The sequence below is a fragment of the Hydrogenophaga sp. SNF1 genome (assembly GCF_034421675.1).
Taxonomy (GTDB): Bacteria; Pseudomonadota; Gammaproteobacteria; order Burkholderiales; family Burkholderiaceae_C; genus Hydrogenophaga; species Hydrogenophaga borbori.
Genome location: NZ_CP139793.1, coordinates 2,454,173 through 3,343,183, shown reverse-complemented (window position 1 = coordinate 3,343,183; position 889,011 = coordinate 2,454,173). Strand labels below are relative to the sequence as shown.

The window sequence follows — 889,011 nt, the reverse complement described above, 5'->3', positions numbered from 1 at the left end:
CGAATCCCCGGCGGCGGTGCACCGCGCCTTCGATATCGCCGCGCACCCGCGCCTGCAGAGCCTCAGTTTCGGCCTGATGGATTTCGTCTCCGCCCACGGCGGCGCCATTCCCTCGGCCGGCATGACCTCCGCGGGCCAGTTCAGCCATCCGCTGGTGCTGCGCGCCAAGGTCGAGATCGCCAGCGCCTGCCACGCGCACGGCAAGGTGCCCGCGCACGGCGTGGTCACCGAGTTCAAGGACCTCGCGGCGCTGCAAAACAGCGCGCGCCGCGCCGCGCACGAACTCGGCTTCACCCGCATGTGGAGCATCCACCCCGACCAGATCCGCCCCATCGTCGCGGCCTTCGCGCCCGCCGCCGACGAGGTGGACGAGGCCGCCACCGTCATCGAGCGCGCCGCCGCCGCGGCCTGGGCCCCCGTGCAGGTGGCCGGCCGCCTGCACGACCGCGCGAGCTACCGCTACTTCTGGCAGGTGCTGGAGCGCGCGCAGCGCACCGGCCGCCGCCTGCCCGAGGCGGTGCACGCCTTGTTCACCTGATCTTTTTTTGCCTGTCCCCACGGAGAACCTGAGATGTCCAACTTCCTCGCCGACTACCGCGCCCACGCCGCCGAACGCGCCGCGCTGGGCATCCCGCCGCTGCCGCTGTCCGCGCAGCAGGTGGCCGAGCTGATCGAGCTGATCAAGAACCCGCCGGCCGGTGAAGACGCCTTCCTGCTGGACCTGCTCACCCACCGCGTGCCGCCGGGCGTGGACGACGCCGCCAAGGTCAAGGCCAGCTTCCTGGCCGCCGTGGCGCACGGCGACCTCAAGGTCGGCCTGGTGAGCAAAGCCAAGGCCACCGAGCTGCTGGGCACCATGGTGGGCGGCTACAACGTGCACCCGCTGATCGAGCTGCTCGACGACGCCGAGGTGGCCGCCGTGGCCGCCGACGGCTTGAAGAAGACGCTGCTGATGTTCGACTACTTCAACGACGTCGCGGCCAAGGCCAAGGCCGGCAACGCCAAGGCGCAAGAGGTGATGAAGAGCTGGGCCGACGCCGAGTGGTTCACCAGCCGCCCCGAGGTGCCGAAGTCCATCACCGTGACCGTCTTCAAGGTGCCCGGCGAAACCAACACCGACGACCTGTCGCCCGCGCCCGACGCCTGGAGCCGCCCCGACATCCCGCTGCACTACCTGGCGATGCTCAAAAACACGCGCCCCGACGCGGCCTTCAAGCCCGAGGAAGACGGCAAGCGCGGCCCGATGCAATTCATCGACGACCTGAAGAAGAAGGGCCACCTCGTGGCCTACGTGGGCGACGTGGTGGGCACGGGCTCCAGCCGCAAGTCGGCCACCAACTCGGTGATCTGGGCCACCGGCCAGGACATCCCCTTCGTGCCCAACAAGCGCTTCGGTGGCGTCACGCTCGGCGGCAAGATCGCGCCGATCTTCTTCAACACGCAGGAAGACTCGGGCTCGCTGCCGATCGAGGTGGACGTCTCCCAGCTGGAGATGGGCGACGTGATCGAGGTGCTGCCCTACGACGGCAAGCTCACCAAGAATGGCAGCACCGTCGCCGAGTTCAAGCTCAAGAGCGACGTGCTGTTCGACGAGGTGCGTGCCGGCGGCCGCATCAACCTCATCATTGGCCGCAGCCTCACCGCCAAGGCGCGTGAATTCCTGGGCCTGCCGGCGTCCACCGTGTTCCGCCTGCCGCAGGCGCCGGTGGCCAGCAAGGCCGGCTTCACCCTGGCGCAGAAGATGGTGGGCCGCGCCGTCGGCCTGCCCGAAGGCCAGGGCGTGCGCCCCGGCACCTACTGCGAGCCGCGCATGACCACCGTGGGCAGCCAGGACACCACCGGCCCCATGACGCGCGACGAACTGAAGGACCTGGCCTGCCTGGGCTTCAGCGCCGACATGGTGATGCAGTCCTTCTGCCACACCGCCGCCTACCCCAAGCCGGTGGACGTGAAGACCCACCGCGAGCTGCCGGCCTTCATCAGCAACCGCGGCGGCGTGGCCTTGCGCCCCGGCGACGGCGTGATCCACAGCTGGCTCAACCGCCTGCTGCTGCCCGACACCGTGGGCACCGGCGGCGACTCGCACACCCGCTTCCCCATCGGCATCAGCTTCCCGGCCGGCTCCGGCCTGGTGGCCTTCGGCGCCGCCACCGGCGTGATGCCGCTGGACATGCCCGAGTCGGTGCTGGTGCGCTTCAAGGGCCAGATGCAGCCGGGCGTGACCCTGCGCGACCTGGTGCACGCCATTCCCTACGCCGCCATCAAGGCGGGCTTGCTGACCGTGGCCAAGGCCGGCAAGAAGAACATCTTCTCGGGCCGCATCCTCGAGATCGAGGGCCTGCCCGATCTGAAGGTCGAACAGGCCTTCGAGCTGTCCGACGCCTCGGCCGAGCGCTCGGCCGCCGGCTGCACGATCAAGCTCAACAAAGAGCCCGTGATCGAGTACCTGAACTCGAACGTCGTGCTCATGAAGAACATGATCGCCGAGGGCTACCAGGACAAGCGCACGCTGGAGCGCCGCATCCAGAAGGTGCAGGAGTGGCTGGCGAACCCGCAACTGCTCGAGGCCGACAAGGACGCCGAGTACGCCGCCGTGATCGAGATCGACCTGAACGAGCTCAAGGAGCCCGTGCTCTGCTGCCCCAACGACCCGGACGACGCCAAGCTGCTGTCCGACGTGGCCGGCACCAAGATCGACGAAGCCTTCATCGGCTCGTGCATGACCAACATCGGCCACTTCCGCGCCGCGGCCAAGCTGCTCGGTGGCCAGCGCGACATCCCGGTCAAGCTGTGGGTGGCACCGCCCACCAAGATGGACGAGAGCGAGCTCATCAAGGAAGGCCACTACGCCGCCTTCGGCACGGCCGGCGCGCGCACCGAAATGCCGGGCTGCAGCCTGTGCATGGGCAACCAGGCCCAGGTGCGCGAAGGCGCCACGGTGGTCTCCACCAGCACGCGCAACTTCCCCAACCGCCTGGGCAAGAACACCAACGTGTTCCTGGCCTCGGCCGAGCTGGCGGCCATCGCCTCCAAGCTGGGCCGCATCCCGACCGTGGCCGAGTACCACGCCGAGATGGGCATCATCAACCAGGACGCCGCCAGCGTGTACCGCTACATGAACTTCGACCAGATCGAGGAGTACGCGGAAACGGCCAAGGGCGTGACGGTCTGAGACCGGGCGGCCGGCAGGCCGCGCTGAAACGGCAATGGCGCCACCTGAAAGGGTGGCGCCATTGTTTTGGCGGGTGCAGCGCTGCCGGTAGGGCCACGCCGCTTGGCCTCGACCCTAAGGTCACAAGGCAATCCCGCGCTTGGCGGCCACCGCTTTGATGGCTTTTTCATGATCGAGCGCAGCTGTGCTGATGATGTCCAGTTCGTCCATTCGGGCCAACTCGTCAGCGGTGGCGGCGCCCGCAGTCTTTTTCGGAAGCAGACTCGACCATTCCTTCACAGCTTGCGTGTGCCGCTGGTATTGGAGGTCTTTGCTCATCGACAGCAGGCTCCGCTGCGCTTGAGGATCCGTGATTCGCGCGAGCTGCCGCTCAAGGTCTGCAATGGCCGTGGTTTGTTCGGCCATCAGATTCCCTCTCAGTTGGCTCTTCTTTTGTTCGGCCGCCCGTGCCAGGTCGTGTTGGCGGTATGTCTCCTGCTGCGCCAAGCGATCGTCGGCTTTCTGGTTCCGCGGCTTGACCGGCCGCGATGGGACTGGCTGCGACCGCTGCTGCGGTTTGGCCGGCGGCGAGAGGACCGGTTGCGGTGTCGCGCCCTTGCGCTGCTGTTGATTGGCCAATGGTTGTGGCGATGCCTTCGGCTGGGGCGCAGGGACGGCGTCCTCCGTCACGGACATTTCGATCGTTTTTTGTGAATCCGTGGCCGACACTTCGGCGCTGGAATCGGCCCCGTCTTCATCGGAGGAGCTGCCGCCATCCGTGTCGGGGTCGTCGGTGCGCAGGGATCGGGGAATCTGCTTGCCCGAGCCGGAAATCGTGGCGTCGCCATCGCTCGGTTGGCTCTTGATCGAGCGCGAATCCGATTCCTCCATCTCCGAGTGCTCAAGTGAAGATGCCTTGCGACCGTTTCTTCGGGTCAGCGGGTCGAACGTCGGGCTGTCGTGAGGGGCCGATTGCTCTTTGTCGAGCTTCAACCTGGTGAGCTCGGCCTGCTTCGTGGCATCGGCCCGGCGCGCCAACGCAGACGCCTTGAGGGCCTGAATATCCAAAGGCGCTGCCGCGCTGTCGAGCAAACCGGCCGAAGCACCGATCTTTTGTGTCTCTTTCAAGGCGTCGATGCCTTGGTCGAAAAAGAGGTCGAGCAGCGGCTTGACGGCATCCGGCGACAGCCCTTGTTTCACACATTCCCGCAAGACAAGTTCGTGCATGCCCAGGCAGAACAGGCCCAACTGGGTCTGTTGCTCTATTTGCAGCTGGGCTTTGTCGACAACGCTGGGCGTGACACTGGGCGCGGCGCTGGGAGTCGGGTGCAGGTTCGGGGGGATGCCTGCGTCGGGTATATCAAAGAAGGGATTGGGCGTCTCGGGTGGCGTTGCCGGGCCGGGCCCGCCGGCCGCGGGACCCTGGCTCAGTGGAGTGGGGGAATCTGTTGGGCCGAATATCCGAGGTACGGCCTGCCCATCGGCGGTGAAGCCGGCATATCGGCCGGTGCCCCTGTCCTTGTCCAGCCAATCGAAGGGGTTCTCGCCTGGCGCAGGCCCCTCGAACGCCAGATTGGAGGCGTTGAGGTTGACCGGGGGTTGATGATGGTCCGCAAAAACCCGAGGGTCGCCAGGGGGAGCCGTATGGCTGCTGGCCGCTGGTGTCTCGACCGGTCGCGTTCGTTCCATGACGCCCTGGGACGAGCCTCGCGGCGGAACCTCTGGCGGGCGGCGACTGTTGGGGTTGTGCGCAAGCGCGGGAAAGCGGGTTCCGGTGGTTTTGGGGATCATGGGCAGTCAGGCTCAGTTATGGGGCGCGAGCAAGCGATGGGGTTCGGCATCAGCCCCAGGTCGCTGCGCCGCCCGGGCTCAGGACGGATGGCTTCGGGGTTGGGGGCGGCGTGTCGCTGTGCAGCTCCTCCCGCCACTCCTTGACCTGCGCCACCGTGGCGGTGATGAGGTCCGCCAGCCAGGCCGGCCCGGCCGATTCGTCGCTGGGCGGTGTGGCGGTGAGGCAGACCAGGGTGGTCTTGCGCAGCGGGTGGAAGCCAAAGCGCAGGTTGGGGTGGTCGGCGGTGCTCAGCTGCAGCGCGAGCAGCCGCTCGTGCACCGGGGCGCGCTGCTCGGCCCCGAAGAGCGCGATCTCGGCCAGCAACAGAAAGTGCGGGCGCGGTTCCTTGTGCTGGATTTCGACGTGAACACCGTCCAGGGTGACGGTGTGGCCCTGGCCCAGGGCGAAGGGGTCGGGCAGGCCCAGTTCCAGGCTGGCGCGGTGGCACAAGGTGATCAACTGGTCGGTGTTCATGGCGGGCACCTGGGGTGGCGGTTCGGCTTGAGTGGCCGGTGCCGAGGGCGGGTTCCGGCCGCCCGTGCGGGGCGGCTCGGTCGGATGGCCGGTTCAGGTCATTTCCTGGACCGGCTGACGCGAACACCGGGCTCTGACCACCAGCGCTTGAGCGCCTCTCGCAGCCCGCCTTCCTTTTTCGAGGCGCGCCTGGCCGGCGAGTCCTGGCCGGTGCCAGTCGGCGTTGGCCGCGGCACATCCCCCTGGCTGGCGGAGCGCGTGCGCGCGAAGACGCCCGCCTTCCAGGTGGTGGTGGCGCCCCGTTGCGGGTCTGGCGGCACCGACGACGCCTTCGCCTGGGGCGGCGCGTGCCTGGCGTTCAGCGCCAGCAGTTCCCTTTTCAGGTCCGGATCGTTGTCGAGGTCGAAGTCGACCCCGTCGAACGCAGAGCGGTTGACGGGGGCTGTGGCCTTCGTGCCCGAGGAACCGTGGGGCGCGCCGCCACCGGGCGCCGGGCCCTCACGGCCGGTGCCGCGGCTCAGGGTGGGCGACAGTTCGCCGCGGGCACCTGCGGCAGGTCCGGCGGGCTTTCTCATGGTGGGGGGCAGCGGGTTTCTGTCGGCTTCGGCGAAGCGCTGCTGGGCGCGGGCGGCTTGGTAGTGCTGCTCGAACTCCTGCTTGGCTTCTGCCCACGACGTGCCCTCCGGCGGCGAAAGGTCGAACGAAACGCCTTCAAAGGTGCTGGCTTCTTGCTGGAAGCGGAGCCGAAGTTCCGCTGGCGTGCCCGACCTGCCGCTGCCCGGCGGGCGCGCCGCCGCGCCGGTAGGGGCCCGCGGTGCGGCGGGCCGCGGGAGCCCCGCGCCGCCAAACCTCAGGTTGGACGCGTGCTGCTCGATGGGTGGCGACGAGGACGCGGCGCCGGGCGTGGTCGCGGGCCCGACGGGGGGCTGGGTGGCCGGTGTGGTGGGCGCGGGGCCCCGAGCGCCCCGGGGTGCTGGCGGCAACACCGTGGGGCGAACACCAGGGGAGTGGGTGAGGGAGACCGGCATAGAGACCTCGGGGGTGAAGAAACAGGGCGGACGCGCTGGGCGGGTCGGTCCCGCGTCGCTGCGCCCACTGGCGGTGCATAGGCCAGTGCTGTTTGGTCGGGTGCTTGCCGAAGGCGGTTCCAGCCGGCCACCCCCCCAGGGCCCGACCAGATGGCCGAGTGCGGACGGCCAGCGCCGCGCCGCCCGATGGTTCAGGCCGTCGGCGCCATGGCGCGCAGCCGCTCGGCCGTGGCCTCGTCGGCCGGGAAGAAGGTCTCCAGCGCCAGTTCCTGCAGGGTGATGTCCACCGCCGTGCCGAACACGGTGGTGGTGCTGATCAGGTTCAGCTCTCCGAGCGGCGTGTCGAGGCGAAAGGGCATGAGCACGCCCAGGTGCTCGCCGGGCAGGGCGTGGTGGCCGTCGCCGTGGCCGCCGGCCGGGGCGGGCAGGGCGCGCAGTTCCTCGGCCAACTCGGCCAGGGCGGCGTCGCCGGTGGTGGCGATCTGCTGGCGCAGGCGCTCCAGCAGGTGCTCGCGCCACTGTGGCAGGTTGTGGATGCGCGGCGCCAGGCCTTGTGGGTGCAGGCTCAGGCGCAGCACGTTCACGGGCGGCTGCAGCAGTTGCGGCGCCATGCCTTGCATCAGCAGCGGCACCAGCCGGTTGTGCATCACCAGGTTCCAGTGCCGGTCCATGGCCAGCGCGGGCCAGGGCTCGTGCGCGTCCAGGATGCGCTGCACGGCGGCGCGCGCCGCCGCCATGGCCGGGTCGTCGAGCGTGCGCTCGCGGTACATGGGCGCGAAGCCGGCCGCCACCAGCAGGGCGTTGCGCTCGCGCGGCGGCACCTGCAGGCGCTCGGACAGGCGCATCACCATCTCGCGGCTGGGGCTGGCGCGGCCGGTTTCCACGCAGCTCAGGTGGCGCGTGGAGACCTCCGCCTGCAGGGCGAGCTCGAGCTGGCTCAGGCGGCGGCGCTGGCGCCAGTGGCGCAGGTGGTCCCCGAAGGGCAGGGGGGCGGCGTGGTGGGGGCGGTGGGCGTGCATGGCCGCATGGTAGGCCGGGTGGGGGCGGCGGCCATGACCTGGCAGGTCATGGACCCGCTGCGGGGTCGCCGACACGATGGGCGCCATGTTCAACCCCCTCAGGAGCCCCACATGAGCCTCTCGACCTTGCGCCTCTCCACCACCCACCTGCGCCGCGTGCTCGCGCTGGACGCCATCTCGGGCGCCGGCGCCGCCGTGCTGCACCTGGCCTTCGCCGGTTCGCTGGCCGGCTGGCTCGGCCTGTCCCAGGGCCTGATCACCGCCGCCGGCTGGGCGCTGCTGGCCTATGTGGCGCTGGCGGCCATCCTGGCGCGCCAGGTGGCGCCCGCGCGCGGACCGCTGATGGTGCTGATCGTGGGCAACGTCCTGTGGGGCGTCGCCTGCCTGGCGCTGGCCTGGGGCGGTGACAGCGGCGTGACGGCGCTGGGCCAGGCCTACCTGACGGTGCTGGCGGTGGCGGTGCTGGCTTTGGCCGACCTGGAGTTCCTGGGCTGGCGCGCGCCGGTCCAGCGCCTGGCGGTCTGATTCCAGCAGGCACCCCCGGGGCAAATCGCCGCCGCGCTTGCGGTGGCGCCAGAAGATCGCAGAATGGCCCTTGACCCGCATGGAACGATCTTCAGGAGCCACCGCATGGACGCCCCCACGAGCTACGCCCACCCCTTCGCCCAGACCGTCAAGACCTTCACCCCCGCGGCCGGCAAGACCGGCCGCCTCTATTCCCTGCCGGCGCTGGCGCGCGAGTTTCCCAACGTCAAGCGCCTGCCGCATTCCATCCGCATCGTGCTGGAAAGCGTGCTGCGGCACTGTGACGGCGAGCGCGTGACGCGCGAGCACGTGGCGCGGCTGGCCAACTGGAAGCCCCAGGCGGCGCGCACGGACGAAATCCCCTTCACCGTGGCGCGCGTGGTGCTGCAGGACTTCACCGGCGTGCCCCTGCTGGCCGACCTGGCCGCCATGCGCAGCACCGCCCAGCGCCTGGGGCGCGACCCCAAGCGCATCGAGCCCCTGGTGCCGGTGGACCTGGTGGTGGACCACTCGGTCATGGTCGACCACTACGGCACTAAGGACGCCCTGGACCTGAACATGAAGCTGGAGTTCATGCGCAACCTGGAGCGCTACGGCTTCATGAAGTGGGGCATGCAGGCCTTCGACACCTTCGGCGTGGTGCCGCCGGGCTTTGGCATCGTGCACCAGGTGAACCTGGAGTACCTGGCGCGCGGCGTGCACCTCAAGGGCGGGCTGTACTACCCCGACACGCTGGTGGGAACCGACAGCCACACCACCATGATCAACGGCATCGGCGTGGTGGGCTGGGGCGTGGGCGGCATCGAGGCCGAGGCCGCCATGCTGGGTCAGCCGGTGTACTTCCTCACGCCCGACGTGGTGGGTTTCGAGCTCACGGGCCGTCTGCGCGGCGGCGTCACCGCCACCGACCTGGTGCTCACCGTCACCGAGATCCTGCGCCGGCACAAGGTGGTGGGCAAGTTCGTGGAGTTCTTCGGCGAGGGCACGGCCTCGCTCACGCTGCCCGACCGCGCCACCATCGCCAACATGGCGCCCGAGTACGGCGCCACCATGGGCTTCTTCCCGGTGGACGGCAGGACGCTGGAGTACTTCCGCGGCACCGGCCGCAGCGCCGCCGAGATCGACGCCTTCGAGGCGTACTTCAAGGCCCAGGGCCTGTTCGGCGTGCCGCAGCGCGGCGACATCGACTACTCGCAGGTGATCACGCTGGACCTGGGAACGGTGGCGCCCAGCCTGGCGGGTCCCAAGCGCCCGCAGGACCGCATCGAACTCGGTCACGTGTCGCGCCGCTTCACCGAGTTGTTCAGCGCACCCATGGAGCAGGGCGGCTTCAAGCAGCCGCCGGGCAAGCTGGCGCAGGCCTTTCCCGCCGGCAAGGGTGTGGACGTGAAGAACGGCGACGTGCTGATCGCCGCCATCACCAGCTGCACCAACACCAGCAACCCGGGCGTGCTGCTGGCCGCCGGCCTGCTGGCCAAGAAGGCGGTGGAAAAGGGCCTCAAGGTGCAGCCGCACATCAAGACCTCCCTGGCGCCGGGCTCGCGCATCGTCACCGAGTACCTCACCAACACCGGCCTGCTGCCCTACCTGGAGCAACTGGGCTTCGCGCTGGCGGGCTATGGCTGCACCACCTGCATCGGCAACGCGGGTGACCTGGCGCCTGAGCTCAACGCCGTCATCACCGACAACGACCTGGTTTGCGCGGCGGTGCTGTCGGGCAACCGCAACTTCGAGGCGCGCATCCACCCCAACATCAAGGCCAACTTCCTGGCCAGCCCGCCGCTGGTGGTGGCCTACGCCATCGCGGGCACCGTCACCACCGACCTGATGACGCAGCCGGTGGGCACCGGCACCGGCGGTCAGGCCGTGTACCTGGGCGACATCTGGCCCACCAGCGACGAGATCCATGCGCTGATGAAGAGCGCCATGAACGGCAAGGCCTACCGCGACAACTACGCCCGCGTGAAGACCGAGCCCGGCGAGCTGTGGGAGCGCATCCCGGGCCTGAGCGGCACCACCTACGACTGGCCCAAGAGCACCTACATCGCCGAGCCACCGTTCTTCCAGGGCTTCGCGCTGGACGCGGTGGACGCCCAGCGCCCGGTGGCCGTGCACGGCGCGCGCATCATGGCGCTGTTCGGGGACTCCATCACCACCGACCACATCTCGCCGGCCGGCAGCATCAAGGCCTCTTCGCCCGCCGGCCTGTGGCTGCAGGCGCACAAGGTGCTGCCGGCCGACTTCAACAGCTACGGCGCGCGCCGCGGCCACCACGAGGTGATGATGCGCGGCACCTTCGCCAACGTGCGCATCAAGAACCTGATGATCCCGCCGCGGGCCGACGGCACGCGCGAGGAGGGCGGTTTCACCCTGCACCAGCCCTCGGGCGACAAGCTGCCCATCTACGACGCCGCCATGCGCTACGTGGCCGACGGCGTGCCCACGGTCATCTTCGCCGGCGAGGAGTACGGCACAGGCTCCAGCCGCGACTGGGCGGCCAAGGGCACGCAGCTGCTGGGCATCAAGGCCGTGGTGGCGCGCAGCTTCGAGCGCATCCACCGCAGCAACCTGGTGGGCATGGGCGTGCTGCCGCTGCAGTTCAAGCCGGGCGATTCCTGGGAGTCGCTGGGCCTGCGCGGCGACGAAACCATCGCCGTGGTGCCGCACCCCGAGCTGACGCCGCAGAGCGACGCCACGCTGGTGATCACCCGTCCCGACGGTCAGCGGCGCGAGATCACCGTCACCCTGCGCATCGACACGCCCGTCGAGGTGGACTACTACCGGGCGAACGGCATCCTGCCCTACGTGCTGCGGCAATTGTTGACCGCTTGAGCCGGTCGGCGCATCGCGGCATCATGTGACCCACAGCTTCTTCGTCGGGGGTCGCGATGCGAAAGACAGCGAAGTACAGCCCCTCGCGCCGCGCGGCCCCGCCGGTCGACGCGCGGCCGGGGGCGCAGGCCATCGAGCCGGCCGCCGAGGCGGCCGTGCCAGCGCGGCCCGTTCGCCGCTGGCGCGGCGCCCTGGCGCGCGGCGCAGCCAGCCCCCGCGTCATGTGGGCGGCCATCGCCCTGCTGTCCATCGCCCTGATCGTGCTGGTGTGGCAGCGCCAGGCGGGCGGCGCCGCCGCGCTCACGCAGAAGGACATCGACGCCGCCGTGCTGCGCACGCTCACCACCCAGGTGATGCCCTCGCCGGCCGCGCGCGCGGCCGAGAAGATCCGCCCCGCCGTGGTGCGTGTGCTGTCCTACGGCAAGGACGAGAAGGGCAAGGAGACCGAGCAAGGGGTGGGCACCGGTGTGGTGATCATCGACAAGGGCGTGATCCTGACCAACCTGCACGTGGTGCAGGGCGCCGACCGGCTCAAGATCACCTTCGCCGACGGCAGCGAATCGGGCGCCACCGTCACCGGGGCGCAGCCCGAGAACGACCTGGCCGTGCTGCAGGCCCAGACCATCCCCGACGACCTGATCGCGGCCACCCTTCGCTCCACCAACGACCTGAACGCCGGCGACCAGGTGGTGGCGGTGGGCTTTCCCTTCGGCATCGGGCCCTCGGTGTCGGCCGGCGTCATCTCCGGCTTCGACCGCGAGTTCAAGTCGCCCGAGGGCAAGCAGGTCATCGGCAACCTGATCCAGTTCGACGCCGCGGCCAACCCCGGCAATTCCGGCGGCCCGCTGGTCACCATGGACGGCGAGGTGGTCGGCATCGTCACCGGCATCCTCAACCCCACCAGCGCCCGCACCTTCGTGGGCATCGGTTTTGCCGTGCCCATCGAAAGCGCCGCCAGCGCCGCGGGCCTGCCCCCGTTCTGAGCCCCTCATCCACCGACCGGAGCCCTTCATGAGCGACACCAACGCCCCCGAGACCGCCCAGCTGATGGAGGAGATCCTCTATGAGGTCAAACGCGTGGTCGTCGGCCAGGACCGTTTCCTCGAGCGCGTGATGGTGGCGCTGCTGGCGCAGGGCCACCTGCTGGTGGAGGGCGTGCCCGGTCTGGCCAAGACGCTTACCGTGAAGACGCTGGCCGAGGCGATCCAGGGGCGCTTCAAGCGCATCCAGTTCACGCCCGACCTGGTGCCGGCCGACCTGGTCGGCACGCGCATCTACAACCAGAAGACCGGCGATTTCAGCACCGCGCTCGGCCCGGTGTTCGCCAACCTGCTGCTGGCCGACGAGATCAACCGCGCGCCGGCCAAGGTGCAGAGCGCGCTGCTCGAGGTGATGCAGGAGCGCCAGGTGACCATCGCGGGCGAGACCCACCCCGTGCCGCGCCCCTTCGTGGTGATGGCCACGCAGAACCCGATCGAGACCGAAGGCACCTACCCGTTGCCCGAGGCGCAGGTGGACCGTTTCATGATGAAGGTGCTGGTGGACTACCCGAGCGACGAGGAGGAGTACGTCATCGTCGAGCGCGTCACCGGTCCCGCGGTGCGGGTGAACGCGGTCGCCACCACCGAGCAGCTGGCCGCGCTGCAGGCGGTGTGCCGCGAGGTCTACGTGGACCCCTCGCTGGTGCAGTACGCGGTGCGCCTGGTGTCGGCCACGCGCAGCCCGGACAAGCACGGCATCAAGGACATGGCCGGTCTCATCACCTTCGGCGCCAGTCCGCGCGCCACCATCGGCCTGGTGGAGGGCGCTCGCGCCCTGGCCATGTTGCGCGGCCGCGCTTATGCCCTGCCCGAGGACATGGTCGACCTGGTGCCCGACGTGCTGCGCCACCGCGTGGTGCTGTCCTACGAAGGCCTGTCCGAGGGCCTCAGCAGCGAGGCGCTGATCGCGCGCATCATGAAACACATCCCGCCGCCGGCGCGGCCCCTGGAAGCCGAGAGGCGGGCGGCCTGACATGTTCAAGCGCCTGTTCGGCCAAGCCCCCGCCGCCCCGCCGGGCGACGCGGCGAGGTCGCCCGCCGCGCAGCGCGCCGATGCGCTGCTGCGCCAGTTGGAGTGGACCGTGCTGCGCCGGCTCGACGGCCTGCTGCAGGGCCACTACAAGACCCTCATGCGCGGCAGCGGCCTGGACCTGGCCGACCTGCGCGAGTACCAGCTGCACGACGATGTGCGCCACATCGACTGGAACGTCACCGCGCGGCTGCAGCAGCCGCACGTGCGGGTGTTCACCGAGGACCGCGAGATGGCGGCCTGGTTCCTGCTCGACCTCAGTCCCTCGGTGGACTTCGGCTCGGGCGAGCAGCGCAAGAGCGACGTGCTGCTGCGCTTCACGGCGGTGCTGGCGCGTCTCATCTCGGGCCAGGGCAACCGAGTGGGCGCCATGGTGTACGGCTCGCGCGGCCGCGCGCGGGTGGAGGCCATGCTGCCGGCGCGCGGCGGGCGCCTGCACGTGCTGCGCCTGCTGCAGATGCTGATGCCCGCCTCGACGGGGAAAGCGCCCGCGCCCGCCGGCACCGCCGCCACGCGCCTGGGCGACCTGCTGCGCGGCGCCGTCTTCACCGTGCGCCAGCGCAGCACCGTTTTCGTGGTGTCCGACTTCATCAGCCAACCCGGCTGGGAACGGCCGCTGGGCGAGCTGGCGCGCCGCCACGACGTGGTGGCCGTGCGCCTGGTCGACCCGCTGGAGCTGGAGCTGCCCGACCTGGGCCTGATCCCCATCCGCGACGCCGAAACCGGCGAGCAGATCGAGGTCGACACGAGCGACAAGGGCTTTCGCCAGCGCTTCGCGCGCATCGCCGCGCAGCGCGAGGCGCAGTTGCGCGACAGCCTGGCGCGCGCTGGCGTGGACACGCTGGAACTCGCCACCGACGAGGACCTGAGCGACGCGGTGCTGCGCTTCGTGGACCTGCGCGAGCGGCGCGTGCGCCACGGCGCGCTCGGACGGCCCATGCCCACGCAGCTGCCCCGCCGAACCCGAGAAGGAATGCGAGCATGAACACCGCACGGCCGCCCGAAGGGGCTCGCATCGCAGCGCATCGCGCGGAGGTTTTGCTATGAACGGATGGCTGCCGCCCGTGAGCTTCCTGTGGCCGCAGATGCTGTGGCTGCTGCTGGTCCTGCCGCTGCTGGTGCTGCTCTACCTGTGGCTGCTGCGCCGGCGCCAGCGCACGGCGCTGCGTTACGCCAACCTGTCCATCGTGCGCGAGGCCCTGGGCAAGGGCCCGGGCTGGCGGCGCCACGTGCCGCCGATGCTGCTGTTGCTGGCGCTGGCGGCCATGCTGCTGGCGGCGGCGCGGCCCTCGGCCAGCATCACGCTGCCGTCCACCCAGCAGACCATCATCCTGGCGATGGACGTGTCGGGCAGCATGCGCGCCGAGGACGTGGCGCCCAACCGCCTGGTGGCCTCGCAGAACGCGGCCAAGGCCTTCCTGGCCGAGCTGCCGCGCCACGTGAAGGTGGGCATCGTGGCCTTCGCCGGTTCGGCCCAGGTGGTGCAGCCGATCACCCTCAGCCGCGAGGACCTGGTCACCGCCATCGACAAGTTCCAGCTGCAGCGCGCCACCGCCATCGGCAGCGCCATCGTGGTCTCGCTGTCCGAGCTGTTTCCCGAGCAGCGCATCAGCCTGACCGACATGACCTACAGCCGCAACACCGACCCCTTCGCGCCGCGCGGCCGCTCGCTCGACCAGCCGCGCAACAACGAGGAGAAGGCCTTCCAGCCGGTGGAACCGGGCTCGTACGGTTCGGCCGCGATCATCCTGCTCACCGACGGCCAGCGCACCACCGGCGTGGACACGGCCGAGGCCGCCAAGATGGCGGCCGACCGGGGTGTGCGCGTCTACACCGTGGGCGTGGGCACGGTCGAGGGCGAGGTGATCGGCTTCGAAGGCTGGTCCATGCGCGTGCGCCTGGACGAGGACACCCTCAAGGACGTGGCGCGCACCACCAAGGCCGAGTACTTCTACGCCGGCACCGCCGAGAACCTGAAACAGATCTACCAGTCGCTGAGCTCGCGCTTGACGGTGGAGAAGAAGGAGACCGAGGTCTCCGGGCTGCTGGCCCTGCTGGCGGCGGGGCTGGTGGTGTTGGCGGCGGGGCTGTCGCTGGCGTGGTTCAAGCGGGTGCTTTGAAGAAGGGCCTTGGGCCCCGCGCTGTCGTCAATACTGGCGCAGCAGGTCGTCGTAGGCGGCCTGCAGTTCGGGGATGTGCGGCGAGCATTCCGCCATTTCCCGGGCGACGCCGGCCGCCATGAGCCAGAAGACCAAGCGCAGCAGCTCCACATGGGTGGCGGTGCTCTGCTGTTGCAGGCAGCGCATGCGTTCGGCGTTGTCGCCCGCCCAGAGGAATGCGTTGAGGAAGCGCCCCATGCCGTCGCTGATGAGGATGGTCGGGTTGGCCTGAACCGCTGCGGCGACGAGCTCGATAGGCCCCCACGCGATGGCGGGTGCCAGCGCCCTGGCTGGCGCGGCTTCCCCGGGCATGGGCAAGCCAGGGGCGTTGCGCCCTGGCGTGCGCCACGCAGGCCTGGCCCACAAGACCGATGCCTGTGCTTGCTCTTGCCGGGTCGACGGCTGCCGGCCCGCGCGGAAACGCGCCAGGAAATCGGGCGGCAGGAGCAGCGGTGACTTCAGCTGCTCGATGGTGTAGGGCGGGGGAACCATTGCCTCGGGCAGGTGATAAAACGCATCCTGACCGGCGTGCGCATTGAGCTTGGTGGCAATTCTGTTCAGCGCCCGGCGCACCCTGTTCGGCAATGGGACGCCAGCCCTCTTGTTGAGAGGCTGGTCCCTCCTGTATTGCTCGGATCGGAGCAGGTGGATGTGGCGCCAGGCCTGCTGGATGCACAAGACGCGGAAATCCCGGAGTTCAGGCGGCCATTCTTCGCCGCTGTTGCCCGAAGGCAGGGCGTCGGCCAACAGGTTGAAGCGTGCGTCGAGGTGGTGTGTGCTGCGTGGCAGGTGAAAATTGATCAGCATCATGCAGGCGAGAATGGATTTCTCCTGCGCGTACCGCGGAATTTCATCCATTGTTGCCAGGATGCGGTAAACCGCCTCCGTCCTAATGCCCGGCGAATCCGACAGCGGGTTCGTTTTCCCGTGGGCGGTGCCGAGCAGGAGGATGTGGAACGCTTGCGGGTAGTTGGCGCACAGGCTCAGGGCCAGCCCCGCGGACGAATTGCGTTGCCGGACATGGCGGCCGCTCAGCAGTGCTTCAATGGCGTTGAAGACGGCGGGCCGTGAGCGGGCCGGAGGGTGCGCGCGCCCTGTTTGAGGGGCGGTGACGATCGCTTGCGGTGCCTCGAGGGTTTCCGCATGTGCCCTTGCCAGGTCGGTGTATTCAAGGGCCGGTGCCGTTGGCATGGGGACGGCGCTGCTGTGGCGGATCGGTTCGAACAGACGGTCTGGCAATTCGACCTGCTCCAGTTGCTCCTCCGTCCATTGACCTCCAGCGGGTGGGTTGTTTTTGTAGGCGTCGAGCTTGTTTGTGATTTGAGTCAGCGCGGCGGCCCATGCATCGGGCGTCGGGTATTTGTCGAGGTTCTTGAGAATTTTGCGGATGGCGTGGCGTGCTTGGCGCTGGCACAGCTCATGGTAGGCATTCAACTCTGCGGGCCAGACTTCTTCAGGTAGGGCCTTGGCCATTAATTGCAGGCAGCGGCCGCCATTCCGGATGGCTGGCGTCAAGTGCATATTCGCCAGGCACATGCAGGAATATATGGGGTGCCATTGGTGCGGCAATATGAACTCAATCTTTTCGAAGATTGAAAATTGCACGGCCAGCCGGCAGGGCTTTTCAAGCCCCCAACGGGGGTATCCGCCGCTGGAGGCGGCCAGGGTGAGCTTGAAACCTTGGGCGTAGCTGACGCATTTCGACCAGGCGCAGGTGTGATCCGATGGCCTGAGTTTCGCGAACGCCCCAAACAGTGCGGGCACCTGGAGCGCGGAATCCAGGGCAGCGCTCGCGTCGCGGGCGGCGTTGTCGGTCGGGGCCTCCTGTTGGTACCCCGTGACCGTGATGCCAGCGGGATGCGTCGGGTGGGGGACACCGGCGCTCGCTCGTGGGCTGCCCATGCCCGATGGGTAGCCGGGGGAGCCAGTGGTGGTGGTGGTCGCGGTGGCGGTGGTGCGGCAGAGCATGGGACGCAGGGGGCTCGATGGAGCAGGTCAGACGAAGCGGCCACAGAGGTCGTGCGCCGCGGCCATGGCGGAACGGGCGGCGAAGCCCTCGTTCGGGCGGGCGATGCCCTGATGTCCGCCCTCGGCCAGCAGATGAAGCCAGACGCGGTGGCGCCGCGCATGGTCGTCCAGCCAGGCTTGCAGGCGATGGGCTTGCAGGCCGTGGCGGCACCACACATCCAGCAGGCAAAGGCGCTGCCAAGGCGGGTCCGTGGCGGGCATCGTCAGCAGCGAGCAGCGCATGTGTTCGAAGCCGCCATGGTTCAAGGTGTGATGCCAGGTGGCAGGTGCCACGTGCGCGGCGGGCAGACGGCCCGGTGAGCTCATCAGCGTGAGCCGGTCGTCATCGGCATCGGCGCTGAACCGCAGCAGAACGCCGTCGTCGCTGCGCAGCGCGCGTTCGTTGGGTGAAACGCCGTGAGGCGCGGGGCCGAAGAGCTGTTCGAGCATGAAGGACACGGCGTCTCCCGGTACACGGACGGGGGGCAAGGGCACGACGCTGTGTGGGGCGGGCGCGGGATGCGTTCCCCAGGCACCTTCGTTGCACGAGGCTCGATGAGGCCCAGCCGATACCATTCCCCGCATGAACCTTCCCTTGCTCGTGGCCGGCGCCGGCATCGGCGGACTGGGTGCGGCCCTGGCCCTGGCGCGCCAGGGCCAGGCCGTCACCGTCCTGGAACAGGCCCCTGCGTTCGGCGAGATCGGCGCGGGCCTGCAATTGGGGCCCAACGCGGTGCGCGTGCTGGCCGACTGGGGCCTGCTGCCCGCGCTGCGCGAGGCCGCCGCTTTTCCCGAGGCGCTGCGCGTGCGCGACGCGCGCAGCGGTCGCTCGCTGGGCCAACTGGCGCTGGGCGAAGCCGCCGTGGCGCGCCACGGCCAGGCCTATGCCTGCCTGCACCGCGCCGACCTGCACGCGCTGCTGCAGCGCGCCGTGGCGCAGGAGGCCTGCGTGTCGTGGCGCCTGGGGGCGCGCGCCGAGTCCTGGCGGCCGAGCGGGCCGGGCGTGTCGCTCACCCTGGCCAGCGGCGATCAGCTGGCCGGCCAGGCCTTGATCGGCTGCGACGGCCTCTGGAGCCGCGTGCGCCAGGGCGGATTCGACGCCGCGCCGCCCCGCCGCACCGGCCACCTGGCCTACCGTGGCCTGATCCCCGCGGAGGCGCTGCCCGCCGCGATGCGCGATCCCTCGGTGGGCGTGTGGCTGGGCCCCCGGCTGCACGTGGTGCACTACCCCGTGCGGCGCGGCGAGGCCTTCAACCTGGTGGCCGTGGTGCAGGGCGAGGCGGGCGGGCTGGAGGCCAGCAGCTGGTCGCAGCCGGCCGAGGCCGGCGAGCTGAGCGCCGCGCTCGGCCCCATCGCCGGGCCGCTGGCCGACTGGCTGGCTGCGGTGCCCGGCTGGACGCGCTGGGTGCTGCACGACCGCGATCCGCTGCGTGGCCCCGCCGACATGGCGCGCGGCGCGGTGGCCCTGCTGGGCGACGCCGCGCACCCCATGCGCCCCTACCTCGCGCAGGGCGCGGCCATGGCCCTGGAAGACGCCTGGGTGCTGGGGCACCTCGCTCGGGGCGCCACGGTGGCCGACTGGCCCGAGCGCTTCGCGCGCTACGCCCAGGCGCGCTGGGCCCGCAACGCCCGCGTGCAGCGCCGCTCGCGCCGCAATGGGCGCATCTTCCACGCCAGCGGCCTGCTGCGTCTGGGCCGCGACACCGCCATGGGCGTGCTGGGCGAACGCCTGTTGGACAATCCCTGGCTCTACGCCGGCCCGGGCGCACCGCCCCGGCCCGCTTCCGCGAACCCCTGACAACCGCTGGAGACCCGCATGCCACTGAAGCCCACCACCCGACGCCAAGCCATCGCCACCGGTGCCGCGCTGGCCGCCGCCGCCGCGCTGCCCGCCGCCCTGGCCCAACCCGCATGGCCCAGCCGCCCGCTCAAGATCGTGGTGGGCTTCCCCGGCGGCTCCTCGCCCGACCTGATGGCCCGCACCCTGGCCGACCCGCTGCAGGGCCTGCTGGGCCAGCCGGTGGTGGTGGAGAACCGCCCCGGCGCCGGCGGTAACGTGGCCGCCGCCCAGGTGGCGCGCGCCGACGACGACCACACCATCGGGCTGATGATCAACGGCAACATGACGATCGCCAAGATCCTCAACCCCGCCACCACCTACGACCCGCTCACCGACCTCACGCCGGTGTCGCTGATCGCCGTGGCGCCGCTGCTGCTGACGGGCGCGCCGGGCACGCCGGCCGATGCGCGCGCCTTCCTGGAGGCCGCGCGCCGCAATGGGGACAAGTGGAACTACGGCACGCCGGGCATCGGCACGGTGGCGCACCTGGGCATGGAATTGCTGAAGTCGCGCGCCGGCCTGGGCGCGGTGCACGTGCCGTACCCCGGCAACCCGCAGGTGATGGCGGCCATGATCGGCGGGCAGATCCAGATGTCGCTGCTGCCGCCGGGCCTGGCCATGGCGCAGGTCAAGGCCGGCAAGCTGCACGCCATCGGCGTCACCTCGGCCGGCCGCAGCGCCGTGGTGCCCGATGTGCCCAGCCTGGCCGAGGCCGGCGTGAAGGACTTCCAGCTGGAGATCTGGAACGCCGTGGCCGCGCCCAACAGCCTGCCCAAGGCGCACGTGAACCGGCTGGCCACGCTGCTCACCGAGATCGTGCGCCGCCCCGAGGTGCGCGAGAAGATCCTGAACCAGGGCTGGGCCGTGGCCGGCACCTCGCCCGAGGGTCTGGCGCGCCGCATCAAGGCCGACACCGCCGCCATGGCCGACGTGATCCGGCGCAACAACATCCGCCCGAGCTGAGCGAGGGCTGGCGCACGCGGCCGATGCAGGGCGCGCGGGTGCGGTGGATCACCCAGGGCCGTGGAGCAGGCGGTCGATCAGGTTGGCCACCGCCTCGCGAACCAAGGGGGGCTGCAGGCCCACCTGGTTCATCAGCGTGAGGCTGAAGGGCACGTCCTGAGGCCAGGCGCTCACCTGCGACAAGGCGCCGACCACGGCCGTGGCCACCGCGTCCGGCATGACCAGGCCACGTTCGATGTAGTTGAGCGCCGTGTGCAGCGCGAGCTCGCCCGCCGCCGGGGGGTTCAGGCCGAGCATCAGGTTCAGCATGTCCAGAAATCCTTGTGCATCGTGGATGCTGGGCAAGGCCCTGGTCAGGCCTTGCCGGTTGGGACAGGTGGCAAACACCTGCAAGGCCTGTGCGACCGGTTGCCGCACGATGAGGCTGCCGCGCAGCACCATCGCGTGCAGTTCACCGGCGAAGCGCGCGGGTCCCCAGGTGGCCACGGGTTGCGGTGGAATGCCCCAGGAACGCATCGGCCCCGGGGCCGCGAGATCGGGGGAGGGCGGCACGGGCCTCATCGCGTGCCGGCCGACCCCCGCGGGCAGGGGCCGCTGCTCCCCCGTGGGCGACATGTTCTCTTCGTCTGCCTCGTCGACGGCATCCGCAGGCGTAGTTTCGGCAACGATGCGCTCATGGCGGCGCTTCAAGCTTGACGCGGAGTGAGTGCCCCGCAGCGGATACCGCACGCCGACCTGCCGGCGCAACGCCTCAATCGATACCTGTGGTGGGGAGCAAGGCTGGGCTTGGTACTCCATCAGCCGGCTTTCAATGCGAGTCAGTGCATCGAGCGCCTCGCTTGGCTGCTGCTTGAAATGCTCAACGTCTTCGTCTCGGATCTGTTGGATCGCCTGGCGGCCGCACTCGATAAGGACTTGCTGGTAAGGCCCCAGTTCATCGGTCGGGAACTGGGGCGGCAGTGCATTCGCCAGGTCGATGTAGCGCTTGGCCGCCCCCTTGGCGCTGCGCTCCACGCGCATTCGAACGAGACACAGACAGGCAAACGTGCCACGCACAGGTGACTTCAGGGGAAGCCGGGCCAACAACCCGAGCACCGACACCACCCGCGCGGGGGAGGGGCCGTTGCCGCGCTTCCCGGAATTGCTGGCCGCCAGCATCTCCACCAGGGCCTGCTCTACCGTCGCGCACTGCTTCAGCTGGCGGTGCGCCTGGCCTTTCTGCTTTTCGCTGATCAGGTGGAGGGCCTTCAGCACCGGCGGGAGGGCCCTGGTCGGCGTGGGTTGTTCGGGCGCGTTGTCATCGACCGGGGGCTGTGTGTCGAACGCCGAAGGCGAGGGGCCGAGCTCGAAGCCTTGCTCGAAGTCGAACCCCAGGTCGTGCTCCTGCAGCCAGCTCTGTGACGGGCTGGTGAAGTCGTCCCCGTCCGTGTGGTCGGGCTGGTACCCCGGCGTCGGGAACGGGCTTTGCGCCACGGTGTGCGGCGCCGGGTGCCGCGTGGGCGGGATCTGCGGTGGCAGGAAGACCGGGGGTGTGTTCCGAGCGGGAGTGAGCGGGGCGGGGAGGCGATTCATGGCGATAGAGGGGGCGTGAACAGCGGCAGCGATGGCGCGCCGCGTCGGTCAGGCGTAGGGGTGGGGCAGGATGGCCCAGTGATCGGGCGCGAGGCGCGTGCCGTCGATGGCCCCGTGGTCCTCGGTCCCGTCCGCGGCCAGCGCCGCGCGCCAGAGCCGGTGGCGCCGGCTGTGTTCGTCGAGCACCTCGGCCAGGGCCTGCGGTGGCACGGCGTGCCGTGGCCAGACATCCATCAGGTGCACGCGGACGCTGCCCGCGGGCACCACCAGCGACAGCCGCAGGCCCGGGCGGCGCGGGTGCGCCAGCGTGTGGTGCCACAGGCTCCGTGGGGTGCCCAGCTCGGTGCCGGGCGGCAGGTGGCCGGGCGAGCTGAGCAGCATCACCTGGTCGTCGCCCGCGTTGCTCGTGAGACGCAGTGCAATGCCATCGTCGCTGCGCAGCCGCCGCCGGTGGGCGGGGGTGCCGGGGGGCGCGGGACCCAAAAGCAGTTCGAGTGAGGTGGACATCGGCCGGTATAGCAAGCGGTGTGACAGCGCTGCCGGCTCTGTGGCGCAGGGCCGGCCGGGGTTCCGGAGCGGGGCCGCGGGCGCGTGTTATGCCCATTTCTGCATAGGGGAGAAAGCGGAGCCGGCGGCCTCGCCGGCTGATCTAAGCTTCGGTCTGCTGCCTTTGCGGGCGGCGCAAAGGAGGCGGTCATGGGTGCGTACGACGACACCGTGCCTGGCCCGGTGGGCTGGACGACCGAGAGCGCCCGAGAGCGGGCACACGATGTGGCGGACACCTTGCTGGCGCAGGCCCGCGAGTCGCTGTCCGTGGGCGACACCGAAGGCGCGACGCAACGCTTCCTGCGGGCGGCCAGCCTGTTTTCCGCGCAGGGGCTGTCGGGCGATGCCGAGGCCGCCCGGCTGGCGGCCGTGGCCGCCCTGATGAACCACGACCCCCGGCGGGCCGACGAGCTCTGGCAGGGCCTGGCGGCGATCGGCGACAGCTCCGGCGACGCCGCCGCGCGGCGCGGCCTGCTGGGCGCGCGCCTCTCGCGGGCCCTGGGCGAGCGCGCCGAGGCCCTGCAGCGCCTGGACATGGCGCGCCGGGGCGCGCTGGAAATGCGCGACGCCATCACCTACCTGGACGCCGTGAGTCAGGCCGCCGCCGTGCACGTGGAGCGCGGCGAGCCGGCTCAGGCCTATGAGCGGCTGGCCATGGGCTGGGCCACGCTGGTGGACCTGGTGGGGCGCGAGGCGGCGGCGCGCTGGGTGCGGCCGCTCATGCTGGAGCTGCGCGCGGGCCTGGGCGAGGCGGTGTTCCGGCGCGCGCGCGCCGACTGCGAGCGCGCCTGGCGGGGGCCGCCCAACCCCGTGGACAGCCTGCGCGGGCCGCTCTGAGCGGCCTCAGAGGTCGGTGCGCAGGCGCCAGATCTCGGGGAACAGCACCACGTCGAGCATCTTGCGCAGGTAGCTCACGCCGCCGGTGCCGCCGGTGCCGCGCTTGAAGCCGATCACGCGCTCCACCGTGGTGACGTGGCGGAAGCGCCAGAGCCGGAAGGTGTCCTCCAGGTCGGTGAGCTCTTCGCCGAGCTGGTACAGGTCCCAGTGGGCCTTGGGGTCCCGATAGACGATCAGCCAGGCCTGCTCCACGGCGTCGCTGGCCTCGTAGGGCTGGGTCCAGTCGCGCTGCAGGTGGCTCTGTGGCACCGGCAGGCCGCGCCGCGCGAGCAGGCGCAGGCACTCGTCGTAGAGCGAGGGCGCTTCGTAGGCGGCGCGCACCGTGGCCAGCCGCTGCGGGTGGTGGGCGTGCGGCTGCAGCATGGCGGCGTTCTTGTTGCCCATGGCGAACTCGATGCAGCGGTATTGGTGGCTCTGGAAGCCGCTGGAGCGCGCCAGGTAGGGACGCAGCGCGCTGTACTCGGGTGGCGTCATGGTGGCCAGCACGTCCCAGGCGTGCACCAGCTGTTCCATGATGCGGCTGACGCGCGCGAGCATCTTGAAGGCCGGCGGCAGCTCGTCGCGCGCGATGTGGGCCACGGCCGCGTGCAGCTCGTGCAGCATCAGCTTCATCCACAGCTCGCTGGTTTGGTGCTGCACGATGAAGAGCATCTCGTCGTGCGCGGGCGACAGCGGCTTCTGTGCGTTGAGCACGGCGTCGAGCTGCAGGTAGTCGCCATAGCTCATGTCGCGGCTGAAGTCGAGCTGGGCGCGCTCCTCGCGCACCACGTCTTCGGGGCGTTGGGGGGTGTCGTTCATGGGGTCGTGCGGGCAAGGCATTCAGGTCACCGCGTGCTGGCGATTGAACTCGGGCCGCTGCCACTCGCCGCTCTGCAGCACCTCGCGCAGGTGCTCGACGGCGTTCCACACGTCCTCGAAGCCCAGGTACAGCGGCGTGAAGCCGAAGCGCAGGATGTCGGGGTGGCCCGCGCCGTCGCCCGCGCGGTAGTCGCCGATCACGCCGCGCGCGATCAGGGCCTGCACGATGGCGTAGGCGCCTTCGCCACCGGCGCCGGGCCGCCCCAAGCCGGTGGGCGCCCCCTCGGGGGGCAGCGACCCGCGCAGCGGTGGAGCGGGGGGGCTCACGGTGATCGAGAGGCAGACCTGCGAGCCGCGGCGGGCGTGCTCGCGCGGCGTCACCAGCGACAGGCCGTGGCCCGCGCAGCGTTCTTCCACCAGCGCGATGAACAGGTCGGTGAGCGCGAGCGACTTGCGGCGCAGCGCCGCCATGCCACCCAGGGGCTCGGCCGCCAGCACGGTGGCCACGCCGCATTCGAGGGCGGCCAGGCTGATCATGGGCTGCGTGCCGCACTGGTAGCGCACGATGCCGGGCGCCGGCTGGTAGTCGGGCGTGAAGGCGAAGGGCTTGTCGTGCCCCCACCAGCCGGCCAGCGGCTGCCAGCAGCGCTCGGCGTGCCTGGGATTGACCCAGACGAAGGCCGGCGCACCCGGGCCGCCGTTGAGGTACTTGTAGCCGCAGCCCACGGCGAAGTCGGCGTCGGCGCCGCTCAGGTCCACGGGCACCGCGCCGGCGCTGTGCGCCAGATCCCAGACCACCAGGGCGCCGGCGGCGTGCGCCGCCTGGGTGATGGCGGCCATGTCGTGCATGGCGCCGGTGCGGTAGTTCACGTGCGTGAGCATCAGGATCGCCAGCTTCTCGTCCTTCAGGGCCTCGGCGATCTCGTGCGGCTCCACCAGCACCAGCTCCCAGCCTTTGTCCTTGCACAGGGCCTCGGCGATGTAGAGGTCGGTGGGGAAGTTGCTGCGTTCGCTGACGATGCGCCAGCGGCCGGGGCGGGTCTCGGCGCTGATGCGCTGCGCGGCGCTGAGCGCCTTGAACAGGTTCACGCTGGTGCTGTCGGTGGCGATGGTGGTGCCCGGCGCGGCGCCGATCAGGCGAGCGATCTGGTCGCCCACCTTGCGCGGCATCTCGAACCAGCCGGCGCTGTTCCAGCTGCGGATCAGGTCGCGGCCCCATTCGCGGGTGACCACCTCGGCCACGCGCGCGGGCGCCGAGCGCGGCATGGCGCCGAGCGAGTTGCCGTCGAGGTAGATCGTGTCCGCCGGGATGTCGAAGAGATCGCGCAGCGCGCGCAGCGGGTCTTTCGCGTCGAGCGCGCGGCAGTCTTGTCGGGTGGTGGTCATGGTGGTGGAAAGGCCGTCGGGGGCTCAGGCCAAGCGGGACAGGGCGGGGGTCAGAGCGATCGCAGCACCGCGCGCACGGGGGAGGCGTCGGCTGTGCTGAGCTTCAGGGGCAGGGCGATGAGTTCGTAGTCGCCTTCGGGCACGCCGTCGAGCAGCAGGTTTTCCAGCACGCGCAGGCCGCGGCGGCGGATCACCTGGTGGCTGTCCAGCGTCTTGCTGCTCGCCGGGTCGATGCTGGCGCTGTCGATGCCGATGAGCACCACGCCGAGGCCGGCGAGTTGCTCCACGGTCTCGGGCGCGAAGGCGGGCAGGTCCTGGTCGAAGGCGTCCTGCGGCATGCGGGCGTAGGCGCGCACCAGCACGCGCGGCGGCGGGTCCGTCAGCGCGTGCGCGAGGTGCTCGGGCCGGATCAGCGGGCCGGCACCGATCGCGTGGATCACGCGGCAGGGGCCGATGAAGGCGTCCAGCGGCACCTCGCCGATGGGCGCGCCGTGCGGGTCGTAGTGCAGCGGCGCGTCGGCGTGCGCGCCCACGTGGGGGGAGAGCGTGATGGCGCTGACGTTCACCGGGCAGCCCGGGCCGATGCTGGCGACCCACTGCTGCGCGTACGCGGTGTCACCGGGAAAAACCGGTGTGCCCGCGTGAACGGGAGGGGAAATGTCCCAGAGCGTTTTCATGGCGCGGCGAAGGTAGCACCGCAAAAATACCCGTGGTGTCGGTTATTGCCAACAGCTGACGGAAAACTTCAGGTCTGAAGTTTCGGGCCCGTGTTCACGCCGCGCCGTCGAGTGGCGGCAGCTGGTGCCGCGCGCGGGCGCGGGCGCAGGCCTCGCTGCCTTCCTCGAATTCGCGGCAGGGGGAGGGTCGCCACTCGTAGATGCCGCAGCTGGCTTTGTGGCCCACCCGGCCGGTCAGCGCCGCGCAGCGCGGCGGCGAATGGTCGGTGCCGCGCAGGCGCATGGTGTGGCCCGTGAGCTCGACCGCCAGGCCAGCGGGCACGCCGCCGCCCATGTCCTCCATCTCGTGGACCGAGAAGTCCACGCGAAAGCACGCGCAGCAGGCGCCGCAGCTCGTGCAGGCCGACATGGCCTCAGGCCACGCGGCCCAGCAGCAGGTACTCCATCAGGGCCTTCTGCGCGTGCATGCGGTTCTCGGCCTCGTCCCAGACCACGCTCTGCGGGCCGTCGATCACCTCGGCGGCGACCTCCTCGCCGCGGTGCGCGGGCAGGCAGTGCATGAAGAGCGCGTCGGGCTTGGCGAGTTGCATCATGGCCTCGTCCACGCACCACTGGGCGAAGGCCTGGCGGCGCACCTCGTTCTCGGCCTCGAAGCCCATGCTGGTCCAGACGTCGGTGGTCACCAGGTCGGCGCCGCGGCAGGCCTCGCGCGGGTCCTTGAATACCTTGTAGCAGCCGCGGTTGCTGATGCCGGCGAGCACCGGGTCGACCTCGTAGCCGCCCGGCGTGCTCACGTGCACGGTGAAACCCAGCAGCTCGGCCGCCTGCAGCCAGGTGTTGGCCATGTTGTTGCCATCGCCCACCCAGGCCACCACCTTGCCGCGGATCGCGTCCAGGGGCTTGCCGCTCGGCGCGGGGCGGTATTCCACCAGGGTGAACAGGTCGGCCAGGATCTGGCAGGGGTGGAACTCGTTGGTCAGGCCGTTGATGACGGGCACGCGCGAGTGCGCGGCGAAGCGCTCGATCTTGGCCTGCTCGAAGGTGCGGATCATCACCAGATCGACCATGCGGCTGATGACGCGCGCGCTGTCTTCGATCGGCTCGGCGCGGCCGAGCTGGCTGTCGCCGGTGGTCAGGTGCACCACCGAGCCGCCCATCTGGTACATGCCGGCTTCGAAGCTCACGCGCGTGCGCGTGCTGGCCTTCTCAAAGATCATGGCCAGGGTGCGGTCGGGGTCGGCGAAGGGCTGGTACTTTTCGACCGCCTTGAACTTGCGCTTGATGAAGGCCGCGCGCTCGAACAGATGGGCGTATTCCTCGGCGCCCAGGTCCTTGAATTGCAGGTAGTGGCGGATGCTGGTCGACATGGGCGCGCTCATTCCGCCAGGAAGGCCTTGACCAGCGGCACCAGGATGGCGGCGATCTCATCGGCCTCGGCCGTGCTGAGGATCAGCGGCGGCACCAGGCGGATCACGCTGTCGGCCGTCACCGACAGCAGCAGGCCGGCGTCGGCCGCACGCTGCAGGATGGCGCCGCAGGGCTTGGCCAGCTCGATGCCCAGCATCAGGCCCTGGCCGCGGATGTCCTTCACGCCGGCCACGCCGGCCAGGCCCTTGTCCAGGGCGGCGCGCAGGTGCGCGCCCACGCGCTCCGCGTTGGCCAGCAGGCCTTCCTCTTCCATGATGCGGATGGTCTCGACGCCCGCGCGCATGGACAGGGGGTTGCCGCCGAAGGTGGTGCCGTGGTTGCCCGGCTGGAAGATGTTGGCCGCCTTCGGGCCGGCCACGACGGCGCCGATGGTCACGCCCGAGCCCAGGCCCTTGGCCAGGGGCATCACGTCGGGCACGATGCCGGCCCACTGGTGGGCGAACCACTTGCCGGTGCGGCCCATGCCGCACTGCACCTCGTCGATCATGAGCAGCCAGTCGCGCTCGTCGCACAGGGCGCGCACATCCTTCAGGTACTGCGCGCGCATCGGGTTGATGCCGCCTTCGCCCTGGATGGTCTCGAAGAACACCGCGACCACGTTGGGGTTGTTCGCGGTGGCCTTCTTCAGCGCCTCGATGTCGTTCGCGGGCACGCGCACGAAGCCTTCGACCAGCGGGCCGAAGCCGGCCTGCACCTTGGGGTTGCCGGTGGCCGACAGCGTGGCGATGGAGCGGCCGTGAAAGGCCTTTTCGTAGACCACGATCTCGGGGCGCTCGATGCCCTTGTCGTGGCCGTACTTGCGCGCCAGCTTGAGCGCGGCCTCGTTGGCCTCCAGCCCGGTGCTGCAGAAGAACACGTTGGTGAGGCCGGAGCGCTCCACCAGCATCTGCGCCAGGCGCTCCTGGTCGGGCACGTGGTAGTAGTTGCTGCTGTGGATCAGCTTGGCGATCTGGTCCTGCAGCGCGGGCACCAGCTTGGGGTGGGCGTGCCCCAGGGTGTTGACGGCGATGCCGGCGAGCCCGTCGAGGTATTCCTTGCCGTTCGTGTCCCACACGCGGCAGCCTCGGCCGTGCGACAGCGCGATCGGCAGGCGGCCGTAGGTGTTCATCACGTGGGGCGAGGCGACGGGTTTCAGCGCGGCGTTCATGCGGGGACTCTCCGAGGGCGGGCCAGAAAAAAGAAATCGGCTCAACGCCTGCGGGGCAGGTGGGGAGCCGTTGAAGCGCGATTGTAGGCACACGTTTTGCACAGGATCGATGACGCCTGGGCATCGGTGCCATGTCCGGCCGGAGGTCTCCGGGGTGTCGCAAGTCTTATATAAGATATAATTCTTGGCTGCCCTCCCGGCCGGCGATCCCGGTCGCCGCGAAGGCCCGATTCCCGCACGAGCCCTCCATCCGAGGCGTACCCTCCACCCGATGGCCGCACCCACGCCCAAGCAAGTGTTCATCCAGGGCATCACCCGCGATGGACGCACCTTTCGCCCGAGCGATTGGGCCGAACGCCTCGCCGGCGTCATGAGCGGCTTTCGCCCCGGCGGCGTGCAACCGGGCAGCCACCTGAGCTATTCCCCCTGGTGCGTGCCCACCGTCGTCAACGGCATCAAGTGCGTGGTGGTGAATGGCGAGCTGCGCGAGGCCGAGCCCATGGCCTGGGATTTCTGCCTCAACTTCGCGCGCGACAACGACCTGCAGGTGGCCGAGGCCTGCCTGCTCCCCGAGCCCCCACCCAAGACCTGACAACGAGCGGGCAACAAAAAAGCCGTCTGACGACGGCTTTTTTGCTTTGCTGGCAGCGCACCCGATTCAAACGGCAGGCCCCGAGGGGCCCGGGCGGCTGGAGGTGGGGCTCAGGCCGCGGCGGCCAGGCCCTTGACCTTCGCGGACAGGCGGCTCTTGTCGCGAGCGGCCTTGTTCTTGTGGAAGATGCCCTTGTCGGCGATGGTGTCGACAACGGCCTGCATCTTGGCGAACAGCTCGGTCGCCTTGACCTTGTCGCCGGCGACGACGGCCTTCTCGACGTTCTTCACCGCGGTGCGGTACTTCGAGCGCAGCGAGCTGTTGGCGGCGTTGAGCTTGACGTCCTGGCGCGCGCGCTTGCGGCCCGACGCCAGGCGGGGGTTCTTTTTCTTCGGCTTGGTGGCCATGGTGTGTTCCTAAAGAGTTTGTGGATGTTGCCAGCAAAGCCCGCGATTATAGCCCGGTCCCCCCGGCGGCCCCAGACACTCCCGTCGGCTGCCGGTTAGGGCCCGCTTACACTCTGCGCCGTGTCGCTGTTCAAGTCCGCCTCCCTCGTCTCCCTGCTGACCCTGGCCTCGCGCATCACAGGCCTGGTGCGCGAGCTGCTCATGGCGGCCACTTTTGGCGCCAGCGCCATGACGGACGCCTTCAACGTGGCCTTCCGCATCCCCAACCTGTTGCGGCGGCTGTTCGCCGAGGGCGCTTTCAGCCAGGCCTTCGTGCCGGTGCTGGCCGGCACCCGCGCCCAGGAGGGCGACGAGGCCACCCGCTGCCTGGTCGACCAGATCGCCACCGTGCTGGCCTGGGCGCTGCTGGCCACCTGCGTGCTGGGCGTGCTGGCCGCGCCGGTGCTGGTCTACGCCATGGCGGCCGGTCTCAAGCAGTCGCCCGAGGGCTTCGAGGCCGCCGTGGTCATGACGCGCTGGATGTTCCCCTATATCGGCTTCATGTCCTTCGTGGCGCTGGCGGCGGGCATCCTGAACACCTGGAAGCGCTTCGCGGTGCCGGCGGTTACGCCGGTGCTGCTCAACCTGTCCATGATCGCCGCCGCCTGGTTCGGCGCTCCCTGGTTCGAGCGCCTGGGCCTGCCGCCCATCTACGCCATGGCCGGCGGTGTGCTGCTGGGCGGGGCGCTGCAGCTGGGCGCGCAGGTGCCCGCGCTGCGCCGCCTGGGCCTGTGGCCGCGGGTGGGGCTGGGCTGGGCCGCGCTCAAGGCGGCCTGGAACCACCCGGGCACGCGCCGGGTGCTCACGCTCATGCTGCCGGCGCTGCTGGGCGTGAGCGTGGCCCAGCTGTCGCTGCTGATCAACACCCAGATCGCTTCGCACCTGGCCGTGGGCAGCGTGAGCTGGCTCACCTACGCCGACCGCCTGATGGAATTCCCCACGGCCCTGCTGGGCGTGGCCCTGGGCGTGGTGCTGCTGCCGCAATTGTCGGCCGCGCAGGCCGCGGGCGACATGGACCGCTACAGCGGCCTGCTCGACTGGGGTCTGCGGCTGGTGGTGCTGCTGGCCGTGCCCTGCGCGGTGGCGCTGCTCACCTTCGCCCAGCCGCTGGTGGCGGTGCTTTACCACTACGGCCGCTTCGGCACGGCCGACGTGCAGCAGACCGCCACGGCCCTGATGGGCTACGGCGCGGGCCTGATCGGGCTGATCGCCATCAAGGTGCTGGCGCCGGGCTTCTACGCGCGCCAGGACATCCGCACGCCGGTGAAGATCGCCATTGGCGTGCTCGTGCTCACGCAGGCGCTCAACCTGGTGCTGGTGCCGCACCTGGCGCACGCCGGGCTGGCGCTGGCCATCGGCCTGGGGGCGCTGGTGAACGCGGTTTTCCTGCTGCTGGGCCTGCGCCGGCGCGGCGCCTACCGGCCGGCGCCGGGCTGGGCGAAGTTCGGCCTGCAGGTGCTGGCGGCCAGCGTGCTGCTGGCGGTCTACCTCACCTGGCTGTCGGCCCGGGTGGGCTGGCTGGGGTTCGAGGGCGCCGCGCTGCAGCGCGTGGGCCTGCTGACCCTGGGCATCGTGGGGGCGGGCGCCTTGTATTTCGGGGCCTTGGTTCTCTCGGGCTTGAACTTGCGCCAGTTCGTCCGACAATAGCCGGACCGCACCCGCCGGCGCTCTGTCCATGGCCCTTCCGTACGAGTTCACCGCGCCCACGCCCCTGAGCTACTTCGCGTCGCTCGTGCGTGACGACGAGGCCCTGCCGCTGTTCGAGGCGGCGGCCGCGGTGGCGCAGGACGAATACCCCGATCTGGACGTGCAGCAGGTGCTGGGCGACGTGGACCAGATGCTCGCGCGCGTGAGGCGCCGCTGCCCCGACGACGCCGGCCCGCTGCAGCGCCTGCGCGTGCTCAACCAGTTCTTCTTCCGCGACATGGGGTTCGGCGGCAACGTCAACAACTACTACGACCCCGACAACAGCTACCTCAACGCGGTGCTGCGCACGCGCCGGGGCATCCCCATCTCGCTGGCCGTGCTCTGGCTGGAACTGGCCCAGGGCCTGGGCCTGAAGGCGCGCGGCGTCAACTTCCCCGGGCATTTCATGATCAAGATCAACCTGCCCAATGGGCAGGTGGTGATCGACCCCTTCACCGGCCAGTCGCTCAGCCGCGAGGACCTGTCCGAGCGCCTGGAGCCCTACAAGCGCCGCAACGGCCTGGTGGACGACTTCGACGTGCCCGTGGGCCTGTACCTGCAGGCGGCCACGCCGCGCGAGATCCTGGCGCGGCTGCTGCGCAACCTCAAGGAAATCCACCGCACGCAGTCCGACTGGCTGCGCCTGGTGGCCGTGCAGGACCGCCTGATCGTGCTGCTGCCCGAGGCCTGGGTGGAGTACCGCGACCGCGGCCTGGCCTGGGCCGAGATCGGCGACCTGCGGCTCGCGGTGAACGACCTCGAGACCTTCGTCGACCGCACCGATGACGCCCTGGAGCGCAGCGCCATCGAGCAGCGCCTGCAGACCCTGCGGCGTGCGCTGAACTGAGGGCCGGGCCCCGTATCGGCGTGTAAGCGCGGTTGACGCACCGCATGAGCTGCAACGAATATCGACGCAGAACCGGGCCTCACCGCAGCCTGGACCCGGAGCCCTTTCCTTGAAAACACTGATGATCGCGGGCGCCACCGGCCTGGTGGGCAGTCACGCGCTGCGCCAGGCGCTGGCGCATCCTCAGGTGCGGCTGGTGGTAGCGCCGACCCGGCGCGCCCTGCCCACGCACCCCAAGCTGCTGAACCCCCTCGTGAGCTTCGACCGGCTGCCCGAAGAGGCCGAGTGGTGGGGCGTGAACGCGGTGATCTGCACGATCGGCACCACCATGAAGACGGCCGGCTCGCGCGAAGCCTTCTACCGCGTGGACCACGACCTGCCGCTGCGCGTGGCCGAGCTGGCGCTGCGCCAGGGCACGCAGGCCTACGCCTTCAATTCGGCGCTGGGGGCGGACCTGCGTTCGCGGGTGTTCTATTCCCGCACCAAGGGCGAGGTGGAGCGCGACCTGCTGGCGCTGGGCTACCCCTCGCTCACGCTGGTGCGGCCGGGCCTGATCGGCGGCGACCGCGTGGAGGACCGCCCGCGCGAGCGCCTGTTCCTGCGCCTGGCCGAGGCCCTGCGGCCGGTGCTGCCGCGGCGCTGGCGCGTGGTGCAGGCCGAGGCCATCGCCCGCACGCTGCTGGAATCGGCCCTGACGGCTACCCCGGGCGTGCGCGTGGTGATGTCCGAAGACATCACCTGAGGTGCGGGGTGGCCCTCAGGCCACGACCACGGCCGCGCCGGTGCCGCGCGGCGCAATGCGACCGATGGCGTGCACGGTTTCGCCCAGGGCGCGCAGCGTGGCGGCGCAGGCCTCGGCCTGGTCGGCGGCGATCACCACCACCATGCCGATGCCGTTGTTGAAGGTGCGGTTCATCTCGATGTCGTCGATGCCCGCGGTCTTCTGCAGCCACGCGAACAGCTCGGTCTGCGGCCAGCTGCCCTTGACCAGGTGCGCGGCCAGGGCGTCGGGCAGCACGCGCGGGATGTTCTCCAGCAAGCCGCCGCCGGTGATGTGGGCCAGGGCCTTGATGGGGTGTTGCTGCAGCGCGGCCAGCACGTTCTTCACGTACAGGCGGGTGGGCTTCATCACCGCCTCGCGAAAGGGCAGCCCGTCCAGCGTGGCGGGCAGGTTGGCGCCCGCGCGATCGATGCACTTGCGCACCAGCGAGAAGCCGTTGGAGTGCACGCCATGCGAGGCCAGGCCCAGCACCACGTCGCCTTCGGCCACGGTCTTGCCCGTGAGGATCTTGGATTTCTCTACCGCGCCCACGCAGAAGCCGGCCAGGTCGTACTCGCCGGCGGGGTACATGCCGGGCATCTCGGCGGTCTCGCCGCCGATGAGGGCGCAGCCCGAGAGTTCGCAGCCCTTGGCGATGCCGCCAACCACGGCGGCGGCGGTGTCCACGTGGAGCTTGCCGCAGGCGAAGTAGTCGAGGAAGAACAGCGGCTCGGCGCCTTGCACCAGCACGTCGTTCACGCTCATGCCCACCAGGTCGATGCCGACGGTGTCGTGCATGTTCCATTCGAAGGCCAGTTTGAGCTTGGTGCCCACGCCGTCGGTGCCGCTCACCAGCACCGGCTCCTGGTAGCGCTTGGGCACCTCGAACAGGGCCCCGAAGCCCCCGATGCCGCCCAGCACGCCCTCGCGCAGGGTCTTTTTCGCCAGCGGCTTGATGCGCTCGACCAGGGCGTCGCCCGCATCGATGTCGACGCCGGCGTCTTTGTAGGACAGGGGGGTGGTGCTCATGGGAAAAGGCGCGGCGGCGGGGCCGCGGGCAGTGGTCGGGCGGGGGGAGGGCGGATACCCCGGGGCGCCCGGGGGCGCGCCGATAGAATCCAGAACCGGATTTTACGGGCTCGCCCCGGGCCCCAGGCCCGCCACCGAGCCCCGCCCCATGACCTTCACCCCCACCCAGATCCGCATCGCCGCCTGGACCGCCATCGCGCTGGTCCTTGTCCTGCTGCTCACGCTGCTGGCGCCCGTGCTCATGCCCTTCATGGTGGCCTTGATCATGGCCTACGCCATGCACCCCCTGGTGGAGCGCCTGGCCGGGCGCGGCTGGCCGCGCTGGCTCGGGGCCGGGCTGTCGGTGGCGCTGCTGATGCTGGTGCTGCTGGCGGTGGTGCTGCTCATCGTGCCGGTCATCACCCAGCAGGTGCCGCTGCTGAGCAAGCAGGTGCCGGTGCTGCTGGACCGCCTGGCCGACGGCCTGAGCGCGCTGGCGGCGCGCTTCGGCTTCGAGTTGCGCCTGGACATCAGCCAGCTGCGCCAATGGGCCAGCCAGCTCATGAGCGGCAAGGAAAGCGAGCTGCTGGCCGGCCTGCTGTCCTCGCTGCGCATTGGCGGCAGTGCCTTGGCGGCGCTGTTCGGCAACCTGTTTCTCATGCCCATCGTGGCCTTCTACCTGCTGATCGACTGGCGCGCCCTCATGGGCCGGGGCCGCGCGCTGGTGCCGCCGCGCTGGCGCGAGTCGGTCCAGGGCTTCCTGGACGAGACCGATGGGGTGCTTGGCAAGTACCTGCGCGGCCAGCTCATGGTGATGGGCATCCTGGCGGTGTTCTATTCCACGGGCCTGGCGCTGGTGGGGCTCAACCTGGCGCTGCCCATCGGCGTGTTCACGGGCCTGGCCACCTTCGTGCCTTTCCTGGGCTTTGGCGTGGGACTGGTGCTGGCCGTGTTGGCGGCGCTGCTGGAGTTCCAATCCTTCACCGGCGTGGCGCTGGTGTTCGGCGTCTACATGCTGGGCCAGCTCGTGGAGAGCTATTACTTCACCCCGCGTCTGGTGGGCGAGGCGATCGGCCTGCACCCGATCTCGGTGATCTTCGCGCTGCTGGCTTTCGGCCACCTGTTCGGCTTCGTGGGCGTGCTCATCGCGCTGCCGGCCAGCGCGGTGCTGCTGGTGGCGCTGCGCCGGCTCAAGCGCCAGTACCTGTCGAGCGACCTGTACCTCAAGGCGCCGGTCGGCCACAACGAACCACCGCGTTTGCCATGAGTGCATCGCCCGGCCAGCCCATGAAGCAGCTCGCGCTGGACATCGGCCTGGCGCCGCTGCCCACGCTGGACAACTTCGTGGGCGCGGGCAACGAGGCCGCGCTGGCCCACCTGCGCCTGTGGGTGCCCAACCCGCTGCGCTCGCCGGTGCCCACCTTCCTGTGGGGCGAGAGCGGCAGCGGCAAGACGCACCTGCTGCGCGCCGTGCGCGAGGCGCTGCGCGAGCAGGGCTCGCGCGTGGGCTGGATGGACGCCAGCACCCTGGACCCGGCCGAGTACGACGAACACTGGGACGCGGTGCTGCTCGACGACACCCACCTCTACACGGCAGCCCAGCAGGCCATGGCCTTCAACTGGTTCGTCAACGCCCAGACCCCGGCCCATGGCCCGGCGCGCTGGGTGCTGGCCGCGGGTGACCGCCCGCCGGCCGATCTGGTGCTGCGCGAGGACCTGCGCACCCGCCTCGGCTGGGGCCATGTGTTCCAGCTGCGCGCGCTCGGTGAGACCGAGCGGCGCGCCGTGCTGCGCCGCGCCGCCGACGAGCGCGGCGTCTTCCTCGGCGACGAGGTGATGGACTTCATGCTCAAGCGCTTCTCGCGCGACCTCTCCAGCCTGATGCTGCTGCTCGAGCGGCTCGACGGCTACGCGCTGCGCACGCAGCGCGCGATCACCATCCCGCTCATCAAATCCATGCTGGAAGACGAGTGAGCGGGCATTTCCCCATGCGACTGGCCCTTTTCGACCTCGACCACACCCTCATCCCCCTGGACTCCGACCACGCCTGGGGCGAATTCACCGTGCGCCTGGGCTGGCGCGACGCCGAGGACTTCCGCCGCGCCAACGACGGTTACTACGCCGACTACAAGGCCGGCACCCTGGATATCCACGACTACGTGCGCTTCGCCACCGGCGCGGTGCGCGAGCGCGGCCTGGCCGAGGGCCTGCGCGCGCACGAGCGCTTCATGGCCGAGGTGATCCGCCCGGCCATGACCGAGGCCGCGCGCGCCCTGGTGCGCCGCCACCAGGACGCGGGCGACACCGTGCTCATCGTCACCGCCACCAACGCCTTCGTCACCCGGCCCATCGCCCAGGCCTTCGGCGTCGAGCAACTCATCGCCATCGACCTGGCCACCGATCCGTCGGGCGAACTCACCGGCGCCATCGCGGGCGTTCCCTCCTTCCGCGAGGGCAAGGTCGCCCGTGTGGAACAATGGCTGGCCGATCGTGGCCTGCGCTGGTCCGATCTGGCGCACAGCACCTTCTACAGCGACTCGATGAACGACCTGCCGCTGCTCGAGAAGGTGGACGAACCGGTGGCCACCAACCCCGATCAGCGCCTCGCCACCCTCGCCAAGCAGCGCGGCTGGCGCATCCTCAATCTCTTCGAATGATCAAAAAATTCATCGACAAGCTGCTGGGCAAGGCCGGTGGCGCCCGAGCGGGCTCGCCCTTCGGCAAGCGCCAGGACGTGCCGGCCAGCGTCCACGGCATCGACCCCAAGCTGGTGGACCAGCGCGCGCTGGACGTGGTCCGCACGCTCAAGCAGGCCGGCTTCGAGGCCTACATCGTCGGCGGCGCCGTGCGCGACCTGCTGCTGGGCCTGCGGCCCAAGGACTTCGACGTCGCCACCAATGCCACGCCCGAGCAGGTCAAGGGCCTGTTCCGGCGCGCCTTCATCATCGGCCGGCGCTTTCGCATCGTGCACGTGGTCTACGGCCGCGGGCGCGAGCACGAGGTGATCGAGGTCTCCACCTTCCGCGCCTACCTCGACAGCGCCGACGCCGAACAGGTGGCGGGCAACGAGCGCACCAGCAAGGGCGAGCTCTCGGGCATGAAGCACGCGGTGGACGCCAGCGGGCGCGTGCTGCGCGACAACGTCTGGGGCCCGATCGAGCAGGATGCGGCGCGCCGCGACTTCTCGGTCAACGCCATGTACTACGACCCCGAGACGCAGACCGTGGTCGACTTCCACCACGGCATCCGCGACGCGCAGAAGAAGCAGCTGCGCATGATCGGCGACGCCGCCACGCGCTACCGCGAGGACCCGGTGCGCATCATTCGCGCCGTGCGCTTCGCGGCCAAGCTCTCGCCGCTGGGCTTCAAGCTCGACGCCAAGACTCGCGAGCCGCTGCAGGCCTCCAAGTCGCTGCTGCAGGACATCCCGCAAAGCCGCCTGTTCGACGAAATGCTCAAGCTGCTGCAGACCGGCCATTCGCTGGCCAGCCTGCAGCAACTCAAGGCCCTGGGTCTGGACCGGGGCATCTACCCGCTGCTCGACGTGGTGGTGCAGCGCGCCGACGACCCCTTCGTGCAGCTGGCCCTGCAGGACACCGATCGCCGCGTGGGCGAGAACAAGCCGGTGGCGCCCAGTTTCCTGCTGGCCTGCGTGCTGTGGGCCGACGTGCGCCGCGGCTGGGAGCGCCGCATCGAGTCGCGCCCCGGCCACAAGCCGGTGCCCGCCTTCGCGGCCCTGCAGGACGCGATCGACGAGGCCTTCGACGCGCGCATCGGCGACGTGTCGGGCCGCGGCAAGCTCGGCGCCGACATGCGCGAGATCTGGCTCATGCAGCCACGCTTCGACAAGCGCACCGGCAGCGGCGTCTTCACGCTGGTGGAGCAGCCGCGTTTCCGCGCCGGCTTCGACTTCCTGCGCCTGCGCTCGCAGGTGGGCGAGGTGGACGAAGAACTCGCCCACTGGTGGGAGACCTTCAGCACCGCCAGCGACGAGCGCCGCCGCGACATGGTGGACGCCCAGCGCAACACCGGCAAGGGCGCGCCCAAGGCGCGGCGCGTCAAGCGCGGCGACCCGGACCACCCACAGAGCGACGTGTCCGACGACCCGCGCTTCCGCCCGGTGGACGAGGACGGCGACGACGAGCCGTCCCTGGACGACGGGCCTTCGCAGGCGCCTGAGGCCGAGGCCGAACCCGGCGGCGCGCCCGCCAAGAAGCGGCGCCGCCGGCGCCGCAAACCCGGCGGCGCCGCGCGCACCGAGGGCGGCGAAGGCGGCGAGGGCAACCCGCCCACCGGCGGCGATGGGGCGGCCTGAGCTCCAGGCCTACGTCGCGCTCGGCGCCAACCTGGGCCAGGCCGCGGCCGCCGTGCGCGGGGCCCTCGACGCCCTGGACCACACCCCCGGCCTGCGGCTGGTGCGGGCCTCGTCCCTGTACCGCAGCGCGCCGCACGAAGCGCAAGGCCCCGACTTCGTCAACGCGGTGGCCGAGATCGCCACCACGCTCAGCGCGCCGGATCTGCTGGGTGCCCTGCAGGCCATCGAAACCGCGGCCGGCCGCGAACGGCCCTACCGCCACGCCCCGCGCACGCTCGACCTCGACCTGCTGTTCTACGGCGAGGGCCGCATCGATTCGCCCACGCTTACCCTGCCGCATCCGCGCTGGCGCGAGCGCGCCTTCGTGCTGCTGCCGCTGGCCGAGGTCGCGCCCCACCGGGTGCCGGCCGAGGCCCTGGCCGCCGTGGCGGGCCAGGCCATCGAGCGGCTGCGCGAGGCCTGAGCGCGCTCAGGGGGCCAGCCGCTCGCGCACCCAGGCGCCGTCCTGCAGCCGGTAGCGCAGCCGGTCGTGCAGCCGGCTCTTGCGCCCCTGCCAGAACTGCCAGTTGTCCGGCACCAGCCGGTAGCCGCCCCAGTGCGGCGGGCGTGGCGGCTTGAGCAGGAACTGCGCGCCGAACTTCGCCGCGTTGGCCACCAGCACCGAGCGGCCCTCGATCACCTCGCTCTGCGGGCTGGCCCAGGCGCCGATGCGGCTGTCCAGCGGGCGGCTGTGGAAATAGGCGTCGCTTTCTTCGGCGCTGGTGAATGCCACGCGGCCCTCGATGCGCACCACGCGCTCGAGCTCCACCCAATGGAATTGCAGCGCCGCGTAGGGGTTGCCCGCCAGTTCGTGGCCCTTGCGGCTGTGGTAGTTGGTGTACCAGACGATGCCGCGCTCGTCGTAGCCCTTGATGAGCACGATGCGCGTGCTCGGGCGCAGGTCCGATCCCACGGTGGCCAGGGTCATGGCGTTGGGCTCGGGCACCTGGGCGGCGATGGCTTGCTGCAGCCATTGGTCGAACTGTTGCAGCGGGTCGGCGTGCGAGGCGTCCTCGCTCAGCTCGGCCTTCTCGTAGCTCTTGCGCAGGTCGGCGATGTTCATGGTGCCAGTGTAGTGAGGCGGCCGATCAGTCGGCCAGTCGCAGCAGCTTTTCCAGCGCGTGGTCGTGGATGCCGTGGGCCTTGAGCCCTTCGAAGGTGCGGCGGGCGTAGTCCAGCGTCGTGCCATAGCGCCCGCAGGAGCGCGAGAAGATGTCGCGGTAGCGCTCGGGCGTGAGCTGGCCCGTGAAGCTGGGGCTGCGGCGTGAGAGCGTGAAGGCCAGCGCGCGCACGCTGCCCTGCGGGGTTTGCACCCGCAGCCACTTGGGGTCGTAGACGGGGTTGGGCATCTCGCGCGCCCACAGGCGCGGCATCAGCGCCTCCACCTGCTCGTGCGGCACGCGCAGCGCCAGGCCGTCGCAGCTGCCGCCCGACAGGAGCGCGAACACCAGGCCCGGGCACTCGGGCGTGCCGCGGTTGACGCGGCTCCACATCTGCAGGCCCCGGTGGTGCCCATGCACGCGGCCGGGGCGGCTCTCGGCGGCCTCGAACTCGGGCCGCCAGACCAGCGAGGCGTAGCCGAACACCCAGAGGTCCGGGCGCTCGCCCTGGGCGCGCCAGTCGGCCAGGGTCTCGGCCATCATGGCCGCGCCATCGCGCTGTTCGGGGATCCAGGTGCGCAGGGGCTTCATCCGGCCTGCCTACAATGCCGGATTCGCCGATTCACGCACACCACAGGAGCTTTTTGCATGGCCACACAGGATAACGAACCCGAACAACGCGTCGTCGCGGTCGTCCTGATTTCCCTCATCGCACTGATCATCGCCGGCGTACTGGGCCTGGGCGTGTTCAAGGCGCGCGGCGACAAGGCCGCCCCCGCGGCATCGGTCGTCGCCGCGCCGGTGCCGGGCGCCATCGCCATCTCCGCCACCGACGCCAGCGTGGTGGTCGACAACGGCGTGGTGAAGTTCTATTTCGCCACCGGCAAGGCCGAGCTGGCCTCCGGCGCGCTGGCCGCGCTGGCCGAAGCCATCGAGGCCGCCAAGGGCGGTTCGCGCCTGGTGGTCTCGGGCTTTCACGATGCCACCGGCGACCCGGCCTTCAACGCCGAGCTGGCCAAGCAGCGCGCCTACGCGGTGCGCGACGCCCTGGTGGGCGCGGGCGTGGCCGAGAGCAGCCTGGAGCTGAGCAAGCCGGCCGTGACCACCGGCTCGGGCGCCGACGCCGAGGCGCGCCGGGTCGAGGTGGTGATCGTGCGCTGAGCGCGGCACGGTTCGCCAGACAAAAGGCCCGGTTCGACCGGGCCTTTTCATTGGGGGGAGGGGCTCAGCGCAGGCCCTGGCCGGCGGCGTGGTCGTCGGCGCGCTGGATCAGCTCGATCTTGTAGCCGTCCGGGTCCGTCACGAAGGCGATCACCGTGGTGCCACCCTTGACCGGACCGGCCTCGCGCGTGACCTGGCCGCCCGCGGCCTTGATCTTCTCGCAGGCCGCGTAGGCGTCGGGCACGCCCAGGGCGATGTGGCCGTAGGCCGTGCCCATCTCGTACTGCTCCACGCCCCAGTTGTAGGTGAGCTCGATCTCGGCCTGCGCCGGGTTGCTCTCGAAGCCCAGGAAGGCCAGCGAGTACTTGTACTCGGGGTTCTCGGAGGTGCGCAGCAGCTTCATGCCGAGCACGTTCGTGTAGAAGTGAATCGAGCGCTGGAGGTTGCCCACGCGCAGCATGGTGTGGAGGAGTCGCATGGGACGGATTGTCACCGAGCCTCGAAGACCAGGCAGGTCGTTGTGGCATGCGCGTACAGGGTGCCGTCCGGGCCCACCAGGCGGGCCTCGGCGGTGGCGAGCTGGCGGCCGGCGTGGATCACCTGTCCGATGGCCCGCACGCGCGGCACCTTGGGCGTGAGGGCCTTGACCAAATTCACGCCCAGCTCGGCCGTGGTGTAGGCCCGGCCCGGCGGCATCTTGGTGTGCACGGCGCAGCCCAGGGCCGAGTCGAGCAGGGTGGCGAACCAGCCGCCGTGCACCGAGCCCATGGGGTTGAGGTGGCGCGCCAGCGGCGCGCCCTGGAAGGTGGCCATGCCGTCGGCCACGGCCACCAGGTTGAAGTCCATCGTGGCCGCGATGGGCGGGAAGGGCAGCTCGCCGCGCAGCATGGCCTGCATCAGCTCCAGGCCGCTCTTGCCCGCGACCTGTTGCGGCGTGGAGACACCCGCGCCCGGCCCTTTGGCCATGGCCTCGAGCACGGCCTTCTCCTCGTCCAGCCAGCGTTGCAGGGTGTCGCTCATCGGTCGCTCCATGAAAGTTGCATATGCATGAATTGTAGATACAATCATCGCCATGTCGACTGTCGCCACCGCGTCATCCGTGCCACCCAAGCCGCAGGGGTGCACCAACCTCAAGCTGCGCCAACTGGTGCGCGCCGTGGGCGCGCTCTACGACGCCGAGGTCGGCAAGTCCGGCCTGAAGATCACGCAGTACTCGCTGCTGTCCTACATCGCCAAGCTCGGGCCGATCCGCGCGGTGGAGCTGGCGCAGCAGATGCACATGAGCGCGTCCACCCTGTCGCGCAACCTGCGCCCGCTCATCGACGCGGGGTGGGTGGAACAGGCCGCGGGGCCGGACGCGCGCAGCTGGCTGATCCAGGCCACGCCCGAGGGCCAGGCCAAGCGCGCCGAGGCGCAGCGCCGCTGGCGCGCGGCGCAGGAAACCGTGAACCAACGCCTGGGCGCGGCGCGCGTGGTCGCGCTGCACGCCCTCATCGACCAATCCCTGGCGCTGCTGGACGGCGCGGAGCCCCACCATGACACCGAATGAACCCCGCGCCCGCCTGTGGTGGCTGGTGCTGCTGGCGGCGGCCGGCGCCTTCGCGCTCACCATGGGCACGCGCCAGACCATGGGCTTCTTCCTGTCGCCCCTGAACACGGCCACCGGCCTGGGCGTGGGCAGCATCAGCCTGGCTTTCGCCTTCGGCCAGCTGTGGTGGGGCCTCACGCAACCCTTCGCGGGGGCCTTTGCCGACCGCGTGGGCGCGGGCCGCGTGCTGGTGATCGGTGTGCTGCTGGTGGCCGCGGGCACCTTCCTCACGCCCTACATGACGACCACGCTGGGCCTGATCTTCGCGCTGGGCATCCTGGCGGCGGGCGGTGCGGGCATGGCGGGGCCCTCGGTGCTGATGGCCGCGGCCAGCCGCCACATCGCGCCCGAGCGGCGCGGCATGGCCACGGGCATCGTCAACGCCGGCGGCTCCTTCGGCCAGTTCGTGATGGCGCCGATCGCGGCCGGGCTCACGGCCAGCCTGGGCTGGGTGGGGGCGCTGCAGGCGCTGGCCTTCATCACGCTGCTGGCCTTGCCGGCCGCCTGGGTGCTGCGCGGCGGGCCGAGCGGCGCGGCGAAGGCGGCAGCCCCGGTGGCGCTGCCCGCGCGCGAGGCGCTCCAGCGCGCCTTGCGGCACCGCGACTACCTCATGCTCGCGGCCGGCTTCTTCGTCTGCGGCTTCCACGTGGCCTTTCTGGCCACGCACCTGCCGGGCGTGGTGGCGGCCTGCGGCCTGCCGGCGCCGGTGGGCGCCTGGGCGCTGGGCGTCATCGGCCTGTTCAACATCGTGGGCAGCCTGGCCATGGGCTGGGCCGTGGGGCGCTGGCGCATGAAGTCGCTGTTGGCCCTGGTCTACGCCACGCGCGCCCTGGCGGTGCTGGTGTTCCTGCTGGCGCCCAAGACGGAGGTGGTGCTGCTGGTGTTCGCGGCCGTGATGGGCCTGAGCTTCCTGTCCACGGTGCCACCCACGGTGGGGCTGGTGGCCAAGTTTTTCGGCACCGGCAACATGGCCATGCTGTTCGGCGCGGTGATGTTCACGCACCAGGTGGGCGGCTTCCTCGGCGCCTGGCTGGGCGGGCGCGTCTTCGAGGCCACGGGCTCCTACGACTGGGTCTGGTACGTGGACATCGTGCTGGCCGTGGGCGCCGCGCTCATCCACCTGCCGATCCGCGAGGCGCGGCCGGCGCCGCGGGCGGCGGCGGCCTGAAAGGGGCCGGCGGCGCCACCGGCGTCTGCACGTTTGTGGGAAAAAAGCCGGACCAGCGGGCGTATTACTTTTGTTTTCATTAAATCCCCTTGATTGGTCGTCGCGCCCATCGCGCGGCTTCCTAGAGTGCGGGGCGCCGGGCAACCGGTGCCCAACAACACCAGCCAATCCAGGGAGTGTCATGAGTCCGCAAGCGCACAGAACGCCTTCGCCCCGAGCCGCCCAGCGCGGCCAGGGCATGACCGAGTACATCGTCATCGTTGCCTTGATCGCCGTGGCGGCCATCGGCGTGTACCAGTTCTTCGGGCAAACCATCCGCAACCAGACCGCGGGCATTGCCCTGGAGGTGTCGGGTCAGTCCGCGGACGCCGCGATCAACCAGGCCAAGACCGCGGCCGACAGCGCGCAGGCCGAGGGCAACAGGAAGAAGGGCCTGGGCAGCTACCAGAACAACGAGTCCCGCTGAAGGCGCTGCCACAAGCGCCCAGCCACCACCGTTGATCTGAAACCATGCCAGCCGCCTTTCGCCCGCTGCGCGGGCCGGGCTTGAGCGGGGGGAGCGCCATCAGGGCCCGGCAACAGGGCCAGGCGCTGGTGTACGGCCTGTTCGTCCTCATCGGCGGGCTCGCCGCGCTGTTCTTCCTGTTCAACACCGGTCAACTCACGCGCGAGAAAACCAAGCTCGTCAACACGGCCGATGCCGTGGCCTACAGCGCTGGCGTGATGAACGCGCGCGCGCTCAATTTCGTGGCCTACACCAACCGGGCCCTCATCGCCAACGAGGTCACCATCGCGCAGCTGGTCAGCCTGTCGTCGTGGGCGCAGTACGTGCAGACCCATGCCGAGAGCACGGCGCGCCTGGGTTGCGAGGTGCCGCAGTACGCCGAGCCCACGGTCAAGGGCATGGTCGAGTACGCCCCGGTCTGCGTGGGCCTGTTCTACGCCAATGCCACCGGCGCGGTCGAAGCCGCCGCGCAAGCGGTGCAACTCGTCACGGAGGTCGCGGTCCTGCCCGCCGAAGCGGCCAAGCTCGCATTGCAGGCCTCCCAGGCCGCGATGGCGGTGGCCTTGCCGGCGGTGCGCCAGACGGTGATGGACGAAGTGGCGCAGGCCAACTACGCCGGCGATGGCGACGTCGTGGTCGACGCCGTGCCGCTGAAGGACGGGTTCGCTGACTTCGATGGCCAGCCGTTTCTGCACCGCTACAGCGGTGACGAACGCGAGCGCTTCAAGCAAGCCACCCTATCGGCCACGGGCCTCGATCCTTTCGTGCCCTCGCGAAGCTGGCGCAGCGAGGCCCGCGCGCCCACCTGCGTCGACTTCGGGCCGCACGTCGATCACGTCCAGCGCGCGGGCGGCACCACCTTGGTGGGCTACGACGAATGGCGGGCCCTGGACACGGTTTCCATGTGGCGCTATCGCTTGCGCGGCCGTTGGCTTCCGCGTTGCCGCAGCGGCGAAGACCCCTTGGGTGACGGCGTCCAGGCGGCCGGCGACGGGTCTGGCGGGAACGGCGATGCGCCGGGCGCGCGTGTCAACCCGCGCGCCACGGCGATGGCCTCGTCCAGCGACTGGCACTACAGCGGCCTGCCGAGCTTCTACGCGTTGTCGGCCGCCGCGCTGTCCCGCGGCGCCGGGTCGAGCCCGCTCGATCCACGGCTGGACTTCGCGGTGCGGGTCACGCGCAACGCGGCCCAGACGCGCACCTCCGACGCGCGTTCGCCGCTGCGGTCTTCGCAGCGCCTGAACCGCTACTCAGGCCAGCCCGCCCGGGGGCTCTACGCGGGCGTATCGGCGTCGCAGGTGCATTTCGAGAGGCCATCGCCGCGCGCCGATGGCCAGGCCGAACTGGCGAGTCTCTTCAATCCGTATTGGCAGGTGCGCCTGATCGATGCCGCGCCGTATGTGGCGATGGCAAGGGCCCGACAGGGTGTCACGACACCATGAGCGGCATCCTTCCCCTGATCTGCGCGTCCGGCACGCTGGCGCCCCGTTCCCGATTCCGTCGGCGGCGTGCGCACCCTCAGCAAGGCCAGGCATTGACCGAGTTCCTCGTCGTCGCTCTGGCGCTGGTGCCGCTGTTCCTATTGATGCCGCTCATCGGCAAGTACCAGGACATCGCGCACAGCACGCAAATGGCCGCGCGCTACACGGCCTTCGCGGCAACGGTGCGCAACGACGCGGTGGGCCGCTTCGTGCCCGAGGCCCAACTGGCCGACGAGGTGCGCCGCCGCTTCTTCGGCAACCTGCAGGCACCCATCAAGACCCACGACGCCGCGGATGAGGTCGACGCCCATCGCAACCCCCTCTGGCGCCGTCCCGACGGCAAGGCCCTGGTCCCGTCCTTCGGCGCCGTGGCCCTGGGTTTTGGCCGCCAACAGGGCAGCGCGCACGCCGACGGCTTTGCCGCCGCCAGCGACGGCGACGCGTTCCCGCTGCGTGGCCCGCTGTCGCTCGCCAGCCGCGGCATCTACACCACCCAGGTGCGCGTTGCGCTGGCCGATATGCCGGCGGGCTTGCGGGCCTACGAACCCTTCGACAGCCTCGGCCTTGCCATGGTCCGCAGCACGAGCCTGCTGATCGACCCCTGGACGGGGCGAGGCCCTGCCGAGGTTCAGGCCAAGCTGAGTGACCCCTTTGTCTTTCCGGGCGGCGTATTGCGTGGGGCGTCGCCGGCCGTCGAGCCGGTCGTGGAGGCGGTCGAACTGCCCGGGGGATTGAAGGCACCCCGGCTCGGCCGACTCGATTTCTGGCAGGACGCGGTGCCACCGGATCGCCTGGGGCCGCAGCCATGAGCGCCGGGCCGTTCCCAGGGCGCCCAGCCCCGCGGCGCGCCGCACGGAGGCTTGTCCAATGAACACAAGACCGTCAACGCACAAGGTGCGGCATCTGGCTGTGGCCATCGGGGGGTGTGCGGTGCTGCTGGGCGTCCCTGCGCGGGCCGAGCGCGTCTGGCCGGTGATCGATCTGCCGGCGCACGCGCAGAGCTGGTCGGTCGGCGACGCGCTTGAGGTTGGGGGGGTGCCCATGCGGATCCGTGGCTTTCTATCGGACCGCCCCCGCGACGAGGTGGCGCGCTCCCTGCGGCAGGGCCTGGGTCGGCCGATGGTCGAAAGCCGCGTGGGCGACAAGCTGATCCTGGGCCGCGCCGACGGTGGCTTCTACCTCACGGTGCAGTTGGAGAGCGTGGCCGGTGGCACGCGCGCGTGGGTGGCGGTCAGCGACCTGGAGAGCGCTACCCGGCACCGCGAGCGGGCCCAGAGCCATGCACAGGCCTGGCTGCAGCGCCTGCCGGCCGACTCGCGCATCCTGAGCCAGACCGCGTCGCGCGATGGCCAACGGCTGTCGAGCCAACTGGTCTACAGCAACGGCGCGGGCGCCGCGCTCAATGGCCGGGCCCTGACGGCCTTGATGCAGGAGGACGGTCTGCAACTGCAGCATGAAGCCGCGGCCGACGCAGCCCCTCATGTGGCCCCGGATGGCCGTGTGATGTGGTTCAAGGGCGCGGGCAAGGAGGCCACGGCGGTCATCGGCCGCCTGCCGGACGGCCGCGCCAGCGTGGTGCTCAACACCGTCACGGCCCTGGAGACGATGCCGTGATTCCCTCCCGCTCCGCCCCTGTGCGGGCCGGTGGCGCCGCACGCGGCCAGGCCAGCCTGGAGTACGTGGTCGTCTGCCTCGCGCTGGCGCTGGCCCTGGGCATCGGCCTGTGGAACGACCAGAGCGTGCTCTGGCAGCTGCTCGATGCCTTGCGCGTGGCCTACCAGCGGTTCGCCTACGCGCTGTCCCTGCCCACCTGAGCCCTTGCTTTCGATGAAACCTTCCTTCGCCCTGTCCGCCCTGCGGCCCAACAAGACCTGGATCGTGCTGGGTGTCGCCCTGGCCATCGGCCTGCTCGCGGCGCTCGGCGCGCGCAGCTACCTGTTCAACCAGCTGGCCGAGATCGAGGCGCGCGGCAAGGGTCGCATGGTCGATCTCGTGGTGGCCAAGGTCGACCTCGCCAAAGGGCAGCGCCTGTCCAGCGACAACCTGGCGGTGCGTCCCATCCCGGCCGACTATGCGCACAGCCTGGCGCTGACGCCCGAGCAGTTCGATCGCGCAGAGGGCCGGGCGCTGGCCTACGACGTGAAAGGCGGCGAGGTGGTTCTGTGGAGCATGGTCGAAGGCAGCAAGGTGCCCACCTTCTCGGCGCGCGTCGCCGCGGGCCATCGCGCCATCACCGTGCCGGTGGACGAAATCAACTCCATCTCCGGGCTGCTGGAGCCGGGCGACCGGATCGATCTGCTGGTCAGCATCGAGCGCCAGGGCCGCCAGAGCACCTTCACGCTGTTGCAGGGCATCGAGGTCATGGCCACCGGCCAGCGCTCGGTGGACGACCCCAAGAGCGGCGAGCGGCGCCTGTACTCCACCGTGACGCTGGACGCCGACCCGCAGCAGGCGCGCAACATCACCGTGGCGCGCGAGGCCGGCAGGCTCACGGCGCTGCTGCGCAACCCGCAGGACAAGGCCCCCACCCCCGGCGCCGCATTCGACCTTGCGGCCTGGTTGGGCGGCACCCCCGCCTCTCCCGCCGCCGACGTGCCGGTGCTGTACGGCGGGCGTGGCGCCAAGCTGCCGCCCGAAGGACTGCGCCTGGACCCTCGTGGCACGCCGGCACCGGCCAGGGGTCGCTTCGAGGCGAACAACACGGCCGACACGGCGCCATGAGGACTCCAATGCCCCCACCTTTCTCTTTCCTACACACGCGGCCGTGGCGCGCCCTGTGGCTGGCCCTGGCAAGTGGCTTGCTGCTGGCGCCGGCCCACGCCATCGACTCCGCCGCCGCCACCGCTCCTGCAGCGGGTGGGGTCGTCAATGGCTACGCGCCCATTCTCAAACCGTCTGCCGATGCCAGGGCCCGTCGATCCGCGGGCGCATCGGCCCGGCCCTATGCCCCGGTGAAAAATGCCGACGACGACGGCCAGATCGCCGAAATCGAGATGTTCACCGGCGAATCGCGCGTGTTCCCCGCGCCCGGCGTGGCGCGCATCGCGGTGGGCAACGGGGCCATCCTCACGGCCGCCGCGCTGGACGACAAAGAGGTGATCCTGTTCGCCAACGGTGTGGGCACCTCGTCGTTGTTCCTCTGGCATGCCGACGGGCGCTACCAGCGCATCAAGATCAATATCGTCGCGGGCGACCTGAGCCGCGTGGCGCGCGAGGTGGCGGCCTTCCTGTCCACCATTCCCAAGGCGCGCGCCTCGGTGATCGGCGACAAGGTGATCGTCGAAGGCGAACAGCTGAGCGACGTCGATCTCGCCAAGATCGACGCCCTGGCCAAGACCTATCCGCAGATCGTCAACTTCACCAACCGGCTCGGCTGGGAGCAGATGGTGCTGCTGGACGTCAAGGTGGTCGAGTTCCCCGTCGACGAGCTGCGCGAGATCGGCCTGAAGTGGTCCGCCGCCGGCGGTGCGGCCCTTGGCGGCATCTGGGCGCCGGCCGGCCGGGGCCATGGCCCTTACCAGATCAACGTCCCGGCCGGCACGGGTGGCCTGCCCATCACCAACGCCGACGGCACCACCACCGGCATTCCACTGCCGAGCGGCCTGACGCTGATGAGCGCCCTCAACGCGGGCCTGGGCGCGCAACTGAACCTGCTGGCGCAGAGCGGCCGCAGCACCGTGTTGGCCGAGCCGCAGCTGTCCGCGCGCAATGGCGCCAAGGCCAGTTTCCTGGCCGGTGGCGAGTACCCGTACACCGTGTCTACGGTGAACGGACCCTCGGTGCTGTTCAAGCCCTATGGGGTCAAGCTCGACATCCAGCCCCGCGTGGACGCCAGTGGGGTGATCCGCGCCACCGTCGAGACCGAGGTCAGCCAGATCGATCCATCGGTCTCCACCCCGTCGGGGCCGGCCTTGCTCTCGCGCAAGACCAGCACCGAGTTCAACGTCCGCGATGGCCAGACCATCGTGCTCAGCGGCCTCATCCAACGCGAACAGGCCACCAGCATCGACAAGGTGCCGCTGCTGGGCGACCTCCCCGTGCTGGGCGCGCTGTTTCGCTCCCAACGCTTCCAGAACAAGGAAACCGAGCTTGTCATCTTCGTCACGCCGACCGTTGTCGACGCGCATTCACCCGGGCTGCTCGACCGTGCGCAGAAGATCAACGAACGCTTGCAGCAGCGGCTCGGCGAACCGCCTCACCTGAGCGAGCCCTTGCAGCCGGGCCACGAGCCGGCGCAGGCGACCGTCGTGGGCGACGGCGCTGGCGCGGCACTTCCCGAACCCCCCCAGCCAACGGCCACCGTGGGCGCCGCGTTGACGCTGGGGCAGCTGCCTTTGAGCGATGTCGAGCTGTGGGCCGGCGCGGATGGGGCCGTGCTGAGGCTCACGCCGGACATCAACGCGTCCGTGCTGGTGCGCCTGCGGCGCGGAGAGCCGGTGCGTGTCCTGGACCTGGCGCCGCGCGGCCGGTGGCTGGCCGTGCAGGCGGGCGAACGCCGGGGGTGGGTCGCCTCGAACGGACTTTCGTTGGCGGCGCCGGTTCGCTGAATCCGAGCGGAGAACAGCACATGTTGCAGATCGACATCGAATCCGCGGACGGCGCCACGAGCCGTCTGCAAGCACCCGACGAGAGCGTGATCGGCAAAGGCGCCCACAACGAGGTGCGCTTGGAGGGCTGGCGCATTGGCAAGGAGCACGCGCGCCTGTTCGCCACGCCGTCGGGGGTCTGGCTGGAGGACCTGGGGGCCTTCGGCGGTGTGATCGTCAATGGCCAGCGCATCGCCGGACAGCACGGCCCGCTGCGGCCGGACGACGTGATCGGCATCGGGCCATACAAACTCCGCGTGACGCCGGTCCCCCCGGCGGCGAATCCCGCGCAGGCCTCGCCGGTGCCTGCGGCCTTGCCGCCCCAGGCCGTGGCCTTGCCCTCGCCCGAGGAGGGCAGTTCCTGCTTGGCAGAGCGGCAGCGGGAGTTCGAGTGGCGCCGCCGACTGCACGGCAAGCTGATCGAAACCATGGACCTGCGCCGCCACGACGTGTCCTCCATGAGCGACGAGCGGCTGCGCCAGGAGACCGCGGGCCTGGTGCGGCAGCTCCTCGCCGAGCTCGACGGCGACATTCCGCCGGGTATCGACCGCTCGCAGCTCTGCCAGCAGGTGCTCGACGAAGCGGTCGGCCTGGGGCCGTTGGAAGCGCTGCTGGCCGATGAGGGCGTGACCGAGATCATGGTCAACCGCCACGACGAGATCTACGTCGAGCGGGCAGGGCGCTTGTTGCGGCACCCGCTGAGCTTCACCGGCGACCGCGCGGTGATGGGCGTGATCGAGCGCATCGTCGCGCCGCTGGGGCGGCGCATCGACGAATCCTCGCCCATGGTTGACGCTCGCCTGAAGGACGGCTCGCGCGTCAACGCCGTCATCCCGCCGCTCGCGCTCAAGGGCCCTTGCCTGACCATCCGCAAGTTCGCCAAGCACAAGCTCACCGCCGCCGACCTCGTGCGCTTTGGCTCGATCAGCGCCGAGATGGCGGCCTTCCTCGAGGTCTGCGTGGTGGCGCGCAAGAACATCGTCGTCTCAGGCGGCACCGGCTCGGGCAAGACCACGCTGCTCAACATCCTGTCCAACTTCATTCCATCGGGCGAACGCATCGTCACCGTGGAAGACGCCGCAGAGCTCAAGCTGCACCACGAGCACCTGATCAGCCTGGAGTCCCGGCCGGCCAACGTGGAGGGTAAGGGGGCCGTGCCGATCCGCGAGCTGGTGCGCAACACCCTGCGCATGCGGCCGGACCGCATCGTCGTCGGTGAATGCCGAGGCGGCGAGACCCTGGACATGCTGCAGGCGATGAACACGGGCCACGACGGCTCGCTGACCACGCTGCACGCCAACGCGCCGCGCGATGCGCTGGCGCGACTGGAGACGATGGTGCTGATGGCGGGCATGGACCTGCCGCTGGCGGCGATCCGCGAGCAGGTGTCCTCCGCGGTGCACCTGATCGTGCAGCAGACGCGGTTTGCCTGCGGCACGCGCCGGGTCACCAGCGTCACCGAGGTCTGCGGCATGGAGAGCGGCAAGGTGCAGCTGCAGGAGTTGTTCCGCTTCCAGCCGCAGGGCTATGGGGGACCCGACGGCAAGATGCGTGGCCACTTCTGCGGCTGCGACATGGTGCCCACGTTCTACGAAGAGCTGCGGGCCATGGGGCAGTCGCTGGACCTGAACATCTTCAAGCCCGTGCCAGCGCCGGTGCTGGAGGCCTGATCGCCATGGGCCCGGTCTTGTTGTGGGTCGTGGTGGTGGTCGCCGTGTCGGCCGCGCTGCTGGCCTGGTTCGCGATCGACCTGGGCACCGTGTCGCTGCAGCGCTACCGCGCGGCCTTCACCGAACGCACCCGCTTCCAGGCGCAGGAGTTTTTCCTGTTCATCGCGCCGCAGAAATTGTTCGCGGCCAACCTCGCGGTCATGGCGCTGGGGGCCCTGGCCACCTGGCTGCTCACCGGCAGCGCGCTGCTCGCGCTGCCGGCGTTCTTTGCCCTGGCGCTGCTGCCGCGCTGGGTCTACGCGAGGATGCGCCGGCGCCGCCTGCGCCAGTTCGAGGCGCAGTTGCCCGACGCGCTCATGATGCTCAGCGGGGGCATGCGGGCCGGCGTTGGCCTGAGCTCGGGCCTGCAGCAGCTCGTCGCCGAGAGCGCGCCGCCGCTGGCCCAGGAGTTCGCGCTGCTGCTGCGCGAGCAGCGCCTGGGCGTCACGCTGGAACAGAGCCTCGCCAACCTGGCCCGGCGTGTGCCCACGCAGACCACCACGCTGGTGGTGTCGGCCATGCGCATCGCCACCACCACCGGCGGTGGTCTGGCCGAGACGCTGGAGCGCACCGCGCACACCATCCGGGCGCGCTTGCAGATGGAGGGAAAGATCGAGGCCCTCACCGCGCAAGGCAAATTGCAGGCCTGGGTGGTGGGCCTGTTGCCGCTGCTGCTGATGCTCGTGCTCAACAAGATGGAGCCCGAAGCCATGGCCCTGCTGTGGCACACGCCGCTGGGTTGGGCGACGCTGGGTGTCATCGCCTTCCTTGAAGTGATGGGCGTGGTGGTGATCCGCAAGATCATCGCGATCGACGTCTGAGGTGGTCCCGCGATGCAGACCCCTTTCCTGATGCAGCACCCGGGGCTTGTGCTGACGCTGCTCGCGCTGGGGTTCATGGTGCCCGTGGCGCTGCTGGCCTGGTTGCTCGGCCGGGCGGTCGCGCAGGTGCCCGAAGAGGATCGGCAGTACAAGGACGCGCCGCCGCTGGGGTTCCGGCTGGCGTGGTGGCCGATCCAATGGATCAGCCACTACCTGGAGCCGCTGTTGCCGGTCAGCACGCGAGAGGCGTTGGCGAGGCGCCTGCGCAAAGGCGGTCTGGACTACACCCTGGCGCCAGCGCAGTTCGTTGCGTCGCGCGGCGTGTGTGCGCTGCTGTCGGCGGCCTTGGCCGCCTGGGGCGCGAACGCCTTGGCCCCAACCCACGCCGGCGCCTGGCTGCAGGTCCTGCCCCTGGCCGCACTGATGGGCTGGGCCTACCCGGCGCTGTGGCTGGGCGACCGGCTCAAGGCGCGCCAGAAGGAGCTGCTCAGGACCTTGCCCTTCTTCCTCGACGTCATCACGCTGTGCGTGGAGGCGGGGCTCAACCTGCAGGGCGCCATGACCCAGGCCGTGGCCAAGGGCCCCGTGGGGGTGTTGCGCGACGAGCTCCAGCGCGTGCTGCGCGACATCCGCGCCGGCAAGGCGCGAGCAGAGGCTTTGCGCGCGATGGCGCAGCGCCTGGACGAACCCGCCGTGGGCCATTGGGTGGTCTCCGTGATCCAGGCCGAAAGCATGGGCATGAGCCTGGGTCCCGTGCTGCGGGTCCAGGCCGATCAGCGCCGCAGCGAGCGCTTTCTGCGCGCCGAGAAACTCGCGATGGAGGCCCCGGTGAAGATGCTCTTCCCGCTGCTGGCGTTCATCTTTCCTTGCACTTTCATCGTCTTGTTTTTCCCGATCGCGATGAAGTTCATGCATTCGGGACTGTGAAAGCGGGGACATGACGCACCACCGACACACCCGCGACGCTGTCTTGCACACCGCCACGGGAGAGTATTCCCTGCGCGTGCGCGTCGCCGACACCTTCCTGTCGCGCTTGCGCGGGCTCATGTTCGCGCCACCCTTGCCCGCCAACGAAGCACTGCTGCTGATGCGCTGCGCCAGTGTGCACACCGGCTTCATGCGCTGCCCCGTCGATGTGCTGTACCTGGAGGCTTCGGGTGTGGTCGCACGCTGCGTGGCTGGCCTGCGGCCGTGGCACCTGAGCCTTGGGGGCTTCATGGCGGAAGCCCGCGGCCGGCACACGCTGGAGCTGGCCGAAGGCAGCATCCATCGGTTCGGCGTGCGTCGCGGTGACCGGCTCGAGCACGGCCTGTTCCGAGGCGCCCCTGGCGTGCGCCGATGACTCGCCCACCCGGTCACCTCCGTCGCCGCGCACGGCAGCATGGCTCGGCCATGATCGAGTTCGCCGTGGTCGGCCCCGTGCTCACGCTGCTCGGTCTGGCGCTGCTGCAGTACGGCCTGCTGTTCTTCGCCAAGAACGGTTTCAACCACGCGGCCTTCATGGCCGCGCGCGCCGGCGCGGTGGGCAACGCCAGCCTGAGCAGCGTGCAGCAGGCTTACGTGCGAGCGCTGGTGCCGCTGTACGGCGGCGGCCGCAACAGCGCCGAACTGGCCGAAGCCTACGCCCGGGCCCAGGCCGATGTGAACGGGCAACGGTTCGATGCACTTCTGGCCGATTTGGGCATGACGCGAGATGGGTTTCGCCTCTATCTGAAAGATCCGGCCAACTGGAACGAAGGCTGGCAGGGCTTTGCCTCGGCTGCTGTCTTCACTGACAAAACGCTCAAGGCGGTGCTATTAGATACGCCAAGTGCCTTGTTCAAGAGCCGACAGAAATTCGATCTGATCTCCGACCGCGAGATTCGATGGAAGTATGCGGCGTACAGGATCAAATACCCCAATGAAACGGAAGAGGACATCGTGGCGCGAATCGGCTACTTCCACAACGCGGGCTCGGACGCCAAGGCCTTGTCCGTGGCACGAAACTTTGAGTACGCCAAGGGATTGGTGGGCATCTGGAGCAACACCACCAAGATGCCTTGCGACGTCATGAACGTGCCACGACTGGCACTCGATCCCATCAAGCCGAAGTCATAGGAGAGACATGATGATGCGAACCGGCTGGATATCGATCGCCGCGATGGCGTTGACCATCGCCTCGGGGCCCGTACAGGGGCAGGAATTGTCAAACGGCGCGGGCCCATCAAACACCGAAACAACGGAACTGACGATTGATCTGCCCGCGTGTAAGCGCGACATGCAGGCTTGGAAGGTGTTTTCTCCGAGAAAATTGGATATTGATCCGAAACTATGGAATGACCCGTACTTCAAGAAGCGAATCGAAGAGTCCGATGCGCGATGGCGCAAGGAGGATGTTATCGACGTGACCTGGGTGGACATCGACGGTGACGGCTGGTGCGATGCAATCACTTCTGGCGATAAGGAACCCTACAAGAACGCCAAGGGAAAACCTACCTTGCTGTTTCAGCCGCGAGCGATCTATATACGGACAGGCCATGGCTTCATCCCATTCCGGGAAGGCATGATCACAGAACAATACGAAGGCAGCTCTTTCACCATCTACTGGGACACCCAATCCCATTCCGCTGTCATCTTCACTCGCGTATACCAAGGCAACGCCGTCGGCGGCATCGGCGAGGGGTCTGACGAATTCCATCTGCGCCAGATGCTGCGCGCCTCGTTCGCCGCCCACAAGGCCGGCAGGGCTGAAGAAGAGAACGACTACTACGTCGAAGTGGAGTCCTTCCTCTACACCACCCTACAAATCCCACGGGCCACCAGCAAGCGCATCTGGGCCGAAGAAGCCGAGCGCGCGGGCGTGGATTTGGCCTTCCCTTTCCTCAATTGAGCGCTCGGGCGCGCTGCACCTTTCACGGACTGCTGTACGGATCGCCTTTCGGCGAGGTGTCCGGGGGGCGCTGGGTATTGGCCTTGCCCGGCCAGCGCTTGTCGGGCTTGGGCACCTTGTCGAGGGCCTCGCCGGCCTTGTCCATGCCGCGTCCCCAGGACTGGAAGAACTTGTGCACGGGCGTGTCGCCGCGCGGGGCCTCGGCCGCCGGCGGCGGCGCGGCCTGGCGGGACGCCGGCGGGGGCGTGCGCTTGGGTGGGGTCGACGAGGCCTGGGCTGGGGCGGCGCCCACGGTGGCCATGAGGCCGGCGCCGGCCAAGGCGATCAAGAACGGCAAGCGCTTCATCGGGGACCTCGCAGGGGTGGGCGGTTGTGACGGCCAGACACTACACCGGCACCGTGTAGTTCAGCGCCATCCGCCCCCCATCCACCGTGACGATCTCGCCCGTCACGTAGCCCGCGGCGTCGCTCGCGAGCCAGGCCACCACGTCGGCCACTTCCTCGGGTTCGCCCAGGCGCTTCATGGGGGTTCGGCTGAGGATCTTGCGGCGCGCGTCGTCGCTGGTGAGCACGGCCTGGGCCGCCAGTTCGGTGGCGATGGTGCCCGGCGCCACCGCGTTCACGCGGATGCCGTGGTCGGCCAGGGCCAGCGCCATCACGCGCGTGAGCTGGTTGATGCCGCCCTTGCTGACGTTGTAGCTGGCGATGCTGGGGATGGCCATGACGCCGTTGACCGAGCTCATGTGCACGATGGCGCCGCGCACGCCGCCGTGCACCATGGCGCGCGCCACGGCCTGCGCCACCAGGAAGGCGCCTTTGAGGTTGACCCGCAGCACGGCGTCGAAGTCGGCTTCGCTGATCTCCAGGAAGTCGGCGGCCTTGAAGATGCCGGCGTTGTTCACCAGCACGTCGATGCGGCCGGCCTCGTCGAGCACCTGGGCCACCAGCCCGTCCACCTGCGCCTTGTCGCCCACGTCGCAGGCGACGAAGCGCCCGTTGAGTTCGCTCGCCAGCGCTTCGCCGGGCGCGCGCGCCACGTCGGCGATGACCACCCGCGCGCCCTCGCGCGCGAAGCGGCGCGCGCAGGCCGCGCCGATGCCCTGGGCGCCGCCGGTGACGATGACGACGCGGTCGTGGTGGCCGAAGTGGATGGCGTTCGGGTCGGTCATGGGTGTGTCTCCGTCATCAGCAGGCCATGCAGGTGGCCAGGGCCTGGTCGACGCGCGCGCGCGTCTGTTCGATGAGGTGGTCGAGGAAGACCTGCGTGCGCCGGGGCACGAACTTGCGGCTGGGCAGGGCGGCGTACATGGTCAGGCGGTTGGTGATCCAGGGGCTGAGCACGCGCACCAGGTCGCCGTCGGCCAGCAGCGGCGCGGCCAGCTCCACCGAGGTGGCGGTGATGCCCGCGCCGTCCAGCGCGGCGTGGATCAGGGTGTCGTTGTGGTTGGCCCAGACCACGGGCTGGGCGTCCACCTCCACCGCGCGGTCGCCTTCGTTGGCGTTGAGCAGGCGCCATTTGCGCGAGCGCCCGGCCGCCGGCTTGAGCCGCAGCAGGTCGTGCTGCGCCAGGTCTTCCGGGCGCTGGGGGTGGCCGCGCCGCGCCAGGTAGGCGGGCGAGGCCAGCAGGATGCCTTCGGTGCTGACCACCTTGCGCGCGATGACGTTGGCGTCGAAGCTGGCGTCGGCGCCGATGAGGGTGATGTCGTAGTCCTCCACCGGAGGCTCGCGGTGGGATTCGACCTCGATGTCGAGCCGGATCTTGGGGTAGGCCTGGCGAAAGCCCGCGAGCATGGGCGCGAGCACGTGCATGGCCAGCACGGGCGGCGCCAGCACGCGCAGCACGCCAGCCAGCTCCTGCGTTTGCGAGCTCACGAGCGCACTGGCTTCCTCCAGGTCGAGCAGGATCTGGCGCACGCGCTCCAGGTAGACCTCGCCGGCCTCGGTGAGCGAGACGCGGCGCGTGGTCCGGTGCAGCAGGCGGGTGCCCAGGTGTTCCTCGAGGTCGGCCACCAGGCGCGTGACGACGGCGGGGGAGAGGTCCAGTGCGCGCGCGGCGGCCGCGAAGCCGCCTTCGTCGACCACCCGTTGGAAGGCGCGCATGGAATGCAATCGGTCCATGGGATCGTTGTCTGGCCCTACAGGCCTTTAATTGTTGCGAAAACAGAAACAGTTTAACGCGACTCGGGCGCGGCGGGCAGCTCGACGCGCACGCTCAGTCCACCGCCCTCGCGCTCGGCGAGGGTGAGTGCGCCGCCGTGCTGCGCCACGACGCGCGCGACGATGGACAGGCCCAGGCCGCTGCCCGGGGCCGTCGAGCCGTCCAGGCGCACGAAACGGCGCGTCGCCCGCTCGCGGTCGGCCTCGGGGATGCCGGGGCCGTTGTCGTCCACCGTGAGCCGCACGCGCCCGCCCTCGGTGCGTGCCTGCACGTCCACGCGCCCGCCACGGGGGGCGTGGCGCAGCGCGTTGTCGACCAGGTTGTTCAGCAGCACGCGCAGGTCTTCCTCGTCACCCGCCACCCAGGCGGCGTCGCTGGGCGCCAGGCCCAGGTCGATGCCCCGCTGGTCGGCGCGCGCCGAGAACGCGGCCACCACCCCGGCGGCCAGCGTGTCCAGGCGCAGCGGGCGCGGCTCGCGCTCGCGCACCCCGGGCTCCAGCCGGGCCATCTGCAGCAGCTGCGCCACCAGGTGGGTGGCGCGTTCGATGCCGCGGTCGAGTTCGTCGAGCGCCGCCGTGCGCGTGGCCTCGCCGCTGCGCCGCGCCAGCTGGGCCTGCAGTTTCACCGCGGCGAGGGGCGTGTTGAGTTCGTGCGCCGCGTCGGCCAGCAGGGCGCGCTGGCTGCCCAGCAGGGCCTCGACGCGCGCCAGCAGTTGGTTGAGCGCTTCGCCCAGCGGCACCAGCTCCTCGGGCAGCGCCGCGGTGCCCACGGCGTGCAGCTCGCCGCCCTCGCGGCGGCGCAGGTCGCGGCCCCAGGCCTTCAGCGGCGCCAGGGCCTTGTTCACGGCGGCTTGCATCAGCAGCCACATCACCAGCACCAGGACGCCCAGCGGCGCGAGCAGGCCGGGCAGGAGTTCGCCGAAGCGCGCCAGCCGATCGGCGTTGGTGACGGCCACCTGCACGATCTGGTCGCGTTCGGCCAGGGTGTAGACCCGCCAGTCCTCGCCGTTCCAGTTCGCCACGTTCAGCCCCGGCGCTTGCAGCGGCGGCCCGCCCCCGACCACCGAGCTGTAGACCAGCCGGCCCTGGGCGGTCCAGATCTGCGTGGTGAAGTGGCCCAGGTCCTGGGCCGGACCCACGGGGGTGTCCGGTGCCGTGGTTGGGGACGGGCTGGCGGCGCCTGGTGGCGGCCGCAGGCCGTGGCGGACCACCGAGTAGGCGATCGATTGCAGCACGCTGTCGCGGGAGCGGTTGAAGCCGTCCCAGGCCAGCTGGTAGGTGATGAGGCCTTCCAGCGCGGCGGCGGCCACCAGCGCGCCGATCTGCCACAGCAGCAGCCGCTGGCGCAGGGACCTCATTGGGGGTCGACCGGTTCGACCAGCTTGTAGCCCACGCCGCGCACGTTGCGCACCCAGGCCGGGCCGAGCTTGCGGCGCAGGTGGTGCAGGTGCACCTCGACGGCGTTGCTGAGCACTTCGTCCTGCCAGGAGTACATGCGCTGCTCCAGCTGTTCGCGCGAGAGCACGTGGCCGGGGCGTTCCATCAGGGTGGCCAGCAGGTCGAACTCGCGCGGCGACAGCGCCAGGTGCTGGCCGTTCAGCGTGGCCTCGCGCCGCGGCGGGCTCAGCACCAGCGCACCCAGGCGCATCTCGGGCTGCGGGCGGCCATGGCGCCGGCGCGCCAGCGCGTGCACGCGCGCGACCAGTTCGTCCAGGTCGAAGGGCTTGGTGAGGTAGTCGTCGGCGCCCAGGTTGAGGCCGGCGACGCGGTCGCTCACGGCGTCGCGCGCCGACACCACCAGCACCGCGATGTCCAGCAGCTGCTCGCGCATCCAGCGCAGCAGCTGCAGGCCATCCTGGTGCGGCAGGCCGATGTCGAGCAGCAGCACCTCGTGGCCGCCGGCCTGCAAGGCGGCCTGCGCGGCCAGGCCGTCGCGCACCCAATCCACGGTGAAACCGGCCATGCCCAGGCCTTTTTCAAGGCCCTGGCCCAACATGGTGTCGTCTTCGGCAAGGAGCAGGCGCATGGTTTGGCGGGCAAAGAACCAAGTGTGCGCGAAAACGCGGCCCGAATCGACGGGGGCGCATCTGGTAGAAACCGGGCCTTTGCGGAGTCCCGATGAGCACCTTCACCCGCGTCATTCTGTTCACCGACACCGACGGCCGCGCGCGCTTTCGCGAAGAAGCGCTGGCGCTGGACGGCGGCTCGCCCGCCGCCCGCCTGTCGGCGCCGCAGCCGGCCAGCGGCCTGGTGCTGCGCGAAAGCCCGGTGGGGTTTCGCAGCCAGTTCCATTGCACGGACGCGCCGCAGTGGCTCATCGTGCTGCGCGGACGCATGGAAATCGGCCTGCAGGACGGCAGCAGCCGCGTGTTCGGCCCGGGCGAGCATTTCTACTCGGCCGACACCTTGCCCCCAGGCGCCACGTTCGATCCGGCCGTGCACGGCCACTGGAGCCGGCAACTGGGCGATGAGCCGCTGGTGACGGCCTTTGTCAAGACCTGACGCCGGCCGCGGCAGACGGACCGGGCACGTTTCGCGTGCTCCAACCCAGCGACACCGCGGAACCGGCTGTGCCGGCCCGCCGGTGCCGCCCCCTTGAGGGGGCGCGCTAAGCGCGGCGGGGGTGAGGCCTAGTTGTTGCCGATGCGGCCGTAGTTGGTGCGCAGCGGATCGACGTTGCCTTCGCCGCGCTGGCCGCCACCGCCACCCTTCTTGTTGTTGTTCTTCTTTTTGAACCGGTTGCTGGTGCGCATGGCGTCGATGCCGGTGCGCAGCGGGTCGGGCTGGCCGTTCGGGTTGGCCTGGCGCGGGCGCGGCTCGCGGATGCGCAGGCTGCCCAGGTGGGCGTTGGGGCCCGGCTGGCGCTCGTAGCCTTCCTCGCCCTCGGCGCGCGGCGGACGATCGCCGCGCGGCGGGCGCTGGCGCTGCTGACCATGGCCCTGACCGCCGCCACCCTGGCCTTGGTGCTGACCGCCCTGGCCGTTACCCTGCGGGCGCGGGCCCTTGGCTTTTTGCCCCTGGCCCTGGCCACGCGGCTGGCCATCGCCCTGGCCGCGGCCACCGCGGCCTTGGCCCTGGCCCTGACCTTCGCTGGACTTCTTCTCGCGGATGCGCTGCACCATCTCCTGGCGCGCGGCCTTGGCCGCGGCGGCCATCACGTCGCGGCTGGGCGGCTTGCCCGCGCCGCCCCAGAGGGTCTGGCGGCCCATGGCGATGGGCTCGGCCTTCTCGCCGGGCTCGGGCATGTACTCGGCGAACATCTCCACCGGGATCTGCTGCTTGGTGAAGCGCTCGATCTCCATCATGAAACCTTCTTCGTCCAGGCTCACGAGGTTGACCGCCTGGCCTTCGCGGCCCGCGCGGCCGGTGCGGCCGATGCGGTGCACGTAGTCTTCGCAGATGTTGGGGATGTCGTAGTTGACGACGTGCGGCAGCTCATCGATGTCGATGCCGCGCGCGGCGATGTCGGTGGCCACCAGGGCACGGATCTCGCCGCTCTTGAAGCCGGCCAGTGCCTGGGTGCGCGCGCCCTGGCTCTTGTTGCCGTGCAGCGCCATGGCCGTGATGCCATTCTTGTTGAGGTAGTCGGCCACGTTGTTGGCGCCGAACTTGGTGCGGGTGAAGACCAGCACCTGGCTCCAGTTGTGCAGCTGGATGATGTGCACCAGCAGCGACTTCTTCTTGCCCCGGCCCACCGGGTGGATCACCTGGGTGATGCGCTGCACCGTGGTGTTGCGCGGCGTGACCTGGATGTGCTGCGGGTCCTTCAGCAGGCCTTGGGCCAGGTCGCGGATTTCGTCGCTGAAGGTGGCGGAGAACAACAGGCTCTGCTTGCTCTGGGGCAGCAGGGCCAGCACCTTCTTCACGTCGTGGATGAAGCCCATGTCGAGCATGCGGTCGGCCTCATCGAGCACGAGGATCTGCACGGCCGACAGGTCGAGGAAGCCCTGCTGCTGCAGGTCGAGCAGGCGGCCCGGCGTGGCCACCAGGATGTCCACGCCGCGCTTCATGGCATCGATCTGGGGGTTCATGCCCACGCCGCCGAACACCACGGTGGACGACAGGTCCACGTGCTTGCCGTAGACGCGCACCGATTCCTCGACCTGGGCGGCGAGTTCGCGCGTGGGCGTGAGCACCAGGGCGCGGATGCCGATGCCGCCGAAGCGGTTGGCCGGGCGCTGGCCCTGGGAGAGGCGCTGCAGCATGGGCAGCGTGAAGGCGGCGGTCTTGCCGGTGCCGGTCTGGGCGCCGGCGAGCAGGTCGCGGCCCGCCAGCACGGCCGGAACGGCCTCCACCTGGATGGGGGTGGGCGTGTGGTACCCGTGCTCGTGCACGGCTTGCACGATGGCCGGGGCCAGGTTCAATTCTTCGAATGTCATTATGTGAATCTGCGCCCTTCCAGGGCGCTGGGGCATCGGCCACACGGGGGGCACCGCTCGGGTGCCGCCCCGCTCAGTCCGGGGCCGATGGATTTCAAGGGGAGTTGGCGGTGTCCGCGCGGGAGGCACGCCCCAGCAGGCAGCTGGTGTCGGGCCAACTGACGTGCCCGAACGGCCGTATTGTCGCATGGGTCGATAATCCGTGGTTTCGCGCGACGCCTCGCGCTGCAAATTTCCCACAGAAAGACCATGGCTCAGTACGTCTTCACCATGAACCGGGTCGGCAAGATCGTGCCGCCCAAGCGACAGATCCTCAAGGACATCTCCCTGTCCTTTTTCCCGGGCGCCAAGATCGGCGTGCTCGGCCTGAACGGCTCGGGCAAGTCCACGCTGCTCAAGATCATGGCCGGCCTCGACAAGGAGATCGAAGGCGAAGCGACCCCGATGCCGGGCATCCGCATCGGCTACCTGCCCCAGGAGCCCCAGCTCAATCCCGACCAGACGGTGCGCGAAGCCGTGGAAGACAGCATGGGCGAGGTGCGCGCCGCGCAGAAGCGCCTGGACGAGGTGTACGCGGCCTACGCCGAGGAAAACGCCGACTTCGACGCGCTCGCGGCCGAGCAGGCCCAGCTCGAGGCCATCATCGCCACCGCCGGCACCGACTCCGAGCACCAGCTCGAGATCGCCGCCGACGCGCTGCGCCTGCCGCCCTGGGACGCCAAGATCGGCCTGCTCTCCGGTGGTGAGAAGCGCCGCGTGGCCCTGTGCTGCATGCTGCTGTCCAAGCCCGACATGCTGCTGCTCGACGAGCCCACCAACCACCTGGACGCCGAGTCGGTGGAATGGCTGGAGCACTTCCTGCAGCGCTTCTCCGGCACCGTGGTCGCCATCACCCACGACCGCTACTTCCTCGACAACGCCGCCGAGTGGATTCTCGAACTCGACCGCGGCCACGGCATTCCCTACAAGGGCAACTACTCCAGCTGGCTGGAGCAGAAGGAAGCCCGCCTCGAGCAGGAACAGCGCACCGAGGACGCGCGCCGCAAGGCCATGAAGGAAGAACTCAAGTGGGTGCGCTCCAACGCCAAGGGCCGTCAGGCCAAGAGCAAGGCGCGCCTGGCCCGCTTCGAGGAGCTGAGCGACGTCGAATACCAGAAGCGCAACGAGACCAACGAGATCTTCATCCCCGTGGCCGACCGCCTGGGCAATGAGGTCATCGAGTTCAAGGGCGTGAGCAAGAGCTACGGTGACCGCCTGCTCATCGACAACCTGAGCTTCTCGGTGCCCGCGGGCGCCATCGTCGGCATCATCGGCCCCAACGGCGCCGGCAAGTCCACGCTGTTCAAGCTCATCACCGGCAAGGAGCAGCCCGACAGCGGCGAGGTCAAGATCGGCCAGACCGTGAAGATCGCCGCCGTGGACCAGAGCCGCGACGGCCTGGCCGGCGACAAGACCGTCTGGGAAGACATCTCCGGCGGCCTGGACATGATCACCGTGGGCAAGTTCCAGATGCCCAGCCGCGCTTACTGCGGGCGCTTCAACTTCTCGGGCGGCGACCAGCAGAAGCTGGTGAAGAACCTCTCGGGCGGCGAGCGCGGCCGGCTGCACCTGGCCAAGATGCTCAGCGAAGGCGGCAACGTGCTGCTGCTGGACGAACCCTCGAACGACCTCGACGTGGAAACCCTGCGCGCGCTGGAAGAGGCACTGCTGGAGTTCGCCGGCTCGGCCCTGGTGGTGAGCCACGACCGCTGGTTCCTCGACCGCATCTGTACGCACATCCTGGCCGCCGAGGGCGACAGCCAGTGGTTCTTCTTCAACGGCAACTACCAGGAGTACGAGGCCGACAAGAAGCAGCGCCTGGGCGAAGAGGGCGCCGCGCCCAAGCGCCCGCGCTTCAAGAGCCTGGCGTGACCGAAGAGCAGGTCGTCGCCGCGACGCGGCACTGGATCGAGAAGGCCGTCATCGGCCTCAACCTGTGCCCGTTCGCGCGCGCCGTGTGGGTGAAGAACCAGGTGCGCATCGTGGTGAGCACTGCGCGCCACGTCGACGGGCTGCTCGACGACCTGGACCGCGAGCTCGAGCTGCTCGCGGCCACGCCGCCCGAGCGGATCGACACCACGCTCATCGTCCACCCCACGCTGTTCCCCGACTTCGAGGTCTTCAACGACTTCCTCGGCGTTGCCGACGAGGTGGTGGCCGAGCACGACCTGGAGGGCGTGATCCAGGTCGCCAGCTTCCACCCCGACTACCGCTTCGAGGGCACCGAGCCCGACGACATCACGAACGCCACCAACCGCGCGCCGTTCCCCACGCTGCACCTGCTGCGCGAGGACAGCGTGGCCCGCGCCGTGGCCAGCGAGGGCGGCGACGCGGACGCCATCGTGGCCCGCAACATGGAAACCCTGCGCCGCCTCGGGCCTGAGGGCTGGCGCGAGCTGCTGTCGGCGCCGGGCGACACCAAGGCCTGAATTGCCGGGCCGGGCTGGCCTTTTCCACCCTTTTGGGACGATGGTTCGCGGGGCACAATGCCCCCGCCGTTCGTCGTCGATGCTTTTGCCATGCCCAATTCCCCGCTCCCGGCCCTTGACCTCTGCCTGAAGGAGGCACTGGACCAGTGCCGGCAATGGATTCCCGCCTGGATCGACCGCGTACACGGCCTGCTGCGCGAGCGGGAGCTGGCGCAGACCCAGGTCCACGAGCGCCAGGCCCTGCTGGAGGCCCACCAGTCGGTGCACCGCCAGCGCGACGCGGTGGCCCGCCACTGGCTGTCCGCCTTGGCCGACCGGCTGGAGCAGGCCCCGGCCGCGAGCGCGCAGGCGCGCAAGCCCGCGCTCAGCCTGGACGAACTCGAACTCATGGGCGATGACCAGGTGCATGAGCGCGTGGAGATCGCCCGCGCCCAGCAGACGGCCATGCTGTCGGCCGACGACGCCTTCAACGAATTCACCGCGCGCCTGTCCACCGCCCAGGGCTTCAAGGTGGTCAACGCCGAGCTCAACCCGCTGCGCGTGCAGGTGTTCGTCGAAACCCTGCTGTCCTCGCTGAAGGGCCTGGACGTGACGCCCGCCGCGCGCGCCCGCTGGCTGCGCGTGGGCGCCACGCCGCTGGGTGAATCGCTCGACGTGCTCTACCGCCACCTGAGCGCCTGGCTCAACGCCCAGGGCGTGCAGCCGGCCGGCTACGCGGTCGTCATGGCGCCCGAGTCGCGCGCCGTGGTCGAGGAAGAGCTCATGGGCCAGGACCTGCTCGAAGGCCCGATGAGCGACCAGGAGGCCCTGCTCACGCTGGACCACCTGCACCGCCTGTTGGTGGGCGACACCGAAGGCGGCGAGGGCGCGCGCCGCGCCAACGACGCCATGACCCGCGCCCTGGCCGGCGAGGTGGTGACGCTGATGATGCAGCGCATCGCCACCGACAAGCGCCTGCTCAAGCCGGTGCGCGGCCACCTGCAGGAAATGAAGCCGGCGCTGCTGGAGCTCGCCACGAGCAACCCGCGCTTCTTCGCCGACCGCAACAACCCCGCGCGGCGCCTGCTCGATGCCGTGACCGCGCGCAGCCTGGCCTTCACCAGCGAACAGGACGAGGGCTACAGCGGCTTCCTGCAGGAGCTGCGGCATGTGGTGTACGAACTGCGCCGCCCCGGCAAGACCGACCTGGCCGATCGCTTCCCCACGCTGCTCGACCAGCTGCGCCAGTCCGAGGACCGCGCCGTGCCGCGCGGCGAGCGCGAGGCGCGCGGCCGCGCCGTGCAGACCCTGGTGAAGGTGGAGCAGCGCAAGCTGCTGGCCGAGAAGATCGCCAACGAATTCCGTGCCCGGCCCGATTACCCCAGGACGCCGGGCCCGGTGCGCCGCTTCCTGACCGGCGTGTGGGCGCAGGTGGTGGCCAAGGCGCGCATCGACGAGGCCGACAACCCGCCGCTCACCTCCGGCGACCCCACCTCCAAGCGCTACGTCGACATCCTGTCCGATCTGCTGTGGTCCAGCCAGCTGGCGCTGGCCAGCCAGAACCGGCCGCGCCTGGTGCGCATCATCCCGCCGGTGCTGCGCACCCTGCGCGAAGGCCTGGACGCCATCGACTACCCGCGCGACAAGGTCGAGGCCTTCTTCCAGACCCTCATGGGCCTGCACGAGGCTGCCTACAAGACCCAGCGCAGCAGCGAGGCCGCACCCGCGCCGACCGAGGTCGACGCCAGCGTGTTCAACCCCGACGACGCCGAGCTGTGGATGCGCCAGCACGAGGCGAAGGCCACCAACTTCTACGACGACTCGCTGCCCGAGACCACGCAGCCCGGCTTCGCGGCCACGCAGCCCATGCAGCGCGAATGGGTCGACATCAAGGCCGGGATGGTGCTGCGCGATGCCACCTCGCTCGCGGTGGGCAGCTGGTTCGACCTGTACCAGGAAGGCCAGGCGCTGCGCGTGCAGCTCACCTGGGCCAGCCCGCACGGCACGCTGTTCCTGTTCGGCACCGCCTCGGGCAAGTCCATGTCCATGACGCGCCGCGGCGTGGACCGCCTGATCGAGCAGGACAAGCTGCGCGTGGTGGCCGACCACAGCGTGGTCGACGAGGCGCTGGACGCGGTGGCCCAGCAGGCCCTCAAGAACTCGGGCAAGCGTTAGTCGACGCGATCCGCCGCCGCGCGGGCTGGCGTTCCCTCGTCCTGGGGGTCGCTGCCGCCGCTGTCCCGGCGGCGCAGCAGTTTCTTGCGCACCAGGTGGATGTTGTTGCGCAGCGCGTACAGCTCGTCGGTGTACGACAGCGGCACCACCACCTTCTCCACCTTGGCTTCCATGCCGTCGAGCTGCTCCAGCAGGTCGTCGGGCGTGGCGCTGCCCGACTCGGCTCGCTGCTCCACTTCGCGCAGCTCCGCGTACCAGCGGAACACGCGCGAGCGGATGCGAAAGGTGTAGAGCGGCGGCACGATGCGCGAGAGCGGCAGCGCCAGCGCGATGATCAGGCCCAGCGCCAGCCACATGCGCTCGACGACGCTGGCCGCCCAGAACGGCAGGTAGCGCTGCAGGAAGGGCAGGCCGCCTTTGTAGGCGCGCTCGGCCTCGCCCGCCGCGGGGAATTCGCTGTGCTCCAGATTGGGGTACTCGCGCGCGCGGTTGAACCAGCCGGCGCCGCTGTGCACCTCCATGGCCGTCTGCGCGAACAGCTGCAGGATGGCGGGGTGCGTGTCCGAGCGCGCCAGCAGCGAGGTGGTGGAGGCCACCAGGCGCACATTGCGCGGTGGCACGTTGCGCGCCAGATCCACCATGCCCTGCGGCATGGTCACCGGCGTGAGGTAGCCGAAGCGGCGCGAATAGGCCTCGGCCTGGGCGAAGTCCAGCAGCTTCACGCCCGGGGTCTGCAGCAGCATCTGCACCATCAGCGATTCGGGCGCCGAGGCGAACACCACGGCGTCGAGCTGGCCGTCCAGGAAGGCCACGGTGGCCGGGGTCTGCTCCAGCCGGCTCAGCGTGATCTGGCCGGGTTCGATGCGGTTGACCTCCAGCAGGCGGTTGAACAGGCGCGGCACGCCGCTGCCCGGCGTGCCGACGTTGACGCGCCAGCCCTTGAGCTCGGCCAGGTTGCGCACCGTGCCATCCCTGGGGCCGAGCTTGCGAGCCGCGGCCTCGCGGTAGAACAGCCAGAGCGGTTCCACGAACAGGCTGCCCAGGGAGACGATGCTTTCGTCGTCGTCGTAGCCCATGTCGGCGGTGCCGCCTTGCACGAAGCCCAACTCCACCGTGCCTTCGCGCAGCCGGTCCAGGTTGTCGGCCGAGCCTTCGGTGCGCACCAGCTCCACCGTGATGCCGTGGCGCTTGAGCGCTTCGGCGTAGCGCTGGCCAAAGGTGTCGTAGGCGCTTTGCTCCGGCCCGGTGGCCAGCACCACCCGCGTGGGCGGGTTGGGCTTGAGCCACCACCAGGTGAAGGCCACCAGCGCGATGGTGATCAGCACGATGGGGCTGCCCGACAGCAGCATCTCCTTGAGCGAAATCAGCGTGTAGCGCAGGGTCTTGGGCATGATGGCCGCGAACATAGCACGCGGCCGCGCGGGCGGCGGTTGCGCTTTGTTTCCCGCCGGCGGGCTGCGGCCGGCGCGCCACCTAGAATGCCCGGCTGCCCAACCGCGTTCTCCGAACCCCCACCGCATGGACCCGATTCTGCTGATCAAGGCCGCCCTCATGGGCGTGGTCGAAGGCCTCACCGAATTTCTGCCCGTCTCTTCCACGGGCCACCTCATCCTGGCGGGCCACCTGCTCGGCCTCACGGGCGAGAAGGTCAAGGTCTTCGAGGTCGTCATCCAGACCGGCGCCATCCTGGCGATCGTCTCGGTCTACGCCCAGCGCATCCTCGACACCCTGCGCGGCCTGCCCACGGGCGACGCGGTGGCGCGCCGTTTCACGGCCAACGTGCTGATCGGCTTCCTGCCGGCGGCGGTGCTGGGTTTCCTGTTCATCGGTGTCATCAAGGGCGTGCTGTTCCACCCCTTCGTGGTGGCGGCCGGCTTCATCGTCGGCGGCTTCATCATGCTCTGGGCCGAGGCGCGCCAGGCGCGCGGCGCGCCGGTGCGCGTGGACACCGTGGACGACGTGCGCTGGAGCGACGCGCTCAAGGTCGGCCTGATTCAGTGCGCGGCCCTGGTGCCGGGCGTGAGCCGCTCGGGCGCCACCATCATCGGCGGCATGCTGGTGGGTTACAGCCGGCGCGCGGCGACCGAGTTCAGCTTCTTCCTTGCGCTGCCGGTGCTGCTGGGCGCGGCCACGCTGGACCTCTACAAGAACCGCGAGCTGCTGTCCATGGCCGACCTGCCGTTCTTCGCCACTGGCCTCATCGTGTCCTGGCTGTCGGCCTGGGTGTGCGTGCGCTGGCTGCTGCGTTTCGTCTCCTCGCACACCTTCGTGCCCTTCGCCTGGTACCGCATCGCCTTCGGCGTGCTGATCGCGCTCACCGCCTGGGGCGGCTGGATCAACTGGACGGCCTGATTCAGGCCTGCGGCTGCAGCGTGAAGTAGAAGCGCGCGCCCTGGCCCGGCGCGCTCTCGGCGCGCAGCTCGCCGCCGTGGCGCAGCACGATGCGCCGCGCCGTGGCCAGGCCGATGCCCAGGCCGGCGAATTCCTGCGGCAGGTGCAGCCGCTGGAAGGGCTGGAACAGCTTGCCCGCGCGCGCCATGTCGAAGCCCGCGCCGTTGTCGGCCACCACGAACTCGCGCCGACCGTCGCGCTCCTGCATGTGCAGATGGATGGCCGCCCGCTCGGTCTGGGCGCTGTACTTCCAGGCGTTGTGCAGCAGGTTCTGCAGCAGGGCTTCGATCAGTGGTTCGTCGGCCAGGGCCACCAGGCCCGGCTGCACCGACCACGTCACCTGGCGCTCGGGCGAGGTGGCCGCCAGCTCGCGCAGCTGCCGCGTGGCGATGGCCGACAGGTCCACCGGCGCGCGCTGCAGTTCGCCGCGCGCCATCTGCGACAGCTTGAGCAGGCCGTCGATGAGCTCGCCCATCTTCTTGCTCGCCTCGCGGATGCGCGCCAGGTGGCGGTGGCTTTCGGCCGGCAGCGCCGGGTTGTCTTCCTTCAAGGCCTGGGCGAAGCCGTTGATGATGCGCAGCGGCGAGCGCAGGTCGTGCGCGACCGCGTAGGAGTAGCTCTCCAGCTCGTCGTACGCGGCTTTCAGGGCCTGGGTGCGCTCGCGGATGCGCTCCTCCAGCGAGGCGTTGAGCTGCTGGATCTGCAGCTCCGCCCGCTTGTGCTCGGTGATGTCGAGCAACATGCCCAGGCCGTGGGTCACGCGGCCGGTGGCGTCGCGCTCGAACTCGGCCCGCACCGAGACCCAGCGCCAGTCGCCCGTGAGGTTGAGCTGGTACTGGATGTCGTAGGGCCGGCCGAGCCGGAAGGCGTCGGCCCAGGCCTGCTGCATGCGCTCGCGGTCGTCGGGGTGGGTGGCGGCCACCATGTCCAGGTCGCTGAACACCGAGCGTGGAATGCCCATGATCACGTGCGCGTTGCCCAGCGAGGTGAACTCGCGCCGCGCCGCGTCGTAGCGCCAGCCGGCCATCTGGGCCAGTTCCTGCGCCTGGGACAACAGCCGTTCGCTGGTGCGCAAGGCCTCCTCGGTGGCCTTGCGCTCGGTGATGTTCTGCACCACCGCGATCTCGTAATCGGGCGAGCCATCGGCCTTGCGGATCAGGGCGACCGACAGCAACACCCAGACGATGTGGCCGCGCTTGTGGAAGTAGCGCTTTTCCATCGTGTAGTGGTCGGTTTCGCCGCGCAGCACGCGCTGCATCTGCGCCAGGTCGGCCGCCAGGTCGTCGGGGTGGGTGTAGTCCTTCCAGTGGGTGCGCGCCAGTTCCTCGCGCGTGTAGCCCAGCAGCTCGCAGTAGCTGCGGTTGATGCGGATCCAGCGGCCGTCGGGGTGGGTGTGCACCACGCCGGTGGCGCTGTTCTCGAAGGTGTCGAGCATGCGATGGTGGCTGGCGCGGGCCTGCTCCATGCTGGCCTGGAGCTCGCGCGTCTGGCGTTGCATCAGCGCGATGGCGCCCACCACCACGAGTTGCGTGAGCAGGTGCCAGAAATTGAGCCAGAAGGCCTCGTGGGGGTCGCTGATGGCGAAGCTGAAATAGGGCTTCACCAGGAGGAAGTTGACCGCCGCCATGCCCAGCAGCGTGCTGAGCATGCCGATGCGAAAACCCCCGTAGAGCGCGCAGACCGCGGCCGCCAGCGTGAGGGTGACGAAGCGCCCGCCGCTTTCTGCCGGCGCCAGCGCCACGCGCAGCCAGGTGGCGGCGGCGGTGAGCAGCACCGCCACGCCGATGCGCAGCCACCAGGGGTGGCGGTGCGGGTTCCAGGAGGTGAGCAGAAGGCGCAGCCGGCGCAAGGCCCGGGCGCTGGCGGTGTCGGGGGTGGCGTCGGCGGGCGGGGCGTCGTCGGTGGTCACGGCGGCGAGCATATATCGATGGGGGGCCTCCACCATCGGGGGCGATACGGGGGTGCTCCGGCGCCCTCGCTCAGGCCATCGCGGCCAGCAGCTCGTCGATGGCGGCGGCCGTTTCCTGGGGCCGCTCCATCGGGAACAGGTGCGAGCCTTCGATCAAACGCTGGCGCGCCTCGCCACCGCGGCCCAGCACGCGGCGCGTCATGGCCATGCCCACCTGCTGCATTTCTTGCGAGCGGGTGCCGCCGATGAAGCCGACCGGGCAGCGCAGCGGGTGGCGGCGCAGCAGGCGGTCCAGGTTGTGGGGCAGTGTGTTGTAGATGGCCGTCTCGACCTCGCGGTCGAAATTCAGCACGCGCTGCGGGCCCTGGGGCGTGTCGGCGTCGTGCATGCCGTGCTCGATGTAGTCGCTCAGGCACTGAGGGTCCCAGTGCGCGAAGGCGCGTTTGTGGCGCAGGTGCTCCAGCGCGGAGGCCGCGTCGGGCCAGGCCTGGCGGCGCTTGCGGCTGATGCGCCCGGGCGAGACCGAGCCCACCAGCTGCGTGCGCTTGACCAGCTCCAGCGTGCGCGCCCGCCAGCCGCCCAGCAGCGGCGAATCGATCAGCAGCACGCCGCGCACGCGCTGGCCGCCCAGTTCGGGGTGGCGCGCCGCGCACATGAGGCTGAGGAAGCCGCCGAGCGAATGGCCCACCAGCCAGGGGGGCTGGCCCGTGCGCGCCACCTCGGCGGCGGCGAAGTCGGCGAGCTGCTGCACCAGGTGCGGCCAGTTGCTGGTGACCGGGTAGCGCGGGTCGTGGCCGAACTGCTCCACCGCGCGCACGGTGTGGCCGCGCGCGCGCAGCGAGCGGAACAGCGCCTGGTAGGTGCCCGCGGGAAAGCTGTTGGCGTGGGAGAAGACGATCACGCCGGGTTCTCTCGCATCGCCTTAGATGAGGCGCTCGCGCGGGTTGGTGATCTTCTTGAGCGGGCCCAGGCGCTCGCTGTCGCAGATCAGCGGCACACTGGTCTGGCTGCCGTCCCAGGTGGGGTGCTCGATGTCGTCGAAGGCTTCGCGCAGCTTGCGGCCCCAGGTGCTGCGCACCATGCGGAAGTAGGGGTTGTTCTCTTCGATGCAGACGATTTTGTCGATGCGCAGGGTGTCGGCCTCGTACAGCGCCATGTCCAGCGGCAGGCCCACCGACAGGTTGGACTTGAGCGTGGAGTCCATGGACACGAGCGCGCATTTGGCCGCCTCGTCCAGCGGCGTCTCGGGCGTGATCACGCGGTCCAGCACGGGCTTGCCGTACTTGGACTCGCCGATCTGGAAGAAGGGCGTCTCTGCCGTGGCCTCGATGAAGTTGCCGGCCGAATAGACCTGGAACAGGCGCATGCCCTCGCCGCGGATCTGGCCGCCGAAGATCAGCGAGACATTGAAGTCCACCCCCGCGCGCTGCAGCGATTCGCCGTCGCGCTGCCACACGTGGCGCACCGCCGCGCCGAGCACGCGCGCCGCGTCGAACATGCTGCGCGCGTTCCAGATGGTGATGGGCTCGCCGCCCTCGTGGTCGTCGAGTTGCTCGGTCTGCAGCATCTCGCGCACCGACTGGGAGATGCTCAGGTTGCCCGCCGACAGCAGGCACATGAAGCGGTCGTCGGCCTTCTCGTAGACCATCATCTTGCGGAACGAGCTGATCTGGTCGAGGCCCGCGTTGGTGCGCGAGTCGGACAGGAAGACCATGCCGGCCTTGAGTTTGACGGCGACGCAGTAGGTCATGACGGGCTCCCGGCCTCGGTGGCGGCGTGTTGGGCGAGCTTCTTCAGCTGGTAGAGCTGGTCCAGCGCGTCGCGCGGGCTCAGCGTGTCGGGGTCGATGGCGGCCAGGGCGGCCACCAGCGGGTGCGGTTCGGGCGCCTCGGCCGCGGGTGGCGGCGCGAACAGGTCCACCTGGGTCTGCTGTTCGGCGCTGTGCGCCTCCAGCGCGGCCAGGGCGTGCCGGGCGTGCTGCACCACCGGGGCGGGCACGCCCGCCAGCCGGGCCACCTGGATGCCGTAGCTGCGGCTGGCGGGGCCGGGCTCGATCTGGTGCAGGAACACGATGCCCTTGCTGCCACCCTCGGCCGCGCTCACGTGCACGTTCACGGCGGCGTGGTGCGTGGCGGGGAACTCGGTGAGTTCGAAGTAGTGGGTGGCGAACAGCGTGAAGCAGCGCGCCTTGTCGTGCAGGTGCGCGGCGATGCCGCCGGCCAGCGCCAGGCCGTCGAAGGTGGAGGTGCCGCGGCCGATCTCGTCCATCAGCACCAGGCTGTTGGGCGTGGCGGTGTGCAGGATCTGCGCCGCCTCGGTCATCTCCACCATGAAGGTGGACTGGGCGTTGGCCAGGTCGTCGGCCGCGCCGATGCGGGTGTGGATGGCGTCGATGGGCCCCAGGCGGCAGGACTGCGCGGGCACATGGCTGCCCATGCTGGCCAGCAGGGCGATGACCGCCACCTGGCGCATGTAGGTGCTCTTGCCACCCATGTTGGGGCCGGTGATGACCTGCATGCGCGCCTTGGGGCCCAGCACCGTGTCGTTGGCGATGAAGGCGCCCGCGCCGGTCTCGGCCAGGCGGGCTTCCACCACCGGGTGGCGACCGCCGCGGATCTCGATGCCCGGTTCGCTGCCGAAGCTGGGCGCGCACCAGTTCAGCGTGAGCGATCGTTCGGTGAGCGCGCACAGCGCATCCAGCGCGGCGAGCGCGCGCGCCAGGGTGGTGAGCGGGTCGATGAAGGCCTGCAGGCTGTCGAGCAGGCCTTCGTACAGCCATTTCTCGCGCGCCAGCGCGCGCTCCTGCGCCGACAGCGCCTTGTCCTCGAAGGCCTTGAGCTCGGGCGTGATGAAGCGCTCGGCGTTCTTGAGCGTCTGGCGGCGCTTGTAGTCGTCGGGCACGCGGTCCAGCTGGCCCTGCGTGACCTCGATATAGAAGCCGTGCACCTTGTTGAACTGCACGCGCAGGTTGGCGATGCCGGTGCGGGCGCGTTCGCGCGCCTCCAACTCGATGAGGAAGGCGTCGCTGTTCTGCTGCAAGCCGCGCAGCTCGTCGAGTTCGGCGTCGAAGCCGTCGGCGATGACGCCGCCGTCGCGCACCAGCGCCGAGGGGTCGCTCAGCAGGGCGCGCTGCAGCAGCTCGGCGCAGCCGGCGGGCGGCTGCAGATGGGTGGCCAGGCGGGCGAGCAGGGCGTCGGTGCCCAGCGGGGCCAGGGCCGACGCGAGCTCGCCGGCGCGACCCAGGGTCTGGCCCAGGCCCACCAGCTCGCGCGGCTTGGCCTGTCGCAGCGCGATGCGCGCGGTGATGCGCTCGACGTCGCTGCAGCCCTTCAGCCGCTCGCGCAGGCGCTGCCAGGGGCCCGCGCGCAGCACGCCGATGGCGCCCAGGCGTTCGCGCGCCTCGGCGCGGTCGCGCCGGGGCTCCAGCAGCCACTGGCGCAGCGCGCGGCTGCCCATGCCGCTGGCGCAAGTGTCGAGCAGGGAGAAGAGCGTGGGGCTGCTCTCGCCGCGCAAGGTCTGCACCAACTCGAGGTTGCGGCGCGTGCTGGGTGGCAGGTCGATGCGCTCGTCGATGCGCGCCACTTGCAGGCTGCGCACATGGGCCAGCGCGCGGCCCTGGGTGTGTTCGGCGTAGGCGAGCAGGGCGCCGGCGGCGGCGTGCGCGTCGCCCAGGTCCTCGGCGCCCCAGGCGGCCAGGCTGGCGGCCTGCAGCTGCTCGAGCAGCTTGCGCTGGCCCAGCGCGGCGTCGAAGGCCCAGGCCGGGCGCAGCACCGTGACCAGCTTGCCGCCCTGCGGCGTGGGCGCCCCGGCCAGGGCCATGACGCGCTGCTCGAAGGCGGGCGTCGTCTCGGCGCTGTAGAGCAGCTCGCCGGGCGCCAGGCGGGCCACCCAGTCGGCCAGTTCGTCGCTGGCGCACTGGGCCAGGAACACGATGCCCTGCGTGAGCGACAGCCAGGCCAGGCCGCAGCCCGTGCGCGCGCCCGCGTGCACGGCCATCAGCAGGGACTCGCTCTTGTCCGACAGCAGTTCGGCGTCGGTCAGCGTGCCGGGCGTGACCACGCGCACCACCTGGCGCTCCACCGGCCCCTTGGCCGTGGCCACGTCGCCCACCTGCTCGCAGATGGCGACCGACTCGCCGAGCTTGATCAGCCGCGCGAGGTAGGTGTCCACCGAATGGAAGGGCACGCCGGCCATGACCACCGGCTTGCCGGCCGATTGGCCGCGCTGCGTCAGCGTGATGTCCAGCAGCCGCGCGGCCTTTTCGGCGTCCTCGTAGAACAGTTCGTAGAAGTCCCCCATGCGGTAGAAGAGCAGCGTGTGCGGATGCCCGGCCTTGAGGGCCAGGTACTGCTGCATCATGGGGGTGTGGGCGGCCAGGGAGTCGGTCACGGTCGGCGAGCGGGAGGCGGGCGAAAACAGCCGAACACTGTAGCCGATCGCCCCGGGGCCCCTGGCGCCGCGCGGCCCCCGCGGCGCCCGATGCGGCCCCCCTCGGCGCCCGATGCGGCGCTTAGCACCCTCAGCCGAAATGTCAATCAGCCGGCAGGCTGCGGCCGGCTGCGCCGGGGGCGCATTTACCGGTGGTTGCCCCGGCCCCCCGCCGGCGCGCGCACCATGGATGGCCTCACGAACAAGACGTCGCCGGGCGCGACTGGAAGGAGTGTGCAATGCCCGTGCAGAGAGAGCGGGGGAGCCTGCGTGTGCTGACGGTGAACATCCACAAGGGGTACAGCTTTTTCAAGCGGCGCTTCGTGCTGCACGAGTTGCGCGAAGCCGTGCGCGCGGTGCAGAGCGACGTGGTCTTCCTGCAGGAGGTGCGCGGCGGCGGCGAGCCGGATGAGCGGCACCCCGGGGTGTCGCAATACGAGTTCCTGGCCGACAGCATCTGGAAGGACCACGCCTACGGCCGCAACGCCGTGGCGCCGCGCGACAGCTACGGCAACGCCGTGCTCTCGCACTTCCCCATCGTCAAGAGCCGCAACCACTGTCTCTCGGGGCCGCGCACCATGCCGCAGCGCGGTGTGCTGCATTGCGTGGTGAGTCACGGCGCGCTGCCCGCCCTGCACCTGATGTGCGTGCACCTGGGCCTGCTGGAGCGCGATCGCCAGGCGCAGATCGCCGCGCTGCGCGAGGTCATCGACAGCGAGGTGCCGCCCGGCGCGCCCCTGATCGTGGCGGGCGACTTCAACGACTGGCGCCAGCGCGCGGACGCGCGGCTCGCGCGCATCGGCCTGAGCGAGGTGTTCCGCCAGACCCAGGGCCGGCACGCGTGCAGCTTCCCGGCCGCCTGGCCGTTGCTGCGGCTCGACCGCATATACGTGCGTGGCGTGGCCTCGGTGCGGCCGCTGCCCATGCCACGCCATCCCTGGTCGCGCCTGTCCGACCACGCGCCGCTGGCGGCGGAGGTTCGCCTCGGGGAGGCCGCATGAACACGGCCACCCGTTCCATGAACTCACGCTGGCTGCCGGGCAATCGCATCGAGCTGCTGTGCTGCGGCGAGGACTACTACCCCCGCGTGTTCCAGGCCATCGACGCGGCGAAGCACGCCGTGCTGATCGAGACCTTCATCTGGTTTGACGATTCGGTGGGCCGCGAGCTGCGCGCCGCGCTGATGCGCGCCGCCGAACGCGGCGTCGAGGTCCATGTGCTCGTCGATGGCTGGGGGTCGCCGGACCTGGGCGCGGAGTTCACCCAGGGCCTGCTCGACGCCGGCGTGCGGCTGCGCGCCTTCGAGCCGGTGCGCCGGCTCTTCGGCGCGCGCATCAACATGCTGGGGCGCATGCACAACAAGCTGGCCGTCGTCGACGGGCGCGTGGCCTTCGTGGGCGGCATCAACTACTCGCGCGACCACGTCATCGGCCTGGACCCGCAGGCCAAGCTCGACTACGCCGTGCGCCTGGAAGGGCCGCTGGTGGAACAGATCGAGGCCTACTGCCGCACCAAGTTGAACACGCCACAGCCCCCGCGCGAGATGTGGCTGCAGCGCTGGCGCCGCTTGCGTCAGCGCCGCCACGCGGACGACTCACCGCGACCCGACGAGGGCGCGGTGGCCGCCTTCGTCACGCGCGACAACGACCGCCACACCACCGACATCGAGCGCCATTACCGGGCCGCCATCCGCAGCGCGCGCTCGCGCATCCTCATCGCCAACGCCTACTTCTTCCCGGGCTATCGCCTGGTGCGCGACCTGCGCCGCGCGGCGCGCCGCGGCGTGCGCGTGGACCTCATCCTGCAGGGCAATCCCGACATGCCCTGGGTGCAGCGCGCCACCATGCTGCTGTACGAACACCTGCTGCGCGCGGGGGTGCGCATCCACGAGTACACCGAGCGCCCGCTGCACGCCAAGGTGGCCGTCATCGACGACCACTGGGCCACGGTGGGGTCGAGCAACCTGGACCCGACCAGCCTGAGCCTGAACCTGGAAGCGAACGTGGTCGTGCGCGACCAGGCCTTCGCCGCCGTGCTGCGCGACACGCTGGACCAGGTGCTGCGGCGCAGCTGCGAGCCCGTTCGCCTGTCGCGACCGGGCCGGCTGCGCTCCGCCTGGATCGTGCTGCGCAGCCTGGTGGTGTTCCATGCGCTGCGGCGCTTCCCGGCCTGGGCCCGCTGGGCGCACCATGCGAGGCCACGCGTGGTGCCCGTTCAACCGGAGCCCGCCCCCATGCAGGGGGGACGATGACCCCGGGCCGGGCCCTCAAGCGCCTGTGGCCGCAGGCGCGCCGCTGGCTGCCCTGGCTGTTGGCGGCGGCGGTGCTCTATCTGGTGGCGCAACAGGCGCGCGAGGTGGAATGGGCCCGGGTGTGGGCCTCGCTGCGCGAGCTGCCGCTGGGCGTGGTGTCCGTGTCCGCGTCGCTGGCCCTGTGCGCCCACACCCTGTTCTCCTGCTACGACCTGATCGGGCGCCGGCTGGCGCGCGCGCGCATCACGCGCGCGCGCACCCTCACGGTGGCCGCCATCGCCTACGCCTTCAACCTCAACTTCGGCGCGCTGATCGGCGGCGTGGGCATGCGGCTGCGCCTGTACACGCGGGCTGGCCTGTCGGCGGGCACGGTGGGACAGATGGTGACGCACAGCTTCATCGCCAACTGGCTCGGCTGGTGCTGGGTGCTGGGCACGGTGCTGGTGTGCTCGCCCCCGCCGCTGCGGATCGAAGGGGCCCCGGGCGCGGGCGCGCTGCGCGCGCTGGGCGCCGTGCTGCTGCTGGTGGCCGTGGGCTACCACGCGCTGTGCCTGTTCGGCCGGCGCACGGCGCTGCGCTGGCGCGGCCACACGCTGCCGCTGGCGGGCGCCCGCGTGGCGCTGGTGCAGGCGGCGATGGGCGCCACGGTGTGGATGCTGATGGCGCTGAGCCTATGGAATCTGCTGCAGGGCCGCGCGCCGTACCCCCTGGTGTTGGGCGCGCTGCTGCTGGCCGGCGTGGCGGGGGCGCTGACGCACGTGCCCTCGGGTCTGGGGGTGCTGGAATCGGTGGTGGCGGCGGCGCTGGCGGGCGTGGTGCCGCTGAACGAGGCGCTGGCGGCGGTGCTGGCCTACCGCGCGGCGCACTACCTGATGCCGCTGGCGATCGCCCTGCCGGCGTATGCGTGGAGCGAGTGGCGGCCGGCGGCCAGGTCCGGCGACGCGCCGCGGCCACCGCTGGACGTTCCGCCCTGAGCCCCGGTGGGGCGGCCAGCGCGCTCAGCGGGACGGCAGGAGCTCCAGCTGCATCGCCACCACCTCGGCCGTCTTCGCGCCGTAGCGGCCCTCGATGCGCGCAAGGGCATCGTTCAAGGCCTGCGCTGGGGGAGCGGCGGTGATGGCCGGCAGCAAGCGCTGCGCCGGCCAGTCTGCGCTCACCCGATCCGGACGGATGCGCAGGCCATGGCGGCTTTCGACGGGCCCTGGCGCGGGCGCGAACGCCACCGCCCGCGAGCGGTAGGTTCTCGACCAGGCGTCCGCCACCAAGGCCAGCGACACCTCGTCCACCCCGGGCACGAGCTCGATGCCCAGCGCTTCACGCTTCCAGAAGGCGAGGGTGTTGCCCATGACCGTGAGCGCAAACGGCCGGGTGAAGCGGAACGCCGCGCTGCGGTGGCGCGCGTCCCACTGCGCCAGGCCGAGGTCGCGCGCGGTGGCCTCGGCCTTGTCGCGGCCCGCGATGGCCTCGATCAGCGTCAGCGACATCGGCATGGAGGCCGAGATTCCCGTCGTGGTCGCCACGCCCTGGTCGACCACGAAGCGCCGGTCCGCCACGTAGCGGATCGACGGCGTTCGCTCGCGCAATTGGTCCAGGTAGTACCAGTGCGTCGTCGCCCGCTTGCCGTCGAGCAGGCCGGCCGCGCCGACCACCTTGGCGCCCGCGCACACGCCGATGACGATTGCGCCCTTGGCCGCCTGGGCGCGAATCCAGGCGAGCACCCTCGGGTCGTCGTCGCGGCTCATCGCGGGCACGATGACGTAGTCGGCGCCATCGGCGTGCCGTGCATCGAACTGCGCAAGCGTCGCGTCCGCCTCCACCGTCAGCGCGGGGTAGAGCCTCACCGGACCGGCCTCGGTGGCGAGCGCCACCACATCGGCCACGCCGGACCGCCGAAGAATGCCGTAGGGCATGAGGTAGTCGGTCGTCTCGGTCGCGTCGTTGAGACCGACGATGGCCACCAGGGGGCGCGGGCGCTTGGGTGGCGCCAGCGCCGCCAGCGTGGCCTGGGTCTGCGCCGAGGGGATCGGCGGGGCGGCCGCCGGGGCGGGCGGGGCTGGCAGGGATGCGATCCAGCCCCCGAAGGCCAGCAGGCCCAAGGTGCCGACAGCCAGCACGGCGCGCAGCAGTGTCCGGTGCTTCATGGCGCGCCGCCGCCACCGCGGCCTGGGGCCGGCCTGGCCACGAGCCCGCCGGCCGGCGTTGATAAGTAGAGTAGGGGTGTGAACATCTCGAGCTCCTGAATGCCATGAGCCTACGAACCTCCCACGCGACGGACAAGGACACAGAGGCCGCGATTCCTGCCAGGAACCTGGTGCTCGTCGTGTTCGATGGCGTCGAGGCGATCGACGTCGCCGGGCCGTCCAGCGTGTTCAGCAAAGCCGAGGCGCTGCGTCCCGGCAGCTACCGGCTGCAGATCGCATCGCCCTCGGGCCGCACGGTGCTGACCAATGCCGGCCTGCGCCTGGCCGACACCACGGGATTCGAGCGCTTGCGCATGCCGATCGACACGCTGATCGTCTGCGGCGGCGACGAGCCGGCGGTCCGTTCGGCCATTGCCGAACACCAGGTGGGCGCCTGGCTGGCGCGGCAGGCGCGGGGCGCGCGCCGCGTCGCCAGTGTCTGCAGCGGCGCGTTCGCGCTGGCCGCCGCCGGCCTGCTCGACGGCCGCGAGGCCACCACCCACTGGCGCGTCTGCGACCAGCTGCAGGCGCTGCGTCCCCAGGCGCGCGTGCTGCGCGAACGCATCTACGTGCGCGATGGGCCGGTGTGGACCTCGGCTGGCGTCACCACGGGCATTGAGCTGGCGCTGGCCTTGGTGGAGGACGATCTTGGCCACGCGGTGGCGATGGAGATCGCGCGCACGCTGGCGCTGCCCCTGCTGCGCGGCGCGCGCGAGCCGCAGCTCAGCCCGGCCTTGAAGGCGCAGTCGGCGGCCAGCCGGCGCCTGCGCGAGGTCGTGGCGTGGATCGGCACACACCTGCAGGAGGACTTGTCGGTGGAGGCGCTGGCTGACCGCTCGGGCATGAGCGCCCGCCACTTCGCGCGGGCGTTCGCGGCGGAGGTCGGTTGCACGCCGGCCCGCTTCGTGGTGCGGGCCCGCGTGGCCGCGGCGGCGCAACTGCTGGTGCAGACGCAATGGACCCAGGAACGCATCGCGAGCCGCAGCGGATTCCGGTCGGTGGACGCGTTGCAGCGGGCGTTTGCCCGCCAGCACGCCCTCACGCCGCAGGCCTATCGGCATGGCGCCTGGCGCGGCGCGAAACCGGTCGCGGGCGAGGGGCGCGGCTGAGTCCGCGTACCCCTTCAGGCCTCGGCCAGCAGCCGCTCGCGCAGCCGCTCGCGCGCCGCCCCGTCCAGCCCCACCGGCCCGGCCAGGTAGGCGTCCAGGCCGCCGAACTCCTCGTCGATGCAGCGCCAGGCCGTGTGCAGGAATTCGGGCTGCACCTGCCACAGCACCTCCAGCACCTCGGGCGGCGCGGGCTCTTCCACGCGTGTGTCGCGCCGGTACAGGCGGTTGGTGAGCAGGTAGTCGGCCATCACCTCGTCGCGGTGCACGCCCAGCGCGCCCAGCAGCAGCGCGGCGGCCATGCCGGTGCGGTCCTTGCCGGCGGTGCAGTGGAACACCAGTGGTGCCTCGCGTCCTGCGATGCGCGCGAGCAATTGGCCGAAGACGGCGCCGCGCAGGCGCACAAAGTCCTGATAGGTCTCCTGCATCAGCGCCACCGCCTCGGCCCGGCCGAGCGCCTGCCCCTGCTTCTGGCGCTCGCGCACGCGGCGCAGCACCGTGGGGTCGATGCTCAGGTGCTCGATGCTGATGCCCGGCAGGCGGTTGGGCAGGGCCCGGCATTCGGCGGGGCCGCGCAGATCCACGCAGTGCGACACGCCCAGCGCGTTCAGGCGCTGCAGGTCCTCGTCGCTCAGGCGGCCCAGGTGGTCGGAGCGGTACACCAGCGCGCGCCGCACGCGCCGCCCGCCGTCGCCGGCCAGGCCGCCGAGGTCGCGGAAGTTGGAGGCGCCGTGCAGCGCGATGGCGGTGTCGGGGCGGTCGGGGGTCATGGGGTTTCGTGGGGGGCGGGGGCTATTATGCGACGCCAAAGACTGCTTACCTGCCCAAGGGGGCGGGCGTGTCCAAGGCCCGATGGTTTCCACCTTCGGTGGAGCGCGGTCGGGCCGCCTCGGCCGTCCGCTTCCCCCGCAATAGGGGGACGCCTCGGGTTTCGGAGGCTTGCCGGGCGCCTGACGCCTGTGGATGATGCATGGATGCCCGGCACCCGCCCACCCACGAGCCCGCTGCTCTGCCCATGCTGATCGCCCAGGTGTCCGACCTGCACGTCTGCGCGCCGGGCCAACTGGCCAACGGCGTGGTCGACACCAACGCCATGGCGCGCGCCGGCCTGAGGGCCGTGGCGGCGTTGCAACCCCGGCCCGACGCGCTGCTGCTCTCCGGCGATCTGGTGGAAGCCGGCGGCGCCGCGTCCTACGCCCACCTGCTGGAGCTGCTTGCGCCCATCGACCTGCCCCTGTACCCCGTGGCCGGCAACCACGACGAGCGCGAGGCGCTGGCCGAGGCCTTCGGCGGCCGCGCCGGCCCGCACACCGCCCGCCTGCCAGGCTTCTGGCAGTACGCGGCCAGCCTGGGCCCGCTGCGCCTGCTGGTGCTCGATACCGTGGTGCCGCGCCAGGGCCACGGCGCCTTGTGCGCGCGCCGGCTCGACTGGCTCGACCAGCGCCTGGCCGAGGACGCGACACCCACCGTCGTTGCCATGCACCACCCGCCGTTCGCCACCGGCATCGGTCACATGGACGCCATGGGCCTGCTGGACGGCGCCGAGGCGCTGGAGGCCATCGTGCGGCGGCACGGCCAGGTGCAGGCCATCCTGTGCGGGCACCTGCACCGCGGCATCCAGGTGCGCTTCGGCGGCACGGTGGCCAGCGTCTGCCCCAGCACGGCGCACCAGATCGCGCTCAATTTGCTGCAGTCGTCGGCCGATGGATACGTCATGGAACCCCCCGCCTTTCAGCTCCACTTGTGGCACGGTGGCCGGCTCGTGAGCCACACCGTGCCGATCGGCGACTTCGGCGGCACGCAGCCCTTTGCCTGAGGCGCCCGCCATGGACGCCGATGCCCCGCTGCCGTACCAGGAGCTGTTCCAGCTCTCGCCCGTGGCCGCGTGTGTCACGCGCGTGAGCGACGGCCTGGTGATCGACGTCAACGCGGCCTGGGAGGCGCTGTCGGGCATCGCCCGCCGCGACGCGATCGGGCGCACCACGGTGGAGCTCGGCCACTGGAACGACGAGGCCGAGCGCACGGCCGCGCTGGCCCTGGTGCCGGGCACGCTGGCGCCGACGGTGGTGCGCTTCAAGGGCGGCGACCCGCACCTCGTGCGCATGCACGTGGTGCTGCTGCCCGTGACGGATGAACGGCCCGAGGCGCTGCTGCTGGTGCAGATCACCCAGGCCGACCGCGAGGTGCTGGCCGAGGCGGCGCGCGAGCAGACCGCCCAGGCCCTGCGCGCCACCAACCTGGAGCTGCAGCAGCGCGTGGAGCTGAACAGCGTGATGGAAAGCACCGCGCGCCTGGGCCACTGGACGAACGCCGAGGACGACGAAGAGGTTTTCTGGTCGCCGGGCCTGTTCGCCATCACCGGGCGGCCGCGCAGCCAGCGCCTGACCCGGGCCGAGGTGCGCGCCGGCATCCACCCGGACGACCGCGCCGCCTGGCTGGCCGCGCGCGAGCGCCGCGACGGCCGCGAGCTGGCCTTCCGCTGGCTGCACCCCGATGGCCAGGTGCGCTGGTTCCGCACGCGCATGGGGCAGACCCTGGTCAAGGGCAACCCGCAGACCGACTTCGGCGTGGTGCAGGACATCACCACCGAGCGCGCGGCCAGCGAACGGCTGGCCGATCAGCTGCGGTTGCTGCAGAACATCGCCGCGCGCGTGCCGGGCATCCTCTACCAGGCCCGCCTCACGCCCGACGGGCGCACCGCGCTCGGCTACATCAACGAGGCGGTGCGCGAGCTGTTCGACGAGGACGCCGCCGCGCTCATGCGCGAGCCGCGCAAGCTGTTCCAGGTGCTGCACCCCGAGGACCGGGCGCGCGTGATCGCCACGCTGGCCTACTCGGCGCAACACCTGCTGCCCTGGCGCGAAACCTACCGCGTGCTGCTGCCCACGCTGGGCCTGCGCTGGCTCAGCCTGGACAGCACGCCGCAGCGCGAGCCCGACGGCAGCGTGGTCTGGCACGGCCTGGCCACCGACGTGACCGAGGCGCGCCAGGAAGCGCTGCGCCGCGAACGCGTCAACCGCATGCTCTCGGCCATCACGCAGGCCCAGTCGGTGTTCATCGAGGCCGAGGACAAGCGCCGCGCCTTCGAGGGCCTGCTCGACGCCTTTCTTGGCGTCACCGGCAGCGGCTACGGCTTCCTGGGCGAGGTGCAGTACGACGAGCGGGACCGGCCCTACCTGCGCACCCACGCCCTGACCGACATTTCGTGGGACGAGGCTTCGCGCCTGGCCTTCGCGGCGCATGCGGATGCCGGCATGGAGTTCCGCAACCTGCACACCCTGTTCGGCCACGCGCTGCGCACCGGCGAAACCGTGATCGCCAACGACCCGGCCCACGACCCGCGCGCGGGCGGCATGCCCGCAGGGCACCCGAGCCTGAACGCCTTCCTGGGCATTCCGCTGGCCGTGGGCGACCGCCTGGTGGCCATGGTGGGCCTGGCCAACCAGCCCGGCGGCTACGGCGCCGACGACGTCGCCTTCCTTCAGCCCCTGCTGGGCGCGCTGCGCCAGCTCGTGCTGGCCTGGCGCCACCACGGGGAGCGCCTGCGCACCAGCGCCCAGCTGCAGGCCACCGGCGCCCTGCTGGCCGAGAAGAGTGCCGCGCTGCAGGTCACGCTGGACAGCATCACCCAGGGCCTGGTGAAGATCGACACCGAGGGCCGCGTGAGCGTCTACAACCGGCGCTTCCTGGAGCTGCTGGACCTGCCCGACGAGATGATGCGCGAGCGCCCGCTGCACGACGATGTGGTGGCCTACCAGGCCCGGCGCGGCGATTTCGGGCCCGAGTTCACCTGGGTCGAGCCGCGCGCGCGCAGCTACGTGGCGCTCGACCCGCGCGCCGACCTGCCCGAGCAGTACTGGCGCCGCACGCGCGAGGGGCGCACGCTGGAGATCCACACCTTCCGCTTTCCCGAAGGCGGCCTGGTGCGCACCTACGCCGACGTCACCTCCTACATCGAGGCCCAGGAGGCGCTGCGCGGCGAGCGCCAGCGCCTGGCCTGGGTGCTGGAGGCCACGCGGCCCGGCATCTGGGAAACCAACCTGGCCGACGGCAGCATGAGCATCAACGACCGCTGGGCCGAGATGCTGGGCTACACGCGCGCCGAGCTCGAGCCCGTGAACCACGCGACCTGGTCATCGCGCGTGCACCCCGAGGACCTGCCGCGCGCCATCGAGGCGCGCGAGCGCCACACCTCGGGGGTCTTGCCGTACTACGAATGCGACCTGCGCCTGCGCCACAAGGACGGCCACTGGGTCTGGGTGAACTCGCGCGGGCGCGTGCACCAGCGCGACGCCGAGGACCGCGCGCTCTACATGTCGGGCACGCACCTGGACATCAGCGAGCGCGTGGCCGCGCAGGAGCAGATCCGCGCCCTCAACGCCGGCCTGGAGCAACGCGTGCGCGAGCGCACCGCCGAACTGGAGCGCTCCATGCGCGACATGGAGGCCATTTCGTACTCCATCGCGCACGACCTGCGCGCGCCGCTGCGTTCGGTGAACGGCTTCGCGCAGATCCTGGCCGAGGAGGAGTCGCAGCGACTGAGCGAGAGCGGGCGCGAGATGTTCCTGCGCATTTCGCGCTCGGCGCGCAACATGGGGCAGATGATCACCGACATGCTGGAGCTGTTGCGCGTGGTGCAGGTGGAGCTGGAGCCCCGGCCGGTGGACATGACCGCGCTGGCGCACGCCGTGGCCGAGTCGCTGGGGCCGCAGGTGCCGCAACTGCGCATCGAGGTGGGCGAGCTGCCCGAGGCCCTGGGGGATGCCACGCTCCTGCGCCAGGTGCTGAGCAACCTGGTGGACAACGCCATGAAGTACTCGCGCCAGCAAGCCGAGCCGCGGGTGTGGCTGGGCCATGACCCCGCCCTGCACGCCTACTTCGTGCGCGACAACGGCATGGGCTTCGACATGGCGCGCGCGGCCAAGCTGTTCGGCCTGTTCCAGCGCCTGCACGCCAACAGCGAGGTGCCGGGCATGGGGGTCGGGCTGGCCATCGTCCAGCGCATCGTCGAGCGGCACGGCGGCCGCGTCTGGGCCGAGTCGGCGCCGGGGCAGGGCGCCACCTTCTGGTTCAGCCTGCCCAGGGCCTGAGGCTTACTCGCGCTCGGCCGGGTCCTCGGTGTCCGGCGCCACGTCCGCCTCGGCCGCGGCGGGCTTGCCCACCGTCTTGCGCGCCGCCGCACGGGCCTGGCGCACCGCGGCCTTGTCGCCCGCGCTGGCGAACTTGCTGTACTTGCCCGTCAGGGTCACCAGCTGGCCGTAGATGCGGGGGTTGGCCGCCAGGCATTCCTTCTGTTCCAGGAAGTCCGGCTCGCCGGTGAAGTTGCCGATCAGGCCGCCGGCCTCGGTCACCAGCAGCGCGCCTGCCGCCACGTCCCAGGGCGACAGGCCCATCTCGAAGAAGCCATCGGAAAAGCCGGCGGCCACGTAGGCCAGGTCCAGCGCGGCCGAACCCGGGCGGCGCACGCCGGCCGCCTTGGGCATGACCTCGCCCAGCATCTGCATGTAGGTCTGGAAGGCGTCGCCCGGGCGGAACGGGAAGCCCGTGGACAGCAGGCAGTCGCGCAGCGAGGTGCGCTTGGCCACGCGGATGCGGCGCTCGTTCAGGTAGGCGCCGCGCCCGCGCGTGGCGCAGAACAGGTCGTTTCGGGTGGGGTCGTACACCACGGCCTGCTCGATGCGGTTGCCCACCATGAGCGCGATGCTCACGCAGTAGACCGGAAAGCCGTGGATGAAGTTGGTGGTGCCGTCCAGCGGATCGATGATCCACACATGGTCCTTCTCGCGGCCCTTGCCGGGCTGCTGGCCCGACTCCTCGGCCCAGATCCCGTGGCCGGGGTAGGCGGTTTTCAGGGTCTCGATGATCGCGGCTTCGGCCGCGTGGTCGATCTCGGTGACGAAATCGTTGGTCTGCTTGGCCGTCACCCGCACGGCTTCGACGTCGAGCGCGGCGCGGTTGATGATGGCGCCGGCGGCGCGCGCGGCCTTGATGGCCACGTTGAGCATGGGGTGGTAGCTGGACGACATGGATTGTGACCTTCGCGCCTCGGCGCAACGGTGAAGAGCAGGGGGTGGGGGCGCGCCGGGCCCGGCGATGCGGGCGGCGACAATGGCGGGCGATTTTACTAGGCCGGCGCACAACGCCGTTCCCCGCATGAAAACCCGCTTCGTCTTGATCGAAACCAGCCACGCCGGCAACGTCGGCGGCGCCGCGCGCGCCCTCAAGGTCATGGGCTTCGACGAATTGGTGCTGGTGCGCCCGCGCTGGCCCAACGTGCTGCGCAAGGAGGAGACGATCCAGCGCGCCAGCGGCGCCACCGACGTGCTGGCCAAGACGCGCGTGGTGGACAGCTTGGACGAGGCCCTGGACGGCATCACCCATCTGTGCGCCACCGCCATGACGCCGCGCGACTTCGGCCCGCCCACGCGGGCCCCGCGCGAACACTTCGCCACCCTGCTGGCCGAGACCGCGCCGCCGTCCGGCGTGGCCTTCCTGTTCGGCAGCGAGCGCTTCGGCATGGCCAACGAGGACGTCTACCGCTGCCACGCGGCCCTGTCCATTCCCACCGCGCCGGGCTATGGCTCGCTTAACCTGGCGGCCGCGGTGCAGCTCATCGCCTACGACTGGCGCCAGGCCCTGGGGGGCTTCGCGGTCGACTCGCCCGTGGCCGCGCGCCCGGGGGCCGACGCGGCGGCCGTGGCTGGCATGCTCGAGCACCTGCAGCAGGCCCTGGTGGCGGTGGACTTCCTGGACCCGGCCGCGCCCAAGAAGCTGATGCCGCGCCTGCAACAACTCTTCAACCGCGCGCAACCCACCGACGAAGAAGTCCACATTCTTCGCGGTGTTGCCCGCGCCATGCTGCAGACCGCCGAGCGCGCGAAACGCTAGACTGCACGGCCCTGTTACAGCCCGTCTCATGTTCGACCGCCTCCGCTCCGACGTCCAATGCATCCTTGAGCGCGACCCGGCCGCGCGCAGCGCCTTCGAGGTGCTGACGTGTTACCCGGGCCTGCACGCCGTGGTGCTGCACCGCCTGGCGCATGGCTGCTGGAACCGTGGCTTCAAGTGGCTGGGGCGCTTCATCTCGCACCTGGGCCGCTTCTTCACCGGCATCGAAATCCACCCGGGCGCGAAGATCGGCGAGCGGGTGTTCTTCGACCACGCCATGGGCACGGTCGTGGGCGAGACGGCCGAGATCGGCGACGGCTGCACCATCTACCAGGGCGTCACCCTGGGTGGCACCTCGCTCTACAAGGGCACCAAGCGACACCCCACGCTGGGCCGCGACGTGGTCGTGAGTGCGGGCGCCAAGGTGCTGGGCGGCTTCGAGGTGGGCGACGGCGCCAAGATCGGCAGCAACGCGGTGGTGATCAAGCCCGTGCCCGCGGGTGCCACGGCCGTGGGCATTCCGGCCCGCATCATCCCCAGCAAGAAGGGCGAGAGCGCCGACGTGACCGAAGACGCCAAGCCCAAGTTCTCGGCCTACGGCATCACGCAGGAAGACGACCCGCTGTCACAGGCCATGCGCAGCCTGATCGACAGCACCGCCAGCCAGGAACACCAGATCGCGCTGCTGTGGCAGGCCATCGAGAAACTGGCCGAGGCGCGCGAGCGCGATTGCGTGCCCCAGGACGCCCAGCGCGAAGAGCACTTCCAGGCCGACAAGCTCAACCAGCTGGTGGGCAAGTGAAATCCTGACCCAGCGGTGCCGCGGCACCGGCTTTGCCGGGGCGCAGGCGCCGTCCCCCCGCGGGGCCGCCGGCCGTCAGGCCGGCGAAGGGCGGGTCAGTGGTGGTGACCGTGCGCGCCGTGCGCGTGGCCGTGCTGGATTTCCTCCGGCGAGGCTGCGCGCACGTCCAGCACCTTCAGAGTGATGGTCAGGTCTTCGCCCGCGAGCGGGTGGTTGCCGTCGAGGTGCACGGTGTCGCCCTTGATCTTCTTCACGGTGAAGAGGTGGCGGCGACCCTGCTCGTCGGAGCCTTCCAGCTGGCCGCCGACCTTGATGCCGGGCGGGAACTGCGTCTTCGGGATGCTGGTGACCAGGGACTCGTCGCGTTCGCCGAAGGCCAGCGAAGGCTGCAGGGTGACGGTGGTGCCGAAGCCCTTCTCCTGCCCCTCCAGCGCCACCTCGATGCCGTGCAGCGTGTTGCCGTAGCCGCCGTGCAGGTAGGCGCGCGCGGTCTTGCCTTCGTCCAGCACCTTGCCCTGGGCGTTCTGGATGCGCGCGGTGACGGTGACGACGGTGTCTTTTTCGATTTTCATGGCGGGTTCCTCGGGTGGTGGCTTCAGCGGGTGGGGCGTGCCGCGTTCTTCGGGCGCCAGGCCTTGATCACTTCGTCGTGCGTTTCGATGTAGGGACCGCCGATGAGGTCGATGCAATAGGGCACGGCCGAGAAGATGCCGTTGACGCGCACCGAGCCGTCGGCGTTCTTCGCGCCTTCCAGTGTTTCGGCGATGGCCTTGGGCTGGCCGGGCAGATTGATGATCAGCGTTTCGTCGCGGATCACCGCCACCTGGCGCGAGAGGATGGCCGTGGGCACGAAGGCCAGGCTCACCTGGCGCATCTGTTCGCCGAAACCCGGCATTTCCTTGTGCGCCACGGCCAGCGTGGCCTCGGGCGTCACGTCGCGCTTGGCCGGGCCGGTGCCGCCGGTGGTGAGCACCAGCGCGCAGCCCAGGTCCACCAGCTCGATGAGCGTCTCGCTGATGCGCGCCTGTTCGTCGGGGATGAGGCGGGCCTCGAAGGTGATGGGATTCTTCAGCGCGCGCGTCAGCCAGTCCTGCAGCGCGGGCAGGCCCTGGTCCTGGTAGACGCCGCTGCTGGCGCGGTCGCTGATGGAGACGATGCCGATGCGCACCGGGTCGTGCGCGGGAGAGGGTTCGCTCATGCTGGGTCGCCGGGTTCGTCGCCTTCGCCGCGCGCCAGCGCGGCCTTGACGTGTTGGAAGATTTCTCGGTAGGCCTTGCCGTGGCGTGGCGCCTCGCCGGGCCGTTCCTTCAAGGCCTGCGCGTCCTTGCGGGCCTGACGGATGAGGGTGCGCAGCTGCTGCACGTCGGCCCCGGCGTCCTGGGCCAGCCAGTCGGAGAGGGCGCCGTCGTCGGCGATCAGGCGGTCGCGCCACTGTTCGGCCTGGTGCAGCTGCAACGTGGCCTCGGCGGAGGGCCGCTGCTGCTCCTCGATGGCGGCCTCGATGGCGGCGATGGTCTCGTCGGGCAGCTTGCGCATGAGCTTGCCGATGTACTGCATCTGCCGGCGTCGGCCCTCGAAGTTGGTGATGCGCCGTGCCTCGGCCAGCGAATCGACCAGGCGGTCGTCCAGGCCCAGGCGATTGAACAGGTCGCCGCGCAGCGTGAGCAGCTGCTCGCCCAGGTTCTGCAGGCGATCGCTGAGCTTCTTCAGGTCGGTCTTGCTCAGCTCGCCGCCCTTGGCGTCGCGCTTGAGCTCCTGGTCGAGCTCGCTGCCCTCGGCAACGAAGTGGCCGCGAACGAAATAGCCTCGGGTGGGTTTGCGCGACATGGGGAAGGGATGGGGCTTGTGCGGGGCGGCGGACGCCTCGCAAAGGGGCCCGTATCATAGCGGCCGCCATGTCCAAGACCGCCTCGAACACCCCCTTGCCCGGATTCCAGTACAGCCGCCACCAGTTCGAGGAACTGGTCGATCTGGCCCTGGGCCACGCCAAATCCCTGGGCGCGGCCGACGCCGCGGCCGAAGTCTCCGAGGGCGCTGGCCTGAGCGTGTCGGTGCGCAAGGGCGAGCTGGAAAACGTCGAACGCAACCGCGACAAGTCCCTGGGCGTCACGGTTTACCTGGGCCGCCGCCGCGGCAACGCCAGCACCTCCGACTTCTCCGCCGCCGCCGTGCGCCAGACCGTGCAGGCCGCCTACGACATCGCCCGCTTCACCGCCGAAGACCCCGTGGCGGGCCTGCCCGACGCGCAGGACGTGGCCTCGCAGGCCGACCGCGCGCGCGACCTGGACCTCTTCCATCCCTGGGCCATCACCTCGGAGCAGGCGGCCGAGCTGGCCCTGGCCTGCGAGGCCGCGGCCTTTGCCACCAGCAAGAAAATCACCAACAGCGAAGGCGCCAGCGTCTCGGCGCAGCAGTCGCACTTCTTCGGCGCGCACCTGCGCGGCGGCGAGCGCGGCGGCGACGGCACCTTCAGCGGCGGTTACGCCAGCTCGCGCCACAGCCTGTCGGTGGCGCCCATCGCCGGCAAGGGCGCGCAGATGCAGCGCGACTACTGGTACAGCTCCATGCGCGCGCCGCAGGACCTGGCCACGCCCGAGGCCGTGGGCCGCTACGCCGCCGAGCGCGCGCTCTCCCGACTGCGCGCGCGAAAGATCGCCACCACCGAGTGCCCGGTGCTGTTCGAATCGCCCCTGGCCGCCGGCCTGCTGGGCGCCTACGTGCAGGCCACCAGCGGCGGCGCGCTGTACCGCAAGACCAGCTTCCTGGCCGACAGCCTGGGCAAGCCGGCCATGGCCGCTCACCTGGACATCGACGAGGACCCCTTCGTGCGCGGCGGCAAGGGCAGCTCGCCGTTCGACGACGAGGGCGTGCGCACCGCGCCGCGCCGCGTGGTGGAGGGCGGCGTGGTGCAGGGCTACTTCCTGTCCACCTACTCGGCTCGCAAGCTGGGCATGCGCACCACCGGCAACGCGGGCGGGTCGCACAACCTCACGCTGACCAGCCGTCGCACGAAGGCGGGCGACGACCTCGACGCCATGCTCAGGAAGCTGGGCCGTGGCCTGTTCGTCACCGAACTCATGGGCCAGGGCGTCAACCCGGTCACGGGCGACTACTCGCGCGGCGCCGCGGGCTACTGGGTCGAGGACGGCGTTATCGCCTACCCGGTGCAGGAGATCACCATCGCCGGCAACCTCAAGGACATGCTCATGGGCGTGGAGGCCGTGGGCGCGGACGCCTACAACTACGGCGCCAAGACGGTGGGATCGGTGCTGGTGAACCGCATGAAGGTCGCCGGCAGTTGACGCTTCCTGGCGGGTGTCGGCCCGCCGCCCACCCACGCCCTGTTCTCGGCGGCCATCGCCTGGCCGTTCCTGGCCGAATCCTGGCGGGCGGCGGTCAACCCGCCAGCGCCGCCTTCACCGCCGCCGAGACCTGTCCCATGTCGGCCTTGCCCGCCAGGCGCGTTTTCACCGCGCCCATGACCTTGCCCATGTCGCCCGGTCCCTTGGCGCCCAGTTCCGCCACGATGGCCTTCACCTCGGCCGCCACGGCCTCGGCCGACAGGCGCTCGGGCAGGTAGGCCTGCAGCACGGTCAGCTCGGCGGCTTCCTTGGCCGCCAGGTCGGGGCGATGGCCCTGTTCGAAGGCGGCGATGGAGTCCTTGCGCTGCTTGACCATCTTGTCGATCACGCCCACCACGGCGGCGTCGTCGAGTTCAATGCGCTCGTCCACCTCCTTCTGCTTGATCGCCGCCGTCAGCAGGCGGATGGTGGCCAGGCGCTCGGTTTCCTTGGCGCGCATGGCGGCTTTCATGTCGTCGGTGATGCGGGCTTTGAGGCTCATGGTGTCGCTCCGGTGGCGCTGCGGGCAGGCGCGGCGCAGGAAAGAGGGAAGGGAAAACGAAAAAGCCCGCTCTAGCGTCCTGGAGCGGGCTTTCGGTGCCGGACGGACCGGCTTCGTTCAGTACAGCTTCTTGGGCAGCTGCATGGAACGAACGCGCTTGAAGTGGCGCTTGACCGCGGCGGCTTTCTTGCGCTTGCGCTCGGCGGTGGGCTTCTCGTAGAACTCGCGGGCGCGGAGGTCGGTCAGCAGGCCGAGTTTTTCAATGGTGCGCTTGAAGCGACGCAGAGCCACGTCGAAGGGCTCGTTGTCTTTGACACGGATGGTGGTCATGTATCGATCGATTCCTGAATGTGCGGCCAGAGGATGGCGGGGAAGATCAGGCCCGGCCTTCTTGGCTGCGAGGTGTCCCGTCTGAAACTAGTATTGGCCGACGGGAATTTGCCAGCAAAGCCCGCGATTATAGACGTTTCTGCCGCGTTGCCTACCGGCCGTCCGCCACCGGTTCACAGCGCCTGGGCGCAGGCGTGGGCCGAGGCCCAGGCCCACTGGAAGTTGTAGCCGCCGAGCCAGCCGGTCACGTCCACCACCTCGCCGATGAAGAACAGCCCGGCCTGGCGCGATTCCAGGGTCTGCTGGGACAGCTCGCGGGTGTCGACCCCGCCGCGCATGACCTCGGCCTTGCGCCAGCCCTCGGTGCCGGTGGGCACCAGTTCCCAGCGCTGCAGGCGCTCGGCCAGGCGGGCCAGGGCGCGGTCGGCGGTTTCCATCACGGGGCGCTGCCAGTCGCCGTCCTGGGCGGCCCAGGCGTCGGCCAGGCGGGCGGGCACCCACTGGGCCAGTTCGTTGGCCAGCAGCTTGCGCGATCGGCGCTTGGCATCGCCCAGGGCCGCGCCCAGGTCGGTGTCGGGCGCCAGGTTCAGGCGGATCGGCGCGCCGGCCTGCCAGTAGCTGGAGATCTGCAGCACCGCCGGGCCCGACAGGCCGCGGTGGGTGAAGAGCAGGTCTTCGTCGAAGGCCATGCGCTCCTTCTTGCCGCCGGTCTCGATGCGCACCGGCAGCGCGAGCCCGGCCAGGCCCGCGTAGGGTGTCCAGGCGGCGCCGTCGAAGGTCAGCGGCACCAGGGCGGGGCGCGGTTCGACCACGCGCAGCCCGAACTGCGCCGCCAGGCGCAGGCCGAAGTCGCTGGCGCCGATCTGCGGGACGGGCAGGCCGCCGGTGGCCACCACCAGCTTGGGGGCGCGCACCGGGCCGCGGTCGGTGTCCAGCGCGTAGGCGCCGTCGCCGTCCTGCCGCACGGCCCGCACGGCGCAGGGCTGCCAGCGGTCAACGCCGCCGGCCTCGCACTCGCGCAGCAGCGCCTGGATCAGGTCGTCGGCCGAGCGGTCGCAGAACAGCTGGCCCTTGTGCTTTTCGTGCCAGGCGACGCCGTGGCGCTGCAGGAGGCCGATGAAGTCGGTGGGCGTGTAGCGCGAGAGCGCCGAGCGGCAGAAGTTCGGGTTCTCGCCCACGAAGTGCTTCTGCGGCGCGCGCGGGTCGAGGTCGCGGTTGGTGAAGTTGGCGCGCCCGCCGCCGGAGATGCGTATCTTCTCGGCGATCTTGGGGCTGTGGTCGATCAGCAGCACGCGCCGCCCGCGCTGGCCGGCGATGCCGGCGCAGAACAGGCCGGCGGCGCCGGCGCCGACGATGATGGCGTCGAAGGTTTGCACGCGCGGCAGTGTAGCCAGCGCGCGCGGCGCTTCCCGCGCGTCAGGCGGCGCGGCTGGCCGACTCGGGTCGCGCCAGCGAAGCCAGGCCGCGCAGCACGTCGCCCACCACGATCACCGAGGGGCTGCCCAGGCCCTCGCGCCGCAGGCAGCCGCACAGGTCGTCCAGCGTGCCGATCGCGTGGCGCTGCTGCGGCAGGCTGGCGTGCTGCACCACCGCCAGCGGCGTGTCGCCGGGCAGGCCGGCGAGCAGGCCTTGCTCGATCTGCGCCGCGCCGCTCACGCCCATGTAGATGACCAGGGTGAGCTTGGCGTCGCGCGCGGTGGCGGCCAGGGCGGGCCAATCGGTGCCGGCGTCTCCAGGCTTGGCGTGACCGGTGATGAAGACCACGCCGTGGGCGTGATCGCGGTGCGTGAGCGGCACGCCCAGAGCGGTGACGGCCGCCAGCCCCGAGGTGATGCCATTGACCACCCGCACCGCGATGCCCTCGGCCTGCAGGTGCTCGATCTCCTCGCCGCCACGGCCGAAGACGAAGGGGTCTCCGCCCTTGAGGCGAACCACCACCTCGCCCTCGCGCGCGGCCATCAGCATGAGCTTGTCGATGAAGGCCTGCGGCGTGCTGCGGCAGCCGCCGCGCTTGCCCACGCGCACGATGCGCGCCTGCGGGCTGGCGTGCGCCAGCACCGCTTCGTTGACGAGGTCGTCCACCAGCAGCACGGTGGCCGCGCCGATGGCGCGCACGGCCTTGAGCGTGAGCAGCTCCGGGTCGCCCGGGCCGGCGCCCACGAGCGTGACGGTGCCGGGCAGGAAATCAGGCGGTGGTGTGTTCATCGGCGTGGATCTCGGCAAGGATGCAGTCGGCCTGGCGCGCGATGGGCGCGGGCAGGGGGGCCTGGCCGTCGAGCACGGCGCGGGTGTAGGCGGCGGTGGCGGCCGGCTCGATGGCCGGCAGCTCGGGCAGTTGGGCGAGCGGGCCGTCCTGGGCGGCGATGCGCTCGATGCGCTGGCCGTCGCGCAACGCCTCGATGCGCGGCTGGCGTCGGGCGTCGGCCACGGGCTCACCCTCGGTGCCGCGCAGCAGCAGCGCGTGCGCGCCGGTGAGCGCGAAGGTGGCGGCCATGCTGACGGCGTACTCGGGGTGGGTGTGGCTGCCCACGATCAGCGCGGGCCCGTCCACCGGGTTCATGAGCTTGACCAGGCTGTGGCCCGGGTTGCGCAGGCCCACGCTGCGGCGCACGTCCAGCAGGCGCTTGAGGCCGGGCAGCAGCGCCTCGGTGGGCACGAAGGCGCAGCCGCCGGGCGCGATGGCCTGGGCCGGCGCGCCCGGCGCCACGCCCAGCGCGGCGAACACCGCTTCGGCGGTGACCCGCCGGTCTTCGGTGGCGGTGCCGTGCACCAGCACCGCCGCGCCCCGGCGCGCCAGCAGCAGGGCCAGCAGCGGTGTGAGCAGCGGCAGCTTGCGCGCGCCGTTGTAGCTGGGCAGCACCACGATGGGCCGGCCGTTCCCCGGCACGCGGCGCAGCCGCGCGTGCGTGGCGTCCAGGAAGCCGGCCATCTCCTCGGGCGTTTCACCCTTGATGCGCATGGCCAGGCAGAAGCCGCCCAGTTCGAGGTCGCTCACGGCGCCGTCGAGCACCTGGCCCATCAGGTCGGCGGCCTGCGCGCGCGTCAGCGCCCGCGCGCCGTCCTTGCCGCGGCCGATCTCCTTGATGTACTGGCTGATGCCCATGGTCGGGGGATTGTCTGGCAGGCTTGATGACTTGTCGTTATATGGAGGCCTTGCGTACCCAGAGCAGGATTCAGGCCGGCGCGGTGTCGCGCCCGCGCACCAGGCGGCGCAGCTCGGGCACGCAGGAGCCGCATTGGGTGCCGCAGCGCAGTTGGGTCTGCAGCTGGGCCAGGCGTTCCTCGTCGTTGCCCAGGGTGTCGCCCATGCGCGCCAGGCAGGCGCGGATGGCGCTGTCGCTGACGTTGAGACAGGTGCAGACCTGCCGCCCGCGCGGGGCCTCGGCCACCGGGGCCTGGCCGCCGGGCATCAGCAGGCGGCGGCCGTAGCCGTCGGCGGGCCGGTCGTCCTGCAGCAGGGGCCTGAGCCAGGCCTCGGCGCGGGTGTCGCCGGCCAGCAGCACGGCGTCCAGCCGCGCGCCGTGGCCGTCCGTGCGGCGCAGGCGCGCGGAGCGGCGCTGGCCCAGGCGGCGGTCGGCGTAGCGCAGGGCCTCGGGCGTGTCCAGGCCCAGCAGGGTTTCCAGGCGGTCCAGCAGCGCGGGCGGCGCCGGCTCGTGCGCGGCGGCGCGAAACAGCAGGCCGGTGCGCTCGCGGCCAAAAGGCACGCAGCTGGCGAACGGGAACTCGGCCATCAGGGCGCGCAGCGCGGCCTGAGTGGCCAGGGCGCGCTCCTCGGGCAGCCAGGCCAGGGCCAGCAGGGTCCAGGGCAGGTCGGCCTTGAGCACCTTCACCGCCGCGTGCTTGAGTTCGGGTTGTTGGGAGCCGGGGCAGCGGGCCGATGTGGTGAGGGCGTTGACACCGGCCAGCGGCTCGCCACCGCTGCCGCGCCCGCCCAGGTACTCGGGGCCCCAGTGCATGGCGATGAAGGCCTGGGCCGGCGCGACCTGCCCGCTGGCCTGGGCGGGCAGCACGAGGCTGCCGCGCCGGCTGGTGACGTGCACCAGCTCGCCGTCGCGCAAGGCCAGGCGCTGCATGTCGCCGGCGTTCAGCTGCACGGCCGGCTCGGCCACGTGGCCGAACAGGCGGCCCAGGGTGCCGGTGCGGCCCATGCCGTGCCACTGGTCGCGCAGGCGGCCGGTGGTGAGCGAGAAGGGGTAACGCGGTTCGCGCGGCTCGGCCAGCGGCCGGTGGGGCAGGGCGGCGAAGCGGGCGCGGCCGTCGGGGGTGGGAAAGACGCCGTCGCCGTAGAGGCGCGCCTTTCCTTGCGTGTCGCCTTCGCGCAGCGGCCACTGCTGGGGGCCGTCCCGGTCGAGCTTGGCGTAGCTCAGTCCGGTGATGTCCAGGTCGCGCCCGCGCGTGGACTCGCGGTGCTCCCGCCACAGGGCTTCGGGCGTCTCGTGGGGAAAGAGCGAATGGCCGGGGCGCAGGCGGCGGGCGAAGTCCACCACGACGCGCCAGTCGTGCCGCGCCTCGCCGGGCGGCGGCACGGCCGCGCGCACGCGGCTGATGCGCCGCTCGCTGTTGGTGACGGTGCCGTCCTTCTCGCCCCAGGTGGTGGCGGGCAGCAGCAGGTCGGCGAAGCCGGCGGTGGCGGTGGTGGCGAAGGCCTCCTGCAGCACCACGAACTCGGCGCGCTGCAAGGCGCGGCGCACGGTGCGTTGGTCGGGCATGGACTGCGCCGGGTTGGTGCAGGCGATCCACAGGGCTTTCACGGTGCCGTCGGCGGCGGCCTCGAACAGCTCCACGGCGCTGAGCCCGGGTTTTTCCGGCACGGAGGGAATGCCCCACAGCGCGGCCACCTCGGCGCGGTGCGCGGGGTTGGCCAGGTCGCGGTGCGCCGAGAGCAGGTTGGCCAGGCCGCCCACCTCGCGCCCGCCCATGGCGTTGGGCTGGCCCGTCAGGCTGAACGGTCCGGCGCCCGGGCGGCCGATCTGGCCGGTGGCCAGGTGCAGGTTGATCAGGCCGGCGTTCTTGGCGGTGCCGCTGCTGCTCTGGTTGAGGCCCTGGCAGTACAGGCTGAGCGTGGCACCGCGCGCCTTCGGGTCGCCGCTGGCGCCGGTGGCGAACCAGCGCGCGGCGGTGACCAGGTCGTGCACCTCCAGGCCGCAGGCCTGGGCCACGCGCGCCGGCGTGCAGTCGCGCACCAGCGCCTCCAGGGCCTCGAAGCCGCGCGTGTGGGCCGCGATGTAGGCGGTGTCGGTCCAGCCTTCCCGCAGCATGAGGTGCAGCAGGCCGTGGAACAGCAGGGTGTCGCTGCCGGGCTGCAGCGGCAGGTGCAGGTCGGCGGCCTCGGCGGTGTCGGTGCGGCGCGGGTCGGCCACGATCAGCTTCATGTCGGGGCGCGCGCGGCGTGCGTCTTCCAGGCGGCGGAACAGCACCGGGTGCGCGTAGGCGGTGTTGCTGCCGGCGATGAACACGCAGCCGGCGTGGTCCAGGTCTTCGTAGCAGGCCGGCGGCGCGTCGGCGCCCAGCGTGAGCTTGTAGCCGGCGACGGCGCTGCTCATGCACAGGCGCGAGTTGGTGTCGATGTTGTTGGTGCCGATCAGCCCCTTGGCGAGCTTGTTGAAGGCGTAGTAGTCCTCCGTGAGCAACTGGCCGCTGATGTAGAACCCCACCGCGTCGGGGCCGTGCGTGGCGATGGCGCCGTTGAAGCGGCGCGCGGCCAGGTCCAGGGCCTCGTCCCAGGTGGTGCGCTGCGGCGCGGCGCCGCGCGCGGCCCGCACCTGGGGGTGCAGCAGGCGCGTCTGGCGCGCCACGTGGGGAGCGGCGGTGAGGTGAAGGGTCTGGCCCTTGCTGCACAGGCGTCCGGCGTTGGCCGGGTGCTCGGGGTCGCCGCGCACGCCGGTGATGCGATCGCCTTCGCTCTCGATGAGCACCCCGCAGCCCACGCCGCAGTAGGGGCAGGTGGAGCGGGTGTCGGTCATGCGCTCTCGCGGCGCCGCGTTGGCGGGCCGGCCACGGGCCGGGTGGGGTCGGTGGCGTGCGTGGCGAGTTCGCGCGCATCCAGGTGCACCAGGCCGTCGGCCACGCGCACCGCGAAGCGGGGCGTGCAGCCTTCATCGGGCGCCTGGGCGCAGCCGTCGGCCAGGCCGATGGTCCAGTTGTGCAGCGGGCAGGCCACGCGCTGGTCGAACACGATGCCCTGGCTCAGCGGCCCGCCCTTGTGGGGGCAGCGGTCGAGCAGGGCGAACACGCCGCCCGCGGCGTCGCGGAACACGGCCACGTCCAGGCCCACGGGGCGGCGCACGGTGCGCGAGCCCAGCACGGGGATGTCCTCGACACGGCACACCGGTGTCCATTGGGTGTGCAGGCTCATGCGGCGCTTCCTTCCACGGTCAGGGGCTGAATGGGAATGAACTGGCGCGTGTCCAGCGCGGCCTTCTCGTGCTCGAACCAGGGGTCGGGCTCGCCGTCGAGCGCGGCCTGCAGCTCGGCCCACAGCGCTTTGCGGCCCTCGGCGTCGTCGAGGATGCGCCGCCTGACGTGGTCGATGCCCACGCGCGCCACGTAGTGCACGGTGCGCTCCAGGTACCAACCTTCCAGGCGGTAGAGCTGCATGAAGGCGCCGGTGTACTCCAGCACCTCCTCGGCGGTCTTGAGCTTGACCAGGAACTGCGCCACCTCGGTCTTGATGCCGCCGTTGCCGGCGATGACCATCTCCCAGCCCGAGTCCACGCCGATGATGCCCACGTCCTTGATGCCGGCCTCGGCGCAGTTGCGCGGGCAGCCGCTGACGGCGAACTTCACCTTGTGCGGCGCGTACATGCGCCACATGGCGCGCTCCAGGTCCTTGCCCATCTGCGTGCTGTCCTGCGTGCCCATGCGGCACCACTCGCTGCCCACGCAGGTCTTCACGGTGCGCAGCGCCTTGGCGTAGGCGTGGCCGCTGGGCATGGCCAGGTCGCGCCAGACCGATGGCAGGTCTTCCTTTTTCACGCCGAGCAGGTCGATGCGCTGGCCGCCCGTGACCTTGACGGTGGGGATCCGGTACTTGTCCACCACGTCGGCGATGCGGCGCAGCTCGGCCGCCGTGGTCTCGCCGCCCCACATGCGCGGGATCACGCTGTAGGTGCCGTCCTTCTGGATGTTGGCGTGGCTGCGCTCGTTGATGAAGCGGCTCTGCGGGTCGTCCTGGGCTTCTTTGGGCCAGGTGCTGATGAGGTAGTAGTTCACGGCCGGGCGGCAGGTGGCGCAACCGTTGGGCGTGCGCCAGCCCAGGCCGGCGAAGACCTCGGCGGTGCTGAGGTACTTGTGGTGGCGGATGGCCTCGCGCACCGCCTGGTGGCCGTGCTCGGTGCAGCCGCACAGGGCCTTGAGCTTCGGCGCGGCCGAGTAGTCGCCGCCGGCGGTGGCCATCAGGATCTGCTCCACCAGGCCGGTGCAGGAGCCGCAGCTGGCGCTGGCCTTGGTGTGCCGGCGCACCTCGTCCAGCGTGAACAGGCCCTTGTCCTTGATGGCCTTGCAGATGGCGCCCTTGCTGACGCCGTTGCAGCCGCAGACCTCGGCCGTGTCCGGCATGGCGGCGGCCTTGTGGTGGCCTTCGTGCCCGGTGTCGCCGATGTTGGATTCGCCGAACATCAGTTTGTCGCGGATGTCGGCCACGCTGCGGCCCTCGCGCAGCAGCTTGAAGTACCAGCTGCCGTCCACGGTGTCGCCGTACAGGCAGGCGCCCACCAGTTTGTCGTCCCGGATCACCAGCTTTTTGTAGACGCCGCCGCCGGGGTCGCTCATGACGATCTCCTCGGTGCCCTCGCCGCCCATGAACTGGCCGGCCGAGAACAGGTCGATGCCCGTGACCTTGAGCTTGGTGGAGGTGAGCGAGCCGGTGTAGCGGCCGATGCCGAACTCGGCCAGGTGCGTGGCCAGCACCTTGCCCTGCTCGAACAGCGGCGCCACCAGCCCGTAGGCGATGCCGCGGTGCGCGGCGCACTCGCCCACGGCGTAGATGCGCGGGTCGGTGACGGTCTGCAGGGTGTCGCCGACGACGATGCCGCGCTCGACGTGCAGCTTCATGGACTCGGCCAGCGCGGTGTTGGGGCGGATGCCCACGGCCATGACCACCAGGTCGGCGGGGACCTCGCGGCCGTCCTGGAAGCGCACGGCCTTCACGCGGCCGCCCGCGCCGCCGTCGCGGTCGCCGACGAGCGCCTGCGTCTGCGCGCCGATGAGGAAGTCCATGCCGCGCGATTGCAGCGATTGCTGCAGCAGGCGGCCGGCCTCCTCGTCGAGCTGGCGTTCCATGAGCCAGGGCGCCACATGCACCACGCTCACGGCCATGCCGCGCTTCATCAGCCCGTTGGCGGCCTCCAGGCCCAGCAGGCCGCCGCCGATGACCACCGCGTGCCGGTACTTCGCGGCGGCGTCGATCATGGCCTGGGTGTCGGCGATGTCGCGGTAGGCCAGCACGCCCTCGAGCTCCTTGCCCGGGAGGGGCAGGATGAAGGGCTTGGAGCCGGTGGCCAGGATCAGGCGGTCGTAGGGCGCGCTGAGCGTTTCGCCCGCGGCGTTGCGCGCGTGCACCTGGCGCTTGACGCGGTCCACTTCGGTCACCTGGCAGCCCGCGTGCAGGGTGACGCCGTTGTCCCGGTACCAGGCCCAATCGTTGAGCACGATCTGCTCCAGCGTCTGCTCGCCCGCGAGCACCGGCGAGAGCAGGATGCGGTTGTAGTTCGGGTGCGGCTCGGCGCCGAACACCGTGATGTCGTAGAGGTCGGGGGCGAGCTTGAGCAGCTCCTCCAGCGTGCGCACGCCGGCCATGCCGTTGCCCACCATCACCAGTTTCATCCTTTGCCGCGGCTGGGCGCGCATGTCCATGGGGTTCTCCTTGGCTGGTGGTGCGTTCAGGCGCTGAGCGCTTCGGACGCCCGGGCCTTGGCGCCGCGCGACAGCGGCTCCACCTTGCGCTGCTTCTCGTGCAGGAAGCTCAGCACCTCGTGGCGGTAGTGGTTGTAGCGGGCGTCGTCGGACAGCGCGAGGCGATCGCGCGGGCGTTCCAGCTCGATGTCCAGGATGTCGCCGATGGTGGCCGCCGGGCCGTTGGTCATCATCACGATGCGGTCGGACAGCAGCACGGCCTCGTCCACGTCGTGCGTGATCATCATCACCGTGTTGCGCAGCTCGCCCTGGATGCGCATCACCTCGTCCTGCAGGTGCGCGCGCGTGAGCGCGTCCAGCGCGCCGAAAGGCTCGTCGAGCAGCAGCACCTTGGGCTGCATGGCCAGGGCGCGCGCGATGCCCACGCGCTGCTTCATGCCGCCCGATATCTCGGCCGGCAGGCGGTGCAGGGCGTGGCCCATGCTCACCATCTCCAGGTTGTGCAGCACCCAGTCCCGGCGCTCGGCCGCGCTCTTGCTGCCGCGGAAGGTCTTGTCCACCGCCAGCGCCACGTTCTGCTGCACCGTGAGCCAGGGCAGCAGCGAGTGGTTCTGGAACACCAGCGCGCGGTCGGGGCCGGGCTCGTTCACCTCGCGGCCATCGACGATGACCCCTCCCGCGCTGGCCTTGAGCAGGCCGGCCACGATGTTGAGCACGGTGGACTTGCCGCAGCCCGAGTGCCCGATGAGGGAGATGAACTCGCCGCGCCGCACGTCCAGGTGGATGTGGCGCAGCACGGGGTTGACGGTGCGGCCCTTGGTGAAGGTCATGTCCACGCCGCTGATGCTGAGGTAGGCGTTGTCGTTCATGGGGAGGCTCCTGTGGGGTCGGGCGGGTTCAGCCGGCGCTGGTGCCGCGCGTGACGAGCTGGCCGAGGAAGGCGACGCAACGGTCGAGCAGGAAGCCGACGATGCCGACGCAGAAGAGCGCGAGGATGATGTCGCTGATGCGCGAGCTGTTCCACGCGTCCCAGATGAAGAAGCCGATGCCGACGCCGCCAATCAGCATCTCGGCCGCGACGATGGCCAGCCACGACAGACCCACGCCGATGCGCAGCCCCGAGAAGATGAAGGGCGCGGCGGCCGGCAGCATGATCTGGCCGAAGTACTCGAGGCCGTTGAGCCGGATCACGCGCGCGACGTTGCGGTAGTCGTCGGGGATGTTGCGGATGCCGATGGAGGTGTTGATGATGATCGGCCAGACCGAGGTGATGAAGATCACGAAGATGGCCGAGGGCTGGCCGTCCTGGAAGCCGGCCAGCGAGATCGGCAGCCAGGCCAGCGGCGGCACGGTGCGCAGCACCTGGAACAGCGGGTCGAGGCCGCGCAGGGCCCAGGTGGATTGGCCCACCAGCACGCCCAGCCCCACGCCCGCCAGCACCGCCAGCGAGTAGCCGTACGCCACGCGCTTGAGGCTGGCCAGCAGCTGCCAGGCGATGCCGACGTCGTTGCCACCGTTGTCGTAGAAGGGGCTGACGATCAGCTCCCAGGTCTCCTGCACCACCTTGCTCGGCGGCGGCAGCGCCGCGCCGGGGCGCGAGCCCAGCAGCTCCCAGACGAGCAGCAGCAGGCCGGTGATCACCAGCGGCGGCAACACGTGGGTCGTGAAGCCGCGCGCGGCGCGCCGCAGCCCATCGGGCAGCGGGGCCGGGGGCGCGGCGGGCGTGGCCAGCCGGATCGGCTCGACGGTGTCGGTGGTGTTCATCGCGGGGACTCCTGGTGTCGGCGAGGGGGCTGGGTTCAGGCGGCCTTGGGGGTTTTGATCGACAGGCTGTCGAGGTACTTCTTCGGGTTGGCGGGGTCGAAGACCTTGCCGTCGAAGAAGGTCTCGGCGCCGCGCGAGGTGGACGTGGGGATGTCCTTGGCGGCCACGCCCAGCTCCTTGGCCGCCTGGCGCCAGAGGTCCTCGCGGTTGACCTTGGCGATCAGGGCCTTGGTGTCCAGCGTGGTGGGCAGGTAGCCCCAGCGCATGTTTTCGGTGAGGAACCACAGGTCGTGGCTCTGGAAGGGGTAGCTGGCCTGGTCCTTCCAGAAGCGCATCTGGAACTTGCTGTTGGCCTCCACGCGGCCGGTGCCGTAGTCGAAGTCGCCCTTGACGCGGTCGATCACGTCGGCCACGGGCGCGTTGATCCAGCGCCGGCGCGAGCAGATCTCGGCCACCTCGGCGCGGTTGGCCGGTTCCTCGCACCACATCTGCGCTTCCATCACGGCCTTGAGCAGGGCCTTGGTGGCGTTGGGGTGGGCCTGCACCCAGTCGGCCCGCATGGCGAAGGCCTTCTCCGGGTGGTTCATCCACAGCTCGCTGGTGGTGAGCGCCGTGTAGCCGATCTTCTGGTTGATGAGCTGGCGGTTCCACGGCTCGCAGACGCAGAAGGTGTCCATGCTGCCCACCTTCATGTTGGCCACCATCTGCGCCGGTGGCACCACGATGGTGGTGATGTCCTTGTTCGGGTCCACGCCGCCGGCGGCCATCCAGTAGCGGATCCACAGGTCGTGCGTGCCGCCGGGAAAGGTCATGGCCGCGTTCACCGGCTTGCCGGTCTTCAGCCGCTTGTCCAGCAGGGCCTTGCCGAAGGCCTTGGTGTCCAGGCCGACCTTGAGGTCCTTGTACTCGTCGCCCACCGAGATGCACTGGCCACCCAGGTTCAGGCGCGCCAGGATGTTCATCGGCACCGGCACGTTGTTGGCGGTGACCGCGCCCGTGCTGATGAGGTATGGCATGGGCGTGAGGATGTGCGCGCCGTCGATGCCGCCCTTGGGCGAGCCGAGCACCAGGTTGTCGCGCGTGGTGCCCCAGGACGATTGCTTGAGCACCTCGACCTCGGTCATGCCGTGCTTCTTGAAGAAGCCCTTTTCGTCGGCCACGAACAGGGGCGCGGCGTCGGTCAGCGCGATGAAGCCGAGCTTGGCGGCCTTGGTTTCCAGCCCGGTGGCGGCCTGGGCCCGGGTGCTCAACAGGCCGCCGGCGAAAGCGGCGGAGCCGAGGGCGCCGGCCTGCTGGATGAGGCGGCGGCGGGACAGCGGGATCGATGGCATGGTCGTGGACTCCTGTGGGGTGAATGGCGAACCGGAAACCCAAAGCACAACGGCGCCCATTTCCAGGCCCGCCATGCGCGGGAAGGAAATGGACGCCGTTGTCCGTGTCTGGGAAGACTGTCCAGACCGCGGCCGCCATTGGCCGCGAGCTGTGCTGCTTTCATTTAGCAGGGACCGTGCCAGTCGGCCGGGCGCGCGCAAGTGCTTGATTTGACTGATGTGCTGGGTCGGCGGAACGGGCCCGTCTGGTGCGCCCGTCCGGAATTGGTGCACTGCAGCAGTGCGTTCAGCGCGGGGGCAGCACCTCGGCCATGGACAGCAGGGCCTCGGCCACGTCCACGAGGCGCCGGTTCTGGTTCATGGCCATCTGGCGCAGGGTCTTGTGGGCCTCGGCCTCACTCAACTGGCGGTGTGCCATCAACAGGCCCTTGGCGCGTTCGATGAGGCGGCGCTCGTTCAGGCTGGCGCGCACCGCCTCCAGCTCGTCGCCCATGGCCTGCAGGCGGCGCGCCTGGTCGTGCACCAGTTCCAGCACCGAGCGGTCCAGCGGCAGGGCGAAGCCCTGGGTGGCGCCTGGCGCGGCGGGGCCGTTTGGATCGGCCGGGGCCAGGTAGAAGACCAGGGGGTCGGGCGCGGCCTGGGCGCTGAGCGCGCCGAAGCTGGCCAGTTCGGCCTGGGCCTGGGCGATCTTTTCGCCGCACAGGGCGCGCAGGTCGGCGGTGAGGCGGTCTTCCACCAGCTTCATGGCGTCCATGCGCGCGCTGCAGACGTCGAACCAGGCCTGGCTGAGTTCCGGCCGCAGCGCGGCCCCGTGCGGGGCGGTGTAGAGCACGCGGCGCAGGCGCTCCAGCTCGGCCAGGGGGGCGCTGCTGTGCGGCGCCGTCCACAGCGCGCGCGCGGTGGGTGGGGCGACGCTGTCGAACAGCTCCAGGCAACGCTCTTGCGATTCGATCAGGTGCAGCAGGCGCTGCTGCCTGGCGCTGTCGGACTGGCCGCGCGCGAACAGGGCGGCGCCGACGGCGCGCTCCTGGCCCGCGAACTCCTTGCCCTGGATGAAGTTGAACAGGGCCACCAGGCGGCGCGAGACCTCGGGGTCGGTGGCGCTGTCGGCGGCCTCGAACACCACGGCGAGCAGGGCGGCGACCAGCCGGGCATAGGCCTCGGTGGCGCGGTCGGTGTCCCAGGCCTGGGCGTCAAGCTGGCCGCGCAGCGCGTCCAGGCCGTCCAGGCCCTGCAGCACGTAGGCGATGCGGCTGAACAGGCGCGCCCCGTGGCCGGCCTGGGCGGTGCCGGTGTCCACGCGCCCGAACTGGGCGCGCCACTCGGCCTCCACCTGGCGCGAGGCGCCGATCTGCGCCGCGCGCGCCTCGGCGAAGCGCTGGCCCATCGAACCCAGGTACAGATTGGTGAGCCCGCGCTCGCGCTGCAGCTGGTGCACCAGGCGCGCGCTCACGTCCACCAGGGTGGCCGTGAAGGCCAGGCGCTGCAGGCCATCGATCTCGCAGCGCTTGGCGGCCAACAGGAAATCCAGGCCCGTTTTCATCGTTCACCCTTGCGATGGCACATCTCCCCGGTGAAGGAGCAACAAGCGTGCCGCCCAGGGCCTGTCGGCCCTTAAACTCCCGCCCCTCATGCGAATCCTCGGCATCGAATCCTCTTGCGACGAAACCGGTGTGGCCCTGGTGGACGCTGGCGTGCAGGGCATGCCGCGCCTGCTCGGCCACGCGCTGCACAGCCAGATCGAGATGCACCAGGCCTATGGCGGCGTGGTGCCCGAGCTGGCCAGCCGCGACCACATCCGCCGCGTGCTGCCGTTGACCGACGCGGTGCTCGCCCAGGCCGGGCTGGCACTGTCCGACGTCGACGCCATCGCCTGCACGCGTGGCCCCGGCCTGGCCGGTGCGCTGCTGGTGGGCACGGGCGTGGCGCACGCGCTGGGCGTGGCGCTGGGCCGGCCGGTGCACGGCATCCACCACCTGGAAGGGCACCTGCTGTCGCCCTTCCTGAGCGCGGATCCGCCCGAATTCCCTTTCGTGGCCCTGCTGGTCTCGGGTGGGCACACGCAGCTCATGCGGGTGGACGGGGTGGGGCGCTACACGCTGTTGGGCGAAACCATCGACGACGCGGCCGGCGAGGCCTTCGACAAGTCGGCCAAGCTGCTGGGCCTGGGCTACCCGGGCGGGCCTGCGCTGGCGCGCCTGGCCGAGCGGGGCGACGCCACCGCCTACAGGTTCCCCCGTCCGCTGTTGCACAGCGGCGACCTGGACTTTTCCTTCGCCGGCCTCAAGACGGCGGTGCTGACCCAGGTGAAGCGCCTGGCGCGCGCCGCGCCCGAGGGACCGGCCACCAGCCGACTGGCCGACCCGCTGAGCGAGCAGGAGAAGGCCGACGTGGCGGCCGGCGCGCAGGCCGCCATCGTGGAGGTGCTGGTGAAGAAATCGCTGGCGGCGCTGAGCGACACCGGCCTGCGCCGCCTGGTGGTGGCCGGTGGCGTGGGCGCCAATACCCGCCTGCGCGCCGAACTGAACGCGGCCGCCGCGCGGCGCGGCCTGCGGGTGCACTACCCGGAACTGGCGCTGTGCACCGACAACGGCGCCATGATCGCCCTGGCCGCCGGGCTGCGCGCCCAGGCCGGTCTGCTGGCCACCGACGCCCCGGCCGGGCGCTTCGACGTGGCCCCGCGCTGGCCGCTGGCCGAGCTGGCGTCCGCCGCCTGAGCGGGCCAGGGCCGCCTGACCGGCGGCGGCGGGTTCAAATAATTATGAATTAGAGTACCCGTCCTGTCGCGGACGCGACAAGAATGGGCCCCGTCGAGGGCCCGGCGTTGCCACCACGGAGTTCTGCATGACCCTGATTTCCCGCCGCCGGCTGGCCACCCTGGCCGCCGCCGTCCTTGGCCTCGGCGCCGTCCCGTCCGGCTGGGCCCAGGCCCCCGCCGCTCGCGGCGAGCCCATCCGCATCGCCATGATCGAAGGCCTCTCGGGCCCCTTCGCCAACACCGGCGAGGCCGTGTTCCGCAACCTGCTCTGGGCCACGGAGCGGGTCAATGCGCGCGGCGGCGTCAAGCTGCCCGGCGGCGCTCGGCCGCTGCTCATCGAGCGCTTCGACAGCAAGAACCAGGCGGAAGAGGCCCTGTCCTCCCTGCGCCTGGCCAATGACCGGGGGATCGCCATCGTCACCCAGGGCAACTCGTCGGCGGCGGCCAGCGCCCTGATCGAGGCCATCAACAAGCACAACGAGCGTCATCCGGCGCAGCGCCAGCTTTTCCTCAACTACTCGGCGGTGGACCCGGCGCTCACCAACGAGAAGTGCAGCTACTGGCACTTCCGCTTCGACGCCCACGCCGACATGCGACTGGCCGCGCTCATGAGCGTGCTGCGCGAGGACAGGGCGCTGCAGCGCATCTACCTGATCGGCCAGGACTACAGCTTCGGCCAGGGCGTGCTGCGCGAGGCGCGCCGCCAGCTCGGCGCCCAGCGGCCGGACGTGAAGATCGTCGGCGACGAGCTGCACCCCATGGCGCGCATCAAGGATTTCCTGCCCTACGCCACCAAGATCAAGGCCAGCGGCGCGCAGGCCGTGCTCACGGGCAACTGGGGCAATGACCTCACGCTGCTGGTGAAGGCCGCGCGCGAGGTGGGCTTCGAGGGCCGTTTCTATACCTTCTACGGCAACGCCCTGGGTGCGCCGGCGGCGCTCGGCGACGCCGGCATCGGCCAGGTGGTGGCCGTGGCCGACTGGTTCCCCAACGTGCCCACGCCCGAAAGCGAGGCCTTCTACAAGGCCTTCCGCGAGCGCTTTCCCAAGCCCGAGGACGACTACGTGCACATGCGCATGCAGCTCATGGTCGAGGCGCTGGCGCAGGCCATCGAGCGCGCGGGTCGGGTGGAGGCGGGGGCCATCGCCGCCGAACTGGAGAAGGCCGACGTCACCCTGGCCGGCCAGCGCGCGCGCATGCGCCGCGCCGACCACCAGTTCCAGCAAAGCCTGGCCGTGGCCGTGATGGACCGCCAGGGCACGCCCGGTGTGAGGTTCGACGTCGAGGGATCGGGCTACGGCTTTCGCGTGATCCGCAGCCTGAGCCCGCAGCAGGCCGAGATGCCGCACAGCTGTACGATGACCCGCTTCTGACATTGACGCGGGAGTCGGCGCATGCGTGACGTGGTGGCGGGCCTGGAGGGCTCGCGCATTCGGGAGGTGGCGAACGAAGGCATCGGCCGCGAGGGCGTGCTCAAGTTCTGGTTCGGCGAGAGCGACGAGGTCACACCCGAGCCCATCCGACAGGCCGCGATCGCCTCGCTGCAGGCCGGCGAAACCTTCTACGCGCACAACCTGGGCCTGCCCGAGCTGCGCGAGGCCATCGCCGGTTACACCGAGCGCCTGCACCCTGGCCGCGGCGCGGTCCACTGGTTCGAGCGCATCGCCGTCACCTCGGGCGGCGTCAACGGGCTCATGCTGGCGGCGCAGACCCTGGTCGACGCGGGCGACGAAGTGGCGGTGGTCACGCCGGCCTGGCCCAACCTGGCGGCCCAGCCGGCCATCCTGGGCGCGCGGGTGAAGGCGCTGCCGCTGGTGCCGCGCGGCGGCGCCTGGACGCTGGACCTCGCCGCCCTGCGACAGGCCGTGACCCCAGCCACGCGCGTGCTCATCGTCAACGCCCCGGCCAACCCGACCGGTTTCGCGCTCACGGCCGAGCAGCAGCGCCAGATCCTGGCCCACTGCCGCGCCACCGGCACCTGGATCGTGGCCGACGAGGTCTACGAGCGGCTCTACTTCGAGAGCGACACCGCCAACGGCGCGGCGCCCAGCTTCCTGGACGTGGCCGAGCCCGACGACCGCCTCATCGTTGCCCACAGCTTCTCCAAGAGCTTCCTGATGACCGGCTGGCGCCTGGGCTGGCTGGTGCTGCCGCCCGCGCTGACCGAGGCGGTGGGCAAGCTGATCGAGTTCAACACCTCCTGCGCGCCGGTGTTCGTGCAGCGCGGGGCGGTCGCCGCCATCGCCCACGGCGACGCCGTGACGCCGGCCCTGGTGGCCCACCTGCGCCGCTGCCGCGACACGCTGGTGCCCCTGCTGCAGGCCCTGCCCGGGGTGGAGCTGGCCACGCCGCGCGCCGGCATGTACGCCTTTTTCCGCCTGCCGGGACAGGCCGACTGCCTGGAAGTGTCCAAGCGGCTGGTGCGCGAGGCCGGCCTGGGCCTGGCGCCGGGCAGCGCCTTCGGCCCGGAGGCGGCCGGCTGGCTGCGCTGGTGTTTCGCCAGCCGGGACGCGTCGCGGCTGGAGGAGGGCGTGCGGCGCCTGAACGGCTGGCTGGCGGACAGCCGGCCCCGCCGCTAGGTCGCCGGCGCGCCGATTCGGCTAGAATGCGCGGTTGCCGTTCCAGCTGGAGCGGCTTCACGCCCGTCGCGGCAGGCCTTCCCTTCGGGTGGCCCGGGCTGCAGCGGGACGCAAGTCAACAGGAAAGCTTCACATGATCGATCAGCAAGTCAAGGCCGGCGTCATCGCCGACAACGCCCGTTCCGCCAACGACACCGGCAGCCCCGAAGTCCAGGTCGCCATCCTGACGGCCCGCATCAACGAACTCACCCCGCACTTCAAGACGCACGCCAAGGACCACCACGGCCGCCGCGGCCTGCTGCGCATGGTGAGCCGTCGCCGCAAGCTGCTGGACTACCTCAAGTCCAAGGACGCCGACCGTTACCTGGCCCTGATCCAGAAACTGGGCCTGCGCAAGTAAACCGAGCCGGGTGTGCCCGATCGAAAAGCCTGAGTTGGTTCGCTGGCTCGGGCTTTTTGCGTTTGGCGCCCCCGCTCCATTCCTCCGGAGTTCACACACCGAGCGAAGCTGTGTCATTCCAACGGGGCTGCGGCCAGCGCAGTCCCTCTGGAATGGCATCGTCTGGCGGGTGCGTTCTCCGGGTTCGTGCAAGGCATTGCACGCCATGCAGTCCCGATGAACGGGACGCCAACGGAGATACGCCATGAGCATGTTCAACAAAGTCACCAAGACCTTCCAGTGGGGCCAGCACACGGTCACCATGGAAACGGGCGAGATCGCCCGCCAGGCCAGCGGCGCCGTGCTGCTCGACATGGACGGCACCGTCGTGCTGGCCACCGTGGTCGCCAAGAGCGAGGCCAAGGCCGGTCAGGACTTCTTCCCCCTGACCGTCGACTACATCGAGAAAACCTACGCCGCCGGCAAGATCCCCGGCAGCTTCTTCAAGCGCGAAGGCCGCCCGAGCGAGCTGGAAACGCTGACCAGCCGCCTGATCGACCGCCCGATCCGCCCGCTGTTCCCCGAGGGCTTCTTCAACGAAGTGCAGGTGGTCATCCACACGCTGTCGCTCAACCCCGAAGTGGACGCCGACATCGCCGCGATGATCGCGACCTCGGCCGCGCTGTCGGTCTCGGGCATTCCGTTCAACGGCCCTATCGGTGCGGCGCGCGTGGGCTATGTCAACGGCGCCTACGTGCTCAACCCGGGCCAGACCGAGCGCCAGAACTCGCAGATGGACCTGGTGGTCGCCGGCACGCAGGCCGCGGTGCTGATGGTCGAGTCCGAGGCCCTGCAGCTGTCCGAAGAAATCATGCTGGGCGGCGTGGTGTTCGGCCATGAGCAGGCCAACATCGCCATCAACGCCATCAACGAACTGGTGCGCGAGGCCGGCAAGCCCGAGTGGCAGTGGCAGGCCCCGGCGCGCGACGAGGCGCTGATCGCCCAGGTGAATGAGCTCGGCGGCGACAAGCTGCGCGCGGCCTACCAAATCCGCAACAAGCAGGCGCGCACCCAGGCGTGCCGCGAGGCCTACGCCGCCGTCATGAGTGGCCTGAAGGCCGCCGGCGTCGAATTCGACAGCGTCAAGGTCGAGGGCCTGCTGTTCGATATCGAGGCCGGCATCGTGCGCGGCCAGATCCTGGCCGGCGAGCCGCGCATCGACGGCCGCGACACGCGCACCGTGCGCCCCATCGAGATCCGCAACGGCGTGCTGCCGCGCACCCACGGCTCGGCGCTGTTCACGCGCGGCGAGACGCAGGCCCTGGTGGTCGCCACCCTGGGCACCGACCGCGACGCCCAGAAGATCGACGCGCTGGCCGGCGAGTTCGAAGACCGCTTCATGCTGCACTACAACATGCCGCCCTTCGCCACCGGCGAAACCGGCCGCGTGGGCAGCCCCAAGCGCCGCGAGATCGGCCACGGCCGCCTGGCCAAGCGCGCCCTGGTGGCCTGCCTGCCCACCAAGGAAGACTTCCCCTACACCATTCGCGTGGTGTCCGAGATCACCGAGTCCAACGGCTCCTCGTCCATGGCCTCGGTCTGCGGCGGCTGCCTGGCGCTGATGGACGCCGGCGTGCCCATGAAGGCGCACGTGGCCGGCATCGCCATGGGCCTGATCAAGGACGGCAACCGCTTCGCCGTGCTGACCGACATCCTGGGCGATGAGGACCACCTCGGCGACATGGACTTCAAGGTGGCCGGCACCACCAACGGCATCACGGCCCTGCAGATGGACATCAAGATCCAGGGCATCACCAAGGAAATCATGCAGGTCGCGCTGGCCCAGGCCAAAGAGGCGCGCATGCACATCCTGGGCAAGATGCAGGCCGCCATGGGCGAGGCCAAGACCGAGATCAGCGATTTCGCGCCGCGCCTCTACACCATGAAGATCAACCCCGAGAAGATCCGCGACGTGATCGGCAAGGGCGGCGCCACCATCCGCGCGCTGACCGAAGAAACCGGCACGCAGATCGACATCGGCGAAGACGGCACCATCACCATCGCCTCCACCGACGGCGCGCGCGCCGAGGACGCCAAGCGCCGCATCGCCGAGATCACGGCCGAGGTGGAAGTGGGCAAGGTCTACGAAGGCCCGATCACCAAGATCCTGGACTTCGGCGCCCTGGTCAACCTGCTGCCGGGCAAGGACGGCCTGCTGCACATCAGCCAGATCGCCCACGAGCGCGTGGAGAAGGTCAGCGACTACCTGCAGGAAGGCCAGATCGTCAAGGTCAAGGTGCTGGAGACCGACGAGAAGGGCCGCGTCAAGCTGTCGATGAAGGCGCTGCTGGAGCGCAGCGGCGGTGGCGATCGTGAGCCCCGCGAGCCCCGTGAACCGCGTGAGCACCGCGAACCGCGTGAACCGCGTGAGCACCGCGACCAGCGCCCCGCGGCGTCGGCCGACGAGGCCGCGCAGCAACAGCAACAGCAGCAGTAAGCCCCGCACGCGATGTCGAGCATGCAAGCGGTCGAGATCAATGGCTTTGGCGCGCCCGAGGTGCTGCGCCTGGCCGAGCGCCCGCGCCCCGTCGCGGGCGCCGGCGAGTTGCTGATCCGCGTCGCGGCCTCGGGTGTGAACCGCCCCGACGTGCTGCAGCGCACCGGCAACTACCCGGTGCCGCCCGGCGCGTCCGACATCCCCGGGCTGGAGGTGGCCGGCACCATCGAGTCGGGTGACGCCACCGCGCTGGCCGAGGCCGGCCTCCAGCTGGGTGACCGGGTCTGCGCGCTGGTGGCCGGCGGCGGCTACGCCGAGTGGTGCGTGGCGCCGGTCGGCCAGTGCCTGCCGGTGCCGCGTGGCCTGGACGATGTCGCCGCCGCTTCGCTGCCCGAAACCTTCTTCACCGTCTGGAGCAACGTCTTCGACCGCGGCCGTCTGCAGTCCGGTGAAACCCTGCTGGTGCAGGGCGGCACCAGCGGCATCGGCGTCACCGCCATCCAGATGGCCAAGGCGCGCGGCGCGACCGTGATCGCCACCGCCGGCAGTGACGAGAAGTGCGCCGCCTGCAAGGCGCTCGGCGCCGACCACGCCATCAACTACCGCACGCAGGACTTCGTTGCCGCGGTGGCCGACGTCACCGGCGGCCGCGGCGTCGACGTGATCCTCGACATGGTGGCGGGTGGCTACGTGGCGCGCGAGGTCGACTGCCTGGCCGAGGACGGCCGCCTGGTCATCATCGCGGTGCAGGGCGGCGTCAAGGCCGAGTTCAACGCCGGTCTGGTGCTGCGCCGCCGCCTCACCGTCACGGGCTCCACGCTGCGCCCGCGCCCGGTGGCCTTCAAGGCCGCCATCGCGCGCTCGCTCAGGGAGCACATCTGGCCGCTGCTCGAATCGGGCGCGGTCAAGCCTGTCATCCACCAGGTGTTCGCCCCCGCGCAGGCGGCCGAGGCGCACGCCCTCATGGAATCGAACCGCCACGTCGGCAAACTCGTGCTGAAGTGGGCCTGATGTCATGACGAAGAAAAAGCTCATCGCCGGCAACTGGAAGATGAACGGCGGCCTGGCCGCCAACGAGGCGCTGCTGCGCGCGCTGCTGGCCGGTCTCGGCCAGCCCTCGGCCGACGTGGCCGTCTGCGCGCCCGCGCCCTACCTCGCGCAGCTGCAGGGCCTGCTGGCCGGCGGCCCGATCGGCTGGGGCGCGCAGGACCTGTCCGCGCACGAGCAGGGCGCCTACACCGGCGAGGTGTCGGCCGCCATGCTCAAGGACTTCGGCTGCCGCTACGCCATCGTGGGCCATTCCGAGCGCCGTCAGTACCACGGCGAGACGGATGCCACCGTCGCTGCCAAGGCGCAGCGTGCCCTGGCCGCGGGCATCACGCCCATCGTGTGCGTGGGCGAGACCCTGGTGGAGCGCGAGGCCGAGCAGACCGAGGCCGTGGTCAAGCGCCAGCTGGCCGCTGTGATCCACGCCGTGGCGCACTGCACGAGCGAAATCGTCGTCGCCTACGAGCCCGTGTGGGCCATCGGCACCGGCCAGACGGCCACGCCCGAGCAGGCCCAGCAGGTGCACGCCGTGCTGCGCGCTCAGCTTGCCGCGGCCACCCACCAGGCGGAGCGTGTGCACATCCTCTATGGCGGCAGCATGAACGCCGCCAACGCCGCCAGCCTGCTGGCCCAACCCGACATCGACGGCGGGCTGATCGGCGGGGCCTCGCTCAAGGCGCCCGATTTCCTGCGGATCATTGCCGCCGCCCACTGAACACAGCATCGAACCGATGGCGCCGCGAAGGCGCTGATCGACCCTTACGGAGAACCTGATGAACGTCCTGTTGACCCTCCTGCTCGTGGTGCAGATCCTCGCTGCGCTCGGCATGATCGGCTTGATCCTCATGCAGCACGGCAAAGGCGCCGACGCGGGCGCCGCCTTCGGTGGCGGTGGCGCGGGCTCGGCCAGCCTGTTCGGCGCCTCGGGCGGCGCGAACTTCCTGTCGCGCACCACGGCCGTGCTGGCGGGTGTGTTCCTGGCCTGCACGCTGGGTCTGGCCTATTTCGGCAACCTGCGTGCCGCGCCGGCGAGCTCGGGCAGCGTGCTCGAGAACGTGCCCGCCGCGCCCGCGAGCCCGGTGCAGCAGATCCCGGGTGGTGCCGCCGCGCCCACCGCGCCCGCCGCCCCGGGCAATGCCCCGGCGCCCGCCAGTGCACCCGCACCCACGGGCGCGGGCCAGATTCCCGCGCAGTGATGCGAAACCCCGCCAGCGGCGGGGCCTGACGCCTCGGGGACGCCCATGAAAAAAGGATGGGCCGCTCCCCAGATTGGGGAGGCGATTCAGGGTAAACTCTATGAGTTGTCCGCAGTGCTCAGTGTCCCTCATGAGCACGGCAACGCAGACCCAAGCCGACGTGGTGAAATTGGTAGACACGCTATCTTGAGGGGGTAGTGGCGAAAGCTGTGCGAGTTCGAGTCTCGCCGTCGGCACCAGATCGTTGAAGGCAGGGCCAGCAGGCCCTGTCCACGGAACCGCCCCACCATGAGCCTTGACCAGTACCTGCCCGTGCTTCTGTTCATCGTCGTGGGTATCGCGGTCGGGATCATTCCCCAGGTCCTCGGTTTCATCCTCGGCCCGAACCTGCCGGACGCCGAGAAGAACTCCCCTTACGAATGCGGCTTCGAGGCCTTCGAAGACGCGCGGATGAAGTTCGATGTGCGCTACTACCTGGTGGCCATCCTCTTCATCCTGTTCGACCTCGAAATCGCGTTCCTCATCCCCTGGGCCGTGGCCTTCTCCGACATCGGCATGACGGGCTTCGTCGCCGGTGTGGTGTTCCTGGCCATCCTCACGGTGGGTTTCGCCTACGAATGGAAAAAGGGCGCCCTGGACTGGGAGTGAGTTCACCCCCGCTGCGCGGGCGCTTCGGAGCAGCACATGATTGAAGGTGTCTTCAAGGAAGGCTTTGTCACCACCAGCTACGACGCGGTGGTGAACTGGGCCAAGACCGGTTCGCTGTGGCCCATGACCTTTGGTCTGGCCTGCTGCGCGGTGGAGATGATGCATGCGGCCGCCGCGCGCTACGACATCGGGCGCTTCGGCTCCGAGGTCTTTCGCGCCAGCCCGCGCCAGTCCGACCTCATGATCGTGGCCGGCACGCTGTGCAACAAGATGGCGCCGGCGCTGCGCAAGGTCTACGACCAGATGGCCGAGCCGCGCTGGGTGCTGTCCATGGGTTCCTGCGCCAACGGCGGCGGCTACTACCACTACAGCTACTCGGTCGTGCGCGGCTGTGATCGCATCGTGCCGGTCGACGTCTACGTGCCCGGCTGCCCGCCCACCGCCGAGGCGCTGCTGTACGGAATCATTCAGCTGCAGCAGAAGATCCGGCGCACGCAGACCATTGCCCGCGCCTGAGTCACAGAACACCACCGAGCCCCACGACATGACCGACGCATCCAACCACCACCTGGTCGCGCCCGAGACCCTGCAGGCCAGCCTCCAGGAACTGCTCGCCGGCCGCGTGCGCGCGGTCGACCTGGAACGCGGCGAGGTCACGGTCACGGTCGACGCCGCCGCCTACCTGGATGTCATGCAGACCTTGCGCGACGCGCCCCAGGCCCGCTTCGAGCAGCTCGTCGACCTCTGCGGCATGGACTACTCCACCTACGGCGACGGCCGCTGGGAAGGCCCGCGCTTCGCGGCGGTCTCTCACCTGCTGTCGGTGAGCCTGAACCAGCGCGTGCGCGTGCGCGCGTTCTGCGCCGACGATGACTTCCCCGTGCTGCCCTCGGTCAACGGCTTGTGGAACAGCGCCAACTGGTACGAGCGCGAGGCCTTCGACCTCTACGGCATCGTCTTCGATGGCCACGACGACCTGCGCCGCATCCTCACCGACTACGGTTTCATCGGCCACCCGTTCCGCAAGGACTTTCCGCTCTCGGGCCACGTCGAGATGCGCTACGACGCCGAGCGTCAGCGCGTCATCTATGAGCCGGTGACCATCGAACCCCGCGAGATCACGCCGCGCGTGATCCGCGAGGACAACTACGGCGGCCTGCACTGAAGGCGCGGGGCGAACCGACATGGCAGAGATCAAGAACTACACCCTGAACTTCGGCCCGCAGCACCCGGCCGCGCACGGCGTGCTGCGCCTGGTGCTCGAGCTCGACGGCGAGGTCGTGCAGCGCGCCGACCCGCACATCGGCCTGCTGCACCGCGCGACCGAAAAGCTCGCCGAGCACAAGACTTTCATCCAGTCGCTGCCCTACATGGACCGTCTCGACTACGTGTCCATGATGTGCAACGAGCACGCCTACTGCCTGGCCATCGAGAAGCTGCTGGGCATCGAAGTGCCGATTCGCGCGCAATACATCCGCGTGATGTTCAGCGAGATCACCCGCCTGCTCAACCACCTGATGTGGCTGGGCTCGCACGGCAACGACTGCGGCAGCTCCACCATCCTCATCTACGCCTTCCGCGAGCGCGAGGACCTGTTCGACATGTACGAGGCGGTGTCGGGCGCGCGCATGCACGCGGCCTACTTCCGTCCCGGCGGCGTCTACCGCGACCTGCCCGACAGCATGCCGCAGTACCAGGCGAGCAAGGTGCGCAACCAGCGCGGCGTGGACGAACTGAACAAGAACCGCCAAGGCTCGCTGCTCGACTTCATCGACGACTTCACCCGGCGCTTCCCGGTCTACCTCGACGAGTACCACACGCTGCTCACCGACAACCGCATCTGGAAGCAGCGCACCGTGGGCATCGGCGTGGTGCCACCCGAGCGCGCGCTCAACCTGGGCATGACCGGCCCCATGCTGCGCGGCTCCGGCATTGCCTGGGACCTGCGCAAGAAGCAGCCTTACGAGGTGTACGACCGCCTGGACTTCGACATCCCGGTCGGCAAGACCGGCGACACCTATGACCGCTACCTCGTCCGCATGGAGGAGATGAAGCAGTCCAACCGCATCATCCAGCAGTGCGTGGCCTGGCTGCGCGCCAACCCGGGCCCGGTGATCACCGACAACCACAAGGTGGCGCCGCCCGCGCGCGAGGCCATGAAGGCCAACATGGAAGAGCTGATCCACCACTTCAAGCTCTTCACCGAAGGTTTCCACGTGCCCGAGGGCGAGGCCTACGCCGCCGTCGAGCATCCCAAGGGCGAGTTCGGCATCTACCTCGTGAGCGACGGGGCCAACAAGCCCTACCGACTGAAGATCCGCGCGCCCGGTTTCGCGCACCTCGCCACGCTCGACGAGATGGCGCGCGGCCACATGCTGGCCGACGCGGTCGCCATCATCGGCACCATGGACATCGTTTTCGGGGAGATCGACCGATGAGCACCCCCGTGCAGTTTTCCGCCGCGACCATCGCGCGCTTCGACCGCGAGGTCGCCAAGTACCCGGCCGAGCAGCGCATCTCGGCCGTCATGGCCTGCCTGTCCATCATCCAGCAGGAGCAGGGCTGGGTCAGCACCGAGGCCGAGGCCGCGCTGGCCGCTTATATCGGCGTCGAGCCGATCGCGGTGCACGAGGTCACGACCTTCTACAACATGTACAACCAGCGGCCGGTGGGCAAGTTCAAGCTCAACGTCTGCACCAACCTGCCGTGCCAGCTGCGCGATGGCCAGAAGGCGCTGCACCACCTCGAGAAGAAGCTGGGCATCGAAATGGGCGAGACCACGCCCGACGGCCTGTTCACGCTGCAGCAGAGCGAGTGCCTGGGCGCCTGCGCCGACGCGCCCGTGATGCTGGTGAACGACCGCCACATGTGCAGCTTCATGAGCCACGACAAGCTCGACCAGCTCGTCGATGGCCTGCGCGCCGCGGAGGGCCAGTCCTGATGAACGCCCAACAGATCATCGGCCAGTTCGCCGCCACCGGCGTGCAGACCTGCTTCCATGGCCGCCACATCAGCCCGCAGATCTACGCGGACCTGGACGGCAAGAACTGGTCCCTCAAGGACTACGAGGCGCGCGGCGGCTACCAGGCCCTGCGCAAGATCCTGGGCAAGGACGGCGGCGAAGGCCTCACGCCCGACCAGGTGATCGCCACCGTCAAGGAGTCGGCTCTGCGTGGCCGCGGCGGCGCGGGCTTCCCCAGCGGCCTCAAGTGGAGCTTCATGCCGCGCCAGTTCCCGGGGCAGAAGTACCTCGTCTGCAACTCCGACGAGGGCGAGCCGGGTACCTGCAAGGACCGCGACATCCTCATGTACAACCCGCACATCGTCATCGAAGGCATGGCGATCGCGGCGTACGCCATGGGCATCAGCGTGGGCTACAACTACATCCACGGCGAGATCTTCGAGGTGTACGAGCGCTTCGAGGCCGCGCTGGAAGAGGCGAGGGCGGCCGGCCTGCTGGGCGACAACATCCTCGGCTCGGGCTTCAGCTTCCAGCTGCACGGCCACCACGGCTTCGGCGCCTACATCTGCGGCGAGGAAACCGCGCTGCTCGAATCGCTGGAGGGCAAGAAGGGCCAGCCGCGCTTCAAACCGCCGTTCCCCGCCAGCTTCGGCCTCTACGGCAAGCCCACCACCATCAACAACACCGAGACCTTCGCGGCGGTGCCCTGGATCATCCGCAACGGCGGCCAGGCCTACCTGGAGATCGGCAAGCCCAACAACGGCGGCACCAAGATCTTCTCGGTCAGCGGCGACGTCGAGATGCCCGGCAACTTCGAGATCCCGCTGGGCACGCCCTTCAGCAAGCTGCTCGAACTCGCCGGCGGCGTGCGCAAGGGCCGCACGCTCAAGGCCGTGATCCCCGGCGGCTCCTCGGCCCCGGTGCTGCCGGCGCACATCATGATGGAGTGCACGATGGACTACGACTCCATCGCCAAGGCCGGCTCCATGCTGGGCTCGGGTGCCGTCATCGTGATGGACGACTCGCGCGACATGGTCGAGTCGCTCAAGCGCCTGTCGTACTTCTACATGCACGAGAGCTGCGGCCAGTGCACGCCGTGCCGCGAGGGCACGGGTTGGCTCTGGCGCATGGTCGACCGCATTGACCGCGGCCTGGGCCGGCCCGAGGACATGGCCCTGCTCGACAACGTGGCCGAGAACATCATGGGTCGCACCATCTGCGCGCTCGGCGACGCGGCGGCCATGCCGGTGCGCGCCATGATCAAGCACTTCCGCCACGAGTTCGAGGCCAAGATCAACGCTGCGCAGGCCGAAACGGGCAACAAGGCGGCCACGGCCTGAGAGCACGAGGAACACGGACATCCCCATGGTTGAAATCGAACTCGACGGCAAGAAGGTCGAAGTGCCTCCGGGCAGCATGGTCATGCATGCGGCCGAGAAGGCGGGCACCTACATCCCCCACTTCTGCTATCACAAGAAGCTGTCCATCGCGGCCAACTGCCGCATGTGCCTGGTCGACGTGGAGAAGGCGCCCAAGGCCATGCCGGCCTGCGCCACGCCCGTCACGCAGGGCATGATCGTGCGCACGCAGAGCGACAAGGCCGTCAAGGCCCAGAAGTCGGTGATGGAGTTCCTGCTCATCAACCACCCGCTCGACTGCCCGATCTGCGACCAGGGCGGCGAATGCCAGCTGCAGGACCTGGCCGTGGGCTACGGTGGCTCCGGCTCGCGCTACCAGGAAGAAAAGCGCGTGGTCTTCCACAAGAATGTGGGTCCGCTGATCTCCATGGAGGAGATGAGCCGCTGCATCCACTGCACGCGCTGCGTGCGCTTCGGGCAGGAGATCGCGGGCGTCATGGAGCTCGGCATGAGCCACCGCGGCGAGCACGCCGAGATCGAGACCTTCGTGGGTCAGTCGGTCGATTCCGAGCTCTCGGGCAACATGATCGACATCTGCCCCGTGGGCGCGCTCACCAGCAAGCCCTTCCGCTACAGCGCGCGCACCTGGGAACTCTCGCGCCGCAAGAGCGTGAGCCCGCACGATTCCACCGGCGCCAACCTCGTGGTGCAGGTCAAGAACCACCAGGTGATGCGCGTGGTGCCGCTCGAGAACGAGGCGGTCAACGAATGCTGGATCGCCGACCGCGACCGCTTCTCCTACGAAGCGCTCCATGGCGCGGACCGCCTCACCCAGCCCATGCTCAAGCAGGGCGGTGAGTGGAAAACCGTGGACTGGCAGACCGCGCTGGAGTACGTCGCCAATGGCCTCAGGCAGGTCAAGGGCGCGCACGGCGCGGGCGCCATCGGCCTGCTGGCCAGCCCGCACGCCACCGTGGAAGAGCTGGCCCTGGCTGGCGCCCTGGTGCGCGGCCTGGGCAGCGAGAACATCGACAGCCGCCTGCGCGCGGCCGACCCCGGCGCGGTGGCGCCCCAGGGCCAGGCGCGCTGGCTGGGCCGGCCCATCGCCGAGCTCTCCACGCTGCAGCGTGTGTTGGTCGTGGGCTCGAACCTGCGCAAGGACCACCCGCTGTTCGCGCAACGCATCCGCCAGGCCGTGCGCCGCGGCGCGCAACTGAGTGCGCTGGTCGAGGCCGCGCCCCAGTGGGCCATGAACGTCAAGCACACGCTGCTCAGCGACAGCACGGCCTGGGCATCGGCCCTGGCCGGCGTGGCCGCCGCGGTGGCCGCCGAGAAGGGCGTGTCCGCGCCGGTGCCGGTCGAGCCGACCGACGCGCAGCGCGCCATCGCCGCCTCGCTGCTGGGCGGCGAGCACAAGGCGGTGCTGCTTGGCAACGCCGCCGCGCACCACGCCCAGGCCACCAGCCTGCTGGCCCTGGCCCAGTTCATCGCCCAGCACACCGGCGCCAGCGTGGGCTACCTCACCGAGGCGGCCAACACCGTGGGCGCGCAGCTCGTGGGCGCCGTCCCGGGACAGGGCGGCCTGCACGCCGGCCGCATGCTCGGCGGTGCGCTCAAGGCCGCGCTGCTGCTCAACGTGGAGGCCGAGGACACGGCCGCCGGGCTGCAGGGGCTGGCGAACACCGACATGGTCGTGACCCTGAGCCCCTTCAAGACCAACCTGGACGTGAGCGACGTGCTGCTGCCGATCGCACCGTTCACCGAGACCTCCGGCAGCTTCGTGAACGCCGAAGGCCGCCTGCAGAGCTTCCACGCCGTGGTGCCCCCCCTGGGCGACACGCGCCCGGCCTGGAAGGTGCTGCGCGTGCTGGGCAACCTGCTCGAGCTGCCGGGCTTCGATGCCGACTCCTCGCAGGCCGTGCTCGCGCGCGCGCTGCCGGGTGTCGCGTCGGGTGGCTTGGTGCCGGCCGAGCGCCTCAACAACCAGGCCGCCGGCGCGACCATCGACACCACGCCCGCGGCGGCCAAGCCCTGCGTGGCCAGCATCTACCAACTCGACGCCCTGGTGCGCCGCGCTCCGTCGCTGCAGCTCACGGCCGATGCCCGCCGCGCGCGCGCAGAAGAAGGGGTGGCAGCGTGATCGACGCGATGTACAACGGCGGCCTGGGCCTCATCAACGCCGCGTGGTGGACCTCGGCGGCCTGGCCCGTGCTCTGGGCCCTCATCAAGATCGTCGCGGTGCTCGCGCCGCTGATGGGCGCGGTGGCCTACCTCACGCTCTGGGAGCGCAAACTGCTCGGCTGGATGCAGGTGCGCCACGGCCCCAACCGCGTGGGCCCCTTCGGTCTGCTGCAGCCCATCGCCGACGCGCTCAAGCTGCTGACCAAGGAGCTGATCCGCCCGAGCGCGGCCGCCAACGGCCTGTTCCGCCTCGGCCCGGTCATGGCCATCATGCCGGCGCTGGCCGCCTGGGTGGCCATTCCCTTTGGCCCGGAGGCCGTGCTGGCCAACGTCAACGCCGGCCTGCTGGTCATCCTGGCCATCACCTCCATCGAGGTCTACGGCGTGATCATCGCGGGCTGGGCCTCGAACTCGAAGTACGCCTTCCTCGGCGCGCTGCGCGCCTCGGCCCAGATGGTGAGCTACGAGATCGCCATCGGCTTTTGCTTCCTGGTGGTGGTGATGACCGCCGGCAGCCTGAACCTGGCCGAGATCGTGAACTCGCAGTCCCGCGGCATGGGCGCGGGCATGGGCCTGAACTTCCTGTCCTGGAACTGGCTGCCGCTGCTGCCCATTTTCGTGGTCTACGTGATCTCGGGCGTGGCCGAAACCAACCGCCACCCCTTTGACGTGGTCGAGGGCGAGGCCGAGATCGTGGCCGGCCACATGGTCGAGTACTCGGGCATGGGCTTCGCGATCTTCTTTCTCGCCGAGTACGCCAGCATGTGGCTGGTGTCCATCCTGGCCGTGCTGATGTTCCTGGGTGGCTGGCTGCCCCCGATCGACAGCGCCATCTTCAACTGGGTGCCGGGCTGGATCTGGCTGGGCCTCAAGACCTTCGTGGTGGTGTCCATGTTCATCTGGATCCGCGCCACCTTCCCCCGCTTCCGCTACGACCAGATCATGCGTCTGGGCTGGAAGATCTTCATCCCCGTCACGCTGGTGTGGCTGCTGCTCGTGGGTGCGCTCATGCAGACGCGCTGGAACATCTGGCAGTGAGGAGGGCACAAGCATGAGTACCACCACCGCCGTCGCGCCCTTCAGTTTCCGCGACTTCTTCAAGAGCTTCATGCTCGTCGAGCTCGCCAAGGGCATGGCCCTGACCGGCCGCTACGCCTTCCGCCGCAAGGTCACGGTGCAGTTCCCCGAGGAGAAGACGCCGCTGTCGCCGCGCTTTCGCGGCCTGCACGCGCTGCGCCGCTACGAGAACGGCGAAGAGCGCTGCATCGCCTGCAAGCTCTGCGAGGCCGTGTGCCCCGCCGTCGCCATCACCATCGAAAGCGATGTGCGCGCCGACGGCACGCGCCGCACCACGCGCTACGACATCGACCTCACCAAGTGCATCTTCTGCGGCTTCTGCGAAGAGAGCTGCCCGGTCGACTCGATCGTCGAGACGCACATCTTCGAATACCACGGCGAAAAGCGCGGCGACCTGTACTTCACCAAGGAAATGCTGCTCGCGGTGGGTGACCGCTACGAACCCCAGATCGCCGCGGCCAAGGCCGCCGACGCCAAGTACCGCTGAGCGCGGCGCGACCGAGCCCATCCAGAGATCCCATGGACTTCACCACCGGTTTCTTCTACCTCTTCGCGGCGGTGCTGCTGTTCGCGGCCTTTCGCGTGGTCACCTCGCGCAACGCCGTGCACGCGGTGCTGTACCTGATGCTCTCCTTCTCGCAGGCGGCCGCGCTGTGGCTGCTGCTCAAGGCCGAGTTCCTGGGCATCACGCTGGTGCTGGTCTACCTCGGCGCCGTCATGGTGCTGTTCCTGTTCGTGGTGATGATGCTGGACATCAACATCGAGTCGCTGCGCCGCGGCTTCTGGCACCACTTCCCGCTGGCGGCCATTCTCGGCGCCGTGGTGGCCGGCGAGCTGATCGCCGTGCTGTGGGTGGGCTTCCCCTCCATTGCCACCACCGCCGCCACCGTGCCCGCCAACGTGTCGAACACGGGCGAGCTGGGCAAGCTGCTGTATTCGGCCTACCTCTATCCCATCCAGGTCGCGGGCTTCATCCTGCTCGTGGCCATGGTCGCGGCCATCGCGCTGACGCTGCGCCGGCGCAAGGACAGCAAGGCCATCAACCCGGGTGACCAGGTCCATGTGCGCGCCCGCGACCGCCTGGTGATCGTGCCCATGGCCGCCGCCAAGCCGGCGCCCGTGGCCGCCACCCCCAACACAGAGGAGGGCAAGGCATGAGTGGCCTCACGCTGGGACATTTCCTGTCGGTCGGCGCGATCCTGTTCGCGATCTCCGTCGTCGGCATCTTCCTCAACCGCAAGAACCTGATCGTGCTGCTCATGGCCATCGAGCTGATGCTGCTCGCGGTCAACATGAACTTCGTGGCCTTCTCGCACTACCTGGGCGACCTGCACGGCCAGGTGTTCGTGTTCTTCATCCTCACCGTGGCGGCCGCCGAGTCGGCCATCGGCCTCGCCATCCTCGTGCTGCTGTTCCGCAACAAGTCGTCGATCAGCGTCGAAGAACTCAACACGCTCAAGGGCTGATCGGAACATGAGCAACACGCTATCCGCCTCCACGCTGCTCGCCGTGCCGCTGGCGCCCCTGGTGGGCTCGCTGGTGGCCGGCATCCTGGGCACCGCCTTCGGCGGCAACGTCATCGGCCGGCGCGCCTCGCACGGCGCCACCATCCTGGGCGTGCTGGTCGCCTTCATCCTGTCGGCCATGACGCTGGCCGACGTGATCGACGGTGCCCGCTTCAACCAGACCATCTACGAATGGATGGTCATCGGCGGGCTGAGGATGGAGATCGGCTTCCTGGTCGACGGCCTGACCGCGATGATGATGGTGGTGGTCACCTTCGTCTCGCTCATGGTGCACCTCTACACCATCGGCTACATGGCAGACGACGACGGCTACAACCGCTTCTTCGCCTACATCTCGCTGTTCACCTTCTCCATGCTCATGCTGGTCATGAGCAACAACCTGCTGCAGCTGTTCTTCGGCTGGGAAGCGGTGGGCCTGGTGTCCTACCTGCTGATCGGCTTCTGGTTCAACAAGCCCTCGGCGATCTTCGCCAACATGAAGGCCTTCCTGGTCAACCGGGTGGGCGACTTCGGCTTCATCCTCGGCATCGGCCTGATCGTGGCCTACGCCGGCACCATGAACTACAGCGAGATCTTCGCCAAGGCGGGTGAACTCGGCGCCCTGGGCTTCCCGGGCACCGACTGGATGCTGATCACCGTCATCTGCATCTGCCTGTTCATCGGCGCCATGGGCAAGAGCGCGCAGTTCCCGCTGCACGTCTGGCTGCCCGACTCCATGGAGGGTCCCACGCCGATCTCCGCGCTGATCCACGCCGCCACCATGGTGACGGCCGGCATCTTCATGGTCGCGCGCATGAGCCCGCTGTACGAGCTGTCCGACACGGCGCTCAACTTCGTCATGGTCATCGGCGCCATCACCGCGCTGTTCATGGGCTTCCTGGGCATCATCCAGAACGACATCAAGCGCGTGGTGGCCTACTCCACGCTCTCGCAGCTGGGCTACATGACGGTGGCGCTCGGCGCCTCGGCCTACTCGGTCGCGGTCTTCCACCTGATGACGCACGCCTTCTTCAAGGCCTTGCTGTTCCTCGCGGCCGGCTCGGTCATCATGGGTCTGCACCACAACCAGGACATCCGCTGGATGGGCGGCGTGCGCAAGTACATGCCCATCACCTGGCTCACCTCGCTGTTCGGCACGCTGGCGCTGATCGGCACGCCGCTGTTCTCGGGTTTCTACTCCAAGGACTCGATCATCGAGGCGGTGCATTTCAGCAACCTGCCGGCCGCCGGGTTCGCCCACTTCGCGGTGCTGGCGGGCGTGTTCGTGACCTCGTTCTATTCGTTCCGCCTGTACTTCCTGGTCTTCCATGGCCAGGAGCGCTACGACCAGAACCCCGACGCGCACCATGGCGATCACCACGACGACCACGGGCATGGCCACGGCGACGGCAAGCCGCACGAGTCGCCCTGGGTGGTGACCCTGCCCCTGGTGCTGCTGGCCATTCCGTCCGTGGTGATCGGCTACTTCACGATCGAACCCATGGTCATCGGTGACTTCTTCCGCGATGCCATCACCGTCAACGCCGAGGCGCACCCCGCGCTGAAAACCTTCGCCGAAGAGTTCCACGGCGCCTGGGCCATGGCCGCGCACGCCTTCAGCACGGCGCCGCTGTACCTGGCGCTGGCCGGTGCCGTGAGCGCCTGGTACTGCTACCTGGTCAACCCGGCTGTGCCCGCGGCCATCGCGCGCGCGCTGCGCCCGATCGTGGTCGTCCTCGAGAACAAGTACTACATGGACTGGTTCAACGAGAACGTGCTGGCCCGCGCCGCGCGCGGCCTGGGCGTGGGCCTGTGGAAGGGCGGGGACCGTGGCGTCATCGAAGGCGGCGTGGTGAACGCCAGCTGGAAGATCGTCGGCGCCATCGCCGCCGTGGTGCGCCGCGCGCAGACCGGCTACCTGTACCACTACGCGCTGGTGATGCTCGTGGGGGTGATGCTGTTCATGACGTACTTCGTCTGGCTCGCGAAATAAGACAACGAAGAAAGAAAAGACCATGGGTTTGCTGAGCCTTGCCATCTGGACGCCGATCCTCGTGGGCGTCGTGCTGCTCGCGCTGGGGCGCGATCAGCACGCGGGCGTGGTCCGCTGGGTTGCGCTCCTGGGCGCGCTCGCGGGCCTGGCCGTCACCGTGCCGCTGTACACCGGCTTCGAGGTCGGCAGCGCGGCCCTGCAGTTCGTCGAGAAGGCCGTCTGGATCGAGAGCTTCAACGTCCACTACCACCTCGGCGTGGACGGCATCTCGCTGTGGCTGGTGCTGCTCACGGCTTTCACTACCGTCATTGTGGTGATCGCAGGCTGGGAGGTGATCACCGAGCGCGTGAACCAGTACATGGGCGCCTTCCTGATCCTCTCGGGCTTCATGATCGGCGTGTTCAGCGCGCAGGACGCGATGCTGTTCTACGTGTTCTTCGAGGCCACGCTGATCCCGATGTATCTCATCATCGGCATCTGGGGAGGCCCCAACAAGATCTACGCGGCCTTCAAGTTCTTCCTCTACACGCTGCTGGGCTCGCTGCTCATGCTGATCGCGCTGATCTACCTGTACGTGCAGTCGGGTGGCAGTTTCGCGCTCAGCGACTGGTACCGCCTGCCCATCGGCGGCACCGCGCAGACCCTGCTGTTCTTCGCCTTCTTCGCGGCCTTCGCGGTGAAGGTGCCCATGTGGCCGGTGCACACCTGGCTGCCCGACGTGCACGTGGAGGCGCCCACCGGTGGCTCCGCCGTGCTGGCGGCGATCATGCTCAAGCTGGGCGCCTACGGCTTCCTGCGCTTCTCGCTGCCCATCCTGCCCGACGCCTCCCACGAATGGGCCTGGCTGATGATCGCGCTGTCACTGATCGCGGTGATCTACGTCGGTCTGGTGGCCATGGTCCAGCAAGACATGAAGAAGCTGGTGGCCTATTCGTCCGTGGCGCACATGGGCTTCGTGACGCTGGGCTTCTTCATCTTCAGTGACCTGGGCATGAGCGGTGGCCTGGTGCAGATGGTGTCGCACGGCTTCGTGTCGGCGGCCATGTTCCTGGCCATCGGCGTTCTGTACGACCGGGTGCACTCGCGCGAGATCGCCGACTACGGCGGCGTGGTCAACACCATGCCGCGCTTTGCCGCCTTCGCGCTGCTGTTCACCATGGCCAACGCCGGCCTGCCCGGCACGGCCGGCTTCGTGGGCGAATGGATGGTGATCATCGCGGCCGTCAAGGCCAACTTCTGGATCGGCCTGCTGGCCGCCACGGCCCTGATCTTCGGCGCCGCCTACTCGCTGTGGATGTTCAAGCGCGTCTACCTGGGCGAGCCGGGCAACGACGAGGTGCGAGGCCTGAGCGACATCAATGCTCGCGAATTCCTGGTGATGGCCTTGCTGGCCGTCGCCGTGCTCGCCATGGGCGTGTACCCCAAGCCCTTCACCGACGTGATGGACCCGGCCGTGGCCGAGCTGCTGCGCCACGTGGCGAACTCCAAGCTGAATTGACAAGAATAGACCGAGCGAGAACAGCCCCATGATCGACAAACTCAGCTGGGTCGCGGCCTACCCGGAAATTCTGTTGGCGGTGATGACCTGCGTCATTGCGCTGGCCGACCTCGCGGTCAAGACGCCGCTGCGCGGCAGCACCTACGCGCTGACCCTGCTCACCCTGGCCGTCGTCGCGGTGTTCCTCGGTGTGGCCGGCGCCTCGGGCACCACCATCGAGGGCTTTGGCGGCATGATCGTCAGCGACCCCATGGGCAACTGGCTCAAGTGCTTCGCCACCATCGCGCTGATGGCCACGCTGGTCTACGGCCGCGCCTACGCCGGCGCGCGCGACATGCTGCGCGGTGGCGAGCTGTTCAGCCTGAGCCTGTTCGCGCTGCTGGGCATGTTCGTGATGATCTCGGGCCACAACTTCCTGGTGATCTACCTGGGCCTGGAACTGCTCACGCTCTCCAGCTACGCGCTGGTGGCGCTGCGCCGCGACGACACCGCCGCGACCGAAGCGGCCATGAAGTACTTTGTGCTGGGCGCGCTGGCCAGCGGCTTCCTGCTCTACGGCCTGTCCATGGTCTACGGTGCCACGGGCTCGCTCGACATCGGCCAGGTGATGGCGTCCATCGCCGGCGGCGAGGCCACGCTCAAGGGCTCCGTCCAGGTGCTGGTGCTGGGCCTGGTGTTCGTGGTCGCGGGCCTGGCCTTCAAGCTGGGCGTGGCGCCGTTCCACATGTGGGTGCCCGACGTGTACCACGGCGCTCCCACGTCCATCACGCTGCTCATCGGCGGCGCGCCCAAGCTGGCCGCCTTCGCCATCGTGATCCGCCTGCTCGTCGAAGGCCTGCAGCCGCTGGCCATGGACTGGCAGCAAATGCTGGCCGTGCTGGCCGTGCTCTCGCTGCTGGTGGGCAACCTGGCCGCCATCGCGCAGAGCAACCTCAAGCGCATGCTGGCCTTCTCCACCATCGCGCAGATGGGCTTTCTCATGCTGGGCCTGATGGCCGGCGTGTCCGGCGGCGACGGCAGCAACATGGCCAATGCCTACAGCTCGTCCATGTTCTACGTGGTGACCTACGTGCTCACCACGCTGGGCACCTTCGGCGTGATCATCCTGCTGTCGCGCGCGGGCTTCGAGTCCGACACCATCCAGGACCTGGCCGGCCTGAACCAGCGCAGCCCCCTGTACGCCGGCGTCATGGCGGCCTGCATGTTCTCGCTGGCCGGCGTGCCGCCGCTGGTGGGCTTCTATGCCAAGCTCTCGGTGCTGCAGGCGCTGCTGGCCTCGCCCAGCGCCTTCCACGTCGGCCTGGCCGTGTTCGCGGTGGTGATGTCGCTGATCGGCGCCTTCTACTACCTGCGCCTGGTCAAGGTGATGTACTTCGACGCGCCCACACAGACCGCGCCCATCGAAGCCGGCCTGGACGTGCGCTCGGTGCTGTCGGTGAACGGCGCGCTGGTGCTGATCCTGGGCATCGTGCCGGGCGGCCTCATGGCCCTGTGCGCGCAGGCGGTGGCGGCCCTGTTCGCCTGAGACCGCGGCGCGGGGAACCCTCGCGCGCCGGACCGCTCACACCGTCGCCATGAACCAAACCGCTCTGATCTGGCTGGTGCTGGCGGCCGCCCTGGTGGCCGCGAACCTGCCCTTCGTCAACAACCGCTGGCTCGCGGTGCTGCCGCGCGCGAAGCCCAAGACGCTGTGGCTGCGGCTGCTCGAACTCGTGCTGCTGTACTTCGCCGTCGGGGCCCTGGGCCTGGCCCTGGAGCAGCGCGTGGGCCAGATCTATCCGCAGGGCTGGGAGTTCTACGCCACCACGGCGAGCCTGTTCCTCACGCTGGCTTTCCCCGGCTTCGTGTACCGCTACCTCTACAAGCGCCGCGGTGGATGACCCTCACCTGACCGAAGTGCCGCTGGCGCGCACCGAGTTGCTGCGCGGGCATTTCCTGCACGTGGTGCGCGACAGCGTGCGCCTGCCCACGGGCGCCGAGGCCACGCGCGAATTCGTGCTGCACCCGGGCGCGGTGATGGTGATCCCTGTGCTGGACGATGGCCGCGTGGTGCTGGAGCGCCAGTACCGCCACCCCATGGGGGCCGTCATGGTGGAGTTTCCCGCCGGCAAGCTCGACGCGGGCGAGGGCAGCCTGGCCTGCGCGCGGCGCGAGTTGCGCGAGGAGACCGGCTACTCGGCCCGGCAATGGGCCTTCGCGGGCCGCCTGGCGCCCACCATCGCGTACTCCGACGAGGTCATCGACGTCTGGTTCGCCCGCGGCCTGAGCCTGGGCGAGCGCGCGCTCGACGACGGCGAGGCGCTGGACGTCTTCGCCGCCACGCCGGCCGACCTGCAGGCCTGGTGCCGCGACGGCCGGGTCATCGACAGCAAGACCTTGGTGGGCATGCTGTGGCTGCAGAATGTGCTCAGTGGCCAATGGGTCTTGGACTGGCAGGATAATTGCGCTCCATGAAGGTGCTCGATCTGCAATGCGCCCACCAGCACGTGTTCGAGGGCTGGTTCGGCTCCGAAGACGATTTTCACCAGCAGCTGGAGCGCGGGCTGGTGAGTTGCCCGCTGTGCGGTGATCAGCGCGTCGAGAAAAAGCTCTCGGCGCCGCGCCTGAACCTGCGCGCGGGCCGCGACGCACCGGGCGCGGCCCATGGGCCCGAAGGTCTCACGCTGAGCAACCACCCCGCACAGGCCGAACTGGCCGAGCTGCAGGCGCGCATGCTCAAGGCCATGCGCGAGATCATGGTCAACACCGAGGACGTGGGCGAGCGCTTCGCCGAGCAGGCCCGCGCCATGCACCACGGCGAGATCGAGCGCCGCAACATCCGCGGCCAGACCAGCGCGGCCGTGGCGCTGGAGCTGCTGGAAGAGGGCGTGGAGGTGATGCCACTGCCCCTGCTGCCGGCGGTCAAGGACACCTTGCAGTAAGCCCCTGGGCCCGAGCGGTCGGGCATGAAGAAAGGGCGCCCCCGGGCGCCCTTCGTGTTGGCGGGTACCCCCGGGGTTCAGGGATACAGCCCGCGCAAATCGCGCGCGTGCAGGATGCGCTGGCAGGCGATGATGAAGGTGGCGGTGCGCAGGCTCACCTTGTGGTCCTCCGACACCTGCCACACGGCCGAGAAGGCGTCTTTCATGATCTTCACCAGGCGGGCGTTGATCTCGTCTTCGGTCCAGAAGAAGCTGGAGAAATCCTGCACCCACTCGAAGTAGCTCACCGTCACGCCGCCGGCGTTGGCGATCACGTCGGGCAGCACGAGCACGCCGCGGTCGTGCAGGATGTCGTCGGCCTGCGGCGTGGTGGGGCCGTTGGCGCCTTCGATCACCATGCGGGCCTGGATGCGGCCGGCGTTCTTCTCGTTGATCTGGCCTTCGAGCGCGGCGGGGATGAGGATGTCGCAGGGCACGCCCCAGAAGTCCTCGTTGGGAATGACCTGCCCGCCCTCGAAGCCCGCGACGGAGCCGTGGCGGCCCACGTGGTCGAGCAGGGCGGGCACGTTGAGCCCGGCCTCGCTGTAGACCGTGCCGCCGTGGTCCTGCACGGCCACCACGCGGGCGCCGGCCTCGGCGAACAGCTTGCCGGCCACGCCCCCCACGTTGCCGAAGCCCTGGACGGCCACGCGCGAGCGGGTCACGTCCAGGCCGATGCGGCGCGCGGCCTCGATGCCAACGGTGTACACGCCGCGGCCCGTGGCCTCGCGTCGGCCGAGCGAGCCGCCCAGGTCGACCGGCTTGCCGGTGACCACGCCGGTGGCGGTGGCGCCCTCGTTCATGGAGTACGTGTCCATCATCCAGGCCATGACCTGTTCGTTGGTGTTCACGTCGGGCGCGGGGATGTCTTTGGTGGGGCCGATGATGATGCCGATCTCGCTGGTGTAGCGGCGCGTCACGCGCTCGAGCTCGCCGCGCGTGAGCTGTTTGGGATCGACCCGGATGCCGCCCTTGGCGCCGCCATAGGGGACGTTGACCGCGGCGTTCTTGATGGACATCCAGGCCGCCAGGGCCATCACCTCGGACAGGGTCACGTCCTGGTGGAAACGCACGCCGCCCTTGCCGGGGCCGCGGCTGGTGTTGTGCTGCACGCGGTAGCCCTCGAAGTGGGCGACGGTGCCGTTGTCCAGATGGATGGGCACGTCCACGATGAGGGTGCGCTTGGGCCGCTTGAGGGTGTCGACCCAGCGCCCCAGCTTGCCCAGGTAGGGTGCGACGCGGTCGACCTGCTGGAGGTAGATGCCCCAGGGGCCGAGGTGGTGGGGGTCGAGGTAGGAGGGCAGGGCCTGGGTCAGCACGGAGGGAGGGGTGGGCGACGACATGGTGGGTCCTTCGATGGGGCATGGCCGCTGCGGGGCCACGGCGCCAATCACTGTACGCAGCGCCCCGGCGCTTGTCCAAGGCGGGCTGAGGATGGCTCCATGCCTGCGCTGCATGGCCTTGGCCGGCCGGTGCTAGCATCCGCCGGCCTGCTAACAGGAGGGAGGCAAGATGAACAACATCGATAGGCTGGGTGAGGCGCCGGGCGCACAGGACGCGCGGCCCCAGGTGCAGACGTTGCCGATCCGTTTCACCGGCTCGGGCAGCGAGTACTTCCGCATCTGGATCGTGAACCTGTTGCTGGTCCTGGTGACGTTCACGCTGTACTGGCCCTTCGCGCGGGCGCGGCGCCTCACGTATTTCCAGAACAACACCCTAGTGGGCGATGACCCGCTGGGTTTTCACGCCAATCCCTGGAAAATGTTCCGCGGCTACCTGGTGGTGGCGCTGTTCGGCCTGGCCTATGGCGTCACCTCGGAAACGGCGCCGCTGGTGGCCGGCGCCATCTTCCTGGTGTTCGCCCTGCTGTGGCCGGCGCTGTGGCGGGCCTCGCTGCAGTTTCGTCTGCGCAACACCAGCTGGCGCGGCGTGCGCCTGAGCTTCGAGGGCGACCTCAAGGGCGCCTACCTGGCCTTCGCGCCGCTGCTGCTGCCGGTGCTGGGCTTCGTGGCCCTGGGCCTGAACGCGCCCGACCTGGCACCCGGCGAGGGCGCCTCGCCCGAGGAGCGGCGGCGCATGGGCCTGCTGTTCCTGGGCGTGATGGCGCTGTTCGCGCTGGTCATGCCCTGGTGCCTGGCGCGCATCAAGCAGTACCAGCACGGCGGCTACCGCTTCGCCGGCGAGCGCACCGAGCTGCGCGCCGGTGTGCGCCAGTTCTACGGGCTTGGCCTGCGCTCCGGCGGCGTGATGCTGCTGGTGGTGCTGATCGTGGGCGCCATCGCAGCCTTGGGCGTGGGGCTGGCGGGGCGCACGGCGGCCGGCGTGCTGATGCTGAGCGGCGCCGTGGCGCTGGGCTATCTGCTGTTCCCCATGCTGGTGGTGACCCACTACACCGCCGCGCTGCAGAACCTGGTGTGGCAGAACACCCGCAGCCGCAACACGCGCTTTCGCAGCGGGCTGGGCTTTGGCGCGCTGGCGCGCGTGACGGCGGTGAACTGGCTGCTGATCGCGCTGACCCTGGGCTTGTACTGGCCGTTCGCCCAGGTGCGCCTGGCGCGCGCCCGGCTGGAAGCCATGGCCCTGCAGGTCAAGGGCTCGGTGAACGACTGGCTGGCGCACGCGCAGCGGCGCGACGTCGGCCCGCTGGGCGACGCCGCGGGCGACTTCTTCGGCATCGACATGGGGTTGTGAGCCGGCATGGGTGAGCCGCTGTCCACGCGCTGGTTCGATGGCCGCAGCCCGCGCGGGCGCGCGGTGCAGTTGCGCGTCGAGGGCGATGAACTGGTGCTGGAGCCGCTGGACGCCGAGCGCGCGGAGCCGCCGCGGCGCTACCGCCTGCGCGAGGTGCGCTGGCCCGAGCGCCGCACGCACGGCCAGCGCCAGACCGAGCTGCCCGACGGCGGCCTGATCCAGCACGCCGACGCCGGTGGCTGGGACGCCTGGTGGGCCGCCCAGGGCCTGCGCGAGTCCTGGGTGGTGGGCTGGCAGCAGAGCTGGCGCGCCGCCACCGCGGCGGCGGTGGGTGCCGTCGTGGTGCTGCTGGCGAGCTGGTTCTGGGGCGTGCCCCTGGCCAGCCAGTTCGTCGCGCAGCGCCTGCCGGTGGCGCTGGACGAGCGCATCGGCCGCGACGGCCTGGCCCAACTCGACCGCGCGCTGCTCAAGCCCACGCGCCTGGACGAGGCGCGGCGCCAGGCGATCGAGCGGCGCTGGCGGGCCTTCGTCGAGCGCGCCCACCCAGAAGGCGACGCGCCCGCCTGGCGCCTGTCGTTCCGGCACGCGCCCGAGCTGGGCCCCAACGCCCTGGCCCTGCCGGGCGGGCAGATGATCGTCACCGACCAGCTGGTCGAGCTGCTGCACGACCGGCCCGACGCGCTGACGGGCGTGCTGGCGCACGAGCTGGGCCACGTGCGCCACCGCGACGGCCTGGACATGCTGGTGCGCGCCAGCCTGCTGAGCGCCATCGTGGGCGTGGTCTTCGGCGACGCCAGCGGCTTCATCGCCAGCGTGCCAGCGGCGCTGCTGACCCAGTCCTACTCGCGCGACGTGGAGCGCCGCGCCGACGCCTACGCGGCCGAGCGGCTGGACCGCGCGGGCCTGTCGCCGGCCGTGATGGTCACGCTGTTCGAGCGCCTGGCCACCGCACGAAAAGACAAGGACCGCGACGCCGGCGGCGTGCTGCCGATCGCGTTGGCCAGCCACCCGGCGGACGAGGATCGCATCCGCTTCTTCCGCGAGTGGACGCCCGGGCGCTGAGGCCGGGTGCCGGGCACGGGCACGCCGGTGGCCCTCAGGCGTTGAACTGCAGGGCCGCCAGGCCCGCGTACACGCCGCCGCGCGCCACCAGCTCGGCGTGCGTGCCCTGCTCGACCAGGCGGCCGTGGTCCATCACCACAATGCGGTCGGCGCGCTGCACCGTGGCCAGCCGGTGGGCGATGACCAGGGTGGTGCGGTTGCGCATGGCGGCCTCCAGCGCCGCCTGTACCACGCGCTCGCTCTGCGCGTCCAGCGCGCTGGTGGCCTCGTCCAGCAGCAGCAGCGGCGGGTTCTTCAGCATGGCGCGTGCGATGGCGATGCGCTGGCGCTGGCCGCCCGACAGGCGCACGCCGCGCTCGCCCAGGAAGGTGGCGTAGCCCTCGGGCAGTTGGGCGATGAACTCGTCGGCGAAGGCGGCGCGCGCGGCGGCCTTCACCGCTTCGTCGCTGGCGCCGGGCTGGCCGTAGCGGATGTTCTCCATCGCGCTGCTGGAGAAGATCACCGGGTCCTGCGGCACGATGCCGATGCGCTCACGCAGGTCCTGCAGCCGCAGGGCGTTGATCGGCGTGCCGTCGAGCACGATGCGGCCCTGCTGCGGGTCGTAGAAGCGCAGCAGCAGCGAGAACACGGTGGTCTTGCCGGCGCCGCTGGGGCCCACGATGGCCACCGTCTGCCCAGGCGCCACCGCCAGTGAAAACCCGTCCAGCGCCGCCTGCGCCGGGCGCGAGGGGTAGTGGAAGCGGACCTGCTCGAACGCCAGCGCGCTGCCGCCCGCCGGCAGCGGCGCGTCCACGGCCTTGGTGGGCGACTTCACCGGCGATTCGCTGGCCAGCAGCTCCACCAGGCGCTCGCTCGCGCCCGCGGCGCGCAGCAGGTCGCCGTACACCTCGCCCAGCACGGCCACCGCACCCGCGAAGATCACCACGTAGAACACCGCCTGACCCAGCTGCCCCGGCGACAGCTGGCCGTTCAGCACCGCCTGCGTGCCCTGGAACATGCCCCAGAGAATGAGCGCCGCGTTGGCGATGATGACGAAGGCCACCAGCGCCGCGCGCGCCTTGGTGCGGCGCACGGCGGTCTCGAACGCATGCTGGGTGGATTGCTCGAAGCGCTGGGATTCGCGTCCCTCGGCCGCGTAGCTCTGCACCGTGGGAATGGCGTTCAGCACCTCGGCCGCGATGGAGCTGGAATCGGCGATGCGGTCCTGGCTGGCGCGCGAGAGCCGGCGCACCCGGCGCCCGAACCACATGGCCGGCAGCACCACCAGCAGCACCGTGGCCAGCACGAGCACCATCACATAGGGGTGCGACCACACCAGCATCACCAGCGCGCCCAGGCCCATCACCGCGTTGCGCAGGCCCATGGAGAGCGAGGAGCCCACAACCGTCTGCACCAGCGTGGTGTCGGCCGTCAGGCGCGACAGCACCTCGCCGGTCTGCGTGGTCTCGAAGAACTGCGGGCTCTGGCGCAGCACGTGGCGGTACACCGCGTTGCGCAGGTCGGCCGTGATGCGCTCGCCGATCCAGCTGACCAGGTAGAAGCGCACGGCCGAGAACAGGCCCAGCGCCACCGCCACCCCGAACAGCGCCGCGAAATGCTCGCGCAGCGCCAGCACCTGATCGCCGCGCCCCGCCGGCACCAGGCCGTCGTCGATCAGCAGGCGCAGCGCCACCGGAAAGGCCAGCGTGGCCGCCGCCGCGAGCACCAGGAAGAGCAGGGCCAGGCCCATCTGCAGGCGGTAGGGGCGCATGAAAGGCAGCAGCCCGGTGAGCGAACGCGGGCTCTTGCCCGAGGGGCGGTCGGAGGCGGTGGCCATGGGGGAGGGGACGCGGAGGTCGGTGCCGAGGTGGGTGCCTAGCTTAGGCCAAGACGCGCGCGTCGAGGGGTGGCGCCCGCCATGCGCCGATCCGGCCCGGGCCGGGACCGTTGCACCGGGCCAGGCTCCTATCGAGAGGGGAGAGGGCGGATCGAACAAGAGCCGCCGGGCGGGCGTGTCAACAATTCGGCATCGGCGTTTCGGCGCAATGCTCGCAGCCGGCGTTGTTTCTTGTCCTCCCCGCGCCGTTGTTTCTGCCGCAAGCGCCAAAACAAGCCGCGCTGGCTTCAAAGGCGGCCCACTTCGCCTGGCAACTGTTGTGGCGTTGTGCGGCAACGCCTCGTTGGGGCATGGGCTCAGGCGGGGGCCTTGGCGCCGCCTGCGCAGGGACCGTTGAGGTGTCGGTCTCGCCATCCGAAGCGGCATGGGTCGCGCCGGCAGAGGCCGTCGGCGCAGTGACCTCGAGGCCCTTGGCCAGATTGGGTCGGGGGACAACCACCTTTTTCGCTCCCCGCTCGGGGTCTGGCCGATCGCCAAAATGGATCTGGCCGTTGCTGTCTTTCCAGCGGTACACCTGCGCCTGAGCGATGCCGCCACCCCATGCCAATGCCAATGCCATCGTGAGCATGAGATGGATCCAACGAACAGCGCCCATGGTGTTCCCCCCCAGAAGGCCCGGGCGATCGAACGTCTGCATTGGGCCGATGACCGCCATGCTAGCGCAGGCCCTCTGCGCGAGCCGCTTCCTCTGCGATCCCATTGCACGCTATCCCATCGCGTGATAACAATCGGCGCTCCTACACCCCCAGGAGTTCCCCATGCTCACCCGCACCCTGATCCTCGCCGCCGCCCTGGCGTTCACCGCCACCGGTTCCTGGGCCGACGAGGCCACCTGCCAGGCGAAGGCGATGGAGAAGAAGCTGGCCGGCGCGGCCAAGAATTCCTTCATGACCAAGTGCAAGAAGGACGCCACGGCGGCCTGCACCATGGCCGCGGGTGAGAAGAAGCTCTCCGGCGCGGCCAAGACGAGTTTCACCAACAAGTGCGTGCGCGACGCCGTGGGCGCCGAGGACAAGAAGCCGTCCTGAGACCCGCTTGAGCGCGGGGCGCGCGGGCGGCCTCAGAGCGCCAGCCGCTTGGCGTACCCCGTCATCTCCAGGTAGCCCCGTCCCACCAGGCGGCCGTTGCTGTCGATCAGCTCCGACAGGCCTTCCCAGTAGATCGCGCCGGTGCTGGCGCGGCTGTCGAGTTCCTGCGCGTCGACCAGCGCGCGCACGGTGTAGAAGTCGGCCGGCGTGCGCACCCGCCATTCCACGGGGTAGCGCGTGCGCGTGAGCGGGCTGGTCCACCAGCGCTGGGGCACGAATGCCACCTCGCCCGGGGCGAAGCGGTGGATGGCGTTCGGCTCGCGCGCGTCGGCCGCGGCGCGCAAGGAGCCGCCCGCCCACAGGGCCGAGCCGTCGGCGCGGCGCAGCCGGAAGGCGGTGAGGGCGTGGCCGTCGAACAGGTTCATGCCGATCCAGTCCCAGCCCACGGCCTCGGGGTGCAGCAGGGCCTCGCTCCATTCGTGGTCCAGCCAGGCACTGCCGCTCACCTGGAAGCGCTGGCCGGCCAGGCCCAGGGTGCCGCTCGCCTGCAGCTGCGGCTGCGAGACGTAGAAGCTGGACTGCGCGGCGTCCGGCCCCTTGCGCGAGAAGCCCCGGTCGCCCTGCAGCAGCCAGGCCTGCGGCGCGCTGGCCTCGATGTCGATCAGCAGCGTGTCGCCCACGGCGCGCGTGGCGTAGCCGCCGTCGGTGCGGCGGCGCAGGAACCAGTCGCGCAGCACCACCTCGGTGTCGGTCTCGCTGGCGAACACGGCGCGTTCGGTGCTGGCGGGCCGTTCGCCGTTCCAGCGCGCGATGCGCTGGTCGTGGTGCAGGCGCCGGCCCGCGACGTCGGTGATGGCGGCGTGCGCGAACAGCAGCTGGCGCGCGGCCAGGCGGCCGGGCAGGTCGCGCGCCTCGTCCACGCGGCTGCGGAAGAAGGTGATCTGGAAGCCGAAGTCGCGGCCGCCGCCGTCGCGCGCGTGGCCGGTGAGGTACCACCATTCGGTGCGCGTGTCGTTGTGGCTGCCATGGTCGCGCGGGAAGGCCAGCGCGCGCGGGCGCAGGGCGTCGCCGGGGCGGGCAATGTCGCGCGCGTGTGTGGGAGGCCAGGCCAGGGCGGCGGCGCTGCCGAGCAGCCAGTGGCGGCGGGAGAGGGGGGGCATGGCGTTCACCAGTCCTGCCTGACGGCCTGCACCGCGTCGCGGCTGGCCGCCGCGCGCCCGGCCAGCCAGGCCGTGAAGGTGCCGGCCAGCACCACCGCCAAGGCCAGCGCGCCCAACCGCGCCCAGGGCAGCACCAGGTCCATGGTCCAGTGGAAGCTCTGCGGGTTGACCACGTGCACCAGCACCAGGCTGACCAGCAGGCCCAGGGCCGTGCCGGCCAGCGCGCCCAGGGCGGTCCAGGCCAGGCCCTCGGCGGCCACCACGCCCAGGATCTGGCGCCGCGTGAGGCCCAGGTGCGCGAGCAGGCCGAACTCCTTGCGCCGCACCAGGACCTGGGCGCTGAAGCTCGCGGCCACGCCGAACAGGCCGATGCCGATGGCCACGGCCTGCAGCCAGACGGTGACGGCGAAGCTGCGGTCGAAGATGCGCAGCGAGGCGGCGCGGATCTGCTCGGCTGAGGCGAATTCGATGGTGTCCTGCAGGCCCTGCCTTCGCGCCAGCGCATCGATGGCTTCGCGCACCGCCCGCGGGTCGGCGCCGGGCGCCAGGTGCAGCGCCAGGTCGCTCACCAGGCGCTCGCCGCTCAGGCGCGCGAAGGTGTCGGCGTCGATGGCCAGGCTGCCGTGCTGGCGCGCGTAGTCGCGCCAGACGCCCGCCACCACGTAGCGGGCGCGCCGGGCCTCGGGCGCGGCCAGGGCCTGGGCCAGCGCGGGCAGGGGCTGGCCCAGGCGGGCGCCGTACAGGTCGGCCATCGCCTCGCTCGCATAGACGGGCACGTCGGGCGCGGCCACGGCGACGGTTTGGCCCACCAGGGGCAGCGGCAAGGGATCGCCGCGCAGCGGGCGCACCACCAGCGTCACCGGCGGGCGCGCGGGGTCGAACTGAAGGGGCAGGGCGCGCAGCGGGTCGGCCCGCGCCACCCCAGGCACGGCCGACACCGCGTCCACGAAGGCCGGTGGCAGGTGCAGGGCGTCCCCGGCGCCGACGCTGCCGCGCAGGTAGAGCGGGGCGGGCAGCACGGTGTCCAGCCAGTGCGTCACCGAGTCGCGAAAACTCGCCACCATGACCGTGAGCGCCACCGACAGGGCCAGGCTGGCCACCACGCCGCTGGTGGCCACGGCGGCGGTCTCGCGCAGGCGGCGCGCGCGCTCCACCGCCAGCAGTGGCAGCAGGTGGCGGGCGGTGTGCGGCGCGAGGCGGTCCAGCAGGGCCGACACGCCCAGCGGCAGCGCCGCGATGCCGCCGATCAGCAGCAGGCCCACCGACACATAGGCCCCCAGCGGCAGGCCGGCCACGGGTGGCGCCAGCGCGGCCAGGCCGGCGAGCAGCAGCAGCCCCAGGGCCAGGGTATGCCGCCGCGCGGTGGGCGCGTCCGTGCCCAGGCCCTTGAGCGCCTGCGCCGGCGCCAGGGTCTGCGCCGCGCGCGCCGGCCACCAGCCGCCGGCCACGGCCGCCGCCACGCCCAGCGCGCCGTACAGCAGCGCGGCCCATGGGCTCCAGCGCAGGGCGGGCGATACGCCGGTGAAGTAGCCGCCGCCCAGGTCGCCGCCGAGCTGGCGCAGCGCCAGCGCCGCCACGGCGCTGCCCAGGGCCACGCCGATGGCGCCGCCCAGCAGGCCCAGCAGGGCCGATTCGGCCAGCACCAGGCGCAGCCGCTCGCGCGCCGACAGGCCCAGCACGCCCAGCAGCGCCAGCGGCCCCTGTCGCCGAGCGACCGACAGGGACAGCACCGAGAACACCAGGAAGGCGCCCGTGAACAGGGCCACCAACGCCAGCACCGTGAGGTTGACGCGGTAAGCGCGCGACAGGTTGCTGATGCGCTCGCCCGCCTGTTCGGGGCGCTGGGCCAGGGTGCCCGGGGGCAGTTGCAGTTCGTCCAACACGCGCTCGGCCGGGGTGCCGGGGGCCAGCCGCAGGTCGATGCGGCTGAGCGCGCCGATGCGCCCGGCCAGGGCCTGCGCGGCGGCGATGTCCATCACCAGCACCGGCGCGCCGGGCGCGTTCACCTGGCCGGCGACGCGCAAGCGGTGCTCGGCCGCGCCCAGCCGCAGGCCGACGGTGGCGGCGGCGCCGACGGCCTGGCGCGCGCTCGCGTTCAGGAACACGGCGTCGGGCGCGAACAGGTCCAGGCGGCGGCCGTCGTCCCCGCCCGTCAGCGGCATCAGCGCGGGCGCCACGCGGCCCACGCTGAGGGCGTCCACGCCGACCAGGCGCGCCGGCAGGCGCTCGCCGCGGGCCGTGGCCAGCGAGGCCGGCAGCTCCAGCACCGGGCTGGCCGCCGCCACGCCCGGGTGCGCGGCCACGCGCTCGAACAGGGCGTCGTCCAGCAGGCCCTGGCGGGCGCGCAGCTCGATGTCGGGCTGGCCGTTGACGGCGCTCACGGCGTCGCGGAACTCGGCCAGGGCCGAGGCGTTGATGAGCTGCACCGCCAGCGCCAGCGCCACGCCCAGCGCCACCGCGAGCACGGCGGTGGCGCTGCGCCAGGGGTGGTGGTGGAACTCCTGCCAGGAGACGGTGGTGAGCAAGCGGCGCATGCGAGCAGCTTACGCGCCCGGGGCGGGACCGGCGTCTGTGGTTGAATATCGCCTTTTCGTCCAATCCCGCCGTTCGAAGGAAGATTGCCATGGGCAACAAGATCGTCACCGAGGCCGACCGCAAGGCCACCCCCCGTCCCGTCGCTGCCAACGGCGTCGTGCTGCCCACTCCCGGCCGTGGCCAGCGCCGCAGCCTGGAGCGCGGCGTGGCCACGCGCAGCAAGAAGAACCCCGGCAAGCGCCCGCACAGCGGCTGATCACCAGCGTTTCGCGCAAGGCCCGCTTCGGCGGGCTTTTTGTTTTCCGATGCCCGCTGTTCGAGGGGCATTGCCCGCCGTTGCCGGGGAATGCACCGGGCGTGACTTGACCGGCTTAGACCCAAAAGTTACAATCCAAGGTTTCCTATCAGTCAACTACATATGTTGACGCACCGAGCGCTACTCGCGGATCGTCTTGAATCCCGTCGCGGCGCCGGTTCCTCCCCGCCAGGCCCCGCCTGGCACCGGCTGGTTTCCAGCCACCCGACGCCGCGTCGCGCCACCCCGTTCACGCCCCTCGACCAGGCCCGCTGAACGGCATTCTTGGTGCGTTCAGGCGCTGGTTGCGGCCTTGCTTCGTCGTCTTCAGTGCCTGCTGCGCGGCTGCGGTTCGCGGTCGCCTGCGCGCACGTTTCGCCGGCGGCCATTGCCCAAGCCCACCGCACAGGAGGCCCCGCCGCAATGGCAAAAGACATTCAGATCGACCACGTGTTCAAGGTCTTCGGCGACGACCCCGAGGCCGCGCTGGCGCTTGCGCGCGACGGCCTGAGCAAGCAGGAGATCCTGGCCCGCACCGGCCAATCCATCGGCGTCTTCGACGCGCACTTCGATATCCAGGCCGGCGAGATTTTCGTGATCATGGGCCTGTCGGGTTCGGGCAAGTCCACGCTGGTGCGCCTGCTCAACCGGCTCATCGAGCCCAGCGCCGGGCGGGTCGTGATCGACGGCCGCAACATCTTCGAGCACAGCGACCGCGATCTGCGCGCCTTGCGCCGCAAGGACATCAGCATGGTGTTCCAGTCTTTCGCGCTGATGCCGCACATGACCGTGCGCGACAACACCGCCCTGGGGCTGGAGCTGGCGGGGGTCGAGCGGGCCACGCGCCTGGCCCAGGCCGACGAGGCCCTGGCCCAGGTGGGCCTGGAGGGCTGGGGCGACAGCTACCCCGACGAACTCTCCGGCGGCATGCAGCAGCGCGTGGGCCTGGCGCGCGCGCTGGCCAGCGACCCGTCCATCCTGCTGATGGACGAGGCCTTCTCGGCGCTCGACCCGATCATCCGCACCGACATGCAGAGCGAGCTGCTGCGGCTGCAGCAGGTGCGCCGCCGCACCATCGTCTTCATCTCGCACGACCTGGACGAGGCCATGCGCATCGGCGATCGCATCGCCATCATGAAAGACGGCCAGGTGGTGCAGGTGGGCACGCCCGAGGAGATCCTGCGCCGGCCGGCAGACGACTACGTGCGCCAGTTCGTGCGCGGCGTGGACGCGGCCGCCGTGTTCAAGGCCGGCGACATCGCGCGCCGCAGCCAGGTGGTGGTGGCCGAAAGCACCACGCGGGGTTCGCGCGCCGCCCTGTCCATGCTGGAGCAGCAGGACCGCGAATTCGCCTACGTGGTGGACCCGCGCCAGCGCTTCCAGGGCATGGTCTCGGTCGAGTCGCTGCGTGCCGCGCTGAACGGCCATGAGGGTCCGCTGGGCCTGCAGCACGCCTTCCTGCCCGAGGTGCGGGCGCTGGAGGCCGCCGAGCCCGTCAACGGTCTGTTCGGCCAGGTGGCGCAGTCGCCCTGGCCGCTGCCGGTGGTGGACGCGGGCGGCCAGTACGTCGGCGCCATCAGCAAGACCACGCTGCTGCGCTTCATGGACCGTGGCAGCGACTGAACAAGGAGAAGCGATGCAGAACGACACCCCCCTGTCCCCGGACACCCCGTCGGTGGCGCCGGCCGACGCCGCGGCCACCGACCCCTGGGGCTCCGCCGCGCCCGCGGCCGAGCCCCAGGGGTCGGCGGTTGCGCCGGCCGGCGACGCCTGGTCCACCAGCACGCAAGCCTCGGGTGGCGGTTGGCTGGACGCCGCGCCGGCCGATGCCGCCGCCGCGCCCGGCGCGGACGGCTTTCACCTCAGCCAGCTCTGGGACGGCAGCCTGCCCGTTCAGGACTGGATCAACAGTGGCCTGGGCTGGGCCGTGGACCATTTCCGGCCCTTCTTCCAGGCCGTGCGCGGCCCCATCGACGCCACGCTGGGCGGCGTGGAGGCCGCCTTGCTGGCCGTGCCGGTGCCGGTGATGGTGGCCCTGCTGGGCCTGATCGCCTGGCAGTGCGCGGGGCGCGGCGTGGCCATCGGCGCGGTGGTCTCGCTGCTGCTGGTGTCGACGCTGGGCATCTGGCCCGAGGCCATGGTCACGCTCTCGCTGGTGTTGACCTCGCTGGCCTTCTGCGTGCTGATCGGCCTGCCGCTGGGCGTGCTGCTGGCTGCCAGCGACCGCGCCCAGCGTGTCGTGCGGCCGGTGCTCGACGCCATGCAGACCACGCCGGCCTTCGTCTACCTGGTGCCGGTGGTGATGCTGTTCGGCATCGGCAACGTGCCCGGCGTGATCGTCACCATCGTGTTCGCGCTGCCGCCGCTGGTGCGCCTGACCACGCTGGGCATCCGCCAGGTGCGGCCCGACCTGATCGAGGCCGCCCAGGCCTACGGCGCCTCGCCCTGGCAGATGCTGACCAAGGTGCAGCTGCCCCTGGCCATGCCCTCGATCATGGCGGGCATCAACCAGGCGCTGATGCTGTCGCTGTCCATGGTGGTGATCGCTTCCATGATCGCCGTCGGCGGCCTGGGCCAGATGGTGCTGCGTGGCATCGGCCGCCTGGACATGGGCCTGGCCACGGTCGGCGGCCTGGGCATCGTGCTGCTGGCCATCACGCTGGACCGCATCACCCAGGCCATGGGCCAGCCGCGCCGCGGCGCGCGCCACTGGTGGCAGACCGGGCCCGCGGGCCTGGTGCTGCGGCTGGCGCGAAGCCGCCGCCACCCTTCACTTTCTTCCTCCAACGAACTCACCCAAGGAGAAACCGCATGAACGTTCCATTCAACCGATTCGCGCTGTGGCGCAAGCTCTTCGCCGCCGGCCTGGTGGCCGCCACGGCGGCCACGGCCGTCGCCCAGGACCTGCCTGGCAAGGGCGTCGTGGTCAAGCCGGTGAAGAGCTCCATCGCCGAAGAAACCTTCCAGACCCTGCTGGTGGGTCGCGCGCTGCAGAAGCTGGGCTATGAGGTGCAGCCGATCAGCGAGGTGGAGTACGCCACCGCCCACGTGGCGCTGGCCAACGGCGACGCCACCTACCTGGCCAGCCACTGGGACCCGCTGCACGCCGACTTCTACAAGAATGCCGGCGGCGACGCCAAGCTCTCGCGCACCGGTGCCTACTCGCCCGGCGCGGCCCAGGGCTACCTCATCGACAAGAAGACGGCCGACGCCCACAAGATCACCAACGTCGCGCAGCTGCAGAAGCCCGAGATCGCCAAGCTCTTCGACGCCGATGGCGACGGCAAGGCCGACCTGACCGGCTGCAACCCCGGCTGGGGCTGCGAGGCCGTCATCGAACACCAGCTCACGGCCTTCAAACTGCGCGACACCGTGCGCCACGTGCAAGGCAGCTACTCGGCGCTGATCGCCGACACCATCACCCGCTACAAGCAGGGCAAGCCCATCCTGTACTACACCTGGACGCCCTACTGGGTGAGCGGCGTGCTGCGCCCGGGCCAGGACGTGGTGTGGCTGCAGGTGCCGTTCTCCTCGCTGCCCGGCGAGCAGGCCAAGCTGGACACCAAGCTGCCCAATGGCCAGAACTACGGCTTCGTCATCAACACGCAGCGCATCGTGGCCAACCGCGCCTTCGTGGAGAAGAACCCGGCCGCGGGCAAGCTGTTCGAGGTGATGAAGCTGTCGGTGGGCGACATCAACGCCCAGAACCTGCGCATGCGCGACGGCGAGAACAAGCCGGCCGACATCGAGCGCCACGTCGACGCCTGGATCAAGGCCAACCAGAAGACCTTCGACGGCTGGATCGCCGAGGCGAAGGCGGCGGCAAAGGGCTGAGCCCCGCTGGCGGGCGCTGGCTCGAAGCCAGCGTCAACCCGCCGTCTTGGGTGTGAAGTCGCAGTACGCCGCCACCGCGCAGCGGTGGCACTGCGGCTTGCGCGCCAGGCACACGTAGCGCCCGTGCAGGATGAGCCAGTGGTGCGAATCCACCGCGTACTCGGGCGGCACGCGCTTCATCAGCGCCAGTTCCACGGCCAGTGGCGTCTTGCCCGGCGCCAGGCCGGTGCGGTTGCTGACGCGAAAGATGTGCGTGTCCACCGCCATGGTGGGCTCGCCGAAGGCCACGTTGAGCACCACGTTGGCCGTCTTGCGGCCCACGCCGGGCAAGGCCTCCAGCGCCTCGCGCGTGCGCGGCACCTCGCCACCGTGGCGCTCCACCAGGATGCGGCAGGTCTCCATGAGGTGCCGGGCCTTGCTGCGGAACAGGCCGATGGTCTTGATGTAGCCCTCCAGCCCCTCGAGCCCCAGGGCCAGGATGGCCTGAGGCGTATTGGCCACGGGGAACAGCTTGCGCGTGGCCTTGTTGACGCTCACGTCGGTGGCCTGGGCCGACAGCAGCACGGCGGCCAGCAGCTCGAAGACGGTGGTGTATTCCAGCTCCGACTGGGGGCTGGGGTTGCTCGCCTTCAAGGTGGCGAAGAAGGGTTCGATCAGCTCGCGCTTCATGGGCGCGCAGTCTATCCATCCCTCTGAGGGTTTGCCCGGGGCCGGTGCGCGGCGCGCGGTTTTGGTGACAATGCGCCATTCCGATCCGACCCCACCCCCCCGCCCGCATGAGCCACACCATTCCCTTCGCCGATCGCCTCAACAACGTCGAAACGTCCGCCATCCGCGAGCTGTTCAAGCTGCTGGGCAAGCCCGGCATCATCAGCTTCGCGGGCGGCTTTCCCGACAGCGCCCTGTTCGACGTCGACGGCATCCGCGAGGCCGTGAACGCCGCGCTGAGCGAAGAGCCCGGCGCCACCCTGCAGTACGGCGCCACCGAAGGCCACCCGCCCCTGCGCGAGCAACTGGCCGCCTTCATGGCCAGCAAGGGCGTGCGCGGGCTCGCCGCCAACGACCTGATCGTCACCACCGGCAGCCAGCAGGCGCTGGACCTGCTGGGCAAGACGCTGGTGTCGCCTGGCGACAAGGTGATCGTCGAAGGCCCCACCTTCCTGGCCACCATCCAGTGCTTCCGCCTCTACGGCGCCGATCTGGTCACCGTACCCGTGGACGGGCAGGGCGCCCAGACCGATCGGCTGGAACAGCTCATCGCCGAGCACAAGCCCAAGTTCGTCTACCTCATCCCCACCTTCGGCAACCCCAGCGGCGCCATGATGAGCCTGGAGCGCCGCAAGGCCGTGCTGCGGATGGCGGTCAAGCACGGCACCCTGATCGTGGAAGACGACCCCTACGGCGACCTGTACTTCGGCGACGCGCCGCCGCCCAGCCTGCTGGCCCTGGCCGACGAGGTGCCCGGCGCGCGCGACGTCCTGGTGCACTGCGGCTCGCTGAGCAAGGTGCTCAGCCCCGGCCTGCGCGTGGGCTGGATGGTGGGGCCGGCCGAATTGCTGGCCAAGGCCACCATGTGCAAGCAGTTCAGCGACGCCCACACCAGCACCTTCGCCCAGGCCACGGCGGCCCAGTACCTCAAGGCCGGTCGCATGCCCGCCACGCTGTCGCGCGTGCGTCGTGTCTACGCCGAGCGCGCCGCCACCATGACGACCGCGCTGCGGCGCGAACTGGGCGACGCGATCGACTTCGTCGCACCCCAGGGCGGTTTGTTCGTGTGGGCGTGGCTCACGGGCGCGGGCGGCAAGGTGGCCGACGGCGCGGTCTTCGCGAAGAAGGCCATCGAGCAGGGCGTGGCCTTCGTGCCGGGCGCCCCGTTCTTCGCCAACGACCCGGTGCACGCCACGCTGCGCCTGAGCTTCGCCACCGCGCCGCTGGACAAGATCGAGGAAGGCATTCAACGGTTGGGCAAAGCCTTGTGACATGAACACCACCACCACCGCTGCCCGGGTCGCCGGGTCCGACGACGGTCCCGAGACACAACCGGGCCCCGTGCCCGAACTGGTGATCGACGACGTCGACGTCTTCATCGACGGCGTGGGGCCCCAGACGGTGGTGATGGTGCATGGCTGGCCCGACACGCCCGCGCTGTGGGACGGCACCGTGGCCGCCCTGGTGCCCGAGTGGCGCTGCGTGCGTTTCCATTTGCCGGGCTTCGACCTGGCGCGCGGCCCGCGGCCCATGAGCCAGAGCGACATCGTCGCGCTCATCGCGCGCATCGTGGATGCCGTGAGCCCCGACCAGCGCGTGACCCTGCTGCTGCACGACTGGGGCTGCGCCTTCGGCTACACCTACGCCAAGCGCCACACCGAGCGCGTGGCGCGCATCGTGGCGCTGGACATCGGCGACGTGGGCTCGCGCGACTACTTCGAGTCCCTGGGCTGGCGCGAGAAGCTCATGATCGCGGGCTACCAGCTCTGGCTGGCCGCGGCCTGGTCACTGGGCCCGCGCGCGCCCGGCCTGGCCAACCGCATGACGCGCTGGATGGCGCGCCGGATCGGTTGCCGCAACGACCCGGCCCTGATCGGCTGGGAGATGAACTACCCCTACGCCATGCGCTGGTTCAATGCCTTCGGCGGCCTGCGCGGCGCGGGCCAGGCCGAGCGGCTGATAGACGAACAACTGCCTGGCCTGTTCGTCTATGGCCGGCGCAAGCCCTTCATGTTCCATTCCAGCCGCTGGGTGCGCCACCTCAACCGCACCACCGGCTGCGCGGCCAAGTCGCTGGACACGGGGCACTGGATCATGAAACAGAAGCCGGCCGAGTTCCACGCCGTGCTCAAGGACTGGCTGGCCCACGTGACTCAGCCGGCCTCCACCCCCAGGGCCTGAGCCACGCGGAACGCCGCCCAGGCGTCGTTGGCGGCATAGAGCAGCTGCGCCTCGCTCAGGCTGGCGGCGGCCCAGTTGCTGGTGGCGGCCTTCTTGCTCTTGGCGAAGCGCTGACCGAACAGCACCGCCACCGCGGCGCGCACGCCCATGTCCTTGCGGTAGCCCTGGGCGCGGAAGAGGGAATTGAGTTCGATCACGCCCGCGGGTTCGATGCCCAGCTTGGCGCGCACCCGCAGGTTGTCGTCGCGCAGGCCGAAGCCGGCCTTGGCGTGCGCCGGGTGGGCCAGCAGGGCCGCCACCGCCGCGCGGCAGCCCGGGTCGGCGAGCTGGAACACCCAGGCGCGCTCGGCAACGGCCAGTTGCACCACGTGCGGGCCGTCGGACACCTGGTCCTTGAAAAAGGTGGGCTTGGATTCGGTGTCGAAGCCCCAGACCGGGTGCGCGGCCAGCGCGGCGGCGGCTTCGCGGGCGCCGTCGGCGCTGCGCACCAGCGCGATGCGCGCGAGGTCCAGCGGCGGGAAGGGGGGCAGGGCGTCGATGGCGTCCTTGTCGGGCGTGGGTCGGGTTTCGCGCGCGGTCATGGGGCGCCAGCATAGCCGCCAGGGCCATCGCGTTCCGGCACAATTTCCCGATGACCACCCCCCTGCTGCAGGAAGTGGCGAGCGAGGCCCCCACCCCGGGCGAGTTCGTGCGCTTCCCCAACTCCCCTTTCGAGCTGTTCCTGCCCTACCCGCCGGCGGGGGACCAGCCCGAGGCGATCGACCAGCTCGTTGAAGGCATCAACGACGGCGAGGTCTTCCAGACCCTCCTCGGCGTGACCGGCTCGGGCAAGACCTTCACCATGGCCAACGTGATCGCGCGCGTGGGCCGTCCGGCCATCGTGTTCGCGCCCAACAAGACCCTGGCCGCCCAGCTCTACAGCGAGTTCCGCGAGTTCTTCCCGAAGAACGCGGTCGAGTACTTCGTCAGCTACTACGACTACTACCAGCCCGAAGCCTATGTGCCGCAGCGCGACCTGTTCATCGAGAAGGACAGCGCGATCAACGAGCACATCGAGCAGATGCGCCTGAGCTGCACCAAGAGCATCCTGGAGCGGCGCGACGTGCTCATCGTGGCCACGGTCTCCGCCATCTACGGCATCGGCAAGCCCGAGAGCTACCACCAGATGGTGATGACCCTGCGCGTGGGCGACAAGATCGGGCAACGCGACGCCATCGCCCAGCTGGTCCGCATGCAGTACACGCGCAACGAAACCGACTTCGGCCGCGGCAAGTTCCGCGTGCGCGGCGACACCATCGACGTCTTCCCGGCCGAACACTCCGAGATGGCGATCCGCATCGAGCTGTTCGACGACGAGATCGAAAGCCTGCAGCTGTTCGATCCGCTCACCGGCAAGGTGCGCCAGAAGATCCCGCGCTTCACCGTCTTCCCCAGCAGCCACTACGTGACCCCGCGCGAGCAGGTGCTGCAGGCGGTGGAGACCATCAAGCTTGAGCTCGACCAGCGCCTGAAGGAGCTGGTGGGCATGGGCAAGCTGGTGGAGGCGCAGCGTCTGGAGCAGCGCACCCGTTTCGACCTGGAGATGCTGAGCGAGGTGGGCCACTGCAAGGGCATCGAGAACTACACGCGCCACCTGTCGCAGGCGCGCCCGGGCGATCCGCCGTCCACCCTGACCGACTACCTGCCGCGCGACGCGGTGATGTTTCTGGACGAAAGCCACGTGCTGATCGGCCAGCTCGGCGGCATGTACAACGGCGACCGCGCGCGCAAGACCACGCTGGTGGAGTACGGCTTTCGCCTGCCCAGCGCGCTGGACAACCGGCCGCTGAAGTTCGAGGAGTTCGAGCAGCGCATGCGCCAGGTGGTGTTCGTCTCGGCCACGCCGGCCGACTACGAAAAGACCCACGCCAGCAAGGTGGTCGAGCAGCTGGTGCGGCCCACCGGCCTGGTCGACCCGGAGCTGGAGGTGCGCCCCGCCATGCACCAGGTGGACGACGTGCTGCAGGAGATCCGCCTGCGCGTGCAGCGCCAGGAGCGCGTGCTCATCACCACCCTCACCAAGCGCATGGCCGAGCAGCTCACCGACTACCTGACCGAGAACGGCGTGAAGGTGCGCTACCTGCACAGCGACATCGACACGGTCGAGCGCGTGGAGATCATCCGCGACCTGCGCCTGGGCGCCTTCGACGTGCTGGTGGGCATCAACCTGCTGCGCGAGGGCCTGGACATTCCGGAGGTCTCGCTGGTCGCCATCCTGGATGCGGACAAGGAGGGCTTCCTGCGCTCCGAGCGCAGCCTGATCCAGACCATCGGCCGCGCCGCGCGCAACCTCAACGGCAAGGCCATCCTCTACGCCGACCAGATCACCGATTCAATGAAGGCGGCCATCGGCGAAACCGAGCGCCGCCGCGCCAAGCAGATCGCGCACAACGCGGCGCACGGCATCGAGCCGCGCAGCGTGAACAAGCGCATCAAGGACCTGATCGACGGCGTGTACAGCGAGAAGGCGGGCAAGGAGGCCGACCGCCTGGCCGCCGAAAGCGCCGCCCGCGCCGAGCTCGAAGAAATGAGCGAGAAGGACGTGGCTCGGGAAATCAAGCGGCTGGAAAAGCTCATGCTGGAGCACGCCCGCAACCTGGAGTTCGAGAAGGCCGCCCAGGTGCGCGACCAGCTCGCCCAACTCAAGGCCCGGGTGTTCGGCTCCACCGGGCACGACAGCGCGGCCTGAACGTTTGGGTGGCGGCCCGACTCCCAGAATCCGGGGTCGCGCCCGGGCGCTTGTCCACTGGCATAAACCCCATATCGGTACAATGCCGAGCAAATCGCTCAGCTTTTGGGCTATAATTCGACAAAATTAGTCGGGAAACCCCGCGACAGCAACAGACCCTCAAGGGTCGGGGCGGGTGGAGGAGGGGTTCGCCACGGCGGATGCCCGGCGGGCCTTGCCACGAAGGTCAAGCAACACAGAAGGAGCTTGCAATGCGCCTCACGACGAAGGGCCGCTTCGCGGTCACAGCCATGATCGATCTGGCCCTGCGCCAGAACAACGGTCCGGTCACGCTGGCCGCTATCAGCCAGCGCCAGCAGATTTCCTTGTCCTATCTCGAGCAGCTGTTCGGCAAGCTGCGCCGGCACCAGCTGGTGGAGTCCACCCGCGGGCCGGGCGGTGGTTACACCCTGGGCCGCAAGGCGGGCGAAATCACCGTGGCCGACATCATCGTGTCGGTGGACGAGCCGATCGATGCCACCCAGTGCGGTGGCAAGGAAAACTGCCTGGGCGAAGGCCAGCGCTGCATGACGCACGAGCTCTGGGCCCAGCTCAATGCCCGCATGGTTGATTTCCTGGATTCGGTGACGCTGCAGTCGCTGGTGGACGAGCAGCTCGCCAAGGGCGTGGTGGTGGAGAACGCACCCATGATCAAGCGCGCCATTTCCAGCACGCCGGTGGTCAAGCCCATCCGCGTGAACGCGCCGAATTCCGTGTTCGCCCTTGGAGGCGCCGCGCTCTCGAAGTGAACCCGGCGCGCGGGGCTGGCGGCGTGTCGGCCGCCGGCCCCGCCAGCCCTTGTCCAACGCCAGACAGAACAAGCCCATGAGCACCCCCCACTTCCCCATCTACATGGACTACAGCGCCACCAGCCCGGTCGATCCGCGCGTGGTGGACGCCATGATTCCCTGGTTGCGCGAGCACTTCGGCAACCCCGCGTCGCGCAGCCACGCCTGGGGCTGGGAGGCGGAGAAGGCGGTGGAGACCGCACGCGAGCAGGTGGCCGCGCTGATCGGCGCCGACCCGCGCGAGATTGTCTGGACCAGCGGCGCGACGGAATCGAACAACCTCGCGCTCAAGGGCGCGGCGAACTTCTACAAGGGCAAGGGCAAGCACCTCATCACGGTGAAGACCGAGCACAAGGCCGTGCTGGACACCATGCGCGAGCTGGAGCGCCAGGGCTTCGAGGTCACCTACCTCGACGTGCAGGCCGACGGCCTGGTCGACCTGGAGGCTTTCAAGGCGGCGATCCGCCCCGACACCATCCTGGCCTCGGTCATGTTCGTGAACAACGAGATCGGTGTCATCCAGGACATCGCCGCCCTGGGCGCCATCTGCCGCGAGAAGGGCGTGATCTTCCATGTCGATGGCGCGCAGGCCACGGGCCGCGTCGATATCGACCTGCAGAGCCTGCCGGTGGACCTGATGAGCCTGACCGCGCACAAAACCTACGGCCCCAAGGGCATCGGCGCGCTGTACGTTCGCCGCAAGCCGCGCGTGCGCATCGAGGCGCAGATGCACGGTGGCGGCCACGAGCGCGGCATGCGCTCGGGGACGCTGGCCACGCACCAGATCGTGGGCATGGGCGAGGCCTACCGCATCGCCAAGGCCGAGATGCACGAGGAGAACCGGCGCATCCAGGCCCTGCACGACCGCCTGGTCAATGGCCTGAAGGACATCGAGGAGGTGTTCATCAACGGCAACGAGGCGCGCCGCATCCCGCACAACCTCAACATGAGCTTCAACTACGTCGAGGGCGAGTCGCTGATCATGGGCATCAAGGGCCTCGCGGTGTCTTCGGGCTCGGCCTGCACCTCGGCCAGCCTGGAGCCCAGCTACGTGCTGCGCGCCCTGGGGCGCAGCGACGAACTCGCGCACAGCAGCCTGCGCATGACCATCGGCCGCTGGACGACCGAAGAAGAGATCGACTACGCGATCGCGACGATCAAGGAGAACGTCGCCAAGCTGCGTGAACTGTCACCCTTGTGGGAAATGTTCAAGGATGGCGTCGACCTGTCGACCATCCAGTGGGCGGCCCACTGATCCGAAGGAGAACAACATGGCCTATTCCGAAAAAGTCGTTGACCACTACGAAAACCCCCGCAACGTCGGCTCCTTCGACAAGGGCGACGAGACGGTGGGCACCGGCATGGTGGGCGCGCCGGCCTGCGGCGACGTGATGAAGCTGCAGATCAAGGTGAACCCGGCCACCGGCGTGATCGAGGACGCGCGCTTCAAGACCTACGGTTGCGGCTCGGCCATCGCCTCGAGCTCGCTGGTGACCGAGTGGGTCAAGGGCAAGACGCTGGACGAAGCCGCCGCGCTCAAGAACAGCCAGATCGCCGAGGAGCTCGCGCTGCCGCCGGTGAAGATCCACTGCTCCATCCTGGCCGAGGACGCCATCAAGGCGGCCGTGGACGACTACCGCAAGAAGCACGCGAACTGATCCCATGGCCGTCACGATTTCCGAAGCCGCGGCGCGCCACGTCACGCGCTACATCGCCAAGCGCGGCAAGGGCGTGGGCGTGCGCCTGGGCGTCAAGACCACCGGCTGCTCGGGCCTGGCCTACAAGCTGGAGTACGCCGACGAGATCGCACCCGAGGACGTGGTGTTCGAGGACAACGGCGTGAAGGTGCTGGTCGACCCGAAAAGCATGCCGTACATCGACGGCACGCAACTCGACTTCGTGCGCGAGGGCCTCAACGAGGGCTTCAAGTTCAACAACCCCAATGAACGGGACCGCTGCGGCTGCGGCGAGAGCTTCAGAATCTGAGCGATGAGGTCTCGAATCGACCGCCCGGCGCAGGCCTCGGCGGTCTTTCTTTTTCCATGAACCTGCAATCCAGCGATTTCGAACTCTTCGGCCTGCCCGAGTCCTTCGCCATCGACCGCGCCGCGCTCGACGCGCGCTGGAAGGACCTGCAGCGCCATGCCCACCCCGACCGCAACGCACACGCCGACCCGGCCACGCAGCGCCAGGCCATGCAGTGGTCGGTGCGCATCAACGAAGCCTATCAGCGCCTGAAGGACCCGCTGCGCCGCGCGGCCTACCTGTGCGAGCGGCGCGGCGCCCCGATCGAGGCCGAGAACAACACCGCCATGCCGGCCGACTTCCTCATGCAGCAGATGCAGTGGCGCGAGTCGCTCGACGAGACCGAGGGTGTGGCCGCGCTGGAGGCCCTGGCCGACGAGGTGGCCGAGGCGAGGCGCGCGCGCATCGAGGCCCTGCGCGCCGCGCTGGACGAACGGGGCGATGCGCCGGAGGCCGCGCGTCAAGTCAGAGCCCTCATGTTCATTGAGCGCTTTGCCAGCGACGTGGAGGATCGGCTCGATCAGCGGGGACAATAGGCGGCTCCCGTTCCCGCGATACCGACAAGACAGACAACCCCGATGGCGCTCCTGCAGATTTCCGAACCCGGCCAGTCCCTTGACCCGCACCAGCGCCGGGTGGCGGTCGGCATCGACCTCGGCACCACGCATTCCCTGGTGGCCGCGGTGCGCCACGGCGTGGCGGAATGCCTGCCCGACGAGCAAGGCCGCGTGATTTTGCCCAGCGTGGTGCGCTACCTCCCGGCCTCGGCCGGTGGTTCGGGCCGCCAGATCGGGCACGACGCGCTGGCCGCGCAGGTGGACGACCCGGCCAACACCATCAGCTCGGTCAAGCGCCTCATGGGCCGCCGCCGCGACCAGGTGGTCGACGTGGACCGCCTGGCCTATGCGGTGGTCGACCAGGACGGCATGGCCCAGATCGACACCGTGGCCGGCCGCAAGACCCCCATGGAGGTGAGCGCCGAGATCCTGGCCACGCTGCGCTACCGCGCCGAGGACAGCTTCGCCGACGACCTGTTCGGCGCCGTCATCACCGTGCCCGCGTACTTCGACGATGCGCAGCGCCAGGCCACCAAGGACGCCGCGAAGCTGGCCGGCATCGAGGTGCTGCGCCTCATCAACGAGCCCACGGCCGCGGCCATCGCCTACGGCCTGGACAACGGCGCCGAGGGCGTCTACGCCGTCTACGACCTGGGCGGGGGCACCTTCGACATTTCCATCCTGCGTCTCACGCGCGGCGTGTTCGAGGTGCTGGCCACGGGCGGCGACTCCGCGCTCGGGGGCGACGACTACGACCAGGCGCTCGCGGCCTGGGTGCTGCAGCGCCACGGCATCGCGATCGAATCGCTGGACGCCTCCGCGCGCGCGGCGCTGCACAAGGAGGCGCGGCGCGTGAAGGAGGCCCTGTCGGCCGACGCGCAGGTGCCGTTCCGTGCCACGCTGGCGGGCCGCGTGGTGGAGCAAACGGTGACCGCCGCCGATTTCGAGGCCTGCACCGAGCCGCTCACCGCCCGCACCATGGCCGCCGTGCGCAAGGCCCTGCGCGATGCGCGCACGTCCAAGGACGAGGTGCAGGGCGTGGTGATGGTGGGCGGCTCCACGCGCATGCCGGTCATCCGCCGCACGGTGGGCGGCTTCTTCGGCACCGAACCCCTGGTGAACCTCAACCCCGACGAGGTCGTCGCGCTGGGCGCGGCGATCCAGGCCAATGCCCTGGCCGGCAACAGCAAGGACGGCGACCTGCTGCTGCTCGACGTGATCCCGCTGTCGCTGGGCATCGAGACCATGGGGGGCCTGGTCGAGCGCATCGTGCCGCGCAACAGCAGCATTCCCACCGCGCGCGGGCAGGACTTCACCACCTACCAGGACGGCCAGACCGCGCTGGCCCTGCACGTGGTGCAGGGTGAGCGCGACCTGGTCGCCGACTGCCGCAGCCTCGCGCGCTTCACGCTGCGCGGCATTCCGCCCATGGCGGCGGGCGCGGCGCGCATCCGCGTCACCTTCACGGTCGATGCCGACGGCCTGCTCGCCGTGGCCGCGAAAGAGCTGACCTCGGGTGTCGAGGCCAGCATCGACGTCAAGCCGTCGTACGGGCTGAGCGACGAGCAGATCGCCCGCATGCTGCAGGACAGCTTCGCCACCGCCCAGCAGGACATGCAGGCCCGCGCCCTGGTCGAGGCCCGCGTGGACGCCGAGCGCCTGCTGCTGGCCACCCACTCCGCGCTCGCGGCCGATGGCGATCTGCTGCGGGCCGATGAGCGCGATGCGATCGACGCCCTCATGGCCACGCTGCGAACCACCGCCGGGGGCGAGGACGCCGCCGCCATCGAGGCCGCGATCGAGGCGCTGGCCAAAGGCACCGAGTCCTTCGCCGCCGAGCGCATGAACCGCGGCATCCAGCAGGCCCTGTCCGGCAAGAAGATCGAAGAAGTCTGAGTCGAAGAACCCCATGCCCACGATCAAGATCCTCCCGCACACCGAGTACGCGCCCGAGGGCAAGACCATCAGCGCGCCGGCCGGTACCTCCATCTGCGAGGCCCTGCTCGAGAACGGCGTGAACATTGAGCACGCCTGCGACATGAGCTGCGCCTGCACCACTTGCCACGTCATCGTGCGAGAGGGCTACAACAGCCTGAACGAGGCCCAGGAGGACGAGGAAGACCTGCTCGACCGCGCCTGGGGCCTGGAGCCACAGTCGCGCCTGTCGTGCCAGGCCATCCTGGCCCAGCAGGACGTGACCATCGAAATTCCCAAGTACACGATCAATCACGCCAAAGAGAACCACTGATGCGCCAGATCATTCTCGACACCGAGACCACCGGCCTGTCGGCCGAGAACGGCGACCGCATCATCGAGATCGGCTGCGTGGAACTGCTCAACCGCAAGTTCACCGGCAACAACCTGCACCACTACGTCAACCCCGAGCGCGACAGCCACGAGGACGCGCTCAAGGTGCACGGCATCCAGAACGAATTCCTGCGCACCAAGCCCAAGTTCGCGGCCATCGCCGAGGAGCTGCTCGAGTACCTGCGCGGCGCCGAGGTGATCATCCACAACGCGCCCTTCGACATTGGCTTCCTGAACATGGAGTTCAGGCGCCTGGGCCTGCCGCGCGTGACCGAGGTGGTGAGCGGTGTGCTCGACACCCTGGTGATGGCCAAGGAGATGTTCCCGGGCAAGCGCAACGGCCTGGACGCCCTGTGCGACCGCCTGGGCGTGGACAACTCGGGCCGCACGCTGCACGGAGCCCTGCTGGACGCCGAGCTGCTGGCCGACGTCTACATCAACATGACGCGTGGCCAGGACGCCTTGCTCATCGAGGTGGCCGACGCGCCAGGCGAGGGCGGGGTGGTGGAGGCGGTGGACCTGAGCCGCCTGGACCTGCCCGTGCTGCGCGCCAACGAGCAGGAAGCCCAGGCCCACGACAGCGTGCTGGCCGAACTCGACAAATCCAGCAAGGGCAAGACCCTGTGGCGCCGGCTGGAAGCGGCCTGAAAGAGCGGCCCGAAAATCTGGCTATAATGCGAGGCTTCCGACAGCGCTGCCAAGCGGCGCTGATCGGGCGGTTAGCTCAGTGGTAGAGCACTGCCTTCACACGGCAGGGGTCGCAGGTTCGAACCCTGCACCGCCCACCAAGGTTTACAAGGACTTAGCGGACGGCGCACCAAGTGCGCAGCAAGCCCTAAGTGCAAAGCAAGTGCAAAAGTTGAACGGCCCCTAGTGGGCCGTTTCGTTTTTCCGGCTCTGAAGAAACCTCTTTCGCAGTCGTCGAGGTCCTTTCAAAAATTCGTGGACCTCAACCACTCTCGAAGGAGTTCTTCATGTCCACCACCAAGCACCTCGACACCGCCATCGCCATCCTCGGCGGGGGCAAGACCCGCAAATCCCGCAAGAACGAAATCGTACTCACCGACCTTGGGGACCAGGGTGTGGCCGTGCAGGTCAACGGGCGACAGGTACACGTTGCGGCCGACATGGAGTCAGCCAGGGCAGACGCTGCGCGCCGTGAGGCTGTGATGATGAAGAAGCGGTCCGCAAAGCAGGTGCAGCAGGACACCAAGATCAAGCTGTACGACAGCGAAGAAGCTGTCATGGACGCCGCTGTGAACAGCCAGCGTGCCCGTCCCGTGGTTGCGCAGACGCCGGACGGGCGCTACGCGCTGTGCTGCCGCTCAACTGCACGCCGCATGGGCTGGACCCTGCTGTGCCGCCTCTGGGGTGTGGGGCACGGTTGAATCCGCGTTGCATGCGGTGCTAGGGGGTAACCTTAGCATCTGGCCGGTACACTGCCCGCCATAATTGAGATAGCGAACCATCAGATGACACAGACTCAACTCCCTACCCGCCTCAAGAAGGAACCGCTAATCGATGCGGTTTTCGAGATGCGCGTTGAGGCTGCTGCTCCGCTGGCTAGCCTTCTCCCTGGCCTTTTTCGCGCGTCGTTGATCGAAGGCGAGAAGCTCGTTCCTTCTAGAACCCAACTGGCCTCTCTACCTGACGAAATCCGAAACGCGGACCCTCAGCTCCGCTATGGAGCCCTCGTCACGATGGAGTGGGGGCTCTTCCGCATCCTTGTCGGCGACCATATGGTTGCGGTGGGCTGCAAGCTCCCCTATCCTGGTTGGGCAAAATTTCGCGAGGCTATTAGTCACGTAGTGAAGGTTCTGGTCGACTCGAAGCTTGTCAAGGTCGTCGATCGGTATTCGGTGAAGTATGTCGACCTTATCGAAAGTGACTCTCTTAATGCGCAAATTGGATCTCTCAACTGGTCCATAAACATAGGCGGCAGACAGCTTTCATCTGAAGTTGCAATGTTGCGAAGTGAGTTCAAGATTGATGATTTTCAGACAATCATCACTGTACAGACAGGTGCAGTAGTGAGTTCCCCAATTAAACAGGGGGTTCGCGGCTTGATCCTTGATGTCGACTCGATATTTAATTCGCACCGTCTTGCGGCTGACGAATTTCTTTCGCAGTTGGGGCAGCGTATAGATGCAATTCACTCGTCCAATAAAAGAACATTCTTTGAGTGTCTGACAGGGGCGACCGTTGAATCTCTGGAGCCGGAATATGGAGGCTAGGTGGGTATCAACTGGTGCCCAGCAATCGCTATCTGCGATTGCTTTGGGCCTTATGGCATCAATGCAGTTTCAGCCGGCGATTGTTGAAGAGTCACCTCGAGATAAAAATCTTCTTCAATATGCTGCTGGCAACTTCACCGTGATTCAAAGTGGTGAAGGTAGTACTGCCTCTAACTTGCCTTCGTTGGTTGTCGTTGAACCCGGAGCGTACTTCGATTTCCCTGGGGCATTGTCGGCTGTCTTCGACAAGTTCCTTTCAGGACAGCGGCCGCTTGAAGGAGATGCCGCCAAAATATTGGCGGATAATCTTTGGGACCTCTACGCCACTTGAGGTATGTCGATAGATCTCGACAATCTCCGAATTGTTGTTCCCCAGTATCTTTCGCTTGAGCGCCAGAAGGGGCTCGTCGCTGAACTAGAACAACTTTCAGGGGCCACCAACTTCTTCTCAACAACACCGCCGTACCCACTTCTGCAGGGCGATGTGTGGTGTGAGTTGCCGGTGTATGACCCTGCAACTGCTAAGTCCAAGAGGATCAAAGGATTGGTTTTATCTAATTCCTGCGATATATCTGCGGACAATACACGATTTCTTCCCGTCAAGGTTTCGTTTTCTCCACTGGTATCTGTTGCCAAGTATCAGGAAGTACTCAAACAAGCTGGTTGGGATGCGGGTCGAATCGAGAATCATCTCAGTGATTTGCGTAGGCAGGCCATTACGTCCCTCATGTATATCCCTGCGTCTCCATATTTGGGAGAAGAGTACATAGCCCTTTTGTCTGATATTCACTCAGTGTCTCTGGCAGAATTTGATTCGGGACAGCAGGCGAAAAGACTAAGCTCATTTAACAACGTGGGCTTTTATGTGCTCTTGTTTAAACTAGCTGTGCATTTCTGCAGGATGCATGAGGGAGTCGACAGAGACGCCCATTAGCCATGCAATTCGTCCGTACGCATCAAGGCCCCGGATGAGTTGCCCAGCACCTGGGGGGAGGGTGCTGAGGTTCACGCGGGGCCTCTTTGCCCACCGTTGCGGCCACCCGGCGTAGTCCCGGGGCAGTGGCAGTAGCTGACGCTAGCGCTGGCCTACACCGTTACGCTGGGGAGCCCGCACGGTGCAACACGGGACCTGAAGCCATCCTCATAGCCCTCCCCAGCGTTGTTTCCGATACCATGAGTCACCACCGTTGATCCTTGGGAGGCTTGGTATGGGTGAGTGGTCCGAGTACTTTGAAGATTTCCCCGGAGAAAATCCCGCGAACTTCGTCGGGGGGCGTTTCGATCCAGCAGGTGCAGCGCGTCAACGTGCTGCTGAGCAAATGACGAAGCAGGAGTCCGCTGCCTTGCGGGCGGACATTGAGCGTATTGCCAAAGAGCATCGCCGACGCGCTGAGACCAAGCAGAGCTAGGGCTGGTCAGAACGACCCGCTGCGGAACGCCTTGGGCCGGTAAATCGTCAGGGCCAGCCGCTCTTCGCAGAGGATGGTGGCCATGTTCTTGACGAAGTTGTTGCCGTCTTCGAACGAGATTTGCACCGTGGCCTGCTGACGGTCCCACAGCTGCGCGCCCATCTCCCAGTCACCGACGAGGAACGTGCCCTCCACGATGGCCGTGCTGGCGATCACCGGCACGCCCCACATGTTGGGTTGGGTCTGCGCGCCGGGCGAACCCAAGAGGTACTGGCCCTCTTGGTCTTTCTCCAGTTGCACATCGGCCCAGTCGTTGGGGTGGAGCAGGATGCCGGTGGCGCGCATCTCGTCGGTGGCCAGCGCGGCAATCGCGCGCAGGATGCGGTCGAGCCGGTTGTCACCACTGACTGCGCTCGGCGCAGCGGTGAAGTTGCCCGTGTTCAGGATGCCCGAGAGGTTGGCACCAGCACCGTCGCCCGACAGGATTTGCAGGTCCTCTTTCACCTTGAGCCCTTGCATCAACCGCATGTTGATGTAGGACTGCATCTGCTGGCTGTCGGCCAGCACCTGCTTGGACACCGGAATCCAGTGGGCCAGGGTGCGCACGGGCGCTTCCGCCAGCGTGAACGTGATGCCCGATTCCGGCTTGGTGACGTTCTCCGTGTTGGGAGACGAGTACTGCGGACCCGCGTTGTTCGTGAACACGTTCTCCCGCGTGAACTCCACCAGGTTGTTGCCGGTGGTGCCCACGGGCAGGAGATCGCGCACACGTTGCGCGCGCAGCGGGTTGTTGACGATGCCCGGGATGCGCATGGCGGGGGACAGGTCTTGCCCCTGCGACACAATCGCGGCCTTCTGCGCCGACAGCATGCCTTCCGGCAGTTGGATGCTGCACGACTTGCCGTTGCCGCTGAGCAGGGCCTTGAAGTTGTCGCTCTTGACGATGTAGCTGGCGAGGTCCGTACCGCGCCCCGTACCGCCCGCGATGGTCTTGTACTCGCCGCTGCCCTGCAGGGCTTTCAACTCCAGGTCACGGACCCGGTCGCTGAGCACCGCGGATTTTTCGTTGAGGCTACGCACGCCTTCTTCCACGGCGGACATGAGGGGGCGCAGCAGTTCTTCACGTTCTTTGGGGGTCATGTTCGTTCCTTACGAGTTGGGTTGTTCGCACAATCTCGATGGACGACAAGGCTCCCCCTTGCACCCCGACCGCAGACGGCTGGAGGGCTCACCCTGGGGCTGCATCGCGCAGTACGTGGGCTGGCACCTCCTGGCCGGAATTTTTGGCAGGGCTACCCGTATGGGTGGCGGGTTCCGCTAGGTGCCGAGCCGTGGGGGCCAACTGCCGGGGCAGGGTGGGGCAGGTACCCACCTAAACCGACCAGCAGGTCGGCAAAACGGTCGCCAGGTCGGTTTTTGCGGTCAGGCTAGTACAGGGGTACATGGACGCCGGACCGGCACCCAGGCTGCTGCCGATACCGACGCCAACACCGATACCGACCGTGTCAGTGCCTGGCTGGCAGAGCCGGGTTGATGTGTTGGTGCAGCACATGGGCCTGACCGTCCGGCGCGCGCAGGTACAGGGTGGTCGTCAGGCCGTCAGTGCCGAATGAGATGTCAGCGCCGGTGTGTCCACCAGCTTCGAGCAACGCGCCCAGCTTGTTCGCCTGCTCCACCGTCAGGGATTCAATGAAGGCGGCAAGAGCCTGACCTGCCGTTTGGGCAAGCTGAGTCATGGTCTGTGAAAGGTCGATGTTCATGGGAGGTCCTGTTCGAGGGCGTTGGTGATGGTCAAGATTCGTGTCTGGGAATCGGATTTGCCCGCGCGTAACTCAGCGGCCGGTTTCTGAATAGGTTCGTTCTGCACTTTTTCACCCACCCCCCACTGGTGATGCGCCGTGTGGGTCAGTGAAGAACCGTGTGGGTGCCCCCAACCGAGCGACGATGCAGCCTTGCCCTTGGGTGGTGGTACCCCGCCCCCCTAAAAGGGGGGTGGCGGGGGTACACCCCCACGGTGTTACTTGGGGGCACTTTGGGGGTACCGGGGGCACTGGGGGTATGAAGGGGTGCGCGGCTCATTTGGGCACCCTTTTTGACCGTTCCCGTGCGAGCATCGAGGCGTACTTCTTGCCCTCGACGGTGATGGTCCACATCACGGCGCGATTGGCCCCATCGTGCGACTTGAGCCAACCTTGTAGCTCGGCGTGGTGCAGCGCATCCTTGGTGCGCCCCTTGCTCAGCCCCGCAGCACTTTCCAAACGGTTCTGACTGATGGGCTCACCACCGTTGTCAGCGAGCCATACCAACGCTTTCTGGGCCTGTGCGTTGAGGCCGGCGATTCGCGTATGTTCTTTCACTTCTGCGCGGGCTACCTCCCGTTGCTCCGGCGAGAGCGGGGCCAGGTCAGGACGGGGCACCAACAACGGCCCCTTCCTTTCAAACAGATGCATGCCCAGCGAAGCCGAGTAGTTGTGCTTGACATGCTTGAACACCGCGAACCGCGAAACCGTGTCGGGGCTTGAAGGCAAGCCGAAGTCGATCGCTTCTTTCTGCGGCAGGCTCACCAACACGGCCACGCTGCGCGCGTTGTCGGTGATGGCAGAAGAACCTCGCACACTGCCCTGGTTGATGTCTTCCAGACTTCCCCATTGCGCCGACTTCTGCATGTGGTGCAGCAGGATGATTGCGCACCCCGTGGAGGATGCCAGCGCACCGAGGTGCTGCATGAAGCTGGCCATCTGACCTCCGCTGTTTTCCTCCAGGTTGTGCAGGTATGCAGCAGGGTCGAGAACCAGCAGACGCACACGATGGCGGCGCAACATGTCTTCAAGCCAGCGTAAGCGACTCGTTGGCTCGCCCGTGTCGGCATGTGGAGCCTTGTCTACCAGTCGCCAGCGCGTGACCTTTCCACCCACAGCGTGTATGCGCAGATTGGTCCGTACTTTGCCCATGTCATAGAGCAGGCGCGTGACTTCTTCCTGATCGCAGCGGTCCATCGCATGCAAGCGAAGGTGAATCGTCTGCTCGTCATCCTCATACGAGATGTACATGCAGCGCACAGCCTTCGCTGCGATGAAGGGGCCGAACTCCGTGCCAGTGCTTGCCGCATACAGGAGGCGCAGTGCGAGCGCGCTCTTCGAAACGCCACCTGGACCGGCGATGACGGAAACCTTGCCGAGCGGGGCCAACTTCTCAATGGCGAACTCCAAGGGTTCAGGTTCTTCATCGAGCATGCGGCCAATGTCACCCTGCTCCCAGAATCCCTCTGCATCCTCCACGGCCTCCGCCGTGTTGGAGTCCTCCTCGGTTTCGGAAAGATGGCCCTCCTGCCGTAGCCACTGCACCAGCTTCCGGTAGGTGAGGTGCGGCACTCCATCCTCATCGGGCTCGGTGTCCAGGCACTTCACTGCGGGACGCGGATTCCCGTCGTGGTGGGCCTCGTAGTAGACCGTCTGGGTTTCGTTGATTGCGCCGTGCTCATCTGCAAACGGGCAGGTGATGAAGTGCTTGCCCTTGTGCCCAGGGTCCTCGTTGATGTAGAGGCCCGCACTGCGCAGCGCATGTAAGACAGGGTCCACCTTGCCGTCTGGAATGTCGGCAGGAGCCGCGGGCGCGCTTGGCTTCCAAGCCTTCCCGTTGTGGTGGCCTTGCCAGACCTTGCCGCCCTTCAGCTTGGCAGGCAGAAACATCACCTGCGAGAGCACCCACGATTCCGGCTGACACCAGTCTGCGATGCCCAGCGCATCCGCTGCTCTGCGAGTGGTGGCCTCCAGCCCCCGCACATCCTTGATCGGCTCAATCAACGGCAATACCACTCGGTATCGCGGGCTCTGATCCGTGTGGGAAATCGTCGTATACACCCAGCCTGAAGCGCCTTTGTCCTTCAGCGCCTGCAGAACGTCCTGTGGGGGCGGGGGCTGGGTCTTGTCGCCCTGCTTCGCCTCAATGTCCAGCGTCAGCAGGGAGCGGTGCTCGATGTTCTCGTCCTTCCGCGCGCCGTTCACCTTGCCACCGACGAAGTAGGGCAGGCCCAGCTTGATGGTGTCGCGCTTGGCCTTGTCGGCCTTCCTGTACACGTTGGAGGTGGTGTCCAGCAGGGTTGGCGCGCTCAGCGCCTGAACGAGGCCTTCCCAGTCCTGGGCTACTTGGTTCTTCACCTTTGTGTTTCGGACGCCCGCAGCGGTGGCGTACGCGAGGGGTGTGGTCGCGTTAGTCATGCTGCGCACCCACGAAAACCATCGGCCCACGATGGAGGTTGAGCGGGTCCACCACGGCAACGTCTTGGCCCATCGTGAATATCGGTGTGGTGAGGCCCGCCATGTGCATGTCCACCACGGCCTTGAGTTCCGCAGGTGTCAGCGCGATGAGCCGTCGCCCCAACCTGTGGGAGGCCATACGCAGGAAGCTGTCGCGCGCTGCCAGGTAGACGGTGGCCAGCGATTCCAGCGTTTCGCCCGTGGGTGGCATGCTCGGGTCCCAGGCGAGGCGCAGTTCACTCTTCTTGAGTGAAAACCGAACCGAGTACGTGTGACTCAGTCGTTGTGTGTCACCGTAGACGGCCGGGTGTGCGGGCAAGGCCTTGAACCCAGCCTGCTGAAATGCGCGCGAGAAGGTGGCGGCTCGTTGCTGGGGCGTCATCGCGTACCCCCCTTGGCGAGGCGCGCCACATGGCGCTGCAACTCTTCTACGGTGACCATGCGTCTGCGCCCGTGCTTGTAGGTGCGCAACAGGCCAGCGGCGAGGTCGCGGTACAACTGCTTCTTCGTACGGCCACACACCAAGGCGGCTTGGTCCATGGTGTAGGCCAGGGGTTGAAGCTCAACCCGGGGGCGGCTGACTGGCTCAGCCTGGGTAAGTGGGGACATACGGGGCTCCTTGAGGACAACCGCAACAGCGCGGTATGGCCTCAAATTTCCCTTTACAGCCCCATGTGGGGCCAGCCCCTAGGTCTGCCCCCTCCGTTCAAACTTACCCCCTTGGTGGCCAGTCGGGCAGATCTGAAGTCGGCTCTTTTGGCGTCTTTTTGCGCCAGTCTCGCCATAGCGTCTTGACCGCACCGGGAGTTCTCCGAAAGCTAGCCGCAGCAAGCTTTTCTGCCGCTACAGGATTGTTTCCCGCGCGTCTTGCGGCCGCGACTTCCTCGGCGATGTCGCGCTGGGCTGACTGTTCAACCCTGCGATGAATGTTCTCAAGACCTAGGGCCTGAGATACGTCTGTAGCCTTCTTCGCTTCTAGCAGACGGGCACCCATGAGGTCGAACTCGCGTTCCAATGCCTCGGGTGTCTCAACCCCGTGCTTCCTGTACTCAGCCCGAGCAAGCCAGAGGAATATTCCGTTGCCATTCCTTTCATACAAAGCTAGGTGCCGACTCGCGTTGTGGTGCGCAACGAATTCTTTGAACTTCTTCGCTTTCATGCGCCTCCCCCTGCGATGCGTTCGATGGCCGTGGCCTTGTGCTCTGACGACAGGTGCGCATAACGGAGCACCATCTTGATATCTGCGTGACCCAGCAACTCGCGCAGCGTGTTCAGGTCGCCACCCGTCATCACGAATTTGCTGGCGAAGTGGTGCCTTAGGTCGTGCCAGCGGAAGTCCTCTATCTCGGCATCCTTGAGCAGGGTGGCCCATGCCTTCTTCACGTCCACAAACGGTTTGCGATTCGGACCCGGGAAGACCAGGCCAGCCGTTGACTCGGCGCATTCCTTCCAGGTAGTCAGTACCCGCAGGGCCTCCGAGTTCAGATTGACGATGCGCAGCTTGCCGCTCTTGGCCACCTCCGCGCGCACGGTCAGCAGCCTGCGATCAAGGTCAACATCTGCCCAGCGCAGGGTGAACACCTCTCCTTGGCGCAGGCCCGTGTTGATCGACAGCAGGGTCATCGGCGTCAGGTGGTCGCCGTAGATGCCACGCTCCGGCATGAGGGGTAGGTTGCGCTCAGCACGCCATGCGTTTCCGTTCTCCCTGCGCTGCCGCAGCGCATCGTCGCGCCGCGTGAGGGCTTGCCGTAGGCGGGTTTCCTCATCGGCCGACAGGAAGCGGACAACCTTGCTGGTTACCTTCAGCGGCTTCAACTTCCGCAGTGGGTGCTCATCCAGCGCATTCCACTCGACGGCCTTGGTCAGCACGGCACTCAGCGCAACCAAGTCCCGGTTAACCGTGGCCGTTGACGTGCCGCTGTTGATGCGGTCGGTACGCCACCGCTCCAGCGCGGGCAGGGTGATTTCGTTGAGGCGCTGCCCATAGAACTTCTTGCCGAAGCTTGCCTTGAGCCGTGCAAGGGTGGCCGTGGCGGTCTTGCGGTGCGCGGTTGCCCAGGGCTTGTAGTGCTCGTCAATGAAGTCCTCCAGCGACGCGGCTTTGTGCTTCTCCTTCTCGTAGGCCACGGGGTCCACCAGCACGCGGCGGGCCGTGTCCTCTGCCTGCCCGAGGGTCAGCACCTTCGCATTGCCAAGGCGCACGCGCTTGCTGCGGGCTACCTGTACCCAGTAGGTCATGGTGCCGCTCGTCTCAATGCGCATCAGCAGGCCAGGGCAACGGTCAGACCGTAGCTCGTAGGGCGAGCCCTCTGGACGCGCTGACTTGAGGGATGCGGAGGTCAGGCGCGGACGGGCTGCGCGCGGAGGTGGGGTGGCGACAAGCGCAAGTGCAGGCATGTGGTTCCTCTGTGCAAGTGCATTCTAAGTGCCAAATTTTGCCCAGAGTGGCCTGCAACGGGCCGCATTGGCCCAGATAAAGCCTTGTAAAACAACAACTTGCCTATGCTGGCTAGGGTTTGCGGCAGTCCCGAAACGCCTTCACACGGCAGGGGTCGCAGGTTCGAACCCTGCACCGCCCACCAGGAACCCCGTTCCAGAAAAAGGCCTTGCGAGTGATCGCAAGGCCTTTTTTGTTTGCGAAGGCCCGCACCGGTGGTGCCAGCCGAAGCGCGCCATGGGCGAGGTCCATGGCCTCTACTCGACGGGGATCCAGCGCTGAAAGCCGGTGACGGGATGCAGGGCGGTGGCCGTTCCGTTCATCAGGGCCTCCTGGCGCTGCGCGCAGGCCTTGGCCGCCAGATACCCGTCGGCAAGGTGGCGGTGGAGCCGCTTGCCCTGGTGCTTGTGCCCGTCGGCCAGGCTGGCCTCAATGCCTTCGCTGAGCTTCAGGGAGTGGTCGATGCGTTCCCGTAACGCCGCGAGCAACCAGTCGTCCATGCTGTTGAATCCCGGGGGGGTGGTGGGTGGGCCGGGCAGTTTGTCCAGTTCGCGCAGCTTCCACGCCTTCAGAGCGATCAGTACCTCGTCGATCAGCTCGGGGCGCTGATCGATCCGCTTCAGAAACTGTCCCGCCGTGCCCATGGGATTGGGTGTGCGGAAGCTGGAGCCCTCCAGCTCTCTGACCAACCAGGGCTTCAGTTTCGTGTGGCCGACTTCCTGGATGGCGCCGACCAGCACCTCGTGGCCCATCAACGGCGCCTGGACCTGGGGTGCCTGGGCCAGGGGCTGCAGATAACGCGGCGACGGTACGTGCTCGCTGGGGTCGATCAGCACCTCCAGCAGCCATTGGAGCTGGTGGCCCATGACCCTTGTTGTCGTCGTTGTTGTCGTGGTGATGGTGGTGGTGGCCGTCGTCGCCGTCGTCGTCACTTGGTCGGACAAGTCCATGTGGAAGGCGGTGCGCTCGGTTCTGAACCGCTCGAGGTCGTCCGGATCGATGTTCTTTTCAAGCAGCGCGGCCCTGAACCGGGCCAGGCGCTCCTCGCGGTTCAGGCGTTTCTGGGTCGTGGCCGCACCCCAGGGATGCAGGGCATCGCGCGAGGTCGCGCCGATCAGGTCTTGCCGAAGGCCCGCATGGGCGGGATCGTCCAGAAGGGCCAGCAGCGCCTGGTGGGTGTCTTCCACGGAGGCCGCCCGTTTGTGGAACGGGAGGCGATCGGACTGAAAGTGACGGGTCTTGTACACCTTGGCGGCGATGGTGCTGCGGCACACGCTGAGGTAGTGCTGCTCATCACGGCAGTGGGGGAGGCAGGTCCGCAGGTAGTCGACATCGTCGTCGGACATGCCCATCTTGCGCAGCATCTGTGCCGCGAAGCACTCGCGCACGGCCTCACCCTTGAGGCCGGCCTGTTGCGCGGCGCCCAAGAGATCGCGCGAGAGCCATTCGATGGCGACGAATTTGTTGTGCTTGAGCAAGGCCTGGCGCTCCAGCCCCTGGCGCAAGCCTTTGGGCGCGCTCAGCCTCGCCACTTGCATGCGCCGATCGAACTCGGTGTCGGACAGCGTGTAGATCCACTGGGTGTAGTCCGTGCCCAGCACCTTTTGCAGGTGCTGCTCGATGCGCAGCTGTTGCTTGTCGTGGTCCTTGGCCTGCTTGGCTTTGCGCAGCCGGTGCCAGATGCTGGCATAGAACGGCGCCAGCACCGCGGCGGTGATGCCCAGGCCCACCACGCTCACGAGGCCGGCCGTGGCCACGTTGGCCACGATGATCAGGGCCAGGGCCACGCTGCCCAGGACGATGGCCGCCACCGGCGTGGTCACCAGGAACACGCACTGCGCCCTGAGCGCGCGAATGCCCGTGTACCACTGGGTTTGTTTGTGCGCCTTGAACTCGCCGCGCAAGGTGGTGATCTGGTTGTCAACCAGGTACCTGCCGATGGTGGCTTGGGCGGACTCACCGACGATGTTGTTCTTGAGGGCGACCGCGTGCGCCAGTCGCCCGAACACCCTGCGAATGCCGGCGGCGGTGCTCAGGCGCTCCCGTTGGGCGACCTCCATGTCGAGTTCGGCGAACCGGAAGCTGATCGGCGTCAGCAGCAGGCCGAGCAGGGAGCCGGCAATGCCTGTTCCTTGTGAGGCAAGAGCGCCCAGGTGCAGGTTCGACACGATCAGGCCGGTGAGCGTGGAGGCCACCGAGGCGGGCACGGTGATTTTGTTGATCTCCCAATCGCGCATCTCCACCAATTGCCGCGGCCCCATATCGCGGGGGTCGCCCAGCAGGGCGATGCCCTGGCCTCGACTGAAGAAGGGTCGCAGCTGGTCGAGCCGGTGCTGCCGATCGGCCTGCTCGGCGCGCAGGGCGGTCAGCTGGGGATCGTGGGGTGCCGTCTTTTCCAGACGGCGAATCCGACGCTCCCCTTGACGGACCTCCAGCTGCAGGCGCTTGAGATCGCGGCGCGTCGCAGGGGGGTGGCGCAGGTGTGGCAAGGCATGGAGCTGATCCAGGAGGTCGTGCATCTCCTGGTCCAGCGCCGCCCTTTGGGGGGCGTTGAGAACCGTATCGGGCAGTCGCTGGCGCTCCAGCCATTTGTCTTCGGCGGCCAGCGACAGATCGCGATGGGCTTTCAGCAGCTTGGCCTGCGGGATGGTGAGGAAGGTCGACTCGATCCCGCTCAACACCTCGGCCAGCAGCGTCACGGCGTAGCGGGTCGCGGCCAGCAGCTGCTCGGAGGCTTCGTCCAGCGGCTGCCCGTTCACCTGCCGGGCCATGGTTCGCCAGTCCTCCAGGGCCTGTTCGAGCAGGCCCTGCACCTTTTGGTAGTCGCGATGGGCGTAGCGGTGGTCGCTGTTGACGATGAAGCCGTCGTAAAAGGAGAAGAAGCTCCTCAGGAAGGCGGGCGCCGGAGAGGCCTGGCCGCCCACGCCCGCGCCCGCGCTCACGCTGGCCAGGATCACCTGGCCAATCGCCGTGAGCGCCCACAGCCCATAGACCACGCTCTTGTTGTGCACTGTCAATGCCACGCGGTGGCGCTGGTTCTGCGTGATCTCCGCCGCCATGTCCCCGGGGAGCCGTGGCTGGGGCGCCCAGGGCATCAGAGACTGGGTGCCGGCCATGCCGGGGGCGTCTGGCAGGGCGGGCAGCGCCAGCGGGGTGTGCACGGGCATGGCACCGTCCGGCGGGTGAATCGCACCGAAGCTGGCGCTCTCCCTTGGGTGGCGCCAGGACGGACAGGCGTGCGCCAAGGCGATGTGCTTGGCCGCCTGTTGCTGGAGCAGGGGGGTGGCGAGCTCCTCCGACGATGCTTCGTCGGACGGGGTGTTGCCCGATCTCTGGCGGCGGGTGCTCGAGTCTGACGTCGACCACGAATGGCGGTGCTGTTCGTAGGGCTGTCGCGTCCAGTGCTTCATGTCGATGCGTGCGCGAGGGCGTTGGGTGATGGGCGTGGCGCCCTCAGGCGGCGAGGCCGGCGGGTTCGCCGGCCGGGACGCGCTCGTCCAGATGGGCCTTGAGCAGGGCGTCGACCAGGATCTGCCCCCAGGCGTCCTCCGCCTGGTCCAGCGCGGCGTGGATGCTGTCCATGACCACCGGCGCGTCGTCCTCGGGCGAGACGCGCAGGTGGGTGTAGGCCAGGAGCGTCGCGTCGGGCGCGAGGGCGAATTGCAGGGCGGTTTCGGTGTAGGGGTGGTCGAAGGTCCAGTGCAGGATTTGGCGGACCAGCCAGGGAATGACCTCGTCGGGCAGGTCCGCGTCGAGCACCATGTCCAGGCGCAGCATCTCGGGCGACGCGGTGGCCGAGAGGGTGACCCAGTTGTCGTCGTCGATCGACACGACGATCGGGTCCAGGCTGTGTATGCCGAGCGCCGTTTCGCTGCGCGCGGCGTGTCGCCAGTCCTGCAGCCAGGTGGACAGATCGGGTTCTTCCATGTCGACTCCAGTGATCACCACGACGCTGCATGGGTGACGGAGTCATCAGCTCATGTTCCAGTCACATGAGACGCCTAGGCACTAAAGCCAATGGCCGGTCCAAGCGCGGGGCCGGCCGGTGGGAGCCCCCGCCTTGGAATGACAGGGCGAACCCTTAGGCCCTGGGGGTGGCCGGTGAAGGGTGCAGCCACAGCAGACACAGCAGCGCGCTGGCCACCAGCGCCCCCGACACCCACAGCGCCTGCGCGCCCCAGCGCTCCACCAGCGCGCCGAACAGCAGCGGTGCGAAGGCCTGGGCCACGCGCGAGGGCGCGACGATCCAGCCCTGCCGGCGGCCATAGCCCACCGGGCCGAAATAGGCCAGCGGCAGCGTGCCCTTGGCGATGGTGAGGATGCCGTTGCCCAGGCCGTGCAGCATGGCGAACACCGGCGCGGCCACCGCGCCGGCCGCCATCCACACCAGCACGCCCGCGGGGTGCATGGCGGCGGCCACGCGCGCGGACACGAGCGGGTGAAAGCGCCGCAGCCCGCCGAATTCGAGCAGGCGGCCGGCCACCTGCGCCGGCCCCACCAGCGCGCCCACGGCCAGCGCGCCGGCCAGGCTGAGGCCGCTGGCCACGAGCATGGCCGGCAGGTGCGAGGCCAGTGCGGTGCTGACGAACCAGGTGGCGGCGAACACATAGGCCAGCACCCAGGCCACGTGGCGGGGCGCGCGTGGTGGCGCGCCCGTCTCCTGGCCGTCGCTGTGCGGCCGGGGGGGTGGCAAGGCCAGTGCGCGCGGCAGGCGGGCGTTGAGCGGCAGGCCCAGCAGCAGGTGCAGCGCCGCCCAGCCCAGGCAGGCGCCGCGCCAGCCCCACTGCGCCTCCATCCAGCCCGACAGGGGCCAGCCCAGCGTGCTGGCCAGGCCCGCGAGCAGGGTGATGCCGGTGATGGCGTCGCGCGCGGCCTCACCTTGCAAGCGCACCAGCGCCGAGAAGGCCGCTTCGTACAGGCCCCCGCCCATCGCCACGCCAATGAGCAGCCAGCCAGCGAACAACGGCGCCGGCCCATCCGCCAGCGACAGCAGGCCCAGGCCGGCGGCGAAGACCAGGTTGCTGGCGACCAGCACCGGCCGGCCGCCGAAGCGGTCGATGGCGCGGCCGGCGAACGGGCCGATGGCGGCCGACAGCAGCAGCGCTGCCGAGAACGCCGTCCACACCATGCCCTCGGACACGCCCGCGCCTTCGGCCATGGGCCGTGCCAGGATGGCCGGCAGGTAGTAGCTGGAGGCCCAGGCCAGGGTCTGGGCCGTCCCCAGGCGCAACACGAGTGGCGTGTTGCTGGCCATGCCTCACACGATGTCGATGGTGTGGAAGCCGAAGCGGCCCTGCCGGCGGTCGGCGAAATAGCACTGCAGCGTTTCGCGCACCGTGCGAAAGGCGATCTCGTCCCAGGGGATCTCGTCTTCGCGGAACAGCCGGGCCTCGATGGTCTCGTGCCCCGGGTTGAAGCGTTCGCTGAGCAGCCGCGCGCGGTAGAACAGATGCACCTGTCCCACGCGCGGCACGTTCATGAGGGTGAAGAGCTCACCCAGCTCGATCTGCGCACCGGCCTCTTCGTCGGTTTCGCGCAGCGCGCCCTCGGCGGTGGTCTCGCCGAGCTCCATGAAGCCAGCGGGCAGGGTCCATTTGCCCCAGCGCGGCTCGATGTTGCGCTTGCACAGCAGCACCCGGTCCCCTTCGGCGCCCCAGGCGGGCACCGTGCCCACCACGTTGAGTGGGTTGTCGTAGTGCACCGTGCCGCAGGCCGGACAGACCGCGCGCTCGCGCGTGTCGCCGTCGTCGGGCAGGCGCATCTGCACAGCGGTGCCGCAGTGGCGGCAGAACTTGGCGGGCGGACGCAGCATCGGGGCAGTGTAGTGGGCGGAACGCAAAAAAAAGCCGGGGATATCCCCGGCTGGTCAAGCAATCGGGCGGCTTAAGCCTTTTTGCCGTGCTTCTCGATCAGGGCCTTGGCCGTCTCGAACAGCTTCTTGCCGTCGAAGCCGCGCTTGTCCATGTCCTGCATCCACTCCACCTCCACCAGGCGGGCCTTGCGCTTGAACTCCTGCGCGTCGGCGGCGGGAATCTGGTAGATGGTGTTGCCCAGGTCGGCCGCCGCCTTGCGGCCGGCGGCGTCGCCGGCCTGCTGGGTCTTGCCGAGCCAACCCGAGGTCTCGATGCCCGAGTTCTTGTCGATCACGGCCTTGAGGTCGGGCGCCAGGCTGTTGTATTTGGCCTTGTTCATGGCCATCACGAAGGTGGTGGTGTACAGCGCGCCGCCAGCCGGGGCGAATTCGCTGTGGAACTTGGTGAGTTCGTGCACCTTCACCGACGGCACCACCTCCCAGGGGATCACGCAGCCGTCGATCACGCCCTTGGAGAGGGAGTCGGGAATCTGCGGCAGCGGCATGCCCACCGGCGTGGCGCCCAGCAGGCCCAGCATCTTGGTGATCTGGCGGGTGGGGCCGCGCACCTTGGAGCCGCGCAGGTCGTCGGCGGTCTTGATGAGCTTGTTGCGCATGTGGAACATGCCGGGGCCGTGCACCTGCAGCGCGATGGGCTGGGTTTCCTTGAACTCGTCCTGGGCCACCGTCTGCACGTACTCCCAGTAGGCCTTGGAGGTGGCCTCGGCGTTGTTCATCATGAACGGCAGCTCGAAGACCTCGATGCGCGGGAAGCGGCCCGGGGTGTTGCCCGGCAGGGTCCAGACGACGTCGACCACGCCGTCGCGCGCCTGGTCGTACAGCTGCACCGGCGAGCCGCCCAGCGTCATGGCAGGGTAGGCCTCGAACTTGATGCGTCCGCCGGAGTCCTTCTCGACCTTGTCCATCCAGGCCTTGTGCATGTTGAGCCACACGTTGGACTGGGGCGCCATGAAGGTGTGGAACTTGAGCGTGACGCTTTGCTGGGCGAAGCCGGTGAGCGCCGGGGCGCCGAGGGCGATGGCCGCGCCGGATTGAAGCAGGGTTCTGCGCTGGATCATGGGAGGGTCTCCGGGGTTGGTGAACTGGTTCAAGCTTAAACCTTGGGTGTGCCCCTGTATCAGAGGTCAAACCCCAAGATCGGCGGTTTTCAGGCGATCTTGACCGTGATGGGCACCAAGCCGTCGACCGCGCCGTGCAGGGTGTCACCGCTGACGACGGCGTTCACGCCCTCGGGGGTACCGGTGTAGATGAGGTCGCCGGGCTGCAGTTCCCAGGCGGCGGAGAGGTGTTCGATGGTCTCGGCCAGGTTCCAGATCAGCTTGCCGACGTTGCTGCGCTGGCGGTCGGCGCCATTGACCTGCAGCCAGATGGCGGCCTTGGCGATGTCGCCCGCCTGGGCGGCCGGGGTGATGGGGCCGATGGGGGCGGACTGGTCGTAGGCCTTGCCGATGCACCAGGGGCGGCCCTGCTTCTTCATCTCGCCCTGCAGGTCGCGCCGGGTCATGTCCAGGCCCACGGCGTAGCCGAAGACGTGCTGGAGCGCGTCGGCGGCTTTGATGTTCCTGCCGCCGGTGCCGATGGCGGCCACGAGTTCGATCTCGTGGTGCAGGTTCTGGGTCAGGGACGGGTAGGGGATGCTGGCCGTCTGGCCGGCGTCGGCCACCACGATGGCATCGGCCGGTTTGAGGAAGAAGAAGGGCGGCTCGCGGCCGGTGAAGCCCATCTCCTTGGCGTGTTCCTCGTAGTTGCGGCCCACGCAGTAGATGCGGTGGACCGGGAAGCGCTCGGCGCGCCCGACCACGGGCACGGAGACGGTGGGGGGCGGGGTGATGACGTAGGCGTTCATGACCCCGGAGTGTGCCACTTCAATACTGGTTGGCCGGCAGCGTGACCACCAGGCCGTCCAGTTCGGGCGTCAGCACGATCTGGCAGGACAGGCGGCTTTCGGGCCGCACCGGCGCGGCGGCGAAGTCGAGCATGTCGCTCTCGTCGGTGGCTGGCGCGGGCAGCTTGTCGGCCCAGGCGGGGTCCACGTAGACGTGGCAGGTGGCGCAGGTGAGGGTGCCGCCGCAGTCGGCCGCGATGCCGCTGACGCCGGCGTCCACCGCCACCTTCATGAGGCTGCTGCCGGGCGCGCCGCTGAGTTCGGTCTCGCTCTGGTCGGCGTTGATGATTCGGATCTTGATCATGGTGCGTGGGGTTCAGTAGCGCGAGAAGTACTCGCGGCGTTCGAAGTCGGTCTTGTCCTCGGCGGCGGCGTGGCGGTCCAACTCGTTCTGCTTGATGCGGCAGAAGTGGTTCACCACGGTCTCGCCCAGGCCCTTGACCATGGTGGTGTCCGCGCGCAGCGCGGCCAGGGCGTCGCCCAGGTTGTTGGGGATGCGCTGGCTGCCTTCGGCGTAGGGTGCCTCGGTGCCCTGGGGGGCGGCCAGTCGCTGGTCGACGCCGTCCAGGCCGGCGTGGATCTGGCCGGCCATGCAGACGTAGGGGTTGGCCGCCGGCTCGCCCAGGCGGTTCTCGATGCGTGTGGCCCCGTCGCCCGCGCCGCCCACCACGCGCAGCATGGCGCCGCGGTTGTCGCGGCCCCACAGGATGGCCTGCGGCGCCAGCGCGTTCGGGCGGAAGCGGCCGAAGCCGTTGACGGTGGGTGTGCACAGCGGCGTGAGCGCGGGCGCGTGCGCCAGCAGACCGGCCAGCCAGCCGGCACCCAGTTCGCTGAGCGTGTGGGTGGCGTCGCGCGGGTCGGTGCCGGGCGCGGGCGCGTCGCGCATGAAGGCGTTGCGTCCGCCGTCCAGCGCCACCACCGACTGGTGCAGGTGCCAGCCGCTGGACATGATGCCGGGGAAGGGCGGCCGGCACATGAAGGTGGCGTGGTAGCCCTCGCGGCGCAGCGCCTGGCGCACGCCGTTGCGCAGCAGCACCATCTGGTCGGCGGCGGTGAGCGCGTCGGTGGCGTCGAACACGGCCTCCACCTGGCTCCGGCCGAGTTCGATCTCCAGCGACTGCAGCGGCAGCCCCAGGCCCAGCGCGGTGCGTTCGACGATGCGCAGGGCATCCTCGGCCATGTCGGTCATGGCCTCGCCATGCAGCTGGTAGCCCGGGTGCACCATCTGCACCGCCGGCGGCAGGCCCGGCCAGGCGGCCAGTTCGGGGTCGAGCTGGGGCGTGGCGTCGGTCAGGCGGTAGATGTGGAATTCCACTTCCAGCCCGGTGGTGAAGCCCAGGCCGCGCTGCGCCAGTCGCTCCAGCGCGGCCTGCAGCACGCGCCGGCTGTCGAAGGCCACGGGCCGGCCGTCCTCATGCCAGGGCTGGGCGCGCAGCCAGGCGGTGCCGGGCGACCAGGGCAGCTCGATGAAGCTCTCGGGGTCGGGCAGCAGCAGCAGGTTGGAGGCACCGGCGAAGCCGGGCAGGTCGGCCGTGCCGCCGGGCTCGAACACCTTCCAGGCGGTGCGGTCGGCGGTGTCCTTGAGCATCAGCGTGCCCACCATGCCCACGCCCTGGCGCAGCGCGCGCACGGCGGCGTGTGGCATCAGCGTCTTGCCGCGCAGCAGGCCGTGCGCGTCGCACCAACCCACGCGCACGCGCTCGATGCCGCGCTCGGCGATCAGCCGTTCCAGCCGCTGGCAGGCGGCTTCGCGCTCGGGGGTGTGGAGTCCGCAGCGTTCGGCGAAGCTCATTTGGCGCCCGCCGTGGCCGCGTCCTTCGCGCTCCAGGGCGAACGCTCGCGGCGGTCGTTCACCGCCTTGCGCCACCAGGCGTCCCAGTCGCCCGTGGGGGCGAAGCCGTCGATGGTGTCGGGGCCATGGATGTCGCCATGCTTGGCCGCGTCGGCGATGCCGGGGGCGGTGCCGCCTTGTTCCACCGTGTCGATGGCCTGCTGCAACATGCGGCGGTGGGCCATGATGACTTTGTCGCTGGTGCCCAGGTGCTCGCGCGTGCGGTCCTGGATGGCGCCCATGCTCTCGCAGGCCCATTGGTCGTGCACGTTGATGTCTTCCTCGCCCATGCCCAGGTAGGTGCGCTCCACCTGCTCCTTCGCATTGAAGCCCCAGTCGTTGTGGCGGCCCATCTTGGGCTGGAAGAAGGGCAGGGTCACGGCGTCCAGGCGCGGCTTGCGCATGGCGTCCTTGTCCACGGCCTTGTCGAAGCTGGTGAAGAAGGCGTACCAGTAGTTGTGGGTGTCGTCCACCGGCACGTGCATCTGCGTGATCGTCATCGTCTCGGACAGCGGGATCACGAAGGTCTGGGGGAACACGCAGTTGGTGACGCGCACGTGGGTGAGCTCGTCGTTCAGGCGGCGCAGCGCGGTGAGCTGCTGGCCCCAGGGCTTGGGCTCGTGCAGGATCTCGGGCTGGCCGAACTCGCGCATCACGCGCGTCATGGGCCAGCGCTCGCCGTCCACCTCGCCGGCGCTGGCGCCGCGGAACTGCTTGCCGTAGGCGTCGTCGAGCGAGCCGTCGTTGAAGAAGCGGTGCAGGTACGACGCGTGCGCGGGGTCGATGCCCACCTCCAGCGACTGCAGCCAGTTGCAGTTCCACAGGCCCTTGAAGGCGAAGACGTGGGTGTCGGGCGCGCTGAAGCAATCCAGCGCGGGCAGGGGCGGGGGCTCCATGCCCTCGGGGCCGAACCAGCCGAACAGCACGCCGCTGCGCTCGATCAGCGGATAGCTCTTCTGCGTCACGCGTTTGCACAGGGTGCTGCCGGCGGGCTCGGCGGGCGTCTCCAGGCAGCGGCCCTCGACGTCGAACTTCCAGCCGTGGAAGGGGCAGCGCAGGCCGTCGCCTTCGTTGCGGCCGTAGGCCAGGTCGGCGCCGCGGTGCGGACAATCGCGGTCGAGCAGGCCGAAACGGCCCTCGCTGTTCTTGAACAGCACGAAGTTCTGGCCCAGCACCCGCACCGGCTTGACCGGGCGAACCGCCATGGCCGGATCGATCGCCGGGTTGAACTCGTCGACCAGGGCCACGGGCTGCCAGTAGCGGCGCAGCAGATTGCCGCCGGGCGTGCCGGGGCCGACTTGGGTAAGGCGTTGATTCAGTTCAGCTTTCATGGGGCTCTGGAAGGTTTGGGTGGGGGGTTCTGTCTAAAACGGTATCCCGTTTTGAAAATGCAGTGTACAGTTTCGACCATGAGCTTGCAAGAAACCGTTTTGATGCAGTTGCGCGACTGGATCCTGTCGGGCCAGTTCGAGCCCGGCCAGCGGCTGGCCGAACAACAGCTGGCCGAGCGCCTGGGCGCCTCGCGCACGCCGGTGCGCGCCGCGCTGGTGACGCTGGAGCAGGAAGGCCTGGTCGAGGCGAACGAGACCGGCAAGGGCACTGTTGCAAATAGTCGGTGGTGATAAACTTATCATCCCCTTTTGCTGATGGAGCTGCACATGAACCCATTCAAAGGCCGGCATTTTCAGCGTGACATCATTCTGTGGGCCGTACGCTGGTACTGCAAATACGGCATCAGTTACCGTGAGCTGCAGGAGATGCTGGCTGAACGCGGAGTGAATGTCGATCACTCCACGATTTACCGCTGGGTTCAGCGTTATGCGCCTGAAATGGAAAAACGGCTGCGCTGGTACTGGCGTAACCCTTCCGATCTTTGCCCGTGGCACATGGATGAAACCTACGTGAAGGTCAATGGCCGCTGGGCGTATCTGTACCGGGCCGTCGACAGCCGGGGCCGCACTGTCGATTTTTATCTCTCCTCCCGTCGTAACAGCAAAGCTGCATACCGGTTTCTGGGTAAAATCCTCAACAACGTGAAGAAGTGGCAGATCCCGCGATTCATCAACACGGATAAAGCGCCCGCCTATGGTCGCGCGCTTGCTCTGCTCAAACGCGAAGGCCGGTGCCCGTCTGACGTTGAACACCGACAGATTAAGTACCGGAACAACGTGATTGAATGCGATCATGGCAAACTGAAACGGATAATCGGCGCCACGCTGGGATTTAAATCCATGAAGACGGCTTACGCCACCATCAAAGGTATTGAGGTGATGCGTGCACTACGCAAAGGCCAGGCCTCAGCATTTTATTATGGTGATCCCCTGGGCGAAATGCGCCTGGTAAGCAGAGTTTTTGAAATGTAAGGCCTTTGAATAAGACAAAAGGCTGCCTCATCGCTAACTTTGCAACAGTGCCTAAAATAAGCCTTATATCCAAGCATAAAACAAGGTTGTCTAGACTTCTTTTAACAGTAAAGTTATCATAAAACTGAATTTTATTTTTTAGGTAAGTTTATGCATTCTATCCGCATTCGTTAAGACACAACTATTTGCATAGTGACACTATTTTATAATGGTGGGCTTTTGTTGTGTCTTTAAGAATATATGCGGATATATAAAGTAAAAGTATGCTTAATTTATAAGTATGCTTTTAGTGCATAGTTTCCAGTTATAACTTAATTGACTAGCTATTTGTCCACCCTGTGGATGAATAGCTTTTTTTTTGGGAGGACACTGTGATGCTAGCTTTTGTTTTCACCTAAATCCTGTTTGCTGCATAAAAAATTTCAAGAGCTAAACAGGAGTAAATAAAAATGAGTTTAATTATTAAAGCGAGAAACATACGCTTGGATTATGCTGGGCGTGATGTTTTGGATATTGATGAATTGGAAATTCACTCTTATGACCGTATTGGTCTTGTGGGTGATAACGGAGCAGGAAAGAGTAGTTTACTCAAAGTACTTAATGGCGAAATTGTTTTAGCCGAAGCGACATTACAGCGTTTTGGTGATTTTGCACATATCAGCCAACTGGGCGGAATCGAAATAGAAACGGTCGAAGACCGGGCAATGTTATCTCGCCTTGGTGTTTCCAATGTACAAAACGACACAATGAGTGGCGGAGAGGAAACTCGTGCAAAAATTGCTGCCGCATTTTCCCAACAAGTACATGGCATTCTAGCGGATGAACCAACCAGCCACCTTGATCTCAATGGAATAGATCTACTTATTGGTCAACTTAAAGCATTTGATGGAGCATTACTTGTTATCAGTCATGACCGATATTTTCTTGATATGGTTGTAGACAAGATATGGGAGTTAAAAGACGGTAAAATTACGGAATATTGGGGTGGTTACTCGGATTACTTGCGTCAAAAAGAAGAAGAGCGACAACACCAAGCCGTAGAATATGAGCTGATGATGAAGGAACGGGAGCGATTAGAATCTGCTGTGCAAGAAAAACGCCAGCAAGCTAATCGATTAGACAATAAGAAAAAAGGAGAAAAATCCAAAAACTCTACCGAAAGTGCTGGACGACTTGGGCATGCAAAAATGACTGGCACCAAGCAAAGAAAACTGTATCAGGCAGCTAAGAGTATGGAAAAGCGTTTGGCTGCATTAGAAGATATTCAAGCACCAGAGCATTTGCGTTCTATTCGTTTTCGTCAAAGTTCAGCCCTAGAACTGCACAATAAGTTCCCGATTACGGCAGATGGTCTGAGCTTAAAATTTGGTAGCCGTACTATCTTTGATGACGCTAACTTTATAATACCGCTTGGCGCTAAAGTCGCTATAACTGGATCGAATGGAACAGGGAAAACGTCCTTGTTAAAAATGATATCAGAACGTGCTGATGGATTAACCATATCTCCAAAAGCTGAAATTGGCTACTTTACACAAACAGGATATAAATTTAACACGCATAAATCTGTGCTCTCCTTTATGCAGGAAGAGTGCGAGTACACAGTTGCGGAAATTCGTGCAGTATTGGCTTCAATGGGGATCGGAGCGAATGATATTCAAAAAAACTTATCCGACTTATCGGGAGGTGAAATCATCAAACTGCTTTTATCCAAAATGCTTTTAGGAAAATATAATATTTTGCTTATGGATGAACCAGGAAACTATCTTGACCTAAAAAGTATTGCCGCATTAGAAACAATGATGAAGTCCTATGCAGGAACTATTATCTTCGTATCTCATGACAAGCAATTGGTCGATAATATTGCTGACATTATCTACGAGATCAAAGACCACAAAATCATCAAGACTTTTGAGAGAGATTGTTAATGATAGCCAATCTAATCCGAACATTAATTATTGAACTCTTTAAAGGAAATTAAAAATGACAATTCAAGATATTCAATCACTTGCTGAAGCACACGGCTTGTTGCTTACGGACAAAATGAATTTCAATGAAATGGGCATTGATTTTAAGGTCGTTTTTGCTCTTGATACAAAGGGGCAACAATGGTTGCTGCGTATTCCTCGTCGTGATGGCATGAGGGAACAAATCAAGAAAGAAAAACGCATTTTAGAATTGGTAAAAAAACATCTTTCTGTAGAGGTTCCTGATTGGAGAATTTCATCTACAGAATTAGTGGCTTATCCCATACTTAAAGATAATCCTGTTTTAAATTTGGATGCTGAAACCTATGAAATAATTTGGAATATGGACAAAGATAGCCCGAAATACATAACATCTTTGGCAAAAACCTTATTTGAAATCCATAGTATTCCTGAAAAAGAAGTTCGGGAAAATGATTTGAAAATTATGAAACCTTCAGATTTAAGACCTGAAATAGCAAACAATTTGCAGTTAGTAAAATCTGAAATTGGTATAAGTGAGCAATTGGAAACCCGCTACAGAAAATGGTTGGATAATGATGTTCTATGGGCAGATTTCACCCAATTTATACATGGCGATTTATATGCTGGGCATGTACTAGCTTCAAAGGATGGAGCTGTTTCAGGCGTTATTGATTGGTCAACAGCCCATATAGATGACCCAGCGATTGATTTTGCTGGGCATGTAACTTTGTTTGGAGAAGAAAGCCTCAAAACTCTAATCATCGAGTATGAAAAACTAGGGGGTAAAGTTTGGAATAAACTATATGAACAGACTTTAGAAAGAGCAGCGGCCTCTCCTTTGATGTATGGTTTATTTGCCTTAGAAACTCAAAATGAAAGCCTTATCGTTGGAGCAAAAGCTCAGTTGGGAGTTATATAATTTAAAAATATGATTGCTGAGAACTGCCTTGTTTTGAAACTTGGTTGGCTTTAATTAGTTTTTAGTATTCTTTATAGAAAATGCCTCGATCAAGGGGCATTTCTAACAATCATTTAACATAAAATTTCTTATGTGAAGTAACCTGAATGCAGCGGTGCCCCATTGGGGGCGCGTTGAGATAAGCCTCTTTTAGATAACTTTAGCAACTCGATAGACAGTTGCAACTCCACAATTCACTGCTTTGGCAATTTCTTCCTTAGTCATATTGCCAACTACTAGCAATTCTTTTATTCGTTTATGTTTAGCCTCATTTGCCTTCTTGCCTGTTGGTTTGTAACCCGAACGTGCCAGGCCCTGCTTAATACGTTCTATACGTTTCTCATTGTCTAGGCGGGCCATTGTTGCCAGAAGATCAATCAACATATTGTTGATGAGTTCCAAGATTGAATGAGTAATGCTGTCACTGGTTTGAATCATTTGGTAGGTAGTAGGAAGATCTGCTACGACTAAACGAAGTCCCTTCTCCTGGATCCTGCGCTTCAGCTCTTGAAAATCTCGTTGGGTTAGGCGTGATAAGCGGTCAATACTTTCAACTAACAATGTGTCACCTTGATTTGCTTCTGACAGTAGCTTATTCAATTCAGGTCGGTCTAACTTCGTACCACTATAGTTTTCCACGTACACAATGGTTTCACCCAAATTCAAGTTTTGGTTTAGATCCTGAAGAATCTGCAAAGCCCTTTCTGCATCTTGATCTTTAGTTGAAGCTCGTAGATAAATACGTGTATTCATTTCTATCATTTAATCTTAATTCTATTAGATTAATGATAATACTATCATTTAATTATTGCATTAAGTCTAATGATAGATATTGTATGCGATTTGGCTCGCTATCATTCAGGTATAGTCTTTTGATAAAAAAAGCATGACTAAAAGCCATGCCTTGGGAATTCGTATAACGTGTATTATGTTAATTTTAGAAAATCTTCACTACTATTATTTTAAAATAAGGCACTGTTGCAAATAGTCGGTGGTGATAAACTTATCATCCCCTTTTGCTGATGGAGCTGCACATGAACCCATTCAAAGGCCGGCATTTTCAGCGTGACATCATTCTGTGGGCCGTACGCTGGTACTGCAAATACGGCATCAGTTACCGTGAGCTGCAGGAGATGCTGGCTGAACGCGGAGTGAATGTCGATCACTCCACGATTTACCGCTGGGTTCAGCGTTATGCGCCTGAAATGGAAAAACGGCTGCGCTGGTACTGGCGTAACCCTTCCGATCTTTGCCCGTGGCACATGGATGAAACCTACGTGAAGGTCAATGGCCGCTGGGCGTATCTGTACCGGGCCGTCGACAGCCGGGGCCGCACTGTCGATTTTTATCTCTCCTCCCGTCGTAACAGCAAAGCTGCATACCGGTTTCTGGGTAAAATCCTCAACAACGTGAAGAAGTGGCAGATCCCGCGATTCATCAACACGGATAAAGCGCCCGCCTATGGTCGCGCGCTTGCTCTGCTCAAACGCGAAGGCCGGTGCCCGTCTGACGTTGAACACCGACAGATTAAGTACCGGAACAACGTGATTGAATGCGATCATGGCAAACTGAAACGGATAATCGGCGCCACGCTGGGATTTAAATCCATGAAGACGGCTTACGCCACCATCAAAGGTATTGAGGTGATGCGTGCACTACGCAAAGGCCAGGCCTCAGCATTTTATTATGGTGATCCCCTGGGCGAAATGCGCCTGGTAAGCAGAGTTTTTGAAATGTAAGGCCTTTGAATAAGACAAAAGGCTGCCTCATCGCTAACTTTGCAACAGTGCCCCTGCGTGCGCTGCTGCCATGTCCACTACCTGACGCCGGTGATGGTGATGGCCTCGCCGGAGCGGGAATTTCTTAACCTCGACGAATTTAGACGATCGGCGGGCGAGGGGATGTCGTGGCAAGGTCCGCCTTGCGCTGCTCCGCAAGGGCGACACCAGCGGGTTCGTCGGCGGCCACGCCTAGCGCGACCGCAACCAAGCGTCGAAAAAGTATACGCTCGTCACCCGCCGTCTCCTGTGCTGAGAGTCTCAGGCCGATCGGCCGGCAGGGCTCAATGTCAGCAAACGCGTGATGAGCGGTGGCCTTCAACAGTGATAAGGCGGCACCAGAGAAAAATCACTCAGGGTCAATGCCAGCGCTTCGTTAATACAGATGTAGGTGTTCCACAGGGTAGCCAGCAGCATCCTGCGATGCAGATCCGGAACATAATGGTGCAGGGCGCTGACTTCCGGTGCCAGCAGATATTTTGGCAGTTTGCCTTGGATCAGAGCCATCTGACGCAGGGCTAGTGCAGCCGGATAGTCAATAGCTACCGGCAGCGGTGCGGACTGTTGTAACTCAGAATAAGAAATGAGGCCGCTCATGGCGTTGACTCTCAGTCATAGTATCGTGGTATCACCGGTTGGTTCCACTCTCTGTTGCGGGCAACTTCAGCAGCACGTAGGGGACTTCCGCGTTTCCAGACTTTACGAAACACGGAAACCGAAGACCATTCATGTTGTTGCTCAGGTCGCAGACGTTTTGCAGCAGCAGTCGCTTCACGTTCGCTCGCGTATCGGTGATTCATTCTGCTAACCAGTAAGGCAACCCCGCCAGCCTAGCCGGGTCCTCAACGACAGGAGCACGATCATGCGCACCCGTGGCCAGGACCCAACGCTGCCCGAGATGCGCCGCGTGCGGCTGCTGGAGATGGCGGACGCGATGGATATGTTCTGCCAAGGGTTGGTTTGCGCATTCACAGTTCTCCGCAAGAATTGATTGGCTCCAATTCTTGGAGTGGTGAATCCGTTAGCGAGGTGCCGCCGGCTTCCATTCAGGTCGAGGTGGCCCGGCTCCATGCACCGCGACGCAACGCGGGGAGGCAGACAAGGTATAGGGCGGCGCCTACAATCCATGCCAACCCGTTCCATGTGCTCGCCGAGGCGGCATAAATCGCCGTGACGATCAGCGGTCCAATGATCGAAGTTAGGCTGGTAAGAGCCGCGAGCGATCCTTGAAGCTGTCCCTGATGGTCGTCATCTACCTGCCTGGACAGCATGGCCTGCAACGCGGGCATCCCGATGCCGCCGGAAGCGAGAAGAATCATAATGGGGAAGGCCATCCAGCCTCGCGTCGCGAACGCCAGCAAGACGTAGCCCAGCGCGTCGGCCGCCATGCCGGCGATAATGGCCTGCTTCTCGCCGAAACGTTTGGTGGCGGGACCAGTGACGAAGGCTTGAGCGAGGGCGTGCAAGATTCCGAATACCGCAAGCGACAGGCCGATCATCGTCGCGCTCCAGCGAAAGCGGTCCTCGCCGAAAATGACCCAGAGCGCTGCCGGCACCTGTCCTACGAGTTGCATGATAAAGAAGACAGTCATAAGTGCGGCGACGATAGTCATGCCCCGCGCCCACCGGAAGGAGCTGACTGGGTTGAAGGCTCTCAAGGGCATCGGTCGACGCTCTCCCTTATGCGACTCCTGCATTAGGAAGCAGCCCAGTAGTAGGTTGAGGCCGTTGAGCACCGCCGCCGCAAGGAATGGTGCATGCAAGGAGATGGCGCCCAACAGTCCCCCGGCCACGGGGCCTGCCACCATACCCACGCCGAAACAAGCGCTCATGAGCCCGAAGTGGCGAGCCCGATCTTCCCCATCGGTGATGTCGGCGATATAGGCGCCAGCAACCGCACCTGTGGCGCCGGTGATGCCGGCCACGATGCGTCCGGCGTAGAGGATCCACAGGACGGGTGTGGTCGCCATGATCGCGTAGTCGATAGTGGCTCCAAGTAGCGAAGCGAGCAGGACTGGGCGGCGGCCAAAGCGGTCGGACAGTGCTCCGAGAACGGGTGCGCATAGAAATTGCATCAACGCATATAGCGCTAGCAGCACGCCATAGTGACTGGCGATGCTGTCGGAATGGACGATATCCCGCAAGAGGCCCGGCAGTACCGGCATAACCAAGCCTATGCCTACAGCATCCAGGGTGACGGTGCCGAGGATGACGATGAGCGCATTGTTAGATTTCATACACGGTGCCTGACTGCGTTAGCAATTTAACTGTGATAAACTACCGCATTAAAGCTTATCGATGATAAGCTGTCAAACATGAGAATTCGCGAATGAACAAGCTCCAACGCGAGGCCGTGATCCGAACCGCGCTCGAACTGCTTAACGACGTGGGCATGGAAGGTCTAACGACGCGCCGACTGGCTGAGCGCCTCGGGGTGCAACAGCCAGCGCTCTACTGGCATTTCAAGAACAAGCGTGCGTTGCTCGACGCACTTGCCGAAGCCATGCTGACGATAAATCACACGCATTCGACGCCAAGGGATGACGACGACTGGCGTTCGTTCCTGAAGGGCAATGCATGCAGTTTTCGACGGGCGTTGCTCGCTTATCGCGATGGCGCGCGTATTCATGCCGGGACGCGGCCAGCCGCGCCGCAGATGGAAAAAGCCGACGCGCAGCTTCGCTTCCTTTGCGATGCTGGCTTTTCGGCAGGTGACGCGACCTATGCGTTGATGGCAATCAGCTACTTCACCGTCGGCGCTGTTCTTGAGCAGCAAGCTAGCGAGGCAGACGCCGAGGAGCGGGGCGAAGATCAGTTGACCACCTCAGCGTCTACGATGCCGGCGCGCCTACAGAGCGCGATGAAAATCGTCTACGAAGGCGGTCCGGACGCGGCATTCGAGCGAGGCCTGGCTCTCATCATCGGCGGTCTTGAAAAAATGAGGCTCACTACGAACGACATTGAGGTGCTGAAGAATGTTGACGAATGACAGGGGGCGGCAGGTGCGGAGGGCGCGGTTGCTTCGTCATATGAAGCAAAGTCACCTAGCTGAATTAATGGGTGTGGATCAGGCAACCGTGTCGCGCTGGGAGCGGGGCACCCTTGCATTGTCGGATGGGAGGTGGTCAGCGGTTCTTCAATTGCTTACCGGGCCTTCCGATTCATCGTACGACGCTGCGCTGAAGCGTCTGGTGCAATCCTCCGCCCACAAAGTCCATCTGGTAGCGACCGGACACATTGTTTGCTCGCGGCATCTCCGGCCAGGCAAAGGGAATTGCGGATTGACCTAGCCGAACTCCTTGGTAAATCGCTGCGTGTTTATGCGTCCCCGAGATAGTTGCGGCCGACTCTGCGCTTAATGGGCTCGGTTGGCATGAGGGGCGGCTGGGGTCACTCGAGGTGGATACCGGCCCGAACTGGAGCGAGGAACTTCCATACTGCCAAGGCGAATGCTGTGGGAGCGCATCATGCTCGCTGATGGTAGCCCGGCACTACTTGTTACCACCACAGCTTAATGCGAAGGGTGCTCCTGTTCTTGTGCATATTTTATGCGCTGCTGATTGTGCATCGAACTGATAACCTCAACGGGTCTGCTTTGTAGTTCACCACACCCCTGACGCGCGCGTGCCGGATAAGCAGAACTATGGTGCCGATGGATGTCAGGAACACTCGGCCTGGTTCGTAACTAGGTCGTCCTGCGCGATCCTGCGGCTAGGGCCGGAATCGTGCTCGCCAGTCAGGCGCTGATGAAGCCTATGGGCACTGTTGCAAATAGTCGGTGGTGATAAACTTATCATCCCCTTTTGCTGATGGAGCTGCACATGAACCCATTCAAAGGCCGGCATTTTCAGCGTGACATCATTCTGTGGGCCGTACGCTGGTACTGCAAATACGGCATCAGTTACCGTGAGCTGCAGGAGATGCTGGCTGAACGCGGAGTGAATGTCGATCACTCCACGATTTACCGCTGGGTTCAGCGTTATGCGCCTGAAATGGAAAAACGGCTGCGCTGGTACTGGCGTAACCCTTCCGATCTTTGCCCGTGGCACATGGATGAAACCTACGTGAAGGTCAATGGCCGCTGGGCGTATCTGTACCGGGCCGTCGACAGCCGGGGCCGCACTGTCGATTTTTATCTCTCCTCCCGTCGTAACAGCAAAGCTGCATACCGGTTTCTGGGTAAAATCCTCAACAACGTGAAGAAGTGGCAGATCCCGCGATTCATCAACACGGATAAAGCGCCCGCCTATGGTCGCGCGCTTGCTCTGCTCAAACGCGAAGGCCGGTGCCCGTCTGACGTTGAACACCGACAGATTAAGTACCGGAACAACGTGATTGAATGCGATCATGGCAAACTGAAACGGATAATCGGCGCCACGCTGGGATTTAAATCCATGAAGACGGCTTACGCCACCATCAAAGGTATTGAGGTGATGCGTGCACTACGCAAAGGCCAGGCCTCAGCATTTTATTATGGTGATCCCCTGGGCGAAATGCGCCTGGTAAGCAGAGTTTTTGAAATGTAAGGCCTTTGAATAAGACAAAAGGCTGCCTCATCGCTAACTTTGCAACAGTGCCAAGGCGAGCTCAGAGACCATGGAAAGCATGTTCTCGGACTTACGTAGCAACTCGTTTCTTTTCGCAGGTTGAGCCACCTCCGCGCTTCATCAGAAAACTGAAGGAACCTCCATTGAATCGAACTAATATTTTTTTTGGTGAATCGCATTCTGACTGGTTGCCTGTCAGAGGCGGAGAATCTGGTGATTTTGTTTTTCGACGTGGTGACGGGCATGCCTTCGCGAAAATCGCACCTGCTTCCCGCCGCGGTGAGCTCGCTGGAGAGCGTGACCGCCTCATTTGGCTCAAAGGTCGAGGTGTGGCTTGCCCCGAGGTGATCAACTGGCAGGAGGAACAGGAGGGTGCATGCTTGGTGATAACGGCAATTCCGGGAGTACCGGCGGCTGATCTGTCTGGAGCGGATTTGCTCAAAGCGTGGCCGTCAATGGGGCAGCAACTTGGCGCTGTTCACAGCCTATCGGTTGATCAATGTCCGTTTGAGCGCAGGCTGTCGCGAATGTTCGGACGCGCCGTTGATGTGGTGTCCCGCAATGCCGTCAATCCCGACTTCTTACCGGACGAGGACAAGAGTACGCCGCAGCTCGATCTTTTGGCTCGTGTCGAACGAGAGCTACCGGTGCGGCTCGACCAAGAGCGCACCGATATGGTTGTTTGCCATGGTGATCCCTGCATGCCGAACTTCATGGTGGACCCTAAAACTCTTCAATGCACGGGTCTGATCGACCTTGGGCGGCTCGGAACAGCAGATCGCTATGCCGATTTGGCACTCATGATTGCTAACGCCGAAGAGAACTGGGCAGCGCCAGATGAAGCAGAGCGCGCCTTCGCTGTCCTATTCAATGTATTGGGGATCGAAGCCCCCGACCGCGAACGCCTTGCCTTCTATCTGCGATTGGACCCTCTGACTTGGGGTTGATGTTCATGCCGCCTGTTTTTCCTGCTCATTGGCACGTTTCGCAACCTGTTCTCATTGCGGACACCTTTTCCAGCCTCGTTTGGAAAGTTTCATTGCCAGACGGGACTCCTGCAATCGTCAAGGGATTGAAACCTATAGAAGACATTGCTGATGAACTGCGCGGGGCCGACTATCTGGTATGGCGCAATGGGAGGGGAGCAGTCCGGTTGCTCGGTCGTGAGAACAATCTGATGTTGCTCGAATATGCCGGGGAGCGAATGCTCTCTCACATCGTTGCCGAGCACGGCGACTACCAGGCGACCGAAATTGCAGCGGAACTAATGGCGAAGCTGTATGCCGCATCTGAGGAACCCCTGCCTTCTGCCCTTCTCCCGATCCGGGATCGCTTTGCAGCTTTGTTTCAGCGGGCGCGCGATGATCAAAACGCAGGTTGTCAAACTGACTACGTCCACGCGGCGATTATAGCCGATCAAATGATGAGCAATGCCTCGGAACTGCGTGGGCTACATGGCGATCTGCATCATGAAAACATCATGTTCTCCAGTCGCGGCTGGCTGGTGATAGATCCCGTCGGTCTGGTCGGTGAAGTGGGCTTTGGCGCCGCCAATATGTTCTACGATCCGGCTGACAGAGACGACCTTTGTCTCGATCCTAGACGCATTGCACAGATGGCGGACGCATTCTCTCGTGCGCTGGACGTCGATCCGCGTCGCCTGCTCGACCAGGCGTACGCTTATGGGTGCCTTTCCGCAGCTTGGAACGCGGATGGAGAAGAGGAGCAACGCGATCTAGCTATCGCGGCCGCGATCAAGCAGGTGCGACAGACGTCATACTAGATATCAAGCGACTTCTCCTATCCCCTGGGAACACATCAATCTTACCGGAGAATATCGTTGGCCAAAGCCTTAGCGTAGGATTTCGCCCTCTCCCGCAAACGACCCCTTCCCGTTTCAGCTGCGTTTCCTGTTTGCCAGCCGGCCCGAGATCATGGGGTGGGTGCTGGGCATCGTTTACCGCGTCATTGCCACGCACCTGGTCAAGAAAGCGGGCCATACCCACCAAGTGGCCAAGACGGGCGCGGTCACCCTGATCCAGCGTTTTGGATCGGCGCTCAATCTGAATGTTCACTTCCACATGCTGTTTCTCGACGGTGTGTATGTCGAGCAATCCCACGGCTCAGCGCGTTTCCGCTGGGTCAAGGCGCCGACCAGCCCAGAGCTCACCCAGCTGACGCACACCATCGCCCACCGGGTGGGTCGCTATCTGGAACGGCAAGGCCTGCTGGAACGGGATGTCGAAAACAGCTATCTGGCCTCGGATGCGGTGGATGACGACCCGATGACACCCCTGCTGGGGCACTCGATCACTTACCGTATCGCTGTCGGTTCACAGGCGGGGCGAAAGGTGTTCACTTTGCAAACTCTGCCGACCAGTGGTGATCCGTTCGGTGACGGGATTGGCAAGGTAGCCGGGTCCAGCCTGCACGCCGGCGTGGCGGCCAGGGCCGATGAACGCAAGAAGCTCGAACGGCTGTGCCGGTACATCAGCCGCCCGGCGGTATCCGAGAAGCGGCTGTCGTTAACACGAGGCGGCAACGTGCGCTACCAGCTCAAGACGCCGTACCGGGACGGCACCACGCACGTCATTTTCGAACCATTGGATTTCATTGCAAGGCTGGCCGCCCTGGTACCGAAGCCCAGAGTCAACCTAACCCGCTTCCACGGGGTGTTCGCACCCAACAGTCGGCACCGGGCGTTGGTCACGCCGGCAAAACGGGGCAGGGGCAACAAGGTCAGGGTGGCTGATGAACCGGCAACACCAGCACAACGGCGAGCGTCGATGACATGGGCGCAACGGCTCAAGCGTGTTTTCAATATCGACATCGAGACCTGCAGCGGCTGCGGCGGCGCCATGAAAGTCATCGCCTGCATTGAAGACCCTATAGTGATCAAGCAGATCCTTGATCACCTGAAGCACAAAGCCGAAACCAGCGGGACCAGGGCGTTACCCGAAAGCCGGGCGCCACCGGCTGAGCTGCTCCTGGGTCTGTTTGACTGACGAGCCTGAAGGCCAACGATACCAATCAAAATGCTGCGTTCACAGCGCCGCGGCAGGGATCCGCCGTGCTGGTTGTCGGAAAAGGAGCCGCTAGTGGGAAAGAGGAGGGTAAATTTTCAGCGTTGCTGGCTCCCCGTCAGCCGGATTGGGTTGCATCGCAGGGGTGTCGAAAGAGTCAACTGCGGTCCAAAGCTGTTGGACTTGGGTGAAAAGGGCGTTTATTCTTCCTATACGTTGTCGGCAGCGGGCCAAAAAGGAATACGTCCATGCCCATCGAGGTGAAACCGGCTGTGAGCGCGGGTTCAAGCATATAGCCCGACAGGCGCGTATCCTTGCCGATCACGACACGATGGCGGTGGTCACCGCGACGAAAGACACGGCCAGCCGCCATGCCGACGCGCAAGGCGGTTTCCGCCGTCATCGCGCCTTCGTTGGCTTTGCCACGAATACCGTCTGTGCCGAAATATTTGCGCACCATAAGGTCGATTATCCTGTCGTCGGGTCGCCCTCAAAGGGGACATGCCTGCTGAACCGCGAATATAGAGAAATATCCCGAATGTGCAGTTAACGAATTCTTGCGGTTTCTTTCAGCGCCGCCAATACCGCCAGCCCGTCGCGCAAGGGGCGCGGCTCGTGTGTGCGGATGAAGTCAGCTCCACCTGCGGCGGCGGCAAGCTCTGCAGCGAGTGTCGCGGCCCCGACATCCCCCGGACCACGGCCTGTGAGCGCGCGCAGAAAGGATTTGCGCGAAACAGACAGAAGCACCGGCAAATCGAAGCGCAGCCGCAATTCATCGAACCGCGCCAGCACCGAGAGCGAGGTTTCGGGAGCAGCCCCCAGAAAAAACCCCATGCCGGGATCAAGGACAAGGCGGTTGCGTTTGATACCGGCACCCGTCAGCGCCGCGATGCGCGCGTCAAAGAACGCCGCAATGTGATCCATGATGTCGCCAGCGGGTGCCTCGCGCCGATCTGCCTGCCCGTCTTGCACCGAATGCATAACGACGAGTTTGGCAGATGATTTCGCCAATTGCGGATAGAACGCAGCGTCTGGAAAACCGCGAATATCATTGAGATAGGCCACACCACGCGACAAGGCATAGGCTTGCGTCGCGGGTTGATAACTGTCGAGCGAGACGGGAATGCCATCTGCCTTGAGCGCGTCCAGCACCGGCGCGATACGCGCGATTTCTGTGTCGGACGAAACAGGCGCGGCGTCGGGATTGCTGGATGCCGGACCGAGGTCGATCACATCTGCCCCCTCGGCCATCAGCTTACGCGCCTGCGCAATGGCTGCGTCTGGCGCCAGATACCGGCCTCCATCGGAGAAACTGTCCGAGGTTATGTTGACGATGCCGAAAATGATGAGCGATTTATTCATGGGGGCTTCTATAATAATAATAATCGAGCATGAGTCTCATACGGATGCTCGGGTCGAAAGGGAATCCCCAGGCGAGTAACCTGTTTGCGGTGATCCATTAGCTGCAGGAGCAGAAGAGCATACATCTGGAAGCAAAGCCAGGAAAGCGGCCTATGGAGCTGTGCGGCAGCGCTCAGTAGGCAATTTTTCAAAATATTGTTAAGCCTTTTCTGAGCATGGTATTTTTCATGGTATTACCAATTAGCAGGAAAATAAGCCATTGAATATAAAAGATAAAAATGTCTTGTTTACAATAGAGTGGGAGTGATCCGTCGCCAGTTGGTTTCTCATGAAAAACATGAGAAACCGAGAAAAGTCATTTGATTTCATTCAAATAACTTCCCTCGGACAACCGTCCCGCCACCCGGCGCCCTTCAGGCCTGGGTCCAGGCGTGGCGCACCAGCATCAGCCCGCTGATCACCAGCAGGCCGCAGATGAGCTGGCGAAGCCTCGGCGCCGGTACGTGGCGGGCCAGGCGGTTGCCCATCAGCACGCCGAGCAGGGCCAGGCCGATCAGGCCGGCCCAGCGCCACCACAGCGCACCGCTCGACAGGCGACCGACCCAGGCCATGCCCAGCAGAACCGTGGCGGCGCCGGCCACGATGATCACCGGGGTGCTGGCGCGCAGGGCATGCACGTCCCGCAGCCGGCGGCTGAGCCAGGCCACGGCCAGGGGGCCCGCCGTGCCGAACAGCATTTCCACCAGCCCGATGCCGAAGCCCATGCCATGGGCCCAGGGTGCGGCCAGGGGCCGCGGCGCGGCCAGGCGCGGGCGCAGCGCGTTGATGCCCACGGTGGCCACGTAGAGGCCGAGCGCAAGCAAAGGCCAGCGGGCGTCCAGCACCCCGCTCAGCCACAGGCCGGCCAGGGTGCCGGCGGCCATGCCGGGCAGCAAACGGCGCAGTTCGCCGAAATCGACCTGGCGCAGGTTCAGGCCGCTGTGCAGCAGCGACGCGGGCACGTCCATCAGCAGCGTGAGCGCCACCACCTCGGGCAGGGGCCAGCGCCAGGCCAGCAGCGGCACGACGATCAGCGCCGAGCCGAAGCCCGTGATGCCCAGCACCACGTAGCCCAGCAAGACCACGGCGGCGGGGTAGACCAGTTCTGTCATGCGCGCCAGCTTAGCGCCAGCGTGGGTGGACGCGGTCGTCGGCGGCGGTGCGCCCCTCGCGCCAGGCCCGCCCGGTGGCCCAGGCCCGCGCGCGCCCGGGGGACTGGCCCGTGCGGCCTCACTCCGCCTTCAGCCCCAGCCGCTTGACCACCGGCTCCCAGCGCTTCATTTCGGCGGTCAGCACCTGTTGGGCCTGCGCGCTGGTGCTGCCCACGGCGGTCAGGTCGTAGTTCTTCAGGCGTTCGCGCACATCCGCCTGTTTCATGATCTCGGCCGCGTGCTTCTCGATCTCGGCCACCACCGCCGGCGGCGTGGCCTTGGCGGCCTGCAGCACCAGGCGGAAGCTCACGTCCAGGCCGGGCTGGTTGAGCGCCTTGGCCAGCGTGGGCACGTCCGGCGCCAGCGAGGAGGGCGCTTCGGACGACACCGCCAGCGCCACCAGGCGACCGCTCTTGACGTGCGGCAGCACCGTGGGCGTGGCCAGGAAGCCGCAGGCCACCTCGCCGCCCAACACGGCCTGCGTGGCCGGCGCCGGGCCCCGGTAGGGCACGTGTTCCATGCGCACCTTGGTCTGCTCCAACAGCATTTCGCTGGCCAGGTGGCCGGGCACGCCGGGGCCGCCCGAGGCGTACATCAGGGAGGTGCCGCCCTTGGCCTTGGCGACCAGCTCGGCCACGCTGCGCACGCCCGCGGCGGTGTTGCAGACCAGCATCTGCGAGAAGCTGGCGACGACCGAAATGTTCACCAGGTCGCGCGCGGCGTTGAAGTCGCCGCTGGTGTAGACGAGCGGGTTGACCGTGAGCACCGTGTCCGGGCTCAGCACCAGGGTGGTCCCGTCGGGCTCGGCGCGCGCGGCGGCCGCGGCGGCGAGGTTGTTGCCGGCGCCAGGCCGGTTCTCCACCACCACCGGCTGGCCGATGCGCTTGCCCAGCTGGTCGGCGAAGGTGCGTGCCGTGATGTCGGACGGGCCGCCGGGCGGCGAGCCCACCAGCAGGCGGACCGGCTTGCCTGGCCAGCTTTGCGCATGGACGGCGCCAGCGGCCAGGGCAAAGAGCCCGGCATGGGCGAGCGCGCGAAGCAGGCGGGAAAAATTCATCGGTCTGTCTCCTGATGGGGGTGGTTGGCATTGCCCCGGGCGTGCCTCACCATGGCACGCCTCGATGGGGCCTCTGCGGAGCTTAGGGGCGGCGATCGCATCCGTAAAATTGAAAATTGCTCGCCAAATATAAAAATTCCTATGGACCCAAGGCACCTGGTGCAGCTCGCCGCGATCCTGGAGAAGGGGTCCATCACCCAAGCCAGCCGCCACCTGCACCTGACCCAGCCCACGCTGACGCACAACATGCAGACGCTGGAGATGCAGGCCGGCGGGCGCTTGTTCGAGCGCAGCCGCTACGGGGTGCGCAGCACGCCGCTGGGCGAGATGCTGGCGCGCGAGGGCCGTGCCATCGCGCGCCGTTTGAAGGACGCGGCCGAGGTCACCGCCCGCCACCGGGGCGGCATCCGCCACCAGGTGCGCCTGGGCATCGGCCCGGTGATCGGCGCGGCGGTGATGGGCGAGCTGGCGCCGGTGCTGCTGCGGCAGTTCCCCGATCTGGCACTGGCGCTGCAGAACGACCGGCCCCACCTGTTGCTGGAGCAGCTCATCGACGGCGGGCACGACTTCGTGATCGCGCCGTCCTGGCTGGAGCACCCGCCGCCGGGCATCGTGCGCCAGCTGCTGGCCGACGACGAACTGGGCGTGTTCTGCGCGCGCCGGCACCCGCTGGCGGGCAAGGCCGAGCTGGGCGCCGAGGACGTGGACGACCGCGCCTGGATCAGCCTGGGCACGGCCTCGCCCTTCGACCAGGACGTGCGCGGCAAGCTGGAGGCCGTGGGCGTGCAGCGCCTGCGCGTCGAGATCACCGTGCTGGGCGACGCCGCCATGCTGCTGGACATGCTGGCCCAGGGCCAGCACCTGGCGGTGTTGCCGCGCTTTCCGCTGCGCCGCCTGGCGGCGCGCTTCGGCCTGGTGGAGCTGCCCATGTCCGGCCCGCCCACGCCGCGCCCCATCTACCTGTGGTGCCGCGCCGGCCTGCTGGAGGACGCGGTGATGGGCGAGGTCTCGGAGTTGATCGTGGAGACCGTGCGGGCGTGGGCACGGTGAGCGCGGTCCGCCTCAGGCCGCCGATACCTGGGTGAAGATGCCGTGGGCCGCCTTTCGCAGAATCACCAGCAGGGCGTCCTTGCGGGCGTCGAATTCCCTGGAAGGCACCGCCAGCCCCAAGGAGGCGGTCATCCGCCAGTGGGCACTCAGGATCGGCACCGAGACGCCGACGATGCCGTTGGTGAACTCGTCCTTGGAATAGGCAACGCCTTCTTCGCGCGCCAGCCGGATCTGGCGCCGCAGTTCCTTGCTGGAGTGCAGTGACCGGCTGGTGATGGGCCGCAGTTGCACCCGCGCCAGATAGGACTCCACGTCCTCGCTGGCCATGTGCGCCAGAAACAGCTTGCCGGACGAGCTGGCGTACAGCGGCGCGCGCACCCCCTCGTGCATGGCATAGCCCTGGGCATCGGCGGCCGTGACCCCCAGCACCCGCTCGACGATGTCGCCGCGCAGGATGTTCAGCCCACACGAGTACCGGGCCTCGAGCGCCAGCGTCTCCATGTGCGGCCGGGCCTGCGCCACCAGGCGTTGGATGTGCAGCCCATGGCGGATCAGGTTCACCGCCGCGGCGCCCAGGCGGTAGGGGCCATTGGGGCCGAGCGATTGAACGTAGTCGCGGCTTTGCAGTGTCCTGAGCAGTTGGCTCAGGCTGCTCTTGGGGATCGCCGCGCGCGACGCCAGTTCGGCGTGGGTCAGCGAGCGGTCCGAATTGGCCAGGATCTCCAGCAGGTCCAGGGTCCTGTGCGCCGACTTCACCGCACCGCTGCCTGTCGGGGAACTCGGCGGATGGCGCGGCACGGCAACTCCCTAACTGGCGGAAAACCCATTCTGCCCGATGGTGCTGGCCAGGTGGTATGCCATCGTCATGTGCGGGCCGTGGTTGATGCCTGGGCCAGGGTAGGCGCCACCCATCATGTTCACGCGGTCTGCCCCGACCACATACAGACCGTTCACGGCGGTGCCATCCCGCGCGAGCACTCGGCCCTTCAGGTCGGCCCGCAATCCGTCAAACGTGCTCAGGTCGCCCACCAGCACCTTCAGGCCAAAGAAGGGCGGGCGTTCCAGGGGGGCGACGCAGGGATTGGGCTTCCAATCCGGGTCGCCCAGAAAGCGGTTGAAGGCGGTCGAACCACGCCCGAACTGGGGGTCCCTTCCGGCCGCCGCCTCTCGGTTGAAATGCTCGACGGTCTTGCCCAGCTCACCGCCGTCAATGCCGAGTCTCTCGCCCAGCTCCAACAAGGTGTTGGCCATGCACAGGTAGCCACTTCTCAGGTGCTGGCGAAACGGCAGCGGCGCCGGCTTGACGAAACCGAGGCCATAGCGCGCCAGCGCGCGGCTGTCACAGATGAGCCACATCGCGGGCTCGGAGCCGTCGGATGCCTCGCGCAGGGCCGCCGTGCACACGTCGTGGTAGGCGTTGGCCTCGTTGGTGAAGCGCCGGCCGCTGCGCAGCACCGCGATGACCCCGGGCTTGTAGCGATCGAGCAAATGGGGAAAGACCGCGGGCCCAGAGCGCCCCCAGGGCACGATGGACAGGGGCATCCAGGCGGCCGGTTGCGGCAGAGGCGCTGCCAGGCATCCCCCGGCGGACAAGGCCAGGCGGATACCGTCTCCCGTGATGGACGGTGGGGTGGCGGACAGGGGCTTTCGAGCGGCCAGCGCTTTCGGGAACCGCGAGGCCGTGAGCGCCTGGTCGTGCGAAAACCCGCCGCAGGCCAGCACCACCCCGCGCGGTGCCATCAGTCGAAAGGGTTTGCCTCGGAACGTTCCTGACACGCCTGTGATGCCGTGCCCGTCCCGGACCAGGTCCGTCACCTCGGCCTGGGTGAGCACCGGGATCCCGAGGTCGATGGCCGCCGCCTTGAACAAGGCGCCAGCCAAGGCGTTGCCACCGGTGACCTGCACCGCGCTGCCGTACCGCAGCAGATCGACGCCATGCGACACCAGGCGTCTGGCGACATACAAGAACGAGGCGAGCGATCGGGTGGCCTTGAAAAAGTGCTTCAGGTCGGCGTTCGATGAGTTGAACATCATTCCCATGAAGGTGATCGTCTTCAAGGGTGGACGCAAGCGGCGGCGCTCGTGTCGCAGCCGCCGGGTGTCGAACGGAGCGGCCACGAGGGCGCGCCCGAGCAGGCTGCCTCCCGGCGCCTCGGGGTGGTAGTCGGGGTACAGCGTCGAACAGAACCTCACATCGGTCTCGCGCTCGAGGAAGTCGACCATTTCCGGCCCCTTCTCCAGGAACAGCTCCACCGCGTCCGACGCATAACGATCGGCCATTTCGTGGCGAAGGTACTCGCGCACGGCCGCCGGCGAATCCTGCGGGTTCTGCTGGCGCCCCCTGGCCGTGAGCGGCACCCACAGCACACCGCCGGAAACCGCCGTGGTGCCGCCGACCAGGGCGTCCTTTTCCAGCACCACCACGCGCATTCCCCGGCGCTTGGCGACGATGGCCGCCGTGAGCCCCGCGGCGCCCGAGCCGACGACGACCAGATCGGCCACGGGGAGGTCCATGTTGTCGTTGCGCCGGGCCCCGCCGGCGCCGTCACGGCCTGGCGACATGTCATTCCAGCCGGATGTTCTTTTCCCGGATGACCTGGCCCCACAGGGCCGTGTCCCTTTCGATGACCGCTTGGAACGCCTCGGCCGAACCGCCCACCGAGGTCGCGCCCAGCTCCACGGCGCGGGCCGAAAACCGGCGGTCCTGAACGATCTGGTTCAGCGCCTCATTCAAGCGCTGGACGATCGGCCCGGGCGTGCCGGCCTTGGCCACCACCCCGAACCATGAGTAGAGCTCCAGGCCCGCGATGCCTTGTTCGGCGAATGTCGCCACGGCCGGAAACTGCGCCAGGCGTTCGGCGCTCGATACCGCCAGCGACTTCAGGCGGCCACTGGCGAGCAAGCCCTTGGATGACATCAGAATGTCGAAGTAGACAGACACCTCGCCGCTCAGCACGGCGGCAAGGGCGGGCGCCGATCCCTTGTAGGGCACGCCCACCATGGACGTCCCCGTCTGGCGCTGGAAGATCTCGCCGAACAGGTGCGGGCCGGTGCCACTGCCGGCGGTGGCGTAGTTGATCGAGCCGGGCCGCTCGTTGACCCATCGCACCAGGTCCTGGATGCCATGGCCCCGGAAGCTGTCGGCGACAACCGCCATGTAGGGGCTTTTCAAGGCCATGCCGATGCCGCGAAAGTCCTTCAGCACGTCAAAGGAAATGCGGGGGTACAGCCATTTGCCCGTGGTGACGGAATTCGACGCGAGCAACAGGGTATGCCCGTCGGCGGGCCGCGCCAGCACGGCTTCCGCGCCGATGATCCCGCTGGCGCCAGGCTTGTTGTCCACGACCACCGGCTGACCGAGCACCTCGGCCAGCCCCGTGGAAATCGCCCGGGCGGTGATGTCCGCCGCACCGCCCGGCGAAAAGGGCACGATCATCGTGATGGGCCTGGACGGATAGGTTTGCGCCCGGCCAACGCCGGTGGCGGCGAGGGCGGTGGCGGATATCAACAATTCGCGTCGGCTGAGCATGGTGGTCTCCTGTGGGGTAGGCAAATTCATTGGCTGGCGAATGTCTCGGTGGCGTGCGTGGCGCTGGCAAAGCCGCCGCGGGCCTGGATGACGCCGCGCACGGCGTCCGCGTTCGGGTCGGCGCCGCTCGCCGCTTCCAGGGCGGCCATGACGCCCGCCGCTTCGCCCAATGCCATGGCCGTGGCCATATGCCGCGCGCCGCCGTTGGCCTGCCGGGTCGCGGAAATCGCCCTGCCCGTGACCACCAGGCCGGACATCGACGCCGGCATGAGGCAACGCATGGGAATTTCGAAGGGGCGGGCCGGCACATGGAGCGATATCCCGGTGCCGCCGGCTTCGTGGATATCCATCGGCCCGGCGCCCAGCGCGATCGAATCCGGGAAGTGCCTGAACGACAGGATGTCCTCCTGAGTGAGCGTGTAGCGGCCGGCCATCCGGCGCGTTTCGCGCACGCCGACGTGCCCGGCGATGGCGGCCAGCGTCGCCTGCTGGAAACCCGCCACATGCTCTTTGAGAAACGACAGGATGGAGCCGATCTGCTGCCGCCCTTCGACTTCGGCGCGGCTGAGATCGCCCGCCTGGGTCGCATCGATCCCGGAGACCCGGCTCATCAGGCAAATGGCGTCCGTGTTGCCCGGGGTGCTGCAAAAGGACAGGCTTTCCCAGAAGATCCGTCCTTCGCGAATGCCTTGCAGGGCCAATTCCCGTTTGCGTGCGCGTGGAATGGCGCGAAAGCTGGCCACATCGACATTCGACAGGCGAAACATCAACGTGCACGGCTGGACATTCGCGGCATCGGAGCATTCGGACGGCGCCATGGCCACGCCCGCGCCGAAGGCGACGGCGGCGTCGCCGGTGGCGTCAATCACCATGCGCGCGCGGATGGCGCTGCGCCCGGAAATGTCTTCGATGACCACGCCCGTGACGCGCCGATTCGCCACGATCGGGGCGACGACCCGGGTATGGAAACGCACCTGCAACGGCGTCGATGCCGCGAGGGCATCGGCGGCGATTTTCACGACTTCCGGGTTGAACGCGAAATGCACGATGGGGATCGGATGCTCGCTGGCTTCCGCCATGAGGTATTGCTTGAATCCCTCGCTGCCGCCGAGCGCCACCACCCGGTCGGCCAGTTCTTTGGCTATACCGCCCACCACGCGGGTATCGCGGTTGTAGAAGCCGATCCATTGGGCCACCATGCCGTAGGTCGCGGTGCCGCCGAGGCAATTGGCGTGTTCAAGCAACAGCGTGCGCGCGCCCAGGCGGCTGGCCGATACCGCGGCGATCAATCCGGAGGCCCCGCCGCCGGCCACGACCACATCGAATTCGTCGGTATAGGGCGTTGTCAATACTTCGTTCAAAACTGGCCGTTGCATGGTGGTCGCTGATCCAATGGCTTGCAATCGGTCCATGCTATGGGTGCCCTCGAAGGCCGGCCAGGCCTTGTTCACATCCATGAACAGTATTTGCCGGGGGGCGCGGTGATCCGTGGGGCCGCGGGCTGCGTACATCCGACAATTGCCCGCCGAACGCCATCCCCACCACCATGGACAAGAACCCCTCCCATCCGCGCTGGCGCCTGCGGGCCGCCCTCGCGTGCGCGGCCGCCGCCCTGGCCGCCTGCGCCAGCCGCGGCGGCCCGCCCGCTGCGCGCATGCCCTCGATCCCGACCGCGGGCCAGGTCGATCTGGCCCGCTTCATGGGCGATTGGTACGTCATCGCGCACGTGCCCACCTGGCCCGAACGCGCGGCCTTCAACGCGGTGGAAACTTACGCCTTGCGCGAGGACGGCAGGATCGCCACCCGGTTTCGCTACCGCCATGGCGGTTTTGACGCACCGGTGAGCACCATGCACCCCGTGGGTACGGTGCGCCCCGGCACCGGCAACGCGGTGTGGGACATGCAGTTCCTGTGGCCGTTCCAGGCCGAATACGTCATCGCCGAGCTGTCCCCGGACGGGCAGCGCACGCTGATCGCCCGGTCCGATCGCGACTACGCCTGGTTGATGGCGCGCACGCCGCAGATCGCGCCGCAGGACCATGAACAGGCCATGGCCCGCCTGCAGGCGCTGGGCTATGACCTCGAGAAGGTGCGGCGCGTGCCGCAGCGCTGGCCGGAGTCGGGGCCCGACGCGGCGCCGCAGCCGCCCGCCCACGAAGCCCCAGCCAGGGAGCGGGCGCGCTAAGGCGTGCGGGTTGTGCCGGCCGACGGGGCGGGGGCCGCCACCCCATCAAGCCGGCGCGCGCACAGGGCCAGCACGGGCAGCACCAGCGCCCACTGCAGCGACAGCAGGGCCATGGCGACCCCGGGCTCGAGCAACTGGGCCGCCCCCAGGCGCGCGCCCGACAGAAAGGCCAGTGGCCCGGCCACGGCGCCCAGCGCAGCGGCCAGCAGGGGGCGGCCATGCAGCCAACGCAAGGTCACATTGAGCGAGGTGGCGAAGACGGCCCAGAGCGCGCTCATCCAAGGGGGCGGCAGGGCGGCGCTCCACTGGCCGCTGGCGAAGGCCAGCACGCCCTGGTGCAGCACCAGGGTGTCGGCGAGGGTGCCCAGCCCGGCGGCCAGCAGCATGAGCACGGCCTCGGACCGCGGCCGCGGGGCCCGCCGCAGGTGCCACAGCAGCACGGCCAGCGCGGGCAGTGTCCCCCACGCGGGCACGCCATGGGCCGCCCCGAGCACGGCGGCGAACCAGGCGAGCTGCGTCCACAGGACATTGCTCCATTGCCAGCGGCGGTCGGGCGTGGGCTGTGGGGCGGACATGCCCTTTATACGGAGCAGGCCGCGGCTTGGATGGCCCGGCCGGCACCACGCGCTGGCGCCCCCCGGCCGATGCCGGCCCCAGAATGCCGCCCCATGCAAGCCCTGCTCGACGCCATCGCGACGATGGCCCTTCCCCTCGACGCCCAGCGCGTCTTCCATGGCCGGGGCGGCCTCCACCCCGGCTGCGAACACCTGGCGCTGGACGCCTTCCCGCCCGCGCTGCTGCTCACGTCCTTCCAAGCGCTCGACGAGGCCGCGCTGGCCGCCGTGGGCGAGGCCCTGGCCGCGCGCTGGCGCGAACTCACCGACGCCCCCCTGAGCTGGGTGTATCAGTGCCGCGGCCACGGCGCCACCACGCGCCTCATGGCCGGGTCCCTGCCCGAGCCGCACGTGGTCACCGAGGCCGGCGCGCGCTACCTCGTGCACCTGCTGCGCGGCCAGAACCACGGCCTGTTCCTGGACATGGCCGAGGGCCGGCGCTGGGTGCGCGAGCGCGTGCAAGGCGGCGACCGCGTGCTGAACCTGTTCGCCTACACCTGCGCCTTCTCGGTGGTCGCGCTGCAGGCCGGGGCCAGCGAGGTGGTCAACGTGGACATGGCCGCCGGCGCGCTGGCCACGGGCCGCGCCAACCACGGGCTGAACGGCTTGCAGGCCGGCGCCCGGTTCCTGGCCCACGACATCTTCAGCTCCTGGGGCAAGCTCACGCGCGGCGGGCCATACGACCTCGTCATCTGCGACCCGCCCAGTTTTCAGAAGGGCAGCTTCGTCGCCACCAAGGACTACGCCCGACTGGCCCGGCGCCTGCCGTCGCTGCTGGCCCCGGGCGGGCAGGCGCTGCTGTGCCTGAACGCGCCGGAGCTGGGCGTGGCGTTCCTGCGCGAGGCGGTGGAGTTGAACGCGCCGGGGCTGGCCTTCGTGGAGCGCGTGGCCAACCCGGCGGCGTTCCAGGACGTGTCGGCGCAGCGCAGCCTCAAGGTGCTGGCCTATCGGCGCGACGGAGTGGACGCCCGCCCATGAACTGGCCCGCCACCCTCGGCCTGCTGCGCTCCCTGCTGATCTACCGCGCCATTCCCTGGCGTGGCGCGCAGCTGCGGCGCTTCTACCGCCGCTTCGTGCCGGCGGGCGGCCTGGCCTTCGACGTCGGCGCGCACCTGGGCAACCGCGTGGCGGCGTTCCGCTCGCTGGGCGCGCGCGTGGTGGCGCTGGAGCCGCAGCCGGATTTCGCGCGGCGGCTGCGCCGGCGTTTCGCCGGCGACGGATCGGTGGCCGTGCTCGAACAGGCCCTGGGTCGCGCGGCGGGCCAGGCGCGGCTGATGGCCAGCCCGCGCACGCCCACGGTGGCCACGCTCTCGCCTCACTTCGTCGCACGGGCCGGCGCGGCGCCGTCGTTCCGGGGCGTGCGCTGGACGCCCGGGCCGCGGGTCGAGGTGGGTACCCTGGACGCGCTCATCGCGCGCTACGGCCTGCCGGACTTCGTGAAGATCGACGTGGAAGGCTTCGAACTGGAGGTGCTGCTGGGCCTGAGCCAGCCGCTGCCGGCCCTGTCCTTCGAGTTCGTGCCGGCGGTGCGCGAGGTGGCGCTGGGCTGCATCGATCGGCTGGAGGCCTTGGCCGGGGAGGGGGGCTACCGCTACGCGGTCTCCCTGGGCGAACGGCAGCGCCTGCTGCGGCCGGACGGGGATGGGGCCGAGGCGATGCGCGACTGGCTGCGCAGGCTGCCGGCGAACGCCCGCTCGGGTGATGTGTACGCCTGGCGGGTGCGGTAGCGGGGCCGTCGCCCGCGGCCGGGGCGACGGGTGGCGGACCGGGGTCTCGACTAGGATGGCCGCCCTCGGCCAGAACCTACGGGCCCTGTTCGGCCAGGCCCGGCACCCCCGCATGAACCAACTCACCACCCGCCAAACCACGGTCACGCTCGACGACGGCTCGCGCCACGCGGCGCTGGAGCTGCTGATCGACGGCGAAAGCCTGATCGAGGCCGTGCGCCGGTACGAGCAGCCCATGGCCCAGGCCGAAGGGCACCCGGGCCTGGCGGCGGCCTACGTGTGGCCGGTGCCGCCCGCGCGGCAATGGGCCGCGCTGCGGCAAGGGGCGGCCGACGCCGACGACAAGCGGGCCCTGCTCGAATGCGCCTGTGGCGAACCGGGCTGCTGGCCGCTGCTGGCCACCGTCACCGTGGGGCCCGTCCGGGTCATCTGGTCGGGGTTCGAGCAACCGCACCGGCGCGCGGGCTCGGCCGCCGGGCACTGGGACTACGGCGGCTTCGGGCCGTTCGTGTTCGAGCGGGCGGCGTACGACGCGGCGCTGCAGGCGGCGGCGGGGGCCTGAGGCCCGGCTCAGCGCTTCGGCTCCCTCACCAGGCGAATCCCCACCAGCGTGTACCGCGTCTGCACGGTGTTCCAGTTGCGGAACCCGCAGCGCGCGTACAGCGGCCAGGTGTGCCAGGAGCCACCGCGCCGCACCTTGACGCTGCCATCGGCCGGACCCTGGGGGTCGTCGGTGGGGGAGCGCGCGTAGTAGTCCTCGCCGTACCAGTCCGACACCCATTCCCACACATTGCCGTGCAGGTCGTACAGGCCGAAGGCGTTGGGGGCGTAGCGGCCCACGGGGGCGGTGAAGGCGTGGCCGTCGTGGCCGGGCAGGGCGCGCGCGCGCCAGGCGGGCCAGTTCGCGGCGGCGTCTGCGTCGAAGGTGTTGCCCACGCGGACCAGGCCCGCCGGGTCGTCGCCGTGCTGGTAGCGGCCCGTGCCGCCGGCGCGGCAGGCGTATTCCCATTCGGCCTCGGTGGGCAGGCGGTAGGTCCGGCCCTCCTGTTGCGTCAGCCAGCGGGCCAGGGCGGTGGCGTCGTTCCAGGTGACGTTGACCACGGGGTGGTCGTCGCCTTGCGCGAAGCCGGGGTTCTGCCAGGAGTAGCGCGGCGAACGGCCCTCGAAGGCGTCGCGCCGGGGGGTGGTGGCGGGGTCGTAGGCGGGGTTGTAGCCATACCCCCCGGTGCCGTCGGCGATGGATTCGGGCACATGGCCCGAGCGCTGGAGGAAGGCGCGGAACTGGCCCACCGTGACTTCGTGGCGGGCCATCTCGAAAGGCCGGGTGATGCGCACGCGGTGCACCGGCGCTTCGTCGGACAGGCCCTCGAAGCGGGACGGCTCCAGGCCGGGGTAGCTGGCCGCGAGCCTGGACGCCGGCTCGTCGCTGCCCATCGAGAACTCGCCCGCCGGCACCCGCACGAAGGCGATGCCCAGGGTGTCGCTGGCGGGCGGCGGCGCGGCGCAGGCGGCCAGCAGCAAGGGCAGGGCCGGCAAGGCCAGAGGGGGCATGCATCGGTGCGGCATGGCTTGTCCGTTTGGGTGGATTCAGTGGGGTTCGGCCCGGCCATCGAAGGCCAGCAGCAGCCAGCGCGTCAGGTCGTGCATCGCGCCCAGCGCCGGTCCCTGCGGCTGCAGGCCGGGCGTGAAGCCCAGGGCCTGGAACCGCCGGGCCAGCGTGGCGTCGCTGGTGATGAGGTGCACCGGCACGTCCCAAGGGGCGTCCCGCCCCGCCACGCCACCGGGCGGCTGGTGGTCGCCGACGACGATCAGCACCAGTCGCTGGCCGGCCGTGCGCTCGAGGTGGCGCGCCAGCCACCGGAACTGGTAGCGCAGGCCCTCGGGATAGCCCGCGCCGGCCGACACGCCCGCGGGGTCCGTGGGCGGGCCGCGCAGCGGATCGTCCAGCAGCGCCGGCAGTGGCTGGAACGGCGCGTGCGTGCTGACCGTGGGGAACACCGCGAACACCGGCCGGCGCGTGGCCGGCGGCGCGCTCAGCTCCTGTTCGTGCAGCAGCGCCATGGCCACCTGGTCGGGGATGCGCCAGTAGCCGATGTCCGGGCCGCGGTAGCCCAGGTGGGCGTCGTCGGCGAAGCGCTCGAAGCCGTAGAAGGCGCCCTCGGGCCAGGGGCGCTTGATGCCGGGCATCCAGCCCACCGTTCGGTAGCCGTGCCGCGCGAAGTGGCTCACCAGCGTCGGCCGCTGGCTGGTCATCAGCAGGTTGTGGCGCGCCGGGTCGGTGATGGCCAGGCCCGACAGCAGGCTGGCGTGCGACAGCCACGAGGCGCCGCCGAAGGTGGCCGCGCGCACGCGGGCCGACAGCACGCGCCGCCCGCTGGCGTCGATGGCGGCCTGCAGTCGCGCGCGCCGGCGCCAGCGCGCGCGACAGGGCCGCGTCGTCCAGTGCGACGGCGCCGTAGGACTCCGCGAACAGCAGCAGCACGTCGGCCGGGCCGCCCGCGCCTTGCAGCGATTGCAGGTCGGTGTCGAAGGCCGGACCGGTGCCCAGCGCGGCCTCGCCGCGCCCAGGCCCCAGCACCTGGGCGAACAGCGTGGCCTGGTTCCACAGCGTGGGCGCGAGCGGCAGCGAGAAGAACCAGCGCGTGTCGCGCTGGCCGGGCACATAGGCGGCGAAGCACAGGCTCAGCGCGGTGGCCGACAGCAGGCTGCCGCGCCGCAGCGCCGGCCAGGCGCTCAGCGCCTGCGACAGCGCGCCGATGGCCCAGCGCGCCAGCGCCAGCAGCAGGGCCGCGCCCAGCGCCACGGCCAGCGCCGCGACGGCCAGCTGCCACGCCGGCCAGGACCGCGCCGCCAGCTCCACCAGATCGAGCGCGAACCGGCCGTCCCAGTAGAGGTTGACCGGCCGGCCCAACATGGCGGGCGCGGTCACGTCGGCGTAGCGCGCCGCCGCCAGGGCCACGGCGCCCAGCGCCAGCGCTTGGGTCGCGCGCGCCGTGGGGGCGCCGCGCCAGGCCACCCAGGCCGCCAGCAGCGCCAGGCCCAGGCAGAGCTCGAAGGACAGGCGCGGCATGAAACGCACGCCCAGGCCGGGCCAGCGGTTCTCGAAGGTCAGCAAGGTATTGAGCAGCACAAACGCCAGTGCGGCTCGGCCCGCGGTGGCGGCCGTCATGGGGCTGCCTTCCCGCTTGCTTCACAATGGCCGGTTTTTTTTCCCGCCCCCAGACAGCAGAAAGGACCTGGATGCTTCAATTCAAGAACAAGACGATCGATACCGCCATTTTCGATATGGATGGGACCATGTTCGACACAGAGCGACTGAGGTTCCGCACCCTGTCGCAGGCCGCCGAAGAACTGTTCGGCAAGCCTTTCACCGAGGAGGTGCTCGTGGGCTCGCTGGGCCTGAGCGCCACCAAGGCTGAAGAACTTGCCAAACAGCACTATGGAGCGGCGTTTCCGTACGCCGACATCCGCCGCCGCGCCGACGAGCTGGAACTGCAGCATGTGCGCACGCACGGCGTGCCGGTCAAGCCCGGGCTGCTGCCGGTGCTGGAGCGCCTGCGCAAGTCGGGGCTGAAGATGGCGGTGGCCACCTCCAGCCGGCGCGCCATCGCCGAGGAATACCTCATCAACGCGAACATCTTCAAGTACTTCGACCTCTGCGTCTGCGGCGACGAGGTGAAGCAGGGCAAGCCGCACCCGGAGATCTTCCTGCGCGCCGCCGAGGCCCTGAACAGCCCGCCCGAGCGTTGCCTGATGTTGGAGGACTCCGAGAACGGCCTGCGCTCCGCGGCCGACGCCGGCGGCCTGGCCATCCTGGTCGAGGACATCAAGCCGCCGCGGCCGGAGGTGGCCGAGCGGGCCTTCGCGCGCTACGCCAGCCTGCGCGGCTTCCTGCAGGAGCTGGCGGCCTGCACGCCCAGGCTGCCCATGCCGGCCCTCACCGAGCCCTTTCCTCAGGCGGTCAACCAGCTCAAGGCCGGCATCCACGGCTTCGGCGCCATGGGCGGCGGCTACCTGGCGCAGGTGTTCTCGCACTGGGACGGCTACACCCGGCCGGGCGAGATCATCGCCTCCACCGGCAACGCGCTGCTGCGCGACGCCGTCAACGCCTTCGGCAAGTACAGCGTGCGCTACGGCAGCCTGGCCTTTGACCAGACCATCCAGCGCATGCGCCTGGTGGACGCGGCCGACGACGCCGCCGTCGCCGGCATGTACCGCGACTGCGAGATCGTGGCCCTGTGCCTGCCCGAACAGGCCATGGCGGCGCAGGCCCCGGTGATCGCCCGGGGCCTGGCGGAGCGCTTCGCCGCGCACGGCCGCTCGCTGACGGTGCTGGTGGTGCTGAACAAGGTGGGCGGTGCGCGCTTCGTGCAGGAGCAGGTGGCCGGCGCCCTGCGCGAGCGGCTGCCGGCGCGCCAGGCCGAGCAGGCGCTGGAACGCACGCACTTCTGCGAAACGGTGGTCACGCGCATCGTCTCCAAGCTGTCCGAGGAGGCGCTGCTGCGCCAGCTGCGCATCAAGCACGACCTGTACGAGAAGAACGTCGCCGCCGTGCGCGAGGCCGCGCTGGAGACGGCGGCGCCGGACTATGGCATCGGCGACGACCAGGCCGAGGCGATCTCGCCCATCGTCAGCACCCTGCGCGACGCCGGCGCCCCGGCCAGCGCCCTGGCGCCGCTGCACCTGATTCTGTTCAACAGCGAAACCGACATGCCGCTGTACGCGCAGCGGGGGGGCGAGCTGCTGGAGCACCTGCGCCAGATCGACACCGTGGACGACATCGGCGAGGTCCAGGCGCTCAAGAACCGGCTGTGGAACGGCACGCACGCCATCATTGCCTGGTACGCGGCCCTGCTGGGCTACCCCACCATCGGCCACGCCATGGGCGATGTGCGGGTGCAGGCCCTGATGGACCACCTGCTGGACGTGGAGCTCGCCCCCGCGCTCAGGGCCGCGTTTCCCGCGCTGGGGCCGCACCTGCCGGAATTCGTGCACACCTTCCGCCGCCGCTGCGCCCACGCCTTCAAGGACCCCTGCGCGCGCGTGGGCCGCGACCCGCTGCGCAAGCTGCAGCGCGACGAGCGGGTCTTCGGCAGCCTGGCCATGGCCCTGGCCCACGGCGTGCCGGCGTCGGGCCTGGCCTTCGGCGCGGCGCTGGCCGTGTGGTACGCGCTGCACCACCCCAATGCCCTGGAGGACGGCGAGTGCCGCACGATCCGCGAGATCCATGCGCGGGAAGGTTCGCTGCGCGGGGTGCTGTGCTGGCGGGGCGAGTACCACGGCCAGGCCTTCGCCGGGCTGGACGCCGGCCGCGACGCGGCCCTGCTGGACGCGGTGCAGGCCCACTTCAACCGCCTGCTGGCCGAGGGTGAGGCCTATCTCTCGGCGCCCGCCCTGGCCTGATCGCCCGGCGCGCGCGAACGCCCGACCGGCCGGTGGCGCGCGCCGCCGACCGGGCCGGGCCTTCACTGGCGCACCGCCTCGAACTCGATGATCAGCGGCACCTCGTCGCCCACCCAGCCGTTGGCCACCGCGTAGTTCATGCCGTAGGCGCTGCGCTTGAAGCTGCCGCGCGCCGACACGCCCATGGTGTAGGGCTTGCGGCCCGGCCCGCCCAGGGGCGACTCGGCGCTCTTGTTCCAGGTGGCCTGCAGGGTGAGCGGCAGGGCCTTGCCCAACAGCTCCAGTTGGCCGGCGATCTCGAACTGGCGCTCGCCGGTGCGCCTGGCGCCACTGGCGGTGAAGACCATGCGCGGGAATTCGCCGCTGTTGAGGAAGTCCGGGCCCTTGAGGTGCTCGTCGCGCTTGCGCTGGTTGGTGAACACGCTGGCGGTCTCCACCTCGATGCGCACGTCCGTCAGTGCCCCGCTGGCCTCGTCGAAGCGGTAGCTGCCGCGCGCGGAGCGGAACAGGCCCAGCACCTTGGCATAGCCGATGTGCTCGACCAGGAAGGCGATGGTGATGTGGTCGGGGTCGAGCTCGTAGCGGGCGGCCTGGGCCATTGCGGCGGTGGGCGGGAGCAGCAGCGCAGCGGCCAGGGCGGCGCCGGCGGCCAGCAGGCGGCGGCGCGGGCGGGGGACCAGAGGGACCAGAGGGGCGAGGGGGCGGGGTTCATGCGCGGGTCTCCGGGGCGGCGGCGCGCTGGCGCGCCAGGTCGACGATGTCGGTGCCGAACGAGGCCGCGAGCAGCAGCAGGGCCGCCGCCGCCAGCGCCGAGGCCAGTGGCGCCGGCACGCTGGGCCCCAGGCAGACGATGAGCGCGGTGATCTGCGCCACGCACACCGCCTGGCGGCGCACGCTGGGCCGCAGCGGTCCGCCCAGCCAAGGCCAGCACGCGGCGGCGGCCACGAAGGCGTAGCGCATCAGGCCCGAGGCCAGCACCCAGGGCCCCGCCTGGCCGGCCTGCCAGACCAGGGCGCTGAGCGCCAGCAGGAAGGCCGCGTCGGTCTCCATGTCGAAGCGCGCGCCGAAGGGGCTGGCCAGGCCCTGGCGGCGGGCGAGGGCGCCGTCCAGCGCGTCCAGCAGCGCGACCGTGGTCGCCAGGGCGATCAGCGCCCAGCCACCGACCGGCAGGGCCGAGGGCGGGGCGGCGGGCACGGCCTCGCCCAGCAGCGCGGCCACCAGCGCCATGCCGGCCAGGCGGCCCAGCGTGACGCGGTTGGCCGCACCGAAGCGGCGGTGCGGGTGGCCGCCCAGGGCCAGGCCGCGCCACACCAGCGCGGCGCCCAGGGCGTAGGCCAGCAGGGCCTTGAGCGGGTAGTCCAGGCCCAGGCCACCCCACAGGCCCAGGCCACCGGCCGCCAGCAGCAGCGCCAGCCCCGCGCCGGCCAGGGCGCGGGCGGCCTGCTGCCGCAGGGCCGGGTCCGGGGCCGGCGGGGCGAGGGTCGCGGCGGCGGGGTTCATGGCGTTGGCGCGAGGGGGCCTAAGATGGCTGGCTGGCGAACCCTGAGGTTCCTCGTCTTGGCCTGCGCGCGCAAGCCCTGTTTCCCCGCCCCCTGGCTCGATCCGGCCGAACCCGTCCGCCCGACCCCTTGAACCCCACCACCGTCCACACCGCCACAGCCCAGGCCTGCTGGATCACCGGGCCCTCGCGCGCCGAGATCCGCGCGCAGGCCCTGCCCGTCCTGAGCGAAGGCGAGGTGCGCGTGCGCGCCCTGCAGCGGCGTGAGCCGGGGCACCGAGACCCTGGTGTTCCGCGGCGAGGTGCCCGCCAGCGAGGCCCGGCGCATGCGCGCGCCTTTCCAGGTCGGCGAGTTTCCGGCGCCGGTGAAGTACGGCTACGTGAGCGTGGGCGTGGTCGAGGCCGGCCCGGCGCACCTGCGGGGCCGCGCCGTGTTCTGCCTGCACCCTCACCAGACGCTCTACCAGGTGCCCGCCAGCGCCGTGGCGCCGCTGCCCGAGGGCGTGCCGCCCGCGCGCGCGGTGCTCGCGGCCAACCTGGAGACCGCCATCAACGCCCTGTGGGACGCCGCGCCGCGCGTGGGCGATCGCATCAGCGTGGTGGGTGGCGGCACCCTCGGCCTGCTGGTGGCCTGGCTGGCGGCGCGCCTGCCAGGCTGCGAGGTGCAGGTGGTGGACACCGCGCCCGCGCGCGCCGAGGTGGCGCGCGCGCTCGGCGCCGGCTTCGCCCTGCCCGGGGCCGCTCGGCCCGAGGCCGATCTGGTCATCCACGCCAGCGGCCAGCCCGACGGCCTGGCCACCGCCCTGGGCCTGGCCGGCTTCGAGGCCACGGTGCTGGAACTGAGCTGGTACGGCACCCGCGCGGTGCCGCTGCCGCTGGGCCAGGGTTTCACGCGCAGCGGCTCACGCTGCGCAGCTCCCAGGTGGGGCAGGTGGCCACCGCGCAGCGCGCGCGCTGGAACCACGCGCGCCGGCTGGGGCTGGCGCTGTCCCTGCTGACCGACCCGGTGCTGGACCGACTCATCACCCACCGGGCGCGCTTCGACGAGCTGCCCCAGGTGCTGGCGCGCCTGGCCGGCGGCGACAGCGAGACCCTGTGCCAGCGCATCGACTACCCCGACTGACCCCCACCCCCGACCCCACCGCATGTTCACGCTCACCGTCCGAGACCATTTCATGATCGCGCACAGCTTCCGCGGCGCGGTCTTTGGCCCCGCGCAGGCCTTGCATGGCGCCACCTACGTGGTGGACCTGGCCCTGCGCCGCCCGGCGCTGGACCCGGATGGCCTGGTGGTCGACATCGGCCTGGCCACGCAGCTGCTGCGCGAAGAGCTGGCGCGGCTGAACTTCCGCAACCTCGACGAGGCGCCCGAGTTCGCCGGCCGCAACACCACCACCGAGTTCCTGGCGCACGCCCTGTTCGAGCGGCTGGCGGCGCGCATTGCCGCAGGCGCGCTGGGCCCGCACGCGGTGCCGGGCAGCGCCACGGGCGGGCTGACGGCGATGCGCGTGACGCTGAACGAATCGCATGTGGCCAGGGCCTCGTACGAGGCGGCGCTGCCCGCCGCCTGAGGGCCTCCGCGCATGCCCGCCGCGCGCCACTGCCGGCTGCTGATCCCGGGCGACTGGCGCACGCTCACCGGTGGCTACCGGTACGACCGGCGGCTGGTCGAGTCGCTGCGCGCGCGCGCATCGGTCGAGTGGCTGCGCCTCGACGGCGCCTGGCCCCGGCCCGACGAGGCCAGCCTGGCCGAAGCGCGCCGCGCCATCGCCGCTCTGCCCGATGGCGAGTGCGTGGTGGCCGATGGCCTGGCCTTCGGCGCCCTGGGCGAGGTGGTGGCGCCGCACGCACGGCGGCTGCGCTGGCTGGCGCTGGTGCACCACCCGCTGCACCTGGAAACCGGCCTGGACGCGGCCGCCGCCCAGGCGCTGCGCGAGCGCGAAAGCGCGGCCCTGCGGCACGCCCGCTGGGTGGTGGCGGTGAGCGGGCAGACCGCGCGGGACGTGGCCGAGCTGGGCGTGCCGCCGGACCGCATCACGGTGGTGGAACCGGGCAACGATGCCGTGGCCGTCCCGGGCGAGCCGGGCCACGCCGGCGCGCAAGGCGGCGGCCTGCAGCTGCTCTGCGTCGCCACGCTCACCCCGCGCAAGGCGCATGCCGTGCTGCTGGACGCGCTGTCCGGCCTGCTGGCGCTCGACTGGACCCTGCACTGCGTGGGCAGCGCCGCCCGCGACCCGGCGCTGGCCGCCGCGCTGCACGCGCGCACCGCGGGCGCCCGCTGGCGGGGCGGGTGCACTGGCACGGCGAGCTGAGCGCCGAGGCGCTGCAGGCGCGCTACGCCAGCGCCGACCTGTTCGTGCTGGCCTCGCTGCACGAGGGCTTCGGCATGGTCGTCAACGAGGCCCTGGCGCACGGCCTGCCCATCGTGGCCAGCCGCGCGGGCGCGCTCGCGCACACCGTGCCGGCGGGGGCGGGCCTGCTGGTGCCGCCCGGCGACGCGGGCGCTTGGCGGGCCGCGCTGGCCACGGCCATGGCCGATCGGGCCCTGCGCCAACGCTGGGCCGAGGCCGCGCGACAGGCCGCGCGGGCCTTGCCGTCCTGGGACCAGCAGGCCGCGCGCTTCGAGTCCGTGCTCGACCGCGTGCAGGGGCTGGCGCCGTGAAAACCCGCGGCGCGCGTTTCGATGCCGGCTGGCTCGCGCTGCGCGAACCCTTCGACGCTGCCGCGCGCGACACGGCCGCCGCGCGGCTGCTGCCGCCCCTGCTCGCGCGCCGGCCGCCACCGGCCCCTGGCGCGTGATCGACCTCGGCTGCGGCACGGGCGCCAACCTGCGCTGGCTGGCGCCGCGCCTGGGTGGGGCGCAGCAGTGGCTGGTGGTCGACCACGACGCCGCGCTGCTGCGGCAATGGGCGTCGTGGCCCGGTTTCGACACGATCGCCGGCGAGCGGCTGCGATGGCGGGGTGGCGGCGTGGAGGTCGTGCGCCGGCGTGCCGACCTCGCGCGCGATCTGCCCACGCTGCCCTGGCGCGCGGCCCACCTGGTCACGGCTTCGGCCCTGCTCGATCTGGTGGGGGCCGACTGGCTGGAGCAACTGGCCGCGCTGGCGTCGGCGGCCCGCGTGCCGCTGCTGCTGTCGCTCAGCGTGGACGGCCACCACCACTGGGGTCCGGCGGACGCGGACGATGGCGCCATCCAGCGCCTCTTCGCCGCCCACCAACAAGGCGACAAGGGCTTCGGCCCCGCGCTGGGCGCGCGGGCGGTGCCGCGGCTGGCCGCGTGCCTGCGCCAGAAGGGCTACCGCGTGCGGCTCGCACGCAGCGACTGGCGCATCGGGCGCGACGGCCTGGCCCTGCAGCGCGCGCTGATCGACGGCATGGCGCAAGCCGCCGCCGAGCAGGCCCCCTCGCAGGCGGCGCGGGTGGCGGCGTGGCGGCAGCGCCGCCTGGCGCTGGCGGCCACGGGACGCGTGCGCGTGGGGCACCTGGAGCTGCTGGCGGTGCCGGCGTAGCGCTCAGCCCAGCGCGGCGAGGTCCAGATCCCAGAGCATGTCGTCGCCCAGCACCACCAGGCGCGCGGGCGGGCGGGGGCATTCCGCCATCACCTCGCGCGCGGGCACGCGCAGGCCGCGTCGGCCGTCGCCCACCAGCACGGGCGCCACCGACAGGTGCAGCCGTTGCAGGGCGCCGGCCGCGAAGAAGCGCGACACCGTGACGCCGCCACCTTCCACGAAGAGCACGCGCAGGCCGCGTTCGGCCAGGGCGGCGAGCAGGCGTTGCGCGTCGTGGCCGCGCGCTTCGTCGGGCCCCGTGCTCAGTCCGGCCACGGGCAGCACCTCGGCGCCGGACGCGCCGCGGCCCAGGCGCTCGTGCGCCCGGGCCGCGTGGCGCGCGTCGCACAGCCACAGCGTGGGGGACTGGCCATCGCGCAGCGCGCGCGACGTGCCGTCGAGCCGGGCCTCGGGGTCCAGCAGCACGCGCACCGGGTTCGGACCGGGCACGCGGCGCGTGGTGAGCTGGGGGTTGTCGATGGCCACGGTGCCGGCGCCCACCAGCACCGCGTCGCAGAGCGCGCGCAGGCGGTGCAGGTGCACCAGGCTGTGCGCCCCGTTCACGTAGTAGGAGTCGCCCGTCGCCGTGGCCACGAAGCCGTCCAGGCTCTGGCCCATCTGGGCCACCACCCAGGGCGAGCCCCGGGCGGCGCGCGCGTCGAGCAAGGGTTTGTAAAGATCGAAAAGGGCGGCGGCGCGGGCGCTCACCGGGCCCCGGATGCACCAGCCGCCGTCCGCCCGCCAGGCCAGCGTGGCGCGCCGGGACGCCGGCACCGCGCGGCCCTCGCGCGCCGCCAGCACCTGCTCCCACAGGGCTGGCCAGTCGGCCGGCACGTCCGACAGCGCGGCCGAGCCGGGATCGTTGGGGGCTGGGGCGGGGCGCGCGGACCGGGGGCTGGACGGCATGCGGCCATCATCTCATCGGGATCGCCGAACGCCTACCCAGGGCCGGCCCCGATGGCGGCGCGGGCACCGCTCACCAGCGCGGCGTGTAGTAGGGGTCGTCGCCGGCCGCGCCGGCGCCCGCATCGCCCGGCCACATGGTCTGCCAGCCCAGCGCGGCCAGCACGGGAATGGCCGCCAGCAGCGCCACCACCAGCGGCCGCCAGCGCCAGTGCCGCGCGGCCCCGGCCCGGCGGGCCAGCCACCAGGGCGCCGTGAGCGCGAGCAGCAGCAGGGCCGGTACGCCCGCCGGCACCTGCCCGCTGAGCAGGTTGAGGCAGAGCAGGACCAGGGCGGAGCTGGCCAGCGGCATCAGTGCGGCGGCGCCCACGCGCACCCCCGCGCGTGGCCCGATCCAGGCCCACAGGCCCAGCACGGCGGTGGCGACGGCCGCCATCAGCGCCAGCTGCGCGAGCAACAGCGAGCCCGCCACGACCGCCATGCCCACCAGGCCCAGCAGCAGCACCGCCAAGGCCCCGGCCGAGCCGGCCGCCGCCGTGGGCTCAGCGCCCGGCGCTTCGGTGGACCAGGCCGACACGCCCAGCGCCAGCGCGCCGCCTCCGGCCGCCAGCAACAGGCGCAGCGGCGCGCCCATTCCCAGCAGCCAGGCCGAGGCGGCCCCCCACACCAGCGCCGCCAGCAGCCAGGGCCGCAGCGGATGGTGGCGGGCGGCGGCGCGCGCGCTGGCCAGGGCCGGCACCATGGCCAGCAAGCTCGCCAGCACCACCCAGGGGAGCTTGTGCGCCTGGGTGGTGGCCGGCCAGTTCAGGCCGGGCCAGGCCGCCAGGGCCAGCACCAGGCCCAGCGCTGCGCCCAGCGAGACCCAGGGCCCGCGCGCCTGGCCCCACCCCGCGCGCAACGCGCCCAGGCAGGCCAGGCTCAGGAGGGCCGGCAGCAGCAGGCTCTGGAAGGCGGGGTGGTAGACGAAGCTGGCCATCGCGGTTGGGCGGGACCGGGGGTCGCCATCATCCCACCGGCCCGCGCAGGCGCAAGGCCGGGCCGATCGCCGCGAGCTTGGAAGCGGCTGAGGCATGGGGTGTGGACAATCTCCCCGGGCGTTTGGCTGAAGGCCGTTCTGTTTGTCAATTCTGATTGACAAATGAAGCGGCTCTGCCAAGCTCACCCGCCGAGCCCCGAGGAGCCCCATGCCCAAGACCCCGCCCACCACCCCGCACAAGCAGTTGCTGCGCCATCTGCTGATGGCCCGGTCCGACTGGATGGAAGCGCGCGTGGTGCAGGGGGCGCACCTGGAGGGCTACCCGCAGCTGACCACCGCCATGAACCGCCTGTTCGCGCAGTTGGGCGGGCGCCCGCTGGGGCTGTCGGAACTGGCGCGGCGACTGGGCGTGTCGCGCCAGGCGGTGCACAAGCTTGCGCTGGAGGCCGAGCGTCTGGGGCTGGTGGAGTTCGTGCCAAGCGAGGAGGACGGTCGCGTCAAGCTGCTGCGCTTCTCGCAGAAGGGCTGGCGCATGTCCGAGGAGGCGGCCGCCGCCTTCGTGCGCATGGAAGAAGAACTGGCCCGCCACATCGGCCAGGACAACGTGGAGGAGCTGCGCCGCATCCTGGCCTTGCCCTGGCCGGAACGGGCCGCGCCTGAAAGCGATTGACGGGCGACTAGGGAAAGCCCTGGCGCCGAAGCGACCAGGGCGGGTTGACGCGTCCGGTTGACGGTTTGAGAATCCATTACGTCAACCTAGGTTGACAAAATAAGCCCATCCAACCGGAGACAAACCCATGCCCCTTCACCGCCGCCACCTCCTCGGTGCCGCCGGCGCCGGCCTGCTGCTGGGCGCCACCCCCCTGGCCCGCGCGCAGGCCGCCGACACCGTGCGCATCTTCGTTGGCTTCCCCGCCGGCACCACGCCCGACACCCTGGCCCGCAAGGTGGGCGAGAAGCTGGTGCAGGCCGGCCACGCCAAGGCCGTGGTGGTGGAAAACCGCGCCGGCGCGGGCGGTCAGCTCGGCGTGACCGCGCTCAAGGGGGCGCCGGCCGACGGCAGCCAGCTGCTGCTCACGCCCATGTCCATGCTGGGTGTCTACCCCTTCACCTACAAGAAGCTGCCCTACGACCCGGCGGCCGACGTGACGCCGGTGAGCCTGGGCGCCCGCTTCGACTACGGCATCGCCGTGGGCCCTGGCGTGCCGGACAGCGTGAAGGACATCCCCGGCCTCATGGCCTGGTTCAAGGCGAACCCGGGCAAGGCCAACATCGGCTCGCCGGCCACCGGCTCCACGCTGCACTTCACCGCCGTGACGCTGGGTCGCGCGGCGGGCGTGGAGGTCACGCACGTGGGTTACCGGGGCTCCACGCCGGCGCTGCAGGACCTCATCGGCGGCAGCCTGCCTGCGCTGTGCTCGCCGCTGGGCACCTTCCTCAGCCACATGACGCCCAACAGCAAGCTGCGCCTGCTGGCCAGCTCGGGCGCCAGGCGCAGCCGCTTTTCGCCGCAGGTGCCCACGCTGGCGGAGCAGGGCTTCAAGGACCTGGTCTTCGACGAGTGGTATGGCTTCTACCTGCCCGCCAAGGCGCCCGACGAGGCGGTGCGCCGCCTCAACGCGGCACTGCACGAGGCGCTCAAGGCGCCCGAGGTGATCGAGACCCTGCACAGCGCGGGCATGGAGTCCAGCCCTTCGACGCCCTCGGAATTGGCCGCCGCGCTGCAACGCGACATCAAAATCTGGGGGCCGATCGTCAAGTCCATCGGGTTCACGGCGGACAGCTGAGCGGCACCACCCCTCACCACCCGGGCGCACCGCACGCCCGGGGCCAGCCTACGGAGACAAGACCCCCATGCTCAAACCCGGCCTGATGATGGACCGCCCGCTGCTGATCTCGGGCCTGTTGGAACACGCCGCCGCCCAGCACGCCACCCAAGAGGTGGTGTCGCGCGAGACGCACGGCCCCACGGTGCGCTTCGGCATCGCCCAGACCGCGCGGCGCGCGCGCCAGCTCGCCAACGCCTTGCGCGGGCTGGGCCTGCAGCCGGGGGACGCGGTCGCCTCCATCGCCTGGAACAACCACCGCCACCTGGAGGCCTACTTCGCCGTCTCGGGCAGCGGCATGGTGATGCATACCTGCAATCCGCGCCTGCACCCCGAGCAGCTGGTCTACATCCTCAACCACGCCGAGGACCGCGTGGTGCTGTTCGACAGCACCTTCGCGCCGCTGGTGCAGGCCATCGCGGCGAAGTGCCCGCGGGTGCTGGCCTGGGTCTGCCTGAGCGAGCGCGAGCGCTTGCCTGACACGCCGAGCCCGGCAGCGGCGACGCCGCTGGCCTACGAGGACCTGATCGCCGGCCAGCCCGACACCTTCGACTGGCCGGAGTTCGATGAAAAGACCGGCGCGGTGCTTTGCTATACCTCGGGTACCACCGGCAACCCCAAGGGCGTGCTGTATTCGCACCGCTCCATCGTGCTCAACGCCACCACGGCCTGCCTGCCCGACGTGCTGGGCCTGTCCACGCGCGAGAGTGTCCTGCCGGTGGTGCCCATGTTCCACATCAACGCCTGGTGCATTCCGTACGCCGCCATGGTGGCGGGCGCGCGCATCGTGCTGCCTGGCCCGCGCCTGGACGGCGCCAGCCTGTACGAACTGATGGAGGCCGAGAAGGTGACCATCAGCGCCGGCGTGCCCACCATCTGGATGGGCCTGCTGCAGCACGTGGAGCAGGGCGGCCTGCGCTTTTCCACCATGCGACGCACCTGCGTGGGCGGCTCGGCCATGCCGCGCGCGCTGATCGAGAAGTTCAACGATGTCTATGGCGTGGAAGTGCGCCACGGCTGGGGCATGACGGAAACGGCCGCCATCGCCACGCTCAGCAACCTGAGCGCCGCCGACTGGGAGCGCCCAGCCGAGGAGCGCCACGCCATCGTGGCGCGCCAGGGCAAGGTGGTCTCGGGCATCGAGATCAAGGTGGTGGACGAGCAGGGCGCGACGCTGCCGCGCGACGGCGCCTCCCAGGGTGAGCTGATGGTGCGCGGGCAGTGGATCGTGGAGCGCTACCACAAGGCCGATCGCACGGCCCTGGTGGACGGCTGGTTCCCCACCGGCGACATCGCCACCATCGCGCCCGACGGCGTGATGACCATCCGCGACCGCACCAAGGATGTGATCAAGAGCGGCGGCGAGTGGATCAGCTCCATCGACCTGGAAAACGCCGCCGCCGGCCACCCGGCGGTGGCGCAGGCCGCGGTCATCGGCATCAAGCACCCCAAGTGGGACGAACGCCCCCTGCTGCTGCTGGTGCGCAAGCCCGGCGCCGCGCTGGAGAAGCCCGAGATCCTGGCGTTCCTGGCCGAGCGCGTGGCCAAGTGGTGGGTGCCGGAGGACGTGGTTTTCCTCGACGCGCTGCCCGTGGGTGGCACGGGCAAGGTGCAGAAGAATGAGCTGCGCAAGCACTACGGCGGCGTGTTCAGCGGCACCTGAACACGCTGATCACCGCCGCCAACTGGCCGTCTGCACCCGCAGGTTCTCGGCGGCGGCCTCCGCTCAGAAGCTGGCCCAGCGCTCCGGGTCCACGCGACGGGAGCGGCGGCGCAAGCGCAAGGCGCCGACCAGCGCCACCACGGCCAGGCCTTCGGCGCCCCACCAGGCCAGCCGGCCCGTGCGCCAGGCGGCGACGGCGAAGGCCAGGCACAGAAGCACACCGGCGAACAGGGTCAGCGACAGGGACTTGAACGGGTTCGGCATGGCGGGCTCCGGCAGCGGCGGGTGTTTGCGCCGATCATGGTTTCCCCCCGTGACAGCGGCAACACACCGGGCGGCGGTGCCGATTGCATATGAAACAATCCGCGGATGGACCGGGCCTGGGCCCGCCCCCGGCCCACCCACCCCATGTACCTTCCGCCCCAATTCGCCGCCAAGGACCCCGCGATCGCGCTCGAACTGATGCGAGCGCACCCCTTCGCGCAGCTCATCTCCACCGACGACGAGGGCTTTCCCTTCGTCACGCCGCTGCCGCTGCACGTGGTGGAAGAGGGCGGCGGCCTCACCCTGCTCGGTCATGTGGCGAAGCCCAATCCGCAGGCCGAGCACCTGCGCGCCCGACCCCAGGCGCTGGTGGTGTTCAATGGCCCGCAGGCGTACCTCACGCCGCGCGTCTACCCTGACCTTCAGCGCGTGCCGACCTGGAATTACCTGACGGTGCAGGCGCGCGTGCAGGTGGGTTTCATCGAGTCCTTCGAGGACAAAGACCGCCTGCTCAAGCACCTCATCCACGACCACGACCCGGCCTACGCCGAGCAGTGGCGCGGCCTGCCCGAGGACTTCCAGCAAAACATGATGAAGGGCATCCACGCCATGGAACTGCGGGTGCTGGAACTTCGCTGCAAGGTCAAGCTCAACCAGCACCGCCGCGAATCCCACGCGGCGATGCTGCGCCTGTACGAGCAGGGCGGCGAGCAGGCGCAGGCCCTGGCGGGCTGGATGCGCCGGCTCAAGCTGGGCACCCCCGACACATGAACGACCGCTCCGCGATGTTTCGTCGGCTGGCCGTGTGCGCGCTCGGCGCCGCGCTGGCCCCGCTGGCCTGGGCACAAGGCGCCACGCCTGCCTCGCCCGCCGGCTTCGCCACCACCAGCGCCGTCGAGCGGCTGGTGAACCTGCCGCCGCCGGCCAGTGCCGTGCCGGCCCCACGGGCCACGCCCAACCCCACCCCGTTCGACGTCACGGCAGCCGAGCTGCGCTGGCGCAGCAGCCTGCAGGCCTTTGCCGAACAGGACCGGCTGGCCCGCCCCCCGCCCGGTGGCGTGCTGTTCGTCGGCAGTTCCTCCATCCGCCTGTGGGACAAGCTGGAAGCGGCCTTTCAACAGCAGCCGGTGGTGATCAAGCGCGGCTTCGGCGGCTCGCGCCTGGCCGACTGCGTGGCCTTCGTCGACCGGCTGGTGCTGCCCTACCAGGCGCGCCAGGTGGTGCTCTACGCCGGCGAGAACGACCTGGACGAAGGCGCCACACCGGCCGAGGTGCTGCTGCGCTACGAGCGTTTCGTGCAGCAGGTGCTGCAGGCGGCGCCGAACACGCGCATCGCCTTCGTCTCGATCAAGCCCAGCCCGGCGCGCGAGGCGCTGCTGCCCGCGATCCAGACCACCAACCGGCTCGTCAAGGCCTACACCGAAGGCCACCCGCAGCTCGATTTCATCGACGTGTACAGCGCCATGCTGGACGAGACCGGGCGGCCGCGACCCGACCTGTTCGGCGCCGACCGACTGCACCTCAACGCCACGGGTTACGGCATCTGGCGCGAGCTCATCGCGGCGCGCCTGAAGCTCTGACACCGACCCGCGCCGGCGCACGCCGGTGGCGCGCCCGCTCCAAGGCGCGGCTCAACCCGGCCACCGCCCACAGGCGGGACCGGCTGGCGCGCGTCGGGTTCCCGGCCGCTCAGCGCAGCGCGCTGGCCAGGCGCGGGCGCAGGCGGCCGCCCTGGTCGCGCCACTGCGCCGCCAGGGCCACCGCGAACAGGCCGGCGAAGGCGGCGGCCAGCAGCAGGGCGTCGGTGCGCCAGGGGCGCAGGGTCTCGACCGAGCCGAAGAAGGCCAGGGTGAACAGCACGATCACCAGGTGGGCGCAGAACACCGGCAGCGACTGACGGCCCAGCAGCTCCAGCGGGCGCGGGCGGGGCAGCGCCCGCCACAGGGGTGCGCTGGCCAGCAGCAGGGTGACCAAGGCCGCGCCATTGAGCAGGCGCAGCGGACCCAGGGACCACTTGTCGAACAGCGCGGCCACCGCCGGCACGCCGGGCATCGGGTCCTGACCCACCATGTGGCGCCAGAGCAGGGTGCTGCCGGCCAGCAGCAGCGCCGGCCCCCACAGCCACCAGCGCATGCGCGGCCAGGGCCGGCGGCGCGAGCCCAGGCACAGGCCGCCCACCCACAGCAGCTGCCAGGCGAAGAGATGGAAGGCCCCCATGTCCTTGTAGGGCACGGGCCAGCCGGCCGACGCGGCCAGACCGTGCAGGGCCGCGCCCAGGCCCCATTGCTCGGCCAGCCACAGCAGCAGGCTGGCGCACAGCAGGCCGCGCCAACCGTGGCGCCGGCCATGCGCCAGCAGCCAGGGCGTGATCAGCATGAACAGGATGTAGAGCGGCAGCACGTCCAGCAGCGGCGGGTTGTGCAGCAGCACCAGGGCCGCGCCCACGGCGCTGGCGGGGGCGATGAAGAAGTACTCCAGCAGGCCGGTGACGCCACCCTGGTGGCGCACCACCCCCAGCCAGGCGATCAGGGTGAAGGCCAGCAGCAACAGGGCCAGCTGGCACAGGTACAGGCGACCCGCGCGCCGCCACAGGCCGGCGCGCAGTTCGGCGAAGCTCTGCCGCTCGGCGCGCGCCCCGTACACGCGCCCGGCCAGCAGCGCCGACAGAAAGACGAAGCCCTCCGCCGCCGAGACGAAGCCGAACGGCTGGCTCAGCACCGGCGAGAAACCGGTCGGCATGTGGGTGAGGGTCATGAGGACCAGCATGAGGCCGCGCAGCGCGTCGAGCTCCCACTGCCGGCCGCTCGCGCGGGGGGCGGTCATTTATTGGGGGTTTTCCCTGGGCAACCCAGGATCATGCCAGAGCGCGGGAGGCCCCAAGGAGCAGTCGGCGCGCTCGCCTACACTCGCCCGCATGACGCCGAGCCCGGACCGCGACGAAGCCTTCATGCGCCTGGCGCTCGACGAAGCCCGCGCCGCCGCCCAGGCCGGCGAGGTGCCGGTGGGCGCGGTCCTGGTGAAAGAGGGCCAGGTGATCGCCACCGGCCGCAATGCCCCCATCGCCACGCACGACCCGAGCGCGCACGCCGAGATGCTCGCCCTGCGCGAGGGCGCGCGGCGCCTGGCCAACTACCGGCTCGATGGCTGCACGCTCTACGTGACGCTGGAGCCCTGCGCCATGTGCAGCGGGGCCATGCTGCACGCGCGGCTGGACCGCGTGGTCTTTGGCGCGAGCGACCCCAAGACCGGCGCGGCCGGCTCCGTGATCGACCTGTTCGCCCAGGCGCCACTGAACCACCAGACCCAGGTGCGGGGCGGCGTGCTGGCCGAGCAGGGCGCCGAGTTGCTGCGCACTTTCTTCAAGGAGCGGCGGATGAACCCCCACCCCCTGCGCGAGGACGCGCTGCGCACGCCCGATGCCGCGTTCGAGGGCCTGCCCGGCTACCCCTGGGCGCCCCGGTACCTGAGCGACCTGCCCGCGCTGGAGGGGCTGCGCCTGCACTACCTCGACGAAGGCCCGCGCGATGCCCCGCTGACCTGGCTGTGCCTGCACGGCAACCCGGCCTGGAGCTACCTCTACCGCCACATGCTGCCGGTGTTCCTGGCGGCCGGCCACCGCGTGGTGGCGCCCGACCTCATCGGCTTCGGCAAGAGCGACAAGCCCAAGAAGGACGCGGCCCACCGCTTCACCTGGCACCGCCAGGTGCTGCTGGAATTCGTCGAGCGGCTGGACCTGCGCGACGTGGTGCTGGTCGTGCAGGACTGGGGCGGCCTGCTGGGCCTGACCCTGCCGCCGGCCGCACCGGGGCGCTACGGCGGCCTGCTGGTGATGAACACCACCCTGGCCACGGGCGACACGCCGCTGTCGCCCGGCTTCCTGGCCTGGCGCGAGATGTGCGCCAGCAAGCCCGATTTCTCGGTGAGCCGCCTGTTCGCGCGCGGCAACCCGCAGATGAGCGAAGCCGAGTGCGCCGCTTACGACGCGCCGTTCCCCGACAAGGGCCACCGCGCGGCGCTGCGCGCCTTCCCGCCCATGGTCCCCGAGTTCCCCGACAGCGACGGCGCCGCCGTCAGCCGCGAGGCGCGCCGCTTCTGGCGCGAGCAGTGGCAGGGGCGCAGCCTCATGGCCATCGGCCAGCAAGACCCGGTGCTCGGCGAGCCCGTCATGCGCGCGCTGCGCGAGCAGATCCGAGGCTGCCCCGAGCCCCTGCTGCTGCCCCAGGCCGGCCACTTCGTGCAAGAACACGGCGGGCCCATCGCGCGCGCGGCGCTCGCCCATTTCTCATCCCCGAACCCATGAGCCACATCTACATCTACTCTCCCGCCAGCGCCGTGCGCGACAAGGCCGCCTTCCGCCGTGGCGTGCAGCGCCTCAAGGCCCTGGGCCACGAGGTCGAGATCGACGCCGACGCCCTGCGCGCCCACATGCGTTTCGCGGGCGACGACGCCACGCGGCTGGCCGCCATCGGCCGCGCGGCGGCCAGCGGTGCCGACCTGGCCCTGATCTCGCGCGGGGGCTATGGGCTCACCCGCCTCCTGCCCGATCTGCCCTACAAGGCCCTCGCCAAGGCAATCGACAAGGGCACGCGCTTCGTCGGCCTGAGCGACTTCACCGCGCTGCAGCTGGCGCTGCTGGCCAAGACCGGTGCCACCACCTGGGCCGGCCCGGCGCTGGGCGAGGACTTCGGCCCGGAGGTCGAGCCCGACGAGATCATGCTGGCCTGTTTCGGCGACCTGCTCGATGGTTCGGCCGAGGGCTCGGGCTGGACGCTGCCGGCGGCCGACGCCCCGGCCCACGCCGCCAGGCCGAAGCGGCACGTGCGCGAGGCCACGCTGTGGGGCGGCAACCTGAGCGTGCTCTGTTCGCTGGTCGGCACGCCCTACCTGCCGGCCGTGAAAGGCGGGGTGCTGTTCCTGGAAGACGTGGGCGAGCACCCGTACCGCCTGGAGCGCCAGCTCACCCAACTGCTGCTGGCGGGCGTGCTGGACGCGCAGAAGGCCGTGCTGCTGGGGGCGTTCAACCGCTTCAAGCCGGTGCCGGGCTACGACCGGGGCTTCTCGCTCAAGACCGTGACGCAATGGCTGCGCTCGAAGACCAAGACGCCCATCTACACCGGGCTGCCGTTCGGCCACGTCCCCACCAAGGTGCTGCTGCCCGTGGGCCGCACGGTCGATCTGGTGGTGGAGGGGCGCGACGCGCTGATCTTCTGGGGGCATGAGCCGCACGACCATCACGGTCACGGGCATTGAACCCCGTGGGCACCACGGCACCGGCCTCACCGGGCCGTCGGTGCCGCTCCCTTGAGGGGGACACGCGGAACGCGGCGGGGGGCTTATACCCGCCGGATGCGCGAGGCGTCGATCAGGGCCTTGGGCACCAGGCCCTGGAACACCGGCGAGAGGCTCTGCACGCGGTGCACCGCCAGCGCCTCGCCGTGCACGCGGCTGAGCACCGCCACCAGTTCGCCGCGCGCGTACCACAGGCTGTGCGCGTCGTGCATGAACTTCAGCCGGCGCTTGAGCGAAGGGTTCAGGCGAGCGCCTTCCTCACCCAGCACGGCCAGCATGGCCTCACGCACCGGCTCCAGCTCGTCTTCGTCGTCCGCGCGCGCGCTCGGCCCTAGCAGGGCCGAGATGCTGTTGCGGAGACTGGGCTTGAACCAACGCATGACCGTGAGAGTTCCATCACATGGGAGGGCTGGCCAGAATACGACCTGACGCATGTCGATGCAATCGTGCAAGTCTTGATACGGCAAAAAAAACAACAGCAAATCATGTGCTTAGCGCGGGAGTTTCATGAATTACCTCAATTTAGTAATTCTTTTGCACTCATTGTTGGCTGGCGGCCACAGCCCGGTCGGCCTTTCGGGGCGCACAAACGCCACTTGCATCGGTTGAGGATGTAACGGTCTGCGAGAACCGCCATGCTCTAATCGCCCGCAGGTTTTCCCAGCCCCATGCCCGAACTCACGATTGCCTTCGTCGACCTCACCGGTAGCACGTCCGTGTTCGAGACACTGGGCAACGACCGGGCCACCAAGGCGGTCACCAAGCTGACGCAGTGGATTGGCGCACGCGGCCAGGCGAACGGCGGCACCGTGGTCAAGATGCTGGGCGACGGGGTGCTGATGGCCTTCGCCGACAACCGCGCCGCGGTGGATTCCATGGTGCAGATCCAGCAGGAGCACGCCAAACGTGTGCAGCAGTGGCCGGCCCACCTCAAGCTGCTGATGCAGATCGGCCTGGCGCGCGGCTCGGTGGTGTGGGTGGACGGCGACTGCTTCGGCGATGCGGTGAACCTGGCCTCGCGCCTGAGCGACCTGGCCGGCCCGGAACAGATCTTCGCCAGCGACACCGTCATCCAGTCGCTCGGGCCGCGCTCTCTGGTGCGCAACCGCAGCCTGGGCGCCATGCGCATCAAGGGCAAGGTCGATACCTGCGAGGTGTTCCGCATCGAGTGGCAGGCGGACATGCAGTCCGAGTTCCTCACGGTGCCGGCCGACCTGCACGCCATCACGCCCAAGGACGACTCCGATTTCGCGGGCATCGAGCTCGCCTGGCTGGACGCCACGCGCACCTTCAATTCCAGCGACCTGCCGCTGCGCATCGGCCGCGTGCCCGAGGCCAGCTTCGTCGTGAGCGACCCGCGCGTCTCGCGCATGCACGCCACCATCGGCATGGTCTCCGGCAACTACGTGCTGGAAGACGTGAGCAGCTATGGCACCTGGGTGCGCTTCGCGGGCAGCGAATCGGTGGTGCAGCTGCGCCGCCAGGACTGCGTGCTGTACAGCGACGGCGAGATTTCCCTGGGCGCGCCGTTCTCCGACTTCAGCGCCCCCACCGTGAGCTTCAAGCTCATGGACGGCAGCATGGCGCTCGCCCGCAGCGCCGCCGCCAGCGCGCGCTGAGGGCGCTCAGCCCGCTGGGCCGAGTTCCCGGCATCACTTCTCACTCACCGATCGTCGACCGGCGCTTCTCAACCCAATCCCGCAGTTCGCGGCTGGTGAGCTGCGTGAGATTCCATAGCTTGGCCAGCCAGTCAGCGTCCTGAGGCCATTGCTGGCGCTCCAGAAGGGGAATGTAGATGCCACGGCTGAACAGGTGCAGCGCTTTCGCGCCAGCCTCTCCGCTCATGCCCATCAGCGAATGCAACACATCCGTCGACTGTTGCAGATCACGCTCTTTCGCAGCGGCAGTCAGGCGTTCGACCAGCAAATCGATTCGAGGCAAGTAGTCCTTCAACAACTCTTCAACCATGCCAATGCGCTGGAAGCCCTCCCGCCGACGTGCGTCTAGCAGGGTAGAGGCGGACAGGGCCGCGTCGGCAACAGCAACGACCTCTGGCGAAGCGGTGCGCTCGGTCATCAGCGTACGCAGATGTTGGCAGAGTTGTGGTGCCTCCACTGGCTTGATCAGAAAGCCCCCGACTCCGACAGCCCGCCCTTCGGCAACGATGTCGTCGGACGCATACGCAGTAGTCGCCAGAATAGGAAGCGTCTTCAAGTGGCTGTCCAAGGCTCGAATGGCGCGCGCCAGTTCTATCCCGCTCATACCCGGCATCTGAATGTCCAGAATGACGGCATGCCATTCGTTGTGGTGATTAAGTTCAGACAATGCGGCAGGCCCACTGTCAACCTCGATCACTAGGGCGCCGGCATGCCGGAGATACTCCGCAACAGCCGCTCGATTCCAGGAGCTGTCGTCGACCAGCAGCACGCGATGTCCACTGAGCCAAGCAGTTACGCTCCAGTGCTTGTGCTTGCTTGTTCGCACGGCCTGGGTTATCGCGGATAGCAGCACGACATCGTCCACAGGCTTGCTCACAAGGCCGTCAAAACCCGCGTTCTCTGCCTTCAATCGCGTGAGAAAGCCGGGCTCGCTCGTGCATGCGATGAGGCAGCTATGTTGATTGACCGGCACTTCCCCGCGACGCACACGTTCGGCAAGTTCATAGCCGTTCATGCCCGGCATGTTTAGGTCCATCACTATGCCGTCGTAGCGCTGCGCCTTCAACGCGTCTAGCGCTTGCAGGCCGTCGGCTGCGTCGTCTACGGTCAGATCCAATGACTGCAAGAGCAAGCCAGTGGATGTGCGCAAAAGGCCGTCATCGTCTACCACCAGGAAACGCCAGCCCGCCCATTGCTCGCGAGCCTGATCCATTAGCGCCGTGCGTCTCATCCCGATCGCTGTGGGACTCAATGGCGGAAACATGAGCGTGAACTCCGTATGGCTGCCGACAACTGACTCACAACGTATGTCGCCACCGAACGCACGCATCGCACGTCTGCAGTAGGCCAAGCCCAGCCCGGTCCCCCCGATCTTGCCCACGGATCGGAACGGTTCGAACAGGCTTTTCAGGACATCGGACGTCATGCCTGGGCCATCGTCGCGCACGCCGATCTGGCAGTCGGTCACTGTGATCTGCAGCCGTGCATCTGGACAAATCGGCAGGTAATACAACGCATTCTTCATCAGGTTGAAGAGCACGAACAATAGGGTGGTCTCACTTCCCAGAAAGAAGAAATCGTTATGCAGTTGCAAATTGACTTTCGCACGCTGCTGATCGTTGTCATAGCCGTACTCCTCCACAGCCTTGACGCACACCTGCGCGGCTGAGAGGAGGGCGAACTGTTGCGGATCGAGTGGCTTGTCATTCACCTCGTCAAGCGTCATTGCAATGACCTGCAATCCCCGCTGAACCGCCAGTTCACCCATGGCGACATGCCGATGCAGCCGTTCGACGTCGAGACGCGAGACGATTTGGACTTTCTCCTGAAGTCGTGAAACGGGTAGCACTTGTCCAATCCTTTCCAGGCTGTGTCGCACCTGCGCCATGGGGTTGCGCATTTCATGCGCGATAGAACCCGCCAGTGAGGCGTACGCCTGACGCACGCGCTCTGCAGTGGCTTGCTCCAGGGCGAACTTGAAGAGGTTGCCGCCCACTACGCTCACCAAGAGCACAGGGAGCCGGAACACGTAGTCGAGTGGGACTTGGGGGTTCGGGTCTGTCAGCGCATACAAGCCTGCGGCGGCGCCGGATCCCGTGACCAGCATGATGATGAAGTTGCGCCAGTCGGCCAACAGCATCAGTAGAAACACGGCCATGAACGTGTTGCCTATGGCCGCTGTCCCGCCGCCATTCTTGAGCGAAGTGAAGACCAGGGCGAAAGGCAACGCGATTGTCATCGTCACATAACAGGCATGGAGGTAGCAGGCCCGCAATCGTTCGGGCCAGTGGTTCCGGATGGCAAGCAGCAGCAGCAGGGACATGACAAGCGCTCGCAGCGCGAAATCGTCAAAACCAGACGACGGACGTACGAAGCGCACCAGATACATGAGCGGAAACCCAACAAGCCCGAAAACGATCATGTACCGCAGCAAGAGCGGGCTGGGCTGGTGATATGTCCTGAAATGACCAAACAACCGCTCGAACCAAGAAGCCATGTCGGGCACCGTGTCGCTCTTTCAAACCATGTCGACGTCGTGCTGTTGGACTCAGCTGGACCCTCTCAGCGTCGTCTCTACGTCACCCGCCGTCCCGCGTATGATCGTATAAACTTTTTTCGTACATGGTAAGGAGATATCTCTTGCCATGGGCGACAGGCCGAACCGGCGGTACAGGCGACTCAGCGAATGCGTACAGGCCGCCCAAAGCGCATCAATGCGGGCTCCGGAAGAAGCATGCAGCAGCGCCAACCGCATGCAATGGCGCAAGGCATCGACATCGCTGCGGAACTCGGGTGCCAACACCAAGCGCCCTACCTCCCAATCGGCAGGCGTAACCACTGCTGCGCTTGAACCCAGTGGCTGCAGCAGCTGTTCAGTCAGGGTCAGCCCATAGCCCATCGGAACCATTCGGATAGTCCCGATGCGCCGATCGCCGAGATCGAATGCGACGACGACCCCGCACTCATCCCTTTTTTTTCGAGTGAATAGAAGTCCCCATCCGGGGTGACATAGGCCGACAAATCGATCTCCTGGCGCAGCGCCATTACTGAGGCGATGTCCTTGTCTCCGCGCAGTTGGCAAAGAGTGACGTCCTCCGTGCGGAAGCGCGCCCTTGGGTGGGACATCTCACCAGACGCAGGGGCAGTGTTGATTTGAAGCGCCATAACGATTGGTTGCTTTCTCAAGTAGGGCGGAAGTTCAGTTCGGCAGATTGTCCGGACCAAATGGCGTTTGTTTGAGCGATCTGTCCGAAGGTTCATCGACACCAGCGCGCACCCCTCCATCTTGAATACCCCGTAGGGGTATATCCTCGCGGCTCCTCATAAGAAGTCCGTGAGACAAACACCATGCGCTGGATCCGCCGCCTCGCCACCCTCATCGGTCTGCTGCTCGTGCTGGCCGCCGCCCTGGGCCTGTGGTACGCCCGCCAGACCCTGCCGCGCACCGACGGGCAGCTGCAGGTCAGCGGCCTGGGCGCACCGGTGCAGGTCAACCGCGACGGCAGCGACGTCACCCACATCCTGGCCCAGAACCCGCGCGACGCCTGGATGGCGCTGGGCTACGTGCACGCCCAGGAGCGCGGCTGGCAGCTGGCCTTCAACCGCGCGGTCATGCGCGGCACGCTGTCCGAGTTCCTGGGCCCGGCCACACTGGAGACCGACAAGCTCATGCGCACCCTCGGCATTCGCCAGGTGGCGCAGCGCCAGCTGGCCAAGCTGCCGCCGGACGTCAAGGCCGCGGTGGAGGCCTACAGCGCCGGCATCAACGCCTTTTTTGCCAGCAGCGAACAGGCGCTCACGCCCGAGTTCCTGCTGCTGGGCGTGAACCCGCGCGAGGAGGCCCTGCGCGGCGCCTGGTGGGACCCGGCCGACAGCGTGGGCTGGTCGATCATGATGGCGCTGGACCTGGGCGGGAACTGGGGCAACGAGTTCGCCCGGCTGACGGCGCTGCAGGTGCTGGACACGCCCGCGCTGTGGGAGCTGTTCCCGCCGTACCCGGGCGAGGCGCCCGCCGCGAGCGCCGACCTGGGCCGGCTGTACCGCGAACTGGGCGTGTTCAACAAGGCCAATGGCACCGCCACTTCACAGGCCCCGGCGGCCCCGCAGGCTGGCTGGCGCGAGCGCGTCGCGCTGGACCTGCGCGACTGGACCGATGGCTTCGGCTTCAACGAAAACAAGGGCTCGAACAACTGGGTGGTGGCCGGCTCGCGCACCCAGAGCGGCCAGCCGCTGCTGGCGAACGACCCGCACCTGGGCCTGAGCGCGCCCGCCATCTGGTACTTCGCGCGGCTGCAGGCGCCCGACGCGGGCGGCCTCAAGGGCATGGACGTGATCGGCGCCACCCTGCCGGGCACGCCCTTCGTGGTGCTGGGCCGCACGGCCGGCGTGGCCTGGGGTTTCACCAACACCGGGCCCGACGTGCAGGACCTCTACCTGGAACAGATCAACCCGGCCAACCCCGGCGAGTACCGCGTGCCCTCGGCCAGCGCCGAACCCGCCTGGGAGCGGTTCACCGTGCGCGCCGAGACCATCCGCGTGAAAGGGCAGGCCGACGTCACGCACCTGGTGCGCGCCACGCGCCACGGCCCGGTGCTGAGCGACGCCCAGGCCCAGCACGGCAAGGTGCTCGACACCACGCGCTTCGTGCTGGCGCTGCGCTGGACCGGGCTCGACGACGAAGACAACGTGTCCGCCACGCTGGCCTCCAACCGCGCGCAGAGCGTGGAGCAACTGCTGGCCGCGTTCTCCACCTTCCGCGCGCCCATGCAGAACATCGTGATGGCCGACCGCACCGGGCGCATCGCCTACAAGGCGGCCGGGCGCGTGCCGCTGCGCGCGGCCGACAACGACATCCGCGGCGTGGCCCCGGCACCCGGCTGGGAGCCGCGCTACGACTGGACCGGCTGGCTGCCGTACGCCGACACGCCGCAGGACGATGGCGCGCGCGGCTGGATCGCCACCGCCAACCAGCGCATCCACGCGCCGGACTACCCGCATTTCCTTACCCAGGACTGGGCGCCGCCGTACCGCCAACAGCGCATCGAGACGCTGCTGGAGGCCACGCCCAAGCACGACGTGGCGAGCATGCGCGCCATCCAGGGCGACCAGCGCGCCGAGGCCACGCTGCGCCTGCTGCCGCACCTGCTGAAGGCGCCGTCCACCCACCCCCTGGCCGAGGCCGCGCGCGCCGCGCTGCAGGGCTTCGACGGTGTGATGCGGGCCGACTCGCCCGCACCGCTGATCTACAGCGCCTGGGTCGACGAGTTCACGCGCGGCGTGATCGGCCAGCGCCTGGGCAAGGAGCGCTTCGAGTCCCTGTACGGCAAGCGCCTGTTCCGCCAGGCGGTGGAGGGCTTTCTGGAGAGCGACAACCGCGCCTGGTGCGGCGTGCAGGGTTGTCCGCACGCGGCGGGCGAGGCGCTGTCGCGCGCGCTGGACAGGCTGTCGGCCCAGTATGGCGCCGACGTGGCCGCCTGGCGCTGGGGCGAGGCGCACCCGGCGCTCTCGGTGCACCGGCCCCTGTCCAACGTGAAGCCGCTGGCCCGCTTCTTCGAGGTGCGCGAGCCCACCGGCGGCGACCCCTTCACGGTGAACGTGGGCCAGTACCACCTGGACAAGGCCGACGCGCCCTTCGCCAACCGCCACGCGGCCAGCCTGCGCGCCATCTACGACCTGGCCGACCTCGACCGCTCGCTCTTCATCTACCAGACGGGGCAGAGCGGCAACGTGTTCTCCAGCCGCTACCGCGACATGAGCGCGACCTGGCTGGCCAACAAGCACCGCACCCTGAGCCTGAAGCCACCCAAGTGGGCGAGCGAGCTGTCGCTGACGCCCTGATTACTTCAGGTTGCCCTTGAGGAACTGGGCGAGCCGTTCGCTCTTCGGGCTCGCGAGCACCTCGCGCGGCACGCCCTGTTCCTCGATGCAGCCCTTGTGCAGGAAGATGAGGTGCGAGGACACCTCGCGCGCGAAGCCCATCTCGTGGGTGACCACGAGCATGGTGCGGCCTTCCTCGGCCAGCAGGCGCATCACGCGCAGCACCTCACCCACCAGCTCCGGGTCGAGCGCGGAGGTGGGCTCGTCGAACAGCATCACCGCCGGCTCCACCGCCAGCGCGCGCGCGATCGCCACGCGCTGCTGCTGGCCGCCGCTCATGTGCGCGGGGTAGCGGTCTTCCACACCGCTCAGGCCCACGCGCTCCAGGTACTTGCGCGCCGTCTGCACCGCCTGGTCGCGCGGCACGCCCAGCACGTGCACCGGCGCCTCGATGATGTTCTGCAGCACCGTCATGTGCGCCCACAGGTTGAAGTGCTGGAACACCATGGCCAGGCGCGTGCGCAGGCGCTGCAGCTGCTTCGGGTCGGTGGCGTGCAGCTCGCCGTGGCGGTCGGGCGCGAGCTTGAGTTCCTCGCCGCCGAGCACGATGCGCCCCGCGTTGGGCTTTTCGAGCAGGTTGATGCAGCGCAGCAGCGTGCTCTTGCCCGAGCCCGAACTGCCGATCAGGCTGATGACGTCGCCCGCGCGCGCCTCGAGCGACACGCCCTTGAGCACCTCGTTGGCGCCGAAGCGCTTGTGGATGTCATGCACGGCCAGCAGCGGCGTGGAAGAGGGGGTGGGGGCATTCATGGGAACGGGGCAGGGTCAGGCACCGAGCAGGTGGCCGGTGCGGAACGGGGTGGCGCCGGCGATCTTGCCGATCTCGCCGCCGGCGACGACGTAGCGCTCGCCGATGGCCGCGTAGAGCACGCCCGCCACACCAGCGGTGATTCTGTGCACGCGCGAGGCGCCAGGCGCGGTGGGGTCGATGACCTCGGCCACCACCTCGCCGACGGCCAGGGCATCGCCCGGGCGCACGCAGAAGGCCACCACGCCGGCCACCGGGCTGTGCAGGGTCTCGGAGCCGGCCAGCGGCGTGGCCTCGCAACTGGGCCGGGGGATGGTGGGGGCGGGCCCGTCGATCACGCGCAGGTGCAGCAGGTAGTCCATCAGGGCCTTGGCGTCGATCCGCGCGTTGTCGTGCGAGACGTCGGCCTCGCCGCGCAGCTCCACCGTGGCGCTGGCGCAGGCCTGGGGCAGCGGATGGTGGATGCCCTGGGCGCGCAGGCGCTCGGCCAGGCGCCACCACAGGCCCGAGAGGGTTTCGTCGAAGGGCTCGCCGCCCGAATCGCGCGCCAGCAGCACGGCGCGGCAGCCCAGCAGCCAGGCCAGCGGCGCCAGCGGGGCCCAGCAGGCCTCCTCGGCGTACAGGTGCAGCGCGGCTTCCCAGTCGCAGTGCAGGTCCAGCACCACGTCGGCGTCGTGCGCCAGCAGGAAGAGCTGGCGGCGCAGGCTGTCCAGCTCGGTGGCGGGCCGCCAGTCGCGCAGCCAGCGGGTGGCGGCGGCGCGCACCAGGGCCACGTTGGCCTGCGGGTCGGGGCCCAGGCGGTCGCGCAACTCGTCGAACAGCGCGTCCGCCAGGTTCGGGTAGTGGCGGTTGAAGTTCTGCGCCGTGCCGAATTCGAAACGGCCCATGGCGCGGTGGTTGAGCCGCTGCGTCAGGCCGATGGGGTTGGCCGCCGGCACCAGCACCACCTGGCCGCGCAGGCGGCCCTCGCGTTCGGCGGCCTCCAGCTGGGGGCGCAGGTGGTGCGCCACCAGCATGCCGGGCAGCTCCTCGGCGTGCAGGCTGGCCTGCAGGTAGACCTTGGGCCGGGCGTCTTCGGCGCCATAGCGGAACGACACCAGGTGCTTCCGGTGGCCCAGGCTGGGACTCAGCAGGGGGTGTTCGGTCCGTTCCATGCGTTCCCCGTCAGTGCGTGCGCGGCGCCAGGTGCGCGAGGAAATGCCGCTCGCCGAGCTTGAACAGGCCCACCAGGGTGAAGGTGATGGTGAGGTAGATGCCGGCGGCGAAGATGTAGGCCTCGAAAGGCAGGTAGTAGTCGGAGTAGATGCGGCTGGCGGCGGCGGTCACGTCCAGCATGGCCGGCACCGCACTGGCCAGGCTGGTGCCGTGCAGCATCATCACCACCTCGTTGCTGTAGGCCGGCAGTGTGCGCCGCATGGCGCTGGGCAGCACGATGCGGCGCAGCGCCTGCCAGCGGCCCATGCCCATGGCCTGCGCGGCCTCGATCTCGCCCGGCGCCGTCTCGCGGATGGAACCTGCGAGCATTTCGGCCGTGTAGCCGGCGGTATTGAGGGCGAAGGCGAGCAGGGCGCAGAAGAACGCGTCCTTGAACATCGTCCAGGGCCAGATGTCGTCCCAGCGCGCCTGGATCCACTCGAGCTGGGCCAGGCCGTAATAGATCATGTACATCTGGATCAGCAGTGGCGTGCCGCGGATCACGTAGGTGTACGCGCCGACCAGCCAGCGCAGCGGCGCCGGCCCGTGGGTGAGCGCCAGGGCAAACACCACGGCCAGCACGCCGCCGATGGCCAGGCAGGACAGCAGCAGGCTCAGCGTGGTCAGCACGCCCTGGCCATACATGGCGAGGTGGGCCGGTTCGAAGATGACTTCCCAGCGCATGGTGTCAGTGGGTCAGCCGCTTGACGCCCAGGCTGAAGCGCCGGTTCACCCAGCGCAGCGCCCACAGCGAGACCGTGGTGTAGATGAGGAACAGCGCCGCCGCGAACAGGAAGAAGGTGAAGGGCTCGCGCGTGGCCGCGCTGGCCTGCTTGGCCAGGTAGGTCATCTCGTGCAGGCCGATCAGGCTGACCAGGGCCGTGGCCTTGATGAGCACCAGCCAGTTGTTGGTGAAGCCCGGGATGGCGTAGCGCACCATCTGCGGCGCGGTGATGCGCACGAAGGTGCGCACGCGGCCCATGCCGAAGGCCCAGGCCGCTTCCATCTGCCCGCGCGGGATGGCCAGGATGGCGCCGCGGAAGGTCTCCGTCATGTAGGCGCCGTAGATGAAGCCGATGGTCAGCACGCCCGCCGCGAAGGGGTTGATGTCCACCGAGCGGCGGCTGCCCAGGGCCTCGAGCAGGTGGTTCAGGCCGATGGTGCCGCCATAGAAGATGAGCAGCATCAGCACGAGTTCGGGCACGCCGCGCACCAGGGTGGTGTAGGCGGTGGCCAGCCACACGAGCGCGCGGCGACCCGACAGCTTGGCCGCCGCGCCCGCCAGGCCCAAGAAAATGGCCACCACGAGGGCGGCCAGTGAGACGCCCACCGTGAGCAGGGCGCCTTGCAGGATGGACTGGTAGTAGCCGGACAAACCGCGCTCGGTGGGCTGACCGCTTACTTGCCGTAGACGTCGAAGTCGAAGTACTTCTTGGCGATCGTCTCGTAGACGCCGTTGGAGCGGATCGTCTTGATGGCGGCGTTCAACTCATCCTTGAGGGCGGTGTCGTCCTTGCGCAGGGCCACGCCCACGCCGGTGCCGTAGTACTTGGGATCGTCCAGCACGGGGCCCACGAAGCCGTAGTCCTTGCCCTCGGGCTTGCGCAGGAACCCGCCGTTGACCTCCACCTGATCGGCCACGGTGCCGTCGAGGCGGCCGGACTTGATGTCCAGGTAGACCTGGTCCTGGGCCTCGTAGGGAACGATGCTCACGCCCGCGGGCTTGAGCTCGCCCAGGGCGTACTTCTCTTGCGTGCTGCCCTTGAGCACGCCCAGCTTCTTGCCCTTGAGCGAGGCGGGCTCGGTGTAGGCGGTGCCGTTCTTGACGACGATGCGGCTGGGGGTGAAGTAGTACTTGTCGGTGAAGTCCACGACCTTCAGGCGCTCCTCGGTGATGGACATGGAGCTGATGATCGCGTCGTACTTCTTGGCCTGCAGGCCGGGGATCATGCTGTCCCAGACCTGTTCGACGTAGACGCACTGGCGCTTGATTTCCTTGCACAGGGCGTCGGCGATGTCGACGTCGAAGCCGGTGGGCTTGCCGTCGGCGGTCTTGAAGGTGAAGGGTTCGTAGGTCGGGTCGATGGCGACCTTGAGCTCGGGCAGGGCGGCCGGAGCGGGCGCTGCAGCCGGCGCGGCGGCGGGCGCAGGAGCGGCTGCCGGGGCGGGGGCCTCTTCCTTCTTGCCGCAGGCCGACAGGGCCAGGGCGCCGGCGAGGGCGGAATACAGGGCAAGGTGCTTCATGAGACATCTCTCGGTTGCCGCCCGCCCGGGCCATCCGGGCGGTGCGAAGTAGGCGGGATTGTAGGTCTGAGCTTCTGGGGGGCTGGCTCCAAAGAGGGCGTGGTTTCCCGGGGCCGGTGGCGCCTGCGGGACGTCAGCAAGATGCAAGCCAGACGGCGGTTTCCCCGCCATGAACGGAACCCGCCGCCCGCGCCATCGGCGATACATTCGTTCATTCCAATATGCTGAACCGGCCAGGGTATCTGGCCGCCGCGCCGCCACCATGCCACTGCATACCCGACTCATCGCCCTTGTGCTTCCCCTGTTGATGGCCGGCGCGGCGCGGGCCGCGGAACCGGAGTACACGCTGGCGGTCAGCGAAGGCACCTCGGGCGGGCTGGACCACGCGCGCGCCACCGCCAAGTACGCCGGCCTGGCCGAGGCCCTGGGCCGGGCGCTGAAGGGCAAGGTGACGGTGGTGTTCGCGCGCGAGTTCGCGCTGCTCGCAGATGGCCTGAAGGCCAAGCGTTTCGACCTGGCGCTGGCCCGGCCCAGCGACTACCCGGCGCGCGCCATGCGCGACAACGGATACCGTTTCGTCGCCAGCGCCAAGCCCGAAGGCCAGTGCCTGATCGTCACCCGCAAGGATTCGCCCCTGCAAAACCTTGAGGAAGCCAAAGGCAAGCGCTGGGTGCTGCCGGAGCAGGTGTCGTATATGTCGCGCTTTTGCAATGCCGAGCTGCGCGACCGGGGCATCCCGCTCAAGGCTGAGAAGGTGCAGTTCGTGCGCGAGCAGGGCGCGGTGCAGTTCTACCTGGAGCACAAGCTGGCCGACGTGGGCGGCGTGGCTTCCTATTCGGGCGTGGCGCGCTCGCTGGACAAGGCCGGCCTGCGCGTGCTGCACCGCAGCGTGATGCAGCCGTACTCCCCCATGGTCGCCGGCCCGCGCCTGACGGCCGAGCAGCTGCAGGCCGTGCAGGCCGAACTGCGCGCCATGGACCAGGCCGACGCCGGCCGCGGCGTGCTCAAGACCCTGGGCATCCAGGGCTTCGACACCGGCACCGGGCCGCGCGTGCTGAGCCTGCTGGAGTGGCTCGGGTCCTGAGGGCCATCCCTTTCAAGGTCTTGATCCGGCCCACGCCCGAGGGCATCGGGCACCCTCACGGTTTCAGCGCCGCCAGCCGCGCAGCAGCAGGGCGTTGCTCACCACGCTCACGCTGCTCAGGGCCATGGCGGCACCCGCCACCATCGGGTTGAGCAGGCCGGCCGCCGCCAGCGGGATGCCGATCACGTTGTAGGCGAAGGCCCAGAACAGGTTCTGGCGGATCTTGCGGTAGGTGCGGCGCGAGATGTCGATGGCGTCGGCCACCAGGGCCGGGTCGCCGCGCATCAGCGTGATGCCGGCCGCGTGCATGGCCACGTCGGTGCCGGTGGACATGGCGATGCCCACGTCGGCCGAGGCCAGCGCCGGGGCGTCGTTGATGCCGTCGCCCACCATGGCCACCGCATGCCCGCCCTGCTTGAGCTGGCCGACGATGCCGGCCTTGTCGGCGGGCAGCACCTCGGCCTCGATGCGGCCGATGCCCAGGCGCTGGCCCACGGCCGCCGCGCTGCCGCGGTTGTCGCCGGTGAGCATGACCGTGCGCACGCCCATGCCGTGCAGGCGTTCCACGGCGCGGGCGGCGCTGGCCTTGGGCGCGTCGCCGAAGGCCAGCAGGCCGACCAGGCGCGGCGCCTGCGTCACATCAGCCAGCCAGGACACGGTGCGGCCCTCGTCCTGCAGGCGCTGCGCCTGCGCGGCCAGGGCCGAGGTGTCCACGCCCAGCTCCTGCATGAAGCGCGGGCTGCCCAGGCGCAGCGCGTGGCCATCGACCTCGGCCGACATGCCACGGCCGGGCACCGCGCTCACCTGGCTGGCCGGCCGCGGCGTCAGGCCGGCGGCCTGGGGCGACTCCAGCACGGCCCGCGCCAGCGGGTGTTCGCTGCCGGCCTGCAGCGCCAGGCTCCAGGGGATCAGGCGGTCTTCCTGGCCCGGCGCGGCCAGGGCGGACACCAGCTGGGGCCGGCCCTCGGTCAGGGTGCCGGTCTTGTCGAAGGCCACGGTGTCCACGCGGTGCGCCACCTCCAGCGCCTCGGCGTCCTTGATCAGGATGCCCTGGCGCGCGGCCACCCCGGTGCCGGCCATGATGGCCGTGGGCGTGGCCAGGCCCAACGCGCAGGGGCAGGCAATCACCAGCACCGCCACCGCGTTGAGGATGGCGCGCTCCCAGTCGCCCGCGAGCACGCCCCAGCCGACCAGCGTGATCAGCGACAGCAACAGCACCACCGGCACGAACACCGCGCTCACGCGGTCCACGATGCGCTGGATGGGCGCCTTCTTCGCCTGGGCCGACTCCACCATGCGCACGATGCGCGACAGCGTGGATTCGGCGCCGACGGCGGTGGTCTGGATCTCCAGCAGGCCTTCGGCGTTGACCGCGCCGCCGGTCACCTTGTCACCGGGGTGCTTGGCGATCGGCAGGCTCTCGCCCGTGATGAGGGACTCGTCCACCTGGCTCGCGCCGCTGAGCACGGTGCCGTCCACCGGCACCCGCTCGCCGGGGCGCACGATCACCACGTCGCCCACCTTCACGCGGGCCAGCGGCAGGTCCACGTCGCCCTGGGGCGTGCGCACGCGCGCGATCTCGGGCTTGAGCGCGTTGAGCGCCGCGATGGCGGCCGTGGTCTGGCGCTTGGCGCGCGCTTCCAGCCATTTGCCCAGCAGCACCAGGGTGATGACCACCGCCGAGGCCTCGAAATACAGGTGCGGCGCGCCATGCCCCTGGTGGCGCAGCAGCAGGTAGACGCTCAGGCCATAGCCCGCGCTGGTGCCCAGGGCCACCAGCAGGTCCATATTGCCGGTGCCCGCGCGCACGGCCTTCCAGCCGGCGCGGTAGAAGCGCGCGCCCAACCAGAACTGCACCGGCGTGGCCAGGGCCAGCTGCAGCCAGCCATTGAGCGTCCAGTCGCTGCCGGACAGCATGGCCACCATGGGCAGCACCAGCGGCAGCGACAGCAGGGCGGCCAGGGCCACGGGCCACCAGGGTTCGCCACCGCCCTTGTGGGCGCCGGGCGCGGCCGACGCCTGATCGTCGTGGGGCAGGGCGGCGTAGCCGGCCTTTTCGACGGCCGCCATCAACTGCGCCGCCGTGGCGCCGGTGGCGCGCACGCTGGCGCGCTCGGTCGCCAGGTTGACCTCGGCCTCGCTCACGCCGGGCACGGCCTTCAGGGCCTTTTCGACCCGGCCCACGCAGGAGGCACAGGTCATGCCCTCGATCTCGAATTCAAACTGTTGCGCGGCCACCTGGTAGCCGGCCTTCTCGACGGCCGCGACCAGCTGGCTGGCGGCCGCCGATGCGGCGGCACTGACCGAGGCGGTCTCGGTGGCGAGGTTGACGCTGACCTCGCTCACGCCGGGCACGGCTTTCAGGGCCTTCTCGACCCGGCCCACGCAGGAGGCGCAGGTCATGCCCTCGATGGGCAGGCGGTACTCGGTCAGGGGCGGCGCAAGGGAGTTCATGGCGGTCTTCCAGATGAATTGACGTGGAAACCCAATGCTCAGGCCTGACATGGTGTCAAGGTCAAGCCTGTGCACGACGGGCCGCGCCGCTTGACCTTGCCACGGTGGCAAGGCCTACCGTGAAACCTCCATCCACTTTCACGGAGATTGTCGTGCACGAATTCCAACTGCCCTCCATGACCTGCGGCCACTGCGCGGCCCGCGTCAACCGGGCGCTGAAACAAGCCGACCCCGCCTGCGCCGTCGAGGTCGACATGGCGCAGCGCAGGGTCGTGGTCAAAAGCCATGAGGACCGCGCGGTGCTGGCCGAGGCCCTGGCCGACGCCGGCTACGCCCCGGCCTGAGCGGTGGCCGCCGAGGCCCGTGGGGGCGACGGGCCTCGGCGCGGCTTCAAGGCTTGAGTGGCTTGATGGACTCGACCACCATCTGGCCCTTGTCCTGCACGGCGGTGAACTGCACCTTGTCGCCCACGGCGATGCCGTCCAGCATGGCCTTGTCGCGCACGACGAAGACCATGGTCATGGGCGGCATGTCCATGTTCTTGATCTCGCCGTGGCGCAGGGTGATCTTGCCGTTCTCCTTGTCGACGCGGCGGACCTCGCCCTCCACCAGCGGGTGGTTCTGCTGCATGCCCATCGTGGCGCCCGAGCCCATCCTGCCGTGGTCCATGCCCTGCGCGAACGCGGGCGAGGCGAGCGAGAGCAGGGCGGCGAGGGCGCCCGACGCGAGGGCAGGGACGATCTTCTTCATGGGGGTGCTCCTGAAAGGGGAATCGGACGGCCGCCGGCTCACTGGGCCACGACCTTGATCTTGCCGACCATGCCGGCCTCGTAGTGGCCGGGCAGCAGGCAGGCGAAGTCGAATTCGCCGGCGCGGTTGAACCGCCAGACGATCTCGCCGCGCTGGCCGGGGGCCACGTGCGACATGTAGGGCTCGTCGTGCTCCATGCCGGGGAACTTCTTCATCAGGGCCGCGTGCTCGTCGAGGTCCTTCTTGGTGCCCAGCACGAACTCGTGCATCACCTTGCCGGCGTTGTTGTGCACGAAACGGATGGTCTCCCCTTGGCGCACCTCGAGCCTGTCGGGCGTGAAGCGCATGGCATCGGTCATGCCGATCTCGATGGTGCGGGTCACGGCCTTGGCCTCGCCGGCGATGCCCCAGGGCTTCTGCTCCATCCTGACCGGCCCGGCGGGCTTGTGGTCTTCGTTGCCATGGGCAAACGCCAGGCCGGTGGTCGAGGCCAGGGAAAGCAGCAGGGCCGCGGTGCGAAACGTCATGAAAGGCTCCAGTGGTGTTGAACGGCAAACAGGGGACAAGAGGGCAGACCCGCCCAAGGGCTCAGTGGTGCTGGCCGTGCCCCGGCTTCACCACCGTGGCGTCGGCCTGACCCGGGGGCGTGGCCGCGCGCGGGGCCGCGGGCGTGGCGCCGGTCCATTCATGAGCGACGGTGCCCTGCGGAAACGGGTAGGGACCGGGGTCCTTGTAGTCGCCGGGCTTCTGGTCCTTGCGGACCTTGAACACGCTGAACATGCCGCCCATCTCGATGGGGCCGAACTGACCGGTGCCGGTCATCATGGGCGCGGTGTTGTCCGGGAGGGGCATCTGCATCTCGCCCATGTCGGCCATGCCGCGCTCGCCCATCACCATGTAGTCGGGCACCACGCGCTGCAGCTTGTTCACCAGGCCGCGGTGGTCCACGCCGATCATGGTGGGCACCGCGTGGCCCATGGCGTTCATGGTGTGGTGGCTCTTGTGGCAGTGGAAGGCCCAATCGCCTTCCTCGTCGGCGATCAGCTCGATCTGGCGCATCTGGCCCACGGCCACGTCGGTGGTCACCTCGTACCAGCGGGTGGCGGTCGGGGTGGGGCCGCCGTCGGTGCCGGTCACCTGGAACTCGTGGCCGTGCAGGTGGATGGGGTGGTTGGTCATGGTGAGGTTGCCCACGCGGATGCGCACGCGGTCGTTCAAGCGCACGTTGAGCGTGTCGATGCCCGGGAAGATGCGGCTGTTCCAGCCCCAGATGTTGAAGTCGGTCATGGTGTTGACCTTGGGCGTTCGGCTGCCGGGCTCGACGTCGAAGGCGTTGAGCAGGAAGCAGAAGTCGCGGTCGACCTCGCCGATGTGCGGGTGCCTGGCCTTGGGGTGAGTGACCCAGAAGCCCATCATGCCCATGGCCATCTGCACCATCTCGTCGGCGTGCGGGTGGTACATGAAGGTGCCGGGCCGGCGGGCCTCGAACTCGTAGACGAAGGTCTTGCCCGCCGGAATGTGGGGCTGCGTGAGGCCACCCACACCATCCATGCCATTGGGCAGGCGCTGGCCGTGCCAGTGGATGGTGGTGTGCTCGGGCAGCTTGTTGGTGACGAAGATGCGCACGCGGTCGCCCTCGACGACTTCGATGGTCGGCCCCGGGCTCTGGCCGTTGTAGCCCCACATGTTGACCTTGAAGCCGGGCGACATCTCGCGCACCACGGGCTCGGCGACCAGGTGGAACTCCTTGACGCCGTTGTTCATGCGCCAGGGCAGGCTCCAGCCGTTGAGCGTGACCACGGGGTTGTAGGGGCGGCCGGTGTTGGGCACCAGCGGCGGTGCGGTGTCGACGGAGGTCTGGATGATGGGCTCGGGCAACGCGGCGAGCGCCGAGCGGGCAACGCCCAGGCCGGCCATGGTGGCGGCGGCGCCGGCGAAGAATTGACGACGGTTGTTCATGTTGCGCTTCAAGGGGGGGTCAATGACCGGCCGCGGAGGCATCGCCGGCGGCGGCGCCACCGGGCACGACGAAGGCCGTGGGTTCGCCGCCCTGCAGCACCCACATCAGGTCGGTGTCGGCGAGCCAGTAGTCGCGTACGGCGGCGATGGTCTCGCGCTGCGATTGCGCATGGGCCTGCACCTCGGTGAGCAACTCCCACACGCTTTTGAGCATGCCGTTGTACTGCAGCACGCTTTCGTCCACGATCAGCTGGCGCTGGGCCATGACGTCGTCGCGCAGTCCGCACGCCACGGCCAGGGTGGCGTCGCGCGAGGCGAGCGCCTGCCCGAAGTTGGCCTCGGCCTTCCACTGCTCCACGCGGGGCAACTGGGCTCTGAGGTCGGCCAGTCGGGCGCTCAGTTCAGCGGGGGACGGCGTTTGTCGGGGCAGGTCCGGCAGGGTGTCGGGCAGCGCCAGGCGTTCGTGCACGCCGTTGAGCTGGAGGGTGTGGAGCAAGGCGCGCTCCGACTGCCGCGCGGCCACGGCGGCCTGCTGCAGCGCGCGCCGTTCGGTGGCCAGGCCCAGCTCGACGCGGCTTTGCTGGTAGGCGCTCCAATTGCCCACCTTCACCATGCGCCGGCCCAGCTCGGCGGCAGCCTCTGCCGCCTCCAGCGAGGCGCGCTGCAGCCGCGCGGCCTGCCGGTCCGCCACCGCGCGCAGCCAGGCGCGGCGCGCCTCGGCGGCCACTTCGAAGACCTCGCCCACGCCGTCGATGCGGCGCTGGTGGCGCGCGTCCACCTCGTGCCAGCGGCCCTGGGCGATGCGCGCCACGTTGTCCTCGCCCAGCCGGGGCAGCAGCTTCTGCAGTTCCAGGTGCGGTCGCCAGGCCAGGCGCGTGGCCGCTTCCAGGGAGGGCACGGGGAAGCCAGCGGCGGCGGGGTCCGGGGCGTCTGTCGCCCCATGGGTCGCCTCCCACTTGAGCAGGTCCGCGTGCCCGCGCTGGAATTGCCCGACGGCCTCGTTGGCCGCCTTCCAGTCCGAAGACTGCTCGACCGCCGGCTGGGCGCTGGCCACGGCCGCCGTGGCCAGGACCACCACGGACACCAGAGCCCTGGGCCCGCGCTGGCTGAATGGATGCTTCACTCAACGACTCCTTTGATGGATGGGATCGGCGGGTGGATTCTTTGGCCCGGGCGGGAACAGCGGTCTGTCGACCCCATTACAGATTTGTCATGTTGGGGAATTTCGCGACCCGCATGGCACACTCGTTTCAACCCTGTCGACCATGAAGATTCTGATCGTTGAAGACGAGGCCCACACGGGCGAATACCTGCGCCAGGGCCTGCGCGAGGCGGGCTACTTCGTCGAACTCGCGCGCAACGGCGTCGACGGCCTGCACGAAGCCACCGAAGGCGGCTACGACCTGCTCATCCTGGATGTGATGCTGCCCGGCATCGATGGCTGGTCGCTGCTGCAATCGCTGCGCCGCAAGAACCCGCGCGTGCCGGTGCTCTTCCTCACGGCACGCGACAGCGTGGAAGACCGGGTCAAGGGCCTCGAGCTCGGCGCGGACGACTACCTCGTCAAGCCGTTCTCGTTCTCCGAGCTGCTGGCGCGCGTGAAGTCCATCCTGCGGCGCGGCGCGGCGGTGCAGGACGCCACCTCGCTGCAGGTGGCCGACCTCCACCTCGACCTGGTGCGCCGGCGCGTCACGCGCAAGGGCCAGCGCGTGGACCTCACCGCCAAGGAATTCGGCCTGCTGGAGCTGTTCATGCGCCGGCACGGCGAGGTGCTGCCGCGCACGCTCATCGCCTCCATGGTCTGGGACATCAACTTCGACAGCGACAGCAACGTGATCGACGTGGCCGTGCGCCGCCTGCGCGCCAAGATCGACGACGGCTTCGACCTGAAGCTGCTGCGGACCGTGCGCGGCATGGGCTACGTGCTCGAAGACCCCCATGAAGCGGCCTGAGGCGTCGGCGGTGTCGCTCACGTTTCGCCTGACGGCGCTGTTCGCGCTGGTGGTCGGCGCGGTGTTCTCGGGATTGGGCTATGTGGTCCACCGCGAAACGGCGGCGCACTTCGTCGAGCTGGACCAGGCGCTGCTGCGCGACAAGCTGACCCTGATCCGGGGCATCGCCGAGCGCAGCGCGGACCTGCCCGACCTGGCGGCCCGCCTCAACGCCGCCCTGCGTGGGCACGAAGGCCTGCTGCTGCGGATCGTCGCGGCCGACAACGAGATGGTTCGCCTCGGCGACGTCGAGCCGCCCGCGGCCTTGCGCGACGCGAGCGAGGGCCTGTCCTGGTCGGACGGCGACATGAGCTACTACGGCGAGTTCTTCACCCTGCCGCTGAGCTGGAGCAGGGACACCGACCTCCAGGTCTTCGCCGCCGTCGACACCCACCACCACCGCCACTTCCTGGCGCTGCTGCAGCGCAAGCTGCTGATCTGCATCCTGCTGGCCATCGCAGCGGGCACGCTGCTGGGCGCGGTGGCCGTGCGGCGCGGCCTCAAGCCCCTGCTGGCCATGAAGCACCGGGCCGAGCGCGTGAACGCCCAGGATTTCACCGAGCGCATGCCGGTGGCCAGCCTGCCGATCGAGATGCGCGGCCTGGCCGGCTCCATCAACGACATGCTCGACCGCCTGCAGCGCGACTTCGATCGCCTGAGCGCCTTCTCCACCGACCTGGCGCACGAGTTGAGGACACCGCTGAGCAACCTGCTGACCAATGCCCAGGTGACGCTGGCGGTGCCGCGCGGCGGCGACGAGTACCGCGCCAGCCTGGAAGTCATTTCGGAAGAGCTGCAGCGGCTGGCCAAGACCGTGTCCGACATGCTCTACCTGGCCAAGACGGAGAACGTGGCCAGCCTGCCCAGCGTGGAAGACGTGGACCTGTGCGCCGAAGCGCGTTCGCTGATCGATTTCTACGAGGCCGTGGCCGACGAGAAGGGCGTGCGCTTCAGCCTGAGCGGCGAGGCGAGGGTGCGCGGCGACCGGCTGATGGTGCGCCGCGCGATCGGCAACCTGCTGTCCAACGCCGTGCGCCACGCGCCGCCCGGGGACCAGGTTGACCTGCGGATGGTGCTCACCGAGCGCTGGGCGCAGCTGCGGGTGAGCAACACGGGCGAGCCCCTGACGGCCGACCAGCGCCGGGCGATGTTCGACCGCTTCTTCCGCCTGAGCCAGGGGCGCCAGCGGCTGGAAGGCGAGGGCGTGGGGCTGGGCCTGCCCATCACCCGGGCCATCATGTCCAGCCACCGGGGCGAAGTGGATGTGCAGTGCGAGCACGGCCGCATCCACGTCACCCTGAGCTTTCCCCGGCAGGCCTGAGAGAGGCCGATGCGGCGCTGGCCATGGGCCTGGGCTCGGCCTCGGTGATCGCCAATGCGCTGCGGCTGGGCCGGGCGCGGCAGTTTCGTCACTGCGCCCAGCGCCGGGGAGGCGCCCCCAGCAGGCGGCACAGCTCCTGACCCGCCTGCACCAGCCGCTTCAGGTGCGGCCCATCGGGGCGCTTGTCCATGAGCTCGACCGGCGCCGTGATCGTCAGGGCGTAGGCCAGCGCGTCCTGGGCATTCCAGATCGGGACGCTGAGCGCGCCGTACCCCGGCAGCGCGTCGAGCATCACGTCGGAGTGGCCGGCGGCGCGCACCGCCGCCTGGATGCCGTCCAGCAAGCGATCGCATTCGTCGTCCGCCGTGCCCGGTCCGAGTTCGCGCTGGGCCACCGGGCGCGTGGCCTCGCGGGGCAGCCAGGTGGCGAACACATGGCCACCCGCGGTGGACAGGAAGGACACCGGCCCGTTGCGCAACTCGAACACGTGGTTGCGCGGGTCGGGCCGGTTGAACACGATGACCGGCCCCAGCGCGCTCCAGGTGAGCACCGCCACGCCCAGGCCCGTGTCGTCGCTGAGCGCCACCGCCTTGGCGCGGATCAGCTCGTAATGGTCCACCTGCCGCGCGGCCGCCAGTCCCAGCGCCGCGAGGCTGGGCCCCAGCCGGTACTGGCCCCGCGCGTCCGCGCCCACCATGCCGGTGCGCACGAAGCTGGCGAGGTAGTTGTGCACGGCGCTGGGCGACATGCCCGCTCGCGCGGCGATGGTCTTCAGGGCCACGGCGTCCGGGCCCTGTTGGATCGCCGTGAGGATGCGGTAGCCCAGTTCGATCGACTGGATGCCACGCGGGCCGCTGGCGCGGGCGGGTGGGGCGGCATGGCCGCTGGAGGGGGCGCTGGCGTCGCTCATGTGCGTATTTTCCCGGGTGTTCCGATCGGCTTTGGCCACTAGAATATTCTCCATTATCCAATATTTCAACAATAGAGAATTTCAAGATGACAACCACCGCCGACGCCGACGCCTTCCGGCGCGCCATGCGCAAGGTGCCGTCCGCGGTCGCGGTCGTGACGGCCGAGCACGGTGGACGGCGCCGCGGCCTGACCGCTACCGCCGTCTGCAGCGTGAGCGCCGATCCGCCCCAGGTGCTGGCCTGCGTCAACCGGGTGGGGCGGGCCCACGCCTGCATCGAACAAGCCCAGGCCTTCGCCATCAATTACCTGTCCGACGGGCAGGTGCCCGTCGCGCGCGCCTTCGCGCGTCAGGCCGATGACCCCGACGACCGCTTCGCCGCCGAGGACTGGGCCAGCGGAGCCCAGGGCGTGCCTCTGCTGCGCGACGCGCTGGTGTCCTTCGCCTGCCGCGTGGTGCAAAGCCTGGACTGCGGCACCCACACCGTCTTCGTCGGCGAGATCCTCGAGATCCGCCAGCGCGACCAGCGCTCGCTGCTCTACAAGAGCGGCGAATTCCTGCCGGCCTGAGGCACTGGAGAGCGACATGGCAATCACCAAGCTGCGCCTGGCTTACCACGTCCACGACGACGTGGCGGCGCTGAGCGCCTTCTACGAGAAGGCGCTGGGCTTCGAGTACCTGTTCCAGGACGCCGACCGCTGGCTCGAAATGAAGGTCGGCGACGCCCGCTTCGCGCTCGCGTCGCGGGCCGAGGCCGCCGAGGCCTGCCGCGGCCCCGTGCTGGTCTTCGACAGCGACGACCTTGAGGCCGACGCCGACGCCATCCGCCGCCACGGCGGGGAAGTGACCGGTCAGCGCGACATGGGCGCGCACGGCCGCACGCTGACCGCGCGCGATCCCTCCGGCACCGTTTTCCAGTTGTTCGCCCGTCCCAAGGGCCGTCACCCCACATGAGCACACGTCCCTACCCGCCACACGAACTGTCCTTCGGCGTCTTCGACCACATGGACCGGGGCCGGCTGCCGCTGGCCGACCAGTACGAGCAGCGCCTGCAACTGGTCCAGGACTACGAGCAGGCCGGCTTCTATGCCTACCACCTGGCCGAGCACCACTCCACGCCGCTCGGCATCGCGCCGTCGCCCAGCGTGTACCTGGCGGCGGTGGCGCAGCGCACCCGCCGCCTGCGCTTCGGCCCGCTGGTCTACACCCTCAGCATGCACCATCCCCTGCGGGTGGCCGAGGAGATCTGCATGCTGGACCAGATGAGCCGTGGGCGCCTGGAGGTCGGCTTCGGCCGCGGCGTGTCGCCCTACGAGATTGGCTACTACGGCGTCGATCCGGCGCAGGCGCAAAGCCTCTACCACGAGGGCTACCAGGTCATCCAGCAGGCGCTCACGCGCGAGCGGGTGGATTTCGCCGGCACGCATTTCAACTTCCGCGAGGTACCGGTCGTGCTGCAGCCTTACCACCAGGCGCCGCCGCCGATCTGGTACGGGGTCGGCCTGCCCCAGGGCGCGGACTGGGCGGCCGAGAACGGCATCAACATCGTCTGCAACGGACTGGCCAGCGGCGTGCGCGCCGTCACCGACCGCTACCGCGAACGCTGGCACGCGATCGGCGCCACCGGTCCGCTGCCGCGCCTGGGCGTGAGCCGGCATGTGGTGGTCGCCGACACCGACGCCCAGGCCATGGCCATCGCCAGCCGCGCCTACACGCTGTGGCGCGAGCGGCTGATGCACCTGTGGGTCCGACACGGCACCCAACCGGCCTCGCTGGCATTTCCGGAGCGTTTCGAGCAGGCACAGGCCGCCGGGCTCGGCATCGCCGGCGCCCCGTCGACCGTGCGCCAATGGGTCGAGGAGGAGGTCGCGCGCACGGGCATCAACTACCTCGTGTGCCGCATGGCCTTCGGTGACCTGAGCTACGAGGAATCCGCGCGGTCCACCCAGCTGTTCGGTGACCAGGTACTGGCGCCGCTGAGCCGGGCGCCGGCCGCTGCCCCCGCCCACAGCCGTGCCCTGACGGCTTGAACGTTTCCCTTCCGCCCCCCTTGAAAGAAAGAGCGAGACACATGAACAAAATCCTCTGCGGCCTGGTGTGCGCCACCCTGATGGCCTGCGCCCCCCTGTCCTCCCTGGCTCAGCAGGCCTGGCCATCCAAGACGGTGAGGATCGTGCTGCCCGGCCCTCCGGCCAGCAGCCCGGACCGCATCACGCGCCTGCTCGCGGAGCGGCTGAGCAAGAAGTGGGGGCAGTCGGTGGTGGTGGACAACAAGCCCGGCGCATCCACCCGCATCGGCGGGGAAATCGTGGCCCGCGCGGCGCCCGACGGCCACACCCTGCTGTCCACCTTCGTCACCCACTCCACGGTCAAGCTGCTGTACCCCGAAACGCCGTACGACCCGGTCAAGGACTTCGTGGCCATCACCCAGTACGCCACGCCCGAGTCCATCCTGGCCGTGCGCGCCGACTCCCCCTACAAGACGCTGCAGGAACTGGTGGCGGGCATCAAGGCCGCGAAACGGCCGCTGCGCTACGCGCACTTCGGCAATGGTTCCAGCTTCCACGTCTACGGCCTGATCGTTGGCCGCGAGACCGGCATCGACGTGCTGCCCGTGCCCTACAAAGGCGAGGCGCTGCAGATGAACGACCTGCTGGGTGGCCACGTCGAGTCGAGCTTCAACTCGGTAGGTACCGCGCTGCCGCACATCCGCGCCGGCAAGGTGCGCCCGCTGGGCATCATCACGTCGGAGCGCTCCAAGGTCCTGCCGGACGTGCCCACGTTCAAGGAAATGGGCATCAAAGGCATGGAGCGCGGTGGCTGGTTCGGCTTCCTGGCGCCGGCGGGCACGCCCCAGCCCATCGTCGATCAGATCCAGCGCGACGTGAAGGAGCTGCTGGCCGACCCCGAGATCGCGAAAACCATGCGCGACCAGGGCATCGAACCCGTGGGCTCCACTCCCGCAGAGTTCGGCCAGACGATCCGCGCGGAAGTGGAGCAGTGGGGCAAGCTGCTGACGGAGTTCAATGTCCAGGCCAACTGAGCCCCCGCTGCCCGCGGGCGTGGACCCGCAGCTTGCGGACGCGCTGCGGCGCCCCGACGACATCCTGGCCGGCCTGGGCCCCCCGAACGCCAGCGCGGCCGCGGCGCGGGCGCAGTTCATGGCGTCCCGGGCCTGGTGGAACGAGGGCGGTCCCAGGCTGGCGGTCGATCGCGACGAGGTGATGCCGCTGTCGGCCGAGCGCGGCCTGCGGGTGGCGGTCTATGCTGCGCAGGCCTCCCAGACGCCACGTCCGGCCTATGCCTTCTTTCATGGCGGCGGCTTCCGACTGGGCGAGCCGCGTTCCAGCGACCGGCAGCTGCGCGAACTGGCGCTGGCCTGGGGCGGCATCGTCGTCAGCCTGGACTACGCCCATGTCCCCGAAGCGGCGTTTCCGGTGGCGGTGGAAGAGAGCGCCGCGGCGCTTCGGTGGCTGAGCGTGCATGGCGCACGCTGGGGCATCGACCCGACGCGCCTCGCTGTCGGCGGCTCATCCGCGGGGGCCAGCGTGGCCATGGGCGCCGCCGTCCACCTCGGTCCTGATCGCGCTGGTTGGCTCCGGGCGGGCGCCTTCGTGGTCGGCGTGTTCGACGACGACCTCGACACCCCGTCCATGCAAGCGCACGGGGGCGGGCCGATGCCACCATCGCGCCGCAGCGCCGCCGCGATGTTCGAGGCGTACGCGGGCGCTCCCGGCCAGAGGCTGGACCCGCGCCTGGACACCCGCCGGGCCGACCTGAGCGACATGCCTCCGCTGTTCCTGGCGGCGGCTGAGCTCGACGTGTACCGGGACAGCTCGGTGCTGCTGGCCCGGCGCCTGAACGGCGCGGGGCGAAGCGCCGAACTCGTGGTGTACCCGGGAACAACCCATCTGTTCTGGGGCTACAGCCGCACGGTGGCGGTGGCGCAGGCCTGCACACGTGACCTCGCGGGCTTCCTCGGAAAGCACTTGCCGGTGACGGCCTAGGGAAGGGCTCCGGCGTCGGCTGCGGGCTCGGATGGGGCGTTTTGCCTAACCTGGCTCGTGCGGCCTGCGCAGCTGTTTATTAACATAATATACATCGTGGAATCTAACGACGGAACCACGCTCACGGCTTCATCACAGAACGCCCAACGGTTCACCCGCCCCAGGGTTGGCCGCCGAACCTTGGAAAGGACACCGAATGGACGCCGACATCATCGAAGACTGTCTTCAGCGGGCCGCCGAGCTGTCCACGGTCTGGGCCGTGGTCCGCGAACAGAATGAGGATGGGGACGCCTGGATCGTCGTACTGGAAGACGAATCCCTGCTGGACGTTGAGCACGACCCCGAGAGTGGCCGCTTGGTGTTGCGCACGGAGCTGGGCCAGATCACCCAGGCCGACACCCGGGCCGTCTTCAACGACTTGCTCGTCCGCTGTGCCTCGGCTTTTGAGCTGCCACGGATCGGCATGGGCCCGGAGCACCGCTACGAATTGCTGGCGTCTTGGCCGATCGATCCGATGCACATTGATGGGCTGACGGCGCTGCTCAATCGCGTCACCACACAGGCCCGGGCTTGGCGAGACATCGTGGCTCGGCCTTTGAACCTGGACGGCTCACCGCTGACCTGCGCTCAACCCCTGGATACGCTGGCCCTGAAGGCCTGAGTCCTTGCCATCGATTGGACCGATACATCATGTCCTGGAACAAAACATCCGTTGCGTCGACGGCGCCGCTTAACCAAATCGCGCAGACATTCAGCCTGAAGCAAAATTTCGCCGGCTCTCATCACCTGCGAGCAAAAACGAATAGCGAAGGCCAGACCGTTATTTATCAGAAGCATTTTTCCACCACCAAATTTCTGGCGATCTTGGGCAGCGCGGGCGCCAAAGCAACCATTCGCAAACAACGGCAATTGGCCAACCACCTTCTTTCGGAGACGGTGGGCAAAGAGTACGGCAGCGGCACGGTGGACAACATTCAACTGAGGGGCCACGCACCTCTGCGCGGCTATCAGGTGGAGGCCATGCAAGCGCATGCGGCCGTGGCGGCTGCCGTCGATCAGATGGGACTGCAGCAGAGCAATGCCGACAGGGACTTCATCGATCGCGTGAGCAAAATGGCGCGAGACCATGTCTATCAGCTGCCGCCTGAGGCAATGGCCGGACGGCGCCTCTATGAAGCCAAGCTATTCATCATTCGGACCATCGTCGACGATGGATTGAGTTTTCACTTCCGACATCAACCTGAGACGCTCAAGAAAAAGCTGTCCGAACTGAACAGTCTTTGCGGCTCATTGCAGTACTCGCCGTTTGCCAAAAGCCTGGATCTGACCGTGGCGGCGGGACTGTCGTCCCTCCTCAAGAGCGATGAAAACCCGGTCATTCACCAACTCGAGACGCATATCGCGATGGCCAGGCAGCGGCGTGGCGAAAGGGCTTGATTGAGCGACCGCCCCTCCCCCATCGCCATAAAAAAACCCAGTCCGCGGACTGGGTTTTTTCTGGGAGGGAGGGGATCACTCCTCCACGAAGGCCTCTTCCCTCTTCTTCTTCACCGCCGGCAGCAGCACGATCACCAGCAGCAGCAAGGCGGCGACCAGCAGCGAGGCGGAGATGGGCCGCGTGACGAACACGCCCCAGTCGCCACGGGAAATCAGCAGCGCGCGGCGCAGGTACTCCTCCATCATCGGGCCCAGGATCAGGCCCAGCAGCAGCGGCGCGGCCTCGCAACCGAGCTTGATGAAGATGTAGCCGATCAGGCCGAACAGCGCGACCATCCAGATGTCGAAGCTGTTGTTGTTGGTCGAGTACACACCCACGGCGCAGAACAGCACGATGGCCGGGTACAGCCAGCGGTAGGGCACGGTCAGCAGCTTGATCCACATGCCGATCAGGGGCAGGTTCAGGATGATCAGCATGGCGTTGCCGATCCACATCGAAGCGATCAGGCCCCAGAACAGGTCCGGGTTGCTGGTCATCACCTGCGGGCCAGGCTGGATGTTGTGGATGGTCATGGCACCCACCATCAGCGCCATCACGGCGTTGGGCGGAATGCCCAGGGTCAGCAGCGGGATGAAGGAGGTCTGCGAGCCGGCGTTGTTGGCCGATTCGGGCGCGGCCACGCCGCGGATGTTGCCCTGGCCGAAAGGCACTTCACCGGGCTTGAGCTTGGTCTTCTTCTCGATGGTATAGGCCGCGAAGGACGACAGCAGCGCGCCGCCGCCCGGCAGGATGCCCAGCGCCGAACCCAGGGCCGTGCCCCGGACCATGGCCGGGAACATGCGCTTGAAGTCCTCGGCCGTGGGCATGATGCCCTTGACCTTGCCGACGAAAACCTCGCGCTCGGATTCGTCCTGCGACAGGTTGGAGATGATCTCGCCGTAGCCGAAGATGCCCATCGCGATCACCACGAAGCTCACGCCGTCGGTGAGCTCGGGCACGTCGAACGAGAAGCGCGCCACGCCGGAGTTGATGTCGGTGCCGATCAGGCCGATCAGCAGGCCCAGCACGATCATGGCCAGGGCCTTGACCAGCGAGCCCGAGGCCAGCACCACCGCGCCGATCAGGCCCAGCACCATGAGCGAGAAGTACTCGGCCGGGCCGAAGCTCAGGGCGATTTCGGTGAGCGGCGGCGCGAAGCCCGCCAGCACCAGGGTGCCCACGCAACCGGCGAAGAACGAGCCGATGCCGGCGGCCGCCAGGGCGGGCCCTGCCCTGCCCTTGCGCGCCATCTGGTAGCCATCCAGCACGGTCACCACCGAGGACGACTCACCCGGCAGGTTGACCAGGATAGCGGTGGTGGAGCCGCCGTACTGCGCGCCGTAGTAGATGCCGGCCAGCATGATCAGCGCCGACACCGGCTCCAGGCCGTAGGTGACGGGCAGCAGCATGGCGATGGTGGCCACCGGGCCCAGGCCCGGCAGCACGCCGATGAGCGTGCCCAGCAGGCAGCCGACGAAGGCGTACAGCAGGTTCTGCCCGGTGAAGGCGACGCTGAAGCCCAGTGAGAGGTGTTCGAACAGTTCCATGGTGTTGTTGTCTCCGTGATCAGTGGCCCAGGAACCACGGCAGAACCGGGAACTGCAGATTGAGGGCGTAGACGAAAGCGCCGTAGCTGCCCACCGCGAGCACGGTGGCCAGCACGATCGATTCCTTGACCTTGTGGTTGGGTCGCGCGTAACCCGAGACGATGACCAGCGCGTAGATCGCCACGATCAGGCCGAAGGGCGGCAGGCCGATCGAGGGCAGGCCCACCAGCAGCACGCCGAAGACCAGGTTGGCCAGCAGGATGAAAACCAGCGGGCGCCAGGCGATGGCGCCGATCGAGCCGTCGTCGCCGCCCTTGGGCCGGCCGAACGATTGCAGGGTCACCAGAAGCCCCAGCAGGGCCAGCACGATGCCCAGCAACAGGGGGAAGTAGCCCGGCCCCATGCGGGCCGCGCTGCCGATATCGAAGTTGGTGGCGCCCACCGCGAAGGCAATGCCCACGGCGGTGAACATGAGGCCGGACACGAAGTCCTTCTGGCTCGTTGGTTTCACGACGTCTGTCTCCTCGGGATGCAAAAAAAAGCTTGCGCATTGTCTGCGCATGGCCGCCCCATAGGCATGTGGGATACACCTATGGCTGACGCCAGCCTGACTGGCCGGCGGTTTTACCAGCGACCGGTCGGCTGTTTGGCGCGGATGGCCGCAGCGATGGCCTCGGCGGTGTCGCCCCGCCCCGCCCGACGGGCGAAGTCGATGGCGCTCAGGCCCTGCTCGTTCTTCAACAGGGGATCGGCGCCCGAATCCAGCAACAAGCGCACCACCTGAGGGTGGCCATAGAGCGCGGCCATCATCAGCGGCGTGCTGCCATTGGGCGACTGGGCGTCGATGTAGGCGTGGTGCTCCAGCAGCAGGTGCACCATGGGCACGGCGCGCTCGCTGGGGTGGGTGGCGGCATAGTGCAAGGGCGCCCAGCCGGGCTTGTTCACCTCGGCCTGGCGCTCGATGAGGCGGCGCGCCAGGTCCAGCTTGCCCTTGAGCGCGGCCATCATCAGCGGCGACTCGTCCTTGGCGTTGCGGACCTCCACGTTCAGTTCGGGCCGGCTGAGCAGGTACGCCGCGGCGCGGTCGGACTCGTCCCGCAGCGCCAGGTACAGCGGGTGCTGGCCGTTGGGGTCCAGCGTATTGAGGTCGAAGCCGCGCGCAGCGAGGCTGGCCAGGGTGTCCGGGTCGTTGCGCTTGATCGCGGTGAAGAAGTCGTCGTACGAACTGGCCCAGGCAGCGGGACTGAGAACAAGCAAGGCCATTAGACCTTTTAAAACAATACGCTTTTTCATTTTTCTCAAGTAATTTCTGGGATTCAGGGCGCCGTGACGCGGTCGAACAGGCGCTCGAAATTGCGGCCGGTGGCCTCGGCCACGGCCTCCACGGGCAGGCCTTTGAGTTCGGCCACCTGCGCCGCCACGTGCGGCACCAGGGCCGGCGTGTTCACCTTGCCGCGGTGCGGCACGGGGGCCAGGTAGGGGCTGTCGGTTTCGATCAGCAGGCGCTCCAGCGGCACCAGGCGCGCGGTCTCGCGCAGGTCGGCGGCGTTGCGGAAGGTCAGGATGCCCGAGAAGGAGATGTAGAAATCCAGGTCCAGCGCGGCGCGGGCGACCTCGGCGGTTTCCGTGAAGCAGTGGAACACGCCCCGGGCCGGGGCGCGCCCGTCGCCAGGGCCAAAACCGCCCTCCTCGCGCAGGATGTCCAGCGTGTCGTCGGACGCGCTGCGGGTGTGGATCACCAGCGGCAGCCCGGTCTGGCGCGCGGCGCGGATGTGCACGCGAAAGCGCTCGCGCTGCCACTCCATGTCGGCCAGGGTCCGCTGCCCCAGGCGGTAGTAGTCCAGGCCGGTCTCGCCGATGCCCACCACCTTGGGCCGCGCCGCGCCATCCAGCAGGTCCTGCAGGGAGGGTTCGCGCACGCCTTCGTTGTCGGGGTGCACGCCCACCGTGGCCCAGAGGTGGGCGTGGTCGCGCGCCAGGGCATGGACCTCGTCGAACTCTTCCATCGTGGTGCAGATGCACAGGGCGCGACCGACCTGGGCGGCCGACATGGCGTCCAGGATGGCGGGGAGCTGCTCGCGCAGCTCAGGGAAATTCAGATGGCAATGCGAGTCGGTGAACATCCGCCAATGATCCCCCAAAAACACAGCGCCTCACGGCCGGTGGCGGTGAGGCGCTGGGGGAGCGGGCCCGGCTCAGAGCGTCTGCGTCTGACGATCGGAGTTCACATTGGCGCCCAGCACTTCCTCGATCTTGAGCTTGAGCTGCTTCGATTTTTCATCCGCCGGGAAGCGGATGCCCACGCCTTGGGTGCGCCCGCCCTGGGCCTTGGCCGGCGTGACCCAGGCCACCTTGCCGGCCACCGGGTAGCGCTGCGGGTCGTCGGGCAGGCTCAGCAGGACGTAGACGTCATCGCCCAACCGGTACTCGCGCGACGAAGGAATGAAGATGCCGCCATCGGCGAACAAGGGAATGTAGGCGGCGTACAGCGCGGCCTTCTCCTTGATCGAGAGCTGGATCACGCTGGGCCGCGCTGCGGCGCCGGCGGTGGCTGGGTTGGTGCTCATGCGGTGGAGTTTACGGGCAAGGGCCGGGTCGAAAGGTCGATAACAGAGCGCGGCGGTCGTGCAGTTTTCAGCGCGGCGCCATGGCCGGTCGCCCCTCAGCGACGAGCGGTCGCCAGGGCCTGACGCGCCCGCGCGGCCCAGGCCTCCTGCAGCAAGCCGGCCTGATAAGGGTGCTCCACGCTGCGGGCCGCCTGCGCGAGTTCGTCGGACCAGCGCGCCAGCACGCGCCAGGGCGGCGGCGGCGGCAGTTGCTCGGCCGGGAAGAAGCGCGGCGCGGCGCCGGCCGCGCGCGCCATGAGGTCGTGGCAGAGCTTTTGCAGCACGTCGAGCTGGGCCGCGGGCGTCTGCTCGCCCAGCACCTTCCAGTCGCCGCGCGCCAGGGCCTGCGGCAGGCCGGCCCATTGCTCGGGCGTGAAACCACGCCGCGACAGCGCCAAGGCCTCGTCGGGCCGGCCACCGGACGCGCGCCACCACGCCTCGGCGGCGGTCGGCGTCACCTCGCCGGTGGCCTGCAGCCAGGGCAAGGCCTCGGCCTCAGCGGGCCATTGCAGGGTGTGCGTCTGGCAGCGGCTGCGGATGGTGGGCAGCAGCAGGTGCGCGGCCTCGGTGGCCAGCACGAAGCGCACGCTGGGGCTGGGCTCTTCCAGGGTCTTGAGCAGGGTGTTGGCGGCCTCGACGTTGAGCCGCTCGGCCGGGTAGACCAGCACCACCTGGGTGCCGCCGCGCGCACTGGTGGTCTGGGTGAAGGCCACGGCCTGGCGCGCGGCCTCCACGCGAATGGCTTTGCTGGGCTTGCGTTTCTTGTCGTCGAGCTCGCGCTGGGTGGACTCGTCCAGCGGCCAGCCCCGCTCCAGGCTCAGGGTTTCGGGCAGCAGCGCGCACAGGTCGGCGTGCGTGCGCACGTCGATGGCGTGGCAGCTCGGACACTGCCCACAGGCGCCGTGCGGCTGGGGCCGCTCGCACAACCAGGCGCGGGCCAGGGCCAGGCCCAGCTCGTACTGGCCCAGGCCGGACGGCCCGGACAGCAGCACCGCGTGGGCGCGCCAGCCCAGCAGGGTGCGCAGCTGGCGTTGCAGCCAGGGGGCCAGGGCGGTATCGCTCATGCGGTCCGGCGCAGGGCCGCCCCAGGCGGGATCAGCCCCCTCGGGGGGCAGCGACCTGCGCAGCGATGGAGCGTGGAGGTCTTCATGCGGGGGGCAGCCAACCGCGCCGCTGGAAGGCATCGCGCACGATCGCCGCCACACGCTCGCGCGGCTGGTTGGCGTCGATGCGCACGAAACGCGCGGGCTCGGCCTGGGCGCGCGCGGCATAGCCCGCGCTGACGCGCTCGAAGAAGGCCTGGGGCTGGGACTCGAAGCGATCGGGCAGGCGGGCACCGGCCAGGCGCTCGGCCGCCACGGCGGCCGGCAGGTCGAACCACAGGGTGAGGTCGGGCTGGCGCAGGCCGCCCTGCTCGCGCGCCTGCACCCAGCGTTCCAGCTGGCCCAACACGGCCAGGTCGAAGCCGCGCCCATGGCCCTGGTAGGCGAAGGTGGCGTCGGTGAAACGGTCGCACAGCACCACCTCGCCGCGCGCCAGGGCGGGTTCGATGACCTGGCGCAGGTGGTCGCGCCGCGCGGCGAACATCAGCAGCGACTCGCTCAGCGGGTCCATGGCGTCGTTGAGCACCAGGGTGCGCAGCTTCTCGGCCAAGGGCGTGCCGCCCGGCTCGCGCGTGAGCACGACGCGCCGGCCGGCGGCGTCGAAGGCCTTGGCGAGCATGTCGATGTGCGTGGACTTGCCGGCACCGTCGATGCCCTCGAAGCTGATGAAAAGACCGGTGGAAGCGTGGGACATCAGCGGCGCAGGATGAAGCGCCGCACGGCGGCGTTGTGCTCGTCCAGCGTGGCGCTGAACTGGCTGGAGCCGTCGCCGCGCGAGACGAAGTACATGGCGTTGGTGCGCGCGGGCCGCACCGCGGCCATCAGCGAGGCCTCTCCCGGCAGCGCGATGGGCGTGGGCGGCAGGCCGGCGCGCGTGTAGGTGTTGTAGGGTGAATCGGTGTCCAGGTGCTGGCGGCGCAGGTTGCCGTTGAACGCATTGCCCAGGCCGTAGATGACGCTCGGATCGGTCTGCAGGCGCATGCCGATGCGCAGCCGGTTGCTGAACACGCCGGCGATGCGGTCCCGGTCGGCTGGCATGCCGGTTTCCTTCTCGATGATGCTGGCCAGGATCAGCGCCTGCTCGGGCGACTGCAGCGGCCCGTTCGGATCGCGCTGGGCCCAGGCCTGGGCCAGTCGCTCGTCCATGGCGCGCGCGGCCTGGCGCAGCACGGCGGACACCGGCGTGTGCTTGGCGACGCGGTAGGTGTCGGGGAAGAAGCGGCCCTCGGGGTGCACCCCGGGCCGGCCGATGCGCTCCATCACCTGGGCCAGGTTCAGGCCTTCCAGGTCCTGGCGCAGATCGGGTGAACGGCGCAGGGTATCGATGGCCTGGCTGGAGGTCCAGCCCTCGACGATCAGCGCATGGGTCATGGCCTGCTCGCCGCGCACCAGCTTGCCCAGCAGGCTGCGCGGCGTGGTGCCGGGAGCGATCTCGTACACGCCGGCCTTGATGTCGCGCGACTCACCCGAGAGGCGGAACCAAGCGTACAGCAGCTCGGCCGGCGCGTTTACCCCGGCGGCCTCGATGCGGTTGGCCGCCGCGCGCGCGGAACTGCCCGCCGGGATCTCGAACTCGAGCGGCGCACTGTCGCTGACCGTGGCCGGCAGGCTCAGGGGATGGTGGACCCACCAGTGGGCCGCCATGGTGGCCAGGCCCAGGAGCAACAGGGGGTAAACCACCAAATACTTGAACAGGCGCATGAAGGCGTGCTGGAGACAGGGAGAACGCGCCGGGCGGCGACGGCGCGACAGACGGGCCATGATAATTCAGCGCGCATGTCCCAGCCCTCCCCCCTCATCCCCCTGAACGGCGTGGCCCCGCTCGGCTCGCTCGGCGTCATCGCCGCCGAGGGCGACGAAGCCGCCGCCTTCCTCCACAGCCAGCTCACGCAGGATTTCGCCCTGCTCGGCGTCAGCGAGGCCCGCCTGGCGGCCCTGTGCACCGCCAAGGGCCGCATGCTGGCCAGCTTCATCGCCTTCAAGCGCGCGCACGACCGCATCCTGCTGGTCTGCCGCCGCGACCTGCTGCCACCCACGCTCAAGCGCCTGCAGATGTTCGTGCTGCGCGCCAAGGTGAAGCTGCGCGATGCCAGCGACGGGTTCGCGCTGCACGGCCTGGCCGGCCAGGCCGTGCCCGCCGGACTCGGCGCCGCGCCCTGGACCCATCTGGTCGACGGCGACACCAGCGCGGTCCGCCTGTACCCCGGCGCCGGCGCGCCGCGCGCCCTGTGGGTGGGGCCGGCCGGGACCGCGCCAGCCGGCGCGGCGCTCAGCGAGGCCCAATGGGACTGGCTGGAAGTGATGAGCGGCGTGGCCACCCTCGGCCAAGCCGTGGTCGAGGCCTTCGTGCCGCAAATGCTCAACTACGAATCCGTTGGCGGCGTGAACTTCAAGAAGGGCTGCTACCCGGGCCAGGAGGTCGTGGCGCGCAGCCAGTTCCGCGGCACGCTAAAGCGCCGCGCCTACCTGGTGCAGGCCGACGCGCCGCTGCAGTCGGGCCAGGACGTCTTCCACGCCAGCGACGCCGAACAGCCCACAGGCACCGTCGTGCAGGCCGCGCCGAACCCACAAGGTGGCTGGAACGCCATCGTGTCCATGCAGACGGGCTCCGCCGACGGCGCACCGCTGCGCGCGGGCGAGGCCAAGCTGCAGCTCCTGCCCCTGCCCTACCCCCTGCTGGAAGACATCTAGGCATGTGCCTGATCGCCTTCGCGATCGATGCCGCGCCCGGCGTGCCCCTGCTGGTGGCGGCCAACCGCGACGAGTACTGGGCACGGCCCACGGCCGCCCTGCACCGCTGGGCCCTGGACGACGGCACCCCGGTCATCGGCGGACGCGACCTGCGAGAGGGTGGCACCTGGCTCGGCCTGAGCCCGGCAGGGCGCATCGCCTGGCTCACCAACGTGCGCCAGCCCGGCGCCGAGCGGCGCGGCCGCAGCCGCGGCGAACTGGTGGCGCGCTGGCTGCAGAGCGGTGCCGACAGCACCGGCTTCATCGACACCCTGGACCCCGCCGCCTACGCCGGCTTCAACCTCGTGGTGGGTGATCTGCGGCGCGGCGAGTGGGCCTGGATCGGCAACCGCCACCCCGACGCGCCCCACGCCGAGCAAGCGCCCGAGCGCCACTGGCGGGCCATCGGCCCGGGCGTGCACACCTTGTCCAACGCCACCTTGAACACCCCCTGGCCCAAGGCGCGCCGGCTCGCCCAGGCCCTGGGCGAGGCCCTGCACGCCGGCGACGAAACGCCCCCACCGCTGGGTGGTGCGCTCATCGACACCACGCTCGCGTCCGACGCTGAACTGCCGCGCACCGGCGTGCCCGACGCCGTGGAGCGCGTGCTGTCCAGCCCCTTCGTCCATTGGCCGGACCACGCCTATGGCACGCGTTGCTCCACCGTCCTGCGCTGGGGTGCCGACGGCGAACTGCGCATCGACGAATGGACCCACGACGGCGCCTCGGCCACGCCCGCGCTGAGCGAGCGGGCGCACCGGCGCGAGCGGATCAGAGTGTCTTGACCATGGTCTGGTGCGGGATGCCGGCTTCCTCGAACGCCTCGCCCAAGGGCGCAAAGCCCAGTCGCGCGTAGAAGCCCACGGCGCTGCGCTGCGCGTGCAACTGCACCTCGCGGTCGCCCCGCGCTCGCGCCGCGTCCATCAGCGCGAAGAGCACGCGCCGGCCCAGGCTGCCGCCGCGCAGCACGCGGTGCACGGCCATGCGGCCGATCTTCGACACACCGGGTGCATCGCCGCGCAGCAGCCGGCCCGTGGCCACCACGCGGCCCAGGCGGTTGCGCGCCACGGCGTGCACCGCGTCCGCGTCGGCCGCGTCCATTTCCAGCTCGAGCGGAATGCCCTGCTCGCGCACGAAGACCTCGGCTCGCAGCTGGCTCGCGCCGTCGCCGAGCTCGGCCCAACCGCCCACGCGCAGGTCCACCATGTCCTCGCCCGCCTCGTGGCCCAGCAGGATGGCGCGCAGCGAATCGGGCACGGGCCGCGAACGCTGCGTGGCCGGGTCGGCGAAGACGTAGACGATCTCGCCCGTGATGAGGTGTTCGTCGCCGCGGAAGATCGCGCCCGTGAAGGCCATGGAACTGGTGCCCACGCGGCCGCATTTCATGGCCACGTCGATCTGCTCGTCCGCGCGCGCCGAGGCGTGGTACTCCACCGTGGCCTTCACCACATACAGATCGCCCGCCAGCGAGTGCATCGACTCTTCGTACGGCAGCGCCAGCGCGCGCCAGTAGTCGCTGATGGCGGTGTCGAAGTACATCAGGTAATGCGCGTTGAACACGATCTTCTGCATGTCCACCTCGGCCCAGCGCACGCGCAGGCGGTGGAAAAAGCGGAAATCGTCCCGTGTCAGTCGGCCCATGTCAGTCGTCTCCAAAAGCGGTTTTCAAAGCGTTCGCGGCGTGCCGGTGGGCGGTGCGCGCCTCGGGAATGGCGCGGCCGAACTGCACGAAGTTGTGCACCACGCCCGCGTAGATGTCCAAGTCGACCGGCACACCGGCCAGGCGCAGCCGGTCGCAGAAGGCCAGTCCCTCGTCGACCAGCGGATCGCACTCGGCCAGGCCCATCCACACCGGGGCCACGCCGTTCAGATCCTTCGGCTCGCCATGCCCGTCACGTCCGTCCAGCGGGGCGAAGCGCCAGTCGTCGCGGTCGGCCGGGGTGCGCAGGTAGTGGCCAAAGAAATAGCGGATGGTCGGCTCGTCCAGGATGAAGCCTTGCGCGTAGGTGTGGTGCGAGGGCGTGTCCTGGTGGCCCGCGCAGCCCGGATAGAAGAGCAGTTGCAGCGCCAATGGCCAGCCCGCATCGCGCGCCTGCAGCGCGGTCACGATGGCCAGGGTGCCGCCCGCGCTGTCGCCTCCCACGGCGATGCGCCCGGCGTCCAGCCCCAGGGCGCCCGCCCGGCCGCGCAGCCAGGCCAGGCTGTCCCAGGCGTCGTTCACCGCGACGGGGAACTTGTGCTCGGGCGCGAGCCGGTAGTCCACCGACAACACCGCGCAGCCCGCCTGGTGCGCCAACGCGCGGCACAAGGGCTCGTGCGTGGCCACGCTGCCGATGGTGAAACCGCCGCCATGGAAATACAGCAGCACCGGCAGGCCATCCGCCTCGCTCGGTGCGAACAGCCGCGCGGGCAGCTCGGCGCCGTCGCGCGTGGGAATGCGCAGGTCCTGCACGCGGGCGATCGCCGGTGGCGACATCTCGAGCACGCCGGCGCCAGCGGCATAGGCCTGGCGCGCCTGCTCGGGCGTGAGAGCGTGGAACGGCGGATGGCCGGCGCGCGCGATGCGGTCGATCACGCCGCGCATCGCCGGCGTCAAGCGCGAGCGCGGGTTCGAAGGGTGGGACATGGGTGGGCTTGTCGGCTCGGCGACCGCGCTGGCGCATCGCGTCCGTATAGTTTTCGCTTCCCCGAACCATAACCGGAGACAGACGTGGCCCAGATCCTCTACGTGACAAACATCCTCATCGACTACGGGGCCTTGTCGCAGTTGCCCGCCGAGTGCGAGCGCGTGGGCATGCGCCGTCCGCTGGTCGTCACCGACGCCGGCGTGCGCGCCGCCGGCCTGCTCGACAGACTGCAGGCCGCGCTGCAGGGCACGCCCGCCGCGGTGTTCGACCAGACCCCTTCCAATCCCACCGAGGCCGCGGTCCGGGCCGCGGTCGAGATCTACCGCCGCGAACGCTGCGATGGCCTGATCGCGCTCGGCGGCGGCAGCGCCATCGACTGCGCGAAAGGCGTGGCCATTGCCGCCGCGCACGAAGGGCCGCTCAAAACCTACGCCACCATCGAAGGCGGCTCGCCCAAGATCGGCGCCGCCGTGCCCCCCCTGATCGCCGTGCCCACCACCGCCGGCACCGGCAGCGAGGTCGCGCGCGGCGCCATCCTCATCGTCGACGACGGCCGCAAGCTGGGTTTTCACAGCTGGCACCTCGTCCCCCGCACCGCGCTGCTCGACCCCGAACTCACCCTGGGTCTGCCGCCCCTGCTCACCGCCGCCACCGGCATGGACGCCATCGCGCATTGCATGGAAACCTTCATGAGCGCGGCCTTCAACCCGCCGGCCGACGGCATTGCGCTCGATGGCCTGCGCCGCGGCTGGGCCCACATCGAACGCGCCACCCGCGACGGCAGTGACCGCGAAGCCCGCCTGCACATGATGAGCGCCAGCATGCAAGGTGCCATGGCCTTCCAGAAGGGCCTGGGCTGCGTGCACAGCCTCAGCCACAGCCTGGGCGGCATCAACCCGCGCCTGCACCACGGCACGCTCAACGCCGTCTTTCTGCCCGCCGTGATCCGTTTCAATGCCGAGGCCGACAGCATGCGGCGCGAGCAGCGCCTGGACCGCATGGCCCAGGCCATGGGCCTGGCCGCCGGCGCCGAAGTGCCCCAGGCCGTGGCTGGCATGAGCGCGCGGCTGGGCCTGCCCAATGGCCTCGCCGCCATGGGCGTGGACCGCTCGCTGTTCGATCGGGTGATCGAAGGCGCCCTGGCCGACCATTGCCACAAGACCAATCCCCGGCTGGCCTCGCCGCAGGACTACCGCGCCATGCTCGAAGCGTCGCTAACGGTCTGATTGGCAGGATGGTCGGTCGACTTATTTCCTAGCCCTTTTGTATTCTCAATTACGGAAAAATGACGACTTTTGGAGTGCTGTAATCGGCTTTTCAGGTGAGGAAAAGCCAAAATGCGAAAGCACAGCGCAGTGGGGCGCGTCAGGGCTGCCCCGGTTTCGCTTGTCCAGTTCACAGGCGCCCCGGCCGCCCCTCCGCCGGTCGGCCACCCCTCCGGAGGCGACGAATTCACCTTCGGCCCGTTCGTGCTGCGTTCCGACCACCGGGAACTGACCTGCGACGGCGTGCTGCGCCCCCTTGAGCGGCGTGCCTTCGACCTGTTGCTCTACTTGCTCAAGAACCATGGCCGGGTGGTCGCCAAGGAAGAGCTGTTGGAACAGGTCTGGCAGCGCCGCTGTGTGACCGACTCCGTCATCGCCCAGGCCGTGCTCAAGGTGCGCAAAGCCCTGAGCGACGCGCCTGGTTTCGAGTGCCCTGTGCACACCGTGCATCGGGTGGGCTACCGCGTGGTGGGCGAAGTGCGGCACCGCCGCGTAGCCCCCGGTCACACTTCGCGGGGCGCCGCCCTGCTGGCGGTGCGCTGGCCACTCACCCGCCTGGACGATGAACTGGATCTGCCCACCTGGATGCCCGTCGCCCTGGCGGGCTTCGGCGTGTTGTCGCTGCAAGCGCATGGGGTGCAGCCGCTGGACACTGACCAAACCACCACCGTGGTCGACGACGCCGTGCGCGCGCAAAGCCGCCTGCGGTTGACGGACGCCCGGGACAAGGACGCAGCGCCGGCGACCGAGGCGGAGACGGTTCGTCCGGCGTTCACCATGGACATCGAGATTTCGGCCCCCGACTGGCGCACGCGCGTCAGCGCAAGCGCCGATTCGCCATTCAAAGCGGCCTGGCAAGCCGCCGGGTCAGCCGCCCTGGCCATGCGCCTACGCCAAATCCTGCTGTCCACCTCACCGGGCGAGGTGGAGCGCCGCTGGGAGCGGCTGGCCGCCTTGGTTGGCCACCCACCACCGCTGATGGGGCCCGCCAGCCTCCACCTGCCCGCACTGTGGTGCCGGTCGCTGGTCGAGCGCGGCCTGGACGCCGAGGCCGACATCCTCATGGAAAGCGCTTGGCGTGGTGACCCGCGCGCACCTCAGGAAGCCTTGGAGCTGCGGCGGCGGGCCTCCCGCTCGAACGCCCCTCACCACGAAGGCTGGGCGGACCTGTGCCTGGCTGTGTACGAATGGACCGCTGGCGACTCGCGCCGCGTGGCCCATCTGGTGGACCGTGCCTTGACCCACTTCGATCACGTCGCCACCACGCCTCAAGCGGTGCGGGCCGGGGCGACGGCCGAACACCTGATGGCGGTGGTGGGGGCCGACTGGGCGCCGCCCGCGTGGTGGCGCAGCCTGCGCGACGCGCCCGCGGTGGACGGCTCGGCAGGCATCCGCCGCTGGCACCGCCTGGCCAACCTGCACCGGCAGATCACGCGCGAGACGTCCGGCGGGCCGGCCTTCCACCGCAGCAGCGAAGCCGGCAGCAACGTCTCGCCGGGCTGCGAAGGCCTGCAAGCCCTGTTGCATGCCCTCTCCGGCCTGACACGGCATGCCGATGGCGACCTCGACACCGCCTTGAGCGAGTGTTCCCGCGCCCAGGAGCTCGCCGAGCGCTCGCCCTGGCTCACGCCCCGGATCCTGTGCCGGCTCGCGCTGGGCGACCTGGCCGCTCGGCTGGGTGACGAAGCGCGCCTCGGCGCCTGCCTGCAAGGCTTCGATGCCCTCCCCCTCACCGGCCTGACCCGCTGGAATGCCACACGGGACTGGCTGTTGGCGCGGCGCCTGCGGCTGAACGGCTTGCCCCATGAAGCGTGGCGACTGGTGGAGAAAGCCCTGCCGGTGCTGTCGCACTGCAGCCTGTGGTTTCGTGACGAGGCCTGGCTCTTTGCCATCGACATCGCCTGGCAAACGCGCTCGCGCACGGCACTGCAGGGTTTGCGCGAAACACTGGGGGGCCACACGCGGCGCGACAACCGCAGCATCACCGCCATCGTGCTGGCCACCGACGCCACCATCGCCCTGCTCGACAACGATGTCGCCCACGCGCACCAACTCATCCTGCGTGCCTGGCAAACCGCGCCTTCGTCGGGCGCCAAGCGCCAGCTCGCCATGGCGGCCGCCACCGCCATGCTGTGGCGCCGGCCGGCCTCGTCTCAAACCCTTGATCAGGCCCTCCTGCAGGCCGGTGCCTGGCTGCAGCGCTCGGCGAGCGGCCTTCGCCTGAGCCAACTGCACCGCCGGCCACACAGCGTGCCAATCACGGTGCAGGCCCCGTCGTTCTATCGGGTGACGGAACCCGCCGAAGACAACACCGGCTGGCTCTGGGCACCCTGAACGCTGGCAGGCCGCACCGGACCCGCCCCGCCCTCAACGGATCCTTCGGCCCCGGTCGGCGCTGCGGCCATGGGAATGGGCGAACCGATATGGGTCAGACCGCGTTCTCGCGCCAGCGTGACCTGGCGTTGGCGCTCGGCCAGGCGCTCCCGGTCCGCGTCACCGCGCTGGGCGTGGCAATGGGGGCAGCTCACCCCTTCCTCGTAGAGCGGCGAGGCGCGGTCGGTCTCGTCGAGCGGCCATCGGCAGGAGCGACACAGCGCGTGCCCGCCAGGCTTCAAACCATGGCCCACACTCACCCGCTCATCGAACACAAAACACTCGCCGCGCCAGCGGCTCTCGGCCTCAGGCACGGTTTCCAGGTACTTCAGGATGCCCCCCTGCAGGTGGTACACCTCCTCAAACCCTTGCTGGCGCAACAGGGCCGTGGACTTCTCGCAGCGGATGCCACCGGTGCAGAACATGGCCACGCGCGGCTTTGCCGGGCCTTGCAGCGCCGGCTGGTTCGCCAGCCAGGCGGGCAGCTCCGTGAAGGCGCCGATACCCGGGTCGATCGCCCCCTCAAAGCTGCCGATCTTGACCTCGTAGTGATTGCGCGTGTCGATCAGCAGCACGTCCGGCTGGGCGATCAGGGCGTTCCAGTCCTCGGGCTTCACGTAACGGCCGGCGTGCTCTTGCGGCCGCAAGCCAGGCACGCGCAGGGTCACGATTTCGCGCTTGAGCCGCACCTTGAGGCGGTGAAACGGCGGCCGCTCGGACCAGGAGACTTTGTGCTCCAGGTCGCTCAGGCGCGGATCGCGCCGCAGCCAGGCCAGCACCGCCTGCACGCCCGCCTCAGGCCCCGCGATGGTGCCGTTGATGCCCTCGGCCGCCAGGAGCAGCGTGCCCTTGACCTGATGCGCCCGGCACAGCGCGATGAGCGGTTCACGCCAATCGGCGTGGTCGGGCAGGTCGACGAACTTGTAGAGCGCGGCGGTGAGGTACGGTGCAGTCACCCAGGGATTATCCCGCGCGGCCTCGCGGGGCTCACAGCGGTTCGACCCGGCGGACGTCGGGCCGGGCCAGCCACTCCCCCAGTTCTTCCGCCAGCTGCCGCGCCGCCTTCACGGCCGCGCCCCAGGCCCTGACGCGCGCGGCCAGGTCCTGCCCGTAGCGCCCGAAGTCGCTGCGATCGGGCAGCTTGCCGCCCGGCAGGGCCTGCCTCACCCAGTCGGGGTCGGGCGCCAGCACCAGCATGTGGTCCAGCGCGGGGCTGCTTCGGTGGCGGCGCTTCCAGGCCTTGTCCAGCCAGCCCGGCACCACCGCCCGCTGGAAGTGCGGATACAGCACGATGGGCGCGGCGGCGTCGTGCCGGTAGTGCAGGTGCAGGTGGTAATCGGTGATACCACCGTCCCAGTACGGCCCGTGCGGCGCGCCCGGAATATCCACCACCGGGCGCAGCACGAAGGGAATGGAGCAGCTGGCCTGCAGGGCCTGCATGAAGTTGTGCGGTCCCATCGGGATCTGGCGCGTGCGCAGATCGTGGGTGGCGAAGGGCAAGGCGCTGGTGGTGCCGGCCGCCACGTCCGGCCCCGAGAACACCACCCGCTCCAGCCACTGGCCGAGCGCCGGGCGGCGCACGGCATTGGCCGCATAGGCGCTCAGGTAACCCAAGGGCGTGCGCCAGCGCCCGTCGTGCGCGAGCAGGCGCCGCCCGCGCGAGGTGACGACGTGCAGCCGCCAGCGCGGGTGCTGCAGCACGGGCTCGACGCGCCCGCCGTAGAAGGATTGAAGATTGAGCGAGAACTGTTCGCTCACCTGCTGTGCCGTGGGCCGGCGCTGGCCGGGCGGCAGTTCATAGTGCTGGTGGATGTAGTCGTGCTCGAGCCGCTCGAAACTGCCCACCGCGTCGGGCAGACAGGCCGTGGCCATGCGCCAGGCGCCGATGGAGGCGCCCACCAGGTGGATGGGTTGCGGCGCGTCGGCCAGCCAGTGGCCGAACAGCAGGCGGTCGATGGGCCCGAGGATGAGGCCCTTGGGTCCACCGGCCGCGGCGGGAACGACGCCGACGTCCGAGGGGCGCAGGCCCCGCTCGCGCAGGTGGTCTAAGGCCGAAGGGCCGGCATAGAGGCGCAGGGCTCGCATGGGCCCGAATTGTCACCGAGCGCCGCGGCCCCCGGTCCTCAGTGGGGCACGGAATCGCTGGCCGGCTCGACGCGCGGCTTGGCCTCGTCCTCCACCGGGTGGCGGGAAATCGAGGGAATGCGCTCGGCCACCACGGTGTCCGGATCGATGCCCAGCACCACGCCCACCGGGTCCGGGTAGGTGTTGATGAGCAGCTCGCCCCGCAGGTCCTGCTCTTCGGCGCGGGCGCGCCAGGAGCCGATGTGGATGACGCCGGCGATCGGTTCGTACACGTCGTTGTCGAAGGGTGCCGTCTGGTGTTCGATGGCGTTGATCATGCGGCGCGGGAACTTCCATTCGCGCGCCAGCGCCGCGCCCACCTCGGCGTAGCTGTAGCCGAACAGGCTGCGCTCGGCCTTGGCGCGCTTGAGGTCGAGCATGGGAATGTTGCGGTCCAGCTCGATCATGGCCTCGGGCATGCCCACATGCATCACCAGTTCGCCGATGGCGTGGATCAGGCCGGCGGTGAAGGCGGTGTTCTCGTCGATGCGGATGGGCAGCGCGATGTAGCGCGACAGGTTGGCCGTGTTCAGGCTGTAGCGCCAGAACTGGTTGAGGTTGACGCCACCCACCATGTGGAAGCTCTCGCCCAGGGCGCTGGCCACCACCAGCGCGCGCACCTTGATCAGGCCCAGGATGTTCATGGCCTCACGCGCGTTGGTCACGTTGCGCGACAAGCCGAAGAAGGCCGAGTTGGCGGTCTTGAGCAGCTTGGCCGTGAGGACCGGATCCTCTTCGATCAGCGAGGCCACCAGCATGGGATCGACGTCGGCCTGCTCGAAGGTTTCGATCAGGCGCCGCACCACCTTGGGTACGGACGGAAGGGCCTGAGGCTGCTTGAGCAGTTTTTCGAGATGCATGGCGATCCTCTTGCGGCTGGAACGTCGGGTGTTTGCTTTGTTTATCGTTACCGGCAGGCGTTTCTTTAGAACTATCGACGACATGGGGTGCGATCAATCCAGGAAGGCGGACAGCGCGTCGGTGAACTCCCACTCGGCCGGGTCTTTGCCCAGCACGCTGCCCAGGTCCAGTCCCAGGGTCAGGCCCACCATGTCGGGGAAGGTGGCGGCCAGGCCGCCGTCGTCGAGCTGGATTTCCTCGGCGCGCGCGCGCCAGGACGCCAGGTGCAGGATGCCGGCCAGCGGGTCGTACACGTCGCCGTCGAAGGGCGCGGTCTGGTGCTTCAGCGCGCTCACGATGGCCGGGGGGAAGTTCCAGCGCTCCACCATGCCCGCGCCGACCTCGGCGTAGGTGTAGTCGAAACGGTTGCGTTCGGCCTGGGCGCGCTGCAGGTCCAGCGGCGGCGTGCCCATGTCCAGGGGGGCGATCTCATCGGGCATGGCGATGTGCATCACCAGGTCGCCGATGGCGTGGATCAGGCCGGCCGTATAGGCATTGGACTCCTGCTGGCGCAGCAGGCCCGCCAGGGATTTGGAGATGTCGGCCACGCGCAGGCTGTAGCGCCAGAACTGCGGCAGGTTCACACCGGGCACGTTCTTGAAGCTGGAGCCCAGCGCGGCGGCCATGACCAGCGAGCGCACGTGCGTCATGCCCAGCATGGCCACGGCTTCCTGGGCGCTGCCGATCTTGCGGCTGGCGCGGAAGAAGGAGGAGTTGGACAGGCGCAGCACCCGGGTGGTGAGCGAGGGGTCTTGCCCCACCAGCTCGGCCACCCGCTTGGGGCTCGGGTCGTCCTTGTTCATCTCCGACATCAGGTCGGCGACGGTGCGGGACATCGCCGGCAAGGCGCCGGGGTAGTTCAGGAGCGCTTCAAGATCCATGGCGGGCGGTGGGGATGAATACCTCGGACTGACATTGACCCCCCCGCCGCACTGCGCGCGCCCTCTCGGGGCGGCACCTGCGGCCCGGCACAGCCGGTTCCGCGGTGCCCCGATCAGGGCACGCCAGTCAACGGAGTTGTCGCTTCCTGCCCTATCGGCACGCGGCAGCGGAACTTGATGCGCCGCTCAGCGCGGCTTGGCGCCGCGCAGCTTCTCGAAAGCCGAGGCCATGGCCGACGGCGCGGCCACCGTGTCCCGCCCGCCCGAATAGCGCGCGAAGCCCTCGCGCCCGCCGCGCGGCGCGCCCGCCCCCGCGCCGCCGCCCTCGCGCCGCGCGGGCGCGGCGTCGAGCTTCATGCTCAGCGAGATGCGCTTGCGCGCCGTGTCGACCTCCAGCACCTTGACCTTCACGATGTCACCGGTCTTGACGACCTCGCGCGCGTCGTTCACGAACTTGTGACTCAGCTGGCTCACATGGACCAGGCCGTCCTGGTGCACGCCCAGGTCCACGAAGGCGCCGAACTGGGCCACGTTGCTCACCGTGCCCTCCAGGATCATGCCCTCGCGCAGGTCCTTGATGTCCTCCACGCCCTCGTTGAAGCGCGCCACCTTGAAGTCCGGGCGCGGGTCGCGGCCGGGCTTCTCCAGCTCTTTCAGGATGTCCTTCACGGTGATGGCGCCCACGCCGTCCACCGCGAACTGCTCGGGCTTGAGCCGGCCCTGCCAGTCGGCGCGGCCCATGAGCTTGTTCACCGGCTCGCCCACGCTGGCGATGATTTTTTCAACCACGGCGTAGCTCTCGGGGTGCACGCCGGTCATGTCCAGCGGGTTGTCGCCGTCGCGGATGCGCAGGAAACCGGCCGCCTGTTCGAAGGTCTTGGCGCCCAGGCCGCTCACCTCGAGCAGTTGCTGGCGGCTGCGGAAGGCGCCGTGCGACTCGCGCCAGCGCACCACGGCCTTGGCCTGGGAGGCCGACAGGCCCGATACGCGCGACAGCAGCGGCGCGCTGGCGGTGTTCAGGTCCACGCCCACGCCGTTCACGCAATCCTCGACCACGGCGTCGAGCGTGCGCGCCAGCTCGCTCTGGTTCACGTCGTGCTGGTACTGGCCCACGCCGATGCTCTTGGGGTCGATCTTCACCAGCTCGGCCAGCGGGTCCTGCAGGCGGCGGGCGATGCTGGCGGCGCCGCGCAGGCTCACGTCCACGTCCGGCATTTCCTGGCTGGCGTATTCGCTGGCCGAATAGACCGAGGCGCCGGCCTCGCTCACCACCACCTTCTGCACGGCCGGGAAGCGCTTGAGCAGATCGGCCGCGAGCTTGTCCGTCTCGCGGCTGGCGGTGCCATTGCCGATGGCGATCAGGCTCACGCCGTGTTTCTCGCACAGGCGGCCCAGGGTGTGCAGGGCACCGTCCCAGTCGCGCCGGGGCTCGTGCGGGAACACCGTCGCGGTATCGACCAGCTTGCCGGTGGCGTCCACCACCGCCACCTTCACGCCGGTGCGGATGCCCGGGTCCAGGCCCATCACCACCTTGGGGCCGGCCGGCGCGGCCAGCAGCAGGTCGCGCAGGTTGGCGCCGAACACCTGGATGGCCACGCCCTCGGCGCCTTCGCGCAGGCGGGCGAACAGGTCGCGCTCGCTGGACAGGCTCAGCTTCACGCGCCAGGTCCATGCGACGCATTTGCGCAGCAGGTCGTCGGCGGGGCGGCCCTGGTGGCTCCAGCCCAGGTGGCGCGCGATGCGGCCTTCGGCCAGGCTGGGCTGACCGGGCAGCGCGTCCTCGGGCAGGGCCAGCTTCACGTCCAGGATTTCCAGCCCGCGCCCACGGAACATGGCCAGCGCGCGGTGCGAGGGCACCTTGCCGATGGGCTCGCGCTGGTCGAAGTAGTCGCGGAATTTGGCCACCTCGGGCGCGTTCTCGTCCTTGCCGGCCACCAGCTGGCTGGTGATCTCGCCCTCGGCCCAAAGCCACTCGCGCAGGGCCTGCACCAGCGCGGCGTCCTCGGCCCAGCGCTCGGACAGGATGTCGCGCACGCCGTCGAGCACGGCCGCCGCGGTGGTGAAGTCGCTGCCGTCCTCGCCCTTTTCGGCCTTCACGTAGGGCGCGGCGGCGGTGGCCGGGTCCAGCGAAGGGTCGGCCCAGAGCGCGTCGGCCAGGGGCTCGATGCCCGCCTCGCGCGCGATGGCGCCCTTGGTGCGGCGCTTGGGCTTGTAAGGCAGGTAGAGGTCTTCCAGGTCCTGCTTGGTGTCGGCGGCCTCGATGGCCGCGCGCAGGGTGTCATTGAGCTTGCCCTGCTCCTCTATGCTCTTGAGCACCGTGGCGCGGCGGTCTTCCAGCTCGCGCAGGTAGGCCAGTCGGGCGTCGAGCTCGCGCAACTGCACGTCGTCGAGGCCGTCGGTGGCCTCCTTGCGGTAGCGGGCGATGAAGGGCACCGTGGCGCCGCCGTCGAGCAGTTCGATGGTGGCCCGCACCTGCTGCTCACGAATCTTCAGGTCTTGCGCCAGGCGCGCAACGATCTTCTGCATGGGTCTCCCGGTGGCCCCCCAAGGGGTGCCTCACTTCACGAAGCGCGGGAGTTTGCCACAGGCCGATGCCCCGCCCGGTTCCTTTGCCAGCCATCAAGAAATGCGCCGCTGGCACGGGAGAAGGCCCGAATACTGCAGCGGCAGTATGTGGTCGGCCGCTCGCCGTTCCTAGCATGCCGCGCCTGAGCCCGTCGGCGCTCCAGCTGCAGCCGAACGACCTGCCCCTTCCTCCCAAGGCACGGCATGAAGAACGAAGCCAGGCATCGGCCCAAAGTGCTCTGCGTGGACGACGAACCGCCGCTGTTGCGCTCGCTGCGCTGGCTGCTGCGCGGCGAATTCGACGTGGTCGTGGCGAGCGACGGCGCGCAGGCGCTCGCCCTGCTGGGGGCCCAGCGCTTCGACGTGCTGCTGTCCGACCAGTGCATGCCTGGCATGTGCGGCACCGAGCTCCTGCGCCAGGCCCGCGAAGCCTCGCCGCACACCGTGCGCCTGCTGCTCGCGGGTTACGCCGACTTTTCCTCGGTGGTGTTCGCGCTGAACGAGGGCGACGTGTTCCGCTGCATCAGCAAACCCTGGAACGACGCCCGGCTGCTCCGCCACGTGCAGGACGCGGCCCGTCTGTCGCGCCTGACGCGCCTGGCCTGGAGCGATTTCCAGGACACGGGCGCCGACGCCGACTCGCCCGTCCGGCACGAAGAAGTGCTGCTCGTGCAGGCCGACGCCGAGCTGGGGCGCGCCTGCGACCAGGCCTGCGCGCGCCGAGCCCCGGCGCCCGCCCGCCTGCTGCGGGCCCAGGACATGGCCGATGCGCTCACGCTGCTCGCGCAGCGCCAGCCGGCGGTGCTGGTGCTGCAGCAATGCGGCGACCCGCGCGGCACGCTGGAACTCGTGCGGGCCGCCAAACGCCGCACGCCGGCCCTGTCGGTGGTGCTGGCCAGCGCCTCGCACGACGCGGCGGCGCTGCAGCAACTGATCAACGAGGGCCTCATCTACCACTACCTGTGCCTGCCCGCGCACGGCGCCCACCTGGCCTTGGTGATCGACAACGCCATCGAGCGCCACCTGGTGCTGCGCCGCCAGCCGCGCTGGCTGGCACGCAAGCGCCGCCCGCCGCCCGACGAAACGCGGCTGGGCCTGGAGCCTCAGCGCGAAACCGCGCCGCGCCGGCACCGGCGCCACTGGCTGCTGCGCTGGTGGCCCGATACCGACGAGGGCTGAGCCGTGGACCCGCGGCGGCCGGTCACGCGTGCTTCAGCGCGCCAACAAGGCCTCGGTGGTGCTGAGCGTGGCGTACGACGCCCCCAGCGCTGCCATGAAAGCGGCGTGCACCTGCGCCGCCGGCACCGTCTGCCCGCCAAACACCAGGTCGCGCGTGGCGCAGGCGTCGTGCACCACGGTCACGGCATAGCCCAGATCGGCGGCGGCGCGGGTGCCGGCGTCGATGCACATGTGGCTCATGGCGCCCACGATCACCAGCTCGCGCACGCCCAGCTCGTCCAGCAGCGCCTTCAGCGGCGTCTCGCGAAACGCATTGGGAAAGTGCTTGACGATCACCGCCTCGCCCTCGGCGGGCGCCACCGAGGCGTGGATCTGCACGTTGGGCGTGCCTGGCCTGAACACCGGCGCGTCGGGCCGGCCGGCCTCGTGCCGCACGTGGACCACCGGCACGCCCTGGGCGCGGGCCTTGGCGATCACGCGTGCCGCGTTGGCGGTGGCCGCCTCAATGCCGACCAGGGGCAGTTGGCCGGTGGGGAAATACTCGTTCTGCAGGTCGATCACGACCAGGGCGCTGGCGGGCATTCGGTTCTCCGTGGGTTCAAGCGTCGTCCGTCCCGGAAAAGGGGCGAACGAATGATCCCTGGGGTGCCCGCCGGTGCACAGTGGCGTCATCGACATTCCAAGGGGCAGAATCGACACATGCCCTCCCCCGCCCCCACCGAAATCGGCCTCGTGCTCTACCCCGGCGCGCAGCAGGCCGCCGTGCTGGGCATGAGCGACCTCTTCGACTACGCCTCGCGCACCGCCACCCCGCGCGTGGGCGGTACCGCCCACGCCCTGCGCGTGAGCCACTGGCAGCTGCATGAGCAGGGCCCGCCGTCGCGCGTGTTCGACAGCGCCCCCGGCCAGGAGGGCACGCCCGCCGTGCTGGTGCTGCCCCCCAGCCTGAACCCGCCGCTGGCGCGCGAAGCGGCGGCGCCCTTCGGCGCCTGGCTGCGCGAGCGGCACGCGGCCGGTGTGGCCCTGGCCTCGGTCTGCGCGGGCGCCTTTGTGCTGGGCGAAACCGGCCTGCTCGTCGGGCGCACCATCACCACCCACTGGCGCTACGCCGAGGCCTTCCAGGACCGCTTCCCCGGTGTGCGGCTCGACACCGACCAGCTGATCGTCGACGACGGCGACATCCTCACCGCCGGCGGCGCCATGGCCTGGACCGACCTGGGCATGCGCCTGATCGACCGCACCCTGGGGGCCACGGTGATGGTGGAGACCGCGCGCTCGCTGCTGGTCGATCCGCCGGGGCGCGAGCAGCGCTACTACAGCGCCTTCTCACCCCGGCTGCGCCACGGCGACGCCGCCGTGCTCAAGGTGCAGCACTGGCTGCAGGCCACCGACGCGAAAGACATCGCCCTGCCCAGGCTGGCGGCCCAGGCCGGTCTGGAAGAGCGCACCTTCCTGCGCCGCTTCCAGAAGGCCACCGGCATGACCACCACCGAGTACTGCCAGCGCCTGCGCGTGGGCCGGGCGCGCGAGATGCTGCAGTTCGGCCGGCTGCCGGTGGACCGCATCGCCTGGGATGTGGGCTACGGCGACACCAGCGCCTTCCGCAAGGTGTTCATCCGTTTCGTGGGCCTCACGCCGGGCGAGTACCGCCGGCGCTTCCACGCGGTTTGACGGCACCGATGCAAGACGACCTGTTCGGCGGACCGCCCTCCTCACCGCCCTCGCCGCCCTCGCCGCCGCCAGCGCCCGCCGCACCGCCGCCCGCCCATGGCCCACCCGCGCGCCGCCGAGGCGGCGCCGGCGTCTTGCCCGCCGGGCACAGCGAGGCCCTGCGCGCCCTGGCCGCCGCCCTGCCGCCGCGCCTTCGCCTGGGCACCTCGTCCTGGACCTACCCGGGCTGGGCTGGCCTGGTCTGGGACCGCGGGTACCCCGACGCCACGCTGTCCAAACAAGGCCTGGCCGCCTATGGCCAGCACCCGCTGCTGCGTTGTGTCTGCATCGACCGCAGCTTCTACCGCGCCCTCACCGAGGTGCAGTTCCGGCGCTACGCCGAACAGGTGCCGAGCGATTTCCGCTTCGTCGTGAAGGCCCCCGCGCTGGTCTGCGACGCCCAGGTCCGCGGTGAGGACGGCATGGGCCGTCAGCCCAACCCGCTGTTCCTGGACCCGGCCGTGGCGGTGAGCGAGTTCATCGAACCGGCCCTGGCCGGCCTGGGCCACAAGGTCGGCGCGCTGGTGTTCCAGCTGAGCCCCCTGCCCTTCGCGCAGCTGCAGCGCCTGCCGCTGCTGCTGGAGCGCCTGCGCGCCCTGCTCAAGGCCCTGCCGGACGTGCGTGGCGCCACGCCCGACGGCGTGGTCGCGGTGGAGGTGCGCGACCCCGAGTGGCTGTCGCCGCGCATCGCCCCCGCGCTGGCCGAGGTGTTGCGCGAGGCCGGCGCCACCTACTGCCTGGGCCTGCACGCCAAGATGCCGCGCATGCGGGACCAGCTGCCGTTGCTGCGCGCCCTGTGGCCCGGCCCCCTGGTCTGCCGCTGGAACCTCAACCCCCTGCACGGCGCCTACGGCTACGAAGACGCGCAGCGCGAGTACAGCCCCTACGACCGCATCCACGACGTGGACGAAGACACGCGCGATCTCATCGTGCGCACGGTGCGCGGCATCACGGGCGCGGGGCAGAACGCCTACGTGACCATCAGCAACAAGGCCGAGGGCTGCGCCCCGCTGTCGGCGCTGGCGCTGGCCGAGCGCCTGGCCGGACCGCCCCTCAGCGACTGAGCCCGGGCGGCGGCGGATCGAACAGGTCGGGCTCCAGCGCGCCCTCGATGCCCAGCATGCGCAGCTTGGTCATGGCACCGCCGCGCGCCGAGAAGCCGCCCGGCTGTCCGCCCGCCGCCATCACGCGGTGGCAGGGCACGATGGGCGCGAAGGGGTTGGCCCCCATGGCCTGGCCCACGGCGCGCGCCAGTGGCGGGTCGCCCAGGGCCTGGGCCACCTCGCCGTAGGTGCGCGTCTGGCCCGGCGGGATGCGGCGCGCGAATTGGTACACCCGCTGGCGGAAAGCACTCACGCGCGCCATGTCGAGCGCCACCTCCAGCAGGTCGCGCCGCTCGCCCGCCATCAGGGCCACCACGCCTGCGATGGCGTCTTGCACCTGGGGCGGCGGCTCGGCGGCCGGCAGTGCCTCGCCCGCGTTGCGGAACAGGCGCCGGCGCGTGGCCGCGTCGTCGGCCTCGGGCAGCTGCACGGCCACGATGCCCGCCGGCCCCCAGGCGATGGCGCAGCGGCCGATGGCGGTGTCGAACAGGCAATGGCCGCGGGCGGCCGGCGCGTCCACGCGGCCTCAGCCTTCGCGCAGCGCGGCGCGCAGCTGCGCGCCCACCTCCGGGCGCTCCATGAAGGGATCGGGCGGGTTCTGAACGTTCACGATGGCCTCCATGCGCGAGCGCACATTGCCCAGGGCCTTGGGGTGGCTGAAGACGTAGAAGCGGTCGGCTTCGATGGCCTCGAACACCTTGTGCGCCACCTCGGGCGCCGTCACCTTGCCCGACCCCACGGCCTTGTCCGTCATGGCCTGGCCGATGAGCTGGCTTTTGGTCAGGCGCTCGCCGGCCAGCTCGGCCGGCTTGTTGCGCTGGCTCTGGCTGATGCCGGTGGGCACGAAGTAGGGGCACAGCACGCTGGCGCCGATCTGGTCGCTGACCAGGCGCAGGTCCTGGTAGAGCGTTTCGGTGAGCGCCACCACCGCGTGCTTGCTCACGTTGTAGATGCCCATGTTGGGCGGCGTCAGCAGGCCCGCCATGCTGGCGGTGTTGACGATGTGGCCGCGCCAGGCCGGGTCGGCCTTCGCGGCGGCCAGCATCATGGGCGTGAACAGGCGAACGCCGTGCACCACGCCCCAGACGTTCACGCCCAGCACCCATTGCCAGTCGCGCACCGAGTTCTCCCAGATCAATCCGGCCGAACCCACGCCCGCGTTGTTGAAGACGAAGTGCGGCGCGCCGAAGGTCTGCCGAACCTCGTCGGCCAGGGCCTCCATCTGCGCGGCGTCGGACACGTCCACGCGGCGCGCCAGCACCCGCGCGCCGCTGGCCTTCATCTCGGCCTCGGCGCGCGCCAGGGCGTCGGCCTGCACATCCACCAGCACGAGGTTCATGCCGCGCTGGGCACCGATGCGCGCGCACTCCAGGCCGAAGCCCGAGCCTGCGCCGGTGAGCACGGCGGTCTTGCCGTGGAAGTCCTGGATCATGGTGTCGTCTCCTTGGTTCGTGTGTTCAGCGGCGCAGCATCTCGACGTGCGGGATGCCGTCCTCGTCGTAGGGCGGCCCCTCGGTCTCGAAGCCGTGCTGGCGGTAGAAGCCCTGCAGGTGCGCCTGCGCGCCGATGCGGATCGGCTGTTCGCCCCAGAGCGCGTGCAGCTGCCGCACCGCCTCGCTCATGAGCGCGTGACCCATGCCGGTGCCGCGCGTGGACGGGTCGCTCACCACGCGGCCGATGCTGGCCTCGGCGAACTTCAGGCCGGCCGGCACCAGGCGCGCATAGGCCAGCAGAACGCCGCCGCGTTCGCCCAGCAGGTGGTGGCAGGCGGGGTCGGCGCCGTCCATGTCCTGGAACACGCAGTTCTGCTCCATCACGAACACCTCGGTGCGCAGGCGCAGCAGGTCGTACAGCGCCCGGGGCTTCAGTGCGTCGAAGGCCTGGCAATGCCAGATCAAGCCGCCGCTCAAGCCCGCACCTCGCGCAGCACGTAGCCCACGCGCGGAAAGTGCACGTGCACCGTGCCGGCGCGCTCGTCCTGGCGTTCGATGGTGTAGCGCGTTCGCGTGGCCGCGCGCAGCAGGCCTTCGCTCGTCTCGGTGCCGAAGGCCTCGGCGGCGATGCTGACACGGCTGCCCAGCGCAATGCCGTGGTCGTCCTGGAAGGACACGTCGGGCCCGATGGGCTCGGGCGTGGCGGCGTGCGCGATGCCCAGGGCATCGGCGCTGCTCAGACGCTCGCTGCGGCCATGGCCGATGGCGGCCAGGCGGTCCATCCACTCCAGCACGTCGGGGGTGGCATCCAGGATGCTGGCGAGGCCCGGGTTCAGCGTGCGTGTGAACCACAGCGGGTGGTAGGCCGCGAAGTCGGCGATGCAGGGCACCTCGCCCAGCAGGAAGGGCTGGTCGTCGAGCATGCTGGCCAGGCGGCGCAGGTAGCTGCGGTAGGCGCTGGTGGCGTCGGCGGGGCGCAGCAGCGTCATGTTCTGGCGCATGGCGGCGCGGTCGCTGGCGAAGGCCTGGCCCTCGCCGGCCGGCCGGCTGGCGAACATCGCCGCCGCGCCCTTGGGGCTGAGCGTGTAGCCCATGGAGGCCCAGAACAGGGAGGAATCGGCCCACTGCGCCACGGTGCGCGACAGGCCACGCGCGTGCGCCGGGAACAGCGGGGGCTCGGGCTCGCGGTGCTCCAGCACGTCGGCGATGAGGGCGGTGTCGCAGTAGATGTCGGCGCCGATCTGCAGCAGCGGCGTCTTGCGGTAGCCGCCGGTGAGGGCCACCACGTCGGGCTTGGGCATCACCGCGGGAATGTGAACGCTGTGCCAGACCAGGCCCTTGTGGCCGAGCATGAGCCGCGCCTTCTCGGCGAAGGGCGACATGGGGTAGTGGTGGAGGATCAGGTCGTGCATGGTGGTGGCGTGCATGGCCGTGGGCTCGTTCATCGGGTCAGCGCGGCATGGCCCGCTCGATGATGGCATCGACCTCGGTGCCGGCGGACAGCGAACCGAAGCTGTGGCCCCAGTGCCCGCCCAGGCGCGAATCGCAGAAGGCGTTGAACACGGCGGCCGGCGCGGTCTGCGCCAGCAGCGCGGCCTGCACGGCCAGCGCCACGTCCTGCGCCAGGCGGCGGGCTTCCATCTCGGTGGCCATTTCTTCCACGCGCAGCGGCAGGCGCGCGGCCAGGTGGTCCAGCGCGGCGTGCTGGCCCCTGGCGGGCGCCAGCTCCTGCGCCAGCGCGGCCGCGGCGTCGGCCTTGCGCAGGGCGCGCAGCAGGTCCAGCGCCATGATGTTGCCGGCGCCTTCCCAGATGGAGTTGAGCGGCATCTCGCGGTAGATGCGGGCCATGATGCCCTCACCGCCCTCCTCCACGTAGCCGTTGCCGCCCAGGCACTCCATGGCCTCCTGCGCGAAGTGGCTGCCGCGCTTGCAGATCCAGAACTTGGCCACCGGCGTCAGCAGGCGGGCCATCACCTGCTCGTGCGGGTCGTGCTGGCGGTCGAAGGCGCGCGCCAGGCGCAGGGCCAGTGCGGTGGAAGCCTCGGATTCGAGCGCCAGGTCGGCCAGCACGTTCTTCATCAGCGGCTGGTCGATGAGGTACTTGCCGAAGGCCTTGCGCTGCGTGGTGTGGTGGAGCGCGATGGACAGGGCCTGGCGCATCAGCCCGCTGGTGCCCAGCGCGCAGTCCAGGCGCGTCATGGTGCCCATGGCCAGGATCTGCGGCACGCCGCGCCCTTCTTCGCCCACCAGCCAGGCCGTGGCGCCCAGGAACTCCACCTCGGAGCTGGCGTTGGCCTTGTTGCCCAGCTTGTCCTTCAGGCGCTGGATGCGAACCGCGTTGAGCGAGCCGTCGGGCAATACGCGCGGCAGAAACAGGCAAGAAAGGCCGCTGGCGGTCTGCGCGAGAACGAGGAAGGCGTCGCACATGGGCGCCGAGAAGAACCACTTGTGGCCGGTGACCGCGAAGCGTTGTCCCCAGCCGTCGCGGCCCGCGGGCTCGGCGCGCGTGGTGTTGGCCCGCACGTCGGAGCCGCCCTGCTTCTCGGTCATGCCCATGCCCATGGTGGCACCGGGCTTGTCGCGCCAAACCTTCAGCGCGGGGTCGTAGTCGCGGCTGGTGAGTTGCGGCGCCCAGTCGCGGTAGATGGCGGCGTTGTCCTGCAGCGCGGGCGTGACCGCGTAGCTCATGGAAATGGGGCACAGCACCGAGGGCTCCAGCTCGGTGAACAGCATGAAGCCGGCGGCGCGGCGCAGGTGGGCGTTGCCGCTGGCCTGTTCCGCGGCGCCAAAGGCGGCGCCGTGCAGGCCGGCGCCCACCGCCTCGCGCATCAGCGCGTGGTAGCTGGGGTGGAACTCCACCTGGTCGATGCGCTCGCCCACGCGGCTGTGCGTCTTGAGCTGCGGCGTGAATACGTTGGCCAGGCGCGCATGGGCCTGCATCCCCGCGCTGCCGACGGTGGCGCCCAGGGCGCGCAGGCCGGTGGTGTCCAGCCCCGGCGCGTTGAAGGCCAGCGCGGCCTGCAGCGCGCGGTTGGTGTCGAAAAGGTTGAGGTCCACCAGCGGCGCGGGCTGGTTGAAGACTTCATGCGTGGACAGCATGTCGGGCCTTTCTCGCGGCAAAGATCAGGGACCAGGTCTGGCGGACATCGCGCACCTCGGCCGCGTCGAGCGCGCCCTTCTCGCGCAGCAGGGCGTGCAGTCGCGGCAGGTGGTAGTGAGGCACCGCCGGGTAGAGGTGGTGCTCGAGGTGGTGGTTCACATGGTGCGGGAAGAGCAGCGCGCGCGCCAGCCAGTTCAGCGGCGAACCCCAGGTGCGGTTGCAGCGCGCCGCGGTGAGCGGCGAGCCCAGGTCTCCCACCGCGCCGTGCTCGCAGATGGCGCGCAGGCGCAGGATGGGTTGCAGCACCGTCAGCAGCGGCAGCAGCCACAGCACGGCATACATCAGCAGGCCGCGTGGCCCGCCCAGGCCCAGCGCGAGCAGCGGCGCACCGAGGTGAAAGGCCACCACGTACCAGCGGTCGCGCCGGGCGGCGGCGCGCAGCGCGGGCGAGGTGTCGTCCAGCGGGCGGATCTCGCGGCGCGTGTCGTCGTTGATGGCGGGTGCGCCGAAGAAATAGGCGTAGGTTTTCCAGGCGTTCAGGCCCAGCAGGTCCTGGCCCAGCTTGCGCCACAGGTAGGCGCGCCCGCGCGGGTAGCCGCCGTGGATGGCGGTGTCGGGGTCGTCGTCGGTGTAGAGGTGGTTGTGGTGCAGCCGGTGCGTCACGCGGTACGTGCACATCGACAGGCCGGCCACGATGCCCATGAGGCGGCCCAGGCCGTCGTTGGCCCAGCGGGCGCTGAACAGGCGGTAGTGCGTGGCCTCGTGCGCCAGGATGAACAGGCCGTGCTGGGCGATGCCGATCACCGGCACGCACAGCAGCAGCCAGGCGCTGGGCCAGCTGGCCATGCCCAGGGCCACCGCGCCCGCGATCAGCCCGAGGGTCTGCGCGATGGCCAGCAGAGAACGCGGCGTGGACAGGCGCGTCAGCGGCGCCAGCTCCTCGGGCGTGAGCAGGCGGCGCGCCTGCGCGGTGCGCGAGCCGGGGCCGCGCAGGTCCTCGCGAAACTCCTCACCGCGCGCTGGCGCCGCGTCCATGGCCGCCTCAAACCAGCTTGACCAGCTGCTTGCCGAAGTTCTTGCCCTTGAGCAGGCCCAGGAAGGCCTCGGGCGCCGAGGCGATGCCCTGCGCGACGGTCTCGCGCGGGCGCAGCTTGCCGCTGCCCACCAGGGTGCCCAGTTCCTTGAGCGCCTCGGGCCAGACCTCCATGTGCTCGCTGACGATGAAGCCTTCCACCTTGAGCCGGTTGACCAGGATGAGCGCCGGGTTGGCCAGCGGCAGCGGCTGGCCGTCGTAGCCGGCGATCATGCCGCACACCGCGATGCGGCCGAAGGCGTTCATGCGCAGCAGCACGGCGTCCAGGACCATGCCGCCCACGTTCTCGAAGTAGCCATCGATGCCATTCGGGCAGGCCTCCTTGAGCGCTTTGGCCAGCGAGTACATGTCCTTGTGCAGGCGGTAGTCGATGCAGGCGTCGAAGCCCAGTTCTTCCACGGCGTACCTGCATTTCTCGGGCCCGCCCGCGATGCCCACCGCGCGGCAGCCGCGCGCCTTGGCCAGCGCACCGAAGGCGCTGCCCACGGCGCCCGTGGCCGCGCTCACCACCACGGTGTCGCCGGCCTTGGGGTTGATGATCTTCACCAGGCCGTACCAGGCCGTCACGCCGGGCATGCCCACGGCGCCCAGGTAATGGCTCAGCGGCACGTGGGTGGTGTCCACCTTGCGCAGCGCGCCGGGCTGCTCGGCATCGACCACGCTGTACTCCTGCCAGCCGCCCATGCCCACCACCTGGTCGCCGACGGCGTACCTCGGGTGCTTCGATTCGGCCACCACGCCCACGGTGCCGCCGATCATCACCTCGCCCAGGGGCTGGGAGGCGGCGTAGCTCTTGCTGTCGTTCATGCGGCCGCGCATGTAGGGGTCCAGGCTGAGGAAGTGGTGCCGCACCAGCACCTGGCCGTCCTTGAGCGGGGGCGTCTCGGTGCTGACGAGCTTGAAGTTGTCGACGGTGGCCTCGCCCTTGGGGCGGTTGTCGAGCAGGATCTGGCGGTTGGTGGGCATGAGGGTCTCCCGGTGGGTCAGTCGGTGGGGATGCGGTTGAGCGGGTTCACGCGGCCCGCCCCCGTGGGCAGGCGCGGCACGAACTTGAAGGTGCCCGTGGCATGGCTGCACAGCTTGCCGCTGGCGTCGAGCACGCGGCCCTCGGTGAAGGCCATGGTGGCGGTTCGGTGCAGCACCAGGCCGCGCGCCACCAGCGGGCCCTTGGCGGCGCGCACGAAGCTGGTTTTCATTTCGATGGTGACGCAGCCCATGTCGGTCTGCAAGGAACGCGCGGCGTGCGCCATCACCACGTCCAGCAGGGTCATGCCGACGCCGCCATGCACCACGTCGAAGGAATTCAGGTGCTCGGGCGCGGGGTCGTAGGCCATCTGGGCCTCGCCGCCCTCCATGCGCTCGAGGCGAAAGCCGAGCAGATCGACAAAGGGAATGCGTACCGAGAATTCCATCAACCGCCCGTGATGATCGAGACACCGCCGTCCACGGCCAGCCATTGGCCGGTGATGTGCTTGCCGGCGTCGCTGGCGTACAGCACGGTCAGGCCCTTCAGGTCCTCGTCGTCGCCCAGGCGGCCCAGCGGCGCGTGCGCGGCCAGCTTGTCCTCGCCCATGGCCTTGAGCGTGCCCTGGGTCATCTTGCTGGGAAAGAAGCCCGGGCAGATGGCGTTGACGCGGATGCCATGGTCGCCCCACTCGGCCGCCAGCGCGCGCGTGAAGTTGATGACCGCGCCCTTGGAGGTGTTGTAGGCGATGGTCTTCATGCCGCGCGGGTTGCCGCCCAGGCCGGCGATGGAGGCCGTGTTGATGATGCTGCCGCCCTTGCGCGGGATCATGCTGCGGCGCGCGACTTCCTGGGCCAGGATGAAGTAGCTGCGCACGTTGAGGTCCATGACCTTGTCCCAGGCGTCCACCGGGTGGTCCTCGGCCGGCGCGCCCCAGGCCGCGCCCGCGTTGTTCACCAGGATGTCGATGTGGCCCAGGCGGCGCATCGTCTCGTCGACCAGCCGGCGGCACTCGTCCTCGCTCTGGCCGTCGGCGGCCACCCATTCGGCGGCGATGCCGGCGGCCGTGAGTTCCGCGCAGGCCTCCTCCAGGTCCTTGGCCTTGCGCGAGCTGATCAGCACGCGCGCGCCGGCCTCGCCGAGCGCGTGCGCCATCTGCAGGCCCAGGCCGCGCGAGCCGCCGGTGATGAGGGCGGTGCGGCCCTTGAGGTCGAAGAGTTGGGAGATGGTGCGGGTCATGTCTGGTCTGCCTCGTGTGTTGTTCGGGGTGGCGGAAACCGGGTCATTGTGGACCGTGGCGCGGCGCCTGTGTGTCGCCCGGGCGGCGCCGGCGCGCCGGCCCCCGCGCCGGGCTCAGAACGCCTCTTCCGGCAGCTCGGCGCAGGTCGGGTCGCGCCGGCTCACCACGGCGAGCCAGGCGCCGGTCTTGGGCAGCTCGTAGTGGAAGAAGAAGCGCATGGCGCCCAGGCGGCCGGTGCGCGCGGGGCTGTCGGGTGCGGCCAGCGCGGCCAGGGCCACGTCCAGCCAGATCCAGGCCAGCACCGTGTGGCCGAAGGCCTGCAGGTAGGGCACGGCGTTGGCCAGGGCCTCGGCCGGGTTGGCGGTGGCCCAGGCGGCCTTGGTGGCCGCGCCCACTTGCGCCAGGGCCTGGCCCAGGGCGTTGGCGTGGGCCGCCAGCTCCGGCGTGTGGATGGCGCGCTGAATGGTGGCGTTGACGCGCTGGGCCAGCAGCTGCAGGCCGCGGCCGTTCTCCATCAGCACCTTGCGGCCCAGCAGGTCCATGGCCTGGATGCCGTGCGTGCCCTCGTGGATCATGTTCAGGCGGTTGTCGCGCCAGTACTGCTCCACCGGGAAATCGCGCGTGTAGCCGTAGCCGCCGTGCACCTGGATGGCCAGGCTGTTGGCCTCCAGGCACCACTCGCTGGGCCAGCTCTTGGCGATGGGCGTGAGCACCTCCAGCAGCAGGCGCGCCTCGTCGGCGGCCTCGGGCGCGCCGGTGTGCTGCTCATCCACCAGGCGCGCGCAGTACAGCTCCAAGGCCAGCGCGCCTTCGCAGTAGCTCTTCTGCGCCAGCAGCATGCGCTTGACGTCGGCGTGTTCGATGATGCGGCTCTGCGGCCGGCTCGGGTCCTTGCCCTCCGGCCCCACGGGGCGGCCCTGCGGGCGGTTCTTCGCATAGTCCAGGCTGGCGTGGTAGCCCGCCATGCCCAGCATGGTGGCCGCCATGCCCACGCCGATGCGCGCCTCGTTCATCATGTGGAACATGCAGCGCAGGCCCTCGCCGGGCTGGCCGACCAGGTAGCCGATGGCGCCGGCCGCGCCCCGCACGGGGAACTTGCCTTCGCCGAAATTGAGCAAGGTGTTGGTGGTGCCGCGCCAGCCGCACTTGTGGTTCAGGCCGGCCAGGGCCACGTCGTTGCGCTCGCCGGTGAGCGTGGCCTGCGCGTCCACCATCCGCTTGGGCACCACGAACAGCGAGATACCCTTCACGCCTGGCGGCAGCTTGCCGTCCGGCCCGGGGATCTTGGCCAGCACCAGGTGAACGATGTTCTCGGTCAGCTCGTGCTCGCCGGCCGAGATCCACATCTTGTTGCCCTTGAGGCGGTAGCGCGGCCCCAGCGGGTCGTCCATGAAGCCCTCGCCGTCGGGCACGGCGCGCGTGGCCACGTCGCTCAGGCTGGAGCCGGCCTGTGGCTCGCTCAGGCACATGGTGCCGGACCAGCGGCCCGCGAATTCGTTCAGCGCGAACACGCGCTTTTGCGCCTCGCTGCCGTGCGCCATCAGCAGGTTGGCGTTGCCCACGGTGAGCATGCCGGCCCCGATGCTGACCGAGGCCATGGCGAAGAAGGCGTTGGCCGCCGCCTCCACCGTGTACGGCAGCTGCATGCCGCCGATGGCGTAGTCCTGCGCGGCGCTGAGCATGCCGCTCTCGGCATAGGCCTGGTGCGCGTCGTGCGTGGCCTGCGGCAGCACCACGCGCTCGCCGTCGAAGTGCGGCTCCTGCGTGTCCACCGTGCGGTTGAAGGGCGCGTACTTTTCGCGCGCGATGCGCTCGCAGGTGTCGAGCACGGCGTCGAAGGTCTCGCGGCTGTGGTCGGCGAAGCGCTCGCGCTGGTTCAGCGCCTCGACCCCCAGCCAGTCGTTGAGCAGGAAATCGACGGTGGGGCGAAGGCTCATGACAGGTCTCTCGTCAGGTTCTGGGTGGCAAGGCGGCGATGGTGCCCTGCGCCACGGCGCACAGCCTTTCCTCGCCGTCCCGCAGCACGAACACGTCGCAGCGGCACACGGCCTGGTTGCGGCCGGTGTGCACCGCCTCGGCGCGCGCGATCAGGCGCTCGCCCACCGCGGGCCTCAGGTAGTTGATCTTGAATTCGCTCGTGACCACGGGCACGCGCATGGCCGTGCCACCCGCGTAGGTGAGTGCGTTGTCGGCGGCGTAGCTCACCACGCCGCCGTGCACGAAGCCGTTCTGCTGCTTCACCGCCTCGCCGATCGGCACCTGCAGCTCGCAGCGCCCGGGCGCGAGCGCGGCAAGCTCGGCACCGATCAGGCGCGAGAACGGCTGCTGCGCGAGCAGCTCGCGTCCCATGGCCAGGAACACCTCGGGGCTCACGCCGGCGGCGTCCATGGCGGCGCGCGCGCTTACAGGACCTCGAACACGCCGGCGGCACCCATGCCGCCGCCGATGCACATGGTGACGCAGACGCGCTTGGCGCCCCGGCGCTTGCCTTCGATCAGCGCGTGGCCGGTCAGGCGCTGGCCCGACACGCCGTAGGGGTGGCCCACGGCGATGGCGCCACCATTGACGTTCAGGCGGTCGGCCGGAATGCCCAGCTTGTCGCGGCAGTAGATCACCTGCACCGCGAAGGCCTCGTTGAGCTCCCACAGGTCGATGTCGCTGACCTTCAGGCCCAGCTTCTTGAGCACCTTGGGCACGGCGAAGACCGGGCCGATGCCCATCTCGTCGGGCTCGCAGCCGGCCACGGCAAAGCCCAGGAAGCGGCCGATGGGCTTGAGGTTGTGCGAAGCGGCGTACTGCTCGCTCACCACAACGCAGGCGCCCGCGCCGTCGCTGAACTGGCTGGCGTTGCCGGCGGTGACCACGCCCCCGGGCAGCGCCGGCTTGATGCCGCTGATGCCCTCCTTCGTCGTGCCCTCGCGCAGGCCCTCGTCGGCGCCCACGGTCACCTTCTTGGTGATCAGGCCCATCGTCTTGTCGGCCACGCCGGCGGTCACGGTGATGGGGGCGATCTCGTCGTTGAACTTGCCGGCCGCCTGGGCCGCGCAGGCCTTTTGCTGGCTGGCGGCGCCGTACTCGTCCATGGCGTCGCGCGAGATGTTGTAGCGCTTGGCCACCTGCTCGGCGGTCTGCAGCATGCTCCAGTAGATCTCGGGCTTCTTGCGGTCCAGATCGAGGTCGCGCAGCATGTGCAGGTTCATCTCCTGCTGCACGCAGGAGATGCTCTCCACCCCGCCCGCCACGTAGACATCGCCCTCGCCGGCGATCACGCGCTGGGCGGCCATGGCGATGGTCTGCAGGCCCGAGGAACAGAAGCGGTTGACGGTCATGCCCGACACGCTCACGGGCAGGTCGGCCATCAGCGCGATCTGGCGCGCGATGTTGGCGCCGGTGGCGCCCTCGGGGTTGGCGCAGCCCATGATCACGTCCTCGACGGCCGCGCCCTCCACGCCCGCGCGCTCCAGCGCGGCGCGAACGGCGTGGCCCCCCAGGGTGGCGCCGTGGGTCATGTTGAAGGCGCCCTTCCAGCTCTTGGTCAGCGGCGTGCGGGCGGTGGAAACGATGACGGCGTTGCTCATGTGGTATCTCCTGATTCGGTGCGGGCCATCAGCCGTTGAAATTCTTGCCTTCGGCGACCAGCCGCTGAATGAGCGGCGCGGGCTGCCAGAAGGCCGCGTCGTCGAGCGGGTTCTTCTGGAAGCGCTTCATGGCCTGCATCACGTTGAACAGGCCCACCTCGTCGGCGTACTTCAGCGGGCCGCCGCGGTGCACCGGGAAGCCGTAGCCGAAGATGTAGACCACGTCGATGTCGCTGGCCTTGTTGGCGATGCCCTCTTCGAGGATGTGCGCGGCCTCGTTCACCAGCGAGAACACCAGGCGCTGCACGATCTCCTCGTCGGAAATCTTGCGCGACGTGATGCCCAGCGCCTGGCGGTGCTCCACGATCATCTGCTCGACCTCGGCGTTCGGGATGGCGTCGCGCTTGCCCGGCTTGTAGTCGTACCAGCCCTTGCCCACCTTCTGGCCGAAGCGGCCTTTCTCGCACAGCAGGTCGGCGGTCTTGCTGTACTTCATGTCGGGCTTTTCCTGGTAGCGGCGCTTGCGGATCGCCCAACCGATGTCGTTGCCCGCCAGGTCGCCCATGCGGAAGGGCCCCATGGCGAAGCCGAACTTCTCGATCGCGCGGTCCACCTGCGCGGGCGTGCAGCCCTCATCGAGCAGGAAACCGCCCTGGCGGCCGTACTGCTCGATCATGCGGTTGCCGATGAAGCCGTCGCAGACGCCGGACACCACCGCCGTCTTCTTGATCTTCTTGGCGACAGCCATCACGGTGGCCATCACGTCCTTGCCGGTCTTGTCGCCGCGCACCACTTCCAGCAGCTTCATCACGTTGGCCGGGCTGAAGAAGTGCAGGCCCACCACGTCCTGCGGGCGCTTCGTGAAGGCGGCGATCTTGTTCAGGTCCAGCGTGGAGGTGTTGGACGCCAGGATCGCGCCGGGCTTCATCACCTCATCGAGCTTCTTGAACACCGCCTCCTTGACGCCGATGTCCTCGAACACCGCCTCGATCACGAGGTCGGCGTCCTGGATGTCCGCGTAGTCCACCGTGGTCTTGAGCAGGCCCATGCGCTGGTCGAGCTTGTCCTGCTTGAGCTTGCCCTTCTTCACCTGGGCCTCGTAGTTGCCGCGCATCACGCCCACGCCGCGGTCCAGGGCCTCCTGCTTCATCTCCAGAATGGTCACGGGAATGCCCGCGTTGAGGAAGTTCATGGAGATGCCGCCGCCCATGGTGCCGGCGCCGATGACGGCCACCTTCTCGATCTTGCGCTGGGGCGTGTCCTCCGGCACGTCGGGGATCTTGCTGGCGGCGCGCTCGGCCATGAAGAGGTGGCGCAGGGCGCGGCACTCGGGCGTCCACATCAGGTTGATGAACATCTCGCGTTCGGTGGCCATGCCCTGATCGAACTTCTGCTGGGTCGCGGCCTCGACCGCGTCCACGCACTTGGCCGGCGCGGGGAAGTTCTTGGCCATGCCCTTGACCATGTTGCGCGCGAACTGGAAGTAGGCGTCGCCGTCCTTGTGCTTGCAGGGCAGGTGGCGCACCAGGGGCAGCGGGCTGCCGTCGGCGTGCTTGGCGGCCACTTCCCTGGCCAGGGCGAAGGCTTCTTCCAGCAGGGTGTCGGGGCTGCTGGCCAGCTTGTCGAACAGCTTCTGGCCCGGCAGTTGCGCCAGCATCTCGCTCTTCACCGGCTCGCCGCTCACGATCATGTTGAGCGCGGCCTCCACGCCCAGCACGCGCGGCAGGCGCTGCGTGCCACCGGCGCCGGGGATCAGGCCCAGCTTCACCTCGGGCAGCGCGATGTTGGCGCCCGGCGCGGCGATGCGGTAATGGCAGCCCAGCGAGAGCTCCAGCCCGCCGCCCATGGCCACGCTGTGGATCGCGGCCACCACGGGCTTGCTGCAGTTCTCCACCGCCAGGATCACGCTCAGCAGGTTGGGTTCGGCCAGTGCTTTGGGCGTGCCGAACTCCTTGATGTCCGCGCCGCCCGAAAAGGCCTTGCCCGCGCCGGTGAGCACGATGGCCTTGACGGCCGGATCGGCCTGGGCCTGCTCCAGCCCGGTCGTGATGCCCAGGCGGGTGGCCAGGCCCAGACCGTTGACCGGCGGGTTGTTCAGCGTGATGAGGGCGATGTCTCCTTGGACCTTGTACTCAGCCGTCATGTGGGTTCCTTCGATGGCGGTGTTGGGAAAAGAACGATCGTTCGATTTTGGCATTCTAGAAAGACCCTCCGGGGGCGCCAAACGGGTTTGTCGCGGTCGGGACAAAACGCCCGGGCGCACCTTCTCGCTACGCAGGGCACCCCGCACCGCCAAAACGAATACGGCTGTGCTAATCGGCCCGCGCTTTGCCGCTGCCCGCTTCAAAAGCCGGAGCAGCGCGCGCGCCGCCCATCAGCGTAGGACCCACGCGACACCGGGGTTTCTCGGCGCGTCACGTGAGACAAGGGCCATTGACAATCTCAAAGTGCCAACTTTGGCACACCTCGCCGCCCCCGTTCGTCGCCTTTCGTTTGGAGAACCCTCATGGACATGATTCAGACCCTGACCACCATCGCATCTTCCCCGACCAACGGACACGCCTTCGGGCAAGCCGTGGTCCCCTGGTCCGCACCCGGTGCTGCGCCCTGGCAGGCGCCAGAGCCGCTGAGCGCCATGGTGCTGCACACGCGCACGCAGCGGCTGATGGTGGCGCACCTGCGCGAACTGGCCGATACCCAGACCGAATACGAAATCGACCCCGCCTTGGCCTCCATGGAAGCGCGAAAGGATGAGCTCGGCGTGGTCATGGCCCTGATGCGCGGCAGCGAGCCGATCGGCACCATCCGGTTCATCCCCACCTGCCACAACGTCACCGTGACGGAACGCTTTTGGGGCCACGCCAGCGCAGGAACCGAACTGATCGGTCCCGACAGCTGGGAAGCCGGGCGTCTGATCATGTCGCCCGACCACCGCCGCGGCGATCTGCTGCCCGCCTGCATGTCGCTGGCTTTCGCGGAACTGGTGCAGACGGTGAAAGTGCGGCATCTGCACGGCTCCTGCCACATGCGCCTGATGCGCCTCTACCGGCGCTTCGGCTTCCAGATCCACACCACAACGGTTTTCAATGGCAAGGAATGCGCACTCGTGCATGGTGATGTGCACGCCGTGGCACGCGCGCTCAAGGTCGACCTGAGCGAGCTGACGGATGTGCGGGAGTTCGCGCTGGCGGCCTGAACCGCCGCTGGAACAAACTGCTAGAGTCCCCGCGATCCGGCCGTCGAGGACCGGTAGGGGACCACGCCAATGCTTGCCAGCCTGGAGCGGCTATTCGAACGCTACCGCATCCACCACGAGAGCCAATCGCTGCTGCAATGGATTGGTGGTGTGGGTGCGGTGGCCTTTCCCGTGCTCTACCTCCTGCGCCTCACCTCCATCGTTCCGCCGCGCTACGACGACGTCGCGTGGCGCGTGGTGGCCGTGGTGCTGTGCATCGGTCTGGCCCTGCGTCGCTGGTGGCCCGAGCGCCTTCGAGGGGTCTACATCGGGTATTCCTACCTCGTCGTTTTTTATTGCCTGTCCTTTCTGATGACCTTCACCTCCATGATGAATCAGGGCGGCGCCCTGTCGGTGGTGAACATGGTCATGGGCACGGTGCTCATCATCCTGTTGGCCGACTGGCGCAACGCGGTGGTCATGCTGGTCGGGGGCTATGCGCTGGCGGCTGGCGCCTACCTCTACATAGAACCCACCTCGCCCATTCCCTCGGCCATCGCGGTGGCCGCGCTCACCTCCATCCTGGTGGTGGTGGCCGGCGCGCTGTCCCACGCGGGCCAGAAGCGCGCCGAGCACGAGCGTTTGCGACAGGTCTACACGGGACTGGCGGGCTCCATCGCGCACGAGGTGCGCACGCCATTGGCGCAGGTGCAACATGCGCTGCGCCGCATCAGCGGCCAGGTCTCGGCCGGCTCCGACGCCGGCCTCGCCGCTGAACAGGGGCTGATGGCGGTCCAACGAGGCCTGCAGTCCATCACCATCACGCTGCAGCAGATGGGCGATCGCCAGCCGCAATCGTCGGAGTTTGTCTGGCTGTCGGCCGCGCAATGCGTGCGCGATGCCGTGGCGGGCTACGCCTACGAATCCCAACAGGCGCGCGATTGCGTGCGCCTGCGCATCGAGAAGGACTTCGGCTTTCGCGGCGAGGCAACGGCCATCCAGCTGGTCGTCTTCAACCTGTTGCGCAATGCGCTGTACTACCTGCCCTTGCATCCGCAGATGACCGTAAACATCCAGGTGTCGAGCGAACCCGTGCCACGGATCGCGGTGCGCGACACCGGGCCGGGCATCGATCCCCGGCTGGCGAGCAAGCTGTTCCAGGAGTTCCAGACCCTGGGCAAGGCCGAGGGCACCGGCCTGGGCCTGTCCTTCTGTCGCCGCGTCATGCGCGGCCTGGGTGGCGACATCGAGTGCCGCTCGGAGTGGGGCCATTTCACGGAGTTCACGCTGCGCTTCCCGCTGGCGCCCGCCGGCGCGCCGGTCACCACGGTGGCCCCGGCCAGCGTGGCCCTGGCCGGCCGCAGCGTGCTGATCGTGGACGACCAGCCACTCAACCGCACCATCGCGCGCGCCCTGGTGGGCGAGCTGGGCCTCACGGTGATGGAGGCCGAGCACGGCCAGCAGGCGCTGGACATGCTGCAGGCGGGCCAATTGCCCGACGCCATCCTCATGGACATCAACATGCCGGGGCTCGACGGCATCGCCGCCACGCGGCGCCTGCGCGCCCTGCCCGGCGACGCCGGCCGCGTGCCCGTGCTGGCGCTCACCGCCAACGACTCGGCGGCCGTGCAGGCCCGTGCGCGCCAGGCCGGCATGCAGGGCGTGCTGGGCAAGCCCATCGACCCCGCGGCGCTGCAGCGCGCGCTGAGCGCCGCGCTGCAGGGGCGCAGCACCGCGCCCGCGTCGCCGCCGCCGGCGCCGGCGGCCGACCTGCTCAGCACCACGCGCATCGAGAACTTCCGTCGCCTCGGCCTGCTCGACGACCTGCTGCCGCGCGCCTTGCTGGACCTGCGGCGCCACGTTCAATCGCTGGAGCAGGCGGCCACCTCGGACGACCGGGAAGGCGTGTCGGCCGCGCTGCATGCGCTGGTGGGCCTGGCCGGCGAGGTGGGCGCCCAGGCCCTGCATGCCCGCGCGCGCGAACGCTACGCGGGGTGGCTGGAAGGCCAGCGGCCCGGTGGCGAGGCTTGGACGCGCGAACTGCGCGAGCTGCTGGAGGCCACCGAGCGGGCGCTGTGGCAGTACTGCGGCGTGCGCGCCGAGCGCGTGCCCCCCCTCGCCTGAACGCCGTCGCGGCCGGCGGCCTGGCCGCCATCGGGCCTTTGTACCGGGCCCCGACCTCGGTAGCGGTCGCTTGCCGCGGGGCTAGACCTCCAGCCACTCCTTGCGCACCGCCGGGTCGGCCTTGAGCTGCTGCGGCGTGCCGTCGAAGACGATGCTGCCATGCCCCATCACCAGCGCGCGGTCGGAAATGCTCATGGCGATGGTGAGCTTCTGCTCGATCAGCAGCACCGAGATGCCGCGCGCCTTGAGCTTCTGCAGGTACTCGGCCACCAGCTCCACGATCTTGGGCGCCAGGCCCTCGGTGGGTTCGTCGATGATGATCAGGTCCGGGTCGCCCATCAGGGTGCGGCACAGGGTCAGCATCTGCTGCTCGCCGCCCGAGAGCACGCCGGCCTCGGTGTGCTGGCGCTCCTTCAGGCGCGGGAACATGGCGTACATGTCGTCGAAGCCCCAGCGCGAGCCCTTGCCGGCGCCCTTTTGCCCCAGCAACAGGTTCTGGTGCACGGTGAGCGTGGGAAAGATGTCGCGGCTCTCGGGCACGTAGCCCAGGCCCAGGTGGGCCACCTCGTAGGCCTTGCGGCCCACGATCTCCTGGTTCTTCCACCGCACGCTGCCCTCGCAGTCCACCAGGCCCATGATGGCCTTGGCCGTGGTGGAGCGGCCCGAGCCGTTGCGGCCCAGCAGCGCGACGATCTCGCCGCTGCGCACCTCGAAGTCCACGCCGTGCAGCACGTGGCTTTTGCCGTAGTAGGCATGAAGGTTCTGGATCTTCAGCATCAGTGCCCCGCTCCCTGCGTCTCGGCCACGTGCGAGCCCAGGTAGGCCTCCTGCACGCGTTCGTTGGCGCGCACCGCCTCGGGCGTGTCGAAGGCCAGCACCTCGCCGTACACCACCACGGCGATGCGGTCGGCCAGGCCGAACACCACGCCCATGTCGTGCTCCACGGTCAGCAGGGTCTTGCCCTCGGTGACGTCCTTGATCAGGCCGATGAAGCGGCCGGTCTCGCTCTTGCTCATGCCGGCGGTGGGCTCGTCGAGCAGGATCACGTTGGCGCCCCCTGCAATGGTGATGCCGATCTCCAGCGCGCGCTGCTCGGCGTAGGTGAGGTTCATGGCCAGCACGTCGCGCTTGCGGTCGAGCTGGATCATGTGCAGCAGCTGCTCGGCGCGCTGGTTGGCGTCGGTCAGGTTGGCCAGGAACTTCAGGAAGGTGTAGCGGTAGCCCAGGCTCCACAGCACCCCGCAGCGCAGGTTCTCGAACACGCTGAGCTTGGGGAAGATGTTGGTGATCTGGAAGCTGCGCGACAGGCCCGCGCGGTTGATCTCGAAAGGCCGCTTGCCGTCGATGCGCTGGCCGTTGAGCAGCACCTGGCCGCTGGTGGGCGCGAAGCGTCCGCTGATGAGGTTGAACAGCGTGGACTTGCCCGCGCCGTTCGGTCCGATGATGCCCACGCGCTCGCCCGCCTTCACCGACAGGTTCACGCCGCGGATGATTTCGGTCTTGCCGAAGCTCTTGCGCAGCTCCCTGAGCTCCAGCGCCGGGGTGGATGTGGTGCCGCTCACTGCGCCTCCCTCTGCTTGATCTGGTTTTCGATGTCCTCCTGGATGGCGCCCCAGCGGCGCACGAAGCGGCGCCGCGCCCACTCGAAGAGGCCGAAGCCGCCGAACGCCAGCGCCAGCGCGCCCAGCCAGCTGGCCCAGCCGCGCGCGTGCAGCGTCAGGCCCAGGAAGTTCAGCTCGTCGCCCAGCGTGGTGCTGAGCTGCAGGTGGTAGACCATCTCGATGATGGCCGCCGCGCCCAGCAACATCACCACCGCCGAGGCGATCAATGCCACATAGCTGCCGCTGAGCTCGCGCAGGCGGCCATGGACGGCCACGCGCACGTTCATCATGATCAGGCTGGCGATGCCTCCGGGCGCGTACATCACCATGAACAGGAAGATCAGCCCCAGGTACAGCAGCCAGGCCTTGGTGAGCTCGGACAGCAGGATCAGCGCCAGCACCATCAGCACGCCGCCGATGATGGGACCGAAGAAGAAGGTGGCACCGCCCAGGAAGGTGAACAGCAGGTAGGCGCCCGAGCGCGCCGCGCCCACCACCTCGGCCGTGACGATCTCGAAGTTCAGTGCGCCCAGGCCGCCCGAGATGCCCGCGAAGAAGCCCGCGATGATGAAAGCCAGGTAGCGCACCTTCTGCGTGTCGTAGCCCACGAACTCCACCCGCTCGGGGTTGTCGCGCACGGCGTTGAGCATGCGGCCCAACGGCGTGCGCGTGAAGGCGTACATGGCGGCCACGCAGACGAAGGTGTAGAGCGCGATCAGGTAGTAGACCTGCCGCTGCGGCCCGAAGGTGATGCCCATGAAGGGTTCGCCGGCCATGCGGTCGCCCGACACGCCGCCCTCGCCGCCGAAGAACTCGGGGATCATGAGCGAGAGCGCGAACACCAGCTCGCCCAGGCCCAGGGTGATCATGGCGAAGGTGGTGCCGGACTTGCGCGTGGTGACGTAGCCGAACAGCACCGCGAAACCCAGGCCCGCCACGCCGCCCACCAGGGGAATGAGCGAGACGGGCAAGTGCATCGCGCCCTCGGTGACGCGGTTGAGCGCGTGGATGGCCATGAAGGAGCCCAGGCCGGTGTACACGGCGTGCCCGAAGCTGAGCATGCCGCCCTGCCCCAACAGCATGTTGTAGGACAGGCAGGCGATGATGGCGATGCCCATCTGCGAGAGCACCGTCAGGCCCAGGCCGCTGCCCCAGATCAGTGGCGCCACGATCAGCAGCAGGGCGAAGCCGCCCCAGATGGCCATGCGCGACGCATGCCCAGGTCGAACCGGGAGGTACCGCGGAACCGGCTTTGCCGGGCCGCTGGTAACGCCCCCTTGAGGGGGTCGCGCAAAGCGCGGCGGGGGTGTATTCATGTTCATGTCTCGCGTTTGCCCAGCAGGCCACGCGGGCGGAAGATCAGGATCAGCACCAGGAACAGGTACGGCAGGATGGGCGCCACCTGCGACAGCGTGAGCCGGATGTAGGAGTTGTTGCGCAGTCCCTCCGACAGCGGCACGCCGATCTGCTCGAACAGCGTGAGCAACGAGTACTCGAAGGCGACGGCGAAGGTCTGGATCACACCGATGAGCAGCGAGGCGACGAAGGCGCCCGACAGCGAGCCCATGCCGCCCACCACCACCACCACGAAGATCACCGAGCCCACGGTGGCGGCCATGGCCGGCTCGGTCAGGAAGGTGCTGCCGCCGATGACCCCGGCCAGGCCGGCGAGCGCCGAGCCGGCACCGAAGACCAGCATGAACACGCGCGGCACGTTGTGGCCCAGCGACTCCACCGCCTGCGGGTGCGTGAGCGCGGCCTGGATCACCAGCCCGATGCGCGTGCGCGTGAGCAGCAGCCAGACCGACAGCAGCATCACCACCGCCACCAGCATCATGAAGCCGCGCGTGGCGGGGAACGGGGAGCAGACCACGCGCACCGCGGCGTCGGCGGCGCTGCACAGCTCGGGCGCGGCCGCGCCCCAGACCAGGCGCAGGCCGTCCACGGAATGGTTGATGAGGGTGAAGACCGGGCCCTGCAGCTGCTCGGGCGGGCGAAACTCCACCGCGATGCGGCCCCAGATGAGCTGGACCAGCTCGACGATGACGTAGGACAGGCCGAAGGTCACCAGCAGCTCGGGCACATGGCCGTACTTGTGCACCTTGCGCAGACACTGGCGTTCGAAGGCCGCGCCCAGCAGGCCCACCACGATGGGCGCGACCACCAGCGCCGGCCAGAAGCCCACGAACTGCGCCACCTGGTAGCCCACGTAGGCGCCCAGCATGTAGAAGCTGGCGTGCGCGAAATTGAGCACGCCCATCATGCTGAAGATCAGCGTGAGCCCCGAGCTGAGCATGAACAGCAGCAGCCCGTAGCTGAGCCCGTTCAGCATCGAGATGATGAAAAACTCCATTCCTACCTCATCGTTGAACTGAAAAAAGCCCGAGACGGCTTCCCGTTTCGGGCTTCTCCGGAGTGCAGTGACTTACCCCAGAGGCACCGCGGAACCGGCTTTGCCAGGCCGCAGGTGCCGCCCCCTTGAGGGGGTCGCGCGAAGCGCGGCGGGGATGGTCCTCATCCCGGGCGCTTCATCTGGCAGCTCGTCGGGGTGCTCGACACGTAGTTCGGGTACTCCGCCACGGGCGCCAGCGTCATGCCGGTTTTCTCGGGGCTGTAAGGGTACTTGGCGTCGGCCTTCTGCCACACCGACATGTAGAGCGGCTGCTGCAGCTGGTGGTCGGTCTTGCGCATCTGCACCTCGCCGTTGAAGCTCTTGACCGTGAGGCCTTCCAGGGCGGCGGCCACCTTCACCGGGTCGGTGGACTTGGCCTTGGCCATGGCCGCGCCCAGCATCTCGTACACGCGGATGGTGGAGCCGGTGTAGAAGTCGTCGTTGTACTTCTGGTTGAACTCCGTCATCCACTTGGCCATCTGGCCACCCATGTTGTAGTGGTTGTAGGCGATCTGGTAGACGCGGCCGGCACCGTTGGTGCCCAGCGCGGTGGGCGTGCCGGTGACGCCCGCGTAGTAGGTGAAGAACTTGCCGTTGTAGCCGTTCTCGTTGGCGGCCTTGATGAGCAGCGACAGGTCGGAGCCCCAGTTGCCGGTGATCACGGTATCGGCGCCCGCCGCCTTGATCTTGGCGATGTAGGGGGCGAAGTCGCGCGTCTGCGCCAGCGGGTGCAGGTCCTCGCCCACGAACTGGATGTCGGGGCGCTTGCGGCCGATGGTTTCCTTGGCGTACTTCACGACCTGGTGGCCGTGCGAGTAGTTCTGGTTGAGCAGGTAGATCTTCTTGATGTCCGGCTGCGTGGCGATGAAGCTGGACATGGCCTCCATCTTCATGGAGGTGTCGGCGTCGAAGCGGAAGTGCCAGTAGCTGCACTTGCTGTTGGTGAGGTCAGGGTCCACCGCCGAGTCGTTGAGGTAGAGCACCTCCTTGCCGGGGTTGCGCGCGTTGTGCTTTTCCACCGCGTCGGACAGCGCCAGCGCGACCGAGGAGCCATTGCCCTGGATGATGTAGCGCGCGCCCTGATCGATGGCGGCCTTCAAGGCGTTCAGGCTCTCCGCCGGGCTGAGCTTGTTGTCGATCGCGGTGATCTCGAACTTGACGCCGGCCGGGTTGCCCTTGCCGCTGAATTTCTCGGCGAAGAACTGGTAGCCCTTGAACTGGCTCACGCCCACCGGCCCCAGCAGGCCGGTCAAGGGGTCGATGCGCACCATCTTGACGGTTTCGCCCGCCTGGGCGAAAGACGCGCCGGACGCCACCAGCAGAGCCGCCGCGGCCAGGGCCTTCATGCTCGATTTCATGCCTTGTCTCCTTGATGAGGGTGTTGAACCACAAACCCGAGCAGCGTAAGGCGCGGGGGCGCGGGGGCGCTTCAGGGATTGCCCGGACCCCTATCCCCTGGGCGACACCCGCGCCCGCCCCCCTGCACCGTTGCGGGGCGGCGCGGGCCCACCCTCACACCCCCGGCAGCACGTAGTCGTGGAGCTGCTGGCGCAGCACCATCTTCTGCATCTTGCCGGTGGCGCCCAGCGGGATGGCGTCGACGAAGACCACGTCGTCCGGCACCTGCCACTTGGCGATGCGGCCCTCGTAAAACTTCAGCAATTCTTCACGCGTGACCTCGGCGCCGGGCTTCTTCACCACCACCACGATGGGCCGTTCGTCCCACTTGGGGTGCTTCATGCCGATGCAGGCGGCCATGGCCACGGCCGGGTGGGCCATGGCGATGTTCTCCACGTCGATGGAGCTGATCCACTCGCCGCCGGACTTGATCACGTCCTTGCTGCGGTCGGTGATCTGCATGAAGCCGTCGGCGTCGATGGTGGCCACGTCGCCGGTGGGGAACCAGCCGTGGCCCTGGGCGTCGTAGCGCAGCGGGTCGCCGCCCTCGCCCTTGAAGTAGCTGGCGATGATCCATGGGCCGCGCACCAGCAGGTCGCCGTAGCTCTTGCCGTCCCAGGGCAGCTCGTCGCCGGCCTCGTTCACGATCTTCATGTCCACGCCGAAAATGGTGCGGCCCTGCTTGAGCCGCACCTTGAGCTGCTCGTCGCCCGGCAGCGCGAGCTGGGCGTTCTTGAGCGTGCACACCGTGCCCAGCGGCGACATCTCGGTCATGCCCCAGGCGTGCAGCACGTCGACGCCGTACAGGTCGTTGAAGGCGCTGATCATGGCCGGCGGACAGGCCGAGCCGCCGATCACCGTGCGCTTGAGGGTGCTGAACTTCAGCTGGTTCTGCTGCAGGTGCGCCAGCAGCATCTGCCAGACCGTGGGCACGCCGGCGGCCATGGTCACGCCCTCGGCCTCGATGAGTTCGTAGACCGACTTGCCGTCCAGCGCCGGCCCGGGGAACACCAGCTTGCAGCCCACGGCCGCCGCGGAGTACGGCAGGCCCCAGGCGTTGACGTGGAACATGGGCACCACGGGCAGGATGCTGTCCCGCGCCGAGCAGCCCATGGCGTCGGGCATGGCCGCCCCATAGGCATGCAGCGTGGTGGAGCGGTGCGAGTACAGCGCGGCCTTGGGGTTGCCGGTGGTGCCGCTCGTGTAGCACATGCTGGAGGCGGTGTTCTCGTCGAACTCGGGCCAGGCGTAGCTGTCTTTCTGCGCGCCGATCCAGGCCTCGTAGCTCTGCAGGCCGGGAATGCCGCTGTCGGCGGGCAAGGCGGACGCATCGCACAGGGCGATCCAATGCTTCACCGTGGGGCACTTGCTCCACACCGCCTTGACCAGCGGCAGAAAGCTCATGTCGAAGCACAGGGCCTTGTCTTCGGCGTGGTTGACGATCCACACCAGTTGCTCGGGGTGCAGCCGCGGGTTGAGGGTGTGCAGCACGCGGCCGGTGCCGCTGACGCCGAAATACAGTTCCAGATGGCGATAACCGTTCCAGGCCAGCGTGGCCACGCGGTCGCCGAAGCCCAGGCCCAGCGCGTCCAGGGCGTTGGCCACCTGGCGCGAGCGGCGCGCGACCTCCCGCCAGTTGGTGCGGTGGATGTCGCCCTCGACCCGGCGCGACACGATGTCGGTGGCGCCGTGGTGCCGCTCGGCGTGCACGATGAGGTTGGAAATCAGCAGCGGTTGGCTCTGCATCTGGCCCAGCATGAGTCGGTCTCCGAAGTGGTTGGAATCGTGGCGGCCATGCTAGCCCGGCGCGCAGCGCCCGGCGGACGGGGTTGTCCCGGAGGCAACACCCTTTCGGGGGACGGCCCTGGCGGCGCGCTCAGGCCGCGCCGGCCGCCGGCTGCACGCCGCGCTCGAAGGCCAGCTCCACCGTGGTGCCTTGGCCCAGCGCGGACTGCAGGCGGATGGCACCGCCGGCGGCCTGCATCACGCGCTGGCAGAACATCAGGCCCATGCCGTTGCCGCCGGTGGCCGCGCGCGTGGTGACGGGCTCGCGCGTGAGGCGCGCCAGCACCTCGGGCGCAATGCCGGGGCCGTTGTCGATGAAGCGGATCCAGGCGCGCGGCGCGCCCGGGCCCGGCGCGCAGTCCACTTCGATGCGCAGGCGCGGGTCGGCCGTGTCGCGCAGCGCCAGGATGGCGTTCTTGGTCAGGGTGCACAGCACCAGGTACAGCAGGTCGCGCCGCCCGGGCAGGCGGAAGTCCTGCCGCAACTCGGTGCTCACCCAATGGCGTTCGCGGTCTTCGAAGGGGTACTCGTCGACCAGCGAGCCCAGCAGGCTGGCCGCGCTCACGGTCTGCGGGGCCTCGCCCGGGTAGGCGTCGCGCGCCGATTGCACGAAGGTGGCCACCAGCGACTGGCAGTACAGCGCCCGCCGCTCGGCGCGCTGCAGCGCCGCCAGCAGCTCTTGCGGGCCCAGGCCCTCGAAGCGCACCGTGCCCGGGGCGTCGCCCGGCTCCGGCGGGCGGTGGCGCTCCAGCACCGCCGCCACGCTGCCGCGCACGGTGGCCAGCGGCGTGTTGAGCTCATGCGCCAGGAAGCCCAGGGTTTCGCGCAGCGCGGCGGCGCGGCCCTCGTTGAGCGCACGCTCCAGCGCCTGGTGCCGGTAGAGCGACAGGGCCTCGCGCAGGGCCTCGCGCGTGGGCTCGTCCTCCAGGGGCTTTTCCAGGATGCGCATCACCTGGCCCTGGTTGACCGCCGCGATGGCGACGTCCTTTTCGGCGTAGGCCGTGACCAGCAGGCGCACCAGGTGGCGGTGCTCGCGCCGCACGAAGCGCAGCAGCTTCATGCCGTCCTGCTCGGGCATGCGGTAGTCGGTGATGAGCGCGGCGAAGGACTCCCCGCGCTCGGTGAGGATGGCCAGCGCGTCGTCCACGCTGGCGGCGGTGGATATCTCGAATTCGTCGCCGAAGCAGCGAGAGAACCACTGCCGGGACACGGCTTCGTCGTCCACGAACAGGATGGCCTGGGCGTCAGTCCGCATCGTTTTTCTTCATGGTTGTTATTCCCCCTGGCGCCGGCGTGAGGCCGGCGCATAACCGGCGCCCATTATCAAGCGCGGCCCGGCGCTGGCAATCCGCCATGGCCCTGGTGCCACGCCGGAATACCCCCTGCGGGGACAATTCACCGCATGAACGACACCGCGCTCGCCGCGCCCGCGGCGCTGGACCTCGCCCGGCCCTGGCGCCACCGCTTCGCCGACCTGGGGCCGGCCTTTTTCACCGAGGTGCAGCCCACCCCGCTGCCCGACCCCCACCCGATCGGCCTGAACGCCCCGCTGGCCGCCGCCCTGGGGCTGGACCCGCAGCGCCTGCGCCAGGCCGATGCCGTGCGGGCGCTGGCCGGCTCGCTGCCCGTCGAGGGCACGCGGCCGCTGGCCACGGTCTACAGCGGACACCAGTTCGGCGTCTGGGCCGGCCAGCTCGGCGATGGCCGGGCCATCCTGCTCGGCGAGCTGGACACGCCCCAGGGGCCGATGGAGGTGCAGCTCAAGGGCGCCGGCCTCACGCGCTACTCGCGCATGGGCGACGGCCGCGCCGTGTTGCGCAGCTCGATCCGCGAGTACCTGTGCAGCGAGGCCATGCACGGCCTGGGCATACCGACCACCCGCGCGCTCAGCCTCACCGGCTCGCCGCAGCCGGTGGTCCGCGAGACGGTGGAAACCGCGGCCGTGGTGGCGCGCGTGGCGCCCAGCTTCATCCGCTTCGGGCACTTCGAGCACTTTTCGGCCAACGGCCACACCGCCGAGCTGCGCCGCCTGGCCGACTTCGTCATCGACAGCTGGTACCCCGAATGCCGCGACGGCCATGGCAACGCCTACGCCCGGCTGCTGCAGGCCGTGAGCGCACGCACCGCCGAGCTGATGGCCCAATGGCAGGCCGTGGGCTTCTGCCACGGCGTGATGAACACCGACAACATGAGCATCCTGGGCCTCACCATCGACTACGGCCCCTTCCAGTTCATGGACGCCTTCAACCCGGCGCACATCTGCAACCACAGCGACCATGGCGGGCGCTACGCCTACCACCGCCAGCCCAACGTGGCCTACTGGAACCTCTTCTGCCTGGGCCAGGCCCTGTTGCCGCTGATGGACGAGCAGCAACAGGCGCTCGACGCGCTGGAGCCCTACAAGGCCCTGTTCCCCGCCGCGCTCACGCGCCGCATGGGCGCCAAGCTGGGCCTGGCAGACACGCGGGACGGCGACGCCGAGCTGGTCGAATCGCTCATGCAGCTCATGGCGAAGGACGCGGTGGACTTCACCATCCTGTTCCGCCGCCTGGGCGACGCCGCCGAGGGCCGACTGGACCCCGTGCGCGACCTCTTCCTGCAGCGCGAGGCCTTTGACGCCTGGGCGGCTCGCTGGCAGGCGCGCCTGCGCGCCCAGCCCGGCTTCGACGGCGCCGCCACCGCGGCCGCCATGCACCGCGTCAATCCCCGCATCGTGCTGCGCAACCACCTGGCGCAGACCGCCATCGAACGCGCCCAGCAAGGCGATTTCAGCGAGGTCGACCGGCTGCTGAAAGCCTTGGCGGCCCCGTTCGACGAACGAACCGGCGAGGACGACCTCGCCGCCTTCCCCCCCGACTGGGCGCAGCACATCGAAATCAGCTGCTCCTCCTGAAAGGACCGCCGACATGGACTTCCCCATCAAGAAAACCGAAGCCGAGTGGCGCGAGATCCTCGCCGCCAAGGGCGCCGAGCCCGGCGCCTTCGAGGTCACGCGCCGGGCCTACACCGAGCGCCCCTTCACCGGCAAGTACGAAGAGGTGTGGGCCGATGGCAGCTACCACTGCGTCTGCTGCGGCAACCACCTGTTCGACGCCGGCACCAAGTTCGACGCCGGCTGCGGCTGGCCCAGCTTCTGGAAGGCCGTCCCCGGCGCCATCACCGAGATCAGCGACCGCAGCCACGGCATGGTGCGCACCGAAACCGTGTGCAGCCAGTGCGGCGCCCACCTGGGCCATGTGTTCGAGGACGGTCCCGCGCCCACCGGCCTGCGCTACTGCATGAACTCGGCCGCCATCGACCTGCAGGAGAAGTGAGCCGATGCCGAACCTCGCCGACATCCGACTGTCCATGCTCGACCTCGTCGCCGTGCGCGAAGGCGGCAGCGTGGCCGACGCCCTGGCCATCGCGCGCCAGACCGCCCAGCACGTGGAGCGCCTGGGCTTCACGCGCTACTGGCTGGCCGAGCACCACAACATGAGCGGCATCGCCAGCTCGGCCACGGCCGTGCTGGTGGGCCACATCGCGGGCGCGACGCAGCGCATCCGCGTGGGCTCGGGCGGCGTGATGCTGCCCAACCATGCGCCGCTGGTGGTGGCCGAGGCCTTCGGCACCCTGGCCGAGCTGTACCCGGGCCGCATCGACCTGGGCCTGGGCCGCGCGCCCGGCACCGATGGCCTGACCATGCGCGCGCTGCGGCGCGACCGCGTGGAGACCGAAGCCGATTTCCCGCGCGAGGTGGCCGAGCTGGCCACCTTCCTGGGCCCGGTGCAGCCGGGCCAGCGCGTGGTGGCCGTGCCGGGGCAGAACACGAACGTGCCGATCTGGCTGCTGGGCTCCAGCCTGTTCTCGGCCCGGCTGGCGGCGCAGCGTGGCCTGCCCTTTGCCTTCGCCTCGCACTTCGCGCCGCGCCTGCTGCTGCAGGCGCTGCAGGTCTACCGCGCCGAGTTCCAGCCCTCCGAGACCCTGTCCAAGCCCTACGCCGCCATCGGCGTGCCGCTGATCGCCGCGCCGACCGACGAGGAGGCGGAGTACCTGGCCAGCAGCACCTACCAGCGGGTGCTGGGCATCCTGACCGGCAAGCGCGGGCAGCTGCCGCCGCCGGTCGAAGGCTTCGTGGCCTCGCTGGCCCCGCACGAGCGCCAGGGCATCGGCGATTTCCTGGCCGCCGCCGTCATCGGCGGCCCCGATTCGGTGCGCGCGGGCCTGCAGCGCCTGGCCGACCTGACCGAGGCCGACGAGTTCATCCTCGTCAGCGACGTGTTCGACCCGGCGCTGCGCCTGCGCTCGCTGGACATCGCGGCGGCGGTCATGCGCGAGGGCGCGCCGGCGCCCGCCTGAGCGGCGCGCTCAGCGCCCGCGCACCATCGCCATCACCTGCCCCGCGTCCAGGGTGGCGGCCTTCTGCTGGATCTGCGGCAGGTACTGCGCCTGCATCTGCTTGGCCGGGCCCAGCAGGTCCTGGAAGCTCTGCTTGAGCAGGTCCGTGCTCATCTGGCGCCCGCCCGCGTAGTAGCGCTTGGCCACCTGTCCCAGCGCATAGGTGGTGGCGAAGGAGAACGCCATGCCGGTGGCCGCGCGGCCCACCCCGCCCAGCGCGCGCCCCGCGGCCTTGCCCAGCAGGCCGCCGATGAGCTTGCGGCCGAACTGCTCCAGGTACTGCGAGGTCAGGCCCACGCCCACCGCCGCGATGAACTCGCGGATGTGGCCCTGGTCCAGCTCCACGCCGTGCGCCTTGCCGATCTCGTAGACCATCTTGACCTGCAGCGGAATGATGGCCATCGAGGCCCAGGACTGCGGCAGCAGCTCCAACGCGCCGTTGAGCAGCGCGTAGTTCAGGATGGACTTGTCCAGCGCCGCCCCGTCGGGCCCGCGCCGCTCGCTGGCGGCCGGGGCCGCGGCGGCAGCCACCGCCACGGGCACCACGCTGGCGGCCACGTCCACCAGCTCGGCCTCTGCCTTCTCGAACGCCGCCGATTCGGCCGCATCCGGCCGCAGCCGCGCCTTCAGGTCGGCCAGGAACGCCGTTTCGGCCGGGGAGCGGGCGCCGTCGGCGTCGCACACGCAGACCGCCATTTCGTAGGCCAGCTCCCGCTGGCCCGGGTCGCCCAGCCGGTCCACGCAGGCCGCCAGGTCCACCCGCTTGAGCAGCACGTCCTGGTACACCCGGGCCAGGCCGGCGGCCCCGCCCTCCCCGCCCAGGGATTCGGCAATGCCGCGGATGCTCTCGCGCTCGGCGTCGGCCTTGGCGCCGTCGGCCAGGGCGGCCATGAGGGCGATGGTGAGGATGGCTTGCTGTTCTTGCGGGCTCATGAAATCTCCAGACGACGAACGGGAATGGCCGCCAGGCGGCGGCCGGACATCAGAGCCGCCCGGCCCCGCCGCGGTTCCCTGGCGCGGGCTCCACGGATAATCGCACCCATGCGACTGCTGATCGACTTCTTCCCCATCCTGCTCTTCTTCGCCGCCTACAAGATGCAGGGCATCTACCTCGCCACCGGGGTGCTCATGGCCGCCACCGTGGCGCAATGCGGCATCGTCTACGCCATCGACCGCAAGCTGCAGAACATCCACAAGATCACGCTGGTGCTGGTGCTGGTGTTCGGCGTGCTCACCCTGGTGCTGCAGGACGAGCGCTTCATCAAATGGAAGCCCACGGTGCTCTACGCGGGCATGGCCGTGGTGCTGGGCGCCGCGCTGTGGGGCTGGAAGAAGAACTTCCTGCAGATGCTGCTGGGCAGCCAGCTCACCCTGCCCCAGCCCGTGTGGGCGCGCCTGACGGTGGCCTGGATCGGCTACTTCCTGTTCATGGCCGCCATCAACGCCTGGTTCGCCGCCTATCAGACCACCGAGCAATGGGTGAACTTCAAGCTCTGGGGCTACATCTTCCCGGTGCTCTTCATCGTCGCGCAGGGCCTGTACATCGCGCGCCACATCAAGGACGACGAGCCCCGCTCCGAAACCTGACCCCCCATGAGCCCCAGCGTCCCCACCGCCCCCACCGCTGCCGCCATCGAGGCGCGGCTGCGCGACACCCTCGCGCCCAGCGCCCTGGAAGTCATCGACGAAAGCGCCGCGCACGCGGGCCACTCGGGCGCCAATGGCCTGGGCTACGGCACGCACTTCCGGGTGCGCATCGCGGCGCCCGCCTTCGCCGGACTGGGCCGGGTAGCGCAGCATCGCCTTGTGTATGATGCCCTGCGTCATTTCACCGACGCCGGGCTGCACGCCCTGGCCATCGAGATCCAGCGCTGACACGGCCCCCGGCTACCTTCTGTCACATCCCCCGCGAACCCGCGCGGGCGCGTCGGCTCCAACCCCTTTTTCTCCAACTCCGAGGATTTCCATGAAAGTCACCCTCACGGCACTGACCGCGGCGGCGCTGATCACCACCGCTCCCTGGGCGGCCGCGCAGAACGTGGCCATCGTCAATGGCAAGCCCGTGCCCACGGCGCGCGTCGACGCGCTGGTGCAGCAGATCGAGGCCACGGGCCGGCCGGTGGACGACGCCGTGCGCGCGCAGATCAAGGAAGAGGTGGTGCTGCGCGAGATCTTCATGCAGGAAGCGCAGAAGAAGGGCGTGGCCAACACCACCGAGTTCAAGAACCAGATGGAGCTGGCGCGCCAGACCATCATGATCCGCGCCCTCTTCGCCGACTACCAGAAGAAGCACCCGGTGACCGACGAGGAGATCAAGGCCGAGTACGACAAATTCGCGGCCGCCAGCGCCGGCAAGGAGTACAAGGCCCGCCACATCCTGGTCGAGAAGGAAGACGAGGCCAAGGCCATCATCGCCAGCCTGAAGAAAGGCGCCAAGTTCGAAGACATCGCCAAGAAGCAGTCGAAGGACCCGGGCTCCGGCGCCAACGGCGGCGACCTGGACTGGGCGCCCGCGGCGAACTACGTGCCCGAGTTCTCGCAGGCCCTGCTCAAACTGGAAAAGGGCCAGCTGGCCGACGCGCCGGTGCAGAGCCAGTTCGGCTGGCACGTGATCCGCGTGGACGACATCCGCGACGCGGAGATCCCCAAGCTGGAAGATCTCAAGCCGCAGATCGCGCAACAACTGGCGCAGCAGAAGATGCAGAAGTACCAGCAGGACCTGCGCGACAAGGCCAAGGTGCAGTGAGCGGCGCCCGGCCCCGTCCCGGCATGAAAAAAAGCGCGGCCCGGCCGCGCTTTTTTGTGTCCGTCGCTCGGCCCGCTCAGAGCACGCGGCAGGCCTCGTCGAAACTGAGGCGCGCATTGCGCTTGAACAGCAGGCTGTCGTCGCCGTAGCCGAGGTTGATCAGGAAATTGGTCTTCCAGCGGCCATCGGGGAAGAACTCGGCGTCGACCTTGCCGATGTCGAAACCGCTCATGGGACCGCAGTCCAGGCCCAGGGCGCGCGCCGCGACGATGAAGTAGGCGCCGCCGAGGGTGCCATTGCGCGTGGCGGTGCCGGCGGCCAGGGCCGCGTTGGCCTCGAAGTTCTCCTTGGCGCCCTCGCGGTGCCAGACCTGGGGCATGTACTCGTAGAACCGGGTGTCGGTGGCCACGATCACGGTCACCGGCGCGGTGCGCGTCTTGTCCAGGTTGCCCGGCAGCATGGCCGGCAGCAGGCGCTCGCGCGCTGCCTTCGAGTTCAGGAACACGTAGCGCGTGGGCTGGGTGTTCATGGAGGTGGGGCCGAGCGCGGCCAGCTCGTACACCTGCTTGAGCAGCGCCTCGGGCACGGGCTTGTCGAGGAAGCCGTTGGCGGTGCGCGCCTTCAGGAACAGGGTGTCGAGGGCGGCGTTGTCCAGGGGGGTCACGGAGAAGGGTCCTTTCGGTTCGGGCATCAGTTGGGGAAGTAGTCGACCTGGTGGCGCGCGATGCGCAGGCCTTCGAGCGCCTGGCGCACGCGCAGGTGCTCGGGGTGCGAAGCGTAGTCGGCCAGGGCTTGTGCTGTCTCGAACTCGGAATAGAGCACCACGTCACAGGCGTAATCCACGCGGCTCACGTCCACGCCGATCTCCAGCGCGAGCAGGCCCGGGATGCGCCCGCGCATGCCCTCGAAGGCGGCCTTCAGGCGCTGTGTGTTGCTGGCCTTCTCCTCCGCGCTGTCGCCGAGGATGTTCCACATCACGATGTGTTTGACCACGGGCATGTGTCGGCTCAGGCTTTGGGCGGGAATCCGGCCTTCTGAGGCCACAGGTTCTGGAACGCATGGACCGACACGCTGGCGTACAGCCCGGCCCGCGTGAACGGCTCCTGCGCCTGCCATTGCAGCGCGGCCTCGCGGCTGTCGAAGTCGATGGCCAGCACGCTGCCCACCATGGTGGCGCCGTCGTCGGCCAACAGGGGGCCGGCGAAGGCGATGCGCTCGGCCATGGCGCCCAGGTAGGCCTTGTGTTCGGGGCGCATGCGCTGGCGCAGTTCGAGGCCGCCGGGTTTGTCGAGAAGGTGGAAGACGTAGATCATGGGTTCACATGCGCGCCAGCCAGGTGGACAGGCTGGGGAAGATGGCGAGGATGACCAGGGACAGCACCATCACCAGCACGAAGGGAAAGGCGCCGGCGAAGATGTCCTTGATGGAGATCGCGGGGTTGTTGAGCGCGCTCTTGACCGTGTAGACCGACACGCCGAAAGGCGGCGTGAGCAGACCGATCTCCACCGCCAGGACGGTGAGCACGCCAAACCAGATCAGGTCCATGCCGAAGCTGGTGGCGATGGGCAGCACGATGGGCAGCATGATCAGCATGATCGAGACCGAATCGATGATGCAGCCCAGCGCGATGACGATGAGCAGGTAGGCCGCCAGGAAGCCCCAGGGGCCCAGGCCCATGTCGGTGATGCCGGTGGTGATGGCCGCCGGCATGCCGGTGAGCGCGAGCATGCGGCTGTAGAGCGAGGCCGCCACGATGAGAAACAGCACCGACACCGACACATAGCCCGTTTCGGTGAGCACGTTCCACAGCTTGCGCCAGGTCAGGCGGCGGCGGGCGATGGCGATCACGAAGGCGCCCGCCGCACCCACGGCACCGGCCTCGGTGGGCGTGAAGAAGCCGCTGTACAGCCCCCCCAGCACCAGCACGATGAGCAGCAGGATGGGCAGGAACTTCACCGCGGCGCTGTGCAGGGTTTCGGTGTCCTGCTCGGCCGCCGGAGCCGGCGCGCCCGCACTGTAGATGCTGGCGGGGCGCAGGTAGGCCATGCCGACGATCAGCCCGCAGAACAGCAGGGCCAGCAGCAGGCCGGGCAGCACGCCGGCCAGGAACATGCGGCCGATGGACTCCTCGGCGATCACGCCGTAGATGATCATGAGCAGCGAAGGCGGGATCAGCATGCCCAGGATGGACGAGCCCGCGACCACGCCCACCGAAAAGCGCGGCGTGTAGCCGTGGCGCATCATTTCGGGCACGGCCACCTTGGTGAACACCGAGGCCGAGGCGATGGAGATGCCGGTGATGGCCGCGAACACCGCGTTGGCGCCCACCGTGGCCAGGCCCAGGCCGCCGCGCAGCTTGCGCAGCAACCACTGGAACACGTCGAAGGTGTCGCGCCCTACCCCGCTCACGCTCACGAACATGCCCATGAGCACGAACAGCGGCACCACGCCGAAGAGGTAGTCGCGGATCGCGTCGTTGGCCGCCGCACCGACGAAGCGTGCGGCGATCTCGGGCGAGCGCATCAGCCAGACCGTGACGAAGGAGCTGACGACGAGCGCCACGCCGATGTGCATGCCCAGGATGATGAGGGCGAGCATGCCGCCGATGGCGAGGAAGCCCAGGACCAGATCGCTCACGGCCGGCCCCCTTTCGCCTCGGCGGCGGCGCTCTCGCGCCAGTCCTGCCAGGCCAGCAGCGCGTACTGCAGCGCCGCCAGCGCCGCGCCCACGAACACCACGATGCGCATCGGCCAGGTGGGGAAGGTGAACACGCCCTCGACGCCGAAGAACTCATTGTTCGCCCAGGCGCGCTGGAACAGCGGCCAGGTGGCGTAGGCGATCACGCCGCTGGCAAAGACGCCCGCGAGCGAGAACACCGCCCGCAGGCGCTTGCCCGCCTTGGGCCGCCGGGCCACGAAGGGGTCGATGAACAGGTCGGCGCGGCTCATGCGGCCATGGCGCAGCGTGGCCGGCAGTTGCAGGAACACGATCACGATGATCGAGGCCGCGACCATCTCGGCCACGCCGTCGAGGGGGTGGTTGAAGGCGTTGCGCATGAACACGTCGGCGCACATCAGCACCATGACGAGCGCGATGACGATCGAGCCCAGACCGTTGAGCGCGTCGACCACGTGCCCGAAAGGGCTGGACGGCGCCGTCGGGACCGGCGCCTCTTCCAGGTTGGTGTTGGCTTCGTAGCTCATGAAGGGCGATCAGAGTTCCTTGTCCCAGTCGCGCAGGGGCTTGGCGCCGCGCTTGCGCAGTTCCTCCAGGTAGGTCTTCACGATCTGCGCGGCCGGGCCGCGCGAGGCATTGGCCTTGACCCAGTCGCCCGCGATGTTGGGCATGGTCTTGGCCCACTTCTCGCGCTCGCCGGGGGCCATGGGCGCGATCTTCACCGGCACGGCCTGCTTGGCGCCCTGCTCGCCGATGGCCTTGAGCGCGGCCTCGTAGCGCTGCATGAGCGTGTCGCCCAGCACGCGCGAGTACTCCAGGCCAACGTCCTTGATGATCTTCTGCACCTCGGGCGGCAGGCCGTTGAAGGTGTCCTTGTTGATGGCCATGCCGCCGTTGTAGAGCGCGCCGATGTCCACCGTGGTGACATAGGGCGCCACCTCGTACACCTTGCTGGGCAGGATGCCGGTGGCGATGGAGATGGTGCCCTCGCTCACGCCGGTCTGGATGTCGGTGTAGTAGCTGGTGAGCGAGCCGTCCACCGGCACCGCGCCCGAGCCCTTGAGCCACAGGCCCAGCGCGCCGGGCGCGGAGATCTTCTTGCCGTTGAGATCGGCGTAGGTGCTGATGGGGCTCTTGGTGAACAGGTGGTAGGTGTCCACGCCGGAGGCGCCCAGGAACACCAGATTGTTGCGGTCCCACTCGGCCTTGAGCGCGGGGATTTTTTCGTTCAGCTCGTTGGCCACCTGCAGCAGGGTGCGCACGTCGCCGGTGGCGAAGGGTGTGACGGTGGCGTACTGGGTCAGCGGCATCTTGGCCGCTTCGAGGTTGGCGAACACCCAGCCGATGTCGGCGATGCCCTGGCCCACGCTGGTGAGCGTGGCGTTCATCTTGTAGAGCTGGCCACCGTAGGCCTCTTTCCATTCGATCTTGTAGCCCTTGCCCAGGGCCTCCACGCGCTTGTTCACCTCGGGCACGAACAGCGTGCTCATCAACCCCACCCAGGGCAGCGAGGTGGGGTGGCTGGACGCGATGGTGAGCTTGAAGGTCTGCGCCGCGTGGGCCGGGGCGAGGCCCGCGGCCATCAGGGCGGCGGCCAGGGCACTGGCCACGAAAGCGCGTTTCTTGATCGTCATGGTCTTGTCTCCTCGTTGTGTCTCAGGGGGGGCGAAATCAGCGGGACGGGTTCAACACGAAATCGAAATCCAGGGTCACGCGGCCGTCGGGTTGTTCCACCCAATCGGCCACCAGGGAACTGCGCACGCCGAACACGGCGTCGGAATCGAGGTAGGGGTCGCCGTCGCGAAAGACGTGCGTCACCAGGGTCTCGTAGCCGGGCGCCTGCAGGCGGAAATGCAGGTGCGCGGGCCGCCAGGGGTGGCGCTTGGTGGCCGTGAGCATCTCGCCCACCGGACCGTCGTTGGGGATGGGGTACGGCTCGGCCACCACGCTGCGGAAGTGAAAGCGCCCCTCGGCGTCGCTGCGCAGCACCGCCCGGCCCTGCGGCTCGGCCAGGCCCTCGCGCTGCACGTCGTACAGGCCGTCGGCGTCGGCCTGCCAGACGTCGATGACCGCGCCCGCCACCGGCTCGCCACCCAGGCCGCGCACGCGGCCCGACACCTCGCAGGGCCGGCCGGGCGCGCCGTTGGCCACGTCGGCGCCGTGCGGCACCTCGGGAGCGCCTTCCACGTGGAAAGGCCCGAACACCGTGGCCTCGGTGCAGCCCGGGGGTTTGTGGTTGTTCAGCGCCACCGTCAGCATCGACAGGCCCAGCGTGTCCGACAGCAGGATGAACTCCTGGCGCTGCTCGTCGCAGGTGTGGCCCACGCGGGTGAGGAAGTCGATGCCATAGGCCCATTCGGCCTCGGTCAGCTTCACCTCCCGGGCGAAGGCGTGCAGGTGCTGCACCAGGCTGGTCAGCACCTGCTTGAGGCGCGGGTCGGGCGTCTGGGCCAGGCGGGCAATGACCGCCTGGGTGATGTTGTCCTGGTTGAGGTTCCTCACCGTCGTCTCTCCGGTTGGGTGCCGCGGGGCCACCGTGGCGGCAGAATGTAGGCGGCCCGAAATGGAAAACCAATGCCGGGGAAACAAAAGACTTTTCCGGCGAGCGAAAGAAACCGAGGGACAACCCGGAGACGACGAGAGAGCCGATGGACCGCTGGACCGAGATCGAACTGTTCGTGCAGGTGGCCGAGACCGGCAGCCTGTCGCGCGCGGCCGAAGCCCTGAACCTGAGCAACGCCAGCGCCAGCCGCCACCTGGCGGCGCTGGAGGAGCGCCTGGGCGTGCGCCTGGTGGAGCGCAACACACGCCGCCTGTACCTCACCGACACCGGACAGGAGTTCTTCCAGCGCGCGCGCAACATCCTGAGCGACCTGCGCGACGCCGAGTCCGACGTGAACGCCGCGGCGCTCAACCCCACGGGCCTGCTGCGCGTGACGGCCTCGCTGAGTTTTTCCATGCACCACATCGCGCCGCTGCTGCGCGAGTTCACCGAGCGCTACCCCCATGTGAGCGTGCACGTGGAGGCGGCCAACCGCTACCTGGACATCATCGACAACAACATCGACGTGGCCATCCGCACGCGCGAGTACGAGCCCGACAGCAACATCACCATCCGCCGCCTGGGCGAAACGCGCCGCGTGCTGGCCGCCTCGCCGGGCTACCTGGCCCGGCACGGCTTTCCCAAGGGGCTCGACGACCTGCAGCAGCACAAGCTGCTGGTCTACCTGCACGCCAACACACCGAACGAACTGCGCTTCACCCAGGTGGCCACGGGCGAACAGAAAACCATCCAGATCAAGGGCCTGCTGGAGACCAACGACGGCCAGATCGTGCGCGCCGCCGCGCTCGACGGCATGGGCATCCTGATCCAGCCCAGCTACATCGTCTACGACGACATCGTGGCCGGCCGCCTGGTGCCGGTGCTGGAGGACTGGGACCTGCCCCACCTCACCATCAACCTCGCCTACCCCAGCCGCAAGCACCTCTCGGCCAAGGTCCGCGCCTTCATCGACTTCATGGCGGGGCACTTCGCCAAGATGGACTACGAGCGGAAATGGACCGGGCGCTTCGCCGTCTACTGACCCTGCATCGACCACGCCACGCCACGCCATGCCCATCGAACTCTCCCGCGACGAACGCGCGCAGGCCATTGCCTCCATCGAACGCTACTTCCAGGAAGCGCTCGACCAGCGCATCGGCAACATCGGTGCCGGCGCGCTGCTGAACTTCTTCCTCGAAGAGATCGGCCCCCTGGTCTACAACCAGACGGTGGCCCAGCTGCAGGAGCGGCTTCAGCAACGCATGCAGGAACTCGACATCGAGTTCCACGAGGACGAGTTCCAGTACTGGCGGCGCCAGGCAAAAGCGCGGCGCTGACCCATCCCGACCCTGCACCATTCAAGGCCCACCATGCGCATCACCTCCGGTTTGCCCCGCGTTGTCGTGCTGGCGATCGCCCTGACCATGCTCATGCTCGCCAAGCTGTCGGTGGCCGCGGACCCCGCCGCCCACGCGGACCCGATTCCCGTCGTGGCCGGAAAACTGCACAACGGGCAGATCCACGGAGGGTCGACGGCATTCCTCTCGCAAAACGCGGTGGCGGACGTTCGGCTGCCCCACCACGTCAGGCATGTGTTCACCGCCGATACCCAGGGCGAACTGAACATCTCGGCGCATTCCGACACGCGCCGCCTGGTGCTCGCGGTCCTGCAGAACGGGCAGTTGCTGAAAACCGCTCAGCCCCACCCGTCGCGGCTCGCCACCCAGCAGCTGTCAGTGACGGTGAGCGCCGGAGACCGCCTGGAAATCATGGTGGGCGGGGACGCTTCGCAAACCCCTGTGCCCTATAGCCTGTGGGTGATCGATGCCCATGCACCGGCGCTCGTTCCCCCCTTGCCGCGCGCCGTTCGGGCCGACGTCAAGAAGAGCGACGGGCAGGGGCTCAACCCGGCCACACCGTTCCAGTCCCAACCCGCGCACTGGTTCTCGGTGCCGACCGTCAAGGACAGCAAGGACTGGTACACCATCCGCGCCTCGTCCAACGACTTCGACCCGATGCTGGTGCTGCTGGACGACAAGAATCAGGTCATCGCCTGGCAGGACGATGTCAGCCGCCAAGACCGCTCCGCGGTGTTCACTTTCCAGGCGTCCCAGGCGCCTGAGCACTTCGTGCTGATCCCGGCGGACGAGCTGGGCGCGAAGGACCCCGCCAGCCTGAAGTACAGCCTTGACATCAGCCGCCGGCCTTACGACCCGAATCGCCCCTTCATCGCCGGCATCGAGTATTACCTCGGCAGCACACTGGGCGCATTCATCCTCGGCGTCATCGCCTCGGCGCTCATCTCGTACTACTTCTACGTGCGCTCCATCCGCACGAAGGAGCTGCATTGGGAGGTCATCTCGGACGAGATCTTTGTCGACAGCTCGTCCACGGCCCAATCGCTCAACATCACGGTGAACGGGGTGGAGGTTCAGGAGGCCAGCCGGCTGCGGGTCCGCTTCGTGGCCAAGGGACCGCACCAGATCGCCAGCAACCTCGTAGCGACACCCCTGACGCTCCAACTGAAGAATGCCCTGGCCATCCTCGCCATGTCCGAGCGGCGCAGCGAGTCATCGGGCTGGAGAGCCTTGCCCGTACCGAATGAGGCCAGCATCCGCCTCGACTTTGACCGGCTCAACCCCAAGGACTCCATCGAGCTGGACATCATCTACTCGCAAACAGGCGATCAGCTGCCCGAAGTGGCGGGCGCCGTGCTGCACGGCGCCATTGCCGAGGTGGCGATCCACAAGGACCACGACCGCCCGGCCACGGTGGTCACCCGGATCGCGACCCTGGCGCTCAATCTGATCGCCCTGCTTCTGCTGCCCCTGTTGCTGCTGGACTCGGTCTTTCGCTTCATGCCGGGCTGGTGGGCGCAGCTGTGGATTTACTACATGCCCTGGTTGTTGCTGATCGTGATGTTCTATTCCTTCGCCACCGCGGAAGGCCGGTCGTCGCTCATGAAGATGCTTCGCTACCTGGCCTCGGTGTCATTGTTCTGGCGGCGGCGGACCTGAGGCGGCGGCGCGGCAGGCAGTCGGCCGCGTGTGCTTTGGAACCGATCGCGCCCGTCTCGGCCGTGCACCAGATGCGCGCCAGCGCCAGGACGAGGTCGGCCCGCGGCACCGGGTCGCCGAGGGGACCAGTGGGCGCATGGGCGGCATGTCAGCCAGCGCCAGGGGCCGGCCCGGCCCCCTGCCTGCGGGCCCATTTCCGCAGAGGGATAATCCCGAGGTTATCCACCCCCCAGCCCACGACCGACCATGCCCACCACCATCAAGGCCGACGACCTCATCGAATCGATCGCCGGTGCGCTGCAGTACATCAGCTAAGTCACAAGTCGGGGAAAGCGTCAGCCCAAGCGACGTGGGCCAGCGTTCAGCGCAGTGTGCTGAAAGCGTGCGGGTCAAGGCACCGCAAGCAGATGAAAGTTGCGGCAGCCGTGGGCCTACTCAAGTTCAGATCGCGTACTTCTGCAGCAGGGCCTTCACCTGCACCGACAAGTACGGCCAGCTATATCCCCCGCCTTCGTCCCACGACTTTGAGCCCGCCATGAGTCCGTTGGCCAGCAGCAGGTCCTTCACCTCGTCATGCGGGTACAGGTACCAAGTCCCGCCGTCGCAGAACGCGATGTAAATGTCCTTACCGCTATACCGCATATCGATGTTCAAGCGGCCCTTCAACTGAACCTTAAGGAACAAGTTGCCGTCTATGTGGCATGCAATGAAGTCGGCACCCTGCCAGTCGTCGCTCAGACGCAAGCAGTTGAAGCCGTAGTCAGCTAAGTGAGCCGCAACCTTCTGGAAGTTGTAGTTCTCCTTCTGGCGGGAGTTCAACTGGCTGTAGGTGATCTTGTTGAAGATGGTCATGCTTCGGGTATCGAATACAGTTAACCATGGCAAAGCTTGGAATCAACGCCGCATTTGCCGAATACGGCGCCGTGCTCAAGAATCCTCAGTGGTCCGTGTCCGCTTGGACGCCGTCAGGTGACTTAGTCCTAAGTCTCTGGGACCACCACTTCCGTAAGGGTGCACCGCCCGGCATGATGGACTTCGCCGATTCGTTTAATCGGTGGTCTGGACACGGCAACGCGGAGTTCCGGGAAAACGTTCGAAAAGCGTACGCAACGGGGTCTCGCATTCGCTTGGTGATCGTAAAGACTGACCAGATTGAACGCGTACAAGCCGGGGAAGACGCCAGCAAGATCCGCAAAGAGTTCTTCCTGCGCGAAGAGATGATCGGGTGGGTGCATGAACTCACCGACGAACACTACGTCATTCGATTCAGACGCAAGTAGCGCGGCTCGGCGCAACTGACACCGCCGCAAGCTACGATCATTGTTTTTCCTTCGCAACCACCGTGTCGTACAAGCCGTAGTGAGACAGACCGGCATGAGACTCAATTCCGGTGTACCGCAATGACGCGTCTTCGTAGCGACGGAACGCGAACACTGCCTGATTCATCTGCTCCGTGTTGAACACCTTCAATCGTACGAGCAAGTGAAAGTCCTCGACAGTCAAGCCGGTCACGGTGAGGAACAAGTCGGGCTCCAACTTCGTGATGACATCTTGAAGAGTGTTTTCTCTGAAGTCCGTCAGGTACATGAATGCAGGAATGCGCGTCGCGAACTTGATCAGCTTCTCCTGGACCATCTTGCGCTTCGACTTGTACTCCTTCTCTTCTGCAGTCAGCTCCTTCTTCTCACGAGCAGTCAAGTCTTGTTCCTTGGCCTTGTTCTTCAGCTCCTTGAGGCGCTCGCTCTTGTTGATAATCGTTTCGATTACGTTATCGCCGAGTGACCGCCACCCCTCGATGCGTTCCACTGCGGCCATGGCTTCTTCGTTGTCAAGAATGCGGCGCAAGGTTGCGTTGTCCACGTTCACCAAGAGCGCACTCTCCCACTTCCGCGCCAGGAGCGTTGCAGACGTTCCGGCCATCGCGATGTCCAGAATTCCACCGGCGTCAATCTGCGTCATGTTGGCGCCGTCATAGGCCAAGACGGGAAGGAACGAGACAAGATCCTTCACAGCAATCTCAGGATTGCTCTCCGTCGGCGACAGGCCAATGCCGTATTCGGATAGTTGTCTGAGCGCCCGCGTGGGTGCGAAGTCAAAGACGAAGCACACAGGCTTGAGGATTTCCTCCTCATTCGGGTTGTCGCCGTTGGGATTCTTAATTGCCCAAGGCGACTGCACGCGGAATGCAGCCTGAAAGTAAGTCTCTGGGGACTTCAGGTTGCGAAGCATGAGAATCGACGACCACTGCGGCACCGTCACGCCCGTCGTTAACTTTCCGCAAGAGAGCGTGATCGTCTTGGTGTCAAAGCCGCTTCCGATAGCGTTACGCACAGGCGGTAACGCGTCAAGTCCGATACCTGCTGCCGCCCCTGCTGCGACGACCACCTCGTAGTCGTGCCAGAACGTGTTTTGCCGTTCCGCCAATAGGTTGGCCATCGCGTGACATGCAGCGACAGTAGGCAAGAACCAAAACGAGTGCTGCAAGTACGGTAGCAGGCGGACGTCGGAGTATGGGAATGGAGGCCGACTGCCGATCTTGAGGAGCTCCGCAGATTGCGCGAGGTAGCCACCCCTAATGATGTCTAGCCATTTCTGAACATCGCCCTTGTGGTCGAAACGCGCCTTCTTGCCGACTCCCGCAGCGGCAAAAAACACGTTGAGATCGAACTCGTCGAACTCGCCTCCGCTTGCAACAGCGAGCAACTCGTCGGGCATCTGATACGTGAGAAGGCGCATTTGCGGGAGTGCGCCATAGGGGTTGCGCTTCGTCGGGTGCTTCCGAGAAAACTCCTCTTTCGCCCGCTGCTCGTCCGTGTAAGTCCAGTTGAATATCTGCTCTTCGATGAACTCACCCGACGCCAGTGCCTTGAATGGCGTCCCAGACAGGTACAAGTACGCGCGGCTTGTGATAGGAAGGAAGTCGGATTCTTGGTCGGAAAGCACATTCAGGCTCTCGTTGACCTCATCGAGTTCGCCGCCGTATTCCAGTCGCGTTTCCTTGGTCGCGACAACGTCCTCTTCCCCCTCGAACAGCTCCTTTGCAGTTTCGCGCCAGGCGCCAAAGTGGTACTCGTCGAATACAACCAAATCCCAGTTGACGGTGTGGAGCCACGCGTTCCTGGCCTTCACATTCCCAGCCGCGTCACGGCCTAAGAGATCCTGGAAGGAGCCGAAGTAAACCACGGGCCTTTGTGGATCAACCTGTGTTGGGTCACTCCCGGACGCTCGCGAAAGATATTGCCATCCGTCGAAGTCAACATGACTCTCCAAGTCAGTCTGCCAAGCGTCTTCGACCGCGGGCTTGAACGTCACTACTAGAACCCGCTTTGCTCCGAGACGACGCGCGAGTTGGTAGGTGGTGAACGTCTTTCCGAAACGCATCTTTGCGTTCCACAGGAATCGCGGCGCAGTATCGGGGTTCTCAGCCCAGATCGACCGGAAGTAGTTGAAGGTCTTCTCAACTGCTTCGATCTGCTCCGCACGCATTGGGAAGGACTCATGATGCGTCCCGCTAAAGCGCAGACCGGTGCGCAGTTCGGTGAGCACGGTCTTGACGTCCTTCAACGTGCACCGCACCCACTCGAGCTCCTTCTTCGAAAGGCCCTTCTTCGCCAGCGCAGCACGCACCTCGTGGTCCGTGATGATGGACCCGTCTTCCCGCTCCGCCGACTCATCCAACTCGATGGTGTAGTTCTTGATCGCAGCAGTCTGGAGTTGTTCTGCAACTCTCTGCTTCACCTCGCGAGTGGTTTGCCCAACCTTGAGCAACCCCTTATGAGCATCGTCCGCAATTGAATACGCATAGATGCGAGGGCGGGCAGTCGGTTTGGGTGCGAGGATTTCTTCGATTGACTTATTCATCTTCGGCTGCCTCGTCGAACTCAACGTCGGGTTCAGCACTGAGATCCATCGGCCGGATGATCTTCTCAATGAACTCAATCTCGGAAGCGGAGATCTGATACTTCGCGTAGAGATCCCTATCTGTCCACTGCCGTGACCAGTCCTGTACTGGAACAAACGTGTAAACGCGTCGCGTTGTGTCTTGCGAGGGCTTGTGCAATAGGATCAGAAGCCGCGTCAGCCTGCACGACAGGTATGAGAGTGCGCTTTCAGCTTCATCCTTCGACTTGAAGGGTCCAATGCAAAGGTAAGTTTCAGAGCAGATGCTCCCGGGCTCACCGACAAATGGGGTACTAATAATCCGATGCGGATACGTATCTCTGTTGCCCGTGCCGGGTGCCGCGCGGCCGACGTATATCTTCCACGCGTCGATCAAGTGATTTCCAGTTGGAACTTCATCGCGCGCGATGTAACCGGTACCGCCGTTCTGATAGACAACCACATCACCTTTGCGCTTTCGCTTGTTCCCTCGGAAGAAGGTACGAAGCCCGAATGGGCGAAGAGAGCTCACCAACCGATCGAAGCGCCTGGCCTCAGTGAGCGCGAGAGACCCGTCTTTGCGGTTCTCTTCGGCGATGACCTTCTTCAAAATCGACAGGCCATCGTTGAATCGGATGAATACGTCTGCGCCTTGCTCGAGCAGCGGACGAGTTGCGGTCGAAATTGGCCAATCCTTGAAATGCGTACTGACTCGGCAAGTTCCAGGATGATCTCGATTCCAAAGAAAGTAACAAACCCCACCTTTGAGGCCAACTCCCGGGAACACATCGGACGCGCTCAGAAAATCGTCGATGGAACGCAACCTTGAATCCGCAAGCATGGACTCTCTGAACTCGTCGAGCCCTTTGCCCCCGGAAAACCAGCGCGCCGGAATGATCATTGAGAGATATCGCGGCTCCAGCTTCTTCGCTTGTTCCACGAACAACTGGTAAATGGGAGCTGCACTTGTCCCGTATCCGCCGTCCGTCAGCTGGTACGGCGGGTTTCCAATGATGACATCGAACTGCATTTTTGCTCCGAACAACTCGGTCATCCGAGCTTTTACGTTGTCTGTATGAATGAACGCGTACGCGTGAGTTTCGAAATCAGCGCCACGGTCCAAGGCAGTTTGACTTGCGCCGCAGTAGACACATTTTCCGCCGATCCACGTGTGCTCGACGCGCTCGTACCAGATATTTCCGGCATCTGACGTGAAGCCCTGTGCGACCGAGTGCTTGCCTGTTGCGTGTTTAGAGCAATACACGCTGCGCCTTGCTAGCAAACTGGTAAGCCGAGTTATTCCAATTCCGAACACTTGCTTCGTCAGGATGTGGCTGACCCGCTCCTGCAAGTCTGGAATTTCGGCTGCTAAGCCCTCGTTTAGCCGTCGGGTGATCTCCCTCAAGAAGACCCCGGACTTCGTGAACGGGTCTAAGAACTTAACGCGCTTGTCCGCCCAAAGATTCGCTCCGCGGTGGTCAGCAGCCCACGCAGCGGCTACCCCATCCAGAATCCTGTTTGTGAACTCAGGCGGAGTGAACACCTCGTCATTGGACAAGTTCGCGATGCAAGTCAGAACGTCGGGATTCCGGCCGCGCAAGACGAAGGCGGCCTGAACATTGGTGGTCATTGGTTGCCCCTCCCTGCTTCGTCCGCGACGGTGTGTGCGGCAAGCTCGCGCACAGACATCGGCGCATATGTTCGCACTGGTTGAAATATTTCGTGTTTGCCCAATTGCGCGAATAGGGAGTCTTCCGCACTGAATGCGGCAGAGCCAGTTAGAACATCCAAGCGAAAGTCGCGCCTTTGGTACTTGCCCTTGCCCAGGTACCCCCACTCAGCGAAGGTGATGTATTCGTTTCCTTGAGTGCGCATCGTGAGCGCGTCACCGTGCACGATGTTCTGGGCAAGGACATGAGAGGCCGCGAGAAAGAAGTCATCGGCGCGCTGCAGCTGCAAGTACTCGGCGAACACCTCCAGCACGTTTTCGCGGCACTCCTTAATGTTGTCCGTCAACAGCTCGATGCCGTAGACGCACATCAGCGCTAGCAGCGCGTAGTGACGACGATCAAAGTCGCTCTTGCCGTACTTGACTTCAACTGCGGCAAGCTTGCGCATCATGATGTGCACAAGAAAGTTGCCGCTGCCGCAAGCTGGCTCAAGGAAACGTGAGTCGATCCGCTCTGTTTCCTCCTTCACAAGGTCAAGCATGGCCTCGACCATCCATGCGGGCGTGAACACCTCGCCGTGGTCGGCGACTCGTTGCTTGGACTTGATGATCATCGACGAATACTGCACTCAGGATGAGCTAAGATCATAGACATATCCGGAGCCAATCCCGCCGCGCCCAGCTGCGTCGAGTTCGACTGTTCCTTTTCGGCTACTTGGGCGTGGATCGGGCAAGGACGCGACACTGGTCGAAGTGGTGCCGACGCATCGCCCCCCCCTGCCTGCCAGACTTCGAACAGTGCGGGCAGCGCACAACCGGCAATGCAAGGTGCGCGTCGGCGATGCTGTCCTTGTGAGCTTGAGACTTTGACACCCCCGCCCGTGTGGCGCTCATCTTGTCGCGCGTGCAGACTGTGTGCGACCGCCCTTGTTTGGCCTCGCGGCTGTTCTCCTCGCAGGCTTTGATTTCGACGTTGCCGACCGCGTAATCGCCCAGGTCGTCCTTACGTGCCATGCAGAACTTCCCGCGCCCGTTCCCGCGCAAGTGCAGCTTGCCGCTGTTGATCCAGACCTGCAGCCATTCTTCGAAGGTCATCGTGACCTGGATGCGATGGCCGTTCCGATCCGGCTTGCGCCGGCCCTGCGTCTTCTTCTGTACGTTGTATGCGTCGCGCAGCTTGCGCAACTCTTGATCCGTCAGCTTCATGCTGATCTCCTTCTGACTTCGGCCTACGCTGGGCCGAACTCCAGTCTGCGTTCAGTTCAGCCCCACCGCAATATTGGCGTGAGGCTGCGACGAATGTGGGCAAGCGCTCAACGCCTGAATCCCCCCGGTGACGTCTGGCAGCCCCATGGCTTGACGTTTAGCGCGTGCCCTGAGGTCTTGCTGCAGTCCGCGACCTACGACGCTGGCGGCTTGAAGTGCTCGCTAAACCTCAGCTTGAACAAGGAAGCGTCACCCTTGTGCGTGGTCCACAGGCGCAAGGTGAACTCGTCGTTCACAGGGTCGAACTCGCCGTCGAAGAGTTCGAAGATGACCTCCCGCTGCATGTCGTAGCCCCAGTCCTCGTCCACCTCCGACCCATGCCAGTTGTCACGGCACCAGACGACGAACTCAGCGAACTTCTGCTCCTCCTGATGTGAACTTGAAATGAACCAGTACTCCGTCGAAGCCGCACTCCGCTTCATCTTGCGCTTGCGCTGAGTGACAGCGCTGATCGAAGGCTCCACTGCCATCCTCCTAGTGTGTTGCGAGCTGAAAGACGGTCAACTCGATCCCTGCTTGCCTGCGAGCGCGCGCCGCGCACTTGTCGAGGTCTGCCCACAGGCCGTCGAGCAAGTACGGCTCATGCCGGTTCTGCAATCTCTCCGACCGACCTCGCCAGCGTTCTCGCCGCTCGTACAGAAGCAGGTTGTCCGCGTACCACTCCGCCGTCCTGACCTGAGCTTCCCAAGTGAAGCCACGTTCATCCGGCGGATGCATCATCAGCCCCCGCTTCAGTGGCTTGTTTCCGTTGGCGATGTATGGCGGGTGAACGTGACCGCTCCGAACGGGACCGTCGTGTTTCGGTACGCCTAGCTTTTCGAGCACGGCGCATACCTGCAACGCAAGTCGCCGCCCGACGATCCAGTACGAGGCGAACCGCTCGGATTGCGAGTTGATCGCTCGGTAGTTCCACTCAATGTTGCCTTCGGCGTAGTCGCGTGGAAAAACGTAGATGATGGTCACCAGCTGCTGGAACAGCAGGTGCGGGCTGAAGCCGCGATCCCAACGCGAGCGGTAGTTGACCAGGAACCAGACAACTGACCGCTCGCCCGGAACGTGGGCGATCTTGTACGTGAGCAGAGGCATCGAACTATTCAAGCGTGCCGTCCGCATCCCACCGACGAAGTTCCTCGGGCGTGGGGTCGTCCCACTTTCTCGGGTCCATCGCTTGCGGATCGTCCTTCTTTCGCCCTAGCTTGTGGCAACGGCCGCCCGTGAATGCGATCGTGCGGTCCGCTTTGAGCACCTTAAGCAGCTTGCGGCCGCCGTGCTGCTTTGCCTTGGCCCGCTTCGGATGCGCGCCGCGTCCGCGTTCTGACTTCGAGACCTTTACGGACGTTGCATCTTCCGTTTCTGGCGGATCCGCGGGGATTTCGGTCAAGCCGAGATCGTTGAGGACAACGTTGTACTTGCCGAGGACGGCTTTGATCTCGGCAAGCGCCTGTTCGCGGTTTCGCGCGACGAGTTCGAGGTCGTCGAGCAGCTTGCGTGCCGCAGCGATTTCCGAAAGCGACATACCCGGTGCAAGTTTCACGGGATGAATCGCCTTGACCGGCTGTACGACCGCCGGATCGCTGTTGCTGTTATGCGGCGGTTGGGCGTGCTCCGCGGCCGCTTGGCCCTGTCCGCTGTCGTCTGCGTCGTTCATTCAAGTCCTTTCAGGTGTACCGGGCGTTGGTACTTGCGATCACAAGTCCTGCAGCGCTCCGGAAGCTCTATTGAAAGGAATCGCCACAGTTAACTCTAGGAACAGGTAAGATTCTTCTGCAATCTGTTGATACTTGATGGGCGTCGAATGCAGCCTTGGCACCTCCGGCGAAGTGACTTCGTTCCGGCAAGCGGACCGCAGATCGACCCCAATATCGGGTTCGAGCTGTTCTTTGAGTACTTGCGTCTTAGCCCGAGCTATGAACTCGCTCGCCAAGAAGCTGCAGGCAAGCTCCAAAGCGGGACGCCACTGCCGACGGACTTCGAGCAAGTCCGAAACACGTTCCGGCTGCTTGGGGACGTGCAGCAGGTTCTGTTTCGCCAGTGGTGGCGGGCCCGTGGTCTCAAGGCTTTTGGGAAGCCGAATGCGCGTCCGCGTGTTCATCGGCTGCTAACCATGCCGAGCGACGTGCAGGTGGAGGTCGGCGTTGCGGAAAAGGCGCTGGCGCACTACTTGAACGAAACACGCCAGGACGAAGGGATGCCGAGCGCCGCCTTGCTGGCGATTCCTCTCGGGATGAAGCAAGCCGACCTACTCGACCAAATCCGCAAGGCTCTGGAAGGATTGTCTGGACCCAAAGCTTCGGGCGATGTCCCCGCTCTTCAACTGCAAAGTCGGATTCGGCGAAAGGACTTGATGACAGGCATCCGGCTGCTGTGGTTGAGGGCCGCAAGACCGACCTGGGAGCTTTGGCGCTTGGGCGCGCAGGCACAAGTGAGTCCGACCTACTCGCATCTCGATCCCAAAGGCAGCAGGAAGGTCAAGGATCCGGAAGAAATCGGCGCACGCGAAATGCTGACAAAGATGACGCTGCGCGCTCTCAACAAGGCCGAGGCCCGAGCCGAAAACGCGGCGCGCGGACGCTTCCCGTCTGAGGCACTCTGCCCCCAGGTGCCATTTGACTATCCGCGTTTGGCGCGGATCATCAAACAGCGAAGGGCTTGGGAGGCCAAGGAGAAAGAACGGCAACTGCACGCCGCGAAATGAACGCGAACGGTGCTTCGTTGACTTGACCCCGTGATACCGTGACCCAATCCTCCGCCTGTACCGAGCTAACAAGGTACAGGTGCCAATGCAGAACCGCACAATCAAAGACCAATATTGCCGCGAATATCACGCGCTCATAGAAGTCGGCGCAACGCCAGAGGAAGCATTGGCGCAGGTTGCGCAGTCCAACGAGATCAGCATCGACGCAGTGGCGCCGCCATGCGAACTTGCCAAGGAACAGTCCGAGCGGTCAATCTTTTCTTGATCTGCCACGCAGGTGAGCCAACCATTGGCTATACGGCAATCGCGCCGCGTACTCGAAGGCAAGTCGAAATGTCCAAGGTCAAGTCCCTCATCACTCCCGCAGCGCAAGCTGAACTCAAGCCGGTCGAGCAGCCGAAGGGCTTCATGGCCGCACTCGGCAAGCTGGCACAGCCCTTCTCCAAGCCCGAGACGCCTGCAGATCCCGTCGAGCGCATGCGCGCCAAGTTCGCGGCCAACGTGGACGCCGCGTCCAAGGCGATCACCGAAGGAGCCGACAAGGGAAAGTGGTTCCGCAAGCTGCCGGACGGCAAGTTCGTCCTGACGTTCCGCAACGCCAACAGCGCCTTGACGCTGAACGGCGCGAAGCAGTTCCAGGTCGCGGACGCCGAATCGGCGGGCAAGCTGCTCGAAGCGGCCAAGACGGCCGCCAACGCCGGGGAGCTGGACGACGCGCTCAAGGCAACGCAGCGCAAGCCTCCCGTCCGCAAGAAGAAGGAGCCGCAGCCGGCCTAACCCGGCTCCGCCCCGCTCTCCGATCCGCATCGAGTGGGAACCGCCTGCTCCAAGCGGATCGTATTCATTCGAGCGATCTGCTCCTATCACCCAGCGCAAAGCCGTAAGGTAAAGCGACTATGTTGCGAACTCTTGAAAACCTTTGGGGAGGAATTCAAGAAGATTCGTGAAGAACGAAGCCACTGACCTTACGGCGATCATGAACAGAGTCCATGAAGCTCTTGAGACCCTTCGTGGTGAATGCTGGGAGACAGAACAAGTGCAAAGCACTTGACGCTTCAACCAGCACGGACGCAGTTGCAGACTGCATTCACCGCGTCGCCGCGGCACCCGTACTACTCTCGCAACCCTAAACCAACTTATCGACCAGTTTTTCATCCGCATTCGCGGCGGAGACCCCGCTGCATTGGCAGTGCAGCAACTCCGAGCTGACTTTACCTTGTCAGGAGGTCGTTTCCCTAGCCTTGTCGGGCGACTTCGGCTACCTGCGGCTTTGCACTTACTTCAGGCTGGCTACAAGGGTCGTTGAGCGGGCCGTTGCCGTGGCCGTTTTTACAGAACCACCCTTGTAAGTGTGAAACTGGTCCCTCTCGCTGTACGGCAGTCTCAGGACGCACTGCGTTGATGCTCATCCGGCTGTACAAGGTCCGGCAGCAACACGCTTGGGCAAAGAATGAACCCCGCGATGGATCAAGCATCGCGGGGTTCCCTCTTGAGCAGCCACTGTTCTGCATCGGCGGCTTGAAAACTTCGCGCAACCTTGATCGTTGCTGGCATGGTATTTAGCAGTCCAGTCTACGCACCCGGGTTGGTCGCGCAATATTTTCTTGCCCGGGACAGCAGGACGCTTCTTAAGCGGAAGGTATTGAATTCAGTTCGAGAATTCACCTGAACTGCACGGGATCTGCACGCGCAAGGTGAGCCCTAGAAAAATCGCATGCCTTCTGACTTGGCCGGAGGCATGCAATACAACGTGTATTGCGCGGGGCAGCTGAACTATTTCTTGCCTCACTTCCGCCCGCTTGGCGGCGTGCAGCCAAGTCGGTCGAGCTGATGCTCCAAGTCGAAGCGCTCCATCTCAGGTGCTGAGAAGTACCGGCGCAACTCGCGTTGCACTTGTCGTGCGATCAGCTCGATCCTGCGGCGGTTCATCTGCTCCAGCCGCTGGACGATCTTGTCTCGTTGCTTGGCACGCGCCGCCGCATCTGCCGATTCGGAAATGTCCGCGATCTCGGAATATTTCATTGAAAATTCCTCCCCGAGGTATTTACGACAATTTCTCGCGGAATCGCCGAAATCGCTGATTTGTCTGTCTTTCAGTGCGTCACTTGAACAGGCTCAGAATCGCACCCAGAACAAAGAGGAACGCTAGTACCCGCAGCGTGGCAGTTAACAGCCACGTTATGGCGCGCAGAAAACGCGGAAACAGCACGAACAGTGCAAGCAAGAGGAGCAACCGCTCCATCTTTGTCACCGGACCACGGTAAGCCTCGGCGCAGGACCTTGCGAGGCCTTCTGCAGCTCCATCCCGTTCAGCACGCGTGCAGCCTTTTCCGCGACCGCTCCCGCTTCAACGTGGGAGTACACCATCGTGCTTTGGATGTTCTTATGGCCAAGCAGTCCTTGGACCTCGACCAGTGACATTCCGCTGGTCAGCATCCGGGATGCGAACGTGTGTCGGGCGGTGTGCAACGTGATCTTTCCCGCCTCGCCGGTTACACCAACCCGCGCAAGCGCCGCGCGCAGCCAGGCATAGTTGTTGTTGTGGCGGCGCTTGGTCGGGAATACCCACTGATCGACGGCTGTCGACTTGCGGCGAGTGAGCATCGTGTGGAGTTGGTCGCTCATGACCAGCGTGCTATCCAGTCCGCCTTTCTGGCGATGGATTCGCACCTTGCGGCCCTCGAGGTCAACTTGCGCCCAAGTCATGCGCGCAATCTCTCGGTAGCGGGCACCCGTATGCAGCAACCCGACCAGCAAGTCCGTGTTGTCTTGTCGGGCCTTATCCGTCCGGGGGCACTTGCCGGGGTACTTGGCCTTCGGATCGATGGCGGCGAACAATGCCGCTTCCTCTTCGGCGGACAAGTACCGCAGTCGGGTCTTCTCCGGGTACATGCGGGGCAGCCTTACCGCAGTCGCCCATTTCTGTTCCTGAGCAAAACGCACGACCGCGTTCCAGTAGCTGACGCTCACGCAGATTGTGTTATGGGATGCTCCAGCATCCCGACGCTTCTGGACCACGCCTTGCAACTGCGAAAGCGTCAAGTCGCCCATCCTGATGTTCGGCAGCGCAAGGAAGTGCTTCAGATGGACTTGCGCATTGGCGTGCCCTCCCGTCCCTTTCCTCGCGTCGAGGAAAGCTTTGATGACCGAGTGCAGCAAGACGGGCTTCGTACCTTTGAGGACGACCTCGGTGATCGCGTCGGACTCCCATCGAGCCGCGATTTGGGACGCCAACTTCTTGTCGCCGGTCTTCGTGCTCCGCGCGAATGTGTGGCCCTGAATGATCTTCCGCCAGTGCCAGATTCCGTTGCGTTCCGTTAGAGCCATTGCATCCTCGCGTTCGTTGACGCGACGGAGGATGCGTTCAGGTGGCTATGGGATCAAGCCTCGATTGAACCGCTTACGCCGAGGTCGTCGTCACGATGCGCTTGAGCAGGGCGTGAACAGGGTTGGTGAAGAAGGTGCGAACTACCAGGACGGTTCGGAAGATGCCTCTGGACAACGCAATGAAGGCCAGATTCTCTGGCTTGACATGGGTGTTGGCCGCAAACGCCTCGATCTGCTCCAGTCCGAAGATCACGACGCGTTCGCCCTCAAGACCTCTTGAACTGTGAAATGTACAAAGCCGGACCTCGTGCGTCATGGCGGTACTCCTCCGCGATTCATCATCTGTGTAATCAATGAACCCGACCGTCCCGCCTTCCTTCCGCTTGATCTCTCGTAGCGCGGCCCTCGCACAAATTGCGTGCTGGCAAGTTTCGCTCGGAACGAGAACAAGTAAGCCGACAGGATTTCCCCCTTCTGCGAGTAATTCCTCGACTTCCTTCTGGAGGATCGAGGTGTACTCTGCCGCTATCAGATCAGTCTGATTCACGCCAAAGTTCTCGAACTCCCCCGCAAGCGCCGGCAAAGGGATGTACGTGAGAGGTTCACCGTCACGCCCAAAGTCAAGCTCCTCCGATTTGCGTGACGACTTGTTGAAGACAGACGTGTACGCTGATTGAACCTTGTCCAACTTGTCCGGCCAAGCCTGGTGAAAGGCCAGCGCCGCGAAGTACTGGGCTTTGGTGTTGCGGAAGTTGCGCCGCAAGGGAAATCTGCTTACCTGCTGGCCAGAGGACATGTCTTCAAGCCAAGACAGTGCTGAACTGTCGTCGCGGTATAGCTCTTGCCCCTTCCCAACCGCGATGCAAACCGTGGCCCCCGCCTTCGCGTGCAACCGGATCAACTCTAGCTGCCAGTCCATCATGTCGTGCGCTTCATCAACAAGAATCGTGTCGTAGCTGTCGATCACGATCTCTCCGACCTTGCGCTTCATCTCGCTGACAACCATCTGGCCCCACTCGTCAGGAGAACTGGAGCCATTCATTCCAAAACCATTCATCTCAAACACACGCTTCGCGAGTTGAAACGCGTCTGCGACGTCTACACCATGAGGTGAAAGTGCGAGTTTTTCGTTGAACGACAGTAGCCGCCTCACATCGCTGGCAAGAGTCTTATTGAAGCATGCGAAGAGAACCTTTCGTTGTGAGTACGCATGCGCCACTCCCACAGACAGCAAGCGGAAGGTCTTGCCCGTGCCGGGATTGCCGGTGAACACTGCAAAAGCTCTACCTCCAGGCGGAAAGTCTTGAAGTAGCTCTTTGTTTATTCGAACTTCAATGCTCTTTAGCCTCTGGCGGTCAGAAACCCCAGGCTCCTGCCGTCGAGTGGCTCCGAACAAGGAACGCAGATCACCAAGTAGCGAAGTGTTCAGCTTCGCCGGAGACCGTCCGCTGCGGATCGCCGGGCTTGCCATGGCAACAGCAAGCCGACTCCTGAGAGTTGCGGCGTCGAGCAGATCGTCTTGAAAGATCAACCCTTCAGCAATGCTGGCCGGATAGCTGTCCGGTGGAAAGCATCGTAGCCATTCATATCGTGTTATGTCCGGTAGGCACGCGGTTGCGCAGACCGGATTCAGTTTGGAACGCATGCGTGCGTCCCAGTATGAGCGCAGGCCTTCGAACTGCGCATAAGCCTGGCGCAGCGGGCTCTCGCTGGCTTCCCGGCCTTCAATGACCCAAGCATTCGGCGAAACGCTCCTGATCGCACTCAGCGGGACGGCTTTGACCTCTACGACATAGATTCCAAGGGCTTCGTGCAGAAGGAGCAAGTCGATCTCTCTGCCGCCCGGGATGAAGTCGATCGTAAAGCCGAGAAGCAGTTGCGAATCGTCAAAGCTCTCGAGTAGCCGCGCGAGACGCTGCTCGCCTTTCCCTCTCGCGGTGCATGGGTTGAGTACTTCGGCCATCAACACCCCAACGAATTACTCAACTTCGTAGAGCTTGTGATTATCTCCACGAGTTGAGTCGTAGCGGATGCCTTTGAGTTGACCGCCAACAACAGATTGCTTGAACCTCTTCCCGAAGGTGGTTGGGCTGAGCACCTTTGCCCATTCCTGTCCATACAAGTCCTTCACTTCGTATATGCCGGGGGAAGCAGCATCGATCAACCTCTGCGCTTGCGCGAGTTCGTCGGGCGTGAGCATGTCTTCTTCCTACCGCCTACGCAGTCATCGCCACGTTCCAGCTCGCAAGCCTTGGCCCTCTGTTGTTGCACATCCAGCGCTCGACTCCTGCAACGATTCCTTCGCTATCTCCGCGTAATGCGGCGAACGCAGACAAGGGTGGGCCTAGTTCTTCTAGCAGGGGCAGCAAGCGGTGACCATCAATGCAGCGCACCTCGTACGAACTACTCGGGTCAGCAGCAGTTTCGCGCTCGATGTGCTTCCAACATTGGCTGTGAAACAGCTGGTTCTGAGGAAGCTTGACCATCGTTTCGGCGTCGTGCGCAGGCGACACGCGCCACCTGTCTTTCAGGCGATTACGGGATATCCCAACGTACCGGATTACCCCGTCGCGACCAGCAACAAGGTACATGCACGGGTTGCGGGCCTCCCAGACAGCCTTGTTCAACACGTCGTACTTGGCGGGCAGCCAAGGCCCGATACGGGCGCCCTGCGCAACATTCCGCTTCCACTTGCTGCCTCCTACCGAGTTGATCCTGATAACTGGAGTTGCGGCACGAAAGATCGAATAGGCAAGGTCAATTGCGTTGGAGGTCATTCTTTACTGCTGAGCTTCTTTTGCAGGCATTCTCGCCGTTACCTAACCGGCCGACAACTGGCACGCAAGCCGCTTGTGCTGATTTTGTGCAGGGGTGCAGCGTTGCCGAAGCGTGCTCGCAAGCGTTGCAAGTGCCTCCCAAGCGTGTAAGAAGGTACTCAGCAGCGGGTGGGATAATCCGGTAAAGCCTTCACTTACCGCCTGCAAGACCATGACGACGACCATCAAAGCAGCCGACCTGATCGAATCGATCGCCGCCGCGCTGCAGTACATCAGTTACTACCACCCCGCCGACTACATCGCCCACCTGGCCCGCGCCTACCAGCGCGAGCAGAGCCCCGCGGCCAAGGACGCCATCGCGCAGATCCTCACCAACAGCCGCATGAGCGCCACCGGGCACCGGCCGATCTGCCAGGACACCGGCATCGTGAACGTCTTCCTCAAGATCGGCATGGACGTGCGGCTCGAGGGCTTCAGCGGCAGCCTGGACGACGCCATCAACGAAGGCGTGCGCCGCGGCTACAACCACCCCGACAACACCCTGCGCGCCAGCGTGGTGGCCGACCCGCAGTTCGCGCGCAAGAACACCAAGGACAACACGCCCGCGGTCATCTTCACCGAGATCGTTCCGGGCAATACCGTCGACGTGACCGTCGCCGCCAAGGGCGGCGGCAGCGAGAACAAGAGCAAGTTCGTGATGCTCAACCCCAGCGACTCGCTGGTGGACTGGGTGCTCAAGACCGTGCCCACCATGGGCGCGGGCTGGTGCCCGCCGGGCATGCTGGGCATCGGCATCGGCGGCACGGCCGAAAAGGCCATGCTGATGGCCAAGCAGTCGCTCATGGAAGACCTCGACATGTACGAGCTGCAGACCAAGGCCGCCAAGGGCGAGAAGCTGACGCAGGTGGAAGAGCTGCGCCTGGAGCTGCACGAGAAGGTCAACGCCCTGGGCATCGGCGCGCAGGGCCTGGGCGGCCTCACCACCGTGCTCGACGTGAAGATCGCCATGTACCCCACCCACGCGGCCAGCAAGCCCGTGGCCATGATCCCCAACTGCGCGGCCACGCGCCACGCGCACTTCGTGCTCGACGGCAGCGGCCCCGCCTACCTGGACGCCCCCAGCCTGGACCTGTGGCCCGACGTGCATTGGGCGCCCGACTACAACAAGAGCACGCGCGTCAACCTGGACACCCTCACCAAGGAAGAAGTGGCCAGCTGGAAGCCCGGCCAGACCTTGCTGCTCAACGGCAAGATGCTCACCGGCCGCGACGCCGCGCACAAGCGCATCCAGGACATGCTGGCCAAGGGCGAGAAGCTGCCGGTGGACTTCAGCAACCGCGTCATCTACTACGTGGGCCCGGTGGACCCGGTGCGCGACGAGGCCGTGGGCCCCGCGGGCCCCACCACCGCCACGCGCATGGACAAGTTCACCGGCATGATGCTGGAGAAGACCGGCCTGATCGCCATGATCGGCAAGGCCGAGCGCGGCCCGGTCGCCATCGAGGCAATCAAACAGCACAAGAGCGCCTACCTCATGGCCGTGGGCGGCGCGGCCTACCTCGTGTCCAAGGCCATCAAGACGGCCAAGGTGGTGGGCTTCGAAGACCTCGGCATGGAAGCCATCTACGAGTTCGACGTGGTCGACATGCCCGTGACCGTGGCCGTGGACGCCGGCGGCACCAGCGCGCACATCACCGGCCCGGCCGAGTGGAGCCAGCGCATCGCCTCGGGCGAGTTCAAGGGCATCGCGCTGGCCACCGCTTGAGCGCTGGTCCCGTCACCGCTGTCGGTGTCTTCGACAGCGGCGTCGGCGGGTTGAGCGTCTGGCGCGCCCTGCGCGCCGCGCTGCCCGGCGCCCACCTGAGCTACCTGGCCGACAACGCCTGGGCGCCCTATGGCGAGCGGCCCGCCGAGGCGCTGCGGGGGCGCGTCGCCGCCCTGGTGCGCGACTGGCGGGCCCACGAGTCCCTGGACCTGCTGGTGCTGGCCTGCAACACGGCCACCGCCGTGGCGATCGACGCGCTGCGGCAAGAACACCCTGACCTGCCCATCGTGGGCATCGAGCCCGCCCTGCGCCCGGCCCTGGCCGCCACGCGCAGCGGCCGCGTGGGCGTGGTCGCCACGCGCGCCACGCTGAACAGCGCGCGCTACCAGGCCCTGCGCTCGGCCTGCCTGGCGGACGCGGCCGGCAGGCCCAGCGTGCACGAGCGCGCGGCCGACGGCCTGGCCGATGCCATCGAACGCGGCGACGAAACGCTCGCACGGGCCCTGTGCCACCGCCACCTGCGGGCGCTGCTGGACGACGCCCCGGCCATCGACACCCTGGTGCTGGGCTGCACCCACTACCCGCTTGTGGGCGAGGCCTGGCTGGCCGCCAGCGAGGGGCCGATCGCACTGATCGATCCGGCCGAAGCGGTGGCGCGCCGCGCGCGGCACCTGCTGCCGGGCGCCGAACCGGGAAAGGGCGAGGCCCGGCCCTCGCCAACGTGGCGCTGCACCGGCCATCCCGAGGCGCTGCGGCGCGCCACGCGGCAGTGGCTGGACCTGCCGGCCGAGGTGCGGTCGCCTCAGAGCTGAGCGGTGCTCGGCGCGGTGAGCGCGGCCTCGCGCCCGCGCCGCATGTTCACCGGCAGCAGCAGCAGCAGCCCCAGCGCGAACAGCAAGGCGGTGGACACGATGGCCAGGCGCTGGTTGCCACCGGTCATCCAGGTGATGGCGCCGTAGCTGAGCGGCCCCACGATGCTGGCCACGCGCACGGCGAAGGTCCACAGCCCGAAGAACTCGGCCAGCTGCGCGGGCGGTGCCAGCATGCCGGCCATGGCGCGTCCGGCCGACTGGCTGGAGCCCATGCACAGGCCCGCGATGGCGGCGGCGTACCAGAACATGCCTTTGGTGGTGCTGAGCGCGGCGATCACGCAGGTGGCGATCCAGCCCAGCAGGGTGAGGCTCAGCGCGAGCTTGTGGCCCAGGCGGTCTTGCCCGTAACCGAAGGCGAAGGCCCCCGCCATGGCCGCGATGTTGAGCACGAAGATCAGCGCCATGGTTTCCTGCTGCGCGAAACCGATGACCTGCTCGGCGTAGATCGCCGCCAGCGCCACGGCCACGGCCACGCCCCCCTGGTAAGCCGCCGTGCAGGCCAGCAGCCACATGAAGTCGCGGTAATGGCGCGCCTGCTGGAAGGTGGCGCGCAGCCGGCGCAGCGAGGCGCGCCAGCCGCCCTCGCGCCCGGCCTGGGGCTGGGCGCGCTCGCGCAGCAGCGACAGCGTGACCAGCGAGGCCAGTCCGAAGATGGCGGCGGTGACGATCATGGTGACGGGCACGAACTGGCCCGCCTTCTGCCCCTGGGCCTGGGCCCACAGCACATAGGCCAGGCACAGGCCCAGCGTGAGCATGCCGCCCACGTAGCCCAGGCTCCAGCCCCAGCCGCTCACCCGGCCCATGGCCTCCGGCCGGGCGATCTCGGGCAGGAAGGACGCGATGAACGACTCGCCCCAGGCGTAACAGACGTTGGACAGCACGATGAGCACCACGCCCAGCGCCACCGCGCCGGGCTGCACCAGGGCCAGGCCCGCCGTGGCGGCCACGCAGCCCAGGGTGGTGAGCATCAGCAGGCGCTTCTTGGCGGCGTGCCGGTCGGCCCAGGCGCCCATGGCCGGGACGGTGAACATCACGATCAGGTTGGACAGGCTGAGCGCGGCGGTCCAGGCGAAGGTGGCCCAATGGGCACCGCCGGCCACCCCACCGACGAAATAGGCCGCGAACACGGCGGTGAGCACCACCGTGGTGTAGCCGGAGTTGGCGAAGTCGTACATCGCCCAGCCGAACACCTCGCGCTTGCGCACGCCAGGGTTCAGGGCGCTGGCGAGCATCAGTGCAGGTGCCGCGGTTTGCGCGGTCCGCCGTGGCCCGAGGGGCCGTGGCCGCGCGGCGGCTTGCCCAGCTGCATGGAGCTGACGAGGGCGTCGAAGCGCTGGTTGAACAGCTTGTCGATCGAGGCCACCACGTCACCCAGCTCGGAGGCGTCGAAGTGACGCTCCATCACCTGCACCACGTCCTGCACCAGCAGGTCGCGCTGCACCTGCATGATGGCCGCGGGCGTGGGACCGACGAAGCACATGACGAAATCGTCGCGCGCCTCTTCCTCGTTGTTCTCGTCTTCCTCGTCGAACTCGGTGTCGTAGAAAGACACCTCCAGCGGCGCGCCGGCCGAGGCGATTTCGTTCAGGCCCATGCAGGCGTCCTCAACGGCCTGGCGAAAGTCCTCGTCGCCATTGACCGTCCAGCAGATCTGCAGGGTGTGCGACTCGGCGTCGAAGCGGATGCCAGGCTCGTCCTCGTAGCTGCTCTCGGCCACCGCCGCGAGCGAGCGGCCGCCCGCGTACTGCCACAGGGGCTTGAGGGCCTCCTGGATCTGCTCGAACACCACGTCCTCGCGCAGGGGCACGTCACCGTGCACGTGGATTTCAAAAGGGGCGTCGTATCGGCTGCTCATGGAAACTCACTCTACCGGGCTGTCCGGAAAAAACCTAGGCCCCCGCGCGGAAAGCGCCTGGTGCCTCGAACCGGGGTCGAACCGGTACGCCCCCTTGCGGGCAAGCGGCGGAGTTTAAGTCCGCTGTGTCTACCAATTTCACCATCGAGGCAGGGGCCAGGGGCGCGATTGTCGCAGGTGAACGCGAACGGCCCCACCGGCCGTGGGGCCGGGGGGGCGCCGGATCGCGGGAAGGCCCCGCCTAGGCCAGCAGGCCGGGCAGCCAGAGCGAGAGCGAGGGGAAGGCGCAGAGGATGAACAGCCGGACCACGTCCGCCGCGATGAACGGCATGGTGCCCCGGTAGATGTGTCCCAGCGACAGGTCGCGCGCAATGGAATTGATGACGAACACGTTCATGCCCACGGGCGGGCAGATCATGCCGAAGGTCACCGCCATCACCACGATCACGCCGAACCAGACCGGGTCGAAGCCCAGGTGCACCATCGCGGGAAACACGATGGGCACCGTGAGCAGCAGCATGGCCAGTTCGTCCATCACCGCGCCCAGGACCAGGTAGCCCAGCATGATGAGCGCCAGCACGCCATAGGGCCCGATCGGCAGGTTCACCAGGAATTCCACCGCGTTCTGGGTGAACTGGGTGATGGTGAGGAAGTAGCCGAACAGGTAGGCGCCGACGACGATGGTCATGATGGCCGAGGACACGCGCAGCGCGCTGATCAGCGCCTCCTTGATCTGCGGCCAGCGCAGGCGCCCGCGCGCCATGCCGATCACCAGCGTGCCCGTGGCGCCCACGCCCGCCGCCTCCTGCACCGTGAACAGGCCGCCGTAGATGCCGCCGAGCACGAACACGAAGAGCACGACCACGGCCCACAGCGGCCTGAGGCTGGCGAATCGCTCGGCCCAGCCGTGGCGCTCGCCCCGCGGCATCCACTCGGGCTTCACGCGGGCGATGATGGCCACCACCAGCGAGTAGAAGATCACCGCCATCAGGCCCGGTATCACCCCGGCCGCGAACAGCGCGGTGATGTCCACCTCGGTCATGATGCCGTAGAGCACCAGGATCACCGAGGGCGGGATCATGATGCCCAGCGTGCCGCCGGCCGCGATGAGGCCGGCCGAAATGCCGGGCTCGTAGCCGGCGCGGCGCATCTCGGGCAGCGCCACCTGCGTCATCGTGGCGGCCGTGGCCACCGACGAACCATTGATGGCCGAGAAGCCGCCACAGGCCGCCACCGAGGCCAGCGCCAGGCCACCGCGGCGGTGGTGCAGCCAGGCGCGGCCGGCCGCGAACAGCTCGGCGCTCATGCCCGAATGCGAGGCGAAGGCCCCCATCAGGATGAACATCGGGATGACGATGAGGTTGTAGTCGGTCAGCACCGACAGCGGCACATTGGCCAGCAGGTTCAGGCCGGGCGTGAGGCCGCTGAGCGCGGCGAAGCCCGCCACGCCCGCAATGCCCATGGCCACGCCGATGGGCACGCGCAGCGCCATCAGCGCGAACATGCCGACGAAGCCCAGCAGGGCCACCAGGTCACGATCCATGAACGCCCTCTGCGGTGATCTCGTCAACGGCCTCGGCGTGCGCCTCGCGGCCAAAGGGCAGCAGCCCCAGGCGCACCGCGGCCAGCACGGCGGCCACGGTGGCGCCCACGGCGGCCGCGCTGTAGAACCACTTGAGCGGCAGACGCAGGTCCATGGTGCCCTGGCTGCCCGTGCCGCCCACCTTGACCCAGACCATCCAGGCCAGCGGCACCAGGAACGCCAGGGTCACGGCGGTGGCCAGCACGTCGATGACGCGCTTGCCGCGCGGGCCCAGGGCCTCCCACAGCAGGTCGACCGCGATGTGGTTGCCGTACCAGGTGGCCAGCGCGATGCCCCAGAACATCGCGATGCCCAGCAGCATCTGCGTGCCGTCGAACCAGTCGGGAACCTGCCAGCCGAAGGTGTAGCGCACGAGCACGTTGCCCGCCGTCAGCAGCGCGATGACGAGCAGCGAGAGCGCGGCCAGCGTCTCGACCACCGACAGCAGCCGCTTCATCAGTTCGCGCCCCCGCGGGCGGCCAGCTCCTTGCGCAGCTCATCGAGCGCGGCCTGGCCGTTGACGCCGGTGGCGCTGGCGGCCTTCACCCAATCAGCGTAGATCGGCTGCACGGCCTTCTTCCAGGCATCCATCTGCGCGGGCGAGATCTTCACCAGCGTGTGGCCGGCGGTCTTCTCGAGCTTCTCGCGGCCGCTGTCCTCTTCGTCGCCCCAGCTGGCGCCGACCTTGCCGGCCCATTCGTTGTTGCAGTGGTCATCGATGACCTTCTTCTGGCCGGCGGCCAGGCCGTCGTACCAGGGCTTGTTCATCACCCAGACGAAGTCGGAGGCGTAGAAGCGCATGTCGCTGTGGTACTTCACCGCCTTGTCGATGCCGAAGGAAATGATGGAACCCCAGGGGAAGGTGATGGCGTCGGCCAGGCCTTTCTGGATCGCGTCGCGCGACTCGGGCGCCGAGACCTGCACGTTGGTGGCACCCAGCAGGCTCATGGTCTGCGCCACGGTGCCGTTGGCCGAGCGGATCTTCAGACCCTTGAGCTGGCCAGGTTCGGTGATGGGGTTCTTGGAGTGGAAGGTGCCCACGTGCACGTGCGCGAAGCAGAACTTCACGTCCTTCATTTCCTTGTCCGAGTACTTGCGGTACCACTGGTCCAGCGCGGCCGAGGCCGGGCCGGGCTTGCCGAGCAGGAAGGGCAGCTCGCCGGCCGCGATGAGCGGGAAGCGGCCGGCCTGGTAGCCGGGGTTCACCCAGGTCATCTGCGCGATGCCATCGCGCGCCATGTCGTAGTGGTCAGCGGCCTTGCCCAGCTGCTGGGCGGGGAACAGCATCACCTTGATCGAGCCTTTGGAGGCCGCTTCCACCGACTTGGCCCAGGGTTCGAAGCCGAGCTTGGACAGCGGGTGCGTGCCCGGCAGCCAGTGCGCGAACTTGAGTTCGACGGGCTTGTCCTGGGCCTGCGCACTCAGGGCGCCGAGGGCGCCGCACACCAGCGCCGACAGCGCGGCCACGCGAAGGGCGGTCTTGCGGGGGGATTTCATCGTTTGTCTCCTTGGTATGGAAATCGGGCTATGAAAGCGGGGCGCGCATCGGACGGGAGCGCACGCGCGCGGCGGCGGACCGTGGGATCCGGCGTTGGGGCGGGAATGTAGGCGCGCGGGCCCCATCTGTCCAACCGAATTTGTCGATGGTGTCTATCCATGCCGTGGATATCATCCCGGTCGTGCGCCGTTGCGCGGCCACGCACCGCCCAACCACCCGACCCGGGACCATGAACTTCCGCCAGCTCGACCTGAACCTGCTTCGTGTGCTCGCCGCCATCCACCGCACCGGTTCGGTCACGGCGGCGGGCAAGGCGCTGTCGCTGTCGCAGTCCGCCACCAGCAGCGCCCTCGCCCGCCTGCGCGGCCACCTCGGCGACGAGCTCTTCGTGCGCACCCCCGGCGGCCTGAAACCCACGCGCGTGTGCGAGCGCATCGCCCCCGAGGTCACCGAACTGCTCCAGCGCCTCGAATCGACCATGAGCGTGCACGAGGCCTTCGACCCGGCGCGCAGCGAGGTGCACTGGAAGACCTCCTTGTCCGACCTGGGCGAGATGATGTTCATGCCTCCGCTGGCCGCCGCGCTGCGCGAGCAGGCGCCGCGCGCCCGACTGTCCAACGTCGCCGTGGCCGCCGAAGACCTGGCCGGCGCGCTGGAGGCACGCGAGATCGACTTCGCCATCGGTATCCTGAACCCGCGCCACCGCGGCATCCGCGCCGACCTGCTGTTTCGCGAACACTACGTGGCCATGAGCTCCGGCGGCTGGCGCCCGTCCGCGGGTCGCGCCAGCGGGCGGCTCACGCCCGAACAGCTGGCCAGCGCCCCGCTGGTGGTGGCCTCGCCCACGGCCACCTTCCATGGCAGCGTGGAGAAGATGCTGGTGCGACTGAACCTGTCGGACCGCATCGTGCTGCGCGCGCGCCACTTCGGCGCCCTGCCCGATCTGGCGCTCAGCACCGATCTGCTCACCATCGTGCCGCAGATGTACGCCGACAACCTGAGCCGGCGCCACGACATGCGCGTGTGGGAGTTGCCGCACGACAGCTCGCCCGACTACGAAGTGCGCCTGGTGTGGCACAGCAGCACGGCCAACGACCCGGCGCAGATGTGGATACGGGAGCAGGTGCACCGGCTGTTCCGGCGCTAGGCCGGCAACCGCCGGGGCCGAGGCGCGGGCCTGCTGGCCGGCGGACATCAGCCCGCTGCGCCCAGCTTCTGCGTGAACAGGCGTTCGGCGAAGCGGCGCCGGTCGTCTTTCTGCGCCGGGGTGCTCAGCGAGGGCATCAGCGACTCCGACACCACGTAGCTGTACAGCAGGAAGGCCCGCGAGCGCGCCTCCACCACAGGAAAACCCAGGGCCGAGAACAGCTGTGCGATGTAGCCGATGCGGCTCGAATCCGCTTCGTCGACCGCGAAGCGCGCCATCTGGTCGCGCCGGGCCCAGGCGCGGATTGCCAGCTCGATGCGCGCGGCACGCGCCGCCGCCCGGCCCCGGAACGGCAGCGACAGCACACCGCGCAACTGCTCCATCGGGTCTTCGTTCGCCGACTCCAGGCGCACCGTGAGGTTCTCGGTGGCCGTTTCGCGCCAGGCCTGCAGCACACGGCGCAGCAGGTCCTCACGGTCTTTGAAATGCCAGTAGAAGCTGCCGCGCGTGACGCCCAGGTGCTGCGCCAGCAGGTCCACCCGCACGTGGTCGATGCCCTGGTCCACCAGCACCCCGGTGGCGGCCTCGATCCAGGTGTCGGGCGTGAGCGGGGCGCGCGCGGCCTCGCTCGCCCCACGGGACTTGCGCGCGGGGCTGGCGGAAGAAGCGGCACCGGAACTCACGCGGAAATTCTATCGGGGACGCCCCGGGAATCTTCCATACAGAAATGTATGGAGATAGGGATAAACCCTGTACCGACCCAGTAGAAACCCTCGCTAGGATTCGTTATGAAACATACATATCTGTATGGAGACATGAACAATCCTCTCGACTGGCTGAACGACCCGGCGTGGCTGGCCCCACCCGCCGCCACGGTGGAGCACCGGGCCGACGGCAGCTTCGTCCTGCGCTCGCCCGAACCCCTGGGGGACTACGCGCGCTGCATCGGCGAATGGCTGGAAGACTGGGCCGCGCGCACGCCCGACGCGCCCGCGCTGGCCGAACGCACCCCCACCGGCTGGCGCCGCCTGAACTGGGCCGAACTGCGCGCCCAGGTGGGCCGCGTGGCCCAGGCCCTGCTGGACATGGACCTGGCCCCCGACGCGCCCGTGGTGGTGCTGTCGGACAACGCCATCGACCACCTGCTGCTGGTGCTGGCCACGCAGCACATCGGCCGCGCCAGCTGCACCGTCTCCAGCGCCTACTGCCGCCTCACCAAGGACCACGACAAGGTGCACGGCATCCTGCGCACGCTGCAGCCGGCCCTGGTCTATGCCTCGGATGCCGCGGTCTATGGCCCGGCCATCGCCAGCAGCGGCCTGGACGTGCCCGTGGTGCTGAGCCACGGCGCCGACGCCCTGCCCGGCGCCATCGCCTTCGAGCGCCTGCTGGCCACGCCCGAAACGCCCGCGGTGCGCGCGGCCTTCGAGGCCATCACGCCCGACACCACGGCCAAGTACCTGCTGACCTCGGGCTCCACCGGCACGCCCAAGGTGGTCATCAACACCCACCGCATGCTGTGCGCCAACCAGCGCATGATCGCGCAGGCCTGGCGCTTCCTGGAGCGCGAGAAACCCGTGCTGGTGGACTGGCTGCCCTGGAGCCACACCTTCGGCGGCAACCACAACCTGCACATGGTGATGTGCCACGGCGGCACCCTGGTCATCGACGAGGGCCGGCCCGCGCCCGGCCTGGTGGACAAGACCGTGGCCAACCTGGCCGAGGTGCAGCCCACCATCTGGTTCAACGTGCCGCGCGGCTTCGACATGGCCATGCCCCTGCTGGAGGCCGACGAGGCGCTGGCGCGGCGCGTGCTGGAACGCCTGCGCGTGGTCTTCTACGCCGGCGCCGCGCTGCCGCAAGCCAGCTGGGAACGGCTGCAGGCCCTGGCGAAGCGCGTGCTGGGCCGCGAGATCTGGCTCACCACCTCCTGGGGCTCCACCGAGACCGCGCCGGCGGTGACCAGCGCGCACTGGCGCATGGAGCGCGCGGGCGTGATCGGCGGCGTGCTGCCCGGCGTGTCGCTCAAATTCGTGCCCAACGGCGAGAAGCTGGAACTGCGCATCCACGGCGTGAACATCTTCCCCGGCTACCGCCACGCGCCCGAGCTGAGCGCCCAGGCCTTCGACGAAGAGGGCTACTACCGCATCGGCGACGCCGGTTTCCTGGCCGACGCCCAGCGTCCCGAACAGGGCGTGGTCTTCAATGGCCGCGTGGCCGAGGACTTCAAGCTCACCACCGGCACCTGGGTCTCGGTGGGCACGCTGCGCCTGCGCGTGGTCTCGGCCCTGGCGCCGCACGCGCAGGACGTGGTCATCACCGGCCACGACCGCGACGAGATCGGCGTCCTGGTGTTCCCCACCGCCGCCGCGATGCAGTTGCCGCGCGAGACGCTGCACGGGCACATCGCCCAGGGCCTGGCGGCGCTGCGCGCCGAAGGCGGCGGCTCCTCGCAATCGCCCGCGCGCGCCGCGGTGCTCGACGAGCCGCCCAACGCCGACGCCGGCGAGATCACCGACAAGGGCTACCTCAACCAGCGCGCGGTGTTGCAGCGCCGCGCCGAGCGCGTGGCGGCCCTGTACGCCGATGCCCCGGGCGTCATTCGCCCAGCCCCTTCCTCGAAAGTTTCCCGATGAGCCGCGGACAGAGCCAGCTTTTCAACGACGTCTACATCCTCGATGGCGTGCGCACGCCCATGGTGGACTACCAGGGCGCCTTCGCCGACGCCAACCCCATCGACCTGGGCATCAAGGTCGCGCGCGAGGTGCTCAGGCGCACCGGCGTGTCGCCCGAGTCCATCGACTCCGTGCTCGCGGGCAACATGGCACCGGGCGGCTTCGACCAGTTCTACGTGCCGCGCCACATCGGCCTGTACGCCGGCGTGCCGGTGGAGGTGCCCGCGCTCATGGCGCAGCGCATCTGCGGCACCGGTTTCGAGCTGTTTCGCCAGGCCGGTGAGCAGATCGGCACCGGCATCGCGCAGAACGTGCTGCTGGTGGGCACCGAGTCGATGACGCGCAACCCCATCGCCGCCTTCGACCACCGCGGCGGTTTCCGCCTGGGCGCGCCCATCGGTTTCAAGGACTACATGTGGGAGGCCCTCACCGACCCGGCGGCCGACATCAGCATGATCCGCACGGCCGAGAACCTGGCGCAGCGCTACGGCATCACCCGCGAGGCGGTGGACGCCTTCGCCTCGCGCTCCTTCGAGCGCGCCGTGGCCGCGCAGGCCGCCGGCTGGTTCGACGGCGAGATCGTGCCCGTGGGCCATGAGAGCTTCGAGCGCGAGGGCTACCGCCCGCGCGGCATCCGCCTCTCGGGCAAGACCAGCGTCGCCGACCGCGACACGCACCCGCGCCCCACCCCGCCCGAGGTGCTGGCCAAGCTGCGCACCGTGTTCAAGGACGGCGTGCAGACCGGCGGCAACAGCTCGGCCCTGACCGACGCGGCCGCGGCCGCCGTGGTCACCAACGGCGCGGGCCTGAAAGCCCATGGCAAGCCCGCGCTGGCGCGCCTGGCCGCCGCCGCCGTGGTGGGCGTGCCGCCCGAGATCATGGGCATCGGTCCCGCGCCCGCCATCCGCCTGCTGCTGGAGCGCGCGGGTCTGTCGCTCAACGACGTGGCGCGCTTCGAGATCAACGAGGCGCAGGGCGCGCAGACCGTGGCGGTGTCGCGCGAGCTCGGCCTCGACGAGGACAAACTCAACGTGCACGGCGGCGCCATCGCGCTGGGCCACCCGCTGGCGGCCACCGGCGTGCGCCTCACCATCACCTGCGCGCGCCAGCTGCGCGACATCGGCGCGCGCTGGGGCGTGGCCTCGGCCTGCATCGGCGGCGGCCAGGGCATCGCCCTGCTGATCGAGAACCCCTCGGCCACCTGAACCCCTTTCAAGCCCTCGCGGGTGCGGGCCACGAGCACACGCAACACCAACGGAGACAACGCATGAAACAACTGCTGAAGACCACCCTGGCCACGGCCGTGGCCGCCACCCTGGCCAGCGCCGCCTGGGCCGACCTCACCGTCGGCGTGAGCGTGCCGCTCACCGGACCGGCCTCGGGCCTGGGCATTCCCATGGCCAACGGCGTGAAGATGTGGCCGGCCACCGTCGGCGGCGAGAAGGTCAACGTCATCATCCTGGACGACGCCACCGACCCCACCAAGGGCGTGCAGAACGCGCGCCGCTTCGTCAACCAGGACAAGGTGGACGTGATCGTGGGTTCCGGTGCCACGCCGGTGGCCATCCCCATGGCCGACGTGGCCACCGAATCGGGCACGCCGCACCTGGCGCTCTCGCCCATCGGCCTGCCGCCCGGCAAGGACGCCTGGAGCTTCCGCATGCCGCAGAGCAACGGCGTGATGGCCGAGGCCATGGTCGAGCACATGAAGAAGCAAGGCGTCAAGAGCGTGGGCTTCCTGGGCTACACCGACGCCTACGGCGAGCAATGGCTGCAGGCCCTGACGCCGCTGCTGGAGAAGGCCGGCATCAAGCTCTCCGGCGTCGAGCGCTTCGCGCGCTCCGACACCACCGTGACCGGTCAGGCGCTCAAGCTCGCCTCGGCCAACCCCGACGCCATGGTGGTCGTGGCCTCCGGCAGCGGCGCCGCCATGCCGCAGCTGGGCCTGATCGAGCGCGGCTACAAGGGCAAGTTCTACCAGACGCACGCGGCCGCCACGCGCGACCTCATGCGCGTCGGCGGCAAGGCCGTCGAAGGCACCTTCGTCACCACCGGCCCGGTGGTGGTGGCCGAACAGCTCCCTGACAGCCACCCCAGCAAGGCGCTGGGCGTGAAGTTCAACGCCGAGTACGAAAAGATCTACGGCGCCGGCACCCGCAACCAGTTCGGCGCGCACTCGTACGACGCCTACCTGCTGCTGGACAAGCTGGTGCCCGTGGCGGCCAAGAAGGGCAAGCCGGGCACGCCCGAGTTCCGCGCCGCGCTCAAGGCCGCGCTGGAAGACGCGCCCGCCATGCCCGTCACGCACGGCATCATCGACTTCACCGCCACCGACCACTGGGGCTTCAAGACCGGATCGGGCGTGGTGATGAAGGTCGTCAACGGCGATTGGAAACTCGAACAATAAGGTCCACCCCGCCGCGCTTCGCGCGACCCTTCAAGGGGCGGTGCCTGCGGCCCGGCCAAGCCGGTTCCGCGGCACCCTGGGTTGCGTGCTCACACGCGCAGCCGGCGGGCGTTTAAAGACAAGAGATGAACATGACGGGAGACCGCAACCCATGGACCTGAGCATTGCTGCGATCCTCGGCGTCGACGGCGTCATCAACGGTGCGATCTACGCGCTGGTGGCGATCGCCCTCGTCCTGGTGTTCGCGGTCACCCGCATCGTCTTCATTCCGCAGGGCGAGTTCGTCGCCTTCGCGGCGCTGACCATGGCGCTGTTCCAGACCGGCGCCCTGCCCGGCACGGTCTGGCTGCTGCTGCTCATGGTGGCGCTGGTGCTCGTGCTGGACGCCGTGCGCGCCTGGCGCGAGGCCTGGCCGCTGGCGCGCTGGGCGCGCCTGGCCCTGCGCAGCGCGGCGCTGCCACTGGTGGCCTGCGCCCTCACCGCCTGGCTGGTGCCGAAACAGCCCCCCATGATCGTGCAGGCCCTGCTCACGCTGGCCCTGGTCACGCCCATGGGCCCGCTGGTGTACCGACTGGCCTACCGCTCGCTGGCCAGCGCCAGCGTGCTGGTGCTGCTCATCGTCTCGGTCGGCGTGCACTTCGCGCTCACCGGTCTGGGCCTGGTGTTCTTCGGTGCCGAAGGCTTCCGCAACCCGCCGTTCTGGGACGAGCGCCTGAGCCTCGGACCGGTCACGCTCAGCGGGCAGGCCATCATCATTCTCGGCGCCTCGGTCGCGCTCATCGTCGCGCTGTTCGTGCTGTTCGATCGCACGCTCACCGGCAAGGCGCTGCGCGCCACCTCCGTCAACCAAACGGGCGCGCGGCTCATGGGCATCTCCACCGACGCCGCCGGCTCGCTGAGCTTCACGCTGGCGGCCTTCATCGGCGCGCTTTCGGGACTGCTCATCGGCCCCACCACCACCGTGTTCTTCGACAGCGGCTTCCTCATCGGCCTCAAGGGCTTCGTGGCCGCCGTCTTCGCCGGTCTCACGAGCTTCCCGCTCGCGCTCGCGGGCGCGCTCGGCGTGGGCCTGGTCGAGGCCTTCGGCTCCTTCTGGGCCAGTGCATTCAAGGAAGTGATCGTGTTCACCGCCATCCTGCCGGTGCTGCTGTGGCGCTCCTTCGTCGACCCGCATGACGAGGAGCATTGAGATGGACATCCGTCGCTACGGCCTGCTGGCCTTCACCGTGATCATGGTCGCCGTGCCTTTCCTGCCGGTGCCCGACTACTGGATCACCAAGCTCAACTACGTGGGCCTGTTCGGGCTCGTCGCGCTCGGCCTGGTGCTGCTCACCGGCATCGGCGGCCTCACCTCCTTCGGCCAGGCGGCCTTCGCCGGCCTGGGGGCCTACGCCAGCGCCTACCTCAGCGTGAAGCTGGGCCTGTCGCCCTGGCTCGGCCTGCTCGCGGGCCTGGCCGTCACCGTGGCCGTGGCCCTGGTGCTGGGTTGGGTCACGCTGCGCATGTCGGGCCACTACCTGCCGCTGGCCACCATCTGCTGGAGCCTGGCCCTGTTCTACACCATGGGCAACCTCGACGCCCTGGGCAAATACGACGGCCTGCTGGGCGTGCCCGCCATCCAGTTCTTCGGCATCAGCCTGCAGGAAGAGCGGCGCATCTACCTCCTGATCTGGCTCGTGGCCATCGCCGCGGCCATCGCCATCACCCGACTGCTCGACTCGCGCCCCGGTCGCATCATGCGCGCGCTCGACGTGCACCGCGGCGGCGGCAAGACCATGCCCGAGGCCATGGGCGCCTCCACCTTCCGCCACAAGCTGCTGATGTTCGTGATCGCCGCCATCCTGGCCTCGATCTCCGGCTGGCTGTTCGCGCACATGCAGCGCAGCGTCAACCCCTCGCCCTTCGGCATCAAGTTCGGCATCGAGTACCTCTTCATGGCCGTGCTCGGCGGCGTGGGCCATGTGTGGGGCGCCTTCACGGGCGCGGCCCTGGTCAAGCTGGCCGAAGACCAGCTGCAGACCTGGCTGCCGGCGCTGCTCGGTACCTCGGGCAGCTACGAGATCATCGTCTTCGGCGTGGTGCTGGTGCTGGTGCTCAAGTTCGCGCCCAACGGCCTGTGGCCGTCGATCGAGCGCCTGCTGCCGGCGCGGCGGCGCCGCGCCATTCCGGCGGACGCACCCGAGCCGCTGCCCGCGCGCGACAAGCCCACCGCCGGCAGCGTGCTGCTTGAGGTGAAGGACGCGCGCCGCACCTTCGGCGGCCTGGTCGCCGTCAACGGCGTCGGCTTCACACTGCGTGCCGGCGAAATCTTCGGCCTCATCGGCCCGAACGGCGCGGGCAAGTCCACCACCTTCAACCTGGTCTCGGGCGTGCTGCCGCTCACCAGCGGCGAGGTCTGGCTGCGCGGCGAACGCGTGGACGGCAAGGGTGCGCGCGAGATCGCGCGCCGCGGCCTGTCGCGCACCTTCCAGCACGTCAAGCTGGTGCCCGACATGACCGTGCTGGAGAACGTGGCCCTGGGCACCTATCTGCGCACGGGCAGCGGCACCCTGGCCGCCATGCTGCGCACCGACCGCGCCGAGGAAGCGCGCGCCCTCGCCGAGGCCGAGCGCCAGCTGCGCCGCGTGGGCCTGGGCGACCACCTGCACGAACTCGCCGGCAACCTGGCCCTGGGCCCCCAGCGGCTGGTGGAGATCGCGCGAGCTCTGGCCAGCGACCCCGCCCTGCTGCTGCTCGACGAGCCCGCCGCCGGCCTGCGCCACCGCGAGAAACAGGCCCTGGCCGAGGTGCTGCGCCAGCTCAAGGCCGAGGGCCTGAGCCTGCTGCTGGTGGAGCACGACATGGACTTCGTGATGAACCTGACCGACCGCATCCTGGTGATGGAATTCGGCACGCCGCTGCTGGAAGGCACGCCGGCCGAGATCCAGGCCAGCGAAAAGGTGCGCGCGGCCTACCTCGGAACGGAGCATTGACATGGCGCAGCTGCTGCTTGAAGTGAAAGACCTGCACGCGGGCTACGGCAAGGCCGAGGTGCTGCACGGCATCCACCTGCCGGTGCGCGCGGGCCAGGTGGTCACGGTGATCGGGCCCAACGGCGCCGGTAAGTCCACGCTGTTGGGCGCCCTGATGGGCCTGCTGCCGCTGCGCGGCGCGGTGCGCTTCGCGGGCCAGGACATCACGCGCCTGACGCTGGAAGAACGCGTGATGGCCGGCCTGGCCCTGGTGCCCGAGCGGCGCGAGCTGTTCGGCACCATGAGCGTGGAAGACAACCTCGTGCTCGGCGGCTGGCGCCCGATGAAGCAGCGCCTGCCGCGCTGGCGCGATGGCCTGGAGCAGGTCTACGAGCTGTTCCCGCGCATGAAGGAACGCCGCGCACAGGCGGCCGGCACGCTGTCGGGGGGGGAGCGCCAGATGCTGGCCATCGGCCGCGCGCTCATGGGCCAGCCCAAGCTGCTCATGCTCGACGAGCCCAGCCTGGGCCTGGCACCCCTGATCGTGCGCGACATCTTCCGCATCATCGAGACGCTGCGCGAGCGCGGCGTGAGCATCCTGCTGGTCGAGCAGAACGCGCGCGCGGCCCTGAACGTGGCCGACGAAGGCCACGTGCTGGAAACCGGCGACGTGGTGCTCGCGGGCCCGGCCGCGCAGCTCGCGGTGGACCCGCGCGTCATCGACACCTACCTCGGCGCGAAGAAGCAGTAACCCCCGCCCGGCCGCCCCCCCGAGGGCACCGGCCGTGGCGCGTCCCCCGGAGTTTGCGAATGAGCTGGACCTACGAAGCCCCCCTGGACCACATGCGCTTCGTGCTTGAGCACGTGCTCGACGCGCCCACCCACTGGAAGGCCTGCGCGGCCTTCGCCGACCTCGACCTCGACACCGCCGACGCCGTGCTGCAGGAGGCTGCGCGCTTCGCGAGCGAGGTGCTGCAGCCGCTCAACGCCGTCGGCGACGTCGAAGGCTGCGTGCGCGACACCGAGGGCCGCGTGCGCACGCCCCAAGGGTTTCCCGCGGCCTACCAGGCCTTCGTGGCGGGCGGCTGGCCGGCCCTGCCCTGCACGCCCGAATGGGGCGGCCAGGGCCTGCCGCTGCTGCTGGACGCCGCGCTGCGCGAGATGCTCGACGCCTGCAACCACGGCTGGAACATGTACCCGGACCTGCTGCACGGCGCCTACGAGACGATCAAGGCCCACGCCAGCGAGGCCTTGAAGGCCCGTTACCTGCCCAGGATCGTCAGCGGCGAATGGCTCGCGGCCATGGCGCTCACCGAGCCCCAGGCCGGCAGCGACCTGGGCCTGCTGCGCACGCGCGCCGAACCGCAAGCCGACGGCAGCCTGCGCATCAGCGGCAACAAGATCTTCATCAGCGGCGGCGAACACGACCTCACCGACAACATCGTGCACCTGGTGCTGTGCCGCCTGCCCGATGCGCCGGCGGGCACCAAGGGCCTGTCGCTCGCCCTGGTGCCCAAGGTGCTGCCCGACGGTTCGCGCAACACGCTGTTCTGCGACGGCGTGGAAAAGAAGATGGGCATCAAGGCCAGCGCCACCTGCGCCATGCGCTACGAAGGCGCCACCGGCTGGCTCATCGGCGAACCGCACCGCGGTCTGGCCGCGATGTTCCTGATGATGAATTCGGCGCGCCTGCACGTGGGTCTGCAAGGCCTGGGGCACCAGGAAATGGCCGCCCAGAACGCGCGCCGCTACGCCGCGGAACGGGTGCAGATGGGACGCGCCATCGCCGAGCACCCGGCGGTTCGCCTGCTGCTCGACCGCCTGGAGGTGATGGCGCAGTCCCAGCGCGTGCTCGCCTACCGCGCCGCGCTGGCCCTGGACCTGGCCGAACACCACGGCGACGGTGCCGTGCGCGAGCGCGAGAAGCGCTTCGCGGCCCTGCTCACCCCCATCGTCAAGGCCTTCTGTACGCACCAAGGCTTCCATGGTCCGGCCGCCGCGCTGGGCGTGTGGGGCGGCTACGGCTACGTGCACGAATACGGCATCGAACAAACCGTGCGCGATGCGCGCATTGCCATGATCTACGAGGGCACCAACGAGATCCAGGCGATCGACCTCGCGCAGCGCAAGCTGCTGGCCGATGGCGGCACCACCGCCTTCGAACTGCTCGACGCCCTGAGCGCCGAGCTGGCCAGCGGCGATCCGCTGCGCGACTTCGTCGATGCGTCGCGCACGCACCTTCGGGACTGGCTGGAACACGCCAGGCAAGACAGCGCGCGGCTGCTGGACAGTGCCGACGATCTGTTGCATGGCATGGCCCACACCCTGCTGGCCTGGGCGGTGGGCCGCATGGCCAGCGCGGCCCACAGGCTGCCGGACGCCGCGGCCGCACGGCAGCGCGCCCTCACGGGCGCATTCGTTCGCCAAGCGGTTCCCATGGGCCGCCTGCACTGGGAGCGCGCGCTGGCTGCCGCGGCGCCGGCCTAAGGCCCTGTAAGGCCCTGTAAGGCCACTCAGTCCACGGCGCACGGCAGAGCCAACACAAAGGCGCTGTTACCCATCTGCGGCGGTGACAGCGCCAACAAAAAAGCACCTGGCAGAAACCTGCACAGGTGCTTTTTTCATCGAATCGTCTGGAGGCGCGTGGCGGAGTCGAACCGCCCTAGACGGATTTGCAATCCGTTGCATAACCGCTTTGCTAACGCGCCGGAGCGGGCCCGATAAAAAAGGGAAGCCGAGCTTCCCTTTTTGCGAATCTGGAGCGGGAAACGAGGTTCGAACTCGCGACCTCAACCTTGGCAAGGTTGCGCTCTACCAACTGAGCTATTCCCGCATTTTCTAGCAGTTCTTGCGTTCTGCAGAAGCTAGAAGTATAGCGCAAAAATCGAGGTCCCTTCAAGGGGCCTCGATTTTTTTCAGTGTTTCACCGCGTCGGTTTCGCCCGTGGCCGCGCGCACCGAGGCCGCCGCGAGTTGGGCCGCGACTTCTTCGTCCGTCAGCGGCACGGGCTGGCGTTCCAACGCGATGGACAGCACCTTGTCGATCCATTTCACCGGAACGATCTTCAGGCCTTCCTTCACGTTGTCGGGAATCTCGGCGAGGTCCTTCACGTTCTCTTCCGGAATCACCACGGTCTTGATGCCGCCACGCAGCGCGGCCAGCAGCTTTTCCTTCAGGCCGCCGATGGCCGTGACCTCGCCACGCAGCGTGATCTCACCCGTCATCGCCACGTCGGCGCGCACAGGAATGCCGGTGAGCGCCGACACCAGCGCGGTGGTCATCGCCGCACCCGCGCTCGGGCCGTCCTTGGGCGTGGCGCCGTCGGGCACGTGGATGTGGATGTCGCGCTTGTCGAACATCTCATCCTTGATGCCCAGCACGCGGGCGCGGCTGCGCACCACGGTGCGCGCGGCCTCCACGGACTCCTTCATCACGTCGCCCAGCGAGCCGGTGCGCGTGGTGGCGCCCTTGCCGGGCATGATGGCCACTTCGATGGTGAGCAGATCGCCACCAACTTCCGTCCAGGCCAGACCCACGACCTGGCCGACCTGGTTCTGCTGCTCGGCGCGGCCGTAGGTGTACTTGCGCACGCCCAGGAACTCACTGAGGTTATCGGCCGTGACCATCACCGTGGGCGTGAACTTCTTGAGCAGGAGGCCCTTGACCACCTTGCGGCAGATCTTGGAGAGCTCGCGCTCCAGCGAACGCACGCCGGCCTCGCGGGTGTAGTAGCGAACGATGTCGCGCACCGCGTCCTCGCGCACCTCGACCTCGCCGTCCTTGATGCCGTTGTTCTTGATCTGCTTGGGCAGCAGATAACGCATGGCGATGTTGGTCTTCTCGTCCTCGGTGTAGCCCGAGAGGCGGATGACCTCCATGCGGTCCAGCAGCGCTGGCGGGATGTTCATCGAGTTGGAGGTCGCCACGAACATCACGTCGGACAGGTCGTAGTCGACCTCGACGTAGTGGTCGCCGAAGGTGTGGTTCTGCTCGGGGTCGAGGACCTCCAGCAGCGCGCTGGACGGGTCGCCACGGAAGTCGGTGCCGAGCTTGTCGATCTCGTCGAGCAGGAACAGCGGGTTGCGCGTGCCGACCTTGGTGAGGCTTTGCAGCACCTTGCCCGGCATGGCGCCGATGTAGGTGCGGCGGTGGCCTCGGATCTCGGCCTCGTCGCGCATGCCACCCAGGGCCATGCGCACGTACTTGCGGCCGGTGGCCTTGGCCACCGACTGCCCCAGCGAGGTCTTGCCCACGCCCGGCGGGCCCACCAGGCACAGGATGGGCGCCTTGACCTTGTCGACGCGCTGCTGCACCGCGAGGTACTCGAGGATGCGGTCCTTCACCCGCTCCAGGCCGTAGTGGTCTTCGTTGAGCACGGCCTCGGCGTGCGCCAGGTCGTGCTTGATCTTGGTCTTCTTGCTCCAGGGCAGGCCGACCAGCACGTCGATGTAGTTGCGCACCACGGTGGCCTCGGCCGACATGGGCGACATGAGCTTGAGCTTCTTCAGCTCGCCCTCGGCCTTCTTGCGTGCCTCGGCGGGCATGCGGGCGGCCTTGATCTTCTTCTCGATCTCCTCGATGTCGGCGCCCTCTTCGCCTTCGCCGAGTTCCTTCTGGATCGCCTTGACCTGCTCGTTGAGGTAGAAGTCGCGCTGGTTCTTCTCCATCTGGCGCTTGACGCGCCCGCGGATCTTCTTGTCGACGTTGAGGATGTCGACCTCGCGCTCGAGTTGCTCGAACAGGTTCTCCAGGCGCTTGATGACCGGATCCAGATCCAGCACCACCTGCTTGGACTCCAGCTTGAGCGGCAGGTGGGCCGCGATGGTGTCGGCCAGGCGGCCGGGGTCATCGATGCTGGAAATGGACGTGAGGATTTCCGACGGGATCTTCTTGTTCAGCTTGACGTACTGGTCGAACTGCTGCATCACCGCGCGGCGCAGCGCCTCCAGTTCGTTGGCCGCCGCCTCGGCGCGCTCGTTCGCCGGGTCGATGGGCGACACGTTGGCCACGAAGTGCGTCTCGCCGTCGTTGATGGACAGCACCTTGGCGCGCTGCACGCCCTCCACCAGCACCTTCACGGTGCCGTCGGGCAGCTTGAGCATCTGCAGGATGGTGGCGACGCAGCCCATCTCGAACATGTCCTCGGGCGAGGGCTCGTCCTTGGCCGCGGCCTTCTGGGCCACCAGCATGATGCGGCGCTCGGCCTCCATCGCCGCTTCCAGGGCTTTGATGCTCTTGGGTCGGCCGACGAACAGCGGGATCACCATGTGGGGGAACACCACCACGTCGCGCAGGGGCAGCAGCGGGAGTTCCACGGGGGTGCTGGGCAGAGGGGTTTGTCCGGACATCTGAACCTCGGTGACTCAGTGGTTGGGGCTCTGGTGGGCGGTGTCAACCGCGGCCCGGGCGGTCATGCGGAGCCAGGTGGGGCTTCGCATGCCTGTCGTTCACGCCTGCTTGGCGGCCTCGCGGTACACCAGCAGCGGCGGCTTGTTCTCGTCGATGGTGGATTCGTCCACCACGACCTTTTCCACGTTGCTCAGGCCAGGGAGCTCGAACATGGTGTCGATCAAGGCGTTTTCAAGGATGGAGCGCAGGCCCCGCGCGCCGGTTTTGCGCGCCAGCGCCTTGCGGGCGATGGCCTTGAGCGCGGCGGGCCGCACCTCCAGTTCGGCGCCCTCCATCGACAGCAGCTTGGAAAACTGCTTGACGACGGCGTTGCGCGGCTGGGTGAGGATGTCCACCAGCGCGTCCTCGCTCAACTCGGCCAGGGCGGCGATGACGGGCACGCGGCCCACCAACTCGGGAATGAGGCCGAACTTGATCAGGTCTTCCGGCTCGACTTCCTTGAACACCTCGGTGAGGCTGCGCTGCTTCTTGCTGCGCACGGCGGCAGAGAAACCGATGCCCGAGGCCTCGGTGCGGTTCTCGATGATCTTCTCCAGGCCCGCGAACGCACCACCGCAGATGAACAGGATGTTGGTGGTGTCGACCTGCAGGAAGTCCTGGTTGGGGTGCTTGCGCCCGCCTTGCGGCGGCACGCTGGCCATGGTGCCTTCGATGAGCTTGAGCAGGGCCTGCTGCACGCCCTCGCCCGACACGTCGCGGGTGATGGACGGGTTGTCGGACTTGCGCGTGATCTTGTCGATCTCGTCGATGTAGACGATGCCCTGCTGGGCGCGCTCGATGTCGTAGTTGCAGCTCTGCAGCAGCTTGGCGACGATGTTCTCGACGTCCTCGCCCACATAGCCGGCTTCGGTCAAGGTGGTGGCGTCGGCCATGACGAAGGGCACGTTGAGCATGCGGGCCATGGTCTGGGCCAGCAGGGTCTTGCCCGAGCCCGTGGGGCCGATGAGCAGGATGTTGCTCTTGGCCAGCTCCACCTCGTCCTTGCGCGAGCCCTGCTTGTGGCGCAGGCGCTTGTAGTGGTTGTAGACGGCCACGGCCAGCGCGCGCTTGGCAGCGACCTGGCCGATCACGTAGTTGTCGAGGTTGCTCTTGAGCTGGGCCGGCGTGGGCAGGTCGTCCGAGGACGCCTTCACCGATTCGATGCCCGGCAACTCGTCACGGATGATGTCGTTGCAGAGGTCGATGCACTCGTCGCAGATGAACACCGAGGGCCCGGCGATCAGCTTCTTCACCTCGTGCTGGCTCTTGCCACAGAACGAGCAGTACAGCGCTTTTTCGCTGGAGGCGGCTTTCTTGTCGGCCATGGTTCGGTGTCAGGGAAAAACGGTGTTCAATGATAGTGGATGGTCCGACGGGGCCAAATCCGGAAAAAGGGCCGCAAAAACCGTGTTTGGCCGCCCTTCTCCCGGCGGCGTCAGCCCGCCGTGGGACGCTTTTCGATGACCTTGTCGATCAGGCCGTAGTCGGCCGACTCGGCGGCCGAGAGGAAGTAGTCGCGCTCGGTGTCGCGCTCGATCTTCTCCAGCGGCTGGCCGGTGCGCTCGGCCAGGATGCGGTTGAGCTGCTCGCGGGTCTTGAGGATTTCGCGCGCGTGGATCTCGATCTCGGTGGCCTGGCCCTGGGCACCGCCCAGCGGCTGGTGGATCATGATCTTGGAATTGGGCAGGCTGAAGCGCTTGCCCTTGGTGCCAGCGGCCAGCAGGAAGGCGCCCATGCTCGCGGCCATGCCCACGCACAGCGTCGACACGTCGGGCTTGATGAAATTCATGGTGTCGAAGATCGCCATGCCGGCGCTGACCGAGCCTCCGGGCGAGTTGATGTAGAACGAGATGTCCTTGTCCGGGTTCTCGCTCTCCAGGAACAGCAGCTGGGCCACGATGAGGTTGGCCGACTGGTCGTTGACCGGACCGACGAGGAACACCACGCGCTCCTTGAGCAGGCGCGAGTAGATGTCGTAGGCGCGTTCGCCGCGGCCCGATTGTTCGATGACCATGGGCACCATGCCCAGGCCTTGGATATCCATAGCGCTCATGAGGGTCTCCGAGTGAGTCCGTACAGGTTCAAAGCAATGGCCCAACTGTAACCAACCCGGCCACCCCACTTCAGGCGGTAGGGCCATGGTTCGTTCGAGGGGGACGCAAGGGCTCAGATGGGGGGTTCAGCGGCAAAAAAAAGGGGCGGATCGCTCCGCCCTCTTCCGTGCACCAGAGCGCCGGCGATCAGGCCTGGGCCATCAGCTCGTCAAAGCTCACGGTCTTGTCGCTGACCTGGGCCTTGGCGAGCACGAAGTCGGTGACGTTGTTCTCGATCACGATGGCTTCGACCTCGGCCAGGCGGCGGTTGTCGCCCTGGTACCAGCGCACCACGTCGGCGGGCTTTTCGTAGGAAGCGGCCAGCTCGTCGATGTGGGCCTTGATCTGCTCGGGCTTGGCGTGCAGCTCGTTGACCTTCACCAGCTCGGCCACCACCAGGCCCAGGCGCACGCGGCGCTCGGCCTGCGGGCGGAACAGCTCGTCGGGGATGGGGGCCTTGTCGGCGTCCTTGATGCCGCGCTGCTTGAGGTCGGCGCGGGCGCCCTCGACCAGGCGGTCGAGCTCGGCCTGCACCACGGACTTGGGCAGGTCCAGCTCGGCCACGCCCACCAGGGCGTCCATCACGGCGGCCTTGTTGCGGGCCTGCAGGCGGAACTTGACCTCACGCTCCAGGTTCTTGCGGATGTCGGCGCGCAGGCCCTCGACGCTGCCGTCGGCCACGCCCAGCGACTTGGCCAGGGCCTCGTCGACCGCGGGCAGGTTCGCCTGCTCGATCTTCTTCACCGTGACCAGGAAGTCGGCCGTCTTGCCGGCCACGTCCTTGCCGTGGTAGTCCTCGGGGAAGGCCAGCGGGAAGGTCTTGCTCTCGCCGCTCTTCATGCCGCGCACGGCGTCTTCGAATTCCTTGAGCATCTGGCCGTCGCCGACGATGAACTGGAAGGCCTCGGCCTTGCCGCCCTCGAAGGGTTCGCCGTCGATCTTGCCTTCGAAGTCGATGGTGACGCGGTCGCTGTCCTGGGCGGCCTGGTCCTGCGCGCGCTGCGCGAAGGTGCGGCGCTGCTTGCGCAGAATGTCCAGGGTGCGGTCGATGGCGGCATCGTCCACCTCGGCGGCCAGCTTCTCGACCTTGGCGCCGGCCAGGTCGCCGATCTTCACCTCGGGGTAGACCTCGAACACCGCGTCGAAGGCCAGCTGGCCCTCGGGCGCGCCTTCCTTCTCAGTGATGCGGGGCTGGCCGGCCACGCGCAGCTGCGCTTCGTTGGCGGCGCTGGCGAAAGCCTCGCCCACCTTGTCGTTCATGACCTCGTAGTGCACCGAGTAGCCATAGCGCTGGGCCACGACGTTCATCGGCACCTTGCCGGGGCGAAAGCCGTCCATCTTGACGTCGCGGGCGATGCGCTTGAGGCGCGCGGCGACTTCGTTCTGGATGACGTCGGCGGGCAGCGTGAGCGTGATCTTGCGCTCGAGCTTCTCCAGGGTTTCAACGTTCACGGTCATGGTGTTCTCCAAGGGAAGGCCGGCCGTTCGGGCCGACGCGGGGCATAGCGGGGTTCCGTGGGGCTGGTGCGCGGGGGGGGACTCGAACCCCCACACCATTGCTGGCGTCAGGACCTAAACCTGGTGCGTCTACCAATTTCGCCACCCGCGCGCCGGGAGGGTGTCTGGCGCCGCCGGATTGAGGCCCGGCGGGGCGGGTAGCCCACTCACGGAAACCCGCGATTGTAGCTGTTGGACGGGCCTCGACCGACCGCGGATCAGGCCGCCAGGCGCCGGCGCAGCGCCCGGATGGCACTGCCCGGGGTGGTGAGCACCGGCAGCCCGGTGGCCGCCTGCACCGCCGGCGCCGAGCGGGCCAGGCTGAACTGGGCCAGCGCGATGAGCGCGCAGCCCTCGGCCTGCAGCCGCTTCGCCGCTTCGACCGCGAGCGCGTCGTGGCGGGCGGTGTCGCCCGCGTTCAGCGCCTGCAGCGCGCCCTCGGCCAGCGCGGTGCGCAGCGGCACGCCGGCCGGGAACTCCGGCGGCATGGACTGCAGCGTGGGGCCGAAGGTGGCCAGCAGGCCGATGGGTCCCCCCAGCCGCGCGGCCTCGGCCACGGCCTCATCGACCATGGCCTCGTTGGGCTTGAGCACCGGCAGGTTCGGCCGGCGCGCGGCCGCCGCCTCGATGCAGGGGCCGAAGGCCGAGCAGGTGAACAGGATGCCATGCGCGCCCGTGGACTCGGCGTAGGCCGTGAGCGTCTCGAAGCGCGTGTGCATGGCGGCGTCCAGCCCCCTGCCCTCGCGCGCCAGGTCGGCCGAGAGGCTGTCGTCGAGCAGGTTCATGCGAATGGCCTCGGGCCAGTCGCGCGCCATCGCTTCGTTGATGGGCGCGACCGAATGGGCCAGCGCATGGATCAGAGCAATGCGGGGCGCGCTCATGCCGAGGCTGCGGCCACGCCGGCTTTCTCGCGCCGCAGGCGCCCCATCTGCAGCCACATGACCAAGGCCAGCAGCGCCAGCGCCGGGACAAACAGCCACTCTTTCGCCGGGCGGGCAGCGGGCACTTCCAGGGAGGTGATGTGAAAGCTCTGTTCGATGCCGAGTTTTTCGGCCGGGCTGCCGAACTTGACAGCGGCCACCATCAAGCCGTTGGCATCGGCCATCACCGTCAGTCCGGCGCTGGCCAGCCGCTCCTTGGCCGTGCCCGCGGGGCCCAAGGGGAGCAGCACGCCCTTGCGCACCTCGTCGCCATTGAGGTTCAGGCCTTCCACCCACACGCGCTTGCCGGTGTTGGGCGGCGCCTGTTCAATGGCCGCGGTCATGGCCTCGCCTTTGATTTCGTCGAAGGGCGGATGGACAAGGTCCATCCAGAAGCCCGGGCGGAACAGCGTGAAGCACACCAGCAACAGGGCCAAGGTCTCGTACCACCGCGTCTTGGTCAAGAAGTAGCCCTGCGTCGCTGCCGCGAACACCAGCATCGCCACGATGGCGATGGCGATGGTCAAGATCAAATGAAACGGCCCGTCCAGACCGATCAGCAGCAATTGCGTGTTGAAGATGAACAGGAACGGCAGGATCGCCGTGCGCATGCTGTAGTAGAAGGCCGTGATGCCCACCTTGATGGGGTCGTACTTGGCGATGGCGGCGGCCGCGAACGAGGCCAAACCCACCGGGGGTGTGACGTCCGCCATGAGGCCAAAGTAGAAAACGAACAGGTGAACGGCGATCAGGGGCACGATCAGCCCGCTTTGGGCGCCCAGTTCGACGATCACGGGCGCCATCAGCGTGGAGACCACGATGTAGTTGGCCGTGGTCGGCAGGCCCATGCCAAGGATCAGGCTGATCACGGCCACCAGCACCAGCATCAGCATGAGGTTGCCGCCGGACAGGATCTCGACGATTTCCGTCATCACCAGGCCCACGCCCGTGAGCGAGACGGTGCCGACGATGATGCCGGCCGCGGCCGTGGCCACGCCGATGCCGATCATGTTCCGCGCGCCCGTGGCCAGACCGTCGACCAGATCGTTCACGCCGGCCTTCACATGCGACAGGGGGTTGCCCTCTCCCCGCATCAGGCCCAGCAGGGGCTTTTGCGTGAGCATGACGAAGACCATGAACATGGTGGCCCAGAACGCCGACAGCGCCGGCGAGAGCTGCTCCACCATCAGGCACCACACCAGCACCACGACGGCCAGCAGATAGTGCAGGCCTGAGCGCACGGTGGGGCCTGTTTCCGGCAGTTCGAACACCGGCGCATTGGGGTCGTCGATCGCCAGTTCGGGCTGGCGCGAGCTCACCCACAGCAGGCCCAGGTAGGCCAGCAACAGCCCGACACCGATCACGGGCACGGCGGCCGCTCCGAGCATCGATTTGATGAAACCGATGACGTAGTACGTGACGCCCGCGATCACGATGAACCCGGTGACCGTCATCAGGAAAGACAGCAACCGCTGGGACGCCGAGGCCTGTGTCCGGCGCGGCAGGCCTTGCATGCCGGCCTTCAGCGCCTCGAGGTGAACGATATAGAAGAGCGCGATGTAGGAAATGATCGCCGGCAGGAAGGCGTGCTTCATGACCTGTACGTAGGGAATGCCCACGTACTCCACCATCAGGAAAGCGGCCGCCCCCATCACGGGCGGCATGATCTGGCCGTTCACGGAACTCGACACTTCCACGGCGCCAGCCTGATCGCCTCGGTAGCCCACGCGCTTCATCAGCGGAATCGTGAAGGTGCCGGTGGTCACGACGTTGGCGATGGACGAGCCGGAGATGAGGCCCGTGGCCGCCGACGAGACGACGGCCGCCTTGGCCGGACCGCCGCGCATGTGGCCCAGCAGGGCAAACGCGCTCTTGATGAAGTAGTTGCCCGCCCCGGCTTTGTCGAGCAGCGAGCCGAACAGCACAAACAAAAAGATGAAGCCGCTGGAGACGCCCAGCGCCACCCCGAACACGCCTTCGGTGGTGAGCCAGAAATGCGATGCCGCGCGGTCCAGCGAAGCGCCGCGGTGCGCCAGCATGTCCGGCATGTACGGACCGGCAAAGGTGTAGACCAGGAACACGACGGCCACCACCACCATGGGCAGGCCCAGCACGCGGCGCGTGGCCTCCAGCAGCAGCAGCACGCCGATCACCGATGACCAGACATCGAGCGTGTTCGGCTGGCCCGGACGACCGGCCAACTCGCGGTAGAAGAGAAACAGGTAGCCCGCACAAAACGCGGCCACCAACGCGAACACCCAATCGCCGACGGGCACGCGATCGCGCGGCGAACGCTTGGACGCGGGGTAGGCCAGGTAGGCCAGGAACACCGCGAACGCCAGGTGGATGGCCCGGCTCTCGGTGTCGTTGAGCAGAAAGACGCCCAGGCTGAAGGGCAGCGGCGAGGCGATCCAGAGTTGGAACAGCGACCAGGCCACGGCCACGACCAGGATCAGGCGGTTGACCAGAGGCCCCGCGTCTCGGCCTCCGGCGTCGTTGTCCTTCACCAGCTGGTTGACGTCCACGTCGGCGATGTTGTCGGCTTTATTCATGATGGATGAGGTGGATGCTCAGGGGCCCTCAATGCAGAACACCCCATGAGCGGCGGGCCGCACATGGGGTGCTCAGCGGCAACGGATCAGCAGATTACTTGATCCAGCCCTTTTCCTTGTAGTACTTGGCGGCACCGGGGTGCAGCGGCGCACTCAGGCCATCCTTGACCATGTTCTCGGCCTTCAGGTTGGCAAAGGCCGGGTGCAGCTTCTTGAACTCGTCGAAGTTGTCGAACACCGCCTTCACCAGGGTGTAGACCTGATCGTCCGAGGCCTTGGCCGAGGTCACGAAGGTCGCCAACACACCGTAGGTGTTGGTGTCCTGGTCATTGCCCTTGTACAGGCCGCCGGGGATCACGGCCTTGGCGTAGAACGGGAACTCGGCCACCAGCTTGTCCACGGCCGGGCCGGAGATGTTCACCAGCTTGGCGCCGCAGGTGGTCACCGGGTCCTGGATGTTGGCGCTCGGGTGGCCCACGCCGTAGAAGAAGGCGTCGATTTTGTTGTCGCACAGCGCGGCGCCGTGCTCGTCGGCCTTGAGCTCGGCCGCCAGACCGAAGTCGCTGAGCTTCCAGTTCATGGCCGTCAGCAGCTGCTCCATGGACGCGCGGGTGCCGGAACCGGGGTTGCCCACGTTCACGCGTTTGCCCTTGAGTTCGCTGAAGTTCTTGACGTTGGCGTCGGCGCGGGCGAGCACGGTGAAGGGCTCGGGGTGCAGCGAGAAGACGGAGCGCAGATCGCTGAAAGCGCCGTCCTTCTGGAACGTGCTGGTGCCCTTGTAGGCGTGGTGGTTCCAGTCGGACTGCGCCACGCCGAAGTCGAGGTCACCGGCCTTGATGGTGTTGATGTTGGCGACGGAGCCACCCGTGGATTCCACCGTGCAGCGGAAGCCGTGCTTGGCGCGGTCCTTGTTCACCAGGCGGCAGATGGCGCCGCCCGCGGCGTAGTACACGCCGGTCACGCCACCGGTGCCGATGGTCATGAACTTCTGTTGGGCGAAGGCGGGGGCGGCGGGCGCCATCATCGCGGCCGATGCGGCCACGGCGCTGAGACAGGCGGTGAGTTTCTTCATGGTGGTTCTCCTGCGGGTCACTGGTTGTGGAAAGGCGTGATGCTCTTGTGGAACGGTCGCGCGCAGGCCGGGAATGCTAATGCAATCGCCCGGCCCGCCCCCGCCGCGACGTCACGGGGTTTACCCCGTGACGCCATGCAGAGCGGGCATGGCGTCAGGCGGTGGCCAGCTTGGGCACCCCGGCCAGCGTCTTGTCGATCGCCGTGCGCAGGCGATGCACGATCTGGGCCAGCTCGTCGGGGGTGCTGATGAAAGGGGGCGCCAGCAGGATGTGGTCGCCGCAGCGGCCGTCCACCGAGCCGCCGGCCGGATAGACCATCAGGCCCTCGGCCATGGCGGCGCGCTTGAGGCGCGCGTGCAGCTTGAGTTCGGGGTCGAACCATTGCTTGCTGGCGCGGTCGGCCACCAGCTCCACGCCCCAGAACAGGCCGCGGCCGCGCACGTCGCCCACGTGCGGGTGCTCGCCGAAGGCGTCCTGGAACAGCGCCTGCAGCTGCGCGCCGCGCTCGCTCACCTGGGCCAGCAGGCCGTCGCGCTGGATCACGCGCTGCACCGCCAGCGCGGCCGCGCAGGCCACGGCATGCCCCAGGTAGGTGTGGCCGTGCTGGAACAGGCCGCTGCCCTTGCGGAAGGTCTCGACGATGCGGTTTTGCGCCAGCACCGCGCCGATGGGCTGGTACCCCCCGCCCAGGCCCTTGGCGATGGTGAGCAGATCGGGCACCACGCCTTCCTGCTCGCACGCGTGCAGCGTGCCGGTGCGGCCCATGCCGCACATCACCTCGTCCAGGATGAGCAGGATGCCATGGCGGTCGCACAGCTCGCGCACGCCCTTGAAGTAGCCCGGCACCGGCGTGAGCACACCGGCCGTGGCGCCGCCCACCGTCTCGGCCACGAAGGCGATGACCTTGTCGCCACCCAGGCGTTCGATGGCGGCCTCCAGCTCGGCCACCAGGCGCTGGCCGTACTGCTCGGCGGTCTCGTCGGCGCGCTTGTCGCGGTATTCGTAGCAGGGCGAGACGTGCTCGACCTCGATCAGCAGCGGCTTGAACTGCTCGCGGCGCCAGGCGTTGCCGCCCACGGCCAGCGCGCCCAGGGTGTTGCCGTGGTAGCTCTGGCGGCGCGCGATGAAGTGCTGGCGCTGCGGCTGGCCGATTTCCACGAAGTACTGGCGCGCCATCTTGAGCGCGGCCTCCACGGCCTCCGAGCCGCCGCTCACGAAGTACACGTTGCTCATGCCCTGCGGCGCGGTGTCGATCAGGGTGTCGGCCAGTTCCTCGGCCACGGCCGTGGTGAAGAAGCTGGTGTGCGCGTAGGCCAGCTGGTCGAGTTGCGCGTGCATGGCCGCGATCACGTCCGGGTGGCCATGGCCGAGGCAGGAGACGGCCGCGCCGCCGGAGGCGTCGAGGTAGGTTTTGCCCTGGCTGTCGGTGAGCGTGATGCCTTTGCCACTGACGGCGACGGGCATATCCTGGAGCAGCTGGCGGTGGAAAACGTGGCTGGATTGCATGGGCGGCTGGGGGAGCGGTGGGGGGAATGCGCCAGTCTAGGCAAGCGTCCGCCGCTGTCCACATGCTTTTATCGGCCCGGGCCATGCCTTCAGGTTATGCCTCGCCGCCCTGCCCATGAGTTCCGGTCATGGGCGATGCCTCGGTCTGCATTTCACAGGCGCCAGGCGCCTGCCTACAGTGCGGCCCACCATGCACAACCCCCCTGCCCTGTCCCTGAACCCGCCCGCCGCGCGCCGCGTGGCCGTGCTGGGCGCCGGCATCGTCGGCCTGGCCACCGCCTGGCAATTGCAGCGCGACGGCTTCGACGTCACCGTCATCGACGCGCATCGCCCCGGTCAAGGCGCCAGCTTCGGCAACGGCGCGCAGCTGAGCTACGCCTACGTGCAGCCGCTGGCCGATCCCTCGATCTGGGCGCAGCTGCCCAAGCTGCTGCTCTCGCGCGAATCGCCCTTCTCGCTGCGCCTGCGCCTGGACCCGGCGCAGTGGGCCTGGGGCCTGCGCTTCCTGGCCGCCTGCCGCGCGGAGGTGTCCGCCCGCAGCACCGGCACGCTGCTGGCCCTGGCGGAGGAAAGCCGCGAGGTCCTGCAGCAGCTGCTGGCCGACACGCAGGCCCACTGCGACTTCACCACCAGCGGCAAGCTGGTGATGTACGGCAGCGAGGCCTCGTTCGCGGCGGCGCGCCACCAGCTCGATCTGCAGCGCGCCCTGGGCGGCGCCGAGCAGCACGCGCTGTCGCTCGCCGACTGCCTGCGCGTCGAACCGGCGCTGGCCGGCAGCGCGGCGCGCTACGTGGGCGGCATCCACACGCCGGGCGAATGCGCGGCCGACTGCGCCCGCCTGTGCGACGCCCTGCACGGCGCCCTGCAGGCGCGCGGTGTGCGCTTCGTGCTCGGCGCGCCCCTGGGTGCGCTGCGGCGCGAGGGCGATCGCCTGGTCGCGGTGCAGGCGGGCAACGACTGGATCGAGGCCGACGGCTTCGTTGCCGCCCTGGGCACCGGCGTGACCGCGTTCGCGCGCCGGCTCGGGGTGAGCCTGCCGGTCTACCCGCTCAAGGGCTACAGCCTCACGCTGGACGCGCCGGTCGGCAGCGGCCTGGCACCGAACGTGAGCGTGACCGACGCGCAGCGCAAGCTGGTGTTCGCGCGACTGGGCCAGCGCTTGCGCGTGGCCGGGCTGGCCGAGCTGGCCGGCCACGACACGCGCATCGAGACCCGCCGCGTCGAGCAGCTGCGGCGTGCCGCGCGCGAGGTCTTCCCGCTGGCCTGCGCCGGCACCGAGACCCGCCCCTGGGCCGGCCTGCGCCCCGCCACGCCCACAGGCGTCCCCATCGTGGGCCGGGTGGGCGGCGCGCCCGCCAATGTGCTGTTCAACGCCGGACATGGCGCCCTGGGCTTCACCCTGGCCGCCGGCAGCGCGCGGCGGCTGTCGCGCCAGCTGCAAGGCGTGGCGGAGCGGCCGCGCACGGCCGCCGCGCTCATCCGATCTGCTGCAAGGCCTGCTGAAAACAGCGCGTGAAGGCGCGCGCCACCACCGAATGCGGCCGCGCGGTGGGCCGCAGCATGTGCACGGCGGTGAGCATGGCCGGCTCGAAGGGCAGCACATCCACGCGCGTGCGATCGGCCGAGGTCGCCGTGCAGCCCTCCACCAGGGCCACGCCCACGCCGTGCTGGGCCAGCGCCAGCGCCACGTGGTAGGTCTGCACGGTCATGATCGGGCGCAGGTCCACGCCGTGGTCGCGCATGGCGTGCGAGAGCTGCACACCCAGCGGGTCCTGGCCGTCCAGGGCGATCACGGGCAGCCGCGCCAGCTGCGACCAGCCGATGCCGCCGGCCTTGAGCACGCGCGGCGGCAGCAGGCCCTTGGGCGCCACCACCATCACGCGCCGCTCGCCCAGGCGCTCCTGCACCAGGGCTGGGTGCGAGCCGGGGTTGAACACGTAGCCCACGTCGGCCTCCTGCAGGGCCAGGGCGGAGACGATCTGCACCGAGTGCAGGGCCTGGTGGTGCACCAGCACGTCGGGGTGCCGTTCGCGGAACAGGCGCATGGCGCGCGGCAGCACCTCGTAGCTCAGACCCAGCACGGTGAGCACGCGCAGCTCGCCGTGGGTGCGGCCGGCCTTCAGGCTGGTGGCCAGGCGCTGCACCTCGTCGAGCTGGGCGAACAGGCGCTCGATGTGCGGGTACAGCGTCTGGGCCTCGGTGGTGGGCACCAGGCGCCCGCCGGCGCGCTGGAACAGCGGAAAGCCGAGCTGCAGTTCGGCGTGCTGCAGCGTGCGGCTCACCGCCGGCTGGGTGACGTTGATCATGCGGGCCGCCGCGCTCACGCTGCCGGTGAGCATGACGGCGTTGAAGACCTCGATGTGGCGCAGGCGCATGGGCGCCTATTGTGCTCGGCCCATGCCCCGCCCGCGCCAGGCGCCTTCAGGACCCCGGGTGCTCCGCCGCCGGCGGGTGGGCCGCGCCGGGCGGCGTGGCCGGCGGCATCGACGCGTCGCGCCGGTGGAACAGCTTCGCGAACCACAGCGCCACGTCGTCGACGATGGTGAACACCGCCGGGATCACCAGCAGGCTCAGGAAGGTCGAGGTGATGAGTCCGCCGATCACCGCCACCGCCATCGGCGAGCGGAAGCTGCCGTCCGCCTCGCCCCAGCCGACCGCGATGGGCAGCATGCCCGCGCCCATGGCGATCGTGGTCATCACGATCGGCCGAGCGCGCTTGTGGCAGGCGTCCAGGATGGCGTCCAGCCGCGACAGGCCGTGCGCGCGCCGCGCCTCGATGGCGTATTCCACCAGCAGGATGGAGTTCTTCGTCGCCACGCCCATCAGCATGATCAGGCCGATCAGCGAGGGCATGGAGAAGCTCTTGTTGGCGATCAGCAGCGCCACGAAGGCCCCGCCCAGCGACAGCGGCAGCGCCGCCAGGATGGTCATGGGGTGCAGGAAGGCCTTGAACAGCAGCACCAGCACGATGTAGATGCACAGCACACCGGTGAGCATGGCCAGGCCGAAGCTGGCGAACAGCTCGCCCTGCACCTCGGCGTCGCCCACCTCCAGCACCGACACCCCCGGCGGCAGGTTGCGCAGGCTGGGCAGCTTGTCCACCGCCGCCTTCATGTCGCCCAGCGCGATGCCCGCGAGCTCGACCTCGAAGTTGATGTTGCGCGAGCGGTCGTAGCGGTCGATCACCGCCGGGCCGCCGCCGAACTCGAGCGAGGCCACCTGGCCCAGCATCACCGGCCCCTTGGCGCCGGGCACGGCCAGGCGGCGCAGCACGTCCAGGTCGTGGCGCGCGCCGACGTCGAGCTTGACCACGATGGGGATCTGCCGCTGCGGCAGGTTCATCTTGGGCAGCAGGTTGTCGTAGTCGCCCACCGTGGCGATGCGCAGCGTCTCGGCGATGGCCGAGCTGGTCACGCCGAGCTCGGCGGCGCGCGCCAGGTCGGGCGTGACGATGATCTCGGTGCGCACCAGCGCGGCGGTGGACTGGATGCTGCCCACGCCGCGCACGGTGCGCAGGTCGCGCTCGACCGCCCGCGCGGCGGTGGTCATGGCGTGCGCGTCGCTGCCGGTCAGGGTCAGAACGTACTTCTCGCCCGAGCCACCCAGGCCCACCTTGCTGCGCACGCCGGGCAGGTTGGACATGGCGTCGCGGATCTGGTTTTCGATGCCCTGCTTGCGCGGGCGCTGGCCACGCGGATCAAGCTGGATGGTGAGCGCGGCCTTGCGCGACTCCGCCGCGCCCTGCGGCGCGAACGGATCGGTGCCGGCCGTGCCCGAGCCGATGGTGGTGTAGACCGAGCGCACGTGCGGCACCGCCGCCACCAGCTGACGCGCGCGCTCGGCCGTGGCCACGGTCTGCTCCAGCGTGGCGCCGGGCGGCAGCTCCAGGAAGACCTGGGTCTGCGAGTTGTCGTCGGGCGGCACGAAGCCCTGCGGCAACAGCGGGATCAGCATCAGCGAGCCGATGAAGAACAGACCGGCACCCAGGCTGGTGAGCCAGCGGTGGCGGATGCACCAGCGCGCCCAGTTCTGGTAGGTGTCCACCCAGGCCGGCTCGTCCTGGTTGTGCGCCCAGCGCCAGAGGCCGCGCGTGAGGGCGTTGGAGGCCGCCCAGCGCGGCATCTCCTTGGCCATCACCACGGGCTTGAGCAGGTAGGCAGCCATCATGGGCGTGAGCGCGCGCGCGACCACCAGCGAGGCGAACACCGCCAGCGCGGCGGTCCAGCCGAACTGCTTGAAGAACTTGCCCGGGATGCCCGCCATGAAGGCCGTGGGCAGGAACACCGCGATCAGCGTGAAGGTGGTGGCGATGACGGCCAGGCCGATCTCGTCGGCCGCCTCCATGGCGGCCTGGTAGGGCGTCTTGCCCATGCGCATGTGGCGCACGATGTTCTCGACCTCCACGATGGCGTCGTCCACGAGGATGCCGATCACCAGCGACATGGCGAGCAGCGTCACCACGTTGATGGTGAAGCCCATGGCGTACATGCCGATGAAGGCCGGGATGGCCGACAGCGGCAGCGCCACGGCCGACACCACGGTGGCGCGGAAATCGCGCAGGAACAGCCAGACCACCAGCACCGCCAGCAGGGCGCCTTCGTACAGCAGGGTCATGGAGGCGTCGAACTCCTCTTTCACCGGCGTGACGAAGTCGAAGGACTCGGTGATGTGCAGGTCGGGCCGGGCGGCGCGCAGCTGCTCCAGCTTGGCGCGCACGCCGTCGCCCACCTCGATCTCGCCGGCGCCGCGGCTGCGCGCCACTTCGAAGCCCACCACGGGCTTGCCGTCCAGGAAGGCGGCGGCCGTGGGGTCGGCCACGGTGTCGCGCACCTCGGCGATCTGGTCCAGGCGGATGTAGCGGCCGTCGCTCAGCGCCACCTGCATGCCGGCCAGTGCTTCGGCCGAGGCCAGTTGCGACAGCGTGCGCAGCGGCTGCTGGCTGCCGCCCAGGTCCACGCGGCCGCCCGCGCTTTCGATCTGCACGCGCGCCAGCTGGCGCGACACGTCGGTGGCCGTGGTGCCGAGCGCCTGCAGCTTGAGCGGGTCCAGCAGCACCTGCACCTCGCGGTCCACGCCGCCCACGCGGTTGACCGCGCCCACGCCTGGCACCGACAGCAGGAGCTTGGAGACGTCGTTGTCGACGAACCAGGACAAGGCCTCGGCGTCCATCTTGTCGGACGCGACCGTGAAGGCCAGCACCGCCCCGCCGGCCAGCTCCACCTTGTTGACGATGGGGTCGCGCAGGTCGGTGGGCAGTTCGCTGCGCACCTTGGCCACGGCCGAGCGCACGTCGTCCAACGCCTGCTGCGTGTCCTTCTCGATGCGGAACTCCACGGTGAGCGAGACCGTGCCGTCCTGCACCTTGGTGTAGATGTGCTTGAGTCCTTGCAGCGAGGCCAGGCTGTTTTCGATGATGCGCGCGACGTCGTTCTCGAGCTGGTTGGGCGAAGCGCCCGGCAGGGCCGCCACCACGGTGATGGTGGGCAGGTCCAGGTCCGGGAAGTTCTGCACCTTCATCTGCTTGAAGGAGAACAGGCCCGCCAGCGTCAGCATGACGAACAGCATCGCCGCCGGAATGGGGTTGCGGATGGACCAGGCGGAGACATTCATGTCACTGCACCACTTTCACCAGATCACCTTCGTTGAGGAAGCCCGCGCCCTGCACCGCCACGGATGCCTCGGCCTGCAGGCCTTCGAGCACTTCCACGCGCTCGCCCACGCGGCGGCCGGTGCGCACCTTGAGCTGGCTGGCGCGGCTCTGCGCGTCGATGGCGAAGACGTAGTTGCTGCCGTCGCGCACCACCACCGACTGGCTGGGCACCGTCAACGCCTCGCTCTGCCCCAGGTCGAAGGCGCCGTGCGCGAAGGTGCCGGCCTTGAGCTCGGCATGGCGCGGCAGGTCGACGAAGACCAGGATGTTGCGCGTCTGCGGGTCGGCGCTGGGCGCGATGGCGCGCACCTTGCCCTGCACCTCGCGGCCGGTGGCGGCCGTCACCGCCACGGACTGGCCGATCTTCACGCGGTCCACCTCGCTGGGCGTGACCTCGCCGCGCCACTCCAGGCGGCCCTGGCGCACCAGGCGGAACAGCTCCTGGCCCGCGCCCACCACGGCGCCCACGGTGGCCGCGCGGGCGGAGATCACGCCGTCGTCGGGCGCCAGCACGCGGGTGTTGCCCAGGCGCACCTCGGTGGCGCCGAGCGCAGCCTTGGCGGCCTCCCATTGCGCCAACGCCACCTTCTCCTGCGTGAGGTACTGCGCCACCTGCGACTTCGACAGCGCGCCGGTGTTCTCGATGGCGCGCGCGCGCTCGGCGTCGGCCTTGGCGTTCTGGTAACTGGCCTCGGCCTGCATCAGGCTGGCGCGCGCCTGCAGGGTGTCGGCCTGGGTGGTCTCGCGCACGAACTCGGCCAGCACCTGGCCCTTGCGCACGGCGTCGCCCACGTTCACGTTCACCGTGGACAGGCGCAGGCCGTTCACCTCGGCGCCCACGCTGGCCTCCTGCCAGGCGGCGATGTTGCCGTTGGCCTGCAGGCGGATGGGCATCGACTCGCGCTGCGGCTGGGCCACCGTGACGGTGAGCGCGGGCCGGGGCTGGTCGCCCGCGGCCGGTGCGCTGGCGCCACCGGCGCCCTGCGGGCTGGCGGCCGGGGCATCGGCGGATGGGCGCAGCAACAGCCAGGCGGCCAGTGCGAGGATGAGCAGGGCCAGCGCGGCCAGGGGCCAGAACCAGCGGCGCCGGGGGGTGGAGGTGGCGTTCATCGGGCGTCGTTCGAAGCGTTGGGATTCAGGGCATCACCGGGGTAGGTGGCGGGGATCGCGGCGGGATCGAAGCCGCCCCCCAGGGCGACGTAGAGCTGCAGCCAGGCGTCCAGGCGCTCCTGCTGCAGGGCCACGGCGCTGCTGTCGGCGTTGAGCTTGAGGCGGCGCGCCTCTTCCAGCTCGTTGAGGTTGGCGAAGCCCACGCGGTAGCGCGCTTCGGTGGCTTCGAAGGAGCGGCTGTAGCCGGCCACCGCGGTTTCGGTGGCGGCCAGGCGCTCGCTCAGGCCCGAGAGCGTGACCAGCGACTGCTCCACCTCGGCCACGGCCTGGCGCAGCGTGCGCGCGTAGGCCATGGCGGCGGCCTCGTAGCGGGCCTGGGCGCTGTCCGCGCTGGCGTGCAGGGCGCCGCGCCCCAGCAGCGGCAGGCTCAGGGTGATGGGGCCGATGGACCAGGAATTGGCGGTGAAGTCCAGGCCGCCGCCCGAGAAGTGGTTGCGCAGCACGCTGCCCTGCAGGGTGAGGCCCGGGCGCAGCGCGGCGCGGGCCACGCCCACGTCCTCGCTGGCGGCCACCAGCTCACGCTGGGCGCGGTACACGTCGGGGCGCTGGCGCAGCACGTCGGCCGGCACGGCGTTCACGCCCAGCAGCCGCTCGACCTGGCCAGAGGCGAGCCAGGCCTTGAGGTCGGGCGCGCCGCCGAGCTGGGCGCGCACGTCCGCTTCGGGCTGGGCGGTGATGGCGGCGATGGACTTCACCTGGCGCTCGCACAGGGCCTCCTGGCTGCGCCAGCGCGCCACGCCCTCGGCGGCGCTGGCGCGCGCCAGCGCCGCCACGGCGGGCGCGGTGAGGCCGGCGCGCTCGGTCACGTCGTTGCTGTCGGCCGTGACGCGGCGCGAGTCGCGGTCGTTCAGCGCCACGGCCAGTTGTTCGCGGCACAGGCGCTGGCCGAAATAGAGCTGCGCCACCTCGGACGCCACCAGCACGCGGGCCTCGTGCCAGCGTGCGCCGGCGGCGTCCTGCTGGGCCTGCGCGCTGTCCACGCGCCCCTGGCCCTCGCCCCACAGGCCCACGGCCCAGGAGGCCTGCACCCCCCCGCTCAGCGTGGTGCCCAGCGGCGTGTTCACGTCGGTGCGGCCCCGGCTGGCGATGGCCACCGCATTCGCCTGGGGGCGGCCCTGCGCCTCGGCCCCGGCCAGCGCGGCGCGCGCCGCGAACACCTGGGCCCGGGCGGACGCGATGTCGGGGCTGTGGCGCTGGGCGCGCGTGATCCAGTCGCTGAGCACCGGGTCGTCGAAACGGGCCCACCAGTCGCCCAGGGCCTGGGCGCTGCCCTGGTGCGCCAGCGGCGGCGCCACCCAGCGCTCGGGCAGGTCGACGGGTACTTCGGTCGGTGGCCGGCTCACGCTGCACGCGCCCAGCAGGGCGCCAGCGACCAGCGCCACGAGCAGTCGCTTCATGGTGCGAAAGGGGATGCCCCCCTGAGTGTTGTTCTTGGCGCCGAGACTCTAGTCGAAGCTCAGGCCTGAACATTTCAAATCATTTCAATGGCGTAACAGCGTTTGCGCAGTGGGTGGCGCCTGCGCGCGCCCAGGCCACCCTCAGTCGTCGTCGCTGGCGTCCAGCCCCGGGAACAGCACCTCGGTGAAGCCGAAGCGGCGGAAGTCGCGCACCCGCATGGGGTACAGCATGCCCCAGAGGTGGTCGCATTCGTGCTGCACCACGCGCGCATGAAAGCCCTCGGCCTCGCGCACGATCGCCTGCCCGAATTCGTCGAAGCCCTGGTAGCGGATGCGCCGCCAGCGCGGCACCACGCCGCGCAGCCCGGGCACCGACAGGCAGCCTTCCCAGCCCTCTTCCTGCTCGTCGCCCAGGGGCGTGATGACCGGATTGACCAGCGTGGTGCGCGGGACCACCGGCGCGTCCGGGTAGCGAGGGTTGGGCGCGCCGCTGCCGAAGATGACGACCTGCAGATCGACGCCGATCTGCGGCGCCGCCAGGCCCGCGCCGTTGGCGGCGGCCATGGTGTCCTTCAGGTCGGCCACCAACCGGTGCAGTTCGGGCGTGTCGAAGGCGGTGACGGGCTGGGCGTGGCGCAGCAGGCGCGGATCGCCCATTTTCAGAATAGGGTGAATGCTCATGGCGATGGTGAACAAGCAACGAGGCCATTGGGCCGAGGCCCGCCGGGTGTGTGGAATTGCGCAATTCGTCGGCCTATCCGAATCAATGACCGGCAGCATGCCAATTATTTAAATCCAAGCCATCCATTGGAATTTCAGGACGGAAGGATTTCATTCTCAACAAGGAATCCAGTTTCCCCTGCACCGAAAGGTTTCGACAGCCCATATTTCATCATCAATTGGAGAAAAATCCCCCTCCAACGGCCCCCGTCCTTCTGGGCCGGGGCCCGGCTAGACTGCACCCCGGGAGTCGGCGATAGCGAAAGACCGGTCTGACCGGGGTGCATTGAATTCCGCGAGACGCCAGCAATTAATTGAGCCGCAAGGGCCACCGATGAAGCCTTGGGACTCCCCGGGTTTTGGCCCGAGCCATGTGCAAGCGTTCCATTTCTTCTCCAGGAGGATTCCATGAGCAGGACTCAACAAGGTTCACGTTTCCCATCCCGCGCCGGGCTGACCGCATTGACCGTCGCATTGCTGGCCTTGGGGGGCTGTTCGGGCACCGGCTCGCTCAATTCGGCGGGCAGTGGCGGCGGCGTGGCCTCCGGCGGCGTGGCCTCCGGCGGCGGGGGCTCGGGCGGCGGGTCGGACACCCCGGCCAGCGCCACCTCGCCATTGGCCGGGGTGGTCCGCGAGCAAGGCAACACCATAACCGACGCCGGGCGGGCCGTCTCGGGCCTGGGCGGCCCGCTGTCCGGCGCGCTGGCGCCCGTGGTCGGCAATGCCTCCGCCCAAGGCGTCGATGGCGTTGTCGCCCACACCGGTGGCGCGGTGGGCGCGCTGGGCGGCGCCCTGTCCAATGGCCTCGGCCAGCTGGGCACCGTGGACAACCCGCTCGGCATCACGGCCGCGGGCGTCGGCGGTGCCGTGGGCCAGACGGGCCAAGCGGTGTCCAGCGCGGGCGACGCGGTGCGCGGCCTGGGCCAGAACCCAGCCACCGCCGCCCTGAGTCCCCTGAGCGACCCCGCGAGCCAGCGGGTGGACCGGGCGGGCCAGTTGGTGCGCCGCGCGGGCCAGGGCATAGAAACGCAGACGACCCGTGGCTCAGCAGGTCAGTTGCTGGAGCGCACCACCCCCGCGCTGGAAGGCGCGGCGAACACCGCCGTGAGCGCCACCCAGGCCGTGGGCCAGGGCACGGGTCTGGGCGCGGCACTGGGCGATGGCGTGCTCAACCCGGCCACCCGCGTGCTGAGCGAACGGAACGCGCAACTGCCCTTGTCGCCGGAGGGAAACAGCATCCTCGGCAACACCACGCGCACCGCGGGCCACGTGGGCCAGGCGGTGGACGATCCTTCGGCGCCCGGCGACAACCCGGTCGAGCGGGTGGGCAGTGGCGTCAGCACACTCATCGTGCCCATCACCGCCGCCGCCAGCGGCCTGGCGGGCCGCGTGAACGACAGCACCGACCTCGACACGCCCATTGGCAACCTGGTGGTGGACGTGGGCGATGCGACGCAGTCACTCGGCACCGGTTTGCAGGGCGACGGCTCGCAGCCCCTGACGAACAGCCTGGGCCAGGTGGTCACCCCCACCGGCGATCTGGTGAGCGGCCTGGGCACGGCCCTGGGCGGCACCAGCGGCACAGGTGGCGTGCTGGCACCGGTGACGAACACGGTGACCACCCTCACAGGCGGAACCGGTGGTGTGCTGGCGCCGGTGACCAACACCGTGGGCAGCCTCACGGGCAGCACGGGAGGCACCGGCGGTGCGCTGGCGCCTGTGCTCAACACCGTGGGTGGCCTGCTCGGTCGCTGAGGCAGACGCCGCATGCCCCGGCCACACGCCCGACGGCTTCTGCTGGCCTGGCTGACGGGGTGGGCCGCCACGGGCGCGGGCGCGCAGAGCGCCGCGCCCCTGGGCAACCCCCTCGACAGCTTGCCGCGCCCGCAACGGCCCACGCCGCCGGACGCGGAGGTGCGGATCGACGTCAAGCCCCCGGCCCCGCCGGGCGCCGACATCCTGAACCGCGGACTGACGCCGCGCCGCTTCAGCATCGAAGGCGTCCGGTCCCTGCCCTTCGACGAGGTGGCCGCGCTGTTCGCGCCGCTGGCCGGGCAGCCCATCACCGTGGCGCAACTGATCGAAACCAGCCAACGCGCCACGGCCATTTATCAGCGGCGCGGCTACGCGCTGTCGTTCTTTTTCGTGCCGGCGCAGGACTTCCGCGACGGCGTGGTGCGCGTGGTGGCGGTGGAAGGCCACGTGCAGGACGTGCGCCTCGAAGGCGACGCGGGCCGCGCCGAGCCCAAGCTGCGCGAGATCGCCGAGCGGCTGCGCGCCGACAAGCCCCTGCGCCGCGAGACCTTCGAGCGCGTCACCGAGCTGCTGGGCCGCCTGCCCGGCATCACGCTGCAAGCCGAGGTGCGCCTGCCCACCAGCACCGACGGCGCGAGCACGCTCACGCTCAAGGTGCGGCGCAAGCCCTACGACCTGGCCGTGGGCCTGGAGGCGCGCCAACCGCACCCGCGCGCGGTGCTCACGGGCTCGGTGAACGACCTGCTGGCCCCGGGCAGCCAGATCGGTGCGTCCACGCTGGTGTCATCGGCCCGCCACGACCACTACAACGCCCTGCACTACCTGCAGTTCGTCGGCGGCCAGGGCTGGTCCCTCAAGGGCACGCTGTCGCGCTACCGCGGCGACCCGAACGAACAGCTCGGCATCGAAGGGCCCTTGCCGCGCGAGACCCGCGTGCGGCGCGCCGAGATCGGCGCGAGCTACCCGCTGCGGCTGTCGCGCAGTGCCAGCCTCACGATCGGCCTCGGCCTGTACGGCGTGGACACGCAGGACACCACGAGCAACCCCGCCAATGGGGCCTACCTCACCGACGATTCGCGCGTGCGCGTGCTGCAAGGGCAGATGGCCTATGCGAGCCAGCTGCCCGAGCGCAGCCGCCAGGCCAGCCTCACGCTGTCGCACGGCCTCAAGGGCCTGGGCGCGCGCGCCGGCCTGCTCAGCAACCTGCCCGGCCTGTCGGGCCCCAGCCCGGTCGAGCTGGGCTTCACGCGGCTGCAGGCCGAGGCCTCGCAGGCCAACCGCTTCGCCAATGGCTTCGGCACGGTGGTGTCCCTGGCGCTGCAAGCCAGCGCGGACCCGCTGCCCAGCAGCGAAAAAACCTCGTTCGGCGGTGGCCGCTTCGGGCGCGGCTACGCCAGCGGCGAAGCGGTGGGCGATTCGGGCTGGGGCCTGGGCCTGGAGCTCAACAAGGCCTTCACCATGGACGGCGCCTGGCTGCGGCAATGGCAGCCCTACCTGCTGTGGGAGGCCGCGCGCGTCTATGCCGACCAGGGCACGCCCCTGCCGCAGACGCTGCGTTCGGTGAGCCTGGGCCTGCGCCTGAGCGACCACCAGCGCTACAGCGTGGACATCAGCGCGTCCAAGCCCACGGGCGACACACCGCTGGACAACACCCGCAAGCGCTGGCGCGCCGGCCTCACGCTGAGCTGGCGCCTGGCGGGCCCCTGAAGCGCCGAGGACCGCCGCGGCTTGACGCGGGCGGCGCCATGGGCGAAGGTCCGCCGATCGACCCCACGGAACGACGCCATGAAGTCCCTGCTCCCTGCCCTTGCCCTCGCGCTGCCGGCGCTCGCCCATGCCCAGGGCGCCGCCATCTTCAAAGACGCCGACCTCGCGCTGGGCGAAAAACTCCTGGCCGACAACCAATGCGCCCAATGCCATATGAAGCAGGTGGGCGGCGACGGCAGCGCCATCTACCGCCCCCAGGGCCGCATCAACAACGCCGCCCTGTTGCGCGGCATGGTGGAGAACTGCAGCACGCGGCTGAACCTGCAGCTGTTTCCCGAAGAGGTCACGGCCATCGCGGCGGTGCTCAACCGGGACCACTACCGGTTCAAGCCGTAGGCGGCTCCTGCGCCGGCGTGGCCAGCAGTGCCAGCATCGCCGCCTCGTCGATCACCGCCACGCCCAGCTCGCGGGCCTTGTCCAGCTTGCTGCCGGCTTCTTCGCCCGCCACCACATAGTCGGTCTTCTTGCTCACCGAGCCGGCCACCTTGGCGCCGGCCGCCTCGAGCATGGCCTTGGCGTCCTCGCGCTTGAGCGTGGGAAAGCTGCCCGTGAGCACGAAGGTCTTGCCCAGCAGGGGCTGCGGGGTGTTGTGCTCGCCCTCGTTCTCGGGCCAGTGCACGCCGGCCGCGCGCAGCTGTTCCACCACCTCGCGGTTGTGCGGCTGCTCGAAGAAGGTGCGGATGCTCTGCGCCACCACCGGGCCCACGTCGTTGACCTGCAGCAGCTCGTCCACGCTGGCGTCCATGATGCGGTCCAGCCCGCCGAAGTGGCGCGCGAGGTCCTTGGCCGTGGCCTCGCCCACGTGGCGGATGCCCAGGCCGAACAGCAGGCGCGGCAGCGTGGTCTCGCGGCGCTTGTTCAAGGCGTCCAGCACGTTCTGCGCCGACTTTTCGGCCATGCGCTCGAGGCCCGCGAGCGCGGCGAGGCCGAGTTTGTACAGGTCCGGCAGGGTCTTGATGAGCCCGCTGTCCACCAGTTGCTCGACCAGCTTGTCGCCCAGGCCCTCGATGTCGACCGCGCGGCGCTGCGCGTAGTGCAGGATGGCCTGCTTGCGCTGGGCGGCGCAGAACAGGCCGCCGGTGCAGCGGTGGTCGGCCTCGCCCTCCTCGCGCACGGCCAGGCTGCCGCAGACGGGGCAGTGGCTGGGCATGGTGAACACCGGCGGGTCGCCCTCGCGCTTGTCCAGCAGCACCGACACCACCTCGGGGATCACGTCGCCCGCGCGGCGCACGATGACCGTGTCGCCCACGCGCACGTCCTTGCGACGCGCCTCCATTTCGTTGTGCAGGGTGGCGTTGGTGACGGTGACGCCGCCCACGAACACCGGCGCGAGCTTGGCCACGGGCGTGAGCTTGCCGGTGCGGCCCACCTGCACGTCGATGGCCTGCACCGTGGTGAGCTGCTCCTGCGCCGGGTACTTGTGCGCCACGGCCCAGCGCGGCTCGCGGGTCACGAAGCCCAGGCGCTTCTGCGTCTCCAGGCTGTTGACCTTGTAGACCACGCCGTCGATGTCGTAGGGCAGCGCGTCGCGCTGCTCGCCGATGCGCCGGTGGAAAGCCACCAGCTCGTCGGCGCCGCGGCACACGGCCGTCTGCTCGGCCACGGGGAAGCCCCAGGCCTTCAGGCGCATGAGCCAGTCGTACTGGCTGGCGGGCGGGTGCCGATCGCCGAGTACCTCGCCCCAGGAATAGGCGAAGAAGCTCAGGGGCCGCTCGCGCGCGATGCGCGAGTCGAGCTGGCGCACGGCGCCGGCGGCGGCGTTGCGCGGGTTCACGAAGGTTTTTTCGCCCTTGGCACCCTGGGCGATCTTCTCGCGCTGGCGCTCGTTCAGGGCCTCGAACTGGTCGCGGCGCATGTAGACCTCGCCGCGCACCTCCAGCACCTCGGGCACGCCGTCGGGGAGCTTCAAGGGAATCTGCTTGATGGTGCGCACGTTGTGCGTCACGTCCTCGCCGGTCTCGCCGTCGCCGCGCGTGGCGGCGCGCACCAGCACGCCGCGCTCGTAGCGAAGGCTCATGGCCAGACCGTCGAACTTGAGTTCGGCCAGGTACTCCACGGGCGGATCGGACTCGGCCAGGCCCAGCTCGCGGCGCACGCGCGCGTCGAAGGCGGCGGCGCCGCTGGCCTCGGTGTCGGTCTCGGTGCGGATGCTGAGCATGGGCACCGCGTGGCGCACGGGCGCCAGTTCCTTCAGCACGGCACCGCCCACCCGCTGCGTGGGCGAGTCGGGCGTCAGCAGTTCGGGGTGCCGCGCCTCGATCGCCTGCAGCTCCTGAAACAGGCGGTCGTACTCGGCGTCGGGGATCTTGGGCGCGTCCAGCGTGTAGTAGAGGTGGGCGTGGTGGTGCAGCAGCGCGCGCAGCTCGGCGGCCCGCTCGGCGGCCGACGCGGGGGGCGTCGACTCGGCAAACATATCGGCGGTCATGGGGACTATGAGAACAAGCGGCGCGCCTGCGGCGAGCCGGCGGCAAGGTCGCGTTCGTCGAGCGCGTCGTACAGGCCTTCCAGGTCCGAGCCGATCTGGTCCATGGCCTCGGCCGGCAGCGGCGCGCCGGTGTCGTCGGTGACCACGCCGTCCATGGCCTCGGCCAGGGCCTGGGCGGCCTGGCGCAGGCGCGCGAAGGGCAACTCGCCCCGCGCCACATGCGTGACCTCCAGCGAGAGCGTGATCTCGCGCAGCGCACTCTGCTCGGGGTCGTCGGCCATGGCGGCCTGGGAGTCGTAGGCCAGGGCCAGCAGCGGCGGCTGGCCCGGCTGGCTGGCCGGCAGCACCATGCGACCGGGCAGCGTGCCCGCCACGAAGCCCAGGCGCCCCGCGTGCTGCGAGACATAGCCCGGGCTCCAGGCCGCGCGGCGCGCGCGCAGGGTGAAGCCGAGCTGGGCGTCGTGGCCGCTGGCGAAGGCGTCGAGCTCGCGCGCGCGCGCCACCTCGGCCCGCATGTCGGGGAAGTCGGGGCTGGCGCCCACGGCGTCGGCGAAGGCCTGGGCCTTCACCACGAACTCGGAGAACTCGATGTCGTTGAGCGGGCCGGCGCGGTTGGCCAGCTGCACACCGGCCTGCAGCGCCCGGTAGCGCTGGTGCGGCCGCGCCACCTCCCATTCGCCACTCTGCGTATTGAGGCCTTCCACCGCGAAGGGCTTGCTGCCCACGCGCCGCGTGGCGGGCAGCGCCGCCAGCACGGCCTCGCCCGACACCTCGTGCTCCAGCGCCAGCGGCGCGATGACGTCGATCAGCGCGTCCAGCGCGGGGCCGGGGCGGCGCTCGGGCAGCGGGGCCAGGGTGGGCTCGATCGGCCCCTCGTCACCGGTGCCGGTGCCGGCGGCCTCGCCGCCCAGGCCCTCGCGCGGCGCCTCGGCCGGCGCCGCCTCACGCTCGCCGTCCGGCACGGCGTCGCCGAAACCCGGCTCGCGCCGCTCCGCCAGCGGGTCGCCCGGGGGCCCCACGGCGGGTTCGAGCGCCTCGCCCGGCGCCAGGCGCTCGCGCGCCGTGCGCGGCGCGCTCTGGCGCGTGATCCAGGCGTTGTAGGCCACCACCGCCGCCAGCACCAGGCCGCCGACGATGACCAGTCCGATCTGCAGGCTGCTCATGGCACGGGGCTCCTCAAGTGGCTTCCATCATCCCGGCGGCCGACTCCATGTCCACCGCCACGATGCGCGAGACACCCTGCTCCTGCATGGTCACGCCGATGAGCTGCTGGGCCATCTCCATCGCGATCTTGTTGTGGCTGATGAAGAGGAACTGCGTCTCCTTGGCCATGGCGCTCACCAGCTTGGCGTAGCGCTCGGTGTTGGCGTCGTCCAGCGGTGCGTCCACCTCGTCGAGCAGGCAGAACGGCGCGGGGTTGAGCTGGAAGATGGCGAACACCAGGGCAATGGCGGTGAGCGCTTTCTCGCCGCCGGACAGCAGGTGGATGGTCTGGTTCTTCTTGCCGGGCGGCTGGGCCATCACTTGCACGCCGGCGTCCAGGATCTCCTCGCCGGTCATCATGAGTTTGGCGTTGCCGCCGCCGAACAGCTCGGGGAACATGCGGCCGAAGTGCGCGTTGACGGTCTCGAAGGTGGAGCCCAGCAGTTCGCGCGTTTCGTTGTCGATCTTCTTGATCGCGTCTTCCAGCGTGGTGATGGCTTCGTTCAGGTCGGCGGTCTGCGCGTCCAGGAAGGTCTTGCGCTCGCGCGCGGCGGTGAGTTCGTCCAGCGCGGCCAGGTTGACCGCGCCCAGGGCCTGGATGTCGCGGTGCAGGCGGTCGATTTCGCCCTGCAGGCCGGCCAGGCGCACATTGCCTTCGGTGATGCTTTGCGCGATGGCCGCGCGGTCGGCCTCGGCCTCGTCGAGCATCTGGCTGTACTGCTCCACGCCCAGGCGCGCGGCCTGCTCCTTGAGCTGGAAGTCGGTGATGCGGCTGCGCAGCGGCTCCAGCTCGCGCTCCAACTGCAGGCGGCGCTCGTCGCTGGCGCGCAGCTTCATGGTGAGGTCGTCGTACTGGCTGCGCAGCGCGGCCAGGGCCTGTTCGCGCTCGGTCTTGGCGGCCAGCGCGGACTGCAGGCCGGCCTGCGCGGCGGCGTCGGTCAGGCGCGAGAGCTCGTCCTGCGCGCGCCGCTGCTCGTCGGCCAGCGACTGTTCCTGCTGGCCGGCGGTGTCGATGGAGCGCTGCAGCTCGGCCTGGCGCGCCTGCAGGCTGCGCAGCGAGAAGGTGGCCTCCTGCGCCTGGCGCTCCAGCGCGCGCTGCTGCTCGCGCGCGTGGCTGAGCTTGCGCTCGGCCTCGATCACGGCGTCGTCGAGCTGGGCGTGGCGCTCCTGGCTGTCGGCCAGTTGCATGTCCAGTTCCTCGAAGCGCGCCTCGGCGGTCACGCGGCGCTCCTGCAGGGCTTCGAGCTGGGCGTCGACCTCGGCGAGGTCGGCGTTGATCTGCTCGCTGCGCGCGCGCGTCTGCTCGGCCTGCTGGGTCAGGCGCATCGCCTCCACCTGCAGCTCGTGCGAGCGGCTCTGCGCCTCGGCGGCCTCGCGGCGCGCCACCACCAGGCGCTGCGAGGCGTCGGTGAAGGCGGCGTCGGCGCGCACCAGGGCCGAGCGCGCCTGCTCGGCGATCAGGGCCTGGGCCTTGAGCTGCTTGTCCAGGTTCTCGATCTCCTGCGCGCGCGCCAGCAGGCCGGCCTGCTCGTTGTCGGGCGCATAGAAGCTCACGCTGTGGGCGCTGACGGCGTGGCCGCTGGCGACATAGAGGGTCTCGCCGGGCTGCAACTGGCCGCGCTGGGCCAGGGCCTCGTCCAGCGTGGCGGCGCTGTAGCAGCCGCGCAGCCAGTCGCCCAGCAGCGCCTGCTGGGCGGCGTCGTTCAGGCGCAGCCAGCTGGCCAGGGGCTTGAGCGCGCCGTTGCCCTCGTTCGTGGCGCCGGCCGGCGGCGGCTGGTAGAAGGCCAGCCGGGTGGGCGGCGCGTCGCTGGCGAAGGCGCGCACCATCTCCAGGCGCGACACCTCCAGCGCGCCCAGGCGCTCGCGCAGGGCGGCCTCCAGGGCGTTCTCCCAGCCCGCCTCCACGTGGATGCGGCTCCACAGCCCCTGCAGGCCGTCGAGCCCGTGCTTGCTCAGCCAGGGCTTGAGCTTGCCGTCGGTGCGCACCTTTTCCTGCAAGGCCTTCAGGGCCTCCAGGCGCGCGCTCAGGTCGGCCTGTTTCGCGGATTCGGCGTTCACCGCCGCCTGCGCCTGGCGGCGCGCGTCGTCGAGCTGGGGCACGCTGTCCTGCAGCTCGTGCAGGCGGGCGTCGGTTTCCTCGGCCAGGGCCTGGGCCGTGGCCATGGCCTGCTGGGCCGCGCTGACGCGCGCCTCGTCGGGCGCGGCCAGGGCGTTCCTGTCGGCGGCCAGGCGCTCGCGGCGCTGGCTCAAGCCGCGCGTCTGTTCTTCGATGCTGCGCTGCTCGGCCGCCAGCACCTGGATCTGCTGCTGCACCTGGTTGACCGCCGTGCGCTGCTCGGCGGAACGGGCCTGGGCGGCGCGCAGCGCGTCGTCCAGCGCGGGCAGCGCGCCGGCCTGCTCCTCGCCCTGGGCGGCCAGCACCACGGACTGCTCTTCGGCACCGACGATGTTCTCGGCCAGTTGCTCCAGCTCCACGGCGGCGTCCTGGCTGCGCGTGGACCAGGAGGCGATCTGCTCCTTCAGCTGCGCCAGGCGCTGCTCCACGCGCTGGCGGCCTTCCACCACGAAGCGGATCTCGGCCTCCAGCTTGCCGACCTCGGCACTGGCCTCGTAGAGCTTGCCCTGCGCCTGGTTCACCTGGTCGCCCGCCGCGTAGTGGGCCTGGCGAATGGTCTCCAGCTCGCTTTCCACGCGGCGCAGGTCGGCGGTGCGCGACTCCAGGTCGGTCGCGGCCTGGGCGGCGTCCTTCTGCACGCGGGCCTGCTCGGCCTCGGCGTCGGCGCGCTTGAGGAACCACAGCTGGTGCTGCTTGAGCGTGGCGCTGGCGTTCAGCGCGTGGTACTGGGCCGCCACCTCGGCCTGCTTCTCCAGCTTGTCGAGGTTGGCGTTGAGTTCGCGCAGGATGTCTTCCACCCGCGTCAGGTTCTCGCGCGTATCGGCCAGGCGGTGCGCGGTCTCGCGGCGGCGCTCCTTGTACTTGGAGACACCCGCGGCCTCCTCCAGGAACAGGCGCAGCTCCTCGGGCTTGCTCTCGATGATGCGGCTGATGGTGCCCTGGCCGATGATGGCGTAGGCGCGCGGACCCAGGCCCGTGCCCAGGAACACGTCCTGCACGTCGCGCCGGCGCACGGGCTGGTTGTTGATGTAGTAGCTGCTGGTGCCGTCGCGCGTCAGCACGCGCTTGACGGCGATCTCGGTGAACTGGCCCCATTGGCCGCCAGCGCGGTGGTCGCTGTTGTCGAACACCAGCTCCACGCTGGCGCGGCTGGCCTGCTTGCGGCTGGTGGTGCCGTTGAAGATCACGTCCTGCATGGACTCGCCACGCAGCTCGGAGGCCTTGGATTCGCCCAGCACCCAGCGCACCGCGTCCATGATGTTGGACTTGCCGCAGCCGTTGGGGCCCACCACGCCCACGAGTTGGCCGGGCAGCATGAAGTTGGTGGGTTCGGCGAAGGACTTGAAGCCGGAAAGCTTGATGGAATTGAGGCGCACGGCGGTCCGGGTGAGGCGGCGTTGGCGGGAGGCGGCGGTCCGGCGGGCGGACCATCGCGGGATGATACCTGCGGGGCTATTGGGGCCCTGAACGGCGGCGGGGTGCGGTTTTTAACGGGACGTTTTAACGCCCTCCGCCTGGAGATCCGGGTAACAGCTTGTTTCACTGGAAGCATGCCAACAGAATCGTTGGCACCCTTTCTGAGAACCAAGTCATCACTTTTCGCCCGCCCATGAACACCATCGTCAACACCGCCTGGGACCCCAGCCTCATCGCCCTGTCGTTCGCCTTCGCCGTCATCGGCTCCTTCGTGGCCCTGAGCGCCGCCACGCGCCTGCGCGACCGCCGCGGCGCCCTGGACTGGAACAGCGTGTTCACCGTGGGCATCGCCCTGGGTGGCGTGGGCGTGTGGTCCATGCACTTCATCGGCATGCTGGCCCTGCAAATGGACGTGGGCAGCAGCTACTCCATGCTGGAAACCATCACCTCGCTGGTGGCCGCGGTCCTGGCCACGGCCGGCTCGGTGGCCTTCGCCGCGCGCCGGCCCGAGAGCTTCACGCGGCTGCTGAGCGCCGGTTTCCTGCTGGGCATGAGCGTGGTCGTCATGCACTACCTGGGCATGTTCGGCCTGAAGATCTACGGCTTTATTTCCTGGGACATGGCCCTGGTGGCCACGTCCATGCTGATCGCCGTGGTGGCCGCCACCGCCGCGCTCTGGCTGGCCTTCAACAGCAAGACCCTGGCGCGCCGCCTGGCGGCCTCGGTGGTGATGGGCATCGCCGTCTGCGCCATGCACTACACCGGCATGGCCGCCGCCGAGTTCGTCTGCACCACCAGCGAACGCGCCGCCATCCCGCAGGGCGCGGGCTTCATCTCGGCCTTTCGCCTGCCGCTGCTGGTGATCGCCACCACGGTGATGCTCACGGTGCTGCTGTCGCTGGACCAGATCTACCAGCACCTGCGCGGGCGCACCCTGCGCGCGCAGCGCGCCTGAGGGCCGGGGACGGCCCGGGGGTATGCCCCGCACCCCCGATAATCCCCGGCCATGAACCCCCTGCTCCAGCGGCTGCAGCCCTACCCCTTCGAGCGGCTGCGCCAGCTCTTCGCGGGCATCACGCCCTCGCCCGCCCACCGCCCCATCAGCCTGGGCATCGGCGAACCCAAGCACGCCGCCCCCGACTTCCTCAAGCGCGCCCTGGCCGACGCGCTGGACGAGGGCCTGTCCAACTACCCCGCCACCGCCGGCACCCCGGCGCTGCGCGAGGCCTGCGCCGGCTGGGTGCAGCGCCGCTATGGCGTGGCGCTGGACCCGGCCACACAGCTGCTGCCCGTCAACGGCTCGCGCGAGGCGCTGTTCGCCTTCGCCCAGGTGGTGGTCGACCCCACCCGGCCCGGCGCCACGGTGCTCTGCCCCAATCCCTTCTACCAAATCTACGAAGGCGCGACCCTGCTCGCGGGCGCGCAGCCGCACTACGTGCCCAGCGTGGCCGAGCGCAACTTCGCGGTGGACTGGGACAGCGTGCCCGATGAGGTCTGGGCCCGCACCCAGCTCATCTTCGTCTGCTCGCCCGGCAACCCGGCCGGCGCGGTCATGCCGCTGGACGAGTGGCGCCGCCTGTTCGAGCTCAGCGACCGCCATGGCTTCGTCATCGCCTCCGACGAGTGCTACAGCGAGATCTACTTCCGCGACGAGGCGCCGCTGGGCGGCCTGCAGGCCGCCGCGCAGCTGGGCCGCAGCGACTTCCGCCGCCTGATCGCCTTCACCAGCCTGTCCAAGCGCAGCAACGTGCCGGGGCTGCGCAGCGGCTTCGTGGCGGGCGACGCCGCGCTCATCAAGCCCTTCCTGCTCTACCGCACCTACCACGGTGGCGCCATGAGCCCGGTGGTGCAGGCCGCCAGCATCGCCGCCTGGAACGACGAGGCGCATGTGGTGGAGAACCGCCGCCTGTACCGCGAGAAGTTCGCCCAGGTCACCCCGCTGCTGGCCGAGGTGCTGGACGTGGCGCTGCCAGACGCGTCCTTCTACCTGTGGGCCGGGGTGCCCCAGCGCTTCGCCTCGCACACCCCGGGCCTGGGCGCCGACGAGGCCTTCGCCCGCGAGCTGCTCGCTCAATACAATGTGACCGCCCTGCCCGGCAGCTACCTCGCGCGCACCGTGCAAGGCGACAACCCCGGCGCCGGCCGGGTGCGCCTGGCCCTGGTGGCCGGCGTCGACGAATGCCTCGAGGCCGCGCAACGCATCGTCGCCTTTTGCCGCGGCGGCTGATGCCGCCGGCCCCGGCCCCCCGCTTTCCTTGAAACCCTGAACCTCAACGCAGCACTTCCATGAGCCAACAACTGCAAGCCATCATCGACACCGCCTGGGACAACCGCGCCACGCTCTCGCCGTCGGCCGCGCCAAAGGAGGTGAGCGATGCGGTCGAGCACGTGATCGCCGAACTCAACAAGGGCCGCCTGCGCGTGGCCACGCGCCAGGGCGTGGGCCAGTGGACGGTGAACCAGTGGATCAAGAAAGCCGTGCTGCTGTCCTTCCGCCTGAAGGACAACGAGATCATGCGCGCCGGCGACCTGGGCTTCTTCGACAAGGTGCAGACCAAGTTCGCCCACCTGAGCGAAGACGAAATGAAGGCCACCGGCGTGCGCGTGGTGCCACCGGCCGTGGCCCGCCGCGGCAGTTTCATCGCCAAGGGCGCGATCCTCATGCCCAGCTACGTGAACATCGGCGCCTATGTGGACGAAGGCACCATGGTCGACACCTGGGCCACCGTGGGCAGCTGCGCCCAGGTCGGCAAGAACGTGCACCTCTCCGGCGGCGTGGGCCTGGGCGGCGTGCTCGAGCCCCTGCAGGCCAACCCGACCATCATCGAGGACAACTGCTTCATCGGCGCGCGCTCCGAAGTCGTGGAAGGCGTCATCGTCGAAGAGAACTCGGTGCTGGGCATGGGCGTGTACATCGGCCAGAGCACGCCCATCTTCAAGCGCGACACCGGCGAAATCCTGTACGGCCGCGTGCCCGCCGGCAGCGTGGTCATCAGCGGCGGCCTGCCCAAGCAGACCGCCGACGGCAAGGCCTACACCACCTACGCGGCGGTCATCGTCAAGACGGTGGATGCGCAGACCCGCGCCAAGACCAGCCTGAACGACCTGTTGCGCGACTGAATTCGACCCACCCCACCACGAGCGAGGGAGACGGCATGAGCAGCGGAACGATGGAGCGCATCCTGCGCCTGATGGCCGAGAAACGCGCCTCCGACGTGTACCTCACGGCGCACGCGCCGGCGATGATCAAGATCAACGGCCAGGTCATCCCCATCAACAGCCAGGCGCTGCCGCCCGAGGCCCCGCGCAACCTGCTGGCCGAGATCGTCCCCGCCACGCGCATGGAAGAGCTGCTGGAGACCGGCGAGCTCAACATGGGCGTGCCGCTCGACGGCCTGGGCAACTTCCGCGTCAGCGCCCTGCGCCAGCGCGGCTCCATCGCGGTGGTGGTGCGCTTCGTGCCGGGCGACATTCCCGCGCTGGACACGCTCAACGTCGCGCCGGTGCTGGCCGACCTAGTCATGGAAAAGCGCGGCCTGATCCTGATGGTGGGCGCCACCGGCGCGGGCAAGAGCACCACGCTCGCCGCCATGATCGACCACCGCAACGAGCGCGTCAGCGGCCACATCCTCACGGTGGAAGACCCGATCGAGTACACCTACCGCAACCGCAAGTCGGTGGTGAACCAGCGCGAGATCGGGCCCGACACCGCCTCGCTGCAGGTGGCGCTGAAGAACGCGCTGCGCCAGGCGCCCGACGTCATCCTCATCGGCGAGATCCGCGACCGCGAGACCATGTCGGCCGCGCTGGCCTACGCGCAGTCGGGCCACCTGGTGCTGGCCACGCTGCACGCCAACAACAGCTACCAGGCGCTCAACCGCATCCTGAGCTTCTACCCCGTGGAGGTTCGCCCCACCATGCTGGGCGACCTGGCCGCCGCGTTGCGCGCCATCGTCTCGCAGCGCCTGCTGCGCACCCAGCAGGGCAACGCCCGCGTGCCGGCCATGGAGGTGCTGCTCAACACCGCGCTGATCGCCGACCTGATCCAGAAGGCCGACTTCTCGGGCGTGCGCGAGGCGATGGAGAAGTCGCTCGCCGAGGGCTCGCAGACCTTCGAGCAGGACCTGGCGCGCCTCATCCACGAAGGCCTCGTCACGCGGGAGGAAGGCCTGGCCCACGCCGACTCCCCCAACAACCTGCTCTGGCGCCTGCAGAACGATTTCGAACACAGCCGCGCCAGTGGCTACGAGGCGGCCGAAGAAGAAGCCAGCGACGCGCCGTCCTTCACCGAGTTCACGCTCGACGTCAAATTCTGATGACCGATACCCTGCGCCTCGCCGAGGCGCTCATCGCCCTGCCCTCCGTCACCCCGCGCGACGCGGGCTGCCTCGAGCTGATCGCGGCGCGCCTGCGCGCGATCGGCTTCCAGTGCGAGCGCCTGGACAGCGGCCCCGACGACTTCCGTGTCAGCAACCTCTGGGCACGGCGCGGCAGCGGCCAGCGGCCCACGCTGGTGTTCGCCGGCCACACCGACGTGGTGCCCACCGGACCGCTGGAGGCCTGGGCCAGCGACCCCTTCGTGCCCAGCCACCGCGACGGCGCGCTGTACGGCCGCGGCGCGAGCGACATGAAGACCTCGATCGCCGCCATGGTCGTGGCCTGCGAGCGCTTCCTCGCCGAGCGGCCCGACCCCGCCATCGACATCGCCTTCCTGCTCACCAGCGACGAGGAAGGCCCCGCGCTGGACGGCACGGTGGTGGTCTGCAATGCCGTGAAGGCGCGTGGCGAGCGCCTGGACTGGTGCATCGTGGGCGAGCCCACCTCGGTCCAGCGCACCGGCGACATGATCAAGAACGGCCGGCGCGGCACGCTCAGCGGCAAGCTCACGGTCAAGGGCATCCAGGGCCACATCGCCTACCCGCACCTGGCGAAGAACCCCATCCACATGGCCGCGCCCGCGCTGGCCGAGCTGGCCGCCACCGAATGGGACCGCGGCAATGACTTCTTCCCGCCCACCAGCTGGCAGATCAGCAACATCCATGGCGGCACCGGCGCAAGCAACGTCATCCCCGGCACGGTGGTGATCGACTTCAACTTCCGCTTCAGCACCGAGCGCACGCCCGAGTCGCTGCAGGCGCAGGTGGTCGACATTCTGGCGCGCCATGGCCTGCGCGCGGGCAGCGAACACGAGCTCGCCTGGACCCTGGGCGGGCGGCCCTTCCTCACCACCCCGGGCACGCTGGTCGACGCCGTGCGCACCGCCATCCGCGAGGAAACCGGCCTCGAGACCGAGCTCTCCACCACCGGCGGCACCAGCGACGGCCGCTTCATTGCGGCCGTGTGCCCGCAGGTGATCGAGCTCGGCCCACCCAACGCCACCATCCACAAGGTCAACGAGCACGTGAAGCTCGCCGACATCGAACCCCTCACCGCGATCTACGGCCGCACGCTGCAGCACCTGCACGCGCAGGCGCAGCAGACCGCCTGATACCCACCGTGAACCTGCAAGAACTGATGGCCCGGGCCGAAGCCCGCCTGGCCAGCGCCCCGCTGGCCTATGGCCAAGGCACCACCAACGTCCGCGACGAGGCCGCCTGGCTCGTGCTGTGGCGCCTGGGCCTGCCGCTCGACACCGACCTCGACGCGCACGCCGCCGACACCGTGGACGCCGACGCGGCCGCCGCCGTCGATGCCTTGATCGAGCGGCGCATCGCCACGCGCGAGCCCGCCGCCTACCTCACGCAAGAGGCCTGGCTGCAGGGCGTGCCCTTCTATGTGGACCGCCGCGCCATCGTGCCGCGCAGCTTCATCGCCGAACTCATCGCCGACGGTGGCATCGACCCCTGGCTGAGCGACGACACCGTGCGTGTGCTGGACCTGTGCACCGGCAACGGCAGCCTGGCCGTGCTGGCCGCCCTGGCCTGGCCCGAAGTGCGCGTGACCGGCGCCGACCTGTCGCCCGAGGCGCTGCAGGTCGCGCGCATCAACGTCGACCGGCACGGCCTGGCGGACCGCATCGCGCTCGTGGCGAGCGACGGCCTCGCGGCCTGCCCCGGCCCCTGGGACCTGATCCTCTGCAACCCGCCCTACGTGAACGCGCGCAGCATGGCCGAGCTGCCACCCGAGTTCCGCGCCGAGCCCGCGCTGGCGCTGGCCGGCGGCGCCGACGGCATGGACTTCGTGCGCGCGCTGCTGCGCGACGCGCCCGCGCGCCTGAGCCCGCACGGCGTGCTGGTGCTGGAGATCGGTCACGAACGCGCGCACTTCGAAGCCGCCTTCCCCGCGCTCAACCCGGTCTGGCTGAGCACCAGCGCGGGCGACGACCAGGTGCTGCTGCTCACCCGCGACGCACTGGAGGCCGCATGATCGTCGTCCGCGATGTGGTGCTGCGCCGCGGCACCAAGGTGCTGCTCGACCGCGCCTCGCTCACCATCAACCCCGGTGAAAAAGTGGGCCTGGTGGGCCGCAACGGCGCCGGCAAGTCCAGCCTGTTCCGACTGCTTGACGGCAACCTGCACGAAGACAAGGGCGAGTTCAGCGTGCCCGCGCAATGGCGCCTGGCCCAGGTCGCGCAGGACATGCCCGAGACCGAACTCGACGCCACGCGCTTCGTGGTCGAAGGCGACACCACACTGCTCGCGGCCGAGCGCGAGGTGGCCGAGGCCGAGGCCAGCGGCGACGGCGAGCGCATGGCCCACGCCTACATGGCGCTCAACGACGCCGGCGCGCACGACGCCACCGCGCGCGCGCAGGCGCTCATCCTGGGCCTGGGCTTCCAGACCAACCAGCTCGATCGCCCGGTCAACAGCTTCTCTGGCGGCTGGCGCATGCGCCTGCAGCTGGCGCGCGCGCTCATGTGCCCGAGCGAGCTGCTGCTGCTCGACGAACCCACCAACCACCTGGACCTGGACGCCCTGGTCTGGCTGGAGGCCTGGCTGGCGCGCTACCCCGGCACGCTGCTCGTCATCAGCCACGACCGCGAGTTCCTCGACGCGGTGACCAACGTGACCGTGCACATCGAGCACGCCCAGCTCAAGCGCTACGGCGGCAACTACAGCCGCTTCGAGGACATGCGCGCCGAGCAGATGGCCCTGCAGCAGGCCGCGTTCTCGCGCCAGCAGGACAAGATCGCGCACCTGCAGAAGTTCATCGACCGCTTCAAGGCCAAGGCCAGCAAGGCCAAGCAGGCCCAAAGCCGCGTGAAGGCGCTGGAGCGCATGGAGCGCATCGCCCCGGTGCTGGCCGACGCCGAGTTCAGCTTCGAGTTCAGCGAGCCGGCCAGCCTGCCCAACCCCATGCTGGTGCTGGACGGCGTGGACGTGGGCTACCCCGGCGATGGCGGCGAGCCGATCACCATCGTGCGCGGCATCCAGCGCTCGGTGATGGCTGGCCAGCGCATTGGCATCCTGGGCGCCAACGGCCAGGGCAAGTCCACGGTGGTCAAGACCATCGCGCGCACGCTCGCCCCCCTCGCGGGCACGGTGACCGAAGGCAAGGGCCTCAACATCGGCTACTTCGCGCAGCAGGAACTGGACGTGCTGAGCCCGCGCGACAACCCGCTGGAGCACATGGTGCGGCTGGTGAAGGAGTGCAGCGCGCAAGGCCGCCTGAGCGGCCAGCCCACGCGCGAGCAGGACCTGCGCAACTTCCTCGGCATGTTCCAGTTCACCGGCGACCAGGTCTTCCAGGCCGTGGGCAGCATGAGCGGCGGCGAGAAGGCGCGGCTGGTGCTGTGCATGATCGTCTGGCAGCGCCCCAACCTGCTGCTGCTCGACGAACCCACCAACCACCTCGATCTCGCCACGCGCGAGGCCCTGTCCATCGCGCTCAACGAGTTCGAGGGCACGGTCATGCTGGTGAGCCACGACCGCGCCCTGCTGCGCGCCGTGTGCGACGAGTTCTGGCTGGTCTCGCGCGGTGCCCTGCAGCCTTTCGACGGCGACCTCGACGACTACCAGCGCCACCTCATCGAGATGGCCCGGCAGGCGCGCGAGGCGCAACGCGCCGCCGCGCGCGCCGAGGCCCCCGCCCCGGCCCCCGTGGCCGCGCCGGCGGAGGACCGCCGCGCGGACGCGCAGCGGCAGAAAGCCCTCACCGAGCGGCTGCGTCCGATCAAGAAGGAACTGGCCCAGGTGGAACAGCGCATGGCCGCATTGGCCCAGGAGCGCGAGCGCCTGGAAGCCGAGCTGCTCGCCGCGCCCGAACCGGCGAAGCTGGCCGAACTGGGCAAGCGCCTGAAGGTGGTGGAAGCCGAGAACGGGACCGTCGAGGCGCGCTGGCTGGAGCTCAGCGAGGCCATCGAACAGGCGCAGCAGGCCTGAGCCGCGCGCAAGCGAAGCGCGCTACAGTGGGTGCGGGCCGTCGAGAGGCGGCCCATTCAACATCCCACAGGAGGCTCACACCATGATGTCCATTCTCGGCACCATCCTCATCGGTCTCGTCGCCGGCTTCGTGGCCCGCATGCTCAAGCCCGGCAATGACAGCATGGGCTGGATCATGACCGCCGTGCTCGGCATCGCCGGCTCCTTCCTGGCGAGCTACCTCGGCGCCGCCATGGGCTGGTACGCCCCGGGCCAGGCGGCGGGCTTCATCGCCTCCGTGGTCGGCGCGATCGTGATCCTGGTGATCTGGGGCATGTTCAAGAAGTGAGGCCCCGGCGCCGCGGCCCTCGCGGCACCACAGCAGGTCATCGCGCGACACAAAGAAAAAGGCCCTGGTCTCACGACCAGGGCCTTCCTGTTGGTGGTAGGACGTGGCAGGCTCGAACTGCCGACCAACGGATTAGGGGGGGGAGGAATCCCCATATTTATCAACAACTTAGCCCGCCCTCGCTCGCCGTCACTCGCCAGACCACGCCAGCAAAGGCACGGCTAGCTAGCACCCGCCGGGTCCACAAATTCAAGCTGCCCCCACCCCCCGGTTTGTTGAGTGTTGCTTGCACACTATCGCCTCTTTGCGCTTCGTATGCATAATGAAACTGCCTAGCGTTTTGTTCGGTACGCCCGAACCGGTCTGCGGGTCGCAGTCCGCCTAGCATTTTTAGACATGGCGCTGGATTCCGCTTCGGAGTCCCGCCAGTCGGCAGGACTCCGAAGCGGAATCCAGCGTCCTTCAAGTAGGCATGCTTAGTAAGATCGTTGCATCACACAAAAGCGCCATTGGCGCACAGGTGAAAAAATTCGGGCGCCTCACTCTGAGGCGCCCGCCTCTTTTTCTCCCTCACTCTCAGCTAATATTCCTTTGCGGTGCAAACGCCAATACAGGCATACCATCGGCAAGACGAAAGGAAATAAAACGCTTCATCGAAAGCCTATCCCCACAGTTCCGCGTGATCTATGCAGAAAATGTATTCACGGAACTCAAGAACTTGGGGGGCAATAAAAATTCACTCGATCTGGAAGACGAAATTTCCAGAATCGCGGATAAGGTTCTCATAATTCTAGAAAGCCCCAGCGCATTTTGTGAGCTTGGGGCTTTTTCTCATGCAACGTTAAGAAAAAATGTAATAGTCATTAACGACTCCCACTTCCGCAGTCAAGAGTCATTCATTAACACGGGACCAATAGCTGCATTAGAAGAGGTCAAATCCCCTGTACTATGGTATCCCATGGCCAACGGGGGGATTCAACAACTGGACGGCATCGGAGCTGTCTTCGGCGACTTGGGGGATGCACTAAATGCTGCGTCAGGCGCTAGAGCAAGAAGAATTAGAGGTGATGCATCCGACCTTAAAGCAGATCGCACGAGTCTTTACTTCATTCATGATGTCATTCATTTTTCAGAGCCAATTACCTACGAAGAGATCATTGACATACTAAAGTCCGGCTTTGGGGAGAAGGACTATGGCATCCTTAAGCGTCTGCTTGGAATCCTTAAAGCCTCCGGATTCATAAATAGCACTGGAGAACGTCGGAACCGGATTTTCCGTTCAGCCATAGGAACCCCATTGATGCGGCATGAACTTGATACAAAGCCATTGATTGCCGCCTTCCGAGGCTTTCATCTAAGACACAATCCAGGGCGGTTTGGATAATGCAGTCAACGGCCAAACTCATTAGCGAAGAACTTTCCATCCCAATAGAGAACATATTCGATGCTCTATGGAATGGGAAAAATGAGCATCGTAAATTTAGGATCAAGAAGAAGACGGGCGGCCACCGTGAGATACGGCAACCCACGCCCGAGCTAAGGATGATTCAGGATTGGTTGTCGCTGCGGCTGTTCTCAAACTTTCCCCAAAGCGCAATTGCCAGCGCGTTCCGGACTGGCGCTTCGATTCTCAACAATGCTCAAAAGCATTCAAGCAACCTCTACTCCATTAGGGTGGACTTGAAGGATTTTTTTCCATCGATCACCCTAGAGGATTTAAAGGGGAAGATATATTCAAACCGGCCCACCCTCCCTAGGTGGGCGACGCATAAAGACACTTTTTCGGTCTTGGATGCTGCCTGTTTTGACGAGAGAGGCACATTACCGATCGGCTATTCGACCTCGCCTGCAATATCAAACATCGTAATGCTGGACTTCGACGCCAGTCTGCACAACCTGGTGAAGAACGATATTGGGCGCTTTGGCACTGCAGAGCTCACGCGTTACGCCGACGACTTTGTATTTTCAACCAATGTGCGCGGTGCATGCGGACGGTTTCTTGAGGCACTAAAGGACGCCATCTATAGGTGTCCCAGTCCGAGACTCCAGATCAACGACAAGAAAACCAAATTCATGAGTCGTCCAGGCGGCTCCACGCTGGTTACAGGACTAAGAGTCAACAACGTAGGCCAGATTCGCGTTCATCCCAATTATCGCGATCACGTGCGCCTCCTGCTAAAGCTGTATGCGGCGGGCAGGCTCAATCCCGACGAAAACGCGAGCTTAGTCGGCCACTTAGCCTTTGTCGAGAACGTTGACCCCCAGTTATTTACAAAACTATCGCGGCGCTATTATGAATTCATCCGAATCGTGCGCAATACTTAGTTGCAAAATCACTGCGTGACCGCATTCTCCACCCACCAATCAAAGGTGCATTCACGAGCCATCAAATGGAGAAAGAGTTCGGCAAGCTCACTGCAGCTCAATTCTCCGAACTCATTCATTTTACACCCAAGTTGCTGCAGTTAGTAGGTGACTTGGGGTCGCATATGGCCGATGCATCCGCCTCGCGATTCGATGCGTTGTTGCCCGGCTCATACGGCGACTATTGCCACGTTTACGAAGAATCTTTCGTTGGCCATCTTTCGATTGTGATTGTCATGATGAATCGACATCTTGACGTTCACAAGATTGCTCAGACGACTGGTCCGCAAGAGGAAATCCTAAGCATTGTTCGCAACATGGGAGAGCCAGAGGACCATCGTCCGCTCTTCGAGGGTGTAGATGAGTCGATGGCGATGGCGCTGATCTACTCAATTGGTCAGACCGTCACGAGCATGGCCACTTACGGCCGCAGCATTTCGGGGCTCTTGCACGACGCGAGGGAGCGTGGCGACCTAGACGCGTTGTTCAAGGTCATCCGGATGGATCGCGCCGTCATCGGCTGCCCGACCGCCATGCAGCGCATCGCGCGCGCGCAGCTTCGCAACAACAAGGCTTTTTTCACCAGACTCCGAAGCGCCTTGGCCGGGCCAGGCAAGAAGCAATGGGAGGGGCTGCACCCGATGCGCTACGCCTTCATCCTGCTGAGCGAGATGGGCATACACGACCTCTCTGATGCGCAGCTTGAGACTTTGATGGTCGACACCCTCAAGGTGTACCCAAAGTCACCTGGCGCACGGAAGAACCTGCGCGCCCAGTACCGCAACTTCCGCCGGTACACAACCATCTGAATCCGCGGTTTGAGATGGTCGCCCACCGAGGGCGTGATGCATTCAATCGGTATCCGTTCGAGGAAGCCACAGTGGCATGCCTGGCGCGGAAAAAGGTTGAACCATGCCCTCCAAGCGTCCCCATGCCGTCAAGCCTGCTGGCATCCCCCTGCCCTCCACACAAGCCGACCCGGGTTCGGATGCTGCGCGCCGTGCGCGCAGCTCCGAACCCGGGTCGGAACGGGGTGCGCCGCCTGGTAACACAGCACCCCATACATGCAATGGGTCACTGCCCGACGGGTTCCGGCTGCTTCGCCTGGGCGTTGACAGTCTGTACTTGTCGTACTCGGGCGAGCTGCACCCTGAGTCTCTCGACGCGCTGAACAAGCTCAAGGGCTACGCGCAGTCCGAGCATCCTGAAGAACAGGCCAAGGCACAGTGGCCAGTCGGCTCCCACTTCTTCCGGGTCCATGACAAGGGCGCGAAGCTGTTCCCGTTCATCCTGGACGACAACGCGTACCGCATCCACTACGATGCAATCCCCCGGACTCTAGATCGCAGTGCTACGAAATCCGGGGGCAGCGCAGGTCGAGCGCACGCCGTGCCACTTAATGAGATAGCGGTGGAGGTGCTGAAGCGCCAGCTCGGGCGGCACGACTCCTACGTGTTCACGTACCAAGGCCACCCCATCGCCAACGTGTCCACGAAAGCATGGTGGGCCGCTCTGAAACGTGCAGGCATCGAGGACTTCCGCTGGCATGACCTGCGGCACACCTTCGCCACCTGGCACCGCCAAGCCGGCACGCCCACACACGAGCTACAGAAGCTGGGGGGCTGGAAAACGCTCTCGATGGTGGAGAGGTACGCTCACGTTGCTCCAGAGGGGCTACAAACTGCAGCTGCTCGTCTTGACGGTGTGATGGCCGGCTATGCCCGCACGGCAGCGGCAGGCATGTTCTCCGAGGCGACAAGCAGCGAGCAACTGCGCTAGCACTTGAGCGCAAACTGCCGATCGCGCGCATTCTTCCGCTGGGCCCTGATGCGATCCAGAGACTGCAAGCTCTGGGGAGCTCGGCCAGCGGAGTCCAGGGCCTTGATCGTCTGGTCAAGGGCTTCGCACTCTGCAGACTTGTTATGCCCCTGTGCGCCACCGTTGTTGATGATGGTTGTTCTGTTCGAGCTGGTCGAACTTGAACCCCGCAGCTGTTGGTTGCCTATGTCGACCTGCTGGTTGAACGGCATACCGTCAGGCACAGAGACGATGCGCTCGATCAAGGCATTGTGCTGGTTGCAGTGGTTGCTCGCCCAGAACGTCCCGCCACCGTATGCCTTGCAGAGATAAATCGTTGCAGACGGTGCCATCAGTGGCAAGGCTGCAACCATGACGAAAACGAGCGTCCGCTTCATATAACTCCCCTCCCTGACACCGAAGCATCGGTCGACCGTGGTTCGGTCCTGAATATACGCAGGTACAGAGGGAGCCGAAGAGTCCAAAGCGAGAGAAAAAGCGCACTTGCTGCGCTTCTCGAGCGGGGCCCATAAATCCCATCGGGGCTACGCTTTGGCTACGCCAGAACGAGAAAAGGGGTCTGACCTCACGATCAGACCCCTCTTGACTCTGGTAGGACGTGGCAGGCTCGAACTGCCGACCAACGGATTAAAAGTCCGCTGCTCTACCAACTGAGCTAACGTCCCACTCTCTTCGCCGCTTGCGTATCGCTTGCTGCGAAGCCTCAGATTATAGCGTGGTTTCGATGGCTCTCTGAAGGCCGATCGCTTTTTTCTTGCGATGCGTTCGCCAGGGTCTCGAGCAGCCAGCCCGCGGCGCACAAGCCGAAGGTCGCGGTGACCGTGACCACCGAGCCGAAGCCGTGGCAGTTCAATGAACCATCGCCGCCATCGAGCCCACACGAAGGGTCCGGCGGCGCCACCGCTTCGCGGCTGAACACGCAGACCGTTCCCATGCGACCCTGGCGCGCGCCACCGTGGTGCTTGCGCAGGCGGTAGCGCAGCTGTGCGAGCAAGGGGTCGTGCGTGACCTCGGCCAGATCCGCCAACTGCACCGCTTCCGCGCGGCGCTTGCCGCCGGCCGCGCCCACCGCCACGAAGGGCACCCGCTCGGCGCGGGCCCAGGCGGCCATCGCCGTCTTGGCGCGCACCTGGTCACAGGCATCGATGAGGCCGTCGGGTCGCTGGCCCTGCAGCAGGCCAGGCCAGTTCTCGGGTGTCACGAAGTCGTCCACCAGATCCAGCTCGATGCCCGGATGAAAGCCCAGGAGGCGGTCCCGCAAGGCCTCGATCTTGGCCTGACCCAGCGTGGCGTCCAACGCGTGCACCTGGCGGTTGATGTTGGACTCGGCGACGTGGTCGAGGTCGATCAGTGTGAGGCGGCGCACGCCGCTGCGCGCCAGCGCCTCGGCCGCCCAGGAGCCCACGCCCCCCAGGCCCGCCACCACGCAATGCGCGTCGAAGATGCGCTGCGCGCCTTGCACGCCGTAGAGCCGCCGCAGCCCGCCGAAGCGGCGTTCGAAGCGCTCGGCGTCAAGCGGATTCACCCCGCGCGCTCCAGCAGCCACATCTGGAATTTGAAGCCCAGCACCGCGCCGCCCACGATGCCCGCGACCGCGACGGCACTCAGCAGGCTGAGCGTGGACAGGCCGGATAGCCCTTGGCCCACGGTGCAACCCAGGGCCGTGACGCCCCCCACGCCCATGAGCGCCGCGCCCACCAGGTGCAGCGCGGTATCGCGTGTGTCGCGAAAACCTTCCCAGCGGAAGCTGCGCTCGATGAGCGCGCAGAGAAAGGAGCCCGCGACCACGCCGAACACAGTGACGACGCCGAAGGTCAAGACCTTGCTCTTGTCGCTGAAGAAGATGAACCAGTCGAGCACGTAGGCCATGGGCGCGGTGAAGGTCAGGGCCTCCATGCGGCCGCTGTTGCTGCCCGTGTAGACGGGCTCCAGCGTTTCCGGGTGCTCCGGCAGGAAGCCCAGATGGCCGCTCACCCACCACATGCCCACGATGGTGAGGCCGATGCCGGCGCCCGCGAGCAGGTTGTTGCCGGTGCGGAAATCCGCGCTGCGCAGGCACCAGGCGATGAGCACGACGCCGATGACCAAGGCGCTGAGCAGGCCCGCCAGGCCCGGCTCCATGCCCAGGGCCTTGGCCACCCAGGTGGGCAGCGCCGAGCCCGATGGCAGTTCCAGGCTCACGCGGTCGACGGTGTTGACGCGCACCACGCCGAAGATGCCGCGCAGCGTCATGAACGCGGCCAGGCCCATGACGAAGAACACCACCAGCGACTTCAGGCTGCCGGCGCCGATGCGCACCAACGTCTTGCTGCCGCAGCCCGAGGCCAGCACCATGCCGAAGCCGAACAGGGAGCCCCCGACCAGGGCCGAGAGCCAGAGGAAGCGGCTGCCGGTGTAGAGCGATTGGCTGGTGTCGATCCAGCCCAGCCAGCCCATGCCGTAGAAGCCGATGGCCGCCACACCCACGGCCATGACCCACATGCGCATGCGGGTCCAGTCGCCCATGTTCACGATGTCGCTGATCGCGCCCATGGTGCAGAAATGGGTGCGCTGGGCGATGAAACCGAACACCGCGGCCACGCCGAAGGCGGCCCACAGCACGGTCTGGTTCAGGGATTGCAGGGTGGCGAGTTCGTCCATAGGGCCGCGATTGTAGGGGCGGCCCCATGGTCCCTCACTTCAGTCGGGCCAGGCGTTCCTTGGCCGCGCCAGCGGCCTCGCTCTGCGGGTGCTGCTTCACCAGGTCTTCCAGCGTTCTGCGCGCGCCTTTGGTGTCCTTCAGCTCGACCTGGCTGTTGGCCAGGGCCAGCATGGCCTCAGGCGTGCGTGGGTGGTCGGGGAATTCGCGCACCAGGCGCTGATGCGACTCCACCGCGTCCTTGTAGGCGCGCGCGGCGTACTGTGCGTTGCCCAGCCAGTACAGCGCCACCGGGGTGTAGCCGCTGGTGGGGTAACGCCGCAGGAAGGCCGTGTAGGCGACCGTGGCGCCCGCGAAGTCGGACTTGCGCAGGGTGGCCATGGCGGCTTCGAACTCGGCCTTCTCGGCCGGTTGCGCCGTGAAGCTGCGGCCGTCGAGCTCGACCTTCACCGGCTCGACCTGGCGCAGGCGCTCGTCGATGCCGGCCTGCACGTCCTTCTGCGCGCGCTGCAGCTCGGACACCTCGCGCGCGAGCTGCTCGTTCTGCCCGCGCAGGCGGGCGATCTCGCCGCGCAGCTGCTCGATCTGGTTGGCCAGTTCGAGCATGCTGCGCTTGATGGTCGCGTCGCCCTCGCGCTGCTGCGCGGCGGCCGCATCGGCGGCCTGGCGGTTGGCGTCGACCTGGCGGCGCAGTTCGATGATGGCCTGGCGCGCCTCGTCGTCACCGAACAGGGCGTGCGCGGACGGCGCCCACAGGCCGCCCAGCAGCAGGGCTCCCGTGGCCAGCGTGGGTTTCCAGCGCGCGATGCTCATTCCTTGGCTCAACGGTAGGTGAGCTCGACGCGGCGGTTCTTGGACCAGGCGGTTTCGTCGCTGCCGGTCTGCGCGGGTTTCTCTTCACCGAAGCTCACGGCTTCCATCTGGCTGTCCTGCACGCCCAGCAGCGAAAGCGCGCGGCGCACGGCCTCGGCGCGTTTCTGGCCCAGGGCCAGGTTGTATTCGCGGCCGCCGCGCTCGTCGGTGTGGCCCTCCAGCTGCACGCGCACGCTGCGGTTGGCGTTGAGGTAACGCGCGTTGGCCTCGAGCAGGGCCGTGGCGTCGGGCTTGACCTCGAAGCTGTCGTAGTCGAAGTAGATGATGCGCTGCATCTGCGCGGGTTGGGCGCTGGTGCTGGACGGCACCTGCACACCGGCCACGCCGCGCGGGTCGACGCCGCTGCCCTGCCCGCCCGCGCCAGCCGCTCCGCCCGCGGCCGTGCCCGAGCGGTCTTCCACCGGCGGCTCATCCAGGCGGACGTTGGAACCGCAGGCCGCGAGCACGGCGGCGGCGATCAGCGCGGCGAGCAGGCCGCTGAGGCGTCGGAAGGGGGTGGTACGGGACATGGCGGTTCCTGAAGTGCGTTGTTGATGAGGAAACAATCGGGACGGGAGGATCGATCGGCGCGGGTTCAACGAAGGAAGGGTCCCCATTCGGGTTCCCGGATATCGCCCTGCGCGCCGGCCAGGCGGGTCTTGATGCGGCCATCCACGGTGGTGGTCATGAGCGCGTCGCCCCCCTTGTCGCGGGTGGCGTAGATGATCATGCGGCTGTTGGGCGCGAAGCTGGGGCTCTCGTCGCCGCTGGTGTCGGTGAGCGCGGTGACGGTGCCGCTGGACAGCTCCATCACGTGCAGGCGGAAGGCGCCGTTGATGCGCGAGATGAAGGCCAGCCAGCGGCCGTCGGGGCTGAGCGCGGGCGAGATGTTGTAGTTGCCGGTGAAGGTGACGCGCTGGGCGCTGCCGCCCTGCGCGGGCATGCGGTAGATCTGCGGCGAGCCGCCTCGGTCGCTCACGAAGTAGATCTGCTTGCCGTCGGCGCTGAACACCGGTTCGGTGTCGATGCTGCCGCTGCCGCTTTGCGTGAGGCGGCGCGGCTCGCCACCGTTGGCGTCGACCGCGTAGAGCTGGGCGTTGCCGGAGAGGGTGAGCGCGGCCACCACGGTCTTGCCGTCGGGCGACCAGGCCGGCGCGCTGTTGGAGCCGCGAAAGCTCGCGAGCACGCGGCGGCGCCCGGTGGCGACCTCGTGCGAGACGATCTCGGCCTTGCGCTTCTCGAACGAGACATAGGCCAGCTGCGCGCCATTGGGCGCCCAGCTCGGGGAGATGATGGGCTCGTTGCTGGTGAAGGCCGCCTGGGCGTTCTCGCCGTCGGCGTCGGCCACCCACAGGCGGTGCGTGCTGCCCGCCTTGGTGACGTAGGCGATGCGGGTGGAGAACACGCCTTTCTCGCCGGTGATCTTCTCGTAGACGTAGTCGGCGATCTTGTGGGCGGCCAGGCGCAGGTTGTTGGGCGTGCTGGGGTGGCTCATGCCGCCCAGGTCCTGCGCGCGCACCACGTCCCAGAGGCGGAAGCGCACGTCGAAACGGCCGTCGGCCAGGCGGGTGACGCTGCCGGTGAGCAGGGAGTCGGCACCGCGCTCGCGCCAGGGGGCCAGGTCGGGGCGGGAGGTTTCGTCGAGCGCGCCCGACAGCGGCGGCACCGCCACGAACTGGCCGGAGCGCTCCAGGTCGGCGCGCACGATGGCGGCGATGTTCTCGCTCGCGGCGTCGTTGCCGCGGAAGCTCACGGCCGAGAAGGGAAAGCGGGTGAGGCCAACGCCGGTGACCTCGACCCGGAACTGCGCCAGCGCGCCCGCGGCGGGCCAGCCCAGCAGGGTGGAAGCGGAGAGAAGGCCCAGGGCATGCCGGCGCGGCATCCCGGTGGAGGGATGGAGTCGGGGCGGTTGGTGCATGGTGTTGGGATTGTCGGGCAGTGCGGGACGCGAGGCCCGGTGCCCTTGTAAGTAGCGGCCGATAATACCGGACGCCCGCAGGCAAGCCGTGACAAGATGTGTGCCCTCGCGGCCTGCTGGACCGCGATCGCGCCCATTGGTTCCCCACCATCCGCCCCGATTTGAACCCCTCCGACCCGTCCGCTGCCCTCCCCTCCGGCCCGCTGCGCCAGCGGCTGCTGCGCGTCTGGCCCTATTTCCGGGACGCGAAGACCGGCATCGTCTTCGCCGCGCTGGCCACCGTGATCGGCGCGCTGACCGAGCCCCTGATCCCCGCCTTGCTCAAGACCCTGCTCGACGAGGGCTTCGACGACGGCCGCATTCCGCTGTGGATGGTGCCGCTGGCCTTCATGGGCCTGTTCGGCGTGCGCGGCATCGCCTCCTTCGTGGCGCAGTACGCCCTGTCGTACACGGCCAACGTGGGCATGCTCAACCTGCGCCGCGCCATGTTCGCCAAGCTCAACGCGGCCCAGCTGGCGCTGTTCTCGCGCCAGAGCGCGAGCAAGCTGTCCAACACCCTGGTCTATGAGGTGCAGACCGGCTCGCAGATGCTGGTGTCGTCCCTGCTCACCCTCGCTCGCGACAGCCTCACGCTGCTGGCGCTGATGGGCTACCTGCTCTACCTGAACTGGAAGCTCACGCTGATCGTGATCGCGGTGTTTCCCGGCCTGGCCTGGATCATGCGCGTGCTCTCCAAGCGCCTGTACCGCCTCACGCGCGCCAGCCAGCAGGCCACCGACGAGCTGGCCTACGTGGTGGAGGAAAACGCCCTGGCCCACCGCGTGGTGCGCCTGCACGGCGCGCAGCGCCGCCAGGCCGAGCGCTTCGACCAGCTGAGCGTGGCGCTGCGCCGCCTGGCGCTCAAGAGCACCATCGCCATGGCCGCCATGACGCCCTTCACCCAGCTGCTGGCCTCGGCCGCGCTGTCGGCGGTGATCGCGGTGGCGCTGTGGCAGAGCAGCACCACCGGCGTCACGGTGGGCAACTTCGTCGCCTTCGTCACCGCCATGCTGATGCTGATCGCCCCGATCCGGCACCTGGCCGAGATCGCCTCGCCCATCACGCGCGGCCTGGCGGCGCTGGAGCGCGGCATCGAGCTCATCGAACACACGCCCGAACAGACCGGCGGCTCGCACGTGGCCGAGCGCGTGCAAGGCGCCATCGCGCTGCGCGGCGTGTGGGTGCGCTACCCGCCCAAGGCCGACGGCGCCGACGCGGCCGAGGCCGGCCTGGCGCTGCGCGGCATCGAGCTGGACATCCGCCCCGGCGAAGTGGTGGCCTTCGTCGGCCCCTCGGGCTCGGGCAAGACCACGCTCATCAACCTGCTGCCGCGCTTCGTGGAAGTCGAGCGCGGGGTGGTCACGCTGGACGGCGTGCCGCTGCCCGACTGGGACCTGGCCAGCCTGCGCCGCCAGTTCGCGCTGGTGAGCCAGGACGTGGTGATGCTCAACGACAGCCTGGCCGCCAACGTGGCCCTGGGCGCGACCGACGACGAACTCGACGAAGCCCGCGTGCACGCCGCCCTGCTCTCGGCCAACCTGGGCGAGCTGCTGGAGCGGCTGCCGCAGGGCATGCACACCAACGTGGGCCACAACGCCACCGAGCTCTCGGGCGGCCAACGCCAGCGCCTGGCCATCGCGCGCGCCATCTACAAGGACTCGCCGGTGCTGATCCTGGACGAGGCGACGTCGGCGCTGGACAACGAGTCCGAGCGCCTGGTGCAGGACGCGCTGTCGCGCCTGATGAAGGGCCGCACCACCCTGGTCATCGCGCACCGGCTGTCCACCATCGAGCACGCCGACCGCGTGATCGTGCTGGCCGAGGGCCGCATCGTGGAACAGGGACGACACGCCGATCTGCTGGCGGCCGACGGCGTGTACGCGCGGCTGCACGCGCAAGGGCTGGGCACGGCGGGCGCCGACGCCCAGGCCAGCCCACCCCAGGTCACCCCGGATTGAGCGCCGCGGCGCGTGGGTGTACAAGCGCGGGACAACACGCCCGCCCCGGCCGGAGACCCGCCATGCGCAACCTCAGCGAACAGCTCACGCAGTACGCGGCCTACCACCGCGACCGCCGCAACATCCTCACCCATTTCGTCGGTATCCCCATGATCGTGCTCGCAGTGGCCGTGCTGCTGGCGCGGCCGTTGCTGGCGCAGTGGGGCGCGGTGGCGCTGTCGCCCGCCACGGCGGTCACGCTGCTCACGGTGCTGTACTACCTCAAGCTGGACCTGCGCCTGGGCGCGGTGATGGCGGCGCTGATGGCCCTGTCGCTCTGGTTCGCGCAGGCGGTGGCGGCGCAGGCCACGGCCGTGTGGCTCACGGTGGGCGTGGGCCTGTTCGTCGTGGGCTGGGTGATCCAGTTCGTCGGCCACTACTACGAGGGGCGCAAGCCTGCCTTCGTGGACGACCTGGTGGGCCTGGTCATCGGCCCGCTGTTCGTGGTGGCGGAGGCCGGCTTCCTGCTCGGCCTGCGGCGTGAGCTGCAGCAGGCCATCGAGGCGCGCGTGGGCCCGGTGCGGGACCACGCCCCTGCCCGCGCGGCCTGAGGCCCGCGCCGGGCGCGATCGATCGCCCCTGCCCTCAGCGCGCCAGCGCGCGCAGCACCCTGGCGAGCCGCCGCACGGCGACCTCCAGTTCGCCCGGCGCGTGGGCCGCGAAGCCCATGAGGAAGCCCGCCTCGTGCCCGCCGGGCGAGGCGTGCAAGGCCGTCAACCCGAGCAGGTCGATGCCCGCGCGGCGGGCCGCGTCCACGGCCTCGCGCTCGGGGACGCCGCAGACCAGCACGCAGGGCATCTGCAGGCCGCCGTCCGGCACCCGGGGCTCCACCAGGCCGGCCAGGTGCTGGCGCACCAGGCGCGCCAGCGCGTCGCGCCGCTCGGCGTAGACGGCGCGCATGGTGCGCACGTGCGCGCCGAAGTGGCCGCCTTCGATGAAGCGGGCCAGCGTGAGCTGCGGGATCGGCGCGCTGTGCCCGTCCAGCAGCGTGCGCGCCACCGTCATGGGAGCCACCAGCGACGGCGGCAGCACCATGTAGCCGATGCGTAGCCCCGGGAACAACGACTTGGTGAAGGTGCCGATGTAGACGGTGCGCTCGTGCGGATCGAGCCCCTGCACGCAGGCCGTGGGCCGGCCGGCGTAGTGGAATTCGCTGTCGTAGTCGTCCTCGATGATCCAGGCCTGCTGCTGGCGCGCCCATTCGATGGCGGCCAGCCGCCGGTCCAGCGACAGCGTGGCCCCGCTCGGGAACTGGTGGGACGGCGTCAGGAACACCGCCCGCGCCAGCGGCGCCGCCTGCTGCAGCAGGTCCACCCGCATGCCCTCGGCGTCCAGCGGCACCGGCACGCAGGCCAGGCCGGCGGCCTCGAAGGCCTTGCGCGCGCCGTGGTACATGGGGTCCTCGACGACGATGCGCTCGCCGGCGTCCAGCAGCACGGTGGCGCACAGGCTCAGCGCCTGCTGGGAGCTGGTCAGCACCAGCACGCGCTCGGGCGTGGCGCGCGCGCCGCGCTCCAGATTCACGTAGGCCGCGATGGCCCGGCGCAGCGCCTCCATGCCCTGCGGGGGGCTGTGCAGCAGGGCCGCCGCACCGTGCGCCTTCAGCACCTGGCGCTCCAGCCGCTCCCAGGTGGCCAGCGGAAAGGCCCGGACCTCCGGCACGCCGGGCGCGAAGGCACGCGGCGCGACAAAGTCCCGCACGCCACCGCCCTGGAACAGGGCGGCGCCGCGCCGGCTCAGGCGCGCCTCCCCCGGGTGGGCGGATGGGCGCCCCGCGGGAGCGCGCGCCCCCAGGCCCCGGGCCCGCGCCGACACGGCGCTGCCGCGGCCCACGCGCCGCTCGATGAAGCCTTCCGCGTGCAGCTGGCCGTACGCGGCCTCGACCGTGTCGCGCGACACCCCCAGCGACCGGGCCAGCGCGCGCGAGGCCGGCAAAGGCCGGCCGGCCTCCAGCGCGCCGTCGAGGATGAGCTGGCGCACGGCGCGCTGCACGCGCGCGTGCAGGGGCAAGGCGGCCCGCGCCGGATCGGCGACGCCGGCCTTGACCGATTCGAGCAGGGCGTGTTTGAACAATTGGTCTGGGTAACGTCAGAAAAATGGCCGGAGATATCCGACCATTTTCACTCTACAACACCCCCATGCCTTCCACCCCCTCCCCCACGCCCCTTCGCTGGAGCGACCTGCCCCACCCGGTCGTCGCCGGGCTGGTCTCGGTCATCGTCAACTATGGCGGCACCTTCATCCTGGTGTTTCAGGCCGCCCAGGTGGCGGGACTGAGCGCGGCCCAGACGGCCTCCTGGGTCTGGTCGGTGTCCATCGGCGTGGGCGTGACCGGCCTGCTGCTGAGCTGGCGCTCGCGCGAGCCCATCATCACCGCCTGGTCCACGCCGGCCGCGGCCTTCCTGGTGACAGCCCTGGCCACCACGCCCTACCCGCAGGCCATCGCGGCCTACCTGGTGTCGGCCGCCGCCTTCGTGGTGCTGGGCCTGTCGGGCTGGTTCGAGCGGCTCATCCGCCTGATCCCGCCCGGGGTGGCCGCCGGCCTGCTCGCCGGCATCCTGCTGCCCTTTGGCATCAAGGCCCTGGGCGGCCTGAGCGTGGACCCCACGCTGGCCGGCCTGCTGATCGTGGCCTATGTGCTGCTCAAGCGGATCACGGCGCGCTACGCCGTGGTGGGCATCCTGGCCCTGGGATTGGCTTTCCTGCTGGCGCAGAACCGCGTCGATCTCTCGGGGCTGGCGCTGCGCTTCGCCGCGCCGGTGTTCACGCCGCCCGAGTTCACGCTCAACGCCCTGCTCAGCGTGGCGCTGCCGCTGTTCCTGATCACCCTCACCGGCCAGTACATGCCGGGCATGCTGGTGCTGCGCAACGACGGCTTCAAGAGCCGCGCCGATCCCATCGTGGGCGCCACCGGGCTGGGTTCGCTGCTGATGGCGCCCTTCGGCTCGCACGCCTTCAACCTCGCGGCGATCACGGCGGCCATCTGCACCGGCCGCGAGGCGCACGAAGACCCGTCCAAGCGCTGGATCGCCGGCATCGCCGCGGGCCTGTTCTATGTGCTGGTGGGCGTGTTCGGGGTGACGCTGGCCGCCGCATTCATGGCCTTGCCGGCCACCTTCATCACCACGCTGGCGGGCCTGGCGCTGCTGGGCACCATTGGCGCCAGCCTGGCCGGCGCCCTGGCCGACGCCCGCACGCGCGAGGCCTCGCTGATCACCTTCCTGGCGGCGGCCGCCAACATCAGCCTGTTCGGCATCGGCGGCGCCTTCTGGGGCCTGGTGATCGGACTGGCCGCGCACGCGGCGCTGCACGGCCACTGGCCGGGGCGGCCGGCGCGCACGGCGCTGGCGGACAAGGCAGCGAGGCCCTGATGACGACGCCAACGCCCGCCACCCCCACCCGGCACGACCGGCACGGCCGCTACCCCCAGGCCCTGACGGAGGCCGACCTGCGCCGCCACCTCGACGAGGTGCAGGCGCGCATCGCCGCGGCCTGCCGGCGCGTGGGGCGCGACCCCGCCGAGGTGCGCCTGCTGCCCGTCAGCAAGACCCAGCCCGTGGAACGCGTGCGCCTGGCCCACGCGGTGGGCTGCCGCCTGCTGGGCGAGAACAAGGTGCAGGAGGCCCTGGGCAAGTGGGAGCGCACGCAGGACCTGGCCGGTCTGCGCTGGTCCGTCATCGGCCACCTGCAGACCAACAAGGCCAAGCTGGTGGCGCGCTTCGCCAGCGAGTTCCAGGCCCTGGACAGCCTGCGCGTGGCCGAGGCGCTGGACCGCCGCCTGCAACTGGAAGGCCGTTCGCTGGACGTGTTCGTGCAGGTCAACACCTCGGGCGAGGCCAGCAAGTACGGCCTGGCGCCCGATGAGGTGCCGGCCTTCCTGCGGGCCCTGCCGGCCTTCGCGGCGCTGCGCGTGCGCGGCCTGATGACGCTGGCGCTGTTGTCGTCCGAGGCGCAGCGTGTGCGGCGCTGCTTCGTGTTGCTGCGCGAACTGCGCGATCGGCTGCGCCAGGACGCGCCCGCGGGCATCGACCTGGAGGCGCTGTCCATGGGCATGTCGGGCGATTTCGAGATCGCGATCGAAGAAGGCGCCACCGTGGTGCGGGTCGGGCAGGCCATCTTCGGGGCGCGTGCGCTGCCGGACAGCCACTACTGGCCGGCGGCGGGCGGCTGAAGGCTCACATCAGGACGATGTCGTACTGCTCCTGCGTCATCGAGCTCTCGCTCTGCAGCGAGATCGGCTTGCCGATGAACTCCGACAGGCCCGCCAGGTGCGCGCGCTCATCGTCGAGGAACAGCTCCACCACCTTGGGCGAGGCCACCACGCGGAACTCGCGCGGGTTGAAGGCGCGGGCCTCGCGCAGGATCTCGCGCAGGATGTCGTAGCACACGCTGCGCGGCGTCTTCACCGCGCCCTTGCCGCCGCAGGCCTCGCAGGGCTCGCTGAGCATGTGGGCCAACGATTCGCGCGTGCGCTTGCGCGTCATCTCCACCAGGCCCAACTGCGAAAAGCCACCGGTCATGGTCTTGACCCGGTCGCGCGCGAGCTGCTTGCGGAACTCGGCCAGCACCGCCTCTCGGTGGTCGTCGCGCGTCATGTCGATGAAGTCCACGATGACGATGCCGCCCAGGTTGCGCAGCCGCAGCTGGCGCGCGATGGCCTGCGCGGCCTCCAGGTTGGTGCGGAACACCGTGTCGTCGAAGTTGCGCGCGCCCACGAAGCCGCCGGTGTTCACGTCCACCGTGGTCAGGGCCTCGGTCTGGTCGATGACCAGGTAGCCGCCCGACTTGAGCTCCACCCGCCGGCCCAGGGCGCGCACGATCTCCTCGTCCACGTTGAACAGATCGAAGATTGGCCGTTCGCCGCTGTAGTGCTGCAGCTTGGCCACCGTGTCGGGCATGAACTCGCCAGCGAAGCCCTGCATCAGGCCGAACTGCTCGCGCGAGTCGATGCGGATGGACTGCGTGCCGGCGCCCGACAGGTCGCGCAGCACCCGCTGCATGAGGTTCAGGTCCTCGTGCAGCAGAGAGGCCGGCGGCTGGCGCAGCGCGGCCTCCTTGATGCGCAGCCAGGTCTTGCGCAGATAGGCGACGTCGTCGGCCAGTTCCTCGTCGTCGGCGTCTTCGGCGTTGGTGCGCAGGATGAAGCCGCCCGCCGGGCTGCCGTCGGCGGTGGCGGTGAGGGCCAGCAGGCGCTGGCGCAAGGCCTCGCGCTGGGCGGCGGGGATCTTCTGCGACACGCCGATGTGGTTGTCCTGCGGCAGGAACACCAGCAGTCGGCCCGCGATGCTGATCTGGGCCGTCAGCCGCGCGCCCTTGGTGCCGATCGGGTCCTTGAGCACCTGCACCATCAGGGCCTGGCCTTCGAAGATCTGCTTCTCGATCGGCAGCACCGGGTTGGGCGCCAGCACCTTGGGCGCGGCGGCCGGCGCGGCACCGCCCGCAGCTGGCGCCGGTTCGGCGTCGGCCGGCGCGCGCGGCGTGGCGTGCTTGGCCTGGATATTGGGCATCAGGTCGGCCACGTGCAGGAAGGCCGCGCGGTCCAGGCCGATGTCCAGGAAGGCCGACTGCATGCCCGGCAGCACGCGCGAGACCTTGCCCAGGTAGATGTTGCCCACCAGCCCACGCTCCAGCGTGCGCTCGATGTGCACCTCCTGCACGGCGCCCTGCTCCACCACCGCCACGCGCGTCTCCTGCGGAGACCAGTTGATCAGGATGTCCTGGTTCATGGCTTGTGCCCCGTCAGAGGATGGGAAGGCCGGCCGCGCGCAGCAGCCCGGCGGTTTCAAAGGCGGGCAGGCCCACGATGCCCGTGTGGCTGCCGGCGATGCGGCTCACCCACAGGCCCGCGTGGCCCTGGATGGCGTAGGCGCCGGCCTTGCCCATGGGCTCGCCGCCCTCGACATAGCGGCGGATTTGCGTCGGCGTGAGCGTGTCGAAGCTCACCAGGGAAGTCGAGAGCGCGGCCCAGCGCCGCGCGCCCCGGCCCACGGCCACGGCCGTGAGCACGCGGTGCGTGCGGCCGGACAGTTCGGCCAGCATGCGCCGTGCCTCGGCGGCGTCGGCGGGTTTGCCCAGGATGCGCCGGCCCAGGGCCACGGTGGTGTCGGCGCACAGCACGGGCGCCGGCGGCAGGCCGCGGCGCTTCAGGCGCGCGAGCGCGGCCTCCAGCTTGAGCGCGGTGACGCGCTGCACATAACGCGCGGGGGCCTCGTTCGGCCGCGCGGCCTCCAGCGACTCGGCGTCCTCGTCCGCGTCGGGCAGCAGCGGTTCGTGGCGCACGCCCCACTGCGTGAGCAGCTCGCGCCGGCGCGGGCTCTGGGAGGCCAGATAGACAAAGGGTTCGCCGCCGGGGCCTGGTTGCTTCATTCGCGGTGGTAGGGGTGGTTCGCGTTGATGGACCAGGCCCGGTAGAGCTGCTCGATGAGCAGCACGCGCACCATGGCGTGCGGCAGGGTCAGGTCGGACAGCCGGATGCGCTGGTGCGCGGCCTCGCGAAAGGCCGGGTCCAGGCCGTCGGGCCCGCCGATCACCAGGGCCACGTCGTCCCCGCCCAGCTGCCACTGACGCAGCTGCTGGGCCAGTGCCTGGGTGGTGAGCGGCGTGCCGCGCTCGTCGAGCGCGACCACGCGCGCCCCGCGCGGGATGGCCGCCTCGATGCGCTGGCGCTCGGCGGCCCACAGGGTCTCGGTGGTCTTGGAGCCGCGCGGCTCGGTCTTGACCGCCTTGAGCTCGACGCGCAGCTCGGGGGGAAAGCGTTTGGCGTAATCGTCGTAGGCGGTCTGGGCCCAGTCGGGCACCTTCTGCCCGACCGCGACGATCACGAGCTTCATGCCTTCTTCTTGGCGGCGGGCCTGGCCGGCTTGCGGGCCGCCGAGGGGGCGGCCTTGGGCGAGGCCTTCTTCTTCGCCGCCGGGGCATTGACCACCACCTTGGCCATGCCGGCGCGCGGCTTGGCGGGCGCCGCCTTCTTGGCGGCGGGGGCCCGGCTGGGCGCGGCTTTCTTGGCCGGCGCCTTCTTGGCCGGGGCGGCCTTGCCCGCCGGGGTGGCGCCACGGCTCGCGCCCTTGGCCGCGGCCTTGCGCGCCACGGCCTTGGCCGACACCGGCTTGGCCTCGGCGGCGCGCTCAGCGGCCGGCTTGGCGGGCTTCTTCGCCGCGGCGGCCTTCTTCGCAGCCGACGTCAGGCGCACGGGCTTGGCGCCCCAGATTTCCTCGAGCCGGTAGTACTGGCGGATCGCGGGCTGCATCACATGCGCCACGGCCGGGCCGCAGTCCACGATGATCCATTCGCCGTTGTCCTCGCCCTCGATGCGCGGCTTGTCGAAGCCGGCCTCGCGCACCGCGTCGCGCACGCTGGCGGCCAGGGCCTTGGTCTGCCGGTTGGAGGTACCGCTGGCGACGATCACGCGCTCAAACAGCGGCGAGAGTTCCTCGGTGTTGAAGACCACGATGTCCTGGCCCTTGACGTCCTCCAGGCCATCGACGATGGCCCTTTGCAGTTTCTGGATGTCTTTCTTCGCGGCGGATTCGCTGGTCATGAAGCGGTCTGGTAAAGGTGGTGCTGTGAAATATAGCTTGCGACCGCGTCCGGGACCAACAGGTCCAGCGGCGGTCCCTCGGCCGGGTCGGCGGCGAGTTTGGCGCGCAGCGCGGTGGCGCTGATGTGCTGCAGTGGCATGCGCAGCGGCACGAAAGGCAGATCCACGCGGCTGAGGTCGATGAGCGGCGCGTCGCCGCGCAGGGCCTGGGCGCCGATGTCGGTGGGCCGGTTGGCCACCGCCAGGGTGGCCAGCGACAGCACCTCTTCCCAGCGCACCCAGGACTTGAAGGCGAGCAACTGGTCGGCGCCGAGCACCAGGTACAGCGTGGCCTGCGGATACTCGGCGCGCAGTTCCGCCAGCGTGTCGGCGGTGTAGCTGGGGCCCAGGCGCTCGGTCTCGCGGCGGTCGATGCGCGCCCGAGGCAGGTCGCCGAAGGCGCGCTCGCACATGGCGATGCGGTGGTGCGCCGGCGACAGCGTGCGCGCCTTGTGCCAGGCCTGGCCGGTGGGCATCACGTGCAACGCGTCCAGCCGGAGCTGCTCCAGCGCCGCCAGCGCCAGCGCGCGGTGCGCGGTGTGCGGCGGATCGAAGGCGCCGCCGAACATGCCGACGCGCTGGAGCGGAGCACCGGAACCGGCCATCAGACCCAGTCCCGGCGCACCAGGAAGTCGCGGTAGAGCCGGTCCTCGGGCGTGCCCTTCTTCGTCTGGCGGTTGTAGGCCCAGCTCACCAGCGGCGGCATGGACAACAGGATGGACTCGCTGCGCCCGCCGGACTGCAGGCCAAAGTGCGTGCCCCGGTCCCACACCAGGTTGAACTCCACGTAGCGGCCGCGCCGGTAGAGCTGGAAGCTGCGCTCGCGCTCGCCATAGGCGGTGTTCTTGCGCTGGTCGACGATGGGCAGGTAGGCGTCGAGGAAGGCGTCGCCCACCGAGCTCATCATGGCGAAGCTGCCGTCGAAGCCGAGCTCGGAGAAGTCGTCGAAGAAGACGCCGCCGACGCCGCGCTGCTCATCGCGGTGCTTCAGGTAGAAGTACTCGTCGCACCAGCGCTTGAAGCGCGGGTATTTGTCGACGCCGAAGGGGTCGAGCGCGGCCTTGCAGGCGCGGTGGAAATGCCGCGCGTCGTCCTCGAAACCATAGTACGGCGTGAGGTCCATGCCGCCGCCAAACCAGCACACGGGCGCGCCGCCCTTGGGCGTGGCGGCGATCATGCGCACGTTCATGTGCACCGTCGGCACGTAGGGGTTGCGCGGGTGAAAGACCAGCGACACGCCCATGGCCTCGAACGGTGCGCCGGCCAGCTCGGGCCGGTGCTGCGTGGCCGAGGGCGGCAGCTGGCGCCCGCGCACGTGAGAGAAGCCGCAGCCCGCGCGCTCGAACACCGGGCCGTCTTCCAGAATCTGGGTGATGCCGCTGCCCTGGAGCTTCTCGCCGGGCTTTTTCTTCCAGCGGTCCACCACGAACTGGCCGCCGTCGACCAGGGCCACGGTGGAGGTGATCCGCTCCTGCAGATCGACGAGGTATTCGCGGACGTTGGCGATCGGGTTGTCGGACATGCTCACACCGTATCAGGCTTGGGCAGGGCTTGCACCGGGCTGGCCTGCGCGGGGCGCAGGCCACGCACCCCGGCGAAGGCCTCGGCCAGGCAGGCGTAGTCGCGCGCGGCGTCGCCGCTCAGGCGCAGAAAGCCACACACCCTCACCTCCCGGCGACTGTAATCCAGGGCCACCAGCGCCAGCGGCACGTCGGCGTCCAGCGCCACGCGGTAGAAGCCGCTGCGCCAGCCCGGCGTGCGCCGTCGCGTGCCCTCGGGCGACAGCGCCAGCCACAGCAGTTCGTCGCGCGCCACGGCCTCGCGCATGGTGTGCACCATGGCGCCCACGGCGCCGCGCGGCGAACGGCGCTCGATGGGGATGCCGCCGAGCCAGCGCAGCCAACGGCCGAACAGCGGCACGTCGAACAGCGTGTCCTTGCCCCAAAAGCGCACCGGAATGCCGATGGCCCATTTGGCCAACACGCCCACCACGAAATCCCAGTTGCTGGTGTGCGGGTAGACGATGGCCACGCCCTGGCGGGCCGGGAAGCCGTCCTCGACGACGCGCCAGCCCGCCAGGCGCAGCAGCGCGTGCGCCAGGCGGGAGCCGCGAAAGCGCACCGCGTGGGGTGGCGGCAGCGGGACGGGCCCGTGCGGATCCGGGGCGATCAAAGCGCGCGAAAGCCGATGTCGCGGCGGCATTGCATGCCGTCGAAGGCGATCGCATCGACCACCTCATAGGCGCGGCGCTGCGCCTGCGCGACCGAGTCGGCCAGTGCGGTGACGCACAGCACGCGCCCGCCAGAGACCCGCACCGCCGCACCGTCCTGCGCGGTGCCGGCGTGGAACACCATGCGGTCGGCCTCGTCGGCGGGCAGGCCGGTGATGGCGTCGCCCTTGCGCGGGTCCAGCGGGTATCCGGCCGCGGCCATTACCACGCCCAGCGCGACACGCGGGTCCCAATCGAGTTGCACGCGATCGAGTTCGCCGCGCGTGGCGGCCAGCAGCACCTGCGCGAAGTTGCTGCGCAGCCGCATCATGATGGGCTGCGTTTCGGGGTCGCCCATGCGGCAGTTGAACTCCAGGGTCTTGACCGCACCGTCGGGCGTGATCATGAGGCCCGCATAGAGAAAGCCGGTGTAGGGGATGCCGTCGGCCTTCATGCCGCGCAGCGTGGGCAGGATCACCTCGTCCATGGCCCGCCGGTGCACGGCCGGCGTGACCACCGGCGCGGGCGAGTACGCCCCCATGCCGCCGGTATTGGGACCCTGGTCGGCGTCCTTCAGGCGCTTGTGGTCCTGGCTGGTGGCCAGCGCCAGGGCGTGCTCGCCGTCGCACAGCACGATGAAGCTGGCTTCCTCGCCCTGCAGGAACTCTTCGATGACCACGCGCGCGCCGCCTTCGTTGTGGGCCACGCCGAGCTTGTTGTCCAACAGCATGAAGTCGATGGCCTCGTGCGCCTCGGCCGCCGTCATGGCCACCACCACGCCCTTGCCGGCCGCCAGGCCGTCGGCCTTGACGACGATGGGCGCGCCCTTTGCGTCGACGTAGGCGTGGGCCTGGACCGGATCGGTGAAGGCCTGGTACTCGGCCGTGGGGATGCCGTGGCGCTGCATGAAGGCCTTGCTGAAGGCCTTGGAGCTTTCCAGCTGCGCGGCCTTCTGCGTGGGGCCGAAGATGGCCAGGCCGTGCGCGCGGAACTCGTCCACCACGCCCGCCGCCAGCGGCGCCTCGGGGCCCACCACGGTGAGCGCCACCCCATTGGCCTGCACCCATTCGCGCAGCGCCACCTTGTCGGTGATGGGCAGGTTGGTGAGCTGCGGGTCGCGCGCGGTGCCGGCGTTGCCGGGGGCCACGACCACCTGGTCCACACCCTCGGACTGCTTCAGGCGCCAGGCGAGCGCGTGTTCGCGGCCGCCGCCGCCGATGACAAGAACCTTCATTCCGAGATTTCAGCGTTGTGGTAGACGTTCTGCACGTCGTCCAGGTCTTCCAGGATGTCCAGCAGCTTCTGCATGCGCGCGGCGTCTTCGCCGGCCAGGGCCACGGTGTTTTCGGCGCGCATGGTCACCTCGGCGATCTCGGGCTTGAGGCCCTTGGCTTCGAGCGCGTCCTTCACGGCCTCGAAGTCGCCGGGCGCGGTCAGCACCTCGATGGCGCCGTCCTCGTCGGTGATGACGTCCTCGGCGCCGGCCTCCAGCGCCACCTCCATCACCGCGTCTTCCGAGGTGCCGGGCGCGAAGATGAGTTGGCCGCAGTGCTTGAACTGGAAGGCCACCGAGCCTTCGGTGCCCAGGTTGCCGCCGTACTTGCTGAAGGCATGGCGCACCTCGGCCACGGTGCGCACGCGGTTGTCGGTCATGGTGTCCAGGATCACCGCCGCGCCGCCGATGCCATAGCCCTCGTAGCGGATCTCCTCCAGCGACAGGCCTTCCAGCGTGCCCGAGGCCTTGTCCACGTTGTACTTGATGCGGTCGGCCGGCATGTTGGCCGCCTTGGCCTTCTCGATGGCCAGGCGCAGGCGCGGGTTCATGGCGGGGTCGCCGCCGCCGCTGCGCGCGGCCACCGTGATTTCACGGATCACGCGGGTCCAGATCTTCCCCCGCTTCTCGTCCTGGCGCCCCTTGCGGTGCTGGATGTTCGCCCATTTGCTGTGTCCGGCCATGGGAAGTCCTCGAAATGCCTGCTGGCTTTGATCTAATGAGCCCGCGATTTTACGATTGCGCCCCTTCCCGTCCCTTTGCGCCCCGCCCACCCCCTCAGGACCCCGCCATGGCCGACCCCCTGCTGATCGCCAAGAACGCCCACACCACCTGCCAGCTGCTGCCCGGCCTGGCCAACCGCCACGGCCTCATCACCGGCGCCACCGGCACGGGCAAGACGGTGACGCTGCAGGCCATGGCCGAAGGCTTCTCGCGCATTGGCGTGCCGGTGTTCATGGCCGACGTCAAGGGCGACCTGTGCGGCATCAGCCAGACCGGCAAGATCGGCGAGAAGATGGCCGGCGTGCTGGCCGAGCGCGGCATCGAACTGCCCCAGCCCACCGAATGCCCCACCACCCTGTGGGACGTGTTCGGCGAACAGGGCCACCCCGTGCGCGCCACCATCAGCGACATGGGCCCGCTGCTGCTGGCGCGCATGCTGAACCTGAACGACACGCAGTCCGGCGTGTTGAACCTGATCTTCAAGATCGCCGACGACAACGGCCTGCTGCTGCTCGACATGAAGGACCTGCGGGCCATGCTGCAGCACGTGGGCGACAACGCCAAGCAGTTCACCACCGAGTACGGCAACATCAGCGCCGCCTCCATCGGCGCCATCCAGCGCGGGCTGATGCAAGTCGAATCGCAGGGGGGCGACAAGTTCTTCGGCGAGCCCATGCTCGACATCGCCGACTTCATGCAGACCGTGGACGGCAAGGGGGTGATCAACATCCTCGCGGCCGACAGGCTGCTCAACGCGCCGCGCCTGTACGCCACCTTCCTGCTGTGGATGCTCTCGGAACTGTTCGAGACCCTGCCCGAGATCGGTGACCCCGACAAGCCCAAGCTGGTGTTCTTCTTCGACGAGGCGCACCTGCTGTTCGACGAAGCGCCCAAGGTCCTGGTCGAGCGCATCGAGCTCGTGGTGCGCCTGGTGCGCTCCAAGGGCGTGGGCGTGTACTTCGTGACGCAGAACCCGCTGGACATCCCCGACAGCGTGCTCGGCCAGCTCGGCAACCGCGTGCAGCACGCGCTGCGCGCCTTCACGCCGCGCGACCAGAAGGCGGTGAAATCCACCGCCCAGACCATGCGGCCCAAGGCCGGCTTGGACATCGAGGCCGCCATCACCGAACTCGCGGTGGGCGAGGCCCTGGTGAGCTTCCTCGACACCAAGGGCCGCCCCTGCGAAACCGAGCGCGCCTACGTGGTGCCGCCCGGCAGCCAGATCGGCCCCATCACGCCCGAGCAGCGGCGCGCCCTGATCCAGGACTCGCTGGTGGCCGGCACGTACGAGAAGCTGGTGGACCGCGAGAGCGCGTTCGAAATTTTCCGCGGGCGCGCCGGCGGTGGCGGCGAGGAAGCGGCCGAGGCAGCCGGGGGCAAGCCCGCCGTCAAGACCCCGCGCATCCCCGGCGCGGCCAAGGACGCGCCGGCCGCCGAGGAGAAGAGCGTCATCAACGAGGTGCTGTTCGGCCGCACCGGCCCGCGCGGCGGCCAGTACGACGGCCTGGTGCAGACCATGGCCAAGACCGCCGCCCGCACCGTGGCCAGCGGCCTGGGGCGGCAGATTCTGCGCGGGGTGCTGGGCGGGCTGCTGGGCGGCAAGCGCTGACCCCTGCCGCCGGCCAGCGCGCCCGGCGCGCGCCGGCTGAGCCCAATGGAGGCGCGCTACCCCAGCTCCGCCAGCAGCTCTTCGCCCCAGATCGACGAGGGCCCGGAACGCTCGCCGCGACGCCGGCCCTCCCCCATCAGCGCACACGCCGTGCACAGCGTCGCATGCGGTATCAGGGTGCGCCGGGTCAGGGCAATGGGCTGCGCGCACCACACGCAACAGCCCGGCGTGGGCTCGTCGAGACCCGCCATCGCGCTGTCGATGCGATCGACGGCTTCAAGGGTGTCGTCGGTTTCCAGGGCGGACAGATCACGCCGGTGCAAGCGGGCAATGAGCTGTTCGCGGCGGTGGTGCAACTGGGTGCGCAGATGCGCGCGCGCGTCGCTGGACAGGGGATCAGGAATGGACATGTCATCTCCTGAATGCGTTCGTTGAAGACTGACGCCGGACGCGCAGTCTAGACCTCCAATGCATGAGATGGCGGTGCACCCGTCACCTCACCGATGACGGAAACGTAACCAAAAAAAATGCCCCGCTTCCGCGGGGCATCTGAGGCAATGCAGGTGCCTGGCACCGGCCGGGTTCAGACCTCCGTCGCCTCCTCCGGCTTGGCCTTGCCTTCCTTCTTCGGCAGCGGCTGGATGTCCAGATCGACTTCCTGCGTTTCCTTGCCGTCTTCGCCGGTCTTGGTGACCAGGTCCACGGTGAGTCGACCACCTTCGGTGAGGCGGCCGAACAGCAGCTCGTCGGCCAGCGCACGGCGGATCGTGTCCTGGATTAGGCGCTGCATCGGGCGCGCGCCCATCAGCGGATCGAAGCCCTTCTTGGCCAGGTGCTGGCGCAGCGTGTCGGTGAAGGTCACTTCCACCTTCTTCTCGGCGAGCTGCGTTTCCAGCTGGAGCAGGAACTTGTCGACCACGCGCAGGATGATCTGCTCGTCCAGCGCCTTGAAGTTCACGATGGCGTCCAGGCGGTTGCGGAACTCGGGCGTGAACAGGCGCTTGATGTCGGCCATCTCGTCGCCCGCGGCGCGCGGGTTGGTGAAGCCGATGGTGGCCTTGTTCATGGTCTCGGCCCCCGCGTTGGTGGTCATGATGATGATCACGTTGCGGAAGTCGGCCTTGCGTCCGTTGTTGTCGGTCAGCGTGCCGTGGTCCATCACTTGCAGCAGCACGTTGAAGATGTCCGGGTGCGCCTTCTCGATCTCGTCAAGCAGCAGCACGCAGTGCGGCTTCTTGGTGATGGCCTCGGTCAGCAGGCCGCCCTGGTCGAAGCCCACGTAGCCCGGAGGCGCGCCGATCAGTCGGCTCACCGCGTGGCGCTCCATGTACTCGGACATGTCGAAGCGGATCAGCTCGATGCCCATGATGTAGGCGAGCTGCTTGGCCGCTTCGGTCTTGCCCACGCCGGTGGGACCGCTGAACAGGAAGGCGCCGATCGGCTTGTCCGCCTTGCCCAGGCCCGAGCGCGCCATCTTCACGCTGGCGGCGAGCACCTCCAGCGCCTTGTCCTGGCCGAACACCACGCTCTTGAGGTCGCGCTCCAGCGTCTGCAGCTTGCCGCGGTCGTCGTTGGACACGTTCGCGGGCGGGATGCGCGCGATCTTGGCCACGATCTCCTCGACCTCGCTCTTGGAGATGGTTTTCTTGCGCTTGGACGCCGGCAGGATGCGCTGCGCCGCGCCGGCCTCGTCGATCACGTCGATGGCCTTGTCGGGCAGGTGGCGGTCGTTGATGTACTTGGCGGACAGCTCGGCCGCGGCCTGCAGGGCCGCCACGGCGTACTTGACGTTGTGGTGCTCCTCGAAGCGCGATTTCAGGCCCTTGAGGATGTCCACCGTCTGCTCGACCGTGGGCTCGACCACGTCGACCTTCTGGAAGCGCCGCGACAGGGCCGCGTCCTTCTCGAAGATGCCGCGGTACTCGGCGAAGGTGGTCGCGCCGATGCACTTGAGCTGGCCGCTGGACAGCGCCGGCTTGAGCAGGTTGGACGCGTCCAGCGTGCCGCCCGAGGCCGCGCCGGCCCCGATCAGGGTGTGGATCTCGTCGATGAACAGGATCGCGTTGGGCTTGTCCTTGAGCGACTTGAGCACGCCTTTGAGGCGCTGCTCGAAATCGCCGCGGTACTTGGTGCCGGCCAGCAGCGCGCCCATGTCCAGCGAGTACACGTTGGACTCGGCCAGGATCTCCGGCACGTCGCCCTGGGTGATGCGCCAGGCCAGGCCCTCGGCGATGGCCGTCTTGCCCACGCCGGCCTCACCCACCAGCAGCGGGTTGTTCTTGCGGCGGCGGCACAGGATCTGGATGACGCGCTCGACCTCGTACTCACGGCCGATGAGCGGGTCGATCTTGCCGTCCTTGGCCATCTGGTTCAGGTTCTGGGTGAACTGCTCCAGCGGCGAGGCCTTCTCGTTGCCCTTGGCTTCGGTGGCCTCTTCGTTCTCGGCGGCGCTCTCGTTCGACTTGGTCGGCTCGGGCGGGTCGCTCTTGCGGATGCCGTGGGCGATGAAATTCACCACGTCCAGGCGGGTGACGCCCTGCTGGTGCAGGTAGTACACGGCGTGCGAGTCCTTTTCGCCGAAGATGGCCACGAGCACGTTGGCGCCGGTGACTTCCTTCTTGCCGTTGCCGGTGGACTGCACGTGCATGATGGCGCGCTGGATCACGCGCTGGAAACCCAGGGTGGGCTGGGTGTCGACCTCGTCGGTGCCGGCCACCTGCGGGGTGTTGTCCTTGATGAAGTTGGTCAAGGACTTGCGCAGGTCGTCGATGTTGGCCGAGCAGGCGCGCAAGACCTCGGCGGCGCTGGGGTTGTCGAGCAGGGCCAGCAGCAGGTGTTCCACCGTGATGAATTCGTGCCGCTGCTGCCTGGCCTCAACGAAGGCCATGTGCAAGCTGACTTCAAGTTCCTGGGCAATCATGTGGCACGTCCTTTGTGCTGGGGGTCGGAATACGCGTCCTGAGACGAATGTAGGGTCTAGATGGGGAGCTTGAACGCTTATTCAACAGGTTCGCTCAAGCATTGCAAGGGGTGACCCGCCGAGCGGGCGGCCTGCAGCACCTGATCTACCTTGGTGCTGGCCACGTCGCGCGAATACACGCCGCAAACCCCTTTTCCCTCCAGGTGAATCTTCAGCATGATCTGGGTGGCCGTTTCACGGTCCTTGCTGAAGTACTCCTGGATGACCTGCACGACGAATTCCATGGGGGTGAAGTCGTCGTTGAGCAGCACCACCTGGTACATCTGGGGCGGCTGGACGCGTTGGGTGCGCCGTTCCAGCACGACCGCATCGTCGCTGCCCGTCGCGGGCGGGGCCGCCGGGGTCTCTGGTTTCTTGGGTATCTGCGAAGCCATGAAATTCATTCTAGCGAGCGCACCGCGCCCCCGATGGCATCCGGGACACAGCCCATTGGCCGGGCAACGGATACCGCCAGGGGCTATTGTGCGATCAGGCCGTGCAGCCTAGGCGCCAAGCAGCGCACGCAAAACCGGCCCAATTCCGCCCATTGGGCGCTGGCGCCGCTGGCGCGGCTCAGGGTTTTTGCTGGTCGCCGATCGCTTTGGCCAGTTCGGCCTTGCGCATGGTGGAGCGGCCCCGGATGCCCAGGGCGGCGGCGCGCCGGTACAGCTCGGCCCGGGTGTGGCCGATGCCGTCGACGCCCCCGTAGGTCTCGCCCCGGTTGCGGCGGGCGGCCGAGCGCGGGCCGGCCGATCGCGGGTCCGAGGGGCCCTTGCGCCGCTTGGCCACCCAGCGGTCGTCCACCTTTTCAAAGCCGCGCTTGAGCGTGGCGAAGGCGGTTCGGCTGGCGCGCTCGCCCGGGCCGTATTGCTGCTCGGCGCTGAGCAGGGTCTTGGCGTAGGTGCGCTGGGCCTTGGGGGAGGAGCGCTCCAGCGTGGCGGGCAGATCGACAGCGGCACGGGACTTTTTCATGGGGACTCCTGCATCGCGGGGTGGAAGGGCCCGCGCCGGTGGGGCGGCAAGGTCTGTGCCCGCCCGCCGCCGTGGCGTAAGCGCCGTGGCACAGGCACCCGGCTTGCCGCCCGCGGGGCCCTTTCGTTCACCGGAGATTCCGCCATGACCCGACTTCATCGCCGCCGCGCCATCGCACTCGCCACGCTGCCCCTGCTCTCGCTGCCGTCCTGGGCGCAGACGGGCGCCTCGCCCAGCCCGCCGCCGGCCGACGCGCGCGCCAGCCGGGCCGACAGCGGCTTCATGGAACAGGCCGCGCAGAACGGCCACGCCGAGATCGAGGCTAGCCGCCTGGCCGTGCAGAAAGCCAGCGACCCGCAGGTCCAGCGCTTCGCGCAGACCATGGTGGAAGAACACACCCGACTGGCCGAAGAGCTCGCCACCCTGGCCCGCGCCAAGGGCGTGGAACTGCCGCGCGAGGCCTCCATGCTGCAGCGCGGCCGGCTCAAGCTGCTGTCCACCTCGCAGGGCGATACCTTTCACCGCCGCTACGTCGAGGCGTTCGGCATCGATGCCCACGAAGACACCATCAAGCTGTTCGACAAGGCCGCCGCCCGGGCCGACGACCCGGACGTCAAGGCCTTCGCTTCGCGCGGCCTGCCCGGCCTGCGGCGCCACCTGACGATGGCGAAGGAACTGCCCCCGCCCAGGGGCAGCGCCTCCAAAGGTTCATGAGCGTCGCCCGGCGGCGTCGGCGCCGCCGCCCGCCGGGCCACTGGCCTGCGACAGGCCGCCGCGCTCCGGCTGTGCGGGCCGCGAGATGTCCCGCAGGGCCTGGGCGGCGTCGCCGGGGCCGGCCTTCACCGCCACGTCGCCCAAGGACAGGAGGCCCACCAGGCGCTTGTCGTGGTCCACCACCGGCAGGCGACGGATTTGCGCGTCGCACATCAGCTGGGCGGCTTCTTCGATGGACTGGTCCTCGTAGCACCACTGCACATGCGGGCTCATCACCTCGCTCAGGGTGGTGCGCTCGGGCGCCAGCCCCTGGGCCACGCCACGCACCACGAGGTCGCGGTCGGTCACCATGCCGAGCAGGCGCTGGCCATCGCACACGGGGAGGGAGCCGATTTCCATCTCTTCCATGGCCTGGGCGGCCAGGCGCAGGGTGTCTTGCGGCGACAGGGTGCGCACGCCACGGGTCATCACTTCACTGACTTGGTTCATGGGGAGGTCCTTTCCAAAGGGGTTGAGGGAGGGAGGTGCCGCCCGCTGGCAAGCGGCGCGCCCAGGGCGCCCCCGCCACCGGGCACGCCCTTTGCCGGCCCGGCCTCACCATGCCGCCCACACCGCCTCCGCCACCCGTGCAGCCCCCTGCGCCACCGCCCCTCACCGATCCCGTGCCGCCGCCGATGGGCGATCCGCCGCCCGCGCCGCCGGTGCCCGGCCCGACCGAGCCGCCGCCGCCGGCGCGCGGTCGCCTCAGCCGCGCGGCGGCCCACCCGCCCTGATCGCCTCCGGCGACGGCGGCCGGGTGTCGAGCAGATCCACGCTGGCGCCGGGGTCTTCCTCGCCCACCGCCGAGCGGGCCGCCCAGTCCGCGTCGCCCGGTGGCGCCACCCGGGCCGCCGTGTCGCGTCCCGGCCTCGCCAGCAGACCGGCCATCTGGCGCAGGGCGCGTTGCCACAGGGAGAGGGTCGGGGTGGTGCGTTCCATCGCAACGTCCTTTTCGCATGGAGCCGGCGGCCGCCGCGAACGTTCCTTTCCCGGCGCCGGCACCGATGACCGGGCGCCCACGCTTTCTTCTGGATACGGACACCATGAACCAATGGCGCTACGGTAAGGAAATGTCGAATGCGCAACGGTATGCCATCGCCCTGGTGATCGCCCTGCTGGCCGGCGCGCTCCATTGGCTGCTGTGGCCGTCGGTGGGCGCTCTGCGGCCCTTCGTGTTCTACCTGCCGGCGGCTGCCGTGGCGGCCGCCGCGCTGGGCCCGGGGCCCGGCGTGCTCTTGCTGCTGGCCGGGGCCATCGGCACCGGCTGGCCCCTGGCCGCGCTGGACGCCTGGACCAGCCCCAACGGCGCCGACCCGATGCGACTGGCGCTCTACCTGCTGCTGGGCGGGCTGTTGGTCGGCCTGGGGGGGTCGCTGCGCATCACGCGGGCGCGTGCGGCCCTGGCGGAAGACCGGCTCTCCATGGCCATCGAGGGCACGGGCATCGGCGTGTTCGACATCGACCTCGTGGAGCGGACCGTGCGGGCCTCGGCCGTGCTGGCCCGGCTGGCCGGCGCGCCGGTGTCGAATGGGGCCGTGCCCCTGGACGACTGGACCGCGCGCATCCCGCCCCACCTGCTGGCCGACAGCCGCGAGCACATCAAGCGGCGATTGAAAGAGGGCGCGGCCTACTACGAGCGCGAACTGAGCGTGCCCTCGGCCGACGGCGCGCCGCCCCGGCAGCTGCTGCTGCGCGTGCACGTCGTCTGGCGCGGCCAGCGCGCGGTGCGCCTGCGCGGCGCCTGCGTGGACGTCACCGAGCGCAAACGGGTCGACGCCCAGCTGGAGGCCGCGCGCGAACAGCTCAGCCAGCAGGTCGATGACCTGAACCACCTGCACGAACTGAGCACGCAACTGCTGGAGACGCCGCAGCTCGCGCGGCAGCTGCGCATGATCCTGGCCGCCCTGGTGCACTTCCACGGCGCGCGCCGTGGCATGGTCGCGCTGTGCGAGCCCGGCGCGGACGGCCTGCGCGTCGAGGCCAGCCTGGGCTTCGACGATGCCGCGCTCGCCATGGCCGAGGGCCTGAGCACCGGCGCCTGCGCCGAGGCCTGCCGCCAGGGCGCGCGCGTGGTGGTGGAAGACACCCGCGCCAGCGAGACCTTCAAGGCCTGCCGCGACTTCTTCGAGACCCAGGCGATCCGCGCGGTCCACAGCACGCCCCTGATCAGCTCCCAGGGCCAGGTGCTGGGGGCCATCACCGTGCACCTGGACGAATCGCGCCCACCCACCGAGCGCGAGCACCGCCTGGCCGACATCTGCGCCCGCAAGGCCGCCATGTTCACCGAACGCGCGCACACCCGGGACGAGCTGCTCGCCACGCAGGGGCGCTTCGAGGCCGTGCTCACGTCTTCCGGCGCGCCCTTCGTCATCCTGCGACCCGTGCGGCAGGGCGAGCGCATCGTCGACTTTCTGTGGGTCTACCTCAACCGCGCGGCCGCGCAGGCGCTGGACTGCGCGCCGGGCGAGGTGGTGGGCCAGCGCGTGCTGCAGAACGCCAGCTGCCGCTGGATGGGCCACCCCGCCTTCAGCTACTGCGTCACCGCCATCGAATCGGCCCACACCTGCGAGTTCGACGCCGTCGACCACGCGGGCGCCGAGCCGCGCTGGCTGCACTGCATCGCCTCGCCCATTCCCGACGGCCTGGGCGTGTGGTTCACCGACATCTCCGAGCGCATGCGCAACGAACAGCTGCTGCGCGACAGCGACCGCCGCAAGGACGAGTTCCTGGCCACGCTCGCGCACGAGCTGCGCAACCCGCTCGCGCCGATCCGCCAGGCCACGCTGCTGGCCATGTCGCCACACGCCAGCGAGGAGCAGAAACGCTGGAGCTGCGAGGTCATCGACCGCCAGGTCTCGCACATGGCCCTGCTGCTGGACGATCTGCTCGACGTCTCGCGCATCACGCGCGGCGCGCTGGCCCTGCGCCGCTCGCCGACCGACCTGGCTGGCGTGCTGGCCTCGGCGGCGGAAACGGCCCGCCCGCTGATCGACGCCAAGGGCCACCAGCTGCTGAGCTTCGTCGACGAGCGGCCCACCGTGTTCGACGCCGACCCCCTGCGCCTGGCGCAGGTGGTGGGCAACCTGCTCACCAACGCCGCCAAGTACACCGACCCGGGCGGCACCATCGAGTTGCACGCCGGCCAGCGCGGCGACGCCATCGTCATCGAAGTGCGCGACAACGGCATCGGCATCCCGCCCGACTCCATCCCCGAGGCCTTCCGCATGTTCGCCCAGCTGCACCACGCGGGCGAGCGCACCAGCGGCGGGCTGGGCATCGGCCTGGCCATGTCCAAGGGGCTGGTGGAGCTGCACGGCGGCACGCTCACGGCCGCCAGCGACGGTGTCGGCCAGGGCAGCGTGTTCACCGTCCGCCTGCCGGCGGGCCAGGCCTCTGTGCCGGCGCCGGCCGGGGGCGACGAGCCGGCCACGCGCGAGCGGCGGCGCCTGCGCGTGCTCATCGCCGACGACAACCGCGACGCCTCCGACACCCTGGCGGCCCTGCTGCACGCCGACGGCCACGAAGTGCACATGGCCTACGACGGCGACGAGGCCGTGGCCCGGTGGCGCGAGGAGCGCCCCGACGTCTGCCTGCTCGACATCGGCATGCCCGGGCGCACCGGCCACCAGGTGGCGCGCGAGATCCGCCGCTCGCCCGGGGGCGGGAACACGCTGCTGGTGGCCGTCACCGGCTGGAGCCAGCTGCACGACCGCGAGCTCGCGCTGGAGGCCGGCTTCGACCTGCACCTGACCAAACCCGTGAGCCCGCTGCAGATCAGCCACCTGCTCGACCACCAGCGCAGGCCTGCGGCCACGGCCGCCGCGCCGTGAGGCCGGCGATGCGCGCCGCCTGGTCCTTCCTGCGCGAGGTCTACGCCGCCTGGCGCGAGGACGGCGCCACCAGCATGGGTGCGGCCATCGCCTATTACGCGCTGTTCTCCGCCGCCCCCTTGCTGCTGATCGCGGTCTCGGTGGCCGGCCTGTTCTTCGGCGAGCGGGCGGCCACCGGCGAACTCACGCACCGCCTCGCGCCGCTCATCGGCGAAGCCTCTGCGCGCTCGGTGCAATCGGTGCTGCAAGCCCTGCACCGGCCCGAGGCGGGGTGGGCGGGCCTGGCCGGTGGGGCCGCCCTGCTGTTCGGCGCTACCACCGTGCTGGCCGAGCTGCAGTCGGCGCTGGACCGCATCTGGCGCAGCGAATCCTTGCCGCCGCCGCCCTGGTGGGTGGGTCTGCGCGCGCGGGCGCTCGCCGTCGTGGCCATCCTGGCCTGCGGCCTGCTGCTGATGGGCTCCATCGCGCTGAGCGCGGCGCTGGCCGCGGCCACCACCTGGTGGTGGCCGGCCTGGCTCGCGCCCGGACTGCCGGGGCTGGCCGAGGCCTTCAACTTCGCCCTCAGCCTGGCGCTCATGACCGCCGTGTTCGCCGCGCTCTACAAAGGCATGCCGCGCCTGAGCCTGCCCTGGCGCGACATCTGGCTGGGCGCGGCCGTGGCGGCCCTGCTGTTCTCGCTCGGCAAGACCGCGCTGGGCTGGTACATCGGCGGCAGCGCCGTGCTCTCCGCCTTTGGCGCGGCGGCCTCGCTGGTGGCGCTGCTGATGTGGGTGTACTTCTGCGCCCAGGTCTTTCTCATCGGCGCCGAGTTCACCTGCGTGTCCGCGCGCCGGCGCGGGCAGCGCGCGCCGCGGGGCGATTGAGCGGGTCGGGCCCCCGATGGCCGCCCGCGCCGGCCCGACCGTCCGTCGGCCGCTCGCGTGTCATGGCCGGTTTCCGCCGGGAACCAGGCCGCGGGGGGCAAGCCACGTGCCCGGCGCGCACACATATCGAAACAGACGCTGGCCCCTGCGGCGCCCATGATGGCCGGTCCAGTCCCGTGACAGCCAAGACCACCAGGGAGAACGCCACGAATGAACCATGTGCTGATCGTCGATGACGACACCGACTCCGCCACCACGCTGCGCGAACTCGTGCGCGCCGACCGCTTCTCGGTGGCCGTCGCCCACACCCTGCGCGACGCGCGCCGCCAGATCGCCCTGCAGCCACCGGACCTGGTGCTGCTCGACCTGCAGCTGCCCGATGGCAACGGCCTCGATCTGTTCTCCGACCCTCAGCTGATCAACGACTCCGACATCGTGCTCGTCACCGGCCACGCGAGCCTGGACTCGTCCATCGAAGCCATGCGCCGCGGCGCGGCCGACTACCTGGTCAAGCCCATCGCCATGCAGCAGCTGCAGCGCGTGCTCACGCGCTGCGGTGCCCGGGCCGCCGGGGAGGCCGCGGCGGCGCCGGTCCCCGCGCCGCGCGACCCCGCCGCCGACGGCGGCCGCTTCGGCCTGCTGTGGGGCCAGAGCCCCGCCATGCGCCGCGTCTACGAGCAGATCCACCGCGTCGCGCCCACCTCGGTCACGGTGCTGATCACCGGCGAAAGCGGCAGCGGCAAGGAACTGGTGGCGCAGACCGTGCACGGCTTCAGCCGCCGCCACGCCGGCCCCTTCCTCGCGGTGAACTGCGGCGCCATCTCGCCCCACCTCATGGAAAGCGAGATCTTCGGCCACGAGAAAGGCAGCTTCACCGGCGCCGACCGCCAGCACCTGGGCTTCTTCGAGCGCGCCTGTGGCGGCACCCTGTTCCTCGACGAGATCACCGAGATGCCGCTGGACCTGCAGGTCAAGCTGCTGCGCGTGCTGGAAACCCACCGCTTCATGCGCGTGGGCTCCACGCAGAGCCTGCAGACCGACGTGCGCATCATCGCCGCCACCAACCGCGTCCCGCACGAGGCCGTGGCCCAGGGCAAGCTGCGCGAGGACCTGCTCTACCGCCTGGCGGTCTTCCCCATCGAACTGCCGCCGCTGCGCGAGCGCCTGGACGACGTGCCCCTGCTCGCGCGGCACTTCCTGGAAGACATCTCGCGCCGCGAAGGCCGGGTCCGGCGCTTCGACGCCTCGGCCCTGCGCCAGCTCGCGGCCTACCCCTGGCCCGGCAACGTGCGCGAGCTGCGCAATGCCGTGCACCGCGCCTATGTCATGGCCGACGGCGAGTCCATCGACGCGCAGTGGCTGCCCCTGCCCGCCGCCGAAGCGGCCCCCGCCCTGTCCGGCCCAGGGGCGTCCGCCATCACGCTGCCGGTCGGCGTGTCGATGGCGCAGGCCGAGCGCCTGCTGATCGAGGCCACGCTGAACGACTGCCAACAGCAGAAGGAGCGCACGGCCGCCGTGCTGGGCATCAGCCTGAAGACGCTCTACAACCGGCTCAAGGAATACGCGGGCGAGCCACCGGCGCGGCACTGAACGCGCGGCACTGAACGGGCTGCCCGGCGCGGGCGGCCCGCGCAGCGCGGGCCGCGATCGGACGACTCACTCCGCCATCGCCCGGGCCTGGTCGCGCAGCGCCCTCACCTGCGTGTGGTTGCGCTTGGCGCCTTCGTACTGGCGCTCGACCACCACGCGCACATCGGGCGGCAGTTCCTTGGCCAGGGCCTCGCGGTAGCGCTCGATGGCCACGTCCTCGCCGCGCTCGGCTTCCTCGAGCATGGCGACATCGCTGTAGCCGGCGAGCGTGCCCTTGACCGCGACCCAGCCGCGGTGCGCGGCCCCGGCAACCGAACCGCGCTCCTGCGCGTTGCCGCCCAGCTGCAGCACCAGCGCCTGCAGTTCAGAGGCGGCCTGGCTGCATTCCTCGGCGCGCGCCAGAAACAGGCGCTGCAGGTCGGCGATGTGCAGGTGCTCGCCCGTGCTGCGGAAGCCGAACTCGCCGTCCTTGCAGGTTTCGATCAGGTCGTTCAGGCAGTTGATCAGTGCTTTCTGGTCCATGGTGGTGTGTCCTCGAAGGGGTTGAACAAGGTCACGCGCGCAGTCGCGGTGCGCGACACGCTCATGGGGCACATGGCGTGCCCGCCCCCGGTGCGGCCGCCCAGCCATCCGCCGACGCCGGCCGCAGTGCCGCCAACAACACCGCCGGGGCACAGGGCTTGCGCAGCACGGGGAAGTTCTCCACCTCGGCCAGCGCGTCGCCCTGCGCGCTGATCAGCACCACGCGCACGCCGGGCCAGCGCCGGCGCACGGTGCGCGCCAGGTCCAGGCCGTCGAGTGCGCCGGGCATGGCCAGGTCGGTCAGCAGCACGTCCACGGCGGGGCCGCGCTCCAGCCGCTCCAGCGCCTGGGCGGCGTGCGCGGCGCGCTCCACGCGCGCGCCCATGCTTTCAATGAGCGCCTCCGTCACGTCGCCGAGCGCGTCGTTGTCCTCGGCCAGCAGCACGCGGGCGCGCAGCGGCGCCAGCCCGTCACCGCCCGCCGCGGTCCTCGGCGGCACCTCGTCCGGCGCCTCGGCCGCCACCGCGGGCAGCACCAGCACGACCTCGCTGCCCTGCCCTGGCCGCTGGCGCCGCACGGCCTTGCCGCCCGCCTGCGCGCACAGGCCACGCACCTGGCTCAGCCCGAGGCCAGACTCCGGTGTCGATTCCTGGGCCATGAAGAAGGGCTCGAACACGCGCCGGCTCCGCGCGGCCTCCAGGCCCGGGCCGCTGTCGCGCAGCGCGATGCCCAGGTAGCGGCCGTCCGGCAGGTCCGCCGACAGCGCCGCGCTCGCGCGCTCGGCCCCCACCCACACCCGCCCCCCCTCGGACAGCGTGTCGCGCGCGTTCAGCGCGAGGTTGACCAGCGCAAGCTCCAGCTCGTCGGGGTCGACGCAGACGTTCAGTTCCTCGTCGGGCACCTCGATGTGCAGCTCGACGCGCCGGCCCAGCACCACGCCCAGCAGGTCGCGCCGCTCGGGCAGCCACTCGCTCAGCGAGAGCGTGCGGGGCCGCGCGCGCGGGCGCCCGCCGAAACGCAGCAGCTGCTGCGTGAGCCGGCTCGCGGCCTCCACCGCGCGCAGCGTGGCGGCCACCGGCATGGCCAGCGCCGGCTGCGTGGCCTGGCGTTGAATCAGGTAGGCGCTGTTGCTGATCACGCCGAGCAGGTTGTTGAACTCGTGCGCCACGCGCCCCGTCAGGCGCCCCAGCGCCTCCACCCGCTCGCGGCTGGCGGCCCCGCGCTCGGCTTGGCGCGCGCGTTCCACGGCTTCGGCCAATTGGCGGTGCAGTTCGGCGCGCGCCACCCACGCGGCCCCGGCCACCGCCAGGGCCAGCAGCACGAGCGTGGCCAGCAGGGTGCCACCGCCCCCGCCGGCGAAGGCGGGCGGGGGCGGTGCGCGCGGCACGGTGGTGAGCGCGGTCCAACCCTGCGGCGTGCGGCTGAAGTGGACGCGCAGCGGCACGCCCGCGGGCGTGCGCAGCGCGAAGCGGCCCTCGCCCCGGCCCGCCAGGCTCTCGCGGATCAGACCGTCGAGCGCGCGCTCGGCCTCGGCCGCGACCGGCGCCGGGCGGCGCGCCACCACCCGCCCGCGCGGATCGAGCAGCTGCCTCCCCCAGCCCTCGCGCAGGGAGCGCTGGTCCATGAGCCGCTGCAGTTCGGCCGGCGGCACCACCAGGCGCAGGTTCATTGCCGGGCCCGGCCCCTGGCGAAACACCGGCTCCACCCAGGCCAGGCCCTCGCCCCGCTCCAGCGCGCGCACGCCGGACGAGGCGACCAGCGCGGGGGTCCCGGAAGGGCGGCGGCTCGGTGGCGCGCCCACCGGCAGGCGGGTGTCCAGCCAGCGCACCGACGCACTGAGCAGCTCCACCGACACCGGCGAGCCATCGATCGCTCGGCGAACGCCCCGGTCGAAGGCGGCGCGCTCCGGCTCGCTCAGGCGCGGCGCGTGGTCCAGCAGCGGCGAGGCCGCCAGCGCGCGCGCGATGGCGGCGTAGCGGGTGAACTCGCGGTCGATCGCGCGGCTCAGGGCGCGCGCGTCCTCGCTGGCCTGCCGCTCGAGCGCGGCCTGGCCCGAGCGCCAGGCGGCCAGCGCGGCCCAGGCCGCCGCCCCGACAGCGGGCAGCAACACGGCCAGGACCAACAGGATCAGGCGAACGCGCAGAGCCATGGCGAAAAGGGTTCTCTTGTTCTTCTGACGGTCGCGGGCAAAAGGCGCGCCCGCCCGGGTGCGCCTCGGGTGCGCCGTTTGCCTGCCCTGGCCATGGACGCCACCCCCACCGCCACCCCCTCGCCCCTGCCCGCCCTGGAACAGGAGTTCGACCGCCTCGCGCGCCTGTTCGCCGAATACGAGCGGCTGGTGGACGCCGGCACCGGCCCCACCGACCTGGGCGCGCGACTGGGTCGCATCGGCGGCCGCGTGCGCGCCATCGTGGGCTTCGAGCAAGACGAGGTGCTGCCGCGCCTGCCCGCCCCGGCCCTGCGCGGCGAGACCGAATCGCAGCTCGCCGACCTGCTGGCCCGCGTGGAGCGCCTGGCCTCCCGCGTGAGCGACCTGGCGCACACCGAACGCGAGGCGCGCGCGCTGGCGCAGGCGCTGCACACGCACGCCGCCTGGCAGCGGCACCACGTGTGGCCCCGCCTGGCCGGGGACCAGCGGTCCTTCCTGGAGACAGAACTGGCCGAGCGACGCGCCGCCTGGCTGCAGGACGAAGCGCCTGACTGAGCGGGCGGTCGAGCGCGCGATCGAGCGGGCGGCAGCTTTTGCGGCAATTCGCGCGCCCGGGGCGGCAGATTCTTCCCAGCGCCACCGCCCAGCGGGCCACTCGATCGCCCCTTCCCGCCCCCGCAACACCAGGCAGGGCGCGGCTTGCGGGTCGACCAACCGCCCGTCGGCCAGCGGCGGCACAGGCCTTGCGACACAGGCGCTTCAGGCGCCGGCGGGCGGCGCCCCACACACCAGAGGAGGTTCCATGGGACTCGCGCTGCGCAACGAGATCCGGCCATTGCAGGCCCCCACGCCCACACAGACGCTGTCACCGCGCCTGCAGCGCGCCGTGCAGCTGCTGCAGATGTCCTCGCTGGACTTCGCGGCGCTGGTGCGCCAGAAGCTGGGCGACAACCCTTTCCTGGAAAGCGAGGACGACAGCGACCCGGCCACCGCGACCCCCGAGACCCCGGACGGCGACGACGGCACCGCACCCCAGGTCGAGGCCTCCAACGAAGCGTGGGACAGCGGGCCGATCGGTGGCACCGACGACCGCGAGCTGTGGATCAACGACGGCGGCTCGCCACTGCGCCCCACCGGCGACGGCGACGCCACGGCCATGGACCTCACCGCCAGCGCCACCACGCTGGCCATGCACCTGCACGGCCAGCTCAACGTGATGGCGCTGACGCCGCGCGACCTGACCCTGGCGCGCGCGGTGGTGGAGTCGCTGGACGACGACGGCTACCTGCGCACGCCGCTGGAGGAGATCGCCGGCCTGGTGCCCTGCGCGCCGCCCGCGGCCCCAGCCGAGATGCTGGTCGCGCTGCGGCTGGTGCAGTCGCTGGAGCCCGTCGGCGTGGCCGCCCGCGGCGTAGGCGAATGCCTGCTGCTGCAGGTGCGGCAGATGGAGGACGGCCCCTGCCGGGCGCTGGCCGAGCGCATCGTGGGCGAGCACCTGCAGGCGCTGGCCGCGCGCGACGTGCCCGGCCTGGCCGCCACGCTGCGCGAGCCCCTGCGCCGCGTGGAAGCGGTGGTCGACCGCATCCGCCACCTGGACCCGCGGCCCGGCTGGCGCGTCGGCGATTCGCGCGTCGACTACATCGTGCCGGACGTGATCGTGCGCCGCCAGCGCGGCCAGTGGTCGGTGCAGCTCAACCCCGCCGTGGTGCCGCGCGTGCGCTTGAACCAGGTCTACGCCGAGCTGTACCAGCGCCACCGCAGCCGCAGCAGCGGCGCGCTCGGCGAGCAGCTGCAGGACGCGCGCTGGACCCTGCGCAATGTGGAGCAGCGCTTCTCCACCATCCTCGACGTGGCGCAGGCCATCGTGCGGCGCCAGCGCCACTTCCTCGAGTTCGGCCCCATGGCCATGAAGCCGCTGGTGCTGCGCGAGATCGCCGAGGAAGTCGGCGTGCACGAGTCCACCGTCTCGCGCGTGACGAACAACAAGCACATGGCCACGCCGCTGGGCGTGTTCGAGTTGAAGTACTTCTTCTCGCGGCCCATGGTCAGCGCGGCCGGCAACGCCTGCTCGGGCACCGCCATCCGCGGGCTGATCGGCGACATCATCCAGGCCGAGAACCCGGCGCGCCCGCTGTCGGACGCCGACATCACGCGCCAGCTCACCGCCCAGGGCCTGGTGGTGGCGCGGCGCACCGTCACCAAATACCGGCAACTGCTGCGCATCGAGCCGGTGGACAAGCGCCGCCGGCACGGCTGAGGCCGGCCCCGAAAAAAGGCCGGCGCGGGGGCCGGCCAATGGGCCCACGGAGGCGGGCCCGCCGAGTGTTCAGCGCCCGCGCCGGTCGCCGGAAGCGCTGTCCCGTGTTCCGTTCGATGGGCCCTCGGGATTCGGCGTGCCGGCCGGGCCACGGCCGGCGCCCGGTGGGGACGGGGGCCGGGCGCGCCGCTCGTCCTCCCGCTCCGCCGGGCCGGGCGTGCGCCCATAGCCGCCCCGGCCGCCGTACGGGTGCTGGTCCGACCCCTGGGCCTGGCCGCCCGGGGGGCGGCCGCGTTCCTGCTGTGCCATCACATGCTCCTTGCTGTGGAAATGAGGGCGCCGGCGTCTCGTGCCGGCCTGCCAACCCCCGGCAAGTGCCATGCCCAGCCGGCCGGCGGCCGACCGGGGCCTCAGCCACCCCGGCGCAGCAGCGCCTCGCGGCGCCGTGCGTCCAGGCCTGGTGTGGCGCGCAGGTCGGTGTCCACCTGGCCCGACTCAAGGTCCCGCCCGGCCTGCTCGATCACGGGATCGGGCTCGGCTCGAGTGGCGCGCAGGCCTTCGTCGCGCTCGTGAGGCAATTCGAGTGCCTCGTGCCGCGGCCGGGGACCGGCGCCGGGCGTCAGCGGTGGTTGGCCGGTGTTGACGGACTGTCGCGGTGCGGCGCGGGGCACCGCCGCGCCACGGCGCGGTGAAGGGGGCTTGGGCATATCGGACCTCCTGCAAAGACACCGCAGCGGGCAAGCCGCGTGCCGTGTCGCCGGCGCAGGCGATGGGCACGGGGATTGCCAATCGCTGCGTGTCGGCGCCGCGTTGGCGACGGCTTCATCAACCCCAGGAGATCGACATGCCGAACCAGCAGAACCAGAACCCGAACCAGCAAAAACCCAGCGCGGGACAGAAGCAGCAGGAGGCGCAACAGAACCCGTCCCAGCAGCAGAACCAGAATCCCCAGAACCCGAGTCAGAACCGCAACCAGGCCGGCCAGCCGCGCCCGGACGACAGCCCCAGCCCGCGCAAGCAGGAGCAGCAGCGCGCCGAGGACGGCCCGCGCCACCAGCAAGGCGGTCAACAGGGTGGTCAGGGCGGTCAGCGCGGCGACCCGTCCCAGCAGCAGCGCTGACACCGGTTCGCGCCTCGCCGAAACGCCCCCGCCCGCCCGCGCGGGGTGTTTCTTCCGCCCGCCCCAGTGCCCCTTGACGCCACTGGCGGCGGCACCGCCGCGCGATGCGCGCGCCCGCGCGCTCGGCCACGCCCCACCGTCGCCAGGGCGCGACAATGGGCGCCTTCCGGTCCGCCATGGCTTCGCGCACCCCATCCTCTCCTTCCGCCAGCGCCCTCGAACGCCTGCTGGGCGAGGTGCGCCAGTGCCGGCTCTGCGCGGAGCGGCTGCCGCACCCGCCACGCCCCGTGCTGCAGCTGGGCGCCACGGCCCGCGTCCTGGTCGCGGGCCAGGCGCCGGGGCGGCGCGTGAACCTCAGCGGCATTCCCTTCGACGACGCGAGCGGCAAGCGCCTGCGCGACTGGATGGGCGTGGACACCCGCACCTTTTACGACCCAAGCGCCGTGGCCCTGTTGCCCATGGGCCTGTGCTACCCCGGCACCGGCCCGGGCGGTGACCTGCCGCCCCGCCCGGAATGCGCCCCGGCCTGGCGCGCCGCCTTGCTGGCTCAGCTCCCGCGGGTGGAACTGGTGCTGGCGGTCGGCCGCCACGCACAGGCCTGGCACCTGGGGCCGGCGGCCCGCGCCACGCTGACCGAGACGGTGCGCGCCTGGCGCGACGGCGGCCCGGGGCTGCTGCCCCTGCCCCACCCCAGCCCGCGCAACAACCGCTGGCTGCGCGACAACCCCTGGTTTGAAGACGAGGTGCTGCCGGCCCTGCGCGCGCGCGTGGCGGCCGCGCTGGCACGGCCGCCGACGGGGAACCCATGGCCCTGAAGCCCTTTCTGCTCAACGAATGGCGCCAGCTGGCGCGCGTGAACCGCAGCGACCGGCCCTGGGAAATGCCGGTGGCCGCCGCGCTCGCCAGTGGCCTGCCGATCTTCATCGGCGCAGCCTATGGTGAGCTGGGCCTGGGTCTGGCCGGCTCGCTGGGCGGTCTGGTCTTCCTGCACCTGCCCGCCACGCGGCTGGCGCACCGCATGGCCTGGCTGATGGCCTGCGCCTTCGGCATGGGCTGCAGCTACGCGCTGGGCCTGCTGGGGCACCTGGTCCCGCCGCTGGTGGTGCCCTTGCTCATGCTCATCACCGTGCTCGTCACCATGGTCTGCCGCTTCTACGCGGCGCCCCCGCCCGGCAGCCTGTTCTTCGTCATGGCCGCGGCGATCGGTGCCTACAGCCCCGTGCATGGGCGCGACGCCATCCTCCAGGTGGGGGCCGTGGCGCTGGGCACGGTGCTGGCCGTCGCCATCGCCTTCTTCTACAGCCTGCACATCGTGAGCCGGCACGGCGTGCCGGCGCCGAGCGCGCCCGCGCAGCCGGGCTTCGACCACGTGGTGGTGGACTCGGTGATGATCGGCGGCTTCGTCGGCCTGTCGCTGGTGGCGGCGCACGCCCTGCAGCTGGACCGGCCCTACTGGGTACCGGTGAGCTGCCTGGCCATCATCCAGGGCGCCTCGCTGCGCGCGGCCTGGACGCGGCAGGTGCAGCGCACCCTCGGCACCGCGCTCGGCCTGCTGGTGTTCCTCGGCATCGTCCAACTGCCACTGGGGCCATGGACCGTGGCCGCCGTGGTCACGGCGCTGACCCTGGTGATCGAGACCCTGGTGGTGCGCCACTACGGGCTGGCGGCCGTCTTCATCACGCCGCTGGCGCTGCTGCTGGCGGAAGCGGGACAGGGTTTCGTGGCGGCGCCGCAGCCGCTGATGCAGGCCCGACTGATGGACACGGTGGTCGGGTCCACGCTGGGCCTGGTGGGCGCGGCCTGCCTGCACAGCCCGCGCATCCGCGCGGCGGTTGGCGCCGGCTTGCGGCGGCTGCTGCCCGAGGGCCCGCCGCGCTGAGCCGCACCGCTCACTCCATCTGGTCGATCATCACCTGGCCGAAGCCTGAGCAGCTCACCTGCGAGGCGCCGTCCATGAGGCGGGCGAAGTCGTAGGTGACCTTCTTGGACAGGATGGCCTTTTCCATCGAGGCGATGAGCAGGTCGGCGGCTTCCTTCCAGCCCATGTGGCGCAGCATCATCTCGGCCGACAGGATCATGGAACCCGGGTTCACGTAGTCCTTGCCGGCGTACTTGGGCGCCGTGCCGTGCGTGGCCTCGAAGCAGGCCACGGAATCGCTCATGTTCGCGCCGGGCGCGATGCCGATGCCGCCGACCTGCGCGGCCACCGCGTCGGAGATGTAGTCGCCGTTGAGGTTGAGGGTGGCGACCACCGCGTACTCGGCCGGGCGCAGCAGGATCTGCTGCAGGAAGGCATCGGCGATGACGTCCTTGACGACGATGTCGCGGCCGGTCTTCGGGTTCTGCAGGCGGCACCAGGGACCCCCGTCGATCGGCGCCGCGCCGAATTCGCGCTGGGCCAGCGCGTAGCCCCACTCGCGAAAGCCCCCTTCGGTGAACTTCATGATGTTGCCCTTGTGCACGAGCGTCACGCTGGGCTTGTCGTGGTCGATGGCGTACTGGATCGCCTGGCGCACCAGGCGCTCGGTGCCCTCGATGGACACCGGCTTGACGCCGATGGCCGAGCTCTCGGGAAAGCGGATCGTGGTCTCGCCCATCTCGTCCTGCAGGAAGCGGATGAGCTTTTGCGCCTTGTCCGAGCGGGCCTCGTATTCGATGCCGGCGTAGATGTCTTCCGAGTTCTCGCGAAAGATGACCATGTTGGTCTTCTCGGGCTCCTTCAGCGGCGAGGGCACGCCCTTGAAATAGCGCACCGGGCGCAGGCAGACGTACAGGTCCAGCTCCTGGCGCAGGGTCACGTTGAGCGAGCGGATGCCCCCGCCCACCGGCGTGGTCAGCGGGCCCTTGATGGAGACCACGCACTCCTTGAGCGCGGCCACGGTCTCCTCGGGCAGCCAGACCCCGGGGCCATAGACCTTCACCGCTTTGTCGCCCGCGTAGACCTCCATCCAGTGGATCTTGCGGCGCCCGCCATAGGCCCGGGCCACCGCCGCGTCGACCACCTTGAGCATCACTGGCGTGACGTCCACGCCGACGCCGTCGCCCTCGATGTACGGCACGATCGGCTCATCAGGCACTTGCAGCGACAGGTCGGCTCGGACGGTGATCTTCTGGCCTTGTGGCGGCACCTTGATGTGCTGGGTCATGTCGGGGAACGTTCCGGGTGGCGAATGAGAGAGGGGGACCGGAAATTCTAGACGCTGGCCTTTCGCCGGGCGCTCTGGCCCGCCCTGCCCCGATGGCAGACAATGCAAGCCCCTCGTCACCGCCCCCACACGCCGCATGAAAGCCCTGTTCACCCGACTGCTTGGCCTGTGCCTGCTGGCCTCGGGCCCGGCCTGGTCCCAGGACGGCCCGCAGCTCAACCTGCCCCGCATCAGCCTGTCGGCCAACATGCACCTCATCCACGCGCAGGTGGCCGCCACGCCGCAGGCGCGCACCATCGGCCTCATGTTCCGCCGGGAGATGCCGGCCAACGAAGGCATGCTCTTCGTGTTCGAGCAGGCCGCCACCCAGTGCTTCTGGATGAAGAACACCCTGCTGCCGCTGACCGCGGCCTTCGTGGACGACGACGGCACCATCGTCAACCTGGCGGACATGCAGCCGCAGAGCCTGGACTCGCACTGCTCGGACAAGCCGGTGCGCTACGTGCTGGAGATGCACCAGGGCTGGTTCAAGAAGCGCGGCATCCAGGCCGGCGCGCGCTTGAGCGGACAGGCCTTCGGCAAATAAAAAGGCCGCCGGATCCGGCGGCCTTTTCGTTCGGGCCCCTGGCGGGCGGCCCGCCGGGGCTCAGGCCTTCATCGAGGCCAGCACCTTGTTGAAGGTGGCGCTGGGCCGCATCACGGTCTCCAGCTTTTTGAAGTCGGGCTTGTAGTAGCCGCCAATGTCGACCGGCTTGCCCTGCACCTCGGCCAGTTCCTTGACGATGGCCTGCTCGTTGTCCGCCAGGGCCTTGGCCAGGGGGGCGAACTTCTCCGCCATTTCCTTGTCCTCGGTCTGCGCGGCCAGTTCCTTGGCCCAGTACATCGCCAGGTAGAACTGGCTGCCGCGGTTGTCGAGCTGGCCGGTCTTGGGGCTGGGGTTCTTGTTGTTGTCCAGCAGCTGGCCGGTGGCCGCATCCAGGGTCTTGGCCAGCAGCTTGGCGCGGGCGTTGTTGTTCTTGATGCCGAGATCCTCGAAGCTCACCGCCAGGGCCAGGAACTCGCCCAGCGAATCCCAGCGCAGGTGGTTCTCTTCCACCAGCTGCTGCACGTGCTTGGGCGCCGAGCCGCCGGCGCCCGTCTCGTACATGCCGCCGCCGGCCATCAGCGGCACGATGGACAGCATCTTGGCGCTGGTGCCCAGCTCCATGATGGGGAACAGGTCGGTCAGGTAGTCGCGCAGGATGTTGCCGGTGGCGCTGATCGTGTCCAGGCCGCGGATGACGCGCTCCAGCGTGTAGCGCATGGCGCGCACCTGGCTCATGATCTGGATGTCCAGGCCGGCCGTGTTGTGCTCGTGCAGGTACATCTTGACCTTGGTGATCAGCTGCGCCTCGTGCGGGCGGTACTGGTCGAGCCAGAACACCACGGGCATGCCGGAATTGCGGGCGCGGTTCACGGCCAGCTTGACCCAGTCGCGGATGGCGGCGTCCTTGACCTGGCACATGCGCCAGATGTCGCCCTGCTCCACGTTCTGGCTCATCAGCACCTCGCCGGTGGCCAGGTCGGTGATGTTGGCCACGCCGTCCTCGGGGATCTCGAAGGTCTTGTCGTGCGAGCCGTATTCCTCGGCCTGCTGCGCCATGAGGCCCACGTTGGGCACGGTGCCCATGGTCTTGGGATCGAAGGCGCCGTGCCACTTGCAGAAGTTGATCATCTCCTGGTAGATGCGGGCGAAGGTGCTCTCCGGCATCACGGCCTTGACTTCCTTCAGGCGGCCGTCGGCACCGTACATCTTGCCGCCGGCGCGGATCATCGCGGGCATGGAGGCGTCCACGATCACGTCGTTGGGCGAATGGAAGTTGGTGATGCCCTTGGCCGAGTCCACCATGGCCAGTTCGGGGCGGTGCTCCTGGCAGGCGTGCAGGTCGCGCTTGATCTCATCCTGCTTGCTCTGCGGCAGCGTGGCGATCTTGTTGTACAGATCGACCATGCCGTTGTTGACGTTGATGCCCAGCTCGTCGAACAGCTTGCCGTGCTTCTCGAAAGCTTCCTTGTAGAAGATCTTCACGCAGTGGCCGAACACGATCGGGTGCGAGACCTTCATCATGGTCGCCTTCACGTGCAGCGAGAACATCACGCCGGTCTTGTGCGCGTCCTCGATCTGCTGCTCATAGAAGGCCAACAGGGCCTTCTTGCTCATGAACATGGAGTCGATGACCTCGCGGTCCTGCAGCGAGACCTTGGGCTTGAGCACGACGGTCTTGCCGCTCTTGGTGATCAGCTCCATCTTGACGTCGCGCGCCTTGTCCAGCGTCATGGACTTCTCGCCGTGGTAGAAGTCGCCGTGGTGCATGTGGGACACATGCGAGCGCGAGGCCTGGCTCCACTCCGCCATGCTGTGCGGGTTCTTGCGGGCGTATTCCTTCACCGCCTTGGGCGCGCGGCGGTCCGAGTTGCCCTCGCGCAGCACGGGGTTCACGGCGCTGCCGGTGCACTTGTTGTAGCGCGCGCGGATGTCCTTCTCTTCGTCCGTCTTCGGGTTCTCGGGGAAGTCGGGGATCTTGTAGCCCTTGTCCTGCAGCTCCTTGATGGCGGCCTTGAGTTGGGCCACCGAGGCGCTGATGTTGGGCAGCTTGATGATGTTGGCCTCGGGCTTGAGGGTGAGCTTGCCCAGCGCGCTGAGGTTGTCGGGCACGCGCTGCTCTTCGGTCAGCAGCTCGGGGAACTGGCCCAGGATGCGGCCGGCCACCGAGATGTCGCTGGTCTCGACGTTGATGCCCGCCGGCGCCGCGAAGGTGCGGATGATGGGCAGGAACGCACTGGTGGCCAGCAGGGGCGCCTCGTCCGTCAGGGTGTAGATGATGGTGGGTTGCTGGCTGCTCATGGCTTATCTCCGGAGGTTGTTGGGTGCGGCGCTGGCCGACCGGCAGGCGGACAGGTCGCGCGGATACGGTGATCCGTATCCCGTGATTGTGCTTTCAGCGCAAGCGCCAAACCTTTGATTTTGGGATCGAACTCCCACAATACAAAACAGGCACGAGGAAATTTGCACGCGCCGGGCGGGCCGGGCAGCAAAAAGGGCCCGAAGGTCGCCCCTCGAGCCCTTGTGCCTGGCGCATGCCGATCAGGCGAAGTTCTTCTCGGCGAAGGACCAGTTCACCAGCTTGTCGAGGAAGGTCTCGACGAACTTGGGACGCGCGTTGCGGTAGTCGATGTAGTAGGCGTGCTCCCACACGTCCACGGTCAGCAGGGCCTTGTCGGCGGTGGTCAGCGGCGTGCCGGCGGCACCGGTGTTGACGATGTCCACGCTGCCATCGGCCTTCTTCACCAGCCAGGTCCAGCCCGAGCCGAAGTTGCCCACGGCGCTCTTGGTGAAGGCTTCCTTGAAGGCGGCGTAGCTGCCCCACTTGGCCTTGATGGCATCGGCCAGCGCGCCCGAAGGCTCGCCGCCGCCGTTGGGCTTCATGCAGTTCCAGAAGAAGGTGTGGTTCCAGATCTGGGCGGCGTTGTTGTAGATGCCGCCGCTGGACTTCTTGACGATGGACTCGAGGTCCATGCTCTCGAACTCGGTGCCCTTTTGCAGGTTGTTGAGGTTCACCACATAGGCGTTGTGGTGCTTGCCGTGGTGGTACTCCAGCGTCTCGCGGCTGTAGTTCGGGGCCAGGTCGTCCAGGCCATAGGGCAGCGGGGGCAGGGTGTGTTCCATGTGCGTCCTCTTTTTGATGGGTTGTGGGTGGGGTCGGGGCGGATTGTAGGCAGCGCCGGTGACGGCATCGCCCGCGGGGTTATGCGCGGCCTATGCGCCAGGCCCGCGCACGCGCAGCGGCAGCACGCCGTCGGCCAGCGTGGCCTGCACCTCGGTCCCCGGCAAAGCCTGTGCCACGCGGGTGATGGCCTGGCCTTGCGGATCGGTGAGGTAGGCGTAGCCGCGCTGCAGCACCAGGCGCGGATCGAGCAGGGCCAGCGAGTCCTCGGCACGCCGCAGGCGCTGCGCGCGCGCGTCCAGGCCGCGCTTGAGGGCGGGCGGCAGGCGGGCCTGCAGTTCGTCGAGCCGCCAATGCTGGCGCTGCACCGCGAGCGCCATGCCCTTGTGCAGCCGCCCCTGCCAGCGCGCCAGCTGCTCGCCCGCCTGCGCCAGGCGCGCCGAAGGCCGGCCCAGGTGGGCCGCGAGCCGGTCGAGCCGCTGCGCGCGACCATCGAGCGCGTCCTGCACGCCCTGGCGCAGCAGGCCCTGCAGGCGCTCCAGTTCGAGCTCGCGCTGGCGCCGGTCGGGCGCGCAGAGCTCGGCCGCCGCGGTGGGCGTGGGCGCGCGCAGGTCGGCGGCGAAGTCGGCCAGGCTGAAATCGGTCTCGTGCCCCACGCCCACCACCACGGGCACGGGCGAGGCCGCCACCGCGCGCACCACGGCCGCGTCGTTGAACGCCCAGAGGTCTTCGAGCGAGCCGCCGCCGCGCACCAGCAGCAGCACGTCGCAGGCGCCGCGCGGGCCTTGGTGCGCCGCCGCCGCGGCCAGCGCGGCCACCAGCTCGGCCGGGGCCTGCGCCCCCTGCACCGAGGCGGGAAACACCGTCACCGGGATGTGCGGCACGCGCCGGCGCAAGGCGGTGGCCACGTCGCGCAGGGCGGCCGCGCCCAGCGAGGTGACCACGCCAATGTGCCGCGGCTGGGTGGGCAGCGACCGCTTGCGTTCGGCGTCGAACAGGCCCTCGGCCTGCAGCGCGGCCTTCAGCTGCAGGAACTGCTCGTACAGGCTGCCCTGCCCGGCCAGGCGCAGGCTCTCCACAATCAGCTGCAGGTCGCCGCGCGGGCCGTAGACGTCCAGCCGGCCCTGCAGCTGCACACGCTGGCCGTCGCGCACGGGGAAGCCCACCTGTTCGGCCGCACGGCGGAACATGGCGCAGCGCAGCTGGCCAGCGTCGTCCTTGAGCGAGAAGTAGCAATGCCCGCTGGCCGCGCGCGAGAAGCCCGAAATCTCCCCCTGGACCGCGACGGGATTGAAGCGCGAAGCCAAGGCGTCCGCCACCGCTCGCACCAGCGCGCCAACCGCCCAGAAACGCGCGCCGCCTGGGCCGTCGGCCATGCGCAGTGGCTTCATTGCTGGCTCGAAAGGGTCAAACGTGTCCACAAGCCGCACCAATACTGGGGTTGATGTCGCCAAAGCCCGACAGACCAAGGCTTGGCGCGCAGTGCCTTGATTCCAAAGCACTTTGTACTGCCCAAATTTTCATCAATCTGTCGAAAAGCGCGCAAACGCTGGGGTTGTGGGGCTTGTCCGCCGGGTTCTTCACAAAGATGTCCACAGGCGGTGTGGACTTCAGGGGGCGCCTCCGGCCGTCACGGCAGAGGGCGCGCGCATCGTTCGATGGAAGGCAAGCGCGCGGAGGGCTGGGCCATAATCCGGCGCTGTTGCCCGGCGCCGCCAGCGCGCCCTAGACCGGAGCCCTGAGTTGTTGTCCATCATACAAGCGGCCGGATGGCCGATCTGGCCCCTGATCGTGTGTTCCGTGCTCGGTCTGGCCCTCGTCATCGAGCGCTTCGTGAGCCTCAAGGCCAGCCGCATCGTGCCCCCCAAGCTGCTCGACGAAGCCATCATGGTCTCGCGCAACGGCATCCCCGGCCCCGACGTGGTGACCCAGCTCGAACAGAACTCGGTGCTCGGCGCGGTGCTGGCCACGGGCTTTCGCACCTTCAATGCCAACCCCAAGGCCACGGCCGAGGACCTGCGCGCCAACCTGGAAGGCGCGGGCCGCCACGCCGCCGCGAAACTGCAACGCTACCTGGGCGCGCTGGCCACCATCGCCTCGGCCGCGCCGCTGCTGGGGCTGCTGGGCACGGTCATCGGCATGATCGAGATCTTCGGCTCGCAGGCCGGCGACGGCATGGGCATCTCGGCCGGCGGCGGCAACCCGGCGCAGCTCGCGCACGGCATCTCCATCGCGCTCTACAACACCGCCTTCGGCCTGATCATCGCGATCCCGGCGCTGATCTTCTGGCGCTACTTCCGCGCCCGCGTGGACGAGTACCTCCTGGCGATGGAGGTGTCCACCGAGCGTTTCGCCCGCCACCTGCTCAGCGTGCGCAAGCCATGAACTTCCGCCCGCGCGGTCACCGCGACGAACCCGAGATCAACCTGATCCCGTTCATCGACATCCTGCTGGTCGTCGTCATCTTCCTGGTGCTCACGACGACCTACAGCAAGTTCACCGAGCTCAAGGTGAACCTGCCGGTGGCGGACGCCGAGGCCCCCAAGCAGAACCCCAAGGAGGTGCTGGTGACCGTGGGCGCCGACGGCCGCTACGCAGTCAACCGCACGGTGCTCGAAGGCACCAGTGTCGAACTCATCGCCAGCGCCCTGCAGTCCAGCGTGGAAGACGGGCGCGACACCGTGGTGGTGATCAGCGCCGACGCCGCCGCCGCCCACCAGTCGGTGATCAACGTGATGGACGCCGCCCGCCGCGCGGGCCTGGTGCAGATCACTTTCGCCACGCAGCAGAGCGCCAGCGCCGCGCCGGCGCGCAAGCGCCCCTGACAAGCCCATGACGGTCCGGGCCCGCCTCGAGGCCTGCTGGCGGGCGCTGAGCCTGCGCCGAGGGCCGGCCGCGCGCGCGCTGCTGCCGCTGGCCTGGCTCTATGGCGGGCTGCTGGCCTGGCGCCGATCGGCGTACCGGTCGGGGCGCCACCAGCCCACGCGCCTGCCGGTGCCGGTGATCGTGGTCGGCAACGTGATCGTCGGCGGCGCCGGCAAAACCCCCACCACCATCGCCCTGGTCGAGCACCTGCAGCGGCGCGGCTGGCGGCCGGGGGTGGTCTCGCGCGGACACGGCCGCGCGGGCGCAGCGCCCCAGGCCGTGCCCGCCGACGCCGACGCCGCACTCAGCGGCGACGAGCCCCTGCTGATTCGCCGTGCGACCGGCGCGCCGGTGTGGGTGGCCCGCGCGCGCGCCGAGGCCGCGCAGGCCCTGCTGCGCACCCACCCCGAGGTGAATCTGATCGTCTGCGACGACGGCCTGCAGCACTGGCCCCTGGGCAGCGACCTGCGCGTGGCGGTGTTCGACGACCGCGGACTGGGCAATGGCTGGCTGCTGCCCGCCGGCCTGCTGCGCGAGCCTTGGCCGTCCACCGATGCCCCGCGCGCGCCTCAGCTGGTGCTTCAGCAGGCACGCGATGGCGGCCCACCCCCCGCGCCACTGGCCGGCGGCCTGCCGGCCTTTGGCGCGCGGCGCTCGCTCGCGCCGCGCGCCGTGAACGCGCGCGGCGACAGGCTGGCGCTGGAGTCCCTGCGGGGCCAGGCGCTCACCGCCGTGGCCGGGATCGCGCGGCCCGAAGCCTTCTTCGACATGCTGCGCGCGCGCGGCCTGCGGTTGTCCGCCACCCTCGCGCTGGCGGACCACGCCGGCGCCGCCAGCCTCGAGCAGGCCCTGCGCGGCGCGCCGGGCCCGGTGCTGTGCACCGAGAAAGACCTGGTGAAGCTGTCCACCAGCGCACGCCCCGACCTCTGGGCCGTGCCACTGGTGCTCGACATCGACCCGGCCTTCTTCGCGGCCGTGGACGAACGGCTCGGCCCGCCGCCGGCCTGAGCGCCCCCCGGCGCCCCTATCATCACCGGATGGATTCCAAACTCCTCGAACTGCTGGTCTGCCCGGTCACCAAGGGCCCGCTCGTGCTCAACCGCGAGCGCCAGGAACTGCTCTCGCGCAGCGCCCGGCTGGCCTACCCGATCCGCGACGGCATTCCCATCCTGCTGGAGCACGAGGCGCGGCCCCTGAGCGAAGAGGAGGCCGCCCGCCCGCCCAAGCCCGCCGCGCCGCAGGACTGAGCGTGGCCCAGGGCTTCACCGTGCTCATCCCGGCGCGCCTGGCGTCCAGCCGCCTGCCGGACAAACCCCTCGCCGACATCGGCGGGCTGCCCATGGTGGTGCGCGTGGCGCGCCGCGCGGCCCTGAGTGGCGCCACGCGCTGCGTGGTGGCGGCCGACGATCCGCGCATCCTGGCCGCCTGCGCGCAGCACGGCGTCGCCGCGCTGGCCACGCGCGCCGACCACCCCAGCGGCAGCGACCGCCTCGCCGAGGCCTGCGCGGCGCTGGGGCTGGCCGACGACGAGGTGGTGGTCAATGTGCAGGGCGACGAACCCCTGATCGAGCCCGCATTGATCGATGCCGTGGCCGCCGAACTGCAGGCGCGCACCGACTGCGCCATGAGCACGGCCGCGCACGCCATCGAGCGGCGCGCCGATTGGCTGGACCCGAACGTGGTGAAGGTGGTGACCGACGCGCGCGGCACCGCCCAGTATTTCAGCCGTGCGCCCATTCCTTGGTGGCGCGACGGCATGGCCGGCGACGACCTGCCTTCGCCCGCGCCGCTGCGCCACGTCGGCATCTACGCCTACCGGGCCGCTTTCCTGCGGCGCTTCCCCACCCTGCCCGCGGCGCCCACGGAACGTCTGGAGTCGCTCGAGCAGCTGCGCGCGCTGTGGCATGGCGAGCGCATCGCGGTGCACCTCACGGCGCACGCGCCCGGCCCCGGCGTCGACACCCCGCAAGACCTGGCCCGCGTGCGCGCCTTGATCGGCGCGGCCTGAGCCCCGCACCGGCCTGGTGCGCGGCAAGGGCTTGTCAAGGGTCGCGTGCTATCCTCCGTCGGTTACCCCGGCGGCACGCCCTGGGGCCGCCGCGCGAGGGGGCAGCGGCGACGCGGTTGAAACTCTGACAAAAGGAAAGCGATGAGATTGATTCTGTTGGGCCCACCGGGGGCGGGCAAAGGGACGCAGGCCGCGTTTATCTGCGAGAAGTACCGCATTCCGCAAATCTCCACCGGCGACATGCTGCGCGCCGCCGTCAAGGCCGGCACGCCGCTGGGCCTGCAGGCCAAGGCCGTGATGGAAGCCGGCGCCCTGGTGAGCGACGACCTCATCATCAATCTCGTCAAGGAGCGCATCGCCCAGCCCGACTGCGCCAACGGTTTTCTCTTCGACGGCTTTCCGCGCACGATTCCGCAGGCCGACGCCATGAAGGCGGCGGGCGTCAAGCTCGACTATGTGCTCGAGATCGACGTGCCCTTCGACGCCATCATCGAGCGCATGAGCGGGCGCCGCTCGCACCCCGCATCGGGCCGCACCTACCACGTCAAGTTCAACCCGCCCAAGGTAGACGGCAAAGACGACGTGACCGGCGAGCCGCTGATCCAGCGCGACGACGACAAGGAAGACACCGTCAAGAAGCGCCTGGAGGTCTACAGCGCGCAGACGCGCCCGCTGGTGGACTACTACAGCCAGTGGGCCAAGGCCGAACCGGCGGCCGCGCCCAAGTACCGCGCCATCAGCGGCCTGGGCAGCGTGGACGAGATCACCGCGCGCGCCCTGCAGGCGCTCGGTTCCTGAGCGCCCCCCCGCCTGAGCCCCAGCACAATGCCCCGCAACCGCGGGGCATTTTTCTTGGTCGGCGCAGCCGCGCGATCGGCGACGGCCAAGGCACGGGCCAGAAGGCCATCAAGTTGCGCCAGCATGGACCGATGACAAACCAATGGGCCAGCAACACGCGTTCATTCCCCACCGGCGCTCGCGCCTGTCCCTGGCGGCCATGGCCCTGGTGTGGGCAACGCTGGGCACCCGCGTGGCGGTCGCGCAGTCCGTCACCGGCGTGGGCGACGTGAACCCGGGCCCCTTGCCGGTCCCGTCGCCGCACTGGGTCGAGGCCGGCGAGATCTACGTCGGCGACACCGGCGTCGGCACCCTGACCATCGAAGACGGCGGCACGGCCAGCAGCGGGAACGGCGCGCTGGGCTACACCGGGGGCACGGGCACGGTGATCGTCACGGGCAGCGACGGCAGCGGCAACGTGTCGAGCTGGACCATGCCGGGCGATCTGGCCGTCGGGGCGGGCGGCACGGCGTCGCTCTCGATCCTCAACGGCGGTCTGGTCAGCAACGCGCACGGCAACATCGCCTTTGGCGGCGGCACGGCCTCGGCCACCGTCTCGGGCGTGGATGCCCATGGCAACGCCTCCACCTGGATCAACACCAGCACGCTCACCGTGGGCAATGCCGGCGTGGGCTCGCTGCTCATCGAAAACGGGGGCCTGGTGCGCAGCGTCCAGGGCGCCATCGGTGGCACCACCGGCGTGGGCCCGGGCGTCTCCAGCGGCACGGTCACCGTCTCCGGCAGCGACGGCAACGGCCGGGTCTCGACCTGGAGCCTGGGCGACAACCTCTACGTGGGTTTTTCGGACCCGGGTGATCTCACCGTTGAAGCGGGTGGCGCGGTCAGCGGCCACACCGTCTACATCGGCTACGAAGCGGGCGGCAACGGCCTGGTCACGGTCACGGGCCGCGACGCCATCAGCGCCCGCGCGTCCAGCCTGGACTTTTCGGCGCAGTTGAACGTGGGCTACGAGGGCATCGGCGAATTGACCATCGAGGACCGCGGCACGGTGCTGGCGCCGCGCACCCAGATCGCCGTCCAGGCCGGCTCCAGCGGCACGCTGAGCCTGCTCGGCGACGCGAGCGGGCGCGGCGTGCTCGAAACGAACGTGGTGATCCGGGGCAGTGGCACCGCCACGCTCAACCTCAACGGCGGCATCCTGCGCGCGACCCTGAACGAGGCCGATTTTCTGCAAGGTTTCGCCACGCTGTCGGGTGGCGCCGAGGGCGTGTGGATCGACACGAACAACCACGCCGTCGGCGCCGGCACGGCCTTCACCGGCGCGGCGGACTTCAACAAGCTGGGCCTGGGCACGCTGACGCTGGGCGGCCTGAGCACCTACACGGGTGCCACCCGCGTGGCGGGCGGCACCTTGCGTGCCAGCGCCGCCGGCGCCTTCAGCGCCCACTCCGCGCACACCGTGGCGGCCGGCGCCACGCTCGACACGGCGGGCCTGGACCAGGCGGTGGCCAGCCTGGACAACGCGGGCACGGTCTCGCTGCTGGGCGCCGTCCCCGGCAGCCGGCTGACCGTCAACGGCGCCTATGTCGGCCAGAACGGCACGCTGAGGATGGGCACCGCGCTGGGCCACAGCGGCAGCCTCAGCGACCGGCTGGTGCTCGATGGCGCCGGCGCCAGCGCCAGCGGCACCACCACCTTGCACATCACCAACCTGGGCGGCCTGGGCGCGCTGACCACGGGCGACGGCATCGAAGTCATCAGCGCGCTCAACGGCGCCACCACCACCGCCCAGACCACCAGGGACGCGTTCCGCCTGGCCGGCGAGCACGTCGACGCCGGCGCCTACGAGTACCGCCTGTACGCGGCCGACGCCAACGGCGCCGGGGAAAGTTGGTTTCTGCGGTCCAGCGCGGTCGCGGGGGCCGCCGCGCCCGCCTACCGCGTGGAGGTACCACTGTTCGCCGCGCTGCCTGAGCAGCTGCGCCTGGGCAATGCCGTGATGGTGGGCAACCTGCACCTGCGCGTCGGCGATGGCGCCACCGCCGAACGGCAGACCTGGGCGCGGATCATCAGCGCCGAACGCCGCGTGAGCCAGCGCGGCGACGTGAGCCCGCGCAGCCGGGGCCGGCTCCACGGTCTGCAGGCCGGCATCGACCTGTGGGCCCGGCCGGGCTGGCGCGCGGGCCTGTACGTGGGTCAGCTCGACGGCGACATGCGGCTGCGGGGCCTGGCTGGCGGCATCGCGGAACAGGCGCTGGGCAGCAATGCGCTGCGCAGCCAGTACCTGGGCGTCTATGCGACCTACCGGCGTGCCAACGGCTTCTACCTGGACACGGTGCTGCAGGGCGCCCGCCACCGCTACAGCGTGTCGCCGCTGACCGCGCCGGCCAGCCATGGCAAGGGCGACAGCCTCCTGGCCTCGGTGGAAGTCGGGCGGGGCTACCCACTCGCGGCGGGCTGGGAACTGGAGCCGCAGCTGCAACTGGTGCACCAGCGCATGGCGCTCGACGGCGTGAGCATCGCCGGCGCCGACGTGCAGCAACAGCCCCATGGCAGCTGGGCGGCCCGGCTGGGTCTGCGGGTCAAGGGCGAGGTGTCGACCGCCGCGGGCGTGCTGCGACCGTACGGTCGCGTGAACCTGTACCGCAGCAGCCCAGGCAGGGATGTGGCGCGCTTCATCGGACCCGCCGGCTCCGCGGACGTGGCCACGGGCACGGGCGGCGCCAGCGCCGAGCTGGCCGCTGGCGCCACGCTGGCCTTGTCCACCGGCATCAGCCTCTATGGGGAAGTGGGCAGCGCCTGGTCCCTGGGCGGCGCGGCGCGGCACCGGGGTGGGCTCAACGGCAGCCTGGGACTGCGGGTGGACTGGTAAGCCCGAACCGGGTTTTTCTCCACCGGCCAACGGCCTGGGGCCATTGACGCGCAATGGCCGGCCGGGCCACGATCCGCGCCTCGCCCCGGCCGCCTCGGGGCCCAACGGGCAGGGAGCCTCATGAAAGCGATCCGTCCATTCGGCCTGCGGCGCGGTCTGCGCAAGCTCGGACCCGGCCTGATCACCGGTGCCGCCGACGACGATCCCAGCGGCATCGCCACCTACTCCCAAGCCGGCGCGCAGTTCGGCTTCTCCATGCTGTGGACGGTGGTCTTCACCCTGCCGCTCATGATCGCGATCCAGATCGTCAGCGCGCGCATCGGACACGTCACGCGGCGGGGCCTGGCCGCCAACATCCGGGCGGGTTTTCCGCGCTGGGTGCTGCTGGCCGTGGTCGGCCTGCTGCTGGTGGCCAACACGCTCAACCTGGCCGCGGACATCGCGGCCATGGCGGAGGCGCTGCGCCTGCTGGTGGGCGGTTCGGCCCACGTGTGCGCGGTGACGTTCGGCCTGCTCTGCCTGGTGCTGCAGGTCTTCCTGCCTTACCAGACCTACGTGCGCTGGCTGAAGTGGCTGACGCTGGCGCTGCTGTCCTATGTGGCCGTGGTGTTCACGGTGCACCTGGACTGGTGGACCGTGGCCCGGCAGATCGTGCGCCCGCCTCTCGCCCTCGGCCACGACGTGCTCCTGATGGTGGTCGCGGTGTTCGGCACCACCATCAGTCCCTACCTCTTCTTCTGGCAGGCGGCGCAGGAAATGGAAGACGCCAGCGGCCAGCCGCCCCAGACCCGACAGGACGTGCGCCGCCACCTTCGGCGCATCAAGATCGACACCAGCATCGGCATGGTGTTCTCCAACCTGATCGCCTTCTTCATCATCCTGAGCACGGCGGCCACGCTGCACGCCGCGGGCGTCACCGACGTCCAGACCTCGGCCCAGGCGGCGGAGGCCCTGCGGCCCGTGGCCGGGCCATTCACCTTCATGCTGTTCAGCCTGGGGATCATCGGCACCGGACTGCTGGCGGTGCCGGTGCTCGCGGGCTCCGCCGGCTACGCCGTGGCCGAGGCGGCGGGCTGGTCGGGCAGCCTGAGCGCGCGCCTGGACAAGGGGGAAGGCCGCGGCTTCTATGGCGTGATCGCCACCGCCACCGTGGGCGGCGTGCTGCTGTGCTTCACGTCGATGGACCCCGTCCGGGCGCTGTTCTGGTCGGCGGTGATCAACGGCGTGATCGCCGTGCCCATCATGGCCGTGATGATGCTGCTGGCCGCCCAGCCCTCGACGATGGGCCCGCACGTCATCGGCCCGCGGCTGCGCGTGCTCGGCTGGATCGCCACGGTCGCCATGGCGCTGACCGTGGGCGCCATGCTGGCCACGCTGTGAGCCGCGCCGGCGCGGCTCAGACCGGGCTGGAGCGCAAGCCGTAGGCCTTGTCGCTGACGAACAGGTACTCCACGCGCAGCACCGGCTCGCCGCGCTCGCCCTCGAAGGCGAAGCCCACCATGGCCATGCTGTCGCCCACCTTCAGCTCGGGTACCTGCCACTGGTTCAGGCGAAAAATGGGCGCGAGTTCGATCTGCCAGCGCCGGTCCCGCCGGCGCGGCACCGTGGCGCGCGCCAGCAGCGCGGCACCGTCCACGCCGGCCGACTGCGCCGGCAGCGACCGGCTCGCCAGACCCGCGGGCACGGCCAGGTTCTCGGGCACTTCCAGCACCAGTTCGGCGTGCGGGTTGCGCCACGCCACCTGCACGGCCTTGCCCTCCAGGTAGAGGGGGCGGCTCTGGTCGAAGCTGCTCCAGCCATGGTGCGCGCGCGCGGCACCGGCCACGCCCCCCAGCGCCAGGGCGCCGGCCTGCAACAGGGTTCGTCTGTCCATCGTCCTGCACTCCTTCAGACGTAGCCGATCCAGCGGCCACAGGTCAGCACCGTCAGCCACAGCAGCGTGGACACGCCCAGCAGGGCGCGCGCCGTGCCATCCAGGCGCTGCAGCGAGCGGCGGCCATGGAACCAGCCCGCGTTGCACGCCGCCAGCGCGATCAGCGCCATCTTGGCTGTGAACACCCGGTTGCCCAACAGTTCCGAGGGCATGGTGGCGAACATCGTCAGGCCGCTGGCCGCCGCCAGACCGAATCCCAGCACGGCCAGCCCGAGGCTCAAGCGCGCCAGTGGCTGCACCGGCAGTGCCGCGCCCAGGCCCCACACGCGCGCCTCCAGCAGCAGCAGATTGCCCAGCAGCAAGGCGACGCCCACGAGGTGCGCCACCTCCAGCATGGGGTAGGCCCAGGGATGGGCGCCCAGCGCGGCGAAGGCGTCCACCCTCAGGCGTCCAGCAACTCGAGCGCCAGCGCCCAGCGCGCCTTGGGCGGCGACAGGCCGTCGATGTCGGCGAAGGGCTGCTGGGGGTACGGCACCGGCGGCGCGCCGTTGCGGTTGGCGATGACCACGCGCACGCCGGCCGCCTCGGCCTCGCGCAGCGCGGCCTCGAGTTCGGCGTGCAGCGACGCATTGCCCGTGCCCGACACCACGATGCCCTGCACCCGCGCCGCGGGCGGCGCGGCCAGCAGTGCGTGCACCGGCCAGGCCGCCGCGTCGGCGTGGCTGCTCAGGCCAGGCCACGCGCGGCATCGCGGTCGCACGCAGGAAGGCCTGCAGCCGCGCCGCGTGGCGCGCCGCCGCGGGCCAATCGCGAAAGCGCCGCACGCGCCCCTCCTCCACCAGCGCGATCACGCCGGCGTCGCCGGAATCGAAAGGGTCGGTGCGGTACGGGTGCTGCTTGGCCACTTCAAGAGGGCCGTGCACCCGCCCCGCGCACACCACCAGCACGCCGCGCGCGCCCGGCTCGGTGGCCACGGCCACGGCATCGCTGAGGTTCTGCGGGCCGTCGGGCGACACCGCCGTGGCCGGGCGCATGGCGCAGGTCAACACCAGGGGCTTGGCCGGCGCCAGCAGCGTCTGCAGCAGGTACGCGGTCTCCTCGATGGTGTCGGTGCCGTGCGTGACCACCAGCCCTTGCACGGCGGGGTCGGCCAGGTGCCGGCCCGCCCGCCCCACCAGCCGCTGCAGATCGGCCAGGCGCATGTCCTTGCTGTTGATCTGCGCCACCTGTTCGAAGGCCATGTCCCGCCCGCGCAGCGCGGGCAGGCCGGCCGCCAGGTCCTCGACCGGCACCGCCCCCGCGTCGTAGCCCACGTTGTCGCCCGCGCGCTCGGCCCGGCCGGCGATGGTCCCGCCCATGCCCAGCACGACGATCCGCGTGGCCTTTGTGCCCTCACCCACTTGCCTTCTCCAAATAACTGGTTAAAAATACAGATACTGGATGCCCAGACAGTGCCCAGTTCCGGCCCACCAGCCCTTGATGCGAGGTTCCATGCTCGACACCCAAGCCGCTCCCAAGCTCACCGCCCGCCAGCAGCAGATCCTGGCGCTGATCCAGACCGCCATCGCGCGCACCGGGGCACCGCCCACGCGCGCCGAAATCGCGGCCGAACTGGGCTTCAAGTCGGCCAACGCGGCCGAAGAGCACCTGCAGGCCCTGGCGCGCAAGGGCGTCATCGAACTGGTCAGCGGCACCTCGCGCGGCATCCGCCTGCGCCGGGCCGACCTGCAGAGTATCCATGCGGCCCGCGACAGCCAGCTCTCCCTGCCGCTGCCCGGTCTGGCGCAGCTGGTGCTGCCCCTCATCGGCCGCGTCGCGGCGGGCTCGCCCATCCTCGCGCAGGAGCACGTCGACCAGACCTACAGCGTCGAGCCCAGCCTGTTCCAGCGCACCCCCGACTACCTGCTGCGCGTGCGCGGCATGTCCATGCGCGACGCCGGCATCCTTGACGGCGACCTGCTCGCCGTGGCCTCCACGCGCGAGGCGCGCAACGGCCAGATCGTGGTGGCCCGCCTGGGCGACGACGTCACCGTCAAGCGCTACATGCGCCTGCGCGACCACATCGAACTGCACGCCGAAAACCCCGACTACCCCACCATCGTGGTCGAACCCGGTGAACCCTTCGAAATCGAGGGCTTGGCCGTGGGCCTGATCCGCAACAACTTCCAGAACTGACCCGAGGGGTCGGCGCCGCCACTGCGGGTGGCGGGCGTTGCCTGAAGCGGCCACCGGCCGCTCACGCAACCCCGCAGCGACGGCATTCCAGATCAATCCTGCCTGTGTTCAACCCCTTGACGAGGTGTTTCACATGGGACTGTTCTTCCACTCCTTTGCATCGAACAGCTGGCGCAAGCCCCTGCAACTGATCGACTGCTGGTTGCCCGAGCCGCACACGCGCGCGACCCCCAGGCCCACGCCGCCCGCCACCCCCGCCGTGCGCCGCTTTGCGCGCGCGGGCTGGCTGGGCCGCTCGGCGGCCAACGCCTCGCACGCACACGACGGCCGCGTCGCGCTCGCGGGCCGCATCGACGAGGTCTGCCGTGAGCTGGACCGCCTCGCGGCGCTCGACGGCGCCGCGCCCGCCACGCTGCAACGCCGGGTGGCCTGAGCGCGCCGCTGCCCGGTCGCCACAAAGGGGCCGGGCACAATAGGCGGCATGAACATCGTGATCCTCGACGACTATCAGGACGCCGTGCGCAAGCTGCATTGCGCCGAGAAGCTCGAGCCCTACCCCGCCAAGGTCTTCACCAACACCGTCAAGGGTGTCGGCCAGCTGTCCATCCGCCTGCGCGACGCCGACGTGCTCGTGCTGATCCGCGAACGCACCCCCATCACCCGCCAGCTCGTCGACAAGCTGCCCCGCCTCAAACTCATCGCCCAGACCGGGCGCGTGGGCAGCCACGTCGACGTCGGCGCCTGCACCGAGCGCGGCATCGCGGTGGCCGAGGGTGTGGGCTCGCCCGTGTCCACGGCCGAGCTCACCTGGGCGCTGGTGCTCGCGGCCATGCGCCGCATCCCGCAGTACGTCGCCAACCTCAAGCACGGCGCCTGGCAGCAGTCGGGGCTCAAGTCCTCCGCCATGCCGCCCAACTTCGGCGTGGGCATGGTGTTGCGCGACAAAACCCTGGGCGTGTGGAGCTACGGCCGCATCGGCCAGCTGGTGGCCGGCTACGGCCGCGCCTTCGGCATGCGCGTGGTGGTGTGGGGCTCCGAGGAAGCCCGTGCGCGCGCCGTGGACGACGGCTACGACGTGGCCACCTCCAAGGAGGGCTTCTTCGAATGCTGCGACGTGCTCAGCCTGCACCTGCGGCTGGGCGAACGCAGCCTGGGCTGCGTCAAGCTCGACGACCTGCTGCGCATGAAACCGACCTCGCTGCTGGTGAACACCTCGCGCGCGGAGCTCATCGAGCCCGACGCCTTGATCACCGCGCTCAACCGGGGCCGCCCCGGCATGGCGGCCGTGGACGTGTTCGAGTCGGAACCCATCCTGCAGGGCCACGCGCTGCTGCGGCTGGAGAACTGCATCTGCACCCCGCACATCGGCTACGTGGAACAGGACAGCTACGAGATGTACTTCAGCGCGGCTTTCGACAACGTGGTGAATTTCATCCGGGGCACGCCGACGAACATCGTCAACCCCGGGGCGCTGCAGGTGCGCCGCTGAAAAAAAGCCGGGTCATGTGACCCGGCCGGCTTGGAGCGGAGAGGTCACCGCTCAGGAGCGGCGCTCTCCGCCCTCGCTGTCGCCCTCGTCGCGCGGGGCGCGCACCTCGTTGGGGCGGGGGTCGTTGTCCACGATCTCGAAATCGATCAGGCTGCTCTCGCCACTGCGCAGCGCACCACCGCGCCCGGCGGTGGGCTCCACCGGCACGTCCACCTCGGGCAGCGAGGCCTCGAACTGCGACTCGGCCTCCAGGTCTTCCAGGTTCACGTCCAGCCCCTGGCGGGCCGAGGCGGGCGGGATCACGTGCAGGTCCATCGGCACGGTGCGGCGCTGCGGGTCATCACCCGTGACCGTGAGCGGCGCGTTGCGCGACACCGCCTTGAGCGGCTGCATGGAAGTATTGCGGAACTCCTGCGGCGGCAGCGTCTGCGATTCGCGCTGAACGATGTCCTTGGCGATCGCGTGCAGCATCAGCAGCTCGCGGTAGGCCTCCAGGTCGAACACCTCGGTGTCGCCCTCCTCCGCATCACGGAACAGGCTGCGCTCGATGAGGTCCAGCACGCGCGGCTGCGGCCACAGCGCCTGGATGCGCCCAAAGGCCGACTCGTAGGCGTCCAGACCGCGGCCTTTGTCGGCGTAGCGGTCGAAGGGCGGCGCGCCGGCGTTGAACACGCGGTTGAACTCCTCGCGCAGCGCCCCGTATTCGTCGCGGCGGCCCAGGCGGTGGTACAGGCGGAACAGGTCAAGGTAGGCCAGCGGGCTGGGCTCGTGGCTCTCGGCCAGGTGGTTGCGCAGCACCGCAATGGCCTGGTCGTCCTCACCGAGCGAGACGAAGAAGTCGGCCTGTTGCTGCACGTCGAACAGTTCCTCGGCGGCCACGGAGCGCGAGACGTTCATCGCGCTGGGCGCGAAGTCGCGCCGGTCCTGGGGCGGCACCGTGGCGCCAAAGCCCGGTGTGCGGCGCGGCGCCGCCTGCAGGGGCGCGGGCGTGGAATCCACGTCCAGGTCAACGTCCACGGCGTCCAGTGGCACCGGCGCGCTGGGCTGCAACGCCGCATGGCGCGAGGCGCGCGGCTGGGCCTCGCCCTCTTCGTCCGGGCCGTCGGTCCACCAGGCGCGCGACGCGTCGGAGGCGATGGGGGTGTCTTGCCGCTGGCGGCGCACCAGGGCGACCAGCGCCGCCAGGGACACCAGCAGCAAACCGCCGAGCAAGAAGACGAGCCAGTTGGCGTAGCGCTGCTCCTGGGCCTGCGCAAGCTGCGCGCTCAGTTCGGCCACGCGCGCCTGATCGCGCTGCTGCGACTCGCGGAAGCGGGCCATGTCGGCCTCCAGAGCGGCCAGGCGCTCGGCGTTGCGGCGCGACTCCTCGTTGGCCGCCGCCAGCGCGGCTTCCAGCGGACTGGGTTCGGCGGGCGCCGCGGCCGCAGCCTCGGGCGCGGCGTTGGGTGAGGTGCCCGCGCTCAGGTCGGGGGGGTCGAGCCGCAGGCGCGGCGCACCGGCCGGTGCCTTGGCGGCGCCGTCCTTGGCGCTGGGTACGGGCGTGGGGGCTGGTGCCGCCGCGGCGGAAGCGGCCGGCGCGGGCGCCGCCGCTGGCTTCGGGCGCGGCGCCACGGGCACCTTGGACGGCTTGATGGGGGCCCGCGGGCGCTCGCGCACCACGGGCGCGGGGGCGCGCTCAGGCGTGGCGGCCCGTGCGGGCGGCGCCGCCACCTGGGGCGCCGGGGCCGGCGCCGGCATGGGAGCCGCGGGCAAGGGCATCGCGTCGACGGCGCGGGGCGCGGGAGCCGCCGCCACCGCCGGTTCGCTCACCAGATCGGCGAGCAACACATAACGGCGGGTGAACGGCAGGCCGCAGCCGGCGCGCACCGACAGGGTGACGATGGGTTCGTTGACCGGCAGGCTGGCGACGACGCGGGCGATGCCCGTGAGTTCGCCGGGCGCGGCGCGCGGGGTGACGGTGACGAAGTTCGGCGTGACCTGGACGTCGCCGTAGAAGACGTCGGCCTGGAGACACTGGGTGGCGATGTCCTCGCCGGGGGCCAGCATCACCTGGAACTGCACATCGAGTGGCTGGCCGATCAGCGCCGCCCCACTGTGGCGCCCGAGCGTGACCGCCGGACTGCTCACGGCGGTTGATAGCAAAATGCAGGCTGTCCAGATCTGGCGCACGTCGGATTTCCCTCCAGAAGGTTGAAACATTTTGTCATAGGCAAACTGGCTATCAACCGAAATACAACACACATATGCAATCCTTTTTTAAACGTGCGGCGGTCGTGGGCACCGGCGCCATGGGCCGCGGCATCGCCCAGATGGCCGCGCAGGCCGGCGCCGAGGTCTGGCTGTTCGACGCCCAGGCCGGTGCCGCCGCCGGCGCGCGCGACGCCCTCGCCAAGACCTGGGACACCCTGCAGGGCAAAGGCAAGCTCGACGCCGCCACGCGCGACGCCTGCGTGCAGCGCCTGCGGGTGGCCGAGTCCCTGCAGGACCTCGCGGCTTGCGACCTCGTGATCGAGGCCATCGTGGAGCGGCTGGACGTCAAGCAATCGGTCTTCAAGCAACTGGAGGACGTCGTGGCCGCCGACGCGGTGCTGGTCAGCAACACCTCCTCGCTGTCGGTCACCGCCATCGCCGCCGCGCTCCAGCATCCGGCGCGCTTCGCGGGTTACCACTTTTTCAATCCGGTACCGCTGATGAAGGTGGTGGAGGTCATCGCCGGCCTCAAGACCGACCCGGCCGTCTGCGAGCGCCTGGCCGGCTTCACCCGCGCCTACGGCCACACGCCCGTGAGCGCGCAGGACACGCCGGGCTTCATCGTCAACCACGCGGGCCGCGGCTACGGCACCGAGGCCCTGCGCGTGGCGGGCGAGCGGGTCACCGACTTCGCCACCATGGACCGCATCCTGAAAGACCAGATGGGTTTCCGCCTCGGGCCCTTCGAGCTGATGGACCTCACCGCCCTGGACGTGTCGCACCCGGTGATGGAGTCCATCTACCACCAGTACTACGAGGAACCGCGCTACCGCCCGAGCGTGATCACCGCGCAGCGCCTGGCCGGCGGCGTGGTGGGCAAGAAGGTGGGTGACGGCTTCTACCGCTACGTGGACGGCGCGGCGCAGGTGCCGCCCGAGCCGCCCGTGCCGGCCGTGAACACGCTGCCGCCGGTGTGGGTCTCGCCCAAGGCCGCCCGCCGCCAGGAGCTGTACCAGTTGCTCAAGAACCTGGACGCCCGCATCGAGACCGGCGCCGCGCCCAGCGAACAGGCCCTGATCCTGGTGGCGCCGCTGGGCATGGACGTGACCACCCTGGCCGCCGTGGAGCGCCTGGACGCCACGCGCACCCTGGGCATCGACATGATGCTGGAGGACGGCGCCACCAGGCGCCGCGTGCTCGCCACCAACCCCGCCACCCGCCCCGACATGCGCGACGCCGCGCACGCCCTGTTCGCCCGCGACGGCAAGGCCGTGAGCGTGGTGCGCGACAGCGGCGGCTTCGTCACGCAGCGCGTGGTGGCCACCATCGTCAACATCGCCGCCGACATGTGCCAGCAAGGCATCTGTTCGCCGGCCGACCTGGACGTGGCCGTCACCCTGGGCCTGGGCTACCCGATGGGCCCGCTGGCCATGGGCGACCGCATCGGCCCCACCAACGTGCTCGAGATCCTCTTCAACCTGCAGACGGTGTACGGCGATCCGCGCTACCGCCCCTCGCCCTGGCTGCGCCGCCGCGGCGCGCTGGGCCTGAGCCTCACGCACGAGGAAATCTGACATGAGCGCCAGCCTGAAGAGCCACAGCGTGGGCGCCACCATGGTGCTCACCATCAGCAACCCCGAGCACCGCAACGCGCTCGGTCCCGAGATGTACGCGGCCGGGGTGGAAGCGCTCAACGTGGCCGAGAGCAGCGCCGACGTGCGCAGCGTGGTCATCGTGGGCGAAGGCCGCCACTTCTGCGCGGGCGGCAACCTGCAGCGCCTGCAGGGCAACCGGCAGCAGCCACCCGAGGTGCAGGCCGAAACCATCTCGGGCCTGCACAACTGGATCGAGACCATCCGCGCCTTCCCCAAGCCGGTGATCGCGGCCGTCGAGGGCGCCTGCGCGGGCGCGGGCTTCTCGCTCACGCTGGCCTGCGACTTCATCGTCGCCGCGCGCGACGCGGTCTTCGTCATGGCGTACAGCAACGTCGCCATCTCGCCCGACGGCGGCGGCAGCTGGGCGCTGGCGCGCGCCTTGCCGCGCGCCACGGTGATGCAATTGCTGATGGCCGGCGAGCGCATCGCGCCCGAGCGGCTGCAGCAGCTCGGCGTGCTCAACACGCTCACCGACGCCGGCGCCGCGCTGGGCGAAGCCCTGGCGCTGGCCGAGAAGCTGAACGGGCGCGCGCCGAACGCCCTGGCCAGCATCAAGGAACTCGTCAACGACGCGGACACGAACCCGCTGCACACGCACCTGGCGGCCGAGCGCGAGCACTTCGTGCGCAACCTGCACCACCCCAACGGCGGCGAGGGCATCGCGGCCTTCCTGGAGAAGCGGACCGCCCAGTACCGCTGACCCGCACCCGGCCGCACCGGCTCGGCGGGGCCGGTCCCCGGCGCGACAGGCCAGCCCCCTCCAGTCACTCAAACGACAGACCATGGACGAGCCCATTCTGACAATGGAAGAACGCGAGGCGATCAACAGCGGTCGCTGGTTCAACACCCTCTCACCTTCCCTGCGTCACGACATCCTTCGATGCGCCTACGTCAAGCGATTCAAGGACGCCGACCTGATCGTCGCGCGCGGCGAGCCGCCGTCCGAATGGACGGCCGTGGCCAAGGGAGCGGTGCGCGTGAGTTCGACCTCGCTGTCGGGCAAGCAGATCACGCTGACCTACGTGGAGCCGGGTGTGTGGTTCGGCGACGTGGCGATGTTCGACGGCGACCAGCGCACGCACGACGCCTATGCGCATGGCGCGACCACGCTGCTGTGCGTGGCCCGCAACGATTTCCAGAAGATCCTGTCCTCGCACGTGGAGCTGTACGAGGCACTGATGCGCCTGCAGGCGCGGCGCATCCGCACCCTGTTCGGGCTGGTGGAGGACCTCAACACCCTGCCCTTGCGCGCACGGCTGGCCAAGCAGCTGCTGCACCTGGTGCGCAGCTACGGCGTGCCCTGCCTGAACGACGGCAACGAGACGCGCATCGGTCTGCAACTGGCGCAGGAGGAGCTGGCGCAGCTGCTGGGTGCCTCGCGCCAGCGCGTGAACCAGGAACTCAAGTCCATGGAGCGCGAGGACGCCATCCGCATCGAGCAGGGGGGCCTCGTGATCCGCAACCGGGCCGCGCTGATGCGCATCGCCGAAGCCGACAGCTGACCCTTTCCCACCAGCCGACGACCGCCGCATGAACGACGCACAGAACTTCACCGGCACGCGGCCGGTGTCCGACCAGCACGCCTTCGACGCCGCCGCGCTGGAGCGCTGGCTGGCCCCGCGGCTGGAGGGCTTCGTGGGCCCGCTCACGGTCGAGATGTTCAAGGGCGGCCAGTCCAACCCCACCTACAAGCTGATCACGCCCGCGCGCGCGTACGTGATGCGCGCCAAGCCCGGCCCGGTGGCCAAGCTGCTGCCCTCGGCCCACGCCATCGAGCGCGAGTTCCGCGTGATGAGCGCGCTGGCCGGCACCGGTGTGCCGGTGGCGCGCATGCACGCGCTGTGCGAAGACGAATCGGTCATCGGCCGCGCCTTCTACGTGATGGAGTGTGTGGACGGCCGCGTGCTCTGGGACCAGTCGCTGCCCGGCCTCGGCAACGCCGAGCGCGGCGCCATCTACGACGAGATGAACCGCGTGCTGGCCGCGTTGCATTCGGTGAGGCCCACGGCCATCGGCCTGGCCGACTACGGCAAGCCCGGCAACTACTTCGAGCGCCAGATCGGCCGCTGGAGCAAGCAGTACCAGGCCTCCATCACCCAGGCCATCCCCGAGATGGAGCGCCTGATCGACTGGCTGCCGAAGAACATCCCCGCGATGGCGCGCGACGAGACCCTGGTCTCGGTGGTGCACGGCGACTACCGGCTCGACAACCTGATGTTCCACCCGAGCGAGCCGCGCATCCTCGCGGTGCTCGACTGGGAACTGTCCACGCTCGGCCACCCGCTGGCCGACTTCAGCTACCACTGCATGTCCTGGCACATCCCGCCGGGCCTGTTCCGAGGCATCCAGGGCCTGGACCTGCCGGCACTGGGCATCCCCAGCGAGCAGGACTACATCGCCCGCTACTGCGAGCGCACCGGCTTCGCCACGCCCGAGCAACTGCGGGCCGACTGGGCCTTCTACCTCGCCTACAACATGTTCCGCCTCGCCGCGATCCTGCAAGGCATCGCCAAGCGCGTCGAGGCCGGCACCGCGTCCAGCGCTCAGGCCGTGAAGTCGGCCGCGGGCGCACGTCCCATGGCCGAGATGGCCTGGCGCTTCGCCAACGGCGGCTGAGCCGCCCCGCCCCACACACCAGGAGAAACCATGGAATTCGACTACAGCGACAAGGTCAAGGGCCTGCGCGAACGGCTGCTCGCCTTCATGGACGAGCACATCTACCCCAACGAGGCGCGCTTCTTCCAGGAGATCGAGGCCAACCGGGCCAAGGGCAACGCCTGGGTGCCCACCAAGATCATCGAGGAGCTCAAGCCCAAGGCCCGCAAGGCCGGGCTGTGGAACCTCTTCCTGCCGCGCAGCCCGCGCGCGCCCGAGGGCCTGTCCAATCTGGAGTACGCGCCGCTGTGCGAGATCATGGGCCGCGTGCCCTGGGCGCCCGAGGTCTTCAATTGCTCGGCGCCCGACACCGGCAACATGGAGACGCTGGAGCGCTACGCCTCCGAGGCCCTGAAGGACCAGTGGCTGGAGCCACTGCTCAAGGGCGAGTTCCGCTCGGCCTTCCTCATGACCGAGCCCGAGGTGGCCTCCAGCGACGCCACCAACATCCAGTGCCGCATCGAGCGAGACGGCGACCACTACGTCATCAACGGCCGCAAGTGGTGGTCCTCGGGCGCGGGCGATCCGCGTTGCGCGGTCTACATCGTGATGGGCAAGACCAGCCCGGACGCGCCGCGCCACTCGCAGCAGAGCATGATCGTGGTGCCCTCGAACGCGCCCGGCATCACCGTGGTGCGACCGCTCTCGGTGTTCGGCTACGACGACGCGCCGCACGGCCACATGGAGGTGGTGCTCAAGAACGTGCGCGTGCCGGCCGGCAACATCCTGCTCGGCGAGGGCCGCGGCTTCGAAATCGCGCAAGGCCGCCTGGGCCCGGGCCGCATCCACCATTGCATGCGCTCCATCGGCGCCGCCGAGCGGGCGCTGGAGCTCATGTGCCAGCGCCTCAACAGCCGCGTGGCCTTCGGCAAGCCGGTGTCGGCGCAGTCGGTCTGGCACGAGCGCATCGCCGACGCGCGCTGCCGCATCGAGATGGCGCGCCTGCTCACGCTCAAGGCCGCCTACATGATGGACACCGTGGGCAACAAGGTCGCCAAGGCCGAGATCGCCATGATCAAGGTGGTGGCGCCCAACATGGCCTGCGAGGTAATCGACATGGCGATCCAGGCCCATGGAGGCGGTGGCGTCAGTGGGGACTTTCCCTTGGCCTACAGTTACGCCAACCAGCGCACCCTGCGCCTGGCCGACGGGCCCGATGAGGTCCATCGCCAATCCATCGCCAAACTCGAACTCGCCAAGCACATGGCCGTGCCTGGCGAGGTCGAGATGCCCATCACACGAGGAAGCTGATGATCGACGTCCACTCCTGGCCCACGCCCAACGGGCACAAGGTTCACATCATGTTGGAGGAGTGCGGCCAGCGACTGGGCCGGGACTGGCAGGTGCACGCGGTCAACATCGGCGCGGGCGACCAGTTCAAGCCCGACTTCCTGGCCATCAGCCCGAACAACAAGATCCCGGCCATCGTCGACCCCAACGGCCCGGGCGGCCAGCCCATCAGCCTGTTCGAGTCGGGCGCCATCCTGGTCTACCTGGCGAGCAAGTTCGGCCGTTTCCTGCCCAAGGGCGACCGCGAGCGCTTCCAGGTGCTGGAGTGGCTGATGTTCCAGATGGGCGGCGTCGGCCCCATGCTGGGCCAGGCGCACCACTTCCGCCTCTACGCACCCGAGAAGATCGACTACGCCGTCAACCGCTACACCAACGAGGCCAAGCGCCTGTACGGCGTGATGGACCGCCAGCTCAAGGGCCAGCCCTGGATCGCCGGCAAGCAATACACCATCGCCGACATCGCCATCTTTCCCTGGCTGCGCAGCTGGCAGAACCAGGGCATCGCCTGGGCCGACTACCCGCGCCTGAAGGACTGGTTCGACCGCATCGCCGCGCGCCCGGCGGTGCAGCGCGGCGTGGCCGTGCTGGCCGACGCGCGCAAACCACTCACCGACGACAAGTCGCGCGACATCCTGTTCGGCAAGACGCAGTACGAGAAGCGCTGAAGGCAGCGCAGCGGCGCACGGCGTGCCTGGCTCGCAGGCGCTGCCCTCCTGCGCTACGCCCGGATCCCGTCTCTCAGCAGCGACCCGGTTGCCGGCGGCGTTGGCTCCAGCAGCGCTTGCGTCACGGCCCGCAGCTGCTCGCGCACGAAGGACTGCAGGCCTTGCCGGTGCGTGCGGTCATGCCACACCATGCTGCAGCGCACGGGGTCTACCTCGAAGGGCAAGGGGTGCACCTCGATCGGAAGGAAGGACGCGTAGTGCGTGGCCATCCAGGTCGGCAACACGGCCAGGTGCGTGCTGGCCGCGACGATGTGGGCCATGGGCGGCAGCGAGGACACGCGCACCATGCGCCGCCGGGTATGCCCTTGCGCACCCAACGCAGCATCGATAGTGGCCTCCATGGTCGAACGCGGCGAGAAAGGCGATCCGAACACCACATGCGTGGCATCCAGGTAGTCCTGCAGCTCGATCGGCCCCGCGGCCTGCGCGCGGTTCGAACGGATGCACGACAAGGTCTGCGTGAACAGCTCGGTGCAGCGCAGATCCGAGGGCAAATTCGGAAAATGTCCCACCGCGATGTCGCACTCGCCTTCGGCCAGCCAGTCGCGCAGGCGTTCCGCGTCCGGTAGCCGAAAGTCCAGCGTCACCTGCGGCGCCGTGGCGGCCAAGGCGCCCGCCAGCATCGGCATGAGCGCGATACCCACCGAGTCCGGGGCCGCGAGGGTGACGCTGCCGGCCGCCTGCTGAGGATCAAGTGGCGCTTCGTTGCCGAAGATCTCATCGACCAGCGACAGGCTCGCCCGCACCTTGTCGATCAACGTTTCCGCCCGCTCGGTGAGCTTGAAGCCCTGAGGCGTTCGGATCAGCAAAGGGTCGCCAGTCAACTGGCGCAGGCGGGACAAGGCGTTGCTCATACCCGGCTGGCTCATCTCCAGCTTCTGCGCAGCACGCGTCACCGAGCGCTCGCTCAATAACGCGTCCAGGCAGACGAGCAGGTTGATGTGGTTGCGATTCATCCGCGGGTCTCCATACCGGTCATCAATGTGCGCATTGCATGTGCTTGCTTGTCCCAGGCCGCGCTCGGGTGATGCAATGGGAATTCACCGCTCCCTGCGACCGACTATATAGAGAAGGCACCCCATGAGCATCGACACCGTCCGCCCCACGCACCAGGACATGCAGCGTTGCGTGGCCCGTTTCTCCGAGCTTTCTCGCTGCGAGGAAGGACTGCCTGATATGCAATTGCCTGAATGCCGGCGGGCCTTTCTGAACGTGCTGGGCTTTGAGCAACCACGTGGCGAAGGCCAGTTCTCACCCTTTGGCGACAAGGCGCGCGCCAAGGTCTCCCACCTCACCGCGGGCTTCGGTGTGTCGTTTATCCAGGCCGCGCCGGGCAAGGGCGTTCTGATGCACACCCACGACACGGTGGAGACCTTCATGGCGATGAAGGGCCGCTGGAAAGTGGAATGGGAAGGCGCCGAGGGCGATGCCCACGTGCTGCTGGAGCCGCTGGACTTCATCGCCTTGCCCGTGGGCGTGCAACGGCGGTTCGAATGCGTCGAAGCGCCCTTGGGGGAACCCGAAGGCCTCTTGCTCGGCATGATCGGCGGCAACGCGCCGGCCGCAGAGATATCCCCCAAAGGCGTGCAACGCCTGATCGAGGCGGGCATCTACAAGGCCGATGGCACCATGGCCAGCTAGCCACATGCACCGCGCAACCGAACGGGCCCGGTACCACATTCCCGTCAACCACTTCCAGGACCACACACCACCGGACGTGGCCCAGACCTTCGAGGCCGAGCGCCGCCTGGTGCTGTCGCCGGACGGGGTGCGGCGCAGCCGCGCCGTGGCGCTGGACCGCGCGGCGGCACTGGGGCTGCCGTTCCCCGCCACCACGCACACCATGCTCGCGCGGTACCTGCAGCTCAGCCCCGGCGACCCCTTAGAGCAGGAAGGGCCGGCACTGGCCAGCATTTGCCAGGTGCTGCGCGGCAGGGGCCGCTCGTTCGCGGGCAATGAAGACATCACCTGGCAGGAGGGCGACGTGCTTGTTCTGCCCGCGGCGGCCGGCATCCGGCATGTGGCGCAGCAGAACGCATTGCTTTTCTGCGTGAGCGACGAGCCGCTGTGGCGCTGGCTGGGCGTGCGCGCGCTGCTGGAAGACAAGCCCAGTGCCGTGCACTACACCGCCGCGGCGCAGGCCAGCGAGATGGAGCGGCTGGACCAACTGGCGGAACGGCAAGAGGCCGTGGGTCGCGCGGTGATCTTCACCCGCGACTCCCTGCAGGCGCAGCACCTCACCACGCCGTTCTTCATCGCCAACATCAATACGCTGGAAGCGGGGCGGGACCAGCGCACGCATTGCCACAACGGCGCGGCCATCACGCTCAGCCTGCAGGGTGAAAGCTGCAGCTCGTTCGTGGGTGGACAACGCCTCGACTGGGCACCCTGGGGCGTGATGGTCACGCCCGCGGGGCAACCGCATTCGCATCACAACCGCGGCCCGACCACCATGCTAAGCCTGGTCGTGCAGGACTCGGGCTTCTACCAGCACGCCCGCGTGCCTGGGTTCCGCTTCGATCCGGCGCAGGATGAGATCGCCTTGCGCGCCATTGATGGCGGCAATGTCGGTATTGGCGGCGATGCGGTTGCGCGCCCTGGTCACAGCGCTTAACGTCGGCTCGGGGTTGGCGCACCCCGCTATCAAAACACTAGGAGACAGCGTGAAGATTCAATCCCTCGTTGGGGCCTTGGGCCTGGCTTTGCTCGTGTCGACGGGTGCCGCCCAGTCGCAGACCGTCACCCACAAGCTCACCTTTGCCTCGGGCTATCCGGCGACCTTTGCCTGGACCGATGAGCAGATCAAAACCTTCCTGCCCAATGTCAACAAGGAGCTGGAGAAAGCCGGCTCCAGGCACCGGGTGGACTGGAACGTGGCGGTGGGTGGCACGCTGGCCACCATGCCGAACATGCTCGATGCGGTATCCACGGGCATCGCGGACATGGGCCATGTGGTGCACCTGTTCGAGCCCGCCCGCCTGCCGCTGCAGAACGTGGTGTCGGCCGCTCCCTTCGCCACCAACGACCCGCGCATTGCCACCCGAGTGCTGCACGACATGCAGAAGACCATGCCGGCGATGCAGAAGTCCTGGGCGAACCTCAACCTGGTCTACCTGACCAGCTATTCCTTCGACAGCTACCTGCTGATCGCGAGCAAGCCGGTGAAGAGCGTGAGCGACGTCAAGGGCATGAAGATCGCGGCCGCCGCGTCCAACACCCTCTGGCTCGAGGGCACCGGCGCCACGCCGGTGGCGGCCACGATGGGCACGGCCTACAACGACATCAAGACAGGCGTCTATGAGGCCGCCATCAACTCGGCCATGCTGTCGGCCGCTGGCAAGATGTACGAGGTGGCCCCGCAAATCATCAAGACCGGGTTCGGCGCCATCAATGCATTTGACATCGTCTTCAACAAAAGCAGCTGGGACCGCCTGCCGGCCGAGGTGCGCCAGGCCATCCAGCGCGCCTCGGACGCGCACCAGGAATCCATGGTTGCCCGCATCGAGCGCGAGACCGATGCCGCCCTCCAGCTCATGACCAAGCACGGCGCCACGGTGGTGGAGTTCAGTGCGGAAGAAAAGGCGAAATGGGCCAACACGCTGCCCAACATCGCTGAGCGCTGGGCCGCTCCGCTGGAAGCCAAGGGTCTGCCCGCGCGCGAGGTGCTGCGCACCTATGTGGACGGCCTGCGCAAGGCAGGCGCCCAGCCGGCGCGCGACTGGACCCGACCCTGAGCGCGCCGTGGCCCAGTTGGACCTTCACGGGGAGGCGGACGATCCGTCCGCGCCCGACACCATCGAAGCGGATGGCACGGTCGAGCGCTGGCTCGGCTGGCTCTGTTCGGCGCTCAATGCCGCGGGCACCGTGCTCATCGCCTTCATCATGATCGTGGTCAATGCCGATGTGATCGGGCGCTTCGCCTTCAACCGCCCCTTGACCGGCGTGACCGAAATGGTCATCGCCTCGATCGCGGCGATCGTCTTCCTGCAGTTCGCCGACACCCTGCGCGCCGGACGCATCATTCAGGCCGACGCCCTGCTGCGCCTGCTGGAGAGGCGGGCGCCACGGGCCTACCACGCGCTGCAGGTCTTCTTCCACGTGCTGGGAGCCGTGACCTTCGGCGTCATCCTGTACGCCACGGTACCGTTTCTGCAGCGCGCGCTCGCCAGCGGCGACGCCTATGGCAACCCGGCGGTGTTCTCTCTGCCCAAGTGGCCGGTGCGCGCCATCATGATCGCGGGCTGCGCCGCCATGCTGCTGCAATTCCTGCTGATCGCCTGGAAGCACCTGGCGGCCATGCGCAAGGAGCGGACATGAGCGGCACCGCCATCGGCCTGTGGTCCATCCTGTTCCTGGTGCTGCTGGTCTACAGCGGCATGCACGTGCCGATCGTGATGATCGTCGTGTCCTTCGCCGGGATCTGGCTGATCCGCGACAACCTCGAACTGGCCGGCACCATGCTGGCCTTTGCCGCCACGGACTCGATCGAGGCCTACGTCTTCGGTGTGATACCGCTGTTCGTCCTGATGGGTCTGTTGGTGATGATCGCGGACCTGGGCAAGGACAGCTTCGCGGTGGCCCACCAGGCGTTCCGGCGACTGCCGGGCAATCTGGGGATCGCCACGGTGATGGCCAACGCCATCTTCGCGGCCATCACCGGGGTAAGCGTGGCGGCGGCCACGGTGTTCAGCAAGCTGGCGGTGCCGGAGATGATCCGCTACGGCTACGACAAGCGTTTCGCGGTGGGCGTGGTGGCGGGCAGTTCCGTGCTGGGCATGCTGATCCCGCCCAGCGTGCTTTTCATCATCTACGGCCTGGTGACCAACACCTCGGTCGGCGATCTGTTCCTCGCCGGCATCATCCCGGGCATCGTGTTGGCGGTGGCCTACGCGGCGCTGATCTGGTGGCGCGCGCGCCGCCAGCCCGAGCGATTCGGCAACGGCCCGCAGGCCGTGATCCGGGAGCGCCTGGGCACGGGCCAGATGATGGGCATGGTTCTGCCTATCGTGCTCCTGATCGTCCTGGTGCTCGGCGGCCTGTACGGCGGCGTTTTCACGGCCACCGAATCGGGCGCGGTGGGCGCGCTTGGCGCGCTGGTGATCGCCCTGGCCAAGAAGCGGCTCAGCGCCAAGGGCCTGTGGCGGCTGCTCACCGAGACCGGCCACGTCACTTCCTCACTGATCCTGCTGATCATCGCAGCCAACGTGTATTCGCGCATGCTGTCGGTGTCGGGGCTGCCGATGTACCTCGCGCAGGAGATCCAGGCTGCCGGCCTGGGCTTCGCGGCGCTGATGGTGGTCTACCTGCTGGTGCTGCTCATCCTGGGCACCTTGATGGACTCCGCGTCCATCCTGCTGATCTGCGTCCCGCTGTTTCTGCCCGTTTTCCAGGCCTTCCAGGTCGACGTGGTGTGGCTGGGCGTGATCACCGTGATCGTGGTCGAGATCGGACTGCTCACGCCGCCATTCGGCATGGCCGTGTTCATCGTCAAGGCCTCGATCAACGACAAGACCATCTCGCTAAACGACATCTTCATGGGGACGCTGCCTTTCGCCGCCGTCATGCTGGCCGTGGCGCTGATGGTGATTGCCATGCCGTGGATGGCCACGGCCTTCATCCGCTGAACCTGGAGGATTTCCCATTGAGCACCATGACAACCGTGTCGGTATCGCCCGAGCAGATGGAGTCGCGCATCGCCCGCTTCGACACCTTGCAGCCGCAGAGCGCGATGTACCAGAGCGAGACCGGCATTCCGCGCGAAGCCTACGAGCTGATGGCCGCCAAGACCCTGTATCTGCTGATGGCCCCCGAAGGCCAAGGCGGCCCGATGGCGCAGAAGCCCGCCATCGCGGGCGAAAAGGGTCTGTCGGTGATCATCGCCCGCTGCCCACCGGGGGACAAGCCGCTGCTGCACGCGCACTTCAAGACGCACGAGACCTTCATGTGCCTGACCGGGCGTTTTCGCATCCGCTGGGGCGACAGGGGTGAGCACGAGACCGTCCTCAAACCCTACGACATGATCGCCGTGCCGCCCGGCGTGTGCCGCGACTTCACCAACATGGACGACGAGGACGCACTGCTGCTGGTGCTCATCACGGGCCAGGGCGACGAGGACTTCAACGACATCGCGGTCGGTCCCGAGGACAGCAAGATGATGGTCGAACGCTTCGGCATGGACGTGATCCACCGCTACCAGAAGATCGGCACGGAGTTCATGGGCGTGACGGTGTGAGCGACGAAACCGATCCCTGGGTTCACCCCGAGGTGGCCGTCCTCGGCGCGGCGCTGCGCGCGCGCGGACTGGTGGCGCCGGTGCTGGAGCAGGCGCCGCTGGCCGAGTCGAGAGCGGCCTACGACGCGATCGGCGCCTACCTGTGCGAAAACAGCCAAGCGCTGCAAGACGAGACCGAGGTGATGGTGCCAGGTCCGCACGGTCTGATCCGCTGCCTGGTCTATCGCCCCGACGGCGCGCGGGCGCCGGTACCCGCGCTGGTGTATTTCCACGGCGGTGGTTTCGCACTCGGCCGTGTCGACGAATGGCGCGGCATGATGCGCGAGATGGTGCGCCGCAGCGGCGTTGCCGCGATCAACGTGGACTACCGGCGCTCACCCGAGTCGCGTTTTCCGGTGCAGTTCGACGAAGCGGTGGCGGCCATCCGCCACTTTGCGGCGAATGGCACGGCCCACGGCGTGCAGGGCGATGCCCTGGCCGCTGGCGGCGACTCCGCTGGCGCCAACCTGGCGCTGGCGGCGGCCTGTGCGCTGCGCGATGCCGGGGCCTCGCCGCTGAAGTTCCTGCTGCTCTACTACGGCGTCTTCTCCTGGGAGACCGACACCGATTCCTGGCGGCGCCTGGGCTCGGGGGCCTTCGGCCTGTCGATCAGTCAGATCGACTGGATCCGCAGCCACTACCTCGCCAACGAGCAGCAGCGCACCGACTGGCGCGCCGCGCCGCTCGACGCCCGGCTCGACGACCTGCCGCCCGTTCAGTTGCACGCAGCCAGCCTGGATCCCCTTCTCGACGATTCACGCCGGCTGCGCGAGCGGCTGGTGGCGCGGGGCGTGGCGGTGGGCTTGCAGGTGCATGAAGGCGTGCCGCATGGCTTCATCCGCAATGGCCGGCTGCTGTCGGTCGCGCGCGAAGCCGTGAACCGGGGCGCGGATGGGGTCTCCGCCGCGCTCGGTGTGAACCCGACCCATGCGGCCTGATCCCGCCGCGGCCCCGGCCGCGGCGCCGCTCGGCCTGCTCTTCTGTGTGACGGCGATCGCCCCTCTGGGCCTGAATGTCATCGTGCCGGCCCTGCCGGCCATTGGTGCCAGCTTCGAGGCGCCGCATTCCATGGTGCAGCTCACCCTGTCGCTCTACCTGCTGGGCTATGCCCTCGCGCAGCTGGTGCTGGGTCCGCTGTCCGACCGACTGGGCCGCCGCCCGGTGCTGCTGGCCTCGACGGCGATGTTCGTGGGCGGCAGCCTGGGCGCGGCGTTGGCGCAGGACATGCCTGGGTTGATCGCGGCCCGCATCTGCCAGTCTCTGGGTGGTTGTGCCGCGCTGGTGGTGCCGCGCGCCGCGGTGCGTGACGCCTACCAGGGGCCAGCGGCCGTCCACGCCATGACGCGCGTGACGCTGGCCTTGGCCGTGGTGCCGGCGTTGGCGCCACTGGTGGCTGGACTGCTGGTCAGCGGCTGGGGCTGGCGTGCGGTATTTTTCTTCTGCACCGCTTACGGCGCAGCCATGTTCGTCTGGCAATGGATGCGCCTGGCCGAAACACTGCCGCCTCAGCGCCGCCTGGCCGATGGCACGCGGGCCGTGGCCCGCCGGCATGCCGCCTTGCTGCGCAGCCCCACCTACGTAGCCTACGTTGCCAACATGGGCCTGCTCGGCGTGGGCCTCATGGTTTTTCTGTCCGTGGCGCCACCGCTGCTCATCGACGGCTTGGGCATGAGCCCGGCGGCCTACGGCTTCTGCCAATTGCTGCTGGGTGTTCCGATCGTGGCTGGAGGCCTGCTCGCCTCGCGCGCAGCGCATCGGCTGGGGCTGGACGGCGCCTTGCTGCTCGCCAGCGTGTTGGCGATCGTCGGCCTGGCACTCACACTGCTGCTGGCCGAGCAACTGACGGTGGCCCGGCTCGTCGGGCCCATGCTGATCTACGCGCTGGCCAGCGGCGCCTGCCTGCCCTTGGCACTGACCGGGGCCACCAGCGTCGCGCCGCACGCCGCCGGGGTCTCTGCCGCCATGGCGGGCTTCGGCCAGATGGCGCTGGGCGCCACCGGGGTGTTCGTGGTCAACCAGTTCGACAGCCTGGCCCTGCCCTTTGCCGCCTTCTCCCTGGCGTGCGCGCTGCTCGGCACTGGCCTGCTGGCGGTCCTGCGGCGCGGGCGCGTGCCAGCGGCCTAAGCCGCCTGGCGAGCCATCAGAGGAAAGCCCAGTTGTGCCTGCGGTTAGAATCCGCGCCTTGTCGGAGCGTAGCGCAGCCTGGTAGCGCATCTGCTTTGGGAGCAGAGGGTCGCGAGTTCGAATCCCGCCGCTCCGACCATTTCACACCAAGAACGAAGGCCCACCCCCGTGGGCCTTTTTTCCAGCGGCACCCGCACCGCACTGCCCGTAGCTCAACTGGATAGAGCAGCTGCCTTCTAAGCAGCAGGTCGGGGGTTCGAGTCCCTCCGGGCAGGCCAGAACGCCGTCTCCAAGCTCAGAGCCCCAATTCCTCGCGCCGCCGGATCACGCGCGACGCCAGGCCATAGGCGACGGCTTCCTGCGCCGGCATCCAGCGGTCGCGCTCGATGTCCTGGCGCACCCGCTCGAGGGGCTGGCCGGTTTCGCGCGCAATGACCTCGGCGATGCGCTCTCGGGCCTTGAGGATTTCCTGGGCCTGGATCGCCATGTCACTGGCGGCACCGCCCGCACCGCCGCTGGGCTGGTGGATCAGGAAGCGCGTCTGGGGCAGGCAGACGCGGCGCTCGCGGGCCGCGCCCAGATAGAGGTGGGTGGCGGCGCTGCCCACCCAGCCCGTGCCGACCATGTGGACCGGCGAGGCCACGAAACGCACCACGTCGTGGATGGCGTCACCCGATTCGAGGTGGCCGCCCGGCGAAGAGACGACCAGGGTGATGGGCGCGCGCGCCTCGGCGTCCAGGGCCAGCAGCTTGCGCACCGTCTCCGCGGCCAGCGCATCGGTGATGGTGCCGAACACCAGCACGGTGCGGGCGCGAAAGGCCTTCTCCTCCAGGAAGGCGCTGTCCTGGGCGTTGGCGGGGCGGGTGGGCGTGTCGGTGTCCGGGGAAAGCATGGGAATCGCTCCTGTGTGTTAGCTTCATCCGGTAAACGAACGAGCGGGTTTTTTCGTGACACCTCCGGCCGACTCCCATCCCCTGATCGACGATGAAGCGCTGCGCCGCCGCCTGGTCGCGCTGGCGCGGCATTGGCTGGCGCACGGCGATGAAGCCGAAGACCTGGTGCAGGACACCTGGCTGCGCACCGCGCAGGGTGGCCTGCCGCCCGATGCCGGTGGCCGGGAGGCCTGGCTGGTCACCGTGTTGCGCCACCTGTGCATCGACGCCTGGCGACGGCGTCAGCGCTACCACGCCCTGCTGGAGCGGGCAGGTGACGGCGGCCTGGCAGCCGTCGAGAGCGAAGCGCCACAGGCACTGGCCGAACAGGCGCAACGGGTCGAGCAGGCCTTGCGGCATGTGGTCCACACATTGCCGGCGAACGAGGCTGCGGCCGTCCTGCTGGTCGAGGTATTCGACTTCAGCCACGCCGAGCTGGGGCGCCTGACCGGACGCAGCGAGGCGGCCTCGCGCCAGCAACTGCACCGCCTGTTGCAGCGCTTGCGCCGGCCGGCGGCACCGGCGCGGTCCTCGGACGAGGACACCGACTGCCTGCTGGCGCTGTGCCAGTGGGCGCTGGCGCAGCGCGATCCAGCGGGGCTGGTCGCCGTGTTGCAGGTGTCGAGTCCCCGGGCGATGGCCGCGTCAGCCGCTTTTGCGCCTGCCGGGCCGAGCGAGACCGCTGCGCCAGCGCCGATCGCGCGCCTCGTGCAGTTCGGCGACTTCCTGGCCTTGCAGGTCCGCACACCGGCCGGGCTGGTGGCCTGTCTGCCGCTGGGCGAGGCGGTCCGCGAGGCGGTCTGACCCGACCCGGACCGAGGGCATGACCTCACAGGTCATCGCCAGCCGGAACACCCCAGGGGAAGATGAAGGCAGGCCAAGGGAAGCTCCCGAGGCCCACCCACCATCCGCCCGGAGATCCGCCATGAGTGCCTACGCCATCGCTCACCTGCGCCACGTCGAGTGGGGCCCCGACATCGTCACCTACATCCAGGAAATCACCGACACGCTGGACGCGCACGGCGGCCGCTTCCTGGTGCATGGCGACAACCCGGTGGTCATGGAAGGCCCCTTCCCCGGACACCTCGTGGTGATCGAGTTTCCGTCGATGGACCAGGCGCGCGCCTGGTACCAGTCCGATGCCTATCAGGCCATCCTGCCGCTGCGCACGCAAAACGCGGACGGCGCCACGGTGCTGGTGCAGGGGGTGGCGCCGGGCTATCGGGCGTCCGAACTGCTGGCCAAGCACTGAGCCGCACACCAGCGGCGGGTCATCGTGTGGCCATCTGGCGCCAGCGTGGCCACGCCCTCCTCGCCGTGCGGCCAGGCGAGCGCGCCGAACAGGACGCCCGGGTGGTTCTCCAGCGAGGCCGTGGCCTCCAGGTGCACCCCGAGCGCGGGCGATTGCCTCACTTCGGGTTGGGCCGGCCTGGAAGGGGCAGCCGCCGCCGAGCGTGTTGGCCTCGTAGGACACGCGGCCGCGGTGAATCTGCGTGTCCACGTACGAATGGATGCGCCCGGCCAGCAGCGGGTCGTTGGAGAAGTCGATGCCCGGCACCACGTTCGCGGTGCAGAACGCCACCTGCCCGGTTTCGGCGAAGAAGTTGTCGGGGTTGCGGTTGATCACTAGGCGCCCCACGGGCCGCAGCGGCACCAGCTCCTCGGGCACGATCTTCGTCGCGGCCAGTGGGCCGGATGCCCGCCGCTGGCAAACGGCACGCCCAGCCGTCCCCGCTACGGGTTAACCCGGTGCCCCTCCCTCGGAACATGCACTAAAGTGCGTGTCATGCCCCCAATGCCACCCGCCAAGCTGCTCATCCTCGTGGGCACCATGACCGACACGGCCACCTCCGTCGCGCGGGCCATCGAGATGGAGTGTGCCGACATGATCGGCGCCATCGAGGTGCGGATGATGGACGGGCTGGACCCCAGCGTCTTCGAGCAAGATGCACTTTACGTCATATGCACATCCACTTATGGCTCCGGTGACGTGCCCGACAACGCCCAGGCCTTCTGCGCCTCGCTCGACGCGCAGCCGCGCTACCTGGGTCATGTGCGCTTCGGCGTCATCGCCCTGGGCGACAGCGCGCAATACCCCATGACGTTCGCCAACGGCGGGCGCCAGTTCGATGAGCGCCTGCGCGACCTGGGCGCGGTGCGCGTGGGCGAGCCCTGCACGCTCGATGCCTCGACCGAGACCGCCCCCGAGGCGGCCGGCGCGGCCTGGTGCCGCGACTGGCTGGCGCTGGCGCTCGCGCCCAGCGAGGTGTCCTGAAGATCAAAACTGTTTGGAATTCAATCATTCAGGCTTCAAGCGGCTAGGGTAATTCTGGATCGCCAAGCCCCATGCCCCCACCTACAGTGAGCCGCAGTCTGACCACAACCCCAGGAGACCCCAGATGACCACCCGCCGCCTCGTTCTGACCCGCAGTGCCGCCGTCATTGGCGCCGCGTCCACCGGCCTGCTGCTGCCGCAGATCGCGCGCGCCCAGTCCGACAAGGTGCGCGTGGGCTTCATGCTGCCCTACACCGGCACCTTCGCGCAGCTCGGCGTGGCCATCGAGAACGGCTTTCGCATGGCCGTCAACGAACAAGGCGGCAAGCTCGGCGGGCGTGAGATCGAATTCTTCAAGGTCGACGACGAGTCCAACCCCGCCAAGGGCATCGAGAACGCCACCCGCCTGGTGCAGCGCGACAAGGTCGACGTGCTGATCGGCACCGTGCACTCGGGCGTGCAGATGGGCATCCACAAGGTGGCGCGCGAGTCCGGCGTGCTCAACCTCATCCCCAACGCCGGCGTGCACATCGCCACGCGCGCTCAGTGCGCGCCCAACGTGTTCCGCACCTCCTTCACCAACAGCCAGCCCACGCTGGCCCTGGGCAAGCCCATGATGGAGAAAGGCCACAAGAAGGCCGTGTGGATTTCCTGGGCCTACGCCGCCGGCGACGAGGCCTTCGAAGGTTTCGAAAAGAGCTACACCGAGGCGGGCGGCCAGATCGTCAAGAAGCTGAGCCTGCCCTTCCCCAACGTGGAGTTCCAGGCCCTGCTGACCGAGATCGCCGCCATCAAGCCCGACGCCGTGGCCTGCTTCTTCGCTGGCGGCGGCGCGGCCAAGTTCCTGCGCGACTACCATGCGGCCGGCCTGAGCAAGAACATCCAGCTCTGGGGCTCGGGCTTCCTCACCGAAGGCGTGCTCGACGCCGCCGGTGACGCCGCCAACGGCGTGCTCACCACCATGCACTACAGCGACTCGCTGGACACGCCGCGCAACAAGAAATTCCGCCTCGACTACGCCAAGGCCTTCAAGCTGCAGCCCGACGTCTACGCCGTCCAGGGCTACGACACCGGCCTGCTCATGGTCAAGGGCGCCAACGCCGTCAAGGGCGACCTGAACAACAAGCAGGCCCTGTACGCGGCCATGCGCGGCGCCGAGATCGACAGCCCGCGCGGCAAGTGGAAGATGAGCCCGGCGCACAACCCGATCCAGGACATGTACCTGCGCCGCGTGGAAAACGGCGAGAACAAGGTGATCGGCATCGCCGCCAAGGCCGTGGCCGATCCGGCCACCGGCTGCCGCATGGCCTGAAGCTTGCGTCCTCCCCCCTGCAAGCCGGCGCCCTAGCGGCGCCGGTTTGACGTCTGCACCCCATGGACTTCGCCAACTTCCTCATCCAGCTCCTCAACAGCGTCCAGTACGGGCTGCTGCTGTTCATGCTGGCCGCCGGCCTCACGCTGATCTTCGGCATCATGGGCGTGGTCAACCTCGCGCACGGCAGCTTCTACATGATCGGCGCCTACCTCGCGTGGTACCTCAGCTCGCAGCTGGGCAGCCTCACGCTGGCCATCGTGCTGGGCACGGTGCTCGCGGTCATCTTCGGCTGGCTGCTGGAGTGGCTGCTGTTCCGCCACTTCTATCACCGCGACCACCTCGACCAGGTGCTGCTCACCTTCGGCCTGATCTACATCTTCGAGGAGATGCGCTCCATCTTCTGGGGCGACGACGTGCACGCCGTGCAGGTGCCCGAAGTGCTGAACTGGTCCATCCCCTTGACCGACACCCTCTCCTACCCGGTCTACCGTCTGGTGATGTCGGGCATCTGCCTGCTGCTGGCGGTGGGGCTGTACCTGCTCATCAGCAAGACCCGCCTGGGCATGAAGATCCGCGCCGGCGCCTTCAACCGCGAGATGGCCGAGTCGCTGGGCGTGAACATCCGGCTCATTCATGGCGTGGTGTTCGCGTTGGGCGTGGGCCTGGCCGCCATCGCCGGCATGATCGCCTCGCCCATCGCCAGCGTGTACCCGGGCATGGGCAGCTCGGTGCTCATCATGTGTTTCGTGGTCGTGGTCATCGGCGGCATCGGCTCGGTGCGCGGCGCGCTCGTGGCCGCGCTGCTGGTGGGCCTGGTCGACACCTTCGGCAAGGTGCTGGTGCCGCAGATCGCCGGCATGGCCGTCTACATGCTCATGGCCCTCGTGCTGCTCTACAAACCCGAAGGGCTCTTCAAGCAATGAGCACCGCCAAGGCCCAACTCGAAAAACTGCCGCGCAGCATCCAGTTCGTGCTCGCCCTGGGCGCGATCGCGCTGGCGGCCTTCCCGCTGCTGCCCGTGGAGGGCGGCGACTTCTACCTCGGCATGCTCTCGCAGATGATGATCCTGGCCATCTTCGCGATGAGCCTGGACCTGCTGCAGGGCGTGACCGGCCTGGTCTCGCTCGGCCACGCGGCCTTCTTCGGCCTGGCCGGCTACGCGCTGGCCTTTGTCACGCCACAGGACGCGCCCATCGCGCTGTGGTGGTCGCTGCCGCTGGCCGCCGCCGCCGCCGGCCTGGCCGCGCTGGTCATCGGCTTCTTCGTGGTGCGCACCCACGGCATCTACTTCATCATGGTGACCATGGCCTTCGCGCAGATGGTCTATTTCCTGTTCTTCGACAACAAGGCCCTGGGCGGCTCGGACGGCATCTACGTCACCTTCCGTCCCGACGCCACCGCCCTGGGCATCGATCTCGACAACAAGCTGGTCTTCTACTACTTCACGCTGGCGGTGCTGCTGGCGCTGTACTTCGCGCTGCGCCGCCTGCTGTTTTCGCCTTTCGGCCGCGTGCTGGCGGGCATCCGCGTGAACGAGCACCGCATGCGCGCCGTGGGCTACGGAACCTTCGGCTACAAGCTCACGGCCTTCACGCTGGCCGGCGCACTGGCCGGTGTGGCGGGCTACCTGTGGGCCGCGCAGACCGGCTTCGTGAACCCCGAGCTCATGGGTTTCCACATGAGCGCGCACGCGATCATGATGGTCATCCTGGGCGGCATGGGCAATTTCGCGGGCGCCATCGTCGGCGCCTTCGCCTTCGAGTACGTGATGCACGTCTTCAAAGACCTGACCAAGCACTGGCAGTTGCTCATGGGCGGCTTCATCGTGCTGGTGGTGATCGTGGCGCCGCGCGGCCTGCTGGGCCTGGTCGAGCGCTTCACCCAGCGCGGGGGGAAGTCATGAGCGATCCGCTGCTCTCCGCGAAGAACCTCACCAAGCGCTTCGGCGGCCTGGCCGCCGTGAGCGATGTATCGGTCGATCTGCACCGCGGCCGCATCCACGCGGTCATCGGACCCAACGGCGCGGGCAAGTCCACGCTGACCAACCTGCTCTCGGGCGACCTGCCGCCCAGCAGCGGGCAGATCCGGCTCAACGGCGAGAACATCACCGGGCGATCGCCAGAACGCATCGCCCGCCAGGGCCTGGGCCGCAGCTACCAGAAGACCAACATCTTCCTGCCCTTCACGGTGTGGGACAACGTGCGCCTCGCCGCGCAGTCGCGCGAGCGGCACGCGGCCTTCAACCCGCTGCACTGGTTCAGCGCCGCCAGCCAGCTGACGAACGCGAACCAGCGCTGCGAGCGCGCGCTGGAACTCGCGGGCCTCACCGCGCGCGCGAGCAGCGTCGCGGCAGCCATCAGCCACGGCGAGCAGCGCCAGCTGGAGATCGCCATGACCCTGGCCACCGAGCCCACGGTGCTGCTGCTCGACGAGCCCCTGGCCGGCATGGGCGCCGCCGAGGCCGAGTCCATGGTGGCGCTGCTGCAGCGCCTCAAGGGCGAGCACGCCATCATGCTGGTGGAACACGACATGGACGCCGTGTTCGCACTGGCCGAGGTGCTCACCGTCATGGTCAACGGCCAGGTGATCGCCAGCGGCACGCCCGAGCAGATCCGCAACGACGCCGGCGTGCAGGCCGCCTACCTGGGCGAGGAACACTGATGACGGCGCTGATTGAAGCCAAGGGCCTGCACACCCACTATGGGCAGAGCCACATCCTGCGCGGCGTGGATTTCCACGTGGGTGCGGGCCAGACCATCGGCCTGATGGGCCGCAACGGCATGGGCAAGACCACGCTGCTCAAGTCGCTGATGGGCATCGTCAAGCCCAGCGGCGGCACCGTGCAGGTGAAGGGCCGGAACATGACCGGCGCCACGCCCTACGCCGTGGCGCGCGAAGGCATCGCCTACGTGCCCGAAGGGCGCGGCATCTTCGGCAACCTGAGCGTGAAGGAAAACCTGGTGATGGCGGCGCGGCCGGGCAGCCGGGGCCAGCGCGAGTGGACCTACGAGCGCGTGCTCGAGACCTTTCCGCGCCTGGCCGAGCGCCTGGGCCACGGCGGCCAGCAGCTCAGCGGCGGCGAGCAGCAGATGCTCACCATCGGCCGCGCGCTGATGACCAATCCGGACCTGCTCATCCTCGACGAGGCCACCGAAGGCCTGGCGCCGCTGATCGCGCGCGAGATCTGGCGCATCTGCGGCCTGATCCGCGACAGCGGCATCAGCAGCGTCATCGTCGACAAGAACTGGAAACACGTGACCCAGATCACCGACCGCAACCTGATCCTGGTCAAGGGCGAGGTGGTGTTCGAGGGCAGCACCGAGGCGCTGCTGGCGCAGCCGGGGCTGCTGGAGCAGCACCTGGGGGTCTGAGCCCGCCGCCTAGAGCAGCGGCCGCAGCTCGCGCGCGGCGTCCATGAGCACCGGCAGCAGCTCGCGCCGCAGGCCGGCTGCGTCCATGCGGCCCGGCGACACCACCACGTTGAGCGCGGCCAGGGTCTCGCCCTTCATGTTGCGCAACGGCACGGCGAGCGCAATCACGCCGATTTCGTGCTCCTCGCTCGCGATCGCGAAGTCGTCGCGGCGCACGGTGTCGATCACCGCGCGGAAGGCCTTGGGCTCGTCCGTGGTGCGCGGCGTCAGGCGCGGCAGCGACCGGCCCTTGAGCCAGGACGTGAAAGCTGTGCGCGGCAGCGCCGCCAGCAGCACCCGCCCGGTGGAGGTGGCGTGCGCCGGCATGCGCGAGCCCAGGTGCAGGCCATAGGGCATAAGGCGCGGCGCGCCCGGTGCGGCGCTGCGCGCCACGATCACCACCTCGTCACCGTCCAGCACCACCGCCGAAAACGACTCGCGCGTGGCCGAGGCCAGGCGGTTCAGCGTGGGCTGCACCAGGCGCGGCAGGCGCGCCGAAGACAGGTAGCTGCCCGAAAAGCGCAGCACCTTGGGCGAGAGCCAGTAGTGGCTGCCGTCGGTGTCCAGGTAGCCCAGGTGGGCCAGGGTGAGCAGGTGCCGCCGCGCGGCCGCGCGCGTGAGGCCGGCGCGCTCGGCCGCCTGCGTGGCGTTCAAGCGCTGGCGCTCGGTGTCGAAACTCTCGAGCACGGCCAGGCCCTTGGCCATGCCCTCGATGAAGTCGGCCTTGGCGATGGTCGGGTCGGGCATGGCGGGGCGCTCCAGGAACTGCGCGATGATCGCACAAAGCGCGCGATGATCGCGCAATGCCCGCCAGCGGTGCTTGTGGCGGGCGCAGCGGCGCCCTAGCCTGCGGGTTTCGCCCGTTCCCCGGAGACAAGACCCATGCGAACTCAGGTCGCCATCATCGGCGCCGGCCCCTCGGGGCTGTTGCTCGGCCAGCTGCTGCACAAGGCCGGCATCGACAACGTCATCATCGAACGCCAGAGCCCCGACTACGTGCTGGGCCGCATCCGCGCCGGCATCCTGGAGCAGATCATGGTCGACCTGCTGCACGAGGCTGGCGTGGGCGAGCGCGTGGCCAAGGAAGGCACCGTGCACCACAGCATCGAGCTGGTCTACAAGAACACGCGCCACCCGATCGACGTGACCGGCCTCACCCAAGGCAAGGTGGTCACGGCCTACGGGCAGACCGAGATCACGCGCGACCTGATGGACGCGCGCCAGGCCGCCGGCCTGCCCACCGTCTACAACGCCGCCAACGTCAGCGTCCACGGCTTCGACGGCGCCAAGCCCAGCGTGCGCTACGAGAAAGACGGCCAGACGCACGAACTGCAGTGCGACTTCATTGCCGGCTGCGATGGCTTTCACGGCGTCTGCCGCGCCAGCGTGCAGGATTCGATCACCGAATACGAGAAGGTTTACCCCTTCGGCTGGATCGGCGTGCTGGCCGACGTGCCGCCGGTGTCGCCGCACGCGGTGGTGTACGCCAACAGCGAGCGCGGCTTCGGCCTGTGCTCCATGCGCAGCCTCACGCGCAGCCGCTACTACGTGCAGTGCCCCATCGACGACAAGGTCGAGCAGTGGAGCGACGATCGCTTCTGGGACGAGCTGCGCCGCCGCCTCGACCCGGCCATGGCCGAGGCCATCGTCACCGGCCCCAGCATCGAAAAGAGCATCGCACCGCTGCGCAGCTTCGTCGCCGAGCCCATGCGCTTCGGCCGCCTGTTCCTGGCGGGCGACGCCGCGCACATCGTGCCGCCCACGGGCGCCAAGGGCCTGAACCTGGCGGCCAGCGACGTGAAGTACCTCTCCACCGCCTTCATCGAGCACTACCGCGAGAAAAGCGACGCCGGCATCGACCACTACTCGCAGCGCGCGCTGGCGCGCGTGTGGCGCGCCGAGCGCTTCAGCTGGTGGCTCACCTCGCTGATGCACCGCTTCCCCGACACCGGCGGCTTCGGCCAGAAGGTGCAGGAAGCCGAGCTGGAGTACCTGGTGAACTCCGAGGCCATGTCGCGCTCGCTCGCGGAAAACTACGTGGGCCTGCCGCTGGACTTCGGCCAGAAGTAGACCCCACGCCCGCCGGGCTTCGCGAGCCCCCTCCAGGGGCGACGCCTGCGCGGCCCGGCCCAGCCGGTGCCGCGGTGCCTCGGGGGCCGGGCCATCGCCGGCGTTACAGTGGCCGCACCGTCAACCGACCTGCGGCCACTGTTCTATGCCCACCACCCGAAGCCCTCAGCCCCTGCGCGGCGTGCGCGTGCTCAGCCTCGCGCTCAATCTGCCCGGTCCGGCCGCCCTCATGCGGCTGCGCGCCCTGGGCGCGGCCTGCACCAAGCTGGAACCGCCCGCGCGCGAGGGCACCAGCAGCGACCCCATGGGCCAGTACAACCCCCCGGCCTACGCGCGCATGCACGAGGGCGTGAAGCGGCTGACCGCCGACCTCAAGACCGAGGCCGGCCAGGCCGCGCTGCACAAGCAGCTGCTGCGCACCGACGTGCTGCTGACCTCGTTCCGCCCCTCGGCCCTGGCCAAGCTGGGCCTGTCGTGGCCGGCGCTGCGCAAGCGCTACCCGGCGCTGGCCATGGTGAGCATCGTGGGCGCGCCCGGCGAACGCGCCGAGGAGCCCGGCCACGACCTCACCTACCTGGCCGACGCCGGCCTGGTGACCGGCCTGGACCTGCCGGCCACGCTGTTCGCCGACATGGGCGGCGCGCTGATGGCCGCCGAGGCGGTGCTCAAGGCCGTGCTGCTGCTGCGCTCCACGGGGCGCGGCAGCGCCCATGAGGTGGCCCTGTCCGACGCCGCCGCCTGGCTCGCGCTGCCGCGCAGCTGGGGCCTGACCCAGCCGACGGGGGCGGTGGGTGGCGCCCACGCGGGCTACCGCATCTACCCCTGCAAGGACGGGCGCGTGGCCGTGGCCGCGCTGGAGCCGCACTTCGCCGCCGCGCTGTGCGAGGCGGCGGGCGTGGCCGACGGCCAGCGGATGAAGACCCTGTTCGCACCCGCCACGCACGAAGCCATCGCGCGCTTTCTGGCGGGTCGCACGCGCGCGCAACTGGATCGGCTGGCGGTCGAGCGCGACATCCCGATGCACACGCTGGCCTGAGGCCATGAGGAAGCAAGGCACCATCGTCCACTGGGACGCCGAGCGCGCGTCCGGTTTCATCCGCAGTCCCGACACCGCCGCCGAGGTGTACTTCCACCTGCGCGACTACGAAGGCCCACACCCCATCGTGCCGGGCACGGCGGTGGTGTACGAGGAGATCGTGGTCGGCGGCAAGGGGCCGCGCGCGCTGTCGATCGCGCTGCCGCCTCCGCCGCCGCTGCGCGAGGCCGGCGCCCCCAGCGGGCCGGCGCCCGAGCCGGTGCTGGCGCCGGCCGGCACGTCCAAGGCCCAGCGCTGGCGCGAGGAACGCGCGCAGCGCCGCCAAACCCGGGTGGCCCTGGGCCTGCTGGGCGGCTGGCTGCTGCTGTGGCTCATCGGCGTCGCCGCCGGCCGCCTTCCCTGGGTGGTGCTCACCGGTGTGGTGCTGGTGAACATCGCCACCTTCTTCCTGTACTGGCGCGACCAGCACGTGATGACGGAGGGCGGTGCGCCCTGGCCCCTGGCACTGCTGCACGCGGCGGCCGCGCTGGGCGGCTGGCCAGCGGCCTGGCTGGCCCGGCAGTCGCTTCGACACCGCCTGGACGACAGGCCCTTCCAGCAGACCTTCGTGGCCTGCGCCGTGTTCAACGTGGTCGCCCTGCTGGTCTGGGTGGCCTGGCCGCTGTTCGCCGGCGGCGGCGCCTGAGCGCCTTCAGCGCGGCTTGGGCCGCCGCGCCGCGCCGATGCCGGCGCGCGGCGGCAGGCCGGTGTGCTGCGTCAGCATCTGCCCCTTGCGCGGCGCGGGCGCCGCGGCTGGCGCGCGGGCGGTGGGCGTGCTGTTCTTGCGCCGCGCGCTCTGGTAGCCGCCGTCGGTGAGCGGCTGGAACGTGGGGATGAGGTGGTGCTTGCCGTTGCCGATGAGGTCGGCGCGGCCCATGGCCTTGAGCGCCTCGCGCAGCAGCGGCCAGTTGTTGGGGTCGTGGTAGCGCAGGAAGGCCTTGTGCAGGCGGCGGCGCTTCTCGCCGCGCACGATGTCCACGCGCTCGCCGCGTTCGTCGCGGTGAATGCCCTTGAGCGGGTTCAGGCCCGAGTGGTACATGGCCGTGGCGGTGGCCATGGGGCTGGGGTAGAAGGTCTGCACCTGGTCGGCGCGAAAGCCATTCTTCTTGAGCCACAGCGCGAGGTTCATCATGTCCTCGTCGCTGGTGCCCGGGTGCGCGGCGATGAAGTACGGGATGAGGAATTGCTTCTTGCCCGCTTCCTCGCTGTACTTCTCGAACATCTGCTTGAAGCGGTCGTAGCTGCCGATGCCGGGCTTCATCATCTTCGACAGCGGGCCGGTCTCGGTGTGCTCGGGCGCGATCTTCAGGTAGCCACCCACATGGTGCTGCACCAGTTCCTTCACGTACTCGGGGCTCTTGATCGCGAGGTCGTAGCGCAGGCCCGAGCCGATGAGGATCTTCTTGATGCCCGGCAGCGCCCGCGCGCGGCGGTAGATGCGCACCAGCGGCCCGTGGTCGGTCGTGAGGTTCTGACAGATGCCGGGGTAGACGCAGCTGGGCTTGCGGCAGGCGGCCTCGATCTCGGGGCTGGCGCAGCCCAGGCGGTACATGTTGGCCGTGGGGCCGCCGAGGTCGCTGATGACGCCGGTGAAGCCCTCGACCTTGTCGCGGATCTCCTCGACCTCTTTCAGGATGGAGGCCTGGGAGCGGCTCTGGATGATGCGGCCCTCGTGCTCGGTGATGGAGCAGAAGGTGCAGCCACCGAAGCAGCCGCGCATGATGTTCACGCTGAAGCGGATCATCTCCCACGCCGGAATCTTGGTTTCACCGTCGTGGCGGCCCTGCGCGTCGGCATAGGCCGGGTGCGGGCTGCGCGCGTACGGCAGGTCGAACACGTGGTCCATCTCGGCCGTGGTCAGCGGAATGGGCGGCGGGTTGATCCAGACATCGCGCGCGGTCGCCCCCTCGCCGTGCGCCTGCACCAGGGCGCGCGCGTTGCCCGGGTTGGCCTCCACGTGCAGCACGCGGTTGGCGTGGGCGTAGAGCACGGCGTCGCTCTTGACCTGTTCGTAGCTGGGCAGGCGGATCACGCTGCGATCGCGCGGCGGGCGCTTGGCCTTGCCCTGCAGCGCGGGGTTGGGCACGAAGTTCAGCGGTTGGATCGAGGCGCCCTGCGTCGCCGGCGCTTGCGCGGCCTCGTCCTTCGCGCACGATTGGCCCGCCGACTGCGCCTGCTCGCTCGTGGTCTGGTAAGGGTTGATGTGCGCGTCTACCGGACCGGGCTGGTCCACCTCGCTGGAATCGATCTCGAACCAGCCCTCGGCCGACGGATCCCCCGGGCGGCGCACGAAGGCCGTGCCGCGCACGTCGGTGATGCGCTCGATGGGCTCGCGCGCCGCGAGCCGGTGCGCCACCTCGACCAGCGCGCGTTCGGCGTTGCCATAGAGCAGCAGATCGCACTTGCTGTCCACCACCACCGAGCGGCGCACCTTGTCGCTCCAGTAGTCGTAATGCGCGATACGGCGCAGGCTGCCTTCGATGCCACCGAGCACGATGGGCACATCCTTGTACGCCTCGCGGCAGCGTTGGCTGTAGACGATGGCGGCGCGATCGGGGCGCTTGCCGCCCGCATCGCCGGGCGTGTAGGCGTCGTCGCTGCGGATCTTCCGGTCGGCGGTGTACCGGTTGATCATGGAATCCATGTTGCCGGCCGTCACGCCCCAGAACAGGTTCGGTTTGCCGAGGGCTTTGAAAGGCTCGGCACTCTGCCAGTCGGGCTGGGCGATGATGCCCACGCGAAAGCCCTGCGCCTCGAGCACGCGGCCGATGACCGCCATGCCGAAGCTGGGGTGGTCCACGTAGGCGTCGCCGGTGACGATGATGACGTCGCAGCTGTCCCAGCCGAGCGCGTCCATCTCGGCCCGGCTCATGGGCAGGAAGGGCGCGGTGCCGAAGCGCTTGGCCCAGTAGGGCCGGTAGCTGGTGAGCGGCTTGGCGTTGCGCGCGAAGAGGGAGACGTCGATGGGAGCGTTCATGGGTGGGCGCGAACCCATGGCGGGCGCAGCGGGGCGAAGGACACGATTTTACCGGCGCCCCCCTTTTCCCGCTGCCCGCGGGCCATCCCGCCTAGCGGGACTTGAGCGTCCAGTCGGGCACGCTGGCCGGCATCGGCCGTGCCTGGCGCCGGGTCTCCAGCCGCTGCGCGGCCAGCCGCGCGGTGAGCTTGAGTTTGGCCAGGTCCTCGGGGTTGGGCCGGCCATGGGCCTCGAAGCTGAAGCAGCACAGCGTGCCGTAGACCTCGCCGCTGGACAGCACCAGCGGCGTGCTGATGTGGGTGCCGATGGGAAACGGCAGGTCCTTGAGCAGCGGCGATGCGGCGGGATCGCGCTTCGCGTCGGCGATGTACTGCGGCAGTCGGCCGTCGACCACGCGCTGGCACCAGCTCTCCTCCAGCCACGCGCCCTCGCCTTCGGCGATCACGCCCACGCCGGGCGCTTGGGCCACCTGGCGGAACACGCGCCGGCCATTGACGAATTCGGAGACGAAGACCACGTCCATCTGCAGGCGCTCGCGAAGCAGGCGCAGCACCTCGCCGATGGCCGCGTCCAATGCCGCGTCGGTCTGGTCGGACGTGGCCACCAACAACTCGGACACCCGCACTTCAAGCGAATCGGCACCGAAATCCGTGGGAGCAAAAGGGTTGCGTTTCATGAGGGGCGTTATAGCGACGATGCGCGTATCAAGGTGTATCGCCTCCGGAGCCCCCCGGGCGGCGCGGCACCGCGTGCGCGATCAGCCGGTCCACCAAGCCGAGCAACTGCCGCCGCTCGGCCGCCCCGAGGCAGCCCATGATTTCGCGGTTGCGGCGGTCGATCAGGCGCAGCGCGCGCGCGTGCAGTGCACGCCCCGGGCGCGACAGGCGCAAGACCACGGCGCGCGCGTCGGTCTCGCTGGGCGCCTTGATGACGCTGCCGCGCTCCACCAGCATCTGCGCGGCGCGGCTGGCCTGCGCCTTGTCCAGGTGGGCGTGCGCGGCCAGGTCGTTCACCGACAGCGGTTCGAAGGCGCCGATCGCGGCCAGGGCGCGCGCTTCGGCCACGCCCAGGCCCAATTCGCCCGCGTAGGCGGCGGCGGTCGCGGCATCGGTGAGCTTGCCCAGGCGATGCAGGCGCCAGCTCAGTTGCTGCTCCAGCGGCAGCGGCTTGGCGTCAGCGTCCATGCAAAGGCTCCTGCAGGCAGCGTTCGCGCGCCCGCTCGATCAGGGGCAGGGCTTGCGCGGCGCTGTCCAGCCGGCCCAGCAGCGACAGGCTCAGCATGGCCAGCAGCAGCGGGGCCTGCTGTTCACCCACCTCGCCCAGGGCGCGGCACAGCGCGGTATAGCTCGTGTCGAGATCGGCATCGGTCATTCGAGGACTCCAGAGGATTGCAGGGCCGCACGCAATGGCGCGGTGTCCAAGCCGCGCCAGCGGCCCATCACGTAGCCGTCGGGACGCACCAGCACCAGGGCGGGCTCGGTACCGGCCGGCAGACCATAGCGCCGCCAGGCCTGGCCGTGCGGGTCGGCTGTGGGGTGGATGGGCAGGGCCTCCACGTCGCGCGGCAAGCCGCCCTCGGGTGGGCCGTTGAACACCAGCGCCACGAAGCCACGACCGAAACGGCTGCTGAGGTGAAAGGCGTGGCCGTGCGCGTCGCGCAGCAAGGCCTCTGGCGCGGGGGCGCCGGGCATGGCCTGCGCGCTCGCCCATTCGCCAGACTCGCCAGCGTTGAGCGGCGAGCCCAGGTACTGGATGGCCGAGGACTGGCGTGGGTTGATCAAGGGGCGAACGGCCTCGTCGTCCAGCGCGAGGCGCAGCGCGGCCTCGCGCATCAGGCGAAAGGCGAAATCGGGCGGTGCCATGAATTCGGTGCTCTTGGCGCCATAGGCGATGTTCTCGCGCGTGGCATGCACGCGCTCCACGCTGTAGCTGTCGAGCAGCGCCTCGGGCGAAGTGCCGCGCACCACGCGGGCCAGCTTCCAGGCCAGGTTGCCGGCGTCGTCGAGGCCGGAGTTGAGCCCGCGCACGCCGAAGATGGGCACCAGGTGGGCGGCGTCGCCCGCGAAGAACACACGGCCATGGCGGTAGCTGGGCAGCGTGAGGCACTTGGCGTTGTAGATCGAGATCCACAGCGGCTCCCAGGGCTCGGTCTCGCCGATCATCTCGAGGTGGCTGCGCACGCGTGGCAATACGTTCTCCGGCTTGACCGCCTCGGCCGGGTCTTCGTCGTCGCGGATCTGGTAGTCGATGCGCCAGACGTCGTCGGGCTGGCGGTGCATGAGGATGGTGGAGCCAGGGTTGGACGGCGGGTCGAACCAGGCCAGGCGCTCCACCGGGCGCTGCGTCTTCTGGCGGATGTCGACGATGACGTAGCGGCCCTCGTATTGCGTGCCCTCCAACTGCAGGTTCAGCTGCTCGCGCACGGCGCTGCGCCCACCGTCGCAGGCCAGCAGCCAGTCGGCGCGCACGCGCCGGTAGCCGCGCGGCGACTCGATGTCGACCAGCACGTCGCGCTCGCGCGCCTGAACGCGCTGCACACGCTCGCCCCAGCGCACGGTCGTGCCATCGACGCCCCCTTCGTCGATGGCGCGGTGCGCGTATTCCTCGACATAGAACTGCTGGATGTTCACCATGGGCGCGAAGCGCTGCGTGGGCTCGCTGGGCATCTCGAAGCGCAACACCTCGCTCTGGCGGAAATGGCTGCGACCGGCGGTCCAGCCCAGGCCCTTGGCCACCAGCGGCGCGTCGGCGCCCACCCAGCCCAGGATCTCCTGCGAGCGGCGCGAGATGCAGATGGCGCGGCTGCCGGTGCAATAGCCCTCGTCGGCCTCGATCACCTGGCTGCGGATGCCCTGGCGCGACAGCAGCGCGGCCAGCGTGAGGCCCACCGGGCCGCCACCGGCGATGAGCACCGGAACGTGTTCTTCGGTTATCTGGTCCATGAACGGTTCACCCATTTAGTTGCGCACGCAACTGTATCGCCTCCGCGACTCCGCGCCACAACCACCCGTCGATAAGATGGTTTTCACACCAACGAAGGAGACAGCCATGCCGAACTTCAACACCCTGCGCATCGACCAGGATCCCAGGAACCCGCGCGTGGCGCGCCTGCTGCTCAACCGCCCTGAACGACTCAATGCCATCAACGACGACACCCCGCGCGAGATCCGCGCAGCGGTGGAATGGGCCAACGCCAACGACGACGTGCATGTCATCCTGGTCGAGGGAGCGGGCAAGGGCTTCTGCGGCGGCTACGACCTCTCTCACTTCGGCGAAGGCGACATCGACCACCCCTGTCAGCAGGAGCGCCACCCCTGGGACCCCCTGGACGACTACGCCTTCATGAAGCGCAACACCGAGGACTTCATGAGCCTGTGGCGCAGCCCCAAGCCCACCATCGCCAAGGTCCATGGCGCGGCCGTGGCCGGCGGCAGCGACATCGCCTTGTGCTGCGACCTGCTGGTGATGGCCGAGGACGCGCGCATCGGCTACATGCCCACGCGCGTGTGGGGCTGCCCCACCACGGCCATGTGGACCTACCGCCTGGGGCCCACGCGCGCCAAGCAGCTCATGTTCACCGGTGACCTGATCGATGGCCGCACCGCCGCCGATTGGGGCCTGGCCAACGAAGCCGTGCCGCTCGACCAGCTGGAGATGCGCGCCTTGGCCCTGGCCGAGCGCATCGCGGGCGTGCCGCGCTCGCACCTGGCCATGCACAAGATGGTGGTCAACCAGGTGCTGCTCACCATGGGACTGGAGCAGACGCAATCCTTGGCCACGCTGTTCGACGGCATCACGCGCCACAACCCCGAAGGCCTGTGGTTCCGCCGCTATGCGCAAGACCAGGGCTTCAAGGCCGCCGTGCAGTGGCGCGACAGCGGCCGACCCATTCCAGAAGGCGATGAAGCCCGAGCGCTGATCCGCGAGATGGAGGATCGCCGGCGTACCAACCGCTGAGAACCGCTGGTCGCCCGTTCATCTCGACACAGCTCTTACGGGACAGGCGCGAATGTAAGGGCCATGCTCCCTAGCATGGGGACTTCTGCCCACTACACCTCAGGAGAAACCCATGGCACTGCACTTCGGCAAACGCGACAACGAGCCTTCCCGCCCTCTGGGCAGCGGCGGCATGGCCACACCGCGCAACACGGCTTACGGTCAATCACAAACCTCCGCCAGCACCAGCGCCCCGGTGGCCACCCAGGAGACCGAAGTGAAACCCAGCACCAGCGCCACGCCCACCACCCCCGAAGGCGGCAGCAAGCTCACCGTCGGGCCGAACATCAAGCTCAAGGGCGTGGAGATCACCGACTGCGACACGCTGGTGGTCGAGGGCACGGTCGAGGCGACCATGGACTCGCGCGTGATCCAGATCGCGCAGCAAGGCGCCTTCAAGGGCTCTTGCGAGGTCGACCTGGCCGAGATCTACGGCACCATCGACGGCAACCTCACGGTGCGCCAGAAGCTGGTGATCCACGCCACGGGCAAGGTCACCGGCCGCATCCGCTACGGCAAGATCGTCATCGAGGAAGGCGGCCAGCTTTCGGGTGACGTCGAGTGCGCCGCCAACGGCGCGGCCAAGGCGTCGTCGTCCGGCACCAAGCCGTCGATGCAGCTCGCGGCCTAAGGTCGCGCCCAACCCCGGTGGGCGGTTTGCCCGCCCCGGGGGGCCCCGGTATGCTCGGGGCATGTACGCCGAGTTTTTCGGGCTCCAGAGCGACCCGTTTTCGATCGCGCCCGACCCACGCTACCTGTTCATGAGCGAGCGCCACCGTGAAGCGCTCGCTCATCTGCTCTATGGCGTGCGGGGCGGTGGCGGCTTCGTGCTGCTCAGCGGCGAGATCGGCGCCGGCAAGACCACCATCTGCCGCTGCTTCCTGGAGCAGGTACCCGACAACTGCAACGTCGCGTACATCTTCAATCCGCGCTTGACGGTCGCGGACCTGCTCAAGTCCATCTGCCGCGAGTTCCGCATCGAGGTCAAGCACGAAGGCCTGGGCCCGGCCACGGTGCACGACCACCTCGATCCGCTCAACGAATTCCTGCTGGCCAGCCACGCGCGTGGCGAGCGCAACCTGCTCATCATCGACGAGGCGCAGAACCTCACGCCCCACGTACTGGAGCAACTGCGCCTGCTCACCAACCTGGAAACCAGCGAGCGCAAGCTGCTGCAGATCATTCTCATCGGCCAGCCCGAGCTGCGCGGCATCGTGGCGCGGCCCGAACTGGAGCAGTTGGCCCAGCGCGTGATCGCGCGCTTCCACCTCGACGCCCTGGACGCCGCCGAGACGCGCCAGTACATCCAGCACCGCCTGCAGGTGGCTGGCCTCAAGGGCCCACTGCCGTTCTCCCCGGCCGCCATCGAGCGCATCCATGAGCTGTCGCGCGGTGTGCCGCGCCGCATCAACCTGCTGTGCGACCGCGCCCTGCTCGGCGCCTACGCGAATGGGCAGAACCGCGTCGAGCGCCCGGTGGTCGACAAGGCCGCCGGCGAGGTGTTCGAGAGCGCTGGCTCCCCACCACCGCCTCGGCGCGCCCGTCCGATGGGTGCCGCGCGACCCGCCGGGCTGGGCACCGCGGGCCTGGGCGCATTGGCCGGCGCCGTCGTGGGCGCCTTGGTCGCCGCCGCGGTGCTGTGGTTCTGGCTGCAGCGGTCGGGCACGCCGGCCGCCGCCGGGCCCGCCACCCCAGTGGCCGCTCCCGTGGCCGCCGCCGCGGTCGCCCCTGCCGTCACCGACCACCCCGCCACCAGCCCCACGGCCCCGCCCGACCCCGCCACGACCCGCGATCCCGCCCCCACCCCCGGCTGGCCCGCGGGCGATGCCCTGCTGGCCAATGAGGCCGAGGCCTGGCGCGAACTGGCCCCACTGTGGGGCGCCGCGCTCGCCGACGGTGGCGACCCCTGCGAACACGCCCTGGCTGGCGGGCTGCAGTGCTACCGCACCACACGCATGACCGTGCATGGCCTGCGCCAGCTCGATCGCCCCGGCATCCTGAACCTGCGCCTGCCCGGCGGCGACAGCGGCCGGCTGCTGCTCACCGCCCTGGGCGAGGACAGCGCCGTACTGGCCCGCGGCGAGCGCCGCTGGCGCGTGCCCCTGACCGAACTGGCCGAGGCCTGGCGCGGCGACTACGCCACGCTGTGGCGACTGCCCCCCGGCCACACCGGCCGCCTGGCCGATGGCCGCGACGGCCCGGCTGGCCGCTGGCTCGGCGAGCGCATCGCGGCCTTGCAGGCCAGCGGCCGGGTGCCCGCCTCGGGCCAGGACCTGGCGGCGCGCCTGCTGGCCTTCCAGCGCGCGCAGGGCATCGACGCCGGTGGCCCGGCGGGCCCGGTGACCTTCATGCAGATCAACCTGGCCAGCGGGGTGGATGAGCCCCGGCTGCTGCCGCGCTCCTGAGCCACCGATGTCCTACATCCTCGACGCCCTGCGCCGCGCCGACGCCGAACGCGAACGCGGTCGCGTGCCGGGCCTGCACACCCAGGTGCCGCCCTCGCGAACCACCGACCCGCCGGCGGCGCGAGGCGCGCGGCCCTCGCGCGGCCCGCTGTGGATCGGCCTCGGTGTGCTGGCGGCCGCCATCGCCGGCATCGCCTGGTGGCTGATGCGCGACGGCGCTTCGGCGCCGCCCCCCGGCCCGGTGACCCAGGCCCCCTCGTCGGCACCGGCGTTCCAACCCGAGCCGCCGCCGGCACCGCCGCCCCGCATGGGCGTGGCCCCTGCCCCGGCGCCGGCCGCGCCCGTGCAGCCCATCCTGGCGCCGCCACCGCCACCGCCACCGCCACCGCCCGCTCCGTCCGCCGCGCCGGTGCGCCCACCCACCCCGCCCGTGCCGCCGCCCCCGGTCACGCCCGCGCCAACGCCCGCTCCCACCGTCAGCGGCGACACCCACCTGCCACGCGTGAACGAGCTCGGCCCAGCCGCGCGGGCGGCCCTGCCGCCGCTCAAGCTCAGCGGCAGCACCTACGCCGACAACCCCAAGCTGCGCATGCTCATCGTCGACGGCCAGGTGGTGCAGGAAGGCCAGGACATCGTGCCGGGGCTCAAGCTGGAGTCGATCGGCCCGCGCAGCGCGGTCATCGTTCACCAGGGCCAGCGGCTGCGCCTGCCCTACTGACCCAAGATGACCCCGCTGCTGCGCGCCGAACACCTGCGCTTCGCCTGGCCCGGCGGCCGGCCGCTGTTCGACGGCCTCTCGCTGGCACTCGGCCCCGGTCTCACCTGGGTCACCGGCGACGACGGCTGTGGCAAAAGCACCCTGCTGTCGCTGCTCGCGGGTGCCCAGGCGCCCCAGGCTGGGCGGCTGTGGGCGGCTGGGCACTGGGCCGACGAGGACCCGGTGGCCTACCGCCGCCAGGTGTTCTGGATCGACCCCCAGACCGAAGCCCACGACGCCCTGCCCGCCGCTGGCTACCTGGAGGGCGTGAGCGCGCATTGGCCGGGCCTGAGCGACGCCGCCCTGGCCGATCTCGTGGACGGCTTCGGCCTGGCCGAGCACCTGCACAAGCCGCTGTACATGCTGTCCACGGGCAGCCGGCGCAAGGTCTGGCTCACCGCCGCGCTGGCGGCGGGCGCGCCCGTCACGCTCATCGACCAGCCGTTCGCCGCGCTGGACGCCCCATCGGCCCGTTTTCTGGCCGACTGCCTGACCGAGGTCGCCGAGCACCCCCGCCGCGCCTGGGTGGTGGCCGATCACGCCGCCCCGCCAAATACCCCCGAGGGGTTGATTCTGAGCCTGAGCGGCACCTGAGGCACAGGCGAATGGCGCGGACCTACTGCCCGCGCAGTACTTTGACGGCCTCATAGGGCCGGTTCTGGCCGGTTTTTAGCGCTGCTAAATCGTCCTTGCGAACTTCGAAATCGACAGGGTGACGGGGGCCACCTAGATTCGCGTCCATGCCGAGCCGGGGCCAGTCGCCGCCCACCAGGTTGCCGGCCGCCGTTGGAATCCAGGAGCCACCATGAGCCATGCCGCCTTTGCCGAGTCGCAACTGACCGCTTCCATGCTCGACATGCTGATGGCGCGTTGGCAGACAGCGCCCCGCCCAGCGACGCCGCCGCACGAATCTCCCGCCGACGCCATGGAACGCGCGCGCGGCATCGTCGTCCAGACGGTAGGCCACTACGTGAACTACCTGGAGGCCTCGGACCAAGCGCTCTACGCGGCGCTGATCTCCCTCACCGACGCCGAAGCCCTGCGCCAATTGTTCTTCGAGTGCTTTGACCTCATGGTCAGGACCCGAGGCCCGGCCATCGCCGTGCTGCGCGTGCACGAGCTCTACCGCCTCATGCGCTGACAGCAGCCGTTCCATGCGCCGGCTTCTAGGCCGCCACCACAGGATCCGGCGCCACATGTTCCCGCAATCGCTCCCGCAGCCAGCGGTGGGGCGGGCTTTGGTGGGTGCGGTGGTGCCACACCATGTAGTTCGGGCGCCAGGACCGGGGCAGTTCGGGCGGCAAGGGCAATAGCCTCAGTCCCGGAGCGCGTCGGCGCAGATCGGCTCCATCGATGGGCGCCACCGTGGCCAAGCGATCCGTCGTGGACAAGATGTGGGCCAGACGATCGATGGGATAGACCACGCTGCACGACCGCGGGGGCAGGCCAACGCTCTTGAGCCAGCGGTCTATGGGCAGCCCGCCGGCATCGGTGACGCGCATCGTCACCGAGGCCAACAAGTGGTGCTCGGCCAGGTATTGCTGCAGGCTCAAGCTGTCGCCGATGCGCGGATGCGCCACGCTGAGGCAGCAATGGGTGGCCGTGGTCACCGGCAATTGCTCGGCGTGCAAATCCGGTGCGTCCTCGGGAGGCGGCCATGCGGTCAGCAAGACATCGGCGCTCGCGGTTTGCAGCCCCGCATAGCCCCCCGTGGCTGCGTCGGGCTCGCGCACGTCGAGCCGCACATGCGGCGCCAGGGTGACGATGGCGCTGTAGCAGGCGTTCAGGTCGATCCGCGTGAAGCCCTCGGCGCTCATGACCCGCAGATGCGCCTCGCCGCTGGCGGGATCGAAGGGCGCGCCCGAGGTGACGTCCTGCCACAGATGCACCATTTCCCGGAAGGACGCCAGCACGCCCTGCCCCAGGGGCGTGGCCACGTAGTCCATGCCCTGGCGCCGCACGAGCTCGTCGCCGAAGAACTCGCGCAGTCGCTGCAGCGACTGGCTGGCCGCCGGCGGCGTGAGGCCCATGCGCTCCGCGGCCTGGCTCAGGCTCTGCGCGTCCAGCAAGGCCACCATCAGCGCGATCTGGCGCATGTCTGCCGTGTTGATGGCGCGCGCAACGCGCGACGCACCGAGACCTTCGGTATTCACCCAGGCACCTCCATCGACCGGCCCGCGGCCCGCGACACCATCCGCAGGCGTTCTCGCAGCCATTGGTGAGGACGGCTGCTATCGGTTCGCTCATGCCAGATCATGTAGAGCTCGCTGCGCACCGCCGGAAAGTCGGGGGGCAACGGCAGGCTGCGCACCTGGCTCAGCAGCGCCACCACCACGCGGGCACCGTCGGCCGACATCGTCATGAGAAAGTCGCCCCGCGACACCAACTGCAGGCAGGTCCACAGGGACTGCACGTAGGTCGAGCGGCGCAGAACCTCGCCCCGCGCCTGCAAGGCCGCGTCCAGCGGGCTGCGCGAGGTGGCGTCGAGGTTGCGGTAGTGCGCCACCAGGTGCTCCTCGGCCAGGTACTGCGCCAGGCTGATGCGCTCACCCACGCGAGGGTGCGACTTGCTCAGCAGCACGTGCGTCAATGCGTGCGAACAGAGCAGTTCATGGCGCATGTCCCGCGCATCCAGCGGCGGCGGGGCGCTGGCGCAGAGCACATCGAGCCGGCCCGCGCGCAGCAGCTGGAAGTCGACCGCGTTGTACAGGGGCACCTGCAGATCCAGCCGCGCCTGCGGCGCCTGTTCGCGCAGATCGGCCTGCAGGCGCACGAAATCGGGCAAGGCCGAGTGGCCCACGCAGGCCACGTTGAACCGCAGTGCGCTCTCGGACGGGTCGAAGCCCTGCACGGCCTGCAGGCTCTCGTGCCAGCGCTTGACGATCGTCCGAATGCCCCCGATCACACGCTCGCCGTGGGACGTGAGCCGGTAGGCATTGCCGTGCCGCACATACACCTCTTCCGCGAACGCGGCGCGCAATCGGCTGAGGGACTGGCTGGCGGCCGACGGCGTCATGCCCAGGCGGGCCGCTGCCTCGCTGAGGCTTTGCGTATCGATCAGTTCGCACATCAGGGCCAACTGCTTGATGTCGGCGTTTTTCATGGCCAAGCGCTCCAGCAACCACCGTGCCGAGCCACAGCCTACACCCATGCCAGCGGCTTGACATGACCGGTGGGGGACCGCGCGCCGTCAGCGCCCCCCCAGGCCCATCTGCCGGGAGATCAGCTCCTTCATGATCTCGTTGGTGCCGCCATAGATGCGCTGCACGCGCGCGTCGGCGTAGGCGCGCGTGATGGGGTATTCCCACATGAAACCGTAGCCACCGTGCAACTGCACGCACTCGTCCATCACCTTGCATTGCAGGTCGGAGCACCAGTACTTGGCCATGCTGGCGGTGGCCGAGTCGAGTCGGTTCTCGTTGACGAGCTCGCAGCACTTGTCCACGAACACGCGCGCCACCTGCACCTCGGTCTGCAGCTCGGCCAGGGTGTAGCGCGTGTTCTGGAAGGCCGCCACCGTGGCACCAAACGCCTTGCGCTCCTTCACGTACTGCACGGTCCAGTCGATGGCGGCCTGGGCCGCCGCCACCGCGCCGATGGCGATCTGCAGCCGCTCCCAGGGCAGTTGCTCCATCAGGCAGACGAAGCCCCGCCCCAGAAAGTCCGGCCCGCCAAGCACGTTTTCGGCCGGTACCGCCACGTTGTGGAAGAACAGCTCGGAGGTGTCCTGCGCCTTCAGGCCCAGCTTCTTCAGGCGCTTGCCCTTGTCGAAACCGGGCATACCGCGCTCCACCAGCAGCAGCGTGGTGCCTTTGGCGCCGGCCAAAGGATCGGTCTTGGCGACGACGATCACCAGGTCGGCGTGCCAGCCGTTGGTGATGAAGGTCTTGCTGCCGTTGAGGCGGTAGCTGCCGTCGGGCTGCACCAGGGCCGTGCTCTGGATGCCCTGCAGGTCGCTGCCGGCCGCGGGCTCGCTCATGGCGATGGCGCCCACCATTTCGCCGCTGGCCAGCCGCGGCAGGTACCTCTGCTTCTGCGCCTCGGTGCCGTAGTGCAGGATGTAGGGCGCCACTATCTCGCTGTGCAGCCCGAAGCCGATGCCGCTGAAGCCGCCGCGCGCCAGCGCCTCCATCTGCACCACCGAGTAGAGCCGGTCGGCGCCCGCGCCGCCATAGGCCTCGGGCATGGACGGACACAGGAAGCCGTTGGCCCCGGCCTTTCGCCAGACCTCGCGGTCCACGTAGCCTTGCTCCTCCCAGGCCTCGTGGAAGGGCGCGATCTCCTTGTCGACGAAGCGCTGGAAGGCGTCGGCGAAGGCCTGGTGGTCGCTGTTGAAGAGGGTGCGTTCGATCATGCTGTCACCGACTGGACGGTTGGGGATTTTTGGCAAGCAAGTGCTTGGCGAAAGTCAATATACTGGGCCGAGGTATCGGTCACCACCGAGGACAAACCATGAGCGCCGCCCGGCCATTCCGAAGGCGCTCGCACCGCAGCCCGCTGCGCGGAGGTCATGACAATGAGCGAAGCCTTCATCTTCGACGCCATCCGGACGCCCCGTGGCAAGGGCAAGAAGGACGGCAGCCTGCACGAGGTCAAGCCGATCGATCTGCTGGCCGGCACGCTGAGCGCGCTGCAGCGGCGGCACGACCTGGACACCGCCGCGGTGGACGACGTGGTCATGGGTGTGGTTTCGCCCATCGGTGAGCAGGGCTCGGTGATCGCCAAGGTGGCCGCGCTCAAGGCCGGCTGGGACTGGCGCTGCTCGGGCGTGCAGCTCAACCGCTTCTGCGCCTCGGGCCTGGAAGCGGTGAACCTGGCCGCCATGAAGGTGCGCAGCGGCTGGGAAGAGCTGGTCGTGGCCGGCGGCGTGGAGAGCATGAGCCGAGTGCCCATCGGCTCGGACGGCGGCGCCTGGGCCCAGGACCCCGCCACCAACAGCGCGACGATGTTCGTGCCCCAGGGCATCGGCGCCGACCTGATCGCCACCATCGAAGGCTTTCGCCGCGAGGACGTGGACGCCTTCGCCCTCGAGTCGCAGCGCCGCGCGGCCAGCGCGCGCGGCGAAGGCCGCTTCGACCGCTCCGTGGTGCCCGTGACGGACATGCTGGGCCAGACCGTGCTGGGCGAGGACGAGTTCATCAAGCCCCACACCACCCTGGAAGGCCTGGGCGCGCTCAAGCCGGCCTTCGAACAGCTCGGCCAGATGGGTTTCGATGCCGTGGCCCTGCAGCGCTACCCGCAGGTCGAGCGCATCGAGCACGTGCACCACGCGGGCAATTCCTCGGGCATCGTCGACGGCGCGGCGGCCGTGCTGATCGGCAGCGAGGCGGCGGGCCGCGCGCACGGCCTGACGCCGCGCGGACGCATCGTCGCGGCGGCCCTGTCGGGCGCGGACCCGACCATCATGCTCACCGGCCCCATGCCCGCCAGCCGCAAGGCCCTGGAGAAGGCTGGCCTGACGGTGGACGACATCGACCTCTTCGAGGTGAACGAGGCCTTCGCCGCCGTGCCGATGAAATTCATGCGCGAGATGGGCGTGCCGCACGAAAAGGTCAACGTCAACGGCGGCGCCATCGCCCTGGGCCACCCACTGGGCGCCACCGGCGCCATGATTCTGGGCACCCTGCTCGACGAGCTGGAGCGCCGCGGCCTCAAGCGCGGCCTGGCCACGCTGTGCGTGGGCGGGGGCATGGGCATCGCCACCATCATCGAACGGGTCTGAACGAATGAAAACGATCCGCTACGAGCTGCACGACGGCATCGCCACCATCACCTTCGACGAGCCCGGCTCGCCGGTGAACACCATGTGCACCGACTGGCAGCGCGACCTCACCACGGTCACGGGCCTGGTGGTGCGCGACAAGGCGCTCATCAAGGGCATCATCCTGGCCTCGGCCAAGAGCACCTTCTTCGCCGGCGCCGACCTGAAGGGCACGATGCGCCTGAAGGCCAGCGACGCGCGCCAGGTCTACGCCGAGATCGAGCAGACCAAAAAGAATTTCCGCACGCTGGAAACCCTGGGTGTGCCGGTGGTGAGCTGCATCAACGGCGCCGCCCTGGGCGGCGGCTGGGAGGTGGCGCTGGTGGGGCACCACCGCATCGCCATCGACCACCCCAAGATCCAGCTCGGCCTGCCCGAGATCACGCTGGGCCTGATCCCGGGCGCCACCGGCATCACCAAGATGACGCGCCTGCTGGGCCTGCAGGGCGCCCAACCCTTCATCCTGGAAAGCCGCCTGTTCAGTCCGCGCGAGGCGCTGGAGCTGGGCCTGGTGCACGAGCTCGCACCCGACGCGCTGAGCCTGCGCGCCGCGGCCGAGGCCTTCATCGGCGCCCACCCGACGGCCCAGCACCCCTGGGACGCCAAGGACTACAAGATGCCCGGCGGCACGCCGAGCAACCCCAAGGTGGCCGGCATGCTCAGCGTGGCGCCGGCCCTGCTGCGGCAGAAAACCCAGGGCCTGTACCCCGCCCCCGAGGCCGCGCTGGCCGCCATGGTGGAAGGCGCGATGGTCGACTACGACACGGCGCTGCGCATCGAGAGCCGTTACCTCGCCCAGCTCATCGTGAGCCCGGTGGCGAAGAACATGATCAACACCTTCTTCTTCGACATGAACGCCGTGCGCGGCGGCGGTTCGCGTCCGAAGGACTATCCGCGCTTCACGCCGCGCAAGGTGGGCATCCTGGGCGCCGGCATGATGGGCGCGGGCATCGCCTATGCCCAGGCCAGCCGCGGCATCAACACCGTGCTGGAGGACGTGAACCTGGAGACCGCCGACATCGGCAAGGCCTACAGCCAGCGACTCACGCAGATGCGCGTCGACAAGGGGCTCATGAGCGTGCAAGAGCAGCTTGGCCTGCTCGACCGCATCCTGCCCACCGACCACCCCAAGGACCTCAAGGGCTGTGACCTGATCATCGAGGCCGTGTACGAGAACCGCGAGGTCAAGGCACAGATCACGCGCGAGGCCGAAGAGCAGCTGGCGCCCGGCGGCTTCTTTGCCAGCAACACCTCCACCCTGCCCATCTCCAGCCTGGCCAAGGCCTGCCGGCGTCCCGAAAAGTTCGTCGGCATCCACTTCTTCAGCCCGGTGGACAAGATGAAGCTGGTGGAGATCATCCGCGGTCAGCGCACCGACGACGAGACCATCGCGCGCGCCTACGACTACGTGCTGGCGCTGGGCAAGCTGCCCATCGTGGTGAACGACGCGCGCGGCTTCTACACCAGCCGCACCTTCGGCACCTACGTGATGGAAGGCGCAGCCATGCTGGGCGAAGGCATTCCCGCGCCGGTGATCGAGAACGCCGCGGTGCAGGCCGGCATGCCCGTGGGCCCGCTGGCCGTGCTCGACGAAACCTCGCTCGCCCTCTCGGTGCACGTACTCGACCAGACGCGCGCCGACTTCAAGGCCGAAGGCAAGGTCTACGAACCCGGCGCCGGCGAGCTGCTGGTCGAGCGCATGGTCAAGACCCTGCGGCGCGCGGGTCGCGCGTCGGGTGGTGGCTTCTACGAATACCCGACGGGCCAGCGCAAGCGCCTGTGGGTGGAGCTCAAGGGCCTGTTCGAGGATCCCAAGCTGCCCTGGGATCTGCAGGACGTGAAGGACCGCCTGCTCTACCGCCAGTCGGTGGAGACCGCGCGCTGCCTGGCCGAGGGCGTGCTCACCAGCGCGCACGACGCCAACATCGGCTCCATCTTCGGCATCGGCTTCCCGGCCTGGACGGGGGGCGCGCTGCAATTCATCTACGGCCAGGGCATCGAGGCCTTCGAGCGCCGCTGCGACGTGCTGGCGCGCCGCTTCGGCCGCGGCTTCCTGCTCGACGGCGCGGCGCGCGACGCCATCCGCCGCTTCCAACCCCAGTACTGAACCCCCGAACGATGTCCCGACTGTCGAACAAGGTCTGCCTCATCACCGGTGCCGCCCAGGGCATTGGCCTGGCCACCGCCGAAACCTTCGCCCGCGAGGGCGCCACCGTCGTCGTCGCCGACCTCAAGCCAGAGGCCGTGGACGCGGCCGTGCGCCGCTGCCAGGCCCTGGGGGCCCAGGCCGAGGGCCACGCGCTGGACGTGACCGAGCGCGCGCAAGTGGACGGGGTGGTGGCCAAGGTGCTGTCGCGCCACGGCCGCATCGACGTGCTGGTCAACAACGCCGGCATCACGCAGGACGCGCGCCTGCAGAAGATGACGATCGAGCAGTTCGATCGCGTCATCGACGTCAACCTGCGCGGCGTCTTCCACTGCGCCCAGGCCGTGGCCGACGCCATGGTGCGCCAGGGCCATGGCGTGATCCTCAATGCCTCGTCGGTGGTGGGCCTGTACGGCAACTACGGCCAGACCAACTACGCCGCCAGCAAGTTCGGCGTCATTGGCTTCACCAAGACCTGGGCGCGCGAGCTGGGGCCCAAGGGCATCCGCGTCAACGCCGTCGCACCGGGATTCATCGAAACGCCCATCCTCGCCACCATCCCCGACAAGGTGCTGGACGAAATGCGCCAGCGCGTGCCCCTGCACCGCCTGGGCCGGCCCGAGGAGATCGCCAGCGTCTACGCCTTCCTGGCCAGCGACGACGCCAGCTATGTCAACGGCGCAGTGATCGAGGTCAGCGGCGGCATGTCGGTCTGAGGCGGCCCCGCAATCTCGCATCCCCCAAGGTGGGGATGTGAGGAATATCACACCCTGTCCAGCCGCCCGGCGGACAACCGGCGGCGGGCCAGCGTGTTACAAATCAGGGTTTTGCTCGCTCCCAGCCCCCGATGCAGCCCTCTCCGCCGCCCGCCCCAGAAGGCCCGCGCCTCGCGCGGTTGCGCGCGCTGGGCGTGCTCGACACCCTGCCCGACCGGGCCTACGACGGCATCGCCGCCCTGGCCCAGACCCTGTGCGACACCCCCATCGCCCTGGTCTCGCTGGTGGACGCCGAGCGGCAGTGGTTCAAGGCCCGCATCGGCCTGCCCCTGAGCGAAACCCCGCGCGACTGGAGCTTCTGCGCCATCGCCATCCAGACGCCCGGCGAGGTGCTGGTGATCGAAGACGTGCGCCACGACCCGCGCGTGCAGCACCACCCCCTGCTGCGCGAGCAGCCCGATCTGGGTTTCTACGCGGGCGCGCCCATCGTCACGGCCGACGGCCTGGCCCTGGGCACGGTCTGCGTCATGGACGTTCGGCCCCGGCGGCTGTCCGCCCCCCAGGTGGACGGACTGCGCCACCTGGCCGCGCTGTCGGCCACCCTGCTGGAGCAGGGCGCGCAAGACGTCGAGACGCTCAAGCGCAACGAGGTCCGGCTCAACCGCACCGTCGCGCTGCTGGAGCGCAAGACGGTGGAGCAGCAGCGCTTCATCTACATGCTCTCGCACGACCTGCGCGAGCCGGTCAATACCATCAACAACTTCAGCTCGCTGCTGGTGGAGGACCACCAGGCCGAGCTGATGCCGGCCGCGCAGCGCTACCTGGGCTTCGTGCGCGAAGGGGGCCGGCGCATCGGCCGCCTGCTCGACGACCTGGTCGAGTTCGCCCAGCTCGACACCCACCCGCTGCGCATCGAGCTGGTGGACCCGGCCGCCCTGGCGCAACACGTCACGCAAGACCTGGCACCGGTGCTGCAGCGCTGCCAGGGCCGCATCGAGATCAACACGGCCCTGCCGGTGGTCATGGCCGACGCCGGCCTGCTGCGCGTGGCCCTGCACAACCTGGTGAGCAACGCGCTCAAGTTCACGCGCCCCGGCATTCCGCCGGTGGTGACCGTGGGCGCCTCGCGCAGCGGCGAACTCGACCAGATCCACGTGAGCGACAACGGCGTGGGCATCGCGCAGGAGCACCAGGGCCGCATCTTTGGCCTGTTCAACCGCCTGCACAACCGCCGCCGCTACGACGGCACCGGCCTGGGCCTGCCGATCTGCCAGCGCATCGCCGAACTCCACCAAGGCCGCCTGACGCTCGAGTCGTCCACCGACGCCGGCAGCCGCTTCACCCTGCACCTGCCACCGGCGGGTCGCGCCTGAGGACCCCCACACATGGCAGCCCCCGCGCGTTTCATCCTGATCGACGACAGCGACGCCGACAACGTGTACCACGAGATCATGATCCGCCGCGCCGGCTTCACCGGCGAGGTGCGGGTCTTCGACAACGGCGTGGACGCCTTGAACTTCCTGCGCGACGACCCGCTCGCGCTGCCCACCTGCATCTTCCTGGACATCAACATGCCCGTGCTCGACGGTTTCGAGGTCGCGCACCAGGCCACCGATCTGCTGAGCGGCAAGCCGGCCACCGTGCTGCTGATGCTCACCTCGTCCGACGCGCCGCAGGACCGCCAGCGCGCCGCCGAGCTGCCGGTGATCCAGGGCTACGTCACCAAGCCCCTCACCGCCGACATGGTGCGCCGCATGCTGGCCCGCGATGCCTGAGCCGGGGCCCGACGAAGCCCCCCTGCGGCCGCGCTCGCGCGCCGAACTCTTCACCGCCTTCACCTGGCTGGCCCTGCAGGGCTTTGGCGGCGTGCTGGCCGTGGTGCAGCGCGAGCTGGTGGAAAAACGCCGCTGGCTCACGCGCGACCAGTTCGTCGAGGACTGGGCGGTCGCGCAGATCATGCCGGGCCCCAATGTGGTGAACCTGGCCCTGATGATCGGCGGGCGGCACTTCGGTCTGCCGGGCGCGCTGTCGGCGCTGGCCGGCATGCTGGTGGCGCCGCTCGCCCTGCTGCTGCTGTTGGCCGTGCTCTACAGCCAACTCGCCACGCTGCCACAGGCGCAGGCCGCGCTGCGCGGCATGGGCGCGGTGGCGGCCGGGCTGATCACCGCCACGGGCCTGAAGCTGGTGGCGGCGCTGCGCGGCAACGTCATGGGACTGGGCGTGTGCATGGGCTTCGCCGCCTGCACCTTCGCCGCCATCGCCTTGCTGCGCTGGCCGCTGGCCTGGGTGCTGCTGGGCCTGGGCACGCTGGCCTGCGCCTGGGCCTGGCGCCAACTGGGCCGCACGGGGGGATGAGGCCATGACCACCCTGCCCCTGGCCGTGGACTGGCTGGACCTGTTCACCCACTTCCTTACGCTCTCCCTGCTGGCCGTCGGCGGGGCCATCACCGTGGCACCCGATATGCACCGCTACCTGGTGGTGCAGAACGGCTGGCTCGGCGACGCGCAGTTCACCGCCTCGATCGCGCTGTCGCAGGCCGCGCCCGGGCCCAACGTGCTGTTCATCGCGCTGCTGGGTTTCAACATCGGCATCAACGCGGCGGGCGGGCCCTCGGCGGGCTGGCGCGCCTGGGCGCTGGGGCTGTTCGGCACGGGGGTGACGATGGTGGCGATCCTGCTGCCGTCCTCGGTGCTCACCTACACGGCCACCCGCTGGGCGCACCGCCACCGCGAGCGGCGCGGGGTGCGCGCCTTCAAGGCGGGCATGGCGCCCATCGTGATCGCGCTGCTCATCGCCACTGGCTGGGTGCTCACCGCAGCGCACGACCAGCCGGCGCGCGACTGGCGGCTGTGGCTGCTGACGGCGGTGACCGCACTGATCGTCTGGCGCACCCGGCTGCACCTGCTGTGGCTGATCGGCGCGGGCGGGGTGCTGGGCGCGCTGGGCTGGGTCTGAGCCTCAGCGCCCGATCGCCAGGTAGTCGAAGCCCATGCGGCGCACGAACACCGGGTCGTAGAGGTTGCGGCCATCCACGATCAGCGGCTGCTTCAGGCGTTCCTTGATCAGGTCGAAGTCCGGGCTGCGGAACTCCTTCCATTCGGTCACGATGACCAGGGCGTCGGCGCCCTCCAGGGTCTCGTTGGGCGTCTGGGCGTAACGCACGCGCGGCTCGTCGCCCAGGATGCGCTGCGCCTCGGGCATGGCGGCCGGATCGTAGGCCGTGACGGTGGCGCCGGCGGCCAGCACCTCCTCGATGAAGCTCAGGCTGGGCGCCTCGCGCATGTCGTCGGTGTTGGGCTTGAAGGCCAGGCCCCAGAGCGCGATGTGGCGGCCTTTGAGGTCGGCGCCCAGGCGCTGCTTGAGCTTGCGCGCCAGCACCTGCTTCTGCGCGTCGTTGGCGGCTTCAACGGCGCTCAGCACCTGCAGGTTCAGGTCGGCGTCGCTGGCGGCGGTCTTGATCAACGCCTTCACGTCCTTGGGGAAGCAGGAGCCGCCGTAACCCGCGCCGGGGTACAGGAAGTGGTAGCCGATGCGGGGGTCGGAGCCGATGCCCTGGCGCACCATCTCGATGTCGGCGCCCAGCTTCTCGGCCAGGTTGGCCAGCTCGTTCATGAAACTGATGCGCGTGGCCAGCATGGCGTTGGCCGCGTACTTGATGAGTTCCGCGCTGCGCACGTCGGTCACCAGCAGGCGCTCGCGGTTGCGCTGGAACGGCGCGTAGAGCGCGCGCATGAGGAAGATGGCCTGCTCGTCGCTGCCGCCCACCACGATGCGGTCGGGCTTCATGAAGTCGTCCACCGCCGCGCCCTCTTTCAGGAACTCGGGGTTGGAGACCACGGCGTAGGGCGTGCTCACGCCGCGCTGGGCCAGTTCGTCGGCGATGGCGGCATGCACCTTGTCGGCGGTGCCCACGGGCACGGTGCTCTTGTCCACCACCACCTTGTAGTCCGTCATCAGGCGGCCGATGCTGCGCGCCGCGGCCAGCACATACTGCATGTCGGCCGATCCATCCTCGTCGGGCGGCGTGCCGACGGCAATGAACTGGATGGTGCCGTGGTTCACGGCGCGCGCCACGTCGGTGGTGAAATGCAGGCGGCCGGCGGCCACGTTGCGTGCCACCATCTCCTTGAGGCCCGGCTCGTAGATCGGGATGCCGCCCGACTCGAGAATGCGGATCTTCTCAGGGTTCACGTCCAGGCAGAGCACGTCGTTGCCCACCTCGGCCAGGCAGGCGCCGCTGACCAGCCCCACGTAGCCCGTTCCCACCACCGTCACTTTCATTGCGAATCCCTTGTTCGGCGCCCCCCATGGCGGGGACGCGGCATGATAGCGAACGAATATGGCACTTTCGTCGTACCCTCCCCCGTATGGGCGACGCCGCGTGAAGCTGTTCGCGCTGGCGCTTGGCCTGCTGTTGCTGTTGGCATTGGCGCCGCTGGCCTGGCTGGCCGGCACCGAACGGGGCCGGGCCGTCTGGGAGCAGGCCACGAGTCGCAGCCCCAACGAACTGATCCGCTACACCGAACGCCGGCTGCAGGGCCACCCCCGGCTGGAGCGCTGGCTGCTGCCGCCCTTGCACGCCCTGCGCTCGCGGGTGGAACCCGAGCCGCCCGCGGGCCCCCTGCCTGACCTGGGCAAGGGCCAGCGCCCCGATTCTTTGCCCCTGCCGGCCGGCCTCTCCACCCGCTGGGCGGTCGACACCCCGCAGGCCATCCGCGACGCCCTGCTGCGGGCCACGCCCGGCACGCAGATCGTGGTGGCGCCGGGCCTCTACCCCTTCGACACCCCCCTGCGCCTGGGCCAGGACGGCCGGGCCGACGCCCCCATCGCCCTGCGCGCCGAGCGACCGGGCACCGTGTGGTTCGCCTTCACCCAGGTGGACGGCATCCGCGTCGACCGTCCGCACTGGATGTTCGAGAACCTGGACATCCGCGGCACCTGCGCACGCCACGGCGATTGCGAGCACGCCTTCCACGTGATCGGGCGCGGCGCGCGGGTGAGCATCCGCAACAACCGGCTCAGCGACTTCAATGCCCCCATCAAGGTCAATGGCCAGGACGGCGACTGGCCCGACGCGGGCGAGCTGGCCTGGAACACCCTGAGCAACACCACCCCGCGCGACACCGCCCAACCCGTGGTCATGCTCGACCTGGTCGGCGCCCACCGCTGGCGCGTGCACGACAACCACGTCGCCAATTTCGTGAAAACCCAGGGCAACCGCGTGGCCTATGGCCTATTTGCCAAGGGCGCGAGCGAGGACATCCGAATCGAACGCAACCTGGTGATCTGCACGCCCCAGGGCATTTCGCAACCCGGCGAGCGCGTCGGCATTTCGGTGGGCGGCGGTGGCACCGACCCCCAGGTGTGCCGCGACGGCACCTGCCGGACGTTCGAGCACCGCGGCGGCCTCGCCGCCAACAACGTGGTCGCACATTGCAACGACGCGGGCGTGGACGTGAACCGGGGCGTGGACGTGCGGGTGGCGCACAACACGCTCATCAATACGGCCGGCATCACCGTGCGGGCGGGCTCCAGTGCCCGCCTGCAGGCCAATCTCGTCGACGGCGGCAGTTGGCGGCGCGACCGCAGCGTGGTGGACGAGCGCGACGCCGCCCCGCTGGCCCGGTGGCTGGACCCGGCGGCGGCCCGGGCCCTGCAATGGCAATGGCGGCGGGCCGCGCTGGATGGCTCCGCCACCACAGGCATTTCCAGCGATTTCAATGGCCAATCGCGCGCGGGCCATTCGACACCGGGCGCGCTGCTCCCCTGAATTCACAATTCGTCACCGATTTTCAACAATCGGTGACAGGGAATTCCCATTCGGCCCGCGCACAGGGCCGAATGAGTTACCAATTGACACGGCGATCAATGGCCATTCGCCGTCAATAATTCATTGACGGTATTTCGCGATATCGCACCCCTCTGATTCGCTCGAATCAGCCTCCCATCCGGCGCCTACTACCTATTCGGTACACCGATGAAGTGGTGGGTCAATTTGTGTCTTTTTGTACGAAGAATACCGTTCGTCGGCCAAAAAAGCCGTGCGTTTCCGCGCACTTCCGCACATCGCCGATTTTGAACAGCCGATCAACTGTGCCGCTTTTCACGCTTTCACCCCCCCTAAAGTCATTCGCAGTGGCGTCGAGAAACAAGGCAATGGGGCCAAAAACGTGAGGCACTTCACGGTCGGACTGCAGAACCCCAAACATTCGTATTAACGCTTTTGGCTGAAATTCGCCGGGCGTCGGAACTTTCAATTCAACTCATTGCGAACGCCAAACATCATGGAAATCGAATTGGTTAATCCCCGCCAGAAACGGCAGTTGTCCCGCCCGGTACTGGCGGCCCTGTTCACCTGCGTGGCCCTGGCCGCCTGCGGTGGTGGCGGGGGGGGTAGCGAAGGCGCCTCCGCGGCCCCCGTGGACAACACGGCCAGCGCGGCGCCCCCGCCGCCCGCCAACGGCGGTTCGCCCACCCAAGCCGAGATGGACGCGGCGGCGGCCCGTGGCTGGTCCTGGAACAGCTTCAAGAAATTCTGGGAATCGATCAAGTCGCCCGCTCCGGCACCTGCTCCCGCTCCGGCACCTGCTCCCGCTCCGGCACCTGCTCCCGCTCCGGCACCTGCTCCCGCTCCGGCACCTGCTCCCGCTCCGGCGCCTGCTCCCGCTCCGGCGCCTGCTCCCGCTCCGGCGCCTGCTCCCGCTCCGGCGCCTGCTCCCGCTCCGGCGCCTGCTCCCGCTCCGGCGCCTGCCCCCGCTCCGGCGCCTGCCCCCGCTCCGGCGCCTGCCCCCGCTCCGGCGGCCGGCATCGGCGGCCTGGCCTGCGCCGCGGGCGCCATCACCTGCGTGGAGGTGACGTCCGGCAGCGCCCAGACCAACCTGCCCATCACCTTCGGCCAGCCTTTCCGCAGCGGCGACCTCTCCACCAGCCAGGGCCTCAGCGCCCAGGACAGCGCCGGCAACACCGTGCCCGTGCAGATGGACGAGGTGTCCACCCACGCCAACGGCTCCGTGCGTTTCGCCGTGCTCAGCGCCAGCGTGCCCAGCCTGCCGGCCAACACCGCGCGCCTGATCAACTTCTACCCCGCCGCCAAGACCAGCCCCAGCGTCTCGGTACCGGCCGACCCGGCCTGGAACCTTCAGGTCACGGCCAAGCTCGCCGATGGCACCACCCTGGTGGCCAACCCTCAGCAGCAGCTCAAGCAGCAGATCGCCAGCGGCACCAACCGCCGCCTGTACGGCCCGGTTGCCAGCGAATTCACCGTGGTCGCGCCCATGGTCAACCAAGCCACCGGCGCGGCCCACCCGCACCTGGTGGCGCGCCTGCACACCCGCCTGTACCAGAGCGGCCAGATCCGCACCGACGTGGTGATGGAGAACAACTGGGCGCTCAAGGCCTCTCCGTCCGACTTGAGCTATTCGCTGACCGTCACGGCCAACGGCCAGACCTTGCTGTCACAGCCCTCGTTCACGCACCACCACCACGCGCGCTGGCACAAGGTGGTGTGGAACAACGGCGCCGCGCCGAACGTTCGCCTGCGCCACAACATGCGCTATTTCCTGGATAGCCGTGCCACCTGGAACTACAACCTGGGCCTGACGATTCCCGAAACCGTGCTGGCCGCCGAGGCGAGCAACCTGGCCAAGACCAACACCGGCCCCATGGGCACGGCCATGCTGACCACCAACATGCCCGGCACCGGCGGCCGCGCGGAGATCGCCCCGGTGCCGCGCTGGACGGCGATGTACCTGGTCAGCCAGGACGACCGCGCCCGCGCCTCCATGCTGGCCAACGCAGACGCCGCCGCCAGCGCTCCCGTGCACTACCGCGACGAAGCCACCGACCAGCCCATCAGCGTCGTCAAGTACCCAGGCATCGCGCTGCGCTACGGCTCCTCCAGCCCCGCCGTGCCGACCGCCAGCACGTCCAGCGTCTGGACGCCGGACATCGCGCACCAGGGGTCGTACTCGTACGTCCCCTACCTGGTCACCGGCGACGCCTTCTACCTCGACGAAATGATGTTCTGGGCCGCCTGGAACGTCGCCGCCAACGACCCGTACTACCGCCAACAGGGCAAGGGCCTGTTGATGCCCGAGCAGGTGCGCGGCCAGACCTGGGGCGCGCGCTCCATCGCCGAGGCGGCCTTCGCCACGCCGGACAACCACCCCATGAACGGCTACTTCGACACCATGCTGTCGAACAACATGGCCTGGTTCCTGGACACCTACGGCCCGGGCAAGTCGGGTCCGCTGTTCTCGCCCATGGGCGCGCTGATCTCGCAGTACAACAACAACCAGTCGCCGTCGTACGAGTCGGACTTCTTCGCCACCGTGATGAGCTGGCTGGCCGAGAACAACGTGCCGAACGCCAGCGCCGTGCTCAACAGCGTGGGCCGCATGCAGATCGACCGCTTCCTGGCCACCTCCCAAACGGCCGGCTTCTGCACCAGCCGCGCCGCGGGCTACTGGCTGCAGACCATGAACGGCAGCTCGTACGTCAACACCTGGGCCGACTTCTACAAGCTGAACTACGGCACCGCCACCTGCGGCACCACCGCCCAGCCCAACGACCCGGCCTACCCCGACTGGGCCGGCGGCTACGCGGCCGTGGCGCGCGGCATGCTGGCGGCGGCGAAGAACGCCGGCGCGACCAACGCCTCGACCGCACAGGCCCGCTGGGTGCAGTTCACGCCCAACCTGGACCCGGACTTCAAGAACGACCCGTCCTACGCGATCGTGCCGCGCTGAGCGACACGGCATCCAGACCAAGCCCCGCGGCCCTCGCCGCGGGGCTTTTTTCTTGCGCTCAGTGCCCGTCCAGCAGGGCCGGCAGGGCGCGGGCCGCCGTCGCGCGCAGGCGGCGCGTCGCCACGCCATCGAGCGCCGAGGCCTCGGGGTTCACGATCAGCACCCGCGCGCCCGCGTGGCGCGCCAGCGAGGCCAGGCCGGCGGCCGGGTAGACCTCACCCGAGGTGCCAACCACCAGCAGCAGCTCGCAGGCCTCGGCCGCCGCCTGCGCGGCCTCGAGTTCGGCCTGCGGCAGCCTCTCGCCGAACCACACGACGTCGGGGCGGCGCCGGTTCCCGCACACCGGGCAGCGCGGCGGATGGCCCGGCGCGATGGCGTCCTCGCGACAGCAACCGCGCGGCGCGTCGAGCCAGCGGTCCTGGGCGAGGTTGCCGTGCAGGGCCAGCACGCCCGGGCTGCCGGCGCGCTGGTGCAGGCCATCGACGTTCTGGGTGATCACCGTGAGGCGGCCGGGGTGGCGGCGCTGGAAGTCAGCGATGGCCGCGTGTCCGGCATTGGGCCGCACCCGCTCGACGGCCACGCGGCGTTCGACGTACCAGTCCCACACCAGCTGTGGCTGGCGGCGGAAAGCCGCCTCGGTGGCGAGCTGGCGCGGATCGAAGCGCGCCCACAGGCCGGTGAGCGCGTCGCGGAAGGTGGGCACGCCCGATTCGGCGCTCATGCCCGCCCCGCTGAGCACGGCGATGCGCCGCGCCGAGCGGACCCAGGCGCGGAGCTCTTCGTCCATGGGGGGATCAGCCGCGCTGGCGCAGGGCCTCGTAGAGGCAGATGCCGCTGGCCACGGAAACGTTCAGGCTCTCGACCGCCCCGCGCATGGGGATGTGCACCAGCTCGTCGCAGGTCTTGCGCGTGAGCTGGCGCATGCCCGGGCCTTCGGCGCCCAGCACCAGGGCCACCGGGCCCCGTAGGTCAACCTCGTAGACCGATTGGGGCGCGTCGTCGCTGGTGCCGATGACCCAGATGTTGCGTTCCTTGAGCTCATTGAGCGTGCGCGCCAGGTTGGTCACCATGAAGTACGGCATGGTCTCGGCCGCGCCGCTGGCCACCTTGGCCACGGTGGCGTTCAGGCCCACCGCATGGTCCTTGGGCGCCACCACGGCGTGCGCGCCGGCGCCATCGGCCACGCGCAGGCAGGCGCCCAGGTTGTGGGGATCGGTGACGCCGTCGAGCACCAGCAGCAACGGTGCCTGGCCCACGCCGTCCACCTGGTCCAGCAGATCGTCGAGCGAGCGGGCCTGTTCGACGGGCAGCACGCGCGCGGCCACGCCCTGGTGGCCGTGGCTGCCCGCGAGCTTGGCGATGCGCAAGGCGTCGGCCTCGATCAGGCGCACACCGGCTTCCTTGGCGCGGTCGAGGAACTGGCGCATGCGCGCGTCGCGCCGCGAGCTGTCCACGTAGACCTCGACCAGGCTCTGCGGCGCGGTCTTCAGGCGCACGCCGACCGCGTGGAAACCGAACAGGACTTTGGTGGCGGACGGGGCTTTGGGCGGAGCGGACATGGCCGCGATTATCGGCCCCCGGCCCCGGCGGCCCCGCCAGCCCGCGCGCGGCGCCTCAGGCCGCGACGCCGGCGCTGATGTCGGCCACCTGGCCCGCGCTGATGGTGATGCGGCGCTCGCAGCGCTCGGCGATGCCGCGGTCGTGCGTGACCAGCACCAGCGTGGTGTGCTGCTCGCGGTTGAGCTCGAACATCAGCTCCATCACGCTGGCACCGGTGGCGAAGTCCAGGCTGCCCGTGGGCTCGTCGGCCAGCAGCACGGCCGGGCGCACCACGAAGGCCCGCGCCAGGGCCACGCGCTGCTGCTCGCCGCCCGACAGCACCTTGGGGTAGTGGTTGAGCCGCTCGCCCAGGCCCACGCGCTGCAGCATCTGCGTGGCGGCGGCGCGGGCATCGCGCCGCCCAGCCAACTCCAGCGGCAGCATCACGTTCTCCAATGCCGTCAGGTTGGCCAGCAGCTGGAAGCTCTGGAACACGAAACCCACTTTCTCGGCGCGCAGCGCGGCGCGGCGGTCCTCGTCCATGGCGAACAGATCGACGCCATCGATGTGAACCGTTCCCTGCGTCGGGGTATCCAAGCCCGCGATGATCGACAGCAAGGTGCTTTTGCCCGAGCCCGAGGCGCCCACGATGGCCACGGTTTCGGCGCGGCGCAGGCTGAAATCGATATCGCGCAGAATGGTCAGCGTGCCCGTCGAGTCGGACACCGACTTGAACACATGGCTGACCGCAATCATCACATCGGACATGAAGCATTCCCTGAAGACGAACCGCCGCCACTTTAGCCTGAGCCTGGTGGCGGCGTGGGCGCTCGGCCAGGCGGGCGCGCTGCGCGCCCAGGGCAAGGCCGAGCCCGTGGTGCTGGTGGTGGGCGATTCGCTCAGCGCCGAGTACGGCCTGCGCCGGGGCAGCGGCTGGGTCGCGCTCACCGAAGAGCGGCTCAAGGCCGAAAAGGTTCCGGCGCGGGTGGTCAATGCCAGCGTCAGCGGCGACACCACCTCGGGCGGGCGTTCGCGCCTGCCGGCGCTGCTCCAGCAGCACCGGCCCTCGGTCGTGGTCATCGAACTGGGCGGCAACGACGCCCTGCGAGGCCTGCCGCTGAGCATGACGCGCGACAACCTCGCCGCCATGGCGCGCGCCGCCAAGGCCGCCGGCGCGCGCGTGCTGCTGCTGGGCATGGAGATGCCGCCCAACTACGGCGCGAAGTACGGACAGGAATTCCGCGAACTGTTCGCCCTCGTGGCGCGGCAGGAAAAGGCCGCGCTGGTGCCCTTCTTCCTCAAGGGCGTGGCCGACGGCGCCGACCCGCTGGCGCTGTTCCAGAGCGACCGCATCCACCCGAACGAGAAGGCCCAGCCCACCATGCGCGACACGGTCTGGCCTGAACTGCGCAAACTGGTCACGGCGGGATAATCGGGCCCATGCCCGTTGCCACCCTGAGCGCGGGCGACGCCCTGCGCCGCCTCGCCGAATTCGACACGATCATCGACGCCCGCACCGAGGACGAGCACGCGCTCGACCACGTGCCCGGCGCCCTGAACTGGCCCACGCTGGACAACGCCGAGCGCATCGACATCGGCACCATGTACAAACAGGTGAGCGCCTTCGAGGCCAAGAAGCGCGGCGCGGCGCTCGCCGCGCGCAACATCGCCGCCCATATCGAGCGCGAGGTGCTCGACAAGCCCAAGGGCTGGCGCCCGCTGGTCTACTGCTGGCGCGGCGGCAACCGCAGCGGCGCCCTGGCCACCATCCTGGGCGCCATCGGTTTCCAGGTCACGCTCATCGACGGCGGCTACAAGGCCTGGCGCGCCGCGCTGGTGGACGACCTGCCCCGCCTGGCCGAGGGCTTGCGCTACCGCGTCGTCTGCGGCCCCACGGGCAGCGGCAAGACGCGGCTGCTGCACGCGCTGGCGGCCGAGGGTGCGCAGGTGCTCGACCTGGAGGGCCTGGCCTGCCACCGAAGCTCGGTGCTGGGCCACCTGCCCGGCCAGCCACAGCCCAGCCAGAAGGGCTTCGATTCCTTGCTGTGGGACGCGCTGCGCCGCTTCGACCCCGGGCGGCCGGTGTACGCCGAAAGCGAAAGCAAGAAGGTGGGCAACCTGCGCGTGCCCGATGGACTGATGGACGCCCTGCGCGCCAGCGAGTGCATCGCCCTGCGCCTGAGCGACGAGGAACGCGTCGCCTTGCTGCTCGAGGACTACGACTACTTCGTGCGCGACCCCGAACTGCTGATCGGGCGCCTGCAGGCCCTGCGCGCGGTGCGGGGCGGCGAGGTGGTCAACGGCTGGATCGGGCTGGTGCGCGCGGGGCGCACGCCGGACATGGTGCGCGATCTGCTGGCCCAGCACTACGACCCCACCTACGCGGCCTCGACCTCGCGCAACTTCCGCCGCTTCGCCGAGGCCCTGCCCTGCGAGCCCGCCGACCGGTCGATGGCGGCGATGCGCGCGGCCGCGCGTCGCCTCATCGACAGCGAAACGGCACCGGCCCCAAAGGCCGGCTGAGACGTTCAGTTGGCGCCGCCGGCGCCACCATCGCCCTGCCCGGCATCGCTCGGCGCACCGGTCGCCTCGCCATCGGGCTGGTCGGCACCGTCCGGGTGCTCGCTGGTCTTGCGCGCGGCCTTGGCGCGCAGTTTCTCTTCCTTCTTCTGCTTCTTGGCCAGCTCGCGCTGCCGTTTCTCGTAACCGTAGTTGGGTGTAGCCAAATCGCGCTTTCGTCGGGTTGAAGGGGGTCAGGACTGCAAGCGGGGCAAGGCCTGCGCCAGGTCGGCCCGCAGGTCTTCGACGTGTTCCAGACCGATGGCAAAGCGTACCAGACCCCCCGCGTGAGGCCAACCCAATGTCCGGATGGCGCTCATGCGGTACGGTGCGCACAGGCTGATGGGACCGGCCCAGCTCCAGCCCAGCTTGAACACGCGCAGGCTGTCGCAGAAGGCGTCGATGCGCTCCTGGGGAATGGACGCGTCGAAGGCCGCGCTGAACAGGCAGCCGGCCGCCCGGGCATCGCGTTGCCAGGTGCCATGGCCGGGCGAGCCCGCCAGCGCCGGATGGAAGACCTGCGCCACGCCGGGCTGGCCCTGCATCCAGTGCGCCAGCTCGCGCGTGGCGGCGTCCTGGGCGCGGTAGCGCAGCTCGATGCTGGGCAGGCCGCGCAGCACGAGTTCGGCGTCGTTGCCGGCCACGCCCAGGCCCAGGCGCATGTGGCACAGCAGAACGGTGCGATGCAGGGCCTCGTCGCGCGTGACCACCGAACCCATGAGCACGTCGGCACCGCCGCTGGGGTACTTGGTGAGCGCCTGTACGGACAGGTCCACCCCCAGATCGAAGGCGGCAAATGCGATGCCCGCGCCCCAGGTGTTGTCCAGCGCGGTGACGATGGGCCTCTCACGGCCTTCGCTGGCCTGGCGCACCACGGCCACCAGCGCGGGAATGTCGGGGAACTCCAGGGTGATGGACCCGGGCGCCTCCAGCCAGACCAGACGGGTGGCCGGCGAGATCTTCGCGGCCAGATCGGCCGGGCTCATGGGGTCGTAGAAGCGGTGCGGGATGCCCCAGGCCGCCAGTTCGCCCTCGGCGAAGGTTTTGCCCGGCCCGTAGGCGTTGTCCGGGATCAGCAGTTCGTCGCCCGTGCGCAGGAAGGCCATGTCCACCAGGGCCACGGCGGCCAGGCCGCTGGGCGCCAGCACGCAGTGCGTGCCGCCCTCCAGGGTGGAGATGCGCTCCTCCAGCGTGAAGGTGGTGGGCGTGCCGTGCAGGCCGTAGGTGTAGCCGCTCTTGTCCTTCCAGTCGTACGTGCGCAAGGCGTGCACGTTCGGGAAGATGACGGTGGAGGCCTTGTGCACGCCAGGCGCGACAGCCTCGAAGCCCTCGGGGGGCTTGTAAGGGTGGTGGATGAGCTGGGTGGACAGGCGCTCGCGGCTCATTCGCTCAGAGCTTCCACTTTTCCAGCAGCTGCGCGGGGCGCAGGCTGTCGTAGCCCTCGAAGGGCTGGTGGATCCACGGGTTGGTGGGCAGGTATTCCACCGAATAGTCGGGCGTGAAGGTGGACAGCTGCTTGGTCCAGATCACCGCGCTGCGCAGCTCGGTGATGGGTGAGTAGTTGTTCTTGAGCAGGTCGATCACCACCTTGAGCGTGTGACCCGAGTCGGCGAGGTCGTCGACCAGCAGCACCTTGCCGGCGATTTCGCCCTTGGGCGTGGTGATGTAGCGCGCGATGTCGAGCTTGCCCTGCACCGTGCCGGCCTCGGCGCGGTAGGAACTGGTGGACATGATGGCCAGCGGCTTGTCGAAGATGCGCGAGAGGATGTCGCCCGGGCGCATGCCGCCGCGCGCCAGGCACAGGATGGTGTCGAACTCCCAGCCCGACTGGTACACCTTGAGCGCCAGCTTTTCGATGAGGTTGTGGTACTCGTCGTAGGAGACGTAGAGGTGTTTGCCGTCTTCGGTGAGCATGCGTGCGGACTCCAGGCTGGGAGGGTCGGAACAGTGTGTCGTGGGGCGGGCGAACGCCCTACCCGGGCTTACCCGTGCTCACCCCTGGAAGGGGTGCTGCAGCAGGATGGTGTGGTCGCGGTCGGGGCTGGTGGACACCACGTGGATCGGCACGCCGGTGGTCTCCTGGATGCGCTTGAGGTAGTGGCGCGCGTTCGCGGGCAGGTCCTCGAAGCGCGTGACGCCCACGGAGGACTCCGTCCAGCCGGGGATGGTCTCGTAGATCGGGCGGCAGCGCGCGATCTCGTCGGCGCCCATGGGCAGGATGTCGATGCGCTCACCGTCGAGCTCGTAGCCCGTGCACAGCTGCAGCTCGGTCAGACCGTCGAGTACGTCGAGCTTGGTGATGCACAGGCCCGACAGTCCGTTCACCTGGGCCGATCGCTTGAGCAGCGCGGCGTCGAACCAGCCGCAGCGGCGCGAGCGGCCGGTGGTGACGCCCTTTTCGGCGCCGACGGTGGCCATGTGCCAGCCCGGCGTGCCTTCCGTTTCCCAGTCGAGTTCGGTGGGGAACGGGCCGCCGCCGACGCGCGTGCAATAGGCCTTGGTGATGCCCAGCACATAGTGCAGCAGCTGCGGGCCCACGCCCGCGCCGGCCGCGGCGTTGCCGGCCACGCAGTTGCTGGAAGTGACGAAGGGGTAGGTGCCGTGGTCGATGTCGAGCAGCGTGCCCTGCGCGCCCTCGAACAGCAGGTTGGCGCCGGCCTGGTGCGCTTCGTTGAGCTCGCGCGAGACGTCGGCGATCATGGGCTTGAGCTGCTCGGCCTGGGCCATGGCCTCGGCGTAGACGCGCTCGAACTGGATGGCGCCGTCCTTCATGTAGGGCGCGATCTTGTCGTCCCAGGCCATGTCGGCCGAATGCAGGTAGGTGGTGAGCACGTGGTTGTGCAGGTCCAGCAGTTCGCGCAGCTTGGCGGCGAAGCGCTCGGGGTACTTCAGGTCCTGCACACGCAGCGCGCGGCGCGCGATCTTGTCTTCGTAAGCCGGGCCGATGCCGCGGCCCGTGGTGCCGATCTTCTCGGTGCCGGCCTTGACCTTGGCGGCCTCGCGCGCGATGTCGACCGCGGCGTGGAAGGGCAGGATCAGCGGGCAGGCCTCGCTCACCCGCAGGCGCGAACGCACCTCGACGCCCGCCTTCTCCAGCCCCGCAATTTCCTCGAACAGCTTGCCGACCGAGAGCACCACGCCGTTGCCGATGTAGCACTTGACGCCCGCGCGCATGATGCCGCTGGGAATGAGGTGCAGCGCCGTCTTCACGCCGTTGATGACGAGGGTGTGGCCCGCGTTGTGGCCGCCCTGGAAACGCACCACGCCCTGCGCGGTTTCGGTCAGCCAGTCGACCAGCTTGCCCTTGCCTTCGTCGCCCCACTGGGTGCCGACCACCACCACGTTGCGCCCGGGGGTTGCGGCGCGGTCCTTGTTGCTCATCTCGGTTTCCAGTCAAAGAGGCCGGACGGTCCAGCCGTCCGGGCGGCCGGTGTCGGGCACCAGCTCGCGGTCACACAGGAACTCATCGACCTCGTGCTCGTGCCCCGGCAGGGCACAGACCACGGTGTGGCCCTGGGCGCGCAGGAGGGCCACCGCCTGGCGCAGGCCGGCGTCCATGCCCCAGGGAGCGCGGATGGCGGCCACCAGGGGGCGCGGGGCCACGCAGGCGACGAGTTCCTTGAGGTCGAGGCTGAAGCCGACGGCCGGGCGCTTGCGCCCGAACACGGCCCCCACCTCGTCGTAGCGGCCGCCGCGCGCGATGTCGGCGGCCGGGCCGCGCGCGTCGCGCGCGAAGACGGCGAAACGCACACCGGTGTAGTAGGCGTAGCCGCGCAGGTCGGACAGGTCGAACGAGACCGCCATGCCCTGCACGTGCTCGGCCAGCCACTGCAGCTGGTCCAGCGCGGCGTGCAAGGCCGGCGACGGCGTGAGCACGCGGCGCGCCTCGGCCAGCACCGCGGCATCGCCGAACAGCGTGGCCAGCGCGCTCAGGTCGCGCTGCACGGCCGCGGGCAGGGCCTTGGAGAGCAGGCGCAGCTCGGCCACGTCCTTGGCGGTGAGGGCCGCGTGCAGCAAGGCCACCCGGGCGGCGGGCAGCTTCAGCGGATCCAGCACGGCGTCGATGATGCGCACGTCGGCCAGATCGACCTGCAGCTCGCGCAGGCCGGCGCCGCGCAGGCAGGCCTGGGCCAGCTCAAGCGCTTCCAGATCGGCCTCCAGCCCGGCGTGGCCATAGATCTCGGCGCCAAACTGCAGCGGCTCGCGGCTGGACGCCGGGCGCTCCATGCGCGTGTGCACCACGGGGCCGCAGTAGCACAGGCGCGCCACGCCCTGGCGGTTGAGCAGGTGCGCGTCGATGCGCGCCACCTGGGGCGTGCTGTCGGCGCGCAGGCCCAGCGTGCGGCCGCTGAGCTGGTCCACGAGCTTGAAGGTGTGCAGATCGAGCGATTCACCGGTACCGGTGAGCAGCGACTCGATGTGCTCGAGCAACGGCGGCATCACCAGCTCGTAGCCGTGGGCGCGGGCGGTATCGAGCAGGCTTCGGCGGAGCTCTTCGATGTGCCGGGCCTCGGACGGCAGGACATCGGCGATGTGATCCGGGAGGACCCAGGCGGACATGGCGTTTTCAGGCGCTGTTAAAAACCGGATTCTACCGGGACCCATGCGGGGCCCCGGCAGGCACCGGCCTGGGCTCAGGCGAACAGGCCCGCAATCAGCAGGCCCGCGGCCACGCTGATGAGCCCGAAGAAGCGGATTTGCCCGTCGCGCAGCGAGAGCATCTGCGTAAAAACGCGGCGCCAGCCGCCGGGAGACAGCAGCGGGAGCAAGCCCTCGAACACCAGGACGAGTCCCAGCGCCAGCCACCAGGCGTCGCCGCCACCGCCGTTCATGTTCAGCGCTGCGTCGCCGCGCTCGGGCTGCGCAGCGCCCGGAAGAAGTCGGTCGAGGGATCGACCACCATCACGTCGTTGCGGCCCGTGAAGCTGGCCTTGTAGGCCTCCAGGCTGCGGTAGAACTGCGCGAAGGCCGGGTCGCGGCCAAAGGCCTCGGCGAACGAGGCCGCGGCGGCGGCGTCGCCCTCGCCCTTGATGCGCTGGGCGTCGCGGTAGGCCTCGGCCACGATCACCTCGCGCTGGCGGTCGGCGTCGGCGCGGATCGCCTCGCCCTCGGCGTAGCCGGTGGAGCGCAGCTCGTTGGCCACGCGCTTGCGTTCGGCCTCCATGCGCTGGTAGACGGAAGACACGATGGACTCGGCGTAGTCGACGCGGTTGATGCGCACGTCCACCACCTCCATGCCCCAGGGCTGGTTGGCGCTCTGCACCGCCGCCACCACGCCGCGCTGCACTTCGCGCATGAGCTCCTCGCGGTGCGTGGCGAGCAGTTCGCGCAGGGTGCGCTTGTTGACTTCCTGCTGGAACGCGTTGCGTACCACGCGGTTGAGCTGCAGGGCGCCCGCGCGCTCGTTCGTGCCCACGTTGCGGATGTAGGCCTGCGGGTCGCTGATGCGCCAGCGCACGTACCAGTCGATCACCACGCGCTGCTTCTCGGCGGTGAGGGTCGGCTCGCTGTCCTGGCTCTCGAGCGTGAGCAGGCGCTTGTCGATGTAGGTGACGTTCTGAAACGGCGGCGGCAGCTTGAAGTTCAGGCCGGGCTCGGTCACGACCTGCTTGATCTGACCGAGCTGATACACCACGCCGAACTGGCGCTGGTCGACGACGAACAGCATGGAGCTGGCCACGGCCAGCAGCACGATGAGGGAGGTGATGACGAAACCGAGTTTGTTCATGTTCTGGCTCCCTGGATCAGCGGCTTTCGCGCTCGCGCGAGCGGGCGCCATCGCCGGAGCGCTCGGTCGGCACCGCCGTGGTGGCCGGCGAGGACGTGCTCGGCAGGGCATTGGCGGGCGCGCTCGGCGGCATGGCGCCCGCGGACTGCATCAGGCGGTCGAGCGGCAGGTACAGCAGGTTGGAGCCGCCGTTTTTCGTGTCAACCAGCACCTTGGTCACGTTGCCGTAGATCTGCTGCATGGTGTCGATGTAGAGGCGGTCGCGCGTGACCTGCGGCGCTTTCTGGTACTCGGCCAGCAGCGACTTGAAGCGCTGCGAATCGCCTTGCGCCTGGGCGGAGATGCGCGCCTTGTAACCCTCGGCCTCTTCCTTCAGTCGCGAGGCCGTGCCTCGGGCGCGCGGCACCACGTCGTTGGCGTAGGCCTCGGCCTCGTTCTTGGCGCGCTCGCGCTCCTGGCCGGCGCGCAGCACGTCGTCGAAGGCCGCCTGCACCTGCTCAGGCGGGCGCACGCCGCCCTGCTGCAGGTTCACGGCCACCACGTCGATGCCCACCTTGTAGCGGTCGAGAATGGTCTGCATGAGGCTGCGCACGCGAGGCGCGATCTGGTCGCGTTCCTCGGCCAGCACGGCGTCCATCTTCATCTTGCCCACCACCTCGCGCACGGCGGTCTCGGCGGCCTTGAGCACGGCCAGATCGGGGTCGCGGCTTTCGAAGAGGAAGGCGCGCGCGTCGCTCAGGCGGTACTGCACAACGAACTTGATGTCGACGATGTTCTCGTCCTCGGTGAGCATGGACGACTCGCGCAGGCCCGTGGCCGGCACGATGTTGTCGCGACCCACGTCGACCGAGCGCAGCTGCGTCACGAACACGGTCTCGTGGCGTTGCACGGGGTACGGCAGGCGCCAGTTGAAGCCGGCGCCCACGGTGCTGTGGTAACGGCCGAACTGCGTGATGACGGCCTGCTGGCCTTCTTGCACGATGAAGAAGCCTGTGCCCAGCCAGATGAGCAACGCGATGCCGACGATGAGGCCCACGCCCACGCCGGCGGCCTTGGGGTTGGGGTTGAACCCCTGACCGCCGCCGTTGCCGCCGCCCGTGGGGCCGCCAGGGCCGCCGGGCCGGCGGTTGCCCAGCAGGCCGCCGAGCTTGCGGTTGAAGTCGCGCCAGAGTTCGTCCAGATCGGGCGGGCCCTGGTTGGGGCCCTGCCCGCGCGGACGCTGGGGCGATCGCGGATCGTCCTCGCGGCCGTTTTGCTCACCGTCCTCGCGACCCCAGCGCGGGTCATTGAGGTTGAACACGCCCAGCCAGCGGCGCCAGCCACGCGGACGGGCCGGCGCGGCGTCGCGCGCGGCCTGCGGGGTCCCAAGGTTCACATCCATGCTCGGTGTTGTTCCTGTTATCGACTCGGAGTTCACATTGTGCCCAATCAAACCAGCGGGTCGGCCGCTTCGGCGGGCCGCATGGGGTCTTGTTCGGCCGGCGCGCCGTGGCGGCGCGCCACCTCGGCCGCCAGCCAGGACCGCAGTTCGGCCAGGCCCTCGCCCGAGAGCGCGCTCACGAAGACGCGCGGCACGCTCTGCCCATCGACCTCCATCGCGTCCAGCGCGCGCAGCGGCCGGTTCGCCGGGTCCATGGCGTCGATCTTGTTGAAAACCAGCAACTGCGGCACCTCGGCCGCCCCGATTTCGCCGAGCACACGCTGCACGGCGGCGATCTGCTCGGGGTGGTCGGGGTTGGAGGCGTCGACCACATGCAACAGCAGGTCGGCGTCGGCGGCCTCCTGCAAAGTGGCGGCGAAGGCCTCCACCAGGCCGTGCGGCAGCTCGCGGATGAAGCCCACGGTGTCGGACAGCGACACCGTGCGCCCGGCCTCGCCCAGGTAGAGCTGGCGCGTGGTGGTGTCCAGCGTGGCGAAGAGCTGGTCGGCGGCATAGGTACGGGCCTTCACCAGGGCATTGAAGATCGAGCTCTTGCCGGCGTTGGTGTACCCCACCAGGGAGATGGTGAAGGCCTCGCGGCGCTGGCGCTGGCGGCGCTGCGTGGCGCGCTGCTTCTTGACCTTTTCCAGGCGCTCCTTGGTGCGCTTGATGGCCTCGCCGATCATGCGGCGGTCGAGCTCGATCTGCGTCTCGCCCGGGCCGCCGCGCATGCCGATGCCGCCGCTCTGGCGCTCCAGGTGCGACCAGCGCCGGACCAGCCGGGTCGACAGGTATTGCAGCCGCGCGAGTTCGACCTGCAGCTTGCCCTCATGGCTGCGCGCGCGCTGCGCGAAGATCTCCAGGATCAGCAGGGTGCGGTCGTTGACGGGACAGCCCATGTGGCGCTCGAGGTTGCGCTGCTGGGCCGGGCTCAGCGCCTGGTCGAACAGCACCTCGCTGGCGCCGGTGGACTGCACCAGCATCTTGATCTCGTCGGCCTTGCCCGAGCCCACGAACAGGGCCGGATCGGGCGCACGGCGCTTGCAGCTGACGCGGTCGGCCACGCGGTAACCCGCGGTCTCGGCCAGCTGGCCCAGCTCCTGCAGGTCGGCATCGAAATGGGGAAGCCCGAAATCAACCCCCACCAGGATGACCGATGGTGTGGCGTTCGGAAGGGGGGCGGTGGGAGATGTCAAATCGGTGGGGCAACGCGCCCTGCGTTGCCCACCCGGCCGTCAGGACGTGCCTGGCGGCTCGGGTTGCGCGTGTCTCGCAGCGGCGGACTCAGGCGGCGTTGGAATCGTCGGGGTTGTTGGCCGAGAACTGCACGGGACGACCGGGAACGATGGTCGAGATGGCGTGCTTGTAGACCATTTGCGTCACGGTGTTGCGCAACAGCACGACGTATTGGTCGAAGGACTCGATCTGGCCCTGCAGCTTGATGCCGTTGACCAGGTAGATCGAGACAGGGACGTGTTCCCGGCGCAATTGGTTCAGGAACGGGTCTTGCAAGAGCTGGCCTTTGTTGTTGCTCACGATATGCTCCGTGTTCGGCTGGTTTTGGAGGGTGGAAACATACCACACGGGCATGCCCTGCGCCTCACTGGGCCATTATTTGTGCCTCGGTCATTCGGCCTTGAAAGGGTTGCTCGAGGTCCTGAACTCGATGCGCAGCGGGGTGCCGACGAGGTCGAAGGCCTTGCGGAAACGCCCCTCCAGGAAGCGCCGGTAGGCGTCGGGCACCCGGTCCAGCGAGTTGCCGTGGATGACGATCACCGGGGGGTTCATGCCGCCCTGGTGGGCGTAGCGCATCTTGGGCCGGGCCTGGCCGCCACGCGACGGCGCCTGGAAGGCCACCGCCTCCTGCAGCAGGCGGGTCAGCACCGGGGTGGGCATCTTGCGCATGGCCGAGGCGTGCGCCTGGGCGATGGAAGCCCACAGCGGCGCCAGGCCCTGGCGCTTCTTCGCTGAAATGCGGTGCAGCGCGGCGAACTTGAGGAACGCCAGGCGGTTTTCGATCTGGCGCTCCAGCTGCTCGCGCTGGTAGCTGTCGATCGCGTCCCATTTGTTGATGGCCACCACCACGGCGCGGCCACTCTCCAGGATGTAGCCCGCGATGTGGGCGTCCTGGTCGGTCACGCCCTGGGTGGCATCGAGCAGCAGCAGCACGACGTTGGCGTTCTCGATGGCCTGGAGCGTCTTGATGACGGAGAACTTCTCGATCGCCTCGAACACGCGGCCCTTGCGGCGCAGGCCGGCCGTGTCGACCAGCTCGAAGCGTTGGCCATTGCGTTCGAAGGGCACGCTGATGGCGTCGCGCGTGGTGCCGGGCATGTCGAAAGCGACCAGGCGCTCCTCGCCAAGCCAGGCATTGATCAGCGTGGATTTGCCGACGTTGGGGCGGCCCGCCACGGTCAGGCGGATGGTGCCGGTGTTGTCCTCGGCCTCGCCCTCTTCGTCCTCGGCCAGGCCGGGGACCTGGTCGAGGGCGGTCTCGATCATGGAGCGAACGCCCTGCCCGTGCGCGCCCGACACGGGCAGCACCTCGCCCAGGCCGAGTTCGAAGAACTCCACCAGCTGGGCGCCCTGGGTCATGCCCTCGGCCTTGTTGGCCACCAGCACGCAGGGCTTGCCCAGGCGGCGCAGGTAGTTGGCGATGTCGTGGTCCTGCGCGCTCAGGCCGGCGCGCGCATCGACCACGAAGAGCACCACGTCGCTTTCGGCCACGGCCTGGCGCGTCTGCTGCGCCATTTCACGGTAGATGCTGCCCTCGCCGGCGTCGGGCTCGAAGCCGCCGGTGTCGACGATGATGTACTCACGTTTGCCCAGGCGGCCATTGCCGTAGTGGCGGTCGCGCGTGAGGCCGGCCAGGTCGGCCACGATGGCGTCGCGTGTGCCCGTGAGGCGGTTGAACAGGGTGGACTTGCCCACGTTGGGGCGGCCCACGAGCGCGACGACGGGTTTCATGGACGGAGCACGGGCCTTATTGCGGGCGCCAGGCGTACAGGCCGCCGCGCGCTGTCATGACCACCAGCGCGTCGCCTGCCAGCACGGGCGGCGATACGATGGCCGAGCCGTCGGTGCTCAGGCGGGCCATTTCACTGCCGTCCTCGCGCGACAGCACGTGCACCAGACCGGTGCCGTCACCCAGCGCGATCACGCGGCCCAGGGCCAGCGGGGCGCTGAGTTGGCGGTACTTCAGGCGCTCGGAACTCCAGGCCTGTTCGCCGCTGTCGCGCCGCCAGGCCAGCAGGGTGCCGTTGCTTTCGGTGCCGAACAGCAGGCGGTCGTCGCCGTGCACACCCACCACGCCCTGCGCCGGTTTGGTCCAGATCACCGAGCCGCGCACGCCGTCCAGGCAGCCCACCGCGGCGCTGTAGGCGCGCACGCAGATGTTGGTGCCGATGCGGCTGACGGGCGCCAGCACGTCGACCAGGCGCTCGACTTCGTTGGTGCCGCGCGCCGTGGCCACGGGCGCTTCCCAGCGCACCGTGCCGTTGTCGGGATTGAGGCCGACCAGGCGGCCGGACACACCGGCCACCAGGGTGTCGCCCACGGCCGCGAGCGCGCCCGGCTGGTTCAGCGTGAGCGGGTCGCCGGTGCGGGTCTGGTTCCACAGGCGCGCGCCATTGGCGGCATCGAAGGCCACCACGCTGCGATCGGCGGTGAGCACGAACACCCGGCCGCCGGCCACCAGCGGCGGCGTGAAGGAACGCGCCGGCAGGCGCACGCGCCAGCGCGCCTCGCCGTCGACGATGGCCACAAGCACGTTGGCGGCGGTGACGACGGCGGCGGTCTGGCCGTCGCTGCCCACGCCCGTGGCCAGGCGGGTGCGCAGGTCCACGCGCCAGGCGTCGGCGCCGCTGTTGGCGTCGATGGCGGCCACCACGCCGGTGGCCCCGGCCGCGAACACGCGGCCGCCCGCGTGCACGGGCACGAAGCCCGGGCCGCCCTCGCCCACGTTGGCGGTCCAGATCTGGCGCGTGCCCATCAGCTGGGTGGCGGGGCCCAGATCCGCCGGCTGCGGCTTCTTGGGCCCGGAGGAGCAGGCCGCGAGCGTGAGCGCGGCCACGAGGCAGAAACTGGCGGTGCCCAGGCGCTTCATGGCTTGGCCCCCGCGTCCACGGCCACGCCCAGCGAGGCCAGCTTCACCGCCACCAGGCGACGCACCTCATTGCCGGCATCCAGTGCCTTCCAGGCGGCCTCGTACTGGGCCTTGGCCTCGTCGGTCTTGCCCTGCGCCAGCAGCACGTCGCCACGGCGGTCGGCCAGCAGCGGCTCGAAGGGCGCCGGCACCTTGGCCTGCAGCACCTGCAGGGCGGCGTCGGGCTTGCCGGCCTGCAGCTCCACCGAGGCCAGGCGCAGGCGGGCGACGGCCTGCAGGCCCTCGTCCTTGCTCTCGTTCAACACGGCCTGCAGGGCTTCGCGCGCCTTGTCGAGCTGGCCGCCATCGAACAGCGCCTTGCCGGCCAGCAGGCCGGCCTGGGCGGAGAAGGTGGTGCGGGCGAAATCGGCGCGCATGTCGGCCAGCACGCGGCCCACGCGGTCCAGGTCCTTGGACTGCACGGCGCGGTCGACCTCTTCATAGAGCACCGCCGCCTTGGCCGCCTGGTTGCGCTGCCACCAGTTCCAGCCGTTGTAGGCGGCGAAACCGCCGAACACCACGATGAGCAGCCAGCTGATGGCGTTGCCGTACTTGGCCCAGAAGTGTTTGATCTGGTCGAGCTGTTCCTGCTCTTCGAGGTCGAGGTGTTTGGCCATGGGACTCGTCGTTCGCGAAAGTGCTGGATTGTAGGTAGGCGGGCGACCCGCTCAGCGCGCGCGAAGGCGGGCAGCGATGGCGCCGGGATCGGCCAGGGGCAGCATCACCTGCCCCGCCGCCTGCTCGCGCTCGCCGCGCAGGGGCTTGAGCGCCACCTGGCCCAAGGCGATTTCCTCGGCTCCAAAGATGAGCGCGAAGCGTGCGCCGCTGGCGTCGGCCTTCTTGAACTGCGATTTCATGCTGCCCATGCCCTCGGCACCGGCGGCGTGCATCTGCACGCGGGCGCCGGCCTGGCGCAGGGCGCGCAGCAGCGGCATGACGCGCGGCAGCTCGGCGGCGTCGGGCACCACGGCGTAGGCGTCGGGCACCGGCGCTTCGGGCAGGCGGCCCTGCTCTTTCAGCAGCTCCAGGATGCGCTCCATGCCCAGGGCCCAGCCCACGGCAGGCGTGGGCTTGCCGCCGATCTGCTCGAACAGGCCGTCGTAGCGGCCGCCCGCGCACACCGTGCCCTGCGAGCCGAGCTGGGTGGTGACGAACTCGAACACCGTCAGGTTGTAGTAGTCCATGCCGCGCACCAGGCGCGGATTGACGCGGTAGGCGATGCCATGCGCCTCCAGCAGGGCCTTCACGCGCCCGAAGTGCGCGAGCGATTCGGCACCCAGGTGGTCCATGAGCCTGGGCGCCGCGTTCACCAGCGCCTGCATGGCGGGGTTCTTGGTGTCCAGGATGCGCAGCGGGTTGCTGTGCAGGCGGCGCTTGGCGTCCTCGTCGAGCTGTTCGGCGTGCGACTCCAGGTAGGCGATCAGCGCCTGGCGGTGCGCCAGGCGTTCGGCGGGCTGGCCCAGGCTGTTGATCTCGAGCTCGATGCCCGTGAGGCCCAGCGTGGCCCACAGGTCGCTGGCCAGCACGATGAGTTCGACGTCGACGTCGGGGCCGGCGAAGCCCAGGGCCTCGGCGCCGAACTGGTGGAACTGGCGGTAGCGGCCACGCTGCGGGCGCTCGTGCCGGAACATGGGGCCCATGTAGTACAGGCGCTTGGGGCCGTCGTAGAGCATGGAATGCTCCAGGGCGGCGCGCACCACGCCGGCGGTGTTCTCGGGCCGCAGCGTGAGTTGCTCGCCATTGAGCCGGTCCTCGAAGGAGTACATCTCCTTCTCGACGATGTCGGTCACCTCGCCCAGGCCCCGCACGAACAGCGCCGTGGGCTCCACGATGGGCGTGCGCAGGTTGCGGTAGCCGTAGCCCGCCATGAGCGCGCGCAGCGTGTCTTCCAGCCACTCCCAGTGCGCCGACTGCGGAGGGGCGATGTCGTTCATGCCTTTGACGGCAACCAGTTTCTCGGCCATGGAAAAAAGGGCGGTCAGGCGTGCAACACGCCGAACCGCTTCTCGATGTAGTTTTCGACGATGGTCTGGAACTCGCGCGCGATGCCCTCACCGCGCAGCGTGACGGCTTTCTGGCCGTCGATGAACACCGGCGCGGCCGGCGCCTCGCCGGTGCCGGGCAGGCTGATGCCGATGTCGGCGTGCTTGCTTTCGCCCGGGCCGTTGACGATGCAGCCCATGACCGCGACCTTCAGCCCCTCGACACCCGGATAGCGCTCGCGCCAGACCGGCATCGAGGCCCGCAGGTAATCGTCGATCTGCTTGGCCAGTTCCTGGAACGTGGTGCTGGTGGTGCGGCCGCAGCCGGGGCAGGCGGTCACGCTGGGCACGAAGCTGCGCAGGCCCAGGGCCTGCAGGATCTCCAGGCCGACCACCACCTCCTGCGTGCGCGCCTCGCCGGGCTGCGGCGTGAGCGAGATGCGGATGGTGTCGCCGATGCCCTGCTGCAGCAGCACCGACAGCGCGGCGGTGGAGGCCACCGCGCCCTTGGTGCCCATGCCGGCCTCGGTGAGGCCCAGGTGCAGGGGGTAGTCGCAGCGCTGCGCCAGCGCCTGGTAGACGGCGATGAGGTCCTGCACCGCGCTGACCTTGCAGGACAGCACGATGTTCTCGCCCGGCAGGCCGATGGCCTCGGCGCGTTCGGCGGACGAGATGGCCGAGGTAATGAGCGCCTCGTACATCACCTGCTTGGCGTCCCAGGGCTTGGCGCGCGCGTGGTTGTCGTCCATGAGGCGCGCGAGCAGGTCCTGGTCCAGGCTGCCCCAATTCACGCCGATGCGGACGTGCTTGCCGTGGCGCGCGGCGATCTCGACCATCTGCGCGAACTGGCGGTCGCCTTTCTCGCCGCGCCCCACGTTGCCGGGGTTGATGCGGTACTTGGACAAGGCCTCGGCGCAGGCCGGGTGGTCGCTGAGCAGGCGGTGGCCGTTGTAGTGGAAGTCGCCGATCAGGGGCACCGCGATGCCCATGCGGTCGAGCTGCTCGCGGATGTGCGGCACGGCCTTCGCGGCCTCGTCGTTGTTGACGGTGATGCGCACGAGCTCGGAGCCGGCCTGGGCCAGCTCCTTCACCTGGATGGCGGTGGCGATGGCGTCGGCCGTGTCGGTGTTGGTCATCGACTGCACACGCACCGGGGCGTCGCCGCCGATGGACACGCCGTGATCGCCCCAGCGCACCACGCCCTGGCGGGTGCGCCGGCGCGGGGCTTCGGGCAGGGGAATCGGGCCGTCGAACATGCGGGAGCTCACTTGGCGTCGAAGCGCGCGACGTCGTTGCGCGCGACGCCGGCGGCGTCGAAGGCGCGGCCGCGCAACTTGACCTGCACCGCGCTGGCCTTGCCGATGGTCACCGCGTACGGCGGGGCGGCCGAGAACTCGACGCGCTCGCCGCGCTGCAGCAGCCGCTGCAGCACCACGGTGCCGGTGCCGTTCACCACCTCGGCCCAGGACTCGTCGCGGGCCTCGATCTGCAGCACGGCGCCGCCAGGGGGCGTGGCCGCGGCCGGCGCCTCGGGGACGACGACGGGTGCGGCGGCGGCTGCACTGGGCGCCGCGCCCGGGGCCGTGGGCAAATGGGCCGGCGGCGGCGAGGCCGCCCCGGTGTCGGCCGGGCCGGTGGTTTCTTCGCCCGCGGGCGCGCTGGGCGCGCCCGGCGTGGCCTCGGACGGCTGGAAGATCGGCAGCCCCGGCGCGGCGGCGGGGGCCGCGGGCACGGCGGCCTCCTGGGCGGTGTCGGGCGTGCCCTGCGCCACGTCCGCGGGCTCCATGTCGGGCAGGAACATGACCACCAGCGCCGCCAGCAGCAGGGCGATGGCGCCCAGCAGCGCGGGGCGCGACAGCCAAGTCAGCGGGCTGGCGGCGGGCGCCTCGCTCGCGGGCTTGAAGGGCGCGTTGATGGTGCTGTCGCTGTCGCGCAGCGCGGGCTTGGGGTTCAGCGGTATCTGCTCCAGCACCGGCGCCGGATCGATCCGCAGCTGGCGGCAGGCGCTGGAGGCCAGGGCGCGCGCGAAGGTCAGGTCGGGCAGTTCCTCGTAGCGGCCGGCCTCCAGGGCCTCGAGCTTGCGCACAGGCACCTTGAGCGCGGCGGCCAGTGCCGCGATATGCAGTCCCGCGGCCTCGCGGGCCTCGCTCAAACGCACCGGCCGGCTCGCCGCCGGTGCCGATTCGAGGGTCTGCTCCCCCAACTCACTCATTGAATGCCCCCCGTTGGTACGCCGCCCATTGGGGCGACTGTGGAAAACGCCGGCCCAGCTGCTGGGCGAGCTGCGCCGCCGCCACGTCGTTGTTGAGCTGGCGCTCGACCTTCACGCCGAGCCACAGCGTTTCGGCGTTGGCGAGTTCGGAGTTGTTGACGCGGCGGATGATGAACTGGGCCCCCTGGCTGTCGCCCCGGCGGTGCTTGAGGCTGGCCAGGTTGTAGGCGGCGATCGGGTTGCTCGGGTCGAACTCGTAGGCGCGCGCGAGCGTGGCCTCGGCGTCCTGCAGCTTGCCCGCGCGAATCTGGCAGACGCCCTGAACCAGCCAGGTGCGCGCGCGCCCGCCGTAGGTGGGCACGGCCAGGGCCTGGTTGAACATCTCGTCGGCCTGCACGTAGCGGGCCTGCTCACAGGCGAACAGGCCGTAGCTGTGCAGGGCCTGCGCGTCGCGCGGGTTGATCTGCAGCGCGCGGCGAAAGCTCTCCTCGGCCAGCGCCACGTCGTTCAGGCGCATGTAGACCAGGCCGCGCAGGATGTAGGCCGGCGCGTAGTTCGGATCGGCCTGCAGCGAGAGCTTGATCTCGTCGAGCGCGACGGTCGTCTGGCCCTGCTCGTAGTAGCTGGCGGCCAGCTCGTAGCGGATGCGCGCGCGGCGCACCGCGGGCGGCTCGTCGGAGGCGGTGATGGGCTCCACGCCCGGCGTGGGCGAAGCCGACACGCGCGGCGCCTGCGAGGAGGCGCAACCGGCCAACCACGCCAGCGCCAGCACCATGGACAGGAGCCACAGGGCTTGGACGGTGCGGCTGCGCGGCGGTCGGTTCGCGAAGGGGGTCATGCCTGCCTTTCCTTTTCCTTGGTCATCAAACGGATGGGCTGCACCGATTCGCGGCGGCGCGCCATGCGGCGCGCGGCGTCGGTGCGATCCAGCACGTCGCCGGCGAGCTGGCCGCAGGCGGCGTCGATGTCGTCGCCGCGCGTCTTGCGGATCGTGGTGACGATGCCCCCTTCGTTGAGCGCCTGGCCGAAGCGCTGCACCGCGGCGCGCGGCGAGCAGCGCAGGCCCGAATCGGGGAAGGGGTTGAAGGGAATGAGGTTGAGCTTGGCCGGCACGCCGCGGCCGGCGTGCCCGCGCAGCAGCTTGAGCAGGGCCTGCGCGTGCTCGGGCTGGTCGTTCACGCCGTCGAGCATGCAGTACTCGAAGGTGATGAAGTCGCGCGGCGCGGCCGGCAGGTAGCGCAGGCAGGCGTCGAGCAGTTCGGCGATGGGGTACTTGCGGTTCAGCGGCACCAGGTCGTCGCGCAGCGGATCGAAGGGCGCGTGCAGCGAGACGGCCAAGGCCACCGGGCAGTCCTGCGCCAGGCGGTCGATCATGGGCACCACGCCCGAGGTGGAGACGGTCACGCGCCGGCGCGACAGGCCATAGGCGTGGTCGTCGAGCATGGTCTTGAGCGCGGGCACCAGCGCGTGGTAGTTCTGCAGCGGCTCTCCCATGCCCATCATGACCACGTTGGTGATCACGCGTTCCCCGGGGCGGTTGAGAAACACGCGCAGGAAGAACTCGGCGTGCCAGAGCTGGGCCAGGATCTCGCCGGTGGTGAGGTTGCGCGAGAAGCCCTGGTGCCCGGTGGAGCAGAAACGGCAACCCACGGCGCAGCCCGCCTGCGAGGACACGCACAGCGTGCCGCGGTCGTCCTCGGGGATGAACACGGTCTCGACGGCGTTGCCGTCACCGACGTCGAACAGCCACTTGATGGTGCCGTCGGCCGAGTCCTGGCGCGAGAGCACGCGCAGGCCTTCGACGCGCGCCACGCCGGGCAGCTTCTCGCGCAGGCTGCGCGCGAGGTCGGTCATCTGGGAGAAATCGGACGCACCGCGCTGGTGGATCCAGCGAAAGAGCTGGACGGCGCGGAAGCGCTTTTCGCCCAGCCCTTCGCAGAAGGCGGCCAGCCCCTCGAGATCGAAGTCGAGCAGGTTGACCGTCATGACATGATCAACGCGAGTAAACGTTCATGCCGGGGAAGAAGAAACCCACTTCCACGGCGGCCGTCTCGGGCGCGTCGGAGCCGTGCACCGCGTTGGCGTCGATGCTGTCGGCGAAATCGGCGCGGATGGTGCCGGCGGCGGCCTTCTTCGGGTCGGTGGCACCCATCAGGTCGCGGTTCTTGAGGATGGCGCCCTCGCCTTCGAGCACCTGGATCATCACCGGGCCGCTGATCATGAACTCGACCAGGTCCTTGAAGAAGGGGCGCGCGCTGTGCACGGCGTAGAACTGCTCGGCTTCGCGGCGCGACAGGTGGGCCATCTTGGCGGCCACGACCTTCAGGCCAGCGGCCTCGAAACGGGCGTAAATCTGGCCGATGACGTTCTTGGCGACGGCGTCGGGTTTGATGATCGAGAGGGTGCGTTCGATGGCCATGGGTTTCCTGAAGTTTTGAGAGCGATCGGAGCAGCGGACCCGTGGTCCGCAAAGCCCGCCATTCTACATGGCGGAAGTGTCAGCCCCTGGGGCGGCGCCCCTGTGGACGGGGGGGTTTGCCGATGCCTTTGCCCGGGGCTTTGCCGCCCTGGCGGCGCTGGCGCTGCACCGCGTCGTGGCCGATGTAGCCCTGGCTGGTCTTCATCGGATCGGGCGGGCCGCCGCTGCTTCGACCGCGGGCCGCGGCGCCCTCGGCGCGGCGCGGCGCGGACGGCTTGGGCGGCGGCGATTTGGGACCCGGCCCCTGGCGGCGGCGCGCGCTGACCGGGGCCGGGGCGTCGCCGCGCGAGCCCCGGGGCGTGGCATCGGCCAGGCCGGCCGCCTGGCCCAGGCGCTGCACGTCGCGCTCGCCCAGTTCGATCCATGCCCCGCGCGGCAGGCCGCGCGGCAGCACCACGGCCCCGTAGCGGATGCGGATGAGCCGGCTCACGGCATGGCCGACGGCCTCGAACAGGCGGCGCACCTCGCGGTTGCGGCCTTCGCCGATGGTGACGCGGTACCAGCAGTTGGCGCCCTCGCCGCCGCCGTCCTCGATGGACTGGAACTGCGCCATGCCGTCTTCCAGCTGGACGCCGTCCAGCAGGCGCTGCCGCTCTTCGTTGGAGATGGCGCCGAGCACGCGCACGGCGTACTCGCGCTGCAGGCCGAAGCGCGGGTGCATCAGGCGGTTGGCCAGTTCGCCGGCGTTGGTGAACAGCAGCAGGCCCTCGGTGTTGAGGTCGAGCCGCCCCACCGACTGCCACTTGCCCTGGTACAGGCGCGGCAGGCGGCGAAACACCGTGGGGCGGTTCTGCGGGTCGTCGTGGGTGACGACCTCGCCGGCGGGCTTGTGGTAGGCCAGCACGCGCGGCGCCGGCGGCTGCAGGCGCACGCGCAGGGGCTTGCCGTCCAGGCGGATCTGGTCGCCGTGCTGGATGCGCTGGCCGATGTGGGCGGGCTGGCCGTTGACCGAGAGGCGGCCCTGCACGATGAGTTGCTCCATCTCGAGCCGCGAGCCCAGGCCGGCCTGGGCCAGCACCTTGTGCAGCTTGGGCGATTCGGCCTCGGGCGCGAGCACGCGCTTGGCCGGCTCGGCGGGCGCCTCGGGGGCCTGCGATTGGGCCTCGTCGAAGGCGCCGCTGACGACCTCGTCGAAGCGCAGGGCGTCGGCGTCGGCCGCGGGTGCGTCCGCGCGCCACGGGCGCTCGGTGCGCGGCTTGTCGACGCGCGCCGCGTCGGTGCGCGGCTGGCTGGCGCGCGGCCGATCGGACCGGGGCTTGCTGGCGCTGGGCCGATCAGGCCGGGGTTTGCGTGGGGTGGCCGGGCTCATCGGAATCGTCCTCAGGGGCGGGTTCTTCGGCCGCGGGCGGTTCGCCCTCGGCCAGGGTGGCGGTCTCGTCGGCCGAGCGTTCGGCGGGCGGCTCGGCCGCGGCATCGCCAGCGGCATCGCCGCCCTCGCCCGCCTCGACCGGCAGCTGCGCCGCCAGGCTCTCGAAATCGAGCGAGCCCAGCGAGGACTCCTGCACCCCGCTGGCCTCCAGCGGCGGCAGCTGGTCGAGCGAGCTCAGGCCCAGGTCGTCGAGAAACTGGCGGGTGGTGGCGAACAGCGCCGGACGGCCCACGGTCTCGCGGTGGCCGATCACCTCGACCCAGCCGCGGTCCTCCAGCTGCTTGAGGATCAGCGAGTTGATGGTGACCCCCCGGATGTCCTCCATGTCGCCGCGCGTCACGGGCTGGCGGTAGGCGATGATGGCCAGCGTCTCCAGCGTGGCGCGCGAGTAGCGCGGCGGCTTCTCGGGGTGCAGGCGGTCCAGGTAGTGGCGCATCTCGGGCCGGCTCTGGAAGCGCCAGCCGCTGGCCACGGGCACCAGCTCCACGCCGCGCCCGGTCCATTCGAGCTGCAGCTCGCCCAGCAGGGTCTTGAGGGTGTCATTGGCGAGTTCGCCGTCGAACAGCACCGAGAGTTCGCGCAGCGTCATCGGCTGCGCGGCACAGATGAGGGCCGTCTCGAGGACACGCTTGGCATCCGTGGTGTTCATGATGGTCTTGGTCGCTCGGCGCCGGGGCCGCGAAGAATGGGCTCTGGGTGGGCGGGGCCGGGGAAGAGGTCCCGGGCATGGGCCGCGGCACGGGCCGCGAAAGGGGCGTCCGCCGATGCGGGCGGATCAGTCGATCAGGCCCTGGCCGGCAGGGGGCGGATTGTACCGGAGCCCCCCGGCGGCCAAGGCGGCGGTCAGGTCCTCGGGCGGGTCGCGCCAGAAGGCCAGCGGCACCCCGGAAACCGGGTGCGACAGGCGCAGCGACGCCGCGTGCAGCGCCTGCCGCTGCAGGCCCCAGAGCGGCCGGCCGCCGTACAGCGTGTCGCCCACCAGCGGATGGCCCAGCCAGGCCATGTGCACGCGGATCTGGTGCGTGCGCCCGGTGTGCAGCTTGCAGGCCACCAGCATGGCCTCGCCGCAGCGGTCGAGGGCGAGGAAGTCGCTCTGCGCCGGCTTGCCCGCGCCCTCGCCCACCACCGCCATGCGCAGGCGGTTGCGGGGGTCGCGGCCGATCGGTTCGCGCACCGTGCGCAGGCCCTCGTGCCGCCAGGCGCCGTGCGCGATGGCCAGGTACTGGCGCCCCACTTCGCGGGCCGCGATGGCGCTCACCAGCGCCTGCATGGCGGGGCGCGACTTGGCGACCATCATCAGGCCCGAGGTGTCCTTGTCGAGCCGGTGCACGATGCCCGCGCGCGGCAACGCGGCGGCGCCCGGGTGGTGCGCGAGCAGGCCGTTGAGCAGCGTGCCGCCCCAATGCCCGGCCGCCGGGTGCACCACCAGCCCGGCGGGCTTGTCGATGACCAGCAGGTGCTCGTCCTCGAACACCCGGTCCAGCGCCATGGGCTCGGCCACAAAGGCGCGCGCCTGCGGCGTGGGCCGCAGCGCGACCACCACCGTGTCGCCCGCCGACACGCGCGTGGCAGCCTTGGTGCAGGCGCGCTCGCGCCAGAGCACGCCGCCGTCGGCCAGCAGCTGCTGCAGGTAGGAGCGGGAGAACTCGGGCACCAGCGCGGCCAGCGCGCGGTCCAGCCGCCAGCCATGCAGCCCGGCGGGGACCTCGTGGCGGCGCTGCTCGGCCTGTTCGTCCCAGGGCTCGCCCTCGGGCGCCACACCCCCGGCCGATATACTGTCCGCTTCGTTCAACGAGTCCTGTTCCAGCGCCATGCCCTTGAAGTTGAGCCGTGGATTATCGGCCCCGTCCCTGGCCGCCGTCGCCCTGGCGCTGCTGCTGCAGGGCTGCAGCACGACCCCGGTCGATGAGACCATTGGCTGGAGCCCCAACCGCCTCTACAGCGAGGCCACGGACGAGCGCGACGCCGGCAACTACGCGCGCGCCGTCACCCTGTTCGAAAAGCTCGAAGGCCGCGCCGCCGGTACGCCGCTGGCGCAGCAGGCCCAGCTCGACAAGGCCTACACCCAGTACCGCGGCGACGAGCCCGCGCAGGCCCTGGCCACGCTGGACCGCTTCATGCGCCTGCACCCGGCCAGCCCCGCGTTCGACTACGCGCTCTACCTCAAGGGCCTGGTCAACTTCAATGACAACCTGGGTCTCTTCGGCTCGCTGGCGCGCCAGGACCTGTCCGAGCGCGACCAGAAGGCGGCCAAGGAATCCTACGAGGCCTTCCGCGAGCTGAGCACGCGCTTTCCCCAGTCGCGCTACACGCCGGACGCGGTGGCGCGCATGCGCTACATCGTGAACTCGCTCGCGCAGTACGAGGTGCACGTGGCGCGCTACTACTTCGGCCGGGGCGCCTACCTGGCGGCCATCAACCGCGCGCAGTCGGCGCTGACCGATTACACCGACGCGCCCGCGCTCGAAGAGGCGCTGTACATCCTCGTGCAGTCCTACGACGCCCTGGGCATGACCCAGCTGCGCGACGACGCCGCGCGGGTGATGCGCGCGAGCTACCCGAACAGCGAGTACGTCGAGCACGGCTTCAAGAAGTCGAGCGATCCGTGGTGGAAGCTCTGGTGAGCGCCGCCAGTTCGCCCAGCCACGCGTCCACCTCCGCCTCCGTGTCCAGCCAGCGGCTGGGCGGCAGCGCCGCCAGCAGCGCCGGGCCGTAGGCGCGCCGGCGCAGGCGCACGTCGCCGATCACGATCAGGCCCCGATCGCCCGCGCGGCGGATCAGTCGCCCCACCCCCTGTCGCAGGGCCATCGCCGCGTCGGCCAGCTGCACCTCGCTGAACGGGTCGGCGCCCAGCGCCTGGGCGCGCGCCAGGCGCTGCCGCAGCCAGGGGTCGTCGGGCGGCGCAAACGGCAGCTTGTCGATCACCAGCAGCTGCAGGGCCTCGCCCGGCACGTCGATGCCCTGCCACAGCGCGCCGCTGGCCACCACCACCGTGGGCGCCGCGCCGCCCGCGCGGCGCAGGGCCTCCAGCGCGGCGTGCGTGGGGCGCTCGCCCACCAGCAACACCCGCCAGTCCGGCCGGGCGCGCGCCTGAAGGGCCTGCGCGATCCGCTGCGCCGCGCGCCGCGTGGTGGCCAGCACCCGGCAGCGGCCGCCCAGCCGCGCGATCCAGGGCACGATGCGCTCGGCCAGGGCCTGCGCGTGCGTGGCCTCGGCGGGCTCGGGCAGGTCCTCGGGCACAAACAGCGCGGCGGCGCTGGGGTCTTGGTCGTCCGCCACCAGGCGCGCGCGCGCGGCGACCAGGCGGCATCCACCGCCAGGGCCTGGCGGTGCCAGCCCAGTGCGTCGTCCAGACCGAGCGTGGCCGAGGCGTGCACCACGCTGCGCGCGCCCAGCGGCGCCGCGGTGGCCAGGGCCAGCGCGGCCACATCCTGGCCCTGCGCCGCCGGCCGCAGGCAGGTCCAGTCTCCGGGCGAACGCCAATCAAGCCAGACCGCCGACGGGTCCTCGCTGCTCAGCAGCGTGTGCAGCACCTGCGCCATCGAGCGGGTGCGCTCCAACAGGCGGCGCGGGCGCGGATCGGCCTCGCCGCTGGCCGTGAGCGCGGCCTGCGCCGCGGCGACGGCGTGGGCCAGCCGCCAGGGCGCCAGTCGATCGCCCAGAGGCCAGGCCTGCCGGCCCTCGCGCGGCGGCAGCGCCGCCAGCGCCTGGGCCAGCGCGCGCGTGGCCGATTGCCCGTCGTGCGCGAGCAGCCGCCACGCCTGCAGGCCGCGCAGCGGGCCGTCGGCCAGCGCGGCGAGATCGGCCCACAGGCGCTGCAGCGCCGCCTGGTCGAAGGCCTCGGCGCCCAGTTGCGCGCGCAGCGCGTGCAGGGCATGCGCTTCGTCGAACACCACCACGTCCACCTCCGGCAGCAGGCGCGGGCGACCCAGGTGGTGGCGCTGCAGCTCGGCCAGCCACAGGTGGTGGTTGATGACCACCACGTCGGCCGCCAGCGCGGCGCGGCGCGCGCGCTCCACGTGGCAATCGGCCCAGCGCGCGCAGGCCTGGCGCGCGCAGTTCTCGCTGGTGGAGGTGATGCGCCCGTGCAGGCCGGCGATGGCGTCGGTGCCGGCGACCTGGTCGAGGTCGCCATCGCCGCCGCGCTCCGCCCAGGCCAGCAGTTCACGCAACCAGGCGTGTTCGGCCGGCGCGCCCGCGCGCGGGCCCTGCTCCACCGCCGCCTGCAGGCGCGCCAGGCAGACGTAGCGTCCGCGGCCCTTGAGCAGGGCCACGCGCACCGGCTGACCGGTGGCGCTGGCCAGGCGCGGCAGGTCGCGCTCGGCCAATTGGCGCTGCAGCACATGGGTACTGGTGGAGACCAGCGCGCGCCGGCCCGACAGCAGCCAGGGCAGCAGGTAAGCCAGGGTCTTGCCGCTGCCCGCCGGGGCCTCGACCAACAGCGCGCCCCCGCCCTCGATGGCCTGCGCCACCGCCTGCGCCATGGCGGCCTGCGCCGCTCGCGCGGTCCAGCCGGGCCAGGCCCGGGCCAGCGCGCCACCGGGCGCGAGTGCCTGTGCCACGCGGGCGCCGAGTTCGCTCATGCGAACGCCTGCGCGCAGCGCGCCGCGAGGCGGGCCTCATCGGGCCGCCGTGCGAGGCCCACGCGGGCTTCCCCCGTCCGGCCGGCCGGACGGGGATTAGTGGATACCATTGCGACCACCGCGCCCCCGCCGCTCCAACCGATCGAATCCATATGAGCAAAGGCTATCGCATCCTGGCATCGACCGGCATCCACAAGGGTGACCGCGACTACCAGCAGGACCAGGTCGAACTGATGCAGCACACGCGCATCCCCAACTGCCTGCTGGCCGTGCTGGCCGACGGCATGGGCGGGCGCAGCGGCGGCCGCAAGGCCTCGGACCAGGTGATGCTCACGGCACGCCAGCTGTTCAACCGCTTCGACCCCGAAACCGACGACCCACGGGCCCTGCTCAAGCAGATCGTCAACGAGTCGCACATGGTGATCAAGCTGACGGCGGTGTCGGCCGAGCAGGAGCCGCACAGCACCATCGCGGCCTTCTTGCTGCTGCCCAACGGCGAGAGCCACTGGGTGCACGCCGGCGACTCCCGGGTTTACCACTTCCGCCAGGGCAAGCTGCTGCACCGCACGACGGACCACTCCTACGTGCAGACCCTGGTCAACCAGGGCGAGATCACCGAACAGGAAGCCCTGGACCACCCGCACGCCAACATCCTGATGGGTTGCCTGGGCACCGAGAACGACCCGCCGATCGACCTGCACGCGGTGCCCAAGCTGAACGCGGGCGACGCGCTGATGGCCTGCAGCGACGGCATCTGGCACTACTTTTCGCCCGAGGAGCTGGCCAGCACCATCGCCATGCTCTCGCCGCGCGAGGCCTGTGAGTTCCTGATCCAGAAGGCGCGCACCCGGGCGCGGGGGACGGGAGACAACCTCTCGCTGGTGGTCGTCAAGCTCGACCCCTTGATCTGAGCGCCGCGCTCAGGTCAGCGCCGTGTCCACCACCCGGTGCGGCAGGGCCAGGTACTCCTGCGACTGCATTTCCGTCAGGCGCGACACCGTGCGCGGGAATTCGTGCGACAGGGGACCTTCGAGGTACAGCGCCTCGGGCTGCACGGCCGCCGACAGCACGAGCTTGCAGCGCCGGTCGTAGAGCACGTCCACCAGCCAGGTGAAGCGCCGCGCCTCCGAGGCCATGCGCACCGACATCTGCGGCACGTTGGACAGCAGCACCGTGTGGAACTGGCTCGCGATCTCGAGGTAGTCGTTCTGCGAGCGCGGTCCGCCGCACAGGGTGCGAAAGTCGAACCAGATCACCCCGCCCGCGCGGCGCAGGGCCTGGATCTGGCGCGACTCGATGCCCATCACCGGGCTCTGGTCGCCCACCTCCGCGAGCTGGTTGAAGGTGGCTTCCATCGCCGCGTCGGCCTCGGGGCCCAGCGGCGTGTGGTACAGCGCGATGTGCGTCAGCGTGCGCTGGCGGTAGTCGGTGCCGTTGTCCACGTTCACCACCTCCAGCCGCTCCTTCAGCAGCTCGATCGCCGGCAGGATGCGGTCGCGGTGCAAGCCCTGCGGGTACAGCTGGTCGGGGTGGAAGTTCGAGGTGGTGACGAAGCCCACGCCGTTGCGGAACAGCGAGTCCAGCAGGCGATGCAGGATCATGGCGTCCGTCACGTCGGCGACGTGGAACTCGTCGAAGCAGATCAGCTTGTAGCGCCGGGAGATGCGCTCGCCCAGCACGTCCAGCGGGTTCTGCGTGCCCTGCAGGTCGCGCAGTTCGCGGTGCACCTCGCGCATGAACTCGTGGAAGTGCAGCCGCGTCTTGCGCTTGAGCGGCACGGCGTGGAAGAAGCAGTCCATGAGGAAGCTCTTGCCGCGCCCCACCCCGCCGAACATGTACACGCCGCGCGGGACGTCCGGCCGGTTGATGAGCTTCTTCAGCGCGTTCGAGCGCTTCTGCTTGTACTGGGTCCACTCCTGCGCGCAGCGCTCCAGCGCGTCCACGGCCCGAAGTTGGGCCGGGTCGGGCGTGTAGCCGCGCTCCTTGAGCGCGGCCTCGTAGGCGCTGCGGACGCTCAAGGCGGTGTCAGAAGTTCAGCGTGCGCTTGTCGACGGCCAGCGCGGCTTCCTTCGTCGCCTCGGACAGCGAGGGGTGCGCGTGGCAGATGCGCGCGATGTCCTCGCTGCTGGCCTTGAACTCCATCGCCACCACGGCTTCCGAGATGAGCTCGCTGGCCATGGGGCCCACGATGTGCACGCCCAGGATCTCGTCGGTCGCGGCATCGGCCAGGAACTTCACCATGCCAGTGGTGTCGCCCAGCGCGCGCGCGCGGCCGTTGGCCATGAAGGGGAAGGTGCCGGCCTTGTAGGCGGCGCCGCGGGCCTTGAGCTGCTGCTCGGTCTCGCCCACCCAGGCGATCTCGGGGCTGGTGTAGATCACCCAGGGGATGGTGTTGAAGTTCACGTGCCCGTGCTGGCCCGCGATGCGCTCGGCCACCGCCACGCCCTCTTCCTCGGCCTTGTGCGCGAGCATGGGGCCGCGCACCACGTCACCGACGGCCCAGACGCCCGGCAGGTTGGTGCGGCAGTCGCCATCGACCACGATGGCGCCGCGCTCGTCGAGCTGCAGGCCCACGCCCTCGGCGTTGAGGCCGATGGTGTTGGGCACGCGGCCGATGGAGACGATCAGCTTGTCCACCTCCAGCGTCTGCGCCTCGCCCTTGGCGTTGGCGTAGGCGATGGACACACCCTTCTTGCCGGACTTGACCTCGCCGACCTTCACGCCCAACTCGATCTTCAGGCCCTGCTTGTCGAAGGCCTTCTTGGCTTCCTTGGCGATCTGCTCGTCCACCGCACCCAGGAATGTGGGCAGGCCTTCGAGGATGGTCACCTCGGCGCCCAGGCGGCGCCAGACGGAGCCCATTTCCAGGCCGATGACACCCGAGCCGATCAGGCCCAGCTTCTTGGGCACCGCGCCCACGCGCAGGGCGCCGTCGTTCGAAAGGATGTTCTCCTCGTCGAAGGGCGCGCCGGGCAGCGCGCGCGCATTGGAGCCGGTGGCGACGATGACCTGCTTGCCGACGAGGCTCTCCTCGCCGGCCTTGATCTCGTAGCCCCCCTCGACCGCCTTCACGAACGAGCCGCGGCCGTGGACGAAGGCCACCTTGTTCTTCTTGAAAAGGAACTCGATGCCCTTGTTGTTCTGCTCGACCACCTGGTCCTTGCGCTTGAGCATCTGGCCCACGTCCAGGCTCAGGCCCTTGACCTCGATGCCGTGCTCGGCGAAGTGCTTGCCGGCGTGCTCGTAGTGCTCGGACGACTGCAGCAGCGCCTTGGAGGGGATGCAGCCCACGTTGGTGCAGGTGCCGCCCAGGGCGGCACCGCCCTTGGCGTTTTTCCACTCGTCGATGCAGGCCACCTTGAAGCCCAGTTGCGCGGCGCGGATGGCCGCGATGTAGCCCCCGGGGCCGCCGCCGATGACGATGACGTCGAATTGCTGGCTCATCGTGCGGTCCTCAGATGTCGAACAGCAGGCGCGCGGGGTCTTCCAGCGCTTCCTTCATGGCGACCAGGCCCAGCACGGCCTCGCGGCCATCGATGATGCGGTGGTCGTACGACATGGCGAGGTAGTTGATCGGCCGGATCACGATCTGGCCGTTCTCCACCACGGCGCGGTCCTTGGTGGCGTGCACGCCCAGGATGGCCGACTGCGGCGGGTTGATGATGGGCGTGGACAGCATGGAGCCGAAGACGCCGCCGTTGCTGATGGAGAAGGTGCCGCCGGACATTTCCTCGATGCCCAGCTTGCCGTCCTTGGCCTTCTGGCCGAACTCGGCGATCTTCTTCTCGACGTCGGCGAAGCTCATCTGATCGGCGTTGCGCAGGATGGGCACCACCAGGCCGCGCGGCGAACCGACGGCGATGCCGATGTCGAAGTAGCCGTGGTAGACGATGTCGTTGCCGTCGACCGAGGCGTTGAGCACCGGGTACTTCTTGAGCGCGTGCACAGCGGCCTTGACGAAGAAGCTCATGAAGCCCAGCTTGACGCCGTGCTCCTTCTCGAACTTCTCCTGGAACTTCTTGCGCATTTCCATCACCGGGGCCATGTTGACCTCGTTGAAGGTCGTGAGGATGGCGTTGGTGGACTGCGACTGCAGCAGGCGCTCCGCGATGCGGGCGCGCAGGCGCGTCATGGGCACGCGCTCTTCCGGACGCTCACCCAGGTTGGGAGCGGCCACCGGCACCTGCGGCAAGGCCTTGGTGGGCGCGCCCGTGGGGATGGCCACCGGCGCGGCGACCTTGGGTGCGGCCACGGCGGCCAGCACGTCGCCCTTGGTGACGCGGCCGTCCTTGCCGGTGCCGGCCACGGATCCCGCGGCCAGGTTGTTGTCCGCCATGAGTTTGGCGGCGGCGGGCATGGCCACGCCGGCCTTGCTGCTCGACACGGCGGCGGCAGCGGCGGGGGCCGGTGCGGGCGCGGCGGCCGCAGGGGCAGCCGCCGGCGCGGCGGCGCCGGCCACGGCGGCGGTGTCGATGCGCGCGATCACCTGGTCGGCGACGACGGTGGCGCCGTCGGCCTGCAGGATTTCGGTGAGCACGCCGCCAGCGGGAGCCGGGGTCTCCAGCACCACCTTGTCGGTCTCGATCTCGATCAGGATTTCGTCGGCGGACACCGCCTCACCGACCTTCTTTTTCCACTGCAGCAGCGTGGCCTCGGCCACCGATTCGGACAACTGCGGGACTTTGACTTCAACGATTGCCATGTTCTGTTCCGTGCGTTCGTTCTATAGGGGAAGCGTCGGGCGCCTGGCGGCGCGACCGCGAGGCCACGCACCCGACAGACTGTCTTTACTTGGTGAGGATGAAGCCCTTGAGCTTGCCGAAGGCGGCGTCGATCAGCTGCTTCTGCTGCTCCTGGTGCAGGTGGGCGTAGCCCACTGCCGGCGAGGCCGAGGCCGCGCGACCGGCGTAGCCCAGCTTCTGGCCCTCGAGCATGTTCTCGTGGATGTAGTGCTGCACGAAGAACCAGGCGCCCTGGTTCTGCGGCTCGTCCTGGCACCACACGATGTCGGCCGCGTTCGGGAAGCGCTTGAGCTCGGCGGCGAACGCCTTGTGCGGGAAGGGGTAGAGCTGCTCGACGCGGATGATGGCCACGTCCTCGCTGCCCTTCTCCTCGCGCTTCTTGACCAGGTCGTAGTAGACCTTGCCCGAGCACGCGATCACGCGCTTGACCTTCTCGGCCTTCTTCACCACCTCGGCGTTCTGCTCGGGGATGACGGTCTGGAAGCCGCCCTTGGTGAACTCGGACAGCGGCGACGTGGCGTCCTTGTTGCGCAGCAGGCTCTTGGGCGTGAACAGGATCAGCGGCTTGCGCAGCGGACGCACCATCTGGCGGCGCAGCACGTGGAAGATCTGGCTGGCCGTGGTCGGCTGCACCACCTGCATGTTGGTGTCGGCCGCCAGCTGCATGAAGCGCTCCAGGCGGGCCGAGCTGTGCTCGGGGCCCTGGCCTTCGTAGCCGTGCGGCAGCATCAGGGTGATGCCGTTGACGCGGCCCCATTTCACTTCGCCGGAGGCGATGAACTGGTCGATCACCACCTGCGCGCCGTTGGCAAAGTCGCCGAACTGCGCTTCCCACACCACCAGGGTGTTCGGGTCGTTCGACGCGTAGCCGTACTCGAAGCCCAGCACCGCCTCTTCCGAGAGGATGGAGTCGATCACCACGAACGGGGCCTGGTTCTCGGCCACGTTCTGCAGCGGGATGTAGGTGCCCTCGTCGTACTTCTCGCGGTTCTGGTCGTGCACGACCGCGTGGCGGTGGGTGAAGGTGCCGCGGCCGCAGTCCTCGCCGGACAGGCGCACCGGGAAGCCGCTGGCCACCAGCGAGGCAAAGGCCATGTGCTCGCCCATGCCCCAGTCCACCGGGATATCGCCGCGGGCCATGGCCGCGCGGTCGCCGTAGACCTTCTTCACCAGCTGGTGCGGCGTCACGGTGTCGGGGATGGTGGTGATGCGCTCGGCCAGGCGGTTCCACTCGGTCAGCGGGATCGCGGTGTCGGCGCTGTCGCTCCACTTCTTGCCCAGGTAGGGGCTCCAGTCGACCGCGTACTTGCTCTTGAAGTTGGTGAGCACCGGGTCCACCGTGTGGCGGCCCTCGTCGAGCGCGGCGCGGTAGGTCTTGACCATGTCGTCGCCCAGCGTCTCGCCCAGGCCCTGGGCCGCGAGGCGGTCGGCGTACAGCTTGCGCGTGCCGGGGTGGGCCGCGATCTTCTTGTACATCAGCGGCTGGGTCAGGCTGGGGGTGTCCTGCTCGTTGTGGCCCAGCTTGCGGAAGCAGACGATGTCGACCACCACGTCCTTCTGGAAGGCCAGGCGGAACTCGAGCGCGAGCTGGGTGGCGAACACCACGGCCTCGGGGTCGTCGCCGTTCACGTGCAGCACGGGCGACTCGATCATCTTCACGATGTCCGAGCAGTACAGGGTGGAGCGGCTGTCGCGCGGGTCGGAGGTGGTGAAGCCGATCTGGTTGTTGATGACCAGGTGCACCGTGCCGCCGGTGGAATAGCCACGCGTCTCGGCCAGCGCCAGGGTTTCCATGACCACGCCCTGGCCGGCGAAGGCGGCGTCGCCATGCACCAGCACGGGCAGCACCTGCTTGCCCAGGGGGTCGCCGCGGCGGTCCATGCGGGCGCGCACCGAGCCCTCGACCACCGGGTTGACGATCTCCAGGTGCGAGGGGTTGAAGGCCAGCGAGAGGTGCACCGGGCCACCGGGGGTGGCGACGTCGGAGCTGAAACCCTGGTGGTACTTCACGTCACCGGCGGGCAGGTCCTCGGGCGCGGTGTGGTCGAACTCGGCGAACAGGTCCTTGGGCATCTTGCCCAGGGTGTTGACCAGCACGTTGAGGCGGCCGCGGTGGGCCATGCCGATGACGATTTCCTGGATGCCGGCCTGGCCGGCCTGCTGCACCAGCTCGTCCATGGAGGCGATGAAGCTCTCGCCACCTTCGAGCGAGAAGCGCTTCTGGCCGACGTACTTGGTGTGAAGGAAGCGCTCCAGGCCCTCGGCGGCCGTCAGGCGCTCCAGGATGTGCTTCTTCTTCTCGGCGTTGTAGGCCGGGCGGGTGCGCGTGGCTTCCAGCTTTTCCTGCCACCAGCGCTTCTGGTTCTGGTCGGTGATGTAGTTGTACTCGGCGCCGATGGAGCCGCAGTAGGTTTCGCGCAGCGCGTTCAGCAGGTCGCGCAGCGACATGGAGTCGCGGCCGAAGAAGGTGTTGCTGGTGTTGAACACCGTCTCGTAATCGGCGTCGGTGAAGCCGTAGAACGAGGGCTCGAGCTCGGGAATGTGGGGGCGCTCGGCGCGCTTGAGCGGGTCCAGGTCGGCCCAGCGGGCGCCGACGTTGCGGTAGGCCGCGATGAGCTGCTGCACGGCGGTGCGCTTGCGGGCCAGCTCGGAATCGGCGCCGGAGGCCACCACCACGGTGGTGCCGCCCTGCTTGGCGCGCTCGGCGAAGGCGTTGACGACCGGCAGGTGCGGGACGTCCTTGGCGTTGCTGCCGTCGACCGCGGGCACGTTCTGCAGGGCGTCGAAGTACTCGCGCCAGTTGTCCGGCACGCTCGTGGGGTTGGCGAGGTAGTTCTCGTACATCTCTTCCACGTACGGCGCGTTGCCGCCGAAGAGATACGAGTTGCCCTGATAGGCAACGTAGATGTTGCCCGCGTTCGATGGGGTATCGCTCATGGATCCGCTGACCTCCGTCTTCCTCGGGAAGACATTAGCTGGTTAAGACAACCTTCCGCGACACGGCTGGACCGGTTGGCGGATGCGACAGTGATGGGAAGGACCTGACTGCGAACGGCATTGTGCCACCGCCCCGCGCCAAGGGGGCGATCATGGGCCAAAGCCCACGCCGATACTGTGACGGGTGGTGAAGCGGGCGTGACCGGCGGGCGTGCTCAGGGCGCCACGCGCGGCGACAGCCGCTCGGACGCCGGCACCGAGGCCGGCTCGTCCATCTCGATCGCGATCTGGGTGCAGACGGTGCGGCACAGCATCACGGCCTTCTCGCTCTGCACGCGGTAGAACACCTGCGTACCGTCCTTGCGCTTGGCGAGCACGCCCGAGCGGTAGAGCAGGTTCAGGTGCTGCGACAGGTTGGGCTGGGTGGTGTCGATCTCGCGCAGCAGCTGGGAGACCGACTTTTCCTGGTCGCACAAGGCGCTGAGGATGCGCAGCCGCATGGGGGTGGAGAGCACGCCGAAGAGCTCGGCGGCGAGTTCGAAGACCCGCCCTTTCTCGACCTGGGCATCACTGGCGATCATGTCGGCCATGGCATCCGCGCTTGGTTGGAAATATAAGCATGGATGATAGACCCAGGCCCCGGCCCCCGCCTAGCCAGCCGCCAGGGTCCCGGCGGGCGAGGCTCAGCCGCCCCCGTCCGCCAGCGCCTGGCGCAGTTCCCGCTTGAGCACCTTGCCCATGGGGTTGCGCGGCAGCGCCGGCATCACCGCCCAGCGGCGCGGCACCTCGTGGCGGGCCAGGTGGGCGCGGCACCACTCGCCCAGGGTCTGCGTGTCCAGGGTGTGGCCCGGCGCCGGAACGACGCAGGCGGCCACCTCCTCGCCCAGCCGTTCGTCGGGTACCGCCACGACGGCCACGTCCGCGATGCCCGGGAAGCGCAGCAGCGCGGCCTCAACGGCGGCCGAGGACACTTTCAGGCCGCCGCGGTTGATCACGTCCTTCACGCGGTCGATGAAGCGCAGCAGCCCGTCCCCGTCGGCCACCACCAGGTCGCCGGTGTGCAGCCAGCCGTCGCGGAAGGCGAGCGCGGTGGCCTCGGGGTCCTCGAAATAGCCGGCCGCCAGGCTGGGGCCGCGGAACAGCAGCTCGCCCGGGGTGCCGGGGCCGACCGGCCGCCCCGCCCCGTCCACCACGCGCAGCTCGCAGTGCGGCATGGCCTGGCCCATGAGGCCGGCCTTGGCCGGCAGCCAGTGCGGCGGCAGGTAGGCCCCGGCCGGGCCGCTCTCGGTCATGCCCCAGACGTGCACCTGCTCCATCCAGGGCCAGCGGACCGCCGCGCGCCCGATGAGGGGCGCCGGCATGGCCGCGCCGCCGTAGGCCAGGCGCCGCACGCGCCGCAGGCCCTCGGCGCCGCGCTCGGCCTCGGCCTCGGCCAGCATGAGCTGGATCACCGAGGGCACGCCGTGGTAGACGGTGGTGCCTTCGGCGTCGGCCAGGGCCAGGCGCTGCGCGCTGTCCAGGTGGTGTTCCATGACGAAACCCGCGCCGTGCACCCAGGAGGACATGCAGCCCAGGTTCAGGCAGGAACTCGTGAAGAAGGGAAACGCGCCCTGGTAGAGGTCGCCCGCCACCAGCCCCACCGCGGCGCCCATGGCCAGGCCCGCGTGCAGCAGGCTGCGGTGCGTGTGCACCACCGCCTTGGCCTGGGCCGTGGTGCCCGAGGTGAACAGCAGGCAGGCGGGTTCGGTGGGGGACACGGACGGGCCGGCCGCCTCGGCCGGCCCCGGGGCCGGCCCGTCCAGCGTCGCCGGCCAGGCGGGTTGGGGTCCGTCCAGCAGCGCCAGGGGAAGCTCGCTGGCCGCCGCGAGGCGCGGCGCGCTGGCGGCCAGGCCCACCACCAGGCGGGGCCGCACCAGCGCCAGGGCCTGGGCCAGTTGCCCGTCGGACCCGCGGGTGCTGAGCGGCACCACCACCGCACCAATGGCCCAGCAGCCCAGCGCCGTGAGCACCGCCTCGCGGCCGGCGTCGTTGTCCAGGTAGACGGCCACGCGGTCGCCGCGCGCCACGCCCAGGCGGGCCAGGCCCTCGCCCACGCGGCGCTGCCAGCGCGCGAGCTGCGCATAGCTCAGGCGCTCGCGGTGCCCGGCGGCGGCGCGCGCGGACAGGGCGATGGCCGAGGGCCGCTGCAGCGCCCGCCGATCGATGAGCGCGCTCACGCTCAGCCCCTGCAGCTGCGCGGGCGACGGGGGCTCGTGGTCGGGACTGGCCATCGCGGACTCAGCGCCCGGTGAACACCGGTGCGCGCTTCTCGCGGAAGGCGTTCACCGCCTCCTGGTGGTCCTGGCTGCGGTTGGACAGGGCCTCGTAGGCGAGCGAGGCGTCCATGATCGAATGGGCCAGTTGCTTGAGCCCGATGTTCACGGCCATCTTGCTCCAGCGGATGGCCTTGACCGCGCCGCCGGCCAGCCGATCGGCGAACTGCGCCACGCGCGCGTCCAGCTCCGCCGCCGGCACGGCGTGGTTGATGAGCCCCATGCGCGCGGCCTCGGCGGCGCTCATCAGGTCGCCGGTCATCAGGTACTCCTTGGCGCGCGCGTAGCCGATGAGCTGCGGCCAGATCACCGCGCCGCCGTCGCCCGCCACGAAGCCCACGCTGACGTGCGGGTCGCCGATCCTGGCGGTCTCGGCGGCGAACACCACGTCGCAGAACAGCGCGATGGTGGCGCCCAGGCCGGTGGCGTGGCCGTTGAGCTTGGCCACCAGCGGCTTCTCGCAGTCGAGCAGCGAGTAGACGATCTGCTTGCCCTCGCGGGCGGTGGTCTCGAAGGCGCCCGGCTCGTCGATCATCTTCTGCATCCAGTCGATGTCGCCGCCGGCCGAGAAGGCGCGGCCCGCGCCACCGAGCACCACCACGTCGCTGTCCGGGTCGCCCGAGGCCTCGACGAAGACGCGCGCCAGCTCGGCGTGCATGCGCTCGTCGATGGCGTTGAGCTTGTCGGGCCGGTTCATGGTGATCTCCAGCACGCGGCCCCGGCGCGCGAACCGAAGCGACGAATAGCTTGCAAAGTCCATGGTGGGGCTCCCTCAGGCCGCGGCGCGGTAAACGTTGAGTTCCAGCTTCTCGCGCGCCATGGCCGCGGCCACCGGCGCCGATGCGGCCACGCGCTGCGCGTGCGCCCACAGCGCCGGCAGGCCCTGCGGGTCGATGCCCGCGTAGCCGCCCCAACGCAGCAGGGTGAGCGCGTAGGCGTCGTGAAAGGACGGCCGCTCGCCGAACCAGAACGGCGTGGCCTGCGCCACCCAGCCCTGGATGCGCTCCAGGTGATCGCGGAAACGCTTCGTGTTGAAGCGCTTGAGCTCGGCGTGCGCGGCCCCGTCCTCGGCGAACAGGTGGGGCTTGAAGACGTGGGCAAAGGTGGGGTGCGCGGTGTTGTTCATGAAGGCCAGCTGCGACATCGCCTGCGCGCGTGCCCAGGGGTCGGTGGGCAGCAGGCCCACCTGGGGGAAGCGGCGGTCCAGGTAATCGGCGATGGCCAGCACCTGGGTCAGCGGCCTGCCCTCGGCCACCAGCACGGGCACCTGGCCCAGGGGGTTGAGCGCCAGGTGCGCGGCGCTCAGGTGCTCGCCCTTGTGCAGGCGCACGGCGTGCGCCGCGAAGTCCTGGCCGATCGCCGCCCGGATGGTTTCCAGGCCGGCGTGGACCACGAACGAGCAGGTGCCCGGGCCATAGTGAAGTTCCAGCATGCGATGTGTCCTCTGTGGGGCCCGGGCGGTGCCGGGCGGGGTGGGAAGCGTTCGCCGGCCTCAGACGTCCAGGTCGTCGGGCACGGGGATGTCGAACTCCAGCAGCTGCTGGGCCATGCCCTTGCCCATGGGGTCGGGACGCAGCGAGCTGGGGCCACCGCCGTCCAGCGCGCCGTCCAGCACGAAGTTCAGGGCGTGCAGGCCGGGCACCGCGTGGCGCACCACGGCGCCCTCGACCAGGTGGGCCAGGTAGGCCTTCACCGCCTCGGCGCTCAGCGCCGCCTCGATGAAAGGCAGAAAGGCCGGCCGGCGCGCGATGACGGCGATGTTGGAGGTGTTGCCCTTGTCGCCCGAGCGGCCCCAGGCCAGGCGCACCAGCGGCACGCGGCGCCCGCCGGGTCCGGGCCCGCGCGCGGTCGCGGCCCCGGCGCGCGGGGCCACGGCGGGCGCCGCGGCCTGCGGAGCACCGGCGGGAATGGGCACGCTCACGCACTGCGCGCCCAGCGTCACGCGCGGCGGCGCCAGCCGCGCCTTGTCCACCAGGCAGGTGAACAGCCGGTAACGCGGCTCCACCACGGGCCGGCTGTTGAACATGAGCGCGCTGCCGGTGGTGGTGCCGGGCGCGAAGGACACGCCGGGCACGCGCGCCTCGCGCGAGAACAGCTCCAGGGCCTCGCGGCGCGGGTGCGTCGCCGCCACGCGCGCGATCGCCTCGCGCAGGTCAAAGGCGCGCGCGCGCGGACCGTAGCCGTCCTCCGCGCCCACCACGCCCACGGCCACTTTCTCGAAATCGCCCAGGCCGCGCGCCAGCGCCATGGCGCGGGCCCGGCCAAGCAGCGCCTCGCCGGTGCGGCGCGCCTTGCGCACCGCGTCGATGCCGAACACCGGCAGCTGCGCCACGCAGCGGTAGCCGTCGAGGTAGGCGGCGGACAGCTTGTAGTGCGGGCCGGGTGCCCGACCGCGCGCGCCACGCACCACCACGCGGTCGGGACCGGCCTCGGTGACGGTGACGCCGGTGAAATCGCAGCAGACGTCGGGCAAGCGGTAGCGGGCCGGGTCGCCCACCTCGTACAGGATCTGCTCGCTGACCGTGCCGCGCGTGACCAGGCCGCCGGTGCCGGCGGGCTTGCTCACCACGAAGTGGTCGGCGCCGTGGCATTCGATGACGGGGTAGCCGATGTTTTCCCAATCGGGCACGGTGTGCCAGTCGGTGTGGATGCCGCCCGTGGCCTGCGGCCCGCACTCCAGGATGTGGCCCGCCAGCGAGCCCATGGCCAGGGCGTCGTGGTCGTCGGGTGTCCAGCCGTACTCGTGCATCAGCACGCCCAGCGTGGTCGCGCTGTCGACGATGCGCCCGGTGACCACGATGTCCGCGCCCATCGCCAGGGCCCGCGCGATGGGCAGCGCGCCCAGGTAGGCGTTGGCGCTGACCAGTTCGGCCGGCATGGCCTCGCCGGTGTAGAAGTCCGCCACGCCCGCCGCGCGCAGCCCGGGCATCAGGTCCAGGCAGTCGTCGCCCTCGACGCAGGCCACCTTCAGTTGCGTCCCCAGCTCGCGCTGCAGCCGCTCGATGGCCTGGGCGCAGCCGGCGGGGTTCAGGCCGCCCGCGTTGGCCACCAGGCGGATGCCGCGCTGCTGGCAGGCCGGCAGGATCTCGCGCAGCGTGAGCTCGACGAACTCGCTGGCCCAGCCGGCCGCCGGGTCGCCCTGGCGGGTGTGGGCGAAGCTGGACAGCGTCATCTCGGCCAGGTAATCGAACACCAGGTACTGCATGCCCGGCACCGCCACCAGCTGGCGCGGCCCGAGGATGCTGTCGCCGACGAAGGCACAGGCGCCGCCGATGGTGACGGTCTTGGAAGCGGTGCGGTTCATCAGTCGGCGCTCAATCCCAGGCGGCGCACGATCTGGCCGGCGGTGTCGACCTCCTCGCGCAGGAAGGCACCGAACTCGGCCGGCGTGCCGCCGATGCCCTCGGAGCCCTTGCGCGCCAGCCGCTGCTGGAACTCGGGGTTCTTCATCACCTGGGCGATCTCGCGCGACAGCTTGTCCACGATGGCGGGTGGCGTGCCCGCCGGCGCCAGCAGGCCGGCCCAGGCGTAGGTCACCAGCTCCGGGTGGCCCAGCTCGCCGATGGTGGGCACGTTGGGCAGCTGCGGCGAGCGCTGGTGGCTGGTCACCGCCAGGGCGTGCACCGCGCCCTTGGCGATGTGCGGCTCCATGGTGGGAATGGCGTCGAAGCTGAACTGCACGCGGCCGGTCAGCAGGTCGCCACGCGCCTCGTTCGAGCCCTTGTAGGCCACGTCGAAGGCGCCGCGCAGGCCGGTGGCGACGGCGAAGCGCTCGCCCAGGATGTGGTTGGCCCCGCCCTTGCCGCTGGTGGCGTAGCTCAGCGGCGGCTGGCCCTTCTGGCCCAGGGCGACGAAGTCCTTGAAGGCGCCCGGCATCTGCGGCGCGGCCACCAGCACCAGGGCCGTGCGCGTCATCAGCGACACCGGCACCAGCGACTGCGGCGTGTAGGGCAGCTTCTTGTAGAGCGACTGGTTGATGGCGTAGGCGCCGATCACCACGCCCAGGGTGTAGCCGTCGGGCGCCGACTTGGCCACGGACTCGGTGCCGATGATGCTGTTGGCCCCAGGCTTGTTGTCCACCACGATGGTCTGGCCCAGGCGCGCCGACAGCTCCTTCATCACCTCGCGGGTCATGTCGTCGGTGTTGCCGCCGGGCGGGTACGGCACCACCACACGCAGCGGCCGGTTGGGGTAGCCGGCGTCGGCCTGGGCGGCGGCGCCGGTGCTGGCCAGCGCGGCCACCGCCAGCAGCAGGCAGCGGAAGCGCAACGGGATCGAGGCGGGGGGCATGGCTTGTCTCCTGTCGTTGTTCATGGGCACTGTCGCCGGGCCATTGTGGAAGCGCCCTCCCCCGAATGGATCGCGAAGCAGGGGTTTTCTGATAACGTTTTGGAATCGCAGAACAGCGCCGCTCAGGCTTGCCCCATGCAACTCAAGGACCTCCAGGCCTTCGCCCGCATCGCCGAGCACGGCAACCTGCACGCGGCGGCCGACGCCCTGGGCCTGACCCAGCCGGCGCTGTCCAAGTCGGTGCGCCGGCTGGAAACCGAACTGGGCGTGCGCCTGCTGGAGCGCCTGCCGCGCGGCGTGGCCCTCACGGCCGCCGGCCGTCTGCTGCACGAGCGTGGCCGCTCGCTCGCTCGGCTGGTCGACGACACGCGCATGGAGATCGCCGACCTCAAGACCGGCCAGTCGGGGCAGCTGCGCGTGGGCGCGGTGCCCACCATCCTGGACACCAAGCTGGCGCCGGTGCTGGCGCAGCTACTGGGCGGCGACGACCCGCTGCGCTTCTTCGTCAGCGTGCAGCTCAGCGGCGGCCTGCTGCGCGCGCTTCAGGCCGGCGAGCTGGACTTCGCGCTCGCCGCCATCCCCGAGCCGGTGCCGGACGGGCTGTCCTGCCTGCCGCTGTGGCGGCAGGAAACGCACATCGTGGCGCGCAAGGGGCACTGGCTGCTGCGCCGCCCGGGCACCCTGGACGACCTGCGCCAGCAGCCCTGGCTGCTGCCGCCGCGCGGCATCATGACGCGCACCTGGGTCGAGGCCCTGTTCGCGCAGGCCGGCCTGGACAAGCCACGCCTGATGGTGGAGGCCGATGCCTCGCCCGGTCTGTTCGCCACGCTGATCCGCAAGACCGACCTGCTGAGCGCCATGACGGTGGACACGCTGGCCTCGCCCATGGGCGCGGGCCTGGCCACGGTGGCCTCGCCGCAGGGCCCCTGGGTCACGCCCCTGGGCCTGTTCTGGCGCCGCACGGCCTACTTCTCCAAGCCCATGGAGCGCTACCGCGACCACCTGCTGGCCACCCTGGCCGGGCCCGCGACCGCCTGAACGGGCGGCCGCCGGCCGCGGGACAATCAGGCGGCGCCCACCAGGTCCTTGATCTGCTGCAGCGCGCCGGGATCGTCCATGGTGGTCAGGTCGCCCGGGTCGCGGCCTTCGCACACGGCCTGGATCGCGCGGCGCAGCAGCTTGCCGCTGCGCGTCTTGGGCAGCAACGAGACGAAACGCACCCGCGCCGGCCGCGCCACCGCGCCCAGCTGCGCGTCCACCAGCTTCATGATCTCGCCTTCCAGCCGAAGCTGGGCCTGGGCATCGCCCAGCGCCGAGGCGTCCTTGGCCACCACGAAGGCCATGGCCACCTGGCCCTTGAGCGAATCGGCCACGCCCACCACCGCCACTTCGGCCACGTTGGCGTGGCTGGCGATGCTCTCCTCGATTTCGCGCGTGCCCAGGCGGTGACCGGCGACGTTGATCACGTCGTCCGTGCGGCCCAGGATGTAGTAGTAGCCGTCCTGGTCTCGGATGCCCCAGTCGAAGGTCGAATAGACCAGCTGGCCCGGGATGCTCTTCCAGTAGGTGTTGACGAAACGCGCGTCGTCGCGCCACACCGTCTGCATGAAGCCCGGCGGCGTGGGGCCTTCGATCACCACCACGCCCTTCTGATCGGCGCCGGTCAGTTCCTCGCCGGTGGACTCGTGCAGCAGTTTCACGCGGTAGCCGTACATGGGCACGCCCGGGCTGCCGAACTTGCTGGGCTGCCTCTCCACGCCGTTGGCCACGGTCAGGATCGGCCATCCCGACTCGGTCTGCCAGTAGTTGTCGATGATGGGCACGCCCAGGCCGTCGGCGATCCAGCGCGCCGTGGGCTCGTCCAGCGGCTCGCCGGCCAGGAACAGGGCCTTGAGGCTGGAGAGGTCGTATTGCTTGAGGTAGGCCGGGTCCTGCTTCTTGAGCACGCGCACCGCCGTGGGCGCGCTGAACATCACCGTCACCTTGTACTTCTCGACCAGCTTCCACCAGATGCCACCGTCGGGGCGGATCGGCAGGCCCTCGTACATGATGGTCGCCATGCCCGCGATCAGCGGCCCGTAGACGATGTAGCTGTGGCCCACCACCCAGCCAATGTCGCTGGTGGAGAAATACGTCTCGCCCGGCTGCCCCATGAAGATGTGCTGGATGCTGGCCGCCAGGGCCACCGCGTAGCCGCCCACGTCGCGCTGCACGCCCTTGGGCTTGCCCGTGGTACCGCTGGTGTAGATGGTGTAGCTGATGTCCGTGGCGTCGAGCCAGGTGCAGGGCACCTGCGCGTTCAGGTGCTGTTCGCGCAGGGCGGCGTAGTCGTGGTCGCGCCCGGCCACCCGCTCCATGGGCGCCAGGCCGCGGTCCACCAGCAGCACCGAGGCGGGTTTGTGCCTGGCCAGGGCGATGGCCTCGTCCAGCAACGGCTTGTAGGGCACCACCTTGCCGCCGCGCGAGCCGGCGTCGGCGCTGACGATGGCCACCGGCGTGGCGTCGTCGATGCGGCTGGCCAGCGAATGGCTGGCGAAGCCGCCGAACACCACCGAGTGGATGGCGCCGATGCGCGCGCAGGCCAGCATGGCGAAGGCGGCCTCGGGAATCATGGGCATGTAGATGAGCACGCGGTCACCCTGCTTCACGCCCTGGGCGAGCAGCACGGCGGCCATGCGCTGCACCTCGGCGTGCAGCGCATCGAAGCTGTAGATCCGCTCCACGTCGGTCTCGGTGGACACGAAGATCAGCGCGTTCTGCTTCGCGCGCTCCTTCAGGTGCCGGTCCACCGCGTTGTGGCAGAGGTTGGTGCGGCCGCCCTCGAACCAGCGCGTGAACGGCGGCTTGTCGTTGTTGCAGACGCGGGTGAAGGGCGTGTGCCAGTCGATCAGGCGGGCCTGCTCGGCCCAGAAGCCCTCGGGGTCCTCGACCGAGCGGCGGTGGAAATCGGCGTATCCCATGCGTGTCTCCTGGTGCGGCCGGCCCCGGCTGGCGGCCGCTTCTGAATTCTTAATTATGGAGAGCTGGCTTGCGTGGGGCTGACGGGACTAACCCGCGCTGCCCGGGCCGGCGCCTAACGTCCGCTTAATCCTGCGCCGTTCTGATGCCGGCCGTGATCACCGCCCCCGCCAGGACGTGCCATGGACGCCATCAACCAGTGGCTGATGCCGCTGTGGAACCTCTCCCCTTCCGCCCCCTCCGCGCTGGTGCTGCTCGCGCGCGTCGCCAGCCAGACCCTTCCCCTGATCGCCTTTCTCTCGGTCGCCGTCCTGCTCAGCCTGGGCGAGCCCTGGCGGCGCACCGCCTGGCAGATGCTGCTGGCCATGGGCGCCGCCTGGCTGATCGCCAGGGGCCTGCACAGCCTGTGGCCGCAGGCGCGGCCAGCGGCGCTGGGCATCGGCACCCAGTGGCTGGAGCATGGCAACTCGCCGGCCTTCCCCAGCCGCCACGCCACCGTCGGCCTGGCCTTCGGGTTCGCCGGCCTGCTGGCTGCGCCCCGGCGCGCGGTCGGCGCGCTCTTCCTGCTCGCCGGCCTGCTCATCGCCTGGAGCCGCGTGGCCCTGGGCGTTCACTTCCCCCTGGATGTGATCGCGGGCGCGGCCATTGCCGCGGCCTGCGCCCTGGCCGTGCGCCGGCTGTGGCCGTGGACGCCCGCCGACAGCGAACCGCCGCTTTCCCCGATCCCCGTTGCCACCGATGCCGCCATGTCCTACCCCCCTGCCCTTGAAGTCTCCGTCCTGATACCGGCCAAGAACGAGGCCGGCAACATCGGTCCCCTGGTGCGGGAAATCGCCGCCGCCCTGGGCGCCGACTACGCGTTCGAGGTGGTGCTGGTCGACGACGGCAGCACCGACCACACCGGCGCCGAATTCCTGGAGCAATGCCGCCAGCGTGGGGTGCGCGGCCAGCTGCTGCGCCACGCCCGCAGCTGCGGCCAGAGCACCGCACTGGCCACGGCGGCGCAGCACGCCCAGGGGCGCTACCTCGTCACCATCGACGGGGACGGCCAGAACGACCCCGCCGACATCCCCGCCCTGATCGCCGAAGCCCGTCGGCTGAGCGCGGCCGGCCCCGACTTCTGCATCGCCGGCTACCGGCGCAACCGCCGGGACACGCGCTGGAAGCGCCTGCAGTCGCGCATCGCCAATGGCGTGCGCCGGCGCATGCTGGACGATGGCGTGCCCGACACCGGCTGCGGCCTCAAGCTGATCCCGCGGCAGACCTGGCAGCGCCTGCCGTACTTCGACCACATGCACCGCTTCCTGCCCGCGCTCGTGCAGCGCATCGACGGGCGGATCGCCGTGGTGCCGGTCAACCACCGCCCGCGGCGCACCGGCGTGTCCAAGTACACCGCCTGGAACCGGGTGTGGGTCGGCATCATCGACATGCTCGGCGTGCGCTGGCTGATGCTGCGCAGCCAGCACCCCACCCTGTCGTCCAAAGAGGTCGTTGGCGAGCCCACGCCGTGAAGACCGAATTCAGCTTTTTCGCCAAGCCGCTGCTGCTCACCGCCGCGCTCAGCCTGGCCTTCGTGGCGCTGCACGAGGGCTGGCTGGGCGCCTTCACGGAGAAGGAGCTGCTGCACGCGCTGTTCCTCTACCACTGGGGCATCGCCTGGCCGGCCTTCGTGGCCATCGGGGTCGTCTACACGGCCCTGGGCGGCCCGCGCCAGGTGCTGGCCTTCAGCAGCGGCTACCTGCTCGGGGGATGGCAGGGCGCGCTGGTCAGCACCCTCATCACCGGACTCGGCGCCCTGCTGACCATGGTCGTGGCGCGCTACGCCGCCGGCGGCTGGCTGCGCCGCCAGTACCCGCGGCGGGTCGAAGCGCTGCGCCAGCTCATGGCCGAGGACACCTGGAAGTGGGTCTGCATCCTGCGCCTGTTGCCGGTGGGCAGCAACCTGGCCACCAACATCGTCGCCGGGCTGTCGGGGCTGGACCTGCGGCCCATCGTCGTGGGCAGCCTGCTGGGCTATCTGCCGCAGATGCTGCTGTTCGCCTACGCGGGCTCGGGCCTGGCCCTGCACAACAGCGCGCACCTGTGGATCAGCCTGGCCACGTTGGCCGCCTCCACGGCGCTGGGCGTGTACCTGTACCGCCACGGCTTCAGGCAGCGCCTGGAGCGCCTGCGGGGCGAGGCCCAGCCGCAATGACCCAGGCCGACCGCCCCACCGACGGCGGATGGGCCTGGCCCGTCGCGTTCATCCTGCTGGCCGCGGTCGTCGTGCTGGCGGCCGGCATCGGCCTGCGCTCGCCCTGGCCGGCCGACGAGCCGCGCTTCGCACAGATCGCGCGCGAGATGGTCGAGTCCGGCCAGTGGCTGTTCCCCATGCGCGGCGGCGAGCCCTACCCCGACAAGCCACCCGTCTTCATGTGGCTGGTGGCCTTGTTCTACCTGGCCACCGGCCAGCTGAAGGTGGCCTTCCTGCTGCCCAGCGCGCTGGCCGGGCTGGGCACCCTCTGGCTGGTGCACGACATCGGCCGCCGCCTCTGGGGACGCGACGTCGCCCGGTACGCGCTGCTCATCCTGCTGTTCACGCCCCAGTTCTTCATGCAGGCCAAATCGGCGCAGCTCGACGCGCTGGTGACGTTCTGGATCACCCTCGGTTGCTACGGCCTGCTGAGGCACTTCCTGCTGGGCCCGTCCTGGGCCTGGTACTGCGGGGCCTTCGCGGCCATGGCACTGGGCATCATGACCAAGGGCGTGGGCTTTCTGCCAGCGCTCATGCTCATCCCCTTCGCGCTCTGGACCCCGCGCAGCGGCCCGGGCACCTCGGGCAAGGTCTGGGGCGCCAGGAGCTGGCTGGGGCTGCTGGTGCTGCTGGGCACGCTGGCCCTGTGGCTGGGGCCCATGCTGTGGACGGTCGCGGCCTCCGGCAGCGACGCCCTGCGCGCCTACCGCGACAACATCCTGTTCCACCAGACCGCTGGCCGCTACGCCAACCCCTGGGGCCACATCAACGCCTGGCATTACCTGTTCACGGTGGCCATCCCTTCCGTCTGGCTGCCCTTGCTGGTGCTGATGCTCACGCAGTGGCGGCGCCTGGGCCGCCTGCTCCGGGAGGACCGCACCGCCCGCGTGCTCTTCGCCTGGGCGCTGATGGTGCTGGTCTTCTTCTCGCTGAGCCGGGGCAAGCGGGTGGTCTACATCCTGCCGGCGCTGCCCATGCTCTGCCTGGTGGCGGGCGCGCTCTGGCAGCGGGCGCTCGACGAAGGCGGCACGCGCGCCTCGGCCCTGGCGCTGCGGGGGGTGGTGGTGCTGCTGGGCCTGGGCCTGGCCGGGCTGGGCGCGGTGGCCTGGCTGCACCCCGCCTTGCTGGGGCCCAAGGTCGACGACTATGGCGACGTGCTGGCCGAGATCGCCCTGCCCGTGCTGGGCATGGGCGTGGGCGTGCTGGCCCTGGCCGCCGCCACCTGGCGCCGCGACGCGCTGGCTTCGCTGGCCGCGGTCTCGCTGCTGTGCTGGTTCGCGCTGTCCTGCTGGGTCTGGCCCGCGATGGACGCCCACCGCACGCCCAAGGCCGTGATGCTCGAGCTCGAGCGCGCCGTGGACGCCCGGCACGAGGTCGGTCTGCTGCAATTCAAGGAGCAATTCCTGCTGTTCTCGCGCCGGCCGCTGACCCATTTCAGCGTCCTGGCCCCGGTGGCCGAGCAAGAGCGCAACGCCTGGCGCTGGATGCAGGAGGACCCCAGCCGCGTCCTGCTGGTGCCCGACTCGCTGGACCTGGCCTGCTTCGACATGCACCGGCTGCGCGTGCTGGGCAAGGCCCATCGGCAGGACTGGGGCCTGCTCGACGCCGGCGCGATGAAGCCGCGCTGCGAGCCCCCGCTCAAGGCCCTGCGCTACACCTGGCGCCCGCAGCGCCTGGACATCCTGGACTGAGCGCGCGGCCACCGGCCTGACCCGCCGGGCCATTCGGCCCGCGCGCCAGCGTCCGGTCGCGCGGGCTTTACTTGATCAGCCCCTGCACCGCCTTGAAGTCGGGGTGCTCGGCCGTGCGCAGCCACTCGAAGGCCACCATCTCGGTGGTCAGCAGCTCGGCGCCGGCGCCGGCCAGGCGGTCGAAGGCGGCGTCGCGGTTGCGCTCGGTGCGCGAGCCGCAGGCGTCCGTCACCACCCAGACCTCGAACTCCTGCTCCAGCAGCTCCAGCGCGGTCTGCATGAGGCAGACGTGGGCCTCGCAACCGGCGATGACGATGCTGGGCCGCTCGGCCTCGCGCGGCGCCTGGGCGCGTTCCTTCTGCAGGTGCTTGGGCAGGCTGCGCACGTTGCCGCCCTGCGGGCGCGCGGGCGGGCGCAGCCAGTCGGCCAGGCCGTCGGCCACGGCGCTGAAGTGCATCTTGGCCAGGGTGCGACGGCACAGGGCGCGCAGTTCGGGCGGGTTGGGGCCCAGCTTGTCGGGGTTCTGCTCGGTGCCCCAGGCGGGCACGTCCAGGGCCTGGGCCATCTGCGCCAGGCGCAGGGCGTTGGCCAGCACCAGCGGGCCTTCGTGGATGGCGGGCATGAGGCGGGACTGGTAGTCCACCAGCACCAGTTGGGAGTCGTCGGCGTCGAGCAGCATGGCGAGCGGGAAAAGGGTCAATCGGCGAACAGATCGCGCTGCGGCAGGGTGCGGCCGGGCGCGGCGGGGTCGAAGCGCTCGACCAGGCGGTCCACGTACTGCGCGAACAGCGCCTCCGCGGCCTGGCCGAACAGCCGGATGCGGCCGGTGTGCTTGAGCAGCAGCAGCCCCATGCCGTGGGCGAACAGGGCGGCATTCTCGCGCGCCGCGGCGTCGGGCGGCAGGCCCAGGTCCTCCAGCGCCTGTTCGCAGGGGCGCAGGGCCTCCAGCAGCCGATCGTTGAGCGCGCGGTCCAGCTCGTGCGTCAGGCCATGCGGGGCCAGGCCATTGACCAGGTAGAAGCCCAGGTCCAGGTCGCGCGGGTGGCTGGCGTAGAAGCCGAACCAGGCCTGGGCCTTGGCCGCCAGGGCCTGGCCCGGCTGGCCCTTGGGCGCGCGCGCGGCCTGCACCTCGGCCAGCAAGCGGTCCAGCGACTCGGCCAGGAGCGCGCCGTAGATCGCCTCTTTGCTGTCGAAGTAGCTGTAGAGCGCCCCGGCGGTGTAGCCCGCCTCGCGCGCGATCTCGCGGATGCTGGCGCCCTCCACGCCCTTGTCGGCGAAGACGCGGCGCGCCGCGTCCAGCACATGGGCCCGCCGCGTGTCCGACATGGCCAGCTGCCGCTGCTGGCGCAGTTCCAGCTGGCGCTGGGCCTCGGCCTGGTCGGCCGCGCTGGGCAGGGGACGAAGCTCATCGAGGTGCACGTTCATGGCGCGCAGTGTAGCGAGGGAGTCGAACTCAGTTTTATTTCATGAACTCTTGTCAAAGAATTGAACACTGTTTAATCTTTTGAGTGCCGCCATCAAAATTCAACGGCAAAGCCGGCCCACACACAGGAGACAAACGCATGAACACCATGGCCCCCCCGCCAGCGCTGATGACCGGCGCCGACTACCGCGAGTCGCTGCGGCGCTACCGTCCCCGGGTGAGCGTGGACGGGCGCTGGGTGGACAGCGTGGCCGACGACCCGGCGCTGCGGCCCGGCATCAACGCCGTGGCCCTGACCTACGACTTCGCCCACCAGCCGAAGTACGCGCCGCTGATGACGGCCACGCAGCACACCAGCGGGCGCACGGTGAACCGCATGACCCATCTGTCCACCAGCGCGGGCGACCTGCTGAACAAGCTGGAGGCGGTGCGGCTGATCTGCCAGGAAACCGGTTGCGCCCAGCGCTATCTCACCCACGACGCGCTGCACGCCATCGCCCAGCTCAGCGCCCGGCTGGACGACGCCAGCGGCGGGCGTGAACGCGGCGATCGCTTCCTGGCCTACCTGCACCGCGTGCAGGACCAGGACCTGACCCTGGGCGTGGCCATGACCGACGCCAAGGGCGACCGCAGCCGCCGTCCGCACCAGCAAGCCAACCCCGACACCTACGTGCACATCGTCGAGCGCAACGCCAGGGGCATCGTCATCAGCGGCACCAAGGCCATCGTCACGGGCGCGCCCTACATGCACGAGCTGCTGGTCATGCCCTGCCGCAACATGGGCGAGGCCGACGCCGACTTCGCCGTCTGCTGCGCCGTGCCGGTGGACGCCGAAGGCCTGACCATCGTGGCCCGGCCCGCGGGCCGCCCCGGCGAACGGCTGGAGCACGGCGACGCCCTCTTCTCGCGCCGCTTCGGCCAGAGCACCGGCGTGTGCCTGTTCGACCGCGTCTTCGTGCCCTGGGAGCGCGTATTCCTGGCCGGCGAGTGGGACCACTCGGGCCACCTCACCTACAGCTACGCCACCCACCACCGACAGACCTGCATCGCCGCCCGCGCGGGCTTCGGCGACCTGCTGATCGGCGCCGGCGCGCTGATGTGCGAGGCCAACGGCTTCGACCCCGGCGCCGAAAGCCACCTGCGCGAACAGATGGTGGAGCTGATCACCATCGTGGAAGGCTTCTACGCCTGCGGCGTGGCGGCCAGCGTCTACGGACGGCGCGACGAACACGCCGAGGTCTTCATGCCCGACCCGGTGTTCGCCAACATCGGCAAGCTGCTGCTGGCCACCAAGATCTACGACATGCACCGCCTCGCGCACACGGTGAGCGGCGGCCTCATCGTCACCCTGCCCGGCCCCGACGAGGACCACAACCCCGAGACGGCGGGCCGGCTGTCCGACGTGCTGCGCGCCAGCCCGGACGTGCCCTACGAGCAGCGCATCCAGGCCGCGCGCTTCATCGAAGACCTCACCGCCGGCTACCAGGGCGGCTGGTACAGCGTCATCAGCCTGCACGGCGGCGGCTCGCCGGCCGCCATGAAGCAGGAAATCTGGCGCCACTACCCGGTGGGCGACAAGGTCGACCTGGTGGAACGCCTGCTCGAGCGCGGCCTGAGCGCCGATCCGGCGCGCGCCATCACGCGCAACCGCCAGCCCGGCCGCTGCTGCGACAGCGGCTGCACCCAGCCCGGCCAGCCCATGATGGTGAGCTTGCCAACGAATACCAAAGCAACAAAATCGGCCTGAATCAAGCAGTTACAAGGCTTTTTTCAGTTGACGGGAGAGGTGGCAGCCACTACCCTCCACGCCCATGCGCCGCTGGCTCCCCCTCCTCCTTCTTGGCTGTTCGGCCGTGGCACAGGCCACGCCGCCCAGCGGGAGCTGGGAAAACATGGAGTCCATGCTCGCCGAAAAGGGCTTCATCAGCCGCCTGGGCGAGCAGGTCCAGCAGGCCGGCGCCACCGCCAGCCAACAGGCCTCCAGCCTGGTGATCAACGCCCTGGCCTTCCTGGGCGTGCCCTACCGCTACGGCGGCAACTCCTTCGACACCGGCTTCGACTGCAGCGGCTTCGTGCGCGCCGTGTACGAGCAGTCCATGGGCAAGCTGCTGCCGCGCCGCTCCGACGAGCAGGCCGCCGCCACCCAGCCCATCGAGCGCAGCGAGCTGCAACCCGGCGACCTGGTGTTCTTCAACACCCTGCGCCGCTCCTTCAGCCACGTGGGCATCTACATCGGCGACGGCAAGTTCGTGCACTCGCCGCGCGCCGGCGCCCAGGTGCGGGTGGAGGACATGCGCGTGGCCTACTGGAACAAGCGCTTCAATGGCGCGCGCCGCGTGCCCGAAGGGGCCGCCCCCCGCCAGCCCTGAGGCCGGCGGGGCCACGGTGCACTGAGGCGCGCATCGCCGCCCCGTGGCCTCAGGGGGCGGCGGGGAAGTCCAGCGCCAGGCCAATGCGCTCGCCCCGGCGCACGCGGCCGATGGCGTGCCGCATCCGCACCCGGTAGTGGCCCCGGCTGCCCTGGAACGGGCGCTGGTCCGTGGCGATGATGGCCGCGTCGCCCAAGCGCAGCGGCAGCACCAGCGGGCGCGACTGCATGCGCGGGCGCTGCTCGGTCATCACGAAGTCGCCGCCCTCGAAGTCCTGGCCGGGCTGCGACAGCAGCACGACGAGCCGCAGCGGCAACCCGGCGTCGCCTGCCGGGCCCGGGTGCAGCAGCACTTCGTCGCCGGCCCCGAGCCGGCTGAGACAGCACGGCCACCGCGCCGGCCCCGCCCGCCGCGGGCCCAACAGACGGTCGTCCGGCGCCGCCGGGTAGCGGCCATCGAGGCCCAGGGCCTCGTTCCACCGGTTGGCGATGCCCGCCAGGGGCTGGTAGAGCGCGGCGCGCCAGGCCCCCAGCGGCGCCGGCAGGGGCCCGTCCATGCCCAGTGCCTCGCCGCGCCCCAGGCCGAGGGCGGCCAGCGGCACGCGGGCGGTGGCCGCGGCGGCGAGCCGCTGCGCCAGGGCGCGCGCCGCGTCGGCGCCCAGCCAGCCGGGCAACAGGGCGTGGCCCTCGCTGTCCAGCTGCGCCGCGAGGGCGGCCCAGTCCAGGCGGTCGACGGCCGCGTCGACAGGCGCCGTGGCGCGCGGCCCGGTCACGCCTGGGCCTCGCGGCGCAGCAGCTCGCGTTTGCGGTCCACGCCCCAGCGGTAGCCGGCCAGGTCGCCATCGCGCCGCACCACGCGGTGGCAGGGACTGGCCACGGCCAGGCGGTTCGCGCCGCAGGCCTGCGCCACGGCGCGCACCGCCCGGGGCGAGCCGATGCGCTCGGCGATCTCGGTGTAGCTCGCGGTCGTGCCCGGCGGGATCTCGCGCAGGGCGCGCCAGACGCGCTCCTGAAAGGCCGTGCCCCGCACGTCCAGCGGCAGCCGCAGACCGATCGCGGGCGCTTCGATGAAGCCCACGACCTCGGCGATCCAGCGCTCGAACGCGGCGTCGCCGCCGATGAGCCGGGCCCGGGGGAACTGGTCCTGCAGCTCGCGCACCAGTGCCTCCGGGTCGTCGCCCAGCAGGATGGCGCAGACGCCGCGCTGGCTCTGGGCCACCAGGATGGCGCCCAGCGAGCACTGCCCCACCGCGAAACGGATCTGCGCCCCGGCGCCGCCGGCCCGGTAGTCGCGCGCCCGCATGCCCAGCAACTGGTCGGCGGCCTCGTAGAAGCGGCTGTTGGAGTTGAAGCCCGCGCCGTAGATGGCGTCGGTGATGGACGCCTGGGGCGCGGCCAGTTCCTCGCGCAGCCGGCGGGCGCGGTAGGCCGAGCCATAGGCCTTGGGCGTCAAGCCCGTCTCCGCCTTGAACAGGCGGTGGAAGTGAAAGGGGCTCATGCCGAGCTCGGCCGCCAGGCCGTCCAGCGAGGGCGGCGTCTGCGCGGCCTCGATGAGCCGGCAGGCGCGCGCCACCCGCTCGGCCCGCGCGGCCGCCGCGCGGGTCTGGTCGCCCTGGGCGCGGCGGCTGGGTCGGTAGCCCGCCGCCTCGGCGGCGTCGGCCGAATCGAAGAAGGCCACGTTCTCGCGCCGGGGCCGCCGCGCCGCCGAGCTGGGCGGGCCGTACACGCCGGTGGTGCGCACGGCATAGACGAAGTGCCCATCGGCGGCGGCCTCGCGGGCCTGCACCGCGGCCCAGCGCTCGTCCTCGGTGCGGTAGGCGACGGTGATGCTGGCGTTCATGTTCATCCTGCCCGGCGGAAAGTGAGGTTGATGCGCTGCGGGCCCAGCACGGCGTGGGCCCCATCCTTGAGCGGTGACACGCCGTGGAAGCGCAGCCGATCGGGGCCGCCCCACACCACCACGTCCCCGTGGCGCAGCGGCAGCTTGAGCGTCGGGTCGGTGCGCGCCTGGCCGCCCCACAGAAACGTGGCCGGCAGGCCCAGCGAGACCGACACGATGGGCGCCGAATGGTCGCGCTCATCGCGGTCCTGGTGCAGCGACAGCCGCGCGCCGGGCGCGTAGCGGTTGACCAGGCAGGCGTCGGGCGCGAAGCCCTCGAAGCCCACCGCGGCCGCCGCTTCGTTCGCCAGGCCGGCGGCATGGCCGGCCAGGGCGTGCCGCGCTCGGGATCGATGGCGCTGTACCGGTAACCCCGGCGGTCGCTGGTCCAGCCCAGCTCGCCGGCATTCGTCATCGCCACCGACATGGTGAAACCGCCTGGCGTCACCAGGTGACGGAACGGCGACACCGCCTCGATGGCCGCGATGGCGGCCAGCAGCTGCGGCACGCACGGCAGCGCGAAGCCGTGCAGCAGCCAGGCGCCGGGCCCCAGGCGCTGCTGGCGCTCGCCCGGCTCGAACAGATCCATCGTTTCCATGCTCAGCCCGCGTCGTGGAAGATGAGGCCCACCGTGTGCCGCAGGCCCGCGTGGACGCGGCCGACGCCGTGCCGCATGGCCAGCCGGCGCACGCCGCGCCGGCCCGAGGCCGGCCGCTGATGGACGGTGAACACCACCGCGTCGCCCTGGTCCAGCGGGACAACCTCCGCGCGCTGGCCCTCGCCCGATCGCTCGGTCATGACGAATTCGCCGCCCTCGAAGTCCCGACCGGGCCGCGACAGCAGGATGGCCACCTGCAGCGGGAAGACCAGCTCGCCATACAGGTCCTGGTGCAGGCAGTTGTGGTCGCCCTCGCCGTACCGCAGGATCAGCGGCGTCGGCCGCGTCTGGCCGGCCGCGTGGCAGCGCCGCAGAAAGCTGTCCAGCCTGTCCGGGTAGCGCGTGGCCAGGCTCAGTTGGTGGCTCCAGCGGTTGGCGATGGGCGCCAGCCGGGGATACAGGGCGTGGCGCAGCTCCTGCAACAGGGGCGGCAGCGGGTAGGCGAAGTACTTGTACTCGCCGCGCCCGAAGCCGTGCCGCGCCATGACCACCCGCGAGCGGAAGCCCTCCTGGCGCGGGTAAAGCGCCGCGAGGGCCTCGCACTGCGCCGCCGTCAGCAGGCCGGGCAGCACGGCGTGGCCATGGGCGTCGAGCGACGCTTCGATGCCCACCCAGTCGTGGGGCGCGGCGGGGTCCTCAAGGGCGGCGCTTGGCATGGGTCCAGTGTAGGAAGCCCCGCCGGCCAGGACACTCCGCTCCTTGCGCTTGAATTGCCTCCGCCCCAAAAAAAAGCCCCCGGCGGTTCAGCGGCCGGGGGCTTTTTGTTCGCAGCGGGCCGGCTCAGCGCCGCGGCGGGGGCACGTCCGTGCAGCTGCCGTGCGCCACCTCGGCCGCCAGGCCGATGCTCTCGCCCAGCGTGGGGTGTGGATGGATGGTCTTGCCGATGTCCACCGCGTCGGCGCCCATCTCGATGGCCAGTGCGATCTCGCCGATCATGTCGCCCGCGTGCGTGCCCACGATGCCACCGCCCAGGATGCGTCCGTGGCCGTGCGCCTCGGGCGAATCGTCGAACAGCAGCTTGGTGAAACCTTCGTCGCGGCCGTTGGCGATGGCGCGGCCCGAGGCGGTCCAGGGGAACAGGCCCTTCTTCACCTTGATGCCCTGCGCCTTGGCCTGGTCCTCGGTGAGGCCCACCCAGGCCACCTCGGGGTCGGTGTAGGCCACGCTGGGGATGACGCGCGCATTGAAGGCGGCAGCGGCCAGGTCGGCCTTGCCCTGCAGCTCGCCCGCGATCACCTCGGCCGCCACATGGCCCTCGTGCACCGCCTTGTGCGCCAGCATGGGCTGGCCCACGATGTCGCCGATGGCGAAGATGTGCGGCACGTTGGTGCGCATCTGGATGTCGACGTCGATGAAGCCGCGCTCGGTGACGGCCACGCCCGCCGCGTCGGCGCCGATCTTCTTGCCATTGGGGCTGCGGCCCACGGCCTGCAGCACCAGGTCGTAGGTCTGCGGCGCGGGCGCGTTCTCGCCCTCGAAGCTCACCTCGATGCCCGCCGGCGTGGCCTTGGCCGCCACCGTCTTGGTCTTCAACATGATGTTGTCGAAGCGCGGCGCGTTCATCTTCTTCCAGACCTTCACCAGGTCGCGGTCGGCGCCCTGCATCAGGCCGTCGAGCATCTCCACCACGTCCAGGCGCGCACCCAGGGTGCTGTAGACCGTGCCCATCTCCAGGCCGATGATGCCGCCGCCCAGGATCAGCATGCGCTTGGGCACGCCGGCCAGGGCCAGCGCGCCGGTGCTGTCGACCACGCGCGGGTCCTCGGGCATGAAGGGCAGGCGCACGGCCTGGGAGCCGGCCGCGATGATGGCTTTCTGGAAGGCCACCACCTGCTTCTTGCCGGTCTTGTCCTGGCCCGCGCCCTCGGTGAGTTCCACGCCCAGGTGATGGGGGCCGACGAAGCTGCCATAACCGCGCAGCACGGTGACCTTGCGCATCTTGGCCATGGACGACAGACCACCGGTGAGCTTGCCGATCACCTTGTCTTTGTGGCCGCGCAGCTTCTCGATGTTGACCACGGGGCGGCCGTACTCGATGCCATAGCCGGCCAAGTGGTTCACCTCGTCCATGACCGCAGCCACGTGCAGCAGCGCCTTGGACGGGATGCAACCCACGTTCAGGCAGACACCGCCCAGCGTGGCGTAGCGCTCCACCAGCACCACCTTCAGGCCGAGGTCGGCCGCGCGGAAGGCGGCCGAGTAGCCACCGGGGCCGCCGCCCAGCACGACGACGTCGCACTCCAGGTCGGCGGCACCGGCGCAGGCCGGGGCGGCGGGCGTGGCCGCGCGCGGGGCCGGCGCGGGGCCGGCCGCGGCGGGCGCCGCGGGCGCCGCGGGCGCGGGTGCCGGCGACACCGAGGGCGCCGGCGCGCTGGCCGCGCCCTCGCCATCGATCACCGCGAGCAGGTCGCCGACGTTGAGCTTGTCGCCGATCTTGACCTTGAGCTCCTTGAGCACGCCGGCCGCCGAGGACGGGATCTCCATCGAGGCCTTGTCGCTCTCCACGGTGATGAGCGATTGCTCGAGCTTGATGGTGTCGCCGGGTTTCACCAGCACCTCGATGACCGCGACGTCCTTGAAGTCGCCGATGTCCGGGACCTTGATGTCCATGAGAGGCATGTCGGTCTCCTTACAGCAGCACGCGGCGGAAGTCCGCCAGCACCTGGCCCAGGTACGCGTTGAAACGCGCGGCGGCCGCGCCGTCGATGACGCGGTGGTCGTACGACAGCGACAGCGGCAGCGTCAGGCGCGGCACGAACTGCTGGCCGTCCCACACCGGCTTCATCTGGCTCTTGGACAGGCCGAGGATGGCCACCTCGGGCGCGTTGATGATGGGCGTGAAGTGCGTGCCGCCAATGCCGCCGAGCGAGCTGATGGAGAAACAGCCCCCGGTCATGTCGGCCGGGCCCATCTTGCCGTCGCGCGCCTTCTTGGCCAGATCGCCCATTTCCTGGCTGATCTGCAGGATGCCCTTCTTGTCGGCGTCCCTCAGCACGGGCACCACCAGGCCATTGGGCGTGTCGGCCGCGAAGCCGATGTGGAAGTACTGCTTGTAGACCAGGGTGTCGCCGTCGAGGCTGGCGTTGAACTCGGGGAATTTCTTCAGTGCCGAGACCACCGCCTTGATCACGAAGGCCAGCATGGTGACCTTCACGCCGGACTTCTCGTTCTCCTTGTTGGTGGCCACGCGGAAGGCCTCCAGCTCGGTGATGTCCGCCTCGTCGTTGTTGGTGACGTGCGGGATCATCACCCAGTTGCGGTGCAGGTTGGCGCCGCTGATCTTCTTGATGCGCGAGAGGTCCTTGCGCTCGACCGGGCCGAACTTCGTGAAGTCGACCTTGGGCCAGGGCAGCAGGTCCATGCCCACGCCGCCGCCACCGGCCGGGGCCTTGGCGGCCTGGGCCTGCGTCTGCGCGCTGCCGGCCATCACGGCCTTGGTGAAGTTCTGCACGTCCTCGAGCGTGATGCGGCCTTTGGGGCCGTTGCCCTTGACCTCGGCCAGCGGCACGCCCAGCTCACGCGCGAACTTGCGCACCGAGGGCGAGGCGTGTGGCAGGCCCACAGGCGGCACGGTGGGGTTGTGCGCGGGCGCCTGGGCCGGCGCGGCCGAGGGCGCCGCCGCGGCGGGCGCCGGGCTGGGCGCCTGCGCCGGGGCGGGAGCGGCGGCGGCCGGCGTGGGGGCCGGCGCCTGCGCGGGCGCGCCCGTGGTGGCCGAACCTTCGAGCACCGCGATCAGATCGCCGATGTTGAGCTTGTCGCCCACCTTGACCTTGAGCTCCTTGAGCACGCCGGCCGACGACGATGGAATCTCCATCGAGGCCTTGTCGCTCTCCACGGTGATGAGCGACTGCTCGACCTTGACCGCGTCGCCGGGTTTGACCAGCACCTCGATCACCGCGACGTCCTTGAAGTCGCCGATGTCGGGCACGCGCACCTCGACCGGGCCGGCAGGCGCCGCTGCGGCGGGCGCGGCGGCCGGCGGCTGCGCGGGCGAGGCAGCGGGCGCCGGTGCGGCTGCGACCGGCGCCGGTGCGGCCGCGGCGGGCGCCGGCGCGGCGGCGGCATCGGCCTCCAGCAGCACCACCACCGAGCCCTGCTTCACCTTGTCGCCGAGCTGGACCTTCAGCTCCTTCACCACCCCCGCGTGCGAGGACGGAATCTCCATCGAGGCCTTGTCGCTTTCCACCGTGATGAGCGACTGCTCGGCCTTCACGGCGTCGCCGGGCTTGACCAGCAGCTCGATCACCGCCACTTCGTCGAAATCCCCGATGTCCGGGACCTTCACTTCAATACTTGCCATGTCGGTCTCCGGTGCTCAGGCGTGGAGCGGGTTGATCTTGTCGGCCTTGATGCCGTACTTCTTGATCGCCTCGGCCACCTTGGCCGCCGGCAGCTTGCCCTCGTCGGCCAGCGCCTTCAGCGCGGCCAGCACGATGTAGTGGCGGTTGACCTCGAAGTGCTCGCGCAGCTTGCTGCGGAAGTCGCTGCGGCCGAAGCCGTCGGTGCCCAGCACCTTGTAGGTGCGGTCCTTGGGCACGAAGGGACGGATCTGCTCCGCGTAGTTCTTCATGTAGTCGGTGGAGGCAATCACCGGGCCCGTGGTCTTGGCGAGCTGCTCGGTCACGAAGGCCGTGCGCGGCTTCTCGGTGGGGTGCAGCAGGTTCCAGCGCTCCACGTCCTGGCCGTCGCGCGTCAGCTCGTTGAAGCTCGGGCAGCTCCAGATGCCGGCGGCCACGCCCCAGTCCTTCTCCAGCAGCTCCTGCGCGGCGAACGCCTCGCGCAGGATGGTGCCGCTGCCCAGCAGCTGCACCGTGGGCGCGTCCTTCTTGAGCGCGGGCGCCTGCTTGCACAGGTACATGCCCTTGATGATCTGCTCCTCGGTGCCAGGCTGCAGGCCGGGCATGGGGTAGTTCTCGTTGAGCAGCGTCAGGTAATAGAAGACGTTTTCCTGGCGCTCCACCATGCGCTTGAGACCGTGGTGCATGATCACCGCCACCTCGTGCGCGAAGGTCGGGTCGTAGCTCACGCAGTTGGGAATGGTGCCCGCCATGATGTGGCTGTGGCCATCCTCGTGCTGCAGGCCCTCGCCGTTGAGCGTGGTGCGCCCCGAGGTGCCACCCAGCAGGAAGCCGCGCGCCTGCATGTCGCCCGCCGCCCAGGCCAGGTCGCCGATGCGCTGGAAACCGAACATCGAGTAGTACACGTAGAACGGCACCATGATGCGGTTGTTCGTCGAGTACGAGGTGGCCGCGGCGATCCAGCTGGCCATGCCGCCGGCTTCGTTGATGCCTTCCTGCAGGATCTGGCCGGCCTTGTCTTCCTTGTAGTACATGACCTGGTCTTTGTCGACCGGGGTGTACAGCTGGCCCTTGGGGTTGTAGATGCCGATCTGGCGGAACAGGCCCTCCATGCCGAAGGTGCGCGCCTCGTCCACGAGGATGGGCACCACGCGCGGGCCCAGGGCCTGGTCGCGCAGCAGCTGCGTCAGAAAACGCACATAGGCCTGGGTGGTGCTGATCTCGCGGCCTTCGGCCGTGGGCTCCAGCACCGCCTTGAAGGTCTCCAGCGCCGGCACGGTGAAGCTCTCGCTGCTCTTGGCGCGGCGGTGCGGCAGGTAGCCGCCCAGGGCCTTGCGGCGGTCGTGCAGGTACTTCATCTCCGGCGTGTCATCGGCCGGCTTGTAGAACGGGATCTTGGGCAGCTCGCTGTCCGGGATCGGGATGTTGAAGCGGTCGCGCATGTAGCGGATGTCATCGTCCGACAGCTTCTTGGTCTGGTGGGCGGTGTTCTTGCCCTCGCCGGCCTTGCCCATGCCATAGCCCTTGACCGTCTTGACCAGCAGCACCGTGGGCTGGCCCTCGTGGTGGAAGGCGCGGTGGAAGGCGGCGTACACCTTCTGGGCATCGTGGCCGCCGCGGCGCAGCGCCCAGATGTCGTCGTCGCTCATCTTGGACACCAGCTCCAGCGTGCGCGGGTCGCGGCCGAAGAAGTTCTTGCGCACGAAGGCGCCGTCGTTGGCCTTGAAGGCCTGGTAGTCGCCGTCCAGCGTGTCCATCATGACCTTGCGCAGCGCGCCGTCCTTGTCGCGCGCCAGCAGGGCGTCCCACTCGCTGCCCCACAGCAGCTTGATGACGTTCCAGCCCGAGCCGCGGAACTCGCCTTCCAGCTCCTGGATGATCTTGCCGTTGCCGCGCACCGGGCCGTCCAGGCGCTGCAGGTTGCAGTTGACGACGAAGACCAGGTTGTCGAGCTTTTCGCGCGCCGCCAGGCCGATGGCGCCCAGGCTCTCGGGCTCGTCCATCTCGCCGTCGCCACAGAACACCCAGACCTTGCGCTGGGAGGTGTCGGCGATGCCGCGCGCGTGCAGGTACTTGAGGAAACGCGCCTGGTAGATCGCCATGAGCGGCCCCAGTCCCATGGACACGGTGGGGAACTGCCAGAACCCGGGCATGAGCTTGGGGTGCGGGTAGCTGGACAGGCCCTTGCCGTCCACCTCCTGGCGGAAATTGAGCAGGTGCTCCTCGCTCAGGCGGCCTTCCATGAAGGCGCGGGCGTAGATGCCGGGCGCGCTGTGGCCCTGGATGTAGAGCAGATCGCCGCCGTGCTTGCCGCCGTTGTCGGTGTCGTCGGCGTGCCAGAAGTGGTTGAAGCCGACCGCGAACATGTGCGCGAGCGACTGGAAAGAGCTGATGTGGCCACCCAGGTCGCCACCGTCGGCCGGGTCCAGGCGGTTGGCCTTCACGACCATGGCCATGGCGTTCCAGCGCATGTAGGCGCGCAGCCGGCCTTCAAGCTCCAGGTTGCCCGGGTTGCGGGCCTCTTCACCGGGCTCGATGGTGTTGACGTAGCCCGTGGTGGCCGAGAACGGCATGTTCACACTGTGCTGGCGGGCCTCTTCGAGGAGCTGTTCCAACAGGAAGTGCGCGCGCTCGGGGCCTTCTTTCTCGATGACGGCGGCCAGCGCCTCCATCCATTCCCGCGTCTCCTGGACGTCGTGGTCCACGGCGCCCGCGCCGCTGTTCGTGTCGTTCGCTGACATCGCTGTCTCCTGATGTGTGAAGGCGAGCTTAAGGAGCCCGTTCGGTGAAGTCTCGAATTCTTCCACAGCGGCCCGGGCATTTCAATATGCGCCTATTGATTTCTTTATATGAAATTCAAGACGGGGGCCGGCCATGAAACCATTTCCTCTCACGTAGACTCCTGCGGCCATGTCACATACCCCCCCTGCCACCACCCCGCCGTGGTGGAAACGCTGGTGGCGCCGGCTGCCACCGTCGCGGCAGGACCGCTTCGCCACGCTCGGCCCGCTGCTGGCGGTGCTGCTGTTCCTGGCCGCCATCGTGGTGGCCATCGCCTACCTGCGCTTCGAGGAGATCGACCGCGAGCGCGAGGCCGTCACGCGCGACGTCGAGTACGCCCAGCAGCGCCTGCGGCTGCGGCTGCTGGAACGCCAGGAGCAATTGATGCGCCTGGCCCGCGAGATCGACAACCAGGCGCTGGACACGGAGGAGTTCGCCTTCCAGGCCGAGACCCTGGTGAGCCAGTTTCCCGAGCTGCTGGCCATCACCTGGGTGGACAGCCGCCGCCGCGTCTTGTCGGGCTACACCTCGCCCAGTGCGCCCGTCGCACTCATGCGCAGCGTGGGCAGCTCGCTCTCGCCGTCCGAGACCGACGGCAGCTTCGACCTCGCGCGCGACCTGCGCCAACCGATCTACTCGCGCCCGCTCGCCGACAACGACCCGCGCAGCGCGCGCCTGATGCTGCACGTGCCGCTGTCCGAACAGGGCCGCTTCGCCGGCACGGTGATGGGCGAGTACTCCGTGGACGGCCTGATGCGCTTCGGCATGCCGCCGGAGATCATGGCGCGCTACGCCGTGGCCCTGCTGGACGACAGCGGCACCGTGCTGGCCGGCAGCCTGCAAACGGCCGAGCCGGTGCTGTCCTTCCTGCCCTGGTCCACGCCCTCGCTGGAGCACGAGGTGCCGGTCTCGCCCGTGGGCAACGGCCTGATCCTCAAGGCCCAGGGCTACCGCACCTCGCAGGACATCGTGGGTTCGGGCTTTGTCGGGGTCATCGGCGCGCTGTCGGCGCTCACGGTGTGGATGCTGATCGGCACCTGGCGCCACACGCGCCGGCGCGTGCAGGCCCAGCAGGCCCTGGTGGCCGAGACCAATTTCCGCCGCGCCATGGAGAACTCCATGCTCACCGGCATGCGCGCGCTGGACATGCAGGGCCGCATCACCTACGTCAACCCCGCGTTCTGCTCCATGACGGGCTGGACCGAGGCCGAGCTGGTGGGCCGCACCGCGCCCTTTCCCTATTGGCCCGAGGAGGACCACGAGCTGTTGCACGCGCGACTGGAAGACGAGCTCAACGGCCGCTCCACGCCCGGCGGCTTCGAGGTGCGCGTGCGCCGGCGCAACGGCACGGTGTTCGACGCGCGCATGTACGTCTCGCCGCTGATCGACCCGAAGGGACACCAGACCGGCTGGATGACCTCCATGACCGACATCACCGAGCCCAAGCGCATCCGCGAGGAGCTGTCGGCCTCCTACGAGCGTTTCACCACCGTGCTGGAGTCGCTGGACTCGGCCGTGTCCGTGGCGCCGCTGGGCAGCGAGGAGCTGCTGTTCGCCAACAAGATGTACCGGCTGTGGTTCGGCACGCGCGGCCAGGGCCACCGCCACCTGGTGGACCTGGCGGGCAACCAGCCCCAGCCCAGCATGGACGACGCCGACCCGGTCGATGCCTTCGCCGGCATGCCCACCGGCACGCTCACCGACGCCGGCGTGGAGAACGCCGAGGTCTTCGTGCAGGAACTCGATCGCTGGCTGGAGGTGCGCACGCGCTACCTCACCTGGGTGGACGGGCGCCTGGCGCAGATGGTGATCGCCAGCGACATCACGCCGCGGCGCGCCGCCGAGGAACAGGCCGCGCGCCAGACGGAGCGTGCCCAGACCGCCAGCCGCCTCATCACCATGGGCGAGATGGCCTCCAGCGTGGCGCACGAGCTGAACCAGCCGCTCACCGCCATCAGCAACTATTGCACCGGCATCATTTCGCGCCTGCAGGAGCAGCGCATCTCACCCGAGGAAATGCTGGTGGCGCTGGACAAGACCGCGCGCCAGGCCCAACGCGCGGGCCAGATCATCCAGCGCATCCGCGCCTTCGTGAAACGCAGCGAGCCCAACCCCACGCTGTCGGACGTGGCCCAGATGGTGAACAACGCCATCGAGCTGGCCGACATCGAGCTGCGCCGCCAGCAGGTGCGGCTCACGCCCTACGTGGCCGCGCGCCTGCCGGCGCTGATGGTGGACCCGATCCTGATCGAGCAGGTGCTCATCAACCTGCTCAAGAACGCGGGCGAGTCCATCGTGCAGGCGGGCCGCCCGCTGGGCGAACGCCTGGTCGAACTGCGCGTGGCGCCGCGCCAGCTCGACGGCGAGGGTGTGGTCGAGTTCGAGGTGCGCGACTCGGGCAAAGGCGTGCCCGACGAAATGATCGAGCGCATCTACGAGGCCTTCTACAGCACCAAGAGCGAGGGCATGGGCATCGGCCTCAAGCTGTGCCGCAGCATCGTCGAGTCGCACCACGGCCGGATGCGGATGGAGAACCTCTACAATGGCACCGAGGTGACGGGGTGCTGTTTCAGCTTCTGGATCCCCGTCGCGCCGCGACTTCAACCCCAGGGTTCGTCGGACACTGCCGCCAACGAACCACTGACGGACACCGAGAGAGCGAGATGAGCCTGATCCCCAAAAAGGGCACCGTCTATGTCGTCGATGACGACGAGGCCGTGCGCGATTCCCTCCAGTGGCTGCTCGAGGGCAAGGACTTCCGGGTTCGCTGTTTTGAATCGGCGGAGGCCTTCCTCTCCCGGTACGACGCCCGCGAAGTGGCCTGCCTCATCGCCGACATCCGCATGGGCGGCATGACCGGCATGGAGCTGCAGGACCGCCTGGTCGAGCGCCAGTCCCCCTTGCCCATCGTCTTCATCACCGGCCACGGCGACGTGCCCATGGCGGTCGAATCCATGAAAAAGGGCGCGCTGGACTTCATCCAGAAGCCCTTCAAGGAAGACCAGCTGGTGGCCCTGGTCGAGCGCATGCTGGAACACGCGCGCGAGGCCTTCACCACCCATCAGCAGGCCGCCAGCCGCGACGCCCTGCTCTCCAAGCTCACCGGCCGCGAATCGCAGGTGCTCGAGCGCATCGTCGCCGGCCGCCTGAACAAGCAGATCGCCGACGACCTGGGCATCAGCATCAAGACGGTGGAGGCGCACCGCGCCAACATCATGGAAAAGCTCGGCGCCAACACGGTGGCCGACCTGCTCAAGATCGCCCTGGGCCAGACGCCCGCGAAAGCCTGACCCCACAGCCTCCCACCAACGCCCGCCACCTTGGCGGGCGTTTCGTTTTCCCAGCCTTCACTCTCTTGCAGCCATGACCGCCCAGCTCATCGACGGCAACGCCCTCTCCCGCCAACTCCGCGCCGACGTGGCGCAACGCGTGCAGGCCCTGCGCAACCGCGGCCTCACGCCCGGCCTGGCCGTCATCCTGGTCGGCGACAACCCGGCCTCGCAGGTCTACGTGCGCAACAAGGTCAAGGCCTGCGAGGACACCGGCATGCACTCGGTGCTGGAAACCTGGCCCGCCACGCTGAGCGAGGCCGAGCTGCTGGCGCGCGTGCAGGCGATGAACAACGACCCCACCATCCACGGCATCCTGGTGCAACTGCCGCTGCCCGCGCACATCGACGCGCAGAAGGTGATCGAGGCCATCTCCCCCGCCAAGGACGTGGACGGTTTTCACGTGGCCAGCGCCGGCGCGCTGATGACCGGCCTGCCCGGTTTCTGGCCCTGCACGCCGCATGGCTGCATGAAGATGCTGGAGCACATCGGCTACGAGCTGCGCGGCAAGCACGCGGTGGTGATCGGGCGCAGCAACATCGTGGGCAAGCCCATGGCGCTGATGCTGCTGCAGGCCAACGCCACCGTCACCGTCTGCCACAGCGGCACGAAGGACCTGGCGGCCTTCACGCGCCAGGCCGACGTGGTGGTGGCCGCCGTGGGCAAGCGCAATGTGCTCACGGCCGACATGGTCAAGCCGGGCGCCGTGGTGATCGACGTGGGCATGAACCGCAACGAGGCCGGCAAGCTCTGCGGCGACGTGGACTTCGACGGGGTCAAGGACGTGGCCGGCTGGATCACGCCCGTGCCCGGTGGCGTCGGGCCCATGACCATCACCATGCTGATGGTGAACACGCTCGACTCGGCCGAGCGCCAGGCCGGCGTTCAGGCCGGCTGATCGCCCCCGACGGGCCGGGGCCGGCCCAGGCACCACAGCAGGGCGCCGCTGCACAGCCACTGGCCCAACACCAGCGCGCTGCCCACGCCGTGCCAGAGCTTGAGGTCGCCGCCGCTGGCGCGCGCGCTCACGATCTTCTGCGCCACCCCGTACTCCTGCAGCACGGCCAGGGCCATGGCCACGCAGATCAGGGCCAGCGCGGTGCGGGCCATCGGCGACGGCCCCCCCTGGCGCACCAGGATCAGCAGCACCAGGCCGATGACCAGGCCCGCCTGGCATTGCAACGAGAACAGCTTCGCCGCCACCGGCCCGGCCACAGCCGGGTTGCCCAACGAAGCGAACAGCGTGGGCACGGCCAGAAAGCTCAAGGCCGTGATGCCGCCCCACCAGAGGGCGGCCAGCATCAGCGCGGGGCGTTGCAGGCGCATGGTCCGCGCGCTCAGGCGTAGCGCACGGCCACGATTTCGTAGCGGCGCAAGCCGCCGGGTGCCTGCACCTCGGCGGTGTCGCCCTCTTCCTTGCCGATCAGCGCGCGCGCGATCGGGCTGCCGATGTTGATCAAGCCTTCCTTCAGGTCGGCCTCGTCCTCGCCCACGATCTGGTAAGTGACGGCCGAGCCGCTGTCCTCGTCTTCGAGTTCCACGGTGGCGCCGAACACCACCTTGCCGCCCGCGTTCAGGGCCGAGGGGTCGATGATCTGCGCCGTCGACAGCTTGCCCTCGATCTCGGCGATGCGGCCTTCGATGAAGCCCTGGCGGTCCTTGGCGGCGTCGTACTCGGCGTTCTCGCTCAGGTCGCCCTGGGCGCGCGCCTCGGCGATGGCGTTGATGACCGCGGGGCGGTCGACGGTCTTGAGGCGGTGCAGCTCTTCCTTGAGCTTTTCGGCGCCGCGCTTGGTGATGGGGATGGTGGCCATATCTTTCTCTCCACAAAAGCAAACCGCCGGGCGTTGCCGCTCGGCGGTGTCGTGAAAAGCATTATGCCGCGACCGGCACGGGGGTCAATCCCGCCCGGCCTGCTCGATCTTTTCGGCCAGCAGGACCGGGTTGGTGAAGCACAGCTCGTGGCTGCCGGGCGTGGACACCAGGCGGTACAGGCCCAGCCGTTCCGACAGGCGCGGGTGCCACGGCAGGCTGTGCGGCATGGCGGTGTCGTCGGTGCACAGCAGGTAGCTCTTGCCCATGGGCAGCGCGGCCAGCTGCGTGCCCAGGCGCGCGGGTTCGGTGAAGGTGCGGTAGGGCTGGGGGTTGAGCTGGTCGTAGGTGCTCCGCGCCAGCGCGGCGTCGGCGTCGTTGATGAAGGCCTCGCGCCAAATGGGGAACGGCAGCATCACGGCGTTGTGGTTGGCGGCGGCGATCTGATCGAACAGCGCCTTGTAGTGGGGCGGCACCATGTCGTTCAGGCATTCGCCGTCCAGCGGCACGAAGGCCACCCAGTACACCAGCCGCGCGATGCGCTGCGGCAGCCGCGCCGCGACCTGGCTGATGACCATGCCGCCGTAGCTGTGGCCCACCAGGCGCACGTTGTTCAGGTCGTGCTGCTCAAGGTAGGCGGCGAGCGAGTCGGCGGCTTCGGTGAGGCCGCTGGTGGCGCGGTCGTCGCCGGGGCGATTGCCCGCGAGCGTGGGCGTGTGCACCACATGCCCGCGCTCGCGCAAGGCCTGGGCCACAGGTTGGAAAAGTTCACCGGTGTGCCAGGCACCGTGAACGAGGACATAGGTATCGGCCATGCAGGTCTCCTGAAGGAAGGCGCCCGATCCGCCGAGCGCTGCGCGCAGCGTAGGCGTGGCGCGCTTGACGCGATGGCCTGTGCGCGCCACGCCGATGGCCTGCGCGTGCCACGCGGCATGCGGACTTCAGTGGGCGAGCCGGTCGCGGCGCCAGCGCGCCGGGGTCTGCGCGTGCCGGCGCTGGAACTCGCGCACAAAGTGAGAGGCGTCGGCGTAGCCGCAGCGCCGGCCGATCTCCGCCACGCTCACGCCCGCCAATCGGGGCTGGGCCAGCAGCTCGGCGGCGCGCCGCAGGCGCAGGCCGCGCAGGGTGTCGGCGAACGTGGCGCTGCACGCCGCGAAGGCGCGGTGCAGGGTGCGCAGCGACACGCCCAGCGCCAGCGCCACGTCGCTCGCTTGCAGGCCGGCGGTGTCCAGGCGATCGCGCATCAGCGCCTCGGCGCGCACGGCCAGATCACGGCCCGCATGCGTGGGCGCCACCGCGGGCTCCAGCGCGGCCGACAGCATCGCGCCGAGCTGATCGGCCAGCAGGTGCTCGGGCACCAGCGAGGCCAGCTCGGGCTCGTGCGCGAACTGCAGGCTCCAGGCCGACAGCGCCTGGCCCCAGCCCCGGTCGCGCCAGGCCACGCGCGCCACGGGATGGTCGAGCTGCCGCAGCCATTGCCCCACCCAGGCACGCGGCAACTGGATGGACACCACCTCCACCGCACGGGGGTAGTGCAGCTCGTAGGTGCGCGCCGAATCGACCAGCACCGCATCGCCGGGGCGCAGGCCCACGCGCTGGCCGCCCTGCACCACGTGCCACGGCGTGCGGCGGTGCGTGATCAGGTAGAAGGGCTGCTGCGCGCCGCGCGCGATGGCCGCGCGCGTTCGGTAGACATCTTGCGTGCTGGCCTCGACCTGGTTGAAGGACAAGGCGCCCGAGGCCACGCTCACCAGCCGGCCGTCGAAGTGCCGCGCCTCGCGCGAGCTGCAGTCCATCTCCAGGAAGGCTTCACAGATGGCGCCGACCCAATAGTCGAGCCGCCGCTCGGGCGGCACGGCCTCGGTGCTCCAGCGCCGGGCGCTGGCGCTGGGGGAAACGGGTGCGGCGGCTGGCATGGCCCGCACTGTAGGCCTTTGGCGCGGGCCCGGCCTTGGCGCAAACCCGCAGCGGCGAGCCCCACCAAGGTGAGCAAGAAGACGGCCTGCCTGCACGACCACCGCGCCGAGGACATACGGTCACTGGCTTCATCAGGCCGCAGGTGCCGCCCCCTTGGGGGTCGCGCGAAGCGCGGCGGGGGTGTTACACCAGTTGCGCGTGCATGTCCTGCACGGAAATCACGTCCAGGCTGCTCAGGAACTTCATGCCCTCGACGGCCGCCTCGGCGCCCGCGATGGTGGTGAAGGTCGTCACGCGGGCCAGCAGCGCCGAGGTGCGGATCGCGCGCGAGTCGGCGATGGCGTTGCGGCGCTCTTCCACCGTGTTGATCACCAGCGCGATGTCGCCGTTCTTGATCATGTCCACGATGTGCGGGCGGCCTTCGGTGACCTTGTTGACCGTCTGCACCGCCAGGCCGGCGGCCTCGATGGCCGCCGCCGTGCCGCGCGTGGCGATCAGTTCGAAGCCCAGCTCCACGAGCTGGCGCGCCACATCCACGGCGCGCGGCTTGTCGCTGTTTTTCACCGTCAGGAAGGCCTTGCCCGCCGTGGGCAGCCTGGTGCCCGCGCCGATCTGGCTCTTCACGAAGGCTTCGCCAAAGGTTTTGCCCACGCCCATGACCTCGCCGGTGGACTTCATCTCCGGGCCGAGGATGGTGTCCACGCCCGGGAACTTGACGAAGGGGAACACCGCCTCCTTCACGCTGAAGTACGGCGGCTCCACCTCTTCACCGATGCCCTGCGAGTCGAGCGACTGGCCGGCCATGCAACGCGCGGCCACCTTGGCCAGCTGGATGCCCGTGGCCTTGGAGACGAAGGGCACCGTGCGCGAGGCGCGCGGGTTCACTTCCAGCACGTAGATCACGTCCTTCTTCTGGCCACCCTCTTCGATTTCCTGGATCGCGAACTGCACGTTCATCAGACCCACCACGTTCAGGCCCTGGGCCATGGCCGCGGTCTGGCGCTTGAGCTCGTCCACCGTGGCCTTGCTCAGGTAGTACGGCGGCAGCGAGCAGGCGGAGTCTCCGCTGTGCACGCCGGCCTGTTCGATGTGCTCCATCACGCCACCGATGAACACGCGGCCGGTGGCGTCGCGCACCGCGTCCACGTCGCATTCGATGGCGTCGTTGAGGAAGCGGTCGAGCAGCACCGGGGAGTCGTTGCTGACCTTCACGGCCTCGCGCATGTAGCGCTCGAGGTCGCGCTGCTCGTGCACGATTTCCATGGCGCGGCCGCCGAGCACATAGCTCGGGCGCACCACCAGCGGGTAACCCAGCGCGGCGGCCTTCTCGAGCGCCTCGGTCTCGGTGCGCGCGGTGGCGTTGGGCGGCTGGCGCAGCTTGAGCTCGTGCAGCAGCTTCTGGAAGCGCTCGCGGTCTTCGGCGGCGTCGATCATGTCGGGCGAGGTGCCGATGATGGGCACGCCCGCGGCCTCCAGGCCCAGCGCGAGCTTGAGCGGCGTCTGGCCGCCGTACTGCACGATCACGCCGGCCGGCTTTTCCTTGTCGACGATCTCCAGCACGTCTTCCAGCGTGAGCGGCTCGAAGTAGAGGCGGTCGCTGGTGTCGTAGTCGGTCGACACGGTCTCGGGGTTGCAGTTGACCATGATGGTCTCGTAGCCGTCCTCGCGCATGGCGAGCGCGGCATGCACGCAGCAGTAGTCGAACTCGATGCCCTGGCCGATGCGGTTCGGACCGCCGCCCAGCACCATGATCTTCTTGTTGCCGGTGGGTTCGGCCTCGCACTCGGCCTGGCCATGGCCTTCGTAGGTGGAGTACAGGTAGGCCGTGGTGGTGGCGAATTCGGCGGCGCAGGTGTCCACGCGCTTGTAGACCGGGCGCACGCCCAGCTCGCGGCGGCGCGCGCGCACGGCGGTGTCGCTGGTCTTGAGCAGCTTGGCCAGGCGGCGATCGGAGAAGCCCTTCTTCTTCAGGCCCCGCAGCGTGGCCACGTCCAGCGAGGCCAGCGCGCCCTCGCCCTTCTGCGCGGTCAGCGCGTCCATGGCGAGTTCGAGCTTGACGATCTCCTCGATCTGCACGAGGAACCACTTGTCGATCTTGGTGAACTGGTGCACCTCGTCGACCGTCCAGCCGGCGGCGAAGGCGTCGCCCACGTACCAGATGCGCTCGGGGCCGGGCTCGCCGAGCTCCTTCTCGAGCGTCTCGCGGTCCTGCGTCTTCTCGTTCATGCCGTCGACACCGACCTCCAGGCCGCGCAGGGCCTTCTGGAAGCTCTCCTGGAAGGTACGGCCCATGGCCATGACCTCGCCCACCGACTTCATCTGCGTGGTCAGGCGGTCGTCGGCGTCCTTGAACTTCTCGAAGGCAAAGCGCGGAATCTTGGTGACCACGTAGTCGATCGAGGGCTCGAAGCTCGCGGGCGTGGCGCCGCCGGTGATCTCGTTGCGCAGCTCGTCGAGCGTGTAGCCCACGGCCAGCTTGGCCGCGACCTTGGCGATGGGAAAACCCGTGGCCTTGGAAGCCAGCGCGGAGGAACGCGAGACGCGCGGGTTCATCTCGATGACGACCATGCGACCGTCTTTCGGGTTGATCGAGAACTGCACGTTGGAGCCACCGGTGTCCACGCCGATCTCGCGCAGCACCGCCAGCGAGGCGTTGCGCAGGATCTGGTACTCCTTGTCGGTCAGCGTCTGAGCGGGCGCCACGGTGATGGAGTCGCCGGTGTGCACGCCCATCGGGTCCAGGTTCTCGATCGAGCAGACGATGATGCAGTTGTCGGCCTTGTCGCGCACGACCTCCATCTCGTACTCTTTCCAGCCGAGCAGCGACTCTTCGATCAGCAGCTCGTTGGTGGGCGAGGCCTCGATGCCGCGCTTGCAGATGGTCTCGAACTCTTCGGGGTTGTAGGCGATGCCGCCGCCCGTGCCACCCAGCGTGAAGCTGGGGCGGATGACGACCGGGAAGCCCACGGTCTTCTGCACGCCCCAGGCCTCTTCCAGCGTGTGGGCGATGCCCGAGCGCGCCGAGCCCAGGCCGATGCGCGTCATCGCGTCCTTGAACTTCAGGCGGTCCTCGGCCTTGTCGATGGCTTCGGGCGTGGCGCCGATCAGTTCGACGCCGTACTTGGCCAGCACCCCGTGGCGCCAGAGGTCCAGCGCGCAGTTGAGCGCGGTCTGGCCGCCCATGGTGGGCAGGATGGCGAAGCCGCCGGCCGTCTTGGGGCGCTCCTTGGCGATGATCTTCTCGACCGTCTGCCAGGTGATGGGCTCGATGTAGGTGACGTCGGCCGTGGCCGGGTCGGTCATGATGGTGGCGGGGTTGCTGTTGATCAGCACCACGCGGTAGCCCTCTTCACGCAGGGCCTTGCAGGCCTGCACGCCGGAGTAATCGAACTCGCAGGCCTGGCCGATGATGATGGGACCGGCGCCGATGATCAGCACGGTCTGGATGTCTGTTCTCTTGGGCATCTTGTGTCGCTCGCGGGTTATTGGTCCGCGCGTTGGTCTAGTTTGTTCAGCAGCGCCTGCGCGCGCTCGGCGGGGATGGCCTTCTGCATCAGCTGCAACAGGCCGTCACCCTGCACCAGGGGGCGCAGGACCTCGGCCTCGGCCTCGTGGAAGCGCGCGTCCCACGCGGCCATTTCGCTGTTGAAGGTCTCGTCGTCCCAGGTCTTACATTTGGCCAGCAGCGTCACCAGCGGCACGGCCTTCTGGTCGAGAAAGGCCTTGCGGTAGGGCTTCTGCGCCCAGCGCTGCGCGAACCACTCCTTGTGCGGTGGCGGCAGCGTGAGCTGGCGCTTGGCGATGGCCTTCTCGATGGCAGCCGCGGGAAAGCTGAACAGCTTCATTCGGGCCTTCTCAGGCGGCGACCGCCGCGCGCTCCTTCATGAGCGCGACGAAGCGGTCGAACAGGTAGCCGATGTCGTGCGGACCGGGCGAGGCCTCGGGGTGGCCCTGGAAGCAGAAGGCCGGCTGGTCGGTGCGGGCCAGGCCCTGCAGCGTGCCGTCGAACAGGCTCACGTGCGTGGGGCGCAGGTTGGCGGGCAGGGTCTTCTCGTCGACGGCGAAGCCGTGGTTCTGGCTGGTGATGGACACGCGGCCGTCGTCCAGGTCTTTCACCGGGTGGTTCGCGCCATGGTGGCCGAACTTCATCTTGAAGGTCTTGGCGCCGCTGGCCAGGGCCATGATCTGGTGGCCCAGGCAGATGCCGAAGGTGGGCATACCGGCCTCGATGATCTCGCGCGCGGCGGCGATGGCGTAGTCGCAGGGCTCCGGGTCGCCGGGGCCGTTGGAGAGGAACACGCCGTCGGGCTGGAGCTTGAAGACCTCGGCCGCGGGCGTTTGCGCGGGCACCACGGTCACGCGGCAGCCGCGCGAGGCCAGCATGCGCAGGATGTTGTGCTTGACGCCGAAGTCGTAGGCGACGACGTGGAAGGCGGCTTGGCCGAGTTCGCCGTAGCCCTGGCCCAGCGTCCACTCGGTCTCGGACCAGGCGTAGGGCTTGTCGGCGGACACCACCTTGGCCAGGTCCTGCCCCGCCATGTTGGGCGCGGCCCTCGCGGCGGCAAGGGCGGCGGCGCGGTGCGCGTCGGTGAGGGCCTCGCCCGCCGCCAGCGCCACGATGCAGCCGTTCTGCGCGCCGTGGGTGCGCAGGCGGCGCGTGAGCGCGCGCGTGTCCAGGTCGGCGATCGCCACGGTGTTCTCGCGGCGCAGGTAGTCGGACAGGGTCTCCTCGCAACGGAAGTTGGAGGCCAGCAGCGGCAGGTCCTTGATGATGAGGCCGGCGGCGTGGACACGCGTGGCTTCCACGTCTTCGCGGTTGACGCCGGTGTTGCCGATGTGGGGATAGGTCAGCGTGACGATCTGGCGGCAGTAGCTGGGATCGGTGAGGATCTCCTGGTAGCCGGTGATCGCGGTGTTGAACACCACCTCGCCCACCGTCTGGCCGGTGGCGCCGATGGAGATGCCTTCAAAGACCGTTCCATCAGCGAGCGCGAGAAGGGCTTTCGGGTGGACGGGCAGCACAGGGATCTCCAGAAAAGGGGTGGGCTGGCCGTCGCGCGCGGTCGGCGGGTGCCGCGCAGGCTTCGCGTCCACCGGCCGGGGGGCGCTGGGTGGGCGAAATCCTGGGGTGTGGAGCCGCGGCGCGCGGGGCATGGCGCCGATTGCAGTTAAACCGTCGAATTATAGCGCGCCGCCGTGTTGCGGCGCAGCAGCCAGGACACCCGCAGGCCTCAGTCGCAGGCGCCGTTGAAACGTCCGGCCGCGCTCGCGTGCAGGCAGATGGCGGCCGCTGCGGCGACGTTGAGCGACTCCTCGCCACCGGGTTGCGCGATGCGCACGAAGCGGCTGGCGCGCGCCATGAGCGCCTCGCCCACGCCCTGCCCTTCGTGGCCCATGACCCAGGCGCAGGGCCAGGGCAAGGTGGCCTGGTGCAACCAATCGCCCTGGTGCGAGCTGGTGACCAGCAGCGGCACCGACAGGGACGACAGCGCCTCGGGCACCAGGCCCTCGACCAGGCGCAGGGCGAAATGCGCGCCCATGCCCGCGCGCAGCACCTTGGGCGACCACAGCGCGGCCGTGCCTTTGAGCGCGGCCACCTGCGTGAAGCCGAAGGCGGCCGCGCTGCGCAGCACCGAGCCCACGTTGCCGGCGTCCTGCAGACGGTCGAGCACCACGGTAGGCGCGTCGGGCAGCAGCCCCGCCACGTCGGGCAGATCGGCCACGAAGCCCATGGCGGGGGGCGACTCCAGGCCACTCACGCTGGCCATGACGGCGTCGGGCAGCCGCACCACGCGTGGCGCGGCGGCCACCAGTTCGGCGTCGGCGCGCGGCCAGCCGGAGGCGCTGAAGACCGCGATGGACGGCCGCTGGCCGCGCGCCAGCAGCGCGCGGCAGAGGTGGTCGCCGTCCAGCCAGACCCGTCCGCGCTGGCGATAGGCGGTGTTGTCCTGCGCCAGCGCGCGCAGCTCTTTCACGAGCGGGTTGTCGCGCGACTGGATGTCCTGCGGCGTCGCGGTCATGGCCTGGCCCGCGCGTCGGGCATGGCGGTGCCCAGGCCGTCGTGCGGCCACGCGGCGCTCCCGCGCGCCGCGTGGGCCTGGGCCACGGGCGCAAAGGAACGCCGGTGTTCGGGCAAGGGGCCGTGTCGGCGCAAGGCCTCGAGGTGCTGCGCGGTGCCGTAGCCCTTGTGCTGGTTGAAGCCGTAGTGCGGATGCCGCAGGTGCAGCTCGTCGAGCAGGCGGTCGCGCGTGACCTTGGCGAGGATGGAAGCGGCCGAGATGGCCTGCACCTTGGCGTCGCCTTGCACGATGGCCTCGGCCAGCACGTCCAGCGGTGGCAGGCGGTTGCCGTCCACCAGCACCTTTGCCGGCTTCAGGCGCAGCCCGGCGACCGCCCGCTGCATGGCCAGCAGGGTGGCCTGCAGGATGTTGAGCGTGTCGATCTCCTCCACCGAGGCCTGGGCCACGCTGCAGCACAGGGCCTTGGCGCGGATCTCGTCGTACAGGCGCTCGCGCCGTGCGGCGCTGAGCTGCTTGGAGTCGGTCAGGCCCGCAATGGGCTGCAGTTCGTCGAGGATGACCGCGGCCGCCACCACCGGACCCGCGAGCGGACCGCGGCCGGCCTCGTCCACGCCGGCGTGCAGGCCGGGCGTGTCCCACACCAGCGTGGCCTGTTCAGCGAGCAAGAAGCGCTTCGATCGCATCGGTGGCCAGCGCCGCGGTGTCGCGGCGCAGCTCGTGGTGCAGTTGGGTGAAACGGGCCTGCAGCGCGCGCACGCGCTCGGGCGCATCGAGCCAGTCGAGCACGGCCTGAGCCAGGCGCTGGGGCGAGGCCTCTTCCTGCAGCAGTTCGGGCACGACGAAGTCCTGGCACAGGATGTTGGGCAGGCCCACCCAAGGCTGCAGGCGCTGGCGACGCATGATCTGCCAGGACAGCCAGTTCATGTTGTACGCAATGACCATGGGCCGCTTGAACAGCGCGGCCTCCAGCGTGGCGGTGCCGCTGGCGATCAGCGTGGCGTCGCAGGCGGCCAGCACGGCATGCGACTGGCCCGGCACCAGCTGTACCAGGTCCGCCACGCCGGCCTCGCGGGCCACGCGCCCGATGCGCTCGCGCTGCGCCGGCACGGCGGGCAGCACGAAGCGCAGCCCCTGGCGCGCCTGTTGCATCAGCCGCGCGGCCTCGAAGAAGCGGTGCGCGAGGTAGTCGACCTCGGAGCCACGGCTGCCCGGCAACAGCGCCACCACCTCTGCGTCCTCGGGCAAGCCGAGCTGGCGGCGCGCGGCCTGGCGATCGGGCTCCAAGGGCACCACATTGGCCACAGGATGCCCCACATAGGTGGCGGCGATGCCGTGCTCGGCCAGCAGCGCGGGCTCGAACGGAAAGATGCACAGCACGTGGTCGGCGCTCGCCTGGATCTTGCGCACGCGCTCGGGCCGCCAGGCCCAGATCGAGGGGCAGACGAAATGCACCGTGCGCACGCCCGCCGCCTTGAGGTTCGCTTCGAGTTCGAGATTGAAGTCGGGCGCGTCCACGCCGATGAACACGTCGGGCCGCTCGCCTTGCAGCAGGCGCTGGCGCAGCTGGTGGCGTATGCCCACGATTTCGCGGTAGTGCCGCAGAACCTCGACATAGCCGCGCACGGCCAGCCGCTCGCTGGGCCACCAGGCGTCGAAACCCTGGGCGACCATCTGCGGACCGCCAATGCCCACGCCCGTGAGCCCCGGCCAGCGCTGGCGCAGGCCACCCAGCAGCAGACCCGCGAGCAGGTCGCCCGAGGCCTCGCCTGCCACCAGGGCGAAACGTGGCGATGCGCTCACGCGAGACCCCTCTTCAGCGAACGATGCCGCGCTGCGGCGAGGTGCCGCGCAGGAAGCCCAGCATCAGATCCACGTCTTCGCCGGCCTCGGGCTTTTCAAGGCGCAGCGCGTCGATGCGCGCCATGGCCTGCTCAAGCGTCCGATCCTCGCGGTAGAGCGCCTTGTGCATGGCCTTGACGGCGGCGATGCGCTCGGCCGAAAAGCCGCGCCGGCGCAAGCCCTCGAAATTCATCGAGCGCGCACTGGCGGGCTGGCCCTGCGTCATCACGAACGGTGGCACGTCGGCGAGCAGCGCGGAGCACATGGCCGTCATGGCGTGCGCGCCGATGCGCACGAACTGGTGAACCACGGTGAAGCCGCCAAGGATCGCCCAATCGCCCACGTGCACGTGCCCCGCGAGTTGCGAGTTGTTGGCGAAGATGGTTTTGTTGCCCACCATGCAGTCGTGCGCGAGGTGCACGTAGGCCATGATCCAGTTGTCGTCACCCAGGCGCGTGAGGCCCTTGTCACCGGGCGAGCCGATGTTGAAGGTGCAGAACTCGCGAATGGTGTTGCGGTCGCCGATCACCAGCTCGCAGGGCTCGCCCGCGTACTTCTTGTCCTGCGGGATCGCGCCAAGCGAGTTGAACTGGAAGATGCGGTTGTCCCGGCCGATGGTGGTGTGGCCCTCGATCACGCAGTGCGGGCCGACCGTGGTGCCGGCGCCGATCTTCACGTGCGGACCGATCACGGTGTACGGACCGACCTCGACCGTGCTGTCGAGCGAGGCCGCGGGATCGACGATCGCCGTGGGGTGGATACGCGTCATTGGCAGACCTCCGCGCCACGCGCTGCGGTGCGAGCCCTTTCGGGCGGCCGTGCGGTGCTCATGCGTTGCGTCCCGCCGTCAGGCAACCGTGCGCATGGTGCACATGAGTTCGGCCTCGCAGGCCACCTCATTGCCCACGCGGGTGACACCCTTGAACTTGTAGATGCCGGCCTTGGCGCGTTCCAGGCTCACGTCCATCACGAGCTGGTCGCCTGGCTCCACGGGGCGCTTGAAGCGCGCGCCGTCGATCCCGGCGAAGTAGTAGACCGTCTTGTCGTCGGGTGCCACGCCCATGGTGTCGAAGGTCAGCAACGCGGCCGTCTGCGCCATCGCTTCGAGCATGAGCACGCCCGGCATCACGGGCCGGTGGGGGAAGTGGCCGGTGAAGAACGGCTCATTGATGGTGACGTTCTTGAGCGCCTGGATGCGCTGGCCCTTGTCGATCGAGATCACGCGATCCACGAGCAGAAAGGGGTAGCGGTGGGGCAGGAGTTTGAGGATCTGGTGGATGTCCATCAGGCGTCGTCCGTTCTGGTCTGGGCCCGCGCGATCGCTTGTTCCACGGCCTTGAGCCGTTCGCGCAGGCGGTTGAGCTGCTTGAGCGAAGCAGCGTTCTTTTCCCAGGCGGCATTGTCGTCGATGGGGAACATGCCGGTGTAGTGGCCGGGCTGCAGGATGGAGCGCGTGACCACCGAGGCCGCCGAGATGTTGACGCCGTCGGCCAGCTTGAGGTGACCCAGCACCACGGCGCCGCCGCCGATGGTGCAACGCGCGCCGATATCGGCACTGCCGGCCACGCCCACGCAACCGGCCATGGCCGTGTGCGCGCCCACGCGCACGTTGTGGCCGATCTGGATCAGGTTGTCGAGCTTGACACCGTCCTCGATCACGGTGTCGTCGAGCGCGCCGCGGTCGATGCAGGTGTTGGCACCGATCTCCACCCCATGGCCGATGCGCACCGCGCCCAGCTGCTCGATCTTGATCCACTGCCCCTGGTGCGGCGCGAAGCCGAAGCCGTCGGCGCCGATCACCACGCCGCTGTGCAGGATGCAGCGATCGCCCACGGAGCAGCGCTCGCCCAGCGTGACGCGAGGGTGCAGCACGCTGCCCTCGCCCACCGCCGCGTCGCGACCGATCACCGCGTGGGCGCCGATGCGCGCGCCAGCGCCCACCCGGGCGCCTTCGGCGATCACCACGAACGGCCCGACATCGACGCCTGGCCCCAGCACCGCGTCGGGGTGCACACTGGCGAGCGGATCGATCCGCGGCGCACGCGCCGGCTCGTGCCGTTCGCGCCACCACTGGGTCAGGCGCGCGAAATAGAGATAAGGGTCGTCGGTGACGATGCGCGCGGCGCGATCGGCCGTGGTGGCCTCGAGCGCGGGCGGCACGATGAGGGCGCCCGCCTGGGACGCCGCGATCTGGGTGGCGTAGCGCGCGCTGGCCACGAAGGCCAGCTCATCGGGTCGGGCGCTGTTCAGCGGCGCAAGCCGCTGAACGAGAAAGGCGGCGTCACCGACCAGGCTGCCACCGAGGGCATCGACGATGGCGCCCAGCGGTGCTGCCACGGCCGCGGCTTACTTGCCGTCGAGCTGGGACATCACGCGATCGGTGATGTCCACGCGCGGGCTCACGTAATAGGCTTCTTGCACGATCAGGTCGTACTTTTCGGCCTCGGCGATCGTGCGGATCACGCGGTTGAGCTTTTCGACGACCTGCTGCAGGGCCTCGTTGCGGCGCAGGTTGAGCTCTTCCTGGAAGTCGCGCTGGCGGCGCTGCAGGTCGCGCTCCTGCTCGACCAGCTGTCGCTGGCGCGGGGTGCGCTGGCTCTCGGGCAGCGTGGGCGATTCGCGCTCGAACTTCTCGACGGCTTGGCGGAGCTGGTCGGCGGAGGCACGCAGGTCGCGCTCACGCTTGGAGAAATCCTGCTCCAGCTTGGCCGAGACGGCCTTGGCCGTGGAGGAGTCGCGCAGGATGCGCTCGACGTTGACGGCGCCAACCTTGGCACCGGCCTTGGCGTCCTGCGCCGCGGCACCGCCGACCATGGCCAGCGCCAGCGACACCGCCAGGGCGAATTGCCGTGCGAACAGGCGAATTGGGGTGTTCATCAAAAGGACGTTCCGATCTGAAACTGGAATCTCTGGATTCTATCGCCCTCGAACTTGCGAACGGGGTTAGCGAATGCAATACGCAAAGGGCCGATCGGCGACAGCCAACTCACGCCAAGACCGACGGAAGCGCGCAGGTCGCGGGCATTGGGACGGGTGTCGTTGTCGCCAAAAACGTTGCCGACGTCAAAGAAGCCAAACATGCGCAGGGTGCGGTCGTTGCCCGCGCCGGGAAAAGGCATGATGAATTCGGTATTGAGCGCAATGCTGCGATTGCCGCCAATGTTGATGACGGAACCGTTGGGGGAATTGATCACCGGGGAGGTCGGGCCCAGGGTGCCGCCCTCGAAGCCGCGCACCGAACCCAGGCCGCCGCCGAAGAAATTCTTGAAGACCGGGTACGGGCGGCCACCGAGGCCCTTGCCGTAGCCCAGCTCGGCGTTGAAGGCCAGGGTGTACTGGCGCGACAGCGGGTAGTACTGCTGGAACTGCAGGTTGGTCTTGGCGTAGCGCGCGTCGCCCGACAGGCTCATCTCGCCGTTGACGCGCATCAGCCGGCCCTTGGTGGGCACCAGCGCGCTGTCGCGGCTGTCGCGCGTCCAGCCCAGGGTCAATGGCAGGGTGTTGCTGGTGCGGCCGAACTGCGCGGCGTAGTCCTCGTAGGCCGTCGGCAGGAAGTTGCCCGGCTCGATGGTGGTCTGCTCCACGCCGGCGCCGAAGAACACGGTGTCGACCTCGGTGAAGGGCACACCGAAGCGCACGCTCAGGCCTTTGGTGACCAGGCGGTAGTCGCCGTCCTGGTTGTCGTAGGGGCGCGTGGTGCGGTAGTAGGCGTCGAAAGCCCGCGAGACGCCGTCCTTGGTGAAGTACGGGTCGACCGTGCTCACCACCAGCTGGCGGTTGAACTTGCTGGTGTTGATGTCCAGGCCCAGGTAGTTGCCGGTGCCGAACACGTTCTCCTGGCGAATGCCCGCGATGATGGAGAGCTTCTCTTCCTGCGAGTAGCCGGCGCCCAGGGTCAGGTTGCCCGTGGGCTTTTCGACCACGGTGACGGTGAGGTCCACCTGGTCGGGCGAGCCGGGCACAGGCTCGGTGTTCAGGTCGACCGAGGTGAAGAAGCCCAGGCGGTCGATGCGGTCGCGCGAGAGGCGGATGCGATCGCTGTCGTACCAGGCGGCTTCGAACTGCCGGAACTCGCGCCGGATGATCTCGTCGCGCGTGCGGTTGTTGCCCTCGACGTGGATGCGGCGCACGTACACACGGCGCTGCGGCGTGGCGCGCAGCGTGAACGCCACGCGCTTGTTGACGCGGTCGATGTCGGGCGTGGCCTCGACCTGGGCGAAGGCGTAACCGAAGGCGCCAAAGTACTCGGTGAACGCCTTGGTGGTGTTGGTGACGTCCTCGACGTTGTAGGCCTCGCCGGGCCTGAGCGTGACGAGCGACTTGAATTCGTCCTCGCGGTCGAGGTAATCGCCTTGCAGCGCCACCGAGGACACCACGTAGCGGTCCCCTTCGGTGATGTTGATGGTGACCGACATGCTCTGCTTGTCGGGCGAGATCGCGACCTGCGTGGAGTCGATGCGGAAGTCGATGAAGCCGCGGCTGAGGTAGTAGGAGCGCAGCGTCTCGATGTCGGCGTTGAGCTTGGCGCGCGAGTAGCGGTCGCTCTTGGTGTACCAGCTCAGCCAGTTGCCCGTGTCGAGATCGAACAGGCCACGCAGGGTCGACTCGGAGAATGCCTGGTTGCCGACGATGCGGATCTCGGTGATCTTGGCGATCTCGCCTTCGGTCACGCTGAAGTTCAGGTTGACGCGGTTGCGTTCGGTCGGTGTGACGGTGGTCACCACCTCGGCGCCGTAGAAGCTGCGGTTGATGTACTGGCGCTTGAGCTCCTGCTCGGCGCGGTCGGCCAGGGCCTTGTCAAAGGGCCGGCCGTCGGTCAGGCCGATGTCGCGCAGCACGCCGCGCAGCACCTCGTCGCTGAATTCCTTGATGCCCGAAAAGCTCAGGCCGGCCACGGTGGGCCGCTCTTCCACGATGACGACCAGCACGTCGTTGCTGATCTGCAGCCGCACGTCACTGAACAGGCCAAGGCCGAAGAGCGAGCGGATGGCCGCGCTGCCCTTGTCGTCGTTGTACTGATCGCCGATGCGGAACGGCAGCGACGCGAAGACCGTACCCGGTTCGACCCGCTGCAAGCCCTCGACGCGGATGTCGCGCAGGGTGAAGGGATCGACCGCCCATGCCGGCAAGGCGGCCAGCAGGCCCATCGCGAGCGCAGAAAGACTCAGGCCGCGAAGACCTCGTTTGGTTTGATTCATGCGAAGGAAATGTTCAGCCGGCGAGGCGGACGACATCGTTGAACAGGGCAACGGACATGAGCGCCATGAGCACCACGACACCACCACGCTGCAGGCGCTCCATCCATGCGTCCGACACGCTTCGGCCCGTGAGCGCCTCCCAAAGATAATACATGAGGTGCCCCCCATCGAGGACCGGCAGCGGCAGCAGGTTGAGCACGCCCAGGCTCACGCTGATGAGGGCCAGGAACAGAAGGTAGGAGGTCAGGCCCAGGCTGGCCGACTTGCCGGCATAGTCGGCGATGGTCAGGGGGCCGCTGAGGTTGCTCAGCGAGGCCTCGCCAATCAGCATGCGCCCCATCATCTTGAGGGTGAGCCAGGACATTTCCCAGGTTCTTTGCACGCCGCGCACCAGGCCGTCGACGGGGCCATGGCGCACGGTCAGCATGGCCGGGGCGTCGCCCACGTAGGCCTCCACCCGCGCGATCCACTGGCCGCCCTGCTGCTGCGGGCGTGGCGCCACCGCCAGGCTGAGCGCCTGGCCGCCGCGGTCGATGTCCCAGCGCTGGGGTTTGGGCTGGCCCTGCGGGCCCACCGCCTCGCGGATCAGGCGGCGCAGTTCCTGGCCGTCGCGCACCGGCCGGCCGTCGATGCGGCGCACCAGATCGCCGTCGCGCAGGCCGGCGGCCTGCGCCGCGCCGCCGTCGAAGACCTGTCCCACGCGCGGCGCGGTGTGCGGCGAGGTGATGCCGATGCGGCGGAACAGGGCGGCATCCGCCTCGCGCACGTCCAGGCCAGCGAGTGCCAGCGTCACCGGGCGCGCAGGCGCCTCGGGCGCGGTGGCCACCCACAGGGTGAGGTCCTGGCCATCCAGCGCCGCCTGGGTGATGCGCCAGCGCAGGTCCTCGAAGGAGGCGACGCCCTCGCCCGCCGCCAGGCCATCGGAGCCGTCGTTGGCCTCGCTGGCGCGCAGCACCCATTCGCCACCGCGCAGGCCGGCGCGCTCGGCCACGGTTCCGGCGGCCGGCGCCGACAGCACAGGCTGCGGCTCCTCGATGCCCACCCAATTGATCACCGAATAGATGAAGGTGGCCAGCAGCAGGTTGGCCAGCGGGCCGGCGGCGACGATGGCCGCGCGCGAGCGCAGCGGCTGGGTGTTGAAGGCCAGGTGGCGCTCGGCGGGGTCTACCGGCGCCTCGCGTTCGTCGAGCATGCGCACGTAGCCACCGAGCGGCAATGCCCCAAGGACGAATTCCGTGGGATTGCCGGGGCGGTGCCAGCGCAGGATAGGCTTGCCGAAGCCCACCGAAAAGCGCAGCACCTTGACGCCGCAGGCCACGGCCACGCGGTAATGGCCGTATTCGTGGATCGCGATCAGCAGACCCAGGGCAACGAGGAAGGCGATGACGGTGAGCATGGGCGACTCGCTGCGCCAGGGGACGGGCCGGGCCGGCGCGAAGGATCAGGTCTGCAAACGGGTGACTTGCTGCCGCGCGCAGGCGCGGGCCTCTTCGTCGAGCGCCAGCAGGTCGGCCAGCGATTGTGGCTTGGAAGGGCTCACGCGCTGCAAAGTTGCATCGTTGACCGCGTGGATGTGGTCGAAGCGCAGCCGCCGGTCGAGAAAGGCCGCCACGGCCTCCTCGTTGGCGGCGTTGAGCACCGCGGTGGTACCGGCCGGCCCGCGCAGCGCGGACCAGGCCAGTGGCAGGCCGGGGAAACGCGCCTCGTCGGCGCTTTCGAAGCTCAGCGTGCCCAGGGTGGCGAAGTCGAGCGCGCTGGCGCCCGAGGCGATGCGCTCAGGCCAGGCCAGGCCATAGGCGATGGGCACCCGCATGTCGGGCGTGCCGAGCTGGGCCACGATGGAGCCGTCGCGGTACTGCACCATGGAGTGGATGACGCTCTGCGGGTGGATCACCACCTCGATGCGCTCAGGCGCCAGGCCGAAAAGGTAGCGCGCCTCGATGACCTCCAGCGCCTTGTTCATCATGGTCGCGGAGTCGACCGAGATCTTTCGGCCCATGACCCAGTTGGGGTGGGCGCAGGCCTGCTCGGGCGTGACCTCGGCCAGTGTGCCGGGCGCGCGGGTGCGAAAAGGCCCCCCGGAGGCCGTGAGCACGATCTTGTCCACGCGCCGGTCCCAGCTCGCCGGGTCCTCGGGCAGCGACTGGAACACCGCCGAGTGCTCGCTGTCGATGGGCAGCAGCGTGGCGCCGCCGGCGCGCACGGTGTCCATGAACAGATCGCCCCCGACCACCAGCGCCTCCTTGTTGGCCAGCAGCAATTTCTTGCCGGCGCGCGCGGCGGCCAGGCTGGGCGCCAGGCCGGCGGCACCGACGATGGCGGCCATCACGGCGTGCACCTCGGGCGCTTCGCTGACCTCGCACAGGGCCTGGGCGCCCTGCCGCACCTCGACAGCCAGGCCGGCCTCGCGCACGCGCTCGCGCAGGCGCGCCGCGGCGGCGGCGTCCACCAGCACCGCGACGCGCGGCTGGAAGGCCCGGCACTGCTCGAACAGGGCTTCGTCCTGACGCGCGGCGGTGAGGGCGAACACGCGGTAGCGCCCGGGATGGCGCGCGACCACGTCGAGCGTGTTCTGCCCGATCGAGCCCGTGGAGCCGAGGATGGTGATGAACTGCGGGGCGTCGGACATGGATCAGAAGGAGACGAGCATCATGGCCAGCGGCAGCACGGGCAGCAAGGCGTCGATGCGGTCGAGAACGCCGCCATGGCCCGGCAGCAGGCCGCTGGAGTCCTTGACGCCGGCCGCGCGCTTGACCAGGGACTCGACCAGGTCGCCCACCACGCTCATTGTCGTGAGGAACACCAGGGAGACCAGGGCCAGCGCTGGCCCCAGGCTCCAGAGCGTGTCGTACAGGTGGCCCGGCGCCAGCCAGCCCCGCTGAGTGCCCACCAGCCAGACGCCGGCGAGCAACAACACGCCGATGAGGCCGCTGATAGCGCCTTCCCAGCTCTTGCCCGGGCTGATGCGGGGCGCGAGCTTGCGGCGCCCGAAGCGCTTGCCGCCGAAATACGCGGCGATGTCCGCCGCCCACACGAGCAGCAGCACGGACAGCAGGAAGCCCAGGCCGATCAGGCGCGCCTGGACCAGCGCCAGCCAGGCGCAGGCGATCAGAAACAGGCCCAGCCAAAGGCGGATCCAGAGCGGGCAGCGGGTGAGCGCTTCGGTGCCGCCGCGCAGCAGCACCAGGGCCAGCAGCACCCAGACCCCGCACAGGCCCAGCCACAGGCTAGGCCAGGGACGCTCCACCCCACCCAGCAGCCAGAAAACGAGGCCCGCGACGCCCAGCGCCAGTCCGGCGCTCACCGCGCGGGTCTGGCCGCAGCCATTGAGCCGCGCCCATTCCCAGCCCGCCGTGCCGATCAACACCAGCGTGAAGGCGGCGAAGGGCTCGATCGACGGGTACAGCAGCGTGGGCAGGAAGACGGCAAGCAGCAGCAGCGCCGTGATGACCCGCTGCTTAAGCATCTCGGGTTCCGGCGTCGGCGGTCACGGCGGCATCGGCGCGCTGCGCGGAGGTCTGGCCGAAGCGGCGTTCGCGGCGCGCGTACTCGGCCAGGGCCAGGTCCAGCTGCGCGGCGTCGAACTCGGGCCAGAGGCAATCGCTGAACACCAGCTCGGCGTAGGCCGCCTGCCACAGCAGGAAGTTGCTGATGCGCTGCTCACCACCGGTGCGGATGATGAGGTCGGGATCGGGCACATGGGCCATTGCCATCGCGGCCGACAGGCTTTCTTCGGTGATGGCTTCGCCACGCTCGGCCAGCCGTTGCGCGGCCTGCGCCATGTCCCAGCGTCCGCCGTAGTTGAAGCACACATTGAGCACCAGGCGCTCATTGCCTTGCGTCGCCGCCTCGGCCGAGGCCAGGCCCTGTGCCAGGCGCGGCGACAGGCGCGAGCGGTCGCCGGGGAAATGCAGGCGCACGCCGCTGTCGGCCAGGCGGGGCACCTCGCGCGACAGCGCCACCGCCAGCAGGTCCATCAGGCTGGCCACCTCGTCCACCGGGCGGCTCCAGTTCTCGGACGAAAACGCGAACACGGTGAGCACCCGGATCCCGCGCTGCACGCTGGCCTCGACGATGCGGCGCAGCGCGTCCACGCCTTGCTTGTGGCCGGCCACCCGCGGCAGCCAGCGCTTCTGGGCCCAGCGGCCATTGCCGTCCATCACGATCGCGACGTGATGCGGCAGGTTCTGGGCGACGGTGTTCTGCATGCCTCGGCCTCGATCGAACGGGACCGGCGGCTCAGACCGCCATGATGTCCTGTTCCTTGCTGGCCACGAGCTTGTCCACCTCGGTGATCATGCGATCGGTCAGCTTCTGGATGTCGTCCTGGGCGCGGCGCTCGTCGTCCTCGGAGACTTCCTTGTCCTTCAGCAGCTTCTTCAGCGCTTCGTTGGCGTCGCGGCGCAGGTTGCGGATGGCGACCTTGGCGGACTCGCCCTCGCCCTTCACCACCTTGGTGAGCTCCCGGCGGCGCTCTTCGGTCATGGGCGGCATGGGCACGCGGATGAGGTCGCCCTGCGAGGCGGGGTTCAGGCCCAGGTCGGACTCGCGGATCGCCTTCTCGATCTTGGCGCCCATGCCCTTTTCCCAGGGCGCAACGCCAATGGTGCGGGAGTCGAGCAGCGACAGGTTGGCCACCTGCGACAGGGGCAGCATGGAGCCGTAGTAGTCCACATGCACGGTGTCGAGCAAGGCCGGGTTCGCGCGGCCGGTGCGGACCTTGGTGAGGCTGTTCTTGAACGCCTCGATGGACTGCTGCATCTTGTGCTCGGCGTTCTTGCGGGTATCGGCAATGGTCATCTTGGGGGTCTCCTGTGGGCGGACGCGCTCAGACGTGAACGAGGGTGCCCTCGTCGGCGCCCATCACCACGTTGCGCAGCGCGCCGGGCTTGAAGATGGAAAACACCTTGACGGGCAGCTTCTGGTCGCGGCACAGCGCGAACGCCGTGGCGTCCATCACCTGCAGGTTCTTGACCATGGCCTCGTCGAAGGAAATGGTGGTGTAGCGCGTGGCGCTTGGGTCCTTGTTCGGGTCGGCGGTGTAGACACCGTCGACCTTGGTGGCCTTGAGCACCATCTCGGCGCCGATCTCGGCGCCGCGCAGTGCGGCCGCGGTGTCGGTGGTGAAGAAGGGGTTGCCGGTGCCGGCGGCGAACACCACCACCTTGCCTTCTTCGAGGTACTGCAGGGCCTTGGGCCGCACATAGGGCTCGACGACCTGCTCGATGCCGATGGCGGACATCACGCGGGCCACCAGGCCGGCCTTGTTCATGGTGTCGGCCAGCGCCAGCGAGTTCATGACCGTGGCAAGCATGCCCATGTAGTCAGCCGTGGCGCGGTCCATGCCCACGGAGCCGCCGGCCACGCCGCGGAAGATGTTGCCCCCACCGATGACGATGGCCACCTGCACCCCCAGGCGGGTGACTTCGGCGATTTCGTCGACGATGCGCACGATGGTGGCGCGGTTGATGCCGAAGGCGTCATCGCCCATGAGGGCTTCACCGGACAGCTTCAGCAGGATCCGTTGGTAGGCGGGCATGAAAGGCTTTCTGGATCGGTTCGCGGCGCGGGCAGCCGCCAAGTGTAGCGGCGGTCCAGGGGGCCACTGGCCGCCCCGCCGCCGAAAAATGGTCAACACATATGACAACGGGCCTTGCGGCCCGTTGTCTGAGGGAGCTGGGCGCTCAGGCGCCCTTGGCCGCCGCGACCTGGGCCGCCACCTCGGCGGCGAAGTCGTCGACCTTCTTCTCGATGCCCTCGCCCACCACAAACAGGGTGAAGGACTTCACCGTGGTGTTGGCGGCCTTGAGCATCTGCTCCACGGTCTGCTTGTCGTTCTTGACGAAAGGCTGGTTGAACAGCGAGACCTCCTTGAGGTACTTCTGCACCGAACCTTCGATCATCTTGGCGGCGATGTCGGCGGGTTTGCCCGACTCGGCGGCCTTGGCGGTGGCCACCGAGCGCTCGCGCTCGATCAGCTCGGCCGGCACGTCGGCGCTGGTCAGCGCCACGGGCTTCATGGCGGCCACGTGCATGGCCACGTCCTTGGCGGCGGCTTCGTCGCCGTCGAACTCGACGACCACGCCGATGCGAGTGCCGTGCAGGTAGCTGGCCAGCTTGGCCGGGCCGCTGTAGCGCTTGAAGCGGCGGAACGACATGTTCTCGCCGATCTTGCCGATCAGGCCCTTGCGCACGTCTTCCAGCGTCGGGCCGAAGCCGTCCTGGCTGTAGGCCAGGGCGCCCAGGGCGTCGACGTCGGCCGGGTTGTGCTCGGCGATGAGCTTGGCCGCGGCGTTGGCCAGGGCCAGGAAGCTGTCGTTCTTGGTCACGAAGTCGGTTTCGCAGTTGACTTCGATGAGCGCGCCGGTGCTGCCCTGCACGGCGGCGGCCACCACGCCTTCGGCGGTCACGCGGCTGGCGGCCTTGCCAGCCTTGGTGCCCAGCTTGACGCGCAGCAGTTCCTCGGCCTTGGCCATGTCGCCGTCGGCCTCGGTGAGGGCTTTCTTGCACTCCATCATGGGGGCGTCGGTCTTGGCGCGCAGCTCAGCGACCATGCTTGCGGTGATTGCCATGTGTGTTCTCCTGGGGTCCGGCGCGTCGGGTGCGCCGGCGGGTCAATGATGGATTCCGGTGACGAAAAAGGGGCTACGCGAGCCCCTCGTTCGCACGCGAAACGGGATCAGGCCGCGTCGTCCTGCACTTCGACGAACTCGTCGCCGCCTTCAGCCGACACGGCCTTGGCCACGTCGGACACGGCGTTGGCGCGGCCTTCCAGCACGGCGTCGGCGATGCCGCGGGCGTACAGGGCCACGGCGCGGGCCGAGTCATCGTTGCCGGGAATCACATAGTCGATGCCGACGGGCGAGTGGTTGGTGTCGACCACGCCCACCAGCGGAATGCCCAGCTTCTGTGCCTCGAGCACGGCGATCTTGTGGAAGCCCACGTCGACCACGAAGATGGCATCGGGCAGCGCGGTCATGTCCTGGATGCCGCCGATGTCCTTCTCGAGCTTTTCCATCTCGCGGTTGAACATGAGCTGTTCCTTCTTGCTCATGCTGTCCAGGCCGGCCTCCTTCTGGGCCTGCATGTCTTTCAGGCGCTTGATGGAGGTCTTGACGGTCTTGAAGTTGGTCAGCATGCCGCCCAGCCAGCGCTGGTCGACGAAGGGCACGCCGGCGCGGCGCGCTTCCTGGGCCACGATGTCGCGCGACTGGCGCTTGGTGCCCACCATCAGCAGGGTGCCGCGGTTGGCCGACAGCTGGCGCACGAACTTCTGCGCATCGTGGAACATCGGCAACGTCTTCTCGAGGTTGACGATGTGGATCTTGTTGCGGTGCCCGAAGATGAAGGGCGCCATCTTGGGGTTCCAGAAGCGGGTCTGGTGACCAAAATGGACACCGGCTTCCAGCATTTCGCGCATGGAAATGGACATGAGTTGTTTCCTGAGGTTAGGTCTAAAATCCGGCCCCGATCGCGGCGGTGGCGGGTGGAGCAATTCCACGCTGGCCGACGCGACACCCGGATGGGCCGGTTTGCGATTGACTCTGCGCCGATGGGCTTCAGGAGAAGCCCCTGGTGCAAAGCCTGTCGATTATAGCACCCGGTGTCTGGGCGCCCTCTTCTCTTCCCTCCCTTTGCATGAACATCGCCATCGTGGGCGCAGGTGTCTGCGGCGTGACCACCGCCCATGAGCTGCTGAACGACGGTCACACGGTGACCCTGTACGAAAAGCGCGGCACGCCCGCCGAGGAAGCGAGCTTCGCGCCAGCCGGCCTGGTGTCCACCGCCTGGGCGCTGGCCTGGGCGGGCCCCGAGCACCGGCTGCACGCCCCCTGGGCGCCCCCTGGCCCGGGCGTGCGCTGGCGCGCCGGACTGGACAGCGACGCCTGGCGGTGGTGGCGGCGCTGGCGGCGCGAGGAGCGCCGCCGCGGCAACGACGCCCTGCTGGCACTGCGCGACCTGATCGACCAGGGCCTGCAGCGCCAGATCGAACTGACCGCCGAACTCGACCTGGACCATGACCGCAGCGACGACCTGCTGGTGCTGCTGAGCGACGCCCGCGAGGCGGCCGGCGCGCAGCCCGCCATCGACCGCCTGCGCGGCCTGGGGCTGGAGCTGCGCACGGTCTCGGCCGACGAGGCGCGCGCCATCGAACCCGCCCTCAACCCGACCGCGCCCCTGCATTCGGCCGTGCACCTGCGCGGCCCCGGGGTGGCCAACTGCCGCGAATGGACGATGCTCATGCGTCACCGCATCGCGCGCCTGGGGGGTGCCTTGCGCTTGCGCACCGGCGTCACCGGGCTGCGGCCGGACGGCCTGGGGTGGCGGCTGAGCGCCTCGGACGGCAGCGACGCGCACTTCGACGCCGTGGTGCTGTGCGCCGGCGTCGGCGCGGACGAGCTGCTCGGCAACCTCGGCCTGCCCACACCCTGGACGGTGCTGTGGTCGCACTCCCTGAGCGCGGGTCTGCGCGAGCCCATGGACGCGCCCGTCTCGGCTGTGCTCGACCTCAAGTCGCGCATCGCCATCACCCGGCTGGGCCAGCGGGTGCGTGCCTCGGGCGGGGCCGATCTCGGCGGTTCCGCCGCCGGCACCGACCCGGCCAGCCTGTGCCGGCTGGGCCAGGTGATGTCGCACTGGTTCCCGGCGGCGGCCCGCTTCTCGGGTCCGCAGGCATCGATACAGAGCTGGCGCGGCGCCCTGGTCATGTCGGAGGACGGCCTGCCCTGCATCGGCGCCAGCCGCCTGCCCGGCCTGTGGTTGAACCTGGCCCACGGCGCGGCCGGCTGGGCCATGGCCTGCGGCGCAGCGCGCCATCTCGCCAACGCCATCACCCACCCCTCGGCCGAGGGCCCCGCCACCGCCTTTGCTCCCTCGCGTTTGGGGCTGTGAAACCCGCCCGCGTGGTGAAATGCCTGCCATGCGAGCCCTTCGTGCCGACCAACTCGAACCCCTGCACGACACGGCGGGCACACGCGCGATCGAGCAGGCCCTGGCGGCCACGCTGCCCCCGCACACCCTGATGGCCCGCGCCGGCGAGGCGGTGGCCCGCCTGGCCCTGGCCTGGCGGCCACATGCACGGCGCCTCTGGGTGGCCTGCGGCCCCGGCAACAACGGCGGCGACGGCCTGGTCGCCGCCCGCCATCTGCTGCAGGCCGCGCCACCCGGCTGGCGCGAGATCGTGGTGACGCACGACGCCCACCTCGAGCGCCTGCCAGCCGACGCCGCCTGGGCCTTGCGCGAAGCCCTGGCCGCCGGCGTCACGGTGCAGTCCGCCCCGCCCGACAACCCCGATCTGGTCATCGACGCCCTGCTGGGCATCGGCGCCCGCGCCTTGGGCCGGGACCCGCTGGCCGCGCGCGTGCGCGAGGTGCGCGGCCAGCGCGCGCCGGTGCTGTGCGTCGACCTGCCGAGTGGGCTGAATGCCGACAGCGGCGTGGACAGCGCCGGTGCCAGCCCCGACGCCGGCCCGCGCCAGACCCTGAGCCTGCTGACGCTCAAGCCCGGGCTCTTCACAGCCGGCGGGCGTGACGTTGCGGGCGCGGTCTGGCTTCACGACCTCGGCGCCCCCCCCGATGGGGCGCCGCCCGCCGCCTGGTGGGGCGGGCACCTGCCCTCCCAGGCGGCCCCGGCTGTCGGCCCCCACGCCGCCCACAAAGGCAGCCATGGGGATGTGGGCGTGCTCGGTGGCCAGTTGCCCGGCGCCACCGGCGTGGGCATGGCGGGCGCCGCCGTGCTGGCGGCGCGGGCCGCCCTGCACGCGGGCGCGGGGCGCGTGTACCTGGCGTTGGTGGGGAACGGGCCGGCCCCCTCGCACGACCCGCTGTCCCCCGAGCTGATGCACCGCCTGCCCGCCGCGCTGCTGGGCGCCGACGAGCACGCCCTGCCCGTGCTCGTCGCGGGCTGCGGCGGTGGCGAGGCCATCCGCGAATGGATGCCGCAGGCCCTGGTCTGCCCCCGGCTGGTGATCGATGCCGACGGGCTCAACGCCCTCGCCCGCGACCCCACGCTGCAGCGCCTGGCCCAGCGCCGCGCAGCGCGCGGCTGGCTGACGGTGCTCACGCCCCACCCGCTGGAAGCCGCCCGCCTGCTGGGCACCAGCACCGCCGAGGTCATGGCCGACCGGCTGGGCGCCGCGCGCCAGCTCACCGAGCGATTCGGCGCGGTCACGGTGCTCAAGGGGTCGGGGACCGTGGTGACCGAGCCCGGCGGCGCGCCCTGGATCAACGCCACCGGCAACGCCCGCCTGGCCACCGCTGGCACTGGCGACGTGCTGGCCGGGATGATCGGCGCGGCCTTGGCGCGCCCGCACGAACATAGCGCCGACGCCGTGCGCCGCGCCGTCGCCGCACACGGCGCGCTGGCGGACCATTGGCCCGCCGATCACACGCTCACGGCCGGGCGGTTGGTGCGCGCGGTGCGGCCGCTCTGACGCGAGCCGCTCGGGGAATCAGCCCAGCAGCATCAGCCCCACCTGCAGGGCGATGATCACCACCAGCACCGACAGGTCGACCCCACCCACCAGCGGAACCACGCGCCGCACGGGCGCCACGATGGGCGAGGACAGGCGGTCGAGCAGGCCCATGAGGGGCGAGCGCGGCTGCACCCAAGACAGGATCGCATACACGATCAGCAGCAGCATCAGGCCCTGCAGCAGGTCGCGCACCAGAAAGCGCAGGCCCAGCACCGGCACCGCCGCCCAGGGCAACTCGCCGCCCGAGGCGATCAGCAGCCACAGCAGCGCGTGCAGCAGGGACAGCAGCACCGCGGCCACCAGGCTCGCGCCATCGATGCGGCCCTTGGCGATGGCCGCTGGCAACAGGCGGCGCAGCGGCTGCACCAGCCAGTCGGTGATGGCCATCACGAAGCGCCCGGGCTGCGCCTGCATGGGCACGCGCAGGTGGTTCATCCAGGCGCGCAGCAGCGCCGCGGCCACGAGGAAGAAAAAGACGGTGTCGAGCAGGAACAGGAGGATGCGCATGCCGGCGAGTTTAGGCCGTCGGGAACCTCAAGCCGACAGGCGCAGACCGGCGCGCGGCGGCCGGGGGTCCAGCTCCAGGCCGGCATCGAAGCGGCGCATGGCCTCGGCGCGCGAGGCCTCCAGAAAGTCCAGCATGATGGGCGAGCTGTCCACCAGGGCGTGGCGGCCGTGGTGGAACTCGGGGTGCCACTGCACGCCGCGCGCGTAGGCCTCGCCGGTCCAGCGGATCGCCTCGACCAGGCCGTCGAGCGAGGACACCGCCTCCACCACGATGCCCTTGCCCAGGTCCGCCACCGCCTGGTGGTGGATGCTGGTGACGCGCAACTGCGTGGACTTGGGGTAGAGCTCGGTGAGCGCCGAGCCCTGGATGAAGGTGACGTCGTGCTCGAACTGGTCGTACAGCTCCACGTCCACGTGCTCGTGCGCGGCCGGGCACTGGGTGGCGATGTCCTGGAACAGCGTGCCGCCAAAGGCCACATTGAGCAACTGCGCGCCGCGGCACACCCCCAGCACGGGCTTCTTCTGCGCCAGGAAGCAGCGCATCAGCGCGAGCTCGTAGCGGTCACGCACCACGTCGCCGCGCCACTCCTCGCGCAGCGGTTCCTGGCCGTAGGTTTCGGGCGCCACGTCCGCCCCGCCCTGCAGCACCAGGGCATCGAGCTCCTGTACCACGTGTTCAACCTTCAGGTGGCGCGCGGCCAGCTGGGTGTCCTGCGTGACGGCCGGCACCATGAAGGCCACGGCACCGTGCGCCATGATCCAGTGCGCCAGCGAGGCCTCGATGTACTGCAGGCTTTTGTTGCGAAAGCCCAGCTCGGGCGGCACGTGGTGCATGAGCCGCGCCGACACGCCGATGCGCAAGGGCCGTTCCTGTTCGACGCGCGGCGATTTTCGGCCCCCGGCGCCACCGAGGCTGCCCTTCGTACTCATCGCCGCGACGCTCATCGCTTGCCCCGCCTCGACTTGGAGGGCCCCGCGCGCGAAGGCTTGGCGACCGACTTCTTGTCGGCCGCGCGGCGCACCGCGGACTTGAGTTCAGCGCCCGGGCGCGGCTTGGCGGCACCGCGCTCCCGCCGCCCCGCGCCGGCCGACGCGGCATCGCCGCCGGTCTTGTCGCGCATGGCCTTGAGCACCACGTCGTCTTCGCCGCTCACGAGGCGGAAATCGATGCGGCGGCCGTCCAGGTCGACCCGGCTGACCTGGACCTGCACGCGCGAACCCAGCGTGTAGCGGATGCCCGTGCGCTCGCCACGCAGTTCCTGGCGCGCTTCGTCGAAGCGGAAGTACTCGCCCCCCAGCTCGGTGATGTGCACCAGGCCCTCGACGTACATCGCGTCCAGGGTGACGAAGAGGCCGAAGCTCGTGACCGCGCTGACCACGCCCGCGAACACCTCGCCCAGGTGCTCGCGCATGTACTTGCACTTGAGCCAGGCCTCCACGTCGCGGCTGGCCTCGTCGGCGCGCCGTTCGTTGGCGCTGCAGTGCAGGCCCGCGGCCTGCCAGCCCAGGGTATCGGCCGAGGGCTTGCGCGCATGGGGTGCCGGTGGCTTCACGCGGCTGGCCAGGCGCTTGCTGAGCTTGGCGTGCGCCTCGCCCGGCGTGGGCAGCGCCGGCAGCTGGTACTTCTGCTTGTGCAGGATGGCCTTGATCACGCGGTGCACCAGCAGGTCGGGGTAGCGACGGATCGGGCTGGTGAAGTGGGTGTAGGCCTCGAACGCCAGGCCGAAGTGGCCGCTGTTGATGGGCGTGTAGATGGCCTGCTGCATGGAACGCAGCAGCATGGTGTGGATCTGCTGCGACTCGGCCCGATCCTTGGTGATCTCCGCGATGTGCTGGAACTCGCCGGGCTTGGGCTCGTCGCTGAGCGAGGCGTTGACGCCCATGGCCTTGAGGTAGTTGCGCAGCACCTCCAGCTTTTCGGGCGTGGGACCTTCGTGCACGCGGAACAGGCCCGGATGCTTGCCCTGCTCGATGAACTCGGCCGAGCAGACGTTGGCGGCCAGCATGGCTTCTTCGATCAGCTTGTGCGCGTCGTTGCGCGTGCGCGGCACGATGCGCTCGATGCGGCCCGATTCGTCGCAGACGATTTGCGTCTCCACGGTCTCGAAATCCACCGCGCCGCGCGCGTTGCGCGCCGCCAGCAACGCGCGGTACACGTCGTGCAGGTTCAGCAGGTAAGGCACCAGCGGCTTGCGGTTCATGGCCTCGGGGCCACGCGTGTTCTGCAGGATCGCCGCCACCTCGGTGTAGGTGAGGCGCGCGTGGCTGAACATGACCGCCGGATAAAACTGATAGGCGTGGATCTCGCCGCGCGCGGTGATGAGCATGTCGCACACCATGCACAGGCGCTCCACCCCCGGGTTGAGCGAGCACAGGCCGTTGGACAGCTTCTCGGGCAGCATGGGGATCACGCGGCGCGGGAAGTAGACCGAGGTTGCGCGGTCGTAAGCGTCCACGTCGATGGGCGAACCGGTCTGCACGTAGTGGCTCACGTCGGCGATGGCCACCAGCAGGCGCCAGCCCTTGGCCTTGCCCACTTTCGCGGGCTCGCAGTACACCGCGTCGTCGAAGTCGCGCGCGTCTTCGCCATCGATGGTCACCAACGGCACGTCGCGCAGGTCCACCCGGTGGCGCAGGTCGCTCGGCCGCACATGGTCGGGCAAAGCGCGCGCCTGCGCCGTGGCGGTCGGCGAGAACTCGTGCGGCACGCCGTACTTGCGGACCGCGATCTCGATCTCCATGCCCGGGTCGTCGATCTCGCCGAGCACTTCCTTCACACGCCCCACGGGCTGCCCGTACAGCGCAGGCGGCTCGGTGAGTTCCACCACCACCACCTGGCCCGGCTTGGCCGAGCCCGTGGCACCTTTGGGAATCAGCACATCCTGGCCGTAGCGCTTGTCCTCGGGCGCCACGAGCCACACGCCGCCCTCTTGCAGCAGACGGCCGATGATGGGCGCCGTGGAGCGCTCGATGATTTCGGTGACGCGGCCCTCGGGACGGCCCTTGCGGTCGAGCCGCACGATGCGGGCCTTCACACGGTCCTTGTGCAGCACCGCGCGCATTTCGTTGGAGGGGAGGTAGATGTCGGGCTGGCCGTCGTCGCGGACCACGAAACCGTGTCCATCGCGGTGTCCGGAAACGACGCCATCAAATTCTGCGAGGAGGTTGTTTTTATCGCTCACTATTTCTCTGCTATACTGCTGGTTTCCTGAGATGCCCAGGTGGCGGAATTGGTAGACGCACTAGTTTCAGGTACTAGCGCCGAGAGGCGTGGAGGTTCGAGTCCTCTCTTGGGCACCATCATATAAGGGCCTGCAGTCCACAAGACTGCAGGCTTTTTCTTTGGCCAACGGCCGCAGTGGCGTCGGCCAGGGCCGGCGGCCCCGGATCAAACGGGCATGGCCACAAGATCGTGGCCATCGGTATCAACAATACGGGCCCGCGTGAACTCGCCCACCTTCAGCGTCTTGCTGATCTTCTCGGGCGGCAGCAGCCGCACCACGCCATCGATTTCGGGCGCGTCCGCGTAGCTGCGGCCCAAGGCGCCCTTCTTGCCCAGGCCGGGCGCACTGTCCACCAGCACCTGCATGCTGGCGCCGATGCGAGCGCGCAGCTTGTCGGCCGACACCTGCTCGGCCACGGCCATGAAACGCGCGCGGCGCTCCTCGCGCAGCGCCTCGGGCACCGGGTCGGCCAACCCATTGGCGGCGGCACCCTCCACCGGCGAATACGCGAAGCAGCCGGCGCGGTCGATGCGCGCCTCGCGCAGGAAATCGAGCAGGTGCTCGAATTCCGCCTCGGTCTCGCCGGGAAAGCCCGCAATGAAGGTACTGCGCACGACGATCTGCGGACAGATCTCGCGCCAGCGCGCGATGCGCTCCAGGTTGCGCTCGCCGCTCGCGGGCCGTTTCATGCGGCGCAGCACGTCGGGGTGGCTGTGCTGCAGGGGTACGTCCAGGTAAGGAAGCACCAGGCCCTCGGCCATCAACGGGACGATCTCGTCCACGTGCGGGTAAGGATAAACATAGTGCAGGCGCACCCAGGCGCCGAAGGGCTTGGCGAGCTCGCCCAATTCGCGCACCAGGTCGTGCATGCGCGTCTTCACGGGCCGGCCATCCCAGAAGCCGGTGCGGTACTTCAGGTCCACGCCGTAGGCCGAGGTGTCCTGGCTCACCACCAGCAACTCCTTCACCCCCGCCTCGAACAGCTTGCGCGCCTCGGTCAGCACGTCACCGACGGGCCGGCTCACCAGGTCCCCGCGCATCGACGGAATGATGCAGAAGGTGCAGCGGTGATTGCAGCCCTCGCTGATCTTGAGGTACGCGTAGTGGCGCGGCGTGAGCTTGATGCCTTGCGGCGGCACAAGATCCACGAAGGGGTCGTGCGGCTTGGGCAGGTGCTGATGCACCGCCTCCATCACCTCGTGCGTGGCGTGCGGGCCGGTGACGGCCAGCACGCTGGGGTGCATCTGGCGCACCAGATTGCCGCCCTCCTCGCCCGCGCGCGCACCCAGGCAGCCGGTGACGATGACACGGCCGTTTTCGGCCAAGGCCTCGCCGATGGCGTCCAGACTTTCTTTCACGGCGTCGTCGATGAAGCCGCAGGTGTTGACGATGACCAGGTCAGCGCCGTCGTAGGACTTGGAGGTCTGGTAGCCCTCGGCGCTGAGCTGGGTCAGGATCAGCTCGGCGTCGGTGAGCGCCTTGGGGCAGCCCAGGCTGACGAAGCCCACCTTGGGCACGGCGCCCGGGGCGGTTGCGGTGGATTCACTCATAGAGGCGGGATTGTCTCAGACCCCGCCCGAGCGTTCAGACCATTCAGCGTTTGAGGCCCAGCGCGGCGAGCATCTGCTCGCTGTTTTTCTGCATCTGCTCCTGCATCTGCGTGAAGGCGGTGCGCGACTGCTCCAGGTAAGTGCCCATCATGCCCTGCATCATGGGCGACTGCAGGTTCATGAACTGCTTCCAGGCCTCCGGGTTGAGCCCGCCACCACCCTGCTCCGCCATCTTCTGCTGCAGATCCATGAAGATCTGGATGTTCTTTTCCAGGTAAGACCCCATGAAGTCCTGCATGGCGTGGCCGTAGAAACGGATGATGTTCGCCAGCACCTGTTCGGTGAAGATGGGCGCGCCGGCCGTTTCCTCTTCCAGGATGATCTGCAGCAGGATGCTGCGGGTGAGGTCTTCGTTGGTCTTGGCGTCACGCACCACGAAGGACTCGTTGCCCATCACCAAGGCCTTGACCTCGGCCAGGGTGATGTACGACGAGGTGTCGGTGTCGTACAGCCGGCGGTTGGGGTACTTCTTGATGACGCGCACGCCACGCGCACCCGCTGCTTCGGTCTTGGATTTGGTCGCCATCCCGGCATTCTAGGAACCGGCGGGGGGGCACCGGGCATGGTTTTCCCTGTGCAATCCACTCCGCCTCATGGCCAAGACAAAGGGCCTGTCGCGGTGGCAACAGGCCCTTTGGGAAAGTTGGTAGGCGCGAAGGGACTCGAACCCCTGACCCCCACCATGTCAAGGTGGTGCTCTAACCAGCTGAGCTACGCGCCTTCGAACGAATCGAAGCCTCGCAGTATAGCAGTTCCTGGCCGCACTATTTGCGGCGCACCATGCGCACGCCGTTCACGTCCCCCACCACGGCCATGGCGCGCGCCACCTGGCGGGCGTCTGCCACCTCGATGGTGAAGGTCATCCAGGCCACGCCCCGGACGGACTGGGTCTGCACCCCGATCACGTTCATCTTCTCGCGGGCGAAGACGTCGGAGATGTCGCGCAGCAGGCCCTGACGGTCGACGGCCTCGATGGCCACGTCGACCGGATACACCGCCTGCGCGCCGCCGCGCGCATCGTCGCGACCGGTCCAATCGACCTCGATCACGCGGTCCGGGCTCTTGCGCACCAGGTGCGCGAAATCGGTGCAGTCGGCACGGTGAATGCTCACGCCCTTGCCTCGCGTGACGAAGCCGCGAATCTCGTCGGGCGGCGCCGGCCGGCAGCACTTGGCGAGCTGGGTCATCAGCGAGCCCACGCCCACCACCAGCACGTCGCCCTTGGGGCTTTGCTGGCCGCGACGGGGCTTGCGCACCCAGCTGCTGGGCTCGGGCGCGGCCTCGGGTTCGGGCGGGCGCAACTGGGTCTCGATCGAGCGCAGCGACAGCTCGTCCTTGCCGACCAGCTCGAAGAGCTCGTCGGCGGAACCCAGGCCCATTTCAATGGCCAGGTCCTCGAACTTGAGCGCCGTGCGGCCTTCGCGCTGCAGCAGCTTTTCCACCGCCTCGCGCCCGCGCGCGATGGTCTCGGCCAGTGCCTGGGCGTTGAACCAGGCGCGCACCTTGCTCTTGGCGCGGTGACTCACCAGATAACCCAGCTCGGGATTGAGCCAGTCACGCGAAGGGCCGCCGTCCTTCACGGACACGATCTCCACCGTCTGACCGTTCTGCAGCGCCGTGTTCAGCGGCACCATGGCGCCATCGACCTTCGCACCGCGGCAGTGGTGGCCCAGGTCGGTGTGCACGGTGTAGGCAAAGTCGACCGGCGTGGCGCCTTGCGGCAATTCGACGATGGCGGCATTCGGCGTGAGCACGTAGATGCGGTCGTCGAACAGGCCCTGGGCGGTGCCGCTGAGATCGCGCTCCCAGGCCAGCAGTTGGCGCAGCACGGCGATCTTGGCGTCGTACTCGGAGTTGGCCGTCACGCCCGAGTAGCCTTTGGCACCCGCTTCCTTGTAGGCCCAGTGCGCGGCCACGCCGTGCTCGGCGTGATCGTGCATGGCCTGGGTACGGATCTGGATCTCGAAGGCCCGCCCCTGGGCGTCGCGCACCACCGTGTGCAACGACTGGTAGCCGTTCGGTTTGGGCTTGGCGATGTAGTCGTCGAACTCATCCGCCACCGGCGTGAAGTGCTCGTGCACGAAGGACAGCACGGCGTAGCAATCGGCGGTTTCGAGCACGATCACGCGCAAGGCCCGGATGTCAAACACCTGCTCGAAGTCCAGCGCCTTGCCCCGCATCTTCTTGACGATGCTGTAGATGTGCTTGGGCCGGCCCTGCACCATGGCGGCGATGCCCTGGGCCAGCAGCGCGCGCTGCAGGTCCTCGCGCACCTGCTCGACGTGCGCCTCGCGCTCGGCGCGTTTTTCGTCGAGCAGCTTGGCCACGTTCTTGTAGGTCTGCGGCTCCAGGAAGCGGAAGGCCAGGTCTTCCATCTCCCACTTGATCTGCCAGATGCCCAGACGGTTGGCCAGCGGCGCGAACACATGCAGGGATTCGCTGGCCAGCAGTTCGCCCGGATCGCCCTTGATGGAGGCGAAATAGCGCAGTGTCTGCAGACGCGACGCCAGGCGCAGCATCACCACGCGCAGGTCGCGTGAAAAGGCCAGCAGCATCTTGCGCACGTTCTCGGTCTGGCTGGCCGCGAGCTCGGACACCGGTGCCTTGGACAAACCCGGCGCGGGCTGGCCTGCGTCTTGCGCGGCCATGCGCTCCTCCTGCTTGCGCGCGAGCTTCTCCGCCGCCTTCAGGCGCGCCTGCCGCTGCAGCTGGACGAGCTTGGTGGTCTCCAGCGCCAGCGCGGCGTGCTGCTCGCCGAAGGCCTTGGCGATGACTTCCTGCGGCCGGTTCAGGTGCTGGCAGGCATACACCAGGTACACCACCGACTGCATGGCCTCGGACCCACCGATGTCGGCCAGGATGCGTGCCACCGCCTCGGCGTGTGTCCAGGTGTTCTCACCCGTGTCCAGGCATTCGCCTTCCAACAGGGGCTCGGCAAAGGCGCGGGCGCGCGCCAGCGCATTGGCCTGCTGCGGCAGGCCTGCGGCGGTGGCGGCCACGATCGCGGCCGTGGCTGGCGCCGCGTCGTCCAACGAGGGGTTGGCCCGCTTCATGGCGAGAGCAGGAAATCGAGCACGGCGCGCACCTGGTCGTCGGCCACCAGCGTGGGCGCGTGACCCACGCCAGCGAAGCTCACGCAGCGCGGGCGCGGCCCGCGGGCCTGCATGGCCCGCACGGTGTCCATGCTGAGCAGGTCCGAGTCCTCGCCGCGCAACACCAGGGTGGGCGCAGCGATCGCGTCGTACAGGTCCCACAGCGCGGCCTCGCCGGCGCGCACCGCCTCACGCAGCACCTGCGTTTCCACGCCCTGCGTCATGGCCTTGAACGGCACGGCGATGGCCGGGTCGTAGTGCAGGCGCACGCGCCCGCCGCGCTCGCGCAGCATCGGCAGGGACAGGGCCCGCCATTGTTCGGGCGTGTGGGGGCCGAAGCCCTGGGAAATGCTGGCCAGGTAGTCGCTCGCGGCCTGAGCGGAGTCGAAGTCGGGGTCCAGGCCCAGGTAGGTGCCGATGCGCATGAGCGCTTCCCACTGCACCACGGGCCCCACATCGTTGAGCACCAGGCGGGTGGGCGCCAGCAGCGGCTGCGCCGCCACGCCCATGCCGATGAGTCCTCCCATGCTGGTGCCAACCCAGTCGATTCGTACGCCGGGCCGCTGCGCGCGCAACTGCTGCAGCAGCACGGCAAGGTCGGCCACGTAGGTGGGCACCTGGTAGGCCATGGGGTCGGCCAGCCAATCGCTGTGCCCGCGCCCCGCCACATCCACCGCGACCACGCGGCAGAAGGGTTGCAGCGCGCGCGCCAGGGTGTCGAAGTCGCGCCCCTGGCGCGACAGACCGTGCACGCAGACGACCACGTGATCGTCGCGCCCGCCGGTGCTGCGCCAGTCCCACCAGGCCATGCAGCGCGGGCCGCCTTCACGGGCCGCGGCCCCACCGACGACGGTGTGCTGGAGTTGGGGTTCGGTCATGGTGCGGCTCGGGGCTGGCGTCCGCCATCCATAATGCATGGCAGCACGTCCAACCAATCGTAATGGAACTGGAGTAACCCATGCTCACCGGGAAAACCGCACTCGTCACCGGATCCACCAGCGGCATCGGCCTCGGCATCGCCAAGGCCCTCGCGCGCCAGGGCGCCAACGTGGTGCTCAATGGTTTCGGGGACAGCGCCGGTCCGCAGGCCGAGGTGGCGGCGCTGGGCACCCAGGTCGGCTACCACGGTGCCGACATGAGCAAGCCCGCGGAGATCGAGGACATGATGGCCTATGCGGCCAAGACCTTCGGCCAGGTGGACATCCTCGTGAACAACGCGGGCATCCAGCACGTCGCCAAGGTGCAGGACTTCCCGGTCGAACGCTGGGACGCGGTGATCGCCATCAACTTGTCCAGTGCCTTCCATACCTCGCGCCTGGCCCTGCCGGCCATGCTCAAGGCCAACTGGGGACGCATCATCAACGTGGCTTCGGTGCATGGGCTGGTGGGGTCGGCGGAGAAGTCGGCGTATGTGGCGGCCAAGCACGGCATCGTGGGCCTGACCAAGGTGACGGCCCTGGAGACCGCCACCTCGGGCGTCACCTGCAACGCCATCTGCCCGGGTTGGGTGCTGACGCCGCTGGTGCAGAAGCAGGTGGACGCGAAGGCCGCCGCACTGAAGCTGTCGAATGCGGAAGCCACCAAGCTGCTGCTGGGCGAGAAGGAGCCCTCGATGCAATTCACCACGCCCGAGGAGCTGGGCGAACTGGCGGTGTTCTTCTGCTCGCCCGCCGCCGGCAACGTGCGCGGCGTGGCCTGGAACATGGACGGCGGCTGGGCCGCCCAGTAAGGCCTCAACGCATTTGGATGGCGCCAGACACCGTGATGCTCACGGTACTGGTGCCGGCGGCCACCGGAATGGCGGCGTCGCTCGCGGCCGCCTTGGCCTCCATGGCCATCATGCGCGGCATGGGTCGCTCGGGCATGTCGGTCGAACTCACCGATACATCGCGCAGCGTGTAGCCGCTGAAGCCGAAGCCCTTGGCGATTTCACTGGCGCGCGCGCGAAAACGCTCGATGGCCTGGGCCTGCACCTGGGACTCAAGCGCCTGGCGCGCCTCGCGCGAAAGGGAGAAGCCCATGCTGGAAACGGTGAGGGTCTGCACGCGACCGGCCACCGCGCTCACGTTGGCGATGTCTCGGCCCTCGATCACCACCTCGGCCTGGCCCTGCCAACCGCTGATGCGGCCATTGCTGCCATAACGCGGATAGAGGCGCAGATTGCCAGTGCGCACCTCCAGTTGCTGAGGCTTGGCCTGCGGCTGAGCGATCGCCAGTGCGGCATCCACAGCCACCTTGAGCTGATTCTGCACGGTGGCGGCATCGCTGCCCTCGCGGGTGGTGCTCAACACCACGGTGAGCCAGTCCTGCGGCACTTCCAGGTGGCCACTGGCGGAGAGGCTCACCACATTGGCGGGCACCTCAGGCGCCTGCGCCAACGCGACCGGCGAAGCGGCCACGGCGGCGATGAGGCTGAGAGCGGAAGCGGCGCGGCGAACCGCAGCCGCCGAACGGGCGGGCAGATAGGGCATGGGCATGTGTGCTGGGTTTTGTTCAGGGCTGGCGATGGGACTCGAAGGGCGGTTGCACCCTGAGCTGCTCGCGCAGGCGCTGGCGCTCCTCCACGGACAGCCGGAAAGGCTTGCCGCCGTCGTCCATGTCGTCAAAGGGTTGGCGCAGCGCGTCACGCAGCCGCATGGGCGCACGCGCCTCGCCGCCATCGATTGAGATGGGCACCACCGTCACCGTCGCAGCGTCGGCGCCGATCATGCCGGCGTCGCGCGGACGCTCCGGATTGGCGTACGCCAGACACGCGGTCAAGCAGGCAATGGTTCCCATCCAAACGGACTTCATGGTGTGGAGGAGTATGAACAGAAGTCCGATTGTGCGAGTGAGGCCCGGGTCAAGCGAATGGCATGTGGGGCAACATCTGTAACAGCCTGTCAAAAAACCAAAAAACGAGCGTTGACAAGCACTTGCCGCTGCCAAAATCGGCTTTGTTACATTTATCGGAAGTTGCTCCCATGCCACAGAACCACCCCCGCCCCAACAAGGTTCTCGTCGTCGATGACGACGTGCGCATCCGCGACCTGCTGCGCCGCTACCTGATGCAGGAAGGCTTCGAAGTGATGCTGGCCGAAGACGGCAAGGCCCTGAATCGGGTCTTGCAGCGCGACGCCGTGGACATCATCGTGCTTGATCTGATGATGCCCGGCGAGGACGGGCTGTCGATCTGCCGCCGCCTGCGCGCCAACGGCGACCGCACGCCCATCATCATGCTGACCGCCAAGAGCGAGGACGTGGACCGCATCGTGGGCCTGGAGGTCGGCGCCGACGACTACCTCGGCAAACCGTTCAATCCGCGGGAACTGCTGGCTCGCATCCACGCCGTGCTGCGCCGCCGTCCGCCAGCCGAGGTCCCCGGCGCGCCCTCGCAAGATGCCGAAGTGGTGAAGTTCGGCCCCTACGAATTCGACCTGAGCCTGCGCACGCTGCGCAAGGACGGCAACGACCTGCCGCTGACCACCGGCGAATTCGCCATGCTGAAAGCCCTGGTACGCCATCCGCGCCAACCGCTGTCGCGCGAGAAGCTGGCCCAGCTGGCGCGCGGACGCGAGTTCGAGCCCTTCGACCGCAGCCTGGATGTGCAGGTCTCGCGCCTGCGCAAGCTGATCGAGGACGACGCGTCCTCGCCGCGCTACCTGCAGACGGTATGGGGCGTGGGCTACGTGTTTGTGCCGGACGGCAACACCTGATGGACAGCGAATCACGCGTACCGTTCGAGACCGAACCCACCGCGCTGGAAACCGCCCCAGCCCCGCTGGAGGTGCGGCCCACGCGCGGCGTGAGCCTGTTCTGGCGCACGTTCTTCTTTCTCACCTTGCTGCTCACGGGCTGCATCATCGCGTGGCTGCAAACCTTCCGCGCGCTGGAATACGAGCCGCGCGCCCTGCAAAGCGCGCAGCAGCTCGCTTCGCTGGTGAACCTGAGCCGTGCGGCGCTGATCCACTCGGACTCCATCGCGCGCGTCTCACTCATCAAGACCCTGGCGTCCGAGGAAGGCCTTCGCATCGCACCGCGCGAGCCCAACGACACCTTCCAGCTCTACGACACCGACCTGCTCAGCCGCAACGTGGCCGGGCAGTTGAAGGCCCGCCTGGGGCCTGACACGGTGGTGGCGCGAGAGGTCAATCACCAGGCGGGGCTGTGGATCGGCTTCTCGATCGACGGCGACCCGTACTGGCTGTTGACCGACCCCTCCCGCATCGGCCCGGTGGCGGGCACCACTTGGCTGATCTGGCTGGGCACGGCCGCCCTGCTTTCGCTCGCTGGCGCCGCGCTCATCGCGCGCCTGATCAACCGGCCCTTGAAGAAGCTCTCCTTCGCCGCCAGCCGGGTGCGCGAGGGCGACTTCAACGCCAGCCAGCTCAACGAGACCGTGGCCACCAGCGAGATTCGCGAGGTCAACATCGGCTTCAACCGCATGGCGCAGCGCCTGTCCAAGATCGAGCAGGACCGGGCGCTCATGCTCGCCGGTATCTCACACGACCTGCGCACGCCGCTGGCGCGCCTGCGGCTGGAAACCGAAATGAGCGTGGCCGATCCGATGGCGCGCGAGCACATGTCGGCCGACATCGAGCAGGTCAACGCCATCATCGACAAGTTCCTCGACTACGCGCGGCCCGACCACATGAAGCCGGAGGAGGTCAATCTCAACGAGGTGATCGAGACCGCGCTGTTCGCGCTCGGCGACGACCCCAAAACGGTCATCAAGACCCGCATCGAGCCCGCGCTGTTCGTGCTGGGCGACCCGGTGGAGCTGCAACGCGTGTTCAGCAACCTGCTGGAAAACGCCTCGCGCTACGGCCGCGACCCCGACAGCGGGGTGGTGCAAATCGACATCGCCGCCAAGGCCAAGGACGACTCGGTGCTGGTCAAGCTGCGCGACCACGGCCGCGGCGTGCGGCCCGAAATGCTGGAGCAGTTGACTCAGCCGTTCTTCCGCGGCGACGCCGCGCGCTCCGACGCCACCGGCACGGGCCTGGGTCTGGCCATCGTGGAGCGCGCCATCACGCGCATGGGGGGGCGCTTCGCACTGGCCAACAGCAGCACGGGCGGCCTGGCGGCGCACATGAAGCTGCGCCGCTCGCCGGGCTGAGCGCTGCCGGGCACCAGCCGCTCAGACCTTGAGCAACAAGGCCACGGCGCGGGCCTCGATGGCCTCGCCCTGCCCCACCGGCCCCATCTTCTCGGCCGTCTTGGCCTTCACGTTCACCTGGTCCACCGCCAGGTCGAGCAAGGCGGCGATGCGCTCGACCATGGCCGGGATGTGCGGCGCCAGCTTGGGCGCCTGAGCCACCACCGTGCTGTCGACGTTGCCGATCTCGTAGCCTTCGGCGCGCACGCGCCGCGCGGCCTCGGCCAGCAGCGCGCCCGAGTCGGCACCGCGGAAGCGCTCGTCGGTGTCGGGAAAGTGGCGGCCGATATCGCCCAGCGCGGCGGCGCCGAGCAGCGCGTCGGTGATGGCGTGCAGCAGCGCGTCGGCGTCGGAATGCCCCAGCAGGCCATGCGTGTGCGGCACGGTGATGCCCCCCAACACCAGTGGGCGGCCGGTGACCAGGCGGTGGATATCCCAACCTTCGCCGATGCGGATGGCGTTCATGTGCGGCTCCTCAGGATGGCTTCGGCCAAGGCGAAGTCGTGCGGGTACGTGACCTTGATGTTGCTGGCGCGCCCTTCCACCAGGCGCGGGCGCCGCCCGGTGCGCTCGATGGCGCTGGCCTCGTCGGTGATGCCCTCGAAGCCGGTGGCCCGGGCCTCCGACAGCGCGTCCAGCAACTCGCCCAGGCGGAACATCTGCGGCGTCTGGGCCAGCCACTTGTGGCGGCGCTCGATGGTGCGGGCCACACGGCCGTCCACCTCGTCCTTCAGCGTATCGGGCAAGGGCAGCGCCAGAAGGCCGCCCACCGGGTCGCCAGCGCAGGCCTCGATCAGCGCCGTCACCTCCTCGGGCGTGACCAGGCAGCGCGCGGCGTCGTGCACCAGCACCCAGTCGGTATCGGGCACGCCGGCTTCGCGCAGGGCCCGCAGGCCGTTGAACACGGTTTCGGCGCGCGTGGCCCCGCCGCGGCGCAGGGCCTGCACGCCGTCGATATCGGCGGGCCAGTGCGCATCGTCGGGCGCCAGCACCACCACGATCCGATCCAGCCGCGGCACGCCGCGCAACGCAGCCAGGGTGTGCTGCACCAGGGGCCGTCCCGCGACGGGCTGGTATTGCTTGGGCAGTGGCGCGCCCGCGCGCGAACCGGTGCCCGCGCAAGGCAGCAACGCATGGCAGCGGGGCAAGGACGGTGGGGCGGGAAAAGGGGAAGCGGCGCTCATGGGCGGCGCCATTCTAGAATTCACCCACACCCCCGGCCCGATCCGACCGGGGGTATTTGCATTGTTGGTACCGACCGCATGTCCCTCACCCTGCCCGCGCTGAGCCCCGGCAAGCGCCACACCCTACCCCACCCCGGCGGCTCGGCCGACGCGCTGTGGCTGGCCCGCCTGGCCGAGCGCGAACAGCGCGACGGCCGGCTCACCGCCATCGTCACGGCCGACGCGAACGACGCCCGGCGCCTGATCGACGAGCTCGCCTTCTTCGCGCCCGATCTGCGCACCACGCTGTTTCCCGATTGGGAAACCCTGCCCTACGACACCTTCTCGCCTCACCAGGATCTCATCAGCGAGCGCCTGGCCACGCTGTGGCGCATCTCCCAGCGCGCGCAGGACGGCGGCGCCGACGTGGTACTGGTGCCGGCCACCACGGCGCTCTACCGGCTCGCGCCACCGTCCTTCCTGGCGGGCTACACCTTTCACTTCAAGGTCAAGCAGTCGCTGGACGAGGCGCGGCTCAAGGGCCAGCTCACGCTCGCGGGTTACCAGCACGTCACGCAGGTGGTGAGCCCCGGCGAGTACGCCGTGCGCGGCGGCCTCATCGACCTTTTCCCCATGGGCAGCCCGGTGCCCTACCGCGTGGACCTGTTCGACGACGAGATCGACAGCATCCGCACCTTCGACCCCGACAGCCAGCGCAGCCTGTACCCGGTGAACGAGGTGCGCCTGCTGCCCGGCCGCGAGTTCCCCATGGACGACGCGGCGCGCGCGCGCTTTCGCAGCCGCTGGCGCGAACTGCTCGAAGGCGACCCGACCAAGAGCCGCCTGTACAAGGACATGGGCAACGGCGTGGCCACCGCCGGCATCGAGTACTACCTGCCGCTGTTCTTCGAGGACACCGCCACGGTGTTCGACTACCTCGGCGAGGCCGCAACCCTGGTGCTGCATGGCGAGCTGGAGCCCGCCTTCCAGCGCTTCTGGCAAGACACGCGCGAGCGCCACCGCCTGCTGCAGGGCGATCCCGACCGCCCCATCCTGCCGCCCGACGCCCTCTTCCTCAACGCCGAGCAGTTCTTCACCCGGGCCAAGGCACACGCCCAGGTGGTGATGCGCCCGGGCGCCAGCGACGTGAGCGACAGCGCTTTCGCCCAGGCACTGCCCGATCTGGCCGTGGTGCGCGGCGCCGACGAACCGCTGGCCAAGCTGCAGGCCCACCTGCGCGCCAGCCCGCAACGCGCGCTGATCCTGGCCGAAAGCGACGGCCGGCGCGAAAGCCTGCTCGACTTCCTGCGCGCCAGCGGCCTGAACCCGCCCGCCTTCGACAGCCTGGCCGAATTCCAGGCCAGCGAGGAAAAGGCGGGCATCGCCACCGCTGCCCTGGCCACCGGCTTCGCCTGGCTGGAAGCCGGCATCGACTTCGTCACCGAGACCGAGCTGTTCGCCGCCGGCCCCACCACCCGTCGGCGCCGCAAGCAGGAGCAGGTGAGCGACGTCGACGCGCTCATCAAGGACCTGTCCGAGCTCAACGTGGGCGATCCCGTGGTGCACGCGGCGCACGGCATCGGCCGCTACCGCGGGCTCATCAACCTGGACATGGGCGAGAAGAACGCCGACGGCACGCCCGCGCTGCAGGAGTTCCTGCACCTGGAATACGCCGACAAGGCCGTGCTCTACGTGCCCGTGAGCCAGCTCGGCCTCATCGGCCGCTACACCGGCGTGAGCGCCGATGAGGCGCCGCTGCACAAGCTGGGCAGCGGCCAGTGGGAGAAAGCCAAGCGCAAGGCCGCCGAACAGGTGCGCGACGCCGCCGCCGAGCTGCTCAACATCTACGCGCGCCGCGCCGCGCGCCAGGGCCACGCCTTCCGGTATTCACCGCAGGACTACGAGGCCTTCGCCAACGACTTCGGTTTCGAGGAAACCGCCGACCAGCGCGCCGCCATCCACGCCGTGGTGCAGGACATGATCAGCCCGCGGCCCATGGACCGCCTGGTCTGCGGCGACGTGGGCTTCGGCAAGACCGAGGTGGCGCTGCGAGCGGCCTTCGTGGCCGTGACCGGCGGCAAGCAGGTGGCCTTCCTCGCGCCCACCACGCTGCTGGCAGAACAGCACTACCAGACCCTGGTGGACCGCTTCAGCAAGTGGCCAGTGAAGATCGCCGAGATGAGCCGCTTCCGGTCACAGAAGGAAATCACGGCGGCCATGAAGGGCATCGCCGACGGCTCGGTGGACATCGTCGTTGGCACGCACAAGCTGCTGAGCGAGAAAGCCCAGTTCAAGAACCTGGGCCTGCTCATCATCGACGAGGAGCACCGCTTCGGCGTGCGCCACAAAGAGGCCATGAAGCAGCTGCGGGCCGAAGTCGACGTGCTGACGCTCACCGCCACCCCCATTCCACGCACCCTGGGCATGGCGCTCGAGGGCCTGCGCGACCTCAGTGTGATCGCCACCGCCCCGCAGCGCCGCCTGGCCATCAAGACCTTCGTTCGCAACGAAGGCAACGGCGTCATCCGCGAGGCCGTGCTGCGCGAGCTCAAGCGTGGCGGCCAGGTCTACTTCCTGCACAACGAGGTCGAAACCATCGAGAACCGCAAGGCCAAACTGGAAGAGATCCTGCCCGAGGCGCGCATCGCCGTCGCGCACGGCCAGATGCCCGAGCGCGAGCTGGAGCGCGTGATGCGCGACTTCGTCGCGCAGCGCTACAACCTCTTGCTGTGCTCCACCATCATCGAGACCGGCATCGACGTGCCCACAGCCAACACCATCGTCATGAGCCGCGCCGACAAGTTCGGCCTGGCGCAGCTGCACCAGCTGCGCGGCCGCGTGGGCCGCAGCCACCACCAGGCCTACGCCTACCTGCTGGTGCCCGAGATCGAGGGCCTCACCAAGCAGGCCGCGCAGCGGCTGGACGCCATCCAGCAGATGGAGGAGCTGGGCAGCGGTTTCTACCTGGCCATGCACGACCTGGAGATCCGTGGCGCTGGCGAGGTGCTCGGCGAGAACCAGAGCGGCAACATGCTGGAGGTGGGCTTCCAGCTCTACAACGAGATGCTCTCGGAGGCCGTGAAGGCGCTCAAGGCCGGCCGCGAACCCGACCTGCTGGCGCCCTTGTCCGTCACCACCGACATCAACCTGCACGCCCCTGCCCTGCTGCCCAACGACTATTGCGGCGACGTTCACCTGCGCCTGAGCTTCTACAAGAAGCTGGCCACCGCCCGCAGCGCCGAGCAGGTCGATGCCCTGCTAGAGGAAATCGTCGACCGCTTCGGCAAGCCGCCGGCGCAGACGCAGACCCTCATCGACGTGCACCGCCTGCGCGTGCTGAGCGCGCCCTACGGCGTGGCCAAGGTCGACGCGGCGCCGGGCGTGGTCAACATCACCTTCAAACCCAACCCGCCGATCGAGCCGATGCGCATCGTCGAGCTCATCCAGAAGCACAAGCACATCAAACTTGCGGGCAACGAGAAGCTGCGCATCGAGCGCGCGCTGCCCGAGGTGAAAGACCGCGTGCAACTCGTGCGCGACGTGCTGCGCGCCCTGGGCCAACCCCAAAAGACCACCACCGAAACCGCATGACTGCCCCTGCCACTGCCATCTCCCCCGGTCTCACCGTGCGCGGCTTCACGCCGCCGCTCAAGCTCCGCGACTTCAAGCTCATCGCCTTCGACATGGATTCCACGCTCATCAGCATCGAGTGCGTGGACGAGATCGCCGACGTGGTCGGCAAGAAGGCGGAGGTCGCCGCCATCACCGAGGCCGCAATGCGTGGCGAGATCGCCGACTACAAGGACAGCCTGCGCCGCCGCGTGGCCCTGCTCAAGGGCGTGACCGTGGCCGACATGGAGCAGGTGCTGGTCGAGCGCCTGCGCATCAACCCCGGCGCGGCCGAACTCGTGCGCGCCAGCCAGGCCGCCGGGCTCAAGGTGCTGCTGGTCTCCGGCGGCTTCACCTACTTCGCCTACCGTGTGCGCGACACGCTGGGCATCGACTTCGTGCGCGCCAACGTGCTGGAAATCGCCAGCGGCGCGAACTGCGGCGAACTCACGGGCCGCATGGTCGACCAGACCTGGGGCGACATATGCGACGGCGCCGAGAAGCGGCGCACCCTGCTGGAGGTCGCCTCGCTGCTGGGCATCGAGCCCTCGGAATGCATTGCCATGGGCGACGGCGCCAACGACCTGCCCATGATGGGCGTGGCCGGCCTGTCCGTGGCCTACCACGCCAAGCCCGCCGTGCGCGAACAGGCCATGGTGTCCATCGACAGTGGCGGACTGGACCGCCTGCTGGAGGTGCTGCGCTGAAGCGCGGGCACCCGAGGCAAAAGAAAAAGCCCGTCATCTCGCGATGACGGGCTTTTGCATAAATGGTCGGCGTGGCGGGATTCGAACTCGCGACCCCTTGCACCCCATGCAAGTGCGCTACCAGGCTGCGCTACACGCCGACAAGCCTCGCATTATAGCCGGCAAAAAAGCGCGCTCTCAGGCCGATAGCCGAAGCAACTCACGAATCTCGAGCAGTTCGCGGCGCATGTCGCTCAGCAGCGTGGGTTCGGCCGATGCCGCCGGTGCGGCGGGCGACACCACCGCCGACACCACGGTGGTGTCGTCGTCGTGGATGACGGCGTCCAGGTCGATCACGTCGATCGGATCGTCATCGTCCTGGCGGCGCTTCTCGCGCTCGGCCTGGGCCAGCTCCTGCAGCTTGTTGCGCGCGCCGCTGATGGTGAAGCCCTGGTCGTACAGCAGCTCGCGGATGCGGCGGATCATCAGCACCTCATGGTGCTGGTAGTAGCGCCGGTTGCCCCGGCGCTTCATGGGGCGAAGCTGCGTGAACTCCTGCTCCCAGTAGCGCAGCACATGCGGCTTGACGCCACACAGCTCGCCCACCTCACCAATGGTGAAGTAGCGCTTCGCTGGAATGGGGGGCAGCGATTTTTCCATGTAAATCAAGGCGGTAGAAACCGAAGCTTGAATTTACTCTAAGTAAGGAAACCCCGGGGACTACCCCGGGGCTTTTCGTGCGAAATGTTGTAAGCGACCCCTATCGGGCCGCGCGACAGCGCCGTTCAGCCGCCGATGACCGCCGCCTGCACCTGCTCCTTGAGCTTGGGGCTGGCGTGGAAAGTGACAACCCGCCGGGCCTGGATGGCCACCGGTTCGCCGGTGCGGGGGTTGCGGCCCGGGCGGGCCGCCTTGGTGCGGATCTGGAAGTTGCCGAAGCCCGAGATCTTCACGTCCGTGCCATTGACCAGGCTCTCGGTGATGAGATCGAAGAAGGCGTCGATCATGTCCTTGGATTCCCGCTTGTTCAGGCCGATCTGGTCGAACAGCAGCTCGGCGAGCTGCGCCTTGGTGAGGGCGGGGGTTTCCAGGCTTTCGACGGCCAGTTCCATCGGGTACTCCTTCTTGTCGGTGTCGGGGCTCAAGCGCGCAGACGGGCTTTCACGCGCTGCTGCAGGGACGCGAGCGTCTGCTGCACGGCGGCTTCGATTTGTTCGTCGGCCAGTGTAGCGTCCTCACGGTTCATGACGAGGCGCACGGCCAGGCTCTTCTCATGCTCGGCCAGGCCGGGCACCGTGGCGCCCTTCTTCGGTCGGTAGACGTCGAACAGCACGGCGTCCTGCAGCCAGGGGTTGCTGGCGGCGCGGATGGCGGCCATCACGGCGTCGTGCGACACGGTTTCGTCGACCACCAGCGCCAGGTCGCGCTGCACCGGCTGGTGGCGGCTGACCGCGCGGAAGGTCGGCACCGGCCAGGCCAGCACGGCGTCGAGTTCCAGTTCGAACAGCACCGGCGCCTGGGGCAATTCGTATGCCTGGCGCCAGCGCGGATGCAATTCGCCCACGTGGCCAATGCAGCGGCCATCCAACCACACGGCCGCGCAGCGGCCCGGGTGCATCGCCGGGTGCTCGGCGGCGCGGAACTCGGCGCGGCGCGGCGCCAGCAAGGCCTCCACATCGCCCTTGGCGTCGAAGAAATCAGCTCCACGATCGCTCTCGCCCCACTGCAAGGCGTTCAGCGGCCCACCCGCCAGGCCGGCCACGCGCATGGGCTGGTCGAAGCCGGCCACGGTGGTGTCGCTGTCGGCCACGCCCGCGTCCTTGCGGAACACGCGACCGATCTCGAACAGGCGCACGCGCTCGGCGCGGCGGTCGAGGTTGAACTTGCACACCGCCACCAGGCTGCCGATCAGCGAGGAGCGCATCACGCTCATCTGGCTGGCGATCGGGTTGAGCAACTGGATGGGGTCGGCGTTGCCCGCGAGCTCGCGCTCCCAGCGCTCTTCCACGAAGCTGAAGTTGATCGTCTCCTGGTAACCCAGTTGCGCGAGCTGGCGGCGTACGGCGAAAGCGCCGCGGCGCGCCTCGGGACGCAGCTTGGCGGTGATCGGCGCCAGCGGAGGCGTGGTGGGCAGCTGCTCGTAGCCCACGAGGCGCACCACTTCTTCGATCAGGTCCTCCTCGATCTGCAGATCGAAGCGGTACGGTGGCGGCGTCACGGTGACCGTGCCCTCGCCCTCGTGCAAGGCCAGACCCAGGCGGCGCAGCGCACCCACGCACTGCGCCTGCGTGAGCGGCATGCCGATGACCTTGGCCGCGCGCGCCACGCGCAGGGTGACGGGCTTGGCCTCGGGCAGGCGCGCCACCCGATCGTCCATGGGACCGGCCTGGCCGCCGCAAATCTCCAGCACAAGCTGCGTGATGCGCTCGATGTGTTCGACCGTGGTGGACGGATCGACGCCCCGCTCGAAGCGGTGGCCGGCGTCCGTGCTGAAGTTGTAGCGGCGCGAACGGCCGGCCACCGCCTTGGGCCACCAGAAGGCGGCCTCGATGTAGATGTTCTCGGTGTCGTCGGACACCGCGGTGGCGTCGCCGCCCATGATGCCCGCCAACGACTCGACCGCCTGGTCGTCGGCGATCACGCCCACGCCGGCGTCCACGGCGATGGTGTTGCCGTTGAGCAGCTTGAGCGTTTCACCCTCGCGACCCCAGCGCACCTGCAGCCCGCCATGGATCTTGTCGAGATCGAAGATGTGCGAGGGGCGGCCGAGCTCGAACATCACGTAGTTGGAGATGTCCACCAGCGCGGTGACGCTGCGCTGTCCGCAGCGCGCCAGGCGATCGACCATCCAGGCCGGCGTCTGCGCCTGGGTGTTCACGCCACGCACCACGCGGCCGCTGAAGCGGCCGCACAGGTCGGGCGCCTCGATGCGCACCGGCAGCCGGTCGTCCAGCGACACCGGCGCGGCCGAGAAGCTGGGCGCCTGCAGCGGCGCGCCGGTGATGGCCGCCACTTCGCGCGCGATGCCGTACACGCTCAGGCAGTGCGCCAGGTTGGGCGTGAGCTTCAGGGTGAACAGCATGTCGTCCAGCGCCAGCTGCTCGCGGATGTCACGCCCCACCACAGCATCGGCGGCGAGTTCGAGCAGGCCTTCGTGGCTATCGGACAGCTGCAGCTCGCGCGCCGAGCACAGCATGCCTTGGCTTTCCACGCCGCGCAGCTTGCCGAGCTTGATGGCGAAGGGCTTGCCGTCCTCGCCGGGGGGCAGCTCGGCGCCCACCAGCGCGCAGGGCACCTTGATGCCCACGCGCGCGTTCGGCGCGCCGCAAACGATGTTGAGCAGCGCGCCCTGCCCCACGTCCACCTCGCACACCCGCAGGCGATCGGCGTTGGGGTGTTGCACGGCGGACTTGATCTCGCCCACCACGACCCGGGTGAACGGCGGCGCCACCGGGCGCAGCTCTTCGACCTCGAGTCCAGCCATGGTGAGGGTGTCGGCAAGTTGCTGGCTCGTCAGCGGCGGGTTGCAGAAGCTGCGCAGCCAGGATTCGGGGAATTGCATGGTGGTCGCTTATCGGAACTGGCTGAGGAAACGCACGTCGCCGTCGAAGAACAGGCGCAGGTCATTGACGCCGTAGCGCAGCATGGTCAGGCGGTCGGGTCCCATGCCGAAGGCAAAGCCGATGTAGCGCTCGGGGTCGAGGCCCATGTTGCGCACGACGTTCGGGTGCACCTGGCCGGAGCCCGCCACCTCGAGCCAGCGCCCGGCCAGCGGGCCGCTCTGGAACTGGATGTCGATCTCCGCGCTCGGCTCGGTGAACGGAAAGAAGCTGGGGCGAAAGCGCAGCACCAGGTCGCCGCTCTCGAAAAAGGTACGGCAGAAGTCGGTGAAGACAACCTTGAGGTCCTTGAAGCTCACGTTCTCACCGATCCACAGGCCCTCGCACTGGTGGAACATGGGCGAGTGGGTGGCGTCGCTGTCCACGCGGTAGGTGCGGCCCGGCGCGATGACGCGGATCTCGGGCATGCCCTGGCCGGCGTCCAGGGCCGCGCGGTGGCGCTTGACGTGCTGCACCGCGTGGCGGATCTGCATGGGGCTGGTGTGCGTGCGCAGCAGATTGGGCGCCTTCGCCGAGCCGCCTTCCACGTAGAACGTGTCGTGCATGGAGCGCGCTGGGTGGTCTTCCGGCGTGTTGAGGGCCGTGAAGTTGAACCAGTCGGATTCGATCTCGGGCCCCTCGGCCACCTCGAAACCCATGGACCCGAAGATGGCCTCGATGCGCTCCAGCGTGAGGCTCACCGGGTGCAGCCCTCCCGCGCCACGCTGGCGGCCCGGCAGGCTCACGTCCAGCGCCTCGGCCTTGAGCTGAGCGTCCAGCTCCGCATCGGCCAGGGCCTGGCGCCGCTGGCTCAGCGCGCTCTCAATGGCTTGCTTGGCCAGGTTGATCGCAGCACCGCGCGTCTTCTTCTCGTCCACCGACAGGGCGGCCATGCCCTTCATCAACTCGGTGATGCGGCCCGACTTGCCCAGGTAGCGCGCCTTGGCGTTCTCCAGGTCGGCCGGCGTGGCGGCCTGCGCGAACTCGGCGCGTGCTGCCTCGGCCAGGTTGTCCAACTCGTTCATTCGATGCGTGTCCGATGCAATGAAAAAAGGGTTGAAGCCGGCGGGTCACCCCTCAAGCCTCAACCCCTTAGAACGGCAGCGGGCGCCTGCGCGCCCGGCCGGGAATCAAGCGGTGGCCAGCTTGGCTTTGACCTGCTCCACGATGCTGCCAAAAGCCGCCGGATCGTTGACGGCCAGGTCGGCGAGGACCTTGCGGTCGATCTCGATCTGGGCCTTCTTCAGACCGTTGGCGAACTGGCTGTACGTCAGGCCGCAAGCGCGAGCACCGGCGTTGATACGCGCGATCCACAGCTGGCGGAACACACGCTTCTTGGTGCGGCGATCGCGGTAGGCGTATTGGCCCGCCTTCATCACCGCCTGTTTGGCGATGCGGAAGACGTTGCCGCGGCGGCCGCGGAAACCTTTGGCCAGAGCCAGGACTTTTTTATGGCGGGCGCGAGCCGTGACACCACGTTTGACGCGAGGCATAGTGCTTCTCCTTGTTCGTCTTGATTACAGGCCAGCGAACGGCAGCATCTGCGCCATGTGACCCATGTTGGTCTCATGGACGTTGACGGCCCCGCGCAGGTGGCGCTTGTTCTTGGTGGACTTCTTGGTCAGGATGTGACGCTTGAAGGCTTGACCGCGCTTGACGGTGCCACCGGGACGAACACGAAAACGCTTCTTCGCGCTGCTCTTGGTCTTCATTTTGGGCATGGAAATGCTCCTTTTGATTTGTGCTCGCGAGGCGCCGCGGCAACCAGCCACGGTCTTGATGGGCCCCGAGCCACTTTTGGTAAGGCCCTTTCGGGCCTTCCTTTCGGCACTGGCCTTGCGGCTGGTGCCTCAAGCCGGCAGGGGACCAACCCTGCCCGCTCAATCCTTCAGAAAACCCCGGCGGCTCAGGCCGCCGTGGGGCTGGCCGCCGGCGCTGCCGCTTCGGCTGTGGGCTTCGCCGCCACCTTCTTGCGGCTCGGCGCGATCATCATGATCATCTGGCGCCCTTCCAGCTTCGGGAACTGCTCCACGATGATCAGGTCGCCCAACTCGTCGCGGATGCGGTTCAGCAGCGCCAGACCGAGTTCCTGGTGCGTGATCTCGCGGCCACGGAAGCGCAACGTGATCTTGCACTTGTCGCCGTCGTCCAGGAACCGGCGGATGTTGCGCATCTTGATGTTGTAGTCGCCGTCGTCGGTACCCGGGCGGAACTTGACTTCCTTGATTTCGATGACCGTCTGCTTGGCTTTCGCTTCGGCCGCCTTCTTCTGTTCCTGGTACTTGAACTTGCCGTAATCCATCAGGCGGCACACCGGCGGATTCGCGGTGGCGGCGATCTCCACGAGATCGACGTCGAGCTCGCCAGCCATCCGAAGGGCTTCCTGCAAGCTCACGATGCCCAGGGGCTCGTTGTTCGGGCCGTTGAGGCGAACCTCGGGGGCCATGATTTCCCGGTTCAGGCGGTGCGCGCGTTCTTCACGCTGGCGGCGGTCGCGAAAGTTGGTAGCGATGGTGCGTTTCCTTCAAGTGGGCCGATGAATCAAAAACGGCCTGTCGGCCGCGGGGCTGCTCGCACCATGGGCGCCCGGTGATGCGGCGGCTTCACCGGGCCATGCCCGAGGGCGTTCAAGCCTTGGATGAAACCGATGTCGCGACGAGCTGGGAGAAGGCCTCCAGCGACATCACGCCCAGGTCTTTGTTGCCCCGGGCCCGCACCGCCACGGCGCCAGCGGCCTTTTCCTTGTCGCCCACAACGGCAATGAAAGGCAGCTTTTGCAACGCGTGCTCCCGTATTTTATACGTTATTTTCTCGTTGCGCAGGTCCGTTTCGACTCTAAGCCCTTGATTCTGCAGTGATTTCGCGATTTCGCGACAGTAATCGGCCTGCGCGTCGGTGATGTTGAGCACCGCCACCTGCACCGGCGCCAGCCAGGTGGGCAGCGCGCCGGCGTGCTGTTCGATCAGGATGCCGATGAAACGCTCCAGGCTGCCGACGATGGCGCGGTGCAGCATGATGGGGCGCTGCCGGGAGCCATCCTCGGCCACGTATTCGGCGTCCAGGCGCTCGGGCATGTTCGGGTCGACCTGCATCGTGCCGCACTGCCACTGCCGTCCCAGGGCGTCCTTCAGCGTGTACTCGATCTTCGGGCCATAGAAGGCGCCCTCGCCCGGCAGGTACTCGAATTCGCAGCCCGAGGCGCGCAGGCCCTGGGCCAGGGCGGCCTCGGCCTTGTCCCAGCTCTCCTCGCTGCCGATGCGCTTCTCGGGGCGCGTCGACAGCTTGTAGAGGATCTCGGTGAAACCAAAGTCCTTGTAGACCTTCTGCAGCAGCGTCGTGAAGGCGGCGACCTCGGCCTGGATCATGTCTTCGGTACAGAAGATGTGGCCGTCGTCCTGCGTGAACGCGCGCACGCGCATGATGCCGTGCAACCCCCCCGTGGGCTCGTTGCGGTGGCAGTTGCCGAATTCACCGAAGCGCAGCGGCAGGTCGCGGTAGCTCTTGATGCCCTGCTTGTAGATGAGGATGTGGCCGGGGCAGTTCATCGGCTTGAGCGCGTAGTCCCGCTTTTCCGACTCCGTGGTGAACATGTTCTCGCGGTACTTGTCCCAGTGGCCGGTCTTTTCCCACAGCGCCTTGTCCAGGATCTGCGGGCCCTTGACCTCCAGGTAGCCGTTGTCGCGGTAGACGCGGCGCATGTACTGCTCCACCTCCTGCCAGACGACCCAGCCCTTGGGATGCCAAAACACCGTGCCGGGGCTGTGCTCGTCCAGGTGGAACAGGTCCAGCTCGCGGCCCAGCTTGCGGTGATCGCGCTTCTCGGCCTCCTCCAGCATCGTCAGGTATTGCTGCAGCTCTTCCTTGGTGGACCAGGCCGTGCCGTAGATGCGCTGCAGCATCTCGTTGCGGTGGTCCCCGCGCCAGTAGGCACCGGCCACCTTCATGAGCTTGAAGTGCTTGAGCTTGCCCGTGCTGGGGACGTGCGGGCCGCGGCAGAGGTCTTCGAAACCGCCTTCGCGGTAGAGGCTCACGTCCTCGTTGGCCGGGATGCTGGCAATGATCTCGGCCTTGTAGTGCTCGCCCATGGCCTTGAAGTGGGCCACGGCCTCATCGCGCGGCAATACGCGGCGCTCGACCTTCTCGTCCTTGCTGGCGAGTTCGGCCATGCGCTTCTCGATGGCGGCCAGATCGTCGGGCGTGAAGGGACGCTTGTACGAGAAGTCGTAGTAGAAGCCGTTCTCGATGACCGGGCCGATGGTGACCTGCGCCTCGGGGTACAGCTCTTTCACGGCGTAGGCCAGCAGGTGGGCGGTGGAGTGGCGGATCATCTCCAGGCCGTCGGCGTCTTTGGCCGTGACGATCGCGAGCGAGGCGTCGCGATCGATGGTGTAGCTGGCGTCCACCAGCCGGCCGTCCACCTTGCCGCCCAGCGCGGCCTTGGCCAGGCCGCTGCCGATGGAGGCGGCGACGTCGGCCACCGTCACCGGCGCGGGAAAGCTGCGTTGCGAACCGTCGGGGAGCGTGATCTGGGGCATGGTGGGTATCCGGAAAACAAAAAAGCGCGGCTGGGGCCGCGCTTTCATGGGGGAAGAGGAAAAGGAATCGGGCAGGCGCGAACTGCTGGCCTCAAAGGGCCGCGAAGAAAAACGCCTGAGTTCGCGGTGTCATAACCGACGTGCCTTTCTCGCTCTTGCTGGTGGACAGAAACCACGATTGTCCCACAAAGGCACCTGCCCGTCCCCGGCCGCCGGCGGACAAGGCACGGCGTTTGCCGGCCAGACGTCCCATGAATCCCATCACCCTTCTTCGGGTCCAGGGCACCGACGTGGCGGTCCGCCTGAGCGGCGACCGGGGCCGACCGGCCCTGCTGCTGATCCACGGCTTCCCGAGCTCGTCCGAATCGTTCCGGCACGTGATCGCCCCGCTCGCGCGCGACTGCTTCGTGATCGCCCCCGATCTCCCCGGCTTCGGCCGCTCCCCGCCCATCGAGCCCGCCTCCTTCTCGCGCCTGGCGGACATCGTCGACGAACTGTTGGCTCGGCTCGGCGTCGCCTCCTTCCACCTCTACCTGCACGACCACGGCGCGGCGGTCGGACTTCACCTCGCCACGCGCGCACCGGACCGCATCCGTGGACTCATCGTCCAGAACGCCAACGCCCATGAGAGCGGCCTGGGGCCGCAGTGGTCGGCCACCCGGGCCTATTGGAGGGACCCCTCACCCGAACGGGAAGCCGAGGCGACCGCCCACCTGAGCTTCAAGGGAACGCGCGACCAATACGTGGCGGGCATACCGGACGATCTGGCGGCGCGCATTGACCCGCAACGGTGGGAACGGGACTGGCGAACCATGAACCTGCCCGGCCGGCTGGCGACGCAGCGCCAGCTGGTGCTGGACTACCGCCACCACGTCGCGCGCTTCGCAGACATCGCCGACTGGCTCGCCCGCTGGCAACCGCCGGCGCTGATGCTGTGGGGCCGACACGACGCCTTCTTCGATCTCCAGGAAACCCTCTCGTGGATGAAGGACCTGCCGCGCATGGCGGCGCACATCCTCGATGGCCCTCATTTCCTTCTGGAAACGCACGCGGCCGAATGCGCGGCGCTCATGGGCGCCTTCATCGCACGCGTGGAGACACGGCCGCGGCCGAGCCCCTGACACCAAAGGATGTGGGCGCCCATGGGCATTTTCATGCTGGCAACCATGCCCGCCATGTTGTCGAACCGGCCGCTCAACATCGCCCTGCACCTGGTCTTCGCCTTGCTCACAGCCGGCGCCTTCTTCGCCACGCGCTGGCAGGTCGCTGTCGGCGACCACCAGTTCATCGCGTCCATGGTGCCGCACCACTCCGGCGCCATCCTCATGTGCCGGGAAGCGAGGCTGGCGGATCCGGAGTTGCTGGCCCTGTGCGAGTCGATCGCCAAAGCTCAGCGGTCCGAGATCGAACAGATGAACCGCATCGCCGAGCGCCTGCAACATTGAGTGGCCGGCGGATCGAACCGCCACGCGAGCGACCACCCCAAAAAAAAGCCGCCCCGAAGGGCGGCCCTGTCTCCTCGTGTCCGGATGGATTCAGCTCAGTGGAACTGCTCTTCCTCGGTCGAGCCCGTCAGCGCCTTCACGCTCGACGACCCACCCTGGATCACCGTCGTCACGTCGTCGAAGTAGCCCGCGCCCACCTCCTGCTGGTGCGACACGAAGGTGTAGCCCTGCTCACGCGCCTTGAATTCGGGCTCCTGCACCATTTCCGTGTAGTGCTTCATGCCTTCGCCGCGGGCGTAGGCGTGGGCGAACTGGAAGGTGTTGAACCAGTTGATGTGGATGCCGGCCAGGGTGATGAACTGGTACTTGTAGCCCAGCGCCGAGAGCTCGTCCTGGAAGCGGGCGATGGTCTTGTCGTCCAGGTTCTTCTTCCAGTTGAACGAGGGCGAGCAGTTGTAGCTCAGCAGCTTGCCCGGGCTCTTGGCGTGCACGGCCTGCGCGAACTCGCGGGCAAAGCCCAGGTCGGGCGTGCCGGTCTCGCACCACACCAGGTCGGCGTAGGGCGCGTAAGCCACGCCGCGGCTGATGGCCTGCTCCAGGCCATTCTTCACGCGGTAGAAGCCTTCCTGGGTGCGCTCGCCGGTGAGGAAGGGCTTGTCGTTGGCGTCGTGGTCGCTGGTGATGAGGTTGGCCGCCTCGGCGTCTGTGCGGGCCAGCACGATGGTGGACACGCCCATCACGTCGGCCGCGAAGCGCGCGGCGATCAGCTTTTCGATGGCTTCCTGCGTGGGCACCAGCACCTTGCCGCCCATGTGGCCGCACTTCTTCACGGCGGCCAGTTGGTCCTCGAAGTGCACGCCTGCGGCGCCGGCCGCGATCATGTTCTTCATCAGCTCGAAGGCGTTGAGCACGCCGCCGAAGCCGGCTTCCGCGTCGGCCACGATGGGCAGGAAGTAGTCGATGAATTCTTTGCTGCCCGGCTCGATGCCGCGGCCCCACTGGATCTCATCGGCGCGCTTGAAGGTGTTGTTGATGCGGCGGACCATGGTGGGCACCGAGTCGTAGGCGTAGAGCGACTGGTCCGGGTACATGGTTTCGCTGGTGTTGCCGTCGGCCGCCACCTGCCAGCCCGACAGGTAGACCGCCTCCAGTCCGGCCTTGGCCTGCTGCATGGCCTGGCCGGCGGAGATCGCGCCGAAGGCGTTCACGTAGCCCTTCTTGGCGCCACCGTTGATTTTTTCCCAGAGCTTTTCCGCGCCGCGCTTGGCCAGGGTGTGCTCAATGTGCATGCTGCCGCGCAGGCGCACCACGTCGGTGGCGCTGTAGCCGCGCTTGACGCCTTTCCAGCGCGGGTTCGTGGCCCAGTCTTTCTCCAGGGCTTCGATCTGTTGCGAGCGGCTGAGCTGTTCGGTGAGGGACTGGGGCATGGGGACACTCCTTGGGGGGTTGATGGGTACCGGGGCGGCGTTCGCGGCAAAGGCGGTGCCGTTGGACATGACTCTAAGTCTTGTAGAAGACCTAAATCGCCTCTTATGTCTTATACAAGACAAAAATTTTCTCCTTTTGAATCAATGGAATTTTTGATAAATTTTTCAATACGGAATTTCATCTCCCATATCGAGAAATTTTTCCGCGACGCAGCATTCGACATTTTCTCGATGTGAAAAACAAATTCCTCATCCCGAAACCCACGCCGGAGGCTGAGGCATGATGCGGGCCACCCGCCCCCACCCGCCGCCAGCCGCGCCCTTCCCGTGACCTCCCTTCACCGTGCCACGGCCTACGCTTGCCTGGCCCTGAGCATGGCGCTCGTGGGCAGCTATGTGGCGCTGTCCAAGCCCCTGGTACTGGTGTTTCCGGTGTTCCTGCTGGCCTGGCTGCGCTTCGGCATCGGCGCCCTGGCCATGTGGCGCTGGCTGCGCAAGCCCGCCGACGAGCCGCCCCTGAGCCCGCGCACGCGCGCCCTGCTCTTTCTCGAGTCCTTCCTGGGCAATTTCCTGTTCTCCATCTGCATGCTCTACGGTGTGAGCCTGACCACCGCGGTGGCTGCGGGCGTGGTGATGTCCTCCATTCCCGCCGTGGTGGCGGTGCTCAGCGCCATCTTCCTGCGCGAGCGCATCGGCGCGCGCAGCGCGGCGGGCATCGCCTGCGCGGCCTTGGGCATCGGCCTGTTCTCGCTCGACAAGGGGGCCGGCCCGGCCGCGGGCGGTGGCCAGGCCCTGCTGGGCAACCTGCTCGTGTTCGCAGCGGTGGTGTGCGAGGCGTCTTACGTCGTCATCGGCAAGCGCCTCACCGAGGGCCTGGGCCCCAAGCGCATCTCGGCCATCATCAACCTGTGGGGCCTGGCGCTGGTCACGCCTCTGGGCGTGTGGGCCGCACTGCGCTTCGACTTCGGCGCCGTGGCCCTGCCCACCTGGGGCCTGCTGGTGTTCTATGCGCTGGCGGCCAGCGTGTGGACGGTGTGGCTGTGGATGACCGGGCTCAAGACCGTGCCCGCCTCGCAGGCCGGCGTGTTCACCGTGATGCTGCCGATCAGCGCGGCGCTCATTGGCGTGGTCTTCATGGGTGAGCGCCTCAGCGCCCTGCAACTGCTGGCTTTCGGTATCGCTGTGTTGGGCCTGGTGCTGGCCACGCTCCCTGGTCGTGCCACGACCTGACGCTCAACGACCGCTGCCCGTGGCTGGTGCGCTCACAGGCACCAAAGCCCCGTGGGTTGGGTGATGCCCATCCACAGAGCCCAGCCCGAGGCCAGCAGCAGCGCCAGCCCCGCCAGACGGATGCCCCAGGCGCCCGAGCGCGCCTCGCGCAGGCGCAGCAGCAGCCAGGGCCCCGCGAACAGCGACACCGACGAGCCGATGGCGAACAGCGCCATCACCGCCGCGCCCTGCACCGCGTCCGCCGAGAGCGAGGCCACCAGCAGCGCCGAATACAGCAGGCCGCAGGGCATGAGCGCCCAGCCGAAGCCCAGCACCCAGGGCGCGCGCGGGCCGAGTCGCGCGATGGCGGGTTTCGCGCGGCGCCAGATGCCTTGGCCCACGCCGTCGATCCACGCCGGCTGGCGCGCCCGCCAGAGCAGCCAGGCGCCCAGCAGCAGGGCCGCGACGTGGAACATGGTCCACAGCGGCCGGATCACCTGCGTATGCGCCCCCAGCCAGGCCAGCCCCTGCACCGAGCCCGCCGCCAGCGCCCCCACGCTGGCGTAGCCAGCGACGCGGCTGAGCTGGAACGCCAGCAGCGCGCGCGTGCCGCGCTCGCCGGCCGCGCGGCCGATGCCCGCGCAGGCCGCGCCGCACATGGCAATGCAGTGCGGCCCACCCACCAGGCCCATGAGCAGCGCCGTGATCAACAGGGAACCGGACATCGGCGCGCTCAGAGAATCCTTGAAAACCGCGCGCGGTCCTGGTCGGCCTGCAGGTGGCGGTCGAACACCATGGCGATCGCGCGCACCAGGTACCAGCCGGTTTCGGTCACTTGCACGCCCTGCTCGTCCAGGGTGACCAAGCCCTCGTCCACGAAGGGCTCGAGCGCGCGCAGCTCATTGGCGAAGTAACGGCGGCTGTCGATCAGGTGGCCCAGGTCGATGGCCTCGAACTGCAGTTCGCCCTGGCACATCAGGGACATGATCACCGCACGGCGCAGCACATCGTCGCGCGTGAGCGCCAGGCCGCGCACGATGGGCAGGCGGCCCTGGTCGAGCAGGTCCACGTACTCGTCCAGGGTCTTGGCGTTCTGGCTGTAGGTGGCGCCTACCCGGCCGATGGCCGACACACCGAGCGCGATGAGGTCGCAATCGGGCTGGGTGCTGTAGCCCTGGAAGTTGCGGTGCAGCCGGCCCTGGCGCTTGGCCACGGCCAGGGCGTCGTCGGGAAGGGCGAAGTGGTCCATGCCGACGTAAACGTAGCCCGCCGCGCGCAGGATGTCCAGCGACGCCGAGAGCATCGCCAGCTTGTCGGCCGCGCCCGGCAGCTCGGCCGCCACGATGCGCCGCTGCGGCTTGAAGCGCGCCGGCAGGTGCGCGTAGGCGTACAGCGCCACGCGGTCCGGCCGCAGGGCCTGCAGCTGCGCCAGCGTGCGCCGGAAGGACTCGGGCGTCTGCAGCGGCAGGCCGTAGATCAGGTCCACATTGACCGACTCGAAGCCGATCTGCCGCGCCGCGTCGACCAGCGCGAATACCTGCTCGGCCGGCTGCACGCGGTGCACGGCCTTCTGCACGGCGGGATCGAAGTCCTGGACACCGAAGCTCAGGCGGTTGAAACCCAGGCGGTGCAGCGCGCGCAGGCGCTCGGCGCTCACGGTGCGCGGGTCCACCTCGATGGAGTACTCGCCGCCCGGCGCGAGCGCGAAGTGGCGCCGCAGCATGGCCATCAGGTCTTCCAGCTCGGCATCGCTCAGGAAGGTGGGCGTGCCGCCGCCCAGGTGCAGCTGGGACACCGACTGGCCCGCGCCCAGGTGCTCGATCTGCAGGTCCAGTTCGCGCGAGAGGTGGCGCAGGTACTCGGCGCCGCGCGAATGGTGCTTTGTAATAACTTTGTTGCAAGCGCAGTAGTAACACACCGATTCGCAGAACGGGATGTGCACATACAGTGACAGGGGCAGTGCCATCGACCCGGCCCGCCGCTGTCCCAGCGCCAGGCGGTAGTCCTGCTCGGTGAAGGCCTCCACGAAGCGGTCGGCCGTGGGGTAAGAGGTATAGCGCGGCCCCGGAACGTCAAAGCGACGCAGCAGTTCATCGGGGATCACATGGCTCACGGCGGGTCCTTCTGGCATGGCCCCACTGTGCCGGCTGGCGTGTCCAGACGCCTTGATCCTGGTCAAGCGGCCCTGTGATCCCGGACCCAAAGGGGTATGCTCGCTCCCTGTCATGCACTCAGGAACGACGCACATGGACGCGCAACGCATCAAAGTGGCGTGCTCAAGCTGCAACCTTCGCGAACTCTGCCTGCCCATGGGCCTGAGCGCGGAGGAAATGGGCCAGCTCGACACACTGATTTCCTCCCGCAAGCGCGTCAAGCGCGGCGAAGCCCTGTTCTCCGTCGGCGATCGCTTCACCTCGCTCTACGCCGTGCGCTCGGGCTTCTTCAAGACCTGCGTGACCACCGCCGACGGGCGCGACCAGGTCACGGGTTTCCAGATGGCGGGCGAGATCATCGGCCTGGACGGCATCGTGAGCGACCACCACGCCTGCGACGCGGTGGCGCTGGAAGACGCCGAGGTCTGCGTCATGCCCTTCAACCAGGTCGAAGAACTGTCGCGCCAGTTCACCCCGCTGCAACACCACGTGCACCGCATCATGAGCCGCGAGATCGTGCGCGACCACAGCGTGATGCTGCTGCTGGGCAGCATGCGCGCCGAGGAGCGGCTGGCGGCCTTCCTGCTCAACCTGGTGCAGCGCCTGCAGGCGCGTGGCTTCTCGCCGTCCGAGTTCAACCTGCGCATGACGCGCGAGGAGATCGGCAGCTACCTGGGCATGAAGCTGGAGACGGTGAGCCGCACCTTCTCCAAGTTCGTCGACGACGGCATCATCGACGTCAAGCAGCGCTACGTGCACATCAAGGACACCGAGGCGCTGCGGCGCATCGTCAATCCGCAGACCTGCTCCTGAGCGCGTCCTGCGGTGGCAGGGCCAGCCACAGGCTCAGGCTGCAAGCGACCGCCGTCACCGCCCAGAACACGAAGAAGGCCACCGTGTAGACGGCGGGGCGCGACCAGTCGAGCGCGACGCCCTGCCAGTGCAATTCGCCCGGGTCCACCACCGCGAACACCAGCATCTCCAGCACGCCGGCCATCAGGAAGGACGGCCAGCCCACCCACATCCAGCGGCGGCCCATGTCAGTGGCCACCCTCGCGGACCACGGGCGAGGCCGCGTGGTTGCGCGCCTGGTGCGCGGGCTGAAGACCGATCAGGGCCTCGTCGCGCTGCGCGCCCTGCAGGCGGCGCGCCTGCTCCAGCGTGGCCTGGTAGGCGGCCTTGTCGAGCACCGGGTCGGCGCCCTCGATGGCAATGACGGCGGTGCCGATGGCCGCCACCACCACCACCAGCGGCCCGCCCACCACCAGCCACATGGGGCCCACGCGCCACCAGGGCTCGGGCGCGTCGGTGCTCATCGGATCGGGGTTCATGGGGTCTCCTGCGGAAGCGTTATCGGGGAACGAGAAAGGTGCTCTTCTCACGCACCCGCACCCGCTCGTCCTGGGCGGCGCGCACCTCGAACTGGATGGGGTGCGAGCCGCTCGCGGCCGCGCCGGGCGGCACCTGGACCCGCGCGGCGACGGCGCGCACCTCGGCGGGCGCCACCTCCACACGATCGCCGGACGCCAGGGCGATGCCCGGCAGGCCTTCCACGCGCAGCTCGTAGGTCTGCGCCACCTCGGTGGCGTTCATGATCTGCAGCCGGTAGACGTTCTCGACGCGGCCTTGTTCCACCTCGCGCGCCAGCGCGCCGCGGTCGCGGATCACGTCCACCTTGAGCGGCGTGCGCAGCCACAGGCTGCCCAGCACCGCCAGCGACACGGCCAGCAACACGCCGCTGTAGACCAGCACGCGCGGGCGCAGGGCGCGGCGCAGCATCTGCGCGCGGTTCCAGCCCTTGGCGACACCGTTCTGCGTGGCAAAGCGGATCAGGCCGCGCGGGTAGCCGACCTTGTCCATCACCTCATCGCACACGTCCACGCAGGCCGCGCAGCTGATGCACTCGTACTGCAGGCCTTTGCGGATGTCGATGCCGGTGGGGCAGACCTGCACGCACAGGGTGCAATCCACGCAACTGCCCAGGCCGAGGGCCTTGGGGTCGGCCTTGCGGCTGCGCGCGCCACGCGGCTCGCCGCGCCCCTCGTCGTAGGTGACGATCATCGTGTCGCGGTCGAACATGGCGCTCTGGAAGCGCGCGTAGGGGCACATGTACTTGCACACCTGCTCGCGCAGGAAGCCCGCGTTGCCGTAGGTGGCCAGGCCGTAGAACAGGATCCAGAAGGTTTGCCAGGGCCCGAGCGAGAGGCTGGCCACCAATCCCGCGAGCTCACGGATCGGCGTGAAGTAGCCAACGAAGGTGAAGCCCGTCCACAGCGCCAGCGCGCCCCACAGCCCGTGCTTGAGCGCGCGTTTGCCGAACTTGGCCGCGCTCATGGGCGCGGCGTCCAGGCGCAGCCGGGCGGAGCGATCGCCCTCGACCCGGCGCTCGATCCACATGAAGATTTCGGTGTACACCGTCTGCGGGCAGGTGAAGCCGCACCACAGGCGCCCGGCCACCGCCGTGAACAGGAACAGCGCCAGCGCCGAGATGACCAGCAGCCCGGTGAGGTAGATAAAGTCCTGCGGATACAGGATCAGGTCGAACAGGTAGAAGCGCCGCGCCTCCAGGTCGAACAGCACGGCCTGGCGGCCGTTCCAGGGCAGCCAGGCCAGGCCGTAGAACACCAGCTGCGTGGCCCACACGAAGAACCAGCGCCAGCGCGCGAACACGCCAGTGACCGAGCGCGGCTGAATCTTCTCCTGCGCGGCATAGAGCGAAACGACGATTTCCTCGTCGTCGCCGGGCGGCGCGGGCTGGATCGGAATGGTCTTCATGTCGTCTGGCGGGCCCGGCGCGCGGGCCGCCGCCGGGTCCTCAGGGTTTGGCGGGCCGGTTCGACAGGCCCCACACGTAGGCCGTCAGCACGCGAATCTGGTCGGCGTTGAGCAGCTGGTTCTGCGCCGGCATGCGGTTGTCGATGCCGTTGGTGATGGCGCGCACGATGGCCTCCTCGCCCCAGCCGTGCAGCCACACGCCGTCGGTGAGGTTGGGTGCGCCCAGCGCGGTGTTGCCCTTGCCGTCCATGCCGTGGCAGGCCGCGCAGGCGGCGAACTTGGTGCGGCCCTGCGAGGCGCGCACGCGGTCGTGCGGGCTGTTGGACAGGCTGAGCACGTAATGGGCGACGTTGCGCACGTCATCGGCGTTGCCCACGGCCGCGGCCATGGGCGGCATCACGCCGTGGCGGCCCTGGGTGATGGTGGTCTCGATGGCCGCGGGTTCGCCGCCGTGCAGCCAGTCGCTGTCGGTGAGGTTGGGGAAGCCCTTGGAGCCACGCGCGTCCGAGCCATGGCACTGGGCGCACTGGTTCATGAACAGGCGCTCGCCGATCGCCATGGCCTGCGCGTCGCCGGCCAGGCGCTCGGGCGGCTGGTCGTGGAACTGCGCGTACAGCGGCGCGATGGCTTCCTGGTGGCGCTGCACCTCGACGGTGTGCTGGCCGCTGGAGGTCCAGCCCAGCACGCCCGCGTAGCGGCCGTACATGGGGTACAGAAGGCCATAGGCCAGGGCGAAAACGATGGTGATGACGAACAGCCAGACCCACCAGCGCGGCAGGGGGTTGTTGAGTTCGCGCAGGTCGCCGTCCCACACGTGGCCGGTGGTGTTGTCCTGGCCCGGCTTGACCTTGGTGGTGCCGGCCACCCACAGCAACACGCCGCAGGCCAGGATGCTGACCACGGTGATGGCGCCGACGTATATAGACCAGAAGTCGCTGGTGAAATCGCTCATGATGGTTCCCGTGTGTGGGGGTGGCTCATTCGTCCTGGAACGGCAGGCGGGCGGCCTCGTCGAAGCGCTCGCGGTTGCGGCGCGACCAGGCCCAGACCACGATGCCCAGGAAGACCAGCAGGCTGATGACGGTGACGATGGAACGCAGGGTGTTGATGTCCATGGCAGCCTCTCGCTATTTCAAAGCGGTGCCCAGCACCTGCAGGTAGGCGATGAGCGCGTCCATCTCGGTCTTGCCCTTCGCCGCCTCGCTGGAGGCGGTGATCTCCTCGTCGCTGTAGGGAGCGCCCAGGGTGCGCAGCGCCTTCATGCGCGCAGGCAGGCCAGCGGCATCGACGGGTTTCTTCTCCAGCCAGCTGTAGGCCGGCATGTTGGACTCGGGCACCACGTCGCGCGGGTTGTTCAGGTGGATGCGGTGCCATTCGTCGCTGTAGCGGCCGCCCACGCGTGCCAGGTCGGGGCCGGTGCGCTTGCTGCCCCACTGGAACGGGCGGTCGTAGACGAACTCGCCGGCCACCGAGTAGTGGCCGTAGCGCAGGGTCTCGGCCTGGAAGGGGCGGATCATCTGCGAGTGGCAGTTGTAGCAGCCCTCTTTCACGTAAACGTCGCGGCCCGCGAGCTGCAAGGCGGTGTAGGGCTTGAGCCCTTCCACCGGCTGCGTGGTGGATTTCTGGAAGAACAGCGGCACGATTTCGACCAGGCCGCCGACCGAGACCACCAGGACGATCAGCACGATCATCAGGAAGTTGCTGGTCTCGATGCGCTCGTGCGTGAAGCCGGTGGGTTTGTCTTGTTGCGACATGCGATTCACCTCAGGCGTGGGCGGGTTGGGCGGCCGGAATGCTCACCGGCTCGATGCGGCCGTTGCGCGCCGTCATCACCGTGTTCCAGAGCATCACGCACATGCCGGCCAGGTACAGCACGCCCCCGGCCAGACGGATCACGTAGAACGGGAAGGTGGCCTTGACCGATTCGACGAAGGTGTAGGTCAGGCTGCCATCGGGGTTGACGGCGCGCCACATCAGGCCCTGCATCACGCCAGCGATCCACATGGCGGCGATGTAGAGCACGATGCCGATGGTGGCGATCCAGAAGTGCAGCTCGATCGCGGGCACCGAATACATCTTCTTCTGGCCGTACAGGCGCGGGATCAGGTAGTACATGGAGCCCATGGTCACCAGGCCGACCCAGCCCAGGGCGCCCGAGTGCACGTGACCGATGGTCCAGTCGGTGTAGTGCGACAGCGCGTTCACCGTCTTGATGGACATCATCGGCCCCTCGAAGGTCGACATGCCGTAGAACGAGAGCGAGACGATCAGGAAGCGCAGGATCGGGTCGTCGCGCAGTTTGTGCCAGGCGCCCGACAGCGTCATGATGCCGTTGATCATGCCGCCCCAGCTGGGCGCCAGCAGGATGAGCGAGAACACCATGCCCACGGACTGCGCCCAGTCGGGCAGCGCGGTGTAGTGCAGGTGGTGCGGCCCCGCCCACATGTAGGTGAAGATCAGCGCCCAGAAGTGCACGATGGACAGCCGGTACGAATACACCGGGCGCTCGGCCTGCTTGGGGATGAAGTAGTACATCATCCCGAGGAAGCCGGCCGTGAGGAAGAAGCCCACGGCGTTGTGGCCGTACCACCACTGCACCATGGCGTCCTGCACGCCCGCGTAGGCCGAGTAGCTCTTGGTGAGGCTCACCGGCAGGGCCGCGCTGTTGACGATGTGCAGCAGCGCCACGGCCAGGATGAACCCACCGAAGAACCAGTTGGCGACGTAGATGTGGCGCACCTTGCGCAGGCCGATGGTGCCGAAGAACACCACCGCATAGGCCACCCACACCAGCGCGATCAGGATGTCGATCGGCCACTCGAGCTCGGCGTACTCCTTGCCCTGCGTCATGCCCAGGGGCAGCGTGATGGCCGCCAGCACGATGACCACCTGCCAGCCCCAGAAGGTGAAAGCGGCCAGGCCGTCGGAGAACAGCCGGACCTGGCTGGTGCGCTGCACCACGTAGTAGCTGGCGGCGAACAGGCCGCAGCCGCCGAAGGCGAAGATGACCGCGTTGGTGTGCAGCGGTCGCAAGCGGCCGTAGCTGAGCCATTCGATGCCCAGGTTGAGGGCCGGCCAGGTGAGCTGCGCGGCGATGATCACGCCGACGAGCATGCCCACCACGCCCCAGAAAACGGTGGCCAGGGCGAACTGCCTGACCACCTTGTCGTTGTAGACCGTGGGGTCGGCGGATGCCTTGTGGTTGACGGCCATGCAGATACTCCTCTCGATGTTGCACCGGGAGTGTCCCGGTCCGGCGGCCGGACCGGCTTGACCTAGGTCAAGCCGGTGTCATTCCTCGTGGAGGATGCGTTCGCCTTCGCGCTCGACGCCGTCGAACTGGCCCGACTGCAGCGCCCACCAGAACACACCGATGACGCCAAAGACGATGAGGACCGACAGCGGGATCAGCAGGTACAGGACATCCATGGCGGCTCAGCCTTTCGGTTCAGGGTCGGGGCGGCTCAGGCGCCACGCGTTGCCGATGACCAGCAGCGAGCTGGCGGCCATGCCCAGGCCGGCCAGCCAGGGCGGCATCCAGCCGATCAGCGCCAGCGGCACGCAGACCGCGTTGTAGAGCGCCGCCCAGGCCAGGTTCTGGCGCACCACGCGCCGCGTGCGCCGGGCCTGCAGCAGGCTGTCCACCACGTCCATCACGCGCCCGCCCTGCACCACGGCGTCGCTGCGCGCCTGCGCCAGCGGCGCGGCGCGGCCGAGCGCGAAGGAAGCGTCGGCCCAGGCCAGCACCGGGCCGTCGTTCAGGCCGTCGCCCACCATGGCGACGCGCCAGCCTTGGCGCTGCAGGGCCTGAACCTCGGCCAGCTTGCGCTCGGGCGTGGCCTCGGCCAGCACATGGTCCACGCCCACAGCCTGGCCAATGCGGTGGGCCTGGGAGGCGCGGTCGCCCGACAGCAGCCAGGTCTGCATGCCCAGGGCGCGCAGACGCTGCACCGCCACGCGCGCGTCCTCGCGCAGGCCCTCGCTGAGGGTGATGGTGGCCAGCCAGCCGTGCTCATCGACCAGGTAGGTGCGCGGACCCTCGGCATCGTGCTCGGGCATGGCGCCGGTGAACAGGGGCGAACCGAGCTTGAGCCAGCGCCCGTTGGCCAGGCGCGCGGAAATGCCCTGCCCCGGTTCCTCGTGCCAATCGAACAGGGGCTCGTCGGCCGGCGGGGCCGCCGCCGCGACGGCGCGCGCCACCGGGTGCAGCGAATCGCGCGCCAGCGCGGCCGCGAGCGCCAGCACCTGGGCACGGTCGGCGCCGCTGCGCAGCAGCACCTCGCGCAGCATCAGGTGCTCGCGCGTCAACGTGCCGGTCTTGTCGAACACCACCGCGTTCACCGAGGCCATGGACTCCAGCGCCTGCAGGCGGCGCACCAGCACGCCGCGGCGCGCCAGCACGCCGGCCGAGGCCAGCATGGCCGCCGGCGTGGCCAGCGACAGCGCGCAGGGGCAGGTGACGATGAGCACGGCCACGGCGATGGCCAGGGCGCGCGAGGGATCGACCTGCCACCAGGCAAAGGCGGCGGCCGCGGCGGCCAGCATCACCAGCACCAGGAAAGGCCCGGCGATGCGGTCGGCCAGCACGGCCAGACGCGGCTTGTCGGTGGCGGCGCGCTCCATCAGCCGCACGATCTGGGCGTAGCGCGTGTCCACGCCCACGCGGTCGAGCCGCAGGCGCACCGGCCCGGCGAGGTTGAGGCTGCCGGCCACCAGGGCATCGCCGCAGCGCCGCGTCTGCGGGCGCGCCTCGCCGGTCAGCAGGGCCTCGTCGACCGAGGCGCGCGCATCGAGCAGCACGCCGTCGCCGGGAAAAGCCTCGCCGGCGCGCACCCAGACCACGTCGCCGGCCGCCAGCCGGCGCACCGAGACGGTTTCGCGCGCGCCGTCGGCGCGCTCGCGCTCGCAGGTGGCGGGCAGGCGATTGATCAACGCGTCCAGCGCGCCGGCCGTGCGCTGGCGCAGGCGCGCCTCCAGGTAGCGCCCGCCGAGCAGGAAGAACACGAACATGGTGAGCGAGTCGAACCAGACCTCGTGCCCCCAGGGGCCGCTGGGGTCGAAGGTGGCGGCCGAGCTGGCGAGAAAGGTGACCAGGATGCCCACGGACACCGGCGTGTCCATGCCGATGCGGCGGGCCTTGAGATCGGCCCAGGCGCGCTCGAAGAAGGGGCCGCTGGCGAAGAACACCACCGGCAGGCTGATGACCCAGCTGGCCCAGCGCAGCAGCTGTTCGATGTCGGGCGGGATGTCGCCCGGCGCGGCCACATAGGCGGGCCACGCGTACATCATCACCTGCATCATGCAGAAGCCGGCGACGAACAGGCGCCACAGGGCCTGGCGGGTTTCACGCAGGCGCTCATCGATGGACAGGGCCTGCTGCAGCGGCAGCAGCCGGTAGCCTCGGTCGCCCACGCGCCGGGCCAGTTCGGACAGGCGCACCCGGGCGGGGTCCCAGCGCAGCTGCAGGCGGCGCGTGCCGGCGTGCACGCGGACCAGATCCACGCCGGGCACGCCGTCCAGCGCGGATTCGATGGTGTCGGCGCAGGCTGCGCAGGTCATGCCCTGCACCACCAGCACCGACTCGCGCTGCGCGTCCACCCCGTCCACCGGCTGGGTGAACGCGGCCTGCTCGACGGGGTCGTCGAGCACGGCGAAGTCATCGGTGACCGTGAGGGGGCCCCGGTGCTCGCTCGACCAGGTGGCGGAACTCATGGGGGCGTAGGGTACTCGCAAAGGCTGCGCCATCCCCTTGACGCAGGTCAAGCCGGGCCGCGCCGCCCGGGAGTAGCCTGGGGCTCCGTTCCATCATTCCCTGAGGAGAAGAACCATGTACAAGCGAATCCTCGTCGCCACCGATGGCTCCAAGCTGTCCCAGAAGGCCGTGGAGCACGCCCTGTCTCTGGCGGACCTGACCGGCGCCGAAGTGGTGGCCCTGAAGGTGGTGCCGCGCTACCCGCAGACCTACTTCGAAGGCGGCGTGACCCTGGCGGCCTCCGAGGTGGCCCGCATCGAGAAGCAGTGGCAGACCGAAGCCATGGACGCGGTGAACGCGGTCAAGGCGGCCGGGCAGCTGATGGAGGTGAAGGTCAAGCCGGTCACGGCCAAGGGCGACCTGATCGCGGAAGCCATCATCGCCACGGCCAAGAAGCAGAAGTGCGACCTGATCGTGATGGCCTCGCACGGGCGGCGCGGCATCAAGCGGCTGCTGCTCGGCAGCGAGACGCAGCAGGTGCTGACGCATTCGCACACGCCGGTGCTGGTGCTGCGGTAAGCCAGGCGCGAACGCCGCCCGGGCGCCCGCCCCCCTCGCTTTCACGCGAACAGTCCCTTGTACTGTTCGCGCAGCAGGTTTTTCTGCACCTTGCCCATGGTGTTGCGCGGCAGCTCGCTCACCACGAAGCAGCGCTTGGGAATCTTGAAGTTCGCCAGCCGCGCCTTCAGCGCCCCGATCAGCACCTCGGGGTCCGGCGCGCCTTCCGGGCGGGGAATCACGATGGCCACGCCCACCTCGCCGAAGTCGGGGTGCGGCACGCCCACCACCGCACTCTCGGCCACGCCGGGCATCTCGTTCAGCGCACCCTCGATCTCGGCCGGGTAGACGTTGTAGCCGCCCGAGATGATCAGGTCCTTGCTGCGCCCCACGATGGTCACGTAGCCGCGCTCGTCGATGCGGCCCACGTCGCCCGTCTTGAAGTAGCCGTCGGTGGTGAACTCCTCGGCCGTCTTCTCGGGCATGCGCCAGTAGCCCGCGAACACGTTGGGCCCGCGCACCTGGATGCCGCCGATCTCGCCCGTTTCCACCGGACGGCCCGCCTCGTCCACCACGCGCAGGCTCACGCCCGGCAGCGGGAAGCCCACCGTGCCGCCCCGGCGCTCGCGCTCGCCGTTGTGGCGCTCGTCGGGCGCGTAGGGGTTGGAGGTGAGCATGATGGTCTCACTCATGCCGTAGCGCTCCAGGATGGTGTGGCCCGTGCGCTCCCTCCATTCGTTGAAGGTCTCGATCAGCAGCGGCGCCGAGCCCGAGACGAACAGCCGCATGCCCGCCACCCGTTCGCGCGTGAGCGAGGGCTCGGCCAGCATGCGCGTGTACAGCGTGGGCACGCCCATGAACACGGTGGCGCGCGGCAGCAGGCCGATGACGGCCTTGGGATCGAACCTGTTGAGCCACAGCATGGCGCTGCCATTGATGAGCGCGCCGTGGATGGCCACGAACAGGCCATGCACATGGAAGATGGGCAGCGCGTGGATCAGCACGTCGCCCCGCTGCCAGCCCCAGTACGACTGCAGCACGCGCGCGTTGCTCAGCATGTTGCCGTGCGTGAGCATGGCGCCCTTGCTGCGCCCCGTGGTGCCGCTGGTGTAGATGATGACCGCGAGGTCGTCGGGCCCGCTGTGCGCCACGGCGTGGGTGTCGGCGTGGTGCGAGGCGCGCTCCAGCAGCGTGCCGCCGCGGTCTTCGCCGAGCGTGAACACGTGGCGCGTGCCGGCCTTGAACGCGATCTTGCTGACCCAGCCGAAGTTGGCCGGGCTGCACACCACCACGGCGGGCTCGGCATTGCCCACGAAGTACTCGATCTCGCCGGACTGGTAGGCGGTGTTGAGCGGCAGGTACACATGGCCGCTGCGCAGCACCGCCAGGTAGAGGATGAGGTTCTCCACCGACTTCTCCACCTGCACCGCGATGCGCGAGCGCGCCGGCAGCCCCAGGCCGTCGATCAGGTTGGCCAGCATGGCACTGGCGCGGTCGAGGTCGCGCCAGCTGTAGCGCAGGCCGTCGCTGGCGCCACCCACCACCTCCACGGCGGTGGTGTCCAGGTCGGCGGGGAAGGCCGCGCGAAGCGCGGCGTAGAGGTTGTGGTTCTGCGGGTTCATGGAGGGACTCAGAAAGCGGGCGTTCGCTTGTCGAGAAAGGCGGCGATGCCTTCCCGGTGCTCGGCGTGACCGGCGTAATCGTAGGCGCTGTCGAGCAGCGCGTCGGCGCGCGCGCCGCCGGCCAGGGCGCGCAGGGTGCGCTTGTTCAGCCGCGCGGCCGCGGGCGAGAGCGTGGCCATGCGCCGCGCGCGCGCCAGCACCTCCTCGGCCAGCAGGGCGTCGGGCACCACGGCGTGCAGGAAACCGCGCGAGAGCATGGTGGGCGCGTCCAGCACGGCCGCCTGCAACAGCATCTCGCGCGCGCTGGCCAGGCCGGCCTCGCGCGCCACCAGCTCGGCCTCGCGCGGGGCCATGGGAAAGCCCAGGCGCGCGATGGGCGCGCCGAAGCGGGCCGAGGCGCTGGCCACGCGGATGTCGCAACAGCAGGCGATCTCCACGCCCGCGCCCATGCAATGGCCGTCGATCATCGCGATGACCGGCTTGTCGCACGCCAGCAGCGCGGACAGCCCGCCCCAGACCTCGCGCTCGTGGAAGTCGCGCAGGCTGGCCTCGTCGAAGCGAAAGCCAGGGTACTCGGCGATGTCGCCGCCCGCGCAGAAGTGGCCGCCCTCGCCCGCCACGACCAGCGCGCGCACCTCGGCGCGCGCGGCCACGGCGGCCAGGGCCTCGGCGAGCTCGCGCCACATCGCGCGCGACATGGCATTGAACTTCGCCGGGCGGCGCAGGGTCAGGCGCGCGATGGCGCCGTCGATGGCCAGGTGCAGTCCGTCGGCGGGCAATCCATCACTCCAGCTTGGCGCCCGAGGCCTTGACCACCTGGGCCCACTTGCGCACCTCGGTGCTGACGAACTGGCCGAAGGCCGGGCCGGTGATGTCGGGGAACTCCGCGCCCTGGGCGGCCCACACGCCCTTGGCCTCGTCGGTGCTGCAGGCCTTGCGGATCTCCTCGATCGCGCGCGCCTGTGCGTCGGCCGGCGTGCCCTTGGGCGCCCACACGCCGTACCAGGTGGTCACGTTGTACTGGGGCAGGCCCACCTCGGCCGCGCAGGGCACGTCGGGGAAGGCCGGGTTGCGCTTGGCGCCCGACACCATCATGGGTTTGATGCGCCCGCCCTTGATGTGGCCGGCCGAGGAGCCCAGGCCGTCGAACATGAGGTCCACGTTGCCCGCGATCAGGTCGGCCAGCGCCGGGCCGGCGCCCCGGTAGGGAATGTGCGTGATGAAGGTGTTGGTCTGCTGCTTGAACAGCTCGCCCGCCAGGTGGTGCGAGGTGCCGCTGCCGGCCGAGGCGTAGTTGAGCTTGCCCGGATTGGCCTTGACCTGCGCCAGAAAGGCCTTGAAGTCGGGTGCGGTGATGTTCTTCGGGTTCACCACCACCACCTGCGGCACGCTGGCCACCAGGATCAGCGGCACCAGGTCGGTCTCGATGTTGTAGTCCAGCTTGGGGTACATGCTGGGCGCGATGGAGTGGTGCACGGCGCCCATGAACAGGGTGTATCCGTCGGGCGCGGCCTTGGCCGCGATGCTGGCACCCACGGTGCCGCCGGCGCCGCCGCGGTTGTCGATGACCAGCGCCTTGCCCGACAGGCGCGCGAACGAGGCCGCCATCGGGCGCGCGAAGGCGTCGGTGCCGCCGCCGGCCGGGAACGGCACGACCATGGTCACCGGGCGCGAAGGCCAGGTCGATTGCGCGCGCGCGACCTGGCTGCCGATGGGGCCGAGCACGGCGCTCGCGGCGGCGGCGCGCAGCAGCGCGCGCCGTTGGATGGGCTGGTTCATGTGGTCTCCTTGGTGGTTATGAAGCCGACGCGACCTGGCGCCCAGGTCCGCGTCAACGGTACAGGGCCTCGACGGCCCCGCCTATCGGGACTTTTCCCGCTGCCAGCATGGCCCTGTGCTTGTCCAGGCGCCGCAGGTCGTACAGGTAGTTCACCATCAGGCCGAAGGACTGCTTGTTGCCCTTGGCCGAGGGATCGCCACCCCAATGGATGCGCTCGATCCGCGCGCCGTTGCCCAGGTGGAAGCGCGCCACCGGGTCCAGCGGCTCGCCGTCGCGCAGTTCCTGGCCCAGGTAGCGCGCGGCCCAGGCGAGCAGGGCCTGGCGCTCGGGCGCCTTCTCGTCGAGTTCCGTCCAGCGCTCCCAGGCGGCGAGCAGCGCGGACGGGGCCTGCCGGGACAGCCAGGCGCGCAGGCCCGGAATGGGCGACAGGGTGGCGAAGGTGCGCAGGCGCGGGAATTCCTCTTTCAGCGTCTCCACCACGCGCTTGATCAGCGAGTCGCCGAAGCTCACGCCGCGCAGGCCAACCTGGGTGCTGCTGATGGAATAGAAGATGGCGGTGGTGGCGCGCGAGAGGTCGGCCGGCGCGGCCGACTCGTCCAGCAGCGGCGTGATGCTGCCGGCGATGTCGTTCATCAGCGCCACCTCCACGAAGATCAGCGGCTCGCCCGGCAGGCGCGGGTGGAAGAAGCCGTAGCAGCGGCGGTCGCTGTCCAGCCGGTTCTTCATGTCGGCCCAGCCGCGCACGTCGTGCACCGCCTCGTAGCGGATGAGCTTTTCGATCAACGAGGCCGGCGAATCCCAGCTGATGCGGCGCAGCTCCAGGAAGCCGACGTCGAACCAGGTGGAGAACATGTACTCCATCTCCACGTCCAGCGCCTGCAGGCGCGGCTCCTGGCGCAGCGCGGGCTGCAGTTCGGCGCGCAGCGCCACCAGGAAGGGTATGCCCTGGGGGTTGGCGCTGAAGCGCTGCAGGATGCGCCGGCGCGGCGACACCGTGGCGCGCCGGTAGCGCACCTCGGCGGCGGCCTCGTCGGGCGTTCCCACGGCCGCCTGGTACTCCGACTGGGCCCGCTTCACCTTCTGCGGGTCGGCCATGAAGTGCTCGCTCATGAGCAGCCACAGGTCGCGGCGCTGGGCGGGCTCGGCCTTGCCGTACCAGTCGATCAGGGCCTGCGCCCGCCGTCCACCCTCCACCTCGCTGACCATGGGGTCCACCACCGCCTTGATGTCGTTCAGCAGGCGGCGCAAGGCGCGCGGCGCCAGGGCCTCGCCTTCCTGGCGCAGGCGCGCGCCGAGGCGCTCGGCGGTGGAGCGCGGCGCGGGGGCTGGCGCGGCCGAAACGGCCGGGCGAAGGCGCGAGACGCGCTCGGCGATCCACTGCGGGGGGTCGAGGCGGATGCCCCCACGCTGCGCGCGCCGCGCCGCGGACCGAAGGCCTTGCAAGGGCCGGCCCAGGCTCATGCGCTCAACCTCGACTTCTGCTGCCGCGCCAGCTCGCGCAGCGCCACGCGCTGGCGCGTGAGGTGGGTGCGCATGGCCGCCTCGGCGCCCTCGGCGTCGCGCGCCTTGAGCGCGGCGAACACGGCCAGGTGCTCCGACAGGCTCTGCTCCAGCCGGCCCGGCGCGCGCAGCTGCTGCTGCCGCGCCAGCTTGAGGATCTTGCGCAGGTCGCCGATGACCTGCGCCAGCCAGCGGTTGTCGGCCAGCGCGATGATGGCTTCGTGGATGGCGTAGTTGACGGCGTAGTACTCGTTGATGCGCTTGGCGCGCGCGGCGCGCTGGAGCTTGTCGTGCAACTGCTCCAGCGCGGCGAGTTCCGCGTCGCTGGCGTTGCCCGCGGCCTCGAACGCGCAGCGGCCCTCCAGCAGAGCGATCACGGGAAAGATCTCGTCGAGGTCGCGTTCGGTGACCTCGGCCACGAAGCAGCCGCGGCGCGGCTCGTGGCGCAGCAGCCCCTCGGCGGTGAGCACCTTGAGCGCCTCGCGCAGCGGCGTGCGCGAAATGCCCAGGGCCGCGCACAGGGCGGGTTCGTCCAGGTAACTGCCAGGCGCAAGCTCACCCGAGAAAATGCGCTCGCGCAGTTGCGAGGCCGCTTCATCGTGCAGGGAGTTGAGCACCACGCGCATGGGTAATCACTGGTAATTACAGCTAATTCTTCCAGTCGGGAACGGCGCCCCGGCACGGGGAAAACCCGTGCCACCGACCGGCGGCGGCTCAGCCACCGGCCTTGGGGTACAGCACCATCTGCGTGCAGCGGAACAGCGCCAGGGTCTTGCCGGTCTCGCGGTGGGTCACGGTGGCGTCCCACACCTGGGTGGTCCGGCCCAGGTGCGCGGCCTTGGCCACGCAGTCCAGCGTGCCTTCCAGTGCCGTGCCCAGGTGGTTGGACTTGAGTTCCACCGTGGTGAAACCGTTGGCGCCGGGCGGCAGGCTGGCCAGACAACCGCAGCCGGCCGAGGTGTCGGCCAACGTGACCAGGCTGCCCGCGTGCAGGAAGCCATTGGGCGCCATCAGGGCCTCGCGCACCGGCAGTTCGGCACGCACCTCGCCCGAGGCGACGTGGGTGACAACGAGACCCAGGTGGCCGGGCAGTTTGCCGGCGCTGCGCTGGTTGAAGCTTTCGGGGGTGATCATGGCTTGCTCTCCTCTCGTGGCGGCAGCGGCTGCGCCAGCGCCGCCCATTCTGCGGCATCGCTTCGATCCGCCCCACCGCCCCACCGCCCCACCGCCCCACCGCCCCACCGCCCCACCACGCAGCCATGACGGCGCCTCGCCAGCGGGAACCCCCAACCCCCGCCCGCGACGAACCCGCGCCCGTGCCGGACGGCACGCCACACGAAGGTTCAGCCCGCCATGCGCCCCGCCTCCGGCCCCCATGCCCTCACCAAGACCCGTGCCCGCAGCCTCTCCACCGGCACACGCCCCGAGGCCCTCCAATCCAGCGCCCTTACCCCACCACAACCGCCCCAGCGCCCGCCTCAGCCCCCCACCGACGTCCCGGTACCGGACCACTGGACGCACCCCGCCCTGGCGCCGCGCGGCCACCCCAAAGACGGCGACAAGCGCCAGGCGATCGAACAGGGGTTCAACCACCGCCTGAACGCGATGGCGTCGTGCGGCGTGCCACAGCGCGTGCGCCACGCCCACCGGGCCGCCACCGCGCTGATGGACCTGTTCGTGCTGTTCGGCTGCTCGACCACACGGTGGCGGCGTTCACCCAGCTGATGCACCGCTGCACGGACCCGCTGGACCCCGACTGGACGGCACTCGCCCGCTGGGTATGGGTGACGAAGGCCGCGCTGGGCCTGCTGTCCCCCGACGAAGACAGCGTGCCTCCCCAGTCCGACAGCGCGGTGCATGCCCCTTGCCTGGCCCTGTTCGCCTCGCACAGCGTGGCCTTGCGGCACACGCTGGCGCTCTTGTGTCCACCCGAATGGCTCCAGCCCGCGCAGGCGTTGCACGATCCGTCGGTGACGGTCCAGGAACTCTTCGCGCGCTGCCCGCCCGCGACCCGCCTCGCCGTGCTGCGCCTGCCTTTGCCCGGCCTCTGGCTGTCGATGCCCCTGCTTTTCGACCTGGACCAGTTCTTCGCGGACAACCCCGAGCTGCCCCTTGAACGGCAAGCCGATCAATTGGTGCACCTCCTGCCGCACCTGGATCACCGCATGGTGTTCGACGAACTCGCTGACACCTTGCACCGCTCGCTGGCGGCAGCCAATGCCAACGCGCTGATCGACCATTTGCGCCGGCGCCCCAATGCCTCTCTTTGGGCGTACTACATGTTCAGGGCCTTTCGCGAGCGCCTTGAAGAGTCGCCGTCCATGCTTCGGCCCCGGGGGCTGCCCGCGCTGCTGTCGTGGTGGGGGCGGGTCACGCTGTTGAGTTTGGCCCAGGACAACCGCGACCCCTGGGCCAACTGGCTGCTGTTCCTCAGTGCCTGCGCGAACCGGGAAAACTCAGACGAACCGCAGGAGCCGCTGTCGCCGGCCGATTGGCTCGTGCTCGGCCACTACCTGCCGCTCTGCCCCGAGCGGGCCATCGCCCGCAACCAACTCGAACAACTGTCGGGCGACCGGCTCAGCGCGCGGGCGCACGCCTACCTGCTGCTGGGCTGGCTGCGCCAGCGCTTCGCCGAAGTGGCCAGCCCCCCGTCCCCCGAACACGCTGTGCCCCTGGTTCCCCCATGGCTGTTCCAAACCGTGGCCGAAGCGGCGAAGGCCCTCACCCGGGGCTGGTCCCAGCCGGAGAAGGCGGCCTTGCGGAACGAACTCAAGCCCATGGCCACGCAGTACGGGCCGCTGAGGAAGCGGCACCCATGAGATCGCCGTCGGCAAGCGCCAGCGCCCACAGGTGCAAGTCGCCCATGACGCCCTCCATCTCCATCGCCGGCGTCGACCGGCCGGTGGCCGCACCGTACCCCTAGGCCTGCCGCAGCAACCGATCGAACGCCACGCCGGCCCCTGCCCCGATCAGGCCGTCGCGCCGCGCCGCCCGCTCCACCACCACAAGCCGATGCCGCCGATGATCATGGGCACGCACAGCCACTGGCCCATGCTCAGGCCCAGGGCCAACAGGCCCAGGTAGGCATCGGGTTCGCGGAAGAACTCGGCAATGAAGCGGAACACGCCGTAGCCCAACAGGAACAGGCCGGAGACCTGGCCCGTCTGGCGCGGCCGGCGCGCATAGAGCCACAGCAGCACGAAGAGCAGCACCCCCTCCAGCAGGAACTGGTAGACCTGCGAGGGGTGGCGCGGCAGGCCGCCCGCGCCGCGGAACACCATGCCCCAGGGCAGCGAGGGATCGGCCACGCGGCCCCACAGCTCACCGTTGATGAAGTTGCCCACGCGACCGGCCGCGAGGCCCGTGGGCACGCAGGGCGCGACGAAGTCCATCACCTGAAAGAAGGGCCGGCCGCGGCTGCGCGCGTACCAGACCATGGCCAGCATCACGCCGATGAGCCCGCCGTGAAAGCTCATGCCGCCCTGCCACACGTAGAACACCTCCAATGGGTGCTGCAGGTAGTAGGCCGGCTGGTAGAACAGGCAGTAGCCAAGGCGCCCCCCCGCCACCACGCCCAGCACGCCAAGAAACAGGATGTCCTCCACGTCGCGCGTTTCCCAGGGGCGCGGCTGGGTGATGCTGGCGTACGGCTCGTGGCGAAGGCGCAGGCGGCCGAGCCAGAAGAACAGCGCGAAGGCCGCGAGGTAGGTCAGGCCGTACCAGTGGATGGCGAGCGGCCCGATCTGCAGGGCCACGGGGTCGATCTGGGGGTGTTGCAGCATGCGGCTATTGTGAACGCCCGGCATCGATGAAGCGCTGCAGCGCCGGGCTGAGCGCGGCGTCGCGCCAGACCAGGCTGGTCTCGCACTGCGGCACGGCCTGGCCGCGCGGCAGGCCCACGGGGCGGTACACCACACCGGGCCGCTGGAATTGCCGCACGCTTTGCGGCACCCAGGCCAGGCCCAGCCCGGCCGACACCAGGTTCACGATGGTCTGCATCTGGATCGCCTCCTGCGCCACGTTCGGCTCGCGCCCGGCGGTGCGGTACAGGCGCATGAGTTCGTCGAACACCTCGGGCAGGATGCGGCGCGGGAACATCACCAGCGGCTCGTCCGCCACCGCCGCGAGCGACAGGCGCGTTCGCGCCGCCAGCGGGTGCGCCTCGGGCAAGGCCAGCACCAGCGGCTCCGTCACCAGGGCCCGGTGCTGCAGGCCCGGCGCGCTGTCGCCCGGCGCATGCAGCACGAAGCCCGCGTCCACGTCGCCGCTGGCGATGAGATCGCGCTGCACGTCGCCCGTGGCCTCGATCAGCTCCAGCGCCACCCCCGGCCAGCGCTCGCGAAACGCCCGCACCCAGGGTGGCAGCAGGCTGAAGCCCACGGTGGAGACAAAGGCAATGCGCAGCCGCCCGCTTTCGCCCTGTGCCGCCGAGCGCGCCAGCGCGGGCAGCGCCTGCGCGCGGCGCAGCAGCTCGCGCACCTCGGGCAGCAGGGCCTCACCCGCCGCGCTCAGGGCCACCTGGCGGCGGCTGCGCTCGAACAGGCGAACCCCCAGCGCCGCCTCCAGCGAGGCGATGGCCTGCGTCAGCGCGGGCTGCGTGAGGTGCAGCCGCGCCGCCGCGCGGCCGAAGTGCAGCTCCTCGGCCAGCACGGCGAACTGGCGCCATTGACGCCATTCGCTGCGCTGTGGATTTTGGCCCTTGTTCATAAGCCCAGCATATCAATGAACCCAGCCGATCCGATTGGATGCCCCTGCGGCGCTGGCGCATACTGCGAAGCTTTCCCCTCCTTCCCACGAGACCCGAGAGAGACGACATGGCCGACAAGACCCCCCGACAGGTTCTGCGCAGCGACAACATCACCCAGGGCAAATCGCGCGCGCCCAACCGCTCCATGTACTACGGCATGGGCTACAAGGAAGGCGACTTCGGCAAGCCCATGGTGGGCGTGGCCAACGGGCACAGCACCATCACCCCCTGCAACAGCGGCCTGCAAAAGCTCGCCGACGCGGCCGTGCAGGGCATCGTGGAAGCCGGAGGCAATCCGCAGATCTTCGGCACGCCCACCATCTCGGACGGCATGGCCATGGGCACCGAAGGCATGAAGTACTCGCTGGTCAGCCGCGAGGTCATCGCCGACTGCATCGAGACCTGCGTGCAGGGCCAGTGGATGGACGGCGTGGTCGTCGTCGGCGGCTGCGACAAGAACATGCCCGGCGGCCTCATGGGCATGCTGCGCGCCAACGTGCCGGCCATCTATGTCTACGGCGGCACCATCCTGCCGGGCAAGTGGAAGGGCCAGGACCTCAACATCGTCAGCGTGTTCGAGGCCGTGGGCCAGAACGCGGCCGGCAAGATCAGCGACCAGGAACTCAAGGACATCGAGCAGCACGCCATCCCCGGCACCGGCTCCTGCGGCGGCATGTACACCGCCAACACCATGAGCTCGGCCTTCGAGGCCCTGGGCATTTCCCTGCCCTATTCGTCCACCATGGCCAACCCCCACGACGAGAAGCAGAACTCGGCCAAGGAATCGGCCAAGGTGCTCATCGAAGCCATCAAGAAGGACATCAAGCCGCGCGACATCGTCACCAAGAAGGCGATCGAGAACGCCGTGGCCGTGATCATGGCCACCGGCGGTTCCACCAACGCGGTGCTGCACTTCCTGGCCATCGCGCACGCGGCCGGTGTGGAGTGGTCCATCGACGACTTCGAACGCATCCGCCAGCGCACGCCGGTGCTGTGCGACCTCAAGCCCAGCGGCAAGTACCTCGCGGTGGACCTGCACAACGCCGGCGGCATCCCGCAGGTGATGAAGGTCCTGCTCAAGGCCGGCCTGCTGCACGGCGACTGCCTGACCATCAGCGGCCAGACCATCGCCGAGGTGCTGAAGGACGTGCCCGACGAGCCGCGCAAGGACCAGGACGTGATCCGGCCGATCAGCAACCCCATGTACGCCCAGGGCCACCTGGCCATCCTCAAGGGCAACCTCTCGCCCGAGGGCGCGGTGGCCAAGATCACCGGCCTGAAGAACCCCGTGATCACCGGCCCGGCGCGCGTGTTCGACGACGAGCAGTCCGCGCTGCAGGCCATCCTGGACGGCAAGATCAAGGCCGGCGATGTGATGGTGTTGCGCTACCTGGGCCCCAAGGGCGGCCCCGGCATGCCCGAGATGCTGGCGCCCACGGGCGCGCTGATCGGTGCCGGCCTGGGCGAAAGCGTGGGCCTGATCACCGACGGTCGCTTCAGCGGCGGCACCTGGGGCATGGTGGTGGGCCACGTGGCGCCCGAGGCCGCCGCGGGCGGCAACATTGCGCTGGTGCACGAGGGCGACTCCATCACCATCGACGCCCACCAGCTGGTGCTGGAACTCAACGTGGCCGAGGCCGAGCTGGCGAAACGCCGCGCCAACTGGAAAGCGCCGGCCCCGCGCTACACGCGCGGCGTGCAGGCCAAGTTTGCGTTCAACGCGGCCAGCGCCAGCAAGGGCGCGGTGCTCGACAACTTCTGAGCCGGCACGGATGGCAGGCGCTGCTTCAGCGGCGCCTGCCCGTCTTGATGCCCAAGGCCTCGCGCTGCTTGTCGAGGCGGTCGCGTTTCTTCTGGTCCATCTTCTCCACGGCCTTGCGCTTGGTGTAGCCCGAGAAGTCGGCCCAGGCCCACCAGGCCGCCGCCAGCGCGAACGGGGCCAGCACGACCCACCACGACCATTCGGCGACCGGGCCGAATTCCAGGTATTTCATCAGCAAGAGCGCGATGCCCAGACCCAGCAAATACATCTCAGCCTCCGGTAAATGACCGGTAAATTCCGGCAAAGAAAATCCGATAACAGGGGCTCGGCCAACCCAGTCGATAGAATTTGCCCCGTTCGCCCCTGACATTCCAAAGGACACCCCATGAAACGTGCGCTTCTGATTATGGCCGCCATGACCACCCTGGCGGCCCCCGCCATGGCCGACGAGGCCCTGGCCAAGGCCAAGAACTGCATGGCCTGCCACTCGGTGGACAAGAAACTGGTCGGCCCTGCGTACAAAGACGTGGCCAAGAAGTACGGCAGCGACGCCAAGGCCGTCGACATGCTGGCCACCAAGATCATGAAAGGCGGCTCGGGCGTTTGGGGCGCGATTCCCATGCCCGCCAACCCCCAGGTGAGCGAGGCCGAGGCCAAGAAGCTTGCGGCCTGGGTGCTGAGCCAGAAGTAATTTCACGCCCCCCACAAAAATGCCGGCATCGCGCCGGCATTTTTTTTGTCCATGGGCCACGTCAGCTCCGCCAGGGCAGCTCCAGCGCCTGACCGTCGGGCAGGCGCACGGGCACCGGCGTCTGCCCGAACACGCCCGTCAGCTCCAGGGGCGTGGCGCCCACGCTGAACAGTTGGTGCAGCTTCTCGCGCGGCAACACCACGCTCTGGCCAGCGCCGAAGCGCTGGACCTCGCCGTCGATGTGCAGTTCGCCCGCGCCCGCGTGACACAGCACCACCTCGTCGCAGGCGTGGCTGTGCGGCGGCGTGGCGGCACCAGGCGCCAGGGTCTGGCGCCACACGGAGAGCTGTGTCAGGCCGTCGCTGGCGCTGGCCCAGGTGGCGTGCGCCACGCCCGCGATGGGGGTGGCTTCGGGGATGGACTGATCGATCACGTACATGCTGGACTCCTTTCGTCCCGGTTTGACGGACCACCACGGCCCGTTCGGCGCGCAGTGTCTGGCGAAGTTATTGACGATGGAATACGCTTCAGAGCCGTTTCATTGCCGAACCAACTTCGTCAATCCACCATGAGCAGCATTGCAGGGGCACAGGCCCTCATCGCGTTCTCCGAGGTGGCGCGCCGCCAGAGCTTCGCCGCCGCCGCGCGCGACATGGGGCAGGCGCCCTCCACGCTGGCCAAGGCCGTGGCGCGGCTGGAAGCCTCGTTGGGGGTGCGCCTGCTCCACCGCACCACGCGCAAGGTGAGCCTCACCGACGACGGAGAACGCCTGTTCGCGCGCTGTCAGCGCGTGCTGAGCGAACTGCAGGAACTGCAGGAGGAAGCCGATGGCCGCCGCGCGCGCCCCAGCGGCACGCTGCGGCTGGACCTGCCCATCGCCTTCGGACGGCGCAAGCTGCTGCCAGTGCTGGCGCAACTCGCCGAACGCCACCCGGGCCTGGTGCTCGACATCCAGCTCTCCGACGCCTACGCGGACCTGGTGCAAGGCGGCCTGGACGCCAGCGTGCGCGTGGGCGAGCTTGATGACTCGAGCCTGGTGGCGCGGCGCTTCGCCAAGCAATCGATGATCCTGTGCGCCGCGCCGTCCTACCTGGACCGCGCGGGCCGCCCGCGCCGCTATGAGGACCTCGCCCGTCACCGCTTCATCGTCTACCGCCAGCACTCCAGCGGACGCAACCGGCCCTTGCAGTTCCGGGTGAACGGCGAGACGCGCACGCTGCACCCCGAGCACGCGCTGCGCATCAACGACGGCGAGGCCATGGCCCGCGCGGCCTCGCTGGGCCTGGGCCTCACGCAATTGCCCGACTACATGGTGGAGGACGAGCTGGCCAGCGGCGCGCTGGTGGAATTGCTGCCGCGGCTGCGCCCGCCCGACATGCCCATCCACCTGCTGATGCCCACGCAGCGGCTCATGCCGGCGCGCGTGCGGGTGCTGGCCGATGCGCTGACCGAGGCCTTCGCCGCCGCGCGCTGACTCACAGCGCGTTCACCGGAATCTTCAGGTACGACACCCCGTTGGCCTCGGGCGGCGGCAACTCGCCCGCGCGGATGTTGACCTGCACCGACGGCAGGATCAGTGTCGGCATGTCCAGCGTGGCATCGCGCTTCGTGCGCATCTCGACGAACTGGGCCTCGCTCACGCCGTCGTGCACGTGAATGTTCTTCGCGCGCTGTTCGGCCACCGTGGTTTCGAAGCGCACGTCGCGGCCGTTGGGCGGGTAGTCGTGGCACATGAACAGGCGCGTGTCGCCCGGCAGCGAGAGCAGGCGCCGCACCGAGGCGTACAGCGTTTTGGCGTCGCCACCGGGAAAGTCGCAGCGCGCGGTACCCACGTCGGGCATGAACATCGTGTCGCCCACGAACACCGCGTCGCCCACGTGGTAGGCCGCGCAGGCAGGCGTGTGGCCGGGCACGTAGAGCACCTCGGCCTCCAGTTCACAGATGCGGAAGCGCTCTCCCTCCTGGAAGAGGTGGTCGAACTGCGAGCCGTCGAGGCGGAACTCGGGCTCCAGATGGAACACGGCCTTGAACACTTTCTGCACCTGCGTGATGCGCCCACCGATGCCGATGCGCCCACCCAGGTGCTTCTTCAGGTAGGGCGCGGCCGACAGGTGATCGGCGTGCGCGTGTGTTTCCAGGATCCATTCGACCGTGAGGCGGTTGGCGCGCACATAGTCGATCACCTGGTCGGCCGAGGCCGTGCGCGTTCGGCCTGACTTGGGGTCGTAGTCCAGCACAGAGTCGATGATGGCCGCGGGTGTGCCCGGGCCGTTGTGCACGACGTAGGTGACGGTCCAGGTGGCGGGGTCGAACAGTCCCTGGACCTGGGGCCGGACGGCGGTGGCGACGGACATGGCAGGCTCCTTTCAATAAGTGAACAACAATATATTGACAAACAATCTATCAGTCAATATAGTGTCGACCGTGCCGCCGATGAACGGCACATTGAATGGAGTGTCCCATGCCCGCCACCAAGCTCGACATCGACGACATGCAATCGGCCGCCGCCGAGGCCTGCCGCCTCATGAAAGTGCTGTCCAACCCCGACCGCCTGATGCTCCTGTGCCAGCTGTCCCAGGGCGAACACAACGTGGGCGAACTCGAGGCCGCGCTGGGCATCACGCAGCCCACGCTGTCCCAGCAGCTCACGGTGCTGCGCGACGAGGGGCTGGTGCTCACGCGCCGCGAGGGCAAGCACGTTTTCTACAGCCTCGACAGCCCGCCCGCGCAGGCCGTCATCCGCACCGTGTACCAACAGTTCTGTTCCCGCTGAAGGAGTTTTCCACCATGACGATCGATTGGGTCAATTTCACGCCCTGGGCCTCGCTGGCCGGCGGGCTGCTGCTGGGCCTGGCCTCGGCGCTCTTCATCCTGCTCAATGGCCGCGTGCTGGGCATCAGCGGCATCGTGGGCGGCTTGCTGAACCCCAAGGCCGGGGACATCGGCTGGCGCCTGGCCCTGGTCGCGGGCCTGCTGGTATCGCCGCTGGTGTTCGTCTGGCTGGCGCCCGCGGGCTGGCTGAGCGCGCCGCGCATCGACGCCAGCACCGGCCTGGTGGTGCTGGCCGGCCTGCTGGTGGGCATCGGCACCCGCTACGGCTCGGGCTGCACCAGCGGCCACGGCGTGTGTGGGCTGTCGCGCCTGTCGCCGCGTTCGCTGGTCGCCACGCTGGCCTTCATGGCCACCGGCTTCGCCACCGTGTTCGTCATCCGCCACCTGATCTGAGGACGCCACCATGCAAAAACTCTCCGCTTTTTTCATCGGCCTGTTGTTCGGCCTGGGCCTGATGCTCTCGGGTATGACGGACCCCGGCAAGGTGCAGGGCTTCCTGGACTTGGCCGGTGCCTGGGACCCCTCCCTGGCCTTCGTCATGGGGGGTGCGATCGCCGTGGGGCTGCTGGCCTTCGCGGTGGCCAAGCGGCGCACGCGCAGCTTCCTGGGCTCGGGCATGTACCTGCCCAAGGCCACGGAAATCGACCGCCGGCTGGTGCTGGGCAGCCTCCTCTTCGGCGTGGGCTGGGGCCTGGCGGGCTTTTGCCCCGGACCGGGGCTGGTGTCCATGGCCGCGGGCGAGGTCAAGGGTCTTGTCTTCGTGCTGGCCATGCTCATGGGCATGGTCGTGTTCGAATGGCTGGAGCGCATGAGCGCGAAGACCCGAACGACCTGAAGGATGACCATGGACCTCAAACGCCTCACCCCCACCCTGTCCGTCGCCCCCCAAATCGCGCCGGGCGACCTCCCCGCCGCCGCCGCCGCCGGCTTCACCACGCTGATCTGCAACCGGCCCGATGGGGAGCAGCCCGGCCAGCCCGACCACGAGACCATGGCGCGCGCCGCCCAGGCGGCCGGCCTGCGCTTCGTGTTCCTGCCCGTCGTGTCCGGACAACTGGACGAAGCACAGGGCCGCGCCTTCGGCGAAGCGCTCGCGCAGGCCGAGGGCCCCGTGCTCGCGTACTGCCGCAGCGGCACGCGCAGCACCCAACTCTGGGCGCTGTCGCAGGCCGGCCAGCGCCCCTGGGCCGAGGTGCTGCAGACGGCAGCCGCCGCGGGTTACGACTTGAGCCGAATGCCCCCGCCGCCGGCGCGGGCCTGAACACCGACGCACGACCATGAACCTGTCCACACGCCATTGGTGGCCCGACCTGCCCATGAGGCATTGGGCCCGCGGGTACGGCCGCGACACCCTGCTGCGCGACGCCGTCGCCGCGGTGATCGTCACGCTCATGCTGATCCCGCAGAGCCTGGCCTACGCCCAGCTGGCGGGCCTGCCGCCCGAGGTCGGCCTGTACGCCAGCGTGGCGCCGCTGCTGGCCTACGCCCTGCTGGGCACCAGCCGCGTACTGGCGGTCGGACCGGTGGCCGTGGTCTCGCTGATGACGGCCGCCGCCGTGGGCGAACACGCCGCCGCCGGTAGCGCCCACTACCTGGCGGTGGCGATCACGCTGGCCTTTCTCTCGGGACTGATCCTGCTGGCCATGGGCCTGCTGCGCCTGGGCTTTCTCGCGCACTTCCTGAGCCATCCGGTCATCGCGGGTTTCATCGCGGCGTCGGGTCTGCTGATCGCGGCGAGCCAGCTCAAAACCTTGCTGGGGGTGTCGGCCGGCGGACACAACCTGGTGGAGATGCTGGCGGCGCTGTGGGCGCAACGGGGCCATGTGCATGGACTCACGCTGGGCATCGGCGCGGCCAGCCTGGCCTTTCTGTTCTGGGTGCGGCGCGGCCTGCAGCCGCTGCTGCGCCGCCTGGGCGTGCCACCGCGCGCGGCCGAGCTGGGGGCCAAGGCCGGACCGGTGGCCGCCATCATGGGCGCCACGCTGTTCACCTGGGCCGTCGATGGCGGCGCGCAGGGCGTCAAGCTCGTGGGCGCGGTACCGCAGGGCCTGCCGCCATTCACCCTGCCCTTGTGGGACCAGGCGCTGTGGCAATCGCTGCTGGTGCCCGCGCTGCTGATCAGCGTGGTGGGCTTCGTGGAGTCGGTCTCGGTGGGCCAGACGCTGGCCGCCAAGCGCCGCCAGCGCATCGAGCCCGATCAGGAGCTGGTCGCCCTGGGGGGCAGCAACCTCTCAGCCGCGTTCACGGGCGGCTTTCCCGTCACTGGCGGCTTCGCGCGTTCGGTGGTGAACTTCGACGCAGGCGCGCAGACGCCCGCCGCCGGCGTGTACACCGCCGTCGGCATTCTGCTGGCCTCGTTGCTGCTGACGCCGGCCCTCTTCCACCTGCCGCAGGCCACGCTGGCCGCCACCATCGTGGTGGCCGTGCTGTCGCTGGTGGACGTCGGCATCCTGCGCCGCACCTGGACCTACTCCAAGGCGGACTTCACCGCCGTGCTCGCCACGCTGGTGGCCACGCTCGCGGTGGGCGTGGAAAGCGGCCTGGTGGCCGGCGTGGGCGTGTCGCTGGCCCTGCACCTGTGGCGCACCAGTCAGCCGCACATCGCCGAGGTGGGCCAGGTGCCCGGCACCGAGCACTACCGCAACGTGCTGCGCCACCAGGTCATCACCCACCCGCAGGTCTTGGCCCTGCGCATGGACGAGAGCCTGTACTTCGCCAACGCGCGCGCCCTGGAGGACCGCATCAACGCCGCGGTGGCGCAGCGCCCGGCCTTGCGCCACGTGGTGCTGCAGTGCTCGGCCATCAACGACATCGACGCCAGCGCGCTCGACAGCCTGGAGGCCATCGACCAGCGCCTGCGCGACGCCGGCCTGCAGCTGCACCTCTCGGAAGTGAAAGGCCCGGTGATGGACAAGCTGCAGCGCAGCGACTTCCTGCAGCGCCTGAGCGGGCGCGTATTCCTCACGCACCACCAGGCTGCCGTCTCACTGGCCTCAGCGGGCGACTGAGCGCCCGAGGCTCACTTCGCGGCGTTCGGGAAAAACAACTGCTCGCCGCCGATCTTGTAGGCGGCGATGGCGGCCTGGCCGGCGGGTCCTGTCACCCAGTCCACGAACTTCTGGCCCTCGGCGGTCTTCACCTGCGGGTGCTTGGCCGCGCTCACCAGCATCACGCCGTACTGGTTGAACAGGCGCTGATCGCCCTCCACCAGCACCGTCAGGTCGCCCCGGTTCTTGAAGTTGAGCCAGGTGCCGCGGTCGGTGAGCACATAGGCGTTGGCGCCCGAACCGATGTTGAGCGCCGGGCCCATGCCGCAGCCGCACTCCTTGTAGCCACTGCCCTTGTCGTCGCCTCCGGTCATCTTCCAGAAGCGCAGCTCGGCCGCGTGCGTGCCGCTCTTGTCGCCGCGTGAAATGAAGGGCGCGTTGGCCGCCGCCACTTTTTTGAGCGCGGCCACGATGTCCTTGCCCGCCGTTTTGGCCGGGTCGGCCTTGGGGCCCACGAGAACGAAGTCGTTGTACATGACCTCCTGGCGCTTGGCGGCGAAGCCCTCGGCCACGAACTTCTCCTCGGCCACCTTGTCGTGCACGAAGAGCACGTCGGCGTCACCGCGGCGCGCCATATCGATCGCCTGGCCGGTGCCCAGGGCCACCACCTTCACGTCGATGCCCGTGGCCTGCTTGAACTGCGGCAGGAGGTGACCGAACAGCCCGGACTGCTCGGTGGACGTGGTGGACGCCACGACGATGCTCTGCGCGAGCGCGGCGCCGCCGATCAGCAGGCCGGCGGCCAGGGTGAGGATGGAACGGATAGGTTTCACCAGCTTTCTCCTTGAACGAACAAATGGGCGTGCGGGCACACGGCGCGCAGCAGGTCGGCGTTGAAAAAATCGTGCACGGGCAGGTCGGCGAGCACTCGGCCCTGCTCCAGGTAGACGACGCGGCTGGCCAGGCGCTTGACCTGGCCGAGGTTGTGGCTCGCGAACACCAGCGTGGTGGGCTGGCCCTGCGCGGGCGTGGCGGTGAACTCGGCGATGAGCTGCTCGACCTCGCGCTTGGCGTGCGGGTCCAGGCTGGCGGTGGGCTCGTCGAGCAGCCAGATGTCGGGTTGCAGGGCCCAGGCGCGCGCCAGCGCCAAGCGCTGCTGCTGCCCGCCCGAGAGCGCACGGCCGTTGCGCTGCGCGAGCTCGACCAGGCCCACGCGCCGCAGGGCGGTGAGCGCCAGTGCGCGCGCCTCGCCCCAGCGCCGCCCCTGCAACCACAGGCCCAGGGCCACGTTGTGCAGCGCGCGGATGCGCAGCATGTGCGGGCGCTGGAACAGCATGGCCACGCGCTGGCCGCCCGGCGCCCGCAGGGTGCCCGCCGTGAGCGGCAACAGCCCGTGCAGGGTGCGCAGCAGCGTGCTCTTGCCGCTGCCATTGGCGCCGATGAAGGCCACGCGCTCACCGGGCAAGATGCGCAGGTTCACGTCGTCCAGCGCGGGCGGGCGCGGCGCCGGCCCCAGGCGCACCTGGGCGCCGCGCAACTCGAAACACGGCTCGGCGATGGCGGGGGGCGGCACCCCGCTCATGCGGCCGCTCCGACGGGCAGCAGCCCATCCTGCCGCTCGCGCCAGCGCCGCACCAGCGACACCAGCGCATTGAGCACCAGCACCACGGCCAGCAGCACCAGGCCCAGGCCCAGCGCCAGCGGCAGGTCACCCTTGCTCGTTTCCAGGGCGATGGCGGTGGTCATGACGCGCGTGAAGCCGTCGATGTTGCCGCCCACGATCATCACGGTGCCGACCTCGGCGATGGCCCGGCCGAACGCCGTGATGAAGACCGTGAGCAGCGCGTAGCGCTCGTCCCAGGCCAGCAGCAGGCTGCGCATCAGCGTGCCCGCGCCCATGGACCGCAGCTGCTCGCCGTGGCTGCGGTCGGCGTCCTCCACGGCCTGGCGCACCAGGGCGGTCACCAGCGGCAGCACCAGCACGGCCTGCGCCACCACCATGGCCTCGAAGTTGAACAGCCAGCCCAGGAAGCCCAGCGGCCCCGAGCGCGACAGCAGCAGGTACACCACCAGCCCCACCACCACCGCCGGCACCGCCAGCGCGGTATTGAGCAGCGTGAGCACCGCGCCGCGCCCGGCGAAGCGCGCGGCCGCCAGCCAGGCGCCCAGCCACAGGCCCAGGGCGTAGGCAATGCCAGTGGCGGTGACGCTGACCGCCAGCGACCGCCACACGATGGCCCACAGGCCCGCATCGCCGGAAAGGATCAGCCCGATCGCGGTCGCCACGCTATCGGCAAAGGTGTTCATATGTGGGTGAGCTTAGCGAGCCAGAGACCTGCCCGCGCTACGTACTGACGCGGTATGAACGTTGGTGCATAAGACACCTTGATGCACACTTGACGACCATGCGACGAATCGAGCTGGCGTACCAACTGAGCACGCGCGAGCGGCCCGCCGGCAATGGATCGGCCCTGCTGCGCAACCCCATGATGGACGTGCTGCACGCCGTGAAGGCCTCAGGCTCCATCTCCGGCGCGGCGCGCGAGCTGGGCCTGTCCTACCGCCACGTGTGGGGGCAGCTCAAGGAATGGGAGGCCGATCTCGGCCAGGGCCTGATCTTCTGGGAGCGCGGCCAGGCCGCGCGCCTCACGCCCTTCGGCGAGAAGCTGCTGGCGGCCGAGCGCCTGGCCCAGGCCCGGCTGGGCCCGCAGATGGAGAACCTGCGCGCCGAACTCGAACGCGCCTTCGCGCTCATGCTCGACGGTGAGGCCACCGAGCACCCCCAGCTCACGCTCTATGCCAGCCACGACCACGCCCTTGCCGAGCTGGTGGACTTCGCGGCGCGCGACGCTGGCGGCAGCGGCCAGGGGGAAGCCCAGCGCCTGCACCTGGACGTGCAGTTCTGCGGCAGCGTGGACGCCATCCGCGCGCTCAACGAGGGGCGCTGCAAGATCGCCGGCTTTCACACCCAGCCCTTCGCCGACGCGCACACGCTCACCGCGCGCACCTACCGCCCGCTGCTCAAACCGGGCCTGCACAAGATCATCGGCTTCGCGCGGCGCACGCAGGGCCTGGTGGTGGCGCCCGGCAACCCGCTGCGCCTGCGCGACGTCGCCGACGTGGCGCGGCTGCAGGCGCGCTTCGTGAACCGCGCCAAGGGGACGGGCACACGCCTGCTGCTGGACGAGCTGCTGGCCCAGGCCGGCCTGCCGTCGGGCGACGTGGACGGCTACGAGCGCGTGGAGCGTTCGCACGCGGCGGTGGCGCACGCCGTGGCCAGCGGCAGCGCCGACGTGGGCCTGGGCACCGAGTACGCCGCGCGCAGCGCCGGCCTGGGCTTCGTGCCCGTCACCGACGAGCGCTACCTGCTGGTCTGCCTGAAGAACACCCTGGACGAGCCGCCCCTGCAGCGCCTGCTGGAGCGGCTGCGCAGCCGCCCCTGGCAGGAACGCCTGGCCGCCCTGCCCGGCTACCGGCCGGACCACTGCGGCGAGGTGGCGGCGATGAAGCGGCTGCTGCCCTGGTGGGGCTGAGCCGCTCGCGCCCTCACAACAGGTTCGCGCTGCGCGCGGCCGCCTCGATGCCCTTGTAGTTGTCGGCCTTGGTGGGCACGAAACGGGTGGCGCGCTGCAGGTCCAGCACCTCTTTGCCTTGCGGCGTGGCGCGGTCCAGCTTGAGCAGCGCGGCGGCGAGCTTCTCGCGCTGCGCGGCGGGCATGTCGGCGTGCACCGACCAGTTGTAGTCGTAGTACGGCGGGGTGGTGAAGATCACGCGCACCTTGGCCGTGTCGACCTTCTTGTCGGCCACGAATTTCTCCCACACCGAGATGTTCAGCGCCCCGCCCTGCACCTTGCCCGAGGCCACGGCGGCGATGGTGGCGTCGTGCGCGCCGCTGTAGGCCACGCGGCCGAAGTCCTTCTCGGGGTTGATGTTGGCCTGCAGCAGGAAGCTGCGCGGCATGAGGTGGCCCGAGGTGCTGCTCTGCGAACCGAAGCTCACGTCCTTGCCCTTGAGGTCGGCCAGCGACTTCACGGCCGGGTCGCTGGAGATGAAGACCGAGCGGAACTTCTCGTCTTCCTCGCGCTGCACCAGCGGGATGATCTTGCCGCCCGAACGCACATTGGCCTGCACGAAAGTGAAGCCGCCGAACCAGGCCATGTCCACCTTCCTGTTCACCAGCGCCTCGACGGCGGCGGCGTAGTCGGTCACCGGCGTGTATTCCACCTTCATGCCCAGGGCGCCCTCCAGGTACTTCACCAGCGGCGCGGCCTTGCGCGCCAGCTCGGTGGGCGATTCGTCGGGGATGGCGGTGACGCGGAACACCTGCTGAGCGTGCGCGGCGGCGGCCACCAGGCCCAGGCCCAGCACAAGGGCGTGGCGACAGCGGTGAAACAGGGAATGGCGGGTCATGGTGGTTTCCTGATGAAGGGAGGAAGCGGCTCAAGAACAAAGGGCGCGGCCTTGCGAGAAAGGAAGGCGGCATGCCCTGGCGGGCGCCGGCGCGCGAGCGCGGACCGCGAATCCTAGTCCACGCGGCCACGGGCCGGTCTGCGTCAAGGACGCGGCTCCTTTCAAGCCATTGAGCGCATGCCCGAAGGCGCCCCGGAAGGAGCGCCGGGAATGGCGCGAGACATTGCGAGCCGCCCTCCGCCCTCACCCCGGCCAGTCGCCCAGCAGCTCGTCCGGCGAAGGCTTGTGAAACTTCGGCCGGCCCACGCCCAAGGGCGTGCCCAGCACCATCCAGCCGACCAGGGTTTCGCCGGGCCGGCAGAAGGCCGACATGACGGCCTGGTCGCGCACCTTGCTGCCCGAGAGCATCTTGCCGCCGTAACCCAGGGCGTGAGCGGCCGTCAGGAAGTTGGCGAGCGCGCCGCCCAGGGCGATCCACTGTTCGTGCACTGTGGCCACCGGGTGGCCGGCGTCGATGCGCGCGATCACGGCCACCAGCAGCGGCGGTTCGGTGGCGCGCCCACGGTCGCGCCGCGCCTGTTCGGCCGGTTTCCCCTGCGCCAGGGCCACGGTCTCGAACAGGTCGGCCAGGCGCTGCCGGGCCTCCCCGCGCACGACGGCAAACCGGTAAGGCACCAGGCCCGCGTGGTCGGGCGCGCGCAGCGCGGCGGCGGCCATGCGCCGCAGCTCGTCGGGCGAAGGCGCGGGCTCGCGCAGGTACTTGGTGCCGACCGACAGGCGCGACAGCAGGGACTCGAGCGGGTCGGCGGGCGCGGGGTCGCGGGGGGTGTTCATGGCGGCGGGCGGTGCGGTGGGGGTATTGAGGCACCAGTGTGCGCCACCGCAGGCCGCTGGCGCGGGCCATGACCCTGGGGCCCGGCCCCTCGGGGCCGGCCAGCGCGTTCAGAACGCCTCTTTCTCCGCTTCCAGGTACGCCAGGCTGGTGTACTTGCCGATGTTGCTGTCGAAGCCCTGCATGCTGGCCGCGCGCGCGGCCACGCGCGGATCGGCCAGCACCAGGCCCTTGGCCTTGTCCAGCGGCAGGCCGTCTTTCACCGCCTTCAGGCAGGGCTCGTAAATGCCGCGCAGGAAATCACCGTAGGTCTGGAGCAGGTCGCGGCTCGCGTGGCCGTGGCCCGGCACCCAGAGCTGCTCGCCCAGGTCCTTCATGAGCGTGTCGTAGGTCTTGAAGGTGCCCACGTAGGAGCCGTCGTCGATGTTGGCGATGCGGTTGCCCATGGCGATGTCGCCGACGTAGGTGAGACGGTCCTGCACCACCTCCATGCACAGGTCGGACGGCGTGTGCGCCACGCCGTGGTGGTGCAGGCGCAGCTGCACGTCTCCGTAGTCGAACACCTGGCCGGGCCGCACGTCGGTGTTGGGTGCGACGATCTTCGTGCCCAGCGTGGCCTGGTTGGTCCAGCGCTCCATCATGCCGCGCCAGGCATTGCCCTCGGCCCCCAGGATCTGCTCGCGCGTGTGCGCCAGCGCGTGGATGGGCACGCCCGGGAAGGCCTCGACGAAGGCGTGGTTGCCCAGCCAATGGTCGCCGTGGTAGTGGCTGTTGAACACAGCCACCACAGGCCGGTCGGTCACGCGGCGGATCATGCGGATCGCCATCTGCCCGATCTGCAGCGAGCCGCCCGAATCCAGGACCACCACGCCCTTTTTCGTGACCACGAAAACCACGTTGGCCATCATCCCCTGGTTCTGCGGGGTGGGAAATCCGTCCTCCGCGAACACCATCCACACGTGCGGGGACAGCTGTTGCGCGGGGATGTCGGGCATGGGCGGACCGACCACGAAGTCGCGCACCTGCTGCGCGAACAGCCGCGCCTCGGGCACGGCGGCCAGGCCGGCGGCGCCCAGTGCCAGGCCGGCACCGGCGCGCAGCCAGTGGCGGCGGGTGAGGCGGTCGGTGGGGAGGTGGCGGGTGGGCATCGGCGTCTCCATCAGTTATTGCTTATTTTCAGATCATAGCCAGACCGACGGAGAACGGCACGCCGCCCGGCCCGGGGGCGACCGCTCACCGGGGCGCGGACAGGCCGTCCTGCGGCGTGGCGTGGCGCGCGCGGATGGCTTCGGCCTGCCGCGCGACCTCGGCGCGCAGCGCCGCCGGCTCCACCACCTCGACCTCGGCGCCGTGGCCCAGGATCTGCCGCGCGCCGTGCTCGACCGACTCCAGCGCCCACAGGACGCAGCGCCAGCCGTCGGGCGCCCTGTCCTGCGGCGCCACCGGCACCTCGGCGAAACGGTGGCGCGCGTGCTCCAGCCAGCCCAGCGCCCGGGGCGACACCAGCACCCGGGCCTGCAGCGGCCGCAACCCGGCCTCGAACCGCGCCGACGACTCCTGCCAGTAGCGCGCCAGGTCGAAGCCGCGGGGACGCCGGAAGCCGCTGCCCAGGACCGCCAGGCCCCGCACGCTGGCCAGGCGGTAGGTGCGCACGGCGGTCTGCCGGCTTTCGCGTGCCGCGAGGTACCAGGCGCCGGCCTTGAGCACCAGCCCCAAGGGTTCAAGCTCCCGCCGCGACAGACCGCGCCAGCTCATGTAGTCGACCCGCAGGCGCTTGCCGCTCCAGACGGCCTGCGCCGCGTCCCGCAGGAACGCCGGTGTGTCGGAGGCCCGGTACCAATCCAGGGGGTCGATGTGCAGCCGCTCGGCCACCAAGGCCGCCTGGTCGCGCCAGGGCGCCGGCACGCTGGCCATCAGCTTGAGCCGTGCCGACGCGGCGGCCTCGCCCAGGCCCAGCGCCGTCGCCGGCCCCGGCAGGCCGGCCAGCCACAGGGCGTTCGCCTCGTCGCCCGTCATGCCGGTGAGCTGCGTCGTCCAGCCCGGCTGCAATTGGAAGCCACCCTGGTGGCCCCGTTCGCCCCACAGGGGCACGCCGGCCGCCGAGAGTTGATCGATGTCGCGCAGGACGGTGCGCTCGGACACCTCGAGCGAGCGCGCGATGGCGCCGGCCGTCAAACGACCGTGGGCCTGCAGCAGCATGAGGATGGACAACAGGCGGTGGGCTTTCATGGCCGCCCAATCATGACACCCCTTGTCATATTGGTGGTGCCAGCATCGCCCTTCCTTCATCACCACCAGGCAGGCACACCATGAACACCCCAGACCCCGGCGCAACGAGCGCGAAGCAGGACTTCGATTTCCTGGTCGGCCACTGGACCACCCGCCAGCGGCGCCTGAAACAGCGCCTGCAGGGCAGCGACGAATGGGAAACCTTCACCGCCTCCACCACCAACCAGCACCTGCCGGGCGGCGTGATCAACTTCGATACCCTGGTCGCGCCGACCTGGAAACCGGGCTGGGTGGGCATGTCGCTGCGCCTGTTCAACCCGGCGACCAACCTCTGGAGCATCTACTGGGTCACCAACGAAGGCGGAGGCATCGACCCCGCGACGGGGCAGCTCGGCGCCCCGGTGGTCGGCCGCTTCCAGGGAAGCGAAGGCCTGTTCGAGGGCGAGGACCGGTTCGAGGGACGCACGGTCCGCGTGCGCTTCCATTGGCAGCGCTGGGGCAGCGAGCGGGCGCGCTGGCAGCAGGCCTTCTCCGACGACGGCGGGCGCAGCTGGGAGGTCAACTGGGTCATGGACTTTGAGCGCGAGGCCCCGTCCCCGGCCGAACCGGCGCCGCCACCCGCCCTCGGCCTCGACTGCCAGGTGGTCGAGTTGCGCCGGTACACCCTTCATCCGGGCCAGCGCGACACATTGATCGAGCTGTTCGAGCGGGCCCTGGTCGAACCGCAGGAAGCACTGGCCATGGCCGTGATGGGCCAGTTCCGCGACCTCGATGCGCCCGACCACTTCGTCTGGCTGCGCGGCTTTGCCGACAGGGACAGCCGCACCAGGGGATTGGCGGCGTTCTATGGCGGCCCCGTCTGGCGACAGCACGGCGGCGCGGCCAACGCCACCATGGTCGACTCCGACGACGTGCTGCTGCTGCGCCCGGCTTGGCCGGGCTCGGGCCTCTCGATGCAGGGCCGCCGCCGCCCGCAGTCCACGGGGCAGACGACCGCGCCGGGCCTGCTGCGGGTCAGCGTGCTGCCCCTGCGCGAGACGGCCGGTGCGGCGCTGCTGAGCCTCTGCCGCGACACCCTGTCGCCGTGCCTGCGGAAGGGTGGCGCGCACGTCCTCGGCTGGTACGTCACCGACGAGGCGCCGAACGATTTTCCTCGCCTGCCCGTGCGGGAGGGGAAGCCGGTGTTGGTGGGCTTTGCCCTGTTTCCCGACCTGCCCTCGCTAAACGCCTTCGAGCGCAGCGGCGCCTGGGACCGCGACGCGCAGGCGGCGCTGGCGCCATGGCTCGATCGCCCGGCGCGCCACCACAGGCTGGCGCCCACCGCGCGTTCGGCGATCCAGGCCTGAGCGCCAAGGGCGCGGGAGCCGCTGCTCAGCGGCGTGGCAGCCGGCGGGCGATCTCGGTCACCAGCTGGCGCGCCAGGGCCAGCTTGCCGGCGCGCGGCAGCTCGGTGCTGCCGGCCTCGTCCACCAGCAGCAGCGCGTTGTCGTCGCGGCCGAAGGTGTCGGGCCCGATGTTGCCCACCAGCAGCGGCACGCCCTTGCGCGCGCGCTTGGCCTGGGCGTGGGCCAGCAGATCGTGGCTTTCGGCGGCGAAACCCACGCAATACAGCGCGCCGGCCCGAGCGCGCGGGCTGGCGGCCACACCGGCCAGGATGTCGGGGTTCTCCACGAAGGCCAGGGTGGGCGCTTCGCCGCTGCCGTCCTTCTTGATCTTCTGGTCGGAGGTGCTGGCGGGGCGCCAGTCGGCCACGGCGGCGGCCGCGATGAAGACGTCGGCCGCGTCGGCACTGGCCAGCACGGCGCGCTGCATGTCCTGCGCGGACACCACGTCCACCCGCTGAACTCCGCGCGGCGTGGGCAGGGCCACCGGGCCGGCCACCAGCGTCACCTGGGCACCGGCCTCGTGCGCGGCGCGCGCGAGCGCGAAGCCCATCTTGCCGCTGGAGCGGTTGGTGAGGCCGCGCACCGGGTCGATGGCCTCGAAGGTGGGCCCGGCCGTGATGAGCACATGCCGGCCCGCCAGCGCCTTGGGCTGGAAGTGACGCACCAGCTCATAGAGCAGTTCGTCCGGTTCGAGCATGCGGCCATCGCCGGTTTCGCCGCAGGCCTGCTCGCCCGCGCCCACGCCCAGCACCACGGTGCCGTCGGCGCGCAGCTGCGCCAGGTTGCGCTGCGTGGCGGGGTGGGCGTACATCTCGCGGTTCATGGCCGGGGCCACGATCAGCGGCACGCGCTCCAGGGGCCGGGCCAGGCACAGCAGCGAGAGCAGGTCGTCGGCGCGGCCATGCAGCAGCTTGGCCATGAAGTCGGCGCTGGCCGGCGCGATGACGATGGCATCGGCCTCGCGGCTGAGGTTGATGTGGGGCATGTTGTTGCCCTCGCGCGGGTCCCACTGCGAGCCGTAGACCGTGCGGCCCGACAACGCCTGCAGGGTGACCGGCGTGATGAAGTGCTCGGCCGCCTCGGTCATCACCACCTGCACCGTGGCGCCGGCCTTCACCAGGCCGCGGCAGAATTCGGCGGCCTTGTAACAGGCCACGCCACCGCTGAGGCCCAGCACGATGTGTTTTCCCGCGAGATCGCTCATGGAGGCGCAATGTAGCAGCGCCCCGCGAGAAGCCCCGGTGGACGGGCCGAGCGGGAGGGGCCACCTATAATCGGAATTTCCCACCTGAGCCAGCCCCCGGGCTGGCCCGAGTCATGACCAAATACGTGTTCGTCACCGGCGGTGTGGTGTCCTCCCTGGGCAAGGGCATTGCTTCTGCGTCTCTCGCCGCGCTGCTCGAATCGCGCGGCCTCAAAGTCACCCTCATCAAGCTCGACCCGTACATCAACGTGGATCCGGGCACCATGTCGCCGTTCCAGCACGGCGAGGTGTTCGTCACCGACGACGGCGCCGAGACCGACCTGGACCTGGGCCACTACGAGCGTTTCATCGAAACGCGCATGCGCCAGTCCAACAACTTCACCACCGGCAAGATCTACCAGTCGGTGCTGGAGAAGGAGCGCCGCGGCGACTACCTCGGCAAGACCGTGCAGGTGATCCCGCACGTCACCAACGAGATCCAGGAATTCATCCGCAAGGGCTCGGGCGAAGGCACGCCCGACGCGGTGGACGTGGCCATCGTCGAGATCGGCGGCACCGTGGGCGACATCGAGTCCCTGCCCTTCCTGGAAGCCGTGCGCCAGATGAGCCTGCGCCTGGGCCCCAACAGCTCGGCCTTCCTGCACCTGTCCTACCTGCCCTGGATCGCCGCCGCCGGCGAGCTCAAGACCAAGCCCACGCAGCACACCGCCAAGGAGCTGCGCGCCATCGGCATCCAGGCCGACGCCCTGCTCTGCCGCGCCGACCGCCGCATCCCCGACGAGGAACGCGCCAAGATCAGCCTGTTCAGCAACGTGCCCGAATGGGGCGTGATCAGCATGTGGGACGTGGACACCATCTACAAGGTGCCGCGCATGCTGCACGAGCAGGGGCTGGACGGCCTCATCTGCGACAAGCTGCGCCTGAACACGCCGCCGGCCAACCTCAAGCGCTGGGACGACCTGGTGCATGCGGTGGAGAACCCGCAGGGCACGGTGCACATCGCCATGGTCGGCAAGTACGTCGACCTGTCCGACAGCTACAAGTCGCTCAACGAGGCCCTGCGCCACGCCGGCCTGAAGAACCAGGCCAAGGTGGCCATCGAGTACGTCGATTCCGAGACCATCACGCCGGCCAACGTGGCCCAGGTGCTGGGTCGCTTCGACGCCGTGCTGGTCCCCGGCGGCTTCGGCAAGCGCGGCATCGAGGGCAAGATCTGCGCGGCGCGCTTCGCGCGCGAGCAGAAAGTGCCCTACCTGGGCATCTGCCTGGGCATGCAGGTGGCCACCATCGAATACGCGCGCCACGTGGCCGGCCTGAAGGACGCCAACAGCACCGAGTTCGAACCCGGCACGCCGCACCCGGTCATCGCCCTCATCACCGAGTGGAAGGACGCCGACGGCAGCATCCAGCAGCGCGACGCCCACTCCGACCTCGGCGGCACCATGCGCCTGGGGGCGCAAAGCTCCGACGTGGCCAAGGGCACGCTGGCGCACAGCATCTACGGCGACGTGGTGACCGAACGCCACCGCCACCGCTACGAAGCCAACGTGAACTACCTCGACCAGCTGCGCCAGGCCGGGCTGGTGATCTCCGCGCTGACCCAGCGCGAGCACCTCACCGAGATCGTGGAGCTGCCGCAGTCCGTGCACCCCTGGTTCATGGGCGTGCAATTCCACCCCGAGTTCAAGTCCACGCCCTGGGCCGGCCACCCGCTGTTCAACGCCTACATCAAGGCGGCGCTGACCCACCAGGCGCAGCGCCGGCCCGCCCGGGCCGTGGCCTGAGGCCCCGACGGAGAGCCCCACGATGAAGCTCTGCGGTTTCGACGTCGGCCTGGACAAGCCCTTCTTCCTCATCGCCGGCCCCTGTGTCATCGAGTCCGAGCAGCTGCAGATGGACGTGGCCGGGCGGCTGAAGGAGATCACCGGCTCGCTGGGCATCCCCTTCATCTTCAAGAGCAGCTTCGACAAGGCCAACCGCAGCAGCGGCAAGAGCTTCCGCGGCCCTGGCCGCGAGGCGGGCCTGGCGGTGCTGGCCAAGGTCAAGGCCCAGCTCGGCGTGCCCGTCATCACCGACGTGCACAGCGAGGACGACATCGCCCCCGCCGCCGCCGTGTGCGACGTGCTGCAGACGCCGGCCTTCCTGTGCCGCCAGACCGACTTCATCCGCGCCGTGGCGCAGAGCGGACGGCCGGTGAACATCAAGAAGGGCCAGTTCCTCGCGCCGCACGACATGAAGAACGTGATCGACAAGGCCCGCGACGCGGCCCGCGACGCCGGCCTGCCCGAGGACAGCTTCCTCGCCTGCGAGCGCGGCGCGAGCTTCGGCTACAACAACCTCGTCTCCGACATGCGGGCCCTGGCCATCATGCGCGAGACCGGCGCGCCGGTGGTGTTCGACGCCACCCACAGCGTGCAGCTGCCCGGCGGGCAAGGCACCAGCTCGGGCGGCCAGCGCGAGTTCGTGCCCGTGCTGGCGCGCGCCGCCGTGGCGGTCGGCGTGTCCGGCCTGTTCATGGAAACCCACCCCGACCCGGCCAAGGCCTTGAGCGACGGCCCGAACGCCGTGCCGCTCAAGCACATGCCCGCGCTGCTCGAAACCCTGCTCGCGCTCGACGCCGTGACCAAAAGGAACGGCTACCTCGAGGACCGCTTCAACGCCTGAGCCGCGCCCAATTTTCTTTGACTTTCCGAACCTGAGGACCCTTGATTCATGAGTGCCATCGTTGACATCGTCGGCCGCGAAGTGCTGGACAGCCGCGGCAACCCCACCGTCGAGTGCGACGTGCTGCTGGAGAGCGGCGTCATGGGCCGCGCGGCCGTGCCCTCGGGCGCGTCCACCGGCTCGCGCGAGGCCATCGAGCTGCGCGACGGCGACAAGAGCCGCTACCTGGGCAAGGGCGTGCTCAAGGCGGTGGAGCACATCAACACCGAGATCAGCGAGGCCGTGCTGGGCCTGGACGCCTCCGAGCAGGCCTTCCTGGACAAGACCCTGATCGACCTCGATGGCACCGAGAACAAGAGCCGCCTGGGCGCCAACGCCATGCTGGCCGTCTCCATGGCCGTGGCCCGCGCCGCCGCCGAGGAAGCCGGCCTGCCGCTGTACCGCTACTTCGGCGGCATGAGCGCGGTGCAGATGCCCGTGCCCATGATGAACGTCATCAACGGCGGCGCCCACGCCAACAACAACCTCGACCTGCAGGAGCTGATGATCATCCCCGTGGGCGCGCCGAACTTCCGCGAGGCCCTGCGCTGGGGCGCCGAGGTGTTCCACGCGCTCAAGAAGATCCTGCACGACAAGGGCATGAGCGTGGCGGTGGGCGACGAAGGCGGCTTCGCGCCGAACGTCGAGAGCCACGAGGCCGCGCTGCAACTGCTGATGGACGCCATTTCGGCCGCCGGCTACACCCCGGGCGACCAGATCGCGCTGGGCCTGGACTGCGCCGCGAGCGAGTTCTACAAGGATGGCCAGTACGCGCTCGACGGCGAGGGCCTGAAGCTCAGCGCCGAGGAGTGGACCCATATGCTGGCCACCTGGTGCGACAAGTACCCCATCGTCAGCATCGAGGACGGCATGGCCGAGGGCGACTGGGACGGCTGGAAGGTCCTCACCGAGCGCCTGGGCCAGCAGGTGCAGCTGGTGGGCGACGACCTCTTCGTCACCAACACCAAGATCTTGAAGGAAGGCATCGACAAGGACATCGCCAACTCGATCCTCATCAAGATCAACCAGATCGGCACGCTGACCGAAACCTTCGCCGCCATCGAGATGGCCAAGCGCGCGGGCTACACCGCCGTGATCAGCCACCGCAGTGGCGAGACCGAGGACAACACCATCGCCGACATCGCCGTGGGCACCAACGCCGGCCAGATCAAGACCGGCTCGCTCTCGCGCTCGGACCGCATGGCCAAGTACAACCAGCTGCTGCGCATCGAGGAAGACCTCGGCGAAGTGGCCGTGTACCCCGGCCGCGCCGCCTTCTACAACCTGCGCTGACCGCCACGCCCCCGATGGCCAACCGCCTGATCCCCGGCCTGCTGGTCGCGCTGCTGCTGGTGCTGCACGCGCAGCTCTGGTTCGGCCGGGGCAGCGTGCCGCAGGTGGCGCAGCTGCGCCGCGACCTGGCCGCCCAGCTGGAGGCGAACGAGCTGGCGCGGCAGCGCAACGCGCAGATCGCCAGCGAGCTGCGCGACCTCCAGGAAGGGCTGGAGATGGTCGAGGAGTTGGCGCGCCAAGACCTCGGCATGGTCAAGCCCAACGAGGTTTTCGTGCAGATCGCGCGCTGATCCGCCGCGGATCGGCGCCCTTCCCTGGCCGTCCCATGCTCACGGTGGCACTGCTCGGCGGGCCGCTCACCGGCAAGCGCACACTGGCGCGCCAATTGCGCGAGGCCCTGGACGCGCGGGGCATCGCCGGGGTCGTGATCGCCGACGCCACCGCGCTGATGGCGGCGGCCCACAACGAGCTTCGTTTCAATGACCGCGGCCTCTGGCCCGAAGCCCTGGCCGCGCAGCGCCGCATCGGCCTGACGCTGCTGATGGGCCTGGATCTGCCCTGGGTACCCGGCGGCCGGCTCAGCGACAGCCCCGCCGTGCGCGAGGCCACCGACACCCTGTTGCGCCGCGAGCTGCAAGGCGCGGGCATCGGCTTCCAGACGGTTTATGGCCACGGCGCGCGGCGCCTGCAGGCCGCGCTGCGCGCCGTGGGGGCCGCCCTGGGCCGCGAGCTGCTGCCCGACGACCCCCTGCTGCGCGACGGTTCGGGCCGCTGGGCCTGCGAGGCCTGCAGCGACCCCGACTGCGAGCACCGGCTGTTCAGCGCCCTGCTCGCGCGCCGCGGCGGCGGCTGAGGATCACTGCGGCCGATCGGTCCCGGGCGGCTGCGCCAGCGGCTGCAGGAACACCTGCGCCGCATCCACCGGATCGAAGGTGTATTGCGCGCCGCAGAAATCGCAGTTGACCTCCACCTGCCCCTGCTCTTCCAGGATGGACTCGATCTCCTCGCGCCCGAGCGAACGCAGCATGCCGCCCACGCGCTCGCGCGAGCAGGTGCAGGCGAAGCGGGGTCCCGCGCCGGCCAGCAGCGGGTCGAAGCGGCGCAGGTTCTCTTCCCAGAACAGGCGGTGCAGGATGGTGTCGGCATCGAGCCCCAGCAGCTCTTCGCGCTTGAGGCTGCTGGCCAGGATCGCGATGCGCTGGTAGTCCTCGTTGCGGCCGATCTGGTCCTCGTCGCGCTGCTGCGACTGGCCGGCCAGGTTGGCCTCGCCCTGCAGCGGCAGGCGCTGGATCAGCAGGCCGGCGGCCATCTTGTCGTTCGCCGCCAGCACCAGCTTGGTGTCGAGTTGCTCGCTCTGCAGCATGTAGTGCTCGATCACCTCGCTGAGCTTTTCCAGCTTCTCGCGGCGGTCACCGAACAGCGGCACCACCCCCTGGTAGGGCTGCTGGCCGGGCTGGCGGTCCTTCGGGTCGAGCGTGATCGCGCAACGGCCCTGGTTGGTGGCGTTCACCATGTGCGACAGGGGCGCGTCGTCCGCCACCTCGCCGGCCACCGTCGCGGTGGCGCGCAGGCTCAGGTCGGGCTGCACCTCGGCCACGGCCAGCTTCACCGGGCCGTCGCCATGGATCTGCATGACCAGGGCGCCGTTGAATTTGATGTTGGCCTGCATCAGCGTGGCCGCGGCCGTCATCTCGCCGAGCAGCTCGGTCACGGCCGTGGGGTAGCCGCCGGCCTGCGCGCGGCGCTGCAGGATCTCCTGCCAGGCGTCGGTGATGCGCACCAGCATGCCGCGCACCGGCAGGCCTTCAAACACGAATTTGTGGAGCTCGGACACGGGGTTCCTTCGACCAAAGCGGCACAGGTGGCGCTCAGCCGGTCTTTTTCAAGCCCTTGCGGTAGCGCTGGGCGTTCTCGATGTAGTGGGCCGCGCTGCGGCGCAGGCCCTCGATCTGCTCGGGCGTGAGCTGGCGCACCACCTTGGCGGGGCTGCCCAGGATCATGGAGCCATCGGGGAATTCCTTGCCCTCGGTCACCAGGGCGCGCGCGCCCACCAGGCAGTTCTTGCCGATCCTCGCGCCATTGAGCACGGTGGCGCCGATGCCGATCAGCGACTCGTCGCCGATGGTGCAGCCGTGCAGCATCACCTGGTGGCCGATGGTCACGCGCTCGCCCACCACCAGCGGGAAGCCGTAGTCGGCGTGCATCACCGTGCCGTCCTGCACATTGCTGCCCTGGCCAACGGTGATGGTCTCGGTGTCGCCGCGCAGCACCGCGCCGAACCAGACGCTGCTGTCTTCGTGCAGGTGCACGTTGCCCATGACTTGCGCGCTGTCCGCGACCCAGGCCGAATCGGCCATCGTCGGCGCCACGCCATCGAGTTCGTACAAAGCCATGCGGCAGTCTCCTCGGGTGCTCGGGTGTCGAAACCTAGAATTGTAGGGATGCCCCTCACCGTACCCGCCGAGACGCCCGCCAGCCTGCGCGAGCAGGCCCTGGAGGCCCTGTGCACGGCCGATCCCACGGCCAAGGCAGCGGCGGCGCAGGCGCTGTGGGCGCGCTGGCGCGCCCTGGGCGCGCAGGACGGGGCGGCCTGGGCCGCGCAGGCGCCCATCGCCCCCTTGGCCAGCGCCACCCTGCCCGGCCGCCCGGCGCGCCCCGAACTCGTGCCGCCGCAGGCCGTGGCCCAGCGCTCGCCCTTCACGCGCGACGGCCTGGCGGCCCTGCTGCACGCCATCGCGCACATCGAGTTCAACGCCATCGACCTGGCGCTGGACGCGCTGTGGCGCTTCCCCGGCCTGCCGCTGGACTTCTACCGCCAGTGGCTGCAGGTGGCGCACGAGGAGGCCACGCACTTCGGCCTGCTGCGCGAGTTGCTGCAGGCACTGGGCCACGACTACGGCGACTTCCCCGCCCACAACGGCCTGTGGGAGATGTGCGTGAAGACCCAGCACGACCCGCTGGCGCGCATGGCCCTGGTGCCGCGCACCCTGGAGGCGCGCGGCCTGGACGCCACGCCGCTGATCCAGTCGCGCCTGCGCCAGGTGACGGCGCGCGAGGTCAAGCAGGAAGCGCAGCGCGCGGTCGAGATCCTGGACACCATCCTGCGCGACGAAATCGGCCACGTGGCCGTGGGCAACCGCTGGTACGCCTGGCTGTGCGCGCAGCGCGGGCTGGAGCCGGTGGCGCACTACCGCGTGCTGGCGCGCGAGCACGCCGCGCCGCGGCTGAGGCCGCCGTTCAACGACACCGCCCGACGGGCGGCGGGCTTCACCCAGGCCGAGCTGGACGCCCTGCTCGGACCCTGAACGGGGCGAACCCGGACAATCCGGGGATGACTTCCGCTTCCCCGACCGCGTTCAGCGCCCTCCCCCTGTCCCCCGCCACCCTGGCCAACCTGGAGCAGCTGGGCTACACGGCCATGACGCCGATCCAGGCCGCCGCCCTGCCGCCGGCCCTGCTGGGCAAGGACCTCATCGCCCAGGCCAAGACCGGCAGCGGCAAGACCGCCGCCTTCGCCCTGGCGCTGCTGGCCAACCTGAACCCGCGCCGCTTCGCCGTGCAGGCGCTGGTGCTGTGTCCCACGCGCGAGCTGGCCGACCAAGTGAGCACCGAAGTCCGCCGCCTCGCGCGCGCGGCGGACAACGTGAAGGTGGTGGTGCTCTGCGGCGGCGTGCCGCTGCGCGGGCAGTTGGCCTCGCTGGAGCACGGCGCGCACATCGTGGTGGGCACGCCGGGCCGGGTCATGGACCACCTGGGGCGCGGCAGCCTGCGGCTGGACGCGCTCAACACCCTGGTGCTCGACGAGGCCGACCGCATGCTCGACATGGGCTTTTTCGACGACATCGCCACTGTCGCCAGGCAGTGCCCCGCGGCGCGCCAGACCCTGCTGTTCTCCGCCACCTACCCCGAAGGCATCGCCCAGCTCAGCGCGCGCTTCATGCGCGAGCCCGTCACCGTGAAGGTGGAGGCCCAGCACGCGGGCGCGCAGATCGAGCAGCGCTGGTACGAAGTGAGCGAGACCCAGCGCCTGGACACGGTGGGTCGCCTGCTTGCCCACTTCCGCCCCGCCAGCGCGCTGGCCTTCTGCAACACCAAGGCGCAGTGCCGCGACCTGGTGGCCGTGCTGCGGGCCCAGGGCATCGGTGCGCTGGCGCTGTTCGGGGAGCTGGAGCAGCGCGAACGCGACCAAGTGCTGGTGCGCTTCGCCAACGGCAGCTGCCGGGTGCTGGTGGCCACCGACGTGGCCGCGCGCGGCCTGGACATCGCCAGCCTGGCCGCCGTCATCAACGTGGACGTGACGCCCGATCCCGAGGTGCACATCCACCGCATCGGCCGCACCGGCCGGGCGGGCGAAAGCGGCCTGGCGCTGAACCTGGCCAGCCTGGACGAAATGGGCAGCGTGGGCCGCATCGAGCAGCTGCAAGGCCAGGCATCGAACTGGTCTCCCGTGAGCGAGCTGGTGCCCACCGGCCAGGGCCCGCTGCTGCCGGCCATGGCCACCTTGCATATCCAGGGCGGCCGCAAGGAAAAGATCCGCCCCGGCGACGTGCTGGGCGCGCTCACGGCCGACCTGGGCTACACGCGCGAACAGGTCGGCAAGATCAACGTCAACGACTGGTCCACCTATGTCGCGGTGGAGCGCGGGATCGCGCAGCAGGCGGCCAGCCGGCTGAACGCCGGCCGCATCAAAGGCAAGGGCGTGAAGGTGCGCGTGCTGGAAGACTGAGCCCCACCGGGCCGGCGCCCACACCGGGGCACCGCCCGCTGCGCCACCGATCCAAGGACAAGGGTTAACCCTTTGTGGGACAGCCCGGCGCCGTGACGCCTTGCGCAATGAGCGGGGTCACGACGGGCTCAATCTCTGCCCCGCTTGAGCCGATACGTTTGGTGACATAACATGCACCGAGGAGGAACGTTTGGCATGCCCGGCAACCGAATCGAACTCGACGACTACCTGGGCCAGGCGTTCCACCGCATGCCTGTGGCCATGATCGTGGTGAACCAGCGCGGCCAGATCACACGCCTCAACCAGCTCGCCGAGACCACGTTCGGCTACGAAGCCAGCGAGCTCATCGGCCAACCCGTCGAGGCCCTCATCCCCCAGCGCTTTCGCGCCGCGCACCCGCACTACCGCCAGGGCTTCCTGGCCGAGACCAGTGCGCGCCCCATGGGCCTGGGCCGCGACCTGAGCGGCCTGCGCAAGGACGGCAGCGAGTTCCCGGTGGAAATCGGCATCAACCCGGTGGAAACCGACGAGGGGCCCATGATCCTGTCGGTGATCCTGGACCTGTCGGAACGCAAACAGGCCGAAAAGCGCATCCAGGACGCGCTCACGCAGAAGGACCTGCTGCTGCGCGAGGTGCACCACCGCGTGAAGAACAACCTGCAGGTGATCCACAGCCTGCTCGACCTGCAGGCCCTCAAGCTGGCCGACCACGAGGTGGTGGAGGTGCTGCGCGACAGCCAGAACCGCATCCGCTCGATGTCGCTGATCCACCAGACGCTGTACCAGTCGCGCAACTTCGCGCGCGTCGATTTCCAGCGCTTCCTCGACGAGCTGCTGCCCAGCCTGACCGAGTCCTACCGCTCGGTGGCGGGCCTGGTGTCCATCGCCATCGACGCGCACGAGGTCAAGCTGCCCATCAACGAGGCCATCCCCTGCGGCCTGGTCATCAACGAGCTGGTGAGCAACGCGCTCAAGCACGGCTTCACGCAAGGGCGCGGTGGGCAGATCACGGTGTCCGTGCAGCAGCATGGCGAGCGCACGATCGAGCTGTCCGTCAGCAACGACGGCCACGCCATCCCCGGCACGCTCGACCTCGAACAGACCACCACGCTGGGGCTGCAGCTTGTGCAGCTGCTCACGCGACAGCTCAACGGCAGCTTGGACATCCAGCGCGCGAACCCCACGCGGTTCACGCTGCGCTTCGACCTGGAGGCGGAGGCATGACGGCAGCGGCGAGTGCATCGAAGATCCTGATCGTGGAAGACGAAGGCATCGTCGCCTTCAACCTGCAGCAGCGGCTGCAGCACATGGGCTACCGCATCACCGGCCTGGCCGAATCGGGCGCCGAGGGCCTGGCGCTGGTCTCGCGCGAGCGGCCCGACCTGGTGCTCATGGACATCCACATCAAGGGCGAAATGGACGGCATCGAGCTGGCCCGCGCGCTCAACCGCGACTTCGATCTGCCCATCATCTACCTCACCGCGTACTCGGAAGACACCACGCTGGAGCGCGCGCGCCGCACGCGGCCCTATGGCTATCTCATCAAGCCCTTCTCCGAACGCGAGCTGCACGCCACCGTGCAGATGGCCCTGGAGCGCCACGCGATGCAATCGGCGCTGAGCGAGAGCCAGGCGTTGCTGCGCCAGTCGCTGGACGCCGCGGCCATGGGGCTGATCGACTGCCTGCCCGCGGCCGACCGCCTGCGCCTGAGCGGGCCGCCGGCCGAGCGGCTGGGACTGGACCCGGCCGGGGAGCACCCGCTGTCGGCCCTGTTGGAGCGGCTGGACGAGGCCGAGCGCGAGCGCCTGGGGGACGACTGGGCGCAGCCCGGGCCGCGGCGCCACACCCTGCGCGCGCGGGCCATGGACGGCGGCCACCGCTGGCTGCAACTCGACACCGTGGCCGATCCGGACGGCCGGGTTCGCGGCGTGGTGCAGGACGTCACGGAGCGCGAACAGGCCCGCCTGGCGATGCAGCGCGTCAACGAAGAACTCGAAGACCGCGTGCTGGAGCGCACCGCCGAGTTGCGCCAGCACGTGCGCGAGCTGGAAGCCTTCAGCCACACCGCCGCGCACGACCTGCGCTCACCGATCCGCGCCATTTCGGGCCTGGGACAGATCCTGGCCGAAACCCACGGCGCCGCGCTGGGCGAGGACGGCCGCCGCATGCTCGATCGCATGTCGCACGCGGCGCACCGCATGGGCGAACTCATCGATGCGCTGCTGAGCCTGTCCAAGCTGTCGCGCGCGCCGCTGTACCGCGCCGAGGTGGACCTGGGCGCGCAGGCGCGCGAGGTGGAGCGCGCCCTGCGCGAGGCCGAACCCGGGCGCGAGATGCGCGTCGAGGTGGCCGAGGGCCTGCGCGTGCAGGCCGACCACGCCCTGATCCGCAGCGTGATCGACAACCTCATGCGCAACGCCTGGAAGTTCACGCGCGGGCGGGACCAGGGCCTCATCGAGATCGGCCGGCAGGAGGAGGACGGGCGGGTGGTGTACTTCGTGCGCGACAACGGATGCGGCTTCGATATGGTCCACGCCGACAAGCTCTTCGGCGCCTTCTTCCGCCTGCACGACGAGCAGCACTACGGCGGCTCGGGCCTGGGGCTGAGCATCGCGCAGCGCATCGTGCAGCGCCACGGCGGCGAGATCTGGGCCCAGGGCGAGGTGGGCCGGGGCGCCACGGTGTACTTCACGCTGGGCGGCTGAACCCTCGCGGCGGGTGGGCCTCCAACGGCCCATGCAACGCCGAACCCTGCTCCTGTCCCTCCCCTGCCTGCCCGCCGCGCTCGGCGCCACGGCACCGGCCCGCGCGGCGGACGCCGACACAGACCAGGACAAGCCTCCCGGGTACGCCGTCTCCACCGAGCAGATGCAGCAGGCGCTGGCGCAGCGCTTCCCACTGCGCTACCCGGTGCCCGGCGTGCTGAACCTGGACCTGCAGACGCCCCGCCTGCGCCTGCTGCCCCAACGCAACCGACTGCTCGCCGAGATGGCGGTACAGGCCAGCGGCCCGGCCCTCCACCGCGCGCACCAGGGCGGTTTCGACGTCGACTTCGCCCTGCGCTACGAGGCCAGCGACCGCACGCTGCGCGCGCGGCAGCTGCACCTGAGCCGCCTGCGCTTTCCCACGCTGCGGCCCGAGGTGGTGGACATGCTCAACGCCTACGCTCCCGCGCTGGCCGAGCAGTCGCTGCGCGAAGTGGTGCTGCACCAGCTGCAGCCGCAGGACCTGAAGGCAGTGGAGGCCATGGGCCTGCAGCCAGGCCCCATCACCGTGACCGAGACGGGACTGGTGATCGGCCTGGTCCTCAAGCCGCTCTGACGGCCCTCAGCCGCGCGGGTGGTGCTGCGCCACCACCGTCTTGAGCCGCTCGCGCGCCACATGGGTGTAAATGGTGGTGGTGGAAATGTCCGCGTGGCCCAGCAGCATCTGCACGGCGCGCAGGTCGGCACCGTGGTTGAGCAGGTGGGTGGCGAAGGCGTGGCGCAGGGTGTGCGGCGACAGCGGCGCGGTGATGCCGGCCTCGCGCGCGTAGCGCTTGACCAGCTGCCAGAACATCACGCGCGTCATGGCCGAGCCGGCGCGCGCGCCGCGCGAGGTGACGAACAGGTCCTCGCTCGCCAGGCCGCCCAGGATCGCCGGCCGGCCTTCGGTGAGGTAGCGCTGCAGCCAGTCGCCCGCCACCTGGCCGAAAGGCACCAGCCGCTCCTTGTTGCCCTTGCCGGTGATGCGCAGCACCTGCTCGGCCAGGCCCAGATGCCAGGTCTTGAGGGTGACCAGTTCGCTCACGCGCAGCCCGCTGGCGTACATCAGCTCCAGCATGCTGCGGTCGCGCAGGCCCAGCGGGGTGTCGTCGTCCGGCGCGGCCAGCAGGGCTTCCACCTGGGCTTCGCTCAAGGTTTTGGGCACACGCAGCGGCTGGCGCGCCGGCGCCAGCCGCAGGGTCGGGTCGGCGGTGATGAAACGCTCGCGCAGGGCCCAGCGGTAGTAGCGGCGGAACACCGTGAGGCGGCGGTTCGCGGTGCTGGCCCGCGTCTGCGCGTGGCGCTCGGCGAAGTAGCCGTGGATGTCTGCTTCCAGCGCCTCGGGCAAGGCCTTGCCCTGGCCGCGCAGCCAGGCGTCGAAGAGCGCCAGGTCGCGGCGGTAGGCATCCAGGGTGTTGCGCGACAAGCCCTCTTCGAGCCAGAGGCTGTCGATGAAGGCCGACAGCGTGGGGTGCTCGTCGGCCTTCTTGCTGGGGGCCATCCGCCGAATCAGTCGAGCCGCAGCTTCTGCTTGGCCACCACCTGCTTGTAGACCTCGAACTCGGCCTTGATCTGCGCCGCGAACTCGCTCGGCGAGTTGCCCACCACCAGCGAGCCGGTGTCCTCGATGCGTTTGCGCACCGCCGGGTCCTTCAGCGCCTCGGCGGCGGCGGCGTGGATCTTGTTCACCACGTCGGCCGGCAGGCCCTTGGGACCGATCAGGCCGTAGTAGGCCATGCGGTTCACCGGCTCCAGGCCCATTTCCTTGAAGGTGGGCACGTTGGGCAGGGCCGCCACGCGCTGCGGCGCCGCCACCGCCAGCGCGATCAGGCGCCCGCCCAGGATGTGCGGCAGCGCCGAGGGCAGGTTGTCAAAAATGATCGGCACCTGGCCGCCGATGGTGTCGTTGAGGGCCGGGCCCGCGCCGCGGTAGGGAATGTGCGTGATGAAGGTGCCCGTCAGGCTCTTGAACAGCTCGGTCTGCAGGTGGCCGATGCCGCCCGTGCCCGAGCTGGCGTAGCTGTACTTGCCGGGGTTCTTTTTCACCTCTTCGAGAAAGGCCTTGAAGTCCTTGGCCGGGAAGCTGGGGTGCACCGCGATCACGTTGGGCGTGGCCGCGATGTTCATGATGGGTGTGAAGTCGTTGAGCGTGTCGTACGGGATCTTGGGGTTGATCGCGGGGTTGGCCGCCGTGGTCGACACCGTGGCCACGCCGATGTAGTGGCCGTCGGGCGTGGCGCGCGCCAGTTCCTGCGCCCCCACCACACCGCCGCCGCCGGCGCGGTTGAGCACGATCACGTTCTGGCCCAGTGCCTTGCCCAGCGGTTCGGACATGACGCGGGCGATGATGTCGGTGGTGCCACCGGGCGCGAACGGCACCTGCAGCGTGACGGGCTTGCTGGGAAAACCCTGGGACAGCGCCGGGCCGGCGGCAAGAACCAGACCGGCAGCCAAAGACGCCAGGTTGAAGAAACGGCGTTGTGTCATGCGATTCACTCCAGAGGAACGGTAAGGACCGCGGCTCGCAAATCGCGTGCCCACAGTGGGCGCCATTGTGGGCCACGGGCGCGCGCCCCGAATTGGGGGTGGTACGGCCTGGGGAAAACCCGGGGCCGCCTACGCGTTTCCCGCGAAGCGCGGGGGCCGAACCCTGGGTTAAGGTCGCCCATCCCTCACCCACCACAACATCAGGAGACATCACATGCGTCTGATCCGCCACATCGGCCTGGGCATCAGCCTGGCCGCCGCACTCGCCGCCAGTGGCGCCGCCCTGGCGCAACAGCAGTTCGTCAACGTGCTGACCGGTGGCCAGGCCGGCGTGTACTACCCGCTCGGCGTGGCGCTGGCGCAGGTGTACGGGCAGAGCATTCCGAACGCGCGTGCCACCGCGCAGGTGACCAAGGCGTCGGCCGAAAACCTCAACCTGCTGCAGGCCGGCCGCGGTGAACTGGCCTTCTCCCTGGCCGACGCGGTGTCCGACGCCTGGAACGGCAACGCCGAGGCCGGCTTCCCGAAGAAGCTCGACAAGCTGCGTGGCCTCTCGGCCACCTACAACAACTACATCCAGATCGTGGCCAGCGCGGACTCGGGCATCAAGACCCTGGCCGACCTGAAGGGCAAGCGTGTGTCCGTGGGCGCCGCGCGCTCGGGCACCGAACTCAACGCCCGCGCCATCTTCAAGGCCGCGGGCCTGAGCTACCAGGACCTGGGCAAGGTGGAGTACCTGCCGTTCGGCGAATCGGTCGAGCTCATCAAGAACCGCCAGCTCGACGCCACGCTGCAGTCCGCCGGCCTGGGGGTGGCCTCTATCCGCGACCTGGCCACGGCCGTGAAGATCGTGGTGGTGCCGATCCCCGCCGAGGTCGTCGCGAAGGTCGGCGATCCGGCCTATCAGCCGGCCACCATCCCGGCCAACACCTACGGCGGCCAGGCGGCCGATGTGCCCACGGCGGCGATCCCGAACTTCCTCGTCACGCATTCGGGCGTGTCCGATGAACTGGCCTACCAGATGGCCAAACAGCTCTACGCCAACCTGGACAAGCTGCACGCCGCGCACAACGCGGCCAAGGCCATCAACCCCGCCAATGCCATCAAGGGCATGCCGGTTCCCCTGCACCCGGGCGCCGAGCGCTACTACAAGGAAGCGGGCCTCATCAAATAGCCCTTCTGCCTTGAACACACGGCCCCGCACGGGGCCGTTGTGCTTTCTTGCCCGTCCCGAGTCGAGGATTTCATGAGCGACGCGACACCCTCCGCCGACACCCCCACCCACGCGCCCTTGCGCGGCGCCATCTTCTGGGTGGCCATCGCCTTCTCGGCCTACCAGATCTGGATGGCCTCCTTCCACCCCCTGTCGAGCCAGGTGATTCGGGCCATCCACGTGGGCTTCGTCCTGCTGATGATCTTCGCCCTGTACCCGCCCTTCGAACAGCGCGAGGGGGCACTGGGCGCGCTCGGCCGAGCGCTGGGCTGGGTGCTGGGCGGGGTCGGCTTCCTGTTCGGGCTGTACCACTGGGTCTACGAAGCCGACCTGACCGCGCGCGCGGGCGAGCTGATCGCACCGGACTGGGTGGTCGGTGTGGTCACCATCGCACTGGTGTTCGAGGCCGCGCGACGGGTCATGGGCTGGGGCCTGCCGCTGATCTGCGCGATGTTTCTTGCCTATGCCCTCTTCGGCCAATACCTGCCGGGCGTGCTCGCCCACCGGGGCTACGGGCTCGACCAGGTCGTCGGCCAACTCGGCTTCGGCACCGAGGGCATCTACGGCACGCCCACCTACGTGTCGTCCACCTACATCTTTCTGTTCATCCTGTTCGGCGCCTTCCTGGAACAGGCCGGCATGATCCGCCTGTTCAACGACTTCGCCATGGGCACGGTGGGCCACACCCGCGGCGGCCCGGCCAAGGTGTCGGTCATCTCTTCCGGACTGATGGGCACCATCAACGGCTCCGGCGTGGCCAACGTGGTCACCACGGGCCAGTTCACCATTCCGCTGATGAAACGCTTCGGCTACTCGCCGGCCTTCGCCGGCGGCGTGGAGGCCACCGCCAGCATGGGCGGGCAGATCATGCCGCCGGTGATGGGCGCGGTGGCCTTCATCATGGCCGAGACGATCAACGTGCCCTATGTGGACATCGTCAAGGCCGCCCTGATTCCCGCCATCCTCTACTTCGGCACCGCGTTCTGGATGGTGCACCTCGAAGCCGGCCGCAAGGGCCTGCTGGGACTGCCCAAAGACGAATGCCCCAACCCCTGGGCCGCCGTCAAGGACCGCTGGTATCTCCTGCTGCCACTGGCCGGCCTGGTCGGCCTGCTGTTCTCCGGCTATACACCGCTGTTCTCGGGCACGGTAGGGCTGGGGCTCACGGTCATCCTGATCTTTGGCGCCGCCGTCATCAGCGGCGTCAAAGGCAACGCGCTGCGCGTGCTGGCCTGGGTGCTGCTGGGCCTGGCCACGGCGGGCTTCTACCACTTCGGGGTGGGCACCTTCTACGTGATCACGCTGCTGTTGGTCGCCCTGAGCTTTGCGCTTCGCCGCGGCGGCGATGCCCGCCAGCTGGCCGTGCAAAGCCTGGTGGATGGGGCACGCCACGCGCTGCCGGTGGCCATCGCCTGCGCGCTCGTGGGCGTGATCATCGGGGTCATCAACCTCACGGGCGTGGCGGCCGAAATCGGCGGACGCGTGATCGCCATCGGACACGACAACCTGTTTCTGGCCCTGCTGCTGACCATGCTCACCTGCCTCGTGCTGGGCATGGGCATTCCGACCATCCCCAACTACATCATCACCAGCTCGCTCGCCGCGCCGGTGCTGCTTGAGCTCGGCGTGCCGCTGATCGTCTCGCACATGTTCGTTTTCTACTTCGGCATCATGGCCGACCTCACCCCGCCGGTGGCCCTGGCCTGCTTCGCAGCCGCCCCCATCGCACGGGAGACGGGGCTGAAGATCAGCGTTCAGGCGATCCGCGTGGCCATCGCCGGGTTCATCATGCCCTTCATGGCGGTGTACTCCCCCGCGCTGATGATGCAGAGCGACGACTGGGGCGCCGTGGCCTACGTCGTCCTCAAGGCGGTGCTGGCCATCGCGATGTGGGGGGCGGGCGCCATCGGCTTCCTGTTCGCGCCGCTGGCGTGGTGGGAGCGCTTGTGGGCGGTGGTGGCCGCCTGCTTCCTGGTGGCCGCCCTGCCGCTCACCGACGAGATCGGCCTGGCGGCGATCGTGCTCTTCGTCGCCTGGCACTGGTGGCGCACACGCCGCCCGGCGATGGGCCGGGCCGGCGCGCGCTGAGGCGGGCGACAAAGTGGCAGCGGGCCTGCTGGGGCTGTGCCTGGCGCTGGCCGCGGCCCCGCAACACGCGGTCTTCGTGCCGGGCCGGCACTTCACCCTGGCGTGGGTGCACAGCATCGAAAAGGTGCGCTGGGAAGAAGACTACGAGGTGAGCGGACCGCCCGCGCGCCTGTTGGCCACCGCCGCGCGCATCAAGGGCTCCGCGGCGGGCATGGAGCCGCCGCCCGACGCCCGGTTGCGCGACGGCTGGTACCACTACACGCCCACGGAGCGATCGCCCCGGCGGCTGCCGCTCACGCGCTCGGAGTTCACCGCCGACTTCGAGCTGTGCGTGAACGGCCGCTGCCAGCCCATGGGCCACTGGCTGCGCTCCGATGGCAAGGTCACCGAAATGACGGCCTGCGAGCGGGCGGCGTCGCGCTGAGGCCACGTCGCGCCCTTACGATTCGCGCCGTGAACTTCGCCCAACTGCTCTTTCCCGATTTCTCGCTCATCCTGTGCGGCTACCTGGTGTGCCGCTTCACCAAGCTCAACCGCCCGGTGTGGGAACAGGTCGAGAGCCTGGTCTACTACTTCCTGTTCCCGGTGCTGCTGTTTCAGAGCATCGTCAAAAACCCGCTGGACCTGGGGGCCGCCTCCGCCCTGGTCGGCGCGGCCGTGTCGCTCGCGCTGTGCGCCATCGCCCTCACCTACTCGCTGCCGCGTTGGCCCTGGCTGGGCCGGTGCATCGACGTGCGGCTGCACGCGGCCAGTGCGCAGGTGGGCTTTCGCTTCAATTCCTTCATCCTGCTCGCGCTGGCCGACCGGATCGCGGGCCCGCAGGCGCTGCTGATGGTGGCGGTGATCATCGGCTGCTGCGTGCCCATCTTCAACGTGGGGGCCGTCTGGCCCATGGCGCGCCACGCCAACAAGGGCTTCGGGCGCGAGTTGCTGCGCAACCCGCTGATCATCGCCACGGCATCGGGCCTGCTCGCCAACCTGCTGGGCTTCTCGCTGCCCGACTGGCTCGCGCCCACGGTCAACCGCATCGGCCAGGCCTCGCTGGCGCTGGGCCTCATGGCGGCCGGCGCGGGCATGCAGTTCGGCAGCATGGCCTCGGCCAAGACGCTGGCGGTGGCGGTGCTGGCCATCAAGCACCTGGCCATGCCGCTGATGGCCTTCGGCCTGGCCCGGCTGTTCCGGCTGGATGCCACGCAGACCGCCGTGCTGCTGACCTTTTCTGCCGTGCCCACGGCGTCGAGCTGCTACGTGCTGGCCGCGCGCATGGGCTACAACGGGCCCTACGTGGCCGGACTGGTGACGCTGTCCACGCTGCTGGGCATGCTGAGCCTGCCCTTCGCACTGGGGGTGCTGGGCGGCCTTCGCTGAGGTTTCTCCCGGCTCGCGCCAGGGGCGCTGGGACGCCCGGTTGTCGACCGTCGGGCGGCGGCCCACAATGCCTCGCATGAAACGCCGCCTCCTCTGCCTTGCCGCCCCGCTGGCCCTGCTGGGCGCCCCCTTCGCCCGGGCGGGCGCCTGCCCCGCCCTGCTGAACCACCGCTTCCCCCGCCTGCAGGACGGCGCGCCACAGGACCTGTGCCAGTACGCGGGCAAGGTGCTGCTGGTGGTCAACACCGCCAGCTACTGCGGCTTCACGAAGCAATACGAAGGCCTGGAGGCGCTGTTCGCCAAGTACCGCGAGCAGGGGCTGGTGGTCCTCGGATTCCCGTCGAACGATTTCGCCCAGGAAACCGGCGACGCGAAGCAGATCGCCGAGCTGTGCTTCAACACCTACGGCGTGCGCTTCCCGATGTTCGACAAGAGCGTGGTCACGGGCGCGCAGGCCAACCCGCTGTACCTGCAGCTGCGCCAGGCAACGGGCGTGTCGCCGCGCTGGAACTTCCACAAGTACCTGGTCGGCCGCGACGGCCGCGTGATCGATCAGTTCGCCAGCGCCACCGAGCCCATGGGCCGCACCCTGACCCGGGCGGTGGAGGCGGCGCTGGCGGCCAAGGGCTGAACACCGTGCGCCCAAAGAAAAAGCCACCGCAAGCGGTGGCTTTTTGCTGGCCGAGGGCTGAGGGGATCAGCGGATCACGGCGATGGTGGTGCGGTTGCCGCCCTTGTAGGTCATGAGCGTCAGGGCACCGTTCTTGATGTCGCCCTTTTCGTCGAACTCGATCTTGCCGGTCACGCCGTTGTAGTTCGTGGCCTTGAGCGCGGGCAGGTAGACCTTCGGATCGGCCGAGCCGGCGGTGACCATGGCGTTGGCCATGACCTTGACGGCGTCGTACACGTACGGGGCGTACACCTGCACGTCGGCGTTGAACTTGGTCTTGAAGTCGGCGCGGAACTTGTCCATGCCGGCCTTCTGCTCGCCTTCAACACCACCGGCCTCGGCGCAGTAAACCTGCTCGTCGCTGATGCCGTCGCCGGCCAGCTTGGGCAGCTCGGACGTGCAGATGCCGTCGCCGCCCATGAACTTGGCCTTGATGCCGAGCTGTTTCATCTGCTTGAGCATGGGGCCGGCCACGGCGTCCATGCCGCCGAAGAACACCACGTCCGGCTTCTTGGCCTTCAGGGTGGTCAGGATGGCGTTGAAGTCGGTCGCCTTGTCGTTGGTGAACTCGCGGCCCACCACGCTGCCGCCAGCGGCCTTCACGCCCTTTTCGAACTCGTCGGCCACGCCCTGGCCATAAGCCGTGCGGTCGTCGATCACGGCCACGTTCTTGGCCTTGAGGGTTTCGATGGCGTATTTGCCGAGCGTGCCGCCCAGGTGCACGTCGTCGGCCACCACGCGGAACGCGCCCGGGAAACCCTGGCGGGTGTACTTGGGGTTGGTCGCCGAGGGCGAGATCTGGGGAATGCCCGCGTCGTTGTAGAGCTGCGAGGCGGGGATGGTGGTGCCGGAGTTCAGGTGGCCGATGACGCCATTGACCTTGGCGTCGACCAGCTTCTGCGCGGCGGCCGTGCCCTGCTTGGGATCGGCGGCGTCGTCTTCGGCCAGCAGCTCGAACTTGGCCTTGGCGCCACCGATGGTGAGGCCAGCCGCGTTCAGTTCCTCGATCGCCATGCGGGCGCCGTTCTCGTTGTCCTTACCCAGGTGAGCGATCGCGCCGCTGGTGGGGCCGACGTGACCAATCTTGACCACGACCTCCTGCGGTGCGGCCGGGGCGGGTGCCGCAGCGGGCGCCGCGGCGGGAGCGGGAGCAGCCTCTTCCTTCTTGCCACAGGCGGCGAGCGCGACGGCGGCGGCAAGCACTGCCAGTTTCATGTTCACTTGCATGGGATTTCCTTGATAAGGATGGATTGATTTGCGGAGGGAACTTTTTTTCTCCACCGCATAAAGATACTCCAAAACGATCCGGCTTTTGGCCGGGACAGCAGCCTAAAGCAGGGTTCGGAGAGCCGTTCGAGGGTTTTCCTGAAGCCCTCGCGCGGCCCGCGGCTCACTCGCCAGCGGCCTTCAGGTCGTGGCGCTGCGGCTCGATGCCGTCGGCCTGGTAGCGGCGCCAGCGCTGACGCGCCGAGGCGCGGTCCTCGTCGTTCAGGCCCACGACCTCGATCACGCGCTCGAAGCGCGCGTAGTCGTCCGGCACGGCCTCGCCCAGGTTGACCAGCACCTGGGTGGGCGCGCGCTCGTCCAGCCGATCGAGCAGGTGGACAGGCGAGTGGCGGCGCGTGGGCTCGGGGTCGGCCTGAACACAGTGGGGCACGAACTCGCCCTGGGCGAGCAGCCACAGCCCGCGGTCCAGGGCGTCGATCTGGTCGCCGGGCGCCAGCACGGTCACGCGCGCGCCCTTCAGGTAGGCCTTGCGCAGCAGGCGGCAGACGTAAGCGGCCTTGTCGGGCGCGTTGAAATGGAAGGCCACCTCGGCCACGGCGCGACCCGGTTTCAGCGGCTGGCGCTGCGCGCCTTGGCCCTGGCCTTGGCCTTGGCCTGGCCGGCGGGGCGCGCGGCCTCGTTCAACAGGTACTGCAGCAGCAGCGGCACCGGGCGGCCGGTGGCGCCCTTGGCCGCGCCACCGCGCCAGGCCGTGCCGGCGATGTCCAGGTGCGCCCAGGGCAGTTCGGTGGCGAAGCGCTGCAGGAACTTGGCCGCCGTGATGGCGCCGCCCGCGCGACCGGCCACGTTGGCCACGTCGGCGAAGTTGGACTTCAGGCCTTCGGCGTAGTCGTCGTCCAGCGGGAGGCGCCAGCACAGGTCGCCCGACTGCTCGCCGGCCTCGGCCAGGGCCTGGGCCAGCTCGTCGCGCGCGCTGAACAGGCCGCTGCGCACCGCGCCCAGGGCGATCACGCAGGCGCCCGTGAGCGTGGCAATGTCGACCACCGCGCGCGGCTTGAAGCGCGCGGCGTAGGTGAGCGCGTCGCACAGGATCAGCCGGCCCTCGGCGTCGGTGTTGAGGATTTCGATGGTCTGGCCGCTCATGCTCTTGACCACGTCACCGGGCTTGATGGCTCGCCCGTCGGGCATGTTCTCGCAGCTGGGGATGAGGCCCACCACGTTGAGGGCCGGCTTGGCCTCGGCCAGGGCGGCGAAGGTGCCCAGCACGCTGGCCGCGCCGCCCATGTCGAACTTCATTTCGTCCATCTCGGCCGCCGGCTTCAGGCTGATGCCGCCGGTGTCGAAGGTGATGCCCTTGCCGACCAGCACCACGGGGGCGTCGGCCTTGCCGGCGCCCTGGTAGCGCAGCACGATGAAGCGCAGCGGCTCGGCCGAGCCCTGGGCCACCGCCATGAACGAGCCCATGCCCAGGGCCTCCACCTCGCGCGGGCCCAGCACCTCGGTCTTGATACCGGGCAGGCGGCCGAGCTGGCGCGCGGCGTCGGCCAGGCGGCTGGGCGTGGCGTGGTTCGCCGGGCGGTTGGCCCATTCCTTGGCGAACTCCACACCCGCCACCACGGCCTTGCCGGCCTGGAAGCCCGAACGCACGGCGCCGGCGTCGCTCACGCCGAAGGTGACCTTGGCCAGGGCGCGCGGCTTGGCGCTGGGCTTGGTGGTGGTGTACACGTAGGAGGCATCCGCGCAGGCCTGCACGGCGGCGCGCAGCCCATCGGCGTCGACTGCCACGAGAGAGAGCACCACCGCCAGGCGGGTGACGCCCGGCGCCTTGAGCTGGGCCACGCCCGCGCCCACCGCCTTGCGCAGCGCGGCGGCGTCGGCCGTGCCGGCGCGCACCAGCAGCACGCGCGGCGCCTTGATGCCTTCGGGCCGGTAGCAGGCCAGGCTCTTGCTCACGCCGCCTTCCAGGTCGTCGTCCTTGAGCGCCCGGGCCACCAGCGCGTGCAGCGGCGACTGGCCCTTGGGCAGCGCATCGGGCACCAGCACCAGCAGCGCATCGGCGGGGAATTCGGCGGCCTGGGCCGGGCTCAGGGTCTTGAGGTCGAAGTTCATAATTCGGGTTCGTTCTGTAGCCAATCGATGTTATTCCATTCGTCCATCCGCAAGGAGCTCGCCCGCAGCTTCGGGGCCACCCTGGTGATCCTCTTCACCATCGTGCTCACCATGCTGCTCATCCGCACGCTGGGGGCGGCGTCCAAGGGCAGCGTCGATCCCCAGGAGATCATGCTGGTGCTGGGCTACACCGTCATCGGGCGCATGCCCACGGTGCTCACCCTGGCGCTGTTTATTTCCATCGTGTTCACGCTCTCGCGCATGTACCGCGACAGCGAAATGATCATCTGGTTTACCAGCGGACGCTCGCTCGGGGGCTTTCTGGGGCCGCTGCTGCGCTTCGCCTGGCCGGTGCTGCTGGTGATCATGCTGATGGTGTTCTTCGTCTGGCCCTGGGCGAACCAGCAGGTGAACGACCTGCGCGACCGCTTCGAGCGGCGCGGCGACCTGGAGCGCGTGGAGCCGGGGCAATTCCAGGAGTCCTCCAGCGGCCGACGCGTGTTCTTCATCGACAAGGACACGGCCGACGGCACCGAGGGCCGCAACATCTTCATCTCGAGCACCGAGCCCAACGGCAGCGAAACCATCACCTCGGCGCGCTCGGGCCGCGTCGAATGGCTGGACGAGCGCCAGTTCCTGATGCTCAACAACGGGCAGCGGCTCGAGACGCGGCCCGACGGCGGCCTGCGCGTGAGCGACTTCGGCGAGTACGGCACGCAGATCGGCCAGGCGGGCGGCAACCTCGGGGCGGGCGTGGAGCTCAAGGCCCGCCCGAGCTGGGAACTCATCATGGACCCCAGCCGCGCCAACCTGGCCGAGCTGGGCTGGCGCGTGGGCCTGGCGATCACGGCCTTCAACTTCGTGCTGATCGCCCTGGCCACCACCGTGGGCAACCCGCGCGCGGGCCGCAGCGGCAACCTGTTCTTCACGCTGTTCGCCTTCGTCTTCTATTACAACCTGCTCAACATCGGGCAGAACTGGGTGGCGCGCGGCGTGATCGATCTGCTGCCCTTCATGCTGGGCCTGCACGGCGGCGTGCTGCTGCTCACGCTGGTGTGGTTCTACAAGCGCCACCAGGGCCTGAGCCTGCGCGACCTGCTCACGGGCTGGCGCCGCCGGGAGGCCGACGCATGAAAACCATCCGCCGGCTGATCTATGGCGAGGTGTTCGCTGCCGTGTTCTTCGTGCTGCTGGCCTTCCTGTCGCTGTTCTTCTTCTTCGATTTCGTCGACGAATTGCCCGACATCGGCAAGGCCTCGGTGCTCGACCCGACGCGCGTCTACGGCCTGCCGGACGCGTTGCTGTACGTGGGCCTGCTCACGCCCAGCCGCATCTACGAGCTGCTGCCGATCGCGGTGCTGATCGGTTCGGTGTTCGTGCTCGCGCGCCTGGCCCAGGGCTCGGAGTACACCATCCTGCGCACCAGCGGCCTGGGGCCCTGGCGCGCCCTTCGCACCATGCTGGGGCTGGGCGCGGTGTTCGTGCTGCTGACCTTCGCCATCGGCGACTACCTGGCGCCCTTGGCCGACCGCGGCGCGCAACTGCACAAGGCACGCTTCCAGGGCGCCATCAGCCTGGGCCAGACCGGCGCCTGGCTGAAAGAGAAGCAGCCCTACAGCAACTTCTCGGTCAACGTGGGTTCGATGTCGCCGCAGGGCGAGCTGGGCAATGTGCGCATCTTCGAGTTCAACAACCAGGGCTTCCTGGTGTCCACGCTGCACGCGCAGAGCGGGCGCATCGAGAACGACGAGAGCTGGACGCTGCGCCACGTGCAGCGGCGCGAGTTCGACGCCGCCGGCCAGCAGTCGGCCAAGGTGCAGCGCAGCACCCTGGAGAGTTTTCGCTGGCCCACCAGCCTGAACACCGAAATGGTGTCGGTGGCCCTGCTCAAGCCCGAGCGCATGCGCACGGCCGACCTGTTCGCCTACATCCGCCACCTGGAGGCCAACGGCCAGACCGCGCAGAGCCATGAGATCGAGTTCTGGCGCAAGGTGTTCTACCCGCTGTCCTGTCTCGTGATGGTGGTGCTGGCCCTGCCCTTCGCCTACCTGCACTTCCGCTCGGGCAGCATCACCGGCTACGTGTTCGGCGGGGTGATGATCGGCATCAGCTTTTTCCTGCTCAACAACGTGTTCGGCTACATCGGCAACCTCAACCAGTGGCAGCCCTGGCTGGCGGCGGCCTCGCCGGCGCTCATCTATTCGGTCTTCTCGCTGGGCGCCTTCGGGTGGCTGGTGCTCAAGCGCTGACCATGCTGGGCGTCATCGTCTTCGCCCATGGCTCGCGCGACCCGCAGTGGCGCGCGCCGGTGGAGGCCGTGGCGCGGCGCATCGCCGAACGCGCGCCCGACACGCTGGCCGGCACCGCCTACCTGGAGCTCACCGAGCCCGATCTGCCCACGGCCGCGCGCGGCCTGGTGCGCGCCGGCGCCACTCGACTGCGCGTGCTGCCACTGTTTTTCGGCATGGGCCGGCACGCGCGCGAGGACCTGCCCCGGCTGGTGGAGGGCGTGCGGCGCGAGCACCCGGGCGTGCCCATCGAGCTCATGCCCACCGCCGGCGAAGACCCACGTTTGATCGACTTGCTGGCCACACAGGCCTTGAAGGAGGGTGCATGAACCTGCACCAGTTCAAGTTCGTGCAGGAGGCGGTGCGCCGCAACCTCAACCTCACCGAGGCCGCCAAGGCGCTGCACACCTCGCAGCCCGGCGTGTCCAAGGCCATCATCGAGCTGGAGGACGAGCTCGGCATCGAGATCTTCGCCCGCCACGGCAAGCGCATCAAACGCGTCACCGAGCCGGGCCAGCAGGTGCTCAAGAGCATCGACATCATCCTGCGCGAGGTGAACAACCTCAAGCGCATCGGCGAGCAGTACTCGGCACAGGACAGCGGCACCTTGTCCATCGCCACCACCCACACCCAGGCGCGCTACGTGCTGCCGGGGCCGGTGGCCGCGCTGCGCCAGGCCTACCCCAAGGTCGGCATCAGCCTGCACCAGGGCTCGCCCGACCAGGTGGCGCGCATGCTGATCGAGGAGGTGGCCGAGATCGGCATGGCCACCGAATCGCTGGTGAACTACCCCGAGCTCGTCACCCTGCCCGCCTACGAATGGCAGCACGTGCTGGTGTTCCCCTTCGACCACCCGATGCTCGCGCGCGAGCGCATCGGACTGGAGGAGCTGGCGCAGTTGCCGCTCATCACCTACCACCCCAGCTTCACCGGGCGCACGCGCATCGACCAGGCCTTCGCGCTGCGCCACCTGCAGCCCAACATCGTGCTCGAGGCCATCGACTCGGACGTGATCAAGACCTACGTGAAGCTGGGCATGGGCGTGGGCATCGTGGCCGAGATGGCGGTCAAGGGCGAGAACCAGACGCCCGACCTGGTCTCGCGGCCCGCGGGCGCGCTGTTCGGCCACAACCTCGCCCGCGTGGCCTTCAAGCGCGGCACCTACCTGCGCCAGTTCGTTCTGCGCTTTGCCGAGCTGCTGTCCGAGCGCCTGTCGCGCGAGCTGATCCAGCGCGCCATGGCCGGCGAACCCGACGAATACGACATCTGAACCCCACACCATGGACACCGTGACCCAGCCCCGCACCCCCGCCCTCGCCTCGCGCCTGCCCCAGGTGGGCACCACCATCTTCACCGTCATGTCCACGCTGGCGGCCGAGCACGGCGCGGTCAACCTCGGCCAGGGCTTTCCCGACTTCGGCTGCGACCCGGCCCTGCTGGACGCGGTCGACGGGGCCATGCGCGCCGGCCACAACCAGTACCCGCCCATGACCGGCGTGCCCGCGCTGCGCCAGGCCATGGCCGACAAGGTGCAGGCGCTGTACGGCCGCCGCTACCACCCGGACACCGAGATCACCGTCACCGCCGGCGCCACCCAGGCCATCCTCACCGCCATCCTGGCCGTGGTGCACCCGGGCGACGAGGTCATCGTGCTGGAACCCTGCTACGACAGCTACGTGCCCAACATCGAGCTGGCCGGCGGGCGCGTGGTGCGCGTGCCGCTGGTGCCGGGCAGCTTCCGCCCCGACTTCGACGCCATCGCCGCGGCCATCACGCCGCGCACGCGCGCCCTGATCGTCAACACCCCGCACAACCCCAGCGGCATGTGCTGGACGGACGCCGAGATGCGCCGCCTGGACGAACTGCTCGCGCCCACCGACATCGTGCTCATCAGCGACGAGGTCTACGAGCACATGGTGTTCGACGGCCTGCCGCACCACAGCGCCGCGCGCTACCCCGGCCTGGCGGCGCGCGCCTTCATCGTCAGCAGCTTCGGCAAGACCTACCACGTGACCGGCTGGAAGGTGGGCACCGTGCTGGCGCCCGCCCCGCTCACGGCCGAGTTCCGCAAGGTGCACCAGTTCAACGTGTTCACGGTGAACACGCCCATGCAACACGCCCTGGCGGCCTACATGGCCGACCCCGCGCCCTACCGCGATCTGCCGGCCTTCTACCAGCACAAGCGCGACCTGTTCCGCCAGGGCCTGGCGAAGACCCGTTTCCGACTGCTGCCGGGCGAAGGCACCTACTTCCAGTGCGTGGACATCTCCGCCCTGGCCGTGCCCGAGCGCGAACTGCCGGAGGCCGATTTCTGCCGCTGGCTCACGGCCGAGATCGGCGTGGCGGCGATCCCGCTGTCGGCCTTCTATGGCGACGGCTTCGACCAGAAGGTGGTCCGCTTCTGCTTCGCCAAGAAGGACGAGACCCTGGTCGCCGCTCTGGAGCGCCTGCAGCGGCTGTGATCGATCCGGCGCCGGGCCGCCCCCGGCCGGATCGGCCCCCTCGGGGACAGCCGTGGCGCGCGGGGACCGTGTTCAGCAACGGATGGGGTTGCGGCAGAAGCGCTCCAGCTCGCGCACCGTGCTGCGCCCCGCCGCCGCCTGGCGCACGCCGGGGCCCATCTCCAGGCTCAGCTTCATTTCGTACTTCTTGAAAAACGCCTCGAACAGCTCGCCGCCGAGCGTGCCGGTGGCGGTGAGCTGGTCGCTCCGGGCATCGTGCTCCAGCAGCACCGCGCACAGCGGCTGCTCGGCCGGGCCGCGCAGCACCTGGGCGCCGCGCGCGGGGTCGTACTGGCTGTGGTCGGCGCAGCAGTGGATCAGGTCGTTGCCCTGACTGGGCGTCTGCGGGTTGGCCGCCGGGCCTTTGCGGAAGCTGATGAAGCTCAGCTCCTTCGTGGGGTAGACCAACTGGTGCGCGCAGATGGCCGAAAAGGCCACCACGCTGCGCCTCGCCCCCACGCCGCCGGGCCATTCGTAGGTCTGTTTGTCCTGGGTCGCCAGCGTCGTGGGCGGCGCGGCCTTGCCCAGATCGAGCAGGAAGACCGGCGTGGCCTCGAAGGGGTAATGAAAAACGTAGTTGACCTGGGCGCGCAAGCGGCTGGCCTTGACCGGCTGGCCCTGCTCGTCCACCAGCAGGGTGCGCGCGTAGGCGCGCGGCCGGGCGTCGGCGGCCCAGGCGGTGCGGGCCAGGACACCGCTCAGGGCGGCGGCGCCGACGGCGCACGATTCGACGAAATCACGGCGGTCCATGGGCGGTCTCCTCATGACCGTGCCAGTGAAGCGCAGCAGGCCCCGCCCGTCAATTCGTGGCGGCCATGCCCGAGCGCCGCGTGGGTGAAACGCCGGAACCGGCGGACCTCAGGCCTGGAGCTGGGCCCAGGCCTTGTCGAGCCGCTTCAGGCTCACCGGCTGCGGCGTGCGCAGCTCCTGGGCGAAGAAGCTCACGCGCAGCTCCTCCAGCAGCCAGCGCAGCTCCTGCAGGCGCGGGTCCTGCACGCCCTTGCGCTCGGCCACCAGGCGCCAGTAGCGCTGGTCCTGGGGTTTGAGCTCGGCCAGGCGGGCGGCGTCGCGCGCGGGGTCGCCGCGCTGCTTGTCCAGCCGCAGCTGCACGGCCTTCAGGTAGCGCGGCAAATGCTGCAGCTGCGCGTGCGGCGTCTCGACCAGAAAACGCCGCCCCACCAGGCGCTGCAGCTGCTGGGCGACGTCGGCGGCCACGTCGGCGGGCGGCTTGGCGTCTTTGAGCTTGCGCTGGGCGGCGGCGAATTCGGTGAGGATGGCGCCGGCTGAGCGCGCGATCTCAGCGGCGATGAGGTTGAGCCGCCCACGCCCGTCGGCCACGCGCTGCTCGAAGGCCTTGGCGTCGGCCGGCAGCGGCTCCTGCAGGAAGGCGCGGTCGAGCGCCAGCTCCAGCAGTTGCTGGCGCAGCTCCTCCAGGGTGCCGCCGCCGCGCTCCTTGTCCACGCCCATGAACGCCGCGCCCATGGCCTGCAGGCCGGGGATGTTTTTCTCCAGGTACTTCAGCGCGTCCTTGATCTGCAGCGCCACCAGGCGGCGCAGGCCTTCCCGGTGGCGCGCCTGGGCCAGCTCGGGTTCGTCGAAGACCTCGATGCGCACCGCGTCGCCATCGTCCACCAGCGCCGGAAAGCCGATCAGGGTTTGGCCGCCGCGGCGGATCTCCAGCAGCTCGGGCAGCTCGCCGAAGTCCCAGCGGGTGTGGCGCTGGCTGGCGTCCACCGAAGGCGCGGCCGGCGGCGCGGCCTTGGCCACCCGCGTGGCCTGGCCCGCCGGGGCCGGCGATGCCGCGCCCGGCGAGACACCCGCCGGCACCGGCGCGGCCGCCGGCGCCTTGAGCGCCGCCAGGGCCTGGAAGGCGCCGCGCGCCTGCGACCCCAGCTCGGCCTTGAGCGCGGCCAGGCTGCGCCCCTGGCCCAGCTGGCGGCCGTGCTCGTCCACCACGCGCAGGTGCATGAAGAGGTGAGCCGGCAGCTGGTCGGCCTTGAGGTCGTTGCGCACGATGTCGAGCTGGGTCGCCGCGCGCACCAGCTTGAGCACGGCGTCGAGGAAGTTGCCCTGGGCGAAGGCCTCGGGCGCGCACAAGGCCTCGGTGAAGCGCTCGGCCGTGGCCGGCAGCGGCACCAGGCGCGAGCGCGGGCGCTGGTGCAGGGTCTTGAGCAGGGCCAGCACCTTGTCCTTGAGCATGCCGGGCACCAGCCAGTCGATGCGCTCCTCGCTCACCTGGTTGAGCGCGTAGATCGGCACCGTGACCGAGAGGCCGTCGCGCGGATCGCCGGGCTTGTGCAGGTAGGCCGCCGCGCAGTCCACGCCGCCCAGGCGCACGGTGCGCGGGAAGGCCTGGGCCGTGATGCCGGCGGCCTCGTGGCGCATGAGGTCCTCGCGTGTGAGGAACAGCAGCTTGGGGTTCTCTCGCGCCGCCTGGGTGTACCAGCGTTCGAAAGCGGCGCCGTTGCACAGCTCGGCCGGGACCTGTTCGTCGTACCAGGCGTAGATGACCTCGTCGTCCACCAGCACGTCCTGGCGGCGCGACTTGTGTTCCAGCTCCATCACCTGGCGCACCAGTTTCTGGTTGGCGGCCAGGAAGGGCAGCTTCGTGTCCCACTCGCCCTGCACCAGGGCCTCGCGGATGAAAATCTCGCGCGCGCCGGCCGGATCGATGCGGCCATAGTCGGCGCGGCGGTTGTGGTAGATCACCAGGCCATAGAGCGTGGCGCGCTCCAGCGCCGACACGCGCGCGGCCTTCTTCTCCCAGTGCGGGTCCAGCAACTGCTTCTTGAGCAGGTGCGCGCCCACGCGCTCCACCCAGGCGGGCTCGATGGCCGCGATGCCGCGCCCGAACAGGCGCGTGGTCTCCACCAGTTCGGCACAGACGATCCAGCGGCCCGGCCTTTTGCTGAGATGGGCGCCGGGGTGGCGGTGGAATTTGATGCCGCGCGCGCCCAGGTACCAGTCCTCGGTTTCGCTCTTGACGCCCAGGTTGCCCAGCAGGCCGCTGAGCATGGCGCTGTGCAGCTGCTCGTAGCTGGCCGGCGTGGTGTTGGGCTTCCAGCCCTGCTCGCCCACCACGGTGTGCAGCTGGCTGTGGGTGTCGCGCCACTCGCGCACGCGGCGCACGTTGATGAAGTTCTCGCGCAGCAGGTTTTCGTACTGGCGGTGGCTGAGCTTGTGCGCCTGGCCGTGGCCGCCGCGGCTGTCCTCCAGCCACTTCCAGAGCTTGAGCGTGCCGGTGAATTCGCTCTTCTCGTCGTCGAACTTGGCGTGCGCCTGGTCGGCCTGGGCCTGCTTGTCGATGGGCCGGTCGCGCACATCCTGCACGCTCAGGGCGGCGGCGATGACCAGCACCTCGTCCAGCGCCTGGTGCTCGCGCGCAGCCAGGATCATGCGGCCCACGCGCGGGTCCAGCGGCAGCCGCGCGAGCGACTGGCCGGTGGGCGTGAGTTGATTGTCATCGTCCACCGCGCCGAGTTCGGCCAGCAGCTGGTAGCCGTCGGCGATGGCGCGGCGCTGCGGGGCGTCGACGAAGGCGAAGTCTTCCACCGCCCCCAGGTGCAGGGACTTCATGCGCAGGATCACGCCGGCGAGCGAGCTGCGCAGGATCTCGGGGTCGGTGAAGCGGGGGCGGCTGTTGAAGTCGGCCTCGTCATAGAGGCGGATGCAGATGCCGTCGGCCACGCGTCCGCAGCGGCCCGCGCGCTGGTTGGCCGCTGCCTGGCTGATGGGCTCGATCTGCAGCTGCTCGACCTTCTGGCGGAAGCTGTAGCGCTTGACGCGCGCGGTGCCGGCGTCGATGACGTAGCGGATGCCCGGCACGGTGAGCGAGGTCTCCGCCACGTTGGTGGCCAGCACGATGCGGCGCTGGCCGTGCGGCTGGAAGATGCGGTCCTGCTCGGCCTGGCTCAGGCGCGCGAACAGCGGCAGCACCTCGGCATGGCGGTTCAGCGGCTGGTGGGCCAGGTGCTTGCGCAGGTGGTCGGCGGCCTCGCGGATCTCGCGCTCGCCCGGCAGGAAGACCAGGATGTCGCCGCCCTGGCCGCCGCGCCACAGCTCGTCCACGCCGTCGGTGATGGCGTCGTTCAGGTCGAACTCGCGGCTTTCTTCGAAAGGCCGCCAGCGCACTTCGACGGGGTAGGTGCGGCCCGAGACCATGAGCACCGGCGCCTTGATCAATGGGCCCCCCGCTGCGCGCTGCGCGTCGTCGCTGCCCCCCGAGGGGGCTCGCCCCGCCTCGGGGCGGCCCGGCGGCGGGGCCGGCCGCGCGAAGTACTCGGCGAAGCGGTCGGCGTCGATGGTGGCCGAGGTGACGATCACCTTCAGGTCGGGCCGGCGCGGCAGCAGCTGGCGCAGGTAGCCGAGCAGGAAGTCGATGTTGAGGCTGCGCTCGTGCGCCTCGTCGATGATGATCGTGTCGTAGGCGTTCAGGTCCGGGTCGGTCTGCGTCTCGGCGAGCAGGATGCCATCGGTCATGAGCTTGACCGAGGCCTCGCGCGAGAGCCGGTCCTGGAACCGCACCTTGTAGCCCACCACCTCGCCCAGCGGGGTCTTCAGTTCCTCGGCGATGCGCTTGGCCACCGAGCTGGCGGCGATGCGCCGCGGCTGGGTGTGACCGATCAGGCGCCCGCGCTGGCCCGGGGGGGCGTTGAGGCGCCCGCGCCCCATGGCCAGCGCGATCTTGGGCAGTTGCGTGGTCTTGCCCGAGCCCGTCTCGCCGCAGACGATGACCACCTGGTGCTCGCGCACCGCCGCCTCGATCTCGTGGCGGCGCGCCGACACGGGCAAGGCCTCGGGGAACTCCAGGTGCAGGGCGGGCGTGGGCAAAACGGGACTTCGGTGAAAATCGGCGAACCCGCGATTATCCGGTGCCCCCACGCCCCCTGCAGCCACCCCCGCCCTGATGTCCAACGTCTTCAACTTCACCTTCGTCCCGTGGTTCCGCTCGGTCGCGCCATACATCCACAAGCACCGAGGCAATACCCTGGTGGTGGGCATCGCGGGTGAGGCGATCGCGGCGGGCAAGCTGCAGAACCTGGCGCAGGACCTGGCACTGATCCAGAGCATGGGCGTGAAGATCGTGCTGGTGCACGGTTTCCGGCCACAGGTGAACGAGCAGCTGCGCCTCAAGGGCCACGAGGCGAGGTACTCGCACGGCGTGCGCATCACCGACGAGGTGGCGCTGGACTGCGCGCAGGAAGCCGCCGGCCAGCTGCGCTACGAGATCGAGGCTGCCTTCAGCCAGGGCCTGCCCAACACGCCCATGGCCGGCGCCACCGTGCGCATGATCTCGGGCAATTTCGTCACCGCGCGGCCCGTGGGCCTGATCGACGGCGTGGACTTCCTGCATTCGGGCCTGGTGCGCAAGATCGACACCGACGGCATCCAGCGCTCGCTGGACATGGGCGCCATGGTGCTGCTCTCGCCCTTCGGCTTCTCGCCCACCGGCGAGGCCTTCAACCTGACCATGGAGGATGTGGCTACCTCCGTGGCGATGTCGCTGCAGGCGGACAAGCTGATCTTCCTCACCGAGATTCCCGGCATCCGCGTGGACGCAGCCAACCCCGACAGCGAGATCGACACCGAGTTGCCCCTGGCCGACGCCAAGCGCCTGCTCGCCAGCCTGCCCAAGCCCGAGCGGCCGACCGACACCGCCTTCTACCTGCAGCACTGCATCCGCGCCTGCGAAGGCGGCGTCGAGCGCAGCCACATCGTGCCCTTCGCGGTGGACGGCTCGCTGCTGCTGGAGATCTACACGCACGACGGCATCGGCACCATGGTGGTGGACGAGAAGCTGGAGAGCGTGCGCGAGGCCTCGATCGACGACGTGGCCGGCATCGTCGCGCTGATCGAGCCGTACGAGAAGGACGGCACCCTGGTCAAGCGCGACCGCCACGAGATCGAGCGCGACGCCGGGCTCTACACCATCATCGAGCACGACGGCGTGATCTTCGGCTGCGCCGCGCTCTATCCCTACCCCGAGGAACGCACCGGCGAGATGGCCGCGCTCACGGTATCGGGGCAGTCACAGAGCCAGGGCGACGGCGAGCGCCTGCTCAAGCGCATCGAGGCGCGTGCGCGCGCCCAGGGTCTGCAGAGCATCTTCGTGCTCACCACGCGCACCATGCATTGGTTCATCAAGCGCGGCTTCGTGCAGGTCGGCGCCGACTGGCTGCCCGAAGCGCGCAAGCGCAAGTACAACTGGGACCGGCGCAGCCAGGTGCTGGTGAAAAAGCTGGCCTGAGCGCCGCTCAGGCCGACGCGCGGCGGCGCGCCAGCAGCATCCCAACGGCCAGTCCCCCGAAGGCCACGAACCACAGGAACGACCAGTTCGCGATCGTCAGGCCGAGGAAGGTCCAGTCGACCTTGGCGCAGTCGCCGCTGCCGCGAAAGATCATGGGAATGGCGCGGCCCAGCGGAAAGGCCTCGATCATCCCGAAGAAGTCGCGCCCGCAGGCCATGATCTCGGGCGGGTTCCACTGCAGCCAGCTCTGGCGCGCGGCGGTGAAGGCGCCGAAGGCCGCGAACAGGCCCATCAGCGACACGCCGGTGGCGCGCGCCGCGGGCGAGCGCAGGCAGGCCGCCACGCCCGCCAGCACCGCCACCAGGATCAGGGCGTAACGCTGCACGATGCACATGGGGCAAGGCTCCAGCCCCACCACGTGCTGCAAATACATGCCGAAGGCCAACAGGGCCACGCTGACCGCGGCGATGAGGGCAAGCACCAGCCGGGGACGCTGGCCGGGCAGCGCGAGCAAGCGGGTCATGCCCACCTCAGCTCACGAAGGCGCGTTCGATGACGAACTCGCCCGGCGTGGTGGTGTTGCCTTCCTTGAAGCCCAGCTTCTCGCACAGGGCCTTGAGGTCGCGCAGCATTTCGGGGCTGCCGCAGATCATCACACGGTCCTCGGCGGGGTTCAGCGGGGGCAGACCCAGGTCCTTGGCGACCACGCCGTCGGCCAGCAGTTGCGGGATGCGGCCCTGGTGCATGAAGGGTTCGCGCGTGACCGTGGGGTAGTAGAGCAGCTTCTGTTTGACCATGTCGCCGAGGAATTCGTCCTGCTTGAGCTGCTCTGTGATGAGCTCGCGGTAGGCGAGTTCCTTGACCTGGCGCACGCCGTGGATCAGCACCACCTGCTCATAGCGCTCGTAGGTGTCGGGGTCGCGGATGATGCTCATGAACGGCGCCAGGCCGGTGCCCGTGCCCAGCAGGTACAGGCGCTTGGCCGGCAGCAGGTAGTCGGTGAGCAGGGTGCCCGTGGGCTTGCGGCCCACGATGACGGTGTCCCCGGGCTGGATGTGCTGCAGACGCGAGGTGAGCGGGCCGTCCTGCACCTTGATGCTGAGGAACTCCAGATGCTCCGCCCAGTTGGGGCTGACGATGCTGTAGGCGCGCAGCAGCGGCTTGCCGTCCACCCGCAGACCGATCATCGTGAAGTGGCCGTTGGAAAAGCGCAGCGAGGTGTCGCGGGTGGTGGTGAAGCTGAAGAGCCGGTCCGTCCAGTGGTGAACGCTCAGCACGCGCTCTTCGTTGAATGCACTCATGATGAAAGATGATCCCGGGAGAAAGACGGGTCGTTATTGTAGAAAGTCGCGTTGTCGCGGCGCCGTGGCCCGACCCTGACGGGATTGAGGCCGATCAAAGATTGCTACAGTGCGGGCCTCGCGATGGCCCGTGTCCGCTGGGCGTGCATATTGCCGCAGCGGCGCGCGAAACCGAACGAATCGTTTATTCCATCCGATATAACTCCCTCGCATAAAGAGGGGCCCACGACAAGGATTCACCGATGGCACGAATGGTTCAATGCATCAAGCTCGGCAAGGAAGCCGAAGGCCTGGATTTCCCGCCCTACCCCGGCGAACTGGGCAAGAAGATCTTCGAGAACGTGAGCAAGGAGGCCTGGGCCGCCTGGCTCAAGCAGCAGACCATGCTGCTCAACGAGAACCGGCTCAACATGGCCGACGCCCGCGCCCGCCAGTACCTGGCGCGCCAGATGGAAAAGCACTTCTTCGGCGAAGGCGCCGACCAGGCCGCCGGCTACGTGCCGCCCAGCGCGTCCTGATGCCCGGTACCCCGGCACCCGCAGGCCCGCCACGCGCGGGCCTCTTGCTTTGCGCATGCCCCCTCCCGCCCCAAGCCCTGACGAGACGCGCCGCGCGCTGGTGATCGGCGCCGGCCTGGCGGGCGCGGCGGTCACGGCCGCGCTGTGCCGGCGCGGTTGGCGCGTCACGCTGCTCGACGCCGCCGAGGGCCCGGCCCGCGCCGCCTCGGCCCTGCCCGTGGGCGTGCTGAGCCCGCACCTCACGCGCCAGCCCACGCCGATGTCGCGCCTCACGGCCCTGGGCGTGCCCCTCGCGCGGGCCGAGCTGGAGCGCCTGGTGACCCCGGGCGCCGGCTGGCAGGCCGCGACGATCGACAACCGCGGCGCCCACGCCCCCGGCCGGCAGTCCGCCGCGCTGGTGCGCCCGGGCGCCTTGGTGCGGGCCTGGTTGGCCGAGGCCGGCGAGCGGCTGGACGCCCGCTGGAATACGCCCGTGGCGGGCCTGTCGCGCGGGACCGGTCAGTGGCAGGCGCTGGACCCCGCGGGCCGGGCCATCGCCGCCGCGCCGCACGCCGTGATCGCCGCCGCACTGGGCAGCCGCGATCTGGCACCCGAGGCGGGTGGCGCCTGGCCGCTGGGCCCGGTGCTCGGCCAGATGAGCCTGGGCCCGCTGGACGGCGCGCCGCTGAGCGAGCGCCCGCAGCGCGACGACGGCGTCTTCGTGCCCGAGTACCGCGACAGCGGGCTGGCCCCGCGCTGGCCGGCGGCGATCTGGGCCATGGGCTCGACCTACGCGCGCGGCCACACCGACACCACCCCGAGCGACGCGGCCCACCGCGACAACGCCGCCCGGCTGCGCGCCCTGGCGCCCGCCGCCGCCGACCGGCTGGAGGACGAGCTCGCGCAAGGCCGCCTGCTGGGCTGGGCCGGCGTGCGCTGCGCCTCCATGGACCGCCTGCCCCTGGTGGGCGCCGCGCCCGACCCGGCGGCCTGGGCCGCGCGCGACAGCGCGGGCGACGCGGCATCGGCCGTGCCGCGGCTGCCAGGGCTCTGGCTGCTCACGGCCCTGGGTTCGCGCGGGCTGTCGCTCGCCGCAGCCTGCGGTCAGTGGCTGGCGGCCGAGATGGACGGCGAAGCGCCGGGCCTCGACGCCGAACTGCGCGCCGCCATCGACCCCGCGCGCTTTGCCTGGCGGCGCGCGCGGCGCACCCGCGGCTGAGCCGCCGGCCGGCGCTCACCCCCGGCTCAGAGCATTTCCAGGTAACGCGACACCACCGGCGGCTGCAGCGGCAGCGCCAGCAGGCCCGAAACGCCCAGGCGGCGTGTGTGCGCGCGCACGCGCCGCCGGTGCCACCAGCCCGTCAGCGGACCGGCGAAGCGCTGCGCGTGCTCGCTGGTCGCCAGGGTCATGGCCTCGGGGTAGCGCTGGCGGAACAGCTGCATCAGGCCCCAGGCGTCGATGTGGTGGTCATCGAGATTGAACACGCCGCACAAATAGTGATGCTGCGCCATGCACTCGGCGGCGCGCTCGGTGCTGGGTGCCTCGTCGATATAGGGCACGGCCGCCTGCGTCAGGCGCTCGCGCAGGTAGCCCGACTCGTTCGCCGCGATGCCCACCACCAGGGCCCGGCGCACCTCGGCCGAAGGAAATTCACCAAGCTCGATGTCCAGCGGGGCGGGCTGGGACACATCCAAGTCCAGGAAGCCGGAATCGCTCTGCGTGGCGGCGAAGGTGGCGTCCAGGTCGTGCAGCAGGTGCGCCCAGGCGATGGGCCGCGCCACGACCCGCCAGGCGTGCTCGGGCGCCTGCTCGCCCACCCAGATCAGCCGCTGGCCGGGACGCGGCGCGCGCGCGTGCACCAGCACGGCTTCGGCGCAGTCGCCGTCCACCAGCAGCACGGGAGGCATTTCTTCCAGCAGACCCGAGGCCGCCCGCCAGGGTCCGTAGGACACCTCGCGCTCACGCGACAGCCGGAAAACGGTGTTCAACGCGTGGCGTTCCACGTCTGAAAAACCGATCACCTGAACCCGAACCACGCTCGTCATGTTGGGGGATGTTACTTCAGACAAATTGTGATAGCCAATTTTTGCTCCATGGGCCATCGGGCTTTGCTTATTCCAAACCGATATACGGGCATGAAAAAAAAGTAGTTCGTCGAATAAGCCCGGCTTTCTACAGTGCCGGGCATCCCCACGAATTGCCGACCACCCCGGTGGTCCCATCGCCCGATCCATGTACCGCCACGACGCCTTCGACCGCCAGTTCGTGCAACAGCGCGCCGCCCAGTACCGCGACCAGCTGGAGCGCTGGCAGGCCGGCACCCTCTCCGACGACGCCTTCAAGCCGCTGCGCCTGCAGAACGGCTGGTACATCCAGCGCTTCGCGCCCATGCTGCGCGTGGCCGTGCCCTACGGGGAGATCAACAGCGAGCAGTTGCGCGTGCTGGCGCGCGTGGCGCGCGAGTTCGACCACAAGGAAGACAACGACATCTCCAAGGCCAACGCCGGCCTGTCCGACGTGCCGAGCCTGCCCGACCGCACGGCGCACTTCACCACGCGCTCCAACGTGCAGTTCAACTGGATTCCGCTGGCGCGCTCGGCCGACGTGATGGAGCTGCTCGCCAGCGTGGGCCTGCACGGTATCCAGACCAGCGGCAACTGCATCCGCAACACCACCTCAGACGCCCTGGCCGGCATCGCCGTGGACGAGGTCGCCGACCCCCGTCCCTTCGCCGAGATCCTGCGCCAGTGGAGCACCCTGCACCACGAGTTCGCCTTCCTGCCGCGCAAGTTCAAGGTGGCCATCACCGGCGCCCGCGAAGACCGCGCCGCCACGCCCTGGCACGACGTGGGCCTGCGCCTGCTGCACAACGTCGATGGCGAGCTGGGTTTCCAGGTGCGCGTGGGCGGCGGCATGGGCCGCACGCCCATCATCGGCACCGTGCTGCGCGAGTTCCTGCCCTGGGACCAGATGCTCAATTACCTGGAAGCCGTGGTGCGCGCCTACAACCGCTTCGGCCGGCGCGACAACATGTACAAGGCGCGCATCAAGATCATCGTGAAGGCCGAGGGCCAGGCCTTCGCCGATCAGGTCGAGGCCGAGTACCGCGACATCCTCGAGCTGGACGGCGCGCCGCACACCATCACCGCCGCCGAACTGGCCCGCGTGAGCGCTTTCTTCACGCCGCCCGCGCTGGCCTGCGACCGCAAGAGCGCCGATGCCAAGATCGCCCACATCCTCAAGGCCGCGGCCGAGGACGACCTGGAATTCAGCCGCTGGCTCACCCGCAACGTGGTGGCGCACAAGAACCCCGACCTGCGCGCGGTCACGCTCTCCTTCAAGCGCTTGGGCCAGTCGCCCGGCGACGCCACGGCCGAGCAGCTGGAGCGCGCGGCCGAGCTGGCCGACCGCTTCTCCGGCGGCGAGGCGCGCGTGACGCACACCCAGAACCTGCTGCTGCCCTGGGTGCGCTGCGACCAGTTGCCCGAGCTGTGGCGCGAGGCGCGCCGCCTGGGCCTGGCCAAACCCAACATCGGCCTGCTCACCGACATGATCGCCTGCCCCGGCGGCGATTTCTGCGACCTCGCCAACGCGCGCTCGCTGCCCATCGCCCAGGCCGTGCTCGCGCGCTACGCCGACCTCGACGAGCTGCACGACATCGGCGAGATCGATCTGCACATGAGCGGCTGCATCAACAGCTGCGGCCACCACCACAGCGGCCACATCGGCGTGCTCGGCGTCGACAAGGACGGCCAGGAGTGGTACCAGGTGACGCTGGGCGGCTCCGACGGCAAGCGCCTGTCGGGCGAGGCCACGCCGGGCAAGGTCATCGGCCCGTCCTTCGCGGCCAACGAGGTGCCCGAGGTCATCGAGGCCCTGCTCGATACCTACCGCGCCCAGCGCGAGGACGGCGAGCCCTTCATCGCCACCCTGCGGCGGATCGGCCTCGAGCCGTTCAAGCAGGCCGCCAACGCCGTGCGCAGCACCACCGCGCGCCCGAACACCGAGGCGGACACCGCCACCGCCTGAGCCAGGAACCGACGATGAGCATCCAGCTGTTGCGCGCCGACACCTTCAGCGCACCCGAAGCCGAGGCCGAGCGCCGCGTCTTGGCCAATACCGACGACCCGCGCGAGATCGACCTGAGCGGTGTGCGCGTGGTCGAACTGCAGTTCCCCAAATTCAGCGACGGCCGTGCCTTCAGCCAGGCCTTCCTGCTGCGCCGCCGCCTGGGCTTCACGGGCGAGATCCGCGCCACCGGCGAGGTGCTGATCGACCAGCTGCTGCAGATGCAGCGCAGCGGCTTCAGCCAGGCCGTACTCAAGGCCGACCAGGACCTGGCGCACGCCGAGCGCCTGCTGCGGCACTACGGCGGCTTCTACCAGGGCGACGCGGTGCAGCCGCAGCCGCGCTTCGCGAACGCCTGAGGCCCCCAAATGAGCGCCATCGATCTCTACAACCGCCCCTCGGCCGACTTCGCGGTCAAGGTGGAACGCGCCATCGCGCTGCTGCGCGAGCAGGCCGCCGCGCACCCGCGGCTCACGCAGGCGTCCAGCCTGGGCGCCGAGGACATGGTGGTCACCCACCTGGTCCACCTCGCCGGCATCGAGGCCAGCGTCTTCGTCCTGGAGACCGGCAAGCTGCACGCCGAAACCCTGGCCATGATCCCCAAGATCGAACGCCGCTACGCCACCAGCGTGCGCGTGTTCCGGCCCAGGCACGAATCGGTGGTGCACTTCGTGCGCCGCCACGGCGAGGACGCCATGTACCGCAGCATCGAGTTGCGCAAGGCCTGCTGCGACGTGCGCAAGATGGAGCCGCTGTCGCGCGCCCTGGCCGGGCACGACGGCTGGATCACCGGCCTGAGGCGCGAGCAGTCGAACGCGCGCGCCGACGTCGGCGAAGTGATCCAGGAAGCCGAGCGCGTGAAGATCAGCCCGCTGGTGGACTGGACCTGGGGCGACGTGTGGCATTTCATCGCCTTGCACGGCCTGGACACCAACGAACTTCACGACCGCTTCTTCCCCAGCATCGGCTGCGAGCCCTGCACCCGCGCCATCAGCGTGGGCGAGGACTTCCGCGCCGGCCGCTGGTGGTGGGAGCAGGAAAGCGCCAAGGAATGCGGGCTGCACGCGCCGCCCGCCGCCTCCTCTCTCGATCGGACCCCCGCATGAACGCCCGCCCAGACCCCGCCGTGATCGAAGCCGCCCTGTTGCACGACAGCGGCCACCAGCTCAGCAACGCCCACCTGGACGCGCTGGAAGAGGAAACCATCTTCATCCTGCGCGAGGTGGCCGCCGCCTTCGAGCGCCCCGCCCTGCTCTTCTCGGGCGGCAAGGATTCGCTGGTCATGCTCAAGTGCGCCGAGAAGGCCTTCGGCGCCGGCCGCATCCCCTACCCGCTGCTGATGATCGACACCGGCCACAACTTCCCCGAAGTCACCGACTTTCGCGACCAGCGCGCGAAAGAACTCGGCGCCGAGCTGATCGTTCGCCGCGTGGAAGACTCCATGGCGCGCGGCACCGTGCGCCTGGCCCACCCGGGCGAGAGCCGCAACGTGCACCAATCGGTCACGCTGCTGGAGGCGATCGAGGAATTCCGCTTCGACGCCCTGATCGGCGGCGCGCGGCGCGACGAAGAAAAGGCGCGCGCCAAGGAGCGCATCTTTTCGCACCGCGACGGCTTCGGCCAGTGGCAGCCCAAGGCCCAGCGCCCCGAGCTCTGGACCCTGTTCAACACCCGCCTGCAGCCCGGCGAGCACTTCCGCGTGTTCCCCATCAGCAACTGGACCGAGCTCGACGTCTGGCAGTACATCGCGCGCGAGGACATCGGCCTGCCCTCCCTCTACTACACCCACCCGCGCGAGGTGGTGGACCGCCGCGGCCTGCTGGTGCCGGTGACCGAACTCACCCCGCCGCGCGACGGCGAGCGGGTGGAACGGCGCGACGTGCGCTTTCGCACCGTGGGCGACATCACCTGCACCTGCCCCGTGGAAAGCACCGCCGCCACGCCGCAGGACATCGTGATCGAGACCCTGGCCGCCGAGGTCAGCGAGCGCGGCGCCACCCGCATGGACGACAAGACCAGCGACGCTTCCATGGAGCGCCGCAAGAAAGAGGGCTACTTCTGATGAGCACCGCCACCTCGCAAGACACCCGCGCCGCGCTGCGCCTGATCACCTGCGGCAGCGTCGACGACGGCAAGAGCACGCTCATCGGCCGCCTGCTGGTCGACAGCAAGGCCGTGCTGCAGGACCACCTGGCCGGCGTGCAGCGCCAGGGCCAGACCGACCTGGCCCTGCTCACCGACGGCCTGTCGGCCGAGCGCGAGCAAGGCATCACCATCGATGTGGCCTACCGCTACTTCAGCACCGAGCAGCGCAAGTTCATCATCGGCGACGCCCCGGGCCACGAGCAGTACACGCGCAACATGGTCACCGCCGCCAGCAGCGCCGACGCCGCCGTGGTGCTGGTCGACGCCACCAAGCTCGACTGGCGCGACCCCGCCCTGGCGCTGCTGCCGCAGACGCGCCGCCACAGCCTGCTGGTCAAGCTGCTGCGCGTCCCCTCGGTGGTGTTCGCGGTGAACAAGCTCGACGCGGTGGACGACGGCGCCACCGCCTACACCCACATCAAGGCCGCGCTGTACGCCTTTGCCCAGCAGGCCGGGCTCGACGTGACGGCCGTGGTGCCGGTGTCCGCCCTGAACGGCTGGAACGTGGTGGACGAGGCCGCGCTGGCCGGCTGGTGCGGGTATCACGGCCCCACGCTGCTGGAAATCCTGGAGCACCTGCCGGTGACGGAACCCGATGCCGAGCTGCCGCTGGCCTTCCCGGTGCAGTGGGTGGAGAAGTTCTCGTCCTCGTCCGACACTTCCCAGGGTCGGCGCGTGTTCTGGGGCCGCGTGGCGGCCGGGCAATTGCGCCCGGGCCAGGCCGTGCGCGTGGCGCCCCGGGGCCAGACCGCCGTGGTGGCGCAGGTGCTCGACCACGTGCGCCGGCCCGGCGAGGTGGTCGCCGGCCACAGCGCGGGCATCGTGCTCGACCGCGAGCTCGATGTCTCACGCGGCGACTGGCTGCTCGGGGTGGACGATGGGGACGCCTCGCTCGACGCACACCGCGAGATAGCCGCCACCGTCGCCTGGCTGGACGACGAGCCCCTGGTGCCGGGCCGCGTCTACTGGGCCCTGCACGGCCACCGCTGGGTCAAGGCCAAGGTCAAGCGCATCGCGCACCAGCTCGACATCCACACCCTCGCCGAACACGACGCCCGCGAGCTGCCGCCCAACGCCATCGGCCACATCGAACTGGCGCTGCAGGAGCCACTGGCCACGCGGCCGTTCGCCGAATCGCGTGCCCTGGGCTCGCTGGTGCTGGTGGACACCGCCAGCCACCGCACGGCCGGCGCCGTGCTCGTGCGCTGAATAACCCCACAGACACCGACCGGGAAGCCACCAAGGGCAAGCCCGGCCGGTCGGGTGCGGCACCGTAAAATCGCCGCTTTCCGTCTGCCCGATCCGCCACCATGACCCACGTCGTCACCGAAGCCTGCATCCGCTGCAAGTACACCGATTGCGTCGATGTCTGCCCCGTGGACTGCTTCCGCGAAGGCCCCAACTTCCTCACCATCGACCCCGACGAGTGCATCGACTGCGCGGTCTGCATCCCCGAATGCCCGGTGAGCGCCATTTACGCCGAGGAAGACCTGCCCAAGGACCAGTTGCACATGACGGCGCTCAACGCCGAGCTGGCCCGCCTGCCCACCTGGAAGAGCATCACCAAGCGCAAGGCCGCGCTGCCCGACGCCGAAGAGTGGAAGGACAAGACCGGCAAGCTCGACCAGCTGATCCGCTGAGCCCATGAGCGCCGTCCGGCCGCCCGAAGGCGATCGCACCGCGGCGCGCCGCACGAAGGTTGTCCAGTGATCCCTGCCGCGCCGATCGAGACCGACGCGCTCGTCATCGGCGCCGGCCCCGTGGGGCTGTGGCAGGTCTTCCAGCTCGGCCTGCAGGACATCCGGGCGCAGGTGATCGACGCCCTGCCCCACGCCGGCGGCCAGCCCGCCGAGCTCTACCCCGACAAGCCCATTTACGACATCCCCGGCCTGCCCGTGTGCAGCGGCCGGGAGCTGGTTGATCGGCTCCTGCTGCAGGTCAAACCCTTCCAGCCTCGGCTCCACCTCGACCAATCGGTGAGCGCGCTTGCGCGCGAGGCCGACGGCCGCTGGGCCGTTCGCACCGGCGCGGGCCAGGGTTTCCTCGCGCGCCTGGTGTTCATCGCCGCGGGCGTGGGCGCCTTCCAGCCCAAGCGCCTGAAGCTCGACGGCATCGGCGCCCTGGAAGGCCTGCAGGTGCACCACCGCTTCGACGCCACCCGCGACTGGCGCGGCCAGCACGTGGTGGTGCATGGCGGCGACGCGCTGGCGATCGACTGGGCGCTGCGCCTGCTCGACAGCGCCCAGCCCCCCGCGGGCCTGAGCCTGCTGCACCGGCGCGAGGTGCTGCAATCCGACGACGAGGCCGCGCTCGCGCGCATGCGGGACGCCATCGCCTCGGGCCGCGTGAGGCTGGTGGTCGGCCAACCCCTGGGGCTGGACCTTCAGGGCGCGCACCTGCGGGGCCTGCAGTTGCTCGACCCCCAAGGCCAGAACCAGGCCCTCGCGCTGGATCAATTGATCGTCGCCCTGGGCCTGTCGCCGCGGCTGGGTCCCATCGCCGACTGGGGCCTGGCCATGGAGCGCAAGCAACTCGTGGTGAACCCCGAAAGCTTCGAGACCAGCGAAGCCGGCCTGTACGCGGTGGGCGACATCAACACCTATCCGGGCAAGAAAAAGCTCATCCTCTGCGGCTTCCATGAAGCCACGCTGGCCGCCTTCGCCGCCGCCGCGCGCCTGCGTCCCGAGGAGCGTGTGCCGCTGCAATACACCACCACCAGCCCCCGCCTGCACCACCTGCTCGGCGTGGCCCCCAAGGCCGAACGCTGACTTTCTTCGGGCCCGCCCGGAAACGCTTCAAAACAACGCTATAATTTGAGGCTGTTCCCTGATAGCTCAGTCGGTAGAGCGACGGACTGTTAATCCGCAGGTCCCTGGTTCGAGTCCAGGTCGGGGAGCCACCCAACACCCGCACAACGGCCTTCTCACGAAGGCCGTTGTCGTTTTTGCGCCTTCGTCTTCACGCACGCCATGCAACGCCTGATCGCGATGGGTTTCTGGTGCAGCCTGCTCGGCCTCACCATCGCCTCGCTGGTGCCGATCGAATTGCTGCCACCCCAGGCCATGTCCATCTGGGACAAGGCCCAGCACGCCGTGGGCTTCGCCTGGCTGGCGCTGCTGGGGCTGCTCGCCTACCCGCGCCAGGCCGGCGCGGTGGTGGCCGGGCTGATCCTGTGGGGTGGGCTGATCGAACTCATGCAGTTGGCCGCCGGCTGGCGCTCTGGTGATTGGATCGACTGGCTGGCCGACGCCATCGGCGTGCTGGCCGTGTGGCTGCCCTGGCGCCTGTTGCCGGGACGCTTGACCGGTCGCGTTTTGCCCGCGCGCACTTGATGCCGCGGGGGCGCCGCGCACAATAGCGGCAATACCTCTCGCGCCATGACCCAGACGCCACCGACCCGACCGCTGCCCTGGCTGGAGCCGGGGGAGCCCTTCCCGCCGGTGGAGCAGGCCTGGGGCCCGCACGACCCCGCCCCCGGCCTGTTGGCCGCCGGCGGCGTGCTGGACGTGCCCACGCTCGTGGCCGCCTATTCGCGTGGCATCTTTCCTTGGTACAGCTCGGGCCAGCCCATCCTGTGGTGGAGCACCGATCCCCGCATGGTGCTGCCGCCGACCGAGTTCCGGCTGCACCGCTCGCTGCGCAAGACCATCCAGAAGCTGCTGAATACGCAGCGGCTGGAGCTGCGCATCGACCATGACTTCGAGCGCGTGATCCTGGCCTGCGCCCAAACCCCCCGCGACGGCCAAAGCGGCACCTGGATTCTGCCGGCCATGGTGCAGGCCTATACGCGCCTGCACCGCGCCGGCATGGCCCATTCGGTGGAAACCTGGATCGACGGCGAGCTGGCCGGCGGCCTGTACGTGGTCAACCTCGGCGCCATGGTGTTTGGCGAATCCATGTTCAGCCGGCGCAGCGACGCCTCCAAGATCGCCCTGGCGGGCCTGATGGCACTGTGCCGCCGGCACGGCATCACGCTGGTGGATTGCCAGCAGAACACCGCCCACCTGGCCTCCATGGGCGGGCGGCTGATGCCACGCGCCCCCTTCGTGCAGCACGTGCGCCTGGCGCTGCTGCAGCCCGCGCCCCGCTGGGAATTCCGGCCCGTATACTGGCGCGAGCACCTTTCCATCGGCGACGAACGCGTGTGACGCACCTCAAGGACCTTCCGCTCCAGGCGCTGCAGTTCTACGCCACCGCGCCCTATCCCTGCAGCTACCTGGCGGGACGGCAGGCGCGCTCCCAGGTGGCCACACCCAGCCACCTCATCCACAACGACGCCTATTCCGATCTGGTCACGCACGGCTTTCGTCGCAGCGGCATGTTCACCTACCGCCCCTATTGCGACGGCTGCAGCGCCTGCGTGCCGCTGCGCGTGCCGGTGGAGCGCTTCCAACCCAACCGCAGCCAACGGCGCAGCCAGCGCCAGCACGGTGGGCTCATCACCCGCGTGCTCAAGCTGTGCTTCATGCCCGAGCACTACCAGCTCTACCTGCGCTACCAGAACAGCCGCCACGCGGGCGGCGGCATGGACCACGACAGCGTGGACCAGTACACCCAGTTCCTGCTGCAAAGCCGCGTCAACTCGCGCCTCGTGGAGTTCCATGAGCCCGACGCCCAGGACCGGCCGGCGCGGCTCAAGATGGTCTCGATCATCGACGTGCTCAACGACGGCCTCTCGGCGGTCTACACCTTCTACGAGCCCGACGAGCGCTGCAGCTACGGCACCTACAGCGTGCTCTGGCAGATCGAGCAGGCGCGGGCTCTCGAGCTGCCCCACGTCTACCTGGGCTACTGGATCGCGCAGAGCCCCAAGATGAACTACAAGGCGGGCTTTCGCCCGCACGAGGTTCTGGTGGACGGTCGCTGGACCGCGGCCGACGCCTGATTCGACTCCCCCGCAGGGTTTTTCACCGATGCTGCGGTGCGGCGATTTCATCTTGTAAGATGGGGTTTGCACATCCGACCATGAGCAAACGATCCGACTCCCCCCCCACCGCCCCCACCGTTCAGGTGTTGGAGCGCATGTTCAACCTGCTGGAGGTGCTGGCCTCGCGCGAGGAGGCGGTCTCGCTGAAGGAAATCAGCGAGAAGACCGGCCTGCATCCTTCCACGGCGCACCGCATCCTCAATGACCTGACCATCGGCCGCTTCGTCGACCGACCCGAGGCGGGCAGCTACCGGCTGGGCATGCGGTTGCTGGAGTTGGGCAACCTGGTCAAGGCCCGGCTGAGCGTGCGCGACGCCGCCCTCGGGCCCATGCGCGAGCTGCACAAACAGATTCAGCAACCGGTGAACCTCAGCGTGCGCCAGGGCGACGAGATCGTCTATGTGGAGCGCGCCTACAGCGAACGCTCGGGCATGCAGGTGGTGCGCGCCATCGGCGGCCGTGCGCCGCTGCACCTCACCTCGGTGGGCAAGCTTTTCCTGGCCGACGACGACCCCACGCGCGTGCGCGCCTACGCCACCCGCACCGGCCTGGCCGGCAATACACGCAACAGCTTCACGCAGTTGCCGGCACTGGAGCGTGAACTCGCGCAATGCCGCCAGGCGGGCGTGGCGCGCGACAACGAGGAGTTGGAGATGGGCGTGCGCTGCATGGCCGCCGGCATCTACGACGACCAGCGCAAGCTGGTGGCGGGTCTGTCGATCTCGGCGCCGGCCGATCGCATCGACGAAGGCTGGCTGCCCCGCCTCAAGGCCACGGCGGCCGAGATCTCGGCCGCGCTGGGCTTTCCGGCCGGCCGCTGACGCGCCGGCCTTGCCTGGGCATCAGCCCTGGGGGCGCACCTTGCTGGCGAGCAATTCGCCCTGGTGCTCCACCCAGCGGCGCACGCGCTCGGCGTCCTGCACGCGGCCCAGCTTGCCGCTCGCGTCAAGGAACACCATGATCAGTTGGCGTCCGGCCACGCGGGCCTGCATCACCAGGCAACGACCCGCTTCCGAGATGTAGCCCGTCTTCTGCAGGCCGATGTCCCACTCGGGGTTCTTCACCAGGCGGTTGGAGTTGTTGTATTGCAGGGTGCGGCGGCCCACGTCCACTTCATAGCCGGGCGACGTGGACAGGTCGCGCAGCATGGGACGCTCATAGGCGGTCGACACCAGCGTGGCCAGATCACGGGCGCTCGAGCGGTTGTCACTGGACAGCCCCGTGGGCTCCACGTAGCGCGTGTCGTGCATGCCCAGCTCGGCGGCCTTGGCGTTCATGCGGCGCACGAACACATCGAGGCCGCCGGGATAGGTGCGGCCCAGAGCGTGCGCCGCGCGGTTCTCGCTCGACATCAGCGCCAGGTGCATCAGCTCGCCGCGCGTCAGCTGGGTGCCCACGGCCAGGCGCGAACGGCTTCCCTTGAGGGTGTCCACGTCCTCGCTGGTGATGGTGATCATTTCGTTCATGTTCAGGCCCGCCTCCACGACGACCAGGCCGGTCATGAGCTTGGTGAGCGAGGCGATGGGCAGCACGGCCGAATCGTTCTTGGAGAACAGAACCTCATTGGTCTGCTGGTCCACGACCAGGGCCACGCTGGAGTTCAGGTCCAGCGCGTCGTCCATGCCATGCAGGCCCAGGCGCTGACCCACCGACACCACCGGTGGCGCGGCCACACGGACCACACTGGGTTTGACATTGACGGTACGGGACTTGGATGCCGGCGCGGCCTTGACGAGCGTGAGCTTGCGCGAATCGACGCTCTGCTTGCGCTTGGCGGTGGTGACCCTGGTGGTCTTGGTGACCTTCTTGGTCACCTTCTTGGTGGAGCGGCTGGCCACCTTGGGTTTGCTGGCCTTCTTGACCGGGGCTTTGGCGGCCTTGCTGGTCTTGGCCGAGGAACCGGAGGCCGCTTGCGCCACACCCGCCGGCCCGAGCACCCCGATCAACGCAACCGCCATGGCAGCAATCAGCGATTTCAGGGCGATCGGACGGAACAACATGACTCAACTCCAGCAAGACGGGACCAGCGCTGGGGCGGAGTATAGGGATTCAAAAAAAAATCAGCAATATCAAAAGCTTGGACGGTGGTCTTAAGTGATCGGTGGAATAGACGGCCGTTTGGAGGTCAATTTCCGCCGATCAATAAGGAAGTGCTACAAGTCCTTGAAACGTTTGAACTTTATCCCTGCGCCGCCACCCTGTCGGCCTTGCTGTGCAGCTTGTTGAGCGCGCTCAGGTAGGCCTTGGCCGACGCGACCACGATGTCCGGGTCCGCGCCCACGCCGTTCACCACGCGGCCACCGTGCTGCAGCCGCACGGTGACCTCGCCCTGGCTTTCGGTGGAGCCGCTGGTGATGGCGTTCACCGAATACAGCAGCAACTCGGCGCCACTCTTGACGTGCTGCTCGATCGCCTTCAGCGAGGCATCGACCGGGCCGTTGCCGTCGCTGTCGCCGCGCAGTTCTTTGCCATCGACCGTAAACACCACGCTGGCGTGCGGACGCTCACCGGTCTCACTGCGCTGGGCCAACGAGACGAAGCCGTACTGCTCTTTCTCGGCGGTGACGCTCTCGTCGCTCGCCAAGGCCAGGATGTCCTCATCGAAGATCTCTGCCTTGCGGTCGGCGAGTTCCTTGAACTTGGCGAAGGCCGTGTTGATCTCGGCCTCGGACGCCATCTCGATGCCCAGCTCCTGCAGGCGCTGCTTGAAGGCGTTGCGGCCCGAGAGTTTGCCCAGCACGATCTTGTTGGCGCTCCAGCCTACGTCCTCGGCGCGCATGATCTCGTAGGTGTCGCGCGCCTTGAGCACGCCGTCCTGGTGGATGCCGCTGGCGTGCGCGAAGGCGTTGGCGCCCACCACGGCCTTGTTGGGCTGCACCACGAAGCCGGTGGTTTGGCTCACCATGCGGCTGGCGGGCACGATCTGCGTCGTGTCGATGGCCACGTCGAGGCCGAAGTAATCGCGGCGCGTGCGCACCGCCATCACGATCTCCTCCAGCGAGCAGTTGCCCGCGCGCTCGCCCAGGCCGTTGATGGTGCATTCCACCTGGCGCGCCCCCCCGATCTTCACGCCCGCGAGCGAGTTGGCCACGGCCATGCCCAGGTCGTTGTGGCAGTGCACGCTCCAGATCGCCTTGTCCGAGTTGGGGATCCTCTCTCGCAGGGTGCGGATGAAGTGGCCATAGAGCTCGGGCACCGCGTAACCCACGGTATCGGGGATGTTGAGCGTGGTCGCGCCTTCCTTGATCACGGTCTCGAGCACGCGGCAGAGAAAGTCCACGTCGCTGCGGTAGCCATCCTCGGGGCTGAACTCGATGTCCTGCACCAGGTTGCGCGCGAAACGCACCGACTGCTTCGCCTGTTCCAGCACCTGCTCGGGCGTCATGCGCAGCTTCTTCTCCATGTGCAGCGCGCTGGTGGCGATAAAGGTGTGGATGCGCGCGCGGTTGGCGCCCTTGAGCGCCTCGGCCGCGCGCGCAATGTCGCGGTCGTTCGCCCGCGCCAGCGAGCACACCGTGGAGTCCTTGATATGGTCGGCGATGGCCTTCACCGACTCGAAGTCCCCGTTGGAGCTGGCCGCGAAGCCGGCCTCGATCACGTCGACTTTCAGGCGCTCGAGCTGGCGCGCGATGCGCAGCTTCTCGTCCTTGGTCATGGACGCGCCGGGCGATTGCTCGCCATCGCGCAAAGTGGTGTCGAAAATGATCAGCTGTTCGCTCATGGGGACTCCTTGTTGTGTTCGCGCGCCTCAGGGCGCCACGCGTTCCATCGTTTCCTGTGTCTGCTCGGGCGCCACGCGCCGCAGGCCCGAGACGATGGCCTTGAACGAGGCGGACACGATGTTCGTGTCGCGCCCCACGCCGAAAACCGTGTGGCGCTCGTCCACGCGCAGTTCCATGTAGGCCATGGCCTGCGCCTGGGCACCGGCGCCGATGGCGTGCTCATGGTAGTCGAGCACACGCACCGACCGGCCGGTGGCCGCGTTGAGGGCATTGACGAAGGCGTCGATGGGGCCATTGCCCTGCCCTTGCACGGGCACGACCGCGCCCGCCCAGTCCACGTCGGCCGTGACGCGCACGCTGCCGCCGGCCTGCTCGGTGGTGGTCGCGTTGGCGGGCGCAGGCGCCGACAGCGCGTACTCGCGCTCGAACAGCTGCCACAAATCCTTCGCCGTGAGCTCTTTGCCATCCAGGTCCATCACGGCCTGCACCACCTGACTGAACTCGATCTGCAGGCGGCGCGGCAGCTCCACGCCGTACTCGGACTCCAGCAGGTAAGCGATGCCGCCCTTGCCCGATTGGCTGTTCACGCGGATCACGGCCTCGTAGCTGCGACCCAGGTCCTTGGGATCGATGGGCAGATAAGGCACGTTCCAGATGTCGTCCGCCCGGCGCGCCGCGAAGGCCTTCTTGATCGCGTCCTGGTGCGAGCCCGAGAACGAGGTGTAAACCAGGTCGCCCACGTAGGGGTGGCGCGGGTGCACGGGCAACTGGTTGCAGTGCTCCACGGTCCGGCGGATTTCGTCGATATCGGAAAAATCCAGCCCGGGCGACACGCCCTGCGTATAGAGGTTGAGCGCAACGTTGACGAGGTCGAGGTTGCCCGTGCGCTCACCATTGCCGAACAAGCACCCCTCCAGCCGGTCGGCCCCGGCCATGAGCGCGAATTCGCCCGCCGCCGTGCCGGTGCCGCGGTCGTTGTGCGGGTGCACCGACAGGACGATGGACTCGCGCCGCGCCAGATGACGGTGCATCCACTCGATCATGTCGGCAAAGATGTTGGGCGTGCTGTGCTCCACCGTCGACGGCAGGTTGACGATGCACTTGTGCTCGGGCGTGGGCGCCCAGACCGCGGTGACCGCATCGACCACCCGCTTGGAGAAAGCGAGTTCGGTGCCCGAGAACATCTCGGGCGAGTACTGGAAAGTCCAGCGCGTGTCCGGCTGCTCGGCCGCCAGGCGGGCGAACAGGCGCGCGTTGTCCACGGCCAGTTCCACGATGGCGTCCTCGTCCATGCCCAGCACCACGCGCCGCATGATGGGCGCGGTGGCGTTGTAGAGGTGGACGATGGCGCCGCGCACACCCCGCAACGCCTCGAAGGTGCGGCGGATCAAGGGCTCGCGGGCCTGGGTGAGCACCTGGATCGTTACATCATCGGGGATCAGGTTCTCTTCGATCAGGCGGCGCACGAAGTCGAACTCGACCTGCGAGGCCGAGGGGAAGCCCACCTCGATTTCCTTGAAGCCGATCTTCACGAGCTGCTGGAACATGCGCAGCTTGCGCTCCAGGTCCATGGGCTCGATCAGCGCCTGGTTCCCATCGCGCAAATCGGTGCTCAGCCAGGCGGGGGCCTTCTGGATCACGGCGTCTGGCCAGGTGCGGTCCTTGAGGCCGACGGGCCGGAAGGCGGCGTACTTGCTTGCAGGTTGCTTCAGCATGGTGTGGACTCTCTCGTGTCGACAGAACCCGCAACCCCAAAATACAAACGGCCCGTTGCGGGTGCAAACGGGCCGTTGGTGTGAGTCGCTCGCGCGCTACCGCATCTGCCCGTGAAGGACAGCCAGTAGTAGCAGCGAGGCGGCTTGGGAAAACATGCGATGCAATGTATCACAAAGCCCGCGAGGGCCGATAGGGCATGCCGATGGGCTCAATGGCCGATCAGTCGTGCAGACCGCGCTCGTCGGGCTCGTCGGTGGAGGTGCTGATCACGCTGGTGGGCCGCCCCTTGGACTTGCGCCACAGGTACACCCCGTAGCCCGAGAGGCCGTACAGCACGAACAGCAGGAACAGCACGGTGGGCGGGTGGATGTTGATCACCGCGATGCCCAGGGCCACCAACACCAGCGCGGCGAAAGGCACGCTCTTCTTCAGGCTGAGGTCCTTGAAGCTGTAGAAGGGCACGTTGGTCACCATGGTGAGGCCGGTGTAAAGCGTCAGCACGAACATCACCCAGCTCACGTCCTGCGGCGGTACCCCCGCCTCCTGCATGAGCCAGATGAAGCCTGCCACCAGCGCGGCCGCCGCGGGTGACGGCAGGCCCTGGAAGTAGCGCTTGTCCACCACCCCCGTGTTGACATTGAAGCGTGCGAGGCGCAGCGCGGCGCAGGCGCAATAGACGAAGGCGGCGATCCAGCCCCAGCGCCCCAGGTCGCGCAGGCTCCATTCGTAGGCGATGAGCGCGGGCGCCGCGCCGAAGGACACCATGTCAGAGAGCGAATCCATCTGCTCGCCGAAGGCGCTCTGCGTGTGGGTCAGCCGGGCCACACGGCCGTCCAGGCTGTCGAGCACCATGGCCACGAAGATGCCCACGGTGGCAAGGTCGTAGCGGCCGTTCATGGCCATGACCACCGCGTAAAAGCCGCCGAACAGCGCGGCCAGGGTGATCATGTTGGGCAGGAAGTAGATGCCCTTGGGGCGCCGACGCGCCTCGCTCAGGGGCTCCACTTCGGTGTCGTTTCCGTCGTGCATGTCGTGTGTTGGAATGAAATTCGTCGGCCGGAAAGCTATGCAGTGTACGTGGGGGCGAACAAACAAAAAAGGGCCAGGGCCGCGCACGGCCCTGGCCCGGGAACGGCGTTTGCCGATCAGTTGCGGCTCTGGTCGACCAGCTTGTTCTTGGCGATCCAGGGCATCATGGCGCGCAGCTGGGCACCCACCACCTCGATGCTGTGCTCGGCCGTGTTGCGCCGGCGCGCCGTCATGCTGGGGTAGCCCGTGCGCCCTTCCAGGATGAACATCTTGGCGTAGTCGCCGTTCTGGATGCGCTTGAGCGCGTTGCGCATGGCCGCGCGCGACTGCTCGTTGATCACCTCCGGGCCCGTCACGTACTCACCGTACTCCGCGTTGTTGGAGATCGAGTAGTTCATGTTGGCGATGCCGCCCTCATAGATCAGGTCCACGATCAGCTTCAGCTCGTGCAGGCACTCGAAGTAGGCCATCTCGGGCGCGTAGCCGGCTTCCACCAGCGTCTCGTAGCCCATCTTGATCAGCTCGACCGCGCCGCCGCACAGCACCGCCTGCTCGCCGAACAGGTCCGTCTCGGTCTCTTCCTTGAAGTTGGTCTCGATGATGCCGGCCTTGCCGCCACCGTTGGCCATGGCGTAGCTCAGCGCCAGGTCGCGCGCCTTGCCGCTCTTGTCCTGGTGCACCGCCACCAGGTGCGGCACGCCGCCGCCCTGCGCGTAGGTGCTGCGCACCGTGTGGCCCGGCGCCTTGGGCGCCACCATCCACACGTCCAGGTCGGCGCGCGGCACCACCTGGTTGTAGTGCACGTTGAAGCCGTGCGCGAAGGCCAGCGAGCCGCCCTGCTTGATGTTCGGCTCCACGTTGTTGCGGTAGACCTCGGCGATCTGCTCGTCGGGCAGCAGGATCATCACCACGTCGGCGGACTTCACCGCCTCGTTGACCTCCAGCACCTTCAGCCCCGCCTTGCCCACCTTGTCCCAGCTCGCGCCTCCCTTGCGCAGGCCCACCACCACCTTCACCCCGCTGTCGTTGAGGTTCTGCGCGTGCGCGTGGCCCTGGCTGCCGTAGCCGATGATCGCGACCGTCTTGCCCTTGATGAGGGACAGATCGCAGTCCTTGTCGTAGAAAACTTTCATGGTTGCTCCGTTGGAATGGAAGGGGTGATCAGACGCGCAGGATTCTCTCGCCGCGGCCGATGCCGCTGGCACCGGTGCGCACCGTCTCCAGGATGGCGCCGCGGTCGATGGCTTCCAGGAAGGCGTCGTTCTTGCCCTGGTCGCCGGTGAGTTCGATGGTGTAGCTCTTGTCGGTCACGTCGATGATGCGGCCGCGGAAGATGTCGGCCATGCGCTTCATCTCCTCGCGTTCCTTGCCCACCGCGCGCACCTTCACCATCATGAGCTCGCGCTCGGTGTAGGCGCCTTCGGTGAGATCAACGACCTTGACCACCTCGATGAGGCGGTTCAGGTGCTTGGTGATCTGCTCGATGACGTCGTCCGACCCGGTGGTCTGGATCGTCATGCGCGAGAGGCTCGGGTCCTCGGTCGGCGCCACGGTGAGCGACTCGATGTTGTAGCCACGGGCCGAGAACAGGCCCACCACGCGGGAGAGTGCGCCGGGCTCGTTCTCGAGCAGCACGGCAATGATGTGCTTCATATGCAGCTTCCTCTTTTCGCCGCCCTCCCCCGCGCACGGTAATGCACGGGCTCGACGGTCAATAGATTCGACTTGGGGATGGACCGGCCTCGCAGCCGGTCCGCGGGGGATGGATCAGAGGTCTTCCGAACCCAGCAGCATCTCGGTGATGCCCTTGCCGGCCTGGACCATGGGGAACACGTTCTCGGTCGGGTCTGTGCGGAAGTCCATGAAGACCGTGCGGTCCTTGAGCTTGCGCGCCTCGCGCAGCGCCGGCTCCACGTCCTGCGGACGCTCGATCAGCATACCCACGTGGCCATAGGCCTCGGCCAGCTTCACGAAGTTGGGCAGCGCGTCCATGTAGCTGTGGCTGTAGCGGCCCGAGTACTCGATCTCCTGCCACTGGCGCACCATGCCCAGGTAACGGTTGTTGAGCGAGACCACCTTGATCGGCGTGTTGTACTGCAGGCAGGTGGACAGCTCCTGAATGCACATCTGCACCGAGCCTTCGCCGGTGATGCAGAACACCTCGGACTCGGGCTTGGCGAGCTTGATGCCCATGGCGTAGGGAATGCCCACGCCCATGGTGCCCAGGCCACCCGAGTTGATCCAGCGGCGCGGCTCGTCGAAGCGATAGAACTGCGCCGCCCACATCTGGTGCTGGCCAACGTCGGAGGTGATGTAGGTCTCCGTGTCCTTGGTCATGTTCCAGAGGGTCTCGATGACCATCTGCGGCTTGATGACGTCCGTGTTGTGGCGGTCGTACTTGAGGCAGTCGCGCGAGCGCCAGCCCTCGATCGTCTTCCACCAGTCCGCCAGCGCCTTGTCGTCCGCGCGCTGCGGCGTCTCGCGCACCATGTGGATCAGCTCGGTGAGCACGTCCTTCACGTCGCCGACGATGGGCACGTCAACCTTGACGCGCTTGGAGATGCTCGACGGGTCGATGTCGATGTGGATGATCTTGCGTTCGTTCTGCGCGAAATGCTTGGGGTTGCCGATCACGCGATCGTCGAAGCGCGCGCCCACGGCCAGCAGCACATCGCAGTTCTGCATGGCATTGTTGGCTTCGATGGTGCCGTGCATGCCCAGCATGCCGAGAAACTTGCGGTCCGACGCGGGGTAGGCGCCCAGGCCCATGAGCGTGTTCGTCACGGGGTAGCCGAGCATGTCGACCAGGGTGCGCAATTCCTGCGTGGCATTGCCCAGCAGCACGCCGCCGCCGGTGTAGATGTACGGGCGCTTGGCGCTCAACAACAGCTGCAAGGCCTTGCGGATCTGGCCACCATGGCCCTTGCGCACCGGGTTGTAGGAGCGCATGGCCACCGACTCGGGATAACCCGTCCAGGTGGCCTTGTTGAAGGACACGTCCTTCGGGATGTCCACGACCACGGGGCCGGGTCGGCCCGATCGCGCGATGTGGAACGCCTTCTTCATCACCTCGGCCATGTGCCGCACGTCCTTCACCAGGAAGTTGTGCTTGACGATGGGGCGCGTGATGCCGACCGTGTCGCATTCCTGGAAGGCGTCCAGGCCGATGGCTGCAGACGGCACCTGTCCGGTGAGGATCACCATCGGAATGCTGTCCATGTAGGCCGTGGCGATGCCGGTGACGGCGTTGGTCACGCCGGGGCCGGAGGTGACCAGGGCCACACCCACGTCGCCCGTGGCGCGCGCATAGCCATCGGCGGCGTGCACGGCGGCCTGCTCGTGGCGCACCAGCACATGCTGGATGCTGTCCTGCTTGTAGAAGGCGTCGTAGATGTGCAGCACGGCGCCGCCGGGGTAGCCCCAGACGTACTTGACGCCTTCGGCCTGCAGCGCCTTGACGAGGATTTCCGCGCCGCGGAGTTCGAGGGGGGGCTGGCCGGATGCGGAAGCGGCGGCCGCCGAGGCCAGTTCGGCCTTGGTGATGTCCATGATCAACCTTTCGAGAATTTCTCTGACGAAAAACCTTGGGTGCCCCTTGGCCCACCCTTGTGGGGCGGCTTCGGGACTTGAGACCAGTGGCCATGGGCGGAACGATCTGCCGCCGGACCCTGATCCGTTTGCCTTGTGAAGACGGAAGCCTGGGATTATGGCACCGCAGCAAATGCCAGCCAGGGCTTTTTCGTCGGCCCGGGCCGGAATGCGACAATTCCGCCCTTCCCCCAGAGCCCTCATGACCCCCGACGCCCCCGCTTCCGGCGCCGCCGACCGCCCCGACCTCACCGCCCCTTCGCTTCGCCGCCGCATGGCCTGCTGGCTGTACGAAGGCATGCTGATGTTCGGCGTGGTCTTCATCGCCGGCTACCTGTTCTCCGCCCTCACCCAGCAGCGCCACGCGCTGGAAGGCCGCCACGCCCTGCAGGGCTTCCTGTTCGTGGTCTTCGGCATCTACTTCACCTGGTTCTGGCACAAGGGGCAGACCCTGGCGCAGAAAACGTGGCACATCCGCGTGGTGGATACCGCCGGCCGGCCGATAGGCCAGGCACGGGCCCTGGTGCGCTACGTGTTCTCGTGGCTGTGGCTGCTGCCGCCACTGGCGCTGAGCTGGGTGCTGGGTGCCCAGGGTGGCGAGGCCGCCGTGCTGCTGATCGGCTGGGTGCTGGTCTACGCGCTGCTCTCGCGCCTGCACGCGCAGCGCCAGTTCCTGCATGACGCGCTGGCCGGCACCCGGCTTGTGCACCATGCGCCGCCACCCCAACCCAAAAAGCCGAAGAAAGCGCGCCACCCGTGAATGCCCCCGAAGTGAACCCGCAGAAACGCCGGCGCGGCGTCAGCCGCGTGTGGCACGCGCTGTTTTACTCCCTGGCCGGGCTGCGCGCCGGCTGGGGCGAGCCCGCCTTTCGCCAGGAGGCCCTCGCCGCCTTCCTGCTGGTGCCGCTGGCCTTCTGGGTGGGAGAAGGATGGGTCGAGGTGGCGTTGCTGATCGGTACGGTGGTATTGGTGATGGTGGTCGAGCTGCTCAACACCGGCATCGAGACGGCCATCGACCGCATCGGGCCCGAATGGCACGCCCTGTCCAAGCGTGCCAAGGACATGGGCAGCGCCGCCGTGCTGCTGAGCCTGCTGCTGTGCGGCGGCACCTGGCTGGCGGCGTTGTGGGTGCATGCGAAGGAGCTGTTGTGAGCGCCCCGAGTTTTTCCCTCTGCGTGTACTGCGGCTCGAGGCCGGGGGGGAGCCCCGCCTTCCTGGAGGCCGCCCGCCAGGTGGGCGAATGGATCGGCCGCCACGGTGGCCAGCTCGTCTATGGCGGTGGCCGCAACGGCCTGATGGGCGTGGTCGCCGACAGCACGCTCAAAGCCGGCGGCCGCGTGGTGGGCATCATTCCCAAGGCCTTGGTGGAAAAGGAATGGGCCCACAACGGCTGCACCGAGCTGCACGTGGTGGACACCATGCACGAGCGCAAACGCCTCATGGCCGAGCACGCGCACGCCTTCCTGGCCCTGCCCGGCGGCATCGGCACCTTCGAGGAGTTCTTCGAGGTCTGGACCTGGCGCCAGCTGGGCTACCACGACAAGCCCGTGGGCCTGCTCAACGTCGGCGGCTACTACGAGGGCCTGATGGCCTTCCTGCGCACCGCCGTGCAGGCGCAGTTCATGAACGACTGGCAGATGGACCTGATCCGCGTGGGCGCGGACACCGAGCGCCTGCTGCCGGCGCTCATCGAGGCCGCGGGCACGGCGCCACAGCCTCGTCTGGACGAACTCTGAACGCCTGAACCTGTGCGGGAGAGCGCGCGGCGCTCAGACCGCGGTTTCGTCTTCTTCGCCGGTGCGGATGCGCACCACGCGTTCGACAGAGGTGACGAAGATCTTGCCGTCGCCGATCTTGCCGGTGCGCGCGGCCCGCACGATGGCATCGACGCAGCGGTCCACGTCTTCGTCCTTCACGACGACCTCGACCTTCACCTTCGGCAGAAAGTCCACCACGTATTCGGCGCCGCGGTACAGCTCGGTGTGCCCCTTCTGCCGCCCGAAACCCTTGACCTCCGTCACCGTCAAGCCGGTCACGCCTTGTTCGGCCAGCGCTTCGCGCACCTCCTCGAGCTTGAACGGCTTGATGACGGCGGTGATCTGTTTCATGAGCGGGGCCCTTATGGATGACGGAACGTGCCGAAAAATGTATCACGCTCACGTCATCGGCCGGCCCCGCCCCGACCCGGGGCCCTGTCACTGGCAAGTGAAGCCGATTCCCCATGAGCCCGGCGTCGCCATGGCGGTGACGGCCTCGGTGCCCACCAGGCGAACCTCGATGGCATCGCCTGCGGCGAGGTTCATGGCGGCGCCGACGTCGCAGGCGCGCGTGCCGCTGTCGATCTGGCACACCAGCGCGGTGGCGGTGCTGCTGGCCTCCAGCAAGGCGGGCCCTGGCGTGTGCCACACCGTGAAGGTGAAGGTGTCGCCTGGCGAAGGCACGCCGAAGGTGGCCACGCGCAAGCGGGCCTGGGTGCAGGCTCGGGGCAGCAGCACCGGATTGCGGGCCGCCGCATTGGGTCCCTGGGGCCACAGGTAATACGCACCGTTGCCGAAGGTGCTGTTGGATGCGATGCCCCACTGAATATCCACGGTGGCAGGCCCGGCCGGTCCCTGCGGCCCCGCTGCGCCGTTCTGGCCATTCTGGCCGTCCTGCCCGTTCGCCCCGGCAGGGCCCGCCGGGCCGGCGAGCGACAAGCCCGTCGGCGGCCAGGCGCCCGCCACCTTCGGCCCCAGAAGCGTTGCCGTGGCGTCGTCCAGATAGAAGTCGCCATCCTGGCCCAGGGCATTGGAGGGGGCGCCCGTTCCGCGGTAGATGCGCGAGCCATCCCGCCCGTCCTGACCGTCGGCCCCGGGAGCGCCGCCGATGGCCGTCAGCAACGGCCACTGACCGTTCGCTCGTGGCCCATAGAGCTTCAGCGCCTGCGCATCGAGGTAGAACTGGCCGTCCTGACCCAGGGCCGCATCGGGTGGCCCCATGCCACTCAAGACCACCGCTTGCGCCGGGGCTTGCTCGACGCGCTCAACCACCTGGGTGTGATCGCCTCCACCGCAGGCCGCCAGCATCGCTGATGACACCAGCAGGATCGCCAGCGCGCGAACGGAAAACCCTTGAATCCAGCGCATCAAGGCCTCGGCGGAAATACCCCTTCGAGGGCGATGATGTAGTTGAGGCCCAGCGCGGGGTTGCGAATGTCCAGGGGCAGCCCCGAGCCCGTGGGCAACACGCTCACCTGCCCCTGCACCGGCAAGGGCGCCAGGCCGGCACTGGCCTCGGACGCCGGAGCGAACGCCGGCAGTGCCGCACCACCCTCCCCGACGGGGTTGGCGGGAATGGCGCCGGTGGGGTCGGTGATCGACCCCCCGCCGCCATAGGCCACGGGACGCGCGCCCGGGCTGGTGAAGCTGGCGGCGTGCGTGTGGGCCGGCAACTGGCTCTGCATCAGATAGACCTGCTCGGTGCCCAGGTACTCACCCAGCGCGACCTCGCGCAGATCGGGCCCCTGGCCCACGCCGATGGCCGAGCGGCCCCGCAGGTCCGGCAAGGCAAAGGTGGAGACACCGTCGCCCCCATATTGGGTGCCCAGCAAGGCGAAGAGGGCTTCGTTCTGGCTGATGGGCAACAGACGCCCATCGCACAGCGCCCACCCGGCCGGGGCATAGGAAAAGGCGACAAGGCTGATTTCGCCGATGAAAGGGTCAATGGCGGACAAATGCGTTCTCCGTGGGGTCTCAGGTGATGCCCGCGGTCTGTGGAGCTCCGCGAGCGCGGCCGCAGTCTAGGAATGCCCTGGCCACGGCCCAGGCGAGCCGACGGCGGCCATCAGAAAAGGATCAGTCGCGGCCCCCGGCTCTCTCGCGTGCCATACTGACTCCTCACTCCCGCCCCACGCCATGCCCCCTCACTGGCCCCGCCACGTCCCCATCGCCGTGAGCTGCCGCGGTGGTCACCCGGAGAACGTGCACCACGGCTCGTTCGCGGTGGTCGATCGCGCGGGTCGGGTGCTGGCGAAAGCGGGCGACGTGGACACACCGGTGTTCACGCGCTCTTCGCTCAAGCCGTTCCAGGCCATGCCGCTGATCGCGCGTTCGGCCGAGCGGCTGTCGCTGGACGAGGCCGACATGGCCCTGCTGTGCGCCAGTCACAACGGCGAGCCGGAACACGTGGCGCGCGTGGCCGCGCTGCTCGCGCGCGTCGGTGCCGACGAATCGGCCCTGGCCTGCGGCGCGCACGAGCCGTATGTGTTCCGCTTCAATGGCCTGACGCCGCCGACCGGCGAGCGCTACGGCCCACTGCACCACAACTGCTCGGGCAAGCACGCGGGCATGCTGCTGCTGGCCGAGACCTTGGGTGCCCCTCTGGCGGGCTACCTGGCGCCCGACCACCCCGCGCAACGCGAGATCGCGCGCTGCGTGAGCCACTGGTCGGGCCTGCCCGAGGCCGCGCTGGTGCGCGGCCTCGACGGCTGCAGCGCGCCGAACTTCGCGCTGCCGCTGCGCTCGCTGGCACAGGCCTTCGCGCGGCTCGCGTCGCCCGAGCCCGACCCCGAGTACGGCCAGGCGCCGCAGCGCATCGCGCGAGCCATGAGCCGGCACCCCCACCTGGTGAGCGGCCGGGGCCGCAACGACCTGTTCCTCATGCGCGCGGGTCGGGGTGACTGGGTGAGCAAGGTGGGCGCCGACGGCGTACAGGCACTGGCCAGCTTCAGCCGCGGCATCGCCATCGCGGCCAAGTGCGGCGACGGCCAACTCACCCCGCTGATGGTGGCGCTGGTGGCTGCCCTGGAGCAGTTGGGCTGGATCGACGACGGCGTCGACCGCGAGGAGCTGGCCCGGCTGCTGCCGCCGCCGATGAAAAACGCGGCCGGCGCGGAAGTGGGCGAGCTGCGGGCCGTGCTGCACCTGTCGGCCGCCTGAAGGGCCCCAGGCGGGTGGCTCACGCCCGGTACTTGCTCGTGATCGGGTAGCGCCAGTCCTTGCCGAAGCTGCGGTGCGTCACGCGGATGCCCACGGGCGCCTGGCGGCGCTTGTACTCGTTGATGCGGATCAGCCGCACCACCTTCTCGACGTCGGCGCGCTCGAAACCGTCGGCCACCAGGGTCTGCGGACTCTGGTCGTTCTCCATGTAGCGCTCGATGATGGCGTCGAGCACGGCGTACTCGGGCAGGCTGTCCTGGTCCGTCTGGTCGGGGCGCAGTTCGGCACTGGGCGGGCGCGTGATGATGCGCTCGGGGATGGGGTTGCCGCCGGTGCCGTAAGGGTCGTGCGCGTTGCGCCAGCGCGCGAGCTTGAAGACCGTGGTCTTGGCCACGTCCTTGATGACCGCAAAGCCCCCGGCCATGTCGCCGTACAGCGTGCAGTAGCCCGTGGCCATCTCACTCTTGTTGCCGGTGGTCAGCACGATGCTGCCGAACTTGTTGGACAGCGCCATGAGCAGCGTGCCGCGGATGCGCGCCTGAAGGTTTTCTTCGGTGGTGTCCTCGGCGCGGCCTTCGAACAGCGGCGCAAGCGAGGCCTTGAAAGCCTCGAACTCGGGCGCGATGGCGATCTCGTCGTAGCGCACGCCCAGGCGCGCGGCCATGTCGCGCGCGTCGATCCAGGAAATGTCGGCGGTGTAGGGCGAGGGCATCATCATCGTGCGCACCTTGTCCTTGCCCAGCGCGTCGACGGCGATGGCCAGCACCAGGGCCGAATCGATGCCGCCCGACAGGCCCAGGATGGCGCCGGGAAAACCGTTCTTGCCGACGTAGTCGCGCACGCCTAGCACCAGGGCGTGCCACAGGTCGGCCTCGGCGCTGTGTTCGCGGTCGATGGCCGCGTGGATGCGCCAGGCGCCCGGCCCCGCGCGCTCGAAGCGGGCGTCGAACTCGGCTTCCTCGAAGCTGCGCGCGCGCCCGGCGAGTTCGCCCGCCGCGTCGAGCACGAAGCTGCGGCCCTCGAACACGATCTCGTCCTGCCCCCCCACCAGGTGGGCATAGACCAGCGGCAGGCCGGTGGCGCGCACGCGTTCGCGCATCGTGGCCTCGCGTTCACCGCCCTTGCCGGCGTGAAAGGGCGAGGCGTTGATCACCGTCAGCAGCTCGGCGCCCGCGGCGCGCGCCTCGGCGGCCGGCGCCTCGAACCAGGCGTCTTCGCAAATGAGCAGGCCCACGCGCACCGGCTGGCCGTCGGTGCCGGGCACGTCGAACACGCAGGGGGCGTGGCCGGGCACGAAGTAGCGGCGCTCGTCGAAGACCTGGTAATTGGGCAGCTCGCGCTTGGCGTAGGTCGCCACCACACGGCCTTCGCACAGCACCGTGGCGGCGTTGTGCAGCGAGGCCACGGCCACGCTGCGCCCGCGCGCCCCGCCGACCGTGCGGGCCGGATGGCCCACCACGATGCAAAGGCCTTTGAGCTGCGCCGTGGAAGCCGCCACCGACTTGAGGGCATCATCGCAGGCGTCGACGAAGGCGGGCCGCAGGTACAGGTCTTCGGCGGCGTAGCCGCAGAGGGCGAGTTCGGGCGTGAGCAGCAGCCTCACCCCGCGCGCGTGGGCGGCCGTGGCGGCCTCGACGATGCGGCGGGCATTGCCCGCCATGTCGCCCACCACGAAGTTGAGCTGGGCAACCGATACGGAAAACGACATGGAATCTGGTGCGAAGGCAGGGGCCGGGCGTGGCTGAAATCGATTATGTCACCCGCGTCCTGGCCGATTGGGGCGCGGTGGACGCCGCGCAATGGGCGCAGTTGCTGGCCTTGGAGGACGACCCCAGCCCCTTCGCACGGCACGAGTACCTGCGGGCCCTGAGCGACACGGGCTGCGCCACGCCCGACACCGGCTGGACGCCGCGCATCCTCACCCTGTGGCGGGGTGACACACTGGAAGCCGCCTGCGCGGTCTATCTCAAGTCGCATTCCTACGGCGAATACGTCTTCGACTGGGCCTGGGCCAACGCCTATGCGCAGCACGGCCTGGCCTACTACCCCAAGGCGCTGGTGGCCGTGCCCTTCACCCCCGTACCGGGCGCGCGGCTGCTGGCGCGCGACGGCGCCGCGCGCGCCGCGCTGGTGCGCTCGCTCGTGCGCTGGTGCGAGGAGCAGCGCCTGTCTTCCCTGCACCTCCTGTTCGCCCAGCCGCGCGACGCGGCCGCCTGCGCCGAGGCCGGCCTCATGCTGCGGCACACGGTGCAGTTCCATTGGCAAAACACCGGATGGCCCGACTGGGACGCCTTCCTCGCCAGCCTGCAGCAGGACAAGCGCAAGAAGATCCGCCAGGAGCGCCGCAAGGTGGCCGGGGCCGGGGTGGTGTTCCGCCACGCCGAGGGCCGCGCCATCGCCCCGACCGACTGGGACTTCTTCTACCGCTGCTACGAGCGCACCTACTGGGAGCACGGCAACCCGCCCTACCTCGGCCGCGGCTTCTTCGAGCGCATGGCCCGCGACATGCCGGAGCACTGGCTGCTGTTCATCGCCGAGCGCGAGGGCCAACCCATCGCCAGCAGCCTGATCGCCATCGACCCGGCGCGCCGCGTGGCCTATGGCCGCTACTGGGGCGCCCTGCAGCGCGTGGACTGCCTGCACTTCGAGGCCTGCTACTACCAGCCGCTGCAGTGGTGCATCGCCCAGGGCTACCAGCGTTTCGAGGGCGGCGCCCAGGGCGAGCACAAGATGGCGCGCGCCCTGCTGCCCGTCAAGACCACCAGCGCCCACTGGCTGGCCCACCCGGCCTTCGCCGAGGCGGTGGACCGCTTCCTCGAACGCGAGGGCGAAGGCGTGGAGCAGTACCTGGGGCATCTCGCCGCGCGCAACCCGCTCAAGGCCGAGCCCTCTTGAGCAAACCCATTCGCTACACTCGGCCGCCATGGACGAGCAGGACGCGTTCTTCACCCACGGCATCGTGGGCGCCCCATTTTCGGTGCTGCTCGGGCGGCGCCTGAACACGGGCGACCGCAAAGCGCAGGGCCTGCGGCTCGACCCCAACAGCGGCGACAGCCGCCTGAGCTCGGCCTGGCGGTCCTGGGCCATCGAGCGCCTGGCCACGCTGCCCGCGGGGCAGCCGCGGCGCCGCCCCAGGCCTTTGCGCCGCTGGCTGGAGCGCCACGCCCTGGCCATCGCCGCGCTGGGTCTGGTGGCGCTGGCCGCGGGCCTGGTGCTCACCGCCCGGTCCCAGGGCTGGCTGGCCCCCTTGCTGCAGAGGCTGCCATGGTGAGCAAGAACGCGCAGGACACCCTCACCATCGACCCGGTGGCGATGGAGATCACCAACCGCGTGGCCGCGGGCTGCGATCTCAGCGGCGACCTCAACTTCGAGGGCGGCCTGCTGGTCCAGGGGCACCTGGAAGGCCACATCCGCGTCGACGGCCGCCTCATCATCTGGACCGGCGCCAGCGTGCGCGGGCGCATCCGCGTGATGGGCGACCTCTACCTCTTCGGTCAGCTCGGCTCGCCCAGCGGCGGCCCGCACGACACCAGCCTGGAATGCGAGGGCATGGTCTACGTGAGCAAGTCCGGCGTCAGCACCGGCACCCTGTTCGCGCGGCGGCTGCAGATGTACGAAGGGGCCCAGTTGAAAGGCCCCTTCCATACCCTGCAGGTCGAAGACCGCCTGCCGGTGCTGCGCGACGTGCTGGTGCAGCCGCCCGCCGCGTCCTGAACACCCTGGCCGATCAGGCCTTCTTCTGGGCCTTCTCGTAGTTGGCCATCCCGTCCAGGATTTCCTTGTGGGCGGCGGCCTTGTCGGCCCAGCCCAGCACCTTGACCCACTTGCCCTGCTCCAGGTCCTTGTAGTGCTCGAAGAAGTGCTGGATGGTCTTCAGGCGCATGGGGTTCAGATCCTCGGGCTTCTGCCACTGGGTGTAGATCGACAGGATCTTGTCCACCGGCACGGCCAGCAGCTTGGCGTCCTCGCCAGCCTCGTCCTCCATGCGCAGCATGCCCAGGGCGCGGCAGGTCACCACCACGCCGGGGTGCAGGGGCACGGGGGTGATCACCAGCACGTCCACCGGGTCGCCGTCGCCCGAGATGGTCTTGGGGATGTAACCGTAGTTGGTGGGGTAGTGCATGGACGTGCTCATGAAGCGGTCCACGAAGATGGCGCCGGTTTCCTTGTCGACCTCGTACTTGATCGGGTCGGCGTTCATCGGGATTTCGATGATCACGTTGAACGCTTCGGGAACCTTGCTGCCAGGGGTGACGTTGTCGAGGGACATGAAAGACTCGAGGGGAGGTTGAAGGGGATCCGGTAACGGAGCCGTCACGGGCGCGACGGGTGGGCGCGGGGCCCGCTCCGTATTTACCCTGATTTTACCGACGTCAGCCTGACGCCCCCGATGGCAAACGGGGGGAATCTGGCTACATTGCATCGGTTGGCCAATCGCCGGTGCCCTGCTGCAAGTTCCGCAGCGCGGGCGACAGCGAGGAAGCAACGCAGCGGGGGCATACCCCGGAGGCGTTGCCCCCTCCAAGTCGAACTCACTGGCAGGAGAACTTCATGGTTGGTCAAAGTGCGCTGATCTTCGCGCTCGTCTGTGGCCTGATCGCCGTGGTCTACGGCTTCTGGTCGCGCAGCTGGATCCTTTCGCAGGACGCCGGCAATCCCCGCATGCAGGAAATCGCCGGCGCCATCCAGACCGGCGCGGCCGCCTACCTGGCGCGGCAGTACAAGACCATCGGCCTCGTCGGCATCGTGCTCGCGGTGCTCATCGGCATCTTCCTCGACGGCCCCACCGCCATCGGCTTCGTGGTCGGCGCGGTGCTCTCGGGCGCCTGCGGCTTCATCGGCATGAACATCTCGGTGCGCGCCAACGTGCGCACCGCGCAGGCCGCCACCAAAGGCATGGGCCCGGCGCTGGACGTGGCCTTCCGCGGCGGCGCCATCACCGGCATGCTGGTGGTGGGGCTGGGCCTGCTGGGCGTCACCGGCTTCTTCTGGTTCCTGGTGGGCAACGGCAACCTCAACGCCGCCTCCAACCTGTCCAAGATGCTCAACCCGCTGATTGGCCTGGCCTTCGGCTCCTCGCTCATTTCCATCTTCGCGCGCCTGGGCGGCGGCATCTTCACCAAGGGCGCCGACGTGGGCGCCGACCTGGTGGGCAAGGTAGAGGCCGGCATCCCCGAGGACGACCCGCGCAACCCCGCGGTGATCGCCGACAACGTGGGCGACAACGTGGGCGACTGCGCCGGCATGGCGGCCGACCTGTTCGAAACCTATGCCGTCACGCTCATCGCCACCATGGTGCTGGGCGCGCTGATGGTGGCGACCGCGCCGCTGCAGGCCGTGATCTACCCGCTGGTGCTGGGTGGCGTGTCCATCATCGCGTCCATCATCGGCTGCTTCTTCGTCAAGGCCAGTCCCGGCATGAAGAACGTGATGCCCGCCCTGTACAAAGGCCTGGTCATCGCCGGCGTGCTCTCGCTGATCGCCTTCTGGTTCGTCACGGCCTGGGTCATGCCCGACAACGCCATTGCCCAGAGCGGCAGCCAGCTGCGCCTGTTCGGCGCCTGCGCCGTGGGCCTGGTGCTCACTGGCGTGCTGGTGTGGATCACCGAGTTCTACACGGGCACGCAGTACAGCCCGGTCAAGCACATCGCACAGGCCTCCACCACCGGCCACGGCACCAACATCATCGCGGGCCTGGGTGTCTCGATGCGCTCCACCGCCTGGCCCGTGCTGTTCGTCTGCGCGGCCATCGTGGCCGCCTACATGCTCGCGGGCCTGTACGGCATCGCCGTGGCCGCCACGTCCATGCTGAGCATGGCCGGCATCGTGGTCGCGCTCGACGCCTACGGCCCCATCACCGACAACGCCGGCGGCATCGCCGAGATGGCCGAGCTGCCCAGCAGCGTGCGCGACATCACCGACCCGCTGGACGCGGTGGGCAACACCACCAAGGCCGTCACCAAAGGCTACGCCATCGGCTCGGCCGGCCTGGCCTCGCTGGTGCTGTTCGCCGACTACACCCACAAGCTGGAAACCTACGGTGCCAAGGTCAGCTTCGACCTGAGCGACCCGATGGTGATCATCGGCCTGTTCATCGGCGGCATGATTCCCTACCTGTTCGGCGCCATGGCCATGGAGGCCGTGGGCCGTGCGGCCGGCTCGGTGGTGGTGGAGGTGCGCCGCCAGTTCAAGGAGATCGCCGGCATCATGGAAGGCACGGCCAAGCCCGAGTACGGCAAGGCGGTGGACATGCTGACCACGGCGGCCATCAAGGAAATGATCGTCCCCAGTCTGCTGCCGGTGATCGTGCCCATCCTGGTGGGCGTGTTCCTGGGCCCCAAGGCGCTGGGCGGCCTGCTCATGGGCACCATCGTCACCGGCCTGTTCGTCGCCATCTCCATGTGCACCGGCGGTGGCGCCTGGGACAACGCCAAGAAGTACATCGAGGACGGCCACCATGGCGGCAAGGGCTCTGAGGCGCACAAGGCCGCCGTCACCGGCGACACCGTGGGCGACCCCTACAAGGACACGGCCGGCCCGGCGGTGAACCCCCTGATCAAGATCATCAACATCGTGGCGCTGCTGATCGTGCCGCTGCTGCCGCTGACCTGACCCTCGGCAAGCCCATCAGAAAGCCCGCCCCGCGCGGGCTTTTCTGTTTTCAGGCCTGCGCGAGCCGGCGCACGATGTCGCTGGCCGCTGGTGTGAGCGAGGTGAGCTGCGCCTGCTCGCCGCGTTCGATCGCGTCGAGCACCAGTTCGGTGATCGCGCCCACGGCCGCCATGGCCATGGCCTCGCTCAGCGCGTGTTCGGCGTCGCGATCGCGGTTGACCGTGTCGCGCATGAAGTCGGCCAGAGATCGCATGACCTCTCGGCGCACGTTGGCGCCCGCCTCGCCCAGGTGGTGGATCTCCACAAAGAGCGTGCGCAGCAGTTGCGGCCCGGCCGCAAGGTGAGCGAAGTAGGCCTGCAGCGCCGTTTCCAGCTGCGCCTGCCAGGGCCGCTCGGGCTGCACCGACTCGCGCAGCGTGCGCAGCGCCGAGGCGCTGGCCTGGCGGTACAGCGTGAGAAAGCAGGCGTCCTTGTCGCTGAAGTGTTCGTAAAAGGTGCGCTTGGAGACGCCCGCCACGCGCACCACGTCGGACACGGTGGTGGCCGCCAGTCCCTTCTCGCCGGCGACGGCGGCGAGGGCTTGCAGCAGGCGGGTGTCGTGCGGATCTCGGTGCATGGGCGGGTGGTGTTTGAAACGCGCAAGAAATTATGACCAACACCAAACGCGGCATCTGCCGCTGGGCCTGCACTCATAGACTGCCGCGCCTTGTGACCACCCGCATCCGCACCGGTAGGCCGCGTTGCTTGTGGACATCCAACACCTACCCTTTGATGGCACTCAAGTACCTGTTCACCGACATTCGCGGGTTTCTCATGCAAGTCGCCCGCAATGGACGAGTCTCCGGCGTGCTCTCCCGCGTTCCCATCTCCGGCGCCCTCGTCCCGGGTTGGCAATCCGAAGCCGAATCGGATTTGCAACTGTTGCCCGACGAAGCCAGCTCGCTCACCGATCCTTTCGGCGGTGACCGACTCGTCTTTGCGCAACCGGTTCAGCCCGGCGAGCCGCGTGGGTCCTACCCCATGGACGCTCGGGGCGTGGCGCAGCGCGCCGAAGCCATGCTGCGCACCCTACGCATCGCGGAAAGGGCGCAGGTCGGCGTCGAACTCGAATTCAATCTGTTCAAGGGCGTTCGCTTCGCCACCACCGCCGAACGCAATTTGGTGGAAATCGCAGAAGAGGATGGCTGGGCCGGTAACGCGGGCGAACTCGGTAGCGGTTACCGCATCGGACACCGGACCTTGCACTTCCTGGCGGGGCCAGCCGATCAACACGCACCCATCCGATCCGAGATTTGCGAACGCCTCACCGCGGCTGGTATCCAACCGCTTCATCAGGCGCATGAGGCCGGGCCCAGCCAACATGAAATCGCCGTCGAACACGCGCCCTTGTGCCGGGCGGCCGATCAAGTGCAACTGCTCAAACATGTGGTTCGAACCGTGGCTGTTGGCCACGATCGAACGGCTACGTTCATGCCGCGACCGATTCCCTATGCCGAATCGAACGGCATGCACGTCAATGTGTCGCTGTGGCGGGATGGTCGCAACATCTTTCACTCGCCTGAAGCGCCCAGCGGCCAACTCAGTGCAGAGGGGCTGGCCTTTGTCGCCGGCATCCTGGTGCACCTTCAGTCCTTGAACGCCATCACCAACCCGACCGTCAACAGCTACAAGCGCTTGAATCACTTCTACTCCCTGATGCGCGGCCCGGGTTGGGGCTATCGCAACAGGACCACCGCCATTCGAATCCCACACTTCACCGGCGAGCAGGATTGCCGCATCGAAATCCGCTTTCCGGATCCCTCCGCCAACCCCTATCTCGCGTTCGCCGCCTTGGTCTGCGCGGGCGTGGATGGCATTCAGCGCGGACTGCAACCGCCCCCGGAAGAGCGCGGCGCACCCAAGTGGTACGAGCAACCGTTTCACGCCGCCCACGGCGTGGAAGCTATGGCGCCTGAGCTTCTTACCGCCTTGAAGGCACTTCACCAAGATCGGCCCTTCCTGACAGCTAACAGCGTGTTCTCCGATGAACTGATTGAAGCCATCCTGCGCGACGGCAGCTTTTTCTGGCACTGGTCCGCGACGACGCCGGCACCGCTCGAATACCAGGTTTTCTACGGACATTGATTGCCGATCCCGCCTGGCAACCCACTTTGCGCATGGTGCGCGAAGACGTGCGACGCACGTTCATACCAAAAAGGAATCCCTATGGATCTCATTGAAGCTGAATTCGGCGACGTCTTGTACCAAGAGCTTTCTCAACGCGGAACGCATGGCGGTGGCGGCGGAGGTGATGACGGAGGTGTCGCAGGAGGTTGCGGCGGCTGCGGCGGTAGTGGCAGTGGCAGCGGTGGCTGCGGTGGAAGCGGTAGCGGCGGCACGGGTGGCAATAGCCCCACCGCCTGACGATTCGTCAGCGTCAGTCTAGATGGCGACAAGGTCATTCCGCGTCGCCATTGACCACACCCACTACCAGTAGCGCCGCCAGCGATTTGGATCACGTCGTGAATCAGTACCAAGTTCATCCATTCCATCTTGAGACGAGCAATGGCTCACCCATACTCGTGACGGCACGCTCGGTCGTCAGATTGGTCAACCACGAGTTCAATCAACTGATGCATCGGCTTCGCGATGAGAAACTGACATTGATCACCGAGGCGATGCTGAAGGAGCGCACGACAGAACACGACTTGCCGCACGAGGCAACGCGAGACTTTCTTCTGGCAAGAGGTGTCTTGCGCCCATTGGGAAACCCCGAGGAGCGTCTTTCTCTGATTCGCATCGCATCCACCGACGAATACTGGCGCGACTTGCTCCGTGACAACATCATTGGCGTACCCGTAGATGTCTTCGCTTCGTTCCCGCAGGGGGCATCGGCCACCTCACCCGCCCGTGGCCATCAACTCTGGGTGCTTCTCCTGGCTCGATACAGCGAAGCCCGCATCGCCGAGTTCTATGAGCAGCTCGATCTAACGCCGGCGGCGTCGGGACTGGTCGCCTACTTCCGATCGCGCACCCTTTGCATATCGTCCGTTTTCAGCCCTGCGTACGGAACGCCTTGCCATTTCTGCCATATGGGCTGGGAGTCGCGAATCGCTGCCTCACACCACTACTCAGCGGGGGCCACTTCCATATCCGCGCTCATGCACGCCTTTGAGGGAATGGGTTCAGAAGAACTTCCATCCCCGTCACTGTCTGCCTTCGATCGCCCACCCCACGTTCTGGACGCCACCGAAGTCGGACAGATTCAAACGCTCGGCGAAGCCTTCTTCAAGGAAAGCGCCCGATTCTCCCTGGGCCCGCTCTCACTGGATTTCGATCGTTTGTTTACGTCTGCATTGGGCAGCGATGGCAAGGGCCTTGCCTACCTCGCCCATGCCGACGGAAAGATCGTCGGCTTCATTGCAGGCCGAGAGGGCTCGCCCTCTCTGACGACGCTCCGCTGCCTTCACAGCACCTTCTTCTATGTCGACCCGGATTACAGGGCCGGTGCGCTGCCGTTGAAACTGTTCGACGCCTTCTCGGCCACCGCGTGTCAGCGGGGCTTGGCTGGGGCACTCCTCGGTACGTCCGGCGGCATATCCGTGGACCGCGTCTGTCGATTGCTGGAACTGCGCGGGTACTCGCACTGGGGAGATGTCTTCTCGGTACGGGTGGATCGAAGAGAGCGCCTGTGACGGGTCCCATCCTGCAGCGGCCTTCCCGTTGGATGCACGCCGCGTGGCTCTGCGCGCTGACGACCATCATGGCTTCGATCGCCTGTGCCACCGCCATCGAGGTGGAGAAAGTGGTACGGGCCGAAGGTCAGGTTCGATCCGTGGCACAAAGCGCACACATCGTCGCGCCGCTCGCTGGTCGCATCCAGAGCGTCCAGGTCAGCGAAGGCGACTTCGTCCACCAGGGGGATCGCCTCATGACCATCGAGCCCGACGCGAATGGCCTGAGCGTCCATCAGGCCCGGCTCAACATGATCCGCCACGCCTCGGCCTACGGCGCGTATTCGGGGCTTTCGGTCCCTGTGGAACCGCTGGACAGCGCCGAGATCGAGACTCAGCGGATTGTTCGGCGCGCCGTGGAGGCGGAGTTGCTGGCGGCGAACGCACGCCTCGAAACCGTGAAAGGCGAACTGATGGAAAGCCTAGCGCAGGAAGATGTCGAAGCCGCGACACTGCGCCGGCGCGAGGCCCTGCAGCCCATTGCGCGCGAGCGCCTGGAGCGGCATGCGGAACTGGTGCGAAAAGGATTCCAGTCACACGTCTCCCTGCTGGCGATGCAGCAGGATGCCGTCGACGCGGGAGAACAGGTCCTCATTGCCAGAAAACGACTCGCTCACGCCAAGGAAGACGTGGGGCTTCACCGCGCGGCATTGTCCGCTGCGCGGATGGAGGTCGACCGGATCCGGCGTCAGAAGGCCGCGGAAACCCACGCGCAGTTCCTGCAAGCGTCTGCCGAATTCCAGCGCCTGACAGACCTGAGCCGAAACAGCGCCATTGAATCGCCCGCCGACGGCGTGATCGAGCACGTTTCGGAACAGGTCGCTGGCAATGCGGTGCGCGCGGGAGAACGGCTGATGTCGGTCGTCCCTGTTCGCACACCGCTGGAGCTTCAGCTGCGCGTGCGCAATGAGGACTATCCATTCGTCAAACCCGGCCAAGCGATCGACGTCAAGTTCGAGGCCTATCCGTTCACGATCTACGGCAGCCGTCCCGCCGTGGTCGTTCGCGTCTTGAGGGAGGTGCTCCCTGGCGACGAAAGACTCGCGGACTACGTCGCCATCGCACGCCTGACGCCAGCGTCGGACGATCTGCAGGCGCTCGACATCCGGCATGGCATGAAGCTGATCGCCGATATTGAAGTGGGCAAGCAACGCCCCATCGACATCTGGCTCGACCCCTTCCTTCGCTTCGGCAACGAGGCCTTTCGCGAAAGAAGGTGAGGCGGCATGTCCGAACCAGCCCTCGATGCCTTCACGCACTGCCGACGCGAACTCGCCGCCTGCATGGTGCTCACCGTTCTTCTGGCCTTGATTTCGCTCATTCCGGCCCTGACGGTTGGCGTGATCCTCGATCGTGTGATCCAGACCCGGGCATTCGCCACCTTGCTGGCCGTGCTTCTGGCCTTCGCCATCTTCTACGCCTGCGAAGCCGTTTTCACCTATGTCCACGATCGCCTGATGCTCTACATCACGCACTCCGCCGTGGTCCAGGCCGAAACCGGGTTCTGGAAGATGTTGGCCGCCGCCCCCTACCCCGAACTCGAAAGGCTTGCAAAGGACGATGGATTGGCGCGCTTCCTCAGCATTGGCACCGATGTCCGCTTCCGCAGCGACTGGGCCGTGGCTTCCGCCGCCATTCCACTGTGCCTGTTCGTCGGCATGTCGGCGCTGTTCCTAGTGAGCTCGACACTGTGCCTGCCGATTGCGGGCCTCACGGTGGTCTTCATGGCGGCCCACTTCGCGATGACCCGAACGCAACGCCATGCCGCGCGCGGCCTGCAGCGCACGCGCGAGCAAGAACTGGCGTCCGTCGAAGAAATGCTTCGCGGCGCCCTCAGCCTCAAGGCCCACCATGCCTTCGACTTCTGCATCAACCGGTGGCAGGCCAGCAAACACGCTTACGAAATCGCGCTGCAGCGCTGGAGCACCGCGTCGGTTGTGCAAGGCTTGGTCAGTTTGTCGTTCGAGCGGATCTCCCTGGCCATCGTGCTGGGCGTGGGAGCGTATGAGGTGGTGGCCGGGAAATTGTCCGTCGGGCAACTGGTCATGGCCAACATGCTGCTACGCCAGATTTCGGCGCAGGTTCGGCAAATCGCGCCACTGCTTCAACGACGCACCGCCTTCCATGAGTCGCAGGCACAGATGAGGAAGTTTCTTGCCGGCAAACAAGCATCCGCGCCAAGGAATACCGTACTGCCTGCGCGCACCGAATCGGCCGTCGTCGCACGCCATCTTTCGTTTCGCACACCCCAGGGTCGGCCCGTCCTGGACGGCATCAGCTTCGAGCTTCCACCGGGCAAGTCGCTGGCCATCCTCGGAGAATCCGGCTCCGGCAAGACCACGCTTCTGAAGCTTCTGAGCGGTTGGTACGCACCCAGCTCAGGTGTCGCCCTGGTGCATGGGCTTGCACCGGCCACCCGGACCGACCTGGTCTACCTCTCTCAACAGGAACACCTCTTCAACTGTGGGATCGTCGAGAACGTGATGCTCGGTCGTCAGTCACCGAATGCCGCCGAGCAGAGCCTGCACCGACTGGATCTGAACGCGCTGCTCACGGCGCAGCCCAGCCCGATGGAAGGAGTGGGCCAGTTGTCCGGCGGGGAACGCCAAGGCGTCTGCATCGCGCGCGCCATGGTGCCACCAGACGCGGCCTTGTTCCTCGACGAACCCACCACCGCCCTGGATGCCGGACGGCGCGCCAACATCGTCTCCTGGCTTCACGCGAAGGCTCGCGAACGCCAGGTCATGGTGTTCGCCACGCACGACAGCGACCTGGCGCAGATCGCCGACTACGTACTTCGCCTCTCTCAAGGTCGCCTGGTCAGCTTCACTCCGCAGGAGGACAGCCTCCATCGGGTCAAGCAGCAAGCCTAGGCTGGACCGCGGCCACCGGCCAATCTGGCGGATGACAGGCCGCCCGGTCGTTCGGTGCGCTATCGACCCACCAACACCCGCTCCACCGCCGCATGAAAGCGCGCCGCGCTGCACTCCGTCGCGCCCAGGTGCCAGTGCGCGTTCGCCCCGCTGGCCAGGGTCGATTGGCAGCTCACCCCGAGCGCGAAGTCCTCGTCCAGCGCTCCCCAGAAGGACTCGACGTTCTTCTGCCAGTGGCGGGCCGCTTTCTCGCTCGTGGGCTTCTCGGGGATCAGCGTGACCGCGCGCACCGTGCTGTGGCCCACGCTGTCCGGCAGCACGGTGAACAGGTTGGCGTGGTCGCCCTCGTGCAGGATGAAGGTGGCCGGGAAGAAGAAGTAGATGATGTTTGAGTGCGGGCCAATCGCCCAGCGCTCATGCGGCTGCTCGCGCAGCCCCGCCATGCTGCGCTTGGGTAGCAGCAGCCGCTGGTGGTCACCGTCGTGGTCGGCGATGAGCAGGTTGTCGTGGAACAGGTGGGCGATGCTCTGGCGGTGCGCATACTGGAAGTGGTAGGTCTCCAGGTTGCCTTCGAAGGGAATCTTCCAGTTCGCGGCATTGGGAAAGCTGCGCTCATGGAAGGGCACCCAGCCGTCATAGCCCCAATGGCGCAGGTCCTGGCCGAAGCGGCCCAGGTGGCGCTCCAGGTCGATGCGATCGGACTCGCCCTCGCGCCGTGCGCGCGGCACCACCCACACCAGACCCAGCGCTTCGCCCACCGGCACGCGGACGAGCGCGCAGCGCTCGGGCGGTGCGTGCGGGAAATCCGCGGCGTGCGGACGGCCGCGCAAGGCGCCGTCCAGACCATAGGTCCAGCTGTGGTACGGGCAGACGAAGGCGCGCTGGTGGTGCGCTCCCGCGCCCAGCAGGCGCGCCCCGCGGTGGCGGCAGGCATTGATGAAGGCGTTCAGTTCGCCGCCCTCGCCGCGCGCCAGCAGCAGCGGCACACCCGCCACGTCGAGGGCCAGGCTGTCGCCGGCGGCCGCCAGGCTGCCCGAGGCGCAGACCGCGATCGGCAAGGCGCGGAACAGCCGCTCCCGCTCGGATTCGAAGCGCGCCGGGTCCAGGTAGCGGCTCACGGGGCTGAACGTGGGTTCACCGCGCTCGCTGGCGCCGGCCTCGATGAGCGCGAGCGCGCGCTGGATCAGCCGAACCTGTTCGTCGTGGTGCATGCGGTCTCCTCTGCCCGTGTGCGGTGCACGGGTGCGGGGCATTGTGCATGCCGTTGCGCGCGGCGGACGCCGCCTGGGCGACGCGCCGCGCCCGTTCGGATCAGCCCGCGCTGGCCTTGGCGCGCGCGCGGGCCATCACCCGATCCAGCGCCTCGCGCGTGAGCGGCTTGACCAGGAAGTCCTCGATGATGGGCAGATCCTGCGCCGCGCGGCGGTCGTCGCGCCAGGTGGACGAGGTGAGCACGCTCACGAACACCGGGCGGCCCTCGCCCACCAGGGCCTCGATCTGGCGCGCGCAGTCGAAGCCATTCATGCCGGGCAGGTTGATGTCCAGCAGCACCAGGGTCGCCGGGCGCTCAGCGTCCTGGCGCAGGAATTGCAAGAAGTCCTCGGCCGATTCGAAGGCCCGGATCTCACCCGCGAAGCCGGTCTTGCGGATGGTGATCTCGTGGAACAGGTTGTCGTTCTCGCTGTCGTCGACGAGCAGGATGCGTTCGGTATTCATGGCGGGCGGGCCAGGGATGGGCCCGAAAAAGCGTCACCACCGCGCCCTCGTGGGGCACCGGCGGGATGAACGGAACGGAAAACGAAAAACCCGTGGGGCACGCCGGGTGGGCGCGCTCGCGCGGTGTGGACGCCAAGGGGCGGCGATGTGGCGGTGCGGTGTTCGCCCGACCGGCGGACCGCGCCGCGAGGGCGTCAATCGCATCGGATGACCTGGGAGACAGGTCGGCGGGAAGTTCCCGCTGGAGGACGCGCAGAAACGCGTCCCGTCAACGAACGCGCGGAATTTTGCACGCTCATGACCCAAATAACTAGGGTAAACCCTTAGTTCTCGGCGGGAACGCTTGGGCATTGCGGCCGGGTCTCCTGGATCCGTGCCTGTCTATGATCGCCACGCCCTCCCGCGCCCTCCCCCCATGAAAGTCGACGTCGCCAAGCTCAAGCTGTTCATCGAGGTGCTCGACGCCGGGTCCATCACAGCCGGTGCCGGGCGCTGCCACCTGTCCGTGGCGGCGGCCAGCAGCCGGCTGCAGGAGCTGGAATCGGCCCTGGGCGTGCGCCTGTTCGAGCGCCGCGCCTCCGGCGTGCGGCCCACCGACGCGGGCATCGAGCTCGCGCGCCACGCCCGGTCGGTGCTGGTGGAACTGGACCGGTTGCAGCGCGAGATGGCGCCGTTCGCGCACGGCGTGCGCGGCCGCGTGAGCCTGCTGGCCAACACCGCCGCGCTCTCGGGCTACCTGCCCGAGCCGCTGTCGCGCTTCCTCAGCGAACACCCCGAGGTCGACGTCGATCTGCAGGAAATGTGGACCGGCGAAATCCTCGAGGCCCTGCACCGCCGCAAGGCCGATGTGGGCGTGCTGGCCGACACCATGGACACCAGCGGCCTGCACGCTATGCCGCTGGCCGACGACCATCTGGTGGTGGTGGGCACCCTGCACCGCCTGGCCGCGCTCGGCGATGCGCCGCGCTTCGACGAGTGCCTGGATCACCCCATGGTAGGCCTGCCCGCGCAGAGTGCGCTCTACACCTACCTGCAGGTGAAGGCGGCCGATCTCGGCAAGGTGATTCGCTACCGCGTGAGCCTGCGCACCTTCGAGGGCGTGCTCAAGATGGTGGCGCTCGACGTGGGCCTGTCCATCGTCTCCAGCCTCGCCACGCGCGAGCTGGTGCGCCAGTACCCCGGCCTGCAGTGGCGCCCGCTGCGCGACAGCTGGGCCAAGCGCCGCCTCCTCTTGTGCACGCACCACGCGCACGACACGGCACCGGCCTCGGTGAAGTCACTGATCGGCTTTCTGCACGAGCAGTCCGCGCGCGGCTGAACCGCGCCACGGCCCGCGCGGCCTCCGGTTTTTTCGAACGCCCCCTCCGCTTCTTTGCGATGGCTCTGCCCGCGCGGCCTCGACAGAATCGCGCCGCATGGAAATGCAGCAACTGGTGGCGGTGGCCGCCGTGTTTGTGGTCGCGGGCACCGTCAAAGGGGTGACCGGGCTGGGCCTGCCCACGGTGGCCATCGCCGGGCTTTCGCTGATGCTGCCGCTCGCGCAGGCCGCGGCGCTGCTGGTGTTGCCCTCCCTGCTCACCAACGTCTGGCAGTACCTGCGCTGCGGCGTGGCCTGGGCGGTGTGGCGCCGCACGCACGGCCTGTGCCTGGGCATCGTGGCCGGGGCCTGGCTCTCGCCGCTGCCCGAGGTGGCCAGCGCAGGCCCCTGGGCGCAGGCGCTCACCGGCGGTCTGCTCACGCTCTACGGCCTGGCCGGGTTGCTCGGCCTGCGCCTGCCCCCGCCGGGGCGCCACGACACGTGGATCGGTTCCGCCATGGGCCTGGCCACGGGCGCGCTCACGGTGGCCAGCGGCGTGTTCGTCATGCCCAGCGTGCCGTACCTGCAATCGCTGGGCCTGAACAAAGACGCCTTGGTCGGCGCGCTGGGCCTCACCTTCACGGTCTGCACCCTGTGCCTGTGGATCAGCCTGGGCGCCGGTGGCGTGCGCACGGACGCCTTCGCGGCCTCGGCCGCCATGCTGCTGCCCGCGCTGGCAGGGCTGGGCCTCGGCGCCTTCGCGCGCCAGCGGCTCAGCGAGGCCGCGTTCAAACGCGGGTTCCAGATCGCCATCGGCGCGCTGGGCGTCACCATGGTGCTGCGCGCACTGCCATCGATGGGGGGCGCATGAACCCACTGCAAGACCTGTCCGCCCGACTGGAGGCGCTGCACGCGTCCGCCTTGGCGCTGCGCTCGCTGATGGAAGACCTGCAGCCCTGCGCCGCGCTGTCCGAGCGGCGCTGGTTTGTGGGCCTGCACCTGGCGCGCCAGCTCACCGAAGCCAGCGACGAGGCGCGCGCGCAGTTGGTGCGCTGGTCGAACGCCGACGCCGCGGCGCCGCGCGTGCCCCACTGAACACAGGCGACCCGGGGCATGGCAGGCCTCGCATACACTGCCGCGCCATGGCTTCGCGCGCGACACCCCCCTCACGCACCGCCGGCGGCGGTGGCCGCGCCCGGTCCGCGAAACGCGCGCTGCTCTCCACCGAGAGTTCGCCCTATTACCGCATCTGGGTGCTCACCAACGTCACGGGCAAACCCTTCGGTCTGCGTTTTGGCGAGCGCTTCGACCTCAACCTCACCGAATGGCGCGTGCTGCTCACCGTGGCCGACAAGCCCGGCATCACGGCGCAGACGCTGTCGGATTTCACCGGCCTGGACAAGATGAGCGTCTCGCGCGTGGTGCGCAAGCTCGAATCACAGGGCCGGCTGGCTCGCGAGAACAGCGAAGCGGACCGCCGCAGCTTCCACCTCAGCCTCACCGACGAGGGTTGGGCCGTGTATGGCGAGATCGCGCAGGCCGCGATCAAGCGCGAGGCCCATGTCTACGCCAGCCTGAGCGAGAGCGAGCTCAAGACCTTGCACCAGTTGCTGGGCAAGCTGCTGCTGCAGGCGCGCAATGACCCGGCGGGCGACGAGCCGAACGAGTGATCCAGGCGCTTCTCGCTTCTCGCCTCGGCGTCGCGCTGACGGCTGGCGGGGTCCGCGTTCTCCGGCCCACGCTCGCGGGCGACCACCCGAGCAGGCCTGCGTTGTTTCGTGAACACCGTGCGGGCACTCAGCCTCTGTGGCCACCGCGAATGGGGCCTGTGCCCGCGAACCCCACCATCCGTCGAGAGTGACACCCGCGCGCACCAACAAGAAATCGGGGCACCCACACCGTCGGCCCAGTGGCCGCGCAGGCCTGCCAGCGCAGCAGCAAGAGCCACAACGGCCCCCGAAGCGCAGAACCGCCAAGACTCCGGATCAGAAGCCGTAGGGCTCAAGCGCCGGATCCCCCCCAGCGTGCGCGGGCGCTTCGGCCCAGGCCAGCAAGGAACAGCCGAAGGTGGACGACACGTCCACGCGCGACCCCGGCTCGATCACCACCACCGACGGCCCCGCCACGCGCGTGTCGCCGATGCGCAGGTCGCCCGCCATCAGGAACCAGTCGGTCAGGCCCTGGTGCTGCAGATCGGGCAGGTGCGCGCCGGGCCACAGCTGCAACATGCACAGGCGCCGGTTGTGCCCCGTGCCCGCGTAGTCGAACACCGCGCGGCGCGACACGCGCGCAAACGGCGAAGCCACCGGCACCACCTCGTCGAGCACCACGGTGATGTCCGGGGGCGTGAACGGCGATTCGTTGACCACCGTGGTCTTCTTCGCGTGCGGGTGGATCGCCGCGCCATCGGGCTCGATCGTCACGGGCGCCTCCAGGCGCGAGAACAGCGTGCAGCCGCCGTAGGTCACCGCATCGTGCGTGGCGCCCGCGAGGTTGATACCCACCGCGCCCGCGCGCGTGGTGCACTGGAAGTCGACCAGCTCACCCGACAGAAAGTAGCTGCTCGCGGTGCCCCGGTGCTGGTGCACGCCCGATCGGCTCATGGGATCGAAGGCGATCAGCCCGAGGAACAGGCCCGCGGCTTCGTCGCGGCGCACCGCCTTCTCGCGCGCGGTGCCGCGCGGCGTGGTGCGCCAGGGCAGGCTCTCCAGGTCGTAGGCGTACACGCCGGGCAGCGCCTGGTGACCGGGTATCCAGCCGGCGCTTTGGCCCTTCTGCGATTCGTGGACGGCGTTCATCGAAGCTCCTTAGGGTAAACGAGAGGGTTCGGTATTTGGTAACGATCGTTACTATATGGCCGAACCGAGGATGCTGTCATGTCTTTTGTTTCGACCTCCGACGACGCGCCGGTGAGCGTGGTCACCGGCGGCGCCAGCGGCATCGGCGCCGCCACCGCCGCCCTGCTCGCGCGGCGCGGCCACCAGGTGGTCACGCTCGACCGCGCCGCCGTGCCGGACGCCACGCTCGCGGGCGCGGTGGCCGACGGGCGCCTCACGCACATCGCCTGCGACCTGGCGCGCGAGGACGCGGTGTGCGCCGCCTTTCTTGCCATCGCGCAGCGCTTCGGCCGCATCGGCGGCCTGGTGAACAGCGCCGGCATCGAATCGCGCCACCTGCTCGACGACATGACCGTGACCGACTGGGACCGCGTGCTCGACGTGAACCTGCGCGGCACCATGCTCTGTCTGCGCGAGGCCGCGCCGCTCATGCGCGACGGCGGCTCGGTGGTCAACGTGGCCTCCATCGCGGGCAAGCGCATGTCCTATTCGGGCGACGCGGCCTACACCGCGTCCAAGGGCGCGGTGCTTGCCTTCACGCGCCACATGGCCTTCGAACTCTCGGGCCGGCGCATCCGCGTGAACGCCGTGTGCCCCGGCCCCACGCTCACGCCCATGATCCACCGCAGCCTCAGCGCCGAGCGCATCGCCGCCGTGGCCGAGACCGTGCCCCTGGGCCGCTGGGTCGAGGCCGCGGACGTGGCCGAGTCCATCGCCTTCCTGCTTTCCCCCGCCGCCGCCATGATCACCGGCAGCACCATCGACGTTGATGGCGGCATGCTGGTGTCCAACGGCACCCCTTACCGGGACTACGTGGCCGCCCGGCAAGCCCAGCGCCCCATGCCACCCCAACAGGAGACCACGCCATGAAACGCATCCGCCCCTTGCTGGCCGGGCTCGCGCTCGCCAGCCTCGCCTTCGCCGCGACCGCGCAACCCGCGCTGCGCATGGCCTACGTCGCACCACCGCCGGTGTGGGGGCCCATTGCCGACCACTACGCGAAAGAAGTGGCCGACCGCAGCAACGGCGAACTCAAGGTGCAGTCCTTCGGCGCCGGGCAGCTCGGCAGCCTGCCGCAGAACTACGCGGGCCTGCGCACCGGCCAGATCGACATGATGCTGGCCGACACCGGCACGCTGGCGCTGGCCAAGGGCGGCAAGGACTTCAACGCCCTGTTCGCGCCCTATGTGTTCCGCGACCACGCGCACTTCAAGGCCTTCATGCAGTCCGACACCTTCCGCCAGATGCTGGCGCCGGTGGAGAAGGAAGCCGGCTTCAAGTACGTGGGCTACGTGTCCGACCGCTCGCCGCGCCAGCTCACCACGTCCAACCGCAAGGTGCTCAAGCCCGATGACATGAAAGGCCTGAAGGTGCGCGTGCCCGAGACGCCCGCCATCCTGGAAGTGATGAAGGGCTGGGGCGCCGCGCCCACGCCCGTGCCCGCGGCCGAGCTCTACCTCGCCATGAAGCAGGGCCTGGTCGACGGCCAGGACAACGGCTTCGACGCCATCGCCGGCGCCAAGTACTACGAGGTGCAGAAGTACGCCATGCGCATCGACTACATCCAGTCGGGCCTGATGGTGCTGATGGCCGCGGACAAGTGGTCGCGCCTGTCGCCGGCCCAGCAGAAGGCCATGACCGAGGCCGTGGCCGCCACCGAGAAGTGGGCCAGCCAGATGACCTGGGACGTGGCCACCAAGTCCATCGACACGCTCAAGGCCAATGGCATGGAGATCGTCGAGCCCGACCTCGCCGCCTTCCGCCAGGCGGCCGACAAGGTGATCACGGGCTTCGACGGCCAGCTCTGGTCCAAGGGCACGATCGAGAAAATCCGGGCCGTCAAATGAACCGGCTGCTCGGCTGGCTCGACCGGGTGATGCTGGCCCTTCTGGGCGCCTGCCTGCTGGTCCTCGTGCTGGTGGGGGGCGGCCAGATCCTGCTGCGCGAGCTCGCGGACATCCCCCTGCCCTGGGCCACCGAATTCAGCGTGGTGCTCATGATCTGGGCCACCATGCTCACCGGCTACGTGGGCGTGCGCCGCGACAGCCACCTCTCGGCCGACTTCCTGGGCCTGGCCATGTCCGAGCGCAAGCGCGCCCTGATGCGCACATTGGCGCTGCTGCTCTCGCTGGTGTTCGTGGCGGTCTACGGCTGGGAAAGCCGCCTCGTCATCGATGCCATGGAGGGCATCCCCTTCACCTCCATGCCGGCCACGCAGCCGCTGCTGTACTGGTCGCTGCCGGTGGGCGCGGCGCTGATGGCGCTGGCGCTGCTGGACAAGCTGTGGCAGCAGTGGAGCGGCGTTCGCGGAGCGGCCTGATGCAACAGCTGATCCTCTTCGGCATCCTGATGGCCGCTTTCATGGCCTTCGCGGTCATCGGCGTGCCGGTGTTCTTCGCCATGGGCCTGGCGGCGCTGGTCTTCATCGCCTGCAGCGGCGGGGCCGTGCCGCTCAACATCGTGGCCTCGTCCATGGTGCAAGGCATGGACTCCTTCGCCTTCCTGGCCATCCCCTTCTTCTTCCTCGCGGGCGAGCTCATGAACACCGGCGGCATCACGCGCCGGCTGCTCAACTTCGCCTCGGCGGCGGTGGGCCACATCCGCGGCGGCCTGTCGCACGTGGCCATCCTGGCGAGCATGGTGTTCTCGGGCGTGTCAGGCTCGGCAGTGGCCGACGCCTCGGCCATCGGCTCCTCGATGATCCCGGCCATGAAGGACAAGGGCTACCCCGGCGCCTACGCCGCCGCCGTGGTGGCCGCCGCGTCCACCATGGGCCCCATCATTCCGCCCTCCATCGCCTTCGTGGTGTACGCCCTGGTGAGCGACGTGTCGGTGGGCCAGCTGTTCCTGGCCGGCGCCATCCCGGGCCTGCTGATGGGTGTGTACCTGCTGGCCGCGGCGAGCTGGGTCGCGCACCGGCGCAACCTGCCCTACTCCGAGCGCACCTCGCTGCGTGCCGTGGGCCGCGCCGCCTGGGACGCGCTGCCCGCGCTGGCCATGCCGGTCATCATCATTGGCGGCATCGTCGGCGGCGTGGTCACGCCCACCGAGGCCGGCATCACCGCCGTGCTCTACGCCATCGTCATCAGCGTGCTGTTCTACCGCGAGCTGACGTGGCGCCAGACCTGGCACATCTTCCGCGAGTGCATGGTCAGCTCCGGCATCATCCTGCTCACCATCGCGGCTTCAGGCATCTTCTCGTGGCTGGTGGCCAACCTGGCCATCGGCGAAACGCTCGCCACCACGCTCAAGACCCTCACCGACAGCCCCTGGGTGATGCTGGCGCTCATCAACATCGTGCTGCTGCTCTGGGGCCTGGCGCTGGAGCCCGCCGTGGCGCTGGTGACGCTGGTGCCGGTGCTGGTGCCCATCGCCAACGCCTACGGCATCGACCTCGTGCACCTGGGCGTGATCGTGGTGCTCAACCTCATGATCGGCCAGCTCACGCCGCCCTCGGGCGTCATCACCTTCCTCACCGCGCAAATCGCGGGCTCGCCGCTGCACGCGGTGTTCAAGGAGGCCCTGCCGTTCACGCTGGCACTGATCGCGGTGCTGCTGATCGTGACCTACGTGCCGCTGGTGTCGCTGTGGCTGCCGGCGGTGTGGATCGGCGGCTGAGCACCGCCGCGACCACCCCCGCTCACGCCACCTTGCCCAGCGCCCGCAGCAGCTTCTGCGGCGTGATCGGCTGCGAGTGCACCAGCGCGCCGAAGGGCGCGATGGCGTCGTTGATGGCGTTCATCACCGCCGCTGGCGCACCGGCCGTGCCGGCCTCGCCCGCGCCCTTGGCCCCCAGCTTCGAGCTGCGCGTGGGCGTCATCACATGCGCCAGCTCGATGTCGGGCATCTCCGCCGACATGGGCACCAGGTAGTCGGCCATGTTGGCGTTGAGCATGAGGCCTGCCTCGTCGTACAGGCACTCTTCGAACAGCGCGCCGCCGATGCCCTGCACGATGGCGCCGCGCATCTGCTCGTCCACCAGCATGGGGTTGAGCACGCGGCCGCAGTCCTCCACGGCCCAGTGCTTGAGCAGCCTCACGAAGCCCGTTTCGGGGTCGACCTCCACGTAGGACGCCTGCACGCCGTTGGTGAAGATGAAGGGGTAGTCGCGCTGCGCGTAGTGGCGCGTGACCATGAGCTCGGGCGTGAAGCCCGCCGGCAGCGTGTCCGATCGGAAGTAGGCGATGCGGCCCAGTTCCTGCAGCGGCAGCAGTTCCTGGCCATCGCCGGCGTCGACGACCCGGTCGCGGCGAAGCGCCAGCGTGTCCGGCTCGCGCTTCAGGATGGCCGCCGCCACCTTGAGGATGTTGTCGCGCAGCGCCTGGCCCGCGAGCAGCACGGCCTCGCCGCCGATGCCGGCGCCACGCGAGGCCCAGGTGCCTCCCCCGTAGGGCGTCACGTCCGTGTCGCCGGTGATGACCTTGACCTTGGTGATGTCCACGCCCACCGCGTCCGCCGCGATCTGGCGGTAGATGCCCTCGGTGCCCTGGCCCTGCTCGCCCACGCCCACCAGCACGGTGATGTCGCCCTCCGGGTCCAGGCGCACGGTGGCGCCGTCCTGCGAGGCGATGCGCGCGCCGCCCACGCCGTAGAACGCGGCACTGGGGTTGGTGAGCTCGATCACCACCGCGAAGCCGATGCCGCGGTGGATGCCCTGCTGGCGCAGCGCGGTCTGCTCGGCGCGCAACGCGTCGTAGTTCATCAGCTCGCGCAGCTTCTTCAGACTGGCCTCGTGCGACAGCACCTCGAGCTTGATGCCCGAGGCCCCCGTGGCCGGGTAGGCGTCGTCGGGGATCACGTTGCGGGCGCGGATGTCGAACGGGTCCATGCCGATCTTCTGCGCCGCCAGGTCCATCAGGGCCTCGGTCACGGCGCAGGCGATGGGGTGGCCCACGCCGCGGTACTGGCAGGTGGGCGTCTTGTTCTGGAACACCACGTCCAGCTTGGCGCGGTAGTGCTGGTGCTTGTAGGGCCCGCCCACCAGGTTGACGACCTGGTTGCCTTCGATGGCGCTGGTGCGCGGAAACATCGAGTAGGGTCCGATCGCGGTGAGGTCGTCGATCTCGAAGCCGAGGATCTCGCCGTCTTTGTTGGCCGCGATGCGGCCGCGCACGCGGTGGTGGCGCGCGTGGATGTCGCTGGTGAAACTCTCCAGCCGGTCGGCCACGAACTTCACCGGACGGCACAACAGGATGGACAGGGCCACGGTCGCGAAGTCGTCGGGGTAGGCGTGCACCTTGATGCCGAAGGAGCCGCCCACGTCCTTGCAGATCACGCGGATGGCGCTCGCGGGCAGGTCGAACTGGCGTCCGTACAGGTCCTGCATCATGTGCGGCGCCTGGCAGGAGTGGTAGACGGTGAGGCGCTGCTCGGCCGGATTCCAGTGCGCGATCTGCCCGCGCGGCTCCAGCGTCACGCCGGTGTGGCGGCCGAACTCGAACGTGGCCTCGGCCACCGCATCGGCTTCGGCGAACACCCGGTCCACCTCGCCCACGTTCAGGCTGCGCGTGAAGCACAGGTTGTCGCCCAGCTCGGCGTGAATCGGTGGCGTGCCGGCGTCCAGCGCGGACTCCATGTCGGTGGCCAGCGGCAGCTCCTCCCAGTCCACCACCACGTGCTGCAGCGCGTCCTCGGCCTGCGCGCGCGTTTCCGCCACCACCGCCACCACGGGCTCGCCCTGCCAGCAGGCGCGTTCCACGGCCAGCGCATGCTGCGGGGCGGACTTCATGCCCGCCAGGTGGCCCAGCACCGCCACCCAGGGCTTGCAGACCTTGGCGAGATCGTGGCCGTCGGCCACCATCAGCACGCCGGGCATGGCGCGCGCGGCATCGGCCTGCACGGCCTTGATGCGCATGTGCGCCACCGGGCTGCGCCAGAACACCACGTGCGCCAGGCGCGGCAGCTCGATGTCGTCGATGAACTGACCCAGGCCTTGCGTGAGACGCTCGATGCCGCCGCGCGGCACCGGCGCGCCGATGTAGCGCTGGTCCTCGGTGACGGGCGCGATCGGCGCGGCCTGTTCGACGCCGGGCTCCAGATTGACGATGTCGCGTTTCACAGGCCCGCCTCCTTGCGCTGGCGCAGCACATCACAGATCGCGTCGACGATGGCGTGGTAGCCGGTGCAGCGGCAGTAGTTGCCCGAGATCCAGTCGCGCACCTCGGCGCGTGTGGCCTCGGGGCGCGTCTCCACCAGCTCCTTGGCCGCCATCAGCATGCCCGAGGTGCAGAAGCCGCACTGCAGCGCGTTGCGCGCAACGAAAGCCTGCTGCAGGTCGCGGATCGCGCCACTCTGGCTCAGGCCTTCGATGGTCCTGACCTCGCCACCGTCGGCCTGCACGGCCAGCGTGAGGCAGCCGCGCACGATCTGGCCGTTGAGTTCGACGGTGCAGGCGCCACAGACGCCGTGCTCGCAACCGAGGTGGCTGCCCTTGAGGCCGAGGTCTTCGCGCAGGAAATCCACCAGATGGGTGCGCGGCTCGACGCGGCAATGGCGCGTGTGGCCATTGACGCTGACTTGGATGGGGTGCAGGTCCGACATGGGCGGGGGGCTTTCGGGTCAGGCGCGCGCCGCGGCCAGCAGGCGCTGCAACAGCACGCCGGCCAGGTGGCGCTTGGTCTCGGGGGTGTTGGTGAGGTCGGGCAAGGGATCGATCTCGGCGCGCAGACTGGCCACGGCGAGCGCCAGCGTGGCCTCATCGGGCGCCTTGCCCTCGAGCAGGGCTTCGGTGCGGCGCGCGCGCCACGGTGTGGTGGCCACGCCCATGAAAGCCAGCCGCGGCGACGACAGCGCGCCGCGGCTGCGTCGCGCCGAAGCCGCCAGGCCCACGATGGCGTAGTCGCCGTGGCGGCGCGCGAGCTGGGCCATGCCACTCCACCCATCGGGCGCCGCCACCGGGACCTCGCCCGCGACCACGATCTCGTCGGGCCGCAGCGCGGTGGTGTACAGGCCGGTGAAGAAGTCGTCGGCCGCGATGCGGCGCTCGCCCGCCGGCCCTTGCGCCACCACCGTGCCGCCCAGCGCCAGCAGGCAGGCGGGCCATTCGGCCGCCGGGTCGGCGTAGGCGATGGAGCCGCCCCAGGTGCCGCGGTTGCGGATGGCGCGGTGCGCGATGTGGGGCGCGGCCTCGACGAGCAGTGGCGCGTGCCGCGCCACCAAGGGGCTTTGCTCGATCTGCGAGTGCGTGGCCAGCGCGCCGATGCGCAGCACCTCGCCGCGGTGCTCGATGCCGCGCAGCGTGGCGAGGCCAGTGATGTCGATCACCAGCGCGGGCTCGGACAGGCGCATGTTCAGCGTGGCCATCAGCGTTTGCCCTCCGGCCAATACGCGCGCGTCGTCGCCATGGCGGGACAGCAAGTCGACCACCTGCTCGATCGAGCCGGCCTTGACGTAATCGAATGCAGCGGCCTTCAAGGCATCCTCCTCAAGCGGACAACAGGGAAGCGATCCACACGCCGAAGCCGGTGGCCAGGGCGCCAAGCGCGAACCACAACACGCGCACGCCCTCGCCGAGCGGCGCCGGCGCGGCGACCGACGCGGTCCGGGGTGCGGGCGCGACGGACGCAGTGGCCGTGACCGGCGCACCCGCCGCCGCCGCAGGTGGCGCAGCGTCAGCGGACGCGGTCTCTTGCGACACGGTTTCGGCCAGCGGCACCGCCGCGCCAGGCGCCAGCTCGCCCTGGAAGGCCGCGAAGAACTGGTCGGCCATCTGCTTGGCGGCCGCGTCGATCATTCGCCCGCCCACCTGCCCCAGCTTGCCCCCCACCGAGGCCTGCGCCGTGTAGCGCAGCCGCGTGTCACCGCCTTCGTCGGCCAGCGACACGGTGGACTGCCCCTTGGCCATGCCGGCCGCGCCACCCGAGCCTTCGAACTGCAGCGTGCAGCCTTCGCCCGGGCGCACGTCCTGCAAGCGAAGCTGGCCCGTGAAGCGCGCGCGCACCGGCCCCACCTTCACCGCCACGCGCGCCGTGCGCTCGGTGTCGCTGGTGGCCTCCAGGCTTTCGCAGCCGGGAATGCAGCGCGCCAGCACCTGCGGGTCGTTGAGCGCGACCCAGACCTTGTCGCGAGGTGCCGCGATGAGGATGTCTCCGTTGAGTTCCATTCGATTTTTCTGCCCCCGGGTTTTCACGGGTGCGCTTGTTTACCAACCGTTCAACAATGCTATGTCTCATTGACCGTTCGGTAAATAGCGTGCGCATACAGAAAAACCCTGAGCGAGCAAAAAAAGTCGACGCGACAGCGGCCGAAGGCGCACCCGCGCGCCGCCGGCTCAGCGTGTCCGAGCGCGAGCGCCAGATCGTCGACGGTGCGATCCAATTTTTCGCCTCCAACGGCTTCGGTGGCCAGTTGCGCGACCTGGCCAAGAGCATTGGCGTGACGCACGCCCTGCTCTACCACTACTTCCCCACCAAGCAGGCGCTCATCGACCGCGTGTACCTCGACGTGTTCGAGGGCCGCTGGCGCGACAGCTGGGACGAACTGCTGGACGACACCAAGGCCGACGTCGAGGACAAGTTCACCACCTTCTATGCGGACTACGTGAACAACGCGCTCTCGCGCGAGTTCGTCCGCATCCTCATGTTCTCGGGCCTGATGGACCACGCCATCTCCGACCGCTTCTTCGCCATGCTGCGCGAACGCCTGTTCCCGCGCCTGATCCGCGAGACGCGGCGATTCCGCGGCTCCACTTCGCGCGCCAAGCCCAGCGAGCGCGAACTCGAGCTGCTCATGGGCCTGCATGGCGGCATGTTCTACATCTCGATCCGCCGCTGGATCTATGGCCAGGACGTGCACAGCGAAGCCATGCACGACACCTGCGACGAAGCCCTGGTGCGCGACCGCGTGCGCGGCTACCTGCAAGCCAGCCGCGAACTGCTCACCCAGAAGAACCCGGCTCGATGAGCCACCACCCCAAGAGCAACAGAAGGAGACACGACAGATGAAGCTTTCGACCCTCGCCGTGGCCAGCGCACTGGCCCTGGGCGCCGGCCTGGCCGCGCTGCCCGCCGCCGCGCAACAGCGCATCACGGTCAACATCGGCTCCAGCCACCCCACCTCCAACATCTGGGCCTATGCCATGAAGGAGGTGTTCCAGCCCGAGGTGGACCGCATCCTCAAGGCCGGCGGTGGCAAGTACGAGATCCGCTGGCGCGAGAACTACGGCGGCACGCTCTACAAGTTCACCGACACGCGCACCGCCGTGCGCGACGGCATCGTTGACGTGGGCATGGTCGGTACGGTCTGGGAAAACTCGGCGATGCCGCTGCAGAACGTCACCTACTTCACGCCTTTCGCCACCACCAACCACGAGCTGCTGATCGAGATTTTCGACAAGCTCAACACCACGGTGCCCGCACTGCGCGAGAGCTGGACCGCACAGAACATGGTGCCGCTGTCTTCGCTGATCACCGACAGCTACGACATCTACGCCAACTTCCCGATCCGCACCATGGCCGATCTTCACAACAAGAAGATCAACGCGCCCGGCACCTCGGCCAACTGGCTGCGCGAGACCGGCGCCACGCCGGTGGACGGCGCCCTCACCACCTACTACACCAACATCCAGACCGGCGTGACGCAGGGCGCGCTGTCCTTCGCCAGCGGCATCGGGCCGGCGCGCGTATATGAAGTGGCCAAGTACCTCACAAGGGTGGACGTGGGCTCCATGTACTTCGGCAGCGTTGCCGCGAACAAGAAGTTCCACGACGCCCTGCCCAAGGAAGTGCAGGACGCCTTCGCCCAGGCCGGCAAGGCCACGTCCAAGGCGCATGGCCAACACGTCACGAAGACGGCCAACGCCGCGCTGGACACCATGAAGGCCGCGGGCTTGCAGATCGCCGACCTGCCAGCGGCCGAGAAGGCCAAGTGGGTCAACGGCCTGCCCAACATCGTGCAGCCCTGGCTGCAGGCCACGGGCGACAAGGGCAAGGCCGTGCTCAAGGCCTACTTCGACGAGCTGCGCGCACACGGCGTGAAGCCGCTGCGCGACTGGGACAGCCAGAACCGCTGAGCCCCGGCGCCCGCGCCCGGCGCCACGCGGCGACGGGCGCCCCCGTGAAAGTGAACCGTGCACAAGCAAGCTGAACCCGCCGCCGAGGGCGGCGCCCCCGCCCCGGCCGACCCGCACCCGCTGCAGGGCATCGCGCGCACGCTCGCGGCCGTTGGCACCATGTGGATCTTCCTCATGATGATGATGGTCGTGGCCGATGTGGTCGGTCGCAACTTCCTCGACAAACCCATCACGGGCGTGGCGGAGTTCGCCGCGCGCTCGGTGGCCTCCATCGTGTTCCTGCAGCTCGCCGCCGCCATTTGCTCGGGCCGCATGACGCGCAGCGACTTCCTGCTGCGGCTGATCGGCGCGCGCTCGCTCGGCGCGCTGCGCGTGCTCGAGGTGGGCAACGCCCTGCTGGGCTGCCTGCTATTCGTGGCTCTGGCCTTCATCGCCTGGCCCGAACTCTCCCAGGCCTGGAGCACGAACGAGTTCTTCGGCGTGCAGGGCGTGTACACCGTGCCCACCTGGCCCTTTCGCGCACTGATCGTGGGCGGCTCGCTGGTGGCCGCGGGCGCCTACCTGCTGCAGATCCCTTCGCTGTGGCGTCACGCGGGCGAATTCGGAGATCCGCATGAGTGAACTGGTCTTTGGCGGGCTGCTGATCGGTGCGCTCGTGGTCTTCGTGCTGCTGGGCGTTCACATCGCCGTGGCGCTCATCGGCATTGGCTTCGCAGGCATCTGGCTCATGCGAGAGGACGTGGAGATGGCCATGCGCCTGCTCTACCTTTCCGCCTACAACGGCGTGGCCGACTACATCTTCGCCACCATCCCGCTGTTCGTTCTGATGGGCCTGTTGGTGTCCATATCCAACGTGGGCAAGGACACCTTCGAGGTGGCCGAAGCCCTGCTGCGCCGCGTGCGCGGCGGACTGGGCGTGGCCACGGTGGCGGCCAACACCGTGTTCGCTGCGGTCACGGGCGTGTCCATCGCCTCGGCCGCCGTCTTCACCCGCGTGGCCGTGCCCGAGATGGCCCGACACGGCTACCGCACGGCCTTCGCGGCGGGCACGGTGGCGGGCAGTTCGGTGCTGGGCATGATGATCCCGCCCAGCCTGCTGATGATCATCTACGGCGTGCTCGCCGAGCAGTCCATCGGCACGCTGTTCATCGCCGGCATCATCCCGGGCTTCATGCTCGCCGCGGTGTTCGTCACGATGATCGTGCTGATGGCCACCTTCGCGCCCGGCATGGTCTTCGACCTCAAGCGCCAGCGCGACATGGCCCTGCAGCGCGTCAGCGGCCCACTGCTGAGCGGCGCGCAGATGGCCGGCAAGCTGGTGCCCATCGTGGCCCTGGTGGCGCTGGTGCTGGGCGGGCTCTACAGCGGCTTCTTCACCCCCACCGAGGCCGGCGGCATCGGCGCGTTCGGCGCGCTGGTGGTGGCGCTGGCGCGGCGCAGCCTGGGCCAGGGCCGCTTCTGGCGCGTGCTGCACGAAACGGGCAGCGTCTCGGTCACCATCCTGATCCTGCTGATCGCCGCGAGCTTCTACAGCCGCATGCTGTCGGTGGCGGGCGTCCCGGTGGCCATCAGCGACCTGGTGCAGGACGCCGGCCTGGGGCCCTATGGTTTTCTGCTGATCTACGTGTTGATCGTGCTCTTCCTCGGCATGATCCTGGACTCCAGCTCCATCCTGCTGATCATGACGCCCGTGGCCGTGCCCATCGCCAGCGACCTCGGCTTCAACCTCATCCAGTTCGGCGTGCTGACCGTGCTCGCGGTGGAGATCGGCTTGCTCACGCCGCCCTTCGGCATCTCGGTGTTCACGGTGAAGTCCACCTTGAACGATCCGCGTGTGTCGGTGGAGGCCATCTTCGGCGGCACCCTGCCTTACGTGGTCGCGATGCTGTTCGTGCTGCTGTTGGTGGCGGTGTTTCCGGTGCTGTCGCTGGCGCTGACCTGAGGCGCCCGCGCGCGGCGGACTCAGCCCGCCGGGCCGGGCACGAAGATGTCGGCGTGGAACCGCTCGGCCGGCAGTTGCATCGCGTCGACGCAGGCCGCACGCACGGCGGACACCATGGGTGGCGCGCCGCAGCAGTAGACCTCGCCGCCGCGCGGCAGCTCGCTGGCCAGGGCCCGCACGGCGGCGTCCACCCTGCCATGGAAGGCGCCCAGGGCCTTCGCCTCTGCACCGTCCTCCAGCGCCGCCACGAAGCGCCAGTTCGGCAAGGCCCTGGCCCATTTGGCGGCGTGCTCCAGCAGGTAGAGGCCAGCGCGGTCGCGTGCGCCCCAGATCAGGGTCACGGAACGCGCCGACTTGCGTTTCGCGAGGTCGTCGAGCAGGGATTTCACCGGAGCGAAGCCGGTTCCGCCACAGACGCACAGCAAGGGGCCACCGGCTTCGGGATCGAGGTCCACCTGGCCGAACGGCAGCTCCACATCGAGCAGGTCACCGGGCTGGAGGTCCGCCACCAGGGCGCTGAAGCGCCCACCCGCGACGTGCCGCACGTGCAATTGCACGCCGTCGCTTTCATGCGGCGGGTTGGCCATCGAGTAGCTGCGCCGTTCGCCATCGGGCAGCTGGACCTGCAGGTACTGTCCCGCGCGGAACTTGGCGCGCTGACCCGCCGGCAGGCGCAGCTGCAACAGGCTGACGTCGGGTGCGGCCAGGGTGTTGCGGTAGACCTTGAGCTGCAGGCGCTTGCGCGCGCCGGGCTCCAGGCGCCGCCAGCTCGACGGCGCGATCGCCAGGTCGGCGCGCGGGCGGCATTGGCACAGCAGTTCCTGACCAGGCGGCGTCGCTTCGGCGGACACGGTGCCGCGCTCGAAGTCGCCGCCCTCGACGCGCGCGGCGCAGTTGCCGCACACGCCCTTGCGGCAGGAATACGGCATCTCGATGCCGGCCTTCAACGCGGCGTCGAGGATGGTTTCTCCGGGCTCGCATCCGAAACACACGTCGGAGCCCACGATGCGGATCTGGTGGCTCATGGCAAATGAAAGGAGAAGGTCAGTCGCGCAACGGGTCCAGCACCAGGCGCAGGCTGCGCAGCAAGGCATCGGGCCGCGCCCGGCCGGTGCCGGCGATGTCCATGGCGCTGCCATGGCCGGTGCTGGCCAGCAGCACCTCGGCGCCGATGGACAGGGCGCTGGCGCCTTGCGGGGCCAGCAGCTTGATGGGGATGTGGCCCTGGTCGTGGAACATGGCCACGTACAGGTCGTGCGGGCGTCGCGCGTGGTCGGCCAACAGCACGTCGGCGCCTTGCGGCTCACCCACGTCCAGGCCCTGCTCGCGCAGCGCTCGCGCCGCGGGCACGGTGCAGCGCGCGTCGTGCGGACCGAACAGCCCCCCTTCGGAGGCGTGCGGATTGATGCCGAACAGCGCGACGCGCGGCTGAGGCAGGCCCAGCCGCTGACAGGCGCGCACGCCGGCGCGCGCGGCCGCCGCCACCAGCTCGGGACTCAGCCGCGACAGCGCGCGCTCCACGCTTTCGTGCAGCGTGGCGTGCACGATGCGCAGGCCGCCGCCCATGAGCAACAAGAAGACCTCGTCTTCGCCGAGTCCGCACACCGAGGCCACCAGGCTGGGGTAGCCGCTGAACGCGATGCCGGCCTGCGCGATGGCGGTCTCGTGGTGCGGGCCGGCCACCACGGCTTGCACCTCCCCCGCACGGCAGGCCTGAATGGCGGCGCTGGCGCTGGCCACCGCGCTGCGGCCGGCGACGGCGTCGATGCGACCGGGCCGGTGCGCGCCCCTCGGCAGGCCGCCCACCTGCACCTGCTTCAGGCCGGCCAGCATGCCTTGCAGACCCAGGCTTTGTGCCGTGGCGCGCAGCACCTCGCCCGGCCCATAGACCACGAGGCGCTCGCGCGCTTCGGGCGCCAGCTCGGCCAGGGCCTTGAGCGCGATCTCCGGGCCGACGCCGTTCGGATCGCCCAGGCTCAAGGCCACGCGCGGCTTGTTCATCGCTGCCCCGCAGCCGTTCACAGCGGCAAGGCCATGAGCGTGTCGGTGACGGTGCTGTCGCACACCGCCACGCGCTCGGCCAGTAGCAGCTTGCCGTCCAACCGAATGAAACGGTCGTGGTAGACGCCGGTCGCGAAGAGCTGCGTTTCGCCGTGCGCCATGATGCGCGCCACCATGAACGGCGTTCGGGCGCGCGCCGATGGCGCCTCGGCCGACTCCAGCACCGGCACGCCCAGCAGGTGGCGGTAGCGCTGGCGCTCGTAGATGTTGGCCTCGCGCAGCGCGGCCACACGGTCTTCGAGCATGGCTCGCGAGTCGGCCCAGACGATACCGGCTGGCAGGCCCTGCTGCTCGTTCTCCACATGGGTGATGCGGTAGAGCGCATCGGGCGCGAAGAAGTCGGGCCACTGCTCCAAGCGGTCGCTATCGATGGTGTCGGCGTAGGCCGCGTGAAAGGCCATCAGGCTCAGCAGGTCGATCACGACGCCACCCCCATGTGCTGGCGGTAGGCTTTCCAGAAGCCGCGCACCGAGGTCTCCGTGGCACGGCCTTCGCCCGAGGCCACCACCTCGCCGCCCATGGCCACCACGGCCTGCTGGTCTCGCGCGCCAGCGATGCCGCGCTGCACGAAGCCGCCCACGGCGCCGTCTTCCATGGAGATGAAGCCCGCCGGGCCCACCAGGTTGCACTGTTTGAGCCGCACGCGCAGCCGCTCGGGCGTGTCGTCCTCGAAGCCGAGGTAGACCCAATGCAATTCGGCGCGGTCCTTGCCCTTGGTCACCACCTGGCGCACGGCCAGGCAGTTCTGGATCTGCTGCAGCACGAAGCCGGGGAACACCGACAGGATCTGCAGCGTGACGCCATCAGGCCATTCGTCAAAGCCTTCGAGCAGGCTCGGGTCCTTCAACCGGTAGCGGTCGTGGTCGGAACGCAGGCCCTGCTCCTTGTACGACGCGTCCTTGGCCGAGGGATCGATCATCGAATAGCTCACGTGGTTGCCGCCCGATTCGTCCACGATCACCCCACCCTTTTGCGAGAGGCGGTTGATCTCGAAGGTGGTGAAGAACAGGTGCAACAGGCTCGCGTGGTAGCTGTCGCGCACGTTCTCCACGTAGAGCTTCCAGTCGTTGGGCAAGGCCTGCGTGAACCGGCCGATCACCTTCACTGGCTTGTGCAGCACGCGCTCGATGCGCGCGCAGATGTCCTCCCCCAGGTACTCCTCGATCGGCGGCACCTCTTCGCTGAAGCTGCCAAACACCAGGCCGCAGAACACGGCCACGCGCAGCTTGCGCGGCCCGTGGTCTTCCTTGCAGAAATCCGGCGGCATGCCACCCTGGCCCTTCACACCCTTCTCGAAGGCCACGCCGGTGAGGTCGCCCTGGCGGCTGTAGCTCCAGGCGTGGTACACGCACTGAAAGCTCTCGGCCTTGCCTGACTTCTCCAGCGCGATCAAGGCGCCGCGGTGCGCACAGCGGTTCTCGAAAGCGTAGACCTCGCCATCGGCGTCGCGTACCACCACCACCGGCGTCTCGCCCACGTGCGTGGTGCGGTAGCTGCCGGCCTCGGGCAACTCGGCGTCCAGGCAGAGGTAGTTCCAGGTGGCGCCTCTGAACACGCGCGCCTGCTCTTGCTCGTGGACGCCGTCGTCCGCATAGACCGCGTAGGGCACGCGGCTGAGCCGATCGGTCCACCGGATGGTTTGCACGTCTGGCATGGCTGGCATTACTCGAGGGTCACGTTGGCGGTCTTGATCACGCGGGCCCACTTGTCCGACTCGGCCTTGATGAAGGCGGCCGTCTGCTTGGGCGTCTGTCCACCGGGTTCGGCGCCTTGGGCGGCGAACTTCTCGCGCACGTCGGGCAAGGCCATGGCTTCGGCGAAATGCTTCTGGACCTGCTGGGCCACGGCGTCGGGCGTGCCGGCGGGCGCCACCACGCTGAAGAAGGTCACGGCCTGCATGTCGGGCAACTTGAGCTCGGCAAAGCTCGGCACGTCGGGCAAGGCCTTGGAGCGGCGACTGTCGGCCACGGCCAGCACCTTGATGCGCTTGCCCTGGTGGTACTGGGCCGACGACGCGATGTTGTCGAAGAAGACGTCGACCTGGCCACCGACCAGGTCCGTGAGCGCGGGCGCGGTGCCGCGGTAGGGGATGTGCACCATGCGCGTGCCCGTGAGCTGCATGAACAGGTTGGCGGTCAGGTGCGAGGTGGACCCATTGCCTTGCGAGGCATAGGTCACCTTGTCGGGGTTGGCCTTGAGGTAGGCGATGAACTCGGCCAGGTTGGTCACGGGCAGTCGGTTCGACACGCCCAGCACATTGGGCACCGTGGCCACCACGGTCACCGGTACCCACTTGGTGGGGTCGAACGGCATGGACTTGTAGAGGTGGTGGTTGATCGCGATCGGGCCCGGGGGCGATACGAGCAAGGTGCTGCCATCGGGCTCGGCGCGCGCGACGAACTCGCCGCCGATGTTGCCGCCCGCGCCGGTGCGGTTCTCCACCACGATGCCGGCGGGATAGGCGTCGCGCATCTTCTCCGCCAGCACGCGCGGTAGCACGTCGGCCGTGCCACCGGCCGGAAACGGCACCACCAGGCGCAGCACCTTGGGTGCCGCTGCCGATTGGGCCTGCGCGTTGAAGGGCAGCACGGCGCTGAGGCCGGCGGCGACCGACGCCGCGGCCAGCGCGCGTCGCGTGATTCGTGGGGAGTTCATGTCATTCCTCTACTGGGGGTGGGCAGAACGTGGCGGCCAAACACCGGCACGGCGGCGCAGTCTAGGCGCGTACTTGATGCACATCAACGAATTCGAACAAAATGTGCGCCATGCGAACTTCACCCAAACCCTCTCCTGACACCCCTGCCGACGGCGCGAGCCATGAAACGGATGAACGCGCCGAACGCGGCGAGCGCGACTACGTCATGGCGCTGGAAAAAGGGCTGGCCATCATCGAAGCCTTCGGTCAGTTGCGCAGCGGGGCCACGCTCACCGAGCTGGCCGACGTCACAGGCCACACCAAGGCGTCGGTGCGCCGTTCATTGCATACCCTGTGCCACCTGGGCTACGCCACGCAGGACGGCCGTCAGTTCCAGCTCGCCGCGCGCGCGCTGCGCCTGGGCTCTGCCTTCGTGGTGTCGGACGCGCTCACGCGATTGGCCCAGCCCATCCTGGAAACCACCGCCGAGCGCACGAAGGAATCGGCTTCGATCGCGGTACTGGATTCGCAAGACTCGGTGTTCGTGGCCCGCGCCACGCACCGGCGCAGCCTATCTGTGGGACTGGGCGTGGGCGCGCGCCTGCCGGCCTACGCCAGCGCCACCGGGCGCGTGCTGCTGGCCGGGCAGCCGCGCGACGCGGTGCGCTTCATGCTCAGCCGCATGGGCCGCCCCGCGCTCACGGTCAAAACCATCACCAGCCTGCCGAAGGTGATGCAACAAGTGGAGCTGGCGCAGCGCCAGGGTTACGCGCTGTGCGACCAGGAACTGGAGATCGGCCTGCGCTCGATCGCGGTGCCCATACTCGACCGCCGAGGCCGCACCATCGCGGCCATGAGCCTGTCGGTGGCAACGAGCCGAATGGACATTCCGGCCATCATGGACAAGCTGTTGCCCGAGCTGGAGCGCGCGAAGCAGAAGTTTCCGGCGCTGTTGTGAAGCGGCGGCCTACGCACAGCTGCGTCCCCGACCTCATCAGCCTGGGCCTCTTCACAGGGGCCCGCGAACAGGAACTGTGCAGCTTGACTGCAGCCCAGGTCGAGGCCAGGTGCGGCAGCTACGTCTGTCTTCGCGCCCAGCCCGTCGCCCATGAGGTCAACGGCTCAAGGGCCACTCCCAGCTTCCGGCCTTCTGCAGTCAGTTGATAGCCCCCAGCGACGTGCTCCACGAGCCCCGCCTCCTTCAACTCGGCGAGCCGCGTGTTCAGCAAGCGCGAGTTGGTCTCGCATGCGTCCTGTAGCGCCCTGAATGTCAACGGGTCTCCGCGCAGCTCCCACAGGATGCGCAGCGCCGTACGCCGCCCCAGAAGGTCGAGCGCGACCATGATGGGACGCCCAGACTTAGAGCCGCGAGCGGGGGAGCCGATGCGAGGTACCATGCTTTAAAATATACAGCAACTCTGGAGACGCCATGCCCACGCGAGTAGCCCCCGCCGTTCCGCCGTTCGAGCCCGAGGTCGCCACCATCATCGACCGCACGATGAAAGGGCAGCCCCCGCTTCACCTCTTCGCCACGCTGGCCCGTGACTCGCGCCTCGCCAAGAAGTTCTTCGCGGGAGGGCTGCTCGACAAAGGCAACTTGACCATCCGCCAACGAGAGGTCGTCATCCACCGGACCACCGCCCTATGTCGATCGGAGTACGAGTGGGGAGTCCATGTCACGGCCTTCGCGCAACACGCAGGACTGACTCCCGAGCAGGTCCACTCGACCGCTGCGGGCACCGCCGAGGATGCCTGCTGGACCCCCGAGGACCGTGTGCTGATTCGCCTTTGCGATGCGCTCCACGAAACCTGCGACATCGACGACAGCCTGTGGCAGGAGCTGAAGGAGCGGTTCAACGAGAACGCCATCATGGAGCTGCTGATGCTCGCCGGGTTCTACCGGACCGTCAGCTACCTCACCAACGGGCTGCGGATGCCGCTGGAGTCCATCGGGGCGCGGTTCCCGGTGTGAACGGAGTACGGGGAGGGCCTACCGACAGCGCTTCCTTCGCGTCCGGCTCTTGAAGCCCCCGGGGGTGGGCTTTCTCGGTGCGCGTCCTTTGCCACAAGGTATCGGCGTCCGCAACGGGGCGCAGGTGTGCGCAGGGCCTGGCGGAGTCGACCCAACTGAGCCGCTCGATCAAGCAGGGCATTCCGAGCAGGCCATGACGGCGAGCCAGCACCAGTGCCTCAGCCATCATCGGGCCTCGCTTGTCGCCTACGGGATTCAACGCACCGCCACAACGAAAAAGCCCCGCGTCAGCGAGGCTCTTATCGTGCACCCCCAGCATGCACCCACACCAGCCTGGAGGCCGCATGAATGCTGGGGTTCAAAGGGTGGGGTGGCTGATGGGACTCGAACCCACGACAACAGGAATCACAATCCTGGACTCTACCAACTGAGCTACAGCCACCGCAAGCCGCGCATTATAGCCTCAGCTGGAAAGCGCTTCAGCGCGCGGCCACGGTGGCCGCGCCGGGCTTGGGCACCTTGATGCTGGCCTTGTAGCGGGCCTTGAGCGTCTCGTAGTAGGCCAGGCCTTCGGCGCCCGACCACCACTGCGACACCTGCTGCACTTCCTGGCCCAGGCGCTGGGCGTTCACCTCGCCGCGCGGCAGCACCTGGCTGACCTGCACCACGGCATAGCCCTGCTCGCCCAGGTTCACGCCGGCCCAGGCCGGCAAGGCCTTGGGATCGGCGCTGAGGGCGGCGTCGAGCACGCGCGGATCCAGGTCGAGCGGGGCGTCGCGCGACACGGTGACCGCGGCGCCCAGCGCGCCCGCATCGGCACCGCCCTTCCAGGCCGCCAGCTGCTTCTCGCCCTCCTGCTTGGCCAGTTCGGCGGCGCGTTGCGCGACCAGTCGGGCGCGCACATCGTCGCGCACCTCGGCCAGGCTCAGGGTGCGCGCGGGGTGGTATTCCACGATGCGCGCCGACACCAGCTGGTTGCTGCCGGTGTCGATGGCCTCGGTGTTGCGCTTGCTGGCGGTTGACTCGGGCGCGAACAGGGCTTCGAGCAGGCGGCGGTTGCTCAGCACGCCCTGGGCACCAGGGGCCGGCACGCGGTGCAGGCCCTTGGCGGTCTGGATCGTGAGGTTCAGGCGCTCCGCGGCGGGCTTGAGCGAATCGGGCTGCTCGTAGACGAGGTTGGTGAAGCTGTCGGCCGACTCGGCGTAGCGCTGCTGGGCCTGCTGCTTGCGCAGCGCGGCCTCGATCTGCGGGCGCAGTTCCTCGAACGAGCGCTTGGGTGGCGCCTTGATGTCCGTGAGCTGAATGATGTGCAGGCCGAAATCGCTCTCGACCAAGTTGGAGATTTCGCCCTTCTTGAGTGAGAACACGGCCTGCTCAAACGGCGGCACCATGGCGCCGCGACCGAAGAAGTCGAGGTCTCCGCCGTTCGCAGCCGAGCCCGGGTCCTGCGAATGGGCCTTGGCCAGTTCGGCGAACTTGGAGGGATCGGCCTTGACCTTGGCGAGCAGTTCCTCGGCCTTTTTTCGAATCTCCGCCTTCTGCTCGGGCGTGGCGCCCGGGGGCACGCTCAGCAGGATGTGTCTGGCGCGGCGCTCCTCGGCCCCGCTGAGCTGCGCGGCGTTCTGCTCGTAGTAGGCGCGCAGGTCGGCCTCGTTGAGCTTGACCGATTGCTCCAGCGCCGCGGCGTCAAGCACGAGGTACTCGATGTCGGCCTGCTCGGTGGCCTGGAACAACGCCTGGTTCTGGTTGTAGAAGGCCTCGATGTCGGCGTCGCTTGGCGCCACGCGCGAGGCAAAGTCCTTGGCCGCGAAGGTCTTGACGCGCACCTGGCGTTTCTGGAAGAAGGCATCGAGCGACATCCGCGCCATCGCGCTGCCGGCGAAGCCGCTGTCCTGCACGCTCTGCAACACCTGGCGCTGCGACAGGTCGGCGCGCACGGATGCCTCGAACATCTCGGGCGTCATGCCTTGGCGCGAGAGCAGTTGCCGGTAGGCCTCGACGTCGAGGCTGCCGTCGGGGCGGCGCATGGCGGCGATGGTGGGGTTGGACTGCAACTCGCGCGCGAGGCGCTGGTCGCTGGTGTAGAGGTTCAGCTTCTGCGCGGCGGCGGCCAGCACGCGCTCGCGCACCATGCGCTCCAGCGTGCCGTAGCGCGCCTCGTCGGAGTCCAGCATGGCGGGGTCGATCGTCGGCATCATCTCGCGCAAGCGCTGCGATTCCTGGCGGTGCGCCTGCTCCCACTCGGTGCGCTTGATGCTCTTGCCATCGACCGTGGCCACCGCTTCGCCACCCTCGCTGAACCGGGTGTAACCCTCGACCCCGAAGAGCACGAAGGAGGGAATGATCAGGATCAGCAGGAAGCCCATGAGGTACTTCTTGTGATCGCGAATGGAATCGAACATGCGAACGTCCTTGAGGTGGCGGGTCGAGTGCCGGATTCTGAGGGACAACAAAAAAGGCGAACCCGGGTTCGCCTTTTTGTGGTGGGTGCTGACGGGGTCGAACCGCCGACCTACTCCGTGTAAGAGAGCCGCTCTACCGACTGAGCTAAGCACCCATGTACTTGAATGGCCAGGTCAGTTGACCGCGTCCTTCAGTGCCTTGCCGGGGCGGAACTTCGGCACCTTGGCGGCCTTGATTTTAATCTCGGCGCCGGTGCGCGGGTTGCGGCCCTTGCGAGCGGGACGTTTGCTCACGCCGAACGAGCCGAAGCCCACCAGGGAAACGGTGCCGCCCTTCTTGAGCGTGGTGCGGATGGCGGCGATGGTGGAGTCGAGAGCACGCGTCGCAGCGGCCTTGGAGATGTCGGCGTGCTTGGCGATGTGTTCGACGAGTTCGGTTTTGTTCACGAAGAGCCCCTCTTGAAATGGATTGGGTGAAGCGTGTATTGGGCCGGGTGCGACGGCCGCCGCGGGGGCCGGCCGGTGTCTGCCCGGGAGCGCAGGCCCTGGCGGAAGTGCCGGAATCCATGCGCCGAACGATTAGACCCATGTGCCGCGGCGCGTGTCAACAAGACATCGGGCGCCGAGGCCCATGGGCCACACGAGCGGCGATTCTAGACGCAGATGCCCCACACAGGCCTCCTTCGCCTGGGGCATCGGCGCGTCGGCGAGATCAGCGGTCAGAGGAGCGAGGCGATCGCGCGGCCCACGTCGGCCGTGCCCGCGCGCCCGCCCAGATCGGCCGTGCGCGGCGCACCACTGTTGGGCTCCAGCGTGGCCTCGATGGCGCGCAGCACGGCGTCGTGCGCCTCGCGGTGGCCCAGGAAGTCGAGCATCATCGCGCCGCACCAGATCTGTCCGATGGGGTTGGCGACGCCCTTGCCCGCGATGTCCGGCGCCGAGCCGTGCACCGGCTCGAACAGCGACGGCTGGGTGCGGTCGGGGTTGAGGTTGGCGCTGGGCGCGATGCCGATGGTGCCGGTACAGGCCGGCCCCAGGTCCGACAGGATGTCACCGAACAGGTTGCTGCCGACGACCACGTCGAAGAAGTCGGGCCGCTGCACGAAATGCGCGGTGAGGATGTCGATGTGGAACTTGTCCACCGTCACATCTGGATACTCTTTCGCCATTTCGGCCACGCGCTCGTCCCAGTACGGCATGGTGATGGCGATGCCATTGCTCTTGGTGGCGCTGGTCAGGTGCTTCTTGGGCCGCGAACGCGCCACCTCGAAGGCGTAACGCAGCACGCGGTCGACGCCGTGGCGCGACATCACGGTTTCCTGCATCACGATTTCGCGCGGCGTACCGGCGTACATGCGCCCACCGATGCTGCTGTACTCGCCCTCCGTGTTCTCACGCACGATGACCATGTCGATCTCGCCCGGCTGGCGCGGACTGCCGTCGCGGCGCACGACCGGCGCGACCACGCCGGGCATCAGGCGCGCGGGTCGCAGATTGATGTATTGGTCGAACTCGCGGCGAAAGAGCAGCAGCGAGCCCCACAGGGACACGTGGTCGGGCACCTTGGCGGGCCAGCCCACGGCACCGAAGTAGATGGCCTCGTGCCCCCCGATGAGGTCCTTCCAGTTGTCGGGCAGCATCTGGCCGTGCTTCTCGAAGTAGTCACAGCTGCTGAAGTCGAAGTGGTCGAACTGCAGGTCGATGCCGAAGCGCGTGGCCGCGGCCTCGAGCACGCGCAGGCCCTCGGGCATGACTTCGGTGCCGATGCCGTCGCCGGCGATGACCGCGATGCGGTGCTTGCTCATGGGGGGTCTCCTGGTGGTGCCGTCGAATCGGTGCGCCACTGTAACGAATCCATTCGCAATAATCCGTGCATTGATTATTGAGCCAGGAGCAATTCATGGACCGCGCCGATCTGGAGATGGTGCAAGCCGTTCGCCAGCACGGCAGCCTGGCGCAGGCTGCTCAGGCCCTGGGACTCACGCCGTCGGCCATCACGCGGCGGCTGGCGGCGCTCGAGGCCTCGCTCGGCGTGCGCCTGTTCCAGCGCACCACGCGCCGCGTCAGCCCCACGGCCGACGGCGAGACCCTGTCGCTGCGCGCGGTCGAGCTGCTGCGCGGCTTCGAGGCGGCGGAGGCCGAGCTGCGCGAGCGCCAGGCCGAGCCCGCCGGGCCGATCCGCCTGGCGGCCACCTTCGGCTTCGGGCGGCGCTGGCTGGGGCCGGCGCTGGCGGCCTTTCAGGCGAAGCACCCGGCGGTGTCCATCCAGTTGCAGCTCACCGAGCGCCTGCCCGACCTGGCCGCCGAAGGGCTGGACGGCGCCGTGTGGCTGTGGAGCGCGCCCGACCAGCGCGCGGGCGAGTGGGTGTCGCGCCGGCTGGCGCCCAACCGGCGCGTGCTGGTGGCCGCCCCCGCCTACCTGGCGGTGCACGGCGCGCCGCACACGCTGGACGACCTGGCCATGCACCACTGCCTGGTGGTGCGCGAGCACACCGACGCCGACCCGAGGCGCCACGACCACTGGGCGCTGCAGCACGAGGGCGACGCCGCCCTGCGCCGGGTGGCCATCGCCGGGCCGCTGTCGAGCAACTCGGGCGAGCTGGTGCGCGACTGGTGCCTCGCGGGCCAGGGCATCATGCTGCGCAGCCTGTGGGACATCGCGCCGCAGATCGCCAGCGGCGAGCTGGTGCACGTGCTGCCGGCCTGGAGCCACCGCGACGCCGACATCCACTGGCTGGCGCCCTGGCAGGCGCAGTCGCCCAAGCGCATCCGGCTGCTCGTGACCGCCCTGGCCGAGGCCTTCCGCGACGAGCCCTGGCGGCCCGCGCCGGCGCTCAGCGCGGCGAGCGCACGACCAGGCTCACGCCGAAGGCCGTGACCGCGATGCCCGCCACCGTGAGCGGCGTGATCGGCTCGCGAAACAACAGCCAGGCGATGACGGCCGTGGTCGGCGGCACCAGGTACATCAGGCTGGCCACGCTGGCCGCGGCCCCGCGCTGGATCAAGAGGTAGAGCAGCGAGCTGCCGCCCAGCGTGAGCCCCAACACCGACCAGGCCATGGCGCCGATGAACTCGCCCGTGTAGTGCATGGGCTCGGACTCCAGCAGGGCCAGGGGCAGCGTGACGATGAAGGCCGCGATGAGCTGCACCGTGTTGGCGGTGCGCACGTCGCAGGCCTGAACGAAGCGCTTCTGGTACAGGGTGCCGGCCGTGATGGCGAACAGCGCGAACACCGCGTACGACAGGTTCTCCGCATTGGCGTGGTCGCCCGGCGAGCCGTCGACCAGCTTGCGCGACACCACCAGCACCAGCCCCGCAAACCCCAGCAGCAGGCCCAGCCACTGCCGGCGCGACACCTGTCCCTGCGCGCCGCCCACGGCGCTAAGCCAGATGGCGGTGAGCACCGGCTGCAGACCGACGATGAGCGAGGACAGGCCCGAGCCCATGCCGGCCTTCACCGCCGCCCACACGCCGCCCAGGTAGCCCGCGTGCATGAGCACGCCGACGACCGACAGGTGCAGCCACTGCGCGCGGTTGGCCGGCCACTTCACGCCGGCCCAGACGATCCACGGCAGGAAGCACAGGATGGACAGCGCGTAGCGCATCGCCAGGAAGGACAGCGGCGGTGCGTGCGGCATGCCGTAGCGCGCGACGATGAAACCCGTGCTCCAGATCAGCACGAACACCCAGGGCATGGCGCGCAGCCAGGCGTTGTCGGTCGCGGGAGGACTCACGGGCTCGCTTTCAACGGGAACGCGCGCGGATCTCGGGCAGCGCCTTCTGCAGGTAATAGACCATGGACCACACCGTGAGGACGGCCGACATCCACAGCAGCCAGGTGCCCCACAGGCGGGTGTCGATCAGACCGAACAGCCGGCCGTCGAACAGCAGGAAAGGGATCGCGATCATCTGCACCATGGTCTTGACCTTGCCGATCATGTGCACGGCCACGCTCTTGGTGGCGCCGATGATGGCCATCCACTCGCGCAGCGAGGAGATCGCGATCTCGCGACCGATGATGATGAGCGCCGCGAACACGTCGGCACGGCCCATGTGCACCAGCACCAGCAGGCTGGCGCAGACCAGGAACTTGTCGGCCACCGGGTCGAGGAAGGCGCCGAAGGCCGAGGTCTGGTTGAGCTTGCGCGCCAGATAGCCGTCGGCCCAGTCGGTGAGCGCGAAGACGATGAACATGGCGGTGGCCACCAGGTTCTGCTCCGCCGGGCCGAGATGGCCCACGTAGAACACCCCCACGATCAGCGGAATCGCCACGATGCGGGCCCAGGTCAGCAGGGTGGGGAGGTTGAAGAACATGGGCGGATTATGCGGGCTGGTCCGCGCGGGCAAGGACGGGGGCCGCAGCCACCGAGCGCCACTGCATAATTGACGTTTACGTCAACGTCAACGCCACCCCGGCGCACCCATCCCCTCAGGAGCACAAGCATGGAGATTGCAGGCAAGGTATTCATCGTCACCGGCGGCGCCTCGGGCCTCGGCGAAGGCACGGCGCGCATGCTGGCGGCCAACGGCGGCAAGGTCGTCATCGCCGACATGCAGGCCGACAAGGGCGAGGCCGTGGCCAAGGACATCGGCGGGGTGTTCGTCAAGTGCGACGTGAGCAGCGAGGCCGATGGCCAGGCCGCGGTCGCGAAGGCGGTGTCGCTGGGCAAGCTGATGGGCCTGGTCAACTGCGCGGGCATCGCCCCGGCCGAGAAGACCGTGGGCAAGAACGGCCCGCACGCGCTGGCCGTCTACACCAAGACCATCATGGTCAACCTGGTGGGCAGCTTCAACATGATCCGCCTGGCCGCCGACGCGATGTGCAAGAACGATCCCGAGTCGACCGGCGAACGCGGCGTGCTCATCAGCACCGCCAGCGTGGCGGCCTACGACGGCCAGATCGGCCAGGCGGCCTACAGCGCCTCCAAGGGCGGCGTGGTCGGCATGACGCTGCCGATCGCGCGCGACCTGGCGCGCAACGGCATCCGCAACATGACGATCGCCCCCGGCATCTTCGGCACGCCCATGCTGTTCGGCATGCCGCAAGAGGTGCAGGACGCGCTGGCCGCCAGCGTGCCCTTCCCCAGCCGCCTGGGCACGCCGCAGGACTACGCCAAACTGGCCAAGCACATCATCGAGAACGACATGCTCAACGGCGAGGTGATCCGCCTGGACGGCGCGATCCGCCTGGCGCCTCGGTAAGCCGGCGCTTCGGGCGTAGAGTCGCGCCATGAAGCGCTGGCTCTCCCCCCTCCTCCTGACCTTGCTGCTGGCGGCCTGCGCGCAGCCGCCCGCCGCACCCCCTCAGCCCGAAGCCGCCTCCGGCTACACGGCGAAGCCGGGCTGGTCTTTCGAGCGCTTCGCCGTCGCTGCCGCCAACCCGCTGGCCACCGAGGCGGGCGCGCGCGTCCTGCACGAGGGGGGCAGCGCGGTGGACGCCGCGATTGCGGTGCAGATGGTGCTGACGCTCGTGGAGCCGCAGTCCAGCGGCATCGGCGGCGGCGCGTTCCTGCTGCATTGGGACGGCCGGCGCGTGCAGGCCTTCGATGGCCGCGAGACCGCGCCGGCCGCCGTCGACGAGCGCCTCTTCCTCGACGCCCAGGGCCAGCCGATGCCCTTCGCGCAGGCCGTGGCCAGCGGCCGTTCGGTGGGCGTGCCGGGCACCGTGGCCATGCTGGCACTGGCGCACCGGCAGCACGGCCGCCTGCCCTGGGCGCGGCTGTTCCAGCCCGCCATCGACCTGGCCGAGCGCGGCTTTCCCGTGAGCCCGCGGCTGCACACGCTGCTGGCCGCCGAGCGGGCACTGCCGGCCGACCCCGTGGCCCGCGCTTACTTCTACCGCGCCGATGGCACGCCGCATCCCGTCGGCCATGCGCTGCGCAATCCCGAGCTCGCGGCGGTGCTGCGCGACATCGCGGCCATCGGGCCACGGGCCCTGGTCGACGGCCCGGTCGCGCGCGCCATCGTCGACAAGGTTCGCCAGCACCCCAGCCTGCCCGGCGCGCTCACGCTGGACGACCTGCGCCGCTACCAGCCGCGCGAGCGCGAGGCCTTGTGCCACCCGCTGCGCACCGGCGGGCGCTGGGTGCGCCTGTGCGGCTTTCCGCCGCCCAGCTCGGGCGGCATCGCGGTCGGGCAGATCCTGGGCCTGCTCTCGCGCACGCCGCAGGCCCTGGCCGGGCTGCGCGACGGCCGACCCGGCGCCGACTGGCTGCACGCCTACACCGAGGCCTCGCGCCTGGCGTTCGCGGACCGCGCCCAGTACGTGGGTGACCCCGACTTCGTGCCCGCGCCCGGCGGCGACTGGAACAGCCTGCTGGCCCCCGAGTACCTCAACGCACGCGCCCAGCTCATCGGGCCGCAGCGCCTGCCCGAGGCCCGACCGGGCCGGCCGGCCGGCGCGACGCTGGCCTTCGCGCCCATGCCCGCGCAACCCGAGGCCGGCACCAGCCACATCAGCATCGTCGATGGCCGCGGCAACGCACTGGCCATGACCACCACCATCGAATCGGCCTTCGGCTCGCGCCTGATGGTGAGCACCGATCCCTCGCGCCCCGGCGGCTTCCTGCTCAACAACGAGCTCACCGACTTCAGCTTCGCGCCCGCCGATGCCCAGGGCCGCCCCATCGCCAACCGCGTGCAGCCGGGCAAGCGGCCGCGCTCGTCCATGGCGCCCACGCTGGTGTTCGACGCGCACAGCGGCGAACCCCTCATGAGCGCGGGCAGTCCGGGCGGCGCGCTCATCATTCACTACACCGCCAAGGCCCTGCACGGCAGCTTGCACTGGGGTCTGCACCCGCAGGCCGCGCTGGACCTGCCCAACTTCGGCACCCTGGGCGGCCCGCTGATGCTGGAGCAGAACCGTTTCCCCGACGCCACCGTGCAGGCGCTGCGCGCCCTCGGCCACACCGTGCAAACGGTGGAGATGACCAGCGGCGCGCAGGCCCTGGTGCGGCGCGGCGCGCGCTGGCTGGGCGGCGCCGATCCGCGGCGCGAGGGCATCGTCGCAGGCGATTGACCGCCCCCCCCCGTCGGCGCGAGAGGTCCCGTCCACACAGGCCACGGACCTGGCCGTGCCGCTCCGTCGGCCAGGCCTCCTCGAGGGGGCCGCGCGCGGCGCGGCGGGGGTGCTTCATACTCTCCCCCTTCCCCATGGCCATCCCCCAGAGCTTCATCCAGGAACTGCTCACCCGCGTCGACGTGGTCGACGTGGTGGGCCGCTACGTGCAGCTCAAGAAGGGCGGCGCCAACTTCATGGGGCTGTGCCCCTTCCACGGCGAGAAATCGCCCTCGTTCAGCGTCAGCCCGTCCAAGCAGTTCTATCACTGCTTCGGTTGCGGGGCGAACGGCAACGCCATCGGCTTTCTCATGGAGCACACGGGCATGGGCTTCGTGGAAGCCGTGAAGGACCTGGCCGCCCAGGTCGGCCTGCAGGTGCCCGACGACGCCGCCTCGCCGCAGGACCGCGAACGCGCCGCGCAGCAGCGCCAGCAGCAGGCCACGCTGACCGACGTGCTGGAGAAAGCCGCGCGCGACTATCAGAAGCAGCTGAAAGCCTCGCCGCGCGCCATCGGCTACCTCAAGGGCCGCGGCCTGTCCGGCCAGATCGCCAAGGTGTTCGGCCTGGGCTACGCGCCCGAGGGCTGGCGCCACCTGGCCGGCGTGTTCCCGGACTACCAGTCGCCGCTGCTCACCGAGTCGGGCCTGGTGATCGAACACGCCGACGAAAAGGGCCAGGATGGCCAGGCCAAGCGCTACGACCGCTTCCGCGACCGCGTGATGTTCCCCATCCGCAACGTCAAGGGCGAGTGCATCGGCTTTGGCGGGCGCGTGCTCGACAAGGGCGAGCCCAAGTACCTCAACTCGCCCGAGACGCCGGTCTTCAGCAAGGGCCGCGAGCTCTACGGACTGTTCGAGGCGCGCACCGCCATCCGACAGCACGGCTACGCCCTGGTCACCGAAGGCTACATGGACGTGGTGGCGCTCGCCCAGCTCGGTTTCGGCAACGCCGTGGCGACGCTGGGCACGGCCTGCACGGCCGACCACGTGCAGAAGCTGTTCCGTTTCACCGACGCCGTGGTGTTCAGCTTTGATGGCGACGCCGCCGGCCGGCGCGCCGCGCGCAAGGCGCTGGACGCCGCCCTGCCCTGGGCCAGCGATACGCGCAGCGTGAAGTTCCTCTTCCTGCCCACGGAACACGACCCCGACAGCTTCATCCGCGAGCATGGCACCGAGGCCTTCGCCGCCCGCGTGAAGGAAGCCATGCCGCTGTCGCGCTTCCTGCTGGAGGCCGCCGGCGCCGATTGCGAGCTCGACACCGCCGAAGGCCGCGCGCGCATGGCCAGCCAGGCCCGCCCGATGTGGAGCGCCCTGCCCGACGGCGCGCTCAAGAGCCAGCTGCTGGCCGACATCGCCCATACCGCCGCGCTGGACGCCCAGGACCTGCTGCGCCTGTGGGCGCCGGCGGGCGGCCGCGGTCAGCCGGGCAGCGCCTCGCCGCGCACGGCCCGCGCCCGCCAGGAACCGCGCGACCACGGTGCGGGCCCTGAGCGCGATCATGGGTACGAACACGGTGGCGGATACGGGCCCGGTGCCCCGCGCCGCCGCCAGGGGCAGGCCGCCACCCAGCACGCCTGGCATGGCCGCTCGTCGGCTTCGCGCCGCGGCCTCATGAGCCGCGAGGACCGGGCTTTGGGCCTGCTGCTGTCGCATACGCCGTCCTGGGACCAGCTCTCCGCCGACGACCACCACCTGCTGGCCGAGCTGCCTGCGCCGCACGGCCCCCTGTTCGCCTGGCTCGAGGCGCAACTGCACGAACACGGTCACCAGCCCTGGGCCGCCCTGCGCGAGGCCCTGCGCGGCCACGAGCACGAGGCGCTGGCCTGCCAGCAGGTGGAGCGCTGCGCCCTGACCCCGGGCGCCGAGGAAGACGCCGAGGAACTGGGCGGCGTCATGCTGCGCCTGCGCATCGAGCACCTGAAGGCCCTGGAGGTCGAGGCCATCGCCCGCGCCGGCAACGACCCGGCCGAACTGCGGCGTTATGCCGACATCCAGGCCCAGCGCAAGGCGCTGGAGCACCAGATCGGGGCCGCACCGGTATAATCCTCGGTTGCACCGCAAGCGCGACAGCAGCACCTCCGGCACCGGCCCGGCCCTCCTGCAAGGGCTACATGGCAACACCGCCTGGCCACCCCGCCCTCCCCGGGCGCGCGGAAACCCGCAAGGACTGCACACCAAATGATCGCCCCACAGCTTGCAGGCCCGCCCGCACCGGCCCGTGGCGGGTGCCGTGCTCTTCCAAAACCACCGGTTGACCCCAAGTAGGGTTTTCTGGCGGCTGTTGGGTGTTCTGCCGGTTCCATCGACGTTTTTTTGAGGTTCCCATGCCCGCGAAGAAAGCCAGTCCGTCCGCTGCCGCCACCAAGACCGCCGCCAAGAAGGCCGCTCCTGCCAAAGCCCAACCGGTGGCCGCTCCCAAGAAAGCCCCTGCAGTGACGACCAAGACCACCCCCACCAAAGCCGCCGCCAAGGCCGCGCCGGCCAAGAAGGCCGCCGCCAAGACCACCGCCAGCAGCACCGCGAAAAAAGCCAAGCCCGAGGCCCTGGCCGAGGAGCTGCTGGAAGGCGAAGCCCCCGCCAAGAAGAAGCCTGGCCGCCCCGCCAAGGCCGCGGCCGACAAGCCCGCCGCCAAGCGCGGCCGCAAGCCCAAGGCCGACGCCAAGGGCAAGGGCGAGGACGATCTCGACGACGCCGACCTCGGTGATATCGACGAGGACCTCGTCGGCGACGACGTGCCCGAAGAGGCCAGCACCGAGGAAGCGCAGCCGGTCGAGAAGGCCAAGCCGCTGCGCATGAAGATCAGCAAGGCCAAGGAGCGTGCGCTGATGAAGGAATTCGGGCTGGACGAGACCGTCCTGTCCGAGGAGGAGGCGCGCGCCCGTCGCGAGCGCCTCAAGACCCTGATCAAGCTGGGCAAGACGCGCGGCTACCTCACGCACGGCGAGATCAACGACCACCTGCCCGACAAGCTGGTCGAAGCCGAGACCCTGGAAGTGGTGGTCTCGCTGCTCAACGACATGGGCGTGGCCGTCTACGAACAGACGCCCGACGCCGAGACGCTGCTGCTCAACAACACCGGCCCCACCGCCGCCACCGAAGAAGAGGCGGAAGAGGAAGCCGAAGCCGCCCTGTCCACCGTGGACAGCGAATTCGGCCGCACCACCGACCCGGTGCGCATGTACATGCGCGAGATGGGCACGGTGGAGCTGCTCACGCGCGAGGGCGAGATCGAAATCGCCAAGCGCATCGAAGGCGGCCTGCACAGCATGATGGAGGCGATCAGCGAATCGCCCGCCACCATCGCCGAGATCCTGGCCATGGCCGAGGAGATCCGCGAAGGCAAGGTCGTGATCTCCACCGTGGTGGACGGCTTCGCCGACGCCGACGAGGCCGACGACTACGTCGCCGAGGAAGACTTCGACGACTACGACGAGGCCGACGACGACGATGGCAAGGGCGGCTCCAAGGCACTCACGCGCAAGCTGGAGGAACTCAAGCGCGAGGCGCTGGAGCGTTTCGACGCCATGCGCGGCATGTTCGAGAAGCTGCACAAGACCTACGACAAGGAAGGCTACGGCAGCCCCCACTACGCCAAGACGCAGCAGGCCATCACCGAGAAGCTGATGACCATCCGCTTCACGGCCAAGGCGATCGAGAAGCTGTGCAGCACCGTGCGCGGCCAGGTCGACGAGATCCGCAAGAAAGAGCGCGAGCTGCGCCGCATCATCGTGGACAAGTGCGGCATGCCGCAGGAGACCTTCATCAAGGACTTCCCGCCCAACCTGCTCAACCTCAAGTGGGTGGAGAAGCAGGCCGCCGCGGGCAAGCCCTGGAGCACGGTGCTCGAACGCAACATCCCGCCGGTGCAGGAACTGCAGCAGGGCCTGATCGACATCCAGAGCAGCGTGGTGGTGCCCATCGAGCACCTCAAGGACATCCACAAGCGGATGAACAACGGCGAGGCCTCCTCGCGCGACGCCAAGAAGGAAATGATCGAGGCCAACCTGCGCCTGGTGATCTCCATCGCGAAGAAGTACACCAACCGCGGCCTGCAATTCCTGGACCTGATCCAGGAAGGCAACATCGGCCTGATGAAAGCGGTGGACAAGTTCGAATACCGCCGCGGCTACAAGTTCTCGACCTATGCCACCTGGTGGATCCGCCAGGCCATCACGCGCTCGATCGCCGACCAGGCGCGCACCATCCGCATCCCGGTGCACATGATCGAGACCATCAACAAGATGAACCGCATCAGCCGCCAGCACCTGCAGGAGTTCGGCTTCGAGCCCGATGCGTCCATCCTGGCCGAGAAGATGGAGATGCCCGAGGACAAGATCCGCAAGATCATGAAGATCGCCAAGGAACCGATCTCCATGGAAACGCCGATCGGCGACGACGACGATTCGCACCTGGGCGACTTCATCGAGGACACCACCAACACCGCCCCCATCGAAGCGGCCATGCAGGCCGGCCTGCGCGAGGTGGTGAAGGAAATTCTCGACAGCCTCACGCCGCGCGAAGCCAAGGTGCTGCGCATGCGCTTCGGCATCGAGATGTCCACCGACCACACGCTGGAAGAAGTGGGCAAGCAGTTCGATGTCACGCGCGAACGCATCCGCCAGATCGAGAGCAAGGCGGTGCGCAAGCTCAAGCACCCGAGCCGAAGCGACAAGCTGCGCAGCTTCATCGACTCGCTCTGATCGGGAGGGTTGAGCAGAAAAAAGGGAGCCATTGGCTCCCTTTTTTTCTGGTCGAGTGGATCAGGTGCGGCGGGGCCGCACGACCAGCTCAAGGTAGCCCGTCGCCGCATCGGGCTCGCGCGCGAAGTCCCAATCGGGCAGCCAGGCGATCAGCAGCTCGGCCGTGGTGCGCACGCAGCAACCCGCCATCACATGCCCGCCCCACACACGGCCCTGGGCGTCCGCCACGCTCATGTGAAGGTGCGCGTGGTCTGTGCCCAGCGAGCCGCTGAGCGTCAGGATCTCACTGGGCCCGGGCACGAGCAGCACATCCTCCGCCGCCGCCAGGCGCAGGCGAGCGTCCACCAGGCTGCCGATGCCCGCGACCACGAAAGCCGCGCGCTGCCGGCGCTCGCGCGCCGCCGATTGCAGCGCAGCGCGCAGGTCGTCACCGGGGCTCAGGCGCAAAGGCAGGTGGTCCATGGTTGCGGTCTACATCAGCTCATCGAGAAATCCGCGCGCCGCCGGCGACAGCGGATGGCCGTTGCGCTGGTAGATATAGAACGCGCGCTCGATCGCGGGCTCGACCAGCGGGATGAAGCTCAGCTTGAGATCGCGGCGCAGGGCCCTGGCGTAGTCGGGGGCGGTGGTAACGCCCAGGCCCTGGCCGACCAGCGCGAGCGCCGTGGGCAGGTGCTCGACGACGGTGGCGTCTTCCATGCGCTGGGTGCGGCCGTGCCGCCACAGCGCCTCGCGGATGTCTTTCTCGAACGTGCTCGGGTAGCAGATCCAGGGATCGTCCTGCGTGTCGCTCCACCGGATGGACCGCTTGCGCGCCGAAGGGTGCGCGGACGAACAGACGAACTGGATCGCGACCTTGCGGAAGAAACGGCGTTCCACGCCGGGATCGCATGGCCGGTCCGGACCGATGCCGAACTCCACCGCACCGCGCGAGACCGCGGCGGGAATGTCCTCCAGCGCCGTGTCCATGATCTGCACGCTGACCTGCGGGTGCCGGGCCGAGAACGCGGCCAGCGCCGGGGGAATGAGCGTGCAGGCGAGCAGGCTCGGCGCGCTGAAGCGCAAGGAGCCCCGCTGCAGCTGGCGGACGTCGGCCGCGCTGATGGCGATGCGGTCCAGATCGTCGAGCATGCGCTTGGCGATGGGCACCAGCTGCAGGCCCATCTCGGTCGGCGTGATGCGCTTGCCCTCCCGATTGAACAAGGGCAGGCCGACCTCGGCCTCCAGCTGGCGGATCACCATGCTGACGGCCGACTGCGTCAGGTGCAGTCGGTGCGCGGCGCGCGTGAAGCCGCCGGTCTCGACCGCGGCGATGAAGGCCCGCAGTTGCCGGAGACTGATGTGCATCAGCTGAACTTATGGGTGGGTCAAAAAACAGCGTTTGAATCCTAGCACCGGGGGCCGCAGACTCCAGCGCCAGCACACACCCCATCCACGACGCCCATGCCCCGAATCACCTTTGTCAGCCCCGATGGCGGGCGCAAGACCATCGACGCACCCGATGGCGAAACCCTGATGCGCGCCGCGACGCAGCACGCGGTGGACGAGATCCTCGGCGAATGCGGCGGCGCCTGCTGCTGCGCCACCTGCCATGTCTACCTCGACGACGCTTCCCTGGCCAGGCTGCCGCCGGCCAGCGAGATGGAACGGCAGGTCCTCGAATTCACCGCCGCGCCGCGGCGAAAGGGCAGCCGGCTGGCCTGCCAGGTGCTGGCGGACCGCTTGAGCGACGGGCTGATCGTTGAACTGCCAGCGACCCAGATCTAGGCGCCCCCCAGACACCCTTCCACCACCCCCGCCATACCGCCATGTCACAAGTCCCTCGCCCCCGCTCCTTCCAGCTCCATCCCGACGACAGCCCCTGGGAGCCCGCGGACTACAACATCCTCTGGGAGGACGGCCGCGAATACGGGCGCTTCCGCCGCGTGCTGCGCCGCGACGCGCACGGCCTGACGGTCATCGCCCGCTTCGTGGCGCCGCCGGGCAAGGCCTGGAAGATCATGGGCCGCGCACCCGAACTCGGTGAAGAGGTCTACATCATGAAAGGCGCCTACTACGACACGCGCGGTCGGGTCGTGGCCAGGGAAGGCAGCTTCATGTACAACGCGCCGGGCGCGCTGCACGGCGGCATCTCGACCGACATGACGCTGTACCTGCACTGGTGCAGCGGCAAGCCAGACGAGATCGTGTCGGTGGACCTGATCGACTTCGAGGTGGCGCCCGGCGCCTGATGCCGCGGGGCCGCAGCCCTCAGCCCATGTGCAGGCCGCCGTTGACCGAGAAGTCGGCGCCGGTGGAATAACCCGCCTCGTCACCGGCCAGCCAGGCGATGATGGATGCGATCTCGCTCGGCTCGCCCAGGCGCTTGACGGGCACGGTGGCCACGATCTTGTCCAGCACGTCGGGGCGGATCGCCTTGACCATGTCGGTGCCGATGTAGCCCGGGCTCACGGTGTTCACCGTGACGCCCTTGTTGGCCAGCTCCTGCGCCAGCGCCATGGTGAAGCCGTGCATGCCGGCCTTGGCGGCCGAGTAGTTGGTCTGGCCGGCCTGGCCCTTCTCGCCGTTGACCGAGCTGATGTTGATGATGCGGCCCCAGCCCTTCTCCACCATGTCGGGCACGACCTGCTTGGTCACGTTGAACATGGAGTTGAGGTTGGTGCTGATGACCGCGTCCCAGTCCTCGCGCGTCATCTTGAGGAACATGCGGTCGCGCGTGATGCCCGCGTTGTTGACCAGCACGTCGATGGAGCCATGGTCGGCCTTGGCCTTGGCGAACGCGGCGACGGTGGAATCCCACTCGGCCACATTGCCCACGCTGGCGTGGAACGTGAAGCCCAGGGCCTTCTGCTCGTCGAGCCACTTCTGGTAGTCGCGCGTGGGCCCGCAGCCGGCAACGACCTTGAAGCCCTCCTTGTGCAGGCGCTGGCAGATGGCGGTGCCAATGCCCCCCATGCCCCCCGTGACGTATGCAACCTTCTGACTCATGGTGACCTTTCCAGGCGATTGTTGTTGAACACGTTCATGCTAGCCGCGCGCTCAGCGCTCGACAGCAAGGGAAACCCCCATCCCGCCGCCGATGCACAAGGCCGCGAGGCCGCGCTTGGCGTCGCGGCGCTGCATCTCGTGCAGCAGCGTCACCAGCACGCGACAACCCGAGGCACCGATCGGGTGCCCGATGGCGATGGCGCCGCCGTTGACGTTAACGCGCGACGGGTCCAGCTCCAGCGCCTTGTTCACCGCGCAGGCCTGGGCCGCAAAGGCTTCGTTGAGTTCGAACAGGTCCACGTCGGCCGCCTTCCAGCCCGCGCGCGCCAGCGCCTTCTTCGACGCCGGCACCGGACCCATGCCCATGGTGGCCGGGTCCAGGCCGCTGGTGCCGAAGGCGGCGATGCGCGCCAGCGGCTTCAGGCCCAGCGAAGCCGCTTTCTTCGCGCTCATCACCACCACGGCGGCGGCGCCATCGTTGATGCCGCTGGCGTTGCCCGCCGTCACCGTGCCCGCCTTGTCGAACGCGGGACGCAGGCCGGCCAGCGCGTCGGCGCTGGTCTTCTTGTTGATGAACTCGTCGGCGTCGAAGACCAGGGCGTCGCCCTTCTTCTGCGGGATGCTCACGCCCACGATCTCGTCCTTGAACCGGCCGGCCTCCTGCGCGGCCGCGGCCTTCTGCTGGCTGCCCAGGGCCAGCGCGTCCTGCATCTCGCGCGTGATGCCGTGCGCCTTGGCCACGTTCTCGGCGGTGATGCCCATGTGGTACTGGTTGTAGACGTCCCACAGGCCGTCCACGATCATGGTGTCGGTCATCTTCCAGTCGCCCATGCGCTGGCCGTCTCGGCTGCCGTTGAGCACGTGCGGCGACGCGCTCATGTTCTCCTGGCCGCCGGCGATGACGATCTCACTGTCGCCGGTCTGGATGGCCTGGGCCGCGAGCATCACGGCCTTCAGGCCCGAGCCGCACACCGCGTTGATGGTGAGCGCGGGCGTTTCCTTGGCGATGCCGGCCTTCATCATGGCCTGGCGCGCGGGGTTCTGGCCCACGCCGGCCGCCAGCACCTGGCCCATGATCACTTCGCCGATGGCGTCGTTGGGCAGGCCGCTGCGCTCCAGCAGCGCCTTGATGACGGTGGCGCCGAGTTCGGTGGCGGGCGTCTTGGCCAGCATGCCGCCGAACTTGCCGACGGCGGTGCGGGCGGCGGCGACGATGACGATGTCTTCCATGGATGCTCCTGTGTGATGCAAAAAGTGGGTCAGGCCTTGGCCTTCACATAGCGGCCCGGCGCGGGTTCGATGGCGCCGTAGGCTTTGCCTCGGCCATAGGTCTTGGGCGCGGGAATCTGCTTGCCTCCCATGGGCTTGAGCCAGGCGGCCCAGTCGGTCCACCAGCTGCCCGGGTGCTCGGTGGCCTGGGCGATCCAGTCCTTCACGTTCTCCGGGAAGGCGCTGGAGCCGCTGGTCCAGTGGCTGCGCTTGCCCTTGCTCGCGGGGTTGATGACGCCGGCGATGTGGCCGGAGGCGCCCATGACGAAGCGCTTCTTGCCCGGGAACAGCTGCGTGCTGCCGTAGGCGCCGCCGATGGGCACGATGTGGTCCTCGCGCGAGCCGTAGATATAGACCGGCAGCTTGACCTGGCGGAAGTCGATCTTCTGCCCGCAGACCGTCACCTCGCCGGGCTTGATCAGGTCGTTCTGCAGGTACATGTGGCGCAGGTACCAGGCGTAGTAAGGGCCGGGCAGGTTGGTGCTGTCGGAGTTCCAGTACAGCAGGTCGAACGGCGGCGGCGTTTCGCCCTTGAGGTAGTTACCCACCACGTAGTTCCAGACCAGGTCGTTGGGCCGCAGGAAGCTGAAGGTGGTGGCCAGGTCGCGCCCGGGCATGAGGCCGCCATGGGCGAACTGCATCTCGCGAAAGCGCACGAAGTTCTCGTCGATGAAGACGTCGAGGATGCCGGTGTCGCGGAAATCGAGCAGCGTGGTGAGGAAGGTGGCGCTGTGCACCGGCTGCTGGCCCCGGCCGGCCAGCACGGCGAGCGCCGTGCCCAGCATGGTGCCGCCCACGCAGAAACCCAGGGCGTTGATGTCCTTGGCGCCGCTGATGTCGCGCACCACCTCGATGGCCCGGATGACCGCGTCCTCGATGTACTGGTCCCAGGTGGCCTGCGCCAGCGACTCGTCGGGGTTGCGCCAGCTCACGACGAAGGTGCGGTGGCCCTGCTCCACCGCGTAGCGGATCAGCGAGTTATCGGGCTGCAGGTCGAGGATGTAGAACTTGTTGATGCAGGGCGGCACCAGCAGGAAAGGCCGCTCGTACACCTTGGCCGTGAGCGGCTTGTATTCGATGAGCTGAAACAGCTCGTTTTCGAACACCACCGCGCCTTCGGTGGTGGCCACGTTCTTGCCGACCTCGAACACGCTTTCATCGGTCATGGACACGTGGCCCTGCTTGATGTCGTGCAGCAGGTTGGCCACGCCCTTGGCGATGCTTTCGCCCTGGGTCTCGATCGCCTTCTTCTGCGCCTCGGCATTGAAGGCCAGGAAATTGCTCGGCGCGCTGGCGTCGATCCACTGCTGCACGGCGAAGCGCACGCGCGCCTTGGTCTTGGCGTCGCCCTGCACGGCCTCGGCCATGGCCATGAGGGTGCGGGCGTTGAGCAGGTACGTGGCCGCCGTGAAGGCCGCCAGGGGGTTGCCGCCCCAGGCCTCGGACGCGAAACGGCGGTCGCCCTCGGGCTTGGCCGCCAGGCCCTGGTTCCACAAGGCCGCGGCGTCCTTCAGGTAGGTCTGCTGAATCTCCAGCAACGTGGCCGGATCGAGCGAGGCCTGGGCGCCACCGGCCTGCTGGAACAGCTCGGTGAAGGCCGGCATGCCCATGGGCGCGGCGCCCTGCGCGGGGGGCATGAAGGCGCGCAAGGCCGCCATGGGATCGGGCGTGGGCCCGGCCGCCGCGGCCGCGGCGCCAGGAAACGACTGGGCCATTTGCGTCCACTGCCGCACCAGGCCCTGCTGGAACTCCTGGGCCGCCTGCGCCCAGTCGGCCGTGTCGTTCTTCTTGCCCGATGCCATGCCAGTCTCCTCAGCTTTCACGCTAGGCCTACAGTGTCGGCCCTTGTCTTCAGGAATGTCCCAGTATCCCTGCGCCGCCCAATGGGGGGCTTGACGCCAATCAACGAGAAAGCAAGCCGTGTACCTGGTCGTGATCGCTTGGATGTACGTCGTGCTGATGATGTCGGTGGCCGAGGCCACGAACACGACCGGCTCGGTGCTCGGGGCCATTGTGACCTTTTTTCTGTATGGGGTACTCCCCCTGGTCGTGGTCGTGTACCTGCTGCGCACGCCGCAGCGGCGCCGCGCGATCAAGGCGCGCGAAGCGGCCGAGGACGCGGCGCACGCGGCCGGTCGGGCGGCTCCCTCAGCCCAGCCAGACGCAGGCGGCGAAGCGGCCGGCGCCGCCGAGGCGGGCGGCGTCGCGCCGGTGCGAAAAGAACCTTGAGCGCTCGCTGACGGTGCACCAGCCGGCGCTGCCGTCGTTGCCATACAAGGAGCGCAACCCGGCCGCCGACAGGCGCTGGCGCGCGAGCGCGGGCAGGTCCGCCCACCACTTGCCGCGCGTGGGGTGGGCGTGGAAGTGCGCGGCGGCCGCGCGGTCGGCGCTGACGAAGGCCTCCCACACCTCCTCTCCCACCTCGAAGGCCGTGGGGCCGATGGCCGGCCCCAGCCAGGCCATCACCTCGCCCGGACCAGCCACCTCGCGCAGCCGCTGGAGCGTGGCCTCCAGCACCCCGCCGTGCAGGCCGCGCCAGCCCGCGTGCGCGGCGGCCACGGCACGGCCGCTGGCGTGGGCGAACAGCACCGGCAGGCAGTCGGCCACCATGATGGTGGCGGCCAGGCCGGGCGTGTGCACCACGGCCGCGTCGGCCTCGGCGCCATCGGGCGTGCCGGCGTCCAGCACCGCGACGCCCGTGCCATGCACCTGGCGCAGAAACACCGGGCGCGCCGGCGCGCAGAACGCGGCCAACCGCTGCCGGTTGACGGCGACGGCGGCGGGATCGTCGCGCACGTGGTCGCCCAGGTTGAAGCTGTCGAAGGGCGGCGCCGAGACGCCGCCCGCGCGCGTGGTGCACAAGGCGCGCACGCCCGCGGGCGCGGGCCAGTCCGGCGTGAAAACGGCGGCGGGGGTGTCCGGCGCCATCAGGCCGCGATGCCGCAACAGGCCTGGGCCATCAGGCCTCGGCGTCCGGACAGGCCGAGGGCTGCGCCTTCTGGAAGGCGTCCAGCGCCATGCAGGCCTCGAACGCGGCCATGGTGCGCGGCAGGCCACTGAAGTCGGCCTTGAAGCGCTGGCCGTTAAAAATCTGCGGCACCAGGCAGCAATCGGCCATGGTGGGCGTGTCGCCGTGACAGAAGCGGCCCGAGGGACCGGCGGCGAGCTGTTTCTCGAAGGCCTCGAGACCGACGCGCACCCAGTGGCGGTACCAGTCGTTCTTCGGCTCCTCCCCCACCTTGAGCTCGTTGACGAGGTACTTGAGCACGCGCAGGTTGTTGATCGGGTGGATCTCGCAGGCCACGATCTGCGAGAGCGCGCGCACGCGGGCGCGGCCCAGGGCATCGGTGGGCAGCAGCTTCGCGCCGGCCTGGGTTTCGTCCAGGTACTCCATGATGGCCATGGACTGCGTCAGGCGCGTGCCGTCGCCGAGTTCCAGGGTGGGCACCAGGCCTTCGGGCAGCTGCTCGGACCAGGCCGCCTGCTTGTGCTCGCCGCGCGCGATGTGGATCGGCACGTACTCATAGGGCAGGCCCTTGAGGTTGAGCGCGATGCGCACGCGAAACGAGGCCGAAGAGCGGAAGTAGTTGTAGAGCTTCATGGCCCCCGAGGATAACCCCCGGGGGCTTCTGCACCGGGGCGCTCAGGCGCCGGCCAGCGCCGGGTAGTCGGTGTAGCCCTTCTCGCCGCCGCCGTAGAAGGTGGCCCGGTCGGCGGGGTTGAAGGGACCGCCCTGGCGCAGGCGCTCCACCAGGTCGGGGTTGGCGATGAAGGGCTTGCCGAACGCCACCAGGTCGGCGCCATCCTTCAGCGATTGCTCGGCCAGCGCGAGGTCGTAGCCGTTGTTGACCATCCAGGCGCCCTGGCCACCGGCCGCGCGCCAGGCCTGGCGCAGCGCGGCGTAGTCGAAGGGCCGGTCTTCGATCTGGCGCGGACCGCCGGTGGCGCCCTCGATGACGTGCACGTAGGCCAGGCCCAGCGGGCCGAGCTCGCGCGCCACGTACTCGAAGAGCGGCTGCGGGTCGGCGTCGACGATGTCGTTGGCCGGCGTCACGGGCGACAGACGGATGCCGGTGCGGCCCGCGCCGATGGCGCCGACGACCGCCCGCGTGACTTCCAGCAGCAGGCGCGCGCGGTTCTCGATGGCACCGCCGTAGGCATCGTCGCGCTGGTTGGCGCCGGTCTTGAGGAACTGGTCGAGCAGGTAGCCGTTGGCGGCGTGGATCTCCACGCCGTCGAAGCCGGCCTCGATGGCGGCGAGCGCGGCGCGGCGGTAGTCGTCCACGATGCCGGGCAGTTCGTCGGTGCGCAGCGCGCGCGGCGCGGAGGTCTCCACGAAGGTCGGCACGCCGTCGACGATGAGCACGGTCTTGGTCTTGGCCGTGACGGCCGAGGGCGCCACCGGCGCGCCTTTGCCCGGCTGCAGCTCGGTGTGCGAGACGCGGCCCACATGCCAGAGCTGGGTGACGATCTTGCCGCCGGCCTGGTGCACGGCCTCGGTCACGCGCTTCCAGCCGGCGATCTGCTCGGGCGCGTACAGGCCCGGCACGTCGGCGTAGCCCTGCCCCTGGTGGCTGATGGCGGTGGCCTCGGTGATGAGCAGGCCGGCGCTGGCGCGCTGGCGGTAGTAGGTCGCCATCAACGGCGTGGGCACGGCGCCGGGCGCGCGGTTGCGCGTGAGCGGCGCCATCACGATGCGGTTCTTGAGTGCGATGTCGCCCGCGCGGGTGGGCTCGAACAGGGTGGTCATGGGCGGATTCTCCGGATGAAGGGGCGCGGCCCACAGGCCGCCGACACCCGCATTCTCCGGCCGCGCCGCAAAGGGCCTACGCCCCGTACGGCCAAGCGATTGGCGCTAACCGGCGCCGCCCCGCCAACCGCCTCAGCCCACCACCAGCTTCATCAGCGGCATCACGCGCTCGCTTTCGCTGCGCCGCTCCAGCGCCAGGCGCATGTTCATCTGCGCCACCTGGGTGTGCTCCACCGCCAGGGCCTGGGCGCGGGCGCCCTCGCCGCGCTTCAGGGCATCGAACAGCATGTGGTGCTGGCGGTGCGCATAGAGCATCCAGTCGCGGTCCATGGCCACGGTGCCCTGCATGGGCAGCATGGCCGAGGCCGGCGCGAAGGGCAGCTTGTCGTTCAGCACCACGGCGCGCTGCAGGGCGCGGTTGCCGCAGGCCTGCAGGATGAGCCCGTGGAAGCGGTCGTTCATGCGCGCGTAGGCCGCGTAGCTTTCCAGCGTGAGCGGGTCGTCGGCCAGCAGGCGGTCGCCTTCGTCCAGCACGGCCTGCAGGTCGTTCTGCAAGGCTCGCGGTATCCCGTGTTCGGCCACCAGCCGCGCGGCCATGCCCTCCAGGTGGCCGCGCACGGCGATGGCGTCGACCACCTCCTGCGCGGTGAACTGGCGCACCAGGTACTTGCCGGGGCACTGTTGCAAAGTTAGCGATGAGGCAGCCTTTTGTCTTATTCAAAGGCCTTACATTTCAAAAACTCTGCTTACCAGGCGCATTTCGCCCAGGGGATCACCATAATAAAATGCTGAGGCCTGGCCTTTGCGTAGTGCACGCATCACCTCAATACCTTTGATGGTGGCGTAAGCCGTCTTCATGGATTTAAATCCCAGCGTGGCGCCGATTATCCGTTTCAGTTTGCCATGATCGCATTCAATCACGTTGTTCCGGTACTTAATCTGTCGGTGTTCAACGTCAGACGGGCACCGGCCTTCGCGTTTGAGCAGAGCAAGCGCGCGACCATAGGCGGGCGCTTTATCCGTGTTGATGAATCGCGGGATCTGCCACTTCTTCACGTTGTTGAGGATTTTACCCAGAAACCGGTATGCAGCTTTGCTGTTACGACGGGAGGAGAGATAAAAATCGACAGTGCGGCCCCGGCTGTCGACGGCCCGGTACAGATACGCCCAGCGGCCATTGACCTTCACGTAGGTTTCATCCATGTGCCACGGGCAAAGATCGGAAGGGTTACGCCAGTACCAGCGCAGCCGTTTTTCCATTTCAGGCGCATAACGCTGAACCCAGCGGTAAATCGTGGAGTGATCGACATTCACTCCGCGTTCAGCCAGCATCTCCTGCAGCTCACGGTAACTGATGCCGTATTTGCAGTACCAGCGTACGGCCCACAGAATGATGTCACGCTGAAAATGCCGGCCTTTGAATGGGTTCATGTGCAGCTCCATCAGCAAAAGGGGATGATAAGTTTATCACCACCGACTATTTGCAACAGTGCCGTCAGCAGGCGTCGCCTGCCCCGTCTCGGCCTGGTAGAACACGACCATGAAAGCGTTTGCCACGGCCTCGGCGAGCGGCCCGAGCTGCCGCGCTGTGTCCTGGTCGAGCCAGTCGAGCGCGGCGAGCTGCACGGCTGCATGATGAACTGCCTGCGTTGCATTGGTAGGATTCAGAGTTGCCATGATTCACCTCTCTAACAGGTGGGTTTGTGGAAGTGTCGGCCGGCCCCACGCCGGCCGGCGCGCTTATCGGCTGCCGCTGCTGTAGAAGCCGGCGGCCTCGGCCAGCGGCGTACTTCTCGCGCTGCCACCGCTGTAGTTGCTGGCGTTGCCGCTCACCTTGGCAGCCGGCCTGGCGGCCTCGATGGTGGCCGAGGCAGGCCGATTCACGAAGGCGGTGACTTCCGCCTCGCGGCCGGCATCGGTCGATTGGTCGCCGACCGGCTCAAACTCCACCGCCTGCGCCTGGCGCTGCTCGGCAGCGGCAACGTCCAGGCAGTCGAAAAATCCTCTCTGCGTCATCGTCATACCTCCTTGTCGCGGTTGGCGAATGCGGCCACTTCATCGTCAGGATCAGCAGCGCCCGAATCGGCACCTGCCAAGCTGTTGCCGCCGAAGCTGGGCACATCCTCGGCCGCCTGGTCCGTCTGGCTGCTCGCCCGGATCGCGGCAGCGATCTTCCCGCCCGTGGTGTCGGCGATGCGTTCGGCGGCGGCGTCGCGGATGCTGGCCGCCTTGGCCTTCGCAACGTCGCCAATGCCTTGCGCCAGGTTCGCAGCCGTCGCAGCGAGAAGGCTTCCCGCACCTTGGCCGGCTTGGCCGCCAGCGTCGCCGCCTCCGCTGGCCTTCGAGCTGGAGCCGGCTTTGTCGCCGCCCCTCGATTCGCCGCCGCTGCTGCCCGAACTGCTGGAGCTTCCCGAGCTGTAGAAGCCGGCCGCCTGGCCGAGCGGCGTACTTGTGCCGGCACTGGAACTGCCGCCACCGACGCCCGCTGCCTGCGCGAACGATCCAGCATCGGAATCACCACCAGCACCGCCACCAAACATGGGCATTCCGCCCGATTCGCCACCGGCGCTAGTCCCTGCTTTCTCGAACGCTGCCTTAATCGCCGACATGCCGCCGGCGGCCGAGGCTGCACCGCCCATCACGGCCGCTCCAGCCACGCTTGCGGCTCCGGCGGCCATGCTCGCCGCGCCCATCGCCGCACCGATGGCGGCACCTGCACCGAAGTTGCCGATGCCACCAGCGCCACCGATACCCGAGCCGGTGATGATGCCAGCGACAAGCGGGGGCACACGATTGACCAGCATGAGCAACGCCACGCAGAAAACGAGCATCACGCCCAGCTCTTCAAAGTTCAGGGTGCCGGTGTTCATCCTGGCGTAGAAGCTGGAAAGCAGGTCGTTCCCGATGCCGACCAGGAGCACCATCGTCATGATCTGCACGGCCACGCCCAGCACGGTCTTGTAGTAGTTGATCGCCATGTCTGACGTCCAACGCGAGCCGCCGAAGCCAAGGAAGAAGATACCGGCGTACATCAGCAGCCAGCCTGACACGAGAAGCAGCAACATATTCACGGCGACAACGGCCAGCAGGATCAGGATGCCGACGCTCAAGGCCACACCGATGAAGCTATCCACGGGCGACCAGATCGACGAGTTCCTGAATGCCTGCTTCAAGATCATGAAGCCAATATCCACGATGCCCGAGGGTGTCACCGACGCCACCCCAGACGCCTGCTCACCAAGCCGGGCCAGTGACTGGATGATCGAGTTGGCGAAGGTCGGGCCATAGCGCAACAGCCAGAGGAAGAAGCCGAAGAACAGGATGAACCTGATGAACTCGGCGAAGAACTCGCCAATGTCGGCCTTGCGCAGCGCCATGAAGCCGAACGTGAAAACCAGCGAGATCGTGCCCAGCGTCCAGAACAGGAACATCGCGGCATTCATCACCACCGTCTGCCAGGACGTGGCCCGCGTGGCGAACTCCGTCACCACCTGGTCAAGCATCCCTTGGTTGGTGAGCTGGGCCGACGCGGCGGTGGAGTAAAGCGCGAGGGCGACGCCGATCAGCGCCGCCTTGTGCAGTGCTTTCATGGCTTCGCCTCCTTCTGGTCTTTCGGGTCGGCCAGTTCGAGCCAGTTCATGGGCTTCTCGGTCGGCGCGATGCCGCCGGCGGCCGGCGACCGGCGCGAGCACAGCCCGGCGAATTTCTCGCGCGTGGCCCTATCCTCGATCTTCGTGATCGCCTCAATCTGGCAATTGGTGTCATTGACCTCGGGCATGGGCGGGATGGCTGGCTTGTTGTCGCAACCAGCCACCAGCACCACCACGAGGCCGGCAAGCAGCATCGTATTCTTCATGGTGCAGGGCCTCCGTCAGCGGGTCAGTTCGAGCCAGTTTCTTGGGTTGGCCGTGCGCTCGATCCTGGATTCCCTGGAAGTCGCGCCGGCGGCCTGCTGTTGCGCCTCTACGTCGGCCTGCGCCTGCATCCTGGCGGTCGCGGCGTTCTGCTGTGCGATCAGCAGGCCACGGATTTGCAGGAGCTGGTTTGCCTGGTTGGCGGCGAGCTGGTTGGCGTAGCCGATGGCCTGCATCTGCCCGGTCGCGCCCTGCGCGGCGGACTGGAGCCGTTCGAGCTGGCGAGCATCGGCGGAAAGGTTGCGCTGCTGTTGCTCCAGGCCCTTGAAAAGCGCGTCGTTCGCCTTCTTCTGACTCTCGCTCGCCAGGCTGCGGTTTTGCTCCATCGCGGCGCGCTCGGCATCCGAGCACCCGGCGGCCGAGAAGCACGGCGAACCACGGTAGTAGGCCACATCCTGGAACTTGCCCAGGTACGCATCGACGCTGCCGAGCTGATTCCGGTAGTAGTTCAGCGTGTCGGTGGCGGCCATCAATCCGTTGATGGTGGACTGCGCCTGATCCCAGATATACGCGGCCGGGGCCATTGTGTTTTGCAGCATGTTTTCGTACTGCTGCAACTGGGTCTGGTACTGCTCGATCTGCTTGAGCGTCTGCGCCACCGACTCGATGGCCGTCATGACGTTTTGCACCAGGTTGCCGCCGTCGATGACGGGGATGCCTGCCTGCGCCGGGGTGATGATGATGCTGCCGGCCAGAGCGGCGGCGAGCGCGGTTTTAGCCGCTAAAAAACGGACGTGCTTCATGGTCGCAATCTCCATTCGATGAAAGAAAGGCAATGCCTTGACCAAGCTCGCGCTTGCCCACGGCAAGGTTTCATCGAAGAGCTACGCCACTAGCTAATCGGTATCGCCCTTGGCACTGAGGCCCGGGCTTCGGTGATTCTGTTCTCGGCCCTTACGGGGTGTCCCTGGCCTTATGCGTTCTCCCAAGAGTTGATAACGTCCGGGCCGGCGGCCTGGAAGGGGCTTGTGTCGCGTGCAGCACACGGTAATTTAGCTGCTAAAACTCTCAAGGTTCGGCCCTCGGCTGCACCACCGACTTCATGAGCCGGCTCATTTCGTCCTGGGTGGCCTCGATTCGACCCAGCAGGGCAAGGATCGTGGCATCGCCGAACCGGGCTGTGCGCGGATCGTCGGTCAGCCATAGCTTGAGCAATCCGCCCAGCCGGCCAAGGTCGCCATTCACTCGCACCAACTCGCGCACATAGTGGTAGTCCATGACACCCCTGACCTGGTAGCCCTGGCCTACGTCGCGCAGGTAGCGCGCCACGCTGATTCCCGCCATCTTGGCGTTCGCCTCAATCAGTTCGCGTTCTTCTGGAAGGCAGTACACCTTGATCGGTGGGCTGCCCTTCCTGGTGATTCGATTCTCGTCGCCCATTTGTCCTCCAACCGGCGGTAGCCGGCAGCCTCGCAGAGCAGGATGCACGTTGAGCGCCCCGCGCGAATAAGGGACAGTGAAGAAGGACAACCGGCTTGCCGGTGGGCCTACTTCACACATCCTGCCCGCCTTACGGCGTTGTTTTTGCCTCGTATGACTCATCGAATTTCGCGCTGTAACCGCACCATTGCTTCGCAACAGCGCGCCAGCAGCGGGAAAACCAACGGAAATTGCCAATGTCCATGTGCTTGCAGCGATCCAAGAGGCCGGTAACAGCGTTTCAGCCATGCGCTGGCAGCGATTGAGCATGAGACTTTGCTTACTCCGTGCCCTGACCCGTGGAGCCAGGCGGCGCATTGGTGATGTGCTGGCGAACGTATTTCAGGAACGTCTCATAGCGGAAAGGGATTCGCCCGATCTCGCGCATGTGCTCCCAGATGATCTTGAGCGCGTAGCCGGCCTCCATCGCTTCCTTCACGTCCGCGCGCGCCGCCATGAAAGCGGCCAGGTAGTCCCTGCGCTTTATCTGCGAGGTCTGCTGCTGAAGAGCGAGCCGTGCGGCCAGCTCGTCGGGATAGCTGCTTTCTGTCGTCGCCATGTCCGTAAACCTCCGTTATCAACTGAACTACTCCGAAGGTTACGGAGTGCCGGCCTACACAACATTCCAATAATTGGCCGAAATGGTTGACATGGAGCCGACGACACAGGCACGCCCATCGAAACAGGGATGGCAGCCCATTCAGCACGGAAGGTTGAACGCCAAGAGGGAGGCCGGGAGAATCCCCCGCCGCTCGGCCCCTCAAGTGTCAAAGAGTGGATCTCATCGTCAGAAGCGGCGATGCGAGATCCAGCGCCGGCGGCCGCCATCGTCGGAACTGGCGATAGTCGACCGTGGCCTGGACGTGGCCAGCCTCGCCGAAAATGACGATGCTGCAGCTCGACGTGCGCGCAAAAGAATGGCCGGCCTCATTGCGTGGCCGGGAATCGAATTGAACTGTTGTATGTTGTAGCGCGCTACAACATACAACGTACAACACCTGCCTATTGACACTTGAGGGGCGCAGCGTTTTAGCCGCTAAAAAGAACCGGCCGGAGCTGAACACCCTTCTGGCGTACAACTCGGCCGAAGGCCGACCATCGGCAAGGGCTTGGCGTCGCCCTAAAGGGCGGCGGCAAGTGCCGCGCCTCGTGGATGATCTTGGAAGATCATGGATGGAATTTGCGAACTAGCCGCAAGCCCGCGCCGTTGCTGTGTTTTCCGGCTTGAGGCGGGGAGCGTTGCTACGGGTGAAGGGGAACATTGCTACGGAGCTTGGGGAACGTTACTACGGGCTTCGGCCTGCCAATTTCCCACTTCCCTGCCGCATACTCGCTGACCTTCCAGCCCACGGTGGCAAGCTCGGCCAGAGCCTTGCGGGCCTTCTGGCGGCGCTTCTTCATGGCCTCGGCGTTCGCCTCGTCCGGCCAGACGTAACCGGAAAGGGTATCCAGCTCCACGCGCCCGGCTTTGCCCGGATCGATCCAGCCGCATAACCGTTGGTGAATCAGGCGGGCCGGGTCGGTCTGTAGCGCCCGCACCTCGGCCATCTCGATGCGGGTATACGGGCGCCTACCAAGAATCGCCTCTGCAATCTGGGGATTCAACGCGACGAATAGCCGTCCGTCCTCCTCGTCGAAGGCGTAGCTCATCAGGTGAAAAGACCTTTGCCTGTTCCCCTTGGTGACTACCACCGTCACGTTTGCCATGCGCAGCAAGCTCGCCTTGATCGCCCTGATATTGTCGCCGCCATCGGTCAAGCCGATTTCGCCTAGCAGGCTGGTCATACTCTCTCTCACGACCAGCGCATCCTGCCCTACCGCGTCGAACTTCGGCTCAAGGAATAGACGGAGTTGCTTCGGCAAATCCGCTGTTGGCTCTGGCGTCAGGATGATGCCCTTCGGCCCTCCAAGAGCCACAAGACCTTGCAGTAGCCGCATGTCATCAGCACCAAGAGGCTCGAAGCCGACGAACCGCGCTTGTTCATTTTCGGCGTAGTGATACGTCACATCGAGCTTGAGCTTCTTCCGTTCGCCGCGCTTGAGACTGCGGAACAAGCCGGGGACCAAGCAGTGCATTGGATCGTGCCTGGCATGGGTGAGGTCAAAAGCCATCGCCTCGCCTCCGACCATCACGTCTTTCCTCATTCCTGCACGCCTCATACAGCTCCACCGGTACCAGCACGCCGCCGGCGTGCCGCATGTACCAGCGATCAAGCGGCGTGGCGTCGTAGTTCTGCTTGCTGACGCCGAAACGCACGAAGTAGCCGCGCCGCTCATCGCCGATGGGCTGCCGATCATGGGCGCGGTCGCTGAGGCGCTTCGCCTCGTCCTCAGTCATGCGGGCGACGTAACCGCACCACCTGGCATTGTCGATCAGCGCGGACGCGCCACGCGCGGCCTGCTGCTGGTCGGTCTGCCCTTCGCGGGCGCTTCCCTTGCTGACGTGGTGCAGGTAGAGCACGGATGCGCCCGTGGTAGCCGCGACCTGCTCCAGCACGGCCACGAGGTGGGCCATGTTGCCGTTGCTGTTCTCATCGAGGGCGTGGATGCGGCTCAGGGTGTCCAGCACGATCAGCCTCGCCCCGGCGCTGTACTCGATGACGCGGCGCAAGTGAGCCTCGTCCATGACGTTCAGGCGCTTGCCCATGATCGGCTCAAGTGCAAGGTTCTCTGCGATGGCTTGGCGTGCTGCGTGTCCGAGGTGCTGGCCGATGGCGTGAATGCGCCGCACAAGCGCGGGCGGCGGGTCTTCCCCAGCCAGATAAACCACGCGCCCGGTGTGTGCGGGGGCCAGGCCCACGAGGTCGCCGCCGGCAACGCTGCATGCGATGCTCATGGCCGCTTCCAGTGCCCAGAAGCTCTTGCCCGTGGCCCCTGGGGCGACGAGCGCGCCGACGGTTCCCGCGAGGAAGCCCGGCCATATGAAGTCCAGCACCGGCGGTTCGCACTCGAACGCCGCCAGGACGTCAATCGCCACGGCTCAGTTCCCCGTTCCGTACAGGGACTCGTCGCTCAACACCTCGGCGATCTGCGAGGTTCGGAAGTAGACCCGTCGGCCGATCTTCAACCGAGCCTTGTTGATCCGCTGCGTCCACTCGTTCGTCGCGCGAAGGCTGATCCGCAATCCATCAGGCGATCGATCCAGGACAGAGGCGAGCTGCGCCATGCTCAGCAGCGGGCCAAAGCGTTGCAGCAGCGTGTCTTCTATCGTCATTGCGTAAACCTCCGTTATCAACTGAATTGCAACGAAGATTAGGCGCTATTGGGGGTTGTCTACATCTTATTAGTTGTCCAAAATGGTTGACATGAAAAACGATCCAACCATTGTCATCTGGGAAGGCTGCGATCCCACTGTCTCGGAAGCCATCGAGCAGTTTGAGGATCGCTGGCGGCCGTATTCCGCCTCCTCGCGGCGCTACCCCATCGTTGGGCTGTTACAGGAACTCATTGACCCCGCCGTGGCTGCGTACACGGCGACGCTGCCACAACGCTACTTGGGCCATATCCCCGGAGCAGGGACAGGGGTGGGCCTCAGCGGGATCATTCGACTGGTTGGACTTGATGCGATGGTTCGCATGCAGAGGCAGTTGCTGCGCCAGTTCATCAAAACGGAGGATAGGCAGACGCCAAGAGATCGGCGGTTTGTTGCGACACTGGAATCGTTGATTGGGCTTGTATGGGACTGCGCCTGCAAACGGCCGGTGAAGTCGAAGGTGCGCGACACCCGACTGAATGGCGAACGCCTCCAGGGGTTCTGCCGGTTCTGCGGATCACTCGCCGAGCTGACCTCATTCGCCGGTGGGAGCGATGATCCGAAGGCGGACGATCCAGAGGAAAAGCTTCGACTAAGCAGCCTGTATTGCCTGGATCACCGGCCTAAATTGCCGAGCGGCGCATGGAACCCTGTCTACAGACAAGCAAGGCGATCCCTCGCGCAATTCGACCTCGAACTGGCGAGACTCAACCAGCAATGCGCGAAGCCGGCCACTGCCCAAGTGAAATCGGGCGATCAACTGGTTGACAGCTACTTCTTCCACTATGTCGCGGGCCAGACCTTACAGCCGGCGGACAAGGCAGAGCTGCGCAATCAAGCACGGCTGATGGTGGACTCGAAGCTATCGGATCGCAAAAAGCAGATGCTGATGCTCCAGTGGTCTGGACTCAATCAGTCGGAGATTGCGCGAAAGCTCGGCATCGAGCGCCAAGCGGTATCGAAGGCGCTGGCGGCGATCCCCGCAATGTTCCGCTTGAGTACAAAGCCGCGCTCACGGCGTCAACCTAATTGACCAACTAATAGGACGAAACAATCCGCATTGCCAGGCACCATCAGGCACATGTTCGCAAGTGACTGAAAGAGGCCAGGGGATGCAGGCAACGACAAGCAAGACGCTCATCAATCGGAAGAAGCTACTGGCGATGATCCCGCTGTCTGAGCGCACGATCTTCAACATGGAGCAGCGCGGGGAGTTTCCGCGCCGGATCGCACTCACCAGCCGAAACGTCGCCTGGGACTTGGCCGAGGTCGAGGAATGGATAGAGGCGCGGAAGTCGTCGGGCACTCAGGCCATGCGCCCTGGCTTCACTCCGTCTGCCGTGGCCGGCGGCTCTGCTGCCCCTTTTAGCGGCTAAAACGCTGCGCCCCTCAAGTGTCAATGAAACCCGAGGCCATGCCTCGATGCTCAGGCGGCGCTGCCTAACCTGCCTTCGTCTGGTTTACACCTTCGGCCGTCTCAGCGTCCATTCGTCGATCATGTCCGCCCAGTCCTGCAACATCGCCGTGCGCTGCTCGCGGTACTCGGCCTTGTTGTAGACGGCCCTGACGCCTCTCTGCTCGTGTGCCAGGCACTTCTCGATCCAGTCCGTGTTGTAGCCGGCTTCATGCAACAACGTGCTGGCCGTGCGCCGCAAGTCATGTGGCCCGAACTTGGCGAGCGACCGCCCCTCCTTCTGCGCCAGCCGATACGTCAGCGTCAGCACCTGGTTGAGCGTGGCGCTGCTCATGGGTAAATCCGAGTCATACCGCGACGGAAGCACGTAGTCCGATCCCCCTGCGAAGGTTTTCAGGGCAATGAAGATGTCCAGCGCCTGCCGGGACAGGAACACCAGGTGCGGATTGCGCCGCTTCATCCGCTCCTTCGGGATCGTCCAAAGCGCGTCGCTGAAATTGATCTCGCTCCATGTCGCGTTAGTCAGCTCGCTCTTGCGCACCATCGTCAACAGCAGCAGCTTGGCCGCCGCCCGAATGGATGGCGCTGTGCCGATGCGCTCCATGTACTGGTACATCAGGCCGATCTCGTCGGGCGTCAGCGCACGGTCGCGCGGCTCGAACTTGGCAATGGTCGTCGGGCGCACCAGCTCGGCCGGGTTCTCGACCTTCTGGCCGCGCTCGATGGCCCAGCGAAAGACCTGGAGCACCACCTCGCGGACATGCACGGCTGTCGCCGGCGCGCCGCGCTCGACGATGGCATCGGTCAGCGCGCGCAAGTCTTCGTGGGTGATCTCCACCAGCTTCTGATTGCCGAACTTCGGCTTCAGCTCGCGCTCGTAGACCGAGCGGCGCATGTCGCGGGTGGAGTCGGCCATCTGGTAGCCGCGCAGCCACTTTTCCGCCCAGGCCCCGAACGTCTCCGCGTCCTTGACGCGGGCCTTGTCCCGCGCCTTTTCCTTGGCCGGTGACTTCCCGGCCGCGACCATCTTCTTGGCCTCGCCCAACCGCTCGCGGGCTTCCGCCAAGGTGATGCCGCCGACACCGTAGCGGCCGAAGGTGATGGTCTCCTGCCTACCGTGGATCGAGTAGTTGTAGCGGAACGAGATCGCTCCGGCGGCCGTGACGGCTACATAGAGGCCGTCACGGTCATTCACCTTGTAGAGCTTGTCCTTCGGCTTGAGGTTGCGCAGCTTGGTATCGGTCAACATGGTTCTCGCCCTGATTCAGCTCAAATACCATGATCAGAAAACCGGCCCATCCTGGCGTAAAACAACAATTAAATCATCGTCTTACACAAATTCGATACCATGAACATCCGCAAGGTGGTTGCATGGTATTGGCGACTTCTCATGGCATAGAAGCATTCAATGCCATCCATCATGCCATGAAAAAACGGTGCTTGGCGATGCCAAATGTTGCCAGGCGGTGCTGAACGAAATCACAAAAAAGCCCGCAGTGACGCGGGCTTAGGTGTGTTTTAGTGCTACTAGATGCCAGCCAGTGCCAGACGCCGGATCACTCCCACTCGATCGTCGCCGGCGGCTTGGAGCTCACGTCGTAGGTCACGCGGTTGATGCCGCGCACCTCGTTGATGATGCGGCCCGACACGCGCTTGAGCAGGCTGTAGGGCAGCTCGGCCCAGTCGGCGGTCATGAAGTCGCTGGTCTGCACCGCGCGCAGGGCCACCACATAGTCGTAGGTGCGGCCGTCGCCCATGACACCCACGCTCTTGACCGGCAGGAACACCGTGAAGGCCTGGCTGGTCAGGTCGTACCAGCTCTTGCCGGAATGCGGCTCGATCGTGGAGCGCAGCTCCTCGATGAAGATGGCGTCGGCGCGTCGCAGCAGGTCGGCGTAGTCCTTCTTCACCTCACCAAGGATGCGCACGCCCAGGCCCGGCCCCGGGAAGGGGTGGCGGTAGACCATGTCGTGCGGCAGGCCCAGGGCCACGCCGAGTTCGCGCACCTCGTCCTTGAACAAATCGCGCAGCGGCTCGAGCAGTTTGAGGCCCAGCTGTTCGGGCAGGCCGCCCACGTTGTGGTGGCTCTTGATGGTGACGGCCTTCTTGCTCTTGGCGCCACCAGACTCGATCACATCCGGGTAAATGGTGCCTTGTGCCAACCACTTGGCGCCTTTTGTTGAAGCACCACTTGAGGTGAGCTTGGCGGCCTCGGCCTTGAAGACGTCAACGAACAGGCGGCCGATGATCTTGCGCTTTTGCTCGGGGTCGCTCACGCCGGCCAGTTCGCCGAGGAAAAGCTCGCTGGCGTCCACGCGCACCACCTTGGCGTGCAGCTTGCCGGCGAACATCTCCATCACCATGTCGCCCTCGTTCAGGCGCAGCAGGCCGTGGTCGACGAAGACGCAGGTGAGCTGGTCGCCGATGGCGCGGTGGATGAGCGCGGCCGCCACGGAGGAATCCACCCCGCCGGACAGGCCCAGGATCACCTCCTCGTCGCCCACCTGCTCGCGGATCTTCTCCACCGCCTCGGCGATGTGGTCGCGCATCACCCAGTCGGGGCTGGTGCCGCAGATCTCCAGCACGAAGCGCTCGAGCAGGGCGCGGCCCTGCACGGTGTGCGTGACCTCGGGGTGGAACTGCACGCCATAGAAGCGGCGCGCCTCGTCGGCCATGCCGGCGATGGGGCAGCTGGGCGTGCTGGCCATGAGCTTGAAGCCGGGCGGCAGCTCGGTCACCTTGTCGCCGTGGCTCATCCACACCTTGAGCATGCCGTGGCCTTCGGGCGTGGTGAAGTCGGCGATGTCCTTCAGCAGCGCGGTGTGGCCGCGCGCGCGCACCTCGGCGTAGCCGAACTCGCGGGTGTGGGAGCCCTCGACCTTGCCGCCCAGCTGCTGCGCCATGGTCTGCATGCCGTAGCAGATGCCCAGCACCGGGACACCCAGTTCGTAGACGGCCTCGGGCGCCTTGTCGTCCACCTCGTACACGCTGGCGTGGCTGCCCGAGAGCACCACGCCCTTCAGGCGCCCGTCGGCGGCGAACCCGCGCACCCAGTCGCTGCTGACGTCGCAGGGGTGCACCTCGCAGTAGACGTGCGCCTCGCGGATGCGGCGCGCAATGAGCTGGGTGACCTGGGAGCCGAAGTCGAGGATGAGGATCTTGTCGTGCTGCATGGTGGTCGGTGAACGTCAAAAAAAGAGACGGGCCGTCTCGAAAGACGACCCGTTGAGCAGGAGGCTCCCCCTTCCAGGGCACCGCGGAACTGGCCTTGCCAGGCCGCAGGTGCCGCCCCCTTGGGGGTGACGCCGCAGGCGGCGGCGCGGGGGATCAATCGGCTCGGTAGTTGGGCGCTTCCTTGGTGATCTGCACGTCGTGCACGTGGCTTTCGCGCATGCCGGCGGCCGTGATCTGCACGAACTCGGCGCGCTCCTTCATCTCCTGGATGGTGGCGCAGCCGCAGTAGCCCATGCTGGCGCGCACGCCGCCCGAGAGCTGGAACAGGATGGACACCACCGAGCCCTTGTAGGGAACGCGGCCTTCGATGCCCTCGGGCACCAGCTTGTCGGCGTTGGGGTTGCCGGTGCTGCTTTCCTGGAAGTAGCGGTCGGCACTGCCCTGCTGCATGGCGCCGATCGAGCCCATGCCGCGGTAGCTCTTGTAGCTGCGGCCCTGGTAGAGGATGACCTCGCCCGGCGCCTCTTCGGTGCCGGCGAACATGCCGCCCATCATCACGGTGCTGGCGCCGGCCGCGATGGCCTTGGCGATGTCGCCGCTGTAGCGGATGCCGCCGTCGGCGATGAGCGGGATGCCGCTGCCGCGCAGTGCGGTGGCGACGCTGTCCACGGCCATGATCTGCGGCACACCCACGCCGGCCACGATGCGGGTGGTGCAGATGGAGCCCGGGCCGATGCCGACCTTGACCGCGTCGGCGCCGGCCTCGGCCAGCGCCAGCGCGGCCGCGCCGGTGGCGATGTTGCCGCCCACCACGTCCACCTGCGGGTAGTTCTGTTTGACCCAGCGCACGCGCTCGATCACGCCGCGGCTGTGGCCGTGCGCGGTGTCCACCACGATGGCGTCGACACCGGCCCTGACCAGGGCCTCGACACGCTCCTCGGTGCCCTCGCCCACGCCCACCGCCGCGCCCACGCGCAGGCGGCCGGCCGCGTCGCGCGCGGCGTTGGGGAAGTTGAGCTGCTTGGTGATGTCCTTGACCGTGATCAGGCCCTTGAGCTCGAAGGCCTCGTTGACGACCAGCAGGCGCTCGAGCTTGTGCTTGTTGAGCAGGGCCTTGGCCTCTTCCGGCGTGGTGCCCTCGGGCACGGTGATCAGGCGCTCGCGCGGGGTCATGATCTCGCGCACCGGCAGCTCGTAGCGGGTCTCGAAGCGCAGGTCGCGCCCGGTGACGATGCCCACCACCTTGCCCGCGTCCACCACGGGGAAGCCGGAGACGCCCAGTTCGTCGGAGAGCTTCATCACCTGGCGCACCGTGGTGTCGGGCGCAATCACCACCGGATCGCGCAGCACGCCGCTTTCGTAGCGCTTGACCTTGGCGACCTGGGCGGCCTGCTCGGTGGCCGTGAGGTTCTTGTGGATGATGCCCATGCCGCCTTCCTGGGCGATGGCGATCGCCAGGCGGGCCTCGGTGACGGTGTCCATGGCGGCGGACACGAGCGGCAGGTTGAGCTGGATGTTGCGGGAGAAACGGGTGGCCAGCGAGGTGTCCTTGGGCAGGACCTGGGAGTACGCGGGCACCAGCAAAACGTCGTCGAAGGTGAGCGCGTTGCCGAGGAGGCGCATGAGGGAGACTCCAAAAAGCGGATTGTAAACGTGGCCCCCTGGTCGTCCGTCCGGCGCCGGGCCGGTGCCGTCCGTTGCCTGAGGGCATCGCTTCGGCGGCCGCGGGGGGCCGGGCGCGGCACCCCGGACATACACTGGCCGAATGCCGAACACGCCCTTCGCTCCCCTCGCCCTGCGCTCGCTGGCCGCCCTGGCACTCACCGCCGCGATGGCGGCGCCGGCCCTGGCCCAGTGGCAATGGATCGACAACGCCGGCCGCAAGGTCTACAGCGACACCGCGCCGCCGGCCGGCACGCCCGACAAGAACATCCTCAAGCGCCCCGCCGCCGCCGCCGGGCCCATGTCCGCGTCACCGGCCCACCCGCCGGCGCCCGCTGCCGTTTCGTCGTCCTCCCCGGGCGATGCCGCCGCGCCGCCCACGCCCCAGGCCCCGGGCGTCGACAAGGAACTCGAGGCGCGCAAGAAGGAGGCGGAGGCCGCCGAGGCCGCGAAGAAAAAGCAGGAGGCCGAGAAACTGGCGCGCGCCCGGGCCGAGAACTGCCAGCGCGCCAAGACCGCCAAGACCACGCTCGATTCGGGCCAGCGCCTGGCCACCACCAACGCCAAGGGCGAGCGCGAGATCATGGACGACGCGCGCCGGGCCAGCGAGGCCCAGCGCCTGCAGCAGATCATCGCCAGCGACTGCGGGCCGCTGCCGCAGTAGCGGTCTCAGTACCCGGCCTTGCTGTTCGGCCGGCGTTTCGAGAACAGACCGGTACCGCGCGCGCCCTGCCCCGCGAAGCGCTCGCGCCGCGCCACCTTGGGGTCCACGCGCAAGGCGCGCAGCAGCTCCAGGCGGTCGCCCTCGCGCAAGGCCTGGTCGGGCTCGCAGCGGCGGCCCCAGACGGCCAGACTCAAGCCATCTCCCAGCGAGGCCGTTTCGGGGAACCGCAGGGGCCAGCCCGCCACGCGCAAGGCGTCCCGGGCGCTGGCGCCGTCGGGCAGGTCCACCTCGGCCTGGTGCACCGTGCGCGGCGCGCTGGCGTACAGCAAGGTCACGCGCATGGCTCAGGCGGTGCCGTAGACCTGGTCGGCGCGCTTGACGAAGGCGTCCACCAGGTTGCCCGCGATGCGGTCGAACACCGGCCCCACCACCGCGGCCAGGGCGGCGCTGGAGAAGCCGTAGCGCAGGGTGAACTCGACCTTGCAGGCGCGCTGCGAGCCGTCGCCCAGGGGCAGGAACTTCCAGACCCCGTCGAGCTGGGAGAAGGGGCCATCGACCAGCGCCATGTGGACCTCGCGGTCCGGCACATGGGTGTTGCGGGTGGTGAAGCCTTGCTGCAGGCCGCCAATGGACATGCCCACGCGGGCCACCATGCCCTCGGGCGTGCGCTCGATCACGTCGGCGCGGTCGCACCAGGGCAGGAACTGGGGGTAGTGCTGCACATCGGTGACCAGCGCGAACATCTCATGGGCGCTGTGCCACAGCAGCACGGACTTGTGAATGGTTTTCATACAATCGCCGGTCCCGCGCGGGCACCGCGCCCGCGGGCGCCGCGACAGGGCCTCGGCGATTCTAGTGTCGCCCCCGCCCTTGCCGCCCGGGCTTTCGCCCCCACCTCCCACCCATGTCCACCACCAGCCAACACCAGCCCAGCGACAGCCGCATCGCCGACAACAAGAAGGCGCTGTTCAACTACGCCATCGAGGAACGCTTCGAGGCGGGCATGGTGCTGCAGGGCTGGGAAGTGAAAGCCCTGCGCGAAGGCAAGGTGCAGCTCACCGACGGCTACGTGGTCATCCGCGACGGCGAGCTCTTCCTGATCGGCTGCCAGATCAACCCCCTGCGCACCGCCAGCACGCACGTGAGCGCCGAGTCCGCGCGCACCAAGAAGCTGCTGCTGCACAAGGCGCAGATCCACCGCCTGATCGGCAAGGTCGAACAAAAGGGCTTCGCCCTGGTGCCGCTGAACCTGCACTGGAAAGGCGGCCGCGTGAAGTGCGAGATCGCCCTGGGCAAGGGCAAGGGCGAGCACGACAAGCGCAACACCATCAAGGACCGCGAGGGCAAACGTGAGGTGGAGCGGGCGATGAAAGAGCAAAAGCGCTGATTTTTTCGGCGCGCGGGAATAAACCGCCCCCGCCCGGCGTTGACTCCAGTGCAGGACGCCCCGTCCTGCGCCACCATCCACCCGGAGAACACGCCATGAAATCGCTGATGTCCCTTGCCCTGGCCACCGCCCTGCTCGGCGGCTGCGCCTCGATGCTTGCCCCCGCCGCACCGGCCAAGATGGCCGACGGCGTGCTCGTCGGCCCCAACCAGATGACGCTCTACACCTTCGACCGCGACGCGGCGGGCAGCGGCAAATCGGTCTGCAACGGGCCCTGCGCCACCAACTGGCCGCCTTTCATGGCCGGCGCCAGCGACAAGGCCGCGGGCGACTACAGCATCGTCACCCGCGACGACGGCGCCAAGCAATGGGCCTTCAAGGGCAAGCCCCTGTACTACTGGGTGCGCGACACCAAGCCGGGCGACAAGACCGGCGACGGTTTCAACAACGTCTGGCGCGCCGCCAAGCCCTGAGGCCGCCCGAGCACGGGTCGCCGTCGCCCATGAACCCGCCCGAGCTGATCGCACAGATTCCCGCGCTGCGCCGCTACGCGCGGGCCCTCACCGGCGACGCCTGGGCCGCCGACGACCTGGTGCAGGACACGCTGGAGCGCGCCTGCGGCAAGTGGCGGCTGTGGGCCGTGGGCACCGACCTGCGGGCCTGGCTGTTCACGCTCATGCACAACCTGCACGTGAGCGGCGTGCGACAGCAGCTGAGGCGCTCGGCCGCCTTCACGCCGGTTGACGTGGACGCGGCGGCAGACGAGCTGGCCGCCCCCGACGCCGCGCAAGACCTGGCGCTGGACCTGCAGCGCTGCCTGCTGCAACTGCCCGAGGAGCAGCGCGCCGTGCTGCTGCTGGTGAGCCTGGAGGACATGAGCTACGAGCAGGTGGCCCGCATCACCGACACCCCCATCGGCACGGTCATGTCGCGCCTGTCGCGCGCCCGCGCGCGCCTGCAGGCCTTGCTGGACGCGCCGGCCCGGGGCGTGGCCAGCGCCCCGCCTTCCCCGCACCTGAAGCGGCTGAAATGACGCCGCCCCCGCCGCCATGGACAAGCCCCCTTTCCCTCCCCCGCTGAGCGACGCCGAGATCAACGCCCTGCTCGACGGCCAGCTCGGCGAGGCCGAGCGCGCCGCCCTCGACCATCGCCTGGCGCACGACGCCGCCGCGCGCGCGCGCCTGGACGCCTGGCGGGCGCAACGCGAGGCGATCCGCGGCCTGCACCGCGCCCTGCTCGACGAACCGCTGCCGCCCGCCCTGCTGGACGCCGCCCAGCGCGTGGGCGAGGCCCGCCAGCGCGGCGAGCGCTGGTGGCGCTGGGGCGGCATGGCCGCCGGCGTGCTGCTGGCCTTTGGCGCGGGCTGGCTGGCGCACGGCCAGTGGCGCGCACCGGCCGAGACCCGGCTGGCCGCGCGAGGCCCGGCCGCCGCCCTGCCCGCCTTCGCGCACGACGCGGCCCTGGCGCACGCCGTCTATTCGCCCGAGAAGCGCCACCCCGTGGAAGTGGCCGCCGCCGAGCAGGAACACCTGGTGCAGTGGCTCTCCCGCCGCACCGGCCGGCCTTTGAAGGTGCCCGATCTGCAGGCCCAGGGCTACGCGCTGGTGGGCGGACGGCTGCTGCCCGGCGAGGCCGGCGCGCGCGCCCAGTTCATGTTCCAGAACGCCGGGGGCCAGCGCGTGACCCTGTACCTGGGGGCGGTGGACCCGGCCTCGGCGGCCACGCCCGCCGGCCGCGAAACCGCCTTCCGCTTCGCGCCGGACGGCCCGGTGCCGGGCTTCTACTGGGTGGACCAGGGCTTCGGTTACGCGCTCAGCGGCCCGCTGCCGCGCGAGGCGCTGATGGCGCTGGCCGAGGCCGTGTACCACCAGCTTTGACGCCGCCGGCTGTATCGCCGCCGGCGAAACGCACCCCTCGGGGGGCCGCGCCCCGCGCAGCGGCGCAGCGTGGGGTGTCAGTTGTTCTGCGCCAGCTGCTCCAGGATCGCCGGGTTTTCCAGCGTGGAGATGTCCTGCGTGATCGCTTCGCCCTTGGCGACCGCGCGCAGCAGGCGGCGCATGATCTTGCCGCTGCGCGTCTTGGGCAGGTTGTCGCCGAAGCGGATGTCCTTGGGCTTGGCGATCGGCCCGATCTCCTTGCCCACCCAGTCGCGCAGTTCCTTGGCGATGGCCTTGGCCTCGTCGCCCGTGGGGCGGGCGCGCTTGAGCACCACGAAGGCCACGATGGCCTCGCCGGTCAGGTCGTCGGGGCGGCCGACCACGGCGGCCTCGGCCACCATGTCCGTCTTGGCCACCAGGGCCGACTCGATCTCCATGGTGCCCATGCGGTGACCCGAGACGTTGAGCACGTCGTCGATGCGGCCCGTAATGCGGAAGTAGCCGCGGTCGGCGCTGCGCACCGCGCCGTCACCCGCCAGGTAGTAGCCCTTGAGCTCCGGCGGGAAGTAGCTCTTCTTGAAGCGCTCCGGGTCGCCCCAGATGGTGCGGATCATCGAGGGCCAGGGCTTCTTGATGACCAGAATGCCGCCCGCGCCGTTGGGCACGTCGTGGCCCGCCTCGTCCACGATGGCCGCGTCGATGCCCGGCAGCGGCAGCGTGCAGGAGCCTGGCACCAGCGGCGTGGCGCCCGGCAGCGGGGTGATCACGTGGCCGCCGGTCTCGGTCTGCCAGAAGGTGTCCACGATGGGGCAGCGCTCATGGCCGACGTTCCGGAAGTACCACATCCAGGCCTCGGGGTTGATGGGCTCGCCCACCGAGCCCAGCAGGCGCAGGCTGTCCAGGTTCCAGTTCTTCGGGTGCACCTTCTCGTCGCCTTCGGCCGCCTTGATGAGCGAGCGGATCGCCGTGGGCGCGGTGTAGAAGATGCTGACCTTGTGCTTCTCGATCATCTGCCAGAAGCGCCCCGCGTGCGGGTAGGTGGGCACGCCCTCGAACACCAGCTGCGTGGCGCCGGCGGCCAGGGGGCCATAGGCCACGTAGGTGTGGCCGGTGATCCAGCCGATGTCGGCCGTGCACCAGAACAGGTCTTCGGGCCGCAGGTCGAAGGTCCAGAGCATGGTGAGCCGCGCCCACAGCAGGAAGCCCGCGGTGCTGTGCTGCACGCCCTTGGGCTTGCCCGTGGAGCCGGAGGTGTAGAGCACGAACAGCGGATGCTCGGCGCCGACGAACACCGGCGGGCAGTCGGTCCCCTGGCCGGCGATGGCCTCGGCCCAGGTGATGTCGCGGCCCGCCACCATGTGGCAGGCCGTGGGGGTGCGCTGCAGGGTGATGACGGTCTTGATCGACTCGCAGCCGCCCATGGCGATGCCTTCGTCGACGATGGCCTTGAGCGGCAGTTCCTTGCCGCCGCGCATCTGGTAGTTGGCGGTGACGACGGCCACTGCGCCGGCGTCCTGGATGCGCTCCTGCAGGGCCTTGGCCGAGAAGCCGCCGAACACCACGCTGTGCGTGGCGCCGATGCGCGCGCAGGCCTGCATGGCCACCACGCCCTCGATGGTCATGGGCATGTAGATGATGACGCGGTCGCCCGTCTTGACGCCCCGGGCCTTGAGCGCGTTGGCGAACTGCGAGACCTTGGCCAGCAGCTCCTTGTAGGTGACCCGGGTCACCGCGCCGTCGTCGGCCTCGAAGACGATCGCCGTCTTGTTCTCCACCGGCGTGCCCATGTGGCGGTCCAGGCAGTTGTGGGAGGCGTTGAGCTCTCCGTCCTGGAACCACTTGTAGAAGGGCTTGTCGCTGGCGTCCAGGGTCTGGGTGAAGGGCTTGTGCCAAGCCAGGTGTTCCTTGGCCAGGCGGGCCCAGAAGGCCTCGGGGTCCTTGTCGGCCTCGGCGCACAGGGCTTCATAGGCCTTCATGCCCGAGACGCGGGCGGCGGCGACGGTGGCGGCGCTGGGTTCGAACACCCGGTTCTCGACCAGGACGGATTCGATCGACGACGAAGGCGATGACATGGCGGGTGTCTCCTCGACTGTTGTGCTGGAAAACGGGGCCGGCGGCACTGTGCGCAAAGGCACTTACGGCCAACTGACACGGGACGAGGCTTCTACAATAACCGACGCCTGCGGCTGCCCATTCGGTGCGCCGCTTTTTTTGGCCCCGACACACCATGACCGACCCCCTCAAAGCCGCCCGCCCGATCCGGCCCCTGCCCAACCTGATCTTCGCCAGCCGCTGGCTGCAGCTGCCGCTGTACATCGGCCTGATCGCCGCGCAGGCCATCTACGTCTACCACTTCTGGGTGGAACTGGTGCACCTCATCGAAGCCGCCTTCGGCAGCGAGATCGCCCTGCAGAAGCTGGTCAGCAGCATCGGCTACAAAAGCGACGTGGTGCCGACCAGCCTGAACGAGACCATCATCATGCTGGTGGTGCTGGCGCTGATCGACGTGGTGATGATCTCCAACCTGCTGATCATGGTGATCGTGGGCGGCTACGAGACCTTCGTCAGCCGCATGAACCTGGAAGACCACCCCGACCAGCCGGAGTGGCTGAGCCATGTGAACGCCAGCGTGCTGAAGGTCAAGCTGGCCACGGCCATCATCGGCATCAGCTCCATCCACCTGCTCAAGACCTTCATCAACGCCGGCAACTACGAGGTGAAGGTGCTGATGTGGCAAACGCTCATCCACATCGCCTTCCTGTTCAGCGCCCTGGCCATCGCGCTGGCCGACCGGCTGATGTCCGCGCCCTCGCAGGACCACTGAGCCTGGCGCGCGGCGCGCCCCCTCATCAGTGCAGGGCCCGGTAGATCGCGTCGGCCAGATCGGCCGAGATGCCTTCCACCGTGGCCAGGTCCTCCACGCTGGCCGAGGCGACGCCGCGCACCCCGCCGAAGCGCTGCAGCAGCCGCGCGCGCTTCTTGGGGCCCACGCCCGGGATGTCTTCGAGCTGGCTCGCCCCCACCCGCACCTTGGCGCGCTGCGCGCGCATGCCGGTGATGGCGAAACGGTGCGCCTCGTCGCGAATCTGCGCGATCAGCATCAGCGCCGCCGAGTCGTGCCCCAGGTAGACCTTGGCGCGGCCGTCGGCGAAGACCAGCTCCTCCAGGCCCACCTTGCGGCCCTCGCCCTTTTCCACCCCGACGATGCTGCCCAGGTCCAGCCCGAGCTGCTGGAACACCTCGCGCGCCACGCCCACCTGGCCCTTGCCGCCGTCGATGAGCACGATGTCCGGCAGCCGCGGACCGGTGGCCGGCATGTCCTTGCCCGAGTCCTTGGGGGCTGAGGGGACGGCCGGCGCGTCCTCCACCGCCGGGGGCAGCGGCTCGGCCTCGCCATCGGGCCCGGCGGCCACGGCCACCTCCGTGCCCGGCGGCAGCGCCGCCTCGCCCGCCTCGGCCTTCAGCGCCTCCGCGATGCGGCCGTAGCGGCGCGTCAGCACCTGGCGCATGGCGGCATAGTCGTCGCCGGGCGTGATGCCATCGATGTTGTAGCGCCGGTACTGGCTGTTCTGCAGCTTGTGGCCCTCGAACACGACGCAGGAGGCCTGCGTGGATTCGCCCGCCGTGTGCGAAATGTCGAAGCACTCGATGCGCAGCGCCTCCAGATCGTCATCCGGCAGTTGCAGGGCCTCGGCCAGGGCGCGGGTGCGGGCCTGCTGGCTGCCCTCCTCGGCCAGCAGCCGCGCCAGCGCGATTCCCGCGTTCTTCTGCGCCATCTCCAACCAGGCGCGGCGGTGCTCGCGGGGCTGGTGCACCGCGTGCACCTTCTGGCCGGTCTGCTCGCTCAGCGCGTCCAGCAGCGGCCGGCCCACGGGCTGGCTGGTCACCAGCACCGGCGGCATGGGCGCGCCCAGGTAGTGCTGGGCGATGAAGGCCTCCAGCACGCGCCGCGCGGCGCGCTCGCCGGGCTCCACTGCCTCGGCGGCGGACGGCCCGACGGCCTCGGGCCCGTCGGCTTCGGCCTGCGCCATCTGCTCCTCGATCGCGCTGGCATCGTCCAGGTGGGCAGGAAAGTACGGCCGGTCGCCCAGGTGGCGACCGCCGCGCACCATGGCCAGGTTCACGCAGGCGCGCCCGCCCAGCACCTTCACGGCCAGGATGTCCACGTCCTGGTCGCCGCCCACCTCCATGCTCTGCTGGTGCAGCACGCGCGAGAGCGCCGTCATCTGGTTGCGGATCTCGGCCGCCTGCTCGAACTCCAGCTTCTCGCTGTGCGCCAGCATGCGCCGCTCCAGCGTCTGCAGCACCTGCTGCGTTTCGCCGCGCAGGAAACGCTCGGCGTTGGCCACGTCGCTCAGGTACTCGGCCTGGTGGATCAGGTCCACGCAGGGGCCGCTGCAGCGCTTGATCTGGTACAGCAGGCAGGGCCGCGTGCGGTTGGCAAAGACCGTGTCTTCGCAGGTGCGCAGCTTGAAGACCTTTTGCAGCAGCTGGATGGACTCCTTCACCGCCCAGGCGCTGGGGTAAGGGCCGTAGTAGCTGTGGCGCTTGTCCACCGCGCCGCGGTAGTAGGCCATGCGCGGGAACAGCGTGGAGGCGCTGGGCGCGCGGCCGGTGAGCGGGCGCAGCGCCTCGCGCGTGCCGGTGATCTTGAGGTAGGGGTAGCTCTTGTCGTCGCGGAACAGGATGTTGAACCGCGGGTTGAGCGTCTTGATGAGGTTGTTCTCGAGCAGCAGGGCCTCGGCCTCGCTGCGCACCACGGTGGTCTCCAGCCGCACGATGCGGCTCACCATGTGGCCGATTCGCGTGCCGTCGTGGTTCTTCTGGAAGTAGCTGGAAACGCGCTTCTTCAGGTTGCGCGCCTTGCCCACGTAGAGCAGCTGGCCCTGGGCGTCGAAGTAGCGGTAGACCCCCGGCAGCGCGGGCAGCGCCGCGACCTCACCCAGCAGTTGTTCGGAATGCGCCTCGGACATGGGGCGTATTGTCGCGCCCCGCCGCTGCCCGTCCGGGCCTCAGGGCCGGGCGCGCGGCAGCAGCGCACCCAGGCCGCGCCGCAGGGTGTCGGCCACACGCCGGAACACCGCGCGATAGGCCTCGCGCCGCTGCTCGCCGATCTGCCCCAGCGCCCAGGTCGCCAGCAGCACGCCGGCCAGCAGGGCGGCGTAGCCCGCCCAGCCCGAGGCCGACACCCCCGCCGCTCGCGCCAGCACCAACAGGCTGAAGTGGATGAGGTAGAAGCTGAAGGTGCGGTCGGCCAGCCAACGGATCAGACGACCGGCGCGGTCTGGGAAGTTCCAGCCGGCCCCCGCGCAGCCCACCACGAAGCCGGCGAACAACAGGCCCGTGACGTAGTCGGACAGCACGTGCTCGGTGGAGCCCGGCTCGAAGGGCCACGGCGCCCCAGCCGCGATGGCGGCGTACAGGGCGCGCGAGGCCCCATCCGTGGCCTGCCGGGCACCCGACAGCAAGAAGACCGCGTACGCCAGGGCGCAGACCAGCATCAAGGCGCGCGCCGGCCAGGGCCCCAGGCGCAGGGCGCCCAGGTGGCGACAGAGGAACACGCCCAGACACCACACCGGCAAGAGCATCAGCACGGCCGGCCCCATGAAACCCAGCACCAGCACCAGCAGGGGCCAGCGCCACCAGCCGCGCGCGTAGACGAACACGCCGAACAGCGCGTAGTACCAGACCTCGTAGGCCAGCGACCAGTACGGCTCCATGCTGAAGGGCTGCCAGGAGCCGAACCAGCCCTCGCCCAGGAACAGCCAGTGGTAGGGCGGCACCAGCGCGGCCTTGGGGTACTGCCAGGCATAGCCGGCATAGCCCTCCGGGTTCAGACCCAGGCCGATGCGGTCGAGCAGCAGCGCCAGCAGCACCGCGGGAATGGCCACCGAGTAGATGCGCGAGACCCGCGCGAGCGCATAGTGCCCGGCGCTGCCGTGGCGCGACAGCGTGCTGTGTGCGATGACGAAGCCCGAGATGACGAAGAAGGCGATCACCGCGTCGTCGGCCGAGCGGTGCCAGGTCAGCGAGAGCGCCGCGGGCGCCAGCCCCAGCACCACCGAATGGCCCACGTAGACCGCCAGCGCGGCCACCACGCGGCAGAGGTCGAGCCAGATCGAGAGCGAGGGAGAGAGGGGGGCCAAAGCTAGTATCCGCGCCAGCCGGCCCAGGTGCGCCACGCCTTGGCCTTCATGGCGTCGCGCCCGGGGTTCACGCCCACCGGGCCCGGCCCCAGGCCCACGTGCCGCAGCACCTTGCGCGCGCGCTGGTTGAAGTTGAGCGCGTCGCGCCAGTCCACGGTCTGCGGCGTGTTGAAGATGATGGACATGGAGATGGACACGTCGTCGGCGCCGTTGTGCACGTGGTGGCCGGCCACGAAGGGGATGTGCAGCGCCTGCCCGGGCTCGAACCAGTAGCGTGTGCTGATGCCGTCCTTCTCGGGCGTCCAGGGCAGCTGGGTGCTCACGTAGGAAACGTAGTTTTCACGGTCGGGCGAGGTCACCACGCGATCATCCCAGGGATCGGACACGGTGACCCACTTGCTGCCGCGAAACTGCAGCAGGAAGGTGGAGTAGCGGTCGATGTGGAAGGGCGTCACGCTGTTGGGCGAGGCGATGAACAGGTAGAGCTTGGGCGAGATCGCCTTGTCGCCCACGCCGCGTTCCCACATGAGGGACTCGACGTCGTGGATCATGTCCTGGTAGAGCTCGGCGAAGCTGGGGTCCGCCTGCGGCGAGTTCACCATGATGTAGGCGTCGGACTCGCGGATGGTTTCGATGGTTTCCTCGATCGAGCGGTCCAGCGGCTTCTGGCGGAAGGTCTTCTCGAAGTTGTCCCCGGTGTCCAGGCGCCGGGTGGCGAACATCACCTGCCCCTGAGGCAAGCGCGGAATGACCTTGGCCAGGTTTTCCATGGACAGGGCGGGATGCCCCATCAAGCGGTGGCCGCAGGCAAAAGAACCCCGGTCGAGCAAAGAAGCGTCGACGCCCTCATCAAAGCAGCGCAGCATGCCGAATCCTCCTGCGGCGCACCGGCCGCATTCCCGTTCAAGCTATGCCCCCATCGCATCCGCGCCTCTGGCGACGCGTGTTTGTGCGGCATTCTGCTCGCCGGCCCAGACCGTGCCAAGGGGCAGCCGTCCGGCTTCCTTCAGAATGCCGGATTTCGCACACATCCAAGGCCGCCCTTGAACTCCACGCGCAAGAAATTCGGTTTCCAGCTGATCTTCAGCAATGCGGAAGTCGCCGGGCAGCTGATCCTGAGCATGGTGCTGGCCCGCCTGCTCGACCCGGACGACATCGGCGTGTACTCCATGAGCGCCGTGCTGGTGGCCGTGGCCCACCTGTTCCGCGACTTCGGCGTCACGGCCTTCATCAAGCGGCAGAAGGAACTGAGCGAAGACACCCTGCGCTCCGCCCTGGGCGTGGTGATGTGCACGTCGTGGACGATGGCGCTGGTCATGTTCCTGAGCGCGCCGCTGTGGTCGGCCTTCTTCAACGAACCGCGGGTGGAGCACGTGGTGCAGGTGCTGGCCATGGGTTTCGTGCTCATCCCCTTCGGCGCCCTGCCCGGCGCCATCCTGGTGCGCAACATGGAGGTCGTGCGCACCGCCAAGGCCGGGCTGATCGCGCTCGGCGTCTACTTCGTGGTCTCCGTGGTTTTGGCGCTGCAAGGCTTCGGCCACATGACCATGGCCTGGGCCAACCTGATCAACATCGCCACCCACGTCACGGCGGTGCGGCTGCTGTCCACCACGAAAACCCCCTGGATCCCCGGTCTCAAGCACTGGGGCCGCGTGGCCAACTTCGGCGTCGGCGCCATGATCACCTCGGCCATGACGGCGATCGACAACGCCATTCCCGACATCGCCCTGGGCCGGCTCAGCACGCCCACCAACGTGGGCTTCTTCAGCAAGGCCAACTCCACCATCAACATCGCCAGCAGCGGCGTGATGCCCGCGGTGAACTACTTCGCCCTGCCCTACATGGCCCGCCTGCACCACGGCCAGGGCGACATCGCGGCCGAGGTCTGCCGCGTCACCTCCTACCTGGCCACGCTGCTGCTGCCGGCCATGGCCATGACGGCGCTGCTGGCCAACGAGGTGATCTTCCTGCTCTATGGCGCCAAGTGGCTGCCCAGCGCCGTGGCCGTGCCCTGGCTGTGCGTGTCGGCGGGCCTGGGCGTGCTGTTCTCCTTCGTGCCGGCGGCGCTCATGGGCATCGGCAAGCCCTATGTGGCTGGGCTGCCCATGGTGTTGCTGCTGTGCCTGAAGGCGGTGTTCATCCTTCTGCTGTTCAACGGCTCGCTGCAGAGCTTCGCCGAGGCCATGGTGGTCGCGCAGGTGCTGACCGTGCCCATGGGCCTGTGGATCCAGTACCGCTACCTGGGCATCGCCCCCGGGCGCTGGCTGGCCATGGCCGCCCGGGTGGTCGGTCTCACGCTGGTGCTGCTCGGCAGCATGCTGGCGCTCAAGTGGGCCTTGCCCCCCCTGCCCGCCTGGGCCACCGTGCTGGCGCTGGGCCTGCCGGCGGCGATCGGCTGGGCCGTGCTGCTGCGGCTGTTTGGCCTGCCCTTGTACGGGGAGCTGCGCACGCTGTTCGTGCGCTGGCGCCAGCGCGGGGCCTGAGCGCGGCGCGGGTTCGCGGCGGGCGAGGTTTCAGCCTCGCAGGCGCTTGACCTGGCTCAGCACCCAGAACGCGGCCGATCGGCCCACCAGGCAACCCCGGCGCAGCGATTGCGCGAACTCGCGCGCCGCCACGGTCGGGTCGCCCGACCAGTAGTGGGTGTAACCGTGGTCGAAATGCGCGCGGCCCAGGCGGTAGCGGTAGTGCAGCGCTGGCAGGCGATGGCCGTCGGGGTCGCTCAGGCCCCAGCGCTCGCGGGCGCGCTCGAGCAGCTCCGCAAGGTGGTTGCGCTCGATCATCCGGTGCATGGCGCTGGCCGGGTGGATGCGGTAGATCGCCATCACCGACGAGAAGCCCTGGATGTGCGCATGGCGCGAGCAGCGCAGCCAGAAGTCGTAGTCCTCGCCTCGCTCCATGCTTTCGTCGAAACCGCCGGCCTGGCGGTAGACCTCGCGCCGCATGAGCGGCGTGATCATGCCCAGGGTGCAGCCCATCAGGATGCGCGTGTACATCCAGCCGCTCCACTCGGGGTTGGTGCGCGCCAGGGCCTGTTCGTCGGGGTAGTGCTCGGACGGGTCGGGCCAGGTGCCGTCGGGTCCGGGCCGCCAGCGGTGGATCTCGGCGAACACGATGCCGACCTCGGGGTGGGCTTCGAGGTAGTCCACCTGCACCTTCAGCTTGCCGGGCACCCAGAGGTCGTCCGCGTCGATGAAGGCGAGGTAGCGCCCGCGCGCCTGTTCCATGCCCAGGTTGCGCGCGCGCGAGACGCCGCCGCGCGGGCCTTCGATCACGCGCACGCGGGGGTCGATGCGTTCCAACGCGGCGTAGTCGCCGTCGCTGGAACCGTCGTTGATGACGATCAGCTCCAGGTCGCGGTAGGACTGCGAGAGCACGCTGTCGATGGCGGCGTGGATGTAGCGCATGGCGTTCCACGCCGGCATGATCACCGAGACCATCGGCGCGGCATCGCGCTGCACAGGCTCGCTCACGCCACCCCCCTGTCGGGCGCCGCGCGCGCAAGGCGCGCCTGCTCGCGCTGGTGCTCATTCAGGCGCTGGCGCAAATGCACCTGCAGCACCGCCATCAGCATGACCATGAAGTAGGCCATTTCCAGATAGGCCACGCTCACGCTGGCGCCGCCCACCAGATACGCCATGACGGCCAGCATGAGCATGTCGCCCAGGTCGCGCGCCCACACGTAGTCGGGCCCCAGCCGCGTGGCCATGCGCTTGACGGAGAAGCGGTTCAGCAGCGGCAGGGAGAAGATCAAGAGGTAGAGGAACAGCCCGAGGAAGCCCAGATCGCCCATGACCTCGAAGTACACGCTGTGCGCGGCCTTGGCCCGCACGAATTCGGGCTCGGGCAAGTTGAGGAAGTCGAGCAGGCTGGGGGCGGTCTTGAAATGGTCCCACACGTACTGCACCTGCACCGCGTGGAAGCCGCCGCCGAAGAAGGGGTGCTCCAGCGCCAGGGCCGAGCTGATCTTCCACGCGTGCACGCGGCCCATGAAGGAGTCGTCCTCCTTGGCCTCGCCGATGGTCTCCAGACGGGCCACCACCGAGTCGGGCACGAACTGCGACAGCAGCAGGCCCATGGCCAGCACAATGAACAGCGTGCGCCAGCGGTGGCGCGAGGTGAGGATGAGCCAGAAGGCCACCACCGCCAGCGCCACGAAACCGCCCCGCGAGCCGCCGCCCATGATGGCCAGAACGATGAGCACGAACACGCTCAGAAAACCCCAGCGCGCGAAGCGGTGCACCGAGTGCAGGTAAAGGTAATAGGCGATCGGCAGCACCATCGCCAGCGCGGTCGACAGGTGGTTGCGGTCGTACAGCATGCTGCCGGCCGGGCCGAACATGTTGTGCGAGCCGCCCGAGACCACGGTTTTCAGGCCCTCGATCACGCCGTGCAGGCCCAGGCCGAACACCACCACCAACAGGATGGCGTGAAAGTGCATGCGCGTCTGCACGAACATCGGCATGAGCATGCTGAAGACCAGCCCCTTCATCAGCAGGTCGAAGTACTTGAAGTTGTTGTCGTTGCCGGCGTAGCCCGTGAGCCAGGAGACCGTGGCATGCAGCAGGAACACCAGGTACAGGACCACGGCCCAGTTGAATCGGTACTGGCTCCAGTCCACGCGGCGCAGCACCACCAGCAGCAAGGTGATGCCGGCGAAGATGAAGTTCACGCGCGCACTGGCCATGAAGCCGAACAGGAAGCCCGTGGGGATCATGGCGGACGTCCAGCCCCACAGCATGTAGGCGTTGAACGGGCGCACGAAGGCCAGCGGGATCAGGGCCAGCATGGCCAGGGCAAAGAGCAGATCACGCACCGCGACGCTCCCCAGGCCGGCCGCTCGTGCTTCCCTTGCGCTGGCGCTTGCCATCGCCGGCATCGGTCGGCGGATGCAGCTCATGCACTCGGTACTGGAAGTAGCCGAGGTCGTTGGGTGTGGGCCGCTTCGGGTCGGCCTTGTAGATGCGCCAGCAGACGTAGGTCATGCAGGCCACGTCGAACATGAAGATGAGGGCTTCCATGGCGGTTCGCTTCAGTTCGCGGGGATCGTGCGGCCAATCATCTTGAGTTCGATGTTCAGCGGCCTCGGGTTCGGATTGACGGGCCCCTTGTTGCGAAGGATCACCAGCTCGGTCTCGTGCGCGTGGTGATTGGCGGGCGTGGGGATGCGCGCGACCTCCTCGAACTGGGGGCTGGCCATCAGGTGCTCGAAGCGGCGCATGGCCTCCAGGTCGGTCCAGAACCCCGGTTGCATCACCACGTAGTGCACGCCTTGATCGTTGAGCAGCTGGCCGAGTTCCGCTTCGCTCAGGGATTTTTCCTCGACACCGAGCTCACGCCGCACGGACAGGCGCAGCAGGATTTTGTCGGCGCGCAGCACGCTCAGGTCGCGCCGGTCCTCGCGCGCGCGCAGGTTGAAGATGAAGGAGCCGTCGCGGTAGCCGGAGAACAGCACCACGCTGTGGCGCGGCGCCAGGCGCGCGATCTGGTCGACCACGCGCGCATAGCCATCCACGTACGGCACGGGCCGCCACCAGAAGGTGATGGCACCGGTGGACAGCACCAGGGCCAGCAGTGCCGCCTGGCCGCTGAGCACCGGCAGGGCGTCCTGAACCGCCCACACGGCCACGAAGGCCAGGGGCAGCAGCAGGAACACGCTGTGGCGCGCTTCCTTGAGGTCGATCAGGGAAAAGAACACATAGCCCACCACGAACCAGCTCAGCCACAAACCCCACCAGGGCAGCGCGGCACGCTGGCGCCAGGCACGCCACACGCCCCACAGCGCCACGGCCAGCAGAGGCCAGCCCATCTGCGAAGGCAGTTGCTGCAGGTACCACAGCCAGCCCTGCACGCTCCAGCGCGGTGCCACGGCGTCGGCCACGCCGGCGACGGACTGCAGATTGGCCTGGCCGAATTTCAGGGTCATCACGACCACCGGCATCAGGGCGGCCAATGTCAGCGCGGCGATCGCCCAGTGCCGCCCCCGCCGCAACAGGCCCAGGCCCTGGTCGCGCGCCAACACGGCGAGGTAGACCAGGCCCACGAAGCCGACGGTGAGCTTGGTGTTCATGGCCAGCACCAGCAGTGCCGCGCTCAGGCCGAGCCAGCCGATGCGCCCGCTGCGCCGGTGCTCCACGAATGCCACCACGCTCCAGACCAGGAAGGCGTAGGCCGGCACCTCGGTCATCACCTGCCGGCCCCAGAGCGCGATCTCGGGCAGCAGCACCATGAGCAGCGCGAAGGCCAGCGCCGGCAGCGGCGCCAGCCAGCTGCGCCCCAGCCGCCAGCAGCCCAGGCCAAAGGCGAAGTAATGCAGGAAGACCACCAGCAGCGCGACCTCGTGCGACACGCCGAACAGCAGGTAGAACGGCGCGGTCAGCGCATAGAGTAGTGGCGGATAGAAAAGGATGGTGAGCGCCGGGTACTGCGCGTAGTAGTGGTAGGCGTAGCCCACCGGGTCTTGCCAGGGCCGGTCGCGCAGCAGGTCGGCCACGAAGGCGCTGTTGAGCGCGTGGCGCGCCGCGTCGCTCCACCAGAAGGCACCGCCACGCGGCGACTGCCAGTAGAGCAGCGCCAGCACCGCGACCAGCACGGCGCTGACGAGCCACCATGAACTACGCCGCTTCATGCCCTTGACCTCGCGCCGCGAGAGGGGCCCGCCCGATCACCGACCGGAACAGCTCGAGTTGCCCGCGGGTGGTGTCCTCCCACGAGAAGCGCTCCGCGTGTCGTCGCACGGCCTCGCGCGCGGGCGGCGTCAGCATGAGCGCGCGCCAGGCCTCGGCCAGCGAGGCGGCGTCGCGCTCGCGCATGAGCCGGCCGGCGTCCGGCGTGCTCACCACCTCGGGCGTGCCCCAGATGTTGGTGGCGATGACGGGCGTGCCGCAGGCCATGGCTTCGAGCAAGACGTTGGCCCAGCCTTCGCGGCTGCTGCACAGCGTGAGCACGTCGGCCGCGGCGTACCACCACTTCAGCTCGGCCTGCGGCACCACGCCCGCGAAGCGCACGCGATCGGCCACGCCCAGGCGCACGGCCAGGGCCTCCAGCGTCGACCGGTCCGGGCCGGAGCCGGCGATCAGCAGGGTGACGTCCGGCAGCTGCGTGAGCGCCTCGATGGCGATGTGGTGGCCCTTGCGCTCGATCAGCAGGCCGACGGAGAGCAGGTAGCGCCCGTCCACCGGCAGGCCCAGGCGTTCGCGCGCCGCCGCGCGCGGCTCGGGCACGAAGCGCTCCAGGTCCACGCCGTTGCGCAGGGTGTGCAGCTTGGATGCCTCTCCCCCCAGGTCGCGCAGCGTGTCCATGAGCGCCTGGCAGACGCCGATGGAGCCGCTGGCGCGCGCCGCCGTGTCCAGGATCAGGCGGCGCGGGTAGGCGTATTGCGGGATGAGGTTGAGGTCGGTGCCGCGCGCCGTCACCACGAAGGGCTTGCCCAGCCACTTCGCCAACAGGCCGGCGGCGACGCCGTCGGGGTAGTAATAGTGGGCGTCGATGAGGTCGAAATCGAAGCCCTCGCGCTGCAGGCGCCTGAGCAGCGGCAGCGCCGCCAGCGCCATGGCCCAGGGCGCGAGGTTCATGCCCACCTTGGGCAACAGCAGGTAGCGCGGGTGGAACACCTCCAGGCCATTGCGCTCCTCGCGCCGGGGGGTCGCAGCGAACTGGGCGTACTCGCCAAAGCGCTTGGCGGTGGACGGGAACCAGGGCACGGGCGCCACGACCTTGGCCTGCACCTCGCCGCTTTTCACCAGCTCGCGCAACCGCGTCTCCACGAAGATGCCGTGGATGGGCCGCACGCCGCTCGGGAACAGCGAGGAGAAGAGCAGCACCTTCATGGGTTTCATGCGGCCGCCCCGCGGGTTTGTGTCGCCTGGGCCGCCTGGGCCAGCGCCACCGCGCGGCGCGCATTGCCGGTCCAGGTGAGCTCCAGCCGGTCGATGGTGTTGGCGGAGCCCTCGCCCAGCCGCTCGCGCAGCTCCGCGTCGCGGCACACGCGGGTGAGCGCTGCTTCCAGCGCGCCGCGGCCCTGTTCCTCGAACAGCAGTGCGTTGAGCCCGTGCGTGAGCACCTCCATGAGGTTGGGCGTGGCGGGTGCCACCACCGCCTTGCCCAGCGCCAGGTACTCCATGAGCTTGAGCGGCGAGGCGTAGGGTGTGACGGCCGGCTGCAGCGCGATGTCGAAGGCCGCCACGTGCGCGGGCACGGCGTCGCGGTGCACCACGCCGGTGAAAGTGACCCGGTCGGACAGGCCCAGGCGCGCCGCCTGCGCCTCCAGCGCGCCGCGCACCGGGCCATCGCCCACCATCAGCAGGTGGGCCTCGGGCGGCGCGTCGGGCGTGGCCATCCAGTCGATGATGCGGTCCACGCCGTGCCACTCGCGCACGAAGCCGGTGAAGCCCAGCACCAGGCGGCCCTGCAGCCCGAGCTGGCGTTTGGCCTCGTCGCGGCCCGGCGCCTGCGCGAAGTGCGAGCGGTTGATGCCATTGGGCACCACATGGATGCGTTCGGCCGGCACGCCGTAGGCCTTCACGTGGTCCGCCAGCACGGCCGTCACCGGCAGCACGGCATCGGCGCCGCGCCAGGCCATGCCCTCGGCCCAGCGCGCCAGGCGCCGCAGCGACAGGCCGCCGCTGTGCTGCTCGCGCTCGTGCACCAGCGGGGCGTTGACCTCGAGCAGCAGGGGCAGGCCGAGCTTGCGCTTGGCCATGACGCCGGCCAGCAGGAACAGGTTGTAGCGTTCGTAGATCACGTCGGGCTGGAACTCGCGCGCGGCGGCCACCAGTTTGCGGTAGGCCACGGCGCTGTAGCTGATTTCCATCAACTCATAGAGCGCGCGCGGCAGCACGGCCTTGAGGCGGTGCACCCAGCCCACACCACCGCCCATGCGGCCCTCGTCGCCGCCGCTGGCGGGCGCGACGATGCGCACCTCGTGGCCGAGGCCGCGCAGGGCCTCGATCATTTCCTCGATGTGCACGGCCTGGCCGTCTTTGCTGGCGGTGCGGTGGTGGTACAGGATGCGCATGGCGGGTTCAGGCGACCTGCAGGCGCGGCGCCTCGGCGCGCGCGAACAGCGCGGCGTAGGCGTCGACCATGCGGTCGATGGAGTAGTGCAGCTCGGCGCGCTCGCGCGCGGCGCGGGCCAGGCCCTGGGCAAAGGGAGCGTCGTCGTGCAGCCGGTTCAGGGCCCGGGCCATGGCGGCCTCGTCGTCCGAGGGCACCAGCAGGCCGCTGACGCCGTCCTCGAACACGTCGGGGGTGCCGCCCACGGCCGTGGCGAGCACGGGGCGGGCGCTGGCCATGGCCTCCTGCAGCGTGCACGAGGTGCCTTCGGCCTGCGAGGGCAGCACGAACACGTCGAGGGCGCGCAGGATGGCGGCGACGTCGCTGCGCGCGCCCGGCAGCCAGGCCAGGGCGCGCAGGCCGGCCTCGTCGAGCACGCGCTCGACCTCGGCGCGCAGGCCGCCCTCCCCCACGATGACCAGCCGAGCGCGAGCGGCCAGCTCTGGCCGCTCACGCAGCCAGCGCACGAAGGCGCGCGCCAGCAGCGGCTGGTTCTTCACCGTCATGAGCCGGCCCACGGTGCCCACCAGCCAGTGGCGGCCGGGCTCGAAGGGGCAGCCCTCGATGGCCGTCGCGGGGCCGGGCGAAAAGCGGCGCGTGTCCACCCCGTTACCGATCAGGTGGCGCTTGGCCGCCGGCACGCCGACGGCCTCGCCGAGGTAGCGGTCCAGATCGGCCGAGACGGACACGAAGCGGCTCACGAAGGGCGCGTAGGCGCGGCGCAGCCAGCGGTACTTGGCGCTCAGGCCCTGGGGGTCGTGCGCGTCCCAGCCATGCTCGACGTGCACACGCCAGGGCACGCCCGCGGCCCAGGCCACCGGCACCACCTCGAGCGGGGCCAGGTTGCAGCTGTGCAGCACGTCGGGGCGGATTTCGCGCAACAGCCGCCAGATGGCGGGGTACTGCTTGAGCGCGTGGCCCGGCGGCTTGTCGAGCGCGATGAAGCGCACGCCCTCGCGCTCCACGCGCTGGCGGAAGTCGCTCACCGTGGTGAGCGAGAGCACCACGTGCTCGAAGCGCTCGGCCGGCAGCCGGTTGATGAGCTGCACGATGACGTTTTCCAGCCCACCGATGTCGAATCGGTAGACCACGTGCAGCACCCGCAGCCGGCGCGCCCCAGCGCTCATCGGCACGCCTCCGCGCTTTGCGCTGCGGTGCGAACGCCTTCGGGCGGCCGTGCGGCGTTCACGGTTTGTCCTCCGGGCTCAGTTCGTGCCGGCGCAGGAAGGCCTCGAACATCACCAGCATCCACAGCGGCGTGGCGTGGTCGCTGGTGCCGCGCTGGTGCTCGTCCACCAGGCGCTGGAGTTGGCGCTCCTGGAAATAGCCCGAGTCGCGCAGGCGATCGCCCAGCACGGCTTCTTTCACGCGGCCGGCCAGCGGACCGCGCAGCCAGTCGGCCAGCGGCACCGAGAAGCCCATCTTGGGCCGGTAGAGCACGTCGTGCGGCAGCTTGGGTTCCATGGCGCGCTTGAGCAGGGCCTTGCCTTCGCTGCCATCGATCTTCAGGTGGCTGGGCAAGGTGGCCAGCCACTCGATGAGCTCGTGGTCCATCAGCGGTTCGCGCACCTCCAGCGAGTGCGCCATGCTCGCGCGGTCCACCTTGGTGTTGATGTCGCCGACCAGCCAGGTCTTGTAGTCCAGGTACTGGATCAGGGCCAGCGGATCGTCGGTCTGCGCCTGGTCGGCGTGCTGGGTGAAGACGTCCAGCGCGCTGTAGCCGCCCAGGCCCCGCTTGAAGCCCTCGCTGAAGAGCGCGCTGCGCTGGTCGGCGCGCAGGTGGGACATGCTGTGGTGGTAGGCCTCCACGCTGTCCATGGCCAGGGCCTGGAAGGTGGTCTTGGCGCGCAGCGGGCGCGGCGCCCAGTCGGCCTTGGGGTAGATCTGGCCCAGGGGGCCGAAGACCGGCCGGCGCAGGCCCAGCGGCAGGCGGCGGCGCACGGCCTCCTCGCCCAGGTGCAGGCGGTAGCGGCGGTAGCCGCCGAAGCTCTCGTCGCCGCCATCGCCCGACAGGGCCACGGTCACGTGCCGGCGCGCCATCTGGCAGACGCGGTAGGTCGGGATGGCGGAGCTGTCGGCAAAGGGCTCGTCGTAGAGCCAGGCCAGGGTGTCGATGAGGCCGAAGTCGTCGCTGCCCACCACGTCGAGCGTGTGGTTGGTGCGGTAGCGATCGGCCACCATCCTGGCGAAGTCCGACTCGTTGAAGCGGGGGTCGTCGAAGCCGATGGCGCAGGTGTGCACGGGCGATTCGGACAGGCCGGCCATGGTGGCCACCACGGCGCTCGAATCGACGCCGCCCGACAGGAAGGCGCCCAGCGGCACGTCGGCGATCATGCGCAGGCGCACCGACTCGCGCAGGCGCTCGCGCAGCTCGGCCTGGGCGTCGGCGGCGCTGATGGGGTTGTCGGTGGTAAAGCGCACGTCCCAGTAGGCCTGGGGCTCGGGGCGCGCCGCGCCACCGCGGCGCAGCGTGAGCGTGTGCGCCGAGGGCAGCTTGTGCGCGCCCTGGTAGATGCAGCGCGGGTCGGCCACGTAGCCGAGCGAGAAGTACTCCTCCACCGCCAGCGGGTCGATGCGGCGCTGGAAGCCAGGGTGCGAGGTGATGGTCTTGAGTTCGGAGCCAAAGACGAAGCTGCCGTCGGGCAGCCAGGCGTAGTGCAGCGGCTTCACGCCCAGGCGGTCGCGCGCCAGGAACAGGGTCTGCTGGTGGCGGTCCCACAGCGCGAAGGCGAACATGCCGCGCAGGCGCTGCACGCAGGCCGGGCCCCAGGCGCGCCAGGCGTTGACGATGACCTCGGTGTCGCTGCGCGTGCGGAACTTCAGGCCCAGCGAGCGCAGCTCGGGCACGAGCTGCTGGAAGTTGTAGATCTCGCCGTTGAAGACGATGGCGATGCTGCCGTCCTCGCTGAACAGCGGCTGGTCGCCGGTGGACAGGTCGATGACCGACAGGCGCCGGTGGCCCAAGGCCAGGCCGGGCTCCAGGTGCAGCCCGTCGCTGTCGGGGCCGCGGTGCGATTGCACGTCGTTGATGCGGCGCATCAGCGCCGGGTCGAAGGGCCGCAGGCCCACGGGGTCGAACAGGCCGGCGATGCCGCACATATCAGGAGCTCTCCGTGGTGGGCAGCCAGGCCGCCAAGCGGTCCAGGTTGGCCTGCCAGCTGAAGTTCTGGACGACGTGTTCGCGCGCCGCCGCGCCCAGGCGCTCGCGGCGCGCTGGATCGGCCAGCCAGGCGAGCACGCCTTGCGCGAAGCAGTCGGCTTCATCACAGCGCCACAGGCCCTGCTCGGCCGTGGCGCCGATGGGCTCGGCGCAGGACGGGACCGTGATCACGGGCTGCCCCATGGCCATGGCCTCCAGGATCTTGTTCTGTATGCCGCGCGCCACGCGCAGGGGCGCCACCACGGCGGCCGCGTGCTGCAGGTAGGGCTCCACCTGGGGCACGGTGCCGGTGACGTGAACCGCGTCGCTGGCGAGGGTCTGCACGGCCGGCGTGGGGTTGCGGCCCACGATCCAGAAGCTGGCCCGGGGCTCGCGCTCGCGGATGCGCGGCAGCACCTCGTTGGCGAACCAGACCACGGCGTCCACGTTGGGCCAGTAGTCCATGGCGCCGGTGAAGACGATGGCGCGCTCATCGGCGGCAAAGGGCGATGGCAGGGCGGGGTCGGGCCGGAAGCGCTCGGCGTCCACGCCGTTGCCGGCGGCTTCCACGCGGTCGCGGCACTCGGGCGCGAGCGAGGCGAAAAGCTCCACCTCCTGCGGCGTGACGAGAAAGCTGCGGCGCGCGGCCAGGGCCATGTCGCGTTCGTGCGCGAGCAGGCGCCGGCCCTCGCGGCGGTACACCCAGGACAGGGGCCAGCGGTGGGCGGGCGCGTACTGCGTCCACTTGGCCGAGTCCACGTCCACCAGGTCCACCAGCATGGGCACCCGCGGCAGCAGCGCCTGGGCGTAGGGCGCCATGGTGGACGAGAACACCACGCTGGCCACGGGCCGGTGCTCGGCCGCCACCTTTTGCACCCAGTGGCGCAGGCCGGCGTGGCGGTAATAGGCCAGCGACTGGGCCTCGCCCGTGAGCAGCGCGCGCGCGCTGGCGAGCTTGCGCCAGCGCGGGTTCAGGCGCGCCACGTACAGGTCGGGGCACAGGGCGCGCAGGGCGTCCAGGTGGGCCTCGTCGGCGGGGTCGTCGATGAAGGTGGCCAGGAAAACGCGGTGGCGCTGCTGCAGGTGGCGCAGCAGGTGGTACGAGCGCACCTTGTCGCCTTTGTCGGGCGGGTAAGGCATGCGGTGGACGAGGTAGAGCAGCGGTGTCATCGCCCTGCCCTCATCCCAGATTCCTGACGATGTGCGGGCCCAGCCAGTTGGCCACCGGCAGCGGCAGGCGCCGCCAGGTCTCGATCATCAGCTTGTACTTGGGGTTGGCCGGGTTGTTCTGGGGGATGCTGTCGCGCTTGTAGAGCCGGTACTCGTAGTGCAGCGGCGTGGGCTCGAAGCCCCAATTGCGCTTGAACGAGAACGGCCCGGTGCCGACCTTGCTGCGGCCGTAGTCGAAGACCTTGAGGCCGCGCGCGCAGGCGCGGCGCATGAGTTCCCAGTACTTGAAGTCGTTGCCGGCCAGGTCGCGCGCGGCGGTGTCGTCGCCCGCGAAGGTGGGCAGCACCTCGTCGCGGAAATAGAAGCTCAGCACGCTGGACAGCGGCTTGCCCTGGTCGTCGGTGACGGTGAGCACCTCGCAGTCGTCGCCGAAGGTGTCGCGCAAGGCCTGGAAGTAGCGCCGCGACAGCGCCGGCGTGCCATGGCGGTGCACGTTGCTGGCGTAGAGCGCGAAGAAGCGGTCCACGCCGGGGTCGATGTGCGAGACCAGGCCGTTCTTGATGCCCTTGCGCACCATGGCGCGCTGCTTGCGCGGAATGGCCAGCATGTTGGCCTCTTCGGTGGGTTCGATGGGCTTGCGGAAGGTGACGTACAGCGCGTCCTGCGCGGGCCAGTCGGGGTGGCGGCGCTGCATGTGGCGCAGCTCCAAATGGTCCACGCCCAGGCGCTGGGCGATGGCCTGGGCCTCGGCCTCCAGCGCGGCGCGGGCCTCGTCGTCCAGCGCGGCCACGCCGCCATAGGCCGCGAACGGCAGGCTGCTCAGCGAATGGCCGAACAGGCGGCTATGTACGCGCGCCAGCGGCAGCACGCCGCGGATCTGGCCGTTCGATTCGGCCCACAGGAAATGGGTGTCGTGGCGCAGCACCTCACGCGTGATGCGCTCCCAGCCCGCGCGGTGGAAGAAGGTGGCCTCGGGGCAGGCCGTCACGAAGGCGTCCCAGCGCGCGGCATCCGCGGCGCGCGAGCCGTCGAGGCGGTGCAGGCTCAGGTTCGTGGTCTCAGGCAAGCGCCACCTCTGCCTGCCGGCGCCCGAGGAAGATCTGGTCCATGCGGCCCCAGGGCAGATCCTTCAGGAGCCGGCGCAGCTTGGCCTCGTTGCGCTCGAGATTCACATAGTGGCGAAAGCGCGTCTTCAGGTCGATGCCGGGCACGCGCGGCTGCTCGGCGTCGATCTCCCAGGGGTGGAAATAGAAGATGGCGGACTCGCCGTCGCGCCGGTTCACCGATTCGATCATCCAGCGCGACAGGCTGTAGGGCAGCAGGCGGAAGTAGCCGCCACCGCTGGACGGCAGGTTGCGGCTGAAGACCCGCAGCGTGGTGGGCGGCACCTCGATCAGGCCCTCGCGCACGGGGTGCACGAAGCGCGGTGCGTCGGGCGAGCCATAGTGGTCGTGGCGCACCGGGTAGATGCTGGAGCTGTAGCGGTGCCCGGTGTCGGCCAGCACGTCCAGGGCCCAGAGGTTGCCCTCGCCAATGGAGAAGCTCGGCGCACGGTAGCCCAGCACCTCCACGCCGCCGGTGTCTTCCAGCACGCGCCGCGCGCGCACCACGTCTTCGCGGAAGTCGGTGGCGTCCAGGTCGCTCACGCGCTGGTGGCCATAACCGTGGCTGGCAAGCTCGTGGCCCTGCTCGACGATGCGGCGCACCATGGCCGGGTAGCGCTCGGCGATCCAGCCGAGGGTGAAGAAGGTGGCCTGCGCGCCCTCGTCGGCCAGCATCTGCAGGATGCGGTCCACGTTGCGTTCGACGCGGCACTCGACGCTGTCCCAGTCGCTGCGCCGGATGTAGGGCGCCAGGGCGGAGACCTGGAAGTAGTCCTCGACGTCGATGGTGAGGGCATTCAGGCGATCGGTTTTCATCAACATGAGGTGCTCTCCCTGAAAGGGGTCAGCCCGGCGGCGCGTCGCTGGGCGCGCCGCCCTGCGGACCGTTTCCGTTGCGACCCTTGCGGGCGCCCGCGACGATGCGCCGCAGCGAGCTGAGGATTTCCAGGCTGATGCGCTCCTGGCGCAGCACGCTGCGCTCGATGCGCAACAGGCGCGCGCTGAGCTGCTCGGCCGCCACCTGCGTGAGCTGCTCGGACATGCCCTCGACCATGCCGGGGTCGATGTCCAGGTCCAGCGGTTCGACCTGGTCGGTGAGCGTGGGCGGCATGCCGCGCGGGGGAATCTCGGCCAGCGGGCCCCAGCGGCTGGCGTCTTGCTCGGTGCGCGTGGGCGAGGCGGCGGTCTCGGCCCGGGCCTCGTTCACCACGTCCTGGAAGGCTTCCAGCGTGAGGTGCGGCGTCTCGGCCAGGAAGCCCTGCAGCAGCAGCCGGTCCACCAGCAGGTTGATGCGGCGCGGGATGCCTCCCGACTCCTGGTGCAGCAGCGCGAAGATGCCTTCGTCGAAGGTCGGCTTGTCGGTGGCGCCGGCGCACTTGAGGCGGTGCTCCACGTAGCCGCGCGTGTCCTCCTCGTCCAGCGGGCCCAGGTGGCAGCGCGCCGTGACGCGCTGGCGCAGCTGCAGCATGCGCGGGCTTTGCAGGATGTCGCGGAACTCGGGCTGGCCGATCAGGAAGGTCTGCAGCAGCGCCTGGTCGCCGAACTGGAAGTTGGAGAGCATGCGCAGCTCTTCCACCGCCTGGGGCTGCAGGTTCTGCGCCTCGTCGACGATCAGCAGGCAGCGCTTGCCCTGCGAGACCTGGGTGATGAAGTAGGCCTCCAGGGCCATGAGCATGTCGGCCTTGCTGTTGCCCTTGACGGACACGCCGAACGCAGCGCACACGAGCTTGAGCGCGTCCTCGGCGCCCAGCTGGGTGCTGACGAGCTGGGCGGCCACGACCGAGCCGTTCTCCAAGCTGTCGAGCAGGTCGCGCACGATGGTGGTCTTGCCCGCGCCCACCTCGCCCGTGATGACGATGAAGCCTTCGCCGCGCATGACGCCGTACACCAGGTAGGAGCGCGCCCGCCGGTGCGGCTTGCCCGAAAAATAGAAACGCGGGTCCGGGTTGAGCTGGAAAGGCTTGCTCTTGAGCCCGTAGAAGGCTTCGTACATGGATCAGAACCGATGGGAAACCATGGCCTGGATGGCCGTTTCCCGGTAAGGGGTGGTGGCGTCGAAAGACGAGCGGCGCAGCATCACGACACCGGTGGTGCGGGCGCTCAGGCGCGTGGTCAGCGCCAGGGTGATCGAATCGAGGCGGTTGAACAGCGTGGTGCCCACACCCACGTTTTCCTGGCGCTGGAAGGTGACGCTGGCCGCCGAGCGCGGCGAAAGACGGTGCGCGTAGGCCACGCTCCAGCCCTTTTGCAGGATCTCGCTGGCGAAGTTGAAGTCGTCACCGGTGACCAGGCTGTTGTTGAGCTGGTTCGAGCGCGTGCGCTGGATCGCGGCCGTGAGGGCGCCGCGGTTGAGCATCAGCACGAAGGCGAGTTCCTGGATGCGCTGCTCGGTGACGAAGGACGTGAGGTAGCCGGGGAAGTTGGTGGTGTTGCCCGGCAGGCCCAGGCGCTCCAGCTCGCTCTGCACGCGCTGCGCGCGCTGCACCGGGTCGGGGATGCTGCCGCCGTACAGGGCGTCGAGAAGGCCCGACAGGGTGGTGCTGCCGTCGCCCAGTCCCAGCTGGCTGGTGGAGATGTCGCGCGAGTCCGTGAAACGCACCACCGCGCGGCGCATCTGGTACTCGGCCTGCAGGTTGTGGTCGTGACCGAAGAAGCGCTTGTTCGCGCCCATGGCGATGCGCGCGTTCTGCGTCGGCCGCCAGTTGAAGCCGCCGCCCCAGGTGGAGTAGGACTCGGTGTCGGCCGTGAGCACGTTGTTGGATTCGCGGCCGCCCTGCACGTAGACCAGCAGCGTCGGGGTCACCGCGTAGTTCAGTTGGCCGATCACCTGCTGCAGCGTGACCTTGCGGCCCAGGCTGTAGTCGAGGTTGCTGCGCGAGGCGTCCAGCGCCCAGCCCAGGCGGGCCACGCCCTCGCTGCTGGCCAGGCGGCCCGAAACGGTGTTCTCGTCGATGTCGGATCGGTTGTCGGCCTGGGTGCGCGACGTGAAGCGGCTGTAGCGCAGCTCGTAGTCGACAGCGTCGTTGAAGCTGCCGCGCAGGTAGGGCGAGATGCGGAACTGCTTGGTCTCCGCCAGGTTCGGGCGCTCGAAATCGCCCACCGGCTGCACATCGAAGGCCGACACGCGGCTGCGGCCGACGTTGCCGTTGAATTCGACGAAGGCGGTGTTGTTCCAGGCGTCGAGCAGCAGGTTGGCGTCCAGGCCCTGCAGGTGGTCCTCCTGCCCCACGCCTTGCGCCTGGTACAGGCCGCTGAGCGAGTAGTCCACGCTGCCGGTCAGGCGCGGCAGATTGAACACGGCCAGCACCGAGGCGCCCAGCTCGGTGGTCCATTCGGACTGGCGGTCGGTGCCGCTGAGCAGGTAGTTGTCGGTGTACCACTGGCGGGCGAACACGCGCGGTTCGATCCACACGCGCGGCGGCGGCCCCTGCGGCGTGATCGACTCCTGCACCTGGGTGGCGGCGCCCGGCACTTCCATCGGCACCTGCGCGCGAGCCGTTCCCGCCAGCGCCAGGGTGGCCAGGGCCACGGCGCTCAGTGGCAGGCGGCACCGGGGGCGCGGGATCGAGGGGGTCGCTATCGGGCGCATGGTCTGCCTCGCTGGCCCTCAGGCCGTGGTGTTCGCCTCGGCCGGCGCTTCCGTGCCGTAGCCGTAGCCATAGCCGTAGGAGTTGCGCTCTTCCTCGCGGACCTGGTTGAGCACCATGAGCTTGATCGGGCAGTTCTCGATCGCCTCCAGCGCGTGGCGCACCTGGGCGCGCTGCGTCTGGCCGGCCTGCACCACCATCACGATCTGGCCCATGTGCGTGGCCAATACACGCGACTCGGTGGTCATCAGCAGCGGCGGCGAATCGAAAATGATGATGCGCTCGGGGTAGCGGTGCCCCATCTCCTCCACCAGCGTGCTCATGGCGTCGCTGGCCAGCAGTTCGGTGGCGCGCGCGTGCGGCGTGCCGCTGGGCAGCAGCGTGAGCTTGTCGATGTTGGTGCGCAGCAGCACCTCGGACATCTCGGTCTCGTTGCCCACCAGCAGGTCCATCAGGCCCCGGCCGGACGGCAGACCCAGGGTCTTCATGACCGAGGGACGCGAGACGTCGGCGTCGACCAGCAGCACCGTGTGGTCAAGCTCCATGGCAATGCTCACCGCCAGGTTGATGGCGGTGAAGGTCTTTCCCTCGCCCGCCAGCGCACTGGTGATCATGATGCGGTTGCCGTGGGTCACGGGCGCGGCGCCCTTGCCCATGGCGTTGGCCAGCAGCGGGCGCTTGATGACGCGGAACTGCTCGGCCGTGAGGGAGCGCTGGGCCTTGGGGGTGACGAAGCCCGCTTCCGTCAGGGCGTCCAGGTCGAGCTGCACGACCTTGGAGCTGCTCTGCGGACGCAGGGACTGCGTGGGCCTCGGCATGGCCACGGGCGGGCGCGCCGCGGCAGCCGGCGGGGCCTCGGGGGTGTCGGGTATGTCGGCCCCGGCCTGGCGAAGCTGCTCCAGCCGTTGCGCCGCTTTTTCGATCAGACTTGCCATCGCTTCAGGCCCCATTCAAACGGATGATTGGTGAATGGACAGCGCCACCATGCCCAGCGCGAACAGCAGCACCAGCGCGACGATCGCGACGATCACCCGCAGCAAGCTGCGCCCCTGGCGGTGGCGGATCACCTCGTTTCGCACCTGGGTGACCACGCCCAGCAGGGGCAGGTCGACCGCGCTGCGCAGGCCGGCGGCATCGAAGTACACCGGCCGCAGGTTGCTCACCATGAACGCCACCGCCGCCCCAGCCACCAGCGAAAGCAGCAGCACGCCCGGCAGCAGCACCACGCGGTTGGGGGCCACCGGGCGACGCGACACCTGAGGCGGCTCCACCACGCGGAACTGCGCCACGTGCGCGTCGCTTTGCAGCTCGTTGCTCAGGGCCACGGTCTCGCGCCGCGCGACCAGGTCCTCGTAGTTCTTGCGGTGCACGTCGTAGTCGCGGTTGAGCTGGGCCAGCTCGGCCTCGACCTGCGGCGCCACCTTGGCTTGTTCGCGGATGCGGGCGGCGCGGCCTTCGTACTCGGCCACGCGGGCGCGCAGCGAGGCGACCTGCACTTCGGTGGCGGCCACCGTGCGCGACATCTCCTGCATCGCGGGGTTCATGTCGGGCATGGGCCGGCCGGCGGCCTCGGCCTGCTGGGCGCGCTTGCGCAGGGCCTCGACCTCGCGCGCCTTTTGCTGCTCGAGCTCGGCGATCAGCTTGCGGGTGTTCTGCACGTCGGGGTGCTGCTCGGTGAAGCGCTGCAGCAGGCCGTCGAGGTTGCGGCGCAGCACGTCGATGCGGGCGTCGATCTCGGGCGTGGCAAAGGTCTGGGCGGGCAAGGTGGCGGCGGCGTTGCGGGCCGCGGCGCGCGCCTGCTCGAGCTGGGCACGGGCCGCTTCGCGGGCGCTTTCGGCCTCGCGCAACTCCAGCCGCGCCTGGCTCAGCGTGGTGCTGATTTCGGCCATGCGGCCGGCCATATCCACCCCACCCTGGGTCTGCATGTCGATATGGCGCAGACGAAAGTCCTTCAGCCGTGTCTCGGCGTCGGTGAGCTTGGACTCGTAGTTGCGGATCTGCTCCTCGATGAACTTGCGCGCGTTCTGCGCATCGGCCGTGTATGCCCCCGTGCGCGAGGCGATGAAGGTCTTCATCAGCGCGTCCACCACGCGCAGCGCCAGCTGGGGGTTCTGGTCGCGGTACGAGATGGTGTACAGGTTGTCGCGGCCGGTGGACTTGAGCTGGATGTTGCCCATGATGCGGCCGACCAGCGCGTCCCGCTCGGCCTTGCCGGCCAGGGGCACGCCCAGGTCCTCGGACTGAACCAGCTTCTCGATGGTGGGCCGGCTGATGAGTGTGCGGCCCAGCATCGCCACCTGCTGCTCGACGTCGGGCTGGATCGTCAGGCCCGCCATCAGCGGACGCAGGATGGATTGCGTGTCGACGTACACCCGGGCCGATGCCTCGAAGCGGTCGGGGATGAACATCACGGCGGCGGCGCCCAGGAGGGCCACGGCCCATGCCACGGCCACACCGGTGCGGCGGTACAGCCACATGCCGCGCAGCGCGTTGGTGAGTTGGTGGATCAGTTCATGCATGCGGATTGCGGGACGATCGGGGCAAGCGCGATCACCGTCGGGCGACGGTGATCAAACGGAAGGGCCTGGTCAGAACCAGCCTTGGGGAATGATCAGCACATCGCCCGGCAGCATCTCGACGTTGGCCGAGATGTCGCCGCGCTTGACCAGGTCGTCCAGGCGCACGCTGTAGCGCTTGTTGCCCTCGGCGGCGCGCACGATGGTGGCCTTGTTGCCGCTGGCGAATTCGGTCAGGCCGCCGGAGGCGATCAGCACGTCCATCACCGTCATCTTGTGGCGGAACGGCAGGGCCTGGGGCTTGACGGCCTCACCCACCACGCGGACTTGCTCGCTGTGCGAGCCCACGAAGTTGGTGACGATCACGGTCACGACCGGATCGCGCACGTACTTGCCGAGCGCCTTCTCGACGTCGCGGGCGATTTCCTGGGAGGTCTTGCCCTGGGCAAGAAGTTCGTCGACAAGCGGGGCAGAGACCTTGCCGTCCGGCCGCACGGGCACCACGGCCGACAGCTCCGGGTTGCGCCACACGCTGATGGACAGGGTGTCGCCCGGGCCGACGAGGTAGTTGTAGGACGCGGCGGCGGATGCGGTGGGCGGCGCGGGCGGATACGAACCGCCGCTGGCGCAACCAGCCAGGATGGCCGCAGCCGCCAACATGGCCACGCGGAAGCGGATGGACGTATGTTTTTGCATGCTCACGGCCTCCAAAGAAGGGACAAGTGTTAATAAAAGTAAACAGTCGGCGAATATACCCCAGCACCCTATGGTGAACCACCTTCACGCCTCGGGAAGCTCATTCAAACGTGGGACTCCATGCAGTACTGCACGCGCAGTACATCATGGCGACGGAACCGCAGTCAAAGGTCGACACCTGACGAAGCTCCGATACCCCCGGCCGTGCGGTGGCCTGCGCTCTAGAATTCCGGGTCTTCCACCTCTTCCCCAGCCCCCTCATGAGCCTCTTCTCCGCCGTTGAAATGGCCCCCCGCGACCCGATCCTGGGTCTGAACGAGCAATTCGCCGCCGACAGCAACCCCAACAAGGTGAACCTTGGGGTGGGCGTGTATTTCGACGAGAACGGCAAGCTGCCGCTGCTGCAATGCGTGCAGGCGGCCGAGAAGGCCATGATGGACAAGCCTGCGGCGCGCGGCTACCTGCCCATCGACGGCATCGCCGCCTACGACAACGCGGTCAAGGGCTTGGTGTTCGGGGCCGACAGCGAACCCGTCAAAAGCGGCCGCGTGGCCACCGTGCAGGCCCTGGGCGGCACCGGCGGCCTCAAGATCGGCGCCGACTTCCTCAAGCGCCTGAACCCCTCCGCCAAGGTGCTGATCAGCGACCCGAGCTGGGAAAACCACCGCGCCCTCTTCACCCAGGCCGGCTTCGAGGTCGGCACGTACACCTACTACGACGCGGCCAAGCGCGGCGTGGACTTCGACGGCATGCTGGCCAGCCTGCAGGCCGCCGCGCCCGGCACCATCGCCGTGCTGCACGCCTGCTGCCACAACCCCACCGGCTACGACATCACGCCCGCGCAATGGGACCGCGTGATCGAGGTCGTCAAGGCGCGCGGCCTCACGCCCTTCCTGGACATGGCCTACCAGGGCTTTGGCCACGGCATCGCCGAGGACGGTGCGGTGATCGCCAAGTTCGTGGCCGCCGGCCTGGTGTTCTTCGTCTCCACCTCGTTTTCCAAGAGCTTCAGCCTGTACGGCGAGCGCGTGGGCGCCCTGTCGGTGCTGTGCGCGGACAAGGCCGAAGCCGACCGCGTGCTCTCGCAGCTCAAGATCATGGTCCGCACCAACTACTCCAACCCGCCCATCCATGGCGGCGCGGTGGTGGCGGCCGTACTCACCAACCCCGAGCTGCGTGCGCTGTGGGAGAAAGAGCTGGGCGAGATGCGCGTGCGCATCAAGGCCATGCGCCAGCAACTGGTGGACGGGCTGAAGGCCGCCGGCGTGAAGCAGGACATGGGCTTCATCACCGACCAGATCGGCATGTTCAGCTACTCCGGCCTGACCAAGGACCAGATGGTGCGCCTGCGCAACGAGTTCGGCGTCTACGGCACCGACACCGGCCGCATGTGCGTGGCCGCGCTCAACGGCAAAAACATCGGGCACGTCTGCCAGTCCATCGCCGCGGTGCTCTGAGCGCAGCCTGGCCAGGGGGCGCCCCGCAAGCGCCTTCGCCGGGCCGCAGGCGCCGCCCCTGTCAGGCAAGCGCGCCGTGGCTTACCCCCAGATGACCGATCTCATCGAGATCGCGGCGGCCTGGAAGCCCTCGTTGAAGAACTCGATGGGCTCGTCCGGGTCGACCGCGCCGGCCGCGTAAAGCAGCGGCAGGTAGTGGTCCCAGGTGGGCTGCGACAGCTGGGCCATCTCGCCCTGCGACTGGAACGCCGCCAGGCCGGGGGCGTCTCCCGCCTGGATCAGGCCCGCGATGTGGGTGTCAAAGTCCACCGCCCAGTCGTAGGCCTGGTTGTCGGGCACGTCGCGGCGCATGACGCGCAGGTTGTGCACGATGTTGCCGCTGGCCACGACGAAGACGCCGCGCGAGCGCCAGTCCTTCAATTGGCGGCCGATGGCCAGGTGCTCGGCCGGCGGTCGGCCATAGTCCATGCTGAGCTGAACCACGGGGATGTCGGCCTGCGGAAACATGGGCTTGAGCACCGACCAGGCCCCATGGTCCAGCCCCCACTCCCCTTCGTCGACACCGACCGTGCCCTGCCCCTCGGGCAGCTGCAGCGACTGTGCGATTTCGCGCGCCAGGCCGGGCGCGCCGGGTGCGGGGTACTGCTGGTCGAACAGCGCCTGGGGGAACCCCCCGAAATCGTGGATGGTGCGCGGCCGGTCCATGCCGGTGAGCCACCAGCCATGGGTCAGCCAATGGGCCGAGACGCACAGGATCAGGCGAACGCCGGGGATGCGCTCGCGCAGCTGAGGCCCCAGCGCCTGCCAGGTGCGGCGCCAGTGGTTGTCCTCGATGGTGTTCATGGGGCTGCCGTGACCGACGAAGAGCACAGGCAGGCGATGGGGGGCGTTCATGGACGGAATTGTCGGCCAGCCTGGTGCACAAAGGCGACAGTTGGGGTCTTTGCCCCCGTGTTCTCCCCAGAACAAGGCCATCCGCATCCTGCTACATTGCACTGCAACATTTCACGAAGGCATGAGCCATGCTGTACCAGATCTACGAAACCCAGCGCTCATTCATGGAGCCCTTCACCGACCTGGCCGAAGTCGCCTCGCGGATGTTCAGCAACCCGCAGCTGCCTTTCGCGCAGCTGCCCCTGGCCCAGCGCATCTCGGCCGGCTACGACCTGCTGCACCGTCTGGGCAAGGACTACGAGAAACCCGAGTTCGGCATCCGGACGGTGGACGTGAACGGCGTGAACGTGGCCATCCATGAGCGGGTGGACATCGACAAGCCCTTCTGCGAGCTGCGCCGCTTCAAGCGCTTCACGGACGACCCCAACACCCTGACCGCCCTCAAGGTGCAGCCGGTGGTGCTGGTGGTGGCGCCGCTGTCGGGCCACTACGCCACCCTGCTGCGCGACACGGTTCGCACCCTGCTCAAGGACCACAAGGTCTACATCACCGACTGGAAGAACGCCCGCCTGGTGCCGCTGGCCGAGGGCGAGTTCCACCTGGACGACTACATCAACTACGTGCAGGAGTTCATCGGTCACGTGCAGGGCATCTACGGCAACTGCCACGTGATGAGCGTGTGCCAGCCCACGGTGCCGGTGCTGGCCGCGGTGTCGCTGATGGCCAGCCGGGGTGAAAAGGTGCCCCTGTCCATGACCATGATGGGCGGCCCGATCGACGCCCGCAAATCGCCCACGGCGGTGAACAACCTGGCCATGCAGCGCAGCTACGAGTGGTTCGAGAACAACGTCATCTACCGTGTGCCGGAGAAGTTCCCCGGCGCCGGCCGGCGCGTGTACCCGGGCTTCCTGCAGCACAGCGGCTTCGTGGCCATGAACCCGGACCGCCACGCCTCCAGCCACTACGACTACTTCCAGGACCTGGTGAAAGGCGACAACGACAGCGCCGAGGCGCACCGCAAGTTCTACGACGAGTACAACGCCGTGCTCGACATGGACGCCGACTACTACCTCGAAACCATCAGGACCGTGTTCCAGGACTTCGAGCTCGTCAAGGGCACCTGGGACGTGCGCAACGAACGGGGCGAGCTGGAGCGCGTGCGCCCGCAGGACATCCGCGAGGGCGGCCTGCTGACCATCGAGGGCGAGCTCGACGACATTTCGGGCGCCGGCCAGACCGCCGCCGCCCACGGGCTGTGCGCCGGCATCCCCCAAGCGCACCACCTGCACTACGAGGCCAAGGGCGCTGGCCACTACGGCATCTTCAGCGGCCGGCGCTGGCGCGAGATGGTCTACCCGGTGGTCAAGGCCTTCATCGCGGCGCACCAGCCGCCCCAGGCGGTGGCCGCCGGCGTGCGTGCCGCGCCGAAGGCCGCGGCCAAGACCGGCGCCGCCAAAGCCCGCGCGAAGCCGGCCGCCAAGGCGGCGCCGACATCCCCCGCGCGCCGCAAGCCGGCCACGGTCTGAAGCCCGGCGGCCCCCGGCCGCCCGACACGGCATGAATCCACTCGCCCGGCGCATCGACGATGCCCTGCCGCAGACGCAGTGCCAGCGCTGCGGCTACCCCGACTGCGCCAGCTACGCCCAGGCCGTGGCCGACGGCGAGGCCGGCATCAACCAGTGCCCGCCCGGCGGCGCCGAAGGCGTCGATCGCCTCGCCGCCATCACCGGCCGCCCCGCCCTGCCCCTGAGCCGCCAGCACGGCATCGAGGGGCCGGTGACCGTGGCCGTGATCGACGAAGACTGGTGCATCGGCTGCACCTTGTGCATCAAGGCCTGCCCCACTGACGCCATCGCGGGCGCGAACAAGCGCATGCACACCGTGGTGGAGCCCTGGTGCACGGGCTGCGAGCTGTGCATTCCCGTCTGCCCGGTGGACTGCATTTCGCTGGAGAACGTGAGCGGCGAGCGCACCGGCTGGGTCGGCTGGTCGGCCGCGCAGGCAACCCTGGCCAAGGCGCGCTACGACGCGCGGCGCGAGCGCCTGGCCCGCGAGACGCGGGAGCACGAGGCCCGGCTGGAAGCCAAGGCCGAGGCCAAGCTCGCCGACCTGCCCGCGGCCTCGGCCATCACCGACCCCGAGGTGCTCGATCGCAAGCGCGCGGTGATCGAGGCCGCGCTGGCCCGCGCGCGGGCAAAACGCCAGCCCGGCGGCTGAGCCGCCCTGGCGCTCCTTGTCCCAACCACGAAGACCGGCCGAGGCACGCCGTCCGCAGCGCCGACGCCCCGTGCCGCCGCCTGATGTGATCGCGCGCTCGTGCCGACGGCACGGGCGTTTCGGATCGCATCGGGGGACGGGGCATGCACAGACACCACCAGGGCGCAGAGCCCGAGGCCGCGTGCCGCCGCGCCAGACGCCGGCTGGGCGTGCTCGCTCTTGTGCGGCTGCTCGCACGCGCATCGAGCGCGGGTTCCTCGGTGCGCACGCCGACATTGGGGGTGGCTTCGGGGAGAACGACAGCCAGTTGGCCAGGGCAGCGCTGGTCTGGATGGTTGAGCAAGCCCAAGCGGCAGGGGTGACGATGCATACCCCCCCATCGACCGTCATCCCGACCCGGTTCTCCACGACAAAAGCAACAGCATTCAGACGGGAGCACCTGCCCCGGGATCGGAAGACAGGCAAGTGCGCTATCGCGACGGCGCGCTCAGTTTGGCAGCGACGCAGGTCAAGGCCCTGATCAGCAGAGGCGCTTTCGTGGCATCGCGCTCGTGCTTGTGGTCGACGCGATACCGGGTGCTGAAATGGAGGGCCTTGTCTTTTGCAACGACAGGGGAACATCAATCTATGCATCGTCGATCGTTGCAAAGGGCAATCGATCGATCATGGCGCTCGGCAGCCCGCGCGCACCGTTGACCGTGCGGGTTGTCTGGAGAGGTCATCCGAAGGCCATATGGGGCCAGCATGGAGGAATCGACTGCGAAGGCCCCATCCTTGGTGACCACACCATCCCCGTCGCTGCCCGCATCCCCGATGAAGTCCTGCGCGACATCCGCTCCCAGGCTGGACGGCCTTCTCAGCGCGCCGCGACCGTCTTGTAGACGCCGCAGCCCACGTACAGGGCGTCCACCTTCACCACATAGGACATCTTGGCCTGCACCGCGCCGCTGGCCGGGTTGACGATGTCGTACTCCACCCAGCCCGGGCCCTGTTCGGCCTGGCTCACGATGGCGGCCAGCAGCGCCGCGCCGTCCACGCCGGCGATGTCGTGCACGCGGCTGCCCAGCTTGTCGGGCTTGCCGCCGAAGGCGCGGTAGACGCCCGAGGCGTCGAGCGCGAACACGTACATGTCTCGGTCGTGGAAGCCGCGGGCGGGCTCGGTCAGGTCGCGCACGAAGGTCTCGGCCGACACCTGGCGGCGGTGCGTCAGGGCCTTGTCCACCAGGGCCATGGCCTCCTCGGCCGTGCCCTGCTGCAGCATGAAACGGCTCACCGCGCGCGACAGGTGCGCCGCGCGCTGCTCCAGCCGGTTGGCCTGCTGCACGGCCAGCTCCACCATCTGCGCGTTGCGCTGGGTGATCTGGTCGAGCTGGCTCACGGCGGTGCTGATCTCGGCCAGCCCGGTGCTCTGCTCGGCGCTGGAGGCCGAAATCGACGACAGCTTGCCGGCCACGCCGCGCACGCCGTCGACGATGCTTGCCATGCTCTGGCCGGCGTCGCGGATCTGCGCGGCGCCGCTTTCCACCTGCGCGCGCGAGGCCTCGATGAGGGCGCGGATCTCGCGCGCCGAGGCGGCCGAGCGCTGGGCCAGCGAACGCACCTCGCCCGCCACCACCGCGAAACCGCGGCCCTGCTCGCCGGCGCGCGCGGCCTCCACGGCGGCATTGAGCGCAAGGATGTTGGTCTGGAAGGCCAGGCTGTCGATCACGCCGATGATCTCGTTCATCTGCGCGGCGCCTTTCTGGATGCCCTCCACGGTGCCCACCGCCTGGTGCATGGCGCCGGCGCCGCGTTCGGCCACGTCGCGCACCTGCGCGGCCTGGCGGTCCGAGTCGCTGGCCGTCTGCGCGTTCTGCGCCACCGCGCCGGTGAGCTGCTGCACGCTGGCCGCGGTCTGCTCGAGGTTGGCGGCCTGCTGCTCGGTGCGCTCGGCCAGGTCGCGGTTGCCCACGGCCAGGCTGCGGCCGGCGTGCGCCACCAGCGCCGAGTTGCTGCGCACCTCGGCCACCATGCCCGAGAGGCTGCCGATCATGCGGTCGAGCAGGCGCGCCAGGTCGGCCAGCTCGTCGTGGCCGTCCACCCGCGGGTGCGCACGCAGGTTGCCGCCGGCCGTGTCGGCCATGGCGTCGAGCAGGCGTCGGAAGTCACCGAGGAACGCGGCGCGAAAGGCCATCAGCAGGTAGGCCAGCAGGACGAGGCCGGACGCCGCCACGGGGAGGATGGCGCCGGCGCGGTCCGTGGCGGCCAGCGCCAGCGCGGCCACCAGTGGCCAGGCCGCGGCCAAGGCCAGGCAGGCCAGCTTGCCGCCCAGGCGCCAGCGGCGCATGAGCCACACGCCTGGGCGCATCAGGGGATTCGAAGAGGGGGTCATGGGGCTTGTGCTCCTCTGCCATTGGGCCCACAGGGGCTTGCTGACGACTTTAGAAGGAGCCCGCGCCCGGCAATGGCGAAAACAAACCCCCGAAAGTCGGCCATTTGCGCCGGCCATTTGCGCCGGCGATCACCCGGTCAGCGAAGGGGAAGCAACCCCCGCCCTGGCCAGGCCACCCAGCGGCGCCCGCCCGACGGGGCGAGCACCCTCCGTTTTCCTGAACCCACGCCATGCAACGACTCACACCCTCCGGCACCGGCCTCTTCTCCACCGGCCGCACCACGCACACCGGCTCACTCCACCGCGCCAGCCGGCGCCACCTCGTCCCGCCCGAGGTCTTGGGCGTGCTGCGGCGCATGCCCTGGTTTCCCCAGGCCGTCGCCCGCTACCGCTTCCAGGCCTTCGCCGACTGCCTGGCGCACAGCGAGCGCCTGCAGGAAGCCCTCATCAGAGACCTGTGCGCGGATCAGCTGATGGCGCTGGAGCCCGCGGCCGACGGACCTGACACGCTGGACACGCGGACCGAGGAGGACCCGGGCGCCGAACGCATCGCCGGCTTGGGGGTTCACGGCCCGCTGAGCCTCACCATGGCCCATGCGCTGGGTCCCGGCCAGGGCGGGCGCCTGTACCGGGACCACCACGGCTTCGTGGTGCTCTTCACCGTCTGCTACGAAGGACGGCCCATCGCCGTGGCCATGGACGGCAACGACCTGCAGCAGAACGAGGTGATGGACCATGTGCGCGCCTACACCGACCGCCACGACCTGGCCTGCGAAGACCTGCAGGCCGCCGAGTTTCGCGATGTCCAGCGGGCGCTGCCCGGTCCGCTGGACATCGCTCAGCTCTGCTTTCGCTTGATCGATCTGGACAGCCTGGTCAAGGCCTCGCGCGCCAAGCACCAGGCCACCCGCCTGCTGCCGCCGACAGGCCTTGCCAGCCGTGGCGCGGGCGTGCCGGGCCCCGGCCGCCACGCGAACATGGTGCGCTGGGTGGCCAACGCGCAGCTGCGCCGCCCGCCCCTTCCCGCCGACGGGGAGGACGCCCTGTTCGCGCTCTTTCGCCGATCGCCGGAGCTGATCGAACGGTTCGAATGGCCCCCGGCCTCGCGCCCTGGCTTCGAGGAATGAGGCGCCGCGCCTCAGGCGGGCGTCCCCGCGGCCAGTGCATCGAAGGCGCTGACCACCTCGGGCGGCGCCTGCACCAGCTCGATCAGCACACCCTCGCCCGCGATCGGGAATTCCTCGCTGGCCTTGGGGTGCAGGAAGGTGATGTCGAAACCCGCCGCGCCCTGGCGAATGCCGCCGGGCGCGAAGCGCACGCCGCGCCCCGTGAGCCATTCCACCGCCTTGGGCAGGTCGTCGATCCACAGGCCGATGTGGTTGAGCGGCGTGGCGTGCACCGCCGGCTTCTTGTCGGGGTCCAGCGGCTGCATCAGGTCCACCTCGACCTTGAACGGCCCGCTGCCGATGGCGCAGATGTCCTCGTCCACGTTCTCGCGCTCGCTGCGGAAGGTGCCCGTCAGTTCCAGGCCCAGCATGTCCACCCACAGGGTCTGCAGGCGGTGCTTGTCGGGGCCGCCGATGGCGATCTGTTGCACGCCCAGGACACGGAAGGGACGGGAGGAAGAGGTGCTCATGGTCAATGGATGCCGTGGGTGGCGTGGGCCGCCGGCTCCAGCGACCAGACGGTCGCCGGCGGCAGGTTGGCCCAGACGGTGGTGACACGCCGCCAGCGCCAGCCCGGCGGCAATTGATCGAAGGGCCGCACGTGGCGCGCCGCGTAGGTGTACTGCAGCAGGCGGGCGTTGGGCTGGCGCTCCAGCAGCGCCAGCATGGCCTGCACGCAGCGCCTGGCCTCGTCGCGCGGCATGGACAGGAGCGGCAGCGAGGACACCAGCATGAGCGAGCCGGCGGCCGGCAGGGGCAGCGCGTCCAGCCGCGTGGCGCAGGCGTGCAGCACCTCGGCGCGCGGAAAGCGGTGGTGCAGGTGGCGCACCAGGCCGGGGTCGCGTTCGATGATGAAGAAGCGCTCGGGTGGCGGCCCGAGGTCGGCCAGCGCCTGGGTGATGGCGCCGGTGCCGGCGCCGATTTCGAGCAGCAGCTCGGGGCCCACGCGGGACACCTCCGCCGCGATGGCCTGCGCCAGCGCCCGCGAGGCCGGGGCAATGGCCCCCACCCGCCGCGGGTTGCGCACCCAGGCCAATGCAAACGCCAAACCACTCAGCCCCTGACCGCGTCCGTCCGCCATGTGCCGTGCTCCAACAAGCCGTGGAGCCCGCAGGGTAACCCAGCGCGGCAGGCTTGTGGCGTCAGCAGAGGAAACAGCCGGCCGGGCTGGCGCGGACTTCATTCGAACTCGACGATGGCCTGGTCGACGGCCAGGGACTCCCCTTGCTGGGCCAGCACCTTGGCCACCGTGCCGTCGGCGGAGGCGAACAGCACGTTTTCCATCTTCATGGCCTCGATGACGGCCACGCGCTCGCCGGCCTGCACTTTCTGGCCCGGCTGCACGGCCACCTGCACCAGCAGGCCCGGCATGGGCGACAGCACGTACTTGCTCATGTCGGGCGGCGCCTTGAAGGGCATGAGCGCGTGCAGCTCGGCCATGCGCGGTGAGACCACCATGGCCTCGATGCGCGTGCCGTTGTGCTGCACCACCAGCGCCAGCGGGTTGCGCGGCGTGCCGCGCTCCAACTGGGCCGTGAACGGCTGGCCGTTGCACACGCCGACGGTGCAGATGTCGTTGAGCCGCGATGGGCTCTGGAAGGCGTAGCGCTTCTCGCCCACCATCACCACCGCCGCGCCCACCTGGCCCAGCACCTCGTCCACGTGCACGTTCACGCGGCGGTGCGCGCCGGCCTTGTCGAGCACGATCACCGTGTAGTCGTGCCCCACCTTCACGCCGTAGCCGGGCAGCTGGCCGCTCAGGCCGGCCGCGCGCTCGCGGCTCTTGCGGCGCACGAAGGCCGCCAGCGCCACGAGGAAGTCGGGGTCGTCGTGCGGCACGTCCTCGGCGCGAAAGCCCTGGCCGTAGTGTTCGGCGATGAAGCCGGTATTGAAATCGCCCGCCACGAACTTCGGGTGCGCGAGCAGCGCGGCCTGGAAAGGGATGTTGCTCTGCACACCGCGGATGACGAAGCCGTTGAGCGCCTCGCGCATCTTGTTGATGGCGTCCTGGCGGTCGCGCCCATGCACGATGAGCTTGGCGATCATCGAGTCGTAGTACATGGGGATCTCGCCGCCGTCCTGCACGCCGGTGTCCACGCGCACGCCGAAACGGTGCTCCGTGTCGGCCTGCCACATGGTCTGCGGCGGCGCGGCGAAGCGCACCAGGCGGCCCGTGCTGGGCAGGAAGTTGCGGAACGGGTCCTCGGCGTTGATGCGGCACTCGATGGCCCAGCCCTCGCGCTTCACGTCGGCCTGCGCCAGCGGCAGCTGCTCGCCGGCGGCCACGCGGATCATCAGCTCCACCAGGTCCAGCCCGGTGATGCATTCCGTGACCGGGTGCTCCACCTGCAGGCGGGTGTTCATCTCCAGGAAGTAGAAGTCCTGGTCCTTGCCGACCACGAACTCCACCGTGCCCGCGCTCTGGTACTTCACGGCCTTGGCCAGGGCCACGGCCTGCTCGCCCATGGCCCGGCGCGTGGCCTCGCTGATGAAGGGCGACGGCGCCTCCTCGATCACCTTCTGGTGGCGGCGCTGGATGGAGCACTCGCGCTCGTTCAGGTAAATGACGTTGCCGTGCGCGTCGCCCAGCACCTGGATCTCGATGTGGCGCGGCTCCTGGACGAACTTCTCCATGAAGACGCGGTCGTCGCCGAAGCTGTTGCGCGCCTCGTTGCGGCAGCTCGTGAAGCCCTCGAAGCACTCCTTGTCGCTGAAGGCCACGCGCAGGCCCTTGCCGCCGCCGCCGGCGCTGGCCTTGATCATCACCGGGTAGCCGATCTTCTGCGCGATCGCCACCGCCTCCTCGGGCGACTGGATGGGCTCGTTGTGGCCCGGAATGGTGCTCACCTTCGCCTCGTTCGCGAGCTTCTTGGACGCGATCTTGTCGCCCATGGCGGCAATGGAGTAGTGCTTGGGGCCGATGAAGACCAGGCCCTGCTCTTCCACCTGGCGCGCGAAGTCCTCGTTCTCGGACAGGAAGCCATAGCCGGGGTGGATGGCCTCGGCGCCGGTCTGCTTCGCCGCGGCGATGATGGCCTCGCCCAACAGGTAGCTGTCGCGCGACGGCGGCGGGCCCAGGCGCACGGCCTCGTCGGCCAACTGCACGTGGCGCGCTTCCTTGTCGGCGTCGGAGTACACCGCCACCGTGGCGATGCCCAGCTTCTTGGCCGTGGCGATGACGCGGCAGGCGATCTCGCCGCGGTTGGCGATCAGGATCTTCTTGAACATGTCTTTCTCTCCTCGGGCCTTCAGAGCGGGATGTTCCCGTGCTTGCGCCACGGGTTCTCCAGCTTCTTGTCCTTGAGCATCACCAGCGAGCGGCCGATGCGCTTGCGCGTCTCGTGCGGCAGGATCACGTCGTCGATGAAGCCGCGCGCGCCGGCCACGAAGGGGTTGGCGAAGCGGGCCTTGTACTCGGCCTCGCGCTGCGCGAGCTTGGCCGGGTCCTTCTTCTCCTCGCGGAAGATGATCTCCACCGCACCCTTGGCGCCCATCACCGCGATCTCGGCGTTGGGCCAGGCGAAGTTCACGTCGCCGCGCAGGTGCTTGGAGGCCATCACGTCATAGGCGCCGCCGTAGGCCTTGCGCGTGATCACGGTGATCTTGGGCACCGTGCACTCGGCGTAGGCATAGAGCAGCTTGGCGCCGTGCTTGATGATGCCGCCGTACTCCTGGCTGGTGCCGGGCATGAAGCCGGGCACGTCGACGAAAGTGACGACGGGGATGTTGAAGCAGTCGCAGAAGCGCACGAAGCGCGCGGCCTTGATGGAGCTCTTGATGTCCAGACAGCCGGCCAGCACCAGCGGCTGGTTGGCCACGATGCCCACGGTCTGGCCGTCCATGCGCGCGAAGCCGATGACGATGTTCTTGGCGTACTCGGGCTGCAGCTCGAAGAAGTCCCCGTCGTCCACGATCTTGAGGATGAGCTCCTTCATGTCGTAGGGCTTGTTGGGGTTGTCGGGCACCAGGGTGTCCAGGCTCAGCTCCATGCGGTCGATCGGATCGCCGCTGGGCCGCACCGGCGCCTTCTCCCTGTTGTTGAGCGGCAGGTAGTTGAACAGGCGGCGCAGCATCAGCAGCGCCTCCACGTCGTTGTCGAAGGCCAGGTCGGCGACGCCGCTGCGCGTGGTGTGGGTGATGGCGCCGCCCAGTTCCTCGGCCGTCACTTCCTCGTGCGTGACGGTCTTCACCACTTCGGGACCCGTGACGAACATGTAGCTGGAGTCCTTCACCATGAAGATGAAGTCCGTCATGGCGGGTGAGTACACCGCGCCGCCCGCGCTGGGCCCCATGATCATGCTGATCTGCGGCACCACGCCGCTGGCCAGCACATTGCGCTGGAACACGTCGGCGTAGCCACCGAGCGAGGCCACGCCTTCCTGGATGCGCGCGCCGCCCGAGTCGTTGAGGCCGATGACGGGCGCGCCGACCTTCATGGCCTGGTCCATCACCTTGCAGATCTTCTCGGCGTGCGCCTCGGAGAGCGCGCCGCCGAAGACGGTGAAGTCCTGGCTGAAGACGAAGACCAGGCGGCCATTGATCATGCCGTAGCCGGTGACCACGCCGTCGCCGGGAATCTTGTTGTCCGCCATGCCGAAGTCGGTGCAGCGGTGCTCGACGAACATGTCCCATTCCTCGAAGGTGCCCTCGTCGAGCAGCACCTCCAGGCGCTCGCGCGCGCTGAGCTTGCCCTTGGCGTGCTGCGCCTCGATGCGCTTGGCGCCGCCGCCCAGGCGCGCCCGCGCGCGCTTGTCTTCGAGCTGTTGCAGGATGTCTTGCATGGTTCTTCTCCAGAGAATTCAGTCGAACAGCGCGAGCAGCTGCCGCGCCGCGGTGCTGGCGGGCAGGCGGCCATCGAGCACTTGCGTGGTGGTGTCGGCCAGCGCGGCGCGCACCGCCGGGTGTTCGCGAAAGCGCTGCTTGAGGCCGGCGTCGATGCGCTCCCACATCCAGGCCTTGGCCTGGCGCTGGCGGCGCGCGGCGAGCTCGCCGTTGGCGCTCTGCACCTGGCGAAAGCGCTGGACCTCGGCCCAGAAGGCGGCGATGCCCTGGGCCTTGAGCGCCGAGAGCTGCAGCACCGTGGGGTGCCAGTGCGTGGCGTCGTGCGCCGCGTGCTCGGGCCGCCCGTGCTGGCCGAGCAGGCGCAGGGCGGAGGTGATCATCGCGCGCGCCCGCGTCGCGGCGTCGGCGTCGATGTCGGCCTTGTTGATGACCACGAGGTCGGCGATCTCCATCACGCCCTTCTTGATGGCCTGCAGGTCGTCGCCCGCGTTGGGCAGCTGCAGCAGCACGAAGCAGTCGGTCATGCCGGCCACGGCGGTCTCGCTCTGGCCCACGCCCACGGTCTCGACGATCACCACGTCGTAGCCGGCGGCTTCGCACACCAGCAGGGCCTCGCGCGTTTTTTCGGCCACGCCGCCCAGGGTGCCGCCGCTGGGGCTGGGGCGGATGAAGGCGCGCTCGTCCATGGACAGCCGCTCCATGCGCGTCTTGTCACCCAGGATGGAGCCGCCCGAGACCGTGCTCGATGGGTCGATGGTGAGCACGGCCACGCGCTGGCCCTGCCCGATCAGGTGCAGGCCCAGCGCCTCGATGAAGGTGCTCTTGCCCACGCCGGGCACGCCGGAGAGGCCCAGGCGGAAGGCCCGTCCGGTGCGCGGCAGCAGCGCGGTGAGCAGCTCGTCGCCCTGGGCGCGGTGGTCGGCGCGCGTGGACTCGAGCAGCGTGATGGCCTTGGCCATGGCGCGGCGCTGCGCCATGCCCTGGCCTTGCACGATGGCGTCGAGCAAGGTCTGCGGCGACGCGGCCAGGCTCAAGCCACCGCCTTCTTGATCTGTTCCAGCACGTCCTTGGCGCTGGCCGGGATGGGCGTGCCCGGGCCGTAGATGCCCTTGACGCCGGCCTCGTAGAGGAAGTCGTAGTCCTGGCGCGGAATCACGCCGCCCACGAAGACCACGATGTCGTCGGCGCCCTGCTTGCGCAGCTCGGCGATGATGGCCGGCACCAGGGTCTTGTGGCCGGCCGCCAACGTGCTCACGCCCACGGCGTGCACGTCGTTCTCGATGGCTTGGCGCGCGCACTCCTCGGGCGTTTGGAACAGCGGGCCCATGTCGACGTCGAAGCCCAGGTCGGCGAAGGCCGTGGCCACCACCTTGGCGCCGCGGTCGTGGCCGTCCTGGCCGAGCTTGGCGATCATCACGCGCGGGCGGCGGCCCTGCTGCTCGCCGAAATCGGCGATCTCCTTCTGCAGCTGCGCCCAGCCTTCGGCGCTGTCGTAGGCGGCGGCGTACACGCCGGTCACCTTCTGGGTGTCGGCGCGGTGGCGGCCGAAGGCGGTTTCAAGGGCATCACTGACTTCTCCCACGGTGGCGCGCAGGCGCACCGCCTGAATGGACAGATCGAGCAGGTTGCCCTGCCCCGAACCGGCGGCCTCGGTGAGCGCGGCCAGCGCGGCCTTCACCGCGGCATCGTCGCGCGCGGCGCGCACGCGCTTCAGGCGCGCGATCTGCGCCTCGCGCACCTTCACGTTGTCGATGTCGAGGATCTCGACCGCGTCTTCGTTCTTGAGCTTGTACTTGTTGACGCCGACGATGACGTCCTTGCCCGAGTCGATGCGTGCCTGCTTCTCGGCCGCGGCGGCCTCGATCTTGAGCTTGGCCCAGCCGCTGTCCACCGCCTTGGTCATGCCGCCCATGGCGTCGACCTCTTCGATGATGGCCCAGGCCGCGTCGGCCATCTGCTGCGTCAGCGTCTCCATCATGTAGGAGCCGGCCCAGGGATCGACCACGCTGGTGATGTGGGTCTCTTCCTGAATGATCAGTTGGGTGTTGCGCGCGATGCGCGCGCTGAATTCGGTGGGCAGCGCGATGGCTTCGTCGAGCGCGTTGGTGTGCAGGCTCTGCGTGCCGCCGAACACCGCGGCCATGGCCTCGATGGTGGTGCGTACCACGTTGTTGTACGGGTCCTGCTCGGTCAGGCTCCAGCCCGAGGTCTGGCTGTGCGTGCGCAGCATCAGGCTCTTGGGGTTCTTCGCGCCGAAGCCCTTCATGATGCGGCACCACAGCAGGCGGGCCGCGCGCATCTTGGCGATCTCGAGGTAGAAGTTCATGCCCACCGCCCAGAAGAAGGACAGGCGGCCCGCGAAGGCGTCGACATCCAGGCCCTTGGCCATGGCCGTCTTCACATACTCCTTGCCGTCGGCCAGGGTGAAGGCGAGTTCCAGCGCCTGGTTGGCGCCGGCCTCCTGCATGTGGTAGCCCGAGATGCTGATCGAGTTGAACTTCGGCATGTGGCTGGCCGTGTACTCGATGATGTCGCCGATGATCCGCATGCTCGGCTCGGGCGGGTAGATGTAGGTGTTGCGGACCATGAACTCCTTGAGGATGTCGTTCTGGATGGTCCCGCTGAGCTGGTCCTGCGGCACGCCCTGCTCTTCGGCCGCCACCACGTAGCCCGCCAGCACCGGCAGCACCGCGCCGTTCATGGTCATGCTGACGCTGACCTTGTCGAGCGGAATGCCGTCGAACAGGATCTTCATGTCCTCCACGCTGTCGATGGCCACGCCGGCCTTGCCCACGTCGCCCGTCACGCGCGGGTGGTCGCTGTCGTAGCCGCGGTGGGTGGCCAGGTCGAAGGCCACGCTCACGCCCTGCCCGCCGGCCGCCAGGGCCTTGCGGTAGAAGGCGTTCGACTCTTCGGCGGTGGAAAAGCCCGCGTACTGGCGGATGGTCCAGGGCCGCACCGCGTACATGGTGGCCTGCGGGCCGCGGATGAAGGGCTCGAAGCCGGGCAGCGTGTCGGTGTAGGCCAGGCCCTGCAGGTCGGCCGCGGTGTACAGCGGCTTGACGGCGATGCCGTCGGGCGTGGTCCAGGTCAGCGCGTCAAGCGGGCCGCCAGGGGCGGATTTGGCGGCGGCCTTGGTCCAGTCGGACAGCGTGGCGCGCGCGAAGGCGTCGGGGTGTTGGCTCATGGCGGCGGGCGTGGAAAACGGCGGGAGCAAGGCAAGGGCCCAGGTGTTCTGCGGCTCAGGCACCACGGCGAGTGTACATCATTCATAATTATTGATGCAGAATTTCAATGCGCGGATAGAATCGGCGCCTGCATGGACACCGACACCGCCACCCCCACCGCCCCCTCCCTGGCGCCGCGCGCGCTGTACGAGGAAGTGGCCGAACGGCTGCGCCAGCGCATCTTCCAGCGCGAACTGGAGCCGGGCAGCTGGATCGACGAACTCAAGATCGCCGAGGAGTACGGCATCAGCCGCACCCCCCTGCGCGAAGCCCTGAAGGTGCTGGCCGCCGAAGGCCTGGTGACGATGAAGGTGCGCCGCGGCGCCTACGTCACCGAAGTGTCCGAGAAGGACCTGCGCGACGTCTACCACCTGCTGTCGCTGCTCGAATCGGACGCCGCCGGCGAAGTGGCCTCGCGCGGCGACGCCGCCGCGCTGGACGAACTGGCCGCCCTGCACGGCGAACTGGAAGGCGCGGTGCACGAGCGCGACCGCTTCTTCGCCATCAACGAGCGCTTTCATCTGCGCCTGCTGGAGCTGGCCGACAACCGCTGGCGGCTGCAGATGGTGAGCGACCTGCGCAAGGTGATGAAGCTCAACCGCCACCATTCGCTGTTCAAGGCGGGCCGCATCGAGGAGTCGCTGGCCGAGCACCGCGCCGTGATGGCCGCCCTGCGCGGGCGCGACGGCGCGCAGGCCATGCAGCGCATGCGCGAGCACTTCGCCAGCGGACTCGAAGCCGCCACCTGAGGCCGCGGCCGGCGCCCCGCCCGGCTCAGTCCTCGCCGATCTCGCGTGCGATCGCGCGCCGCGTCTCCAGCAGCTGGGGCGCGACCTTCTCCACCAGCCATTCGCGCGGCAGCTTGTAGGCCGGCCCGCCCACGCTCACGCCGTACAGCTCGCCTTCGACGCCGCGCAGGCTGAAGCCCAGGGCGTGGATGTCGGGGTGCCATTCGCCGAACGAACTGCAGTAGCCCAGCCGCGCGTGCTCCTGCGCCGCCGCTTCCAGCCGCGACTGCGTCTGAGGCCAGGCCGCCTCGCCCACCGAGGCGCGGATCTCGTCGTACAGGGCGGCGCGCTGCGCCGGCGGCAGGGCCGATAGGTAGGCGCGGCCGGCGGCCGAGGTGGCGATGGTCATGCGCGAGCCCACGTCCATGCGCGACAGGATCAGCGCCGAGCGCGGCCGCAGGGTATCGATCAGCAGCATGTCCAGGCCGTCGCGCACCGTCAGATGGACGTTGGCGCCCGCCGCCTCGGCCAATTCCGCCAGGTGCAGCCGGGCCCGCTGGCGGAAATCGAAGGTGCGCAGGTAGGCGTTGCCCAGCTGCAAAGTGGCCGGGCCCAGGCTGAAGCGCTCGCTGCCGGCGGTCTGCCGCAGGAAGCCGCTGGACAGCAGCGTGGCCGCCAGGCGCGACACGGTGGCCTTGGGGATGCCGGTGCCCTCGGCCAGCTCGCGGTTGGAGAGCGGCTCATCCGCCTCCGCCACGGCCTTGAGCACCGCCAGCCCCCGCGCCAGCGCGCTGACCTCGTCCTTGCCCGAAGCGACGGCCTCTTCCGGCGCGCCACCCACCGCGCGTTTTTCGAGACGATGTTCCATTTTTTCTTCTCGCCTATATAATTTTGAGACGACGTTCCATTTTAACTAAACCACCCGGAGACACACTTTGAACTGGATCAAGCACACCGCTCTCGCCCTGTCCCTCGGGCTGGCCGCTCTCGCACCGGCCGCCGCCCAGGACTTTCCCAAGGGCCCGGTGAAAATCATCATCCCCTTCCCCCCCGGCGGACCGACCGACACCGTGGGCCGCCTGCTCGGCCAGAAGCTGCAGGAGACCTGGGGCCAGCCGGTGATCATCGACTACAAGCCCGGCGCCGGCACCGTGATCGGCGCCGACTTCGTCGCCAAGTCGGCGCCCGACGGCCAGACCATCGGCATGGTGAACTCCTCGCTGGCCGTGAACCCCACGCTGCGCAAGAAACTGCCCTACGACACGCAGAAGGACCTGGCCGGCGTCACACAGCTCTTCAACATGCAGCTGGCCATCGTGGCCCACCCCAACGCGCCCTTCAACAACCTGCGCGAACTGATCGACTACGCCCGCAAGAACCCCGGCAAGCTGAACTACGGCACGCCCGGCGCCGGCAGCACCACGCACCTGGGCGCCGAGCTGCTCAAGCGCGAGGCCGGCTTCGAGATGCAGCACATCGCCATGAAAGGCAGCGCGCCCGCGCACACCGAACTCATGGGCGGGCGGCTCGACCTGGTGGTCGATCCCTTCCTGTCCATCCTGCCCTACGTGCAGGGCGGCCGCATGAAGATCATCGCCACCATGGGCGACAAGCGCGTGGCGGGCCACGACTACCCCACCGTCGCCGAAACCATCCCCGGCTTCAACGTCGGTGCCCTGCTCGGCTTCGTGGCGCCCGCCGGCACGCCCAAGCCGGTGCTGCAGAAGATCCAGGCCGACACCGCGAAGGCCCTGGCCAGCGCCGACGTGCAAAAGCGCGCCCAGGAATTCGGCCTGCAGGTGGTGGGCTCCACGCCCGAGCAGTTCGATGCCTTCATCGCCTCGGAGATGAAGCGCTGGGGCCGCATCGTCACCGAAGCCAAGATCGAACAGGAATGAATCCGAAGGACACCGCACCGTGAGCTCCCTGCAACTCAAGCCCATCCACCCCGTCTTCGGCGCCGAGGCCAGCGGCCTGGACCTCACCCGCCCGCTCGCGCCCGAAGACGTTCGCGCGATCAACGCGGCCATGAACGAACACGCCGTGCTGGTCTTTCGCGGCCAGCCCCTGTCGGCCCAGCAGCAGCTCGACTTCGCCCGGCACTTCGGCCCGCTCGACATCGGCCTCAAGCGCGTGTTCAAACGCCCCGAGCGCCTGGAGGATGAGCGCCTGATCGACATCTCCAACGTCGACGCGCAGGGCAAGGTCGCGCACCGCGACTCGCCCAAGAACCTCTCCAACTTCGCCAACCAGCTCTGGCACAGCGACAGCTCCTTCATGAACCCGCGCGCGGCCTACTCGATGCTGCATTGCGTGATCACGCCCAGCTGGGGCGGCAACACCGAGTTCGCCGACCTGCGCCACGCCTACGACACGCTGGACGAGCGCACGAAGGCCGAGATCGAAGACCTCCAGGCCGAGCACTTCGCGCTGCACACGCGCATCTTGCTGGGCGACGACGCCTACACCGACGACCAGAAGAAGGAGATCCCGCCGGCGGTCTGGCCGCTGGCGGACACCCACCCGGGCTCGGGCCGCAAGGTGCTGTTCGTGGGCGTGCACGCACGCGAGGTGATCGGCTGGCCGATCGCCGAAGGCCGCATGTACCTGAGCGATCTGCTGGAGCACGCCACGCGGCGCGAGAACGTCTACGTGCACGAATGGATGCCGGGCGACCTGGTGATCTGGGACAACCGCAGCACCCTGCACCGCGGCCGCCGCTACGACATCAGCGAGCGGCGCGAGCTGCGCCGCACCACCATCAACGACACGCCCGAGGCCATGCTGCGGGCGGCCTGAGCGCCGTCCCACCCTGGGCACCGCCGTTCAGGCGGCGAGCGTCTCGGTCTCGTCGCTCACGTGCGCCCGCGCCAGGCGCCACACCTCGCGCGGCGGCAGCGGCTTGAGGCGGTGGTCGCTCCACACCTGGCGCCACTTGCGTGCGCCGCGCAAGCCGTGGCGCAGGCCCAGCATGTGGCGCGCGATGGCGTACCAGGGACAGCCGTCCTCGGCGTGGGCGCGCTCCATGTAGCGCACCATTTCGTCTTCCACGGCGTCGCGGTCCAGGGCGCTGGGTGGCGCGCCGAAGAAGGCCTCGTCCCAGCGGGTGAGCAGCCAGGGGTGGTGGTAGGCCTCGCGGCCCAGCATCACGCCATCCACGTGCTGCAGGTGCTCGGCGATCTGCTCATTGGTGGTGATGCCCCCATTGACCGCGATGGTCAGGCGCGGGAAGTCGCGCTTGAGGCGGTGCGCAAGCCCGTAGCGCAGCGGCGGCACCTCGCGGTTTTCCTTCGGCGACAGGCCCTGCAGCCAGGCGTTGCGCGCGTGCACGATGAAAACCTCGCAGCCCGCCTCGGCCACGGTGCCGACGAAGTCGCGCACGAAGTCGTAGCTCTCGGTCTTGTCGATGCCGATGCGGTGCTTCACCGTCACCGGCAGGGACACCGCGTCGCGCATGGCCTTCACGCCATCGGCCACGGTGTGCGGCTCGGCCATCAGGCAGGCCCCGAAGGCGCCGCGCTGCACGCGCTCGCTGGGGCAGCCGCAGTTGAGGTTGATCTCGTCGTAACCCCATTGCTCGCCCAGGCGGGCGGCCTGGGCGAGCTCGTCCGCCTCGCTGCCACCCAGCTGCAGGGCCACCGGGTGCTCTTCGGCGTTGAAGCGCAGGTGGCGCTGCACGCTGCCGTGCATCAGCGCGCCGGTCGTCACCATCTCGGTGTAGAGCAGCGTGCGCTTCGTCAGCAGGCGGTGCAGGAAGCGGCAGTGGCGGTCCGTCCAGTCCATCATCGGCGCGACGGACAGGCGCCATGGACTGAATGGTGGTGTGGGGGGAATCTTTTCCATCGGAGAACGGTCCATCGGGTGCGGCGGCCCGGCGCGCCTCGCGCGGCCCACAAGGCCTGCACCCGAACCTCTTATTGTCCCATCCCGGCGCCAGCGCGCCGCCATCCCCCCAGGAGCCCACACGACATGAACCCCGCCATCACCCTGGGACCGCTGGTGCTGCCTTGGGGCTTGGGCGCCGTGCTGGCCTCGCTGCTGGTGGCCTGGGCCCTGGGCCGGTGGCTGGGCAGGCGCCAGGGCGTCGATCCGGGCGATGCCTTGTGGGGCGCGCTCTGGGCCGGCGCCCTGCTCGCGCGGATCGCATTCATCGTCGAGTACCGCTCGGCCTACCTGGCCGAGCCGCTCAGCATGCTCGACATCCGCGACGGCGGCTGGAACCCCGTGGCCGGGCTGCTGGGCGCCTGGCTGTATGCCCTCGTCCGCGCCCGCCGGCGTGCGCCCCAGACCTGGCCGGCCTTGCGCTCCGCGCTGCTGGCCGGCACGGCCGTCTTCGTCGCCGGCATGGGCGCGCTGAGCGCGCTGCCCGACACCGACCGGCGCCTCCCCGCGCTCACGGTGCGCTCCCTGCAAGGCGCCGAGGTGGACCTGCGGGCCTTCCAGGGCAAGCCCACCGTGATCAACCTCTGGGCCACCTGGTGCCCGCCCTGCGTGCGGGAAATGCCTGTGCTGGCGGCCGCGCAGCGGCAGTCGCCGGACGTGAACGTCGTGTTCCTCAACCAGGGCGAAGCGGCGGACCAGGTGCGGGCCTGGCTGCGGTCGCGCGGCCTGGATCTGGACAACGCGCTCATCGACGAGGCGCGCGCCGCCGGCGCGGCCTTTCAGCAGAAGGCGTTCCCCACCACGCTGTTCTTCGACTCGGACGGGCGCCTGGTGGCCACGCGCATCGGCGAGCTGTCGGCGGCGACGCTGCAGGAGCGGTTGGCGCGCATCCGGCGCTGAGGCCCCCCTCGCCGCGGGCCGTGGTCCACCGGCGCGGCTCAGCCGCGCGCGATCAGCCGGTCCACGTTGACGATGACCTTCACCTCGCCCGGCGGCAGGCTGGCGGCCACCGCCCAGGCCGGATCGGCCGTGTCGCGCAGCACGGGCTCGCCCAGCGGCAGGCCCTGGCGGCCCACCAGCGCGGCCACGCGGGGTTCGTTGGCCTTCTCGCCCCGGCGCACCACCACGCCCAGCTCGCCGCTGGCCAGCCGCACGTAGCTGCCGGGCGGGTAGAAGCCCACGCTCTTGACGAACAGCGCGCCCAACTGGTCGGGTGCGCGGTGGCCGCCCATGTACAGCTCGCGCGCCACCTGCTGCGACAGCAGCGCGCCGCGGCTTCTGCGCGGGCTGATGCAGGCCACGTACACGTCGGCCATCTGCAGCAGGCGGTGGGTGATGCGGTCGACCCGCTCGCCCTTGGGGTAGCCCGTGCCATCGGGTTTCTCGTGGTGCTGCGCCACCAGGCGGATCCATTCGGCGTCCAGCACGCCCAGCTGGCGCAGCAGGGCCACGCTTTGCTGGGGGTGTTCACGCACCACCTTGCGCTGGGCCGAGCTGAGCGGCCCCGGTTGGCGAGCCATTTCGTCGTGCTCGCGGGTCATGCCGAGGTTCATGGTCAGCGCGGCCAGCACCAGGGCGCGCCGCTGCTTTTCGTCCAGCCCGGCCAGGGGCGCGACCAGGGCGCACAGGCCGGCGGCCAGCAGCGCGTGCGTGGCGCTGTAGGACACGCGCGTGTCAAAGAGCAGCTGCACCAGCACCAGCAGGCTGTTGTCGGCCTGGTCGTGCCAGAGCTGCTCGCCCTGCGACTGCACGCGCAGCACACGTTCGAGGAATTGGTGCGCGCTGGCCCCCTGGTGCAGCAGCGCCGCCAGGGTGGCGTGCAGCTCGGCCCAGGCCTCGGGCACCGACACGCCAGCGTCGCGCGCCGCCACCTCGGCCGGCGAGGCCGACAGCGCCCTCAGCCCGGCGATGCGATTGAGCGCCTGGTTGTCCCGCACCATGCGGTCGAGCGAGGCGGTGTAGCCGTAGTTCAGCGCCTGCCAGTCGCTGGCCAGCACCACCGGCGCGTGCAGCAGCAACACGCCACGGTGTTGCTCCGAGGTGATGGTCTCGCCCTTGCGCAGCAGCAGAACGCCCTTGGCGTCCCAGATGTTGACCGGAACGGGTTCGTGCAAGGCAAAGGAATCCAGGGGCAGCGGCCGGTACATAGCCCGCGACTCTAGGCCGGGACCCCCTCGGCCAATCGGTCGAAAACCGGCGGAAAACGGGTGCAGAACGGTCCCTGGCAAGGCGGTTCTGAACACCCGGTTCCCCTGCCCCCTGCCCCATGCCGGCAGGTCTCGCGCCCTGCGCCTCAAGCCTGCGCCGGCAGTGTGACGCTCACCTCCAGCCCCGGGTGGGCATTGCGGATTTCGCAGCGCCCACCATGCGCCTGCGCCACCAGCCGGCACAGGTAGAGCCCCAGCCCCACCCCACCCGCGTGCCGGGTGCGGGCGCTGTCCGGGCGGTAGAAGGCCTGGGCCAGGTGCGCGATCTGGTCTTCGGGCACGCCCGGGCCATGGTCGCGCACCACGAAGCGCAGCCCCCCACCGTCCACGCGCTCCACGCGCAACTCCGGCGGCGTGGCCGCCTCCGCGCCGTGGCGCAGCGCGTTGTCGAGCAGGTTGCGCAGCAGCAGGCGAACCCGCACGCGGTCCAGCAAGACCAGGGGCAAGCCCTCGTCCAGGCGCAGGCCGATGCGCCGCACCTCGGGCCGCGTCGCCGCCAGTTCGGCGATCACCTCGCGCGCCAGCGTGGCCGGCTCGGTGGGCTCCCGATTAAGGGCCGCGTGGCGGCCCGCCAGGCGCTCGCTTTCCAGCAGGTCGCTGATGAGGCGCGCCATCTCGCCCAGGTCGCGCAGCAGGGCCTCGCGCTGCGGGTTGACCTCGGGCGATTCGGGCAGCAGCTCGGTGTTCAGGCGCGCGCGCGTGAGCGGGCTGCGCAGCTCGTGGCTGATGGCCAGCAGCAGCGCGCGCTGGGCCTGCAGCATCTGCTCGATGTCCTGGCCCATGGTGTTCACCGTCTGCGCGAGCTGGCCCAGCTCGTCGCAGCGGCGCGCGGGCACGGCGATGGGCTGCGAGAAATCGCCCGCGCCGAACCGCATGGCCCCGGCGCGGATGGCGTCGAGCGGACTCAGCAGGCGGCGCACGTACCAGAAGGCCAGCCCGGTGACCACCAGCAGGGCCGCCAGCGCGAAAACGAAGAGGCGCGGGCGGCGTTCGATGGCGGTGTCGTTCAGGCCGAACTCGATCACGTGCCCGTCGGCCGTGCGGCGCTGCACCAGGGCGCGCCAGTTCTCGTCGTCGTTCCAGTCGTCGGCGCCGCTGTCCTTGCGCCAGTGCGGGCGCGGCAGTGCCGGGTGCGAGCGCCACTGCACGACCGGCCCGGTGATGTCGATGGTGACGATGGGCAGGCGCTCCACCAGCGCACGGGCCTTCTCGACATCGGGCCGGCCCTGGGGCGCCACGTCGTTCGCCAGCCGCGTCACGTAGTCCATCAGCAGCGGGCGCCCGGCCTCCTTCCAGCCCAGGGTGAAGGCCTTCTGCGCGCCGCCGATGAAGATGAAAGCCACCAGGAAGGCCAGCAGCAGGAACACGCCCAGCAGGCGCAGCTTGAGCGAATGCCGCCAGCGCGGACGGTGGTCGGCGGCCGGCTTCATGGGCGCGGTGCCGGTGCGCGCCGCAGCGCGAGCGAGTAACCCGCGTTGCGCAGGGTCTTGATGCAGTCCAGTGGCTCCAGCTTCTTGCGCAGGCGGCTCACCACGATGTCCACCGCGCGCGTGAGCAGCTCGGCCTCGTGCCCGCGCAGGTGGTTGAGGATGTCGTCGCGGCTGAGCACGCGCCCGGCCTCGCGCGCCAGCAGGTGCAGCAGCTCGAATTCGGTGCCCGTGAGGTCCACCGCCTCGCCCTGGCGCAGCACCTGGCGCCGCGCGGGGTCGATGCTCAGGCCCTCGAAGGCCAGCACGTCGGACGCGGCCGCCGCCACCGTCGGCCGGCGGCGCAGCACGGTCTGCACGCGCGCCACCAGCTCGCGCGGCTCGAAGGGCTTGGGCAAATAGTCATCGGCGCCCAACTCCAGGCCGACCACGCGGTCCATCACGTCGCCGCGCGCGGTGAGCATGACGATGGGGATGTCGCTGTCCTTGCGGATGGTGCGGCAGAGCTCGAAGCCGTCCATCTCGGGCAGCATCACGTCCAGGATGGCGGCGTCGAAGCCGCCCCGGCGCAGATGCTCCAGGCCCTCGCTGGGCGTGTGCGCATGCACCAGCGCCAGATCGAACCGCTGGAAGTAGCTCGCCAGGGGGGGCCCGAGCTGGGTGTCGTCGTCGATCAGCAGGATGCGGGGCATTCGCGCATTCTCACACCGCCCACGCGGCCCGCAGGGCGCGGTGGCGCAGGATGAGCCGGCGCACGCGCCGCTGCGCGGGCACATCGAGCGCATCGAAGCGCTCGGCCGCGCCCATGAGCGCGGGCAGCACCGGCACGGCCTGCTGCGGCGCGCGCCGCGACAGGCGCGACCACAGCCACATCGCGTGCTCGCGGTCGAAGCGCGGGCCCCAGACCAGGGCCAGCACCTCGTCGTGCGGGTCGTTCACATCCGCCAGCAGCACGGGGCCGTGCTCGCGCAGCGGGTGGGCGATGGCTTGCAGCGCGGGCGACATGGCGCGCCCCGCTCAGCCGCGGTGGAACCAGCCGCGGCGCTTCTCGAGGAACTCGCGCACCTCGGCCTGCTGGGTGGCGTTCAGGCTGTCGTAGAAATCGGCCAGGGCCGTGATGACCTCGGGCGTGGTGAGCTGCAGCGCGCGGGTCTTTTCGTCGAGCAGGTGCAGGGCGCGGGCGCGGTCGAACTTCTCGCCGGCCACCAGGGCCTTCATCTCGGCGCGCGGGCTGGGGGTCTGGCCGATCATGGCGCTGCGCTGCGCGATCAGCTTGTCGGCCAGCAGCTCCAGCTTCTGGCGCTGTTCGGCCGTGAGGTCGAGCTTGCGGGTCACGCGATCGACCGCCTTGCCGCGCCACTCGGCCACGCGCTCGGCCGAGGCCGGGCCCTCGGCCTGGTGGGCGCGGTGGCCGCAGGCCGCCAGGCCGCCCGCGAGCACGGTGACGCTGGTGAGGCCGATGAGGGTTCGCTTGATCCAGGGTTTCATGACGGGTCCTTTCATGGGACGGGGTGGAACGTGGCCGCCATGGTGCGCGGCGCGCGCCGACACCGGGTCTCGTGGCGGTATCGCTTCTTGTCGTTTTGTTTCGGCGGAGAATGGTCCGTCGCCGCGTCCCGCCAGGAAGGACCCTTCATGCCTCGTCTCGCCGCCCTGCTCTGCCTGGGGCTGTTCGCCCACTCGGCCGGTGCCACCGCACCCGCGGCGAAGCCGCCCCACGACCTGCCGGCCGACTGCGCCCGGGCCGAAACGCAGCGCCAACTCACCGCCTGCGCCTACCAGGACTTCGAACACGCGCAGGCGGCCCACGCGGCGGTGCTGCGCGAGCTGTCCGCGCGCCTCGACCCCGCCAGGCGCACCCTGCTGCGCACCGCCCAGAAAGACTGGCTGACCTACCGCACCGCGACCTGCGGGTTCGAGGCCAGCGCGGTGCGCGGCGGCAGCGCCGAACCCATGGTGCGCCTGCACTGCCAGACGCGGCTGACCCGCGAGCGCACCCAGGAATTGCGCCGCCAGCTCAACTGCCCCGAAGGCGACCTGGGCTGCCTGCGCCCGGTGCGGCCTTGAGGCGGCCCCACGGCATGCGCATCCTGCTTGTCCTGGACCACCGCCAACGATGCCGCCGACGCCGCCCACGACCGCTCGCTGCTGGGCGCGGTGACATCCACCCCGATCGGCCGCGACCTGCTGCTGATCGTGCGGGCCACCGGCCTGCTCAGCGTGTCCATCGCCTGGGCCATGTTCCCCTGTCGCGCTTTCGCCAGGCGGTCGAGGCGCGGCCGGCGGACAGCCCGCCGGCCCACCCACACCAGGACCGGCCGCGGTAGCGGCGGCCGCTCAGGCTTGCCGGGTCAGCTCGGCAAAGCGGCGCAGCACCTGCGCCGCCTGGGGCGTGGGGCCCACCTCGTCCAGGCGCCGCTCCACCTCCTCGCCCAGCTCGCCCTTCAGGCGCTCCAGGTAGCCGCGCATGGCCGTCGCCGAGAACTCCGGGTGGAACTGCACGCCCCAGGCGCGCCGCCCCACGCGGAAGGCCTGGTGGGATTCGATGTCGCTGCGCGCCAGCGGCACCGCGCCCGCCGGCAGGCGCCGCACCGACTGGTAGTGGATGAGTTGCGCGGGGAAGCGGGCCGGCAAGGCCCCCAGCAGGGCATCGTCGCCGGCCTCGGGGCCCAGCCGCACCTCGCGCGTGCCCACCTCCGGCCCCTCGGGCAAGCGGTCCACCTCGCCGCCCAGGGCGTGCGCCAACAGCTGGTGGCCGAAGCAGATGCCCAGCACCGGCAGCTCCGCCGCCACGCAGTCCTTGAGCCAGCGCGCCAGGTGCTCGCTCCAGGGCGCGCGGTCGCTGACCATGGCGTGCGAGCCGCTCACCACCACCCCGCCGAGCGTGCGCGGGTCCGGGTAGTCCGGCGCCTCGCGCGCGTCGGCGTGGCGCAGCGTCACGCCATCGCCCAGGCCGCGCGCGATCCAGTCGGGGAAATCGCCTTCGGCGCGGCTCAGCTCGTCGAAGGTCTGGCCGGCGGCCACCACCAGGATGGGACGCCCGGCGCCCGGGGTGGCGCTCACGCGAACACCTCGGTGTCCACCTCGCGGTTGGACTGCTCGCTGTAGCGGTTGCCGCTCACGGTGTGCTGGTTGATCAGCGCCTCCAGGCGCTGCATCACGTCGGCGCTCAGGCGCACGCCGTCGGCGCGGTTGTTCTCCCGCAGGTGGTCCACGTTGCCCGTGCCCGGCAGCGGCAGGATGTGCGGCGCCTTGTGCAGCAGCCAGGCGATGGACAGCTGCGCGGGCGTGCAGCCCACCTCGGCCGCGAGGGCGCGGTAGGCCGGCAGCAGGCGCTGGTTGGCGGCCCAGTGCGCGGGCGTGAAACGCGGCATGGCGCGGCGGATGTCCTTGGCGTCGAACGCCTGCGGGTCGAGGTCGATCGCCAGGAAGCCGCGCGCCGTCGGGCTGAAGGCGACGAAGGCCGCGCCGATCTCGCGGCAGGCATCGAGCACCGCGATCTCGGGGTTGCGCGTCCACAGCGAGTACTCGGTCTGCACCGCGCTGATGGGGTACTCGGCGTGCGCCTTTCGCAGGGTGGCGGCCGAGACCTCGGACAGGCCGACCGCGCGGATCTTGCCCGCGCGCACCAGGTCGCCCAGCGCGCCCACGCTCTCCTCCACCGGCACCTGCTTGTCCCAGCGGTGCAGGTAGTACAGGTCGATCACCTCGGTGCGCAGGCGGCGCAGCGAGGCCTCGCAGGTGGCGCGCAGGGTCTCGGGCCGGCCGTCGATCACACGCACCAACTGGCCGTCGCCCTTCAGGTCCACGCCCTGCATGCCGCACTTGCTGGCCAGGGTGAAGCGGTGGCGGTGCGGGGCCAGCACCTTGCCGATGAGGGTTTCGCTGGCGCCGAAGCCGTAGAGCGCGGCGGTGTCGAAGTGCGTCACGCCGTCGTCGAGCGCGGCCAGCAGCAGGCGCTCGGCCTGTGCCTCGGGCACGGGCGGACCGTAGGCGTGGCAGATGTTCATGCAGCCCAGGCCGATGGCCGAGACGGTGAAGGGTCCAAGTGGTCGTTGCTGCGGCATGGCGGGTTCAGGTCGGGAAAAAGGGAATGGAAGCGGGCGCGTGCCCGGGCACTGCGGCCCCAGGCTACCAGCTCGTGTCGTAGGCGATGTAACGCTCGATGTATTCGTAGAAGGTCCACTGCTGCGTCGCCCACTGGTAGGTGCGGTCGGGTGGGCAATAGCTCAGCTTCAGGGCGTCGGCCACCAGCGGGTGGACAGGCATCTGCACGCCGCCCATGCCCTCGAAGTCCATGGCCGCGTCCAGGCACAGCTCGGCGCGCTGCGCCTGGCCGCCGATCACGCGGCGGGCCTGATCGGCGACGCGGCGCGCCAGCTCGCGCATCGCGGCGGCCGACATGTGGCCGCGCGTCCAGAACATGTGCTGGTCGCGGAAGTTCGCGACCACGTGGTCGGCGATGCGCACGTCGCAGTGGCCGTCGAACAGGCGCATCAGGTCCAGGTCGTCCTCCAGGCGGCGCTGCAGGTCGGGCATCCTGCGCGCGGACAGGTCCATGTAGGCGGCCACGGCGATCGGACCGCTCAGACCGGTTTCGGCGATTTCGAGCGCCACCAGGTCACCCGTCGGGTAGCGCTTCCAGGTCGGATAGGCCGGGTCGTGGCGCTCGCGCGGTTCGGCGCACTCGAAGGGCCACAGGCAGTTCAGCAGGTAGCTCGGGAAGGTGATGACCGGACAGCCCGGGGGCAGGCGCGCCTCGATCGCCTGCAAGGCCGGGTTGCCGGGCGCCATCTCGTGCTGGCGCAGCAGCAGCGCCACGTTGTGCAGGTCCTCGTCGGCCACCGGCAGCGCCTGGGCATCACCCGGCTGCGCGTGGTTGAGGGCCGCCACGAAGCGGTAGTCGTCGTTCAGGTCGTCCAGGGCGCTGAGCATGCGCGCCAGGTACGGGGTCTGGCAGTTGCCATACACCAACACCGTGCGGGCCTTCGGGCCCTGGGCGCCAAAGCGGAAATCGAGCGGGTGCCGGGGCGCCGGCGGCGCCACGGGAAGAGAGGGAATCGCGGCCATCAGAAGACGCTGGGCGTCGGTCGAAACACAGTCGGCCCGAGGACCGCAGGGCCCTCCGGGTACGGGCCGAGAATGATAAGCGTGCTTGCAAATATGTAACAATCGCCCGCGACCTTTCAGCCAGCCCCAGCCATCCAGGAGGAATCCCAATTGAAGCGCCCCACGGCCTGCCATTCTCCTGAGGTCTTTGCTATCAAATTGTTGGCAACGGCTCTGTTCTGTTCCAGCGCCTGGGCCCAGACCGCGCCCAACGCGCCCCTGCAAAGCCAGGTCGACGAAGCCTTCCGCCAGACCCTGCAATCGCCCGCCGACGGCAACGCCACCGCGCGCTATGCGCGCCTGCTGGAACAGTCGGGCAACCACGAAGGCGCCATCGCCGCCCTCGAGCGCCTGCTGCTGGACCCGAACGCACCGCCCTCCGTGCGCCTGGACCTGGGCGTGCTGTATTACCGCCTCGGCTCCTACGACATGGCCGCCGGCATGCTGCGCCGCGCCCTGGACGACCCGCGCCTGGGGCCGGTGGAGCGAGGCCAGGCCGAAACCCTGCTGCGCGACATCGGCAAGCGCACCCAGGTCTCGCGCCTCGACGGCCAGGTGCTGCTGGGCCTGCGGGCCCAGACCAACCCCAGCTCGCGCACCAGCCGCGACACGGTGCTGGCCGCCGGCGCGCCGGTGGCCGTGCCCGACGCGCTCAAGCCCCAGTCGGACACCGACCTGCAGTTGGGCCTGCGCCTGGACCACCAGTACGACCTGGGCCGCCAGAACGAGGCCGCCATCGTCAGCTCGCTCGCCGCGCAGATCGTCAAGTTCAGCTCCTCGTCCGGCAGCACGCTGCAGGTGAACCAGACCGATCCGTACAACCTGGCCCTGGTCGAGCTCACCTCCGGCCTGCGCTTCAAGCCCTCGCCGGCCGGCCTGCCCGGCCTGAGCATCCGCCCGCACCTGATCGCCGCCACGCTGTCGGCCCAGGGTCACCGTTACCTGAGCAACTACGGCCTGGGCCTGGACGCAGCCTACAGCCTCAACGAGCGCACCCTCGTCGACGGCGGCCTCGAATACCGCGACGTCGACTACGCCACCCGCATCGACGTGCCCGCCGCCAGCGAACTCGGCGGCCCCAGCAAGCTGCTGCGCGTGCGCCTGACGCGCGAGCTCGCACCGGGCCAGTTGCTCAGCGGCGAGCTGCGCGCGTACTGGCAGCGCACCGATCGGCGCTATTACGACAACGACAGCCAGGAAGCGCGCGTGACCTACCTGCGCAGCTACGCCAGCCCGCTCAAGGGCGGCGGCCTGTGGACCACCTCGGTCTGGGGCGGCCTGCAGCGGCGCGCCTACGACGCGGCCGACCCGGCCATCGACCCGAACGTCGCGCGCCGCGACACCGAATGGCGCATCGGCATCGGCCAGACGGTGCCGCTGTCGGCGGCCTGGTCCCTGCTGGTGCAGCTGGAGCATGTGAAGACGGACAGCAAGCTGCCCAACTACGACAGCAAGAACACCTCGCTGTTCGTGGCGGCCGCTTACCGCTTCTGACGCCCGCGCCCACCCACGGCCCCCCTCTCAAGACCGTTTCCCGAGGACCCCGATATGACCCCGCCGATTTCCAAGGACTGGTGGCTCGCCGCTGCCCTGTCGACCGCTGCGCTGCCCACGACCATGGCCCAGGGCCCCGCGGCATCGGCCAACCGCACCGGCGTGGTGACGGCGGTCGCGCCCGGCGGCACCGTCACCGGGAACAACGAAGTGATGGTGGTGGGCAGCAGCGTGCTGCCCGGCCAGCGCCTGCGCACCGACGCCAACGGCCAGCTGCACCTGCTCTTTCTTGACCAGTCGGCCCTGACCCTGGGCCCCGACTCCGAACTCACCATCGACGAATTCCGCTTCGACCCCGCCACCCGCCAGGGCCAGATCCGGCTCGGCCTGGCCAAGGGCGTGGTGCGCGTCGTGGGCGGGCAGATCAGCAAGACCACCGCCACCGTCATCGCCACGCCGCACGGCAAGATCGAACTCCTGGGCGGCATCGCCTTGGTGGACACCAGCAGCGATCGCACGAGCGGCACCTTCCTGTTCGGCCAGCAGATGCGCGCGACCAGCAGCGACGGCAACACCACGACGATCACCCGCGCCGGCTTTGGCGTCGACATGTCGGGCAACGGCGTCGGCACGCCGCAACGCACCGCCACGACCAACCTCAACGCCATGCTCAACCGGCTCGAGTCGCGCCCGACGGGAAATACCGCCAATGGCAACCCGCCGCCGGCCCCCACCGGCCAGCTCCTCTCGACCGGCAGCCTCCCGGGCGGCGCCAGCAATCCGGGCGGCATCCTGGCCAACGACCGCCTGAAAGGCATCGTGGACAACAACGCCGGCAGCAACCCTTCCCTGACCCTGAGGGACCTGCTGGGTTCCTCTCAGGTGCTGCAGGTGTCCTGAACCCCGGCCGCCGGCGCCCTCCACCCTGACCGGCGGCCCACCGCGCCCTGGCGCGAGCGCCGCCCCTCGCCGCCATGCGCGTCCTGTTTGTTTCCAGCTACCCGCACCTGCCGGACGTCACCGGCGGCCTGCAAACCACCACCCACGACCTCTGCCTGGCGATCCGCGAACTGGGGGCCGAGGCCGCCGTGCTGTGCGGACAGGCCGAGGCCGCTGGCGCCGACGCCCCGTTCAGCCGCGACGAGCACCTGGGCTACCCCGTGCTGCGCGCGACGCGGCCCCTGGAGGCCCTGCCCCAGGCCGTGGCCGCCTGGGAGCCCGACGCCATCGTGGTGCAGAGCGGCACCTACCTGAGCTCGCTGGTGCTGGCCAGCCTGGACACCGGCCGGCCCACGGCCGTCTACCTGCACAACGTCGAAACCCACCAGATCGGTGGCCACCTGGTGGCCGACCCTTCGCTGCTCTACCTGGCCAACTCCGACTTCACGGCACGGCGCTGGCGCGCGCTCTACGGCCTGGACTGCGCGGTGATCCCACCCACCGTCTCGGCCCCCGCCTACCGGGCCGAGCGCCAGGGCGACAAGGTGCTGTTCGTCAACCCCACGCCCATCAAGGGCGTGGAGCGCCTGTTCGAGCTGGCCGCGGCCTGTCCCGAGCTGCCCTTCCTGGTGATGGAAAGCTGGCCCCTGAACGCGGCCTGGCGGGCCCATGGCCAGGCGCGCGCGGCGCGGCTGGGCAACGTCGAGTGGCGCGGGCCCAGCGACGGCATGCGCGAGGTGTTCGGCCAGTCGCGCGTGCTGCTCATGCCCTCGGTCTGGGAAGAATCCTTCGGCCGCACCGTGGTGGAGGCCCAGCTCAATGGCCTGCCCGTGCTGGCCAGCCGGCGCGGTGCGCTGCCCGAACTGGTGGGCGACGGCGGCGCCGTGCTGGACCTGGAGGCGCCGCTGGCCGACTGGGCGGCGGCGCTGCGCCACCTGCACGGCCCCGGCGCGGCAGCGCAGCGCGCGGCCGCCCTGCGCCGCGGCGCCGCCCACGTGGCGGGCACCGCGTCCACCGAGGCCCGGCTGCTGGGCCTGCTGCAGCTGCACGCCGCGCGCACGGCGCCGCACCGGCCGGTTGCCGCGCCGCCCGCGGCCCCGCCGCCGCCAATGCCCGCGCACGCCGCCGTGCGCGAGGTGCCACCCCGCCAGCCGCGCCGCGAGGACTGTCTGTTCTACCACTCCACCACGCTGGCCGATGGCGAGGAGGTGGTGGGTGACTGGGACCTGCGGCCCAACACGGCGCAGTACCTGGGCGGCGTGGACTTCAGCGGCCGTTCGGTGCTGGAGATCGGCCCCGCCAGCGGCCACCTGTCCTTCCACATGGAAGCGGCCGGCGCCCAGGTCACCTGCCTGGAGCCGCCCATGTCGCACCTGTGGGACGTGGTGCCCCACGAAGGTTTCGACACGCCGCGGTGGCGCCACGGGTTCACGCGCTCCATCGAAGGCGTGCGCAATTCGTTCTGGTACGTGCACCGGCAACGCCGCTCGCGCGTGCGCCTGATCGAGGCCGATCCCTACGCCCTGCCGGCCGAGCTCGGCGAGTTCGACGTCGGCCTGATGGCCTCGGTGCTGCTGCACTGCCGCCGGCCCTTCGACATGGTGCAGAGCGTGGCGGCGCGCACGCGGCGCACGGTGATCGTCACCGAGCTCTACGACCCGTCGCTCGGTCCGCGCGCGCTGTGCCAGCTGCAGCCGCACCGCGGCGTGCAGCAGGTCGACACCTGGTGGCTGTTCACACCGCAGTTCTTCGTTTCCACGCTGGGCTTGCTGGGCTTCACCGACGCGCGGGTCATCCTGCACGAGCAGAGCCAGCCCTCGCAGAACCGCCAGGTGCCCATGTTCACCGTGGTCTGCGAACGACCGGGGGCCTGAGGGCGTGAGCGGCCAGGAACCGGACGACACACCCGCCGAGGCCGCGCGGTACTGGCAACAGGGCCTGCAGCACCAGCGGCAAGGCGAGCTGGCGCGGGCCGCCGAGGCGCTGCGCATGGCCTGCGTGCTCGACCCCTCGCGGCACGAGGCCGTCTTCGCGCTGGCCTGGGTGCTGCACGACCTGGACCAGCTGCCCGAGGCCGTGGCCTGGGCCGAGCGCGCCCTGCAGGCCGAACGCCAGCCGGGTCGGCTGCTGCAGCTCGGCTGGCTGCGGCAAAAGAGCGGTGATCCCGCGGCTGCGCTGGACCTGTACGAGGAAGCCATCGCCGCCTACGCCTGGGCCGCGCCCGAACAGGTGCGCCTGCACCTGCACCGCGCCCAGTGCCTGGCCGCGCTCGGCCTGCCCCTGCGCGCCGCCGCATGCCTGGCCGAGGGCCTGGAGCGCTGGCCCGCCCACCCCGAGCTGCTGGACGCCCTGATCGAGTGGGAATGCCGGCACGGCCACCTGGAGCGCGCCATCGCCCTGGCGCGCCAGCGGGTGGACGCCGCGCCGGACGACGCCGCCGCCTGGCACCTGCTGGGCGCGCTGCAGCAGCGCGCCGGCGACCTGCGCGGCGCCGACGCCAGCTTCAACGAAGTGCAGCAGCGCGACATGGACCGCTGGGACGCGCTGCTGCGGCGGGCCCAGATCCAATTGCACTGGCGCCGCCCGGTGGACGCCGAGTGGCTGTCGATGCAGGTGCTGGCGCGCCAGCCCGATTGCCTGCCCGCGCAAGCGCTGCTGGGGCAGGCGCAGCTCGATCTGGGCCAGCTGGACGCGGCCCGCCGGCATCTGCTGCAGGCCTTGCGCGCCCAGCCGCGCCACCCCGACGCCTGGCAGGTGCTCGCGCGAGTGCACGCGCAGCGCGGCCGCTGGGCGCTGGCCCGCCGTTGCCTGGCCCGCGCCGGCGGCGCTGGCGCCGACGCGGTCGACGTGCTGCGCCAGCTGGCCTGGCTCGCCAAGGACCAGGGCGATCTGCCCACCGCCGCCGGCGCCGTGCGCGAGTTGCTGCGCCACCGCCCGGAAGACCTCGCGGTGCGCGTGCAGGCCGCCTTCGTGCTCGCGGCCGCGCAAGACCTCGCGGCGGCCGAGCAACAGGCCGAGGCCGCCGTCGCGCAGGACCCGGCCAGCGCGCTGGCCTGGCGCGCGCTGGCGCAGGTGCGCTGCCAGCAGCGGCGCCTGGACGAGGCGCAGTCCGCCGTCGAAACCGCCTTGACCCTGGCGCCCGCGGACCCCGCCACGCTGCGCCAGTTCGGCTGGGTCCTGCTCGACGCGCAGCGCTTCGGCGCGGCGCGGCTGGCTTTCCTGCACGCCAGCGAACTCGACGATCAGAACCCGGTGCCGCTGCGCGAGCTGGCCGAGGCCTGTCTGCGCTCGGGCGAATTCGCGCTGGGCCGGCGGACCGTGGAGCGGCTGCTGTCCTTGCGCCCCGGCGAAACGCCGGCGCGCCTGTTGCTCGCGCGCCTGCTCAGCGAAGACCCCCGCTCCACCCCCAGTGACCACCGCCAGGCCGTGGCCCTGTGCCGCGAACTCATCGGTGCCCGCGAGCGCGCCAGCGACGCGGCGCGCTCGCTGCTGCGCCTGTACGCCCTGGGCGTGGACGAAGCGGCGCCGGTGCTGGCGCTGCTGCCCCGCGGCGACCGCCGCGCCGCGCTGCGGGAGGCCTTGGCCGAGGCCTCCCACCGCCACGGCCACGGCGCGCTGCTGCGCCTGGCCCAATGGGCCGAGGCGGACTGTCCCGACGACCTCTGGCTCGGCAGCGCCGCGCTGTACGCGCGCTCGCTCAGCGAGCGGTCCACGGCGCAGGACTTGGCCCTGGCCTCGCGCCACGCCTACCGCGCGCTCAAGCTGCGCACGGGCCTGGACCGCCGGGCGCCCGGTGCGCCCGCGCGCCGGCCCGGCTCACGCCCCCGCATCGCCTACCTCGCGGGCCAAGGGCACGAGCGGCTGCTGCGCCGTGTGCTGGCGAACCACGAGGCGCAGGCCGCCGAGGTCCACGTCTTCACGAACCGGCCGATGGCCGGGTTGCCGGCCCACATCCACCAGCGGGCGCTGGACCCGGCCGAACTGGCGCGCCGCTGCGCCGCGCTGCGCATCGATGTGCTGATCGACGCCGGCGGACTGCACCCCTTCGAAGGCCAGTTCGAGGTCCTGCAGGCCCTGGCGCGGCGACCCGCGCCGCTGCAGATCGGCTGGCTGGGCTGCTGGGGCACGGCCGGCGGCCTGTTCGACGCCCTGCTGTGCGACGCCACCTCGGTGCCGCCCGCGCACGAAGCGCTGCACGAAGAGGCCCTGTGGCGCCTGGACGGCGGCCAGTGGTGCTGGGACCCGCCGCTGCACGCGCCCGCGATCACGCCCCCGCCCGCGCAAGCCACCGGCGCACCGACCTTCGGCGTGCTCGCGCGCGGCCTGCGGATCAACGAGGCCAGCCTGCGGGCCTGGGCCCGCGTCCTGCTGGCCACGCCAGGGGCCCGCCTGCGCTTCATCGGCGAACTGGCGCACGACTGGCCGCAGCGCGCCCAGGTGTTGCGTGCCCTGGACGCCCACGGCGTGGCGGCCGCGCGCGTGGCCTTCGACCCGCCCTGCGCCTACGAAGACCTGCTGCGCTGGTGCCAGCGGATCGATCTGGTGCTCGACAGCTTCCCCGGCAACGGGGGCCTCAGCCTGCTGGACCCGCTCTGGATGGGCGTGCCCGTGCTCACGCTGAGCGGCGCCTGGGCCGGCGCCCGCCAGGGCCACTCGCTGCTGGCCGCCCTGGGCCTGCAGGAATGGGTGGCCGACACGCCTGAGGCCTTCGTCGCCACCGCCGTGGCCCTGGCCCAGAACCCCGCCGCGCTGGCCCGACACCGCGCCAGCCTGCGCCAGCGCCTGCTGGACTCGCCGCTCTGCGACGGCCGCCGCCTGGCGCGGCAGATCGAAGCCCTCTGCCAGCAGGCGGTCGACAGCGCCGACCCCGCCGAGTTCGGCGCCGACCCCAAGGCCCGCCAGCGCGCCGAGGCGCGCCGCGCGCTGCGCGCCTGGCTGGACCGCCCCGCCCGGCTGGCGCTGCCCCTGCCCGATGGCGACACGCCGCCCGATCTGTCGGTCATCGTCGTGCTCTACAACCAGGCCGGACTCACCCGCCGCACCCTGCAGGCGCTGGCCGATGAGCGCGGCGTGCGCTTCGAGACCATCGTCATCGACAACGCCTCCGGCGACGAGACCGCCGAGCTGCTCGCGCGCGTCTCGGGCGCGCGCGTGGTGGTCAATGAACACAACCTGGGCTTCCTGCGCGCCGCGAACCAGGGCGCGGCCCTGGCGCGCGGGCGCCACCTGCTGTTCCTCAACAACGACGCCATCGTGCAGGCCGGCAGCCTGCGGGCCGCCGTGCGCCGCCTCGACACCGAGCCCGCCATCGGTGCCCTGGGCGGGCGCATCGTGCTCAGCGCGGGCGGGCTGCAGGAGATGGGCAACGTCCTCTTTCGCGACGGCAGCGCCCATGGCGTGGGGCGCGGCGAAGACCCCTTCTGCCCGGCTGCCATGTGCAGCCGCGCCACCGACTATGTCTCCGGCGTCTTCCTGGCCGTGCCGGCGCCGCTGTGGCGCATGCTGGGCGGCTTCGACGAGGCCTTCGCCCCCGCCTACTACGAAGACAGCGACTTCTGCCTGCGCGTGTGGCGCGCGGGCTTTCGCGTGGTGGTCGACCCCGAGGTGCTGGTCGAGCACCTGGAATGGGGCAGCGCCCCCGGCGACGAAGCCGAGCGCCGCATGCGCGAGAACCGCACGCGCTTCCAGGCCCGCCACGCGGACTGGCTGCGCGGCCAGCCCCATCCGCACACGCCGCGCCTGGACGGCGACCGCTGGCGCTCGCCCGAGGACCATCCGCGCCGCCCGCGCGTGCTCATCATCGACAACGAGGTGCCGCACATGCACAAGGGCGGCGGCCTGCCGCGCGCGCGCCTCATGCTGCAGGCCCTGCGCGACTGGCCCGTGAGCTTCTTCCCCCTCTGGCAAACCGAGGACGACTGGCGCGACATCCAGGCCTCGCTGCCCAGCAGCGTGGAGGTGGTGCTGGGCCACGGCATGGCGCGGCTGGAAGCCTTCCTGGAACGCCGCCGCGGCGTCTACGACGTGCTGCTGGTGAGCCGCCCCCCCAACCTGAAGGCGCTGCAGCCGCTGCGCGCGCGCCGACCCGAGCTCTTTGCCGGCATGCGCCTGGTCTACGACGCCGAGGCCCTGTTCGCGCTGCGCGAGATCGCCGAGGCGGCGGTGCGCGGCCGGCCCATGCCCCGCGCGGCCGCGCAGGCGCACCTGGCGCGCGAGATCGCCCTGGCGCGCGGCGCCAGCGAGGTGCTGGTGGTCTCTGAGCGCGACGCCGCGTGCTTTGCCGCCGCCGGCCACCGCGTGAGCCTGCTGAGCCATGGCATGGCGGTGCGCCCTGAAGTGCCCGGCCCGGCCGCGCGCCAGGGCCTGCTCTTCGTGGGCGCGCTGCACCCCGACACGCCCAACGAGGACGGCTTGCTGTGGTTCATCGAGCAGGTGCTGCCGCGGCTGCGCGAGCGACTGCCGCAGCCGCCCGTGCTGTCCGTGGTCGGCGTCAACCGCTCGCCCCGGCTGGCGCGGCTGGCCGGCGACGACGTGCGCCTGCTGGGTCCGCAAGAGGCACTGGCGCCGCACTACGACGGCGCGCGGGTGTTCATCGCGCCGGTGCGCTTCGCCGGCGGCGTGCCGGCCAAGGTCATCGAGGCCGCGGCCCAGGGCATCCCGGTCGTGGCCTCGGCGCTGCTGGTGCGCCAGCTCGGCTGGATCGCCGGCCGCGATATCCAGTCCGCGCGCGACGCCGAGGCCTTCGCCGCCGGCGTCCTGCGCCTGCTGCGCGACGACGCCCTGTGGCAGCGCCAACAGGCGGCCGCCTGGCAACGCTGCGCCGAGCGCTACGCGCCCGAGCGCTTCGCCCGGGTCCTGCGCCAGGCGCTGCGGGGCCGCCCCGAGGGGCCGGCATGAGCGCCGCCGTGCACCCCCTCGAAACCGCGGCGCTGCGCCGCTGGCGCCGCCTGCGCGCCGAGGGTCGCGGCGCCGACGCCGATGCCGTGCTGTGGGACGCGCTGGCCCAGGAGCCCAACCTGCCCGGCGTGCACGTGGCGCTGGCGCGCCAGCGCTGGCCGGGCCCCGACTACCGGCACTGGCTGGGCTGGTTCCACGGGCACCTGAAGCCGCGCCTCTACCTGGAGATCGGCGTCGAGTTCGGCCATACGCTGAGGCTGGCGCGGCCGGGGACCCAGGCCACCGGCGTCGACCCCGCGCCGCGCGGCGACCCGCTGAGCGGCTGCGAGGCGCCCACGCGCCTGTTCCCCTGCACCAGCGCCGCGTTCTTCGCCGGGCTGCCCGCGGACGACGCATTGGCCACGCAGGGTTTCGACCTCGCGTTCATCGACGGCGACCACGCCTTCGACGCGGTGCTGGACGACTTCATCGGCGCCGAACGCCTGGCCGCGCCGGGCGCCGTGCTGCTGCTGCACGACACCGTGCCGCTGACGGCCGCGACGGCGGGCCGCGAGCGGCGCACCGGCTTTCACACGGGAGACGGCTGGAAGATCGTGCCCTGCCTGCGCGCCCTGCGGCCCGATCTGCGCGTCGTGACGCTGTCCACGGCGCCCACCGGCCTCACGGTGGTGACGGGCCTGGACCCCTCGTCCACGCGGCTGCGGGAGCGGCGCCAGGCCATCCGCGAGAGCTACGCCGCCCTGCCCCCCGATGGCGTGGTCGCCGAGCCCGAGCGCGTGCTGGCGCTGGGCCCCAACGACCCGGCGTGGCTGGCGCGCTGGCTCAGCGCGGCCGGCGCGCGATGACGCAGCCGAAGCAGGGGTCCAGCTGGCCGCTGCGCAGGAGCTCCTCTTCGGCGTCCAACAGGGCATCGAGGTAAGGCGCCTCGGCATCGCCGAGGAAGTTCTGCGCGATATCGCTCAGCAGCACGTGCAGCAGCGCGCCACCGTACGGGCGCCAGGCCAGGCGCTCGAAATGGCCCGACAGCAGCGGCAGCAGCTCGGAGGAACGCACCGCCTCGCTCGCGTCCACCGCGATCACCTCCTGCGGCGTGGGCCGGCGCGCGTGGGCCTTGAGGCGGCCGTCCAGCGTCGTGCGCAGGCGCGGCGGCAGCAGCTCCAGCAAGGTATTGAGGTGGCGCACATGGCTTGGCGACCACTGGAAGCGGTCCGGGCCGACGTACTCGTCGAGAAAGAACCAGCCCCCGGGGGGCAGCAGCGTCGCCACGTCCGCGTACAGGCGCTCGATCTCGCTGCAGTGGTGCACCGCCGCCACGCCGAGCACGGCGTCGAAGCTGCCGGGCTCGAAGCCGGGTGCGCCCACGGGCAACCGGTTCATGTCGGCCTGGTGGTAGTCGATCGCCAGTCCCTGGGCCTGGGCGGCCTCGCGCGCGCGCTCCAGCACCCGGCTGGACAGGTCCAGCGCCACCGCGGACTCGGCCCAGCCGGCGCTCACGGTCTCGCGTTCGACATGGCCCTCGCCGCAGGCCAGCACCAGCACGCGGCGCAGTGGCAGCGGGCGCTCGGCCGCGACCCGCTGGAAGAACCACTGCAGCGGGTGCACCGCCGGGTCCCCCGACACCGCCTGAGCGATGCGGGCCTTGACGGTGGACAAATGGGTCCACTGCAGGCCGTGCTCGGTCCAGCTCGCGGGGTCGCCCCAGGCCGCGTCCAACTGGGCCACGGTGCGCGGATCGAATGGGGCGGAAGGGTCGGCGTGCGGCATGGGCGGTGGTGGGGCGATCGCGGTGCGGGTCTCATTGTGGCCTCGGCGGGCCGGCTCGAACGCTTCAGCCCAGTCCCTTGGGGTGGCCGGTCAGGCGGCGCAGGCGCGCGCCGTCCTCGGGGTGCTCCTGCGGGCACAGGATGCCCTGCTCGCCGTGGCGGCGGCCATTCATGTAGCGGTCCAGGCGGTCGAGCATGCGCCGCGGGTGGCGCGCCACCTGGGCCTCGTCCTTCACGAAGACGGCCACGAAATCGCTCCACACGTCGAGCTTCTGGTAGGCCGTGAACGACTCCAGCAAGGCCGGCCGGTACCCCGAGCGCACGGCCCAGCGCACCAGCGCCGCGCCGGCGTCGGGATAAAAGCGCCAGCAGTCCACCGGGTAGCGGTGGAAGTCGCCGTTGGAGGGCGCGTTCAGATAGAAGAGCCCCGGCGGCTTGAGCACGCGCAGGATCTCGTTGAAGCTGAGCCAGAACATTTCGACGTGTTCGAAGCACGAGCTGCTGACCACGGCGTCGATGCTCTGGTCGGCGAAGGGCAGCCGGTAGGGGTCGTCCAGCACCACGTCGACGCCGCGACCGGGCGCGAAGTCCACGCCGACGTAGCGGCAGGCGGCGGGCGCCAGCGCGCGCAGCGAGCCGTTCACGTCCTGGGCGCCGATGTCCAGGACCGTGAGCGCCTCGCCCGCGTTCAGGTAGGTGTCGAAAAAGAGGCCGCCGTTGTCAAGGGCACTGGGATGCATGCCCCGATCCTAGCGGCCCCGGCAGGAGCGTCCGGGCTCAGCCCTGGGCCTTGAGCTTCTGCTCCAGGTCGTGCAGCACCTGGTAGCAGGCGAAGACGCGGCCCACGCTGGCGTTGGGCTCGCGGCCTTCGCGGATGGCGGCGAAGAACTCGCGGTCCTGCAGCTCGATGCCGTTCATGCTCACGTCCACCTTGGACACGTCGATCTTCTCGTCCTTGCCGTTGAACAGGTCGTCGTAGCGCGCGATGTAGGTCGCCGTGTCGCCGATGTAACGGAAGAAGGTGCCCAGCGGACCGTCGTTGTTGAACGAGAGCGAGAGCGTGCAGATGGCGCCGTTGGCGGCCTTGAGCTGGATGCTCATGTCCATGGCGATGCCCAGCACCGGGTGGATCGGGCCCTGGATCGCGTGGGCCAGCACGATGGGGCTGTTGGCCTGGTAGGCGAACAGGTCCACGGTGTGCGCGGCGTGGTGCCACAGCAGGTGGTCGGTCCAGCTGCGGGCCTGGCCCAGCGCGTTGGTGTTGGTGCGGCGGAAGAAATAGGTCTGCACATCCATCTGCTGGATGTTGAACTCGCCGGCCTGGATCTTCTGGTGCACGAACTGGTGGCTGGGGTTGAAGCGGCGCGTGTGGCCGCACATGGCCACCAGGCCGGTCTGCTTCTGCAGGTCCACCACGGCCTGCGCGCCCTTGAGGCTGTCGGCCAGGGGAATCTCCACCTGCACGTGCTTGCCGGCCTTCAGGCAGGCCAGGCTCTGCTCGGCGTGCATCTGCGTGGGCGTGCACAGGATGACGGCGTCCAGCTCCTGGATGGCCAGCGACTCGTTCAGGTCGGTGGTGACGTGGCCGATGCCGTACTTGCTGGCGACTTCCTGCGTCTTGTCGAGCTCGCGCCCGATCAGCGAGATGACCTCGACGCCGTCGATGTTCTTGATGCCGTCCAGGTGCTTGACGCCGAAGGCGCCGGCGCCGGCCAGCGCCACTTTGATGGTCTTGTTGTTGCTCATTTATTGGTTCTCCAGGATCAGGTGGCCCACGGCAGTGTTGCTCGCGGGCACGTGGAAGAAGCGGTGCGCCACCTTCGGGCGCGGCCCGCCGGCGGCATCGGCCATGGCGCCGCGCGCGATCAACCACATCACGAGTTCGATGCCCTCGCTGCCGGCCTCGCGCACGTAGTCGATGTGCGGGATCGCGGCCGCCGCCTCGGGGTCGGTCTCGAGCAGGTCAAGGAAGCGGTTGTCGAAGTCCTTGTTGATGAGGCCGGCGCGTGGGCCCTGCAACTGGTGGCTCATGCCGCCCGTGCCCCAGATGTGCACGTTCAGGTCTTCGTCGTAGCTCTCCACCGCCTTGCGGATGGCCTTGCCCAGGTTGTAGCAGCGCTGGCCGCTCGGCACCGGGTACTGCACCACGTTCACCGCGAAGGGGATCACCGGGCAGGGCCAGGCCTGGGGCTGGCCGCACATCAGCGACAGCGGCACCGTCAGGCCGTGGTCCACGTCCATCTTGTTGACGATGGTGAGGTCGAAGTCCTGCTGGATCACGCTCTGCGCGATGTGCGAGGCCAGCTCGGGGTGGCCCTTGACCACGGGCACCGGGCGCGGGCCCCAGCCCTCGTCGGCGGGCTGGAACTCGGCGGCCGTGCCGATCGCGAAGGTGGGGATGAAGTCCAGGCTGAAGGCGGTGGCGTGGTCGTTGTAGACCAGGAACACCACGTCGGGCTTGTTGTCCTTCATCCACTGCTTGGAGAACTCGTAGCCCTTGAAGAGCGGCTGCCAGTACGGCTCGCCGGTCTTGCCCAGGTCCATGGCCGCGCCGATGGCGGGCACGTGCGAGGTGTAGACGGATGCGGTGATGCGGGCCATGTCAGTGCTTCCCTTGTTTGCCTTGCGAACCCTGGGGCTGGCGGTGCGCCTGCGCATCGCCGTCCTCGCCGATGCGGCGGTTGCCTTCGACCGAGCGGCCGCCGCCGATCATCATGTTGCGGTACTCCTCCTCGGTCATGCCGGTCATGGAGCCCGCCATCTGCTGGAAGCTCTTGCCGTCGGTGGCGCCGATCTTGGCCAGGAAGTAGATGTTGCCGCCCAGGCGGATGCACCAGTTGAGGTCGCGCGCCAGCACGGCCTGCTTCTGCTCTTCCGTCATGGCCCACTCGTCGAGGTAGGCGCGCTCGTCCTTCTTGAAGCGCTCGCGGTTCTCGGCCTTCATCAGGCTCATGCAGAACTGGTTGAGCCAGTAGCCCTTGCGGCTTTGCTCGGCGTCGAAGATGGTCGTGCCGGGCACGTCCTTGTAGGGTTTGTCGAGAGCCATGTCAGACCTCCTCAGGCCAGTAGAGGCGCATCGGGTTGTCGACCAGCAGCTTCTTCTGCAGCTCGGCCGTCGTGGCGATGTGCGGAATGAAATCGACCAGCAGGCCGTCGTCGGGCATGTGGTCCTTGAGGTTGGGGTGCGGCCAGTCGGTGCCCCACAGCACGCGGTCGGGGAAGGTTTCGACGACCTGGCGCGCGAAGGGCACCACGTCGCGGTAGGCGGCCTGCTCGCCGTTCAGGGCCTTGGGCCCGCCCAGGCTGAGGCGCTCGGGGCAGCTCACCTTGCTCCAGACGTTCTCATGCTCGCGCATGAATTTCAGGAAGAGCTGGAACTCCGGGCCGTCGATGGGCTTGCTCACGTCGGGGCGGCCCATGTGGTCCACCACCACGGTGGTGGGCAGCGCGGTGAAAAAGTCCCACAGCTCGGGCAGGTCCACGGCCTCGAAGTAGATGACCACGTGCCAGCCCAGGGCCTTGATGCGACCGGCGATCTCCATCAGCTCGTCCTTGGGCGTGAAGTCCACCAGGCGCTTGACGAAGTTGAAGCGCACGCCGCGCACGCCGCTGGCGTGCAGGTCCTGCAGTTCCTGGTCGCTCACGCTGCGCTTGACCGTGGCCACGCCGCGCGCCCGGCCACCGCTGCTGCGGCAGGCGTCGGCCATGGCGCGGTTGTCGGCGCCGTGGCAGGTGGCCTGCACGATCACGTTGCGCGAGAAGCCCAGGTGGTCGCGCAGGGCGAACAGCTGCTGCTTGCTGGCGTCGCAGGGGGTGTACTTGCGTTCGGGCGCGTAGGGGAATTCGGCGCCGGGGCCGAACACGTGGCAGTGCGCGTCCACGCTGCCCGGGGGCAGCTGGAAGCGGGGCTTGCTCGGGCCGTCGAACCAGTCGAGCCAGCCGGCGGTCTTGGTGAAATCACCGGTGGTGGGTTTGCTCATGGCGGCCTTTCAATCGATATACCGCAGGCCGGCGGCGGCCAGCGGCTCGCGCATCTTGTACATGTCCAGGCCGAGCACGCCGCTGGCGAGCTTGTCGCGCTTCTCGCCTTCGAAGCTCTCGCGCTTGCGGGCGGCGGCCAGGGTCTCGGCCGCGCGCGCGGCGGGCACGCAGACCACGCCGTCGTCATCGGCCACGATCACGTCGCCCGGCGTGACCAACATGCCGGCGCAGACGATGGGGATGTTCACCGAGCCCAGGGTGGCCTTGATCGTGCCCTTGCTGCTGATGGCCTTGCTCCAGACCGGGAAGTTCATTTCCTTCAGGGTCTTGACGTCGCGCACGCCGGCGTCGATGACCAGGGCGCGCGCGCCGCGGGCCTGGAAGCTGGTGGCCAGCAGGTCACCGAAGTAACCGTCGGTGCACTCGGCGGTGACGGCGGCGACCACGATGTCGCCCGGCTGAATCTGCTCGGCGGCGACGTGCATCATCCAGTTGTCGCCCGGCTGCAGCAGCACGGTGACGGCCGTGCCGCTGACCTGCACGCCGGTCTGGATGGGTCGCATATAGGGTTTCAGCAGGCCCACGCGGCCCATGGCCTCGTGCACGGTGGCCGAGCCCAGCGCGGCCAGGCCGTCGGCGGCCGCCTTGTCGGCGCGCTGGATGTTGCGGTAGACGACGCCTAGTTCGTACATGTCATGGCTCCTGTTTGAATGTGTTGGTGTTCCTGGACGTCGCGGCAAAAGCGCCCGAACAAGATCACAGCCCCTTGGCCTTCAAGCGCGCATCCAGGCGCGGGAAGACGCGCCGCACGTTGCCCTCGTAGATCGCGTGTTTGTCCTCGGCAGACAGGATCTTCGAGGCCTCGATGTAGCGCTTCGTGTCGTCGTAGTAGTGCCCGGACAAGGGGTCGATGCCGCGCACCGCGCCGATCATCTCCGAAGCGAACAGCACGTTCTTGACCGGGATCACGGTATTGAGCAGGTCGATGCCGGGCTGGTGGTACACGCAGGTGTCGAAGAACACGTTGTTCATCAGGTGGGTGTCCAGCAGGGGCTTCTTCATCTCCTGCGCCAGGCCGCGGAAACGGCCCCAGTGGTAGGGCACCGCGCCGCCGCCGTGCGGGATCAGGAACTTCAGCGTCGGGAAGTCCTTGAACAGATCGCCCTGGATGAGCTGCATGAAGGCCGTGGTGTCGGCGTTGAGGTAGTGCGCGCCGGTGGTGTGGAAGC

Annotated in this window: 848 protein-coding genes, 15 tRNA genes and 7 pseudogenes (2 of these 870 only partly in view); 393 read left to right on the top strand and 477 right to left on the bottom strand. The window is 69.1% G+C overall.

Features of this window, described 5'->3' with window-relative positions; all coding sequences use genetic code 11:
* Positions 1–538, top strand: the 3' portion of a protein-coding gene (locus SOM08_RS16000; protein ID WP_116959565.1) for an HpcH/HpaI aldolase/citrate lyase family protein. It extends 440 nt beyond the left edge of the window; only the last 538 of its 978 coding nucleotides appear in the window; its start codon lies beyond the left edge, outside the window; the stop codon is at positions 536–538.
* 33 nt (positions 539–571) lie between these two features.
* Positions 572–3,172, top strand: a complete 2,601-nt coding sequence (gene acnB / locus SOM08_RS15995; RefSeq protein ID WP_116959566.1) for a bifunctional aconitate hydratase 2/2-methylisocitrate dehydratase — start codon at positions 572–574, stop codon at positions 3,170–3,172.
* Between the two features lie 120 nt (positions 3,173–3,292).
* Here acnB and SOM08_RS15990 read toward each other — a convergent pair whose 3' ends face one another.
* The 4 genes from SOM08_RS15990 to SOM08_RS15975 form a co-directional block, all read right to left on the bottom strand.
* Positions 3,293–4,942, bottom strand: a complete 1,650-nt coding sequence (locus tag SOM08_RS15990; RefSeq protein WP_322469306.1) for a hypothetical protein — start codon at positions 4,940–4,942, stop codon at positions 3,293–3,295.
* 49 nt (positions 4,943–4,991) lie between these two features.
* Positions 4,992–5,456, bottom strand: coding sequence for a hypothetical protein (locus SOM08_RS15985; RefSeq protein ID WP_322469305.1), 465 nt, complete (start codon positions 5,454–5,456; stop codon positions 4,992–4,994).
* Positions 5,457–5,554: 98 nt separating this feature from the next.
* Positions 5,555–6,484, bottom strand: coding sequence for a hypothetical protein (locus SOM08_RS15980; RefSeq protein WP_322469304.1), 930 nt, complete (start codon positions 6,482–6,484; stop codon positions 5,555–5,557).
* Positions 6,485–6,675: 191 nt separating this feature from the next.
* A complete protein-coding gene (locus SOM08_RS15975; protein ID WP_181936497.1) occupies positions 6,676–7,503 on the bottom strand; it encodes a helix-turn-helix domain-containing protein in 828 nt (275 codons plus the stop codon).
* A gap of 111 nt (positions 7,504–7,614) precedes the next feature.
* On the opposite strand from SOM08_RS15975, the gene SOM08_RS15970 reads away from it, so the two are divergent.
* The 6 genes from SOM08_RS15970 to SOM08_RS15945 all read left to right on the top strand — a co-directional run bounded on the left by SOM08_RS15970 (position 7,615) and on the right by SOM08_RS15945 (position 15,050).
* On the top strand, positions 7,615–8,028 hold the full coding sequence (locus SOM08_RS15970; RefSeq protein ID WP_116959570.1) for a hypothetical protein: 414 nt from the start codon (positions 7,615–7,617) through the stop codon (positions 8,026–8,028).
* A gap of 105 nt (positions 8,029–8,133) precedes the next feature.
* Positions 8,134–10,860, top strand: coding sequence for an aconitate hydratase AcnA (acnA, locus tag SOM08_RS15965; RefSeq protein WP_116959571.1), 2,727 nt, complete (start codon positions 8,134–8,136; stop codon positions 10,858–10,860).
* A 56-nt stretch (positions 10,861–10,916) separates the two neighbouring features.
* The gene (locus SOM08_RS15960; RefSeq protein WP_322469303.1) at positions 10,917–11,843 is read left to right on the top strand and encodes a S1C family serine protease; all 927 of its coding nucleotides are present in this window, start codon (positions 10,917–10,919) and stop codon (positions 11,841–11,843) included.
* 28 nt (positions 11,844–11,871) lie between these two features.
* Complete coding sequence (locus SOM08_RS15955) at positions 11,872–12,873, top strand: AAA family ATPase (protein WP_116959573.1); 1,002 nt, start codon at positions 11,872–11,874, stop codon at positions 12,871–12,873.
* 1 nt (position 12,874) lies between these two features.
* Positions 12,875–13,915, top strand: coding sequence for a DUF58 domain-containing protein (locus SOM08_RS15950; protein WP_322469302.1), 1,041 nt, complete (start codon positions 12,875–12,877; stop codon positions 13,913–13,915).
* Between the two features lie 79 nt (positions 13,916–13,994).
* Positions 13,995–15,050: a VWA domain-containing protein gene (locus SOM08_RS15945; protein ID WP_116959630.1), complete on the top strand. Its 1,056-nt coding sequence runs from the start codon at positions 13,995–13,997 to the stop codon at positions 15,048–15,050.
* Positions 15,051–15,077: 27 nt separating this feature from the next.
* On the opposite strand, the gene SOM08_RS15940 is transcribed toward SOM08_RS15945, so the two are convergent.
* Together SOM08_RS15940 and SOM08_RS15935 are read right to left on the bottom strand one after the other, a co-directional pair.
* The gene (locus tag SOM08_RS15940; RefSeq protein WP_322469301.1) at positions 15,078–17,057 is read right to left on the bottom strand and encodes a hypothetical protein; all 1,980 of its coding nucleotides are present in this window, start codon (positions 17,055–17,057) and stop codon (positions 15,078–15,080) included.
* Positions 17,058–17,084: 27 nt separating this feature from the next.
* A complete protein-coding gene (locus SOM08_RS15935; protein ID WP_322469300.1) occupies positions 17,085–17,546 on the bottom strand; it encodes a hypothetical protein in 462 nt (153 codons plus the stop codon).
* 133 nt (positions 17,547–17,679) lie between these two features.
* Here SOM08_RS15935 and SOM08_RS15930 point away from each other — a divergent pair, with 133 nt between their 5' ends.
* Complete coding sequence (locus tag SOM08_RS15930; RefSeq protein ID WP_322469299.1) at positions 17,680–18,894, top strand: FAD-dependent monooxygenase; 1,215 nt, start codon at positions 17,680–17,682, stop codon at positions 18,892–18,894.
* Between the two features lie 18 nt (positions 18,895–18,912).
* Positions 18,913–19,899 (top strand): Bug family tripartite tricarboxylate transporter substrate binding protein, encoded by a 987-nt coding sequence (locus SOM08_RS15925; RefSeq protein WP_116959578.1) that lies wholly within the window; start codon positions 18,913–18,915, stop codon positions 19,897–19,899.
* A 48-nt stretch (positions 19,900–19,947) separates the two neighbouring features.
* Here SOM08_RS15925 and SOM08_RS15920 read toward each other — a convergent pair whose 3' ends face one another.
* Both SOM08_RS15920 and SOM08_RS15915 read right to left on the bottom strand, forming a co-directional pair.
* On the bottom strand, positions 19,948–21,471 hold the full coding sequence (locus tag SOM08_RS15920) for a hypothetical protein (protein ID WP_322469298.1): 1,524 nt from the start codon (positions 21,469–21,471) through the stop codon (positions 19,948–19,950).
* Between the two features lie 48 nt (positions 21,472–21,519).
* Positions 21,520–21,978, bottom strand: coding sequence for a hypothetical protein (locus SOM08_RS15915; protein ID WP_322469297.1), 459 nt, complete (start codon positions 21,976–21,978; stop codon positions 21,520–21,522).
* Between the two features lie 189 nt (positions 21,979–22,167).
* On the opposite strand from SOM08_RS15915, the gene SOM08_RS15910 reads away from it, so the two are divergent.
* Entirely contained in the window at positions 22,168–22,854 is a 687-nt protein-coding gene (locus SOM08_RS15910; protein ID WP_322469296.1) for a hypothetical protein, read from the top strand.
* 6 nt (positions 22,855–22,860) lie between these two features.
* Here SOM08_RS15910 and kynA read toward each other — a convergent pair whose 3' ends face one another.
* From kynA to SOM08_RS15880, 6 genes are all read right to left on the bottom strand, one after another.
* Positions 22,861–23,712, bottom strand: a complete 852-nt coding sequence (gene kynA / locus SOM08_RS15905) for a tryptophan 2,3-dioxygenase (RefSeq protein ID WP_181936498.1) — start codon at positions 23,710–23,712, stop codon at positions 22,861–22,863.
* Between the two features lie 21 nt (positions 23,713–23,733).
* Positions 23,734–25,098 (bottom strand): kynureninase, encoded by a 1,365-nt coding sequence (gene kynU / locus SOM08_RS15900; protein WP_116959583.1) that lies wholly within the window; start codon positions 25,096–25,098, stop codon positions 23,734–23,736.
* Between the two features lie 50 nt (positions 25,099–25,148).
* A complete protein-coding gene (gene kynB, locus SOM08_RS15895) occupies positions 25,149–25,775 on the bottom strand; it encodes an arylformamidase (RefSeq protein ID WP_322469295.1) in 627 nt (208 codons plus the stop codon).
* 94 nt (positions 25,776–25,869) lie between these two features.
* Entirely contained in the window at positions 25,870–26,184 is a 315-nt protein-coding gene (locus SOM08_RS15890) for a YkgJ family cysteine cluster protein (protein WP_116959585.1), read from the bottom strand.
* Between the two features lie 4 nt (positions 26,185–26,188).
* Complete coding sequence (argF, locus tag SOM08_RS15885; protein ID WP_116959586.1) at positions 26,189–27,142, bottom strand: ornithine carbamoyltransferase; 954 nt, start codon at positions 27,140–27,142, stop codon at positions 26,189–26,191.
* An 8-nt stretch (positions 27,143–27,150) separates the two neighbouring features.
* A complete protein-coding gene (locus tag SOM08_RS15880) occupies positions 27,151–28,350 on the bottom strand; it encodes an aspartate aminotransferase family protein (RefSeq protein WP_116959587.1) in 1,200 nt (399 codons plus the stop codon).
* A gap of 271 nt (positions 28,351–28,621) precedes the next feature.
* Here SOM08_RS15880 and SOM08_RS15875 point away from each other — a divergent pair, with 271 nt between their 5' ends.
* Positions 28,622–28,942: a DUF3579 domain-containing protein gene (locus tag SOM08_RS15875; RefSeq protein WP_116959588.1), complete on the top strand. Its 321-nt coding sequence runs from the start codon at positions 28,622–28,624 to the stop codon at positions 28,940–28,942.
* A gap of 110 nt (positions 28,943–29,052) precedes the next feature.
* Here the strand turns inward: SOM08_RS15875 and rpsT are convergent, their stop codons facing one another.
* On the bottom strand, positions 29,053–29,349 hold the full coding sequence (gene rpsT, locus SOM08_RS15870) for a 30S ribosomal protein S20 (protein WP_322469294.1): 297 nt from the start codon (positions 29,347–29,349) through the stop codon (positions 29,053–29,055).
* 120 nt (positions 29,350–29,469) lie between these two features.
* On the opposite strand from rpsT, the gene murJ reads away from it, so the two are divergent.
* The 3 genes from murJ to SOM08_RS15855 all read left to right on the top strand — a co-directional run bounded on the left by murJ (position 29,470) and on the right by SOM08_RS15855 (position 32,663).
* Positions 29,470–31,035 (top strand): murein biosynthesis integral membrane protein MurJ, encoded by a 1,566-nt coding sequence (murJ, locus tag SOM08_RS15865; protein ID WP_322469293.1) that lies wholly within the window; start codon positions 29,470–29,472, stop codon positions 31,033–31,035.
* A 28-nt stretch (positions 31,036–31,063) separates the two neighbouring features.
* Positions 31,064–31,921, top strand: coding sequence for a SirB1 family protein (locus SOM08_RS15860; protein WP_116959590.1), 858 nt, complete (start codon positions 31,064–31,066; stop codon positions 31,919–31,921).
* Between the two features lie 121 nt (positions 31,922–32,042).
* Positions 32,043–32,663 (top strand): NAD-dependent epimerase/dehydratase family protein, encoded by a 621-nt coding sequence (locus SOM08_RS15855; protein ID WP_322470709.1) that lies wholly within the window; start codon positions 32,043–32,045, stop codon positions 32,661–32,663.
* Positions 32,664–32,678: 15 nt separating this feature from the next.
* Here the strand turns inward: SOM08_RS15855 and purM are convergent, their stop codons facing one another.
* On the bottom strand, positions 32,679–33,710 hold the full coding sequence (purM, locus tag SOM08_RS15850; RefSeq protein ID WP_322469292.1) for a phosphoribosylformylglycinamidine cyclo-ligase: 1,032 nt from the start codon (positions 33,708–33,710) through the stop codon (positions 32,679–32,681).
* A 148-nt stretch (positions 33,711–33,858) separates the two neighbouring features.
* On the opposite strand from purM, the gene SOM08_RS15845 reads away from it, so the two are divergent.
* From SOM08_RS15845 to folK, 5 genes are read left to right on the top strand one after another with little or no spacing between them, the layout of a single operon-like run.
* Entirely contained in the window at positions 33,859–34,956 is a 1,098-nt protein-coding gene (locus tag SOM08_RS15845) for an AI-2E family transporter (protein WP_116959593.1), read from the top strand.
* Positions 34,957–34,976: 20 nt separating this feature from the next.
* Positions 34,977–35,663, top strand: coding sequence for a DnaA regulatory inactivator Hda (hda, locus tag SOM08_RS15840; RefSeq protein ID WP_116959594.1), 687 nt, complete (start codon positions 34,977–34,979; stop codon positions 35,661–35,663).
* Positions 35,664–35,677: 14 nt separating this feature from the next.
* Positions 35,678–36,346, top strand: a complete 669-nt coding sequence (locus SOM08_RS15835; RefSeq protein WP_070397582.1) for an HAD family hydrolase — start codon at positions 35,678–35,680, stop codon at positions 36,344–36,346.
* On the top strand, positions 36,343–38,004 hold the full coding sequence (gene pcnB, locus SOM08_RS15830; RefSeq protein ID WP_116959595.1) for a polynucleotide adenylyltransferase PcnB: 1,662 nt from the start codon (positions 36,343–36,345) through the stop codon (positions 38,002–38,004). Before SOM08_RS15835 ends, pcnB begins: the two co-directional genes overlap by 4 nt.
* Positions 37,991–38,467, top strand: coding sequence for a 2-amino-4-hydroxy-6-hydroxymethyldihydropteridine diphosphokinase (gene folK, locus SOM08_RS15825; RefSeq protein ID WP_116959596.1), 477 nt, complete (start codon positions 37,991–37,993; stop codon positions 38,465–38,467). Before pcnB ends, folK begins: the two co-directional genes overlap by 14 nt.
* 6 nt (positions 38,468–38,473) lie before the next feature.
* Here the strand turns inward: folK and pdxH are convergent, their stop codons facing one another.
* Together pdxH and SOM08_RS15815 are read right to left on the bottom strand one after the other, a co-directional pair.
* Positions 38,474–39,106, bottom strand: coding sequence for a pyridoxamine 5'-phosphate oxidase (gene pdxH, locus SOM08_RS15820; RefSeq protein WP_116959597.1), 633 nt, complete (start codon positions 39,104–39,106; stop codon positions 38,474–38,476).
* A gap of 25 nt (positions 39,107–39,131) precedes the next feature.
* Positions 39,132–39,734: a gamma-glutamylcyclotransferase gene (locus SOM08_RS15815; RefSeq protein ID WP_116959598.1), complete on the bottom strand. Its 603-nt coding sequence runs from the start codon at positions 39,732–39,734 to the stop codon at positions 39,132–39,134.
* A 57-nt stretch (positions 39,735–39,791) separates the two neighbouring features.
* Between SOM08_RS15815 and SOM08_RS15810 the strand changes: the two genes are divergently transcribed.
* Positions 39,792–40,304 (top strand): OmpA family protein, encoded by a 513-nt coding sequence (locus tag SOM08_RS15810; protein ID WP_322469291.1) that lies wholly within the window; start codon positions 39,792–39,794, stop codon positions 40,302–40,304.
* Between the two features lie 64 nt (positions 40,305–40,368).
* Here the strand turns inward: SOM08_RS15810 and gloA are convergent, their stop codons facing one another.
* Positions 40,369–40,782 (bottom strand): lactoylglutathione lyase, encoded by a 414-nt coding sequence (gene gloA, locus SOM08_RS15805; RefSeq protein ID WP_070397587.1) that lies wholly within the window; start codon positions 40,780–40,782, stop codon positions 40,369–40,371.
* 11 nt (positions 40,783–40,793) lie between these two features.
* Positions 40,794–41,324 (bottom strand): PaaI family thioesterase, encoded by a 531-nt coding sequence (locus tag SOM08_RS15800; RefSeq protein ID WP_245980978.1) that lies wholly within the window; start codon positions 41,322–41,324, stop codon positions 40,794–40,796.
* 52 nt (positions 41,325–41,376) lie between these two features.
* Between SOM08_RS15800 and SOM08_RS15795 the strand changes: the two genes are divergently transcribed.
* The 15 genes from SOM08_RS15795 (at position 41,377) to SOM08_RS15725 (ending at position 55,031) form a co-directional block, all read left to right on the top strand.
* Positions 41,377–41,853, top strand: a complete 477-nt coding sequence (locus SOM08_RS15795; protein WP_116959601.1) for a MarR family winged helix-turn-helix transcriptional regulator — start codon at positions 41,377–41,379, stop codon at positions 41,851–41,853.
* Positions 41,840–43,060 (top strand): MFS transporter, encoded by a 1,221-nt coding sequence (locus SOM08_RS15790; protein WP_116959602.1) that lies wholly within the window; start codon positions 41,840–41,842, stop codon positions 43,058–43,060. Before SOM08_RS15795 ends, SOM08_RS15790 begins: the two co-directional genes overlap by 14 nt.
* 238 nt (positions 43,061–43,298) lie before the next feature.
* Positions 43,299–43,526 (top strand): Flp family type IVb pilin, encoded by a 228-nt coding sequence (locus tag SOM08_RS15785; protein WP_181936499.1) that lies wholly within the window; start codon positions 43,299–43,301, stop codon positions 43,524–43,526.
* Between the two features lie 44 nt (positions 43,527–43,570).
* Entirely contained in the window at positions 43,571–45,007 is a 1,437-nt protein-coding gene (locus tag SOM08_RS15780) for a pilus assembly protein TadG-related protein (RefSeq protein ID WP_322469290.1), read from the top strand.
* Positions 45,004–45,855 (top strand): hypothetical protein, encoded by an 852-nt coding sequence (locus SOM08_RS15775; protein ID WP_322469289.1) that lies wholly within the window; start codon positions 45,004–45,006, stop codon positions 45,853–45,855. The genes SOM08_RS15780 and SOM08_RS15775 overlap by 4 nt, the downstream gene beginning before the upstream one ends.
* Before the next feature lie 58 nt (positions 45,856–45,913).
* Positions 45,914–46,660, top strand: a complete 747-nt coding sequence (locus SOM08_RS15770) for a hypothetical protein (RefSeq protein WP_322469288.1) — start codon at positions 45,914–45,916, stop codon at positions 46,658–46,660.
* Complete coding sequence (locus SOM08_RS15765; protein ID WP_245980979.1) at positions 46,657–46,860, top strand: hypothetical protein; 204 nt, start codon at positions 46,657–46,659, stop codon at positions 46,858–46,860. The genes SOM08_RS15770 and SOM08_RS15765 overlap by 4 nt, the downstream gene beginning before the upstream one ends.
* A 13-nt stretch (positions 46,861–46,873) precedes the next feature.
* A complete protein-coding gene (cpaB, locus tag SOM08_RS15760; RefSeq protein ID WP_322469287.1) occupies positions 46,874–47,767 on the top strand; it encodes a Flp pilus assembly protein CpaB in 894 nt (297 codons plus the stop codon).
* Between the two features lie 230 nt (positions 47,768–47,997).
* Positions 47,998–49,593, top strand: a complete 1,596-nt coding sequence (locus SOM08_RS15755) for a pilus assembly protein N-terminal domain-containing protein (RefSeq protein WP_322469286.1) — start codon at positions 47,998–48,000, stop codon at positions 49,591–49,593.
* A 20-nt stretch (positions 49,594–49,613) separates the two neighbouring features.
* Positions 49,614–51,302, top strand: a complete 1,689-nt coding sequence (locus SOM08_RS15750; RefSeq protein WP_322469285.1) for an ATPase, T2SS/T4P/T4SS family — start codon at positions 49,614–49,616, stop codon at positions 51,300–51,302.
* On the top strand, positions 51,299–52,162 hold the full coding sequence (locus SOM08_RS15745; protein ID WP_416187020.1) for a type II secretion system F family protein: 864 nt from the start codon (positions 51,299–51,301) through the stop codon (positions 52,160–52,162). Before SOM08_RS15750 ends, SOM08_RS15745 begins: the two co-directional genes overlap by 4 nt.
* 12 nt (positions 52,163–52,174) lie before the next feature.
* Positions 52,175–53,089 (top strand): type II secretion system F family protein, encoded by a 915-nt coding sequence (locus tag SOM08_RS15740; RefSeq protein ID WP_322469283.1) that lies wholly within the window; start codon positions 52,175–52,177, stop codon positions 53,087–53,089.
* A 10-nt stretch (positions 53,090–53,099) separates the two neighbouring features.
* A complete protein-coding gene (locus tag SOM08_RS15735) occupies positions 53,100–53,504 on the top strand; it encodes a DUF192 domain-containing protein (RefSeq protein WP_116959612.1) in 405 nt (134 codons plus the stop codon).
* A gap of 50 nt (positions 53,505–53,554) precedes the next feature.
* Complete coding sequence (locus SOM08_RS15730; protein ID WP_322469282.1) at positions 53,555–54,259, top strand: TadE/TadG family type IV pilus assembly protein; 705 nt, start codon at positions 53,555–53,557, stop codon at positions 54,257–54,259.
* A 7-nt stretch (positions 54,260–54,266) separates the two neighbouring features.
* Positions 54,267–55,031 (top strand): hypothetical protein, encoded by a 765-nt coding sequence (locus SOM08_RS15725; RefSeq protein ID WP_322469281.1) that lies wholly within the window; start codon positions 54,267–54,269, stop codon positions 55,029–55,031.
* 22 nt (positions 55,032–55,053) lie between these two features.
* On the opposite strand, the gene SOM08_RS15720 is transcribed toward SOM08_RS15725, so the two are convergent.
* From SOM08_RS15720 to SOM08_RS15700, 5 genes are read right to left on the bottom strand one after another with little or no spacing between them, the layout of a single operon-like run.
* Entirely contained in the window at positions 55,054–55,377 is a 324-nt protein-coding gene (locus SOM08_RS15720) for a hypothetical protein (RefSeq protein ID WP_116960355.1), read from the bottom strand.
* 40 nt (positions 55,378–55,417) lie between these two features.
* Positions 55,418–56,200: an SDR family oxidoreductase gene (locus SOM08_RS15715; RefSeq protein WP_322469280.1), complete on the bottom strand. Its 783-nt coding sequence runs from the start codon at positions 56,198–56,200 to the stop codon at positions 55,418–55,420.
* Positions 56,201–56,216: 16 nt separating this feature from the next.
* On the bottom strand, positions 56,217–57,149 hold the full coding sequence (locus SOM08_RS15710; RefSeq protein WP_116960357.1) for a LysR family transcriptional regulator: 933 nt from the start codon (positions 57,147–57,149) through the stop codon (positions 56,217–56,219).
* A gap of 53 nt (positions 57,150–57,202) precedes the next feature.
* Positions 57,203–58,546: a sensor histidine kinase gene (locus SOM08_RS15705; protein ID WP_116960358.1), complete on the bottom strand. Its 1,344-nt coding sequence runs from the start codon at positions 58,544–58,546 to the stop codon at positions 57,203–57,205.
* Positions 58,543–59,214 carry a response regulator gene (locus SOM08_RS15700; protein WP_116960359.1) on the bottom strand — a complete coding sequence of 224 codons (672 nt, stop codon included), beginning with the start codon at positions 59,212–59,214 and terminating at the stop codon, positions 58,543–58,545. Before SOM08_RS15700 ends, SOM08_RS15705 begins: the two co-directional genes overlap by 4 nt.
* A gap of 92 nt (positions 59,215–59,306) precedes the next feature.
* On the opposite strand from SOM08_RS15700, the gene SOM08_RS15695 reads away from it, so the two are divergent.
* Positions 59,307–59,690, top strand: coding sequence for a hypothetical protein (locus SOM08_RS15695; RefSeq protein ID WP_070397596.1), 384 nt, complete (start codon positions 59,307–59,309; stop codon positions 59,688–59,690).
* 128 nt (positions 59,691–59,818) lie between these two features.
* On the opposite strand, the gene SOM08_RS15690 is transcribed toward SOM08_RS15695, so the two are convergent.
* A complete protein-coding gene (locus SOM08_RS15690; protein WP_116960360.1) occupies positions 59,819–61,567 on the bottom strand; it encodes a DEAD/DEAH box helicase in 1,749 nt (582 codons plus the stop codon).
* A gap of 249 nt (positions 61,568–61,816) precedes the next feature.
* On the opposite strand from SOM08_RS15690, the gene ettA reads away from it, so the two are divergent.
* The 3 genes from ettA to SOM08_RS15675 all read left to right on the top strand — a co-directional run bounded on the left by ettA (position 61,817) and on the right by SOM08_RS15675 (position 66,189).
* Positions 61,817–63,478: an energy-dependent translational throttle protein EttA gene (ettA, locus tag SOM08_RS15685; RefSeq protein ID WP_070397598.1), complete on the top strand. Its 1,662-nt coding sequence runs from the start codon at positions 61,817–61,819 to the stop codon at positions 63,476–63,478.
* Positions 63,475–64,035, top strand: coding sequence for a DUF1415 domain-containing protein (locus tag SOM08_RS15680; RefSeq protein WP_116960361.1), 561 nt, complete (start codon positions 63,475–63,477; stop codon positions 64,033–64,035). Before ettA ends, SOM08_RS15680 begins: the two co-directional genes overlap by 4 nt.
* Positions 64,036–64,125: 90 nt before the next feature.
* Positions 64,126–66,189, top strand: a complete 2,064-nt coding sequence (locus tag SOM08_RS15675; RefSeq protein WP_181936550.1) for a DUF1631 family protein — start codon at positions 64,126–64,128, stop codon at positions 66,187–66,189.
* Here the strand turns inward: SOM08_RS15675 and SOM08_RS15670 are convergent.
* Entirely contained in the window at positions 66,186–67,580 is a 1,395-nt protein-coding gene (locus SOM08_RS15670; RefSeq protein WP_245981074.1) for a TAXI family TRAP transporter solute-binding subunit, read from the bottom strand. The genes SOM08_RS15675 and SOM08_RS15670 overlap by 4 nt on opposite strands.
* 127 nt (positions 67,581–67,707) lie before the next feature.
* Between SOM08_RS15670 and SOM08_RS15665 the strand changes: the two genes are divergently transcribed.
* On the top strand, positions 67,708–68,541 hold the full coding sequence (locus tag SOM08_RS15665) for an undecaprenyl-diphosphate phosphatase (protein WP_116960363.1): 834 nt from the start codon (positions 67,708–67,710) through the stop codon (positions 68,539–68,541).
* Position 68,542: 1 nt separating this feature from the next.
* Here SOM08_RS15665 and SOM08_RS15660 read toward each other — a convergent pair whose 3' ends face one another.
* From SOM08_RS15660 to mutS, 4 genes are read right to left on the bottom strand one after another with little or no spacing between them, the layout of a single operon-like run.
* On the bottom strand, positions 68,543–70,501 hold the full coding sequence (locus SOM08_RS15660) for a PAS domain S-box protein (RefSeq protein ID WP_322469279.1): 1,959 nt from the start codon (positions 70,499–70,501) through the stop codon (positions 68,543–68,545).
* A gap of 58 nt (positions 70,502–70,559) precedes the next feature.
* Positions 70,560–71,390: an alpha/beta fold hydrolase gene (locus tag SOM08_RS15655; protein ID WP_116960365.1), complete on the bottom strand. Its 831-nt coding sequence runs from the start codon at positions 71,388–71,390 to the stop codon at positions 70,560–70,562.
* Between the two features lie 21 nt (positions 71,391–71,411).
* Entirely contained in the window at positions 71,412–72,239 is an 828-nt protein-coding gene (locus tag SOM08_RS15650) for a proteasome-type protease (protein WP_116960366.1), read from the bottom strand.
* Positions 72,236–74,848, bottom strand: a complete 2,613-nt coding sequence (mutS, locus tag SOM08_RS15645; protein ID WP_116960367.1) for a DNA mismatch repair protein MutS — start codon at positions 74,846–74,848, stop codon at positions 72,236–72,238. The genes SOM08_RS15650 and mutS overlap by 4 nt, the downstream gene beginning before the upstream one ends.
* A 308-nt stretch (positions 74,849–75,156) precedes the next feature.
* On the opposite strand from mutS, the gene SOM08_RS15640 reads away from it, so the two are divergent.
* Genes SOM08_RS15640 through SOM08_RS15630 form a run of 3 tightly spaced genes read left to right on the top strand, consistent with a single transcriptional unit; the run spans position 75,157 to position 78,142 of the window.
* The gene (locus SOM08_RS15640) at positions 75,157–75,918 is read left to right on the top strand and encodes an endonuclease/exonuclease/phosphatase family protein (RefSeq protein WP_116960368.1); all 762 of its coding nucleotides are present in this window, start codon (positions 75,157–75,159) and stop codon (positions 75,916–75,918) included.
* A gap of 17 nt (positions 75,919–75,935) precedes the next feature.
* Entirely contained in the window at positions 75,936–77,168 is a 1,233-nt protein-coding gene (clsB, locus tag SOM08_RS15635) for a cardiolipin synthase ClsB (protein WP_322469278.1), read from the top strand.
* Positions 77,165–78,142 carry a lysylphosphatidylglycerol synthase domain-containing protein gene (locus tag SOM08_RS15630; protein ID WP_322469277.1) on the top strand — a complete coding sequence of 326 codons (978 nt, stop codon included), beginning with the start codon at positions 77,165–77,167 and terminating at the stop codon, positions 78,140–78,142. The genes clsB and SOM08_RS15630 overlap by 4 nt, the downstream gene beginning before the upstream one ends.
* Before the next feature lie 24 nt (positions 78,143–78,166).
* Here the strand turns inward: SOM08_RS15630 and SOM08_RS15625 are convergent, their stop codons facing one another.
* Entirely contained in the window at positions 78,167–79,309 is a 1,143-nt protein-coding gene (locus SOM08_RS15625; RefSeq protein WP_322469276.1) for a DJ-1/PfpI family protein, read from the bottom strand.
* A 104-nt stretch (positions 79,310–79,413) separates the two neighbouring features.
* On the opposite strand from SOM08_RS15625, the gene SOM08_RS15620 reads away from it, so the two are divergent.
* Positions 79,414–80,457, top strand: coding sequence for an AraC family transcriptional regulator (locus SOM08_RS15620; RefSeq protein WP_322469275.1), 1,044 nt, complete (start codon positions 79,414–79,416; stop codon positions 80,455–80,457).
* A 14-nt stretch (positions 80,458–80,471) separates the two neighbouring features.
* Here SOM08_RS15620 and SOM08_RS15615 read toward each other — a convergent pair whose 3' ends face one another.
* Complete coding sequence (locus SOM08_RS15615) at positions 80,472–81,224, bottom strand: tyrosine-protein phosphatase (protein WP_322469274.1); 753 nt, start codon at positions 81,222–81,224, stop codon at positions 80,472–80,474.
* 245 nt (positions 81,225–81,469) lie between these two features.
* Between SOM08_RS15615 and SOM08_RS15610 the strand changes: the two genes are divergently transcribed.
* Both SOM08_RS15610 and SOM08_RS15605 read left to right on the top strand, forming a co-directional pair.
* On the top strand, positions 81,470–82,270 hold the full coding sequence (locus SOM08_RS15610) for a phosphodiesterase (RefSeq protein WP_416187019.1): 801 nt from the start codon (positions 81,470–81,472) through the stop codon (positions 82,268–82,270).
* 10 nt (positions 82,271–82,280) lie between these two features.
* Positions 82,281–85,544: a PAS domain-containing protein gene (locus tag SOM08_RS15605; protein WP_322469272.1), complete on the top strand. Its 3,264-nt coding sequence runs from the start codon at positions 82,281–82,283 to the stop codon at positions 85,542–85,544.
* 3 nt (positions 85,545–85,547) lie between these two features.
* Here SOM08_RS15605 and SOM08_RS15600 read toward each other — a convergent pair whose 3' ends face one another.
* Positions 85,548–86,480 carry an inositol monophosphatase family protein gene (locus SOM08_RS15600; RefSeq protein ID WP_116960381.1) on the bottom strand — a complete coding sequence of 311 codons (933 nt, stop codon included), beginning with the start codon at positions 86,478–86,480 and terminating at the stop codon, positions 85,548–85,550.
* A 127-nt stretch (positions 86,481–86,607) separates the two neighbouring features.
* Here SOM08_RS15600 and SOM08_RS15595 point away from each other — a divergent pair, with 127 nt between their 5' ends.
* Positions 86,608–87,342 (top strand): RNA methyltransferase, encoded by a 735-nt coding sequence (locus tag SOM08_RS15595; protein WP_322469271.1) that lies wholly within the window; start codon positions 86,608–86,610, stop codon positions 87,340–87,342.
* A gap of 28 nt (positions 87,343–87,370) precedes the next feature.
* A complete protein-coding gene (gene cysE / locus SOM08_RS15590; protein ID WP_116960383.1) occupies positions 87,371–88,144 on the top strand; it encodes a serine O-acetyltransferase in 774 nt (257 codons plus the stop codon).
* Positions 88,145–88,239: 95 nt separating this feature from the next.
* Here cysE and SOM08_RS15585 read toward each other — a convergent pair whose 3' ends face one another.
* Genes SOM08_RS15585 through yjgA form a run of 3 tightly spaced genes read right to left on the bottom strand, consistent with a single transcriptional unit; the run spans position 88,240 to position 89,971 of the window.
* Positions 88,240–88,716 carry an FKBP-type peptidyl-prolyl cis-trans isomerase gene (locus tag SOM08_RS15585; protein ID WP_070397617.1) on the bottom strand — a complete coding sequence of 159 codons (477 nt, stop codon included), beginning with the start codon at positions 88,714–88,716 and terminating at the stop codon, positions 88,240–88,242.
* A 23-nt stretch (positions 88,717–88,739) separates the two neighbouring features.
* A complete protein-coding gene (mog, locus tag SOM08_RS15580) occupies positions 88,740–89,342 on the bottom strand; it encodes a molybdopterin adenylyltransferase (protein ID WP_116960384.1) in 603 nt (200 codons plus the stop codon).
* Positions 89,339–89,971: a ribosome biogenesis factor YjgA gene (gene yjgA, locus SOM08_RS15575; protein ID WP_322469270.1), complete on the bottom strand. Its 633-nt coding sequence runs from the start codon at positions 89,969–89,971 to the stop codon at positions 89,339–89,341. Before yjgA ends, mog begins: the two co-directional genes overlap by 4 nt.
* Positions 89,972–90,039: 68 nt before the next feature.
* Here yjgA and pmbA point away from each other — a divergent pair, with 68 nt between their 5' ends.
* Positions 90,040–91,446, top strand: a complete 1,407-nt coding sequence (gene pmbA / locus SOM08_RS15570; RefSeq protein WP_116960386.1) for a metalloprotease PmbA — start codon at positions 90,040–90,042, stop codon at positions 91,444–91,446.
* 94 nt (positions 91,447–91,540) lie between these two features.
* Here pmbA and SOM08_RS15565 read toward each other — a convergent pair whose 3' ends face one another.
* The 12 genes from SOM08_RS15565 to SOM08_RS15510 all read right to left on the bottom strand — a co-directional run bounded on the left by SOM08_RS15565 (position 91,541) and on the right by SOM08_RS15510 (position 105,808).
* A complete protein-coding gene (locus tag SOM08_RS15565; protein ID WP_116960387.1) occupies positions 91,541–91,987 on the bottom strand; it encodes a GatB/YqeY domain-containing protein in 447 nt (148 codons plus the stop codon).
* 117 nt (positions 91,988–92,104) lie between these two features.
* Positions 92,105–92,317, bottom strand: coding sequence for a 30S ribosomal protein S21 (rpsU, locus tag SOM08_RS15560; RefSeq protein ID WP_009520186.1), 213 nt, complete (start codon positions 92,315–92,317; stop codon positions 92,105–92,107).
* Positions 92,318–92,490: 173 nt separating this feature from the next.
* On the bottom strand, positions 92,491–93,693 hold the full coding sequence (locus tag SOM08_RS15555; protein ID WP_416186966.1) for an NAD(P)/FAD-dependent oxidoreductase: 1,203 nt from the start codon (positions 93,691–93,693) through the stop codon (positions 92,491–92,493).
* Between the two features lie 40 nt (positions 93,694–93,733).
* Entirely contained in the window at positions 93,734–94,522 is a 789-nt protein-coding gene (gene cobA, locus SOM08_RS15550; protein ID WP_322469269.1) for a uroporphyrinogen-III C-methyltransferase, read from the bottom strand.
* A complete protein-coding gene (ybiB, locus tag SOM08_RS15545) occupies positions 94,503–95,420 on the bottom strand; it encodes a DNA-binding protein YbiB (RefSeq protein ID WP_116960390.1) in 918 nt (305 codons plus the stop codon). Before ybiB ends, cobA begins: the two co-directional genes overlap by 20 nt.
* 70 nt (positions 95,421–95,490) lie before the next feature.
* Positions 95,491–98,280: a molybdopterin-dependent oxidoreductase gene (locus SOM08_RS15540; protein WP_322469268.1), complete on the bottom strand. Its 2,790-nt coding sequence runs from the start codon at positions 98,278–98,280 to the stop codon at positions 95,491–95,493.
* A complete protein-coding gene (gene nirD, locus SOM08_RS15535; protein WP_116960392.1) occupies positions 98,277–98,672 on the bottom strand; it encodes a nitrite reductase small subunit NirD in 396 nt (131 codons plus the stop codon). Before nirD ends, SOM08_RS15540 begins: the two co-directional genes overlap by 4 nt.
* Positions 98,669–101,170 carry a nitrite reductase large subunit NirB gene (gene nirB / locus SOM08_RS15530; protein WP_322469267.1) on the bottom strand — a complete coding sequence of 834 codons (2,502 nt, stop codon included), beginning with the start codon at positions 101,168–101,170 and terminating at the stop codon, positions 98,669–98,671. The genes nirD and nirB overlap by 4 nt, the downstream gene beginning before the upstream one ends.
* A gap of 26 nt (positions 101,171–101,196) precedes the next feature.
* Positions 101,197–102,039 carry an ABC transporter ATP-binding protein gene (locus tag SOM08_RS15525; RefSeq protein WP_322469266.1) on the bottom strand — a complete coding sequence of 281 codons (843 nt, stop codon included), beginning with the start codon at positions 102,037–102,039 and terminating at the stop codon, positions 101,197–101,199.
* 28 nt (positions 102,040–102,067) lie between these two features.
* The gene (gene ntrB / locus SOM08_RS15520; RefSeq protein WP_116960394.1) at positions 102,068–102,934 is read right to left on the bottom strand and encodes a nitrate ABC transporter permease; all 867 of its coding nucleotides are present in this window, start codon (positions 102,932–102,934) and stop codon (positions 102,068–102,070) included.
* A gap of 35 nt (positions 102,935–102,969) precedes the next feature.
* The gene (locus SOM08_RS15515; protein ID WP_322469265.1) at positions 102,970–104,265 is read right to left on the bottom strand and encodes a CmpA/NrtA family ABC transporter substrate-binding protein; all 1,296 of its coding nucleotides are present in this window, start codon (positions 104,263–104,265) and stop codon (positions 102,970–102,972) included.
* Between the two features lie 286 nt (positions 104,266–104,551).
* Entirely contained in the window at positions 104,552–105,808 is a 1,257-nt protein-coding gene (locus tag SOM08_RS15510) for a nitrate regulatory protein (RefSeq protein WP_116960396.1), read from the bottom strand.
* An 88-nt stretch (positions 105,809–105,896) separates the two neighbouring features.
* Here SOM08_RS15510 and tsaD point away from each other — a divergent pair, with 88 nt between their 5' ends.
* From tsaD to SOM08_RS15380, 26 genes are all read left to right on the top strand, one after another.
* A complete protein-coding gene (tsaD, locus tag SOM08_RS15505; protein ID WP_322469264.1) occupies positions 105,897–106,982 on the top strand; it encodes a tRNA (adenosine(37)-N6)-threonylcarbamoyltransferase complex transferase subunit TsaD in 1,086 nt (361 codons plus the stop codon).
* A 127-nt stretch (positions 106,983–107,109) separates the two neighbouring features.
* Positions 107,110–108,396, top strand: coding sequence for a branched-chain amino acid ABC transporter substrate-binding protein (locus tag SOM08_RS15500; protein ID WP_116960398.1), 1,287 nt, complete (start codon positions 107,110–107,112; stop codon positions 108,394–108,396).
* A 21-nt stretch (positions 108,397–108,417) separates the two neighbouring features.
* The gene (locus tag SOM08_RS15495; protein ID WP_116960399.1) at positions 108,418–109,602 is read left to right on the top strand and encodes a pyridoxal phosphate-dependent aminotransferase; all 1,185 of its coding nucleotides are present in this window, start codon (positions 108,418–108,420) and stop codon (positions 109,600–109,602) included.
* A gap of 133 nt (positions 109,603–109,735) precedes the next feature.
* A complete protein-coding gene (rpsO, locus tag SOM08_RS15490) occupies positions 109,736–110,002 on the top strand; it encodes a 30S ribosomal protein S15 (RefSeq protein WP_070397633.1) in 267 nt (88 codons plus the stop codon).
* A gap of 244 nt (positions 110,003–110,246) precedes the next feature.
* Entirely contained in the window at positions 110,247–112,478 is a 2,232-nt protein-coding gene (gene pnp / locus SOM08_RS15485) for a polyribonucleotide nucleotidyltransferase (RefSeq protein ID WP_322469263.1), read from the top strand.
* A 21-nt stretch (positions 112,479–112,499) separates the two neighbouring features.
* The gene (locus tag SOM08_RS15480; protein ID WP_116960401.1) at positions 112,500–113,489 is read left to right on the top strand and encodes an NAD(P)H-quinone oxidoreductase; all 990 of its coding nucleotides are present in this window, start codon (positions 112,500–112,502) and stop codon (positions 113,487–113,489) included.
* 4 nt (positions 113,490–113,493) lie between these two features.
* Complete coding sequence (gene tpiA / locus SOM08_RS15475) at positions 113,494–114,240, top strand: triose-phosphate isomerase (protein ID WP_116960402.1); 747 nt, start codon at positions 113,494–113,496, stop codon at positions 114,238–114,240.
* A 58-nt stretch (positions 114,241–114,298) separates the two neighbouring features.
* A complete protein-coding gene (gene secG, locus SOM08_RS15470; protein WP_116960403.1) occupies positions 114,299–114,721 on the top strand; it encodes a preprotein translocase subunit SecG in 423 nt (140 codons plus the stop codon).
* A 154-nt stretch (positions 114,722–114,875) separates the two neighbouring features.
* Positions 114,876–114,960: transfer RNA gene (locus SOM08_RS15465), tRNA-Leu, on the top strand.
* A 49-nt stretch (positions 114,961–115,009) separates the two neighbouring features.
* Positions 115,010–115,369: an NADH-quinone oxidoreductase subunit A gene (locus SOM08_RS15460; RefSeq protein ID WP_070397638.1), complete on the top strand. Its 360-nt coding sequence runs from the start codon at positions 115,010–115,012 to the stop codon at positions 115,367–115,369.
* A gap of 36 nt (positions 115,370–115,405) precedes the next feature.
* Positions 115,406–115,885, top strand: coding sequence for a NuoB/complex I 20 kDa subunit family protein (locus SOM08_RS15455; RefSeq protein ID WP_009520160.1), 480 nt, complete (start codon positions 115,406–115,408; stop codon positions 115,883–115,885).
* Positions 115,886–115,913: 28 nt separating this feature from the next.
* Positions 115,914–116,534, top strand: coding sequence for an NADH-quinone oxidoreductase subunit C (locus tag SOM08_RS15450; RefSeq protein WP_116960499.1), 621 nt, complete (start codon positions 115,914–115,916; stop codon positions 116,532–116,534).
* A gap of 19 nt (positions 116,535–116,553) precedes the next feature.
* Positions 116,554–117,807 carry an NADH-quinone oxidoreductase subunit D gene (locus SOM08_RS15445; protein WP_070397639.1) on the top strand — a complete coding sequence of 418 codons (1,254 nt, stop codon included), beginning with the start codon at positions 116,554–116,556 and terminating at the stop codon, positions 117,805–117,807.
* A complete protein-coding gene (nuoE, locus tag SOM08_RS15440; protein WP_322469262.1) occupies positions 117,804–118,310 on the top strand; it encodes an NADH-quinone oxidoreductase subunit NuoE in 507 nt (168 codons plus the stop codon). The genes SOM08_RS15445 and nuoE overlap by 4 nt, the downstream gene beginning before the upstream one ends.
* A complete protein-coding gene (nuoF, locus tag SOM08_RS15435; protein ID WP_116960405.1) occupies positions 118,310–119,671 on the top strand; it encodes an NADH-quinone oxidoreductase subunit NuoF in 1,362 nt (453 codons plus the stop codon). Before nuoE ends, nuoF begins: the two co-directional genes overlap by 1 nt.
* Before the next feature lie 25 nt (positions 119,672–119,696).
* On the top strand, positions 119,697–121,829 hold the full coding sequence (gene nuoG / locus SOM08_RS15430; protein WP_116960406.1) for an NADH-quinone oxidoreductase subunit NuoG: 2,133 nt from the start codon (positions 119,697–119,699) through the stop codon (positions 121,827–121,829).
* Positions 121,826–122,908: an NADH-quinone oxidoreductase subunit NuoH gene (gene nuoH / locus SOM08_RS15425; RefSeq protein ID WP_116960407.1), complete on the top strand. Its 1,083-nt coding sequence runs from the start codon at positions 121,826–121,828 to the stop codon at positions 122,906–122,908. The genes nuoG and nuoH overlap by 4 nt, the downstream gene beginning before the upstream one ends.
* 13 nt (positions 122,909–122,921) lie before the next feature.
* Complete coding sequence (nuoI, locus tag SOM08_RS15420; RefSeq protein WP_070397644.1) at positions 122,922–123,434, top strand: NADH-quinone oxidoreductase subunit NuoI; 513 nt, start codon at positions 122,922–122,924, stop codon at positions 123,432–123,434.
* A gap of 32 nt (positions 123,435–123,466) precedes the next feature.
* Positions 123,467–124,105: an NADH-quinone oxidoreductase subunit J gene (locus tag SOM08_RS15415; protein ID WP_116960408.1), complete on the top strand. Its 639-nt coding sequence runs from the start codon at positions 123,467–123,469 to the stop codon at positions 124,103–124,105.
* Positions 124,102–124,413, top strand: a complete 312-nt coding sequence (nuoK, locus tag SOM08_RS15410; protein ID WP_070397646.1) for an NADH-quinone oxidoreductase subunit NuoK — start codon at positions 124,102–124,104, stop codon at positions 124,411–124,413. Before SOM08_RS15415 ends, nuoK begins: the two co-directional genes overlap by 4 nt.
* A gap of 7 nt (positions 124,414–124,420) precedes the next feature.
* Positions 124,421–126,445, top strand: a complete 2,025-nt coding sequence (nuoL, locus tag SOM08_RS15405; RefSeq protein WP_322469261.1) for an NADH-quinone oxidoreductase subunit L — start codon at positions 124,421–124,423, stop codon at positions 126,443–126,445.
* A gap of 22 nt (positions 126,446–126,467) precedes the next feature.
* Positions 126,468–127,943: an NADH-quinone oxidoreductase subunit M gene (locus SOM08_RS15400; protein WP_116960410.1), complete on the top strand. Its 1,476-nt coding sequence runs from the start codon at positions 126,468–126,470 to the stop codon at positions 127,941–127,943.
* Positions 127,944–127,971: 28 nt separating this feature from the next.
* Positions 127,972–129,468, top strand: a complete 1,497-nt coding sequence (gene nuoN, locus SOM08_RS15395; protein ID WP_116960411.1) for an NADH-quinone oxidoreductase subunit NuoN — start codon at positions 127,972–127,974, stop codon at positions 129,466–129,468.
* 49 nt (positions 129,469–129,517) lie between these two features.
* On the top strand, positions 129,518–129,823 hold the full coding sequence (locus SOM08_RS15390; RefSeq protein ID WP_070397650.1) for a DUF2818 family protein: 306 nt from the start codon (positions 129,518–129,520) through the stop codon (positions 129,821–129,823).
* Entirely contained in the window at positions 129,816–130,397 is a 582-nt protein-coding gene (locus tag SOM08_RS15385) for an NUDIX domain-containing protein (RefSeq protein ID WP_116960412.1), read from the top strand. Before SOM08_RS15390 ends, SOM08_RS15385 begins: the two co-directional genes overlap by 8 nt.
* Entirely contained in the window at positions 130,394–130,864 is a 471-nt protein-coding gene (locus SOM08_RS15380) for a DUF1178 family protein (protein WP_322469260.1), read from the top strand. Before SOM08_RS15385 ends, SOM08_RS15380 begins: the two co-directional genes overlap by 4 nt.
* A gap of 77 nt (positions 130,865–130,941) precedes the next feature.
* Here SOM08_RS15380 and SOM08_RS15375 read toward each other — a convergent pair whose 3' ends face one another.
* Positions 130,942–132,246, bottom strand: coding sequence for a Glu/Leu/Phe/Val family dehydrogenase (locus tag SOM08_RS15375; protein ID WP_116960414.1), 1,305 nt, complete (start codon positions 132,244–132,246; stop codon positions 130,942–130,944).
* A 169-nt stretch (positions 132,247–132,415) separates the two neighbouring features.
* Between SOM08_RS15375 and SOM08_RS15370 the strand changes: the two genes are divergently transcribed.
* A complete protein-coding gene (locus SOM08_RS15370; protein WP_322469259.1) occupies positions 132,416–133,594 on the top strand; it encodes a YjgN family protein in 1,179 nt (392 codons plus the stop codon).
* A 6-nt stretch (positions 133,595–133,600) separates the two neighbouring features.
* The gene (locus tag SOM08_RS15365; protein WP_116960416.1) at positions 133,601–134,656 is read left to right on the top strand and encodes a M48 family metallopeptidase; all 1,056 of its coding nucleotides are present in this window, start codon (positions 133,601–133,603) and stop codon (positions 134,654–134,656) included.
* Between the two features lie 34 nt (positions 134,657–134,690).
* On the opposite strand, the gene SOM08_RS15360 is transcribed toward SOM08_RS15365, so the two are convergent.
* Both SOM08_RS15360 and SOM08_RS15355 read right to left on the bottom strand, forming a co-directional pair.
* The gene (locus SOM08_RS15360) at positions 134,691–136,472 is read right to left on the bottom strand and encodes an ABC transporter transmembrane domain-containing protein (protein WP_116960417.1); all 1,782 of its coding nucleotides are present in this window, start codon (positions 136,470–136,472) and stop codon (positions 134,691–134,693) included.
* Positions 136,473–136,650: 178 nt separating this feature from the next.
* Positions 136,651–137,100, bottom strand: a complete 450-nt coding sequence (locus tag SOM08_RS15355; RefSeq protein WP_322469258.1) for a DUF4124 domain-containing protein — start codon at positions 137,098–137,100, stop codon at positions 136,651–136,653.
* Positions 137,101–137,290: 190 nt separating this feature from the next.
* On the opposite strand from SOM08_RS15355, the gene SOM08_RS15350 reads away from it, so the two are divergent.
* Positions 137,291–137,560: a hypothetical protein gene (locus tag SOM08_RS15350; RefSeq protein WP_116960419.1), complete on the top strand. Its 270-nt coding sequence runs from the start codon at positions 137,291–137,293 to the stop codon at positions 137,558–137,560.
* 32 nt (positions 137,561–137,592) lie between these two features.
* Here the strand turns inward: SOM08_RS15350 and SOM08_RS15345 are convergent, their stop codons facing one another.
* Positions 137,593–138,720 carry a carotenoid 1,2-hydratase gene (locus SOM08_RS15345; protein WP_322469257.1) on the bottom strand — a complete coding sequence of 376 codons (1,128 nt, stop codon included), beginning with the start codon at positions 138,718–138,720 and terminating at the stop codon, positions 137,593–137,595.
* A 5-nt stretch (positions 138,721–138,725) separates the two neighbouring features.
* A complete protein-coding gene (locus SOM08_RS15340) occupies positions 138,726–141,254 on the bottom strand; it encodes an FtsX-like permease family protein (protein WP_322469256.1) in 2,529 nt (842 codons plus the stop codon).
* Between the two features lie 89 nt (positions 141,255–141,343).
* Between SOM08_RS15340 and SOM08_RS15335 the strand changes: the two genes are divergently transcribed.
* The 4 genes from SOM08_RS15335 (at position 141,344) to proX (ending at position 145,384) form a co-directional block, all read left to right on the top strand.
* Positions 141,344–141,511, top strand: coding sequence for a hypothetical protein (locus SOM08_RS15335; RefSeq protein ID WP_009515307.1), 168 nt, complete (start codon positions 141,344–141,346; stop codon positions 141,509–141,511).
* A gap of 462 nt (positions 141,512–141,973) precedes the next feature.
* Positions 141,974–143,173 carry a glycine betaine/L-proline ABC transporter ATP-binding protein ProV gene (gene proV, locus SOM08_RS15330; RefSeq protein WP_116960421.1) on the top strand — a complete coding sequence of 400 codons (1,200 nt, stop codon included), beginning with the start codon at positions 141,974–141,976 and terminating at the stop codon, positions 143,171–143,173.
* Between the two features lie 13 nt (positions 143,174–143,186).
* Entirely contained in the window at positions 143,187–144,365 is a 1,179-nt protein-coding gene (gene proW, locus SOM08_RS15325) for a glycine betaine/L-proline ABC transporter permease ProW (RefSeq protein ID WP_322469255.1), read from the top strand.
* Positions 144,362–145,384 (top strand): glycine betaine/L-proline ABC transporter substrate-binding protein ProX, encoded by a 1,023-nt coding sequence (proX, locus tag SOM08_RS15320; protein WP_116960423.1) that lies wholly within the window; start codon positions 144,362–144,364, stop codon positions 145,382–145,384. The genes proW and proX overlap by 4 nt, the downstream gene beginning before the upstream one ends.
* Before the next feature lie 33 nt (positions 145,385–145,417).
* Here the strand turns inward: proX and nth are convergent, their stop codons facing one another.
* Positions 145,418–146,053, bottom strand: a complete 636-nt coding sequence (nth, locus tag SOM08_RS15315) for an endonuclease III (RefSeq protein WP_116960424.1) — start codon at positions 146,051–146,053, stop codon at positions 145,418–145,420.
* A 119-nt stretch (positions 146,054–146,172) separates the two neighbouring features.
* Here nth and SOM08_RS15310 point away from each other — a divergent pair, with 119 nt between their 5' ends.
* Positions 146,173–147,363, top strand: a complete 1,191-nt coding sequence (locus SOM08_RS15310) for a PLP-dependent aminotransferase family protein (RefSeq protein ID WP_116960501.1) — start codon at positions 146,173–146,175, stop codon at positions 147,361–147,363.
* A gap of 1 nt (position 147,364) precedes the next feature.
* Positions 147,365–148,273: an alpha/beta fold hydrolase gene (locus tag SOM08_RS15305; protein ID WP_116960425.1), complete on the top strand. Its 909-nt coding sequence runs from the start codon at positions 147,365–147,367 to the stop codon at positions 148,271–148,273.
* Here the strand turns inward: SOM08_RS15305 and SOM08_RS15300 are convergent.
* On the bottom strand, positions 148,246–148,854 hold the full coding sequence (locus SOM08_RS15300; RefSeq protein WP_116960426.1) for a 3'-5' exonuclease: 609 nt from the start codon (positions 148,852–148,854) through the stop codon (positions 148,246–148,248). The two genes, SOM08_RS15305 and SOM08_RS15300, sit on opposite strands and share 28 nt — an antisense overlap.
* A 50-nt stretch (positions 148,855–148,904) precedes the next feature.
* Between SOM08_RS15300 and uvrB the strand changes: the two genes are divergently transcribed.
* The 14 genes from uvrB (at position 148,905) to SOM08_RS15230 (ending at position 159,885) form a co-directional block, all read left to right on the top strand.
* Positions 148,905–151,001, top strand: a complete 2,097-nt coding sequence (gene uvrB, locus SOM08_RS15295) for an excinuclease ABC subunit UvrB (protein ID WP_322469254.1) — start codon at positions 148,905–148,907, stop codon at positions 150,999–151,001.
* Between the two features lie 251 nt (positions 151,002–151,252).
* Positions 151,253–151,789 (top strand): Fe-S cluster assembly transcriptional regulator IscR, encoded by a 537-nt coding sequence (iscR, locus tag SOM08_RS15290; RefSeq protein WP_070397665.1) that lies wholly within the window; start codon positions 151,253–151,255, stop codon positions 151,787–151,789.
* A gap of 76 nt (positions 151,790–151,865) precedes the next feature.
* Complete coding sequence (locus tag SOM08_RS15285) at positions 151,866–153,083, top strand: IscS subfamily cysteine desulfurase (protein WP_116960428.1); 1,218 nt, start codon at positions 151,866–151,868, stop codon at positions 153,081–153,083.
* A 16-nt stretch (positions 153,084–153,099) separates the two neighbouring features.
* Positions 153,100–153,486, top strand: coding sequence for a Fe-S cluster assembly scaffold IscU (gene iscU, locus SOM08_RS15280; protein WP_070397667.1), 387 nt, complete (start codon positions 153,100–153,102; stop codon positions 153,484–153,486).
* 4 nt (positions 153,487–153,490) lie between these two features.
* Complete coding sequence (gene iscA, locus SOM08_RS15275) at positions 153,491–153,814, top strand: iron-sulfur cluster assembly protein IscA (protein ID WP_070397668.1); 324 nt, start codon at positions 153,491–153,493, stop codon at positions 153,812–153,814.
* 56 nt (positions 153,815–153,870) lie between these two features.
* Positions 153,871–154,389, top strand: a complete 519-nt coding sequence (gene hscB / locus SOM08_RS15270; RefSeq protein ID WP_116960429.1) for a Fe-S protein assembly co-chaperone HscB — start codon at positions 153,871–153,873, stop codon at positions 154,387–154,389.
* A gap of 42 nt (positions 154,390–154,431) precedes the next feature.
* A complete protein-coding gene (gene hscA, locus SOM08_RS15265; protein ID WP_322469253.1) occupies positions 154,432–156,306 on the top strand; it encodes a Fe-S protein assembly chaperone HscA in 1,875 nt (624 codons plus the stop codon).
* A 13-nt stretch (positions 156,307–156,319) separates the two neighbouring features.
* Positions 156,320–156,658, top strand: a complete 339-nt coding sequence (fdx, locus tag SOM08_RS15260; RefSeq protein ID WP_070397671.1) for an ISC system 2Fe-2S type ferredoxin — start codon at positions 156,320–156,322, stop codon at positions 156,656–156,658.
* Complete coding sequence (gene dnaQ / locus SOM08_RS15255) at positions 156,658–157,365, top strand: DNA polymerase III subunit epsilon (protein ID WP_181936554.1); 708 nt, start codon at positions 156,658–156,660, stop codon at positions 157,363–157,365. The genes fdx and dnaQ overlap by 1 nt, the downstream gene beginning before the upstream one ends.
* A 65-nt stretch (positions 157,366–157,430) precedes the next feature.
* Positions 157,431–157,505, top strand: a tRNA-Val gene (locus SOM08_RS15250).
* A gap of 186 nt (positions 157,506–157,691) precedes the next feature.
* On the top strand, positions 157,692–158,105 hold the full coding sequence (locus SOM08_RS15245; protein WP_322469252.1) for a hypothetical protein: 414 nt from the start codon (positions 157,692–157,694) through the stop codon (positions 158,103–158,105).
* A gap of 84 nt (positions 158,106–158,189) precedes the next feature.
* Positions 158,190–158,951 carry a TIGR04255 family protein gene (locus SOM08_RS15240; RefSeq protein WP_322469251.1) on the top strand — a complete coding sequence of 254 codons (762 nt, stop codon included), beginning with the start codon at positions 158,190–158,192 and terminating at the stop codon, positions 158,949–158,951.
* Positions 158,920–159,282, top strand: a complete 363-nt coding sequence (locus SOM08_RS15235) for a hypothetical protein (RefSeq protein ID WP_322469250.1) — start codon at positions 158,920–158,922, stop codon at positions 159,280–159,282. The genes SOM08_RS15240 and SOM08_RS15235 overlap by 32 nt, the downstream gene beginning before the upstream one ends.
* A gap of 3 nt (positions 159,283–159,285) precedes the next feature.
* Positions 159,286–159,885: a hypothetical protein gene (locus tag SOM08_RS15230; protein ID WP_322469249.1), complete on the top strand. Its 600-nt coding sequence runs from the start codon at positions 159,286–159,288 to the stop codon at positions 159,883–159,885.
* A gap of 481 nt (positions 159,886–160,366) precedes the next feature.
* Here SOM08_RS15230 and SOM08_RS15225 read toward each other — a convergent pair whose 3' ends face one another.
* The 16 genes from SOM08_RS15225 to SOM08_RS15150 form a co-directional block, all read right to left on the bottom strand.
* A complete protein-coding gene (locus SOM08_RS15225; protein WP_322469248.1) occupies positions 160,367–161,500 on the bottom strand; it encodes a phage major capsid protein in 1,134 nt (377 codons plus the stop codon).
* 365 nt (positions 161,501–161,865) lie between these two features.
* Positions 161,866–162,120 carry a hypothetical protein gene (locus tag SOM08_RS15220; protein WP_322469247.1) on the bottom strand — a complete coding sequence of 85 codons (255 nt, stop codon included), beginning with the start codon at positions 162,118–162,120 and terminating at the stop codon, positions 161,866–161,868.
* A gap of 315 nt (positions 162,121–162,435) precedes the next feature.
* Positions 162,436–164,577: an AAA family ATPase gene (locus tag SOM08_RS15215; RefSeq protein WP_322469246.1), complete on the bottom strand. Its 2,142-nt coding sequence runs from the start codon at positions 164,575–164,577 to the stop codon at positions 162,436–162,438.
* The gene (locus SOM08_RS15210; RefSeq protein WP_322469245.1) at positions 164,570–164,998 is read right to left on the bottom strand and encodes a hypothetical protein; all 429 of its coding nucleotides are present in this window, start codon (positions 164,996–164,998) and stop codon (positions 164,570–164,572) included. The genes SOM08_RS15215 and SOM08_RS15210 overlap by 8 nt, the downstream gene beginning before the upstream one ends.
* Positions 164,995–165,156: a hypothetical protein gene (locus SOM08_RS15205; protein ID WP_322469244.1), complete on the bottom strand. Its 162-nt coding sequence runs from the start codon at positions 165,154–165,156 to the stop codon at positions 164,995–164,997. The genes SOM08_RS15210 and SOM08_RS15205 overlap by 4 nt, the downstream gene beginning before the upstream one ends.
* 172 nt (positions 165,157–165,328) lie before the next feature.
* Positions 165,329–165,775 carry a hypothetical protein gene (locus SOM08_RS15200; RefSeq protein WP_322469243.1) on the bottom strand — a complete coding sequence of 149 codons (447 nt, stop codon included), beginning with the start codon at positions 165,773–165,775 and terminating at the stop codon, positions 165,329–165,331.
* Positions 165,772–166,854 carry a site-specific integrase gene (locus SOM08_RS15195; protein WP_322469242.1) on the bottom strand — a complete coding sequence of 361 codons (1,083 nt, stop codon included), beginning with the start codon at positions 166,852–166,854 and terminating at the stop codon, positions 165,772–165,774. Before SOM08_RS15195 ends, SOM08_RS15200 begins: the two co-directional genes overlap by 4 nt.
* 456 nt (positions 166,855–167,310) lie before the next feature.
* The gene (locus SOM08_RS15190; protein ID WP_322469241.1) at positions 167,311–170,463 is read right to left on the bottom strand and encodes a hypothetical protein; all 3,153 of its coding nucleotides are present in this window, start codon (positions 170,461–170,463) and stop codon (positions 167,311–167,313) included.
* A gap of 43 nt (positions 170,464–170,506) precedes the next feature.
* Positions 170,507–170,980: a hypothetical protein gene (locus tag SOM08_RS15185; RefSeq protein WP_322469240.1), complete on the bottom strand. Its 474-nt coding sequence runs from the start codon at positions 170,978–170,980 to the stop codon at positions 170,507–170,509.
* A 154-nt stretch (positions 170,981–171,134) separates the two neighbouring features.
* Positions 171,135–172,307 (bottom strand): MFS transporter, encoded by a 1,173-nt coding sequence (locus tag SOM08_RS15180; RefSeq protein ID WP_322469239.1) that lies wholly within the window; start codon positions 172,305–172,307, stop codon positions 171,135–171,137.
* Positions 172,308–172,310: 3 nt separating this feature from the next.
* Positions 172,311–172,865, bottom strand: a complete 555-nt coding sequence (locus SOM08_RS15175; RefSeq protein WP_070397675.1) for an NUDIX hydrolase — start codon at positions 172,863–172,865, stop codon at positions 172,311–172,313.
* 71 nt (positions 172,866–172,936) lie between these two features.
* Positions 172,937–173,983 (bottom strand): TRAP transporter substrate-binding protein, encoded by a 1,047-nt coding sequence (locus SOM08_RS15170; RefSeq protein ID WP_116960434.1) that lies wholly within the window; start codon positions 173,981–173,983, stop codon positions 172,937–172,939.
* 89 nt (positions 173,984–174,072) lie between these two features.
* Entirely contained in the window at positions 174,073–174,771 is a 699-nt protein-coding gene (locus tag SOM08_RS15165) for a fumarylacetoacetate hydrolase family protein (RefSeq protein WP_322469238.1), read from the bottom strand.
* Between the two features lie 19 nt (positions 174,772–174,790).
* Positions 174,791–175,114, bottom strand: a complete 324-nt coding sequence (locus tag SOM08_RS15160; protein ID WP_070397678.1) for a 2Fe-2S iron-sulfur cluster-binding protein — start codon at positions 175,112–175,114, stop codon at positions 174,791–174,793.
* A gap of 12 nt (positions 175,115–175,126) precedes the next feature.
* Positions 175,127–176,602 carry a glutamine synthetase family protein gene (locus tag SOM08_RS15155; RefSeq protein ID WP_322469237.1) on the bottom strand — a complete coding sequence of 492 codons (1,476 nt, stop codon included), beginning with the start codon at positions 176,600–176,602 and terminating at the stop codon, positions 175,127–175,129.
* Positions 176,599–177,972, bottom strand: coding sequence for a Rieske 2Fe-2S domain-containing protein (locus SOM08_RS15150; protein WP_116960437.1), 1,374 nt, complete (start codon positions 177,970–177,972; stop codon positions 176,599–176,601). Before SOM08_RS15150 ends, SOM08_RS15155 begins: the two co-directional genes overlap by 4 nt.
* A 78-nt stretch (positions 177,973–178,050) precedes the next feature.
* On the opposite strand from SOM08_RS15150, the pseudogene SOM08_RS15145 reads away from it, so the two are divergent.
* The 4 genes and pseudogenes from SOM08_RS15145 to SOM08_RS15130 form a co-directional block, all read left to right on the top strand.
* Positions 178,051–178,233: pseudogene (locus SOM08_RS15145) on the top strand (GntR family transcriptional regulator); the annotation flags it as partial.
* A 66-nt stretch (positions 178,234–178,299) separates the two neighbouring features.
* Positions 178,300–179,004, top strand: a complete 705-nt coding sequence (locus tag SOM08_RS15140; RefSeq protein ID WP_001067855.1) for an IS6-like element IS26 family transposase — start codon at positions 178,300–178,302, stop codon at positions 179,002–179,004.
* A 449-nt stretch (positions 179,005–179,453) separates the two neighbouring features.
* Entirely contained in the window at positions 179,454–180,929 is a 1,476-nt protein-coding gene (gene msr(E), locus SOM08_RS15135) for an ABC-F type ribosomal protection protein Msr(E) (RefSeq protein ID WP_000052512.1), read from the top strand.
* Positions 180,930–180,984: 55 nt separating this feature from the next.
* Complete coding sequence (locus SOM08_RS15130) at positions 180,985–181,869, top strand: Mph(E) family macrolide 2'-phosphotransferase (RefSeq protein WP_000155092.1); 885 nt, start codon at positions 180,985–180,987, stop codon at positions 181,867–181,869.
* A 189-nt stretch (positions 181,870–182,058) separates the two neighbouring features.
* On the opposite strand, the gene SOM08_RS15125 is transcribed toward SOM08_RS15130, so the two are convergent.
* Positions 182,059–182,670: a recombinase family protein gene (locus tag SOM08_RS15125; RefSeq protein WP_015060246.1), complete on the bottom strand. Its 612-nt coding sequence runs from the start codon at positions 182,668–182,670 to the stop codon at positions 182,059–182,061.
* 272 nt (positions 182,671–182,942) lie between these two features.
* Here SOM08_RS15125 and SOM08_RS15120 point away from each other — a divergent pair, with 272 nt between their 5' ends.
* Positions 182,943–183,647 (top strand): IS6-like element IS26 family transposase, encoded by a 705-nt coding sequence (locus SOM08_RS15120; protein WP_001067855.1) that lies wholly within the window; start codon positions 182,943–182,945, stop codon positions 183,645–183,647.
* Between the two features lie 357 nt (positions 183,648–184,004).
* Here the strand turns inward: SOM08_RS15120 and SOM08_RS15115 are convergent, their stop codons facing one another.
* Positions 184,005–184,283, bottom strand: a complete 279-nt coding sequence (locus tag SOM08_RS15115; protein ID WP_000015696.1) for a tyrosine-type recombinase/integrase — start codon at positions 184,281–184,283, stop codon at positions 184,005–184,007.
* 268 nt (positions 184,284–184,551) lie between these two features.
* Between SOM08_RS15115 and SOM08_RS22520 the strand changes: the two are divergent.
* Positions 184,552–184,641: pseudogene (locus SOM08_RS22520) on the top strand (type VI secretion protein); the annotation flags it as partial.
* Positions 184,642–184,732: 91 nt separating this feature from the next.
* Here SOM08_RS22520 and tet(C) read toward each other — a convergent pair.
* Positions 184,733–185,923, bottom strand: a complete 1,191-nt coding sequence (gene tet(C) / locus SOM08_RS15105) for a tetracycline efflux MFS transporter Tet(C) (RefSeq protein WP_001297013.1) — start codon at positions 185,921–185,923, stop codon at positions 184,733–184,735.
* A gap of 92 nt (positions 185,924–186,015) precedes the next feature.
* Between tet(C) and tetR(C) the strand changes: the two genes are divergently transcribed.
* The 6 genes and pseudogenes from tetR(C) to SOM08_RS15080 all read left to right on the top strand — a co-directional run.
* On the top strand, positions 186,016–186,675 hold the full coding sequence (gene tetR(C) / locus SOM08_RS15100; protein WP_001038045.1) for a tetracycline resistance transcriptional repressor TetR(C): 660 nt from the start codon (positions 186,016–186,018) through the stop codon (positions 186,673–186,675).
* Complete coding sequence (locus SOM08_RS22515) at positions 186,662–186,976, top strand: helix-turn-helix domain-containing protein (protein ID WP_061342203.1); 315 nt, start codon at positions 186,662–186,664, stop codon at positions 186,974–186,976. Before tetR(C) ends, SOM08_RS22515 begins: the two co-directional genes overlap by 14 nt.
* A gap of 531 nt (positions 186,977–187,507) precedes the next feature.
* Positions 187,508–188,212 (top strand): IS6-like element IS26 family transposase, encoded by a 705-nt coding sequence (locus SOM08_RS15095; RefSeq protein ID WP_001067855.1) that lies wholly within the window; start codon positions 187,508–187,510, stop codon positions 188,210–188,212.
* Positions 188,213–188,376: 164 nt separating this feature from the next.
* Positions 188,377–189,180 carry an aminoglycoside O-phosphotransferase APH(3'')-Ib gene (gene aph(3'')-Ib / locus SOM08_RS15090; protein ID WP_001082319.1) on the top strand — a complete coding sequence of 268 codons (804 nt, stop codon included), beginning with the start codon at positions 188,377–188,379 and terminating at the stop codon, positions 189,178–189,180.
* Positions 189,180–190,016 (top strand): aminoglycoside O-phosphotransferase APH(6)-Id, encoded by an 837-nt coding sequence (locus SOM08_RS15085; RefSeq protein WP_000480968.1) that lies wholly within the window; start codon positions 189,180–189,182, stop codon positions 190,014–190,016. The genes aph(3'')-Ib and SOM08_RS15085 overlap by 1 nt, the downstream gene beginning before the upstream one ends.
* A gap of 106 nt (positions 190,017–190,122) precedes the next feature.
* Positions 190,123–191,238, top strand: a pseudogene (locus SOM08_RS15080) (IS91-like element ISVsa3 family transposase); the annotation flags it as partial.
* A 235-nt stretch (positions 191,239–191,473) separates the two neighbouring features.
* Here the strand turns inward: SOM08_RS15080 and glmM are convergent.
* From glmM to SOM08_RS15060, 4 genes and pseudogenes are all read right to left on the bottom strand, one after another.
* Positions 191,474–191,716: pseudogene (glmM, locus tag SOM08_RS15075) on the bottom strand (phosphoglucosamine mutase); the annotation flags it as partial.
* 86 nt (positions 191,717–191,802) lie between these two features.
* A complete protein-coding gene (gene sul2 / locus SOM08_RS15070) occupies positions 191,803–192,618 on the bottom strand; it encodes a sulfonamide-resistant dihydropteroate synthase Sul2 (RefSeq protein WP_001043260.1) in 816 nt (271 codons plus the stop codon).
* Positions 192,619–193,031: 413 nt separating this feature from the next.
* Positions 193,032–193,769, bottom strand: a complete 738-nt coding sequence (locus SOM08_RS15065; protein WP_116957376.1) for a sulfite exporter TauE/SafE family protein — start codon at positions 193,767–193,769, stop codon at positions 193,032–193,034.
* A 118-nt stretch (positions 193,770–193,887) separates the two neighbouring features.
* Complete coding sequence (locus SOM08_RS15060; protein WP_322469236.1) at positions 193,888–194,865, bottom strand: tripartite tricarboxylate transporter substrate binding protein; 978 nt, start codon at positions 194,863–194,865, stop codon at positions 193,888–193,890.
* Positions 194,866–195,006: 141 nt separating this feature from the next.
* Here SOM08_RS15060 and SOM08_RS15055 point away from each other — a divergent pair, with 141 nt between their 5' ends.
* Positions 195,007–195,915 carry a LysR family transcriptional regulator gene (locus tag SOM08_RS15055; RefSeq protein WP_181936388.1) on the top strand — a complete coding sequence of 303 codons (909 nt, stop codon included), beginning with the start codon at positions 195,007–195,009 and terminating at the stop codon, positions 195,913–195,915.
* Between the two features lie 12 nt (positions 195,916–195,927).
* On the opposite strand, the gene SOM08_RS15050 is transcribed toward SOM08_RS15055, so the two are convergent.
* From SOM08_RS15050 to SOM08_RS15035, 4 genes are read right to left on the bottom strand one after another with little or no spacing between them, the layout of a single operon-like run.
* Complete coding sequence (locus tag SOM08_RS15050; protein ID WP_322469235.1) at positions 195,928–196,671, bottom strand: IclR family transcriptional regulator; 744 nt, start codon at positions 196,669–196,671, stop codon at positions 195,928–195,930.
* Between the two features lie 51 nt (positions 196,672–196,722).
* Positions 196,723–198,429: an FAD-dependent oxidoreductase gene (locus tag SOM08_RS15045; RefSeq protein WP_322469234.1), complete on the bottom strand. Its 1,707-nt coding sequence runs from the start codon at positions 198,427–198,429 to the stop codon at positions 196,723–196,725.
* 49 nt (positions 198,430–198,478) lie between these two features.
* Positions 198,479–199,444 (bottom strand): tripartite tricarboxylate transporter substrate binding protein, encoded by a 966-nt coding sequence (locus tag SOM08_RS15040; RefSeq protein WP_322469233.1) that lies wholly within the window; start codon positions 199,442–199,444, stop codon positions 198,479–198,481.
* A gap of 26 nt (positions 199,445–199,470) precedes the next feature.
* Positions 199,471–200,901: an FAD-dependent oxidoreductase gene (locus SOM08_RS15035; protein WP_322469232.1), complete on the bottom strand. Its 1,431-nt coding sequence runs from the start codon at positions 200,899–200,901 to the stop codon at positions 199,471–199,473.
* An 89-nt stretch (positions 200,902–200,990) separates the two neighbouring features.
* Between SOM08_RS15035 and SOM08_RS15030 the strand changes: the two genes are divergently transcribed.
* On the top strand, positions 200,991–201,629 hold the full coding sequence (locus SOM08_RS15030; RefSeq protein WP_322469231.1) for a lipocalin family protein: 639 nt from the start codon (positions 200,991–200,993) through the stop codon (positions 201,627–201,629).
* Here the strand turns inward: SOM08_RS15030 and SOM08_RS15025 are convergent.
* Positions 201,626–202,204 carry a DUF2878 domain-containing protein gene (locus SOM08_RS15025; protein WP_322469230.1) on the bottom strand — a complete coding sequence of 193 codons (579 nt, stop codon included), beginning with the start codon at positions 202,202–202,204 and terminating at the stop codon, positions 201,626–201,628. The genes SOM08_RS15030 and SOM08_RS15025 overlap by 4 nt on opposite strands.
* A gap of 93 nt (positions 202,205–202,297) precedes the next feature.
* On the opposite strand from SOM08_RS15025, the gene SOM08_RS15020 reads away from it, so the two are divergent.
* From SOM08_RS15020 to SOM08_RS15010, 3 genes are all read left to right on the top strand, one after another.
* Entirely contained in the window at positions 202,298–203,221 is a 924-nt protein-coding gene (locus SOM08_RS15020) for a class I SAM-dependent methyltransferase (protein ID WP_116957368.1), read from the top strand.
* The gene (locus SOM08_RS15015) at positions 203,218–203,970 is read left to right on the top strand and encodes an FkbM family methyltransferase (protein WP_322469229.1); all 753 of its coding nucleotides are present in this window, start codon (positions 203,218–203,220) and stop codon (positions 203,968–203,970) included. The genes SOM08_RS15020 and SOM08_RS15015 overlap by 4 nt, the downstream gene beginning before the upstream one ends.
* Positions 203,971–204,082: 112 nt before the next feature.
* A complete protein-coding gene (locus SOM08_RS15010; RefSeq protein ID WP_220377546.1) occupies positions 204,083–204,532 on the top strand; it encodes a hypothetical protein in 450 nt (149 codons plus the stop codon).
* 8 nt (positions 204,533–204,540) lie between these two features.
* Here the strand turns inward: SOM08_RS15010 and SOM08_RS15005 are convergent, their stop codons facing one another.
* On the bottom strand, positions 204,541–205,536 hold the full coding sequence (locus SOM08_RS15005; RefSeq protein WP_116957366.1) for a formylglycine-generating enzyme family protein: 996 nt from the start codon (positions 205,534–205,536) through the stop codon (positions 204,541–204,543).
* Between the two features lie 21 nt (positions 205,537–205,557).
* Entirely contained in the window at positions 205,558–206,334 is a 777-nt protein-coding gene (locus SOM08_RS15000; protein WP_322469228.1) for a hypothetical protein, read from the bottom strand.
* Positions 206,335–206,492: 158 nt separating this feature from the next.
* Here SOM08_RS15000 and SOM08_RS14995 point away from each other — a divergent pair, with 158 nt between their 5' ends.
* The 3 genes from SOM08_RS14995 (at position 206,493) to mtlD (ending at position 209,373) form a co-directional block, all read left to right on the top strand.
* Positions 206,493–206,636 carry a hypothetical protein gene (locus SOM08_RS14995; protein WP_322469227.1) on the top strand — a complete coding sequence of 48 codons (144 nt, stop codon included), beginning with the start codon at positions 206,493–206,495 and terminating at the stop codon, positions 206,634–206,636.
* Positions 206,637–206,660: 24 nt separating this feature from the next.
* A complete protein-coding gene (locus SOM08_RS14990; RefSeq protein ID WP_322469226.1) occupies positions 206,661–206,861 on the top strand; it encodes a hypothetical protein in 201 nt (66 codons plus the stop codon).
* Between the two features lie 406 nt (positions 206,862–207,267).
* Positions 207,268–209,373: a bifunctional mannitol-1-phosphate dehydrogenase/phosphatase gene (gene mtlD / locus SOM08_RS14985; RefSeq protein WP_416186965.1), complete on the top strand. Its 2,106-nt coding sequence runs from the start codon at positions 207,268–207,270 to the stop codon at positions 209,371–209,373.
* A 62-nt stretch (positions 209,374–209,435) separates the two neighbouring features.
* Here the strand turns inward: mtlD and SOM08_RS14980 are convergent, their stop codons facing one another.
* Together SOM08_RS14980 and SOM08_RS14975 are read right to left on the bottom strand one after the other, a co-directional pair.
* On the bottom strand, positions 209,436–209,972 hold the full coding sequence (locus SOM08_RS14980; RefSeq protein ID WP_322469224.1) for a YceI family protein: 537 nt from the start codon (positions 209,970–209,972) through the stop codon (positions 209,436–209,438).
* A gap of 109 nt (positions 209,973–210,081) precedes the next feature.
* Positions 210,082–210,873, bottom strand: a complete 792-nt coding sequence (locus SOM08_RS14975; RefSeq protein WP_322469223.1) for a CDP-alcohol phosphatidyltransferase family protein — start codon at positions 210,871–210,873, stop codon at positions 210,082–210,084.
* Between the two features lie 261 nt (positions 210,874–211,134).
* On the opposite strand from SOM08_RS14975, the gene SOM08_RS14970 reads away from it, so the two are divergent.
* The 7 genes from SOM08_RS14970 to SOM08_RS14940 are packed head-to-tail and all read left to right on the top strand — an operon-like array spanning position 211,135 to position 214,380.
* Positions 211,135–211,869 (top strand): zinc-binding alcohol dehydrogenase, encoded by a 735-nt coding sequence (locus SOM08_RS14970; protein WP_322469222.1) that lies wholly within the window; start codon positions 211,135–211,137, stop codon positions 211,867–211,869.
* Positions 211,803–211,994 (top strand): hypothetical protein, encoded by a 192-nt coding sequence (locus SOM08_RS14965; RefSeq protein WP_322469221.1) that lies wholly within the window; start codon positions 211,803–211,805, stop codon positions 211,992–211,994. Before SOM08_RS14970 ends, SOM08_RS14965 begins: the two co-directional genes overlap by 67 nt.
* Before the next feature lie 22 nt (positions 211,995–212,016).
* A complete protein-coding gene (locus SOM08_RS14960) occupies positions 212,017–212,442 on the top strand; it encodes a 6-pyruvoyl trahydropterin synthase family protein (protein WP_116957361.1) in 426 nt (141 codons plus the stop codon).
* Between the two features lie 12 nt (positions 212,443–212,454).
* Positions 212,455–213,183 (top strand): glycosyltransferase, encoded by a 729-nt coding sequence (locus tag SOM08_RS14955; protein WP_322469220.1) that lies wholly within the window; start codon positions 212,455–212,457, stop codon positions 213,181–213,183.
* Positions 213,069–213,533 carry a glycosyltransferase family 4 protein gene (locus SOM08_RS14950; protein WP_416187018.1) on the top strand — a complete coding sequence of 155 codons (465 nt, stop codon included), beginning with the start codon at positions 213,069–213,071 and terminating at the stop codon, positions 213,531–213,533. Before SOM08_RS14955 ends, SOM08_RS14950 begins: the two co-directional genes overlap by 115 nt.
* Entirely contained in the window at positions 213,530–213,670 is a 141-nt protein-coding gene (locus SOM08_RS14945; protein ID WP_322469218.1) for a hypothetical protein, read from the top strand. Before SOM08_RS14950 ends, SOM08_RS14945 begins: the two co-directional genes overlap by 4 nt.
* Positions 213,667–214,380: a class I SAM-dependent methyltransferase gene (locus tag SOM08_RS14940; protein WP_322469217.1), complete on the top strand. Its 714-nt coding sequence runs from the start codon at positions 213,667–213,669 to the stop codon at positions 214,378–214,380. The genes SOM08_RS14945 and SOM08_RS14940 overlap by 4 nt, the downstream gene beginning before the upstream one ends.
* A gap of 3 nt (positions 214,381–214,383) precedes the next feature.
* Here the strand turns inward: SOM08_RS14940 and SOM08_RS14935 are convergent, their stop codons facing one another.
* Both SOM08_RS14935 and SOM08_RS14930 read right to left on the bottom strand, forming a co-directional pair.
* Positions 214,384–215,325, bottom strand: coding sequence for a RibD family protein (locus tag SOM08_RS14935; protein WP_322469216.1), 942 nt, complete (start codon positions 215,323–215,325; stop codon positions 214,384–214,386).
* A 70-nt stretch (positions 215,326–215,395) separates the two neighbouring features.
* Positions 215,396–216,298, bottom strand: a complete 903-nt coding sequence (locus SOM08_RS14930; protein ID WP_322469215.1) for a hypothetical protein — start codon at positions 216,296–216,298, stop codon at positions 215,396–215,398.
* Between the two features lie 208 nt (positions 216,299–216,506).
* Between SOM08_RS14930 and SOM08_RS14925 the strand changes: the two genes are divergently transcribed.
* From SOM08_RS14925 to SOM08_RS14915, 3 genes are all read left to right on the top strand, one after another.
* Positions 216,507–216,968, top strand: a complete 462-nt coding sequence (locus SOM08_RS14925; RefSeq protein WP_116957356.1) for a MarR family winged helix-turn-helix transcriptional regulator — start codon at positions 216,507–216,509, stop codon at positions 216,966–216,968.
* 127 nt (positions 216,969–217,095) lie between these two features.
* Positions 217,096–218,085: a Bug family tripartite tricarboxylate transporter substrate binding protein gene (locus SOM08_RS14920; RefSeq protein WP_116957355.1), complete on the top strand. Its 990-nt coding sequence runs from the start codon at positions 217,096–217,098 to the stop codon at positions 218,083–218,085.
* A gap of 67 nt (positions 218,086–218,152) precedes the next feature.
* Positions 218,153–219,787, top strand: coding sequence for a long-chain-fatty-acid--CoA ligase (locus SOM08_RS14915; RefSeq protein WP_322469214.1), 1,635 nt, complete (start codon positions 218,153–218,155; stop codon positions 219,785–219,787).
* A 63-nt stretch (positions 219,788–219,850) separates the two neighbouring features.
* On the opposite strand, the gene SOM08_RS14910 is transcribed toward SOM08_RS14915, so the two are convergent.
* Positions 219,851–220,051: a hypothetical protein gene (locus SOM08_RS14910; RefSeq protein WP_070398472.1), complete on the bottom strand. Its 201-nt coding sequence runs from the start codon at positions 220,049–220,051 to the stop codon at positions 219,851–219,853.
* A gap of 144 nt (positions 220,052–220,195) precedes the next feature.
* Between SOM08_RS14910 and SOM08_RS14905 the strand changes: the two genes are divergently transcribed.
* Together SOM08_RS14905 and SOM08_RS14900 are read left to right on the top strand one after the other, a co-directional pair.
* Positions 220,196–220,822, top strand: coding sequence for an FMN-binding negative transcriptional regulator (locus SOM08_RS14905; RefSeq protein ID WP_116957545.1), 627 nt, complete (start codon positions 220,196–220,198; stop codon positions 220,820–220,822).
* Entirely contained in the window at positions 220,819–221,631 is an 813-nt protein-coding gene (locus SOM08_RS14900; RefSeq protein ID WP_322469213.1) for an SGNH/GDSL hydrolase family protein, read from the top strand. The genes SOM08_RS14905 and SOM08_RS14900 overlap by 4 nt, the downstream gene beginning before the upstream one ends.
* 109 nt (positions 221,632–221,740) lie before the next feature.
* Here the strand turns inward: SOM08_RS14900 and opgC are convergent, their stop codons facing one another.
* Entirely contained in the window at positions 221,741–222,874 is a 1,134-nt protein-coding gene (gene opgC, locus SOM08_RS14895) for an OpgC domain-containing protein (protein ID WP_322469212.1), read from the bottom strand.
* Between the two features lie 91 nt (positions 222,875–222,965).
* On the opposite strand from opgC, the gene tadA reads away from it, so the two are divergent.
* Entirely contained in the window at positions 222,966–224,351 is a 1,386-nt protein-coding gene (tadA, locus tag SOM08_RS14890; protein WP_322469211.1) for a tRNA adenosine(34) deaminase TadA, read from the top strand.
* Positions 224,348–225,301, top strand: coding sequence for an LD-carboxypeptidase (locus tag SOM08_RS14885; protein ID WP_322469210.1), 954 nt, complete (start codon positions 224,348–224,350; stop codon positions 225,299–225,301). The genes tadA and SOM08_RS14885 overlap by 4 nt, the downstream gene beginning before the upstream one ends.
* Before the next feature lie 83 nt (positions 225,302–225,384).
* On the opposite strand, the gene SOM08_RS14880 is transcribed toward SOM08_RS14885, so the two are convergent.
* Positions 225,385–225,720 (bottom strand): hypothetical protein, encoded by a 336-nt coding sequence (locus SOM08_RS14880; protein ID WP_070398467.1) that lies wholly within the window; start codon positions 225,718–225,720, stop codon positions 225,385–225,387.
* A gap of 288 nt (positions 225,721–226,008) precedes the next feature.
* Between SOM08_RS14880 and SOM08_RS14875 the strand changes: the two genes are divergently transcribed.
* Positions 226,009–226,959 (top strand): adenylate/guanylate cyclase domain-containing protein, encoded by a 951-nt coding sequence (locus SOM08_RS14875; protein WP_116957349.1) that lies wholly within the window; start codon positions 226,009–226,011, stop codon positions 226,957–226,959.
* 40 nt (positions 226,960–226,999) lie between these two features.
* Here SOM08_RS14875 and SOM08_RS14870 read toward each other — a convergent pair whose 3' ends face one another.
* Both SOM08_RS14870 and SOM08_RS14865 read right to left on the bottom strand, forming a co-directional pair.
* Positions 227,000–229,495 (bottom strand): response regulator, encoded by a 2,496-nt coding sequence (locus SOM08_RS14870; protein WP_322470707.1) that lies wholly within the window; start codon positions 229,493–229,495, stop codon positions 227,000–227,002.
* A 386-nt stretch (positions 229,496–229,881) separates the two neighbouring features.
* Entirely contained in the window at positions 229,882–230,163 is a 282-nt protein-coding gene (locus tag SOM08_RS14865) for a hypothetical protein (RefSeq protein WP_322469209.1), read from the bottom strand.
* 183 nt (positions 230,164–230,346) lie between these two features.
* Here SOM08_RS14865 and SOM08_RS14860 point away from each other — a divergent pair, with 183 nt between their 5' ends.
* Entirely contained in the window at positions 230,347–232,836 is a 2,490-nt protein-coding gene (locus SOM08_RS14860; protein WP_116957347.1) for a penicillin acylase family protein, read from the top strand.
* Here the strand turns inward: SOM08_RS14860 and SOM08_RS14855 are convergent, their stop codons facing one another.
* The 5 genes from SOM08_RS14855 to SOM08_RS14835 are packed head-to-tail and all read right to left on the bottom strand — an operon-like array spanning position 232,837 to position 237,061.
* Positions 232,837–233,625 carry an ABC transporter ATP-binding protein gene (locus SOM08_RS14855; protein ID WP_116957346.1) on the bottom strand — a complete coding sequence of 263 codons (789 nt, stop codon included), beginning with the start codon at positions 233,623–233,625 and terminating at the stop codon, positions 232,837–232,839.
* A gap of 15 nt (positions 233,626–233,640) precedes the next feature.
* On the bottom strand, positions 233,641–234,777 hold the full coding sequence (locus tag SOM08_RS14850) for a succinylglutamate desuccinylase/aspartoacylase family protein (protein WP_322469208.1): 1,137 nt from the start codon (positions 234,775–234,777) through the stop codon (positions 233,641–233,643).
* A 10-nt stretch (positions 234,778–234,787) separates the two neighbouring features.
* Complete coding sequence (locus SOM08_RS14845) at positions 234,788–235,501, bottom strand: ABC transporter permease (RefSeq protein WP_116957344.1); 714 nt, start codon at positions 235,499–235,501, stop codon at positions 234,788–234,790.
* Positions 235,502–235,505: 4 nt separating this feature from the next.
* The gene (locus tag SOM08_RS14840) at positions 235,506–236,192 is read right to left on the bottom strand and encodes an ABC transporter permease (protein ID WP_116957343.1); all 687 of its coding nucleotides are present in this window, start codon (positions 236,190–236,192) and stop codon (positions 235,506–235,508) included.
* Positions 236,193–236,215: 23 nt separating this feature from the next.
* Complete coding sequence (locus SOM08_RS14835; protein ID WP_116957342.1) at positions 236,216–237,061, bottom strand: ABC transporter substrate-binding protein; 846 nt, start codon at positions 237,059–237,061, stop codon at positions 236,216–236,218.
* A 262-nt stretch (positions 237,062–237,323) separates the two neighbouring features.
* Between SOM08_RS14835 and SOM08_RS14830 the strand changes: the two genes are divergently transcribed.
* A complete protein-coding gene (locus SOM08_RS14830) occupies positions 237,324–238,145 on the top strand; it encodes a phosphate/phosphite/phosphonate ABC transporter substrate-binding protein (protein ID WP_116957341.1) in 822 nt (273 codons plus the stop codon).
* Between the two features lie 63 nt (positions 238,146–238,208).
* On the opposite strand, the gene SOM08_RS14825 is transcribed toward SOM08_RS14830, so the two are convergent.
* Complete coding sequence (locus SOM08_RS14825; protein WP_322469207.1) at positions 238,209–240,599, bottom strand: heavy metal translocating P-type ATPase; 2,391 nt, start codon at positions 240,597–240,599, stop codon at positions 238,209–238,211.
* Positions 240,600–240,751: 152 nt separating this feature from the next.
* Between SOM08_RS14825 and SOM08_RS14820 the strand changes: the two genes are divergently transcribed.
* Positions 240,752–240,943, top strand: coding sequence for a heavy-metal-associated domain-containing protein (locus tag SOM08_RS14820; protein ID WP_116957339.1), 192 nt, complete (start codon positions 240,752–240,754; stop codon positions 240,941–240,943).
* A 46-nt stretch (positions 240,944–240,989) separates the two neighbouring features.
* Here SOM08_RS14820 and SOM08_RS14815 read toward each other — a convergent pair whose 3' ends face one another.
* From SOM08_RS14815 to SOM08_RS14800, 4 genes are all read right to left on the bottom strand, one after another.
* Entirely contained in the window at positions 240,990–241,349 is a 360-nt protein-coding gene (locus SOM08_RS14815) for a copper-binding protein (protein WP_322469206.1), read from the bottom strand.
* A gap of 38 nt (positions 241,350–241,387) precedes the next feature.
* The gene (locus SOM08_RS14810) at positions 241,388–241,876 is read right to left on the bottom strand and encodes a cupredoxin domain-containing protein (protein WP_116957337.1); all 489 of its coding nucleotides are present in this window, start codon (positions 241,874–241,876) and stop codon (positions 241,388–241,390) included.
* Positions 241,877–241,937: 61 nt separating this feature from the next.
* Positions 241,938–243,308, bottom strand: coding sequence for a copper oxidase (locus tag SOM08_RS14805; RefSeq protein WP_322469205.1), 1,371 nt, complete (start codon positions 243,306–243,308; stop codon positions 241,938–241,940).
* A 19-nt stretch (positions 243,309–243,327) separates the two neighbouring features.
* A complete protein-coding gene (locus tag SOM08_RS14800; protein WP_322469204.1) occupies positions 243,328–244,431 on the bottom strand; it encodes a hypothetical protein in 1,104 nt (367 codons plus the stop codon).
* 142 nt (positions 244,432–244,573) lie between these two features.
* On the opposite strand from SOM08_RS14800, the gene SOM08_RS14795 reads away from it, so the two are divergent.
* On the top strand, positions 244,574–245,260 hold the full coding sequence (locus SOM08_RS14795; protein ID WP_116957335.1) for a heavy metal response regulator transcription factor: 687 nt from the start codon (positions 244,574–244,576) through the stop codon (positions 245,258–245,260).
* Positions 245,247–246,620, top strand: coding sequence for a heavy metal sensor histidine kinase (locus SOM08_RS14790; protein ID WP_322469203.1), 1,374 nt, complete (start codon positions 245,247–245,249; stop codon positions 246,618–246,620). Before SOM08_RS14795 ends, SOM08_RS14790 begins: the two co-directional genes overlap by 14 nt.
* A gap of 88 nt (positions 246,621–246,708) precedes the next feature.
* Here the strand turns inward: SOM08_RS14790 and SOM08_RS14785 are convergent, their stop codons facing one another.
* Positions 246,709–247,530: an IclR family transcriptional regulator gene (locus SOM08_RS14785; RefSeq protein ID WP_322469202.1), complete on the bottom strand. Its 822-nt coding sequence runs from the start codon at positions 247,528–247,530 to the stop codon at positions 246,709–246,711.
* Between the two features lie 86 nt (positions 247,531–247,616).
* Here SOM08_RS14785 and SOM08_RS14780 point away from each other — a divergent pair, with 86 nt between their 5' ends.
* The 7 genes from SOM08_RS14780 to SOM08_RS14750 all read left to right on the top strand — a co-directional run bounded on the left by SOM08_RS14780 (position 247,617) and on the right by SOM08_RS14750 (position 252,974).
* Entirely contained in the window at positions 247,617–248,099 is a 483-nt protein-coding gene (locus SOM08_RS14780) for a flavin reductase family protein (protein WP_322469201.1), read from the top strand.
* Positions 248,100–248,115: 16 nt separating this feature from the next.
* Complete coding sequence (locus SOM08_RS14775) at positions 248,116–248,484, top strand: VOC family protein (RefSeq protein WP_286850926.1); 369 nt, start codon at positions 248,116–248,118, stop codon at positions 248,482–248,484.
* Positions 248,481–249,560 carry an LLM class flavin-dependent oxidoreductase gene (locus tag SOM08_RS14770; protein ID WP_322469200.1) on the top strand — a complete coding sequence of 360 codons (1,080 nt, stop codon included), beginning with the start codon at positions 248,481–248,483 and terminating at the stop codon, positions 249,558–249,560. Before SOM08_RS14775 ends, SOM08_RS14770 begins: the two co-directional genes overlap by 4 nt.
* Before the next feature lie 41 nt (positions 249,561–249,601).
* Positions 249,602–250,573, top strand: a complete 972-nt coding sequence (locus tag SOM08_RS14765) for a tripartite tricarboxylate transporter substrate binding protein (protein WP_322469199.1) — start codon at positions 249,602–249,604, stop codon at positions 250,571–250,573.
* A complete protein-coding gene (locus SOM08_RS14760) occupies positions 250,557–251,537 on the top strand; it encodes an alpha/beta hydrolase fold domain-containing protein (RefSeq protein ID WP_322469198.1) in 981 nt (326 codons plus the stop codon). Before SOM08_RS14765 ends, SOM08_RS14760 begins: the two co-directional genes overlap by 17 nt.
* 196 nt (positions 251,538–251,733) lie before the next feature.
* On the top strand, positions 251,734–252,198 hold the full coding sequence (locus SOM08_RS14755) for a type III secretion system chaperone (RefSeq protein WP_322469197.1): 465 nt from the start codon (positions 251,734–251,736) through the stop codon (positions 252,196–252,198).
* Positions 252,199–252,227: 29 nt separating this feature from the next.
* Entirely contained in the window at positions 252,228–252,974 is a 747-nt protein-coding gene (locus SOM08_RS14750) for a hypothetical protein (RefSeq protein WP_147326156.1), read from the top strand.
* A 75-nt stretch (positions 252,975–253,049) separates the two neighbouring features.
* On the opposite strand, the gene SOM08_RS14745 is transcribed toward SOM08_RS14750, so the two are convergent.
* The 8 genes from SOM08_RS14745 to mltG form a co-directional block, all read right to left on the bottom strand.
* Positions 253,050–254,561: a tripartite tricarboxylate transporter permease gene (locus SOM08_RS14745; protein ID WP_070398415.1), complete on the bottom strand. Its 1,512-nt coding sequence runs from the start codon at positions 254,559–254,561 to the stop codon at positions 253,050–253,052.
* A gap of 19 nt (positions 254,562–254,580) precedes the next feature.
* Positions 254,581–255,072, bottom strand: a complete 492-nt coding sequence (locus SOM08_RS14740) for a tripartite tricarboxylate transporter TctB family protein (protein ID WP_322469196.1) — start codon at positions 255,070–255,072, stop codon at positions 254,581–254,583.
* A gap of 113 nt (positions 255,073–255,185) precedes the next feature.
* A complete protein-coding gene (locus SOM08_RS14735) occupies positions 255,186–255,824 on the bottom strand; it encodes an ankyrin repeat domain-containing protein (protein ID WP_322469195.1) in 639 nt (212 codons plus the stop codon).
* A 53-nt stretch (positions 255,825–255,877) separates the two neighbouring features.
* Positions 255,878–256,684 carry a TatD family hydrolase gene (locus SOM08_RS14730; protein ID WP_322469194.1) on the bottom strand — a complete coding sequence of 269 codons (807 nt, stop codon included), beginning with the start codon at positions 256,682–256,684 and terminating at the stop codon, positions 255,878–255,880.
* A gap of 72 nt (positions 256,685–256,756) precedes the next feature.
* The gene (locus tag SOM08_RS14725) at positions 256,757–257,128 is read right to left on the bottom strand and encodes a PilZ domain-containing protein (RefSeq protein WP_070398411.1); all 372 of its coding nucleotides are present in this window, start codon (positions 257,126–257,128) and stop codon (positions 256,757–256,759) included.
* Between the two features lie 95 nt (positions 257,129–257,223).
* Positions 257,224–258,231, bottom strand: coding sequence for a DNA polymerase III subunit delta' (locus SOM08_RS14720; protein ID WP_322469193.1), 1,008 nt, complete (start codon positions 258,229–258,231; stop codon positions 257,224–257,226).
* A gap of 82 nt (positions 258,232–258,313) precedes the next feature.
* Positions 258,314–258,964 carry a dTMP kinase gene (gene tmk / locus SOM08_RS14715; protein ID WP_116957325.1) on the bottom strand — a complete coding sequence of 217 codons (651 nt, stop codon included), beginning with the start codon at positions 258,962–258,964 and terminating at the stop codon, positions 258,314–258,316.
* On the bottom strand, positions 258,964–259,971 hold the full coding sequence (gene mltG / locus SOM08_RS14710) for an endolytic transglycosylase MltG (protein ID WP_322469192.1): 1,008 nt from the start codon (positions 259,969–259,971) through the stop codon (positions 258,964–258,966). The genes tmk and mltG overlap by 1 nt, the downstream gene beginning before the upstream one ends.
* 75 nt (positions 259,972–260,046) lie before the next feature.
* Between mltG and SOM08_RS14705 the strand changes: the two genes are divergently transcribed.
* Both SOM08_RS14705 and SOM08_RS14700 read left to right on the top strand, forming a co-directional pair.
* The gene (locus tag SOM08_RS14705) at positions 260,047–260,961 is read left to right on the top strand and encodes a folate-binding protein (protein WP_322469191.1); all 915 of its coding nucleotides are present in this window, start codon (positions 260,047–260,049) and stop codon (positions 260,959–260,961) included.
* Positions 260,962–260,963: 2 nt separating this feature from the next.
* On the top strand, positions 260,964–261,785 hold the full coding sequence (locus SOM08_RS14700; protein ID WP_116957323.1) for an NRDE family protein: 822 nt from the start codon (positions 260,964–260,966) through the stop codon (positions 261,783–261,785).
* Here the strand turns inward: SOM08_RS14700 and SOM08_RS14695 are convergent.
* Both SOM08_RS14695 and SOM08_RS14690 read right to left on the bottom strand, forming a co-directional pair.
* Positions 261,772–262,641, bottom strand: a complete 870-nt coding sequence (locus SOM08_RS14695) for a YbgC/FadM family acyl-CoA thioesterase (protein ID WP_116957322.1) — start codon at positions 262,639–262,641, stop codon at positions 261,772–261,774. The two genes, SOM08_RS14700 and SOM08_RS14695, sit on opposite strands and share 14 nt — an antisense overlap.
* 1 nt (position 262,642) lies before the next feature.
* Entirely contained in the window at positions 262,643–263,626 is a 984-nt protein-coding gene (locus SOM08_RS14690) for an alpha/beta hydrolase (RefSeq protein WP_322469190.1), read from the bottom strand.
* An 84-nt stretch (positions 263,627–263,710) separates the two neighbouring features.
* Between SOM08_RS14690 and SOM08_RS14685 the strand changes: the two genes are divergently transcribed.
* Together SOM08_RS14685 and SOM08_RS14680 are read left to right on the top strand one after the other, a co-directional pair.
* Positions 263,711–264,853: an iron-containing alcohol dehydrogenase gene (locus tag SOM08_RS14685; RefSeq protein WP_116957320.1), complete on the top strand. Its 1,143-nt coding sequence runs from the start codon at positions 263,711–263,713 to the stop codon at positions 264,851–264,853.
* 111 nt (positions 264,854–264,964) lie between these two features.
* The gene (locus tag SOM08_RS14680; RefSeq protein ID WP_322469189.1) at positions 264,965–267,226 is read left to right on the top strand and encodes a winged helix-turn-helix domain-containing protein; all 2,262 of its coding nucleotides are present in this window, start codon (positions 264,965–264,967) and stop codon (positions 267,224–267,226) included.
* On the opposite strand, the gene SOM08_RS14675 is transcribed toward SOM08_RS14680, so the two are convergent.
* From SOM08_RS14675 to SOM08_RS14655, 5 genes are all read right to left on the bottom strand, one after another.
* Positions 267,172–268,221, bottom strand: coding sequence for a rhodanese-related sulfurtransferase (locus tag SOM08_RS14675; RefSeq protein WP_116957318.1), 1,050 nt, complete (start codon positions 268,219–268,221; stop codon positions 267,172–267,174). The two genes, SOM08_RS14680 and SOM08_RS14675, sit on opposite strands and share 55 nt — an antisense overlap.
* A gap of 31 nt (positions 268,222–268,252) precedes the next feature.
* A complete protein-coding gene (locus tag SOM08_RS14670) occupies positions 268,253–269,350 on the bottom strand; it encodes a patatin-like phospholipase family protein (RefSeq protein WP_322469188.1) in 1,098 nt (365 codons plus the stop codon).
* A gap of 38 nt (positions 269,351–269,388) precedes the next feature.
* Positions 269,389–270,249, bottom strand: a complete 861-nt coding sequence (locus tag SOM08_RS14665; protein ID WP_070398400.1) for an HDOD domain-containing protein — start codon at positions 270,247–270,249, stop codon at positions 269,389–269,391.
* Positions 270,250–270,342: 93 nt separating this feature from the next.
* Positions 270,343–271,170, bottom strand: coding sequence for an HDOD domain-containing protein (locus tag SOM08_RS14660; protein WP_070398399.1), 828 nt, complete (start codon positions 271,168–271,170; stop codon positions 270,343–270,345).
* Between the two features lie 186 nt (positions 271,171–271,356).
* Positions 271,357–273,696 carry a Tex family protein gene (locus SOM08_RS14655; RefSeq protein ID WP_116957316.1) on the bottom strand — a complete coding sequence of 780 codons (2,340 nt, stop codon included), beginning with the start codon at positions 273,694–273,696 and terminating at the stop codon, positions 271,357–271,359.
* 243 nt (positions 273,697–273,939) lie between these two features.
* Between SOM08_RS14655 and SOM08_RS14650 the strand changes: the two genes are divergently transcribed.
* Positions 273,940–274,914 (top strand): response regulator, encoded by a 975-nt coding sequence (locus SOM08_RS14650; RefSeq protein WP_116957315.1) that lies wholly within the window; start codon positions 273,940–273,942, stop codon positions 274,912–274,914.
* A 33-nt stretch (positions 274,915–274,947) separates the two neighbouring features.
* Here the strand turns inward: SOM08_RS14650 and SOM08_RS14645 are convergent, their stop codons facing one another.
* The gene (locus SOM08_RS14645; protein ID WP_116957314.1) at positions 274,948–275,496 is read right to left on the bottom strand and encodes a cysteine hydrolase family protein; all 549 of its coding nucleotides are present in this window, start codon (positions 275,494–275,496) and stop codon (positions 274,948–274,950) included.
* Between the two features lie 117 nt (positions 275,497–275,613).
* Here SOM08_RS14645 and SOM08_RS14640 point away from each other — a divergent pair, with 117 nt between their 5' ends.
* Together SOM08_RS14640 and SOM08_RS14635 are read left to right on the top strand one after the other, a co-directional pair.
* Entirely contained in the window at positions 275,614–276,585 is a 972-nt protein-coding gene (locus tag SOM08_RS14640) for a GlxA family transcriptional regulator (protein ID WP_116957313.1), read from the top strand.
* An 8-nt stretch (positions 276,586–276,593) separates the two neighbouring features.
* On the top strand, positions 276,594–277,688 hold the full coding sequence (locus SOM08_RS14635; RefSeq protein ID WP_116957312.1) for a DUF72 domain-containing protein: 1,095 nt from the start codon (positions 276,594–276,596) through the stop codon (positions 277,686–277,688).
* Here the strand turns inward: SOM08_RS14635 and SOM08_RS14630 are convergent.
* From SOM08_RS14630 to SOM08_RS14570, 13 genes are all read right to left on the bottom strand, one after another.
* Positions 277,678–278,247: a methylated-DNA--[protein]-cysteine S-methyltransferase gene (locus SOM08_RS14630; RefSeq protein ID WP_116957311.1), complete on the bottom strand. Its 570-nt coding sequence runs from the start codon at positions 278,245–278,247 to the stop codon at positions 277,678–277,680. The two genes, SOM08_RS14635 and SOM08_RS14630, sit on opposite strands and share 11 nt — an antisense overlap.
* Before the next feature lie 6 nt (positions 278,248–278,253).
* Positions 278,254–279,159: an SDR family oxidoreductase gene (locus tag SOM08_RS14625; protein WP_116957310.1), complete on the bottom strand. Its 906-nt coding sequence runs from the start codon at positions 279,157–279,159 to the stop codon at positions 278,254–278,256.
* A 25-nt stretch (positions 279,160–279,184) separates the two neighbouring features.
* On the bottom strand, positions 279,185–279,637 hold the full coding sequence (locus SOM08_RS14620; protein WP_322469187.1) for a GNAT family N-acetyltransferase: 453 nt from the start codon (positions 279,635–279,637) through the stop codon (positions 279,185–279,187).
* A complete protein-coding gene (locus SOM08_RS14615) occupies positions 279,634–280,572 on the bottom strand; it encodes a glutathione S-transferase family protein (RefSeq protein ID WP_322470706.1) in 939 nt (312 codons plus the stop codon). The genes SOM08_RS14620 and SOM08_RS14615 overlap by 4 nt, the downstream gene beginning before the upstream one ends.
* A gap of 37 nt (positions 280,573–280,609) precedes the next feature.
* Positions 280,610–282,259 carry an isovaleryl-CoA dehydrogenase gene (locus tag SOM08_RS14610; protein WP_322469186.1) on the bottom strand — a complete coding sequence of 550 codons (1,650 nt, stop codon included), beginning with the start codon at positions 282,257–282,259 and terminating at the stop codon, positions 280,610–280,612.
* Positions 282,243–283,295, bottom strand: coding sequence for a fatty acid desaturase (locus SOM08_RS14605; protein WP_116957308.1), 1,053 nt, complete (start codon positions 283,293–283,295; stop codon positions 282,243–282,245). Before SOM08_RS14605 ends, SOM08_RS14610 begins: the two co-directional genes overlap by 17 nt.
* Before the next feature lie 7 nt (positions 283,296–283,302).
* Complete coding sequence (locus SOM08_RS14600; protein ID WP_116957307.1) at positions 283,303–284,319, bottom strand: NADP-dependent oxidoreductase; 1,017 nt, start codon at positions 284,317–284,319, stop codon at positions 283,303–283,305.
* A 17-nt stretch (positions 284,320–284,336) separates the two neighbouring features.
* The gene (locus SOM08_RS14595) at positions 284,337–284,765 is read right to left on the bottom strand and encodes a PaaI family thioesterase (RefSeq protein WP_181936381.1); all 429 of its coding nucleotides are present in this window, start codon (positions 284,763–284,765) and stop codon (positions 284,337–284,339) included.
* The gene (locus SOM08_RS14590) at positions 284,765–285,556 is read right to left on the bottom strand and encodes an SDR family oxidoreductase (protein WP_116957305.1); all 792 of its coding nucleotides are present in this window, start codon (positions 285,554–285,556) and stop codon (positions 284,765–284,767) included. The genes SOM08_RS14595 and SOM08_RS14590 overlap by 1 nt, the downstream gene beginning before the upstream one ends.
* Before the next feature lie 114 nt (positions 285,557–285,670).
* A complete protein-coding gene (locus SOM08_RS14585) occupies positions 285,671–287,494 on the bottom strand; it encodes an acyl-CoA dehydrogenase (RefSeq protein ID WP_322469185.1) in 1,824 nt (607 codons plus the stop codon).
* A 13-nt stretch (positions 287,495–287,507) separates the two neighbouring features.
* A complete protein-coding gene (locus SOM08_RS14580; protein ID WP_322469184.1) occupies positions 287,508–287,945 on the bottom strand; it encodes a PaaI family thioesterase in 438 nt (145 codons plus the stop codon).
* A 14-nt stretch (positions 287,946–287,959) separates the two neighbouring features.
* The gene (locus SOM08_RS14575; protein ID WP_116957302.1) at positions 287,960–289,135 is read right to left on the bottom strand and encodes an acetyl-CoA C-acyltransferase; all 1,176 of its coding nucleotides are present in this window, start codon (positions 289,133–289,135) and stop codon (positions 287,960–287,962) included.
* A 28-nt stretch (positions 289,136–289,163) separates the two neighbouring features.
* Positions 289,164–291,278 (bottom strand): 3-hydroxyacyl-CoA dehydrogenase NAD-binding domain-containing protein, encoded by a 2,115-nt coding sequence (locus tag SOM08_RS14570; RefSeq protein WP_322469183.1) that lies wholly within the window; start codon positions 291,276–291,278, stop codon positions 289,164–289,166.
* Positions 291,279–291,641: 363 nt separating this feature from the next.
* Here SOM08_RS14570 and SOM08_RS14565 point away from each other — a divergent pair, with 363 nt between their 5' ends.
* Together SOM08_RS14565 and SOM08_RS14560 are read left to right on the top strand one after the other, a co-directional pair.
* Positions 291,642–292,331 carry a hypothetical protein gene (locus tag SOM08_RS14565; RefSeq protein WP_116957300.1) on the top strand — a complete coding sequence of 230 codons (690 nt, stop codon included), beginning with the start codon at positions 291,642–291,644 and terminating at the stop codon, positions 292,329–292,331.
* Positions 292,332–292,400: 69 nt separating this feature from the next.
* Entirely contained in the window at positions 292,401–294,434 is a 2,034-nt protein-coding gene (locus SOM08_RS14560) for a response regulator (protein WP_116957299.1), read from the top strand.
* Between the two features lie 81 nt (positions 294,435–294,515).
* On the opposite strand, the gene SOM08_RS14555 is transcribed toward SOM08_RS14560, so the two are convergent.
* From SOM08_RS14555 to SOM08_RS14525, 7 genes are all read right to left on the bottom strand, one after another.
* Positions 294,516–295,211 carry an ABC transporter ATP-binding protein gene (locus SOM08_RS14555; RefSeq protein ID WP_116957298.1) on the bottom strand — a complete coding sequence of 232 codons (696 nt, stop codon included), beginning with the start codon at positions 295,209–295,211 and terminating at the stop codon, positions 294,516–294,518.
* Positions 295,211–295,996 (bottom strand): ABC transporter ATP-binding protein, encoded by a 786-nt coding sequence (locus SOM08_RS14550; RefSeq protein ID WP_116957297.1) that lies wholly within the window; start codon positions 295,994–295,996, stop codon positions 295,211–295,213. Before SOM08_RS14550 ends, SOM08_RS14555 begins: the two co-directional genes overlap by 1 nt.
* Positions 295,993–297,240, bottom strand: coding sequence for a branched-chain amino acid ABC transporter permease (locus SOM08_RS14545; protein WP_116957296.1), 1,248 nt, complete (start codon positions 297,238–297,240; stop codon positions 295,993–295,995). Before SOM08_RS14545 ends, SOM08_RS14550 begins: the two co-directional genes overlap by 4 nt.
* A 113-nt stretch (positions 297,241–297,353) precedes the next feature.
* The gene (locus tag SOM08_RS14540; protein WP_116957295.1) at positions 297,354–298,388 is read right to left on the bottom strand and encodes a branched-chain amino acid ABC transporter permease; all 1,035 of its coding nucleotides are present in this window, start codon (positions 298,386–298,388) and stop codon (positions 297,354–297,356) included.
* A gap of 161 nt (positions 298,389–298,549) precedes the next feature.
* The gene (locus tag SOM08_RS14535; RefSeq protein ID WP_116957294.1) at positions 298,550–299,785 is read right to left on the bottom strand and encodes a branched-chain amino acid ABC transporter substrate-binding protein; all 1,236 of its coding nucleotides are present in this window, start codon (positions 299,783–299,785) and stop codon (positions 298,550–298,552) included.
* Between the two features lie 154 nt (positions 299,786–299,939).
* Positions 299,940–301,583, bottom strand: coding sequence for a 3-(methylthio)propionyl-CoA ligase (locus SOM08_RS14530; protein ID WP_322469182.1), 1,644 nt, complete (start codon positions 301,581–301,583; stop codon positions 299,940–299,942).
* Between the two features lie 118 nt (positions 301,584–301,701).
* Complete coding sequence (locus SOM08_RS14525) at positions 301,702–302,865, bottom strand: hybrid sensor histidine kinase/response regulator (protein WP_322469181.1); 1,164 nt, start codon at positions 302,863–302,865, stop codon at positions 301,702–301,704.
* 147 nt (positions 302,866–303,012) lie between these two features.
* On the opposite strand from SOM08_RS14525, the gene SOM08_RS14520 reads away from it, so the two are divergent.
* The 3 genes from SOM08_RS14520 to SOM08_RS14510 are packed head-to-tail and all read left to right on the top strand — an operon-like array spanning position 303,013 to position 305,948.
* On the top strand, positions 303,013–304,503 hold the full coding sequence (locus SOM08_RS14520; protein WP_116957291.1) for a protein adenylyltransferase SelO: 1,491 nt from the start codon (positions 303,013–303,015) through the stop codon (positions 304,501–304,503).
* A gap of 13 nt (positions 304,504–304,516) precedes the next feature.
* On the top strand, positions 304,517–304,924 hold the full coding sequence (gene msrB / locus SOM08_RS14515; RefSeq protein WP_116957290.1) for a peptide-methionine (R)-S-oxide reductase MsrB: 408 nt from the start codon (positions 304,517–304,519) through the stop codon (positions 304,922–304,924).
* 4 nt (positions 304,925–304,928) lie between these two features.
* Positions 304,929–305,948: an LLM class flavin-dependent oxidoreductase gene (locus SOM08_RS14510; RefSeq protein ID WP_322469180.1), complete on the top strand. Its 1,020-nt coding sequence runs from the start codon at positions 304,929–304,931 to the stop codon at positions 305,946–305,948.
* A 9-nt stretch (positions 305,949–305,957) separates the two neighbouring features.
* Here the strand turns inward: SOM08_RS14510 and SOM08_RS14505 are convergent, their stop codons facing one another.
* Positions 305,958–306,920, bottom strand: a complete 963-nt coding sequence (locus tag SOM08_RS14505) for a YcjF family protein (protein WP_116957288.1) — start codon at positions 306,918–306,920, stop codon at positions 305,958–305,960.
* A 108-nt stretch (positions 306,921–307,028) separates the two neighbouring features.
* On the opposite strand from SOM08_RS14505, the gene SOM08_RS14500 reads away from it, so the two are divergent.
* The 3 genes from SOM08_RS14500 to SOM08_RS14490 all read left to right on the top strand — a co-directional run bounded on the left by SOM08_RS14500 (position 307,029) and on the right by SOM08_RS14490 (position 308,733).
* On the top strand, positions 307,029–307,574 hold the full coding sequence (locus SOM08_RS14500) for a septation protein A (protein WP_116957287.1): 546 nt from the start codon (positions 307,029–307,031) through the stop codon (positions 307,572–307,574).
* A gap of 6 nt (positions 307,575–307,580) precedes the next feature.
* Positions 307,581–307,862 (top strand): BolA family protein, encoded by a 282-nt coding sequence (locus SOM08_RS14495; RefSeq protein WP_116957286.1) that lies wholly within the window; start codon positions 307,581–307,583, stop codon positions 307,860–307,862.
* A gap of 91 nt (positions 307,863–307,953) precedes the next feature.
* Positions 307,954–308,733 (top strand): peptidylprolyl isomerase, encoded by a 780-nt coding sequence (locus SOM08_RS14490; protein ID WP_116957285.1) that lies wholly within the window; start codon positions 307,954–307,956, stop codon positions 308,731–308,733.
* Positions 308,734–308,809: 76 nt separating this feature from the next.
* On the opposite strand, the gene SOM08_RS14485 is transcribed toward SOM08_RS14490, so the two are convergent.
* The 7 genes from SOM08_RS14485 to SOM08_RS14455 are packed head-to-tail and all read right to left on the bottom strand — an operon-like array spanning position 308,810 to position 313,911.
* Positions 308,810–309,424, bottom strand: a complete 615-nt coding sequence (locus tag SOM08_RS14485; RefSeq protein WP_116957284.1) for a malonic semialdehyde reductase — start codon at positions 309,422–309,424, stop codon at positions 308,810–308,812.
* Entirely contained in the window at positions 309,424–309,732 is a 309-nt protein-coding gene (locus SOM08_RS14480) for a Dabb family protein (protein ID WP_181936380.1), read from the bottom strand. The genes SOM08_RS14485 and SOM08_RS14480 overlap by 1 nt, the downstream gene beginning before the upstream one ends.
* An 8-nt stretch (positions 309,733–309,740) precedes the next feature.
* The gene (locus tag SOM08_RS14475) at positions 309,741–310,046 is read right to left on the bottom strand and encodes a YciI family protein (protein WP_116957283.1); all 306 of its coding nucleotides are present in this window, start codon (positions 310,044–310,046) and stop codon (positions 309,741–309,743) included.
* 4 nt (positions 310,047–310,050) lie between these two features.
* Positions 310,051–311,370 (bottom strand): TRAP transporter large permease, encoded by a 1,320-nt coding sequence (locus SOM08_RS14470; protein ID WP_116957282.1) that lies wholly within the window; start codon positions 311,368–311,370, stop codon positions 310,051–310,053.
* Positions 311,367–311,936 (bottom strand): TRAP transporter small permease subunit, encoded by a 570-nt coding sequence (locus tag SOM08_RS14465; protein WP_116957281.1) that lies wholly within the window; start codon positions 311,934–311,936, stop codon positions 311,367–311,369. Before SOM08_RS14465 ends, SOM08_RS14470 begins: the two co-directional genes overlap by 4 nt.
* 9 nt (positions 311,937–311,945) lie before the next feature.
* Positions 311,946–313,043 (bottom strand): C4-dicarboxylate TRAP transporter substrate-binding protein, encoded by a 1,098-nt coding sequence (locus tag SOM08_RS14460; protein ID WP_116957280.1) that lies wholly within the window; start codon positions 313,041–313,043, stop codon positions 311,946–311,948.
* A 37-nt stretch (positions 313,044–313,080) separates the two neighbouring features.
* On the bottom strand, positions 313,081–313,911 hold the full coding sequence (locus tag SOM08_RS14455) for an intradiol ring-cleavage dioxygenase (RefSeq protein ID WP_116957279.1): 831 nt from the start codon (positions 313,909–313,911) through the stop codon (positions 313,081–313,083).
* A gap of 146 nt (positions 313,912–314,057) precedes the next feature.
* Here SOM08_RS14455 and SOM08_RS14450 point away from each other — a divergent pair, with 146 nt between their 5' ends.
* Genes SOM08_RS14450 through SOM08_RS14440 form a run of 3 tightly spaced genes read left to right on the top strand, consistent with a single transcriptional unit; the run spans position 314,058 to position 316,968 of the window.
* The gene (locus SOM08_RS14450; RefSeq protein ID WP_070398361.1) at positions 314,058–314,993 is read left to right on the top strand and encodes a LysR family transcriptional regulator; all 936 of its coding nucleotides are present in this window, start codon (positions 314,058–314,060) and stop codon (positions 314,991–314,993) included.
* A 28-nt stretch (positions 314,994–315,021) separates the two neighbouring features.
* Positions 315,022–315,288, top strand: coding sequence for a DUF2164 domain-containing protein (locus SOM08_RS14445; RefSeq protein WP_116957278.1), 267 nt, complete (start codon positions 315,022–315,024; stop codon positions 315,286–315,288).
* Between the two features lie 33 nt (positions 315,289–315,321).
* Positions 315,322–316,968, top strand: coding sequence for a hypothetical protein (locus SOM08_RS14440; protein WP_322469179.1), 1,647 nt, complete (start codon positions 315,322–315,324; stop codon positions 316,966–316,968).
* On the opposite strand, the gene SOM08_RS22510 is transcribed toward SOM08_RS14440, so the two are convergent.
* The gene (locus SOM08_RS22510; RefSeq protein ID WP_416186964.1) at positions 316,910–317,077 is read right to left on the bottom strand and encodes an aminoglycoside adenylyltransferase domain-containing protein; all 168 of its coding nucleotides are present in this window, start codon (positions 317,075–317,077) and stop codon (positions 316,910–316,912) included. The two genes, SOM08_RS14440 and SOM08_RS22510, sit on opposite strands and share 59 nt — an antisense overlap.
* Positions 317,078–317,409: 332 nt before the next feature.
* Positions 317,410–317,820: a hypothetical protein gene (locus SOM08_RS14435; protein ID WP_322469178.1), complete on the bottom strand. Its 411-nt coding sequence runs from the start codon at positions 317,818–317,820 to the stop codon at positions 317,410–317,412.
* 26 nt (positions 317,821–317,846) lie between these two features.
* Between SOM08_RS14435 and SOM08_RS14430 the strand changes: the two genes are divergently transcribed.
* Entirely contained in the window at positions 317,847–318,248 is a 402-nt protein-coding gene (locus tag SOM08_RS14430) for a hypothetical protein (protein WP_322469177.1), read from the top strand.
* Between the two features lie 37 nt (positions 318,249–318,285).
* On the opposite strand, the gene SOM08_RS14425 is transcribed toward SOM08_RS14430, so the two are convergent.
* From SOM08_RS14425 to SOM08_RS14395, 7 genes are all read right to left on the bottom strand, one after another.
* The gene (locus SOM08_RS14425; RefSeq protein ID WP_322469176.1) at positions 318,286–320,829 is read right to left on the bottom strand and encodes a GIY-YIG nuclease family protein; all 2,544 of its coding nucleotides are present in this window, start codon (positions 320,827–320,829) and stop codon (positions 318,286–318,288) included.
* Positions 320,822–322,477, bottom strand: coding sequence for an Eco57I restriction-modification methylase domain-containing protein (locus SOM08_RS14420; RefSeq protein WP_322469175.1), 1,656 nt, complete (start codon positions 322,475–322,477; stop codon positions 320,822–320,824). Before SOM08_RS14420 ends, SOM08_RS14425 begins: the two co-directional genes overlap by 8 nt.
* The gene (locus tag SOM08_RS14415) at positions 322,474–323,130 is read right to left on the bottom strand and encodes a DNA methyltransferase (RefSeq protein ID WP_322469174.1); all 657 of its coding nucleotides are present in this window, start codon (positions 323,128–323,130) and stop codon (positions 322,474–322,476) included. Before SOM08_RS14415 ends, SOM08_RS14420 begins: the two co-directional genes overlap by 4 nt.
* Positions 323,131–323,227: 97 nt before the next feature.
* Positions 323,228–323,722: a hypothetical protein gene (locus SOM08_RS14410; RefSeq protein WP_322469173.1), complete on the bottom strand. Its 495-nt coding sequence runs from the start codon at positions 323,720–323,722 to the stop codon at positions 323,228–323,230.
* Positions 323,723–323,916: 194 nt separating this feature from the next.
* Positions 323,917–324,246, bottom strand: a complete 330-nt coding sequence (locus SOM08_RS14405) for a hypothetical protein (protein ID WP_322469172.1) — start codon at positions 324,244–324,246, stop codon at positions 323,917–323,919.
* Between the two features lie 10 nt (positions 324,247–324,256).
* Positions 324,257–324,868 (bottom strand): hypothetical protein, encoded by a 612-nt coding sequence (locus tag SOM08_RS14400; protein ID WP_322469171.1) that lies wholly within the window; start codon positions 324,866–324,868, stop codon positions 324,257–324,259.
* A 4-nt stretch (positions 324,869–324,872) separates the two neighbouring features.
* Positions 324,873–325,430 carry a hypothetical protein gene (locus SOM08_RS14395; RefSeq protein WP_322469170.1) on the bottom strand — a complete coding sequence of 186 codons (558 nt, stop codon included), beginning with the start codon at positions 325,428–325,430 and terminating at the stop codon, positions 324,873–324,875.
* A 147-nt stretch (positions 325,431–325,577) separates the two neighbouring features.
* Here SOM08_RS14395 and SOM08_RS14390 point away from each other — a divergent pair, with 147 nt between their 5' ends.
* The 3 genes from SOM08_RS14390 (at position 325,578) to SOM08_RS14380 (ending at position 327,254) form a co-directional block, all read left to right on the top strand.
* Positions 325,578–326,477, top strand: a complete 900-nt coding sequence (locus SOM08_RS14390) for a hypothetical protein (protein WP_322469169.1) — start codon at positions 325,578–325,580, stop codon at positions 326,475–326,477.
* A gap of 85 nt (positions 326,478–326,562) precedes the next feature.
* Complete coding sequence (locus tag SOM08_RS14385; protein ID WP_322469168.1) at positions 326,563–326,742, top strand: hypothetical protein; 180 nt, start codon at positions 326,563–326,565, stop codon at positions 326,740–326,742.
* A 68-nt stretch (positions 326,743–326,810) separates the two neighbouring features.
* Entirely contained in the window at positions 326,811–327,254 is a 444-nt protein-coding gene (locus SOM08_RS14380) for a hypothetical protein (protein WP_322469167.1), read from the top strand.
* 1,008 nt (positions 327,255–328,262) lie between these two features.
* Here the strand turns inward: SOM08_RS14380 and SOM08_RS14375 are convergent.
* The 6 genes from SOM08_RS14375 to SOM08_RS14350 form a co-directional block, all read right to left on the bottom strand.
* Positions 328,263–328,499 carry a hypothetical protein gene (locus SOM08_RS14375; protein WP_322469166.1) on the bottom strand — a complete coding sequence of 79 codons (237 nt, stop codon included), beginning with the start codon at positions 328,497–328,499 and terminating at the stop codon, positions 328,263–328,265.
* A 79-nt stretch (positions 328,500–328,578) separates the two neighbouring features.
* Positions 328,579–328,719 carry a hypothetical protein gene (locus SOM08_RS14370; RefSeq protein ID WP_322469165.1) on the bottom strand — a complete coding sequence of 47 codons (141 nt, stop codon included), beginning with the start codon at positions 328,717–328,719 and terminating at the stop codon, positions 328,579–328,581.
* 5 nt (positions 328,720–328,724) lie between these two features.
* A complete protein-coding gene (locus tag SOM08_RS14365; RefSeq protein WP_322469164.1) occupies positions 328,725–329,804 on the bottom strand; it encodes a site-specific integrase in 1,080 nt (359 codons plus the stop codon).
* Positions 329,805–329,877: 73 nt separating this feature from the next.
* Entirely contained in the window at positions 329,878–331,767 is a 1,890-nt protein-coding gene (locus SOM08_RS14360; protein WP_322469163.1) for an NERD domain-containing protein/DEAD/DEAH box helicase, read from the bottom strand.
* Between the two features lie 15 nt (positions 331,768–331,782).
* Positions 331,783–332,004 carry a DUF1413 domain-containing protein gene (locus SOM08_RS14355; protein WP_322469162.1) on the bottom strand — a complete coding sequence of 74 codons (222 nt, stop codon included), beginning with the start codon at positions 332,002–332,004 and terminating at the stop codon, positions 331,783–331,785.
* A gap of 16 nt (positions 332,005–332,020) precedes the next feature.
* Positions 332,021–332,581, bottom strand: a complete 561-nt coding sequence (locus SOM08_RS14350; protein ID WP_322469161.1) for a hypothetical protein — start codon at positions 332,579–332,581, stop codon at positions 332,021–332,023.
* 211 nt (positions 332,582–332,792) lie between these two features.
* Between SOM08_RS14350 and SOM08_RS14345 the strand changes: the two genes are divergently transcribed.
* Positions 332,793–334,346, top strand: a complete 1,554-nt coding sequence (locus SOM08_RS14345; RefSeq protein WP_322469160.1) for a fumarate hydratase — start codon at positions 332,793–332,795, stop codon at positions 334,344–334,346.
* Positions 334,343–335,158 (top strand): glutamate racemase, encoded by an 816-nt coding sequence (gene murI, locus SOM08_RS14340; RefSeq protein ID WP_322469159.1) that lies wholly within the window; start codon positions 334,343–334,345, stop codon positions 335,156–335,158. Before SOM08_RS14345 ends, murI begins: the two co-directional genes overlap by 4 nt.
* Here the strand turns inward: murI and SOM08_RS14335 are convergent.
* From SOM08_RS14335 to SOM08_RS14310, 6 genes are all read right to left on the bottom strand, one after another.
* Entirely contained in the window at positions 335,149–336,450 is a 1,302-nt protein-coding gene (locus SOM08_RS14335) for an MFS transporter (protein WP_116957273.1), read from the bottom strand. The genes murI and SOM08_RS14335 overlap by 10 nt on opposite strands.
* Positions 336,450–337,073, bottom strand: a complete 624-nt coding sequence (locus tag SOM08_RS14330; RefSeq protein ID WP_116957272.1) for a DUF6806 family protein — start codon at positions 337,071–337,073, stop codon at positions 336,450–336,452. The genes SOM08_RS14335 and SOM08_RS14330 overlap by 1 nt, the downstream gene beginning before the upstream one ends.
* A 58-nt stretch (positions 337,074–337,131) precedes the next feature.
* A tRNA-Leu gene (locus SOM08_RS14325) sits at positions 337,132–337,224 on the bottom strand.
* A 90-nt stretch (positions 337,225–337,314) separates the two neighbouring features.
* Positions 337,315–338,616: a TRAP transporter large permease gene (locus SOM08_RS14320; RefSeq protein WP_116957271.1), complete on the bottom strand. Its 1,302-nt coding sequence runs from the start codon at positions 338,614–338,616 to the stop codon at positions 337,315–337,317.
* Entirely contained in the window at positions 338,606–339,112 is a 507-nt protein-coding gene (locus SOM08_RS14315; RefSeq protein ID WP_116957270.1) for a TRAP transporter small permease, read from the bottom strand. Before SOM08_RS14315 ends, SOM08_RS14320 begins: the two co-directional genes overlap by 11 nt.
* Positions 339,112–340,152, bottom strand: a complete 1,041-nt coding sequence (locus SOM08_RS14310) for a TRAP transporter substrate-binding protein (protein ID WP_322469158.1) — start codon at positions 340,150–340,152, stop codon at positions 339,112–339,114. The genes SOM08_RS14315 and SOM08_RS14310 overlap by 1 nt, the downstream gene beginning before the upstream one ends.
* A gap of 230 nt (positions 340,153–340,382) precedes the next feature.
* Here SOM08_RS14310 and SOM08_RS14305 point away from each other — a divergent pair, with 230 nt between their 5' ends.
* Complete coding sequence (locus SOM08_RS14305) at positions 340,383–341,300, top strand: LysR family transcriptional regulator (RefSeq protein WP_116957269.1); 918 nt, start codon at positions 340,383–340,385, stop codon at positions 341,298–341,300.
* Positions 341,301–341,347: 47 nt separating this feature from the next.
* Here the strand turns inward: SOM08_RS14305 and SOM08_RS14300 are convergent, their stop codons facing one another.
* Positions 341,348–341,983, bottom strand: coding sequence for a TetR/AcrR family transcriptional regulator (locus tag SOM08_RS14300; RefSeq protein ID WP_116957268.1), 636 nt, complete (start codon positions 341,981–341,983; stop codon positions 341,348–341,350).
* Positions 341,984–342,115: 132 nt separating this feature from the next.
* Between SOM08_RS14300 and SOM08_RS14295 the strand changes: the two genes are divergently transcribed.
* The 7 genes from SOM08_RS14295 (at position 342,116) to SOM08_RS14265 (ending at position 351,820) form a co-directional block, all read left to right on the top strand.
* Positions 342,116–343,936 (top strand): feruloyl-CoA synthase, encoded by a 1,821-nt coding sequence (locus SOM08_RS14295; protein ID WP_322469157.1) that lies wholly within the window; start codon positions 342,116–342,118, stop codon positions 343,934–343,936.
* Positions 343,933–345,180 (top strand): thiolase family protein, encoded by a 1,248-nt coding sequence (locus SOM08_RS14290; RefSeq protein WP_322469156.1) that lies wholly within the window; start codon positions 343,933–343,935, stop codon positions 345,178–345,180. Before SOM08_RS14295 ends, SOM08_RS14290 begins: the two co-directional genes overlap by 4 nt.
* Positions 345,181–345,242: 62 nt before the next feature.
* On the top strand, positions 345,243–346,382 hold the full coding sequence (locus SOM08_RS14285; protein ID WP_116957265.1) for an ABC transporter substrate-binding protein: 1,140 nt from the start codon (positions 345,243–345,245) through the stop codon (positions 346,380–346,382).
* A 151-nt stretch (positions 346,383–346,533) separates the two neighbouring features.
* A complete protein-coding gene (locus SOM08_RS14280) occupies positions 346,534–347,571 on the top strand; it encodes a branched-chain amino acid ABC transporter permease (RefSeq protein ID WP_116957264.1) in 1,038 nt (345 codons plus the stop codon).
* Position 347,572: 1 nt separating this feature from the next.
* Complete coding sequence (locus tag SOM08_RS14275) at positions 347,573–349,354, top strand: ABC transporter permease subunit (protein ID WP_116957263.1); 1,782 nt, start codon at positions 347,573–347,575, stop codon at positions 349,352–349,354.
* A gap of 1 nt (position 349,355) precedes the next feature.
* A complete protein-coding gene (locus SOM08_RS14270; RefSeq protein ID WP_116957262.1) occupies positions 349,356–350,084 on the top strand; it encodes an ABC transporter ATP-binding protein in 729 nt (242 codons plus the stop codon).
* 59 nt (positions 350,085–350,143) lie between these two features.
* Positions 350,144–351,820: an acyl-CoA dehydrogenase family protein gene (locus SOM08_RS14265; protein ID WP_116957261.1), complete on the top strand. Its 1,677-nt coding sequence runs from the start codon at positions 350,144–350,146 to the stop codon at positions 351,818–351,820.
* Positions 351,821–351,967: 147 nt separating this feature from the next.
* On the opposite strand, the gene SOM08_RS14260 is transcribed toward SOM08_RS14265, so the two are convergent.
* The 11 genes from SOM08_RS14260 to SOM08_RS14210 all read right to left on the bottom strand — a co-directional run bounded on the left by SOM08_RS14260 (position 351,968) and on the right by SOM08_RS14210 (position 364,362).
* Positions 351,968–352,041, bottom strand: a tRNA-Cys gene (locus SOM08_RS14260).
* A 49-nt stretch (positions 352,042–352,090) separates the two neighbouring features.
* Positions 352,091–352,166 (bottom strand) — tRNA-Gly (locus SOM08_RS14255).
* 82 nt (positions 352,167–352,248) lie between these two features.
* The gene (gene lon / locus SOM08_RS14250; RefSeq protein WP_204742527.1) at positions 352,249–354,681 is read right to left on the bottom strand and encodes an endopeptidase La; all 2,433 of its coding nucleotides are present in this window, start codon (positions 354,679–354,681) and stop codon (positions 352,249–352,251) included.
* Between the two features lie 99 nt (positions 354,682–354,780).
* Positions 354,781–356,046, bottom strand: a complete 1,266-nt coding sequence (clpX, locus tag SOM08_RS14245) for an ATP-dependent Clp protease ATP-binding subunit ClpX (protein ID WP_322469155.1) — start codon at positions 356,044–356,046, stop codon at positions 354,781–354,783.
* Between the two features lie 110 nt (positions 356,047–356,156).
* Positions 356,157–356,774 carry an ATP-dependent Clp endopeptidase proteolytic subunit ClpP gene (clpP, locus tag SOM08_RS14240; RefSeq protein ID WP_070398339.1) on the bottom strand — a complete coding sequence of 206 codons (618 nt, stop codon included), beginning with the start codon at positions 356,772–356,774 and terminating at the stop codon, positions 356,157–356,159.
* A 187-nt stretch (positions 356,775–356,961) separates the two neighbouring features.
* Positions 356,962–358,272 (bottom strand): trigger factor, encoded by a 1,311-nt coding sequence (gene tig / locus SOM08_RS14235; protein WP_116957257.1) that lies wholly within the window; start codon positions 358,270–358,272, stop codon positions 356,962–356,964.
* 64 nt (positions 358,273–358,336) lie between these two features.
* Positions 358,337–358,423, bottom strand: a tRNA-Leu gene (locus tag SOM08_RS14230).
* Between the two features lie 106 nt (positions 358,424–358,529).
* Positions 358,530–359,192 carry an aspartate/glutamate racemase family protein gene (locus SOM08_RS14225; protein ID WP_322469154.1) on the bottom strand — a complete coding sequence of 221 codons (663 nt, stop codon included), beginning with the start codon at positions 359,190–359,192 and terminating at the stop codon, positions 358,530–358,532.
* On the bottom strand, positions 359,189–361,783 hold the full coding sequence (locus SOM08_RS14220; protein WP_322469153.1) for a TRAP transporter permease: 2,595 nt from the start codon (positions 361,781–361,783) through the stop codon (positions 359,189–359,191). The genes SOM08_RS14225 and SOM08_RS14220 overlap by 4 nt, the downstream gene beginning before the upstream one ends.
* Before the next feature lie 94 nt (positions 361,784–361,877).
* Complete coding sequence (locus SOM08_RS14215; RefSeq protein WP_070398335.1) at positions 361,878–362,855, bottom strand: TAXI family TRAP transporter solute-binding subunit; 978 nt, start codon at positions 362,853–362,855, stop codon at positions 361,878–361,880.
* A gap of 154 nt (positions 362,856–363,009) precedes the next feature.
* Entirely contained in the window at positions 363,010–364,362 is a 1,353-nt protein-coding gene (locus tag SOM08_RS14210; protein ID WP_322469152.1) for an aspartate aminotransferase family protein, read from the bottom strand.
* A gap of 190 nt (positions 364,363–364,552) precedes the next feature.
* On the opposite strand from SOM08_RS14210, the gene SOM08_RS14205 reads away from it, so the two are divergent.
* Complete coding sequence (locus SOM08_RS14205; RefSeq protein WP_181936376.1) at positions 364,553–365,878, top strand: D-amino acid dehydrogenase; 1,326 nt, start codon at positions 364,553–364,555, stop codon at positions 365,876–365,878.
* Here the strand turns inward: SOM08_RS14205 and SOM08_RS14200 are convergent.
* From SOM08_RS14200 to def, 5 genes are all read right to left on the bottom strand, one after another.
* Positions 365,838–366,737, bottom strand: coding sequence for a LysR family transcriptional regulator (locus SOM08_RS14200; RefSeq protein ID WP_070398332.1), 900 nt, complete (start codon positions 366,735–366,737; stop codon positions 365,838–365,840). The genes SOM08_RS14205 and SOM08_RS14200 overlap by 41 nt on opposite strands.
* Before the next feature lie 46 nt (positions 366,738–366,783).
* Positions 366,784–369,972, bottom strand: a complete 3,189-nt coding sequence (locus SOM08_RS14195; RefSeq protein WP_116957253.1) for an efflux RND transporter permease subunit — start codon at positions 369,970–369,972, stop codon at positions 366,784–366,786.
* A 1-nt stretch (position 369,973) separates the two neighbouring features.
* The gene (locus tag SOM08_RS14190) at positions 369,974–371,122 is read right to left on the bottom strand and encodes an efflux RND transporter periplasmic adaptor subunit (protein WP_116957252.1); all 1,149 of its coding nucleotides are present in this window, start codon (positions 371,120–371,122) and stop codon (positions 369,974–369,976) included.
* Positions 371,119–372,579, bottom strand: coding sequence for an efflux transporter outer membrane subunit (locus SOM08_RS14185; protein ID WP_322469151.1), 1,461 nt, complete (start codon positions 372,577–372,579; stop codon positions 371,119–371,121). The genes SOM08_RS14190 and SOM08_RS14185 overlap by 4 nt, the downstream gene beginning before the upstream one ends.
* A 141-nt stretch (positions 372,580–372,720) precedes the next feature.
* Complete coding sequence (gene def / locus SOM08_RS14180) at positions 372,721–373,260, bottom strand: peptide deformylase (protein WP_116957536.1); 540 nt, start codon at positions 373,258–373,260, stop codon at positions 372,721–372,723.
* A gap of 501 nt (positions 373,261–373,761) precedes the next feature.
* Here def and SOM08_RS14175 point away from each other — a divergent pair.
* The 3 genes from SOM08_RS14175 (at position 373,762) to SOM08_RS14165 (ending at position 377,157) form a co-directional block, all read left to right on the top strand.
* The gene (locus SOM08_RS14175) at positions 373,762–375,054 is read left to right on the top strand and encodes a collagen-like triple helix repeat-containing protein (RefSeq protein WP_322469150.1); all 1,293 of its coding nucleotides are present in this window, start codon (positions 373,762–373,764) and stop codon (positions 375,052–375,054) included.
* Positions 375,055–375,066: 12 nt separating this feature from the next.
* The gene (locus SOM08_RS14170; protein ID WP_322469149.1) at positions 375,067–376,761 is read left to right on the top strand and encodes a ShlB/FhaC/HecB family hemolysin secretion/activation protein; all 1,695 of its coding nucleotides are present in this window, start codon (positions 375,067–375,069) and stop codon (positions 376,759–376,761) included.
* Positions 376,762–376,839: 78 nt separating this feature from the next.
* On the top strand, positions 376,840–377,157 hold the full coding sequence (locus SOM08_RS14165) for a hypothetical protein (protein ID WP_116957248.1): 318 nt from the start codon (positions 376,840–376,842) through the stop codon (positions 377,155–377,157).
* On the opposite strand, the gene ligA (SOM08_RS14160) is transcribed toward SOM08_RS14165, so the two are convergent.
* The 3 genes from ligA (SOM08_RS14160) to smc are packed head-to-tail and all read right to left on the bottom strand — an operon-like array spanning position 377,147 to position 383,941.
* Complete coding sequence (ligA, locus tag SOM08_RS14160) at positions 377,147–379,246, bottom strand: NAD-dependent DNA ligase LigA (RefSeq protein WP_322469148.1); 2,100 nt, start codon at positions 379,244–379,246, stop codon at positions 377,147–377,149. The genes SOM08_RS14165 and ligA (SOM08_RS14160) overlap by 11 nt on opposite strands.
* Positions 379,247–379,251: 5 nt before the next feature.
* Entirely contained in the window at positions 379,252–380,409 is a 1,158-nt protein-coding gene (locus SOM08_RS14155) for a cell division protein ZipA C-terminal FtsZ-binding domain-containing protein (RefSeq protein WP_322469147.1), read from the bottom strand.
* Between the two features lie 13 nt (positions 380,410–380,422).
* A complete protein-coding gene (gene smc / locus SOM08_RS14150; RefSeq protein WP_322469146.1) occupies positions 380,423–383,941 on the bottom strand; it encodes a chromosome segregation protein SMC in 3,519 nt (1,172 codons plus the stop codon).
* A gap of 233 nt (positions 383,942–384,174) precedes the next feature.
* On the opposite strand from smc, the gene SOM08_RS14145 reads away from it, so the two are divergent.
* The 12 genes from SOM08_RS14145 (at position 384,175) to SOM08_RS14090 (ending at position 396,773) form a co-directional block, all read left to right on the top strand.
* A complete protein-coding gene (locus SOM08_RS14145; RefSeq protein ID WP_116957244.1) occupies positions 384,175–384,936 on the top strand; it encodes an MHYT domain-containing protein in 762 nt (253 codons plus the stop codon).
* Between the two features lie 51 nt (positions 384,937–384,987).
* Positions 384,988–386,208 (top strand): succinyldiaminopimelate transaminase, encoded by a 1,221-nt coding sequence (gene dapC, locus SOM08_RS14140; protein WP_322469145.1) that lies wholly within the window; start codon positions 384,988–384,990, stop codon positions 386,206–386,208.
* Positions 386,209–386,267: 59 nt separating this feature from the next.
* Entirely contained in the window at positions 386,268–387,101 is an 834-nt protein-coding gene (gene dapD, locus SOM08_RS14135; protein ID WP_116957242.1) for a 2,3,4,5-tetrahydropyridine-2,6-dicarboxylate N-succinyltransferase, read from the top strand.
* A 35-nt stretch (positions 387,102–387,136) separates the two neighbouring features.
* Positions 387,137–388,297 carry a PilT/PilU family type 4a pilus ATPase gene (locus SOM08_RS14130; protein ID WP_322469144.1) on the top strand — a complete coding sequence of 387 codons (1,161 nt, stop codon included), beginning with the start codon at positions 387,137–387,139 and terminating at the stop codon, positions 388,295–388,297.
* Positions 388,297–389,469, top strand: a complete 1,173-nt coding sequence (gene dapE / locus SOM08_RS14125) for a succinyl-diaminopimelate desuccinylase (protein WP_116957240.1) — start codon at positions 388,297–388,299, stop codon at positions 389,467–389,469. Before SOM08_RS14130 ends, dapE begins: the two co-directional genes overlap by 1 nt.
* Before the next feature lie 8 nt (positions 389,470–389,477).
* Positions 389,478–390,347, top strand: a complete 870-nt coding sequence (prmB, locus tag SOM08_RS14120) for a 50S ribosomal protein L3 N(5)-glutamine methyltransferase (RefSeq protein WP_116957239.1) — start codon at positions 389,478–389,480, stop codon at positions 390,345–390,347.
* Positions 390,344–392,302, top strand: coding sequence for an ABC-F family ATP-binding cassette domain-containing protein (locus SOM08_RS14115; protein ID WP_116957238.1), 1,959 nt, complete (start codon positions 390,344–390,346; stop codon positions 392,300–392,302). The genes prmB and SOM08_RS14115 overlap by 4 nt, the downstream gene beginning before the upstream one ends.
* Positions 392,303–392,384: 82 nt before the next feature.
* A complete protein-coding gene (locus SOM08_RS14110; protein WP_070398319.1) occupies positions 392,385–392,630 on the top strand; it encodes a GlsB/YeaQ/YmgE family stress response membrane protein in 246 nt (81 codons plus the stop codon).
* 472 nt (positions 392,631–393,102) lie between these two features.
* Positions 393,103–394,014, top strand: a complete 912-nt coding sequence (locus tag SOM08_RS14105) for a retron St85 family effector protein (protein WP_322469143.1) — start codon at positions 393,103–393,105, stop codon at positions 394,012–394,014.
* The gene (locus tag SOM08_RS14100; RefSeq protein ID WP_322469142.1) at positions 394,014–394,955 is read left to right on the top strand and encodes a retron St85 family RNA-directed DNA polymerase; all 942 of its coding nucleotides are present in this window, start codon (positions 394,014–394,016) and stop codon (positions 394,953–394,955) included. The genes SOM08_RS14105 and SOM08_RS14100 overlap by 1 nt, the downstream gene beginning before the upstream one ends.
* Positions 394,956–395,020: 65 nt before the next feature.
* A complete protein-coding gene (locus tag SOM08_RS14095) occupies positions 395,021–395,803 on the top strand; it encodes a hypothetical protein (protein ID WP_322469141.1) in 783 nt (260 codons plus the stop codon).
* Positions 395,804–396,119: 316 nt separating this feature from the next.
* Positions 396,120–396,773, top strand: a complete 654-nt coding sequence (locus tag SOM08_RS14090; protein ID WP_322469140.1) for a site-specific integrase — start codon at positions 396,120–396,122, stop codon at positions 396,771–396,773.
* Here the strand turns inward: SOM08_RS14090 and SOM08_RS14085 are convergent.
* The 7 genes from SOM08_RS14085 to tolB form a co-directional block, all read right to left on the bottom strand.
* The gene (locus SOM08_RS14085) at positions 396,770–397,189 is read right to left on the bottom strand and encodes a hypothetical protein (RefSeq protein ID WP_322469139.1); all 420 of its coding nucleotides are present in this window, start codon (positions 397,187–397,189) and stop codon (positions 396,770–396,772) included. The two genes, SOM08_RS14090 and SOM08_RS14085, sit on opposite strands and share 4 nt — an antisense overlap.
* Before the next feature lie 212 nt (positions 397,190–397,401).
* Positions 397,402–397,477, bottom strand: a tRNA-Lys gene (locus tag SOM08_RS14080).
* Between the two features lie 38 nt (positions 397,478–397,515).
* On the bottom strand, positions 397,516–398,337 hold the full coding sequence (locus SOM08_RS14075; RefSeq protein ID WP_116957237.1) for a ThiF family adenylyltransferase: 822 nt from the start codon (positions 398,335–398,337) through the stop codon (positions 397,516–397,518).
* Complete coding sequence (locus SOM08_RS14070; protein ID WP_116957236.1) at positions 398,334–399,452, bottom strand: YeeE/YedE family protein; 1,119 nt, start codon at positions 399,450–399,452, stop codon at positions 398,334–398,336. The genes SOM08_RS14075 and SOM08_RS14070 overlap by 4 nt, the downstream gene beginning before the upstream one ends.
* Positions 399,453–399,486: 34 nt before the next feature.
* Positions 399,487–400,263, bottom strand: a complete 777-nt coding sequence (ybgF, locus tag SOM08_RS14065) for a tol-pal system protein YbgF (RefSeq protein WP_322469138.1) — start codon at positions 400,261–400,263, stop codon at positions 399,487–399,489.
* 8 nt (positions 400,264–400,271) lie between these two features.
* Positions 400,272–400,832, bottom strand: coding sequence for a peptidoglycan-associated lipoprotein Pal (pal, locus tag SOM08_RS14060; RefSeq protein WP_070398316.1), 561 nt, complete (start codon positions 400,830–400,832; stop codon positions 400,272–400,274).
* 65 nt (positions 400,833–400,897) lie between these two features.
* A complete protein-coding gene (tolB, locus tag SOM08_RS14055; RefSeq protein WP_416186963.1) occupies positions 400,898–402,220 on the bottom strand; it encodes a Tol-Pal system beta propeller repeat protein TolB in 1,323 nt (440 codons plus the stop codon).
* A 161-nt stretch (positions 402,221–402,381) separates the two neighbouring features.
* On the opposite strand from tolB, the gene msbA reads away from it, so the two are divergent.
* Both msbA and SOM08_RS14045 read left to right on the top strand, forming a co-directional pair.
* Positions 402,382–404,217: a lipid A export permease/ATP-binding protein MsbA gene (gene msbA, locus SOM08_RS14050; protein WP_416186962.1), complete on the top strand. Its 1,836-nt coding sequence runs from the start codon at positions 402,382–402,384 to the stop codon at positions 404,215–404,217.
* Positions 404,218–404,279: 62 nt separating this feature from the next.
* On the top strand, positions 404,280–404,807 hold the full coding sequence (locus tag SOM08_RS14045) for a DUF962 domain-containing protein (protein WP_116957233.1): 528 nt from the start codon (positions 404,280–404,282) through the stop codon (positions 404,805–404,807).
* Between the two features lie 34 nt (positions 404,808–404,841).
* Here SOM08_RS14045 and SOM08_RS14040 read toward each other — a convergent pair whose 3' ends face one another.
* Entirely contained in the window at positions 404,842–406,329 is a 1,488-nt protein-coding gene (locus tag SOM08_RS14040; RefSeq protein WP_322469137.1) for a PLP-dependent aminotransferase family protein, read from the bottom strand.
* Positions 406,330–406,394: 65 nt separating this feature from the next.
* Between SOM08_RS14040 and SOM08_RS14035 the strand changes: the two genes are divergently transcribed.
* Together SOM08_RS14035 and SOM08_RS14030 are read left to right on the top strand one after the other, a co-directional pair.
* Entirely contained in the window at positions 406,395–407,627 is a 1,233-nt protein-coding gene (locus SOM08_RS14035; protein WP_116957231.1) for a benzoate/H(+) symporter BenE family transporter, read from the top strand.
* Entirely contained in the window at positions 407,627–408,427 is an 801-nt protein-coding gene (locus SOM08_RS14030; protein WP_322469136.1) for a YggS family pyridoxal phosphate-dependent enzyme, read from the top strand. Before SOM08_RS14035 ends, SOM08_RS14030 begins: the two co-directional genes overlap by 1 nt.
* A gap of 4 nt (positions 408,428–408,431) precedes the next feature.
* Here the strand turns inward: SOM08_RS14030 and SOM08_RS14025 are convergent, their stop codons facing one another.
* Genes SOM08_RS14025 through SOM08_RS13985 form a run of 9 tightly spaced genes read right to left on the bottom strand, consistent with a single transcriptional unit; the run spans position 408,432 to position 415,997 of the window.
* A complete protein-coding gene (locus SOM08_RS14025) occupies positions 408,432–409,982 on the bottom strand; it encodes an Rne/Rng family ribonuclease (protein ID WP_322469135.1) in 1,551 nt (516 codons plus the stop codon).
* 13 nt (positions 409,983–409,995) lie between these two features.
* A complete protein-coding gene (locus SOM08_RS14020) occupies positions 409,996–410,622 on the bottom strand; it encodes a Maf family protein (protein WP_322469134.1) in 627 nt (208 codons plus the stop codon).
* Positions 410,619–411,086, bottom strand: a complete 468-nt coding sequence (gene rlmH, locus SOM08_RS14015; RefSeq protein ID WP_070398309.1) for a 23S rRNA (pseudouridine(1915)-N(3))-methyltransferase RlmH — start codon at positions 411,084–411,086, stop codon at positions 410,619–410,621. The genes SOM08_RS14020 and rlmH overlap by 4 nt, the downstream gene beginning before the upstream one ends.
* Entirely contained in the window at positions 411,083–411,793 is a 711-nt protein-coding gene (gene rsfS, locus SOM08_RS14010; protein ID WP_116957227.1) for a ribosome silencing factor, read from the bottom strand. Before rsfS ends, rlmH begins: the two co-directional genes overlap by 4 nt.
* Complete coding sequence (gene nadD, locus SOM08_RS14005; RefSeq protein WP_116957226.1) at positions 411,790–412,437, bottom strand: nicotinate (nicotinamide) nucleotide adenylyltransferase; 648 nt, start codon at positions 412,435–412,437, stop codon at positions 411,790–411,792. Before nadD ends, rsfS begins: the two co-directional genes overlap by 4 nt.
* On the bottom strand, positions 412,437–413,354 hold the full coding sequence (gene hemF / locus SOM08_RS14000) for an oxygen-dependent coproporphyrinogen oxidase (RefSeq protein WP_070398306.1): 918 nt from the start codon (positions 413,352–413,354) through the stop codon (positions 412,437–412,439). Before hemF ends, nadD begins: the two co-directional genes overlap by 1 nt.
* Before the next feature lie 2 nt (positions 413,355–413,356).
* Positions 413,357–414,004 (bottom strand): 1-acyl-sn-glycerol-3-phosphate acyltransferase, encoded by a 648-nt coding sequence (locus tag SOM08_RS13995; RefSeq protein WP_322469133.1) that lies wholly within the window; start codon positions 414,002–414,004, stop codon positions 413,357–413,359.
* On the bottom strand, positions 414,001–415,275 hold the full coding sequence (gene purD, locus SOM08_RS13990) for a phosphoribosylamine--glycine ligase (RefSeq protein ID WP_116957225.1): 1,275 nt from the start codon (positions 415,273–415,275) through the stop codon (positions 414,001–414,003). The genes SOM08_RS13995 and purD overlap by 4 nt, the downstream gene beginning before the upstream one ends.
* Complete coding sequence (locus tag SOM08_RS13985) at positions 415,272–415,997, bottom strand: YebC/PmpR family DNA-binding transcriptional regulator (protein WP_070398304.1); 726 nt, start codon at positions 415,995–415,997, stop codon at positions 415,272–415,274. The genes purD and SOM08_RS13985 overlap by 4 nt, the downstream gene beginning before the upstream one ends.
* A gap of 107 nt (positions 415,998–416,104) precedes the next feature.
* On the opposite strand from SOM08_RS13985, the gene SOM08_RS13980 reads away from it, so the two are divergent.
* A complete protein-coding gene (locus SOM08_RS13980) occupies positions 416,105–417,646 on the top strand; it encodes a helicase HerA-like domain-containing protein (protein ID WP_322469132.1) in 1,542 nt (513 codons plus the stop codon).
* A gap of 56 nt (positions 417,647–417,702) precedes the next feature.
* Here the strand turns inward: SOM08_RS13980 and SOM08_RS13975 are convergent, their stop codons facing one another.
* From SOM08_RS13975 to SOM08_RS13960, 4 genes are all read right to left on the bottom strand, one after another.
* Positions 417,703–418,056 (bottom strand): TraR/DksA family transcriptional regulator, encoded by a 354-nt coding sequence (locus SOM08_RS13975; protein ID WP_116957223.1) that lies wholly within the window; start codon positions 418,054–418,056, stop codon positions 417,703–417,705.
* Positions 418,057–418,229: 173 nt separating this feature from the next.
* Positions 418,230–420,566, bottom strand: coding sequence for an ATP-dependent Clp protease ATP-binding subunit ClpA (gene clpA / locus SOM08_RS13970; RefSeq protein ID WP_116957222.1), 2,337 nt, complete (start codon positions 420,564–420,566; stop codon positions 418,230–418,232).
* A gap of 77 nt (positions 420,567–420,643) precedes the next feature.
* On the bottom strand, positions 420,644–421,000 hold the full coding sequence (clpS, locus tag SOM08_RS13965) for an ATP-dependent Clp protease adapter ClpS (RefSeq protein WP_070398300.1): 357 nt from the start codon (positions 420,998–421,000) through the stop codon (positions 420,644–420,646).
* Between the two features lie 178 nt (positions 421,001–421,178).
* Positions 421,179–421,577, bottom strand: a complete 399-nt coding sequence (locus SOM08_RS13960; RefSeq protein WP_116957220.1) for a ChaB family protein — start codon at positions 421,575–421,577, stop codon at positions 421,179–421,181.
* A 144-nt stretch (positions 421,578–421,721) separates the two neighbouring features.
* Between SOM08_RS13960 and SOM08_RS13955 the strand changes: the two genes are divergently transcribed.
* Positions 421,722–422,291, top strand: coding sequence for a DUF4142 domain-containing protein (locus SOM08_RS13955; RefSeq protein ID WP_322469131.1), 570 nt, complete (start codon positions 421,722–421,724; stop codon positions 422,289–422,291).
* Here the strand turns inward: SOM08_RS13955 and SOM08_RS13950 are convergent.
* The gene (locus SOM08_RS13950; protein ID WP_116957218.1) at positions 422,286–422,780 is read right to left on the bottom strand and encodes a CBS domain-containing protein; all 495 of its coding nucleotides are present in this window, start codon (positions 422,778–422,780) and stop codon (positions 422,286–422,288) included. The two genes, SOM08_RS13955 and SOM08_RS13950, sit on opposite strands and share 6 nt — an antisense overlap.
* A gap of 255 nt (positions 422,781–423,035) precedes the next feature.
* The gene (locus SOM08_RS13945) at positions 423,036–423,269 is read right to left on the bottom strand and encodes a hypothetical protein (protein ID WP_116957217.1); all 234 of its coding nucleotides are present in this window, start codon (positions 423,267–423,269) and stop codon (positions 423,036–423,038) included.
* 104 nt (positions 423,270–423,373) lie between these two features.
* Between SOM08_RS13945 and SOM08_RS13940 the strand changes: the two genes are divergently transcribed.
* The 3 genes from SOM08_RS13940 (at position 423,374) to SOM08_RS13930 (ending at position 428,613) form a co-directional block, all read left to right on the top strand.
* A complete protein-coding gene (locus tag SOM08_RS13940; protein WP_322469130.1) occupies positions 423,374–426,160 on the top strand; it encodes an ATP-binding protein in 2,787 nt (928 codons plus the stop codon).
* An 8-nt stretch (positions 426,161–426,168) separates the two neighbouring features.
* The gene (locus SOM08_RS13935; RefSeq protein WP_322469129.1) at positions 426,169–427,023 is read left to right on the top strand and encodes a YihY/virulence factor BrkB family protein; all 855 of its coding nucleotides are present in this window, start codon (positions 426,169–426,171) and stop codon (positions 427,021–427,023) included.
* A 210-nt stretch (positions 427,024–427,233) separates the two neighbouring features.
* Complete coding sequence (locus tag SOM08_RS13930; RefSeq protein ID WP_116957214.1) at positions 427,234–428,613, top strand: sigma-54-dependent transcriptional regulator; 1,380 nt, start codon at positions 427,234–427,236, stop codon at positions 428,611–428,613.
* Positions 428,614–428,679: 66 nt separating this feature from the next.
* Here the strand turns inward: SOM08_RS13930 and SOM08_RS13925 are convergent, their stop codons facing one another.
* Positions 428,680–429,135 (bottom strand): PA2169 family four-helix-bundle protein, encoded by a 456-nt coding sequence (locus tag SOM08_RS13925; protein WP_116957213.1) that lies wholly within the window; start codon positions 429,133–429,135, stop codon positions 428,680–428,682.
* A 61-nt stretch (positions 429,136–429,196) separates the two neighbouring features.
* Positions 429,197–431,284 (bottom strand): response regulator, encoded by a 2,088-nt coding sequence (locus SOM08_RS13920; RefSeq protein WP_322469128.1) that lies wholly within the window; start codon positions 431,282–431,284, stop codon positions 429,197–429,199.
* A gap of 93 nt (positions 431,285–431,377) precedes the next feature.
* On the opposite strand from SOM08_RS13920, the gene SOM08_RS13915 reads away from it, so the two are divergent.
* Positions 431,378–431,839: a hypothetical protein gene (locus SOM08_RS13915; RefSeq protein WP_322469127.1), complete on the top strand. Its 462-nt coding sequence runs from the start codon at positions 431,378–431,380 to the stop codon at positions 431,837–431,839.
* Positions 431,840–432,086: 247 nt separating this feature from the next.
* On the top strand, positions 432,087–433,541 hold the full coding sequence (gene rpoN / locus SOM08_RS13910; protein WP_322469126.1) for an RNA polymerase factor sigma-54: 1,455 nt from the start codon (positions 432,087–432,089) through the stop codon (positions 433,539–433,541).
* 410 nt (positions 433,542–433,951) lie between these two features.
* On the opposite strand, the gene SOM08_RS13905 is transcribed toward rpoN, so the two are convergent.
* A complete protein-coding gene (locus SOM08_RS13905) occupies positions 433,952–434,248 on the bottom strand; it encodes a hypothetical protein (RefSeq protein WP_181936373.1) in 297 nt (98 codons plus the stop codon).
* Positions 434,249–434,385: 137 nt separating this feature from the next.
* Here SOM08_RS13905 and SOM08_RS13900 point away from each other — a divergent pair, with 137 nt between their 5' ends.
* The 3 genes from SOM08_RS13900 to SOM08_RS13890 all read left to right on the top strand — a co-directional run bounded on the left by SOM08_RS13900 (position 434,386) and on the right by SOM08_RS13890 (position 436,540).
* A complete protein-coding gene (locus SOM08_RS13900; RefSeq protein ID WP_116957208.1) occupies positions 434,386–434,661 on the top strand; it encodes a hypothetical protein in 276 nt (91 codons plus the stop codon).
* Positions 434,662–434,837: 176 nt separating this feature from the next.
* Positions 434,838–435,476, top strand: a complete 639-nt coding sequence (locus tag SOM08_RS13895) for a uracil-DNA glycosylase family protein (RefSeq protein ID WP_116957533.1) — start codon at positions 434,838–434,840, stop codon at positions 435,474–435,476.
* On the top strand, positions 435,467–436,540 hold the full coding sequence (locus SOM08_RS13890) for an FUSC family protein (RefSeq protein WP_116957207.1): 1,074 nt from the start codon (positions 435,467–435,469) through the stop codon (positions 436,538–436,540). Before SOM08_RS13895 ends, SOM08_RS13890 begins: the two co-directional genes overlap by 10 nt.
* Before the next feature lie 10 nt (positions 436,541–436,550).
* Here the strand turns inward: SOM08_RS13890 and icd are convergent, their stop codons facing one another.
* Positions 436,551–437,807: an NADP-dependent isocitrate dehydrogenase gene (icd, locus tag SOM08_RS13885; RefSeq protein ID WP_322469125.1), complete on the bottom strand. Its 1,257-nt coding sequence runs from the start codon at positions 437,805–437,807 to the stop codon at positions 436,551–436,553.
* 136 nt (positions 437,808–437,943) lie between these two features.
* Here icd and SOM08_RS13880 point away from each other — a divergent pair, with 136 nt between their 5' ends.
* Positions 437,944–438,393 (top strand): DUF192 domain-containing protein, encoded by a 450-nt coding sequence (locus SOM08_RS13880; protein WP_116957205.1) that lies wholly within the window; start codon positions 437,944–437,946, stop codon positions 438,391–438,393.
* A gap of 60 nt (positions 438,394–438,453) precedes the next feature.
* Here SOM08_RS13880 and SOM08_RS13875 read toward each other — a convergent pair whose 3' ends face one another.
* The 3 genes from SOM08_RS13875 to xseA form a co-directional block, all read right to left on the bottom strand.
* The gene (locus SOM08_RS13875; protein ID WP_116957204.1) at positions 438,454–440,691 is read right to left on the bottom strand and encodes an NADP-dependent isocitrate dehydrogenase; all 2,238 of its coding nucleotides are present in this window, start codon (positions 440,689–440,691) and stop codon (positions 438,454–438,456) included.
* Positions 440,692–440,931: 240 nt separating this feature from the next.
* Positions 440,932–441,513, bottom strand: a complete 582-nt coding sequence (locus tag SOM08_RS13870) for a superoxide dismutase (protein ID WP_116957203.1) — start codon at positions 441,511–441,513, stop codon at positions 440,932–440,934.
* Positions 441,514–441,603: 90 nt separating this feature from the next.
* Positions 441,604–442,902, bottom strand: coding sequence for an exodeoxyribonuclease VII large subunit (gene xseA, locus SOM08_RS13865; protein ID WP_322469124.1), 1,299 nt, complete (start codon positions 442,900–442,902; stop codon positions 441,604–441,606).
* 352 nt (positions 442,903–443,254) lie between these two features.
* Here xseA and SOM08_RS13860 point away from each other — a divergent pair, with 352 nt between their 5' ends.
* From SOM08_RS13860 to SOM08_RS13825, 8 genes are all read left to right on the top strand, one after another.
* A complete protein-coding gene (locus SOM08_RS13860) occupies positions 443,255–443,896 on the top strand; it encodes a MotA/TolQ/ExbB proton channel family protein (protein WP_116957201.1) in 642 nt (213 codons plus the stop codon).
* Complete coding sequence (locus SOM08_RS13855; protein ID WP_116957200.1) at positions 443,893–444,336, top strand: ExbD/TolR family protein; 444 nt, start codon at positions 443,893–443,895, stop codon at positions 444,334–444,336. Before SOM08_RS13860 ends, SOM08_RS13855 begins: the two co-directional genes overlap by 4 nt.
* A 7-nt stretch (positions 444,337–444,343) precedes the next feature.
* The gene (gene lpxK / locus SOM08_RS13850; protein ID WP_322469123.1) at positions 444,344–445,384 is read left to right on the top strand and encodes a tetraacyldisaccharide 4'-kinase; all 1,041 of its coding nucleotides are present in this window, start codon (positions 444,344–444,346) and stop codon (positions 445,382–445,384) included.
* A 29-nt stretch (positions 445,385–445,413) separates the two neighbouring features.
* The gene (locus SOM08_RS13845; RefSeq protein WP_116957198.1) at positions 445,414–445,623 is read left to right on the top strand and encodes a Trm112 family protein; all 210 of its coding nucleotides are present in this window, start codon (positions 445,414–445,416) and stop codon (positions 445,621–445,623) included.
* Positions 445,620–446,384, top strand: coding sequence for a 3-deoxy-manno-octulosonate cytidylyltransferase (gene kdsB / locus SOM08_RS13840; protein ID WP_322470704.1), 765 nt, complete (start codon positions 445,620–445,622; stop codon positions 446,382–446,384). The genes SOM08_RS13845 and kdsB overlap by 4 nt, the downstream gene beginning before the upstream one ends.
* Positions 446,385–446,525: 141 nt before the next feature.
* Positions 446,526–447,182 carry an adenylate kinase gene (gene adk / locus SOM08_RS13835; protein ID WP_070398276.1) on the top strand — a complete coding sequence of 219 codons (657 nt, stop codon included), beginning with the start codon at positions 446,526–446,528 and terminating at the stop codon, positions 447,180–447,182.
* 142 nt (positions 447,183–447,324) lie between these two features.
* The gene (locus tag SOM08_RS13830; RefSeq protein ID WP_322469122.1) at positions 447,325–450,054 is read left to right on the top strand and encodes an autotransporter outer membrane beta-barrel domain-containing protein; all 2,730 of its coding nucleotides are present in this window, start codon (positions 447,325–447,327) and stop codon (positions 450,052–450,054) included.
* A gap of 120 nt (positions 450,055–450,174) precedes the next feature.
* Positions 450,175–451,434, top strand: coding sequence for a divalent metal cation transporter (locus SOM08_RS13825; protein WP_322469121.1), 1,260 nt, complete (start codon positions 450,175–450,177; stop codon positions 451,432–451,434).
* A 16-nt stretch (positions 451,435–451,450) separates the two neighbouring features.
* On the opposite strand, the gene SOM08_RS13820 is transcribed toward SOM08_RS13825, so the two are convergent.
* On the bottom strand, positions 451,451–451,927 hold the full coding sequence (locus SOM08_RS13820; RefSeq protein WP_116957194.1) for a DUF6152 family protein: 477 nt from the start codon (positions 451,925–451,927) through the stop codon (positions 451,451–451,453).
* A gap of 14 nt (positions 451,928–451,941) precedes the next feature.
* Complete coding sequence (locus tag SOM08_RS13815; protein WP_322469120.1) at positions 451,942–453,327, bottom strand: asparaginase; 1,386 nt, start codon at positions 453,325–453,327, stop codon at positions 451,942–451,944.
* Positions 453,328–453,418: 91 nt separating this feature from the next.
* Here SOM08_RS13815 and lexA point away from each other — a divergent pair, with 91 nt between their 5' ends.
* From lexA to SOM08_RS13800, 3 genes are all read left to right on the top strand, one after another.
* Positions 453,419–454,102: a transcriptional repressor LexA gene (lexA, locus tag SOM08_RS13810; protein WP_070398273.1), complete on the top strand. Its 684-nt coding sequence runs from the start codon at positions 453,419–453,421 to the stop codon at positions 454,100–454,102.
* A 133-nt stretch (positions 454,103–454,235) separates the two neighbouring features.
* Entirely contained in the window at positions 454,236–454,535 is a 300-nt protein-coding gene (locus SOM08_RS13805) for a hypothetical protein (RefSeq protein WP_116957193.1), read from the top strand.
* 48 nt (positions 454,536–454,583) lie between these two features.
* Complete coding sequence (locus tag SOM08_RS13800; RefSeq protein WP_116957192.1) at positions 454,584–455,591, top strand: D-2-hydroxyacid dehydrogenase family protein; 1,008 nt, start codon at positions 454,584–454,586, stop codon at positions 455,589–455,591.
* 51 nt (positions 455,592–455,642) lie between these two features.
* Here the strand turns inward: SOM08_RS13800 and SOM08_RS13795 are convergent, their stop codons facing one another.
* Positions 455,643–457,718 carry a hypothetical protein gene (locus SOM08_RS13795; protein ID WP_116957191.1) on the bottom strand — a complete coding sequence of 692 codons (2,076 nt, stop codon included), beginning with the start codon at positions 457,716–457,718 and terminating at the stop codon, positions 455,643–455,645.
* Between the two features lie 116 nt (positions 457,719–457,834).
* On the opposite strand from SOM08_RS13795, the gene SOM08_RS13790 reads away from it, so the two are divergent.
* The 6 genes from SOM08_RS13790 to SOM08_RS13765 all read left to right on the top strand — a co-directional run bounded on the left by SOM08_RS13790 (position 457,835) and on the right by SOM08_RS13765 (position 464,046).
* Positions 457,835–459,355: a 3-hydroxyacyl-CoA dehydrogenase gene (locus tag SOM08_RS13790; protein WP_322469119.1), complete on the top strand. Its 1,521-nt coding sequence runs from the start codon at positions 457,835–457,837 to the stop codon at positions 459,353–459,355.
* 1 nt (position 459,356) lies between these two features.
* On the top strand, positions 459,357–460,136 hold the full coding sequence (locus tag SOM08_RS13785; RefSeq protein ID WP_116957189.1) for an oxepin-CoA hydrolase, alternative type: 780 nt from the start codon (positions 459,357–459,359) through the stop codon (positions 460,134–460,136).
* An 82-nt stretch (positions 460,137–460,218) separates the two neighbouring features.
* A complete protein-coding gene (locus SOM08_RS13780; protein WP_070400108.1) occupies positions 460,219–460,938 on the top strand; it encodes a Crp/Fnr family transcriptional regulator in 720 nt (239 codons plus the stop codon).
* Positions 460,939–460,966: 28 nt separating this feature from the next.
* Positions 460,967–462,052 carry a phosphotransferase gene (locus tag SOM08_RS13775; RefSeq protein WP_116957188.1) on the top strand — a complete coding sequence of 362 codons (1,086 nt, stop codon included), beginning with the start codon at positions 460,967–460,969 and terminating at the stop codon, positions 462,050–462,052.
* 30 nt (positions 462,053–462,082) lie between these two features.
* Positions 462,083–463,342 carry an acyl-CoA dehydrogenase family protein gene (locus tag SOM08_RS13770; RefSeq protein ID WP_116957187.1) on the top strand — a complete coding sequence of 420 codons (1,260 nt, stop codon included), beginning with the start codon at positions 462,083–462,085 and terminating at the stop codon, positions 463,340–463,342.
* Positions 463,342–464,046, top strand: a complete 705-nt coding sequence (locus SOM08_RS13765; protein ID WP_116957186.1) for a glutathione binding-like protein — start codon at positions 463,342–463,344, stop codon at positions 464,044–464,046. Before SOM08_RS13770 ends, SOM08_RS13765 begins: the two co-directional genes overlap by 1 nt.
* A gap of 53 nt (positions 464,047–464,099) precedes the next feature.
* Here SOM08_RS13765 and SOM08_RS13760 read toward each other — a convergent pair whose 3' ends face one another.
* Positions 464,100–465,062: a LysR family transcriptional regulator gene (locus SOM08_RS13760; protein ID WP_116957185.1), complete on the bottom strand. Its 963-nt coding sequence runs from the start codon at positions 465,060–465,062 to the stop codon at positions 464,100–464,102.
* A 124-nt stretch (positions 465,063–465,186) separates the two neighbouring features.
* Here SOM08_RS13760 and SOM08_RS13755 point away from each other — a divergent pair, with 124 nt between their 5' ends.
* The 10 genes from SOM08_RS13755 (at position 465,187) to SOM08_RS13710 (ending at position 472,779) form a co-directional block, all read left to right on the top strand.
* Complete coding sequence (locus tag SOM08_RS13755; protein ID WP_322469118.1) at positions 465,187–465,747, top strand: cupin domain-containing protein; 561 nt, start codon at positions 465,187–465,189, stop codon at positions 465,745–465,747.
* 76 nt (positions 465,748–465,823) lie between these two features.
* On the top strand, positions 465,824–466,720 hold the full coding sequence (locus tag SOM08_RS13750) for a hypothetical protein (protein ID WP_147326152.1): 897 nt from the start codon (positions 465,824–465,826) through the stop codon (positions 466,718–466,720).
* Positions 466,721–466,769: 49 nt separating this feature from the next.
* On the top strand, positions 466,770–467,840 hold the full coding sequence (locus tag SOM08_RS13745) for a C4-dicarboxylate TRAP transporter substrate-binding protein (protein WP_181936372.1): 1,071 nt from the start codon (positions 466,770–466,772) through the stop codon (positions 467,838–467,840).
* A 7-nt stretch (positions 467,841–467,847) separates the two neighbouring features.
* Entirely contained in the window at positions 467,848–468,423 is a 576-nt protein-coding gene (locus tag SOM08_RS13740; RefSeq protein ID WP_322469117.1) for a TRAP transporter small permease, read from the top strand.
* Complete coding sequence (locus tag SOM08_RS13735) at positions 468,420–469,730, top strand: TRAP transporter large permease (protein WP_116957180.1); 1,311 nt, start codon at positions 468,420–468,422, stop codon at positions 469,728–469,730. The genes SOM08_RS13740 and SOM08_RS13735 overlap by 4 nt, the downstream gene beginning before the upstream one ends.
* Before the next feature lie 26 nt (positions 469,731–469,756).
* Positions 469,757–470,338: a cupin domain-containing protein gene (locus tag SOM08_RS13730; RefSeq protein ID WP_322470703.1), complete on the top strand. Its 582-nt coding sequence runs from the start codon at positions 469,757–469,759 to the stop codon at positions 470,336–470,338.
* Positions 470,335–471,315, top strand: coding sequence for an alpha/beta hydrolase fold domain-containing protein (locus SOM08_RS13725; protein WP_322469116.1), 981 nt, complete (start codon positions 470,335–470,337; stop codon positions 471,313–471,315). Before SOM08_RS13730 ends, SOM08_RS13725 begins: the two co-directional genes overlap by 4 nt.
* Positions 471,305–472,501 carry a multidrug effflux MFS transporter gene (locus SOM08_RS13720; RefSeq protein ID WP_322469115.1) on the top strand — a complete coding sequence of 399 codons (1,197 nt, stop codon included), beginning with the start codon at positions 471,305–471,307 and terminating at the stop codon, positions 472,499–472,501. The genes SOM08_RS13725 and SOM08_RS13720 overlap by 11 nt, the downstream gene beginning before the upstream one ends.
* Positions 472,502–472,563: 62 nt before the next feature.
* Positions 472,564–472,640 (top strand) — tRNA-Pro (locus SOM08_RS13715).
* A 62-nt stretch (positions 472,641–472,702) separates the two neighbouring features.
* A tRNA-Arg gene (locus SOM08_RS13710) sits at positions 472,703–472,779 on the top strand.
* Between the two features lie 17 nt (positions 472,780–472,796).
* Here the strand turns inward: SOM08_RS13710 and SOM08_RS13705 are convergent.
* Positions 472,797–473,393: an ATP-dependent Clp protease proteolytic subunit gene (locus SOM08_RS13705; protein ID WP_322469114.1), complete on the bottom strand. Its 597-nt coding sequence runs from the start codon at positions 473,391–473,393 to the stop codon at positions 472,797–472,799.
* Positions 473,394–473,448: 55 nt separating this feature from the next.
* Here SOM08_RS13705 and SOM08_RS13700 point away from each other — a divergent pair, with 55 nt between their 5' ends.
* Both SOM08_RS13700 and SOM08_RS13695 read left to right on the top strand, forming a co-directional pair.
* The gene (locus SOM08_RS13700; protein ID WP_322469113.1) at positions 473,449–474,237 is read left to right on the top strand and encodes an RNA polymerase sigma factor; all 789 of its coding nucleotides are present in this window, start codon (positions 473,449–473,451) and stop codon (positions 474,235–474,237) included.
* Between the two features lie 121 nt (positions 474,238–474,358).
* Complete coding sequence (locus SOM08_RS13695) at positions 474,359–474,685, top strand: DUF1330 domain-containing protein (RefSeq protein WP_116957174.1); 327 nt, start codon at positions 474,359–474,361, stop codon at positions 474,683–474,685.
* 138 nt (positions 474,686–474,823) lie between these two features.
* On the opposite strand, the pseudogene SOM08_RS13690 reads toward SOM08_RS13695, so the two are convergent.
* Positions 474,824–475,120: pseudogene (locus SOM08_RS13690) on the bottom strand (catalase); the annotation flags it as partial.
* Between the two features lie 99 nt (positions 475,121–475,219).
* Between SOM08_RS13690 and SOM08_RS13685 the strand changes: the two are divergent.
* From SOM08_RS13685 to SOM08_RS13660, 6 genes are all read left to right on the top strand, one after another.
* Positions 475,220–475,708 (top strand): flavodoxin domain-containing protein, encoded by a 489-nt coding sequence (locus tag SOM08_RS13685; protein ID WP_245980762.1) that lies wholly within the window; start codon positions 475,220–475,222, stop codon positions 475,706–475,708.
* Positions 475,709–475,832: 124 nt separating this feature from the next.
* Positions 475,833–477,020 (top strand): ABC transporter substrate-binding protein, encoded by a 1,188-nt coding sequence (locus tag SOM08_RS13680; protein ID WP_070400099.1) that lies wholly within the window; start codon positions 475,833–475,835, stop codon positions 477,018–477,020.
* Positions 477,021–477,082: 62 nt separating this feature from the next.
* The gene (locus SOM08_RS13675) at positions 477,083–477,946 is read left to right on the top strand and encodes a branched-chain amino acid ABC transporter permease (RefSeq protein WP_116957172.1); all 864 of its coding nucleotides are present in this window, start codon (positions 477,083–477,085) and stop codon (positions 477,944–477,946) included.
* A complete protein-coding gene (locus SOM08_RS13670) occupies positions 477,943–478,926 on the top strand; it encodes a branched-chain amino acid ABC transporter permease (protein WP_116957171.1) in 984 nt (327 codons plus the stop codon). Before SOM08_RS13675 ends, SOM08_RS13670 begins: the two co-directional genes overlap by 4 nt.
* On the top strand, positions 478,923–479,684 hold the full coding sequence (locus SOM08_RS13665; RefSeq protein ID WP_322469112.1) for an ABC transporter ATP-binding protein: 762 nt from the start codon (positions 478,923–478,925) through the stop codon (positions 479,682–479,684). Before SOM08_RS13670 ends, SOM08_RS13665 begins: the two co-directional genes overlap by 4 nt.
* Entirely contained in the window at positions 479,684–480,394 is a 711-nt protein-coding gene (locus SOM08_RS13660; protein ID WP_416186961.1) for an ABC transporter ATP-binding protein, read from the top strand. Before SOM08_RS13665 ends, SOM08_RS13660 begins: the two co-directional genes overlap by 1 nt.
* Before the next feature lie 9 nt (positions 480,395–480,403).
* Here the strand turns inward: SOM08_RS13660 and SOM08_RS13655 are convergent, their stop codons facing one another.
* Positions 480,404–481,180 carry an IclR family transcriptional regulator domain-containing protein gene (locus tag SOM08_RS13655; RefSeq protein WP_116957169.1) on the bottom strand — a complete coding sequence of 259 codons (777 nt, stop codon included), beginning with the start codon at positions 481,178–481,180 and terminating at the stop codon, positions 480,404–480,406.
* 135 nt (positions 481,181–481,315) lie between these two features.
* Here SOM08_RS13655 and pobA point away from each other — a divergent pair, with 135 nt between their 5' ends.
* From pobA to SOM08_RS13640, 3 genes are all read left to right on the top strand, one after another.
* Positions 481,316–482,503 (top strand): 4-hydroxybenzoate 3-monooxygenase, encoded by a 1,188-nt coding sequence (gene pobA, locus SOM08_RS13650; RefSeq protein ID WP_116957168.1) that lies wholly within the window; start codon positions 481,316–481,318, stop codon positions 482,501–482,503.
* 145 nt (positions 482,504–482,648) lie between these two features.
* Positions 482,649–483,539 carry a CoA transferase gene (locus SOM08_RS13645; protein ID WP_322469111.1) on the top strand — a complete coding sequence of 297 codons (891 nt, stop codon included), beginning with the start codon at positions 482,649–482,651 and terminating at the stop codon, positions 483,537–483,539.
* A gap of 4 nt (positions 483,540–483,543) precedes the next feature.
* Positions 483,544–484,224 carry a DUF1294 domain-containing protein gene (locus tag SOM08_RS13640; protein ID WP_322469110.1) on the top strand — a complete coding sequence of 227 codons (681 nt, stop codon included), beginning with the start codon at positions 483,544–483,546 and terminating at the stop codon, positions 484,222–484,224.
* Positions 484,225–484,230: 6 nt separating this feature from the next.
* Here the strand turns inward: SOM08_RS13640 and SOM08_RS13635 are convergent, their stop codons facing one another.
* The 5 genes from SOM08_RS13635 to SOM08_RS13615 all read right to left on the bottom strand — a co-directional run bounded on the left by SOM08_RS13635 (position 484,231) and on the right by SOM08_RS13615 (position 489,497).
* Positions 484,231–486,555 carry a YgiQ family radical SAM protein gene (locus tag SOM08_RS13635; RefSeq protein ID WP_322469109.1) on the bottom strand — a complete coding sequence of 775 codons (2,325 nt, stop codon included), beginning with the start codon at positions 486,553–486,555 and terminating at the stop codon, positions 484,231–484,233.
* Between the two features lie 91 nt (positions 486,556–486,646).
* Positions 486,647–487,231, bottom strand: coding sequence for a GAF domain-containing protein (locus tag SOM08_RS13630; protein WP_322469108.1), 585 nt, complete (start codon positions 487,229–487,231; stop codon positions 486,647–486,649).
* 28 nt (positions 487,232–487,259) lie between these two features.
* The gene (locus tag SOM08_RS13625; protein ID WP_116957163.1) at positions 487,260–487,739 is read right to left on the bottom strand and encodes a MarR family winged helix-turn-helix transcriptional regulator; all 480 of its coding nucleotides are present in this window, start codon (positions 487,737–487,739) and stop codon (positions 487,260–487,262) included.
* On the bottom strand, positions 487,729–487,926 hold the full coding sequence (locus SOM08_RS13620; RefSeq protein ID WP_116957162.1) for a hypothetical protein: 198 nt from the start codon (positions 487,924–487,926) through the stop codon (positions 487,729–487,731). The genes SOM08_RS13625 and SOM08_RS13620 overlap by 11 nt, the downstream gene beginning before the upstream one ends.
* Complete coding sequence (locus SOM08_RS13615) at positions 487,923–489,497, bottom strand: FAD-dependent monooxygenase (RefSeq protein ID WP_116957529.1); 1,575 nt, start codon at positions 489,495–489,497, stop codon at positions 487,923–487,925. The genes SOM08_RS13620 and SOM08_RS13615 overlap by 4 nt, the downstream gene beginning before the upstream one ends.
* A gap of 106 nt (positions 489,498–489,603) precedes the next feature.
* On the opposite strand from SOM08_RS13615, the gene SOM08_RS13610 reads away from it, so the two are divergent.
* The 6 genes from SOM08_RS13610 (at position 489,604) to SOM08_RS13585 (ending at position 494,854) form a co-directional block, all read left to right on the top strand.
* Positions 489,604–490,512 (top strand): crotonase/enoyl-CoA hydratase family protein, encoded by a 909-nt coding sequence (locus tag SOM08_RS13610; RefSeq protein WP_322469107.1) that lies wholly within the window; start codon positions 489,604–489,606, stop codon positions 490,510–490,512.
* A gap of 112 nt (positions 490,513–490,624) precedes the next feature.
* Complete coding sequence (locus SOM08_RS13605; protein WP_322469106.1) at positions 490,625–491,182, top strand: polymer-forming cytoskeletal protein; 558 nt, start codon at positions 490,625–490,627, stop codon at positions 491,180–491,182.
* Between the two features lie 61 nt (positions 491,183–491,243).
* A complete protein-coding gene (locus SOM08_RS13600) occupies positions 491,244–492,956 on the top strand; it encodes an ExeA family protein (protein ID WP_116957159.1) in 1,713 nt (570 codons plus the stop codon).
* Positions 492,957–492,963: 7 nt separating this feature from the next.
* Positions 492,964–493,674 carry a general secretion pathway protein GspB gene (locus tag SOM08_RS13595; RefSeq protein ID WP_322469105.1) on the top strand — a complete coding sequence of 237 codons (711 nt, stop codon included), beginning with the start codon at positions 492,964–492,966 and terminating at the stop codon, positions 493,672–493,674.
* A gap of 6 nt (positions 493,675–493,680) precedes the next feature.
* A complete protein-coding gene (locus SOM08_RS13590; protein WP_322469104.1) occupies positions 493,681–494,307 on the top strand; it encodes an energy-coupling factor ABC transporter ATP-binding protein in 627 nt (208 codons plus the stop codon).
* A 211-nt stretch (positions 494,308–494,518) separates the two neighbouring features.
* Complete coding sequence (locus tag SOM08_RS13585; protein ID WP_116957156.1) at positions 494,519–494,854, top strand: hypothetical protein; 336 nt, start codon at positions 494,519–494,521, stop codon at positions 494,852–494,854.
* Between the two features lie 25 nt (positions 494,855–494,879).
* Here SOM08_RS13585 and SOM08_RS13580 read toward each other — a convergent pair whose 3' ends face one another.
* The 3 genes from SOM08_RS13580 to SOM08_RS13570 all read right to left on the bottom strand — a co-directional run bounded on the left by SOM08_RS13580 (position 494,880) and on the right by SOM08_RS13570 (position 498,067).
* Complete coding sequence (locus SOM08_RS13580) at positions 494,880–495,866, bottom strand: LysR family transcriptional regulator (protein WP_322469103.1); 987 nt, start codon at positions 495,864–495,866, stop codon at positions 494,880–494,882.
* Positions 495,863–496,816, bottom strand: a complete 954-nt coding sequence (locus SOM08_RS13575) for a LysR family transcriptional regulator (protein WP_181936369.1) — start codon at positions 496,814–496,816, stop codon at positions 495,863–495,865. Before SOM08_RS13575 ends, SOM08_RS13580 begins: the two co-directional genes overlap by 4 nt.
* Positions 496,817–496,903: 87 nt before the next feature.
* Positions 496,904–498,067 (bottom strand): acyl-CoA dehydrogenase family protein, encoded by a 1,164-nt coding sequence (locus SOM08_RS13570; RefSeq protein WP_322469102.1) that lies wholly within the window; start codon positions 498,065–498,067, stop codon positions 496,904–496,906.
* Positions 498,068–498,229: 162 nt separating this feature from the next.
* Between SOM08_RS13570 and SOM08_RS13565 the strand changes: the two genes are divergently transcribed.
* The 7 genes from SOM08_RS13565 to SOM08_RS13535 all read left to right on the top strand — a co-directional run bounded on the left by SOM08_RS13565 (position 498,230) and on the right by SOM08_RS13535 (position 505,292).
* Entirely contained in the window at positions 498,230–499,435 is a 1,206-nt protein-coding gene (locus SOM08_RS13565; protein WP_116957152.1) for an acetyl-CoA C-acetyltransferase, read from the top strand.
* 4 nt (positions 499,436–499,439) lie between these two features.
* A complete protein-coding gene (locus SOM08_RS13560) occupies positions 499,440–501,581 on the top strand; it encodes a 3-hydroxyacyl-CoA dehydrogenase NAD-binding domain-containing protein (RefSeq protein ID WP_116957151.1) in 2,142 nt (713 codons plus the stop codon).
* An 11-nt stretch (positions 501,582–501,592) separates the two neighbouring features.
* On the top strand, positions 501,593–502,336 hold the full coding sequence (gene fabG / locus SOM08_RS13555) for a 3-oxoacyl-ACP reductase FabG (protein WP_116957150.1): 744 nt from the start codon (positions 501,593–501,595) through the stop codon (positions 502,334–502,336).
* A 131-nt stretch (positions 502,337–502,467) separates the two neighbouring features.
* Entirely contained in the window at positions 502,468–503,709 is a 1,242-nt protein-coding gene (locus SOM08_RS13550) for a sensor histidine kinase (protein ID WP_322469101.1), read from the top strand.
* 12 nt (positions 503,710–503,721) lie between these two features.
* On the top strand, positions 503,722–504,111 hold the full coding sequence (locus tag SOM08_RS13545; RefSeq protein ID WP_070400074.1) for a response regulator: 390 nt from the start codon (positions 503,722–503,724) through the stop codon (positions 504,109–504,111).
* Entirely contained in the window at positions 504,104–504,691 is a 588-nt protein-coding gene (locus SOM08_RS13540) for a chromate transporter (protein ID WP_116957148.1), read from the top strand. The genes SOM08_RS13545 and SOM08_RS13540 overlap by 8 nt, the downstream gene beginning before the upstream one ends.
* Positions 504,692–504,695: 4 nt before the next feature.
* Positions 504,696–505,292 carry a chromate transporter gene (locus tag SOM08_RS13535; RefSeq protein ID WP_116957147.1) on the top strand — a complete coding sequence of 199 codons (597 nt, stop codon included), beginning with the start codon at positions 504,696–504,698 and terminating at the stop codon, positions 505,290–505,292.
* A 3-nt stretch (positions 505,293–505,295) separates the two neighbouring features.
* On the opposite strand, the gene SOM08_RS13530 is transcribed toward SOM08_RS13535, so the two are convergent.
* Positions 505,296–506,618 (bottom strand): UDP-glucose dehydrogenase family protein, encoded by a 1,323-nt coding sequence (locus tag SOM08_RS13530; RefSeq protein ID WP_070400071.1) that lies wholly within the window; start codon positions 506,616–506,618, stop codon positions 505,296–505,298.
* Positions 506,619–506,718: 100 nt separating this feature from the next.
* Here SOM08_RS13530 and SOM08_RS13525 point away from each other — a divergent pair, with 100 nt between their 5' ends.
* Positions 506,719–508,107 carry a hypothetical protein gene (locus tag SOM08_RS13525; RefSeq protein WP_322469100.1) on the top strand — a complete coding sequence of 463 codons (1,389 nt, stop codon included), beginning with the start codon at positions 506,719–506,721 and terminating at the stop codon, positions 508,105–508,107.
* 220 nt (positions 508,108–508,327) lie between these two features.
* Here SOM08_RS13525 and SOM08_RS13520 read toward each other — a convergent pair whose 3' ends face one another.
* Complete coding sequence (locus SOM08_RS13520; protein ID WP_181936368.1) at positions 508,328–508,594, bottom strand: hypothetical protein; 267 nt, start codon at positions 508,592–508,594, stop codon at positions 508,328–508,330.
* A complete protein-coding gene (locus tag SOM08_RS13515) occupies positions 508,591–508,887 on the bottom strand; it encodes a hypothetical protein (protein ID WP_322469099.1) in 297 nt (98 codons plus the stop codon). Before SOM08_RS13515 ends, SOM08_RS13520 begins: the two co-directional genes overlap by 4 nt.
* A 295-nt stretch (positions 508,888–509,182) precedes the next feature.
* On the opposite strand from SOM08_RS13515, the gene SOM08_RS13510 reads away from it, so the two are divergent.
* Positions 509,183–511,084, top strand: a complete 1,902-nt coding sequence (locus tag SOM08_RS13510) for a hypothetical protein (RefSeq protein WP_147326151.1) — start codon at positions 509,183–509,185, stop codon at positions 511,082–511,084.
* A gap of 58 nt (positions 511,085–511,142) precedes the next feature.
* On the opposite strand, the gene SOM08_RS13505 is transcribed toward SOM08_RS13510, so the two are convergent.
* From SOM08_RS13505 to SOM08_RS13495, 3 genes are read right to left on the bottom strand one after another with little or no spacing between them, the layout of a single operon-like run.
* Positions 511,143–511,871 (bottom strand): NAD-dependent protein deacylase, encoded by a 729-nt coding sequence (locus SOM08_RS13505; protein WP_322469098.1) that lies wholly within the window; start codon positions 511,869–511,871, stop codon positions 511,143–511,145.
* A gap of 7 nt (positions 511,872–511,878) precedes the next feature.
* Positions 511,879–512,643 carry a 23S rRNA (guanosine(2251)-2'-O)-methyltransferase RlmB gene (gene rlmB, locus SOM08_RS13500; RefSeq protein ID WP_116957144.1) on the bottom strand — a complete coding sequence of 255 codons (765 nt, stop codon included), beginning with the start codon at positions 512,641–512,643 and terminating at the stop codon, positions 511,879–511,881.
* A gap of 55 nt (positions 512,644–512,698) precedes the next feature.
* Complete coding sequence (locus SOM08_RS13495; RefSeq protein WP_070400067.1) at positions 512,699–513,391, bottom strand: ABC transporter ATP-binding protein; 693 nt, start codon at positions 513,389–513,391, stop codon at positions 512,699–512,701.
* On the opposite strand from SOM08_RS13495, the gene SOM08_RS13490 reads away from it, so the two are divergent.
* Positions 513,390–514,055 carry an arylesterase gene (locus SOM08_RS13490; RefSeq protein WP_322469097.1) on the top strand — a complete coding sequence of 222 codons (666 nt, stop codon included), beginning with the start codon at positions 513,390–513,392 and terminating at the stop codon, positions 514,053–514,055. The genes SOM08_RS13495 and SOM08_RS13490 overlap by 2 nt on opposite strands.
* A gap of 8 nt (positions 514,056–514,063) precedes the next feature.
* Positions 514,064–515,146 (top strand): tRNA 2-selenouridine(34) synthase MnmH, encoded by a 1,083-nt coding sequence (mnmH, locus tag SOM08_RS13485; RefSeq protein WP_322469096.1) that lies wholly within the window; start codon positions 514,064–514,066, stop codon positions 515,144–515,146.
* 5 nt (positions 515,147–515,151) lie between these two features.
* Here the strand turns inward: mnmH and SOM08_RS13480 are convergent, their stop codons facing one another.
* The 22 genes from SOM08_RS13480 to SOM08_RS13375 form a co-directional block, all read right to left on the bottom strand.
* Positions 515,152–515,349, bottom strand: coding sequence for a hypothetical protein (locus tag SOM08_RS13480; protein WP_116957141.1), 198 nt, complete (start codon positions 515,347–515,349; stop codon positions 515,152–515,154).
* 27 nt (positions 515,350–515,376) lie between these two features.
* A complete protein-coding gene (locus SOM08_RS13475; RefSeq protein WP_322469095.1) occupies positions 515,377–516,567 on the bottom strand; it encodes a PLP-dependent transferase in 1,191 nt (396 codons plus the stop codon).
* Between the two features lie 4 nt (positions 516,568–516,571).
* On the bottom strand, positions 516,572–517,096 hold the full coding sequence (locus SOM08_RS13470; protein ID WP_070400062.1) for a phosphoribosyltransferase: 525 nt from the start codon (positions 517,094–517,096) through the stop codon (positions 516,572–516,574).
* A 78-nt stretch (positions 517,097–517,174) separates the two neighbouring features.
* Positions 517,175–518,563, bottom strand: a complete 1,389-nt coding sequence (locus SOM08_RS13465) for an adenylosuccinate synthase (protein ID WP_116957139.1) — start codon at positions 518,561–518,563, stop codon at positions 517,175–517,177.
* A 12-nt stretch (positions 518,564–518,575) separates the two neighbouring features.
* Positions 518,576–519,742 carry an ATP phosphoribosyltransferase regulatory subunit gene (locus SOM08_RS13460; protein ID WP_116957138.1) on the bottom strand — a complete coding sequence of 389 codons (1,167 nt, stop codon included), beginning with the start codon at positions 519,740–519,742 and terminating at the stop codon, positions 518,576–518,578.
* Between the two features lie 74 nt (positions 519,743–519,816).
* A complete protein-coding gene (locus SOM08_RS13455) occupies positions 519,817–520,014 on the bottom strand; it encodes a DUF2065 domain-containing protein (protein WP_322469094.1) in 198 nt (65 codons plus the stop codon).
* 2 nt (positions 520,015–520,016) lie between these two features.
* Positions 520,017–520,910 carry a protease modulator HflC gene (gene hflC, locus SOM08_RS13450; protein ID WP_116957136.1) on the bottom strand — a complete coding sequence of 298 codons (894 nt, stop codon included), beginning with the start codon at positions 520,908–520,910 and terminating at the stop codon, positions 520,017–520,019.
* Positions 520,911–520,926: 16 nt separating this feature from the next.
* Complete coding sequence (gene hflK / locus SOM08_RS13445) at positions 520,927–522,291, bottom strand: FtsH protease activity modulator HflK (RefSeq protein ID WP_245980760.1); 1,365 nt, start codon at positions 522,289–522,291, stop codon at positions 520,927–520,929.
* Between the two features lie 47 nt (positions 522,292–522,338).
* Entirely contained in the window at positions 522,339–523,526 is a 1,188-nt protein-coding gene (gene hflX, locus SOM08_RS13440) for a GTPase HflX (protein ID WP_116957135.1), read from the bottom strand.
* 88 nt (positions 523,527–523,614) lie between these two features.
* Entirely contained in the window at positions 523,615–523,920 is a 306-nt protein-coding gene (hfq, locus tag SOM08_RS13435) for an RNA chaperone Hfq (RefSeq protein ID WP_070400056.1), read from the bottom strand.
* A gap of 36 nt (positions 523,921–523,956) precedes the next feature.
* A complete protein-coding gene (der, locus tag SOM08_RS13430) occupies positions 523,957–525,297 on the bottom strand; it encodes a ribosome biogenesis GTPase Der (protein WP_116957134.1) in 1,341 nt (446 codons plus the stop codon).
* 16 nt (positions 525,298–525,313) lie between these two features.
* Positions 525,314–526,435, bottom strand: coding sequence for an outer membrane protein assembly factor BamB (gene bamB, locus SOM08_RS13425; protein WP_116957133.1), 1,122 nt, complete (start codon positions 526,433–526,435; stop codon positions 525,314–525,316).
* Positions 526,432–527,091: a YfgM family protein gene (locus tag SOM08_RS13420; protein ID WP_116957132.1), complete on the bottom strand. Its 660-nt coding sequence runs from the start codon at positions 527,089–527,091 to the stop codon at positions 526,432–526,434. Before SOM08_RS13420 ends, bamB begins: the two co-directional genes overlap by 4 nt.
* A 51-nt stretch (positions 527,092–527,142) precedes the next feature.
* Positions 527,143–528,438: a histidine--tRNA ligase gene (hisS, locus tag SOM08_RS13415; RefSeq protein ID WP_116957131.1), complete on the bottom strand. Its 1,296-nt coding sequence runs from the start codon at positions 528,436–528,438 to the stop codon at positions 527,143–527,145.
* 14 nt (positions 528,439–528,452) lie between these two features.
* Entirely contained in the window at positions 528,453–529,712 is a 1,260-nt protein-coding gene (ispG, locus tag SOM08_RS13410) for a flavodoxin-dependent (E)-4-hydroxy-3-methylbut-2-enyl-diphosphate synthase (RefSeq protein ID WP_322469093.1), read from the bottom strand.
* 8 nt (positions 529,713–529,720) lie between these two features.
* Complete coding sequence (locus SOM08_RS13405; RefSeq protein WP_322469092.1) at positions 529,721–530,668, bottom strand: helix-turn-helix domain-containing protein; 948 nt, start codon at positions 530,666–530,668, stop codon at positions 529,721–529,723.
* Entirely contained in the window at positions 530,661–531,506 is an 846-nt protein-coding gene (pilW, locus tag SOM08_RS13400; protein WP_116957128.1) for a type IV pilus biogenesis/stability protein PilW, read from the bottom strand. The genes SOM08_RS13405 and pilW overlap by 8 nt, the downstream gene beginning before the upstream one ends.
* Positions 531,503–532,654 (bottom strand): 23S rRNA (adenine(2503)-C(2))-methyltransferase RlmN, encoded by a 1,152-nt coding sequence (gene rlmN, locus SOM08_RS13395; protein WP_116957127.1) that lies wholly within the window; start codon positions 532,652–532,654, stop codon positions 531,503–531,505. The genes pilW and rlmN overlap by 4 nt, the downstream gene beginning before the upstream one ends.
* Before the next feature lie 7 nt (positions 532,655–532,661).
* Positions 532,662–533,087, bottom strand: a complete 426-nt coding sequence (gene ndk, locus SOM08_RS13390) for a nucleoside-diphosphate kinase (RefSeq protein WP_070400047.1) — start codon at positions 533,085–533,087, stop codon at positions 532,662–532,664.
* Positions 533,088–533,166: 79 nt separating this feature from the next.
* Positions 533,167–534,456 carry a 23S rRNA pseudouridine(2605) synthase RluB gene (rluB, locus tag SOM08_RS13385; protein ID WP_322469091.1) on the bottom strand — a complete coding sequence of 430 codons (1,290 nt, stop codon included), beginning with the start codon at positions 534,454–534,456 and terminating at the stop codon, positions 533,167–533,169.
* Entirely contained in the window at positions 534,422–535,165 is a 744-nt protein-coding gene (gene scpB / locus SOM08_RS13380; protein WP_322469090.1) for an SMC-Scp complex subunit ScpB, read from the bottom strand. The genes rluB and scpB overlap by 35 nt, the downstream gene beginning before the upstream one ends.
* Positions 535,166–535,291: 126 nt before the next feature.
* Positions 535,292–536,329: an RluA family pseudouridine synthase gene (locus tag SOM08_RS13375; RefSeq protein ID WP_116957125.1), complete on the bottom strand. Its 1,038-nt coding sequence runs from the start codon at positions 536,327–536,329 to the stop codon at positions 535,292–535,294.
* Between SOM08_RS13375 and SOM08_RS13370 the strand changes: the two genes are divergently transcribed.
* Positions 536,328–537,140: an outer membrane protein assembly factor BamD gene (locus SOM08_RS13370; protein ID WP_070400043.1), complete on the top strand. Its 813-nt coding sequence runs from the start codon at positions 536,328–536,330 to the stop codon at positions 537,138–537,140. The two genes, SOM08_RS13375 and SOM08_RS13370, sit on opposite strands and share 2 nt — an antisense overlap.
* Here SOM08_RS13370 and SOM08_RS13365 read toward each other — a convergent pair.
* Complete coding sequence (locus tag SOM08_RS13365; protein ID WP_322469089.1) at positions 537,103–537,657, bottom strand: helicase C-terminal domain-containing protein; 555 nt, start codon at positions 537,655–537,657, stop codon at positions 537,103–537,105. The genes SOM08_RS13370 and SOM08_RS13365 overlap by 38 nt on opposite strands.
* Positions 537,658–538,877: 1,220 nt before the next feature.
* Positions 538,878–539,000: pseudogene (locus SOM08_RS13360) on the bottom strand (DEAD/DEAH box helicase); the annotation flags it as partial.
* Positions 539,001–539,251: 251 nt separating this feature from the next.
* Here SOM08_RS13360 and SOM08_RS13355 point away from each other — a divergent pair.
* Positions 539,252–540,010 carry a PP2C family protein-serine/threonine phosphatase gene (locus SOM08_RS13355; protein ID WP_116957123.1) on the top strand — a complete coding sequence of 253 codons (759 nt, stop codon included), beginning with the start codon at positions 539,252–539,254 and terminating at the stop codon, positions 540,008–540,010.
* A 9-nt stretch (positions 540,011–540,019) separates the two neighbouring features.
* Here SOM08_RS13355 and zapE read toward each other — a convergent pair whose 3' ends face one another.
* From zapE to SOM08_RS13305, 10 genes are all read right to left on the bottom strand, one after another.
* Complete coding sequence (gene zapE / locus SOM08_RS13350; protein ID WP_322469088.1) at positions 540,020–541,117, bottom strand: cell division protein ZapE; 1,098 nt, start codon at positions 541,115–541,117, stop codon at positions 540,020–540,022.
* Positions 541,118–541,124: 7 nt separating this feature from the next.
* Positions 541,125–542,543, bottom strand: coding sequence for a dihydrolipoyl dehydrogenase (gene lpdA / locus SOM08_RS13345; protein ID WP_322469087.1), 1,419 nt, complete (start codon positions 542,541–542,543; stop codon positions 541,125–541,127).
* A gap of 10 nt (positions 542,544–542,553) precedes the next feature.
* On the bottom strand, positions 542,554–543,801 hold the full coding sequence (gene odhB, locus SOM08_RS13340; protein ID WP_116957120.1) for a 2-oxoglutarate dehydrogenase complex dihydrolipoyllysine-residue succinyltransferase: 1,248 nt from the start codon (positions 543,799–543,801) through the stop codon (positions 542,554–542,556).
* An 85-nt stretch (positions 543,802–543,886) separates the two neighbouring features.
* Positions 543,887–546,778 carry a 2-oxoglutarate dehydrogenase E1 component gene (locus SOM08_RS13335; protein ID WP_116957119.1) on the bottom strand — a complete coding sequence of 964 codons (2,892 nt, stop codon included), beginning with the start codon at positions 546,776–546,778 and terminating at the stop codon, positions 543,887–543,889.
* Positions 546,779–546,993: 215 nt separating this feature from the next.
* A complete protein-coding gene (locus SOM08_RS13330; RefSeq protein WP_070400036.1) occupies positions 546,994–547,368 on the bottom strand; it encodes an ArsR/SmtB family transcription factor in 375 nt (124 codons plus the stop codon).
* Positions 547,369–547,461: 93 nt separating this feature from the next.
* Positions 547,462–549,048, bottom strand: a complete 1,587-nt coding sequence (locus tag SOM08_RS13325) for a class I adenylate-forming enzyme family protein (protein WP_322469086.1) — start codon at positions 549,046–549,048, stop codon at positions 547,462–547,464.
* A gap of 7 nt (positions 549,049–549,055) precedes the next feature.
* Complete coding sequence (locus SOM08_RS13320; protein WP_116957117.1) at positions 549,056–549,850, bottom strand: enoyl-CoA hydratase-related protein; 795 nt, start codon at positions 549,848–549,850, stop codon at positions 549,056–549,058.
* Positions 549,851–549,862: 12 nt separating this feature from the next.
* Positions 549,863–550,522, bottom strand: a complete 660-nt coding sequence (locus tag SOM08_RS13315; RefSeq protein ID WP_116957116.1) for a glutathione S-transferase family protein — start codon at positions 550,520–550,522, stop codon at positions 549,863–549,865.
* A 60-nt stretch (positions 550,523–550,582) separates the two neighbouring features.
* On the bottom strand, positions 550,583–552,394 hold the full coding sequence (locus SOM08_RS13310; protein ID WP_322469085.1) for an acyclic terpene utilization AtuA family protein: 1,812 nt from the start codon (positions 552,392–552,394) through the stop codon (positions 550,583–550,585).
* Complete coding sequence (locus SOM08_RS13305; RefSeq protein WP_322469084.1) at positions 552,394–553,380, bottom strand: tripartite tricarboxylate transporter substrate binding protein; 987 nt, start codon at positions 553,378–553,380, stop codon at positions 552,394–552,396. Before SOM08_RS13305 ends, SOM08_RS13310 begins: the two co-directional genes overlap by 1 nt.
* Positions 553,381–553,515: 135 nt before the next feature.
* On the opposite strand from SOM08_RS13305, the gene SOM08_RS13300 reads away from it, so the two are divergent.
* Complete coding sequence (locus tag SOM08_RS13300; protein WP_322469083.1) at positions 553,516–554,418, top strand: LysR family transcriptional regulator; 903 nt, start codon at positions 553,516–553,518, stop codon at positions 554,416–554,418.
* Positions 554,419–554,444: 26 nt separating this feature from the next.
* On the opposite strand, the gene SOM08_RS13295 is transcribed toward SOM08_RS13300, so the two are convergent.
* Positions 554,445–556,340, bottom strand: coding sequence for a propionate--CoA ligase (locus tag SOM08_RS13295; protein WP_322469082.1), 1,896 nt, complete (start codon positions 556,338–556,340; stop codon positions 554,445–554,447).
* Positions 556,341–556,520: 180 nt separating this feature from the next.
* Here SOM08_RS13295 and SOM08_RS13290 point away from each other — a divergent pair, with 180 nt between their 5' ends.
* From SOM08_RS13290 to SOM08_RS13280, 3 genes are read left to right on the top strand one after another with little or no spacing between them, the layout of a single operon-like run.
* Positions 556,521–557,849 carry a glycosyltransferase gene (locus tag SOM08_RS13290; RefSeq protein ID WP_322469081.1) on the top strand — a complete coding sequence of 443 codons (1,329 nt, stop codon included), beginning with the start codon at positions 556,521–556,523 and terminating at the stop codon, positions 557,847–557,849.
* Positions 557,846–558,532, top strand: coding sequence for a TVP38/TMEM64 family protein (locus SOM08_RS13285; RefSeq protein WP_181936365.1), 687 nt, complete (start codon positions 557,846–557,848; stop codon positions 558,530–558,532). The genes SOM08_RS13290 and SOM08_RS13285 overlap by 4 nt, the downstream gene beginning before the upstream one ends.
* A complete protein-coding gene (locus SOM08_RS13280) occupies positions 558,529–560,262 on the top strand; it encodes a glycosyltransferase family 39 protein (RefSeq protein WP_322469080.1) in 1,734 nt (577 codons plus the stop codon). Before SOM08_RS13285 ends, SOM08_RS13280 begins: the two co-directional genes overlap by 4 nt.
* 67 nt (positions 560,263–560,329) lie before the next feature.
* Here SOM08_RS13280 and SOM08_RS13275 read toward each other — a convergent pair whose 3' ends face one another.
* Both SOM08_RS13275 and SOM08_RS13270 read right to left on the bottom strand, forming a co-directional pair.
* Positions 560,330–560,941: an isochorismatase family protein gene (locus tag SOM08_RS13275; protein ID WP_116957109.1), complete on the bottom strand. Its 612-nt coding sequence runs from the start codon at positions 560,939–560,941 to the stop codon at positions 560,330–560,332.
* A 17-nt stretch (positions 560,942–560,958) separates the two neighbouring features.
* The gene (locus SOM08_RS13270) at positions 560,959–561,687 is read right to left on the bottom strand and encodes a TetR/AcrR family transcriptional regulator (RefSeq protein ID WP_322469079.1); all 729 of its coding nucleotides are present in this window, start codon (positions 561,685–561,687) and stop codon (positions 560,959–560,961) included.
* 137 nt (positions 561,688–561,824) lie between these two features.
* Here SOM08_RS13270 and SOM08_RS13265 point away from each other — a divergent pair, with 137 nt between their 5' ends.
* Positions 561,825–563,432, top strand: coding sequence for a 4-hydroxyphenylacetate 3-hydroxylase family protein (locus SOM08_RS13265; RefSeq protein ID WP_116957108.1), 1,608 nt, complete (start codon positions 561,825–561,827; stop codon positions 563,430–563,432).
* Between the two features lie 145 nt (positions 563,433–563,577).
* Positions 563,578–564,054 carry a C40 family peptidase gene (locus SOM08_RS13260; RefSeq protein ID WP_322469078.1) on the top strand — a complete coding sequence of 159 codons (477 nt, stop codon included), beginning with the start codon at positions 563,578–563,580 and terminating at the stop codon, positions 564,052–564,054.
* 49 nt (positions 564,055–564,103) lie between these two features.
* On the opposite strand, the gene SOM08_RS13255 is transcribed toward SOM08_RS13260, so the two are convergent.
* The 7 genes and pseudogenes from SOM08_RS13255 to aceE all read right to left on the bottom strand — a co-directional run bounded on the left by SOM08_RS13255 (position 564,104) and on the right by aceE (position 573,629).
* A complete protein-coding gene (locus SOM08_RS13255) occupies positions 564,104–564,826 on the bottom strand; it encodes a 2OG-Fe(II) oxygenase (RefSeq protein ID WP_322469077.1) in 723 nt (240 codons plus the stop codon).
* Complete coding sequence (gene ada / locus SOM08_RS13250; protein ID WP_322469076.1) at positions 564,823–565,893, bottom strand: bifunctional DNA-binding transcriptional regulator/O6-methylguanine-DNA methyltransferase Ada; 1,071 nt, start codon at positions 565,891–565,893, stop codon at positions 564,823–564,825. Before ada ends, SOM08_RS13255 begins: the two co-directional genes overlap by 4 nt.
* A gap of 2 nt (positions 565,894–565,895) precedes the next feature.
* Positions 565,896–566,521: pseudogene (gene alkB, locus SOM08_RS13245) on the bottom strand (DNA oxidative demethylase AlkB).
* An 11-nt stretch (positions 566,522–566,532) separates the two neighbouring features.
* Positions 566,533–567,246, bottom strand: coding sequence for a 2OG-Fe(II) oxygenase (locus SOM08_RS13240; RefSeq protein WP_322469075.1), 714 nt, complete (start codon positions 567,244–567,246; stop codon positions 566,533–566,535).
* Between the two features lie 124 nt (positions 567,247–567,370).
* Positions 567,371–569,209 carry a dihydrolipoyl dehydrogenase gene (gene lpdA, locus SOM08_RS13235; protein ID WP_322469074.1) on the bottom strand — a complete coding sequence of 613 codons (1,839 nt, stop codon included), beginning with the start codon at positions 569,207–569,209 and terminating at the stop codon, positions 567,371–567,373.
* 10 nt (positions 569,210–569,219) lie between these two features.
* On the bottom strand, positions 569,220–570,890 hold the full coding sequence (gene aceF / locus SOM08_RS13230; RefSeq protein WP_322469073.1) for a dihydrolipoyllysine-residue acetyltransferase: 1,671 nt from the start codon (positions 570,888–570,890) through the stop codon (positions 569,220–569,222).
* A gap of 15 nt (positions 570,891–570,905) precedes the next feature.
* The gene (gene aceE, locus SOM08_RS13225) at positions 570,906–573,629 is read right to left on the bottom strand and encodes a pyruvate dehydrogenase (acetyl-transferring), homodimeric type (RefSeq protein WP_116957101.1); all 2,724 of its coding nucleotides are present in this window, start codon (positions 573,627–573,629) and stop codon (positions 570,906–570,908) included.
* Between the two features lie 169 nt (positions 573,630–573,798).
* On the opposite strand from aceE, the gene SOM08_RS13220 reads away from it, so the two are divergent.
* The 3 genes from SOM08_RS13220 to folD all read left to right on the top strand — a co-directional run bounded on the left by SOM08_RS13220 (position 573,799) and on the right by folD (position 577,896).
* The gene (locus SOM08_RS13220; RefSeq protein WP_116957100.1) at positions 573,799–576,336 is read left to right on the top strand and encodes a PAS domain-containing sensor histidine kinase; all 2,538 of its coding nucleotides are present in this window, start codon (positions 573,799–573,801) and stop codon (positions 576,334–576,336) included.
* The gene (locus SOM08_RS13215) at positions 576,333–576,959 is read left to right on the top strand and encodes a response regulator transcription factor (RefSeq protein WP_070400015.1); all 627 of its coding nucleotides are present in this window, start codon (positions 576,333–576,335) and stop codon (positions 576,957–576,959) included. Before SOM08_RS13220 ends, SOM08_RS13215 begins: the two co-directional genes overlap by 4 nt.
* Positions 576,960–577,032: 73 nt before the next feature.
* Positions 577,033–577,896 carry a bifunctional methylenetetrahydrofolate dehydrogenase/methenyltetrahydrofolate cyclohydrolase FolD gene (gene folD / locus SOM08_RS13210; protein ID WP_116957099.1) on the top strand — a complete coding sequence of 288 codons (864 nt, stop codon included), beginning with the start codon at positions 577,033–577,035 and terminating at the stop codon, positions 577,894–577,896.
* Here folD and SOM08_RS13205 read toward each other — a convergent pair.
* The 23 genes from SOM08_RS13205 to rpsB form a co-directional block, all read right to left on the bottom strand.
* On the bottom strand, positions 577,884–578,324 hold the full coding sequence (locus tag SOM08_RS13205; protein ID WP_116957098.1) for a DUF4149 domain-containing protein: 441 nt from the start codon (positions 578,322–578,324) through the stop codon (positions 577,884–577,886). The genes folD and SOM08_RS13205 overlap by 13 nt on opposite strands.
* 11 nt (positions 578,325–578,335) lie before the next feature.
* Entirely contained in the window at positions 578,336–578,812 is a 477-nt protein-coding gene (gene greA / locus SOM08_RS13200; protein ID WP_116957097.1) for a transcription elongation factor GreA, read from the bottom strand.
* A gap of 84 nt (positions 578,813–578,896) precedes the next feature.
* The gene (locus SOM08_RS13195) at positions 578,897–579,625 is read right to left on the bottom strand and encodes an alpha/beta hydrolase (RefSeq protein WP_116957096.1); all 729 of its coding nucleotides are present in this window, start codon (positions 579,623–579,625) and stop codon (positions 578,897–578,899) included.
* Between the two features lie 126 nt (positions 579,626–579,751).
* The gene (locus SOM08_RS13190; protein WP_116957095.1) at positions 579,752–580,726 is read right to left on the bottom strand and encodes a helix-turn-helix domain-containing protein; all 975 of its coding nucleotides are present in this window, start codon (positions 580,724–580,726) and stop codon (positions 579,752–579,754) included.
* 184 nt (positions 580,727–580,910) lie between these two features.
* Entirely contained in the window at positions 580,911–584,192 is a 3,282-nt protein-coding gene (carB, locus tag SOM08_RS13185; RefSeq protein WP_116957094.1) for a carbamoyl-phosphate synthase large subunit, read from the bottom strand.
* A gap of 17 nt (positions 584,193–584,209) precedes the next feature.
* On the bottom strand, positions 584,210–584,572 hold the full coding sequence (locus SOM08_RS13180; protein ID WP_116957093.1) for a hypothetical protein: 363 nt from the start codon (positions 584,570–584,572) through the stop codon (positions 584,210–584,212).
* Between the two features lie 10 nt (positions 584,573–584,582).
* Positions 584,583–585,749 (bottom strand): glutamine-hydrolyzing carbamoyl-phosphate synthase small subunit, encoded by a 1,167-nt coding sequence (gene carA / locus SOM08_RS13175; RefSeq protein WP_322469072.1) that lies wholly within the window; start codon positions 585,747–585,749, stop codon positions 584,583–584,585.
* A 209-nt stretch (positions 585,750–585,958) separates the two neighbouring features.
* Entirely contained in the window at positions 585,959–586,747 is a 789-nt protein-coding gene (locus SOM08_RS13170) for an RNA methyltransferase (protein ID WP_322469071.1), read from the bottom strand.
* The gene (rnhB, locus tag SOM08_RS13165; RefSeq protein ID WP_322469070.1) at positions 586,744–587,430 is read right to left on the bottom strand and encodes a ribonuclease HII; all 687 of its coding nucleotides are present in this window, start codon (positions 587,428–587,430) and stop codon (positions 586,744–586,746) included. The genes SOM08_RS13170 and rnhB overlap by 4 nt, the downstream gene beginning before the upstream one ends.
* Positions 587,402–588,547 (bottom strand): lipid-A-disaccharide synthase, encoded by a 1,146-nt coding sequence (gene lpxB / locus SOM08_RS13160; protein WP_181936362.1) that lies wholly within the window; start codon positions 588,545–588,547, stop codon positions 587,402–587,404. The genes rnhB and lpxB overlap by 29 nt, the downstream gene beginning before the upstream one ends.
* A 13-nt stretch (positions 588,548–588,560) precedes the next feature.
* On the bottom strand, positions 588,561–589,355 hold the full coding sequence (lpxA, locus tag SOM08_RS13155) for an acyl-ACP--UDP-N-acetylglucosamine O-acyltransferase (RefSeq protein ID WP_116957089.1): 795 nt from the start codon (positions 589,353–589,355) through the stop codon (positions 588,561–588,563).
* A gap of 78 nt (positions 589,356–589,433) precedes the next feature.
* Positions 589,434–589,874 carry a 3-hydroxyacyl-ACP dehydratase FabZ gene (fabZ, locus tag SOM08_RS13150; protein ID WP_116957522.1) on the bottom strand — a complete coding sequence of 147 codons (441 nt, stop codon included), beginning with the start codon at positions 589,872–589,874 and terminating at the stop codon, positions 589,434–589,436.
* Positions 589,871–590,923, bottom strand: a complete 1,053-nt coding sequence (lpxD, locus tag SOM08_RS13145; protein WP_116957088.1) for a UDP-3-O-(3-hydroxymyristoyl)glucosamine N-acyltransferase — start codon at positions 590,921–590,923, stop codon at positions 589,871–589,873. Before lpxD ends, fabZ begins: the two co-directional genes overlap by 4 nt.
* A 9-nt stretch (positions 590,924–590,932) precedes the next feature.
* Complete coding sequence (locus SOM08_RS13140) at positions 590,933–591,463, bottom strand: OmpH family outer membrane protein (protein ID WP_116957087.1); 531 nt, start codon at positions 591,461–591,463, stop codon at positions 590,933–590,935.
* Positions 591,463–593,784, bottom strand: a complete 2,322-nt coding sequence (gene bamA / locus SOM08_RS13135; RefSeq protein ID WP_181936361.1) for an outer membrane protein assembly factor BamA — start codon at positions 593,782–593,784, stop codon at positions 591,463–591,465. The genes SOM08_RS13140 and bamA overlap by 1 nt, the downstream gene beginning before the upstream one ends.
* A gap of 13 nt (positions 593,785–593,797) precedes the next feature.
* Positions 593,798–595,180, bottom strand: coding sequence for an RIP metalloprotease RseP (gene rseP / locus SOM08_RS13130; RefSeq protein ID WP_322469069.1), 1,383 nt, complete (start codon positions 595,178–595,180; stop codon positions 593,798–593,800).
* A 45-nt stretch (positions 595,181–595,225) separates the two neighbouring features.
* A complete protein-coding gene (gene ispC, locus SOM08_RS13125; protein WP_116957084.1) occupies positions 595,226–596,413 on the bottom strand; it encodes a 1-deoxy-D-xylulose-5-phosphate reductoisomerase in 1,188 nt (395 codons plus the stop codon).
* Between the two features lie 3 nt (positions 596,414–596,416).
* Positions 596,417–597,250, bottom strand: a complete 834-nt coding sequence (locus tag SOM08_RS13120) for a phosphatidate cytidylyltransferase (protein WP_116957083.1) — start codon at positions 597,248–597,250, stop codon at positions 596,417–596,419.
* A complete protein-coding gene (gene uppS, locus SOM08_RS13115; RefSeq protein ID WP_070399999.1) occupies positions 597,243–597,992 on the bottom strand; it encodes a polyprenyl diphosphate synthase in 750 nt (249 codons plus the stop codon). The genes SOM08_RS13120 and uppS overlap by 8 nt, the downstream gene beginning before the upstream one ends.
* 31 nt (positions 597,993–598,023) lie before the next feature.
* Complete coding sequence (frr, locus tag SOM08_RS13110; protein WP_070399998.1) at positions 598,024–598,584, bottom strand: ribosome recycling factor; 561 nt, start codon at positions 598,582–598,584, stop codon at positions 598,024–598,026.
* A 28-nt stretch (positions 598,585–598,612) separates the two neighbouring features.
* Positions 598,613–599,323, bottom strand: coding sequence for a UMP kinase (gene pyrH / locus SOM08_RS13105; RefSeq protein WP_070399997.1), 711 nt, complete (start codon positions 599,321–599,323; stop codon positions 598,613–598,615).
* Positions 599,324–599,468: 145 nt separating this feature from the next.
* On the bottom strand, positions 599,469–600,356 hold the full coding sequence (gene tsf / locus SOM08_RS13100; RefSeq protein WP_116957082.1) for a translation elongation factor Ts: 888 nt from the start codon (positions 600,354–600,356) through the stop codon (positions 599,469–599,471).
* A 107-nt stretch (positions 600,357–600,463) separates the two neighbouring features.
* Positions 600,464–601,216: a 30S ribosomal protein S2 gene (gene rpsB, locus SOM08_RS13095; RefSeq protein ID WP_070399995.1), complete on the bottom strand. Its 753-nt coding sequence runs from the start codon at positions 601,214–601,216 to the stop codon at positions 600,464–600,466.
* A gap of 206 nt (positions 601,217–601,422) precedes the next feature.
* Here rpsB and SOM08_RS13090 point away from each other — a divergent pair, with 206 nt between their 5' ends.
* Positions 601,423–602,676: an FAD-dependent oxidoreductase gene (locus tag SOM08_RS13090; protein ID WP_322469068.1), complete on the top strand. Its 1,254-nt coding sequence runs from the start codon at positions 601,423–601,425 to the stop codon at positions 602,674–602,676.
* A gap of 28 nt (positions 602,677–602,704) precedes the next feature.
* A complete protein-coding gene (locus SOM08_RS13085) occupies positions 602,705–604,216 on the top strand; it encodes an NAD(P)H-hydrate dehydratase (protein ID WP_322469067.1) in 1,512 nt (503 codons plus the stop codon).
* Positions 604,217–604,234: 18 nt separating this feature from the next.
* Here SOM08_RS13085 and SOM08_RS13080 read toward each other — a convergent pair whose 3' ends face one another.
* From SOM08_RS13080 to rnr, 3 genes are read right to left on the bottom strand one after another with little or no spacing between them, the layout of a single operon-like run.
* On the bottom strand, positions 604,235–604,765 hold the full coding sequence (locus SOM08_RS13080; RefSeq protein WP_070399993.1) for a YggT family protein: 531 nt from the start codon (positions 604,763–604,765) through the stop codon (positions 604,235–604,237).
* Positions 604,766–604,792: 27 nt separating this feature from the next.
* The gene (locus SOM08_RS13075; protein ID WP_245980758.1) at positions 604,793–605,695 is read right to left on the bottom strand and encodes a gamma-glutamyl-gamma-aminobutyrate hydrolase family protein; all 903 of its coding nucleotides are present in this window, start codon (positions 605,693–605,695) and stop codon (positions 604,793–604,795) included.
* An 11-nt stretch (positions 605,696–605,706) separates the two neighbouring features.
* Positions 605,707–607,947, bottom strand: a complete 2,241-nt coding sequence (gene rnr / locus SOM08_RS13070) for a ribonuclease R (RefSeq protein WP_116957077.1) — start codon at positions 607,945–607,947, stop codon at positions 605,707–605,709.
* A gap of 33 nt (positions 607,948–607,980) precedes the next feature.
* On the opposite strand from rnr, the gene SOM08_RS13065 reads away from it, so the two are divergent.
* A tRNA-Leu gene (locus SOM08_RS13065) sits at positions 607,981–608,065 on the top strand.
* 88 nt (positions 608,066–608,153) lie between these two features.
* On the opposite strand, the gene rimO is transcribed toward SOM08_RS13065, so the two are convergent.
* The 5 genes from rimO to SOM08_RS13040 form a co-directional block, all read right to left on the bottom strand.
* Positions 608,154–609,539: a 30S ribosomal protein S12 methylthiotransferase RimO gene (gene rimO, locus SOM08_RS13060; protein ID WP_116957076.1), complete on the bottom strand. Its 1,386-nt coding sequence runs from the start codon at positions 609,537–609,539 to the stop codon at positions 608,154–608,156.
* Between the two features lie 43 nt (positions 609,540–609,582).
* Positions 609,583–610,125 carry a polyhydroxyalkanoate synthesis repressor PhaR gene (gene phaR, locus SOM08_RS13055; RefSeq protein WP_116957075.1) on the bottom strand — a complete coding sequence of 181 codons (543 nt, stop codon included), beginning with the start codon at positions 610,123–610,125 and terminating at the stop codon, positions 609,583–609,585.
* Between the two features lie 118 nt (positions 610,126–610,243).
* Positions 610,244–610,320: transfer RNA gene (locus SOM08_RS13050), tRNA-Val, on the bottom strand.
* A 43-nt stretch (positions 610,321–610,363) separates the two neighbouring features.
* Complete coding sequence (locus tag SOM08_RS13045; protein WP_116957074.1) at positions 610,364–612,652, bottom strand: RelA/SpoT family protein; 2,289 nt, start codon at positions 612,650–612,652, stop codon at positions 610,364–610,366.
* Positions 612,649–613,569: an alpha/beta fold hydrolase gene (locus tag SOM08_RS13040; RefSeq protein WP_116957073.1), complete on the bottom strand. Its 921-nt coding sequence runs from the start codon at positions 613,567–613,569 to the stop codon at positions 612,649–612,651. Before SOM08_RS13040 ends, SOM08_RS13045 begins: the two co-directional genes overlap by 4 nt.
* 80 nt (positions 613,570–613,649) lie before the next feature.
* Between SOM08_RS13040 and SOM08_RS13035 the strand changes: the two genes are divergently transcribed.
* On the top strand, positions 613,650–614,420 hold the full coding sequence (locus SOM08_RS13035) for a 3-hydroxybutyrate dehydrogenase (RefSeq protein WP_322469066.1): 771 nt from the start codon (positions 613,650–613,652) through the stop codon (positions 614,418–614,420).
* A 4-nt stretch (positions 614,421–614,424) separates the two neighbouring features.
* On the opposite strand, the gene SOM08_RS13030 is transcribed toward SOM08_RS13035, so the two are convergent.
* Together SOM08_RS13030 and SOM08_RS13025 are read right to left on the bottom strand one after the other, a co-directional pair.
* Positions 614,425–615,168, bottom strand: coding sequence for an SIMPL domain-containing protein (locus SOM08_RS13030; RefSeq protein WP_116957071.1), 744 nt, complete (start codon positions 615,166–615,168; stop codon positions 614,425–614,427).
* 16 nt (positions 615,169–615,184) lie between these two features.
* On the bottom strand, positions 615,185–615,484 hold the full coding sequence (locus SOM08_RS13025; RefSeq protein WP_147326148.1) for a hypothetical protein: 300 nt from the start codon (positions 615,482–615,484) through the stop codon (positions 615,185–615,187).
* A gap of 170 nt (positions 615,485–615,654) precedes the next feature.
* Here SOM08_RS13025 and ompR point away from each other — a divergent pair, with 170 nt between their 5' ends.
* Together ompR and SOM08_RS13015 are read left to right on the top strand one after the other, a co-directional pair.
* A complete protein-coding gene (gene ompR, locus SOM08_RS13020; RefSeq protein ID WP_070399984.1) occupies positions 615,655–616,386 on the top strand; it encodes a two-component system response regulator OmpR in 732 nt (243 codons plus the stop codon).
* Complete coding sequence (locus SOM08_RS13015; protein WP_116957069.1) at positions 616,386–617,789, top strand: sensor histidine kinase; 1,404 nt, start codon at positions 616,386–616,388, stop codon at positions 617,787–617,789. Before ompR ends, SOM08_RS13015 begins: the two co-directional genes overlap by 1 nt.
* Before the next feature lie 21 nt (positions 617,790–617,810).
* Here SOM08_RS13015 and ispF read toward each other — a convergent pair whose 3' ends face one another.
* Together ispF and ispD are read right to left on the bottom strand one after the other, a co-directional pair.
* On the bottom strand, positions 617,811–618,293 hold the full coding sequence (gene ispF / locus SOM08_RS13010; protein WP_116957068.1) for a 2-C-methyl-D-erythritol 2,4-cyclodiphosphate synthase: 483 nt from the start codon (positions 618,291–618,293) through the stop codon (positions 617,811–617,813).
* A complete protein-coding gene (gene ispD, locus SOM08_RS13005) occupies positions 618,290–619,012 on the bottom strand; it encodes a 2-C-methyl-D-erythritol 4-phosphate cytidylyltransferase (RefSeq protein ID WP_245980757.1) in 723 nt (240 codons plus the stop codon). The genes ispF and ispD overlap by 4 nt, the downstream gene beginning before the upstream one ends.
* Before the next feature lie 78 nt (positions 619,013–619,090).
* On the opposite strand from ispD, the gene mfd reads away from it, so the two are divergent.
* A complete protein-coding gene (mfd, locus tag SOM08_RS13000) occupies positions 619,091–622,582 on the top strand; it encodes a transcription-repair coupling factor (RefSeq protein ID WP_116957066.1) in 3,492 nt (1,163 codons plus the stop codon).
* Positions 622,579–623,307, top strand: coding sequence for a phosphoserine phosphatase SerB (serB, locus tag SOM08_RS12995; protein WP_116957065.1), 729 nt, complete (start codon positions 622,579–622,581; stop codon positions 623,305–623,307). Before mfd ends, serB begins: the two co-directional genes overlap by 4 nt.
* Positions 623,308–623,370: 63 nt before the next feature.
* Here serB and SOM08_RS12990 read toward each other — a convergent pair.
* The 9 genes from SOM08_RS12990 to thrS all read right to left on the bottom strand — a co-directional run bounded on the left by SOM08_RS12990 (position 623,371) and on the right by thrS (position 631,420).
* Positions 623,371–623,447 (bottom strand) — tRNA-Pro (locus tag SOM08_RS12990).
* A gap of 37 nt (positions 623,448–623,484) precedes the next feature.
* On the bottom strand, positions 623,485–623,946 hold the full coding sequence (locus SOM08_RS12985) for a MerR family transcriptional regulator (protein WP_116957064.1): 462 nt from the start codon (positions 623,944–623,946) through the stop codon (positions 623,485–623,487).
* A gap of 125 nt (positions 623,947–624,071) precedes the next feature.
* Complete coding sequence (locus tag SOM08_RS12980; RefSeq protein ID WP_009517529.1) at positions 624,072–624,398, bottom strand: integration host factor subunit alpha; 327 nt, start codon at positions 624,396–624,398, stop codon at positions 624,072–624,074.
* A gap of 29 nt (positions 624,399–624,427) precedes the next feature.
* Complete coding sequence (gene pheT, locus SOM08_RS12975; protein WP_322469065.1) at positions 624,428–626,848, bottom strand: phenylalanine--tRNA ligase subunit beta; 2,421 nt, start codon at positions 626,846–626,848, stop codon at positions 624,428–624,430.
* Positions 626,849–626,857: 9 nt separating this feature from the next.
* Complete coding sequence (pheS, locus tag SOM08_RS12970) at positions 626,858–627,910, bottom strand: phenylalanine--tRNA ligase subunit alpha (RefSeq protein WP_116957062.1); 1,053 nt, start codon at positions 627,908–627,910, stop codon at positions 626,858–626,860.
* A 105-nt stretch (positions 627,911–628,015) separates the two neighbouring features.
* Entirely contained in the window at positions 628,016–628,378 is a 363-nt protein-coding gene (gene rplT / locus SOM08_RS12965; protein ID WP_009517526.1) for a 50S ribosomal protein L20, read from the bottom strand.
* 24 nt (positions 628,379–628,402) lie between these two features.
* Positions 628,403–628,606, bottom strand: coding sequence for a 50S ribosomal protein L35 (gene rpmI / locus SOM08_RS12960; protein ID WP_070399972.1), 204 nt, complete (start codon positions 628,604–628,606; stop codon positions 628,403–628,405).
* A 185-nt stretch (positions 628,607–628,791) separates the two neighbouring features.
* A complete protein-coding gene (gene infC / locus SOM08_RS12955) occupies positions 628,792–629,331 on the bottom strand; it encodes a translation initiation factor IF-3 (RefSeq protein WP_416186960.1) in 540 nt (179 codons plus the stop codon).
* A 181-nt stretch (positions 629,332–629,512) separates the two neighbouring features.
* Positions 629,513–631,420, bottom strand: a complete 1,908-nt coding sequence (gene thrS, locus SOM08_RS12950) for a threonine--tRNA ligase (protein WP_322469064.1) — start codon at positions 631,418–631,420, stop codon at positions 629,513–629,515.
* Positions 631,421–631,671: 251 nt separating this feature from the next.
* Between thrS and SOM08_RS12945 the strand changes: the two genes are divergently transcribed.
* Together SOM08_RS12945 and SOM08_RS12940 are read left to right on the top strand one after the other, a co-directional pair.
* Positions 631,672–632,541, top strand: coding sequence for an alpha/beta fold hydrolase (locus SOM08_RS12945; RefSeq protein ID WP_116957059.1), 870 nt, complete (start codon positions 631,672–631,674; stop codon positions 632,539–632,541).
* Between the two features lie 45 nt (positions 632,542–632,586).
* A complete protein-coding gene (locus SOM08_RS12940) occupies positions 632,587–632,865 on the top strand; it encodes a DUF305 domain-containing protein (RefSeq protein ID WP_322469063.1) in 279 nt (92 codons plus the stop codon).
* Positions 632,866–632,960: 95 nt separating this feature from the next.
* On the opposite strand, the gene aceA is transcribed toward SOM08_RS12940, so the two are convergent.
* Positions 632,961–634,292, bottom strand: a complete 1,332-nt coding sequence (aceA, locus tag SOM08_RS12935; RefSeq protein WP_116957057.1) for an isocitrate lyase — start codon at positions 634,290–634,292, stop codon at positions 632,961–632,963.
* 375 nt (positions 634,293–634,667) lie between these two features.
* Between aceA and SOM08_RS12930 the strand changes: the two genes are divergently transcribed.
* The gene (locus tag SOM08_RS12930) at positions 634,668–635,522 is read left to right on the top strand and encodes a DMT family transporter (RefSeq protein ID WP_245980775.1); all 855 of its coding nucleotides are present in this window, start codon (positions 634,668–634,670) and stop codon (positions 635,520–635,522) included.
* Between the two features lie 32 nt (positions 635,523–635,554).
* On the opposite strand, the gene SOM08_RS12925 is transcribed toward SOM08_RS12930, so the two are convergent.
* Positions 635,555–636,226, bottom strand: a complete 672-nt coding sequence (locus tag SOM08_RS12925; RefSeq protein WP_116957055.1) for a sulfite exporter TauE/SafE family protein — start codon at positions 636,224–636,226, stop codon at positions 635,555–635,557.
* Between the two features lie 8 nt (positions 636,227–636,234).
* Positions 636,235–637,632 carry an oxygen-independent coproporphyrinogen III oxidase gene (gene hemN, locus SOM08_RS12920; protein WP_116957054.1) on the bottom strand — a complete coding sequence of 466 codons (1,398 nt, stop codon included), beginning with the start codon at positions 637,630–637,632 and terminating at the stop codon, positions 636,235–636,237.
* Positions 637,633–637,747: 115 nt separating this feature from the next.
* Here hemN and fnr point away from each other — a divergent pair, with 115 nt between their 5' ends.
* The gene (gene fnr / locus SOM08_RS12915; RefSeq protein WP_070399964.1) at positions 637,748–638,467 is read left to right on the top strand and encodes a fumarate/nitrate reduction transcriptional regulator Fnr; all 720 of its coding nucleotides are present in this window, start codon (positions 637,748–637,750) and stop codon (positions 638,465–638,467) included.
* Here the strand turns inward: fnr and SOM08_RS12910 are convergent.
* The 9 genes from SOM08_RS12910 to SOM08_RS12870 form a co-directional block, all read right to left on the bottom strand.
* Positions 638,445–638,693: a hypothetical protein gene (locus SOM08_RS12910; RefSeq protein WP_116957053.1), complete on the bottom strand. Its 249-nt coding sequence runs from the start codon at positions 638,691–638,693 to the stop codon at positions 638,445–638,447. The genes fnr and SOM08_RS12910 overlap by 23 nt on opposite strands.
* A 1-nt stretch (position 638,694) precedes the next feature.
* The gene (locus SOM08_RS12905) at positions 638,695–638,985 is read right to left on the bottom strand and encodes a nitrogen fixation protein FixH (RefSeq protein WP_116957052.1); all 291 of its coding nucleotides are present in this window, start codon (positions 638,983–638,985) and stop codon (positions 638,695–638,697) included.
* A gap of 19 nt (positions 638,986–639,004) precedes the next feature.
* Positions 639,005–640,429, bottom strand: coding sequence for a cytochrome c oxidase accessory protein CcoG (gene ccoG / locus SOM08_RS12900; RefSeq protein ID WP_116957051.1), 1,425 nt, complete (start codon positions 640,427–640,429; stop codon positions 639,005–639,007).
* A gap of 40 nt (positions 640,430–640,469) precedes the next feature.
* Positions 640,470–641,381, bottom strand: a complete 912-nt coding sequence (gene ccoP / locus SOM08_RS12895) for a cytochrome-c oxidase, cbb3-type subunit III (RefSeq protein ID WP_116957050.1) — start codon at positions 641,379–641,381, stop codon at positions 640,470–640,472.
* A gap of 25 nt (positions 641,382–641,406) precedes the next feature.
* Entirely contained in the window at positions 641,407–641,544 is a 138-nt protein-coding gene (locus SOM08_RS12890) for a cbb3-type cytochrome oxidase subunit 3 (protein ID WP_116957049.1), read from the bottom strand.
* A gap of 12 nt (positions 641,545–641,556) precedes the next feature.
* On the bottom strand, positions 641,557–642,183 hold the full coding sequence (gene ccoO / locus SOM08_RS12885; RefSeq protein ID WP_116957048.1) for a cytochrome-c oxidase, cbb3-type subunit II: 627 nt from the start codon (positions 642,181–642,183) through the stop codon (positions 641,557–641,559).
* Positions 642,184–642,193: 10 nt separating this feature from the next.
* Positions 642,194–643,642: a cytochrome-c oxidase, cbb3-type subunit I gene (gene ccoN, locus SOM08_RS12880; protein WP_116957047.1), complete on the bottom strand. Its 1,449-nt coding sequence runs from the start codon at positions 643,640–643,642 to the stop codon at positions 642,194–642,196.
* Positions 643,643–643,720: 78 nt separating this feature from the next.
* Positions 643,721–643,858 (bottom strand): cbb3-type cytochrome oxidase assembly protein CcoS, encoded by a 138-nt coding sequence (ccoS, locus tag SOM08_RS12875; protein WP_070399956.1) that lies wholly within the window; start codon positions 643,856–643,858, stop codon positions 643,721–643,723.
* A 6-nt stretch (positions 643,859–643,864) separates the two neighbouring features.
* A complete protein-coding gene (locus SOM08_RS12870; RefSeq protein WP_116957046.1) occupies positions 643,865–646,141 on the bottom strand; it encodes a heavy metal translocating P-type ATPase in 2,277 nt (758 codons plus the stop codon).
* Positions 646,142–646,256: 115 nt separating this feature from the next.
* Between SOM08_RS12870 and SOM08_RS12865 the strand changes: the two genes are divergently transcribed.
* Positions 646,257–646,700 carry a universal stress protein gene (locus SOM08_RS12865; protein WP_116957045.1) on the top strand — a complete coding sequence of 148 codons (444 nt, stop codon included), beginning with the start codon at positions 646,257–646,259 and terminating at the stop codon, positions 646,698–646,700.
* A gap of 41 nt (positions 646,701–646,741) precedes the next feature.
* Here SOM08_RS12865 and SOM08_RS12860 read toward each other — a convergent pair whose 3' ends face one another.
* The 6 genes from SOM08_RS12860 to SOM08_RS12835 form a co-directional block, all read right to left on the bottom strand.
* Positions 646,742–648,301: a malonate--CoA ligase gene (locus SOM08_RS12860; protein ID WP_116957044.1), complete on the bottom strand. Its 1,560-nt coding sequence runs from the start codon at positions 648,299–648,301 to the stop codon at positions 646,742–646,744.
* A gap of 8 nt (positions 648,302–648,309) precedes the next feature.
* Positions 648,310–649,080 carry an enoyl-CoA hydratase/isomerase family protein gene (locus SOM08_RS12855; RefSeq protein WP_116957043.1) on the bottom strand — a complete coding sequence of 257 codons (771 nt, stop codon included), beginning with the start codon at positions 649,078–649,080 and terminating at the stop codon, positions 648,310–648,312.
* Between the two features lie 4 nt (positions 649,081–649,084).
* Complete coding sequence (locus SOM08_RS12850; RefSeq protein ID WP_116957042.1) at positions 649,085–650,080, bottom strand: Bug family tripartite tricarboxylate transporter substrate binding protein; 996 nt, start codon at positions 650,078–650,080, stop codon at positions 649,085–649,087.
* A gap of 52 nt (positions 650,081–650,132) precedes the next feature.
* Positions 650,133–651,542, bottom strand: a complete 1,410-nt coding sequence (locus SOM08_RS12845) for a malonyl-CoA decarboxylase (RefSeq protein ID WP_245980755.1) — start codon at positions 651,540–651,542, stop codon at positions 650,133–650,135.
* Positions 651,539–652,207 carry a GntR family transcriptional regulator gene (locus SOM08_RS12840; RefSeq protein WP_070399950.1) on the bottom strand — a complete coding sequence of 223 codons (669 nt, stop codon included), beginning with the start codon at positions 652,205–652,207 and terminating at the stop codon, positions 651,539–651,541. Before SOM08_RS12840 ends, SOM08_RS12845 begins: the two co-directional genes overlap by 4 nt.
* A gap of 88 nt (positions 652,208–652,295) precedes the next feature.
* Positions 652,296–652,715 carry a PaaI family thioesterase gene (locus tag SOM08_RS12835; protein WP_070399949.1) on the bottom strand — a complete coding sequence of 140 codons (420 nt, stop codon included), beginning with the start codon at positions 652,713–652,715 and terminating at the stop codon, positions 652,296–652,298.
* A gap of 219 nt (positions 652,716–652,934) precedes the next feature.
* Between SOM08_RS12835 and SOM08_RS12830 the strand changes: the two genes are divergently transcribed.
* Entirely contained in the window at positions 652,935–653,306 is a 372-nt protein-coding gene (locus SOM08_RS12830) for a hypothetical protein (protein WP_322469062.1), read from the top strand.
* A complete protein-coding gene (locus SOM08_RS12825; protein WP_322469061.1) occupies positions 653,285–654,400 on the top strand; it encodes a hypothetical protein in 1,116 nt (371 codons plus the stop codon). The genes SOM08_RS12830 and SOM08_RS12825 overlap by 22 nt, the downstream gene beginning before the upstream one ends.
* A gap of 150 nt (positions 654,401–654,550) precedes the next feature.
* Here the strand turns inward: SOM08_RS12825 and lgt are convergent, their stop codons facing one another.
* Both lgt and SOM08_RS12815 read right to left on the bottom strand, forming a co-directional pair.
* The gene (gene lgt, locus SOM08_RS12820; protein ID WP_116957040.1) at positions 654,551–655,363 is read right to left on the bottom strand and encodes a prolipoprotein diacylglyceryl transferase; all 813 of its coding nucleotides are present in this window, start codon (positions 655,361–655,363) and stop codon (positions 654,551–654,553) included.
* A 4-nt stretch (positions 655,364–655,367) separates the two neighbouring features.
* Complete coding sequence (locus tag SOM08_RS12815; RefSeq protein ID WP_116957039.1) at positions 655,368–656,288, bottom strand: LysR family transcriptional regulator; 921 nt, start codon at positions 656,286–656,288, stop codon at positions 655,368–655,370.
* A 107-nt stretch (positions 656,289–656,395) separates the two neighbouring features.
* Here SOM08_RS12815 and ilvD point away from each other — a divergent pair, with 107 nt between their 5' ends.
* The gene (ilvD, locus tag SOM08_RS12810; RefSeq protein ID WP_116957038.1) at positions 656,396–658,090 is read left to right on the top strand and encodes a dihydroxy-acid dehydratase; all 1,695 of its coding nucleotides are present in this window, start codon (positions 656,396–656,398) and stop codon (positions 658,088–658,090) included.
* A gap of 25 nt (positions 658,091–658,115) precedes the next feature.
* Here the strand turns inward: ilvD and SOM08_RS12805 are convergent, their stop codons facing one another.
* Complete coding sequence (locus SOM08_RS12805) at positions 658,116–658,358, bottom strand: TIGR04438 family Trp-rich protein (protein ID WP_204742668.1); 243 nt, start codon at positions 658,356–658,358, stop codon at positions 658,116–658,118.
* Between the two features lie 117 nt (positions 658,359–658,475).
* Between SOM08_RS12805 and SOM08_RS12800 the strand changes: the two genes are divergently transcribed.
* The gene (locus tag SOM08_RS12800; RefSeq protein WP_116957036.1) at positions 658,476–658,781 is read left to right on the top strand and encodes a c-type cytochrome; all 306 of its coding nucleotides are present in this window, start codon (positions 658,476–658,478) and stop codon (positions 658,779–658,781) included.
* A gap of 61 nt (positions 658,782–658,842) precedes the next feature.
* On the opposite strand, the gene SOM08_RS12795 is transcribed toward SOM08_RS12800, so the two are convergent.
* Positions 658,843–659,220: a cupin domain-containing protein gene (locus SOM08_RS12795; protein ID WP_116957035.1), complete on the bottom strand. Its 378-nt coding sequence runs from the start codon at positions 659,218–659,220 to the stop codon at positions 658,843–658,845.
* Positions 659,221–659,349: 129 nt separating this feature from the next.
* Between SOM08_RS12795 and SOM08_RS12790 the strand changes: the two genes are divergently transcribed.
* The gene (locus tag SOM08_RS12790; RefSeq protein ID WP_220377544.1) at positions 659,350–660,255 is read left to right on the top strand and encodes a LysR family transcriptional regulator; all 906 of its coding nucleotides are present in this window, start codon (positions 659,350–659,352) and stop codon (positions 660,253–660,255) included.
* Position 660,256: 1 nt separating this feature from the next.
* Here the strand turns inward: SOM08_RS12790 and SOM08_RS12785 are convergent, their stop codons facing one another.
* On the bottom strand, positions 660,257–661,135 hold the full coding sequence (locus SOM08_RS12785) for an MBL fold metallo-hydrolase (protein WP_322469060.1): 879 nt from the start codon (positions 661,133–661,135) through the stop codon (positions 660,257–660,259).
* 107 nt (positions 661,136–661,242) lie between these two features.
* Here SOM08_RS12785 and SOM08_RS12780 point away from each other — a divergent pair, with 107 nt between their 5' ends.
* The 5 genes from SOM08_RS12780 to SOM08_RS12760 are packed head-to-tail and all read left to right on the top strand — an operon-like array spanning position 661,243 to position 664,621.
* The gene (locus tag SOM08_RS12780) at positions 661,243–661,554 is read left to right on the top strand and encodes an ArsR/SmtB family transcription factor (RefSeq protein WP_116957033.1); all 312 of its coding nucleotides are present in this window, start codon (positions 661,243–661,245) and stop codon (positions 661,552–661,554) included.
* A gap of 14 nt (positions 661,555–661,568) precedes the next feature.
* Positions 661,569–662,006 carry a YeeE/YedE family protein gene (locus tag SOM08_RS12775; RefSeq protein WP_070399939.1) on the top strand — a complete coding sequence of 146 codons (438 nt, stop codon included), beginning with the start codon at positions 661,569–661,571 and terminating at the stop codon, positions 662,004–662,006.
* Positions 662,007–662,016: 10 nt separating this feature from the next.
* On the top strand, positions 662,017–662,448 hold the full coding sequence (locus tag SOM08_RS12770; protein WP_116957032.1) for a YeeE/YedE family protein: 432 nt from the start codon (positions 662,017–662,019) through the stop codon (positions 662,446–662,448).
* A 9-nt stretch (positions 662,449–662,457) separates the two neighbouring features.
* Complete coding sequence (locus SOM08_RS12765) at positions 662,458–662,874, top strand: TIGR01244 family sulfur transferase (RefSeq protein ID WP_116957519.1); 417 nt, start codon at positions 662,458–662,460, stop codon at positions 662,872–662,874.
* Between the two features lie 16 nt (positions 662,875–662,890).
* A complete protein-coding gene (locus SOM08_RS12760; protein ID WP_116957031.1) occupies positions 662,891–664,621 on the top strand; it encodes a SulP family inorganic anion transporter in 1,731 nt (576 codons plus the stop codon).
* 11 nt (positions 664,622–664,632) lie between these two features.
* Here the strand turns inward: SOM08_RS12760 and SOM08_RS12755 are convergent, their stop codons facing one another.
* From SOM08_RS12755 to SOM08_RS12745, 3 genes are read right to left on the bottom strand one after another with little or no spacing between them, the layout of a single operon-like run.
* Complete coding sequence (locus tag SOM08_RS12755) at positions 664,633–665,433, bottom strand: extracellular solute-binding protein (protein ID WP_116957030.1); 801 nt, start codon at positions 665,431–665,433, stop codon at positions 664,633–664,635.
* Positions 665,430–666,182, bottom strand: a complete 753-nt coding sequence (locus tag SOM08_RS12750) for a phosphate ABC transporter ATP-binding protein (RefSeq protein WP_322469059.1) — start codon at positions 666,180–666,182, stop codon at positions 665,430–665,432. The genes SOM08_RS12755 and SOM08_RS12750 overlap by 4 nt, the downstream gene beginning before the upstream one ends.
* Positions 666,179–666,907 (bottom strand): ABC transporter permease, encoded by a 729-nt coding sequence (locus SOM08_RS12745; RefSeq protein ID WP_116957028.1) that lies wholly within the window; start codon positions 666,905–666,907, stop codon positions 666,179–666,181. The genes SOM08_RS12750 and SOM08_RS12745 overlap by 4 nt, the downstream gene beginning before the upstream one ends.
* A gap of 98 nt (positions 666,908–667,005) precedes the next feature.
* Here SOM08_RS12745 and SOM08_RS12740 point away from each other — a divergent pair, with 98 nt between their 5' ends.
* Complete coding sequence (locus tag SOM08_RS12740; RefSeq protein WP_116957027.1) at positions 667,006–668,133, top strand: substrate-binding domain-containing protein; 1,128 nt, start codon at positions 667,006–667,008, stop codon at positions 668,131–668,133.
* Between the two features lie 13 nt (positions 668,134–668,146).
* On the opposite strand, the gene SOM08_RS12735 is transcribed toward SOM08_RS12740, so the two are convergent.
* From SOM08_RS12735 to SOM08_RS12720, 4 genes are all read right to left on the bottom strand, one after another.
* Complete coding sequence (locus SOM08_RS12735; protein WP_181936360.1) at positions 668,147–669,010, bottom strand: putative selenate ABC transporter substrate-binding protein; 864 nt, start codon at positions 669,008–669,010, stop codon at positions 668,147–668,149.
* Between the two features lie 243 nt (positions 669,011–669,253).
* Positions 669,254–669,844, bottom strand: a complete 591-nt coding sequence (locus SOM08_RS12730; protein WP_116957026.1) for a nitroreductase family protein — start codon at positions 669,842–669,844, stop codon at positions 669,254–669,256.
* Positions 669,845–669,952: 108 nt separating this feature from the next.
* Positions 669,953–670,990, bottom strand: a complete 1,038-nt coding sequence (locus SOM08_RS12725) for an MBL fold metallo-hydrolase (protein ID WP_116957025.1) — start codon at positions 670,988–670,990, stop codon at positions 669,953–669,955.
* An 85-nt stretch (positions 670,991–671,075) separates the two neighbouring features.
* A complete protein-coding gene (locus SOM08_RS12720) occupies positions 671,076–672,071 on the bottom strand; it encodes a helix-turn-helix transcriptional regulator (RefSeq protein WP_116957024.1) in 996 nt (331 codons plus the stop codon).
* An 80-nt stretch (positions 672,072–672,151) separates the two neighbouring features.
* Here SOM08_RS12720 and SOM08_RS12715 point away from each other — a divergent pair, with 80 nt between their 5' ends.
* Positions 672,152–673,417 carry an NIPSNAP family protein gene (locus tag SOM08_RS12715; protein ID WP_245980754.1) on the top strand — a complete coding sequence of 422 codons (1,266 nt, stop codon included), beginning with the start codon at positions 672,152–672,154 and terminating at the stop codon, positions 673,415–673,417.
* Between the two features lie 25 nt (positions 673,418–673,442).
* Here SOM08_RS12715 and coaBC read toward each other — a convergent pair whose 3' ends face one another.
* Positions 673,443–674,660 carry a bifunctional phosphopantothenoylcysteine decarboxylase/phosphopantothenate--cysteine ligase CoaBC gene (gene coaBC / locus SOM08_RS12710; RefSeq protein ID WP_116957023.1) on the bottom strand — a complete coding sequence of 406 codons (1,218 nt, stop codon included), beginning with the start codon at positions 674,658–674,660 and terminating at the stop codon, positions 673,443–673,445.
* Between the two features lie 113 nt (positions 674,661–674,773).
* Here coaBC and SOM08_RS12705 point away from each other — a divergent pair, with 113 nt between their 5' ends.
* Genes SOM08_RS12705 through SOM08_RS12685 form a run of 5 tightly spaced genes read left to right on the top strand, consistent with a single transcriptional unit; the run spans position 674,774 to position 679,509 of the window.
* Entirely contained in the window at positions 674,774–676,444 is a 1,671-nt protein-coding gene (locus SOM08_RS12705) for a CTP synthase (protein ID WP_116957022.1), read from the top strand.
* Positions 676,445–676,466: 22 nt separating this feature from the next.
* Positions 676,467–677,324 carry a 3-deoxy-8-phosphooctulonate synthase gene (gene kdsA, locus SOM08_RS12700; protein ID WP_116957021.1) on the top strand — a complete coding sequence of 286 codons (858 nt, stop codon included), beginning with the start codon at positions 676,467–676,469 and terminating at the stop codon, positions 677,322–677,324.
* Between the two features lie 48 nt (positions 677,325–677,372).
* Entirely contained in the window at positions 677,373–678,656 is a 1,284-nt protein-coding gene (gene eno, locus SOM08_RS12695; RefSeq protein WP_116957020.1) for a phosphopyruvate hydratase, read from the top strand.
* A gap of 14 nt (positions 678,657–678,670) precedes the next feature.
* The gene (locus tag SOM08_RS12690; RefSeq protein WP_070399922.1) at positions 678,671–678,946 is read left to right on the top strand and encodes a septum formation initiator family protein; all 276 of its coding nucleotides are present in this window, start codon (positions 678,671–678,673) and stop codon (positions 678,944–678,946) included.
* 35 nt (positions 678,947–678,981) lie between these two features.
* The gene (locus SOM08_RS12685; protein WP_322469058.1) at positions 678,982–679,509 is read left to right on the top strand and encodes an ATPase; all 528 of its coding nucleotides are present in this window, start codon (positions 678,982–678,984) and stop codon (positions 679,507–679,509) included.
* Between the two features lie 3 nt (positions 679,510–679,512).
* Here SOM08_RS12685 and SOM08_RS12680 read toward each other — a convergent pair whose 3' ends face one another.
* Complete coding sequence (locus tag SOM08_RS12680; RefSeq protein ID WP_322469057.1) at positions 679,513–680,490, bottom strand: Hsp33 family molecular chaperone HslO; 978 nt, start codon at positions 680,488–680,490, stop codon at positions 679,513–679,515.
* A 34-nt stretch (positions 680,491–680,524) separates the two neighbouring features.
* Positions 680,525–681,049 (bottom strand): gamma carbonic anhydrase family protein, encoded by a 525-nt coding sequence (locus SOM08_RS12675; protein WP_116957017.1) that lies wholly within the window; start codon positions 681,047–681,049, stop codon positions 680,525–680,527.
* A gap of 48 nt (positions 681,050–681,097) precedes the next feature.
* On the opposite strand from SOM08_RS12675, the gene SOM08_RS12670 reads away from it, so the two are divergent.
* The 5 genes from SOM08_RS12670 to SOM08_RS12650 all read left to right on the top strand — a co-directional run bounded on the left by SOM08_RS12670 (position 681,098) and on the right by SOM08_RS12650 (position 686,703).
* Positions 681,098–681,961, top strand: a complete 864-nt coding sequence (locus SOM08_RS12670; protein WP_322469056.1) for a ferritin-like domain-containing protein — start codon at positions 681,098–681,100, stop codon at positions 681,959–681,961.
* A 26-nt stretch (positions 681,962–681,987) separates the two neighbouring features.
* A complete protein-coding gene (dbpA, locus tag SOM08_RS12665) occupies positions 681,988–683,382 on the top strand; it encodes an ATP-dependent RNA helicase DbpA (RefSeq protein WP_116957015.1) in 1,395 nt (464 codons plus the stop codon).
* 195 nt (positions 683,383–683,577) lie between these two features.
* Complete coding sequence (locus tag SOM08_RS12660; protein WP_245980753.1) at positions 683,578–684,606, top strand: sensor histidine kinase; 1,029 nt, start codon at positions 683,578–683,580, stop codon at positions 684,604–684,606.
* Positions 684,603–686,087, top strand: coding sequence for a sensor histidine kinase (locus SOM08_RS12655; protein WP_322469055.1), 1,485 nt, complete (start codon positions 684,603–684,605; stop codon positions 686,085–686,087). The genes SOM08_RS12660 and SOM08_RS12655 overlap by 4 nt, the downstream gene beginning before the upstream one ends.
* A 31-nt stretch (positions 686,088–686,118) precedes the next feature.
* A complete protein-coding gene (locus tag SOM08_RS12650; RefSeq protein WP_322469054.1) occupies positions 686,119–686,703 on the top strand; it encodes a DUF1439 domain-containing protein in 585 nt (194 codons plus the stop codon).
* Positions 686,704–686,709: 6 nt separating this feature from the next.
* Here the strand turns inward: SOM08_RS12650 and xerD are convergent, their stop codons facing one another.
* Together xerD and SOM08_RS12640 are read right to left on the bottom strand one after the other, a co-directional pair.
* A complete protein-coding gene (gene xerD, locus SOM08_RS12645; RefSeq protein WP_116957011.1) occupies positions 686,710–687,627 on the bottom strand; it encodes a site-specific tyrosine recombinase XerD in 918 nt (305 codons plus the stop codon).
* A gap of 8 nt (positions 687,628–687,635) precedes the next feature.
* Positions 687,636–688,613 (bottom strand): tripartite tricarboxylate transporter substrate binding protein BugE, encoded by a 978-nt coding sequence (locus SOM08_RS12640; RefSeq protein ID WP_322469053.1) that lies wholly within the window; start codon positions 688,611–688,613, stop codon positions 687,636–687,638.
* A 214-nt stretch (positions 688,614–688,827) separates the two neighbouring features.
* On the opposite strand from SOM08_RS12640, the gene SOM08_RS12635 reads away from it, so the two are divergent.
* The 5 genes from SOM08_RS12635 (at position 688,828) to SOM08_RS12615 (ending at position 693,913) form a co-directional block, all read left to right on the top strand.
* On the top strand, positions 688,828–689,787 hold the full coding sequence (locus SOM08_RS12635; protein WP_322469052.1) for a TAXI family TRAP transporter solute-binding subunit: 960 nt from the start codon (positions 688,828–688,830) through the stop codon (positions 689,785–689,787).
* A 72-nt stretch (positions 689,788–689,859) separates the two neighbouring features.
* Positions 689,860–691,914 carry a TRAP transporter permease gene (locus tag SOM08_RS12630; RefSeq protein WP_116957008.1) on the top strand — a complete coding sequence of 685 codons (2,055 nt, stop codon included), beginning with the start codon at positions 689,860–689,862 and terminating at the stop codon, positions 691,912–691,914.
* A 13-nt stretch (positions 691,915–691,927) separates the two neighbouring features.
* Positions 691,928–692,338, top strand: a complete 411-nt coding sequence (locus SOM08_RS12625; protein WP_116957007.1) for a DUF1850 domain-containing protein — start codon at positions 691,928–691,930, stop codon at positions 692,336–692,338.
* Positions 692,339–692,367: 29 nt separating this feature from the next.
* Positions 692,368–693,282 carry an AEC family transporter gene (locus SOM08_RS12620; RefSeq protein ID WP_322469051.1) on the top strand — a complete coding sequence of 305 codons (915 nt, stop codon included), beginning with the start codon at positions 692,368–692,370 and terminating at the stop codon, positions 693,280–693,282.
* 67 nt (positions 693,283–693,349) lie between these two features.
* Positions 693,350–693,913 (top strand): glutathione peroxidase, encoded by a 564-nt coding sequence (locus tag SOM08_RS12615; RefSeq protein WP_322469050.1) that lies wholly within the window; start codon positions 693,350–693,352, stop codon positions 693,911–693,913.
* A 66-nt stretch (positions 693,914–693,979) separates the two neighbouring features.
* Here SOM08_RS12615 and SOM08_RS12610 read toward each other — a convergent pair whose 3' ends face one another.
* From SOM08_RS12610 to SOM08_RS12600, 3 genes are all read right to left on the bottom strand, one after another.
* Positions 693,980–695,179, bottom strand: coding sequence for a branched-chain amino acid ABC transporter substrate-binding protein (locus tag SOM08_RS12610; protein WP_322469049.1), 1,200 nt, complete (start codon positions 695,177–695,179; stop codon positions 693,980–693,982).
* Positions 695,180–695,342: 163 nt separating this feature from the next.
* Positions 695,343–695,774 carry a DNA polymerase III subunit chi gene (locus tag SOM08_RS12605; protein WP_322469048.1) on the bottom strand — a complete coding sequence of 144 codons (432 nt, stop codon included), beginning with the start codon at positions 695,772–695,774 and terminating at the stop codon, positions 695,343–695,345.
* A gap of 14 nt (positions 695,775–695,788) precedes the next feature.
* Positions 695,789–697,288, bottom strand: a complete 1,500-nt coding sequence (locus SOM08_RS12600) for a leucyl aminopeptidase (RefSeq protein ID WP_116957002.1) — start codon at positions 697,286–697,288, stop codon at positions 695,789–695,791.
* Between the two features lie 27 nt (positions 697,289–697,315).
* Between SOM08_RS12600 and lptF the strand changes: the two genes are divergently transcribed.
* Genes lptF through SOM08_RS12575 form a run of 5 tightly spaced genes read left to right on the top strand, consistent with a single transcriptional unit; the run spans position 697,316 to position 702,038 of the window.
* Positions 697,316–698,422 (top strand): LPS export ABC transporter permease LptF, encoded by a 1,107-nt coding sequence (gene lptF / locus SOM08_RS12595; RefSeq protein WP_116957001.1) that lies wholly within the window; start codon positions 697,316–697,318, stop codon positions 698,420–698,422.
* Positions 698,419–699,537, top strand: a complete 1,119-nt coding sequence (gene lptG / locus SOM08_RS12590; protein ID WP_116957000.1) for an LPS export ABC transporter permease LptG — start codon at positions 698,419–698,421, stop codon at positions 699,535–699,537. Before lptF ends, lptG begins: the two co-directional genes overlap by 4 nt.
* Before the next feature lie 2 nt (positions 699,538–699,539).
* Entirely contained in the window at positions 699,540–699,905 is a 366-nt protein-coding gene (locus tag SOM08_RS12585) for a sirohydrochlorin chelatase (protein ID WP_116956999.1), read from the top strand.
* The gene (locus SOM08_RS12580) at positions 699,902–700,846 is read left to right on the top strand and encodes a CysB family HTH-type transcriptional regulator (RefSeq protein WP_070399902.1); all 945 of its coding nucleotides are present in this window, start codon (positions 699,902–699,904) and stop codon (positions 700,844–700,846) included. Before SOM08_RS12585 ends, SOM08_RS12580 begins: the two co-directional genes overlap by 4 nt.
* A gap of 10 nt (positions 700,847–700,856) precedes the next feature.
* Positions 700,857–702,038 (top strand): pyridoxal phosphate-dependent aminotransferase, encoded by a 1,182-nt coding sequence (locus SOM08_RS12575; protein WP_322469047.1) that lies wholly within the window; start codon positions 700,857–700,859, stop codon positions 702,036–702,038.
* A 72-nt stretch (positions 702,039–702,110) separates the two neighbouring features.
* Here SOM08_RS12575 and SOM08_RS12570 read toward each other — a convergent pair whose 3' ends face one another.
* Together SOM08_RS12570 and hrpA are read right to left on the bottom strand one after the other, a co-directional pair.
* Positions 702,111–702,827: a (2Fe-2S)-binding protein gene (locus tag SOM08_RS12570; protein WP_322469046.1), complete on the bottom strand. Its 717-nt coding sequence runs from the start codon at positions 702,825–702,827 to the stop codon at positions 702,111–702,113.
* A gap of 108 nt (positions 702,828–702,935) precedes the next feature.
* On the bottom strand, positions 702,936–706,907 hold the full coding sequence (gene hrpA / locus SOM08_RS12565) for an ATP-dependent RNA helicase HrpA (RefSeq protein WP_322469045.1): 3,972 nt from the start codon (positions 706,905–706,907) through the stop codon (positions 702,936–702,938).
* A gap of 76 nt (positions 706,908–706,983) precedes the next feature.
* Here hrpA and argA point away from each other — a divergent pair, with 76 nt between their 5' ends.
* Positions 706,984–708,324, top strand: a complete 1,341-nt coding sequence (gene argA / locus SOM08_RS12560; protein ID WP_116956995.1) for an amino-acid N-acetyltransferase — start codon at positions 706,984–706,986, stop codon at positions 708,322–708,324.
* 7 nt (positions 708,325–708,331) lie between these two features.
* Here argA and SOM08_RS12555 read toward each other — a convergent pair whose 3' ends face one another.
* Together SOM08_RS12555 and SOM08_RS12550 are read right to left on the bottom strand one after the other, a co-directional pair.
* Positions 708,332–708,847, bottom strand: a complete 516-nt coding sequence (locus SOM08_RS12555) for a disulfide bond formation protein B (protein WP_116956994.1) — start codon at positions 708,845–708,847, stop codon at positions 708,332–708,334.
* A gap of 7 nt (positions 708,848–708,854) precedes the next feature.
* The gene (locus SOM08_RS12550; RefSeq protein WP_116956993.1) at positions 708,855–709,625 is read right to left on the bottom strand and encodes a ferredoxin--NADP reductase; all 771 of its coding nucleotides are present in this window, start codon (positions 709,623–709,625) and stop codon (positions 708,855–708,857) included.
* Positions 709,626–709,867: 242 nt separating this feature from the next.
* Here SOM08_RS12550 and SOM08_RS12545 point away from each other — a divergent pair, with 242 nt between their 5' ends.
* Together SOM08_RS12545 and SOM08_RS12540 are read left to right on the top strand one after the other, a co-directional pair.
* Positions 709,868–710,143 (top strand): oxidative damage protection protein, encoded by a 276-nt coding sequence (locus SOM08_RS12545; RefSeq protein ID WP_070399896.1) that lies wholly within the window; start codon positions 709,868–709,870, stop codon positions 710,141–710,143.
* 55 nt (positions 710,144–710,198) lie between these two features.
* Entirely contained in the window at positions 710,199–711,341 is a 1,143-nt protein-coding gene (locus tag SOM08_RS12540) for an FAD-dependent oxidoreductase (RefSeq protein WP_116956992.1), read from the top strand.
* Between the two features lie 26 nt (positions 711,342–711,367).
* Here SOM08_RS12540 and SOM08_RS12535 read toward each other — a convergent pair whose 3' ends face one another.
* Positions 711,368–712,111: a hypothetical protein gene (locus tag SOM08_RS12535; protein ID WP_322469044.1), complete on the bottom strand. Its 744-nt coding sequence runs from the start codon at positions 712,109–712,111 to the stop codon at positions 711,368–711,370.
* 244 nt (positions 712,112–712,355) lie between these two features.
* On the opposite strand from SOM08_RS12535, the gene SOM08_RS12530 reads away from it, so the two are divergent.
* The 12 genes from SOM08_RS12530 to SOM08_RS12475 all read left to right on the top strand — a co-directional run bounded on the left by SOM08_RS12530 (position 712,356) and on the right by SOM08_RS12475 (position 722,084).
* Positions 712,356–714,152 (top strand): nitrite/sulfite reductase, encoded by a 1,797-nt coding sequence (locus tag SOM08_RS12530; protein WP_322469043.1) that lies wholly within the window; start codon positions 712,356–712,358, stop codon positions 714,150–714,152.
* 14 nt (positions 714,153–714,166) lie between these two features.
* Positions 714,167–714,550, top strand: a complete 384-nt coding sequence (locus tag SOM08_RS12525; RefSeq protein ID WP_416186959.1) for a DUF934 domain-containing protein — start codon at positions 714,167–714,169, stop codon at positions 714,548–714,550.
* Positions 714,551–714,559: 9 nt separating this feature from the next.
* On the top strand, positions 714,560–715,297 hold the full coding sequence (locus tag SOM08_RS12520; protein WP_116956989.1) for a phosphoadenylyl-sulfate reductase: 738 nt from the start codon (positions 714,560–714,562) through the stop codon (positions 715,295–715,297).
* Positions 715,294–716,253 carry a sulfate adenylyltransferase subunit CysD gene (gene cysD, locus SOM08_RS12515; RefSeq protein WP_116956988.1) on the top strand — a complete coding sequence of 320 codons (960 nt, stop codon included), beginning with the start codon at positions 715,294–715,296 and terminating at the stop codon, positions 716,251–716,253. Before SOM08_RS12520 ends, cysD begins: the two co-directional genes overlap by 4 nt.
* The gene (locus SOM08_RS12510) at positions 716,253–717,545 is read left to right on the top strand and encodes a sulfate adenylyltransferase subunit 1 (RefSeq protein ID WP_116956987.1); all 1,293 of its coding nucleotides are present in this window, start codon (positions 716,253–716,255) and stop codon (positions 717,543–717,545) included. The genes cysD and SOM08_RS12510 overlap by 1 nt, the downstream gene beginning before the upstream one ends.
* 101 nt (positions 717,546–717,646) lie before the next feature.
* Entirely contained in the window at positions 717,647–717,976 is a 330-nt protein-coding gene (gene fdxA / locus SOM08_RS12505; protein WP_070399888.1) for a ferredoxin FdxA, read from the top strand.
* 66 nt (positions 717,977–718,042) lie between these two features.
* The gene (locus SOM08_RS12500; RefSeq protein WP_322469042.1) at positions 718,043–719,104 is read left to right on the top strand and encodes an NAD(P)/FAD-dependent oxidoreductase; all 1,062 of its coding nucleotides are present in this window, start codon (positions 718,043–718,045) and stop codon (positions 719,102–719,104) included.
* Between the two features lie 55 nt (positions 719,105–719,159).
* Positions 719,160–719,235: transfer RNA gene (locus tag SOM08_RS12495), tRNA-Asn, on the top strand.
* Between the two features lie 70 nt (positions 719,236–719,305).
* Positions 719,306–719,668 carry a VanZ family protein gene (locus SOM08_RS12490; protein WP_116956985.1) on the top strand — a complete coding sequence of 121 codons (363 nt, stop codon included), beginning with the start codon at positions 719,306–719,308 and terminating at the stop codon, positions 719,666–719,668.
* Between the two features lie 45 nt (positions 719,669–719,713).
* The gene (gene aat, locus SOM08_RS12485; RefSeq protein WP_116956984.1) at positions 719,714–720,484 is read left to right on the top strand and encodes a leucyl/phenylalanyl-tRNA--protein transferase; all 771 of its coding nucleotides are present in this window, start codon (positions 719,714–719,716) and stop codon (positions 720,482–720,484) included.
* Positions 720,481–721,221, top strand: a complete 741-nt coding sequence (locus SOM08_RS12480) for an arginyltransferase (protein WP_322469041.1) — start codon at positions 720,481–720,483, stop codon at positions 721,219–721,221. Before aat ends, SOM08_RS12480 begins: the two co-directional genes overlap by 4 nt.
* Before the next feature lie 80 nt (positions 721,222–721,301).
* Complete coding sequence (locus SOM08_RS12475; protein ID WP_116956982.1) at positions 721,302–722,084, top strand: IclR family transcriptional regulator; 783 nt, start codon at positions 721,302–721,304, stop codon at positions 722,082–722,084.
* 21 nt (positions 722,085–722,105) lie between these two features.
* On the opposite strand, the gene SOM08_RS12470 is transcribed toward SOM08_RS12475, so the two are convergent.
* The 7 genes from SOM08_RS12470 to SOM08_RS12440 form a co-directional block, all read right to left on the bottom strand.
* On the bottom strand, positions 722,106–723,263 hold the full coding sequence (locus tag SOM08_RS12470; RefSeq protein ID WP_181936358.1) for a serine hydrolase: 1,158 nt from the start codon (positions 723,261–723,263) through the stop codon (positions 722,106–722,108).
* 179 nt (positions 723,264–723,442) lie between these two features.
* Positions 723,443–724,984 carry a 2-isopropylmalate synthase gene (locus SOM08_RS12465; protein ID WP_116956981.1) on the bottom strand — a complete coding sequence of 514 codons (1,542 nt, stop codon included), beginning with the start codon at positions 724,982–724,984 and terminating at the stop codon, positions 723,443–723,445.
* A 27-nt stretch (positions 724,985–725,011) separates the two neighbouring features.
* On the bottom strand, positions 725,012–726,700 hold the full coding sequence (leuA, locus tag SOM08_RS12460) for a 2-isopropylmalate synthase (RefSeq protein WP_322469040.1): 1,689 nt from the start codon (positions 726,698–726,700) through the stop codon (positions 725,012–725,014).
* Between the two features lie 220 nt (positions 726,701–726,920).
* Positions 726,921–727,730, bottom strand: coding sequence for a CDP-diacylglycerol--serine O-phosphatidyltransferase (gene pssA, locus SOM08_RS12455; RefSeq protein WP_116956979.1), 810 nt, complete (start codon positions 727,728–727,730; stop codon positions 726,921–726,923).
* A 116-nt stretch (positions 727,731–727,846) separates the two neighbouring features.
* Entirely contained in the window at positions 727,847–728,863 is a 1,017-nt protein-coding gene (gene ilvC / locus SOM08_RS12450; RefSeq protein WP_116961076.1) for a ketol-acid reductoisomerase, read from the bottom strand.
* A gap of 28 nt (positions 728,864–728,891) precedes the next feature.
* Positions 728,892–729,383 carry an acetolactate synthase small subunit gene (ilvN, locus tag SOM08_RS12445; RefSeq protein WP_009518995.1) on the bottom strand — a complete coding sequence of 164 codons (492 nt, stop codon included), beginning with the start codon at positions 729,381–729,383 and terminating at the stop codon, positions 728,892–728,894.
* 114 nt (positions 729,384–729,497) lie between these two features.
* Entirely contained in the window at positions 729,498–731,279 is a 1,782-nt protein-coding gene (locus SOM08_RS12440; protein WP_322469039.1) for an acetolactate synthase 3 catalytic subunit, read from the bottom strand.
* A gap of 241 nt (positions 731,280–731,520) precedes the next feature.
* Between SOM08_RS12440 and SOM08_RS12435 the strand changes: the two genes are divergently transcribed.
* The 3 genes from SOM08_RS12435 to SOM08_RS12425 are packed head-to-tail and all read left to right on the top strand — an operon-like array spanning position 731,521 to position 733,054.
* On the top strand, positions 731,521–732,078 hold the full coding sequence (locus SOM08_RS12435; protein ID WP_116961043.1) for an RDD family protein: 558 nt from the start codon (positions 731,521–731,523) through the stop codon (positions 732,076–732,078).
* Positions 732,075–732,470 carry a diacylglycerol kinase gene (locus SOM08_RS12430; RefSeq protein WP_116961044.1) on the top strand — a complete coding sequence of 132 codons (396 nt, stop codon included), beginning with the start codon at positions 732,075–732,077 and terminating at the stop codon, positions 732,468–732,470. Before SOM08_RS12435 ends, SOM08_RS12430 begins: the two co-directional genes overlap by 4 nt.
* Positions 732,467–733,054 carry a TIGR00730 family Rossman fold protein gene (locus SOM08_RS12425; protein WP_322469038.1) on the top strand — a complete coding sequence of 196 codons (588 nt, stop codon included), beginning with the start codon at positions 732,467–732,469 and terminating at the stop codon, positions 733,052–733,054. Before SOM08_RS12430 ends, SOM08_RS12425 begins: the two co-directional genes overlap by 4 nt.
* A gap of 33 nt (positions 733,055–733,087) precedes the next feature.
* Here SOM08_RS12425 and SOM08_RS12420 read toward each other — a convergent pair whose 3' ends face one another.
* The 3 genes from SOM08_RS12420 to SOM08_RS12410 all read right to left on the bottom strand — a co-directional run bounded on the left by SOM08_RS12420 (position 733,088) and on the right by SOM08_RS12410 (position 735,030).
* The gene (locus SOM08_RS12420) at positions 733,088–733,426 is read right to left on the bottom strand and encodes a P-II family nitrogen regulator (protein ID WP_070397732.1); all 339 of its coding nucleotides are present in this window, start codon (positions 733,424–733,426) and stop codon (positions 733,088–733,090) included.
* Between the two features lie 87 nt (positions 733,427–733,513).
* Positions 733,514–734,443 (bottom strand): hypothetical protein, encoded by a 930-nt coding sequence (locus SOM08_RS12415; RefSeq protein ID WP_322469037.1) that lies wholly within the window; start codon positions 734,441–734,443, stop codon positions 733,514–733,516.
* Positions 734,443–735,030, bottom strand: a complete 588-nt coding sequence (locus SOM08_RS12410) for a phage tail protein (RefSeq protein ID WP_322469036.1) — start codon at positions 735,028–735,030, stop codon at positions 734,443–734,445. Before SOM08_RS12410 ends, SOM08_RS12415 begins: the two co-directional genes overlap by 1 nt.
* Before the next feature lie 181 nt (positions 735,031–735,211).
* Between SOM08_RS12410 and SOM08_RS12405 the strand changes: the two genes are divergently transcribed.
* On the top strand, positions 735,212–736,234 hold the full coding sequence (locus SOM08_RS12405; RefSeq protein WP_322469035.1) for an asparaginase: 1,023 nt from the start codon (positions 735,212–735,214) through the stop codon (positions 736,232–736,234).
* Between the two features lie 19 nt (positions 736,235–736,253).
* Here SOM08_RS12405 and SOM08_RS12400 read toward each other — a convergent pair whose 3' ends face one another.
* A complete protein-coding gene (locus tag SOM08_RS12400; RefSeq protein WP_322469034.1) occupies positions 736,254–737,942 on the bottom strand; it encodes an NAD+ synthase in 1,689 nt (562 codons plus the stop codon).
* Between the two features lie 29 nt (positions 737,943–737,971).
* Between SOM08_RS12400 and SOM08_RS12395 the strand changes: the two genes are divergently transcribed.
* Genes SOM08_RS12395 through SOM08_RS12385 form a run of 3 tightly spaced genes read left to right on the top strand, consistent with a single transcriptional unit; the run spans position 737,972 to position 739,948 of the window.
* On the top strand, positions 737,972–739,129 hold the full coding sequence (locus SOM08_RS12395) for a GNAT family N-acetyltransferase (RefSeq protein WP_322469033.1): 1,158 nt from the start codon (positions 737,972–737,974) through the stop codon (positions 739,127–739,129).
* 28 nt (positions 739,130–739,157) lie between these two features.
* A complete protein-coding gene (locus SOM08_RS12390) occupies positions 739,158–739,505 on the top strand; it encodes a hypothetical protein (RefSeq protein ID WP_116961050.1) in 348 nt (115 codons plus the stop codon).
* A complete protein-coding gene (locus tag SOM08_RS12385; RefSeq protein ID WP_116961051.1) occupies positions 739,499–739,948 on the top strand; it encodes a bactofilin family protein in 450 nt (149 codons plus the stop codon). Before SOM08_RS12390 ends, SOM08_RS12385 begins: the two co-directional genes overlap by 7 nt.
* A 13-nt stretch (positions 739,949–739,961) precedes the next feature.
* On the opposite strand, the gene ppa is transcribed toward SOM08_RS12385, so the two are convergent.
* Positions 739,962–740,504 carry an inorganic diphosphatase gene (gene ppa / locus SOM08_RS12380; protein WP_116961052.1) on the bottom strand — a complete coding sequence of 181 codons (543 nt, stop codon included), beginning with the start codon at positions 740,502–740,504 and terminating at the stop codon, positions 739,962–739,964.
* A gap of 281 nt (positions 740,505–740,785) precedes the next feature.
* Here ppa and SOM08_RS12375 point away from each other — a divergent pair, with 281 nt between their 5' ends.
* A complete protein-coding gene (locus SOM08_RS12375; RefSeq protein WP_116961053.1) occupies positions 740,786–742,846 on the top strand; it encodes a sodium-translocating pyrophosphatase in 2,061 nt (686 codons plus the stop codon).
* Between the two features lie 49 nt (positions 742,847–742,895).
* Here the strand turns inward: SOM08_RS12375 and SOM08_RS12370 are convergent, their stop codons facing one another.
* A complete protein-coding gene (locus SOM08_RS12370) occupies positions 742,896–743,462 on the bottom strand; it encodes a TetR/AcrR family transcriptional regulator (protein WP_116961054.1) in 567 nt (188 codons plus the stop codon).
* Positions 743,463–743,617: 155 nt separating this feature from the next.
* Between SOM08_RS12370 and SOM08_RS12365 the strand changes: the two genes are divergently transcribed.
* The 4 genes from SOM08_RS12365 to SOM08_RS12350 all read left to right on the top strand — a co-directional run bounded on the left by SOM08_RS12365 (position 743,618) and on the right by SOM08_RS12350 (position 749,432).
* Positions 743,618–744,970 (top strand): glutamine synthetase family protein, encoded by a 1,353-nt coding sequence (locus SOM08_RS12365; protein WP_181936599.1) that lies wholly within the window; start codon positions 743,618–743,620, stop codon positions 744,968–744,970.
* A 377-nt stretch (positions 744,971–745,347) separates the two neighbouring features.
* Positions 745,348–746,520 (top strand): McbB family protein, encoded by a 1,173-nt coding sequence (locus SOM08_RS12360; protein ID WP_322469032.1) that lies wholly within the window; start codon positions 745,348–745,350, stop codon positions 746,518–746,520.
* Positions 746,521–746,588: 68 nt separating this feature from the next.
* On the top strand, positions 746,589–747,779 hold the full coding sequence (locus tag SOM08_RS12355) for an HlyD family efflux transporter periplasmic adaptor subunit (RefSeq protein ID WP_322469031.1): 1,191 nt from the start codon (positions 746,589–746,591) through the stop codon (positions 747,777–747,779).
* 6 nt (positions 747,780–747,785) lie between these two features.
* Positions 747,786–749,432 (top strand): ATP-binding cassette domain-containing protein, encoded by a 1,647-nt coding sequence (locus SOM08_RS12350; RefSeq protein ID WP_116960495.1) that lies wholly within the window; start codon positions 747,786–747,788, stop codon positions 749,430–749,432.
* Between the two features lie 59 nt (positions 749,433–749,491).
* Here the strand turns inward: SOM08_RS12350 and SOM08_RS12345 are convergent, their stop codons facing one another.
* A complete protein-coding gene (locus SOM08_RS12345) occupies positions 749,492–750,643 on the bottom strand; it encodes an aromatic ring-hydroxylating dioxygenase subunit alpha (protein WP_322469030.1) in 1,152 nt (383 codons plus the stop codon).
* A 100-nt stretch (positions 750,644–750,743) separates the two neighbouring features.
* The gene (locus SOM08_RS12340) at positions 750,744–751,148 is read right to left on the bottom strand and encodes a response regulator (RefSeq protein WP_116960493.1); all 405 of its coding nucleotides are present in this window, start codon (positions 751,146–751,148) and stop codon (positions 750,744–750,746) included.
* Positions 751,149–751,563: 415 nt separating this feature from the next.
* Here SOM08_RS12340 and SOM08_RS12335 point away from each other — a divergent pair, with 415 nt between their 5' ends.
* The 4 genes from SOM08_RS12335 (at position 751,564) to SOM08_RS12320 (ending at position 754,115) form a co-directional block, all read left to right on the top strand.
* Complete coding sequence (locus SOM08_RS12335; protein ID WP_322469029.1) at positions 751,564–752,466, top strand: LysR substrate-binding domain-containing protein; 903 nt, start codon at positions 751,564–751,566, stop codon at positions 752,464–752,466.
* A gap of 97 nt (positions 752,467–752,563) precedes the next feature.
* The gene (locus SOM08_RS12330; protein ID WP_322469028.1) at positions 752,564–753,316 is read left to right on the top strand and encodes a TSUP family transporter; all 753 of its coding nucleotides are present in this window, start codon (positions 752,564–752,566) and stop codon (positions 753,314–753,316) included.
* Positions 753,313–753,540, top strand: a complete 228-nt coding sequence (locus tag SOM08_RS12325) for a hypothetical protein (RefSeq protein WP_116960490.1) — start codon at positions 753,313–753,315, stop codon at positions 753,538–753,540. Before SOM08_RS12330 ends, SOM08_RS12325 begins: the two co-directional genes overlap by 4 nt.
* A gap of 47 nt (positions 753,541–753,587) precedes the next feature.
* On the top strand, positions 753,588–754,115 hold the full coding sequence (locus SOM08_RS12320) for a MarR family transcriptional regulator (RefSeq protein WP_322469027.1): 528 nt from the start codon (positions 753,588–753,590) through the stop codon (positions 754,113–754,115).
* A gap of 315 nt (positions 754,116–754,430) precedes the next feature.
* Here SOM08_RS12320 and SOM08_RS12315 read toward each other — a convergent pair whose 3' ends face one another.
* Positions 754,431–755,243: a cupin domain-containing protein gene (locus SOM08_RS12315; RefSeq protein WP_116960488.1), complete on the bottom strand. Its 813-nt coding sequence runs from the start codon at positions 755,241–755,243 to the stop codon at positions 754,431–754,433.
* 78 nt (positions 755,244–755,321) lie between these two features.
* Here SOM08_RS12315 and SOM08_RS12310 point away from each other — a divergent pair, with 78 nt between their 5' ends.
* From SOM08_RS12310 to SOM08_RS12295, 4 genes are read left to right on the top strand one after another with little or no spacing between them, the layout of a single operon-like run.
* Positions 755,322–756,152 carry an SDR family NAD(P)-dependent oxidoreductase gene (locus SOM08_RS12310; protein WP_116960487.1) on the top strand — a complete coding sequence of 277 codons (831 nt, stop codon included), beginning with the start codon at positions 755,322–755,324 and terminating at the stop codon, positions 756,150–756,152.
* Positions 756,149–757,129 carry a TRAP transporter substrate-binding protein gene (locus tag SOM08_RS12305; RefSeq protein WP_116960486.1) on the top strand — a complete coding sequence of 327 codons (981 nt, stop codon included), beginning with the start codon at positions 756,149–756,151 and terminating at the stop codon, positions 757,127–757,129. Before SOM08_RS12310 ends, SOM08_RS12305 begins: the two co-directional genes overlap by 4 nt.
* Positions 757,126–757,602 carry a TRAP transporter small permease gene (locus tag SOM08_RS12300; protein ID WP_116960485.1) on the top strand — a complete coding sequence of 159 codons (477 nt, stop codon included), beginning with the start codon at positions 757,126–757,128 and terminating at the stop codon, positions 757,600–757,602. Before SOM08_RS12305 ends, SOM08_RS12300 begins: the two co-directional genes overlap by 4 nt.
* Positions 757,602–758,900 carry a TRAP transporter large permease gene (locus SOM08_RS12295; RefSeq protein WP_116960484.1) on the top strand — a complete coding sequence of 433 codons (1,299 nt, stop codon included), beginning with the start codon at positions 757,602–757,604 and terminating at the stop codon, positions 758,898–758,900. The genes SOM08_RS12300 and SOM08_RS12295 overlap by 1 nt, the downstream gene beginning before the upstream one ends.
* Before the next feature lie 22 nt (positions 758,901–758,922).
* Here SOM08_RS12295 and SOM08_RS12290 read toward each other — a convergent pair whose 3' ends face one another.
* The 4 genes from SOM08_RS12290 to SOM08_RS12275 are packed head-to-tail and all read right to left on the bottom strand — an operon-like array spanning position 758,923 to position 763,383.
* On the bottom strand, positions 758,923–761,340 hold the full coding sequence (locus tag SOM08_RS12290) for a xanthine dehydrogenase family protein molybdopterin-binding subunit (protein ID WP_322469026.1): 2,418 nt from the start codon (positions 761,338–761,340) through the stop codon (positions 758,923–758,925).
* Positions 761,337–761,822, bottom strand: coding sequence for a (2Fe-2S)-binding protein (locus SOM08_RS12285; protein WP_116960479.1), 486 nt, complete (start codon positions 761,820–761,822; stop codon positions 761,337–761,339). Before SOM08_RS12285 ends, SOM08_RS12290 begins: the two co-directional genes overlap by 4 nt.
* An 18-nt stretch (positions 761,823–761,840) precedes the next feature.
* Positions 761,841–762,695, bottom strand: a complete 855-nt coding sequence (locus SOM08_RS12280) for an FAD binding domain-containing protein (RefSeq protein ID WP_116960478.1) — start codon at positions 762,693–762,695, stop codon at positions 761,841–761,843.
* Between the two features lie 10 nt (positions 762,696–762,705).
* On the bottom strand, positions 762,706–763,383 hold the full coding sequence (locus SOM08_RS12275; protein WP_322469025.1) for a carbon monoxide dehydrogenase subunit G: 678 nt from the start codon (positions 763,381–763,383) through the stop codon (positions 762,706–762,708).
* A gap of 89 nt (positions 763,384–763,472) precedes the next feature.
* Between SOM08_RS12275 and SOM08_RS12270 the strand changes: the two genes are divergently transcribed.
* From SOM08_RS12270 to SOM08_RS12255, 4 genes are read left to right on the top strand one after another with little or no spacing between them, the layout of a single operon-like run.
* The gene (locus tag SOM08_RS12270; protein ID WP_322469024.1) at positions 763,473–764,183 is read left to right on the top strand and encodes a TetR/AcrR family transcriptional regulator; all 711 of its coding nucleotides are present in this window, start codon (positions 763,473–763,475) and stop codon (positions 764,181–764,183) included.
* A 37-nt stretch (positions 764,184–764,220) separates the two neighbouring features.
* The gene (locus SOM08_RS12265; RefSeq protein WP_116960475.1) at positions 764,221–765,291 is read left to right on the top strand and encodes a C4-dicarboxylate TRAP transporter substrate-binding protein; all 1,071 of its coding nucleotides are present in this window, start codon (positions 764,221–764,223) and stop codon (positions 765,289–765,291) included.
* A 57-nt stretch (positions 765,292–765,348) separates the two neighbouring features.
* The gene (locus tag SOM08_RS12260) at positions 765,349–765,912 is read left to right on the top strand and encodes a TRAP transporter small permease subunit (RefSeq protein WP_116960474.1); all 564 of its coding nucleotides are present in this window, start codon (positions 765,349–765,351) and stop codon (positions 765,910–765,912) included.
* A complete protein-coding gene (locus SOM08_RS12255; RefSeq protein WP_322469023.1) occupies positions 765,905–767,233 on the top strand; it encodes a TRAP transporter large permease in 1,329 nt (442 codons plus the stop codon). The genes SOM08_RS12260 and SOM08_RS12255 overlap by 8 nt, the downstream gene beginning before the upstream one ends.
* A 20-nt stretch (positions 767,234–767,253) precedes the next feature.
* Here SOM08_RS12255 and SOM08_RS12250 read toward each other — a convergent pair whose 3' ends face one another.
* Genes SOM08_RS12250 through SOM08_RS12230 form a run of 5 tightly spaced genes read right to left on the bottom strand, consistent with a single transcriptional unit; the run spans position 767,254 to position 771,949 of the window.
* Positions 767,254–768,258 carry a 2Fe-2S iron-sulfur cluster-binding protein gene (locus SOM08_RS12250; RefSeq protein ID WP_322469022.1) on the bottom strand — a complete coding sequence of 335 codons (1,005 nt, stop codon included), beginning with the start codon at positions 768,256–768,258 and terminating at the stop codon, positions 767,254–767,256.
* Positions 768,259–768,277: 19 nt separating this feature from the next.
* Positions 768,278–769,234 (bottom strand): PdxA family dehydrogenase, encoded by a 957-nt coding sequence (locus tag SOM08_RS12245; RefSeq protein ID WP_322469021.1) that lies wholly within the window; start codon positions 769,232–769,234, stop codon positions 768,278–768,280.
* Positions 769,235–769,251: 17 nt separating this feature from the next.
* Positions 769,252–769,695, bottom strand: coding sequence for an aromatic-ring-hydroxylating dioxygenase subunit beta (locus tag SOM08_RS12240; protein WP_416187017.1), 444 nt, complete (start codon positions 769,693–769,695; stop codon positions 769,252–769,254).
* Positions 769,696–769,712: 17 nt separating this feature from the next.
* Positions 769,713–770,948, bottom strand: a complete 1,236-nt coding sequence (locus tag SOM08_RS12235; RefSeq protein WP_116960469.1) for an aromatic ring-hydroxylating dioxygenase subunit alpha — start codon at positions 770,946–770,948, stop codon at positions 769,713–769,715.
* An 8-nt stretch (positions 770,949–770,956) separates the two neighbouring features.
* Entirely contained in the window at positions 770,957–771,949 is a 993-nt protein-coding gene (locus SOM08_RS12230) for a Bug family tripartite tricarboxylate transporter substrate binding protein (protein WP_116960468.1), read from the bottom strand.
* A gap of 110 nt (positions 771,950–772,059) precedes the next feature.
* Here SOM08_RS12230 and SOM08_RS12225 point away from each other — a divergent pair, with 110 nt between their 5' ends.
* On the top strand, positions 772,060–772,887 hold the full coding sequence (locus SOM08_RS12225) for an IclR family transcriptional regulator domain-containing protein (RefSeq protein ID WP_116960503.1): 828 nt from the start codon (positions 772,060–772,062) through the stop codon (positions 772,885–772,887).
* 118 nt (positions 772,888–773,005) lie between these two features.
* On the opposite strand, the gene SOM08_RS12220 is transcribed toward SOM08_RS12225, so the two are convergent.
* Positions 773,006–773,272 carry a winged helix-turn-helix transcriptional regulator gene (locus SOM08_RS12220; RefSeq protein WP_116960467.1) on the bottom strand — a complete coding sequence of 89 codons (267 nt, stop codon included), beginning with the start codon at positions 773,270–773,272 and terminating at the stop codon, positions 773,006–773,008.
* A gap of 86 nt (positions 773,273–773,358) precedes the next feature.
* Between SOM08_RS12220 and SOM08_RS12215 the strand changes: the two genes are divergently transcribed.
* Positions 773,359–773,901 (top strand): carboxymuconolactone decarboxylase family protein, encoded by a 543-nt coding sequence (locus tag SOM08_RS12215; RefSeq protein ID WP_322469020.1) that lies wholly within the window; start codon positions 773,359–773,361, stop codon positions 773,899–773,901.
* A 366-nt stretch (positions 773,902–774,267) separates the two neighbouring features.
* Here SOM08_RS12215 and SOM08_RS12210 read toward each other — a convergent pair.
* The 5 genes from SOM08_RS12210 to SOM08_RS12190 form a co-directional block, all read right to left on the bottom strand.
* A tRNA-His gene (locus tag SOM08_RS12210) sits at positions 774,268–774,343 on the bottom strand.
* 37 nt (positions 774,344–774,380) lie between these two features.
* Entirely contained in the window at positions 774,381–776,303 is a 1,923-nt protein-coding gene (locus SOM08_RS12205) for a SurA N-terminal domain-containing protein (RefSeq protein ID WP_116960456.1), read from the bottom strand.
* 79 nt (positions 776,304–776,382) lie between these two features.
* A tRNA-Val gene (locus SOM08_RS12200) sits at positions 776,383–776,458 on the bottom strand.
* 19 nt (positions 776,459–776,477) lie between these two features.
* Positions 776,478–776,750, bottom strand: coding sequence for an HU family DNA-binding protein (locus tag SOM08_RS12195; protein WP_070397700.1), 273 nt, complete (start codon positions 776,748–776,750; stop codon positions 776,478–776,480).
* 272 nt (positions 776,751–777,022) lie between these two features.
* The gene (locus SOM08_RS12190) at positions 777,023–778,108 is read right to left on the bottom strand and encodes a tartrate dehydrogenase (protein WP_116960455.1); all 1,086 of its coding nucleotides are present in this window, start codon (positions 778,106–778,108) and stop codon (positions 777,023–777,025) included.
* A 95-nt stretch (positions 778,109–778,203) separates the two neighbouring features.
* Here SOM08_RS12190 and SOM08_RS12185 point away from each other — a divergent pair, with 95 nt between their 5' ends.
* Positions 778,204–779,181 carry a LysR family transcriptional regulator gene (locus SOM08_RS12185; RefSeq protein WP_116960454.1) on the top strand — a complete coding sequence of 326 codons (978 nt, stop codon included), beginning with the start codon at positions 778,204–778,206 and terminating at the stop codon, positions 779,179–779,181.
* Here SOM08_RS12185 and SOM08_RS12180 read toward each other — a convergent pair.
* Together SOM08_RS12180 and pgsA are read right to left on the bottom strand one after the other, a co-directional pair.
* Positions 779,138–779,998 (bottom strand): DMT family transporter, encoded by an 861-nt coding sequence (locus tag SOM08_RS12180; protein WP_181936562.1) that lies wholly within the window; start codon positions 779,996–779,998, stop codon positions 779,138–779,140. The genes SOM08_RS12185 and SOM08_RS12180 overlap by 44 nt on opposite strands.
* A gap of 49 nt (positions 779,999–780,047) precedes the next feature.
* Entirely contained in the window at positions 780,048–780,617 is a 570-nt protein-coding gene (gene pgsA, locus SOM08_RS12175; RefSeq protein WP_116960452.1) for a CDP-diacylglycerol--glycerol-3-phosphate 3-phosphatidyltransferase, read from the bottom strand.
* A 129-nt stretch (positions 780,618–780,746) separates the two neighbouring features.
* Between pgsA and SOM08_RS12170 the strand changes: the two genes are divergently transcribed.
* The 4 genes from SOM08_RS12170 to rpoD all read left to right on the top strand — a co-directional run bounded on the left by SOM08_RS12170 (position 780,747) and on the right by rpoD (position 788,062).
* Complete coding sequence (locus SOM08_RS12170; protein ID WP_116960451.1) at positions 780,747–781,505, top strand: 3-hydroxyacyl-CoA dehydrogenase; 759 nt, start codon at positions 780,747–780,749, stop codon at positions 781,503–781,505.
* 28 nt (positions 781,506–781,533) lie between these two features.
* Positions 781,534–783,321: a gamma-glutamyltransferase family protein gene (locus tag SOM08_RS12165; protein WP_322469019.1), complete on the top strand. Its 1,788-nt coding sequence runs from the start codon at positions 781,534–781,536 to the stop codon at positions 783,319–783,321.
* Positions 783,322–783,455: 134 nt separating this feature from the next.
* Positions 783,456–785,405: a DNA primase gene (gene dnaG, locus SOM08_RS12160; protein ID WP_116960449.1), complete on the top strand. Its 1,950-nt coding sequence runs from the start codon at positions 783,456–783,458 to the stop codon at positions 785,403–785,405.
* Between the two features lie 281 nt (positions 785,406–785,686).
* On the top strand, positions 785,687–788,062 hold the full coding sequence (gene rpoD / locus SOM08_RS12155) for an RNA polymerase sigma factor RpoD (protein WP_116960448.1): 2,376 nt from the start codon (positions 785,687–785,689) through the stop codon (positions 788,060–788,062).
* Positions 788,063–788,122: 60 nt separating this feature from the next.
* On the opposite strand, the gene SOM08_RS12150 is transcribed toward rpoD, so the two are convergent.
* Together SOM08_RS12150 and SOM08_RS12145 are read right to left on the bottom strand one after the other, a co-directional pair.
* Positions 788,123–788,524 (bottom strand): PPC domain-containing DNA-binding protein, encoded by a 402-nt coding sequence (locus SOM08_RS12150; RefSeq protein WP_322469018.1) that lies wholly within the window; start codon positions 788,522–788,524, stop codon positions 788,123–788,125.
* Positions 788,525–788,533: 9 nt separating this feature from the next.
* Positions 788,534–789,409, bottom strand: coding sequence for a LysR family transcriptional regulator (locus SOM08_RS12145; RefSeq protein ID WP_116960446.1), 876 nt, complete (start codon positions 789,407–789,409; stop codon positions 788,534–788,536).
* A gap of 96 nt (positions 789,410–789,505) precedes the next feature.
* Here SOM08_RS12145 and SOM08_RS12140 point away from each other — a divergent pair, with 96 nt between their 5' ends.
* Positions 789,506–789,829, top strand: coding sequence for a 2Fe-2S iron-sulfur cluster-binding protein (locus tag SOM08_RS12140; protein ID WP_116960445.1), 324 nt, complete (start codon positions 789,506–789,508; stop codon positions 789,827–789,829).
* A 41-nt stretch (positions 789,830–789,870) separates the two neighbouring features.
* A complete protein-coding gene (locus SOM08_RS12135; protein WP_116960444.1) occupies positions 789,871–790,293 on the top strand; it encodes a cupin domain-containing protein in 423 nt (140 codons plus the stop codon).
* A gap of 19 nt (positions 790,294–790,312) precedes the next feature.
* Here SOM08_RS12135 and phbB read toward each other — a convergent pair whose 3' ends face one another.
* The 3 genes from phbB to SOM08_RS12120 are packed head-to-tail and all read right to left on the bottom strand — an operon-like array spanning position 790,313 to position 794,121.
* Positions 790,313–791,050: an acetoacetyl-CoA reductase gene (gene phbB, locus SOM08_RS12130; RefSeq protein WP_070397688.1), complete on the bottom strand. Its 738-nt coding sequence runs from the start codon at positions 791,048–791,050 to the stop codon at positions 790,313–790,315.
* A gap of 51 nt (positions 791,051–791,101) precedes the next feature.
* A complete protein-coding gene (locus tag SOM08_RS12125) occupies positions 791,102–792,280 on the bottom strand; it encodes an acetyl-CoA C-acetyltransferase (RefSeq protein WP_116960443.1) in 1,179 nt (392 codons plus the stop codon).
* Positions 792,281–792,309: 29 nt separating this feature from the next.
* Complete coding sequence (locus tag SOM08_RS12120) at positions 792,310–794,121, bottom strand: class I poly(R)-hydroxyalkanoic acid synthase (protein WP_322469017.1); 1,812 nt, start codon at positions 794,119–794,121, stop codon at positions 792,310–792,312.
* Between the two features lie 118 nt (positions 794,122–794,239).
* Between SOM08_RS12120 and SOM08_RS12115 the strand changes: the two genes are divergently transcribed.
* On the top strand, positions 794,240–794,548 hold the full coding sequence (locus SOM08_RS12115) for a hypothetical protein (protein WP_116960441.1): 309 nt from the start codon (positions 794,240–794,242) through the stop codon (positions 794,546–794,548).
* Here SOM08_RS12115 and pgeF read toward each other — a convergent pair.
* The 15 genes from pgeF to SOM08_RS12040 form a co-directional block, all read right to left on the bottom strand.
* Complete coding sequence (gene pgeF, locus SOM08_RS12110) at positions 794,468–795,247, bottom strand: peptidoglycan editing factor PgeF (RefSeq protein ID WP_116960440.1); 780 nt, start codon at positions 795,245–795,247, stop codon at positions 794,468–794,470. The two genes, SOM08_RS12115 and pgeF, sit on opposite strands and share 81 nt — an antisense overlap.
* Positions 795,248–795,278: 31 nt before the next feature.
* On the bottom strand, positions 795,279–795,920 hold the full coding sequence (gene maiA / locus SOM08_RS12105; RefSeq protein ID WP_116960439.1) for a maleylacetoacetate isomerase: 642 nt from the start codon (positions 795,918–795,920) through the stop codon (positions 795,279–795,281).
* A gap of 42 nt (positions 795,921–795,962) precedes the next feature.
* A complete protein-coding gene (locus tag SOM08_RS12100; protein ID WP_322469016.1) occupies positions 795,963–797,069 on the bottom strand; it encodes an alkene reductase in 1,107 nt (368 codons plus the stop codon).
* A 132-nt stretch (positions 797,070–797,201) separates the two neighbouring features.
* Positions 797,202–797,756 (bottom strand): GntR family transcriptional regulator, encoded by a 555-nt coding sequence (locus SOM08_RS12095; protein ID WP_322469015.1) that lies wholly within the window; start codon positions 797,754–797,756, stop codon positions 797,202–797,204.
* A gap of 39 nt (positions 797,757–797,795) precedes the next feature.
* A complete protein-coding gene (locus SOM08_RS12090; RefSeq protein ID WP_001067855.1) occupies positions 797,796–798,500 on the bottom strand; it encodes an IS6-like element IS26 family transposase in 705 nt (234 codons plus the stop codon).
* A 36-nt stretch (positions 798,501–798,536) separates the two neighbouring features.
* Entirely contained in the window at positions 798,537–798,746 is a 210-nt protein-coding gene (locus SOM08_RS12085; protein WP_322469014.1) for a type I toxin-antitoxin system ptaRNA1 family toxin, read from the bottom strand.
* Positions 798,747–798,809: 63 nt separating this feature from the next.
* Positions 798,810–799,085, bottom strand: a complete 276-nt coding sequence (locus tag SOM08_RS12080; protein ID WP_216891664.1) for a hypothetical protein — start codon at positions 799,083–799,085, stop codon at positions 798,810–798,812.
* Between the two features lie 2 nt (positions 799,086–799,087).
* Entirely contained in the window at positions 799,088–800,659 is a 1,572-nt protein-coding gene (trbL, locus tag SOM08_RS12075) for a P-type conjugative transfer protein TrbL (protein ID WP_216891667.1), read from the bottom strand.
* The gene (gene trbK, locus SOM08_RS12070; protein WP_022579748.1) at positions 800,656–800,925 is read right to left on the bottom strand and encodes an entry exclusion lipoprotein TrbK; all 270 of its coding nucleotides are present in this window, start codon (positions 800,923–800,925) and stop codon (positions 800,656–800,658) included. Before trbK ends, trbL begins: the two co-directional genes overlap by 4 nt.
* Before the next feature lie 15 nt (positions 800,926–800,940).
* Positions 800,941–801,726 (bottom strand): P-type conjugative transfer protein TrbJ, encoded by a 786-nt coding sequence (gene trbJ / locus SOM08_RS12065; protein WP_022579749.1) that lies wholly within the window; start codon positions 801,724–801,726, stop codon positions 800,941–800,943.
* A gap of 265 nt (positions 801,727–801,991) precedes the next feature.
* A complete protein-coding gene (gene traJ, locus SOM08_RS12060; RefSeq protein WP_075239409.1) occupies positions 801,992–802,363 on the bottom strand; it encodes a conjugal transfer transcriptional regulator TraJ in 372 nt (123 codons plus the stop codon).
* A 319-nt stretch (positions 802,364–802,682) separates the two neighbouring features.
* Positions 802,683–802,961, bottom strand: a complete 279-nt coding sequence (locus tag SOM08_RS12055; protein ID WP_014090305.1) for a TraK family protein — start codon at positions 802,959–802,961, stop codon at positions 802,683–802,685.
* A 683-nt stretch (positions 802,962–803,644) separates the two neighbouring features.
* Positions 803,645–804,514 (bottom strand): replication protein C, IncQ-type, encoded by an 870-nt coding sequence (repC, locus tag SOM08_RS12050; RefSeq protein ID WP_366517655.1) that lies wholly within the window; start codon positions 804,512–804,514, stop codon positions 803,645–803,647.
* The gene (locus tag SOM08_RS12045; protein ID WP_216891670.1) at positions 804,504–805,379 is read right to left on the bottom strand and encodes a helicase RepA family protein; all 876 of its coding nucleotides are present in this window, start codon (positions 805,377–805,379) and stop codon (positions 804,504–804,506) included. The genes repC and SOM08_RS12045 overlap by 11 nt, the downstream gene beginning before the upstream one ends.
* Before the next feature lie 3 nt (positions 805,380–805,382).
* Positions 805,383–805,616, bottom strand: a complete 234-nt coding sequence (locus tag SOM08_RS12040) for a DNA-binding protein (protein ID WP_216891672.1) — start codon at positions 805,614–805,616, stop codon at positions 805,383–805,385.
* Between the two features lie 91 nt (positions 805,617–805,707).
* Between SOM08_RS12040 and SOM08_RS12035 the strand changes: the two genes are divergently transcribed.
* Entirely contained in the window at positions 805,708–806,688 is a 981-nt protein-coding gene (locus SOM08_RS12035) for a LuxR family transcriptional regulator (RefSeq protein ID WP_216891673.1), read from the top strand.
* A gap of 79 nt (positions 806,689–806,767) precedes the next feature.
* On the top strand, positions 806,768–807,031 hold the full coding sequence (locus SOM08_RS12030; RefSeq protein ID WP_022579756.1) for a helix-turn-helix transcriptional regulator: 264 nt from the start codon (positions 806,768–806,770) through the stop codon (positions 807,029–807,031).
* An 84-nt stretch (positions 807,032–807,115) separates the two neighbouring features.
* Here SOM08_RS12030 and SOM08_RS12025 read toward each other — a convergent pair whose 3' ends face one another.
* From SOM08_RS12025 to guaB, 3 genes are all read right to left on the bottom strand, one after another.
* Positions 807,116–808,318 (bottom strand): tyrosine-type recombinase/integrase, encoded by a 1,203-nt coding sequence (locus tag SOM08_RS12025; RefSeq protein WP_022579757.1) that lies wholly within the window; start codon positions 808,316–808,318, stop codon positions 807,116–807,118.
* Between the two features lie 307 nt (positions 808,319–808,625).
* The gene (gene guaA, locus SOM08_RS12020; protein ID WP_116957377.1) at positions 808,626–810,242 is read right to left on the bottom strand and encodes a glutamine-hydrolyzing GMP synthase; all 1,617 of its coding nucleotides are present in this window, start codon (positions 810,240–810,242) and stop codon (positions 808,626–808,628) included.
* Positions 810,243–810,396: 154 nt separating this feature from the next.
* On the bottom strand, positions 810,397–811,866 hold the full coding sequence (gene guaB, locus SOM08_RS12015) for an IMP dehydrogenase (protein ID WP_322469013.1): 1,470 nt from the start codon (positions 811,864–811,866) through the stop codon (positions 810,397–810,399).
* A 142-nt stretch (positions 811,867–812,008) separates the two neighbouring features.
* Here guaB and SOM08_RS12010 point away from each other — a divergent pair, with 142 nt between their 5' ends.
* Positions 812,009–812,569 (top strand): DUF4124 domain-containing protein, encoded by a 561-nt coding sequence (locus SOM08_RS12010; RefSeq protein ID WP_322469012.1) that lies wholly within the window; start codon positions 812,009–812,011, stop codon positions 812,567–812,569.
* Between the two features lie 5 nt (positions 812,570–812,574).
* Here the strand turns inward: SOM08_RS12010 and SOM08_RS12005 are convergent, their stop codons facing one another.
* Together SOM08_RS12005 and SOM08_RS12000 are read right to left on the bottom strand one after the other, a co-directional pair.
* Complete coding sequence (locus SOM08_RS12005) at positions 812,575–812,910, bottom strand: RnfH family protein (RefSeq protein ID WP_322469011.1); 336 nt, start codon at positions 812,908–812,910, stop codon at positions 812,575–812,577.
* Between the two features lie 3 nt (positions 812,911–812,913).
* Complete coding sequence (locus SOM08_RS12000) at positions 812,914–813,360, bottom strand: type II toxin-antitoxin system RatA family toxin (protein ID WP_116957380.1); 447 nt, start codon at positions 813,358–813,360, stop codon at positions 812,914–812,916.
* Positions 813,361–813,473: 113 nt separating this feature from the next.
* Here SOM08_RS12000 and smpB point away from each other — a divergent pair, with 113 nt between their 5' ends.
* The 4 genes from smpB to SOM08_RS11980 all read left to right on the top strand — a co-directional run bounded on the left by smpB (position 813,474) and on the right by SOM08_RS11980 (position 815,833).
* Positions 813,474–813,956: an SsrA-binding protein SmpB gene (gene smpB, locus SOM08_RS11995; protein ID WP_116957381.1), complete on the top strand. Its 483-nt coding sequence runs from the start codon at positions 813,474–813,476 to the stop codon at positions 813,954–813,956.
* Positions 813,957–814,051: 95 nt separating this feature from the next.
* Entirely contained in the window at positions 814,052–814,429 is a 378-nt protein-coding gene (locus tag SOM08_RS11990; RefSeq protein ID WP_116957382.1) for a hypothetical protein, read from the top strand.
* 29 nt (positions 814,430–814,458) lie between these two features.
* Positions 814,459–814,989: an RNA polymerase sigma factor gene (locus tag SOM08_RS11985; RefSeq protein ID WP_116957383.1), complete on the top strand. Its 531-nt coding sequence runs from the start codon at positions 814,459–814,461 to the stop codon at positions 814,987–814,989.
* A gap of 16 nt (positions 814,990–815,005) precedes the next feature.
* Entirely contained in the window at positions 815,006–815,833 is an 828-nt protein-coding gene (locus SOM08_RS11980) for an anti-sigma factor family protein (RefSeq protein ID WP_116957384.1), read from the top strand.
* 77 nt (positions 815,834–815,910) lie between these two features.
* On the opposite strand, the gene acs is transcribed toward SOM08_RS11980, so the two are convergent.
* On the bottom strand, positions 815,911–817,905 hold the full coding sequence (gene acs, locus SOM08_RS11975; protein ID WP_116957385.1) for an acetate--CoA ligase: 1,995 nt from the start codon (positions 817,903–817,905) through the stop codon (positions 815,911–815,913).
* Positions 817,906–818,060: 155 nt separating this feature from the next.
* Here acs and SOM08_RS11970 point away from each other — a divergent pair, with 155 nt between their 5' ends.
* Positions 818,061–818,657 (top strand): YqhA family protein, encoded by a 597-nt coding sequence (locus SOM08_RS11970; RefSeq protein ID WP_070398511.1) that lies wholly within the window; start codon positions 818,061–818,063, stop codon positions 818,655–818,657.
* 25 nt (positions 818,658–818,682) lie between these two features.
* Here the strand turns inward: SOM08_RS11970 and uvrC are convergent, their stop codons facing one another.
* Genes uvrC through SOM08_RS11955 form a run of 3 tightly spaced genes read right to left on the bottom strand, consistent with a single transcriptional unit; the run spans position 818,683 to position 822,845 of the window.
* On the bottom strand, positions 818,683–820,806 hold the full coding sequence (gene uvrC / locus SOM08_RS11965; RefSeq protein WP_322469010.1) for an excinuclease ABC subunit UvrC: 2,124 nt from the start codon (positions 820,804–820,806) through the stop codon (positions 818,683–818,685).
* Positions 820,807–820,845: 39 nt separating this feature from the next.
* Positions 820,846–821,979, bottom strand: a complete 1,134-nt coding sequence (locus SOM08_RS11960; RefSeq protein WP_181936390.1) for an acyltransferase family protein — start codon at positions 821,977–821,979, stop codon at positions 820,846–820,848.
* Positions 821,980–821,981: 2 nt separating this feature from the next.
* Complete coding sequence (locus SOM08_RS11955; protein ID WP_116957388.1) at positions 821,982–822,845, bottom strand: cupin-like domain-containing protein; 864 nt, start codon at positions 822,843–822,845, stop codon at positions 821,982–821,984.
* A 177-nt stretch (positions 822,846–823,022) separates the two neighbouring features.
* On the opposite strand from SOM08_RS11955, the gene SOM08_RS11950 reads away from it, so the two are divergent.
* On the top strand, positions 823,023–824,462 hold the full coding sequence (locus SOM08_RS11950) for an oligosaccharide flippase family protein (protein WP_181936391.1): 1,440 nt from the start codon (positions 823,023–823,025) through the stop codon (positions 824,460–824,462).
* Positions 824,463–824,492: 30 nt separating this feature from the next.
* On the opposite strand, the gene SOM08_RS11945 is transcribed toward SOM08_RS11950, so the two are convergent.
* From SOM08_RS11945 to SOM08_RS11870, 16 genes are all read right to left on the bottom strand, one after another.
* Positions 824,493–825,449 (bottom strand): glycosyltransferase family 2 protein, encoded by a 957-nt coding sequence (locus SOM08_RS11945; RefSeq protein WP_116957390.1) that lies wholly within the window; start codon positions 825,447–825,449, stop codon positions 824,493–824,495.
* A complete protein-coding gene (locus SOM08_RS11940) occupies positions 825,446–826,792 on the bottom strand; it encodes a putative O-glycosylation ligase, exosortase A system-associated (protein WP_116957391.1) in 1,347 nt (448 codons plus the stop codon). Before SOM08_RS11940 ends, SOM08_RS11945 begins: the two co-directional genes overlap by 4 nt.
* On the bottom strand, positions 826,785–826,997 hold the full coding sequence (locus SOM08_RS11935; protein ID WP_116957392.1) for a hypothetical protein: 213 nt from the start codon (positions 826,995–826,997) through the stop codon (positions 826,785–826,787). Before SOM08_RS11935 ends, SOM08_RS11940 begins: the two co-directional genes overlap by 8 nt.
* 11 nt (positions 826,998–827,008) lie before the next feature.
* A complete protein-coding gene (locus SOM08_RS11930) occupies positions 827,009–828,604 on the bottom strand; it encodes an ArnT family glycosyltransferase (protein ID WP_116957393.1) in 1,596 nt (531 codons plus the stop codon).
* Positions 828,591–829,814: a glycosyltransferase family 4 protein gene (locus tag SOM08_RS11925; protein WP_116957394.1), complete on the bottom strand. Its 1,224-nt coding sequence runs from the start codon at positions 829,812–829,814 to the stop codon at positions 828,591–828,593. The genes SOM08_RS11930 and SOM08_RS11925 overlap by 14 nt, the downstream gene beginning before the upstream one ends.
* Complete coding sequence (locus tag SOM08_RS11920) at positions 829,811–830,992, bottom strand: glycosyltransferase family 4 protein (RefSeq protein ID WP_116957395.1); 1,182 nt, start codon at positions 830,990–830,992, stop codon at positions 829,811–829,813. Before SOM08_RS11920 ends, SOM08_RS11925 begins: the two co-directional genes overlap by 4 nt.
* A gap of 7 nt (positions 830,993–830,999) precedes the next feature.
* Positions 831,000–832,157, bottom strand: a complete 1,158-nt coding sequence (locus tag SOM08_RS11915; protein ID WP_322469009.1) for a TIGR03088 family PEP-CTERM/XrtA system glycosyltransferase — start codon at positions 832,155–832,157, stop codon at positions 831,000–831,002.
* Positions 832,158–832,215: 58 nt separating this feature from the next.
* Complete coding sequence (locus tag SOM08_RS11910; RefSeq protein ID WP_322469008.1) at positions 832,216–834,129, bottom strand: XrtA/PEP-CTERM system amidotransferase; 1,914 nt, start codon at positions 834,127–834,129, stop codon at positions 832,216–832,218.
* Position 834,130: 1 nt separating this feature from the next.
* On the bottom strand, positions 834,131–835,339 hold the full coding sequence (locus SOM08_RS11905; protein ID WP_322469007.1) for a TIGR03087 family PEP-CTERM/XrtA system glycosyltransferase: 1,209 nt from the start codon (positions 835,337–835,339) through the stop codon (positions 834,131–834,133).
* 10 nt (positions 835,340–835,349) lie between these two features.
* Positions 835,350–836,405, bottom strand: coding sequence for a FemAB family XrtA/PEP-CTERM system-associated protein (locus SOM08_RS11900; RefSeq protein WP_181936392.1), 1,056 nt, complete (start codon positions 836,403–836,405; stop codon positions 835,350–835,352).
* A complete protein-coding gene (locus tag SOM08_RS11895) occupies positions 836,398–837,264 on the bottom strand; it encodes an XrtA system polysaccharide deacetylase (protein ID WP_116957399.1) in 867 nt (288 codons plus the stop codon). The genes SOM08_RS11900 and SOM08_RS11895 overlap by 8 nt, the downstream gene beginning before the upstream one ends.
* 22 nt (positions 837,265–837,286) lie before the next feature.
* On the bottom strand, positions 837,287–838,435 hold the full coding sequence (locus SOM08_RS11890; RefSeq protein WP_116957400.1) for an XrtA/PEP-CTERM system-associated ATPase: 1,149 nt from the start codon (positions 838,433–838,435) through the stop codon (positions 837,287–837,289).
* Positions 838,436–838,438: 3 nt separating this feature from the next.
* On the bottom strand, positions 838,439–839,971 hold the full coding sequence (locus SOM08_RS11885) for a TIGR03016 family PEP-CTERM system-associated outer membrane protein (RefSeq protein WP_322469006.1): 1,533 nt from the start codon (positions 839,969–839,971) through the stop codon (positions 838,439–838,441).
* A 78-nt stretch (positions 839,972–840,049) separates the two neighbouring features.
* Positions 840,050–840,964, bottom strand: a complete 915-nt coding sequence (locus tag SOM08_RS11880; protein ID WP_116957402.1) for an XrtA-associated tyrosine autokinase — start codon at positions 840,962–840,964, stop codon at positions 840,050–840,052.
* A 15-nt stretch (positions 840,965–840,979) separates the two neighbouring features.
* The gene (locus SOM08_RS11875) at positions 840,980–842,548 is read right to left on the bottom strand and encodes an XrtA system polysaccharide chain length determinant (RefSeq protein ID WP_116957403.1); all 1,569 of its coding nucleotides are present in this window, start codon (positions 842,546–842,548) and stop codon (positions 840,980–840,982) included.
* 69 nt (positions 842,549–842,617) lie between these two features.
* Entirely contained in the window at positions 842,618–843,241 is a 624-nt protein-coding gene (locus SOM08_RS11870) for an XrtA/PEP-CTERM system exopolysaccharide export protein (protein WP_181936393.1), read from the bottom strand.
* 260 nt (positions 843,242–843,501) lie between these two features.
* Between SOM08_RS11870 and SOM08_RS11865 the strand changes: the two genes are divergently transcribed.
* Complete coding sequence (locus SOM08_RS11865) at positions 843,502–844,698, top strand: amino acid aminotransferase (RefSeq protein ID WP_322469005.1); 1,197 nt, start codon at positions 843,502–843,504, stop codon at positions 844,696–844,698.
* 81 nt (positions 844,699–844,779) lie between these two features.
* Here SOM08_RS11865 and ygiD read toward each other — a convergent pair whose 3' ends face one another.
* A complete protein-coding gene (ygiD, locus tag SOM08_RS11860; protein WP_116957405.1) occupies positions 844,780–845,592 on the bottom strand; it encodes a 4,5-DOPA dioxygenase extradiol in 813 nt (270 codons plus the stop codon).
* Between the two features lie 128 nt (positions 845,593–845,720).
* Here ygiD and SOM08_RS11855 point away from each other — a divergent pair, with 128 nt between their 5' ends.
* From SOM08_RS11855 to SOM08_RS11845, 3 genes are all read left to right on the top strand, one after another.
* Entirely contained in the window at positions 845,721–847,118 is a 1,398-nt protein-coding gene (locus tag SOM08_RS11855; protein ID WP_322469004.1) for a polyhydroxyalkanoate depolymerase, read from the top strand.
* 31 nt (positions 847,119–847,149) lie between these two features.
* Positions 847,150–847,809: an electron transport complex subunit RsxB gene (gene rsxB / locus SOM08_RS11850; RefSeq protein WP_322469003.1), complete on the top strand. Its 660-nt coding sequence runs from the start codon at positions 847,150–847,152 to the stop codon at positions 847,807–847,809.
* A gap of 551 nt (positions 847,810–848,360) precedes the next feature.
* Complete coding sequence (locus tag SOM08_RS11845; protein WP_322469002.1) at positions 848,361–848,690, top strand: hypothetical protein; 330 nt, start codon at positions 848,361–848,363, stop codon at positions 848,688–848,690.
* Here the strand turns inward: SOM08_RS11845 and SOM08_RS11840 are convergent.
* Entirely contained in the window at positions 848,666–850,180 is a 1,515-nt protein-coding gene (locus tag SOM08_RS11840) for a methyl-accepting chemotaxis protein (protein WP_322469001.1), read from the bottom strand. The genes SOM08_RS11845 and SOM08_RS11840 overlap by 25 nt on opposite strands.
* A gap of 230 nt (positions 850,181–850,410) precedes the next feature.
* Here SOM08_RS11840 and SOM08_RS11835 point away from each other — a divergent pair, with 230 nt between their 5' ends.
* Positions 850,411–851,307: a hypothetical protein gene (locus SOM08_RS11835; RefSeq protein ID WP_322469000.1), complete on the top strand. Its 897-nt coding sequence runs from the start codon at positions 850,411–850,413 to the stop codon at positions 851,305–851,307.
* Between the two features lie 11 nt (positions 851,308–851,318).
* Here the strand turns inward: SOM08_RS11835 and SOM08_RS11830 are convergent, their stop codons facing one another.
* The 6 genes from SOM08_RS11830 to scpA all read right to left on the bottom strand — a co-directional run bounded on the left by SOM08_RS11830 (position 851,319) and on the right by scpA (position 859,315).
* A complete protein-coding gene (locus tag SOM08_RS11830; protein ID WP_322468999.1) occupies positions 851,319–851,816 on the bottom strand; it encodes a VOC family protein in 498 nt (165 codons plus the stop codon).
* Positions 851,817–851,818: 2 nt separating this feature from the next.
* The gene (locus SOM08_RS11825) at positions 851,819–852,427 is read right to left on the bottom strand and encodes a class I SAM-dependent methyltransferase (RefSeq protein ID WP_147326161.1); all 609 of its coding nucleotides are present in this window, start codon (positions 852,425–852,427) and stop codon (positions 851,819–851,821) included.
* Positions 852,428–852,525: 98 nt separating this feature from the next.
* The gene (locus SOM08_RS11820) at positions 852,526–854,574 is read right to left on the bottom strand and encodes an acetyl-CoA carboxylase biotin carboxylase subunit (RefSeq protein WP_116957413.1); all 2,049 of its coding nucleotides are present in this window, start codon (positions 854,572–854,574) and stop codon (positions 852,526–852,528) included.
* Positions 854,575–854,594: 20 nt separating this feature from the next.
* Positions 854,595–856,127: an acyl-CoA carboxylase subunit beta gene (locus SOM08_RS11815; protein ID WP_070398538.1), complete on the bottom strand. Its 1,533-nt coding sequence runs from the start codon at positions 856,125–856,127 to the stop codon at positions 854,595–854,597.
* 18 nt (positions 856,128–856,145) lie between these two features.
* Positions 856,146–857,105 carry a methylmalonyl Co-A mutase-associated GTPase MeaB gene (gene meaB / locus SOM08_RS11810; protein WP_416187016.1) on the bottom strand — a complete coding sequence of 320 codons (960 nt, stop codon included), beginning with the start codon at positions 857,103–857,105 and terminating at the stop codon, positions 856,146–856,148.
* A 53-nt stretch (positions 857,106–857,158) separates the two neighbouring features.
* A complete protein-coding gene (gene scpA, locus SOM08_RS11805) occupies positions 857,159–859,315 on the bottom strand; it encodes a methylmalonyl-CoA mutase (RefSeq protein ID WP_322468998.1) in 2,157 nt (718 codons plus the stop codon).
* Between the two features lie 132 nt (positions 859,316–859,447).
* On the opposite strand from scpA, the gene SOM08_RS11800 reads away from it, so the two are divergent.
* On the top strand, positions 859,448–860,104 hold the full coding sequence (locus SOM08_RS11800) for a GntR family transcriptional regulator (protein WP_116957414.1): 657 nt from the start codon (positions 859,448–859,450) through the stop codon (positions 860,102–860,104).
* Positions 860,105–860,129: 25 nt separating this feature from the next.
* On the opposite strand, the gene SOM08_RS11795 is transcribed toward SOM08_RS11800, so the two are convergent.
* A complete protein-coding gene (locus tag SOM08_RS11795; protein ID WP_116957415.1) occupies positions 860,130–860,951 on the bottom strand; it encodes an IclR family transcriptional regulator in 822 nt (273 codons plus the stop codon).
* Between the two features lie 67 nt (positions 860,952–861,018).
* On the opposite strand from SOM08_RS11795, the gene SOM08_RS11790 reads away from it, so the two are divergent.
* Positions 861,019–861,981 carry a tripartite tricarboxylate transporter substrate binding protein gene (locus SOM08_RS11790; protein ID WP_116957416.1) on the top strand — a complete coding sequence of 321 codons (963 nt, stop codon included), beginning with the start codon at positions 861,019–861,021 and terminating at the stop codon, positions 861,979–861,981.
* A gap of 19 nt (positions 861,982–862,000) precedes the next feature.
* Positions 862,001–862,882, top strand: coding sequence for a TauD/TfdA dioxygenase family protein (locus SOM08_RS11785; protein ID WP_116957417.1), 882 nt, complete (start codon positions 862,001–862,003; stop codon positions 862,880–862,882).
* Positions 862,883–862,909: 27 nt separating this feature from the next.
* Here the strand turns inward: SOM08_RS11785 and dusA are convergent, their stop codons facing one another.
* On the bottom strand, positions 862,910–863,869 hold the full coding sequence (gene dusA / locus SOM08_RS11780) for a tRNA dihydrouridine(20/20a) synthase DusA (RefSeq protein ID WP_245980768.1): 960 nt from the start codon (positions 863,867–863,869) through the stop codon (positions 862,910–862,912).
* Between the two features lie 183 nt (positions 863,870–864,052).
* Between dusA and SOM08_RS11775 the strand changes: the two genes are divergently transcribed.
* Positions 864,053–864,865 carry a TlpA disulfide reductase family protein gene (locus SOM08_RS11775; protein WP_322468997.1) on the top strand — a complete coding sequence of 271 codons (813 nt, stop codon included), beginning with the start codon at positions 864,053–864,055 and terminating at the stop codon, positions 864,863–864,865.
* 38 nt (positions 864,866–864,903) lie between these two features.
* Here the strand turns inward: SOM08_RS11775 and SOM08_RS11770 are convergent, their stop codons facing one another.
* The 5 genes from SOM08_RS11770 to SOM08_RS11750 all read right to left on the bottom strand — a co-directional run bounded on the left by SOM08_RS11770 (position 864,904) and on the right by SOM08_RS11750 (position 869,087).
* On the bottom strand, positions 864,904–866,079 hold the full coding sequence (locus SOM08_RS11770) for an HD-GYP domain-containing protein (RefSeq protein WP_322468996.1): 1,176 nt from the start codon (positions 866,077–866,079) through the stop codon (positions 864,904–864,906).
* A 179-nt stretch (positions 866,080–866,258) separates the two neighbouring features.
* Positions 866,259–867,602: a HAMP domain-containing sensor histidine kinase gene (locus tag SOM08_RS11765; protein ID WP_322468995.1), complete on the bottom strand. Its 1,344-nt coding sequence runs from the start codon at positions 867,600–867,602 to the stop codon at positions 866,259–866,261.
* Positions 867,599–868,291 carry a response regulator transcription factor gene (locus SOM08_RS11760; RefSeq protein ID WP_116957422.1) on the bottom strand — a complete coding sequence of 231 codons (693 nt, stop codon included), beginning with the start codon at positions 868,289–868,291 and terminating at the stop codon, positions 867,599–867,601. The genes SOM08_RS11765 and SOM08_RS11760 overlap by 4 nt, the downstream gene beginning before the upstream one ends.
* 10 nt (positions 868,292–868,301) lie before the next feature.
* A complete protein-coding gene (locus tag SOM08_RS11755; RefSeq protein WP_181936395.1) occupies positions 868,302–868,604 on the bottom strand; it encodes a hypothetical protein in 303 nt (100 codons plus the stop codon).
* A gap of 12 nt (positions 868,605–868,616) precedes the next feature.
* The gene (locus SOM08_RS11750) at positions 868,617–869,087 is read right to left on the bottom strand and encodes a Spy/CpxP family protein refolding chaperone (RefSeq protein WP_322468994.1); all 471 of its coding nucleotides are present in this window, start codon (positions 869,085–869,087) and stop codon (positions 868,617–868,619) included.
* 147 nt (positions 869,088–869,234) lie between these two features.
* Between SOM08_RS11750 and SOM08_RS11745 the strand changes: the two genes are divergently transcribed.
* Positions 869,235–869,666, top strand: coding sequence for a lysozyme inhibitor LprI family protein (locus SOM08_RS11745; protein WP_322468993.1), 432 nt, complete (start codon positions 869,235–869,237; stop codon positions 869,664–869,666).
* A gap of 270 nt (positions 869,667–869,936) precedes the next feature.
* On the opposite strand, the gene SOM08_RS11740 is transcribed toward SOM08_RS11745, so the two are convergent.
* The 3 genes from SOM08_RS11740 to SOM08_RS11730 form a co-directional block, all read right to left on the bottom strand.
* Positions 869,937–870,662 (bottom strand): glutamine amidotransferase, encoded by a 726-nt coding sequence (locus SOM08_RS11740; RefSeq protein WP_245980769.1) that lies wholly within the window; start codon positions 870,660–870,662, stop codon positions 869,937–869,939.
* Positions 870,659–871,666 (bottom strand): aldo/keto reductase, encoded by a 1,008-nt coding sequence (locus SOM08_RS11735; RefSeq protein ID WP_322468992.1) that lies wholly within the window; start codon positions 871,664–871,666, stop codon positions 870,659–870,661. Before SOM08_RS11735 ends, SOM08_RS11740 begins: the two co-directional genes overlap by 4 nt.
* A 64-nt stretch (positions 871,667–871,730) precedes the next feature.
* Positions 871,731–872,669 (bottom strand): WcbI family polysaccharide biosynthesis putative acetyltransferase, encoded by a 939-nt coding sequence (locus tag SOM08_RS11730; protein ID WP_147326163.1) that lies wholly within the window; start codon positions 872,667–872,669, stop codon positions 871,731–871,733.
* 201 nt (positions 872,670–872,870) lie between these two features.
* Here SOM08_RS11730 and SOM08_RS11725 point away from each other — a divergent pair, with 201 nt between their 5' ends.
* The 5 genes from SOM08_RS11725 to SOM08_RS11705 all read left to right on the top strand — a co-directional run bounded on the left by SOM08_RS11725 (position 872,871) and on the right by SOM08_RS11705 (position 882,883).
* The gene (locus tag SOM08_RS11725; RefSeq protein WP_322468991.1) at positions 872,871–874,202 is read left to right on the top strand and encodes a surface lipoprotein assembly modifier; all 1,332 of its coding nucleotides are present in this window, start codon (positions 872,871–872,873) and stop codon (positions 874,200–874,202) included.
* Positions 874,203–874,256: 54 nt separating this feature from the next.
* Positions 874,257–875,102, top strand: a complete 846-nt coding sequence (locus SOM08_RS11720) for a FecR family protein (protein WP_322468990.1) — start codon at positions 874,257–874,259, stop codon at positions 875,100–875,102.
* Positions 875,103–875,176: 74 nt separating this feature from the next.
* Positions 875,177–877,015 carry a glycosyltransferase gene (locus tag SOM08_RS11715; protein WP_322468989.1) on the top strand — a complete coding sequence of 613 codons (1,839 nt, stop codon included), beginning with the start codon at positions 875,177–875,179 and terminating at the stop codon, positions 877,013–877,015.
* Between the two features lie 4 nt (positions 877,016–877,019).
* Positions 877,020–882,038, top strand: a complete 5,019-nt coding sequence (locus SOM08_RS11710; RefSeq protein ID WP_322468988.1) for a glycosyltransferase — start codon at positions 877,020–877,022, stop codon at positions 882,036–882,038.
* Entirely contained in the window at positions 882,035–882,883 is an 849-nt protein-coding gene (locus tag SOM08_RS11705) for a class I SAM-dependent methyltransferase (protein ID WP_322468987.1), read from the top strand. The genes SOM08_RS11710 and SOM08_RS11705 overlap by 4 nt, the downstream gene beginning before the upstream one ends.
* Here SOM08_RS11705 and SOM08_RS11700 read toward each other — a convergent pair.
* The 8 genes from SOM08_RS11700 to SOM08_RS11665 all read right to left on the bottom strand — a co-directional run.
* Positions 882,861–883,802 carry a class I SAM-dependent methyltransferase gene (locus SOM08_RS11700; RefSeq protein WP_116957432.1) on the bottom strand — a complete coding sequence of 314 codons (942 nt, stop codon included), beginning with the start codon at positions 883,800–883,802 and terminating at the stop codon, positions 882,861–882,863. The two genes, SOM08_RS11705 and SOM08_RS11700, sit on opposite strands and share 23 nt — an antisense overlap.
* 64 nt (positions 883,803–883,866) lie before the next feature.
* Positions 883,867–884,541, bottom strand: a complete 675-nt coding sequence (locus SOM08_RS11695) for a class I SAM-dependent methyltransferase (protein ID WP_322468986.1) — start codon at positions 884,539–884,541, stop codon at positions 883,867–883,869.
* 37 nt (positions 884,542–884,578) lie between these two features.
* Positions 884,579–885,547: a Gfo/Idh/MocA family oxidoreductase gene (locus tag SOM08_RS11690; protein ID WP_116957434.1), complete on the bottom strand. Its 969-nt coding sequence runs from the start codon at positions 885,545–885,547 to the stop codon at positions 884,579–884,581.
* A complete protein-coding gene (locus SOM08_RS11685; RefSeq protein WP_116957435.1) occupies positions 885,548–886,402 on the bottom strand; it encodes a class III extradiol dioxygenase subunit beta in 855 nt (284 codons plus the stop codon). It abuts the gene before it with no gap.
* A gap of 1 nt (position 886,403) precedes the next feature.
* Positions 886,404–886,847, bottom strand: coding sequence for a protocatechuate 4,5-dioxygenase subunit alpha (ligA, locus tag SOM08_RS11680; protein WP_116957436.1), 444 nt, complete (start codon positions 886,845–886,847; stop codon positions 886,404–886,406).
* A gap of 1 nt (position 886,848) precedes the next feature.
* Positions 886,849–887,781, bottom strand: a complete 933-nt coding sequence (locus tag SOM08_RS11675) for an amidohydrolase family protein (RefSeq protein WP_116957437.1) — start codon at positions 887,779–887,781, stop codon at positions 886,849–886,851.
* A 9-nt stretch (positions 887,782–887,790) separates the two neighbouring features.
* Complete coding sequence (gene ligK / locus SOM08_RS11670) at positions 887,791–888,474, bottom strand: 4-carboxy-4-hydroxy-2-oxoadipate aldolase/oxaloacetate decarboxylase (RefSeq protein WP_116957438.1); 684 nt, start codon at positions 888,472–888,474, stop codon at positions 887,791–887,793.
* Positions 888,475–888,538: 64 nt separating this feature from the next.
* Positions 888,539–889,011, bottom strand: partial view of an amidohydrolase family protein gene (locus tag SOM08_RS11665; protein ID WP_116957439.1) — the 3' portion only. Its footprint extends 562 nt past the window's final position; only the last 473 of its 1,035 coding nucleotides appear in the window; its start codon lies off the right edge, out of view; its stop codon occupies positions 888,539–888,541.

What these genes read in the sequence shown, in the direction of transcription:
- acnB (WP_116959566.1), top strand. Translation starts at nt 572, where the DNA reads ATGTCCAACTTCCTCGCCGACTACCGCGCCCACGCCGCCGAACGCGCC.
- SOM08_RS15990 (WP_322469306.1), bottom strand. Translation starts at nt 4,942, where the DNA reads ATGATCCCCAAAACCACCGGAACCCGCTTTCCCGCGCTTGCGCACAAC.
- SOM08_RS15985 (WP_322469305.1), bottom strand. Translation starts at nt 5,456, where the DNA reads ATGAACACCGACCAGTTGATCACCTTGTGCCACCGCGCCAGCCTGGAA.
- SOM08_RS15980 (WP_322469304.1), bottom strand. Translation starts at nt 6,484, where the DNA reads ATGCCGGTCTCCCTCACCCACTCCCCTGGTGTTCGCCCCACGGTGTTG.
- SOM08_RS15975 (WP_181936497.1), bottom strand. Translation starts at nt 7,503, where the DNA reads ATGCACGCCCACCGCCCCCACCACGCCGCCCCCCTGCCCTTCGGGGAC.
- SOM08_RS15970 (WP_116959570.1), top strand. Translation starts at nt 7,615, where the DNA reads ATGAGCCTCTCGACCTTGCGCCTCTCCACCACCCACCTGCGCCGCGTG.
- acnA (WP_116959571.1), top strand. Translation starts at nt 8,134, where the DNA reads ATGGACGCCCCCACGAGCTACGCCCACCCCTTCGCCCAGACCGTCAAG.
- SOM08_RS15960 (WP_322469303.1), top strand. Translation starts at nt 10,917, where the DNA reads ATGCGAAAGACAGCGAAGTACAGCCCCTCGCGCCGCGCGGCCCCGCCG.
- SOM08_RS15955 (WP_116959573.1), top strand. Translation starts at nt 11,872, where the DNA reads ATGAGCGACACCAACGCCCCCGAGACCGCCCAGCTGATGGAGGAGATC.
- SOM08_RS15950 (WP_322469302.1), top strand. Translation starts at nt 12,875, where the DNA reads ATGTTCAAGCGCCTGTTCGGCCAAGCCCCCGCCGCCCCGCCGGGCGAC.
- SOM08_RS15940 (WP_322469301.1), bottom strand. Translation starts at nt 17,057, where the DNA reads ATGCTCTGCCGCACCACCGCCACCGCGACCACCACCACCACTGGCTCC.
- SOM08_RS15935 (WP_322469300.1), bottom strand. Translation starts at nt 17,546, where the DNA reads ATGCTCGAACAGCTCTTCGGCCCCGCGCCTCACGGCGTTTCACCCAAC.
- SOM08_RS15930 (WP_322469299.1), top strand. Translation starts at nt 17,680, where the DNA reads ATGAACCTTCCCTTGCTCGTGGCCGGCGCCGGCATCGGCGGACTGGGT.
- SOM08_RS15925 (WP_116959578.1), top strand. Translation starts at nt 18,913, where the DNA reads ATGCCACTGAAGCCCACCACCCGACGCCAAGCCATCGCCACCGGTGCC.
- SOM08_RS15920 (WP_322469298.1), bottom strand. Translation starts at nt 21,471, where the DNA reads ATGAATCGCCTCCCCGCCCCGCTCACTCCCGCTCGGAACACACCCCCG.
- SOM08_RS15915 (WP_322469297.1), bottom strand. Translation starts at nt 21,978, where the DNA reads ATGTCCACCTCACTCGAACTGCTTTTGGGTCCCGCGCCCCCCGGCACC.
- SOM08_RS15910 (WP_322469296.1), top strand. Translation starts at nt 22,168, where the DNA reads ATGGGTGCGTACGACGACACCGTGCCTGGCCCGGTGGGCTGGACGACC.
- kynA (WP_181936498.1), bottom strand. Translation starts at nt 23,712, where the DNA reads ATGAACGACACCCCCCAACGCCCCGAAGACGTGGTGCGCGAGGAGCGC.
- kynU (WP_116959583.1), bottom strand. Translation starts at nt 25,098, where the DNA reads ATGACCACCACCCGACAAGACTGCCGCGCGCTCGACGCGAAAGACCCG.
- kynB (WP_322469295.1), bottom strand. Translation starts at nt 25,775, where the DNA reads ATGAAAACGCTCTGGGACATTTCCCCTCCCGTTCACGCGGGCACACCG.
- SOM08_RS15890 (WP_116959585.1), bottom strand. Translation starts at nt 26,184, where the DNA reads ATGTCGGCCTGCACGAGCTGCGGCGCCTGCTGCGCGTGCTTTCGCGTG.
- argF (WP_116959586.1), bottom strand. Translation starts at nt 27,142, where the DNA reads ATGTCGACCAGCATCCGCCACTACCTGCAATTCAAGGACCTGGGCGCC.
- SOM08_RS15880 (WP_116959587.1), bottom strand. Translation starts at nt 28,350, where the DNA reads ATGAACGCCGCGCTGAAACCCGTCGCCTCGCCCCACGTGATGAACACC.
- SOM08_RS15875 (WP_116959588.1), top strand. Translation starts at nt 28,622, where the DNA reads ATGGCCGCACCCACGCCCAAGCAAGTGTTCATCCAGGGCATCACCCGC.
- rpsT (WP_322469294.1), bottom strand. Translation starts at nt 29,349, where the DNA reads ATGGCCACCAAGCCGAAGAAAAAGAACCCCCGCCTGGCGTCGGGCCGC.
- SOM08_RS15860 (WP_116959590.1), top strand. Translation starts at nt 31,064, where the DNA reads ATGGCCCTTCCGTACGAGTTCACCGCGCCCACGCCCCTGAGCTACTTC.
- SOM08_RS15855 (WP_322470709.1), top strand. Translation starts at nt 32,043, where the DNA reads ATGATCGCGGGCGCCACCGGCCTGGTGGGCAGTCACGCGCTGCGCCAG.
- purM (WP_322469292.1), bottom strand. Translation starts at nt 33,710, where the DNA reads ATGAGCACCACCCCCCTGTCCTACAAAGACGCCGGCGTCGACATCGAT.
- SOM08_RS15845 (WP_116959593.1), top strand. Translation starts at nt 33,859, where the DNA reads ATGACCTTCACCCCCACCCAGATCCGCATCGCCGCCTGGACCGCCATC.
- hda (WP_116959594.1), top strand. Translation starts at nt 34,977, where the DNA reads ATGAAGCAGCTCGCGCTGGACATCGGCCTGGCGCCGCTGCCCACGCTG.
- SOM08_RS15835 (WP_070397582.1), top strand. Translation starts at nt 35,678, where the DNA reads ATGCGACTGGCCCTTTTCGACCTCGACCACACCCTCATCCCCCTGGAC.
- pcnB (WP_116959595.1), top strand. Translation starts at nt 36,343, where the DNA reads ATGATCAAAAAATTCATCGACAAGCTGCTGGGCAAGGCCGGTGGCGCC.
- folK (WP_116959596.1), top strand. Translation starts at nt 37,991, where the DNA reads ATGGGGCGGCCTGAGCTCCAGGCCTACGTCGCGCTCGGCGCCAACCTG.
- pdxH (WP_116959597.1), bottom strand. Translation starts at nt 39,106, where the DNA reads ATGAACATCGCCGACCTGCGCAAGAGCTACGAGAAGGCCGAGCTGAGC.
- SOM08_RS15815 (WP_116959598.1), bottom strand. Translation starts at nt 39,734, where the DNA reads ATGAAGCCCCTGCGCACCTGGATCCCCGAACAGCGCGATGGCGCGGCC.
- SOM08_RS15810 (WP_322469291.1), top strand. Translation starts at nt 39,792, where the DNA reads ATGGCCACACAGGATAACGAACCCGAACAACGCGTCGTCGCGGTCGTC.
- gloA (WP_070397587.1), bottom strand. Translation starts at nt 40,782, where the DNA reads ATGCGACTCCTCCACACCATGCTGCGCGTGGGCAACCTCCAGCGCTCG.
- SOM08_RS15800 (WP_245980978.1), bottom strand. Translation starts at nt 41,324, where the DNA reads ATGAGCGACACCCTGCAACGCTGGCTGGACGAGGAGAAGGCCGTGCTC.
- SOM08_RS15795 (WP_116959601.1), top strand. Translation starts at nt 41,377, where the DNA reads ATGTCGACTGTCGCCACCGCGTCATCCGTGCCACCCAAGCCGCAGGGG.
- SOM08_RS15790 (WP_116959602.1), top strand. Translation starts at nt 41,840, where the DNA reads ATGACACCGAATGAACCCCGCGCCCGCCTGTGGTGGCTGGTGCTGCTG.
- SOM08_RS15785 (WP_181936499.1), top strand. Translation starts at nt 43,299, where the DNA reads ATGACCGAGTACATCGTCATCGTTGCCTTGATCGCCGTGGCGGCCATC.
- SOM08_RS15780 (WP_322469290.1), top strand. Translation starts at nt 43,571, where the DNA reads ATGCCAGCCGCCTTTCGCCCGCTGCGCGGGCCGGGCTTGAGCGGGGGG.
- SOM08_RS15775 (WP_322469289.1), top strand. Translation starts at nt 45,004, where the DNA reads ATGAGCGGCATCCTTCCCCTGATCTGCGCGTCCGGCACGCTGGCGCCC.
- SOM08_RS15770 (WP_322469288.1), top strand. Translation starts at nt 45,914, where the DNA reads ATGAACACAAGACCGTCAACGCACAAGGTGCGGCATCTGGCTGTGGCC.
- cpaB (WP_322469287.1), top strand. Translation starts at nt 46,874, where the DNA reads ATGAAACCTTCCTTCGCCCTGTCCGCCCTGCGGCCCAACAAGACCTGG.
- SOM08_RS15750 (WP_322469285.1), top strand. Translation starts at nt 49,614, where the DNA reads ATGTTGCAGATCGACATCGAATCCGCGGACGGCGCCACGAGCCGTCTG.
- SOM08_RS15740 (WP_322469283.1), top strand. Translation starts at nt 52,175, where the DNA reads ATGCAGACCCCTTTCCTGATGCAGCACCCGGGGCTTGTGCTGACGCTG.
- SOM08_RS15735 (WP_116959612.1), top strand. Translation starts at nt 53,100, where the DNA reads ATGACGCACCACCGACACACCCGCGACGCTGTCTTGCACACCGCCACG.
- SOM08_RS15730 (WP_322469282.1), top strand. Translation starts at nt 53,555, where the DNA reads ATGATCGAGTTCGCCGTGGTCGGCCCCGTGCTCACGCTGCTCGGTCTG.
- SOM08_RS15725 (WP_322469281.1), top strand. Translation starts at nt 54,267, where the DNA reads ATGATGATGCGAACCGGCTGGATATCGATCGCCGCGATGGCGTTGACC.
- SOM08_RS15720 (WP_116960355.1), bottom strand. Translation starts at nt 55,377, where the DNA reads ATGAAGCGCTTGCCGTTCTTGATCGCCTTGGCCGGCGCCGGCCTCATG.
- SOM08_RS15715 (WP_322469280.1), bottom strand. Translation starts at nt 56,200, where the DNA reads ATGACCGACCCGAACGCCATCCACTTCGGCCACCACGACCGCGTCGTC.
- SOM08_RS15710 (WP_116960357.1), bottom strand. Translation starts at nt 57,149, where the DNA reads ATGGACCGATTGCATTCCATGCGCGCCTTCCAACGGGTGGTCGACGAA.
- SOM08_RS15705 (WP_116960358.1), bottom strand. Translation starts at nt 58,546, where the DNA reads ATGAGGTCCCTGCGCCAGCGGCTGCTGCTGTGGCAGATCGGCGCGCTG.
- SOM08_RS15700 (WP_116960359.1), bottom strand. Translation starts at nt 59,214, where the DNA reads ATGCGCCTGCTCCTTGCCGAAGACGACACCATGTTGGGCCAGGGCCTT.
- SOM08_RS15695 (WP_070397596.1), top strand. Translation starts at nt 59,307, where the DNA reads ATGAGCACCTTCACCCGCGTCATTCTGTTCACCGACACCGACGGCCGC.
- SOM08_RS15690 (WP_116960360.1), bottom strand. Translation starts at nt 61,567, where the DNA reads ATGACATTCGAAGAATTGAACCTGGCCCCGGCCATCGTGCAAGCCGTG.
- ettA (WP_070397598.1), top strand. Translation starts at nt 61,817, where the DNA reads ATGGCTCAGTACGTCTTCACCATGAACCGGGTCGGCAAGATCGTGCCG.
- SOM08_RS15675 (WP_181936550.1), top strand. Translation starts at nt 64,126, where the DNA reads ATGCCCAATTCCCCGCTCCCGGCCCTTGACCTCTGCCTGAAGGAGGCA.
- SOM08_RS15670 (WP_245981074.1), bottom strand. Translation starts at nt 67,580, where the DNA reads ATGCCCAAGACCCTGCGCTACACGCTGATTTCGCTCAAGGAGATGCTG.
- SOM08_RS15665 (WP_116960363.1), top strand. Translation starts at nt 67,708, where the DNA reads ATGGACCCGATTCTGCTGATCAAGGCCGCCCTCATGGGCGTGGTCGAA.
- SOM08_RS15660 (WP_322469279.1), bottom strand. Translation starts at nt 70,501, where the DNA reads ATGCTCGCCGCCGTGACCACCGACGACGCCCCGCCCGCCGACGCCACC.
- SOM08_RS15650 (WP_116960366.1), bottom strand. Translation starts at nt 72,239, where the DNA reads ATGACCTACTGCGTCGCCGTCAAACTCAAGGCCGGCATGGTCTTCCTG.
- mutS (WP_116960367.1), bottom strand. Translation starts at nt 74,848, where the DNA reads ATGATGCAGCAGTACCTGGCCCTCAAGGCCGGGCATCCGCACACGCTG.
- SOM08_RS15640 (WP_116960368.1), top strand. Translation starts at nt 75,157, where the DNA reads ATGCCCGTGCAGAGAGAGCGGGGGAGCCTGCGTGTGCTGACGGTGAAC.
- clsB (WP_322469278.1), top strand. Translation starts at nt 75,936, where the DNA reads ATGAACTCACGCTGGCTGCCGGGCAATCGCATCGAGCTGCTGTGCTGC.
- SOM08_RS15630 (WP_322469277.1), top strand. Translation starts at nt 77,165, where the DNA reads ATGACCCCGGGCCGGGCCCTCAAGCGCCTGTGGCCGCAGGCGCGCCGC.
- SOM08_RS15625 (WP_322469276.1), bottom strand. Translation starts at nt 79,309, where the DNA reads ATGAAGCACCGGACACTGCTGCGCGCCGTGCTGGCTGTCGGCACCTTG.
- SOM08_RS15620 (WP_322469275.1), top strand. Translation starts at nt 79,414, where the DNA reads ATGAGCCTACGAACCTCCCACGCGACGGACAAGGACACAGAGGCCGCG.
- SOM08_RS15615 (WP_322469274.1), bottom strand. Translation starts at nt 81,224, where the DNA reads ATGACCCCCGACCGCCCCGACACCGCCATCGCGCTGCACGGCGCCTCC.
- SOM08_RS15610 (WP_416187019.1), top strand. Translation starts at nt 81,470, where the DNA reads ATGCTGATCGCCCAGGTGTCCGACCTGCACGTCTGCGCGCCGGGCCAA.
- SOM08_RS15605 (WP_322469272.1), top strand. Translation starts at nt 82,281, where the DNA reads ATGGACGCCGATGCCCCGCTGCCGTACCAGGAGCTGTTCCAGCTCTCG.
- SOM08_RS15600 (WP_116960381.1), bottom strand. Translation starts at nt 86,480, where the DNA reads ATGTCGTCCAGCTACCACCCCATGCTCAACGTGGCCATCAAGGCCGCG.
- SOM08_RS15595 (WP_322469271.1), top strand. Translation starts at nt 86,608, where the DNA reads ATGAAAACCCGCTTCGTCTTGATCGAAACCAGCCACGCCGGCAACGTC.
- cysE (WP_116960383.1), top strand. Translation starts at nt 87,371, where the DNA reads ATGTTCGACCGCCTCCGCTCCGACGTCCAATGCATCCTTGAGCGCGAC.
- SOM08_RS15585 (WP_070397617.1), bottom strand. Translation starts at nt 88,716, where the DNA reads ATGAAAATCGAAAAAGACACCGTCGTCACCGTCACCGCGCGCATCCAG.
- mog (WP_116960384.1), bottom strand. Translation starts at nt 89,342, where the DNA reads ATGAGCGAACCCTCTCCCGCGCACGACCCGGTGCGCATCGGCATCGTC.
- yjgA (WP_322469270.1), bottom strand. Translation starts at nt 89,971, where the DNA reads ATGTCGCGCAAACCCACCCGAGGCTATTTCGTTCGCGGCCACTTCGTT.
- pmbA (WP_116960386.1), top strand. Translation starts at nt 90,040, where the DNA reads ATGTCCAAGACCGCCTCGAACACCCCCTTGCCCGGATTCCAGTACAGC.
- SOM08_RS15565 (WP_116960387.1), bottom strand. Translation starts at nt 91,987, where the DNA reads ATGAGCCTCAAAGCCCGCATCACCGACGACATGAAAGCCGCCATGCGC.
- rpsU (WP_009520186.1), bottom strand. Translation starts at nt 92,317, where the DNA reads ATGACCACCATCCGTGTCAAAGACAACGAGCCCTTCGACGTGGCTCTG.
- cobA (WP_322469269.1), bottom strand. Translation starts at nt 94,522, where the DNA reads ATGAACACACCACCGCCTGATTTCCTGCCCGGCACCGTCACGCTCGTG.
- ybiB (WP_116960390.1), bottom strand. Translation starts at nt 95,420, where the DNA reads ATGGGCATCAGCCAGTACATCAAGGAGATCGGCCGCGGCAAGGACGGC.
- SOM08_RS15540 (WP_322469268.1), bottom strand. Translation starts at nt 98,280, where the DNA reads ATGACCGACACCCGCTCCACCTGCCCCTACTGCGGCGTGGGCTGCGGG.
- nirD (WP_116960392.1), bottom strand. Translation starts at nt 98,672, where the DNA reads ATGAGCCTGCACACCCAATGGACACCGGTGTGCCGTGTCGAGGACATC.
- nirB (WP_322469267.1), bottom strand. Translation starts at nt 101,170, where the DNA reads ATGGACATGCGCGCCCAGCCGCGGCAAAGGATGAAACTGGTGATGGTG.
- SOM08_RS15525 (WP_322469266.1), bottom strand. Translation starts at nt 102,039, where the DNA reads ATGAACGACAACGCCTACCTCAGCATCAGCGGCGTGGACATGACCTTC.
- ntrB (WP_116960394.1), bottom strand. Translation starts at nt 102,934, where the DNA reads ATGAACACCACCGACACCGTCGAGCCGATCCGGCTGGCCACGCCCGCC.
- SOM08_RS15515 (WP_322469265.1), bottom strand. Translation starts at nt 104,265, where the DNA reads ATGCCATCGATCCCGCTGTCCCGCCGCCGCCTCATCCAGCAGGCCGGC.
- SOM08_RS15510 (WP_116960396.1), bottom strand. Translation starts at nt 105,808, where the DNA reads ATGAAAACGGGCCTGGATTTCCTGTTGGCCGCCAAGCGCTGCGAGATC.
- tsaD (WP_322469264.1), top strand. Translation starts at nt 105,897, where the DNA reads ATGCGAATCCTCGGCATCGAATCCTCTTGCGACGAAACCGGTGTGGCC.
- SOM08_RS15500 (WP_116960398.1), top strand. Translation starts at nt 107,110, where the DNA reads ATGACCCTGATTTCCCGCCGCCGGCTGGCCACCCTGGCCGCCGCCGTC.
- SOM08_RS15495 (WP_116960399.1), top strand. Translation starts at nt 108,418, where the DNA reads ATGCGTGACGTGGTGGCGGGCCTGGAGGGCTCGCGCATTCGGGAGGTG.
- rpsO (WP_070397633.1), top strand. Translation starts at nt 109,736, where the DNA reads ATGATCGATCAGCAAGTCAAGGCCGGCGTCATCGCCGACAACGCCCGT.
- pnp (WP_322469263.1), top strand. Translation starts at nt 110,247, where the DNA reads ATGAGCATGTTCAACAAAGTCACCAAGACCTTCCAGTGGGGCCAGCAC.
- SOM08_RS15480 (WP_116960401.1), top strand. Translation starts at nt 112,500, where the DNA reads ATGCAAGCGGTCGAGATCAATGGCTTTGGCGCGCCCGAGGTGCTGCGC.
- tpiA (WP_116960402.1), top strand. Translation starts at nt 113,494, where the DNA reads ATGACGAAGAAAAAGCTCATCGCCGGCAACTGGAAGATGAACGGCGGC.
- secG (WP_116960403.1), top strand. Translation starts at nt 114,299, where the DNA reads ATGAACGTCCTGTTGACCCTCCTGCTCGTGGTGCAGATCCTCGCTGCG.
- SOM08_RS15460 (WP_070397638.1), top strand. Translation starts at nt 115,010, where the DNA reads ATGAGCCTTGACCAGTACCTGCCCGTGCTTCTGTTCATCGTCGTGGGT.
- SOM08_RS15455 (WP_009520160.1), top strand. Translation starts at nt 115,406, where the DNA reads ATGATTGAAGGTGTCTTCAAGGAAGGCTTTGTCACCACCAGCTACGAC.
- SOM08_RS15450 (WP_116960499.1), top strand. Translation starts at nt 115,914, where the DNA reads ATGACCGACGCATCCAACCACCACCTGGTCGCGCCCGAGACCCTGCAG.
- SOM08_RS15445 (WP_070397639.1), top strand. Translation starts at nt 116,554, where the DNA reads ATGGCAGAGATCAAGAACTACACCCTGAACTTCGGCCCGCAGCACCCG.
- nuoE (WP_322469262.1), top strand. Translation starts at nt 117,804, where the DNA reads ATGAGCACCCCCGTGCAGTTTTCCGCCGCGACCATCGCGCGCTTCGAC.
- nuoF (WP_116960405.1), top strand. Translation starts at nt 118,310, where the DNA reads ATGAACGCCCAACAGATCATCGGCCAGTTCGCCGCCACCGGCGTGCAG.
- nuoG (WP_116960406.1), top strand. Translation starts at nt 119,697, where the DNA reads ATGGTTGAAATCGAACTCGACGGCAAGAAGGTCGAAGTGCCTCCGGGC.
- nuoI (WP_070397644.1), top strand. Translation starts at nt 122,922, where the DNA reads ATGAGTACCACCACCGCCGTCGCGCCCTTCAGTTTCCGCGACTTCTTC.
- SOM08_RS15415 (WP_116960408.1), top strand. Translation starts at nt 123,467, where the DNA reads ATGGACTTCACCACCGGTTTCTTCTACCTCTTCGCGGCGGTGCTGCTG.
- nuoK (WP_070397646.1), top strand. Translation starts at nt 124,102, where the DNA reads ATGAGTGGCCTCACGCTGGGACATTTCCTGTCGGTCGGCGCGATCCTG.
- nuoL (WP_322469261.1), top strand. Translation starts at nt 124,421, where the DNA reads ATGAGCAACACGCTATCCGCCTCCACGCTGCTCGCCGTGCCGCTGGCG.
- SOM08_RS15400 (WP_116960410.1), top strand. Translation starts at nt 126,468, where the DNA reads ATGGGTTTGCTGAGCCTTGCCATCTGGACGCCGATCCTCGTGGGCGTC.
- nuoN (WP_116960411.1), top strand. Translation starts at nt 127,972, where the DNA reads ATGATCGACAAACTCAGCTGGGTCGCGGCCTACCCGGAAATTCTGTTG.
- SOM08_RS15390 (WP_070397650.1), top strand. Translation starts at nt 129,518, where the DNA reads ATGAACCAAACCGCTCTGATCTGGCTGGTGCTGGCGGCCGCCCTGGTG.
- SOM08_RS15380 (WP_322469260.1), top strand. Translation starts at nt 130,394, where the DNA reads ATGAAGGTGCTCGATCTGCAATGCGCCCACCAGCACGTGTTCGAGGGC.
- SOM08_RS15375 (WP_116960414.1), bottom strand. Translation starts at nt 132,246, where the DNA reads ATGTCGTCGCCCACCCCTCCCTCCGTGCTGACCCAGGCCCTGCCCTCC.
- SOM08_RS15370 (WP_322469259.1), top strand. Translation starts at nt 132,416, where the DNA reads ATGAACAACATCGATAGGCTGGGTGAGGCGCCGGGCGCACAGGACGCG.
- SOM08_RS15365 (WP_116960416.1), top strand. Translation starts at nt 133,601, where the DNA reads ATGGGTGAGCCGCTGTCCACGCGCTGGTTCGATGGCCGCAGCCCGCGC.
- SOM08_RS15360 (WP_116960417.1), bottom strand. Translation starts at nt 136,472, where the DNA reads ATGGCCACCGCCTCCGACCGCCCCTCGGGCAAGAGCCCGCGTTCGCTC.
- SOM08_RS15355 (WP_322469258.1), bottom strand. Translation starts at nt 137,100, where the DNA reads ATGCTCACGATGGCATTGGCATTGGCATGGGGTGGCGGCATCGCTCAG.
- SOM08_RS15350 (WP_116960419.1), top strand. Translation starts at nt 137,291, where the DNA reads ATGCTCACCCGCACCCTGATCCTCGCCGCCGCCCTGGCGTTCACCGCC.
- SOM08_RS15345 (WP_322469257.1), bottom strand. Translation starts at nt 138,720, where the DNA reads ATGCCCCCCCTCTCCCGCCGCCACTGGCTGCTCGGCAGCGCCGCCGCC.
- SOM08_RS15340 (WP_322469256.1), bottom strand. Translation starts at nt 141,254, where the DNA reads ATGCGCCGCTTGCTCACCACCGTCTCCTGGCAGGAGTTCCACCACCAC.
- SOM08_RS15335 (WP_009515307.1), top strand. Translation starts at nt 141,344, where the DNA reads ATGGGCAACAAGATCGTCACCGAGGCCGACCGCAAGGCCACCCCCCGT.
- proV (WP_116960421.1), top strand. Translation starts at nt 141,974, where the DNA reads ATGGCAAAAGACATTCAGATCGACCACGTGTTCAAGGTCTTCGGCGAC.
- proW (WP_322469255.1), top strand. Translation starts at nt 143,187, where the DNA reads ATGCAGAACGACACCCCCCTGTCCCCGGACACCCCGTCGGTGGCGCCG.
- proX (WP_116960423.1), top strand. Translation starts at nt 144,362, where the DNA reads ATGAACGTTCCATTCAACCGATTCGCGCTGTGGCGCAAGCTCTTCGCC.
- nth (WP_116960424.1), bottom strand. Translation starts at nt 146,053, where the DNA reads ATGAAGCGCGAGCTGATCGAACCCTTCTTCGCCACCTTGAAGGCGAGC.
- SOM08_RS15305 (WP_116960425.1), top strand. Translation starts at nt 147,365, where the DNA reads ATGAACACCACCACCACCGCTGCCCGGGTCGCCGGGTCCGACGACGGT.
- SOM08_RS15300 (WP_116960426.1), bottom strand. Translation starts at nt 148,854, where the DNA reads ATGACCGCGCGCGAAACCCGACCCACGCCCGACAAGGACGCCATCGAC.
- uvrB (WP_322469254.1), top strand. Translation starts at nt 148,905, where the DNA reads ATGACCACCCCCCTGCTGCAGGAAGTGGCGAGCGAGGCCCCCACCCCG.
- iscR (WP_070397665.1), top strand. Translation starts at nt 151,253, where the DNA reads ATGCGCCTCACGACGAAGGGCCGCTTCGCGGTCACAGCCATGATCGAT.
- SOM08_RS15285 (WP_116960428.1), top strand. Translation starts at nt 151,866, where the DNA reads ATGAGCACCCCCCACTTCCCCATCTACATGGACTACAGCGCCACCAGC.
- iscU (WP_070397667.1), top strand. Translation starts at nt 153,100, where the DNA reads ATGGCCTATTCCGAAAAAGTCGTTGACCACTACGAAAACCCCCGCAAC.
- iscA (WP_070397668.1), top strand. Translation starts at nt 153,491, where the DNA reads ATGGCCGTCACGATTTCCGAAGCCGCGGCGCGCCACGTCACGCGCTAC.
- hscB (WP_116960429.1), top strand. Translation starts at nt 153,871, where the DNA reads ATGAACCTGCAATCCAGCGATTTCGAACTCTTCGGCCTGCCCGAGTCC.
- hscA (WP_322469253.1), top strand. Translation starts at nt 154,432, where the DNA reads ATGGCGCTCCTGCAGATTTCCGAACCCGGCCAGTCCCTTGACCCGCAC.
- fdx (WP_070397671.1), top strand. Translation starts at nt 156,320, where the DNA reads ATGCCCACGATCAAGATCCTCCCGCACACCGAGTACGCGCCCGAGGGC.
- dnaQ (WP_181936554.1), top strand. Translation starts at nt 156,658, where the DNA reads ATGCGCCAGATCATTCTCGACACCGAGACCACCGGCCTGTCGGCCGAG.
- SOM08_RS15245 (WP_322469252.1), top strand. Translation starts at nt 157,692, where the DNA reads ATGTCCACCACCAAGCACCTCGACACCGCCATCGCCATCCTCGGCGGG.
- SOM08_RS15240 (WP_322469251.1), top strand. Translation starts at nt 158,190, where the DNA reads ATGACACAGACTCAACTCCCTACCCGCCTCAAGAAGGAACCGCTAATC.
- SOM08_RS15230 (WP_322469249.1), top strand. Translation starts at nt 159,286, where the DNA reads ATGTCGATAGATCTCGACAATCTCCGAATTGTTGTTCCCCAGTATCTT.
- SOM08_RS15225 (WP_322469248.1), bottom strand. Translation starts at nt 161,500, where the DNA reads ATGACCCCCAAAGAACGTGAAGAACTGCTGCGCCCCCTCATGTCCGCC.
- SOM08_RS15220 (WP_322469247.1), bottom strand. Translation starts at nt 162,120, where the DNA reads ATGAACATCGACCTTTCACAGACCATGACTCAGCTTGCCCAAACGGCA.
- SOM08_RS15215 (WP_322469246.1), bottom strand. Translation starts at nt 164,577, where the DNA reads ATGACTAACGCGACCACACCCCTCGCGTACGCCACCGCTGCGGGCGTC.
- SOM08_RS15210 (WP_322469245.1), bottom strand. Translation starts at nt 164,998, where the DNA reads ATGACGCCCCAGCAACGAGCCGCCACCTTCTCGCGCGCATTTCAGCAG.
- SOM08_RS15205 (WP_322469244.1), bottom strand. Translation starts at nt 165,156, where the DNA reads ATGGACCAAGCCGCCTTGGTGTGTGGCCGTACGAAGAAGCAGTTGTAC.
- SOM08_RS15200 (WP_322469243.1), bottom strand. Translation starts at nt 165,775, where the DNA reads ATGAAAGCGAAGAAGTTCAAAGAATTCGTTGCGCACCACAACGCGAGT.
- SOM08_RS15195 (WP_322469242.1), bottom strand. Translation starts at nt 166,854, where the DNA reads ATGACCTACTGGGTACAGGTAGCCCGCAGCAAGCGCGTGCGCCTTGGC.
- SOM08_RS15190 (WP_322469241.1), bottom strand. Translation starts at nt 170,463, where the DNA reads ATGAAGCACTGGACGCGACAGCCCTACGAACAGCACCGCCATTCGTGG.
- SOM08_RS15185 (WP_322469240.1), bottom strand. Translation starts at nt 170,980, where the DNA reads ATGGAAGAACCCGATCTGTCCACCTGGCTGCAGGACTGGCGACACGCC.
- SOM08_RS15180 (WP_322469239.1), bottom strand. Translation starts at nt 172,307, where the DNA reads ATGGCCAGCAACACGCCACTCGTGTTGCGCCTGGGGACGGCCCAGACC.
- SOM08_RS15175 (WP_070397675.1), bottom strand. Translation starts at nt 172,865, where the DNA reads ATGCTGCGTCCGCCCGCCAAGTTCTGCCGCCACTGCGGCACCGCTGTG.
- SOM08_RS15170 (WP_116960434.1), bottom strand. Translation starts at nt 173,983, where the DNA reads ATGATCCAGCGCAGAACCCTGCTTCAATCCGGCGCGGCCATCGCCCTC.
- SOM08_RS15165 (WP_322469238.1), bottom strand. Translation starts at nt 174,771, where the DNA reads ATGAACGCCTACGTCATCACCCCGCCCCCCACCGTCTCCGTGCCCGTG.
- SOM08_RS15160 (WP_070397678.1), bottom strand. Translation starts at nt 175,114, where the DNA reads ATGATCAAGATCCGAATCATCAACGCCGACCAGAGCGAGACCGAACTC.
- SOM08_RS15155 (WP_322469237.1), bottom strand. Translation starts at nt 176,602, where the DNA reads ATGAGCTTCGCCGAACGCTGCGGACTCCACACCCCCGAGCGCGAAGCC.
- SOM08_RS15150 (WP_116960437.1), bottom strand. Translation starts at nt 177,972, where the DNA reads ATGAAAGCTGAACTGAATCAACGCCTTACCCAAGTCGGCCCCGGCACG.
- SOM08_RS15140 (WP_001067855.1), top strand. Translation starts at nt 178,300, where the DNA reads ATGAACCCATTCAAAGGCCGGCATTTTCAGCGTGACATCATTCTGTGG.
- SOM08_RS15130 (WP_000155092.1), top strand. Translation starts at nt 180,985, where the DNA reads ATGACAATTCAAGATATTCAATCACTTGCTGAAGCACACGGCTTGTTG.
- SOM08_RS15125 (WP_015060246.1), bottom strand. Translation starts at nt 182,670, where the DNA reads ATGATAGAAATGAATACACGTATTTATCTACGAGCTTCAACTAAAGAT.
- SOM08_RS15120 (WP_001067855.1), top strand. Translation starts at nt 182,943, where the DNA reads ATGAACCCATTCAAAGGCCGGCATTTTCAGCGTGACATCATTCTGTGG.
- SOM08_RS15115 (WP_000015696.1), bottom strand. Translation starts at nt 184,283, where the DNA reads ATGAGCGGCCTCATTTCTTATTCTGAGTTACAACAGTCCGCACCGCTG.
- SOM08_RS22515 (WP_061342203.1), top strand. Translation starts at nt 186,662, where the DNA reads ATGTTGACGAATGACAGGGGGCGGCAGGTGCGGAGGGCGCGGTTGCTT.
- SOM08_RS15095 (WP_001067855.1), top strand. Translation starts at nt 187,508, where the DNA reads ATGAACCCATTCAAAGGCCGGCATTTTCAGCGTGACATCATTCTGTGG.
- SOM08_RS15085 (WP_000480968.1), top strand. Translation starts at nt 189,180, where the DNA reads ATGTTCATGCCGCCTGTTTTTCCTGCTCATTGGCACGTTTCGCAACCT.
- sul2 (WP_001043260.1), bottom strand. Translation starts at nt 192,618, where the DNA reads ATGAATAAATCGCTCATCATTTTCGGCATCGTCAACATAACCTCGGAC.
- SOM08_RS15065 (WP_116957376.1), bottom strand. Translation starts at nt 193,769, where the DNA reads ATGACAGAACTGGTCTACCCCGCCGCCGTGGTCTTGCTGGGCTACGTG.
- SOM08_RS15060 (WP_322469236.1), bottom strand. Translation starts at nt 194,865, where the DNA reads ATGAATTTTTCCCGCCTGCTTCGCGCGCTCGCCCATGCCGGGCTCTTT.
- SOM08_RS15055 (WP_181936388.1), top strand. Translation starts at nt 195,007, where the DNA reads ATGGACCCAAGGCACCTGGTGCAGCTCGCCGCGATCCTGGAGAAGGGG.
- SOM08_RS15045 (WP_322469234.1), bottom strand. Translation starts at nt 198,429, where the DNA reads ATGGACCTCCCCGTGGCCGATCTGGTCGTCGTCGGCTCGGGCGCCGCG.
- SOM08_RS15040 (WP_322469233.1), bottom strand. Translation starts at nt 199,444, where the DNA reads ATGCTCAGCCGACGCGAATTGTTGATATCCGCCACCGCCCTCGCCGCC.
- SOM08_RS15035 (WP_322469232.1), bottom strand. Translation starts at nt 200,901, where the DNA reads ATGGATGTGAACAAGGCCTGGCCGGCCTTCGAGGGCACCCATAGCATG.
- SOM08_RS15030 (WP_322469231.1), top strand. Translation starts at nt 200,991, where the DNA reads ATGGACAAGAACCCCTCCCATCCGCGCTGGCGCCTGCGGGCCGCCCTC.
- SOM08_RS15025 (WP_322469230.1), bottom strand. Translation starts at nt 202,204, where the DNA reads ATGTCCGCCCCACAGCCCACGCCCGACCGCCGCTGGCAATGGAGCAAT.
- SOM08_RS15020 (WP_116957368.1), top strand. Translation starts at nt 202,298, where the DNA reads ATGCAAGCCCTGCTCGACGCCATCGCGACGATGGCCCTTCCCCTCGAC.
- SOM08_RS15015 (WP_322469229.1), top strand. Translation starts at nt 203,218, where the DNA reads ATGAACTGGCCCGCCACCCTCGGCCTGCTGCGCTCCCTGCTGATCTAC.
- SOM08_RS15010 (WP_220377546.1), top strand. Translation starts at nt 204,083, where the DNA reads ATGAACCAACTCACCACCCGCCAAACCACGGTCACGCTCGACGACGGC.
- SOM08_RS15005 (WP_116957366.1), bottom strand. Translation starts at nt 205,536, where the DNA reads ATGCCGCACCGATGCATGCCCCCTCTGGCCTTGCCGGCCCTGCCCTTG.
- mtlD (WP_416186965.1), top strand. Translation starts at nt 207,268, where the DNA reads ATGTTCGACACAGAGCGACTGAGGTTCCGCACCCTGTCGCAGGCCGCC.
- SOM08_RS14980 (WP_322469224.1), bottom strand. Translation starts at nt 209,972, where the DNA reads ATGGCCCAGGCCGCCCGCTACGAGCTCGACCCCGACCACATCACCATC.
- SOM08_RS14975 (WP_322469223.1), bottom strand. Translation starts at nt 210,873, where the DNA reads ATGAACCCCGCCGCCGCGACCCTCGCCCCGCCGGCCCCGGACCCGGCC.
- SOM08_RS14960 (WP_116957361.1), top strand. Translation starts at nt 212,017, where the DNA reads ATGTTCACGCTCACCGTCCGAGACCATTTCATGATCGCGCACAGCTTC.
- SOM08_RS14955 (WP_322469220.1), top strand. Translation starts at nt 212,455, where the DNA reads ATGCCCGCCGCGCGCCACTGCCGGCTGCTGATCCCGGGCGACTGGCGC.
- SOM08_RS14935 (WP_322469216.1), bottom strand. Translation starts at nt 215,325, where the DNA reads ATGCCGTCCAGCCCCCGGTCCGCGCGCCCCGCCCCAGCCCCCAACGAT.
- SOM08_RS14930 (WP_322469215.1), bottom strand. Translation starts at nt 216,298, where the DNA reads ATGGCCAGCTTCGTCTACCACCCCGCCTTCCAGAGCCTGCTGCTGCCG.
- SOM08_RS14925 (WP_116957356.1), top strand. Translation starts at nt 216,507, where the DNA reads ATGCCCAAGACCCCGCCCACCACCCCGCACAAGCAGTTGCTGCGCCAT.
- SOM08_RS14920 (WP_116957355.1), top strand. Translation starts at nt 217,096, where the DNA reads ATGCCCCTTCACCGCCGCCACCTCCTCGGTGCCGCCGGCGCCGGCCTG.
- SOM08_RS14915 (WP_322469214.1), top strand. Translation starts at nt 218,153, where the DNA reads ATGCTCAAACCCGGCCTGATGATGGACCGCCCGCTGCTGATCTCGGGC.
- SOM08_RS14910 (WP_070398472.1), bottom strand. Translation starts at nt 220,051, where the DNA reads ATGCCGAACCCGTTCAAGTCCCTGTCGCTGACCCTGTTCGCCGGTGTG.
- SOM08_RS14905 (WP_116957545.1), top strand. Translation starts at nt 220,196, where the DNA reads ATGTACCTTCCGCCCCAATTCGCCGCCAAGGACCCCGCGATCGCGCTC.
- SOM08_RS14900 (WP_322469213.1), top strand. Translation starts at nt 220,819, where the DNA reads ATGAACGACCGCTCCGCGATGTTTCGTCGGCTGGCCGTGTGCGCGCTC.
- opgC (WP_322469212.1), bottom strand. Translation starts at nt 222,874, where the DNA reads ATGACCGCCCCCCGCGCGAGCGGCCGGCAGTGGGAGCTCGACGCGCTG.
- tadA (WP_322469211.1), top strand. Translation starts at nt 222,966, where the DNA reads ATGACGCCGAGCCCGGACCGCGACGAAGCCTTCATGCGCCTGGCGCTC.
- SOM08_RS14885 (WP_322469210.1), top strand. Translation starts at nt 224,348, where the DNA reads ATGAGCCACATCTACATCTACTCTCCCGCCAGCGCCGTGCGCGACAAG.
- SOM08_RS14880 (WP_070398467.1), bottom strand. Translation starts at nt 225,720, where the DNA reads ATGCGTTGGTTCAAGCCCAGTCTCCGCAACAGCATCTCGGCCCTGCTA.
- SOM08_RS14875 (WP_116957349.1), top strand. Translation starts at nt 226,009, where the DNA reads ATGCCCGAACTCACGATTGCCTTCGTCGACCTCACCGGTAGCACGTCC.
- SOM08_RS14870 (WP_322470707.1), bottom strand. Translation starts at nt 229,495, where the DNA reads ATGGCTTCTTGGTTCGAGCGGTTGTTTGGTCATTTCAGGACATATCAC.
- SOM08_RS14865 (WP_322469209.1), bottom strand. Translation starts at nt 230,163, where the DNA reads ATGGCGCTTCAAATCAACACTGCCCCTGCGTCTGGTGAGATGTCCCAC.
- SOM08_RS14860 (WP_116957347.1), top strand. Translation starts at nt 230,347, where the DNA reads ATGCGCTGGATCCGCCGCCTCGCCACCCTCATCGGTCTGCTGCTCGTG.
- SOM08_RS14855 (WP_116957346.1), bottom strand. Translation starts at nt 233,625, where the DNA reads ATGAATGCCCCCACCCCCTCTTCCACGCCGCTGCTGGCCGTGCATGAC.
- SOM08_RS14850 (WP_322469208.1), bottom strand. Translation starts at nt 234,777, where the DNA reads ATGGAACGGACCGAACACCCCCTGCTGAGTCCCAGCCTGGGCCACCGG.
- SOM08_RS14845 (WP_116957344.1), bottom strand. Translation starts at nt 235,501, where the DNA reads ATGCGCTGGGAAGTCATCTTCGAACCGGCCCACCTCGCCATGTATGGC.
- SOM08_RS14835 (WP_116957342.1), bottom strand. Translation starts at nt 237,061, where the DNA reads ATGAAGCACCTTGCCCTGTATTCCGCCCTCGCCGGCGCCCTGGCCCTG.
- SOM08_RS14830 (WP_116957341.1), top strand. Translation starts at nt 237,324, where the DNA reads ATGCCACTGCATACCCGACTCATCGCCCTTGTGCTTCCCCTGTTGATG.
- SOM08_RS14825 (WP_322469207.1), bottom strand. Translation starts at nt 240,599, where the DNA reads ATGAACTCCCTTGCGCCGCCCCTGACCGAGTACCGCCTGCCCATCGAG.
- SOM08_RS14815 (WP_322469206.1), bottom strand. Translation starts at nt 241,349, where the DNA reads ATGAAGAAGATCGTCCCTGCCCTCGCGTCGGGCGCCCTCGCCGCCCTG.
- SOM08_RS14810 (WP_116957337.1), bottom strand. Translation starts at nt 241,876, where the DNA reads ATGACGTTTCGCACCGCGGCCCTGCTGCTTTCCCTGGCCTCGACCACC.
- SOM08_RS14805 (WP_322469205.1), bottom strand. Translation starts at nt 243,308, where the DNA reads ATGAACAACCGTCGTCAATTCTTCGCCGGCGCCGCCGCCACCATGGCC.
- SOM08_RS14795 (WP_116957335.1), top strand. Translation starts at nt 244,574, where the DNA reads ATGAAGATTCTGATCGTTGAAGACGAGGCCCACACGGGCGAATACCTG.
- SOM08_RS14790 (WP_322469203.1), top strand. Translation starts at nt 245,247, where the DNA reads ATGAAGCGGCCTGAGGCGTCGGCGGTGTCGCTCACGTTTCGCCTGACG.
- SOM08_RS14785 (WP_322469202.1), bottom strand. Translation starts at nt 247,530, where the DNA reads ATGAGCGACGCCAGCGCCCCCTCCAGCGGCCATGCCGCCCCACCCGCC.
- SOM08_RS14780 (WP_322469201.1), top strand. Translation starts at nt 247,617, where the DNA reads ATGACAACCACCGCCGACGCCGACGCCTTCCGGCGCGCCATGCGCAAG.
- SOM08_RS14775 (WP_286850926.1), top strand. Translation starts at nt 248,116, where the DNA reads ATGGCAATCACCAAGCTGCGCCTGGCTTACCACGTCCACGACGACGTG.
- SOM08_RS14770 (WP_322469200.1), top strand. Translation starts at nt 248,481, where the DNA reads ATGAGCACACGTCCCTACCCGCCACACGAACTGTCCTTCGGCGTCTTC.
- SOM08_RS14765 (WP_322469199.1), top strand. Translation starts at nt 249,602, where the DNA reads ATGAACAAAATCCTCTGCGGCCTGGTGTGCGCCACCCTGATGGCCTGC.
- SOM08_RS14760 (WP_322469198.1), top strand. Translation starts at nt 250,557, where the DNA reads ATGTCCAGGCCAACTGAGCCCCCGCTGCCCGCGGGCGTGGACCCGCAG.
- SOM08_RS14755 (WP_322469197.1), top strand. Translation starts at nt 251,734, where the DNA reads ATGGACGCCGACATCATCGAAGACTGTCTTCAGCGGGCCGCCGAGCTG.
- SOM08_RS14750 (WP_147326156.1), top strand. Translation starts at nt 252,228, where the DNA reads ATGTCCTGGAACAAAACATCCGTTGCGTCGACGGCGCCGCTTAACCAA.
- SOM08_RS14745 (WP_070398415.1), bottom strand. Translation starts at nt 254,561, where the DNA reads ATGGAACTGTTCGAACACCTCTCACTGGGCTTCAGCGTCGCCTTCACC.
- SOM08_RS14735 (WP_322469195.1), bottom strand. Translation starts at nt 255,824, where the DNA reads ATGGCCTTGCTTGTTCTCAGTCCCGCTGCCTGGGCCAGTTCGTACGAC.
- SOM08_RS14730 (WP_322469194.1), bottom strand. Translation starts at nt 256,684, where the DNA reads ATGTTCACCGACTCGCATTGCCATCTGAATTTCCCTGAGCTGCGCGAG.
- SOM08_RS14725 (WP_070398411.1), bottom strand. Translation starts at nt 257,128, where the DNA reads ATGAGCACCAACCCAGCCACCGCCGGCGCCGCAGCGCGGCCCAGCGTG.
- SOM08_RS14720 (WP_322469193.1), bottom strand. Translation starts at nt 258,231, where the DNA reads ATGAGCGATACCGCCCTGGCCCCCTGGCTGCAACGCCAGCTGCGCACC.
- tmk (WP_116957325.1), bottom strand. Translation starts at nt 258,964, where the DNA reads ATGTCCCACGCTTCCACCGGTCTTTTCATCAGCTTCGAGGGCATCGAC.
- mltG (WP_322469192.1), bottom strand. Translation starts at nt 259,971, where the DNA reads ATGCGCCTGTTCAAGTATTTGGTGGTTTACCCCCTGTTGCTCCTGGGC.
- SOM08_RS14705 (WP_322469191.1), top strand. Translation starts at nt 260,047, where the DNA reads ATGTCCCAGCCCTCCCCCCTCATCCCCCTGAACGGCGTGGCCCCGCTC.
- SOM08_RS14700 (WP_116957323.1), top strand. Translation starts at nt 260,964, where the DNA reads ATGTGCCTGATCGCCTTCGCGATCGATGCCGCGCCCGGCGTGCCCCTG.
- SOM08_RS14695 (WP_116957322.1), bottom strand. Translation starts at nt 262,641, where the DNA reads ATGGGCCGACTGACACGGGACGATTTCCGCTTTTTCCACCGCCTGCGC.
- SOM08_RS14690 (WP_322469190.1), bottom strand. Translation starts at nt 263,626, where the DNA reads ATGTCCCACCCTTCGAACCCGCGCTCGCGCTTGACGCCGGCGATGCGC.
- SOM08_RS14680 (WP_322469189.1), top strand. Translation starts at nt 264,965, where the DNA reads ATGCGAAAGCACAGCGCAGTGGGGCGCGTCAGGGCTGCCCCGGTTTCG.
- SOM08_RS14670 (WP_322469188.1), bottom strand. Translation starts at nt 269,350, where the DNA reads ATGCGAGCCCTGCGCCTCTATGCCGGCCCTTCGGCCTTAGACCACCTG.
- SOM08_RS14665 (WP_070398400.1), bottom strand. Translation starts at nt 270,249, where the DNA reads ATGCATCTCGAAAAACTGCTCAAGCAGCCTCAGGCCCTTCCGTCCGTA.
- SOM08_RS14660 (WP_070398399.1), bottom strand. Translation starts at nt 271,170, where the DNA reads ATGGATCTTGAAGCGCTCCTGAACTACCCCGGCGCCTTGCCGGCGATG.
- SOM08_RS14655 (WP_116957316.1), bottom strand. Translation starts at nt 273,696, where the DNA reads ATGCAGAAGATCGTTGCGCGCCTGGCGCAAGACCTGAAGATTCGTGAG.
- SOM08_RS14650 (WP_116957315.1), top strand. Translation starts at nt 273,940, where the DNA reads ATGAAGAACGAAGCCAGGCATCGGCCCAAAGTGCTCTGCGTGGACGAC.
- SOM08_RS14645 (WP_116957314.1), bottom strand. Translation starts at nt 275,496, where the DNA reads ATGCCCGCCAGCGCCCTGGTCGTGATCGACCTGCAGAACGAGTATTTC.
- SOM08_RS14640 (WP_116957313.1), top strand. Translation starts at nt 275,614, where the DNA reads ATGCCCTCCCCCGCCCCCACCGAAATCGGCCTCGTGCTCTACCCCGGC.
- SOM08_RS14635 (WP_116957312.1), top strand. Translation starts at nt 276,594, where the DNA reads ATGCAAGACGACCTGTTCGGCGGACCGCCCTCCTCACCGCCCTCGCCG.
- SOM08_RS14625 (WP_116957310.1), bottom strand. Translation starts at nt 279,159, where the DNA reads ATGATCCAGGACTTCCACGGCAAGACCGCCGTGCTCACCGGCGCAGGC.
- SOM08_RS14615 (WP_322470706.1), bottom strand. Translation starts at nt 280,572, where the DNA reads ATGCACGACCTGATCCTCCACCACTACCCCATGTCGCCCTTCGCCGAG.
- SOM08_RS14610 (WP_322469186.1), bottom strand. Translation starts at nt 282,259, where the DNA reads ATGCTGTCCACGCATGAAGTCTTCAACCAGCCCGCGCCGCTGGTGGAC.
- SOM08_RS14605 (WP_116957308.1), bottom strand. Translation starts at nt 283,295, where the DNA reads ATGGACGCGGCGCCAGCGCGCGGTGAGGAGTTTCGCGAGGACCTGCGC.
- SOM08_RS14600 (WP_116957307.1), bottom strand. Translation starts at nt 284,319, where the DNA reads ATGCCCACCAACCGCCAGATCCTGCTCGACAACCGCCCCAAGGGCGAG.
- SOM08_RS14595 (WP_181936381.1), bottom strand. Translation starts at nt 284,765, where the DNA reads ATGGAATTCTCGGTACGCATTCCCTTTGTCGATCTGCTCGGCTTTCGC.
- SOM08_RS14590 (WP_116957305.1), bottom strand. Translation starts at nt 285,556, where the DNA reads ATGACCCGCACCATCTCCCAACTCTTCGACCTCAAGGGCCGCACCGCC.
- SOM08_RS14585 (WP_322469185.1), bottom strand. Translation starts at nt 287,494, where the DNA reads ATGAGCCTTCGCCCCACCGTCGATTTCCTGCTCAACGACTGGCTGGGG.
- SOM08_RS14580 (WP_322469184.1), bottom strand. Translation starts at nt 287,945, where the DNA reads ATGGACGCCGCCGGCGTGAGCCCCGAGGTGTTCCTGGCCATGGGACGC.
- SOM08_RS14575 (WP_116957302.1), bottom strand. Translation starts at nt 289,135, where the DNA reads ATGAGCAACGCCGTCATCGTTTCCACCGCCCGCACGCCGCTGACCAAG.
- SOM08_RS14570 (WP_322469183.1), bottom strand. Translation starts at nt 291,278, where the DNA reads ATGACGGCTGAGTACAAGGTCCAAGGAGACATCGCCCTCATCACGCTG.
- SOM08_RS14565 (WP_116957300.1), top strand. Translation starts at nt 291,642, where the DNA reads ATGGACATGATTCAGACCCTGACCACCATCGCATCTTCCCCGACCAAC.
- SOM08_RS14560 (WP_116957299.1), top strand. Translation starts at nt 292,401, where the DNA reads ATGCTTGCCAGCCTGGAGCGGCTATTCGAACGCTACCGCATCCACCAC.
- SOM08_RS14555 (WP_116957298.1), bottom strand. Translation starts at nt 295,211, where the DNA reads ATGCTGAAGATCCAGAACCTTCATGCCTACTACGGCAAAAGCCACGTG.
- SOM08_RS14545 (WP_116957296.1), bottom strand. Translation starts at nt 297,240, where the DNA reads ATGGCCATCTGGGGCGGCTTCGCCCTGCTGCTGATCGTGGCGCCACTG.
- SOM08_RS14540 (WP_116957295.1), bottom strand. Translation starts at nt 298,388, where the DNA reads ATGGAGTTTTTCATCATCTCGATGCTGAACGGGCTCAGCTACGGGCTG.
- SOM08_RS14535 (WP_116957294.1), bottom strand. Translation starts at nt 299,785, where the DNA reads ATGAAATCGAGCATGAAGGCCCTGGCCGCGGCGGCTCTGCTGGTGGCG.
- SOM08_RS14530 (WP_322469182.1), bottom strand. Translation starts at nt 301,583, where the DNA reads ATGCTGGGCCAGATGCAGAGCCAACCGCTGCTGATTTCCAACCTCATC.
- SOM08_RS14525 (WP_322469181.1), bottom strand. Translation starts at nt 302,865, where the DNA reads ATGCGGACTGACGCCCAGGCCATCCTGTTCGTGGACGACGAAGCCGTG.
- SOM08_RS14520 (WP_116957291.1), top strand. Translation starts at nt 303,013, where the DNA reads ATGAACGACACCGCGCTCGCCGCGCCCGCGGCGCTGGACCTCGCCCGG.
- msrB (WP_116957290.1), top strand. Translation starts at nt 304,517, where the DNA reads ATGGACTTCCCCATCAAGAAAACCGAAGCCGAGTGGCGCGAGATCCTC.
- SOM08_RS14510 (WP_322469180.1), top strand. Translation starts at nt 304,929, where the DNA reads ATGCCGAACCTCGCCGACATCCGACTGTCCATGCTCGACCTCGTCGCC.
- SOM08_RS14505 (WP_116957288.1), bottom strand. Translation starts at nt 306,920, where the DNA reads ATGAGCCCGCAAGAACAGCAAGCCATCCTCACCATCGCCCTCATGGCC.
- SOM08_RS14500 (WP_116957287.1), top strand. Translation starts at nt 307,029, where the DNA reads ATGCGACTGCTGATCGACTTCTTCCCCATCCTGCTCTTCTTCGCCGCC.
- SOM08_RS14495 (WP_116957286.1), top strand. Translation starts at nt 307,581, where the DNA reads ATGAGCCCCAGCGTCCCCACCGCCCCCACCGCTGCCGCCATCGAGGCG.
- SOM08_RS14490 (WP_116957285.1), top strand. Translation starts at nt 307,954, where the DNA reads ATGAAAGTCACCCTCACGGCACTGACCGCGGCGGCGCTGATCACCACC.
- SOM08_RS14485 (WP_116957284.1), bottom strand. Translation starts at nt 309,424, where the DNA reads ATGCCCGAACCGAAAGGACCCTTCTCCGTGACCCCCCTGGACAACGCC.
- SOM08_RS14480 (WP_181936380.1), bottom strand. Translation starts at nt 309,732, where the DNA reads ATGCCCGTGGTCAAACACATCGTGATGTGGAACATCCTCGGCGACAGC.
- SOM08_RS14475 (WP_116957283.1), bottom strand. Translation starts at nt 310,046, where the DNA reads ATGATCTACGTCTTCCACCTTCTCGACAAACCCGGCGGCCTCGAACTG.
- SOM08_RS14465 (WP_116957281.1), bottom strand. Translation starts at nt 311,936, where the DNA reads ATGAGCTACGAAGCCAACACCAACCTGGAAGAGGCGCCGGTCCCGACG.
- SOM08_RS14460 (WP_116957280.1), bottom strand. Translation starts at nt 313,043, where the DNA reads ATGACGATCAAGAAACGCGCTTTCGTGGCCAGTGCCCTGGCCGCCGCC.
- SOM08_RS14450 (WP_070398361.1), top strand. Translation starts at nt 314,058, where the DNA reads ATGGACCGCTGGACCGAGATCGAACTGTTCGTGCAGGTGGCCGAGACC.
- SOM08_RS14445 (WP_116957278.1), top strand. Translation starts at nt 315,022, where the DNA reads ATGCCCATCGAACTCTCCCGCGACGAACGCGCGCAGGCCATTGCCTCC.
- SOM08_RS14440 (WP_322469179.1), top strand. Translation starts at nt 315,322, where the DNA reads ATGCGCATCACCTCCGGTTTGCCCCGCGTTGTCGTGCTGGCGATCGCC.
- SOM08_RS14435 (WP_322469178.1), bottom strand. Translation starts at nt 317,820, where the DNA reads ATGACCATCTTCAACAAGATCACCTACAGCCAGTTGAACTCCCGCCAG.
- SOM08_RS14430 (WP_322469177.1), top strand. Translation starts at nt 317,847, where the DNA reads ATGGCAAAGCTTGGAATCAACGCCGCATTTGCCGAATACGGCGCCGTG.
- SOM08_RS14425 (WP_322469176.1), bottom strand. Translation starts at nt 320,829, where the DNA reads ATGAATAAGTCAATCGAAGAAATCCTCGCACCCAAACCGACTGCCCGC.
- SOM08_RS14420 (WP_322469175.1), bottom strand. Translation starts at nt 322,477, where the DNA reads ATGACCACCAATGTTCAGGCCGCCTTCGTCTTGCGCGGCCGGAATCCC.
- SOM08_RS14415 (WP_322469174.1), bottom strand. Translation starts at nt 323,130, where the DNA reads ATGATCATCAAGTCCAAGCAACGAGTCGCCGACCACGGCGAGGTGTTC.
- SOM08_RS14410 (WP_322469173.1), bottom strand. Translation starts at nt 323,722, where the DNA reads ATGAAGCTGACGGATCAAGAGTTGCGCAAGCTGCGCGACGCATACAAC.
- SOM08_RS14400 (WP_322469171.1), bottom strand. Translation starts at nt 324,868, where the DNA reads ATGCCTCTGCTCACGTACAAGATCGCCCACGTTCCGGGCGAGCGGTCA.
- SOM08_RS14395 (WP_322469170.1), bottom strand. Translation starts at nt 325,430, where the DNA reads ATGAACGACGCAGACGACAGCGGACAGGGCCAAGCGGCCGCGGAGCAC.
- SOM08_RS14390 (WP_322469169.1), top strand. Translation starts at nt 325,578, where the DNA reads ATGCAGCCTTGGCACCTCCGGCGAAGTGACTTCGTTCCGGCAAGCGGA.
- SOM08_RS14385 (WP_322469168.1), top strand. Translation starts at nt 326,563, where the DNA reads ATGCAGAACCGCACAATCAAAGACCAATATTGCCGCGAATATCACGCG.
- SOM08_RS14380 (WP_322469167.1), top strand. Translation starts at nt 326,811, where the DNA reads ATGTCCAAGGTCAAGTCCCTCATCACTCCCGCAGCGCAAGCTGAACTC.
- SOM08_RS14375 (WP_322469166.1), bottom strand. Translation starts at nt 328,499, where the DNA reads ATGAAATATTCCGAGATCGCGGACATTTCCGAATCGGCAGATGCGGCG.
- SOM08_RS14370 (WP_322469165.1), bottom strand. Translation starts at nt 328,719, where the DNA reads ATGGAGCGGTTGCTCCTCTTGCTTGCACTGTTCGTGCTGTTTCCGCGT.
- SOM08_RS14365 (WP_322469164.1), bottom strand. Translation starts at nt 329,804, where the DNA reads ATGGCTCTAACGGAACGCAACGGAATCTGGCACTGGCGGAAGATCATT.
- SOM08_RS14360 (WP_322469163.1), bottom strand. Translation starts at nt 331,767, where the DNA reads ATGGCCGAAGTACTCAACCCATGCACCGCGAGAGGGAAAGGCGAGCAG.
- SOM08_RS14355 (WP_322469162.1), bottom strand. Translation starts at nt 332,004, where the DNA reads ATGCTCACGCCCGACGAACTCGCGCAAGCGCAGAGGTTGATCGATGCT.
- SOM08_RS14350 (WP_322469161.1), bottom strand. Translation starts at nt 332,581, where the DNA reads ATGACCTCCAACGCAATTGACCTTGCCTATTCGATCTTTCGTGCCGCA.
- SOM08_RS14345 (WP_322469160.1), top strand. Translation starts at nt 332,793, where the DNA reads ATGACGACGACCATCAAAGCAGCCGACCTGATCGAATCGATCGCCGCC.
- SOM08_RS14335 (WP_116957273.1), bottom strand. Translation starts at nt 336,450, where the DNA reads ATGCTCGCCAGCGCCCTGAACCCTGGCGTGCGCAAGCGCGAGGTGTTC.
- SOM08_RS14330 (WP_116957272.1), bottom strand. Translation starts at nt 337,073, where the DNA reads ATGAGCAGCCGATACGACGCCCCTTTTGAAATCCACGTGCACGGTGAC.
- SOM08_RS14320 (WP_116957271.1), bottom strand. Translation starts at nt 338,616, where the DNA reads ATGGATCGTGACCTGGTGGCCCTGCTGGGCTTCGTCGGCATGTTCGCG.
- SOM08_RS14315 (WP_116957270.1), bottom strand. Translation starts at nt 339,112, where the DNA reads ATGAAGCGGCTGCTGTCGGTGGTCGAGACGCTGGCCGCGCTCTCGCTG.
- SOM08_RS14310 (WP_322469158.1), bottom strand. Translation starts at nt 340,152, where the DNA reads ATGAAATCCCCCCGCAAGACCGCCCTTCGCGTGGCCGCGCTGTCGGCG.
- SOM08_RS14305 (WP_116957269.1), top strand. Translation starts at nt 340,383, where the DNA reads ATGAACTTCCGCCAGCTCGACCTGAACCTGCTTCGTGTGCTCGCCGCC.
- SOM08_RS14295 (WP_322469157.1), top strand. Translation starts at nt 342,116, where the DNA reads ATGAACAATCCTCTCGACTGGCTGAACGACCCGGCGTGGCTGGCCCCA.
- SOM08_RS14290 (WP_322469156.1), top strand. Translation starts at nt 343,933, where the DNA reads ATGAGCCGCGGACAGAGCCAGCTTTTCAACGACGTCTACATCCTCGAT.
- SOM08_RS14285 (WP_116957265.1), top strand. Translation starts at nt 345,243, where the DNA reads ATGAAACAACTGCTGAAGACCACCCTGGCCACGGCCGTGGCCGCCACC.
- SOM08_RS14280 (WP_116957264.1), top strand. Translation starts at nt 346,534, where the DNA reads ATGGACCTGAGCATTGCTGCGATCCTCGGCGTCGACGGCGTCATCAAC.
- SOM08_RS14275 (WP_116957263.1), top strand. Translation starts at nt 347,573, where the DNA reads ATGGACATCCGTCGCTACGGCCTGCTGGCCTTCACCGTGATCATGGTC.
- SOM08_RS14270 (WP_116957262.1), top strand. Translation starts at nt 349,356, where the DNA reads ATGGCGCAGCTGCTGCTTGAAGTGAAAGACCTGCACGCGGGCTACGGC.
- SOM08_RS14265 (WP_116957261.1), top strand. Translation starts at nt 350,144, where the DNA reads ATGAGCTGGACCTACGAAGCCCCCCTGGACCACATGCGCTTCGTGCTT.
- lon (WP_204742527.1), bottom strand. Translation starts at nt 354,681, where the DNA reads ATGTCCGGACAAACCCCTCTGCCCAGCACCCCCGTGGAACTCCCGCTG.
- clpX (WP_322469155.1), bottom strand. Translation starts at nt 356,046, where the DNA reads ATGGCCGACAAGAAAGCCGCCTCCAGCGAAAAAGCGCTGTACTGCTCG.
- clpP (WP_070398339.1), bottom strand. Translation starts at nt 356,774, where the DNA reads ATGAGCGCTATGGATATCCAAGGCCTGGGCATGGTGCCCATGGTCATC.
- tig (WP_116957257.1), bottom strand. Translation starts at nt 358,272, where the DNA reads ATGACCGTGAACGTTGAAACCCTGGAGAAGCTCGAGCGCAAGATCACG.
- SOM08_RS14225 (WP_322469154.1), bottom strand. Translation starts at nt 359,192, where the DNA reads ATGAGCGCGCCCCGCATTGCTCTGATCCATGCGCTGGCCCATTCGGTC.
- SOM08_RS14220 (WP_322469153.1), bottom strand. Translation starts at nt 361,783, where the DNA reads ATGAATAAAGCCGACAACATCGCCGACGTGGACGTCAACCAGCTGGTG.
- SOM08_RS14215 (WP_070398335.1), bottom strand. Translation starts at nt 362,855, where the DNA reads ATGAAGAAACTCACCGCCTGTCTCAGCGCCGTGGCCGCATCGGCCGCG.
- SOM08_RS14210 (WP_322469152.1), bottom strand. Translation starts at nt 364,362, where the DNA reads ATGCAATCCAGCCACGTTTTCCACCGCCAGCTGCTCCAGGATATGCCC.
- SOM08_RS14205 (WP_181936376.1), top strand. Translation starts at nt 364,553, where the DNA reads ATGCACAACCCCCCTGCCCTGTCCCTGAACCCGCCCGCCGCGCGCCGC.
- SOM08_RS14200 (WP_070398332.1), bottom strand. Translation starts at nt 366,737, where the DNA reads ATGCGCCTGCGCCACATCGAGGTCTTCAACGCCGTCATGCTCACCGGC.
- SOM08_RS14195 (WP_116957253.1), bottom strand. Translation starts at nt 369,972, where the DNA reads ATGAATGTCTCCGCCTGGTCCATCCGCAACCCCATTCCGGCGGCGATG.
- SOM08_RS14190 (WP_116957252.1), bottom strand. Translation starts at nt 371,122, where the DNA reads ATGAACGCCACCTCCACCCCCCGGCGCCGCTGGTTCTGGCCCCTGGCC.
- SOM08_RS14185 (WP_322469151.1), bottom strand. Translation starts at nt 372,579, where the DNA reads ATGAAGCGACTGCTCGTGGCGCTGGTCGCTGGCGCCCTGCTGGGCGCG.
- def (WP_116957536.1), bottom strand. Translation starts at nt 373,260, where the DNA reads ATGAGCATTCACCCTATTCTGAAAATGGGCGATCCGCGCCTGCTGCGC.
- SOM08_RS14170 (WP_322469149.1), top strand. Translation starts at nt 375,067, where the DNA reads ATGCCCCGGCCACACGCCCGACGGCTTCTGCTGGCCTGGCTGACGGGG.
- SOM08_RS14165 (WP_116957248.1), top strand. Translation starts at nt 376,840, where the DNA reads ATGAAGTCCCTGCTCCCTGCCCTTGCCCTCGCGCTGCCGGCGCTCGCC.
- ligA (WP_322469148.1), bottom strand. Translation starts at nt 379,246, where the DNA reads ATGACCGCCGATATGTTTGCCGAGTCGACGCCCCCCGCGTCGGCCGCC.
- SOM08_RS14155 (WP_322469147.1), bottom strand. Translation starts at nt 380,409, where the DNA reads ATGAGCAGCCTGCAGATCGGACTGGTCATCGTCGGCGGCCTGGTGCTG.
- SOM08_RS14145 (WP_116957244.1), top strand. Translation starts at nt 384,175, where the DNA reads ATGAACACCATCGTCAACACCGCCTGGGACCCCAGCCTCATCGCCCTG.
- dapC (WP_322469145.1), top strand. Translation starts at nt 384,988, where the DNA reads ATGAACCCCCTGCTCCAGCGGCTGCAGCCCTACCCCTTCGAGCGGCTG.
- dapD (WP_116957242.1), top strand. Translation starts at nt 386,268, where the DNA reads ATGAGCCAACAACTGCAAGCCATCATCGACACCGCCTGGGACAACCGC.
- SOM08_RS14130 (WP_322469144.1), top strand. Translation starts at nt 387,137, where the DNA reads ATGAGCAGCGGAACGATGGAGCGCATCCTGCGCCTGATGGCCGAGAAA.
- dapE (WP_116957240.1), top strand. Translation starts at nt 388,297, where the DNA reads ATGACCGATACCCTGCGCCTCGCCGAGGCGCTCATCGCCCTGCCCTCC.
- SOM08_RS14115 (WP_116957238.1), top strand. Translation starts at nt 390,344, where the DNA reads ATGATCGTCGTCCGCGATGTGGTGCTGCGCCGCGGCACCAAGGTGCTG.
- SOM08_RS14110 (WP_070398319.1), top strand. Translation starts at nt 392,385, where the DNA reads ATGATGTCCATTCTCGGCACCATCCTCATCGGTCTCGTCGCCGGCTTC.
- SOM08_RS14105 (WP_322469143.1), top strand. Translation starts at nt 393,103, where the DNA reads ATGCTTAGTAAGATCGTTGCATCACACAAAAGCGCCATTGGCGCACAG.
- SOM08_RS14100 (WP_322469142.1), top strand. Translation starts at nt 394,014, where the DNA reads ATGCAGTCAACGGCCAAACTCATTAGCGAAGAACTTTCCATCCCAATA.
- SOM08_RS14095 (WP_322469141.1), top strand. Translation starts at nt 395,021, where the DNA reads ATGGAGAAAGAGTTCGGCAAGCTCACTGCAGCTCAATTCTCCGAACTC.
- SOM08_RS14085 (WP_322469139.1), bottom strand. Translation starts at nt 397,189, where the DNA reads ATGAAGCGGACGCTCGTTTTCGTCATGGTTGCAGCCTTGCCACTGATG.
- SOM08_RS14070 (WP_116957236.1), bottom strand. Translation starts at nt 399,452, where the DNA reads ATGGACGAACTCGCCACCCTGCAATCCCTGAACCAGACCGTGCTGTGG.
- ybgF (WP_322469138.1), bottom strand. Translation starts at nt 400,263, where the DNA reads ATGAGCATCGCGCGCTGGAAACCCACGCTGGCCACGGGAGCCCTGCTG.
- pal (WP_070398316.1), bottom strand. Translation starts at nt 400,832, where the DNA reads ATGTCCCGTACCACCCCCTTCCGACGCCTCAGCGGCCTGCTCGCCGCG.
- tolB (WP_416186963.1), bottom strand. Translation starts at nt 402,220, where the DNA reads ATGCACCAACCGCCCCGACTCCATCCCTCCACCGGGATGCCGCGCCGG.
- SOM08_RS14045 (WP_116957233.1), top strand. Translation starts at nt 404,280, where the DNA reads ATGCGCAACCTCAGCGAACAGCTCACGCAGTACGCGGCCTACCACCGC.
- SOM08_RS14035 (WP_116957231.1), top strand. Translation starts at nt 406,395, where the DNA reads ATGCCTTCCACCCCCTCCCCCACGCCCCTTCGCTGGAGCGACCTGCCC.
- SOM08_RS14030 (WP_322469136.1), top strand. Translation starts at nt 407,627, where the DNA reads ATGACGACGCCAACGCCCGCCACCCCCACCCGGCACGACCGGCACGGC.
- SOM08_RS14025 (WP_322469135.1), bottom strand. Translation starts at nt 409,982, where the DNA reads ATGAACCAGGACATCCTGATCAACTGGTCTCCGCAGGAGACGCGCGTG.
- SOM08_RS14020 (WP_322469134.1), bottom strand. Translation starts at nt 410,622, where the DNA reads ATGAAGCAACCAGGCCCCGGCGGCGAACCCTTTGTCTATCTGGCCTCC.
- rlmH (WP_070398309.1), bottom strand. Translation starts at nt 411,086, where the DNA reads ATGAAGCTCGTGATCGTCGCGGTCGGGCAGAAGGTGCCCGACTGGGCC.
- rsfS (WP_116957227.1), bottom strand. Translation starts at nt 411,793, where the DNA reads ATGACCAGCGAATCCGCCGCGAAGAAAGACATCCAGAAACTGCAAAGG.
- nadD (WP_116957226.1), bottom strand. Translation starts at nt 412,437, where the DNA reads ATGGCCGGTTCCGGTGCTCCGCTCCAGCGCGTCGGCATGTTCGGCGGC.
- hemF (WP_070398306.1), bottom strand. Translation starts at nt 413,354, where the DNA reads ATGTCCGACAACCCGATCGCCAACGTCCGCGAATACCTCGTCGATCTG.
- purD (WP_116957225.1), bottom strand. Translation starts at nt 415,275, where the DNA reads ATGAAGGTTCTTGTCATCGGCGGCGGCGGCCGCGAACACGCGCTCGCC.
- SOM08_RS13985 (WP_070398304.1), bottom strand. Translation starts at nt 415,997, where the DNA reads ATGGCCGGACACAGCAAATGGGCGAACATCCAGCACCGCAAGGGGCGC.
- SOM08_RS13980 (WP_322469132.1), top strand. Translation starts at nt 416,105, where the DNA reads ATGGCCGACCCCCTGCTGATCGCCAAGAACGCCCACACCACCTGCCAG.
- SOM08_RS13975 (WP_116957223.1), bottom strand. Translation starts at nt 418,056, where the DNA reads ATGTCCATTCCTGATCCCCTGTCCAGCGACGCGCGCGCGCATCTGCGC.
- clpA (WP_116957222.1), bottom strand. Translation starts at nt 420,566, where the DNA reads ATGATTGCCCAGGAACTTGAAGTCAGCTTGCACATGGCCTTCGTTGAG.
- clpS (WP_070398300.1), bottom strand. Translation starts at nt 421,000, where the DNA reads ATGGCTTCGCAGATACCCAAGAAACCAGAGACCCCGGCGGCCCCGCCC.
- SOM08_RS13960 (WP_116957220.1), bottom strand. Translation starts at nt 421,577, where the DNA reads ATGAAAAAGTCCCGTGCCGCTGTCGATCTGCCCGCCACGCTGGAGCGC.
- SOM08_RS13955 (WP_322469131.1), top strand. Translation starts at nt 421,722, where the DNA reads ATGACCCGACTTCATCGCCGCCGCGCCATCGCACTCGCCACGCTGCCC.
- SOM08_RS13950 (WP_116957218.1), bottom strand. Translation starts at nt 422,780, where the DNA reads ATGAACCAAGTCAGTGAAGTGATGACCCGTGGCGTGCGCACCCTGTCG.
- SOM08_RS13945 (WP_116957217.1), bottom strand. Translation starts at nt 423,269, where the DNA reads ATGGAACGCACCACCCCGACCCTCTCCCTGTGGCAACGCGCCCTGCGC.
- SOM08_RS13940 (WP_322469130.1), top strand. Translation starts at nt 423,374, where the DNA reads ATGAACCAATGGCGCTACGGTAAGGAAATGTCGAATGCGCAACGGTAT.
- SOM08_RS13935 (WP_322469129.1), top strand. Translation starts at nt 426,169, where the DNA reads ATGCGCGCCGCCTGGTCCTTCCTGCGCGAGGTCTACGCCGCCTGGCGC.
- SOM08_RS13930 (WP_116957214.1), top strand. Translation starts at nt 427,234, where the DNA reads ATGAACCATGTGCTGATCGTCGATGACGACACCGACTCCGCCACCACG.
- SOM08_RS13925 (WP_116957213.1), bottom strand. Translation starts at nt 429,135, where the DNA reads ATGGACCAGAAAGCACTGATCAACTGCCTGAACGACCTGATCGAAACC.
- SOM08_RS13920 (WP_322469128.1), bottom strand. Translation starts at nt 431,284, where the DNA reads ATGGCTCTGCGCGTTCGCCTGATCCTGTTGGTCCTGGCCGTGTTGCTG.
- SOM08_RS13915 (WP_322469127.1), top strand. Translation starts at nt 431,378, where the DNA reads ATGGACGCCACCCCCACCGCCACCCCCTCGCCCCTGCCCGCCCTGGAA.
- rpoN (WP_322469126.1), top strand. Translation starts at nt 432,087, where the DNA reads ATGGGACTCGCGCTGCGCAACGAGATCCGGCCATTGCAGGCCCCCACG.
- SOM08_RS13905 (WP_181936373.1), bottom strand. Translation starts at nt 434,248, where the DNA reads ATGCCCAAGCCCCCTTCACCGCGCCGTGGCGCGGCGGTGCCCCGCGCC.
- SOM08_RS13900 (WP_116957208.1), top strand. Translation starts at nt 434,386, where the DNA reads ATGCCGAACCAGCAGAACCAGAACCCGAACCAGCAAAAACCCAGCGCG.
- SOM08_RS13895 (WP_116957533.1), top strand. Translation starts at nt 434,838, where the DNA reads ATGGCTTCGCGCACCCCATCCTCTCCTTCCGCCAGCGCCCTCGAACGC.
- SOM08_RS13890 (WP_116957207.1), top strand. Translation starts at nt 435,467, where the DNA reads ATGGCCCTGAAGCCCTTTCTGCTCAACGAATGGCGCCAGCTGGCGCGC.
- icd (WP_322469125.1), bottom strand. Translation starts at nt 437,807, where the DNA reads ATGACCCAGCACATCAAGGTGCCGCCACAAGGCCAGAAGATCACCGTC.
- SOM08_RS13880 (WP_116957205.1), top strand. Translation starts at nt 437,944, where the DNA reads ATGAAAGCCCTGTTCACCCGACTGCTTGGCCTGTGCCTGCTGGCCTCG.
- SOM08_RS13875 (WP_116957204.1), bottom strand. Translation starts at nt 440,691, where the DNA reads ATGAGCAGCCAGCAACCCACCATCATCTACACCCTGACGGACGAGGCG.
- SOM08_RS13870 (WP_116957203.1), bottom strand. Translation starts at nt 441,513, where the DNA reads ATGGAACACACCCTGCCCCCGCTGCCCTATGGCCTGGACGACCTGGCC.
- xseA (WP_322469124.1), bottom strand. Translation starts at nt 442,902, where the DNA reads ATGAAGCCACTGCGCATGGCCGACGGCCCAGGCGGCGCGCGTTTCTGG.
- SOM08_RS13855 (WP_116957200.1), top strand. Translation starts at nt 443,893, where the DNA reads ATGAACTTCCGCCCGCGCGGTCACCGCGACGAACCCGAGATCAACCTG.
- lpxK (WP_322469123.1), top strand. Translation starts at nt 444,344, where the DNA reads ATGACGGTCCGGGCCCGCCTCGAGGCCTGCTGGCGGGCGCTGAGCCTG.
- SOM08_RS13845 (WP_116957198.1), top strand. Translation starts at nt 445,414, where the DNA reads ATGGATTCCAAACTCCTCGAACTGCTGGTCTGCCCGGTCACCAAGGGC.
- adk (WP_070398276.1), top strand. Translation starts at nt 446,526, where the DNA reads ATGAGATTGATTCTGTTGGGCCCACCGGGGGCGGGCAAAGGGACGCAG.
- SOM08_RS13830 (WP_322469122.1), top strand. Translation starts at nt 447,325, where the DNA reads ATGGGCCAGCAACACGCGTTCATTCCCCACCGGCGCTCGCGCCTGTCC.
- SOM08_RS13825 (WP_322469121.1), top strand. Translation starts at nt 450,175, where the DNA reads ATGAAAGCGATCCGTCCATTCGGCCTGCGGCGCGGTCTGCGCAAGCTC.
- SOM08_RS13820 (WP_116957194.1), bottom strand. Translation starts at nt 451,927, where the DNA reads ATGGACAGACGAACCCTGTTGCAGGCCGGCGCCCTGGCGCTGGGGGGC.
- lexA (WP_070398273.1), top strand. Translation starts at nt 453,419, where the DNA reads ATGCTCGACACCCAAGCCGCTCCCAAGCTCACCGCCCGCCAGCAGCAG.
- SOM08_RS13805 (WP_116957193.1), top strand. Translation starts at nt 454,236, where the DNA reads ATGGGACTGTTCTTCCACTCCTTTGCATCGAACAGCTGGCGCAAGCCC.
- SOM08_RS13800 (WP_116957192.1), top strand. Translation starts at nt 454,584, where the DNA reads ATGAACATCGTGATCCTCGACGACTATCAGGACGCCGTGCGCAAGCTG.
- SOM08_RS13790 (WP_322469119.1), top strand. Translation starts at nt 457,835, where the DNA reads ATGCAATCCTTTTTTAAACGTGCGGCGGTCGTGGGCACCGGCGCCATG.
- SOM08_RS13785 (WP_116957189.1), top strand. Translation starts at nt 459,357, where the DNA reads ATGAGCGCCAGCCTGAAGAGCCACAGCGTGGGCGCCACCATGGTGCTC.
- SOM08_RS13780 (WP_070400108.1), top strand. Translation starts at nt 460,219, where the DNA reads ATGGACGAGCCCATTCTGACAATGGAAGAACGCGAGGCGATCAACAGC.
- SOM08_RS13775 (WP_116957188.1), top strand. Translation starts at nt 460,967, where the DNA reads ATGAACGACGCACAGAACTTCACCGGCACGCGGCCGGTGTCCGACCAG.
- SOM08_RS13770 (WP_116957187.1), top strand. Translation starts at nt 462,083, where the DNA reads ATGGAATTCGACTACAGCGACAAGGTCAAGGGCCTGCGCGAACGGCTG.
- SOM08_RS13765 (WP_116957186.1), top strand. Translation starts at nt 463,342, where the DNA reads ATGATCGACGTCCACTCCTGGCCCACGCCCAACGGGCACAAGGTTCAC.
- SOM08_RS13760 (WP_116957185.1), bottom strand. Translation starts at nt 465,062, where the DNA reads ATGAATCGCAACCACATCAACCTGCTCGTCTGCCTGGACGCGTTATTG.
- SOM08_RS13755 (WP_322469118.1), top strand. Translation starts at nt 465,187, where the DNA reads ATGAGCATCGACACCGTCCGCCCCACGCACCAGGACATGCAGCGTTGC.
- SOM08_RS13735 (WP_116957180.1), top strand. Translation starts at nt 468,420, where the DNA reads ATGAGCGGCACCGCCATCGGCCTGTGGTCCATCCTGTTCCTGGTGCTG.
- SOM08_RS13730 (WP_322470703.1), top strand. Translation starts at nt 469,757, where the DNA reads ATGACAACCGTGTCGGTATCGCCCGAGCAGATGGAGTCGCGCATCGCC.
- SOM08_RS13720 (WP_322469115.1), top strand. Translation starts at nt 471,305, where the DNA reads ATGCGGCCTGATCCCGCCGCGGCCCCGGCCGCGGCGCCGCTCGGCCTG.
- SOM08_RS13705 (WP_322469114.1), bottom strand. Translation starts at nt 473,393, where the DNA reads ATGCTTTCCCCGGACACCGACACGCCCACCCGCCCCGCCAACGCCCAG.
- SOM08_RS13695 (WP_116957174.1), top strand. Translation starts at nt 474,359, where the DNA reads ATGAGTGCCTACGCCATCGCTCACCTGCGCCACGTCGAGTGGGGCCCC.
- SOM08_RS13685 (WP_245980762.1), top strand. Translation starts at nt 475,220, where the DNA reads ATGCCCCCAATGCCACCCGCCAAGCTGCTCATCCTCGTGGGCACCATG.
- SOM08_RS13680 (WP_070400099.1), top strand. Translation starts at nt 475,833, where the DNA reads ATGACCACCCGCCGCCTCGTTCTGACCCGCAGTGCCGCCGTCATTGGC.
- SOM08_RS13675 (WP_116957172.1), top strand. Translation starts at nt 477,083, where the DNA reads ATGGACTTCGCCAACTTCCTCATCCAGCTCCTCAACAGCGTCCAGTAC.
- SOM08_RS13670 (WP_116957171.1), top strand. Translation starts at nt 477,943, where the DNA reads ATGAGCACCGCCAAGGCCCAACTCGAAAAACTGCCGCGCAGCATCCAG.
- SOM08_RS13665 (WP_322469112.1), top strand. Translation starts at nt 478,923, where the DNA reads ATGAGCGATCCGCTGCTCTCCGCGAAGAACCTCACCAAGCGCTTCGGC.
- SOM08_RS13660 (WP_416186961.1), top strand. Translation starts at nt 479,684, where the DNA reads ATGACGGCGCTGATTGAAGCCAAGGGCCTGCACACCCACTATGGGCAG.
- SOM08_RS13655 (WP_116957169.1), bottom strand. Translation starts at nt 481,180, where the DNA reads ATGCCCGACCCGACCATCGCCAAGGCCGACTTCATCGAGGGCATGGCC.
- pobA (WP_116957168.1), top strand. Translation starts at nt 481,316, where the DNA reads ATGCGAACTCAGGTCGCCATCATCGGCGCCGGCCCCTCGGGGCTGTTG.
- SOM08_RS13645 (WP_322469111.1), top strand. Translation starts at nt 482,649, where the DNA reads ATGCCCACCACCCGAAGCCCTCAGCCCCTGCGCGGCGTGCGCGTGCTC.
- SOM08_RS13640 (WP_322469110.1), top strand. Translation starts at nt 483,544, where the DNA reads ATGAGGAAGCAAGGCACCATCGTCCACTGGGACGCCGAGCGCGCGTCC.
- SOM08_RS13635 (WP_322469109.1), bottom strand. Translation starts at nt 486,555, where the DNA reads ATGAACGCTCCCATCGACGTCTCCCTCTTCGCGCGCAACGCCAAGCCG.
- SOM08_RS13630 (WP_322469108.1), bottom strand. Translation starts at nt 487,231, where the DNA reads ATGAAACGCAACCCTTTTGCTCCCACGGATTTCGGTGCCGATTCGCTT.
- SOM08_RS13625 (WP_116957163.1), bottom strand. Translation starts at nt 487,739, where the DNA reads ATGGACGCTGACGCCAAGCCGCTGCCGCTGGAGCAGCAACTGAGCTGG.
- SOM08_RS13620 (WP_116957162.1), bottom strand. Translation starts at nt 487,926, where the DNA reads ATGACCGATGCCGATCTCGACACGAGCTATACCGCGCTGTGCCGCGCC.
- SOM08_RS13615 (WP_116957529.1), bottom strand. Translation starts at nt 489,497, where the DNA reads ATGGACCAGATAACCGAAGAACACGTTCCGGTGCTCATCGCCGGTGGC.
- SOM08_RS13610 (WP_322469107.1), top strand. Translation starts at nt 489,604, where the DNA reads ATGCCGAACTTCAACACCCTGCGCATCGACCAGGATCCCAGGAACCCG.
- SOM08_RS13605 (WP_322469106.1), top strand. Translation starts at nt 490,625, where the DNA reads ATGGCACTGCACTTCGGCAAACGCGACAACGAGCCTTCCCGCCCTCTG.
- SOM08_RS13600 (WP_116957159.1), top strand. Translation starts at nt 491,244, where the DNA reads ATGTACGCCGAGTTTTTCGGGCTCCAGAGCGACCCGTTTTCGATCGCG.
- SOM08_RS13595 (WP_322469105.1), top strand. Translation starts at nt 492,964, where the DNA reads ATGTCCTACATCCTCGACGCCCTGCGCCGCGCCGACGCCGAACGCGAA.
- SOM08_RS13590 (WP_322469104.1), top strand. Translation starts at nt 493,681, where the DNA reads ATGACCCCGCTGCTGCGCGCCGAACACCTGCGCTTCGCCTGGCCCGGC.
- SOM08_RS13585 (WP_116957156.1), top strand. Translation starts at nt 494,519, where the DNA reads ATGAGCCATGCCGCCTTTGCCGAGTCGCAACTGACCGCTTCCATGCTC.
- SOM08_RS13575 (WP_181936369.1), bottom strand. Translation starts at nt 496,816, where the DNA reads ATGAAAAACGCCGACATCAAGCAGTTGGCCCTGATGTGCGAACTGATC.
- SOM08_RS13570 (WP_322469102.1), bottom strand. Translation starts at nt 498,067, where the DNA reads ATGATCGAACGCACCCTCTTCAACAGCGACCACCAGGCCTTCGCCGAC.
- SOM08_RS13565 (WP_116957152.1), top strand. Translation starts at nt 498,230, where the DNA reads ATGAGCGAAGCCTTCATCTTCGACGCCATCCGGACGCCCCGTGGCAAG.
- SOM08_RS13560 (WP_116957151.1), top strand. Translation starts at nt 499,440, where the DNA reads ATGAAAACGATCCGCTACGAGCTGCACGACGGCATCGCCACCATCACC.
- fabG (WP_116957150.1), top strand. Translation starts at nt 501,593, where the DNA reads ATGTCCCGACTGTCGAACAAGGTCTGCCTCATCACCGGTGCCGCCCAG.
- SOM08_RS13550 (WP_322469101.1), top strand. Translation starts at nt 502,468, where the DNA reads ATGCAGCCCTCTCCGCCGCCCGCCCCAGAAGGCCCGCGCCTCGCGCGG.
- SOM08_RS13545 (WP_070400074.1), top strand. Translation starts at nt 503,722, where the DNA reads ATGGCAGCCCCCGCGCGTTTCATCCTGATCGACGACAGCGACGCCGAC.
- SOM08_RS13540 (WP_116957148.1), top strand. Translation starts at nt 504,104, where the DNA reads ATGCCTGAGCCGGGGCCCGACGAAGCCCCCCTGCGGCCGCGCTCGCGC.
- SOM08_RS13535 (WP_116957147.1), top strand. Translation starts at nt 504,696, where the DNA reads ATGACCACCCTGCCCCTGGCCGTGGACTGGCTGGACCTGTTCACCCAC.
- SOM08_RS13530 (WP_070400071.1), bottom strand. Translation starts at nt 506,618, where the DNA reads ATGAAAGTGACGGTGGTGGGAACGGGCTACGTGGGGCTGGTCAGCGGC.
- SOM08_RS13505 (WP_322469098.1), bottom strand. Translation starts at nt 511,871, where the DNA reads ATGGACGAAGAGCTCCGCGCCTGGGTCCGCTCGGCGCGGCGCATCGCC.
- rlmB (WP_116957144.1), bottom strand. Translation starts at nt 512,643, where the DNA reads ATGTCCGCTCCGCCCAAAGCCCCGTCCGCCACCAAAGTCCTGTTCGGT.
- SOM08_RS13490 (WP_322469097.1), top strand. Translation starts at nt 513,390, where the DNA reads ATGAAGCATTCCCTGAAGACGAACCGCCGCCACTTTAGCCTGAGCCTG.
- SOM08_RS13495 (WP_070400067.1), bottom strand. Translation starts at nt 513,391, where the DNA reads ATGTCCGATGTGATGATTGCGGTCAGCCATGTGTTCAAGTCGGTGTCC.
- mnmH (WP_322469096.1), top strand. Translation starts at nt 514,064, where the DNA reads ATGCCCGTTGCCACCCTGAGCGCGGGCGACGCCCTGCGCCGCCTCGCC.
- SOM08_RS13475 (WP_322469095.1), bottom strand. Translation starts at nt 516,567, where the DNA reads ATGAGCCGCGAGCGCCTGTCCACCCAGCTCATCCACCACCCTTACAAG.
- SOM08_RS13470 (WP_070400062.1), bottom strand. Translation starts at nt 517,096, where the DNA reads ATGCTCACCGAAGACGGCAAACACCTCTACGTCTCCTACGACGAGTAC.
- SOM08_RS13465 (WP_116957139.1), bottom strand. Translation starts at nt 518,563, where the DNA reads ATGAGCAACAAGGACCGCGCCGCAACCCCCGGGCGCAACGTGGTGGTG.
- SOM08_RS13460 (WP_116957138.1), bottom strand. Translation starts at nt 519,742, where the DNA reads ATGTCCGCCTGGGTCCTCCCGGATCACATCGCCGATGTCCTGCCGTCC.
- SOM08_RS13455 (WP_322469094.1), bottom strand. Translation starts at nt 520,014, where the DNA reads ATGAACGGCGGTGGCGGCGACGCCTGGTGGCTGGCGCTGGGACTCGTC.
- hflC (WP_116957136.1), bottom strand. Translation starts at nt 520,910, where the DNA reads ATGAACAAACTCGGTTTCGTCATCACCTCCCTCATCGTGCTGCTGGCC.
- hflK (WP_245980760.1), bottom strand. Translation starts at nt 522,291, where the DNA reads ATGGATGTGAACCTTGGGACCCCGCAGGCCGCGCGCGACGCCGCGCCG.
- hfq (WP_070400056.1), bottom strand. Translation starts at nt 523,920, where the DNA reads ATGCCCGTGTGGTATGTTTCCACCCTCCAAAACCAGCCGAACACGGAG.
- der (WP_116957134.1), bottom strand. Translation starts at nt 525,297, where the DNA reads ATGAAACCCGTCGTCGCGCTCGTGGGCCGCCCCAACGTGGGCAAGTCC.
- bamB (WP_116957133.1), bottom strand. Translation starts at nt 526,435, where the DNA reads ATGAAGCGCCTGGGCACCGCCAGTTTCTGCCTCGTGGCCGCGCTCACG.
- SOM08_RS13420 (WP_116957132.1), bottom strand. Translation starts at nt 527,091, where the DNA reads ATGGCCAAACACCTCGACCTCGAAGAGCAGGAACAGCTCGACCAGATC.
- hisS (WP_116957131.1), bottom strand. Translation starts at nt 528,438, where the DNA reads ATGGCCGAGAAACTGGTTGCCGTCAAAGGCATGAACGACATCGCCCCT.
- ispG (WP_322469093.1), bottom strand. Translation starts at nt 529,712, where the DNA reads ATGTTCGACGGCCCGATTCCCCTGCCCGAAGCCCCGCGCCGGCGCACC.
- SOM08_RS13405 (WP_322469092.1), bottom strand. Translation starts at nt 530,668, where the DNA reads ATGAGTGAGTTGGGGGAGCAGACCCTCGAATCGGCACCGGCGGCGAGC.
- pilW (WP_116957128.1), bottom strand. Translation starts at nt 531,506, where the DNA reads ATGACCCCCTTCGCGAACCGACCGCCGCGCAGCCGCACCGTCCAAGCC.
- rlmN (WP_116957127.1), bottom strand. Translation starts at nt 532,654, where the DNA reads ATGACGGTCAACCTGCTCGACTTCGATCTCGAGGGGCTGGCCGCCTTC.
- ndk (WP_070400047.1), bottom strand. Translation starts at nt 533,087, where the DNA reads ATGGCCATCGAACGCACCCTCTCGATCATCAAACCCGACGCCGTCGCC.
- rluB (WP_322469091.1), bottom strand. Translation starts at nt 534,456, where the DNA reads ATGAGCCCGGCCACCCCACGCAAACCCCGGCCTGATCGGCCCAGCGCC.
- scpB (WP_322469090.1), bottom strand. Translation starts at nt 535,165, where the DNA reads ATGAACACCACGGATGCCAAGCGTGTCCTCGAGACGGCCCTCATCTGT.
- SOM08_RS13370 (WP_070400043.1), top strand. Translation starts at nt 536,328, where the DNA reads ATGCCCTTGAAGTTGAGCCGTGGATTATCGGCCCCGTCCCTGGCCGCC.
- SOM08_RS13375 (WP_116957125.1), bottom strand. Translation starts at nt 536,329, where the DNA reads ATGGCGCTGGAACAGGACTCGTTGAACGAAGCGGACAGTATATCGGCC.
- SOM08_RS13355 (WP_116957123.1), top strand. Translation starts at nt 539,252, where the DNA reads ATGAGCAAAGGCTATCGCATCCTGGCATCGACCGGCATCCACAAGGGT.
- lpdA (WP_322469087.1), bottom strand. Translation starts at nt 542,543, where the DNA reads ATGAGCCAGCAATTCGACGTCATCGTCATCGGCGGCGGCCCCGGGGGC.
- odhB (WP_116957120.1), bottom strand. Translation starts at nt 543,801, where the DNA reads ATGGCAATCGTTGAAGTCAAAGTCCCGCAGTTGTCCGAATCGGTGGCC.
- SOM08_RS13335 (WP_116957119.1), bottom strand. Translation starts at nt 546,778, where the DNA reads ATGAGCGATACCCCATCGAACGCGGGCAACATCTACGTTGCCTATCAG.
- SOM08_RS13330 (WP_070400036.1), bottom strand. Translation starts at nt 547,368, where the DNA reads ATGGCCGACATGATCGCCAGTGATGCCCAGGTCGAGAAAGGGCGGGTC.
- SOM08_RS13325 (WP_322469086.1), bottom strand. Translation starts at nt 549,048, where the DNA reads ATGGCCAGTCCCGACCACGAGCCCCCGTCGCCCGCGCAGCTGCAGGGG.
- SOM08_RS13320 (WP_116957117.1), bottom strand. Translation starts at nt 549,850, where the DNA reads ATGGACTTTGCAAGCTATTCGTCGCTTCGGTTCGCGCGCCGGGGCCGC.
- SOM08_RS13315 (WP_116957116.1), bottom strand. Translation starts at nt 550,522, where the DNA reads ATGCTGGAACTTCACTATGGCCCGGGCACCTGCTCGTTCGTGGTCCAC.
- SOM08_RS13310 (WP_322469085.1), bottom strand. Translation starts at nt 552,394, where the DNA reads ATGAACCGCACCGCTTCCAAGACCGTCACCATCGGCGGCGCCTGTGCC.
- SOM08_RS13305 (WP_322469084.1), bottom strand. Translation starts at nt 553,380, where the DNA reads ATGCCCCCCGCCTCGATCCCGTTGCGCTTCCGCTGCCTGCTGCTGGCG.
- SOM08_RS13300 (WP_322469083.1), top strand. Translation starts at nt 553,516, where the DNA reads ATGCAACTCAAGGACCTCCAGGCCTTCGCCCGCATCGCCGAGCACGGC.
- SOM08_RS13295 (WP_322469082.1), bottom strand. Translation starts at nt 556,340, where the DNA reads ATGGGATACGCCGATTTCCACCGCCGCTCGGTCGAGGACCCCGAGGGC.
- SOM08_RS13290 (WP_322469081.1), top strand. Translation starts at nt 556,521, where the DNA reads ATGGACGCCATCAACCAGTGGCTGATGCCGCTGTGGAACCTCTCCCCT.
- SOM08_RS13280 (WP_322469080.1), top strand. Translation starts at nt 558,529, where the DNA reads ATGACCCAGGCCGACCGCCCCACCGACGGCGGATGGGCCTGGCCCGTC.
- SOM08_RS13275 (WP_116957109.1), bottom strand. Translation starts at nt 560,941, where the DNA reads ATGCTGCTCGACGCCGACGACTCCCAACTGGTGCTGGTGGACTACCAG.
- SOM08_RS13270 (WP_322469079.1), bottom strand. Translation starts at nt 561,687, where the DNA reads ATGAACGTGCACCTCGATGAGCTTCGTCCCCTGCCCAGCGCGGCCGAC.
- SOM08_RS13265 (WP_116957108.1), top strand. Translation starts at nt 561,825, where the DNA reads ATGAACACCATGGCCCCCCCGCCAGCGCTGATGACCGGCGCCGACTAC.
- SOM08_RS13260 (WP_322469078.1), top strand. Translation starts at nt 563,578, where the DNA reads ATGGAGTCCATGCTCGCCGAAAAGGGCTTCATCAGCCGCCTGGGCGAG.
- ada (WP_322469076.1), bottom strand. Translation starts at nt 565,893, where the DNA reads ATGAACGCCAGCATCACCGTCGCCTACCGCACCGAGGACGAGCGCTGG.
- SOM08_RS13240 (WP_322469075.1), bottom strand. Translation starts at nt 567,246, where the DNA reads ATGCCAAGCGCCGCCCTTGAGGACCCCGCCGCGCCCCACGACTGGGTG.
- lpdA (WP_322469074.1), bottom strand. Translation starts at nt 569,209, where the DNA reads ATGCCTCTCATGGACATCAAGGTCCCGGACATCGGCGACTTCAAGGAC.
- aceF (WP_322469073.1), bottom strand. Translation starts at nt 570,890, where the DNA reads ATGGCAAGTATTGAAGTGAAGGTCCCGGACATCGGGGATTTCGACGAA.
- aceE (WP_116957101.1), bottom strand. Translation starts at nt 573,629, where the DNA reads ATGTCAGCGAACGACACGAACAGCGGCGCGGGCGCCGTGGACCACGAC.
- SOM08_RS13220 (WP_116957100.1), top strand. Translation starts at nt 573,799, where the DNA reads ATGTCACATACCCCCCCTGCCACCACCCCGCCGTGGTGGAAACGCTGG.
- SOM08_RS13215 (WP_070400015.1), top strand. Translation starts at nt 576,333, where the DNA reads ATGAGCCTGATCCCCAAAAAGGGCACCGTCTATGTCGTCGATGACGAC.
- folD (WP_116957099.1), top strand. Translation starts at nt 577,033, where the DNA reads ATGACCGCCCAGCTCATCGACGGCAACGCCCTCTCCCGCCAACTCCGC.
- SOM08_RS13205 (WP_116957098.1), bottom strand. Translation starts at nt 578,324, where the DNA reads ATGCGCCTGCAACGCCCCGCGCTGATGCTGGCCGCCCTCTGGTGGGGC.
- greA (WP_116957097.1), bottom strand. Translation starts at nt 578,812, where the DNA reads ATGGCCACCATCCCCATCACCAAGCGCGGCGCCGAAAAGCTCAAGGAA.
- SOM08_RS13195 (WP_116957096.1), bottom strand. Translation starts at nt 579,625, where the DNA reads ATGGCCGATACCTATGTCCTCGTTCACGGTGCCTGGCACACCGGTGAA.
- SOM08_RS13190 (WP_116957095.1), bottom strand. Translation starts at nt 580,726, where the DNA reads ATGCCAGCCGCCGCACCCGTTTCCCCCAGCGCCAGCGCCCGGCGCTGG.
- carB (WP_116957094.1), bottom strand. Translation starts at nt 584,192, where the DNA reads ATGCCCAAGAGAACAGACATCCAGACCGTGCTGATCATCGGCGCCGGT.
- SOM08_RS13180 (WP_116957093.1), bottom strand. Translation starts at nt 584,572, where the DNA reads ATGAAGCTGTTCAGCTTTCCCGCGGCTGCCATCGAGAAGGCCATCGCC.
- SOM08_RS13170 (WP_322469071.1), bottom strand. Translation starts at nt 586,747, where the DNA reads ATGACCGCGACGCCGCAGGACATCCAGTCGCGCGACAACCCGCTCGTG.
- rnhB (WP_322469070.1), bottom strand. Translation starts at nt 587,430, where the DNA reads ATGCGATCGAAGCGCTTCTTGCTCGCTGAACAGGCCACGCTGGTGTGG.
- lpxA (WP_116957089.1), bottom strand. Translation starts at nt 589,355, where the DNA reads ATGACGCGTATCCACCCCACGGCGATCGTCGATCCCGCGGCCTCGCTC.
- SOM08_RS13140 (WP_116957087.1), bottom strand. Translation starts at nt 591,463, where the DNA reads ATGAACACCCCAATTCGCCTGTTCGCACGGCAATTCGCCCTGGCGGTG.
- bamA (WP_181936361.1), bottom strand. Translation starts at nt 593,784, where the DNA reads ATGAATCAAACCAAACGAGGTCTTCGCGGCCTGAGTCTTTCTGCGCTC.
- rseP (WP_322469069.1), bottom strand. Translation starts at nt 595,180, where the DNA reads ATGCTCACCGTCATCGCCTTCCTCGTTGCCCTGGGTCTGCTGATCGCG.
- ispC (WP_116957084.1), bottom strand. Translation starts at nt 596,413, where the DNA reads ATGTCCGACGCCCCGCAGTTCATCACCATCCTCGGCTCCACGGGCTCG.
- SOM08_RS13120 (WP_116957083.1), bottom strand. Translation starts at nt 597,250, where the DNA reads ATGCTTAAGCAGCGGGTCATCACGGCGCTGCTGCTGCTTGCCGTCTTC.
- uppS (WP_070399999.1), bottom strand. Translation starts at nt 597,992, where the DNA reads ATGCAGAACACCGTCGCCCAGAACCTGCCGCATCACGTCGCGATCGTG.
- frr (WP_070399998.1), bottom strand. Translation starts at nt 598,584, where the DNA reads ATGACCATTGCCGATACCCGCAAGAACGCCGAGCACAAGATGCAGCAG.
- pyrH (WP_070399997.1), bottom strand. Translation starts at nt 599,323, where the DNA reads ATGCCCGCCTACCAACGGATCCTGCTGAAGCTGTCCGGTGAAGCCCTC.
- tsf (WP_116957082.1), bottom strand. Translation starts at nt 600,356, where the DNA reads ATGGCAATCACCGCAAGCATGGTCGCTGAGCTGCGCGCCAAGACCGAC.
- rpsB (WP_070399995.1), bottom strand. Translation starts at nt 601,216, where the DNA reads ATGTCCATTTCCATGCGCGAAATGCTGGAAGCCGGTGTCCATTTTGGT.
- SOM08_RS13090 (WP_322469068.1), top strand. Translation starts at nt 601,423, where the DNA reads ATGAACATCGCCATCGTGGGCGCAGGTGTCTGCGGCGTGACCACCGCC.
- SOM08_RS13085 (WP_322469067.1), top strand. Translation starts at nt 602,705, where the DNA reads ATGCGAGCCCTTCGTGCCGACCAACTCGAACCCCTGCACGACACGGCG.
- SOM08_RS13080 (WP_070399993.1), bottom strand. Translation starts at nt 604,765, where the DNA reads ATGCGCATCCTCCTGTTCCTGCTCGACACCGTCTTTTTCTTCCTCGTG.
- SOM08_RS13075 (WP_245980758.1), bottom strand. Translation starts at nt 605,695, where the DNA reads ATGAGTACGAAGGGCAGCCTCGGTGGCGCCGGGGGCCGAAAATCGCCG.
- rimO (WP_116957076.1), bottom strand. Translation starts at nt 609,539, where the DNA reads ATGAGTGAATCCACCGCAACCGCCCCGGGCGCCGTGCCCAAGGTGGGC.
- phaR (WP_116957075.1), bottom strand. Translation starts at nt 610,125, where the DNA reads ATGGCGACCAAATCCAAGACCGAAGCAGCGGGTGCGCGTGGCGTGCGC.
- SOM08_RS13045 (WP_116957074.1), bottom strand. Translation starts at nt 612,652, where the DNA reads ATGAAGCGGGCCAACCCCTCGTTGGACGACGCGGCGCCAGCCACGGCC.
- SOM08_RS13040 (WP_116957073.1), bottom strand. Translation starts at nt 613,569, where the DNA reads ATGACCGAACCCCAACTCCAGCACACCGTCGTCGGTGGGGCCGCGGCC.
- SOM08_RS13035 (WP_322469066.1), top strand. Translation starts at nt 613,650, where the DNA reads ATGCTCACCGGGAAAACCGCACTCGTCACCGGATCCACCAGCGGCATC.
- SOM08_RS13030 (WP_116957071.1), bottom strand. Translation starts at nt 615,168, where the DNA reads ATGCCCATGCCCTATCTGCCCGCCCGTTCGGCGGCTGCGGTTCGCCGC.
- SOM08_RS13025 (WP_147326148.1), bottom strand. Translation starts at nt 615,484, where the DNA reads ATGAAGTCCGTTTGGATGGGAACCATTGCCTGCTTGACCGCGTGTCTG.
- ompR (WP_070399984.1), top strand. Translation starts at nt 615,655, where the DNA reads ATGCCACAGAACCACCCCCGCCCCAACAAGGTTCTCGTCGTCGATGAC.
- SOM08_RS13015 (WP_116957069.1), top strand. Translation starts at nt 616,386, where the DNA reads ATGGACAGCGAATCACGCGTACCGTTCGAGACCGAACCCACCGCGCTG.
- ispF (WP_116957068.1), bottom strand. Translation starts at nt 618,293, where the DNA reads ATGAACGCCATCCGCATCGGCGAAGGTTGGGATATCCACCGCCTGGTC.
- ispD (WP_245980757.1), bottom strand. Translation starts at nt 619,012, where the DNA reads ATGAGCGCCGCTTCCCCTTTTCCCGCCCCACCGTCCTTGCCCCGCTGC.
- mfd (WP_116957066.1), top strand. Translation starts at nt 619,091, where the DNA reads ATGTCCCTCACCCTGCCCGCGCTGAGCCCCGGCAAGCGCCACACCCTA.
- serB (WP_116957065.1), top strand. Translation starts at nt 622,579, where the DNA reads ATGACTGCCCCTGCCACTGCCATCTCCCCCGGTCTCACCGTGCGCGGC.
- SOM08_RS12985 (WP_116957064.1), bottom strand. Translation starts at nt 623,946, where the DNA reads ATGGAAAAATCGCTGCCCCCCATTCCAGCGAAGCGCTACTTCACCATT.
- SOM08_RS12980 (WP_009517529.1), bottom strand. Translation starts at nt 624,398, where the DNA reads ATGGAACTGGCCGTCGAAAGCCTGGAAACCCCCGCCCTCACCAAGGCG.
- pheT (WP_322469065.1), bottom strand. Translation starts at nt 626,848, where the DNA reads ATGCAATTCCCCGAATCCTGGCTGCGCAGCTTCTGCAACCCGCCGCTG.
- pheS (WP_116957062.1), bottom strand. Translation starts at nt 627,910, where the DNA reads ATGAACGAGTTGGACAACCTGGCCGAGGCAGCACGCGCCGAGTTCGCG.
- rplT (WP_009517526.1), bottom strand. Translation starts at nt 628,378, where the DNA reads ATGCCTCGCGTCAAACGTGGTGTCACGGCTCGCGCCCGCCATAAAAAA.
- rpmI (WP_070399972.1), bottom strand. Translation starts at nt 628,606, where the DNA reads ATGCCCAAAATGAAGACCAAGAGCAGCGCGAAGAAGCGTTTTCGTGTT.
- infC (WP_416186960.1), bottom strand. Translation starts at nt 629,331, where the DNA reads ATGGCCCCCGAGGTTCGCCTCAACGGCCCGAACAACGAGCCCCTGGGC.
- thrS (WP_322469064.1), bottom strand. Translation starts at nt 631,420, where the DNA reads ATGCCCCAGATCACGCTCCCCGACGGTTCGCAACGCAGCTTTCCCGCG.
- SOM08_RS12945 (WP_116957059.1), top strand. Translation starts at nt 631,672, where the DNA reads ATGAATCCCATCACCCTTCTTCGGGTCCAGGGCACCGACGTGGCGGTC.
- SOM08_RS12940 (WP_322469063.1), top strand. Translation starts at nt 632,587, where the DNA reads ATGCCCGCCATGTTGTCGAACCGGCCGCTCAACATCGCCCTGCACCTG.
- aceA (WP_116957057.1), bottom strand. Translation starts at nt 634,292, where the DNA reads ATGCCCCAGTCCCTCACCGAACAGCTCAGCCGCTCGCAACAGATCGAA.
- SOM08_RS12930 (WP_245980775.1), top strand. Translation starts at nt 634,668, where the DNA reads ATGGCGCTCGTGGGCAGCTATGTGGCGCTGTCCAAGCCCCTGGTACTG.
- SOM08_RS12925 (WP_116957055.1), bottom strand. Translation starts at nt 636,226, where the DNA reads ATGTCCGGTTCCCTGTTGATCACGGCGCTGCTCATGGGCCTGGTGGGT.
- hemN (WP_116957054.1), bottom strand. Translation starts at nt 637,632, where the DNA reads ATGCCAGAAGGACCCGCCGTGAGCCATGTGATCCCCGATGAACTGCTG.
- fnr (WP_070399964.1), top strand. Translation starts at nt 637,748, where the DNA reads ATGGACGCGCAACGCATCAAAGTGGCGTGCTCAAGCTGCAACCTTCGC.
- SOM08_RS12910 (WP_116957053.1), bottom strand. Translation starts at nt 638,693, where the DNA reads ATGGGCCGCCGCTGGATGTGGGTGGGCTGGCCGTCCTTCCTGATGGCC.
- SOM08_RS12905 (WP_116957052.1), bottom strand. Translation starts at nt 638,985, where the DNA reads ATGAACCCCGATCCGATGAGCACCGACGCGCCCGAGCCCTGGTGGCGC.
- ccoG (WP_116957051.1), bottom strand. Translation starts at nt 640,429, where the DNA reads ATGAAGACCATTCCGATCCAGCCCGCGCCGCCCGGCGACGACGAGGAA.
- ccoP (WP_116957050.1), bottom strand. Translation starts at nt 641,381, where the DNA reads ATGAGCGATTTCACCAGCGACTTCTGGTCTATATACGTCGGCGCCATC.
- SOM08_RS12890 (WP_116957049.1), bottom strand. Translation starts at nt 641,544, where the DNA reads ATGGACATCAACACCCTGCGTTCCATCGTCACCGTCATCAGCCTGCTG.
- ccoO (WP_116957048.1), bottom strand. Translation starts at nt 642,183, where the DNA reads ATGTCGCAACAAGACAAACCCACCGGCTTCACGCACGAGCGCATCGAG.
- ccoN (WP_116957047.1), bottom strand. Translation starts at nt 643,642, where the DNA reads ATGGCCGTCAACCACAAGGCATCCGCCGACCCCACGGTCTACAACGAC.
- ccoS (WP_070399956.1), bottom strand. Translation starts at nt 643,858, where the DNA reads ATGGATGTCCTGTACCTGCTGATCCCGCTGTCGGTCCTCATCGTCTTT.
- SOM08_RS12870 (WP_116957046.1), bottom strand. Translation starts at nt 646,141, where the DNA reads ATGAGTTCCGCCACCTGGTCGAGCGAGCACCGGGGCCCCCTCACGGTC.
- SOM08_RS12865 (WP_116957045.1), top strand. Translation starts at nt 646,257, where the DNA reads ATGTACAAGCGAATCCTCGTCGCCACCGATGGCTCCAAGCTGTCCCAG.
- SOM08_RS12860 (WP_116957044.1), bottom strand. Translation starts at nt 648,301, where the DNA reads ATGAACCCGCAGAACCACAACCTCTACGCCGCGCTTCGCGCGGCCTTC.
- SOM08_RS12850 (WP_116957042.1), bottom strand. Translation starts at nt 650,080, where the DNA reads ATGAACCAGCCCATCCAACGGCGCGCGCTGCTGCGCGCCGCCGCCGCG.
- SOM08_RS12845 (WP_245980755.1), bottom strand. Translation starts at nt 651,542, where the DNA reads ATGAGCCTGGGCCGGCCCTTGCAAGGCCTTCGGTCCGCGGCGCGGCGC.
- SOM08_RS12840 (WP_070399950.1), bottom strand. Translation starts at nt 652,207, where the DNA reads ATGCGCGTGGTGCTCAACTCCCTGCACGATGAAGCGGCCTCGCAACTG.
- SOM08_RS12835 (WP_070399949.1), bottom strand. Translation starts at nt 652,715, where the DNA reads ATGATCACCCCCGAAAGCTTCAACCAGCGCAGCGCCGGCAAACTGCCC.
- SOM08_RS12830 (WP_322469062.1), top strand. Translation starts at nt 652,935, where the DNA reads ATGCGCCCCGCCTCCGGCCCCCATGCCCTCACCAAGACCCGTGCCCGC.
- lgt (WP_116957040.1), bottom strand. Translation starts at nt 655,363, where the DNA reads ATGCTGCAACACCCCCAGATCGACCCCGTGGCCCTGCAGATCGGGCCG.
- SOM08_RS12815 (WP_116957039.1), bottom strand. Translation starts at nt 656,288, where the DNA reads ATGAACAAGGGCCAAAATCCACAGCGCAGCGAATGGCGTCAATGGCGC.
- ilvD (WP_116957038.1), top strand. Translation starts at nt 656,396, where the DNA reads ATGGCCGACAAGACCCCCCGACAGGTTCTGCGCAGCGACAACATCACC.
- SOM08_RS12805 (WP_204742668.1), bottom strand. Translation starts at nt 658,358, where the DNA reads ATGTATTTGCTGGGTCTGGGCATCGCGCTCTTGCTGATGAAATACCTG.
- SOM08_RS12800 (WP_116957036.1), top strand. Translation starts at nt 658,476, where the DNA reads ATGAAACGTGCGCTTCTGATTATGGCCGCCATGACCACCCTGGCGGCC.
- SOM08_RS12795 (WP_116957035.1), bottom strand. Translation starts at nt 659,220, where the DNA reads ATGTACGTGATCGATCAGTCCATCCCCGAAGCCACCCCCATCGCGGGC.
- SOM08_RS12790 (WP_220377544.1), top strand. Translation starts at nt 659,350, where the DNA reads ATGAGCAGCATTGCAGGGGCACAGGCCCTCATCGCGTTCTCCGAGGTG.
- SOM08_RS12785 (WP_322469060.1), bottom strand. Translation starts at nt 661,135, where the DNA reads ATGTCCGTCGCCACCGCCGTCCGGCCCCAGGTCCAGGGACTGTTCGAC.
- SOM08_RS12780 (WP_116957033.1), top strand. Translation starts at nt 661,243, where the DNA reads ATGCCCGCCACCAAGCTCGACATCGACGACATGCAATCGGCCGCCGCC.
- SOM08_RS12775 (WP_070399939.1), top strand. Translation starts at nt 661,569, where the DNA reads ATGACGATCGATTGGGTCAATTTCACGCCCTGGGCCTCGCTGGCCGGC.
- SOM08_RS12770 (WP_116957032.1), top strand. Translation starts at nt 662,017, where the DNA reads ATGCAAAAACTCTCCGCTTTTTTCATCGGCCTGTTGTTCGGCCTGGGC.
- SOM08_RS12765 (WP_116957519.1), top strand. Translation starts at nt 662,458, where the DNA reads ATGGACCTCAAACGCCTCACCCCCACCCTGTCCGTCGCCCCCCAAATC.
- SOM08_RS12760 (WP_116957031.1), top strand. Translation starts at nt 662,891, where the DNA reads ATGAACCTGTCCACACGCCATTGGTGGCCCGACCTGCCCATGAGGCAT.
- SOM08_RS12750 (WP_322469059.1), bottom strand. Translation starts at nt 666,182, where the DNA reads ATGAGCGGGGTGCCGCCCCCCGCCATCGCCGAGCCGTGTTTCGAGTTG.
- SOM08_RS12745 (WP_116957028.1), bottom strand. Translation starts at nt 666,907, where the DNA reads ATGAACACCTTTGCCGATAGCGTGGCGACCGCGATCGGGCTGATCCTT.
- SOM08_RS12740 (WP_116957027.1), top strand. Translation starts at nt 667,006, where the DNA reads ATGCGACGAATCGAGCTGGCGTACCAACTGAGCACGCGCGAGCGGCCC.
- SOM08_RS12735 (WP_181936360.1), bottom strand. Translation starts at nt 669,010, where the DNA reads ATGACCCGCCATTCCCTGTTTCACCGCTGTCGCCACGCCCTTGTGCTG.
- SOM08_RS12730 (WP_116957026.1), bottom strand. Translation starts at nt 669,844, where the DNA reads ATGAACACCCCCCGCGACCCCGCGCCCGCCGACCCGCTCGAGTCCCTG.
- SOM08_RS12725 (WP_116957025.1), bottom strand. Translation starts at nt 670,990, where the DNA reads ATGCCCACCCGCCACCTCCCCACCGACCGCCTCACCCGCCGCCACTGG.
- SOM08_RS12720 (WP_116957024.1), bottom strand. Translation starts at nt 672,071, where the DNA reads ATGAAAGCCCACCGCCTGTTGTCCATCCTCATGCTGCTGCAGGCCCAC.
- SOM08_RS12715 (WP_245980754.1), top strand. Translation starts at nt 672,152, where the DNA reads ATGAACACCCCAGACCCCGGCGCAACGAGCGCGAAGCAGGACTTCGAT.
- coaBC (WP_116957023.1), bottom strand. Translation starts at nt 674,660, where the DNA reads ATGAGCGATCTCGCGGGAAAACACATCGTGCTGGGCCTCAGCGGTGGC.
- SOM08_RS12705 (WP_116957022.1), top strand. Translation starts at nt 674,774, where the DNA reads ATGACCAAATACGTGTTCGTCACCGGCGGTGTGGTGTCCTCCCTGGGC.
- kdsA (WP_116957021.1), top strand. Translation starts at nt 676,467, where the DNA reads ATGAAGCTCTGCGGTTTCGACGTCGGCCTGGACAAGCCCTTCTTCCTC.
- eno (WP_116957020.1), top strand. Translation starts at nt 677,373, where the DNA reads ATGAGTGCCATCGTTGACATCGTCGGCCGCGAAGTGCTGGACAGCCGC.
- SOM08_RS12690 (WP_070399922.1), top strand. Translation starts at nt 678,671, where the DNA reads ATGGCCAACCGCCTGATCCCCGGCCTGCTGGTCGCGCTGCTGCTGGTG.
- SOM08_RS12685 (WP_322469058.1), top strand. Translation starts at nt 678,982, where the DNA reads ATGCTCACGGTGGCACTGCTCGGCGGGCCGCTCACCGGCAAGCGCACA.
- SOM08_RS12675 (WP_116957017.1), bottom strand. Translation starts at nt 681,049, where the DNA reads ATGGCTTTGTACGAACTCGATGGCGTGGCGCCGACGATGGCCGATTCG.
- SOM08_RS12670 (WP_322469056.1), top strand. Translation starts at nt 681,098, where the DNA reads ATGCCCCTCACCGTACCCGCCGAGACGCCCGCCAGCCTGCGCGAGCAG.
- dbpA (WP_116957015.1), top strand. Translation starts at nt 681,988, where the DNA reads ATGACTTCCGCTTCCCCGACCGCGTTCAGCGCCCTCCCCCTGTCCCCC.
- SOM08_RS12660 (WP_245980753.1), top strand. Translation starts at nt 683,578, where the DNA reads ATGCCCGGCAACCGAATCGAACTCGACGACTACCTGGGCCAGGCGTTC.
- SOM08_RS12655 (WP_322469055.1), top strand. Translation starts at nt 684,603, where the DNA reads ATGACGGCAGCGGCGAGTGCATCGAAGATCCTGATCGTGGAAGACGAA.
- SOM08_RS12650 (WP_322469054.1), top strand. Translation starts at nt 686,119, where the DNA reads ATGCAACGCCGAACCCTGCTCCTGTCCCTCCCCTGCCTGCCCGCCGCG.
- xerD (WP_116957011.1), bottom strand. Translation starts at nt 687,627, where the DNA reads ATGGCCCCCAGCAAGAAGGCCGACGAGCACCCCACGCTGTCGGCCTTC.
- SOM08_RS12640 (WP_322469053.1), bottom strand. Translation starts at nt 688,613, where the DNA reads ATGACACAACGCCGTTTCTTCAACCTGGCGTCTTTGGCTGCCGGTCTG.
- SOM08_RS12635 (WP_322469052.1), top strand. Translation starts at nt 688,828, where the DNA reads ATGCGTCTGATCCGCCACATCGGCCTGGGCATCAGCCTGGCCGCCGCA.
- SOM08_RS12630 (WP_116957008.1), top strand. Translation starts at nt 689,860, where the DNA reads ATGAGCGACGCGACACCCTCCGCCGACACCCCCACCCACGCGCCCTTG.
- SOM08_RS12615 (WP_322469050.1), top strand. Translation starts at nt 693,350, where the DNA reads ATGCCTCGCATGAAACGCCGCCTCCTCTGCCTTGCCGCCCCGCTGGCC.
- SOM08_RS12610 (WP_322469049.1), bottom strand. Translation starts at nt 695,179, where the DNA reads ATGCAAGTGAACATGAAACTGGCAGTGCTTGCCGCCGCCGTCGCGCTC.
- SOM08_RS12600 (WP_116957002.1), bottom strand. Translation starts at nt 697,288, where the DNA reads ATGAACTTCGACCTCAAGACCCTGAGCCCGGCCCAGGCCGCCGAATTC.
- lptF (WP_116957001.1), top strand. Translation starts at nt 697,316, where the DNA reads ATGTTATTCCATTCGTCCATCCGCAAGGAGCTCGCCCGCAGCTTCGGG.
- lptG (WP_116957000.1), top strand. Translation starts at nt 698,419, where the DNA reads ATGAAAACCATCCGCCGGCTGATCTATGGCGAGGTGTTCGCTGCCGTG.
- SOM08_RS12585 (WP_116956999.1), top strand. Translation starts at nt 699,540, where the DNA reads ATGCTGGGCGTCATCGTCTTCGCCCATGGCTCGCGCGACCCGCAGTGG.
- SOM08_RS12580 (WP_070399902.1), top strand. Translation starts at nt 699,902, where the DNA reads ATGAACCTGCACCAGTTCAAGTTCGTGCAGGAGGCGGTGCGCCGCAAC.
- SOM08_RS12575 (WP_322469047.1), top strand. Translation starts at nt 700,857, where the DNA reads ATGGACACCGTGACCCAGCCCCGCACCCCCGCCCTCGCCTCGCGCCTG.
- SOM08_RS12570 (WP_322469046.1), bottom strand. Translation starts at nt 702,827, where the DNA reads ATGGACCGCCGTGATTTCGTCGAATCGTGCGCCGTCGGCGCCGCCGCC.
- argA (WP_116956995.1), top strand. Translation starts at nt 706,984, where the DNA reads ATGTCCAACGTCTTCAACTTCACCTTCGTCCCGTGGTTCCGCTCGGTC.
- SOM08_RS12555 (WP_116956994.1), bottom strand. Translation starts at nt 708,847, where the DNA reads ATGACCCGCTTGCTCGCGCTGCCCGGCCAGCGTCCCCGGCTGGTGCTT.
- SOM08_RS12550 (WP_116956993.1), bottom strand. Translation starts at nt 709,625, where the DNA reads ATGAGTGCATTCAACGAAGAGCGCGTGCTGAGCGTTCACCACTGGACG.
- SOM08_RS12545 (WP_070399896.1), top strand. Translation starts at nt 709,868, where the DNA reads ATGGCACGAATGGTTCAATGCATCAAGCTCGGCAAGGAAGCCGAAGGC.
- SOM08_RS12540 (WP_116956992.1), top strand. Translation starts at nt 710,199, where the DNA reads ATGCCCCCTCCCGCCCCAAGCCCTGACGAGACGCGCCGCGCGCTGGTG.
- SOM08_RS12530 (WP_322469043.1), top strand. Translation starts at nt 712,356, where the DNA reads ATGTACCGCCACGACGCCTTCGACCGCCAGTTCGTGCAACAGCGCGCC.
- SOM08_RS12525 (WP_416186959.1), top strand. Translation starts at nt 714,167, where the DNA reads ATGAGCATCCAGCTGTTGCGCGCCGACACCTTCAGCGCACCCGAAGCC.
- SOM08_RS12520 (WP_116956989.1), top strand. Translation starts at nt 714,560, where the DNA reads ATGAGCGCCATCGATCTCTACAACCGCCCCTCGGCCGACTTCGCGGTC.
- cysD (WP_116956988.1), top strand. Translation starts at nt 715,294, where the DNA reads ATGAACGCCCGCCCAGACCCCGCCGTGATCGAAGCCGCCCTGTTGCAC.
- SOM08_RS12510 (WP_116956987.1), top strand. Translation starts at nt 716,253, where the DNA reads ATGAGCACCGCCACCTCGCAAGACACCCGCGCCGCGCTGCGCCTGATC.
- fdxA (WP_070399888.1), top strand. Translation starts at nt 717,647, where the DNA reads ATGACCCACGTCGTCACCGAAGCCTGCATCCGCTGCAAGTACACCGAT.
- SOM08_RS12490 (WP_116956985.1), top strand. Translation starts at nt 719,306, where the DNA reads ATGCAACGCCTGATCGCGATGGGTTTCTGGTGCAGCCTGCTCGGCCTC.
- aat (WP_116956984.1), top strand. Translation starts at nt 719,714, where the DNA reads ATGACCCAGACGCCACCGACCCGACCGCTGCCCTGGCTGGAGCCGGGG.
- SOM08_RS12475 (WP_116956982.1), top strand. Translation starts at nt 721,302, where the DNA reads ATGAGCAAACGATCCGACTCCCCCCCCACCGCCCCCACCGTTCAGGTG.
- SOM08_RS12470 (WP_181936358.1), bottom strand. Translation starts at nt 723,263, where the DNA reads ATGTTGTTCCGTCCGATCGCCCTGAAATCGCTGATTGCTGCCATGGCG.
- SOM08_RS12465 (WP_116956981.1), bottom strand. Translation starts at nt 724,984, where the DNA reads ATGAGCGAACAGCTGATCATTTTCGACACCACTTTGCGCGATGGCGAG.
- leuA (WP_322469040.1), bottom strand. Translation starts at nt 726,700, where the DNA reads ATGCTGAAGCAACCTGCAAGCAAGTACGCCGCCTTCCGGCCCGTCGGC.
- pssA (WP_116956979.1), bottom strand. Translation starts at nt 727,730, where the DNA reads ATGCACGACGGAAACGACACCGAAGTGGAGCCCCTGAGCGAGGCGCGT.
- ilvC (WP_116961076.1), bottom strand. Translation starts at nt 728,863, where the DNA reads ATGAAAGTTTTCTACGACAAGGACTGCGATCTGTCCCTCATCAAGGGC.
- ilvN (WP_009518995.1), bottom strand. Translation starts at nt 729,383, where the DNA reads ATGAAGCACATCATTGCCGTGCTGCTCGAGAACGAGCCCGGCGCACTC.
- SOM08_RS12440 (WP_322469039.1), bottom strand. Translation starts at nt 731,279, where the DNA reads ATGGACATCACCAAGGCCGAACTGGCCTCGGCGGCCGCCGCTTCCGCA.
- SOM08_RS12435 (WP_116961043.1), top strand. Translation starts at nt 731,521, where the DNA reads ATGACCCCCGACGCCCCCGCTTCCGGCGCCGCCGACCGCCCCGACCTC.
- SOM08_RS12420 (WP_070397732.1), bottom strand. Translation starts at nt 733,426, where the DNA reads ATGAAACAGATCACCGCCGTCATCAAGCCGTTCAAGCTCGAGGAGGTG.
- SOM08_RS12415 (WP_322469037.1), bottom strand. Translation starts at nt 734,443, where the DNA reads ATGCGCTGGATTCAAGGGTTTTCCGTTCGCGCGCTGGCGATCCTGCTG.
- SOM08_RS12405 (WP_322469035.1), top strand. Translation starts at nt 735,212, where the DNA reads ATGCCCCCTCACTGGCCCCGCCACGTCCCCATCGCCGTGAGCTGCCGC.
- SOM08_RS12400 (WP_322469034.1), bottom strand. Translation starts at nt 737,942, where the DNA reads ATGTCGTTTTCCGTATCGGTTGCCCAGCTCAACTTCGTGGTGGGCGAC.
- SOM08_RS12390 (WP_116961050.1), top strand. Translation starts at nt 739,158, where the DNA reads ATGGACGAGCAGGACGCGTTCTTCACCCACGGCATCGTGGGCGCCCCA.
- SOM08_RS12385 (WP_116961051.1), top strand. Translation starts at nt 739,499, where the DNA reads ATGGTGAGCAAGAACGCGCAGGACACCCTCACCATCGACCCGGTGGCG.
- ppa (WP_116961052.1), bottom strand. Translation starts at nt 740,504, where the DNA reads ATGTCCCTCGACAACGTCACCCCTGGCAGCAAGGTTCCCGAAGCGTTC.
- SOM08_RS12375 (WP_116961053.1), top strand. Translation starts at nt 740,786, where the DNA reads ATGGTTGGTCAAAGTGCGCTGATCTTCGCGCTCGTCTGTGGCCTGATC.
- SOM08_RS12370 (WP_116961054.1), bottom strand. Translation starts at nt 743,462, where the DNA reads ATGCACCGAGATCCGCACGACACCCGCCTGCTGCAAGCCCTCGCCGCC.
- SOM08_RS12365 (WP_181936599.1), top strand. Translation starts at nt 743,618, where the DNA reads ATGGCACTCAAGTACCTGTTCACCGACATTCGCGGGTTTCTCATGCAA.
- SOM08_RS12355 (WP_322469031.1), top strand. Translation starts at nt 746,589, where the DNA reads ATGGCTTCGATCGCCTGTGCCACCGCCATCGAGGTGGAGAAAGTGGTA.
- SOM08_RS12350 (WP_116960495.1), top strand. Translation starts at nt 747,786, where the DNA reads ATGTCCGAACCAGCCCTCGATGCCTTCACGCACTGCCGACGCGAACTC.
- SOM08_RS12345 (WP_322469030.1), bottom strand. Translation starts at nt 750,643, where the DNA reads ATGCACCACGACGAACAGGTTCGGCTGATCCAGCGCGCGCTCGCGCTC.
- SOM08_RS12340 (WP_116960493.1), bottom strand. Translation starts at nt 751,148, where the DNA reads ATGAATACCGAACGCATCCTGCTCGTCGACGACAGCGAGAACGACAAC.
- SOM08_RS12335 (WP_322469029.1), top strand. Translation starts at nt 751,564, where the DNA reads ATGAAAGTCGACGTCGCCAAGCTCAAGCTGTTCATCGAGGTGCTCGAC.
- SOM08_RS12330 (WP_322469028.1), top strand. Translation starts at nt 752,564, where the DNA reads ATGGAAATGCAGCAACTGGTGGCGGTGGCCGCCGTGTTTGTGGTCGCG.
- SOM08_RS12325 (WP_116960490.1), top strand. Translation starts at nt 753,313, where the DNA reads ATGAACCCACTGCAAGACCTGTCCGCCCGACTGGAGGCGCTGCACGCG.
- SOM08_RS12320 (WP_322469027.1), top strand. Translation starts at nt 753,588, where the DNA reads ATGGCTTCGCGCGCGACACCCCCCTCACGCACCGCCGGCGGCGGTGGC.
- SOM08_RS12315 (WP_116960488.1), bottom strand. Translation starts at nt 755,243, where the DNA reads ATGAACGCCGTCCACGAATCGCAGAAGGGCCAAAGCGCCGGCTGGATA.
- SOM08_RS12310 (WP_116960487.1), top strand. Translation starts at nt 755,322, where the DNA reads ATGTCTTTTGTTTCGACCTCCGACGACGCGCCGGTGAGCGTGGTCACC.
- SOM08_RS12305 (WP_116960486.1), top strand. Translation starts at nt 756,149, where the DNA reads ATGAAACGCATCCGCCCCTTGCTGGCCGGGCTCGCGCTCGCCAGCCTC.
- SOM08_RS12300 (WP_116960485.1), top strand. Translation starts at nt 757,126, where the DNA reads ATGAACCGGCTGCTCGGCTGGCTCGACCGGGTGATGCTGGCCCTTCTG.
- SOM08_RS12295 (WP_116960484.1), top strand. Translation starts at nt 757,602, where the DNA reads ATGCAACAGCTGATCCTCTTCGGCATCCTGATGGCCGCTTTCATGGCC.
- SOM08_RS12285 (WP_116960479.1), bottom strand. Translation starts at nt 761,822, where the DNA reads ATGTCGGACCTGCACCCCATCCAAGTCAGCGTCAATGGCCACACGCGC.
- SOM08_RS12275 (WP_322469025.1), bottom strand. Translation starts at nt 763,383, where the DNA reads ATGGAACTCAACGGAGACATCCTCATCGCGGCACCTCGCGACAAGGTC.
- SOM08_RS12265 (WP_116960475.1), top strand. Translation starts at nt 764,221, where the DNA reads ATGAAGCTTTCGACCCTCGCCGTGGCCAGCGCACTGGCCCTGGGCGCC.
- SOM08_RS12255 (WP_322469023.1), top strand. Translation starts at nt 765,905, where the DNA reads ATGAGTGAACTGGTCTTTGGCGGGCTGCTGATCGGTGCGCTCGTGGTC.
- SOM08_RS12250 (WP_322469022.1), bottom strand. Translation starts at nt 768,258, where the DNA reads ATGAGCCACCAGATCCGCATCGTGGGCTCCGACGTGTGTTTCGGATGC.
- SOM08_RS12245 (WP_322469021.1), bottom strand. Translation starts at nt 769,234, where the DNA reads ATGAACAAGCCGCGCGTGGCCTTGAGCCTGGGCGATCCGAACGGCGTC.
- SOM08_RS12240 (WP_416187017.1), bottom strand. Translation starts at nt 769,695, where the DNA reads ATGGCCTTTCACGCGGCCTACGCCGACACCATCGATAGCGACCGCTTG.
- SOM08_RS12235 (WP_116960469.1), bottom strand. Translation starts at nt 770,948, where the DNA reads ATGCCAGACGTGCAAACCATCCGGTGGACCGATCGGCTCAGCCGCGTG.
- SOM08_RS12230 (WP_116960468.1), bottom strand. Translation starts at nt 771,949, where the DNA reads ATGAACTCCCCACGAATCACGCGACGCGCGCTGGCCGCGGCGTCGGTC.
- SOM08_RS12225 (WP_116960503.1), top strand. Translation starts at nt 772,060, where the DNA reads ATGCGAACTTCACCCAAACCCTCTCCTGACACCCCTGCCGACGGCGCG.
- SOM08_RS12220 (WP_116960467.1), bottom strand. Translation starts at nt 773,272, where the DNA reads ATGGTCGCGCTCGACCTTCTGGGGCGGCGTACGGCGCTGCGCATCCTG.
- SOM08_RS12215 (WP_322469020.1), top strand. Translation starts at nt 773,359, where the DNA reads ATGCCCACGCGAGTAGCCCCCGCCGTTCCGCCGTTCGAGCCCGAGGTC.
- SOM08_RS12205 (WP_116960456.1), bottom strand. Translation starts at nt 776,303, where the DNA reads ATGTTCGATTCCATTCGCGATCACAAGAAGTACCTCATGGGCTTCCTG.
- SOM08_RS12190 (WP_116960455.1), bottom strand. Translation starts at nt 778,108, where the DNA reads ATGAGCAAGCACCGCATCGCGGTCATCGCCGGCGACGGCATCGGCACC.
- SOM08_RS12185 (WP_116960454.1), top strand. Translation starts at nt 778,204, where the DNA reads ATGGACCGCGCCGATCTGGAGATGGTGCAAGCCGTTCGCCAGCACGGC.
- SOM08_RS12180 (WP_181936562.1), bottom strand. Translation starts at nt 779,998, where the DNA reads ATGCCCTGGGTGTTCGTGCTGATCTGGAGCACGGGTTTCATCGTCGCG.
- pgsA (WP_116960452.1), bottom strand. Translation starts at nt 780,617, where the DNA reads ATGTTCTTCAACCTCCCCACCCTGCTGACCTGGGCCCGCATCGTGGCG.
- SOM08_RS12170 (WP_116960451.1), top strand. Translation starts at nt 780,747, where the DNA reads ATGGAGATTGCAGGCAAGGTATTCATCGTCACCGGCGGCGCCTCGGGC.
- SOM08_RS12165 (WP_322469019.1), top strand. Translation starts at nt 781,534, where the DNA reads ATGAAGCGCTGGCTCTCCCCCCTCCTCCTGACCTTGCTGCTGGCGGCC.
- dnaG (WP_116960449.1), top strand. Translation starts at nt 783,456, where the DNA reads ATGGCCATCCCCCAGAGCTTCATCCAGGAACTGCTCACCCGCGTCGAC.
- rpoD (WP_116960448.1), top strand. Translation starts at nt 785,687, where the DNA reads ATGCCCGCGAAGAAAGCCAGTCCGTCCGCTGCCGCCACCAAGACCGCC.
- SOM08_RS12150 (WP_322469018.1), bottom strand. Translation starts at nt 788,524, where the DNA reads ATGGACCACCTGCCTTTGCGCCTGAGCCCCGGTGACGACCTGCGCGCT.
- SOM08_RS12145 (WP_116960446.1), bottom strand. Translation starts at nt 789,409, where the DNA reads ATGCACATCAGTCTCCGGCAACTGCGGGCCTTCATCGCCGCGGTCGAG.
- SOM08_RS12140 (WP_116960445.1), top strand. Translation starts at nt 789,506, where the DNA reads ATGCCCCGAATCACCTTTGTCAGCCCCGATGGCGGGCGCAAGACCATC.
- SOM08_RS12135 (WP_116960444.1), top strand. Translation starts at nt 789,871, where the DNA reads ATGTCACAAGTCCCTCGCCCCCGCTCCTTCCAGCTCCATCCCGACGAC.
- phbB (WP_070397688.1), bottom strand. Translation starts at nt 791,050, where the DNA reads ATGAGTCAGAAGGTTGCATACGTCACGGGGGGCATGGGGGGCATTGGC.
- SOM08_RS12125 (WP_116960443.1), bottom strand. Translation starts at nt 792,280, where the DNA reads ATGGAAGACATCGTCATCGTCGCCGCCGCCCGCACCGCCGTCGGCAAG.
- SOM08_RS12120 (WP_322469017.1), bottom strand. Translation starts at nt 794,121, where the DNA reads ATGGCATCGGGCAAGAAGAACGACACGGCCGACTGGGCGCAGGCGGCC.
- pgeF (WP_116960440.1), bottom strand. Translation starts at nt 795,247, where the DNA reads ATGGCGCCGGACACCCCCGCCGCCGTTTTCACGCCGGACTGGCCCGCG.
- maiA (WP_116960439.1), bottom strand. Translation starts at nt 795,920, where the DNA reads ATGAAGCTCTACAACTACTTCCGCTCTTCGGCCTCGTTTCGCGTGCGC.
- SOM08_RS12100 (WP_322469016.1), bottom strand. Translation starts at nt 797,069, where the DNA reads ATGACCACCCTGTTCGAGCCCACCCGCGCGGGCGACATCGCACTCAAG.
- SOM08_RS12090 (WP_001067855.1), bottom strand. Translation starts at nt 798,500, where the DNA reads ATGAACCCATTCAAAGGCCGGCATTTTCAGCGTGACATCATTCTGTGG.
- SOM08_RS12085 (WP_322469014.1), bottom strand. Translation starts at nt 798,746, where the DNA reads ATGGCAACTCTGAATCCTACCAATGCAACGCAGGCAGTTCATCATGCA.
- SOM08_RS12080 (WP_216891664.1), bottom strand. Translation starts at nt 799,085, where the DNA reads ATGACGCAGAGAGGATTTTTCGACTGCCTGGACGTTGCCGCTGCCGAG.
- trbL (WP_216891667.1), bottom strand. Translation starts at nt 800,659, where the DNA reads ATGAAAGCACTGCACAAGGCGGCGCTGATCGGCGTCGCCCTCGCGCTT.
- trbK (WP_022579748.1), bottom strand. Translation starts at nt 800,925, where the DNA reads ATGAAGAATACGATGCTGCTTGCCGGCCTCGTGGTGGTGCTGGTGGCT.
- trbJ (WP_022579749.1), bottom strand. Translation starts at nt 801,726, where the DNA reads ATGAAGCACGTCCGTTTTTTAGCGGCTAAAACCGCGCTCGCCGCCGCT.
- traJ (WP_075239409.1), bottom strand. Translation starts at nt 802,363, where the DNA reads ATGGGCGACGAGAATCGAATCACCAGGAAGGGCAGCCCACCGATCAAG.
- SOM08_RS12055 (WP_014090305.1), bottom strand. Translation starts at nt 802,961, where the DNA reads ATGGCGACGACAGAAAGCAGCTATCCCGACGAGCTGGCCGCACGGCTC.
- repC (WP_366517655.1), bottom strand. Translation starts at nt 804,514, where the DNA reads ATGGCTTTTGACCTCACCCATGCCAGGCACGATCCAATGCACTGCTTG.
- SOM08_RS12040 (WP_216891672.1), bottom strand. Translation starts at nt 805,616, where the DNA reads ATGACGATAGAAGACACGCTGCTGCAACGCTTTGGCCCGCTGCTGAGC.
- SOM08_RS12035 (WP_216891673.1), top strand. Translation starts at nt 805,708, where the DNA reads ATGAAAAACGATCCAACCATTGTCATCTGGGAAGGCTGCGATCCCACT.
- SOM08_RS12030 (WP_022579756.1), top strand. Translation starts at nt 806,768, where the DNA reads ATGCAGGCAACGACAAGCAAGACGCTCATCAATCGGAAGAAGCTACTG.
- SOM08_RS12025 (WP_022579757.1), bottom strand. Translation starts at nt 808,318, where the DNA reads ATGTTGACCGATACCAAGCTGCGCAACCTCAAGCCGAAGGACAAGCTC.
- guaA (WP_116957377.1), bottom strand. Translation starts at nt 810,242, where the DNA reads ATGCAGCACGACAAGATCCTCATCCTCGACTTCGGCTCCCAGGTCACC.
- guaB (WP_322469013.1), bottom strand. Translation starts at nt 811,866, where the DNA reads ATGCGCCTCCTCGGCAACGCGCTCACCTTCGACGACGTTTTGCTGGTG.
- SOM08_RS12010 (WP_322469012.1), top strand. Translation starts at nt 812,009, where the DNA reads ATGCCGAACACGCCCTTCGCTCCCCTCGCCCTGCGCTCGCTGGCCGCC.
- SOM08_RS12005 (WP_322469011.1), bottom strand. Translation starts at nt 812,910, where the DNA reads ATGCGCGTGACCTTGCTGTACGCCAGCGCGCCGCGCACGGTGCACCAG.
- SOM08_RS12000 (WP_116957380.1), bottom strand. Translation starts at nt 813,360, where the DNA reads ATGAAAACCATTCACAAGTCCGTGCTGCTGTGGCACAGCGCCCATGAG.
- smpB (WP_116957381.1), top strand. Translation starts at nt 813,474, where the DNA reads ATGTCCACCACCAGCCAACACCAGCCCAGCGACAGCCGCATCGCCGAC.
- SOM08_RS11990 (WP_116957382.1), top strand. Translation starts at nt 814,052, where the DNA reads ATGAAATCGCTGATGTCCCTTGCCCTGGCCACCGCCCTGCTCGGCGGC.
- SOM08_RS11985 (WP_116957383.1), top strand. Translation starts at nt 814,459, where the DNA reads ATGAACCCGCCCGAGCTGATCGCACAGATTCCCGCGCTGCGCCGCTAC.
- SOM08_RS11980 (WP_116957384.1), top strand. Translation starts at nt 815,006, where the DNA reads ATGGACAAGCCCCCTTTCCCTCCCCCGCTGAGCGACGCCGAGATCAAC.
- acs (WP_116957385.1), bottom strand. Translation starts at nt 817,905, where the DNA reads ATGTCATCGCCTTCGTCGTCGATCGAATCCGTCCTGGTCGAGAACCGG.
- SOM08_RS11970 (WP_070398511.1), top strand. Translation starts at nt 818,061, where the DNA reads ATGACCGACCCCCTCAAAGCCGCCCGCCCGATCCGGCCCCTGCCCAAC.
- uvrC (WP_322469010.1), bottom strand. Translation starts at nt 820,806, where the DNA reads ATGTCCGAGGCGCATTCCGAACAACTGCTGGGTGAGGTCGCGGCGCTG.
- SOM08_RS11955 (WP_116957388.1), bottom strand. Translation starts at nt 822,845, where the DNA reads ATGCTGCGCTGCTTTGATGAGGGCGTCGACGCTTCTTTGCTCGACCGG.
- SOM08_RS11935 (WP_116957392.1), bottom strand. Translation starts at nt 826,997, where the DNA reads ATGGAAGCCCTCATCTTCATGTTCGACGTGGCCTGCATGACCTACGTC.
- SOM08_RS11930 (WP_116957393.1), bottom strand. Translation starts at nt 828,604, where the DNA reads ATGAAGCGGCGTAGTTCATGGTGGCTCGTCAGCGCCGTGCTGGTCGCG.
- SOM08_RS11925 (WP_116957394.1), bottom strand. Translation starts at nt 829,814, where the DNA reads ATGAAACCCATGAAGGTGCTGCTCTTCTCCTCGCTGTTCCCGAGCGGC.
- SOM08_RS11920 (WP_116957395.1), bottom strand. Translation starts at nt 830,992, where the DNA reads ATGCGCATCCTGTACCACCACCGCACCGCCAGCAAAGACGGCCAGGCC.
- SOM08_RS11915 (WP_322469009.1), bottom strand. Translation starts at nt 832,157, where the DNA reads ATGAGCGCTGGGGCGCGCCGGCTGCGGGTGCTGCACGTGGTCTACCGA.
- SOM08_RS11910 (WP_322469008.1), bottom strand. Translation starts at nt 834,129, where the DNA reads ATGTGCGGCATCGCCGGCCTGTTCGACCCCGTGGGCCTGCGGCCCTTC.
- SOM08_RS11905 (WP_322469007.1), bottom strand. Translation starts at nt 835,339, where the DNA reads ATGACACCGCTGCTCTACCTCGTCCACCGCATGCCTTACCCGCCCGAC.
- SOM08_RS11895 (WP_116957399.1), bottom strand. Translation starts at nt 837,264, where the DNA reads ATGTTGATGAAAACCGATCGCCTGAATGCCCTCACCATCGACGTCGAG.
- SOM08_RS11890 (WP_116957400.1), bottom strand. Translation starts at nt 838,435, where the DNA reads ATGTACGAAGCCTTCTACGGGCTCAAGAGCAAGCCTTTCCAGCTCAAC.
- SOM08_RS11880 (WP_116957402.1), bottom strand. Translation starts at nt 840,964, where the DNA reads ATGGCAAGTCTGATCGAAAAAGCGGCGCAACGGCTGGAGCAGCTTCGC.
- SOM08_RS11875 (WP_116957403.1), bottom strand. Translation starts at nt 842,548, where the DNA reads ATGCATGAACTGATCCACCAACTCACCAACGCGCTGCGCGGCATGTGG.
- SOM08_RS11870 (WP_181936393.1), bottom strand. Translation starts at nt 843,241, where the DNA reads ATGCAAAAACATACGTCCATCCGCTTCCGCGTGGCCATGTTGGCGGCT.
- SOM08_RS11865 (WP_322469005.1), top strand. Translation starts at nt 843,502, where the DNA reads ATGAGCCTCTTCTCCGCCGTTGAAATGGCCCCCCGCGACCCGATCCTG.
- ygiD (WP_116957405.1), bottom strand. Translation starts at nt 845,592, where the DNA reads ATGAACGCCCCCCATCGCCTGCCTGTGCTCTTCGTCGGTCACGGCAGC.
- SOM08_RS11855 (WP_322469004.1), top strand. Translation starts at nt 845,721, where the DNA reads ATGCTGTACCAGATCTACGAAACCCAGCGCTCATTCATGGAGCCCTTC.
- rsxB (WP_322469003.1), top strand. Translation starts at nt 847,150, where the DNA reads ATGAATCCACTCGCCCGGCGCATCGACGATGCCCTGCCGCAGACGCAG.
- SOM08_RS11840 (WP_322469001.1), bottom strand. Translation starts at nt 850,180, where the DNA reads ATGACCCCCTCTTCGAATCCCCTGATGCGCCCAGGCGTGTGGCTCATG.
- SOM08_RS11835 (WP_322469000.1), top strand. Translation starts at nt 850,411, where the DNA reads ATGCAACGACTCACACCCTCCGGCACCGGCCTCTTCTCCACCGGCCGC.
- SOM08_RS11830 (WP_322468999.1), bottom strand. Translation starts at nt 851,816, where the DNA reads ATGAGCACCTCTTCCTCCCGTCCCTTCCGTGTCCTGGGCGTGCAACAG.
- SOM08_RS11825 (WP_147326161.1), bottom strand. Translation starts at nt 852,427, where the DNA reads ATGGCGGACGGACGCGGTCAGGGGCTGAGTGGTTTGGCGTTTGCATTG.
- SOM08_RS11820 (WP_116957413.1), bottom strand. Translation starts at nt 854,574, where the DNA reads ATGTTCAAGAAGATCCTGATCGCCAACCGCGGCGAGATCGCCTGCCGC.
- SOM08_RS11815 (WP_070398538.1), bottom strand. Translation starts at nt 856,127, where the DNA reads ATGCAAGACATCCTGCAACAGCTCGAAGACAAGCGCGCGCGGGCGCGC.
- meaB (WP_416187016.1), bottom strand. Translation starts at nt 857,105, where the DNA reads ATGGCGCAGCGCCGCGCCATGGCCAAGGCCATCACGCTGCTCGAGTCC.
- scpA (WP_322468998.1), bottom strand. Translation starts at nt 859,315, where the DNA reads ATGAGCCAACACCCCGACGCCTTCGCGCGCGCCACGCTGTCCGACTGG.
- SOM08_RS11800 (WP_116957414.1), top strand. Translation starts at nt 859,448, where the DNA reads ATGGACACCGACACCGCCACCCCCACCGCCCCCTCCCTGGCGCCGCGC.
- SOM08_RS11795 (WP_116957415.1), bottom strand. Translation starts at nt 860,951, where the DNA reads ATGGAACATCGTCTCGAAAAACGCGCGGTGGGTGGCGCGCCGGAAGAG.
- dusA (WP_245980768.1), bottom strand. Translation starts at nt 863,869, where the DNA reads ATGATGGACTGGACGGACCGCCACTGCCGCTTCCTGCACCGCCTGCTG.
- SOM08_RS11775 (WP_322468997.1), top strand. Translation starts at nt 864,053, where the DNA reads ATGAACCCCGCCATCACCCTGGGACCGCTGGTGCTGCCTTGGGGCTTG.
- SOM08_RS11765 (WP_322468995.1), bottom strand. Translation starts at nt 867,602, where the DNA reads ATGAAGCCGGCCGCCGACCACCGTCCGCGCTGGCGGCATTCGCTCAAG.
- SOM08_RS11760 (WP_116957422.1), bottom strand. Translation starts at nt 868,291, where the DNA reads ATGCCCCGCATCCTGCTGATCGACGACGACACCCAGCTCGGGCCCCCC.
- SOM08_RS11755 (WP_181936395.1), bottom strand. Translation starts at nt 868,604, where the DNA reads ATGTCGCCCGCGCTGCAAGCCATCGCCCACCCGCTGCGCGAGCACGGC.
- SOM08_RS11750 (WP_322468994.1), bottom strand. Translation starts at nt 869,087, where the DNA reads ATGAAACCCTGGATCAAGCGAACCCTCATCGGCCTCACCAGCGTCACC.
- SOM08_RS11745 (WP_322468993.1), top strand. Translation starts at nt 869,235, where the DNA reads ATGCCTCGTCTCGCCGCCCTGCTCTGCCTGGGGCTGTTCGCCCACTCG.
- SOM08_RS11735 (WP_322468992.1), bottom strand. Translation starts at nt 871,666, where the DNA reads ATGCCGCAGCAACGACCACTTGGACCCTTCACCGTCTCGGCCATCGGC.
- SOM08_RS11730 (WP_147326163.1), bottom strand. Translation starts at nt 872,669, where the DNA reads ATGGCCGCGATTCCCTCTCTTCCCGTGGCGCCGCCGGCGCCCCGGCAC.
- SOM08_RS11720 (WP_322468990.1), top strand. Translation starts at nt 874,257, where the DNA reads ATGACCCCGCCGATTTCCAAGGACTGGTGGCTCGCCGCTGCCCTGTCG.
- SOM08_RS11715 (WP_322468989.1), top strand. Translation starts at nt 875,177, where the DNA reads ATGCGCGTCCTGTTTGTTTCCAGCTACCCGCACCTGCCGGACGTCACC.
- SOM08_RS11705 (WP_322468987.1), top strand. Translation starts at nt 882,035, where the DNA reads ATGAGCGCCGCCGTGCACCCCCTCGAAACCGCGGCGCTGCGCCGCTGG.
- SOM08_RS11700 (WP_116957432.1), bottom strand. Translation starts at nt 883,802, where the DNA reads ATGCCGCACGCCGACCCTTCCGCCCCATTCGATCCGCGCACCGTGGCC.
- SOM08_RS11695 (WP_322468986.1), bottom strand. Translation starts at nt 884,541, where the DNA reads ATGCATCCCAGTGCCCTTGACAACGGCGGCCTCTTTTTCGACACCTAC.
- SOM08_RS11690 (WP_116957434.1), bottom strand. Translation starts at nt 885,547, where the DNA reads ATGAGCAACAACAAGACCATCAAAGTGGCGCTGGCCGGCGCCGGCGCC.
- SOM08_RS11685 (WP_116957435.1), bottom strand. Translation starts at nt 886,402, where the DNA reads ATGGCCCGCATCACCGCATCCGTCTACACCTCGCACGTGCCCGCCATC.
- ligA (WP_116957436.1), bottom strand. Translation starts at nt 886,847, where the DNA reads ATGGCTCTCGACAAACCCTACAAGGACGTGCCCGGCACGACCATCTTC.
- SOM08_RS11675 (WP_116957437.1), bottom strand. Translation starts at nt 887,781, where the DNA reads ATGAGCAAACCCACCACCGGTGATTTCACCAAGACCGCCGGCTGGCTC.
- ligK (WP_116957438.1), bottom strand. Translation starts at nt 888,474, where the DNA reads ATGTACGAACTAGGCGTCGTCTACCGCAACATCCAGCGCGCCGACAAG.